Source organism: Pseudomonas sp. LBUM1657 (assembly GCF_059716075.1).
This window is the reverse complement of record NZ_CP166799.1, coordinates 113283-1036028: the sequence shown is the minus strand read 5'-3', so window position 1 is coordinate 1036028 and position 922746 is coordinate 113283. Positions and strand designations below refer to the sequence as shown.

At 59.4% G+C, this 922746-nt stretch carries 797 protein-coding genes, 12 tRNA genes, 6 rRNA genes, 1 other RNA gene, 14 pseudogenes and 1 riboswitch (2 of these 831 running past the window's edge); of the genes and pseudogenes, 374 read left to right on the top strand and 456 right to left on the bottom strand.

Annotated features, from left to right (window positions below; translation table 11 throughout):
- The 6 genes from ACA055_RS04710 to ACA055_RS04685 all read right to left on the bottom strand — a co-directional run.
- A protein-coding gene (locus ACA055_RS04710) for a KamA family radical SAM protein (protein ID WP_497682579.1) crosses the window boundary here: on the bottom strand, positions 1-861 show its 5' portion. The gene continues 480 nt to the left of window position 1, outside the view; 861 of the gene's 1341 nt are visible here — the first part of the coding sequence; its start codon is at positions 859-861; its stop codon lies off the left edge, out of view.
- Between the two features lie 31 nt (positions 862-892).
- The gene (gene yfcF / locus ACA055_RS04705) at positions 893-1537 is read right to left on the bottom strand and encodes a glutathione transferase (protein WP_497682578.1); all 645 of its coding nucleotides are present in this window, start codon (positions 1535-1537) and stop codon (positions 893-895) included.
- A 227-nt stretch (positions 1538-1764) separates the two neighbouring features.
- Entirely contained in the window at positions 1765-2232 is a 468-nt protein-coding gene (locus ACA055_RS04700) for a cupin domain-containing protein (protein ID WP_497682577.1), read from the bottom strand.
- A gap of 83 nt (positions 2233-2315) precedes the next feature.
- Positions 2316-2810, bottom strand: coding sequence for a RidA family protein (locus ACA055_RS04695; RefSeq protein WP_497682576.1), 495 nt, complete (start codon positions 2808-2810; stop codon positions 2316-2318).
- A 49-nt stretch (positions 2811-2859) separates the two neighbouring features.
- On the bottom strand, positions 2860-4140 hold the full coding sequence (locus ACA055_RS04690; RefSeq protein ID WP_497682575.1) for an ATP-grasp domain-containing protein: 1281 nt from the start codon (positions 4138-4140) through the stop codon (positions 2860-2862).
- Between the two features lie 42 nt (positions 4141-4182).
- Positions 4183-5283, bottom strand: coding sequence for an MFS transporter (locus ACA055_RS04685; RefSeq protein WP_497682574.1), 1101 nt, complete (start codon positions 5281-5283; stop codon positions 4183-4185).
- Between the two features lie 149 nt (positions 5284-5432).
- Here ACA055_RS04685 and ACA055_RS04680 point away from each other — a divergent pair, with 149 nt between their 5' ends.
- Complete coding sequence (locus ACA055_RS04680) at positions 5433-6842, top strand: aminotransferase-like domain-containing protein (RefSeq protein WP_497682573.1); 1410 nt, start codon at positions 5433-5435, stop codon at positions 6840-6842.
- A 223-nt stretch (positions 6843-7065) separates the two neighbouring features.
- Here ACA055_RS04680 and cyoE read toward each other — a convergent pair whose 3' ends face one another.
- The 7 genes from cyoE to hmpA all read right to left on the bottom strand — a co-directional run bounded on the left by cyoE (position 7066) and on the right by hmpA (position 14679).
- Positions 7066-7953, bottom strand: a complete 888-nt coding sequence (gene cyoE, locus ACA055_RS04675; RefSeq protein WP_497682572.1) for a heme o synthase — start codon at positions 7951-7953, stop codon at positions 7066-7068.
- A gap of 11 nt (positions 7954-7964) precedes the next feature.
- On the bottom strand, positions 7965-8300 hold the full coding sequence (gene cyoD, locus ACA055_RS04670) for a cytochrome o ubiquinol oxidase subunit IV (protein WP_497682571.1): 336 nt from the start codon (positions 8298-8300) through the stop codon (positions 7965-7967).
- A complete protein-coding gene (locus ACA055_RS04665) occupies positions 8301-8927 on the bottom strand; it encodes a cytochrome o ubiquinol oxidase subunit III (RefSeq protein ID WP_497682570.1) in 627 nt (208 codons plus the stop codon).
- A gap of 3 nt (positions 8928-8930) precedes the next feature.
- A complete protein-coding gene (gene cyoB, locus ACA055_RS04660; protein ID WP_497682569.1) occupies positions 8931-10961 on the bottom strand; it encodes a cytochrome o ubiquinol oxidase subunit I in 2031 nt (676 codons plus the stop codon).
- Positions 10962-10964: 3 nt separating this feature from the next.
- Positions 10965-11909, bottom strand: a complete 945-nt coding sequence (gene cyoA, locus ACA055_RS04655; RefSeq protein ID WP_497682568.1) for a ubiquinol oxidase subunit II — start codon at positions 11907-11909, stop codon at positions 10965-10967.
- 827 nt (positions 11910-12736) lie between these two features.
- Positions 12737-13246, bottom strand: a complete 510-nt coding sequence (locus tag ACA055_RS04650) for a disulfide bond formation protein B (RefSeq protein WP_497682567.1) — start codon at positions 13244-13246, stop codon at positions 12737-12739.
- A gap of 251 nt (positions 13247-13497) precedes the next feature.
- Positions 13498-14679 carry an NO-inducible flavohemoprotein gene (gene hmpA / locus ACA055_RS04645; protein ID WP_497682566.1) on the bottom strand — a complete coding sequence of 394 codons (1182 nt, stop codon included), beginning with the start codon at positions 14677-14679 and terminating at the stop codon, positions 13498-13500.
- Positions 14680-14835: 156 nt separating this feature from the next.
- On the opposite strand from hmpA, the gene norR reads away from it, so the two are divergent.
- The 5 genes from norR (at position 14836) to ACA055_RS04620 (ending at position 19231) form a co-directional block, all read left to right on the top strand.
- Positions 14836-16386, top strand: a complete 1551-nt coding sequence (gene norR, locus ACA055_RS04640; RefSeq protein ID WP_497682565.1) for a nitric oxide reductase transcriptional regulator NorR — start codon at positions 14836-14838, stop codon at positions 16384-16386.
- A gap of 127 nt (positions 16387-16513) precedes the next feature.
- Positions 16514-17416: a chemotaxis protein CheV gene (locus tag ACA055_RS04635; RefSeq protein ID WP_497682564.1), complete on the top strand. Its 903-nt coding sequence runs from the start codon at positions 16514-16516 to the stop codon at positions 17414-17416.
- Between the two features lie 26 nt (positions 17417-17442).
- Positions 17443-17901, top strand: coding sequence for a GNAT family N-acetyltransferase (locus ACA055_RS04630; protein WP_497682563.1), 459 nt, complete (start codon positions 17443-17445; stop codon positions 17899-17901).
- Positions 17902-18059: 158 nt separating this feature from the next.
- Positions 18060-18386, top strand: coding sequence for a hypothetical protein (locus ACA055_RS04625; protein WP_497682562.1), 327 nt, complete (start codon positions 18060-18062; stop codon positions 18384-18386).
- 95 nt (positions 18387-18481) lie between these two features.
- Positions 18482-19231 carry a YkgJ family cysteine cluster protein gene (locus tag ACA055_RS04620; protein WP_497682561.1) on the top strand — a complete coding sequence of 250 codons (750 nt, stop codon included), beginning with the start codon at positions 18482-18484 and terminating at the stop codon, positions 19229-19231.
- A 126-nt stretch (positions 19232-19357) separates the two neighbouring features.
- On the opposite strand, the gene ACA055_RS04615 is transcribed toward ACA055_RS04620, so the two are convergent.
- Both ACA055_RS04615 and ACA055_RS04610 read right to left on the bottom strand, forming a co-directional pair.
- The gene (locus tag ACA055_RS04615) at positions 19358-20152 is read right to left on the bottom strand and encodes a transporter substrate-binding domain-containing protein (RefSeq protein WP_497682560.1); all 795 of its coding nucleotides are present in this window, start codon (positions 20150-20152) and stop codon (positions 19358-19360) included.
- Positions 20153-20293: 141 nt separating this feature from the next.
- Positions 20294-20551 carry a hypothetical protein gene (locus ACA055_RS04610; RefSeq protein WP_007905458.1) on the bottom strand — a complete coding sequence of 86 codons (258 nt, stop codon included), beginning with the start codon at positions 20549-20551 and terminating at the stop codon, positions 20294-20296.
- 190 nt (positions 20552-20741) lie between these two features.
- Here ACA055_RS04610 and ACA055_RS04605 point away from each other — a divergent pair, with 190 nt between their 5' ends.
- Entirely contained in the window at positions 20742-21716 is a 975-nt protein-coding gene (locus ACA055_RS04605) for a 2-hydroxyacid dehydrogenase (protein ID WP_497682559.1), read from the top strand.
- Positions 21717-21909: 193 nt separating this feature from the next.
- A complete protein-coding gene (locus tag ACA055_RS04600; protein ID WP_497682558.1) occupies positions 21910-22419 on the top strand; it encodes a DUF2165 family protein in 510 nt (169 codons plus the stop codon).
- Between the two features lie 30 nt (positions 22420-22449).
- Here the strand turns inward: ACA055_RS04600 and ACA055_RS04595 are convergent, their stop codons facing one another.
- Entirely contained in the window at positions 22450-23352 is a 903-nt protein-coding gene (locus tag ACA055_RS04595; RefSeq protein ID WP_497682557.1) for a DMT family transporter, read from the bottom strand.
- A 138-nt stretch (positions 23353-23490) separates the two neighbouring features.
- On the opposite strand from ACA055_RS04595, the gene ACA055_RS04590 reads away from it, so the two are divergent.
- Complete coding sequence (locus ACA055_RS04590; RefSeq protein ID WP_497682556.1) at positions 23491-24366, top strand: helix-turn-helix transcriptional regulator; 876 nt, start codon at positions 23491-23493, stop codon at positions 24364-24366.
- A 103-nt stretch (positions 24367-24469) separates the two neighbouring features.
- On the opposite strand, the gene ACA055_RS04585 is transcribed toward ACA055_RS04590, so the two are convergent.
- The 6 genes from ACA055_RS04585 to ACA055_RS04560 form a co-directional block, all read right to left on the bottom strand.
- Positions 24470-26899, bottom strand: a complete 2430-nt coding sequence (locus ACA055_RS04585; RefSeq protein WP_497682555.1) for a TonB-dependent siderophore receptor — start codon at positions 26897-26899, stop codon at positions 24470-24472.
- Between the two features lie 217 nt (positions 26900-27116).
- Positions 27117-28106: a FecR family protein gene (locus ACA055_RS04580; RefSeq protein WP_497682554.1), complete on the bottom strand. Its 990-nt coding sequence runs from the start codon at positions 28104-28106 to the stop codon at positions 27117-27119.
- Entirely contained in the window at positions 28103-28666 is a 564-nt protein-coding gene (locus ACA055_RS04575) for an RNA polymerase sigma factor (protein ID WP_497682553.1), read from the bottom strand. The genes ACA055_RS04580 and ACA055_RS04575 overlap by 4 nt, the downstream gene beginning before the upstream one ends.
- A gap of 4 nt (positions 28667-28670) precedes the next feature.
- Positions 28671-28997, bottom strand: a complete 327-nt coding sequence (locus tag ACA055_RS04570) for a DUF3325 domain-containing protein (protein WP_497682552.1) — start codon at positions 28995-28997, stop codon at positions 28671-28673.
- Positions 28998-30578, bottom strand: coding sequence for a PepSY-associated TM helix domain-containing protein (locus ACA055_RS04565; protein ID WP_497682551.1), 1581 nt, complete (start codon positions 30576-30578; stop codon positions 28998-29000).
- Positions 30575-30880: a DUF3649 domain-containing protein gene (locus tag ACA055_RS04560; RefSeq protein WP_497682550.1), complete on the bottom strand. Its 306-nt coding sequence runs from the start codon at positions 30878-30880 to the stop codon at positions 30575-30577. The genes ACA055_RS04565 and ACA055_RS04560 overlap by 4 nt, the downstream gene beginning before the upstream one ends.
- 198 nt (positions 30881-31078) lie before the next feature.
- On the opposite strand from ACA055_RS04560, the gene ACA055_RS04555 reads away from it, so the two are divergent.
- From ACA055_RS04555 to fecA, 3 genes are all read left to right on the top strand, one after another.
- The gene (locus ACA055_RS04555) at positions 31079-31567 is read left to right on the top strand and encodes a sigma-70 family RNA polymerase sigma factor (protein WP_497682549.1); all 489 of its coding nucleotides are present in this window, start codon (positions 31079-31081) and stop codon (positions 31565-31567) included.
- Entirely contained in the window at positions 31564-32502 is a 939-nt protein-coding gene (locus ACA055_RS04550; protein WP_497682548.1) for a FecR domain-containing protein, read from the top strand. The genes ACA055_RS04555 and ACA055_RS04550 overlap by 4 nt, the downstream gene beginning before the upstream one ends.
- A 99-nt stretch (positions 32503-32601) precedes the next feature.
- The gene (gene fecA / locus ACA055_RS04545; protein ID WP_497682547.1) at positions 32602-34935 is read left to right on the top strand and encodes a TonB-dependent Fe(3+) dicitrate receptor FecA; all 2334 of its coding nucleotides are present in this window, start codon (positions 32602-32604) and stop codon (positions 34933-34935) included.
- 98 nt (positions 34936-35033) lie between these two features.
- Here fecA and ACA055_RS04540 read toward each other — a convergent pair whose 3' ends face one another.
- The gene (locus ACA055_RS04540) at positions 35034-35444 is read right to left on the bottom strand and encodes an HPF/RaiA family ribosome-associated protein (protein WP_497682546.1); all 411 of its coding nucleotides are present in this window, start codon (positions 35442-35444) and stop codon (positions 35034-35036) included.
- Between the two features lie 199 nt (positions 35445-35643).
- Positions 35644-36606 carry a LysR substrate-binding domain-containing protein gene (locus tag ACA055_RS04535; RefSeq protein WP_497682545.1) on the bottom strand — a complete coding sequence of 321 codons (963 nt, stop codon included), beginning with the start codon at positions 36604-36606 and terminating at the stop codon, positions 35644-35646.
- 135 nt (positions 36607-36741) lie between these two features.
- On the opposite strand from ACA055_RS04535, the gene ACA055_RS04530 reads away from it, so the two are divergent.
- Positions 36742-38118 carry an L-serine ammonia-lyase gene (locus ACA055_RS04530; protein WP_497682544.1) on the top strand — a complete coding sequence of 459 codons (1377 nt, stop codon included), beginning with the start codon at positions 36742-36744 and terminating at the stop codon, positions 38116-38118.
- Between the two features lie 265 nt (positions 38119-38383).
- Positions 38384-38701: a DUF3509 domain-containing protein gene (locus ACA055_RS04525; RefSeq protein WP_497682543.1), complete on the top strand. Its 318-nt coding sequence runs from the start codon at positions 38384-38386 to the stop codon at positions 38699-38701.
- On the opposite strand, the gene ACA055_RS04520 is transcribed toward ACA055_RS04525, so the two are convergent.
- Positions 38698-39198, bottom strand: coding sequence for a phosphate-starvation-inducible protein PsiE (locus ACA055_RS04520; RefSeq protein ID WP_150710165.1), 501 nt, complete (start codon positions 39196-39198; stop codon positions 38698-38700). The two genes, ACA055_RS04525 and ACA055_RS04520, sit on opposite strands and share 4 nt — an antisense overlap.
- 316 nt (positions 39199-39514) lie before the next feature.
- Here ACA055_RS04520 and ACA055_RS04515 point away from each other — a divergent pair.
- Positions 39515-39769 (top strand): annotated as a pseudogene (locus ACA055_RS04515) (YebG family protein); the annotation flags it as partial.
- Positions 39770-39936: 167 nt separating this feature from the next.
- Here ACA055_RS04515 and ACA055_RS04510 read toward each other — a convergent pair.
- The 4 genes from ACA055_RS04510 to ACA055_RS04495 form a co-directional block, all read right to left on the bottom strand.
- On the bottom strand, positions 39937-41046 hold the full coding sequence (locus ACA055_RS04510) for a dihydrolipoamide acetyltransferase family protein (RefSeq protein ID WP_497682542.1): 1110 nt from the start codon (positions 41044-41046) through the stop codon (positions 39937-39939).
- A 28-nt stretch (positions 41047-41074) separates the two neighbouring features.
- Positions 41075-42064 (bottom strand): alpha-ketoacid dehydrogenase subunit beta, encoded by a 990-nt coding sequence (locus ACA055_RS04505; RefSeq protein ID WP_497682541.1) that lies wholly within the window; start codon positions 42062-42064, stop codon positions 41075-41077.
- Entirely contained in the window at positions 42057-43151 is a 1095-nt protein-coding gene (gene pdhA, locus ACA055_RS04500; RefSeq protein ID WP_497682540.1) for a pyruvate dehydrogenase (acetyl-transferring) E1 component subunit alpha, read from the bottom strand. The genes ACA055_RS04505 and pdhA overlap by 8 nt, the downstream gene beginning before the upstream one ends.
- A gap of 102 nt (positions 43152-43253) precedes the next feature.
- Complete coding sequence (locus ACA055_RS04495) at positions 43254-44273, bottom strand: Glu/Leu/Phe/Val dehydrogenase family protein (RefSeq protein WP_497682539.1); 1020 nt, start codon at positions 44271-44273, stop codon at positions 43254-43256.
- Positions 44274-44457: 184 nt separating this feature from the next.
- On the opposite strand from ACA055_RS04495, the gene ACA055_RS04490 reads away from it, so the two are divergent.
- Positions 44458-45261: a SirB1 family protein gene (locus ACA055_RS04490; protein ID WP_497682538.1), complete on the top strand. Its 804-nt coding sequence runs from the start codon at positions 44458-44460 to the stop codon at positions 45259-45261.
- Between the two features lie 112 nt (positions 45262-45373).
- Here ACA055_RS04490 and maiA read toward each other — a convergent pair whose 3' ends face one another.
- From maiA to hmgA, 3 genes are read right to left on the bottom strand one after another with little or no spacing between them, the layout of a single operon-like run.
- Positions 45374-46009, bottom strand: a complete 636-nt coding sequence (gene maiA, locus ACA055_RS04485; RefSeq protein WP_497682537.1) for a maleylacetoacetate isomerase — start codon at positions 46007-46009, stop codon at positions 45374-45376.
- A gap of 12 nt (positions 46010-46021) precedes the next feature.
- The gene (gene fahA / locus ACA055_RS04480; protein WP_497682536.1) at positions 46022-47326 is read right to left on the bottom strand and encodes a fumarylacetoacetase; all 1305 of its coding nucleotides are present in this window, start codon (positions 47324-47326) and stop codon (positions 46022-46024) included.
- A 3-nt stretch (positions 47327-47329) separates the two neighbouring features.
- The gene (gene hmgA / locus ACA055_RS04475) at positions 47330-48634 is read right to left on the bottom strand and encodes a homogentisate 1,2-dioxygenase (RefSeq protein WP_497682535.1); all 1305 of its coding nucleotides are present in this window, start codon (positions 48632-48634) and stop codon (positions 47330-47332) included.
- Positions 48635-48799: 165 nt separating this feature from the next.
- On the opposite strand from hmgA, the gene ACA055_RS04470 reads away from it, so the two are divergent.
- Complete coding sequence (locus ACA055_RS04470) at positions 48800-49609, top strand: IclR family transcriptional regulator (RefSeq protein ID WP_497682534.1); 810 nt, start codon at positions 48800-48802, stop codon at positions 49607-49609.
- Here the strand turns inward: ACA055_RS04470 and ACA055_RS04465 are convergent.
- The 4 genes from ACA055_RS04465 to ACA055_RS04450 form a co-directional block, all read right to left on the bottom strand.
- Positions 49592-50287, bottom strand: coding sequence for a hypothetical protein (locus ACA055_RS04465; RefSeq protein ID WP_497682533.1), 696 nt, complete (start codon positions 50285-50287; stop codon positions 49592-49594). The two genes, ACA055_RS04470 and ACA055_RS04465, sit on opposite strands and share 18 nt — an antisense overlap.
- Positions 50288-50529: 242 nt before the next feature.
- A complete protein-coding gene (locus tag ACA055_RS04460) occupies positions 50530-53076 on the bottom strand; it encodes a LuxR C-terminal-related transcriptional regulator (RefSeq protein ID WP_497682532.1) in 2547 nt (848 codons plus the stop codon).
- Between the two features lie 140 nt (positions 53077-53216).
- Entirely contained in the window at positions 53217-54584 is a 1368-nt protein-coding gene (locus tag ACA055_RS04455) for a DUF1329 domain-containing protein (RefSeq protein WP_497682531.1), read from the bottom strand.
- Between the two features lie 23 nt (positions 54585-54607).
- Positions 54608-56401, bottom strand: coding sequence for a DUF1302 domain-containing protein (locus ACA055_RS04450; protein ID WP_497682530.1), 1794 nt, complete (start codon positions 56399-56401; stop codon positions 54608-54610).
- 623 nt (positions 56402-57024) lie between these two features.
- On the opposite strand from ACA055_RS04450, the gene ACA055_RS04445 reads away from it, so the two are divergent.
- Together ACA055_RS04445 and ACA055_RS04440 are read left to right on the top strand one after the other, a co-directional pair.
- Positions 57025-57792: an N-acetylmuramoyl-L-alanine amidase gene (locus ACA055_RS04445; protein ID WP_497682529.1), complete on the top strand. Its 768-nt coding sequence runs from the start codon at positions 57025-57027 to the stop codon at positions 57790-57792.
- Between the two features lie 498 nt (positions 57793-58290).
- Positions 58291-58914: a hypothetical protein gene (locus tag ACA055_RS04440; protein WP_497682528.1), complete on the top strand. Its 624-nt coding sequence runs from the start codon at positions 58291-58293 to the stop codon at positions 58912-58914.
- A 46-nt stretch (positions 58915-58960) separates the two neighbouring features.
- On the opposite strand, the gene ACA055_RS04435 is transcribed toward ACA055_RS04440, so the two are convergent.
- From ACA055_RS04435 to ACA055_RS04415, 5 genes are all read right to left on the bottom strand, one after another.
- A complete protein-coding gene (locus tag ACA055_RS04435) occupies positions 58961-59872 on the bottom strand; it encodes an SDR family oxidoreductase (protein ID WP_497682527.1) in 912 nt (303 codons plus the stop codon).
- Positions 59873-60038: 166 nt separating this feature from the next.
- Entirely contained in the window at positions 60039-60941 is a 903-nt protein-coding gene (locus ACA055_RS04430; RefSeq protein WP_497682526.1) for an alpha/beta fold hydrolase, read from the bottom strand.
- Positions 60941-61723, bottom strand: coding sequence for a class II aldolase/adducin family protein (locus ACA055_RS04425; RefSeq protein WP_497682525.1), 783 nt, complete (start codon positions 61721-61723; stop codon positions 60941-60943). Before ACA055_RS04425 ends, ACA055_RS04430 begins: the two co-directional genes overlap by 1 nt.
- Positions 61724-61862: 139 nt before the next feature.
- Complete coding sequence (locus ACA055_RS04420; protein ID WP_497682524.1) at positions 61863-62549, bottom strand: LrgB family protein; 687 nt, start codon at positions 62547-62549, stop codon at positions 61863-61865.
- The gene (locus ACA055_RS04415; protein WP_497682523.1) at positions 62539-62925 is read right to left on the bottom strand and encodes a CidA/LrgA family protein; all 387 of its coding nucleotides are present in this window, start codon (positions 62923-62925) and stop codon (positions 62539-62541) included. Before ACA055_RS04415 ends, ACA055_RS04420 begins: the two co-directional genes overlap by 11 nt.
- Positions 62926-63021: 96 nt before the next feature.
- Between ACA055_RS04415 and ACA055_RS04410 the strand changes: the two genes are divergently transcribed.
- Positions 63022-63918 carry a LysR family transcriptional regulator gene (locus ACA055_RS04410; protein WP_497682522.1) on the top strand — a complete coding sequence of 299 codons (897 nt, stop codon included), beginning with the start codon at positions 63022-63024 and terminating at the stop codon, positions 63916-63918.
- Here ACA055_RS04410 and ACA055_RS04405 read toward each other — a convergent pair.
- Positions 63899-64354, bottom strand: coding sequence for a flavodoxin (locus ACA055_RS04405; RefSeq protein WP_497682521.1), 456 nt, complete (start codon positions 64352-64354; stop codon positions 63899-63901). The two genes, ACA055_RS04410 and ACA055_RS04405, sit on opposite strands and share 20 nt — an antisense overlap.
- Before the next feature lie 142 nt (positions 64355-64496).
- Here ACA055_RS04405 and ACA055_RS04400 point away from each other — a divergent pair, with 142 nt between their 5' ends.
- On the top strand, positions 64497-64973 hold the full coding sequence (locus ACA055_RS04400) for a PAS domain-containing protein (protein WP_497682520.1): 477 nt from the start codon (positions 64497-64499) through the stop codon (positions 64971-64973).
- Positions 64974-65027: 54 nt separating this feature from the next.
- On the top strand, positions 65028-65633 hold the full coding sequence (locus ACA055_RS04395; protein ID WP_497682519.1) for a hypothetical protein: 606 nt from the start codon (positions 65028-65030) through the stop codon (positions 65631-65633).
- 3 nt (positions 65634-65636) lie between these two features.
- On the opposite strand, the gene ACA055_RS04390 is transcribed toward ACA055_RS04395, so the two are convergent.
- The gene (locus ACA055_RS04390; RefSeq protein WP_497682518.1) at positions 65637-66596 is read right to left on the bottom strand and encodes a MerR family transcriptional regulator; all 960 of its coding nucleotides are present in this window, start codon (positions 66594-66596) and stop codon (positions 65637-65639) included.
- A 210-nt stretch (positions 66597-66806) separates the two neighbouring features.
- Here ACA055_RS04390 and ACA055_RS04385 point away from each other — a divergent pair, with 210 nt between their 5' ends.
- The 11 genes from ACA055_RS04385 (at position 66807) to ACA055_RS04335 (ending at position 75462) form a co-directional block, all read left to right on the top strand.
- Entirely contained in the window at positions 66807-67376 is a 570-nt protein-coding gene (locus ACA055_RS04385; RefSeq protein WP_497682517.1) for an antibiotic biosynthesis monooxygenase, read from the top strand.
- Between the two features lie 157 nt (positions 67377-67533).
- Positions 67534-68244, top strand: coding sequence for a dihydromonapterin reductase (gene folM / locus ACA055_RS04380; protein WP_497682516.1), 711 nt, complete (start codon positions 67534-67536; stop codon positions 68242-68244).
- A 20-nt stretch (positions 68245-68264) separates the two neighbouring features.
- Positions 68265-68825, top strand: a complete 561-nt coding sequence (gene folE, locus ACA055_RS04375; RefSeq protein ID WP_497682515.1) for a GTP cyclohydrolase I FolE — start codon at positions 68265-68267, stop codon at positions 68823-68825.
- 2 nt (positions 68826-68827) lie between these two features.
- Positions 68828-69199, top strand: coding sequence for a dihydroneopterin triphosphate 2'-epimerase (folX, locus tag ACA055_RS04370; RefSeq protein ID WP_105340102.1), 372 nt, complete (start codon positions 68828-68830; stop codon positions 69197-69199).
- Positions 69200-69267: 68 nt separating this feature from the next.
- Positions 69268-69564 (top strand): DUF1244 domain-containing protein, encoded by a 297-nt coding sequence (locus ACA055_RS04365; protein ID WP_497682514.1) that lies wholly within the window; start codon positions 69268-69270, stop codon positions 69562-69564.
- Entirely contained in the window at positions 69557-69895 is a 339-nt protein-coding gene (locus tag ACA055_RS04360) for a HopJ type III effector protein (protein WP_497682513.1), read from the top strand. The genes ACA055_RS04365 and ACA055_RS04360 overlap by 8 nt, the downstream gene beginning before the upstream one ends.
- A 122-nt stretch (positions 69896-70017) precedes the next feature.
- The gene (locus tag ACA055_RS04355; protein ID WP_497682512.1) at positions 70018-71268 is read left to right on the top strand and encodes a 2-aminoadipate transaminase; all 1251 of its coding nucleotides are present in this window, start codon (positions 70018-70020) and stop codon (positions 71266-71268) included.
- Positions 71269-71399: 131 nt separating this feature from the next.
- Positions 71400-72374: an amino acid ABC transporter permease gene (locus tag ACA055_RS04350; protein ID WP_497682511.1), complete on the top strand. Its 975-nt coding sequence runs from the start codon at positions 71400-71402 to the stop codon at positions 72372-72374.
- Between the two features lie 69 nt (positions 72375-72443).
- On the top strand, positions 72444-73172 hold the full coding sequence (locus ACA055_RS04345; RefSeq protein WP_497684358.1) for an amino acid ABC transporter ATP-binding protein: 729 nt from the start codon (positions 72444-72446) through the stop codon (positions 73170-73172).
- A 45-nt stretch (positions 73173-73217) separates the two neighbouring features.
- Entirely contained in the window at positions 73218-74051 is an 834-nt protein-coding gene (locus ACA055_RS04340; protein WP_497682510.1) for a transporter substrate-binding domain-containing protein, read from the top strand.
- Between the two features lie 127 nt (positions 74052-74178).
- Complete coding sequence (locus tag ACA055_RS04335; protein WP_497682509.1) at positions 74179-75462, top strand: NAD(P)/FAD-dependent oxidoreductase; 1284 nt, start codon at positions 74179-74181, stop codon at positions 75460-75462.
- 173 nt (positions 75463-75635) lie between these two features.
- On the opposite strand, the gene trxB is transcribed toward ACA055_RS04335, so the two are convergent.
- Positions 75636-76598 (bottom strand): thioredoxin-disulfide reductase, encoded by a 963-nt coding sequence (gene trxB, locus ACA055_RS04330; RefSeq protein WP_497682508.1) that lies wholly within the window; start codon positions 76596-76598, stop codon positions 75636-75638.
- A 314-nt stretch (positions 76599-76912) separates the two neighbouring features.
- Here trxB and cysZ point away from each other — a divergent pair, with 314 nt between their 5' ends.
- Together cysZ and ACA055_RS04320 are read left to right on the top strand one after the other, a co-directional pair.
- Positions 76913-77665, top strand: a complete 753-nt coding sequence (gene cysZ / locus ACA055_RS04325; protein ID WP_497682507.1) for a sulfate transporter CysZ — start codon at positions 76913-76915, stop codon at positions 77663-77665.
- Between the two features lie 40 nt (positions 77666-77705).
- Positions 77706-78905: a glycosyltransferase family 4 protein gene (locus ACA055_RS04320; RefSeq protein ID WP_497682506.1), complete on the top strand. Its 1200-nt coding sequence runs from the start codon at positions 77706-77708 to the stop codon at positions 78903-78905.
- A gap of 127 nt (positions 78906-79032) precedes the next feature.
- Here the strand turns inward: ACA055_RS04320 and ACA055_RS04315 are convergent, their stop codons facing one another.
- From ACA055_RS04315 to ACA055_RS04305, 3 genes are all read right to left on the bottom strand, one after another.
- Positions 79033-80136 carry an NADH:flavin oxidoreductase gene (locus ACA055_RS04315; RefSeq protein WP_497682505.1) on the bottom strand — a complete coding sequence of 368 codons (1104 nt, stop codon included), beginning with the start codon at positions 80134-80136 and terminating at the stop codon, positions 79033-79035.
- 156 nt (positions 80137-80292) lie between these two features.
- Complete coding sequence (locus ACA055_RS04310) at positions 80293-80775, bottom strand: glutathione peroxidase (protein WP_497682504.1); 483 nt, start codon at positions 80773-80775, stop codon at positions 80293-80295.
- 123 nt (positions 80776-80898) lie between these two features.
- A complete protein-coding gene (locus ACA055_RS04305) occupies positions 80899-81384 on the bottom strand; it encodes an FKBP-type peptidyl-prolyl cis-trans isomerase (protein ID WP_008150718.1) in 486 nt (161 codons plus the stop codon).
- Here ACA055_RS04305 and ACA055_RS04300 point away from each other — a divergent pair.
- From ACA055_RS04300 to yihG, 3 genes are read left to right on the top strand one after another with little or no spacing between them, the layout of a single operon-like run.
- Positions 81353-81691: a DUF3565 domain-containing protein gene (locus ACA055_RS04300; RefSeq protein WP_497682503.1), complete on the top strand. Its 339-nt coding sequence runs from the start codon at positions 81353-81355 to the stop codon at positions 81689-81691. The genes ACA055_RS04305 and ACA055_RS04300 overlap by 32 nt on opposite strands.
- A gap of 60 nt (positions 81692-81751) precedes the next feature.
- Positions 81752-83851, top strand: a complete 2100-nt coding sequence (gene pta / locus ACA055_RS04295; RefSeq protein WP_497682502.1) for a phosphate acetyltransferase — start codon at positions 81752-81754, stop codon at positions 83849-83851.
- The gene (gene yihG / locus ACA055_RS04290) at positions 83852-84760 is read left to right on the top strand and encodes a 1-acylglycerol-3-phosphate O-acyltransferase, YihG family (protein ID WP_497682501.1); all 909 of its coding nucleotides are present in this window, start codon (positions 83852-83854) and stop codon (positions 84758-84760) included.
- Positions 84761-84928: 168 nt separating this feature from the next.
- On the opposite strand, the gene cysN is transcribed toward yihG, so the two are convergent.
- The 3 genes from cysN to ACA055_RS04275 form a co-directional block, all read right to left on the bottom strand.
- A complete protein-coding gene (cysN, locus tag ACA055_RS04285; protein ID WP_497682500.1) occupies positions 84929-86827 on the bottom strand; it encodes a sulfate adenylyltransferase subunit CysN in 1899 nt (632 codons plus the stop codon).
- 9 nt (positions 86828-86836) lie between these two features.
- Positions 86837-87754: a sulfate adenylyltransferase subunit CysD gene (gene cysD, locus ACA055_RS04280; protein WP_008008639.1), complete on the bottom strand. Its 918-nt coding sequence runs from the start codon at positions 87752-87754 to the stop codon at positions 86837-86839.
- 250 nt (positions 87755-88004) lie between these two features.
- The gene (locus ACA055_RS04275) at positions 88005-88763 is read right to left on the bottom strand and encodes a Nif3-like dinuclear metal center hexameric protein (RefSeq protein WP_497682499.1); all 759 of its coding nucleotides are present in this window, start codon (positions 88761-88763) and stop codon (positions 88005-88007) included.
- A 102-nt stretch (positions 88764-88865) separates the two neighbouring features.
- Here ACA055_RS04275 and algW point away from each other — a divergent pair, with 102 nt between their 5' ends.
- The gene (gene algW, locus ACA055_RS04270) at positions 88866-90026 is read left to right on the top strand and encodes a Do family serine endopeptidase AlgW (RefSeq protein ID WP_497682498.1); all 1161 of its coding nucleotides are present in this window, start codon (positions 88866-88868) and stop codon (positions 90024-90026) included.
- 156 nt (positions 90027-90182) lie between these two features.
- Here the strand turns inward: algW and hisC are convergent, their stop codons facing one another.
- The 10 genes from hisC to ACA055_RS04220 all read right to left on the bottom strand — a co-directional run bounded on the left by hisC (position 90183) and on the right by ACA055_RS04220 (position 98165).
- Positions 90183-91235, bottom strand: coding sequence for a histidinol-phosphate transaminase (gene hisC / locus ACA055_RS04265; protein WP_497682497.1), 1053 nt, complete (start codon positions 91233-91235; stop codon positions 90183-90185).
- 2 nt (positions 91236-91237) lie between these two features.
- Positions 91238-92575, bottom strand: a complete 1338-nt coding sequence (hisD, locus tag ACA055_RS04260) for a histidinol dehydrogenase (protein ID WP_497682496.1) — start codon at positions 92573-92575, stop codon at positions 91238-91240.
- 125 nt (positions 92576-92700) lie between these two features.
- Complete coding sequence (gene hisG / locus ACA055_RS04255; protein ID WP_497682495.1) at positions 92701-93336, bottom strand: ATP phosphoribosyltransferase; 636 nt, start codon at positions 93334-93336, stop codon at positions 92701-92703.
- Between the two features lie 143 nt (positions 93337-93479).
- Positions 93480-94745 carry a UDP-N-acetylglucosamine 1-carboxyvinyltransferase gene (gene murA, locus ACA055_RS04250; protein WP_059403262.1) on the bottom strand — a complete coding sequence of 422 codons (1266 nt, stop codon included), beginning with the start codon at positions 94743-94745 and terminating at the stop codon, positions 93480-93482.
- A 22-nt stretch (positions 94746-94767) separates the two neighbouring features.
- The gene (locus tag ACA055_RS04245) at positions 94768-95007 is read right to left on the bottom strand and encodes a BolA family protein (protein ID WP_150798940.1); all 240 of its coding nucleotides are present in this window, start codon (positions 95005-95007) and stop codon (positions 94768-94770) included.
- 114 nt (positions 95008-95121) lie between these two features.
- Positions 95122-95427, bottom strand: a complete 306-nt coding sequence (locus ACA055_RS04240) for an STAS domain-containing protein (protein WP_497682494.1) — start codon at positions 95425-95427, stop codon at positions 95122-95124.
- Complete coding sequence (locus ACA055_RS04235) at positions 95424-96080, bottom strand: MlaC/ttg2D family ABC transporter substrate-binding protein (protein ID WP_497682493.1); 657 nt, start codon at positions 96078-96080, stop codon at positions 95424-95426. The genes ACA055_RS04240 and ACA055_RS04235 overlap by 4 nt, the downstream gene beginning before the upstream one ends.
- 11 nt (positions 96081-96091) lie before the next feature.
- Positions 96092-96559: an outer membrane lipid asymmetry maintenance protein MlaD gene (gene mlaD / locus ACA055_RS04230; protein WP_462021154.1), complete on the bottom strand. Its 468-nt coding sequence runs from the start codon at positions 96557-96559 to the stop codon at positions 96092-96094.
- The gene (gene mlaE, locus ACA055_RS04225) at positions 96559-97356 is read right to left on the bottom strand and encodes a lipid asymmetry maintenance ABC transporter permease subunit MlaE (protein ID WP_497682492.1); all 798 of its coding nucleotides are present in this window, start codon (positions 97354-97356) and stop codon (positions 96559-96561) included. Before mlaE ends, mlaD begins: the two co-directional genes overlap by 1 nt.
- On the bottom strand, positions 97356-98165 hold the full coding sequence (locus tag ACA055_RS04220; protein ID WP_497682491.1) for an ATP-binding cassette domain-containing protein: 810 nt from the start codon (positions 98163-98165) through the stop codon (positions 97356-97358). The genes mlaE and ACA055_RS04220 overlap by 1 nt, the downstream gene beginning before the upstream one ends.
- Positions 98166-98440: 275 nt before the next feature.
- On the opposite strand from ACA055_RS04220, the gene ACA055_RS04215 reads away from it, so the two are divergent.
- The 10 genes from ACA055_RS04215 to ACA055_RS04170 all read left to right on the top strand — a co-directional run bounded on the left by ACA055_RS04215 (position 98441) and on the right by ACA055_RS04170 (position 105563).
- Positions 98441-99415: a KpsF/GutQ family sugar-phosphate isomerase gene (locus tag ACA055_RS04215; RefSeq protein ID WP_497682490.1), complete on the top strand. Its 975-nt coding sequence runs from the start codon at positions 98441-98443 to the stop codon at positions 99413-99415.
- A complete protein-coding gene (locus tag ACA055_RS04210) occupies positions 99415-99939 on the top strand; it encodes a KdsC family phosphatase (RefSeq protein WP_497682489.1) in 525 nt (174 codons plus the stop codon). Before ACA055_RS04215 ends, ACA055_RS04210 begins: the two co-directional genes overlap by 1 nt.
- Before the next feature lie 8 nt (positions 99940-99947).
- Positions 99948-100520, top strand: coding sequence for an LPS export ABC transporter periplasmic protein LptC (lptC, locus tag ACA055_RS04205; RefSeq protein WP_497682488.1), 573 nt, complete (start codon positions 99948-99950; stop codon positions 100518-100520).
- Entirely contained in the window at positions 100507-101055 is a 549-nt protein-coding gene (lptA, locus tag ACA055_RS04200; RefSeq protein ID WP_497682487.1) for a lipopolysaccharide transport periplasmic protein LptA, read from the top strand. The genes lptC and lptA overlap by 14 nt, the downstream gene beginning before the upstream one ends.
- Positions 101055-101780, top strand: coding sequence for an LPS export ABC transporter ATP-binding protein (gene lptB, locus ACA055_RS04195; protein ID WP_497643322.1), 726 nt, complete (start codon positions 101055-101057; stop codon positions 101778-101780). Before lptA ends, lptB begins: the two co-directional genes overlap by 1 nt.
- 278 nt (positions 101781-102058) lie before the next feature.
- Positions 102059-103552: an RNA polymerase factor sigma-54 gene (locus ACA055_RS04190; protein ID WP_497682486.1), complete on the top strand. Its 1494-nt coding sequence runs from the start codon at positions 102059-102061 to the stop codon at positions 103550-103552.
- A gap of 74 nt (positions 103553-103626) precedes the next feature.
- Positions 103627-103935, top strand: a complete 309-nt coding sequence (gene hpf / locus ACA055_RS04185) for a ribosome hibernation-promoting factor, HPF/YfiA family (RefSeq protein ID WP_008018717.1) — start codon at positions 103627-103629, stop codon at positions 103933-103935.
- 12 nt (positions 103936-103947) lie between these two features.
- The gene (gene ptsN / locus ACA055_RS04180) at positions 103948-104412 is read left to right on the top strand and encodes a PTS IIA-like nitrogen regulatory protein PtsN (RefSeq protein ID WP_497682485.1); all 465 of its coding nucleotides are present in this window, start codon (positions 103948-103950) and stop codon (positions 104410-104412) included.
- A gap of 2 nt (positions 104413-104414) precedes the next feature.
- Positions 104415-105272 carry an RNase adapter RapZ gene (gene rapZ / locus ACA055_RS04175; RefSeq protein WP_497682484.1) on the top strand — a complete coding sequence of 286 codons (858 nt, stop codon included), beginning with the start codon at positions 104415-104417 and terminating at the stop codon, positions 105270-105272.
- Positions 105273-105287: 15 nt separating this feature from the next.
- A complete protein-coding gene (locus ACA055_RS04170) occupies positions 105288-105563 on the top strand; it encodes an HPr family phosphocarrier protein (protein ID WP_497682483.1) in 276 nt (91 codons plus the stop codon).
- 47 nt (positions 105564-105610) lie between these two features.
- On the opposite strand, the gene ACA055_RS04165 is transcribed toward ACA055_RS04170, so the two are convergent.
- The 6 genes from ACA055_RS04165 to pmbA form a co-directional block, all read right to left on the bottom strand.
- Positions 105611-106504, bottom strand: coding sequence for a ZIP family metal transporter (locus ACA055_RS04165; RefSeq protein WP_497682482.1), 894 nt, complete (start codon positions 106502-106504; stop codon positions 105611-105613).
- Positions 106505-106535: 31 nt separating this feature from the next.
- Positions 106536-107147 (bottom strand): superoxide dismutase, encoded by a 612-nt coding sequence (locus tag ACA055_RS04160; protein WP_497682481.1) that lies wholly within the window; start codon positions 107145-107147, stop codon positions 106536-106538.
- A 1-nt stretch (position 107148) separates the two neighbouring features.
- Complete coding sequence (locus ACA055_RS04155) at positions 107149-107577, bottom strand: DUF2753 family protein (RefSeq protein WP_497682480.1); 429 nt, start codon at positions 107575-107577, stop codon at positions 107149-107151.
- Between the two features lie 27 nt (positions 107578-107604).
- The gene (locus tag ACA055_RS04150) at positions 107605-108981 is read right to left on the bottom strand and encodes a class II fumarate hydratase (protein WP_497682479.1); all 1377 of its coding nucleotides are present in this window, start codon (positions 108979-108981) and stop codon (positions 107605-107607) included.
- A complete protein-coding gene (locus ACA055_RS04145; RefSeq protein WP_497682478.1) occupies positions 108962-109369 on the bottom strand; it encodes a FagA protein in 408 nt (135 codons plus the stop codon). The genes ACA055_RS04150 and ACA055_RS04145 overlap by 20 nt, the downstream gene beginning before the upstream one ends.
- A 249-nt stretch (positions 109370-109618) precedes the next feature.
- Positions 109619-110965 carry a metalloprotease PmbA gene (pmbA, locus tag ACA055_RS04140; RefSeq protein WP_497682477.1) on the bottom strand — a complete coding sequence of 449 codons (1347 nt, stop codon included), beginning with the start codon at positions 110963-110965 and terminating at the stop codon, positions 109619-109621.
- Between the two features lie 108 nt (positions 110966-111073).
- Here pmbA and yjgA point away from each other — a divergent pair, with 108 nt between their 5' ends.
- Entirely contained in the window at positions 111074-111598 is a 525-nt protein-coding gene (gene yjgA / locus ACA055_RS04135; RefSeq protein WP_497682476.1) for a ribosome biogenesis factor YjgA, read from the top strand.
- A gap of 59 nt (positions 111599-111657) precedes the next feature.
- On the opposite strand, the gene tldD is transcribed toward yjgA, so the two are convergent.
- The 8 genes from tldD to mreB form a co-directional block, all read right to left on the bottom strand.
- The gene (gene tldD, locus ACA055_RS04130; protein WP_497682475.1) at positions 111658-113100 is read right to left on the bottom strand and encodes a metalloprotease TldD; all 1443 of its coding nucleotides are present in this window, start codon (positions 113098-113100) and stop codon (positions 111658-111660) included.
- 5 nt (positions 113101-113105) lie between these two features.
- A complete protein-coding gene (locus ACA055_RS04125) occupies positions 113106-113966 on the bottom strand; it encodes a carbon-nitrogen hydrolase family protein (RefSeq protein WP_497682474.1) in 861 nt (286 codons plus the stop codon).
- 81 nt (positions 113967-114047) lie between these two features.
- The gene (locus tag ACA055_RS04120) at positions 114048-117851 is read right to left on the bottom strand and encodes a YhdP family protein (protein ID WP_497682473.1); all 3804 of its coding nucleotides are present in this window, start codon (positions 117849-117851) and stop codon (positions 114048-114050) included.
- 75 nt (positions 117852-117926) lie between these two features.
- Positions 117927-119384 carry a ribonuclease G gene (gene rng, locus ACA055_RS04115; protein ID WP_059403239.1) on the bottom strand — a complete coding sequence of 486 codons (1458 nt, stop codon included), beginning with the start codon at positions 119382-119384 and terminating at the stop codon, positions 117927-117929.
- 57 nt (positions 119385-119441) lie between these two features.
- Positions 119442-120038: a Maf family protein gene (locus tag ACA055_RS04110; protein ID WP_497682472.1), complete on the bottom strand. Its 597-nt coding sequence runs from the start codon at positions 120036-120038 to the stop codon at positions 119442-119444.
- A gap of 65 nt (positions 120039-120103) precedes the next feature.
- Positions 120104-120595: a rod shape-determining protein MreD gene (gene mreD, locus ACA055_RS04105; protein ID WP_497682471.1), complete on the bottom strand. Its 492-nt coding sequence runs from the start codon at positions 120593-120595 to the stop codon at positions 120104-120106.
- A complete protein-coding gene (mreC, locus tag ACA055_RS04100; protein WP_497684357.1) occupies positions 120595-121740 on the bottom strand; it encodes a rod shape-determining protein MreC in 1146 nt (381 codons plus the stop codon). Before mreC ends, mreD begins: the two co-directional genes overlap by 1 nt.
- A gap of 142 nt (positions 121741-121882) precedes the next feature.
- Entirely contained in the window at positions 121883-122920 is a 1038-nt protein-coding gene (gene mreB, locus ACA055_RS04095) for a rod shape-determining protein MreB (RefSeq protein WP_002555108.1), read from the bottom strand.
- 210 nt (positions 122921-123130) lie between these two features.
- On the opposite strand from mreB, the gene gatC reads away from it, so the two are divergent.
- The 6 genes from gatC (at position 123131) to ACA055_RS04065 (ending at position 128354) form a co-directional block, all read left to right on the top strand.
- On the top strand, positions 123131-123418 hold the full coding sequence (gatC, locus tag ACA055_RS04090; RefSeq protein WP_007901429.1) for an Asp-tRNA(Asn)/Glu-tRNA(Gln) amidotransferase subunit GatC: 288 nt from the start codon (positions 123131-123133) through the stop codon (positions 123416-123418).
- A 16-nt stretch (positions 123419-123434) separates the two neighbouring features.
- Positions 123435-124886, top strand: coding sequence for an Asp-tRNA(Asn)/Glu-tRNA(Gln) amidotransferase subunit GatA (gatA, locus tag ACA055_RS04085; protein ID WP_497682470.1), 1452 nt, complete (start codon positions 123435-123437; stop codon positions 124884-124886).
- A gap of 10 nt (positions 124887-124896) precedes the next feature.
- Positions 124897-126342 (top strand): Asp-tRNA(Asn)/Glu-tRNA(Gln) amidotransferase subunit GatB, encoded by a 1446-nt coding sequence (gene gatB, locus ACA055_RS04080; protein WP_497682469.1) that lies wholly within the window; start codon positions 124897-124899, stop codon positions 126340-126342.
- Positions 126343-126490: 148 nt separating this feature from the next.
- Positions 126491-126865: a septal ring lytic transglycosylase RlpA family protein gene (locus tag ACA055_RS04075; RefSeq protein ID WP_497682468.1), complete on the top strand. Its 375-nt coding sequence runs from the start codon at positions 126491-126493 to the stop codon at positions 126863-126865.
- A 50-nt stretch (positions 126866-126915) separates the two neighbouring features.
- Positions 126916-127977 carry a calcium/sodium antiporter gene (locus ACA055_RS04070; protein WP_497682467.1) on the top strand — a complete coding sequence of 354 codons (1062 nt, stop codon included), beginning with the start codon at positions 126916-126918 and terminating at the stop codon, positions 127975-127977.
- The gene (locus ACA055_RS04065; protein WP_497682466.1) at positions 127974-128354 is read left to right on the top strand and encodes a carboxymuconolactone decarboxylase family protein; all 381 of its coding nucleotides are present in this window, start codon (positions 127974-127976) and stop codon (positions 128352-128354) included. The genes ACA055_RS04070 and ACA055_RS04065 overlap by 4 nt, the downstream gene beginning before the upstream one ends.
- Positions 128355-128483: 129 nt before the next feature.
- On the opposite strand, the gene ACA055_RS04060 is transcribed toward ACA055_RS04065, so the two are convergent.
- From ACA055_RS04060 to kdgD, 5 genes are all read right to left on the bottom strand, one after another.
- A complete protein-coding gene (locus ACA055_RS04060) occupies positions 128484-129425 on the bottom strand; it encodes an AEC family transporter (protein WP_497682465.1) in 942 nt (313 codons plus the stop codon).
- A 186-nt stretch (positions 129426-129611) separates the two neighbouring features.
- A complete protein-coding gene (garD, locus tag ACA055_RS04055) occupies positions 129612-131165 on the bottom strand; it encodes a galactarate dehydratase (RefSeq protein WP_497682464.1) in 1554 nt (517 codons plus the stop codon).
- A 12-nt stretch (positions 131166-131177) separates the two neighbouring features.
- A complete protein-coding gene (locus tag ACA055_RS04050) occupies positions 131178-132545 on the bottom strand; it encodes an MFS transporter (RefSeq protein ID WP_497682463.1) in 1368 nt (455 codons plus the stop codon).
- A 101-nt stretch (positions 132546-132646) separates the two neighbouring features.
- Positions 132647-134092, bottom strand: coding sequence for an aldehyde dehydrogenase family protein (locus ACA055_RS04045; RefSeq protein ID WP_497682462.1), 1446 nt, complete (start codon positions 134090-134092; stop codon positions 132647-132649).
- 58 nt (positions 134093-134150) lie between these two features.
- Positions 134151-135062 (bottom strand): 5-dehydro-4-deoxyglucarate dehydratase, encoded by a 912-nt coding sequence (gene kdgD / locus ACA055_RS04040; RefSeq protein WP_150633960.1) that lies wholly within the window; start codon positions 135060-135062, stop codon positions 134151-134153.
- A 381-nt stretch (positions 135063-135443) separates the two neighbouring features.
- Between kdgD and ACA055_RS04035 the strand changes: the two genes are divergently transcribed.
- Positions 135444-135785, top strand: a complete 342-nt coding sequence (locus tag ACA055_RS04035; protein WP_497682461.1) for a hypothetical protein — start codon at positions 135444-135446, stop codon at positions 135783-135785.
- A 202-nt stretch (positions 135786-135987) separates the two neighbouring features.
- Entirely contained in the window at positions 135988-136215 is a 228-nt protein-coding gene (locus ACA055_RS04030; RefSeq protein WP_497682460.1) for a hypothetical protein, read from the top strand.
- On the opposite strand, the gene ACA055_RS04025 is transcribed toward ACA055_RS04030, so the two are convergent.
- The 4 genes from ACA055_RS04025 to ACA055_RS04010 all read right to left on the bottom strand — a co-directional run bounded on the left by ACA055_RS04025 (position 136212) and on the right by ACA055_RS04010 (position 140715).
- Positions 136212-136961, bottom strand: coding sequence for a FadR/GntR family transcriptional regulator (locus ACA055_RS04025; protein ID WP_046045828.1), 750 nt, complete (start codon positions 136959-136961; stop codon positions 136212-136214). The genes ACA055_RS04030 and ACA055_RS04025 overlap by 4 nt on opposite strands.
- A 107-nt stretch (positions 136962-137068) precedes the next feature.
- Complete coding sequence (locus ACA055_RS04020) at positions 137069-138796, bottom strand: ABC transporter ATP-binding protein/permease (protein ID WP_497682459.1); 1728 nt, start codon at positions 138794-138796, stop codon at positions 137069-137071.
- Between the two features lie 97 nt (positions 138797-138893).
- Positions 138894-139460 (bottom strand): response regulator transcription factor, encoded by a 567-nt coding sequence (locus ACA055_RS04015; protein ID WP_008148925.1) that lies wholly within the window; start codon positions 139458-139460, stop codon positions 138894-138896.
- Positions 139453-140715 (bottom strand): ATP-binding protein, encoded by a 1263-nt coding sequence (locus ACA055_RS04010; protein WP_497682458.1) that lies wholly within the window; start codon positions 140713-140715, stop codon positions 139453-139455. Before ACA055_RS04010 ends, ACA055_RS04015 begins: the two co-directional genes overlap by 8 nt.
- 321 nt (positions 140716-141036) lie before the next feature.
- Here ACA055_RS04010 and ACA055_RS04005 point away from each other — a divergent pair, with 321 nt between their 5' ends.
- A complete protein-coding gene (locus tag ACA055_RS04005) occupies positions 141037-141753 on the top strand; it encodes an SIMPL domain-containing protein (protein WP_497682457.1) in 717 nt (238 codons plus the stop codon).
- A 173-nt stretch (positions 141754-141926) separates the two neighbouring features.
- Here the strand turns inward: ACA055_RS04005 and ACA055_RS04000 are convergent, their stop codons facing one another.
- Positions 141927-142190 (bottom strand): DUF6124 family protein, encoded by a 264-nt coding sequence (locus tag ACA055_RS04000; RefSeq protein ID WP_497682456.1) that lies wholly within the window; start codon positions 142188-142190, stop codon positions 141927-141929.
- A gap of 820 nt (positions 142191-143010) precedes the next feature.
- Between ACA055_RS04000 and ACA055_RS03995 the strand changes: the two genes are divergently transcribed.
- From ACA055_RS03995 to ACA055_RS03960, 8 genes are all read left to right on the top strand, one after another.
- On the top strand, positions 143011-144636 hold the full coding sequence (locus tag ACA055_RS03995) for an ABC transporter substrate-binding protein (protein WP_497682455.1): 1626 nt from the start codon (positions 143011-143013) through the stop codon (positions 144634-144636).
- 307 nt (positions 144637-144943) lie between these two features.
- Positions 144944-146545 carry an ABC transporter substrate-binding protein gene (locus ACA055_RS03990; protein WP_497682454.1) on the top strand — a complete coding sequence of 534 codons (1602 nt, stop codon included), beginning with the start codon at positions 144944-144946 and terminating at the stop codon, positions 146543-146545.
- A 173-nt stretch (positions 146546-146718) separates the two neighbouring features.
- On the top strand, positions 146719-148137 hold the full coding sequence (locus tag ACA055_RS03985) for an OprD family porin (protein WP_497682453.1): 1419 nt from the start codon (positions 146719-146721) through the stop codon (positions 148135-148137).
- 79 nt (positions 148138-148216) lie between these two features.
- A complete protein-coding gene (locus ACA055_RS03980) occupies positions 148217-149812 on the top strand; it encodes an ABC transporter substrate-binding protein (protein ID WP_497682452.1) in 1596 nt (531 codons plus the stop codon).
- A gap of 74 nt (positions 149813-149886) precedes the next feature.
- Complete coding sequence (locus tag ACA055_RS03975; RefSeq protein WP_497682451.1) at positions 149887-150897, top strand: ABC transporter permease subunit; 1011 nt, start codon at positions 149887-149889, stop codon at positions 150895-150897.
- Between the two features lie 10 nt (positions 150898-150907).
- Positions 150908-151819, top strand: coding sequence for an ABC transporter permease subunit (locus tag ACA055_RS03970; protein WP_497682450.1), 912 nt, complete (start codon positions 150908-150910; stop codon positions 151817-151819).
- A gap of 10 nt (positions 151820-151829) precedes the next feature.
- Positions 151830-152798 (top strand): ABC transporter ATP-binding protein, encoded by a 969-nt coding sequence (locus tag ACA055_RS03965; RefSeq protein ID WP_497682449.1) that lies wholly within the window; start codon positions 151830-151832, stop codon positions 152796-152798.
- Positions 152798-153778 carry a peptide ABC transporter ATP-binding protein gene (locus tag ACA055_RS03960; protein WP_497682448.1) on the top strand — a complete coding sequence of 327 codons (981 nt, stop codon included), beginning with the start codon at positions 152798-152800 and terminating at the stop codon, positions 153776-153778. Before ACA055_RS03965 ends, ACA055_RS03960 begins: the two co-directional genes overlap by 1 nt.
- Before the next feature lie 134 nt (positions 153779-153912).
- Here the strand turns inward: ACA055_RS03960 and ACA055_RS03955 are convergent, their stop codons facing one another.
- The 3 genes from ACA055_RS03955 to ACA055_RS03945 form a co-directional block, all read right to left on the bottom strand.
- Positions 153913-154149, bottom strand: coding sequence for a hypothetical protein (locus ACA055_RS03955; protein ID WP_497682447.1), 237 nt, complete (start codon positions 154147-154149; stop codon positions 153913-153915).
- A gap of 246 nt (positions 154150-154395) precedes the next feature.
- Positions 154396-155979: a peptide chain release factor 3 gene (locus ACA055_RS03950; protein ID WP_497682446.1), complete on the bottom strand. Its 1584-nt coding sequence runs from the start codon at positions 155977-155979 to the stop codon at positions 154396-154398.
- A 200-nt stretch (positions 155980-156179) separates the two neighbouring features.
- Complete coding sequence (locus ACA055_RS03945; RefSeq protein WP_497684520.1) at positions 156180-156443, bottom strand: hypothetical protein; 264 nt, start codon at positions 156441-156443, stop codon at positions 156180-156182.
- Between ACA055_RS03945 and ACA055_RS03940 the strand changes: the two genes are divergently transcribed.
- The 5 genes from ACA055_RS03940 (at position 156333) to ACA055_RS03920 (ending at position 161391) form a co-directional block, all read left to right on the top strand.
- The gene (locus ACA055_RS03940) at positions 156333-157025 is read left to right on the top strand and encodes an ABC transporter permease (protein ID WP_219734696.1); all 693 of its coding nucleotides are present in this window, start codon (positions 156333-156335) and stop codon (positions 157023-157025) included. The genes ACA055_RS03945 and ACA055_RS03940 overlap by 111 nt on opposite strands.
- 20 nt (positions 157026-157045) lie before the next feature.
- Positions 157046-157939: a glycine betaine ABC transporter substrate-binding protein gene (locus tag ACA055_RS03935; protein WP_497682445.1), complete on the top strand. Its 894-nt coding sequence runs from the start codon at positions 157046-157048 to the stop codon at positions 157937-157939.
- 12 nt (positions 157940-157951) lie between these two features.
- Positions 157952-158605, top strand: coding sequence for an ABC transporter permease (locus ACA055_RS03930; protein ID WP_477790635.1), 654 nt, complete (start codon positions 157952-157954; stop codon positions 158603-158605).
- A complete protein-coding gene (locus ACA055_RS03925) occupies positions 158602-159759 on the top strand; it encodes an osmoprotectant ABC transporter ATP-binding protein OsmV (RefSeq protein WP_497682444.1) in 1158 nt (385 codons plus the stop codon). The genes ACA055_RS03930 and ACA055_RS03925 overlap by 4 nt, the downstream gene beginning before the upstream one ends.
- 468 nt (positions 159760-160227) lie before the next feature.
- Positions 160228-161391, top strand: a complete 1164-nt coding sequence (locus ACA055_RS03920) for a type III PLP-dependent enzyme (RefSeq protein WP_497682443.1) — start codon at positions 160228-160230, stop codon at positions 161389-161391.
- 16 nt (positions 161392-161407) lie between these two features.
- On the opposite strand, the gene ACA055_RS03915 is transcribed toward ACA055_RS03920, so the two are convergent.
- Together ACA055_RS03915 and ACA055_RS03910 are read right to left on the bottom strand one after the other, a co-directional pair.
- On the bottom strand, positions 161408-162151 hold the full coding sequence (locus ACA055_RS03915; protein ID WP_497684356.1) for a tetratricopeptide repeat protein: 744 nt from the start codon (positions 162149-162151) through the stop codon (positions 161408-161410).
- 57 nt (positions 162152-162208) lie between these two features.
- A complete protein-coding gene (locus ACA055_RS03910; RefSeq protein WP_497682442.1) occupies positions 162209-162889 on the bottom strand; it encodes a Fe2+-dependent dioxygenase in 681 nt (226 codons plus the stop codon).
- Between the two features lie 207 nt (positions 162890-163096).
- On the opposite strand from ACA055_RS03910, the gene ACA055_RS03905 reads away from it, so the two are divergent.
- Both ACA055_RS03905 and ACA055_RS03900 read left to right on the top strand, forming a co-directional pair.
- Complete coding sequence (locus ACA055_RS03905; RefSeq protein ID WP_497682441.1) at positions 163097-165412, top strand: TonB-dependent receptor; 2316 nt, start codon at positions 163097-163099, stop codon at positions 165410-165412.
- Between the two features lie 132 nt (positions 165413-165544).
- Entirely contained in the window at positions 165545-168073 is a 2529-nt protein-coding gene (locus tag ACA055_RS03900) for a PepSY domain-containing protein (RefSeq protein WP_497682440.1), read from the top strand.
- A gap of 76 nt (positions 168074-168149) precedes the next feature.
- Here ACA055_RS03900 and ACA055_RS03895 read toward each other — a convergent pair whose 3' ends face one another.
- The 3 genes from ACA055_RS03895 to ACA055_RS03885 all read right to left on the bottom strand — a co-directional run bounded on the left by ACA055_RS03895 (position 168150) and on the right by ACA055_RS03885 (position 170790).
- Positions 168150-168569, bottom strand: coding sequence for a hypothetical protein (locus ACA055_RS03895; RefSeq protein ID WP_497682439.1), 420 nt, complete (start codon positions 168567-168569; stop codon positions 168150-168152).
- 137 nt (positions 168570-168706) lie between these two features.
- The gene (locus ACA055_RS03890; RefSeq protein ID WP_497682438.1) at positions 168707-170248 is read right to left on the bottom strand and encodes an alkaline phosphatase D family protein; all 1542 of its coding nucleotides are present in this window, start codon (positions 170246-170248) and stop codon (positions 168707-168709) included.
- Positions 170249-170427: 179 nt separating this feature from the next.
- Positions 170428-170790 carry a DUF6124 family protein gene (locus tag ACA055_RS03885; protein WP_497682437.1) on the bottom strand — a complete coding sequence of 121 codons (363 nt, stop codon included), beginning with the start codon at positions 170788-170790 and terminating at the stop codon, positions 170428-170430.
- Positions 170791-171423: 633 nt separating this feature from the next.
- Here ACA055_RS03885 and ACA055_RS03880 point away from each other — a divergent pair.
- The 4 genes from ACA055_RS03880 (at position 171424) to ACA055_RS03865 (ending at position 173302) form a co-directional block, all read left to right on the top strand.
- The gene (locus tag ACA055_RS03880) at positions 171424-172629 is read left to right on the top strand and encodes a colicin E3/pyocin S6 family cytotoxin (protein WP_497682436.1); all 1206 of its coding nucleotides are present in this window, start codon (positions 171424-171426) and stop codon (positions 172627-172629) included.
- A complete protein-coding gene (locus tag ACA055_RS03875; RefSeq protein WP_497682435.1) occupies positions 172626-172856 on the top strand; it encodes a DUF7683 domain-containing protein in 231 nt (76 codons plus the stop codon). Before ACA055_RS03880 ends, ACA055_RS03875 begins: the two co-directional genes overlap by 4 nt.
- A gap of 120 nt (positions 172857-172976) precedes the next feature.
- Positions 172977-173063 (top strand): colicin E3/pyocin S6 family cytotoxin, encoded by an 87-nt coding sequence (locus ACA055_RS03870; protein WP_497684355.1) that lies wholly within the window; start codon positions 172977-172979, stop codon positions 173061-173063.
- Entirely contained in the window at positions 173060-173302 is a 243-nt protein-coding gene (locus ACA055_RS03865; RefSeq protein WP_497682434.1) for a pyocin S6 family toxin immunity protein, read from the top strand. Before ACA055_RS03870 ends, ACA055_RS03865 begins: the two co-directional genes overlap by 4 nt.
- Positions 173303-173476: 174 nt before the next feature.
- Here ACA055_RS03865 and ACA055_RS03860 read toward each other — a convergent pair whose 3' ends face one another.
- The 3 genes from ACA055_RS03860 to ptsP are packed head-to-tail and all read right to left on the bottom strand — an operon-like array spanning position 173477 to position 179030.
- The gene (locus tag ACA055_RS03860) at positions 173477-175216 is read right to left on the bottom strand and encodes a PTS fructose-like transporter subunit IIB (RefSeq protein ID WP_497682433.1); all 1740 of its coding nucleotides are present in this window, start codon (positions 175214-175216) and stop codon (positions 173477-173479) included.
- Positions 175217-175227: 11 nt separating this feature from the next.
- On the bottom strand, positions 175228-176169 hold the full coding sequence (pfkB, locus tag ACA055_RS03855; RefSeq protein ID WP_497682432.1) for a 1-phosphofructokinase: 942 nt from the start codon (positions 176167-176169) through the stop codon (positions 175228-175230).
- A complete protein-coding gene (gene ptsP, locus ACA055_RS03850) occupies positions 176169-179030 on the bottom strand; it encodes a phosphoenolpyruvate--protein phosphotransferase (RefSeq protein ID WP_497682431.1) in 2862 nt (953 codons plus the stop codon). The genes pfkB and ptsP overlap by 1 nt, the downstream gene beginning before the upstream one ends.
- A 290-nt stretch (positions 179031-179320) precedes the next feature.
- Between ptsP and cra the strand changes: the two genes are divergently transcribed.
- Positions 179321-180316, top strand: a complete 996-nt coding sequence (cra, locus tag ACA055_RS03845) for a catabolite repressor/activator (protein WP_497682430.1) — start codon at positions 179321-179323, stop codon at positions 180314-180316.
- A gap of 3 nt (positions 180317-180319) precedes the next feature.
- Complete coding sequence (locus tag ACA055_RS03840; protein ID WP_497682429.1) at positions 180320-181096, top strand: TatD family hydrolase; 777 nt, start codon at positions 180320-180322, stop codon at positions 181094-181096.
- 130 nt (positions 181097-181226) lie between these two features.
- Here the strand turns inward: ACA055_RS03840 and ACA055_RS03835 are convergent, their stop codons facing one another.
- The 4 genes from ACA055_RS03835 to ACA055_RS03820 all read right to left on the bottom strand — a co-directional run bounded on the left by ACA055_RS03835 (position 181227) and on the right by ACA055_RS03820 (position 187120).
- Positions 181227-181931 (bottom strand): methyl-accepting chemotaxis protein, encoded by a 705-nt coding sequence (locus ACA055_RS03835; RefSeq protein WP_497684354.1) that lies wholly within the window; start codon positions 181929-181931, stop codon positions 181227-181229.
- 1520 nt (positions 181932-183451) lie between these two features.
- Positions 183452-184291: a regulatory signaling modulator protein AmpE gene (ampE, locus tag ACA055_RS03830; protein ID WP_497682428.1), complete on the bottom strand. Its 840-nt coding sequence runs from the start codon at positions 184289-184291 to the stop codon at positions 183452-183454.
- Entirely contained in the window at positions 184288-184848 is a 561-nt protein-coding gene (gene ampD, locus ACA055_RS03825) for a 1,6-anhydro-N-acetylmuramyl-L-alanine amidase AmpD (RefSeq protein WP_497682427.1), read from the bottom strand. Before ampD ends, ampE begins: the two co-directional genes overlap by 4 nt.
- A 64-nt stretch (positions 184849-184912) precedes the next feature.
- On the bottom strand, positions 184913-187120 hold the full coding sequence (locus ACA055_RS03820) for a DUF1631 domain-containing protein (protein WP_497682426.1): 2208 nt from the start codon (positions 187118-187120) through the stop codon (positions 184913-184915).
- 302 nt (positions 187121-187422) lie between these two features.
- On the opposite strand from ACA055_RS03820, the gene nadC reads away from it, so the two are divergent.
- Positions 187423-188271, top strand: a complete 849-nt coding sequence (gene nadC / locus ACA055_RS03815) for a carboxylating nicotinate-nucleotide diphosphorylase (RefSeq protein WP_497682425.1) — start codon at positions 187423-187425, stop codon at positions 188269-188271.
- 129 nt (positions 188272-188400) lie between these two features.
- Here nadC and ACA055_RS03810 read toward each other — a convergent pair whose 3' ends face one another.
- A complete protein-coding gene (locus ACA055_RS03810) occupies positions 188401-188706 on the bottom strand; it encodes a DUF6388 family protein (protein WP_497684353.1) in 306 nt (101 codons plus the stop codon).
- Positions 188707-189022: 316 nt separating this feature from the next.
- Between ACA055_RS03810 and ACA055_RS03805 the strand changes: the two genes are divergently transcribed.
- The gene (locus ACA055_RS03805) at positions 189023-189460 is read left to right on the top strand and encodes a hypothetical protein (protein ID WP_497682424.1); all 438 of its coding nucleotides are present in this window, start codon (positions 189023-189025) and stop codon (positions 189458-189460) included.
- A gap of 9 nt (positions 189461-189469) precedes the next feature.
- On the opposite strand, the gene ACA055_RS03800 is transcribed toward ACA055_RS03805, so the two are convergent.
- The 16 genes from ACA055_RS03800 to rlmE all read right to left on the bottom strand — a co-directional run bounded on the left by ACA055_RS03800 (position 189470) and on the right by rlmE (position 204990).
- Positions 189470-189545 (bottom strand) — tRNA-Thr (locus ACA055_RS03800).
- A gap of 139 nt (positions 189546-189684) precedes the next feature.
- Positions 189685-191790 (bottom strand): polyribonucleotide nucleotidyltransferase, encoded by a 2106-nt coding sequence (pnp, locus tag ACA055_RS03795; RefSeq protein ID WP_497682423.1) that lies wholly within the window; start codon positions 191788-191790, stop codon positions 189685-189687.
- Between the two features lie 199 nt (positions 191791-191989).
- A complete protein-coding gene (rpsO, locus tag ACA055_RS03790; RefSeq protein WP_497682422.1) occupies positions 191990-192259 on the bottom strand; it encodes a 30S ribosomal protein S15 in 270 nt (89 codons plus the stop codon).
- 119 nt (positions 192260-192378) lie between these two features.
- Positions 192379-193296, bottom strand: coding sequence for a tRNA pseudouridine(55) synthase TruB (truB, locus tag ACA055_RS03785; RefSeq protein ID WP_059403189.1), 918 nt, complete (start codon positions 193294-193296; stop codon positions 192379-192381).
- 3 nt (positions 193297-193299) lie between these two features.
- Positions 193300-193701, bottom strand: a complete 402-nt coding sequence (gene rbfA, locus ACA055_RS03780) for a 30S ribosome-binding factor RbfA (RefSeq protein ID WP_008149016.1) — start codon at positions 193699-193701, stop codon at positions 193300-193302.
- 159 nt (positions 193702-193860) lie between these two features.
- The gene (infB, locus tag ACA055_RS03775; RefSeq protein ID WP_497682421.1) at positions 193861-196389 is read right to left on the bottom strand and encodes a translation initiation factor IF-2; all 2529 of its coding nucleotides are present in this window, start codon (positions 196387-196389) and stop codon (positions 193861-193863) included.
- 27 nt (positions 196390-196416) lie between these two features.
- Entirely contained in the window at positions 196417-197898 is a 1482-nt protein-coding gene (gene nusA, locus ACA055_RS03770; protein ID WP_008024459.1) for a transcription termination factor NusA, read from the bottom strand.
- A gap of 47 nt (positions 197899-197945) precedes the next feature.
- Positions 197946-198404 carry a ribosome maturation factor RimP gene (gene rimP / locus ACA055_RS03765; RefSeq protein WP_010463487.1) on the bottom strand — a complete coding sequence of 153 codons (459 nt, stop codon included), beginning with the start codon at positions 198402-198404 and terminating at the stop codon, positions 197946-197948.
- 138 nt (positions 198405-198542) lie between these two features.
- Positions 198543-198619 (bottom strand) — tRNA-Met (locus ACA055_RS03760).
- A gap of 96 nt (positions 198620-198715) precedes the next feature.
- A tRNA-Leu gene (locus ACA055_RS03755) sits at positions 198716-198801 on the bottom strand.
- A gap of 22 nt (positions 198802-198823) precedes the next feature.
- Positions 198824-199207, bottom strand: a complete 384-nt coding sequence (gene secG / locus ACA055_RS03750) for a preprotein translocase subunit SecG (protein ID WP_010463489.1) — start codon at positions 199205-199207, stop codon at positions 198824-198826.
- A gap of 4 nt (positions 199208-199211) precedes the next feature.
- Positions 199212-199967 carry a triose-phosphate isomerase gene (gene tpiA / locus ACA055_RS03745; RefSeq protein WP_497682420.1) on the bottom strand — a complete coding sequence of 252 codons (756 nt, stop codon included), beginning with the start codon at positions 199965-199967 and terminating at the stop codon, positions 199212-199214.
- A 66-nt stretch (positions 199968-200033) separates the two neighbouring features.
- Complete coding sequence (gene glmM / locus ACA055_RS03740; protein WP_497682419.1) at positions 200034-201371, bottom strand: phosphoglucosamine mutase; 1338 nt, start codon at positions 201369-201371, stop codon at positions 200034-200036.
- A gap of 16 nt (positions 201372-201387) precedes the next feature.
- A complete protein-coding gene (folP, locus tag ACA055_RS03735; protein WP_497682418.1) occupies positions 201388-202239 on the bottom strand; it encodes a dihydropteroate synthase in 852 nt (283 codons plus the stop codon).
- An 8-nt stretch (positions 202240-202247) separates the two neighbouring features.
- Entirely contained in the window at positions 202248-204158 is a 1911-nt protein-coding gene (ftsH, locus tag ACA055_RS03730) for an ATP-dependent zinc metalloprotease FtsH (RefSeq protein ID WP_497637875.1), read from the bottom strand.
- A 199-nt stretch (positions 204159-204357) separates the two neighbouring features.
- Positions 204358-204990 (bottom strand): 23S rRNA (uridine(2552)-2'-O)-methyltransferase RlmE, encoded by a 633-nt coding sequence (rlmE, locus tag ACA055_RS03725; protein ID WP_003177853.1) that lies wholly within the window; start codon positions 204988-204990, stop codon positions 204358-204360.
- A 105-nt stretch (positions 204991-205095) separates the two neighbouring features.
- On the opposite strand from rlmE, the gene ACA055_RS03720 reads away from it, so the two are divergent.
- A complete protein-coding gene (locus tag ACA055_RS03720) occupies positions 205096-205404 on the top strand; it encodes a YhbY family RNA-binding protein (RefSeq protein ID WP_497682417.1) in 309 nt (102 codons plus the stop codon).
- 9 nt (positions 205405-205413) lie between these two features.
- On the opposite strand, the gene ACA055_RS03715 is transcribed toward ACA055_RS03720, so the two are convergent.
- From ACA055_RS03715 to grpE, 8 genes are all read right to left on the bottom strand, one after another.
- Positions 205414-205818 carry an MFS transporter gene (locus ACA055_RS03715; protein ID WP_497682416.1) on the bottom strand — a complete coding sequence of 135 codons (405 nt, stop codon included), beginning with the start codon at positions 205816-205818 and terminating at the stop codon, positions 205414-205416.
- A 28-nt stretch (positions 205819-205846) separates the two neighbouring features.
- Complete coding sequence (gene greA / locus ACA055_RS03710; RefSeq protein ID WP_046045786.1) at positions 205847-206323, bottom strand: transcription elongation factor GreA; 477 nt, start codon at positions 206321-206323, stop codon at positions 205847-205849.
- The gene (gene carB, locus ACA055_RS03705) at positions 206320-209541 is read right to left on the bottom strand and encodes a carbamoyl-phosphate synthase large subunit (RefSeq protein WP_497682415.1); all 3222 of its coding nucleotides are present in this window, start codon (positions 209539-209541) and stop codon (positions 206320-206322) included. The genes greA and carB overlap by 4 nt, the downstream gene beginning before the upstream one ends.
- A gap of 118 nt (positions 209542-209659) precedes the next feature.
- Positions 209660-210796 carry a glutamine-hydrolyzing carbamoyl-phosphate synthase small subunit gene (carA, locus tag ACA055_RS03700; RefSeq protein WP_497682414.1) on the bottom strand — a complete coding sequence of 379 codons (1137 nt, stop codon included), beginning with the start codon at positions 210794-210796 and terminating at the stop codon, positions 209660-209662.
- A 259-nt stretch (positions 210797-211055) separates the two neighbouring features.
- Positions 211056-211859 (bottom strand): 4-hydroxy-tetrahydrodipicolinate reductase, encoded by an 804-nt coding sequence (gene dapB / locus ACA055_RS03695; protein WP_497682413.1) that lies wholly within the window; start codon positions 211857-211859, stop codon positions 211056-211058.
- Between the two features lie 10 nt (positions 211860-211869).
- Complete coding sequence (gene dnaJ, locus ACA055_RS03690; protein WP_123405133.1) at positions 211870-212994, bottom strand: molecular chaperone DnaJ; 1125 nt, start codon at positions 212992-212994, stop codon at positions 211870-211872.
- 297 nt (positions 212995-213291) lie between these two features.
- Entirely contained in the window at positions 213292-215208 is a 1917-nt protein-coding gene (dnaK, locus tag ACA055_RS03685) for a molecular chaperone DnaK (protein ID WP_497682412.1), read from the bottom strand.
- A gap of 102 nt (positions 215209-215310) precedes the next feature.
- On the bottom strand, positions 215311-215877 hold the full coding sequence (grpE, locus tag ACA055_RS03680; RefSeq protein ID WP_497682411.1) for a nucleotide exchange factor GrpE: 567 nt from the start codon (positions 215875-215877) through the stop codon (positions 215311-215313).
- 241 nt (positions 215878-216118) lie between these two features.
- Here grpE and recN point away from each other — a divergent pair, with 241 nt between their 5' ends.
- Entirely contained in the window at positions 216119-217792 is a 1674-nt protein-coding gene (recN, locus tag ACA055_RS03675) for a DNA repair protein RecN (protein WP_497682410.1), read from the top strand.
- A 75-nt stretch (positions 217793-217867) separates the two neighbouring features.
- On the opposite strand, the gene fur is transcribed toward recN, so the two are convergent.
- On the bottom strand, positions 217868-218272 hold the full coding sequence (gene fur, locus ACA055_RS03670; protein WP_003197684.1) for a ferric iron uptake transcriptional regulator: 405 nt from the start codon (positions 218270-218272) through the stop codon (positions 217868-217870).
- Between the two features lie 97 nt (positions 218273-218369).
- On the opposite strand from fur, the gene ACA055_RS03665 reads away from it, so the two are divergent.
- Entirely contained in the window at positions 218370-218897 is a 528-nt protein-coding gene (locus ACA055_RS03665; RefSeq protein ID WP_497682409.1) for an outer membrane protein assembly factor BamE, read from the top strand.
- A gap of 61 nt (positions 218898-218958) precedes the next feature.
- On the opposite strand, the gene ACA055_RS03660 is transcribed toward ACA055_RS03665, so the two are convergent.
- Genes ACA055_RS03660 through ACA055_RS03650 form a run of 3 tightly spaced genes read right to left on the bottom strand, consistent with a single transcriptional unit; the run spans position 218959 to position 221111 of the window.
- Positions 218959-219273 (bottom strand): RnfH family protein, encoded by a 315-nt coding sequence (locus ACA055_RS03660; protein ID WP_497682408.1) that lies wholly within the window; start codon positions 219271-219273, stop codon positions 218959-218961.
- Positions 219266-219700 (bottom strand): type II toxin-antitoxin system RatA family toxin, encoded by a 435-nt coding sequence (locus tag ACA055_RS03655; protein ID WP_497682407.1) that lies wholly within the window; start codon positions 219698-219700, stop codon positions 219266-219268. Before ACA055_RS03655 ends, ACA055_RS03660 begins: the two co-directional genes overlap by 8 nt.
- A gap of 7 nt (positions 219701-219707) precedes the next feature.
- The gene (locus ACA055_RS03650) at positions 219708-221111 is read right to left on the bottom strand and encodes a sodium-dependent transporter (RefSeq protein ID WP_497682406.1); all 1404 of its coding nucleotides are present in this window, start codon (positions 221109-221111) and stop codon (positions 219708-219710) included.
- A 118-nt stretch (positions 221112-221229) separates the two neighbouring features.
- On the opposite strand from ACA055_RS03650, the gene smpB reads away from it, so the two are divergent.
- Entirely contained in the window at positions 221230-221712 is a 483-nt protein-coding gene (smpB, locus tag ACA055_RS03645) for an SsrA-binding protein SmpB (RefSeq protein WP_007900551.1), read from the top strand.
- 144 nt (positions 221713-221856) lie between these two features.
- Here the strand turns inward: smpB and ACA055_RS03640 are convergent, their stop codons facing one another.
- Positions 221857-222624, bottom strand: coding sequence for an FCD domain-containing protein (locus ACA055_RS03640; RefSeq protein ID WP_497682405.1), 768 nt, complete (start codon positions 222622-222624; stop codon positions 221857-221859).
- Positions 222625-222886: 262 nt separating this feature from the next.
- On the opposite strand from ACA055_RS03640, the gene ACA055_RS03635 reads away from it, so the two are divergent.
- From ACA055_RS03635 to ssrA, 7 genes are all read left to right on the top strand, one after another.
- Positions 222887-224581, top strand: coding sequence for a lactate permease LctP family transporter (locus tag ACA055_RS03635; protein ID WP_497682404.1), 1695 nt, complete (start codon positions 222887-222889; stop codon positions 224579-224581).
- A 151-nt stretch (positions 224582-224732) separates the two neighbouring features.
- Positions 224733-225557 (top strand): (Fe-S)-binding protein, encoded by an 825-nt coding sequence (locus ACA055_RS03630; RefSeq protein ID WP_497682403.1) that lies wholly within the window; start codon positions 224733-224735, stop codon positions 225555-225557.
- On the top strand, positions 225554-227008 hold the full coding sequence (locus tag ACA055_RS03625; RefSeq protein WP_497682402.1) for a LutB/LldF family L-lactate oxidation iron-sulfur protein: 1455 nt from the start codon (positions 225554-225556) through the stop codon (positions 227006-227008). Before ACA055_RS03630 ends, ACA055_RS03625 begins: the two co-directional genes overlap by 4 nt.
- Positions 227008-227679, top strand: a complete 672-nt coding sequence (locus ACA055_RS03620) for a LutC/YkgG family protein (RefSeq protein WP_497682401.1) — start codon at positions 227008-227010, stop codon at positions 227677-227679. The genes ACA055_RS03625 and ACA055_RS03620 overlap by 1 nt, the downstream gene beginning before the upstream one ends.
- Complete coding sequence (locus ACA055_RS03615) at positions 227676-230486, top strand: FAD-binding and (Fe-S)-binding domain-containing protein (protein WP_497682400.1); 2811 nt, start codon at positions 227676-227678, stop codon at positions 230484-230486. Before ACA055_RS03620 ends, ACA055_RS03615 begins: the two co-directional genes overlap by 4 nt.
- A 127-nt stretch (positions 230487-230613) precedes the next feature.
- Positions 230614-230901, top strand: coding sequence for a PA2433 domain-containing protein (locus tag ACA055_RS03610; protein ID WP_497682399.1), 288 nt, complete (start codon positions 230614-230616; stop codon positions 230899-230901).
- Positions 230902-230999: 98 nt separating this feature from the next.
- Positions 231000-231393: a transfer-messenger RNA gene (gene ssrA, locus ACA055_RS03605) on the top strand.
- A 224-nt stretch (positions 231394-231617) separates the two neighbouring features.
- Here the strand turns inward: ssrA and ACA055_RS03600 are convergent.
- Positions 231618-232754 carry an alkene reductase gene (locus ACA055_RS03600; protein WP_497682398.1) on the bottom strand — a complete coding sequence of 379 codons (1137 nt, stop codon included), beginning with the start codon at positions 232752-232754 and terminating at the stop codon, positions 231618-231620.
- Positions 232755-232843: 89 nt separating this feature from the next.
- Here ACA055_RS03600 and ACA055_RS03595 point away from each other — a divergent pair, with 89 nt between their 5' ends.
- Positions 232844-233221 carry a winged helix-turn-helix transcriptional regulator gene (locus ACA055_RS03595; RefSeq protein ID WP_497682397.1) on the top strand — a complete coding sequence of 126 codons (378 nt, stop codon included), beginning with the start codon at positions 232844-232846 and terminating at the stop codon, positions 233219-233221.
- A gap of 111 nt (positions 233222-233332) precedes the next feature.
- Here the strand turns inward: ACA055_RS03595 and pelG are convergent, their stop codons facing one another.
- The 8 genes from pelG to ACA055_RS03555 all read right to left on the bottom strand — a co-directional run bounded on the left by pelG (position 233333) and on the right by ACA055_RS03555 (position 246498).
- Entirely contained in the window at positions 233333-234703 is a 1371-nt protein-coding gene (pelG, locus tag ACA055_RS03590; protein ID WP_497682396.1) for an exopolysaccharide Pel transporter PelG, read from the bottom strand.
- Positions 234704-236218, bottom strand: coding sequence for a GT4 family glycosyltransferase PelF (gene pelF, locus ACA055_RS03585; RefSeq protein WP_497684352.1), 1515 nt, complete (start codon positions 236216-236218; stop codon positions 234704-234706).
- Positions 236218-237207 (bottom strand): HEAT repeat domain-containing protein, encoded by a 990-nt coding sequence (locus ACA055_RS03580; protein ID WP_497682395.1) that lies wholly within the window; start codon positions 237205-237207, stop codon positions 236218-236220. The genes pelF and ACA055_RS03580 overlap by 1 nt, the downstream gene beginning before the upstream one ends.
- Positions 237185-238552, bottom strand: a complete 1368-nt coding sequence (locus ACA055_RS03575; RefSeq protein ID WP_497682394.1) for a PelD GGDEF domain-containing protein — start codon at positions 238550-238552, stop codon at positions 237185-237187. The genes ACA055_RS03580 and ACA055_RS03575 overlap by 23 nt, the downstream gene beginning before the upstream one ends.
- Before the next feature lie 5 nt (positions 238553-238557).
- Positions 238558-239076 carry a penicillin-binding protein activator LpoB gene (locus tag ACA055_RS03570; RefSeq protein ID WP_497682393.1) on the bottom strand — a complete coding sequence of 173 codons (519 nt, stop codon included), beginning with the start codon at positions 239074-239076 and terminating at the stop codon, positions 238558-238560.
- Positions 239077-239104: 28 nt separating this feature from the next.
- Positions 239105-242713 carry a tetratricopeptide repeat protein gene (locus ACA055_RS03565; RefSeq protein ID WP_497682392.1) on the bottom strand — a complete coding sequence of 1203 codons (3609 nt, stop codon included), beginning with the start codon at positions 242711-242713 and terminating at the stop codon, positions 239105-239107.
- Complete coding sequence (locus ACA055_RS03560; protein ID WP_497682391.1) at positions 242691-245504, bottom strand: bifunctional glycoside hydrolase/polysaccharide deacetylase family protein; 2814 nt, start codon at positions 245502-245504, stop codon at positions 242691-242693. Before ACA055_RS03560 ends, ACA055_RS03565 begins: the two co-directional genes overlap by 23 nt.
- 61 nt (positions 245505-245565) lie before the next feature.
- Positions 245566-246498, bottom strand: coding sequence for an NAD-dependent epimerase/dehydratase family protein (locus tag ACA055_RS03555; RefSeq protein ID WP_497682390.1), 933 nt, complete (start codon positions 246496-246498; stop codon positions 245566-245568).
- 775 nt (positions 246499-247273) lie between these two features.
- Here ACA055_RS03555 and ACA055_RS03550 point away from each other — a divergent pair.
- From ACA055_RS03550 to ACA055_RS03510, 9 genes and pseudogenes are all read left to right on the top strand, one after another.
- Positions 247274-247441, top strand: coding sequence for a hypothetical protein (locus tag ACA055_RS03550; protein ID WP_497682389.1), 168 nt, complete (start codon positions 247274-247276; stop codon positions 247439-247441).
- 240 nt (positions 247442-247681) lie between these two features.
- A complete protein-coding gene (locus ACA055_RS03545) occupies positions 247682-248200 on the top strand; it encodes a sigma-70 family RNA polymerase sigma factor (protein WP_497682388.1) in 519 nt (172 codons plus the stop codon).
- Positions 248197-248319, top strand: coding sequence for a DUF4880 domain-containing protein (locus ACA055_RS03540; RefSeq protein ID WP_497682387.1), 123 nt, complete (start codon positions 248197-248199; stop codon positions 248317-248319). Before ACA055_RS03545 ends, ACA055_RS03540 begins: the two co-directional genes overlap by 4 nt.
- 286 nt (positions 248320-248605) lie before the next feature.
- Complete coding sequence (locus ACA055_RS03535) at positions 248606-249040, top strand: hypothetical protein (RefSeq protein ID WP_497682386.1); 435 nt, start codon at positions 248606-248608, stop codon at positions 249038-249040.
- The gene (locus ACA055_RS03530) at positions 249037-250506 is read left to right on the top strand and encodes an ATPase domain-containing protein (protein WP_497682385.1); all 1470 of its coding nucleotides are present in this window, start codon (positions 249037-249039) and stop codon (positions 250504-250506) included. The genes ACA055_RS03535 and ACA055_RS03530 overlap by 4 nt, the downstream gene beginning before the upstream one ends.
- Positions 250506-251528 carry a sensor histidine kinase gene (locus tag ACA055_RS03525; protein ID WP_497682384.1) on the top strand — a complete coding sequence of 341 codons (1023 nt, stop codon included), beginning with the start codon at positions 250506-250508 and terminating at the stop codon, positions 251526-251528. The genes ACA055_RS03530 and ACA055_RS03525 overlap by 1 nt, the downstream gene beginning before the upstream one ends.
- Before the next feature lie 55 nt (positions 251529-251583).
- Positions 251584-252168 (top strand): ribosomal protein S5-alanine N-acetyltransferase, encoded by a 585-nt coding sequence (rimJ, locus tag ACA055_RS03520; RefSeq protein ID WP_497682383.1) that lies wholly within the window; start codon positions 251584-251586, stop codon positions 252166-252168.
- A 262-nt stretch (positions 252169-252430) separates the two neighbouring features.
- Positions 252431-253444, top strand: a pseudogene (locus ACA055_RS03515) (methyl-accepting chemotaxis protein); the annotation flags it as partial.
- A 42-nt stretch (positions 253445-253486) separates the two neighbouring features.
- Positions 253487-254350, top strand: a complete 864-nt coding sequence (locus ACA055_RS03510) for a methyl-accepting chemotaxis protein (RefSeq protein WP_497684351.1) — start codon at positions 253487-253489, stop codon at positions 254348-254350.
- 153 nt (positions 254351-254503) lie between these two features.
- Here ACA055_RS03510 and ACA055_RS03505 read toward each other — a convergent pair whose 3' ends face one another.
- Entirely contained in the window at positions 254504-254716 is a 213-nt protein-coding gene (locus ACA055_RS03505) for a FitA-like ribbon-helix-helix domain-containing protein (RefSeq protein WP_497682382.1), read from the bottom strand.
- Between the two features lie 457 nt (positions 254717-255173).
- Between ACA055_RS03505 and ACA055_RS03500 the strand changes: the two genes are divergently transcribed.
- On the top strand, positions 255174-255536 hold the full coding sequence (locus tag ACA055_RS03500) for a DUF6124 family protein (RefSeq protein ID WP_497682381.1): 363 nt from the start codon (positions 255174-255176) through the stop codon (positions 255534-255536).
- A 169-nt stretch (positions 255537-255705) separates the two neighbouring features.
- Here the strand turns inward: ACA055_RS03500 and ACA055_RS03495 are convergent, their stop codons facing one another.
- The 8 genes from ACA055_RS03495 to mdaB all read right to left on the bottom strand — a co-directional run bounded on the left by ACA055_RS03495 (position 255706) and on the right by mdaB (position 264318).
- Complete coding sequence (locus tag ACA055_RS03495) at positions 255706-256074, bottom strand: glyoxalase superfamily protein (RefSeq protein ID WP_497682380.1); 369 nt, start codon at positions 256072-256074, stop codon at positions 255706-255708.
- A 118-nt stretch (positions 256075-256192) separates the two neighbouring features.
- A complete protein-coding gene (locus tag ACA055_RS03490) occupies positions 256193-257650 on the bottom strand; it encodes an N-acyl-D-amino-acid deacylase family protein (RefSeq protein ID WP_497682379.1) in 1458 nt (485 codons plus the stop codon).
- Between the two features lies 1 nt (position 257651).
- Entirely contained in the window at positions 257652-258512 is an 861-nt protein-coding gene (locus ACA055_RS03485; RefSeq protein WP_497682378.1) for a MurR/RpiR family transcriptional regulator, read from the bottom strand.
- 15 nt (positions 258513-258527) lie between these two features.
- Positions 258528-259877 (bottom strand): GntT/GntP/DsdX family permease, encoded by a 1350-nt coding sequence (locus tag ACA055_RS03480; protein WP_497682377.1) that lies wholly within the window; start codon positions 259875-259877, stop codon positions 258528-258530.
- 216 nt (positions 259878-260093) lie between these two features.
- Positions 260094-261539, bottom strand: coding sequence for a SulP family inorganic anion transporter (locus ACA055_RS03475; protein ID WP_497682376.1), 1446 nt, complete (start codon positions 261537-261539; stop codon positions 260094-260096).
- A 222-nt stretch (positions 261540-261761) separates the two neighbouring features.
- Positions 261762-262655 carry an NAD-dependent epimerase/dehydratase family protein gene (locus ACA055_RS03470; RefSeq protein WP_497682375.1) on the bottom strand — a complete coding sequence of 298 codons (894 nt, stop codon included), beginning with the start codon at positions 262653-262655 and terminating at the stop codon, positions 261762-261764.
- A 103-nt stretch (positions 262656-262758) separates the two neighbouring features.
- A complete protein-coding gene (locus ACA055_RS03465) occupies positions 262759-263670 on the bottom strand; it encodes a LysR family transcriptional regulator (RefSeq protein WP_497682374.1) in 912 nt (303 codons plus the stop codon).
- A gap of 57 nt (positions 263671-263727) precedes the next feature.
- Positions 263728-264318, bottom strand: coding sequence for an NADPH:quinone oxidoreductase MdaB (gene mdaB / locus ACA055_RS03460; RefSeq protein ID WP_497682373.1), 591 nt, complete (start codon positions 264316-264318; stop codon positions 263728-263730).
- 160 nt (positions 264319-264478) lie between these two features.
- Here mdaB and ACA055_RS03455 point away from each other — a divergent pair, with 160 nt between their 5' ends.
- Positions 264479-264793, top strand: coding sequence for a putative quinol monooxygenase (locus ACA055_RS03455; protein ID WP_497682372.1), 315 nt, complete (start codon positions 264479-264481; stop codon positions 264791-264793).
- Here the strand turns inward: ACA055_RS03455 and ACA055_RS03450 are convergent.
- Complete coding sequence (locus ACA055_RS03450; RefSeq protein ID WP_497682371.1) at positions 264783-265547, bottom strand: sulfite exporter TauE/SafE family protein; 765 nt, start codon at positions 265545-265547, stop codon at positions 264783-264785. The two genes, ACA055_RS03455 and ACA055_RS03450, sit on opposite strands and share 11 nt — an antisense overlap.
- Positions 265548-265753: 206 nt before the next feature.
- Between ACA055_RS03450 and ACA055_RS03445 the strand changes: the two genes are divergently transcribed.
- From ACA055_RS03445 to ACA055_RS03430, 4 genes are all read left to right on the top strand, one after another.
- The gene (locus ACA055_RS03445; protein WP_497682370.1) at positions 265754-266638 is read left to right on the top strand and encodes a LysR substrate-binding domain-containing protein; all 885 of its coding nucleotides are present in this window, start codon (positions 265754-265756) and stop codon (positions 266636-266638) included.
- A 45-nt stretch (positions 266639-266683) separates the two neighbouring features.
- Positions 266684-267259, top strand: coding sequence for an NAD(P)H-dependent oxidoreductase (locus tag ACA055_RS03440; protein WP_497682369.1), 576 nt, complete (start codon positions 266684-266686; stop codon positions 267257-267259).
- Positions 267260-267307: 48 nt separating this feature from the next.
- Positions 267308-267679, top strand: a complete 372-nt coding sequence (locus ACA055_RS03435; RefSeq protein WP_497682368.1) for a MerR family transcriptional regulator — start codon at positions 267308-267310, stop codon at positions 267677-267679.
- A 120-nt stretch (positions 267680-267799) separates the two neighbouring features.
- Positions 267800-268144 carry a cupin domain-containing protein gene (locus ACA055_RS03430; protein WP_007946320.1) on the top strand — a complete coding sequence of 115 codons (345 nt, stop codon included), beginning with the start codon at positions 267800-267802 and terminating at the stop codon, positions 268142-268144.
- 46 nt (positions 268145-268190) lie between these two features.
- Here the strand turns inward: ACA055_RS03430 and mmsB are convergent, their stop codons facing one another.
- A complete protein-coding gene (gene mmsB, locus ACA055_RS03425; RefSeq protein WP_017336414.1) occupies positions 268191-269078 on the bottom strand; it encodes a 3-hydroxyisobutyrate dehydrogenase in 888 nt (295 codons plus the stop codon).
- Between the two features lie 10 nt (positions 269079-269088).
- A complete protein-coding gene (locus ACA055_RS03420; RefSeq protein ID WP_497682367.1) occupies positions 269089-270615 on the bottom strand; it encodes a CoA-acylating methylmalonate-semialdehyde dehydrogenase in 1527 nt (508 codons plus the stop codon).
- A gap of 163 nt (positions 270616-270778) precedes the next feature.
- Here ACA055_RS03420 and ACA055_RS03415 point away from each other — a divergent pair, with 163 nt between their 5' ends.
- Complete coding sequence (locus ACA055_RS03415) at positions 270779-271726, top strand: LysR family transcriptional regulator (protein WP_497682366.1); 948 nt, start codon at positions 270779-270781, stop codon at positions 271724-271726.
- Here ACA055_RS03415 and yfiB read toward each other — a convergent pair.
- The 13 genes from yfiB to aptA form a co-directional block, all read right to left on the bottom strand.
- A complete protein-coding gene (gene yfiB, locus ACA055_RS03410) occupies positions 271723-272226 on the bottom strand; it encodes an outer membrane lipoprotein YfiB (protein WP_497682365.1) in 504 nt (167 codons plus the stop codon). The genes ACA055_RS03415 and yfiB overlap by 4 nt on opposite strands.
- Positions 272227-272231: 5 nt before the next feature.
- Complete coding sequence (dgcN, locus tag ACA055_RS03405; RefSeq protein ID WP_497682364.1) at positions 272232-273500, bottom strand: diguanylate cyclase DgcN/YfiN; 1269 nt, start codon at positions 273498-273500, stop codon at positions 272232-272234.
- Positions 273497-274072, bottom strand: coding sequence for a regulatory sequestration protein YfiR (gene yfiR, locus ACA055_RS03400; protein WP_497682363.1), 576 nt, complete (start codon positions 274070-274072; stop codon positions 273497-273499). The genes dgcN and yfiR overlap by 4 nt, the downstream gene beginning before the upstream one ends.
- A 118-nt stretch (positions 274073-274190) precedes the next feature.
- Positions 274191-276299 carry an exodeoxyribonuclease V subunit alpha gene (gene recD, locus ACA055_RS03395; RefSeq protein ID WP_497682362.1) on the bottom strand — a complete coding sequence of 703 codons (2109 nt, stop codon included), beginning with the start codon at positions 276297-276299 and terminating at the stop codon, positions 274191-274193.
- Positions 276296-279985 (bottom strand): exodeoxyribonuclease V subunit beta, encoded by a 3690-nt coding sequence (recB, locus tag ACA055_RS03390; RefSeq protein ID WP_497682361.1) that lies wholly within the window; start codon positions 279983-279985, stop codon positions 276296-276298. Before recB ends, recD begins: the two co-directional genes overlap by 4 nt.
- A complete protein-coding gene (gene recC, locus ACA055_RS03385; protein ID WP_497682360.1) occupies positions 279982-283434 on the bottom strand; it encodes an exodeoxyribonuclease V subunit gamma in 3453 nt (1150 codons plus the stop codon). Before recC ends, recB begins: the two co-directional genes overlap by 4 nt.
- A gap of 157 nt (positions 283435-283591) precedes the next feature.
- Positions 283592-283707, bottom strand: a 5S ribosomal RNA gene (gene rrf, locus ACA055_RS03380).
- A 156-nt stretch (positions 283708-283863) separates the two neighbouring features.
- A 23S ribosomal RNA gene (locus tag ACA055_RS03375) occupies positions 283864-286755 on the bottom strand.
- Between the two features lie 237 nt (positions 286756-286992).
- A tRNA-Ala gene (locus tag ACA055_RS03370) sits at positions 286993-287068 on the bottom strand.
- A gap of 30 nt (positions 287069-287098) precedes the next feature.
- Positions 287099-287175, bottom strand: a tRNA-Ile gene (locus ACA055_RS03365).
- An 82-nt stretch (positions 287176-287257) separates the two neighbouring features.
- A 16S ribosomal RNA gene (locus tag ACA055_RS03360) occupies positions 287258-288796 on the bottom strand.
- Together the 16S, 23S and 5S rRNA genes with 2 tRNA genes alongside form the textbook arrangement of a ribosomal RNA operon.
- A 624-nt stretch (positions 288797-289420) precedes the next feature.
- Positions 289421-290914: a CoA-acylating methylmalonate-semialdehyde dehydrogenase gene (locus ACA055_RS03355; RefSeq protein WP_497682359.1), complete on the bottom strand. Its 1494-nt coding sequence runs from the start codon at positions 290912-290914 to the stop codon at positions 289421-289423.
- Between the two features lie 65 nt (positions 290915-290979).
- Positions 290980-292329, bottom strand: a complete 1350-nt coding sequence (gene aptA / locus ACA055_RS03350) for an omega-aminotransferase AptA (RefSeq protein ID WP_497682358.1) — start codon at positions 292327-292329, stop codon at positions 290980-290982.
- A gap of 123 nt (positions 292330-292452) precedes the next feature.
- Here aptA and ACA055_RS03345 point away from each other — a divergent pair, with 123 nt between their 5' ends.
- From ACA055_RS03345 to ACA055_RS03320, 6 genes are all read left to right on the top strand, one after another.
- Positions 292453-293373: a LysR family transcriptional regulator gene (locus tag ACA055_RS03345; protein WP_497682357.1), complete on the top strand. Its 921-nt coding sequence runs from the start codon at positions 292453-292455 to the stop codon at positions 293371-293373.
- Between the two features lie 200 nt (positions 293374-293573).
- Positions 293574-294224: a TetR/AcrR family transcriptional regulator gene (locus ACA055_RS03340; RefSeq protein WP_497682356.1), complete on the top strand. Its 651-nt coding sequence runs from the start codon at positions 293574-293576 to the stop codon at positions 294222-294224.
- Between the two features lie 7 nt (positions 294225-294231).
- A complete protein-coding gene (locus tag ACA055_RS03335; RefSeq protein WP_497682355.1) occupies positions 294232-294813 on the top strand; it encodes an IMPACT family protein in 582 nt (193 codons plus the stop codon).
- Positions 294814-295345: 532 nt separating this feature from the next.
- Positions 295346-296899, top strand: a complete 1554-nt coding sequence (locus ACA055_RS03330) for an ABC transporter ATP-binding protein (protein WP_497682354.1) — start codon at positions 295346-295348, stop codon at positions 296897-296899.
- Between the two features lie 11 nt (positions 296900-296910).
- On the top strand, positions 296911-298017 hold the full coding sequence (locus ACA055_RS03325) for an ABC transporter permease (RefSeq protein WP_497682353.1): 1107 nt from the start codon (positions 296911-296913) through the stop codon (positions 298015-298017).
- Positions 298017-298943, top strand: a complete 927-nt coding sequence (locus ACA055_RS03320; RefSeq protein ID WP_497682352.1) for an ABC transporter permease — start codon at positions 298017-298019, stop codon at positions 298941-298943. The genes ACA055_RS03325 and ACA055_RS03320 overlap by 1 nt, the downstream gene beginning before the upstream one ends.
- Before the next feature lie 73 nt (positions 298944-299016).
- Here the strand turns inward: ACA055_RS03320 and ACA055_RS03315 are convergent, their stop codons facing one another.
- Positions 299017-299439: a hypothetical protein gene (locus ACA055_RS03315; RefSeq protein ID WP_497682351.1), complete on the bottom strand. Its 423-nt coding sequence runs from the start codon at positions 299437-299439 to the stop codon at positions 299017-299019.
- An 82-nt stretch (positions 299440-299521) separates the two neighbouring features.
- On the opposite strand from ACA055_RS03315, the gene ACA055_RS03310 reads away from it, so the two are divergent.
- The 3 genes from ACA055_RS03310 (at position 299522) to ACA055_RS03300 (ending at position 302216) form a co-directional block, all read left to right on the top strand.
- Positions 299522-299872, top strand: a complete 351-nt coding sequence (locus ACA055_RS03310; protein WP_497682350.1) for a MerR family transcriptional regulator — start codon at positions 299522-299524, stop codon at positions 299870-299872.
- 25 nt (positions 299873-299897) lie between these two features.
- Complete coding sequence (locus ACA055_RS03305) at positions 299898-300584, top strand: SDR family oxidoreductase (RefSeq protein WP_497682349.1); 687 nt, start codon at positions 299898-299900, stop codon at positions 300582-300584.
- A gap of 273 nt (positions 300585-300857) precedes the next feature.
- Positions 300858-302216, top strand: a complete 1359-nt coding sequence (locus ACA055_RS03300; RefSeq protein ID WP_497682348.1) for an 8-oxoguanine deaminase — start codon at positions 300858-300860, stop codon at positions 302214-302216.
- 62 nt (positions 302217-302278) lie between these two features.
- Here ACA055_RS03300 and ACA055_RS03295 read toward each other — a convergent pair whose 3' ends face one another.
- A complete protein-coding gene (locus tag ACA055_RS03295; protein ID WP_497682347.1) occupies positions 302279-303367 on the bottom strand; it encodes a calcium:cation antiporter in 1089 nt (362 codons plus the stop codon).
- 298 nt (positions 303368-303665) lie between these two features.
- Between ACA055_RS03295 and ACA055_RS03290 the strand changes: the two genes are divergently transcribed.
- The 3 genes from ACA055_RS03290 (at position 303666) to ACA055_RS03280 (ending at position 306909) form a co-directional block, all read left to right on the top strand.
- The gene (locus ACA055_RS03290) at positions 303666-304748 is read left to right on the top strand and encodes a BMP family ABC transporter substrate-binding protein (RefSeq protein ID WP_497682346.1); all 1083 of its coding nucleotides are present in this window, start codon (positions 303666-303668) and stop codon (positions 304746-304748) included.
- 159 nt (positions 304749-304907) lie between these two features.
- A complete protein-coding gene (locus tag ACA055_RS03285) occupies positions 304908-305873 on the top strand; it encodes a 2-oxoglutarate and iron-dependent oxygenase domain-containing protein (RefSeq protein ID WP_497682345.1) in 966 nt (321 codons plus the stop codon).
- 82 nt (positions 305874-305955) lie between these two features.
- Positions 305956-306909, top strand: a complete 954-nt coding sequence (locus ACA055_RS03280) for an adenosine deaminase (RefSeq protein WP_497682344.1) — start codon at positions 305956-305958, stop codon at positions 306907-306909.
- A 104-nt stretch (positions 306910-307013) separates the two neighbouring features.
- On the opposite strand, the gene ACA055_RS03275 is transcribed toward ACA055_RS03280, so the two are convergent.
- From ACA055_RS03275 to vimR, 3 genes are all read right to left on the bottom strand, one after another.
- Positions 307014-308396 carry an MFS transporter gene (locus ACA055_RS03275; RefSeq protein WP_497682343.1) on the bottom strand — a complete coding sequence of 461 codons (1383 nt, stop codon included), beginning with the start codon at positions 308394-308396 and terminating at the stop codon, positions 307014-307016.
- A 136-nt stretch (positions 308397-308532) separates the two neighbouring features.
- Positions 308533-309267: an ArsR/SmtB family transcription factor gene (locus ACA055_RS03270; protein ID WP_497682342.1), complete on the bottom strand. Its 735-nt coding sequence runs from the start codon at positions 309265-309267 to the stop codon at positions 308533-308535.
- Positions 309268-309603: 336 nt separating this feature from the next.
- Positions 309604-310515 carry a transcription regulator VimR gene (gene vimR / locus ACA055_RS03265; protein WP_497682341.1) on the bottom strand — a complete coding sequence of 304 codons (912 nt, stop codon included), beginning with the start codon at positions 310513-310515 and terminating at the stop codon, positions 309604-309606.
- Between the two features lie 116 nt (positions 310516-310631).
- Here vimR and ACA055_RS03260 point away from each other — a divergent pair, with 116 nt between their 5' ends.
- The 3 genes from ACA055_RS03260 to ACA055_RS03250 all read left to right on the top strand — a co-directional run bounded on the left by ACA055_RS03260 (position 310632) and on the right by ACA055_RS03250 (position 312279).
- Positions 310632-310925, top strand: coding sequence for a putative quinol monooxygenase (locus ACA055_RS03260; protein ID WP_497682340.1), 294 nt, complete (start codon positions 310632-310634; stop codon positions 310923-310925).
- Between the two features lie 33 nt (positions 310926-310958).
- Positions 310959-311972, top strand: coding sequence for a zinc-binding alcohol dehydrogenase family protein (locus ACA055_RS03255; RefSeq protein ID WP_497682339.1), 1014 nt, complete (start codon positions 310959-310961; stop codon positions 311970-311972).
- A 136-nt stretch (positions 311973-312108) separates the two neighbouring features.
- Positions 312109-312279, top strand: a complete 171-nt coding sequence (locus tag ACA055_RS03250; protein ID WP_497682338.1) for a hypothetical protein — start codon at positions 312109-312111, stop codon at positions 312277-312279.
- A gap of 8 nt (positions 312280-312287) precedes the next feature.
- Here the strand turns inward: ACA055_RS03250 and ACA055_RS03245 are convergent, their stop codons facing one another.
- Together ACA055_RS03245 and ACA055_RS03240 are read right to left on the bottom strand one after the other, a co-directional pair.
- Positions 312288-313484, bottom strand: a complete 1197-nt coding sequence (locus tag ACA055_RS03245; protein ID WP_497682337.1) for a multidrug effflux MFS transporter — start codon at positions 313482-313484, stop codon at positions 312288-312290.
- A 170-nt stretch (positions 313485-313654) separates the two neighbouring features.
- Positions 313655-313852, bottom strand: a complete 198-nt coding sequence (locus tag ACA055_RS03240) for a heavy-metal-associated domain-containing protein (RefSeq protein WP_497682336.1) — start codon at positions 313850-313852, stop codon at positions 313655-313657.
- Positions 313853-313999: 147 nt separating this feature from the next.
- Between ACA055_RS03240 and ACA055_RS03235 the strand changes: the two genes are divergently transcribed.
- The 3 genes from ACA055_RS03235 to cueR all read left to right on the top strand — a co-directional run bounded on the left by ACA055_RS03235 (position 314000) and on the right by cueR (position 317312).
- Positions 314000-314383: a hypothetical protein gene (locus ACA055_RS03235; protein ID WP_497682335.1), complete on the top strand. Its 384-nt coding sequence runs from the start codon at positions 314000-314002 to the stop codon at positions 314381-314383.
- Between the two features lie 125 nt (positions 314384-314508).
- A complete protein-coding gene (locus ACA055_RS03230; protein ID WP_497682334.1) occupies positions 314509-316902 on the top strand; it encodes a heavy metal translocating P-type ATPase in 2394 nt (797 codons plus the stop codon).
- Positions 316899-317312 (top strand): Cu(I)-responsive transcriptional regulator, encoded by a 414-nt coding sequence (cueR, locus tag ACA055_RS03225; protein WP_497682333.1) that lies wholly within the window; start codon positions 316899-316901, stop codon positions 317310-317312. Before ACA055_RS03230 ends, cueR begins: the two co-directional genes overlap by 4 nt.
- Here the strand turns inward: cueR and ACA055_RS03220 are convergent.
- Positions 317266-318480, bottom strand: coding sequence for an MFS transporter (locus tag ACA055_RS03220; protein ID WP_497682332.1), 1215 nt, complete (start codon positions 318478-318480; stop codon positions 317266-317268). The two genes, cueR and ACA055_RS03220, sit on opposite strands and share 47 nt — an antisense overlap.
- Before the next feature lie 210 nt (positions 318481-318690).
- Positions 318691-319584 (bottom strand): PA4780 family RIO1-like protein kinase, encoded by an 894-nt coding sequence (locus tag ACA055_RS03215; RefSeq protein WP_497682331.1) that lies wholly within the window; start codon positions 319582-319584, stop codon positions 318691-318693.
- 448 nt (positions 319585-320032) lie between these two features.
- Between ACA055_RS03215 and ACA055_RS03210 the strand changes: the two are divergent.
- Positions 320033-321121: pseudogene (locus ACA055_RS03210) on the top strand (cache domain-containing protein); the annotation flags it as partial.
- Between the two features lie 90 nt (positions 321122-321211).
- Positions 321212-321979, top strand: a complete 768-nt coding sequence (locus ACA055_RS03205; protein WP_390959830.1) for a methyl-accepting chemotaxis protein — start codon at positions 321212-321214, stop codon at positions 321977-321979.
- A 142-nt stretch (positions 321980-322121) separates the two neighbouring features.
- Here the strand turns inward: ACA055_RS03205 and ACA055_RS03200 are convergent, their stop codons facing one another.
- Positions 322122-322913, bottom strand: a complete 792-nt coding sequence (locus ACA055_RS03200) for an AraC family transcriptional regulator (protein ID WP_497682330.1) — start codon at positions 322911-322913, stop codon at positions 322122-322124.
- Between the two features lie 84 nt (positions 322914-322997).
- Between ACA055_RS03200 and ACA055_RS03195 the strand changes: the two genes are divergently transcribed.
- Positions 322998-324026 (top strand): bile acid:sodium symporter family protein, encoded by a 1029-nt coding sequence (locus tag ACA055_RS03195; protein ID WP_497682329.1) that lies wholly within the window; start codon positions 322998-323000, stop codon positions 324024-324026.
- On the opposite strand, the gene ACA055_RS03190 is transcribed toward ACA055_RS03195, so the two are convergent.
- On the bottom strand, positions 324013-325290 hold the full coding sequence (locus ACA055_RS03190; RefSeq protein WP_497682328.1) for an acetyl-CoA C-acetyltransferase: 1278 nt from the start codon (positions 325288-325290) through the stop codon (positions 324013-324015). The two genes, ACA055_RS03195 and ACA055_RS03190, sit on opposite strands and share 14 nt — an antisense overlap.
- Before the next feature lie 283 nt (positions 325291-325573).
- On the opposite strand from ACA055_RS03190, the gene ACA055_RS03185 reads away from it, so the two are divergent.
- Complete coding sequence (locus ACA055_RS03185; protein WP_497682327.1) at positions 325574-326926, top strand: 3-oxoacyl-ACP reductase; 1353 nt, start codon at positions 325574-325576, stop codon at positions 326924-326926.
- 2 nt (positions 326927-326928) lie between these two features.
- Positions 326929-327783, top strand: coding sequence for a MaoC family dehydratase (locus ACA055_RS03180; RefSeq protein WP_497682326.1), 855 nt, complete (start codon positions 326929-326931; stop codon positions 327781-327783).
- 91 nt (positions 327784-327874) lie between these two features.
- Here ACA055_RS03180 and ACA055_RS03175 read toward each other — a convergent pair.
- Positions 327875-328003: pseudogene (locus ACA055_RS03175) on the bottom strand (DUF6124 family protein); the annotation flags it as partial.
- A 725-nt stretch (positions 328004-328728) separates the two neighbouring features.
- Positions 328729-329133 (bottom strand): response regulator, encoded by a 405-nt coding sequence (locus ACA055_RS03170; RefSeq protein ID WP_497682325.1) that lies wholly within the window; start codon positions 329131-329133, stop codon positions 328729-328731.
- 267 nt (positions 329134-329400) lie between these two features.
- Between ACA055_RS03170 and ACA055_RS03165 the strand changes: the two are divergent.
- Positions 329401-331011: pseudogene (locus ACA055_RS03165) on the top strand (PAS domain-containing protein); the annotation flags it as partial.
- Between the two features lie 155 nt (positions 331012-331166).
- On the opposite strand, the gene ACA055_RS03160 reads toward ACA055_RS03165, so the two are convergent.
- The 4 genes from ACA055_RS03160 to ACA055_RS03145 are packed head-to-tail and all read right to left on the bottom strand — an operon-like array spanning position 331167 to position 333453.
- Positions 331167-331721 carry a DUF4136 domain-containing protein gene (locus ACA055_RS03160; protein WP_497682324.1) on the bottom strand — a complete coding sequence of 185 codons (555 nt, stop codon included), beginning with the start codon at positions 331719-331721 and terminating at the stop codon, positions 331167-331169.
- A gap of 53 nt (positions 331722-331774) precedes the next feature.
- Positions 331775-332389, bottom strand: a complete 615-nt coding sequence (locus ACA055_RS03155; protein WP_497682323.1) for a DUF4136 domain-containing protein — start codon at positions 332387-332389, stop codon at positions 331775-331777.
- A 12-nt stretch (positions 332390-332401) separates the two neighbouring features.
- A complete protein-coding gene (locus ACA055_RS03150; protein ID WP_497682322.1) occupies positions 332402-333151 on the bottom strand; it encodes a methyltransferase domain-containing protein in 750 nt (249 codons plus the stop codon).
- A complete protein-coding gene (locus tag ACA055_RS03145; protein WP_135294881.1) occupies positions 333151-333453 on the bottom strand; it encodes a MazG-like family protein in 303 nt (100 codons plus the stop codon). Before ACA055_RS03145 ends, ACA055_RS03150 begins: the two co-directional genes overlap by 1 nt.
- 275 nt (positions 333454-333728) lie before the next feature.
- On the opposite strand from ACA055_RS03145, the gene ACA055_RS03140 reads away from it, so the two are divergent.
- Together ACA055_RS03140 and ACA055_RS03135 are read left to right on the top strand one after the other, a co-directional pair.
- Positions 333729-334022, top strand: a complete 294-nt coding sequence (locus ACA055_RS03140; protein WP_497682321.1) for a hypothetical protein — start codon at positions 333729-333731, stop codon at positions 334020-334022.
- Positions 334023-334097: 75 nt separating this feature from the next.
- Positions 334098-335447 carry an MATE family efflux transporter gene (locus tag ACA055_RS03135; protein WP_497682320.1) on the top strand — a complete coding sequence of 450 codons (1350 nt, stop codon included), beginning with the start codon at positions 334098-334100 and terminating at the stop codon, positions 335445-335447.
- 6 nt (positions 335448-335453) lie between these two features.
- Here ACA055_RS03135 and ACA055_RS03130 read toward each other — a convergent pair whose 3' ends face one another.
- The 6 genes from ACA055_RS03130 to ACA055_RS03105 all read right to left on the bottom strand — a co-directional run bounded on the left by ACA055_RS03130 (position 335454) and on the right by ACA055_RS03105 (position 342106).
- On the bottom strand, positions 335454-336239 hold the full coding sequence (locus tag ACA055_RS03130) for a DUF4123 domain-containing protein (RefSeq protein WP_497682319.1): 786 nt from the start codon (positions 336237-336239) through the stop codon (positions 335454-335456).
- Positions 336236-337552, bottom strand: coding sequence for a contractile injection system protein, VgrG/Pvc8 family (locus tag ACA055_RS03125; protein ID WP_497682318.1), 1317 nt, complete (start codon positions 337550-337552; stop codon positions 336236-336238). Before ACA055_RS03125 ends, ACA055_RS03130 begins: the two co-directional genes overlap by 4 nt.
- Before the next feature lie 233 nt (positions 337553-337785).
- On the bottom strand, positions 337786-339699 hold the full coding sequence (speA, locus tag ACA055_RS03120; RefSeq protein ID WP_497297247.1) for an arginine decarboxylase: 1914 nt from the start codon (positions 339697-339699) through the stop codon (positions 337786-337788).
- Positions 339700-339918: 219 nt separating this feature from the next.
- Positions 339919-340290 carry a translation initiation factor Sui1 gene (locus tag ACA055_RS03115; protein ID WP_033059567.1) on the bottom strand — a complete coding sequence of 124 codons (372 nt, stop codon included), beginning with the start codon at positions 340288-340290 and terminating at the stop codon, positions 339919-339921.
- Between the two features lie 187 nt (positions 340291-340477).
- Entirely contained in the window at positions 340478-341035 is a 558-nt protein-coding gene (locus tag ACA055_RS03110; protein WP_497682317.1) for an NUDIX hydrolase, read from the bottom strand.
- Positions 341036-341038: 3 nt separating this feature from the next.
- The gene (locus ACA055_RS03105; RefSeq protein WP_497682316.1) at positions 341039-342106 is read right to left on the bottom strand and encodes a DUF2333 family protein; all 1068 of its coding nucleotides are present in this window, start codon (positions 342104-342106) and stop codon (positions 341039-341041) included.
- 289 nt (positions 342107-342395) lie between these two features.
- On the opposite strand from ACA055_RS03105, the gene gcbA reads away from it, so the two are divergent.
- The 14 genes and pseudogenes from gcbA (at position 342396) to ACA055_RS03035 (ending at position 361041) form a co-directional block, all read left to right on the top strand.
- Complete coding sequence (gene gcbA / locus ACA055_RS03100) at positions 342396-344066, top strand: diguanylate cyclase GcbA (RefSeq protein ID WP_497682315.1); 1671 nt, start codon at positions 342396-342398, stop codon at positions 344064-344066.
- Between the two features lie 1492 nt (positions 344067-345558).
- A pseudogene (locus ACA055_RS03095) lies at positions 345559-346065 on the top strand (methyl-accepting chemotaxis protein); the annotation flags it as partial.
- Positions 346066-346238: 173 nt separating this feature from the next.
- The gene (locus ACA055_RS03090) at positions 346239-347984 is read left to right on the top strand and encodes a protein-disulfide reductase DsbD (protein WP_497682314.1); all 1746 of its coding nucleotides are present in this window, start codon (positions 346239-346241) and stop codon (positions 347982-347984) included.
- 131 nt (positions 347985-348115) lie between these two features.
- Entirely contained in the window at positions 348116-348571 is a 456-nt protein-coding gene (aroQ, locus tag ACA055_RS03085) for a type II 3-dehydroquinate dehydratase (protein ID WP_497648339.1), read from the top strand.
- Between the two features lie 24 nt (positions 348572-348595).
- Positions 348596-349057: an acetyl-CoA carboxylase biotin carboxyl carrier protein gene (accB, locus tag ACA055_RS03080; RefSeq protein ID WP_208670216.1), complete on the top strand. Its 462-nt coding sequence runs from the start codon at positions 348596-348598 to the stop codon at positions 349055-349057.
- Between the two features lie 17 nt (positions 349058-349074).
- The gene (accC, locus tag ACA055_RS03075; protein ID WP_497682313.1) at positions 349075-350430 is read left to right on the top strand and encodes an acetyl-CoA carboxylase biotin carboxylase subunit; all 1356 of its coding nucleotides are present in this window, start codon (positions 349075-349077) and stop codon (positions 350428-350430) included.
- Between the two features lie 268 nt (positions 350431-350698).
- A complete protein-coding gene (gene prmA, locus ACA055_RS03070) occupies positions 350699-351577 on the top strand; it encodes a 50S ribosomal protein L11 methyltransferase (protein ID WP_497682312.1) in 879 nt (292 codons plus the stop codon).
- 30 nt (positions 351578-351607) lie between these two features.
- Complete coding sequence (locus ACA055_RS03065; RefSeq protein WP_497682311.1) at positions 351608-352816, top strand: DUF3426 domain-containing protein; 1209 nt, start codon at positions 351608-351610, stop codon at positions 352814-352816.
- A gap of 185 nt (positions 352817-353001) precedes the next feature.
- Positions 353002-354012 carry a tRNA dihydrouridine synthase DusB gene (dusB, locus tag ACA055_RS03060; RefSeq protein ID WP_497682310.1) on the top strand — a complete coding sequence of 337 codons (1011 nt, stop codon included), beginning with the start codon at positions 353002-353004 and terminating at the stop codon, positions 354010-354012.
- Positions 354009-354329 (top strand): DNA-binding transcriptional regulator Fis, encoded by a 321-nt coding sequence (gene fis / locus ACA055_RS03055; protein ID WP_007907419.1) that lies wholly within the window; start codon positions 354009-354011, stop codon positions 354327-354329. The genes dusB and fis overlap by 4 nt, the downstream gene beginning before the upstream one ends.
- 81 nt (positions 354330-354410) lie before the next feature.
- Entirely contained in the window at positions 354411-356018 is a 1608-nt protein-coding gene (gene purH / locus ACA055_RS03050) for a bifunctional phosphoribosylaminoimidazolecarboxamide formyltransferase/IMP cyclohydrolase (protein WP_497682309.1), read from the top strand.
- Positions 356019-356207: 189 nt separating this feature from the next.
- On the top strand, positions 356208-357503 hold the full coding sequence (gene purD / locus ACA055_RS03045; protein ID WP_497682308.1) for a phosphoribosylamine--glycine ligase: 1296 nt from the start codon (positions 356208-356210) through the stop codon (positions 357501-357503).
- A gap of 99 nt (positions 357504-357602) precedes the next feature.
- Positions 357603-360380: a hybrid sensor histidine kinase/response regulator gene (locus tag ACA055_RS03040; protein ID WP_497682307.1), complete on the top strand. Its 2778-nt coding sequence runs from the start codon at positions 357603-357605 to the stop codon at positions 360378-360380.
- 64 nt (positions 360381-360444) lie between these two features.
- The gene (locus ACA055_RS03035; protein ID WP_150765023.1) at positions 360445-361041 is read left to right on the top strand and encodes a MarC family protein; all 597 of its coding nucleotides are present in this window, start codon (positions 360445-360447) and stop codon (positions 361039-361041) included.
- Positions 361042-361114: 73 nt separating this feature from the next.
- Here the strand turns inward: ACA055_RS03035 and ACA055_RS03030 are convergent, their stop codons facing one another.
- The 6 genes from ACA055_RS03030 to ACA055_RS03005 form a co-directional block, all read right to left on the bottom strand.
- Positions 361115-361924, bottom strand: coding sequence for a hypothetical protein (locus ACA055_RS03030; protein ID WP_497682306.1), 810 nt, complete (start codon positions 361922-361924; stop codon positions 361115-361117).
- 219 nt (positions 361925-362143) lie between these two features.
- Entirely contained in the window at positions 362144-363853 is a 1710-nt protein-coding gene (gene cobJ, locus ACA055_RS03025) for a precorrin-3B C(17)-methyltransferase (RefSeq protein ID WP_497682305.1), read from the bottom strand.
- Positions 363853-364584 carry a precorrin-2 C(20)-methyltransferase gene (locus ACA055_RS03020; protein WP_497684350.1) on the bottom strand — a complete coding sequence of 244 codons (732 nt, stop codon included), beginning with the start codon at positions 364582-364584 and terminating at the stop codon, positions 363853-363855. The genes cobJ and ACA055_RS03020 overlap by 1 nt, the downstream gene beginning before the upstream one ends.
- Entirely contained in the window at positions 364584-365210 is a 627-nt protein-coding gene (locus ACA055_RS03015; protein WP_497682304.1) for a precorrin-8X methylmutase, read from the bottom strand. The genes ACA055_RS03020 and ACA055_RS03015 overlap by 1 nt, the downstream gene beginning before the upstream one ends.
- On the bottom strand, positions 365203-366588 hold the full coding sequence (gene cobG, locus ACA055_RS03010; protein WP_497682303.1) for a precorrin-3B synthase: 1386 nt from the start codon (positions 366586-366588) through the stop codon (positions 365203-365205). Before cobG ends, ACA055_RS03015 begins: the two co-directional genes overlap by 8 nt.
- Positions 366589-366655: 67 nt before the next feature.
- The gene (locus tag ACA055_RS03005) at positions 366656-367318 is read right to left on the bottom strand and encodes a hypothetical protein (RefSeq protein WP_497682302.1); all 663 of its coding nucleotides are present in this window, start codon (positions 367316-367318) and stop codon (positions 366656-366658) included.
- Between the two features lie 238 nt (positions 367319-367556).
- On the opposite strand from ACA055_RS03005, the gene cbiE reads away from it, so the two are divergent.
- The 23 genes from cbiE (at position 367557) to ureC (ending at position 391740) form a co-directional block, all read left to right on the top strand.
- A complete protein-coding gene (gene cbiE / locus ACA055_RS03000) occupies positions 367557-368768 on the top strand; it encodes a precorrin-6y C5,15-methyltransferase (decarboxylating) subunit CbiE (protein WP_497682301.1) in 1212 nt (403 codons plus the stop codon).
- Positions 368761-369858, top strand: coding sequence for a cobalt-precorrin-5B (C(1))-methyltransferase (locus tag ACA055_RS02995; RefSeq protein WP_497682300.1), 1098 nt, complete (start codon positions 368761-368763; stop codon positions 369856-369858). Before cbiE ends, ACA055_RS02995 begins: the two co-directional genes overlap by 8 nt.
- Positions 369855-370583, top strand: coding sequence for a cobalt-precorrin-6A reductase (locus tag ACA055_RS02990; RefSeq protein ID WP_497682299.1), 729 nt, complete (start codon positions 369855-369857; stop codon positions 370581-370583). The genes ACA055_RS02995 and ACA055_RS02990 overlap by 4 nt, the downstream gene beginning before the upstream one ends.
- A gap of 322 nt (positions 370584-370905) precedes the next feature.
- A complete protein-coding gene (locus ACA055_RS02985; RefSeq protein WP_497682298.1) occupies positions 370906-371304 on the top strand; it encodes a DUF2946 domain-containing protein in 399 nt (132 codons plus the stop codon).
- Positions 371305-371352: 48 nt separating this feature from the next.
- Positions 371353-371832, top strand: a complete 480-nt coding sequence (locus tag ACA055_RS02980) for a copper chaperone PCu(A)C (RefSeq protein WP_497682297.1) — start codon at positions 371353-371355, stop codon at positions 371830-371832.
- A gap of 21 nt (positions 371833-371853) precedes the next feature.
- Positions 371854-372312: a DUF2946 domain-containing protein gene (locus ACA055_RS02975; protein ID WP_497682296.1), complete on the top strand. Its 459-nt coding sequence runs from the start codon at positions 371854-371856 to the stop codon at positions 372310-372312.
- Positions 372313-372396: 84 nt separating this feature from the next.
- On the top strand, positions 372397-374514 hold the full coding sequence (locus ACA055_RS02970) for a TonB-dependent copper receptor (RefSeq protein WP_497682295.1): 2118 nt from the start codon (positions 372397-372399) through the stop codon (positions 374512-374514).
- Positions 374515-374622: 108 nt separating this feature from the next.
- On the top strand, positions 374623-376002 hold the full coding sequence (locus ACA055_RS02965) for a PepSY-associated TM helix domain-containing protein (RefSeq protein ID WP_497682294.1): 1380 nt from the start codon (positions 374623-374625) through the stop codon (positions 376000-376002).
- Between the two features lie 152 nt (positions 376003-376154).
- Entirely contained in the window at positions 376155-378275 is a 2121-nt protein-coding gene (locus ACA055_RS02960; RefSeq protein ID WP_497682293.1) for a TonB-dependent receptor, read from the top strand.
- A gap of 114 nt (positions 378276-378389) precedes the next feature.
- Positions 378390-379178, top strand: a complete 789-nt coding sequence (locus tag ACA055_RS02955) for an ABC transporter ATP-binding protein (protein WP_497682292.1) — start codon at positions 378390-378392, stop codon at positions 379176-379178.
- Entirely contained in the window at positions 379175-380134 is a 960-nt protein-coding gene (locus ACA055_RS02950) for an ABC transporter substrate-binding protein (protein WP_497682291.1), read from the top strand. The genes ACA055_RS02955 and ACA055_RS02950 overlap by 4 nt, the downstream gene beginning before the upstream one ends.
- The gene (locus ACA055_RS02945) at positions 380131-381141 is read left to right on the top strand and encodes a FecCD family ABC transporter permease (protein ID WP_497682290.1); all 1011 of its coding nucleotides are present in this window, start codon (positions 380131-380133) and stop codon (positions 381139-381141) included. The genes ACA055_RS02950 and ACA055_RS02945 overlap by 4 nt, the downstream gene beginning before the upstream one ends.
- 316 nt (positions 381142-381457) lie before the next feature.
- On the top strand, positions 381458-382723 hold the full coding sequence (gene urtA / locus ACA055_RS02940) for an urea ABC transporter substrate-binding protein (protein ID WP_497682289.1): 1266 nt from the start codon (positions 381458-381460) through the stop codon (positions 382721-382723).
- 177 nt (positions 382724-382900) lie between these two features.
- Positions 382901-384403, top strand: coding sequence for an urea ABC transporter permease subunit UrtB (gene urtB, locus ACA055_RS02935; protein WP_497682288.1), 1503 nt, complete (start codon positions 382901-382903; stop codon positions 384401-384403).
- Complete coding sequence (gene urtC / locus ACA055_RS02930; RefSeq protein WP_497682287.1) at positions 384403-385482, top strand: urea ABC transporter permease subunit UrtC; 1080 nt, start codon at positions 384403-384405, stop codon at positions 385480-385482. Before urtB ends, urtC begins: the two co-directional genes overlap by 1 nt.
- Positions 385479-386348, top strand: coding sequence for an urea ABC transporter ATP-binding protein UrtD (urtD, locus tag ACA055_RS02925; RefSeq protein WP_497682286.1), 870 nt, complete (start codon positions 385479-385481; stop codon positions 386346-386348). Before urtC ends, urtD begins: the two co-directional genes overlap by 4 nt.
- A gap of 131 nt (positions 386349-386479) precedes the next feature.
- Positions 386480-387178, top strand: coding sequence for an urea ABC transporter ATP-binding subunit UrtE (gene urtE, locus ACA055_RS02920; RefSeq protein WP_008031204.1), 699 nt, complete (start codon positions 386480-386482; stop codon positions 387176-387178).
- Positions 387179-387208: 30 nt separating this feature from the next.
- Complete coding sequence (locus ACA055_RS02915) at positions 387209-388048, top strand: urease accessory protein UreD (protein ID WP_497682285.1); 840 nt, start codon at positions 387209-387211, stop codon at positions 388046-388048.
- A 159-nt stretch (positions 388049-388207) separates the two neighbouring features.
- Complete coding sequence (gene ureA, locus ACA055_RS02910) at positions 388208-388510, top strand: urease subunit gamma (RefSeq protein WP_497682284.1); 303 nt, start codon at positions 388208-388210, stop codon at positions 388508-388510.
- A gap of 9 nt (positions 388511-388519) precedes the next feature.
- Positions 388520-389053, top strand: coding sequence for a GNAT family N-acetyltransferase (locus ACA055_RS02905; protein WP_497682283.1), 534 nt, complete (start codon positions 388520-388522; stop codon positions 389051-389053).
- Between the two features lie 6 nt (positions 389054-389059).
- On the top strand, positions 389060-389593 hold the full coding sequence (locus ACA055_RS02900; protein WP_497682282.1) for a GNAT family N-acetyltransferase: 534 nt from the start codon (positions 389060-389062) through the stop codon (positions 389591-389593).
- The gene (locus ACA055_RS02895; protein WP_497682281.1) at positions 389593-389898 is read left to right on the top strand and encodes an urease subunit beta; all 306 of its coding nucleotides are present in this window, start codon (positions 389593-389595) and stop codon (positions 389896-389898) included. Before ACA055_RS02900 ends, ACA055_RS02895 begins: the two co-directional genes overlap by 1 nt.
- Before the next feature lie 141 nt (positions 389899-390039).
- Entirely contained in the window at positions 390040-391740 is a 1701-nt protein-coding gene (gene ureC, locus ACA055_RS02890; RefSeq protein ID WP_497682280.1) for an urease subunit alpha, read from the top strand.
- An 85-nt stretch (positions 391741-391825) separates the two neighbouring features.
- Here ureC and ACA055_RS02885 read toward each other — a convergent pair whose 3' ends face one another.
- Positions 391826-397075, bottom strand: a complete 5250-nt coding sequence (locus tag ACA055_RS02885; protein WP_497682279.1) for an NEL-type E3 ubiquitin ligase domain-containing protein — start codon at positions 397073-397075, stop codon at positions 391826-391828.
- A 247-nt stretch (positions 397076-397322) separates the two neighbouring features.
- Here ACA055_RS02885 and ACA055_RS02880 point away from each other — a divergent pair, with 247 nt between their 5' ends.
- The gene (locus tag ACA055_RS02880; protein ID WP_497682278.1) at positions 397323-398450 is read left to right on the top strand and encodes a sensor histidine kinase; all 1128 of its coding nucleotides are present in this window, start codon (positions 397323-397325) and stop codon (positions 398448-398450) included.
- A gap of 252 nt (positions 398451-398702) precedes the next feature.
- On the top strand, positions 398703-399527 hold the full coding sequence (locus ACA055_RS02875) for an RHS repeat-associated core domain-containing protein (protein WP_497682277.1): 825 nt from the start codon (positions 398703-398705) through the stop codon (positions 399525-399527).
- A 51-nt stretch (positions 399528-399578) separates the two neighbouring features.
- On the opposite strand, the gene ACA055_RS02870 is transcribed toward ACA055_RS02875, so the two are convergent.
- Together ACA055_RS02870 and ACA055_RS02865 are read right to left on the bottom strand one after the other, a co-directional pair.
- A complete protein-coding gene (locus ACA055_RS02870) occupies positions 399579-399884 on the bottom strand; it encodes a chaperone modulator CbpM (protein ID WP_497682276.1) in 306 nt (101 codons plus the stop codon).
- A 23-nt stretch (positions 399885-399907) separates the two neighbouring features.
- On the bottom strand, positions 399908-400855 hold the full coding sequence (locus ACA055_RS02865) for a DnaJ C-terminal domain-containing protein (RefSeq protein WP_497682275.1): 948 nt from the start codon (positions 400853-400855) through the stop codon (positions 399908-399910).
- 297 nt (positions 400856-401152) lie between these two features.
- Between ACA055_RS02865 and ACA055_RS02860 the strand changes: the two genes are divergently transcribed.
- Positions 401153-402427 carry an Hsp70 family protein gene (locus ACA055_RS02860; RefSeq protein WP_497682274.1) on the top strand — a complete coding sequence of 425 codons (1275 nt, stop codon included), beginning with the start codon at positions 401153-401155 and terminating at the stop codon, positions 402425-402427.
- A gap of 134 nt (positions 402428-402561) precedes the next feature.
- Here ACA055_RS02860 and ACA055_RS02855 read toward each other — a convergent pair whose 3' ends face one another.
- From ACA055_RS02855 to ACA055_RS02840, 4 genes are all read right to left on the bottom strand, one after another.
- A complete protein-coding gene (locus tag ACA055_RS02855) occupies positions 402562-403575 on the bottom strand; it encodes an AI-2E family transporter (RefSeq protein ID WP_497682273.1) in 1014 nt (337 codons plus the stop codon).
- A 245-nt stretch (positions 403576-403820) separates the two neighbouring features.
- A complete protein-coding gene (locus ACA055_RS02850) occupies positions 403821-404126 on the bottom strand; it encodes a PsiF family protein (RefSeq protein ID WP_497682272.1) in 306 nt (101 codons plus the stop codon).
- Between the two features lie 114 nt (positions 404127-404240).
- On the bottom strand, positions 404241-408626 hold the full coding sequence (locus ACA055_RS02845; RefSeq protein WP_497682271.1) for a dermonecrotic toxin domain-containing protein: 4386 nt from the start codon (positions 408624-408626) through the stop codon (positions 404241-404243).
- A 110-nt stretch (positions 408627-408736) separates the two neighbouring features.
- On the bottom strand, positions 408737-409519 hold the full coding sequence (locus ACA055_RS02840; RefSeq protein WP_497682270.1) for an AraC family transcriptional regulator: 783 nt from the start codon (positions 409517-409519) through the stop codon (positions 408737-408739).
- A gap of 97 nt (positions 409520-409616) precedes the next feature.
- Between ACA055_RS02840 and ACA055_RS02835 the strand changes: the two genes are divergently transcribed.
- Positions 409617-410504, top strand: a complete 888-nt coding sequence (locus ACA055_RS02835; RefSeq protein WP_497682269.1) for a DMT family transporter — start codon at positions 409617-409619, stop codon at positions 410502-410504.
- 100 nt (positions 410505-410604) lie between these two features.
- Here ACA055_RS02835 and ACA055_RS02830 read toward each other — a convergent pair whose 3' ends face one another.
- The 3 genes from ACA055_RS02830 to ACA055_RS02820 all read right to left on the bottom strand — a co-directional run bounded on the left by ACA055_RS02830 (position 410605) and on the right by ACA055_RS02820 (position 412548).
- Entirely contained in the window at positions 410605-411495 is an 891-nt protein-coding gene (locus ACA055_RS02830; protein WP_497682268.1) for an esterase/lipase family protein, read from the bottom strand.
- 108 nt (positions 411496-411603) lie between these two features.
- On the bottom strand, positions 411604-411909 hold the full coding sequence (locus ACA055_RS02825; RefSeq protein ID WP_497682267.1) for a DMT family transporter: 306 nt from the start codon (positions 411907-411909) through the stop codon (positions 411604-411606).
- A complete protein-coding gene (locus tag ACA055_RS02820; protein ID WP_497682266.1) occupies positions 411910-412548 on the bottom strand; it encodes an FMN-dependent NADH-azoreductase in 639 nt (212 codons plus the stop codon).
- Between the two features lie 110 nt (positions 412549-412658).
- Here ACA055_RS02820 and ACA055_RS02815 point away from each other — a divergent pair, with 110 nt between their 5' ends.
- From ACA055_RS02815 to ACA055_RS02800, 4 genes are all read left to right on the top strand, one after another.
- The gene (locus ACA055_RS02815; RefSeq protein WP_497682265.1) at positions 412659-413603 is read left to right on the top strand and encodes a LysR substrate-binding domain-containing protein; all 945 of its coding nucleotides are present in this window, start codon (positions 412659-412661) and stop codon (positions 413601-413603) included.
- 123 nt (positions 413604-413726) lie between these two features.
- A complete protein-coding gene (locus ACA055_RS02810) occupies positions 413727-414257 on the top strand; it encodes a ferritin-like domain-containing protein (RefSeq protein WP_497682264.1) in 531 nt (176 codons plus the stop codon).
- A 170-nt stretch (positions 414258-414427) separates the two neighbouring features.
- On the top strand, positions 414428-415198 hold the full coding sequence (locus ACA055_RS02805) for a hypothetical protein (protein WP_497682263.1): 771 nt from the start codon (positions 414428-414430) through the stop codon (positions 415196-415198).
- Positions 415199-415286: 88 nt separating this feature from the next.
- Positions 415287-415994: a hypothetical protein gene (locus ACA055_RS02800; protein ID WP_497682262.1), complete on the top strand. Its 708-nt coding sequence runs from the start codon at positions 415287-415289 to the stop codon at positions 415992-415994.
- 74 nt (positions 415995-416068) lie between these two features.
- Here ACA055_RS02800 and ACA055_RS02795 read toward each other — a convergent pair whose 3' ends face one another.
- Positions 416069-418138, bottom strand: coding sequence for an AsmA family protein (locus ACA055_RS02795; RefSeq protein WP_497682261.1), 2070 nt, complete (start codon positions 418136-418138; stop codon positions 416069-416071).
- 386 nt (positions 418139-418524) lie between these two features.
- Here ACA055_RS02795 and ACA055_RS02790 point away from each other — a divergent pair, with 386 nt between their 5' ends.
- The 7 genes from ACA055_RS02790 (at position 418525) to ACA055_RS02760 (ending at position 423802) form a co-directional block, all read left to right on the top strand.
- On the top strand, positions 418525-418995 hold the full coding sequence (locus ACA055_RS02790) for a hypothetical protein (protein ID WP_497682260.1): 471 nt from the start codon (positions 418525-418527) through the stop codon (positions 418993-418995).
- A 173-nt stretch (positions 418996-419168) separates the two neighbouring features.
- A complete protein-coding gene (locus tag ACA055_RS02785) occupies positions 419169-419801 on the top strand; it encodes a TetR family transcriptional regulator (protein ID WP_497682259.1) in 633 nt (210 codons plus the stop codon).
- A 267-nt stretch (positions 419802-420068) separates the two neighbouring features.
- Positions 420069-420569: an urease accessory protein UreE gene (gene ureE, locus ACA055_RS02780; RefSeq protein WP_497682258.1), complete on the top strand. Its 501-nt coding sequence runs from the start codon at positions 420069-420071 to the stop codon at positions 420567-420569.
- Positions 420566-421240: an urease accessory protein UreF gene (locus ACA055_RS02775; RefSeq protein ID WP_497682257.1), complete on the top strand. Its 675-nt coding sequence runs from the start codon at positions 420566-420568 to the stop codon at positions 421238-421240. Before ureE ends, ACA055_RS02775 begins: the two co-directional genes overlap by 4 nt.
- Before the next feature lie 23 nt (positions 421241-421263).
- Positions 421264-421878 carry an urease accessory protein UreG gene (gene ureG, locus ACA055_RS02770; protein ID WP_307337797.1) on the top strand — a complete coding sequence of 205 codons (615 nt, stop codon included), beginning with the start codon at positions 421264-421266 and terminating at the stop codon, positions 421876-421878.
- A gap of 35 nt (positions 421879-421913) precedes the next feature.
- Positions 421914-422486 (top strand): HupE/UreJ family protein, encoded by a 573-nt coding sequence (locus ACA055_RS02765; RefSeq protein WP_497682256.1) that lies wholly within the window; start codon positions 421914-421916, stop codon positions 422484-422486.
- 182 nt (positions 422487-422668) lie between these two features.
- Positions 422669-423802, top strand: coding sequence for an AGE family epimerase/isomerase (locus tag ACA055_RS02760; RefSeq protein ID WP_497682255.1), 1134 nt, complete (start codon positions 422669-422671; stop codon positions 423800-423802).
- Between the two features lie 110 nt (positions 423803-423912).
- On the opposite strand, the gene ACA055_RS02755 is transcribed toward ACA055_RS02760, so the two are convergent.
- The 8 genes from ACA055_RS02755 to amaB form a co-directional block, all read right to left on the bottom strand.
- Positions 423913-424683, bottom strand: coding sequence for an SDR family oxidoreductase (locus tag ACA055_RS02755; protein ID WP_497682254.1), 771 nt, complete (start codon positions 424681-424683; stop codon positions 423913-423915).
- A gap of 828 nt (positions 424684-425511) precedes the next feature.
- Entirely contained in the window at positions 425512-426228 is a 717-nt protein-coding gene (locus ACA055_RS02750) for an ABC transporter ATP-binding protein (RefSeq protein ID WP_497682253.1), read from the bottom strand.
- Complete coding sequence (locus ACA055_RS02745) at positions 426225-427100, bottom strand: ABC transporter ATP-binding protein (RefSeq protein WP_497682252.1); 876 nt, start codon at positions 427098-427100, stop codon at positions 426225-426227. The genes ACA055_RS02750 and ACA055_RS02745 overlap by 4 nt, the downstream gene beginning before the upstream one ends.
- A complete protein-coding gene (livM, locus tag ACA055_RS02740; RefSeq protein WP_497682251.1) occupies positions 427097-428380 on the bottom strand; it encodes a high-affinity branched-chain amino acid ABC transporter permease LivM in 1284 nt (427 codons plus the stop codon). The genes ACA055_RS02745 and livM overlap by 4 nt, the downstream gene beginning before the upstream one ends.
- Positions 428381-428383: 3 nt before the next feature.
- Positions 428384-429298: an ABC transporter permease subunit gene (locus tag ACA055_RS02735; protein WP_283182734.1), complete on the bottom strand. Its 915-nt coding sequence runs from the start codon at positions 429296-429298 to the stop codon at positions 428384-428386.
- A 170-nt stretch (positions 429299-429468) separates the two neighbouring features.
- Complete coding sequence (locus ACA055_RS02730) at positions 429469-430602, bottom strand: branched-chain amino acid ABC transporter substrate-binding protein (RefSeq protein ID WP_497682250.1); 1134 nt, start codon at positions 430600-430602, stop codon at positions 429469-429471.
- Between the two features lie 363 nt (positions 430603-430965).
- Positions 430966-432249: an L-pipecolate oxidase gene (gene amaA / locus ACA055_RS02725; protein ID WP_497682249.1), complete on the bottom strand. Its 1284-nt coding sequence runs from the start codon at positions 432247-432249 to the stop codon at positions 430966-430968.
- A 156-nt stretch (positions 432250-432405) separates the two neighbouring features.
- Complete coding sequence (gene amaB / locus ACA055_RS02720; protein WP_497682248.1) at positions 432406-433896, bottom strand: L-piperidine-6-carboxylate dehydrogenase; 1491 nt, start codon at positions 433894-433896, stop codon at positions 432406-432408.
- 184 nt (positions 433897-434080) lie between these two features.
- Here amaB and ACA055_RS02715 point away from each other — a divergent pair, with 184 nt between their 5' ends.
- The 3 genes from ACA055_RS02715 (at position 434081) to nadE (ending at position 437182) form a co-directional block, all read left to right on the top strand.
- Positions 434081-434992: a LysR family transcriptional regulator gene (locus tag ACA055_RS02715; RefSeq protein WP_497682247.1), complete on the top strand. Its 912-nt coding sequence runs from the start codon at positions 434081-434083 to the stop codon at positions 434990-434992.
- A gap of 134 nt (positions 434993-435126) precedes the next feature.
- On the top strand, positions 435127-436350 hold the full coding sequence (gene pncB / locus ACA055_RS02710; RefSeq protein ID WP_497682246.1) for a nicotinate phosphoribosyltransferase: 1224 nt from the start codon (positions 435127-435129) through the stop codon (positions 436348-436350).
- A gap of 4 nt (positions 436351-436354) precedes the next feature.
- The gene (nadE, locus tag ACA055_RS02705) at positions 436355-437182 is read left to right on the top strand and encodes an NAD(+) synthase (RefSeq protein ID WP_497682245.1); all 828 of its coding nucleotides are present in this window, start codon (positions 436355-436357) and stop codon (positions 437180-437182) included.
- Positions 437183-437356: 174 nt separating this feature from the next.
- Here the strand turns inward: nadE and azu are convergent, their stop codons facing one another.
- The gene (gene azu, locus ACA055_RS02700) at positions 437357-437803 is read right to left on the bottom strand and encodes an azurin (RefSeq protein WP_497682244.1); all 447 of its coding nucleotides are present in this window, start codon (positions 437801-437803) and stop codon (positions 437357-437359) included.
- Positions 437804-438146: 343 nt separating this feature from the next.
- On the opposite strand from azu, the gene ACA055_RS02695 reads away from it, so the two are divergent.
- Both ACA055_RS02695 and ACA055_RS02690 read left to right on the top strand, forming a co-directional pair.
- Positions 438147-438734, top strand: coding sequence for a cytokinin riboside 5'-monophosphate phosphoribohydrolase (locus ACA055_RS02695; RefSeq protein ID WP_497682243.1), 588 nt, complete (start codon positions 438147-438149; stop codon positions 438732-438734).
- 68 nt (positions 438735-438802) lie between these two features.
- Positions 438803-438991 carry a hypothetical protein gene (locus ACA055_RS02690; RefSeq protein WP_007947526.1) on the top strand — a complete coding sequence of 63 codons (189 nt, stop codon included), beginning with the start codon at positions 438803-438805 and terminating at the stop codon, positions 438989-438991.
- Between the two features lie 218 nt (positions 438992-439209).
- On the opposite strand, the gene ACA055_RS02685 is transcribed toward ACA055_RS02690, so the two are convergent.
- The 11 genes from ACA055_RS02685 to rnr form a co-directional block, all read right to left on the bottom strand.
- Positions 439210-440100 carry a transglutaminase family protein gene (locus tag ACA055_RS02685; RefSeq protein ID WP_497682242.1) on the bottom strand — a complete coding sequence of 297 codons (891 nt, stop codon included), beginning with the start codon at positions 440098-440100 and terminating at the stop codon, positions 439210-439212.
- Positions 440100-442586: a circularly permuted type 2 ATP-grasp protein gene (locus tag ACA055_RS02680; RefSeq protein ID WP_497682241.1), complete on the bottom strand. Its 2487-nt coding sequence runs from the start codon at positions 442584-442586 to the stop codon at positions 440100-440102. The genes ACA055_RS02685 and ACA055_RS02680 overlap by 1 nt, the downstream gene beginning before the upstream one ends.
- Before the next feature lie 88 nt (positions 442587-442674).
- Positions 442675-445950 carry a transglutaminase family protein gene (locus ACA055_RS02675; RefSeq protein WP_497682240.1) on the bottom strand — a complete coding sequence of 1092 codons (3276 nt, stop codon included), beginning with the start codon at positions 445948-445950 and terminating at the stop codon, positions 442675-442677.
- Positions 445951-446327: 377 nt separating this feature from the next.
- Entirely contained in the window at positions 446328-448643 is a 2316-nt protein-coding gene (locus ACA055_RS02670) for a YgiQ family radical SAM protein (RefSeq protein ID WP_497682239.1), read from the bottom strand.
- A gap of 186 nt (positions 448644-448829) precedes the next feature.
- Complete coding sequence (dnaB, locus tag ACA055_RS02665; RefSeq protein ID WP_497682238.1) at positions 448830-450224, bottom strand: replicative DNA helicase; 1395 nt, start codon at positions 450222-450224, stop codon at positions 448830-448832.
- Positions 450225-450345: 121 nt separating this feature from the next.
- Positions 450346-450792, bottom strand: a complete 447-nt coding sequence (gene rplI, locus ACA055_RS02660) for a 50S ribosomal protein L9 (protein WP_008157007.1) — start codon at positions 450790-450792, stop codon at positions 450346-450348.
- Positions 450793-450811: 19 nt separating this feature from the next.
- Entirely contained in the window at positions 450812-451705 is an 894-nt protein-coding gene (locus ACA055_RS02655; RefSeq protein ID WP_497682237.1) for a hypothetical protein, read from the bottom strand.
- A 36-nt stretch (positions 451706-451741) separates the two neighbouring features.
- Positions 451742-451972: a 30S ribosomal protein S18 gene (rpsR, locus tag ACA055_RS02650; protein WP_002551829.1), complete on the bottom strand. Its 231-nt coding sequence runs from the start codon at positions 451970-451972 to the stop codon at positions 451742-451744.
- 28 nt (positions 451973-452000) lie between these two features.
- Complete coding sequence (gene rpsF, locus ACA055_RS02645) at positions 452001-452423, bottom strand: 30S ribosomal protein S6 (protein ID WP_054595362.1); 423 nt, start codon at positions 452421-452423, stop codon at positions 452001-452003.
- Between the two features lie 318 nt (positions 452424-452741).
- The gene (gene rlmB, locus ACA055_RS02640) at positions 452742-453509 is read right to left on the bottom strand and encodes a 23S rRNA (guanosine(2251)-2'-O)-methyltransferase RlmB (protein ID WP_497682236.1); all 768 of its coding nucleotides are present in this window, start codon (positions 453507-453509) and stop codon (positions 452742-452744) included.
- On the bottom strand, positions 453506-456136 hold the full coding sequence (gene rnr / locus ACA055_RS02635; RefSeq protein ID WP_497682235.1) for a ribonuclease R: 2631 nt from the start codon (positions 456134-456136) through the stop codon (positions 453506-453508). The genes rlmB and rnr overlap by 4 nt, the downstream gene beginning before the upstream one ends.
- A gap of 226 nt (positions 456137-456362) precedes the next feature.
- Between rnr and ACA055_RS02630 the strand changes: the two genes are divergently transcribed.
- The 4 genes from ACA055_RS02630 (at position 456363) to ACA055_RS02615 (ending at position 459610) form a co-directional block, all read left to right on the top strand.
- Positions 456363-456449 (top strand) — tRNA-Leu (locus tag ACA055_RS02630).
- Between the two features lie 167 nt (positions 456450-456616).
- Positions 456617-456703 (top strand) — tRNA-Leu (locus tag ACA055_RS02625).
- A gap of 331 nt (positions 456704-457034) precedes the next feature.
- Positions 457035-458045: an iron ABC transporter substrate-binding protein gene (locus tag ACA055_RS02620; protein WP_497682234.1), complete on the top strand. Its 1011-nt coding sequence runs from the start codon at positions 457035-457037 to the stop codon at positions 458043-458045.
- Entirely contained in the window at positions 458045-459610 is a 1566-nt protein-coding gene (locus ACA055_RS02615; protein WP_497682233.1) for an ABC transporter permease, read from the top strand. Before ACA055_RS02620 ends, ACA055_RS02615 begins: the two co-directional genes overlap by 1 nt.
- Before the next feature lie 121 nt (positions 459611-459731).
- Here ACA055_RS02615 and ACA055_RS02610 read toward each other — a convergent pair whose 3' ends face one another.
- The 12 genes from ACA055_RS02610 to ACA055_RS02555 form a co-directional block, all read right to left on the bottom strand.
- Positions 459732-461666 carry a methyl-accepting chemotaxis protein gene (locus ACA055_RS02610; protein WP_497682232.1) on the bottom strand — a complete coding sequence of 645 codons (1935 nt, stop codon included), beginning with the start codon at positions 461664-461666 and terminating at the stop codon, positions 459732-459734.
- A 138-nt stretch (positions 461667-461804) separates the two neighbouring features.
- On the bottom strand, positions 461805-463097 hold the full coding sequence (locus ACA055_RS02605; RefSeq protein WP_010464193.1) for an adenylosuccinate synthase: 1293 nt from the start codon (positions 463095-463097) through the stop codon (positions 461805-461807).
- A gap of 54 nt (positions 463098-463151) precedes the next feature.
- Positions 463152-464339: an ATP phosphoribosyltransferase regulatory subunit gene (locus ACA055_RS02600; protein WP_007939588.1), complete on the bottom strand. Its 1188-nt coding sequence runs from the start codon at positions 464337-464339 to the stop codon at positions 463152-463154.
- A gap of 317 nt (positions 464340-464656) precedes the next feature.
- Positions 464657-465526 carry a protease modulator HflC gene (hflC, locus tag ACA055_RS02595; RefSeq protein WP_497682231.1) on the bottom strand — a complete coding sequence of 290 codons (870 nt, stop codon included), beginning with the start codon at positions 465524-465526 and terminating at the stop codon, positions 464657-464659.
- Positions 465526-466698: an FtsH protease activity modulator HflK gene (hflK, locus tag ACA055_RS02590; RefSeq protein WP_497682230.1), complete on the bottom strand. Its 1173-nt coding sequence runs from the start codon at positions 466696-466698 to the stop codon at positions 465526-465528. Before hflK ends, hflC begins: the two co-directional genes overlap by 1 nt.
- A 96-nt stretch (positions 466699-466794) precedes the next feature.
- Entirely contained in the window at positions 466795-468096 is a 1302-nt protein-coding gene (hflX, locus tag ACA055_RS02585; RefSeq protein ID WP_497682229.1) for a ribosome rescue GTPase HflX, read from the bottom strand.
- A gap of 12 nt (positions 468097-468108) precedes the next feature.
- Positions 468109-468369: an RNA chaperone Hfq gene (gene hfq, locus ACA055_RS02580; RefSeq protein ID WP_007902656.1), complete on the bottom strand. Its 261-nt coding sequence runs from the start codon at positions 468367-468369 to the stop codon at positions 468109-468111.
- 94 nt (positions 468370-468463) lie between these two features.
- Positions 468464-469435, bottom strand: a complete 972-nt coding sequence (miaA, locus tag ACA055_RS02575) for a tRNA (adenosine(37)-N6)-dimethylallyltransferase MiaA (protein WP_497682228.1) — start codon at positions 469433-469435, stop codon at positions 468464-468466.
- The gene (gene mutL / locus ACA055_RS02570; RefSeq protein ID WP_497682227.1) at positions 469435-471345 is read right to left on the bottom strand and encodes a DNA mismatch repair endonuclease MutL; all 1911 of its coding nucleotides are present in this window, start codon (positions 471343-471345) and stop codon (positions 469435-469437) included. Before mutL ends, miaA begins: the two co-directional genes overlap by 1 nt.
- Entirely contained in the window at positions 471342-472769 is a 1428-nt protein-coding gene (locus ACA055_RS02565; protein ID WP_497682226.1) for an N-acetylmuramoyl-L-alanine amidase, read from the bottom strand. The genes mutL and ACA055_RS02565 overlap by 4 nt, the downstream gene beginning before the upstream one ends.
- On the bottom strand, positions 472770-473240 hold the full coding sequence (gene tsaE / locus ACA055_RS02560) for a tRNA (adenosine(37)-N6)-threonylcarbamoyltransferase complex ATPase subunit type 1 TsaE (protein ID WP_059405818.1): 471 nt from the start codon (positions 473238-473240) through the stop codon (positions 472770-472772).
- The gene (locus ACA055_RS02555; RefSeq protein ID WP_497682225.1) at positions 473228-474727 is read right to left on the bottom strand and encodes an NAD(P)H-hydrate dehydratase; all 1500 of its coding nucleotides are present in this window, start codon (positions 474725-474727) and stop codon (positions 473228-473230) included. The genes tsaE and ACA055_RS02555 overlap by 13 nt, the downstream gene beginning before the upstream one ends.
- A gap of 63 nt (positions 474728-474790) precedes the next feature.
- Between ACA055_RS02555 and queG the strand changes: the two genes are divergently transcribed.
- Positions 474791-475870 (top strand): tRNA epoxyqueuosine(34) reductase QueG, encoded by a 1080-nt coding sequence (queG, locus tag ACA055_RS02550; protein ID WP_497682224.1) that lies wholly within the window; start codon positions 474791-474793, stop codon positions 475868-475870.
- Here queG and ACA055_RS02545 read toward each other — a convergent pair.
- Positions 475852-476463: a trimeric intracellular cation channel family protein gene (locus ACA055_RS02545; protein WP_497682223.1), complete on the bottom strand. Its 612-nt coding sequence runs from the start codon at positions 476461-476463 to the stop codon at positions 475852-475854. The two genes, queG and ACA055_RS02545, sit on opposite strands and share 19 nt — an antisense overlap.
- 198 nt (positions 476464-476661) lie before the next feature.
- Positions 476662-477204 (bottom strand): oligoribonuclease, encoded by a 543-nt coding sequence (gene orn, locus ACA055_RS02540; protein WP_497682222.1) that lies wholly within the window; start codon positions 477202-477204, stop codon positions 476662-476664.
- A gap of 107 nt (positions 477205-477311) precedes the next feature.
- Between orn and rsgA the strand changes: the two genes are divergently transcribed.
- Positions 477312-478343: a small ribosomal subunit biogenesis GTPase RsgA gene (gene rsgA / locus ACA055_RS02535; protein WP_497682221.1), complete on the top strand. Its 1032-nt coding sequence runs from the start codon at positions 477312-477314 to the stop codon at positions 478341-478343.
- Between the two features lie 93 nt (positions 478344-478436).
- Here the strand turns inward: rsgA and ACA055_RS02530 are convergent, their stop codons facing one another.
- The 3 genes from ACA055_RS02530 to motA all read right to left on the bottom strand — a co-directional run bounded on the left by ACA055_RS02530 (position 478437) and on the right by motA (position 481379).
- Positions 478437-478706 (bottom strand): hypothetical protein, encoded by a 270-nt coding sequence (locus ACA055_RS02530; protein WP_083375178.1) that lies wholly within the window; start codon positions 478704-478706, stop codon positions 478437-478439.
- A gap of 792 nt (positions 478707-479498) precedes the next feature.
- Positions 479499-480524 carry a flagellar motor protein MotB gene (motB, locus tag ACA055_RS02525; protein ID WP_497682220.1) on the bottom strand — a complete coding sequence of 342 codons (1026 nt, stop codon included), beginning with the start codon at positions 480522-480524 and terminating at the stop codon, positions 479499-479501.
- A gap of 3 nt (positions 480525-480527) precedes the next feature.
- Positions 480528-481379 carry a flagellar motor stator protein MotA gene (gene motA / locus ACA055_RS02520; RefSeq protein WP_497682219.1) on the bottom strand — a complete coding sequence of 284 codons (852 nt, stop codon included), beginning with the start codon at positions 481377-481379 and terminating at the stop codon, positions 480528-480530.
- 166 nt (positions 481380-481545) lie between these two features.
- Here motA and ACA055_RS02515 point away from each other — a divergent pair, with 166 nt between their 5' ends.
- The 3 genes from ACA055_RS02515 to asd are packed head-to-tail and all read left to right on the top strand — an operon-like array spanning position 481546 to position 484818.
- Positions 481546-483084 (top strand): HDOD domain-containing protein, encoded by a 1539-nt coding sequence (locus ACA055_RS02515; RefSeq protein ID WP_497682218.1) that lies wholly within the window; start codon positions 481546-481548, stop codon positions 483082-483084.
- Positions 483085-483123: 39 nt separating this feature from the next.
- Positions 483124-483939 carry a thiosulfate sulfurtransferase gene (gene rhdA / locus ACA055_RS02510; protein WP_497682217.1) on the top strand — a complete coding sequence of 272 codons (816 nt, stop codon included), beginning with the start codon at positions 483124-483126 and terminating at the stop codon, positions 483937-483939.
- Positions 483940-483957: 18 nt separating this feature from the next.
- Entirely contained in the window at positions 483958-484818 is an 861-nt protein-coding gene (gene asd / locus ACA055_RS02505; protein ID WP_046045706.1) for an archaetidylserine decarboxylase, read from the top strand.
- A 56-nt stretch (positions 484819-484874) separates the two neighbouring features.
- On the opposite strand, the gene ACA055_RS02500 is transcribed toward asd, so the two are convergent.
- Positions 484875-485276, bottom strand: a complete 402-nt coding sequence (locus ACA055_RS02500) for a lectin OAA family protein (protein WP_497682216.1) — start codon at positions 485274-485276, stop codon at positions 484875-484877.
- Positions 485277-485476: 200 nt separating this feature from the next.
- Between ACA055_RS02500 and ACA055_RS02495 the strand changes: the two genes are divergently transcribed.
- Complete coding sequence (locus tag ACA055_RS02495; protein ID WP_497682215.1) at positions 485477-487252, top strand: cyclic-di-GMP receptor FimW-related protein; 1776 nt, start codon at positions 485477-485479, stop codon at positions 487250-487252.
- Between the two features lie 143 nt (positions 487253-487395).
- On the opposite strand, the gene serB is transcribed toward ACA055_RS02495, so the two are convergent.
- Positions 487396-488610, bottom strand: coding sequence for a phosphoserine phosphatase SerB (gene serB, locus ACA055_RS02490; protein WP_497682214.1), 1215 nt, complete (start codon positions 488608-488610; stop codon positions 487396-487398).
- A 135-nt stretch (positions 488611-488745) separates the two neighbouring features.
- Between serB and ACA055_RS02485 the strand changes: the two genes are divergently transcribed.
- Positions 488746-490266 carry an AhpA/YtjB family protein gene (locus ACA055_RS02485; RefSeq protein WP_497682213.1) on the top strand — a complete coding sequence of 507 codons (1521 nt, stop codon included), beginning with the start codon at positions 488746-488748 and terminating at the stop codon, positions 490264-490266.
- Between the two features lie 234 nt (positions 490267-490500).
- Here the strand turns inward: ACA055_RS02485 and ACA055_RS02480 are convergent, their stop codons facing one another.
- The 10 genes and pseudogenes from ACA055_RS02480 to ACA055_RS02435 all read right to left on the bottom strand — a co-directional run bounded on the left by ACA055_RS02480 (position 490501) and on the right by ACA055_RS02435 (position 501084).
- On the bottom strand, positions 490501-491214 hold the full coding sequence (locus ACA055_RS02480) for a PqiC family protein (RefSeq protein WP_497682212.1): 714 nt from the start codon (positions 491212-491214) through the stop codon (positions 490501-490503).
- A gap of 176 nt (positions 491215-491390) precedes the next feature.
- Positions 491391-493658: a DNA topoisomerase IV subunit A gene (parC, locus tag ACA055_RS02475; RefSeq protein ID WP_497682211.1), complete on the bottom strand. Its 2268-nt coding sequence runs from the start codon at positions 493656-493658 to the stop codon at positions 491391-491393.
- Between the two features lie 7 nt (positions 493659-493665).
- The gene (locus tag ACA055_RS02470; RefSeq protein ID WP_497682210.1) at positions 493666-494190 is read right to left on the bottom strand and encodes a retropepsin-like aspartic protease family protein; all 525 of its coding nucleotides are present in this window, start codon (positions 494188-494190) and stop codon (positions 493666-493668) included.
- On the bottom strand, positions 494187-495176 hold the full coding sequence (locus ACA055_RS02465; RefSeq protein ID WP_497682209.1) for an esterase-like activity of phytase family protein: 990 nt from the start codon (positions 495174-495176) through the stop codon (positions 494187-494189). Before ACA055_RS02465 ends, ACA055_RS02470 begins: the two co-directional genes overlap by 4 nt.
- Positions 495176-497080: a DNA topoisomerase IV subunit B gene (gene parE, locus ACA055_RS02460; RefSeq protein WP_497682208.1), complete on the bottom strand. Its 1905-nt coding sequence runs from the start codon at positions 497078-497080 to the stop codon at positions 495176-495178. Before parE ends, ACA055_RS02465 begins: the two co-directional genes overlap by 1 nt.
- Before the next feature lie 54 nt (positions 497081-497134).
- On the bottom strand, positions 497135-497743 hold the full coding sequence (locus ACA055_RS02455) for a YqiA/YcfP family alpha/beta fold hydrolase (protein ID WP_497682207.1): 609 nt from the start codon (positions 497741-497743) through the stop codon (positions 497135-497137).
- 192 nt (positions 497744-497935) lie between these two features.
- Positions 497936-498166: pseudogene (locus tag ACA055_RS02450) on the bottom strand (DUF6124 family protein); the annotation flags it as partial.
- Positions 498167-499097: 931 nt separating this feature from the next.
- On the bottom strand, positions 499098-499913 hold the full coding sequence (gene cpdA / locus ACA055_RS02445) for a 3',5'-cyclic-AMP phosphodiesterase (RefSeq protein ID WP_497682206.1): 816 nt from the start codon (positions 499911-499913) through the stop codon (positions 499098-499100).
- A gap of 110 nt (positions 499914-500023) precedes the next feature.
- Complete coding sequence (locus ACA055_RS02440; protein WP_497682205.1) at positions 500024-500476, bottom strand: DUF1249 domain-containing protein; 453 nt, start codon at positions 500474-500476, stop codon at positions 500024-500026.
- Complete coding sequence (locus ACA055_RS02435; RefSeq protein WP_497682204.1) at positions 500467-501084, bottom strand: NUDIX domain-containing protein; 618 nt, start codon at positions 501082-501084, stop codon at positions 500467-500469. Before ACA055_RS02435 ends, ACA055_RS02440 begins: the two co-directional genes overlap by 10 nt.
- A 213-nt stretch (positions 501085-501297) precedes the next feature.
- On the opposite strand from ACA055_RS02435, the gene ACA055_RS02430 reads away from it, so the two are divergent.
- Entirely contained in the window at positions 501298-502044 is a 747-nt protein-coding gene (locus ACA055_RS02430) for an RsiV family protein (RefSeq protein ID WP_497682203.1), read from the top strand.
- On the opposite strand, the gene cytX is transcribed toward ACA055_RS02430, so the two are convergent.
- A complete protein-coding gene (cytX, locus tag ACA055_RS02425; protein WP_497682202.1) occupies positions 502013-503305 on the bottom strand; it encodes a putative hydroxymethylpyrimidine transporter CytX in 1293 nt (430 codons plus the stop codon). The genes ACA055_RS02430 and cytX overlap by 32 nt on opposite strands.
- A 151-nt stretch (positions 503306-503456) precedes the next feature.
- Entirely contained in the window at positions 503457-505346 is a 1890-nt protein-coding gene (thiC, locus tag ACA055_RS02420; RefSeq protein WP_054053301.1) for a phosphomethylpyrimidine synthase ThiC, read from the bottom strand.
- 163 nt (positions 505347-505509) lie between these two features.
- Positions 505510-505615: riboswitch (TPP riboswitch) on the bottom strand.
- A gap of 193 nt (positions 505616-505808) precedes the next feature.
- Here thiC and ACA055_RS02415 point away from each other — a divergent pair.
- Positions 505809-507242 carry a TolC family outer membrane protein gene (locus tag ACA055_RS02415; RefSeq protein ID WP_497682201.1) on the top strand — a complete coding sequence of 478 codons (1434 nt, stop codon included), beginning with the start codon at positions 505809-505811 and terminating at the stop codon, positions 507240-507242.
- Between the two features lie 107 nt (positions 507243-507349).
- On the opposite strand, the gene waaA is transcribed toward ACA055_RS02415, so the two are convergent.
- Both waaA and ACA055_RS02405 read right to left on the bottom strand, forming a co-directional pair.
- The gene (waaA, locus tag ACA055_RS02410) at positions 507350-508627 is read right to left on the bottom strand and encodes a lipid IV(A) 3-deoxy-D-manno-octulosonic acid transferase (protein WP_497682200.1); all 1278 of its coding nucleotides are present in this window, start codon (positions 508625-508627) and stop codon (positions 507350-507352) included.
- Between the two features lie 11 nt (positions 508628-508638).
- Positions 508639-509541: a LysR family transcriptional regulator gene (locus ACA055_RS02405; protein WP_497682199.1), complete on the bottom strand. Its 903-nt coding sequence runs from the start codon at positions 509539-509541 to the stop codon at positions 508639-508641.
- Between the two features lie 104 nt (positions 509542-509645).
- Between ACA055_RS02405 and ACA055_RS02400 the strand changes: the two genes are divergently transcribed.
- The 4 genes from ACA055_RS02400 (at position 509646) to ACA055_RS02385 (ending at position 513157) form a co-directional block, all read left to right on the top strand.
- A complete protein-coding gene (locus tag ACA055_RS02400) occupies positions 509646-509978 on the top strand; it encodes a DMT family transporter (RefSeq protein ID WP_008004867.1) in 333 nt (110 codons plus the stop codon).
- Between the two features lie 193 nt (positions 509979-510171).
- Positions 510172-511347, top strand: a complete 1176-nt coding sequence (locus ACA055_RS02395) for an NAD(P)/FAD-dependent oxidoreductase (protein WP_497682198.1) — start codon at positions 510172-510174, stop codon at positions 511345-511347.
- The gene (locus ACA055_RS02390) at positions 511344-512156 is read left to right on the top strand and encodes an aldo/keto reductase (RefSeq protein WP_497682197.1); all 813 of its coding nucleotides are present in this window, start codon (positions 511344-511346) and stop codon (positions 512154-512156) included. Before ACA055_RS02395 ends, ACA055_RS02390 begins: the two co-directional genes overlap by 4 nt.
- 32 nt (positions 512157-512188) lie before the next feature.
- Entirely contained in the window at positions 512189-513157 is a 969-nt protein-coding gene (locus ACA055_RS02385; protein WP_497682196.1) for a metal ABC transporter ATPase, read from the top strand.
- A gap of 84 nt (positions 513158-513241) precedes the next feature.
- On the opposite strand, the gene hldE is transcribed toward ACA055_RS02385, so the two are convergent.
- From hldE to msbA, 4 genes are all read right to left on the bottom strand, one after another.
- Complete coding sequence (hldE, locus tag ACA055_RS02380) at positions 513242-514666, bottom strand: bifunctional D-glycero-beta-D-manno-heptose-7-phosphate kinase/D-glycero-beta-D-manno-heptose 1-phosphate adenylyltransferase HldE (protein WP_497682195.1); 1425 nt, start codon at positions 514664-514666, stop codon at positions 513242-513244.
- A 102-nt stretch (positions 514667-514768) separates the two neighbouring features.
- Positions 514769-515374, bottom strand: a complete 606-nt coding sequence (gene cysC / locus ACA055_RS02375) for an adenylyl-sulfate kinase (protein ID WP_497682194.1) — start codon at positions 515372-515374, stop codon at positions 514769-514771.
- Positions 515367-516071, bottom strand: a complete 705-nt coding sequence (locus tag ACA055_RS02370) for a sulfotransferase family 2 domain-containing protein (RefSeq protein ID WP_497682193.1) — start codon at positions 516069-516071, stop codon at positions 515367-515369. The genes cysC (ACA055_RS02375) and ACA055_RS02370 overlap by 8 nt, the downstream gene beginning before the upstream one ends.
- Positions 516072-516260: 189 nt before the next feature.
- Positions 516261-518060: a lipid A export permease/ATP-binding protein MsbA gene (gene msbA, locus ACA055_RS02365; RefSeq protein WP_497682192.1), complete on the bottom strand. Its 1800-nt coding sequence runs from the start codon at positions 518058-518060 to the stop codon at positions 516261-516263.
- A 115-nt stretch (positions 518061-518175) separates the two neighbouring features.
- Between msbA and ACA055_RS02360 the strand changes: the two genes are divergently transcribed.
- Positions 518176-518817 (top strand): BUD32 family EKC/KEOPS complex subunit, encoded by a 642-nt coding sequence (locus tag ACA055_RS02360; RefSeq protein WP_497682191.1) that lies wholly within the window; start codon positions 518176-518178, stop codon positions 518815-518817.
- A gap of 51 nt (positions 518818-518868) precedes the next feature.
- Here ACA055_RS02360 and ACA055_RS02355 read toward each other — a convergent pair whose 3' ends face one another.
- From ACA055_RS02355 to glnE, 15 genes are all read right to left on the bottom strand, one after another.
- Positions 518869-520020 carry an O-antigen ligase family protein gene (locus ACA055_RS02355; protein WP_497682190.1) on the bottom strand — a complete coding sequence of 384 codons (1152 nt, stop codon included), beginning with the start codon at positions 520018-520020 and terminating at the stop codon, positions 518869-518871.
- Between the two features lie 4 nt (positions 520021-520024).
- Entirely contained in the window at positions 520025-520792 is a 768-nt protein-coding gene (locus ACA055_RS02350; protein WP_497682189.1) for a glycosyltransferase family 2 protein, read from the bottom strand.
- Between the two features lie 39 nt (positions 520793-520831).
- Positions 520832-521788: a glycosyltransferase family protein gene (locus ACA055_RS02345; RefSeq protein WP_497682188.1), complete on the bottom strand. Its 957-nt coding sequence runs from the start codon at positions 521786-521788 to the stop codon at positions 520832-520834.
- Positions 521785-523215, bottom strand: a complete 1431-nt coding sequence (locus ACA055_RS02340) for a PIG-L deacetylase family protein (RefSeq protein WP_497682187.1) — start codon at positions 523213-523215, stop codon at positions 521785-521787. Before ACA055_RS02340 ends, ACA055_RS02345 begins: the two co-directional genes overlap by 4 nt.
- Before the next feature lie 8 nt (positions 523216-523223).
- Positions 523224-524120, bottom strand: coding sequence for an antimicrobial resistance protein Mig-14 (locus ACA055_RS02335; protein ID WP_497682186.1), 897 nt, complete (start codon positions 524118-524120; stop codon positions 523224-523226).
- The gene (locus ACA055_RS02330; RefSeq protein ID WP_497682185.1) at positions 524120-525250 is read right to left on the bottom strand and encodes a glycosyltransferase; all 1131 of its coding nucleotides are present in this window, start codon (positions 525248-525250) and stop codon (positions 524120-524122) included. The genes ACA055_RS02335 and ACA055_RS02330 overlap by 1 nt, the downstream gene beginning before the upstream one ends.
- Positions 525234-526991 carry a carbamoyltransferase family protein gene (locus ACA055_RS02325; protein WP_497682184.1) on the bottom strand — a complete coding sequence of 586 codons (1758 nt, stop codon included), beginning with the start codon at positions 526989-526991 and terminating at the stop codon, positions 525234-525236. The genes ACA055_RS02330 and ACA055_RS02325 overlap by 17 nt, the downstream gene beginning before the upstream one ends.
- 279 nt (positions 526992-527270) lie before the next feature.
- Positions 527271-528722, bottom strand: coding sequence for a lipopolysaccharide kinase InaA family protein (locus ACA055_RS02320; protein ID WP_497682183.1), 1452 nt, complete (start codon positions 528720-528722; stop codon positions 527271-527273).
- The gene (locus tag ACA055_RS02315; protein ID WP_497682182.1) at positions 528722-529474 is read right to left on the bottom strand and encodes a lipopolysaccharide kinase InaA family protein; all 753 of its coding nucleotides are present in this window, start codon (positions 529472-529474) and stop codon (positions 528722-528724) included. The genes ACA055_RS02320 and ACA055_RS02315 overlap by 1 nt, the downstream gene beginning before the upstream one ends.
- Positions 529471-530205, bottom strand: a complete 735-nt coding sequence (locus ACA055_RS02310; protein WP_497682181.1) for a lipopolysaccharide kinase InaA family protein — start codon at positions 530203-530205, stop codon at positions 529471-529473. Before ACA055_RS02310 ends, ACA055_RS02315 begins: the two co-directional genes overlap by 4 nt.
- Positions 530205-531011, bottom strand: a complete 807-nt coding sequence (gene rfaP / locus ACA055_RS02305; protein ID WP_497682180.1) for a lipopolysaccharide core heptose(I) kinase RfaP — start codon at positions 531009-531011, stop codon at positions 530205-530207. The genes ACA055_RS02310 and rfaP overlap by 1 nt, the downstream gene beginning before the upstream one ends.
- Positions 531011-532132, bottom strand: a complete 1122-nt coding sequence (locus ACA055_RS02300) for a glycosyltransferase family 4 protein (protein WP_223432815.1) — start codon at positions 532130-532132, stop codon at positions 531011-531013. Before ACA055_RS02300 ends, rfaP begins: the two co-directional genes overlap by 1 nt.
- A complete protein-coding gene (gene waaC, locus ACA055_RS02295; protein ID WP_497682179.1) occupies positions 532132-533193 on the bottom strand; it encodes a lipopolysaccharide heptosyltransferase I in 1062 nt (353 codons plus the stop codon). The genes ACA055_RS02300 and waaC overlap by 1 nt, the downstream gene beginning before the upstream one ends.
- 1 nt (position 533194) lies before the next feature.
- Positions 533195-534229 (bottom strand): lipopolysaccharide heptosyltransferase II, encoded by a 1035-nt coding sequence (waaF, locus tag ACA055_RS02290; RefSeq protein WP_497682178.1) that lies wholly within the window; start codon positions 534227-534229, stop codon positions 533195-533197.
- Positions 534230-534524: 295 nt separating this feature from the next.
- Complete coding sequence (glnE, locus tag ACA055_RS02285; RefSeq protein ID WP_497682177.1) at positions 534525-537464, bottom strand: bifunctional [glutamate--ammonia ligase]-adenylyl-L-tyrosine phosphorylase/[glutamate--ammonia-ligase] adenylyltransferase; 2940 nt, start codon at positions 537462-537464, stop codon at positions 534525-534527.
- Positions 537465-537847: 383 nt separating this feature from the next.
- Between glnE and aceE the strand changes: the two genes are divergently transcribed.
- The 5 genes from aceE to msrA all read left to right on the top strand — a co-directional run bounded on the left by aceE (position 537848) and on the right by msrA (position 547827).
- A complete protein-coding gene (aceE, locus tag ACA055_RS02280; protein WP_497682176.1) occupies positions 537848-540493 on the top strand; it encodes a pyruvate dehydrogenase (acetyl-transferring), homodimeric type in 2646 nt (881 codons plus the stop codon).
- 11 nt (positions 540494-540504) lie between these two features.
- On the top strand, positions 540505-542463 hold the full coding sequence (aceF, locus tag ACA055_RS02275) for a dihydrolipoyllysine-residue acetyltransferase (protein WP_497682175.1): 1959 nt from the start codon (positions 540505-540507) through the stop codon (positions 542461-542463).
- Positions 542464-542733: 270 nt separating this feature from the next.
- Positions 542734-544128: an alkaline phosphatase D family protein gene (locus ACA055_RS02270; protein WP_497684349.1), complete on the top strand. Its 1395-nt coding sequence runs from the start codon at positions 542734-542736 to the stop codon at positions 544126-544128.
- Positions 544129-544322: 194 nt separating this feature from the next.
- Positions 544323-547016, top strand: coding sequence for a sensor domain-containing phosphodiesterase (locus ACA055_RS02265; protein WP_497682174.1), 2694 nt, complete (start codon positions 544323-544325; stop codon positions 547014-547016).
- A 163-nt stretch (positions 547017-547179) separates the two neighbouring features.
- On the top strand, positions 547180-547827 hold the full coding sequence (gene msrA / locus ACA055_RS02260) for a peptide-methionine (S)-S-oxide reductase MsrA (RefSeq protein ID WP_497684348.1): 648 nt from the start codon (positions 547180-547182) through the stop codon (positions 547825-547827).
- A gap of 148 nt (positions 547828-547975) precedes the next feature.
- Here msrA and ACA055_RS02255 read toward each other — a convergent pair whose 3' ends face one another.
- Positions 547976-548812: a 23S rRNA (adenine(2030)-N(6))-methyltransferase RlmJ gene (locus ACA055_RS02255; RefSeq protein WP_497682173.1), complete on the bottom strand. Its 837-nt coding sequence runs from the start codon at positions 548810-548812 to the stop codon at positions 547976-547978.
- 172 nt (positions 548813-548984) lie between these two features.
- Between ACA055_RS02255 and ACA055_RS02250 the strand changes: the two genes are divergently transcribed.
- Positions 548985-549398, top strand: coding sequence for a T6SS amidase immunity protein Tai4 family protein (locus ACA055_RS02250; RefSeq protein WP_497682172.1), 414 nt, complete (start codon positions 548985-548987; stop codon positions 549396-549398).
- Positions 549399-549417: 19 nt separating this feature from the next.
- Here ACA055_RS02250 and ACA055_RS02245 read toward each other — a convergent pair whose 3' ends face one another.
- The 7 genes from ACA055_RS02245 to putP all read right to left on the bottom strand — a co-directional run bounded on the left by ACA055_RS02245 (position 549418) and on the right by putP (position 560341).
- Positions 549418-549915: a hypothetical protein gene (locus ACA055_RS02245; RefSeq protein ID WP_497682171.1), complete on the bottom strand. Its 498-nt coding sequence runs from the start codon at positions 549913-549915 to the stop codon at positions 549418-549420.
- Positions 549916-550050: 135 nt separating this feature from the next.
- Complete coding sequence (locus ACA055_RS02240; protein ID WP_497682170.1) at positions 550051-550374, bottom strand: hypothetical protein; 324 nt, start codon at positions 550372-550374, stop codon at positions 550051-550053.
- 355 nt (positions 550375-550729) lie between these two features.
- The gene (locus ACA055_RS02235; RefSeq protein ID WP_497682169.1) at positions 550730-551140 is read right to left on the bottom strand and encodes a hypothetical protein; all 411 of its coding nucleotides are present in this window, start codon (positions 551138-551140) and stop codon (positions 550730-550732) included.
- 7 nt (positions 551141-551147) lie between these two features.
- Positions 551148-555908 carry an RHS repeat-associated core domain-containing protein gene (locus ACA055_RS02230; RefSeq protein ID WP_497682168.1) on the bottom strand — a complete coding sequence of 1587 codons (4761 nt, stop codon included), beginning with the start codon at positions 555906-555908 and terminating at the stop codon, positions 551148-551150.
- Entirely contained in the window at positions 555908-556645 is a 738-nt protein-coding gene (locus tag ACA055_RS02225; protein ID WP_497682167.1) for a DUF4123 domain-containing protein, read from the bottom strand. Before ACA055_RS02225 ends, ACA055_RS02230 begins: the two co-directional genes overlap by 1 nt.
- Entirely contained in the window at positions 556635-558569 is a 1935-nt protein-coding gene (locus ACA055_RS02220; RefSeq protein WP_497682166.1) for a type VI secretion system Vgr family protein, read from the bottom strand. Before ACA055_RS02220 ends, ACA055_RS02225 begins: the two co-directional genes overlap by 11 nt.
- 287 nt (positions 558570-558856) lie before the next feature.
- Positions 558857-560341 (bottom strand): sodium/proline symporter PutP, encoded by a 1485-nt coding sequence (putP, locus tag ACA055_RS02215; RefSeq protein ID WP_497682165.1) that lies wholly within the window; start codon positions 560339-560341, stop codon positions 558857-558859.
- A gap of 460 nt (positions 560342-560801) precedes the next feature.
- Here putP and putA point away from each other — a divergent pair, with 460 nt between their 5' ends.
- Entirely contained in the window at positions 560802-564755 is a 3954-nt protein-coding gene (putA, locus tag ACA055_RS02210) for a trifunctional transcriptional regulator/proline dehydrogenase/L-glutamate gamma-semialdehyde dehydrogenase (RefSeq protein WP_497682164.1), read from the top strand.
- 247 nt (positions 564756-565002) lie between these two features.
- On the top strand, positions 565003-566805 hold the full coding sequence (locus ACA055_RS02205; RefSeq protein WP_497682163.1) for an acyl-CoA dehydrogenase: 1803 nt from the start codon (positions 565003-565005) through the stop codon (positions 566803-566805).
- A 132-nt stretch (positions 566806-566937) separates the two neighbouring features.
- On the opposite strand, the gene ACA055_RS02200 is transcribed toward ACA055_RS02205, so the two are convergent.
- The 4 genes and pseudogenes from ACA055_RS02200 to ACA055_RS02185 all read right to left on the bottom strand — a co-directional run bounded on the left by ACA055_RS02200 (position 566938) and on the right by ACA055_RS02185 (position 569520).
- Positions 566938-567669, bottom strand: a complete 732-nt coding sequence (locus ACA055_RS02200; RefSeq protein WP_497684347.1) for a methyl-accepting chemotaxis protein — start codon at positions 567667-567669, stop codon at positions 566938-566940.
- 132 nt (positions 567670-567801) lie between these two features.
- Positions 567802-568845, bottom strand: a pseudogene (locus ACA055_RS02195) (HAMP domain-containing protein); the annotation flags it as partial.
- Positions 568846-568990: 145 nt separating this feature from the next.
- Entirely contained in the window at positions 568991-569293 is a 303-nt protein-coding gene (locus tag ACA055_RS02190; RefSeq protein ID WP_497682162.1) for a cell division protein ZapA, read from the bottom strand.
- On the bottom strand, positions 569290-569520 hold the full coding sequence (locus ACA055_RS02185; protein WP_497682161.1) for a hypothetical protein: 231 nt from the start codon (positions 569518-569520) through the stop codon (positions 569290-569292). The genes ACA055_RS02190 and ACA055_RS02185 overlap by 4 nt, the downstream gene beginning before the upstream one ends.
- Before the next feature lie 273 nt (positions 569521-569793).
- Between ACA055_RS02185 and ACA055_RS02180 the strand changes: the two are divergent.
- The 5 genes and pseudogenes from ACA055_RS02180 to selO all read left to right on the top strand — a co-directional run.
- Positions 569794-570516, top strand: a pseudogene (locus ACA055_RS02180) (MCP four helix bundle domain-containing protein); the annotation flags it as partial.
- A gap of 30 nt (positions 570517-570546) precedes the next feature.
- Positions 570547-571419 carry a methyl-accepting chemotaxis protein gene (locus tag ACA055_RS02175; protein ID WP_497684346.1) on the top strand — a complete coding sequence of 291 codons (873 nt, stop codon included), beginning with the start codon at positions 570547-570549 and terminating at the stop codon, positions 571417-571419.
- A 230-nt stretch (positions 571420-571649) separates the two neighbouring features.
- Positions 571650-573392 (top strand): potassium/proton antiporter, encoded by a 1743-nt coding sequence (locus ACA055_RS02170; protein ID WP_497682160.1) that lies wholly within the window; start codon positions 571650-571652, stop codon positions 573390-573392.
- 34 nt (positions 573393-573426) lie between these two features.
- Positions 573427-576777, top strand: a complete 3351-nt coding sequence (gene mscK, locus ACA055_RS02165) for a mechanosensitive channel MscK (RefSeq protein WP_497682159.1) — start codon at positions 573427-573429, stop codon at positions 576775-576777.
- 48 nt (positions 576778-576825) lie between these two features.
- Positions 576826-578289 carry a protein adenylyltransferase SelO gene (selO, locus tag ACA055_RS02160; RefSeq protein ID WP_497682158.1) on the top strand — a complete coding sequence of 488 codons (1464 nt, stop codon included), beginning with the start codon at positions 576826-576828 and terminating at the stop codon, positions 578287-578289.
- A gap of 5 nt (positions 578290-578294) precedes the next feature.
- Here selO and ACA055_RS02155 read toward each other — a convergent pair whose 3' ends face one another.
- Together ACA055_RS02155 and ACA055_RS02150 are read right to left on the bottom strand one after the other, a co-directional pair.
- Positions 578295-578696 carry a helix-turn-helix domain-containing protein gene (locus tag ACA055_RS02155; RefSeq protein WP_497682157.1) on the bottom strand — a complete coding sequence of 134 codons (402 nt, stop codon included), beginning with the start codon at positions 578694-578696 and terminating at the stop codon, positions 578295-578297.
- Positions 578693-578989 (bottom strand): type II toxin-antitoxin system HigB family toxin, encoded by a 297-nt coding sequence (locus ACA055_RS02150; RefSeq protein ID WP_497682156.1) that lies wholly within the window; start codon positions 578987-578989, stop codon positions 578693-578695. The genes ACA055_RS02155 and ACA055_RS02150 overlap by 4 nt, the downstream gene beginning before the upstream one ends.
- A gap of 194 nt (positions 578990-579183) precedes the next feature.
- On the opposite strand from ACA055_RS02150, the gene trxC reads away from it, so the two are divergent.
- Complete coding sequence (trxC, locus tag ACA055_RS02145) at positions 579184-579618, top strand: thioredoxin TrxC (RefSeq protein WP_497682155.1); 435 nt, start codon at positions 579184-579186, stop codon at positions 579616-579618.
- 138 nt (positions 579619-579756) lie between these two features.
- Here the strand turns inward: trxC and ACA055_RS02140 are convergent, their stop codons facing one another.
- On the bottom strand, positions 579757-580527 hold the full coding sequence (locus ACA055_RS02140) for a ParA family protein (protein ID WP_497682154.1): 771 nt from the start codon (positions 580525-580527) through the stop codon (positions 579757-579759).
- Between the two features lie 355 nt (positions 580528-580882).
- Between ACA055_RS02140 and ACA055_RS02135 the strand changes: the two genes are divergently transcribed.
- Genes ACA055_RS02135 through ACA055_RS02035 form a run of 21 tightly spaced genes read left to right on the top strand, consistent with a single transcriptional unit; the run spans position 580883 to position 599465 of the window.
- On the top strand, positions 580883-581608 hold the full coding sequence (locus tag ACA055_RS02135) for a beta-ketoacyl synthase chain length factor (RefSeq protein WP_497682153.1): 726 nt from the start codon (positions 580883-580885) through the stop codon (positions 581606-581608).
- Complete coding sequence (locus tag ACA055_RS02130) at positions 581584-582393, top strand: lysophospholipid acyltransferase family protein (protein ID WP_497682152.1); 810 nt, start codon at positions 581584-581586, stop codon at positions 582391-582393. The genes ACA055_RS02135 and ACA055_RS02130 overlap by 25 nt, the downstream gene beginning before the upstream one ends.
- Positions 582374-582634, top strand: coding sequence for a phosphopantetheine-binding protein (locus tag ACA055_RS02125; RefSeq protein WP_497682151.1), 261 nt, complete (start codon positions 582374-582376; stop codon positions 582632-582634). The genes ACA055_RS02130 and ACA055_RS02125 overlap by 20 nt, the downstream gene beginning before the upstream one ends.
- 9 nt (positions 582635-582643) lie before the next feature.
- The gene (locus tag ACA055_RS02120; RefSeq protein ID WP_007992314.1) at positions 582644-582898 is read left to right on the top strand and encodes an acyl carrier protein; all 255 of its coding nucleotides are present in this window, start codon (positions 582644-582646) and stop codon (positions 582896-582898) included.
- Entirely contained in the window at positions 582895-583440 is a 546-nt protein-coding gene (locus ACA055_RS02115) for a COG4648 family protein (RefSeq protein WP_497682150.1), read from the top strand. Before ACA055_RS02120 ends, ACA055_RS02115 begins: the two co-directional genes overlap by 4 nt.
- Complete coding sequence (locus tag ACA055_RS02110) at positions 583437-585119, top strand: ApeI family dehydratase (RefSeq protein WP_497682149.1); 1683 nt, start codon at positions 583437-583439, stop codon at positions 585117-585119. The genes ACA055_RS02115 and ACA055_RS02110 overlap by 4 nt, the downstream gene beginning before the upstream one ends.
- On the top strand, positions 585112-585846 hold the full coding sequence (locus ACA055_RS02105) for a glycosyltransferase family 2 protein (RefSeq protein WP_497682148.1): 735 nt from the start codon (positions 585112-585114) through the stop codon (positions 585844-585846). Before ACA055_RS02110 ends, ACA055_RS02105 begins: the two co-directional genes overlap by 8 nt.
- Positions 585843-586790 carry a lysophospholipid acyltransferase family protein gene (locus ACA055_RS02100; RefSeq protein ID WP_497682147.1) on the top strand — a complete coding sequence of 316 codons (948 nt, stop codon included), beginning with the start codon at positions 585843-585845 and terminating at the stop codon, positions 586788-586790. The genes ACA055_RS02105 and ACA055_RS02100 overlap by 4 nt, the downstream gene beginning before the upstream one ends.
- The gene (locus ACA055_RS02095; RefSeq protein WP_497682146.1) at positions 586771-588315 is read left to right on the top strand and encodes an HAL/PAL/TAL family ammonia-lyase; all 1545 of its coding nucleotides are present in this window, start codon (positions 586771-586773) and stop codon (positions 588313-588315) included. Before ACA055_RS02100 ends, ACA055_RS02095 begins: the two co-directional genes overlap by 20 nt.
- Positions 588308-588733 (top strand): acyl-CoA thioesterase, encoded by a 426-nt coding sequence (locus ACA055_RS02090; protein WP_497682145.1) that lies wholly within the window; start codon positions 588308-588310, stop codon positions 588731-588733. The genes ACA055_RS02095 and ACA055_RS02090 overlap by 8 nt, the downstream gene beginning before the upstream one ends.
- Positions 588730-589332, top strand: a complete 603-nt coding sequence (locus ACA055_RS02085; RefSeq protein WP_497682144.1) for an outer membrane lipoprotein carrier protein LolA — start codon at positions 588730-588732, stop codon at positions 589330-589332. The genes ACA055_RS02090 and ACA055_RS02085 overlap by 4 nt, the downstream gene beginning before the upstream one ends.
- The gene (locus ACA055_RS02080; protein ID WP_497682143.1) at positions 589316-591655 is read left to right on the top strand and encodes an MMPL family transporter; all 2340 of its coding nucleotides are present in this window, start codon (positions 589316-589318) and stop codon (positions 591653-591655) included. The genes ACA055_RS02085 and ACA055_RS02080 overlap by 17 nt, the downstream gene beginning before the upstream one ends.
- Positions 591652-592812 (top strand): cation:proton antiporter, encoded by a 1161-nt coding sequence (locus ACA055_RS02075; RefSeq protein ID WP_497682142.1) that lies wholly within the window; start codon positions 591652-591654, stop codon positions 592810-592812. The genes ACA055_RS02080 and ACA055_RS02075 overlap by 4 nt, the downstream gene beginning before the upstream one ends.
- Positions 592799-594046 carry an NAD(P)/FAD-dependent oxidoreductase gene (locus ACA055_RS02070; RefSeq protein ID WP_497682141.1) on the top strand — a complete coding sequence of 416 codons (1248 nt, stop codon included), beginning with the start codon at positions 592799-592801 and terminating at the stop codon, positions 594044-594046. Before ACA055_RS02075 ends, ACA055_RS02070 begins: the two co-directional genes overlap by 14 nt.
- On the top strand, positions 594043-594768 hold the full coding sequence (locus tag ACA055_RS02065; RefSeq protein WP_497682140.1) for a class I SAM-dependent methyltransferase: 726 nt from the start codon (positions 594043-594045) through the stop codon (positions 594766-594768). The genes ACA055_RS02070 and ACA055_RS02065 overlap by 4 nt, the downstream gene beginning before the upstream one ends.
- Positions 594768-595388 (top strand): hypothetical protein, encoded by a 621-nt coding sequence (locus tag ACA055_RS02060; RefSeq protein WP_497682139.1) that lies wholly within the window; start codon positions 594768-594770, stop codon positions 595386-595388. The genes ACA055_RS02065 and ACA055_RS02060 overlap by 1 nt, the downstream gene beginning before the upstream one ends.
- A complete protein-coding gene (locus tag ACA055_RS02055) occupies positions 595385-596581 on the top strand; it encodes a beta-ketoacyl-[acyl-carrier-protein] synthase family protein (RefSeq protein ID WP_497682138.1) in 1197 nt (398 codons plus the stop codon). Before ACA055_RS02060 ends, ACA055_RS02055 begins: the two co-directional genes overlap by 4 nt.
- On the top strand, positions 596578-597042 hold the full coding sequence (locus ACA055_RS02050; protein ID WP_497682137.1) for a hotdog family protein: 465 nt from the start codon (positions 596578-596580) through the stop codon (positions 597040-597042). The genes ACA055_RS02055 and ACA055_RS02050 overlap by 4 nt, the downstream gene beginning before the upstream one ends.
- The gene (fabG, locus tag ACA055_RS02045) at positions 597035-597763 is read left to right on the top strand and encodes a 3-oxoacyl-ACP reductase FabG (RefSeq protein WP_497682136.1); all 729 of its coding nucleotides are present in this window, start codon (positions 597035-597037) and stop codon (positions 597761-597763) included. Before ACA055_RS02050 ends, fabG begins: the two co-directional genes overlap by 8 nt.
- Positions 597763-598989: a beta-ketoacyl-ACP synthase gene (locus ACA055_RS02040; RefSeq protein ID WP_497682135.1), complete on the top strand. Its 1227-nt coding sequence runs from the start codon at positions 597763-597765 to the stop codon at positions 598987-598989. Before fabG ends, ACA055_RS02040 begins: the two co-directional genes overlap by 1 nt.
- Positions 598990-599018: 29 nt before the next feature.
- Positions 599019-599465, top strand: a complete 447-nt coding sequence (locus ACA055_RS02035) for an excinuclease (protein WP_497682134.1) — start codon at positions 599019-599021, stop codon at positions 599463-599465.
- A gap of 158 nt (positions 599466-599623) precedes the next feature.
- On the opposite strand, the gene ACA055_RS02030 is transcribed toward ACA055_RS02035, so the two are convergent.
- Both ACA055_RS02030 and ACA055_RS02025 read right to left on the bottom strand, forming a co-directional pair.
- Positions 599624-600067 (bottom strand): DUF2846 domain-containing protein, encoded by a 444-nt coding sequence (locus ACA055_RS02030; protein WP_497682133.1) that lies wholly within the window; start codon positions 600065-600067, stop codon positions 599624-599626.
- A 69-nt stretch (positions 600068-600136) separates the two neighbouring features.
- The gene (locus ACA055_RS02025) at positions 600137-601030 is read right to left on the bottom strand and encodes a LysR family transcriptional regulator (protein ID WP_497682132.1); all 894 of its coding nucleotides are present in this window, start codon (positions 601028-601030) and stop codon (positions 600137-600139) included.
- Between the two features lie 131 nt (positions 601031-601161).
- On the opposite strand from ACA055_RS02025, the gene ACA055_RS02020 reads away from it, so the two are divergent.
- Positions 601162-602421 carry an MFS transporter gene (locus ACA055_RS02020; RefSeq protein WP_497684345.1) on the top strand — a complete coding sequence of 420 codons (1260 nt, stop codon included), beginning with the start codon at positions 601162-601164 and terminating at the stop codon, positions 602419-602421.
- Here ACA055_RS02020 and ACA055_RS02015 read toward each other — a convergent pair.
- The 24 genes from ACA055_RS02015 to ACA055_RS01900 all read right to left on the bottom strand — a co-directional run bounded on the left by ACA055_RS02015 (position 602414) and on the right by ACA055_RS01900 (position 629955).
- Positions 602414-602860: a type II secretion system protein M gene (locus ACA055_RS02015; protein WP_497682131.1), complete on the bottom strand. Its 447-nt coding sequence runs from the start codon at positions 602858-602860 to the stop codon at positions 602414-602416. The genes ACA055_RS02020 and ACA055_RS02015 overlap by 8 nt on opposite strands.
- Positions 602857-603963 carry a type II secretion system protein GspL gene (gene gspL, locus ACA055_RS02010; RefSeq protein WP_497682130.1) on the bottom strand — a complete coding sequence of 369 codons (1107 nt, stop codon included), beginning with the start codon at positions 603961-603963 and terminating at the stop codon, positions 602857-602859. Before gspL ends, ACA055_RS02015 begins: the two co-directional genes overlap by 4 nt.
- Positions 603960-604811, bottom strand: coding sequence for a type II secretion system minor pseudopilin (locus ACA055_RS02005; protein WP_497682129.1), 852 nt, complete (start codon positions 604809-604811; stop codon positions 603960-603962). Before ACA055_RS02005 ends, gspL begins: the two co-directional genes overlap by 4 nt.
- Positions 604808-605350, bottom strand: coding sequence for a type II secretion system protein GspJ (locus ACA055_RS02000; RefSeq protein WP_497682128.1), 543 nt, complete (start codon positions 605348-605350; stop codon positions 604808-604810). The genes ACA055_RS02005 and ACA055_RS02000 overlap by 4 nt, the downstream gene beginning before the upstream one ends.
- Complete coding sequence (gspI, locus tag ACA055_RS01995) at positions 605343-605699, bottom strand: type II secretion system minor pseudopilin GspI (protein ID WP_497682127.1); 357 nt, start codon at positions 605697-605699, stop codon at positions 605343-605345. Before gspI ends, ACA055_RS02000 begins: the two co-directional genes overlap by 8 nt.
- Before the next feature lie 19 nt (positions 605700-605718).
- On the bottom strand, positions 605719-606186 hold the full coding sequence (gene gspH, locus ACA055_RS01990; RefSeq protein ID WP_497682126.1) for a type II secretion system minor pseudopilin GspH: 468 nt from the start codon (positions 606184-606186) through the stop codon (positions 605719-605721).
- A complete protein-coding gene (gspG, locus tag ACA055_RS01985; protein ID WP_497682125.1) occupies positions 606186-606641 on the bottom strand; it encodes a type II secretion system major pseudopilin GspG in 456 nt (151 codons plus the stop codon). Before gspG ends, gspH begins: the two co-directional genes overlap by 1 nt.
- A 3-nt stretch (positions 606642-606644) precedes the next feature.
- Positions 606645-607853, bottom strand: a complete 1209-nt coding sequence (gene gspF, locus ACA055_RS01980) for a type II secretion system inner membrane protein GspF (RefSeq protein ID WP_497682124.1) — start codon at positions 607851-607853, stop codon at positions 606645-606647.
- A 3-nt stretch (positions 607854-607856) separates the two neighbouring features.
- Complete coding sequence (gspE, locus tag ACA055_RS01975; protein ID WP_497682123.1) at positions 607857-609329, bottom strand: type II secretion system ATPase GspE; 1473 nt, start codon at positions 609327-609329, stop codon at positions 607857-607859.
- Complete coding sequence (gene gspD, locus ACA055_RS01970) at positions 609326-611251, bottom strand: type II secretion system secretin GspD (protein ID WP_497682122.1); 1926 nt, start codon at positions 611249-611251, stop codon at positions 609326-609328. The genes gspE and gspD overlap by 4 nt, the downstream gene beginning before the upstream one ends.
- An 8-nt stretch (positions 611252-611259) precedes the next feature.
- Positions 611260-611766 carry a hypothetical protein gene (locus tag ACA055_RS01965; RefSeq protein ID WP_497682121.1) on the bottom strand — a complete coding sequence of 169 codons (507 nt, stop codon included), beginning with the start codon at positions 611764-611766 and terminating at the stop codon, positions 611260-611262.
- Between the two features lie 7 nt (positions 611767-611773).
- Positions 611774-612322 (bottom strand): cytochrome b, encoded by a 549-nt coding sequence (locus tag ACA055_RS01960; RefSeq protein WP_497682120.1) that lies wholly within the window; start codon positions 612320-612322, stop codon positions 611774-611776.
- Between the two features lie 76 nt (positions 612323-612398).
- Complete coding sequence (gene gbpA, locus ACA055_RS01955; protein ID WP_497682119.1) at positions 612399-613865, bottom strand: N-acetylglucosamine-binding protein GbpA; 1467 nt, start codon at positions 613863-613865, stop codon at positions 612399-612401.
- 258 nt (positions 613866-614123) lie between these two features.
- Positions 614124-615191 carry a uroporphyrinogen decarboxylase gene (gene hemE / locus ACA055_RS01950; RefSeq protein WP_497682118.1) on the bottom strand — a complete coding sequence of 356 codons (1068 nt, stop codon included), beginning with the start codon at positions 615189-615191 and terminating at the stop codon, positions 614124-614126.
- Between the two features lie 252 nt (positions 615192-615443).
- Positions 615444-616862, bottom strand: coding sequence for an FAD-dependent oxidoreductase (locus ACA055_RS01945; RefSeq protein ID WP_497682117.1), 1419 nt, complete (start codon positions 616860-616862; stop codon positions 615444-615446).
- Positions 616863-616895: 33 nt separating this feature from the next.
- The gene (gene gltB / locus ACA055_RS01940; RefSeq protein ID WP_497682116.1) at positions 616896-621344 is read right to left on the bottom strand and encodes a glutamate synthase large subunit; all 4449 of its coding nucleotides are present in this window, start codon (positions 621342-621344) and stop codon (positions 616896-616898) included.
- Positions 621345-621694: 350 nt separating this feature from the next.
- Positions 621695-623293, bottom strand: a complete 1599-nt coding sequence (locus ACA055_RS01935) for an SPOR domain-containing protein (protein ID WP_497682115.1) — start codon at positions 623291-623293, stop codon at positions 621695-621697.
- A 10-nt stretch (positions 623294-623303) separates the two neighbouring features.
- A complete protein-coding gene (gene aroB / locus ACA055_RS01930) occupies positions 623304-624404 on the bottom strand; it encodes a 3-dehydroquinate synthase (RefSeq protein WP_497682114.1) in 1101 nt (366 codons plus the stop codon).
- Positions 624405-624556: 152 nt separating this feature from the next.
- Positions 624557-625075: a shikimate kinase AroK gene (gene aroK / locus ACA055_RS01925; protein WP_010464421.1), complete on the bottom strand. Its 519-nt coding sequence runs from the start codon at positions 625073-625075 to the stop codon at positions 624557-624559.
- A 4-nt stretch (positions 625076-625079) separates the two neighbouring features.
- Entirely contained in the window at positions 625080-627167 is a 2088-nt protein-coding gene (locus tag ACA055_RS01920; RefSeq protein WP_497682113.1) for a type IV pilus secretin PilQ, read from the bottom strand.
- Between the two features lie 13 nt (positions 627168-627180).
- Positions 627181-627708: a pilus assembly protein PilP gene (locus ACA055_RS01915; protein WP_497682112.1), complete on the bottom strand. Its 528-nt coding sequence runs from the start codon at positions 627706-627708 to the stop codon at positions 627181-627183.
- Positions 627705-628328, bottom strand: a complete 624-nt coding sequence (gene pilO, locus ACA055_RS01910) for a type 4a pilus biogenesis protein PilO (protein ID WP_497682111.1) — start codon at positions 628326-628328, stop codon at positions 627705-627707. The genes ACA055_RS01915 and pilO overlap by 4 nt, the downstream gene beginning before the upstream one ends.
- On the bottom strand, positions 628325-628891 hold the full coding sequence (locus ACA055_RS01905; RefSeq protein ID WP_497682110.1) for a PilN domain-containing protein: 567 nt from the start codon (positions 628889-628891) through the stop codon (positions 628325-628327). The genes pilO and ACA055_RS01905 overlap by 4 nt, the downstream gene beginning before the upstream one ends.
- The gene (locus ACA055_RS01900; protein ID WP_497682109.1) at positions 628891-629955 is read right to left on the bottom strand and encodes a pilus assembly protein PilM; all 1065 of its coding nucleotides are present in this window, start codon (positions 629953-629955) and stop codon (positions 628891-628893) included. Before ACA055_RS01900 ends, ACA055_RS01905 begins: the two co-directional genes overlap by 1 nt.
- Before the next feature lie 218 nt (positions 629956-630173).
- Here ACA055_RS01900 and ACA055_RS01895 point away from each other — a divergent pair, with 218 nt between their 5' ends.
- Positions 630174-632612: a penicillin-binding protein 1A gene (locus ACA055_RS01895; protein ID WP_497684344.1), complete on the top strand. Its 2439-nt coding sequence runs from the start codon at positions 630174-630176 to the stop codon at positions 632610-632612.
- 270 nt (positions 632613-632882) lie between these two features.
- Here the strand turns inward: ACA055_RS01895 and ACA055_RS01890 are convergent, their stop codons facing one another.
- From ACA055_RS01890 to rpmE, 3 genes are all read right to left on the bottom strand, one after another.
- Complete coding sequence (locus ACA055_RS01890) at positions 632883-634151, bottom strand: malic enzyme-like NAD(P)-binding protein (RefSeq protein ID WP_201115270.1); 1269 nt, start codon at positions 634149-634151, stop codon at positions 632883-632885.
- Between the two features lie 182 nt (positions 634152-634333).
- Positions 634334-635134 carry a thermonuclease family protein gene (locus tag ACA055_RS01885; RefSeq protein ID WP_497682108.1) on the bottom strand — a complete coding sequence of 267 codons (801 nt, stop codon included), beginning with the start codon at positions 635132-635134 and terminating at the stop codon, positions 634334-634336.
- 14 nt (positions 635135-635148) lie between these two features.
- Positions 635149-635379 (bottom strand): 50S ribosomal protein L31, encoded by a 231-nt coding sequence (rpmE, locus tag ACA055_RS01880; protein WP_008080648.1) that lies wholly within the window; start codon positions 635377-635379, stop codon positions 635149-635151.
- 275 nt (positions 635380-635654) lie between these two features.
- On the opposite strand from rpmE, the gene ACA055_RS01875 reads away from it, so the two are divergent.
- The 10 genes from ACA055_RS01875 (at position 635655) to ACA055_RS01830 (ending at position 648766) form a co-directional block, all read left to right on the top strand.
- Positions 635655-637874, top strand: a complete 2220-nt coding sequence (locus tag ACA055_RS01875) for a primosomal protein N' (RefSeq protein WP_497682107.1) — start codon at positions 635655-635657, stop codon at positions 637872-637874.
- A 239-nt stretch (positions 637875-638113) separates the two neighbouring features.
- Positions 638114-639850, top strand: coding sequence for an arginine--tRNA ligase (argS, locus tag ACA055_RS01870; protein ID WP_497682106.1), 1737 nt, complete (start codon positions 638114-638116; stop codon positions 639848-639850).
- Position 639851: 1 nt separating this feature from the next.
- Positions 639852-640556 (top strand): SPOR domain-containing protein, encoded by a 705-nt coding sequence (locus tag ACA055_RS01865; RefSeq protein WP_497682105.1) that lies wholly within the window; start codon positions 639852-639854, stop codon positions 640554-640556.
- A 299-nt stretch (positions 640557-640855) separates the two neighbouring features.
- On the top strand, positions 640856-641386 hold the full coding sequence (hslV, locus tag ACA055_RS01860) for an ATP-dependent protease subunit HslV (protein ID WP_497682104.1): 531 nt from the start codon (positions 640856-640858) through the stop codon (positions 641384-641386).
- Positions 641387-641441: 55 nt separating this feature from the next.
- The gene (gene hslU / locus ACA055_RS01855; protein WP_497682103.1) at positions 641442-642782 is read left to right on the top strand and encodes an ATP-dependent protease ATPase subunit HslU; all 1341 of its coding nucleotides are present in this window, start codon (positions 641442-641444) and stop codon (positions 642780-642782) included.
- A 165-nt stretch (positions 642783-642947) separates the two neighbouring features.
- Positions 642948-643325, top strand: a complete 378-nt coding sequence (locus tag ACA055_RS01850; protein ID WP_150796920.1) for a gamma-butyrobetaine hydroxylase family protein — start codon at positions 642948-642950, stop codon at positions 643323-643325.
- Between the two features lie 258 nt (positions 643326-643583).
- The gene (phaC, locus tag ACA055_RS01845) at positions 643584-645263 is read left to right on the top strand and encodes a class II poly(R)-hydroxyalkanoic acid synthase (RefSeq protein ID WP_497682102.1); all 1680 of its coding nucleotides are present in this window, start codon (positions 643584-643586) and stop codon (positions 645261-645263) included.
- 156 nt (positions 645264-645419) lie between these two features.
- A complete protein-coding gene (phaZ, locus tag ACA055_RS01840) occupies positions 645420-646274 on the top strand; it encodes a poly(3-hydroxyalkanoate) depolymerase (RefSeq protein ID WP_461978696.1) in 855 nt (284 codons plus the stop codon).
- Positions 646275-646403: 129 nt separating this feature from the next.
- Entirely contained in the window at positions 646404-648086 is a 1683-nt protein-coding gene (phaC, locus tag ACA055_RS01835; protein WP_497682101.1) for a class II poly(R)-hydroxyalkanoic acid synthase, read from the top strand.
- Between the two features lie 59 nt (positions 648087-648145).
- Positions 648146-648766: a TetR/AcrR family transcriptional regulator gene (locus tag ACA055_RS01830; protein WP_462032932.1), complete on the top strand. Its 621-nt coding sequence runs from the start codon at positions 648146-648148 to the stop codon at positions 648764-648766.
- 114 nt (positions 648767-648880) lie between these two features.
- Here the strand turns inward: ACA055_RS01830 and ACA055_RS01825 are convergent, their stop codons facing one another.
- The 3 genes from ACA055_RS01825 to ACA055_RS01815 all read right to left on the bottom strand — a co-directional run bounded on the left by ACA055_RS01825 (position 648881) and on the right by ACA055_RS01815 (position 650683).
- Positions 648881-649711, bottom strand: coding sequence for a phasin family protein (locus ACA055_RS01825; RefSeq protein WP_497682100.1), 831 nt, complete (start codon positions 649709-649711; stop codon positions 648881-648883).
- A gap of 10 nt (positions 649712-649721) precedes the next feature.
- Positions 649722-650144 (bottom strand): phasin family protein, encoded by a 423-nt coding sequence (locus ACA055_RS01820; RefSeq protein WP_497682099.1) that lies wholly within the window; start codon positions 650142-650144, stop codon positions 649722-649724.
- A gap of 263 nt (positions 650145-650407) precedes the next feature.
- Positions 650408-650683, bottom strand: coding sequence for a polyhydroxyalkanoic acid system family protein (locus tag ACA055_RS01815; protein ID WP_497682098.1), 276 nt, complete (start codon positions 650681-650683; stop codon positions 650408-650410).
- A gap of 155 nt (positions 650684-650838) precedes the next feature.
- Here ACA055_RS01815 and ubiE point away from each other — a divergent pair, with 155 nt between their 5' ends.
- The 11 genes and pseudogenes from ubiE to ACA055_RS01760 all read left to right on the top strand — a co-directional run bounded on the left by ubiE (position 650839) and on the right by ACA055_RS01760 (position 659029).
- On the top strand, positions 650839-651609 hold the full coding sequence (ubiE, locus tag ACA055_RS01810; RefSeq protein WP_123499969.1) for a bifunctional demethylmenaquinone methyltransferase/2-methoxy-6-polyprenyl-1,4-benzoquinol methylase UbiE: 771 nt from the start codon (positions 650839-650841) through the stop codon (positions 651607-651609).
- Complete coding sequence (locus ACA055_RS01805) at positions 651609-652232, top strand: ubiquinone biosynthesis accessory factor UbiJ (protein ID WP_497682097.1); 624 nt, start codon at positions 651609-651611, stop codon at positions 652230-652232. Before ubiE ends, ACA055_RS01805 begins: the two co-directional genes overlap by 1 nt.
- A complete protein-coding gene (ubiB, locus tag ACA055_RS01800; protein ID WP_497682096.1) occupies positions 652229-653833 on the top strand; it encodes a ubiquinone biosynthesis regulatory protein kinase UbiB in 1605 nt (534 codons plus the stop codon). The genes ACA055_RS01805 and ubiB overlap by 4 nt, the downstream gene beginning before the upstream one ends.
- A gap of 81 nt (positions 653834-653914) precedes the next feature.
- The gene (gene hisI, locus ACA055_RS01795; RefSeq protein WP_007909357.1) at positions 653915-654316 is read left to right on the top strand and encodes a phosphoribosyl-AMP cyclohydrolase; all 402 of its coding nucleotides are present in this window, start codon (positions 653915-653917) and stop codon (positions 654314-654316) included.
- A complete protein-coding gene (locus ACA055_RS01790; protein WP_007899279.1) occupies positions 654309-654641 on the top strand; it encodes a phosphoribosyl-ATP diphosphatase in 333 nt (110 codons plus the stop codon). Before hisI ends, ACA055_RS01790 begins: the two co-directional genes overlap by 8 nt.
- 25 nt (positions 654642-654666) lie before the next feature.
- Positions 654667-654945: a twin-arginine translocase TatA/TatE family subunit gene (locus tag ACA055_RS01785; protein WP_462039854.1), complete on the top strand. Its 279-nt coding sequence runs from the start codon at positions 654667-654669 to the stop codon at positions 654943-654945.
- Positions 654946-654955: 10 nt separating this feature from the next.
- Entirely contained in the window at positions 654956-655399 is a 444-nt protein-coding gene (gene tatB, locus ACA055_RS01780; RefSeq protein ID WP_497682095.1) for a Sec-independent protein translocase protein TatB, read from the top strand.
- A complete protein-coding gene (gene tatC / locus ACA055_RS01775; RefSeq protein ID WP_010464487.1) occupies positions 655396-656202 on the top strand; it encodes a twin-arginine translocase subunit TatC in 807 nt (268 codons plus the stop codon). Before tatB ends, tatC begins: the two co-directional genes overlap by 4 nt.
- Positions 656199-656906 (top strand): 16S rRNA (uracil(1498)-N(3))-methyltransferase, encoded by a 708-nt coding sequence (locus tag ACA055_RS01770; RefSeq protein ID WP_497682094.1) that lies wholly within the window; start codon positions 656199-656201, stop codon positions 656904-656906. Before tatC ends, ACA055_RS01770 begins: the two co-directional genes overlap by 4 nt.
- A 206-nt stretch (positions 656907-657112) precedes the next feature.
- A pseudogene (locus tag ACA055_RS01765) lies at positions 657113-658171 on the top strand (methyl-accepting chemotaxis protein); the annotation flags it as partial.
- Positions 658157-659029: a methyl-accepting chemotaxis protein gene (locus ACA055_RS01760; protein ID WP_497684343.1), complete on the top strand. Its 873-nt coding sequence runs from the start codon at positions 658157-658159 to the stop codon at positions 659027-659029. The pseudogene ACA055_RS01765 and the gene ACA055_RS01760, both read left to right, overlap by 15 nt.
- A gap of 159 nt (positions 659030-659188) precedes the next feature.
- Here the strand turns inward: ACA055_RS01760 and ACA055_RS01755 are convergent, their stop codons facing one another.
- The 19 genes from ACA055_RS01755 to hutC form a co-directional block, all read right to left on the bottom strand.
- Positions 659189-659923 carry an amino acid ABC transporter ATP-binding protein gene (locus tag ACA055_RS01755; protein ID WP_497682093.1) on the bottom strand — a complete coding sequence of 245 codons (735 nt, stop codon included), beginning with the start codon at positions 659921-659923 and terminating at the stop codon, positions 659189-659191.
- Positions 659916-660875 (bottom strand): amino acid ABC transporter permease, encoded by a 960-nt coding sequence (locus tag ACA055_RS01750; protein WP_497682092.1) that lies wholly within the window; start codon positions 660873-660875, stop codon positions 659916-659918. The genes ACA055_RS01755 and ACA055_RS01750 overlap by 8 nt, the downstream gene beginning before the upstream one ends.
- Positions 660876-661011: 136 nt before the next feature.
- The gene (locus tag ACA055_RS01745) at positions 661012-661809 is read right to left on the bottom strand and encodes a transporter substrate-binding domain-containing protein (protein WP_497682091.1); all 798 of its coding nucleotides are present in this window, start codon (positions 661807-661809) and stop codon (positions 661012-661014) included.
- Between the two features lie 204 nt (positions 661810-662013).
- The gene (gene mdoH, locus ACA055_RS01740; RefSeq protein WP_497682090.1) at positions 662014-664584 is read right to left on the bottom strand and encodes a glucans biosynthesis glucosyltransferase MdoH; all 2571 of its coding nucleotides are present in this window, start codon (positions 664582-664584) and stop codon (positions 662014-662016) included.
- Positions 664577-666397, bottom strand: coding sequence for a glucan biosynthesis protein G (locus ACA055_RS01735; protein ID WP_497682089.1), 1821 nt, complete (start codon positions 666395-666397; stop codon positions 664577-664579). The genes mdoH and ACA055_RS01735 overlap by 8 nt, the downstream gene beginning before the upstream one ends.
- 320 nt (positions 666398-666717) lie before the next feature.
- Complete coding sequence (gene dtd / locus ACA055_RS01730; protein ID WP_497682088.1) at positions 666718-667155, bottom strand: D-aminoacyl-tRNA deacylase; 438 nt, start codon at positions 667153-667155, stop codon at positions 666718-666720.
- Positions 667152-668123 carry a prolyl aminopeptidase gene (pip, locus tag ACA055_RS01725; RefSeq protein WP_497682087.1) on the bottom strand — a complete coding sequence of 324 codons (972 nt, stop codon included), beginning with the start codon at positions 668121-668123 and terminating at the stop codon, positions 667152-667154. The genes dtd and pip overlap by 4 nt, the downstream gene beginning before the upstream one ends.
- A 104-nt stretch (positions 668124-668227) precedes the next feature.
- Positions 668228-669145, bottom strand: a complete 918-nt coding sequence (locus ACA055_RS01720; protein WP_497682086.1) for an alpha/beta hydrolase — start codon at positions 669143-669145, stop codon at positions 668228-668230.
- A gap of 179 nt (positions 669146-669324) precedes the next feature.
- Positions 669325-670272: a choline ABC transporter substrate-binding protein gene (locus tag ACA055_RS01715; RefSeq protein ID WP_497682085.1), complete on the bottom strand. Its 948-nt coding sequence runs from the start codon at positions 670270-670272 to the stop codon at positions 669325-669327.
- Positions 670273-670524: 252 nt separating this feature from the next.
- On the bottom strand, positions 670525-671328 hold the full coding sequence (gene hutG, locus ACA055_RS01710; protein WP_497682084.1) for an N-formylglutamate deformylase: 804 nt from the start codon (positions 671326-671328) through the stop codon (positions 670525-670527).
- A gap of 10 nt (positions 671329-671338) precedes the next feature.
- Positions 671339-672544 carry an imidazolonepropionase gene (gene hutI, locus ACA055_RS01705; RefSeq protein ID WP_497682083.1) on the bottom strand — a complete coding sequence of 402 codons (1206 nt, stop codon included), beginning with the start codon at positions 672542-672544 and terminating at the stop codon, positions 671339-671341.
- 100 nt (positions 672545-672644) lie between these two features.
- The gene (gene hutH / locus ACA055_RS01700; protein WP_497682082.1) at positions 672645-674213 is read right to left on the bottom strand and encodes a histidine ammonia-lyase; all 1569 of its coding nucleotides are present in this window, start codon (positions 674211-674213) and stop codon (positions 672645-672647) included.
- A gap of 94 nt (positions 674214-674307) precedes the next feature.
- Complete coding sequence (gene hutH / locus ACA055_RS01695; RefSeq protein ID WP_497682081.1) at positions 674308-675831, bottom strand: histidine ammonia-lyase; 1524 nt, start codon at positions 675829-675831, stop codon at positions 674308-674310.
- A gap of 150 nt (positions 675832-675981) precedes the next feature.
- The gene (locus tag ACA055_RS01690; protein ID WP_497682080.1) at positions 675982-676812 is read right to left on the bottom strand and encodes a quaternary amine ABC transporter ATP-binding protein; all 831 of its coding nucleotides are present in this window, start codon (positions 676810-676812) and stop codon (positions 675982-675984) included.
- Positions 676809-677660, bottom strand: coding sequence for an ABC transporter permease (locus ACA055_RS01685; protein WP_109627516.1), 852 nt, complete (start codon positions 677658-677660; stop codon positions 676809-676811). The genes ACA055_RS01690 and ACA055_RS01685 overlap by 4 nt, the downstream gene beginning before the upstream one ends.
- A 70-nt stretch (positions 677661-677730) precedes the next feature.
- Positions 677731-678699 (bottom strand): ABC transporter substrate-binding protein, encoded by a 969-nt coding sequence (locus ACA055_RS01680; RefSeq protein ID WP_497682079.1) that lies wholly within the window; start codon positions 678697-678699, stop codon positions 677731-677733.
- Positions 678700-678937: 238 nt separating this feature from the next.
- Entirely contained in the window at positions 678938-680626 is a 1689-nt protein-coding gene (gene hutU / locus ACA055_RS01675; RefSeq protein ID WP_033055312.1) for a urocanate hydratase, read from the bottom strand.
- Between the two features lie 451 nt (positions 680627-681077).
- Positions 681078-681647 carry a HutD/Ves family protein gene (locus tag ACA055_RS01670; protein ID WP_497682078.1) on the bottom strand — a complete coding sequence of 190 codons (570 nt, stop codon included), beginning with the start codon at positions 681645-681647 and terminating at the stop codon, positions 681078-681080.
- 9 nt (positions 681648-681656) lie between these two features.
- On the bottom strand, positions 681657-682367 hold the full coding sequence (gene hutC, locus ACA055_RS01665) for a histidine utilization transcriptional repressor HutC (RefSeq protein ID WP_170948611.1): 711 nt from the start codon (positions 682365-682367) through the stop codon (positions 681657-681659).
- Positions 682368-682513: 146 nt separating this feature from the next.
- On the opposite strand from hutC, the gene ACA055_RS01660 reads away from it, so the two are divergent.
- Positions 682514-683878, top strand: coding sequence for a formimidoylglutamate deiminase (locus tag ACA055_RS01660; RefSeq protein WP_497682077.1), 1365 nt, complete (start codon positions 682514-682516; stop codon positions 683876-683878).
- Positions 683879-683998: 120 nt separating this feature from the next.
- Here the strand turns inward: ACA055_RS01660 and ACA055_RS01655 are convergent, their stop codons facing one another.
- Together ACA055_RS01655 and ACA055_RS01650 are read right to left on the bottom strand one after the other, a co-directional pair.
- Positions 683999-684568, bottom strand: a complete 570-nt coding sequence (locus ACA055_RS01655) for a lipocalin family protein (protein ID WP_497682076.1) — start codon at positions 684566-684568, stop codon at positions 683999-684001.
- A 31-nt stretch (positions 684569-684599) separates the two neighbouring features.
- Positions 684600-684854 carry a hypothetical protein gene (locus ACA055_RS01650; RefSeq protein ID WP_497682075.1) on the bottom strand — a complete coding sequence of 85 codons (255 nt, stop codon included), beginning with the start codon at positions 684852-684854 and terminating at the stop codon, positions 684600-684602.
- A gap of 215 nt (positions 684855-685069) precedes the next feature.
- Here ACA055_RS01650 and ACA055_RS01645 point away from each other — a divergent pair.
- Positions 685070-686170, top strand: a pseudogene (locus ACA055_RS01645) (HAMP domain-containing protein); the annotation flags it as partial.
- Positions 686171-686263: 93 nt separating this feature from the next.
- The gene (locus tag ACA055_RS01640) at positions 686264-687028 is read left to right on the top strand and encodes a methyl-accepting chemotaxis protein (RefSeq protein ID WP_370694726.1); all 765 of its coding nucleotides are present in this window, start codon (positions 686264-686266) and stop codon (positions 687026-687028) included.
- Between the two features lie 116 nt (positions 687029-687144).
- Here the strand turns inward: ACA055_RS01640 and ACA055_RS01635 are convergent, their stop codons facing one another.
- The 5 genes from ACA055_RS01635 to ACA055_RS01615 all read right to left on the bottom strand — a co-directional run bounded on the left by ACA055_RS01635 (position 687145) and on the right by ACA055_RS01615 (position 696731).
- Positions 687145-687747: a DUF924 family protein gene (locus ACA055_RS01635; RefSeq protein WP_497682074.1), complete on the bottom strand. Its 603-nt coding sequence runs from the start codon at positions 687745-687747 to the stop codon at positions 687145-687147.
- 4 nt (positions 687748-687751) lie between these two features.
- Entirely contained in the window at positions 687752-688762 is a 1011-nt protein-coding gene (locus ACA055_RS01630) for a class 1 fructose-bisphosphatase (RefSeq protein WP_497682073.1), read from the bottom strand.
- Positions 688763-689047: 285 nt separating this feature from the next.
- Entirely contained in the window at positions 689048-690421 is a 1374-nt protein-coding gene (locus ACA055_RS01625) for a DUF3999 domain-containing protein (protein WP_497682072.1), read from the bottom strand.
- Entirely contained in the window at positions 690418-693993 is a 3576-nt protein-coding gene (locus ACA055_RS01620; protein ID WP_497682071.1) for a DUF2339 domain-containing protein, read from the bottom strand. Before ACA055_RS01620 ends, ACA055_RS01625 begins: the two co-directional genes overlap by 4 nt.
- A gap of 287 nt (positions 693994-694280) precedes the next feature.
- Entirely contained in the window at positions 694281-696731 is a 2451-nt protein-coding gene (locus ACA055_RS01615) for a glycogen/starch/alpha-glucan phosphorylase (RefSeq protein ID WP_497682070.1), read from the bottom strand.
- Positions 696732-696988: 257 nt separating this feature from the next.
- On the opposite strand from ACA055_RS01615, the gene ACA055_RS01610 reads away from it, so the two are divergent.
- Complete coding sequence (locus ACA055_RS01610; protein ID WP_149416955.1) at positions 696989-697429, top strand: YkgJ family cysteine cluster protein; 441 nt, start codon at positions 696989-696991, stop codon at positions 697427-697429.
- 222 nt (positions 697430-697651) lie between these two features.
- Here the strand turns inward: ACA055_RS01610 and typA are convergent, their stop codons facing one another.
- The gene (gene typA, locus ACA055_RS01605) at positions 697652-699472 is read right to left on the bottom strand and encodes a translational GTPase TypA (RefSeq protein ID WP_497682069.1); all 1821 of its coding nucleotides are present in this window, start codon (positions 699470-699472) and stop codon (positions 697652-697654) included.
- A gap of 139 nt (positions 699473-699611) precedes the next feature.
- Positions 699612-701066 carry a tRNA uracil 4-sulfurtransferase ThiI gene (gene thiI / locus ACA055_RS01600; protein ID WP_497682068.1) on the bottom strand — a complete coding sequence of 485 codons (1455 nt, stop codon included), beginning with the start codon at positions 701064-701066 and terminating at the stop codon, positions 699612-699614.
- Between the two features lie 330 nt (positions 701067-701396).
- Here thiI and glnA point away from each other — a divergent pair, with 330 nt between their 5' ends.
- The 5 genes from glnA to ntrC all read left to right on the top strand — a co-directional run bounded on the left by glnA (position 701397) and on the right by ntrC (position 706988).
- Positions 701397-702803 carry a glutamate--ammonia ligase gene (gene glnA, locus ACA055_RS01595; RefSeq protein ID WP_010464555.1) on the top strand — a complete coding sequence of 469 codons (1407 nt, stop codon included), beginning with the start codon at positions 701397-701399 and terminating at the stop codon, positions 702801-702803.
- 296 nt (positions 702804-703099) lie between these two features.
- A complete protein-coding gene (locus ACA055_RS01590) occupies positions 703100-703615 on the top strand; it encodes a DUF4124 domain-containing protein (RefSeq protein WP_497682067.1) in 516 nt (171 codons plus the stop codon).
- Positions 703612-704238 carry a DUF4124 domain-containing protein gene (locus tag ACA055_RS01585; RefSeq protein ID WP_497682066.1) on the top strand — a complete coding sequence of 209 codons (627 nt, stop codon included), beginning with the start codon at positions 703612-703614 and terminating at the stop codon, positions 704236-704238. The genes ACA055_RS01590 and ACA055_RS01585 overlap by 4 nt, the downstream gene beginning before the upstream one ends.
- Before the next feature lie 231 nt (positions 704239-704469).
- Complete coding sequence (gene glnL, locus ACA055_RS01580; protein WP_497682065.1) at positions 704470-705555, top strand: nitrogen regulation protein NR(II); 1086 nt, start codon at positions 704470-704472, stop codon at positions 705553-705555.
- Positions 705552-706988 (top strand): nitrogen regulation protein NR(I), encoded by a 1437-nt coding sequence (gene ntrC / locus ACA055_RS01575; protein ID WP_497682064.1) that lies wholly within the window; start codon positions 705552-705554, stop codon positions 706986-706988. Before glnL ends, ntrC begins: the two co-directional genes overlap by 4 nt.
- Before the next feature lie 692 nt (positions 706989-707680).
- Here the strand turns inward: ntrC and ACA055_RS01570 are convergent.
- Positions 707681-708121, bottom strand: a complete 441-nt coding sequence (locus ACA055_RS01570; protein ID WP_497682063.1) for a hypothetical protein — start codon at positions 708119-708121, stop codon at positions 707681-707683.
- On the opposite strand from ACA055_RS01570, the gene ACA055_RS01565 reads away from it, so the two are divergent.
- Positions 708120-708575, top strand: coding sequence for a tRNA (cytidine(34)-2'-O)-methyltransferase (locus ACA055_RS01565; protein ID WP_497682062.1), 456 nt, complete (start codon positions 708120-708122; stop codon positions 708573-708575). The genes ACA055_RS01570 and ACA055_RS01565 overlap by 2 nt on opposite strands.
- 131 nt (positions 708576-708706) lie before the next feature.
- On the opposite strand, the gene secB is transcribed toward ACA055_RS01565, so the two are convergent.
- The 3 genes from secB to ACA055_RS01550 are packed head-to-tail and all read right to left on the bottom strand — an operon-like array spanning position 708707 to position 709903.
- Positions 708707-709192, bottom strand: coding sequence for a protein-export chaperone SecB (gene secB / locus ACA055_RS01560; RefSeq protein WP_497682061.1), 486 nt, complete (start codon positions 709190-709192; stop codon positions 708707-708709).
- Positions 709193-709233: 41 nt separating this feature from the next.
- On the bottom strand, positions 709234-709488 hold the full coding sequence (grxC, locus tag ACA055_RS01555) for a glutaredoxin 3 (RefSeq protein ID WP_008149430.1): 255 nt from the start codon (positions 709486-709488) through the stop codon (positions 709234-709236).
- A gap of 1 nt (position 709489) precedes the next feature.
- Positions 709490-709903 (bottom strand): rhodanese-like domain-containing protein, encoded by a 414-nt coding sequence (locus tag ACA055_RS01550; RefSeq protein ID WP_497682060.1) that lies wholly within the window; start codon positions 709901-709903, stop codon positions 709490-709492.
- Between the two features lie 153 nt (positions 709904-710056).
- On the opposite strand from ACA055_RS01550, the gene gpmI reads away from it, so the two are divergent.
- The 4 genes from gpmI to ACA055_RS01530 all read left to right on the top strand — a co-directional run bounded on the left by gpmI (position 710057) and on the right by ACA055_RS01530 (position 715247).
- Positions 710057-711586, top strand: a complete 1530-nt coding sequence (gene gpmI, locus ACA055_RS01545; RefSeq protein ID WP_497682059.1) for a 2,3-bisphosphoglycerate-independent phosphoglycerate mutase — start codon at positions 710057-710059, stop codon at positions 711584-711586.
- Between the two features lie 242 nt (positions 711587-711828).
- Complete coding sequence (locus ACA055_RS01540) at positions 711829-713121, top strand: murein hydrolase activator EnvC family protein (protein WP_497682058.1); 1293 nt, start codon at positions 711829-711831, stop codon at positions 713119-713121.
- A gap of 31 nt (positions 713122-713152) precedes the next feature.
- Positions 713153-714469 (top strand): S41 family peptidase, encoded by a 1317-nt coding sequence (locus tag ACA055_RS01535; protein ID WP_497682057.1) that lies wholly within the window; start codon positions 713153-713155, stop codon positions 714467-714469.
- A 1-nt stretch (position 714470) separates the two neighbouring features.
- Positions 714471-715247, top strand: a complete 777-nt coding sequence (locus tag ACA055_RS01530) for a divergent polysaccharide deacetylase family protein (protein WP_497682056.1) — start codon at positions 714471-714473, stop codon at positions 715245-715247.
- A gap of 29 nt (positions 715248-715276) precedes the next feature.
- Here ACA055_RS01530 and ACA055_RS01525 read toward each other — a convergent pair whose 3' ends face one another.
- From ACA055_RS01525 to ACA055_RS01495, 7 genes are all read right to left on the bottom strand, one after another.
- Positions 715277-716032: a substrate-binding periplasmic protein gene (locus ACA055_RS01525; RefSeq protein WP_497682055.1), complete on the bottom strand. Its 756-nt coding sequence runs from the start codon at positions 716030-716032 to the stop codon at positions 715277-715279.
- 77 nt (positions 716033-716109) lie between these two features.
- Positions 716110-716880 (bottom strand): imidazole glycerol phosphate synthase subunit HisF, encoded by a 771-nt coding sequence (hisF, locus tag ACA055_RS01520; RefSeq protein WP_007972752.1) that lies wholly within the window; start codon positions 716878-716880, stop codon positions 716110-716112.
- Positions 716881-716889: 9 nt separating this feature from the next.
- The gene (gene hisA / locus ACA055_RS01515) at positions 716890-717627 is read right to left on the bottom strand and encodes a 1-(5-phosphoribosyl)-5-[(5-phosphoribosylamino)methylideneamino]imidazole-4-carboxamide isomerase (protein ID WP_033058290.1); all 738 of its coding nucleotides are present in this window, start codon (positions 717625-717627) and stop codon (positions 716890-716892) included.
- Positions 717628-717669: 42 nt separating this feature from the next.
- On the bottom strand, positions 717670-717927 hold the full coding sequence (locus ACA055_RS01510; protein ID WP_497682054.1) for a DUF2164 domain-containing protein: 258 nt from the start codon (positions 717925-717927) through the stop codon (positions 717670-717672).
- The gene (gene hisH, locus ACA055_RS01505; RefSeq protein ID WP_128873794.1) at positions 717928-718566 is read right to left on the bottom strand and encodes an imidazole glycerol phosphate synthase subunit HisH; all 639 of its coding nucleotides are present in this window, start codon (positions 718564-718566) and stop codon (positions 717928-717930) included.
- Complete coding sequence (gene hisB / locus ACA055_RS01500) at positions 718566-719159, bottom strand: imidazoleglycerol-phosphate dehydratase HisB (RefSeq protein WP_003186751.1); 594 nt, start codon at positions 719157-719159, stop codon at positions 718566-718568. The genes hisH and hisB overlap by 1 nt, the downstream gene beginning before the upstream one ends.
- Positions 719160-719464: 305 nt before the next feature.
- The gene (locus ACA055_RS01495; RefSeq protein WP_497682053.1) at positions 719465-721129 is read right to left on the bottom strand and encodes an OFA family MFS transporter; all 1665 of its coding nucleotides are present in this window, start codon (positions 721127-721129) and stop codon (positions 719465-719467) included.
- Positions 721130-721354: 225 nt separating this feature from the next.
- On the opposite strand from ACA055_RS01495, the gene ACA055_RS01490 reads away from it, so the two are divergent.
- The 5 genes from ACA055_RS01490 (at position 721355) to ACA055_RS01470 (ending at position 725575) form a co-directional block, all read left to right on the top strand.
- On the top strand, positions 721355-721759 hold the full coding sequence (locus ACA055_RS01490) for an acetyl-CoA sensor PanZ family protein (RefSeq protein WP_497682052.1): 405 nt from the start codon (positions 721355-721357) through the stop codon (positions 721757-721759).
- Between the two features lie 78 nt (positions 721760-721837).
- Positions 721838-724063, top strand: coding sequence for an AsmA family protein (locus tag ACA055_RS01485; protein ID WP_497682051.1), 2226 nt, complete (start codon positions 721838-721840; stop codon positions 724061-724063).
- A complete protein-coding gene (gene mutY, locus ACA055_RS01480) occupies positions 724060-725127 on the top strand; it encodes an A/G-specific adenine glycosylase (RefSeq protein ID WP_497682050.1) in 1068 nt (355 codons plus the stop codon). The genes ACA055_RS01485 and mutY overlap by 4 nt, the downstream gene beginning before the upstream one ends.
- Entirely contained in the window at positions 725124-725396 is a 273-nt protein-coding gene (locus tag ACA055_RS01475; RefSeq protein ID WP_149416728.1) for an oxidative damage protection protein, read from the top strand. The genes mutY and ACA055_RS01475 overlap by 4 nt, the downstream gene beginning before the upstream one ends.
- Positions 725397-725499: 103 nt before the next feature.
- Positions 725500-725575 (top strand) — tRNA-Phe (locus ACA055_RS01470).
- A 109-nt stretch (positions 725576-725684) separates the two neighbouring features.
- On the opposite strand, the gene ACA055_RS01465 is transcribed toward ACA055_RS01470, so the two are convergent.
- Complete coding sequence (locus ACA055_RS01465) at positions 725685-726134, bottom strand: carboxypeptidase regulatory-like domain-containing protein (RefSeq protein ID WP_497682049.1); 450 nt, start codon at positions 726132-726134, stop codon at positions 725685-725687.
- A 222-nt stretch (positions 726135-726356) separates the two neighbouring features.
- Between ACA055_RS01465 and ACA055_RS01460 the strand changes: the two are divergent.
- The 4 genes and pseudogenes from ACA055_RS01460 to ACA055_RS01445 form a co-directional block, all read left to right on the top strand.
- A pseudogene (locus tag ACA055_RS01460) lies at positions 726357-726517 on the top strand (DUF1016 N-terminal domain-containing protein); the annotation flags it as partial.
- 179 nt (positions 726518-726696) lie between these two features.
- Complete coding sequence (locus ACA055_RS01455; RefSeq protein ID WP_497682048.1) at positions 726697-727671, top strand: alpha/beta hydrolase family protein; 975 nt, start codon at positions 726697-726699, stop codon at positions 727669-727671.
- A 37-nt stretch (positions 727672-727708) separates the two neighbouring features.
- Positions 727709-728125 (top strand): hypothetical protein, encoded by a 417-nt coding sequence (locus ACA055_RS01450; RefSeq protein ID WP_497682047.1) that lies wholly within the window; start codon positions 727709-727711, stop codon positions 728123-728125.
- 6 nt (positions 728126-728131) lie between these two features.
- Positions 728132-728584, top strand: a complete 453-nt coding sequence (locus tag ACA055_RS01445; RefSeq protein WP_497682046.1) for a hypothetical protein — start codon at positions 728132-728134, stop codon at positions 728582-728584.
- 75 nt (positions 728585-728659) lie between these two features.
- Here the strand turns inward: ACA055_RS01445 and gabP are convergent, their stop codons facing one another.
- Both gabP and ACA055_RS01435 read right to left on the bottom strand, forming a co-directional pair.
- Positions 728660-730051: a GABA permease gene (gabP, locus tag ACA055_RS01440; protein WP_497682045.1), complete on the bottom strand. Its 1392-nt coding sequence runs from the start codon at positions 730049-730051 to the stop codon at positions 728660-728662.
- Between the two features lie 157 nt (positions 730052-730208).
- Positions 730209-730487 (bottom strand): hypothetical protein, encoded by a 279-nt coding sequence (locus ACA055_RS01435; RefSeq protein WP_497682044.1) that lies wholly within the window; start codon positions 730485-730487, stop codon positions 730209-730211.
- A gap of 115 nt (positions 730488-730602) precedes the next feature.
- Here ACA055_RS01435 and ACA055_RS01430 point away from each other — a divergent pair, with 115 nt between their 5' ends.
- From ACA055_RS01430 to ACA055_RS01365, 14 genes are all read left to right on the top strand, one after another.
- Entirely contained in the window at positions 730603-731376 is a 774-nt protein-coding gene (locus tag ACA055_RS01430; RefSeq protein ID WP_027922189.1) for an ABC transporter ATP-binding protein, read from the top strand.
- 13 nt (positions 731377-731389) lie between these two features.
- Positions 731390-732136 carry an ABC transporter substrate-binding protein gene (locus tag ACA055_RS01425; protein WP_497682043.1) on the top strand — a complete coding sequence of 249 codons (747 nt, stop codon included), beginning with the start codon at positions 731390-731392 and terminating at the stop codon, positions 732134-732136.
- Between the two features lie 78 nt (positions 732137-732214).
- Positions 732215-732910: an ABC transporter permease gene (locus ACA055_RS01420; RefSeq protein ID WP_128873806.1), complete on the top strand. Its 696-nt coding sequence runs from the start codon at positions 732215-732217 to the stop codon at positions 732908-732910.
- Positions 732907-733596, top strand: coding sequence for an ABC transporter permease (locus tag ACA055_RS01415; RefSeq protein ID WP_497682042.1), 690 nt, complete (start codon positions 732907-732909; stop codon positions 733594-733596). Before ACA055_RS01420 ends, ACA055_RS01415 begins: the two co-directional genes overlap by 4 nt.
- The gene (locus tag ACA055_RS01410; protein ID WP_497682041.1) at positions 733577-734806 is read left to right on the top strand and encodes a methyltransferase; all 1230 of its coding nucleotides are present in this window, start codon (positions 733577-733579) and stop codon (positions 734804-734806) included. The genes ACA055_RS01415 and ACA055_RS01410 overlap by 20 nt, the downstream gene beginning before the upstream one ends.
- A 331-nt stretch (positions 734807-735137) precedes the next feature.
- A complete protein-coding gene (locus tag ACA055_RS01405) occupies positions 735138-735665 on the top strand; it encodes a serine acetyltransferase (RefSeq protein ID WP_497682040.1) in 528 nt (175 codons plus the stop codon).
- 103 nt (positions 735666-735768) lie between these two features.
- Positions 735769-735844 (top strand) — tRNA-Thr (locus ACA055_RS01400).
- Between the two features lie 171 nt (positions 735845-736015).
- Positions 736016-737338: a tyrosine-type recombinase/integrase gene (locus ACA055_RS01395; RefSeq protein WP_497682039.1), complete on the top strand. Its 1323-nt coding sequence runs from the start codon at positions 736016-736018 to the stop codon at positions 737336-737338.
- Between the two features lie 880 nt (positions 737339-738218).
- On the top strand, positions 738219-739124 hold the full coding sequence (locus ACA055_RS01390; RefSeq protein WP_223543280.1) for a hypothetical protein: 906 nt from the start codon (positions 738219-738221) through the stop codon (positions 739122-739124).
- A complete protein-coding gene (locus tag ACA055_RS01385; RefSeq protein ID WP_223543279.1) occupies positions 739124-739582 on the top strand; it encodes a hypothetical protein in 459 nt (152 codons plus the stop codon). Before ACA055_RS01390 ends, ACA055_RS01385 begins: the two co-directional genes overlap by 1 nt.
- Positions 739582-741609, top strand: coding sequence for a coiled-coil domain-containing protein (locus ACA055_RS01380; protein WP_497682038.1), 2028 nt, complete (start codon positions 739582-739584; stop codon positions 741607-741609). Before ACA055_RS01385 ends, ACA055_RS01380 begins: the two co-directional genes overlap by 1 nt.
- A gap of 1038 nt (positions 741610-742647) precedes the next feature.
- Positions 742648-743628, top strand: coding sequence for an integrase domain-containing protein (locus ACA055_RS01375; protein ID WP_497682037.1), 981 nt, complete (start codon positions 742648-742650; stop codon positions 743626-743628).
- Positions 743625-743975, top strand: a complete 351-nt coding sequence (locus ACA055_RS01370; RefSeq protein ID WP_462003583.1) for a hypothetical protein — start codon at positions 743625-743627, stop codon at positions 743973-743975. The genes ACA055_RS01375 and ACA055_RS01370 overlap by 4 nt, the downstream gene beginning before the upstream one ends.
- A 58-nt stretch (positions 743976-744033) precedes the next feature.
- Positions 744034-744528, top strand: a complete 495-nt coding sequence (locus ACA055_RS01365; RefSeq protein ID WP_024778028.1) for a hypothetical protein — start codon at positions 744034-744036, stop codon at positions 744526-744528.
- Between the two features lie 744 nt (positions 744529-745272).
- On the opposite strand, the gene ACA055_RS01360 is transcribed toward ACA055_RS01365, so the two are convergent.
- A complete protein-coding gene (locus ACA055_RS01360) occupies positions 745273-745602 on the bottom strand; it encodes a hypothetical protein (protein ID WP_024778026.1) in 330 nt (109 codons plus the stop codon).
- A complete protein-coding gene (locus ACA055_RS01355; RefSeq protein WP_497682036.1) occupies positions 745602-746444 on the bottom strand; it encodes a hypothetical protein in 843 nt (280 codons plus the stop codon). Before ACA055_RS01355 ends, ACA055_RS01360 begins: the two co-directional genes overlap by 1 nt.
- Before the next feature lie 561 nt (positions 746445-747005).
- On the opposite strand from ACA055_RS01355, the gene ACA055_RS01350 reads away from it, so the two are divergent.
- Both ACA055_RS01350 and ACA055_RS01345 read left to right on the top strand, forming a co-directional pair.
- A complete protein-coding gene (locus ACA055_RS01350) occupies positions 747006-747542 on the top strand; it encodes a Panacea domain-containing protein (protein WP_497682035.1) in 537 nt (178 codons plus the stop codon).
- Entirely contained in the window at positions 747532-747915 is a 384-nt protein-coding gene (locus ACA055_RS01345; protein ID WP_497682034.1) for a hypothetical protein, read from the top strand. Before ACA055_RS01350 ends, ACA055_RS01345 begins: the two co-directional genes overlap by 11 nt.
- 78 nt (positions 747916-747993) lie before the next feature.
- Here the strand turns inward: ACA055_RS01345 and ACA055_RS01340 are convergent, their stop codons facing one another.
- From ACA055_RS01340 to ACA055_RS01325, 4 genes are all read right to left on the bottom strand, one after another.
- The gene (locus tag ACA055_RS01340; RefSeq protein ID WP_497682033.1) at positions 747994-748704 is read right to left on the bottom strand and encodes an SDR family NAD(P)-dependent oxidoreductase; all 711 of its coding nucleotides are present in this window, start codon (positions 748702-748704) and stop codon (positions 747994-747996) included.
- A 43-nt stretch (positions 748705-748747) separates the two neighbouring features.
- Entirely contained in the window at positions 748748-749404 is a 657-nt protein-coding gene (locus tag ACA055_RS01335; RefSeq protein WP_497682032.1) for a DsbA family oxidoreductase, read from the bottom strand.
- A complete protein-coding gene (locus tag ACA055_RS01330) occupies positions 749401-749622 on the bottom strand; it encodes a tautomerase family protein (protein ID WP_497682031.1) in 222 nt (73 codons plus the stop codon). The genes ACA055_RS01335 and ACA055_RS01330 overlap by 4 nt, the downstream gene beginning before the upstream one ends.
- Before the next feature lie 591 nt (positions 749623-750213).
- On the bottom strand, positions 750214-751809 hold the full coding sequence (locus tag ACA055_RS01325) for an anti-phage dCTP deaminase (protein WP_497682030.1): 1596 nt from the start codon (positions 751807-751809) through the stop codon (positions 750214-750216).
- Positions 751810-752660: 851 nt separating this feature from the next.
- On the opposite strand from ACA055_RS01325, the gene ACA055_RS01320 reads away from it, so the two are divergent.
- A complete protein-coding gene (locus tag ACA055_RS01320; protein WP_140894119.1) occupies positions 752661-752942 on the top strand; it encodes a DUF3077 domain-containing protein in 282 nt (93 codons plus the stop codon).
- Positions 752943-753020: 78 nt separating this feature from the next.
- On the opposite strand, the gene fic is transcribed toward ACA055_RS01320, so the two are convergent.
- The 6 genes from fic to ACA055_RS01290 all read right to left on the bottom strand — a co-directional run bounded on the left by fic (position 753021) and on the right by ACA055_RS01290 (position 760156).
- Positions 753021-754145, bottom strand: a complete 1125-nt coding sequence (gene fic / locus ACA055_RS01315) for a protein adenylyltransferase Fic (RefSeq protein ID WP_497682029.1) — start codon at positions 754143-754145, stop codon at positions 753021-753023.
- Between the two features lie 314 nt (positions 754146-754459).
- Positions 754460-755233, bottom strand: a complete 774-nt coding sequence (locus ACA055_RS01310) for a DeoR/GlpR family DNA-binding transcription regulator (RefSeq protein ID WP_497682028.1) — start codon at positions 755231-755233, stop codon at positions 754460-754462.
- A 55-nt stretch (positions 755234-755288) separates the two neighbouring features.
- A complete protein-coding gene (pdxA, locus tag ACA055_RS01305; protein WP_497682027.1) occupies positions 755289-756290 on the bottom strand; it encodes a 4-hydroxythreonine-4-phosphate dehydrogenase PdxA in 1002 nt (333 codons plus the stop codon).
- Positions 756291-756295: 5 nt separating this feature from the next.
- Positions 756296-757570: a four-carbon acid sugar kinase family protein gene (locus tag ACA055_RS01300; protein WP_497682026.1), complete on the bottom strand. Its 1275-nt coding sequence runs from the start codon at positions 757568-757570 to the stop codon at positions 756296-756298.
- The gene (locus ACA055_RS01295; protein WP_497682025.1) at positions 757567-758574 is read right to left on the bottom strand and encodes a 2-keto-3-deoxygluconate permease; all 1008 of its coding nucleotides are present in this window, start codon (positions 758572-758574) and stop codon (positions 757567-757569) included. The genes ACA055_RS01300 and ACA055_RS01295 overlap by 4 nt, the downstream gene beginning before the upstream one ends.
- 295 nt (positions 758575-758869) lie before the next feature.
- Positions 758870-760156, bottom strand: a complete 1287-nt coding sequence (locus tag ACA055_RS01290) for an OprD family porin (RefSeq protein ID WP_497682024.1) — start codon at positions 760154-760156, stop codon at positions 758870-758872.
- Positions 760157-760533: 377 nt separating this feature from the next.
- Here ACA055_RS01290 and ACA055_RS01285 point away from each other — a divergent pair, with 377 nt between their 5' ends.
- Positions 760534-762627 (top strand): TonB-dependent receptor, encoded by a 2094-nt coding sequence (locus ACA055_RS01285; RefSeq protein ID WP_497682023.1) that lies wholly within the window; start codon positions 760534-760536, stop codon positions 762625-762627.
- A 187-nt stretch (positions 762628-762814) separates the two neighbouring features.
- On the opposite strand, the gene ACA055_RS01280 is transcribed toward ACA055_RS01285, so the two are convergent.
- The 4 genes from ACA055_RS01280 to ACA055_RS01265 all read right to left on the bottom strand — a co-directional run bounded on the left by ACA055_RS01280 (position 762815) and on the right by ACA055_RS01265 (position 768388).
- Positions 762815-763027 carry a hypothetical protein gene (locus tag ACA055_RS01280; protein WP_497682022.1) on the bottom strand — a complete coding sequence of 71 codons (213 nt, stop codon included), beginning with the start codon at positions 763025-763027 and terminating at the stop codon, positions 762815-762817.
- Positions 763028-763272: 245 nt separating this feature from the next.
- The gene (aguA, locus tag ACA055_RS01275) at positions 763273-764379 is read right to left on the bottom strand and encodes an agmatine deiminase (protein WP_497682021.1); all 1107 of its coding nucleotides are present in this window, start codon (positions 764377-764379) and stop codon (positions 763273-763275) included.
- A gap of 4 nt (positions 764380-764383) precedes the next feature.
- On the bottom strand, positions 764384-765262 hold the full coding sequence (aguB, locus tag ACA055_RS01270) for an N-carbamoylputrescine amidase (protein ID WP_497682020.1): 879 nt from the start codon (positions 765260-765262) through the stop codon (positions 764384-764386).
- Positions 765263-765475: 213 nt separating this feature from the next.
- A complete protein-coding gene (locus ACA055_RS01265; protein ID WP_497682019.1) occupies positions 765476-768388 on the bottom strand; it encodes an aminotransferase in 2913 nt (970 codons plus the stop codon).
- Between the two features lie 197 nt (positions 768389-768585).
- Here ACA055_RS01265 and rfbC point away from each other — a divergent pair, with 197 nt between their 5' ends.
- The 4 genes from rfbC (at position 768586) to ACA055_RS01245 (ending at position 772933) form a co-directional block, all read left to right on the top strand.
- On the top strand, positions 768586-769131 hold the full coding sequence (rfbC, locus tag ACA055_RS01260; protein ID WP_497682018.1) for a dTDP-4-dehydrorhamnose 3,5-epimerase: 546 nt from the start codon (positions 768586-768588) through the stop codon (positions 769129-769131).
- 106 nt (positions 769132-769237) lie between these two features.
- Positions 769238-771046, top strand: coding sequence for a sensor histidine kinase (locus ACA055_RS01255; protein WP_497682017.1), 1809 nt, complete (start codon positions 769238-769240; stop codon positions 771044-771046).
- A complete protein-coding gene (locus ACA055_RS01250) occupies positions 771043-772437 on the top strand; it encodes a sigma-54-dependent transcriptional regulator (protein WP_497682016.1) in 1395 nt (464 codons plus the stop codon). The genes ACA055_RS01255 and ACA055_RS01250 overlap by 4 nt, the downstream gene beginning before the upstream one ends.
- 40 nt (positions 772438-772477) lie before the next feature.
- Positions 772478-772933, top strand: coding sequence for a thioesterase domain-containing protein (locus ACA055_RS01245; protein ID WP_497682015.1), 456 nt, complete (start codon positions 772478-772480; stop codon positions 772931-772933).
- 40 nt (positions 772934-772973) lie between these two features.
- On the opposite strand, the gene cysQ is transcribed toward ACA055_RS01245, so the two are convergent.
- Both cysQ and nudE read right to left on the bottom strand, forming a co-directional pair.
- Positions 772974-773801 carry a 3'(2'),5'-bisphosphate nucleotidase CysQ gene (cysQ, locus tag ACA055_RS01240; protein WP_497682014.1) on the bottom strand — a complete coding sequence of 276 codons (828 nt, stop codon included), beginning with the start codon at positions 773799-773801 and terminating at the stop codon, positions 772974-772976.
- Positions 773798-774364, bottom strand: a complete 567-nt coding sequence (nudE, locus tag ACA055_RS01235; RefSeq protein WP_497682013.1) for an ADP compounds hydrolase NudE — start codon at positions 774362-774364, stop codon at positions 773798-773800. Before nudE ends, cysQ begins: the two co-directional genes overlap by 4 nt.
- Positions 774365-774453: 89 nt before the next feature.
- Here nudE and yrfG point away from each other — a divergent pair, with 89 nt between their 5' ends.
- Entirely contained in the window at positions 774454-775116 is a 663-nt protein-coding gene (yrfG, locus tag ACA055_RS01230; RefSeq protein ID WP_497682012.1) for a GMP/IMP nucleotidase, read from the top strand.
- 127 nt (positions 775117-775243) lie between these two features.
- Here the strand turns inward: yrfG and lysM are convergent, their stop codons facing one another.
- Positions 775244-775684 (bottom strand): peptidoglycan-binding protein LysM, encoded by a 441-nt coding sequence (gene lysM / locus ACA055_RS01225; RefSeq protein ID WP_497682011.1) that lies wholly within the window; start codon positions 775682-775684, stop codon positions 775244-775246.
- Positions 775685-775820: 136 nt separating this feature from the next.
- Here lysM and ACA055_RS01220 point away from each other — a divergent pair, with 136 nt between their 5' ends.
- From ACA055_RS01220 to ACA055_RS01205, 4 genes are all read left to right on the top strand, one after another.
- Positions 775821-776708 carry a LysR family transcriptional regulator gene (locus tag ACA055_RS01220; RefSeq protein WP_497682010.1) on the top strand — a complete coding sequence of 296 codons (888 nt, stop codon included), beginning with the start codon at positions 775821-775823 and terminating at the stop codon, positions 776706-776708.
- A 92-nt stretch (positions 776709-776800) separates the two neighbouring features.
- Positions 776801-777640 (top strand): formate dehydrogenase accessory sulfurtransferase FdhD, encoded by an 840-nt coding sequence (gene fdhD, locus ACA055_RS01215; RefSeq protein ID WP_497682009.1) that lies wholly within the window; start codon positions 776801-776803, stop codon positions 777638-777640.
- Positions 777637-779985, top strand: a complete 2349-nt coding sequence (locus tag ACA055_RS01210; RefSeq protein ID WP_497682008.1) for an FdhF/YdeP family oxidoreductase — start codon at positions 777637-777639, stop codon at positions 779983-779985. The genes fdhD and ACA055_RS01210 overlap by 4 nt, the downstream gene beginning before the upstream one ends.
- A gap of 347 nt (positions 779986-780332) precedes the next feature.
- Positions 780333-780812 carry a glycine zipper domain-containing protein gene (locus tag ACA055_RS01205; RefSeq protein ID WP_497682007.1) on the top strand — a complete coding sequence of 160 codons (480 nt, stop codon included), beginning with the start codon at positions 780333-780335 and terminating at the stop codon, positions 780810-780812.
- A 69-nt stretch (positions 780813-780881) separates the two neighbouring features.
- Here ACA055_RS01205 and ACA055_RS01200 read toward each other — a convergent pair whose 3' ends face one another.
- The 3 genes from ACA055_RS01200 to ACA055_RS01190 all read right to left on the bottom strand — a co-directional run bounded on the left by ACA055_RS01200 (position 780882) and on the right by ACA055_RS01190 (position 784880).
- Positions 780882-781313 carry an acyl-CoA thioesterase gene (locus tag ACA055_RS01200; protein WP_497682006.1) on the bottom strand — a complete coding sequence of 144 codons (432 nt, stop codon included), beginning with the start codon at positions 781311-781313 and terminating at the stop codon, positions 780882-780884.
- A gap of 176 nt (positions 781314-781489) precedes the next feature.
- The gene (locus tag ACA055_RS01195; RefSeq protein ID WP_497682005.1) at positions 781490-782716 is read right to left on the bottom strand and encodes a 3-hydroxyacyl-CoA dehydrogenase; all 1227 of its coding nucleotides are present in this window, start codon (positions 782714-782716) and stop codon (positions 781490-781492) included.
- A gap of 229 nt (positions 782717-782945) precedes the next feature.
- A complete protein-coding gene (locus ACA055_RS01190) occupies positions 782946-784880 on the bottom strand; it encodes a RecQ family ATP-dependent DNA helicase (protein ID WP_497682004.1) in 1935 nt (644 codons plus the stop codon).
- A 550-nt stretch (positions 784881-785430) separates the two neighbouring features.
- On the opposite strand from ACA055_RS01190, the gene ACA055_RS01185 reads away from it, so the two are divergent.
- The 8 genes from ACA055_RS01185 to ACA055_RS01150 all read left to right on the top strand — a co-directional run bounded on the left by ACA055_RS01185 (position 785431) and on the right by ACA055_RS01150 (position 790061).
- Positions 785431-785724 (top strand): hypothetical protein, encoded by a 294-nt coding sequence (locus ACA055_RS01185; protein WP_497682003.1) that lies wholly within the window; start codon positions 785431-785433, stop codon positions 785722-785724.
- A 65-nt stretch (positions 785725-785789) separates the two neighbouring features.
- Entirely contained in the window at positions 785790-785939 is a 150-nt protein-coding gene (relB, locus tag ACA055_RS01180; RefSeq protein ID WP_497682002.1) for a type II toxin-antitoxin system RelB family antitoxin, read from the top strand.
- Between the two features lie 356 nt (positions 785940-786295).
- Entirely contained in the window at positions 786296-786592 is a 297-nt protein-coding gene (locus ACA055_RS01175) for a hypothetical protein (protein ID WP_497682001.1), read from the top strand.
- Between the two features lie 425 nt (positions 786593-787017).
- Positions 787018-787188 (top strand): YhfG family protein, encoded by a 171-nt coding sequence (locus ACA055_RS01170; RefSeq protein WP_497682000.1) that lies wholly within the window; start codon positions 787018-787020, stop codon positions 787186-787188.
- Positions 787188-787802, top strand: a complete 615-nt coding sequence (locus ACA055_RS01165) for a Fic/DOC family protein (protein WP_497681999.1) — start codon at positions 787188-787190, stop codon at positions 787800-787802. The genes ACA055_RS01170 and ACA055_RS01165 overlap by 1 nt, the downstream gene beginning before the upstream one ends.
- A 49-nt stretch (positions 787803-787851) precedes the next feature.
- Positions 787852-788187, top strand: a complete 336-nt coding sequence (locus ACA055_RS01160) for a DUF1493 family protein (protein ID WP_497684342.1) — start codon at positions 787852-787854, stop codon at positions 788185-788187.
- A gap of 338 nt (positions 788188-788525) precedes the next feature.
- Positions 788526-789374 carry an exonuclease domain-containing protein gene (locus ACA055_RS01155; RefSeq protein WP_497681998.1) on the top strand — a complete coding sequence of 283 codons (849 nt, stop codon included), beginning with the start codon at positions 788526-788528 and terminating at the stop codon, positions 789372-789374.
- 102 nt (positions 789375-789476) lie between these two features.
- Positions 789477-790061: a hypothetical protein gene (locus ACA055_RS01150; RefSeq protein ID WP_497681997.1), complete on the top strand. Its 585-nt coding sequence runs from the start codon at positions 789477-789479 to the stop codon at positions 790059-790061.
- Positions 790062-790432: 371 nt separating this feature from the next.
- On the opposite strand, the gene ACA055_RS01145 is transcribed toward ACA055_RS01150, so the two are convergent.
- Both ACA055_RS01145 and hslO read right to left on the bottom strand, forming a co-directional pair.
- The gene (locus ACA055_RS01145; RefSeq protein ID WP_497681996.1) at positions 790433-791974 is read right to left on the bottom strand and encodes a phosphoenolpyruvate carboxykinase; all 1542 of its coding nucleotides are present in this window, start codon (positions 791972-791974) and stop codon (positions 790433-790435) included.
- 179 nt (positions 791975-792153) lie between these two features.
- Positions 792154-793056, bottom strand: coding sequence for an Hsp33 family molecular chaperone HslO (gene hslO / locus ACA055_RS01140; RefSeq protein WP_497681995.1), 903 nt, complete (start codon positions 793054-793056; stop codon positions 792154-792156).
- Between the two features lie 104 nt (positions 793057-793160).
- On the opposite strand from hslO, the gene ACA055_RS01135 reads away from it, so the two are divergent.
- Positions 793161-793961, top strand: a complete 801-nt coding sequence (locus tag ACA055_RS01135) for a phosphatase PAP2 family protein (RefSeq protein ID WP_497681994.1) — start codon at positions 793161-793163, stop codon at positions 793959-793961.
- A 118-nt stretch (positions 793962-794079) separates the two neighbouring features.
- Here ACA055_RS01135 and ACA055_RS01130 read toward each other — a convergent pair whose 3' ends face one another.
- The gene (locus ACA055_RS01130; protein WP_497681993.1) at positions 794080-794487 is read right to left on the bottom strand and encodes an RNA-binding S4 domain-containing protein; all 408 of its coding nucleotides are present in this window, start codon (positions 794485-794487) and stop codon (positions 794080-794082) included.
- Positions 794488-794603: 116 nt separating this feature from the next.
- Between ACA055_RS01130 and rimA the strand changes: the two genes are divergently transcribed.
- From rimA to rimK, 3 genes are read left to right on the top strand one after another with little or no spacing between them, the layout of a single operon-like run.
- Complete coding sequence (gene rimA, locus ACA055_RS01125; protein ID WP_497681992.1) at positions 794604-795383, top strand: S6 modification regulatory phosphodiesterase RimA; 780 nt, start codon at positions 794604-794606, stop codon at positions 795381-795383.
- 16 nt (positions 795384-795399) lie between these two features.
- Positions 795400-795879, top strand: a complete 480-nt coding sequence (gene rimB / locus ACA055_RS01120) for a retropepsin-like aspartic endopeptidase RimB (RefSeq protein ID WP_497681991.1) — start codon at positions 795400-795402, stop codon at positions 795877-795879.
- Positions 795876-796781 (top strand): 30S ribosomal protein S6--L-glutamate ligase, encoded by a 906-nt coding sequence (gene rimK, locus ACA055_RS01115; protein ID WP_128873839.1) that lies wholly within the window; start codon positions 795876-795878, stop codon positions 796779-796781. The genes rimB and rimK overlap by 4 nt, the downstream gene beginning before the upstream one ends.
- Before the next feature lie 154 nt (positions 796782-796935).
- Here the strand turns inward: rimK and ACA055_RS01110 are convergent, their stop codons facing one another.
- Together ACA055_RS01110 and ompR are read right to left on the bottom strand one after the other, a co-directional pair.
- On the bottom strand, positions 796936-798249 hold the full coding sequence (locus ACA055_RS01110; RefSeq protein WP_497681990.1) for an ATP-binding protein: 1314 nt from the start codon (positions 798247-798249) through the stop codon (positions 796936-796938).
- Between the two features lie 116 nt (positions 798250-798365).
- Entirely contained in the window at positions 798366-799106 is a 741-nt protein-coding gene (gene ompR / locus ACA055_RS01105; protein WP_497681989.1) for an osmolarity response regulator transcription factor OmpR, read from the bottom strand.
- A 361-nt stretch (positions 799107-799467) separates the two neighbouring features.
- Here ompR and ACA055_RS01100 point away from each other — a divergent pair, with 361 nt between their 5' ends.
- The 7 genes from ACA055_RS01100 to tauD all read left to right on the top strand — a co-directional run bounded on the left by ACA055_RS01100 (position 799468) and on the right by tauD (position 807880).
- Positions 799468-801792, top strand: a complete 2325-nt coding sequence (locus ACA055_RS01100) for a Tex family protein (RefSeq protein WP_497681988.1) — start codon at positions 799468-799470, stop codon at positions 801790-801792.
- Positions 801792-802175, top strand: a complete 384-nt coding sequence (locus ACA055_RS01095; RefSeq protein WP_497681987.1) for a PaaI family thioesterase — start codon at positions 801792-801794, stop codon at positions 802173-802175. The genes ACA055_RS01100 and ACA055_RS01095 overlap by 1 nt, the downstream gene beginning before the upstream one ends.
- Positions 802176-802462: 287 nt before the next feature.
- Positions 802463-804046: a glutamate--cysteine ligase gene (gshA, locus tag ACA055_RS01090; protein ID WP_497681986.1), complete on the top strand. Its 1584-nt coding sequence runs from the start codon at positions 802463-802465 to the stop codon at positions 804044-804046.
- A 242-nt stretch (positions 804047-804288) separates the two neighbouring features.
- Positions 804289-805266, top strand: a complete 978-nt coding sequence (gene tauA, locus ACA055_RS01085) for a taurine ABC transporter substrate-binding protein (RefSeq protein ID WP_008149275.1) — start codon at positions 804289-804291, stop codon at positions 805264-805266.
- A 16-nt stretch (positions 805267-805282) separates the two neighbouring features.
- On the top strand, positions 805283-806077 hold the full coding sequence (gene tauB, locus ACA055_RS01080) for a taurine ABC transporter ATP-binding subunit (protein ID WP_497681985.1): 795 nt from the start codon (positions 805283-805285) through the stop codon (positions 806075-806077).
- On the top strand, positions 806074-806907 hold the full coding sequence (tauC, locus tag ACA055_RS01075) for a taurine ABC transporter permease TauC (protein ID WP_497681984.1): 834 nt from the start codon (positions 806074-806076) through the stop codon (positions 806905-806907). Before tauB ends, tauC begins: the two co-directional genes overlap by 4 nt.
- Positions 806908-807037: 130 nt before the next feature.
- A complete protein-coding gene (tauD, locus tag ACA055_RS01070) occupies positions 807038-807880 on the top strand; it encodes a taurine dioxygenase (protein ID WP_497681983.1) in 843 nt (280 codons plus the stop codon).
- A 153-nt stretch (positions 807881-808033) separates the two neighbouring features.
- Here tauD and mgrA read toward each other — a convergent pair whose 3' ends face one another.
- The 4 genes from mgrA to ACA055_RS01050 form a co-directional block, all read right to left on the bottom strand.
- Positions 808034-809071 (bottom strand): L-glyceraldehyde 3-phosphate reductase, encoded by a 1038-nt coding sequence (gene mgrA / locus ACA055_RS01065; RefSeq protein ID WP_497681982.1) that lies wholly within the window; start codon positions 809069-809071, stop codon positions 808034-808036.
- Between the two features lie 155 nt (positions 809072-809226).
- Positions 809227-809691 carry a type II toxin-antitoxin system HicB family antitoxin gene (locus tag ACA055_RS01060; RefSeq protein WP_497681981.1) on the bottom strand — a complete coding sequence of 155 codons (465 nt, stop codon included), beginning with the start codon at positions 809689-809691 and terminating at the stop codon, positions 809227-809229.
- Entirely contained in the window at positions 809688-809870 is a 183-nt protein-coding gene (locus ACA055_RS01055; protein ID WP_497681980.1) for a type II toxin-antitoxin system HicA family toxin, read from the bottom strand. The genes ACA055_RS01060 and ACA055_RS01055 overlap by 4 nt, the downstream gene beginning before the upstream one ends.
- A gap of 128 nt (positions 809871-809998) precedes the next feature.
- On the bottom strand, positions 809999-810889 hold the full coding sequence (locus ACA055_RS01050) for a LysR family transcriptional regulator (protein ID WP_497681979.1): 891 nt from the start codon (positions 810887-810889) through the stop codon (positions 809999-810001).
- 129 nt (positions 810890-811018) lie between these two features.
- Between ACA055_RS01050 and ACA055_RS01045 the strand changes: the two genes are divergently transcribed.
- Together ACA055_RS01045 and ACA055_RS01040 are read left to right on the top strand one after the other, a co-directional pair.
- Positions 811019-811759, top strand: a complete 741-nt coding sequence (locus ACA055_RS01045; RefSeq protein WP_497681978.1) for an SDR family oxidoreductase — start codon at positions 811019-811021, stop codon at positions 811757-811759.
- Between the two features lie 253 nt (positions 811760-812012).
- Positions 812013-812273: a hypothetical protein gene (locus ACA055_RS01040; protein ID WP_497681977.1), complete on the top strand. Its 261-nt coding sequence runs from the start codon at positions 812013-812015 to the stop codon at positions 812271-812273.
- Between the two features lie 17 nt (positions 812274-812290).
- Here ACA055_RS01040 and betT read toward each other — a convergent pair whose 3' ends face one another.
- Both betT and epsC read right to left on the bottom strand, forming a co-directional pair.
- Positions 812291-814246: a choline transporter BetT gene (gene betT, locus ACA055_RS01035; RefSeq protein ID WP_497684341.1), complete on the bottom strand. Its 1956-nt coding sequence runs from the start codon at positions 814244-814246 to the stop codon at positions 812291-812293.
- A gap of 406 nt (positions 814247-814652) precedes the next feature.
- Positions 814653-815579 carry a serine O-acetyltransferase EpsC gene (gene epsC, locus ACA055_RS01030; RefSeq protein WP_497681976.1) on the bottom strand — a complete coding sequence of 309 codons (927 nt, stop codon included), beginning with the start codon at positions 815577-815579 and terminating at the stop codon, positions 814653-814655.
- Between the two features lie 194 nt (positions 815580-815773).
- Here epsC and ACA055_RS01025 point away from each other — a divergent pair, with 194 nt between their 5' ends.
- From ACA055_RS01025 to ACA055_RS00965, 13 genes are all read left to right on the top strand, one after another.
- A complete protein-coding gene (locus tag ACA055_RS01025) occupies positions 815774-816766 on the top strand; it encodes a D-cysteine desulfhydrase (RefSeq protein ID WP_497681975.1) in 993 nt (330 codons plus the stop codon).
- A 233-nt stretch (positions 816767-816999) separates the two neighbouring features.
- Positions 817000-817794, top strand: coding sequence for a cystine ABC transporter substrate-binding protein (tcyJ, locus tag ACA055_RS01020; protein ID WP_497681974.1), 795 nt, complete (start codon positions 817000-817002; stop codon positions 817792-817794).
- A complete protein-coding gene (gene tcyL, locus ACA055_RS01015; protein WP_497681973.1) occupies positions 817794-818459 on the top strand; it encodes a cystine ABC transporter permease in 666 nt (221 codons plus the stop codon). Before tcyJ ends, tcyL begins: the two co-directional genes overlap by 1 nt.
- 4 nt (positions 818460-818463) lie before the next feature.
- Positions 818464-819219, top strand: coding sequence for an L-cystine ABC transporter ATP-binding protein TcyN (gene tcyN, locus ACA055_RS01010; protein WP_497681972.1), 756 nt, complete (start codon positions 818464-818466; stop codon positions 819217-819219).
- A 485-nt stretch (positions 819220-819704) separates the two neighbouring features.
- On the top strand, positions 819705-820469 hold the full coding sequence (locus ACA055_RS01005) for a hypothetical protein (RefSeq protein WP_497681971.1): 765 nt from the start codon (positions 819705-819707) through the stop codon (positions 820467-820469).
- A 372-nt stretch (positions 820470-820841) separates the two neighbouring features.
- Positions 820842-822083 carry an SfnB family sulfur acquisition oxidoreductase gene (locus ACA055_RS01000; protein ID WP_497681970.1) on the top strand — a complete coding sequence of 414 codons (1242 nt, stop codon included), beginning with the start codon at positions 820842-820844 and terminating at the stop codon, positions 822081-822083.
- Between the two features lie 23 nt (positions 822084-822106).
- Complete coding sequence (locus ACA055_RS00995; RefSeq protein WP_497681969.1) at positions 822107-823300, top strand: SfnB family sulfur acquisition oxidoreductase; 1194 nt, start codon at positions 822107-822109, stop codon at positions 823298-823300.
- A complete protein-coding gene (locus ACA055_RS00990; RefSeq protein ID WP_497681968.1) occupies positions 823300-824652 on the top strand; it encodes an LLM class flavin-dependent oxidoreductase in 1353 nt (450 codons plus the stop codon). Before ACA055_RS00995 ends, ACA055_RS00990 begins: the two co-directional genes overlap by 1 nt.
- A gap of 128 nt (positions 824653-824780) precedes the next feature.
- The gene (locus tag ACA055_RS00985) at positions 824781-825590 is read left to right on the top strand and encodes a MetQ/NlpA family ABC transporter substrate-binding protein (RefSeq protein ID WP_497681967.1); all 810 of its coding nucleotides are present in this window, start codon (positions 824781-824783) and stop codon (positions 825588-825590) included.
- Between the two features lie 2 nt (positions 825591-825592).
- Positions 825593-826714 carry a methionine ABC transporter ATP-binding protein gene (locus ACA055_RS00980; protein WP_497681966.1) on the top strand — a complete coding sequence of 374 codons (1122 nt, stop codon included), beginning with the start codon at positions 825593-825595 and terminating at the stop codon, positions 826712-826714.
- The gene (locus ACA055_RS00975) at positions 826704-827348 is read left to right on the top strand and encodes a methionine ABC transporter permease (RefSeq protein WP_497681965.1); all 645 of its coding nucleotides are present in this window, start codon (positions 826704-826706) and stop codon (positions 827346-827348) included. The genes ACA055_RS00980 and ACA055_RS00975 overlap by 11 nt, the downstream gene beginning before the upstream one ends.
- A 362-nt stretch (positions 827349-827710) precedes the next feature.
- Positions 827711-828061, top strand: a complete 351-nt coding sequence (locus tag ACA055_RS00970; protein WP_497681964.1) for a DUF6124 family protein — start codon at positions 827711-827713, stop codon at positions 828059-828061.
- Between the two features lie 211 nt (positions 828062-828272).
- Complete coding sequence (locus tag ACA055_RS00965) at positions 828273-828902, top strand: class I SAM-dependent methyltransferase (RefSeq protein ID WP_497681963.1); 630 nt, start codon at positions 828273-828275, stop codon at positions 828900-828902.
- Between the two features lie 115 nt (positions 828903-829017).
- Here ACA055_RS00965 and ACA055_RS00960 read toward each other — a convergent pair whose 3' ends face one another.
- Genes ACA055_RS00960 through ACA055_RS00950 form a run of 3 tightly spaced genes read right to left on the bottom strand, consistent with a single transcriptional unit; the run spans position 829018 to position 834235 of the window.
- The gene (locus ACA055_RS00960) at positions 829018-832071 is read right to left on the bottom strand and encodes an efflux RND transporter permease subunit (protein ID WP_497681962.1); all 3054 of its coding nucleotides are present in this window, start codon (positions 832069-832071) and stop codon (positions 829018-829020) included.
- Positions 832068-833135 (bottom strand): efflux RND transporter periplasmic adaptor subunit, encoded by a 1068-nt coding sequence (locus ACA055_RS00955; protein ID WP_497681961.1) that lies wholly within the window; start codon positions 833133-833135, stop codon positions 832068-832070. Before ACA055_RS00955 ends, ACA055_RS00960 begins: the two co-directional genes overlap by 4 nt.
- Positions 833132-834235, bottom strand: coding sequence for an efflux RND transporter periplasmic adaptor subunit (locus tag ACA055_RS00950; protein ID WP_497681960.1), 1104 nt, complete (start codon positions 834233-834235; stop codon positions 833132-833134). The genes ACA055_RS00955 and ACA055_RS00950 overlap by 4 nt, the downstream gene beginning before the upstream one ends.
- 183 nt (positions 834236-834418) lie before the next feature.
- Between ACA055_RS00950 and ACA055_RS00945 the strand changes: the two genes are divergently transcribed.
- Positions 834419-835579, top strand: coding sequence for an AAA family ATPase (locus ACA055_RS00945; RefSeq protein ID WP_497681959.1), 1161 nt, complete (start codon positions 834419-834421; stop codon positions 835577-835579).
- Positions 835580-835596: 17 nt separating this feature from the next.
- Here the strand turns inward: ACA055_RS00945 and ACA055_RS00940 are convergent, their stop codons facing one another.
- The 5 genes from ACA055_RS00940 to ACA055_RS00920 form a co-directional block, all read right to left on the bottom strand.
- Positions 835597-836613, bottom strand: a complete 1017-nt coding sequence (locus tag ACA055_RS00940) for an RHS repeat-associated core domain-containing protein (protein ID WP_497681958.1) — start codon at positions 836611-836613, stop codon at positions 835597-835599.
- Positions 836614-837012: 399 nt separating this feature from the next.
- Positions 837013-837795, bottom strand: coding sequence for a MetQ/NlpA family ABC transporter substrate-binding protein (locus ACA055_RS00935; protein ID WP_034148439.1), 783 nt, complete (start codon positions 837793-837795; stop codon positions 837013-837015).
- A gap of 288 nt (positions 837796-838083) precedes the next feature.
- A complete protein-coding gene (locus ACA055_RS00930; protein WP_497681957.1) occupies positions 838084-839016 on the bottom strand; it encodes a sigma 54-interacting transcriptional regulator in 933 nt (310 codons plus the stop codon).
- Between the two features lie 54 nt (positions 839017-839070).
- Complete coding sequence (locus ACA055_RS00925) at positions 839071-839652, bottom strand: alpha/beta hydrolase (protein ID WP_497681956.1); 582 nt, start codon at positions 839650-839652, stop codon at positions 839071-839073.
- A 467-nt stretch (positions 839653-840119) separates the two neighbouring features.
- A complete protein-coding gene (locus ACA055_RS00920; protein ID WP_497681955.1) occupies positions 840120-841193 on the bottom strand; it encodes a fatty acid desaturase in 1074 nt (357 codons plus the stop codon).
- 100 nt (positions 841194-841293) lie between these two features.
- Here ACA055_RS00920 and ACA055_RS00915 point away from each other — a divergent pair, with 100 nt between their 5' ends.
- Positions 841294-842298 carry an AraC family transcriptional regulator gene (locus ACA055_RS00915; RefSeq protein WP_497681954.1) on the top strand — a complete coding sequence of 335 codons (1005 nt, stop codon included), beginning with the start codon at positions 841294-841296 and terminating at the stop codon, positions 842296-842298.
- Between the two features lie 136 nt (positions 842299-842434).
- Here the strand turns inward: ACA055_RS00915 and ACA055_RS00910 are convergent, their stop codons facing one another.
- Both ACA055_RS00910 and ACA055_RS00905 read right to left on the bottom strand, forming a co-directional pair.
- Positions 842435-842800 carry a response regulator gene (locus tag ACA055_RS00910; protein WP_497681953.1) on the bottom strand — a complete coding sequence of 122 codons (366 nt, stop codon included), beginning with the start codon at positions 842798-842800 and terminating at the stop codon, positions 842435-842437.
- 210 nt (positions 842801-843010) lie between these two features.
- Positions 843011-843697: a Crp/Fnr family transcriptional regulator gene (locus ACA055_RS00905; protein WP_497681952.1), complete on the bottom strand. Its 687-nt coding sequence runs from the start codon at positions 843695-843697 to the stop codon at positions 843011-843013.
- Between the two features lie 84 nt (positions 843698-843781).
- Here ACA055_RS00905 and ACA055_RS00900 point away from each other — a divergent pair, with 84 nt between their 5' ends.
- Entirely contained in the window at positions 843782-844309 is a 528-nt protein-coding gene (locus ACA055_RS00900) for an Mpo1 family 2-hydroxy fatty acid dioxygenase (RefSeq protein ID WP_497681951.1), read from the top strand.
- A 91-nt stretch (positions 844310-844400) separates the two neighbouring features.
- On the opposite strand, the gene ACA055_RS00895 is transcribed toward ACA055_RS00900, so the two are convergent.
- From ACA055_RS00895 to dibA, 6 genes are all read right to left on the bottom strand, one after another.
- Positions 844401-845390 (bottom strand): sulfate/molybdate ABC transporter ATP-binding protein, encoded by a 990-nt coding sequence (locus ACA055_RS00895; RefSeq protein ID WP_497681950.1) that lies wholly within the window; start codon positions 845388-845390, stop codon positions 844401-844403.
- Positions 845391-845393: 3 nt separating this feature from the next.
- Entirely contained in the window at positions 845394-846263 is an 870-nt protein-coding gene (gene cysW / locus ACA055_RS00890) for a sulfate ABC transporter permease subunit CysW (RefSeq protein WP_497681949.1), read from the bottom strand.
- Positions 846264-846275: 12 nt separating this feature from the next.
- On the bottom strand, positions 846276-847094 hold the full coding sequence (gene cysT / locus ACA055_RS00885) for a sulfate ABC transporter permease subunit CysT (protein WP_497681948.1): 819 nt from the start codon (positions 847092-847094) through the stop codon (positions 846276-846278).
- Between the two features lie 176 nt (positions 847095-847270).
- Complete coding sequence (locus tag ACA055_RS00880; protein ID WP_497681947.1) at positions 847271-848284, bottom strand: sulfate ABC transporter substrate-binding protein; 1014 nt, start codon at positions 848282-848284, stop codon at positions 847271-847273.
- A gap of 82 nt (positions 848285-848366) precedes the next feature.
- On the bottom strand, positions 848367-848549 hold the full coding sequence (gene oscA, locus ACA055_RS00875; protein ID WP_007941032.1) for a sulfur starvation response protein OscA: 183 nt from the start codon (positions 848547-848549) through the stop codon (positions 848367-848369).
- Positions 848550-848796: 247 nt separating this feature from the next.
- Positions 848797-850716 carry a phosphodiesterase DibA gene (gene dibA, locus ACA055_RS00870; RefSeq protein WP_497681946.1) on the bottom strand — a complete coding sequence of 640 codons (1920 nt, stop codon included), beginning with the start codon at positions 850714-850716 and terminating at the stop codon, positions 848797-848799.
- A 147-nt stretch (positions 850717-850863) separates the two neighbouring features.
- Here dibA and desA point away from each other — a divergent pair, with 147 nt between their 5' ends.
- Complete coding sequence (gene desA, locus ACA055_RS00865; protein WP_497681945.1) at positions 850864-852048, top strand: delta-9 fatty acid desaturase DesA; 1185 nt, start codon at positions 850864-850866, stop codon at positions 852046-852048.
- 143 nt (positions 852049-852191) lie between these two features.
- A complete protein-coding gene (locus ACA055_RS00860; RefSeq protein ID WP_497681944.1) occupies positions 852192-853181 on the top strand; it encodes a GGDEF domain-containing protein in 990 nt (329 codons plus the stop codon).
- Between the two features lie 124 nt (positions 853182-853305).
- Here the strand turns inward: ACA055_RS00860 and ACA055_RS00855 are convergent, their stop codons facing one another.
- The 4 genes from ACA055_RS00855 to gabD all read right to left on the bottom strand — a co-directional run bounded on the left by ACA055_RS00855 (position 853306) and on the right by gabD (position 859197).
- Entirely contained in the window at positions 853306-854520 is a 1215-nt protein-coding gene (locus ACA055_RS00855; protein WP_497681943.1) for an HDOD domain-containing protein, read from the bottom strand.
- 156 nt (positions 854521-854676) lie between these two features.
- A protein-coding gene (locus ACA055_RS00850; RefSeq protein WP_497681942.1) for an IS3 family transposase occupies positions 854677-856205 on the bottom strand; the annotation gives its coding sequence in 2 pieces (ribosomal slippage) (positions 854677-855764 and positions 855764-856205; 1530 coding nt in all).
- A gap of 88 nt (positions 856206-856293) precedes the next feature.
- Positions 856294-857571: a 4-aminobutyrate--2-oxoglutarate transaminase gene (gene gabT, locus ACA055_RS00845; protein ID WP_497681941.1), complete on the bottom strand. Its 1278-nt coding sequence runs from the start codon at positions 857569-857571 to the stop codon at positions 856294-856296.
- 183 nt (positions 857572-857754) lie between these two features.
- Entirely contained in the window at positions 857755-859197 is a 1443-nt protein-coding gene (gene gabD, locus ACA055_RS00840; RefSeq protein WP_497681940.1) for an NADP-dependent succinate-semialdehyde dehydrogenase, read from the bottom strand.
- Positions 859198-859546: 349 nt separating this feature from the next.
- Here gabD and ACA055_RS00835 point away from each other — a divergent pair.
- A tRNA-Arg gene (locus ACA055_RS00835) sits at positions 859547-859623 on the top strand.
- 112 nt (positions 859624-859735) lie between these two features.
- Here the strand turns inward: ACA055_RS00835 and ACA055_RS00830 are convergent.
- From ACA055_RS00830 to ACA055_RS00810, 5 genes are all read right to left on the bottom strand, one after another.
- On the bottom strand, positions 859736-860005 hold the full coding sequence (locus ACA055_RS00830) for a hypothetical protein (RefSeq protein WP_497681939.1): 270 nt from the start codon (positions 860003-860005) through the stop codon (positions 859736-859738).
- A gap of 20 nt (positions 860006-860025) precedes the next feature.
- Positions 860026-860655: a hypothetical protein gene (locus ACA055_RS00825; protein WP_497681938.1), complete on the bottom strand. Its 630-nt coding sequence runs from the start codon at positions 860653-860655 to the stop codon at positions 860026-860028.
- Positions 860652-861218, bottom strand: coding sequence for an RNA polymerase sigma factor (locus tag ACA055_RS00820; RefSeq protein ID WP_497681937.1), 567 nt, complete (start codon positions 861216-861218; stop codon positions 860652-860654). Before ACA055_RS00820 ends, ACA055_RS00825 begins: the two co-directional genes overlap by 4 nt.
- Before the next feature lie 29 nt (positions 861219-861247).
- Positions 861248-862954 (bottom strand): vWA domain-containing protein, encoded by a 1707-nt coding sequence (locus tag ACA055_RS00815; RefSeq protein ID WP_497681936.1) that lies wholly within the window; start codon positions 862952-862954, stop codon positions 861248-861250.
- A gap of 88 nt (positions 862955-863042) precedes the next feature.
- Complete coding sequence (locus tag ACA055_RS00810; RefSeq protein ID WP_497681935.1) at positions 863043-863603, bottom strand: YbhB/YbcL family Raf kinase inhibitor-like protein; 561 nt, start codon at positions 863601-863603, stop codon at positions 863043-863045.
- 139 nt (positions 863604-863742) lie between these two features.
- On the opposite strand from ACA055_RS00810, the gene ACA055_RS00805 reads away from it, so the two are divergent.
- A complete protein-coding gene (locus ACA055_RS00805; protein ID WP_497681934.1) occupies positions 863743-865269 on the top strand; it encodes an FAD-dependent oxidoreductase in 1527 nt (508 codons plus the stop codon).
- A gap of 3 nt (positions 865270-865272) precedes the next feature.
- On the opposite strand, the gene ACA055_RS00800 is transcribed toward ACA055_RS00805, so the two are convergent.
- The 10 genes and pseudogenes from ACA055_RS00800 to ACA055_RS00755 form a co-directional block, all read right to left on the bottom strand.
- Complete coding sequence (locus tag ACA055_RS00800) at positions 865273-866778, bottom strand: YdgA family protein (RefSeq protein ID WP_497681933.1); 1506 nt, start codon at positions 866776-866778, stop codon at positions 865273-865275.
- A 328-nt stretch (positions 866779-867106) separates the two neighbouring features.
- Positions 867107-867742, bottom strand: coding sequence for an NADH:ubiquinone oxidoreductase subunit N (locus ACA055_RS00795; protein WP_497681932.1), 636 nt, complete (start codon positions 867740-867742; stop codon positions 867107-867109).
- A gap of 82 nt (positions 867743-867824) precedes the next feature.
- On the bottom strand, positions 867825-869273 hold the full coding sequence (locus ACA055_RS00790; protein ID WP_497681931.1) for an efflux transporter outer membrane subunit: 1449 nt from the start codon (positions 869271-869273) through the stop codon (positions 867825-867827).
- Positions 869270-870157, bottom strand: coding sequence for an efflux RND transporter periplasmic adaptor subunit (locus tag ACA055_RS00785; RefSeq protein WP_497681930.1), 888 nt, complete (start codon positions 870155-870157; stop codon positions 869270-869272). The genes ACA055_RS00790 and ACA055_RS00785 overlap by 4 nt, the downstream gene beginning before the upstream one ends.
- The gene (locus tag ACA055_RS00780; protein ID WP_497681929.1) at positions 870154-870363 is read right to left on the bottom strand and encodes a DUF1656 domain-containing protein; all 210 of its coding nucleotides are present in this window, start codon (positions 870361-870363) and stop codon (positions 870154-870156) included. The genes ACA055_RS00785 and ACA055_RS00780 overlap by 4 nt, the downstream gene beginning before the upstream one ends.
- Positions 870360-872432 (bottom strand): FUSC family protein, encoded by a 2073-nt coding sequence (locus ACA055_RS00775; RefSeq protein WP_497681928.1) that lies wholly within the window; start codon positions 872430-872432, stop codon positions 870360-870362. The genes ACA055_RS00780 and ACA055_RS00775 overlap by 4 nt, the downstream gene beginning before the upstream one ends.
- Positions 872429-872857: a MarR family winged helix-turn-helix transcriptional regulator gene (locus tag ACA055_RS00770; protein WP_497681927.1), complete on the bottom strand. Its 429-nt coding sequence runs from the start codon at positions 872855-872857 to the stop codon at positions 872429-872431. The genes ACA055_RS00775 and ACA055_RS00770 overlap by 4 nt, the downstream gene beginning before the upstream one ends.
- A gap of 130 nt (positions 872858-872987) precedes the next feature.
- Positions 872988-873683, bottom strand: a pseudogene (locus tag ACA055_RS00765) (Fic family protein); the annotation flags it as partial.
- A gap of 246 nt (positions 873684-873929) precedes the next feature.
- Positions 873930-874175: a DUF2789 domain-containing protein gene (locus ACA055_RS00760; RefSeq protein ID WP_497681926.1), complete on the bottom strand. Its 246-nt coding sequence runs from the start codon at positions 874173-874175 to the stop codon at positions 873930-873932.
- Positions 874176-874313: 138 nt separating this feature from the next.
- Positions 874314-874775, bottom strand: a complete 462-nt coding sequence (locus ACA055_RS00755) for an aminoacyl-tRNA deacylase (RefSeq protein WP_497681925.1) — start codon at positions 874773-874775, stop codon at positions 874314-874316.
- Between the two features lie 196 nt (positions 874776-874971).
- On the opposite strand from ACA055_RS00755, the gene ACA055_RS00750 reads away from it, so the two are divergent.
- Together ACA055_RS00750 and ACA055_RS00745 are read left to right on the top strand one after the other, a co-directional pair.
- Positions 874972-875505 (top strand): NfeD family protein, encoded by a 534-nt coding sequence (locus ACA055_RS00750; RefSeq protein WP_497681924.1) that lies wholly within the window; start codon positions 874972-874974, stop codon positions 875503-875505.
- Between the two features lie 2 nt (positions 875506-875507).
- Entirely contained in the window at positions 875508-876266 is a 759-nt protein-coding gene (locus ACA055_RS00745) for a slipin family protein (RefSeq protein WP_497681923.1), read from the top strand.
- Here ACA055_RS00745 and ACA055_RS00740 read toward each other — a convergent pair.
- The 6 genes from ACA055_RS00740 to ACA055_RS00715 are packed head-to-tail and all read right to left on the bottom strand — an operon-like array spanning position 876232 to position 888928.
- Entirely contained in the window at positions 876232-877233 is a 1002-nt protein-coding gene (locus tag ACA055_RS00740; protein WP_497681922.1) for a sulfotransferase family protein, read from the bottom strand. The two genes, ACA055_RS00745 and ACA055_RS00740, sit on opposite strands and share 35 nt — an antisense overlap.
- A complete protein-coding gene (locus ACA055_RS00735; RefSeq protein ID WP_497684340.1) occupies positions 877221-878006 on the bottom strand; it encodes an aspartyl/asparaginyl beta-hydroxylase domain-containing protein in 786 nt (261 codons plus the stop codon). Before ACA055_RS00735 ends, ACA055_RS00740 begins: the two co-directional genes overlap by 13 nt.
- A complete protein-coding gene (gene cysC / locus ACA055_RS00730; protein WP_497681921.1) occupies positions 878003-878608 on the bottom strand; it encodes an adenylyl-sulfate kinase in 606 nt (201 codons plus the stop codon). The genes ACA055_RS00735 and cysC (ACA055_RS00730) overlap by 4 nt, the downstream gene beginning before the upstream one ends.
- Positions 878592-880106: a TolC family protein gene (locus tag ACA055_RS00725; protein WP_497681920.1), complete on the bottom strand. Its 1515-nt coding sequence runs from the start codon at positions 880104-880106 to the stop codon at positions 878592-878594. Before ACA055_RS00725 ends, cysC (ACA055_RS00730) begins: the two co-directional genes overlap by 17 nt.
- Positions 880107-880147: 41 nt before the next feature.
- Positions 880148-888031 (bottom strand): Ig-like domain-containing protein, encoded by a 7884-nt coding sequence (locus ACA055_RS00720; RefSeq protein WP_497681919.1) that lies wholly within the window; start codon positions 888029-888031, stop codon positions 880148-880150.
- 51 nt (positions 888032-888082) lie between these two features.
- On the bottom strand, positions 888083-888928 hold the full coding sequence (locus ACA055_RS00715) for a sulfotransferase family protein (protein WP_497684339.1): 846 nt from the start codon (positions 888926-888928) through the stop codon (positions 888083-888085).
- A 377-nt stretch (positions 888929-889305) separates the two neighbouring features.
- On the opposite strand from ACA055_RS00715, the gene ACA055_RS00710 reads away from it, so the two are divergent.
- Entirely contained in the window at positions 889306-889893 is a 588-nt protein-coding gene (locus tag ACA055_RS00710; protein WP_497681918.1) for a phage tail protein, read from the top strand.
- Positions 889894-889946: 53 nt separating this feature from the next.
- Positions 889947-890258, top strand: a complete 312-nt coding sequence (locus tag ACA055_RS00705) for a DUF6916 family protein (RefSeq protein ID WP_497681917.1) — start codon at positions 889947-889949, stop codon at positions 890256-890258.
- A 139-nt stretch (positions 890259-890397) separates the two neighbouring features.
- On the opposite strand, the gene ACA055_RS00700 is transcribed toward ACA055_RS00705, so the two are convergent.
- From ACA055_RS00700 to ACA055_RS00665, 8 genes are all read right to left on the bottom strand, one after another.
- On the bottom strand, positions 890398-890895 hold the full coding sequence (locus tag ACA055_RS00700) for a GNAT family N-acetyltransferase (RefSeq protein ID WP_497681916.1): 498 nt from the start codon (positions 890893-890895) through the stop codon (positions 890398-890400).
- Between the two features lie 11 nt (positions 890896-890906).
- On the bottom strand, positions 890907-893003 hold the full coding sequence (locus ACA055_RS00695) for an efflux RND transporter periplasmic adaptor subunit (protein ID WP_497681915.1): 2097 nt from the start codon (positions 893001-893003) through the stop codon (positions 890907-890909).
- Entirely contained in the window at positions 893004-894323 is a 1320-nt protein-coding gene (locus ACA055_RS00690) for an efflux RND transporter periplasmic adaptor subunit (RefSeq protein ID WP_497681914.1), read from the bottom strand.
- Entirely contained in the window at positions 894320-895102 is a 783-nt protein-coding gene (locus ACA055_RS00685; RefSeq protein ID WP_497681913.1) for an efflux RND transporter periplasmic adaptor subunit, read from the bottom strand. The genes ACA055_RS00690 and ACA055_RS00685 overlap by 4 nt, the downstream gene beginning before the upstream one ends.
- A 78-nt stretch (positions 895103-895180) precedes the next feature.
- A complete protein-coding gene (locus tag ACA055_RS00680) occupies positions 895181-896758 on the bottom strand; it encodes an efflux transporter outer membrane subunit (protein WP_497681912.1) in 1578 nt (525 codons plus the stop codon).
- The gene (locus ACA055_RS00675; protein ID WP_497681911.1) at positions 896755-897819 is read right to left on the bottom strand and encodes an HlyD family secretion protein; all 1065 of its coding nucleotides are present in this window, start codon (positions 897817-897819) and stop codon (positions 896755-896757) included. Before ACA055_RS00675 ends, ACA055_RS00680 begins: the two co-directional genes overlap by 4 nt.
- A gap of 26 nt (positions 897820-897845) precedes the next feature.
- Entirely contained in the window at positions 897846-899378 is a 1533-nt protein-coding gene (locus tag ACA055_RS00670; protein WP_497681910.1) for an MFS transporter, read from the bottom strand.
- Between the two features lie 217 nt (positions 899379-899595).
- Positions 899596-900516 carry a LysR family transcriptional regulator gene (locus ACA055_RS00665; protein WP_497681909.1) on the bottom strand — a complete coding sequence of 307 codons (921 nt, stop codon included), beginning with the start codon at positions 900514-900516 and terminating at the stop codon, positions 899596-899598.
- A gap of 151 nt (positions 900517-900667) precedes the next feature.
- On the opposite strand from ACA055_RS00665, the gene ACA055_RS00660 reads away from it, so the two are divergent.
- A complete protein-coding gene (locus ACA055_RS00660) occupies positions 900668-901498 on the top strand; it encodes an RHS repeat-associated core domain-containing protein (RefSeq protein WP_497681908.1) in 831 nt (276 codons plus the stop codon).
- 399 nt (positions 901499-901897) lie between these two features.
- Here the strand turns inward: ACA055_RS00660 and ACA055_RS00655 are convergent.
- Positions 901898-902095 (bottom strand): annotated as a pseudogene (locus ACA055_RS00655) (ABC transporter permease); the annotation flags it as partial.
- Between the two features lie 31 nt (positions 902096-902126).
- Complete coding sequence (locus ACA055_RS00650) at positions 902127-903014, bottom strand: TauD/TfdA dioxygenase family protein (protein WP_497681907.1); 888 nt, start codon at positions 903012-903014, stop codon at positions 902127-902129.
- A 230-nt stretch (positions 903015-903244) separates the two neighbouring features.
- Between ACA055_RS00650 and ACA055_RS00645 the strand changes: the two genes are divergently transcribed.
- Positions 903245-903610 carry a tryptophan synthase subunit beta gene (locus tag ACA055_RS00645; RefSeq protein WP_497681906.1) on the top strand — a complete coding sequence of 122 codons (366 nt, stop codon included), beginning with the start codon at positions 903245-903247 and terminating at the stop codon, positions 903608-903610.
- Between the two features lie 134 nt (positions 903611-903744).
- Here ACA055_RS00645 and ACA055_RS00640 read toward each other — a convergent pair whose 3' ends face one another.
- The 3 genes from ACA055_RS00640 to lapG form a co-directional block, all read right to left on the bottom strand.
- A complete protein-coding gene (locus ACA055_RS00640; protein ID WP_497681905.1) occupies positions 903745-904062 on the bottom strand; it encodes a DUF6124 family protein in 318 nt (105 codons plus the stop codon).
- A gap of 489 nt (positions 904063-904551) precedes the next feature.
- Positions 904552-906498, bottom strand: a complete 1947-nt coding sequence (gene lapD / locus ACA055_RS00635; protein ID WP_497681904.1) for a cyclic di-GMP receptor LapD — start codon at positions 906496-906498, stop codon at positions 904552-904554.
- Positions 906499-906512: 14 nt separating this feature from the next.
- Positions 906513-907205, bottom strand: a complete 693-nt coding sequence (gene lapG, locus ACA055_RS00630; protein ID WP_497681903.1) for a cysteine protease LapG — start codon at positions 907203-907205, stop codon at positions 906513-906515.
- 220 nt (positions 907206-907425) lie between these two features.
- On the opposite strand from lapG, the gene ACA055_RS00625 reads away from it, so the two are divergent.
- From ACA055_RS00625 to ACA055_RS00590, 8 genes are all read left to right on the top strand, one after another.
- Entirely contained in the window at positions 907426-908130 is a 705-nt protein-coding gene (locus tag ACA055_RS00625; RefSeq protein WP_497681902.1) for a GntR family transcriptional regulator, read from the top strand.
- Positions 908131-908888: 758 nt separating this feature from the next.
- Complete coding sequence (locus ACA055_RS00620; RefSeq protein ID WP_497681901.1) at positions 908889-909665, top strand: DUF3050 domain-containing protein; 777 nt, start codon at positions 908889-908891, stop codon at positions 909663-909665.
- Complete coding sequence (locus ACA055_RS00615) at positions 909662-910591, top strand: diiron oxygenase (RefSeq protein ID WP_497681900.1); 930 nt, start codon at positions 909662-909664, stop codon at positions 910589-910591. The genes ACA055_RS00620 and ACA055_RS00615 overlap by 4 nt, the downstream gene beginning before the upstream one ends.
- 13 nt (positions 910592-910604) lie before the next feature.
- Positions 910605-914021: an amino acid adenylation domain-containing protein gene (locus ACA055_RS00610; protein ID WP_497681899.1), complete on the top strand. Its 3417-nt coding sequence runs from the start codon at positions 910605-910607 to the stop codon at positions 914019-914021.
- 23 nt (positions 914022-914044) lie between these two features.
- The gene (locus tag ACA055_RS00605) at positions 914045-914512 is read left to right on the top strand and encodes an SRPBCC family protein (RefSeq protein ID WP_497681898.1); all 468 of its coding nucleotides are present in this window, start codon (positions 914045-914047) and stop codon (positions 914510-914512) included.
- 222 nt (positions 914513-914734) lie between these two features.
- The gene (locus tag ACA055_RS00600; protein WP_497681897.1) at positions 914735-915235 is read left to right on the top strand and encodes a sigma-70 family RNA polymerase sigma factor; all 501 of its coding nucleotides are present in this window, start codon (positions 914735-914737) and stop codon (positions 915233-915235) included.
- Complete coding sequence (locus ACA055_RS00595) at positions 915235-916248, top strand: FecR domain-containing protein (RefSeq protein WP_497681896.1); 1014 nt, start codon at positions 915235-915237, stop codon at positions 916246-916248. Before ACA055_RS00600 ends, ACA055_RS00595 begins: the two co-directional genes overlap by 1 nt.
- 88 nt (positions 916249-916336) lie before the next feature.
- The gene (locus tag ACA055_RS00590; RefSeq protein ID WP_497681895.1) at positions 916337-918838 is read left to right on the top strand and encodes a TonB-dependent siderophore receptor; all 2502 of its coding nucleotides are present in this window, start codon (positions 916337-916339) and stop codon (positions 918836-918838) included.
- Between the two features lie 163 nt (positions 918839-919001).
- On the opposite strand, the gene rrf (ACA055_RS00585) is transcribed toward ACA055_RS00590, so the two are convergent.
- From rrf (ACA055_RS00585) to ACA055_RS00565, 5 genes are all read right to left on the bottom strand, one after another.
- Positions 919002-919117, bottom strand: a 5S ribosomal RNA gene (gene rrf / locus ACA055_RS00585).
- Positions 919118-919224: 107 nt separating this feature from the next.
- A 5S ribosomal RNA gene (gene rrf, locus ACA055_RS00580) occupies positions 919225-919340 on the bottom strand.
- A 156-nt stretch (positions 919341-919496) separates the two neighbouring features.
- Positions 919497-922388, bottom strand: a 23S ribosomal RNA gene (locus tag ACA055_RS00575).
- Positions 922389-922625: 237 nt separating this feature from the next.
- A tRNA-Ala gene (locus ACA055_RS00570) sits at positions 922626-922701 on the bottom strand.
- 30 nt (positions 922702-922731) lie between these two features.
- A tRNA-Ile gene (locus ACA055_RS00565) sits at positions 922732-922746 on the bottom strand (it continues 62 nt past the right edge of the window).

Genomic DNA, 922746 nt, shown 5'->3' with positions numbered 1-922746 from the left:
CGCACCGGTAGAGCGAATGCGTTCAACCGCCTGGCGGGCGATGGCCTGATGAATCTCCACCGGGTGGTTGTAGTGGCCCATGATCGACAGGTTTTTCCCCGCGGCGATGATCCGTTTAAACAGTTCCAGCAGCTCGGGCGCGTCCTTGTCGGTGACAAACCGTTGCGGCCAATACGCCACGGATTTGGTGCCGATGCGGATGTTTTTCAGGTGGGGCAGTTCCAGCAGCGGCTCGATGTACCCGGCCAGCGAGCGAGTGTTCATGATCATCGGATCGCCGCCGGTGATCAGCACGTCAGTCACTTCGCTGTGCACCCGCAGGTAACTCACCAGCTCCTGGGATTCACGCGCGTTGAACTTGAGCTCTTCCTCACCGATGAACTGCGCCCAGCGAAAACAGAAGGTGCAATAGGCGTGACACGTCTGACCGGCACCGGGGAAAAACAGTACGGTCTCGCGGTACTTATGCTGAATGCCCGGGAGGACTTTTCCGTCGAGGGTCACGCCGTTGTGTGTCAGTTGCCCGGCCGGATGAGGGTTCATGCGCCGCCAGATCGCCTCGATCCGCCGCTTGATGCCAACAGCGTCATCCTGGTCGATCAGCTGCTTGAGCGAGGCGTACTCGTCCGGCAGCAACATGTCCCTATGGGGAAAGGTCATGCGGAAAATCGGATCGTCCGGGATGTTGTTCCAGTCGATCAGTGTTCCAAGGACATATTCATTGGTGCGAAACGGCATGACCCGGGCGACGACGGTCATGGCTTCCTTCAACGCTGGCGTGAGTTTGTGCCAGTACGGAGTCTCGCGGATGGTGCGTGAGTTATAGGGTTTGTATTTTTCCTGCTCCGACATTCCCTGCATGGCAGCGCTCCTGGTGATTGCCTGGCGGTCGTTACTGGATGGCGGGCGTTGCGCGCTCTATATCCATCCACGCCCGAACGCTGTCGCGATCCCATTGGCGACGGACATACGCCGCAAGCCGGGGCGGAACTTGATCACCATTGGCGACCAGTCGGTTGAGCATGATCGCCAGGTCGGTGTCGGCAATGCTCCAGTCACCGAACAGGTGATCAGCGCCCTTTTCCAGCAACCGATCAGCGACGAAGAACAATCGGTCGACAGCCGCCAGGGCTTCCTCGGACAGCGGGTTGTCTTTCTTGCCGAAGTAAATGAGATCCGCCGGGCGCTCTTTGCGAATCACCAGCAGATCGCTGCGTAGCCAGGCCTGGAGTTGACGGGCGCGTGCCCGTTGCTTGATATCAAGCGGCAGCAGTCGTTTGTGGCCGGGAGCGAGTTCATCCAGATATTCGGCGATGGCCGAAGATTCCGACAGGGCAAACTCTTCGTGCACTAACGTGGGAATTTTGCAGGTAAGCGACAGATCACGATAAGCCTTCAAATAGTTATCGCGACCTTTCAAATTTACAGTCACACACTCAAATGAAAGTTGTTTTTCCTTTAGCGCCACAAATGCCGACATTGCAAAAGCACTTACAAAATCTGCGCCGACATACAGTTTCAGCTTCGTACTTTCCATAGAACGCTCCCTTGCATTAACCACAATAATCCGTTGCATGGAGGCGATCGTAGTAAGTTGATCAAGCGCTGAACAGATACAGAAATTATCTGTTTATATCGATACAGAAAGTTTGAAAACGCAGTTCACCAGGAGGGTCCGGAAGGGGGCGACAGAAAAGAAAAAGGGAGTCAGCGAACGCGGACTCCCTGGTGTTTTGCGCAGAGGAAATTGTGGCGGGCGGGTGATCAGGCCTGGCTGTCGGCAGAATTGGAGAGCAGCGCCATTTGCGGCATGTTGCTCATGTTCAGCATGGCCAGCGGCTCAGTGGTGCTGGTGTTGACGAAGCCGTGTTGGGTCCAGGCCGGCACCAGCAGCACGTCGCCGGGGCTGACGTTCACTTCATCGGCATCACCCAGGGTCAACGCGCCGCTGCCGGACTGAATGATGAACAGGTGCCACCACGCATGGGCATGGCCATTCAGCGCCGTTCCCGGTTTCAACCATTGCATGGACACCGCCATCCCTGGCGTCAACTTACAACCTCCGATGCTTGAATCATGGGCCAGCGCGACAATATCGACTTCGCTGGCCTCGAGGCTGCGACGCATGTTTGTAAGCTCATCACCCTTCCACACCCGTGCACTGAGCGACGGTTGGTGCAAACTCTGGCGAAAGTCTTTATATGAAAAAAACGCACCTTGAATGTTATTCATCCGCGAGTTCCAACTTATTTGTCGACTTGGATGGCCGAACCTTAGGCCAACAAGTAAGCACTGTAAAGCTGAACAACCCACACTTATAACGCTGAAGGCCGCAGCGCCGCTATCATATCCACTTCAATAGCGGCATTTTTCGGAAGTTGATAAACCCCGATGGTCGTTCGGGTATGTTTACCGGCATCTCCGAGCACATGGCTGAATACATCCGACGCGCCGTTGGCCACTTCACTGAGATCAACAAAGTCCGCCGTGGATTTCACATAGACCGTTACCCGTATCAGGGACTTTATTTTATCCAGCGAACCAATGGCATCGACGATCAGCGCCAGCCCGCGCATTGCGCTGATACTGGCGGCCGTTTGAGCATCTGCCAGGCTCAGTTCCAGCCCAACTCGGCCGGGGTACTGAATCTTGCCGTTCATGCGCGGCACCATGCCGCTGATGTACAACTCATCATGATGCCGGATCAGCGGAGCGTAATGCCCGCCGGCGGTGTTCTCGCCATAGATGTCATAGCCAAGCTCTTTGGCCAGCTCGATGAAACGCTCATCACAGGTCATGTGCACACTCATTTACCGAACCCTCTAGATCAATACTGCAAAAAACATCAATCCCGATGACTCAACCCACGGCCCTTTCAGGCAGTGCCAGGCTGGTGATCCCGATCCTTGACTCGATGGCCTCGGCCAGACGCAACAGGTCGTTGCTGAGCTGCCCGTAGTGTTCGTTGAACAAAACGATATGGCCGATGAACGAGGTGTTGTCTTGCACCAGTGCCGTGACCGAATCACTGAGGCGCTTGGCGTACACCGCTTCTACCAGCTCGATGTTCAGTTCCCGGGCCAGAGACTGAATGTCCGGCACGTAGCGCAAAAGGCCACCGGCCGGTGCGCGAAGCAGGCGAATGCCGCAATAGCCTCGGGCGACGGGGTCGTGATGATCAGTCTTGCCCTCTACCGCCCATCTGACCCAGCGCTCCCACGGATCGAAATTGACGAATGCCAGGCGCGCCAGGTCCCAGATGTGCATGCCGCCGGGACGCATGTTGGTTTCCACCGCCGAGGTCAGTCCGTCGGTGCGCATGAACACCTCATTGTGATAAGCGCCGTTATCCAGCGAAACCAACCCGGACATGTGTCGGCCGGCCGCCGCCAATCGAGCCTGCACATCAGCCGCCAGCGGTGCCGGTACCACTTGCTGGATTTCCGCGCGATAGGCGCCCTCGGTGGTGGTTTTCTCGGTGACCCAGGTGCTGCCGGCGACGTAATCCCAGCTGTATTCCCGAGCGTTCTGGATCAACTCTTCGAGCACAATCCCGCCTTCGCGGTAAGGCTTGAGTGCCCGCCAGGCCTCGTCACATTCGGACGGGTGATGGATGACCCGACAACCTCTGCTCGCCCCTTCGCAGGCGGGTTTGATGAACGCTTTGCCGCCCAGTTCGACGACCTTCTGGCGCAATTCGGCCAGGCTCTCGATGCGGGCGGAAATCACCGGGCGGTAATCCTGCGGCGAAGTGCTGGCGTCGGCTTCCAGCTTGCGAAAAATCTGCTTGTCCAGCCCCGCTCGCGCCTCGCCCGGCGTGATGCCAGGCAAGCCGTAGTGGGTCGCCAGCGCCGCGCCGAGCATCACGCCGCGGTCGGAAAACGGCAGAACGCCGATAAGCTTCCAGCGATCGGCATCCAGGCACCCCGCCACCAGTTCGAGGGAACTCGCCACGTCCTCCACCGCCAGTGAAGTGCTGCAGACGTGATCGGCCACTTGATCGTCATAGGGCTGAATCTGCTCGACCAGCAGGATCAGCCGGGCGTTGTAGAGCTTTCTGCAGAGCTGACGCAGCTTCTGGATATCGTGAACCCGATTACCGTTGTACCCGACCACTACCACGCAAGACGTCGTATTCATGACACACCCGACCTGTGAAGAAAAAAACGGAACCGCGATGACTCAGTCGTGCAGTGACGCGTTGGATTTTCGGTTGAGCCAGTACCAGGCCAGGATCCCGCCTGCACCGATGGCCGCCAGCAGCAGGGCGTTCCAGGGCGGCGGCGCGACCCGCATGATCAGCACCGTCAGCCCGGCGCCGACACCCAGGGACACTTCCTTGACGAACATGTTGTTCTGCTTGACCGAGAAGTAATCGAGGTAGCTGAACGCACATTCGGCGATGGAGAGCAGTGCCACCCAGATCAACGCGCCGACGAGGGTGTCGACGCGGAAAGCGGCCGGAGACGAGAGCACCGCAAAACCGCCGATGATGATCCCGATCACCGCGAGCACCTTGAAGCGTCCGGTGCGCTCGATCAGTTTCATCACCGGCACTTGGGCGAACACCACTACGGCGCTGTTGAGGATCAGCATCAAGCCATACCAGGCCGGCAGTTCACCGGTCTTGAGCAGGATCGCCTGGGGCAGGATCGAGAACACGCCGAACAGCTTGATCCCCATGATGACCCCGGCGATCACCCACGGCAGTTTGTTGCGCCAGCCGCTGCCGTCATGGCTGGCCGGGCGGGCAACCGCCGGTTGCGTGGTGAACGTCGCGCCCATGGCGATCGGCAGGCACAGCAGGACGAAACTCGCGGCGCCGAGGAAAAACATGGTTGGGGTCAGCAGCGGCGACAGCAGGATCAGCCCCGCCAGCAGGCTGCCCATGTTCATCGCCACCCGGTTGTAGGCCGCGCCTTCCTTGGTCTGGGCCGCTTCGCTCTTGATCAGGTAACCGGCAATCGCAATGCCGTAGGCAAACAGCGCGGCGGCGAACATCACCATGCCCTGGTTGCTGGTGACCGCCAGCAATACAAGCCCGAGGGCTGCGCACAGCAGCGTGACGCTCAGGGAGCGACGGCCGAGCACCAGCAAAGTCAGGGGCAGCAGTAACAACAAGGCCCGATAACCGAGGGCGAGAATACTGTTGGTGGCGGTGTCGAGCCAGACGTTGGCCTTGCCCAGCACCGCGAACAGCGACACGGCGGTAATGATCCGGATCGTGAACAGGCGAACGTTGATCACCGGTTTGGCGATGGCGACCGTTGTTTCGACACTCATGCAACACCTCTGGAACCAAGCGATTGCCAGGGCCACAGGCGCCGACAATCAGGAAAGTCTATAAGGTGATGGTAGAGACGCGGACTTGTTCTGATCAGAGCAAGTTCGTATAGAATCAAACGAACTTTACTGCCGGAGCGACCAGTAAAATGCAGGTTCAACGCGCAGTCATCGCCGCTATCGAATTCCAGCCCGGCGTGCCGCTGGTCCAGCAGATCGTCGATCAGTTGTCGGTAGCGATCAACCAGGGCGGCCTGCCCCACGGCTCCAGGCTGCCGCCGATTCGCGAGCTCTCCGACTTGATGAACGTGGGCAAGTCCACGGTGGTCGATGCCCTGGACCGCTTGCGGGCCAAGGGGCTGGTGGTTTCACGCCAGGGTTCGGGGCATTACGTGCACCGAACCAGCACCTCGACCCAGACCGATGCCGGCCCGGACCTGCAGCCTCAAGACACCCTCAGCGTGGTCCGCCGCGCGGTGCTCCTGGACAATGGCGCGCTGCGCCCTGGCGCCGGTTTCCTGCCTTCCTCGTGGCTGCCGGCTGACGAGTTGCTTAAAGCCGTGCGCGGCACTCTGCGCGCAACCTCCCTGCGCATGGGCGAATACGGCGTCGCCAGTGGTTACCTGCCGCTGCGCGAGGCGTTGCGGGTCAAACTGTCGACCCACGGCATCGAAGTGCCGGTGGACCAGATCATCACCACGGCCAACACCGTGCAGGCCATCGACATGCTGATGCGCCTGCTGGTCAAACCTGGCGACACCGTACTGCTCGACGATCCGTGCTACTTCACCATGCACACCAATCTGGCCTTGCATGGTGCCAAGGTCATCACCATCCACCGGGGCAGTGACGGCATGGACCTGGAGGCACTCGAGCAATTGCTGATTGCCCATCGCCCCGTTGTCTACATGACCAACAGTACCCTGCACAACCCGACCGGGCATTCGTTCTCCCCGGCGCAGGTTTATCGCTTGCTGGAGTTGAGCCACCGCTATGGTTTCCACATCGTCGAAGACGACTTGTATTGCGACCTTCAGCAACGAAGCACGCCACGCCTGGCGGCGGGCGGGTTGGACAACGTCAGTTATGTGTCCGGTTTCTCCAAGACCCTGACAGCAAATAGCCGCGTCAGCTACGCGGTACTGTCACCACAACTGGCGGCGCGGCTGGTTGCGCTCAAAATGGCCGCCGGTGGCATGACCTCGGAACTGGCGGAGCAGATCATCTGCACGATGCTCAGTGATGGCAGCTATGCCAAACATACCCGGCGCACGGTGGATCGGCTTTACGAGTCGAGCAGCCGGGTGACCAGTTGGCTGGTGGAAGCAGGTTGCTCAGTGTCATCGCTACCCCATGAAGGGTTGTTTATCTGGACGCGATTGCCCGAAGGGCTGCATGCCGAAACGCTGGCGAGGAAAGGTCTGGAAAACGACCTTGTGCTCGCTCCCGGCACCCTCCTCAGCAAAGCGCCGGACGCCAGTCACTTTCTGCGTTTCAACGTGGCGCACAGCGATAACAGCCAGGTGCGGGAGCGGTTCTTTCGGTTGCTCGGCAGCTAAGCAACTCGGTCATCGCGTTTTTCCGGTTACACCGCGGTGCAGCCTTCGCGAGCAAGCCCGCTCCCACATTAGCTCGGCGTCGATCTCAAGAGTGGTGGCAACGCCGATCCAGTGTGGGAGCGGGCTTGCTCGCGAACGGGGCAACTCGGTCCGCCAGAAATCGCCCAATAAAAAGCCCCGCACTTCTCTCGAAGGCGGGGCTTTTCAATGCAGCGTCTGAAGCTTAAGGCGCGTAAGTCAGCAACAACTCACTCGGCACCTTGAAATCCAGCGACATCATCACGCTCAACGCGGTAATGGTGAAGATCGAGAACACGAACAGCTTGCGTGCCCAGACCGTGTCATCCACTGCCTTGTAGCCGGTCCAGGCCATGTACAGCCAGTACATGCCCATGGCCGCGGCGACGGCGAGGTAGCTCATGCCGGCGTAGCCGCTGAAGGTCAGCATCAAGGTCGCGATGAGGAACGCCAGGATGTAGATCAGGATGTGCTTCTTCGCCACTTGAATCCCGCGCTTCACCGGCAGCACCGGAATCGATGCGGCCAGGTAATCGTTGAAGCGGAAGATCGCGATGGCATAGGAATGCGGCATCTGCCACAGGCTGAACATCACCAGCAGCGTCAGTGCGGCCATGTCGAAGCTGTTGGTCACAGCCACATAACCAATCACCGGAGGCATGGCGCCCGACAGACTGCCCACCAGCGTGCCGTGAACCGACTTGCGCTTGAGGTACAGGCTGTAGAAGCCGACGTAGATGACAAAGCCGATCACTGCGAACAGCGCGGCCAACGGGTTGGCCACCTTGTACAACAGTGCAACGCCGACAACACCAAGGACGGTCGCAAAAGCCAGGGCCAGTTTCAGGGAGATCAAGCCCTGGACCAGCACCCGGTTCTTGGTGCGCTCCATCTTCAGGTCGATGTCGCGGTCGATGCAGTTGTTGAACACGCAACCGGAGGCCACCACCAGGGACGTGCCGATCATCGCCGCCAGGAAGATGGCCAGATCGACATGCCCTTTCGAGGCCAGGAAAAATCCGCCCGCCACAGAAAGCACGTTACCGAAAATGATCCCCGGTTTGGTGATTTGGATAAAGTGCTTTAAGGACATTCGGACTTTCCTCAGTGCGCCATCATGTTGGTGTGGATGCTGAACATGATCCACAGCGACAGGCCGACCAACAGAACGATCACAAGCGCAGCGAAGACAAACGCGATCACGTTGTTACGCTGGGCGGCGGAGCGGTCCAGGTGGAGGAAGTACACCAGGTGAACGAACACCTGGATCACGGCGAAGACCAGTACGATCCACAGGGTCAGGGCTTTCGGCAGCGACGGGTACATCACCAGGCCGAAAGGAATGACCGTCAGGATCACCGACAGGATGAAGCCGATAGCGTAGGACTTGACGCTGCCGTGGCCGGCGTCGTGACCATCGTGGGAGTGCGTGTTAGCCATTTACATAGTCCCCATCAGATAAACAACGGTGAATACGCAGATCCACACCACGTCCAGGAAGTGCCAGAACAGGCTCAGGCAGCTCAGGCGAGTCTTGTTGGTCGCCGTCAGGCCGTTTTTCTGCACCTGGTACATCATGATCGCCATCCAGATCAGACCGCTGGTCACGTGCAGACCGTGGGTGCCGACCAGGGTGAAGAACCCGGACAGGAAGCCGCTGCGGCTAGGGCCGTAGCCTTCGGAGATCAGCACGTGGAACTCGTTGATCTCCATGCCGATAAAGCCGGCGCCCAGCAGGAAGGTCATGCCCAGCCAGCCGAGTACAGCCTTCTTGTTGCCCTTGAACAACGCCAGCATGGCGAAGCCGTAGGTGATCGAGCTGAACAGCAGCAAGGCGGTTTCGCCCAGCACGTATGGCAGTTCGAAAATGTCGGCGCCCGACGGGCCACCCGCTACGTTGTTAACCAGTACCGCGTACACCGCGAAGATCGACGCAAACAGAATGCAGTCGGTCATCAGGTAGAGCCAGAAACCGAATACGGTCATCTCGCCCGAGTCGTGGTGATGGTCATCGTGCCCATGTCCATCGACATGGGTGTGTCCAGCATTGGTCACTAAGTTCGACATGGTTTAAGCCTGTTCCAACGAGGTTTCAACACGGGTGGCGGTGGCTGGGACTTTCCCGGCCGCTACCAGACGTTTGTGCTGCTCGGCTTCGATGCGCTCGATGACATCCACCGGCACCATGTAGCCCTGATCGTCACGGGCAGCATGGATCGTGAAATACACCACGGTGCCAACCAGACCGACGATGGCCAACCACCAGATGTGCCAGATCATCGCGAAACCGAACACGGTCAACAGAGCACCCATGACCACGCCGGTCGCGGTGTTGTTTGGCATGTGGATCGGCTCGTAACGGGCTGGAGCCTTGTACGCGGTACCGTCTTCCTTGGCCTCGGTGAACGGGTCGATGCAGTCGGCTTTCGGCAACACGGCAAAGTTGTAGAACGGTGGTGGCGACGAGGTCGACCATTCCAGCGTATGGGCATTCCACGGGTCACCGTGTTCGCACATGTTTTCTGGTTTGTTGCGATCACGCACGCTGACGTACAACTGGATCAGCTGGCAGGCGATACCGACGGCGATCATCACCGCACCGAACATGGCGACGTACAGGTACGGCACCCACTCAGGGTTGGTGGTGGCGTTCAGACGACGGGTCATGCCCATGAAGCCCAGGACATAGAGCGGCATGAACGCGACGAAGAAGCCGGTGATCCAGAACCAGAATGCTGCCTTGCCCCAACCTTCGTGCAGCTTGAAGCCGAACGCTTTAGGGAAGTAGAAGGCGAAGCCGGCGATGTAACCGAATACTGCGCCGCCGATGATCACGTTGTGGAAGTGCGCGATCACGAACAGGCTGTTGTGCAGTACGAAGTCAGCACCCGGGATGGCCAGCAGTACGCCGGTCATGCCGCCGATGGCGAAGGTCACCATGAAGCCCAGGGTCCAGAGAACCTGGCTGGTGAAACGCAGACGACCTTGATAAATAGTGAACAGCCAGTTGAATAGCTTCACCCCCGTCGGGATCGAAATCAGCATCGTCGCCAGACCGAAGAAGGCGTTGACGCTGGCACCCGAACCCATGGTGAAGAAGTGGTGCAGCCAGACCATGAAGCCCAGGATCGAGATCGCGCCGCTGGCGTAGATCATCGAGTGGTGGCCGAACAGTTTCTTGCCGGAGAAGGTCGAGATGACTTCGGAGAAGATCCCGAACGCCGGCAAAATCAGGATGTACACCTCGGGGTGACCCCAGGCCCAGAACAGGTTGACGTACATCATTGGATTGCCACCAAGTTCATTGGTGAAAATGTGGAAATCCATGTAACGGTCAAGCGTCAGCAACGCCAGGGTAGCGGTCAGGATCGGGAACGAAGCCACGATCAGGACGTTGGCCCAGGTGCAGGTCCAGGTGAAGATCGGCATGTCCATCAGCTTCATGCCCGGGGTACGCATTTTCAGCACGGTGGCCAAGAAGTTGACCCCCGTCAGCGTCGTACCTAGTCCGGATAGCTGTAGCGCCCAGATGTAGTAATCCATCCCCACGCCCGGACTGTATTGCAGGCCCGACAGCGGTGGATAGGCAACCCAGCCGGTCTTGGCGAATTCGCCAACGCCCAGGGACAGGTTGATCAGCACCACGCCGGATACCAGCAGCCAGAAGCTCAGGGAGTTCAGGAACGGGTAGGCCACGTCACGCGCACCGATCTGCAGCGGCACTGCAAGGTTCATCAGGCCGGTGAAGAATGGCATCGCCATGAAGATGATCATGATCACACCGTGAGCGGTGAAGATCTGGTCATAGTGTTCAGGTGGCAGGTAGCCAGGCGAACCCTCGGTGGCCATGGCCAACTGGGTACGCATCATGATGGCGTCGGCAAAACCGCGCAGCAGCATGACCATGGCGACGATGATGTACATCACGCCGATTTTCTTGTGGTCGACGGAGGTCAGCCACTCGGTCCACAGGTAGGTCCACTTCTTGAAGTAGGTGATTGCAGCGAACAGCGCCAGACCACCGAGCGCGATCATGGCGATGGTTATCATCACGATCGGTTCGTGGAACGGGACCGCTTCCCAACTTAATTTACCAAACATCGTTTACTCCTCTGCCCCGGCAGCTGAATGCGAACTCATGTCCATCCCTTCCATATGCGCCACTTCTTTCTCTTTCTTCTCGTGGTGCATCGGCTTGCCTGGTTTCATGCCTTCGTACTTGTCGACGATGATCTGGAACAGGTTTGGCGTGACCGAGGAGTAGAGCTCGACTGGGTTGTTCTGGCTTGGCTTGGTAAGGGCTTCGTATTCAGCTTGTTCAAGCTGTTTAGGTGCCTTTTTGACTTCGCTTACCCAGGCGTCGAAATTTTCCTGAGAAGTTGAGATCGCTTTGAATTTCATGCCGGTGAAACCTGCGCCGCTGTAGTTGGCGGAGATGCCTTCCATTTCAGCGTCACGGTTGGCAATCAGGTGCAGCTTGGTCTGCATACCGGCCATCGCGTAGATCTGGCCGCCCAGGCCCGGGATGAAGAACGAGTTCATCACGGAGTCCGAAGTCACCTTGAAGTTGACCGGCGTATTCGTCGGGAACACGATCTTGTTGACGGTGGCGATGCCCTGCTCCGGATAGATGAACACCCACTTCCAGTCCAGGGAGACCACTTCGATGGTGATCGGCTTGACGTCGGATTCCAGCGGACGGTACGGGTCCAGTTCGTGGGTCGACTTGTAGGTGATGTAACCCAGGGCAATGATGATCAGGATCGGAACGGTCCACACCGCGATTTCAATCTTGGTGGAGTGGTTCCATTTCGGGGTGTAGGTCGCGTTGGCGTTCGACGCGCGATATTTCCAGGCGAACAGGAAGGTCATGACGATGACCGGGACCACGACCAACAGCATCAGCAACGTTGCGGTGATGATCAGGTTTCGCTGTTCCAGGCCGACCTGGCCCGTGGGATTGAGCAAGGTCATGTTGCAGCCTCCCAGCAACAGCGTGCCGAGCAGCGGCAATAAGCCTAGTAGTCTGGGGTACCTGTTTTTACTCATCTCACGACCTCTAAAGCAGCTTGCGCAATGCAGTTGGGTTTTGATCGCCAACACTTCACCCTGCCAAGGGTTGGCATTTTTCTTGGATTGAATAAGGGCTGCCCGTCGCGCGTCAGACGCTGTTCGACAAATCCTGGGCTAGCGGTGAGTTCTTATTCGAATTCGTGGTCAAAGGCCTTGTTACAGACCAATTCCATTTGGTGCGGATAATTGGAAGGCACCGACACCTGGGAGTCGCATGAAGCCATCCGGCCTCTCGACGCCCTAATCCTGCTCGAACACCTGTGTAAGGTTGAGCAGTGCCGGGAATTCAGTGCGGGCGATTGTAGTTACGTAGCGATTCATAAACCATGTCTCATCCCGAAATAATTTTTATCCATTCCCGCAACAATCAATCACGTATTTCGTAAAAGTCGGGCATGTTATCGAAATTAATTCTCAACAAAAACACCAAAAATAGTAGGGCTACCACACGCAGTTCAGACAGTATCGAAGGCTCTGCGCCTTGCTCCTACCCTGCCCAAGCCCCTATGTCACAAGGGCTCTGGCAATTCACCCGGGCCTGTTAAAACTGCCTGCTCCGGTTTTTCGGAGCTAAAGATGCCAGGCGTTAAAAAAGACCAATATCGTTGCGCGGCCAGGGTCAAATCAGCCACCTTGTAACGCCCTGCGACACTCGCGCTGTGACAACATGTCGCATATGTGTCGCACCCGAACTTGTCGCGCATCAAGGTCTTTTTGCCGTCCACCGAAATGCAAAACGCCCCGGCGCTCTGAACGAGGACCGGGGCGTTTTTCTATTTCATGCAGCGATACGAAGGATGACCTCAGCGCAGCGCTTTACGGTTACGCGACGTGAGCAGCGGCACCAGCACCACGATCAGCACAAAGGCTACCAGCGCCCATTGAGCGAGGGACAGACCGAGGATCGGCGGGTACGGCGTGGAACAGAAACCGTCGACCTGAAAGCCCAGCGGGAAGATCTTCGCCAGCGGCAAACCATCGACAATCGGTTGCAACACATCGATGCCGCAACTGACCGTCGGATAGAACTGGGTATAGACGTGATGCCCGGCCACGCCGACGCCTGCAAGGGCGCAGATCACCACCAGGGTTTCGAATACCGTGATGCTGCGGCGGCCGCGCATGGCCGCGCCGATAAAGGCGAAGAGCGCGATCAGCAGCAACGCATAGCGCTGAAGGATGCACAGCGGGCACGGCGCCTCGCCGAGAACAATTTGCATGTACAGCGCACCACCGATCAGCGCCAGGCAGATGATGCCCAGCAACACCAGATAGCGCCGTTCACGTCCCAACCGCATTGTTTCCTCGCTCATTGCGTTTCCCTTCTGAATATCGATTGCCGGAAGTCTACACGCTGGCCCTGACCTTTGGAGAGCCTGGTGCGCACCGGTTGATAGCGGGGAATAGACGACAGGCCGGTTAAGAAGGGATTAACTTTTGAGGAGTTTTTGAAGAATTGGAACCGAGCCCGCTCCCACACTGAGACCGCGGCGTACGCAGATCCAATGTGGGAGCGGGCTTGCTCGCGAAGCAGGCGACTCGGTCTCCCGAGTCACCGCCACACTTATTCCAGCGCCGCTGCCGGCCCGAAGAACTCGTAGCGGCTCTGCTTCTCCGGCACGCCCAACGCCTTGAGGTGACGCTTGATCGCCGCCATGAAGCCTTTCGGGCCCAGGAAGTAAGCATCCAGGTCACGCTGCTGCGGCAACCACTCGCCGAGTTGTTCCTGGCTCAACAACCCGACCTTGTCCGCAGCCGGGCTGACGCCATCATCTTCGGCATAGCAATAGAAACGCTTGAGTTGCGGGTGACGCTCGGCCAGGCCATCGATCCAGTCGCGGAAGGCGTGCACGCTGCCGTTACGGGCGCAGTGAATAAAGTGCACCGGCCGCTCGGTCGCCAGCGCCGCTTCGAGCATCGCCAGGGTCGGAGTGATGCCGACGCCGCCGCTGATCAGCACCAACGGTTTGTCGCTGGCGGTCAGGGTGAACTCGCCCGATGGCGGGAACAGCTGGATGCTGGCGCCAACATGCAGCTGGTCATGCAAGTGATTGGAGGCACGGCCACCGGCTTCGCGCTTGACGCTGATGCGGTACTGACCTTTGTTCGTCAGGGCGGACAGCGAATAGTTACGACGAATCTCTTCGCCATCGAGGATCAGCTTCATGCCGATGTACTGACCGGGCTCTGCCGCCAGAATCGGGCCTTTGTCAGCCGGTTCGAAGTAGAACGAGGTGATTTCCGCGCTTTCCTCGACCTTGGCCGCCACGATGAATTCCCGCGCCCCGCGCCAGCCACCCGGTGCCTGTTCTTTCTGGTCGTAGATGCTGGTTTCGGCACCGATCAGGATGTCGGCCAGTTGACCGTAGGCCGCGCCCCAGGCGCTCATCACTTCCGGCGTGGCGATCTCTTCGCCCAGCACTTCAGAGATGGCGCGCAACAGACAGCTGCCGACAATCGGGTAGTGTTCCGGAAGAATCTGCAGGGCCACGTGCTTGTTGATGATCTTGGCCACCAGGTCGCCCAACTGGTCGAGTTGGTCGATGTGGCGCGCATACATCAATACACCGTTGGCCAGCGCACGGGGCTGATCACCGCTGGCCTGGTGGGCCTGGTTGAACAGCGGGCGGACTTGCGGGTATTCGGAGAGCATCATGCGGTAGAAGTGTGTGATCAACGCTTCGCCACCGCTTTCCAGTAACGGCACAGTGGATTTGACGATTGCACGGTCTTGAACGCTCAGCATAAGGTGACTCCTGATCTACTTGGGTTGCTAACTGATTACCCTATGCTTATCAGTTTCCATGCCAACAATTAAAACCTTATAAATCAATCAGTTAATAACGTGATAGTCATATCGACACAGACTGACCTATAGTCATACCGACTACACGGAGTCACTATGACTGCAAAATCCTTGCTCACCGCACTGCTGCCCCTGGTCTCGGACCTGTCCCGCGAGCTGCCCGAAGGCGAGCGCTATCGGCGCCTGCTCGACGCCATGCGCGCCCTGCTCCCCTGCGACGCCGCCGCCCTGCTGCGCCTCGATGGCGAATGGCTGGTGCCGCTGGCCGTCGATGGGTTGAGTACCGATACCCTCGGCCGACGCTTCAAGGTCAGCGAACACCCGCGTTTCGAAGCGTTGCTCAGCAGCCCCGGCCCGACCCGATTCGCCGCCGACAGCGATTTGCCCGACCCCTACGACGGCCTGGTCGATGGTCTCGACGATCACCTTGAAGTCCACGACTGCATGGGTTGCCCGCTGTTTATCGACGAGCGTCCGTGGGGTCTGCTGACCCTCGACGCCCTCGATCCGGAGCGCTTCGAACCGATCGAACTGGACGCCCTGCAAGCCTTCGCCAGCCTCGCCGCCGCCACGGTCAACGCCGCCGAACGCATCGAACGCCTGGCCAATCGCGTCGAAGACGAACACCAGCGCGCAGAGGTCTACCGTCAAGCCAGCGGCCAGCAGAACCGCGAGATGATCGGCCAGAGCAAGGCTCATAAGCGCCTGGTAGAAGAAATCAGTCTGGTGGGCGGCAGCGATCTGACCGTGCTGATCACCGGGGAAACCGGGGTTGGCAAGGAGCTGGTGGCCCAAGCCATTCACGCCGCATCGCCACGGGCCGACAAGCCGATCATCAGCCTCAATTGCGCGGCATTGCCGGACACACTGGTGGAGAGCGAACTGTTCGGCCACGTTCGCGGCGCCTTTACCGGGGCGATGAATGATCGGCGCGGCAAGTTCGAACTGGCCAATGGCGGCACGCTGTTTCTCGATGAAGTCGGCGAGTTGTCCTTGGCGGTGCAAGCCAAATTGCTGCGTGTGCTGCAAAGCGGTCAGTTGCAGCGACTGGGCTCGGATAAAGAGCATCAGGTCGACGTGCGACTGATCGCGGCGACCAACCGCGACCTGGCCGAGGAAGTACGTAGCGGTCGCTACCGTGCCGACTTCTATCACCGGTTGAGTGTTTACCCCTTGCTGGTGCCTGCACTGCGCGATCGCGGACGGGATGTGCTGCTGCTCAGCGGTTTTTTCCTGGAGCAGAACCGCTCGCGCATGGGCCTAAACAGCCTGCGCCTGACCAGCGATGCCCAGGCGGCACTGCTGGCGTATGACTGGCCGGGTAACGTGCGGGAACTGGAGCACTTGATTGGTCGCAGTGCCTTGAAGGCGTTGGGTAACTGTAAGGAGCGGCCGAAGATTCTCAGCTTGAGTGCGACGGATCTGGACTTGCCCAATGGCAGCGTTGAAATCGCAGCAGAGCAACCGGCTGCCGTCCCGGTGGCATTGGTGTCGGGGGATTTGCGCGAGGCCACCGAGAATTATCAGCGTCAATTGATCAGCGCTTGCCTGGAACGGCATCACGACAATTGGGCGAGTGCGGCCCGTGAGCTAGGCCTGGACCGGGCGAATCTGGGGCGGATGGCGAAACGACTGGGTATGAAGTGAAGACCCCATCGCGTCATACCGTTCACCCGATTTGCTAAAGCCTGCCTCTGACAAGTCGATAACCCGGCATCGATACCTGTTGGCGATCCTCGTGGTTGCCCATCACCTTTTTCCACAGAAGGTTTTTATGTCCTCCAACAAAGCCCGCGCAGACTCACTTTCGCTTCTGCTGTTTACCTTGCGCAGCGGCAAGCTGATGGCGATCAACCTGCTGAAAGTCAGTGAAATCATCCCCTGCCCGCCCCTGACCAAGCTGCCGGAGGCGCACCCCCACGTCAAAGGCATCGCCACCCTGCGCGGTGCGTCGTTGTCGGTGATTGACCTGAGTCGCGCCATCGGCGAACGACCGCTGGAAGACCCAAACGGTGGCTGCCTGATCGTCACCGACGTCAGTCGCTCCAAGCAGGGCCTGCACGTTCAGGCGGTGAGCAAGATCGTCCACTGCCTGACCACTGATATCCGTCCGCCGCCCTTTGGGTCTGGCGGCGTGCGTTCGTACATTACCGGTGTGACTTCGGTCGACGGCACGCTGGTGCAAGTGCTGGACATCGAAAAAGTCATCCACGGCATCGCCCCAGCGCAGATCGAAACAGCCCCGACCGAACTCAGCATGGAAGACGCCGAAGTACTGGGCAACGCGCGCATTCTGGTGGTCGATGACAGCCAGGTTGCCTTGCAACAATCGGTGCACACCCTGCGCAACCTCGGCCTGCAATGCCACACCGCCCGCAGTGCCAAGGAAGCCATCGACTGCCTGCTGGACCTGCAAGGCACGGCACAACAGATCAACCTGATCGTCTCGGACATCGAAATGTCCGAAATGGACGGCTACGCCTTCACCCGCACCCTGCGCGAAACACCGGACTTTTCGCACCTCTACGTGCTGCTCCACACCTCGCTGGACAGCGCGATGAACAGCGAAAAGGCGCGTCTCGCCGGTGCGAACGCAGTGCTGACCAAGTTCTCTTCACCGGAACTGACCAAGTGCCTGATCGCAGCGGCCAAGGCAGTCGCTGAACAAGGTCATTGAGGTTGAGCAAGGACTTTTGCTTACTGATGCGGCGCAACCTTGCCGAGGTTGTGCCGGCAATCACATGGCCTCCAGGTATCGTCTTGACCCAATACCGCCCCGAACTGGCCGAGGCGGTGCATCGTTTGATGGAACTGGGCTTTCAGGAAGGTGGCGGGCGCGTGCCGGCACTGGATGTCTGGCAACAGCGTTTTGAAACCGATCCCGAATACGATCCGACCCTGTGCTTCATTGCCTTGGACACAGAAGGCATCGTGGGCGTGTGCCAGTGCTGGACCAGCGCCTACATCAAGAACCTGGTGGTGCATCCGCGGGCTCAGGGCCGAGGTCTTGGCCGCGCACTGTTGTCACAGGCTTTCAAGGTGTTTCAACAGCGTCGCGAAGGGTTTGTCGACCTGAAGGTGCTGGAAGATAATCTGCGGGCGCAACGGTTGTATGAAAGTGCCGGGATGTATGTGGTCCGCCGGGAGCCGGTGCCAGCCTGATACACCGTCTTCGCGAGCAAGCCCGCTCCCACATTTGATCGCATAGAACTCGGTCAAATGTGGGAGCGGGCTTGCTCGCGAAGAGGCCCTCACAACCACTATCAAACCTTCAGGCATACTCCGATCCTGGCCAACACTCGCCCAAGGATCCTCGAACCATGAAAACTATCACCCTGACCGTCCTCTGCCTCACCGCCCTTGCCACCCAGGCCCACGCCTCCAGCCCCGACGCCTGGGCCGCCTACGACAAAGCCGTGCTCGCCAGTTGCACCAAAGCCAGCGGCCTGAAGAACGCCAAACCCGTCGGCAACGCCGCGCAGTTCGATGACCGGGTTGGCTATACCGCACTGCTGCTGCAAGGCCAGTACCCGCAGAAACACATGAAAGGCCAGCAAGGCACCGAGCTGTGCCTCTACAACAAAAAAAGCAAAACCGCCTTCGTCACCGAATGGGATTCCATCCGCCCGACCGCCAAGGCCCAATAGCCCGCAAAGGGACTGGCGCATAACTTGCTTCGATACCGGTCTTCGCGGCGGCATTCTGTCGCCGTTTCACGCCCTCACCTGCGACTGACCGCTCAATGAATACGACGTTTTCCTGCGTAGGTTGCGGCAAATGCTGCAACGATCACCATGTGCCGCTGACCTTGGCCGAAGCCCGCCTGTGGGCGGCCGACGGTGGTCAGGTGATCGTGTTGGTGGAAGCTTTCCTGAGTAATGGCCTGGGCCTGCCAGCGCAACAACGCGAACACGCCGAACGCCGTTCGGTGGTGGTTCGAAGCGGCGCATCCGAGGCGCACGTGGCCATCACCTTTGCGGCCTACAACGTCGGCCCTTGCCGGAATCTTGACGAAGACAACCTCTGTCGCATCTACGAGCGCCGGCCGCTGGTGTGCCGCATCTACCCGATGGAAATCAATCCGCACATCCCGTTGAACACGGCGGTGAAGGAATGCCCGCCGGAGTCGTGGGAAAAAGGACCGGATCTGATTGTTGGCGGTGAACTGGTCGATCAGGAACTGAGCGGTTTAATCCAGCGCTCCCGTCAGGCTGATCGCGATGACATTCAGACCAAGGATGCGATTTGCGCGTTATTGGGGATTCGGACGACAGCGCTGAAGGGCGATGGCTTTACCGCTTATCTGCCGGACATGACTGCGTTTGCCGCGGTGATCGACCAGGTGGCCGGGCAGGCGCATCGGAACCCAGGCAGCGAATGGCTGTTCCATGTCTCGGGCGAAGATATCGCCGGGCAAGTGCTGGCGGCTGGTGCGCAAGTGGCAAGCGATGCGCCGACCAACTACGCGTTCATCTCGCTGCGAGCCGCCTGAGACACCCGGCCGGTGAATCAACAAGCAGCCACCGCCAGGCATTCGACTTCCACCCGTGCGTCCGCCATCAGTTTTTTAGCCGCGAACGTCGTGCGAGCGGGCAGACGATCTGCCGGCAAGCCTTCTTCATTCGGAAAGTAGCGAGCGGAAATCGGGTGCTGCGGGTGGCAAGTAACGCTGGGTAATCGCCTGGTACTGGCCATTTTGCTTGAGACGCTCAAGGGCCGCGTTCAGGTTGTCGCGCAACGACGTGTCGGTTTTCCGCACCGCCATGGCCACGCCACTGCCCAGCATAGGGTCCTTGAGCGCGGGACCGGCAAAGTCGAACGCTTGCCCTTGAGGCAGGCTTAACAACGCTTGGGTAATTTCAATGGAGTCTTGCAGGGTGGCGTCGATCTCACCTGCCAGCAGGCTGTCGACCAGTTGTTTGTTGAAATTGAAACTGCGCACCGTCACCCCTTCCGGAGCCCAACGAGACTTGGCGAACGCTTCACGGCTGGTACCTGCCAGGACACCGACACGCTTGCCCTTGAGCGATTGCCCATCCGGTTGCAGATTCGCCCCTTTGCGCGCCACCAGGCGGCTGCTCAGGGGATAAAGATCATCGGTAAAATCGATCCGCTCTCGACGCGCTTCGGTCGCGGTCATCGGCATGATTACGTCGAAACGGTTGGCTTCAAGGGCATGAATGTTGGTGGCGTAATCCTGATCGATCCAGACACAACGGGACTTGAGTTCGGCACACAGGGCATTACCCAACTCGATGTTCAATCCAACCAGCTCGCCCTTGTCGTTACGGCTCTCGAACGGTGGAACAATGGCTTCGACGCCGAAACGGATCTGAGGATCGGGCGCAGAGGACACGCAGCCAGCGGTCAGGGCCACCAGCGACAATAGAGAAAGGGTTTTAAGCAGAGACATGTGGGCGGCCTTCGTCAAGAATTCACGGGCATGAATCTTTGACGAGAGGCCACCGCGTTTCCCAGAGGACGAATCGCTCATCCCTGTGGGATATGTCTCAATGAAAGAAAGAACGATGACCCGCCCAACAAAGCCTGACGGTCAGCGTTTACCCATCGAACGGCGGGTACCTGGCGGCGCTGCACCCGGCGTCTTGGTGTGGCCGTTCTTGGCGCCGTTCTTGTACCACGGCTGGCTGGCGTTCTTGGCAGCCGCCAGTTCGCCCGGTTTGAACGGGAACTTGAACGCCGGGATCGCGGCTTTGGTTTCGCTGTCTGCGCTGGAGTCGACGCTGTCTGGCAGGTCTGCCTGGTCGTCGCTCAAAGCGTCGGCAACCGGCGGTTGTGTCGGGGAAGTCATGAAAGCTCCGGGTGATACACATAAAGTCGGGCCCGGTCAGCGAGCCGCGAAAGGCGGCAGTATAACTGGATGCAGCGTCGCAAGCTTCACGCATCCAACGACCGTTGAACGGTTGACGTTCGGCTCGCACAAATCCCGCGAAGAATGTTAGCGTGCTTAGCATTCACTCCCGCCCGACGAGCCTCCTCCGATGAAAAAGACCGTCCTCGCCTTCAGCCGCATCACCCCCGAAATGATCGAACGCCTCAGGCAGGACTTCGACGTCATCGTGCCGAATCCGAAAAACGGCGACATCAACGCCCAATTCAACGAGGCCCTCCCCCACGCCCACGGCCTGATCGGGGTTGGCCGCAAACTGGGCCGCGCGCAACTGGAAAACGCCGCCAGACTGGAAGTCGTCTCCAGTGTCTCCGTCGGCTACGACAACTACGACGTCGCCTACTTCAACGAACGCGGCATCATGCTCACCAACACGCCTGATGTGCTCACCGAAAGCACCGCCGACCTGGCGTTCGCCTTGTTGATGAGCAGCGCCCGGCGTGTGGCTGAACTGGACGCCTGGACCAAGGCCGGTCAATGGCAAGCCAGCGTTGGCGCACCGTTGTTCGGGTGCGATGTGCACGGTAAAACGCTGGGCATCGTCGGCATGGGCAATATCGGCGCGGCCATTGCCCGTCGCGGTCGGCTCGGCTTCAACATGCCGATCATCTACAGCGGCAATAGCCGCAAGGCAGCGCTGGAACAGGAACTCGGCGCCCAGTTGCGCAGCCTGGACGAACTGCTGGCCGAAGCCGATTTCGTCTGCTTGGTCGTCCCGCTGAGCGAAAAGACCAAGCACCTGATCAGCCATCGCGAACTGGCATTGATGAAGCCGAGCGCCATTCTGGTGAACATTTCCAGAGGCCCGGTGGTGGACGAACCGGCGCTGATCGAAGCCCTGCAAAACAACCAGATCCGTGGGGCCGGGCTCGATGTGTACGAGAAAGAACCGCTGGCCGAATCGCCGCTGTTCCAGTTGAAGAACGCCGTGACCTTGCCGCACATTGGCTCCGCGACCCATGAAACCCGCGAAGCCATGGCCAACCGCGCCCTGGCTAACTTGCGCAGTGCCTTGCTGGGCGAGCGACCGCAGGATCTGGTCAATCCGCAGGTATGGAAAGGCTGAAAAAAAGGGCAGACATATAAAGTGTCTGCCCGATACTTAAACAGTTTGGAAAATAATACTTCCAGACAACCATTTTCCATCGTTGCCCAACTCATACACACCTTGCAATTGAGTCCACCACCCAACCAATAAACCGCACTATAAACTCTCCACACTTACCCCCAACGGGACACAGTCTTGGAGATCAACTATCTTGGATCAATTGACAACCGACCAAACGATTAGAATCAGCAAAGCCACGTTGATGTCATTTATCAGCTTCTTTGGCCTGATGGTGATGTACAGCAACTTTACCGACTACGCCACCAACTATGAATATGTCGCCCACGTCCTGAGCATGGACACCACCAACGGCAATCAAAAATACGGTTATAGAGCCATAACGTCGCCCATGCTGCACCACAGGATCTACTGGCTGATCATTACGCTGGAGGTACTTTCCACCATTTTCTGCCTGGTGGGCAGTTATCACCTCTATCGAAATATAAACAGCACGGCCAAACAATTTCACGAAGCAAAAAAGTTCGCACTCATCGGCTTGATGATTGCGATCTTCATCTATTACGTCTGTTTTCAAGTTATCGGCGTCGAATGGTTCAACATGGACGCTTCACTGGAATGGGATGCCAAGAATTGGGCTCGCCACGTCGTCGACTTTATCTTGCCCTTGATGCTTTATGTAGCATTGAAGATTGAACGCTGAGCAACTAAAGCACCCGACCTTCAATTTGCCTCAAGCCAACTTTCCATTCCCCTGCACCATCGGCGCCTTGGGTTTACGAAACACCAGCACGTTCCCCAGCATCACCAGAACCAGGCCCACCAGCGCCGGTGCGGTCCATTGGTAACCTTCGGCAAATGCGGAAACATTGAGCGCCACCACTGGAAACAGCACCGTGCAATAAGCTGCCCGCTCCGGGCCCATGCGCCCGACCAGAGTCAGATAAGCGGTAAAACCAATCACCGAGCCCGGAATGACCAAGTACAGCAACGAGCCGATGTAACGCGTATTCCATTCCATGTCGAACGGGATGCCTTTGACCAGGCACCACACCGAAAGCATTGCCGCGCCATAGGCCATGCCCCAGGCGTTGGTCGTCAGTGGTTTGAGCCCGGCCTTCTGTTGCAGGCTCGACAGCATGTTGCCCGCCGAGAAACACAGGGTCCCGAGCAGCGCCAGGCCCAGACCGAGCAAGGTTTCCGGGCTGGCGGTGTGGCCGGCCAGTTCAGGCCAGAACAACAGCCCCAGCCCAAACAACCCCAGCGCACCGCCCATCAGCACGTTGCGGGCGATTTTCTGGCCGAAGAACACTCGCGCATTGAGGGCATTCCACAGGGTGGCGGTCGAAAACACCACGGCCACCAGACCACTGGGAATCCACTGGCTGGCGGTCAGGAAACACATGAAGTTGATGCAGAACAGGCACAGCCCCTGCGCCACGCAGATCAGGTGACCGCGACGGTTCATGACTTGCAGCTTTCGGCTGAGCAACAACATCACGAACAGCACCAGCGCGGCGAGGCCGAAGCGATAGACGATCGATACGGGAATGGCCACCACACCCAGTTGCCATTTCAAGGCAATCCAGGTGGTGCCCCAGATCAGCACGGTCAGCAAGTACAACGAAAGGTTCATGACAAAGGCTCCTAATCAGGAGGTCAGTGTCCTGCCCCAAACCGCGCCGCACTTGCATAAACTTGCGCTTTTGTCGGCCCACGGGCTCACACGGCAAAATCTACGGAGTAGCATGCAAGGCGTTGGAGAGAACCGATCATGCCCGCACTGGAAACGTTGCAAGTCTTTCAAGCCCTCAACCGCTCGCCCAATGCTCGCCTCGAGCACAGCGCCGAGCTCGGTGACGGCATGGCTGCAGCCTTGTGGAGCAATCATCACGACGCCCAGGACTACGAAGCGCCGAGCCATCACACCCTGTCCTGCTACATCGCCGGCGGCACCGGTACATTTCGCCGCGACCAACCCGGCACCAAGGGCGGCCCGGACAAACTGTGCATCCTCCCGGCCGACCATCAGTCGGGTTGGGTGATCAACGGCGACATTCGCCTGGCCCATCTTTATTTCAGCCCCGAACAGTTCGCCCTCGGTTGCGTCACGCTGCTGGACCGCGAACCTCGCGAACTGCAATTGCGCGAGGGCACGTTCCTCGACGATCCGCAGCAGGCCCGGCGCTTTCGGCAGATGATCGCGCTCAATTGGGATGAGCCCGGCGAGCGTCTGCTCACCAGCAGCCTGGCCCACGAAATGCTCAGCCACGTATTGCTTGGCCAGGTCGGCATGCGCGAAGGATTGCGGCTCAAGGGAGGATTGGCGGCGCATCAGCGGCGGCAATTGGTGGAGTTCGTCGACAGTCAGTTGGCCGAGGCCATCAGCCTGGGGCAGTTGGCGGGATTGTGTGCGCTGTCGGAATACCACTTTGCACGGATGTTCAGGGAAAGCTTTGGCTTGCCGCCGCATCAGTATGTGTTGGCGCGGCGACTGAGCCGGGCGCAGGCGTTGCTGCGCTCGACGTCGCAGCCGTTGGGAGAAATTGCGCTGGCCTGCGGGTTTGCCAGTGCCAGTCATTTCACCAATCGGTTTCGTCAGACGTTGGGCGGGACGCCTGGGGAGTATCGGCAGGCGTTTTTGCGGTAGTGCCTGTCAGGCCGTCTTCGCGAGCAAGCCCGCTCCCACAGGGGTTACGCGTTGCAAAAGTGGGAGCGGGCTTGCTCGCGAAGAACGATGACGCGGTCTCTGCTCAGAACTCCAATGTGCTCGACAGCGACACCTGCCGCGAATCCCCCATCGACACAAAGAACCGGCTCGCCGCCGAGGTGTAGTAGGTGCGGTCAAACAGGTTCTTCACGTTGAGCTGGAACTTGACCTTCTGCCCTTCGACTTTGGTTTCGTAGGTGGCAAACGCATCGGCCACGGTGTAGCTCGGCAGGTCGAAATCATTCACCGCGTTACCCTCCCGTTCACCGACGTAACGAGCCCCCGCGCCGACCCGCAATTGATCGCCACCAACGATGGTGCCGAAGTCGTAGACCGCTGACAGCGAACCGGTGTTCTTGGCGACGTTCTGCAGTTTTTTACCCTTGTAGTCCGGGTCTTCGGTGACTTCTGCATCGGTGTAGGCGTAACTGCCGATCATGCTCCAGCGGTCACTGAGCTGGCCGGTCAAATCCACTTCCAGACCACGGGAACGCACTTCACCAGCGGCGCTGTAGATCGTCACCGGGCCTTCGGAGTTGGCGATCAGCACGTTGCGCTTTTTGATGTCGAACAACGCGATGTTGCCGGTCACGCGTCCTGGTATATCGAGCTTGGCACCGACCTCCCAAGACTTGGCTTCTTCCGGCGCAACGCTGCCGTCGAGCACGGTGCTGCTGCCGCTCAACGGTGCGATGGTCGAGTTGGGTTTGAACGATTCGGTGTAGCTGCCGTAGAACGACAATTCATCGGTGTAGCGGTACACCAGACCTGCTCGCGGCACCCATTTCTGGCCGTTGCTGTCGGTGTTGGCCTTGAACGGTACACCTTTGCCGGCGTACTGGTCGTACTCCTGAAAACGCGCCCCGCCCACCAGAATCCATTGGTCGGTGAGGTGGATCGAGTCCTGCACAAACGCCGAGTTGCTGCGCAGCAAATCGGTCTGGGCGCTGTCCGCCGGGCTGACCGTGGTGCCTTCGACTTCGCGACCGTAGACCGGATTGATGTAGCTGAAGGTGCTCAGGCTTCTCTGGCGAATCAGGTCGGCGCGGTAGATCTTGCGGTATTCGTCATCGATGCCGAACACCAGGTCGTGCCGCATGCCCGCGACATCGACCTTGCCTTCCAGACTCGCCGTGGTGAAACGGTCGGTGCTGATCGCGTTCTGGGTGCCGTCCATGCTGCGGGTCAACGTGCCTCGAGTGGTGTCGATGGCGGTGACGCGCACCTGGCTGGCGTCGTAGGTTTCGCGGTTCCAGCTGTAGCCGAAGTGGGCTTTCCAGTTGTCGTTGAGCTCGTGATCGGCTTCGAAGTGATACAGGTCAGAGCGGCCTTCCATATTGTTGAAAGGCTCGTCGAGGCGACGGTCACGGGGGATGTCCAGCGGGTGATTGTCGCGCGGGTCGATCAGCGTGCCACGGTCGAACGGGGTCAGGAACTCGCGGTGTTCGTAGGCGAACAACAGTTTGGTGCTTTCTCCGAACCAGGCCAGCGATGGCGCCACCAATGTCTCGCGATGGGTGCCGTAGTTGCGCCAGTAATCTTCGTCTTCATGGTCCAGGACCATGCGATAGGCCAGGCCGGAATCACCCAGGGCACCCGTGCTATCGAGGCTGCCACCGCTGCCGTTTTTGCCTTCACCATAAGTCGAGCCGCGCAGGGTCAAGGCGTTGTACTGCTCAAGCTCAGGCTTTTTGCTGACCATGTTCACCACGCCACCCGGGTCCTGGATGCCATAGAGCAACGAGGCCGGACCCTTGAGCACTTCGACCCGGTCGACGGTGGCGTTGAGGCCACGGCCCTGCACCACCGGCATGCCGTCGCGCATGATCGAACCGTTGCGGTTGTCGCCGAAACCGCGGGTCATCACCGAATCCTGAGTGCTGCCCAAGGTATTGCCCTGGGTGATGCCGCTGACGTTGGCCAGCGCATCATCCAGGTTGCGTGGTGCCTGATCGCGAATGACCTGGGCCGGGATCACGTTGACGGTCTGGGGGATTTCCTGAAGCAAGGCCGAGGAGCGCATCACCGAAGTGGTGGTTGGCGGCTGGTAGCTCGTGGATTGTGGCGCGACCGAGGTAATGGTGGTCGCGCCCAGATTCAAGGCGCCTTCGGTGGGCAGCGGCTCAAGGGCCAACGTGTGGCCGTCGGTGCGGCGGAAGGTGAAACCCGAACCGCTGAGCAAGCGCTGCATCGCCTGCTCGGCACTCATCTGCCCGCTGACCGCCGGAGCGGTGATGCCGTAAGGCGCTTCATCGGTGTAGACCACGCTGATGCCGGTGATCCGGCTGAAATCGCTCAAGGCCTGGGGCAGCGGTTTGGCGGCCATCGCGAAGCTGAACTGCATGCGCTGTTGCGTGCTGCCGGTTTCAACGGCCAATGCCACGCTCAACGGCAACAACGCCAGCGCCGTAAAGCTCAATGCAGAAGCACCCAACCATTGTTTGACCGAACCCGATTTTGCCCTGGACTTCATTGCTCATGACCTGTGTAGAACCGCTACGGGATGCGAATGACTCGCAGTTTCAGTCACTACACGGATGTGGATCGGGTTTACCTCATCAGAAAGTTGAAAATATTTTTATCGACAAGGATGTGGTGTTTGATCTGGCCCCTTCGCGAGCAAGCCCGCTCCCACAGAGGAATGCATTCCAAATGTGGGAGCGGGCTTGCTCGCGAATAGGCCGGTAGCCTCAGCGCAAAATTATCAGATGCCCCAAAACCTTATGCTGCTCAAACCCCAACACCCCCTGCAAAGAACTCAACACCGCCTGCGGGTCCTTGCTCGGGAAACTGCCACTGACACGCCGTGCCGCCAGTTCTTCGTTGAGCAACACAATCCTTCCCGGGTAATAACGCCCCAGGTCCTGCACTACATCGGCGAGTGTCGCCTTGTAGTAATTGAGCCAACCCTGACGCCAGGCCAACTGCGCTTCACTGTCCACGGCATGAAGTTGTTGCGCCGCGCCCTCGCCATACGCCACTTGCTGGCCGGCCGTGAGGATTTGCTGCGCGGCGTGCTTGTCCGCCGTCACGCCGACCCGGCCAGACAACACCGTGACTTGCGCGCCATTGTGTTGCAGGCGGACTTCGAACTGCGTCCCCAGCACCCGCGCCTGACCCTTTTCAGCATCGACCACAAACGGCTCGTCGGTGTGGGTCACGCTGAAAAAACCGGCACCTCGACGCAGCTGCACATGCCGCTCGCCGCGACTGAAATCCACCGCGATCGCACTGTCGGCATCCAGGGTGACTTGCGACTGATCGGCCAGCGTGACGGTGCGGATTTCCCCCGGCGCCGACACGTAGTCCGCGCCCAGATCATCGATCCAGCGTGACGGCTGCCAACCCGCGCCGACGCCGATCATCAACACCAGACATGCCGCCATCGCCAGTACACCGGACCAGCGCCGAACGCTGCTGCGGCGCGGGCGATTCATGGCATTGAGGTAACCCTGCAAGGCAAACGCTTCTTCATCGGCCAGGGTTCGTGCCGGTGCTTCGGTCAACTCCCACACTACTTGTGCCTGCGCGTAAGCCTCGGCGTGGGCGGGATCGGCCTGCAACCAATGACTGAAAGTGACCTGATCGCCACTGCTGGGCTGGTCATGCAACAGACTCAGCCAGGCCAAAGCCGCCTGCTCCTGAGCCGGCGTCGGGGTGACGCGTTCGATGTTGTTCATGGTGCTTTCCCTGGCGTGCGCGGCTCGGCTTCCCGCAGGCTGGCCTTGCAAGCCTCGAGGGCGCGCATCATATGTTTTTCCACGGCGCTTTGGGACAGGCCCATCGCTTTGGCGATCTCGGCGTATTTGCGGCCATGGATGCGGTTGAGCAAAAAGATCTGCCGCGTGCGCTCCGGCAACGCACGCAACGCCGCTTCGACATGGCGCAAATCGTTGCCCGCCTCCAGCGCCGCTTGCGGCTCGCTGCCCTGGCTGTCCGGTTGTTCCGGCAGCCAACCTTCATTGACTCGCACTCGTGCGCCTTCACTGCGCAGATGGTCGATGGCAATATTGCCGGCGCAGCGCAACAGGTAAGTACTGAGCTCTTCGACCTGCACCAGCGGCCGGCGCCAGAAACGCAGGAACAAGTCCTGCACCAGGTCCGCCGCCGTGGCCCGACAACCGACACGACGGCTCACCAGCGCTTCCATTTGCGAGCGCTGGGAAAGGAACACCTGCAGAAAATGCGCACGCGCACCGCGGTGTTCATCATCGTGGGATTCCGGAGGACGGGTGATCATCAGGTCAGCCTTGCGCAAGCGCGGCAACGGGGCTGGCGAGCAGGCTCAACCCGGCCAGCGCCAGGGCCAGGCGCGGGCGATACGGTATCAATAACACCAGCAGCAAAGCGCTGAGCATCAACACCGCGAACCACTCCACCAATCCAAGGCCCCAGCCCGCCGCCGATACTGCCGCCCACAGCGATAACGTCAGCAACAACCAGCCACCGAGTTTCAAACTGTGGCGACGGCGGGTCGACGGCTTGCGACCCAGCAGTTCGGCGTGGTGCCGGTCCATCGATAAACACAGCGCGGTGAAACCGCCATAGCAGAGCAACAAGGCCAGCAGCATTCAATGGGCTCCTTGCTCAAGCGTTAACGGTTTTGCGCGTTGTCGGGCGACGCTTGTGGCCTTGCCCGAACGCTGCATTTTTCGCGCAGCCCAGGCGAGAAACACGCCACTGCCCAGGCACGCCAGATCGAAACCGGCCATCGCCCAATCGCCCTGCATCAATGTGGCCCCCAAGTGATACGGCGTGGTCAGGGCGTTCAGCAGCGGCACCGCGCAAAACAGCAATGCCGCCAGCGCCAACTGTTCGACCCACGCCGCGCGGCCCCGACGAACCATGGCGTGCAGCACGCTCAGGCCCCAGACGATGAAGAAGCAGTTCACCTCCCAATCCGCCCGCCCGGCCATTCCAACCGGCAATAATCGATTGGCCCAGAAAAACACCGCCACCGCGACCACCAACCCCGACATGCTCGCGATGTTCAACACTTCCACCAGTCGCAGTTCGAGCGGCATGACGCCACTTTTCGCGTGTTTGAGTTGACGTTTGCCGAGCCAGATAACCAGCCCGGTGCCGATCATTGCCGTGCTCGCCAGACCGCAAATGAAGTACAGCCAGCGCAACACCGGACCGGCGAAATGCCCCATGTGCAAGCCGTAGAAACTCCCGGCAATGGCCATCGGCAGCGCTTGTGCCGGCGTGGCGCCGACCAGTTGCCCGGTCACGCCGTTGAACGTCAGCGCGCTGCCAGAGTCGTGAACCACCCGGTCGGCGCCATCGCGCAAAAGGACCACCGAGGCATTCGCATCCCCCGGGTTGTTCACCGTCAGCCGCCCGACCCGCCCGCCCGACCATTGCTCGCGAGCGCGTTCCAGCAGCGGTGCCATCGGCGCCAAGTGGCCCGGTGTTCCAGCGATTGGCGGGGTATTGGACGCCGGGAACACCTCGTCGTAAAACGCTCGGACATCGCCGTTGTACGAGGCAAGAATGCTCGCCGGCATCACCATCGACATGAAAATCACCAGGCTGCTGTAAGTGATCATCAGGTGAAACGGCAGCACCAGCACACCCACCGCGTTGTGCCCGTCGAGCCAGGAGCGCTGGCCCTTGCGCGGACGAAAGGTGAAGAAGTCCTTGAAGATTTTCTTGTGGGTGATGATCCCGGTGATCAGGCCGACGAACATCACCATGGCGGCGATGGTCGATAACCAGCGGCCCCACGGATAGGGCATTTGCAGCTGAAAGTGGAAGCGATAGAAGAACTCGCCACCACTGGTTTCCCGGCCCAGCACTTCGGCGCCGGTTTGCGGGTCGAGCAGTTTTTCCGTGAACTGGCCACGCGTACCGGGCTTGGCCGGCGTCTGCTGCCATCTCACCGAAAGGCCGGGCTCCCGGGCATCCGGCAAATCGATAAGCCAGCGCGAGGCACCCGCCGCGTGTTGCTGCAGATAGTCTTGAGCCAGGGTCAAACTGGCTTCGGAGGACACCGAACGGGCGGGAATTTCCGGCTGCATCCAGTGGCTGGTCTCGTCCTTGAAATAGGCGAGCGTCCCGGTCAGGAAAATCGCGAACAGCAACCAGCCGAAAATCAAACCGGTCCAGGTGTGCAGCCAGGCCATCGCCTGACGAAAGCCCTCTTTCATGAGTGCCCCATCCAGTACGCCAGTCCCGCCACGGCCGCCAACACCAGGCTTGGCACGATCAGCCCGAACCAGGCCTGCCACGCACTGCGGCAGGCAAAACACCAGAGCACTGCGACCAGGTAGGCCAGAAACGAGGTCATCATCCCGGTCACCACGGCTTCGGCGCGAGCCATCGGCAGCCACAGGCTCAGGCTGACACTGGCCAGCGCCGCGACGACATAACCGCCCAGCACAGCGGCCAGCACCCGCGAAGTGACCGCCAGTCGATAGGAAACGGAGAGTGTGCTGATTTTGCCTTTCATGTTTCGACCTTGAAACGGGTGAGGCCGCGTGAACGTCACGGGGCCAGCAAGGGCGCAATATTAATGATAAATATTCTCATACGCAAAAGACTCCGATGAGATCGTCAATACCGCCGATTGCCGTGGCCACGTCTGCGCCACTACAATGCGAACAATTCTTGTTCTCTAACGCATTCGAATGCGGTCGGAGTGGTCCCGTTGCAGCCAGCCAATACCGTCGAAGTCCTTTATCACGCCCATCACAACTGGCTCACTGGTTGGCTGCGGCGCAAACTCGGCTGCCCTGACAGCGCGGCGGACCTGGCCCAGGACACGTTCATGCGGGTGCTGACCGCGCGGGAAGCCCCGCAGATCATCGAGCCGCGAGCCTTCCTCACCACCATCGCCAAACGCGTGCTGTTCAACCATTACCGCCGCCAGGATCTGGAGCGCGCCTATCTCGATGCGTTAGCGCAGATGCCGGAAATCGTGGCGCCGTCGGAGGAAGATCGGGCGATCATCCTGCAAACCCTGATGGAACTGGACCAATTGCTCGATGGCCTGCCACGCCTGGTCAAGCGCGCGTTTCTGCTGGCGCAGGTCGATGGCCTGACTTATCCACAGATCGCCGCCGAGCTGAAGATTTCCATCGCCACGGTCAAACGACACCTGAACAAAGCGGCGATGCGCTGCTATTTCGCCCTATGAACAACCCGCCGGACTTTTCGTCTCAGGTCGCCGAGCAGGCTGTGCATTGGTTGATGGAAATGCAGCAAGGCCCGTTGACCCCGCGCCAACAACACGCCTGGCAGCAATGGCACGATGCGCACAGTGAACATCAACGGGCGTGGGAGCATATCCAGCGGGTCAATCAACGTTTGCGTGGTTTGTCTTCGCCCCTGGCCCACGCCGCCCTGAATGCGCCGAAATCCGGCAGCCGTCGTCAGGCGCTGAAGTTGCTGCTGATACTCGGCGCCGGTTCCGCAGTCACTTGGAGTATGCGCGAGCACAATCCGCTGACCCCGTTGCTGGCCGATTACCGCAGCCCGGTTGGACAGCGGCGCAAGGTGCCGCTCAGCAATGGCAGCCAGTTGCAGCTCAACACCGCCAGTTCGGTGGATGTGCGCGTCGAAGGTCAGCAACGGCTGATCCGCTTGCTGGAGGGCGAGATGCTGCTGACCGCCGCCCAAGCGTTTCAGGTTCGCACCGCCCAAGGCTTGCTAACGACACAAGGCGCGCGCATGAACGTGCGGCAGTTTTCCGATCACACCCAGGTCGCGCTGTTCGAAGGTAGCGTCGAATTGACGCCGGACAGCGGTTCGCCGCTGAAACTGCTAAGCGCCGGGCAGTTGAGCTTTGGTGCGCGCGGTATCGGCAATCCCCTGCCCCTGGACGCCAACAGTGGCGCCTGGGTCGAGGGCATGCTGGTGGCTGCGCATATGCGCCTCGGCGATTTCCTCGATGAGCTCGGTCGCTACCGTCGCGGGCAACTCCTTTGCGACGCGAAGGTTGCTGGCCTGTTGATCTCCGGGACTTACCCACTGGATGACAGCGAACGGATTCTGGAGCTGCTGGAAATCAGCTTGCCGGTAAAGGTGAGGCGCTTTACTCGGTATTGGGTGACGGTTGAGGCGAAGGTTTAAAAGCCTTAAAAAAATATCGAAACACGTGAGCCGTTTTTCAGATCTGGCGTGACAGAGAAGGAAAGCCACCTTGATTCCACCTTCTCAGGATCGTCGTCCATGCCATCCACCCGCCTTACCCCACTGGCCCGCACCCTGCGCCAACTCTTGCTGGGCGCCAGCCTGAGCTTTGGTGCCGTGTCCCTCACACATGCTGCTGATGCCAAGCCGTACCACATCGCGCCGTCCTCGCTGGAAAACGCTCTCAACCAGTTTGGCCGTGAGGCCGGCGTGTTGATTTCCTTTGGTTCGCAAGTCACCAGCGGTGTGCAAAGCCGTGGCCTGGAAGGCAACTACACGCCCTCGCAAGGCTTGGACGCCTTGCTTGAAGGCACTGGCCTGCAAGCCCGCGCCGAGGGCGAAAATGCCTTCAGTCTGCAACCGGTCGGCGACACCGCGTTGGAGCTGGACACGTCCAAAGTCATCGGCGACTGGCTCGGCGATGCGGCGCCCATCAACGTCTTCGAACACCCTGGTGCGCGTGATGTGATTCGCCGCGAAGAGTTTGAACGCCAGGGCGCGACCCAGGCCCGGGACGTGCTCAACCGCATCCCCGGTGTGAACGCGCCGGACAACAACGGCACCGGCAGCCATGATATGGCGCTGAACTTCGGCATTCGCGGGCTCAATCCGCGCCTGGCGTCGCGCTCGACGGTGCTGATGGACGGCATTCCGGTGCCGTTCGCACCTTATGGCCAGCCGCAGTTGTCGTTCGCGCCGGTCAGCATGGGCAACATGGACGCGGTCGACGTGGTGCGCGGCGGTGGCGCGGTGCGCTACGGTCCACAAAACGTCGGCGGCGTGGTCAACTTCGTGACCCGGGCCATTCCCGATGCGCCGACAGTCAAGGGCGGCTTCCAGACTGAAACCAGTCCTTCCTCCAGCCACGACGGGTTCAAGACCACCGGCAATCTGTTGGCCGGCGGCACGGCCGATAATGGTCTGGGCGGTGCGCTGTTGTATTCCGGCACTCGCGGTGGCGACTGGCGCGAACACAGTGATACCGAAATCGACGACCTGATTCTCAAGGGCAGCTACCAGCTCGACGACGCCAACAGCTTCAACGCCATGGCTCAGTATTACGAAGGCAAGGCCGACATGCCCGGTGGCCTGAACGTCGCCGATTACGATGCCGACCCGTATCAGTCGACCCGCCCGAAAGACCAATTCTGGGGCCGTCGCACGATGTTCAACTTCGGCTATCGCTATCAGCAAGATCGCCGCGAGTTCACCGCCAACACCTTCTTCACCAAGACGTTGCGCAGTGGTTATCTGGATCAAGGCACGTTCCTTTCGCTGTCGCCTCGCGAATATTGGGTGCGCGGTCTGGAAACCCGTTTCGCCCAAGGCTTCGACGTCGGCCCGACCAGCCATGAAGTCGGCGTCGGCTATCGCTACATCAACGAGGCCGGCCACGAATTGCGTTATCGCACGCCGAGCGCCAGCAACGAATACCCGACCACCAACAGCCGCAATGACCGCGACACCCGGGGCGGCACCGAGGCCAACGCGTTCTTCATCGATGACCGGATCGACATCGGCAAGTGGACGCTCACGCCGGGCATCCGCTACGAAATGATCGATTCGCAGCAGACCAACAACCTGACGAACGAGAAGTACAAGGGCGACTACAACACCGCACTGCCGGCGTTGAACGTGCTCTATCACCTGACTGACACCTGGAACCTCTACGCCAATACCGAAGGCTCGTTCGGCAGCGTGCAATACAGCCAGATGCCTAACCGGGTGACCAGCGGCGAAGTCAAACCAGAGAAGGCCCGCACCTGGGAATTGGGCACCCGTTACGACAACGGTGCGTTGAGGGCGGAGATCGGCGCATTCCTGATCAACTTCGACAACCAGTACGAAAGCAATCAGACCAACGACACGGTGATCGCCCGCGGCGAAACCCGCCATCAAGGTATCGAAAGCAGCATCAACTACGCCCTCGATGATTTGAGCCCTTCACTGACTGGTTTCGATGTGTACGCCACATATGCCTATGTTGACGCGACCATCCGCGAAGACGGGCCGAACAAGGGCAATCGTGTGCCGTTCTCCTCGAAACACAAAGGCACGCTTGGCGTGGGTTATACCGAAGGCGCGTGGAAACTGAACCTGGACAGCAACTACCAGAGCGACCAGTTTGCCGACAACGCCAACACCTCGGCCGAAAGCGCCGATGGCAGCACCGGCAGGATTCCTGGCTACATGCTGTTCAGCAGCCGCGCGGCGTATGACTTCGGGCCGAAACTGTCGGATCTGACTGTGGCGGTGGGCGTGAAGAACATCTTCAATCGTCAGTACTTCACTCGATCGTTCGATGACAACAACAAGGGCAAGTACGTGGGAGAACCGCGGACGGTATATGTGCAGACGTCGGTGGCGTTTTAACGTTCTACGCTAATCGCCTGGACGATCAGTAGAAACAAGAACGGGCCTGCAATGCAGGCCCGTCTTCAGTGGTGGAAAGGTAAAAAGTGAATCAGGCTTTAGCCGTTTTGCGCAGCCTGTTCGTTCTCGAGAAACTCTTCTTCCAGCAGCACGTCAGCATGCGCGCCCCTTTCGAACGGCACTACAGCGGCACGTGGTTTGCCCCGCAGTTTGCCGAACATATGATCAAGCGCATGTTCAAGCTTGGTGGCCGCGCCGTCGATCGCCAGTTCCAGGCTTTCGGCCTTATGGGTTACAGAAATCGGTTGGTGGCCTTTTGGCCGCGCTTCCAACTGGCAGCGCATGTCATGGGGACCAGGCTTGTCGCCATTTTCGTCCCGCAGATGAACCTCGACGCGTGTCAGGTCCTCTTCATAACGTTCGAGCGTGCTCTCAATGGTAGTACGTACCCACTCCTCCAGTCGGATGCTGCTTTGAATATGGTTATCACTGTTGACTTGGATTTGCATAGTTCATCCCTTATTTCAGCTAGCTCGCGAGAGGTACATCGGCTGGCCCTTGGGCGTCATCACCGCAACCTCTTGGTTACACAATCGGTCTGCGCGAAGAACATTTCAACCCCTAAAAAAAGATAAATATGGATTCGCAAAAAAAGCCGGACAACCGGTAAAAGCGCTGTTAAGGTCGGGAGTTGGGTCGCCACGCTCTTCAGTCACATTTGCTCACATCCGCCGCACCACCCAGCGGGTGCAGGCTGCGAAAAATCCCCGCCTCTTCCACCAGCCAGTCATGCACCGCACGCACGCCCGGATGGCTCAACGCCCCCGGCGCATAGAGCAGCATGTAACGTTTGTGATTGGGCACCGCCAGGCCAAACGGCACGATCAACGCCCCCCGCTCCAGCTCATCGTTCAGCAACGTTCTGCGCGCAATCGCCACCCCCATCCCGGCAATCGCGGCTTCGATAGTCAGGTGATTGCGGTTGAAGGTATGTCCGCGCCGAACGTCCGCCCCTTCGAAGCCAATGGCATTCAGATAAAACTCCCATTCCGCGTACTCGTAACTGCCGCGCCAGGCCGTGATGTCGTGCAGCAACGGGAAGTGCACCAGGTCCGCCGGCCCATGCAGCGGCGGGCGGCCGCGCAGCAGGCTCGGGGCACAGACCGGAAAGATCTGCTCATCGAGCAAGGCTGTGGATAACAAGCCGGGGTAGCTGCCGTCGTTCAGATCGATGGCCAGATCGAAGTCACCCTCATGCAACGGCACGCTGCTGTCCTCGGCCACCAGGCGCAATTGAATGTCCGGAAAACGCTGCTGCAAACGCGGCAGACGCGGGGTCAGCCACTTGCTCAGGAACGATGGAATCGAGCGCACGCGCAGAATCCCGCTGATCATCCCGGCGTCCAGTCGTCGCAATTCTGCATCGATGCTGCCGTAGGCCTCGTTGACGGTGATGGCCAGTCGCTGGCCCTCAGCGCTCAGTTCCACACCACGGGCACGACGGTGAAACAGGCGAAAACCCAGTCGCTCTTCCAACTGACGAATTTGCTGACTGACCGCGCCCGGTGTGATGTGCAGTTCTTCGGCGCATCGAGTGAACGACAAGTGCCGCGCCGCACAGGAAAACACGTGCAGCCAGACATAGGTCTGGGCATGCAATTGACGACTCATCGTTTAGTCCTGCTAAAGGCTGTCTTAGGAAGTTTCGTTGGTCACGTAGGACCGAGGGAGGCAGTATCGCCGACATTGCGCTTGTCCTACAAAAATGGCAGCGATTTATCTCCCATTGCAGGAATAGGCTTTAGCATGGCTATCAGTGTTTTCGATCTCTTCAAAGTCGGCATCGGTCCGTCCAGCTCCCACACCGTCGGCCCGATGCGCGCGGCAGCGACCTTCGCCCAGGCCCTGATCGACCAAGGTGTACTGGCTGACGTACGGCGGGTAGAAATCCGACTTTACGGCTCCCTTTCGGCCACCGGCGTCGGCCACGCCACCGACCGCGCCTGCGTCATGGGCCTGATGGGCGAATGGCCGGACAGTATCGATCCCACGACCATCGAGAGTCGAATCCAGCACTTGCGCGAAACCGGGGAATTGTCCCTGGCAGGCGTTGCGACCATTCCCTTCATCTGGCAGCGCGATCTCCTGTTGCTGGACGAGAGCTTGCCCTACCACCCCAATGCGATGTCCCTGACAGCCTTCGGTGAAACCGGTGAGCTGTGGGAGCAGACGTACTACTCGATCGGCGGCGGTTTCATCATCGAAGCGGCTGAAGCCGAGTCGGGCATTGCACCGACCAGCGACGTGGTGTTGCCGTACGATTTTTCCAGCGCCGCCGAGCTGCTCAAGCTCTGCAACCAACATGGGCTGCGGGTTTCCGAACTAATGATGGCCAACGAACGGGCCTGGCGCAGTGATGCCGAAATTCGTCAGGGCCTGCTGCATATCTGGTCGGTCATGCGTGAGTGCGTCGAGCAAGGCCTGCGGCACGAAGGCATCCTGCCCGGCGGTCTGAATGTTCCGCGCCGCGCGGCGAAATTGCACCGCAGCCTGTTGGAAATCGGCAAACCGAATGTCATCACCTCGACCCTGTCGGCCATGGAGTGGGTCAACCTGTTCGCCCTCGCCGTGAACGAAGAAAACGCGGCCGGCGGACGCATGGTGACCGCACCGACCAATGGCGCGGCGGGGATCATTCCGGCGGTGCTGCACTACTACATGAAATTCAACCCGGACGCGTCGGACGATGACGTGGTGGCGTTCTTTCTGGGTGCTGCAGCTGTAGGAATTCTCTGCAAGAAAAACGCATCGATCTCCGGCGCCGAAGTCGGCTGTCAGGGCGAAGTGGGCTCCGCCTGTGCCATGGCCGCCGCCGGTCTGGCAGACGTGCTCGGCGCCACGCCCGAGCAACTGGAAAACGCCGCCGAAATCGGCCTGGAACACAACCTCGGCCTGACCTGCGACCCGGTCGGCGGCCTGGTGCAAGTGCCGTGCATCGAGCGCAATGCCATCGCGGCGGTGAAGGCGATCAATGCCACGCAAATGGCCCTGCGCGGCGATGGCAAACACTTCATTTCCCTGGACCGGGTGATCCGCACCATGCGCGATACCGGCGCCGACATGCATGACAAATACAAAGAGACGTCACGGGGCGGTTTGGCGGTGAGCTGGGTGGAGTGCTGACCGGACGGGTTGCACTGTCTGCGAACATCTATTGATTCATGCCCTGAAACGGGCAGGCAAAAAGAAGGCGGGCCACGGTGCCCGCCTCTTTTTTGCCGTGTTCATTGTTCGACAATATTTCCGGCATGCCCCTTGCTATATCACTGATGAGGCAAAAAGGACTTTTTGAAACCTCAGCGAGCGACGTGCCGGTGGTCTGGTGTTGCGAACTAATCCCGATCACGGCGGGTCAACAACTGCACGTTCAATCAGGCGGTAACGCATCATGGACAACCCCTTTCAGCTCATTACCGATGTCTTTGCACCGGATTACCAGATCAACCTGAGCATTCAGGGTCTGGACGGCAGCATCATGCTGACCCTGTCCAACAGTGGTCACGTGGTGGCCAAACGGATGATCAGCGCCGAACAACGCAATGATCCCAAGCGCCTTAAACGCCTGGTACAGAGCATTCAGTTCGGCATCGCCATCGAACAGGGGCACAGCGCCGTGGCCATCCTCGAAGCCATGACCGACGGCGACAATCGCAACCTGCCGCCGCCACAAGCCAAGCGCCCGCCCCGACCCACCATGGGTCTTTAGATCTCGCCCTTCTCTACCTCGGGATGTTCACCGGAGCCCGCACCGACCTTGCGCTGCGGGTGTTCGATCTTCACCGAGGGGAATTGCGACGAGGCGTAGCGCACCACCAGAATCGCAAACGCCAGCAGCAGAATCCCGCCGCACAGGTAGATGATCCCCAGGTCAGGTGGATTGTGGTGCGATACATTGGAGATCAGCAGCCGCGTCAGCGCCGTGATCGCCACGTAGATCAGAAAACGCACCGGCATGTGATTGGTCTTGAAGTAAATCCCGACCATCGCACCCAATTCCAGGTAGATGAACAGCAGCAAGATGTCATCGATCTTGATGTGACCTTGCTCAAGCATCCCGAGAAATTCCATGACCGCCGCCCATGCGGTCACCGCACCGATGGCGAACAGCGCCAGGTAGTGGAAGGTCTCGACAAACAGATTGCCCAGGGACTCGGCCAGCTGATGCACGTTCTGCCGCAGGTTCTCGGCCCAGTTGATTTTCACGATGATTCTTTCCTTAGCTCGGTTCGAGCAGATGATGCGGGTTGGACGTGACGGTTGTTCTGCATGCAGAAAAAAGGCCAGAGCCGCCTGCAACATGATGGCGAGCTGCTCTAAAACGCGCTCCGTGGCGTTTGGTCGCACCCTGTGGCAGCGGGCTTGCACGCGAATGGAGCGCCACGGCTCACCTGACAAACCCTGAATACGGTCTACATTAAAAAGCCACTACCCAAAGCGCAGGGATTCGCTTATCCTTTTCGCTGTATATAAATACAGTGGTCGAATAGACAACTTAATGTGAAGGCATGTGAGGTGGTGAATGGCCGTCGAAGTGGTATACCGCAGCAGCCGAGATCTGGAGCGTTTGTTCATGGATAAAGCCGAAGCTGACCGTCATGACAAAATGCTCGAACTGGCCGAGTTGCTGGCTGAAGTGTTGCAAAAAGCCGTTCCGTCCCTGACCGAGCAGCAAGTGGAAGAAGCCGGGATCTACATGGCGAAGAATCGCGATGTGTTCGCCAAGGCATTCAAGAGCCAGCCGGACGCTCTGTCCGAACTGCTCAATGCACCTGCCGAAGTCGCTGAAAAAGCTGCACCTGTTGAAGTGGCTGCTCCTGTTGAAGTAGCGGACGCTGCGCCAACCAAGCCAGCCAAAGCCGTCAAGACACCGAAGTAAGCAACGCCCGAATTGAATAGGCCCTGAGTCGAATGGCTCAGGGCCTTTTTCATGCCTGTAAAAAACTACGCGTCAGGTTGTTCCAGGGCGTCGACCAGCGCTTTGAAGAACCGCGAGGCCTCACCGCCAGTGACCACGCGATGATCGAAGGTCAGGGACAGCGGCAGGATCGGGTGCACCACCACCGCACCGTCCATCGCCACCGGTTCGTCGCGAATCGCCCCGGCAGCGAGGATCGCCACTTGCGGCGGCACCACCACCGGGTTGGCGTAGCGGCCGAACAAGGTGCCGAAATTCGACAGGGTCAGGGTCGCGCCCATCATTTCCTTGGGCGGAATCGATCGCGCTTGCACATCGGCCCGCAGGCGCATGACGCCTTCCTTCAAGTCAGCCGAGGTGCGATTGCCGACATCGCGCAGCACTGGCACAAACAAACCGTCCGGGGTATCCACCGCGATGCCCAGGTCGAGCCGTTCGTGTTGTTTGAGCGACTGGGTTTTGCCGTCGAAGGCGCTGTTGAGCACCGGTTCCACCGCGCAGGCGGCGGCCATCGCTTTGGCAAGACGAATCAACGGTTCCCGCGCCTGGCCCCAGCGGTGCAAGTCGGCGTCACCGAAAATCGTCACCGGCACCACTTCGGCATGGGACCGGGCCATGTTCAATGCCATGCTGCGTCGCACGCCGCGTAAACGCTCGCCGCCGAAGCGCTCGCGTTCAGTCTGGGCGGCAGTTTCCACGTCGCTGCGGGTGATCAGCCCATCGCTGCCGGAGCCCGTCAGCCCGCTCAACTCCACGCCGAGCTGCCGAGCCAGTTGACGCACCGACGGGGTGGCACGGGTCGCGAGATGCTCGCGGGTCGACGGTGCGGCGCCGATGAAAAACGCATCCTCCTGACTGCTGCCGCCACCTTCAAGTCGCCCGACCACGGTGCCGGCATCCGCCTCGCCTTCGTAACCGAGCAGGGGTTCACCGACGTGAATGATGTCGCCCTCACCGCCATAGAGTTTCGCCACCACGCCATCGTAGGGTGCGGGGATATCCACCAACGCCTTGGCGGTTTCCACCGACACCAGCAGTTGATCGACCTTGACGGTGTCACCGACGCTGACGTGCCAGCGAACGATCTCCGCTTCCTGCAAGCCTTCGCCCAGATCCGGCAGTTTGAAATATTTCATCGCGGCCTCCTTGGATTCAGGCATCTGTTCAGTGGTAATGCGCCAACACGTTGTCGCAGGCTAGAAGAATGTCGTCGACGTTGGGCATGTACAGCGATTCCAGCCGATACAGTGGCGGCGGAATGTCCGGCGCGGTGACCCGCTGGATCGGCGCCTGCAACTCCAACAACACCCGTTCGTAGAGACTCGCGGCGATTTCCGCACCGACGCCACAGGAGCGCGGCGCTTCATGCACGATCACGCAGCGACCGGTCTTGCGCACCGAAGCCTCCAGTGTGTCGAGGTCCAGCGGCTTGATACTCGCGACATCGATCACTTCCGCCGACACGCCCCGTTCGGCCAGTGCGGTCGCCGCTTGCAGGGTTTCCATCACGCTGGCGCCCCAGCTGATCAGGGTGATATCGCTGCCTTCGCGCAGGGTGAAACAACTGTCCAGCGGCAGGCGTTTGCCGTCATCCAGCAGCGGTTGCGGGTTCATTCGATAGAGCCGGGTCGGTTCGAGAAACACCACCGGATCGGGGTCGTCGATGGCCGCCAGCAACAAGCCATAGGCCCGGGCCGGCGATGATGGAATCACCACGCGCAGCCCCGGAATGTGCGCGAACAACGCTTCGGTGCTTTCGCTGTGATGTTCCGGCGCGCGAATGCCTGCGCCCATCGGTGTGCGCATCACCATCGGGCAAGTGATGCGCCCGCGGGTGCGATTGCGCATGCGGCTGGCGTGGGACACCAGGTGCTCCATGGCGGCGTAGATAAACCCCATGAACTGGATTTCCACCACCGGTTTCAGGCCTTGGGCCGCCATGCCCACCACCAGTCCGCCGAGCATGGTTTCGGCCAACGGCGAGTCGATCACCCGCTTGAAGCCGAAGCTGTCGCGCAGCCCTTGGGTGGCACGGAACACACCGCCGTTCACGCCGACGTCCTCTCCCAGGACGATGACGTTTTCGTCTTCACTCATGGCTCGATGCAACGCCAGGTTCACCGCTTCCAGCAATGTGAATTTGCCGTTACTCATTGCCCGGACCTCCTGCCCGCCGCGCCGCCCGTTCGAGCAACCATTCGCGCTGTTCGGCCAAGGCTTGCGGCCATTGGGCGTAGACATGATCCATCACTGATTCGGGTGCCTGCGTGCCCGCCGCCTCGAAGTTATCCACAGCGCGCTGCACCAGCCCCTGGCATTCGCTGATCAACGCCTGTTCGCGGCCCTCGTCCCACACGCCTTGGTCGACCATAAAACGCTGCAGGCGTTTAACCGGTTCTTCGAGCCAGGCCTGCTTGACCTCATCCGCCGGCCGGTAGCGCGTGGCATCGTCGGCCGTCGTGTGATCGCCGAGCCGATAGCTCAGGCATTCGAGCAACACCGGGCCTTTGCCGTGGCGCGCCCGTTCGAGGGCCACCTGCATCCGATCGTAAACCGCGAGCATGTCGTTGCCGTCGACTTGCTCACCGTGGAATCCGGCACCGATGGCTTTTTGTGCCAAGGTCGGGGCGCCGCACTGGATTCGCCGCGGCACCGAAATTGCCCATTGGTTGTTGTTGACCACGAACACCACCGGCAACTGCCAGGCACCGGCGACGTTGAGGGCTTCAAGAAAGTCGCCTTTGCTGGTGGCACCGTCGCCGCAGGTCGTGACGGCGACCCGATGCTCGCCACGGATCTTGAACGCGCTGGCGACGCCGCAGGCATGCAGCGCCTGGGTGGCAATCGGCACGCAGATCGGGAAGTCCTCGGCCACCGCCGGGTCGGCAAAGTCGCTGCCGCGCTCGTCGCCGCCCCAGTACAGGAGGATTTCTTCCATGCGCACCCCGCGCATCAACTGCACCGCGGTGTCACGGTAATACGGCACCAGCACATCTTCGGCGTGCATCAGGCTGCCGACGGCCACGCCAATGGCTTCCTGGCCCAACGTCGGCGCGTAGGTGCCGATGCGCCCGGTGCGTTGCAGGGCGACGGCTTTTTGATCGAAAAGACGAGTCAGGACCATCTGCCGGTAGAGGCGTGTGAGCAGATTGAAATCGTCGGCCCAGTCGGGGAGATCGCTGAGCAGCTGACCTTCGGGGGATAAAAACCGGGTGTAGCGCAGCTCAACCTTGTGCGGCATCAAAGGGCTCCTGGCACGCCGGGTCGGCGTGCATTAGTCCAGGCCCGACGCTTGTGGCGCCAGGCCTTGGGAGCACCTCGGCCGGATGAGGCCCGCGCTCCGTCATCGGTACAACACTTTCTCCGCCAGCTCATCCGCCACCCGGGCCGGAGAGCGTTTTTCCGCCTGGGCATGGGCGAAGACTTCGGTCAGGCGCGAGCTGATTTTCGACAGGTGCGCAGTGATGGTCGTCAGCTCTTCACCGCGGTGTTTGAGCGACACGTAGATCAGCCCGCCGGCATTGATCACGTAATCCGGCGCATACAGAATGCCGCGCCGTTCCAGTTGATCGGCGACGTCCAGATGGATCAGTTGATTGTTGGCGGAACCGGCCACCGCTGCGCAGCGCAGTTGCGTCACGCTGTTGCTGTTGAGCACACCGCCCAGGCCGCAAGGCGCGAGGATGTCGCAGGGTGTGCTGAGCAGCGCATCGTTGGCGATCGGGTGGGCGCCGAGTTGCTCCATCGCCAGTTGCACCTTGCCGTGGTCGATGTCGCTGACCAGCAGTTCGGCTCCGGCAGCATGCAGCTGTTCGGCCAGGGCATAACCCACGTTGCCCAAGCCTTGAACAGCCACGCGCAAGCCTTCGAGATTATCGCTGCCCAGCCGGGCCATGGCGGTGGCACGAATGCCGGCGAACACGCCCATCGCCGCATGTGGCGCAGGGTCCCCTGCCGAAGTGGTGCTGGTGACGTGTTGGGTCTGTTGGGCGATGCAATCCATGTCCGCCACTGAGGTGCCGCTGTCGATGGCAGTGATGTAACGGCCATCGAGCTGATTGACGCAGCGGCCGAAGGCTTCGAACAGCGCCGCGCGGTTTTCCACGTGGACCGGTCGGATAATCACCGCCACGCCGCCGCCCTGGGCCAGTCCGGCCAGCGCAGCCTTGTAACTCATGCCTTGGGCGAGGCGCACAGCATCCTCGACGGCGGATTCGTCGCTGGGGTAGGCAAGGTATCGACAACCACCCAGGGCAGGCCCCAAACGGCTGTTATGAATGGCAATGACCGCCTTCAACCCGGTGACCGGGTCGACGCTCAGATGCAGCGATTCAAGGCGAGTGCTTTGCATGAGAGCGAACATCGTAGGGGCTCCCGAATCACTTCTTGTAGTCGCCAGTATAGGCTTGCGCCCAAAAATTGCAGAAGCGCACCGGAATAAGCGGGCACGGCTATGCAGGCTTTCGGAAATAACCTTCGCCACCTGTGTGCGGCACTGGACGAAAGCCAGAGACGGGGCTAAAACGAGGCATGCCCCGGAGATTTTGATGACGCCCCGCCAACGCTTTTTCGACTGTCTGCAACGTTCACCGCCCGCGCTGTTCGAAGCGGCGCTGTGGATTGCCGTCGAGCACGATAAAGAGGTGAATCCCGAGGCGGTGCTGGCGGACTTCAAGGACCTGCAACAGCGGGTCAGTTATGGCTTGCCGATGCTGCCCGTGAGCGAATTGGCCCAACCGCTGTTACGGCGCTTGAATGACCTGGGCTTCGCTCAGGACGACTTCACGCCATTGCGCCCGCAAGTGGCATTGGTCAACAAAGTGCTGGAGCGCCGGCGTGGCCAACCGCTGGCGTTGGGGCTGATCGCCCTGGAACTGGCCAAGGGCCTGGAAATCCCCATGGTCGGGGTCAACTTCCCCGGACATTTCTTGCTGCGCGTACCGGGCGCCGACCACCTGCTGGACCCTTGCGGTGGCCGTCGGCTGTACCCCAACGATTGCCGGGAACTGCTGCAACGCCAGTACGGCCCGAACATGAAACTCGGTGCCGACCATCTGCTCACCGCCGAGCCGGTACAAATGCTGCAACGCCTGTCACGCAATCTGCGTCAGTTGCACCTTTCTCACGATGATTACATCGGCGCCCTGATCGACGCCGAGCGGGTACTGGAACTGGGCAACGGCAGTGCTTCCGATTACCTGGCCCGGGCCAGCCTTTATCAACGGCTGGACTGCCCGAACGCCGAGCGCTTCGACCTGGAGCATGCCCTGCTGCTCAGCGACGACCCGATCCAGCGGATTCGCCTGACCGAACGATTAGGCCACCTGCCACCTAATTCCATCGTCCACTGATCCCTTGTGGGAGCGGGCTTGCTCGCGAAAGCGGCGGCACATCCAGCATCGATGTGACTGACAGACCGCTTTCGCGAGCAAGCCCGCTCCCACATTGGGTCGGGGTGAGGCTTTAAGGGGTGTCTGGCTGGCTCGCCGGATGCGCCTTGATGAATGCAGGATGCGTGGCCGCCAATGCTGCCACCCGGCGAATCCGCGGATACGCCTCAAGAGAAATATTGAAACGCTCAGCCGCGTACAGCTGCGGAATCAGGTAGGTATCCGCCAGTCCAGGCTGCGGACCGAAGCAGTAACCCTCATCACCAATCAACTGTTCCACCGTCGCCAATCCTTGGCTGATCCAGTGCCCGATCCACTCCACCACCTGCGGCTCATCGTGCCCCAGCTGTCGCAGCCTGTTGAGCACGCTGACGTTGTGCAGCGGATGCACATCGCAACCGATCAGCGCCGCAACGCCCCGTTCGCGAGCCCGAGCAACGAGGTCCTTGGACAGCAGTGGCACCTGTGGATAACGTTCCTCCAGGTACTCGATGATGGCCGGTGACTGGATTAACAAGTCGCCTTCGTCGCTGCGCAAGGCCGGTACACGACCTTGCGGATTGACGGCAAGATACGGCGGCTGGCGATGCTCGCCACCTGGCGGCGCGATCAGGTTGATCGGCAGTGCCTGGTAATCCAGACCCTTGAGCGCCAACGCGATCCGCACCCGGTAGGACGAAGTCGAACGGTAGTAGGTATAGAGTTCCATGGCCCGATCCTCTTAGCGCGCCGGCAGCACTTTGCCGCGGCATTCGCCGAAACCGATGGAAGCAAAACCCTCGCGGCTGCAACGGGCACGCAGGATGATTTCGTCGCCGTCCTCAAGGAACTTGCGCACCTCGCCCGACGCCAGTTCGATCGGCTTTTTACCGCCCTCGGTGATTTCCAGCAGGCTGCCGAACTGACCGTTTTCAGGCCCCGACAATGTGCCCGAGCCGAACAGATCACCGGCCTGCAACTGGCAACCGTTGACGCTGTGGTGCGCGACCATTTGCGCCACGGTCCAGTACATGTGCTTGGAGTTGCTCAGGGTCAGGCGATGGGCCGGCAGGTTCTGTTCACGCATGGTTTCGGTGAGCAGCAGCACTTCCAGTTCAATGTCGAAGGCCCCGGCGGCTTGATCGCGTTTATCGAACAGGTACGGCAGTGGCTGCGGGTCGCCTTCCGGGCGTGCAGGCTGGGCACGACGGAACGGCTCCAGCGCTTCGGCAGTCACCACCCACGGCGAGATGCTGGTGATGAAGCTTTTCGACAGGAACGGCCCCAACGGCTGGTATTCCCAGGCCTGAATGTCGCGCGCCGACCAGTCGTTGAGCAGGCAGAAACCGGCGATGTGATCGGCGGCGTCACCGATGGCGATGGAGTCGCCCATGTCGTTGCCCTGGCCGATCCAGATGCCCAGTTCCAGTTCGTAGTCCAGACGTGCGCACGGACCAAATGTCGGCTCGGTCTGACCGGCTGGCAGGGTCTGGCCTTTCGGACGGCGAACGTCGGTGCCGGACGGGCGAATGGTCGAGGCGCGGCCGTGGTAGCCAATCGGCACGTACTTGTAGTTCGGCAGCAGCGGGTTGTCGGGACGGAACAATTTGCCGACGTTCTGTGCGTGTTCGATGCCGACGTAAAAGTCGGTGTAATCGTTGATTTTCGCCGGCAGGTGCATCTCGCAATTCGCCGCCAGTGGCAGCAGTTTTGCGCCTTGGGCTTCGATCTTGCCATGCAGGGTGCTGCCTTCGGCAAACAGTTCCAGCAGACGTTCGCGCAGGGCAATGCGAGCATCGCGGCCGAGTTCGAAGAACGCATTCAGCTGGCCGCCACGGGTGGCTTCTACGGCCGTTTTTGCCGCGCCATCGAACAGGCCGGCGTCGAGCGCGGCTTCCAGATCGAAAATATGTTCACCGATGGCCACACCGCTACGCGGCGCCGAACCCTTCACGCTGAACACGCCCAGTGGCAGGTTTTGCAGCGGAAAATCAGCGTGGCCGTTGGCAGAGGCAACCCAGCTACGAGTGATAGAAGTCTGAGTCATGGGTTATCTCCGGGTCGGGTCGAAAGTGGCGGGCAGCGTGGCCCAGCAGGCATCGTAGTTGTTTTGCAGTTGCGGGCAATCGAGGGCGAAACGGCTCGGGCGCAGCACCTGGCTGGTCTCGAACATGAAGGCCATGGTGTTGTCGATTTTCGCCGGAGCGAGTTCGGCGTTGATCGCCTTGGTGCAGGTCTCGCCATCCGGGCCGTGGGCGCTCATGCAGCTGTGCAACGACGCGCCGCCAGGCACGAAGCCTTCGGCCTTGGCGTCGTACTCGCCCTGGATCAGGCCCATGAATTCGTTCATCAGGTTGCGGTGGAACCACGGTGGACGGAAGGTTTTCTCAGCCACCATCCAGCGCGGCGGGAAGATCACGAAGTCGAGATTGGCCAGACCGTGGACGCTGGTCGGCGAAGTCAGGACGGTGAAGATCGACGGATCCGGGTGATCGAAGCTGACCGTGCCGATGGTGTTGAAACGGCGAAGGTCATATTTGTACGGCACGTTATTGCCGTGCCAGGCGACCACGTTCAGCGGCGAATGATCGAGCTCGCAACCCCACAACTGGCCCAGGAATTTCTGCACCAGGGTGGTTGGTTGCTTGAGGTTTTCGTAATGGGCGACCGGGGTCAGGAAGTCCCGCGGGTTGGCCAGGCCGTTACTGCCGATCGGCCCGAGGTCCGGCAGGCGCAATGGCGCACCATGGTTTTCGGCGACGTAGCCGCGGGCTTGCGGGTCGAGCAGTTCGATGCGGAATTTCAGGCCGCGCGGCAGTACGGCGATTTCTAGCGGTGCCAGTTCCAGCACACCCAGTTCAGTGGCAATACGCAGACGGCCCAGTTGCGGCACCAACAGCAATTCGCCGTCGGCGTTGAAAAACACCCGCTCCATGGAACGGTTGGCGCGGTAGTTGTAAATGCTGATCCCGGCCGGTTTTTCTGCGCCAGCGTTGGCAGCCATGCTGACCAGTCCATCGATGAAATCGGTCGGCTCGGTCGGGATGTCCAAAGGGTTCCAGCGCAGGCGATTGGGGGTCACTTCACCCAACGGGCCACCGGCCAGTTGCCGATCCAGTTTGACGAACGCCGGGTGATTGGCCGATGGCTGAATGCGGTACATCCAGGTGCGCCGCGCTTCACTGCGGGCCATGGTGAACGCGGTGCCAGAGAACAATTCGGTGTAGAGACCGTACGGGGCTTTCTGCGGGGAGTTCTGGCCGACGGGCAGTGCGCCGGGCAACGCTTCACTGCTGAATTCGTTGCCGAAGCCTGACTGATAAGCCAGCTCGGACGCCGTGGAAACGGGGTTCATGGAGCCTCCTGAACAGGGAGATGGCAATGGCCCGTCGCTCCGTTGCAGAGTTCATGGCACGCCTGGGTTATTTTTATCGTAATTCAATTACGCTTAACGTAATTTGATTGGTATTGACCGTCAAGCTATAAAGACGCCCATTCGTCCCGGGATCACACCGCCTCCATGCAAAAGCCCACCAGCGACAGCAACGGTAAACAGAAAGTCCGCTCCGCCGAGGTCGGCACCGACATCCTCAAGGCATTGGCCGAGTTGTCGCCTTCCACTTCGCTTTCGCGCCTGGCCGAACACGTGCAGATGCCCGCGAGCAAGGTTCACCGCTATTTACAGGCGCTGATCGCCAGCGGTTTCGCCGAACAGAACGCGGCCACCAACCATTACGGGCTTGGCCGTGAAGCACTGCGTGTGGGCCTCGCCGCCCTGAACAGTATGGACGTGCTGAAAGTCGCCGCCCTGCCCCTGGCCGAACTGCGCGATGACTTGAACGAGACCTGCTTCGTGGCGGTATGGGGCAATCAGGGTGCGACCGTGGTGCATATCGAACCGGCGGTGCGGGCGGTGACCGTGGTGACGCAATTGGGATCGGTGTTGCCGTTGCTCAGTTCCTCCACGGGACTGGTATTTGGCGCCTATTTGCCGAAGCGTGAAACCGTGGAGCTGCGTGAGCAGGAGTTGGCGGGCAACACAGCCCATGTCCTGGCGGACGATCAGGCCTACGCGCAAATATGCGAACAAATCCGCGACCGCGGCCTGCATCATGTGCATGGCTTGCTGATGCCAGGGGTCGATGCCTTGTCGGCGCCGGTGTTCAACGCCGTCGGGCATGTGGCGGCGGTATTGACGGTGGTTGGGCCGACGTCTCTGTTCCATGCTGATGAAAACGGCCCGGCTGCGCAGCGATTGCTGGCGGCAACGCGGGCCATCAGTTGGCGAATGGGATACGAGCGTCGCTCAGAATCAGATCAGGAAATCTGACACAACTTCGATCACCAGGTTATTGATATCACTTGTCGAGAGCTGCGGATGCAGATCGCGCTCTTGCGAACTATAGGCGATCGCGTAAACACCGATATGTTCGCCAAAGTAGTGGGGGATCTCGTTGTGCTCGAGATAAGCCAATACATCTTCGACCAGGTTTCGTGAGCGGAAAATTTTTCGCTCACCGAGTTCTACGATAAAGCTGGTCACGTACACCGCATCGATATTCACCTCCGGCACCTTGTACTTTAATGCCGCGTGAACTTCCTCAAAGTTGAGAGGCTTTACCGAACGATTGGAAAGATTGACCGACGGTGCGCTCGTCAGCTCCCGGACTATTTGCATGACCAGTGTTTCAAACTCTAGTAAATCCAGACCCTTGACTTTATCTTTCGACGCGAAAGAATACTGGCGACTGAAAATGCCATTAACACCTTGCATGTAATTAGGCAGTTCTTCCTTTTCAACCCACGCCAGGGCCTCGTCGAACAACGTCCTGGAAGAGCTTGTCTCTTCACTGGCAACATCGACCAACGTATTGAGATAGGTACTGAACGGGCTGACTCCCAACTTGTGCAGTTGCTCGGTCAAGAGCACCTCTACCGCGAAACTCGCACGCGTCTTCTTTAATGCTTGAATTTGCTTGCTACTAAAAGAATTAAATCTGTTATTCATAAAAACTTCCTGTCCAGTAATCAGGTTCGAGCATCCTGCGCGACCCTTGAAATATTTACATATCGACTTAATAAGTCATCACTATCGACTCAACATACAAAAACAACGACAGATCAAAGTTCATTGATCAAACGTGGCCTTGCACTCCGAGTGAAGCGCAAATATACATTAGATAATTCGCCAAACAACACAACTGACATGTATGCAACTGTGAAGCAAACATGCAACCCGATCCTCCACAGCTAACTAACTATCCCCATTGCCTTGGCCTTGGCTACCGCTTGCGTACGACGCTCCACCCCCAACTTGCTATGAATCCGCCGCGCATGAGTTTTTACCGTATGCAATGAAATAAACAGTTGCTCGGCGATTTGTTGATTGGAGTCGCCCCGGGCAATCAGACCGAGTACTTCAAGTTCCCGGCTGCTCAGCGGGCTGCGGTCCGTTGCCAGCGCATCCATCGGCCGTTCAGCGCGCAAGCGACAAAGCAGACCGGGTTGGCGCAGATGCAACTCATGCAAGGCCTGTTGCAAGTTGCAGCGATTCACCAGCGTCAGCCCCGCCTCCAGTGCCGTTCTTGCCAGGACGGAATCACCCGTAAGGTCTGCCACTTCGCTGATCGCCAGTTGCAACTCCGTTTCCAACGCCAGCATGGCATGGCGTTGCGCGTGTTCGAGCAAAGCCTTGAGTCGATCCAGCGGGTTTTTCGCCTGTTGCAGATAGGTCTCTGCCAACACCAACAGGTACTCGATGCGCGCGATCAGCTGCAGCGTGGCCGGTGGCGCCTGACGCGCATGAGGCCCACGGTAATGACGCAGCACACGCGTCAGCGCTTCGCGCGCCAGTTCCGGTCGACCTTGTTGCAACCAGAATTGGCTGCTGACCTGCAGCAACACTCCACGGTAAACCGTGTCGGGAATCTGCCGCTGCTGCATCAGCCGCTCGGCATCGCGCAAGCGAACAAACGCGTGGGCGTAATCGCCCTGATTGGCCGCCACCTGCGCTTGTCCGAGAAAACCATACAACGCACGCTTGTCCTGACTGTGCAGGCAATCTTCGAGGCCCGACTGGAAGAACCCGCAGGCCTCCTCGTCTTGCCCCTGACAGAGTGCCAGCCGCCCGCGCCGCAGGGCAATTCGCCCCAACAGCGGCACAGGCCTTTCGGCCTGTCGACACAACAATTCATGGATATCGGCCAGCAAGCTCTCGGCGCGTCGCGGTGCACCGCGCTGTTCCAATAACTGTGCGTGATCGAGTTCCAGCAATCCTTCAAACAGTAGCGAACCTTGCGCCCGGGCCAGGCACAGCGCCTCGCGATTGAGGGCCTGGGCGACGTCGAGGTCAGCGTTGAGCAGGGCTTGCTGGGTCAACCCGGACAGGCACAGCAACCGCGCGGGCCAGGCGTCGGTGTCCAAGTCGGCCAGCGCCTCGACAAAGTGTGCGCGTGCCGCGTCCATCCGCCCCTGCAAATGCAACAGCCAACCCTGCTGAGCCTGCCAGCGTGCCAGCAGTTGCCTTTGCAAGGTGGCCGTCGGTTGCGGCGCGAACCGTGCCAACTGTGCAATGCAGACCGCGGCCTGATCGAAGCGTCCGGCAAACAGCAACGCAGCAGTGATCAGCCCCACCAATTGTGGCGTACCGAGGGTCAATTGCTCACCTTGGCGCTCGTGCAGACTCAGCAACAAGGTTACCGTCTGCCCCCTGAACACATGTTCAAAGCTGAAGTGCTGCAACAGACTGACCGCGACCTCGAACTCTTCGGCCAACAGCGCCTGCTCGAAGGCCGCCTGCCAATCTTCTTCGGCGGCGAACCATTGGCACGCGCGCCGATGCCAGTAGCGACCGGCCGACCCTTGTTCGTCGCGCATCGCCTGAGCCAGAGGTACGAAGACACGCAGCCAGTGGGCAGAATCTTCCCAGGGTTCAATGAAGCCCCCCATTTCCTGCAAGGCGTACAACAACTGCGCGCCCTCTCCGGCCCCGAACAGATGCTCGCAAAGGCTGGCATTGAATCGCGGCAAATGGGCCAATACTTGCCAGGCTTCAACCAGCTCCGGCGGCAAGTCGTTGAACAGTTCATGCTGCAAGTAATCGATCAGCGTCGCCGAACGCCCTTGCTTGCCCTGCTCACCCGCCCACTGACAACCGTCGAGCAACGCAATACGCACACCGGCACACCAACCGCCGCTGCGCTGGATGATCCTTCTGGCGGTTTTCCCGGCCATGGGTTGCGCGACATGGCAGAGCAACTGCTCAATGTCAGACTCGGTGAACGCCAGCGCCCGGCCCTCGCATTCGTACAACTCATCATCGAGCAACAACCGGGGCCAGTTGCATTGCGGACGTCGACGGGCGCTCAACCACCAGTTCAGTGCTGGGCTACTGACCGCCAGCAACCGATCGAGCAAGCGGTCGAGTTCAGGGTTGGGGACTCGACAATAATCGTCGAGAAACACCCACGTCGGCGTCGATACTTGAGCCAGATACCCGAGCAGCGAGGGTTCATCCGAAGCAGCCAGCCCCAGCGCTTGCGCCAACTGCTGCCGGAAATCGGCAACACTCAACGACGCTCCTGCCAATGGCAGCCAATAAACCCGGCACTGCGCGGGCGCTTGCAACAGGCATTCGGCGAGCAACGCACTCTTGCCACTGCCGGCAGGCGCACAGAGCAACTTCACCCGCGCAGTCGAAGCCAGTAGCGGCTCGATCAACCGTTCGCGAGAAAGGTGATGGGACGACAATCGAGGCAGATGTCCAGGACGGTCCAGACAATGCGTCATGGCGGTCATAGTGGTGCGCCTTTTTATAGTTGTGGCGCCACCCTAGCCCTCTCTCGACTGCTTGTTGAAGAAGTATTCAACACACTGATCGCCCCCTATAAAAAAGGTGACCGCGAAGTCACCTCTTTGTGTAGGAGCCTGTAGGAACACTACCGCACACCTGTACTCCGCAAGGCCGCTGGCGTGTAGTCCCCCGCTTTGGCATCGATGTTGAATTCGAAGCTGCGTCTCTCCTCGTTCTTCATCCCCAGGGCAATGTAGCGACCGGCAATGAGGTCATACAGCGCTTCAACGGTATAGGCCGGAACCTGATGATCGTAGTAATACTGGGCATGCCCTTCCGCCACACGCCAGAGCTGGCCACGACCGTCGTAGTGATCGGCCAGCGCCACCTGCCAGCTGTCTTCGTCGATGTACATGTGACGCTTGGCATACATGTGCCGCTCGTTCGGCTTGACCGTGGCGACGACCTCCCAGACCCGGTGCAACTCGTAGCGGGTCAGGTCCTGATTGATATGCCCGGCCTTGATCACATCGGTGTACTTGAGGTTGGGCGAGTCGAGCTTGTAGCTGTTGTACGGGATGTACATTTCTTTCTTGCCGATCAGCTTCCAGTCGTAGCGATCCGGTGCGCCGGAAAACATGTCGAAGTTGTCGGTGGTGCGCAGCCCGTCCGACGAGGTGCCCACGCCGTCATAGGCCACTTGCGGCGCACGCCTCACGCGGCGCTGGCCCGCGTTGTAGATCCAGGCCTTGCGCGGTTCCTGGACCTGGTCGAGCGTCTCGTGAACCAGCAACACGTTGCCCGCCAGCCGCGCCGGAGCAGTGACCTCCTGCTTGAAATAGCTGAGGACGTTTTCATCGTTGCCGGGCTTCAAATCGCCAAGCAGCGAAGGCACCGCGACCTCGTCCTTGAACCGGATGACGGTGAAATCTCCATTGGACTGCGGCGTTGCCTGGGTGATGGTGCGGCGCAGGTTACCGCCGTGATAACGGGTGACGTGGTTCCAGATCACCTCCACGCCATTCTTCGGAATCGGAAAGGCGTAGTAGCGATTGCCGGTGAAGTTGGCCAAGCCGTTACCGTCGTTGATCGGTGTCACATTCAGTGCGCTGCGCTTGGCCGCCTCATAAATATCTGGTGGCACGGCCACTGTGCGGTGGGTCGGGTAAACCGGGATTTTGTAGGTTTCCGGATAGCGTTTGAACATCGCTATCTGGCCATCGGAGAGCTTGTCCTTGTACTTGTCGACCGTCGCCGCGGTGATGGTGAACAGGGGTTTTTCATTGGCGAACGGGTCGGCCAGAAAACCTTTGCTGTCCACTGCACCCGCGTTTTTTGGGATGCCACCGGTCCAGGCCGGGATCGAGCCGTCGGCATTGCCGGCCTTCTCGGCGCCCAACGGGGTGAGGCTGGTGCCGAGTTTGTTCGCTTCTTCCGGCGACACCGCGGCCATCACGTTGGCGGCCAGCAGACTTAGGGCCAGGGCGCCGCATTGCAGAATTATCTTGCGCATTGAAATCATCCTTCTCAGCCAGATCAGAAGTTCACGCCAAAGCTCAACGCCAGGAAGTCGCGATCTTCCAGGGTGTTGTAGTCACCACCGAAGAAATCGGTGTAACTGAGGCTTGCGGTGTAGGAGTTGCGGTAGTCCGCATCGACGCCGACGCTGATGGCCTTGGCGCCTTCGTTGAACAGCCCGTTGGGACCGTAGCCGGCGACGTCGTGGGACCACGACAGGTTGGGTTTGAAATTGATCCCGGCGATGACGTTGTTGTAGTCAAGGATCGCGCGGGCGCGATAACCCCACGACGTCGACGTTACGAAGCCATCGGTGTCACCACCGAAACCGTATTGGCCGTAGACCGAGTCGCGGCCATAACGCAGCTGGTTGCGCGACTCCAGGCCCCCCACGTGGACAACGCCCGCCTCACCCACCAGGGTCAGACGGTCGGCCCCCGCCACCTGATCGATGAAGTGCGTCAGGGTGCTTTGGATCTGGGTCACTTCCTTGCGGCGATAGCCTTTGTTGTCAGCGCCTGGCGTAGTCGCGATGGGTGATGCCGCGCCGCCAGCAATCGGGTTGAGCATGGCCAGGGTCAGGTCGGTGCTGTTGACCTGCACCGGGGCGTTGGGGCGATAGCTGATCTCGCCAGTCCACGCGGTGCCAGTGGGCAAGGTGGTGGAGAAGCTCGCACCGTAGAGGCGAATGTCTTCCGGGTATTCGAGGTAATACTGGCCGCGACCGAGCATCACACTCTGGGCCAGGGCCGAACCGGTGCCGGGCGCAATGGCGTTGGCGGCACCGATGATGGCCGGGATCCGTGCCAGCGTGCTCAGGCCGGCGGTGGTCGTGCCGACGTTCGGCGTGCGGCTGTGGTAATTCATGAAGTACAGGCCGTACTCGGTGTCATCGCCCAACCAGCGCAGCGCCGTGCCCCATTGCCCGGAGTCGCGGGCGTCGCGGTCACCGCCACGGGGAACAATCACGCCTTCGCTGCCCACCTGAAAGCCCTGGCCAAACGCTGCAGCGACCGGTTGCAACGGCGCGATCGCCGGGCTGGCAACCGTGTATCCCGTGGTGCAACCGTCTGCCGCTACGTCACCACCGAAAAAGGTGCCACAGTTGTCGAGAACGGTCTGATCCCACTCCAGTTGATAGAAGCCTTCCACCGTGAGCTTGTCGGTCAGGCCTTGGGACGCGAACAACATGTTCACTGGAATCAGGCCTTCCTTGATCTCGGCGCCGGGACGTCGAAACGCCGAAACGTCTACCGGGTTGATGCTGTTGATCGAGTTGCCAATAAAGGTACTTTCGCCCCAACTGACCACCTGCTTGCCGGCGCGCACGGTGCCCGGCAGATCGGCAATGGAATAGTTGTGATAGACGAACGCATCGAGGATCTGCGCACCGGAAGACTTGGAGCCCTCTTTGCGATTGTGATCACTGATCGGCTTGAACTCGCGGTCTTCGTCCTTCAGTTCGAAGTCGTACCAGTACTTGCCACGGACGAACATCCCGGTGTCGCCGTACTTCAGTTCGAGGTCGTGAATACCCTTGAAGATCTTGGAGAAGGTTTCGCCCTTCTTGAAATTCAGCCGCCCGTCGTCACCGGTCGACGCCTGACCGGTCCCGCCATTGACGATGCCCACCAGGGACTTGTCGGCATCGCGCATGCCCCAGCTCGCGCCGACGGACAGCGAGGAGTCGAAAGTCCCCTCGATTTCGCCAATATTGAATGAAACAGCCTGCGCCTGGGCGCAGCAACCCAAGGCTACCGCGGCGGCCAGCGCCTGCGGTTTGAAGATGGCGCGCATTGTTGTTTTTGTCATGCGTCTTCCCCGGTGAGTGACAGAAGGCCACACCCTACTGCCGCACGCTGGGGGCGATAAGCGCACCAAGGAGGTATTCGTGGTGTACCTCTAAAGGATGACTGGCCATAGGGAACGGGGGTTTGCGCTGGGTATGGATGAAGTGGATGGCGGGTTATCAGTGGAGTGCATGGCGTCAGTAAACGCGGCTTGTAGACCGCCCGAGAATCGGGACTGTTGCTCAGACTGCAACAGTGCATGTCTGGAATCGCTATTTTTCCTTTGCCCTCAAGCGCTTATTCTTGCCGGGCTTTCACGGCAAACAGCCAGAAAGCACGAAGCAATGGCGTGTGACCCATCCGCTCCATTCGCGACAGATTTCAGATGAATTGAAGCTTTCAGCTCATCGCCCTGTGTTCACTGACGTTGATTTATAGCTCCTGATCAATCGTCTTACTTTGGCCGCTGCGTTTGCAGCGGCCTTTTTTATGGGTGATGGTTTTTCCACCACCTACATTATTTTCGGAAAGTTACTACAGAAGCATGTAAACATACGAAGTGCCAAATGATGAAAGCTAATAGCAGCCACCATTCTTTTTTAATCGTGCGCTGACGTTAACCTTATTCGTTATGAGCATTATTTTATGAAACCTATTATTTACAACAAATATCGTTCCACACGAAGTTTCAACAGCCGGGTACGCTTTCTCGTTCTTCACTATACAGCCGCCAATTTCTCAAGTTCGCTGAATGCACTCACAGGTCCCAATGTCAGCGCCCACTATCTGGTCCCCGACATTACGGACCAGAGCTATCTGAACGCAGGCTATACCGAGCAGGAAGTCTTCAATCTTGTCGACGAAACCAAGCGCGCATGGCATGCGGGCGTCAGTCATTGGGGTAATCGAAGTAATTTGAATGACACATCTATCGGCATAGAAATCGTCAATCTTGCTTCTTTTAACGCAGGGGAGTTCACTTTTCCACCCTTTCATCCAGCACAAATTGAAGCGATTGAAGAACTGGCGCTGAACATCCTTGAACGCTATCCAGATATCAGTCCGACCCATGTTCTGGGCCACTCTGATATTGCAGTCGGGCGAAAAAGTGATCCAGGACCGCAATTTCCCTGGCATGCCCTTTACTTGAGGGGCATTGGCGCCTGGTTCGACGACGCCACCCGAAATACCTATCTGCAGCAATACATCGATTACGGCATCCCGGCCCGAAACGAATTGGTCAAAATGTTCAAGACATACGGCTATGATGTTTCCGGTGCATTAACTGAACCAGGCTTTACGCAGCTTGTTCGAGCGTTTCAGTTGCACTTCCGCCCGGAAACGTTTGACGGAATCATGGATGTTCAAACAGCAGCGAATCTGGCAGCGTTGGTTCGCAAGTATTTTCCTTGATAACCATTGCAAACCAGCGCTTCACCATTGTCCTTCGGATTCGTTGTCCCTCAAAATTGTCAATCTGCTGCCAATGCACCGCGTCCTTTAGCGAGAACCCATCCGAGGATCAAAACCGGCGCCCAGGCTGCGCTTCTAGCGCACTTTATCCGTCAAGCCGCCGCCTTCGATGGCCAGCGATCAGATTCGAATGAATTGAAGTTGATTCATAGCTAATGATCAATCGAATTACTTTGGCCGCTGCAACTGCAGCGGCCTTTTTGTGGGCGATGGTTTTTGTGGCGCTGGCAAACAGCAGCTTCTGCTTTGGACGTCCTACAAGATGTTTCCTGAAACTGCATAAGAAATATCTTTTTACGCATGAGATAATCTTGCCTCCGCCTCTGCCTTATCAAAACTTCCTTCAACTTCATCTGTAATGACTCACACCCCTCTCGGATCCAGCCCTTTCGCTTCTGATGTAACTTTTAAAACCCATCCAACAACTGCCGGCACCTTATGATCGATAAAGAAAAACTCGAACAGCTAAAGTTCCATCTTCTACGAAAGGTTCGCTCTGACGCTGACAGCATCATGATTGAGCGTCTTGAGCGCATTCTGCAAGGCACGCTGGAAATGACCGATACAGACCGACGGTTCTACGCTCATAGCCTGCGGATCCATGAAAGATTTCGAGTCATGGGAGTTGATGACAACTTTATTCCCAAGAGAAATCCTTCTATCTGGAACAATGTCCACACAGCGGCACTGGAAGACTACAAACTCAGCGACGACGAAACGCTGCGTTATACGGACGAAGCGATAGAAGCATCCAAAAGACAAGAAATTCTGGCTTTTGAAAACGGTTCAGAAACGAGTGTTTCAGTGACAGCGCTCGAGCAGATCGTGAAAAGCGAGTCCGTGAGAGATCTGCTTTTGGTTTTTGCAATCAGCCTGGTCTTTCCTTCAATCGACAGGCTGTTTGGGCGATATCGATTCGAAGTAATTGCCAGTGGTGAGCTCGTGAGAACCTATGAACGGCTTTTCGAGGAGGGTGTTCTGGCCGAAGGTGTCGGTGCAGTCGCGATCAAAGGCCCGAATTGGGTAGCCCCCGAATTCGTCACAGGCAAAAAGTACGCCTGATACCCAAATGGCCCCAAGCCTCCCGCGGCTTGGGGCATCAACCCCCTTAAATCGAATACCTCTGCAAATTTCCCATCATTTCCTTCAGCGCCTCAATATTGTCCTTCGGGTGCGCCGCGCCCTCGAAATCACAAATCTGCTCCCAATGCGCTGCCACATCCTCCGGCGAGAAGCCCACCCGTGGATCAAACCCGGCGCCAAGGCTGCGCTCCCAACGCACCTTGCCCATCCAACCGCCACCCACTTCAAACAGCCCAGAAGTTTCCTGGCAATTCTCGCTGGCCAGGTACACCACCAACGGGCTGACCAGTTCCGGTTTGAGTTGTTCGAACACTTGTGGCGGGATCAGGCCTTCGGTCATGCGGGTGCCGCCGGTGGGGGCGATGGCGTTGACCAGGATGTTGTTCTTGCGGCCTTCGATGGCGAGTGTTCGGGTCAGGCCGTAGAGGCCGAGTTTGGCCATGCCGTAGTTGGACTGGCCGAAGTTTCCGTAGATGCCGGAGGTCGATGCGGTGAAGATCACGCGGCCGTAATTTTGCTCGCGCATGTGTGGCCAGGCGGCGCGGGTGACTTTGTAGGCGCCTTCGACGTGGACGCGGTAAACCAGGTCCCAGTCGCCGTCCTCCATTTTGTGGAAAGTCTTGTCGCGCAGGATCCCGGCGTTGTTGACCACTACGTCGACACGGCCAAAAACGTCTAGGGCGTGCTGGACGATTTTGTCGCCGTCGGTGACGGAGTCGTGGTTGGCCTCGGCGGTGCCGCCCGCTTCGCGAATTTCGGCGACCACACGGTCTGCGGCCGAAGCATTGGCACCCTCCCCCTGGGCCGAGCCGCCGAGATCGTTGACCAGCACTTTGGCGCCCTGCCTGGCGAACAGCAGTGCATGGGCCCGCCCAAGGCCGCCACCGGCACCCGTGATGATCACGACTTTATCTTCGAAGCGCACAGACTCATTCATTGGGGGGGACTCCAGCAGGCCAGGGACAGTAGGTCCGAGTGTCAGGCACGGCGATGCGGGTCACAATGAACACGGGGGAGGCTGAATGGTGCGCAATAAGGCTGGGGGATGATGCGTATGTTCAAAATTTGTGGCGAGCCCCCTCGCCACAGGTATTCAGGAACAATCAGGAACACGCCACCTTGCGCGGCGGTGACACCAATCGATCGCGAAACTCCAGATAGTGCTTGAGCACCAACCCCGGCGCCTCGGTCTGCGGGTAATGGCCAATGCCGGGCAACAGCACTGCGTCCGGGTTCGGGATCAGTTCCCGATAGCGCGCGACCATGTGTGCGCCGGATATCGGGTCGACCTCGCCATCGATCACCCGCAGTGGCACTTCATCGCGCTGCATCGCACCAAGCCACCGCTCGCGCTGGACGCGTCGTTCGGGGATGTAGGTGATCAACTTGTGCATGATTCGCGGCCCGTGATTGCTCTCGATCAGGCTCCAGAAATCATCCATCTCGCTCTCGGTGGGGCGGCTTTGCGGACCGAAGATCTGTCGGAAATTCTTCACCAGACCGTCACGGGAAAAGGCTCGGCCAATCATCCAGCCCAATGGGCTGAGCAGCAGTTTTTGTATCAGAACCGGGCGATGGGTTTCGGGAAACAGCCCGCCATTGAGGAACACGCAACTGGCGAGATGAATGTGCGTTTCGTAATGCCGGGCCAGCAGTTCCTGAGCCACGCTGTCGCCATAATCGTGGGCCAACAGGTGCACCGGCTGCTCGACGTTCAAGTGCGCCAGCAAGGCTTGTTGCAGGTCGGCCTGCTCCAGCAGGCTGTATTCGTGGTTCACCGGTTTGGCGGAGTCACCGAAGCCGAGCATGTCGCAAGCAATCACTCGATAGCGCTGAGTCAACGGCTGCCAAAGGTAATGCCAGTCCCAACTGGCGGTCGGGAAGCCATGGATGAGCAACAGCGGCTCACCCTGCCCCGCCGTCCAGTAGCGGATGGTCTGGTCACGGAACACGAACGTCTGGCTGCGTTTGCGCCAGGCACACAGGGGAATCTCGGCGAGTGGCATCAGAGTTTATACCCCGGGTCTTGTTTATCGAGTTTGCGCAGCAGCGCTGGCCAGGCCAGTGCACCGCCCATCCCTTGAGCACTTTTGGTGACGCCAGCGATCATTGCCTTGGCGCCCGCCAGAACCTGCGGTTCGATGGCGATCAGTTCGGCACCACCGTTCTGCGCCAGCACCTGGATATCGCAGGCGCGCTGGAAGGTAAACATCATCAGAAACGTATCGGCGATGGTGCTGCCACAGGTCAGCAGACCGTGGTTGTGCAGCATCAGGAAATTGTTTTCCCCGAGGTCGGCTTGCAGTCGCGCCTTCTCTTCGTGGTTGAGCGCAACGCCTTCGTAGGCGTGATAAGCCAGGCTGGACAGGACAAACAACGATTGCTGGCTGATCGGCAAAATACCTTGCTTCTGCGCCGACACCGCGACGCCTGCCGCCGTGTGGGTGTGCAGTACGCAGACGACATCGTGGCGGACTTCATGCACGGCGCTGTGGATGGTGTACCCCGCGGGGTTGATCTCGTAGGGACTGTCCATCAATTTGTTGCCGGCCTGATCGACCTTGACCAGGCTCGACGCAGTCATCTCGTGGAACATCAGCCCGAACGGGTTGATCAGGAAATCTTCGGTGCCCGGCACCTTGGCCGAGATGTGCGTGAAAATCAGATCATCCCAGCCATGCATCGCCACCAGGCGATAGCAGGCAGCCAGGTCGACACGGGCCTGCCACTCGGCAGCGCTGACCTGGTCTTTGACACTGTGTGGTGATTGGACGGGGGCTACATTCACGGCAAGGAACCTCGGCTTTTTTATTATGGAGTGTTTCCAATGTCTACCGAGTCTAGTCAGCCACCAGCGTTCGTGTAGTTGCATTGGCAGCCACCTTGATGACCGAGCGAGTCAGTGCGCCGACAAGTCTGGATCCATGTCAAAGTACTGCCGCCAGCAGCGGCGCAGCGAACAGATTCAGCAACCCCGTCAGAACCATGACCAACCCCGCCACTGAGCCTTCTTCCCCACCCACTTCATGCGCCCGACTCACGCCGGCGCCGTGGGCCCCGACACCGAACAACGCACCGCGCGCCAAGGCGCTACGCAGTGGCAGCCACTTGAGCAGAATGCCACCGAGCATCGCCCCGAAAACCCCAGTGAACATCACGAACACCGCCGTCAGTTCCGGCACACCGCCCAGATCGTGAGCCAGTGGCATGGCAAAAGGTGTGGTGATCGAACGAGGCACCAGCGACATCGTCACCGAACTGTCCAGCGCCAGCGCCTTGGCCAGGCCGAACGAACTGCCGATGGACGCCGCGCTGCCCGCCAGCATCCCGAGCAACAACGCCGACCAATGTCGCATCAGCATTTGCCGCTGCTGCCAGATAGGCACCGCGAAGGCGACAGTGACCGGCCCCAGCACCAGCATCAGCCAATGGGTATTGCTTGAGTATTCGGCATACGCGGTGTGCAGCGGCACAGCGAGCGCCAGCAGCAGGGCTGGCACCAGAATCAGTGGTGACAACAGGTAACGACCGGTGCGCCGGTAGATCCAGCGGCTGAACAAATAGGCCAGCAGCGTGAAGGCCAGCCAGAACATCGGCATCACTTCAAGCTTCATGGGACCTCCTCAATCGCACCACCAGCTCCACGGTAAAGGCTGTCACCAACATCACCATCAGCGTGCTGACACCGATCACCAGCAAAATCCGCCAACCGTCGCTGCGCAGCAGGCCGCCGTAGTCGAGCAGGCTCATCAGCGCCGGAATGAAAAACAACAGCATCTCGGCCATCAACAGGCCCGCGCCCATTTGCAGCGCCGCCGGTTTGACCAGCCCCAGGTCGAAAACCAGCAGCAACAACACCATGCCGATGACGCCACCGGGAATCGGCCAGCCAAACCAGACCGCCATTTGGCAGCCGAGCAGGTAGATGGCGAGCAGCACGGCCAGTTCAGTCGTCAGTCGAGCCAGGTATTTCACGGTGGATACGTTCATGTGTTGAGTCCTCACAGGCGCTCATTTTACGGAGCGGGCTGCTATCGCCGAAGCGAATTGTTAGACTCAAAGCCATTCCAGAATGGAATCACGATCATGGAATTCAAACAGCTACGCAGCTTCGTCGAAGTGATGCACCAGGGTGGTTTTACTCAAGCCGCCAAAACCCTGCACATCAGCCAATCGGCGGTGAGCAAGCAGGTCGCGCAACTGGAACAGAGCCTGGGCACGCCGTTGCTCGAACGGCTGGGTTCGCAGCTTCGGCTGACCGCCGCCGGCAGCGTGGTGCTGCAACGGGCTGAAGGCATGTTGCGGCTGCGCAATGAACTGCTCAGCGAGCTGGATGACTTGAGCCAACTGGCGCGCGGGGAATTACGCCTCGGATTGCCGCTGCTGGGCAGCGACGCACTGTTCGCCGGACTGTTCGCCGAATACCGGCGACGCTATCCGAACATCAGCATTCAATTGCTTGAGGGTGGCAGCCTGAACATCGAACAGGCGGTCTTGAGCGGTGAACTGGAATTGGGTGGCAGCTTGCTGACGAAGGACCCGCAGTTCGCGTTTCAACCGTTCTGCGATGAACCGCTGGACGCCCTGCTGCCAACTGACCATCCGCTGGCAACCAAGTCGGTGATCGGGCTGGAAGAGTTGGCCGATACGCCGTTTCTGCTGTATCAGCGCAGCTTCGTGCTCAACGACCGATTGCTGCAAGCCTGTCAGCAAATGGGTTTCACACCAAAGGAAGGCGGTCGCAGCGGCCAGGCGGATTTTCTCGCGGCGCTGGTGGCCGCCGGTCAAGGCGTGGTGCTGTTGCCCCGCGTTGTGGCGCGTGGGCTGGTGCGGCCAGGCGTGGTGCGCCTGACCCTGAACGCACCGAGCTATCTGCGTTGGGATATCGCCTTCATCTGGCGTGAGGGCGCGTACTTGTCAAAAGCCGCGCAAGCCTGGCTCGCCTTGCTGCGCGAGCGGCCGGTCAGCCCCGTAGAGCGCTGACGAGTTCCTCCAGCCACGGCTCGGCGTCGGTGTCCGGCGTCACGCTTTCGCTGGCGTCCAAACGCAACATCGGCAGCACTTCGCGTAGGCCCAGCTCGCCGAACAATTCACGCATCAACTCGCCCCCACCGCAGAACGTGTCGCCGTAGCTCGCATCGCCCAAGCCAATCACGGCGCCCGGCAAACCGCGCCAGGCTGCCGGCAATTGGTCGCGAATCGCGAAATACAATGGCTGCAGGTTGTCCGGCAGCTCGCCCATGCCGGTAGTGGACGTCACCGCCAGAAAGGCTTCGGGGCCAAAGGCCTGAACATCGGCGAGGCTCGCGCGCGGATTGTGAAAGGTTTCGAAACCCGCGGTTTTCAAAATGTTCGCGGCGTGGTGGGCGACTTCATCAGCCGCGCCGTACACCGAGCCGGAAAGGATGGCGACTTTCATCAATCTGATCCTGAAGCTGAGTAAAAAGAGGGGGGATATTAACAGCCGCAGCAAAAAAGCTGCGATTGACTCTCAATAAGCATTGATGACCACTAGAGTTCTTTTAGAATGCAGCCTCCATCAACTCGGAAAGGATTCTCCGATGATCAACGCGCAATTGCTGCAAATGGTGATTAACGCCTCCAACGACGGCATCGTGATTGCCGAAAAGGAAGGCGAGCAAGACAACATCCTGATTTACGTCAACCCGGCGTTCGAGCGCCTGACCGGTTACACCAGCGAAGAAATTCTCTACCAGGATTGCCGCTTCCTGCAATCAGGGGACCGGGATCAAGAGGCGCTCCCGTTGATTCGCGAGGCGTTGCGCAGTGGCGGCTCCTGCCGGGAAATTCTCAGGAACTACCGCAAGGACGGCACGCCGTTCTGGAATGAGCTGTCCCTTTCGACAGTGAAAAATCCGAGTGACGGACAGACTTATTTTGTCGGTGTGCAGAAAGACGTTACTGTTCAGGTCAAGGCACAGCAGCGGGTGGCGCAGCTCGAAGCGCAATTGGCTGAAGTGCAGGCCGAGCTAGACGCACTTAAAGCGACGAACGGCGAAAACAAAACTGCGAATTAATTGTCATTAACTACAATCACCGATGGGTTTGTAACTTTTTCTTTCGAGCAGATTATGCATCGCGACGCACTCCTCACGCAGGATGAGCTGGATTTCATCCAGACCATGCAACATAACCCGCAACTCAATGTGCGGGATGCGACGTCGAGTCTGCTCGTTAACGGTGGTTCGCAGATCCGTGACTTGCTCACGCGCCTTGCCGCTCATGAGCAAGTCACTATCCAGGCCAATTTCGAAAATCAACAAATGACGTTTCCGCTGCAACTGGTGGAAGACGAGTTTCATGCGCTGCATTTACGCCTCGGCGTCCCCAGCATCTATGAGGACGGACCGATGGTCCGGCCCTGGCGACTGGTACTCGAGGAGCCGGTAGCGCTGGAGAACGCCAGCGGCCAACCCGGCACGATGTGGGTGCATGAAGTGTCGTTCAAAGGGGTTTTGCTGGAAATTCGCAACAGGACCAAACCGCCCAAAAACTTCGCCTTGTGGTTCAGCCCGTCAGGCTATGAGCGGATCGCATTGCGCGGCGCCTTCGAAAAAGAAACCGAACAGGGTTTCTATGCCTACCAGTTGAATCAGGGTGACAAGGACGAAACCGAGCGCCTGCGCCAGTACATCCTTCAGCAGCATCGCCTGACCCATCCCGCACTGCATCTCTGAATCTCAAGTATCCAGGTTACCTGCCAGGAACTGTTTCAGACGCTGGCGCATCACAAATCCCTCGTTACCCAGACAACCGATCGACGATCCGGCCAGGCTCTCCTGCGCCAGATCGGACGCATCACCTGCCAGCAGCAACTGACAATCCAGGCTCACGGCCAGACGATTCAAACGTCGTGGCAGCTCGGGGGTCGGCACGTGATTGGAAAACAGCACCAGCGCCTGCGGCCTGATCCTCTCGCAGACCAGGGTCAACTCATCAAACGGCTGGCCGATAGTCAGCACTCGTACGCCCATTTGAGCACTGCTCAGGAACAGAGCGGCCACCAATAACTCAAGTTCACGGCACTGGCCGGCAAGCGCGCTGACGATCACTCGTCGTGGCTGCGTATCGCGAATCAGCAGCAGGCGTTGCGCCACCCGTGAGCGCAGGAAGCTGTCGAGGAACAGCCACTCGCTGGTCTGGCCAAATGAATCCTGGCGCTGCAGCAAATGTTTCCAGAGAGGGATCATGATGTCCTGAAACACCACCGGCTGGGAGTAACTGGAGAAGATCTGCCCGTAGACCCGCTCCAGTTGAATGTCGTCAAACGCACTCACCGCTGCCTGAACCTGCTGCTGCCATTGGGTGTAGTCGGCTTGTACAAGGTCATTGGGGATGATGTGCGACAGCGCCTGAAGCGGCGCGGTCTTTGCCAGAATCTTGCCGACTTTACTGACCGCAACGCCGCGATCGATCCAGTCGAGGATGCTGCGGACCCGATCGATATCGGTCATCGAGTACAACCGATGCCCACTTTCGGTGCGTGTTGGTTGTATCAAGCCATAGCGGCGCTCCCAGGCTCGCAGCGTGACCGGGTTGACCCCGGTCAGGCGCGCGACCTCACGAATCGGAAAGAGATCTTCGCCTTCAAGCAATGGAGTGTTTGGCACAGCTGGGATTACGTCAGTTATGACAGGCATTGGGCTGTGTACGTCCATGTGTAAACGGGTCCCATTCTAACTCCCCTGCCCCATGCCTATACAAGACGTTAATCGGTGGCGAATATCACAGACGTAACCGGCAGAATCAGGAATAATCCTTGCTTGTTCCAAGACGCAGCCCACCACCCCGGCGCTGCGCCTGGCGGAACTCCTATCCGGAGCGACGCGTTAGTCATACGGAGATACACCATGTCTACCTCACCCGTCACGCTGATGGTTGCGCGCCGCGTCGCCGATGGGCGCTATCAGGACCTGATCGCCTGGCTGCGCGAAGGGGAACAACTGGCTACCGACTTCCCCGGTTATCTCGGCTCTGGCGTGCTCGCTCCGCCGCCCGACGATGACGAATTCCAGATTATTTTCCGCTTCGCCGACGAGCAGACCCTGCACGCCTGGGAGCATTCCGTATCGCGCACTGCCTGGCTCGGACGCGGCAGCGACCTGTTCGCCCATCCTACGGAACATCGGGTCAGTGGCATCGAAGGCTGGTTCGGGGCCGTCGGTCAACGCCCGCCACGCTGGAAACAGGCCGTGGCGATCTGGTTGGCGTTCTTCCCGGTGTCCCTGCTGTTCAATTTTGTCCTCGGGCCATTGATAAGCGACCTGGGATTGCTGAGCCGGGTGTTCATCAGCACCCTGTGCCTGACGCCATTGATGGTCTACTTCTTCATTCCGCTGTCGACCCGTCTGCTGGCCGGCTGGTTGAACAGCACGCCGACGCGTCCGTTGCCCGCCGAGCCCTCAACCCAAAACCGCTGAGAGCTTCTTGTGGAAGCGGGCTTGCTCGCGAAAGCGATGTTCCAGTCGACATCATTTTTGGCTGTCAGTCCGCTTTCGCCAGCAAGCCCGCTCCCACAATAGGTACACGACTCCCGTCGCTGGTATAGTTTTGCTCTCACCGCGACGCGAGCCGTTCATGACTTCCTCCTCCGCTCCGATCCTCATCACCGGTGCCGGCCAGCGTGTCGGCCTGCACTGTGCGCAGCGATTGCTCGAAGACGGCCATCCGGTGATCTTCAGCTACCGCAGCGAACGCCCCGGTGTGCAAACCCTGCGCGACCTGGGAGCGACCGCGGTGTTTGCCGACTTCTCCACAGAAGCCGGAATCTTCGCGTTCATCAGCGAGCTGAAAACCCACACCGAGAGCCTGCGGGCGATTGTGCATAACGCTTCAGAATGGCTGGCCGAAACCCCGGACACCGACGCTGCAGCGTTCACCCGCATGTTCAACGTGCACATGCTTGCGCCCTACCTGATCAACCTGCATTGTGCGGATTTGCTCGAACGCTCAAGCCCCGCCGACATCGTGCACATCAGCGATGACGTGACCCGCAAGGGCAGCAGCAAACACATCGGTTATTGCGCCAGCAAAGCCGGGCTCGACAGCCTGACCCTGTCCTTTGCCGCGAAATACGCGCCGGGGATCAAGGTCAACGGTATCGCGCCCGCCCTGCTACTGTTCAATCCTGACGACGACGCGGCGTACCGCGCCAAGGCGCTGGCCAAGTCCGCGCTGGGCATCGAACCCGGCAGCGAAGTGATCTACCAAAGCCTGCGCTATTTGCTCGACAACCCTTATGTCACCGGCACGACCCTGGCCGTCAACGGCGGACGGCACATCAAATAGTTGCCCCGCGAGGATGTTCCATGACGTTATCCCTGCCCCAGAACTATCGCGAGATCCTTATTGGCCTCGGTGAAAACCCCGACCGCGAGGGCCTGCGTGACACCCCGGTACGCGCCGCCAAAGCGATGCAGTACCTCTGCCATGGCTACGAGCAGAGTGTCGAAGAAATCGTCAACGGCGCGCTGTTTGCCTCGGACACCGACGAGATGATCATCGTCGCCGACATCGAACTCTACTCGCTGTGCGAGCATCACATCCTGCCCTTCATCGGCAAGGCCCATGTGGCTTATATTCCAACAGGCAAGGTGCTGGGCCTGTCGAAGATTGCGCGACTGGTGGACATGTTTGCCCGCCGCCTGCAAATCCAGGAAAACCTCACCCGACAAATCGCCGAGGCGGTGCAACAGGTGACTGACGCCGCCGGTGTCGCGGTGGTCATCGAAGCCAAGCACATGTGCATGATGATGCGCGGCGTCGAGAAACAGAATTCGACCATGAACACCTCGGTGATGCTCGGCGCCTTCCGCGAGTCGAGCAACACCCGTCAGGAGTTCCTGCAATTGATTGGACGGAGCAAGTAGTAATGCCACAACTTCAACCAGGAATGGCACGCATCCGAGTCAAGGACCTGTGCCTACGGACCTTCATCGGGATCAACGAGGATGAAATCCTCAACAAGCAGGATGTGCTGATCAACCTCACCATTCTGTATGCGGCCCAGGACGCGGTGCGTGACAACGACATCGATCACGCGCTCAATTACCGAACCATCACCAAGGCAATCATTGCCCACGTGGAGGGCAATCGCTTTGCCCTGCTCGAGCGTCTGACCCAGGAGCTGCTGGACCTGGTCATGGCCAACGAGTCGGTGCTGTATGCCGAAGTGGAAGTCGACAAGCCTCATGCCCTGCGCTTCGCCGAGTCGGTGTCGATAACGCTTGCAGCAAGCCGCTGACCGCGTCTGGCGCATTGGTCGCCAGGCTTTTATCATCCGCGCCACGATTTGATTGCACAGAGCCCATCATGAACGATCAACAACGCCTCGAACTTGAAGCCGCCGCCTTCCGTCGGCTGGTAGCCCATCTGGACAGCCGCAAGGACGTGCAGAACATCGACCTGATGAACCTCTCCGGTTTCTGCCGCAACTGCCTGTCCAAGTGGTACAAGGCCGCGGCTGATGAACGCCAGATCGACGTCAGCCTCGATGACGCCCGCGAAGTCGTCTACGGCATGCCGTACGCCGAGTGGAAAGCCCAATACCAGCAAGAAGCCAGCGCCGACCAACAAGCGGCGTTCGCCAAAGGAAAACCCAATGAGTGATTTGAATACCCTGCGCGCCAGCCTCAAGAGCGGCGAACACGTTTTTGCCGACACCCTGGCCTTCATTGCCGCCGGTTACGATTATCAGCCCCAGGCGTTCAACAACGGTGGCGTGGAAAACGCCGCCGGGCAGAACGAAGGTTCGTGCAAGACCTTGGGTCTGGCGCTGCTGGAAGGCTTGAGCGATGAAGAAGCGCTGCTGGCGTTCGGCGAGCACTACCGCTCGGTGGTGGCGACACCCAAGGGCAGCGATCACGGCAATATCCGCGCGTTGATTGCACACGGTCTGGCCGGTGTGAAGTTCGCTCAACAGCCGCTGACTCGCCGGTAATCCCACAACAAAAAACACATCCCGACTTTTAAGATTGACCCGGCAACTTTATTTCGTTTGCCGGGCACCGCTGCTCACGGCTTAGATAAAAAGAAGCATCCCTTCTTCAGAGTCGGTCATCCATGAGCAGCGAAACCATCAGTCGGTCGATCAACATCGTTCACCCCGTCACGCTCAGCCACGGCAAAAATGCCGAGGTCTGGGACACCGATGGCAAACGCTACATCGATTTTGTCGGCGGCATCGGAGTACTGAACCTCGGCCATTGCCATCCGCGCATCGTCGAGGCCATTCGCGAACAAGCCACCCGGCTGACCCACTACGCGTTCAACGCTGCCCCGCATGTGCCCTACATCGACTTCATGGATCGCCTCGCCGCGTTTATTCCGGTGGATTACCCGGTCAGCGGCATGCTCACCAACAGCGGTGCGGAAGCGGCGGAAAACGCGTTGAAGATCGTCCGAGGCGCGACCGGACGCACAGCGGTCATCGCCTTCGACGGTGCCTTCCACGGTCGCACGCTGGCCACCCTCAACCTCAACGGCAAAGTCGCGCCCTACAAACAAAAAGTCGGCATCTTGCCGGGGCCGGTGTTCCACCTGCCGTTCCCCAGCAAGGACAACGGTGTGAGCTGCGCCGAAGCCCTGAAAGCCATGGAGCGCTTGTTCAGCGTCGAGATCGACGTCGATGACGTGGCCTGTTTCATCGTCGAACCTGTGCAGGGCGAAGCCGGCTTCCTGGCAATGGACGTGGAGTTCGCCCAGGCGCTGCGGCGTTTCTGTGACGAGAAAAACATTCTGCTGATTGCCGATGAAATCCAGTCCGGCTTCGGTCGCACCGGCCAGCGTTTTGCGTTCTCGCGACTGGGCATTGAACCGGACCTGATCCTGCTGGGCAAAAGCATTGCCGGCGGCGTGCCGCTGGGTGCGGTGGTCGGGCGCAAGTCGCTGCTCGACACCTTGCCCAAAGGCGGATTGGGCGGGACGTATTCGGGCAACCCCATCGCCTGCGCCGCCGCACTGGCGACCCTGGACGAAATGACTGACGCCCACCTGCAAGCCTGGGGTGCGCAACAGGAAGAAGCGATTGTCAGCCGCTACGAAACCTGGCGCGCCAGCAAGCTTTCACCGTTCCTGGGCCGCCTGACCGGCGTCGGTGCCATGCGCGGCATCGAGCTGACCCATGCCGACGGCACACCAGCATCGGCACAACTCACGCAATTGCTGAGCCTGGCCCGAGACGCGGGATTGCTGCTGATGCCCAGCGGCAAATCGCGACACATCATTCGGTTGCTCGCGCCACTGACCACCGAGGCGGCTGTGCTGGAGGAAGGGCTGGATATCCTTGAGGCCTGCCTGGCGAAGCTTTCCTGACAAGCAAACTGCGATCCGGGACTGACATAGCGAATTATGTTCGCTTGTAGTCCCGGATTTTGCGTCGCAATACTGACCAAATACCCCTTTTACCCAGCGAGATCACTGCCACCTACAAGCCTGAGGCCGTCATGTATCACGACAATATAATTTATAAGAAAAAGTCCAATGATCCTCAATTCCTGCTTGGCGTGGCCGTGGTGCTGTTCCTCGCCTCCTACCTGATGAACCTGGGCAACAGCGCCCTTAGCCATGTTCTGCATCCCTTGCTGGGCAATGCCCCGGACAGCCTCACCGCACGCAATATCGCCATCGGCCTGGCGATTGCCGCGCTGGGCACGCTGAACTTCCACGTCCTCGGACGCTTGAAGTTCAGGGTGCAAACTACCGTGGTCTGGATCGAGTTGCTGATCCTGTTCCTGGCCTTTTTCGACACCTTCGACCTCTCCTACAGTTTCATCTTCGACAAGATTGGTTTCCTGATCATCCAGGGCGCGGCGACCACGCTGTACATCTCCGCCGTGGCGATTGTGATTGCCTTCGTGCTGGCCTTGATCGGTGCCGTAGCCAAGCTGTCGAACAACGGCCTGGCCAACGCCATCGCCTCGTTCTACACCTCGTTCTTTCGAGGTGTGCCGCTGCTGATCCAGATCTACCTGATTTACCTGGGACTGCCACAACTGGGTTATGTGGTCGACGCGGTGCCGGCCGGCATCCTCGCGTTGTCGCTGTGCTACGGCGCCTACATGACCGAGATTTTCCGTGCGGGTATCCAGAGCATTCCAGTGGGCCAGTGGGAAGCTTCACGGGCTCTGGGCATCAACCCTTTCAAGACCCTGAGCCGGGTGATCATGCCGCAAGCCTTGAGGGTGATCATCCCGCCCACCGGCAATCAGTTCATCGCCATGCTCAAGGACAGTTCGCTGGTGTCGGTAATCGGCGTCTGGGAACTGATGTACCTGGCCAAGACCCAGGGCCGCGCTGACTTCCGCCACCTGGAAATGCTGATCACTGCCGCGATGATTTACTGGGCCCTGTCGTTCATCCTCGAACGGGTGCAGGCGCGGATCGAAAAACGGGTCAACCGATCCATTGCAAGGGGTTGATGCGTGATGACTCGAACCAATACTGCTGAGCAACTCGAGCTTGCGCCTGCCGCGCAAACCAGCCCTTCAATGATTTCCATCACCGGCCTGAACAAGTGGTACGGCGATTTTCACGCGTTGCGCGATGTCGACCTGAACGTCGCCACCGGCGAAATCCTGGTGGTGTGCGGGCCTTCGGGCTCAGGCAAGTCGACGATGATTCGCTGCATCAACCACCTGGAAAATTTCCAGAAAGGTCACATTCAGGTCAACGGCATCACCCTCACCAGCGAGGCCGAAAGTGTCAGTGCGGTGCGCCGGGAAATCGGCATGGTCTTCCAGAGCTTCAACCTGTTCCCGCATCTGAGCGTGATGGACAACCTGACCCTGGCCCCGCAATTGGTGCAAGGCGTGTCCTCCGCTGAGGCAAAAAAACGCGCTCAGATTTACCTGGAGCGAGTGCGCATTGCCGAGCATGCCGACAAGTACCCTTCGCAACTGTCCGGCGGCCAGCAGCAACGCGTGGCGATTGCCCGGGCGCTGTGCATGAAACCCAAAGTGATGCTGTTCGACGAGCCGACCTCGGCCCTGGACCCGGAAATGGTCCACGAAGTGCTGGACGTGATGGGCGAGTTGGCCACCGACGGCATGACCATGATTTGCGTGACCCACGAAATGGGTTTTGCCAGCAAGGTCGCCGACCGCGTGCTGTTCATGGACCAGGGCCAGGTCATCGAACAAGCCACCCCCACCGAGTTTTTCAACAACCCACAGACCGAACGCGCGCAGCAATTCCTGTCGCAGATCATCGGTCACTGAGAACAGATTTACCCCGCATAACAATAACGAGAAGTGGAGATGAACATGCTCAGTAAAAAACACGTACTAACCCTCGCAGCCGCCATGTCGCTGTTGTTCGTCGGCGCTGCCAACGCCGGAGCCGTACTGGACAAAATCCAGAGCAGTAAAACGATGACCGTCGCCACCTCGGCGACCTGGCCACCCCAAGGCTTCATCAACGACAAGAATGAAATCGACGGGTTTGATATCGACGTTTCCAAGGAGATCGCCAAGCGTCTCGGCGTCGAGGTCAAGTTCATCACTCCCGATTGGGACGTGATCACTGCGGGCAAGTGGAACGGGCGCTGGGACATGTCCGTGGGTTCGATGACCGCGACCAAAAGTCGTGCACGGATTCTTGATTTCCCGGCGACCTATTACTACGTGCCTTACGTGTTTGCGGTGCACGACAAATCCACGGTGACGGACCATAAAGCACTCAATGGCAAGACCATCGGCGTCGAAGGCGGCACCACGTCCGAGGACTTCCTGAATCAGGCACTGGCCATTGAAACCACGGATGTGCCCCCAGTCGTCTACGACGTAAAGACCCAGAAAATGAAGACGTACGCCGGTTCCGTCGGACCGCTGGACGACCTGCGCCTGGGTGACGGTGCTCGTCTGGACGCCATCCTCACGCAACGCAGCACACTGGATGCAGCGGTGAAGAAGGGTTATCCGTTGCGGGCCGTCGACAACGCGGTGGCGTTCTATGAACCCCTGGCCATTGCCACCGACAAGGGTGACGCGGAACTGAAGGCCAAACTGAGCGAAATCATTGGCGACATGCACAAGGACGGCACGCTGACCAAGCTGTCGGACAAGTGGTACGGCGTCGACTACTCGACCATCAAATAACCACTCGAACCCTGTGGGAGCGAGCCTGCTCGCGAATGCGCCGGATCAGTCGATATCAATGTTGACTGTCACACCGCTTTCGCGAGCAGGCTCGCTCCCACAAAAGGTAACTCTTCAAGGATTGAGCATGTCCTTCCCCACGACCTGGTACTCCCAAACCTCGCTGCCCCGCGCTGCCAGGACCGAGCTGCGCACCGAAGAAACCTGCGACGTTTGCATCATCGGCGCCGGCATCGCCGGCCTCACCGCCGCCCTGGAACTGACCCGACGCGGCAAGCGTGTGATCATCCTCGAAAGCCACCAGGTCGCCTGGGGCGCGTCCGGCCGTAATGGCGGCGTGGTCTCGCCGGGCTGGGCTGAAGGGTCGGGGGCGATCCGCAAAAAACTGGGACTGGAACACGCCAAAGAACTCTTTCAGATGTCGGTCGAGGGCGTGGAGATTGTCCGCCGCAATATCGCCGAGTTAGACCTGACCGGCTGCAATCCGTCCGCTGGCACGATTCAGGTCAAGCGCTACGACGACAGCGCTGGCGTGAAAAACCACATCGACACGATGCGCCGCGACTTCGGCTATGAGCTCAACTTCCTCGACACCGCCCACGTCCGCGAACGCGCCCACACCCTGCGCTATTTCCAGGGTGTCGAAGATCCCAACGCCATGCACTTCCACCCGCTGAATTATTGCCTGGGACTGGCCCTTGCCATCGAAGCGTCCGGAGGCAAGATTTTCGAACAATCAAAAATGCTGGCCTGGCATCGCGAAGGCGCCGACAAAATTGTCCAGACGGCTCACGGCACCGTGCGCAGCCAGGACCTGGTGTTCTGCGCCGGCGGTTACGGCGGGCGAGAGCTGCAAAAACTCAGCCGCGCCTACCTGCCCATCGCGACCTACGTGGTGTTGACCGAACACTTGGGCGACTCGATCAAAAACGTCCTCGACTCCAGCGCCGCGTTCTCCGATGACCGCCGCGCCTCGGACTATTACCGCGTCGTCGAAGGCGATCGCCTGCTTTGGGGAGGACGCATCACCACCCGTAACGAGCAGAACGAAACCGCCCTAGCGGCAATGCTCAAGGCGGACATGGTCGCGGTTTATCCGCAACTGGCCCCGGTCAAGATCGAGCTGGCCTGGTCCGGCCTGATGGGCTATTCCACCAATAAAATGCCCAACCTGGGATTGCTGGAGCCGGGCGTCTGGGCCTGCACGTCGTTTGGTGGTCATGGCTTGAACACCGGCTCGATTGGCGGCCGGGTGATCGCCGAAGCGGTGTGCGGGGAAAGTAAGCGTTATGAGTTGTTCAAACCGTACTTGCTGGACTGGAATGGCGGGCCGTTCGGTCGCGTTGCCGCCAATGCCATCTATCAATCGTTGAAGGTCATGGATTTTGTCCAGGAACGGCTAAAAGGCTGACGGCGCCACACTCCCCTGTGGGAGCGAGCCTGCTCGCGAAAGCGATTTATCATTCAACATAGATGTCGATTGACACACCGCTTTCGCGAGCAGGCTCGCTCCCACAGAGTTGATCGGGCTTTTCTGCGGGCACAAAAAAACCGGCCGAGGCCGGTTTTTTCATCGATACGCAATCAGAACGAAGCGTTCTGCAGATCGTCGAGGTAACGCTCGGCATCCAGTGCCGCCATGCAGCCGGCGCCGGCCGAGGTGATGGCCTGGCGGTAAACGTGGTCAGCCACGTCACCGGCGGCGAAGATACCCTCGAGGCTGGTGGCAGTGGCGTTGCCGTCACGGCCGCCCTGCACGACCAGATAACCGTCTTTCAACGTCAGCTGACCTTCAAACAACGAAGTGTTCGGGGTGTGGCCGATGGCGATGAACACGCCGTCGACTTTCAGCTCGTCGAAGCTGCCGTCGTTGTTCTTCAGGCGGGCACCGGTCACGCCCATGTTGTCGCCCAGGACTTCGTCCAGGTTCGCGTTCAGCTTCAGGATAATTTTGCCTTCGGCAACCCGGGCATTCAGCTTGTCGATCAGGATCTTCTCGGCGCGGAAGGTTTCGCGACGGTGGATCAGGGTCACCGTGCTGGCGATGTTGGCCAGGTACAGCGCTTCTTCCACAGCCGTGTTACCACCACCGACCACGGCGACTGGCTTGTTGCGATAGAAGAAACCGTCGCAGGTCGCGCAGGCCGAAACGCCTTTGCCCATGAACGCTTCTTCCGACGGCAGGCCCAGGTAACGAGCGCTGGCGCCGGTGGCGATGATCAGCGCGTCGCAGGTGTAAGTCGCGCTGTCACCAGTCAGGGTGTACGGCTTGGCGGCGAAGTCCACGGCATTGATGTGATCAAAAACGATCTCGGTTTCAAAGCGCTCGGCGTGCTCTTTCATGCGGTCCATCAACGCCGGGCCGGTCAGGCCGTGGACGTCGCCCGGCCAGTTGTCGACTTCGGTGGTGGTGGTCAGTTGACCACCGGCCTGCATGCCGGTGATCAGCAGTGGCTTGAGGTTGGCACGGGCGGCATAGACCGCGGCGCTGTAACCGGCAGGGCCGGAACCGAGAATAATCACTCGCGAATGACGGACTTCAGACATGACCTGCTCCTGTAAACCGGCCCGGAACACCTGGCGCGGAACGCCGAGTTACCGGCGGGAATAAAAAAGGACCGTTGAAAGCACTTGGGGAAGGCTTGAGCTCGACAGTCCTGTAAAAGATTGGGTGCAGCGTATCGAGGGGGCGAAGATTAAGGAAATACGGTTTAACAATCCAGCTCATAGGCGGTCTCTATCCCGTGACGATGAATATTTAGACGCCTTTGTTACAGTTAATGTCGATGTCGCTACCGCGCTTTCGCCCATGGGGCAAAGCCGGTAAGGTCGGCGCGTTTTCCCTCTGCTCGGAGCACGATATGCCCGCCCCCGTTCTGTCCGGCCCGCAATACCTGCGCGAAGGCCTCAAGTTGGTCCTGACTCCCAGCCTGCGTTTGTTCGTGTTGTTGCCGCTGGCAATCAATCTGGTGCTGTTCGTCGGATTGATCTATCTGGCCAGCCATCAATTCAGCCTGTGGGTCGATACGCTGATGCCTTCCCTGCCCGACTGGCTGAGTTTTCTCAATTACGTCCTCTGGCCGATTTTTGTCGTGCTGGTGGTGTTGATGGTGTTCTTCACCTTCACCATGCTCGCCAACATCATCGCCGCGCCGTTCAATGGCTTCCTCGCGGAGAAAGTCGAAGTGGTGGTGCGTGGCACCGACGACTTCCCGGCGTTCAGTTGGGGCGAACTGATCGCCATGATCCCGCGGACCCTGGCCCGGGAAATGCGCAAACTCGGCTACTTCCTGCCCCGCGCAATCGGGCTGTTCATCCTCTCGTTCATCCCGGTGGTGAACATTATTGCGGCGCCGTTGTGGCTGCTGTTCGGTGTGTGGATGATGGCGATCCAGTACATCGACTACCCGGCGGACAACCATAAACTGGGCTGGAACGAGATGCTCGCCTGGCTGCGCGAAAAGCGCTGGCAGAGCATGAGCTTCGGCGGCAGCGTTTATCTGGTGCTGCTGATTCCAGTGGTCAACATCCTGATGATGCCGGCCGCCGTGGCCGGGGCGACGTTATTCTGGGTGCGCGAACGCGGCGCGGAAAACCTGGTGACGCAACGCTGAGCCGGTCACAAATCCATCATCGAAACGCCACAATGACGACATGGCCTCAGCCGACACTGAGGTCATGACGACAGCTCTGCATATCACCCTGATCACCGAAACCTTCCCTCCCGAAATCAATGGCGTGGCCAATACCCTTGGCCGTTTGTGCGACGGTTTGCGCGCGCGCGGACATCAGGTGGAGTTGGTGCGGCCACGCCAGGCTTGCGACCCGCAGACAGGCAGTGACGATACGTTGTTGCTGTGCCGTGGCTGGCCGCTGCCGGGCTATCCCGGTTTGCAATGGGGTCAGTCGTCGATGCACAAGCTGTTGCGGCGCTGGAAGCGTCATCGCCCGGACGTGTTGTACATCGCCACGGAAGGCCCACTGGGATTGTCTGCGTTGCGCGCGGCACGGCGACTTGGGATTTCAGTGGTCAGCGGCTTTCACACCAATTTCCAGCAGTACTCCAGGCAATACGGATTCGGGCTGCTGACACGCCTGCTGACCCACTACCTGCGCTGGTTTCACAATCGCTCGACCCTGACGCTGGTGCCGAGCGTCAGTCAGCGACTGGAGCTGGAACGCCGGAATTTCGAGCGCCTGGCGTTGCTTTCTCGCGGGGTCGACAGTCAGTTGTTTCACCCGACCAAACGGTTGCCGGCGCTGCGCGAACAGTGGGGTTTGAAGGATAACGACATTGCCGTCATTCACGTAGGACGCCTCGCACCGGAGAAAAATCTGGGTTTGCTCAAGCGTTGTTTCGACAGGCTCAAGGCGACTTATCCACAGAAGACAATAAAACTGATCGTAGTCGGTGATGGTCCGCAACGAATGCCCCTGGAACAGGAACTGCCCGAAGCGATTTTCTGCGGTTCGCAGCGCGGCGAAGCCTTGGCGAGTCACTATGCGTCAGGGGATGTGTTTCTGTTTCCGAGCCTGACTGAGACGTTCGGCAATGTGGTGCTCGAGGCGCTGGCCTCGGGGCTGGGTGTGGTGGCCTACGATCAGGCTGCGGCGGCCCAGCATATTCGCCATGGCTACAACGGCGTGCTGGCGATGCCGGGGGATGAAGAGGCGTTCTGCGATGCAGCCGCGTGGCTGTTGGAGATGGACGAAACCTTGCGTTGCGTGCGGCTCAATGCGCGCCAGCATGCGAGCCGTCAGGGGTGGGCGGCGATTATCGAACAGTTTGAGGGGCAGTTGCGGGGGGCTTGTGTTGGGGAGCAGGTGGTTCCTGGTGCACAGACCTTATCCTGAATTTTTTGGTGACATGGAGTCAGCCTTCGCGAGCAAGCCCGCTCCCACAGTTGACCGAGTTCTCTTAGGGAGATGCGATCGAATGTGGGAGCGGGCTTGCTCGCGAAGAGGCCCGACGAGTCGCCGCTTAAACCAGCGTCATCAACGCCTCACGGCTGAACGGCAGAATGTCTTCCTCGCGACCGTCACGCACTTTCTGCGCCCAGTCCGGATCGACCAGCAGCGCACGTCCCACCGCCACCAGATCGAACTCGTCATTGTTCAAACGCTCCAGCAGTTTTTCCAGGCTGGCCGGTTGTGCGATCTTGTCGGTGTTGACCATGAACTGCAGGAACTCACCATCCAGACCCACGCTGCCCACGGTGATGGTCGGCTTGCCGGTGAGTTTGCGTGTCCAGCCTGCCAGGTTCAGCTCGGAACCGTCGAACTCCGGCTCCCAGAAACGGCGTGTCGAGCAGTGGAAAATATCCACGCCGGCGTCGGACAACGGCTTGAGAAATTCGCCCAATGCTTCCGGGGTTTGCACCAGGCGTGCGGTGTAGTCCTGCTGCTTCCACTGTGAGAAACGGAAGATGATCGGGAAGCCTTCGCCGACTGCTGCACGCACCGCCTGAATCAATTCGATGGCGAACCGCGAACGATTGGCCAGGCTACCGCCGTATTCGTCGGTGCGCTGGTTGCTGCCTTCCCAGAAGAACTGATCGACGAGATAGCCGTGGGCGCCGTGGATTTCCACGCCATCCATGCCGATGCTCTGGGCATCCTTGGCGGCTTGCGCAAACGCGGCGATCACGTCCTGGATGTCCTGTTTGGTCATGCCGTGAACCACGACCTGACCGTCCTTCAATTTTTCCGACGGACCGTAGCCCGGCACGCTGGCATCCGGCTCGGTGCCGATGCGGCGCACGCTGCCGACATGCCACAGTTGCGGAACAATCTTGCCGCCTTCGGCGTGGACGGCGTCGACGACTTTTTTCCAGCCGGCCAATGCCGCTTCACCGTAGAAGTTCGGCACATTCGGGTAGCCGTTGGAGGCCTTGTGACCGACGGTGGTGCCTTCGGTGATGATCAGGCCAACACCCGCCGCAGCGCGACGACGGTAGTACTCGATCACTTTGGAATTAGGTACGCCACCCGGCGAAAACGAACGAGTCATAGGCGCCATGACGACGCGGGTCGGCAGTTCGAGGGTGCCGAGGTGGAACGGTTTGAACAGGGCTTTAACAGGCATGGGGCACTCCACGAAAACGATATCGACGGGATGGAAATTTTATGACGGCGATAATATGCGGAGTGCCAGGTGATGCACAGCACTATTGATTACGGTGATTAAGGGTCAAAAGGCAGACATAAAAAATCGCAGCTCGGTGGCTGCGATTTTTGTGGATCAACTCAACGCTTTTTCGATTGCCTGAATGACAGTCGGATCATCCGGCGTCGTACGCGGCGAGAACCGCGCCAAAACGCGACCATCCTTGCCCAACAGGAATTTTTCGAAGTTCCAGGTAATGTCGCCGGGAAATTCCGCGCCTTCGCCCGCCAACAGTTTGTACAACTGATGACGTTCATGACCGTTGACTTCCAGCTTGCTGGACAACGGAAAACTCACGCCATAGTTAAGGCTGCAAAACTCCTGGATCTCTTGCTCGGTGCCCGGTTCCTGCCCGGCAAACTGGTTGCACGGCAAGCCCAGCACGCTGAAGCCTTGGTCCTTGTATTGCTGGTAGAGGTTTTCCAGCGCCGCGTACTGTGGGGTCAAGCCACATTTGGAGGCGACGTTGACCACAAGCACGACGTGCCCCTTGAGGGGCGCCAGCGGTAGCTCCTGACCATCCAGGGCTGTCAATTTAAGGTCGTGAAAAGCACTCATGACGAACTCCAGATTCCCGTGTTCTTCTCGAAACAGCCACTTGGCGGTGTCGCCTGGGACAGCCGCGGACTAAAAAGGCGCCCCTCGGGCGCCTCTCCAGTTCTCTGAGCTTAGCGCAGAAAATCAGTGGTGATGGCCACCTTCGCCATGGACGTGACCATGAGCGATTTCTTCCTGGCTGGCATCACGGATGTCGATGATCTTGACCTGGAAATTCAGGCGCTGACCCGCCAACGGGTGGTTGCCGTCGACGGTGACATCGTCGCCGTCCAGATCGCGAATGGTGACGATCTGCATCTGGCCGTCCGGAGCGGAAGCGTGGAACTGCATGCCCACTTCCAGTTCGTCGACGCCTTCGAACATGCTGCGGCTCAGGGTGCTGACCAGTTCGGCAGCGTATTCGCCATAGGCATCTTCAGGTTCTACGGCGACAGTCAGTTCGTCACCGACTGTTTTGCCTTCCAGAGCCTTTTCCAGGCCCGGGATGATGTTACCTGCGCCTTGCAGGTAGACCAGCGGCGCGCCGCCGGCGGAGCTGTCGATGACCTCACCAGCGTCGTTGGTCAGGGTATAGTCGATGGAGACAGCCTTATTGGCGGCGATCAGCATGGGGCGAGACCTTTTGCATAAGAATGAAGAATGTCCAAGTTTAGCGAAGCAATCGCCCGAAAGCGAACACAACCCGGACAGACGGGGTGCGACAAAAGGCTCGACGGTCACAGGCTTCCATCAGGACGAGGACGGGCACTGGGTGGCCGAGCTTTCCTGCGGTCATACTCAGCACCTGCGCCACCAGCCGCCGTGGCAATCCCGGGCCTGGGTGCTGGACCCTGTGCAACGTCTTGAAAAAATCGGCCAGCCCTTTGATTGTGGTTGGTGCGCTCAAGGCTCGGTTAGCGATAACCTTGGCGACTGAATTTCGGTAGATCGTCAGCTATAGATGATCGCCATTGCCATGCTCCCTTAGAGAATCCGCATGCAAACTTTTTTTATCGCGCCCACCGACTTTGGTGTGGGTCTGACCTCCATCAGCCTCGGGCTGGTACGCACCCTTGAGCGGGCCGGCCTCAAGGTCGGCTTTTTCAAACCGATTGCCCAGCCGCATCCAGGCGACACGGGCCCTGAACGCTCCACTGAACTGGTGGCCCGCACCCACGGTTTGAAACCGCCGCAGCCGTTGGGCCTGGCCCATGTCGAGCGGATGCTCGGTGACGGTCAACTCGATGAGTTGCTCGAAGAAATCATCACCCTTTATCAGCAAGCGGCCATCGGCAAAGACGTGCTGATCGTCGAAGGCATGGTCCCGACCCGCAGCGCCAGTTACGCCGCGCGGGTCAATCTGCATTTGGCCAAAAGCCTCGATGCCGACGTGATCCTGGTGTCGGCGCCGGAAAACGAAGTGCTGACCGAACTGTCCGGCCGCGTGGAATTGCAGGCGCAATTGTTCGGCGGGCCGAAAGACCCGAAGGTCCTCGGCGTGATCCTCAACAAGGTCAAGACCGACGAAAGCATGGAGGCCTTCGCCTCGCGCCTGAAAGAGCACTCGCCGTTGCTGCGCAGTGGCGATTTCCGTCTGCTGGGTTGCATTCCGTTCCAGCCGGAGCTGAACGCGCCGCGCACCCGGGACGTGGCGGATCTGATGGGCGCTCAGGTGCTCAATGCCGGCGATTACGAAACCCGGCGCATGACCAAAATCATTATTTGCGCCCGCACCATGCGCAACACCGTCGAGCTGCTCAAGCCTGGCGTGTTGGTGGTGACGCCCGGTGACCGCGATGACATCATTCTCGCCGTCAGTCTCGCGGCGATGAACGGCGTGCCATTGGCCGGCCTGTTGCTGACCAGCGACACCCTGCCCGACCCACGCATCATGGACCTGTGCCGTGGCGCCTTGCAGGCCGGCCTGCCGGTGTTGTCGGTGAGCACCGGCTCCTACGACACCGCCAACCAGTTGAACGGCCTTAACAAGGAAATTCCGATCGACGACCGCGAGCGTGCGGAAATCATCACCGACTTCGTCGCCAGCCACCTGGACGCCAACTGGCTGCATCAGCGTTGCGGCACGCCACGGGAAATGCGCCTGTCGCCGGCGGTGTTCCGCTATCAATTGATCCAGCGTGCCCAGGCGGCCAACAAGCGCATCGTCCTGCCCGAAGGCAGCGAGCCGCTGACCGTGCAAGCCGCGGCGATCTGTCAGGCGCGGGGCATTGCCCGCTGCGTGTTGCTGGCCAAACCGGCGGACGTCGAAGCCGTGGCCCGCGCCCAGGGCATCGAGTTGCCGCCGGGGCTGGAGATCCTCGACCCGGACCTGATCCGCGAGCGTTACGTCGAACCGATGGTTGCCCTGCGCAAAAGCAAAAGCCTCAACGCGCCGATGGCCGAGCAGCAACTGGAAGACACCGTGGTGATCGGCACCATGATGCTGGCGCTGGATGAAGTCGACGGCCTCGTGTCCGGGGTCATTCACTCCACCGCCAACACCATCCGCCCGGCCCTGCAACTGATCAAGACTGCGCCAGGCTGCACGCTGGTGTCGTCGGTGTTCTTCATGCTGTTTCCGGAGGAAGTGCTGGTCTACGGCGACTGCGTGATGAACCCGCACCCGAGTGCCACCGAACTGGCCGAGATTGCATTGCAAAGCGCTGATTCCGCCGCCGCATTCGGTATCACTCCGCGTGTGGCGATGATCAGCTACTCCAGCGGTGAATCGGCCAGTGGCGAAGAAGTCGAGAAGGTTCGCGAAGCCACGTTGCTCGCCCATGAACAACAGAACTCGCTGCTGATCGACGGCCCGTTGCAGTACGACGCCGCCGCGAACGAATCCGTGGCCAGACAACTTGCACCGAACAGCCAGGTGGCCGGTCGCGCCACGGTGTTCGTGTTCCCCGACCTGAACACCGGCAACACCACCCACAAGGCCGTGCAGCGCAGCGCCGACTGCGTCAGCCTCGGGCCAATGTTGCAAGGCCTGCGCAAACCGGTGAACGACTTGCCGCGCGGCGCGCAAGTCGACGACATCGTCTACACCATCGCGCTGACCGCGATTCAAGCCGCCAACCGACCTCTGGATCTTTAAATGCTGGATTTTCTACCTGCACCCGTGCGCGGCGTGATTGCCTCGCTGCTGTTGGCGCTGAACACGATCCTCTGCTGCACACCTTTGTTCATTGTCGCGATCTTCAAACTGCTGCTGCCCTTCCCCGCCGCCCAGCGCTTCACCGACTGGCTGATGAGCCACATCCACGAAGCCTGGATCAGCAACAACAAGGCCTGGATGGACCTGCTGGGGCACACCCGATGGAAGCTCAGCGGCCTCGAAAGCCTGGACTATCAGCACTCGTACCTGATCACCAGCAACCATCAGAGCTGGGTCGACATCATGGTGTTGCAGTACGTGCTGAACCGGAAGATTCGCCCGCTGAAGTTCTTCCTCAAACAGGAATTGATCTGGGTGCCAGTGATTGGTCTGGCGTGGTGGGCACTCGGCTTTCCGTTCATGAAGCGTTACTCCAAGGCGTACCTGGAAAAGCACCCGGAGAAGAAAGGCAAAGACCTGGAAACCACGCGCAAGACGTGCGACAAGTTCCGCAATAACCCGGTGGGGATTTTCAATTTCGTCGAAGGTACGCGCTTCACTGAAGGCAAGCATGCCCAGCAGAAATCACCGTTCAAATACCTGCTCAAGGCCAAGGCCGGCGGCATTGCGTTTGTGCTGGACGCCATGGGTGAACAGCTCGAAGCGATCGTCAACGTGACCATTCACTACCCGGCCGGGCGTCCCGGCTACTGGGATCTGCTCTGTGGGAACGTGAAGGAGGTGGTGGTGCACTTTCAGGAACTGAAGATTCCGCCGCAGTTCATCGGCAAGAACTACGATCAGGATGGTGAGTATCGATTGCAGTTCCAGGGCTGGATCAATCAGCTGTGGGAAGACAAGGATGCGTTGCTGGCGCAGATGCATCGCGAATTCCCAAGCCAATATTGATCCCTTGTGGGAGCGGGCTTGCTCGCGAACGTGGTGTGTCAGCTGACATCAATGTCGAATGACAGAATGCATTCGCGAGCAAGCCCGCTCCCACATTTGAATATCAGCGCACATGAAAAACCCGCCAATGATCACTCATTGGCGGGTTTCTTTTTTACCGGCTAACGCTTAGATCGCGCCACGCTTGCGCAGCAGATCCAGCACTTGCTTGACGCTTTCTTCCAGCGACAGCGACTGGGTGTCGACCACGAGGTCAGCGTCCAGCGGCACGTCGTACGGGAAGGAGTCGCCCGGGATGTTATCCCCGGCCGCCGCGTACAGCCCTTGCGGATCACGCTCGGCACAGACCGTCGGCGAAGCCTGGACGTAGACCGTCAGCAGACGCTCCTTGCCGATCAGGTCCCTGGCCTGCTCACGACCTTCGGCACTCGGCGCAACGAACGCAGCCAAGGTCAGCAGACCAGCCTCGTTGAACTGACGCGCAACATGCGCCGCACGACGCCAGTTCTCGGTACGCCCGGCGCGATCCTGTGGCAGACCTTTGTTCAGGTCATGGCGCAGGTTCTGGCCATCGAGTACAAACACTGCACGGCCCAGGTCGAACAGCTTGCGTTCAACTGCGTAGGCCAGGGTGCTTTTACCCGCGCCCGACAAGCCGCTGAACAACACGGTGGCCGGTTGCTGGCCGAAGCGCTGGGCGCGTTCTTCGGTGGCGACGTGAGCGAGCTTGCCGTGATGCGTGCTGGTGCCATGGCTCACCGGTTGAGCGATGATCATGCCGGCCGCGACGGTGCCATTGGTCAAACGGTCGACGATGATGAACGAACCGGTGGTGCGGTTGCTCGCGTAACCGTCCAGCGCGATGGCCGCGTCGAGGCTGATCTTGACCCGACCGATCTCGTTCAACTGCAGCGAGCTGGCCGGACCTTCTTCCAGGGTGTTCACGTCAACGCGGTTGACGATGCTGGTGATCGAACCCGGCACATACGTTGTGGCGCGTTTGATGTCGTATTTCTTGCCCGGCAGCATCGGCTCTTCAGCCATCCACACCAACATGGCGTCGAAGGCGTCGGTCACTTGCGGCTGGTTGTCGGCGTGCACCAGCAGGTCGCCGCGAGAGATGTCGATCTCGTCTTCCATGGTCAGCGTTACGGCTTGACCAGGACCTGCGTGCTCCAGCTCACCTTCGAAGGTGACGATGGATTTCACGCGGCTGCTCTTGCCCGACGGCAACACAACGACTTCATCGCCCTTGTGCACGATGCCGCTGGCCAGCGTACCGGCAAAACCACGGAAGTTCAGGTTCGGACGGTTGACGTACTGCACCGGGAAACGCAGGTCGGTGTAGTTGCGGTCGCTGGCGATTTCGACGGTCTCGAGGATTTCCATCAGCGACTGGCCGGTGTACCACGGCGAGCGCTCGGACTTGTTCACCACGTTGTCGCCTTTCAACGCCGACATCGGCACGAAGGCCATGGTGCTCGGTTTGAACGCGATGCCTTCGGCGAACTTCAGGTAATCGGCCTTGATCGACTCGAATACTGTTTCGTCAAAGCCGTTGAGGTCCATCTTGTTGATGGCGACCACGATGTGCTTGATGCCGAGCAACGAGGCAATGAAGCTGTGGCGACGGGTCTGGGTCTGCACGCCGTAGCGGGCGTCGACCAGGATGATCGCCAGGTCACAGGTGGAGGCACCGGTGGCCATGTTGCGGGTGTACTGCTCATGGCCAGGGGTGTCGGCGATGATGAACTTGCGCTTGGCGGTGGAAAAATAGCGGTACGCGACATCGATGGTGATGCCCTGCTCCCGCTCGGCCTGCAAGCCGTCGACCAGCAATGCCAGATCGATATCGTCGCCAGTGGTGCCGACTTTTTTCGAATCGCGGGTAATGGCTTCCAGGTGATCTTCGTAGATCATTTTGGAGTCGTGCAGCAGGCGCCCGATCAGGGTGCTCTTGCCGTCATCGACGTTGCCACAGGTAAGAAAGCGCAGCATTTCCTTGCGTTCGTGCTGGCCCAGATAGGCGAGGATGTCCTCGCTGATCAAATCAGATGCGTGCGACATGACAACCCCTTAGAAATAACCCTGACGTTTCTTTTCTTCCATGGAGCCGGCGCCATCGTGATCGATGACTCGGCCCTGGCGTTCGGAAGTTCGCGTCAGGAGCATTTCCTGAATGATGTCGGTCAGGCTAGTGGCCTCGGACTCGACAGCACCGGTCAACGGGTAGTCGCCCAGTGTGCGGAAACGGACCTTCTTCTTGACGATGCGCGCCTTGTCTTCATCGCTCAGGTGATTGAGCAGGCGTTCGTCGTCGATCATGATCCAGGTGCCATTCATCTCGATGACGTCGCGCTCGGCGGCGAAATACAGCGGCACGATCGGGATGCCTTCGAGGTAGATGTACTGCCAGATGTCCAGTTCGGTCCAGTTCGACAAAGGGAACACGCGAATCGATTCGCCCTTGTTGACCTTGCCGTTGTAGACGTTCCACAACTCTGGACGCTGGTTCTTCGGGTCCCAGCGGTGCTTGGTATCACGGAAGGAATACACGCGCTCTTTGGCACGGGACTTCTCTTCGTCGCGACGGGCACCACCGAAAGCGGCATCGAAACCATACTTGTCGAGGGCCTGCTTGAGGCCTTCGGTTTTCATGATGTCGGTGTGCTTGGCGCTGCCGTGGGTGAGCGGGTTGATACCCTGCGCAACACCCTCGGGATTCACGTGCACCAGCAGGTCCAGGCCCAGTTCTTCGACCATGCGGTCGCGGAACGCGTACATTTCCTTGAACTTCCACTGGGTGTCGACGTGCATCACCGGGAATGGAAGTTTGCCCGGGAAGAATGCCTTGCGCGCAAGGTGCAGCATCACGGCGGAGTCTTTACCGACGGAGTACAGCATCACCGGGTTATCGAACTCGGCGGCGACCTCGCGGATGATGTGGATGCTTTCGGCCTCCAGCTGTTTCAGATGCGTCAGTTTGTCGACCATGGCTACTCACGAAAACGATCTTATGGACGGCCAGCGGGCCGTGTTCGAGCGGGGAATCCTAGCACAGCGACCTCTTCTAATCAGGACGCGGGCTAGATCGAAAGGGTATATGAATATACCCCCGCGTTTGGGCACTGCAGACCACTGTGGGAGCGGGCTTGCTCGCGAATGCGGTCTATCAGTCAACATCCCTGGTGAATGTGAATCAGCATTCGCGAGCAAGCCCACCCCCACAGTGGATAGGTGGTGATCAAATCGGATTCGGGCAATCGATGAAGATGTGCTCAAGGGCGAAACGTCGCGCCAGGTAATCCCCCAACGCCTGCACGCCATAACGCTCGGTGGCGTGGTGGCCTGCGGCGATGAAGCTGATGTCGTTTTCCCGGGCGCTGTGGAAGGTTTGCTCGGAGGCCTCACCGCTGAGGTACAGATCGACGCCGGCCAACACCGCCTGGTCGATGTAACCCTGACCACCACCGGTGCACCAGCCGACGCGGCGAATCATCTCGCTGCCTTCGATCAGCAACGGCTCGCGGCCCATGACTTCTTGCACGCGACGGGCGAAATCCCGGGGAGTCATCGGTTCACTGAGCGAACCGACCAGGCCAACCACTTTGAGGTTGTCTGGATCCAGCGGGCCTTCGACAGTGATGTCCAACTGACGGGCCAGTTGCACGTTGTTGCCGACGTCGGGGTGCACATCCAATGGCAGGTGATACGACAATAAGCTGATATCGTGCTTGAGCAAGGTTTTCAACCGACGCTGCTTCATGCCGGTAATACACGGGTTCTCACCCTTCCAGAAGTAGCCGTGATGCACCAGCACCAGATCGGCCTGGGCTTCGACGGCAGCATCGAGCAACGCCTGGCTGGCGGTGACGCCACTGACTATGCGCATCACCTGCGGCCGGCCTTCGACCTGCAAGCCGTTGGGGCAGTAATCGGCGATCCTTGCACTGTTCAGGTAACGGTCGGCTTCTTCGACCAGGGTGCTCAGGGCGACGGCCATAAAAGACTCCTAAATATCCCGTTCAGAGGCGCGCTCGGCCTCGTATAATGCGCGACATTATGGGCGGTCTCATACCGCCTGCAACCTCTCAGGACGTGCTTAATGCTCAAGGCGCTGCGTTTTTCCGGCTGGCCGCTGTTGGCCGGCGTGCTTATCGCTCTGTTGATAATCCAGCGTTACCCGCAGTGGGTCGGGCTTCCGAGCCTCGACGTCAACCTGCAGCAAGCCCCGCAAACCACCACCACGCAACAGGGACCGGTGTCCTATGCGGATGCGGTGACCACAGCCGCGCCGTCGGTGGTCAACCTGTACACCACCAAGGTGGTTAACAAACCGAACCACCCGCTGTTCGAAGATCCGCAGTTCCGCCGCTTCTTCGGCGACAACTCGCCCAAGCAGAAGCGCATGGAATCGAGCCTCGGCTCTGGCGTGATCATGAGCCCGGAAGGTTATTTGTTGACCAACAACCACGTGACCAGCGGTGCCGACCAGATTGTGGTCGCATTGAAGGATGGCCGTGAAACCCTGGCGCGCGTGATCGGCAGCGACCCGGAAACCGACCTCGCGGTGCTGAAGATCGATTTGAAGAACCTTCCCTCGATCACCGTCGGCCGCTCCGACAACATTCGCATCGGCGACGTAGCGCTGGCCATCGGCAACCCGTTTGGCGTCGGCCAGACCGTGACCATGGGCATCATCAGCGCCACCGGGCGTAATCAGCTGGGCCTGAACAACTACGAAGACTTCATCCAGACCGACGCCGCCATCAACCCCGGCAACTCCGGCGGTGCGCTGGTGGACGCCAACGGCAACCTGACCGGCATCAACACGGCGATTTTCTCCAAGTCCGGCGGCTCGCAAGGCATCGGTTTCGCGATTCCGGTCAAACTGGCCATGGAAGTGATGAAGTCGATCATCGAACACGGCCAGGTGATTCGTGGCTGGCTGGGTATTGAAGTGCAGCCGCTGTCTCAGGAACTGGCGGAATCCTTCGGTCTGTCAGGACGTCCGGGCATCGTGGTCGCGGGGATTTTCCGTGATGGCCCGGCACAGAAAGCTGGCCTGCAACTGGGCGACGTGATTCTCGCCATCGACGGCGAACCGGCCGGTGATGGTCGTCGCTCGATGAATCAGGTCGCGCGGATCAAGCCGACCGACAAGGTGACGATTCAGGTGATGCGCAACGGCAAGGAACTCAAGCTCACGGCAGAAATCGGTTTGCGACCGCCGCCAGCGCCGATCAAAGAAAAAGAAGAAGAGTAATTGTTGCAGGGATGGCAAGGCACACCGCGAGCAATCCTTTAGGTCGGTGGTGCCTCATTCGCGAGCAAGTCCGCTCCCACATTTGATCTCTGGTGTTCACAATTTATGTGTTCTCCGAAGACCCAGTGTGGAAGCGGGCTTGCTCGCGAAGGCGGTTTAAAGGTCGCCGAGACCGTCGATCAGCGCCTGATTCTGCTCCGGCGTGCCGATCGAAATCCGCAGGAACTGCGCAATCCGCTCCTGCTTGAAGTGCCGAACAATCACACCTTGCTCGCGCAACTTCGCCGCCAGACCCGCCGCATCGTGCTGCGGATGACGGGCGAAGATGAAGTTCGCCGCCGACGGCAGCACTTCAAAACCCTTCGCTTCCAGCTGCCCGACCACCTTGTCTCGACTCTCGATCACCAACCGGCACGTCTTGTCGAAGTGCTCGCGATCCTCGAACGCCGCCGTTGCCCCCACAATCGCCAGGCGATCCAGCGGATAGGAGTTGAAGCTGTTCTTGATTCGCTCCAGCGCCTCGATCAGGTCCGGATGCCCCACCGCCAGACCCACCCGCAGGCCGGCCAGCGAACGGGACTTGGACAGCGTCTGGGTCACCAACAGGTTGGGATAACGGTCCACCAGCGTGATCGCCGTCTCACCCCCGAAGTCGATGTAAGCCTCATCCACCACGACTACCGAATCGGGGCTGGCCTTGAGGATTTGCTCGACAGCGTCCAGCGCCACCAGGCAACCGGTCGGTGCGTTCGGGTTTGGGAAAATGATCCCGCCGTTCGGTTTCGCGTAATCCGCCGGGTTGATCTGGAACTGCTCGTCCAGTGGCACCGCATCGAACTTGATGCCGTACAACCCGCAGTAAACCGGATAGAAGCTGTAGCTGATGTCCGGGAACAGCAGCGGCTGCTCGTGTTGCAGCAAACCGTGAAAGATGTGCGCCAGGACTTCATCGGAACCGTTGCCAAGGAACACCTGATTGCTCTGCACGCCGTAGTACTTAGCGACCGCTTGCTTGAGCAGGTCGCTGTTCGGGTCCGGGTACAGACGCAGGTTGTCATTGAGCTCGGCCTGCATCGCCGCCAAGGCTTTGGGCGATGGGCCGTAGGGATTTTCGTTGGTGTTGAGCTTCACCAGCTTCGCCAGTTTCGGCTGTTCGCCCGGCACGTAGGGCACCAGATTCTTGACGAACGGACTCCAGAATTTACTCATCTTCAGTTCCCCTGCCCTTGTGGATAGTCTTCGTCAACGATGCGGTATTCGGCGCTCCGCGCGTGCGCGGTCAGCGACTCGCCACGGGCCAGCACGGAAGCGGTCTTGCCCAGTTCGGACGCACCCTGCTCGGAACAGAAGATGATCGACGAGCGTTTCTGGAAGTCGTACACCCCCAGCGGCGAAGAGAACCGCGCGGTGCCGGAAGTCGGCAACACGTGGTTCGGGCCAGCGCAGTAGTCGCCCAGGGCTTCGGAAGTGTGACGGCCCATGAAGATCGCACCCGCGTGGCGGATCTTCGGCAACCAGGCTTGCGGATCGGCGACTGACAACTCCAAGTGTTCCGGCGCAATGCGGTTGGCCACTTCGATGGCTTGTTCCATGTCGCGGACCTTGATCAGCGCGCCACGGCCATTGATCGAGGTTTCGATGATCTCGGCGCGCTCCATGGTTGGCATGAGCCTGGTGATGCTGGCGGCGACCTTGTCTAGAAACTCGGCGTCGGGGCTGACCAGAATCGCCTGAGCGTCTTCGTCGTGCTCGGCCTGGGAAAACAGGTCCATGGCGATCCAGTCCGGGTCGGTCTGGCCGTCGCAGACCACGAGAATCTCCGACGGACCGGCGATCATGTCGATGCCGACCTGACCGAACACGTGGCGTTTGGCAGTGGCGACATAGATGTTGCCCGGACCAACCACCTTGTCGACCTTCGGCACGCTTTCGGTGCCGTAAGCCAGCGCCGCAACCGCTTGAGCGCCGCCGATGGTGAACACGCGGTCGACACCGGCAATGCAGGCCGCCGCGAGCACCAGCTCATTGATTTCACCGCGCGGGGTCGGCACCACCATGACCACTTCGGTCACACCAGCGACCTTGGCCGGAATCGCGTTCATCAACACGGAGGACGGGTACGACGCCTTGCCGCCCGGGACGTACAGCCCGGCGCGATCCAGCGGCGTGACCTTCTGGCCCAACACCGTGCCATCGGCTTCGGTGTAGCTCCAGGAATCCTGCTTCTGCTTTTCGTGGTAGCTGCGCACACGGGTCGCGGCTTTTTCCAGGGCTTCACGCTGAGGCACGGTGATCCGCGTCAGGGCCAGTTCCAGGCGTTCGCGGGGCAGGATCAGATCCGCCATGGACGCGACTTGCAAGCCATCGAATTTCTGGGTGAATTCCACCAGCGCCGCATCACCGCGTTCGCGCACGGCCTTGATGATGTCCAGCACTCGCTGATTGACCGAGTCGTCAGACACACTTTCCCAGCTCAGCAGATGATCCAGATGATGCGCGAAATCCGGGTCAGCAGCGTTGAGTCGGCGAATTGCAGTCGGTGCGGTCATAGCGAGAGCCTCATAGGAATGGCAAAAACTCAGGCGCCCTAAGCTAGCAGCCGATCCGCTTGGGCACCTGAGAATTCTGGCTATGAGGCGGATAGACGGGCGCGACTTAACGTCGCGCAGGTGAATCAGCCGCGGTGTCGAGACTCCACTGCCTTGCGCAGGGTGTCGATCAACGCCTGGATACGGGCGTGCTGCATTTTCATCGAAGCCTTGTTCACGATCAGACGGGAACTGATATCAGCAATGAAATCCTGTGGCTCCAGACCATTGGCCCGCAGCGTGTTACCGGTGTCGACCACGTCGATGATCTTGTCCGCCAGACCGATCAGCGGTGCCAGTTCCATCGAGCCGTAGAGCTTGATGATGTCGACCTGGCGGCCCTGTTCGGCGTAGTAGCGCTTGGCAACGTTGACGAACTTGGTCGCCACTCGCAAGCGGCCCTTGGGCTCGGCATCGCCGACACGGCCAGCGGTCATCAGTTTGCAGAGGGCAATTCGCAGATCCAAAGGCTCGTACAAACCTTGGCCACCGTATTCCATCAGCACATCTTTACCGGCGACGCCCAGGTCGGCAGCACCATGCTCGACGTAAGTCGGCACATCGGTGGCACGCACGATCAGCAGACGTACATCGGCCTGGGTCGTGGGGATGATCAACTTGCGGCTCTTGTCCGGATTCTCGGTCGGCACGATGCCCGCTTCAGCCAGAAGCGGCAGGGTGTCGTCAAGGATGCGGCCCTTGGACAGTGCGATGGTCAACATGGGAAACGTCAGTCCTTAATCAGGCTACTGATGCCCGGTCGCAAATGGCGCCGGACACACATCGAGGCTTTCTCAATAATGAAAAGACAGCCCCGATTTGAAACGAATTCAACGGGCGCGTCCCTGCGCCCATGACACAGAAACTAGCCCGGTACGCGGCGGATCTTGGCGCCGAGCATCTGCAGTTTCTCTTCGATGCACTCGTAACCACGGTCGATGTGGTAGATGCGATCGATCAGGGTGTCGCCTTCGGCGATCAACGCCGAGATCACCAGGCTGGCCGAAGCACGCAGGTCGGTGGCCATGACTGGCGCGCCTTTCAGCTTCTCGGTGCCGGTCACGATGGCCGTGTTGCCTTCAACCTGGATCTTGGCGCCCATGCGGTGCAATTCGTAAACGTGCATGAAGCGGTTTTCGAAGATCGTCTCGATCACGGCACCGGTGCCTTCGGCAATGGCGTTGAGGGAGATGAACTGCGCCTGCATGTCGGTCGGGAACGCCGGGTACGGAGCAGTCCGCACGTTGACGGCTTTAGGCCGCTTGCCGTGCATGTTCAGCTCGATCCAGTCTTCGCCGCAGGTGATTTCGGCACCCGCTTCACGGAGCTTTTCCAGAACGGCTTCGAGAATGGTCGGATCGGTGTCCTTGACCTTCACGCGACCGCCGGTCACAGCCGCCGCCACCAGGTAGGTGCCGGTTTCGATACGGTCAGGCATCACTTTGTAAGTGGCCGGGTGCAGACGCTCGACGCCATCGATGGTGATGGTGTCAGTGCCGGCGCCAGTGATCTTGGCACCCATGGCGATCAGGAAGTTCGCCAGGTCGATGACTTCAGGCTCGCGCGCGGCGTTTGCCAGAACGCTGCGGCCCTTGGCCAGAGCAGCGGCCATCATGATGTTCTCGGTACCGGTCACACTGACGGTGTCGAAGAAGAAGTGCGCGCCGCGCAGGCCGCCTTCAGGCGCCTTGGCCTTGATGTAGCCGCCTTCGACGTCGATGACCGCGCCCATGGCTTCGAGGCCACGGATGTGCAGGTCAACCGGACGCGAACCGATGGCGCAACCGCCAGGCAGTGCGACTTCGGCTTCACCGAAACGGGCAACCATCGGACCCAGTACCAGGATCGACGCACGCATGGTTTTAACCAGTTCGTACGGGGCGATCAGGGTCTTGATGGTGCGCGGGTCGATTTCGACGCTGAGCTTCTCGTCGATCACCGGCTCAATGCCCATGCGACCGAACAGTTCGATCATGGTGGTGATGTCGTGCAGGTGCGGCAGGTTGGCAACGGTAACCGGGCCATCGCACAGCAGCGTTGCAGCCAGGATTGGCAGGGCAGAGTTCTTTGCCCCGGAGATGCGGATTTCGCCATCAAGACGAACGCCACCGGTAATAATCAATTTATCCATAAGAATCTCGACGCCCTTGGGCTCAGGTGCGCTCGGCCCAGGCCGCGCTGCTGAAAAATTTCATAGTGACCGCATGGATGCTGCCATCGGTGATCCATGGGTTCAAATGGGCATAGACTTGCTGCTGACGCTTCACCGGGCTCAACGCCGCCAGTTCATCGCTAATCACATTCAGCTGGAAATTGCAGCCTTCGCCCTCAACTTCTACTAGCGTTCCGGGCAGCTTTCCTTCAAGGAAGCTCTTTACTTCGGTGGCCTGCATGCTCAACCTCAATCGGCGCCCTGTGCGCGCGGGTCGGACATCATACAAAAAAGCCCCGCGCCTGCGAACCCCGGGAAGCAGGACTCTGACGGGGGGCTTCTTTATAGATGCGGGTTAGGGATGCGCCAATAGCTCGGTCAGTTCACTGACCTGAGCGATTTCGCGCATGTCTTCTGGCATCCCGCGGATGCTCAGCGCCTTGCCGGCCGCCTCTGCATCACGCATGAAGCACAGCAACAGCGACAAGCCAACGCTACTGGACTTCAACACCGCCGAGCAATCCACCACCAGCGCGGCGGCCTTGCTGGACTTGATCAACGCCTGGCCCTGCTTGCGCAGACCCGGGCCGGTGCGGTAATCCAGCATGCCGCTGAGCATCAGCTCGCCGGCTTCGCTCATGCGAATGGCCGACACACTCATTGGGCTTGCTTCTCGGGAGTTTGCTTCTCGGCAGTCTCCTTGGCTTTGGCGACTTCCCCGGCCCAACCATTGATGGTTTTGTCCAGGTCGTTGCCATTGCGCTGCATCGCATCAGCGAACTGATCGCGGAACAGTTTGCCGATGTTGATGCCATTGATGATGACGTTGCGCAGTTTCCACTCGCCATTAATCTTCTCAAGCGTGTAGGAAACAGGATAAACCGAGCCATTACTGCCCTTGACCGTCATGCCAACGCTGGTACGGTCTCCCGACTCGTCTTTGGCAGGATCGACGACGATGCCTTGGTTGTTGTACTCGAGCAAGGCATTGCCATAGAACTGGAACAGCCCCTTTTTGAAGTTTTCCTGGAACGTCTTCATCTGCTCAGGCGTGGCTTTGCGCGAGTATTTGACCGTCATGATGCTCTTGGAAATGCCCTCGGCATCCACGACAGGTCCGACGATCGTGTTCAACGCCGTATAAAAGTCCTGCGGATCCTGCTTGTACTTCTCTTTGTTGGCAGACAGATCAGCCAGCAATCGGTCGGTGGTGTCTTTTATCAGCTCGTGCGCGGAAGGCGCCGCCACAGCGTTAGCCATCAACGGCAAGGCCGCGAGTAATACCAACAGGCCACGTCGCAAGGTAGAGATCATTCAAAAGCTCCTCATTTGGCGTCTTTGCTAACGGTATTGAGCAGGAATTTACCGATCAGGTCCTCGAGCACCAGCGACGACTGGGTGTCATGGATGGTTCCACCATCCTTGAGCAGGGCCTCTTCCCCGCCCACGCTGAGGCCGATGTACTTCTCGCCCAACAGGCCAGCGGTCAGGATAGATGCAGTGGAGTCAGTCGGCAGGTTATCTACGCGCTTTTCCAGCTGCATGGTCACTCGACCGGTGAAACTGTCGCGGTCCAGATCGATCGCCGTGACCTTGCCGATGGTCACACCGGCCATGGTCACTTTAGCTCTGACCGTCAAACCGGCGATATTGTCGAAATAGGCATAAAGTTTATAGGTGTCGGTGGTTGCACTTGGGGACAGGCCACTTACCCGCAACGCCAGCAACAGCAAAGCCAGGATGCCAGCCAGCAAGAAAAGGCCGACACCGATTTCCAGGGTGCGGTTTTGCATCAGAAATCTCCAAACATCAAGGCGGTCAGAATAAAGTCCAGGCCGAGTACTGCCAAAGAGGCATACACCACGGTCTTGGTAGTGGCACGACTGATCCCCTCGGAAGTGGGCTCGCAGTCATAGCCTTGGAATACGGCGATCCAGGTCACGACAAAGGCGAACACGATGCTTTTGATGATGCCGTTGAGCACATCGTCAGCAAACGTCACGCTGTTCTGCATATTCGCCCAGTACGAGCCTTCATAGACACCCAGCCAGTCGACGGCCACCCACGAACCACCCCAAATACCCACCACGCTGAAAATCATCGCCAGCACCGGCAGGGAAATGAAGCCGGCCCACAGGCGCGGGGCAATGATGTACTTGAGCGGATCGACACCAATCATTTCCAGACTGGACAACTGCTCGGTGGACTTCATGTTGCCGATTTCAGCCGTCAACGCCGAACCGGCGCGCCCGGCAAACAGCAAAGCAGTCACCACCGGCCCCAGTTCACGCAGCAATGTCAGCGCAACCATCTGCCCGACAGCCTGCTCCGAACCGTAGCTGGACAGGATATTGAACCCTTGCAGCGCCAGCACCATGCCAATGAATATCCCGGAGACCACGATGATCACCAGGGACATCACGCCCACCGAATGCAGTTGCTTGATCAACAGGCCAAACCCGCCGCCAATACCGCCGCGACCGAGCAAGGCATGGAACAGGAATATCGTCGAGCGGCCGAACACCGCCAAGGCATCGATGCCCGAGTGACCGAACCGGCGCACTCGCTCTATCAGTGAAATCTTGCGCATCAACGCTTCCCCAGAAGATCTGCGCGGTAATCCGTCGCTGGAAAGTGGTACGCGACCGGGCCGTCAGGCTCGCCTGTCATGAATTGACGGATGCGTGGATCGTTCGAGTTCATCAGCTCGTCAGGTGTCCCCTGCCCCAATACCTGCTCATCGCCCACCACATAAATGTAATCGGCAATGCTCGCGGTCTCGGCCAGGTCGTGGGAAACCACAATGCTGGTGATGTTGAGCGCGTCATTGAGCAGACGGATCAGGCGCACCAGCACGCCCATGGCGATAGGGTCCTGGCCGACGAAGGGCTCGTCATACATGAGGATCTGCGGATCGAGGGCAATCGCCCGGGCCAGCGCGACACGGCGTTTCATGCCGCCGGACAGTTCGTCAGGCATCAGGTCGATGGCGCCACGCAAGCCCACAGCCTGCAATTTGAGCAGGACAATGTCCCGGATCATTTCTTCCGGAAGCTCGGTATGAACGCGTAGCGGAAAGGCGACGTTCTCGAATACATCGAGATCGGTAAACAGCGCGCCACTCTGAAACAGCACACCCATATGCTTGCGCGCATCGAACAGATCGCTGCGCGACAGTTTCGGCAGGTTCTGACCGTTGACCCAGACTTCGCCCTTGGTGGGCCGCAACTGTGCGCCCATCAGGCGCAACAGCGTGGTCTTGCCACACCCGGAAGGCCCCATGATGCCGGTGACCTTGCCGCGCGGGATACGGATATCGACGTTATTGAAAATGCTACGCGCACCGCGCTTGAAGGTCAGTCCCTTCAGCTCGACCGCGTAGGCGTTATCGGCACTCATCTAAACTCCTTGCGATGCAGCCTCTCACTCGGACGCCTGGCTTTCTGGCGAAAGCACATACCTCCCGGGCAGGCCGAACTGGCGGCGAACTATATCACTGCAAAGGCCAAGCGCCCAAGGCCCAAGCCGGGCCATGTTCGGCAACATGTCTCGCAAAAAGCTTCATTTAGGGGGATTACGTAACAGGGAATTACAAAGCGCAACGAACTTGCGTGAGGGTTTTGATCATTACCGTTATAATCGCCGCCTTTTCATCAGGCTATACGATTTCTGACATGAGCCAATCCAGCGACCTGATTCAATCCGCCCAACGCACCATCCGCCTCGAGCTGGAAGCCGTCCAAGGCTTGCTGCCCCGTATCGACGCAGATTTCGTACGCGCTTGCGAGATGATTCTGGCCAGCAAAGGCCGCGTGGTCGTGGTCGGCATGGGCAAATCGGGGCACATCGGCAACAAGATCGCCGCTACCCTGGCCAGCACCGGTACCACGGCCTTTTTCGTGCACCCGGCCGAAGCCAGCCACGGCGACATGGGCATGATTACCCGCGACGACATCATCCTGGCGCTGTCGAACTCCGGCTCCACCAATGAAATCGTCACCCTGCTGCCGCTGATCAAGCGCCTGGGCATTCAATTGATCAGCCTGACCGGCAATCCCGATTCGCCGCTGGCCAAGGCTGCCGAGGTCAATCTCAATGTTCACGTCGAGCACGAAGCCTGCCCGCTGAACCTGGCACCGACCTCATCGACTACCGCGGCTCTGGTCATGGGCGACGCCCTGGCCGTTGCGCTGCTGGAAGCCCGCGGCTTTACCGCTGAAGATTTCGCCTTTTCCCACCCTGGCGGCGCGCTGGGCCGACGCCTGTTGCTTAAGGTGGAAAACGTCATGCACGCCGGGCAAGAGCTGCCGCACGTTCAGCGCGGCACCCTTCTCAAAGACGCACTGATGGAAATGACCCGTAAGGGCCTGGGCATGACCGCGATCCTCGAAGCCGATGGCAAACTCGCCGGGATCTTCACCGACGGCGATTTGCGCCGCACCCTCGACCGCACCATCGATATTCATCACGCGACCATCGACGAGGTCATGACCGTTCACGGCAAGACCGCCCGTCCCGACATGCTGGCGGCCGAGGCCCTGAAAATCATGGAAGACCATCGAATCAACGCACTGGTGGTGGTGGACAAGGAGGACCGTCCAATCGGCGCCTTCAACCTGTCCGACCTGCTGCGTGCAGGAGTAATGTGATGAACACCGATCTGCTGCAACGCGGCAAGAACATCAAGCTGGCTATTTTCGACGTCGACGGCGTCCTGACCGACGGGCGCCTGTACTTCCTCGAAGACGGCAGCGAATTCAAGACATTCAATACCCTGGACGGCCAGGGCATCAAGATGTTGATGGCAGCCGGCGTGCAGACCGCTATCATCAGCGGCCGCAAGACCCCGGTGGTCGAGCGACGCGCAAAGAACCTCGGCATCCCGCACCTGTACCAGGGCCGCGAAGACAAACTGGTGGTGCTCGACGAGCTTCTTGCCCAACTCAACCTAAGCTATGAACAAGTCGCCTACCTCGGCGACGACCTGCCGGACCTGCCGGTGATTCGCCGCGTCGGCCTGGGCATGGCAGTGGCCAATGCCGCCAGTTTCGTGCGTGAACACGCTCACGGCATCACCCTGGCCCGTGGTGGCGAGGGTGCCGCTCGCGAATTCTGCGAATTGATCCTGCGCGCCCAGGGCCGCCTCGATGCGGCCAACGCCGCGTACCTGTGAGCCAAACCATGCTGAGCAAAAAGATTCGCAAATTCCTGGTGTTCGGTTGCATCGCTGCGATATTCGCGGCGGTCGGCTACTGGAACATCAGCCCGGAACGCTTTCTCGACCAGCCTGTGGCCAAGGTCGATGAAACCGCGATCGACTATTACGCCATCAACGCCCACAGCGTGCAGTACCTGCCGGACGGCAAGCTGCAATACGAAATGACGTCCGACAAGGTCGAACACCTTAAGGCGTCCGAGGTGACGTTGCTGACCAATCCCGACCTGAACATGTTTCGCGGCACCGAGTTCCCCTGGCACGTCCAGAGCGAGCGCGGCGAAGTCAATCCGGACGGTACTCAGGTCGAACTGATCGACTCGGTCCGCATCACCCGCTTCGACGAGAAAAACCGCAGGACCCTTATCACCACCACTCGCATGACCGTGTTCCCGCAACAGCAATATGCGCAGACCGATCAACCCGTTAGAATCGACGGCGCTGGTGGTGTATCGACAGGCAACGGAATGAAAGCGTACTTGAAAGAAAGCAGGATACACCTGCTATCGAACGTAAGAGGACAGTATGAGGCTCGTTAAAACCCTCCCTATTTTGCTCGGTCTGGGCGCAGCACTGGGAAGCGTGAGCGCCTGGGCTCTGCCGAACGATCAAGAGCAGCCTATCCGCATCCAGGCCGACGACGCCCAACTGGACGATAAAAATGGTATTGCCACCTATAAAGGTGACGTGATCATTACCCAGGGCTCGATGAAGGTTACCGGCAACACCGTGACCATCACTCGCACCCCTGCCGGCGACATTGATGTAGTGACCTCGGTGGGCAACCTTGCCTACTTCGAGCAACTGCAAACTGCGGGCGATACAAAACCGGTCCAGGGCTACGGGGTGACTATCCAGTACCACGCCTCGCAAGACCGCGTCGTGCTGATCGATCGCGCTAAAGTCATCGACAAGGACGGCAACGTCACCCAAGGCGAGAAAATCGTCTACGACACCAACAAGAAGCTCGCCAGCGCCGGTCGCGCCACGGGCAGCAAAGTCACCGAGTCGCGTCCGCGCATTGACATGGTGATCCAGCCGAAGAAGAAAACCGACGAGCAAAAGGCCCAGTAATGGCAACTCTGAAAGCTCAGCATCTGGCCAAGAGCTACAAGAGCCGCCAGGTCGTGCGCGACGTCAGCCTGTCCATCGACAGCGGTCAAATCGTCGGCCTGCTGGGTCCCAACGGCGCCGGCAAGACCACCTGTTTCTACATGATTGTCGGCCTGGTACAGGCCGATCAGGGCCGCGTACTGATCGACGATCTGGACGTCAGCCACCAGCCGATGCACGGCCGTGCAAAGGCCGGCATCGGCTATCTTCCGCAGGAAGCGTCGATCTTTCGCAAACTCTCGGTAGCCGACAACATCATGGCAATCCTCGAGACCCGCAAGGAACTCGACAAGGCCGATCGTCGCAAGGAACTGGAAAGCCTGCTGCAGGAATTCCACATCAGCCACATCCGAGACAACCTCGGCATGAGCCTGTCCGGCGGTGAACGCCGCCGCGTGGAAATCGCCCGTGCACTGGCTACCAACCCGAAATTCATCCTCCTCGACGAACCCTTCGCAGGTGTGGACCCGATTTCGGTGGGCGACATCAAGCAGATCATCCATCACCTCAAGGCCAAGGGCATTGGCGTGTTGATCACTGACCACAACGTCCGTGAAACCCTGGATATCTGCGAAACCGCCTACATTGTCAACGATGGCCAACTGATCGCCGAAGGCGACTCTGCCACCATCCTGGCCAACGAACTGGTCAAGGAAGTGTATCTGGGCCATGAGTTCCGCCTGTAAGCGCTGAGGTGTCCCAGGCGATCGCCAGAGCGCCCTTTTCAATAAAAACTTTATAGTTTTTCTTGAGAAGAGCGCTCCAGGCAAACACATCGCTTTCAAGGTATTCGGCCACTGACAAGCATGAGCAACGCGTCAATAAAGCTTTATAGTTTTTTATTGTTACGGCGCTCTAGGCAAACAGTTCAGTTTCAGGCATATAATTTGCTTATGTTTGGCGCTCCGGCGCTCTGTAGTGGATGGCGCATGTGCGCCGGCGAATAAGGTGTTAAGCCCCTGCCATGAAACCATCGCTAGTCTTGAGAATGGGCCAGCAGCTGACGATGACACCGCAGCTGCAACAGGCCATCCGCCTGCTCCAATTGTCGACCCTGGACCTGCAACAGGAAATCCAGGAGGCCCTGGAGTCCAATCCGATGCTCGAACGCCAGGAAGAAGGCGACGACTTCGATAATGCCGATCCCTTGGCCGATAAAGCCGAACAGCAACCTAACGCCGATGTTTCGGAACCCTCCTACCAGGAAACCGCCCCGACGGTGGATAACCTCGAGGAAGGTGACTGGAACGAGCGCATCCCTAACGAGCTGCCCGTCGACACCGCATGGGAAGACGTCTACCAGACCAGCGCCAGCAGCTTGCCAAGCAACGATGACGACGAGTGGGATTTCACCACCCGTACTTCGGCCGGCGAGAGCCTGCAAAGCCACCTGCTGTGGCAACTGAACCTGGCACCGATGTCCGACACCGATCGCCTGATTGCCGTGACCCTGATCGATTGCATCAATAATCAGGGCTACCTGGACGAAACCCTTGAGGAAATTCTCGAAGCCTTCGATCCGGAACTGGACATCGAACTGGACGAGATCGAAGCCGTCCTGCACCGCATCCAGCAATTCGAGCCCGCCGGCATCGGCGCCCGCAACCTGGGTGAATGCCTGCTGCTGCAATTGCGCCAGTTGCCCGCCAAGACGCCTTGGTTGACCGAGGCCAAGCGTCTGGTCACCGATTACATCGACCTGCTTGGCAGCCGCGACTACAGCCAGCTGATGCGGCGCATGAAGCTCAAGGAAGATGAACTGCGCCAGGTCATCGAACTGGTCCAGAGCCTCAACCCGCGCCCAGGCTCGCAGATCGAGTCCAGTGAAGCCGAATACGTCGTTCCCGACGTGATCGTGCGCAAGGACAACGAACGCTGGCTGGTAGAGCTCAATCAGGAATCGGTGCCACGGCTGCGGGTCAACGCCCAATACGCCGGGTTTGTTCGCCGCGCCGACACCAGCGCCGACAACACCTTCATGCGCAACCAGTTGCAAGAGGCTCGCTGGTTCATCAAGAGCCTGCAAAGCCGCAACGAAACCCTGATGAAAGTGGCCACCCAGATTGTCGAGCATCAACGCGGCTTCCTGGAGTACGGCGACGAAGCCATGAAACCGCTGGTCCTGCATGACATTGCCGAAGCAGTGGGCATGCACGAATCGACGATTTCACGGGTGACCACGCAGAAATTCATGCATACCCCGCGGGGAATCTATGAACTGAAATACTTTTTCTCCAGCCACGTCAGCACCTCCGAGGGCGGTGAATGCTCGTCCACAGCGATTCGCGCGATCATCAAAAAACTGGTTGCCGCGGAAAATCAGAAAAAGCCGTTGAGTGACAGCAAGATCGCTGGTTTACTGGAGGCACAAGGCATTCAGGTGGCTCGCCGCACCGTCGCCAAGTACCGCGAATCTCTCGGGATCGCGCCTTCGAGCGAACGCAAGCGGTTGATGTAGAGCCACGCCACAGCGTTCCAGTGGCAGGTATTTCTGCCTGCCGCTTTATGCACTGGCAACGAAGGAGAAGCTGTATGCAAGTCAACATCAGTGGACACCAACTGGAAGTGACCGAACCTCTTCGCTCCTACATCGGCGAAAAACTCGAACGACTAGAGAGGCATTTCGACAAGATCACCAACGTGCAAGTCACGATGACGGTCGAAAAGCTCAAGCAGAAAATCGAAGCCACGTTGCATATTCCCGGCAATGAAGTGGTCGCCAATGCGGAACATACCGATATGTACGCGGCGATCGACGCACTGACCGACAAGCTGGATAAACAACTCAAAAAGCATAAGGAAAAGACCCAGAGCCTCCTCCAGGGCGCGACCGGTCGTTAACACTCCCAACCCATGATCCGACTTGAAAGCATCCTGACCCCCGGCCGTTCCCTCGTGAACGTGCCGGGCGGCAGTAAAAAGAAAGCCCTCGAGCAAATTGCCAACCTCATCCATCGCGAAGTGCCGGATCTGGAGATGCAAGATGTCTTCGAGGCTCTGATTGCCCGTGAAAAACTCGGTTCTACCGGTTTTGGTAACGGCATCGCCATTCCTCACTGCCGCCTCAAGGGCTGCACTTTGCCCATCAGTGCCTTGATGCACTTGGACGCGCCCATCGATTTCGACGCCATCGACGGCGCCCCGGTTGACCTGTTGTTCGTTCTATTGGTCCCGGAAGCCGCCACCGATGCGCACCTGGAGCTACTGCGCCAGATCGCCAGCATGCTCGATCGCAAGGACGTGCGCGAAAAATTGCGCAGCGCCCCGAGCAATGAAGCCTTGTATCAGGTTGTCCTGGACGAGCAAAACGGGCAGTAATCATGCGCTTGATCATCGTCAGTGGCCGCTCCGGCTCCGGTAAAAGTACCGCGCTCAATGTCCTCGAGGACAACGGCTACTACTGCATCGACAACCTGCCTGCCGGCTTGCTGCCGGAGTTGGCTGAACGCGCGTTGATTCACACCGAGCTGGCACAGCCGCTGGTTGCCGTGTCCATCGACGCACGCAACTTGCCGAGCCATCTGTCGCGGTTTCCAGAACTGCTGGAAGAAGTGCGCAGCCGGCATATCCAGTGCGACGTCCTGTACCTGGATGCCGATGAAGAAACACTGCTCAAACGCTTCTCGGAAACCCGCCGTCGTCACCCGTTGAGCACTGCCAATCGCTCGCTGGCCGAGGCGATCAACGATGAAACGAACCTGCTCGGGCCGATCGCCGACCTCGCCGATCTCAAAATCAACACCACCAATCTGAACCTGTATCAGCTGCGCGATACCATCAAGCTGCGCCTGTTGAACCAGCCGGAGCCTGGTACTGCGTTTCTGGTGGAGTCTTTTGGATTCAAGCGCGGCATGCCGGTGGACGCCGATTTGGTGTTCGACGTGCGCTGCCTGCCCAATCCTTATTGGAAACCGGAGCTGCGCGCGCAGTCCGGGCTGGATCAACCGGTTGCCGAGTACCTGGCGGCACAGCCGGACGTCGAGGAGATGTTCCAGGACATTTCCACCTACCTGCTCAAGTGGCTACCCCGCTTTGCAGCGAGCAACCGCGCTTATGTCACCATTGCCATTGGCTGCACCGGCGGGCATCACCGCTCCGTCTACCTGACCGAACGTCTGGGTCAGGTCCTGCAAAAAACCCTGAAGAATGTCCAGGTCCGCCACCGCGACCTCAGCTAAAGGATTCACATCGCGATGCCTGCTCTGGAAATTGAAATCATCAACAAGCTGGGTTTGCATGCCCGCGCTTCTGCAAAATTCGTCGGAGTCGCCGGTGAGTTCAAGGATTGCACGATCAGAGTAGGACGCACGCCGGAATCCACGATCGATGGTAAAAGCATCATGGCAATGATGATGTTGGCGGCTGGCAAGGGCACCAAGATCCACCTGAGCACCGAAGGCGAAAAGGCTGATGAGGCGCTGCAGGCATTGGTAGCGTTGATCAACGACTACTTCGGCGAAGGCGAGTAAGTACCGCCCTGTAGCAGCTGGCTAAGCCAGGTGCTACACAGTCAGCGCTAAGCCAACGCCGTATCCATCACCATCATCAAACAAAACCCGATCAGCAGCCCAAGGCTCGCCAGTTTGTCGTGACCATGGCGGCGCGACTCGGGAATGACTTCATGGGTGACCACTAATAGCATTGCTCCCGCCGCCAGTGCCAAGCCCAAGGGCAAGAGCAGTTCGGCCAGGCTCACCAGCCAGGCACAAAGCAGCGCGAAGACCGGTTCGACCAACCCTGACGCAGCACCGATCAGGAAGGACTTGACTCGCGACATCCCCGCCCCGGCCAATACCAACGCAATCACCAGTCCTTCCGGCACATCCTGCAAGGCAATGCCCATGGCCAGACTGTCGGCGTCAGGCATGCCGCCACCGGCGGAGACACCGACAGCCATGCCTTCAGGGATGTTGTGGGCGATGATGGCAAACACAAATAACCAGATCCGCGGTGGAATCACCGGTCGCTCCAGCGTGCCCACCAACATTTCCGGACTGGCCCCGGAAACCTTACGGTCTACCAGATACAGTCCGAATGCGCCGAGCATGATGCCGAAGCAGATCAGACCGCTGGCCGCCCAAGGCGTCAGCCCCAGGCTTTCAGCGGCGGAAATACCCGGCACGATCAGCGAAAACGCTGTCGCCGCGAGCATCACCCCGGCCCCGAAACCGAGCAACGAATCGCTGACCGCCTGCGGCATGCGTCGAATGACCAACACCGGGACCGCGCCCAAGGCAGTGCCCAAAGCGCAAATCGCCCCGCCTTGCAATGCGCGCAGCATTTTCGGTTCGAGGTCCAGCCATTCCAGCCCCTGGACGGCCAACAACGTCATGCCCGCCAGCAGTAACAGCGATCCGATCGCGTAACGGAACATCCGTCCACTTCCGATCGCCAGCGTTTCAGTACCCATAGCCTGCCTTGATTGTTTTTTTATAGACGACTTATACCCGTGCAGCCTGATAGCGCGCCGCGACTTCAGGCCAATTGATTACGTTGTAGAACGCATTGATGTATTCCGGACGGCGGTTCTGGTACTGAAGGTAGTACGCATGCTCCCAGACATCCAAGCCGAGGATTGGCGTATTGCCATTCATCAACGGGCTGTCCTGGTTACCGCTGCTTTCTACGATCAACGTTTTTTGTGGCGTCACGCTCAGCCAGGCCCAACCACTGCCGAAGCGGGTCAGCGCCGCTTTGGTGAAAGCCTCCTTGAAACTGTCCAGGCCACCCAATTGCTCATCAATAGCCTTGGCCAGTTCGCCTTCAGGTTTGCCACCACCATGAGGCGCCATCACTTCCCAGAACAGCGAATGGTTGGCATGACCACCGCCCTGATTGATCACGGCAGCTCGGAGCTTCTCTGGCAGTTGCTGCACAGCGGCCACCAGTTTTTCTACTGGCCACTCGGCAAACTCGGTGCCTTCTACGGCCGCATTGAGGTTGTTGATGTAGGTCTGGTGGTGCTTGGTGTAGTGGATTTCCATGGTCTGCGCATCGATGTGCGGTTCCAGGGCATCGTAGGCGTACGGCAAGGCAGGCAAGCTAAAAGCCATTTCAATGGACTCCATGATGTATAGACGCAGGCGAGGCAGCATCGATATGCAGCAAACGATGGGTGCGCGGGTATTCGCCATGTTCGCTGATGAAATTCAGCAGCTCGACGTAGGTTTTGCTGCTCTGGCGCAGCGCTGCTTCGCGCAAGGCTGGCGCCAGTCGCGGGTCCTGCATGGTCTGCAACAACCGCTGATGGATGGCGCACAGGTACTCGGCGCTCTCCTCCGGCTGGTTCAAACGCAAATGCAGGTCTGCCAGGTTGTGGTGGGAAATCACGCAGGCCGCCACCGCTTCGTCGGCATCCGCCCAGCGCTCGAACAACACTTGGGCCAGGGCCAATGCCTGCAAATAAGCTTCGCGGGCATCGACCAGTTCGCCCAGCATGAAACAGCGATTTGCTCTTTCGATCGTGCGTTTCCAGTGCTCCATGGTGAGCCTCCAAAGCGGTAGCGGTGATTACACGCCGCCTGCGGTGAGCTTCTCTGGATTGAGCAATTCTTCCAGTTGGCTGCGCGTCAGGTCGGTGTGTTCGAGGGCAACATCGATCACTGGACGACCTTGCTGATAGGCCTTCTTGGCGATCTCTGCGGCTTTTTGGTAACCAATGATCGGGTTGAGCGCAGTGACCAGAATCGGGTTGCGCGACAATGCTTCCTTGAGCCGGGCTTCATTGACCTTGAAGCTGGCGATGGCCTTTTCACCCAGCAGACGGCTGGCGTTGGCCAGCAACTCGATGCTGCTCAGCAGGTTCTGGGCGATGATCGGCAACATTACGTTCAGTTCGAAATTCCCCGACTGGCCGGCGATGGTGATGACCGTGTCATTGCCAATCACTTGGGCGGCGACCATGGCGGTGGCTTCCGGGATCACCGGGTTAACCTTGCCAGGCATGATCGAAGAACCCGGCTGCAAGGCTTCGAGTTCGATTTCACCGAGACCGGCAAGCGGGCCGGAGTTCATCCAGCGCAGGTCGTTGGCGATTTTCATCAGCGAGACCGCGGTGGTTTTGAGTTGCCCGGAGACGGCAACGGCCGTGTCCTGAGAGCCGATCAACGCAAACAAATCCGTGCCCGGCTTGAACTGCACCTGGGTCAGCTCGGTGAGCTGTTGACTGAAACGCGCCGCGAACTCGGGATGTGCATTGATGCCGGTACCCACCGCCGTTCCGCCCTGGGCAAGGGATTGCAGGCTCGGCAACAGATCCTGCAGATGGCCGATGTTGGCCTTGAGCTGTTGCGCCCAGCCGTTGAGCACTTGGCTCATGCGCACCGGCATGGCATCCATCAGGTGTGTACGACCGGTTTTGACGTGGTGATGCAGCTCTTCGGCCTTGCGCTCGATCACCTGCACCAGACGCACCAGCGCCGGCAGCAGTTGTTCATGCAGTGCCAGCGCAGCGCTGACATGGATAGTGGTCGGAATGATGTCATTGCTGCTTTGGCCGCAGTTGACGTGATCATTGGGGTTCACCGGCTCGCCGAGCAAACGGCTGGCCAAGGTGGCGATCACTTCGTTGGCGTTCATGTTGGAACTGGTGCCGGAACCGGTCTGGAAGATATCCACCGGAAAGTGCTGCATGAAGTCGCCTTTGAGCAGATCCAGTGCCACATCGACGATGGCATTGCCCTGGGATTCGCTGATTTGCTTGAGGTCGACGTTGGCGCGGGCGGCAGCGGCCTTGGCCAGAATCAGCGCGCGGATGAACTGCACAGGCATAGGCTTGCCGCTGATCGGGAAGTTATCTACGGCACGTTGCGTCTGTGCCCCGTAGAGGGCGTCTTCCGGGACCTGAAGCTCGCCCATGCTGTCGCGTTCAATGCGTGTCTTGGTCATCAGAAAATCCTTGCACCAGTTCTATGAGAGGAATCGAAGGTTGCAACTCGCAGGTCGCCAGTTGCCAGGTGTAGCTTTGCCAGCGCTTAAGGCGGCATTTGCAGAGGGAGAGGCGTTCCAGTTCGCGCAGCGGACGCCAGGCCTGATCCAGGCAATAGGTCCGCCAGTGCCAGGGCAGCGCGACATCGGCGGCGGTGTCGAGCAACAGACGGAAAGAGGTTTCAGCGATGGTCCAGGGAGACGTTGCCGTGCAACACGCCAGATACCGACCTTCGGCCAGGTAATGTTCGATCAGGCGTGGCTCGTCGGGGTCCATCGCGCAACGGATCTGGCGACTCATCCAGCGCCAGCTTTCGAGGTAAGGCTGCTCGTGCAAGGCAGAACTCATGATCCGGGCTCATTCGGTAATGAGATTTATTATTAGATGATAATGAGAACCAAAACAAGTCCAGCGGTGAACACCGAATTCATTGTGGGAGCGGGCTTGCTCGCGAAAGGGCCTTCACATTCAACATTTTCGTTGGCTGATAAACCGCTTTCGCGAGCAAGCCCGCTCCCACAGGGATATGTGCAAAAGGGCATAAAAAAGGCGCGCCACCCGATTGGGTGGCGCGCCTTTTTGTGTAACGGTCGGGGTTTAGCTACCCGCCACCGTCATCTTCTCGATCAACACCGACCCTGTGCGAATGTTGCTACGCAGTTCCAGGTCATTACCCACTGCAATGATCTGCTTGAACATGTCACGCATGTTGCCGGCGATGGTCACTTCCTGGACCGCGAACTGGATTTCGCCGTTCTCGACCCAGTAACCCGCCGCGCCACGGGAGTAATCGCCGGTAACCATGTTCAGGCCCTGGCCCATCAATTCAGTCACCAGCAGACCGCGGCCCATGCGGCGCAATAGGGCTGCCTGGTCTTCGTCGCCATGGGTAACAAACAGGTTGTGCACGCCGCCGGCGTTGGCGGTGCTCGGCATCCCGAGTTTGCGGCCGGAGTACGTACCCAGAACGTAGGACACCAGCTCGCCCTTTTCGACGAACGGCTTGGCATAGGTCGCCAGACCATCACCATCGAACGCCGAACTGCCCAGGGCACGCATCAAGTGCGGGCGCTCATCGATGGTCAGCCATTCCGGGAACAGTTTCTGCCCCAGCGTGCCTTCAAGGAACGACGATTTGCGATACAGACTGCCGCCAGAGATCGCCGACAGGAAACTGCCGAACAAACCACCGGCCAGTTCCGCGGAAAACAGCACCGGCACTTCGCAGGTCGGCACCGGGCGCGCGCCCAGACGGCTGGCCGCCCGTTGCGCGGCTCGCTGGCCGATGCTCACCGGGTCCGCCAGCAAGCTGCCCTGACGATTCACGTCGTACCAGTAGTCGCGCTGCATCTGGCCATCGGCCTCGGCGATCATCACGCAGCTCAGGCTGTGCCGGGTCGACGCGTAACTGCCGATAAAACCGTGGCTGTTGCCGTAAACGCGGCAGCCCTGATGGGTGCTGAGGGTGGTGCCGTCGGCGTTCTTGATCCGGTTGTCGGCAGCAAATGCCGCCGCTTCACAGGTCAGCGCCATCTCGATGGCTTGTTCCGGGGTGATATCCCATTCGTGGAATAGATCGAAATCCTGCAGGTCCTTGGCCATCAGCGCGGCATCCGCCAGGCCCGCGGCCTCGTCTTCGGATGTGTGCTTGGCAATGGCCAGCGCGGCAGCGACCGTTTCGCGAATCGCCTCCGGGCCGCTGGCCGACGTGCTCGCCGAACCCTTGCGCTGACCGACGTACAAGGTGATGCCAAATCCCTGATCGCGGTTGAATTCGACGGTTTCGACCTCGCGCTGACGCACCGAGGTCGACAGGCCCTGCTCCAGGGACACCGCCACTTCACAGGCACTGGCGCCCTGGCGCTTGGCTTCAGCGATGATCTGCTCGACTTGTTCTTGCAGTGCCGGCAACGCTTGTGGGCCGACGCTTTCAACTGCACTCATGCTGTTCTCCACTCAAATTCTGCTTTCGGCTGGGGCCTTCGAGCGACCGGGCCGGACAAGCGGCCCCCGACTGGTTATCATGGCGGCGTTTCTTTGCGGACGGCCACCATGGTTGATTCTTACGACGACTCCCTCGATACGGGAGAAAAAAGCAAATCCCAGGTCAAACGCGAGCTTCATGCTCTGGTTGACCTCGGCGAGCGCCTTACAACGCTCAAGCCTGACTTGCTGGCAAAACTGCCGTTGACCGACGCTTTGCGCCGGGCTCTGGGCGATGCCTCCAAGCACACCGCGAATATCGCGCGTAAACGGCACCTTATGTTCATCGGCAAACTGATGCGCGATCAGGACACTGACGCCATTCTGACTTTGCTCGATCAACTCGATGCCTCCACTCGCCAGTACAACGAACGTTTCCACGGCCTGGAACGCTGGCGCGATCGTTTGATCGCGGGCGACGACGGCGTCCTGGAGAAGTTCGTCCTCGACTACCCGGAGGCTGATCGTCAGCAATTGCGCTCCCTGATCCGTCAGGCCCAGCACGAACTGGCGACCAACAAGCCACCGGCATCGAGCCGTAAAATCTTCAAGTACATCCGTGAGCTGGACGAGACTCAACGCGGTTTGCGTTAAGTCCCTTATCGGGTGAGTCGCCAAGCGGCTCACCCGAAGCCTCACTTATTCAAGAGCCCTCAAGATCCTGTGCCACCCACAGTGATCGCATCGATTTTCAACGTTGGCTGGCCGACACCCACCGGCACCGACTGCCCATCCTTGCCACACGTCCCCACGCCGCTGTCCAGCGACAGATCGTTACCGACCATCGACACCTTGCTCATGGCCTCCGGACCGTTGCCGATCAACGTCGCGCCTTTGACCGGGGCCGTGATCTTGCCGTCTTCGATCAGGTACGCCTCGCTGGTGGAGAACACGAACTTGCCGCTGGTGATGTCCACCTGACCGCCGCCGAGATTGGCGCAATAGATGCCGCGCTTCACCGAAGCGATGATTTCCGCCGGGTCGCTTTCGCCCGCCAGCATGTAGGTGTTGGTCATCCGCGGCATGGGCAGGTGCGCGTAGGATTCGCGACGACCGTTACCGGTGCGGGCCACGCCCATCAGGCGCGCGTTGAGCTTGTCCTGCATGTAACCCTTGAGCACGCCGTTTTCGATCAGCGTGGTGCACTCGGTCGGAGTGCCTTCGTCATCGACGCTCAACGAACCGCGACGCCCGGCGAGGGTGCCGTCATCGACGATGGTGCAGAGCTTGGATGCCACCATCTCGCCCATGCGCCCGCTATAAGCCGAACTGCCTTTACGGTTGAAGTCGCCTTCCAGACCGTGGCCGACCGCTTCGTGCAGCAGCACGCCGGACCAGCCCGAACCTAACACCACCGGCAACGTACCCGCTGGCGCAGGAATGGCTTCGAGATTGACCAGCGCCTGCCGCAATGCTTCACGGGCATAACTCATGGCCCGGTCTTCTGCGAGGAAATAACGGTAATCGGTACGCCCGCCGCCGCCATGACCACCGCGCTCGCGGCGACCGTTCTGCTCGACGATCACGCTGACATTGAAACGCACCAGCGGTCGCACATCCGCCGCCAGGCTGCCATCGGTGGACGCCACGAGGATTCGTTCCCAAACACCAGCCATGCTCACGGTGACTTGCTGGATACGCGGGTCGAGAGCGCGAGTCGCGACGTCGATTCGCTTGAGCAATTCGACTTTCTCGGCGCGGGTCATCACTTCCAGCGGATTGTCCGGCCCGTACAACTGGGCGACATCCTGGGTGGTGAACGCTTGCACGGTGCCGTTCTGCCCGGCCCGGGAGATCGAACGAGCCGCACGGGCTGCCGCGCCCAAGGCTTCCAGCGTGATCGCATTACTGTAGGCAAAACCGGTTTTTTCACCCGATTGCGCCCGCACGCCGACGCCTTGGTCAAGGTTGAAACTGCCTTCCTTGACGATCCCGTCTTCCAGCGCCCAGGACTCGGAGATCTGCCCCTGGAAATACAGGTCGGCAGCATCGATGCCCGGGCCGGCCAGATCGCCGAGCACACCTTGCAGGCTCTCGATTGTTACGCCACCGGGCGCCAGGAGGTGTTCACTGACTGAGGACAACAACTCGCTCATATGCTTTACGCCTTAAATTCGTCGTTACGGGCAGGTCGCTGGGCGCCCTGCGAGAAAAAGCGCCGGTGACTGGACACCGGCATCCGCGCCCTGATGGACGCCTGTTCGCTGCTATCGCGTTCGGCCAGCAGCACGGCCTCGCCTTGATCCTGTTGCGCCAGCACACGGCCCCACGGGTCGATGATTGCGGCATGACCCCAGGTTTCTCGCGGCCCGGGATGGGTCCCACCCTGGGCGGCCGCGAGCACATAACATTGCGTCTCGATGGCCCGCGCACGGATCAGCACATCCCAATGCGCCGCGCCGGTGACCGCGGTAAAGGCCGACGGAGCGGTAATCAACTCTGCTCCGGCTGCGCGCAATTCGCTGTACAGCTCAGGAAAGCGCAGGTCATAACACACTGTCAGGCCGACCCGACCGACGGGCGTGTCCGCCACGACCACTCCGCTGCCATAAGCATAGTCATCGGACTCACGATAACGTCCGCGATTGTCCGCCACGTCCACGTCGAACAGATGCAACTTGTCGTAGCGCGCCACCGTTTCGCCCTGGTCATTGACCAGCAGCGAGCAGGCATGCACTTTCGCCGTCGGTTGATCCACCGGCGGCAACGGCAACGTGCCGGCCACTATCCATAACTTGAGGTCGCGGGCGGTCTGTTTCAACCATGGCAGGATCGGTCCTTCGCCCAACGCCTCGGCGCGGCCGATGTCACCAATGTCGCGACGGCCCATGGCGGCGAAGTTTTCCGGCAGTACGGCAAGCTTCGCGCCACCGCTCGCCGCCTGCTCGAGCAGACGACGGGCCTGGGCCAGATTGGCCAGCACATCGCTTTGGCTGACCATTTGAATCACCGCTACAGACATGGCGCGTTCCTTGATCGCTTCTTGAAAGGAGGTGCAGCCATGCTACTCCATAGGCTTGGCGGGTGCTTTTTCAAAAGAGGATCAAAAAGGCTTGTCGAAGGTGATTTTCGGCTCTTTCCAAGGGCCTTTGACGGTGTATTTGACGCTGGCAAAACGCGCCACGCGATCACCGATCAGTTTGTCGATCAGGAACAGCGCCCCGCCGATGGCCGGTGCGCCGACAATCAGCGCGGCAATCGGCAGGTTGTTGGTCACGGGCAGGGTGACCAGCAACTTGGCATCGACCTGGTCACCCACCAGGTTGAGGGTGCCGTCGAGTTCAATGTTGCTCGACGGGCCGGTGAGCCGGATCGGCTCGCGGGTCACGTACACGCCGTTGGTCGCTACCAGCAGGCCTTTGACCCGGTCGTAACTCAATCCTTTGCCGAACAAGTCCGAGAAGTCCAGACGCAGACGGCGGCCGATGGAATTGAAGTTGAGCAGACCAAACACTCGTAACGCCTGGGCGCTGCCCTCGACTTCGACAAACTGACCTTTGTTCAGCGAGGCATCGAGGGTTCCGGAGAAGCGCTTGGTGGCCAGCCAGGCCGGCGAACCCGGCCAGCGGCCATCGACATCCATATGAAACTCTTCGCTGGTGACGCTCGGCGCAAACCCCCAACCCTTCAACACATCAGCAAGGTTTTTGCCGCTGACCCGGCCCTTGAACCAACTGGTGGATGAACCGGGGATACCCTCCCAACCGCCGCTGCCCTGCAACAGAATGCCTTTGAGGCCCAGATCCAGCGCATTGAGCGCGATGCCCTTGGCGGTCGGACGAACCTTCAGCGACCAGCCGCCTACCAGATCCTGGCCCTGGAACAGTTGATTGATCGTGATATCCAACGCCGGGATTTTCGTCGGGTCCACCTTGGCCAGCGGATCCGGCGAGTTCTCGTCGGCCAGAACCGTCGGATCAGGCGCCGGCAAACGCACGTATTGCAGATTGACCGCAATCGGCGCGCCTTTCGCATCGGGGATGCTGGCGGTGCCCTTGACCTGCTGACTGTCGAGCTGCAAGGCCCACGCCGTCGGCTTGCGGTTTAACTGCACCGAAGCCTGATCGAGCGTGGTGCCGATGCCACTGAGCTTGCCGACCTTGAAATCCGCACTGCTGAGCAACTGTTTGGCGCTGCCGCCCGGATCTTGGCCGGCGTACTTGTCCGCCAGGTCTTGCCACGGGCCGACATCCAGTTCCGACAGCACGCCGCGCACTCGCAGGCCCTTGGCGCCGGGCAGTACGGCATTGCCACCGCCCAGGAACAACTCACCGCGACCCTCGGCAAAATTGCCGGTCGGAGCCGAAAACGTGAAGTTCGCCAGCTCACCGTAGCTGACCCAATAACGCCGCTCCGGCCCCTGCAGGGTCATGCGGAACACCGTGTCGCGACCAACATCGGCGGCCATGCCAAACGGTGCCGGCAAATCGACCGCCACGCCTTGGAGGCTGGAACTGACGATTAGCTGGCTGTCCGCACCCTCGAGGTTCAGTTGCAGTTGATAAGGGATCAGACCGGACACCGGCAACGGCTGAGTGACGCTCAACCAGTCGGTGAGTTTCTTTACTTCAACCTGGCCCGATGCGGCGACCCGGGTCTTGAGATTGCCAGCGCTGCCATCGGCGAAAATCTGTGCCGTCACCGGTTTGTCAAAGGCCCGCGCGGTGATCTTCTGCCCGCTCAAACCCTTGTCGCTGTCGAAACGGAAATCGCCTTTGAGCTGAGTCAGTTCCAGGGTTGGCTCGGCCAGTTTCAAACGGGCCTTGGCGGTTTTGAAGTCGACGAGGATCTTCGGTTGCTCGCCTTTGGCCAGCGGGATATCCAGTTTCAGCTTGCCCTGCAGATCGCCCTCGCCTTCCCAACCGGCAAAGGTCTCGGCCGTACCAATTGGCGCTTGCTGAAGAATTTTCAGGCCATCGCCCAACCCGCCAGCGAACGCACCGTCGAGGTACAAATGGGAATTCTGACCGGCAGGCACGTGGGGAATGTTGACGTAAATGTCGCGAACCTGGGTGTCGAGCAACTGCCCCTTGCTGGCCAGGATCCGCACACCGCTGTCTTCAACAAACACGTCACCCGTGACCTTGCTGACATGCGGCCAGCCGGGCTGGAACGCCAGCTCGGCATCGTGAACCTTGAAGAACAGGCTGATGCTGCGGGCCGTTTCGGCTGCACCATGGTTCAGCGAGCCCTGGTACTGGAAGAAGCCCTGGTCCACCGCACCTTTGAGAATCGCCGTACGCAGCCACTCGTCCAGTGCCGGGCTGAGCATTGTCGGCAGGTACTTGGCGGTGTAGCGCCCGTCGCCATCCACCAGACCGACCCGCAGGTCCATGTAGTCTTCCTGGGTGTGATCGAAATGCAGGCGGATCAGGAAGTCGCCGGCAATCTTGCCCTCTTCGCCCAGCACCTTCAGGTACGGTGAGATCAGGGTGAAGCTTTCTTTATCGAGCTTCCAGGTCAACGTTGCGTTGGCCTGAATGTATTGCCATGGCTTGGCGAAGATCGGGTCCAGGTGCAGGGAAAAATCCTTGCTGTCCATGCGCAGCTCACCCTTGCCGAGGTCGCCGCTGATGCTGCCGCTGACATTTCGCGCCGCCGGAGCGCCGCTATAGGCGTCGAAACCGACCCGATCCAGGTTGGCGGCAAAACTGAATTTGCTGTCATCGGTGGCATTGGGCCGGAAGTCCATCAGCACGTTGCGCAAACCACCGGTTACCTTCAGGCGCTCGACCGCCTTGGCAACGCCTTCGGGCAGCGGCCCCAGGGCATTGAGCAGTGGCGTAATCGGAGTGAGGTCGAGACGATCGGCTTGCAGATGCCAAAACTCTTCAGCCTTGTCGGTGGCCATACTTTGCTTGAGTTGCAGGTGTGATTCCCAGCGGGTATCGCCGAGGTTCATGGCCAGGGAATCCAGCGTCACCAGAACGCCTTCGGCATTGCGCTGGAAATAAGCGTTGAGCGCCAGATTGTTGATCTGAATCGGCTTGCGCTCGGCGTAGGCCCCCTTCAGTTGCGGCGCGTTCAAACGAATGGCGGCGCTTTGCAGGGCGCCTTTGTTCCAGTTTACCCAGAGCTCGCCACCGGCCTTCATCTCGGAGAAGTTCCATTGCTGGGTCAGACGCTCGGGCAACCATTTTGACCAGTCGCTTTGCGGCAGGCTCAGGTACGCATCCGCCTCGCCGTTTTTCCACTCGCTGGCGCGTAGACGCGTACGCAGACTCAGGGCCACCGGCTGGCCGTCGGGCAGGGTCAAACGGGCATCGAGTCGCTGGCGGGTAACGCCGGTTTTCAGACTCAGGCCGACGTAGGTCAGGGTCAACGGTTGGTGACCCCATGGTTGCAAGGTGACCTGGCTATCGAGTACCGAGAGCTGTTGGATCATCTGCATGCGATTGAGCACTTGCTCCGGGTCCAGCGGCTGGTCCTGCTGCACCGGCAAACCTTCCAGCGCCCAATGGCCGTCTTCGCCTTCCTTGAGGCTGATTTTCAGGCCGCTGAATTCCAGGTGGGCGATGCGCACTTCGCGAGCCATCAAGCTGGCCCAGATATCCGGTACAGCACGCACTTGATCCAGATGCAGGGCATTGGCGCCCTCGCCGACCGTCACGTCATGAGCCAGCAGAATCGGCGCGAAACCGCTCCAGTTGCCTTCCAGTTCACCGATGTTCAGCGGCATACTCAAGGCAGCGCTGGCCTTGGTCTCGACTTCGGTACTGTACTCGGCCACCAGCGGCGTCAGCTCTCGGCCGAGGCTGACGTATAACGCCATCAACACCAATACCAACGCGCACAGGCCCAGACCCCAGCGGGTCAGTGCGGCCAAAATGCGTGTCAGACGTTCCATGTCAGTTGGCTCCCATGGCAAAAACATTGCAAAAAGCTGAGGCCAGCCGTTCTAGACGCGTTGAAAAGTAGCGATTCAGAGCAGCACCACGTCGTATTGTTCCTGGGAATACATGGTTTCCACCTGGAACCGAATGGTGCGTCCGATAAACCCTTCCAGCTCGGCGACATTGCCCGACTCCTCATCGAGCAACCGGTCGACGACTTTCTGGTTCGCCAATACACGATAGCCCTCCGCCTGGTAGGCGCGAGCCTCCCGAAGAATTTCACGGAAGATTTCGTAGCAAACAGTTTCCGGTGTCTTCAACTTGCCGCGACCCTGGCAACTGCTGCACGGTTCGCACAACACTTGTTCGAGACTTTCACGGGTGCGCTTGCGGGTCATCTGCACCAGGCCCAGTTCGGTGATGCCGATGATGTTGGTCTTGGCGTGATCGCGTTCCAGTTGCTTCTCGAGCGTGCGCAGCACCTGACGCTGGTGCTCTTCATCTTCCATGTCGATGAAGTCGATGATGATGATCCCGCCCAGGTTGCGCAGGCGCAGCTGGCGAGCGATGGCGGTCGCGGCTTCGAGGTTGGTCTTGAAGATGGTTTCTTCGAGGTTGCGATGACCGACGAACGCACCGGTGTTGACGTCGATGGTGCTCATGGCTTCCGCCGGATCCACCACCAGGTAGCCGCCGGACTTCAGCGGGACTTTGCGTTCGAGGGCTTTCTGGATTTCGTCTTCGACACCGTACAGGTCGAATATCGGCCGTTCGCCCGGGTAATGCTCAAGACGGTCGGCGATTTCTGGCATCAGTTCGGCGACGAACTGCGTGGTTTTCTGGAAGGTTTCCCGGGAATCAATGCGGATCTTCTCGATCTTCGGGCTGACCAGATCACGCAGGGTGCGCAGCGCCAGGCCGAGGTCTTCGTAGATCACACTCGGAGCGCTGATGGTTTTGATCTGTTCGTTGATCTGGTCCCAGAGACGGCGCAGGTAGCGGATGTCCATGAGGATTTCATCGGCGCCGGCCCCTTCGGCGGCAGTACGCAGGATGAAGCCGCCCGCCTCCTTGATGCCTTCTTTGGCCACGCAGTCGGTGACCACTTGCTTGAGCCGTTCGCGCTCGGCTTCGTCTTCGATCTTCAGGGAAATGCCGACGTGAGCCGTGCGCGGCATGTACACCAGATAGCGCGACGGGATCGACAACTGAGTAGTCAGTCGCGCGCCTTTGGAACCGATCGGGTCCTTGGTGACTTGCACCACCAGGCTCTGACCTTCGTGAACCAGGGAACTGATGCTTTCCACCGCCGGGCCTTCGCGCAGGGAAATTTCCGAGGCGTGAATGAACGCGGCACGGTCCAGGCCGATGTCGACGAAGGCGGCTTGCATGCCCGGCAACACCCGCACGACCTTGCCTTTATAAATGTTGCCGACGATTCCGCGTTTTTGCGTACGCTCGACGTGGACCTCTTGCAGGACACCGTTTTCAACCACCGCCACGCGCGATTCCATCGGCGTGATGTTGATCAGGATCTCTTCACTCATGGCAGGGTCTCGTTCAGGCATGTTCACGATAATGGCCGCATCTAGTCAGTACGACGCTCAGCGCGCGTTAAGGGTTTGCCAACAGGGTATGCCGAAATGGCCGAGCAGTTCTGCGGTTTCGCACAGCGGCAATCCGACCACCGCCGAGTAGCTGCCATTAAGCCCGGCAACAAACACCGCGCCCAAGCCTTGAATACCGTAGCTGCCCGCCTTGTCCCGTGGTTCACCGCTGGCCCAGTAGGCTGCCGCTTCATCGCGACCGATGTGGCGAAAACGCACCAGGCTGCGGACCACCCGAGACTCGCAGCGCTCACCGTCAAGCACGGCAATGGCGGTCAGGACTTCATGCTCTTGTCCTCCCAACATCATAAGCATGGCGCACGCGTCGGCTTCGTCCACCGGTTTGCCGAGAATTTTCCCGTTCAGCACTACGGCGGTATCAGCACCCAGCACGCAGAAATCTGCGTCGGACACGACCGTGCCGCGTCCCGCTTCGGCCTTGCCACGCGCGAGGCGTTCGACGTAGGCCGAAGGGGATTCATGATTCAAAGGGGTTTCATCGATATCCGCGCTGATGGCGGAGAACGGCACGCCGATCTGCGTGAGCAGTTCACGCCGACGCGGAGAGCCTGAGGCGAGGTAAACACGTTTCATCAAGACATCTCCCTGTTTAGTGCCCTGCCTCACAGGGCACCGGTGCGGGCCCATGCCTGACCGAATTAATTGATTTTGTAGCGTCGACGCAATCCGCGCAAACCGTAGCTGATCCACGGCCAGAGCAAGGCGCTGACCAGTGCCGGCAAGACCAGCGCCAGCGTTGGTTGACGATTGCCGGTCAGGGCGCTGAGCCACAGCTGAACCAGTTGCGCGAGGCCGAAGATCACCAGGATCACCAGACTCTGTTGCCACATCGGGAACATGCGCAGGCGTTGTTGCAACGACAGCACCAGGAACGTGATGAGCGTCAGGATCAACGCGTTCTGCCCCAGCAGCGTGCCGTAGAGCACGTCTTCAGCCAGGCCCAGGCACCACGCGGTGACCATGCCGACTTTCTGCGGCAAGGCCAACGCCCAGAACGCCAACAGCAAGGCCAGCCACAGCGGACGGAGGATTTCCATGAATTGCGGCAGCGGCGAAACGCTGAGCAGCATGCCGATGGCGAATGTCAGCCAGACCATCCAGCCATTTCGGGATGAAGTAGCACCGACCATTATTCTCGTCCCCCAGTGGTAGCCGGCGCGGAGACAGGCGGTTTGACAGCAGGTCGCACGGCAGCGGGTTGAGTTGCCGGTGGTTTAGCGGCAGCAGGTTGCGTCGCAGGCGGCTTGGCGGCGGCAGGTTGCGCGGCGGCAGCAGGCTTGACCGGCGTTGTGACGGCAGGAGCAGGAGCAACCGCCGGAACCGCCGGAGCAGCCACCGCGGCCGGGACGATGACGGCAGGTTTGGTCAGGGTCGGTGGAATGATCGGCCCTCCGCCATGCTGGTCCAGCGCTTCCTGAGCCTGTGCGGCGTCGTTGGCGCGCTCTTCAGCGGTGCGGCTGTCGCTGAATACCAATAGCAGATAACGGCTGCGGTTCAACGCGGCGGTTGGCACAGCGCGGACAATCGCGAACGGTTGACCGGAGTCGTGAATCACTTCCTTGACCGTCGCCACCGGATAACCCGCCGGGAATCGCTGACCCAAACCGGAGCTGACCAGCAGATCGCCTTCCTTGATATCGGCAGTGTCGGCGACGTGACGCAATTCCAGGCGTTCCGGGTTGCCGGTGCCGCTGGCGATTGCCCGCAGACCGTTGCGGTTCACCTGCACCGGAATGCTGTGAGTGGTGTCGGTCAACAACAGCACGCGGGAGGTGTACGGCATCAACTCGACCACCTGGCCCATCAGGCCTCGGGCATCGAGCACCGGCTGACCGAGGACCACACCGTCGCGCTCACCTTTATTGATGATGATGCGATGAGTGAAGGGATTGGGGTCCATGCCGATCAACTCGGCCACTTCGACCTTCTCATTGACCAGCGCGGAGGAATTGAGCAACTCGCGCAGCCGAACGTTCTGCTCGGTCAGGGCGGCAAGCTTTTGCATGCGCCCCTGCAACAGCAGGTTTTCGGTTTTAAGTTTTTCGTTTTCGGCGACGAGTTCGGTACGGCTGCCGAATTGGCTGGCCACACCTTGCCATAGCCGCTGCGGCAGGTCGGTGATCCAGTAAGACTGCATCAGCACCAGCGAGATTTGGCTACGCACTGGCTTGAGCAGTGTGAATCGGGCATCGACCACCATCAGCGCGACCGATAGCACGACCAGCACCAACAAGCGCACGCCCAGTGAGGGGCCTTTGGTGAAAAGCGGTTTAATAAGCCGCTCCTCCCAGGCAAATGTTCTCTTTATTCATACGGCATCAAACCGGCCTGGATGCAGACTGACAGAAGATAAACGCAACAGGCAGCACTGCAAAGTGCTGCCTGCGCGCTCAACAGCATAGAGGCAACCCAGCGACTTATTCGCTGGAGAGCAGATCCATGGTGTGTTTATCCATCATTTCCAATGCACGGCCACCGCCGCGAGCAACGCAGGTCAGCGGGTCTTCGGCAACGATGACCGGCAGACCGGTTTCCTGGGCCAGCAACTTGTCGAGGTCGCGCAGCAAGGCGCCACCACCGGTCAGGACCAGACCACGCTCGGCGATATCGGAAGCCAGCTCTGGAGGCGATTGCTCCAGTGCGCTTTTCACGGCCTGAACGATAGTGGCCAGAGACTCTTGCAGAGCTTCCAGCACTTCGTTGGAATTCAGGGTGAATGCGCGTGGAACGCCTTCGGCCAGGTTACGACCGCGAACGTCGACTTCACGAACTTCGCCGCCCGGGTAGGCCGTACCGATTTCCTGCTTGATGCGCTCGGCGGTGGATTCGCCGATCAGGCTGCCGTAGTTGCGACGCACGTAAGTGATGATCGCTTCGTCGAAGCGGTCGCCGCCAACCCGTACGGATTCGGCGTAAACCACACCGTTCAGGGAGATCAGCGCGATTTCAGTGGTACCGCCACCGATATCGACAACCATCGAACCGCGTGCTTCTTCAACCGGCAGGCCGGCACCGATCGCAGCCGCCATCGGCTCTTCGATCAGGAACACTTCACGGGCACCGGCACCGAGGGCCGATTCACGGATGGCACGACGCTCAACCTGGGTGGATTTGCATGGAACGCAGATCAGCACACGAGGGCTAGGCTGCAGGAAACTGTTTTCGTGAACCTTGTTGATGAAGTACTGCAGCATCTTTTCGCAGACGCTGAAGTCGGCGATCACGCCGTCTTTCATCGGACGAATGGCAGCAATGTTGCCCGGCGTACGGCCGAGCATGCGCTTGGCCTCGGTGCCGACAGCAACGACACTTTTCTGGTTACCGTGTGTCCGAATAGCCACAACCGATGGCTCATTCAGAACGATTCCGCGCTCGCGCACGTAAATAAGGGTGTTGGCAGTGCCCAGGTCAATGGAAAGATCGCTGGAAAACATGCCACGCAGTTTCTTGAACATGGGAAAGGGACCCTAGGCAACGCGTGGGTAAAAAAGTGCGGCAAACTCTAACAACGACAGGGATTTTGGGCAAGGCGCCAATATGTTAAATTGGCCGCTTTTCTGTGCACCAACCCCCACAATCGCGGCCTTATGACCGTAGAAATGCGGTAGTGTTCCGACAATCTAACACACGGACGCCGTCCGTTCTGTTTTCCACTGGAGATTCCCATGGCGCTTGAACGCTCCGACGTGGAAAAAATCGCTCATCTGGCCTGCCTTGGCCTCAATGATGCCGATCTTCCACACATCACTTCGGCCCTGAACAGCATTCTCGGGCTGGTCGACGAAATGCAGGCGGTCAATACCGACGGTATCGAGCCGCTCGCCCATCCACTGGAAGCCAGCCAGCGCCTGCGTGCAGACGTCGTGACCGAGACCAATCATCGCGAGGCCTATCAGTCCATCGCGCCAGCGGTCGAAAACGGCCTGTACCTGGTTCCGAAAGTCATCGACTAAAGGGAAAGAGCCTGCAATGCATCAATTGACTCTGGCCGAGATCGCCCGCGGTCTCGCCGATAAAAAGTTTTCTTCCGAAGAGCTGACCAAAGTCCTGCTGGCGCGCATCGCCCAGCTCGATCCGCAGCTCAACAGCTTCATCAGCCTCACCGAAGACCTGGCGCTCCAGCAGGCGAAAGTCGCTGACGCACGCCGGGCCAATGGCGAGAGCGGCGCCCTGCTCGGTGCGCCGATCGCTCACAAAGACCTGTTCTGCACCCAGGGCATCCGCACCAGCTGCGGCTCGAAAATGCTCGACAACTTTAAAGCACCGTACGACGCCACGGTCGTTGCCAAGCTGGCCGCCGCTGGTGCCGTGACGCTGGGCAAGACCAACATGGACGAATTCGCCATGGGTTCGGCCAACGAGTCGAGCTACTACGGCGCGGTGAAGAACCCGTGGAACCTGGAACACGTTCCGGGCGGTTCGTCCGGCGGTTCGGCGGCTGCGGTTGCCGCGCGCCTGTTGCCGGCGGCCACCGGCACCGACACGGGCGGCTCGATCCGCCAGCCCGCTGCACTGACCAACCTGACCGGCCTGAAACCGACGTACGGTCGTGTTTCGCGCTGGGGCATGATCGCTTACGCCTCCAGCCTCGACCAGGGCGGCCCTCTGGCCCGCACCGCCGAAGACTGCGCGATCCTGTTGCAAGGCATGGCCGGTTTCGACCCGCAGGATTCCACCAGCATCGACGAACCCGTGCCTGATTACAGCGCCAGCCTCAACGGTTCGCTGCAAGGCCTGCGCATCGGCGTGCCGAAGGAATACTTCAGCGCCGGTCTCGACCCGCGCATTGCCGAGCTGATCCACAACAGCGTCAAGGAGCTGGAAAAGCTCGGTGCCGTGGTTAAGGAAATCAGCCTGCCGAACATGCAGCACGCGATTCCTGCGTATTACGTGATCGCCCCGGCAGAAGCGTCTTCCAACCTGTCGCGTTTCGACGGCGTGCGTTTCGGCTACCGCTGCGAAGACCCGAAAAACCTGATCGACCTGTACAAGCGTTCCCGTGGCGAAGGTTTCGGTGCGGAAGTGCAGCGCCGGATCATGGTCGGTGCCTACGCGTTGTCGGCCGGTTACTACGACGCCTACTACTTGAAGGCGCAGAAGATTCGTCGCTTGATCAAGAACGACTTCATGGCTGCCTTTAATGAGGTCGACATCATCCTCGGCCCAACCACGCCGAACCCGGCCTGGAAGCTCGGCGCAAAGAACAGCGACCCGGTCGCCGCGTACCTGGAAGACGTCTACACGATCACCGCCAACCTCGCCGGTCTGCCGGGCTTGTCCATGCCTGCAGGTTTCGTCGATGGTCTGCCGGTCGGCGTGCAACTGCTTGCCCCGTATTTCCAGGAAGGTCGCCTGTTGAACGTTGCCCATCAGTATCAGCAAAACACTGACTGGCACACCCGCACCCCAACCGGCTTCTGAGGAGAAACACATGCAATGGGAAGTCGTGATCGGGCTGGAGATTCATACCCAGCTCACCACCCGGTCGAAAATCTTTTCCGGTAGTTCCACCACTTTCGGTTCCGAGCCGAACACCCAGGCCAGCCTGGTAGACCTGGGCATGCCCGGCGTACTGCCGGTGCTGAACCAGGAAGCGGTGCGCATGGCGGTGATGTTCGGTCTCGCCATCGATGCCGAGATCGGCCAGCACAACGTGTTCGCCCGCAAAAACTATTTCTACCCGGACCTGCCGAAGGGCTACCAGATCAGCCAGATGGAATTGCCGATCGTTGGCAAGGGCCACCTGGACATCGCCCTGGAAGACGGCACGGTCAAACGCGTCGGCATCACCCGCGCGCACCTGGAAGAAGACGCCGGCAAGAGCTTGCATGAAGAGTTCACCGGCGCCACCGGCATCGACCTGAACCGAGCCGGCACGCCGCTGCTGGAAATCGTTTCCGAGCCGGACATGCGCAGCGCCAAGGAAGCCGTGGCTTACGTCAAGGCGGTCCACGCGCTGGTGCGTTACCTGGGCATCTGCGACGGCAACATGGCCGAAGGCTCGCTGCGTTGCGACTGCAACGTGTCGATCCGTCCTAAGGGCCAGGTCGAATTCGGTACGCGCTGCGAGATCAAGAACGTCAACTCGTTCCGCTTCATCGAGAAGGCGATCAACACCGAAGTGCAGCGTCAGATCGAGCTGATCGAAGACGGCGGCAGGGTGATCCAGCAAACCCGCCTGTACGATCCGAACAAGGACGAAACCCGTCCGATGCGCAGCAAAGAGGAAGCCAACGACTACCGGTACTTCCCCGATCCCGACCTGCTGCCAGTCGTCATCGAGAACTCGTTCCTCGACGACGTGCGCGCCACCCTGCCGGAATTGCCACCGCAGAAACGCGAGCGCTTCCAGGAGCAGTTCGGTCTGTCGGTCTACGATGCCAGCGTCCTGGCCACCAGCCGTGAACAAGCCGACTACTTCGAGAAAGTCGTGAGCATCAGCGGCGACGCCAAACTGGCGGCCAACTGGGTCATGGTTGAACTGGGCAGCCTGCTGAACAAGCAGGGCCTGGACATCGACCAGTCGCCGGTTTCGGCCGAGCAACTGGGCGGCATGCTGCTGCGCATCAAGGACAACACCATCTCCGGCAAGATCGCCAAGGTGGTATTCGAGGCCATGGCCAACGGCGAAGGCAGCGCGGACGAGATCATCGACAAGCGCGGCTTGAAGCAAGTGACCGACAGCGGCGCGATCTCGGCGGTGCTGGACGAGATGCTCGCGGCCAACGCCGAACAGGTCGAACAGTACCGCGCGGCTGACGAAGCCAAACGCGGCAAGATGTTCGGCTTCTTCGTCGGCCAGGCCATGAAAGCCTCCAAAGGCAAGGCCAACCCGCAACAGGTCAACGAACTGCTCAAAAGCAAGCTCGAAGGCTGATCGGAATGGAGCCAGAAATAAAGCCTGGCTCAAATCCGTGTGGGAGCGAGCTTGCTCGCGATAGCGGTCCGGCACTCAACACAAAGTTGACTGTCAGAATGCATTCGCGAGCTTGCTCGCTCCCACACTTGTTTCGGGAAACCTTTCTATGAAGCGTCTGCTCAGTGCCTGCGCCCTGCTCTCTCTGTTGGCCGGTTGCGCCAGCACGGACATCGTCGATCCACATGGCTACAACAAGACCGGCGTGGCATCGTATTACGGCGCCAAACACCAAGGTAAACGCACCGCCAGTGGCGAGCGTTTCAACCAGCATTCCTTGACCGCCGCCCACCGCCAGTTGCCATTCGGCACGCGGGTGAAGGTCACCAATCTGAATAACGACAGGTCCTGCGTGGTTCGTATCAACGACCGCGGGCCGCATACCCGTGGGCGCTTGATCGATGTGTCACGTGAAGCGGCCAAGCAATTGGGCATGATCAGCAGCGGCACCGCACGGGTTCGCGTGCAAGCCCTCGACGACTGACTGACGGAGCGCCGACCATTTTCGGACTTGCCGATTTACCCCTGCTCAGCGTGATCGAATTGCTCAGCGGCCTGGTTTTACTGATCGCCGGCGCCGAGCTGATGGTGCGCGCCGCCGTGCGCCTGGCCGCGCGGTTGCACGTGCGGCCGCTGATCATCGGCCTGACCATCGTCGCCCTCGGCAGCAGCGCACCGCAGATGGCGGTGAGCTTGCAAGCCACCCTGGCGCACAACGCCGACATCGCCGTCGGCAGCGTGATCGGCAGCAGCATTTTCAACATCCTCGTCACCCTCGGCCTGTCGGCGCTGATTATTCCGCTGCGGGTTTCACGGCAACTGGTGCGCCTGGATATTCCGCTGATGATCGGCGCCAGCCTGCTGGTGTTCGTATTGGCGTGGAACAAAGAACTGACCCGAACCGATGGCATGTTGTTGCTCGCGGCATTGGTGTTGTACCTGGGTTTACTGTTTCGCCAGTCGCGGCACTCGGCCCGTCCGCAATCCAGCACTCACGTAGGCCAGCAAGCGCCATGGCTCAGCAGCGTACTGATGATCCTGGTCGGCCTGGCGATGCTGGTGTATGCCGGGCGCTTGTTGCTGGGTGCGGCGGTGTCGGTCGCCACTGATCTGGGTCTGTCGGAGCGGATCATCGGCCTGACCATCGTTGCCGTCAGTACCTCGCTACCGGAGCTGGCCACCTCGTTGATCGCCGCGTTGCGCGGTCAGCGGGAGATCGCCGTGGGCAACGTGATCGGCAGCAACCTGTTCAACCTGCTGGGCGTGCTGGGCTTTACCGCGCTGATCGCGCCGTCGCCGCTGTCGGTGTCGCCCAACGCCCTGGAATTCGACCTGCCGGTGATGCTCGGTGTCGCGGTGTTGTGCCTGCCGCTGTTCTATTCCGGTTACCGGGTGACCCGCGTCGAAGGTCTGCTGTTTTTGGGTTTGTATCTGGCCTACGGCCTGCACGTGGTGTCGTTCACCACCGGCATGCCGCTGGCCGGCAAGCTTGAACACCTGATGCTGTTTTTCGTCCTGCCGGCGCTGGTGGCGTTTTTGCTGTTCACGTCGCTGCGCGCCTGGCGTCGCCAACACCACAAGAGGGAATTGCCATGACCGATAACAAAAAGCCTGGCGTTGAAGTACGCCGCCAAGTGATGGGCGATGCCTTCGTCGACCGCGCGCTGGGCAATGCCACCGAGTTCACCCAGCCGTTGCAGGATTTCGTCAACGAGCACGCCTGGGGCGCCGTGTGGAATCGCGAAGGCTTGCCGCTGAAAACCCGTAGCCTGATCACCCTCGCTGCGCTGACCGCGCTGAAGTGCCCGCAGGAGTTGAAAGGTCACGTGCGCGGTGCGCTGAACAATGGCTGCACCGTGGAAGAGATTCGCGAGGCGCTGCTGCATTGCGCGGTGTATGCCGGCGTACCGGCGGCGATCGATGCGTTTCGGGCGGCGCAGGAAGTGATTGATACCTACCAAAAGCCGGAGTAAGTCGCTGGCATTAGTGGTGACTGTTCAGCCGTCTTCGCGAGCAAGCCCGCTCCCACAGGAGATTGCATTCCAAATGTGGGAGCGGGCTTGCTCGCGAAGAGGCCCTATAAAACGCCGCGAATCCTGAAGCTAGATCCACTCCCCCCACTGCAACAAAAAGATCCCGATATTGGTGGTGATCGCCGCCATCAATGTGGTGATTACGATGATCGCTGCCGCCAGTTCATGATTGCCATTCGCCGCCCGGGCCATGACAAAACTGGCGGCGGCGGTCGGGCTGCCGAAGTACAGAAACAGTATCCCCAACTCCGCCCCACGAAAGCCCCAAAGCCACGCGCCCAGCGTCGCCAGCACCGGCAGGCCGATCATCTTCACCAGGCTTGAACTGAGCGCCATGTTGCCGCTTTTGCGCAACGCCGCCAGCGACAGCGTGCCGCCGATGCAGATCAGCGCCAGGGGCAATGTGGTTTGCGCCAGGTACTGGCCAGACGTTTCCAGCCAACCTGGCAAGCCGATCTGAAAGTACGCAAACGGCGCCGCCGCAATCACGCTAATGATCAGAGGATTGACCATCACGCTTTTGCAGATGCTCCACGGATCGGATTTGATCACCGGGCTGTAGACCGCCAGCACGATGGTCGACAGCGTGTTGTAGAACAGGATCACCAGCGCCGCGAGAATCGCCCCGAGGGAAATCCCGTAGTCGCCGTACATGCTCGCGGCCAATGCCAGGCCAATGACCCCGTTGTTGCCGCGAAAGGCGCCCTGGGTGTAAATCCCCCGGTCCTCCCGAGGACACTTCCAGATCGCCCAGCCCCAGGCGATGGCGAAGCACGCCAGCGTGGCGAGCGAGAAATAGATCAGCAGCGCCGGTTGCAACGCGGCGTGCAGGTCGGCATGCAGGATGCCCAGAAACAGCAACGCCGGCATGGTGACGTTGAACACCAGGGCCGACGCTGTGTGAATGAAGTTGTCGTTGATCCAGTCGATGCGCTTGAGCAGCACACCCAGAAACAGCATGGCAAACACCGGCGCGGTGATGTTCAGGGTTTCGAGGAAGATAGCCAGCATGCCGGGGAGAACCTTGGTGGGCGTCGTTAGGGGGCTAATGATAAGCCACTAAGGATGCTTGCGTCTGGTAGACCGCCTTCGCGAGCAAGCCCGCTCCCACACTGGATCTATGGCGATCACAAATAATGTGTGCGCAACAGATCAAATGTGGGAGCGGGCTTGCTCGCGAAGAACGATAACTCGGTCTCAGGTAATCGGCGCCGGGTTGAACAAAGTGATGTCGTTATGCAGCTTGTGCTGCTCTGCCCACGTCTGTTTCTTGCCGCTGGCCACGTCCAGATAGTAGTGGAACAACTCCCAGCCGAGATCCTCGATCGACGCACGCCCGGTGGCAATCCGCCCGGCATCGATATCGATCAGGTCCGGCCAGCGTTGCGCCAGTTCGGTCCGGGTCGACACCTTCACCACCGGCGCCATGGCCAAACCGTAAGGCGTGCCACGACCGGTAGTGAACACATGCAGGTTCATGCCCGCCGCCAACTGCAATGTCCCGCAGACAAAATCACTGGCCGGAGTCGCGCAGAAGATCAGCCCTTTGCGCTTGAACCGCTCGCCAGGGCCCAGCACGCCATTGATCGCGCTGCTGCCGGACTTGACGATCGAGCCCAGGGACTTCTCGACAATGTTCGACAACCCGCCCTTCTTGTTGCCCGGCGTGGTGTTGGCACTGCGATCCGCTTCGCCCTTGGCCAGGTAACGGTCGTACCAGTCCATTTCCCGCACCAGTTCCTGCGCAACTTCTTCGGTTTCCGCGCGGGACGTCAGCAGGTAAATCGCGTCGCGCACTTCGGTGACTTCGGAAAACATCACCGTCGCACCGGCGCGCAGCAACAGGTCCGAGGCATAACCCAGGGCCGGGTTGGCGGTGATGCCGGAGAACGCATCGCTGCCGCCGCACTGCATGCCCAGAATCAGCTCGGACGCCGGCACGGTTTCCCGGCGACGCTGGTCGAGCTTTTTCAATCGGGTCTCGGCCAGCTCCATGATCTGCTCGATCATCTCGGTAAAACCGTGACTGGAATCCTGCAAGCGGTACAGCCACGGTTCGCTCAAATCCACCGAGCTGTCGTTCTCGTGCATCACCTGCCCGGCCTGCAATTTCTCGCAGCCCAGGCCGATCACCAAGGCTTCGCCGCCCAGGTTCGGATTGCGCGCCAGGTTGCGAACGGTGCGGATCGGGATGTACGCGTCCGTGGCGGTGATCGCCACGCCACAGCCGTAACTGTGGGTCAGCGCCACCACGTCATCGACGTTCGGGTACTTGGGCAGCAACTCGTCCTTGATGCGCTTGACCGCATGATCGAGCACGCCGGTGACGCATTGAACCGTGGTGGTGATCCCGAGAATGTTACGCGTGCCGACAGTGCCGTCGGCGTTGCGAAAACCCTCGAACGTATAACCTTCCAGCGGTGCCTGCGCGGCCGGCACTTCGGTGGACAGCGGCAGGCTGTCCAGCGGTGGCGCGGTCGGCATGCGCAGTTGATCTTCCTTGACCCAGCTGCCGCGCGGAATTGGCTGCAAGGCGTAGCCGATGGTCTGGCCGTAACGAATCACCTGGCCGCCCTCGGGGATATCCTCGAGGGTGACCTTGTGGCTCTGCGGCACGAAGTCCACGGTCACCAGACCGTCCGGAAATTCGGTGCCGGCCGGTACGCCCTGATCGTTAACCACGATCACCACATTGTCCCGCTCGTGCAGGCGGATGTAGCGCGGCGAGTCAGAATGTTCAATCAACTGCATGACGCCGCTCCTTCAGGAATGCGCTTCGGATAATTTGCTCAGTTCAGGACCGGTGCTTGGCGGCTCTTTGAGCACCACGCGTTTGATCGGCCCGACGATGACCAGGTAGCTGAATACCGCCACCAGTGCGTTGCAACCGACGAACACCAGAGCCCACTTGAACGAACCGGTGGAGCTGATGATGTAGCCGATGACAATGGGTGTGGTGATCGACGCGATGTTGCCGAAGGTGTTGAACAGGCCACCGCTGAGACCGGCGATCTGTTTCGGCGACGTGTCGGACACCACGGCCCAGCCCAGTGCACCCACGCCTTTGCCGAAGAATGCCAGAGCCATGAAGCCGACGACCATCCACTCAACATCGACATAGTTGCAGGCCACGATGCTGCTGGAGACCAGCAAACCAGCAATGATCGGTGCCTTGCGGGCGAAGGTCAGGGAGTGGCCTTTGCGCAGCAGGTAGTCAGAAATCACACCGCCAAGCACACCACCGATGAAGCCGCAGATTGCCGGCAACGAGGCAATGAAACCGGCCTTGAGAATGGTCATGCCGCGTTCTTGCACCAGGTACACCGGGAACCAGGTCAGGAAGAAGTAAGTGATGCCGTTAATGCAGTATTGGCCGAGGTACACGCCGAGCATCATGCGGTTGGTGAGCAACTGACGGATGTAATCCCACTTCGGACCATCGGCCTTTTTGCCTTTGCCTTTGTCCTGGTCCATGTCGACCATGCCGCCGTTGTCGGCGATGTGCTTGAACTCTGCGTCATTGATCATCGGGTGTTGGCGCGGGCTGTAGATCACCTTCAGCCAGATCCCCGAGAAGACGATGCCGATCACGCCCATGACGATGAACACGTGCTGCCAGCCAAAGCTGTAGACGATCCAACCCATCAACGGCGCGAACAGAACAGTGGCGAAATATTGCGCCGAGTTGAAGATCGCAGACGCCGTACCGCGTTCCGCCGTCGGGAACCAGGCCGCCACAATGCGCGCGTTGCCGGGGAAGGATGGCGCTTCGGCCAGGCCCACCAGGAAGCGCAGCATAAACAGCGCAACCACCGCCGTGGACATGCCGAATTCACCGACATAGCCCTGCAGCACGGTGAACAGCGACCAGGTGAAAATGCTGAGCGCGTAGATTTTTTTCGAACCGAAACGGTCCAGCAGCCAGCCACCGGGAATCTGCCCGGCCACGTAGGCCCAACCGAATGCAGAGAAGATGTACCCAAGGGTGACCGCGTCGATGCCGAGGTCTTTTTGCAGGCTGGAGCCCGCGATGGCGATGGTGGCCCGGTCGGCGTAGTTGATCGTGGTCACCAGAAAAAGCATGAGCAAAATCAAATAGCGGACGTGAGTCGGCTTTTGGGTGGATTGCATGTAGATGTACTCCCACTGATTATTTTTATGCGGGTAAAACATTCTTTGGTCTTGTGCCGCGCAAGGCCTCAGGCAAAGGCCTCGCGCGGGTGCAGCGGGGGTTACGATCCGATGTAGGCAGTTTTTACGACCGTGTAAAACTCTTGCGCATAGCGGCCTTGCTCACGTGATCCATAGGATGAACCTTTACGCCCGCCGAATGGAACGTGGTAGTCCACGCCAGCGGTCGGCAGGTTGACCATCACCATCCCGGCCTGGGAGTGGCGCTTGAAGTGGTTGGCGTACTTCAACGACGTGGTGGCAATGCCCGCCGACAGACCGAACTCGGTGTCGTTGGCCATTTCCAGTGCTGCTTCGTAATCCGCTACGCGGACGATGTTGGCCACCGGGCCGAAGATCTCTTCACGGCTGATACGCATCGCGGCTTCGCTGTCGGCGAACAGGGTTGGCGCGAGGTAATAGCCTTCGGTGTCGCAGGTCACCAGACCACCGCCGCTGACCAGGCGCGCACCTTCGGACTGGCCGATGTCGATGTATTTCATGTCCTGTTCAAGCTGCGCTTGCGAGACCACCGGACCGATGTCGGTGCCGGTTTTCAATGCGTGGCCGACCTTGATCGACTTCATGCGCTCAGCCATGGCTTCGACGAACTTGTCGTGAATCCCGGCGGTGACGATGAAGCGGCTCGAAGCGGTGCAACGCTGGCCGGTGGAGTAGAACGCGCTCTGGACCGACAGTTCGACCGCTTGCTTGAGGTCGGCGTCGTCGAGAATGATCTGCGGGTTCTTGCCGCCCATTTCCAGCTGAACCTTGGCCTGGCGCGAGACGCAGTTGACGGCGATCTGACGACCCACACCGACGGAACCGGTGAAGCTGATGCCATCGACTTTCGGGCTCTGCACCAGTGCATCGCCAACCACTCGACCGCTGCCCATGACCAGGTTGAACACGCCGGCCGGGAAGCCTGCGCGGGAGATGATTTCAGCCAGCGCCCAGGCGCAACCCGGTACCAGATCGGCCGGTTTCAGCACGACGCAGTTGCCGTAGGCCAGGGCCGGAGCGATTTTCCACGCAGGGATCGCGATTGGGAAGTTCCACGGGGTGATCAGACCGACCACGCCCAGCGCTTCGCGAGTGACTTCGACGTTGACACCCGGACGCACCGACGGCAGATAGTCGCCGGACAAGCGCAGGCATTCACCGGCGAAGAACTTGAAAATGTTGCCGGCGCGGGTCACTTCGCCGATGGCTTCAGGCAGGGTCTTGCCCTCTTCCCGGGCCAGCAGAGTGCCGAGCTCTTCGCGACGGGCGAGGATTTCAGTACCGACTTTATCCAGGGAATCGTGGCGAGCCTGAATGCCGGAAGTCGACCAGGCCGGGAACGCGGCGCGGGCGGCGTCGATGGCGGCGTGAACCTGGGCCAGATCAGCCTTGGCGTAGTCACCGATGGTGTCGGTCAACTCAGACGGGTTGATGTTCGCCGAGTAGTCGGAACCCGCAGCCCATTGGCCGTTGATGTAGTTATCGAAACGCTTTGTATCAGCCACAACAATTCTCCTCACGCAAAAGGCCGCTGATTGCTCAGCGGCCTTGTTTAATCGGTTTTTACTGCGCGCCCTGCTTGTCGATCAGCGCGGCCAGAGCTTCGTACTCTTCTGGCAGCAGATCGGTCAGCGGTGCACGCACAGGACCTGCGTCATAGCCGGCAATTTTTGCCCCAGCCTTGACGATGCTCACCGCGTAACCTGCTTTGCGGTTACGGATGTCCAGGTACGGCAGGAAGAAGTCGTCGATGATCTTGCCGACGGTTGCGTGATCTTCACGAGCGATCGCGTGGTAGAAATCCATCGCGGTTTTCGGGATGAAGTTGAACACCGCCGAGGAGTAAACCGGCACGCCCAGCGCCTTGTAGGCCGCGGCGTAGACTTCGGCGGTCGGCAAGCCGCCCAGGTAGCTGAAGCGATCACCGAGGCGGCGACGGATCGACACCATCAACTCGATATCGCCCAGGCCATCCTTGTAGCCGATCAGGTTCGGGCAACGCTCGGCCAGACGTTCCAGCAGCGGCGCGGTCAGGCGGCAGACGTTACGGTTGTAAACCACCACGCCGATTTTTACCGATTTGCACACGGCTTCAACGTGGGCGGCAACGCCGTCCTGGCTGGCTTCGGTCAGGTAGTGCGGCAGCAGCAACAGGCCTTTGGCGCCCAGACGCTCGGCTTCCTGAGCGTATTCGATGGCTTGACGGGTCGAACCGCCCACACCCGCCAGAATCGGCACGCTGGTTTCGCAAGTGTCGACGGCCGTCTTGATGATTTCCGAATATTCGCTGGCCGCCAGAGAGAAAAACTCACCGGTGCCGCCCGCGGCGAACAGAGCCGAGGCGCCGTATGGGGCCAGCCATTCCAGACGCTTGATGTAGCCAGCGCGGTTGAAATCGCCCTGGGCATTGAAATCGGTGACCGGGAAAGACAGCAGACCGGAAGAGAGGATGGACTTCAGTTCTTGTGGATTCATTATTCGAACACCCTGGGTAGCGACGTTTGTTGTGAGAAAACCATTCAGCCTGCGGCCGAGTTGTAGGTCATCGTACAACTTAAATAATAACCGTCAACTGCATTTCATCGCCGGGCAACAAAAACTGGGCAAAAAATCCCCGTAACGGCTCTGGAATCAGAGCAGCAGAGCGTTCGAATAGAGGTGATACGTTGTCTGAGGACAAGCTTGCATAGCGCGGTGCCGATCCATCCTCGGCGATGCGAAACCATAACCACTCGTCGCCTCTGTTATTTCCAACAGTATCGAGCCGAATCAACGAGCGAGATAAATCCCCCTCAGGAGCCTGGCTCCGGCCGCACATTCGTTACGGCCTCTTTCAACGATGAAAGGAGATTCATCATGGCGCTCGCAGCCCCGATTGTTGTTCTGAAACTGTCGACCCTCAAAACTCAGCTGGAAATCCGCATACCGGATTCCTCCGACGTTTTTCCAGAAGGCACCGTTTATGCAATCCTCGGAGTCGATGAGGAAAATCCGCACTGGCGCGGAGACAAAATTTCGGCAGGAAGCTGGAACGAGGAGGCTGGAGAGTTTGAAAAGCTGCAGGGGTTGAAAGTGTATGTCGCTAAAAAAACACTGGCGAAATATGTTGGCCAAACCCTCATGCTGCGCTACCAGACCATCGGGGAATCCAGCATGGCGATGAGTTCGGAACCGGTAATGCTGCGCATTGAAAAATAGCTCATTGTCTCTGGCGTTCACAAACAACGTGTCCACCGCAGAGCAAGCGTAGGAGCGGGCTTGCTCGCGAAGGCATCAGGCGGGGCGCAGCGGAAGGTGCGAATGTACGCTGACCGTTCATCGAAACTGTTATTTCTAACAGTTTTGAGCCGTCTCTGAACAAGGCTAAATCGGCGCTCAATCACTGCTCAGGTTAGCGCTCATGAAAACAATACAGCGATTTAAATTTCCGTCCGATGCCCCTCAGCAGGCGCGGGAGATGCCAATGGAATTCGACCTCCACGCAAACATCGGAGATTGGGTCGAGTTTAAATTGATGCCGGGGTACACCTGGAAAATCATCCAAAAAAAATTCACGGTGTTGGGCGACAACTCCATTGAGTACATCGATTACGATACGGAGATGGTGAAAGGCCCAGAACGCTCCTAACCCCGCTGCGCCTCTGCTTCTTCATGGGCATGGCGCAGTCGTTCACGGCTATTCGTCAGGTGCAAGCGCATCGCCGCACGGGCCGCATCGGAATCCTGCCGTGCAATCGCGTCATAAATCTCTTCGTGCTCTCGGCTCAGGCGATTCATATAGTGCTGCTGGTCGTCATGGGCCAGGCGCGCCGAGTTCAGCCGCGTGCGCGGAATGATGCTGGTGCCCAGGTGGGTCATGATGTCGGTGAAGTAGCGGTTGCCGGTCGCCAGAGCGATTTGCAAGTGGAACTGGAAGTCCGAGGCCACCGCATCGCTGGCGTGGGAAACACTTTCATTCAGCGCGTCCAGCGCCGCTCGCATCAGCGCCAGCTGCTCGGGGCTGCGCCGTTGCGCGGCGAGGCCGGCGGATTCCACTTCCAGGCTGATGCGCAGTTCGAGAATCGCCAACACATCACGCAAGGTGACCACCGTTGCCGGATCGATACGGAAACCGCTCGGGCTCGGTGTATCGAGCACGAAGGTGCCGATGCCGTGACGGGTTTCCACCTGCCCGGCCGCCTGCAAACGGGAAATCGCTTCGCGCACCACGGTGCGACTGACACCATGGGCATCCATGATCGCCGACTCGGTGGGCAATTTGTCGCCGCGCTTGAGGTGACCGTCGCGGATCTGCTCGGACAACACCGTCACCAGTTCCTGAGCGAGGCTGCGGCGCTTGCGAGGGAGGCGAGGTGCGTCGATCGGGTTTTCCATGGTGAACGTCTTTCTCGAAAGTTCGGCTGAAACCGCATCATAGCTCAACATGGTTGTACGATCACCGTCGGTGAACACTGGCCCCTGTGGGAGCGGGCTTGTGGTGTTCAAGCGGTCACGGTCTGATCCACCAGATGTCCGTTTTCGATGCGGACGTGCCGTGGATGGAAGCGTTTCAAACTGCTGCGATGGCCGACGCTGACAATGCTCAGCCCCGGCAACTCATCGATCAACGCCTGATACAGCGACGCTTCATCCTCTTCATCCATCGCCGAGGTCGCTTCGTCCATATACAGCCATTGCGGCGCAAACAGCAGCGCACGGGCGAAAGCCAAACGTTGCTGTTCACCCGGCGACAACATGCGCTGCCAGTGATTCGCTTCATCCAGGCGCGAGACCAGATGCGGCAAGCGACACGTTTCCAGCACATGCACGTAGCGCTCATGCGGATAGGTTTCGCCGGGCTGTGGATAACTCAGCGCCTCTCGCAATGTGCCAATCGGCAAATAAGGCTTTTGCGGCAGGAACAGATACCGCGCCGTCGGCAGACGAATGCTGCCGTGGCCCGCCGGCCACAAATGCCCCATCGCCCGCAGCAAGGTCGATTTACCGCTGCCGGAACGACCGCTGAGCATGACGCGCTCGCCCTCCTCCACAGTCATGTCGGCGTTAGTGAGCAAGTGACGACCGTCCGCCAGGTCGAGGCCGAGGTTGTGCACCTTCAACCCCGAGCCTGAATTCTGCACATCAATAGCCGGTGCGCGTTCTTCGTTGTCGGTCATGGCTTGGCGGAAACTGAGCAGACGATCACAGGTGGCGCGCCATTCGGCGAGGTCCTGGTACGCGCTGATGAACCAGCTGAAGTTCTCCTGCACGTTGCCGAAAGCGGAGTTGATTTGCATCAGTTCACCGAGCTCGATCTTGCCCGTGAAGTAACGCGGCGCGGCGACCATGAACGGGAAGATGATTGCGATCTGGGCATAACCGGAGGTGAAGAAGGTCAGGCGCTTGGACACGCGCATGATGTCCCAGAAGTTGTGCCAGACCAGGCTGAAGCGGCTGCTCAAGCGACGGTTCTCGTTGGGTTCGCCGTTGTACAGCGCAATGCTTTCGGCATTCTCGCGAATCCGTACCATGGAGAAACGCAGGTCGGCTTCGAAGCGTTGTTGATTGTTGGTGAGGCCGATCAAGCGCCGACCGATCAAATGCGTCAGCCAGCTACCCACCGCTGCATACACCAGCGCACACCAGAACATATAGCCGGGAATGGTGAAGCCGAACACTTCGATGCTGCCCGACACCCCCCACAAAATGATCGAGAACGACACCAGGCTGACGATGTTGCGGATCAAACCAAGGCCCAGGCCCAAGGTATTGGCGGTGAATTTGTTGAGGTCTTCGGAAATCCGTTGGTCCGGGTTATCGGTGTAACCGCCCTGTTCCAACTGGTAGTAGTTTTTGTTGCCGAGCCAGCGGGTGAAGTGTTTCTCGGTGAGCCAGGCCCGCCAGCGAATCGTCAGCATCTGCGTCAGGTAGAGCCGATACACCGCGCCAAGGATCGCCACCGCCGCGATGCCGCAGAAATACAGGATCAACTGCCAGAAAGCCGCTTCGTCCTTCTTCTGCAGGGCGTTGTAGAAATCCTTGTACCAACTGTTGATCCACACCGAAATCGCTACGCTGAACAGCGACAGCGCAATTACGGCAATCAACAACGTCCAGGCCTTGCCCTTCTCTTCGCTGCGCCAGTAAGGCGTGATCATCGCCCAGACTTTGCGAAAAAACTGCCCGCGCACAGCATCATTGACCGCGGAATATTCAGCGTTCTGATTCATGGATAAGGCTCGATAAAGAAAAGAACACACACGAACCGATCATAGATGATCGGTTCGGTTCCTCGCGAGGTGCGGCCGGCATTCGTTCAGCGCAGGTTCAGCGACGAACGGGGCGCTTTTGCAGTTTGCGCTGCAGCGTGCGGCGGTGCATGCCCAGGGCACGGGCAGTAGCGGAGATGTTGCCTTCGTGCTCGGTCAGCACGCGCTGGATGTGTTCCCACTGCAGGCGGTCCACGGACATCGGGTTTTCCGGCACCAGGGTGTCGAGGTCGGCGTGCTCGGACAGCAGCGCGGCCAGCACGTCGTCGGCGTCCGCCGGTTTGCACAGATAATTACAGGCGCCGCGCTTGATCGCCTCGACGGCGGTGGCAATGCTCGAGTAACCGGTGAGGATCACCACGCGCATTTCCGGGTCCAGTTCCAGCAGCTTGGGCAACAGCACCAGGCCAGAATCGCCGTCCATTTTCAGGTCCAGCGCGGCGTAATCCGGCAGGTCGGCCTGGGCGATGGTCAGGCCTTCTTCGGCGGAACCGGCAGTGCTGACGCGAAAGCCGCGACGGGCCATGGCACGGGCCATTACGCGGGTGAAAGTTGCGTCGTCGTCTACCAGCAGCAAATGCGGCAGTTCTTCGCCTTCGCCTTCGACTTGGATCTCGTCACTCATGTTCGTCTCCTCGGGCGACACGGGGCAGGCGCAGCTCGGTGAGCGTGCCGCCTTCCTCATGACTGTAGAGTTTCACTGAGCCGCCGGCGCGTGTCACGCTGGCCTTGCTCAAAAACAGGCCCAGGCCGAAACCTTTGCCCTTGGTGGTAAAAAACGGTTTGCCAATCTGCTCGGCGATGGCCAGCGGCACACCGGCGCCGTGGTCGCGAATGCTGATGGTCAGGTCCTCGGCATTCCAGTCCAGCGTCACTTGCAACCCTTCGGGGCAAGCGTCGGCGGCGTTGTTGAGCAAATTCAGCAGCGCCTGGGTCAGGTCCGGCGGCGGCGCCATGCGCGGCACGCTGCCTTGGCCAAGACGCTGGAAGCGGTAACTGGCTTCGGGGCGCATCAAGTGCCAGCGGTTCAGCGCTTCGTCGAGCCAGTCGGTGACGTCCTGCATCTCCACCGCCAATCGACGATTGGCCTCGGCGGCGCGCACCAGTTGCTGCAAGGTCTCTTTACAGAGTTTGACCTGATCCTGCAGCACACTCAGATCGTCCTGCAACATCGGGTCGTGATGGTCCTGACGCATCTCCTTGAGCAATACGCTCATGGTCGCCAGGGGCGTGCCCAGTTCATGCGCCGCGCCGGCCGCCTGGGTCGCGACGGCCAGCAGTTGCTGATCGCGCAGGCCTTCTTCGCGACGGATGGCGCGCAGTTCTTCCTGACGGCGCAGCTCTTCGGCCATGCGTGCGGCAAAGAATGTAATAACCGCTGCGGCCAAGGCAAAGCTCAGCCACATCCCATAGACCTGCAGGTTCTCCCGAGCGATCGGGAAGGTTTGCAGCGGATAGAAGCGCGCCAGCAACAGGGTGTACATCGTCAGCGCGATGCCGGACAGAATCACCGAATAACGCCACGGCAGCGTCACGGCGGCGATGGTCAGCGGCACCAGGTAATAAGAGACGAAGGGGTTGGTCGAGCCGCCGGAGAAATACAGCAAGGCACTGTGGATAAACAGGTCGCAGGCCAGTTGCACGGCGTATTCGAGTTCGGTGACCGGCCACGAGGTGCGCAGGCGAATCGCCGTGAACGCGCACAACAGCATTGAGCAACCGAGGGTCGCGGCCAGTTGAAACCAGGGCAGCGGCAGCAGATCGAGCCAGTAGGCCAGGCCCACGGAACCGGCCTGGGCGGCCAGCACCAACGTGCGGATGAACGTCAGCCGCCAGAGGTTCTGGCGGGTTGCGGAAGTGATTTGAACGGGGGCGAGCATGAGCTCTCCTGATGAGCGCTCCAGGCGGATCGCACGGAGTATAACCAAGCACGGAGGCTGGCAGGCAAAAGTGCGGCAAACGGCCACATGGCAGAAAGGATTGTGGCGTCTATAGGACCGCCATCGCGGGCAAGCCACGCTCCCACAGGGAAACCCATTCTAATGCGGGAGCGTGGCTTGCCCGCGATTGACTGCGATGCGGCTACCGATGAGCGATCTGTATAGAAGTTGTAACTGTGCGAACCGGATCATTAAAGCTAGAGTCTGATGGTTTCACGCAGGCTCGGACCATTACCCCTGCGCACCGCCCAAGGAGTTTTCATGCACAGTTTCCGCCGCAGCGCCGCCCTTCTTGCCTTAAGCGTTGGTACCGTCGCCAGCCTCCCGGCCCTGGCCGCCGACGAGCTTCATTACAACCAGATTTCCCTGCGCGCCGAAGTCAGCCAGGAAGTGGCCCGCGACCTGATGATCGTGACCCTCTACACCGAAGAACAAAACACCGACCCGACCAAACTCGCCGCCGACGTCAGCACCACCATGAACAAGGCGCTGGCCCAGGCCAAACAGGTCAAAGACATCACCCTGCGCCAGGGCAGCCGCAACAGCTACCCGATCTACGACACCAAGGGCCAGAAGATCACCGGCTGGCGTGAACGCGCTGAACTGCGCCTGGAAAGCTCGGACTTCGCCGCGCTGTCGAAGCTGACCGGCGAATTGCTCACCGACCTGAAAATGGGCGGCATGGACTTCGCCATCGCCACTCCAACCCGCAAGGCCAGCGAAGACGCCCTGCTCAAAGAAGCCGTCAGCGCCTTCAAGGCCCGCGCCCAACTGGCCACGGACGCCTTGGGCGGCAAGGGTTACAAAATCGTCAACCTGAACCTGAACAGCAACGGTTATCCACAACCGTACATGCGCGGGCCGATGATGATGAAAGCGGCCAGCATGGACGGCGCACCAGTAACGCCTGAAGTCGAGGCCGGCACCAGCCAGGTCAGCATGACGGCGGATGGGGCGATTGAAGTGTTGATGCCTTGATGTCGTGGTGGGTCAGTCGGGTTATTTACTGACTGATCCACTGCATTCGCGAGCAAGCCCGCTCCCACATTGGATCTTCAGCGGACACAAAATAGGTGAACACTGAAGATCTAATGTGGGAGCGGGCTTGCTCGCGAGGAACGATAACGCGGTGGTTCAGACTGAATTCCGACCTACCCCTGCGGATCGACGTTATCCAACGCCCGGTTCACCGCCAGCTCCGCCAACATGACGATCTGCGCAATGGCCAGCGCCGTGCTTCGTTGCGGGCCGGTCAGGTAAGTGGCGAAATCACTGGCCATGACACTGGCTGAGGCCAACGACTCACAGGCGTGGGCCAGGAGGCTTTCGGTGTCCATGTTGGGGGCGATCAGGAACATGGGGTTGGAGTGATTGGGTTTGGTATAGAAGGGTGGATCAGGGATTAATTTATCCAAGGTCATCTACTCGATTTGAGAGCCATCACTTGCCGATCTCACTCGGCGAAATGGGTGGCAGCTATGTGCGGTGTGAGATTACCGGGAGTAGAACCGGCCAGACCGAAGCCTGCCCGCACACAGCCGCCATAAAGCATTGCAGGCAGCGGATAAGCCGGCGGCAATTATGGTGGTACTGGTACTGGATTCATACTCCCGGGATCTCACTCCCGATCGCTGAGATTTCAGCGACACACAAAGACTAGAGAGCCCGCTTCCGACGGACAACCTGAAAGATGTGTGGGAAAGGTCTGGTGCTTTCGAACACTTTTAAACACAAAAAACTCTCGCAGCTGATCTTGGGTGCAACCGGAAGAGGCTGGTCGATAATGAGGCCGTCTTCGCGAGCAAGCCCGCTCCCCCATTGGATCTTCAGTGTTCACCTATTTTGTGTCCGCTGAAGATCAAATGTGGGAGCGGGCTTGCTCGCGAAGAACGATCACTCGCTGGTACGGCCGAACGCGTGCTTAGGCGGTTGCACCCATCCACCCCACCCCACATCACCCAGGTATAAATAAGTAACACCTCGCTCCAACCGGGTGCACCTGGCGCCAGAGCCGCCCCTTGCCGGTGCGCCGTTCGCACCGAAAAAACCGTGCGCAAACGGTCAAATGCGCGCCAATTTATACATATGCGACATTAAGGTACGTTCGTGCCACTGTTTAAGGCTTGTGACCGCTCAGGATCTTGCATTGGGTATGGCCCCTGCATAAGTATCCGCAGGCACGACTCACGAGGTCGTCCTCAAAATCAAAAAATGACAACAAATCATGAGGCCACCATGCTTAAACACGCGGTCATTCCGTTTTTAGTCGGCGCAGGCTTGTTAGCTAGCGCACCTTTCGCCCAAGCGGCGACTAACCTGGTGTTCTGCTCCGAAGGCAGCCCGGCCGGTTTTGATCCTGGTCAGTACACCACCGGAACCGACTTCGACGCCTCTGCAGAAACCATGTTCAACCGTCTGACTCAGTTCGAGCGCGGCGGCACCGCCGTGATTCCTGGTCTGGCGACCAAGTGGGACATTTCCGATGACGGCCTGACGTACACCTTCCACCTGCGCGAAGGCGTCAAGTTCCACACCACCCCGTATTTCAAGCCGACTCGTGAGTTCAACGCCGACGACGTGCTGTTCACCTTCAATCGCATGATTGACAAGAACGACCCGTTCCGTAAGGCGTACCCGACCGAATTCCCGTACTTCACCGACATGGGGATGGATACCAACATCACCAAGATCGATAAAGTCGACGACCACACCGTCAAGTTCACCCTCAAGGAAGTTGATGCCGCGTTCATCCAGAACATGGCCATGAGCTTCGCCTCGGTGCAGTCCGCCGAGTACGCTGCCCAGCTGCTCAAGGAAGGCAAACCCGCCGACATCAACCAGAAGCCGATCGGCACTGGTCCGTTCGTGTTCAAGAGCTACCAGAAAGACTCCAACATCCGCTACACCGGGAACAAGGACTACTGGAAGCCTGACGACGTCAAGATCGACAACCTGATCTTCGCCATCACCACCGACCCGTCGGTACGCATCCAGAAGGTGAAGAAGAACGAGTGCCAGGTCACCCTGTTCCCTCGTCCGGCCGACCTGAAGGCGCTGGAAGCAGACAAGACCCTGAAGCTGCCTAACCAGGCCGGTTTCAACCTGGGTTACATCGCCTACAACGTGATGGACAAGATCAAGGGCAGCGATCAGCCGAACCCGATGGCTCAATTGAAAGTGCGTCAGGCACTGGACATGGCCGTCAACAAGCAGCAGATCATCGACTCCGTTTACCAAGGCGCCGGCCAACTGGCGGTCAACGCCATGCCGCCGACCCAGTGGTCCTACGACACCACCATCAAGGATGCGCCGTACAACCCTGAGAAAGCCAAGGAGCTGCTCAAGGAAGCCGGTATCAAGGAAGGCACCGAAATCAACCTGTGGGCGATGCCGGTTCAGCGTCCGTACAACCCGAACGCCAAGTTGATGGCTGAAATGCTGCAGTCCGACTGGGCCAAGGTCGGTATCAAGGCCAAGATCGTGACCTACGAATGGGGCGAGTACATCAAGCGTTCCAAAGGTGGCGAAAATGGCGCGATGCTGATTGGCTGGAGCGGCGACAACGGTGACCCGGACAACTGGCTCAACGTGCTGTTCGGCTGCGACTCGCTGCAGGGCAACAACTTCTCCAAGTGGTGCGACAAGAAGTTCGACGGCATCGTTAAAGAAGCCAAGCGCACTACCGATCAGGGCAAGCGCACCGAACTGTACAAACAGGCGCAACACGTCCTCAAAGATGCCGTTCCAATGACACCTATCGCTCACTCGACGGTGTTCCAACCCATGCGCGCCAACGTGCAGGACTTCAAGATCAGCCCATTCGGCTTGAACTCCTTCTACGGCGTCAGCGTCAGCAAGTAAGGTTTTGCAACGGCGACGTTTTAAACGTCGCCGTTGCTTTATCTACCGAGAAAGTAGGAATTCGCTTACATCCGAATCCGCTGTGTAGTGCAGCAGAGGGTTAGGACGCGTCGCCATTTCCTACGAGTCTTTCGGACTCTACGCATTTACTGCCGGACCCACGGTTCATACCGTCGGGATCCGACCAGTACATGCGTGGGTCATCGGTTTATTTGCTGCACGTCATGGCTTGTGCGCAGTGAGGCCTCCAGCTCCCCGGACGGGGCGAGGGCTCATTGTCAAAACACCAAACAAGAGAGAGAGCGTCATGCGCCATTCCTTGCTTTTATCCGCATTGCTGGGCACCGGCCTGTTGGCCGCCACTTCCATCAGCCACGCCGCCAGTAACAGCCTGGTGTTCTGCTCCGAAGGCAGCCCGGCCGGCTTCGACACCGCGCAGTACACGACATCGACCGATAACGATGCCGCCGAGCCGTTGTACAACCGACTCGCAGAGTTCGAAAAAGGTGCCACCAACGTCGTACCCGGCCTGGCGACCAGCTGGGATATTTCCGAAGACGGCCTCAAGTACACCTTTCACCTGCGCGAAGGGGTGAAATTCCACACGACCCCGTACTTCACGCCAACCCGTGATTTCAATGCCGATGACGTGCTGTTCACGTTCAATCGCATGCTCGATCCGCAGCAACCGTTCCGTAAGGCTTATCCGACCGAGTTCCCGTATTTCAATGGGATGAGCCTGAACAAGAACATTGCCAAAGTCGAGAAGACCGGGCCGCTGACCGTGGTCATGACGCTCAACAGCGTCGACGCCGCGTTCATCCAGAACATCGCCATGAGTTTCGCCGCCATTCTCTCGGCCGAATACGCCGACAAACTGCTGGCCGAAGGCAAACCGACCGACATCAACCAGAAGCCGATCGGTACCGGACCATTTGCGTTCAAGAGTTACCAGAAAGACTCCAACATCCGTTACACCGGCAACAAGCAGTACTGGGACCCGAGCCGGGTCAAGCTCGACAACCTGATTTTCTCGATCAACACCGACGCCTCGGTGCGGGTACAGAAGCTCAAGGCCAACGAATGCCAGATCACTCTGCATCCGCGCCCGGCCGACGTGACTGCGCTGAAGAACGACTCCAAACTCAAGCTCATCGAGAAACCTGGATTCAACCTCGGCTACATCGCCTACAACGTGCGCCACAAGCCGTTCGACCAACTCGAAGTGCGCCAGGCGCTGGACATGGCGGTCAACAAGCAAGGCATTCTCAACGCCGTCTACCAAGGTGCGGGTCAACTGGCGGTCAACGCCATGCCACCGACCCAATGGTCTTACGACGAGACCATCAAGGACACCGTCTACAACCCGGAAAAAGCCAAGGAACTGCTCAAGGCTGCCGGCGTGAAGGAAGGCACCGAAATCACGCTATGGGCCATGCCGGTCCAGCGTCCGTACAACCCCAACGCCAAGTTGATGGCCGAGATGCTTCAGGCTGACTGGGCGAAGATCGGGCTCAAGGTCAAGATCGTCAGCTACGAATGGGGCGAGTACATCAAGCGCACCAAGAATGGCGAGCACGACGTCAGCCTGATCGGCTGGACCGGTGACAACGGGGACCCGGACAACTGGCTCGGCACGCTGTACAGCTGTGACGCCATTGGCGGCAACAACTACTCCATGTGGTGTGATCCGGCTTACGACAAGCTGATCAAGCAGGCCAAGGTCGTCACCGACCGTGACCAACGCACCGTGCTTTACAAACAGGCGCAACAGTACCTCAAGCAACAGGTACCGATTACGCCAGTCGCCCACTCGACGGTTAACCAGCCGTTGAGCGCCAAAGTCGAAGGGTTCAAGGTCAGCCCCTTCGGCCGTAACGTGTTCTCGGGCGTCAGCCTGGAAAAATAACCGATTAGCCAAAAACGCTGGGGGCGGATTCCGCCCTCACGCAAGCGTATTGCCGTAATTCGCCGATCAGGCAAACAGCAAACGTTTGCGATGCCTTGAATGAGTTGTAAACCAAATAGCCGGATCACCAAAAAAGACCGGCATTAAAAAAAAGAAAGTAAGGAGCTTCACCCATGAAACTGAGCAGCACCGCGATATTGGCCTTGGCCATCAGCAGCGTGACCGCCACGGCTTACGCAGAATCCCAGAGCCAGGCGTTTACCCCGGTTACCGTGAAAACGACCAGCGCCCAAGGTGAAGCCAAAGGTTTCGTTGACGGTCAATCGATCAGCGGCACCACGCGTAACTGGTATGCCAACGAACAACTGAAGCGTGGCGGTAATTTTTCCTATCGCAAAGACGGCGTCCTGACCCCGACTGATCGACGCATCAACTGGGTGCAAGGCACGATCATCAAGTACAACTCGGGTTTCACTGAAGGCACTGTCGGCTTTAGTACCGAAGTGGCCGCCTACAACGCCATTGCTCTGGACCGTGATCGCAAGGACCTCGCTTCCGCAAACGGCGGCGCTCCTGAGCCAGGCCGCAGTGGCCGCGGCAACAACCGCACCCTGACCGAAAGTGGCGGCGACGCAGTCGACCAATGGAGCAAACTGGGCCTGGCCAACGTCAAGGCGCGCGTCTCCAACACCACCCTGACCGCCGGCCGCCAGAACTTCAGCAGCCCGCAAGTAGACGTCATCGGTAACCGTGCCCTGCCTTCGAGCTTTGAAGGTGTGAGCCTGCACAGCGAAGAGCTGGAGAACCTGTCCTTCGACATCGGCACCTTCGACCGCAACTCTCCGCGTATGGAACAAAGCCAGCGCAAGTTCCGCTCCGAATACGGTGATCCTTCGGCCGAGGCCGATCACGTCAACACCGCCGGTATCACCTACCAGCCGTTCGCCAGCCTGACCACCAGCGTCTGGGGCACCCAGGCTGAAGACCTGTGGAACCAGTACTACTTCGGCGCCAGCCACGTGTTGGGCGACAGTTCGGTACTGAGCCTGACCACTGGCCTGAACTATTACAAAACCGTCGACGAAGGCAAAAAGCTGTTGGGCGAAATCGACAACGACACCTACTCCCTGTCGCTGGGCCTGACCCACCAGGCCCACAGCCTGACCTTCTCGTACCAGGAAGTGAACGGTAACGAGTACTTCGACTACCTGCACGAAACCAACGGCATCTACCTGGCCAACTCCCTGCTGTCGGACTTCAACGGCCCGAACGAGAAATCCTTCCAGGTAGCCTACGGTCTGAACATGGCTGAATACGGCGTTCCAGGCCTCAAGTTCAACATTTACCAGGCTCGCGGCTGGGGCATCGACGGTACTCACTATGCAGGCGGCGGTTACGACGGCGTGCAGTCGATGGACGGCGAACACCACTATGAATACGGTATCGGTGCTGCGTATGCCGTGCAGAGCGGCCCGCTCAAGGCCACCGCTATCCGCGCGACCTACACGGCTCACCGTGCCAGTGAAAATCAGGCCGATGGCAGCATCAACGAGTTCCGTCTCGTGACCACCATCCCGTTCAACATCCTGTAATGCACCGGCCGAACGGCTGATTCAGTGACGAATCGGCCGTTCGGCTTTTGTCCTTCTAACCGATTGCAGAGGGTTCTTGATGAAAATGCTTCCCCTACGTGCGGCCATCGCTGCCGCGTTGCTGAGTGTCGCTGTCGGCGTCTCGGCCAAGCCCCTGGTGGTGTGCACCGAAGCCAGTCCGGAAGGCTTCGACATGGTCCAGTACACGACTGCAGTCACCGCCGATGCAGTGGCCGAAACCATCTTCAATCGTCTGGCGGACTTCAAGCCCGGCACCACTGAAGTGATCCCGGCACTGGCCGACTCCTGGGACATCAGCGAGGACGGTCTGACCTACACGTTCCACCTGCGCAAAGGCGTCAAGTTCCACACCACCGAATACTTCAAGCCGACCCGCGACATGAATGCCGACGACGTGGTCTGGAGCTTCCAGCGTCAGCTGGACCCGAAACACCCGTGGCACAACAAGTCGAGCGTGGGCTTCCCGTACTTTGAAAGCATGGGCTTCAAAGAACTGCTCAAAAGTGTCGAGAAGGTCGACGACAACACGGTCAAATTCACCCTGACCCGCCGCGAGGCGCCGTTCCTGGCGGACATCGCCATGGCCTTCTCCTCGATCTATTCCGCCGAGTACGCCGACCAGTTGCTCAAGGCCGACAAGACCGGCGAGCTGAACAACAAACCGGTCGGCACCGGCCCGTTCGTCTTCCAGCGCTACAACAAGGACGCGCAGGTGCGCTTCAAGGCCAACCCGGACTACTTCCGTGGCAAGCCACCGGCTGAAGCGCTGATCCTGGCCATCGCCACCGACAACAACGTGCGCCTGCAAAAGCTCAAGGCCAACGAGTGCCAGATCGCGCTGTATCCCAAGCCCGATGACATCCCGAGCATCAAGAAAGACCCCAAGCTGAGTGTCGATGAACTGAACGCGATGACCGTCTCGTACATCGCCATGAACACCACCCACAAGTACATGAGCGACGTACGGGTGCGCAAAGCCATCGACATCGCCTTCGATAAAGCGGCTTACGTCAACGCGCTGTTTGGCAAAGGCAATGCGACCGTGGCGGTCAACCCGTACCCGGACACCCTGCTGGGCTACAACCACGCCCTGAAAAACCCGCCCCGTGACCTGGACAAGGCTCGCGCCCTGCTCAAGGAAGCCGGCGTGCCGGATGGCACCGTGTTTACCCTGTTCACCCGTAACGGTGGCGGCCCTACCAACCCGAACCCGATGCTCGGCGCGCAGATGATGCAGGCCGACCTGGCCAAGGTCGGGATCAAGATCGATATTCGTGTGATGGAATGGGGCGAAATGCTCAAACGCGCGAAAAACGGCGAGCACGACATGGTTTCCGCCGGATGGGCGGGCGACAACGGTGACCCGGATAACTTCCTGACGCCTATGCTCAGTTGCGAGGCGGCCAAAAACGGCGAAAACTACGCGCGTTGGTGCAACGAGAAGTTCCAGGCGCTGATCGACCAGGCACGGGCCAAAGTTGACCCGGCCGAACGCGCAGCGCTCTATGAGCAAGCCCAGGAAGTCTTTAACCAGGACCAACCCTGGATCAGCATGGCCCACACCCGTATGTTCACCGCAATGCGCAACAACGTAGAGGGCTATCAAATCAGCCCTCTGACCACAAATAACTTCGCCACCACCCAGGTGAAGTAGATAAGAAAACTCCCGGCGTCCCTGACTCCAGGGACGCCAGGCACGCCTAACCGGCTGATGAGGTACACCACACGATGTTTAGTTTTATTGCCCGCCGATTGGGGTTATTGATCCCCACGTTCTTCGGCATCACCTTGCTGACTTTCGCGTTGATTCGCATGATTCCGGGCGACCCCGTGGAAGTGATGATGGGCGAACGTCGGGTCGACCCCGAAATGCATGCTCAGGCAATGGAACGCCTTGGCCTCAACAAACCCCTGTATGCCCAATACCTGGATTACATCGGCAAACTGGCCCACGGCGATCTTGGCGAATCCCTGCGTACCCGTGAAAGCGTCTGGACCGAGTTCAGTTCTCTATTCCCCGCGACCCTGGAACTGTCCATGGCCGCCCTGTTGTTCGCCGGCATCCTGGGCCTCCTGGCCGGGGTGATCGCGGCACTCAAGCGAGGATCCCTGTTCGACCATGGGGTGATGGGCATCTCCCTGGCGGGATATTCGATGCCGATCTTCTGGTGGGGCCTGATCCTGATCATGTTCTTCTCGGTGTCCCTGGGCTGGACCCCGGTGTCCGGGCGGATCGACCTGCTCTACGACATCGAGCCGCGCACCGGCTTCATGCTGATCGATACGCTGCTGGCCGATGACGTCGGTGCGTTCCTCGATGCCCTGCATCACCTGATCCTGCCGGCCATCGTGCTCGGCACCATCCCGCTGGCGGTGATTGCGCGGATGACCCGTTCTTCGATGCTCGAAGTGCTGCGTGAAGACTACATCCGTACCGCCCGCGCCAAAGGCCTGTCGCCCTCGCGCGTGGTGTTCGTGCACGGCCTGCGCAATGCGCTGATTCCGGTGTTGACCGTGGTTGGCCTGCAAGTCGGCACCCTGCTGGCCGGTGCGGTCCTGACCGAAACCATCTTCTCCTGGCCGGGCATCGGCAAATGGCTGATCGAAGCCATTGGCGCACGGGATTATCCCGTGGTGCAGAACGGCATCCTGTTAATCGCCTGCCTGGTGATTCTGGTCAACTTCGTGGTGGACATCCTCTACGGCTTTGCCAACCCACGCATCCGTCATCAGCGCTGAGATCAAGACCATGACCACTCTCTCTACACCGGTAGCAGTCGATCAAAGCCTGCTGTACCCGTCCCCGTACAAAGAATTCTGGCAAGCGTTTTCCAAGAACAAAGGTGCCGTTGCCGGCCTGATGTTCATGCTGCTGGTGATTTTCTGCGCGCTGTTCGCCCCGTGGGTTGCACCACATGACCCGAGCGAGCAATACCGCGACTTCCTGCTGACCCCGCCGGCCTGGCTGGAAGGCGGGCAGATCCAGTTTCTGCTCGGTACCGATGAACTGGGTCGCGACTTGCTGTCGCGCCTGATCCAGGGTTCGCGCCTGTCCTTGCTGATCGGTTTGTCGTCGGTGGTGATGTCGCTGATTCCGGGCATCCTGCTAGGTCTGTTCGCCGGGTTCTTCCCGCGCCTGCTTGGCCCGACCATCATGCGTCTGATGGACATCATGCTGGCCCTGCCGTCCCTGCTGCTGGCCGTGGCGATTGTCGCCATCCTCGGCCCTGGCCTGATCAACACCGTGATCGCCATCGCCGTGGTGTCCCTGCCGTCCTACGTTCGTCTGACCCGCGCCGCGGTGATGGGCGAACTGAACCGCGACTACGTGACCGCCGCGCGCCTGGCCGGTGCCAACCTGCCACGCCTGATGTTCATCACCGTGCTGCCCAACTGCATGGCGCCACTGATCGTTCAGGCCACCTTGAGCTTCTCCTCGGCGATTCTCGATGCCGCCGCACTGGGCTTCCTCGGCCTTGGCGTACAACCGCCAACCCCTGAGTGGGGCACCATGCTGGCCTCGGCTCGCGACTACATCGAACGCGCCTGGTGGGTCGTCAGTCTGCCTGGTTTGACCATTTTGCTCAGCGTGCTGGCAATCAACTTGATGGGCGACGGCCTGCGCGATGCGCTGGACCCGAAACTCAAGAACGCCGCCTGAGGAGATTCAAATGTCACTGTTAGAAATCAAGAATCTCAACGTTCGCTTCGGCGACAAGAACGCCGTTCCGGTGGTCGACGGTCTCGACATTTCCGTGGACAAGGGCGAAGTCCTGGCCATCGTTGGCGAGTCGGGTTCGGGCAAATCCGTAACCATGATGGCGCTGATGGGCCTGATCGAGCATCCGGGGATCGTCACTGCCGACGCCCTGAATTTCGATGGCAAGAACATGCTCAAGCTCAGCAACCGTCAGCGTCGGCAAATCGTCGGCAAAGACCTGGCCATGGTTTTCCAGGACCCGATGACCGCGCTGAACCCGAGCTACACCGTCGGTTTCCAGATCGAAGAAGTGCTGCGCCTGCACCTTAAAATGTCCGGCAAACAAGCCCGCGCACGCGCCATCGAACTGTTGGAAAAAGTTGAAATCCCGGGCGCCGCCAGCCGTATGGACGCCTACCCGCACCAACTGTCCGGCGGTATGAGCCAGCGCGTCGCGATCGCCATGGCGATTGCCGGCGAACCGAAACTGCTCATCGCTGACGAACCAACCACTGCACTGGACGTGACGATTCAGGCCCAGATCATGGACCTGCTGCTGGCCCTGCAGAAAGAGCAGGACATGGGTCTGGTGCTGATCACTCACGACCTCGCGGTCGTGGCCGAAACCGCTCAGCGCGTGTGCGTGATGTACGCAGGACAAGCGGTCGAAGTGGGTCAGGTTCCACAGCTGTTCGACATTCCGGCGCACCCTTACAGCGAGGCGCTGCTCAAGGCGATTCCGGAGCACAGCCTGGGTGAAACGCGCCTGGCCACGTTGCCAGGCATCGTTCCCGGCCGTTATGACCGTCCACAAGGCTGCCTGCTCTCGCCTCGCTGCCCTTATGTGCAGGACAACTGCCGCGTGCAGCGTCCGGCCCTCGACCCGAAAAGCAACAGCCTTGCCCGCTGCTTCTACCCGTTGAATCAGGAGGTGGCGTAATGGCCGTCGTACTTACCGCCCGCGACCTGACCCGTCACTACGAAGTGTCCCGTGGCCTGTTCAAGGGCCATGCGACCGTCCGCGCCCTGAACGGTGTGTCGTTTGAACTGGAAGCCGGCAAGACCCTCGCCGTTGTAGGCGAGTCAGGTTGCGGCAAATCCACTCTGGCCCGAGCCCTGACGCTGATCGAAGAGCCGTCCTCCGGCTCCTTGAAAATTGCCGGCCAGGAAGTTGCCGGCGCCGACAAGGCCCAGCGCAAGCAACTGCGCAAAGATGTACAGATGGTGTTCCAGAGCCCGTACGCGTCGTTGAACCCACGGCAGAAAGTCGGTGACCAACTGGCAGAGCCGCTGCTGATCAACACCAACCTGAGCGCCTCGGAACGTCGCGAGAAAGTCCAGGCAATGATGAAGCAGGTGGGCTTGCGTCCTGAGCACTACCAGCGTTATCCGCACATGTTCTCCGGCGGTCAGCGCCAGCGGATCGCCCTGGCCCGCGCGATGATGCTGCAGCCTAAAGTGCTGGTAGCGGATGAGCCAACCTCGGCGCTGGACGTGTCGATCCAGGCGCAGGTGCTGAACCTGTTCATGGATTTGCAGCAAGAGTTCAACACCGCCTACGTGTTCATCTCCCACAACCTGGCCGTGGTGCGTCACGTGGCTGATCATGTGATGGTGATGTACCTCGGTCGCCCGGTGGAAATGGGCCCGAAAGAGGACATCTACACCCGTCCTCTGCACCCGTACACCCAAGCGCTGCTGTCGGCGACACCGACCATCCACCCGGATCCGGACAAGCCGAAAATCAAGATCGTCGGCGAGTTGCCCAACCCGCTGAACCCGCCGTCCGGCTGTGCTTTCCACAAGCGCTGCCCGTACGCGACCGAGCGCTGCAGCACCGAAGAGCCGGCCCTGCGCCTGCTCGACAGCCGCCAGGTGGCTTGCCACTACGCCGAGCAATTCATCGACGGCGCGGCCTGACAGTGATCTGAAAAACCTGTGGGAGCGGGCTTGCCCGCTCCCACAGGGATAGTTGACTGCTCACTAACCTCTTCTATTTCGACTGCACATCAGTCGAGAGCGAAGGGGTTTTCTTTTGCCCCTAAGTTTGAGGCTCAGGTCTGGCTGTTGCCTTCTTCATCGGTCATCGAGTCGTCATCACCCGCACTACCGCCCTGCCCCTGATCGCCCGGCTCCGATTCAGACTTGGCGATCATCAGCGCACTGTGCTCACCCTGCCCGTTCCAGGCCTGCTTTTCATGGTCCACGCATTCCGCCCACGCCGCCGACGAACCGAGGGCCAACAACACCAATACCTTCAGCAACACCACACCACGTAGAAATATGCTCATAGCCGATTCCCTCCTTTCAAGGTCAGGCGTTGAAGCCTGCCTTCTACAAACCCGTGTGAAATCCAGTTGATCGAGCGGGTTCTCCAGATAGGAGTTGATGATCGCCGGGAAATGCCGTGGATGGGCAGATTGGTTTTGCATAAAGGTTATTCCCAAACCCACTAACACCGACGATCTACACATTTAGTTGGCAACAAAAAACCCCGCAGCTTTCACAACGGGGTTTTGGGTATTACTGCTCAGCGCTTAGTGATGCTCACGGGTCGCGCGGAATTTCACGTCCGGCCAGCGCTCTTCCATCAGCGCCAGGTTGACCCGGGTCGGGGCCAGGTAGGTCAGGTGACCACCGCCGTCGACCGCGAGGTTTTCCACGGCCTTGACCCGCAGTTCCTCAAGCTTCTTCTTGTCATCGCAATCGATCCAGCGCGCGGAATAAACGGTGATTGGCTCGTAAGAGCACTCGACCTTGTATTCCTCTTTCAGACGACTGGCGACCACATCGAACTGCAGCACACCGACGGCGCCGAGAATGATGTCGTTGCTGCGCTCGGGGAAGAACACCTGAGTCGCGCCTTCTTCTGCCAATTGCTGCAAGCCTTGACGCAGTTGCTTGGACTTGAGCGGATCACGCAGGCGCACGCGACGGAACAGTTCCGGGGCGAAGTGCGGGATGCCGGTGAAGCCCAGGACTTCGCCTTCGGTGAAGGTGTCGCCGATCTGGATGGTGCCGTGGTTGTGCAGGCCGATGATGTCGCCGGCAAACGCTTCTTCCAGTTGCTCACGCTCGGAGGAGAAGAACGTCAGCGCGTCGCCGATCCGTACGTCTTTGCCGGTGCGCACGTGGCGCATCTTCATGCCTTTTTCGTACTTGCCGGAGCAGATACGCATGAACGCGATCCGGTCGCGGTGTTTGGGGTCCATGTTCGCCTGGATCTTGAACACGAAGCCGGCGAATTTCTCTTCGACAGGTTCCACGGTGCGCTCGTTGGCCACACGGGCCAGTGGTTTCGGCGCCCAGTTGACCACGGCGTCGAGCACGTGATCGACACCGAAGTTGCCCAGTGCGGTACCGAAGAACACCGGGGTCAGTTGGCCGTCGAGGAATTCCTGTTGATTGAATTCGTGACAGGCACCCTGCACCAGTTCCAGCTGTTCAACGAAGCGATCGTACTCGTCGCCCAGATGCGCGCGGGCTTCATCGGAGTCGAGCTTCTCGATGATTTTCACATCGGTACGTTCGTGGCCGTGGCCAGCGGTGTAAACGATGATGTAGTCATCGGCGAGGTGATAAACACCCTTGAAGTCGCGGTAGCAACCGATCGGCCAGGTGATCGGTGCGGCCTTGATCTTCAGCACCGCTTCGATTTCGTCGAGCAGTTCGATCGGGTCGCGGATGTCACGGTCGAGTTTGTTGATGAAGCTGACGATCGGCGTATCGCGCAGACGGCAGACGTCCATCAGCGCGATGGTCCGAGGCTCTACACCCTTACCGCCGTCGAGGACCATCAAGGCCGAGTCCACTGCCGTCAACGTGCGGTAGGTATCTTCGGAGAAGTCTTCGTGGCCCGGGGTGTCGAGCAGGTTGATCATGTGATCGCGATACGGGAACTGCATGACCGACGTGGTAATGGAAATACCCCGTTGTTTTTCCATTTCCATCCAGTCGGAGGTGGCATGGCGGTCGGACTTACGGGATTTCACCGTGCCAGCAATCGCAATCGCCTTGCCCATCAACAAGAGCTTCTCGGTGATGGTGGTTTTACCGGCATCGGGGTGGGAAATAATGGCGAAAGTGCGGCGTTTCGCGACTTCGGCGGCCTGTTTGGTCATGGGAAATCGCCTGGCAGGTGATTCAAAAAAGGGCCGCGATTATAGCCCAACTTGTCTCAAGAACCGAACCGTTGAGCACATTAGGGGTGGCCAAATGCTGCTTCAGATGGGAACCTTTCCAAGTGTGGAGGCGTCCACTCCCCTGTTACGACTATTCGTCAGGGTTGAAAAATCAGCAAGTTAGCCTGACGAGGCTGCGCTTATGGCTCGATTTCATGCGGTTTCACCAGCATGAAGAGCTGCTTCTCGCGAACGCTTTTATCCCGGCAGCCAGGAATGGCATGCCACACGGGACTGCGTTTGCCGACAAAGAAAAAAGGAGTCCGCCTGTGGCTATTCGCTATGGCAAAGGGCTGATAGGAGGTGCGGTTGTCGTCGCCCTTCTGGCCCTGCTGGTCCACTGGATTGGCATCAACACGATCGAACAGTACCGCGACGATTTGTTGTTTTACCTGCAAGCTCATCTGATTCTCGTCCTTGTTTCCATGCTGGCTGCCCTTGTTGTGGGTATACCCGCCGGCATCTTCCTCAGCCGCCCGACCATGGTTGGCCGCGCCGAACGCTTCATGCAGATCTTCAACATCGGCAACACTGTGCCGCCTCTTGCCGTACTGGCCATCGCCCTGGGGATCCTCGGCATCGGCAGCGGCCCCGCGATCTTCGCCCTGTTCCTCGCCTCGCTGTTGCCGATCGTGCGCAACACCTATGAAGGCCTGAAAAACGTCCAGGGTTCGCTCAAGGAAGCGGCCGTCGGCATCGGCATGACGCCAACTCAAGTGTTGTGGCGGGTCGAATTGCCAAACGCCGTGCCGATCATCATCGGTGGCGTACGCGTGGCCCTGGCGATCAACGTCGGTACCGCACCGCTGGCATTCCTGATCGGTGCCAACAGTCTGGGCAGCCTGATTTTCCCCGGCATCGCCCTGAACAATCAGCCGCAACTGCTGCTCGGCGCGGCGTGTACCGCCCTGCTGGCCTTGCTGCTCGACGGTCTGGTGACACTTGCCAGCCGCCTCTGGCTCGAACGCGGCCTGCGCCCGTCTTAAGCCTCGGCAAAGGAATATTCATGAAGAAATTAAGCTTATTACTAGGCTGCGTCCTGCTGTTCGCAGGAATCGCCCAAGCCGCTGAAAAACCCGTGATCCGCATTGGCGCCCGGGTGTTCACCGAACAAACCCTGCTGGCGGAGATCACCTCCCAATACCTGCGTACCAAGGGCTACGACGCCCAAGTGACCGGCGGTCTGGGCAGCAACCTGGCCCGCAGCGCCCACGAAAGTGGCCAGCTGGATTTGATGTGGGAATACACCGGCGTTTCGCTGGTGGCTTACAACCACATCACTGACAAGCTCGACAGCGCTCAGTCCTACGCCAAGGTGAAAGAACTCGACGCGAAAAAAGGCCTGGTCTGGCTCACCCCGTCGAAGTTCAGCAACACCTACGCCCTGGCCCTGCCGGAAAACACCGCGAAGGCTTACCCGCAGATCAACACCATCAGCGAGCTGAACACGGTGCTGCAGGCTGAGGCGAAGACCCGTCATCTGGTCGCGCTGGACACCGAGTTCGCCAACCGTTCCGACGGCCTGGACGGCATGGTGGACCTCTACGGCATGAACCTGACCCGCAAGAACATTCGCCAGATGGACGCCGGGCTGGTCTACACCGCCCTGCGCAATGGTCAGGTGTTCGCCGGTCTGGTCTACACCACGGACGGTCGTTTGAACGCCTTCAAGCTCAAGTTGCTGGAAGACGACAAGCACTACTTCCCGGACTACACCGCAGCACCGGTTGTGCGTCAGGTCTACCTCGACGCTCACCCGAAACTCGCCGAAGAGCTCAAGCCACTGGCCGAACTGTTCGACGACACCACCATGCGCCAGCTGAACGCGCGGGTCGATGTCGATCACGAAAGCCCTTCATCCGTTGCCGCAGATTTCCTGCGCCAGCACCCATTGAACTGAGGAGGAAAAGACATGGAATTTTTGAACGCCTTTTCCCATCTCGATTGGCCGCTGGTGCTGCAACTGACCTGGCAGCACATCACCCTGGTCGGCATCGCCGTGACATTGGCGATTCTGGTCGGCGTGCCGCTGGGCATCCTGATGACGCGCTTCCCGACACTCGCCGGTCCCTTGCAGGCCAGCGCCACGGTGTTACTGACCGTGCCGTCGATTGCGCTGTTCGGCCTGCTGCTGCCGTTCTACTCGAAATTCGGCCAGGGCCTGGGCCCGATGCCGGCGATCACCGCCGTGTTTTTGTACTCACTGCTACCGATCATGCGTAACACCTACCTCGCCCTGACCGGCGTCGAACCCGGCATTCGCGAAGCCGCGCGCGGTATCGGCATGACCTTCGGCCAGCGCCTGCGCATGGTCGAACTGCCCATCGCCGTGCCGGTGATCCTCGCCGGTGTGCGCACTGCCGTGGTCATGAACATTGGCGTCATGACCATCGCCGCCACCATCGGCGCCGGTGGCCTCGGTGTACTTATTCTCGCTTCAATCAGCCGCAGCGACATGTCGATGCTGATCGTCGGCGCCGTGCTGGTCAGTCTCCTGGCCATCTTCGCCGACCTGCTTCTGCAATGGCTGCAACGCACGCTGACTCCAAAAGGACTCCTGAAATGATCGAACTTCAAAACCTCAGCAAGACCTTCCAAAGCAACGGCAAAGATGTGAAAGCCGTGGACTCGGTAAGCCTGACCGTCAATGAAGGCGAAATCTGTGTGTTCCTCGGGCCATCGGGTTGCGGCAAAAGCACCACGCTGAAAATGATCAACCGCCTGATCAAGCCGACCTCGGGCAAGATCCTGATCAACGGCGAAGACACCACCGACCTCGACGCCGTGACCCTGCGTCGCAACATCGGGTATGTGATCCAGCAGATCGGTCTGTTCCCGAACATGACCATCGAGGAAAACATCACCATCGTTCCGCGCCTGTTGGGCTGGGACAAACAGAAATGCCACGACCGCGCCCGCGAGTTGATGAGCATGATCAAGCTCGAACCCAAGCAGTACCTGAATCGCTACCCGCGTGAATTGTCCGGTGGCCAGCAGCAGCGGATCGGTGTGATTCGTGCGCTGGCGGCGGATGCGCCGCTGTTGTTGATGGATGAACCGTTCGGCGCGGTCGACCCGATCAACCGCGAGATGATCCAGAACGAGTTCTTCGAGATGCAACGCGCGCTGAACAAGACGGTAATCATGGTCAGCCATGACATCGACGAGGCAATCAAGCTGGGCGACAAAATTGCGATTTTCCGCGCCGGCAAACTGTTGCAGATCGATCACCCGGACACCTTGCTGGCGCACCCGGCGGACGACTTTGTCAGCAACTTCGTCGGCCAGGACAGCACCCTCAAACGTCTGTTGCTGGTGAAAGCCGAAGACGCAGCGGACAACGCGCCGTCGGTGAGCCCGGAAACCCCGGTGGCCGATGCGCTGGAGCTGATGGATGAGCATGACCGACGCTATGTGGTCGTGACGTGTAGTGAGAACAAGGCGCTCGGTTATGTACGACGTCGCGACCTGCACCGTCAGACCGGCACTTGCGCGCAATACCTGCGCGAGTTCAACGCCACCGCGGTGTACGACGAGCATTTGCGCATCCTGCTGTCGCGCATGTACGAGTTCAACCGCTCGTGGCTGCCGGTGATGGATGCCGAGCGGGTGTTCCTCGGTGAAGTGACCCAGGAATCGATTGCCGAGTACCTGAGCTCCGGCAAGTCCCGTGGGGGCAAGACCAGTATTGTTTCGCCGGCCGAGGCCGCGGTCGCCTGATCTGACGCCTTCGCGAGCAAGCCCGCTCCCACATTGGTCTGCGCCTAACCACAAAATTGTGGAATGTTGCAGATCCAATGTGGAAGCGGGCTTGCTCGCGAATGGGGCACCACAAATTCCCCTGAAACGCCTCAAATATCCCTGCGCAGGGAACATCACACTGTCACGCAGGTCGGTTACATCAGTAACTGTCAGGGACCGCACGACGGAAGCGTGCAAAAACGCGACATTTTTTGTTGATCTCAAGCCCCTCACGCCCTAAAGTTCGCGCCGAACGTCCATGCTGGAAACGATCCATCCGGCTCAAGTACTGACGACGAGACAGCAAGGCCAAGGGCAGACCCATCTCCCCATGGCCTTTTTGCTTTCGGCGACATGCCTTGGGAAGTAGGCGAACCAAAGTGGGGATACGGAGGACGTTCATTTGCACCCATTGATAATTTCAGTTTGCCAGTAGGAGTTCCCAGCATGTCGATCAATGTCGATGACTATTTTGCTCGCGATACCTTCCAGAAAATGAAGGCGTTCGCCGACCAACAAGAAACCCCGTTCGTGGTAATCGACACCGCGATGATCAGCCAGGCCTATGACGACCTGCGCGCCGGTTTCGAATTCGCCAAGGTCTACTACGCCGTCAAGGCCAACCCGGCCGTGGAAATCATCGACCTGCTCAAAGAGAAAGGCTCGAACTTCGACATCGCCTCGATCTACGAGCTCGATAAAGTGATGAACCAGGGCGTCGGCCCGGATCGCATCAGCTACGGCAACACCATCAAGAAATCCAAGGACATTCGCTACTTCTACGAGAAGGGCGTGCGTCTGTATGCCACCGACTCCGAAGCCGACCTGCGCAACATCGCCAAGGCTGCACCGGGTTCGAAAGTCTATGTGCGCATCCTCACCGAAGGCTCGACCACGGCCGACTGGCCTTTGTCGCGCAAGTTCGGCTGCCAGACCGACATGGCCATGGACCTGTTGATCCTCGCGCGCGATCTGGGCCTGGTGCCTTACGGCATCTCGTTCCACGTCGGCTCACAGCAGCGCGACATCAGCGTCTGGGACGCGGCAATCGCCAAGGTCAAAGTGATCTTCGAGCGCTTGAAGGAAGAAGACGGCATCGTGCTCAAGCTGATCAACATGGGCGGTGGCTTTCCGGCCAACTACATCACCCGCACCAACAGCCTGGAAACCTATGCCGAAGAAATCATCCGTTTCCTCAAGGAAGACTTCGGTGACGACCTGCCTGAAATCATCCTGGAGCCGGGCCGTTCGCTGATCGCCAACGCTGGCATCCTGGTCAGTGAAGTGGTGCTGGTGGCGCGTAAATCCCGTACCGCCGTCGAGCGATGGGTGTACACGGATGTGGGCAAGTTCTCCGGCCTGATCGAAACCATGGACGAAGCCATCAAGTTTCCGATCTGGACCGAGAAGAAAGGCGAAGTCGAAGAAGTCGTCATCGCCGGCCCGACCTGCGACAGCGCCGACATCATGTATGAAAACTACAAGTACGGTTTGCCGCTGAACCTGGCCATTGGTGATCGTTTGTACTGGTTGTCGACCGGTGCCTACACCACCAGCTACAGCGCGGTTGAATTTAATGGCTTCCCGCCGTTGAAGTCGTTTTACGTGTAAGCAATGCACGCAGAAATCAAAAAGCCCATGACGTGTCATGGGCTTTTTTGTGTCTATTCCGTTCATCGTTCAGCTGAGTAAAGCGTTGATGATAAAGGGATGCCAATTCACGAATGTGTGGGTTTGATGCGCTCGAAAGCGTCTGACTCGTCACCCGCAAAAAATTCAGATTCCCGCCAGCCAATGCCTCGCGCAACCAGACCAGTGCCTCATCGATATTGCCTTCATCCGCCAGCACGGCGGCATAACTGAACTGCCCGCGAAAGTCCCCGCCGACCGCCGAGCGTCGATACCAATCGCGGGCGGCGTGCGGATCCGCCGGGCAGACCTGCCCTTCTTCCAAGTATCGTCCCAGCAGGTTCATCGATTTCGCATGGCCCAACTCTGCAGCGTGGCGATACAAATTCAATGCTTGCAGCTGATCCTCGACCACTCCACGCCCGGTCGCCAGCAGATTGGCGTAGTTGTACATCGCCCAGTCCAGTCCGGCTTCGGCGGCGACACGATAATGTCGCGCGGCGACCGAAGCATCGGCAGCACAACCCCAGCCATGTTCATGGCAGCGGCCGAGCATGTTGCGCGCCATCAGGTGCCCACGCCGGGCGGCGATCTCGAACCAGCGCACCGCCAGCGGTTGATCACATGCAATGCCCTGCCCGTCCAGCAGAATCTGCCCGAGCAACGCTTGGGCATCGAGGACGCCTTCGCGGGCCGCAATCAGAATGGCCTGAGCCGCCCGCGCAGGGCTTTCATCGAGCATGGCTTTGAGACGATCACCGTCGAGCACTTCTTCGCGGCGTAAACGAAAGTCCGCCACTTACACCTCGACCCAGCGGCGCAACAGGTTGTGATAGGTGCCGGTCAGGCGGATCAGCGAAGGATGGTCGGGCATGTCTTGCGTCAGTTGCTGGATCGCTCCGTCCATCTCGAACAGCAATGCGCGCTGGCTGTCTTCGCGGACCAGGCTTTGGGTCCAGAAGAATGAAGCGTATCGCGTACCGCGAGTGACGGCGTTGACCTTGTGCAGACTGGTGCCGGGGTACAGGACCATGTCGCCGGCGGGCAATTTCACGCGTTGGGTGCCGAAGGTGTCCTGGATCTCCAATTCGCCACCGTCGTAGTCCTCCGGTTCGCTGAAAAACAGCGTCGCTGACAGGTCGGTGCGCACCCGCTCAATGCTGCCCTTGGGCTGACGGACGGCGTTGTCGATGTGGAAATCGAAACTGCCGCCCGCCGTGTAACAGTTCAGTAATGGAGGGAAGACCTTGTGCGGTAATGCGGCTGACATGAACAGCGGATTTTTCCACAGCCGTTCCAGCATCGCCGCGCCGACTTCCTTGGCCAGCGGGTGGCCTTCCGGCAGTTGCAGATTGTGCTTGGCTTTGGCCGACTGGAAACCGGCTGTGATCTTGCCGTCCGCCCAATCAGCCTGTTCCAGAGCTTCGCGGATGCGCTGCACTTCTTCTTTCGCGAACAAGCCTGGAATGTGCAGCAACATGAAATCATCACCTGAAGGCAAAAGGGTGGCAATGATATTGATTCTTATTGACCCTGTAAAACGCGAGCGACGAACGAAACTGTAAAAACCGTAAAGACTAATTGTAAAGAATGTAAATTCAGTGCGAATAGTAATGTTTCGCAATTGATACGAATACCTGTTTACCCTATATTCCGCGGCCTCAAAACCTCGGGGAGGGGAATCCGCATGTCACGCCAACAACCACAATTACCGGTCAGTTCACCGCGTTTGCTCGCGTCTGCAATTGGCATGGCAATCACTGCCGGCTCTGCTGGCCACATGGTTTTTGCGGCCGAGAAGACCGACGAAAAAGCGCCCGGCAATGCGATTTCCCTGGATGCCACCGCGATCACCGGCGAGGCCCAGGACCAGACGGCCTACACCGTCGAAAAAGCCTCCTCGCCCAAGTACACCGCGCCGCTGGTAGACACGCCGCGCTCGGTCACCGTCATCCCGCAACAAGTGCTCAAGGACACCGGCGCCCTCAACATGCAGGACGCGCTGCGTACCGTTCCGGGCATCACCTTCGGTGCCGGTGAAGGCGGTAACCCGCAGGGCGATCGTCCATTTATTCGTGGCTTCGATGCTCAGGGCGACACCTACCTGGATAGTGTCCGCGACACCGGTTCGCAGAGCCGCGAGATCTTCGCCGTCGAATCGATCGAAGTCAGCAAAGGCCCGAACTCCGCCATTGGCGGCCGTGGCGCGGCCGGCGGCACCATCAACCTGGTAAGCAAAAAAGCGCACCTGGGCAACTCGTTCGATGGCGGCTTCACCTGGGGTTCGGATCAGACTCAGCGCTACACAATGGACGGCAACTATCAGTTCACCGACACCGCTGCGGGCCGTCTGAACCTGATGAGCCACGAAAGCAACGTCGCCGGTCGCGACAAAGTCGATTACGACCGTTGGGGCATCGCGCCGTCGCTGGCCTTCGGCCTGGGCACCGACACTCGCGTGAACCTCGATTACTACCACCTGGAAAGTAACGACACGCCGGACTCGGGCATTCCGTACACCATTCCCGTTGCAGGCTCGGCTGCACGCACCAAGTCCAATCCGGACAAGCCTTACGCCGGTGGTGATGACAGCAACTTCTATGGCCTGGGACGCGACTTCCGCAAGGGCCGCACCGACACCGCGACCATCGCCATCGAGCACGACCTGAACGACGCGCTGACCGTAAAAAACACCCTGCGCCACGGCAGCAGCATGCAGGATTACATCCTGACCCAGCCCGACGACAGCAAGGGCAACGTCAACAATGGCAGCGTCTGGCGTCGGGCCAACACCCGTGTCAGCAATACTGAGACCACGACCAACCAGACCGATCTGTTCGGTGATGTCTACATCGCCGGGTTCAAGAACAGCTTCTCCACCGGTATCGAGCTGAGCCGCGAGGAAAGCGAAAAGTCTTCGTACAACGTCAACACCGACACCACGCCGGCGACAGCCGCCGCGACGACCAACTGCAGCCCTGCGCTCATCGGCGCACCAAGCGGGTACAACTGCACTTCGTTGTCCAACCCGAATCCGAACGATCCGTGGAACGGTGCCATCTCGCGTAACTACGCCGGCACCGACACCAAGGCCGACACCTACGCGCTGTATGTGTTCGACACCCTGGAGTTGTCCGAGCAGTGGCTGGTGAACATGGGCCTGCGTTACGACCACTTCGACACCCGGTACAAAACCTACGACGCTGCCGGCAGCACCACCGCCAAGGGCGACGACATCAGCGAGTTCGTCACCGGCCAGTTCGGCGTGGTCTACAAGCCAGCGGAAAACGGCAGCATCTATGCGTCCTACGCGACGTCGGCCACGCCACCGGGCGCCACCCTCGGCGAAGGTCAGGAAGGCAACCCGCTGGGCGGCACCACCGACCGCGCGGGCAATATCCTGAGCAGCGACATGGAGCCGGAAACCACGAAGAACTACGAAATCGGTACCAAATGGGATCTGCTGAATGATCGCCTGTCGCTGACCGCCGATATCTTCCGCACCGAGAAGGACAACGCTCGTGTGCAGGTCGACACCACCTCGTATGAAAACGCCGGCAAATCCCGCGTTCAAGGTATCGAGCTGTCGGCCACTGGCAAGATCACCGAGAAATGGCAAGTCTTCGCCGGTTACGCCTACATGGACAGCGAACAAGTCGATGGCGGCCCGTTGGGCGCAGCCAACGACGGCAACGAGCTGCCTAACACGCCAAAAAACAGCGCCAGCGTCTGGACGACTTATCAAGTCACGCCGAAGCTGACCATCGGTGGCGGTGCGTTCTATGTCGACGACGTATTCGGCAGCGTGGCCAACACCACCATGGTCGATTCCTACGTTCGATACGACGCGATGGCCGCCTACAAACTGACCAAAAACATCGACCTGCAACTGAACGTGCAGAACCTGACCGACGAAACCTACTACGACAAGGCTTTCTCGACTCACTTCGCCAACCAGGCGGCGGGCCGTACAGCTTTGCTGAGCACCAACTTCCACTTCTGATAGAAGCGTGAAGTCCAACGCCCCGTTCATCTACATGGACGGGGCTTTTGTGTGTAAAAAAGAATGCTTCTCGACAAGCCACGGCATAATGCGCGCCGTGATGATTATTTTTGAACGGACAAGGCGAGCGACGTGTTGAAGAAAACCCTGTTCCAGTTGCACTGGTTTTTCGGCATCAGTGCCGGGCTGGTCCTGGCCCTGATGGGCATTACCGGGGCCACGGTATCGTTTGAGGATGAAATCCTGGCGGCTTTGAACCCCTCGGTGCTGCAGGTCGAAAAACAGGTCGCCGGTGTGCTTCCGCCTGCGGAACTGGTGGAGAAAATCGAAGGCGCCTCGGGTAAGAAAGTCGCGATGATCTGGGTCGATACCGACAGCGGCAACGCCGCGCGGGTGTCCTTTACCCCGCCACCGGGTGAACGCCGCGGCGAGATGCGCTACTTCGACCCGTACACCGCCGAATTCATGGGCGATGTGGTTGGCCAGGACTTCTTCGGCTTCATGTTGCAACTGCACCGTTTCCTCGCCATGGGCGATACCGGTCGGCAGATCACCGGTGCCTGCACGCTGATCCTGGTGTTCTTCTGCCTGTCCGGCCTCTACCTGCGCTGGCCGCGCCAATGGAAAAGCTGGCGCGCCTGGCTGACCTTCGACTGGAAGAAAAAGGGCCGCAGTTTCAACTGGGACCTGCACTCCGTGGCCGGCACCTGGTGCCTGGTGTTTTATCTCCTGTCGGCGCTGACCGGGTTGACCTGGTCCTATGAGTGGTACAACAAAGGCCTGACCAGACTGCTGTCCGATTCGCCGCAAAACGAACGGGTTCGCACAGGTCGTGGTCCGGCGCCAGCCGGCCCTGCGCCCACCGCCGATTACGCGGCGATGTGGAGCAGCATCTACAGCGCGGCCGGTCCGGACCTGTCCGCCTACAACATCCGCATGCCGCCCGTGGCCGGGCAACCGGCAACCGTTTACTACCTGTTGAACAGCTCGTCCCACGACCGTGCTTTGAACCAGATCACCCTCGACCCTGCCACCGGCATCGTCAAACGGCATGACCGTTACAGCGACAAGAGCCTCAAGGCGCAATTGCTGACCAGCATCTATGCGCTGCACGTTGGCAGTTACTTCGGCATCGTCGGGCGGATCATTCTGACAATCAGCGCGCTGACCATGCCGTTGTTTTTCATCACCGGCTGGTTGCTGTACCTCGATCGTCGACGCAAGAAAAAGCAGATCAAGGAAGCCCGCAAAGGCTTCACTCACCCGGACAGCGACGCATCGCCCTGGTTGATCGGCTTCGCCAGCCAGAGCGGGTTTGCCGAACAACTGGCGTGGCAGACCGCTGGGCAATTGCAGTCCGCGGGCCTGCCGGTGAAGGTTCAGCCGCTGGCGGATGTCAGCGAGCAGGATTTGCGTGATTCGAGCAACGCGCTGTTCGTGGTCAGTACCTTCGGCGACGGCGAAGCGCCGGACAGCGCCCGTGGTTTTGAGCGCAAGGTGCTGGGCCAGGCGTTGAGCCTGGAGAGCCTCAACTATGCCGTACTCGGACTCGGTGATCGGCAGTATCAGCACTTCTGCGGTTTCGCCCGTCGCTTGCACAACTGGCTCGGCGAACACGGCGGCAAGACGCTGTTCGCCCCGGTGGAAGTCGACAGCGGCGACCCTTACGCCTTGCGTCACTGGCAGCAGCAACTCGGCCTGCTGACCGGCCAGGCGCCCGTGGACACCTGGCAAGCGCCCACCTATGACAACTGGACCCTGGCCCGCCGGGATTTGCTTAACCCTGACAGCACAGGTTCGGCCGTCTACTTGCTGGGCCTGACGGCCCCCACCACCAGCAGTTGGCTGGCCGGTGATCTGGTGGAAGTCCTGCCGCGCAATTGTCCGTGGGCGATCGAGCATTTCCTCGATGGCCTGGGGATTGACGGTCGGGCCACGGTGACGCTCGATGACCTGTCGCAACCACTGGAGCAAGCCCTCGCCAGCCGACAAATGCCCGAAAACAGAAGCCATCTGGTCGGCCTGCATGCCCAGGCACTGGTGGAGGCGTTGGTGCCCTTGGCCATGCGCGAATACTCCATCGCCTCGATTGCCGCCGACGGCGTGCTTGAACTGATCGTGCGTCAGGAACTGCATCCCGATGGCAGCCTCGGCATCGGTTCTGGTTGGTTGACCGAACACGCGCCCGTGGGCAGCACGATCAGCCTGCGGGTACGACGCAACAGCGGTTTCCATCTCCCGGTCGAGCCGGTGCCGATGATCCTGCTGGGCAACGGCACAGGACTGGCCGGGCTGCGCAGCTTGCTCAAGGCGCGGATTGCCGATGGGCAGCAACGTCATTGGCTGTTGTTCGGCGAGCGCAATCGCGAGCACGACTACCTGTGTCGCGACGAGCTGGAAGAATGGTTGATTTCCGGCGATCTGGAGCGCCTGGACCTGGCGTTCTCGCGGGATCAGGCCGAGAAAATCTATGTGCAGGATCGACTGCGAGAATCGGCCGATGAGCTGAAGAAATGGCTGGCCGAAGGCGCGGTGATTTACATCTGCGGCAGCTTGCAGGGGATGGCGTCAGGGGTGGATCACGTGCTTAACGAAGTGCTTGGCATTGAAGAGGTTGACCGGTTGATTGAGCAAGGTCGATATCGACGCGATGTTTACTGAGCCTGCGGATCATTGATGAATATCCTGACGTCACGCTCAGCATGACGTCAGGATCGATGAGGGGTTGATTCGAAGTTCAAGGTAGCTTTGATAGATCGCTGGCGGGAGACAGACGTTTAGTTTTGAGACGGTTCTCGAGTTGATCTATCTGCTCTTTGCTTGGGCATTGAACATTCGAACAATTGTTGTTCAGACTGCACATCTTGTTGCAGTCCATAGTCGCCATATCTTGCCGGCCATCGACGATACAGAGATCGGCAGTGCCACTTTGGTATGCGCCGTTACGATCCCTGTCTTGCCCAAAAAAAACACACATGGTCGACCCCCCGCCAGGAATAAGATCGCACATAAAAGCGCCGACCATCCCCCAATTGCCATTACATAAACCCGCATTGGTTGCATTCGCTTCTTTGCCGGCAGTAAGAAAAAGTGTGCAGAAGATCAAGGATACGGCTGTCTTCCATGATGATTTTGGTTTTCCATTAATGAGTTTCATCAGCTGCTCCTAGCTTGAATTAAGCTTGAAGCCTAAAAAAATTCACCCCCAAAAAACACCTGTTAGAAATGATAGGTAGACATGCTGATTGGCCCATGCCGGCAAGCTCTGCATTCAGCGGAACAACTGCCCTCCTCTTACATCGGTTGCAACTTCTGCTCAAACACACTGACCCCATCCAGATCCCGCAAAACAACACCCATCTCCCCCGTCTGCCCATCGATATTCACCTCGCCAAAAAACTGAAACTCGGCAAACGGTGAGGCGTTCTGTGTCGGTGGTGCCTTCTCGAACACCACCTCGGGGCCGAAGGTTTTATCCAACTGATCAGGCCCGAAGCTTCCAGCATTCAAAGGCCCTGCAACAAACTCCCAGAACGGTTCGAAATCCTGAAACGCCGCACGATCCGGGTGGTAATGGTGCGCCGCGCAGTAATGCACATCCGCCGTCAGCCAGACGTAATTACGCACCTGTTGCGCCCGCAGGAATCCCAGCAATTCAGCGATTTCCAGTTCACGCCCTTGGGCCGGTCCCGGGTCGCCGTTGGCGACGGCGTCCCAGCGCGTCACACCGGCGCTGACTTCGCCGTCCGGTACGCCCAGGCCGATGGGCATGTCGGCGGCGATGACTTTCCACTGAGCGCCGGAAGCTTTCAACTCACGCTTGAGCCAGTCCAGTTGCTCGCGCCCAAGGAACGGTTTTGCGCCGCCGAGATTGTCGTCATTGGCCCCGCGATAACTGCGCATGTCGAGCACGAATACATCGAGCATCGGCCCATAACCGAGTTTGCGATAAATCCGTCCGTCACCATCGGCATTCTGTAAACGCATCGGTGCGTATTCGAGCCAGGCTTGGCGCGCACGGCCCACCAGGCTGTGGATATCTTTGCTCTTGTAGCGCACGTCCAGTTGCTTGCCCGGCGACCAGTTGTTCACCACTTCATGATCATCCCACTGCCAGACCTGCGGCACCTCGGCGTTGAAACGGCGGATGTTTTCGTCCATCAGGTTGTAGCGGTAATTGCCGCGATAATCCTCGAGGGTTTCGGCAACTTTGCTCTTGGCTTCGCTGGTGATGTTGCGCCACACGCGACCGCTCTCGGTGGTGATTTGCGCCGGCACCGGCCCGTCGGCATAGATGCTGTCGCCGCTGTGGATAAAGAAGTCCGGCAGGCGCAAACGCATGGCTTCGTAGATGCGCATGCCACCGATGTCCGGGTTGATGCCAAAGCCCTGGCCGGCAGTGTCGCCGCTCCAGACAAAGCGGATGTTGCGTCGGGTTTGCGGCACGCTGCGCAAATGACCAAACCACGGCTCGCTGGCGACGCCGCTCTGGGCGTCTTCGAAATACACACGGTAGAAAATCGCCTGGTCGGCGGGTAGACCAGTGAGTTCGACCCGAGCGGTAAAGTCTGTACGGGCATCGGCTACAGGCGAGACGAATCGCCGCGGGTTGTTGAACAGGCTGCGGGTGTCCCACTCCACCACCATCCGCGCCGGCCGGTCGCTACGACTCCAGACCATCGCCCGGTCGCCCAACACGTCACCGGACTGCACGCCATCGGTCAGCTGCGGACGATCCTTGACCGACGCAATCACCGCCGGCGCCAGGCCCGGCAACAACAGCCCGGCGCCGACGGCTTGCACGACACGACGGCGACCGAGGTCGAATTCACTCATGGTGTTCTCCCTGAAAAGGAAAACTAAAACATGTCCGCGTGACTCAGGTGTGACACCCCCCCAACACCGCAGACCCGTTGTGGGAGCGGACTTGCTCGCGAAAACGGTCGTTCAGCCAACATATCTGCTGAATGTTAGTCCGTCTTCGCGAGCAAGCCCGCGCCCACAGGGTATGGCGACTAGCCGGGTGGGTCGAGGTTATCCAGCGCTCGATTCACCGCCAGCTCCCCTAGCATGATGACTTGCGCAATGCCCAGCAGGGTATTGCGATGCGTCCCCTCCAGAAACCCCGCCAAATCACTCGCCATGACATTGGCCGAGGCCAGCGACTCGCAAGCATGGACCAGCAAGGTTTCGGTATCCAGCTCTGGGGTGATGGTGAACATCCTGCTGGGTTTGCGCGGTGTGGCCATGATGTTGGCGGCCGGATTGAGGTAGTGATCGAGCGCGCGCTCGGCGGCTTCGTTGAGTTTTTTTGAGTCGAGGCTTTCGTAGGGGGATGCCGGATCGGTGTCCGGCGGGTTCGGCGTAGGTTTGATCATTATTTGGGTCCTGTAGTTTAGAGCTACCACCGCCTCTCTACTAATAAGAAGAGGTGGCAGCTGTGCGCAGGTTAGTAGACCGGGGACCCATGAGGCCGGCGCGCCCGAGGGCGCCCTACGCACAGCCACCATAAAGTGCAGGGATGAAATACCTGACTATCTGATGCGCTATACGCCATGGGAAACCACGGGCTACTAAACCCGATCACTGATGAGCAGTGACGCGAACCAAGTTACCGACGCTCCCCTAAGCGCACAAGCCGGCGGATTCTGGCGTACCTGTAGGCAACGACGCAAGGCACTGTGGCTTTCAGGAAGTAACGTCCGACAGCCATTAAACAAACACTTCGAACTGACGCTGCCATCGCGAGCAAGCCCGCTCCCACATTTGATTTTCGTCGTATACAACCTTCGTATTCGCTGGTGATCAGTGTGGGAGCGGGCTTGCTCGCGAAGACGGCTTAACATTCAACCAAAATGCTGACTGAGCCTGCGCTTTCGCGAGCATTGCGGCTCCTGATCATCCATGGAAAAGGAAACTTCAGCGCCACATTTGGGAAACGTCCTAACGCCAGCACCTTAGCGAGCCAAGTAGGTTCGTGGCTCCTCAGCCACACTCAGAAAAGAACGCCTATGGCCCGCAACAAGGATATCCCCCAAGTCTGGGAACACAGCAGTGGTGGCGGCGGCTCGGGCATTGGATACCGTTACCTGCGAGACATGACCCCGACTGAGTTAGCCGAGCGCAACGCCAGACAAAAGCAATACGACGATATGCTAGCCAGACAACAGAGGTATGAAGACCGTCTCGTTCGTCAATCCGAAAAACAGCAAGGCTCCGATACCAAAGGCTGTGTATTCGCCAAAAGCTGCAATCTTCCCAACGGCGTAATCAATCACAACAACCCCGCCGGATTTGTCCCCGTCGAGAAACTATCTGACTACGGGTTGTGGGCCGTGCTTGGCACGGGGGGCGCGGTCACCGCAGAAGGGATCCCCCTGAAACTGGTGGGTGGCTCGGCAACGGGTGGCGTCATTTCCCAACGTCTCGGCGGTTCTCTGGCACTGCGTTTACTAACAGGCTCAGCGGTTGTGGCGACTGGTGCAGCGGTTGGGACAGTTGCGCTGTTAATGCCGAACACCAGCATTTCGCCGGACAGTGCCTTTTACCAAAAAGAGCAATACGCGGTGCTGGATACGGGGCGAACCCGTGTCCGCATCAACGTGAAAACATTGCCGGACGGCTCCGTCAGCATTTATGGCTTCTATACGGGCGGAAAAAAAGACTGGGAATTTGTCCCTGTCATTAAGGCCTCCCAGGATGGCGAGAGGTTTGTTGCTGATATCGGTAACGGGATTGGCCTGACCTGGACGCCAGCAGCGAATCCTGACGATGTACTGGGAATTCCTGCACTGGAAGGCGCCCCGCCACTACCGTCTGCATGGGTGTACCCGCCCACCGAGCAATCCAGTAAAGCACTAGTGAACCCCGAGCATCCGCCCGAGTATAAGGATGCGATCATCTGGTTCCCTGCCGATGCAGGACTTAAGCCGATTTATATTGTTCTGAGCGTGCCTGGAGACTACAAATACCACCCTGCTCCTACGACACTCCCGGCTTTTCCAGATGTAAAACCTGCTCCGTTAAAAACTTCAGTGCGTGGTGGTGGTAAAAAACGTCGGCGATGGAAAGATCCCTCAGGAAGGATTTATGAGTGGGACTCGCAACATGGCACCGTTGAGATGTACACCAAGCAAGGAAAACACCTTGGGGAGTACGACCCGCAAACAGGGGAGCAAACCAAGCCCGCTGACCCGTCTAGGAAAGTAGAAAAATGAAACATGTCATAGAGGTCTTCGACAGACACAGCGAGGAGCTTCTCCTGAGTGTGGAAATACCCAACTGCCGTCATGAAGAGCTAGCAAAACTAATGGATTGGCAAACACCAGAGGATGAATTTGATGGGTACGACCTTTCTTCAGAACAAGTTCAAACACTTGAAAGCTGGACTGGCAAGATCCTGGGAGACGCGAACCACATCGTGCAGTTGGTGTGCATTGATTGACTTACTCCGCTTCCACCCGCGAGAGGCAACAACAGTCAGGCGCCGCAGCCCACAGGTGGTTACAAACTGAATTGACCTAATGATTTTGGACACATCCATCAGGCCCAGAAGAAGTAAGACATGCGAGGCAAACACCTTGGTGAGTTCAACCCGACGACCGGAGTACAGACAAAACCGGCAAATAAAACCAGAGAGGTTGAACCATGAAATATAATCTGAAGTTTCAGATTTACGGAGTACCTGAAAGCGGTGACTTGGCTGTATTCGAGGTGGATTTGCCCCCGACCGTCACCTCGGATGCCCTGATGTTGATTATGGCGTGGCACGAAGAAGAGGATGCCATGGCGAGCCATCTTTTATCCGCCGGACAGGTTTCGGCAATCGAGAGTCTCGCAATGATTGAACTCCCCAAGGAGCTAATGCTGTATCTCAGCAGCTACGAGTGAGCCCACTCCGCCACCATCCGCGCCGACCACTCACTACAACTCCAAACCATCTCTTGGTCTCGCAGCAAATCCATTGTGGGAGCGGGCTTGCTCGCGAAGACGGCTTAACATTCAACAAAGATGCTGACTGTCAGATCGCTTTCGCGAGCAAGCCCGCTCCCACAGGTTTCAGTGTCAGGCGTTGACGGGCTCTATGGCCAACTCAACAACCTCAGGCCGCTTGAGCAGCGCATACGCCACCGCCGTCAGCAAACTCCCGGCCACGATTGCAAACAAATAGAGCAGCGCATGGTTGATCGCATTCGGGATCGCCAACACGAACAACCCACCGTGGGGCGCCATGAGTTTGCAGCCGAAATACATCGACAACGCCCCGGTCAGTGCACCGCCGGCAATGCTCGCTGGGATCACCCGCAACGGGTCTTTCGCCGCGAACGGAATTGCCCCCTCGGAGATAAAGCACAGCCCCAGCACCAACGCCGCTTTACCGGCCTCGCGTTCAGTCTGGGCAAACTTGCGCCGGGCAATGAACGTGGCGATGCCGAGACCAATTGGCGGCACCATGCCGGCCGCCATGGTCGCGGCCATCGGTGCATAACTCTGCGACGCCAGCAGCCCTACCGAGAACGCATACGCCGCCTTGTTGATCGGCCCGCCGAGGTCGACGCACATCATGCCGCCGAGCAGTACGCCAAGCAAAATCGCGTTGGTGGTGCCCATGCTGTCGAGGAAGTGGGTGAGCCCCGCCAGCATCCCGGCCACCGGTTTGCCGACCACGTAGATCATCACCAGACCGGTGAACAGACTCGCCAGCAACGGGATGATCAGGATCGGTTTCAGCGCTTCCAGACTTTGCGGCAATCGCGCATAACGGTTGATCGCCTGGGCCGCGTATCCGGCGATGAAACCGGCAATGATCCCGCCGATAAAACCGGCGCCCAGCGTGCTTGCCAGCAAACCACCGATCATCCCCGGCGCCAGGCCCGGACGGTCGGCGATCGAGTAGGCGATGTATCCCGCCAGCAGCGGCACCATCAGCTTGAACGCGGTCTCGCCACCGATCTGCATCAGCGCCGCCGCCAACGTGCCCTCTTCCTTGAACGCGGTGATGCCGAACACGAACGACAAGGCGATCATCAGACCGCCCGCCACCACCATCGGCAACATGTACGACACGCCAGTCAGCAGGTGTTTATAAACGCCAGTTTTCTCTTGCTTGGCCGGACCTTTGGCGCCGGTCGAAGCGCTTTCCTGCTTGCCTTCGGCGAGGGCTTTGTTCAGCGTCGCCTCGGCTTGCTTGAGGGCAATGCCGGTGCCGCAACGGTAAATCTTCTTGCCGGCGAAACGCTCGGTGGCGACTTCGATGTCCGCCGCCAGCAGCACCACGTCGGCATCGGCAATCGCTGCGGCGCTCAACGGGTTGCGCGCGCCGACCGAGCCCTGGGTTTCCACTTGCAGGTCGTAGCCCAGACGCTTGGCCGCTTGCTGCAAGGCTTCGGCGGCCATGAAGGTGTGCGCGACGCCGGTCGGGCAGGCGGTCACAGCCACCAGCCGCGGTGCGTTTTTAACCACCGCAGCCGGCTCGGCGTCGGCTTCGGGCGCAACGTAAACTTGAGCCTCTTCAGCGCCACGCCGCAGCACCGTTTCTACATCTTGCAGGGCCTGGGCCGGGGTGCTCTGGAACACGCGCTTACCGACGAAGCGCGACATATCCACAGGCGCGCTGGTCACCAGCAACACCCACTCGGCCGCCTCGATCGTGGCCGCCGACAATTGCCGTTCAGGATGTGCTGCATCGATGACTTCGACGCTGGTGCTCCAGCCCTGACGCTGTGCCGCGGCATCGAGCAAACGGGCGCACAGCACACTGGTGACCATGCCGTTCGGGCAGGCCGTAACAATGGCTAACTTCATGACAAACCCTCTTATTGTTCTGTCAGGGGGCGTATGCGCACACCCTGTTCGAGCTGCGCCAGTTGCGCAGCGTCGCCGATACCGAAACCGATCTGGGTGACCGCCATCGCGGCAATCGCCGTGGCGGTGCGCAAAGTCTGTTCGGGTGTGTCGGCACTGAGCAGACCGTGGAGCATGCCGGCCAGCAACGAATCACCCGCGCCCACCGTGCTGACGACGCTGACCTTGGGTGGCGTGGCGTGCATCGCCGAGCCGACACTGAACCAGTTCACGCCATCGGCGCCGTGGGAAATCACCACGTGCTCGATGCCTTGCGCGCGCAAACGACTCGCCGCTTCGGCCTGGGCGGTGACTGAAACCACCTCGCAATCCAGCACCTCGGCCAGCTCTTCGGTGTTGGGCTTGATCAGCCACGGACCGGCCTTGAGCGCTTCCCGCAAAGCTTCGCCGCTGGTGTCCAGCGCCACGTTCAAACCGAGGTTTTTCAACCGAAGGATCAACGCCTGCAACCACTGAGGACTGATGCCTTGGGGCAGGCTGCCAGCGACGACGACTGCGTCATGACCGGGAGCAACCTGATCAAGTCGATCAAGCAACGCTTGCTGCGCGGCTTCACTCACCAAGGGTCCGGGACCATTGATGTCGGAAATGCGCCCATCGCTTTCCGCCAGTTTGATGTTGCTGCGAGTCTCGCCGGGAACACGGATGAACGCATCGACAAAACCACGTTTGGCAAACAGGGTTTCGAACGCTTGAAGGTTGTCTTCCCCGAGGAAACCGCTGACCGTGAGCTGATGCCCGAGGTCCGCCAGCACCTGTGCCACGTTCACACCTTTGCCGGCGGCGTGGGTGTGCATCTCGTCACTGCGATTGACCTGACCGGGTATCAGGCGCGGTAGCTGGACGGTAAGGTCCAGCGCCGGATTGAGGGTCAGGGTTAGGATCTTGGCCATTACAAAGCCTCCACTAATGCGCGCACTTCGTTCGCGCTGCCCACGGCCAGGGCCTGTTGGGCAAGGGTTTGGGACTGGGTCAGGCTGAGTTCGCGGATGCGTGCCTTGACCTCGGCGATGCTGCGCCCCGACACGCTCAACTCATCCACACCGAGGCCGACCAGCACCGGCACCGCTAGCGGGTCCGCCGCCAGCTCACCGCACACGCCAACCCATTTGCCATGCGCATGGGCCGCCCGCACAGTGATGTCGATCAGTTGCAGCACCGCCGGATGCAAGCCATCCGCCTGGGCCGATAACGTTGGATGCCCACGGTCGATGGCCAGGGTGTATTGAGTCAGGTCGTTGGTGCCGACGCTGAAGAAGTCGACCTCTTTGGCCAGCACCGGCGCCAGCAACGCCGCCGACGGCACCTCGATCATGATCCCCAGTTGCAGGTCCGCCACCGGGATTTCCAGACGCAGGCGTTCGGTCATGTCCCGGGCCTGACGCCATTCATCGACGCTGCCGACCATGGGAAACATGATGCGCAGTGGACGGTTGTCGGCGGCACGGAGCAAGGCACGCAATTGCGCTTCCATAATCAGCGGACGTTGCAGCGTGAGGCGAATGCCGCGCACGCCGAGGAACGGGTTTTCTTCCTTGGCGATCGGCCAATACGGCAGCGGTTTGTCGCCGCCGACATCGAGGGTGCGCACCACCAGCGGCCGACCGGCCAGGCCATCAAGGACGCGGCGGTATTCGACTTCCTGGGTTGCCTCGTCCGGCGCTTGTGAGTGGGCCATGAAAATCAGTTCGGTGCGCAGCAGGCCAATGCCTTCGGCGCCCTGCTCCACCGCGCTGGTGACGCCAGCGGCTTCGCCGATGTTGGCGAACACTTCAACGGCGTGGCCGTCGGTGGTCAGCGCCGGTTGATGGCGTTGTTCGGCGGCGGCTTTCAAGCGTTGTTCGCGGGTGTCGCGTTCTTCAGTGGCGCGCTGCAAGGTCGCTGCATCGGCGTCCACGTGCAGGCGACCGCGTTGGCCGTCAATCAGCAACGGCGTGCCCGGCGCCAGCAGCAACACCGCCGCGCCGGCGCCGACCAGTGCCGGAATGCCGAGGGCCCGGGCAACGATCGCGCTGTGGGCAGTGGCGCCACCACGAGCAGTGAGAATGCCGGCGACGCGGGCCGGATCAAGACGCGCCACATCGGACGGACCGACTTCATCCATCACCAGAATGTACGGCTGATCCGGCTCGCTCGGAGTTTCGATACCACACAGTTGCGCCAGCACACGACGCCCGATGTCGCGCAAGTCGGCTGCGCGCTCGGCGAGCAAAGCGTCGTGCAGCGATTCTTGTTGCTTGGCCGCGGCTTCAATCACCGCCATCCACGCCGCTTCGGCGCTTTCGCCTTGCTTGAGGCGGGTGTCGACTTCATCGGTCAGTTCCGGGTCGTCGAGCATTTCCTGGTGGGTGATGAAGATTTCGCGAATGGCCTTGGATTTGCTGCGTTCGATCAGGCCGCCGATGTCGCCACGCACCTCCGCCAAGGCCTGCTTCAGACGCTCGCGCTCGATGGCGGCAGACTCACCGCGTAGCGGGTAATCGATGGTTTGCAGCACGTGAATGTGCGCCGGGCCGATGGCGATCCCCGGTGCGGCGGCGATGGCCTGAACCAGGCTGCCGGACGCGGGGGCGAGCAGCACTTCGGCCATTTCGGTGAGCACTTCGCGTTGCTGGCTCACGGCCGGCAGCGGCTCGACTTCTTCACCGAGGCCTTCTTCGATGGCGGCCAACAGGGCTGGCAAGGCATCGGCGGCGATGCTCGGTTCGGCGACGAACTCCAGCACCTGACCGCGACGGGCACCGAGGCTGAGCAGTTTACTCAAGCTCTTCACCGACACCGCGCTGTCCTGACCCTCGACAATGCGCACGCGAATTTCGCCTTCAAAACTTTTCGCCAGTTGCGCGAGGATCTTTGCCGGGCGCGCGTGCAAACCGTGGGCGTTGGCCAAGGCGATGCGCGCGCTCGGCCAGTCGGCGGGCAACTCACCGCCCAACACTTCGAGGACTTTGCGGCTGCTGGTGGCGCGGCCCAGTTCATGACCACGACCTTCGATCAACAACGCGCACAGACGTTCGAGCAACGCCTGATGAGCTTCACCCAGGCTGGCCAGGCAGAACAGACCGCTCAACGGCTGACCGAGGTAGCGCATCGGCTTGTCCGGTGTCACGAACGCCAGGCCCGGACGCTTCACTGTTTGTTCGCTGTGCAACCACCACAGGCCATCGCCCAGCGGCAGCGCTTCGACCTGTTGCAGCACGGCGGAGAAACCGTTGCTCACGCAATCTGCCTGGCGCAGCAAACGCGCACCGCGCCAGACCAGTTCTTCGAAATCATCGGCGGACACGCCAAGGCCGATCATCTGGGCATCCAGCGCCAGCTCTTGCGGCGCACCTTGCAGCAGTTTCAACAAGGCTTCGGCGGAACTGGCGCGACGCAGCGCCTGGCCCAGGTCGGTCTCGCCGAGGGCGCGGGTCAGCAGTTGCAGCAAGCGCAGGTGTTCATCGGATTTGGCGGCAATGCCAATGGCCAGGTAAACGATGTGACCGTCGCCCCAGTCCACGCCCTCCGGAAACTGCATCAGCCGCACGCCGGTGGAAAACACCTGATCGCGGGTTTCCGGCGTACCGTGGGGGATGGCAATACCTTGACCGAGAAAGGTCGAGCCCTGGGCTTCGCGTGCCTGCAAACCGGCGAGGTAACCCTCATCCACCAGGCCATCGGCAACCAGATGCTGGGCCAGCAAGTGCAACGCTGCGGACTTATCCACAGCCGATTGGCCCATGGATATCTGCTCTATGGTGAGCTCGAGCATGCTTTCTCCTTTTTGGCGCCTTGGGGCGCCAGGTATTGTTTTGAATGATTCAGCTTAGGCTCTTCGTCATCACTTTTGGCGGTTTCGCGGCAGAACCGTCCAAAGGAGCCCATAACGTAGAAAATACGCTTGCTGAAACGTTTAATCTAGAATGATTGGCACGTTACTCGATAATGTCTCATCCTTGAAGTCCAACTTGTCGGATGCGCTGAGACAATGGTCGTCTGCCCGAATCGGGTAGGATTGGCGAAAATGTCGGGGCAAGCTCGAAAAAACAAGGAAATCCCGGGTTGAAACTCAGTGATATCGCCCAGTTGGCCGGTGTGTCCGTTACCACCGCCAGCTACGTCATCAATGGCAAGGCCGAACAACAACGCATCAGCAGTGCCACCGTCGAACGCGTGCGCGCGGTCGTCGAACAACACGGCTTCACACCTAATCCCCAGGCTGCCGGACTGCGCAGTCGGCACACCCGAACGCTGGGTTTCATTCTGCCGGACCTGGAAAACCCCAGTTACGCGCGGATCGCCAAATTGCTCGAGCAAGGCGCCCGGGCTCGCGGTTATCAACTGTTGATCGCCAGTTCCGACGATGCGCCGGACAGCGAACGGCAATTGCTGCAACTGTTCCGCGCCCGACGCTGCGATGCGCTGATCGTCGCCAGTTGCCTGCCGGCCGGCGACGACAGCTATCGTCAGTTGCAGGCCAAGGGCATTCCGATCATCGCGATCGACCGGGTCATGGAGCCGGAGCATTTCTGCTCGGTGATCAGCGACGACCGCGAAGCCAGCCTGCAACTGACCCGCAGCCTGCTCGACCCGTTGCCCAAGCAGATCGCACTGATTGGCGCCCGCCCCGAACTGAGCATCAGCCAGGAACGTGCAGGCGGTTTCAAAGAGGCGTTGGCCGGGTTCAAAGGCGAAATCCTGATCGAACACGGCGAATCGTTCAGCCGCGAGTGCGGCAAACAGTTGATGGAAGAACTGCTCCAGCGCCTGGGGCATTTGCCGGATGCGCTGGTGACCACGTCCTACGTGCTGCTTCAGGGCGTGTTCGATGCCTTGCATGACTTCCCGCTGAAAACCCGCCCGTTGCGCCTCGGTACGTTCGGCGACACGCAGTTGCTGGACTTCCTGCCGCTGCCGGTCAACGCCATGGCCCAGCAGCATCAACTGATTGCCGACAAGGCCCTCGCGCTGGCCCTGGCCGCCATCGAGCAGTCCGATTACCAACCCGGCGTGCAGGCCATTGCGCGCACGTTCAAGCAGCGTATTCGCCAGGACTGAACCGTGGAGCTGATCGACAGCCACACTCATCTGGATTTTCCGGACTTCGACGAGGATCGTCAGGCGCTGCTGGCCGAAAGCCGCGCCCTCGGGGTGCGGCGGATCGTGGTGCTGGGGGTTTATCAGGCTAATTGGCAGCGTGTCTGGGATCTGGTGCAAAGCGATCCCGACCTGCATGCGGCGTTCGGTTTGCACCCGGTGTATCTGGAGGATCATCGCCCTGAGGACCTGGCGGAACTCGGCGACTGGCTGACGCGGCTGGCCGGTCATCGACAGTTGTGCGCGGTGGGCGAGATTGGCCTGGACTACTTCATCGAAACCCTCGACCGCGAACGTCAGCAAGCGTTGTTCGATGCGCAACTGCAACTGGCCGCGGACTTCCATCTGCCGGCGCTGATTCACGTGCGACGTAGCCATGCGGCAGTGATCGCGACGCTCAAGCGCTTTCGCTTGAAACGCGCGGGGATCATTCACGCGTTTGCCGGCAGCAAGGAAGAGGCCCGCGAATACATCAAACTTGGTTTCAAACTGGGCTTGGGCGGCGCCGCGACCTGGCCCCAGGCGCTGCGCATGCACCGCGTCCTCGCCGACTTGCCGCTGGAATCGGTGGTACTGGAAACCGACTCACCGGACATGGCGCCCGCCATGTTTCCCGGTCAGCGCAACAGCCCGGCCCACCTGCCGGCGATCTGCTCGGCACTGGCCGGAATCATGTCGGTCACGCCTGAGCAACTGGCGGCCGTCAGTACTGCCAATGCCTGTGAGTTGTTCAACTGGTAACGTGCTGTCTCACGCAATACTTGTGGGAGCGGGCTTGCTCGCGAAAGCGGCATGACAGTCGACATAGATGTTGAATGTCAGTCAGCCTTCGCGAGCAAGCCCGCTCCCACACTTGACCTGCGGTGTAGCATCAAACCCGGAACGCACTGATCAGCTGTTTAAGCTCTACCACCTGAGCCGATAACGCACGGCTGGCATCTTCGGTCTGGTGCGCTCCTTCGGCGGTACGCTCCCCGGCACGGTTGATCTCGACGATGTTCTGGTCGATGTCATGAGCGACAGCGGTTTGCTGTTCCACAGCGGCGGCAATCTGCTGGTTCTGGTCGACGATCATGCCGACCGCGCCGAGAATGTTTTCCAACGCCTGCTGGACCTTTTCCGACTGCCCCACCGTACCGTTGGCCATCTGATGGCTGGTGCCCATGGCCTTCACCGCCGCGCCGACACCGCTGTGAAGCTTGGCGATCATTTGCTCGATTTCTTCGGTCGATTGCTGGGTGCGCTTGGCCAGGGTCCGGACCTCGTCCGCCACCACCGCAAACCCACGGCCCTGTTCACCGGCCCGCGCGGCTTCGATCGCTGCGTTGAGGGCCAGCAGGTTGGTCTGTTCGGCGATGCTTTTGATCACCTCCAGCACGCGGCTGATGGACTGGCTGTCGCTGGCCAGTTGATTGATCACCATCACCGACTGATCGATCTCGCTGGCCAGTGCGGCGATGCTGCCCTGCTGGGACTGCACCAACCCACGACCGCTGAGGGTCTCGTCGTTGACACTGTGTGCGCTGCTGACCGCCGCGGCGGCACTGCGCGCCACCTCAAGGGAGGTGGCCGACATCTGATTCATGGCCGTCGCGACCTGCTCGATCTGGGAGCGTTGCCCCGCCACGGCCTGGTTGCTCTGGGAGGAGACGTTCTCCACCTGCCCGGCCTGGCGCTCGACTTCACTGACGGTCTGCCCCACTCGCTCGATCAGGTCATGGATTTTCTTCACGGTGCCATTGAACACCTCGCCCAATTCGCCCAGTTCATCGCGACTGTTGGCGCTGAAGGTCACGGTCATGTCGCCCGCCGCCACTTTGTCCATCACGGCGCCAAGACGCTTGAGGGTGGTGCGGGTCGAGGCGTAGAAGCCGCCGTAAAGGTAGAAAATCAGCACGAACACCACCGACAGCGCCACCGCCTGCAAGATCATGTGGGTGCGGTTCTGCTCCAGCCGCTGCTGCAACTGGGTACCGAGAAACTTCAGGGTAGCTTCGTTGAGTTGGTAGGTCTGGTCCATGAGGCCCGTGACCTGATCGTAAAAGGCCTGCCAAGGCGCATCGAGGGTGTCGGCCATCACCACCTGTTCTTCGAACAGCTCACTGGCCTTTTTCAACGACGCCTTGCTGCTGTCGGCCTGGGCGGCCAAGGTGTCGCGCGCGGCTTTGCTCGAGGCCAGGGCGTCATGCAACTTCAGCGCATATTCGGCCTGCTGCTTTTCGATCTGCGCCAACAGCTCATCAAAACGGGTGCTCGACGATGAATTGAGAAAGCCTTGCCCCAACGAATAAGAGCCCATCGCCCGGCCTTCGCCCAATAGCTGGGTAACCGGCGGAGTGACATGGGTAATGAGTTCGCTGAGCTGGCGCATGTCGCTCTGTGTGTCGCGGCTCAGGCCGGCCTGACTGGCGATGATCTGGCTGAAAACCTGTGCGTTGCCGAGCAACTTGCCAATCATCCCGCTTTTGCTTTGCAGGGAGCTTTCCGCTTGCTGGGCTTTGAACGCGGCGATCATTTCGTCGCGTTTGGTATCAAAAACCGTGATCTGCTCTGGATCGGTGGTCATCGCCACCAGCCCTTCCAGTCGGGCCAGAACGCTTTGTTCCAGGGTGCCGATCGTGGATTCGACATTGCCGGCCTTGCCGGACTGGCCAAGGGTGACGTTGATCTGCACCAGGTTGTTCAGGGTTTCCAGATCGCGCCGTAGCATCAGGCTGCTGCCCAGCAGGTCAAGGCTCTGCAGCTCGACCTGAGTGCCCTGGAACTCGCGATAGGAATCGCGCACCAGATAGAAGTTGGTCACCAGCATCGGCACTAGGAACAGCACGCTGATCAGGCTGAACTTCATACCAAAACTCAGTCGGTTCATCAGCGCGACGGCGGGATAGAGCAAGCTCTTCACTGGAAGTCTCCCTTCGATTTCTTATTTTTATTGGCAGGCGCAGACCGACAGCAGATAGCCACTATCTGGCGCTGTCTCTGTATAGCTTAAATCGGCAGGAGGTTTTGTAACTTAAGGTTAACGGCAGACACGCGGTCTTGTAGCAGCTGCCGAAGGCTGCTGCTACATGAGCCGAGCGCAGGCTGCTACAAGGATTAGCGTACCAAGACGGTCCACAACGCGAACCCGGCATACCAGAGAACCGCCGCCCGCAGCAGCAACTCCCAGATCCGGTCAAGGTTGTTGATGCCGTCAGGGCCGACTACCGGCGCCGGTATCTCCCCGGCCACCAGCCCGACTTTCTCGATCAGCCGGGCGGCGCTGATGTTCCAGTTCAGGAGCTCGTGCAGCATCACGCGGCCGACGGCGACAAAGTTGCCGACCAGGGCAAAGCTCGCCGCCAGCAGACGCACTGGCACCCAATCGAACGCGTGTCGCAATTGCGCAGCGCACTCGACTACGGCCGGGTTCTGCCCGTGTTCTTCGGCCAGGGCCAGCAATCGATAGCTCAGCGCCGCGACCGGGCCCAACAGGAAGTACCAGAAAATCACCGCAAAAAAGCTCTGATAGGCCTCCCACAGCAGATGCCCTTCAACCCGTTCCAGCAGTTGTTCACCGTCCTCGGCGCAGATACCCAGATCGCGGTCCGCCACATGAGCGGCCGCTTGCAGGTCTTCCCGGCGCCAGGCATCGCGAAATGGCCCCAGTCCGCCCAACAGATCACCGCGGCCCAGACTGTAAATCACCACCAGCAGATGCACCGGCAACGCCAGCAAGCCGTAGAACACCGGGTCCAGAACCACCAGCAGCAACCCCAACAGCGCCACCGGCAACAACACCAGTATCACCAGGATCAGCCATGGCCGATTGATCATCCGCGGGTTGGCCTCAAGCTTGTGCAGCTCGCTTACCCAACCGCCATCACGTTGAACCCGATGGCGCAGGGCCGAGAACTTCTCGATCCAGACAGCCAACAGCAACACCAGAAAACTCATTGTTGTTCCTCTTTTGCCAGGGCGGCTCGAAAGCGTGCCCAGTCGAACGCGGGGCCCGGATCGGTCTTGCGCCCGGGTGCGATGTCACTATGCCCGCAGATGCGCTGTGCGGTGATGGCTGTGAAGGTGCTTTGCAGCTGCCGGGTCAGGGCCGTCAATGCTTGATACTGCGCATCGCTGAATGGCAGATCATCCGTGCCTTCGAGCTCGATGCCCACGGAAAAATCATTACAGGTTTCCCGGCCTTCGAAGCACGAAACACCGGCGTGCCAGGCGCGCTCAAGACAAGAGACAAACTGAGTGACAGTGCCGTTACGCTCGATCAGAAAGTGCGCAGACACGCGCAGGTCAGCGATCCCCTCAAAGTAGGGATGCTCCGTGACATCCAGGCGATTCTGGAAAAATTCCTGCACCTTTCCAGTCAGAAACTGCGCTGGCGGCAAGCTGATGTTGTGGATCACCAGCAGGGAAATTTCGCCCGAGGGGCGCGCATTGAAGTTGGGCGAGGGGCATATGTTTACGCCCTGGCACCAACCGCTCGCGGGGTCCAACTGCATACAGGTTCCTTCAACGACGACTGTGTTGGCGCCCAGTATGCCGCGATAGACCCTCCGGGCGCGATCACTTGCCGCGATTGAGACGCTGCAGATTACCGATCACCGACTCCAGCGCCCGGTCGAACAACAACGTGTCGTCGAGCGCGCGCACCGCACCACGGCGAAATTCCAGGGCCAGCCCGGTGCGGGTGCGCTCCAGCACTTTCATTCCGGTGCGGTCGACGAAAATGTACTTGCCGGTGGCATCGATGATCGCCGCCAACTTGCAGCGCAGGGTGTTTTCCTCATCTTCTTGAAACTCGACCCAGCTGCCCAGGCGCAGCTGATCGACTTGAAGCAGCCCCGCATCGTCCGCCGGCAATCGCACCGAAGCCAACTCGACCGGGCCTTCGTCGGCGGTGCGCAGAACGATTTCATCCAGCACCTGGACCATCCCCGGCGCAGTGGCGGGCTTGTCAAATTTCTGCCCCGGACGTTCAAACAGCTGAACGTGCAAGCCTTCCAGCTCACTGAAAAACTCACCGGTGGCAAATGGATCGAACGCCGAACTGCTCAGCCCGTCGCGTAACGACTTGAGCAATCCCGGCACCAGCGCCAACAAGCGCAGGCTCGCATCGGGCTCGTCGTGGCGCTGTACGCTCCAGATCAATTGCTCCATGGTCCGCACATCGGCGTGCCACTCGGCCGATTGATCGCCGTGCTTGAGACAAGTCAGCAACAACACCTGGCTCCAGGCTTCCTGGACAAACACCACCACCCGTTGTGGCAATACTTTGCCCAACAAGACCTGATTCAGTGTCTGCTCGACGCGCTGGCGGGCCAGTTCGGTCCTGGCGCGGCCCTCTTCGGCGTCACGGGTACGCTGCTCCAGCAATTCGCTGCGGCGACGCTCGTCACTGGTGAACGCGAGAAAGTCCGCCAGCAGTTCGGAAAAGATCGCCGGGTCGTCGACAAAATCGTTCAACAGGCGCTGCACCACCTGCTCGATGCGCAGGTACAGGCTGTCGCGTTCATGGTCATCGCACTCGCCCCAGCCCATGGCGGCGGTGGCAATTTCGTTGAGCAGGCGCCGGGCCGGATGGCTGCTGCGACTGAAGAAACTCTTGTCGAGCACCGCCACTTTCAGCATCGGAATCTGCAACCGGCCGATCAATGCCTTGAGTGAGTCCGGCAGATTACGATCGTCAAGAATGCACTCGAAGAGCATGGCGATCAGGTTGATCACATCTTCGTCGGCCACCCCCACTACGCGTGACTTACCGCTTTTGACGCTGACTCGGGTCAGCAATTGTTCGAGCTGATTGCGCAGGTCGAAGTCGTCCTGGGCAGCCGGTGCCGGCACGTATTGCTGCAAGTGCGAGAGCAGGCGCATCAGGTCGCGGGTGGAAATCGGCTGGGTCTGGGCACTGACTTCCAGAGTCGGCGCAACGCTGCCGCGCACATGCAGCAACAGCTCCTGCAATGCCGCGAAGACTTCTTGCACGCTGTCATCGGTCGGCGTGCCTGAGCGGATGGCGGCATCCGCAGTTTCAGCCCGGACACTGGCGGTCGCACGATCCGTGACTCGGCGCGTGGGGGCGGGCTTGAGGTCGGGTAACACACCGGTGGCGGCCAGCAGCTGATTGGCTTCGACGTAGAGCTGATCGGTGCCGCTGAGCACGTAGCGATCGAACAGTTTGAGGATGATCAGCTTGACCTTGATCTCCACCCCCAGATTGCGCCCGGCCTGCAAGAAGTACTCACAGAGCAACGCTGGCCCCATGGGATTGTGCTGATCGATCAGCTCCCTGCCCAGTAGTGCGCTGAGTCGGGCAGTCAATTGGCCGAGAGCGAAACCGTCGCGGTTCAACACCTTGCTGACCATGGCTTCCACCGCCACGTTGCGCTCCATATCGTCATTGGGCCGCGTCGTCGAGGCGTCGAAGTCCAATCCCTGGGGCAAGGCCGCTTGAGTGCTGTCGTATTGGGTGAGGCTGACAAAAGCCTCGAAAAATTGTTCGAGAAATACGCGTTCGATGTTTTTGCGCTTGAGGCGCAAGTCGCGCATGGCTTCGAAGAAGAGGTTTTGCTCGACGTCATTGCGCGCTCGATCGGCCATCTCGAACAGTGTGTCGTCGGCGTTATCAAACAGCGCCTGCAAAACATGCCTGAGCTGTTGAGCGGCCTTATCGCGAACCTGAAGCAGAATCACAGGCAGGCGGGCGAGCGGCGAATGGGTCGCCTGGTCGGTAGCCACCTTGTGTAAAGGCACTACATTCCCGTCGTTGTGCATCCAAGCCTCCTGAAACGGTGAGTCTTCGTTCGGTAAGAAATCCTGCGCGCCAGACAAAAAGACCGCGCGTCAAAGCCATGACGTCAAATGCAAGGCGAATTATCTTGTAAAAGATAACCGTTGTACCAGCAGACTCTTTGTCTCCTGTTGAAATAGACGTGTAGCAGGGACCCACGCTTAGTGCCGATCGCTTCGGCGAATCGACCAAATGCAGGTATCAGAGCGATGGGAAAGACGCTGATGCCTTGGGTTGCTCCACACCATGGCCCTATAATCGGGCCACTTTGTTTGTGGAGTCCGTTATGCCGAATCTACGTCTCGCCGATTTGACCGCCGAAATCGAAGCCAACGTGCGCCGCGCGTTGCTCGAAGACATCGGCAGCGGCGACATCACCGCGCAGCTGATCCCGGCCGAACGCCTGGCCAAAGCCACCATCATTACCCGCGACGCCGCTGTCATCGCTGGCACCGCGTGGGTCGATGCGGTTTTCCGGCAACTGGACCCACGGGTGGCGGTGCATTGGCAGGTGCGCGACGGTGAGCGGGTCAAACCCAACCAGACGCTGTTCCACCTCGAAGGCCCGGCGCGCTCGCTGCTTAGCGGTGAGCGCTGTGGGCTTAACTTCCTGCAGTTGCTCTCGGGCGTGGCCACTCGCGCGCAGTATCTGGCGGATTTCGTTGCCAAGACTCAGGTGAAGTTGCTCGACACCCGCAAGACCCTCCCGGGCCTGCGCCTGGCCCAAAAGTACGCCGTAACCTGCGGCGGCTGCCATAACCACCGCATCGGCCTGTATGACGCCTTCCTGATCAAGGAAAACCATATCGCGGCCTGCGGCGGCATCCCCGAGGCCATCGCCGCCGCGCACAAGATCGCCCCGGGCAAACCAGTTGAGATCGAAGTGGAAAGCCTGGATGAGCTGAAGGAAGCCTTGGCGGCCGGTGCCGACATCATCATGCTCGACGAGCTGAGCCTGGATGACATGCGTGAGGCGGTGCGCCTGAACGGCGGCAAGGCGAAGCTGGAGGCCAGCGGCGGTATCAACGAAAGCACGCTGCTGCCGATTGCGGAAACCGGGGTGGATTACATTTCGATTGGTGCGATGACCAAGGATGTGAAGGCTGTCGATCTGTCGATGCGCTTGAGTATCTGATTAGAAAACGCATTGCACATGTGGGAGCGGGCTTGCTCGCGAAAGCGGTGTGTCAGACGACGATTATGTCGATTGACACTCCCTCTTCGCGAGCAAGCCCGCTCCCACAGGTTTTTCGCCTTTGTTTGGTCAGACCACCAGATTATTCATCTCGCAGTACTCTTCCCACTCAACGCCCAACACCTCGGCCGCCTCCTTGTGCAGCACAAGGCGCGCAGCCTCGAACTCATCCGGGCTTGAGGTGTACTTGAGCGTCAGTTCCCACGGCTGCAAGCCCTGGGATTCCGCTTCGTCCTCGAACGCCCACTGGATCTGGTCTTTCTGATCATCGGCGGGCAAGTCCTTGATCTCTTCGGCAAGCTGGGGCGACTCCAGCAGATACTTCTTCAGCGCTTCTTCGTGTCTGGCTTCTTGAGTCAATTCTTTAACGGTCATGTCGTTCTCTCTGATCTGGGGAATGGAAGATGGATCTGGATCATCAAGGATCTCTCTGACGCAAAAAACCGTGTGAAGCCCGGTTTGTCTGGCCTTCAGAACCATTCGGGGATCATTTGAAAACTGCAATGTGGAGCTCATGCAAGCTCCGAATATAGGACGTTTGACCGGCGATTTATATGGACTTTTACATCAAATCTACAAAAAACCTGTGGAGGGGGCTTTTTGAAAATTTCCCCACACGATCCAGGAACAACCCTCGAAAGGCAAAGTCATAGCGATGTGCCATTAAGGCATTTCACAAGGAATTCAGGTGATGCGCATTTTCTCAAAGCTCCCGTCCGCCCTTTTCGCAACCGGTACCGCCACCGCGCTGCTCGGCGCTCTCGCATTGCCGAATCTGGCTCAGGCCAGCGTCGATTTCAGCTCGGACACTCCGTCGTACAACGATAAAATCGTCGCCATCCACTCCCAGTCGTACGGCGAATACTCGTTGCGCAACACCAAAGTCAGCGTTGACGATCTGCACGGCATGCAAGAAACCCTGAAGTCCAATGCCAAGGAACTGGAGAACCTGAAGAAAACCGTCAGCGACCAGGCGCGCCTTATCGAAGAACTCAAACGCAACAGTGGTTCCAGCTCGAGTTCGAGCGCTAACGAACTGTCAAACCTGAAGCGGGAAGTCAGTGATCAGGACAGGGAAATGGACAAGCTCAAGCACACGGTCGAGGACCTGAGCAGGAAAGTGAAGTGACGAAAAGAGTGGTGCCCGAGACAGGAATCGAACCTGCGACCTTCGCGTTACGAGTGCGCTGCTCTACCGGCTGAGCTACACGGGCGATGGGCTAAACCTAGCACTGGCTTTGAGGTCCGGCAACTTCACGTAACACCTAGGTTTTTCGCAGACAAAAAAATGCCCCGCAGCTTTCACGGCGGGGCATTTTTTATAACGTTGAAGCGGTCAGGCGTGGGGAGTGGTTAAACGCCCGAAGCCTTGGCTGCTGCTACGTCTTTGATGGACAGCTTGATACGGCCGCGGTTGTCCACGTCCAGTACCAGTACTTCCACTTCCTGGCCTTCTTTCAGGATGTCGGTCACTTTCTCAACGCGAGCGTCGCTCAGCATCGAGATGTGAACCAGACCGTCCTTGCCAGGCAGGATGTTGACGAATGCGCCGAAGTCGACGATGCGCTCAACCTTGCCCACGTAGATCTTGCCGATCTCGGCTTCAGCGGTGATGCCCAGAACGCGCTGACGTGCAGCTTCAGCAGCTTCCTTGGTTTCGCCGAAGATCTTGATCGAACCGTCGTCTTCGATGTCGATCGAAGCCTTGGTCTCTTCACAGATCGCACGAATGGTCGCGCCGCCTTTACCGATGACATCACGGATTTTGTCGGTGTCGATCTTCATCGCGATCATGGTCGGAGCGTTTTCCGACAGTTCGGTACGCGACTGGCCAATGATCTGGTTCATCTGACCGAGGATGTTCAGGCGCGCTTCCAGGGCTTGGCCCAGAGCGATTTCCATGATTTCTTCGGTGATGCCTTTGATCTTGATGTCCATCTGCAGCGCGGTCACACCTTTGGCGGTACCGGCTACTTTGAAGTCCATGTCGCCCAGGTGATCTTCGTCACCCAGGATGTCGGTCAGGATGGCGAACTTCTCGCCTTCTTTAACCAGACCCATGGCGATACCGGCAACCGGTGCCTTCATCGGAACGCCGGCATCCATCAGAGCCAGGGAAGCGCCGCAGACCGAAGCCATGGAGCTCGAACCGTTGGACTCGGTGATTTCCGACACAACACGAATGGTGTACGGGAACACGTCGGCAGCAGGCAGCATGGCTGCAATCGAACGACGGGCCAGACGGCCGTGGCCGATTTCGCGACGACCAGCGCCACCCATGCGACCACACTCACCTACCGAGAACGGCGGGAAGTTGTAGTGCAGCATGAACGGGTCTTTTTTCTCGCCTTCCAGAGTGTCCAGCAGCTGTGCGTCACGGGCAGTGCCCAGAGTTGCAACAACCAGAGCCTGGGTTTCGCCACGGGTGAACAGAGCCGAACCGTGGGTCTTTGGCAGAACACCGACTTCGATGTTCAAAGGACGTACGGTCTTGGTGTCGCGGCCGTCGATACGTGGCTTGCCGTTTACGATGTTTTCGCGAACGGTGCGGTATTCGATTTCGCCGAAAGCAGCTTTCACTTCGCTGGAAGAAGGCTGGCCTTCTTCACCGGACAGCTTGGCAACCACCTGGTCTTTCAGTTCACCCAGGCGAGCGTAACGGTCGGCCTTGATGGTGATGGTGTAAGCCTGGGAGATCGCTTCGCCGAACTGGGCGCGGATATCACCCAGCAGAGCGGTAGCTTCTGGCTGTGGAGCCCAGGTCCAGGTTGGTTTGGCAGCTTCGGCAGCCAGTTCTTTAACAGCGTTGATCACAACCTGGAACTCGTCGTGAGCAAACAGTACCGCGCCCAGCATCTGGTCTTCGGTCAGCTCTTTGGCTTCCGACTCAACCATCAGAACGGCTTCCGAAGTACCGGCAACGACCATGTCCAGGCTCGAAGCTTTCTGTTGCTCGTAAGTCGGGTTCAGCAGATAGCCGGTGCTTTCGTGGAACGCAACGCGGGCAGCGCCGATCGGGCCATCGAAAGGAATGCCGGAAATGGCCAGCGCAGCCGAGGTACCGATCATCGCAGCGATGTCCGGATCGGTCTTCTTGCTGGTGGATACGACGGTGCAGACAACCTGCACTTCGTTCATGAAACCTTCTGGGAACAGCGGACGGATCGGACGGTCGATCAGTCGGGAAGTCAGGGTTTCTTTCTCGGAAGGACGGCCTTCACGCTTGAAGAAACCGCCAGGGATCTTACCGGCAGCGTAAGTCTTTTCCTGGTAGTGAACGGACAAAGGGAAGAAGCCCTTGCCTGGATCGGCTTGTTTAGCACCGACTACAGTCACCAATACGCTAACGTCGTCGTCAACGGTGACCAATACTGCGCCGGAGGCCTGACGGGCGATGCGGCCAGTCTCGAGGGTAACGGTCGACTGACCGAACTGGAATTTTTTGATTACCGGGTTCACGGTGTCCTACCTTCTTTTGTGGCTCTTGGGGAACTTGTCTTCTTGCGAAATTCTTGGGCAATGTCGGGAATCGGCCCGGCTTGTATTGTCCTGGCAAAACTGATGTTGCAGATAAAACTTGAGGCTGGGAGCCTGCCATGCGCCTGCGGGAAACCCGCTGACGCACAGCAAACAACCAACCTCATAGCGCAATCGCTTATTAGCGACGCAGACCCAGGCGACCGATCAGAGCGCTGTAACGGCTCACGTCTTTGCCTTTCAGGTAGTCCAGCAGCTTACGACGCTGGTTTACCATGCGGATCAGACCACGACGGGAGTGGTGATCTTTACCGTTGATCTTGAAGTGACCTTGCAGTTTGTTGATGTTGGCGGTCAGCAGTGCAACTTGCACTTCTGGCGAACCAGTGTCACCAACAGCTTGCTGGTAGTCGGCAACGATTTGAGCTTTTTCTTGAACGTCGAGAGCCATGAGGCAATCCTTTTATCAGGAAACTGTTTCAGAAAAACAGCTTCAACAGGCCAGGGACAAATCCCTGTATCTATAAAATGAGGAAGTGACCGTGCCTGTTAACAGCCACCCTCGTCCGGTCATTCTGACCGAATCAGTCGACGTGGCGCGATCCGCCCGTCTTCGCTCACTTCACCGATACCGATGAAGCGACCGTTGTGATCCTGTACACGTACCATGCCGAACTTCGGTGCATCCGGGGCTCGTACCGGTTGGCCGTTAAGCCAGTAGAACGAACTGTGCTCCGAGAACTGCAACAGTGGCCAATCCAGCAGGCCGCTGTCCGATGGCATCAGGAAGCGATCGACCGCTTCGTTGCCGCCTTCGGCATGTACTGCTTCCAACTCTTCAAGCGTGACAGTCTGCGCAAGGGTGAAAGGCCCGGCCTGGGTACGTCGCAGTTCAGCAACGTAAGCGCCACAACCGAGTTGCTCACCGATATCCTCCACCAGGGTACGGATATAGGTGCCTTTGCTGCAATCCACCGCAAGCCGCGCAGTATCACCTTCAAAGGCCAGTAATTCCAAGCGCGCAATAGTAACAGAACGCGGTTCGCGCTCCACTACTTCGCCGGCTCGGGCAAGCTTGTACAGCGGCTGGCCATCACGCTTGAGAGCGGAGTACATCGGCGGTATCTGACTGATTTGACCACGAAAATTCGGCAGCACAGCCTCAACATCGACGCGACCAACGGTCACCGGGCGCTCCTGCAAAACTTCACCTTCGGCATCCGCCGTGGTGGTGGTTTTGCCCAGCTGCGCCAGGGTTTCATAAGCCTTGTCGGAATCGAGCAGGTATTGCGAGAACTTGGTGGCCTCACCGAAGCACAACGGCAGCACGCCGGTGGCCAGCGGGTCGAGACTGCCGGTGTGCCCGGCCTTCTCGGCATTCAGCAACCAGCGGACCTTCTGCAACGCAGCGTTTGAGGTGAACCCCAGCGGCTTGTCGAGCAGGATGATACCGCTGACGTTACGACGGATACGTTTGACCTGAGCCACCGATTACTCCTTGGTGTCTTCGGCTTCAGCCGCTACCGGGTGCTGATTGTCTTCAGCCACCGCACGCTCGATCAGTGCCGACAGGTGCGCGCCACGCACGACGCTTTCGTCGTAGTGGAAGTGCAACTGCGGAACGCTGCGCAACTTCATTTCACGAGCCAACTGCATGCGCAGGAAACCGGCGGCAGAGTTGAGCACCTTGATGCTTTGCGCGATGTCTTCGGCGTTGTCCTGCCCCATCACGGTGATGAAGATCTTGGCGTGACCGACGTCACGGCTGACTTCAACAGCGGTAATGGTGACCAGGCCGACGCGCGGGTCTTTGACTTCACGACGGATCAGCTGTGCCAGCTCACGCTGCATCTGATCGCCGATACGTTGGGTACGGCTGTATTCTTTTGCCATGTCTTGTTACCTGTTACTGCCCCACGGTGAAACCCGAGGGGTCTGAAAGCGGCAAACGCCCGGCCTGACAAAAGCCAGACCGGGCGTTGCGTTTAGAGTCCTGACGCTGTGCCGCGCACTTGCATGCGGCGGCTCACCGTGGCCCTTGAAGTGCGCGAGTTAGAGGCTGCGAGCAACCTGAACCTTCTCGAAGACTTCGATCTTGTCACCGACCTTGACGTCGTTGTAGCTCTTCACGCCGATACCGCATTCCATGCCGGCACGTACTTCGGAAGCGTCATCTTTGAAGCGGCGCAGGGATTCCAGCTCGCCTTCGAAGATAACGATGTCTTCACGCAGTACACGGATTGGACGGTTACGGTGAACAACACCTTCGATAACCATGCAACCGGCGATCGCGCCAAACTTCGGCGAACGGAACACGTCACGCACTTCAGCGGTACCCAGGATGTTCTCGCGAACATCGCTGCCCAGCATACCGGTGAGGGCTTTCTTGACGTCTTCGATGATGTCGTAGATCACGTTGTAGTAACGCATATCCAGACCTTCCTGCTCGACGATCTTGCGAGCGCCAGCATCGGCACGCACGTTGAAGCCAAACAGTACAGCGTTGGAAGCCAGTGCCAGGTTGGCGTCGGATTCGGTGATACCACCGACACCGCCACCGACAACACGCACTTGCACTTCGTCGTTACCCAGGCCGTTCAAGGCACCGTTCAACGCTTCCAACGAACCACGGACGTCGGATTTGAGGACGATGTTGAGCGTCTTCTTCTCTTCCTGACCCATGTTTTCGAAGATGTTTTCAAGCTTGCCGGCGTGAGCACGGGCCAGTTTGACTTCGCGGAACTTGCCTTGACGGAACAGAGCCACTTCACGGGCTTTCTTCTCGTCGGCAACCACACTCATCTCGTCGCCAGCGTCCGGAGTACCGTCCAGGCCGAGGATCTCGACAGGGATGGAAGGACCGGCTTCCTTGATTGGTTTGCCGTTCTCGTCGAGCATGGCGCGAACGCGGCCATAGTTCGAACCGACCAGTACCATGTCGCCTTGGCGCAAGGTACCGTCTTGAACCAGAACGGTTGCAACCGGGCCACGACCTTTGTCGAGACGCGATTCAACCACAACGCCACGACCAGGAGCCGATGGAGTCGCTTTCAGTTCGAGAACTTCAGCTTGCAGCAGAACAGCTTCGAGCAACTCGTCCACGCCGGTACCGACTTTCGCCGAAACCGATACGAACGGGGTGTCGCCGCCCCACTCTTCCGAAGTCACGCCGTGAACCGACAGTTCGCTACGGATGCGATCGAGATCGGCGCCCGGCTTGTCGATTTTGTTCACTGCAACAACCAGCGGAACACCGGCAGCCTTGGCGTGCTGAACGGCTTCAACGGTCTGCGGCATTACGCCGTCGTCCGCTGCAACCACCAGGATCACGATATCGGTCGCCTTGGCACCACGGGCACGCATTGCGGTAAACGCGGCGTGACCAGGGGTGTCGAGGAAGGTGACCATGCCGCGTTCGGTTTCAACGTGGTACGCACCGATGTGCTGAGTAATACCACCGGCTTCGCCAGCGGCTACCTTGGCACGACGGATGTAGTCGAGCAGCGAGGTCTTACCGTGGTCAACGTGGCCCATTACGGTCACGACTGGTGCACGGGAGAACGCTTCACCTTCAAACTTCAGGGACTCGGCCAGGGAATCTTCCAGGGCGGTGTCGCTGACCAGGGTCACTTTGTGGCCCAGCTCTTCGGCAACCAGTTGGGCAGTTTCCTGATCCAGTACCTGGTTGATGGTCGCTGGGGTACCCAGTTTGAACATGAACTTGATGATTTCAGCTGCCTTGACCGACATCTGCTGGGCGAGATCGCCAACAGTGATGGTCTCGCCGATCTTCACTTCGCGCACTACAGGGCCGGTTGGGCTCTGGAAACCGTGAGCGTTGCGTTTCTTCAGCTTGGCCTTGCCGCGACCACCACGACGGAAGCCATCGCTTTCTTCGTCGGTAGTACGTGGGGCAACGCGTGGAGCAGGAGCCTTCTCTTTGACCGAAGCACGATGCGGAGCGTTTTTGCGCTCACCATCGCCACTGCCACGACGATTGTTATCGTCGGCACGTGGTTTGTCCGGACGGCGCTGTTCGTTCTGCTTGTTGCGAACGTCAGCAGAAGGTGCCGGTGCAGCCGCGACAACCGGAGCGCTTTCACGCACTGGCTCGGCAACCGCAACAGGCGCTGCAACAGCGTCGTTAGTAGCGTTTTGCGCAGCAGCAGGCTGGCGACGCGCTTCTTCTTCGGCGCGACGCTTGGCTTCTTCTTCAGCCTTCTGACGAGCAGCATTTTCTACTGCGCGACGTTCTTCCAGTTCGCGTTTGCGCTCGGCTTCGATTTCTTCCGGGCTGCGCTGTACGAAGACTTTCTTCTTGCGTACTTCAACGCTGATGCTTTTGCTGCCAGCAACACGCAGGGTGCTGGTGGTTTTGCGCTGCAATGTAATCTTGCGCGGTTCTTCCACTTTCGCCTTGTGGCTGCTCTTCAAGTGAGTCAGCAAAGACTGCTTCTCACTATCGCTCACACCTTCATCGGCGGCGGTGTGCGGCAGACCTGCCTCACGCATCTGCTGCAACAGGCGCTCTACCGGTGTTTTGACCTCATCGGCCAGTTGTTTCACCGTGACTTGCGTCATGCACTTCTCTCCTCAGGCCGCGCCTAATTACTCGAACCAGTGGGCTCGGGCGGCCATGATCAACTTGCCGGCACGATCATCGTCAATGCCGTCGATGTCGAGCAGATCGTCAATAGACTGCTCGGCCAGGTCTTCGCGGGTAATTACGCCGCGCACCGCCAGTTCCATCGCCAAATCCTTGTCCATACCCTCAAGCGAGAGCAGGTCTTCGGCCGGATGGGCGTCTGCCAGCTTTTCCTCAGTAGCGATGGCTTTGGTCAACAAACGATCCTTGGCGCGAGCGCGAAGCTCGTTGACGGTTTCTTCGTCAAAGCCGTCGATGTTGAGCATTTCTTCCAACGGTACGTAGGCAATCTCTTCCAGGCTGGTGAAGCCTTCATCTACCAGCACCTGTGCCAGGTCTTCGTCGACTTCCAGCTCGTCGATGAAGTTGCGCAGGATGTCGCCGGTTTCTGCTTGCTGCTTAGCCTGGATGTCCGATTCGGTCATCACGTTCAGGGTCCAGCCAGTCAACTGGCTAGCCAGACGCACGTTCTGACCACCGCGACCGATGGCCTGAGCCAGATTGTCTGCGCCAACGGCGATGTCCATTGCATGGGCATCTTCGTCAACGATAATTGCCGCCACTTCAGCGGGCGACATTGCATTGATCACGAACTGAGCCGGGTTGTCGTCCCACAGGACGATATCCACACGCTCACCGCCCAACTCACCCGACACTGCCTGGACGCGCGAACCGCGCATACCGATGCAAGCGCCCTGCGGGTCAATGCGTTTGTCCTTGGAGCGGACCGCGATCTTGGCGCGCGAACCCGGGTCACGGGATGCAGCCATTACTTCGATCAGGCCTTCAGCGATTTCTGGCACTTCGATGCGGAACAACTCGATCAGCATTTCCGGCGCGGTACGCGACAAGATCAGCTGCGGGCCGCGGTTCTCGGTGCGGATTTCCTTGAGCAGCGCACGCAGACGCACGCCAACCCGGAAGGTTTCGCGAGAAATGATGTCTTCACGAGCCAGCAACGCTTCAGCGTTGTTGCCCAAGTCGACGATCACGTTGTCGCGGGTCACTTTCTTCACGGTGCCGGAGATAATTTCCCCCAGGCGCTCGCGATAGGCATCAACGACTTGAGCACGCTCGGCTTCGCGCACTTTCTGCACGATGACTTGCTTGGCAGTCTGTGCAGCGATGCGACCGAACTCGATGGATTCGATTTTTTCTTCGACGACATCGCCAACCTGGGCGCCAGGATGCGTTTCTGCAACCTTGCTCGGCCATGTTTCGATGGCCGGATCGTCCAGGTCTGCTTCTTCGACGACCGTCCAGCGACGGAATGTCTCATAAGCACCGGTGTGGCGATTGATTTCCACACGCAGATCGACTTCGTCTTCGAAACGCTTTTTGGTAGCAGTGGCCAGAGCCAGCTCCAGCGCTTCAAAAATTACGTTTGCCGGTACGCCCTTTTCATTGGATACCGACTCAACAACCAGCAGTACTTCTTTGCTCATCGTACGCCTCGCCTTTCGCAAGCCATTGGATCCGCGGGATCCGCGTCTCAGTCAAAACTGGGAATAATGTTGGCCTTGTCGATCATATCGATCGGCAACAGGAACTCATGGTCTTCAACCTGCACCACGACGTCCTGCTCTTCTACACCGCGCAGAAGGCCCTGAAAGTTGCGTCGTCCTTCGAAAGGCGAGCGCAGCTTGATCTTCACTTGTTCACCGGCAAATTTTGCAAACTGCTCAATAGTGAACAGTGGGCGTTCCATGCCAGGCGAGGAAACTTCAAGGGTGTATTCAACGGCGATTGGATCTTCAACATCCAGGACACCGCTGATCTGGCGGCTGACGATGGCACAATCGTCCACCAGCACTCCGCCTTCTTTATCAATATAAACGCGCAACATTGAGTGGCGACCTTGAGCCGAAAACTCAATACCCCAGCATTCATAGCCCAGGGCCACGACCACCGGGGCCAGCAAGGCCTGCAACTCTTCTAGCTTGCTCGACACCTGAACCCCCTCGTGCATGTATGTGCATGCTGTGCAAAATAAAAAAATGGGCGAAACGCCCATCCTTGAAACGCCGTCGAATAGCGGCGTTGAAAGTGTCCAGCTAACAAAAAGCCCCTTAAAAGGGGCTCCTTAAACTGGTTGCGGGGGCCGGATTTGAACCGACGACCTTCGGGTTATGAGCCCGACGAGCTACCAGACTGCTCCACCCCGCGACAAAGCTGGGGCGGAAGTATACGACCGATCCCTGACAGGGTCAATGTAACCTTCCACCTACAAGAAAGCCCGCAACAGCGGGCTTTCCTGATAATTGGTACCGAGAAGGGGACTCGAACCCCTACACCCTATGGGCACAACCACCTCAAGGTTGCGTGTCTACCAATTCCACCACCTCGGCAATACTACGTTTGAAACCCTTCTTACTTTTGCTCTTGAGCTGGAGGCACGTCAGTCGCTGGAGTAGCCGACTTTTGCTCTTGAAGCACCGGGACATCATCAGAAGCCGGTTGCTGCTTTGGAACTTCCAACACTGCCGGATTTGGTAAACCTACTTGAGTCAGCTGTTGAGCCTTCTCTTTAGCAAAGTAACCTAACCCCAAGCTGGTTATGAAGAAACCGGCGGCAAGTATAGCAGTAAACTTACTAAGAAAGGTAGAGGAACCTTGGCTTCCGAACACAGTATTTGAAGCACCTGCTCCGAAAGACGCGCCAGCATCCGCACCTTTACCCTGCTGCAGCAATACCAGAGCAACTACGCCCAATGCACCCAGCAGATGAAAAACGACTACGACTGTTTCCAGCATTTTTTCAGTTTCCCGCGGCGCGACAGATCGCACCGAACTCATCTGCATTCAGGGAAGCTCCACCAATGAGCCCCCCATCGATATCCGGCATGCCGAACAGTTCGACCGCATTGGCCGCCTTCACGCTGCCGCCGTATAGAAGCCGCACACCTTGTGCGATTTCAGAATTCTCTGCCGCCAACTGAGCGCGAATGGCTGCATGCACATCCTGCGCTTGTTGCGGCGAAGCAGTCAGCCCGGTACCAATGGCCCAGACCGGCTCGTAAGCGATTACTGCCTTTGCAAAAACACCAACACCCAGCTTCTCTATGACGCTGCCCAGCTGATGCCCGACAACCTCAAGAGTCATACCGGCCTCACGCTGCTCAAGGGTTTCCCCTATGCACAACACCGGAATCAAGCCACACGCCTGAGCCGCCGCGAACTTGCGAATGAGTGTTTCATCATTCTCGCCGATGACCTGGCGGCGCTCGGAATGCCCGACGAGCACCAGGGAGCAACCTTCATCAGCCAGCTGACTCGGCGCAACCTCACCGGTCAACGCACCTTGCTTGGATTCCACCGCAGCGTTCTGCGCGCCGACCTTGATCGACTTGCCTTCCAGACCGTCAATCACTTGATTGACATGCAAGAAAGACGGGAATACCGCTACATCAACACCGCTCGGCAAGGCCAGATTACGCAAGCCCTTGATCAGCTCAGCGACGCTGGCGCGGGTACCGTGCATCTTCCAGTTACCAGCTACCATAGGGCGACGCATGCTGTACCTCGTCGGTCAAAGTGGGCGCAGATGTTACCCAACACAATCATGGCTGGCAAGCCGAAATCAGGCAGAAACTTCAGTAACCAGTTTTGCCAGCTCTTCGGCGTAACCGCGAACCTGTGTTTCGTCTTCGCCTTCGACCATCACACGAACCAACGGCTCCGTCCCGGACTTGCGCAACAGCACGCGCCCACGACCAGCCATGGCATTGGTAACGCGCTCGCTGGCCTCTTTCACCGACGGATGATCGAGAGGGCTAGCCCCACCGCCGAAACGCACATTAATCAGCACCTGAGGGCATTTGCGTAAAGCCTGACGGCATTGAGCCAGCCCTTCGGAACGGGTCTTCAGTGCCATCAGTACTTGTAGAGCCGCGATGATGGCATCACCGGTAGTAGTGTGATTGAAGCAGACGATATGCCCCGAGTTCTCACCACCCACCAACCAATTGCGCTCTAGCAGGTCAGCGATCACGTAGCGGTCGCCGACGTTGGCGCGCACAAATGGAATCGCCAGATCCGCCAGGGCCAGTTCCAGCCCCAGATTACTCATCAGCGTACCAACCACACCGCCATGCAACTTGCCACGCTCATGCAGATCGCGAGCGATGATGAACAGCAGCTCGTCACCATCGACGATGGCTCCGGTGTGATCCACCATCAGGACCCGATCGCCATCACCGTCGAACGCGATGCCCAGATCGGCGTGCTCGGCCAGAACAGCAGCCTGCAGCTGCCCCATATGGGTCGAACCGCAATTGTCGTTGATATTCAATCCGTTTGGTTGCGCCGACAGTACGACGACATCAGCACCCAACTCACGGAACACGCTAGGTGCCACCTTGTAGGTCGCACCGTGGGCGCAATCGATCACGATCTTCAGGCCCGCGAAACTGGTGCCGGTCGGGACGCTGCTCTTGCAGAATTCGATGTATCGGCCCGAAGCATCGTTGATGCGCGATACCTTGCCGATTTTGCTCGACTCAACCACGGTCATCGGGGTGTCGAGCAATTCTTCGATCATATGCTCGACTTCATCCGGAAGCTTGGTGCCCTTACCGGAGAAAAACTTGATGCCGTTGTCATCGTGAGGATTGTGCGAGGCACTGATCACGATCCCTGCTTCGGCATGGAAGGTCCGCGTCAGATAGGCGATGGCCGGTGTCGGCATCGGGCCCAGGAGCATCACGTCGGCACCCGCCGAAGTAAGTCCGGCCTCGAGCGCCGATTCGAACATGTAGCCGGAAATCCGAGTGTCCTTGCCCACCAGCACTTTGCAGGCGCCCATTTTACGGAATGCCATGCCTGCTGCCCAACCGAGCTTGAGCATGAATTCAGGAGTAATCGGGTATTCGCCGACCCGACCACGAATCCCGTCGGTGCCAAAGTATTTCTTAGTCATAAGCGCTCCATCATTCTTATTCGGCTGATTCTACTGCGGCAATCATCCGCACCACATCGACGGTTTCGGCCACGTCATGGACGCGCAATATACGCGCGCCCTTAGACAAAGCCAGCGCCGCAAGCGCCAGGCCGCCGTACAGCCGTTCCCCGACTTGGCGATTCAAGGCCTGTCCAATCATGCTCTTTCGCGAAACCCCGACCAACAAGGGCCGCCCCAAGGCATGCAGCGCTTCCATATGTTTGAACAAGCTTAGATTGTGCTGCAAGGTTTTGGCGAAGCCAAAGCCCGGATCCAGGATGATCCGTTCAGCCGGAATTCCTGCCAATGCGCACTGAACCATGCGCTCGGCAAGAAACTCGCCCACTTCTTTCGTAACGTCCTGGTATTGCGGACTATCCTGCATGTCGCCCGGCTCGCCGAGCATATGCATCAAACAGACTGGAAGCCCAGTGGCCGCTGCCGCATCCAGAGCACCATCGCGTCGCAGCGAACGCACGTCATTGATCAACCCCGCACCAAGTCGTGCAGTTTCGCGCATGACAGCTGGCGTGGAGGTATCAACCGAGATGATCACATCGAGTTCGCGATTGATACGTTCAACGATCGGAGCAACACGCTCCAGCTCTTCTAGCGGCGAAACCGCCCTGGCACCAGGCCGGGTCGATTCGCCACCGACATCGATCAGCGTCGCCCCGGCGGCGACCATGGCTTCGGCGTGGCGCAAGGCCGCATCGAGCTGGCTGTATTGGCCGCCGTCAGAGAAAGAATCGGGAGTGACATTGAGAATACCCATGACATGCGTCTGGGCCAAATCAAGAACCCGGTTGCCGCAAGGCAACCGGGTTGAGGACTGAACAGAAGTCATTTCAAACCTTAAACGTCAGCAGCCGGACCGCCGATCGGTGTTTCCGGACGCTCACCTTGTACCGCCGGAGGTGTCCCGGAAGTGCCGGTGCCGCCAGACCAGTCGCGAGGTTCGCGAGGCGTACGTCCGGCCATGATGTCGTCAATCTGCTCGGCATCGATCGTCTCGTACTTCATCAAGGCATCAGCCATGGCGTCGAGCTTGTCACGGTTATCCGTGAGGATCTGCTTGGCCGTGCCGTAGCACTGATCAATGATGCTACGAACTTCGGAGTCAATCAGCTTGGCCGTCTCACCGGAGAAGCTCGCACCCTGACCACCGCCGCCACGACCGAGGAACACTTCGCCCTCTTCTTCGGCGTACATCAATGGACCGAGTTTTTCCGAAAGACCCCACTTGGTCACCATGTTCCGTGCAATCTGACTGGCACGCATGATGTCGTTGGAGGCACCCGTGGTGACGCCATCGAAGCCCAGGGTCATTTCTTCAGCAATACGGCCGCCATACAGCGAGCAGATCTGACTGATCAACGCACGCTTGGACAGGCTGTAGCGATCTTCTTCCGGGAGGAACATTGTCACGCCCAACGCACGACCGCGCGGGATGATCGACACCTTGTACACTGGATCATGCTCAGGCACGACGCGACCAACAATGGCATGGCCCGCTTCGTGATAAGCAGTGTTCTGCTTCTCTTTCTCGGACATGACCATGGATTTGCGCTCGGCGCCCATCATGATCTTGTCTTTGGCCAGTTCGAACTCTTTCATCTCGACGATGCGCTTGCCGGCACGGGCAGCGAACAACGACGCCTCGTTTACCAGGTTGGCGAGGTCGGCACCGGAGAAACCAGGAGTACCACGAGCGATCACGGCCGGAGCGACGTCGTCACCCATTGGCACTTTGCGCATGTGGACCTTGAGAATCTGCTCGCGACCACGGATATCCGGCAGACCGACCACGACCTGACGGTCGAAACGGCCTGGACGCAGCAACGCAGGGTCCAGTACGTCCGGACGGTTGGTGGCAGCAATAACGATGATGCCGTCATTCATTTCGAAGCCGTCCATCTCTACCAGCAACTGGTTGAGAGTCTGTTCGCGCTCGTCGTGACCGCCGCCCATGCCGGCGCCACGGTGGCGACCGACGGCGTCGATTTCATCGATGAAAATGATGCAAGGAGCGTGCTTCTTGGCCTGTTCGAACATGTCACGAACACGACTGGCACCGACACCGACGAACATTTCGACAAAATCGGAACCGGAAATGGTGAAGAACGGCACTTTGGCTTCACCGGCGATCGCCTTGGCCAGCAAGGTTTTACCGGTACCCGGAGGGCCGACCATCAGCACGCCGCGAGGAATGCGACCGCCCAGGCGCTGGAACTTGCCCGGATCACGCAGGAACTCGACCAGCTCGCCGACTTCTTCCTTGGCTTCGTCGCAACCGGCAACGTCACCCAAGGTAGTTTTCACCTGATCTTCGGAGAGCAGGCGCGCCTTGCTCTTGCCGAAGCTCATCGGTCCGCCCTTGCCACCGGCGCCGCCCTGCATCTGCCGCATGAAAAACATGAACACAGCGATGATTACCAGGATCGGGAAGCTCGCGACCAGAAGCTGAGTCCAGATGCTTTGCTGTTCAGGCTGCTTGCCTTCGACTACGACGTGGTTATCCACGAGGTCGCCGATCAGACCGTTATCCTGAATCGCCGGACGGATGGTCTTGAAGCTGTCGCCATCATTGCGCTTACCGGTGATTACATAGCCATCAACCGCTACGCGTTCGACCTTGCCATCCTTGACCTGCTGGATGAAGTCGGAATAGTTGAGGGTCTGCGGCTCGTTAGGGCTGGAGAAGTTGTTCATCACTGTCACCAGGACAGCCGCGATGATCAACCACAGGATCAGATTCTTTGCCATATCGTTCAATTAACTACCCTCTGAAGCAAGCTCCGCTAATGGCGCGCGCTTCGCATGATATTCACCGGCCTAACTTACTACATTACCTACGACTCTGGCAGGCGCCGTCTGTAACCCTTTGTGAAACACTTTCTACACAATATTCGCTAATGCTCACGGGGCGAAATACGAAAAACCTATCACCCCGGTCAAAAACCTCTTATTCCTCACTGCGACCACGGAAACCACGGCCCAGCAGGTACTGCTCTCGGGAACGGTCGCGCGACGATTTCGGCTTGCGCGTCGTGACCTTCTCGAACTGCTTGCGCACGCTCTTGTGGTACTCATCGAAGCCTTCACCCTGGAAGACCTTGATCAAAAAATCACCACCTGGCTTCAACACCCGAGTCGCCAGATCCAATGCCAACTCGCACAGGAACATCGATCGCGGCATATCAACAGACGCCAATCCACTCATATTGGGGGCCATATCGGAAATCACAAGGTCCACCTCGTTTTTTCCAACCGCTTCGAGAATCTGCGCCAGTACGGCGTCCTCGGTGAAGTCGCCCTGAATGAAGGTCACATCGGGGATACTGTCCATTTCCAGGATGTCGGAAGCGATCAACGTGCCTTGCCCACCAATCAGACGACTGGTCACTTGGGACCAGCCACCCGGCGCAGCGCCAAGGTCGATCACACTCATGCCAGGACGGATCAGACGATCCCGTTCCTGAATCTCCAGCAATTTGTAACTGGCACGGGAGCGATACCCGTCTTTTTGCGCCATTTTCACGAATGGGTCGTTGAAATGCTCTTGCAGCCACTTAAGGCTTGTCTTGGAACGGGCCACGGGCCACCTCGAAAATAAAACGGGTCGTGATTAACTGGGCGGTCCCGGACTCGCTCGGGTAAACTGGCCGCCGCTTTTTACAAGATCAGACGCAGGGGTCAGATTATGCCGCTCACTCAAGAGCAGAAGAAACAGTACAAATCCATTGGCCACCATCTGAAACCAGTTTTGATTGTGGCTGACAACGGTTTGACTGAAGGTGTGTTAGCCGAACTTGAACGCGCTTTGGCGGATCACGAGCTGATCAAAATCAAGCTCAACATCCTCGATCGCGAATCTCGCCTGGCGTCCGTTGCAGAACTCTGCAAGGCCGGCAAAGCGGATCTGGTTCAAGTCATTGGCAAGATGGCACTGATTTACCGCAAGAACTTCAGCGTCAACAAGCAGCTGTCGAACGTCCATCGCTTCAAGTGATGACAAGGGTCAAGGGTGTGCTTCGCGCACCCCGCCACTCCATCCAGGCACCGGTTGCAACACCAGCACCAGCCCGGAAAACCCCAGAACAAGATAGCTGAACACCTGCCAGCGCACCGCCTCTGGCCAGCCGAAGCGAGCCGCGAAATACATCGCACACGCATACAGCGCCATCAGCAGCAGTTGTCCGCGAATATCGCGCCATAGACTGGCAAGGCCCTCGGCCTGAACTATCACCAAAGCCTGAAAAATCACACACGCTGCGGCAAACCCCACCATCAGCGCATTCAGCATGCCTGCGATTTCGTCGATCAGCAGCGGCGCCAAACCAATTCGGCCCAGCACCGGCAGCAGACCAATGTGTAACAGCCACAGGCCGCCGACCCACAACATCTGAGTCAACTGCCAAAGCATGGCGCCCGCACGTAGCGGGCGCCTGCGATTAGATGTGGCGAACTTCGACAATCTCGTACTCGATAACGCCGCCAGGCGTTTTCACGGCAACCACGTCACCCTCTTCCTTGGCGATCAAGGCGCGAGCCAACGGAGAACCGACCGAAATCTTGCCGAGTTTGAAGTCAGCCTCATCCTCACCAACAATGTGGTAAGTGACGCTTTCATCAGTCTCGACATTGGCGATTTCAACGGTGGTGCCGAAAATCACTTTGCCGGTGTGAGGAATGGTCGTGACATCGATGATCACCGCGTTCTGCATGCGGCCTTCGATGTCACGAATCCGTGCCTCGACCATACCTTGCTGCTCGCGAGCGGCGTGGTATTCGGCGTTTTCTTTCAAGTCACCCAACTCGCGGGCCGTGCCGATGTCCTGGCTAAGCTTCGGACGGACGACCTTAGTCAGGTGAGCGTGTTCCTCTTCAAGGGCTTTGGCGCCCTTGACGGTCATTGGGTATTTGATCATGCCTTCAATCCTGCGTGTAGATCCTGCAAGCGGCGCACGGTCTTCTCGGGACCGAACTTCAGCGCTTCGCAGATAGCTTCGCCAGCAGCAATAGTTGTGGTGCAGTAAATCTTGTGCTGCAAGGCATTACGACGAATGGAATAGGAGTCAGCGATCGACTGACGACCTTCGGTGGTGTTGATGATCAGGGTGACTTCGTCATTTTTGATCATGTCGACCACGTGCGGACGACCCTCGGTCACCTTGTTCACACGGCGCACTTTCAGGCCTGCGGCTTCGATCAATTTGGCAGTACCGGCAGTGGCGACCACTTCGAAGCCCAAGTTGATCAGATCACGAGCCACGCCTGCAACCAGTGGCTTGTCGTCATCACGCACGCTGATGAACGCAGTACCACCGGTCGGCAACACTTCGCTGGCGCCCATCTGGGCCTTGGCGAATGCTTCACCGAAGGTATCGCCCACGCCCATCACTTCGCCGGTGGACTTCATTTCTGGGCCCAGGATCGGGTCCACGCCAGGGAATTTGGCGAACGGGAACACCGCCTCTTTCACGCTGTAGAAGTTCGGAATGATTTCCTTGGTGAAGCCGATTTCCTTCAGGGTTTTACCAGCCATCACGCGAGCCGCGATCATCGCCAGGGAAACACCGATGCACTTGGACACGAACGGTACGGTACGGGAAGCGCGCGGGTTGACTTCGATGACGTAGATGTCTTCGCCTTGCAGCGCCAACTGAACGTTCATCAGGCCGACCACGCCCAGTTCCAGGGCCATTTTCTTGACCTGTTCACGCATCTCGTCCTGGATATGCGCAGGCAGCGAGTACGGCGGCAGGGAGCATGCGGAGTCACCGGAGTGAACGCCGGCCTGCTCGATGTGTTGCATGATCGCGCCGATCACCACGTCGGTGCCGTCGCACACTGCATCCACGTCCATTTCGATGGCGCAGTTGAGGAAGTGATCGAGCAGCACCGGGCTGTCGTTGGACACTTTCACCGCATCACGCAGATAGCGCTTGAGCTCTTCTTCTTCGTAGACGATTTCCATCGCCCGACCGCCCAGTACGTAGGACGGACGCACTACCAACGGGTAGCCGATCTTGCTGGCGGCACGAATCGCTTCATCTTCGCTGCGCACGGTGGCGTTTGGCGGCTGACGCAGGTTCAGACGCTCAACCATTTGCTGGAAGCGTTCGCGGTCTTCGGCACGATCGATGGCATCGGGGCTGGTGCCAATGATCGGCACGCCGGCTTCTTCCAGGGCACGCGCCAGTTTCAACGGAGTCTGGCCGCCGTACTGGACGATTACGCCCTTCGGCTTCTCGACGCGGACGATTTCAAGTACGTCTTCCAGGGTCACTGGCTCGAAATACAGGCGATCGGAGGTGTCGTAGTCGGTGGAAACGGTTTCCGGGTTGCAGTTGACCATGATGGTCTCGTACCCGTCATCGCGCAGAGCCAGTGCCGCGTGTACGCAGCAGTAGTCAAACTCGATGCCCTGGCCGATACGGTTAGGACCGCCGCCAAGGATCATGATCTTGTCGCGGCCCGACGGCGCGGCTTCACACTCTTCCTCGTAAGTCGAGTAGAGGTAAGCAGTGTCGGTGGAGAACTCGGCCGCGCAGGTGTCAACGCGCTTGTAGACCGGGTACACCTCAAGTTTGTGACGGTGGCGACGCAGGCTCTTCTCGGTCACGCCCAGCAGCTTGGCCAGACGCATGTCGGAGAAACCTTTGCGCTTGAGCTTGAACATCATGTCGCGGTCGATGCTGGCCAGACCCAGGGTCTTGACCTTCTCTTCTTCCTTGATCAGATCTTCGATCTGCACCAGGAACCACGGGTCGATCATGTTCATGCCGAAGATGTCTTCGACCGACAGGCCAGCGCGGAAGGCGTCAGCCACGTACCAGATACGCTCGGCGCCCGGCACGGTCAGTTCGCGCTTGAGCACGCTCATGCTTTCCGGGTTGCTCAGGTCGAGCTTCTCGTCCAGACCGCAAACGCCCACTTCCAGACCGCGCAGGGCTTTCTGCAGGGATTCCTGGAAAGTCCGGCCGATGGCCATGACTTCACCCACCGACTTCATTTGAGTGGTCAGGCGTGCATCGGCTTTCGGGAATTTTTCGAAGGCAAAGCGTGGCAGCTTGGTCACGACATAGTCGATGGACGGTTCGAAGGACGCCGGGGTCTTGCCGCCGGTGATGTCGTTCGACAGCTCGTCGAGGGTGTAACCGACCGCCAGTTTCGCCGCGACCTTGGCGATCGGGAAACCAGTGGCTTTCGACGCCAGGGCCGAAGAGCGGGATACCCGCGGGTTCATCTCGATGACCACCATGCGGCCAGTGTTCGGGCAAATGCCGAACTGAACGTTGGAGCCGCCGGTTTCCACGCCGATCTCGCGCAGTACCGCCAGGGAGGCGTTACGCAGGATCTGGTATTCCTTGTCGGTCAGGGTCTGTGCCGGCGCAACGGTGATCGAGTCACCGGTGTGCACGCCCATCGGGTCAAAGTTTTCGATGGAGCAGACGATGATGCAGTTGTCCTTCTTATCGCGGACAACCTCCATTTCGTATTCTTTCCAGCCGATCAGGGATTCGTCGATCAGCAGCTCTTTGGTTGGCGACAGGTCGAGACCGCGAGCGCAGATTTCTTCGAATTCTTCACGGTTGTAAGCGATACCGCCGCCGGTGCCGCCCATGGTGAAGGACGGACGGATGATGCACGGGAAGCCGAGCTTCTCGAGGACCACGTTGGCCTCTTCCATGCTGTGGGCGATACCCGAACGCGGGCAGTCCAGACCGATGGATTTCATCGCCTTGTCGAAGCGCGAACGGTCTTCAGCCTTGTCGATGGTGTCAGCGTTGGCGCCGATCATCTCTACGCCGAACTTTTCCAGAACGCCTTCGCGCTCCAGATCCAGTGCGCAGTTCAGAGCGGTTTGGCCGCCCATGGTCGGCAGCAGGGCGTCCGGACGCTCTTTCTCGATGATCTTGGCAACGGTCTGCCACTTGATCGGTTCGATGTAGGTGGCGTCGGCCATGGCCGGGTCGGTCATGATGGTCGCCGGGTTGGAGTTCACCAGGATGACGCGGTAACCCTCCTCGCGCAGGGCTTTACAGGCCTGGGCGCCGGAGTAGTCGAATTCGCAGGCCTGGCCGATCACGATCGGGCCAGCGCCGAGAATCAGGATGCTTTTAATGTCTGTACGTTTTGGCATGGGTTTGTCACTCAAATCCGCAGGTCAGTCGGCAAGCCGTCTTGTTCAATCTTTGAAGACTTGAGGGGGCCACCGTTTTCGGGACCACCCTCAAGCTTTGCTACATCAAGGCGAGCGATTAGCGTCGCTTGGCCATTTCGTTGATGAAGCGATCGAACAGTGGTGCTACGTCGTTCGGGCCAGGGCTGGCTTCAGGGTGACCCTGGAAGCTGAAGGCGCTCTTGTCGGTACGCTCGATACCTTGCAGGGTGCCGTCGAACAGCGATTTGTGGATCGCACGAACGTTGGCTGGCAAGGTGGTTTCGTCTACCGCGAAACCGTGGTTCTGGCTGGTGATCATCACTACGCCGGAGTCCAGATCCTGGACCGGGTGGTTGGCACCGTGGTGGCCGTGACCCATTTTCAGGGTCTTGGCGCCGGAGGCCAAGGCCAGCAGTTGGTGGCCGAGGCAGATACCGAATACCGGGATCTCGGTTTCCAGCACGTCCTTGATGGCCTGGATCGCGTAGTCGCAAGGCTCCGGGTCACCAGGGCCGTTGGACAGGAACACGCCGTCCGGCTTCAGAGCCAGTGCTTCAGCCGCCGGCGTCTGTGCAGGCACCACGGTCACGCGGCAACCGCGCTCGACCAGCATGCGCAGGATGTTCAGCTTGACGCCGTAGTCGTAGGCAACCACGTGGTACGGCAGCTCGGAGGCGTCGATGGTCGCGTGGCTGTCGGTTTTCAAGTCCCAGACAGTCGAACGCCACTCGTACTTCTCTTTGGTGCTGACGACTTTTGCCAGGTCCATGCCCTTGAGGCCAGGGAAGCCCTGGGCGGCGGCAATAGCGGCTTCTTCGGAGATGTTGTCACCGGCCATGATGCAGCCGTTCTGCGCGCCTTTTTCACGCAGGATGCGTGTCAGGCGGCGAGTGTCGATACCGGCGATTGCCACAACGTTGTTGGCTTTCAGGTAGTCGGACAGGGACATCGTGTTGCGCCAGTTGCTCGCAACCAGCGGCAGGTCACGGATGACCAGGCCAGCGGACCAGACACGGTCGGACTCGGCGTCTTCCGGCGTGGTGCCAGTGTTGCCGATGTGCGGATAAGTCAGGGTAACGATCTGTTGGGCGTAGGAAGGATCGGTAAGGATTTCCTGATAGCCGGTCATTGCGGTGTTGAACACCACCTCACCAACGGTTTGACCGTCGGCTCCAATGGCTTCGCCGCGAAAAATGCTGCCATCAGCAAGGGCGAGTATGGCTGGCTTAGTCAAGAAGACCTCCCGTAAATAAAGCCTGAAAGGGCGATCGCAGGTTGTAAAAAAGCGGAGTGACGTATGGACACGTCACCCCGCTTCTTCACTGAATAATTCTGCGCGCTTTTAGTGGACACACTAAAGCTGTAGCTTACAGAAAAAGGCATTTTTGGTCTACCGCCAATGAGCCTTAAAGGCCGGAGAATGCGACAGGACGTCGCTTGGCGGAGTAAAACCGGGCTCAAACGCTGTGTTTGAACCCGATTTCGGGTGCATCTTAACGCAGGTCGAGCACGTCTTGCATGTCGTAGAGGCCTGGCTCACGACCGTCCAGCCACAAAGCTGCACGTACTGCGCCCTTGGCGAAGGTCATGCGACTGGACGCTTTGTGCGTGATCTCGACACGCTCACCGTCGGCAGCAAACAGCACGGTGTGATCACCGACGATGTCGCCGGCACGTACGGTAGCGAAACCGATAGTTTCACGAGCACGGGCACCGGTCTGACCTTCACGACCGTAAACCGCCACTTCCTTCAGGTTGCGACCCAACGCATCGGCAATCACTTCACCCATCCGCACGGCAGTACCCGATGGCGCATCGACTTTATGTCGATGGTGAGCTTCGGTGATTTCGATATCGACATCATCACCCAGCACGCGAGCAGCGGTGTCGAGCAGCTTCAGGCACAGGTTGACACCGACACTGAAGTTGGCCGCGAAGACGATTGGAATATCCTTGCCCGCCTCCGCCAGCAACTGCTTTTCTTCAACACTGAAACCGGTAGTGCCGATGATCATCGACTTGCCATGCTTGCGACAGAACGCGAGGTTCTTCAGGGTCACCGTCGGGTGCGTGAAGTCGATCAGCACGTCGAACTCGTCAACCACCCGATCCAGATCGCCGGACAGCGGCACGCCGATACGACCCAGCGCAGCCAGCTCGCCAGCATCCGCGCCGACCAGCGTGCTGTCAGGACGATCCACCGCCGCCGTCAAGCCGGCGCCCGGCGTTTGTTGCACGGCTTCGATCAGGGTCTTGCCCATGCGCCCGGCGGCGCCCATCACTGCAATACGTCGCATGCCTGTCTCCTTACAAATCGCCGAAGAAGCGTTTCACGCCTTCGAACCAACCGGTGGTTTTCGGTGAATGGCTGTTGTCGTCCGCCAGCGAGCTGCGGAACTCTTCCAGCAATTCGCGCTGACGTCGACCCAGGTTGACCGGGGTCTCGACCGCCACGCGACACATCAGGTCACCGGCACCGCCACCACGCACTGGCGCAACGCCTTTACCACGAACACGGAACTGCTTGCCGGTCTGAGTTCCCTCAGGGATCTTCAGTTTGACTCGACCATCAAGCGTCGGAATCTCCAGCTCGCCACCCAGCGCCGCGTCGACAAAACTGATCGGCACTTCGCAGAACAGATGTTTGCCGTCACGCTGGAAGATCGCGTGCTCGCGCACATTGATCACCACGTACAGGTCGCCAGTCGGCCCACCCTGGGCGCCCGCCTCGCCTTCGCCGGACAGACGAATGCGATCTCCGGTATCGACACCAGCCGGCACTTTCACCGAAAGGGTTTTGTACTCTTCGACACGACCTTCACCGTGGCAGGAGTCGCACGGATCGGAAATGATCTTGCCCTGGCCATGGCAGCGCGGGCAGGTCTGCTGCACCGAGAAGAAGCCCTGCTGCATGCGTACCTGGCCGATACCGCCACAGGTCGGGCAAGTCACCGGGGAGGAACCTTTCTTGGCACCCGAACCGTCGCACGGCTTGCAGTTGACCAGTGTCGGGACGCGGATATTCACGGTCGTGCCGCGTACCGCTTCTTCCAGATTCAGTTCCAGGGTGTAACGCAGGTCGCTGCCGCGCTGGGCACCGCCACGAGCACCGCCGCGACCGCCACCGAAGAAGTCACTGAAAACATCGCCAAAGATGTCCGAGAAGTTCTGACCACCAAAACCGGCACCGCCGCCACCCATGCTCGGGTCGACACCGGCATGACCGTATTGGTCATAGGCCGCGCGCTTGCTGGAATCGGACAGCACTTCGTAGGCCTCGTTGGCCTCCTTGAACATCTCTTCCGACGCTTTGTCATCGGGATTACGGTCCGGGTGATGCTTCATCGCCAGGCGACGGTAGGCCTTTTTCAGGTCCGCCTCGCTTGAGCCTCGCTCAACACCCAACACTTCGTAATAGTCACGCTTTGCCATAAGTCTTTGCACTCTTAAGGACGTTCGGCAAACCTCTCCTGAGCCTCGCCAAACTCGTTGAGCCCCAATACAGGCCCGGACCCAACTCACGTCAATTCAACGATCCTGGTCTTTGATTCAATGCGGTACTTTCGGCTCGAAAAGCAGGAGCATTTCCGGCCATACCAACAGCACCCGAGCGTTGTCGCATGCTGTAAAAATTCGCTAACTCCAGACACGCCAACGCGGGAGCAAGCTCCCGCGCGGCGACATCCTACCAGTCACCGCCTGAAGGCAGTCAACCGGGCGACCAACAACTTACTTGTGGTCTTTGACTTCTTCGAACTCAGCATCAACAACATCGTCAGCTTTTTCAGCTTTCTCGTCGTTCGGTGCAGCGCCTTCAGCAGGCTGAGCCTGTTCGGCGTACATCTTCTGCGCCACTGGAGCGGAGATTTTCGACAGCTCTTCAACCTTGGCATCGATTGCCGCTTTGTCGTCGCCTTTAACAGCGGCCTCCAGAGCAACAACAGCCGCTTCGATTGCAGTCTTCTCTTCAGCAGTCACTTTATCGCCAGCATCAGCGACCATTTTGCGAGTCGAGTGAACCAGCGCATCGCCCTGGTTGCGAGCGGTTGCCAGCTCTTCGAACTGGCGATCTGCGTCGACGTTGGCTTCAGCATCGCGAATCATCTGCTGAATCTCTTCCTCGGACAGACCAGAGTTGGCCTTGATCACGATCGACTGAGTCTTGCCGGTGGCCTTGTCCTTGGCGCCTACGTGCAGAATGCCGTTGGCGTCGATGTCGAAGGTCACTTCGATTTGTGGCACGCCACGTGGTGCTGGTGGAATCTCGGCCAGGTCGAACTTGCCCAAAGACTTGTTCTGTGCGGCTTGCTTACGCTCGCCTTGCAGAACGTGAATGGTCACAGCGCCCTGGTTGTCGTCGGCAGTCGAGAACACTTGCGATTTCTTGGTAGGAATCGTGGTGTTTTTCTCGATCAGCGCGGTCATCACGCCACCCATGGTTTCGATACCCAAGGTCAGCGGGCTGACGTCGAGCAGCAGAACGTCTTTCACGTCGCCGGCCAATACCGCGCCCTGGATGGCAGCACCCATGGCAACGGCTTCGTCCGGGTTCACGTCTTTACGTGCTTCTTTACCGAAGAATTCGGTCACCAGCTTCTGAACCAGTGGCATGCGGGTCTGACCGCCTACCAGGATCACGTCGTTGATGGCGCCAATGTCGATGCCGGAATCTTTCAGAGCGATGCGGCAAGGTTCGATGGTGCGCTGAACCAGGTCTTCTACCAGCGCTTCGAGTTTGGCGCGGGAGATTTTCACGTTCAAGTGCTTAGGACCGGTGGCGTCTGCAGTGATGTACGGCAGGTTCACGTCGGTCGAATTGCTCGAAGACAGTTCGATCTTGGCTTTTTCAGCGGCTTCTTTCAGGCGCTGCATGGCCAGCGGGTCACCTTTAAGGTTCATGCCGCTTTCTTTCTTGAATTCGTCAACGAGGTAGTCGATCAGACGAATGTCAAAGTCTTCACCGCCCAGGAACGTGTCGCCGTTAGTGGCCAACACTTCGAACTGGTGCTCGCCATCGACTTCAGCGATCTCGATCACGGAGACGTCGAAAGTACCGCCGCCCAAGTCGTAAACGATCACGGTGTGATCGCCCTTGGCTTTGTCCATGCCGTAAGCCAGAGCGGCTGCGGTTGGTTCGTTGATGATACGTTTAACGTCCAGGCCCGCGATGCGGCCGGCGTCTTTGGTGGCTTGACGCTGGCTGTCGTTGAAGTAGGCCGGAACGGTGATTACCGCTTCGGTCACTGGCTCGCCGAGGTAGTCTTCGGCGGTCTTCTTCATTTTCTTCAGAATTTCAGCCGAGATCTGTGGCGGCGACATTTTCTGGCCGTTCACTTCAACCCATGCGTCGCCGTTGTCAGCCTTGGCGATTTTGTACGGGACCATCTTGATATCTTTCTGTACGACTTCTTCGTCGAACTTACGACCGATCAGACGCTTCACCGCGTACAGGGTGTTATGCGGATTGGTCACAGCCTGACGCTTGGCCGACTGACCAACGAGGATCTCGCCATCGTTGGCATACGCGATGATCGACGGCGTGGTACGCGAGCCTTCAGCGTTTTCAATAACTTTGGCCTTGCCGTTTTCCAGCACGGAGACGCAGGAGTTGGTAGTCCCCAGGTCGATACCGATAATTTTGCCCATGTTCACTCTCCCGAAACTTTGGATTTGGTTGCCGCAGCAGTGGTGGCTAACTGCGGTAGCACTTAAACGCTTGACTTCTAAATGGGGGCCTTGCGGCTAATTTCAAGCCTGCTCGTCAATCGAAGGCGAAACCGGCGCCGGGGCCTTGCTGACCACAACCATGGCCGGGCGCAGCAGACGACCGTTGAGCTGGTAGCCCTTCTGGAACACCTTGAGTACGCTGTTCGGCTCGACGTCGGCGCTCTCTTGCATGGCCATTGCCTGATGCTGAATGGCATTGAACGGCTCGCCATGCGGATCGATCACTTCCAACTGATAGCGCTTCAGGGTGTCCTGGAACATTTTCAGGGTCAGTTCGATGCCTTCGCGCATTGGGCGGATGCTTTCGTCATCCGGACTGGACAACTCCAGGCCACGCTCCAGGCTGTCGATGATTGGCAACAAATCGCCAGCGAATTTTTCCAGGGCGAATTTGTGAGCCTTTTCGACATCCTGCTCGGCGCGACGGCGGACGTTCTGCAGATCAGCCGCTACACGCAAAGCCTGATCATGAGCGCCAGCCAATTGCTCTTCGAGCACTTGTACACGAGCCGCCAGCTCATCACCCGAGTCCTGGGCGGCCTGATCGGCGTCTAGATTTTGCGTATCCACTGTCTGTTCGTCAGCCATAGATTTCTCCTTTCAATATCGTCCGCGAGCTCAACTCGCGCTTCTGCCCAGCTATATGGGGCCGCAAAATTCAGCTTCAAGGGGCGCCTATTGATTAACCCTACAAAAAACAGCTGCATTGTCATTCCGGGGCGCGCTAAGGATTTCGTCGGATCAAGCAAATTGAGCTAAGGGAGAGGATTGTCAGCCAGAAACAAAACACTGTATAAATAACCAGACCTAAAGCCTGGGAGCGGCCTTCATGCTGGTGCACCTGTCCGTACACAACTACGCCATTGTTGAACATCTCGATCTTGAACTTGATCGCGGGATGAGCGTGATCACAGGGGAAACCGGCGCCGGCAAGTCGATCATGCTCGACGCCCTTGGCCTGACCCTGGGCGATCGCGCCGACAGCGGCGTGGTCCGCCCTGGCGCGGACAAGGCCGATATCCTGGCAACTTTCGACCTGATCGACATTCCCGAAGCCAGCGCCTGGCTGGCCGAGCGCGACCTCGAAAGCGACGGCCCGTGCATCCTGCGCCGGGTGATTACTGCCGAAGGACGCTCGCGCGGCTACATCAATGGCACGCCCTGCCCACTTGGCGATCTCAAGGCACTGGGCGAGTTGCTGATCGATATTCACAGCCAGCATGAACACCAATCCCTGCTCAAGACCGATACCCACCGCCGCCTGCTCGATGAATACGCCGGCGCTACGGATCTTGCCCGTCAGGTACAACTGGCCGCCCAACGCTGGCGCCAGACCCGCCAGGAACTGGAGCGCCTCTCCAATTCCGGTGACGAACAACGTGCCCGCCATCAGTTGCTCAGCTATCAGCTCGAAGAGCTGGAAAACCTCGGCCTCGGGGAAAACGAACTGGAGCAACTGGAATCGGAGCACAAGAACCTCACCAACGCCGAAACCCTGCTGGGCATCTGCCGACAAGTTGTCGAACAGTGCAGCGAAAGTGATTCCGGCAATGTCCTGAACGCCCTGACAGCCAGCCTCAACCGCCTGTCGAGTGTGAACAACTCGATCGGCGCACTGGGCGAAGCCAGCAGCCTGCTGACCAGCGCACAGATTCAGGTCGAAGAAGCCGTGGGCGAACTGAACCGCTTCCTTGATAACTTCGATGCCGACCCGGCGCGCCTTCAGTACCTGGAAGAACGCCTCGATGCGATCTACACCATGGCTCGTAAACATCGCATCCAGCCGACCCAAGTTGCCGAGATGCAGCAGAAGCTGCTGGATGAAATCGAAACCCTGAATGCCAATGATGAATCCATCGAACGGCTTAGCGATGAACTGGCCTCCTATGCCCGCCATTATCAGGAGAAAGCCAGAGGCCTGAGTGATCTGCGTCATCAAGCCTCCAGCAGCCTGGCCAGCGCCGTGGAGCAGGAAATCCAGCGACTGGGCATGCCCGGTGGCCGCTTTACCATCGAACTGCGCCCCAACAGCAGCGATGAACTGCTGCCAAATGGGCTTGAACAAGTAGAACTGCTGGTGAGCGCTAACCCGGGACAGCCTTTGAAAGCCTTGGCGAAAGTGGCATCGGGCGGCGAGCTCTCTCGAATCAGCTTGGCGATTCAGGTGATCACTGCGCAGACCTCACGAGTACCCACCCTGGTTTTCGACGAAGTGGACGTGGGCATCGGCGGCCCGACCGCCGAGATCGTCGGCCAGTTGCTGCGTCGACTCGGGGAACGCGGGCAGGTTCTAACGGTGACCCACTTGCCGCAAGTGGCGGCGCAGGGGCATCAGCATTTATTTGTGCACAAGGTGCGCGGCGAAGATGCGACTCACACTGCCGTCTCCAAGCTGAGCAAGAACGATCGCGTTGAAGAAGTGGCACGTATGCTGGGCGGCATCGACCTCACCAAGGAATCCCTGGCTCACGCCAAGAAGATGGTTGTCACCGCTAAAATCTAGGAATGGCAGAAAGCACGAAGGCGACCCTAGGGTCGCCTTCGCTCGTTTTGCGAACCTCAAGTTCGCGCGACATGCTTACTTTTTCTTGCGCACGTACAGTACAAGGTTGTGATCAACCATCTCGAAGCCATACTTGTCGACGATTGCCTTCTGCAGTCGCTCGATTTCTTCGTCGAAGAATTCGATCACTTCACTGGTTTCGACGTTGACCATATGGTCGTGATGCTTGCCATCGTCCAGCTCGAAGACCGCATGGCCTCCGTCGAAGTTGTGCCGCACCACAAGGCCAGCTGCCTCGAACTGAGTCAGTACACGGTAAACCGTGGCCAGACCGACGTCCTCACCAGCCTCCATCAGCGCCTTGTAGACATCCTCGGCACTCATGTGGCGTTGCTCGGCGGAATCGAGCATTTGCAGAATTTTGACCCGTGGCAGGGTCACTTTGAGGCCGGCTTTGCGTAGTTCGCTATTTTCAACCATGGTCAGCTTTCTCGCGATGCTGCTTCGCAGCTTCTCTTAATGCGGGTATGATCGGCGTTTACGTTGTCCCAGCCAAGATAGTGGAAGTCGCCCACCGATGCAAAACACCAAGCTCTTGCTAACCAGTTTCACCTTTGTGGGACTGCTCGCACTCGCCGGTTGTTCATTCCCCGGGGTTTACAAAATCGACATCCAGCAGGGCAATGTCGTCACGCAGGACATGATAGACCAGTTACGCCCGGGAATGACCCGTCGGCAAGTACGGTTTATCATGGGCAACCCTCTGTTGACTGACACGTTCCATGCCGATCGCTGGGATTATCTGTACAGCCTGCAACCGGGTGGCGGTGAACGCCAACAGGAACGCATTAGCGTTATCTTCAACCCAAATGACCAACTTGTCAGCCTCTCTGGTGATTTCATGCCAGGCGTGAGCCGAGACGAGGCCATTCTCGGCAAGGACAGCGGCACCACCGTCGCTGAACCCGTAGAAAACGCCGAGAAGCCGAAACCGGAAAAACCGGTCAAGCCAGGTTCATTGCTGGATCAGATCCAGAAGGATGTGGACGGAGTAGAAACCGTTCCAGTCCCGACTCCAGAGCCCCTGGAAACCTCGCCGCAATAATTTGCGACGCAATAAAAAACCCGGAATGTCCGGGTTTTTTATTGTCTGGCGTTCGGCCTGATCACTGTTTGCGCGTTCTGGCCTCGGCAGCCTTGGCCGCCCGTAGCCGGCGAACTTCTTTCGGATCAGCCAGCAATGGCCGGTAAATCTCGATGCGATCTCCTGCCTGTACCAGACGACTGTCTGGATCCGCGATCACCTTGCCGAAGATTCCTACGGGGCAGTTGTCCAGATCCAATTCCGTAAACGCCTGGCCTACACCTGACTTCAACAAAGCCGCTCGGACCGTCGTACCTGGCGGCACGGCCACAGACAGAAGCACCTGACGATCAATGGCGGCATACACCACCTCGACTTCGATCACGGCCTCAACCATGCATCTGCTTGGCGCGCTGGCAGAACGCGTCCACCAGCGTATTGGCTGCCTGATTGAACAACGGCCCCAAGGTCGCGCGAACAATCGGCCCGGCGTAATCGAACGACAGGTCCAGACTTATTTTGCAGGCCTTATCGGTCAGCGCCTTGAACACCCAGATGCCATGCAACTGGGTGAACGGGCCCTCCTCGAGATTCATCTCGATCGATTGGCCGGGCACCAGGATATTACGTGTTACGAAATGTTGGCTGAGCCCGCCTTTTGCCACGCCGACGCTGGCGCGCATATGCTCGGGAGAGCTTTCCAGGACTTCAGCCGAAGAGCACCACGGCAGGAATTCCGGATACCGCGCCACGTCGTTGACCAAGTCATACAGCGCTTGCGCCGGGTATGGCAGCAGGGCTGAACGTTGAATGTGTGTCGTCATGTCAGCGTCACTTCCACAGCTGGGCGGCAAATACTACGAGAATGCCGATGGGCGCCACATAGCGCATCAAGAATAGGCACAGAGCGAACAACATCGGGCTGCGGATCGACAATTCGTCGCGCACCGCTTCACGGCCCATCACCCAGCCTGCAAACACTACGAAACACAAACCACCAAGTGGCAACATGATCCGCGAGGTGAAGAAATCGATTACGCCAAAGAAGTCCAGGCCCCCTGCCGCCCCCCATTGATAGAGATGGAACAGACCATCGTCGTTCACGAAAAATTTGGCTTCCTTCCAGATATTGAAGGAAAACACAGTGCCCAGACCGACAAACCAGCAAATGAATGCCAACCAGAAGGTCACCCAGGCGCGACTGACTTTTGTCCGCTCAACCAGGTAAGCCACCATCGGCTCGAGCAGGGAAATCGCCGAACTCCACGCTGCAATCGCTACCAACACGAAGAACACTACGCCCATCAACTGGCCGAAGGCTACGTTACCGAAGGCAAATGGCAGGCTGACGAACATCAGGCCCGGGCCTTCGCTCGGGTTCAGACCCGCGGCGAACACAATCGGAAACAACGCCAGACCGGCCACCAGGGAAACGAAGGTATCGAGCAGCGCCACGCCGACGATGGTGCCGGAAATCGACGAGTGCTTCGGCATATAGGCGCCGTAGATCATGATCGAACCGACGCCCACGCTCAGGGAAAAGAATGCATGCCCCATGGCCGGCAGCAAGCCGTCGAGTACTTTTTCCGGGCGGAAGTCGAACATGAAGTGCACGCCTTCCATGAAATGGCCGGTAGTCATGCTATAGCCCAGCAAGACAATCACCATCACGAACAGCAGCGGCATCATGATCCGCAGGCTGCGCTCCAGACCGGCGACCACACCTTTGGCGATCACCACCGCCGACAGCAGCATAAAAATCGTGTGCCAAAGTGTCAGGCGCCAGGGATCAGCGATCACGTTGCCAAAGTAGGCGCCGACCTGATCGGCCGTCACACCCTGGAAGTCACCGCGCCCCATGTCGATGATGTAATCCAGCGACCAGCCGCCCACCACGCTATAGAAAGACAGGATCAACAACGCCGTGATCATCCCGGCGAACGCGCCCCAGGACCACTTGGTGGAATGCCCGGCTTCCAGCGCCAGCACCTTCAAGGCGTTGGCCGGACTCTGCCGGGCGCGTCGACCGATCAGGGTTTCGGCCAGCATGACCGGCACACCGATCAGCGCGATACAGGCCAGGAACACCAGCACGAAGGCGCCGCCGCCATAGACGCCGACCATGTACGGGAATTTCCAGATACTACCCAGGCCCACGGCCGAACCGGTCGCGGCGAGTATGAAGACCCAGCGGCTAGCCCAACTGCCGTGGACAGAAACCTTGTCTGTCGACATCGTTATCACGCCCAAGCGTTCAAAAAAGAGGCCGCATTGTCCGGGATTCAATCAACCTGCTCAAGCACGTAGCGTCACCGTAGCCGACTCGCTTGCAACTCCCTATAATGCCGCCCCTATGGCTAAACAGAAGAAACACCCAACAGGGACCATCGCGCAAAACAAAAAGGCGCGACACGATTACTTCATCGAGCATAAGTTCGAGGCTGGTCTGGTCCTGGCCGGCTGGGAAGTAAAAAGTCTGCGGGCAAGCAAGCTACAACTGGTTGACAGTTATGTGCTGCTCAAGGATGGCGAAGCCTGGCTGCTCGGCAGCCACATTACGCCCCTGATGACCGCCAGCACCCACGTCATCGCTGATCCGACCCGCACCCGAAAATTGCTGCTCAATCGGCGTGAGCTGGAAAAGCTGGCCGCCGCCGTGCAGCAAAAAGGTTACGCCTGCGTATGCCTGTCCTGGTACTGGAGCAAGCACATGGTCAAGTGCGAGATCGCTCTGGGCAAGGGCAAGAAGGAATACGACAAGCGAGATACCGAACGCGAGCGTGACGCCGGTCGCGAGTTGCAGCGTGCGGTGCGTAACAAGGGCAAGGAAGATTAATTTTCTTTCTGCTTGAGACCGCTTTCGCAAGCAAGCCCGCTCCCACAAGGTACGTGGATGCCGACATTTTGGTGGCAAACTCGGAATCCGTGGGAGCGGGCTTGCTCGCGAATACAATCGCATAAACCCTGCAAAACCCACTGACTACATACTGTTGCGCCGCTCCGCCCGAGCCATGCGCTGCACTTCTTGTCGCACTTCTTCCAGTACTTCCTGCACATACAAAATGTGTCGACTGGAGACTTCCCTGGCCTGCTCGGCCCGTCCTTCGATAATCGCCAGGTACAACTCCCGGTGCTGAGTGATCAGCATGTCGCGGGTTTCGGTGCGCTGCTTGTACATCCCGCCGATGTTGGTTACCACGTTGCGCTTGAGCAGATCGAACAGACCGCGAATGGTGTGCAACAACACGGCATTGTGACTGGCTTCGGCGATCGCCAGATGGAATTTAGCATCCGCCGCCCCCTCTTCCGCCCTGCTCACCTCATCATGACGCGTATAGCAGTCCTGCAATTCGTTGAACGCCGCAGTCAACCGTTCGCGGTCAACATCAGTGGCACGCATCGCCGCGTAATAGGCGCAGGACGCTTCCAGGGTGTGGCGAAATTCCAGCAGATCGCGCTGAGCCTCAGGGTTGCTTTCCAGCAGATGCAGCAGCGGATCACTGAAGGTCGACCCCAGCGATTCCACCACATAGTTACCGCCACCCTGACGACTGACCAGCAAGCCCTTGGCCGCCAGTTTCTGAATCGCTTCGCGCAACGAAGGGCGTGATACGCCGAACTGCTCGGCCAACGCGCGTTCGGCCGGCAAGCGCTCGCCCGCCTTCAGCGTGCCCTCGAGAATCATCCCCTCGAACCGCTCGACAATATCGTCAGACAAACGGCGCTGACGAATCTGATCAAACCCCATAACTCATTTCTCCACGATCCCGACGGCTCGCCGGGCTCTCTATTCTGGCCTATTGGCGCTACGCCAGCACCTACCAGACGGCATTTGATCGAACGGTCCGGATGACCTTGGCGGCACGTATTCGACAAAAGTTTTAGGGCGGCAAATTGACACACCGCCTACAACGCTTTTACCCTAGCCAACAGCGATTGTAAATTGGTATTACCAATTAACCAAGAACGCTGACCAGTGCCTGACCAACAACAATTAGGGGCCACCCCATATGCAAACCTGGCAACAGCTCTATAGTCCGCTCGGCAGTCTCGGCCTTTCCGCGCTCGCGGCCGTCATCCCCATCGTGTTTTTCTTCCTGGCCTTGGCCGTGTTCCGCCTCAAAGGCCATGTGGCCGGCAGCATCACTCTGGCGCTGTCGATTGCTGTGGCAATCTTCGCTTTCCAGATGCCTGCCGACATGGCTTTCGCCGCTGCCGGATATGGCTTCGCCTACGGTCTGTGGCCGATTGCGTGGATCATCGTGGCGGCCGTGTTCCTCTACAAATTGACGGTCAAGAGTGGTCAATTCGAGGTCATCCGCAGCTCGGTACTTTCGATCACTGACGACCAGCGCCTGCAGGTGCTGTTGATCGGTTTCTGCTTCGGCGCCTTCCTGGAAGGTGCCGCCGGCTTCGGTGCGCCGGTTGCGATTACCGCCGCACTGCTTGTAGGACTTGGCTTCAACCCGTTGTACGCCGCAGGCCTGTGCCTGATCGCCAACACCGCGCCGGTAGCCTTCGGCGCCTTGGGGATTCCGATTATCGTGGCCGGGCAAGTGACCGGCATCGACGCGTTCAAGATCGGCGCCATGACCGGCCGTCAATTGCCGCTGCTGTCGCTGTTCGTACCGTTCTGGCTGGTGTTCATGATGGACGGCCTGCGCGGCGTTCGGGAAACCTGGCCGGCGGCACTGGTGGCGGGTTTGAGCTTCGCCATCACTCAATACCTCACCTCGAACTTCATTGGCCCGGAACTGCCGGACATCACCTCAGCCCTGGCCAGCCTGATTTCCCTGACGCTGTTCCTGAAAGTCTGGCAACCGAAACGCGCCGCAGGCCAACACATCGTCGGCGCGGTCTCGGCTTCCGTGGTGACTGCCAACGTCGGTGGTTTCGGTCAGCCGCGCAGCACCGTGGCTTCGCCTTACAGCTTCGGTGAAATCATCAAGGCCTGGTCGCCGTTCCTGATCCTCACCGTACTGGTCACGATCTGGACCCTGAAACCGTTCAAGGCGATGTTCGCCGCCGGCGGCTCGATGTACAGCTGGGTGTTTAACATCGCCATCCCGCACCTCGACCAGATGGTGATCAAGGTTGCACCGATCGTGACCGCACCGACCGCGATTCCAGCTGTGTTCAAACTTGATCCGATTTCCGCGACCGGTACGGCGATTTTCTTCTCCGCGCTGATCTCGATGCTGGTACTGAACATCAACCTCAGAACTGGTCTTACCACTTTGAAAGAGACGTTCTACGAACTGCGCTGGCCAATTCTGTCCATCGGTATGGTGCTGGCTTTTGCCTTCGTCACCAACTACTCGGGCATGTCGTCGACCATGGCCCTGGTGCTGGCGGGCACGGGCGCTGCATTCCCGTTCTTCTCGCCGTTCCTCGGCTGGCTGGGCGTATTCCTGACCGGTTCCGATACATCGTCCAATGCACTGTTCAGTTCGCTGCAAGCGACTACCGCGCACCAGATCGGCGTCAGCGACACCTTGTTGGTCGCGGCGAACACCAGCGGCGGCGTGACCGGCAAGATGATCTCCCCACAATCGATCGCCGTGGCCTGCGCCGCGACCGGCCTGGTGGGCAAGGAATCGGATCTGTTCCGCTTCACCCTCAAGCACAGTCTGTTCTTTGCAACCATCGTTGGCTTGATCACCTACGTCCAGGCCTACTGGCTCACTGGCATGTTGGTGCACTAAGGACGACAAGCAACACGGAACAAACCGACGCCGGACCACGATTCCGGCGTCAGCTATTCACAACCCGGTCTGTAAGGCTGCTGAAAGCTTCCCTCTCTATATTCAGCAGCCTCAGCGGACGGATAACCGGGACCACCCGGAGACACGCCTGATGAGCGAGCTTTTTTACAACGCTGTGCCGAACGCGACCCGCGTCGCCCCGCCACTGCCCGAGCCTCGACAATACCCCCGCGAAAAACCGTCACAGGTCTACCTGTTCGGGACCTGCGTGGTGGATTTGTTCTACCCTGAAGCCGGGATGGACGCGATCCACCTGCTGGAACGCGAAGGCATTCGTGTCGAATACCCGCAAGGACAAAGCTGCTGCGGACAACCTGCCTACACCTCGGGTTACACCGAGCAGGCACGGACCGTGGCGCGCTCGCAACTGGCGCTGTTTGCCGGGGACTATCCAGTGGTGGTGCCTTCGGGTTCTTGTGCAGGCATGTTGCGCGAACATTACGCCGACTTGTTCAAGGACGAGCCGCAGACGTTGAAACAGGTTCAAGCCCTCGCGGCACGGACCTACGAGCTGGCCGAGTTCCTGTTGTTTGTCTGCAAGGTGCAGCTCAAGGACAGTGGCACACCGGTGAAAGTGGCGTTGCACACCTCGTGCTCGGCACGTCGTGAGATGAACACCCACTTGCATGGCCGTGAGCTGTTGGCGCAGCTGGTCAATGTGGAGCGAGTTGACCACAGCCACGAAAGTGAATGCTGTGGCTTCGGTGGGACTTTCAGCGTCCGTATGCCAGACATTTCCGGCGCGATGGTGGCTGACAAGACCCGGTCGTTGAAGGAATCCGGCGCGCACAAGGTACTCAGTGCCGATTGCGGTTGCCTGATGAACATCAACGGCTCGCTGGAAAAACAGAAGGAAGCGCTACGCGGCCAGCATCTGGCCAGCTTCCTCTGGCAGCGAACCGGAGGCGCGCGATGAACGCTTCCGCGATTATTCCTACGGTTGCCGTAGAAGAAGATTTCCGCACCCGTGCTCACGAGGCGTTGGGTGACAAGCAACTGCGAAGTAACTTTCGCACTGCGATGGATTCACTGATGACAAAACGGGCAGCGTCTTTCAGCGATGCCCATGAAAGAGAACATCTGCGAGTGCTGGGCAATGCTGTCCGCGCCCGAGCGTTATCAAAGTTGCCCGACCTGCTCGAGCAGCTTGAACAGAACCTGACCCGCAACGGTGTGACAGTGCACTGGGCGGAAACGGTGGACGAAGCCAATGGCATCGTCCTCTCGATCATCCGCGCTCACGAGGGGCGGCAAGTGATCAAGGGCAAATCGATGGTCAGCGAAGAGATGGAGATGAACCACTTCCTCGCTGAACAGGGCATTGAATGCCTGGAATCGGACATGGGCGAGTACATCGTCCAGCTCGACCACGAGAAGCCTTCACACATTATTATGCCGGCGATCCACAAGAATGCCGGTCAGGTCGCGTCCTTGTTCCACGACAAACTTGGCGTGGAATACACCAAGGACGTTGACCAACTTATTCAGATCGGTCGCAAAGTCTTACGGCAGAAATTCTTCGAAGCGGACATCGGCGTCTCCGGCGTTAACTTCGCCGTGGCCGAAACCGGCACTCTGTTACTGGTGGAAAACGAAGGCAATGGCCGAATGACCACCACAGTGCCGCCGGTGCACATCGCCGTGACCGGCATCGAAAAAGTCGTGGAAAACCTGCGCGACGTGGTGCCACTATTGTCGCTGCTGACCCGCTCTGCCCTCGGCCAGCCAATAACCACCTACGTCAACATGATCTCCGGCCCGCGCAAGGAACATGAGCTCGACGGCCCGCAGGAAGTGCATCTGGTACTGCTCGACAACGGTCGCAGTCAGGCCTTTGCCGATAGCGAACTGCGCCAGACCCTGAACTGCATCCGCTGCGGCGCCTGTATGAATCATTGCCCGGTCTATACCCGAATCGGCGGTCACGCCTATGGCGAGGTTTACCCGGGGCCTATCGGAAAAATCATCACCCCGCACATGGTCGGTCTGGCGAAAGTCCCGGACCATCCGAGTGCATCATCGCTGTGCGGTGCCTGTGGCGAAGTCTGCCCGGTAAAAATTCCTATCCCTGCATTGCTGCGTCGCCTACGGGAAGAGAACGTCAAAGCTCCGGACAGCCCTCATCAAGTGATGCGAGGCCAAGGCAGCAAGTACTCGCGCAAAGAACGGTTTATCTGGAACGCCTGGGCGAAACTCCACAGCTCGCCGATGCTGTATCGACTGTTCGGCTTCTTCGCCACTCGCTTGCGCACCCTCGCGCCGAGCAATGTAGGCCCGTGGACGCAAAACCACAGCGCGCCGAAACTCGCTGTCCGTTCACTGCATGACATGGCCCGCGAGCATCTGGCCAAACAGGGAGACCGTTGATGAGCGCCAAGCAAAATATCCTCGCCAAATTGCGCAAAAGTCTGACCGGCACCACGCCGGTGCCTGACGAATTCGACGTGGAATTGGTGACACAGCCTTACACCTACACGCCTGAACAACGTATCCCCCAGCTGCGCAAACTGATGGAAGCGGTACACACGGAAATCCACCTGACCTGCGGCGAAGGTTGGCCCGAGTTGCTGGCCCAATTGCTGCGGGCTCGCCAGTTGCCGAGCCTGTTGATCGCGCCGACTACGCCTCACGGTCAACGCGTCACTCAGCATTGGGCGAATAATCCTGGACTGCCGACGCTCAAAACCTACGACCGACCGGTCGAGGAATGGAAAGCCGAACTGTTCAACGACACCCCGGCCAGTCTGACCACGACTCTCGGTGCAATCGCCGCCACGGGTAGCCTGATTCTCTGGCCGACGCGGGAAGAACCGCGCCTCATGAGCCTGGTACCGCCGGTGCATTTCGCCTTGCTCAAGGCCAGTGAAATCCGCGACAACTTCTATCAAGTGCAACAGGAATTCCAATGGGCCCAGGGCATGCCGACCAATGCCTTGCTGGTGTCCGGTCCGTCGAAAACCGCCGACATCGAACAGGTCCTGGCCTACGGCGCCCATGGTCCGAAGGACCTCGTGGTTTTGATCCTGGAGGACCTATGAGTCTACCGGCGGCTTTCCTGCGTGATGCACAACAACTGATCCCCCAGGAGCGACGTTTCGACGACCCGTTGTCGACGCTGGCCTTCGGCACCGACGCCAGTTTCTACCGGCTGATTCCGAAGCTGGTGATTCGCGTCGAGTCCGAAGACGAAGTGGTGGCGCTGCTCAAACTCGCGCAACGAGATCAGGTCCCGGTGACCTTCCGTGCCGCCGGCACCAGCCTGTCCGGCCAGGCCATCAGCGATTCGGTTTTGATCGTGCTGGGGGATAACTGGAACGGTCGCGAGATCCGTGGTCAGGGCACACAAATCCGTCTGCAACCGGGGGTGATTGGCGCTCAGGCCAACGCCTGGCTGGCGCCGTTCGGACGCAAGATCGGTCCCGACCCGGCCTCGATCAACGCCTGCAAAATCGGCGGTATCGTCGCCAACAATGCCAGCGGCATGTGCTGCGGTACGGCGCAAAACACCTATCACACCCTCGCGGGTATTCGTCTGGTGCTGGCTGACGGCAGCCGTCTCGATACCGAAGACGCCAGCAGTGTCGCGGCTTTCCGTGAAAGCCATGCCGACCTGTTGGAGCGTCTGGCGACCTTGGGCCGCGAGACCCGCGCCAATGCCGAACTGGCTGCGAGAATTCGCCACAAATACCGTCTGAAAAATACCACCGGCCTGTCACTCAACGCCCTGGTGGATTTCGACGAGCCTGTGGATATCTTGAGCCACTTGCTGGTGGGCTCCGAAGGCACACTCGGGTTCATCAGTGCGGTGACCTACGACACCGTGATCGACCACCCGAACAAGGCGTCGGCGCTGATCGTGTTCCCGGATGTGGAAACCTGCTGCAACGCCGTCACCGTGCTGAAGAGCCAACCGGTATCCGCCGTGGAACTGCTGGACCGCCGCAGCTTACGCTCGGTGCAGGACAAACCCGGCATGCCGGCTTTCGTACAGCATCTATCGAATAATGCCTGCGCCTTGCTGATCGAATCTCGCGCCGCGTCATCCACATTGCTGCGCGAACAACTGGCGCAAATCATGGCGTCGTTGACCTCGTTCCCGGTGGAAAAACAAGTCGATTTCACTGAAGACCCAGTGGAAAACGCCCGACTCTGGGCGATCCGCAAGGACACCTTTCCCGCCGTCGGTGCGGTGCGCAAGACCGGCACCACGGTGATCATCGAAGACGTCACCTTTCCGGTGGAACAACTGGCTATCGGCGTGAACCGCTTGATCGAATTGTTCGACAAGCATCACTACGACGAAGCGATCCTTTTCGGACACGCGCTGGAAGGCAATCTGCACTTCGTATTCACCCAAGGCTTCAACAACCCGGAAGAAGTCGCACGCTATCAAGCGTTCATGGACGACGTGGCGCAATTGGTCGCAGTGGAATTCGGCGGTTCGCTGAAAGCCGAACACGGCACCGGCCGCAACATGGCGCCCTTCGTCGAACTGGAATGGGGCAGCGATGCCTACCAATTGATGTGGCAGCTCAAGCGCCTGCTCGACCCTAACGGCATTCTTAACCCGGACGTGGTGCTCAGTGATGATCCGCAGATCCATCTCAAACATCTGAAGCCGCTGCCGGCCGCCGACGAGATTGTGGACAAGTGCATTGAGTGCGGCTTCTGCGAACCGGTCTGTCCATCAAAAGGCCTGACCCTGAGTCCGCGCCAGCGCATCGTGATCTGGCGGGACATCCAGGCGAAGAAACGCGCAGGCGTAGATACCACCGATCTCGAAGCTGCTTACGAATATCAAGGCATCGACACCTGCGCCGCGACCGGTCTTTGTGCACAACGCTGCCCTGTAGGAATCAACACCGGCGAGCTGGTGAAAAAACTCCGCAGCCGTAAAGCGACCCACACGAAAACCGCCAACTGGCTGGAGGGCAATTTCGCCACCGCGCTGCAAGTCGCACGCTTCACCCTGCACGTGGCCAACGGCGCCAGGATGCTGCTCGGGGCACCGCGATTGGCGAAACTCTCGGCAACGCTGACGCGCTTATCCAAAGGTCAGGTCCCGCAATGGACCAACGCCATGCCGCAGCCGGAAAAAGCCATTCGCTTCAGCCCGACCGTGTCAGACGAACGTCCTCGGGTGGTGTACCTGGCAGCCTGCGTGTCGCGGGCAATGGGCCCTGCGGCGGGTGATAAAGAGCAAATGTCGCTGTACGACAAAACCCGTGGGCTGTTGGAAAAGGCCGGTTACCAAGTGGTCTTCCCGGACAATCTGGACAACCTCTGCTGTGGTCAGCCGTTCGCCTCCAAGGGCTATGCCGAACAAGCCGAGCACAAGCGCCAGGAACTGATCGGCGCGCTGCTGCACGCCAGCCGCGGCGGGCTTGACCCGATCTATTGCGACACCAGCCCCTGCACCTTGCGCCTGGTCCAGGACCTTGGCGAAGTTCGACTGGACCTGTACGACCCGGTGCGTTTTATCCGTACGCATTTGATGGACCGACTGGACTTCACGCCTCAGGAAGCGCCGATCGCCGTGCATGTCACCTGCAGCACCCAACACCTCGGGGAAAGCCAGGCGCTGATCGATCTGGCGCGCAAATGCAGCAAAAACGTGGTCATTCCCGAAGGCATTCACTGCTGTGGGTTTGCGGGCGACAAGGGCTTTACCACACCCGAACTTAATGCTCATTCGCTGCGCACGCTCAAGGATGCGGTGCAGCAGTGCAGCGAAGGGATCTCGACCAGCCGCACCTGTGAGATCGGTCTGACACAACACGGTGGAATCGACTACCACGGGCTGGTCTATCTGGTGGACCGGGTGACTCACGCAAGGGCGCACTGAAGAAAAATAGAACCCTGACGCGCGGCCGTAGTCCACTGATCAAGCCCTGCCAATGTAGGGCTTCCCATACTCGGCAGCCCGTCCTGATGGCCAGCGATGCCTGGACCCTCAGTTCAAGGAGATACACATGAAACGTTCTGTACTGTTAGGTCTGTTCGTTACTGCTTCCATGATGGCTTCCGCCTCGTTTGCCGCCGGCGGATCAGAAGATCTCTGTCAAACCAATTTGCAAACCATCGCCAACGCTAAGGCGCAAGTTCAGACACCGGAAATGCAGTCCCAGGTAGAAGCCAGTGTTCAGCAAGCCAAAGCCCATCAGGCCCAAAACACAAAACAAGGCACCGAGAAGTGCATCGCCGAAACTACCCAGACCATCCAGTTAATTCAGAAGGCTAGTGATGGCGGCAAACAATGACAGCCGCTTGAGGCCAACCTTCGGGTTGGCCTTCTGAGCCGTGTTGGCGTACACTGCGCAGGCTTGTTGCTCACTTTGATTCACAGAGCAACAGGCTCGGGGCCGTTTAGGATTCGACGCCGGTTGCGAAACTTTAGGTGCATGCCGAGTTGGTAACAGAACTCGTAAATCCACTGTTGCAACTTTCTATAGTTGCCAATGACGAAACCTACGGGGAATACGCTCTCGCTGCGTAAGCAGCCTTAGCCCTTCCCTCCTGGTACCTTCGGGTCCAGCAATCATCAGGGGATGTCTGTAAACCCAAAGTGATTGTCATATAGAACAGAATCGCCGTGCAGTACGTTGTGGACGAAGCGGCTAAAACTTACACAACTCGCCCAAAGCACCCTGCCCGTCGGGTCGCTGAGGGTTAACTTAATAGACACGGCTACGCATGTAGTACCGACAGCGGAGTACTGGCGGACGGGGGTTCAAATCCCCCCGGCTCCACCAAACAATCAAAAAAAGACGTCCACGGACGTCTTTTTTTGTGCCTGAAATTTAGTAGATCCAGGGCATTAATGTCTATTAGCGTCCACAGACGTCCGACAGGACTGTGCATCGCCAGAGGAAAAAAGGCGCCCTTGCAGTATTTATCCGGCGATGGCGGCCACCAGCAGACGTCGGCAGAACCTCCCGTCACGGAACGCCTGCTCATCCCCCCACCACGTGCAACACTACCGATCGGAATACGCAGGGAAGTCCGTGTAACCCATTTCACCGCGTCGGGTGTAATAAGTTGATCGGTCCGCTTCGGCTAACGGCCAGCCGTGCTTGAGACGCTCAGCTAGATCCGGGTTTGCGATATAGGGCCTGCCGAAGGCAATCAAGTCCACTAATCCGGTGTCGAGCGCATCCTGAGCGCTCTTGCGGTTAGTGAATCCGCCGCACCAGATGATTGCACCAGAAAACGCCTTTCGAATCTTGGCGAGCAACGCATGATCGAGGTGATTAGCTTTGAATTCGGCCACCTCCATGTTCTCCGCAGGCATCAGCTCGTAGACCAGATGCAGATAGGCAACGCCGAGACCACCCAAACGCTCGGCCACGTAAAGCAAGGTTTCCTCGGTAAGAGGATCCGCCGGAATGCCGTTGAACTTGCCGAACGGCGACAGGCGGACACCCACGCGCCCCGGCCCCAATTCACGCACCGCCGCTTCAACGACTTCCATCAGGAACCGTGTACGGTTTTCTACGCTACCGCCGCCGTAGCAATCGGTGCGGGTGTTGAGCACCGAGTTCATGAACTGCTCGAACAGATAGCCGTTGGCCGCGTGGATTTCGACACCGTCAAATCCAGCCTCCCGTGCCTGGACGCAGGCTTGGGTGACAGTGCCGACCAAAACCATCACTTCATCCGTCCTCAAGCGCCGAGGCTGGCCTGCAGGGATATGGTCCAACTTGCCATCCGGGCCGTGGGCAAACACCTGCGACTCAGCCCTTTCCTCGGTTACACCCCAGGGGGCCTCGCCGTTCGGCATGAGCGATGGATGGGCCATCCTGCCGACGTGCCATAACTGCAAAAATATCGTGCCACCCTTGCGGTGGACTTGATCGGTCACCAGACGCCAGCCCTGCCGTTGGGCTTGCGTATAGATGCCGGGAGTCATGGCGTAGCCGTTACTGGAAGGTGCAACGTCGGTTGCCTCGGTCACAATCAGGCCTGCACTGGCCCGCTGCCCATAATAGGTGGCCATCAACTCGTTCGGGACGTCGCCATCGGACGTTCGCGTGCGAGTCATGGGCGCCATGACAATGCGGTTCTTCAGGGCAACGGTGCCGCCAATCAATTTAGATTCAAACAGGTTTATCATGGATCTTCCTTCGGGTCGGTTTGATCGGAAGGAAAGCGTACTTTTCGATAGTCATCCCCCTCTACACACCGTTTTGTCAGTGGTAGCAAATGAAGACAATCAATAGACTGCCGGGCTTACCGATCGAGCGCACGCTGGGTGTTCTCTCGGGGCGCTGGAAGGCGGTCATCCTGCATGTGCTGCTGGACGGCCCGCACCGCACCTGTGATCTGGAGCAGCGCATTGCCGGCATTTCACAGAAGGTGTTGATCGAGCAACTGCGAGCGCTTGAGGAACATGGCATGGTGAGCCGGCAAGCCAGCGCCGAGAATCGTCAGGGGATCGAATACCTGCTCACTCCGCTTGGCGAAAGCCTGCGGTCTATCCTGGAGTCTCTAATCGAATGGGGAGTCCATCACGCCAGGGAGCTCGACGAGTCCCATAGGCTGCTGTCATGCGATGCTGTCGTGCGAGCTCGCGCTAACTGACTCGTATTGATATCGACATCCAGGACGAGTTGTAAGCAACGTAAAAACCACGACACAAAAAAGGCACTTGGCGAGCGATCGCAAGTGCCTTTTTCATACCCTGATGAACTGTCAGCGCGACATCATGAACGTGTCGTACTCCAGATCTTCCAGTGCCGTGGAAAGACGGTGCAATCCCAGCAACACACACACCAGCAACGACAGCGTGAACCCGTAGCCGAAGAAGCTCGGGCCAAGGTACATGCTGAGCAGCGTCAACACGGCGTTCAACACCGCGAACAGCACGCACAACTCCAGGACCACGGTGCGTTTGTCCAGGTAGAAGAACACGTTGAGCAAGGCCATGAACACCACCTGGATGCTCACACCGATCAGGTCGATGTAGAACAGCGGCAGGTAATAACTGGAGATCCCCAACCAGTCCAGCAACCGCGGTGCGAACAGGAACAACAGCACCGCCGTCAGTCCCTGCACCTTGCAGATTTCCAGCAGCCCCTGACGGATCGACAAGGTCATCTCGGTTTTCAGTTGCCCGATGTGCTGCAAGGTTTCGCCTTCACGGATCGCCCTGAACAACCGGTCGTACCACTCGGCGAAATCGGTTTCGATGCGCACGAGGAACACTGCCATCCCGGGAATGATCGCCAGGTACGCGAGGAAGATCGGCATGTCATAGAGGATCGACGCACGCAGCGGGCCGACCACGGCGCTGGACGTGCCAGGGTTGAACCAGAACAGGAACTTGTCGATCCAGATGCCCAGGTTGTAGAAAAAACCAGTGGCGAGCAGACTGAGGAATACCTGGCGACGGTCAAGGAAATCGAACGCGATCAGTTTCTCGGCCCGGTACTCGCGCAGGATGTCGTAGAGGAACAGGAACAGCAGCGAGCTGTGCCCGATCAACAACGCCAGCAACAGGCCCGGCATCTGCAGGAAGCTCAGCACGTAGGCGCTGGCGACCATCAGCGAATACCCCACCAGCATCACCAGCAGAATGCGGTTATAGGCCTTCATCCCCGAGAGGAAGATGATCACCAGCCACAAGTTGCACAGCACCACGAAGTTCGCCAGTACCAGCACCCGGTAGATCAGCGGCTGGTCGAACAACAGGCCCAGCACGATGATGCCCAGCAACCCCGCACCGAGGGTAACCAGAAGCAACACGCCCAACAGGTTGGGCAAAATCTGCTCGTACTTGTGCTCGAACAGTCGGTCGGAGACGAATCGGGTGAAGAACAGCTGCAAGCCCCCCGTGAGGATCAACGAGCTGGCCATCAGGTACGTCACGGTCACCAGAAACTGCCCGACCAGTGCATTCGGCAGCAGCAGGCCCAGGCTGATAATCCCCACCAGCATCACGCTGACGATCGACAACACCCAGGGGCCCGAGCTGATCAACCCGGCATACACATAAGCGTGCAAGGTCGCGGTGTAGGAATCGCGCGAAAGGATTTTGCGAAGTTCGAAGCCAATCCCGGCCATTTAACTGTTCTCCATGGCTGCTTGATACAAGTCGCGATAACGCTGCAGCATCAAGGCTTCGGTGTAGTAACGGTTGACCCGCAGCAAGCCGCTGGACTGAGCGGCCTGCCAGCGTCGCGGGCTGCGCAACAGTTCAAGGATCGCCGCGCACGTGGCCTGTGGATCGGCAATCGCCACCACTTTGCCGGCGTGACCGAGATCACGGTCTTCGGCGCTGCCACCCTCGATCAACTCGCGGCACGAACCCACGTCGCTGCTGACTACCGGCGTACCGGCGGCCCAGGCTTCGAGAATCACCAGCGGTTGCGCTTCACTGATCGAGGTCAGCACCATCAGGCCAAGTTTCGGCAGGATCTCCTGGATACGCTGGAAGCCAAGGAAATGCACCTTGCCCTCCAGTCCCAGGCTGGCCATCAGGCTGCGGCACTCGCTGACGTATTCCGGATCTTCCTCTTCAGGGCCGACGATCCAGCCTTCGGCCTGGGGCATGGCGCTGATCACGCCGCGCATCGCCCGCAGGAAGGTTTTGACGTCCTTGATCGGCACCACGCGCCCGATCAGTCCCACCACCGGCGCGATGCCCGGTGCGCGGGATTCGAGTGCAGCGGTCCACAGTGGCAAGTCGATGCCGTTGGGGATGACCTGGGTGCGAGCCGCGAGGGCACCGTCCTTGATCTGCCGCTGACGGTTGCCGTCATACAACGCAATGATGTTATCGGCGCTGTTGTAGGTCAGTTGACCAATGCGCTCGAAGAAGCGGACCCACAAGGTGCGGATGTAACCCGAACCCGCGTCGAGGCTGCGGTTGAGCGCCTGGCCGGAACTCTCGGCGATCCAGCTGGCCTGGGCGAGGTCGATCTTGCGCTCCTTGGTGTAGATCCCGTGCTCGCTGAGCAAATAGGTGCAGTTCCAGCGTTGCTTGAGGATGCAGCCCAACAGCCCGGCGTAACCGGTGGAAATCGAATGCAGCACCCGCGCTCGTGGCATGTTGCGCGACGCTTCGGCGAGCATCAGCAACGGCGACTGCATCGAACGCAGGGTCCAGAAATAATTGACGAAGGACGGGTCGGCGCAATGCTGACGATAACCTTCGCTCAACGCCTCCCAACTGGCGCGGCTGCGCAGCACGTCATCGAGGGTCATGCGGCCCTGTGCGATGCAATCGAGCAAGCGTTCACCCAACTCGGGCTCCGGCGCATCCGGGTGATGCAGGAAGCGATACAGATCCAGCAGCTGCGGCAGATCGGCTTCCCGCGGTGCTCCCCGCGTGTCGGTCGGATGCGTCGCATCCTCGAGAAACACCTCTTCGATGTGCAGCACATTCGAGGGCACTTCATAGCGTCGCGTCGGATAGGCCTGGCGCTGTCCGCCGATGAACATCACCGAAAAGGTCAGTTCCGGCAGGCCGAGGATCATTTGATGAATCCAGCTCGAAACGCCGCCGCGCACATAAGGCCAGGTGCCTTCGAGCAGCAGACAGATGTCGGCAACGGGTGCCTCTTGCTTGTGCCCCATCATGTCCAGCTCCTGACCAGATCAGCGAACGGTGGTCGCTGACGGGTTTTCTCGGGAAGTCTCGCGAGAAGACCGGAAATTTCGTGGTAACGACCGGCCTCGAACGCCAGCTCCGCCTGGAATGGCAACACTTGAGCCGCGCCCATGCCGTTTTCTTGGGCCTGGGTCAGCAACACTTCGGCGCGCTCGATGTCACCGCGCTCCAGCGCAATGCGCCCGGCCAGCAAAAACAGCTCACCGCCCTCGCCTGCCCCCAGCCCCTGTTCGGCATGTTCACTGGCCTGGTTGAGCACGTGCTCAAGTACGCTGCCTTGCGCCAGACCGAGATACGCCAGCTCCCAATACCAGCGCGCCAGCGTGCCATGCAGCTTCCCCGCCGCTGGTGCGGAAGCGCCCGGCAATTGCCCGAGTGCGATCTGGATGCGCAGGTTGATGTCGCTTTCCTGCTTGTCGAGCATTGAGTACGCCAGCAGGCGCACGTCATCGCTCGGGTCACCCAATGCCAGCTTGAGGATGGGCACCGCTTCCTTGCCAGGCATCCGTCGCGTGGCCAGCAACGCAGCCAGACGCTGATCCGGATCGGGTGCATGACGCAACACGTCCTGCAAACCACCATCGGCGAAGATCGGCGAGTGCAATTGCTGCTGCGCGCGATACGGCAGGCTCGGGATACCGACCGCTTGCCAGGCTTGCTTGTCGCGTTTGCGCGGCAGGTACAGCGCCGGGAAGATTGCGGCCACCACGCCAACCGTACCGAGCACCGGCACAAAGAACGCCAGGCTGAAGATAAACAGCGGACTCCAGGGCAGCGGCAAGCGGTAGCGCGCCGGCAACAACAGCCAGACCGCCGCGCACAACAGCACGCAAGCCAGGCCATGGCTGAGGGTGAACACCAGCAATTGTTGCGACTCGGGCGCATCAATCCACAAACTGGTCCAACTGCCCGCCTCTAACAACAAGGCTCCGCTAAACAGCCACTTGCTGATCATTCAGGCCACACTCGTTGAACAGGAAATTACGCAGCCCGTTGCGTTCACCGCCGGACTCCAGGTTGTAAGGCAGAACCCGTACGCCCAGGCTCTCCATGTCACTTTCAATACCAAAGTGCTCATGCAACAACAGGTTGATACGCGCCAGATAACCTTCGGTGCCTTGCGGACTGGTCAACGGCAAGAGCACCAGCAATAGCTGATGATCCCGGTTGTTGCGCAATGGCAAATGCAAATCGAGGCCGCGCTGGCTGCGTTCGAGCAAACGCGTCAACTCATCGTTGGTACGGGTCATTTCGAATGCGAAAACCCCGGCCGACAAGTTGTGCTGCTCGACGTCCACCAATGAACGCTTGAGTTGCAATGTGAAGTTCTGCGCATCGACATCGGCCAGTTGCAGCACCTGCGGGTCCCGGCGCAACAGGTCGGCGATATGCCCTGCGAGCAGCGCCAGCAGGCTCAGGGTCCGATCCTGGAACGCGAAGAACGGCATCTGCCGAACCGCCAGGATCGCCAACAGACGCCCCTCGGCGTCGATCAGCGGAATACAGGCCTGCAGCGACGAAAAGTGCGCCGAGCCGCCGGCATCGATCAGTTCCTGACGCACGCTCACCAGCTCGCCGCGTTCCAGGCAGAGCTTGACCAGACCGTCCTGGGTGTCCAGCGACCCCATGACGCCGATCGTGGCCAGCGGTGTCGGCAGTACGTGTTCCTCGCGCTCGTCCACCCGATACAGGCCAGCCACTCGCAACGCACCGTACTGTCCCAGTACCGCCGTGACAGGATCGGCCAGCGCGGCCAGTGCGTCGCTTTCATCCGGCATGACCCGAAGTTTTTCGCGCAGGCCCAGCAAGGAGCTGCGCAAACTCTGGTCACTGCCCGCCACACGCTGCTCCAGCAGGTCGTGGGAAACCCGCAGAATCTGGTGCGCCCGGGTGAACTCATCGAGGCGATACTGGCGATAATCGTTGGCCATCTGCAGACGCTGCAAACGCCGCTCCCACAGATCACGAACCTCGCCCACCAGCATCCCGCAGACCAGCACGCCGACAATAAACGACGGCTCAAGCTGGGCGTAGGCCGCATGTCCGCTGTAGCGCAGGGCAAACATCGCCAGCACCAGCAGGCTGGCGCTGAACAAGCCGCGCACAAAACCGTAACGCACACCTAACAGCAGCGGCGCCAGCACCGGCCAAGGGAAGCCGCCGTGCATCTGCAACGGGTCTTCAGGGGTTAGCCATAACCCGAGGCCGATCGCCAGACCGGTCACCAGAAAGGTTTCCAGCCAAGACACCGGGCCGCTGGCGCGAGGCGCCAGGCTGTAATCCATGTGTGGAGAATTCATTGCATTCACTCGAACCGAAGGGCGCCAACAAGTTTGTCGAGCACCGTTTGAGCAGTGCCCGCGAGGCTTTCACGGGACCAGCCGGCACGTGCGCCACTTTTGCTCCAGAGCACGCGACCGGTACTGGCTTCGAGCACGCGCAGGCTGATGCCCACCGCAGGTTCGCCATCCAGACCATTCTTGTACTGCCATTCTTCAACACTGCCGGCGACCACGTAATCGAGTTTCTGATTCCGTGCCCATTCAAGGGCTCCGGCCAGACGCTCGTTGTCATCCATCAGCGCTTGTTCGCCCTGAGTGCTGGCCGGGTAAACCCGTGGTTGCAAACCGTGGCTGCTGAGGACGCTGAGCAGGATCTGCTCGCTGCGTTCACCGGCCTGCGGGGTCTGCGAATAGTTGACCATCGGCACGATGCCCCACTGCGCATTACGCGGCAGGTTCGGGCTGGCTTCATCGGTGAAGCTGGCGCAACCGGCGACAAAAAGGACCGCCAGCGCCAGGCTCAGATTGCGAATTGCTTGCATAGCTTTTTCTCCCGTAGACATTCCATGATCAGCGTCCAAAACGCACGCCGTAGCTCACACCCAGTGTTCCGCCCGACTTGCCATCACCGCCTTGTGGCGCAGATTGGTAGCCGAAGGTCAGGGCCAGTTCGTCATCACCCAGCACTTCAACGCCGACCCCGGTGTTGATGCCGTAGTTAAAAGTTTGATCGGTCCACTGCCAGCCCGCCGTCAGGTCCACCAGCCAGGTGTACTGCGGATGGGTGCGCACCAGTGCGCCAGGCAGACCACGACGCCAGGAGCTGCCGAAATACAGTTGGCCATAACGGCTTTGCAACAAGTCGCTGCCCATGACAGTTTGCGTATCGGTCGGATCGGGCAGATTGGTTTCAGGGTCGATCTCCTGATCAGGGACTATCACCGCACCACCGTTGCGACTGGACAAGTAATCCAGCGTGCGATCGTTGACGTTGTTGTGCTGATAATCGACACCTCCGCGCAGGGTCCAGTTCGGACCTGCGAACTCCAGCGTGTGGTTGTATTCCATCTTCAGCGCCTGGCCATTGCCCAGGTCGTCGCCGGCACGGGTGGAGAACGATTTCTGCGCAACTTCCCAACTGATCTGATCGCGAGCGGTCAGACCGTGACGGCCGCCGACCCAGAGGCTGTCGTGCTGTCCGAAAGCGCGCATCAAACCGCTGTCTTCACTCTTGCGATGCCAGTCGAGGCCGGTTTCGAGTTCATCACTGACGCCCAACTGCCAGGTCCGGGAAATGCCCAGGCCATTACGGTCGTCGTCATTGCGCTGACTGGTGTCGGCGAACAGTTTGTAACTGCCGTTCTCCACTCCACGCTGCAAAGTCAGGGCAGCGTTACGCTCTTCACCGATGGCCGAGGAGTTCAGCTGGTCGCTGTCGTAGGTGCCCTGCTCCACTTCCAGATTGGCGTACCACTTATCGCCCAGGTTGTGAGCAACTTGAAGACGCGGTGCGTCGAACGCGATCCCGCCGAAGTCTTGATCATGCCAGGACAGCTGCGCACCTTGCGGCGTGCGTTCGTGGATCTCCACCGCCTGACGACGCAGTTGTTCGCGCACGGCGACCGGCTGCTCGTCACCGAGCGCCGACAGGCTGGTGTCGAGGGCTTCGTCGAGGCGCCCCAGACGGCTGAGCGCCTGGGCCCGTTGCGCCGGGTTCAGATCGTTGCTGGCCAACAGCGTTTCGACGTGTTCTTTATTACGGCTGCGCAGGGCTTGCTGAATCTGCTCATAGCGCTCGACTTTCAAGCCCTGGCTACGCGCCCACTCCAGCCACTGGTCCTTTTGCGATTCCTGGTTCGTCGCGTCCAGACGCGCCAACAACCGCTCGAACCACAATTGCAGCATGGCCGGCGAACCGTCCTTCCACTTCAACACTTCCTGCTGGGCTTTGCGTGGCGAGTAACTGCTCGCCATCAGACGCAACCAGACCGCGTAACGCTGGGATGACGGCTGAATGCTTTCGCCTTCAGGGCTGCGCAACAATTTCAGGCGCAGACGCTGGGCCGCATCCTGATACCCGGCGCTGTCCAGCGCATCGGCATACGCCGCCTGCACCAGCCAATCCTGCGGACTGTTCTTGAGGTACATGCGATACCAGGCCAACGCTTCGCTCTCGCGACCGAGCATCTGGCTGGCACTGGCGAACGGCAGCCACAAGAGGCGGTCTTCGCGAGCCTGTGCCCGCCATTTGGTCAGCAACGGTTTGAGCGCGGTGGTGTTGCCCTGATCGACGTACAGCCACATCAGGCGCTCGCGGAACAGATTGTCATCCGGGTAGCGCGACAAACCCTGCTGGTATAAGCGTTCGGCTTCATCGCCCTGCCCTTGATAAACCGCCAGAGCACCGCGCATTGCCAACACTTGAGCCTGATCGTAGGCCGCCGGATATTGTTCGGCATCGTTGAGCAGTGCAATGATTTGCGGCCAGTCCTGCAAGTCCTGGGCTTGCTGCAACGCTTCGACCAAGCGCTGCGGATCTTTCGTGCGCTGCCAGCTCGCGACGGTCAGTTTCAGCGCACGTTGCGGGTCGCGAGTGCGATAAAGAGTGATCAACTGGCTTTCTTCGCCGCTATTGAGCGAGCCATGGATCGTGAGCATTTTCTCCAGGGAGACGCGCAGCTCATCATCGAGTTCCAGGTCCCAGGCCAGCGAGGCACGGGCGCGCCAGTAATTCTCATCGACGATACGTTCATCATTCGCCTGCACCACCTCCCACGCCGCCTGATTATCAAACAACTTCAGGTAGGTGTTGGCCCAGTCGACCTGCTCGGTACTGGTCAGTGCAAAGCGTTTCGAATAATCCTTGAAGACCTTGGATTTGGCGGCGAACTGCCCGGTGTTTTCGAGGTTCTGCAACAACCGCGTCCAGGCCAGACGATGCGTCGGATACTTGCGCAGGTAGGCGTGCAACCAGGCTTCCGCCTCGGTTGGAGTGCCGCGCGATTCGTGGCCGTAGATCAGTGCATCGAGTTCGATGTCTGTCAGCGGGCGCTGATCCATGATTTCGGCGAGCAACGGAATCGACCGATCAAAGTCGAACTGCTGGCTCGCCAGACGCCATGCGTGCTCACGAACCTCAGGCGTCTCGTGCAGTTCCAGAAGACGAATCCAGTAACCGAGCGCCGCTGCGATCTCACCGCGCCATTCGCCAAGGCGAGCCATTTGCTCGAGCAGTTGCTGATCATCAGGGTGATCGACCACTAATTGCTGGCCGGTTTCCCAGGCTCCCGCCAGGTCGCCGATGGCCAGCCGCATGTGGAATTCCTTCAGCGGAATTTGCGGGTTGTCCGGTTGCAAAACCCGCCACTGATCGAGCACGCGTTGCGCCAGTTCGAAACGCTTGTTCGCGACAGCAACATCGACGCCCTGCTCCAGCCACGCCACATCGGTTTGCGCGTTGTTGAGCTGCGGCAGTTCATCGGCGAGCACTTGTGTTGCCTGATCGCCTCGGTTGGCGGACAACAAGCTGTTGAACGCCAGTTGTGCGAACTCGCGACGCTCGGCAGCTTGCTGGCTGTTTCTTTTCAGTTGCTGATAGATGTCCGCGGCACGTCCCGGTTGCTCACCCGCCAGATACCACTGCGCAGCGGACTTGAGCGACTCGGTGCGCAGCTTCGGATCACGCTCGGCGATTTCCTCGAAGACGCTGGCGGCAAAGGACGGCGCCTGCAACGTCAACGCCAGCCGGGACAGATTCTGCAATTGCGGCAGCGGCAACTTGCGGTGATCGAAGCTTTTCAAACGCTCCACCAACGCCTGGCGCACGGCAGCCTCTTCACTGTTCGCCGCGATTAACGCATCCAGCTCAAGCCGGTAATAGGCCTGAATCTCCGGCATCGGTTTGGGCCAGCTCTCCAGATGCTGACGGGCCTTGGTGTAGTCGCCGAGGCGAATCAGCAGATCGACCAACTGCAAACGCAGGTGATCATCGTCCGGGTGGGCCGCCAGCAGCAACTCGGCGTAATTGGCCGAGACCGCATCGGGCTCGCGACCATCTGGCTGGAATAATTCTTCACGCTGGAAGGTCGCCCACAGGAGACCTCCCACAGCAACCGCCACCACCGCCAATGCCCAGGGATTGAGCAGGCGGCTACTTTTAGTTGCAGAGGAGCTGACCATGACTCACCTGCTTCATTGGTAATTGAAAAATCCACAGGCCGGCGGATGCCTTGCCAGCGAAACGCTGTCCATCCACTTCAACCCGGCAAGCGCTCGAAGAGCGTACCGAGAAGGTCAGATCGAACTGTCCTGCGAATGAAAAACTCACGCGCCGGTCATCCAGATAACGCCAGTCCACCAACGGCAGATTGGCCTCCTCCAAAGCGGGTCGGTCATCCCGATCCGGACGCAAAACCAGCAACGCATGATCGCTACTCAAGTGCACATAGCGTCCTTGAGGTAAATCACGAACCCCGGCAATACCTTGCGAACGCAGCAGGTCGGGCCAGCCCATTTGCGGATCAAGCCGCAGGGTACGCAACGCATCCATCCCGCGAATCTGCCAGTCGCCGTCGGCCGTACGCGCCAGACTGGACTGGTACAGGCCGTGCAGACGATCGATGTAGTCGCTCATCCACAGTGACATGGGCTTTTGCTCGCGCATGTAGCCGTAGATCTCGTGCATCGCTTTGATAGAGGCCTGCTTGGTGCTGGAATAGAAGTGGTAATAGAGATGCAGGCCGCGCAAACGTCGCGGGCTGTCAGTCAGCTCAAAGGTGTCGATCACCTCGCGAAAACCGTAATACGGTCCTTTCCACAAATTGGTGTAAAGGTTTTCGTTGATGATCGGTGCGTAATACTGCAACCCCCCTTCAGTGGGTCGCAGCAACGGGTTCAACCCGGTCAACGACGGGTCGGCCTTGGTCATCATGGTCTCGGCACCGTTGACGTTTTTCAGACCGGCGTCGTAGGCCAGCTTCAGGGTGGCTGCCGATGGCAAGGCGTCGCCCGGCCAGAACACCATCTTCACCGGTTTTTCCGGGGTGGTGAGTTGTTGGTTGATGTAGTCACGCGAGCCAAAAATCTCGCGACGAAAATCGATTTTTCCATAGCCCGGAATGGCCATGTTCAAGCCGTACTCCGATTTGAAATTTTCGCGTTTCTGCGCCTTTTCTGGCTGCAGGAAAAACGGGTGGCTGAAGGTGTGGGTGGCCACTTCGACTTTCGGATTGGCGAACAACTCGCGGGCGATGGGCTCCAGTTCGCGCGCCAGGTGCGGGAACATCCCGCGCGGCGAAATCTCACCCTCGACGATTGAAACCGACGTCAGAAACGGGTTGGGCTTAATGTAATCTTCCAGCGTGTGCCTGCCGGCATAAGGAGTGCCACGCACTTCGGCACGGGATGGAAAACCATCGCCATCGATGTGCACGGTTGCGATTCGACGGCCGTTTTCCGTGGTGGTATCCGGGCGTGGCTGCACCGGCAGACGCAAGCTGGCTTGAAGGAACGCGAATGGATCGAGAATCCAGCGGCTGCGCTCGTTGTTCACTTCAAGAATGTAAGGTGCCAGAGCCAGCCCCCCCCACTCGCCAATGACCACCGGGGTAAAGGTCTCGCCACTGGCATTGGTCAGCAACAGCGCGGGCTTCGGCCCGTTGGGCAGCACTGAAACAGCGGTCAGGTCACGGGATCGGGGCTGCACCGGTGCTTCGAACGCCCCGAGCAGCGCCTTGTCTTGGTGGGTGATGGTCAGGGTTTGCGTGCCCGGAGGCGCTTCGCGATTAAGGCCCATGCGTTTGAGCAGGAGCTTGTCTTCAATCGGCAACCCGGCGAAAAAAACCACCGGTACGTGCTCGTCCAGACGCGCAGCGATCCAGCGGTTGAACGCTGGACTGTCCTGCGGCGGGCCGCTGGTCATCCAGGTGATGACGCCAGCGTACAAGCCATTGAAACGATACCTCGGCATGGAACTGTCGGCAGGCAGGTAATCGACACGATACCCCAGGTATTCGAGCAAACCGCCGAGCAATGAGTGCCCGGCGTTATTGGCCAGATCACCTTCACGCGGGTCGTAAACCAGCGCTACCCGGCGCGGCTGGACTTCGATGTTGCTGATGCCCATCGTGTCCAGTTCAGGGGTGCTGATGAAGGGGATGAAACCTTCTTCGCGCAGACGCTTGGCCAGTTTGCGTGCTTCTTCACGACGCTCTGGCGGCAAGTAGTCGATCGCCACCAGCGGAATGCCTTTGGCACGCAAGGGTTGCAGCTCGCCCAGCAGCCACTGGCGATCGGCTTCCGGAACCGGGCGATAACGTTTGGCAGCAGCATCCCAGCCGGCATACAGGGACTCAAACGCTACCGCTGCCGCCACGCCATCAAGCTCGGGCAGCACTTCAAATCCGCGGTTAAAGAACAGCTTCAGCGTTGGCTGACGCTTGTGCAGTTCGCGCAGGAAACTGGCGAGTGCAACCCGCTGTGCTTCTCGCGACGCTTCCGGCAACAGCTGAAAACTGTCGAGCGTATCGAGGAACAGGCCGGCGTAACCCTCTGCCTGCAACGCTTTCGCGCGGTCGAGCAAGTGCTCACGCCAGGCCGGTGCCGTGAGGTCCATGACCTGACTGTCCCAGGAATCGTTTCGCACCGGAGTGACCGCTTTACGCAACCCCGCCTTGTCGATCTCAGCCTTGTTACCGTCGAACTCGCCCACAGACACATAGGCAAACGGCTGGCTGCCCAAGTTGCGCAAGGTTTTGACATCAGCCGCCGTCATGTGCCCCGACTCGACCACCGCCCAGTCGAACTGAGCCAATTCGGACAGAGGGGGCTGATCGGCGTACCAAAACGCCACGCTGGAGGGTTGTGGTAAAGCTGCAGCCTGGACAGCCGGCCCGCTGACGAAGAGCGCCAAAGCAGCTAGCAGCCGCTGGGCGGCCGCGCGGACACGCGTCCTGCGAAAAACGATTTCCATAACTCACTCTTGAAATGACTGAACCGATACCGCTTGAACGTCGGGCAGTGAACTGTCCGGGTTACAGGCTGCGGATAAGCTGCGCTAAACCATTGCCGATGGTCGTCGGTGCCGGGAGCGTGAAGCGCTCGAGCAAGCGAGCGTTGTTGGCGCGCGAATGGCGAATGTCGCCCTGACGTGGCGCGTGATGAGTCACCGTCAAGGGGCTGCCGGTAGCGGTCCCAAGTTCGGTGATCAAATCGTTGAGACTGGTGGAACGGCTGAGGCCGACGTTCACTGCGCCGGGGCTCGGTTCTTTCGCCTCCACGGCCTGGACCAGAATGCTCACCAGGTCCTGGACATAGACGAAGTCGCGGGTCTGCTCACCGTCGCCGAAAATCCCCACCGGCTGCTCGGCCATGGCCATTTTGGTGAAAATGCTGATCACGCCGGAGTACGGCGAAGAAGGGTCCTGGCGCGGACCGAAGATGTTGAAGAACCGCAGGATCACCGGTTCCAGGCCATGCTCACGGCGATAGAAATCCAGGTAATACTCACTGGCCAGTTTGTCGCTGGCATAAGGTGTGAGCGGGGCTTTCGGGGTGTCTTCGTGAATCGCCGTGCCTTCGCCGTTGTTGCCGTAGATGGCTGCACTGGAAGCGAATACCACGCGCTTGATCCCGACCTTCAGCATGCTTTCGCAGACATTGAGGGTGCCGACGAAATTGCTTTGATGGGTGCTGACCGGGTCATCCACCGACGCTTGCACCGAGGCCACCGCCGCCAGGTGCACGACGGCGCTGCAATCGCGCATCGCCTGCGCCACGACCGCGCTGTCCGCGACATCGCCGACGATCAGGTTCAGATTGGCATTATCCATCGGCAGATTACCGACTTTGCCCGTCGATAAATTATCCAGCACCCGAACTTTATAGCCTTTGCCAAGCAACGCTTCGACAAGGTGCGATCCGATAAAACCCGCCCCGCCAGTGACCAGTACTCGCTCAACAAACATGAAATTTCTTCCTGAAGATTCCAGCGGTACTAGTGTTTAAAGTCCGCTAACGGTGTGAACTGCCTCAATCGTTACTGATACCGCGGTGATCCGGGATAGTGCACTCAAGCATCCAAACCTGAGCCCTCTCTCCTTATGCTTGGAGGATGGGCGTAACCCTATCGGAGCCGGCGGTTTTATGGCGCTAGGCCATCAAAGCGCGGATGATAATGGGAGATCAAAAGGAGACTGTCAATAGCTTGTCTCTTTTGCCGCTGAGTGGTTATTTCCGTACAAATATCGTCATTTATTTGACGACAGGAATCGGATCCATTTTGCATTGCTGCACGTAAAATGCTTTGAAACCGATCAATATTCAGACACCAAGACACGCCCGCTGAACCTTTCTGGAAGATCAACATGAACGTCACCATGGCGAGGCCTTAAGTCCTAGGAAATTTCCTTCAATGTGTGGTGCTGTCCGTGAACTGGGGGGTGAGCAATAAATCTGGCATCTTCATTGAAGATATTCATAGCAAGGATGAACGAATGGCCCGTGAAGAAGCTGAAGGAAGAAGAATCCGGCCAGAGCATTTCGTCGATCAGTATTTTGCCGCACGTGACTTGGTAAATTCTCTTAAGGTAGAGACGGCAGCGCCATCCACGTAGATTTGCTGCTCAAGCATATCGACAATTCTGGACGCCTATACAAAGCTGGTGTCGATAAAGATATCCCTGAGCGGTACACGCGAGCCGATTTAACGGCCAAGCTCGGGTTAGAATCAGGAGCTCGTCAATGATTTCGATCAAGATAGGTTTGTCAAAATGCGCGAAAAGTCCTTTTGCTGACTTCATTCGCAATGCCAAATCGGATCAAAAAAAGCGTATCTACAGCGAGGTTCTGACTGAAGCTACCAAACAGCAGAACCTTGTGATGATGGAAGCTGAAGCGAAACGAAGCTAATGACCCGTTTTGACCAATAAGCCCGGCCCAGCGCCGGGCTTATTTATTCTGTTCCGATAAGCCTGTCCACATAGGCTTGGCATACGAGCTACATCTAGCCGATTAATGGCGCATTCAAACACCGATTTTGGTGCCAATCATTTGCCCATAAGTACGCACTCTCTTCTTGCAGCCTTCCCCAACCGATCTATATGATAAGTATTATCATTTGTGATAATTACTCATCCGGCGCCTTCTCCCATGTCTCCATCCCCTCAAACCAGCTTTTGCGACGTGGCCGTGCTCTACCGTCAACAGCACAGCTGGCTACAGAACTGGCTACGGCGCCTGAACTGCTCGCAAAGCGCGGCAGACCTGGCGCAGGACACGTTCATGCGATTGCTGGCCAAAGCGCAGATACCGGAACTTCATGCCCCGCGCACGCTTTTGGCGAAGGTGGCGCACAGCGTCTTGTCCAATCATTACCGCCGGCAAAAAATCGAGCGCGCCTACCTCGAAGCATTAGCGGCGATACCTGAGCAGGTAGCGCCCAGCCTGGAAACCCAGGCAGTTTTGCTGGAAACCTTGATTGCCCTCGATGCGGCTCTCGAATGCCTGGAACGCCCCGTGCGCGAGGCATTTCTCTGGTCGCAGGTCGATGGGCTGAGCCACGCTGAAATCGCCGAGCGGCTCAACATTTCCATCACCACGGTCAAGCGCTACATCGTCAAGGCTGGCGCGATGTGCATCATGCTCGATGACAGTCTGAACCCGCTGTGAATCAGCCAATATCCGGCGACGTCGCCGAGCAAGCCATACACTGGCACCTGGAGCTTCAAGAACGCGACGTCAGCGAAGCGACCCTTGCCGCCTGGATGAACTGGTGCGCGGTGGGGTAGATGAATTTTTCTTCACCCCACTGCCCCGGTCAAATCGGTACATTGCGCTCGCTCATTCAAGAAACTACGGTTTGCCCGCCCTCCCGCGGGCTTTTTTTTGCCTGCTGTTTTTTATCCAGATGGATCAAATGATCAAGCGATAGCAGTCTTTAGCCGCTCCTTCGGGCGTTTTCGCCGATAGAAGCGCGCCTGCCATCCAACGCCCCCGGCACACTTCGACGCAAATCACTCCCAACACCCCCATAGGGTGTACCATCAAACTCTGTCCATCAGATATCAGTTAGCCATGTCCACGCTAAGCGAAGAGAGCCGTCAGATCGTAGCTTCTCTGGCGCACCGCGTTGGTTCCAACGCTGACATTGCAACAGTCGCGCAAGCGATCGCTTCAATATTGCGGGATATGGCCGCAGCCCTCACGCCTATCATTGGCCAGCAAGGGGTTGTCGCGCTTTATCGCCGCAGCCTTCATCTGTGCGCCTCTCACCATCCGCGCCTGGCCGGCACCTATGACAGCGTGCAGGCTTCCCTGGATCTGACTGCCCTCAAGTCCGTACTCGTTGAGCAAAGCGAAGCCGATGCATTGTTTTTCGGTGAAGTGTTGCTGACCACTTTCTACGAGCTGCTGACCACGCTGATCGGGCCCTCGCTCACCGCACGTTTGCTTCGTGGCGTGTGGGAACCTTCTTTGAGCGACACCCCTTCGCAGGAAAATTCGCCATGAGCACCAAAGTGACTATCAACCGCCTGGCCACCGGCGTGCCAGGACTGGACGAGGTGCTGGGCGGAGGATTGCCGGAGTTTTCGTTCAACCTGATCGCCGGCCCGCCTGGCTGTGGCAAAACCACCCTGGCGCATCAGATGATGTTCGCCCTGGCGACGCCCGAGCGTCCGGCGCTGTTCTTTACCGTGCTCGGTGAGCCGCCGCTGAAGATGCTGCGTTATCAGCAGCAATTCGACTTTTTCGACAGCGAAGCGATCAACCAGTCGATCCGCTACATCAACCTGGCTGACGACACCCTGGCCGGGAATCTGGACGAAGTGCTGCGTCGCATCGTCAGCGAGGTGGAGGCTCACTCCCCGGCGCTGGTGTTCGTCGACTCGTTCCGTTCGGTGGTGCTGGCCAGCCAGACCCAGGACAACCCGAACAACAACCTGCCGCAGTTCATTCAGCAACTGGGCATGTTGATGACCACCTGGCAGGCGACGACCTTCCTGATTGGCGAGTATTTCACCGAAACCGACACCAACCCGATTTTCACCGTGGCCGATGGCCTGATCTGGCTGCGCCAGAGCGTTCAGCGCAACTCCATGGTGCGCAAAATGGAAATCATGAAGATGCGCGGCCAGCCGACGCTGCCAGGGCTGCACACCTTCCGTATCGCGACGTCGGGGATCAAGGTCTTTGCGCCTGCGCCACTCAATCTGGTTGAAGCGCCGCTGGAGTTCCCCATCAAGCGCCTGAAAATGGGCGTGCCACAGCTCGACGAGATGCTTGGCGGCGGCCTGCCCCGCGGTTATTCCTTGCTGGTGGCCGGGCCGTCGGGCTCGGGCAAAAGCATTCTGGCGTCCACCTTCCTGGCCGAAGGCGCGAGAAATGGTGAAACCGGCGTGATCGCCGTGTTCGAACAACGGCCCAATCACTCCCAGAACTCCACCCTTGCCGGCCTGATCCAGAGCGGCAAGGTCGGTCTGGTGGACAGTCGCGCCCCGGACCTGTCCATCGACGAAATCGTGCAATTGTTACTGAGCGAGATCAGCCGACTGAAAGCGACCCGCGTGGTCATTGATTCGCTGTCGGGTTTCGAACTGGCCCTGGCACCGACCTTCCGCGAGGACTTTCGCGAGTCGCTGTCGCGTATGGTCACTGCACTGACCAGTGCCGGGGTCAGTGTACTGATGACCTCGGAACTGGAAGACCGCTACACCGATTTGCGTTTCAGCCCTTACGGTACGGCGTTTCTCACGGACGCCATCATCGTTCAGCGCTACATTGAAGTGCAGAGCCGCCTGCTGCGCATCATGGCTGTGGTCAAGGTCCGGGCCAGCGCCCACTCCGATGAGTTGCGCCTGTACCGCATCGACAATAACGGTTTGCAGATCGGCGAGATGTTACCGGATCAGGAAGGTTTGCTCGGGGGCCGGCCGACCCGGCAGCGCTTCGACAAGACGACGGATGATCAAAAATAATGAATGAGGCCAATGGCAAGAACGAGCAAGCGATGGCCACTGCCGCTCGCGAACTGTTCCTGCTCGGCCAGAAAACGGTTGAGGCGCGGGCAGTACTGGCGACGCTTCAAAAGGAAATGAGCGACGCCAATTCCCAGCTCGCCGATAGCCTGCAGATCGAACAACTGATCGAAGCCAATCAGCAATTGGTCCTGGCGATTCTGTTGGCGCAGTCGGATGCGGAAAAACCCCAGCGCTCAGCCGAAGAACACCAGCGTTACCTTGAGATGCGCGAAACCAACGAACAATTGGTGCGTGCCGTCCTCAGTGCGCAACATTTGCAAGCCTCGGCCGAACACAGCCTGGCACAACAACGAAACATCCTCACCCTGGTGGCTCACGAACTGCGCAACCCGCTGACGCCCATCAGCATGATCGCCGGGCGACTGGTGCGTGTGCCGAGTGAAGAATTGCCGCGAATGCAGGCATTGATCGAAGGCCAGGTGCAGCACATGTCGAGACTGGTGGACGACTTGCTCGACGTCTCCCGCGCCAGCACCGGCAAGCTGCGCCTCGAATGTCGGATCGTCGACATGGTACAGATCATTCATGAGGCCATCGCCGTGTGCAGCCCGGTAATGGTCGACCACCATCTGCACTTCACGGCTGAATTGCCCGAAGGTGCGCTGGCAGTGAACGGCGATCCGGTACGACTCACGCAAATTCTCGGCAACCTGCTGGGCAATGCGTCCAAGTACACGCCGGCGGGCGGCACGGTTACGCTTACGGTGACCACCGAAGACGATCTGCTGCAGATGAGCATTTGCGATACCGGCATCGGTATTTCCGCCAAGGCCCTGCCCTTTATCTTCGAGCCTTTTGTGCAGGACGTTCACGCCGTTGGCTTCAACGGTGCAGGCCTGGGCATTGGCCTGACGGTGGTGCGCGAGCTGGTCGAAGCCCATGGCGGCACGGTCATCGGCATGAGCGACGGCGACGGCAAGGGCAGTACCTTTATCGTGACGTTGCCGCTGTCGGTTTGAGTTTTTCCGCGGCCTGAGCAACGCCTGCCTCCAACCCTGTGCCCCGGAGCGCCCCATGCCGCTGCTGACCCTGCGCTGCAAACGCCTGTCGCTGGCCGTCCTCAACCCCGAACAGGCCTCGCTTGAAAGCGATTTCTACCGGCTCAACCAGAGGCACCTCGCCCGGTGGTCACCGGTGCGAACCGCCGATTACTTCAGCCCCGAGCAAATCCGTCCACGCCTTACCGTGCAGGCCAGTGCTTTCGAAGCCGGCCTGGCGGTGCATTTCGCACTGCTGGACCCAGACAGCGGCCAGATGATCGGCGCCTGCAATTTCAGCGGTATCGTGCGCGGGGCGTTTCAGGCCTGTTATCTCGGTTATCACATTGCCGAGTCCCATCAGGGCCAGGGTTTGATGCAAGAGGCACTGGAGACGGGCATTCGCTACATGTTCGAGCAGCAGAATCTGCACCGGATCATGGCCAATTACATTCCCGGAAATGATCGCAGTGCGCGATTGCTCGAACGCCTGGGGTTCGAGCGCGAAGGCTACGCCAAGGCGTACCTGAGCATCGCCGGGCGCTGGCAGGATCATGTGCTGACGGCGCTGATCAACGATCGCTTTGAAACGCTTGAGCAGCGCTGGTCCAGACAGCTCTGACCCTGCGCTTTCGCCAGCCACAAAAAACCGCTCTCACTTGGCAGGCTGAGCCGCCAACAGCGACTCTTCAGCCTTTTGCAGAACCGACTAAAAAAACTTAAGCCACCTGCAAAAACCTTGTTACAGAAACCTCCCCGCAAAAACCTTTCAGCTCTCGCGATTGCTGCCGATACAGACCTGCTACCTACCTTGCTGGCTACCAAAAACAACAATCTTCCAGCCAATCGACGATCAAGAAACACAACGTTCCTGGAGGACTTTGATGAATAGCTGGTTCGGCAATATCAGCGTGAACCTGAAACTGGGCCTGGGGTTTGGCCTGGTCCTGGCACTGACCTGCGTTCTCGCCTTGACCGGCTGGACGAGCCTGGGCGGGTTGATTGACCGCAGCAACTGGATGAGCGACATCACCCAGCTCAACGCCGGCCTGACCAAGCTGCGCGTGGTTCGCCTGCAATACATGCTGACCAACGGCGACGAAACCGCCGCGCAGAATGTGCAGACCACCCTTGACGCGTTCTCCGCTCAGCAACAAGCGTTGCTGGTGAAATTCAAGAGCCCGGAAAACCTCAAGCTGCTCAAAGAGCAAGGCGCTGTCATCGAGGCCTACAGGACATCCCTGAACAAAATGCGCGGCGCGTACCGCACCGGCAACAGCGCGCGCGACGTCATGGGCGCCAATGCCGATACCGCCAACACGCTGATCAACGCCATCAACACCCACGTGCAGCAAATGCCTCTGAGCGATCAGCGCTTCGAGCAATTCCAGGCCATCACCGCCGCCAAGGAAGCGTTCTTGCTGGCCCGCTACGAAGTGCGCGGCTACACCGCGACCACCAATGCCGACACCGAACAAAAAGCCGTCGGCCAACTGGACGCGGCCATCGCCAGCCTCAAACCACTCAACGTGCATTTCGCTGACACCGAGCTAGACGCCTTGCGTCAGCTGGAAACCGCGCTGGGCAACTACCGCAGCGCTTTACAGGCGTATAAAGCCGCCAGCAGCGATGCGGTGCAGGCACGCAAGGAAATGACCGACCAGGGCGCCGCCATCGTGACCCTGAGCGATCAGCTGTATCAGATCCAGCTCGACCGTCGCGATGCCGAAAGCGCCCAGGCCCGCACCCTGCAACTGATCAGCACGTTGCTGGCGTTGTTGGTCGGCATCATTGCCGCCGTCATCATCACCCGTCAGATCACCGGCCCGCTGCGCGACACCCTGGCGGTGGTCGAACGCATTGCCAGCGGCGACCTGTCCCAGGACGTCAAGGTGACTCGCCGCGACGAACTCGGCGTGTTGCAACAAGGCATTGCGCGCATGGGCGTCACCCTGCGCGACTTGATCAGCGGCATCCGCGACGGCGTCGCCCAGATCGCCAGCGCTGCTGAAGAGCTGTCTGCCGTGACAGAGCAAACCAGCGCCGGGGTCAACAGCCAGAAGATCGAAACCGATCAGGTCGCCACCGCCATGCACGAGATGACTGCCACGGTGCAGGAAGTCGCGCGCAACGCCGAGCAGGCGTCTCAAGCCGCGGCCGCCGCGGATGGTGAAGCTCGCGAAGGCGACAAGGTGGTCAACGAAGCCATCGCCCAGATCGAACGCCTGGCCAGCGAAGTGATGCGGTCCACCGAAGCCATGAGCGTGCTGCAACAGGAAAGCGACAAGATCGGCAGTGTCATGGACGTGATCAAAGCCGTGGCCGAACAGACCAACCTGCTGGCACTCAATGCCGCCATCGAAGCGGCCCGTGCCGGTGAAGCCGGTCGCGGTTTTGCCGTAGTGGCCGACGAAGTCCGTGGCCTGGCCCAGCGCACGCAGAAATCCACCGAAGAAATCGAAGGCCTGGTGGCCGGTTTGCAGAACGGCACCCAGCAAGTGTCGGCGGTGATGAACAACAGCCGCGTCCTGACCGACAGCAGCGTCGCCCTGACCCGCAAGGCCGGTGTGTCACTGGAGAACATCACCCGCACGGTGTCCAACATCCAGTCGATGAACCAGCAAATCGCTGCCGCCGCCGAGCAGCAAAGCGCCGTGGCCGAAGAGATCAGCCGCAGCATCATCAACGTGCGCGACGTGTCCGAACAAACCGCCGCCGCCAGCGACGAAACCGCAGCGTCCAGTGTTGAACTGGCACGATTGGGGAATCAGTTGCAGATGATGGTGAGTCACTTCCGCGTCTGACATTCACATTGCGGTGAGTGAAAGACCCATTCGCGAGCAAGCCCGCTCCCAAACTGGATTTGTGTCGGACCACTGATCAGTGGTCAGCACCTATCTAATGTGGGAGCGGGCTTGCTCGCGAAGGCGATCTGACAACCAGCCTATATGCCCGTTCTAGCGAGAAGGCAGCTCCAACTCAACTCCACCCTCGGCTCTGAACCGCTGGTTGATTCGAGTCCCCAGTCCCTTTGCACAGTCCTTCTGATTAAGTGCATGCACAAGAATCATGCGTGCTTCTTCTTCCATCGAACGGCCATTGCAGCCTGCCGAAATTCGCAGCTGTTCAAAGAGCTGGGAGTCAAGATTACTAAGGATGATGCTGGCCATAAGCGCTTCCTGTGCTCATCAAAATGATCGGACGACACTAGCACAGGCATCATATTTTCCTGCGTCGGCCGGACTCTCAAGACTTGTTTATCGGAAAAGTCCGTTCGTATGACCGTGTCTGTTTAATACCCGTCAGCGTTACTTCATGAAAGCTACAACGCCTTGCGTCATCGCCTACAGGTGCGTAAGAATCCGCCGGCTTGTGCGCCTTGGGCCTGGGCTTTATCGTTTTCCGGTCGCTGAAAAAAACAGCGATCGGGTTTGGTAGCCCGGATTTTCCAGGCGTACTGCGCCACCTTTGCAGGGTTGTTATCTCTGCTTTTTATGGTGGCCATGCGCAGGGCGTCTTCGGACGCGCCGGGTACCTGGACCGGTCTACCAACCTTCGTATGGTCACCACCCATCCGTTTGGTAGCGAGGGTGATGGCTCCTCATTTGCATTCCAGGAGTTTCATCTATGTTCAAGGTCACACCCAATCCGCCGGAAACCGATCCAGCATCCCCCTACGAAAGCCCCAACTCAAAAAAACTCAACGAAGCCGCCGAGCGCGCCCTCGATTTTCACTTCAAGTCTCCCGCCGACATCAACGCCACTGAGCGCAAGCTCGGTACGATGTTCATCGTCAATCCTGAGATCGATGTCGAAACCCTGCTGGCTCATGCGTGTGAATCGTTGGCATCGGCCAATGTCATGGCCATGGACTTGGCGGATCACACCGATGGACCGGGGCGCAATTCCCTGTTGGGCATTGCGCAAGTCATCATGCTCGGGGAGCTGGCGGTGAACCGGGCGTTGGATCAACTCGACACATCTGAGTAGCCAATGCTCTCTAGCCGGGCCTGACATTCACTGCGGTGAATCGAAGATCCATTCGCGAGCAAGCCCGCTCCCACATTAGATTTTGCTGACCACTGATCAGTGGCCCGACACAAATCCAGTGTGGGAGCGGGCTTGCTCGCGAAGGCTATCTTTCTGTCAGCGAAAATACTCAGACACTAATCGCATTGGTAAACACCAACCGATTGCCGAACGGATCGGCGATGGTCATGTCCTGGCTGCCCCACGGCATGGCCTGGATCTGTGGTTTGGCGAAGGCATATTCCTTGGCCAGCAATTGCTGCTGGAACGCCTCAAGTTCGTCGGTTTCGATCCGTAATGCCGAGCCCGGTGTGGCATCGCCATGATGCTCGGACAGGTGCAACACGCATTCCCCACGGGAGACTTGCAGGTACAACGGGAAGTTGGCTTCGAAACGGTGCTGCCAGTCGATCTTGAACCCCAGGAAGTCGACGTAGAATTCAACGGCCTTGATTTCATCGAAGATCCGCAGGATCGGAGTGGTTTTGCCGAAGCTCATCGAGTTGCTCCCAGACTGAAATAGCCCACAGTGTAGCCGGGCTGTACGTCAGCGATTCGGCTTGATGATGGCTTTCTTTAATTGCAATGTGCCACTACTGTGATGCACCACTCGGATTTCACTGAAATCCGTCCCGCAAATCCCCTTCCCGCGCCAGAAACCGCCCTTCCCTTTTGCCGTTCGCCTGACCCTCGCTGTAACTCAACACGCCGTTGACCCACACCCCGTCAATGCCTTCCGCCGCCTGTTGTGGATCATTGAAATCCGCCACGTCGCGGATCGTCACAGGATTGAACAACACCAAGTCCGCCCAGTTTCCTACACGGATTTCGCCACGTTCCTTCAAGCCGAATCGCGCCGCGGATAACCCGGTCATCTTGTGCACGGCGGTATGCAGCGGAAACAGCCCGACGTCGCGACTGAAATGTCCCAGCACTCGTGGGAACGCGCCCCACAAGCGAGGATGCGGAAAAGGGTCTTCCGGTAATCCGTCAGAGCCAACCATCGACAGAGGATGCGCGAGGATTCTTCGTACATCCGCCTCGTCCATTCCGTAATACACCGCGCCCGCCGGTTGCAGTTGGCGGGCGGCATCGAGCAGTGGCACGCCCCAGTCGGCGGCGATGTCCATCAGGTCGCGCCCGCCCAGTTCCGGGTGCGGCGTGGACCAGGTGATGGTGATGCGATGGGCGTCGGTGACCTGCTTGAGGTCGAGGGTCGAAGAACTCGCCGCATAGGGGTAGCAATCGCAGCCCACCGGATGGGTTTTCGCCGCGTGTTCGAGAGACGCCAGCAGTTGTGGACTACGCCCCCAATTACCCGCGCCGGCGCATTTGAGGTGGGAAATGATCACCGGTGTTTTCGCGTGACGGCCGATCTGGAACGCCTCGTCCATGGCCTCCAGCACCGGTTCGAATTCGCTGCGCAAATGGGTGGTGTAGACCGCGCCGAAGGCCGTCAGCTCTTCGGTCAGCTGCATCACTTCGTCGGTAGAAGCCGAGAAGGCACTCGCATAGGCAAGACCTGTGGACAGGCCCAACGCGCCGGCTTCAAGGCTCTCACGCAGTTGTTCGCGCATCGCGGTGATTTCATCAGGCGTGGCAGTGCGAAAAAGGTCATCGAGATGATTGCTGCGTAGCGCCGTGTGGCCAACCAGCGCGGCGACGTTCAGCGTAGTGTTCGCCGCTTCGACAGCTGCGCGGTAATCGCTGAAGCGCGGATAAACAAACGCCGCGGCAGTGCCGAGCAGGTTCATCGGGTCCGGCGGATCGCCACGCAAACTTACCGGCGAAGCGCTGATCCCACAGTTGCCGACAATCACCGTGGTCACGCCCTGGCTAAGCTTGGGCAGCATCTGCGGCTGGCGGATCACTACGGTGTCGTCATGGGTGTGCACGTCGATAAAACCCGGCGCCAGCACCCGGCCAGCGGCGTCGATTTCTTCCGCTGCATGGGCGTCGTGCAAGTCGCCGATGCGCTCGATGCGGCCGTTCAGGATCGCCACGTCGGCGGGATAACCGGGACTGTTGCTGCCATCGATGATCAAGGCGTTGCGGATCAGCGTGTCGTACTTCATGTCAGTCTCCCAGCGGCAAATGGTCATCGCCGCCGCGGTAGTCGTCCAAGGCGAGTTTGATCCGCCGCAGACGCTCTTGATTGTCTTCAGGGTTGGCCAGCGCCAGCTCGGTGGCGAGCACATCGATGGCCAGCAACATGCCGTAGCGCGCCGCCGTGGGTTTGTAGATAAACGAGGTCTCGGCGCTTTGCAGCGGCAGCAGCACATCGGCCAGTTGCGCCAGCGGCGAGTCGGCCCGGGTGATGGCGAGAATCCGCGCGCCATAGCTGCGCGCCAGTTCGATGGCTTCGAGCAGTTCCGGGGTGATGCCGGTCAGCGAGCAAGCGATGACCGCGTGTTCGGCGCCGAGGCTGGCGGCGGTGACGCGCATCATCACCGGGTCGCTGCACACCGCAATCGGGTAGCCGAGACGCACCAGCCGCACTTGCAATTCGTCGCTGCACAGGGTCGAGCAACCGCCCATGCCGAAGGCGTGAATCATCCGCGCCTTGCCCAGCAGTTTCACTGCATCGGAGAAGCGCGATTCGTCGAATGCCGACAGGTGCTGACGCAACGTCGACTCAATATCACCGACGATCTGCCCGTAAAACGCCGACTGTTCGGGGGTGCCCGCCGGGTCAAGAAAACGACTGCCAACGCCACTGGCCTGGGCCAGTTGCAGGCGCAAATCGCGCAAATCCCGGCAGCCGACCGTGCGAGCGAAACGCGAGAGCGTGGCGGTGCTGACTTCTGCCCGCTGCGCCAGTTCATCAAGGCTGGCGGACGCGGCAAATCCTACGTCGTCGAGCATCAGCCGGGCGATGCGTCCTTCACCGGCGCTGAAGGAATCCTGACGGGCACGAATCTGGTAGAGGATGTCCATGGCAGGTGTCTCCGGCTAAAGCAGGTAAGAAAGACCAACGGTCAGCGCGAAAGCGACCACCGAGATCAGCGTCTCGAGCACCGTCCAGGTCTTGAAGGTCTGGGCAACGGTCATGTTGAAGTATTCCTTGATCAACCAGAAGCCGCCGTCGTTGACGTGGGAAAAGATAACCGACCCGGCGCCCGTCGCCAGCACCAACAGCTCCGGATGGGGATACCCCAGACCAATGGCCACCGGCGCGACGATGCCCGACGCGGTGGTCATGGCCACGGTGGCGGAACCGGTGGCGATACGCATCAACGCGGCGAACAGCCAGCCCATCAACAGCGGCGACAGGTGGAATTCGTCGGCCAGGCTGACGATCTGGTTGGTGACACCAGCGTCCACCAGAATCCGGTTCAAGCCACCACCCGCGCCGACCAGCAAGGTGATACTGGCGGTCGGTGCCAGGCACTCGTTGGTGAACTTGAGGATTGATTCGCGGCTGAAGCCCTGGGCCAGGCCGAGGGTCCAGAAGCTCAACAAGGTAGCCAGCAACAAGGCGATCACCGAGTTGCCGATGAACAACAAAAACTGGTTGAAGCCGCTGCCCGGCGTGGAAATCAGATTGGCCCAGCCGCCGATCAGCATCAGCACAACCGGCAACAGAATGGTCGCCATGGTGATGCCGAAACCCGGCAGGCTGTCGCGCGGTTCGCGCTCAAGGAACTGGCGCTCCAGCGGGTTTTCCGCCGGCAGTTGAATGCGCGGGACGATGAACTTGGCGTACAAGGGGCCTGCAATGATTGCGGTCGGGATGCCGATCAGAATCGCATAGAGCAACGTCTGCCCCACCGACGCCTGATAGACCTGCACCGCCAGCATCGCCGCCGGGTGCGGCGGCACCAGTGCATGGACCACCGACAGCCCGGCGACCATCGGCAAGCCGACCATCAAAATCGAAACACCCACGCGCCGCGCCACGGTAAATGCGATTGGCACCAGCAACACAAAACCGACCTCGAAAAACAGCGGCAGCCCGACCAGGAACGCGATGCACACCATCGCCCAGTGCGCGTTTTTCTCGCCGAAGCGATCGATCAACGTGCGCGCCACCTGCTCGGCGCCGCCGGACTCGGCCATCATCTTGCCAAGCATCGTGCCCAGCGCCACGACCAGCGCGATATGCCCCAGCGTCTTGCCGACCCCGGCCTCGTAAGCCCCGACCACACCCGATGGCGGCATCCCAGCCACCAGCGCCAGACCGACCGAAATCAGGGTGATCACAATGAAGGGATTGAGTCGGTAACGGGCGATCAAAACGATCAGCGCAATAATGGCGATGGCGGCATACACCAGCAGCCAATAGCCGAAGGACAGGGTCATGCGGTACTCCTCGAAAGGGTCACGTCGAATGGGTTGTGAAACTCATAAATCATTTCGAGAGGTGATTTTCAAACGAGGTGAAACTAATTTTCGTGGAGGGATAAGGGATGTCGCGCAGAGGTATGGGTGGTCGCGGGTTATGAAAATCGAGTAGGCGAATTTTCATCATTCTTACGCTGATCGATCCCACGCTCTGCGTGGGATCGATCACTGACTTCAATCGTGGTGCTCGCTGGCGCGCTTGAGCAGTTTCTTGCAGCGCTCGGACAGGTGCAGCACCCGCAAATGCTTGCCGGCCTTGGCGTAGCGCTCGCGCAAGGTCTTCAACGCGGCGATGGCCGAGTAGTCGACGAAGCTCAGATGCTGGCAATCGAGGGTCACTTGCGCGGGGTCGTTGGCAGTGTCGAACTGGTTCAGGAAGGGGGTTGTCGAGGCAAAGAACAGCGTGCCATGCACGAGGTAAAGTTTGCTGCCGTCGGCGTCCAGATGAGTGTCGGCATAGAGCTCGCGCGCTTGTTGCCAGGCGAAGTTCAACGCCGCAATGATGATCCCGCACAGCACGGCCGTGGCCAAGTCGGTGAACACGGTAATCACCGTCACGGCGATGATCACCAGCACATCGTTCAACGGCACTTTGTTCAGCACCCGCAACGAAGCCCAGGCGAATGTCTGCTGCGCCACCACGAACATCACCCCAACCAGTGCGGCCAGCGGGATGCGCTCGATCAGCGGCGACAGGAACAATATAAACAGCAGAATCAACACGCCGGCCACCACACCGGACAACCGCCCGCGCCCACCGGAACTGAGGTTGATCACGGTCTGGCCGATCATGGCGCAGCCACCCATGCCGCCGAACAACCCGGAGACCACGTTGGCCGCGCCCAGCGCCACGCATTCGCGATCCGGGTAGCCACGGCTCTCGGTGATTTCGTCGGTCAGGTTCAGGGTCAGCAGGGTTTCCAGCAGGCCGACCAAAGCCATCAGGATCGCGTAAGGCGCGATGATGCGCAGGGTCTCCAGGCTCCAGGGGATGTCTGGCAGTGCAAAGGTCGGCAAGCCACCGGCAATGTGCGCCATGTCGCCGAGCGTACGGGTCGGCAGGCCGAGCAGGTACACCGCCAGGCCAACGCCCAGAATCGCCACCAGCGCCGGCGGCACCGCGCGAGTCAGGCGCGGCAGCACATAGACAATGGCCATCGTCACGGCCACCAGCCCGACCATCATGTACAGCGGCGTGCCACTCAACCACGCCTCACCGCTCTTGAAATGCTCCAGTTGAGCCAGGGCAATAATGATCGCCAGGCCGTTGACGAAACCGAGCATCACCGGGTGCGGCACCATGCGCACCAGCTTGCCGAGTTTCAGCATCCCGAACGCCAGCATGATCAACCCGCCCAGCAACACGGTGGCCAGCAAGTACTGCACACCGTGCTGCACCACCAGCGCGACGATCACCACCGCCATCGATCCGGCGGCACCGGACACCATGCCCGGCCGCCCGCCGAACAGCGCGGTCAGGGTGCAAATGATGAAAGCGCCATATAGCCCCATCAACGGATTGAGGTGAGCCACCAGCGCGAAGGCGATGCATTCAGGCAACAGGGCGAAAGAGGTCGTGAGCCCGGCCAGGACATCGGCGCGCAGACGTTTTGGTTTCATGGTTTACCCAACAATACAGGCCGGTGGAAGTGGCCGGAAAAGAGGGGGCGGATGTTACGGAATTGCTGGCAGGCCGGCCAGCTTATGCGTCGCCTGAAACGCCTTCGCGAGCAAGCCCGCTCCCACAATCGATCTTCGTCGGACACAAAATCTGTGTGCTGTGGAGATCAAATGTGGGAGCGGGCTTGCTCGCGAAGAACGATGACACGGTCTACAGCGAACTCACACCATCTCGTCACGAATCCATTCAACCACCGAAGTCCGCTTCGGCACCCAACCCAGCAATTCACGGGCATGTTTACCGCGAACCCGGCTGTTGGAGCCCAAACCATAGTTGGCCATTTCATAACCCCACTCGGCTTCGGCATCCTTCAGCGGCCAGTCTTGCGGCTCACCCAGATTCAGCGCCTGGGCAATCGCCGTGGTCATGTCGATGAACGACGCTTCACTGCTTTCGACGAAGTAGAAAGTGCCCGGCACGTTCTTGGTCAGCGCCAACAGGTAGAGGGCAGCCACGTCTTCGATGTGCACGTTGGACCAGATGTTCTGACCGGTTCCAACATGCCGGACCACGCCACTTTTACGAGCCTGTTTCAGCAAACGCGGCAACTGCACGCTGTCACGCTTGACGCCCAGGCTGTGGCCGTAGATCAGCGTGTTGCAGATCACGGCCGAGTTCACCCCGTCCTTCGCCGCCGCCAGGATCAGGTTGTCGATGGCCACCCGTGCAGCCTTGTCGACAGTCGGCTCCGGCAGGTTGTCTTCGTAGTAGATGACGTCGCTGGATTTGCCGCCCGAGGCATCGCCAACGATGCTCGAACCGCTGGTGTGCAAGAACACTTTGTTGGAGCCGCGCAGTGCATTGAGCAAAGCTTCCACCGCACCGCGATGGTCGCTGCTCGCGGCGTTGATCACGGCGTCAGCCGCATGGGCCTGTTCGGCCAGCAGTGCGCTGTCGTCAAGGGTGCCGATCACCGCAGTGATGCCCAGTGCGCTCAGCTCATTGGCTTGTTCGGCGCTGCGAACCAGACCGGTGACCTTGTGACCGGCCTGGACCAGGCCCGTGGCGATGGAGCCGCCGATAAAACCTGCAGCGCCGGTAATGAATACGTTCATGGAGAAACTCCCTGCGTTAATAAGTGATGCAACCAGTATCAAGGAGTCATCGCTGACGAAAAATCCCCGTTGACCCAATTCACTCTTGCCCAGGGATCACGAATCAGCCCTTGAAATCCGCGTTCGCGTAAACCGCCAATTTGCCCTGAATGAAGTCCAGGAAACACTGAATGCGCAAGGCCAGTTGCGAGTTACGGTAGTACACCGCATTGATTGGTTGGCGGTAACCGCTGTTGAATTCCGCCAGCAGCACTTTCAAACGGCCGGCGCGGATGTCGTCGATGGTCATGAAGTGCGACAGGCTGGCAATGCCTTGGCCCTCAAGTACCAAATGCCGGATCGTCTCGCCGCTGGACGCGCTGAGTGAAGCCTGAATCGGCCAGCGGTCGCCATGCACGTAACGCAACGGCCATTGGTTCAGCCCTTCGTTCTGGGTAAACCCCAACAGGTTGTGCTCGGCCAGGTCGGCCACGGCCGTTGGTGTGCCGTGCTTTTCAAGATAAGCCGGGCTGGCGACGATGTGCAGAGGGCTGCATCCCAGGGAACGGGCATGCAACGTCGAGTCGGCCAGCGTGCCGATGCGGATGGCGATGTCAGTGCTTTGCTCGAGCAGGTCGATGATCAGGTCATTGCTGTTGAGTTCGAGTTGAATGTCCGGGTAGAGCCGACGGAACTCATCGATGTAAGGCACGATGGCATGCAGCATGAACGGCGATGCGGCGTTGATTCGCAGCCGCCCGGACGGGGTTTGCTGGCGCGAGTTCAGACGCTCTTCGAGCTCATCCATCTGATCGAGAATCAGCTTGGCGTGCTCGAAAAAGTACTTGCCCTCCTCGGTCAGGTCCATGCGCCGCGTGGTGCGGTTGATCAGCGTGGTATCGAGCTTGGCCTCCAGCCGCGACAGCGTGCGGCTGACCGCCGAAGGTGTTTGACCGACCTGCTCGGCCGCAGCCGAAATCGACCCGCACTCAATCACGCAGACGAAAATCTGCAATTCATCGGATCTGGCTTTCACGGATGCCCCTCATTCAAAACTGGCTTGATAGTAGCTGGATGCGGGGCAAAAGGAACCTCAAGCCGGCAGACCAAACACCTCGGTCAAATGCTGCGCATAACGCGCCACATCGGCGTCAATAGCCGGGCGCTTCATCACGTCAACGCACAGGAAGGTCGGCAAGCCGGTCATGCCGAGGAAGGTGTTGGCCTTATGGAACGGAAAGTACACCGCGTCCACGCCCTTGGCTTCGAAGAAGTCGGTCGGGTCGTCGAAGGCTTGCTGCGGGGCATTCCAGGTCAGCGACAACATGTACTGCTTGCCCTGCAACAGACCGCCACTGCCGTACTTTTGCGATGCGTCGGAGCGAGTACGGCCGTCGCTGGCATAGAGGCTGCCGTGGCCTTCGGTGAAGACTTCGTCGATGTACTTCTTGACGGTCCACGGTGCGCCCATCCACCAGCCGGGCATCTGATAAATGATCACGTCGGCCCAGAGGAATTTGGCGACCTCTTCAGCGACGTCATAGCCCTCGTCGATGAAGGTGGCTTTCACGTCGACACCGCCGCGATCCAGCACGCTCAGCGCCGCTTCGTGCAGGGTGGCGTTGTAACGGCCATCGGAGTGAGCAAACTTTTTGCCGCCATTGAGCAACAGGACTTTTTTCATGGGAAGTCTCGGAAGGTTGGAATTCGATGGCGGCAGAGTAGCGGTCTGCCTCGCGCGGAATAAGCGCCCAATCAGCAAAATTCATTTGACCCACAAGCACGAATCGACACGCGATTGTTGCCGTAGACTTTGCACCGATTCCGACTTGAGGAGATTTGTGATGAGTGAAATGCAAGGCTTTATCCTGCACGCCAAGACCCGTCCGGAAAAATCCGACGCCTTCGAAGTGTTTTTCCGCGGTCATGTGGAAGCGAGTCGCGCCGAGCCCGGCTGCATCGAGTACCACATGCTGCGAGACAAACAGGACCCGACCCTGTTTATTTTCTACGAGATCTGGCAATCCCAGGCGCACCTCGACGTGCACTCGAACCTGCCGCACATGCAGCAATTCCGTGACATGCGCATGGAATATCTGGAGCAGGATTTCGATATTCGCGCCATCGACATGCTCAGCCCGTCGTCCGCTACCCGCTGATCAGCAAGTGGCCGCCGAGTAAACCGAGGCCGATGAAGAACACGCGCTTGAACAACACGGCGCTGATCCGCTGGCGCAGCCATTGCCCCAGCAACATGCCGAGCACGGCCGGGATCAACGCCAGCAGCGATGCGCTCAACTCGCCGCCGCCGAGAGCGCCGCGCCATAACAGGCCGGCGGCCAACGCCAGGGTCGAGACGGTGAACGACAGGCCCAGCGCCTGCACCAGTTCGTCCTTGCTCAAGCCCAGCGCTTGCAGATAAGGCACCACCGGAATCACAAAGACGCCGGTGGCCGACGTGATGACGCCCGTCAGCACGCCGCAGAGCGGACCGAGCCAGCGCTCGCTGCGACCACCCACGCGCAGCGTCGGCAGGAACAACCCGCTCAAGGCGTACACCAGCAACGCCGCCCCCAGACCCCGCACCACCCAATGTCCGCCGGCCATGCCGATCCAGAGCGTGCCCGCATAGGTGCCGACGAAAATCGCCAGCAGCATCGGCCACAGCCGTTTGATCAGCCCGCGTAAGTGCCCGCCGAATGCCAGTTGCCAGACATTGGTCAGCGTCGCAGGAATGATCAGCAGCGCCGCAGCCTGCGACGGAGCCATAGCCAGGCCCAGCAAACCCATGGCGATGGTAGGCAGACCGAGGCCGATCACACCCTTGATCATCCCGGCTAGCAGAAAGGTTGCGATGACCAGTAATGAAAGGGCGAAGCCGAGATTTTGGTAGAACGAAGCGAGCGTATTCATTGGGCTATCGTGAGCCCGGATTGGTTGGTTGAAAATCTGCCATATACTGAGGCTGCCTCTCTCCTGACAAGAGGCTGGTAATGTCGTTGCGACTGCTGGCGCCTTCGCGAGCAAGCCCGCTCCCACATTTGACCGCGATCTACTGTGGGAGCGGGCTTGCCCGTGAAGGCGTCCGCCCGGAAAACAAAAATCCAGAGGCAGTAACAATGCACTTCGACCTGACCGACCTGCGCCTCTACCTGAACATCCTCGACACCGGCAACATCACCGCCGGCGCCGTTCGCAGCCATCTGTCCCTGGCAGCGGCCAGTGCGCGAATCCGCGCCATGGAGGCATCGCTGGGTATCGAGTTTCTGCAACGCGGTCGTCGTGGTGTCACCCCGACTCCAGCGGGCAAGGCCTTGGCGCAACACGCCCGAGCCCTGCTGCAACAGGCCGACCGCATGCAGCAGGACCTGGCCGAATACGCCAACGGCGTCAAAGGTCAGGTACGACTGTTGTGCAACACCACGGCGATCACCGAATACCTGCCGGAAATGCTTGCCGACTTCCTGTGCAACCACCCCAACCTCGATATCGACCTGCAAGAACTGCCCAGCGCTCGCATCACCCACGCCTTGCGCCAAGGCGCGGCTGACCTGGGAATCATCTCCGACGCCGTGGACACCGATGACCTGCAGACCCGCCCGTTTCGCGACGATCCACTGGTGCTGATCATGCCCCGCGATCATCCCTTGGCAAGCACCCGACCATTGAGCTTCAGCGACACCTTGCACCACGACTACGTCGGCCTGAACGCCAACAGCGCGTTGGCGGTGTACCTGGAAGAGCAGGCGCTGCACGCAGGCGTACGCATGCAAATCCGCATCCGCGCCGACGGTTTCGACGGGGTGATGCGCATGGTCGCTCGGGGTGCTGGGCTGGCCATCGTGCCACGTGCGGCGGTCGAACGCGGGTCGAACGAAAAGTCCTTCAAGAGCCTCGCTCTGCAAGAACCCTGGGCGCAGCGCAAACTTTTGCTTTGCGCCCGAGACTTCGCGGCACTGCCCGGTTACGCCAGGGCTTTGCTGCACGCCTTGACTCTCCCCTGAGGGGCAGACTTTACCCTTGAGCTTTCATCTTCAAGGACACAGGCGATGGGCAAACGAATTCTGGTGATTCTCGGTCATCCGTCGAGCAACAGTTTCTGCGCTGCACTCGCCGAGCGCTACGCACAGTCGGCGTTGCGCGCCGGGCACGAGGTGCGCCAGTTGTTCTTGGGCAACATGGCGTTTGATCCGGTGCTGCGTGAAGGGTATCAACAGGTTCAGCCACTGGAGGCAGACTTGCGCCATGCCCAGGCTGATATTTTATGGGCCGAGCATCTGACGCTGATTTATCCGATCTGGTGGGGCGGGATTCCAGCGTTGCTCAAGGGCTTTTTCGATCGGGTGTTCCTGCCCGGTTTCGCCTTCAAATATCGCGAAGGCAAAGCCTTCCCCGACAAACTCCTGCGCGGTCGCACGGCTCATTTACTGGTGACCATGGACACGCCGCCCTGGTATTACCGCTGGGTCTATCGCATGCCCGGGCTGCACCAGATGCGCAAAACCACCCTCGCCTTCTGCGGCATCGAACCCCGGCGCACGCTCACGTTCGGCCCGATTCTCGGTGCGAGCGCCCGTCAGCGTGAAGTCTGGTTGCTGCAAGCACAGGCTATCGCCAGCCGCTGAGTGTGCCGATAATGCGCCGGGCGTTTCCACGGCAAAAAGGGACTTTTCATGTACATCGGCCAAGCCGCGCAACGCTCCGGCACGACGATCAAGAGCATCCGGCATTACGAGTCGATCGGTCTGCTGCCTGCCGCTCAGCGGCAAGGAAAATATCGCGTCTATGACCAGCAAAGCGTCGACCTGCTGATCTTCATCAAGTGCGCTCAACAATTGGGTTTCAGGCTCAAGGAGTTGCAGGCGATCTTTTCTGGGCATCAAGGCCAGGCGATGCCATGGCAACTCGCACAACAGGCAATCGCCGCCAAGAAGCACGAGATCAGCGAGCGGATTGCCATGCTGTCGCAACAACACGCACAACTGGTCGAGTTTGAAGCCAGCCTCGAGCAGGCCAGGACGGATTGCCCGCTCGAAAGTCTTTGAGGCGTTGCGCGTTTCTGGACAGCTCAATGTCGAGTACAGACAACTGACCGGTGCACGGGCGCTATAGGGTGCGACTTCGATCTTCTGCGCTACTTCCTATTCTCGCCGCCTGGAGTCCACATGACCGCACCTATTACCGTTCTTCGCGACACTCACCCGCTGCCGGTGCTCGACGCCTGCAAATGGGAAAAACTCGAAGGCGACCCGCACACCGTCAACCTCAACGCCTACACCAGCGAAGACGGCAGCAAGATCATGGGCACGTGGATCTGCACGCCGGGCAAGTGGTATGTGGAATACGTGAAGTGGGAATACTGCGATTTCCGCGAGGGGTACTGCATCATCACCCCAGAAGGAAAGGAGCCGATCCATCTGCGTGCCGGTGATATTTTCGTCATCGAGCCGGGCATGAAAGGCACGTGGGAAGTGGTTGAAACCGTGCGCAAGTATTTCGTGTTTGCCTGATGCAAAAAACCGGGAACCCGCCCGACGCGGGTTCCCGGAAAACCCCTTATTGGGGTTTGCGATAGCTGTTGATGATCGCCGAGAAGTCCTTGCCCCCTTCCCCACGCTGGCTCATCGCCTGATACAACTGCTGGGCCACCGCGCCGAGTACCACCGGTTGATGCGCCTGACGCGCCGCTTCAGTGGCCAGCCCCAGATCCTTGAGCATCAGTTCGGCCCCGAAACCGCCGGTATAACCGCGTGACGCCGGTGCCGTTTCGACGATACCCGGCCACGGGTTATACATTTCCGAACTCCAGCAACGCCCGGTGGAACTGTTGATGATCCCCGCCAACACCGTGGTGTCGATGCCCAGGGCATCACCCAGCGCCATGGCTTCGCTGACGCCGACCATGGAGATCGCCAGCAGCAGATTGTTGCAGATCTTGGCGATTTGCCCGGTGCCGACTTCGCCGCAATGGACGATGTTGCGGCCCATCTGCGCCAGTACCGGTTGCAGGGTGGCGAACAGTTCAGGCGTGGCGCCGACCATGAACGTCAGCGTCCCGGCTGCTGCGCCGCCAGTACCACCAGAGACCGGTGCATCAGCCATGGCCACGCCTTGCTTGGCGGCGGCCGCTGCAACATCGCGTGCAGTCTGCGGATCGATGGTGCTGCAATCCACGGCCGGCACGCCTTTGGCGATTCCTGCCAGCACGCCGTCTTCACCCAGCCACACGCTGCGCACATGCACAGCGGCTGGCAGCATGGTGATCACCAGTTCTGCGCCTTGAGCCGCTTCACGCGCCGTAGCGCTAATGCTGCCGCCCAATTGCTCGAGCTCTGCCAGAACGGTTTTGTTCAGGTCGACCAACCGCAGCGAATGGCCGGCCTTGATCAGGTTGCGCGCCATCGGCGCACCCATATTGCCGAGACCGATAAAAGCGATTTTCATGTCCGGCTCCTTAACGCAAGTTGATGGTGGTGTTCACACCGTCGTTGACGCTGTTGTCATCGAACCAGCGACTGGTGACAGTCTTGGTCTGGGTGTAGAACTGCACCACTTGCTTGCCATACGGACCCAGGTCGCCCAGTTTCGAACCGCGCGAACCGGTGAAGCTGAAGAACGGGACCGGCACCGGAATCGGGATGTTGATGCCGACCTGGCCAACGTCAATTTCGTTCTGGAATTTGCGCGCCGCTGCACCGCTCTGGGTGAACAGGCCCGTGCCGTTGCCGAACGGGTTGGCGTTGACCAGTGCAATGGCCTCATCGAGGGTCGCGACTTCCAGCACGACCAGCACCGGACCGAAGATTTCCTGGGTGTAGATCTGCATCTCGGGCGTCACGCCGGAGAACAGGGTCGGGCCGACAAAGTTGCCCTTCTCGAAGCCTGGAACGGTAATGTCGCGACCATCGAGCTCAAGCTTGGCGCCTTCCTTGATGCCGCTTTCGATCAGATCGAGAATCCGCGCCTTGGCCCGTTTGGAAATCACCGGACCGACGTCAGTGCCCGGCTCACTGCCAGCATTCACTTTGAGTTTCTGTGCCAGCGCCTTCAGGTCCGGCAGCCATTGCTTGGCCGCGCCCACCAGCACCACCACGGAAGTGGCCATGCAACGTTGACCGGCCGCACCGAAACCGGCACCCACCAGCGCATTCAGCGCTTGCTCGCGATTGGCGTCCGGCAGCACCACGGCGTGGTTCTTGGCGCCCATCATCGATTGCACGCGTTTGCCGTGTTTGCCGGCCAGGTCGTAGACGTGAGTGCCGACAGCGGTCGAACCAACGAAAGAAACAGCCTTGATGTCCTTATGAGTGCAGAGCGCATCCACCACGTCCTTGCCGCCGTGAACGACGTTGAGCACACCCGCCGGAACGCCAGCTTCGATCGCCAGTTCCACCAGCAGCATGGTCGACATCGGGTCCTGTTCGGACGGCTTGAGCACGAAGGTGTTGCCGCAGGCGATGGCCATCGGGAACATCCACAGCGGAATCATCGCCGGGAAGTTGAACGGGGTGATACCGGCGCAAACGCCGATCGGTTGGCGCAGGGTGTAAGTGTCGACGCCGCTGGCGACGTTCTCGGCGAACTCGCCCATTTGCAGGCTGCCGATGGAGCAGGCGTGCTCGACTACTTCGAGGCCGCGGAAGATATCGCCTTCAGCGTCGGCAATGGTTTTGCCTTGCTCGTTGCTGAGCACCACGGCGATGCGCTTGGAATGTTCGCGAATCAACGCCTGGAGCTTGAGCATGATGCGCATCCGCGCGCCGATCGGCGTCAGCTTCCAGGTCTGGAAGGCGCGATGGGCGGCGTTGATGGCGGCGTCGACTTCCTGCGTGGTCGCGAACGGCACTTTCGCCAGCACTTGCTGGGTGGCCGGGTTGACGATGTCGTGCCATTCGGTGGTCTGGGACTCGACCCACTCGCCGTCGATTAGCAGCTTTACCGTTTGGACAGTGGTTTCGTTTGGCGTGAGCGATGCGTTCATGTTTGGTCTCCGGGACGTTGTTCTTATTAAGAGAGCTATCTTGGGAGCCAAGGCGAGAAAGTCGCCTTGAGATGAGACGTGTGTCGCGAATTGGTTGTCGGACTGTTTTTGGAGTATAGATGTGCAAACTTCTAATAAGAACGCACATAAAAGCCGGTCCATCATGCAAAAAAACATCACGTCACTCGGTTCGCTCAACTGGGATGACCTCAAGTTTTTCCTCGAGGTCGCCCGCACCCGCAAGGCCAGCACCGCAGCCAAGCGCCTGGCGGTGGACTACACCACCGTGTCGCGACGCATCAGTTCGCTGGAAGCCGCATTGGGCACGTTGTTATTCGAGAAATCCCGGACCAGCGGTTTCGTTCTGACCGCCGAAGGCCAGCGTTTGCTCGGTTACGCCGAGTCGATTGAAAGCACACTGCACATGGCCTGCGAGCAGGTTTCCGGCTCCGGCGTGGCGCTGTCCGGGCATGTACGCATGGGCTGCACCGAAGGCTTCGGCAGCTTTTTCATTACTCCGCAGCTGAGCCATTTCGTCGATGCCTACCCGGCCATCTCGGTGGACATCCTGCCGCTGCCGCACTTCATCAGCCTGTCCAAGCGCGAGGCGGATATCGTCATCGCCCTGGAGCGGCCGGAACATGGCCCGTATGTGTGCTGCAAACTTTGCGACTATCGATTGCAGCTGTACGCGACCCAGGACTATCTGGACAAGCACCCGCCGATCCGCCGCCCGGCCGACTTGGGAAAGCATTCATTCATCAGTTATGTCGACGATCTGGCGTTCAGCTCGGAGCTGCTGTACCTGGCCAACGTGCTGCCCGGCGCCAGCGCCAACCTGCGCAGCACCAGCGTGATCGCGCAATTCGTGGCGGCGCAGCAAGGGCGGTCACTGGCGATTCTGCCGTGCTTCCTGGCGGCGCAGGATCCACGATTGCTTCCAGTGTTGCCGGAAGAGATCAACATCACCCGGCAGTTCTGGATGTACTGCCGCGAAGACCTGCGCAAGCTCAAGCGGATCACCCTGTTGTGGGATTACATCCGCGCGGTCACTGAGCAGAATCAGGGTTTGTTGATGGGTGAAAGTCGGGACATGTTGTTCGCCGACTAATCGGCGCTGACCACGATCGACACCCGGCGGTTCTCGGTACGGCCGGCTGCGGTGTCGTTCGACGCCACTGGCTCGCTGCTGCCGAGACCACGCAACTGGATGTTTTCCTCTTTCATCCCGACCGCCGTCAGAACCTTGCCGACACTTTTTGCGCGGCGCAGGGAGAGCTGTTGGTTGTAGGACTCTTTACCCGAGGCATCGGTGTGGCCGTCGACACGCACACGCTCGATCCCGACGCCCAGCAATGACTTGCCGATGCGTTCGACGATCTCGGTACTGGCGGGATTCAGGCTATCGTCATCACTGCCAAACAACACTTTGCCGGACAGACCAAACGCCCATCCCTCATCGGTCAACTCGAAACCCTGCTGCTTGAGCACTGCAATCTGCGCCGGGGTCAGGCCCTTTTGCGGCGCAGTCTGGCAACCGGTCAATGCCAATAAGGCCATGAGCAGCGCGAAGGTGAAAAATCTCAGGGAACGCTGGGTGACTGAGAACACGGACATTAGCTCCTGGTTTGAACGGTGGCGACAGGGTGCTCCGACCCTGACGTGTGCTGCGCGCCTCGGGAAAGACGTTTGGCTTGGTACATCGCCGCATCGGCGGCGTTGAGCAGAGCGCCCGGTGTCGCCCCATGATCAGGGTACACGGCGATGCCAATACTGAGTGAAGTCAACACTTGGGTACTCCCCGGCAACGGGATCGGCAGTTCCATGCTGGCAATGATTTTGTCGGCTATCCGCTCGGCGTCTTCGGTCTTGTGCAGCGGTGTCAGCAGCACGGCGAATTCATCGCCACCCAGACGCGCCACCAGATCGTCTTCACGCAGTTGTGCCCGAACCCGATCGGCGACGGCCACCAACACCGCATCGCCCGCGGCATGGCCGAAGTTATCGTTGATCCCCTTGAACCGGTCGCTGTCGAGAAACAGCACCGCCACTCGCTCATTAAGCTTGTTGGCGTTGCGCAGCGCGCGAATCAATCGCCCTTCGAAAAATGCCCGATTCGGCAACCCGGTGAGGCTGTCATGACTGGCCTGGTGGGCCAGTGTTTTGTTCTCGCTTTGCAAGTGGGTCTGCCACGACTCAAGCTCATCGAGCAAGGCATTGAAGTCGTTGCCCAGGTTGTCGAGCTCGGCAATGTCGGCGGGAGGCACACGCTGATCAAAGGCTCGCTCGCTGCGCGCGGCGTGAGCGACAAAAGCCAGACTGCGCAGTGGGCCGGTGATCCCGCGAAGTTGTCGGCGTGCCAGATAGAGCGCCACCCAGGCGCTGATGGCGGTACATAAAACGATGCCCACCAGGCCGCTGAGCAAAAAGCGCAGCAGGCTGCCACCGTGGCCGGTGAGCTGGATGCTGCCGATTTCCTGACGTTGATGGATGATCGGCATGTTGATGGGCTTTTCCAGAAAGGCTTTAGCAATCTGCATTTCCAGATCGGAGAACAACCCGGTTTCCGGTCGTTGCCAGCGCGCCAACAACCGGCCCTGCCTGTCCAGTACCTGCGCATCGGCCACTTCTTCGGTGGACGCAATCAATGCCAGCGCCTCGGCGGCGGCGGCTTTGTCGTTGAACACCACCGCGGCTTCCACGGTGTAATTGATCGAACGCGCGATCAGGTGCAGGTTGTGGTCGGCATAGACCCGCAAGGCCAGGACGCCGAGCAGCGTCAGTGAAACACTGGCCATGGCCACCCCCACCAGCGCGACGATCAAATGTCCGCGACCAATGACTGAGCGTAAGGTCGGGCGGTTACCCGGTTTGAATAGACTCATGGCGCCGCCGGCTTGCGGCGGGACAGTTGCAGCACACTAGGGTGGATGCGCACACCACTGCGTGCGACGGAATCGAGGTTGACCTCGAAGGACACTTGATCATCGCCGACTCGCAGGCAAAAAAGACTGCCAACGGTGCATTGATCGTCGCTTTCGCTGATGCTCAGCACCGGACGGCCTGTCAGCGAGGCGAATAGCCGAGTGCGTTCTTCGCTGGTCAGTTTGCCGATGTACACCGCATCGCACTCACCGACAATGGACGGGTTGTCTGCCAATAGACGGCGCACGGTAACAGGCCGGCCTGTGGCTTGGGTCGTGCCTTTGACCAGGTCATCGGTGTATTCGGTGGGGCCAACAATGCACAGGCGCAGTTGCTCAGGCTCAACAGGCCAGCGGGCATAACTGAGAATCCCCAGGACCACCTGAGTAACCGATTTGGCGCGCTGGTCGGCCATGCCGACCGGGGTTGGCGACTGAGCGAAAACGACGCCACTGAGCAAACAGAGAAAGCCTGCCAGCAACACTTGCTTGCAACCCACGACGCACCCTGTCGTCCCGACATCCACCTTCATGCAGGATTCTCTTCGATCGCCACGAAATAATGCCGGAACGATAGCACAGCACTGAAATGCCAGCGAGGCCGCGCACTACGGCACTTCGGACAGTTTCCGTCGTCTCTAACCGCCCTTTTCAATCACTCGGTTGGACACCCTCTTCCAACTCCAGCATCAGACCGCTCAAGCGCTTGACCTTGCGCCGCACCGCTTCTTCGAACACACCTGGACGGGGCTCAATGAGAGTGAACCAGTTCTTGGCCCGGGTAATCCCGGTATAGAGCAGCTCTTTGGTGAGCACAGGGTTCAGGGCGTCCGGCAGAATCAACGCCGTATGGGCAAATTCCGACCCCTGGGATTTGTGCACAGTCATGGCGTACACGGTTTCGACATCATTGAGCCGGCTCGGCAAAACAAAACGTACGCCGCCCTGACCATCGTTGCGTGGGAATGCTACACGCAGCACCTGCTTCCCGGTTTCGGGTCCATCACGCTCCGGCAGCTTGAGGGCAATGCCGATGTCGCCGTTCATCAAGCCCAGGCCATAGTCGTTGCGGGTCATCAGCACCGGTCGGCCTTCGTACCATTGCTGGTCACTTTCGATGAGCCGGGCTTTGAGCAACGCGGCGGTCACTCGCTGATTCAAGCCTTCCACGCCCCAAGGCCCCTTCCGTACGGCGCACAACAATTGGAAGGCGTCGAAGGCTTGCAACACCTGACGCGCCCAATCGGTCCAGCGTGAATCTTCGAGAGGGCTGTCGAGCGGCGGTCGCTGACTGCGCAATACGCTCAGATAATGCCGATAACCTTTCGGTCCATCGCCATGGCCTTCGAGCAGCAAACGCTCCAGCGCCCGGTCCTGCTCACCTTTGAGGGGCAGAGAAAAAACATCGTCGTGGCTTCGCGCCGCCAACAATTTGCGGGCCTCCTCGGGCTGTTGCTGGTTGACCCAACGGGCCAACTGGCCAATGCCACTGCCCTCACCGAATCGACGTGAGTGACGCAGCATCACCACTTGCTGGGCCAGGGGATGAGTCCCTTCGGTGTCTTCCTGCAAACCGCTGGCGTTCAGACTTTCGCCACTGATGGACTCCAACCACTGGCGAGTCTGCGGGTTGTACCAACCTGCTTCGGCATCGCGGCACAGATCACCCAGCACCGCACCGGCTTCCACAGACGCCAGTTGGTCCTTGTCACCGAGCAGCACCAGACGGGCATGAGCCGGCATCGCATCGAGCAGATTGGCCATCATTTCCAGATCGATCATCGAGGCTTCGTCGACCACCAGCACATCCAGAGGCAAGCGATTACCCGCATGGTGACGAAAGTGCCGAGTGCCGGGACGACTGCCCAGTAAACGGTGCACGGTGGTCACATCTGACGGGATCTTGTCTCGCACAGTTTCAGCGACTTCCAGGGTTTGCACCTGTTGACTGATGGACTCCGTCAGCCGTGCCGCGGCTTTACCGGTTGGCGCGGCGAGACGGATGCGCAGCGGTTTGCCAGCTTCCACCGCGGGCGCCTGTAGCAACGCCAGCAACCGCACGACCGTGGTGGTCTTGCCGGTTCCCGGACCGCCGGTAATGATGCTGAAAGCACTGCGGGTCGCGAGGGCACAGGCGAGTTTCTGCCAGTCGATCACCTCACCGGGTTTGGCCGGACCGAACAAACCGGTAAGGCGTTGGGACAAATCATTCGGTGTTGTTTCGTACTCAGCCAGACGCTGGCGCAACGCGTTGTCGATACGCCTTTCGTAAGCCCAGTAGCGGCGCAGATACAGGCGTTTCCCCAACAGTACCAACGGCCGGTGTTGCGCCGCCTCACGGCCATCGACCGCCAACGCCACCAGGCGACTGGAGGCCAGCACCTTGCACCAATGGGCACCGTCCAGCGCCTCAAGCAATTGCGACGGTAACAACATCGCGCCACTTTGCAGATCGCCTTCCGGTGGCAGCGACAGGGCGAAGTCCGGCTCCTTTAACGTCTCGAACAGGTCCAGGCAGACATGACCATGACCCAGTTGATGACTGGTCAACGCGGCGGCCAGCAGCACCAGCGGATCATCGTCAGGAGCGAGTTCGTGCAGGAAGGCGACGAAGGCTTTGTCGAGTGCTCGCAACCAACCGCGCTCGACCCAGCGCGTGAGCAACAGCAGCAGGTCATCGGCGCGGCTCAACGGCGCCAGATCCGCCAGGCTTTCGGCGGCCAACGGCGTGGGCAGCAAATCGGCGAAGGTGCGACTCATAGCAGTACTCCCTGTTCCCAGGCGGGTTCGGCCTTGGGTTCTGGCTTGCCCTGGAACAGCCGGTCCAGACGCTCAATCAGCTCTCTTGATGGACGGGCGAAATACACGCCCTGGCTGGACGCGCGCGTACCGCGCAGGAACAGGTACAACGCACCACCGACATGCCGGTCGTAGTCGTAATCGGCAAGCCGCACCTTGAGCTGGCGATGCAGGGCCAACAGGTACAGCACGTATTGCAGGTCGTAACGGTTATCGAGAATCGACTGTTCCATGGCCTGCTCGGTGTACGCCGTATCATCGACGCCCAGCCAGTTGGATTTGTAATCGGCGACGTAGTAGCGGCCATCGTGTTCGAAGGTCAGGTCGATGAAGCCCTTGAACATGCCATTGAGCAACACCGGTTCGGCGGCCACCCGGGCCACTCCGTTATGGGTGTATTGGCACACCAGCTCATCAAGCTTGAGCACGTCGACCTTATGGCTGGCGAACCAGAACTCCATCTCGACCCGGTACTGGGTCAGTTGCTCGAACACTACTGGAGCCTGCCCTGCACCGATACGCAGCGGGGATTTGAGCAAGTGCTGCAACCAGTCGCTCAGCGTGGTTATCCAACCTTCCCAGCCACGGCGGTTGCAGCGACGGGCAATGGCATCTTCCATCGCTTGCGGTGTGGCAGCGAAACCTTCGTCACCGGCCCATTCAAGCAATCCATGGAGAAAGGTGCCGGGGTTCGGGCCACGAGGGAACCGATGGATATCAGCACCGCCAGCGACCACTTCTCGTGGTGCTTGCGGATCAAGGCGTTCGTCATCGAAGAGCTTTTGCGCCTGCGGACTCTCCGGCGCTTCATCAGTGCCCACGCTCATGCTGTCGCCAATGCGCAGGGCACTGTAGGAAGCAATCCACCAGTTTTCACTGGCCTTGCGTTTGGGAATCAGCGGAGCAAGCAAAGCCGCTTCATTGTGTGGCGGATGATAATGCTCGGCGGTCGCTGCAGGCATTTCACAGTAGTTCAGCGCCGGACAGTCCTGTTGCAGGTCTTCCAGCCATCGCTTCAAGCCTGCGGATTCCACCAATGGTGCACCGCCGCCCAACAGATAACCCAATGCTGAAAGATGCAGCACCGAACTGTTGTTATTGCCGCGCTTGAGATCAGTCACTCCAAGCCAACAGGCGTGTTGCGCCCGAGTCAGGGCTACATAAAGCAAGCGCAAATCCTCGGCAAGACGCTCATCGTCAGCCTGAGCGATCAACTCGGGCGTCGGCTTCAAAGTCACTTGGGCCTTACCGGTGGCGTCGTGGTAATGCAACGGCAGACGGCTGCCATCTACCGGTTTAGCCGAGCAGACGAAAGGCAGGAATACCAAGGGATACTCAAGCCCCTTGGACTTGTGAATGGTCACGACCTTGACCAGTTGTTCGTCGCTCTCCAGACGCAGAATCTGCTCTTCGCCAGCCTGGCCGGACAACGCCAGATGTTCGGACAAATGCCGGATCAAGGCCTGCTCGCCATCGAGTTCGGCGGCTGCCTGTTGCAGCAATTCGGACAGGTGCAGCAGATTGGTCAGCACCCGCTCGCCATCGCTGCGCGCAATCAACGCCTGAGGCAGTTGGAAGTCATGCAGCAATCGCCGCAGCATCGGCAATACGCCCTGCTTGCGCCAGAGCTCACGATAACCGCGGAACTGCATGACCCGCGATTCCCAGGCCAGTTCGTCCTGATTCAGCTGCTCCAGTTCAGCCAGCGAAAGGTTCAGCGTGATACAGGCCAACGCGGCTCGCAGTGGGCGCTCGACATCCGGCTCGGCGCAGGCCTTGAGCCAGGTCAGCAGATCGTGGGCTTCCTGGGCAGCGAATACCGAATCCTTGTCCGACAGATAAACGCTGCGCACGCCGCGGGCGGAGAGCTCGCCGCGCACGGCCTGAGCCTCTTTACCGTCGCGTACCAGGATCGCAATATCCGCTGGCAGCACGCCTCTGAAGTCCTTGCCGTCCTGTATGAAACCCGTCCGACCTTGTTGCCCGCCGTTGAGCAAAGCAGTGATTTCACTGGCGCAGGTGGCTGCCAATTGCTGGCGGTAAACCGCACCGGAAAGTGGCTGCTCGGCGGACAGATGCCAGATGTTCAGGGCGGGCACCACTTGGCCATCTGTGTGCAGAACTTCTTTGCGTCCCTGGGATTCAACGGGCTGAAACGGTACCGGGTTCTCGCCATTCCTTTCACGAAAGAGGAATGCGCCACGCCCCGAGTCACGGGACTCTGCACGCTCGAAAACATGGTTCACCGCACTGACCATGCCATGACTGGATCGGAAGTTGGTGCCCAAGGTATGCAGGCGGCCAGCGGTGGCCAGGCGAGCGCGCAGATAGGTATAAATGTCGGCGCCGCGGAAGGCATAGATCGCCTGCTTCGGATCGCCGATCAGGAACAGACCGCATTCGGGATTGTTGTCTTCGATGCGATAGATGCTCTCGAAGATCCGGTACTGCACCGGGTCGGTATCCTGGAACTCATCGATCAGTGCCACCGGGAACTGCTCACGGATCAGGGTGGCCAGTCGCTCACCGCCACTGGACTGCAAAGCCGCATCGAGGCGCAGCAGCATGTCATCGAAGCCCATTTCCGCGCGGCGGCGTTTTTCTTCCTCGAACCGTGCGCCGACCCACTGAGCAGCGTGTTGCAGCACCGCGGCATCGGGTGTCGGCAGCCCATCGAGGCTGACCTTGAGACCGGGCATCGCATCCAGACCGGGATGACGGGGCGCCTCACCTTTCCAGGCTTCCGCCATGCCATCAGGCGTCAGGCGCGTGAAACCGGTACCGATATCCAGTTGTTCGAGGGACTCGTCATCGGCCCAGGCCCGGATCTTTTCAAACCAGGGCTCGAAGTAACGCGCCTGCATCTTACGACCGTCGACGCTCTTGCTCGCGACCCCCTGGTGACAGATGGCAAGCAACTCGTCCGCCCACTGGCGCCAAGGCATCTTGAGTTCGAGCAAGGCTGCCCGTCGCTCCAGCAGACACTCGGCGATCAGCTCGGCAGGCTCTTTACCTGCTGCGCTGTCACGCTCGCTGGCGAACAAACTACGAACTCGTGGCAATAGCGCCGCCGGACCGCCCCAATTGCTGCGCACCCAGTTCAGCGCATCACCTTGCATCGGGTAACAGAACAGCCGCCAATAATCGCGCAGGACCTCGCCCAGCAAATCACTGTGATCGGTTTCCAGGGTTTGGGTAAACAGGCTGCCACTGTCGAAAGCGTGTTCGCGCAACATACGCTGACACCAACTGTGGATGGTCGAGACTGCCGCTTCGTCCATCCACTGTGCGGCGATGTCCAGGCGGTTTGCGCATCCGGACCACTGCTCGGGAAGGTACTCTTCACGAAGCTCGGCGATCAGGTTATCCGGTGCTGGCGTTTCATCGCGAAAGAACCGTGCAGCTTCCGCCAGCCGTGTACGAATGCGTTCGCGCAGCTCTTTGGTGGCGGCATCGGTGAACGTCACAACAAGGATTTGTGGCGGCAACAATTCACGTCCAAAACAACTCGGCTCGCCGCCATGACCAAGCACCAGGCGCAGATAAAGCGCGGAGATGGTGAAGGTCTTGCCGGTCCCGGCGCTGGCCTCGATCAGTTGGCTGCCGCGCAGGGGAAATGCCAGCGCCAGAGGTGTCTTAGACGTCATGAGCGCGCCTCCTCGCTGGCCAATGAACGCCACGGCGCCTCTAGCAGCGGCCGATACAAAGCGTCACACCAAGCCGGGAATGTTTCGTCAGCAGCAAGGGCGTCGTAATCGGGGAATTGCCGTGCGAGTGCCGGACTTTCGCGACGCTCGCCGTCAGTGGTCAGGCCATCGCCTTCATAAGCTTTTCGAGCAGCGGCTTCAGCCTTGACTGGTTCGGTTTGACCAAGCCATGCGAAAGCTGTTTTCACCGCAATTGGCAGCGGTTGGCGCATGCCCGTTTGCCAGGCCATTAACAGGTCGCCCAGAATCCGCATTGCCGAATCCTTCTCCATCGGGCCGAGCAGGAGGCTGTCGTCACTGGCCACCAGCGCGGTGGTCATCGCCATGCCACTGGCGCAGGCAACCAGATGATTGACCCAAGGTCGCGTCAAGCGATGCCATTTGCGAGACTTGATCGAGCCGATGCTATTGGGGATCGTAGTGACTGATAGCAAACCACCGTCTGCACGTTGATGCAGGCCACCGAGCCACCCCTCCAGGCGCAGTCCCTGCAACTCCAGACTCACTGGAAGGGCACTGGCAAGCGGCGTTGGCCATAACGCCAGGAGCTGTTGATAGCGCTGCAGCAGGTCCGGCAACGGTTCGATCAACTCTCGCTGCAGACATTCACCAAAACCGGCCATCGGCAGCAGTCCACTGTTTTGCAAGCGTTTAGCCTGAGCCTCAAGTGCCTGATCACTGAGATCCAAGTGTTCCAACGCAGCTCCCAGCAGGCTGTCGCTGAGGCTATAGCGTTGCAACGCGTCAAGGACAAAAGGCTCTTCATCGGCCAAGGGTACTTCAGCAGCTTCGAAGAACACCTTGAGCCGTTGACTGAAGAAATGTCGTACTGGGTTGCGCAGGAAATCCTGCAGTTGACCTAGGCTCAGAGGCTCTTCTTGAACGAAGGGATCAAGCACCTCGATATCAGTCGCGTGTTGTATGGCTTGATGAAGCACCTGCCACTCATTGGCATAGCTGAACAGGACGTCGCCTTCATGAAAGTAGCGGGCGCTGAAAGGTTGCAGTGGATGCTCCTGAGTCATTGCCTCAAGAAGATCGTCATCGACGTCGTGCAGTCGCCAGCCACTGGCCAGATGGTCACGCAGTTGGCCAATCAGTACCGACGCAGGACGCTCACTGTTATCGCGAATGCTCCGGCCAACCCAGCTGATATAGAGTTGGTCGCGTGCCGACAACAGGGCCTCCAACAGCAGATAGCGATCATCTTCGCGCCGGGAGCGATCACCAGGGCGGTAGTCACTGCCCATGAGGTCGAAGTCCAATGGCGGCTGTGCACGCGGATAATCCCCGTCATTCATGCCAAGCAGGCAGACCAGCTTGAACGGGATCGCTCGCATGGGCATCAGGGTGCAGAAGTTAACGGCACCTGCCAGGAAACGCTGGGACAGACGGCCCTGATCCAGACCGGCCAGCCAGGCTTCACGGACTACAGTCAACGGTAACTCGTCCTGCAAGCCGACAGATTCGCAGGTGTCTAGCCAGGTTTCGCGCAACTCTTCGAGCTGAGCCAGCAAGTAATCGTCATGTTCATTACTGGCCTGGAAGAACAGCTGCACCAAGGCCTGCAATCGCAAGCCCCACTGCTTGGGTGGGGCAGGTTGAGAGAGCTCCTGATGGGCAATCTCCAGCGCATCCAGCAGTGCGACCAAAGGACCGATGAGTGCCGCATCCAGGCCACCGATTTCGTCGTAGGGCTCGATGTCCTCGCAGGCGCTGGCGCTGCCCACGGCATAACCAAGCAACATCCGTCGCAGACCAAAACGCCAGCTGTTCTGCTCCAGTTCCGCCGGCAGACCGAGGCCTGCGCGTTGTTCGGCATTCATACCCCAGCGAATCCCGGCACCTTCGATCCAGCGATGCAGGATCGGCAGATCACGCTCCTCTACCCCGAAGCGGGTGCGTAGTGCAGGAACGTCCAGCAGGTCAAGGATCTCGCTGACAGGGAAACGACTGTCAGGCAGCTTGAGCAGATGCTCGACAGCAATCAGTAGCGGATCGCGACCGCGTTGGCCTTGATCTGCGAGGGTGAAGGGAATGAAGCGCGGATCGTGGCGTTCGAGCTGACCAAATACTGCGCGAATATGTGGTGCGTAGCTGTCGATGTCCGGAACCATCACAATCACGTCGCGAGGACGCAGTTGTGGATCGGCACTGAATCGCGCGAGCAGTTGATCGTGGAGTATCTCCACTTCTCGCTGGGCACTGTGGGCAATGTGGAAACGGATCGATTGATCCTTATCCGGATCGACAGCCGGCCAGCGCTCTCGAGTCTCAGTCAGGGGGCGTAATTCAAGGATGTCGTCTTGCAGTTCGTTGAGCATGCTCTGTGGCTGGGTGTCACTGAACAGGTCGATGCGCCCATCGCGAAATGCCGATCGATAACTGTTGGGATCGTCGTAGCTGTCGAGAAGATTTATGTAGTCCCGTCCCTGCTTACCCCATGCGGCCAGCAGCGGATGTGCATGCTGATGAAGCGTTTGCGGATCGAGTACAACCGGCATTCCACTTTTGCGAGCCTGACGCTTGTATTGATGTCTTAACAGGTCTTTATCGGCGACGATGTCGGCCCAATGGTGCCGACACGGATTGTGCACGCAGAGTAAAACCTGACTGAATCGGGCCAGGCCGGCAAGTGCTTCCAGCGCTTGAGCGGGCAATGAAGAAATCCCGAAAACGATCACCCGTGAAGGTAATCCGCTGGGCGCCACGTCGAGACTGTTGATGCACTCGATAAAACGCTGATGGACACCGGCGCGGCTTTGCGCCATGCCGTGCTCACCCACATCCAACAACAGCGCACGCCACAACTCAGCCTGCCAGCAGTTTGCCGGGGTCAGGGGCTTGGCCTCGCCTCTGCCATTTCGTAATTGATGACGCCCTTCTGCCCAGTCTTCGAGCCAGTCGGCGCGGTACACCTGGTATTGGTCGAACAAATCCGCCAGCCGCTCAGCCAACTGATAGCGCTTTCGTAAATCGGAGTCATTGGTCAGGAAGCGCTGCAGGGGTTCAAAGTGCGGTTGATTGATCAACTGTGGAAGCAGACGCATCAGACGCCAGGTCAGCGGGGCTTTATCGAGCAGGGATTTGACCGGAATTTCATCACGCCCAAGGACCATGCGATAGAGCTGCCACATGAAGCTACCCGGTAACTGCACGTCGATGGCTGCGGCGATTCCACAACCGCCCATATCATCATCTTCAGGGTCTTCAGCCAGTGCCAGCTTCAGCCATTGAGCGATGCCGTTGCTCTGCACCAGGGCAATTTCATTTTCCAAGGGAGCCAGTGGGTAGCGCCGCATCCAGCTCACCACCAGGCTGCGCAACTCGTCCAGGCGGTTGCCGTGAACCACCATAAAACCAGCACTGAGGGACGACGCGTCCGGCATATAGGCTTCCTTGGAGAAATACAAAAGCTAGGGCCGAACCTTAGCATTGTCGGGAGACTGTGACAGCCGGGAGCTGTCCGATGTTGCTGTGTGAACTTTCCCTGCAGGCAAAACAAAACCCCTACCTGCATACGCAGATAGGGGTTTCGGAATTTAATCTTGACGATGACCTACTCTCACATGGGGAAACCCCACACTACCATCGGCGATGCATCGTTTCACTACTGAGTTCGGGATGGGATCAGGTGGTTCCAATGCTCTATGGTCGTCAAGAAATTCGGGAGCCGGGTCGTGGGCCTTTACAGGTTCACGCTCCAGCGAATGGGTATGCGATAGTTTGTGTGTTTGTTTCTCGAACTTTCGGTTCGTTTCGTCTTCACACACCGCAATCTGGTGCCCTTTCAGGCCAACAAATTGCTTGGGTGTTATATGGTCAAGCCTCACGGGCAATTAGTATTGGTTAGCTCAACGCCTCACAGCGCTTACACACCCAACCTATCAACGTCGTAGTCTTCGACGGCCCTTCAGGGGACTCAAGGTCCCAGTGAGATCTCATCTTGAGGCTAGTTTCCCGCTTAGATGCTTTCAGCGGTTATCTATTCCGAACATAGCTACCCGGCAATGCCACTGGCGTGACAACCGGAACACCAGAGGTTCGTCCACTCCGGTCCTCTCGTACTAGGAGCAGCCCCTCTCAAATCTCAAACGTCCACGGCAGATAGGGACCGAACTGTCTCACGACGTTCTAAACCCAGCTCGCGTACCACTTTAAATGGCGAACAGCCATACCCTTGGGACCGGCTTCAGCCCCAGGATGTGATGAGCCGACATCGAGGTGCCAAACACCGCCGTCGATATGAACTCTTGGGCGGTATCAGCCTGTTATCCCCGGAGTACCTTTTATCCGTTGAGCGATGGCCCTTCCATACAGAACCACCGGATCACTAAGACCTACTTTCGTACCTGCTCGACGTGTCTGTCTCGCAGTCAAGCGCGCTTTTGCCTTTATACTCTACGACCGATTTCCGACCGGTCTGAGCGCACCTTCGTACTCCTCCGTTACTCTTTAGGAGGAGACCGCCCCAGTCAAACTACCCACCATACACTGTCCTCGATCCGGATAACGGACCTGAGTTAGAACCTCAAAGTTGCCAGGGTGGTATTTCAAGGTTGGCTCCACGCGAACTGGCGTCCACGCTTCAAAGCCTCCCACCTATCCTACACAAGCAAATTCAAAGTCCAGTGCAAAGCTATAGTAAAGGTTCACGGGGTCTTTCCGTCTAGCCGCGGATACACTGCATCTTCACAGCGATTTCAATTTCACTGAGTCTCGGGTGGAGACAGCGCCGCCATCGTTACGCCATTCGTGCAGGTCGGAACTTACCCGACAAGGAATTTCGCTACCTTAGGACCGTTATAGTTACGGCCGCCGTTTACCGGGGCTTCGATCAAGAGCTTCGCGTTAGCTAACCCCATCAATTAACCTTCCGGCACCGGGCAGGCGTCACACCCTATACGTCCACTTTCGTGTTTGCAGAGTGCTGTGTTTTTAATAAACAGTCGCAGCGGCCTGGTATCTTCGACCGGCATGAGCTTACGGAGCAAGTCCTTCACCCTCACCGGCGCACCTTCTCCCGAAGTTACGGTGCCATTTTGCCTAGTTCCTTCACCCGAGTTCTCTCAAGCGCCTTGGTATTCTCTACCCAACCACCTGTGTCGGTTTGGGGTACGGTTCCTGGTTACCTGAAGCTTAGAAGCTTTTCTTGGAAGCATGGCATCAACCACTTCGTGTTCTAAAAGAACACTCGTCATCAGCTCTCGGCCTTAGAATCCCGGATTTACCTAAGATTCCAGCCTACCACCTTAAACTTGGACAACCAACGCCAAGCTGGCCTAGCCTTCTCCGTCCCTCCATCGCAATAACCAGAAGTACAGGAATATTAACCTGTTTTCCATCGACTACGCTTTTCAGCCTCGCCTTAGGGACCGACTAACCCTGCGTCGATTAACGTTGCGCAGGAAACCTTGGTCTTTCGGCGTGGGTGTTTTTCACACCCATTGTCGTTACTCATGTCAGCATTCGCACTTCTGATACCTCCAGCAAGCTTCTCAACTCACCTTCACAGGCTTACAGAACGCTCCTCTACCGCATCACCTAAGTGATACCCGTAGCTTCGGTGTATGGTTTGAGCCCCGTTACATCTTCCGCGCAGGCCGACTCGACTAGTGAGCTATTACGCTTTCTTTAAAGGGTGGCTGCTTCTAAGCCAACCTCCTAGCTGTCTAAGCCTTCCCACATCGTTTCCCACTTAACCATAACTTTGGGACCTTAGCTGACGGTCTGGGTTGTTTCCCTTTTCACGACGGACGTTAGCACCCGCCGTGTGTCTCCCATGCTCGGCACTTGTAGGTATTCGGAGTTTGCATCGGTTTGGTAAGTCGGGATGACCCCCTAGCCGAAACAGTGCTCTACCCCCTACAGTGATACATGAGGCGCTACCTAAATAGCTTTCGAGGAGAACCAGCTATCTCCGAGCTTGATTAGCCTTTCACTCCGATCCACAGGTCATCCGCTAACTTTTCAACGGTAGTCGGTTCGGTCCTCCAGTTAGTGTTACCCAACCTTCAACCTGCCCATGGATAGATCGCCCGGTTTCGGGTCTATTCCCAGCGACTAGACGCCCTATTAAGACTCGCTTTCGCTACGCCTCCCCTATTCGGTTAAGCTCGCCACTGAAAATAAGTCGCTGACCCATTATACAAAAGGTACGCAGTCACCCAACAAAGTGGGCTCCCACTGCTTGTACGCATACGGTTTCAGGATCTATTTCACTCCCCTCTCCGGGGTTCTTTTCGCCTTTCCCTCACGGTACTAGTTCACTATCGGTCAGTCAGTAGTATTTAGCCTTGGAGGATGGTCCCCCCATATTCAGACAAAGTTTCTCGTGCTCCGTCCTACTCGATTTCATGACCAAGAGATTTTCGCGTACAGGGCTATCACCCACTATGGCCGCACTTTCCAGAGCGTTCCGCTAATCTCAAAGCCACTTAAGGGCTAGTCCCCGTTCGCTCGCCACTACTAAGGGAATCTCGGTTGATTTCTTTTCCTCAGGGTACTTAGATGTTTCAGTTCCCCTGGTTCGCTTCTTAAGCCTATGTATTCAGCTTAAGATACCTAACTTATGTTAGGTGGGTTCCCCCATTCAGACATCTCCGGATCAAAGTCTGTTTGCCGACTCCCCGAAGCTTTTCGCAGGCTACCACGTCTTTCATCGCCTCTGACTGCCAAGGCATCCACCGTATGCGCTTCTTCACTTGACCATATAACCCCAAGCAATCTGGTTATACTGTGAAGACGACATTCGCCGAAAATTCGCGATTAAACTCACAAATTTTACCTTAGCCTGATCCGTTACCAGTGAAAGTAACGTTCAGTCTATCTTTCTATCACATACCCAAATTTTTAAAGAACGATCTAATCAAAGACTAGAAATCAACATTTAACCTTCACTCGAAGGAAATGCTCATTTCTAAGCTCTACGTGTCAGAAGCAGTTAGTGGTGGAGCCAAACGGGATCGAACCGTTGACCTCCTGCGTGCAAGGCAGGCGCTCTCCCAGCTGAGCTATGGCCCCGTATTTCTACAGGCGTTTCCCACACAAAATTGGTGGGTCTGGGCAGATTCGAACTGCCGACCTCACCCTTATCAGGGGTGCGCTCTAACCAACTGAGCTACAGACCCAATTTCGGGCTGCTTCTTATCGTCTTCTTCAATGAATCAAGCAATTCGTGTGGGAACTTATGGAGCAGCTGATGTCGTCGATTAAGGAGGTGATCCAGCCGCAGGTTCCCCTACGGCTACCTTGTTACGACTTCACCCCAGTCATGAATCACACCGTGGTAACCGTCCCCCCGAAGGTTAGACTAGCTACTTCTGGTGCAACCCACTCCCATGGTGTGACGGGCGGTGTGTACAAGGCCCGGGAACGTATTCACCGCGACATTCTGATTCGCGATTACTAGCGATTCCGACTTCACGCAGTCGAGTTGCAGACTGCGATCCGGACTACGATCGGTTTTGTGGGATTAGCTCCACCTCGCGGCTTGGCAACCCTCTGTACCGACCATTGTAGCACGTGTGTAGCCCAGGCCGTAAGGGCCATGATGACTTGACGTCATCCCCACCTTCCTCCGGTTTGTCACCGGCAGTCTCCTTAGAGTGCCCACCATTACGTGCTGGTAACTAAGGACAAGGGTTGCGCTCGTTACGGGACTTAACCCAACATCTCACGACACGAGCTGACGACAGCCATGCAGCACCTGTCTCAATGTTCCCGAAGGCACCAATCCATCTCTGGAAAGTTCATTGGATGTCAAGGCCTGGTAAGGTTCTTCGCGTTGCTTCGAATTAAACCACATGCTCCACCGCTTGTGCGGGCCCCCGTCAATTCATTTGAGTTTTAACCTTGCGGCCGTACTCCCCAGGCGGTCAACTTAATGCGTTAGCTGCGCCACTAAGAGCTCAAGGCTCCCAACGGCTAGTTGACATCGTTTACGGCGTGGACTACCAGGGTATCTAATCCTGTTTGCTCCCCACGCTTTCGCACCTCAGTGTCAGTATCAGTCCAGGTGGTCGCCTTCGCCACTGGTGTTCCTTCCTATATCTACGCATTTCACCGCTACACAGGAAATTCCACCACCCTCTACCATACTCTAGCTCGACAGTTTTGAATGCAGTTCCCAGGTTGAGCCCGGGGATTTCACATCCAACTTAACGAACCACCTACGCGCGCTTTACGCCCAGTAATTCCGATTAACGCTTGCACCCTCTGTATTACCGCGGCTGCTGGCACAGAGTTAGCCGGTGCTTATTCTGTCGGTAACGTCAAAACAGATACGTATTAGGTAACTGCCCTTCCTCCCAACTTAAAGTGCTTTACAATCCGAAGACCTTCTTCACACACGCGGCATGGCTGGATCAGGCTTTCGCCCATTGTCCAATATTCCCCACTGCTGCCTCCCGTAGGAGTCTGGACCGTGTCTCAGTTCCAGTGTGACTGATCATCCTCTCAGACCAGTTACGGATCGTCGCCTTGGTGAGCCATTACCTCACCAACTAGCTAATCCGACCTAGGCTCATCTGATAGCGCAAGGCCCGAAGGTCCCCTGCTTTCTCCCGTAGGACGTATGCGGTATTAGCGTCCGTTTCCGAGCGTTATCCCCCACTACCAGGCAGATTCCTAGGCATTACTCACCCGTCCGCCGCTCGCCACCAGGTACAAGTACCCGTGCTGCCGCTCGACTTGCATGTGTTAGGCCTGCCGCCAGCGTTCAATCTGAGCCATGATCAAACTCTTCAGTTCAAACATCTTTGGGTTTTTAAGAAACCCTAAACTTGGCTCAGCAATCGTTGGTTACATCTTTGATTTCTCGCGGAGTAACTTGTGATGCTGATAATCTTGTTGACTATCAGTCTGACTCCACAAGCACCCACACGAATTGCTTGATTCAGTTGTTAAAGAGCGGTTGGTTAAGATCTTTCGTCTCAACCGAGGCGCGCATTCTACAGCAGCCTCTGTTGCTGTCAAGCGGTTATTTTCCGAAGTTTTCAAAGTTTCCTCTGCAACTTCAACCACTTGCGCTTTCGATCTCTCGTTAGCGGGAGGCGAATTCTACAGCGTTACTCGCTGCTGTCAACACCTCTTTTTCACCGCTTTCGACCGAGAAGATCGAACCGTCAAAAGAGCCACACAACCCTGCTCTTTCAACTCCTTCCAGGCTTCGATGACCTGAAGCAACTCGCTGTCGAAAACTGCGTAACTCTTTGTTTACCAAGGAGTTTTCCGTTTCGACTGCGCCGGAAGTGGGGCGAATTATAGACGTCCAGAATCTGCCGTCAACACCTATTTCCACAATTCTGTCATATAGGTCAAAAAAGCCCCTGAAACACGAAGGCCGCCCCCCGGGGCGGCCTTCTTCCCTTCTACTTACAAGCTAGGGAACGCGAATTGCGAAGCTTCATGGCTCGCCCGCTGCGGCCAGCGCTGGGTGATGGCTTTGCGGCGGGTATAGAAACGCACGCCATCCGGACCATACGCATGCAGGTCGCCGAACAGCGAACGCTTCCAGCCACCAAAGCTGTGATAAGCCACTGGCACCGGCAGCGGTACGTTAACGCCGACCATACCGACTTCAATCTCATCGCAGAACAACCGTGCCGCTTCCCCGTCACGGGTGAAGATGCAGGTACCGTTGCCATACTCGTGATCATTGATCAGTTGCATCGCTTCTTCCAGGCTGTTGACCCGAACGACGCACAGCACCGGCCCGAAAATCTCTTCTTTATAGATGCGCATCTCTGGCGTGACGTTATCGAACAGGCAGCCACCCAGGAAAAACCCATCCTCATTGCCGGGCACGCTCAGACCACGACCATCAACCACCAAGGACGCACCGGACGAAACGCCGTCTTCTATATAGCCACTGACTTTGTCACGCGCCTGACCGGAAACCAGCGGCCCCATGTCCAGGCCACACGTCGTACCGGCACCGATTTTCAGCGCCTTGATTTGCGGTACCAACTTGGCCACCAGCGCATCCGCCACTTGGTCACCAACACACACAGCCACCGAGATCGCCATGCAACGCTCGCCGCAGGAACCATAGGCTGCGCCCATCAGTGCGCTGACGGCGTTATCCAGATCCGCATCCGGCATCAACACCGCGTGGTTCTTCGCCCCGCCCAGTGCCTGGACGCGCTTGCCGCGCTTAGTGCCTTCGGCGTAGATGTACTCGGCAATCGGCGTCGAACCCACGAAGCTCAGCGCTTTGACTTCCGGCGCTTCGATCAGCGCGTCCACCGCAGCCTTGTCGCCGTGCACCACACTCAGCACACCTTTAGGCAGACCGGCTTCCAACAGCAGCTGCGCGATCAGCAGTGTCGAGCTCGGATCACGTTCGGACGGCTTGAGGATGAAGCAGTTACCGCAGACGATCGCCAGTGGATACATCCACAGCGGCACCATGGCCGGGAAGTTGAACGGAGTGATACCAGCCACCACGCCCAATGGCTGGAAGTCCGACCAGGCATCAATGTTCGGCCCGACGTTACGGCTGTATTCGCCCTTGAGAATTTCCGGTGCCGCACAAGCGAACTCGACGTTCTCGATACCGCGCTTCAATTCACCGGCAGCATCTTCCAGGGTCTTGCCGTGTTCTTCGCTGATCAGTTGCGCGATACGCGCTTCGTTCTGCTCCAGCAGTTGCTTGAAGCGGAACATCACCTGCGCACGTTTGGCCGGCGGCGTGTTACGCCAGGCCGGGAACGCAGCCTTGGCCGAGTCGATAGCTTTTTGAATGGTTTCGCGGCTAGCCAATGGCAGCTTGTGGATCGCCTGGCCGGTGGACGGGTTGAACACGTCGGCGGTGCGACCGTCTTCGGTCACCAGTTCGCCATTGATCAAATGCGGGATAAGGCTCATGCGGGGCTCCTGAAAAGCTGTCCACGGACGCCCATCAAAGGGCGCCCTTTATATAGAAAGAAAAATCAGTCGATCTTGTTCAGCACTTCGCCGACCGCGTCGAACAGACGATCAAGGTCTTGCGGCTTGCTGTTGAAAGTTGGGCCGAACTGCAGGGTGTCGCCGCCGAAGCGTACATAGAACCCTGCTTTCCACAGCGCCATGCCGGCTTCGAACGGACGCACGATGGCATCGCCGTCACGCGGGGCAATCTGGATCGCACCGGCCAGGCCGTAGTTACGAATGTCGATAACGTTTTTCGAACCCTTCAGACCGTGCAGCGCATTTTCGAAATGCGGTGCGACTTCGGCCACGCTTTGCACCAGGTTTTCCTTTTGCAGCAGGTCGAGTGCTGCCAAGCCAGCGGCGCAAGCCACCGGGTGCGCGGAGTAGGTGTAACCGTGCGGGAATTCCACCGCGTACTCAGGCGTCGCCTGGTTCATGAAAGTCTGATAGATCTCGGAGCTGGCAATCACTGCGCCCATCGGAATCGCGCCGTTGGTGACTTGCTTGGCGATGCACATCAGGTCCGGGGTCACACCGAAGCTGTCGGCGCCGAACATCGAGCCGGTCCGGCCGAAACCGGTGATCACTTCGTCGAACACCAGCAGGATGTTGTGCTGATCGCAGATCTCGCGCAGACGCTTGAGGTAACCCTGTGGCGGAACCAACACGCCAGCGGAACCGGCCATAGGCTCAACGAACACGGCTGCGATGTTGGAAGCGTCATGCAGTTCGATCAGCTTCAGCAGCTCATCGGCCAGGGCGATACCACCCTGCTCCGGCATGCCACGAGAGAAGGCATTGCTCGCCAGCAAAGTGTGCGGCAGGTGATCGACGTCCATCATCGCCTGACCGAACATTTTGCGGTTGCCGTTCACACCGCCAAGGCTGGTGCCAGCAATGTTTACACCGTGGTAGCCACGGGCACGGCCGATCATTTTGGTCTTGGTCGCCTGGCCTTTCAGGCGCCAGTAAGCACGCACCATTTTCACCGCGGTATCAGCACACTCGGAACCCGAGTCGGTGAAGAACACGTGATTGAGATTGCCCGGGGTCAGGTCGGTGATTTTCTCGGCCAGTTGGAAGGACAGCGGATGGCCGTACTGGAAGCCTGGCGAGTAATCGAGGGTGCCCAACTGCTTGGCGACCGCTTCCTGGATTTCCTTGCGGGTGTGCCCCGCGCCGCAGGTCCACAGACCGGACAGCGAGTCATAGACTTTGCGCCCCTTGTCATCGATCAGCCAGCTGCCTTCAGCCGCCACAATCAGGCGCGGATCACGCTGGAAATTGCGGTTGGCGGTGTAGGGCATCCAGTGAGCGTCGAGCTTGAGCTGGCTGGCCAAAGGAGACTGGGCGTTTTCGGGCAAGTTCATGGGCAAAACCTCGCAAGGCAATAAGCGGCGTGGAGATGAAAGCGTTCTTGCAGCTAAATTGCCACGGGGATAAAGTCGGTGAAATCCAACTCTTCTAACGTTCAGTCAGGCATTCACTAAACTATGAGCAGCCGCCGCCCCGATCCGCTGGCACAAGTCAGCGACTTTGATATCCGCCTGCTGCGGATTTTTCGCAGCGTCGTGGAATGCGGCGGCTTCTCCGCGGCGGAATCGGTGCTGGGGATCGGTCGCTCGGCCATCAGCCAGCAAATGAGCGACTTGGAACAACGCCTCGGCTTGCGATTGTGCCAACGGGGTCGCGCGGGATTTTCCCTGACCGAGGAAGGTCGCGAGGTTTACCAATCGGCATTGCAGCTATTAAGTGCGCTGGAAAGTTTTCGCACCGAGGTCAACGGCCTGCACCAACACTTGCGCGGCGAATTGACCATCGGCTTGACCGATAACCTGGTCACCCTTCCCCACATGCGCATTACCCACGCGTTGGCGCAACTGAAGGAACGCGGCCCGGACGTGCAGATCCAGATCCGCATGATCGCTCCCAACGAAGTCGAGCAAGGCGTGCTCGACGGTCGCTTGCACGTCGGCGTGGTGCCGCAGGCCAGCGCACTGTCGGGGCTGGAATATCAACCGCTCTACAGCGAACGCTCGTTGTTGTATTGCGCGGTCGGCCATCCGTTGTTTTATGTCGATGACAAACAACTGGACGACGAGCGCCTCAACAGTCAAGACGCGATTGCTCCAACCTTTCGTTTGCCGGCGGAAATCCAGGCCCATTACCAAGCGCTCAATTGCACCGCCAGTGCTTCGGATCGTGAAGGCATGGCGTTCCTGATTCTGACCGGGCGTTACATCGGTTACTTGCCGGATCACTACGCCAGCCTCTGGGTGCAACAAGGTCGACTGCGTGCGCTGAAACCAAATGCGCGCTTCTATGACCTGAGTCTTGCTTCGGTCACGCGCAAGGGTCGTCGCCCTCATTTGGTGCTGGAAAGCTTCCTGGAGAGCCTGGCCGCGACGCGCTGAAATCTGATGCGGCGTTTGGACTCGCTCGTGAAAGCGGTGTGTCAGCTGCATTAATGTTGACTGATACTCCCTCTTCGCGAGCAAGCCCGCTCCCACAGGGGATTGTGACGCTCAGGTTTTATCGCATCGGGACTTGTCTGAAGCCTGTGGGTGCGCTATCAACGCACTGGTTGCACCCACCTACTTGTTCGGAAGTGCCTATGACCTTTGAAGTCCCCGCTCACGGCGGCAAACCTGCCAGCCGCATTCGTCAGAAGAACGAAGAGACCATCATCAAAGCCGCCGAAGACGAGTTCGCCCGTCACGGGTTCAAAGGCACCAGCATGAACACCATCGCCCTGAATGCCGGGTTGCCCAAGGCGAACCTGCATTACTACTTCACCAACAAGCTTGGGTTGTACGTGGCGGTGTTGAGCAACATCATCGAGTTGTGGGACAGCACCTTCAACACCCTCACTGCCGAAGACGATCCGGCCGAAGCGCTGACGCGGTATATCCGCGCCAAGATGGAATTCTCCCGTCGCCAGCCGCAAGCCTCGCGGATCTTCGCCATGGAAGTCATCAGTGGCGGCGAATGCCTGACCGAGTATTTCAACCAGGACTATCGCGCCTGGTTCCAGGGCCGGGCGGGCGTGTTCCAGGCGTGGATCGATGCCGGCAAAATGGACCCGGTCGACCCGGTGAACCTGATCTTCCTGTTGTGGGGCAGCACCCAGCATTACGCCGACTTCGCCACACAGATCTGCCGCGTCACCGGGCGTACCAAGTTGACCAAGCAAGACATGGAAGACGCCGGCAACAACCTGATCCGCATCATTCTCAAGGGCTGCGGCCTGACGCCAGCGATCTAAGACATTTATGCCTTTTACCCTCAGCGGTTTTTGCGAATACCGCGAAGAGATTCGCAAAAGCCGCTTCATCACCTTCGCCGCGCCGATAGCCAGCCCTGCTGACGCCCAAGCATTCATCGAGCAGCACAGCGATTTAAATGCCTCGCACAACTGCTGGGCCTGGAAGCTCGGTGGCCAATACCGCAGCAATGATGATGGCGAGCCCGGCGGCACTGCGGGGCGGCCGATTCTGGCGGCGATCGAAGCGCAGGATTGCGATCAGGTCGCGGTGCTGGTGATTCGTTGGTATGGCGGCATTCAACTGGGCACCGGTGGCCTCGCCCGCGCGTACGGCGGCGGTGCGAACAAGTGCCTGCAAGCGGCGCCGAAGGTTGAGTTGATCAGCCGTGTTCCAGTGAGTTGCGCCTGTGCTTTTGGTGAGTTGGCGCTGCTGAAGCTTCGCGTAACGGAACTGGGCGGATTGGTGGTGGAAGAAACGTTCACAGCCAACGGCGTGGAACTGCAACTGGCGATCGGCGAAGGGCTGATCGAGACCCTGCAAACGCAGCTCGCGGATCTGAGTCGCGGGCGCATTCTGTTGCAGCACTGATCGCACCAACAACGCTCACGACTGTTTTATAGCACCCACGCACTTGCCCACATCTACTGTGCACCCGGCTGTGGATAACCTGAGCACATACGGCTGTAACCCTTCTGTCATGCGGCTTTGCGGGCATTGTTCATTTTTCGTTCAATCCGCCATCAAAAAAATCAAATCCACGTAAAAACAATCAGTTAGCGTGGTTTATCACCTTTAGAAGAAAGCAGCCGGGTGCTTATACCCGTGCTTTGAGCTTGCGCACAAATACTGTGGAGCAATCTGTGGATAACCCGTTCATGGCTGTCGCGGTCCCATACGCGGCATGGCTCGCCTTCGACTGCTCGTTTTTTGATCAACCTGCGACGAGCAAAACCGGAGCCTGATCAACGGCTTTGCCCTCAAGTGGTGCCGGATTCGGGATCGACATAAGAAGAAGCCCCCTTCCCAATACCTTTGCCCGCAAGGTTTTCGAGTTTTCCTGACTCATTGGCCAGGAATTTGCTTTATCCACAGGCAAACCTTCAGTCGACCCGAGCCAGTCATGTCCAACCCCGAGCAGATACCCCGCCTGCAACTGCGCAACATCAGCAAACGCTACCCCGGTTGCCTGGCCAACGATGCCATCGACCTGAGCATTGCACCCGGCGAAATCCACGCCCTGCTGGGCGAAAACGGTGCGGGCAAAAGTACGCTGATGAAAATCATCTACGGCGTCACCCACGCCGACTTGGGGGAATTGATGTGGCAAGGGCAGCGCGTGACCATGCGCAACCCGGCCCAGGCTCGTAGCCTGGGGATCGGCATGGTGTTCCAGCATTTCTCGCTGTTCGAAACCCTGAGTGTGGCCCAGAACATTGCCCTGGCGATGGGCGCGGCGGCGGGCACGCCGAAACAACTGGAGCCAAAGATTCGAGAAGTCTCCCGACGCTACGGCATGGCGCTGGAACCGGAGCGACTTGTCCACAGCCTGTCTATCGGTGAACGCCAGCGGGTAGAGATCATTCGTTGCCTGATGCAGGACATACGCCTGCTGATTCTCGATGAGCCGACCTCGGTGCTGACCCCGCAAGAGGCGGACGAATTGTTCATCACCTTGCGCCGACTGGCAGCCGAGGGCTGCAGCATTCTGTTTATCAGCCACAAGCTCGGTGAAGTCCGCGCGCTGTGCCACAGCGCCACGGTGCTGCGCGGTGGGCGAGTGGCCGGGCATTGCGTGCCAGCCGAGTGTTCGGATCAGCAACTGGCGCGGTTGATGGTCGGTGAGGCCGCAGAGCTGATTACCGAATATCCGAAGGTCATGGGCGGCGATGTTTTTCTGAACGTGAGCGGATTGTCCTGGCACAACCCGGACCCGTTCGGTTGCTCGCTTAAGGACATCGACCTTGAAGTGCGCAGCGGCGAAATCGTCGGCATCGCCGGGGTTGCAGGCAATGGTCAGGATGAATTGCTGGCGTTGCTCAGCGGTGAAGAACGACTGAGCCACCACGACAGTGCGACGATCAGTTTTGCCAGGCAACCGGTCGCCCATTTGCGACCCGATGCACGCCGCGGACTCGGTCTGGCCTTCGTCCCCGCCGAACGCCTGGGCCACGGCGCGGTGCCGGAGCTGAGCCTGGCGGACAACGCCTTGCTCACCGCTTTCCAGCAGGGGCTCGTTGGCAAAGGGCTGATCCAGCGCAGCAAGGTTGAAGCGCTGGCCGAAGAAATCATTCGCCGCTTCGGGGTCAAGACGCCCGATACCCGCACGCCGGCCCGCAGCCTGTCCGGCGGCAATTTGCAGAAATTCATCCTCGGTCGAGAAATCCTCCAGCAGCCAAAACTGTTGGTGGCCGCGCATCCGACCTGGGGCGTGGACGTCGGCGCTGCTGCGACCATTCACCGGGCACTGGTTGCCTTGCGCGATGCCGGTGCGGCAATCCTGGTGATCTCCGAAGACCTCGACGAACTGTTCCAGATCAGCGACCGCCTCGGCGCCTTGTGCGGCGGTCGACTGTCCCCGCTTCAGGCCACGGCCGATACCCGCCTGATCGACGTCGGCGGCTGGATGGCTGGTCAGTTCGACGTCCCTCAATCATCTGCTCCCGCATCGCTTTAACGGAGTTTCACATGCTGCTTTCTCTCGAACCCCGTGGTCAGCAATCGCGCCTGATGTTGTGGTGCTCGCCGTTGCTGGCGGCTGCCCTGACGCTGGGCTGCGGCTCTCTGCTGTTTATCGCGCTGGGTCATGACCCTCTGCTCACTTTGCACACCTTGCTGATTGCGCCGATCAGCGACTTGTATGGTGTTTCCGAACTGTTGGTCAAAGCGCTGCCGATTCTGCTCTGCGCGTTGGGGCTGGCGGTGGCGTATCAGGCGCGAATCTGGAACATCGGCGCCGAAGGTCAGTTGCTGCTCGGCGCATTGGCCGGCAGTGCGTTGGCCGTGAACATCATCGACCTGCAAAGTCGCTGGGCGCTGGTGTTGATCCTGCTCACCGGCACCCTGGCCGGGGCGGCGTGGGCCGGGCTGACGGCGTGGTTGCGCACGCGCTTCAACGCCAATGAAATCCTCACCAGCATCATGCTCAATTACATTGCGCTGAACTTGCTGCTGTTCTGTGTTCATGGACCGTTGAAGGACCCGGCCGGGTTCAACTTTCCGGAATCGGCGATGTTCGGCGACGCCAGTCGTTTGCCGCTGCTGATGGAGGATGGTCGTGTTCACGCCGGGGTGTATTTCGCCCTGCTCGCGTTGGTAGTGGTCTGGGTTTTGTTGCAGAAAAGCTTCGTCGGTTTCCAGATCAAAGTGCTCGGGCTGGATAAACGCGCAGCGGGTTTCGTCGGCTTTCGCGAGAAGCGGTTGGTCTGGCTGGCGTTGTTGATCAGCGGCGGATTGGCAGGCTTGGCCGGCGTTTGTGAAGTCACCGGACCGATCGGCCAACTGGTGCCGCAAGTGTCGCCCGGTTATGGCTATGCGGCGATTACCGTGGCGTTTCTCGGGCGGCTGAATCCCGTTGGCATTCTGTTTTCCAGCCTGTTAATGGCGCTGCTGTACATCGGTGGCGAGAGTGCGCAGATGAGCATGAATCTGCCGCAGGCCATCACGCAATTGTTCCAGGGAATGATGCTGTTTTTCCTGCTGGCCAGCGACGTGCTGATTCTCTACCGACCCCGATTGAACCTGCGCTGGACTCGCCGCGCGCAAGCCACCGCCGTACCCGCAGGAGCGCTGTGATGGATATCGATCTGCTGAGCAATATTTTCTACGCGATGGTCCGCTGCGGCACGCCGTTGCTGCTAGTGGCGCTGGGTGAACTGGTTTGCGAAAAGAGCGGCGTCCTCAATCTGGGGCAGGAAGGGATGATGCTGTTTGGCGCAGTGATCGGTTTCATCGTCGCGCTCAACAGCGGCAACCTCTGGCTCGGGGTGTTGCTGGCGATGCTCGCCGGGATGTTGTTGTCGTCGTTGTTTGCCGTGGTGGCGCTGGTGTTCAACGCCAATCAGGTCGCCACGGGGTTGGCGTTGACGATTTTCGGTGTGGGCCTGTCGACCTTTGTTGGTGCGGCGTGGGTCGGCAAACCGTTGGCGGGTTTCGAGCCGGTGGCGATTCCCTACTTGAGTGAGCTTCCGCTGATCGGGCGGATGCTGTTTGCCCAGGATCTGCTGGTGTATCTCTCGTTCGCGCTGTTTGCGCTGGTGGCCTGGGTGGTTCTTAGAAGCCGCATCGGGCTGATCATTCAGGCCGTCGGAGAAAACCCTGACGCGGCGAGCGCCATGGGGTTGCCGGTGTTGGGCGTGCGCACGCTGGCAGTGCTGTTTGGCGGGGCGATGGCCGGGTTGGCCGGGGCGTATCTGTCCCTGGCCTACACGCCGATGTGGGCGGAAAACATGAGCGCCGGCCGCGGCTGGATCGCCTTGGCACTGGTGGTGTTTGCCAGTTGGCGGGTGTGGCGACTGTTGCTGGGCGCGTATCTTTTCGGCCTCGCCAGCATCCTGCATTTGGTGGCGCAGGGGTTGGGGCTGGCGATTCCGTCGAGCCTGCTGGCGATGCTGCCGTATGTGGCGACCATTGTGGTGTTGGTGCTGTTGTCCCGGGATGCGGTGCGTACGCGGTTGTATGCGCCGGTGTCATTGGGGCAGCCGTGGCAGGCCGGGCATTAGGGGTGGCTGGGCGGGCCTCTTCGCGAGCAAGCCAGCTCCCACATTTGACCGCGTACTTGCCCGGCGACTCGGTCTACTGTGGGAGCGGGCTTGCTCGCGAAAGCGCCCGAACAGGCAACACTTGAACAACGCCCCACGCCAATTCAAAGAACAAGAAAATCACCAACAATGAACTGGCACCGTGGACCAAGGCATAGAGCTGCCAAGTGGAGAACAGGAATCTCCCAACCGCGTCATACCGCCCATACACCTGCTGCGGATCGCGAATCCGCAGCACCGCCCACACACAGACAATCGAGCCCAACAGATTCGCCATCAGCATGTGCATCGGCTCGAACGGCGGCAGCTCGCCGGGCAGATCAAAGGCCTGACTCACACTCAACAGCACCCCATGCAACGCCGCAAAACTCCACGGCGTGACAAACGCCACCGTGACGATCAGGTCGTACCAAGCGCTGCCGCGCACCACTTGACGATATTGCGTTGAAGTCCACATCGGCCTTGCTCCAGAAAATCAGGGAGCAACAAGGCTAAAGCCTGGAGTATGCTCCAGGGTCAAGCCCTCTCGAGACGTCATCATGCGCATCGGTGAATTAGCCCTGGCCAGCGCCGTCAGCCGCGACACGCTGCGCTTTTACGAACAGCGCGGATTGATCGCGGCGCAACGCAGCGCCAACGGTTATCGCGACTACCCGGCAGACATGGTGCAACTGGTGCTGTACATCAAGACGGCTCAACGGCTGGGCTTTACCCTCGGCGAAATCGGCAACAGCGTCGCTACATTGTGGCACTCGCCCGATCCTGACAGCGCCGTCACGCAACTGCTGCAAGACAAGCTCAAACTGATCGAAACCCGCATGGCTGAACTCGACGCGCTGCGTCAGGAGTTGCAGCAACGGCTCGGTCAGCGTTGTCCTTTGAATCCGTGATCCTCATTTATCAAGGAAGCCACTCATGTCCAAGGCAAAAACCGCACTCATCATCGGCGCCTCCCGGGGCCTGGGCCTCGGCCTGGTAAAAACCCTGCTGGCCGACGGCTGGCAAGTCACCGCCACCGTGCGCAATCCGCAGAACGCCGAAGCCTTGCAGGCCCTGGGCAAGGTGCGGATCGAAAAACTCGACATGGATGATCAACAAGCGGCCATCGCCCTCAGCCAGCAGCTCAAGGGCGAAGTGTTCGACCTGTTGTTCGTGAACGCCGGGGTCAAAGGACCGGAGGTTCAGACGCCGGGCGGCGCGACGCTGGCCGAAGTCGGTCAGCTGTTCTTCACCAATGCCGTGGCGCCGATCAACCTGGCCCAGCGCTTCGCCGGGCAAATCCGTCCCGAGACTGGCGTGCTGGCGTTCATGAGTTCGGTGCTGGGCAGCGTGACCATGCCGGACGCGCCGGAGCTGGCATTGTACAAGGCGAGCAAGGCCGCACTGAACTCCATGACCAACAGTTTCGTCACTCAACTGGGCGAGCAGAAACTCACCGTGCTGTCGCTGCATCCGGGTTGGGTGAAGACCGACATGGGCGGTGAAGGCGCTGACATTGACGTGGACACCAGCACTCGCGGTCTGGTTGATCAGGTGAATGCGTATGTCGGCAAGGGCGGGCATCATTTTGTGAACTACAAAGGCGAAACGATTCCCTGGTAAACGCCACAGATCCAGGGTGGGAGCGGGCTTGCTCGCGAAGGCGGTGTGTCATAAAACATTGATGGCGACTGACACTGCGCCTTCGCGAGCAAGCCCGCTCCCACAGGGGCTTATTCCACACAGGGTTTTGCATCGTCTGGTCGGGCCGGGCTTGCCCGCCGAGCAGTTTTGTTTGAAACTCCGCACTTCGTCCCCGCGGCGACCCTGGATCAGCAGACAGGGTAATCACTGAGCTGGCTAACCTGAACCCAACTTTCAGAGGAGCCGGCCAACATGCCTGCGACCCGTACCTGGTTAAAAAATCCCCTCGCGATCTTCACTGCCAATGGCCTCGATGCCCGTGGCGGACTGGTGCTGCAAGACGGTTTGATCGTCGAAGTGCTTGGCGCTGGCCAGCAACCTTCCGCGCCCTGTGGACACGTCTTCGATGCCCGCGAGCATGTGATCCTGCCGGGGCTGATCAACACCCATCACCATTTCTACCAAACCCTGACCCGCGCCTGGGCGCCGGTGGTCAATCAGCCGTTGTTCCCGTGGCTGAAAACCCTCTATCCGGTCTGGGCGCGACTCACGCCTGAAAAGCTCGCCCTCGCCACGAAAGTCGCGCTGGCGGAATTACTGCTGTCCGGTTGCACCACGGCGGCCGACCACCATTACCTGTTTCCGGAAGGGCTGGAAAACGCCATCGACGTGCAAGTCGAGAGCGTCCGTGAACTGGGCATGCGCGCCATGCTCACCCGCGGTTCCATGAGCCTGGGTGAAGCGGACGGTGGCCTGCCGCCGCAACAAACCGTGCAGCAAGGCGAAGTGATTCTCGACGACAGCCAGCGCTTGATCGCCGCGTACCACGAACGTGGCGACGGCGCACAAATCCAGATCGCCCTGGCGCCCTGCTCGCCGTTTTCGGTGACACCGGAAATCATGTCCGCCAGCGCCGAACTGGCCAACAAACTCGACGTGCGCCTGCACACCCACTTGGCGGAAACCCTCGATGAAGAAGACTTCTGCCTGCAACGCTTCGGCCTGCGCACCGTGGATTATCTGGACAGCGTCGGCTGGCTCGGCCCGCGCACCTGGCTGGCGCACGGCATCCATTTCAACCCGGACGAAATCGCCCGCCTCGGCGCCGCCGGCACCGGCATTTGCCATTGCCCGAGTTCGAACATGCGCCTGGCTTCCGGGATCTGCCCGACCCTGGACCTGACCGCCGCAGGCGCATTGCTAGGCCTGGGCGTGGACGGTTCGGCGTCCAACGATGCCTCGAACATGATGCTCGAAACCCGCCAGGCGCTTTACATTCAGCGGCTGCGTTACGGTGCGGAAAAGATCACCCCGGAATTGGTATTGGGCTGGGCCACCAAGGGTTCGGCGCAGCTGCTGGGGCGCACGGACATCGGCGAACTGGCGGTGGGCAAGCAGGCGGATCTGGCGCTGTTCAAGCTCGATGAGCTGCGCTTCTCCGGCAGTCATGATCCGGTGTCGGCGTTGCTGCTGTGCGGCGCGGATCGAGCGGATCGGGTGATGATCGGTGGCCAGTGGCGGGTGATCGACGGGCAGGTCGAAGGGCTGGATCTGAAAGGGTTGATTGCCGATCACAGCCAGGCGGCTCGGCAGTTGATCGCCGGCACCTGACACAACAACTGACAACTGTGGGAGCGAGCAAGCCCGCTCCCACATTTTTGATCCGGTTGGGTTTAAAGACCCAGCAGCGACAACATGATGAACGTCGCAAACAGCACAAAATGGGTCATCCCTTCGATGGCATTGGTTTCGCCGTCGTTGAGGTTGATCGCGCTGACGATCAGGGTGAGGAAGATCATCACGGTCTGCACCGGAGTCATGGCCATCTGGAACGGCTGACCGGTGTAAAGCGCCATTGCTTCCATCACTGGCACCGTCAGGATCACCGTCGACAGCGACGCGCCCATGGCGATGTTCACCACTGATTGCATGCGATTGGCCAACGCCGCCCGCAACGCGGTCAGAATCTCCGGCGCCGCGGAGATCGCCGCCACCAGGATCGCCGTGATCACCGGCGGTGCGCCCGTTCCTTCCAGGCCCAGGTCGAGGGTTTTGGACATCACTTCCGCCAGTGCGCCTATCACCACCACTCCGAACACCAACGTCGCGATGCTCAGCCCCAGATTGATCGGTTCCGGCGCGTCACTCGGCGCTTTCTTGCGGCGTTTTTCCGGGTAGCTGTAGCTGAAGAAATAACTGTGCGGCCCGACCTGCATCCGCAGGAACAGCGTGTAGAGCATGACCATCGCGCCAATGGTGAACGCCGAATAAAGTTTCCAGTTGGCCTCGGGAATGAACTCCGGCACCACCATGGAAACGCCCATGGCAGTGAGGATCATCACGCTGTAGCTGCGCGCCGAGTCGTCGTTGTAGGACTGTTCGCCATGCTTGATCCCGCCCATCAACGCGGCCAGGCCGAGGATGCCGTTGATATCGAGCATCACCGCCGAATAGATGGTGTCGCGCACCAAGGTCGGCGAGGCTTCGTTGCTCATCATGATCGCCAGGATCACCACTTCCACCAGCACGGCGGCCAGGGTCAGGATCATCGTGCCGTAGGGGTCACCGACTTTTTCGGCGAGCAGTTCGGCGTGATGGGCGACGCGCATGGAGGCGACGACGATGAAGGCGATCAATACCAGGCCGGCGCTCAGTGCGATGGGCTGGCCACTGTGCAACAACCAGTGCTCCAACGGATAGGCGATGAAGGCAGCGATCAGGGCCAGCAGCAGAAATGTTTCTTGCTTGAGGAATGTGAGCATTGCGGGCCTTTTTGCCGAGTGGAGCGAAACCAGAGCGATGAGCTACTGACTGCGGGGCGGCGCTAACGTTTCGTTACACCTTAGCGCACCAGTGGATGGCAACCGGTTCGGGGCATGCACTTTTATTGGCCTTACCGGCCCCTTCGCGGGCAAGCCCGCTCCCACAGGATTTGCGCAAATCCTGTGGGAGCGGGCTTGCTCGCGAAGGCGTCATCACGGTTTCGATGATTTTGTTGTCTTGTTGGTCAGCAATTTGCATTGACCTTGCCAACCTCACAACAACATGGAGTTCGAATTCATGCACAAACGTCCGTTGAAGAAGCTGCTTGGCGCCGTTGCCGCGGCCATCGGTCTAAGCGTCAGCCTGACCGCCAGTGCCGCCGACCCGCTGAAAGTCGGCTTCGTCTATATCGGCCCGATCGGGGACCACGGCTGGACGTATCAGCATGAACAGGGGCGCAAAGAGCTGGCGCAGAAATTCGGCGACCAGATCACCACCCACTACGTGGAAAACGTTGCCGAAGGCGCCGACGCCGAACGGGTGATCCGCAACATGGCCAAGGACAAGTACGACCTGATTTTCACCACCTCCTTCGGCTACATGAACCCGACCCTGAAAGTCGCCAGACAATTTCCCAAGGTGACCTTCGAACACGCCACCGGCTACAAGCAGGACAAGAACCTGGGCACCTACCTGGCGCGTACTTACGAAGGTCGTTATGTGGGCGGCTTCCTCGCGGCGAAGATGACCAAGACCAAAAAGATTGGCTACGTCGCCTCGTTCCCGATCCCGGAAGTGATCCGCGACATCAATGCCATTCAACTGGCCCTGAACAAGTACAACCCCGGCACCGAGATCAAGGTGGTGTGGGTCAATTCCTGGTTCGATCCGGGCAAGGAAGCTGATGCGGCCAACGCGCTGATCGACCAGGGCGTGGACGTGGTGTTCCAGCACACCGACAGCCCGGCGCCGATCCAGGCTGCCGAACGTCGCGGGGTGTATGCCGTCGGCTACGCTTCGGACATGGCCCACTTCGGACCGAAAGCGGTACTGACCTCGATCGTGAACGACTGGGGTCCGCACTACATTCAGGCGACCCAGAGCGTGCTCGATCACGGCTGGAAAACCCAGGATTACTGGGGTGGTTTGAAGGAAGGCACCGTTGAGTTGCCGATCAGCGATCTGGTGCCGGCCGCGGTGAAGACCGAAGCGGAGCAGCTCATTGCTGACATCAAGAGCGGTGCGCTGCATCCGTTTACCGGGCCGATCAAGGATCAGGCCGGGGTCGAGAAAATTGCGGCCGGTGCGAGCGCGACCAACACGGAGCTGGCATCAATGAACTACTACGTTGAAGGCATGAAGGCGGAGATACCGAAGTAATTCACGAGCCAAACACAATCTCCCTGTGGGAGCGGGCTTGCTCGCGAAAGCGGCAGTACATTTAACATTGATGCCGGCTGACACACCGCTTTCGCGAGCAAGTCGGATCGCCGCACCGCCGCTCCCACATCGGATTTTCAGGGTTTTCAAGGACTGCGCATGAACCAACTCCCGATCATCGACATCGCCCCGCTCTACAGCGATGACCAAACCGCCTGGCAGTCAGTCGCCACCCAAATCGATCACGCCTGTCGCGAGTGGGGCTTTTTCTACATCAAGGGTCATCCGATCAGCCCATCGCGCATCGACGCAGTGCTCGACAGCGCCCAACGTTTCTTCGCCCTGCCCGCCGCCGAAAAACTCAAGATCGACATCACCCAGACCAAGCACCATCGCGGTTACGGCGCGATCGCCACCGAGCAACTCGACCCGAGCAAACCCAGCGACCTGAAAGAAACCTTCGACATGGGCCTGCACCTGCCAGCCGATCATCCCGAGGTGCTGGCGGAAAAACCTCTGCGCGGCCCGAACCGCCATCCATCGATGCCCGGTTGGGAATCGCTGATGGAGCAGCACTACGTCGACATGCAGGCCCTCGCGCAAACCCTGTTACGCGCGATGACGCTGGCCCTGGGTATCGAGCGCGACTTTTTCGACACACGTTTCAACCAGCCGGTCAGCGTGCTGCGGATGATTCATTACCCACCGCGTGACACCGCCAGTTCCGAAGAACAGCAAGGTGCCGGTGCCCATACCGATTACGGCTGCATCACTCTGCTTTACCAGGATGCCGCCGGTGGCCTGCAAGTGCGCAATGTGCGCGGTGAATGGATCGATGCACCGCCGATCGACGGCACGTTTGTGGTCAACCTCGGCGACATGATGGCGCGCTGGAGCAACGACCGTTACCTGTCGACGCCGCACCGGGTAATCAGCCCACTGGGGGTGGACCGTTACTCGATGCCGTTCTTCGCCGAGCCGCACCCCGACACGGCCATCGAATGCCTGCCCGGATGCCAGGATGAACGGCACCCGGCGAAGTATCCGGCCACCACCTGCGCCGAATTCTTGCTCTCGCGCTTCGCCGACACCTACGCTTATCGACGGGAGCAGGAAGCAGTGTAATGAACCGGCTGGTCAGGTTTTGCCAATTGTTTCCACGAGCACCTGTAGAATGCTCGCCATCTGCACCTGATGAGAAAAGAATATGTACGACTGGCTGAACGCCCTGCCCAAGGCAGAACTGCACCTGCACCTGGAAGGCTCACTGGAGCCCGAGCTGCTGTTCGCCCTGGCCGAACGCAACAAGATCGCCCTGCCGTGGAGCGACGTCGAAACCCTGCGCAAGGCCTACGCCTTCAACAACCTGCAAGAGTTTCTCGACCTGTATTACCAGGGCGCCGACGTGCTGCGCACTTCTCAGGATTTCTACGACCTGACCTGGGCCTACCTGTTGCGCTGCAAGGCGCAGAACGTGATTCACACCGAACCGTTCTTCGACCCGCAGACCCACACCGACCGTGGTATCCCGTTCGAAGTGGTGCTCAACGGCATCGCCGCTGCGTTGAAGGATGGCGAGCAGCAACTGGGCATCACCAGCGGTTTGATCCTGAGTTTCCTGCGCCACTTGAGCGAAGAAGAAGCCGAGAAGACCCTCGACCAGGCGCTGCCGTTCCGCGATGCGTTCGTCGCCGTCGGCCTGGACAGTTCCGAAATGGGCCACCCGCCGAGCAAGTTCCAGCGCGTGTTTGATCGTGCTCGCGGCGAAGGCTTCCTGACCGTCGCCCACGCCGGTGAAGAAGGTCCACCCGAGTACATCTGGGAAGCCCTCGACCTGTTGAAAATCCAGCGCATCGACCATGGCGTGCGCGCCATCGAAGACGAGCGCTTGATGCAGCGGATCATCGACGAGCAGATCCCGCTGACCGTGTGCCCGTTGTCCAACACCAAGCTTTGCGTGTTCGATCACATGTCCCAGCACAACATTCTCGACATGCTCGAACGTGGCGTGAAAGTGACCGTGAACTCCGATGACCCGGCGTACTTTGGCGGGTATGTGACCGAGAACTTCCATGCGCTGTATACCGATCTTGGCATGACTCAGGATCAGGCCAAGCGCCTGGCGCAGAACAGCCTGGATGCCAGGCTGATCAAACCGTAAGACTCATCGCGTAACCCTGTGGGAGCGGACTTGCTCGCGAAGGCGGCGTGTCAGTCAACATCATCGGTGACTGACACACCGCCGCTCCCACATTCAATCGGTGTTTAGCCGACAATCGTGGCCTCGCTCAACTCCTCCAGCGTCTTGCCCCGCGTCTCCATCCCGAACATCCACACCACCCCCGCCGCAATCGCAAAGCACATCGCACCCAGTGCAAACACCCCGCCCTGCCCGGTGATTGGAAACACCAGCCCGGTCACCAACGGTCCGAGCAGTGACCCCACGCGGCCGATAGCCGAAGCGAAACCCGAGCCGGTGGCACGCGCCGATGTCGGGTACAACTCCGGGGTGTAGGTGTAGAGCACCGCCCACATGCCGAACAGAAAGAACTGCATCAACAGGCCCGAGGCAATCAGCAGACTGACGTTGCCGCCAAACACGGCGCTCTGCCCATAAAGAAACGCCATCACCCCGCCGCCGAGCAACGTCACGACGCACACCGGTTTACGCCCCCAGCGCTCCACCAGCCAGGCGGCCATCAGGAAACCGGGAATCCCGCCGAGGGAAATCAGCACGGTGTAGTAGACCGACTGAGTCACGGCGAAACCCGACTGTTGCAGCAAGGCGCTGAGCCAGGACGTCAGGCCGTAAAAACCGAGCAAGGCAAAGAACCACACGCTCCAGATCATCATCGTGCGCTGGCGGTACAGTGGCGACCAGATCTCGCGCAACGCGGAAAAGAAGTTGCCTGGCGTACTCGCTGCGCGCGGCAGGCGAATGGGCTCAGGCAGATCCGATCGCCCCAGTGATGTGCGGACCCGATCTTCGATGCGCAGCAAGACATTGTCCGCCTCCTCATCGCGCCCCGCCTGTTCCAGCCAGCGCGGTGACTCGGGAATGAAAAAACGAATCGCCAGGACAAACACCGCCGGTACAGCCAGGACCAGGAAGATGTCGCGCCAGCCAATCACCGGCAACAGGAAGTACGAGAGCACCCCGGCAGCGACGAAACCCAGCGGCCAGAAGCCATCCATCAATGCGATATACCGCCCGCGCCCCTTGGCCGGAATCAGTTCGGAAAGCATCGACTGAGCGATGGGAAACTCCATGCCCATGCCGATTCCCAACAGGATTCGGAACAACGTCAGCGTTTCGACGTTCTGCGCCGTGGAACACAGATAACTGGCAATGCCCCACAACACGATGCTCCACTGAAACACCGGTTTACGGCCGAAACGGTCGGCGAGCAGACCGGACAGCGACGCTCCCACGACCATCCCGAAAAAACTCGAGCTGGCCAGTAACCCGGCCTGCGCCGTGCTCAGGCCGAACTCGGTTTTGATCGAGCCGAGCAAGAAGGTCATCATCGCCAGGTCCATGGAGTCGAAGAAAAACGCCAGGGCAATGATGATGAAAATGATGCGGTGATAGCCGCTGATGGGCAGCCGTTCCAGTCGTTCTGCCGCGCTGAAGCCTCGTGTATCCATGACACATCCCCCAAATCCGAAAGTCCCCGGTTCGAGTGTGCGTGATAGCCGCTGGGGGTTATTGCTGGATGCGACCTGTCCACAACTCTGAACGACGCCAGGAACCCCGAGCCCCGGACGTCGCCCTCAAATGGCTCTAATGCGCCATTTCCAGCTCGGTTTCCTTGGCAAAACGATGGATTTCACGCTGCCCTGCCGCGGTGATCTGCAAGGCGCGCGAATCGTTGGGCAGGCTCAGCCAGCCGGACTGCATGAACAATTGCAGCAACGCCGCCCCCAGTGAACCGCCCATGTGCGGGCGTCTTTCGCTCCAGTCAGGACACGCGCAGGCAGCCCTGCCGTTGCTTTGCGCCAGCGCCTGGACGAACACGCCGCGCGACGCCAATTGCGTTGCGCCTTTGTGCGTGATCATCACCCGCTGATCGAACTGCTCGATCCAGCCCGCATCCAGCAGACGCTGGTAGAGGTCGGCGGCCAGGGTGCCTCCCAGATGCTCGCCGCACAGTCGGGCGCGCAACAATGACGAAGGCGCCGCCTGAGGTTTGGCGATGGGTGTCGTGCGTTTGAAGATGTCCGGAATTTCCCGCGGCGAGCTGGCCAGGGTAGCGCTGGCCAGTGCTTCTATGGCAGCGCCGACTTCGGGCGCGGCCAGTCGGAAGAACCGCTTGCGGCCGCGGGTTTCGACTTTCAACAGACCTCCGGCGGACAAACGCCCCAGGTGTGCACTGGCCGAAGACGGTGACAGGCCGGCCAACAGCGCCAGCTCTTCGGTTTGTCGCGCCGAGCCGTCCATCAAGGCCCACATCATTGCGCTGCGCTTTGGGTCAGCCAGCAACGTGGCGATCTGACTGATGCAAGGTGCATGTTCCATGTATTCACTCCCTGTTGAATCGTTTCGTCTACTGCTCAGAGACATCTTGACCAGTAATGTGTCGTCGGCCAAGACGCGCAAACCGCCATGAGCCGAGGCAAAGCCACCCACTTGCAAAGGCCGGTCCTTCACGGATTTTGTGAAGCACTGGCGATTGACCTTGGGGCCTGGCTGAATCGAGCGTGAACCCGCTAGTGCGAGGTCGACGGTGCGTACATGAGGCGGGCGCTAGTATAAGCGGGTTAACCGCCGGTTCCTGCCCTTGGGAAACCCTTGCGGGTGATTGTTGCTGAGAGAAATTTCGCTTTTTGCCTGCGACTAATGATCGATGCCCGATTACATCGGAAATTGGCCACTTAAACGGGCGCATCGAATGGCAAGCATTTCCCGTAAAAGGTTAACCGGCTTACTCAATTGTGCGCGATGGGCGCACAGCAAATTCAGAGGTGCGCGCTCACAGAGCAGCTCCGGCATGAGCACTTTCAAGCGACCGGCCAGGACATCGGCCGCCACATCGAGCCAGGACTTATAAGCGATACCGGCACCCGCCACGGCCCACAGTCGCACCACATCGGCATCGTCACTGAAGCGATCACCGCTGACGGTCAGGCTGACCTCGCGTTTACCGTCGTGGAAACTCCAGTGGTCATGGACCCGGCTACCGAGCATGAACAGCAGGCAATTGTGCTGGGCCAGTTGCTCCAGATGCCGTGGCTCGCCATGCCGGGCCAGGTAACTCGGGGCGGCACAGAGGACGCGGCGATTCTGCGGGGCGATGGGCAGGGCCACCAGGCTGGAGTCTTCCGGTTCGCCATAACGCAGGGCAATGTCCACCGGTTGGCGGAACAGGTCGGCGATGCGGTCCCCCAGCAGCAAACGCACGGTGAGTTTCGGATGCTCGCGTTGAAACTCATCCAGCCATGGCAACAGCAGGTTACGGCCAAAGTCCGAAGGCGCCGACAGCTGCAAAATCCCGCTGACCTGGTCTTGGCCGCTAGCCAACAAACGTCGGCCCTCATCGAGATTGCTCAAGGCCGCCCGAGCGTATTCGAGAAAGCCCTCGCCCTCGGCGGTCAGGCGCAGGCTGCGGGTGGAACGGGCGAGCAACCGGGCGCCGAGTTGCTGTTCGATGCGTTTCAACGCCGCACTGGCCACCGCCGCCGACATGTCCATGCCACGCGCCGCGGCCGACAGACTGCCCAGGTCCGCAGCCCGGACGAATAACTGCAAGTCATCGAAACGCAGCATTTAGCCTCCATTATCAAAAAAATATTGAAAGAGACTGCTGTTTTAGCGGGTTTTATCTTGCGGAGAAATAGCCAATCATCTGCTCCATCGAAATCATCCCGTTCCCGGAGTCGAACATGTCCCAGCCGTTTACCGCCATTGCCACCCTGATCGCCAAAGCCGACCAGCAGGACGTCCTCGAACAGCACTTGCGTGCGCTGCTGGAACCGACCCGCGCCGAGGCCGGTTGTGGCCAATACGACTTGCACCAGGACCTCGCCAATCCTCTGGCCTTCTACATGATCGAAAAATGGAGCAGTGACGAAGCCCTGCAAGCCCACGACGACAGCGCGCATATCCAGAACTTCCGCGCCAAGGCCGGCGACTTCCTTGAACACTTTGAACTCAAGCGCCTGCGCTCCGTGGTCTGACCCTCTCTTTTTTACGCTTACGGAGTCCTCCCAATGAAAGCCATTGCCTACTACGCGTCCCTGCCAATCAGCGACGAAAAATCCCTGCAAGACATTGAATTGCCAGAGCCTGTCGCTGGGCCGCGTGACCTGTTGGTGGAAGTCAAAGCCATCTCGGTCAACCCGGTGGACACCAAGGTCCGGCAGAACGTCCAGCCAGAAGCTGGCGCGCCGAAAGTGCTGGGCTGGGATGTGGCCGGCGTGGTCAAGTCAGTCGGCAGTGAAGTGACGCTGTTCAAGGCCGGTGACAAAGTGTTCTACGCCGGTTCCATCGCCCGTGCCGGCGGCAACAGCGAGCTGCATGTGGTGGATGAGCGGATCGTCGGCCATATGCCGAAAACCCTCGGTTTCGCCGAAGCCGCCGCGCTGCCGCTGACAGCCATCACCGCGTGGGAATTACTCTTCGAACGCCTGCAAGTGCGTGAAGGCAAAACCGATGAAGGCCAGAGCCTGCTGATCGTCGGCGCCGCTGGCGGTGTAGGTTCGATCCTCACGCAACTGGCCAGCCAGCTCACCGGGCTGAAAGTCATTGGCACCGCGTCCCGCCCGCAAACCCAGAGCTGGGTCGCTGAGCTCGGGGCTGATCTGGTGATCGATCACAGTCAGCCGCTGAGCGAAGAACTCAAACGTGCGGGGGTTGATCAGGTGTCCCACGTCGCCAGCCTGACCCAGACCGACCATCACCTGGATCAACTGGTCGAGGCGTTGGCGCCGCAAGGCAAACTGGCGTTGATTGATGATCCGAAGGCGCTGGACGTGACCAAGCTCAAGCGCAAGAGCCTGTCGCTGCACTGGGAGTTCATGTACACCCGTTCACTATTCGAAACCGCAGACATGATCGAGCAGCATAAATTGCTCAACCGCGTGGCCGGGCTGATCGATGCCGGAACGCTGAAAACCACGGTCGGCGAGCACTTCGGGACCATCAACGCCGCCAACCTGCGTCGCGCCCATGAACTGCTGGAAAGCGGTAAATCCAAGGGTAAAATTGTGCTTGAAGGGTTCTGAAGCGAGATGACACAGGTGTCGTCCGCAGGTGGGCGACACCGTCAGTCAGAGAGTTGACCGTTGTCACAATTGCGATCGTATTCGGGTCTACAATCGAGTCCTCTGCGATGCAATCTTTTACGATAGGAGGTCAGCAATGAAGATCCTGATAAAAGAAGTGGCAAAATCCCAGTGGCAGGTCCGCCTGGACCAACACACCGTGACATTTCGCAGCGAAGCCGAAGCTCGCGCCTTTACCCGAACCCTGGAAGCGCGCCTGCACGCACCTCATCAAATTGTTGACCACCAGCAGCGCGCTGCTGGCTGAGTCTGTCCTCAGACCGGGGCTTTTGCCAATGCCCGGGCATTTTGCAACCGCCGGGTGAGCATCGCCACGCTCACCACCAGAATTGCGCATAGGCTGATGACCATGGCCATCGGCATGGCGCTGCCATCGTGTAAAACAGCCACCAACGCCGCTGCCCCTGCGGCGACGCTGAATTGCAGGCAACCGAGCATCGCCGATGCACTGCCGGCCCGGGCGCCCTGGCCGTTCATGGCGCAAGCCGAAGCGTTGGGGAGGATGCAACCCAGGCTGGCGATACAGATAAACAGTGGAATCAGCAGTGGCCATAATTGCTCGGTGTGCAACGCACTGACGGCGAGCAGCGTCAGGCCGGCGCCCAGGTAAACCCACACGGCACGCGCCAACAGGAACGCCGGACCACGCTTGGCCAGCAGTCGTGCGTTGACCTGCGCCACCAGGATGAAACCCGCCGCGTTGGTACCGAACAGCCAGCCGAAATGTTCGGGCGGTACGCCGTAGAGCTTGATGAACACGAACGGTGAACCGGCGATGTAGGCAAACATCCCGGCGATGGCGATGCCACCGGTCAGCGCATGGCCGAGGAACACCGGATCCGCCAGCAACCGCCCGTACTGACGCAACGCCCCCGACAACGGTTGGCGTGGCACGTGGGCGGGCAGACTCTCCGGCAACCCAAGCGCCACCGCCAGCCCGGCCAAGGCACTGAATCCGGTCAACGCTAGAAAGATCGACTGCCAGCCTGTGGTATTGACCAATAGCCCGCCCAGCATTGGCGCAAGAATCGGCGCCAGCCCCATCACCAGCATCAACTGCGAAAAGACTTTTGCCGAACCCACCGCATCGCATTTATCGCTGACAATCGCCCGAGCAATCACCATGCCTGCGCAGCCGCCCAGCGCCTGGATGAATCGCGCGCCGATCAGCCATTCGAGATTCGGTGCATAGGCGCATGCCAATGAGGCTGCCGTGAACAAGCCGACACCGGTCAGCAACGGAATGCGTCGCCCAAAACGATCCGCCACCGGGCCGTAAGCCAGCTGGCCAAGAGACAGGCCCAGGAAATAGGCCGCCAGCGTCATCTGAACGTGGTTTTCGTCGGTGCCGAACGCCAGCGCCATCGCCGGGAAGGCCGGCAGATAGAAATCGATCGCCAACGGACCGAAAGCGCTCAGGGCGCCAAGAATCAGAATGGTACGGAAGTTCATCAGGCATCCAGTAGAGGTCGGCAGCTCGACAGTCTAGCCGCGCCGGGACGCCTTGAACATTCCGATAGCTCGCTAACTATTAAAAACCCTCAGGCAACTGATGCCGGTCAGCTAAAACACAGAACCTGTAGGAGCGAGCAAGCTCGCTCCTACAGGGATTGCGCCTGACCTCAGGCGACTTTGGCGTCGTAGCCTTCTTCGGTGATGGCGGCGATTACCTGTTCAGTCGTCAACGCACTCTCGACACCGACTTCTTTTGCGGCCAGATCGACTCGTACACTGGCGGCCGGGTCCTGGGCTTGCAGGGCCTGAGTGATAGCCTTGACACAGTGACCGCAGGACATGCCTTCAACGTTGAACACTTGCATGGGATGACTCCTTTGATGAGGTTGCGTGCAGTCTTGAGCTTGCCACCATGGCAAGGTCAAGTTCTGACGCAAACTGCCGGGCTGGCAATCGTCGCCGCGCTCGGCCAAGCTGCGTCCATCAATGACTCGACCTCAGGAGATTCAGCCATGCGCTGGTCAGCTTTCAGCCTGTTTGGCTTCCTCAGCCTTTTCGCCGCCGTGCCCTCGGTCAATGCCGCCGGGGAGGATTATGGCGTGCTGATCATTTCCCGCGAACGACTGGAAGTCGCGACCAGCTGCGAGATCGGCGTGTATATCCACGATCAATTGTCGGCGCGGCTGTTCCAGGAACAAAGCACCTCGTTCAACCTGCCGCCGGGCAATGTATCCCTGCGCCTCAAACTGCTGCCGGGTCAGGCACCGGGGTGCAACCCGGGCATGCTTGCACCGGGTTCGCAGAACATCACGCTCAAAGCCGGGGATGTGCTGAAGTTCCGGATTGCGATGACACAGGAAGGGATGTACTTGAAGCCGGCAGCCCTCGACTACTGAAATTAATTTTTGTTGTTGGCTGTGATGGCCTCCGATCCAGCGTGCGGCAATTTGTAGATTGGCGCTTGACCTTGCCAGCATGGCAAGGTTGATCCTGCAGATATCTTCTACAGGGAGCGTGACCTATGTCCGAATCCATCACTTTCGATCTGCCGATTGCCGGCATGACCTGCGCCAGTTGCGCCGGGCGTGTCGAGCGAGCCTTGAGCAAAGTCATCGGCGCCAGCGCTGTCAGCGTCAACCTGGCCACCGAACAGGCCCGGATTCAAGCGCCCAGCGACAGCCTGCCGGCCTTGATGGAAGCCGTTCAGCAGGCCGGTTACAGCGTGCCGCAACAGAGCCTCGAGTTGAGCATCGACGGCATGACCTGTGCGTCGTGCGTCGGCCGGGTCGAACGTGCACTCGCCAAGGTGTCGGGGGTGAAGAGCGTCAGCGTCAACCTCGCCAACGAGCGCGCTCACCTTGAACTGCTCGGTCAGGTCGATCCGCACACTTTGATCGCCGCCGTGACCAAGGCCGGCTACAACGCCAGTGTCTGGGAAGTCGAACACCCGCAAACCGACAACCAGCAACAGCGCCTGCACCGCGAACGCTGGGCCTTGCTCGCGGCCATCGCCCTCGCCTTGCCGCTGGTACTGCCGATGCTGCTACAACCGTTCGGTGTGCACTGGATGCTTCCGGCCTGGGTGCAATTCGCCCTGGCCACGCCGGTACAATTCATTTTCGGCGCGCGCTTTTATGTGGCCGCGTGGAAAGCCGTGCGCGCCGGTGCTGGCAACATGGATTTGCTCGTCGCTTTGGGCACCAGCGCCGGTTATGGCTTGAGTGTCTACGAATGGGCCACCGCCGCCGGCCGCTTGCCGCACCTGTATTTCGAAGCCTCTGCCGTAGTGATCGCCTTGGTGTTGTTGGGAAAATACCTGGAAAGCCGCGCCAAGCGTCAGACCGCCAGCGCCATTCGCGCCCTTGAAGCCTTGCGTCCAGAGCGGGCAATTCAGGTGATCGATGGCCGCGAGCAGGACGTCGCCATCAGCGCCTTGCGCCTCAATGACCTGGTACTGGTCAAGCCCGGCGAACGCTTCCCGGTGGACGGCGAGGTGGTGGAAGGCCAGAGCCACGCCGATGAGGCGCTGATCAGCGGCGAAAGCCTGCCAGTGCCGAAACATCCCGGAGACAAGGTCACCGGTGGTGCGATCAATGGCGAAGGCCGGTTGCTGGTTCGCACCCAGGCGTTGGGCGCGGAGACCGTGCTGGCGCGGATCATCCGTCTGGTGGAAGACGCTCAAGCCGCGAAGGCACCGATCCAGAAACTGGTGGATAAAGTCAGCCAGGTGTTCGTGCCCGCAGTTCTGCTCATCGCCTTGGCGACCTTGATCGGCTGGTGGCTGTACGGCGCGCCGCTGGAAACGGCGTTGATCAACGCCGTCGCGGTGCTGGTGATCGCCTGCCCTTGCGCACTGGGGCTCGCCACGCCAACGGCGATCATGGCCGGCACCGGCGTGGCGGCGCGTTACGGGATTCTGATCAAGGACGCCGAAGCGTTGGAGCGTGCCCATGAAGTCAGTGCGGTGGTCTTCGACAAGACCGGCACGCTGACTTCGGGTGCGCCGCGCATCGCCCATTTAAGTGCGATCGAGGGTGACGAAGCCGGCCTGCTGCAAATGGCCGGCGCCCTGCAACGGGGCAGCGAACACCCGCTGGCCAAAGCCGTTCTGGACGCTTGCGCCGAACGTGGTTTGACCGTGGCCGATGTCACCGACAGCCAGTCCCTGACCGGACGCGGCATCGCTGGCAATCTTGAGGGTCGGCGGCTGGCGCTGGGCAATCGTCGTCTCCTGGAAGAGAGCAGTTTGAGCGCGGGTTCGTTGGCTGACTCGGCAATCGCGTGGGAAGCCGAAGGCCGGACCCTGTCCTGGCTGATCGAACAAAGTCCCGAGCCACGGGTGCTGGGCCTGTTCGCCTTCGGGGATACCCTCAAACCCGGCGCGCTGCAAGCTGTGCAACAACTCAATGCACGCCATATCAGCAGCCACCTGCTGACTGGCGACAATCGCGGCAGCGCCAAAGTGGTTGCCGACGCCCTCGGCATCACCGATGTGCATGCCGAAGTGCTGCCGGCGGACAAAGCCGCCACGGTCGCCACGCTGAAAAAAACCGGCGTGGTGGCAATGGTCGGCGACGGCATCAACGACGCCCCGGCCCTGGCCGCCGCCGACATCGGCATCGCCATGGGCGGCGGCACCGATGTGGCCATGCACGCGGCCGGCATCACCCTGATGCGGGGCGACCCACGGCTGGTGCCAGCGGCGCTGGAGATCAGCCGCAAGACTTACGCGAAGATCCGGCAGAACCTGTTCTGGGCCTTCGTCTATAACCTGATCGGCATTCCACTGGCGGCGTTCGGCTTTCTCAACCCGGTACTGGCTGGTGCGGCCATGGCGTTGTCGAGCGTCAGTGTGGTGAGCAATGCGCTACTGTTGAAAACCTGGAAACCCAAGGATCTGGAGGACAACCGATGAACATCGGCCAAGCGGCGCGCCACAGCGGCCTGAGCGCAAAGATGATCCGTTATTACGAATCCATCGGCCTGCTCAAGGCGGCCCATCGCACCGACAGCGGCTACCGGGTGTACAGCGCCGACGACCTGCACACATTGGCGTTCATCAAGCGCTCGCGGGACCTGGGGTTCTCGCTGGAAGAGGTCGGTAAGCTGCTGACCCTCTGGCAGGACCGTCAACGCGCCAGTGCCGATGTGAAGGCCCTGGCCCGTCAGCACATCGACGAGTTGAACCAGAAAATCCGTGAACTCGGCCAACTGCGCGACACCCTGCAGGACCTGGTCGAACACTGTCACGGCGACCACCGCCCGGACTGTCCGATCCTCAAGAACCTGGAGTCGGGCTGCTGCGCCGAACCCGCTCGCCCCTGATTGCCAGTGCCTTCACCACCAACAAGGTGGTGAGAGGAATACCGTGAAATAGCAGCACCACCGCGCCTGGCGTCCACCACGCGTAAAACGGCGCGGCGATCAGCATGCCGACGCCGAAACCGGTCATTTGCAGCAGGGTCAGGAAGCTGAAAATCGGCAGGCGCAGGCGGTCGGGCTCACGTTGCAGGCGCGACATCAGGCCGACTTCCGAGAAACCGTCACCGAGGCCGGCCGGCAGCGCGAACAGCAACAATCCGTAGAGGGTCTGCTGCTGGAACATCAGGATGAAGCCGCAGGACATCAGTAACACGCCGAAGAAAAACCGCCGTTCCAGGTGTGCGTTGTCCGAGCCTTTCATGTGGCTGGCGATCCGTGCGCCGATCAGTTTTCCGCTGGCCCAAACCGCCAGCGTCATGCCCAGCGTGGTGCTGGCCGAGTCGGGGGTCAGCAGTTTGGAGATGATTGGAAACCCTACGTTGTGCGCGGCGCTGCCCAAAGTGTCGGCCATGGCGACCGCCAACATCGCCGCCACTACAGGAACTGTGCGCAAACCCTGAACCAGCGCGGACCACTCGCCACGCTCGGGATCTGGCTCGGCACTCGGTGCAGGCCTGGAAAACCGTAACGGCACAATGAACAGCGCGGCCAGCAGGTACGTGACCACGTTCAACGCAAACACCGTTTCAAAGCCAAACGCCGCCACCATAAGCCCTGCCACCAGACTCCCGCCCACCATGGCCGCCGACGACGCCGACGTGATCCAGGCATTGGTCTTGAGCAGGTGTTCGCGATTGATCAGGTGCGGCAATTGACTGTTTAGGCCGATGGCAAACATCGAATTGCCAAACCCTAGGCCGAATGCGATGACCGGCAACAGCAGCGCTTGCTGGGCGACCGGCAGTACCAGCAGCAGGCCCAACAGCGCGGCGCGCAGCAGATCAAAAGCAATCAGCGGCATACGCCCGACCCAGCGACGATAGAAAGTGGTGCCGATCAAACTGGCAAAAATCCCGCCGGCCACACGACTGGCGAGAAAAATGCCGACACTCATGGCGCTATTGCTGAGCAGATAAACGTAGGTGGCCAGGGCGACCATGTTGAGGAAAGCGCCGAAGTCCGAGATCAGACGGGCGAAGATGATCAGTTGGGCATTGCGGGTAGAGTTCACATTCAATCCTTGAGTGTGCGAGTGCTTCCAAAACCGCCAGTATGTGGGAACGAGCCTGCTCGCGAAAGCGGACTGCCTGGTGACATTGAGGTTGGATGTGATGGTCTCTTCGCGAGCAAGCCCGCTCCCACAGGGGTCTCCAGTGTTTGGAGATTTCGGGCTTGGGTATCCATAAAAAACCCGGCCGAAGCCGGGTTTTTCGTTAACCGTTTACTGCATCCAGGGCGGAGGCGGTTCTTCGGTTTTGCCCGGTGGCGCGTCGTCAGCGGCGCGTACCGCTTGCTTGCGCTCTTCGTCGAGGCGTGCGGCCTCGATCTCGCGCATGATCCCGCCCACGTCGGCCAGCTCTTCCGGCTCGTCGAACTCGCCGGTCAGGATGCTGGCCGGGTGCAAGGTGCCGGCCTCGTACAGGGCCCACATTTCCTTGGCGTACCGGGTCTTTTTCAACTCCGGTGCAAACCGCCCGAAGTAGGATGCCATGTTGCCGACATCCCGCTCCAGCATGCTGAACGCGTGGTTGTTGCCCGCTGCGTCCACCGCTTGCGGCAGGTCGATGATCACCGGGCCGGTCGGGGTCAGCAGTACGTTGAACTCGGACAGGTCACCGTGCACCAGACCGGTACACAACATCAGCACGATCTGGGAAATCAGAAACGCGTGATATTCGCGAGCCTGGTCCGGCTCCAGCACCACGTCGTTCAGACGCGGCGCGGCATCGCCGTACTCGTCGGCCACCAGCTCCATCAGCAGCACGCCTTCAAGGAAGTCGTAAGGCTTGGGGACCCGCACACCCGCGCCGGCCAGGCGGAACAAAGCCGCCACTTCGGCATTCTGCCAGGCGTCTTCGGTTTCTTTCTTGCCGAACTTGGAGCCCTTGGCCATCGCTCGAGCCTGACGGCTGTTGCGCACCTTGCGGCCTTCCTGATATTCGGCCGCCTGACGAAAACTGCGTTTGTTCGCCTCCTTGTAGACCTTCGCGCAACGTAACTCGTTACCGCAGCGCACCACGTAAACAGCTGCTTCTTTACCACTCATGAGTGGGCGCAGCACCTCGTCGACCAGACCGTCCTCGATCAGGGGTTCAATGCGTTTTGGAGTCTTCATCAGCTTTTATTGGGGGTCCTTTATTACCAAACACGCGAAAGTCATTCGTTATACGGCAATCCACTCACCGGGGGGAGGGGTTGCCGACCTATGAACATGGCGGATGCACACAATGTGTCGGAAAAATCCGGCAAACCTGACCACCGTCATCAGCCGCCAAAGATCATAGCCGACCCTGCGTCACTTGTTGCTGACGGGCTATGAGGGCATTTGCGACAGAAGCTGACACCGCAATTCATACCCTTCGTAGGATTTTTCTCATTAACCCTCAATTTCCGCCTATGGCAGCCGAAGTCCTCAGTGACAGAGTGATTTGTCCGACAATCGTTTCAACAAAAAATAACGATGGCGCACTCGAGGACCCGGGTCGATCAAACACGTTTACCCCTGCCAATAATCCGCGAGTCATCTGCACTGCGTGGGACTACAAGAAAAATCTGGAGCGCGGATGAACATCAAACAGAAGTTGACCTGGGCGTTTGCAATCATCGCCTGCTTGCCCGTGGTGCTGGTCGCCACGCTCGTTGTGCTGAACCTGCGCAGTGATGCCAGGGAAGGATTCGTCGACGGCAGTGGCCGCGAAATCCGCCAGGTCAGCAACGCCATGCAGTTGTTTTTTGACGGCATCAGCCAGAATGTTAATTACCTGGCGACCCAACCGCTGATCAAAAACTCCGACGACAGCCTCAAGACCTACATGAGCGCCAACGCCGAAAGCATTCCTCAGGGCGAGATGGACAAAAAAGTCTTCGCCCTCCTCCAGGACCTGGGCAGCAGCCACCCTTCCTACGCGTATGCCATCCTCGGCACCGCCGCGGGCGGTTATGTGTCCTGGCCGGACGATGCGAAACTCAACAACTACGACCCGCGCCAGCGCCCGTGGTACAAGGCGGCCCAAGCCAAACCGGGTAAGCCGTTCCGCACCGAGGCTTACTACTGGGCTCAGGACGACGCAACTTACGTCAGTACCGTGCGCACCATCGACAACAAGCTGGGCACCAATGGCGGCGTGGTCAGCATCGACGTGACGCTCAAGCAGCTCACCGAAATCGTTAAACAGATCAAGCTTGGTGAAACCGGCTACCTGATGCTGCTGGAAAACACCGGCACCGTGCTGGTCGATCCAAAGCAACCGGAACACAACTTCAAAAAGCTGAGCAGTCTCGGCGAAGGCTACGCACAACTGGCCAACGCCGGCAAAGGCCTGGTGGAAGTCGAGCTGAACGGCGAGCGCTACATGGCCAACGTCTGGCCGTCGGAGCAACTGGGCTGGACCTTTATCGGCCTGATCAAGCAGACCGACGTAATGAGTTCGGCTACTCAACTGACCTGGCTGATCGCGATCATCGCCGCCGTGCTGGCCGTGTTCTTCGCCATCGTCGGTGCCAGTTTCGCCAGCGTCATCGTTCGACCGATCCGCAGCGTGGCCAGCGGCCTGGAAGGCATCGCCCAGGGTGAAGGCGACCTGACCAAAAACCTGCAAATTCGTGGCAGCGACGAAACCGCGCAACTGGCCAATTGGTTCAACCAGTTCCTGGCGGCGATTCGCAACCTGATCCAAAGCATCGGCGGCGCCGCGACCAAGATCCTTGCCACCTCGAAGAGTTCGACCCAGGTCTCCAGCGACATGGCCGAAGCCGCCGGACGCCAGCGTGAAGCGGTGGACATGGTGTCCACGGCGTTCCACGAAATGGTGGCCACCGCCAACGAAGTGGCGCGTTCGTGCAGCCAGGCGGCCGAATCCGCCGACAGCGGCCAGCGCCAGGCACGTGAAGGTCAGCAGCAGATTGATGCCGCGGTGACCAGCGTCGATCGCTTGAGCCAGGAAATCGAACAGTCGGCCCAATCGATGCAGCAGCTTGAGCGCGACAGCAACGATATTCAGTCGATTCTCGGCACCATTCGCTCGATTGCCGAACAGACCAACCTGCTGGCGCTCAACGCGGCGATCGAAGCCGCGCGCGCGGGTGAGCAAGGTCGTGGTTTTGCGGTAGTGGCCGATGAAGTGCGGGCGCTGGCCAAACGTACCGCCGACTCCACCGCGGAAATCGACGGCCTGCTCGGCAACCTCGCCAAGCGCACCAGCCAAGTGACGCAGCAGATGCATGCGAGTCTGGAAGTGTCCCAGCAATCAGTGACCCGCATCGGCGAAGCGCGCAGCAGTTTCGGGCAGATTCGTGAGTCGGTGGACGTAATACGCGACATGAACACCCAGATCGCTACCGCGGCAGAACAACAACATCAGGTGGCGGAAGACATCAACCGGCACATCAGCCAGATTCATGGCGATGCGCAGTTGGTGGCGGAACTGGCGAACTCGGCGCGACTGGATTCCCAGAGCCTGGCGGGATTGTCGAATGAGCTGGACGGGTTGGTTCGACGCTTTAGAACCTGATATCCGCATCGCCACAAATCGAGTGTGGGAGCAGCGGTGCGGCGATCCGACTTGCTCGCGAAGGCGGTGTGCCAGTCAACGATGGTGTCGACTGACACACCGCGTTCGCGAGCAAGCCCGCTCCCACATTGATTCGGTGGTGTTACTGCTTGAAGAGCTCGCCTGGGGTAAACCCGAACAGGCTTTTGAACGCTGCAATAAACGCCGAAGTAGAGTCATACCCGCAAGACAGCGCGGCATTGGTCACGCTGTCCCCCTCCTCCAGCAAACTCAATGACGACAGCAGCCGCATACGCTGACGCCACCCTCGAAAACTCAACCCGGTTTCACGCTGGAACAACCGCATCAGCGTCTTCTCCGACATGCCCAGCCGCTGCGCCCATTCCTGCAAGGTCACTGTGCGTTCGGGGTTTCCGATCAGTTCGTTGCACAACCCCAGCAACCGCTGATGCCGGGGCAGCGGCAGGGAAAACCCCACCTCCGGCAGACTCGCCAACTGATCCAGCAGCACGTTCACCAGCCGCGCTTCCTGGCTGTCACCCTGTGGATACTCCACCGGCAGCAGGCAAAAACTCTTGATCAGCTCCCGCGCCAGCGGCGTGACTTCCAGCACCCGGCACCGCCCGTCCGCCCAGGCACACGCCTCGCGGCGCACATAGAGGCTGCGCATCTCGGCGCGCATCGACGTCACGACCTGATGCTCCAGATCTGCGGGAATCCAGATCCCCCACTGCGGTGGCGCAAAAAAACTGCCTTCGGCGGTGTGCACGCCGAGAACGCCGCTGATCGCGTAGGAAAACTGCACCCAGTCGTGGCGATGTGGCGGCGTCCATGAGCCCGCGCCAAGGCTTTCCACCCGGGCAAAAAGCGGACGGGGCAACGCCTTCAGCGCCGGAATCGCCCGTTCAAGAGAAAGTTGTCCGTTAGTCGGCATTGATTGGCCTTATGTCGCAAGACGGCGGGTGAGACCGACGTTAGGCTAAGTCATCAATTCTTACAAATGTATTCGGTGCCGTTTATGCATGCCTTCAAACACCTCAAACGCGTGGTCACTGACTGGTTCTTGTGCGGCATGCTGATCGCCACCCTGCTGGCGTATTTCTTCCCGACCTTCGGCGCCACTGGCGGCGGAATGCACGCCGAGTACGTGATCAACATCGGTGTGTTCCTGGTGTTCTTCCTGCACGGGGTCAACCTGTCCAGCGAGCAAATCAGCCAAGGCCTGAAGAACTGGAAACTGCACGTGATGGTGCAAGGCTTCACCTTCGCAGTGTTCCCGCTGATCTGGCTGCTGAGCAGCAAGTTGCTGGGTTCGTACGTTCCGTCACTGCTGATGCTCGGGTTCTTGTACCTCTGCGCCCTGCCCTCGACCATCTCTTCCTCAGTGGCCCTGACCGGCAGCGCCGGTGGCAACGTACCCGCGGCGATTCTCAACGCGAGCCTGTCCAGCGTGCTGGGGATTTTCATGACGCCGTTGCTGGTGAGTTTCGTGGTCGGCAGCGGCGCCGGTGGCATCGACTTGGGTTCAACCCTGCTCGACCTTTGCGCCATGCTGCTGTTGCCGCTGGTGCTCGGGCAATTGATGCGACCGTTGTTCGGCAAATTCTTCGCCCGGCACAAGCGCTACACCAACATCGTCGACAAGCTGGTGATCCTGCTGCTGGTGTACGCGGCGTTCTGCAATTCGATGGTGTCGGGGATGTGGCAGCAACAGGGCAACAGCGTGATTCTCAGCGCGCTGATCGGCAGTGCGGTGTTGTTGGCGATCATCCTGTGGATGACCACACGAACCGCCCGCGCGTTGAAATTCAGCCCGGCCGATGAGATTGCGGCGGTGTTCTGCGCCAGTAAAAAATCCCTGGCCGCCGGTGCGCCAATGGCGGCGTTGATCTTTGGCGCCAACCCTGGACTTGGGTTGATCCTGCTGCCGATCATGATCTACCACCCGTTGCAGCTGATCGTCTGCTCGGTGATGGCCGAGGGTTACGCCAACCGCAACCGGGAGCTGGCCGCGCAGCATAGTGGCGCAGCACTCAGCGCTCGATAATCGCCGTCACACCCTGACCGCCGGCGGCGCAGATCGAAATCAAACCGCGCCCCTTGCCCGCCGCGTCCAGCAACTTCGCCAGGTTGGCGACAATGCGCCCGCCGGTAGCAGCAAATGGATGCCCGGCCGCCAGTGAGCTGCCTTTGACGTTAAGTCGGCTACGGTCGATGGAACCCAGCGGCGCATCGAGGCCGAGGCGGGTTTTGCAGTAATCCGGATCTTCCCAGGCCTTCAACGTGCAAAGCACCTGCGCGGCGAAGGCTTCGTGGATTTCGTAGTAATCGAAGTCCTGCAAGGTCAGGCCATTGCGCGCCAGCAAACGCGGCACTGCATAGACCGGCGACATCAACAGCCCTTCGGCACCGTTGACGAAATCCACGGCCGCCGCCTCGCCGTCGCGCAAGTACGCAAGGATCGGCAAGCCACGCGCTTTCGCCCATTCCTCACTGCCCAACAGCACCAGCGACGCGCCATCGGTGAGCGGTGTGGAGTTGCCCGCCGTCATCGTGCCCTTGGCACTTTTCTCGAAGACCGGCTTGAGCGACGCGAGTTTTTCCAGGGTCAGGTCTGGGCGCAGATTGTTGTCGCGGGTGAGGCCGAGGAACGGCGTCATCAAATCGTTGTGCCAGCCTTCGGTGTAGGACGCGGCCATTTTCTGATGACTTTCCAGGGTCAGTTGATCCTGTTCGGCTCGCGGGATGTCCCAGGTTTGCGCCATCAGCTCGCAATGTTCGCCCATGGACAGGCCGGTGCGTGGTTCGCCGTTACGCGGTAGCTCCGGGATCAGGTGGCGGGGTCGCAGTTGCAGGAAGGCTTTCAATTTGTCGGCGGTGGTCTTGGCGCGATTGGCCTTCAGGAGAATCTGGCGCAGGCCTTCGCTCACGCCGATCGGTGCATCCGAGGTGGTATCGACACCACCCGCAATGCCGCACTCAATCTGGCCAAGGGCGATTTTGTTCGCGACCAGCAACGCCGCTTCAAGACCGGTGCCGCAGGCTTGTTGGATGTCGTACGCCGGGGTGGTCGGCGACAGTCGTGAGCCGAGCACGCACTCGCGGGTCAGGTTGAAATCCCGCGAATGCTTGAGCACCGCCCCCGCCGCCACTTCACCCATGCGCAAACCGTGCAGGTTGAAGCGTTCGATCAGGCCTTCGAGCGCTGCGGTGAGCATCGCCTGGTTACTGGCGGTGGCGTACGGCCCATTGGAGCGGGCGAAGGGAATACGGTTACCTCCGATAATCGCGACACGGCGCAGTTGGGTCATGAAAAGCTCCTGGTGAAATATTCAAAATGAAAACCAAACCCTGTGGGAGCGGGCTTGCTCGCGAAGAGGCCAGTACATTCAACATCGATGCCGACTGATACATCGCCTTCGCGAGCAAGCCCGCTCCCACAGGGACTGCATTCCTTTTCAGGTTCTACATTCCCCTGAAAGTCCCGCTACAAACTACTCTGCACTGTTCAAGCGTAGGCCTAATCTCGTGGATCGAACGACTGATCGCCATTCGTGGTCCACACTTTGAACCCCAGCTGCTGGAGCGCGTTCCATGTCTGACCGCTATATCGACTTCGCCAATTCATCCATCGGCCATCGTTTGGTCGGGGCCCTGGGTCTGCCGTCGCCGGTACGACTGGAACGCTGGCAAGCAGGCCGGCTGCGCCCTGTCGAAGGGGCGCTGCTGATTGGCGGCGGCCCGTTGGCAGAAAAAGTCAGCGCCATTGCCAATCGCCTGACGGACGCGATTTACAGCTACGGCACCGACCCTTCAATGGCGACGGCATGGATTCCCGGCCACGGCCCCAAACTCAAAGCCGTGGTGTTCGACGCCAGTGACCTAGTGCAGACCGATCAGCTCAAACAGCTGCGCGAGTTCTTCCAGCCATTAATGAAAAACCTCGATCACAGTGCGCACCTGGTGATTCTCGGACGCGCGCCACAAACCCTGAGCGACCCGTTCGCCGCCAGCGCCCAGCGTGCCCTGGAGGGTTTCAGCCGTTCGCTGGCCAAGGAACTGCGCAATGGCGGCACCTTGCAGCTGATCCAAGTCGGTGAGGGCGCTGAGGATCAACTGGAAGGCCCGTTGCGGTTTTTCCTCTCGCCCAAAAGCGCTTTCGTGTCGGGCCAAGTGATTCGCTTGAACGCCTGCGACACGCAGGTCCAGGACTGGACTCGTCCATTGGCGGGTCGCAAGGCACTGATCACCGGCGCGGCACGCGGCATCGGTGCGTCCATCGCCGAAACCCTGGCCCGTGACGGCGCGGAAGTCATCCTGCTCGACGTACCGCCGGCCAAAAACGATCTCGAGGCCCTCGCCGCACGCCTTGGCGGGCGCAGCGTCACCCTGGACATTTGCGCCGAAGACGCCGCCACGCAGTTGATCGAACAGTTGCCCGACGGCGTCGACATCGTGGTGCACAACGCCGGCATCACTCGGGACAAAACCCTGGCCAACATGACCCCGGAATTCTGGGACGCGGTGCTCGCGGTCAACCTGAATGCGCCGCAAGTGCTGACTAAGGCATTGCTCGACAGCGGCACCCTGCACGACAACGGCCGCGTGATTCTGCTGGCCTCCATCAGCGGCATCGCCGGCAATCGCGGGCAAACCAACTACGCGGCGAGCAAGGCCGGGCTGATCGGTTTGGCCGAGACCTGGGCGCCGCTACTGAATGAGCGGGGCATCAGCATTAATGCGGTGGCACCGGGCTTCATCGAAACCCAGATGACCGCGCACCTTCCGTTCGGCCTACGCGAAGCCGGCCGACGCATGAGCTCGCTGGGCCAGGGCGGCCTGCCGCAGGACGTCGCCGAAGCGGTGGCCTGGCTCGCTCAACCGGGCACCGGCGCGTTCACCGGGCAAGCATTGCGCGTATGCGGACAAAGTGTTTTGGGGGCTTAAGCATGATCATCGATTGGCACACGCTCAACCGCGAACCAAGCCTGCCGGGACTGTATGCAAAGGCCGCGACGCGACGAAAAATCACTGGTACCACCCTGCCCGACTCGGGTTTGCGCTGTTGGCTCGATGTCGATCCGAAGCGGCTGGCAGCCTATCGCAACGTCTGCGGTTTTGCCGACAACGGATTACTGCCACCGACCTATCCGCACATCCTCGCCTTTGCCTTGCAGATGCAACTGCTCACGGCCAAGGAATTTCCGTTTCCGCTGCTGGGGCTGATTCATCTGAGCAATCGCATTCGCGTGTTGCGGCCCATGGGCGGCGTCAACCGTGCGCGGGTCAGCGTGCAGGTGCAAAACCTCCAACCCCATGAGAAAGGCGCGACGTTCGATCTGGTGACGACGCTCGACGATCAACTGGGGTCGCTGTGGGAAGCCGAAAGCCGGATGTTGTGCCGGGGCGTCAAACTGGACGGCGAGCCTGTCGAGGATGTCCTGGCATCGACGCTGGAGATGACGGAAGTTGCGCGCTGGAAAGCACCGTCGGACATTGGTCGGCAGTACGCCAAAGTGTCCGGCGACTACAACCCGATCCACCTGAGTGCGGCCAGTGCCAAGCTGTTCGGATTCCCCACGGCCATCGCCCATGGCTTGTGGAACAAGGCGCGTACCCTCGCGGCCCTTGCCGATCATCTGCCGGCGGCCAATGTCGAGATTGCTGTGCAGTTTCGCAAACCGGTGCGACTGCCCAGTGAAGTGACTTTACTGGCCAGCGCGGCAGGGTCCAGTGGGGATTTGCAGTTGGTGGGCGCGGGGGATCTTGAGCATATGGTTGGGCATTGGCGGCCGGTGGCCTGACCCGATCGTTCCCACGCTCGCGTGGGAACGATCAATTGGCTCCCGCTACCCCTGCGGATCGAGATTATCCAGCGCCCGATTCGTGCACGACAGGTTCTTTGGGCGGATTGAGGTAATGATCGAACACGCGGTCGGCGGCTTCGTGGAGTTTTTTTGAGTGGGTGGATTCGTAGGGGGAAACGTCGTCGGATTCAGGGGGATTTGGGGTTGCCTTGAACATTGTGAAGCTCCTTGATAAATGGAGCTGCCAACGTTCCCGGTCAAACGAATTAGGTGGCAGCTGTACGCGGGTTGACCGACCGGATATCAAGGGACCCGGCACCCCGAAGGTGTCCCGCGCACAGCCGCCGCGACACGATACCTCAGGCACAAAAAAAACGCCTGGAACAAGTCTTGGCCGCTGGCACGCCTTGATTAAATCGGACGGTCAAATCCGGTCGCTGAATTGGCAGCGACGGACAAAGGCTAGAGGTGGCGCTTCCGACGGACAACCTGAAAGTCGTATGGGAAGGTTCTGATGTTTTGACTGATCGATAAACATCGTCGACTGGCAGGCCGCCTTCGCGAGCAAGCCCGCTCCCACAAAAAAAGCAGACCTGCGAACACCCAACCAAACCACGAGGCCGAGCGTTAGCTCGCCTCGCCAGCGTTTGATCTGCCCGCCCCTTCGGGAGGCTGAGTGGAGGTGTTCATCCGGGGATTGGCGCGCAGCGCCGTTCGACGCAGTCGAACACGCTGCATTTAGGTCGTCGCGAAGCAGACCGGAGGGCAGTGTCCCCGGATGAATGCCGGAGCGAAAGAACGCCGAGCCTAGGCGAGGGGCCGGACGCTCGGGGCGAGACCTTTGCTTCCTTTGGGGCGTTTGCCAAAGGGAGTCGCTGTAAAAGCGAAACCATAAGCGGCCGTTACCGCAGAAATGGATATGTACCCCACCATCAACAAAACTCAGTGCCCCACCACCGTCTGCGGAAACAAATTATTCAGCGTCTCCAACAACCGCACGTGATAAATCGGCTTGCGAAAAAGATCGAGCACCTGCAATCGCAGCATGTCACTGACATCCTCCATATCCGCATGCCCCGACGTCACAATCACCGGTAAATGCTGACGAGACGTATGCTCGCGCAACCGCTTGATCAACGACATGCCACTCTCTTCCGGCATCCGCAAGTCAGTGATCACCAACGCAATATCCGGATGGCGAGTCAGATGATGCAGCGCGAGTTTGACCGAAGTGGCGGTAAAACAATTAAAGCCCTCGCCCTCCAGCCACTCTGCCAACTCCAGCAACGCGTCTTCCTCATCATCGATCAGAAGAAGTTGTTGGCGCGGGAGTGCGGGAGAGTTCATGAGCTACACCTGCAATGGACTGAGCACCAACGTTAGAACTGCCATGGCAGGTTAGCAAGCGACCAAAATCAAGGTCCGGGCACCCACACATCCAAGACGAATGCATCCGGTAAAAAATGTCCGTTTTGGTTGAATGATTCTATGCTGATATTACGCAGTGACAGTCAGGGTAGACGCACTCATGAAATCAGGCCTCCCCCACAAGCAAAAAAACGGCACGGTGCCCAATTTGCCGGCGATGCTCGCTGCCCGCTGGAGCCTGCCATTTTGAGTTCCGGAGACAAACTCTTCGGGCGCCTGCTCAACCGCCATCCGCCACCGGACGCGCTGGCCACCCGGAGCCCGCAAAGTGTCGGCTTGCAGATGCATCTGAACGCCGAAGGTCGAGTGATTCATCTGACCGGCCCGCTGCGGCATGTGCTAGCACAGCAGACGCCCACCGCGCAGATTCCGCATCTGCTCGACTTCCTCTTGCCTCACAGCAGCCTCGTTGTCGACGGTTCACCCGCCGAGTGGTTGGGACAAAGCCTGGATCTGGACTTCTACAGCCTCAGCGGCCAACCCCTGCACCTGCGCGGCTGGGTCCAGCCATTGGCGGATGCCTGGCTGTTGCAGTTGCTGGACATCGGCGACTTGTTGCTTGAACGCCGACAATCGCGCAGCCGCGAACAATGCCAGTTGCTCGCGACGCAGATGGGTGAACAGTTGCGCCTGTGCAGCCTGGCACGTCTGCCCGAGGTGCTGATGGAACAACTGCAGGGCCTGGCCCAGCGTTATCAAATCCCATGCATCGCGGTGGCCTTGCTCGATGAACAGGAAGAGGGCTGGCAGATTCATCAGCATTACGCTGCGTCCGGTGCGCCCGAGCTCTGGCAAATCGGCCAGCGCCTGGGCACGGGCCTCGACAGTTTGAGCGGCTCTGCGCCGCAACTCCTGTCGCCCGGTCAACATCCACGCTTGCAAGGCACCTTCGGTCATTCCGAGGGATTCGCGGTGCCTTATCATGATGCTCAGGGGGTGGTTGCCTGGTTACTGTGTGGCATCTACCCGGTGCAACAGCGGGCACCCGACCTCAGCGAACGCGACTGGTTGCAACTCACCGCCGCGCTCGCGGCCCCGTTGCTGGAGCGTTTGCGCGAGCACCGGCACCATCTGCAGCTGGAACGGCTGGAGTCGCTGCAAAGTTTGCTCGGTACCGGATGGTGGGAGGTTTTCAGCGACAGTGGCGAGGTGCAATTGGCGCCGTCGCTGGCCAGTACCCTGAACCTGCTGAGTGCCCGTTTGCCGCTGCAAGACTGGCTTGATCAAGTGCATCCCGCCGATCGCGACGAGCTGAACAGTCGCCTGCAAGACCTGCAGGACGACGGCACCCCTTTGTTGCTGTGCGTGCGTCTGGCACAGGCACCGATCTGGTATCGCCTGCAAGGCCAGGCACTGGGTATCGGCAAAAACCGGCGGCTGGCGGGCTTTATGCTCGACATCACCGAAGCGACACTGGCCGCCGAGCAGGTAAAACAGAGCGAAGAGCGCTATCGGAGTCTGGTGGAGGATTCACCGGCGATGATCTGTCGTTACTGCCCGGACCTGACCCTGAGCTTTGGCAACCGTCCGTTGGCGACGTATCTTGAATGCCGGCCCGAACAACTGCCGGGGGTGAATCTGGGCAGCTGGATGACGCAAGAGCAGCGCGAAACGTTCCTCCAGCGGCTTAGCCAGCTGAGCCCGGAGTTCCCGGTCAGTACTGCGCAAATCAACTTGCAACTGCCCGGCCGGGAACGCGCGTGGTGGGTCTGGTCGGATCGCGGGGTGTTCGATGCGCAGGGGCGCTTGCTGGAAGTTCAGGCCGTGGGCCACGTCAACCCCGAAGTCCGGCAGGCCTAGCAGCCACTCACCCTCCAGACCAACACCCATCAAATGTGGGAGTGGGCTTGCTCGCGAAGGCGGCTGTCCAGTCAATATTGATGTGCCAGACAGATTGCATTCGCGAGCAAGTCGGATCGCGCACCGCCGCTCCCACAGTGGTTTTGCGGTGACTATTTTGGTGGATAGTTGGCCAATATCCGCCCGACCGTTTCGCGTATCGCCGTGCTGCGATCCGAAGGATTCGGTGTGCGGCTGAGCATTTGCTCGTCACTGCCGCGCCACACCAGTTTGCCGTCCTTGCCATCGAGCAGGTCGACCTGGATGGTGGCGACCTTGTAGGCAACCAGGCGGGTTTCGTTGTACATCGGCCCGCCCCAGTAGCCGTTCCATGGATTACCCCAACCACCGCCGTAGTTAGTGGTCACCTGTTGTTGTCGTTCTTCGACGATCAGGTAGGTCTGCACATTCAAATCACCCTTGCCACCGGCGGCAGGACGCAAACCTCGCTGGTCCAACTGATCGGAAACCGCCTGGCGAATGCGTTGTTCGGTCAGGTCGCTCTTGATCCGTGGGTCATCAGGGCGATATTGCAGGACGGGTTCTTTCCAGCTCCAGCTGCGATAAGCGGCGAAGTCACGGCTGGAGTCGAAGTCATGATTGACCTGGTTGGCGGCGCAGGCACTGAGCAGCGCGGCCACTGCCAGTAAAACAAGACGGCGGAGCATGATGATTCTCCGGTTGAAGACATGAACCAGCGAAGGCTTCTTTTTACACAGGCCTAACTAGGAGGATACGCCGACATCGCCTTTTCTACAGCCTCCCGTATCGCATCGGCGCGCTCGCTCTGGCTGCCCCGGTTGCTGGTTTCAGCGCTGGCGCTCCAGACCGGTTGACCGCTTTGCGCGTCGAACAGATCCACCCGTACCACCACGACCTGCTCCTGATAAGTCCGCACGATGGGCACCGTGTTGTACATGCCGTAACCGCTGCCGTAGCGGTTGTAACCGCCATAACCGCCGCCGTAATAACCATAGTCGTCGCGAACCTGACGCATGCGGGTTTCCAGGTGCAGATCGGCGCTGACAAACAGGTCTGCCGGGCGATTGTCGTGTAGCGGGCGCAAGCCGCGTTGATCTAGGGCATTGCTGACGGCTTCGGCGACCTGCGTCGAATCCGCCCAGGCGGTGCCCGGTGGCAGGCGCCCGTTGAGCCAGGCCCAGCTGCGGTAACGCCCGTAGTCACGGGGCGCCGCCGGGTAAGCGCTGCGGTCGAAGGTGCTGGCCGCCTGAGGCGGCGCCGGTGGCAAGGGATTGGATGTCGCCACATAAGGGTTGCTGCCCTGACAGGCCGCCAACCCCAGACAGATCACCAGTAACCCTGAACGACTTTTCATTTCGCGCTCCGATCAGACCGGCCGACAGATCCAATGCAAGTAACGCCCAAGCCCGGCGAAGCTTGGGTGGCGACGGTGGGCCAGCTCCATTTCCAGCAAGTCCACCAGTTCGGCGCGGGCCTGGAATTCCACGGGCATGTAGTCGTGAAAAACACGCACCCCGCTCTGTGTTTCGACCTGCCACAAACCCTCAAGTTGCGCCGCCAGTTCACGTGGGTCCAGGGGCTGCTGCGGGGTCAGGCTCTGCTTCTCGCCGGCCATGTCGTTCTTGCGCATCTTGCGGAAGTGGCCCTTGAGCAAATTGCGGTAAATCAATGCATCGCGGTTGTAGAAGGCCAGGGACAACCAGCCATCTTTTGTCGTGAGTTGATGCAAAACCGGGAGGATGGCGTGGGGTTCGGCCAGCCATTCCAGCACGGCATGACACAACACCAGATCGTAGGGTTCGGTGAGCTGGCCGAGCAGATCCTGCCACGGTGCCTGAATGAAAGTCGCCGTCTGCCCGGCCTCGGCGAAGCGCTGGCGGGCGCCTTCAAGCATTGGTTCGGCGGGCTCGGCCAGCGTGACCTGATGGCCGCGCTGGGCCAGCCACAACGACATGTGGCCCAGGCCGGCGCCGATATCCAGTACCCGCAGCGGGCGGTCCGGCAGGGTTTCGGCCAGGTCGGCCTGAAGCACGGCCAGGCGGATAGCGCCTTTGGCACCACCATAGATTTTTTCCGCGAAACGGGTCGCCAGTTGATCGAAATGACGGTCGCCCATCAGTTGAACCTCCGTTCGCTATCCGCGAGTTTGCTGCGCACGACTTCATTCATGTCCAACCCCAACTCGCTGCACAGCAGCAATAAATAGAGCACGATGTCGCCGACTTCCTGCCCGGCGTGGGCGAGTTTGTCCGCCGGCAGCTGTCGGGACTGGTCTTCGGTCAGCCACTGGAAAATCTCCACCAGCTCGGACATTTCCACGCTCGCGGCCATGGCCAGGTTTTTCGGGCTGTGAAATTGCCGCCAGTCATTGCGGTCACGGATGGCGTGCAGGCGTTCGGTCAGTTCAACAAGGTTCATCGGGCTCTCCTGAAGGCGTATAGCTTCGGGGGGATGAAGAGTGAAGGCAAGTGACAACGGTTGAGCGGCGGGAGGGTTTTTTGTGGGAGCGGGCTTGCTCGCGAAGACCTGGTGTGAGGCGACATCAATATTGACTGATCAGCCGCCTTCGCGAGCAAGCCCGCTCCCACAGGTGCAATGCAACCCTCTATGCTTGTAGGGAACTCGCCACCTCGATCCATGGCCCAAGGCTCAGACCCGGCAACCACGCCGTCATTTTCATCAAGGACGCCCACATGCAGGTAGAAAGTTTTTTTGAATGGCTCGGCCAGGCACTCGGTTCGATCATCCGCTTCATCGTCGATGGCCTCAGCGGTCTGTTCAATCTGCTGAGCCATGCCGGCAGCAATTTTGTCGAAGGTTTGTCCCGTGCGCTGGGCATGGACACGTCGATCATCAGCATCCTGGCGTTGATCCTGGGGCTGATCCTGTTGTGGTCGGCGATTCGGGCGTTCATGAATGCGTCGATCATCATGGGGATTATCTGGTTGCTGTTGGGATTGTGGCTGCTGAGCTGGATCATTCACTAACACCACCCGCTCCCACAATGGATCGCTGCAGATTCCGAATGTGTCGCTACAATGCCCGCTCCCCAAGGAGCCTGCATGTCCAACCTGATCGCCGACTGGCGCGACCGCCCGACCCATCGTCGGGTCTGGGCGCTCGCCGCGCCCATGATTCTCTCGAACATTTCCGTGCCGCTGGTGGCGCTGGTCGACAGTACCGTCATCGGTCACCTGCCCCACGCCCATCAGTTGGGCGCCGTCGCAGTCGGGGCCAGCCTTTACACCTTTCTCGCCTGGGCCATGGGGTTCCTGCGCATGGGTTCCACCGGCTTCGCCGCACAGGCTGCCGGGCGCGGGGATGGCGCGGCACTGCGGCAGATTTTATTGCAGGGGCTGTTGCTGGCGATGGGGCTGGCCATTGTATTGGGCGCCTTGGGCGTACCGTTGAGCGGCGTCGCGCTGCACCTCATGCAACCCTCGGCAGAACTGGATCAGCTGACCCGCGAATTTTTCCACACCCGTCTGTTCGGTCTGCCGGCCGCGCTGGCCAGTTATGCGTTGGTCGGCTGGTTCCTCGGCACGCAGAACGCCCGGGCGCCGCTGGCGATTCTGCTCAGCACCAACCTGGTCAACATTGCCTTGAATTTGTGGTTCGTGATCGGTCTCGACTGGGGCGTGGTCGGCTCGGCACGGGCGTCGGTAATCGCCGAATGGACCGGCGCGCTGATCGGCCTGCTGATGACCCGCAAAGCCCTGCGCGCCTACCCCGGCCACATCGCCTGGGCCGCGTTGGCGCTGTGGCAGAGCTGGCGGCCACTGTTGGCGGTCAACCGCGACATTTTCATCCGCAGCCTGGTGCTGCAATCGGTGTTTTTCCTGATCACCGTGCAGGGTGCGCGGCTGGGGGATGCCACCGTCGCCGCCAACGCGCTGCTGCTCAACGGCTTGCTGCTGACCGCCCACGCACTTGATGGATTGGCCCATGCCGTGGAAGCCCTCTGCGGACATGCCATCGGCGCACGCGACCGGAATGCACTGCGCCGCTCATTGGTGGTGGCCTGCGGTTGGTCATTGCTGGCGAGCCTGGGCTTCGCCGTATTGTTCCTGTTCGCCGGGCATCTGTTTATCGAGATGCAGACCGACATCCAGAGCGTACGCGACACCGCGTTCATCTACCTGCCCTACCTCGCCGCGCTGCCGTTGATTGCGGTCTGGAGTTACCTGCTCGACGGGCTGTTCATCGGTGCCACCCGCGCCCGGGAAATGCGCAACGGCATGCTGCTGACGCTGATTCTCCTGCTGCCATTCGCCTGGGCGCTGCAAGGTTTGGGCAACCATGGGCTGTGGATAACCTTCCTGTTGTTCATGATGCTGCGCAGCCTGACCCTTGGCGTATTCGCCTGGTTGCTGCGCATGAACGACGGTTGGTTTACCGGCAAAGTTCACTGAGTCGTGTCAGGGCTGATCGTTCTGCCACCGGTTGCGCAGGCTGTCGAGACGCTCCTGCTGGGTCAGGCCCGGCAACGGTTGCACGGGCAGCACAGCGGCGGGATGCTGCAAGCGCAGCCATAACCAGCTATCGAGCACCGGGCGTTCGCTGAACCCCAGCGCCAGCCCTTCCTGCACATGGGACCAGAGCGTGTTGTAATCGGTCCCGGTGGCGTTGCTCCAGCGCCAGGTGTGCTGTTCCAGCAGGCAGGTTTGCAGTTTTTCCTGCTGATGCGGGCTGAGGTTTTCCTCCTCCGCCAAGGGGCTGACGGCAAGTCGCGGATTGATCAGTTGTTGCCAGCCCTGACTGCCGATGGCGCGGTCGGCCCAGGTGCCACCGAACCAGCGCAGCTGACTGATCGGCCCCAGCCAGCGGCTCAGCTCCAGCGCATCGCAGGCATCGAAAAAATAACTGGCGGTGTGCGGGTTGTAGTAACTCAACAGCGCCCGATGATGCAGGCCGACAGTGACCGTGAGCATGCGGCGCAGATGCGCCAGCAACTGCGACGACGATGCCTCGCTGACCATCAACAAGCCACGCCAGACCTGCGCTTCGCTGTGGCACAGCCCGGTCAGTGCCGGACATGTCCGAAGGTCGACCAGCACCGGGCCTTGTGGGTGCAAGGCATGCAACGCCGTGCCTTCGAACAACCAGAACCAGCGGGCCTGCGCATACTGCTGCTGCAGCGTCGCAGCCGCTTGTGGCGCACCAGGCACATCGAGCAACAGCCATTGCGGGGCCGCGACGATCATGCCGCACCGCTCTGGCCAAGCCGCATCGCCACGCGACAGGTGCAAAGCGCCTGCGAACAATGACTGAAGCTGCCGCCACCGGGCAGCAGACACAGCAGCATCAAGGGTTCGCCCGATTGCAGCCATCCAGGCAAACCCTCGACGGACGCGAGTGTCTCGGTCGCGTGCACTTCAGGCGGTTCGACCGGCGCCGGAAGGTGAAGAAACCCGGTGATCAGTGGCTGATCCGGATCGCCCTCGATGAAGCTCACCACCACTTCGGTGCCCTCACTCAACTGCGAAACCGCAGCCCCGCCGAGTTCCGTCGCCAATGGCAGCCAACAATGGCTGGGTGTCGCGCCCTCGCCCTGATAGAGCCAGTCAAATTGCACGGCAACCGGCCTGGCCGGGTCAGGTCGTTCTTCATCCACGTCCACCACCCAGGCCCGTTGCAGGCTGTGCATCCTGGGTTTCACTACCGAATGTGGCGAGACGAAAGGCTTCTCCCAATGGACCGCGCGAATCCGGTTGCGGTAGGGAGTGACCAGGCCCTGGCTCCCCTGATGCTCGATATGGGTCAACAGCCAGAGATGATTCCACTCACCGATCGGATGGTCAGCCAGCGGCATCAGTTGGCCACTGCGCAGTGTCATCAGGTCCGTATGACCTTCGGCAAGCTGCGCAGCGCTATCAGCACAACCCTTAAGCTCGAACTGACGCACCGCCGGTTGCTCGCTCTCGACCTGGAACACCGCACTGTCGCCGAGGCGAAAATGCCCCTGACTATCACCGAAGACCACGCAGTGCCCGCGCGCACCGTGCTCGAAGTGATAATGAAGCCGTTCCTGGGCGCACAAGCGCTGGAGAAATTGCAGATCCGATTCCCGGTACTGCGTGCAGAAATCACGGGGAGGGTAATCGCCATACAGCTCGAAACGCCGATCCTCGCCAGCAATGCCGTGTTCCCTGAGTACCTGGCTGAGAATCTCCGGCACCGAGCGGGCGCTGAAGATTCGCTGGCTGAAGCGCTGGGCAAGGCAAGCCAGCTTCGGCCCCAGACGCACATGGCAAAGCCTGACAGTCGGGCCATGATCACGCTGGACGAGTTCGTGCAATTGCCCATGGACGGTGTTTCCCGCAGGCCCGAAATGCAAAACGGCCGAGCGGTACAGCAGGCTGGAAAGATCGAGCGTCGGGTCATCGATCAGCAGATCCACGTCGAACACGAACGGCTCGCTGATGGCTTCTCTACCGGTAAAGGCCAGGACCTCAAAAGTGTCGGACAGACCTGCTACATCCAGACGAAAAGAAGGCTCGTTGACGGGATCGAACATCGGCGATTCTCTACAGGAGGAGCGGCCGGGGATTCTCGCTGAGAGACAAGGCCGAGTAGAGTGCCGAAGTACAACTTAGGAAATGGCCTACGCGAAAAGAGGACCATCTGGCCTGGATAGCCGGGAACGTGGGGTGTTTCGCTTGAAAAAAGAGAGTCACCGCACCAGGTTGTCTGAAATTTCCGCAGCGTGCGGAACATTTTCAGACAACCTGATGGCAGCGACGACTTACCTCAAGAAGACAGGTAAGACGAACGGGTCAGGCCCAGACGCAAGGCATCGAGGAACTGAGTGCGCTCGGCCGCAGTGATGCGGGCACTGGCGCACTTGTCGCGGTAGTGGGTCATCAGCTCTTCCGGCGACAAGTGCACGTAACGCAGCATGTCTTCGATGGTGTCGTGGGTTTCGATACCCGCGTGGTACACGCTGCCGTCGGCATTCTGGTAGATGTTCACCGAGTCGGTGTCACCGAACAGGTTGTGCATGTCGCCAAGGATTTCCTGGTAAGCGCCGACCAGGAAGATACCCAGCAGGTAGTCTTCACCCTCGTTCAAACCGTGAACCGGAAGGCTGGTTTCGATGCTCTGCTCGTCGACGTATTGCTTGATCTTGCCGTCGGAGTCGCAGGTCAAGTCTTGCAGCACAGCACGGCGCAGCGGCTCTTCGTCGAGACGGTGCAGCGGCAGGATCGGCAGGACCTGGCCGATGGCCCAGGTGTCCGGCAGGCTTTGGAATACCGAGAAGTTGCAGATGTACTTGTCGGCCAGCTTGTCGTTGAGTTCGTCGAGCACCTGACGGTGCGAACGCTGACGGGCCTTCAACGAGTTGTGCAGGCGACGGCACACGGCGAAGTAGCATTGCTCGGCCAGGGCTTTTTCCGCCAGGGTCAGCTTGCCATCGGCGTATTGAGTCGCCACGTCGCTCATGTAGTGAGTGGCGCGCCAGTAGGTTTCGGTGACCATTTCGATATCGGTCGGACCGAGCAGGTCAACCAGCCACTGCACGGTTTCCGGCAGCTCTTCCTTGTTCTCGATCTTCGGCACGTCGTCGTTGTGTTTCTCGACGTCGGTCACCTGCACCACCAGCATGGCGTGGTGGGCGGTCAGGGAACGGCCGCTCTCGGAGAAAATGTTCGGGTGCGGCAGGCTCTGTGCGTCGCAGAATTCCTTGAGCATCCCGACCACGACACCGGCGTAGTCGTCCATGTCGTAGTTGATCGAGCTGGCGTTGCGCGAGTGAGTACCGTCGTAGTCCACGCCCAAACCGCCACCGACGTCGATGTGATCCACCGGCAGGCCGAGGTTGCGCAGTTCGCCGTAGTAACGAATCGCTTCCTTGAAGCCGTGCTGGTAGTCCGCCAGGTTGGCGATCTGCGAACCCATGTGAAAGTGCAGCAGACGAATGCCTTGGTCTAGACCCGCGGCACGGAAACGCTCGACCACCGACAGCAATTGCGCCGCCGACAGACCGAACTTGGATTTCTCCCCGCCGGTGTCGGCCCACTTGCTCGACGCCAGGGACGACAGGCGCACCCGCAGGCCGACCTGAGGCTTGACCTTCAGCGACGCGGCTTCTTCGATCACCAGCTCAACTTCGGATTCTTTCTCGATCACGATGAACACGTTGTGACCCAGCTTCTGGCCCATCAGCGCCAGACGGATGAACTCGCGGTCCTTGTAACCGTTGCAGACGATGGTGCCGCCCTTCGGCGCCAATGCCAGCACCGCCAGCAGCTCAGGCTTGGAGCCGGCTTCCAGGCCGATGGACACATCCTGGGTGGCAATGATGTTCTCGATCACCGCTTCTTGCTGGTTCACCTTGATCGGGTACAGCGCGGTGTACTTGCTCTGGTATTCCAGACGCTCGATGTTCGCATCGAAAGCACCGGTCAACTGGCGCACGCGGTCTTGCAGGATGTCAGGGAAACGCACCAGCAGGGGCAAGGACAAACCGCTTTTGCGCAGCTGGTCGACTTGCTCGAACAGGTCGATAGGCGAACTGGTCGGACCGTTCGGACGAACTTCGACGCGACCGGCGTCATTGATCGCGAAATACCCGGCCCCCCAATGGCGAATCCCGTAAACACTGCGGCTGTCCGCAACTGTCCATTGGCTGCCATCGTCTTTGCGTGTGCGTCGTACGGACATTGAAGTCCCCTATAAAGAAGTCATAGAGCGTCGCCTGGGTTCAGGCCGGCGCAGTCTAAAGAATGAAAATGACGGTTCGTCAACGAGGGGGTAGACCTCGCCGACAGCAGTGAGTTTAGAAACCGGTCATGAACAGGCTCTGTGAAAACCATGTAGACGACGCCAGACCTGGATGCAATCAGGGCTGGATCAAGCCGAGGGTGGTTTTCACAGAGGCTGCTAGCCGCCGGACTTCTTCGCTTTGAAACCGTGTTTGATCAGCTCGGCCAAGAGTAGCTCGACATGATCGCCCTGGATTTCGATGATCCCGTCTTTCAACGCCCCGCCGGTGCCGCAACGTTTCTTCAACGTGGTCGCCAGGTCCTTGAGCGCGTCTTCGGCCAACGGCACGCCGGTGATGGTCGTCACCGTCTTGCCGCCACGGCCCTTGCTTTCGCGACGCACGCGAGCAATGCCGTCGCCGGCCGGGATAACGGTCTGTTTGCAGATGCAGGCATCCACCGGTTTACTGCAATCCGGGCAATGACGACCTGCGTCGGTGGAAAATACCAGGCCACCAAGGGCGGCGAAGGATGCGGCTTTTTTGGCCACCGGCAATCCTCTTGGGAGGACAAAGACTGGTCGATGTGGGCAAGTGCCATCGACCGCGAAGCCCCACTCAGGCAGGGGCAGCGCTACTGACCGGACGCCTCTACAAAAAGGAGTGCCCGTTCAGCTTGAAAAGGTCGCGCAGTGTAACGGCAAAAAGCCGACTTGCTAAGAGCCAATCGGCGGCAATTTAAGCCTCTTTTGCGACGTCCTCGCCACGTGCCCGAAGATAGCGCTTCAATGCAGCCAATGAGTCCGGGCAGTAAGGCTTCTGCTGGATTTCCAGCATGACCTGATCGATGGGGATAAAGCGGGCTTCGAGGACTTCCTCCGGTTGCAGGATCAACGGGCCGTCCCACACCGCAGAAAACGCCGAACACCACAGGCGATTGCCCGTATCTTCGAAGAAGAAATGATCATGGGCGGTCAGTTCCACACCGCTCACGCCCAGCTCTTCTTCCAGCTCCCGGGCGGCCGATTCAGCATAAGTTTCGCTGGCGAGCACCATGCCTCCCGCCGCCACGTCCCAAAAACCTGGGTAAATCGCTTTGCTCAAGGTACGCCGATGCACGCAGAGTTCACCGGCGGAGTTGAACAGCATGATGTAGGTGCCACGCCCGATCAGCCCACGCTCGCGCAGGTCGGAACGGATCAGGGCGCCGAGCAGGTTGTCCTGCTCGTCGACCCAGGCAATCTGTTCGGCATCCGAGGCCGCGCGATGAGCGGCCTCTTTGGCGTTATCAACCATGACTCAGCCCTGATTGAGTAACTGACGCAAATCGATCACCGCGGCATTGGCCCGGGAAATGTAGTTGGCCATGACCAGCGAGTGGTTGGCCAGCACACCGAAACCGCTGCCGTTGAGGATCATCGGGCTCCACACTGGTTCTTGCGAGGCTTCCAGTTCACGAATGATCTGGCGCACGCTGACCGTGGCGTTCTTCTTGGCCAGCACATCGGCGAAGTCGACTTCAATGGCACGCAGCAGATGGGACAAGGCCCAGGCCTGACCGCGGGCTTCATAGAACACGTTGTCGATCTGCATCCACGGGGTTTCGACGATTTCTTCGTCAACCTGCGGTACCTGGCCCGGGGCCACGACTTCGGTTTTCAACGCGGTGTTGAGCTTGACCCGGCCAACACTGGCCGACAGCCGTTGCGACAGCGAACCCAGACGGGTCCCGACATCACCCAGCCAGTTGTTGAGGTTGTCGGCGCGGGCATAGAACAGCGCGCTCTTCTGGCTCGGATCGGACAGGCGCGCCTGATAACGGCTCAGGGAATTGATGCCTTCCTGATATTCGGACTCACTGGACGGCAGCACCCAGCTTTTATTGTCGAAGTTGAAACGCGGCTCGGCCTTGGCCAGGTCGGCGTCTTCAGTGGACTGCGACTGGGAGCGGGCGAAGTCTTTACGCAACGCACGGCTTAAATCGCGAACCTGGACGAGCACGCCATATTCCCAACTCGGCGTGTTATCCATCCACAGGCCCGGCGGGAAACGGTCGTTGGAAATATAGCCACCCGGTTTGGCCAACAACGTACCGGCGACGGTCTTGAGGGTTTCCACCGTGGTGTACCCGATGACCATCTGCTTGCCTTCTTTCTCGGCCGCGACCTGGGCATTTTGCTGAACCGGGAACAAATCTGGCTCCTGGCTCCAATACCAGCCCAGCGCAATCGCCACCAGCAAGTAAAGGCCGATCAGAGTGGCCAGCGCCCGGCTGAACAACAGGCCGCCAACGTAACTGCGGGTGGCCGATTTCGGTTCAGCGGCACGTTCAGGCGCGCTGCCCGCGCGGTTCTTCCAGTCCAGCATGGCGATATCCTTTCAATCACTTGAGTTCATCGGTTCGACCACAACCCTACGCCATCGTGCCTCGTTTGCCGCGCATTAAATCCTGCGTGAAGCGGTGAGCCACACAATGACCACGATCGAGCGGCCACTATAAATGAAGCACAGCCGCGAGCCTATCCGACCAGTCGGTCAGAAACTGAATGAGGTCGCTTTGCAGATTATTGACGTACGACACTCATGCAAAGGAAAAGAGGTGCTAGCATAGAGCCACCAGTCGATCTCAGCATGCACCCTAACTAGTAGTCAGGATATGACCGAGCCAGAAGACCCGAGCCGTGAGCGCCTCAAGCACCACTTTGCCCAGCGGGTAATTCATCAGGCACGTCAAATTCTTGAGATATGGCAACGCCTGCAACGCAGCGAGTGGTCCACCACCGACTTATCGGAACTGAGCGAGGCCAACCTGCGTCTGCAACGTTTCGCCGAGCGCTTCGAACAACCGGAACATACCCAACTGGCACGCCATATCGGCCAGTCGCTGGAGGCTGTCGACGCCAATCGCGGACGCCTGAGCAGCGGACTGATCACTGACCTCAACCGTTTGATGCAGCGCCTGTCGCGCACCGGCCTGCGCCATGGCGATCAGTTCGAACAAACCTTCCTGCCACCGTTGCGCAAGCCGATCTACGTGATGCTGCAGGATCACGACCGGGCCGAGCGCCTGGCCAAGCAACTGGAATTCTTCGGGCTCAGCGCCCAATCCCTGGACAGTGTGGCGGCGTTTCGCTCTTCGATGGTCGAGCGCTTGCCTGCGGCGATCGTCATGGACGTGGATTTCAGTGGCGCCGGCATTGGCCTGAAACTGGCCGCCGAAGCCCAGGAAGGCCTCGATCATCAATTGCCGCTGTTGTTTTTCAGCCTGCACGAAACCGACACCCCGACTCGCCTTGCCGCCGTGCGTGCCGGCGGTCAGGAATTTCTCACCGGCACCCTCGAAGCGTCGAGCCTGCTGGAGAAGATCGAAGTCCTCACCTGCGTCGCCCAGTACGAGCCTTATAAAGTGCTGATCATCGACGACTCCCGCGCCCAGGCCCTGCACACCGAGCGCCTGCTCAACAGTGCGGGCATCGTCACGCGGACCTTGATCGAACCGATCGAGGCCATGGCCGAGCTGGCGGACTTCCAGCCGGACCTGATCATCCTCGACATGTACATGCCAGCCTGCACCGGTACGGAACTGGCTAAAGTGATCCGGCACAACGATCGTTACGTGAGCGTGCCGATCATTTACCTGTCCGCCGAGGACGACCTGGACAAGCAGCTCGACGCCATGAGCGAGGGCGGCGACGACTTCCTGACCAAACCGATCAAGCCACGCCACCTGATCACCACCGTGCGCAATCGTGCGGCACGGGCTCGCAATCTCAAAGCACGAATGGTCCGCGACAGTCTCACCGGGCTGTACAACCACACGCACATCCTGCAATTGCTCGAGGACTGCAGCTTCCGCGCTCGCCGCGAGAGCAAGCCGCTGAGCTTTGCGATGCTCGACATTGACCACTTCAAACGGGTCAACGACAGCCATGGCCACCCCATGGGCGACCGGGTGATCAAGAGTCTGGCGCTGTTCCTCAAGCAACGGTTGCGCAAGACCGACTTCATCGGCCGTTACGGCGGGGAAGAGTTCGCCATCGTCATGCCGGACACCGATCTCGAATCAGCCTACAAAGTGCTCGATGAAATCCGTCAGCGTTTTGCCGAAATTCACTACCCGGCTCAGCCCCAGGATCTCTGGTGTACGTTTAGTGCTGGGGTGGTCGAACTGTGCGAAAACTCTGACAGCCTGCTCATGGCCAGCCAGGCAGACGAAGCGCTGTACCGCGCCAAGCACGCCGGACGCAACCGCGTACAGGCCGCACGGACATCAAAGCAAAGTGCCACTTTTTCATCAGAATCGCCCCATTCGGTCATAACCCTGTAACAGAAACGCAATAACTTCAGGCGCTTACCATTCTGCCGTTGGTAGACCCGCGATGCGCCTGAAGCTGCTGACCAATCTCAACACCCTCCTTTTAGTCGCCGTTTGCGTGGCCCTCGGCGCCACACTTTGGTGGTCGCAAAAAGCCCTGGAGCGCCCCTATCTGTTGATGGAGCGTTACCTTGGCTTGTCCCAGCAATTTCAGAATGAAGTGGCACGCAATATCGAGGATTACCTCGCCAGCGGCGATGCCCTGCGTCTGAGCAGCGCCAGCCAGGCCATCGACAATCTGCGCAAGGAACTCGATGAGCTGCCGCCAGCATTGGCCGACACCTTGCGCCCGAGCCTGTCGAACTTGAATGAATTCAGCAAAACCGACCTGCTGGCCGCCGGAAAACTCGCGGGCGACCCGCAGGCGCTGCTGCTGCAAGCGGAACGGGAACTGGGTGCCAGCCTCGATCAGCTCAGCCACTACGCCAGCACCAATGGGGCCTATTTGACGCCATTGCTCGCAGCGTCCCAGCACTTGGGCAAACTGTCCCTGGCCCGGGGCAAACTGGTCAGCAGCGGTCGCAGCGAACTGGCTGCCGATGTCGAGCGTGAAGTGACCAACATCCGCACTCAGGCTGAGCTTCTGGACGCCTTGCCGCTGCTGGGCGTGACCACCAGCAGTGAATCGAACACCGACGATTTCGCGGCGATGATGGGCCTGGAGAACTCCGAGAAAACCGTCGCCGAAGATGCAGGTGTCGGCCTCAAGCGTGAACTGAACAGCCTGCTGACCCGCTATCCCGCCGAACTTGCGCGCACCCGCGATCAGATCCAGAAACGCGCCGAACTCAGCGCCGCGACGCACCTTAAAATCGCCGCCGTACAGCAGGCCATCGCCGGACTGGAACCGGCAGTTCGCGCCCAACACGGGCAGATCCAGAGCGAGGTGCGGCTGATGCAAGGGGTGATGATCGGCCTGATCCTGCTGATCGCGTTGCTCATCGATACCCTGCAACGACGTTTGGCCCGAACCCTGACCAACCTGGCGCCGGCGCTTTCGACCTGGGCCGAGGGCGACTTCAGCCGGGACATTGAACTGGGCGCGACCAACCGCGAACTGCATGACATTCAAGCCTCGCTCAATCGCTTGCGCGCCTATCTGGTGGACCTGGTCGGGACTATTCGTCTCAACGCCGAACAGGTCGCCGGCAGCAGCCGTACCCTGGCCGAGTTGAGCAATGAACTGCACAGCGGCGCGGAACATCAGGCAGGCGACACGGCGCTGATCCGCGATTCTCTCGGTGAGCTGGAGGCGACCATTCAACAAGTCGCCGGCGATGCCAGCCAGGCCGCCGACGCCAGTCGCCATGCCGGACTGGCGGTGGAGCATGGCCAGAAAGTCATCGGTCTGAGCCTCACCGGTCTGCATGCGCTGGTGGGTGAAGTGCAAGGCAATGCACAGATGATTGAGCATCTGGCCGAGGAGTCCGCGACCATCGGTGGCGTGTTGACGGTGATCCGTTCGATTGCCGACCAGACCAACCTGCTGGCCCTGAACGCCGCCATCGAAGCCGCCCGCGCCGGGGAAATGGGTCGCGGGTTTGCCGTGGTGGCCGAGGAAGTTCGCTCACTGGCGCAACGCACCGCTGGCGCCACGGCGGAGATCCAGACCCTGATCGCCGGCCTGCAAGCCGCCGCCCGGCAATCGGTGGAAGGCATGCGTGCCCAGGTCGAACACGCCGAAGCCACCGCCAATCAGGCGCAAGCGGCCGACGGCGCGCTGGACAAAATCGTCGGGGCGATCCAGACCATTTCCGACACCGCCGTGCGCATCGCCGATGTCACCGCGCAGCAGAGCGGCGCCGTCAGCGAAATCCGCGATCACAGTGAGCGGATTCACCAATTGGGTGGGGATAACTTGCTGCGAATCGGCGAGGGACGCGAGCAAGGGGAGCATTTGTTGGTGCTGGGTGGGCGGCTGCATACGGCCGTTCAGGCCTTCCGCGTCTGACAGATCGCCTTCGCGAGCAAGCCCGCTCCCACATTTGAATTGTGTACGACGCAGATCCAATGTGGGAGCGGGCTTGCTCGCGAAGGCGCCGGAACAATCACCGCACAACTCCCGCCCTGCACACCCGCCCGCCGTCCGCTATCATGCCCTCACTTTCGATACGCGAGACTGTCATGCGCCGCTTGCTCTGCCTGCTGTTTTTAGTGCTCGCCCTGCCGGCCACCGCCGCCGGGTTGCTGGAGAGTCGACCCAGTTCGACCCTGGGCTCGATCAACAACAGCGCCGACTTCCTGCCAGTTCGCGAAGCCTTTCAGTTGAGCCTGGTAGAAAGCACGCCACAATCGATCAAGCTACGTTTCGTCGCGACCGAGGGTTACTACCTCTACCGGCATCGCTTCCAGTTCCGCGCAGATCCGGCCGACATTAGCCTGGGCGCGGCGCAACTGCCCAAGGGTGAACAGAAGCACGATGAGTATTTCGGCGATGTCGAGGTCTACCACGGCATTCTCGATGTAGAACTGCCGCGCACCGATCAACGTGCTTTTACGCTCGCCGTTACGTATCAAGGCTGCGCCGACAAAGGCCTGTGCTATCCACCCGAGACCGAGCGCCTGAGCATCAATGCCAGTGGCGCCGGCGTCGCCACCCCGAACTGGAGCTGGCGGGAGCTCGCGCTGTTCTTCCTCGCCGGCCTCGGCCTGACGTTCACCCCTTGCGTACTGCCCATGCTGCCGATTCTTTCCGGCGTGGTGTTGCGCGGTCAGGTCGGCGGTTTGCGCGGCTTCAACCTGTCCCTGGCCTATGTGTTGCCAATGGCCATCTGTTTCGCTCTGCTCGGCGCCTTGATGGGGATGTTCGGTGCGCAGCTCAATCTTCAGGCTCGCCTGCAATCGGCTTGGGTACTGGCGCCGTTCGCGCTGTTTTTTGCGCTGTTTGCCCTGGCGATGTTCGGCGTCTTCGAACTCAAGTTGCCGCACGCCATCAGCAGCCGGCTGGACCGCATTGCCGGGCGCACCGAAGGCGGCTCGCTGTGGGGTGCGGCGGTGCTGGGCGTGGTTTCCAGCCTGCTGGTTTCACCCTGTGTTTCGGCACCGCTGGCCGGGGCGCTGCTGTACATCAGCGCCAGCGGCGATGCACTGGGTGGTGGGTTGAAATTGTTCATGCTCGGGCTCGGCATGGGCGCACCGCTCGTGCTGGTAGGCACCGGTGGCGCAGCCTGGTTGCCGAAGAGCGGCCCGTGGCTGGTCTATGTGAAAAATGCGATTGGCGTTTTGTTGCTGGGGCTGTCGATCGGGTTGCTCAGTCGCGTCTTGCCGGGCCAGATCACTTTGTTACTGATCGGCTTGCTCGCCGGTGGCGTCGGATTGTTCATGGGCGCGCTGGAGTTCGTCTACAAACCTCCTCGAAAACGCGTGGGGCAATTGCTGGGGATGTTCCTGCTGTTTTATGCGCTGGCCTGTTGGTATGGCGCATTCAGCGGCCAGACCGATCCGTTCAATCCCATTGGCCAGCCGCGCATCGTCACTAGCGGCGAACAACCGCAAGACAGCAGAAACTGGCAAACCATCAGCACTCCGGCAGAGCTCGATCGCGTCCTCGCCGAAGCCAGCGCCTCCGCCACCCCGCTGCTGCTCGACTGGTACGCCGACTGGTGCATCAGCTGCAAAGTCATCGAACGTGAAGTGCTCAACGATGCCAAGGTCGTCGAACGCCTCAAGGGCTATCGGCTGATCCGCTTCGACATCACCGCCAGTAACGCCGAGCAACGCGCCCTGCTCGATCGCTATAAATTGTTCGGCCCTCCAGCCCTGATGCTTTTCGGCAAGGACGGCGTGGAACGTGCCGATGTGCGAGTGGTTGGCGAGATCAGCGCCACGGACTTCGCCGAACGTGTCGAGAAAGCAAATGACCGGATTTAATCACTCGGTCATATATTTCGCGCAAACATCGGCCATCGTGCTGGCTATTGCATAGAACTGGACAGTCACAAAGGCTTTGCGGCATAGTCGCCGGGTTCTGACAATTGCACACAGATAACAAGGAACAGCAGATGGCGACCCTATTGGTTCTGCACGGACCCAACCTGAACATGCTCGGCACCCGCGAACCGGGCACCTACGGCGCAACGACGCTGGCGCAGATCAACCAGGACCTGGAACGCCGTGCCCGTGAAGCCGGCCACCATTTGCTGCACCTGCAAAGTAACGCCGAGTACGAATTGATCGACCGCATCCACGCTGCCAGCAGCGAAGGTGTGGACTTCATTCTGATCAACCCAGCAGCTTTTACGCATACAAGTGTCGCATTACGTGACGCGCTGCTGGCGGTGAGCATCCCATTCATCGAAGTGCATTTGTCTAACGTGCACAAACGCGAACCTTTCCGCCATCACTCTTACTTCTCCGACGTAGCGGTGGGAGTGATCTGCGGCCTTGGCGCCAGCGGTTATCGACTGGCCCTGGAGGCCGCCCTGGAACAGCTTGAACTACAAGCTAAACGCCCCTGACCGACCCTTGGGAGTTGATGATTCATGGATATCCGTAAAGTTAAGAAACTGATCGAATTGCTGGAAGAGTCCGGCATCGACGAGCTCGAGATCAAGGAAGGCGAAGAGTCCGTACGCATCAGCCGCCACAGCAAGACCCCGGCTCAGCAGTATTACGCACCGGCTCCAATGCATGCTCCGGCGCCTGCGCCAGTTGCTGCTGCCCCGGTTGCCGCTGCTGCACCTGCGGCTCCTGCTGCGCCAGTCCTGAACGGCGCCGTTGCCCGTTCGCCTATGGTCGGCACCTTTTATCGCAAATCCTCGCCGTCCTCGCCGTCCTTCGTAGAAGTTGGCCAGACCGTGAAGAAGGGCGACACCCTGTGCATCGTTGAAGCGATGAAGATGATGAACCACATCGAAGCTGAAACCAGCGGTGTGATCGAATCCATCCTCGTCGAAGACGGCCAGCCGGTTGAGTACGACCAACCGCTGTTCACCATCGTTTGAACCGCGGAGAGCCTTTGATGACTGCGAAGTTGGAAAAAGTTCTGATCGCCAACCGCGGTGAGATTGCCCTGCGGATTCTGCGAGCCTGCAAAGAGATGGGCATCAAGACTGTCGCCGTTTACTCCAAGGCCGACAAGGAATTGATGCACCTGGGCCTGGCAGACGAATCCGTCTGCATCGGTCCGGCATCGGCCGCCCACTCCTACCTGCACATTCCGGCAATCATCGCCGCAGCTGAAGTGACCGGCGCTACCGCCATTCACCCAGGCTACGGTTTCCTTGCGGAAAACGCCGACTTTGCCGAACAGGTCGAAAACTCCGGCTTCGCCTTCATCGGCCCGAAAGCCGACACCATTCGCCTGATGGGCGACAAGGTATCGGCCAAGCACGCCATGATCGCTGCCGGCGTGCCAACCGTTCCGGGTTCCGACGGCCCGTTGCCTGAAGACGAAGAAACCGCTCTGCGCATCGGTCGCGAAGTCGGTTACCCGGTGATCATCAAGGCCGCTGGCGGCGGCGGTGGTCGCGGCATGCGCGTTGTGCACAAAGAAGAAGACCTGATCTCCTCGGCGAAACTGACCCGCTCCGAAGCAGGCGCGGCGTTCGGCAACCCGATGGTCTATCTGGAAAAATTCCTGACCAACCCACGTCACGTGGAAGTCCAGGTACTTTCCGACGGCCAGGGCCACGCCATCCATCTGGGCGACCGCGATTGCTCGCTGCAACGTCGTCACCAGAAGGTTCTCGAAGAAGCGCCGGCACCGGGCATCGACGAGAAGGCACGCGCTGAAGTCCTCGCACGCTGCGTCAAGGCTTGCATCGACATCAACTACCGTGGCGCGGGCACTTTCGAGTTCCTGTACGAGAACGGCGCGTTCTATTTCATCGAAATGAACACCCGCGTTCAGGTTGAGCACCCGGTTTCGGAAATGGTCACTGGCATCGACATCGTCAAGGAGATGCTCAGCATCGCCGCTGGCAACAAGTTGTCGTATACCCAGGAAGACGTGGTTATCCGCGGTCATGCTCTGGAATGCCGGATCAACGCCGAAGACCCGAAAACCTTCATGCCGAGCCCAGGCACGGTCAAGCATTTCCACGCTCCAGGCGGCAATGGCGTTCGCGTCGATTCGCACCTGTACAGTGGCTATGCCGTTCCGCCAAACTACGATTCGTTGATCGGCAAGCTGATCACCTACGGCGCAACCCGTGACGAAGCCTTGGCGCGCATGCGCAATGCGCTGGACGAAATCGTAGTCGACGGGATCAAGACCAACATCCCGCTGCACCGCGACCTGGTCCGCGATGAAGGCTTCTGCAAAGGTGGAATCAACATCCACTACCTGGAACACAAGCTGGCTGGCCAGCATTAAGATGTGATCCAGACCAACAAAGCCGCTTTCGAGCGGCTTTGTTGTTTCTGAAGGTTTCATCTGACCTGTCGCGACGCCCCTGTGGGAGCGAGCTTGCTCGCGATGCCGGTGTGTCAGTCGACATCAATACCGGATATGCCGGCCTCTTCGCGAACAAGCTCGCTCCCACAGGTACAGTGGACTCCCACAAAAGCCCCGCGCTCGCGTAAACTTGCGCGCTTCTCGCAGCCCGCTAGGCTGCAATCTATATTTTTCAAAGGTGCCCGCCATGCCTTGGCTGCAAGTCCGTCTCGCCATCAGCCCAGAACAAGCCGAAACCTACGAAGACGCGTTCCTTGAAGTGGGCGCCGTGTCGGTGACTTTCATGGACGCCGAAGACCAGCCGATCTTCGAGCCGGAACTCAACACCACGCCGCTATGGTCCCACACGCACTTGCTGGCGCTGTTCGAAGGCGGCACCGAAGCCTCCACCGTGCTGGCCCACCTTGAACTGCTGACCGGCACCCCGCTGCCCGAGCATCACAGCGAAGTAATCGAAGATCAGGATTGGGAACGCAGCTGGATGGACGGTTTCCAGCCGATGCGTTTTGGTCAGCGCTTGTGGATCGTCCCAAGCTGGCACGCCGCGCCCGAGCCTGACGCCGTTAATTTGCTGCTGGACCCGGGCCTTGCATTCGGCACCGGCACTCATCCGACCACGGCACTGTGCCTGGAATGGCTCGACGGTCAGGACTTGAAAGACTGCAACGTGCTGGATTTCGGGTGCGGCTCGGGAATTCTGGCGATTGCCGCCCTGCTGCTGGGCGCCAAGGAAGCCGTCGGTACTGACATCGACGTGCAGGCGCTGGAAGCTTCCCGCGACAACGCCGGGCGCAACAACATTGCCGAGGAACTGTTCCCGCTGTACCTGCCAGAAGACTTGCCGCAGGTTCAGGCCGATGTGCTGGTGGCCAACATTCTGGCCGGCCCGCTGGTTTCCCTGGCGCCGCAGTTGTCCAGCCTGGTCAAGCCGGGTGGTCGCCTGGCGCTGTCGGGCATCCTCGCCGAGCAAGGTGAAGAAGTTGCCAAAGCCTACGCCCAAGACTTCGACCTGGACCCGATCGCCAATCGCGATGGCTGGGTGCGCATCACTGGCCGTCGGCGCTAGAATGAACGCCTGCATAAACCGGATCGCCGCATGACCGACAGCTTCGTCACCCAGTGCCCGCATTGCCAAACCAGCTTCCGCGTCAGCCATGCTCAATTGAGCGTGGCCCGAGGAGTGGTTCGTTGCGGCTCGTGCTTGCAGGTGTTCAATGCCGCCAAGCAGTTGCTTGAGCAGCGGACCGGCAAGGAAACGATCACGCCAGTGGCGCCGGCCAGTGTCGAACCGCCGGAGCAGCGTGCCATCAGCCAAAAGCAGTGGACCGCCGCTGAATTGGACCTGGACAGCCTGGACCTGGACGAAGAACTCGCCCGGCTTGAACAGCGGGAAATCCAGCCGACCACCGAATTCGGCCGGCACCGCGAAGACAACCTGAGCGCTAGCCGCGATACCGTCGAGCACGAGGCAGAACCGTGGTCCGACAGCCTCTTCAGCGAATCGGCTGCCGATCGCGCACTAGTCGCTGAAGATGACCTGCCGGAGCTCGAGCTCGAACCGAGCACCACCTCGCGCACCGAACCTTCGCTGTCCCTGGAACCGGTGGAACTGGACGACGCACCTGTACCGCCCCAGCTGCGCCTGCACGATCCACTTGATGCCCCGTTGCACCATGAGCGCCTGTCAGCGACCGATGAAATCGACGACGATCTGCCCTCGATCGAGCCGCTGCGCAGGAAGCGTGAACCGGCAGTCCGCGTTGACACCCTGCAAGACCTGACCGACGACCCGCTGCAACTGGATTGGCAAAAACGCCGTTCGCCGTGGGGCCGACGCTTTTTATGGTTGCTGCTGATCCTGCTCGGCGCTGCCGCCCTCGCCGGTCAGTACATCGCCTACCATTTCGACGAACTGGCGCGCCAGGACCAATACCGCCCCTGGTTTCAGCAACTGTGCCCGCAAATCGGCTGCACCGTGCCATCCAAGGTCGACATCGCAAAAATCAAAAGCAGCAACCTGGTGGTCCGCAGCCATCCGGACTTCAATGGCGCCTTGGTGGTCGATGCGATCATCTACAACCGTGCGCCCTTCTCCCAGCCCTTTCCGCTGCTGGAGCTGCGCTTTGCCGACCTTAACGGTCACCTGATCGCCAGCCGTCGCTTCAAACCCGGCGAGTACCTAAACGGCGACCTCGAAGGCATGGTGGAGATGCCACCGCAAACGCCGATCCACATCGCGCTGGACATTCTCGATCCGGGCGCCAAAGCGGTGAACTACAGCCTGAGCTTTCATTCGCCCGAGTGAAACGATTCACTGATCCCCGATTGACGACGGTTTTCTGACTTTGCCTGTCGGGACCAAACCGCTGGCGATAACAGAATAACTGTTCAGATTTTGTTCAATTCAGCCTTTATCCAGTCATCGAGAGCGGGTATCATGCCAACCCTTTTTCGAACTCTCATGATCCGGCCCCACAACAGGGAAGTCCTATGTCGGCGGTACGCATCGGTCCATTTACATTGCACAACGGCTTGATTCTCGCCCCCATGGCGGGCGTCACAGACCAGCCCTTTCGTCAGCTGTGCAAGCGACTGGGCGCGGGGCTAGTAGTCTCGGAAATGGTCACCAGCGACATGAGTTTGTGGAACACCCGCAAGTCGCGCATGCGCATGATCCACGAAGGTGATCCCGAGCCACGCTCGGTACAGATCGCCGGTGGTGACGCACAGATGCTGGCGGATGCGGCCCGGGCCAACGTCGAACTGGGCGCACAGATTATTGATATCAACATGGGCTGTCCGGCGAAGAAGGTCTGCAACAAGGCCGCCGGTTCCGCACTGTTGAAGGATGAGGCATTGGTGACCGAGATCCTGCAGGCCGTGGTGGCTGCAGTTGATGTGCCGGTCACCCTGAAAATCCGTACCGGCTGGGACCGGGACAACAAGAATGGCCTGACGGTGGCGAAGATCGCCGAGCAGGCAGGCATTACGGCGTTGGCGGTCCATGGCCGCACCCGTGCCGACCTGTACACCGGTGAAGCCGAGTACGACACCATTGCCGCGATCAAGCAGGCCGTGTCGATTCCGGTCTTTGCCAATGGCGATATCGATTCGCCAGAAAAGGCTCGGTACGTGCTCGACGCGACCGGTGCCGATGGCCTGTTGATAGGCCGGGCCGCCCAGGGGCGGCCATGGATTTTTCGTGAGATCGATCATTTTCTGCGTACCGGCGAAAAACTTCCGGCACTGGAGCTGATCGAGGTGGAACGCATTCTGCTAGAGCATCTGGCTGCACTGCACGTTTTCTACGGAGACGTGATGGGCGTACGCATTGCTCGAAAGCATGTGGGCTGGTATCTCGCAACCTTGCCGGGCGCCAGGGAGTTTCGCGCCCACTTCAATCGTTTGGAAGATACGGAAGCACAATGCGCCAACGTTCAGGGCTTCTTCGCCGAACGTTACAAGAGCCTGACAGGGGACGGAGAGTGGGTGGCCGCATGACGATGATGACCGAGACTTTAGTGAGTGGAACAACACCCGTGAGCGACAACGTGAATTTGAAACAGCACCTCAATACGCCGAGCGAAGAAGGTCAGACCCTTCGCGGGAGTGTCGAGAAGGCGCTGCACAATTATTTCGCCCACCTTGAGGGCGCAGCCGTCACGGATGTGTACAACCTGGTGCTCTCCGAAGTCGAGGCTCCCCTGCTCGAGTGCGTGATGAACTACGTCAAGGGCAACCAGACCAAGGCCAGTGAGTTGCTCGGACTGAACCGAGGCACCCTGCGCAAGAAACTCAAGCAGTACGATTTGCTGTAAGCATTCAATCAAACCAGAAAGGCGCCCGCGTAAAACCGGTCGCCTTTTTTGCTGACTCCTTTGCTTTTGATGGAAATTGAAATGACCGACCAGACTACCCGCCTGCCGATCCGCCGCGCCTTGATCAGCGTTTCCGACAAGACCGGGATCCTCGAATTCGCCAAGGAACTTGAAACCCTGGGTGTCGAGATCCTCTCCACCGGCGGGACGTTCAAGCTGCTGCGCGACAACGGTGTTGCCGCAGTGGAAGTCGCGGATTACACCGGTTTCGCAGAAATGATGGACGGTCGGGTGAAAACCCTGCACCCGAAAATCCACGGCGGGATCCTCGGTCGTCGCGGTATCGACGACGCCATCATGAACGAGCACGGCATCAAGCCGATCGACCTGGTAGCGGTCAACCTCTACCCGTTCGAAGCCACCATCAACAAGCCGGGCTGCGACCTGCCGACCGCCATCGAGAACATCGATATCGGCGGCCCGACCATGGTTCGCTCAGCAGCAAAAAACCACAAAGACGTGGCCATCGTGGTCAATGCCAGCGATTACGCCAACGTCCTGGAAAGCCTAAAGGCCGGCGGCCTGACTTACGCACAGCGTTTCGACCTGATGCTCAAGGCCTTCGAACACACTGCCGCCTACGACGGCATGATCGCCAACTACATGGGCACCGTGAACCAGGCGGCTGAAACCCTCAGCACTGAAGGCCGCAGCGAGTTCCCGCGCACCTTCAACAGCCAGTTCGTCAAGGCCCAGGAAATGCGCTACGGCGAGAACCCGCACCAGAGCGCGGCGTTCTACGTTGAAGCCAAGCCTGCCGAAGTGGGCATCGCCACCGCGACCCAACTGCAAGGTAAAGAACTGTCGTACAACAACGTGGCCGACACCGACGCCGCGCTGGAATGCGTGAAGAGCTTCGTCAAGCCGGCCTGCGTGATCGTCAAGCATGCCAACCCGTGCGGCGTGGCCGTGAGCCCGGACGCCGAAGGCGGCATCCGTCAGGCCTACGAACTGGCCTACGCCACGGATACCGAATCCGCGTTCGGCGGCATCATTGCCTTCAACCGCGAGCTGGATGCCGAGACCGCCAAGGCTATCGTCGAGCGTCAGTTCGTCGAAGTGATCATCGCCCCAAGCGTCAGTGAAGAAGCCCGCGCCATTGTTGCCGCGAAAGCCAACGTACGCCTGCTGGCCTGCGGCGAGTGGTCGGCTGATCGCTCCGCTGCCTGGGATTACAAACGCGTCAACGGTGGCCTGCTGGTGCAGAGCCGCGACATCGGCATGATCGGTGCCGATGACCTGAAAGTCGTCACCAAGCGCGCGCCGACCGAGCAGGAAATCAACGACCTGATCTTCGCTTGGAAAGTCGCCAAGTACGTTAAATCCAACGCCATCGTTTACGCCAAGAACCGTCAGACCATCGGTGTCGGCGCTGGCCAGATGAGCCGTGTGAATTCCGCCCGTATCGCTGCGATCAAGGCTGAACACGCAGGCTTGCAGGTGCAGGGCGCGGTCATGGCTTCGGATGCGTTCTTCCCGTTTCGCGACGGCATCGACAATGCGGCCAAGGTCGGTATCACTGCGGTGATCCAGCCAGGCGGTTCGATGCGTGACAACGAAGTGATTGCGGCGGCAGACGAGGCCGGCATCGCGATGGTATTCACCGGCATGCGCCACTTCCGTCACTAACTAGACAACGGCCGCACTGAAGCCGGCATCTGCTGCGTTGGAGCCGACCTCGATGATGCTCATTGCCAAAAGGCAACTCCGCTCATCGAGGTCGACTCCGCCTTGCATCTACCGGCTTCATTGCGACCTCCTACGGCGTGAAGCGCTTTAGGTTCTAAAACAGAATTAGCGTCATCCGAGGTTTTTGAAATGAATGTTTTGATCATTGGCAGCGGTGGCCGTGAACACGCCCTGGCCTGGAAAGTGGCTCAGGATCCGCGCGTGCAGAAAGTTTTCGTGGCGCCCGGCAACGCCGGCACCGCCATTGAAGCCAAGTGCGAGAACGTCGCCATTGACGTGCTGGCCCTTGAGCAACTGGCAGACTTTGCCGAGAAGAACGTTTCCCTGACCATCGTCGGTCCGGAAGTGCCGCTGGTCGCTGGCGTCGTCGATCTGTTCCGCTCCCGTGGCCTGGACTGCTTCGGTCCGACCGCTGGCGCTGCTCAGCTGGAAGGCTCGAAAGCGTTCACCAAGGACTTCCTGGCTCGCCACAAGATCCCGACGGCCGACTACCAGAACTTCACCGAGATCGAGCCAGCCCTGGCTTACCTGCGCGAGAAAGGCGCACCGATCGTGATCAAGGCCGATGGCCTGGCCGCCGGTAAAGGCGTGATCGTTGCCATGACCCTGGCCGAAGCCGAAGACGCCGTTCGCGACATGCTGGCAGGCAATGCCTTTGGCGACGCCGGTTCCCGCGTGGTGATCGAAGAGTTCCTGGACGGCGAAGAAGCCAGCTTCATCGTCATGGTCGACGGCAAGAACGTACTGCCGATGGCCACCAGCCAGGATCACAAACGTGTCGGTGACGGCGATACCGGTCCGAATACTGGCGGCATGGGTGCTTACTCCCCGGCTCCAGTGGTCACCAGCGAAGTGCATAAGCGCGTCATGGACCTGGTGATCTGGCCGACCGTGCGCGGCATGGCCGAGGAAGGCAATGTCTACACCGGTTTCCTGTACGCCGGCCTGATGATCGACAAAGCTGGTAACCCAAAAGTCATCGAATTCAACTGCCGTTTCGGCGACCCTGAGACCCAACCGGTAATGCTGCGTTTGCAGTCGAGCCTGGTGTTGCTGGTTGAAGCGGCCCTGGCGCAAGCCCTGGACAAGGTCGAAGCGCAATGGGATCCACGTCCGAGCGTCGGCATCGTACTGGCTGCTGGCGGCTATCCTGGCGACTACGCTAAAGGCGTGGCCATCAATGGTCTGGATGCAGCCGCTGCACTGGAAGGGAAAGTCTTCCACGCCGGCACTGCGCTCAAGGATGGACAAGTGGTGACAGCCGGTGGTCGGGTGCTTTGCGCGACCGCCATGGGCGCCAGCGTTGATGCGGCTCAGCAGCAAGCTTACAAGCTCGCGGCCGAGATTGACTGGGAAGGCTGTTTCTATCGCAAGGACATTGGCTATCGAGCCATTGCCCGCGAGCGCGGCGAAAATCAGGAATAAGCCAGCCATTCGGCAAGGCAAGGGCTTCGAGCCCTTGCCTGACTATTCCGGCGCCGCGCATAGTTATATTCTGGCATTAACCTACGAAGGGATTTCGCCGTGCGCTGGCTCAGGATTGCCATAGGTTTCACCGTCACGCTGCTGACCTTGCTCTGCATGCTTCCGGCCCAAGCCGCGCAAGGCAGTGGCTGGGCAGTATTGCTCGACGAACAGGGCGATCTGCAGCTGAGCGACATCCGTTCCGCTCGCTACATCAATCAATTCAGTCCCATCGAACTTGACCGCCTCACCGCGGCCGAGCCCGAGGGCGCGTTATGGCTGCGGTTCAAACTCGCGCCCGGCAAGCACGAACAATTGCTGCGGGTGTTCGCTCCCGATCTGGCACACCTTCAGCTTTACGTGCTGGACGGCGACACGCTGATCGAGCAATCGAGCACCGGTACGCAGCAGCCCCAGGTTGAGCGACCATTGCCCAGCAGCGAATACATGCTGCCGCTGCCACAAAGCGACAAATCCCTTGACGTTTACCTGCGACTGGTCTCCGAACACCAGTTGCGGCCCTACATCACCCTGCAATCGGCAATCGTGACCGCGGCCAACCAGAACCAGACACTGATCTACGGTCTGCTGTTTGGCTGCCTTGCGATGTTGATCCTGCACAACCTCATCCGTTACGCCTATACCCGCTCGCGCAGCAGTCTCTGGCTGTCAGGCTGTGAAGCCCTGTTGATGCTCAGCCTGGCGCTGCTGCTGAACCTGGTCGGGCCATGGTTGCCGGACTGGCATGCGATTCAAACGCCGGGCGCCTACCTCGCTTTGCTGCTGACGGCACCGTGCGGCCTGATGTTCGCCTATCGCTTCTTTGCCCCACTCGGCCCGCACCCGCTGAACAAGCTGCTGCTGGGCGACATCCTGATCATCATTGTCTGCGGCCTGCTGTTGTTGTTCGTCAACACGCTGCCACTGAATATCATCACCTACGCGCTGGTCGCCCTGGCGGGCCTGAGCATGTTGTTCGTCAGCGCCTATCATTGGCAAAAAGGCTATCGCCCGGCGCGTCTTTTCGTGGCGGCCATGGTGGTGTTCAACCTCGGCACGCTGATTATCCTGCCGGCCCTTCTGGGGTTGACCCTGGTGGAACCTCAAGGCCTGATCACCACCTTGCTGGTGTTCATCTGCATCAGCGGCCTGCTGATGAGCATTGCCCTGAGCGAACGCCAGCGCAGCATCACCGAAGACCGCTTCAGCATCAGCCGCGACCTGGCCGCCAGCAATGCCGAGATCAACGCCAAGGCTGAATTCCTGGCGAAGATCAGCCACGAAATACGTACCCCGATGAATGGCGTGCTGGGCATGACCGAGCTGCTGCTCGGCACGCCGCTTTCGGTCAAACAGCGCGACTATGTGCAAACGATCCACAGCGCCGGCAACGAGCTGCTGACCCTGATCAACGAGATTCTCGACATCTCAAAGCTGGAGTCCGGGCAGATCGAGCTGGACGATGTGCAGTTCGATCTCAATGCACTGATCGAAGACTGCCTGAGCATCTTCCGCGCCAAGGCCGAACAGCAGAACGTCGAGTTGATCAGCTTCATCCAGCCGCAAGTACCGCGGGTCATCAGCGGTGACCCGACGCGCCTGCGCCAGACATTACTGAGCCTGCTGGAAAACGCCCTGAAGAAAACCGACGAAGGCGAAATCCTGATTGTCGTCGCACTGGACGAACGCAGTACCAAACCGCGCTTGCGCATCGCCGTGCAGGACAGCGGCGAGCCCATGGACGCCGAAGAGCGCGACGCGCTGATGCATGCCGAACTGCATAGCAAAAACTTCCTTTCGGCCACGCGCCTGGGGGGCAATCTGGGGCTGGTCATTGCCCGCCAATTGATTCGCTTGATGCAAGGGGAATTCGGCATCAAGAGTGGCTCCAACCAGGGCAGTACCCTGTGGCTGACGTTGCCGCTGGACCCTGACCGTCTCGAACACCCGACGTCCGATCTCGATGGCCCTCTGCAGGGTGCACGGGTGCTGGTGGTGGACGACAACGACACCTGTCGCAAAGTGCTGGTGCAACAGTGCAGCGCCTGGGGCCTGAACGTCAGTGCCGTACCGTCCGGCAAGGAGGCCCTCGCGCTGCTGCGTACCAAAGCTCACCTGCGCGATTATTTCGACGTGGTCCTGCTGGACCAGAACATGCCCGGCATGACCGGCATGCAACTGGCGGCCAAGATCAAGGAAGACCCGAGCCTGAACCATGACATCCTGCTGATCATGCTCACCGGCATCAGCAATGCGCCGAGCAAGATCATCGCGCGCAACTCCGGGATCAAACGCATCCTCGCCAAACCGGTGGCCGGCTACACCCTCAAGACGACGCTGGCGGATGAACTGAATCAGCGGAACAAGGGCTTGGTCGTCTCGCCCCATCTGCCCACCGGCCCTACCCTGCCGGTGAAGGTGCCCAGCGATTTCCGCATCCTGGTGGCCGAAGACAACAGCATCTCGACCAAGGTTATTCGCGGCATGCTGGGCAAACTCAACCTGCAGCCAGACACCGCCAGCAATGGCGAAGAAGCCTTGCAGGCCATGAAAGCCCAGCGTTACGACCTGGTACTGATGGACTGCGAAATGCCGATCCTCGACGGCTTCTCGGCGACCCAGCAATTGCGTGCCTGGGAAGTCGGCAACCAGCGAATTCGCACCCCCGTGGTGGCGCTGACCGCTCACATCCTCGCCGAACACAAAGAACGTGCGCGCCAGGCCGGCATGGACGGGCACATGGCCAAACCGGTCGAGCTGTCACAGTTGCGCGATCTCATCGAACACTGGGTTGCGCATCGCGATCAGCAAAACCGGGCGGCAACTCAAACGTCCTGAGCCGACAGACCCCGCAGTGCCTGATAGACTCCCCCTCGACTTCCCTCGCCAGTGAGCTTGCCCCATGCTCCACGTGTTGTTCAGCGTTTACCTGAAGATGCTGGTGCTCTACAGCCCGTTCTTCGTGTTGTCCTGCTTTATCAGCCTGACTCGCGGTTATTCACGCAAGGAACAACGCCGACTGGCGTGGAAAGTGGCAACCGCCACGCTGGTCTCCAGCGTCCTGCTGTATTTGTTCGGGCGGGTGATTTTCAATGTTTTCGGCATCACCGTGGACGCGTTCCGCATCGGTGCCGGCAGCGTGCTGTTCATCTCGGCGCTGGGCATGGCGCAAGGAAAGTCGGCTGTGCAGACCGACAACGTGCAACAGGACGTGACCATCGTCCCGCTCACCATTCCCCTGACGGTCGGCCCCGGCACCATCGGCGCTTTGCTGGTAATGGGCGTGAGCCAGCCGCATTGGGATGACAAACTCATGGCCATTATCAGTATCGCCCTGGCCAGTTTTACGGTCGGCGTGGTGCTTTATCTATCGAACCGCATCGAGCGCATTCTTGGTGACCAGGGCTTGCAGATTGTCAGCCGGTTGATGGGGTTGTTCGTTTGTGCGTTGGCGGCGCAGATTATTTTTACGGGTGTGAAGGGTTATCTGGTGCCTTAGGGACATCCCGACCTGGACTAGCGCACGTTACTTTTCGGGAAGCCAGAGACATGGAGCCTCTGGCGGCGCCACCTTATGGACGCCTGCTAAACCGCTTGGACAGCAACGTTTTTCTATGGGCGGCGAGATACTTTTCTACCTGCTCCTTTACTTCCGCATAACGAGCCGGATTGAAGGTCAAGAACGCCTTACCCTGGAACACATCGAGAGCCGACGTCTTCCAGTTAACAAAAAGAACACCACCATTATCACTGCTGCCCCGATGATCCACGGCTGCCAATGCGACGACAATAAGGCCGTTAGGCAACTGCTCGCAGGGGATTGTTGATAAACGCACGCCTTCGGCATCTTTCGATTCGATGTTCAACAGTTTGATTGCTTCAGATTCTTTCTTCAGTGCAGTCAACGTGGAATTCGTGACAGCGCTGAGTACTGTAGCGCCTGGAATAGCAGCTTTCGCAGCCTCCACTGTAGCCTGGATAATATCAACCATCACATTATCCATAGTTACATTCAGCGAATTCGACCGATATTTAGAGTAACCTGCATCTGGAACAAAGCAACCCAATGCCTCCATACATTTCAGAAACTCGACATACCTGTCTTTTGCATTCTTATTGTCGGGAACCTGATACTTCGCCTCGACTTTCGACATGGTAATAATATCTTCGATGACCTTCATGTTGCCAAGGCTGATATTATCTCCATAGCCGATCAAACTATCCCCTAGCACCAGCGCATCCAGCTCCTTGGTCGGATTCGAAACATTCGCAATTGCTGCAGAACGCGCGCGAATCATGCCAACCTGTTTACGCTTCTGGATACACGCACGTACAAAATCAACACTCTCTGCCACGGTTACGCGACTCTCATTAATATCCATATAAAAGATTCCATTGCCAGTTAATTATTACCCACCTGGGTGCTAATTAAACTAACCAAATATCACACACCCTACAACTTCAATTGAATACCACATATGTACACCACAACAACTTTTAACAAGCACTGCATTTAAACAAATGCAGACAACAACAGCACGATCATCATGAGCAAACGACTCAGATGATCGGGCAATTGAAAAAGAAAAACAGGAAACTTGTTATTGAATGGGTACCAGCTTATCGCCGTAACTACGCGGTGTGTATACCCATAAACGACCATCCGGGCGAAGTATCACACGCGTCGTGGAGGACCCGACAAGTACCATGGTTCGCATGTCCACCTGATCGGGCGTCAATTGACCGAGCGTTGTCACCCGCAAGGTCTGGCCCGGACGACCGATATCGCGCCCCAGGACCACCGGCGTTTCAGGTGTGCGATGCCGGGCGACGATGTCCAGCGCCTGGCCTAACTGCCATGGACGCGAACGGGAAATCGGATTGTAGAAAGCCAATGCCAAATCCGCTTGAGCGGCCAGGTCCAGACGCTTCTCGATGATCGCCCAAGGCTTGAGGTTGTCCGACAGCGACAACACACAGAAATCATGCCCCAACGGCGCCCCCGCCTGCGCGGCCGTCGCCAGCGAGGCAGAGACACCCGGCAAAATTTCCAGATCGACGTTGTGCCACGCCGCCTCGGTGGACTCGTGAAGCGCTTCCAGCACCGCGGCAGCCATGGCAAAAACACCCGGATCGCCCGATGAAACCACCACCACCGAACGCCCTTGCGCCGCCAGCTCGAAAGCGTGACGCGCTCGCTGCATTTCTTCGCGGTTGTCGGTGCAATGCATCACTTGATCCGCGCGAAACGGCCCAGCCATGCGCACATAAGTTTCGTAACCGAGCACATCATTGGCACGAGCAAGCTCAGCCTTGACCGCCGGCACCATCAGCTCGGCAGCGCCTGGGCCCAAGCCGATCACTGCCAAACGACCGCGTGGACGGCCAATCGACAACGGGTCCAGAGGCTGCTCGGCGACCGCGATGGCAATGGCGTCATCGCCGAAGAACGAAACAGGCTGCCCGATAGCCTTGCACGCCAGTTCGCTGAGCGCGCCGACATCGTTTGTAAAACGCAGCGGCACACCCAGTTCAAGCGCGGCTTCATGCAGCGCCGGGCTGGCCATTTCGGTGTCGGCGGCCAGCACACAGGCCACCGATTGCGCGGCGATTTTGGCCTCATGCAAAGCATCGCGAATGGCACCCGGCAAGTTCGCTACGCGGGCACTCACTGCCACGAGTACATTGCGCGGATAGATCAATAGTTCGTTGGCTGCTGGCGTACGCTCGGCATGACCGACATGAACCGCCAGCCGCGCCAGAGGATTTTCAGGCAGCTGCGCTTGCGCCAACCAGGGTGCCGCGCCTTCGATGCGCACAGTTTCACCCGCCAGCAAATCGGACACGAAACGCTTGCCCAGTTCCAGATCGCCGAGGGCATAACCCTCGGGCGGATTGAGTAGACAGGTGCCGAAACGCAATTCACCGCTGGTCGTGATGGCCGCTGCCACATCAAGACCAGCCGCGATCTCACGGGCCATGACATTCACCCCGCCAAGACCACCGAGCAGCGGCACCACCGCGCTGCCGTCTTCGGCAACGGCCAGCACTGGCGGCTCGGCGCCTTTTTCCAGGAGCAACGGCGCCAGGGTGCGGATCACGATGCCGGCCGCGCACAACGCAATGATCGGCGTGTCCTGCTGATAGAGCTCGCGCAGAGTGGCACCGAATTCGTTGTAGACACGGTCCGCGCCGTCGACCCGTTCGGCCAGGCCGTGGATCAGCGCTCCGGGGTACACCTGTTGAATTTTGCGCGCGGTCGCGAGGCTGCCATTGCCAAGAATGACAATCGTCGGAACTGGACGGGCCATCAGCCTTGCCACCTTTCACCCGGGACGATGATCAGCGAGAAGTACGGCGAGGACATCGGCTCGACCTGATCCAGCGGGACGATCTTCTGGTTCGCCATGGTTGCGCGCTCGACGTACAGCGCCCGCTCCGCGAGACCGAGTTCTTCGAGCACCTGACGGACTTTGGGAAAGTTACGCCCCAGCTTCATGATCACGGCGGCATCGGCGTCAGCCAGACGACGCTTGAGGTCATCGTGAGGCAGCACGCCGGACAGCACCGACAAACTCTGATTGCGATACACCAACGGCGCACCCAACACCGAAGCACCACCCAACATCGAGCACACACCTGGCACGACTTCGGCTACATAGCGCTCAGCCAGGCGATCGTGCAGGTACATGTAGGAGCCGTAAAAGAACGGGTCGCCTTCGCAAATCACCGCCACGTCCCGACCGGCATCGAGATGCGCGGCGAGTTCTTCGCCGGCCGCATCGTAGAAATCGCTGATCACTTGCTCGTAGGACAACGGAGCGGGCAACGCCTCGGTCGTCACCGGATACACCAGCGGCAGCAAAGTTTGTGCATCCTGCAGATGCGCCTCGATGATGCCGAAGGCATTACCCTTCTTGCCCTTGGCGACGAAGTACGCCACCACGGGCGATTCACGCAGCAGGCGCAGGGCTTTGACGGTGATCAGTTCCGGATCACCGGGGCCGACGCCAAGGCCGATCAAACGTCCAGGTTGCTGCATCATTCGATCTCCGTGGCGAGGGCATTGACGGCGGCGGCGGCCATGGCGCTACCGCCCAGCCGGCCTTGCATGATGACGAAGGGAACACCGCGACTGTCTGCCGCAAGCATAGCCTTGGATTCGGCGGCGCCGACAAAGCCCACCGGGAAGCCGAGGATCAGCGCCGGTTTCGGTGCGCCGGCGTCGAGCATTTCCAGCAGATAAAACAGTGCGGTCGGCGCGTTGCCGATCACCACCACGCTGCCTTCCAGGTGCGGGCGCCACAGTTCCAGCGCCGCGGCGGAACGGGTGTTGCCCAGTTCACGGGCCAGCTCGGGAACGCTTTCATCACGCAGGGTGCAAATGACCTCGTTGTTCGCAGGCAAGCGCGTGCGGGTCACACCTTCGGAAACCATCCGCGCATCACACAGAATCGGCGCACCGGCGGCCAGCGCCTCACGCCCGGCCTTGCCCGCGCCTGCGGAGAATTGCAGTCCGTCAATCGCATCGACCATCCCGCAGGCGTGAATCACTCGTACCGCGAGTTTTTCAAGATCGGCCGGGATCCGGTCGAGGTTGGCCTCGGCGCGAATGATCGCGAAGGAGTTGCGATAGATCTCCTGACCGTCGCGGATGTAATCAAGCATCAAGGGGGCTCCGTGAGCGGGCGTCGAGCAAGGCGCCGACCGCTTCAATAGTAAGGTTGCGTGCGTGCAGTGCGCCGAAACCCGGCTGCCCCGCATCGCGAAAATAGAGGTCGTAATGACCGGGGGTGATGGCCAGCAAAGTGACCGGCGCAATATGCGCGGCGGCACAGGAACGCGAACAACCGGTCAGGTGCACGCTCAGCACATGTCCGTGGTGCTGCAGCAGCGCGGCCAATTGCAAAGCGTCATCCTTGGTGTCGGCCAGGCCTTTGGCGCAGCCCGTCGAACCGGTGCAGGCGATCAAGTGGGCCAGTGATTGATCCGCTGAACAGAGAAATCCGAACCGACCCAATGCTTCAGTTACCGCTGACGTATCTTCGAGCCGGATGCCGGGAAGCAGCAGGCTTTGCCACGGTGTGAAGCGCACGCTGCCGTCGCCGTAGACCTTGGCCAGTTGCGACGCGCCTCTGAGCATGTCCGGGTCCAGTCGCCCCAACGGCACGCTCGCGCCAATGTAGGCGAAACCACGTTGACGCTGTGGATAAGTGCCAATGTGCTGCGGCGTTGAGGAAGTTGGGCGGTTCCACCCTGCAACGTTGATCGGGTGCTCACTCAAGCGCGCGGTCAATTGCGCCATGAAATCCCTGACCGACAGTTCGGCCAGCAGGTGCCGCATACGCGTCTGGTCGGGACGGGCCAGTTCGAGAAACAGCTCCAGGACGTTGATCACCAACTCGTGCCCCAAAGCCTGTGGCACCGCGCCCGACGGCGCATCGACCGGACATCCCGCAAAACCGAAAGCCAGCATCGACTTTCCGTTCAATTCGATGGCCGACAACCATAAGTCATGAGGGTGATTAAGCATCGCCAGCGCTTCGCCGCCATCGAGTTGCACCGCGAACTTGGCCGACAGGTCATGCAGGTGTGAGAGCGTTTCCAGGCTCTGGAGAATCTGTGTGCCCAGCGGGCGGATGTCGAAGCGCATCTGCTGGTCAATGCCCGCGCTGGGACTGAGCATCACATTGCGCACATCGTCGCCTGCGTCGGTGGTCGGGCCCAAACCTGCCTCGAGTAACAAACCAATCAATGCAGCGTGTTCGTGGCCAATACCACGAATCTGCAGGTTGGCTCGATTAGTCGCCTCGATCACCCCGCCCGCGTACTGTTGCGCGGCATCGGCCACGGCCTCTGCCTGTTCCGAACTGATGGAACCGCCCGCCAGTTTGATCCGACAGATCCCGCCGTCCAATGCCTGGACAATACGCAGCAACCCCGGGCATGCCGAAGGGCGTAAGGAAGGAGGCTGCTGTCGTGGGCTCACAAGATGACCGGCTGCAGGGCGAAGGGTCGCTATTATGCCTGCTTTGCTAGAAAGCATGAAAAGCCCGCGCGTCGCCCGGTTCTCACTCCCTGCCACGGGTGCTTCATAAGCACAAAGGCCTGGCTCAGCCGTGCGAAGACTTCAGCCTGAGTTTGAATCTGGCCATTCTGTTTTCTTTTAGTTTCTGTTGTATGAGCTGCCTTTTTTCATTGAGCCTGGCCTCATTCAGCACGAATTCGGCGTAGTACTGTAAAAGGCTGGCCGAGCCATCATCCACTGTGTGAAATAGAAATTGCTCGGACTTCACGCTGGCTACCAACTTCAATCGAGTGACTTGCATCCGTAACTTGCCCGCTCCGTCACGCCAGAAGGGAGTGACTTGAAAGAGTTCGCCTCCGGCCGTTTCCTGATCCAGAGAATAAGTGGCCGGGCTGTTTCCTTTAATGGCATCGAATGAATCGATCAACAAGTTGATTACGCTGCTGCCAAGCTTTGTATTTTGCCTTGACGACAATGACCGTAAATAGGTCTGTACCACATTGCCGTAAATGGTATCGCGGCGCCTTGTATACGAATCACCTACCGGCTCCCATCCGATCCAGTCGAGACAGCTTCCATAGCTATTGAACCATTGTTCCGATTGGGTGAAACGACTGGCTTCCAGGTCTGCATTCAACGATGAAATCAAGGTGCAGTCCGTTACATCGTCAAAATCCGCAAGGGACCCTCCCTCCATTGACACTATCGTTGGGCCCGTAACAACTGCGCCACGATTTTTATCTTCCATGATTTAATCCTTTAATTTAAACACCACGAAAACTAAGCCAACCTACCCCCACTTACAACACCGCATTGCAATTCCAAATAAGACCAAACCCACAAACTTATTTATATATTCAACACATGCGAACCTGGACTTTAAGGTTATTCCCAATAGAAAACAGGCCAAGCTTACGGACAGCCTCCGCGCTATCATATGGACGCCTGTAACGACACAGGACTTCGCAATTCGACAGAGGATGGACATGACTGCGTGGCTGACCGTAACGGGTATCGGTGAAGACGGCTTCAAGGGCCTGGGCAAAAATGCCCGTCGAGCCCTGATCGGCGCTTCAAGGATCGTGGGCGCCCAACGCCAACTGGATCTGCTGCCGCCATGCATCCGCGGCGAACGCCAGCTCTGGCCTGTTCCGTTCTCCCTCGATGCATTGATAGCCCTGCGTGGTGAGCCTGTTTGTGTGCTGGCCAGCGGCGACCCGATGTTCTTCGGTGTGGGCGCCAGCCTTGCTCGGCAATTACCCAGTGATGAAATGCTGATCCTGCCGGCACCCTCCTCCTGCTCCCTCGCCGCCGCGCGAATGGGCTGGCCGTTGCAGGATGTGGTGACATTGTCCGTGGTCGCCCGCCCGATCGCAGCGCTTAACGCGCAGTTGTTCAGCGGCGTTCGTTTGCTGGTACTGAGCAACGACGGCCAAAGCCCTGGCGCGATCGCCGCGCTGTTGCGTGATCGTGGATTCGGACCGAGTCGCCTCACGGTGCTGGAGCATTTGGGTGGTGCAGCCGAACGACGCATCGAAGGCATTGCCAGCGACTGGACCGAGCCCGATATCGCTGACCTGAACCTGATCGCCATCGAGTGCATCGCCGAACCGAACACACCGCGCCTTTCACGACTGGCCGGCCTGCCGGACACGGCGTTCAAGCACGACGGTCAACTGACCAAACGCGATGTCCGCGCCATCACCCTCGCCCACCTCGCCCCGACCCCCGGCGAATTGCTGTGGGACGTCGGCGCCGGCAGCGGCTCGATCGGCATCGAATGGATGCGCGCCCATCCGAGTTGCCGCACGCTCGCCATCGAAGCGGATGATGGACGCCAAGAGTTGATCGAACACAACCGCGATGCCCTGGGCGTGCCCGGATTGCAGTTGATTCGCGGCAGTGCGCCGCAAGCCCTGGCGGGGCTCGAACGCCCGGACGCGATTTTCATTGGCGGCGGCGTGACCCGCGAAGGCGTGCTCGATACCTGTTGGGCCCAACTCAAGCCCGGCGGTCGACTGGTCGCCAACGCGGTGACCCTGCAAAGTGAAATGACCCTGATGGCCTGGCGCGAGCGACTTGGCGGGGAGCTGACGCGCATTCATATCGCCCAGGCCCAGCCATTGGGGGAATTCGATACCTGGCGCCAGGCGTTGCCGATTACTTTGCTGGACGTGACGAAGCCCATCGATGCGTGACGAAACCGCCGAACAACCTGCACCACTGCGCAGTGGCCTGACCACCGGCAGCTGCGCCACCGCGACCAGCCTCGCCGCCGCCCGTCTGTTACTCAGCGGCGCGACGGCGGACGCGGTTCAGATCGTTCTGCCCAAGGGCAAGCAGGTGCAGATGCGCCTGGAGTTCTGTCGATTGATGGACGACGGCGCCGAGGCCGGAACCCTCAAGGACGCCGGTGACGATCCGGACGTGACCCATGGCGCGCTGCTCTATTCCCAGGTACGGCTGAGCGGCGAGCCGGGCATTCGTTTCAACGCTGGCAAGGGCGTCGGCACAGTGACCCGTCCAGGCTTGGTGTTGGGTGTCGGTGAGCCGGCGATCAACCCGGTACCGCGCAAGATGATCAGCGATCACCTGACGCGGTTGGCGGATGATCTCGACTACAGCGGCGGTTTCGAGGTGACGGTGAACGTTGAAGACGGCGAAGCGCTGGCGTTGAAAACCATGAACCCGCGATTGGGGATTCTCGGTGGACTGTCGATTCTCGGCACCAGCGGCATCGTCCGGCCATTTTCCTGCGCGGCTTATATCGCCTCGATCCATCAGGGCATCGATGTGGCAAAAACCAATGGCTACCTGCACATCGCCGCCTGTACCGGCAACGCCAGCGAGGACACCATGCGCCGGGTCTACGACTTGCCGGAAATCGCCCTGATCGAAATGGGCGACTTCGTCGGGGCAGTGCTCAAGCATCTGCGCAAAGTGCCGGTGGATAAACTCAGTATTTGTGGTGGCTTCGGCAAGATCAGCAAACTGGCGGCCGGGCATATGGATTTGCACAGTCGGCATTCGAGCATTGACCTGCCGCAACTGGCCGAGTGGGCCGCTGCGATCGGCGCCGATGAGGTGTTGCAGCAAAGCATCCGCGAAGCCAACACCAGTCAACAAGCCTTGGCAATGACCAGCGCTGCCGGGATTGCCCTTGGCGACGCGGTGTGTCAGCACGCCTTGGACTTTGCTCGCAGCGTGGTACCTGCGCAGGTCCAGGTCGAAGTGTTTGCCATCGATCGCCAGGGCGGGATTGTTGGCCATGCGGGAGTTTTTCAATGAAGCGCATTTTGTTGCTCGGCGGCGTGACGGAAGCCCTGGCCATCGCTCGAACCCTCGGGCCCGAACACATCTATAGCCTGGCCGGCGTCGGTCGCGTGCCGACGGATCTGACCTGCCAGGTTCGCGTCGGCGGCTACGGCGGCGCCGAAGGGCTGGCGCAGTTCATTCGGGATGAAGGCATCGATCTGCTGCTGGACGCCACTCACCCCTACGCCGCACAAATCAGTCAGAACGCCGCGACGGCCGCACAGTTGAGCGGCATTCCATGCTGGGCGCTGAGGCGTCCGGCCTGGCAGCCACAGGCTGGGGATGACTGGCGGGAAGTCAGCGACTGGGCCGGGCTGATCGAAGCGTTGAAACCCTTTCACCGGCCGCTGTTCACCCTTGGCCGCGAACCGTTGCAGCACCTGCATGAAATCCCGCCGGAACAATTCTGGACGCTGCGCGCGCTGGACGTTTATCCGGGCAACGAACGCTGCGACGTCATCGGTGCGCGCGGGCCGTTCCTGATCGACGATGAACGCGAACTGTTCGAACACCGGCAAATTGACGTGCTGATCAGCAAAAACAGCGGCAGCACCGCCACCGAACCGAAGCTGGAAGTGGCGCGCGAACGCGGGGTGCCGGTGCTGGTGTTGAAGCGACCGGTGTTGCCGAGGGTTGAGCGGGAGTTTGGGTCGGTGGTCGAGGTGCTGCGAGCAATGACAGAACGGTTACTAACCTGAGAATTGCGAACACCTTACGACGCCTTCGCGGGCAAGCCCGCTCCCACAGGGTTTCTTTGTCTGGCCCTGGATTTGTGTCCGACAAGGTCCAATGTGGGAGCGGGCTTGCCCGCGAAAGCGTCCTGGCTGGCGATGCAAAGGTTGGAGCCTACGAATCAACCAGACTTTGCATTGAGCAGCACTGCCGATCCGTAATTCGCGACTATCATGAAGGCTATGGAGCATGGCGCTGCGACACCACACCGCACGCCACTTTTTTACTTATCGGCACTGATCAGGCTAAATAGCCGCGCTTGATCGCCCACTCAACCGGATCTGTCCCATGTCCCGACAACGGCTCGCATTTGCCTGGATCGCCTGCTTTGCAGTGCTGTTCAACATGCTCGCCATGCCGATGACCGGAGCGATGGCGCAGACGGCGAAGTCCCCCGCCGAGCAGTTGCTGTGGGGCAGCTTCTGTTCGTCCGGCGGCACCAAGATGGTGGCGATTTCCCTGGGCAACATCGAGCAGAAAGCCCCGCAGAGCGACACCCATTCCAACATGCAGCATTGCTGGTGCTGCTCCGGCTCCGCACCGCTGGTGGCGTTGCCCGGGCCTGTACCTCAGTTGTATTTCGCGCGTTTCGAGGCTAATCGAAGCCTGCCCCCCGCATCCCTCGATACTCCGACACCGCGCCAGCAATGGCCAAGCCTGAACCCCCGCGCGTCCCCTCTGGCGTGATTCCTTTTCGCAATCAACCTGCGTTTTGAATCGTTCCGGAGAACTGCCATGTTGAACAAACTTATCGTTCTGGCCACGCTGCTGTTGCCTGCCTGCTTTGCCAATGCCCAGGATTACAAAGCCGGTGAGCTGGAAATCGCTCATCCATGGTCGCAAGAGTTACCGCCTAATGCGCCGACCGTTGCGACTTACTTCGTGATCCACAACACCGGCAAATCCGCTGACCGGTTGCTCAGTGTCGAGTCGCCGATTGCAGGCATTGCCCAGTTGCATGAGCACGTAAAGCAAAACGATTTGATGAAAATGCAGCAGATACCGAGCGTGGAAATCCCGGCCGGCGGTGAGGTCACTTTTGCCCCCATGGCGTATCACGTGATGCTGCTGGAGCTCAAGGATCGCAGCCTGTTGAGCGATGGCAAGCGCTTCCCGTTGACGATGCACTTCGAGAAGTCCGGCGACGTGACGGTCGAAGTCGCGGTGCAGAAAAAGGCACCCGACGGCATGCAAGCGCATGCGCACGGCCAATAATCAACAGAGCTGAATACGCCCATGCGCCCGCTTAGCGTCAGGTCATCCACGCCACGTCGTCAGCCACTGAGCCTGACCCGTGGCAGCTGGATCAGCCTGTTCGCCATGTTGATGATCTTTATCGGTCCGCTGATTTCCCAGTCGATGCCGATGGATCAACGCGCCTCGGCGCTGATGAGCGGATCCATGAGCATGTCGATGGACATGAGCATGGATACGTCGGCGACGGAACATGCCGAGCATGGCGCGCAACCCGCCGCCGAGCACTGCCCGCCGAAAGCCGATCATCACGCACTCTGGGAAAAATGCGGCTATTGCAGCCTGCTGTTCAATTGCCCGGCACTCACCGGCGGCCAGTCCTTCGTTGCATTCGACACGCCAAACGCCACCACTTTCATCACCCTCTCCCCCCGTCTGGGCCACGCCCGGCAAACCTTCTTCCCCGGCGCCCGCACCCGCGCCCCGCCCATCGTCGCGTAAACACCCACTCCTGATTTCACACGGTTGATAAGACAGCTCCAGGCTGCCGGCCGTGTCGTTTACGACTGTTCGATGGAAATTGTCATGTCCAGGTTTTCTGCTGACACATGCTTGAACGCTGTTCAAGCCTCTTTTGCCCTGAGCGAATCCAGCGTTCGTTTCAGGCACGCCACCGCAATCCTTTGCGGTGCTCTGCTGACACCGATGGTGCTGGCCGATGAACACGCGGGCCACACCGAAGAACTGAGCCCGACGGTAATCACCGCCATCGCGCCCAGTTCGCCGCTGACCATCGTCACTAACCTCAAGGACCCGCGCCAACCCGTGCCGGCCAGTGACGGCGGTGACTACCTGAAGACCATTCCGGGCTTCGCTCTGGTGCGCAACGGCGGCACCAACGGCGATCCGGTGCTGCGCGGCATGTTCGGCTCACGGCTGAACATCCTCACCAACGGCGGCATGATGCTCGGCGCCTGCCCCGGCCGGATGGACGCCCCCACCTCCTATATCTCACCGGAAACCTACGACAAGCTCACCGTCATCAAAGGCCCGCAAACCGTACTCTGGGGACCGGGCGCATCGGCTGGCACAATCCTGTTCGACCGCGAGCCGGAAAGCTTCGGCGAACTCGGTACCCGGGTGAACGCCAGCGTGTTGGCCGGCTCCAACGGCCGCTTCGACAAAGTGGTGGACGCCGCGGCGGGCGGGCCACTCGGTTACGTGCGCGTGATCGGTAACACCGCGCATTCCGACGATTACAAGGACGGCAACAACGACACCGTGCCGTCGCGCTATGACAAATGGAACGGCGACGTCGCGGTGGGCTGGACCCCGGACGCCGACACCCTGCTGGAACTCACCGCCGGCAAGGGTGACGGCGAGGCCCGTTACGCCGGGCGCGGCATGGACGGCTCGCAGTTCAAGCGCGAGAGCCTGGGCCTGCGATTCGAGAAGTCCAACATCAGTGACGTGCTGGAAAAGCTTGAGGCGCAGGTCTACTACAACTACGCCGACCACGTGATGGACAACTACACCCTGCGCACGCCATCGGGCACAGGGATGATGGCCGGCCCCATGGCCTCCAACGTCGACCGCCGCACCCTCGGCGCACGGATCAAAGCCACCTGGCGCTGGGCCGATGTGCAGTTGATCAGCGGCATCGATGCGCAGACCAACGAACACCGCCAGCGCAGCGCCATGGGCGTCGACACCTACAAGAACCTCCCGTACACCAAGGACGCCGACTTCCACAACTACGGTGTGTTCAGCGAGCTGACCTGGTACGCCGCCGACCGTGACCGGCTGATCACCGGCGCACGCCTGGACCGCGCCTCGGCCAAGGATTTCCGCCAGACCACCGGCTCGGGGATGATGGTTCGCCCCAACCCGACCGCCAACGACACCCGCGCCGACACCCTGCCAAGCGGCTTCGTTCGTTACGAGCATGACCTGGCCGACAGCCCGACCACGCTGTATGCGGGTCTTGGTCACACCCAGCGATTCCCGGATTACTGGGAGCTGTTCTCGCCAAACTCCGGTCCCGCCGGTTCGGTGAATGCCTTCGATTCGATCAAGCCCGAGAAAACCACCCAGATCGATTTCGGCCTGCAATACAAGACCGACGACCTCGAAGCCTGGGCCTCGGGATATGTCGGGCAGGTGCGCGATTACATCCTGTTCAACTACACGCCTGGGATGATGGGCATGACCTCGCAAGCCGAGAATATCGACGCGCGAATCATGGGCGGTGAACTGGGTGCGGCGTACAAGCTGACCAGCAATTGGAAAGCCGACGCGACCCTGGCCTACGCCTGGGGCAAGAACAGTAGCGATGGCAGCGCGTTGCCGCAGATGCCGCCGCTGGACGCACGGTTCGGCCTGACCTACAGCGAAGACAACTGGAGCGCCGGCGCCTTGTGGCGGGTGGTCGCGGCGCAAAACCGCATCGACCAGAACAAAGGCAACGTGGTCGGCAAGGACTTCGACAAGACCTCGGGCTTCGGCGTGTTCTCGCTCAACGGTGCGTACCGCATCAACCAGAACTGGAAGGTCAGCAGTGGCGTCGACAACCTGTTTGGCAAGGCGTACGCCGAGCACTTGAACCTGGCGGGCAACGCCGGTTTCGGCTACCCGGCCAATGACCCGCAAGCCATCAAGGAACCGGGGCGGACGCTCTGGACCAAGGTAGATATGAGCTTCTAACAACATCGCAGGCAAGCCGTTCCATTGTGGGAGCGGGTTTGCTCGCGAAGGACTGCGCAGCAGTCACCAGACAACTACAAAAGATCCAAGCCAAGCGGAGCACAACCGATGAAACAGCCCAAAGTGAATTTCTACAACCTGGCCTGGCGCTGGCATTTTTATGCCGGTCTGTTCGTCGCGCCTTTCATGGTGATGCTGGCCCTGACCGGCGTCATTTACCTGTTCAAGCCGCAGCTCGATCCGCTGATGTACAGCAGCCTGCTGAACGTCCCGGCCGGTCATCACAGCCTTCCCGCCGATGACCTGCTCAAACGCGTGAAGGCGGCTTACCCACAGGGCCAGATCAAGCAATACCTGCCACCGGTCAACGCCGAACGCAGCGCCCAATTTGTCGTCATGAATGCCGATCAGGAACTGAACGTATTCCTCGATCCGTACCAAGGCGACATCCTGGGCGAGCAAGACGCCAAGAAGAATCTGCAAGCCGTCGCCCGGGCGATTCACGGCGAGTTGATGATCGGCACCGTCGGTGACCGGCTGGTGGAGTTGGCCGCTGGGTGGGGCATCGTGCTGGTGGTTTCCGGTGTGTTTTTGTGGTGGCCGCGAGGCCAGGCGGCCGGCATTCTGTGGCCGCGCTTGAGCAGTCGTGGTCGAGTGCTATGGCGCGACCTGCACGCGGTGACCGGATTCTGGGGCGCGTCATTACTGTTGGTGATGCTGCTCAGCGGCATGACCTGGACCGGGTTCTGGGGCAAGCAATACGCTGGCGTCTGGAACGTGTTCCCGGATGCGATGTGGAATGACATGCCCAAGTCCGACGTCGAGGCCCGCAGCCTGAACAGTGCAACCCGTCAGACCGTGCCATGGGCCATGGAAAACACACCGATGCCGATGTCCGGCGACCACGCCGAACACATGTCCCACGACAACGCACAACCCGGCCCCGCCGCACCGACCATCAGCCTGCAAGACGTACAAAACATCGCCGTGCAACGCAAGGTCGAGCCGGGTTACAGCATCACCTTCCCGACCACGGCGACCGGCGTATTCACCATCGCCGTGTTCGCCGACGACCCGCGCAACGACGCCACCTTGCATGTCGATCAGTACACCAGCGACGTACTCGCCGACGTGCGCTGGGAGCATTACGGCAACGTCGCCCGCGCCACGGAAATGGGCGTGATGCTGCACGAAGGCAAGATGTTCGGGGTGGTCAATCAGCTCATCGTGTTGCTGATCTGCCTGATGATTCTGCTCAGCGCCGTCAGCGGTGTGGTGATTTGGTGGAAGCGTCGCCCGCAAGGCAAGCTCGGTGTTCCACCGTTGCGCCACGACCTGCCGAAATGGAAAACCGCGATGGTCATCATGTTCGCATTGGCGGTGGCCTTTCCGCTGGTGGGCGCTTCGCTGGTGGTGGTGTGGCTGCTGGATCGGCTGTTGCTGTCGCGATTCAATCGGCAAACTGAAACCGCCTCACCTTCATCATGAATCAGGCGAGATGCGCGATTTAGAGGGATCGGTAGACTTGCGGCGCTTACCGCACGGTCATTTTTAGCGTTACCGCATAACGCTAATGCACCGCCCAACCCGCAGCCCACGTGCTGCGGGTTTTCTTTTTGAAGAAGTGATTCACCGCCCCGATGAACAAGTACCTCTTGTCCAGCCTCTGCCTGCTCGCCCTGAACAACAGCGCCCACGCACAACCATTGACCCTGCCTACCGGCACCGTCACGGCGCAAGCCAATGACGACGAAACTGTCAGCCTGAACACCCCGACCACCGCCGGTTCGCGCCTCAACCTTACGGCGCTGGAAACCCCGGCCAGTGTCGAAAGCCTGACCGGTGAACAGATCCGCGCTCGGGGTGATCGCAGCGTGCAAGACGCGGTGTCGCGCAGCACCGGTATCAGCCGTACCGGCACGCCGGGTGATGGCGGCACGTCATTGTCGGCGCGAGGTTTTACCGGTCAGAGTTCGGTCATGCAGTTGTATGACGGCAACCGGATGTACACAGGCATGGGCACTGTGACCTTTCCGGTCGATACCTGGTCGGTAGAGCGCGTCGATGTGTTGCGAGGTCCGGCGTCGGTGCTGTACGGCGAAGGCGCGACCGGCGCGGTGGTCAATGTGATCCCGAAAAAGCCCTTCGAAGGCGAGATCGAAAACCACCTGCGTGTCGGCTACGGTTCCTACGACAGCCAGCAACAGGCCTTCGACAGCGGTGGCTCCTTGAGCGACACCCTGAGCTATCGCTTGAACCTCAATCGCCTGCGCAGCAACGGCTGGGTCGATCGCGGCGATTCGTCCAGTGACTTCATCAGTGCCGCTCTGCGCTGGCAGGCGACGGACGATCTGGCCTTCACCCTCGCCCACGATTACGGTGACCAGAAGCCGATGAATTATTTCGGCACGCCGCTGATCAACGGACGCTTTCACGAAAGCCTGCGGGACAAGAACTACAACATCAGCAACGACAAACAGCACTACAACGATCAATGGACGCGCCTGACCAGCGACTGGCAGATATCCGATGCGGTCAGCGCCAGCAACGAACTGTATTACCTCAAGGCCCAACGCCGCTGGCAGAACGCCGAGAACTACAACTTCGACCGCGACACGCAGCAACTGAGCCGCAGCGGCTATTTCGGCATCGGCCACAAACAGGAACAGATCGGTGATCGCCAGACGTTCACCTTCAAACACTCGCTGTTCGGCCTCGACAGCCAGACCGTCACCGGCGTCGACTACAACCGCATCCGCTTCCAGCTCGACAGCAACTCGCCGTTCAATGACGTACTGCCCGCTGGCCAGCCGATCGATGTGTATCACCCGCAACCGGGTCGTTTTGAAAGCGCCGATCCGTACCGCGATCAGTTTCAGAGCACCACCAAACAGATGTCGGCCTTCGCTGAAAACCGTACGCAGCTGAGTGAACGCTGGTCCGTGGTGACCGGTGTGCGCCGCGATTACGTGCACGTCGACCGTGACAACCTGGTCGATGGCAGCCAAAGCGACAAGACCCTGACCGGCAACAACTGGAAAGCCGGCCTGGTGTTTGCCGTGACTCCGGACACCTCGTTCTACGGCCAGTACGCCACGAGCACCGACGGTGTCGGCGGGTTGATTTCCCTGAGCCCGAGCCAGCAGCAATACGACTTGGCCACGGCGAAGCAGACCGAAATCGGCGTGAAGCAGATGTTCTGGAATCAGCGCGGCGAGTGGACGCTGGCAGCCTATCGCATCGTCAAAAAGAAACTGCTGACCGACGACCCGGGCAACCCGACGCTCAAGCAGCAAGTCGGCCAGCAATCGTCCAATGGCCTGGAAGCCAGCCTCGATCTGCAACTGCCCCACGCCTGGCAACTGCAAGCCAACGCGGCCATCGTCAAAGCCAAGTACGATGATTTCGAAGAACGGGCCGGCGGTGTGCCGGTGTCGCGCAACGGCAATCGCCCGGTGGACGTGCCACGGCGCACGGCCAATTTGTGGTTGAGCAAAGCGATCAACGATGACCTCAAGGCCGGCGTCGGTGTGCGCTATGTGGATGCGCGTTATGCCGACATGGCCAACCAGAACGAGTTGCCGAGCTACACCGTGGTGGACGCCACGCTGTCATGGAAAGCGCTGCGCAATACGACGCTGGGGTTGCAGGTGAACAATTTGTTCGACCGCCAGTATGCGCAAAGCCAATACAATGAGGGGCAGCAGTGGATCCTCGGCGAGCCTCGGTCGTTTTTCGTCACCGCTGATTACACCTTTTGATTCAAGGGCCTCTTCGCGAGCCAGCCCGCGCCCACAGGACTCGCGCAGTCCCTGTGGGAGCGGGCTTGCTCGCGAAGGCGCCATCAGCAACACCCAATATTTCAGAGTAAATGCATGACCTCGCTGAACCTCACGAACCTCGCCTGGACACCCCTGGGCCATGGCCACTGTCATCATCAGTTCCAGCTGCGTGACGCCTCGCTGCACGTGGCTGGCGGTGAGTTCGTCGGGCTGATCGGCCCCAACGGCAGCGGCAAGACCAGCCTGTTGCGGTGTGCCTATCGCTTCAGCAAACCCGAGAGCGGCGAGGTCAAGCTCGACCACCACAACGTCTGGAAACAGTCCTCACGCTGGTGCGCGCAACGCATCGCCGTGGTGCTGCAGGAATTCCCCGACGCCTTCGGCCTGACCGTGGACGAAGTGGTCGCCATGGGCCGCACGCCGCACAAGGGGCTGTTCGACGGCGACACGATCGAGGACCGAAATCTCGCGACCCAGGCCCTGGAGTCGGTCGGCCTCAAAGGCTTCGAAGATCATGCTTTCGCCACCCTCTCCGGCGGTGAAAAGCAGCGCGTGATCCTCGCCCGAGCCCTGGCCCAGCAACCGCAACTGCTGATCCTCGACGAACCGACCAACCACCTCGACCCGCGCTATCAGCTGGAGCTGTTGCAACTGGTCAAGCGTTTGAAGATCGGCACCCTGGCGAGCATCCACGACCTCAATCTCGCTGCCGCGTTCTGCGATCGGCTGTACGTGATCAATCACGGTCGCATCGTTGCCAGCGGCCCCCCCGAAGAAGTCCTGACCGCTGTGCTGTTGCGCAACGTGTTCGGCGTCGAAGCGCTGATCGATAAACACCCCTTGCACGGCTACCCACGAATCACCTGGATAACCCAACCATGACTTTGCGTTCTCTGCTGCGCTCTGGCCTCTCTCTCGCTCTATTTCTCGGCACCGCCCAAGTGTTTGCCGAGGCCACCCAATACCCGCTGACGATTCAAAGCTGCAACCGCGAAGTGACCTTCAAGCAAGCGCCGAAAAAAGCGGTCAGCCACGACATCAACATGACCCAGATGATGCTCGCCCTCGGTTTGAAATCGCAGATGGCCGGCTACAGCGGCGTCACCGGCTGGAAGTCTGTCACGCCCGAAATGCAGACCATCCTCGATGGCCTGCCGGAACTGGCGGCCAAGTACCCGTCGGTGGAAACACTGCTCAACGCCAACGTCGATTTCTTTTTCGCCGGTTGGGATTACGGCATGCGCGTGGGCGGCGACCTCACGCCGCAAACCCTTCAGCCGTTGGGCATCAACGTCTACGAGCTGACCGAGTCCTGCGCGTTCGTCATGAAGCGTCCGCCTGCCAGTCTGGAAGACACTTACAACGATCTGCGCAACCTCGGCAAAATCTTCGACGTGCAGGATCGCGCGAATGCCTTGATCGCCGAGATGCAGGCGCAAGTCGCCGAAGTCCGCAAGGGTCTGCCCACCGACAAACCTCGCGTGTTTCTCTACGACAGTGGCGAAGACCGGGCCATGACCTCCGGCCGCCTCGGCATGCCCCAAGCGCTGATCGATGCCGCCGGTGGGCGCAATATTCTGGACGACGTCGACGCGAGCTGGACCCGGGTCAACTGGGAGAACGTGGTCGAACGCAATCCGCAGGTGATCGTGATTGTCGACTACGGCGAAGTGACCGCCGAACAGAAGGCGCAATTCCTGCTGGCCAACAAGGCCCTGCAATCGGTGGACGCGATCAAGAACCAGCGCTTCATCGTCATTCCATATGTGCAGGCCACGCCGGGGATCGATAACGTGCTGGCAGTCGAAACCCTGGCCAAGGGTTTCCACGGCGAATGATCAATGGTCGCTACGCGTTGTTACTGATCGCCCTCGGCGCGCTGTTGCTGGGGTCGTGCGTGGTATCGCTCGGCTTTGGTCCGGCGCGGGTGCCGGTGGACGTGGTCTGGCGAATCCTGCTGCACAAGGCGTTCGGCATCGGCGACATGAGTTGGACCGCCGGACAGGAACATATCGTCTGGCTGATCCGCGTGCCGCGCATGCTGCTCGGCGCGCTGGTGGGTGCCGGGCTGGCGCTGATCGGCGCGGTGCTGCAAGCGGTGACGCGCAACCCGTTGGCCGATCCCCATTTGCTCGGCGTCACCTCCGGCGCGACCCTGGGGGCGGTGATCGTGGTGCTGCATGTTGGAGAAATCGTCGGCTTGCTGACGTTGCCGATCGCGGCGTTCATCGGTGCGTTGCTGAGTATGTTGATCGTGCTGATGATCGCCAACCGAAACGGGCGGCTGGACAGTGACCGGCTGCTGTTGTGCGGCGTGGCGGTGTCCTTCGTGATGATGGCGATCGCCAACCTGCTGCTGTTTCTCGGCGATCACCGCGCCAGTTCGGCGGTGATGTTCTGGATGCTCGGCGGCCTCGGCCTCGCGCGCTGGGAGTTGCTCGCGGTACCGGCCGCCAGCGTGTTGCTCGGGTTGGTGTTGCTGTTGGGCATGGCGCGACCATTGAACGCGCTGATGGCCGGCGAGCAGACCGCCGTGACTCTCGGCCTGAATGCCCGCGCGGTTCGCCTGCGGGTGTTTGTGATCGCCTCGCTGATGACCGGAGTGCTGGTGTCGATCAGCGGCTCCATCGGGTTTGTCGGGCTGATGGTGCCGCACATTGCCCGGCGCCTGGTCGGCGCTGAACACCGTCGATTATTGCCGGTGTGCGTGCTGCTCGGCAGTGTGTTTCTGGTGTGGGTCGACGTGGCCGCCCGAACATTGATCGCCCCGGAAGATCTACCGATCGGCGTCGCCACCGCGGCCATTGGCGGCCTGTTCTTCATCGGCCTTATGCGCCGCCGCTGACTCAAACAAATCAAAACTGTGGGCGCGAGCTTGCTCGCGAATCCGGTGTGTCAGCCAACATAAATGGCGACTGACACGCCCTCTTCGCGAGCAAGCCCGCTCCCACAGGTGATCACTGTTGGCCGCCCCAATGTGGCGCATCTCGGCGCACCAACGCCTCATGCGCGTCCTTTCATGGTGCGCCGAAAAACCGCGCAACCCCTCTAACACGACATTTTCGTGCCTTTTCCCGACCGGGCACAGCCCTTGCAAAACAGCCTTCAGTAGTCCGCATCTGCCAACCAAAAAAATTTCTAACGTTCATGGAGATCGCACAATGAAGCGTCGCAGCTTGATCAAGGCTTTCACACTATCGGCATCGATTGCCGCGATGGGCATGACCTGGACCGTCCAGGCCGCAGAGACCATCAAGGTCGGTATCCTGCACTCCCTGTCCGGGACCATGGCGATCTCTGAAACCTCGCTCAAAGACATGGCGTTGATGACCATCGACGAGATCAACGCCAAGGGTGGCGTGAACGGCAAGATGCTCGAACCTGTGGTGGTCGACCCGGCGTCGAACTGGCCGTTGTTCGCCGAGAAAGGCCGTCAGCTGCTGACCCAGGACAAGGTCGCGGTGGTGTTCGGTTGCTGGACTTCCGTGTCGCGTAAATCGGTACTGCCGGTGTTCGAAGAGCTCAACGGCCTGCTGTTCTACCCGGTGCAATACGAAGGTGAAGAGATGTCGCCGAACGTGTTCTACACCGGTGCCGCGCCGAACCAGCAGGCGATCCCGGCAGTGGAATACCTGATGAGCGAAGAAGGCGGCAGCGCCAAGCGTTACTTCCTGCTCGGCACCGATTATGTGTACCCGCGCACCACCAACAAAATCCTGCGCTCGTTCCTGCATTCCAAAGGTGTGGCGGACAAGGACATCGAAGAGGTCTACACCCCGTTCGGCCACAGCGACTATCAAACCATCGTGGCCAACATCAAAAAATTCTCGGCCGGTGGCAAGACCGCCGTGATCTCCACCGTCAACGGCGACTCCAACGTGCCGTTCTATAAAGAGCTGGCCAACCAGGGCCTGAAAGCCACCGACGTGCCGGTCGTGGCGTTCTCCGTCGGTGAAGAAGAACTGCGCGGCATCGATACCAAACCGCTGGTGGGTAACCTGGCGGCGTGGAACTACTTCGAGTCGGTCGAGAACCCGGCGAACAAGAAATTCGTCGCTGACTGGAAAGCCTACGCCAAGAAACACAACCTGCCGGGCGCCGACAAAGCGGTGACCAACGACCCGATGGAAGCCACCTACGTGGGCATCCACATGTGGGCGCAGGCGGCTGAAAAAGCCAAGTCCACCGATGTCGACAAAGTCCGCGAAGCCCTGGCCGGCCAGACCTTTGCCGCACCGTCCGGCTACACCCTGACCATGGACAAGACCAACCACCACCTGCACAAGCCGGTGATGATCGGCGAGATCCAGGCGGACGGTCAGTTCAACGTGGTGTGGCAGACCGAAGGGCCGATCCGTGCCCAGCCGTGGAGCCCGTTTATCTCGGGTAACGACAAGAAGCCGGATTATGCGGTGAAGAGCAACTAAGCCACTGGATGTCAGGCCTGAACATGGAGTTCGGGCCCGACACAATTCCTGTGGGAGCGGGCTTGCTCGCGAAGACGGCGGCACATCCAACACTCATGTGACTGTCACACCGCATTCGCGAGCAAGTCCAATCGTCGCACCGCCGCTCCCACATTTAGTCCGCGCAAGGCCAATGACATGCCCACTGCCCTTTACCGTTTGATCCTCGCCCTCGCGCTGCTATTGCCGATGGCCGCCCACGCCGGCGACGCCGAAGACTTCGTCGCGGCCAATCCCGTGCAGCAAGCCAAGCTTCTGGAAGCCTGGGCCGCGCAGCCCGACCCGGCCCGTGTCGAACTGATCAACGCCCTGCAACAAGGCGAGTTGACCATCGACGGCCAACCCAAAACCCTGCGCCTGAACAACCGCCTGCGGGGTCTGATCGACACCGCGCTGGCCAGCCACCAGTTGCTCGCCGCCGACGCCAATATCCGTCTGGCCGCCGCGCAGCAATTGCAGAAAAGCGCAAAACCGGCGCAGCTGAAGTTCCTCGACCAGCAACTGGCTGGCGAAAAAGATGAAAGCGTTCACGCTGCTCTGAGTCTGGCCCTGGCCAATCTGCAGCTGGTGGACGCCGACCCGGCGGTGCGCCTCGCTGCAGTGCGTCTGCTCGGCGAAACCGGCGACCCACTGGCCCGCACCCGCCTCGAAAGTCTGCTGGCGCCCGGCGTCGAAGCTGACGCCAACGTGCGTACCGCCGCCGAAACCAGCCTCGCTCAAGTCAAACGCAAACTGCTGATCGGCGAGATCCTCGGCCAGGCCTTCAGCGGCATGTCCCTCGGTTCGATCCTGCTGCTCGCGGCCCTCGGTCTGGCAATCACCTTCGGCCTGCTGGGCGTGATCAACATGGCTCACGGTGAAATGCTGATGCTCGGCGCGTACTCGACGTACGTGGTGCAGTTGATGTTCCAGCGCTTCGCCCCCCAAGCCATCGAGTTCTATCCGCTGATCGCATTGCCGGTGGCATTTTTCGTCACCGCGGCCATCGGTATGGCGCTGGAGCGCACGGTGATTCGTCACCTCTACGGCCGCCCGCTGGAAACCCTGCTCGCCACCTGGGGCATCAGCCTGATGCTGATTCAGCTGGTGCGACTGGTGTTCGGCGCGCAGAACGTCGAAGTGGCCAACCCGGCGTGGTTGTCGGGCGGGATTCAAGTGCTGCCCAATCTGGTGCTGCCGTACAACCGCATCGTGATCATCGCCTTCGCCTTGTTTGTGGTGGTGCTGACCTGGCTGCTGCTGAACAAGACGCGCCTGGGTTTGAACGTGCGTGCCGTTACCCAGAATCGCAACATGGCCGCTTGCTGCGGCGTGCCGACCGGGCGCGTGGACATGCTCGCCTTCGGCCTCGGCTCGGGCATTGCCGGTCTCGGTGGTGTTGCACTGAGCCAGATCGGCAACGTTGGCCCGGACCTCGGCCAGAGTTACATCATCGACTCGTTCCTGGTGGTGGTGCTCGGGGGTGTCGGCCAGTTGGCTGGTAGCGTACTGGCAGCCTTCGGGTTGGGCATCGCCAACAAGATTCTCGAACCGCAAATCGGTGCCGTACTCGGCAAGATCCTGATCCTCGCGCTGATCATTCTGTTTATCCAGAAACGTCCGCAAGGCCTCTTCGCACTGAAAGGACGGGTGATCGACTGATGAACCAGCCTCTGATGCTCACGGCCACTCAAAAGGCCGGCCCCAAAGTCACGATTGCCGTTGGCGCGGTGATCCTTCTTCTACTGCTGGCGTTGCCACTGCTGTCGTTGTTGTCGCCAGACAGTGCGTTTCACGTTTCCGCATACACACTGACGTTGGTGGGCAAAATTCTGTGCTACGCCATCGTCGCCCTGGCACTGGATCTGGTCTGGGGTTACGCCGGTCTGCTGTCCCTCGGCCATGGCCTGTTCTTCGCCCTCGGCGGTTACGCCATGGGCATGTACCTGATGCGCCAGGCCTCGGGTGATGGCTTGCCGGCGTTCATGACCTTCCTGTCGTGGACCGAATTGCCGTGGTACTGGACCGGCACCAGCAGCTTCCTCTGGTCGATGTGTCTAGTGGTGTTGGCGCCGGGGTTGCTCGCGCTGGTGTTCGGTTTCTTCGCCTTCCGCTCGCGGATCAAGGGCGTGTACTTCTCGATCATGACCCAGGCCTTGACCTTCGCCGGAATGCTGCTGTTCTTCCGCAACGAAACCGGCTTCGGCGGCAACAACGGCTTTACCAACTTTCGCACCATTCTCGGCTTCGGCATCACCGAGCCGAGCACCCGCGCGGTGCTTTTTTTCGCCACGGTGGTGTTGCTGGTGGCCAGCCTGTTCATCGGTTGGCGCCTGGCGCAGAGCAAGTTTGGCCGAGTGCTGACGGCGCTGCGGGATGCGGAAAACCGCCTGATGTTCTGCGGCTACGATCCACGCGGTTTCAAGCTGTTTGTCTGGGTCTTGAGCGCGGTGCTGTGCGGTCTGGCGGGGGCGTTGTACGTGCCGCAAGTCGGCATCATCAACCCGAGTGAAATGTCGCCGACCAACTCGATCGAAGCTGCGGTTTGGGTTGCCCTCGGCGGACGCGGCACGCTGATCGGCCCGTTACTCGGCGCCGGTGTAGTGAACGGCATGAAGAGCTGGTTCACCGTGGCGTTCCCGGAATACTGGCTGTTCTTCCTCGGCGCGCTGTTCATCGTCGTGACCTTGTATCTGCCCAAAGGCGTGATCGGTCTGTTGAAGAAAAGGGGCGATCAATGAGAATCACACCAACGGCGGAATTTATGCTCGAACCGGCCTTTTTCCCAGTGGAGCCCAACAAGGATGCCGGCAGCAGCCGCGACGCCATCGGCCTCGGCCAACGCGTCGGCCCCGGCCTCGATACCCGCCACGGCACCATCCTGACCCTGGAAGACATCAGCGTCAGCTTCGATGGTTTCAAGGCGCTGAACAATCTGAACCTGTACATCGGCGTCGGCGAACTGCGCTGCATCATCGGCCCCAACGGCGCGGGCAAAACCACGTTGATGGACGTGATCACCGGCAAGACTCGCCCGAGTCACGGCAAGGCCTGGTTCGGTGAAACCCTCGACCTGACGCAGATGAGCGAAGTGCAGATCGCCCAGGCCGGCATCGGTCGCAAGTTCCAGAAGCCGACGGTGTTCGAAGCGCTTAGCGTGTTTGAAAACCTGGAGCTGGCGCAGAAAACCGACAAGTCGGTGTGGGCTAGCCTACGGGCTCGTTTGACCGGCGAACAGAAAGATCGCATCAGCGAAGTGCTGGACACCATTCGCCTGACCACTTCGGTCAACCGCCCGGCGGGCTTGTTGTCCCACGGTCAGAAGCAGTTTCTGGAAATCGGCATGTTGCTGATGCAGGACCCGCAACTGCTGCTGCTCGACGAACCGGTGGCGGGCATGACCGACGCCGAAACCGAATTCACCGCCGAGCTGTTCAAAAGCCTGGCGGGCAAACATTCGCTGATGGTGGTGGAACACGACATGGGTTTCGTCGGCTCCATCGCCGACCACGTCACCGTGTTGCACCAAGGCAGCGTGCTGGCCGAAGGGTCGCTGGAGCAGGTGCAGGATAACGAGCGGGTGATTGAGGTTTATCTCGGTCGCTAGACCTGTGAACACCTTCCAATGTGGGAGCGGGCTTGCTCGCGAAAGCGGTGTGTCAAGCAACGCAAATGGTGAATGTAAGTCCGCTTTCGCGAGCAAGCCTGCTCTCACAGGGGTTCGAGGAGAAACAAAAGATGCTGCAAGTCGACAAGCTGCACCAGTATTACGGCGGTAGCCACATCCTGCGGGGCCTGACGTTTGACGTGAAGGTCGGTGAAGTCACCTGCCTGCTGGGGCGCAACGGCGTCGGCAAGACCACCCTGCTCAAGTGCCTGATGGGCTTGCTGCCGGCCAAGGAAGGTGCGGTGAACTGGGAAGGCAAACCGATCACCACCTTCAAGCCGCACCAACGGGTGCACGCGGGCATCGCTTACGTGCCACAGGGTCGCGAAATCTTCGGCCGGCTGACCGTGGAAGAGAACCTGTTGATGGGTCTGTCGCGGTTTCCTGGCTCCGAAGCCAAGGAAGTCCCGGCGTTCATCTACGAGCTGTTCCCGGTGCTGCTGCAAATGAAGCAACGCCGTGGCGGTGACTTGTCCGGTGGGCAACAGCAGCAGCTTGCAATCGGAAGAGCGCTGGCCAGCCGTCCCCGCTTGCTGATTCTTGACGAGCCCACCGAAGGCATCCAGCCGTCGGTGATCAAGGAAATCGGCGCGGTGATCAAGAAGCTCGCGGCCCGTGGCGACATGGCTATTCTGCTGGTGGAGCAGTTCTACGATTTCGCCGCCGAACTGGCCGATCAATACCTGGTGATGTCCCGGGGCGAGATCGTGCAGCAGGGCCGCGGCGAAAATATGGAAGCCGAAGGTGTGCGCGGTCTGGTTACGATCTAATCTGTAGCGTCCTAACGATAATTAGAAACCATGAATTTACCTGCCACTACTGCCCTGTTCACCCCAAGCTGGCACGCCGAGCTGGAGCTGGGCTACGCCCGATTCGGCGACAGCACGCGCCCGGTTCAGCGCCGCCATAAAGGTCCGCTGCGGGTGCAAAAGCATCTGTACGCCGAAGGACCGGAAGTCTGCCAGCACATCATCGTTCACCCGCCAGGCGGGATTGCCGGTGGTGACCGACTGGATATTTCGGCCAGTGTCGGTCGCGATGCCTGGGCGCAAATCACCAGCCCCGGCGCGGCCAAGTGGTATCGCGCTGCCGGCCCCGCCTATCAGCAGCTGGACTTGAAGGTGGCGAGCGGTGCGACACTGGAATGGCTGCCACAAGAGACGATTATTTTCAGCGCGGCCCAGGCCGAGCTCCGCACCTCCATCGACCTGGAAGGCGAAGCGCGTCTGTTTTACTGGGACGTGGTCGCCCTGGGTCGCCCGGCCAGCGGCGAGCGCTTCGACCTCGGGCACTTCCAGGCGCAATTGGATATCCGCCGCGACGGTCAGTTGCTCTGGCACGAACGCCAGCGCATTGTCGGGGGTGATGGCTTGCTCGATTCGCCGATTGGCCTGGATGGACAACCGGTGTTTGCGACGTTGTTGGTGACGGGCGAAGTTGATAGCGAATTGCTGGAGACGTGCCGTTCGCTGCCCAATGATGTGCGCGGAGATTTGACGCAGCTGCCGGGACTTTTGGTTGCTCGGTGCCTGGCCAGTGAAGCGTTGCTGGCACGTGGTTGGCTGATTGATTTGTGGCGATTGCTAAGGCCTGCATTGCTCGGTCGTGAAGCCGTCCCTCCAAGAATATGGAGCACCTGAAATGCGATTCAAATGTGGGAGCGGGCTTGCTCGCGAATGCGCTGGGCCAGTCAGCATTGAAGTTGAATGACACACCGCATTCGCGAGCAAGCCCGCTCCCACAGGGGATTTGTGTTTACAAGTCCAACACCTTTTTATCTGCCCTGATGGATTCCAACAATGGACCTGACCCCACGCGAAAAAGACAAGCTGCTGATCTTCACCGCCGGCCTCGTGGCCGAGCGGCGTTTGGCGCGCGGTGTGAAACTCAACTACCCGGAAGCCATGGCTTATATCTCCGCGGCGCTGCTCGAAGGCGCTCGTGACGGCCAGACCGTGGCCGAGCTGATGCACTTGGGCACCACCCTGCTCAGCCGCGAACAAGTGATGGAAGGCATCCCGGAAATGATCCCGGAGATCCAGGTTGAAGCGACCTTCCCCGATGGCACCAAACTGGTCACCGTTCACCAACCGATCGCCTGAGGCCGCGCCATGAGCTACCACATCCGCGATGCGCTGCATGCCGATCTACCGGCAATCCGCGACATCTACAACGACGCCGTACTCAACACCACGGCGATCTGGAACGAACAGGCCGTCGACCTGGGCAACCGCCAAGCGTGGTTCAGTGCCCGACAGTCCCAGGGTTATCCGATTTTGGTGATCGTCGACGGCGACAACACAGTGCTGGGCTACGCTTCATTTGGTGACTGGCGGCCATTCGACGGTTTCCGTCATACCGTCGAGCACTCGGTGTACGTGCGCAGCGATCAGCGCGGCAACGGTCTAGGCCCACAGCTGATGACCGTGCTGATCGAACGCGCCAAAGGGTGTGACAAGCACATCATGGTCGCCGCCATCGAAAGCGGTAATGCCGCGTCCATTCGTCTGCATGAGCGAGCCGGTTTCTTGACCACCGGGCAGATGCCCCAGGTGGGCACCAAATTTGGCCGCTGGCTGGACCTGACGTTCATGCAACTGACCCTCAATCCTGGCGCGGAGCCGCCGCCCGCCAACAAGGAGTAACGCCCGATGAACGCCGCCCAACTGCGACGCGTCAATGTTGAAAGCTTTGCGCACTATCGTCAGGGTTTGATTGATCTGCTGCTCGACGCCGTCGGCTATGGCGCCAGTGTCGGGTTCATGGCCAATCTGGACGCCACTTCGGCCCGTGCGTATTTCGATGAAGTTCAAGAGAACCTGAACAAGGGCAACGTGCTGCTGTGGGTGGTGGTCAAGGACGAGCAGGTACAAGCCAGCGTGCAACTGACCCTGTGCCAGAAAACCAATGGCCTGAACCGCGCTGAAGTACAAAAACTGCTGGTGCGTGAACACGCGCGGCGTCGCGGCCTGGGCCAACAGTTGATGAGCGCTTTGGAACAAGCCGCCCTCTCGCACAAACGCGGCATGCTCTACCTCGACACCGAGGCCGGCTCCCCTGCCGAAGACTTCTACAAGGCCCTGGGCTACACCAAGGCCGGTGAAATTCCCGACTACGCCTGCGACCCGAGCGGCCAGTACAAACCGACCGCCCTCTACTACAAGATTCTGCAAGGAGCCCATTGATGATTCCCGGTGAATACCAGATCCAGCCCGGCGACATCGAACTCAATGTTGGCCGCCGCACCGTCAGCTTGAGCGTGGCCAACAGCGGCGACCGGCCGATCCAGGTCGGCTCGCATTACCACTTTTTCGAAACCAACGACGCCCTGACCTTCGACCGTGCCGCCAGCCGCGGCATGCGCCTGAACATCCCCGCCGGCACCGCCGTGCGCTTCGAACCGGGGCAGAGCCGCGAGGTCGAGCTGGTCGACCTGGCCGGGCATCGCCGGGTGTTCGGGTTTGCCGGGCGGATCATGGGTGATCTCTAAATCATGCAGCGCCTGTACTGGCCCCTTCGCGAGCAAGCCCGCTCCCACAGTTGATCGCGTTCCCCTGTGGGAGCGGGCTTGCTCGCGAATCTGTGAGCTAAGCGAACAGTCTCAAATTCAATTGAATCTCAAGGCGAACGAATGAAGATTTCCCGTCAAGCCTACGCCGACATGTTCGGCCCAACCGTCGGTGACAAGGTCCGCCTGGCCGACACCGAGCTGTGGATTGAAGTGGAGCAGGACTTCACCACCTACGGCGAAGAAGTGAAATTCGGCGGCGGCAAAGTCATCCGCGACGGCCAGGGTCAAAGCCAGTTACTCGCCGCCGAAGTGGTCGACACCCTGATCACCAACGCGCTGATCATCGACCACTGGGGCATCGTCAAGGCAGACGTCGGCCTCAAGGACGGTCGCATCGCCGCCATCGGCAAGGCCGGCAACCCGGACATCCAGCCGAACGTCACCATCGCGGTCGGCGCCAGCACCGAAGTCATCGCCGGTGAAGGCATGATCCTCACCGCGGGCGGCATCGACACGCACATCCATTTCATCTGCCCGCAGCAGATCGAAGAAGCGCTGATGAGCGGCGTCACCACCATGATCGGCGGCGGCACCGGTCCCGCCACCGGCACGAACGCCACCACCTGCACCTCTGGCCCGTGGCACCTGGCGCGCATGCTCCAGGCTGCCGACGCGTTCCCGATGAACATCGGCTTCACCGGCAAGGGCAACGCCAGCCTGCCGGAACCGTTGATCGAGCAGGTCAAGGCCGGCGCCATCGGCCTGAAGCTGCACGAAGACTGGGGCACGACGCCAGCGAGCATCGACAACTGCCTGACCGTGGCCGATCAGTACGACGTGCAGGTGGCGATCCACACCGACACCCTCAACGAATCGGGCTTCGTCGAAACTACCCTCGCCGCCTTCAAGGGCCGCACGATCCACACCTACCACACCGAAGGTGCCGGTGGCGGTCATGCCCCGGACATCATCAAGGCCTGCGGGTTTCCCAACGTGCTGCCGAGCTCCACCAACCCGACCCGGCCGTTCACCCGCAACACCATCGACGAACACCTCGACATGCTGATGGTCTGCCATCACCTGGACCCAAGCATTGCCGAAGACGTGGCCTTCGCCGAAAGCCGCATCCGTCGTGAAACCATCGCTGCCGAAGACATCCTGCACGACCTCGGCGCGTTCTCGATGATCAGCTCGGACAGCCAGGCCATGGGCCGCGTCGGTGAAGTCATCACCCGCACCTGGCAGACCGCCGACAAGATGAAAAAGCAGCGTGGCCCGCTGCCCGGCGATGGCGAGGGCAACGACAACTTCCGCGCCAAACGCTACATCGCCAAGTACACGATCAACCCGGCGATCACCCACGGCATCAGCCATGAAGTGGGCTCGATCGAAGTGGGTAAATGGGCCGACCTGGTGCTCTGGCGCCCGGCGTTCTTCGGGGTCAAACCGACCCTGATCCTCAAGGGTGGCGCCATCGCGGCCAGCCTGATGGGCGATGCCAACGCCTCGATTCCGACACCGCAACCGGTGCATTACCGTCCAATGTTTGCCAGCTACGGCGGCTCGCTGCACGCCACCAGCCTGACCTTTATCAGCCAGGCTGCGCAGGCGGCAGGATTGCCTGAAGCCTTGGGTTTGAAGAAGAAAATCGCCGTGGTCAAAGGCTGCCGCGACGTGCAGAAAACCGACCTGATCCACAACGACTATCTACCGGATATTGATGTCGATCCGCAGACCTATCAAGTCAAGGCCGACGGTGTGTTGCTGTGGTGTGAACCGGCAGAAACCCTGCCGATGGCCCAGCGTTACTTCCTGTTCTGAACCGGTAGACCTGCCACAAAAAAGGCCTCGATCACTCAACGTGTCGAGGCCTTTTTCTGTGTCCTGGTGATTACTCTGGAGTTTTTTAAAGCCGCGGTAACCCGGCGCGTTCCATCGCTTGTCGGGTCAGCGTTTGCAGCCGTTGCTTGATTTGCCGATCGATATCACTCAGCGCCTGAGCGTATTCCTCATCACTCATGAGCCGACCATTGGTGAAGTCATTTTCGTCCTTGCCCAACTCGCGACAAAGCGCTTCGATCTCTGCCTCCAAAGCGACTTTTGCCTGGGGCGCCAGGGCGGTCCCTTCGGCCCGACGCTGCAAGGCGTCCTGCAAGTCGGTGGTGGCATCCAGTTGCCGTTTCAACCCGTTCAATTCCTCGGAGTTCGCGGCCTCCAGCCAGCTTCTCCAGACGGGTTGCTCAAGGATCCGGTCCGCCAGCAAATCCCCTTCCTCCAGCGCCACGATCCGTTCGAACGCCGCATCGATCATCTGCCGGTTCACCCCGGCAATCCTGCGAAATTGCATGCCCCGCGCCTGCCACGGCAGCTCCAGACGCTCGGCCAGATCGGTCATGTAGGCCAGATGAACCTCCACCTCGTCGATCGTGCCGGTGACATTCCCATGGCCATCTACCCGCCGGAATCGCTCACCCGCGGCCACACGCGCGGCGACCCGTCGACGGGCGATGGTGCCGAGTTCATCCAGGCGGGACTTGCCCCGCGCCAGTTCCAGCAGTTGGGGCTCGATCAGGTCGACACGGCCCAGGGCATACGCCTCATGGATCAACACCTGCATGCCCATGGCGTTGAACAATTGCGTCCCACCGTCCACGCATTCGGTGGGTGTGGCGGCTTCGTTGAACAACCTGACCCGCAGTTCACTGTTCCGGGCCATGGCCTCGAGCATCCGCCAGACCTTGGCGGTCAAGTCCGTCCGATAGGCGCCACCGGCCGTGAAGTCGGCAGACTGGGTGAGCTTGCGGATTTCATTGAAGAACGGCAGCGAGTCGAATTCTTCTTCGACGTCGTGCCAGATATCCTGCCTGGCCTGCCATTGCGCCTCCGTCAGGCCCTCCGACCAGTCCACAGTGTCCAGCGTGCCTCGGGGCGGATACGGACGCTCGGGGTCCATACCGACGGACTCGGTGTATAACCTCAGGGTGTTCAGATTTTCTGGCGAGATCCAGCGCGGTTCTCGACTGATAAATGTGCGCGCCAACAACTCCGCGCGAGATGAGCCGGGCGCGACCTCCGGTATCCGGGCGATCAGATTGTTGCGCAGATCCAGATGAACATTGTGCGGACGCGGCTGGGAAAACAGACCCACCGGCCAGCCGTCCAGACCTGTTCCACTCAGCAGCAGTGTCTGCAGGCGAGGCATCTGACTGACGTTTGGAGAGAGCTTCAACGGGTTGCCGCTCAATCCTAAAGACCGCAAACGGACCATCTTCTTCAGGCGAGCGACCGCCACCGCGTCCAGCTCGATACGGTTGTGATCGAGGTACAGATCGGTCAGATGGCTCATGTCGCTGACCACAGGCGGAACGGTGGTCAGTCGGTTGCCTTGCAGGTTGAGTTGCCTGACCCGGCGGAACGTTCCCAAAAACGCTGCATGCTCGGACGTGAGCCCGCCATTGCTCAGACTCAGAGCGGTGACATGGTCAAAGTTGGCTTCCAGCTTCGGCAACGTCGCCAGGTGTCGGCCCATCATCGGCACATCGTCCAGCATCAACGCCTGGGGCAGAACCACACCTGCCGCCTCGGAACCGGCTGGCCCGGTTCTGCGCCAGCATTGCCTGATCGCTTTATAGAACTGGCTTCGCGAGTGTCCCTCCGCCAGTCCCGCCGCGCCGAACCGAAAGGATTCGGTGGGCGATTTAAGCCAGCGTTGCAGTACCCGGTTCAACTGATTGAACTCCGCCTCCAGCGCGGTAAGACGCTCATTTGCCGAGCCGCCGTTCTGCATGAACTCCACCAGCAGCGTCTCGATTTGTTCTTGCGTGAACCCTGGATACAACGAGCAGGCCCGACGACGCAGCCCCAAACCGTGCGGCACTTGCTGCGCATAACCTGGCATGCCGCCCCTGAGACGCATGATGGCCGGGTCGTACGAAGGCTTGAGAACAGGATTGTCCAGCAACACCGGCGCAAACCGGTCGCGCGCCAATGGATGTGCCTTGATCTGGTTCTCCAGCCGTTCAGCCTCATGAATATCAAAGCCCAGGGCCGTGCGTTGTGTATCGGGTAACGCGTGCAACACGGCGGCATACAGTGTGTCTTCTCCGTGCAGATGTTGATCGAGCGCGTCCCGCGTCTGGAATTGGCCATCCTCTCCGACAATCAGCACCTTGCGGATCGGCGCGTCCACCGGACCGATACTGTCGTTCAATCGGCCCAGCGCCGAATACTCGCGAATCTCCAGCCGCAAGTCCTTCGGCCAGCCTGGCAGGGCCTCAAGCGAGTGCAAGGCCAGCCGGGTCGTATCGGTGCTGTGCAGTTCGCTGAGGTACAGCCCCTCATAAGCACGAGTCAGGCACACCTGCTGCTCCGCGTGGCGGGCCTGTTGCGCCAGGCTCAGTGGGACCCGCTGTTTCTCGCTCAAGTGTTGCAAGTCCGTGGGCTCTGCATGGCGCAGCAGTTCCTCGGCCATGCTGGTCGAAAGATCCGGGTAGGCGCTTTTGAGCCGGAGCACCAACACGTTGTCCGAACGCTCATGACGGGAATACAGGGTGTCGAACAATCGTCTTCGGGATTTTCGTGCCTGCCCGCCGAGCAACTCTCGGATGGATTTGATTCGCGCCTGCCGATCACCGCCCAGCCATTCACCGAGGACTTCACGAAGTTCATGCTCATCAAAGAACTCGACAACACGCTCAGGCAACAGTCCGGCGACAAGCGCCTGCCGGCTTATCTGCAACGTATGCGCCGGCAGCGCGCCGGCATAACCCTCCTTGATCGACGAGCCCGACAGGTTCGGGCCATCGAACACTTCGATGGCCTTGCCCTCGGGCCAGCCCTGCAATTCGGTCATGAAACGTGGCAGGAGATCAGCCCATTCCTCATCCATCCGATTGTCGACAATTCGTTCTGCACAAGCCTCGGCATCGGCGTACGCAGTGAAGCGCTTGAGTGTGTCGCGCAATGAGGCGGGCGGCGTTTCGTGCTCCACGTGCAGCCAGCGCAGTACATCCTCGTGCACGCCACTGACGACCGAAATCTGCTCCAGGGTTTCGTCGGAGAAACTGTCCACTGCCGGCCCCAGGCGCCGGAGCAATCGGGTCTTGCCCCATTCGAGCGGTTGATCGAGTTCAGTCTTCCAGCTGCCGGCACCGTTGTGCTCCAGCAACGGCTGATAAGCGTCGGGCCGGGTCGGATGCTGAAGACGGTGCTGGCCGGTGTTCGGGTCCTGCTTCACGTCATAACACTTGTCGTCGAGCCGCAACAGATTCTGCCCCTGATGCCGATAAAAACCCTCTTCGCTGACGGGTGCGTTTACCGGCAAAGTGATCGGCTGTTCATAGGGCCGCAGGTCCGGGTTCCACAACCGCTCCTTGCCATCGAACTCCACGGGTTTGAGCCCTTCGAAGAAAGGCGAGATGCTGACCGGGGCTAGTCCCCCGGCGGGTAAAACGTGCCCGGCGCCCATGAGCGCCAACTGCGCAAAGTTGATCAATACCCCGTTGATGTACGCCGAGGCTTGTTCTCGATCGCCTTTGCTCCAGTCTTCGATGCCTTCGGCTAATTCCGCGAGCATTTGCCCAACCATGATTGCCAGCATGGCCTCACCCACACCCGGTACCAGCATCGCGGCGAAATTGAACAGGTTCCAACTGATCGACAGAAAGCTGGTCAAGCGTTTGAAACGAGCCGTCGCGTCCTCATCGTCGGTCGGCACGGCAATGAGTCGAGCATCGGCAATGGCCTTGTTGCAGCGCTCGATAAACAGGGTCTGCCACACATCACCGGTGATGAGGCGGGTGATGGGTTCTGCGTTGGGATTCTCGATTGCCGTCTCACGCCACCACGACCCCATATCGAGGGGTTCGCGTTGCTGCCAAGTGAACGTCGTGAGGCGCTCATGGACCCGCGCGAAAAAAAAACCCTTGTCCTGATGCGCCACAAACCGGCTGAAAAAGGCCTGGTAATTGGTACTTTTCAGCTGACCGATCAGCGTTTCCATGAACGCGGTCAGCGACGGGTATTCCTTCAACGGGTGCTCCGGATCATCCGGAACATAAGCAATCAATGGGCCGGACAAACGACTTTGTTGGTACACATCCTCTTTGCGAACCACTTCATCGACCACACCCTGCGGGCCATTGGCAAAGAACGCCTGCAACAGTTTGTATCGCTCATATTCCTGTGCGGGTAAAACCGGGACGCGATGGGACCAATCGAGCCAGAACTTCAACGTGGTGGGCGTCAACGCATCGATGGCTTGCTTTATCAGTGAGGGATCGCTGACTGCACTGAACAACACAATGCCGGTCAACCTGAAGCCCATCAGCGATAACCGATGGCCTTGCAGCGGGCGATCGTACAGCGTGATGTTGGCGCGGTTTTCACGTACCTCCTCAAGTTTGTCGTAGGCGTGTTCGCTGATATCACCTTTCAATCGCGCGATCAGTGCGGCCGTATGAAATGCCGCCTTTTCACCGGCGACCGAGTTTCGTTGCAAAGTCTGCCGCGCATTGGGGGCTGTGGGCAGCAACACCGACTTGATGTGCCGCTGATATTGCCCGCCGATATCCAGGCTTCGGCACAATGACGCAAACCTGGATAACTTGATTTCAGCAGCGCGTGTGAGGCTGCCACGCCCGTCCTTGCGGTAAATGCCGGAGCTGCCGCGCCAGGCATCCTCTTCGGTTTCGGACGCTTCGAAATTGTGCAGCGCCGCTTCCAGCAGCGTGGAGTGCCGGATACGACTGGCGCCCCGGTCGATACCGAAGATAATTCGACTCGGCATTTCAAGTTGAACGGTCAAATCATTAACGTCATCGACACTATTGAAGTTCGACTGCAGCAACTCTTTGACCAACGGCTCAGCAAAGACATTGATGTCTTGCTGCAAGTTACCCAGCGTCTTATCCAGCACTTCTTGCAAGCGCCAGTGGTCTTCAATCAACTCTTCAAGATATTGGCGATCGACTTTCCGCGCCTTGATGTACCAGTCGGGCACCACCGGGTTTAACCCTTGTAGTGCTTTCAAGCGGGGCGTCGAGGCATTTTTAAAGGTGCTTGGTATAACGTCGAGTACACGACTGTAATGAATGCCCTTGTTCCCGGGCTGTATCGTTTCAGAAGTTTTCGAATTGCTTCCATGCAAATCAGACACTGTTAATTCACTTTGATGACAGGAGAGGAGCCAACAGCTTATTCACCTCGGTTTAAAACAAAAGACCAAATAACTGTTAAGCCAACACGCTGAAAGACCCGAACAGTTCGAAAATCAAGAAGCCGTAAATACATAAATACCGCCATGGCCGACCCTGTGCATGCCTCCTCGTCAGCGGTCGTTTTTTCCCGGACAAAGGCGTTAATATGCGAAACGCTGTCCCGTTCTCCGTGCTCAGGTAACCGCTATGCGCCTATCCGAATTCATCGTGTTACACGTTGACCGCATCGTCGATGAATGGGAGCAGTTCGCCAAAACCATCACCCCCGCCGCCGAAACCATGGACCGCACCTCGCTGCGCGACCATTCACGGTCGATCCTGCTGGCGGCCGCGCGGGACATGACCAAACCCCAGAGCCCCAGTGAACAGGCCGCCAAGGCTCGTGGCGAAGGCCCGGAAAAAACTCCGAGCCTGGACGAAGCCGGCGCCAGTCACGGCGAACTGCGCCATACCGTGGGTTTCGACCTGGTGCAGATGACCAGCGAATTTCGCCACTTGCGCGCCTGTGTGATTCGCCTGTGGGTCAACAGCCTGGAGTCTCCGGACCTGGCTTACTTCCAGGACATGATCCGCTTCAATGAAGCCATCGACGAAGCCCTGGCTGAATCCACCGCCGCCTATGCCGAGCAGGTCAATCGCTCGCGGGACATCTTCCTGGCGATCCTCGGCCACGACCTGCGCGCGCCACTGCAAGCGGTAAGCATGTCCACCGAATTGCTGCTGCGCAAAACCAGCATCGAAGGCGATGCGCTGATGTGCGCCGTCAACATCAAGCGCGGCACTCGGCACATGGCGATGATGGTCAGCGATTTGCTGGAGCTGGTGCGCAGTCGTCTGGGCAAGAGCCTGCCCATCGAACCGGCACCCATGGACCTGGCCGAGGCTGCACATGAGGCGATTGCCGAAGCCTGCGCCGGCAACCCGGCATGCGATCCGACCCTGACGGTGCTGGGCGACACTCGTGGGGTGTGGGACGCAGGGCGGCTGAATCAGCTGTTGCAGAACCTGATCGGCAACGCGTTGCAGCATGGCTCGAACAAACAGGATGTGACCCTGACCCTCACTGGCGAACCCGACACCGTGCGCATCACGGTGCATAACTATGGAGCGCCGATTCCCGAGGAAGCCATCAGCACGATCTTCGACCCATTGGTGCGCAGTGCCGACGAAGAACTCGGCCAGCCAACCACCAGCCTCGGCTTGGGGTTGTTTATCGTCAAGGAAGTGGTCAACGCGCATCAGGGCACGATCGAGGTCATTTCCAGCGAAACGGAAGGCACGTTGTTTACCGTGGTGTTGCCCAGGAAGGCGTGACACCGCAAGACCGCGTTATCGTTCTTCGCGAGCAAGCCCGCTCCCACATTTGCCCGCATTCTTCCCATTGGAATGTGGACGAATGTGGGAGCGGGCTTGCTCGCGAAGGCGATGTCACAAGCGATGCAGACTTCTGAACGAATACTTAACCACCGGCTTCCCTATCAGTTCTGCTAGTTCCCGGCGCCATGCTGATCGAGTAAAACTGAAGGCCTTGATCAAGTCGACGAACTCAACAGGGAAGGCCTCGTCATGACCCGCTCACGAACTGATGACTTGCGCCAGTCACGCACCGTTCTGTTGGCTACCGACAGTAAAAACTCCGTACTCGCCGAAATCTCGGGCGGCACACCCAACGCCATCGCCTATTCCGCTTATGGCCAGCAGTCCGCGCAGCAAGGGGTTGCGACGGGGCTGGGATTCAATGGTGAACTGCGCGAGGCACGTACTGGCTGGTATTTGCTGGGCAACGGCTATCGTGCTTACAACCCGACGTTGATGCGCTTTCATAGCCCGGACAGTTTGAGTCCGTTTGGGAAGGGTGGGTTGAATGCGTATATGTATTGCGTGGGGGATCCGGTGAATTTTTCGGATCCGACGGGGCATATGTTTAAGTCCCTGACGAAAATTAAATCACTCTTTAATAAATCTGGCACATCGAGTTCCACCGAGTCGCTCATCACGCGCGCGGGCTCTAAAAAAGCAGAATCCGCTAAAAAAATTAACAAGTTATCACCACCTGCGCCCATAACTTCGCCGTCAAGGGAGACTTCAATACTTGATGAAATGCAGCTAAGTAATGAGCAACGCAGATATGTGAATGACCATCGAACTGATCCAGTTACTGGCGAATCCATCTTTCATTTCGAGCCCGATGACGGGCTAAAGATAAATCCCAGGCCAATAACTACACCCAATGTGCATGAGCCACGACTTTTCAATGGTGGTCAAGTGACCATCGGTGACCCGCCCTCGATTGTATTTCCGACAGCCAGTAAGACTGTGGTAACTCTTCTTCCTTCACATCAGAAGAATTTTTGGGAGGTCAACATCCGTTCTTATGAGGTCCGCAAATAAGCCATAGCAGGCACGCTAACTTACGTTGGATGCTCACACATTCGATGAATGTTACTCCACCACCAACCGCCCCAACCGCTGCTTAAGCATCCGGTTCTCAGCCCGCAGTTGCTGGACCTCTTCAAGCAGGTCCAGCGCCAGCGCCACGCCTTCCCATTCCAGCTCCAGATCGCGCCGCAGCTTGGCGGCGCGTTTGGCCAGGGCCAGTTCGTAATCGTTGAAACGCCAGTCCTTGGGCTGGGAGCCCTGAGGTTCGAGGATGCCGTGTTCGACGATTTCGATCACGTAGACGTCCGACAAGTCGGCCGCCTCACAGAATTCTGTCATGTCCAGGTGAACGATCAGGGGGTTGCTCATGATGGGCTACTCCGTCTCTTGGATCAGAAGTTTTCTCGCGGGTTGAAAGCTGCCTTTTCCGCCAATTGCTGCCACAACGCCTTGACCTCATCACTCGAGGTTTTGGGCATGACCGCCTTGAGTTGTACAAACAGGTAGCCGCGCTCGCCGGCCTTGTTCGACAAGCCGTGGCCCTTGGCGCGCATGCGCTGGCCGTTCTGGCTGCCGGCCGGCACCTTGAGGTTGATCTTGCCGGTCAGGGTCGGCACCGCGACCTCGGCACCCAACGCCAGCTCCCAGGGAGCCAGCGGCAAGGTAATGATCAGGTTTTCGCCTTCGACGTCGAATTTCGGGTGTGGCGCGAAGCGAATGATCAGGTACAGATCGCCATTGGCGCCGCCACCGACGCCCGGAGCACCCTGGCCCTTGAGGCGGATGCGCTCGCCGTCGGTCACGCCGGCGGGGATCTTCACGTTCAGGCTTTTGCTGGTATTGCTGACATGCTGGCCGGCAGCGTTGTACTGGGGCACCTGGAAGGTGACCTTCTTCGATTCGGTCGACAGGGTTTCTTCCAGAAAAACCGCTAATTCCATTTCCACGTCTTGCCCTCGACGTCCAGTGCTGCGACGTGACTGTCCACCACCAAAACCAGGGCCACGGTTGCCGAAGATCGAACTGAAAAAGTCCGAAAAATCGCCCGAGTCCTGACCACCACCGAACCCGCCTGCGCCACGCCCCTGCCAACCCGGCGGGCCTTGGAACGGTTGGCCGTGCTGGCCGTACTTGCGCAAGTCGTCGTATTCGGCGCGCTTGTCGGCGCTTTTCAGCGCTTCATAGGCTTCCGAGGCATCCTTGAACTTGGACTCGGCGTCCTTTTCCTTGCTGACGTCGGGGTGGTATTTGCGCGCCAGCTTACGATAGGCGGCCTTGATCGCCTTATCGTCCGCGGTCGGCTCCACACCGAGAATCTTGTAATAGTCTTTGAAGTCCATCTAAGGATCACCATCCGTTATCAAAATCGCGCCGCTGCCGGCAGCATGCACGTATTACCAGCCGCCGGGTTGACCGATCTCAAGGTTGTGACCGGGGCGCGCATCAGAAGTTTATCGGCAGCGGTGGGCGGTTCTTGTGACCGTCCGGTGGCTGCCAGGCCCAATGCAGACAAGTTTGGGGCATGTGGCCATTTTAACAAGGCGCTAATCGCTGAGATTTAGCGGATAGTCGGCCTTCGAATCTGTGCCGCAGTGACATACACTGCGCGGCCGTTTTTTAACCGGAACTCGAAAGACATGAAAAACGCATCTCCAGCCCGTGCCTGTGGTATCGACTTCGGCACGTCCAACTCCACCGTCGGCTGGCTGCGCCCCGGCATGGAAACGCTGATCGCGCTGGAGGACGACAAGATCACCCTGCCCTCGGTGGTCTTCTTCAACATGGAAGAACGCCGCCCAGTGTACGGCCGGCTGGCGCTGCACGAGTACCTGGAAGGCTACGAAGGCCGGTTGATGCGCTCGCTCAAGAGCCTGCTGGGCTCCAAGCTGATCAAGCACGACACCAGCGTTCTCGGCACGGCGATGCCGTTCAAGGACCTGCTCGGCTTGTTTATCGGCCAGTTGAAGAAGCGTGCCGAAACGGCTGCCGGTCGGGAATTTGAAGAAGTGGTGCTGGGTCGTCCGGTGTTCTTCGTCGACGACGATGAAATGGCCGACCAGGAAGCCGAAAACACGCTGGTCGACGTGGCCCGCGCCATCGGTTTCAAGGACGTGTCGTTCCAGTACGAACCGATTGCAGCGGCGTTCGACTACGAGTCGACCATCGAAAAAGAAGAACTGGTGCTGATCGTCGACATCGGCGGTGGTACGTCGGACTTCTCGCTGGTGCGCCTGTCCCCTGAGCGCCGTAACCACGACAGCCGTCACGACGACATCCTCGCCACCGGCGGCGTGCACATCGGCGGGACCGATTTCGACAAGCAGTTGAGCCTGCAAGGCCTGATGCCGCTGTTCGGCTACGGCAGCCGGATGAAGAGCGGCGCCTACATGCCTACCAGCCACCACATGAACCTGGCGACCTGGCACACCATCAACTCGGTGTACTCGCAGAAGTCGACCCTGGCCCTGGGCAGCATGCGTTACGACATCGAAGACACCGGCGGCATCGATCGCCTGTTCAAGTTGATCGACCAGCGCGCCGGTCACTGGCTGGCCATGGAAGTGGAAGAAACCAAGATCCAGCTGACCCACGCCGACAGCCGCCATGTGCCGCTGGACCGGATCGAACCGGGCCTGAGCGTGGAACTGAGCCGAGCGCTGTTCGAGTCGGCTATCGATAACCTGCTGGAGCGTGTGCGCAACAGCGTCACCCAACTGCTGAACGACGCCAACGTGCGGGTCGATCAGGTGGATACGGTGTTTTTCACCGGTGGTTCGAGCGGGATTCCGGCACTGCGCAACAGCGTCTCGGCGATGTTGCCGAATGCGCGGCATGTGGAAGGGAACATCTTCGGCAGCATCGGCAGTGGTTTGGCGATCGAGGCGGCGAAGCGTTACGGCACGATGGACTGATCCAAGTCCTGCGGTGCGCCCTTCGCGAGCAAGCCCGCTCCCACATTAGACCGAGTGCTTCCAGATGGAATACGGTCGTATGTGGGAGCGGGCTTGCTCGCGAAGGCGTCAGAACAGGCAACTCATCCCTTGGATCAAACCATCCCCACCTGCTTCAACTCACTCTTCAGATACGCATAATAAATCGGCCCCGCCACCACCCCCGGCAGGCCGAATGCGGCCTCGAACACCAGCATTGCCAGAAGCAACTCCCAGGACTTGGCACTGATCTGCCCGCCGACGATGCGCGCGTTGAGGAAGTACTCGAGCTTGTGGATCACAATCAGGTAACCCAGCGCGGCCATCGCCACCCAGATCGACAGCGACAGGCCGACGATGGTGATCAGGGTGTTCGAGATCAGGTTGCCGATGACCGGGAGCAGGCCGAGCAGGAAGGTCAGCACAATCAGGGTTTTGGTCAGCGGCAGCTTGATGCCGAACATCGGCAGCACCACCGCCAGGAAAATCCCGGTGAAGAAGGTATTGAGCAGGGAGATCTTGATCTGGGCGAACACGATGTTGCGAAACGCCTGGACCAGCAGGTGCAGACGATCAAACAGTGCCGCGGCCAGAGGCTTGCGCTTGGTCACGTCCGGAATGCGCTGCAAGGCAATGATCGCCCCCAGTACCATGCCGATCAGCAACGTCACGAACATGTGCGCCGCGTCCTTGCCCACCAGTTGCAAGTCGCTGAGGTGCTTGCTCATCCACTCGCCAATCGCCACCCGAAATTCAGCGGCACTGGCGGGCAGGTAGGCGTCGATGAACGGCGGCAATTGCCCGCGCGCGCGGTCGACCACGACCATGAATTTGTCGAGTGAAGCGCCGGGGTTTTCCGCCTCGTGGAGCAGGAAGCTGATGGCGCCGGCAAAGATCAGCGCCAGCACACTCACGACCAAAGTCCCCAGCAACGCCACGGACAGCCAGCGCGCACGCCGGCCTTCGATCAGCCGTTGCAATTGCGGGGTGAGCATGTTGACCAGTTCGAACACCAACAACCCGGCCAGCAGGCTGGGCAGCAGGCGAAGTGGTATCACCAGCAACAAACCGCCAAAAATGATGACCCAACTGATTAGCAGCAAAACATGACGCTGAGAAAACGTTGGCATACAGCCTCAAAACGAACGGCGTAAAAGGATTGGCAGTCTGCCAGCGTTCCGGTGGCAGCACTAGGGATTGTGTAGGTCGACCTTGGTCGAGGGACGGCTTGAGTTTTTCAGCGCACTTGCCGGCCTCTTCGCGAGCAGGCTCGCTCCCACAGTGGACCGAGTTCGCCCATGCGATACCGATCAAGTGTGGGAGCGAGCCTGCTCGCGAAGAGGCCCTCCCAGCCCCCACATTCCCTGCCCAATGTTTATTTTTTCTTCAGACAATCACTCATGAACGCCTTGCGTGCATCCCCCGTCAGGGCTTGGGTAGCCGCGGTGGCATTGCAGGTTTTCATCTTCTCTTGCTGAGGGGTCAGGGGGGTGGCGGCATCGGCCGCCGGCGCGGCTTTCAGGCAAGTGCTCATGAAGGCTTTGCGCTCATCGCCCTTGAGGCTTTTTGCGGTAGCGTCGGCATTGCAGGTGGTCATCTTGTTCTGTTGCGCCGTGGCGGCGAAACCCTGGGAGCAGAGCAGCAAACCGATCATCAACAAAGGGACACGCAACATCTTCATGGAGTTTTCTCCTTGTTGCCGCACCGACAGATGCGGCCTCGCGTGAAGTGTAGTCAAAGCGTGTCACCGCTCCATCCGGCCGGGAGGGGTCGCGTGCCTGAGGCGCGTACCGCTTTATTCAGCGGTTTCAGTCAGAAGATCTTTGAACGCTGTGAGATAGCCGTCATAGGCCTCGATTCGACCCTTGACCACTGAAACAGGCAAACGCTCGAATGACACCGGGACTTCGCCCGCCAGGCTGTACGTAACGCCCAGTTCTTTCAGGGAAGTGAATTGAGCGTAGGCGCCGGTTTTATGGAGTTTGTTGATTTTAATCTGCCTGAACGTGTTCGCCTCAGTAAACTCCGGCAACGTCGCCCGCCCTGGCGGCGCATCGTTGATAAACGCATAGTCAGCGACAGCGGGGCCCGGCTCCAGCGTCACCAGCGCCGGCAGTTTGAACTCGAAATACCCTCTGTCAGCCATATGGGCGGCCGGAAACTCTGGCCAGGAGTCTGCGACGACCAATTGTCCGAGATTGCTCAAGTCATCGCCGATCACCACGTATTGATGATCGAAAGCAGTGGCTTGGACGATATGGATTCGAGACGTCCTGGGTTGGCTGGCAAGAATCGCAAATGTCACTTTTGAGTTTTCCGAACAGTTACCACCTTTGATTTCGATCGCTTTGCGGGCAGTTTCGGCGGTCGTCAACCGGGCAGTGAACCCGCCCTCCTCGAGATTCAGTTGCCGCAGACCTTTGATTTTCGCGATCGCCGAACCGCCGTGTTCCCAGATGCTCGGCAATTGGTTACCCGATAAAGGCAACAGCTCCTTGGTGCGGTAGATGGCACGCTGTGCCTGCTGCAAATCGGCCATCAACTGGGGCGTCACTTCGATCGGCTCCCGGGCCGCCACCACGTCGGAAGCAAGCACATCACTGTAATCGCGCAGCTCAATCAAAGGCTCGCCGGACTGCGCGGGGTTTTCCCTGACGGCACGCTGCAGTGCCTGATGCTCATCAAAGCGACCGGTTTGCTCCAGATTTCGTGCATAGATCCCCAGACTCCGCTCCGCCTCGGTAAGCGGCACCAGACCGTCGTCGCTAAACAATCGCCCAACCAACGAATCATAGTGCTCAGGCAGCATCAGTTTTTGCAGATCAGGCAAGGCTTCTATGCTCTGTACCGTCTGCAGGTTGGCTGGCAAATCAGCGGCGAGGTTGGCGTCGTACAATGCCTGCCAGAGCGAGTAAAGATGCTCTTCGGGAAACGTCTCATGCATCAACCTCAGGCCACGTAGATAGTTGTATCTTTCAACCGGCGAGACCGATGGATGGAACGCACCCTGCACCAGTTCCGGATAGCTGTCCGCGATAATGTGCAGTTGCGCCAATTCACCTGCGGAGGTTGGAGCACCGCCTCGCAGGCGCATGACCGCGGGATCGAACGTGTGCTTTTCGGGCACGGGAAGATCGGCAAGCACATTGCGCAGCCGATAAGGTTTCAACGCATGGTCGCGCAGCGCCTCCTTCAGCTTCTGCCCTTCACCTATATGAATGTCCAGCCCGTTACGTTCGGCATCCGGCAGTGCCTGCAGGATCGAGGTGTAAAAATCGCTGCCCGAATGCAGCGCGCCGCCGCCATCGTCGAAAGCCTGGAATAGCCCGTTCTCGCCCGCAACAATCGTGCGGCGGATTGTTGCGTCCTCAGTGCCAATGCTATCCACCTGACGACCACCGTAGTTGTACTGGTGAATATCGATTCGTACTTCAGCATTCCAGCCCGGCAGATTTTGCAGTGAGTGCAGTGCCAGCGTGTCGGTGTCTGCATTGTCGACCGAACTCAGATAGAAGCCTTCATACGCGCGGCTGACCCGAACATCCTGATGCGCCCAGCGCCCCAGGTTTTCGAGCCTTGCGGGGAGTTGCCCGAGCTTGAGAGCTTGTAATTCGTCGGGGGTGGCGAGTGATGCCAGCGCTTGCGCGACGGGACCGGGCAGGTCCCCGACTTTTTCCTGAATGACGCGCGCCTCGGCGGTCAGGCTTCTATCGATGGCGCGATAGCGAGTCTTGAACAGGGACGTTTTGCGCTGACTGGCCAATCGTACAAGCTCGGTTCGCAGGCGTCTGGCGTTCGCTTCCGGGGCCTGCGCCGGAGCGCCGAACTCATCGTTCAGCAGCGCTTTGAGTTCAGCTTCATCAAGGTTGGATAACAAGGTCTTGATCAGGTCGCCATCGATCAGACGATCAGGGTACAGCCGAACAGGTTTTGAACTTGCCCAGCCGATAGCCCCCAACACCTCGCCATCCGCCCCCATCAGCTCTATCGCTTTACCCGGCCACAAACCATCCAACAGCTGAAACTGCCAGCGTGGGTCGGCTTTCAAATAGCGTTCCGGGTGGATGCTGCCAATGTCTTCGATGAACTGCGTGATCTCACGATCAATCCTGAAGCGGATGACGGTGTCGTGCAGTAAAGGGAGAGCCCTTTCATTGTCGACATACATGCGCAGGAGCGCACCGGTATCGGTCCGGCTGACAGTGCGAATATTGCCAAGATCGTCCGACAGTCCTTCCACCGACGGGCCGAGTCGTTTCATCAACGTATCGACGTCCCAGGTGACGGGTTTCTCGCCTTCGATCACAAAAGCACCCGCACCGTTGCTGTCTGCCACGGGCTGGTAAGCGTTGTTGCGCACCGGGTGCTGGACTCGGTGTTTACCAGTCTGCAGGTCTTTCTTGAGTTCAAAATGACTGTTTTCCAGACGCAGGATCTGCTTGCTTTCATGCAGGTGCAAACCTGATTCGTCCGGCGTTGAACCAGCCGCCAGACGCAGATTTTTCTGCAGGTAAGGTTCCAGATTCTGTCCCCACAGGCGCGGTTTGCCATCCGCCAGCCTGACCGGTTTCGCTCCTTCGATAAACGACGACAATCTGGGCTGTATGACATCTTTGGCGATGCCGCTACCGACAGCAAATGTTCCCAGCTGAATCAGGGATTCGGTGAATCCGACCAGGTGTTCGGCGGCCTCCAGGTATTCTCCTTCTGCAAGGTCGACGGCGCCTTCTACGACTTCGCTGACCATCTGATAAATCATATAGGCCATCATGGCCTCCCCGAGACCGGGCACGAAGGGCGCCACCACCATCACGGCAACATTCATCACGTCGGAAACAATTTTCTCCAGGTTTTCGACCCACGCCCATCGTTCCGCGCTGTCGGCAGCCGCCGTCGAAATGGCCAGTGCCCGACCGTCATTGAGAATTTTGTTTAATTGCAGGTGATAGAGATAAACCCAAAGATCGCCGTCGAAGCGATTCTCGGTATCGCTGTCGAACGAGACGACGCCAAAATGAAGACGCGGACTTTCCACGGAGGTTTCGCGCCAGGCGGGCAGGTTTGTGCCCGATTCGTGTCCGTGGTACGTGATCTGCATTAACTGTGCATTGAGTGCCGAAAAGAAGTGCCCCCGCTGGTCATGGCTGACAAAACGGCTGAAGAACTGTTGATAGCCGCCCTGCCCCGTGCCTCGAAGCTGGCGAGTCAGCTCAACGACGAGCTCGGTCGATGACGAGTACTCCTTCAGGGGGTGCTCCGGATCGTGTGGCACGTAGGCGATAATGCGCCGGGTACCGCCAGCCGGGGCGTCCAGATCAGGGGCAATGAGCACGATTCCGTTCAGGCGGGTATCGAGTATCGTCAAGTGATAGAAGCGTACGGGAATGCCATCGAGCTTCAGTCCCTTGGTGCCATTGAGCATTCCCAGCACCACCAGATAGCCATCGGCCCCGAGGTCATTTTTCATCACTGCCAAGTGGGCAGCTGCTTTCAGCGCACATTTCCGGGCGCTGTTGATTTTGTGCTGCAAGACGCCCTGGGCCAGGCCATCCGCTGGAAGCAAGTAACTGTCGAGATGTTCTTTGTATCGAGAACCAATATCCAGCGTTCGGCAAAGTGTCTTGAATTGATCGACAGTCATGGCGATTGACTGTTTAACTTCAAACTTCCCAAGTTTGTCCGGCTTACTAATGAACCTGGAGTCTGCAAGCAACTCTTCCCCCATGGAAAAGTTATGCAAAGCCGCGTCCAGCATTGACACCGTTCGACTACTTACGCCTCCCGCAACATCAGCCGTCCAAGGGGACTTTTTTGCCGGAGAGTACAACTTCAAATAAGTCTCACGTACATCGTCATCCACACCAAACTGATCTTTCAACGCACGGCTCAGCAATGGCTCGGCAAACGAATGGACGTCCTGCAAACTATCGAGCATGCGATCGACGTCGCTTTGCGAGCGCCAGGCATCTTCCACGGTACGTTTTAAAACCCTGGCGTCGTGAGGGGACGCGGCTTTGCTCCATTGAGGAATACGTTGAATACCTCGCTTCAGATCATTCACTCTCCGAAGCGGAGACTGGGTACACCAGTCAGGAATAATGCTTACGAGTAAATCGTGATGAATACTTTTCCCTTGATTGATAGGGGCAGACAACTTTGAGTCCATTAACAACTTGTTCATATGACACCTGCAAAAAATATAAATACCAGCAGGAGCCTATAACGATCACCCTTCTCTTTAATGAAGCACTTTTCGGACAAACACGTAAGAATCATCCTTATTAAAGGGATTCAAAACACTTTGTTGCGTCGATAGTGTTCCGGGGTACATCCGGCCTGACGTTGAAACATCGCGATAAACGCCGAGCCGGTGCTATAGCCCATGTCGAAGGCGACTTCCTGAATGCTGCGGTGGCTGTCCAGTGCTTCGATCGCCGCCAGAAACCGCAAGCGCTGACGCCACTCACCAAAACTCATGCCCAGCTCGCGCACAAACTGGCGCGCCAGGGTGCGTTCACTGACATGGATCTGCGCCGCCCATTCCGACAGGGTCCGGTTATTACCAGGCTCGGCCTGCATGGCTTCGAGTATCCCGAGCAGCCCGGAGCTGCTGGCGTAAGGCAGATAACATTCCTGCACCGGCGCCTGTTGCAGCTGATCCACCAGCACCTGGGCCAGACGTTTATCCGCGTCCTGCTCGGGAATCTTCACATCCCGGGCGGCGAAGTCCTTGAGGATCGCCTTGAGGATGTCGCTGATCGCCAGGGTGCACGCCTGTTGCGGCAGGTCGTGGCACATCAGCGGCGCCAGACAGACCGCTCGGTAGTTGATCGGTTGATTGCTGTAGAAACTGTGCTCGGTCTGCGGTGGCACCCACACTGCGTATTGCGGCGGCGACATGAACCGGCTGCCACCGATTTCCATGTGCAGCACGCCATGGGCCGAATACTCCAGCGTGCCCCACGGATGGCGATGAGCCGAGGCAAAGCGGTGCGCGTCAAAGTCGGCATAGCGGAAGTACACCGGGGCAGGCAGTTCGCTGAAATCCAGCAGGTCGATGTGTTTACTGGTCATGCTGTCCGTCATCAGGGGCAGGTTGTCTGGATCGAAGTATAGGCTTGCATCCAGACAGGCGGATAATTGCCCGTCATTAACGTTCTGGTTTTTTCTGATGCAATACGCTTATCCCCTGCTGGCCATTTTCATCTGGGCTGGCAACACCGTGATCACCAAAATGTCGGCCGGGGTGATCTTCCCCGCCGAGATCGGTTTCTACCGATGGCTGCTGGCCGGCATCCTGTTCACGCCCTTCATGCTCAAACCGGTGTTCGTCCACTGGCCGCTGATCCGCCCTAACCTGGGCAAGATTTTCATCCTCGGTGTGCTCGGCATGGCGGTGTACCAGAGCCTGGCGTATTTCGCCGCGACCCTGACCTCGGCCACCAACATGGGGATCATCTTGTCGTTGATGCCGTTGATGTCGCTGGCCATGGCGATCATCAGCCTTGGCCAGCGCCTGACCGCCGGCGCATTGGCCGGTGCGGTGCTGTCGTTTGCCGGTGTATTGGTGGTCGTTTCGTCCGGCAGCCTCGGCGCGCTGATACAACACGGGGTGAACCTGGGTGACGCGATGATGCTGATCGCCACGTTGGCCTACGCGATCTACAGCACCCTGCTGAAAAAGTGGCAACTGCGCCTGCCGCCGCTGGTGTTGCTGTATTTGCAGGTGTTGGTGGCGGTGGTGGTACTGTTTCCACTCTTCCTCGCATCAAAGAAAACCGGCCTGACCCTGCAGAACATTCCGCTGGTGCTCTACGCCTGCCTACTGGCGTCGATGCTGGCGCCGCTGGCATGGATGCAGGCCGTGGTGCGCCTGGGACCGAGCCGGACCACGCTGTTTTTCAACCTGCTGCCGTTGATCACCGCGCTGATTGCGGCGGTGGTGCTGCACGAGCAGTTGGCGATGTATCACCTGGTGGGTGGGCTGTTGACGCTGGGTGGGGTGATTCTTTCCGAGCGTTGGACCACGGCGTTAGGTAGAAGGGCCAGTGTTGCCTGATCTGACGTCTTCGCGAGCAAGCCCGCTCCCACAGGAGAACGCATTCCAACTGTGGGAGCGGGCTTGCTCGCGAAGAACGAAGACGCGGTCTAACTGACGTTTACACGCCGGCCGCCTTCAAACGAGCGGCATGTTCCAAAAACAACCGCACCGGCTCAGCCCCCTTACCTACCAGCCCCAACGACTGATTGACGATGTCGAAGTGATCCATCGGATACTCATCGCCAATCACCGTCCCCAAATGCGAGCTGTAACGCCCGACCATCCCGTCGCAATGCCCGGTTTCACGCACGAAGGTCCTGGCAAACAACCGGCAACTTCGATTGGTCCCGTCAAACAGATTGCGCCCGCGATCGGTCTTGCCCGGCTGCAACGTCCCGGACCAGGAGTAATAACGCACGCCGCTGACCTCTTCCGGCCCGTGCCCGCCCCAGGTTTGCGGCAGGCCCTGTGGGTAACGCTGGTTGAACAGCGCCACGCCCTCAGTGGTCAGCGAATGATGCGAGGCCGGGATATCCACCGGCAGTTTTGGCCCGCGATAACCGGTTTCCAGCAGACTCATCAACGCGCCGATCAGCCGCAACAACACGGCGAGCAGCCGGCCCTTGGCGCTGTTCGCCGGGTAGTGTTTCTCCAGGTAGTCTGCGAGTTCCGAACCATGATTCGGCCCCGCCACCGACGTGACCGAGGCGACCCGGTCCGGGCGTTTGGCCGCTGCATAACGCGCGGTCAGCGAGCCTTGGCTGTGGCCAATCAAGTTGACCTTTTCGGCTCCGGTTTCCCGCAGAATCTCCTCGATCCGCGCCAGCAACTGCTCGCCGCGCACCTCGCTGGAGTTGAGCGGCGACACCTGCACCGCAATCACCGTTGCCCCATCCCGGCGCAATGCCGAAATGATCCCGTACCAGTACGGATAGAGCAGTAGACGGATAAACCCGAGCATTCCCGGGACCAGCACCAGCGGGTAACGCGTGGCGGAACCTTGCGACATGGGCGAACATCCTTGTGATCGGTGAAGTGACGCAAGGCTGGATGCAAGAGATCCGCCAAGCATCGTCATCGAAGATGACAACTCGACGACCAGTCTATGACATCCGCCCTACTTCAGCCCCACCACGCCCGCCACGATCAGCCCGACCGACACCAGTTTGACGGCGGTCAGGCTTTCGCCCAGCAAGGCGAAGCCAAGAAACACCGTGCCCAGTGAACCGATAGCGGCCCAGATCGGGTAGGCGATGCTCACCGGCAACTCGCGCATGGCCAGGGTCAGGAAGTAAATCCCGCCCACCGCCGCCACCACGGTAATCAGCGACGGCCACAGCCGAGTGAAACCCTCGGCGTACTTCATGCCCATGGCGAAAGTGACTTCGAACCCGGCGGCGATCAGCAAAAATAACCAGGCCACCTAGAACTCCCTGGCCAGCGCCAATAAACGCTGTTCGGCCTCGGCAGCGGAGACCTCGAAGGTACGCGCTTGCGACTCTTCGCCCTCGGCCGCCACCACGGTGACGTCAGTGATGCCGATAAACCCCAGCGCCGTGCGCAGCAACGGGTCGGCATGGTTCATGGCTTCCAGTTCACCGCCCGGTCCGAAACCAAAGCCGCCGCGACTGGTGACGATCAGGGCCTTTTTGCCCCGCACCAACGGCTGATACTGGGCAATACCGTTATCGAGGGTGTGATTGAAAGTCAGGCCAAGCCGCACGATCTGATCGATCCAGGCCTTGAGTCCGCTGGGCACGCTGAAGTTGTGCATCGGCGTGGAGATCACCAGCAAATCGTGCCCGAGCAACTCGCGCACCAGTTCATCGCTGAACGCCAGGTCGGCCTGCATCGACAGCGGCCGGGCATCGGGCTCCAGATAAAACGCCGCCGCGACGAACGCCTCGTTGACCGGCGGAATCAACGCTCGACCGACTTCGCGACGGGTCAGTTGGGATTGTGGATTGCGCGCCTGCCAGGCCGAAAGAAACACCTCGGCCAGCCGCCGGGAGTGAGAGCGGTCGCCACGGGGGCTGGCGTGAATGACAAGAACTCTGTTCATCTGAATCTCCTGAAGGACTAAACTCAAACGGCTTGTGGCTTGCAGCTTGAAGCTCGTAGCTGCGCCTCTTCAAATGAGCAGAAATCATTCTGGATGAATTTATTTCATCCATGGAGTGTTCAATGTTTGCCTCGCTGCCGCTGACCGCCCTGCGCGCTTTTGAATCCGCCTCACGCCTGCTGAGTTTCAAGGCCGCCGCCGAAGAACTCTCGGTGACCCCGACGGCGGTGTCCCACCAGATCCGCTCCCTGGAAAGCTGGCTCGGTGTGCCGCTGTTCGAGCGACTACCACGGCAAGTTCGCCTCACCGCGTGCGGCGAGCGGCTGTTCCGCAGCCTGCACGGCGCCTTACTGGAAGTGGCGCAGAGCGTCGACACCTTGCGCCCGCAACGCAGCGGCGCGAGCCTGACGATCTCCACCACCGCAGCCTTCGCTGCGCTCTGGCTGGTGCCGCGTCTGGGACGTTTCTATGCCCGACATCCGAACATCAGCCTGCGGCTCGACACCCATTGCGAGGTCATCGACTTGCATCAGGACGCCAGTGTCGATCTGGTGCTGCGCTACAGCCTCGATGACTACCCGAACCTGTATGGCCTGTGTCTGTTCGATGAATCCTTCGGCGTCTACGGTTCGCCCGAGCAAGTGGCTTTGGCCGCCCGTCACGCACCGACGCTGATCAGCGTGCGCTGGAACAACTCCAAGCTGTATGCCCAAGGTTGGGAGGCCTGGTGCGCGCAGTCCGGCGAGATGTGGCTGACGAAGCAACCCGCCGTGCGCGAATACGACGAAGAGCATTACGCTCTGCAAGCGGCGATCGCCGGGCAAGGCCTGGTGCTGGCGAGCAATATTCTGGTGTCTGAAAGCGTGGCCAGCGGTTTGCTGGTGGCGTATCGGGGCGATGTCCAGGTCAACGGCGCCGGCTACAGCGCACTTTGCGTGCCGGGGCGCGAGCGCCATCCGCCGGTCAGGGCGTTTTTTGCGTGGCTGCAAGAGGAAGCGCGGTTGTCCGGTCTATTGCCCAGGCCGCAGCCTTTGACGGCGTCCACAAGTTCGTAGGCTGTGATCTTTTACGATTGCCAAATCACATAAAACTTTTCGCTGCGCTCATCACTCACACCTTAGGTAACGATCACTTCCATAGAAGGTGACGCAAACCGGATTAGCCTCCAGGAGATCGAGATGAGCGACATGCATTTGTCTGATGTAACCACCCTTCGCGAACGCGCCCGCAAGAACGTCGAGAACGGTGCGGTGACCGAAAGCTACAGTGCCGACCGCGAAGAAGTGCTGCGCCTGCTCAACGAGTCGCTGGCCACCGAACTGGTCTGCGTGTTGCGCTACAAGCGCCACTACTTCATGGCCAACGGCCTTAAAGCCCAGGTCGCCGCCGATGAGTTCCTCGAGCACGCGACCCAGGAAGCCCAACACGCTGACCGCCTGGCCGAACGCATCGTGCAACTCGGCGGCGAGCCGGAGTTCAACCCTGATCTGCTGTCGAAAATGTCCCACGCCCAGTATGTGGCGGGTAATACGCTCAAAGAGATGGTCTACGAAGACCTGGTCGCCGAGCGCATCGCCATCGACAGCTACCGCGAGATCATTCAGTACATCGGCGAAAAAGACCCGACCACCCGGCGCATCTTCGAAGACATCCTGGCCCAGGAAGAAGAGCATGCCGATGACATGGCCGATATACTGAAAGACTTATAACTATCAACTACAGCCTTATCGCGCCATATACGCGATAAGGCTTTAACTACCAATCCAAACAACGCTCAAACCTGAAGTTACAAACCCCAAGTAGACTTTTTTCAGAACGGACTTATTCTAACAACCACAACCCACAGGTTGTTCAAATAACCAAGTAAAGGAATACTTCCGTGCATCTAGAAGAACGACTCGAATTTATTGATTCCCTGACGCCATTGAGCAACGCACCTGACCAACTAATTATCAGGCCTCGATTTTTCCAAAACCCATCACCCCATGACATTAACAAGCCGACTGCAAGTGTATTGCCTGACACGATCGATGCGTTCCTCCCAGGGGTTTCGCAACATATTATCGACGATGTCAATCTTTGCAAGTTAGTAATGCAAAATGCGGCAACCAAACTGTTCCCCGCAGATGATCAATTGTTCGAATGGTACCGATACTATGTTGATGGCCTGACCAAACTTGGTTGGGTGACTCAAAATCGGCATATGCAAGAAGTCACTATCAAAAAAATTGGCCTGACAATGGATCAGGTTGCCCTGGAAATCGCAGCGAGTTTGGTCGGCACCAATCAGGCACTGCTACTTGCAAACATTGCGAAACAGGCGGTAGATGCAGTGCAAAACAGCCCAACGGCTATCAAAATCTTTGACCACAACAAAAAAATCGGTACACAAGCCAAATTCGACATCGCACCGGTCTGGGTCGATAACGGCGGGCAACCGAACATGATCCTTAACTGCATTTCCCTGGATGCCCGGGAAAGTACGCGTGGCATCCTGTTCTGGAAATCCACCAAACAGTCCACCACCGTGAAAACGGGCGCCGTGCGTACTTATCTGGATGCCAAGGTTTTTTCCGGTTTACGTGGCGTGCTGTATAACAAGTTCAGCGAAAGTGGAAAACAGTTCATCGAAGACCTTCCTGACTTTTAATAATCGCCCAATTTTTTGACTCTAGTTTAAAATCGGCAGACGCTTGCCGATTTCAACCTCTCCATAAAAATATTACACAGAGCCAATTATGACAAAGCCAGTGATTGAAACTTATCTTGTGAGCGGAAACATAACTATTTTTTGCGGCGTTCATTCCAACACTTTCAAAAATGACATTCTATATTCCAGCCTGCTCGGCCAACTTGTCGCCGCAAAGGAGGGCAATGATCGAGAGTTATCATGGTCAAGCCATGTCGACACCATAAAAAAAATAGGGTGGGTCATTAACAGTCGAGAATTTCAGCGTTGTGAGTTCGGCACCACCAGCCTTCTGAATATTGTGAAAAAAGTTGGCAGCGCCGTCCTGCCATACCCTGAGCAGCAAGCGCTCGCTGATGTTATTTCGGGACTGAAAAAGCTTCCTTTCGACTCATTAGTCACCCGATCCATTATTGAAAAACTTCAAGCCAACGTCTTTGTTGCCAGCGCTCGCAGTGAAAGTATCCCAGCAACGAAGTCATCAGCCTCTACCGCAGTTTTATTGACGATCGTTCGCACCGACAAAACCGTCGTCACGCTGCAAATTTCCTTCGAAACGACCCACGCGATTGATATCAACATCCTGAATCAGCCTGTGCTGAAACCAATCGCCGACGCAAAGACCAACATTCGATTGCTGTGCAGCTCACTGGATGAACGTCAATACACCCCGATCAGAGATTCGATTATCAAAAAACTTGGCGGCAGAATCGAAACCGACTTGCTTCAGGTCCCTGCACCGCTCAGCTTGAACTGAAAAACTAATGAAACCTATTGTTAATCGCTCTCGAACCTGCGTTTCGGGAGCGATTAAACGCGTTCAGACACAAGTCAGTTTTTGACAGCCTTGGGCGCCTTGCCAGCCTTCATCTGCTCCAGCAACGGCGCACACTGATTCGGCTCGCCCCCGCTCGGCGCCACCAGTGCCAGCAACCCCGCCGCTGGCGCGGCAATCACACCCAACGCCACCATTCCCGCGCCACGCAGAATGAGCGGTACCGCTTTCACCCCCGCCTCCGGCTTGATGAACTTGCCCCGCACATACAGCGGCGAACGCAACGAGATCAAGCGCCAGCCCTTGGATTCCGGAGTGATGGTCAGGTCCAGCTGTTCAGTCGCCATGTTCGCTGTGCCGTCGATGTAGATGATCGCGTTCTCGGTATCGAAAACGAACAGCCGCGTGGTCGCCAGGCCGGTCTTGATGTCGAAGTCGGCCGCAGCGCAGTTGATCTTCACTTCCTTGTCGCCAAAGATCTTGCCCACTACATAGTTGCCGACGTTGAGTCCGGCCAGTTCCATCAGTTCGCGACTGATGGCGCCGTCGTTGATCAGCATCTTCAAATTGCCATTGGCGCTGCCCAGCAGTTTGGCCACCGAGTTGCCACGGCCGGTGATGTCGGCATCACCGTTGAGTTCGCCGAAGCTGGTTTTCATCGGTTCAAAGGTTGGGAACAGTTGCTTGAGCTTGAACTTGCGCGCCGTAAATTTCGCCCGGCCTTCCAACGGCTCGGTTCGACCGTTCAGGCGAATCTGTGCATCCAGGTTGCCGCCCGCCACGCCGAAACGCAGGGGTTCAAGGCTGAGTACGCCGTCAGTGAGTATCAGGTGGGTGTAGAGATCGTTGAACGGCAGCTTTTCGCTGTGGACGATGCGCTTGCCGGTGAACTCGACATCGGCGTCCATATCGCGCCAGCGCTCGGTCTTGAACTCTTCGACTGGCAGCACCTTGTCCGCTGGCTGCTTGCTTTCACCACCGCGGGCCTTTTGCTTGGCGTTGGAGTCAGCGCCGATCAACGGCGCAAGGTCGGCAAACAACAGTTGATTGGACACCAGCGAGCCGCTCAGTTTCGGCCGTGGCTGACTGGCGACATAGGCCAGGCTGCCATGAATGTCGCTCGCGCCAATCTTGCCGTTGAACTCTTCATAGCGGAACACCGCGCCGTCCGCCTCATGCAGCTTGGCGATCAAATGACCGTCCGTGGCATACGGCGGGGTGTCCGGCAAGGTCACGCCGGTCAACGGATACAGATTGCCCAGGCTGCTGCCGGCCAGTTTCAGGCGCAAATCCAACGCACCGAGGTTCAGCGGGTCGGTCAGGGTGCCGGCCAGCTCGACGCTGGTGTCTCCGATCTTGACCTGAGCCTGGAGCGGAAACGGTCGGGCCGCGTCCTGCAACGCCAGCAGGCCGCCGATCTTGCCTTCGCCGGCGAGTTTCTGGCCGTGGTATTGGCCTTTGACCTTCAAGGCGAACGCGTAATCCATAGGCGCGGAGCCTTTCTCCTGCGCCGTTTTTGCCGCCTTGTCGCCAACGATATCGCTGAACGGAATCGGTTTGCCCAGCGGGTCGATGATCAGGTCGAGCTGAGTCTTCAGGTTCTGGTCGTCGAGGGTGACGTGCCCCTTGTCGAAGCCGATGGCGCCGATGTCCACCACCCAATTTGAAGGCTCGGCGTCCGGGTCCTTGGGATCGAACGTGAAGGTCCAGTTCGCGCGACCGTCGGCCAGGCGCTGCAGATCGGCATTGGGTTCGGTGAGGTCGATGCGCGGAATCACCACCCGCTGCGCCAGCAAGGCCAGGGGCGAGAGGCGCAGTTCGACGCGCTTGAGGGTGACCATCTGCGGTTTTTTCGACCAGTCCGGATTGCCCAGGGTCAGGTCCTCCGCCACCACATGCGGCCACGGCACCCAGGCGCGCCAGCCCCCCTCGTCGAGCTCGCGCTGCCAGACCACCGCCAAGTTGCCGTTAATGGCAAACGGACGGTGCAGCTCTTCGGAAACTTTGGCATTGAGGGGCGGTTTGATCCGGTTCCAATCGAAGAACACGATGACCAGAACCAGTACGGCCAGCAGGACGATAAGGCTGGCGAAGGTCCAGGCAAAAATCTTACGAGTGCGCGTCATTGCACAGGGCTCCTGATACGACTGAGCGCCCGGACCGCGACGCACGTGTGAAACGTTAGGCCAGAACCGGCCTGCCATGGAATCTACGACTGAAAAACGGCTCGCAGGTTTAATCGAAACACCGATCCGGACGCAAATAGCCGTTCGGACGCGGACACTCCCTCCATTTGGCGTTACCGCACCCGCACTTTTACGTGGCGCAAGTGAGTCGAAAATACCCACTCCGGTGCGAAATCGTTCGCCGGAAACGCCCGTTCTAGAGCCATTTCACGGAACAATCAATTCCGTTGATTATTACCATTGCGTTTATGAACTTTTATATCGACTTATCGAGAGTAGCATTGCCCTCGTACCCACTTTATCGCCCTCCTACGGAGCACCCAATCATGAAACGCGAATTACTGCTTACTCTTACTCTCTCAATGCTGGCCAGCACTGCTTTTGCCCTGCCGGCTGCTGATCAAGCCACTCCGCAAGTGAAATCGAGCCACTCGGTGTTCAGCCAAACCGTCGCTGCTGATGGCTCCGACCGCACTCCACAAGGCCAGACCCTGGCTGAAGGCGGTAACGATCGCCTGAAAGAAAAAGGCCTGATCACTCAAGATGGCTCGGACCGTACTCCACAAGGTCAAACCCTGGCCGCTGACGGTTCCGACCGCACCCCACAAGGTCAAACCCTGGCTGCTGACGGTTCCGATCGCACTCCACAAGGTCAAACCCTGGCTGCTGACGGTTCCGACCGCACCCCACAAGGTCAAACCCTGGCTGCTGACGGTTCCGATCGCACTCCACAAGGTCAAACCCTGGCTGAAGGTGGTGGTGACCGCGTCATCGAACGCAACAGCGCTTTGAGCTAAGCCCATGGCGGCCCTGAAAAAAAGCCCAATCCACGGATTGGGCTTTTGACTTTATAGCTGTTCACTTTATAGAAACTGCACTTCCCTCGCGTGATCCCCCGATAGTCGTTCGACGCCGGCAAAGCCGATTTGCTAGAGTGCGTCGCTGTCCCTGTCCAGAAAACACCCTTGCGATGCTGCCCCGCGCCGAACAGAAACAACAGACCCGCAACGCCCTGATGGACGCTGCCCGCCATTTGATGGAATGCGGCCGAGGATTCGGCAGCCTGAGCCTGCGCGAAGTCACGAGGACCGCCGGGATCGTCCCCACCGGTTTCTACCGACACTTCGCCGATATGGATGAGCTGGGTCTGGTGCTGGTCAGCGAAGTCGGTCAGACCTTCCGCGAAACCATCCGCCTGGTGCGCCACAACGAGTTCGTCATGGGCGGCATCATCGATGCCTCGGTGCGGATCTTTCTCGACGTGGTGACGGCCAATCGCTCGCAGTTCCTGTTTCTGGCCCGCGAGCAGTACGGCGGTTCGCTGCCGGTGCGCCTGGCCATTGGCCGTTTGCGCGAAGACATCAGCTCGGACCTGGCGGCCGACTTGTCCTTGATGCCAAAACTGCAACACCTGGACATTGCCGCCCTCAGCGTCATGGCCGATTTGATCGTTAAAAGCGTGTTCGCAACCCTGCCGGACATCATCGACCCGCCGGCCGAGGCGCTGCCCGAACATCTGACGCCCCAGGCGAAGATCACCCAGCAGCTGCGGTTTATCTTTATCGGCCTCAAACATTGGCAAGGGCTGGGCAGCACTGAATAAACACATTCCCTGTGGGAGCGGGCTTGCTCGCGAAGGCGGTGTGACAGACAACATTGATGTCGAATGACACTCCGCCTTCGCGAGCAAGCCCGCCCCACAAGCGCCGCCTCAATTTGGTGCAGTCAAAAATCTCCCGCACCAATTTCACCCAAAATCCTCGACGCCCTGCCCCTCGCCCTACGCCTCTGACGGGCATTTCCTACGCATCACCCGATTGGCAAGCCCCTTGCTCTAGCCTGACTATCGTCCATTGCTGGAAGCCTTCCGATGCTGGTGATTCATCGCAGAATCGACCCTCAACCCGTCTGGGCCGCCGAGTTGCACCTGACCTTCGAAGCCCGGAGCAAAAGCCGTTTGCGCTGTTTCAGTGCTGAGGAAGAAGACGTCGGGTTGTTTTTGGAGCGCGGTCAACCGCCGCTGCATGATGGCGAATGCCTGCAAGCCGAAGACGGGCGCATCGTCCGCGTCTGCGCCCGCCCCGAACAATTACTGCACGTTACCTGCGCCAATGCCTTCGAGCTGACTCGCGCCGCCTATCACCTGGGCAATCGCCACGTAGCCCTGCAAGTGGGTGATGGCTGGCTGCGCCTGCTCGACGACTATGTACTCAAAGCCATGCTCGAACAGCTGGACGCCAAGGTCGAGAACATCGAAGCCCCGTTCCAGCCCGAACACGGCGCCTACGGCGGCGGGCATCATCATTCGCGCCATGGCGACGAAGATTTCAATTACCCGCCGAAACTGCACCAGTTCGGCGTGCGTTTATGAACCCGGCCTGGGCGCTACTGCGTCTGGCCAGTCCGCAATTGCCGATTGGCGGCTACAGCTATTCCCAGGGCCTGGAAATGGCGGTGGATAACGGCCGCGTCAACGATCCCGATAGCGCGCGACGCTGGATCAGCGATCAATTACTGCTGAACCTGGCGCGCTTCGAAGCGCCGCTGCTGCTTGCCCATTGCGTGGCAGCCGCCGAGGAAAATTGGGGTGAGCTATTGCAGCGCTGTGAAGAACACCGCGCCAGCCGGGAAACCCGCGAGCTGCATCAGGAAAGTCGGCAGATGGGCTACTCGTTGCAGCAATTGCTCAACGGTTTGCCGGAGCTGGATGCACCGGCCCGCGCCTTCCTTGAACAACGTACCGAACCGCACCTGGCCCTCGGTTGGGCACTGGCAGCTCGCGCCTGGAATATCAGCGCGCAAGACGCCCTGGCCGCCTGGCTCTGGAGCTGGCTGGAAAACCAATTGGCGGTGCTGATGAAAACCCTGCCACTGGGCCAGCAAGCCGCGCAACGCCTGACCAGCGAACTGCTGCCGCTGCTGCAAGAGGCCCAGCAGAACGCCACCCGAATCAACCCCGAACACTACGGCAGCACCGCTTTCGGCCTGTCCCTGGCGTGCATGGCACATGAGCGCCAGTACAGCCGTCTGTTCCGTTCCTAGGGCCTGTTATTTTGGAGAATCACATGAACACACAACCTCTACGCGTCGGCATTGGCGGCCCGGTCGGCTCCGGCAAAACCGCACTGACCCTGGCCCTGTGCCTGGCCCTGCGCGACCGCTACAACCTGGCGGTCGTGACCAACGACATCTACACCCGCGAAGACGCCGACTTTCTGGTGCGCAACGAAGCCCTGGCGCCGGAGCGGATCATCGGCGTGGAAACCGGTGGTTGCCCGCACACGGCGATCCGCGAAGATGCCTCGATCAACCTCGAAGCCGTGGACCAACTGAACCGCCGCTTTCCTGGGCTGGACCTGATTCTGGTGGAGTCTGGTGGCGACAACCTTTCGGCGACGTTCAGCCCGGAACTGTCCGACCTGACCATCTACGTGATCGACGTCTCGGCCGGCGACAAGCTGCCGCGCAAAGGAGGGCCGGGGATCTGCAAATCCGACTTGCTGGTGATCAACAAGATCGACCTCGCACCGCTGGTAGGCGCTTCGCTGGAGATGATGGACAGCGACACCAAGCGCATGCGCAACGGCAAACCGTTTGTCTTCAGCAACCAGAAAACCGGCCTGGGCCTGGAAGAAATCATCGCCTTCATCGAACGCCAGGGCCTGCTGACCGCGGCCTGATTACGCTCAACTGTTATCAACAAGGAAGCTTATCCATGACACTTAAACGCATTCTGGGCGCCATGGCCCTGCTGCTGACCCCAGCCATCGCCTTCGCCCACCCGGGCCACGGCGACAACGGCTTGATCGCCGGCATCAGCCACCCGATCGGCGGTCTCGATCACTTGCTGGCGATGGTTGCCGTCGGCTTGTGGGCAGCGCAGCAGCAAGGCGCCGCGCGTTGGGCGCTGCCGTGCACATTCGTCGGCACCATGCTGCTCGGCGGGTTGCTGGGTTTTGAAGGACTGAACTTGCCAGCGCTGGAAAGCGGGATTGCGGCGTCGGTGTTGGCGCTGGGTCTGGCGGTGGCGCTGGCGGTGCGTCCGCCGTTGAGCGTGGCGGTGGGTGCGACCGCGCTGTTTGCACTGTTCCATGGCGTGGCGCATGGTTTGGAGCTGCCGGACATGTCGAGCCCTTGGGCGTATGCGGCAGGGTTTGTGGTGGCGACGGCCATATTGCACGCAGCGGGTTACGCGGTGGTGCGTGTCTTGCCTCAGGCAGCGGCACCGTTGATTCGACTCGCCGGTGCGGCTTCGGCGGCGACTGGGGTCTGGTTGTTGGCGGGCTGATTTTTCAGTTGCCTGTTCTGGACTCTTCGCAAGCAAGCCCGTCCCCACATTTGTCCTGTGTACACAGTTCCATTGTGGGAGCGGGCTTGCTCGCGAAGGCGGCCTGACAGACACCGCATCTCTCCAGCCAGCCTCTCTGCTACCATGTCGCGCAATCGCCCCTGCCGTGACGACGCCAGCCAATGCCGCATGTTCCCCGCTCCGCCTCCCAGCCTGAACTGACCGCTCTGTTTGCCTCGGTGCAACAGCACTTCCAGGACGTGATCGTGCCGCTCTGGCAGGGCCCCGGCTGGAATGCCGAGATGGCGCTGCCGTATGAGGCGCTGGACGCCGGGCACCAACCGCTGCCCCCACAGCGCTATCGGGCCATGGCCTGCGCGCGGCAGCTGTATCTGTTTTCCAGCCTGATCGGCCAGGTGCCGGCCGCCGAAGAGCGCGCCGCAGCGCTGTTCCACTCCTTGCAGCAGCATTTCCACGACGCCGAGCATGGCGGCTGGTTCTACAGCATCGATCCGCAGGGCGCTCCGCTGGATCAGCGCAAAGACCTCTACACCCACGCCTTCATCCTGTTCGCCTGCGCCCATTACTGGGACAAAGTCCGCGAACCCGCGGTGGAATCGGTGCTCAACGCTGCACTGGAAGTAGTGGGAAAGCGTTTCGCAACAGGCGACGGCCTCTACGAAGCGACCCTCGACCGTGACTGGTCATCCCTGAACACTGGGCCGTTGCAGAACCCTCTGATGCACTTGGCCGAAGCCTTCCTCGCCACGCTGTCGGTACGCGAAGACATCGCCGTGCAACGCGCACTTGTTGAGTTATGCACAGCCATGCAAAAGCGCTTTATCGATCCGCCACACGGCGTGTTGATGGAAAAGCCGCTGGGGGCTGTGGATAACTGGTTTGAGCCGGGGCATCAGTTCGAGTGGTACTTCCTGCTGGAATCATCGTCGCTGCTACGCGGCTCGACACTCCACGCGTCCCTGGAGCGTGCCTTTGCGTTCACCGAGCAACTGGGCGTCGATCAACAGACCGGCGCAGTGCGGGCGATGCTCGATCTGGAACCGGACGGCCACTCTCGGGACGGCACTCAACGTATTTGGGCTCAGGCCGAGTATCTGCGCGCCCTGACCTTGCGCCCGGACAGCGAGGAATCGGTACTGCGCCAGTTGCAGGCATTGCAGCAGCGTTCTCTGCATACCGGCGGCTGGTATGAGTGTCGGGATGAGAACGGTGAAGTGAGCCGTCGGGATATGCCGTCGACCACGCCTTATCACTTGGCGACGTGTTATCGCGGGCTGGCTGAATATCTTCGTTGATTGATAGATCGCCTTCGCGAGCAAGCCCGCTCCCACTTTTGACCGAGTCCTCCAGAAGAATGCGGTCAATTGTGGGAGCGGGCTTGCTCGCGAAGAACGGTAACGCGGTCCTACGCCTTGCCACCGTTACGCTCAATGGCAAACCCGCTCCAGGTCTGACTCACCGGCATCAATTCCAGGCTGTTGATGTTGATGTGCGCCGGAGCATTGAGCACCCAGAAAATCGTGTCGGCAATGTCTTGCGGCTGGATCGGCTCAGCACCGGCGTAAGTCGCGTTGTAACGCTCCTGGTCACCGGCGAAACGGACCAGCGAGAACTCGCTTTCACACAGGCCTGGCTCGATGTTGCTGACGCGTACGCCGGTGCCTTGCAAGTCGCAGCGCAGGTTCACGGAGAACTGTTTGACGAACGCCTTGCTCGCGCCATACACGTGGCTGCCCGGGTAAGGGTAGTTGCCAGCGACGGAGCCGAGATTGACGATGCCGGCGCCACGGCCATGGGCGATCAGGCGCGGCAGCAGCAGACGCGTGCTGTACATCAAGCCTTTGATGTTGGTGTCGACCATGGTGTCCCAATCATCAAGATTGCACTTCGGCGCCGGGTCAACGCCCAGGGCCAGGCCGGCGTTGTTGATCAGCCCGCGCAGTTTGGCGAAGGACGGCGGCAGGCTGGCAATCGCCTCCTCCATGGCCTTGCGATCACGCACGTCGAGCACCAGGCCATGGACCTCGGTCTGCTTCGACAACTCGGCGCACAGGGCGTTGAGGCGTTCTTCACGACGACCTGTCAGCACCAGTTTCCAGCCGGCCTCGGCAAAACGACGGGCGCAGGCTTCACCGAAACCGGAAGTCGCGCCGGTAATAAACAGGGTGTTGGACATCGTGTTCTCCTTGCTTCGGCTGAAGGTCAGCCATTGGAATAGAAAATCAGCTGGCAGCATGCCCGGCCTCGTCCATAGCGGCAACCACCGTCCACACTGTACAAAAAACGATCAAACCTTACAGCGCCATACCCGCCGTGGCTTGCAGCCATGTACACGCACCTTATCCACAGGCCGGTCCACAGTTTCCGGGGGCAAGTGAAAAATCTGCAAGCCGCTGCCCACAAGGCTTTGCGAGCAATTTGGAAATTTTTTTGCTTGACCCTCACAGCCCTGCTGTGTAGCCCCAAGGCAATTTGCACGATTGAGGGTTAAACCGACGATGGCGCCAAGCCAGTAACTACGGCCCTCAGCCGAGTCTTTCCAGAGTTTAACCACAGACTTATCCACAGGCTGACCCCGCCCGTTCCCACCGGTTTTCGACACCAATAAAAAGGTTGACAACGCGAGGGTCAGCTCCAGCAAAAAAGGCTGATCAAAAAACAACCACAACGCTACAAGCCACGGATTCAAAGGCTTTCAGCCAGCTACTCCCACGTTATTCACAGCCAGCTCCACAGCAAACGGGGACAAGTCAAAACCGTGACAAAACAGTTATTTGCAGCGGCTTTATGTCGCGCTTTGAGAGGTCGTGAATATTGTTTTCCACAATTCACCACAACCATTGTGGGAGCAGGCTTGCTTGCGAAAGCGGTGGCACATTCAGCATCAAAGTGACTGGAACGCCGTCTTCGCGAGCAAGCCCGCTCCCACAGGGGTTGGCGGTGTATTCGAGATAAAAAAAACCCCGGCGATTGCTCGCCGAGGCTGATGACTACAGCGCAGAACTCAGTGGCCGCCGAGGTAAGCGTTGCGCACCTCTTCGTTGACCAGAAGCTCCTTGCCGGTGCCCGTGAGGCGGATCTCGCCGTTGACCATCACATACGCACGATCCGACAGCTTCAAGGCGTGGTTGGCGTTCTGCTCTACCAGGAAGATGGTCATACCGGTCTTGGCCAGTTCCCGCAGGGTCGCGAAGATCTGTTTCACCACAATCGGTGCCAGCCCCAGGCTCGGCTCATCGAGCAGCAGCAGTTTCGGCCGGCTCATCAACGCTCGCGCGATGGCGAGCATTTGCTGCTCGCCGCCGGACATGGTCATGGCACGCTGGGTGCGCCGCTCTTCGAGTCGCGGGAACAACTCGAACATGCGTTGCATGTCTTCCTTGGCGTACTTGTCACCGATAGGAATGGTGCCCATCAGCAGGTTTTCCTCGACGGTCATGTCGGGGAACACCCGCCGGCCTTCCGGCGATTGAGCGATGCCGTGGGACGCGATGTAGTGGGACGACTTGTGGGTGATGTCCACGCCCTGATAGATGATCTGCCCGTCCGCCGCACGCGGCTGACCGAAGATCGACATCAGCAGGGTCGACTTGCCGGCGCCGTTGGAGCCGATCAGGCTGACGGTTTCCCCTTCGTTGATCTGCAGCGAGACTTTCTTCAGGGCCTGGATCGGCCCGTAAAACACGTCCAGTTCCTTGAGTTCGAGGATGGGTTGACTCATAGCGCCACTTCCTCTTCATCAGCGCCCAGATACGCTGCAATCACTTTCGGATCGTTACGAATCGCGTCAGGGCCGCCCTCGGCAATGACGATGCCGTGGTCCAGCACCACGATGTGGTCGGAAATGCTCATTACCATGCCCATGTCGTGTTCGATCAGCACCACGGTCAGATCGTGCTCGTCGCGCAGCAGCCGGATCATCGCGCTCAGCGCTTCGGTTTCCTGAGGGTTGAGGCCGGCGGCCGGTTCGTCGAGGCAAATGATCTGCGGACGGGTGCACATGGCCCGGGCGATTTCCAGGCGGCGTTGCTGACCATAGGACAGCTCACCGGCCAGACGGTTGGCGCAATCCACCAGATCCACCACTTCCAGCCAGTAGAACGCGTGGTCCAGCGCATCGCTTTCGGCCTTGCGGTAACCCTTGGTGTTGAGAATGCCGGACAGCAGGCTGCGGTTGACCCACATGTGCTGGGCCACCAGCAGGTTTTCCAGCACCGACATTTCCCTGAACAGGCGAATGTTCTGGAACGTCCGCGCCAGGCCTGCACGGTTCACCAGATGGGTGCCACCGAACATTTTGTAGAACAGCCGACTGGCAAAGGATTTCGGCGAGACGAAATCGGTCGGTTTGAACGATTCGCCCAGCAACTTGATGACGTTGGTTTCCTCGCCGCGAATGTTGAGCTCGATCTTGCCGCCGGACGCCTTGTAGAACCCGGTCAGGCAGTTGAACACCGTGGTCTTGCCGGCGCCGTTGGGGCCGATCAGGGCGAAGATCGAGTTGCGGTGCACCTTCAGGCTGACATCACTCAGCGCCTTGATGCCGCCGAAGTGCATCATCAGCTTCTCGACCGAGAGTACGACTTCGCTCATGGCGCTACTCCTTTACGCGGGGTCACACCGGTACGGCTGATCCGAATCAGGCCGCGCGGTCGCCAGATCATCATCAACACCATCAGGATGCCGAACAGCAGCACGCGGTATTCAGCGAAGCCACGCAGCAGTTCCGGGGCAACGGTCAGCACGAAGGCCGCAATCACCACACCGATGGTCGAGCCCATGCCGCCGAGTACCACGATGGCGAGGATCAGGGCCGATTCGAAAAAGGTAAACGAGGTCGGGTTGACGAAACCCTGATAGGTCGCGAAGAACACGCCGGCCAGACCAGCCGTCGATGCACCGATGGTGAACGCCGAGAGCTTGACCAGTACGTGGTTCAGGCCCATGGAGCGGCAGGCGATTTCGTCTTCACGCAAGGCTTCCCAGGCGCGACCGACCGGCATGCGGGTCAAGCGGTGCTTGACGTACAACACGGCCAACACCACCAGGAACAACACCGCGTAGATGAAGTAGTACTTCACGTCCGGGTTATAGGCGATACCGAAAAACTCATGGAACGGAACACCACCCTCTTTCGCGCGTTTGCCGAACTCGAGGCCGAAGAAGGTCGGCAACGGAGCCGCCATGCCATTCGGGCCGCCAGTCAGGGACAGCCAGTTGTTGAGGATCAAGCGGATGATTTCACCGAAACCCAGGGTCACGATCGCCAGGTAGTCGCCATGCAGTCGCAGCACCGGGAAACCGAGAATGCAACCGGCAAGGCCCGCGGTGATCGCCGCCAGCGGCAACACCGTCCAGAAGCCCAGGCCGAGGTATTGGTAACCGAGCGCCAGTCCATAGGCACCGATGGCGTAGAACGCCACGTAACCCAGGTCGAGCAGGCCCGCCAGACCGACCACAATGTTCAGGCCCAGGCCCAGCAGCACGTAGATCAGCCCGAGGATGACCACGCCCAGCAGGTAGGAGTTGGAGAAAAACGGGAACACCACAGCGACGACGATCAATATTGGAATGATCCAGCGCAACCGGGTTTTGTAATCAGGCGGCAGTACATGAACCCCGGAGCCGGTGCTTTCAAAGCCTTCGAGAATTCTCAGGCCCTTGGGGGTTTGCAGGAACAGGCTCAGGGCAAAGCGGCCAGCCATGACGATGGCGACAATCCACGCCACACGGGTCGTTTCCAGGTTGAAGCCGTAGCCGTCGAGGACCACGCCGACAATCGGGCCGAACACAATCAGGGCGACAAGGCCGGCGAGAATCGCGTCAACCAGGCTTCTTTTAAGATCAATGGTTTTTTTAGTGGTTGAAGACATCGCTTACACCTTCGACACAAGAGGACGGCCGAGCAGGCCTTGGGGCCGAAAGACCAGAACGAGAACAAGCAGCGAGAAGCTGAAAACGTCTTTGTAGTCCGAGTTCACCAGACCGGAGAACAGCGATTCGGAAATCCCGAGGATGATCCCGCCGAGCATGGCGCCAGGTAGAGAGCCGATCCCGCCGAGTACCGCCGCGGTGAACGCCTTGATCCCGATGATGAAGCCGGCATAGAAGTCGAATGTGCCGTAGTTCATGGTGATCAGCACGCCGGCCAGGGCCGCCATCGCTGCACCGATGATGAACACATAGGAAATCACCCGATCGGTGTTGATCCCCAAAATCGAGGCCATCTTGCGATCTTGCTGTGTGGCGCGGCACATGCGGCCGAGCTTGGTGTACTTGATGACGTAGGTCAGCAGGGCCATCCCGGCAAACGCTGCGACCAGAATGAAGATCTTGGTGTAGGTCAACTGCACAAAACCTGTACCGATTTCAACGCGCCAGGCACCCGTCAGCAAGGTAGGAACCCCTTGTTGCTTCGCGCCCTGGGCGATCTGTGCATAGTTTTGCAGGATCAGCGAAATACCGATGGCGCTGATCAGCGGTGCCAGTCGGGTGGAGTTACGCAGGGGTTTATAAGCCACACGCTCGATGACCCAGCCATACACCGCTGTGACGATGATGGTGAAGATCAGTGTGCCAAGCATCAGCAGAGGGAAGGATTCAATACCGAAGTATGCCAGCAGAGCCAGACTGATCGCCGCTAGGTAAGCAGAGATCATGTAAACCTCGCCATGGGCGAAGTTGATCATGCCGATGATGCCATAGACCATTGTGTAGCCGATGGCGATCAGGCCATAGACCGACCCGAGGGTCAGGCCGTTGACCAGTTGCTGCAGGAAAATACCATCCATAACGCAATCTCACGCATTTGAGAGACTGCACAGAAGCCGGGTGCGACGGACCGGGGTTCAGCCGCCGGCGCAAGCCGGTTGTGTGCAGCTCTACGAGAAAAGACAGGTACTGCACGGACATGTTCTTTGATTGCCCGGCGCACACGGCGCCGGGCAATCAGCCGTTCATATCACTTCTGTTTTTCCAGCTGGTGGTATTTGCCGTCCTTGTCCCACTGATAAACCACATAGTCGGAGACTTTCAGGTCGCCCTTGGCGTCCCAGGTCTTCTCGCCCATGACGGTTTTGACCGGGTTCTTCTTCAACCACGCGGCAGCATCTTCACCCTTGTTGGATTTGGCGCCATTGAAAGCAGCCGCCAGGGTCTGAACCGAGGCGTAGGCGTACAGGGTGTAGCCTTCAGGCTCGGTGCCTTTCTTGCGGAACTCGTCCACGACGGTCTTGCTGTCTGGCAGCAGGCGTGGGTCGGCGCCGAAGGTCATCAGCACGCCGTCAACGAATTGCGGACCGCCAGCGGTGGTCACCAGTTCGTCGGTCACGATGCCGTCATCGGACATGAACTTGACGTCTTTGAGGCCTTGCTCACGCAGTTGACGAACCAGAGGACCGGCTTCCGGGTGCAGGCCACCGAAGTAGACGATGTCGGCGCCAGCGCCGCGGATTTTGGTAACGATGGTGCTGAAGTCTTTCTCGCCGCGGGTCAGGCCTTCGTACAGCACCGGCGTTACGCCGCGCTTGACCAGTTGAGCCTTGGTGGCGTCCGCCAGACCTTGCCCGTAAGTGTCTTTGTCGTGCAGAACCACGACTTTCTTGCCTTTGAGCACGTCGACGATATAGTCGCCGGCCACGATGCCTTGCTGGTCGTCACGCCCACACATACGGAACATGCCGCTCAGGCCACGTTCGGTAACTAGTGGGTTGGTGGAACCGGGAGTGATCGTAATAATGCCCGCTTCGTCGTAGATCTCGGAAGCCGGGATGGTGGAGGAAGAGCAGAAGTGACCGACCACGCCGGCAACTTTCTGGTTGGTCAGGTCCTTGGCGACCGTCACAGCCTGTTTCGGTTCGCAGGCGTCATCGCCCTTGACCAGTAAGATTTTCTCCCCGTTTACGCCGCCCGCTGCGTTGACCGCATCGGCCGCTGCCTGTGCACCCTTCATGTACTGCTCGCCAAATGCCGCGTTGGCGCCTGTCATCGGGCCCGCCACACCGATTTTCACATCAGCCTGTGCAAACGCAGAAACACCCAACGCAGCTGCCACTGCGAGGGCCAGAAAGCCTTTCTTGTAAAACGTCTGGGACATGAGGTGGTGCTCCAAGGTTTTTTTTAGTTGGCACTGCTACTTCTCTGAATGCTCAGAGCAAGGGCCGTGCCATCGGTTTTTTATTCTGAAAAAAGTCGCTGCTTTATTGTTATTTCGACTGTTTTGTTCCCATTTTCATTGGGCGTGCAACCGTCTAAACCGCGGAAGGTGAAACCATTTATTTTTAAAGGCGCAACCCGCATGCGCCATCATTGCAACCGCGGCGCCAAACGACGTGCAACCAGCCTGTAACAACCTGCGTCACCGAAGTGCACACTGCTGGTGCGGGACTGCTACAACCCGCACCATTACAGGCTAGCTGCTAAGCGAAAAAGCGCCGCTTCCAGCAACATATTTCAACAATCAAATAACGATCCGCAGGCACTGGCCTGCGTGATACAGCGAAAAACCCGCCTCATACAAACAGCTGCGCAATCCTGCACCCGCCAGTGGCTGCATGGGTGCGAAAGGAATCGGCAACGCTTGCGGATTTCCATTACACAAGTAATCGGCAAAGGCTTTGCCGACTACAGTGCCAGTAGTTACGCCACGACCGTTATAACCCGTGACTGCCACTAAACCGGGCGCCGGCTCGAACAGGCGCATCAAATGATCGGGCGTGAAAGCGATGCGACCGGTCCAGGTGCACTCCCATTCCACCGGTTTCAAATAAGGGAAATAGTGCTGCTGAACCCGATCAGCCCAGGCTTTGAGGAACCAGGTCGGCTTCTGATTGCCATTACCCAGACTGCCGAGCAGCAGGCGCCCGTCCTTGTCCCGACGAATGCTGCTCAGGACCTGGCGGGTGTCCCAGGAACCCTGGCCGCCCGGCAGGATTTGCTGGGCAGCCTCTTCAGTCAGCGGCACCGACGCCACTTGGTAGTAATAACCGGGGAAGAAATTGCGCCGCAACTCGGTCCAGTCGCCTTCGGTGTAAGCGTTGGAAGCAATCACCACTTGCTCGGCCAAAACCGAACCTTCCGCCGTTTGCACTGACCAGCGCTGGCCCTGACGTTCGAGTCGGGTCACCGGGGAATGATCGAACAACTGACCGCCAAGGCTGATGGCCGCTTTCGCCAGCCCCGTCGTGTAAGCCATCGGGTTGAGGGTGCCAGCACGCCGATCGAGCAGCGCGGCGGCAATCTTTTTAGTGCCCGTTGCTTGTTCGCAGGCTTGACCGGTCAACAGTTCAACCGGCGCGCCGCGACGCTTCCATTGTGCTTCACGACTGCGCAAGTCCGCTTCGCCACGGGCGTTGTGCGCCATGTGCAGCGTGCCTTCGCGGCGCAACTGGCAATCGATGTTGTATTTGTCGACCAGGCTGAACACCAGGGACGGCGCCGCTCCGAGCATACGATTGAGCTGACTGCCGACCGCCTCGCCGAAACCGGCTTCGATCTCGTCCGGTGGAATCCACATGCCGGCATTGACCAGCCCGACGTTGCGCCCCGATCCGCCATGACCGGCGCGATGGGCTTCCAGCACACAAACGCTTTTGCCCTGCTCCAGCAGATGCACCGCCGCCGACAGACCGGTGAAACCGGCGCCGATGACGCAGACATCAGCCTTGACCTCGCCCTTGAGCGCGGCGTTGTCGGGCCTTTGCGGCGTCAGTTTTTCCCACAGACACTCTTCGCGTAACGGCATTGCCAGACTCCAACAGAAACCTAACCAACACACAGTTTCCAATGTGGGAGCGGGCTTGCTCGCGAAAGCGGCGTGTCAGACAACATCAATGTCGACTGACAGATTGCATTCGCGAGCAAGCCCGCTCCCACAGGGGATCATTGCTTGATTCGAGATTTAGTCGAATGTAATCCCTTGAGCCAACGGCAACTCCAGCGAGTAGTTCACGGTGTTGGTCTGACGGCGCATGTACCCGCGCCATGCATCGGAGCCGGACTCACGACCACCGCCCGTCTCTTTCTCACCGCCAAACGCACCACCGATTTCTGCGCCGCTCGGGCCGATGTTGACGTTGGCGATGCCGCAGTCGCTGCCCACTGCCGACATGAATTGTTCAGCTTCACGCACGTCCGTGGTGAAGATGCACGAGGACAGGCCTTGTGGCACCGAGTTGTTCAGACGCAGCGCTTCGTCGAAATCCTTGTAACCGACCACGTACAAGATTGGCGCAAAGGTTTCATCGCGGACCACGTCGCTCTGCTCCGGCATTTCGACGATGGCCGGCGAGACGTAGTAAGCGTTCGGGTATTTGTCTTCCAGTTGACGCTTGCCGCCAAACACCCGGCCGCCTTCGCTCAGGGCCTGTTCCAGCGCGTCCTGCATGTTTTCGAAGCTGTGTTTGTCGATCAGCGGACCGATCAGGTTGCCCTCGAGCGGGTTTCCGATGCGGACCTTGGAATAGGCAGCCTTGAGTCGGGTGACGATTTCTTCCTTCACCGATTCATGGGCAATCAGACGGCGCAAGGTGGTGCAACGCTGACCGGCGGTGCCGACGGCGCTGAACAGGATTGCGCGAACGGCCATGTCCAGGTCGGCGCTTGGGCCGAGGATCATGGCGTTGTTTCCGCCCAGTTCAAGAATGCTGCGAGCAAAGCGCGCGGCGATTTTCGGCGCCACTTCGCGGCCCATGCGGGTGCTGCCGGTGGCGCTGATCAGGGCGACACGCGGGTCATCGACCAGGGCTTCGCCGGCATCGCGGCCACCGATGATGACCTGGCTCAGGTGCGGCGGCGCATCGCTGAAGTTCTTCAGCACGCGGTCGAACAGTGCCTGGCAGGCCAGGGCGGTCAGCGGGGTTTTCTCGGAAGGTTTCCAGATCACCGGGTTGCCGCAGACCAGCGCCAGCGTGGTGTTCCAGGCCCAGACCGCGACCGGGAAGTTGAACGCGCTGATCACGCCGACGACACCCAGCGGATGCCAGGTTTCGCGCATGTGGTGGCCAGGACGCTCGGAAGCGATGGTCAAACCGTACAACTGACGGGACAAACCGACGGCGAAGTCGCAGATGTCGATCATTTCCTGAACTTCGCCCAGACCTTCCTGAGTGATCTTGCCGGCTTCCCAGGAAACCAGTTCGCCGAGGTCGGCCTTGTATTCGCGCAGGATGTCACCCAGTTGGCGCACCAGCTCGCCTCGGCGTGGTGCCGGGACCTTGCGCCACAATTCGAACGCATGATCTGCGCGACTGATGTGCTGCTCGACTTCAGCGGCGCCTTCCCAGTTCACAGCGGCAATCTGGCTGCCATCGATCGGCGAATGCACCGGCACTTTGCCGTTCTGGTACAGGGCCGGGTTCACACCAAGACGATCAAGCAATGCGGCAACCATGGGTCACTCCTCAAGCAAAAAACAGAAAACGTGCAGCCGGATGAACTCGGCTGATCAGACCTCTAGTTTTAGCGCCACTGAGGTTACCCAACAAACGACCTTTAAGAGAGATATCATTCCGTTTATTCATGCTGCGAATCTGCCGGTAAAAAAAAGCATAGAGAAACAAGAAAAAGGACCACCCATGCTGAATAAACGCTACTTGCCGTCGATCACCGCGTTGCAGTGTTTCGAGGCCGTGACCCGGCATTTGAGCTTCACCCGGGCCGCTGAAGAGTTGAACCTGACCCAGAGCGCCGTCAGCAAACAGGTCGCGCAACTCGAAGAGCTGTTGCAGCACCTGCTGTTCCGCCGGGTGCGCCGACGCCTGCAAATGACCCCAGCCGGTGATTTGTACCTGGTGGAAGTACGAAAAATCCTCACGCAGGTCGAGATGTCGACCCACTACCTGCGCTCCTACGGCGGTGAGACCGAAGTTTTGCGGGTTTCAACACCTCCGACTTTCGGCGCCCGTTGGCTGGTCCCACGCTTGAAAGGCTGGCGCCTGCGTCACCCGTCGATTCATCTGGACCTGTGCAGCGAGCAGGAGGCTGACGATCTGCTGCAAGGTCGCAGCGACCTGGCGTTCTATTTTGGCCAGGGCTCACGGCCCGGCACTGAATGCCTGAAACTGTTCGGCGAAGAGTTGGTGCCGGTCTGCGCGCCGGGCAGCCTGCCGGACACGCCCTTCACCGATCCTACGCAACTTACCGACCTGGTCCTGCTGCAAAACGCCTCCCGGCCCCAGGCCTGGCACGACTGGTTCGACAGCCAGGGTTACCACACCGAGCACAGCTACCACGGCCCACGTTTTGAAACCTTTTACATGTGCATTCGCGCGGCGCAAGTCGGTTGCGGCGTGGCGCTGTTGCCACGGTTTTTGGTGGAAGAGGAACTGGCCGACGGCAAACTGGTCATTCCCTGGCAGCATGCAATGCCCAGCAGTGACGCCTATTACCTCGCGTATCCGGAACATTCGGCAGAAGTGCCCAAGGTTCGGGATTTTGTGAAGTGGATGCTGGAGCAGATTGATAGCCCGGTCATGTCACCTATTTAGAGATGCACTCCGTACCTGTGGTGGTCTAAAAAAACGCTGGCAATCCCCACCTCTGATATGCGCCACTAGCCCCATTCATTGAAACAGCTGCAACGTCGCCGCCATGGGCCGCGGCCAGCCTGGAGATACCCGTTATGAGCGAGAGTGTGTTTGCCGATCGCATCGTGCAGAACCTGCTCGACACCGACTTCTACAAACTGACGATGATGCAGGCGGTGCTGCACAACTACCCGAACGTAGAAGTCGAATGGGAGTTTCGTTGCCGTAACAGTGAGGATCTGCGGCCGTACCTGGCGGAGATCCGGTTCCAGATCGAGCGCCTGGCCGAGTTGAGCCTGAGTGCCGACCAGCTGAGTTTCATGGAGCGCATCAGCTTCATGAAACCGGATTTCCTGCGGTTTCTCGGGTTGTTCCGCTTCAACCTGCGCTACGTCCACACCGGTATCGAAAACGGCGAACTGTTCATCCGACTGCGCGGGCCATGGCTGCATGTGATTCTGTTCGAAGTGCCGTTGCTGGCGATCGTCAGCGAAGTACGCAACCGCTATCGCTACCGGGAAATCGTGCTGGAGCAGGCCCGCGAGCAGCTCTATCGCAAGTTCGACTGGCTGACCGCCAACGCCAGTAGCGACGAATTGTCCGAATTGCAGGTAGCCGATTTCGGCACCCGTCGTCGTTTCTCGTACCGCGTGCAGGAAGAAGTGGTGAACGTGCTCAAACACGACTTCCCCGGGCGCTTTGTCGGCACCAGCAACGTGCACCTTTCCCGCGAACTGGACATGAAACCGCTGGGCACCATGGCTCACGAGTGGATCATGGCCCACCAGCAACTCGGCCCGCGACTGATCGACAGCCAGATTGCCGCCCTGGATTGCTGGGTCCGCGAATATCGCGGCTTGCTGGGGATCGCCCTGACCGACTGCATTACCACCGATGCCTTCCTCGGCGATTTCGACCTGTATTTCGCCAAGCTTTTCGACGGCTTGCGCCATGACTCCGGTGATCCGGTACTTTGGGCGGAAAAATCCATCGCCCACTACCACAAGCTCGGCATCGACCCGATGAGCAAGACGCTGGTGTTCTCCGACAGCCTGACGCTGCCCAAATCCCTGGAGATTTTTCGGGCGTTGCGGGGTCGGATCAATGTCAGCTTTGGCATCGGCACCAACCTGACCTGCGATATTCCGGGTGTCGAACCGATGAGCATCGTGCTTAAAATGACCGCCTGTAATGGCCAGCCGGTGGCAAAGATCTCCGATGAGCCTGGCAAGACGCACTGCAAAGACCCGAATTTCGTCGCCTATTTGCGACATGTTTTCCAAGTTCCTGCCCTATCCAGCATTTCTACCAAGGAGTGAATTCATGCAAGCCGTACAGCGTGAGATTGCTGAACAGCTCAAGGTCCAGCCGCCATTCGCCGACCAGGCCGCCCTCGAGGCTGAAGTCGCCCGGCGGATTACCTTCATCCAGGATTGCCTGGTCAATTCCGGGCTCAAGACCTTGGTGCTGGGCATCAGCGGCGGCGTCGATTCCCTGACCGCCGGCCTGCTCGCCCAGCGCGCCATGCGCGAACTGCGCGAGCGCACCGGTGACGACAGCTACAAATTCATCGCCGTGCGCCTGCCGTACGAAACCCAGTTCGATGAACACGACGCTCAGGCTTCGGTGGATTTCATCGCCCCGGATGAGCGCCATACGGTGAACATCGGCCCGGCGGTCAAGTCCCTGGCCAATGAAGTCGCGGCGTTTGAAGGCAAGCATGCGGTTTCGGTGGATTTCGTGCTCGGCAACACCAAGGCGCGGATGCGTATGGTCGCCCAGTACACCATCGCCGGCGCGGCCCATGGCCTGGTGATCGGCACCGACCACGCGGCGGAAGCGGTGATGGGTTTCTTCACCAAATTCGGTGATGGCGCCTGCGACCTGGCACCGCTGAGCGGTCTGGTGAAAAACCAGGTCCGCAACATCGCCCGCAGCTTCGGCGCGCCGGAGTCGTTGGTGGAAAAAATCCCGACCGCCGACCTTGAAGACCTGTCGCCTGGCAAACCGGACGAGGCGTCCCACGGCGTGACCTACGCCGAGATCGACGCATTCCTGCACGGCGAGCCGGTGCGCGAGGAAGCGTTCAGGATTATCTGCGATACGTATAAAAAGACCCATCACAAGCGTGTGATGCCGTTTGCGCCTTAAACTGTGCGCGAACAAGAAAGCCCGCTGAAGCGTTGATCTTCAGCGGGCTTTTTTTGGCTCCGGGCATGTGTGGATGCTGAAGCAGTCTTGGCGAGCGAGCCCGCTCCCACAGCGCTACGCGGTCGAGTGTGGGAGCGGGCTTGCTCGCGAAGAACGATAACGCGGTGGTCAGGCTTACTTCAGGATAATGGTGCCTTTCATCATCGAGATGTGGCCCGGGAACGAGCAGAAGAAGCCGTATTTTTCGTTGGCATTGAGTTTCGACAAGTCGAAGGTTACCGAGTCGGTTTCCTTGGCGCCGATGAGTTTGGTGTGGGCGATGATGCGGGCATCACCTTCTTTCAGATAGTCCTTATCGATACCGGCAGTCAGGCCGTCGGTGGCGATCGGCTGCATGTCAGCCTCTTTGCTCAGCACCCAGTTATGACCCATCACGTTTTTCGGCAGGTTACCGGAGTGCTTCAGCTCCACGGTAAACGTTTTGCAACTCTTGTCGATGCTGATTTCCTTGGTATCGAAGGACATCTGATCAGTCGAGTCGACAGTGACCTTGCATTCGGCAGCCATCAATTGACTGCTGGCCAGCGTCAGCAGGGATACCGCAACAAGTTTGGCAAACATGGTGAATCTCCAAGGCAGGGTTAACAAAAGTGCGAATGGACAGAAGACTGCCTGAAAACTTCGCAAGTTCCTATGACCTGAATCAAAAATTGTATACAACTTTCGAGCTATGACGCTCATCGAGACAATCTAACAGCCAGGTGTCTGGTACGGCCCTATCATCAGGCCGTCATCACTCAACCGGAGCGTCTGTCATGTCCATCAACAGCTTTTTGTGCAGTTTGCTCGCCGCCTACGCCTGTGGCGCCAGTGGCACCTGTGAAACCCCCGAACGCGAAGTTTAGACCTTGGAGTGCCGCTTGCCTGCCATTACTCTGTGGCCATACTGACCATGGAGTAAGGCATGTCTTTAGCGTCTGTTTGTGTATTTTGTGGTGCCAGCACCGGCACCAATCCGGCTTATCGTGAAGCGGCTGTCGCCCTGGGACGTGCCTTGGCCGAGCGCAAGCTGACCCTGGTCTATGGCGGCGGCGCGGTCGGGCTGATGGGCATCGTCGCCGACGCGGCGCTGGCGGCCGGCGGTGAAGTGATCGGAATCATCCCGCAAAGCCTCAAGGACAAGGAAATCGGCCACAGCGGCCTGACCCGCCTGGAAGTGGTCGACGGCATGCATGCGCGCAAGGCGCGGATGGCCGAGCTCAGCGATGCGTTTATCGCTCTGCCCGGCGGCCTGGGCACACTGGAAGAACTGTTCGAAGTCTGGACCTGGGGCCAGCTCGGTTACCACGGCAAACCGCTGGGTCTGCTGGAAGTGAACGGTTTCTACAGCAAATTGACCGGTTTTCTTGATCATATCGTCGGCGAAGGCTTCGTTCGCGAAGCGCACCGTGACATGCTGCAAGTGAGCGAATCGTCGCAAACCCTGCTCGATGCTCTGGACGCCTGGCAGCCAACAGTGGTGCCGAAGTGGACAGAGCAAAAACCCAGCTAACGGCTCGACGCCGATACAGGGCAGAATATGCGCCGCTCAACCTCACCTTCGACCCCAGAGGATCGCCCATGGCTAAACCTAATTATTCCTTCGCCAAACGTCAGAGAGACTTGGCAAAGGAGCAGAAGAAAGAGGAAAAGCTTCAGCGCAAGAAAGCTACAGCTGAAGAAGAAGCAGCAGCACTGAACCCGGATGCCGAAGGCGAAGTGGCTACAGACGAAACTGAAGCACCGAAAGATCAGGCGCCCGACGCCTGAGACCCTCAGGGCCCGATGACCTGATCAGGCCCACCGGATCTGTGTCCAGGGTCAGCAGTTACGCTGCTGACCCTCACAGGCCAATCTGAAATACCCCTCCAGAATGCACTGCACATCACCTGTGGGAGCGGGCTTGCTCGCGAAAGCGGTCTGCCAGTCACATCAGTGTTGAACGTGCCGTCGCTTTCGCGAGCAAGCCCGCATACATTGGATCTCTATTACTCCAACGGCATTACTGTCACTCGAACTTCAGGGTCGTGGTTCCCGCCCCCAAGAATCACCCCACGCAACGGCGAGACATCGGAAAAATCACGGCCCCAGGCCAGGGTGATGTGCTCCAGCGCCGGTTGCACGTTGTTGGTCGGATCGAAATCGACCCAGCCCAGTACCGGGCAGAACACCGAGACCCAGGCATGGGACGCATCGGCGCCGATCAGTCGCGGTTGACCTGGAGGTGGCTGAGTCAGCAAATAGCCACTGATATACCGCGCGGCCAATCCACGGGAGCGTATGCACGCAAGCATCAGGTGAGCGAAGTCCTGGCAAACCCCGCGTCGGCGCTCCAGCACTTCCACCAGCGGCGTCGCCACTTGGGTGGCTTCGGCGTCGAAGGTGAATTCGCTGAAGATCTTCTCCATCAGCGCCCGAACGCCCAGCAACAAAGGTCTTCCCGGTGGAAAGCAGCTTTGCGAAAACTCGACGAAGTTGCGCTTCAAATGCACGTAAGGCGATTCGAAGCGGTAACGGCACGCTTCCAGCAAATCAGCGCCGAGCGGCTGACTGCTGTAAGTCAGCGCGTTGCGGGTGTCTTCCCACGCTGGGGATTGATTGAAATCCAGCGCAGGCCGGGCCAGCACCTCGACGGTGAGCCGGGCGTTGACCAGCAATTCATCGTGCGGCCGCTCGAATGCCAGCCGGGTCAGCGGATTACCGAACACATCCAGTTCATCACGGCGCGATGTCGGCGCCGGGCTGATCTGCAATAGCTGCTCGGTGCAGCGCTGCCACGCGCAAGGCCGGGGCCACAGGTGCGCCAATTGCTGAGCCAGGGACACCGGGCTGTCGTAGTGATAATGGGTGTCGTGGAGAATCTGGTAATGGGCGTTCATCAGACGGATACCGTGCGCTGGCTGACATCATCGACATGGGCGAAATGGCGCAAGGCCAAGCGATCCGACACTTGCCCGCTGGCATCGGCGATTTCTTGCAGCAGATCGGCCAGCCCCTCGATGGCGGCGCGGACACTGGTTTCGCCGAACAGCGGGTTTTCCAGACAGCCCAGATCGAATCGCGCCAGACGCTCCACCAACTGCGGCAGGCTGGCGTCGCGCGGCGCACCAAAATCATCGTTCAAGCGCTTGAGCGTGCGGGTCACCAGCTTCAACTGAAACAGCACGGCGTGGGGGTTTTGCTCATCGAGCAGCAACAGGTCCAGCACCGGGATCAGTTGCGCCACCGCCAGATACCGCGAGCGATAGGTGATGCTGCTGTTGCCAAGCTCCAGCAGCCACTCCAGCCCGGCCTGATCAAAGACGCCGGCACCCCGAAGAAATGCCGCCAGGCTGCCGCTAAGAAATTGCAGCCGCTCGATCCGCCGGCCGATCATCAGGAAACGCCAGCCTTCGTCCCGTGTCATGTCGTCCAGGGCAAAACCGGACAGCGCCGCCAGGGACATCACCAGACGGTTGAGAAAGTCCAGCAACTCACCGAAATCCGGCTCGTCGGTTTCCAGCTCCAGGGCTTCACGCTGCAACTCCACCAGTGCCTGCCAGTTTTCCCGCGAGAGCTTGCCGCGCACCTGCGAGGCAGCCCACTGCAAACGTTGCAGGTTGGAGCGCAGGCTGAACGGCCAGTCATCGCCGAGCAGTGCCGCCAGCAAACGCTCTGGCAACTCGCCCTCATCCGGCAACAGCATCAGCCGTTCACCGAGGTCGACCGCTGCCTCCAGGGCTTGCGGATCGTCGCCATCGACGTACCGCGCCAGCATGATCCGCAGCAGCCGCGCGCTGTCATCGCAGCGCTCGCAATAGCGACCGAACCAAAACAGGTTTTCCACCACCCGCGACGGCAAGTACGGATCGCGGCGTACCAGATCGTGGACGCCAATAGTGCGCTGGGCCTTCCATTGTTCGCCGCTCGGTGGGCGATCCCCCAGCACCCAGGTGTCCTTGCTCGCACCGCCACGCTGCATCGACACCACTTCGGCATCCGCTTCTGCGGCAACCCGGGTCAGGCCACCAGGCAGCACCCGATAGCCATCGTGGCTGGCCACCGCATACACGCGCATGCCGATGGCCCGAGGTTGCAATTGACCGTCCTCAGCCTGCCAGATCGGTGCCTGAGACAATTGCGCCAGTTCTTGCGCGACATAGGCGTAAGGGCGAGCTTGCATGCGCTCAGCGAGTTCCTGACGCTGTTTTTCACTCAAATCACGGCCAAATACCGGCGCGAAGCTCTGGGATGGGAACGCAGGCTTGATCAGCAACTCCGGCAGTTTTTCCAGGGCCTGGGCCAGCACCGGCGCTTCGCCGCACCACCAGGTGGCAATGGACGGCAGGATCAGTTCCTCGCCGAACAGGAATTGATTGATCCTCGGCAGGAAGCCCAACAACCCCGGCGACTCCAGCACGCCGCTGCCAAGAGCGTTGGCCACCAGCACCCGGCCCTGACGCACGGCTTCGAGCAGACCCGGCACGCCTAGGGCCGAGTCGGTGCGCAGCTCCAGCGGGTCGCAGAAGTCATCGTCAAGCCGACGCATGATCGCGTGAACCCGACGCAGGCCGCTCAAGGTTTTCAAGTAGACAGTGGCATCACGCACCGTCAGGTCGCCGCCCTCCACCAGGGGATAACCGAGTTGTCGTGCCAAGTACAAATGTTCGAAATAGCTTTCATTGAAACGCCCCGGCGTGAGCAACACGATCAGCGGCGCTTCATCGTCGCTCGGTGCCTGACGGGCCAGGGTTTCCTGAAGCGTGCGGAAGAAACCGGCCAGATGCTGCACCTTCAGGTCGCGGTACAACTCGGGAAAGGCCCGGGACACGATGGTACGGTTTTCCAGGGCGTAACCGGCACCCGACGGCGCCTGGGTCCGATCCGCCGTCACCCACCAGCGGCCGTCGGGCGTACGCGCCAGATCCACGGCGTACAGGTGCAAAAAAGCCCCGTCGGGCGGCGTGATGCCCTGACAGGGCCAAAGAAAATTGTTATGACCGAATACCAGCTCGGCTGGCAGCAAACCTTCAGCGATCAAACGTTGCGGGCCGTACAGGTCCGCGAGCACCGCGTTGAGCAGCCGGGCCCGCTGGGCGATCCCGGCTGATAACTGCTCCCACTCATCGGCGGCCAGCACATGGGGCAACAGGTCCAGCTCCCACGGCCTGTCGGCGCCCTTGGGGTCGGCGTAGACGTTGTAGGTCACGCCGTTTTCCTGGATCTGCCGGGTCAGCAGCGCCTGACGCTGCACCAGTTGTGTTGGCGTGCTGCGTTGCAATTGATCGAACAGCCGCCGCCAATGCGGGCGCACGGCGCCGCTGTCGTCGAGCAGTTCGTGATAAGTGCCCGCCGTCAGCGGGTAGCGGTCAAGCAGGTCAGGCATGGAAAGCTCGGCAGACAGCAAAGAACGGTCAGACTAACGCAGGCTCATGACGCCCGGATATACGAAAAATCCGAGCGTCGCGTACGGTTTAGAAACGTCGCAAATCGAGAGTCATCGGCAGCTCGTCGTTCACTTCCATATTCGGTATAGGAAGTTTCCCTGGGCTGTGTCCGATGCGGAAGAAACGCGCCATCCGCCGGCTCTCGGCCTCATTGGCGTTCACCGGCAGGCTGTCGTAATTGCGGCCACCCGGATGAGCGACGTGGTACTGACAGCCACCCTGCGAACGCCCCATCCAGGTGTCGAGCAGGTCGAACACCAACGGCGCGTGCACCGGGATCGTCGGTTGCAGGCAGTTGGCCGGTTGCCAGGCGCGGAATCGCACACCCGCAACGAACTCGCCGACCCGCCCGGTGGGTTGCAATGGCACCGGAATGCCGTTGCAGGTCAGCAGATAACGCTGCGGCGGCAATCCCGTGAGCTTGACTTGCAAGCGCTCCAGCGACGAATCCACGTAACGCACGGTGCCACCGACCGCACCCTCCTCGCCCAGCACATGCCAAGGTTCGAGGGCCTGGCGCAATTCCAGCTCGATGCCGCTGACCGCGTAATCGCCCACCTTCGGGAAACGGAACTCCAGATGCGCCGCAAACCACTCGGCGCGCACGGGATAACCGGCGGCGTTGAGATCGACAATGACGTCGGCGAAATCCTGCTCGATAAAGTGCGGCAACATGAAACGGTCGTGCAACTCCGTGCCCCAGCGAGCCAGTTTCGGTGGCGCATAAGGCTCGCGCCAGAAACGTGCGACCAGTGCCCTCAGTAACAATTGTTGAGCCAGGCTCATGCGCGCATGAGGCGGCATTTCGAACGCTCTTAACTCGAGCAATCCAAGACGTCCGGTGGCGCCGTCCGGCGAATAGAGCTTATCGATGCAGAACTCGGCGCGATGGGTATTGCCGGTGACGTCGATCAGCAGATTGCGCAGCAGTCGATCCACCAGCCACGGCGCGCATTCCTCGCCCGGCTCAGGCATCTGGGCGAAGGCGATTTCCAGTTCGTACAAGGCATCATTACGAGCCTCATCAACCCGCGGTGCTTGCGACGTCGGGCCGATGAATAATCCGGAAAACAGGTAGGACAACGACGGATGGTTATGCCAATAACTGATCAGACTGCGCAGCAAGTCGGGACGACGCAGAAACGGTGAGTCAGCCGGTGTCGCACCACCCAGTACGAAATGGTTACCTCCGCCGGTACCGGTGTGCCGGCCATCGATCATGAATTTCTCGGTGGTCAGTCGGGTCTGGCGAGCTTCTTCGTAAAGAAATTCGGTGCGTTCAACCAGTTCGTCCCAAGTGGCGGACGGCTGCACGTTGACCTCGATCACACCTGGATCGGGGGTGATGCGAAAGTTGCTCAGGCGCGGATCGCTCGGTGGTTCATAGCCTTCCAGCAACACCGGGCAATGCAGTTCCTCAGCGGTGGCTTCAATGGCGGTGACCAGCTCCAGGTAATCCTCGACCCGCTCCAGTGGCGGCATGAACAGGTACAAGCGGCCGTCCCGCGCTTCGGCGCAGAAGGCAGTGCGGGTCAGCCAGTCGGCGGACTCGTCGATCTTCGGTGCGCGCTCGTCAGCAACGACAGGCGCGCCCTGGCTCTGCAGTTGTGCGGTTTCAGGCAGAGGCGGGAAATCCTGGTTCGGATCATTGGGATGGATGAACGGATACTCCGCCGCTTTCACCCAGGGCTGCGAGCCGAGCGGCAAGCGATATCCCAGCGGCGAATCCCCCGGCACCAGTCGGCAGTGTTCGTCGCGCAGATACCAGCGACCGCTTTGCCACTGATCACCCTTGGCGGTGCGCGCCAGCGGTAGGACCTGACCGATGACTTTGTCCAGGCCCTGGCTGAAGACTTTGCGCAGGCGCGCACGCTCCAGAGGCTCTTCAAGACGCGAGTCTTCAGCGCTGACGTTCTGCGGCAAAGCGCCTTCGCGCCAGAGGTAATAGAAATTGTCTTCGTAAGCCGGAAACACAAACCGTGTCGGAATTTTCAGGCGTTCCGCGACGCTTGCCAGAAAACGCCCAGCCAATTCGCCATCGGCGCCGTAGTCTTCCTGCTCATTGGCAATCAGCGCGCTGTTGAGCCAGATCGGCACGCCGTCGCGACGCCAGTAGCAGTTCAATGACCAACGCGGCAATTGCTCGCCGGGGTACCACTTGCCCTGACCGAAATGCACCAGGCCTTTGGGCGCGTAATGCTTGCGCATGCGCTGGAACAGTTCGGCGGACAGACGACGTTTGTCCGGCCCGAGTGCAGCCGTGTTCCACTCCGCACCGTCCGGGTCATCGATGGAAACGAACGTCGGCTCACCGCCCATGGTCAGGCGTACGTCACCCTCCAACAGGTCGGCATCGATCTGCCGGCCCAGGGACTGAATCGCCAGCCATTGGTCTTCGGTGTAGGGCTTGGTGACTCGCGGCGCTTCCCAAATCCGCTCCACGGACATTTCATGGGTGAATTCACACTCGCAAGGTTCAACCAGGCCACTGATCGGTGCCGCAGAGCCCGGATCTGGACTACACGCCAACGGGATATGTCCTTCACCGGCAAACAGCCCTGAGGTTGCGTCCAGGCCGATCCAGCCGGCTCCGGGCAAATAGACCTCACACCAGGCGTGCAGGTCGGTGAAGTCCACTTCAGTGCCCGAGGGGCCGTCGAGGCTTTTGACGTCGGCCGTCAGCTGGATCAGGTAACCGGAGACAAAACGCGCCGCCAGACCGAGATTGCGCAGCAGTTGCACCAGCAACCATGCCGAATCGCGGCAGGAACCGGAGGCCTGTTCGAGGGTGTGTTCAGGGGTTTGTACGCCCGGCTCCATGCGGATCAGGTAGCCGATGTCTTCGCTCAGGCGCTGGTTGAGAGCGACGAGGAAATCCACGCTGGGCAGCGGCGTGCGGTCGATGCCGTCCAGATAAGCCTTGAACGTCGGGGTCAGCGGCAAGGTTTCCAGGTACGGCGCCAGCTCCTTGCGCTCATCCGCGGCGTAGGCAAAAGGGATCTTTTCCGCGTAGGGCTCGAGGAAGAAGTCGAACGGATTGAAGACCGCCATCTCCGCCAGCAAATCGACTTCTATCCGCAGTTCAGCGGTTTTCTCCGGGAACACCAACCGCGCCAGGTAATTACCCTGGGGGTCCTGCTGCCAGTTGATGAAGTGCTGCTCGGGCGAAACTTTCAGCGCATAGGACAGTATCCGCGTGCGACTGTGCGCGGCCGGGCGCAGGCGAACGATCTGCGGACCGAGCTCGACGGCGCGGTCGTAGCGGTAATGCGTGACGTGGTGCAATGCGACATGAATCGACACGGCGTGCCTCCTGCGAGCCTTAAGCGTATTCGAAAGCGCGCAAGACTTATGCCATCCAGCAGCGGTGGCGCTTTCATAGATTTGCTAAGGGCAGTACAGCACCAAAATCGGGCGATGCGGGAAATTGGTTTGGGAGGATTGCACGCAAATGTGGCGATCAAGGACTGTCAGCCAGGATTTTCATCGGCTGTGCCGGCCTCTTCGCGAGCAAGCCCGCCCCCACAGGGGAACGTATTCCACTGTGGGGGCGGGCTTGCTCGCGAAGAGGCCAGTTACCCTGCGCATCTTTCGAACCGGAAACAGATCCCTGGTTTTTACGGCTCAGAAACGCAAAACGCCAACCCGAAGGTTGGCGTTCTGTTCAGCTCAAGCAGCGCTTAGCGCGGCACTACCGGCTTACGCGCAGGCTTTGGACCCTTGCCTTTGGCCGCGTCCTTGCGCTCCTTGGCCGCCTGCTGGTTGCGGGCGAACGCCGCAGCCTTGGCCTGTTCGCGCTTGTCCCACGGGTTGCCGCCATCGCTGGCGCGCGGTGGCAAGCCAGTGTGCTGGGTCAGGATCTTGGTGGTCTTTTCTCCTGCCACTTTATGGCTGCCGGCTGGCGTCGAGTTCTTGCGACGGGCGCTCTGGTAGCTGTCGGTCGCCGGCTGATGCAGCGGGATCAACTGGTTCTTGCCCGGCCCGATCAGGTCGGCGCGGCCCATGCGGGTCAGCGCTTCACGCAGCATCGGCCAGCCTTTCGGGTCGTGATAACGCAAGAACGCCTTGTGCAGACGACGCTGCTCTTCGCTCTTGACGATGGTCACGGCGTCGCTCTTGTAAGTCACCTTACGCAGCGGGTTCTTGCCCGAGTGGTACATCGCGGTGGCGGTGGCCATCGGTGACGGGTAGAACGCCTGCACCTGGTCGGCGCGGAAGCCGTTGCCCTTGAGCCACAGGGCCAGGTTCATCATGTCTTCGTCGGTGGTGCCCGGGTGGGCAGCGATGAAGTATGGAATCAGGTACTGCTCTTTCCCGGCTTCCTTGGAGTACTTCTCGAACATGCGCTTGAACTTGTCATAGCTGCCGATGCCCGGTTTCATCATCTGGTTGAGCGGACCTTCCTCGGTGTGTTCCGGGGCGATCTTCAGGTAACCACCGACGTGGTGGGTCACCAGCTCTTTGACGTATTCCGGCGATTCGACCGCGAGGTCGTAACGCAGGCCGGAAGCGATCAGGATCTTCTTCACACCCGGCAGGGCACGGGCGCTGCGATAGAGCTGGATCAGCGACGAGTGATCGGTGTTCAGGTTCGGGCAGATGCCAGGGAACACGCACGACGGCTTGCGGCACGCGGATTCGATTTCCGGGCTCTTGCAGGCGATGCGGTACATGTTCGCGGTCGGGCCGCCGAGGTCGGAAATGACGCCGGTGAAGCCTGGGACCTTGTCGCGGATCTCTTCGATTTCGCGAATGATCGACTCTTCGGAACGGTTCTGGATGATCCGGCCTTCGTGCTCGGTGATCGAGCAGAAGGTGCAGCCGCCGAAGCAGCCACGCATGATGTTCACCGAGAAGCGGATCATGTCGTAGGCCGGAATCTTCTCCTTGCCGTACGCCGGGTGCGGAATGCGCGCGTAGGGCATGCCGAACACGTAGTCCATTTCTTCGGTGGTCATCGGAATCGGAGGCGGGTTGAACCAGACGTCGACTTCGCCATGCTTCTGAACCAGTGCACGGGCGTTGCCCGGGTTGGTTTCCAAGTGAAGCACGCGGTTGGCGTGGGCATAAAGCACCGCGTCGCCACGAACCTTTTCAACCGAAGGCAGACGAATCACGGTCTTGTCGCGAGTCATTTTCGGGCTCGCCAGAATCTGCACGACCTTGGCTTCGCTCGGGTCTTCTGCACTTGAAACAGTCGCACCCTTTTCCTGCTCGATGGCGCAGGCCTGGGTGTCCTGGGTGTTCACGTACGGGTTGATGATCTTGTCGACCTTGCCCGGACGGTCGATGCGCGTGGAATCGACTTCGTACCAGTCTTTCGGCGTATCGCGACGGATGAACGCGGTGCCGCGCACGTCGGTGATGTCTTCGATCTTGTGCCCGTAGGACAGACGCTGGGCAACTTCGACGATCGCACGCTCGGCGTTGCCGTAGAGCAGGATGTCGGCGCAGGCGTCGATCAGGATCGAGTTGCGCACCCGGTCCTGCCAGTAATCGTAGTGGGCGATGCGGCGCAGGGAGGCTTCGATGCCACCGAGGACGATCGGCACGTTTTTGTAGGCTTCCTTGCAGCGCTGGCTGTAGACCAGGCTCGCGCGATCCGGACGTTTGCCCGCCAGGCCACCTGGGGTGTAGGCGTCATCGGAACGGATTTTCTTGTCGGCGGTGTAGCGGTTGATCATCGAGTCCATGTTGCCGGCCGCGACGCCGAAAAACAGGTTCGGCTCGCCGAGCTTCATGAAGTCGTCTTTGGACTGCCAGTTTGGCTGGGCAATGATCCCGACGCGGAAGCCTTGGGACTCCAGCAGCCGGCCGATGATCGCCATGCCGAACGACGGGTGGTCAACGTACGCATCACCGGTGACGATGATGATGTCGCAGGAATCCCAGCCAAGCTGATCCATCTCCTCCCTGCTCATCGGCAGGAATGGCGCTGGACCGAAACATTCGGCCCAGTACTTGGGATAGTCAAATAACGGCTTGGCTGTTTGCATGACGATGACCGGTGTTGAGATGAAAAATCGCGGGCGCGGAATATAGCACAAAAAACAACCAATTCCGACGGCTATGGTCGGAAATTACGCGTACCCCTGTGGGAGCGGGCTTGCTCGCGAAAGCGGTACATCGGTCAACATTGATGTCGACTGACACTCCCTCTTCGCGAGCAAGCCCACACAAGGTTACTCGTCGTCGAAGTTGTAGCTACCCGGCGCCAGGTTTTCGAATCGGGTGTACTTACCGATGAACGCCAGTCGTGACGTACCGATCGGACCGTTCCGCTGCTTGCCGATGATGATCTCGGCAATGCCTTTGTGCTCGGTTTCCGGGTGGTACACCTCGTCCCGGTACACGAACATGATGACGTCGGCATCCTGCTCGATCGCTCCCGATTCCCGCAAGTCGGAGTTGATCGGGCGCTTGTTGGGACGTTGCTCCAGGGAGCGGTTGAGCTGAGACAGTGCCACGACCGGGCAGTTGAATTCCTTGGCCAGGGCTTTCAAGGAACGGGAGATCTCGGAAATCTCGTTGGTCCGGTTGTCGCCGCCGGAACCAGGGATCTGCATCAACTGCAGGTAGTCGATCATGATCAGGGCGACATCGCCGTGCTCACGCACCAGACGCCGGGTCCGCGCCCGCATCTCCGACGGGCTGATACCAGCCGTATCGTCGATGAACAGTTTGCGATCGTTGAGCAGGTTGACCGCCGAGGTCAGGCGCGGCCAATCATCGTCGTCCAGGCGACCGGCTCGGACTTTGGTCTGGTCGATCCGGCCGAGGGACGACAACATACGCATGATCAGCGATTCGCCTGGCATCTCGAGCGAGTAGACCAGTACACACTTGTCGCTGCGCAATACGGCGTTTTCCACCAGGTTCATCGCAAAGGTGGTTTTACCCATGGACGGACGGCCGGCGACGATGATCAGGTCGGACGGCTGCAAGCCGCTGGTCATTCCGTCCAGGTCGGTGTAACCGGTGGACAGGCCAGTGATGGCGTTGTCGGTATTGAACAATGTGTCGATGCGGTCGATGGCCTTGGTCAGCAGGTCATTCACGCTCACCGGGCCGCCGGTTTTTGGCCGGGCCTCAGCGATCTGGAAGATCTGCCGTTCAGCTTCGTCGAGGATCTCTTCCGCGGAGCGGCCTTCCGGGTTGAAGGCGCTGTCGGCGATCTCGGTGGCGATGCCGATCAACTGCCGCAACGTCGCCCGCGCGCGAACGATCTGCGCATAGGCCTTGATGTTGGCGACGGACGGCGTGTTTTTAGCCAGCTCACCCAGGTAACCGAGGCCGCCGACTTGCGAGGTCTGACCTTCCTTGTCCAATTGCTCGGCAAGGGTCACGACGTCGATCGGGGAGTTCTGGTCGGCGAGCTTGGCAATCGCACGAAAGATCAGACGGTGGTCATGCCGATAGAAATCGCCGTCGGAGACTTGATCAAGCACGCGTTCCCAGGCGTTGTTGTCCAGCATCAGACCACCGAGCACAGCCTGTTCGGCCTCGATGGAATGCGGCGGCACCTTCAGGGCAGCGGTTTGCAGATCGTATTGCTCAGGAGCGGAGATATCGTTCATGGCCACTTGGAATTAGATGTGAAAATCAGGAACTGCAGAAAGACAAAGGGCACGACCTGTAAACAGGATCGTGCCCGATGTTACCGGCAAGCACCCGAGGGTGCCAGCCGACAAGTGCTGCTTAAGCTGCTACCACGACAACGCGTACGGTGGCTTCAACTTCGGCGTGCAGGTGCACGGCTACGTCGAATTCGCCTACGTTGCGGATAGTGCCGTTCGGCAGACGAACTTCGCTTTTTGCAACTTCAACGCCAGAGGCGGTCAGTGCATCAGCGATGTCGTGAGTACCGATCGAACCGAACAGCTTGCCTTCGTCGCCAGCGGTGGCAGTGATAGTCACTTCCAGCTCAGCCAGTTGGGCAGCGCGGTTTTCAGCCGAAGTTTTACGATCAGCTGCAGCTTTTTCCAGCTCAGCGCGACGCTCTTCGAACGCAGCCAGGTTGGCAGCGGTCGCAGCGGTAGCTTTGCCGTAAGGCAGCAGGTAGTTACGACCGTAACCAGCCTTAACGTTCACTTTGTCACCCAGGTTGCCCAGGTTGGTGACTTTTTCCAGAAGGATCAGTTGCATGTGAAAATCCTCTTAACTTTTAACCTTCACCGTTCGCGTTATCGGCATCTTTCGGTGCCGAACGACCGCGAAAATCAATCAGGCTGTCGACGATGGCCAAGACCACCAGCAACGGATAGATCAGCTGCATGAACAGCAACAGCGTCACGTACAACCCCACCAGCCAGAATCTGCCCAGTCGCTTTTGCGCCACCAGCCCGTGAATCAGGGCCAGCCCGGCGAACACCAGCGGTACGCTGCACAACGGCGTCAACATGGCCATCTGCGGACCGATGTTCGGCCCCAGAAGCATTAACGCCAGCAGCAACATCGCCGGCAAAAGCGGGAATCGGATGGCGCGAAACTCGCGACCAAAACCACCCGGGTTGTACAACAACGCCTGCCAGTAGCGCCCGACAAGCAGGCTCAGCACACTGACGATTTGCAACAAGGCCGCAATCAGGCCGGTCAGGACCGGTGCAATCAGGGACGCGAAACGCGCTTGCTCGTCTACCGACATTTGCTGGTAGACATCACCGAGAAGCGACGGCATGACTTTTATCAAAGCCTGCGCCAGCATCTCGATCTGGGGACCAAAAGCCGTCCCCAGCACCACTGAAAACACCACTCCCATCGCTATGCTGACCAGCAGCACGCGGATCCAGGACTCGCTTGCGCGCAAAACCAACGCAAGGCTCGAAGACCCCAGCAGCACCAGAAGTGCCCGTGGGTCATCGGAGTAAAGCCACCAGATCAACGCCGGCAGCAGTCCCAGAGCAAGAACGCCCAGGGCGTCCTTCAATCCGCGCCGCAGGAGCACAAGGCATCCGGCGGCAGCACCCAACCAATACAACAGCGGCAACGCTGCGCATCCGGCCACTACCAGAGTGGCCTGCATACGGCCGCGCATGATGAACTCAGCTAAGGCGCGCATGCATTCAATCCTTTGCTACGTGTCGACTGCCCGGTCTCAGCGGCCGTGGCTGTCGGTGTAGGCCAGCAGGGCCAGGAAGCGGGCGCGCTTGATAGCGGTGGCCAGCTGACGCTGATAACGTGCTTTGGTACCGGTGATACGGCTTGGAACGATTTTGCCGGTCTCGGATACATAAGCTTTCAGAGTGTTGAGATCTTTGTAATCGATCTCTTTCACGTCTTCAGCGGTGAAGCGGCAGAATTTACGACGACGGAAGAAACGTGCCATGTAATAGGCTCCTCAAAAGGTCCGTGGATTACTCGTCAGCGTTATCGCTGTTGTCGCTGTCATCACTGTCAACGCTTTCAGCGCCTTCGTGCTCAGGACGGTCGCGACGCTCACGGCGCTCACTGCGGTTTTCTTCAGCCTTGAGCATCTCGGATTGGCCGGTAACGGCTTCTTCGCGACGGATGACCAGGTTACGGATCACTGCATCGTTGTAGCGGAAGTTGTCTTCCAGCTCGGCCAGGGCCTTGCCAGTGCATTCAACGTTCAGCATCACGTAGTGAGCCTTGTGAACATTGTTGATTGCGTAGGCCAGTTGACGACGGCCCCAATCTTCCAGACGGTGGATTTTGCCGCCGTCTTCTTCGATCAGCTTGGTGTAACGCTCAACCATGCCGCCGACTTGCTCGCTTTGATCCGGGTGGACCAAAAAGATGATTTCGTAATGACGCATGAATGCTCCTTACGGGTTGTAGCCTGCCGCTCAAAAGCGGTCAGACAAGGAGTGAATGACACTTATGGACTTGCTGGCGATAGACACATGCGTGCCTGCCGTCACAGCAAGGGGCGCAATTGTAGAGAAGGGACAAGAGAGGCGCAAGGCAATTGGTGATTATTTGAACAGTGCGTTCACACCATCAAGCTTTGCCCTGACGCAGAACCAATGTGGGAGCGGGCTTGCTCGCGAAAGCGTTGTGTCATTCAGCAATAATGTTGAATGTCAGACCGCATTCGCGAGCAAGCCCGCTCCCACATGGGGACCGTGTATGGATCAGGACTTCTTGGCGGATCCAGCAGCTTTGACGCCGCGCTGACGCAGGGCCTCGAACAGGCACACGCCAGTAGCCACGGAAACATTGAGACTGCTGACACTGCCCGCCATCGGCAGGCGTACCAGATAGTCACAAAGATCGCGAGTCAGGCGACGCATGCCGCTGCCTTCCGCGCCCATGATCAGGATGGTCGGCCCGGTCAGGTCTTGCTGATACAGATCCTGCTCAGCCTCGCCCGCCGTACCGACGACCCACAAGCCACGCTGCTTGAGTTTTTCCAGGGTACGCGCCAGGTTGGTCACGGCAACCAACGGAATCACTTCCGCCGCGCCGCAGGCAACTTTACGTACCGTCGGGGTCAGCGTAGCCGACTTGTCCTTCGGAACGATCACCGCCAGCGCGCCGGCCGCATCGGCCGAACGCAGGCAAGCGCCGAGGTTGTGCGGGTCGGTCACGCCGTCGAGCACCAGCAGCAACGGCGCGCCTTCGGTGCGATCGAGCAGCTCGTCGAGCATTGCTTCGCCCCAGACCTGGCTCGGACTCACATCCGCAACCACGCCCTGGTGGACGCCTTCGACCCAGGCATCCAACTCACGACGCTCGGCGTTGCCAACGGCCACGCGATTTTCGTTCGCCAACTCAATCAACGTCTGAACCCGCGGATCGCTGCGGCCTTCAGCCAGCCAGATTTGCTTGACGCGCTTGGGGTGGTGACGCAGCAATGCTTCTACCGCATGCACGCCGTAGATCTTTTCCAACTGACTCATGACTTGGCCTTAGGTTTACGCACCCCACCGCTTTTAGCGGCTGGAGCAGAACCCGCTTTAGGCGGGCCTTTACGGTGTTTGCTCGGTTTCGCTGGCTTGCCGCCGGGAGCCTTGTCAGGCGCCGACCGTCCGGTCTTTCCCCCAGACGCCGCTTTACCGCCGCTTTTCGCTTCAGACAACAACGCCTGCTTCATTTCGCGGCTCTTGCGCAGCTCGGCATTTTTCGCCGCCGCATCGCTCGGACGATAGGCCTCAACAGCCTTTTCCTTGGCGGGACGACGACCGGTTTTCGCCGGCGCTGGCTCTGCAGGCGTTTTGGCTGCAGGCGCAGCGGTTTCAGTTCCGCGTTTTTTGCGACCGATCGGCGCGCTGATGGTTTTTTCAGCCATCTCGAAGTCGATCTTGCGCTCGTCGAGGTCAACGCGCATGACGCGTACTTCAACGGTGTCGCCAAGGCGGAAGCTGCGACCGGTGCGCTCGCCGGCCAGGCGGTGATGCACAGGGTCGAAGTGGTAATAATCGCCAGGCAGCGCAGTGACGTGCACCAGGCCTTCAACGTAGATATCGGTCAGCTCAACGAACAGGCCAAAGCCGGTCACGGCGGTGATCACACCCGGGAAGGACTCGCCCACACGATCTTTCATGAACTCGCACTTGAGCCAGTTCACAACATCGCGGGTCGCTTCGTCGGCACGGCGCTCGCTCATCGAGCACTGCTCGCCGAGCTGCTCCAGGATCGCCTCGTCGTACGGATAGATGCGCGCTTTCGGAATGGTCATCGCGCCAGCACGGCGAACGTGCGGGGTGTCCATTTTCGAATGGATAACGCTGCGAATCGCCCGGTGCGTGAGCAAGTCCGGATAACGACGGATCGGCGAGGTGAAGTGAGTATAGGCTTCGTAATTCAGGCCGAAGTGGCCCTGGTTATCGGCGCTGTACACCGCCTGACTCAACGAACGCAGCATGACGGTCTGGATCAGGTGGAAATCCGGCCGATCCTTGATGCTCGCCAGCAATGCCTGGTAATCCTTCGGCGACGGGCCGTCCTTGCCTTTGTGCAGGGACAGGCCGAGCTCACCGAGGAAGGCGCGCAGTTTTTCCAGACGCTCCGGTGGCGGACCATCGTGGACGCGATACAGCGCAGGGATTTCGTGCTTCTTCAGGAATTCGGCGGTGGCCACGTTGGCCGCCAGCATGCATTCCTCGATCAGCTTGTGCGCATCGTTGCGAACGGTCGGACGGATTTCGGCAATCTTGCGCTCGGTCCCGAAGATGATCCGGGTTTCCTGCGTTTCGAAATCGATCGCGCCACGCACGTGACGGGCTGCCAGCAGAACCTTGTACAGCGCATACAGCTGTTTGAGGTGCGGCAGAACGTCGTTGTATTCGCCACGAAGCTGACGCGCTTCGGTGACTTTCGGCGTTTCCAGCATCGCGCTGACTTTGTTGTAGGTCAGGCGGGCATGGGAGTGAATCACCGCTTCGTAGAAGCAGTAGTCGGTCATTTCGCCGGATTTGGAGATGGTCATCTCGCAAACCATGGCCAGGCGATCGACGTGCGGGTTCAGCGAGCACAGGCCGTTGGACAGCTGCTCAGGCAGCATCGGCACCACGCGCTCGGGGAAGTACACCGAGTTGCCGCGAACCTGGGATTCGTTGTCCAGGGCCGAGCCGATTTTCACGTAACTGGAAACGTCGGCAATCGCCACGTACAACTTCCAGCCACCGGAGAACAGGCGCAGCTTGCCCGGCTTGGCTTCGCAGTAAACCGCGTCATCGAAGTCGCGAGCGTCTTCGCCGTCGATGGTCACGAACGGCAGATGACGCAGGTCGATGCGCTTCTCTTTATCTTTCTCTTCGACTTCCGGCTTGAGCTTGGCGGCTTCTTTCAAGACCGCTTCAGGCCAGACGTGAGGAATGTCGTAGGTGCGCAGGGCGACATCGATTTCCATGCCCGGCGCCATGTAGTTACCCACGACTTCAACCACGTCGCCTTGCGGCTGAAAGCGCGGTGTCGGCCAGTGAGTGATCTTCACTTCGACGAATTGACCGATCTGGGCATTGGCGTTGCGACCCGGCGTGACCAGCACTTCTTGCTGGATCTTCGGATTGTCCGCAACAACGAAGCCAATACCGCCCTCTTCGAAGTAGCGACCGACGATGGTCTCGTGGGCACGGGAGACCACTTCGACGATCATGCCTTCGCGACGACCACGACGGTCCAGGCCGGAAACACGGGCCAGGGCGCGGTCGCCATCGAACACCAGGCGCATTTGCGCCGGGCTCATGAACAGGTCATCGCTGCCGTCGTCCGGGACCAGGAAGCCGAAACCGTCACGGTGACCACTGATGCGGCCGAGGATCAGGTCGAGCTTGTCCACCGGCGCATACGTGCCGCGACGGGTATAAATGAGTTGAGCATCGCGCTCCATGGCGCGCAGACGGCGACGCAGGGCTTCGATCTGGTCTTCTGTGGTCAGACCAAACTCTTCGACCAACTGCTCGCGGTTAGCAGGCGAACCCCGATCAGCAAGGTGCTGAAGGATCAGTTCGCGGCTAGGAATAGGGTTTTCATATTTTTCCGCTTCACGAGCGGCCTCGGGATCGAGGGACTGCCAATCGGCCATTAGAGAGTTTTCACCTTGTCTATATGCGGGTTAGTTTGGCATAGGCGTAATGAAACGGGAAATTTCAGGCTATGACAGCCCATCTAAAGCCCTTTATCGACACCGCAAAGCTGAATTAAATGCCACTGGTAAAATTTTCCAGGTTTTTTCGATGCCAGGGGTTTACAGTTAAAATGACGCTCCGTATAGTGCGCGCCATCGACGACGCAGACGCGCTGTCGATACTGCCCAGATGGTGAAATTGGTAGACACGCCAGCTTCAGGTGCTGGTGACCGCAAGGTCGTGGAAGTTCGAGTCTTCTTCTGGGCACCAATTTCGAGCTTGAGATTAGATCAATTTCAAGGCTCACACAAAAACCCGCGAAAGCGGGTTTTTTGCATTCCAAGCCCCTGATTTATTAATACTAAATCAGGGGTTTACAGATCAAAAAGCTCTCCGTATAGTGCGCCACATCAACAGCGGCAACGCTGAAGATGAATGCCCAGATGGTGAAATTGGTAGACACGCCAGCTTCAGGTGCTGGTGACCGCAAGGTCGTGGAAGTTCGAGTCTTCTTCTGGGCACCAATTCAAATTCAAGGTCACGATCTTGAATTTCACAAAAACCCGCGAAAGCGGGTTTTTGCGTTTCTTGCATTCAAAAATCTCAAACTCAATACTGAATACCTGTGGGAGGGCTTGCTCGCGAAAACGGTGTCTCAGCGACATCAATGTCGACTGACACTCCCTCTTCGCGAGCAAGCCCGCTCCTACATGGATTGCATTTCACTGACAGAGATCATCAGTCTGCGCCGGACGCTCTAGCAAACCCTCGCCATCCCCGCAAGGCGCACATGAGAAACAATATCGTTTATCATTGTTGCAAGATTTTGCAATGCGACAGTGAGGAACCCTGCGAATGATGTTTCGAAATACCCTGCGCCGCGGCCTGACCATCACCCTGCTCGGCCTGGCACTCGCCACTCCCCTCACCCAGGCCGCCGATCCGGTCTCCCTGACACTCTACAACGGTCAACACAAGGAAGTCGGCGACGCCATCGCCAAAGCCTTCGAAGCCAAGACCGGCATTCACGTCAATGTACGCAAGGGCAGCAGTAACCAGCTTGCCAGCCAGGTCGTCGAAGAAGGCGATCGCTCCCCCGCCGACGTGATCTACACCGAAGAATCCCCACCCCTGAACAAACTCGGCGAACAAGGCCTGTTGACACCCACCGACGCTGCCACCCTCGCTGTTCTGCCGAAAGACTACGTGGCGGCCAACGGCACCTGGATCGGCATCACGGCACGAGTCCGTGTCGTCGCCTTCAACCCCAAACTGATCGACGAAAAAGACCTGCCCAAGTCGGTGATGGAATTCTCCGACCCGAAATGGCAAGGCAAGGTCGGCTTCGTGCCCACCAGCGGTGCGTTCCAGGAACAGGCCGTGGCGATTATCAAGATCCATGGCATGGACGCGGCCGAAGAATGGCTGACCGGCCTGCGCGCGTTCGGCAAGACTTACAGCAACAACATGGTCGCGCTGAAGGCCGTGGAAAACGGCGAAGTCGCCACCGTGCTGGTGAACAACTACTACTGGTTTGCCTTGCAACGCGAGAAAGGCCAACTCGATTCGAAACTCCATTACTTCACCGGCGGCGACGTCGGCGGGTTGATCACCGTTTCTAGCGCTGCTGTGCTGAAATCCAGCAAGCATCCAAAAGAAGCCCAGCAATTTCTTGCCTACATGGCCAGTGAAGAAGGTCAGCGCGTGATCACCCAGACCACTGCCGAATACCCGCTGCACAAAGGCATGGAATCGGATCGCGGCCTCAAGCCGTTCAGCGAACTGCAAGCCCCGAAAGTCACTCCAGCCGATCTCGGCAATGCCGAAGAAGCCCTGGACCTGGAACGCGACGTTGGCTTGAACTGATGAGCACATCGTTATCCGCCCCTGCCTTGCGCAGGGGCTATGTGCCAAGGCGCAAGCGGCCGTCGATCTGGCTGTTGCTGCCGGTTTTGCTGCTGGTCGTGCTCAGCCTTCTGCCGCTGGCGTATGTCGGGCTCAAGGCCTGGCAGGCCGGTTGGGCCGAAGCGCTGCACCTGCTTTGGCGGCCTTACGTGTTCGGCCTGTTGCGCAACACGTTGGCGCTGATGGTCGGCGTGACGCTGGCTTGTGGTGTGATCGGCCTGTCGCTGGCGTGGCTACTGGAACGCAGCAATCTTCCGGGGCGGCGGCTTTGGGGCGTGCTCCTGTGCCTGCCGTTCGCTGTACCGGCGTTCGTCAGCAGTTTTACCTGGGTCTCCCTGAGTGCCCACTTCGAAGGGCTGGGCGGGGCGATTCTGGTGATGACCCTGTCCAAATACCCGCTGATCTTTCTGCCCGTGGCGGCAACCCTGCGCAATCTTGATCCGTCCCTGGAAGAGTCTGCCCGCACACTGGGGCAGAATCGCTGGGGCGTATTTTTCAGGATCACCCTGCCGCTGCTCTGGCCGTCACTGCTCGCCGGTTCGCTGCTGATTGCCCTGCACATGCTCGTGGAGTTCGGTGCACTGTCGATCATTGGTCTCCAGACCTTCACCACGGCGATCTATCAACAGTTCGAACTGGAATTCAGCAACGCCAACGCGGCGATGCTCTCGGCGGTACTGCTGGCGTTGTGTCTGGTGTTGTTATGGCTAGAGCTGCGAGTGCGCGGCAAAGGTCGACACGTTCGCACCGGCCAGGGCGCGGCACGGCGCGCGGAACAGGTTCGCCTCGGACGTTGGGTGGCGGCCGGGCAGCTTTACTGCCTGGCACTGGCAATCATCGGCAGCGGCATTCCGCTGGGGATGCTGGCGTACTGGCTTGCCGTGGGCTCGTCGGCGGCGTTCCCGGTCGCGGCGATCAGCGAGGCATTGCTGTCGTCCCTGGCGCTGTCATTGGGCGGCGCAGCACTGTGCCTGGTGCTGGCAGTGCCGGTGGGGTTGCTGGTGGTGCGCCATAAAGGCCTGCTGGCGATCTGGGCGGAACGCTTGCCGTACCTGCTGCATGCGCTGCCAGGCCTGGTGATCGCGCTGACGCTGGTGTATTTCGCCCTGCACTATGTGCCGGTGCTGTATCAGACCTCGGCGTTACTGCTGATTGCCTACGCGTTGCTTTTTTTGCCGCTGGCCCAGGCGCCGATTCGCACGGCGCTGAACAAGGCTGCGCCGCAATTGGAAGAGGCTGCACGCACACTGGGCGCCTCATCTTTCACCGCGTTCTGCCGGGTGACCTTGCCGATCATCTTTCCAGCTCTCGGTGCGGCGTTCGCGCTGGTGTTTCTGGATGCGATGAAGGAGCTGACGGCGACATTGCTGCTGAGCCCGACCGGACTCAATACCTTGGCGACGGAAGTCTGGGCGCATACCGCGAATGTGGAATTTGCGGCAGCGGCGCCTTATGCGGCGTTATTGATTCTGGTGTCGGGGCTGCCGGTTTATCTGCTGACGACTCGGATGTATTTGAGCCGCTGAGAGGGCCTTCGCGAGCAAGCCCGCTCCACACTGATCTTCTGCGAACACACAATTTGTGAACAACAGAAATCAAAAATGTGGGAGCGGGCTTGCTCGCGAAGGGGCCATCCCAGACAACCCATCAGGCCCGGAACTGCCCCAGGCTCGCTTTCAACTGCGCCGCCAACCCATCGAGAACCTTGCCACTGGCTGTGGTTTCCACCACCGCCTGAGCAGCCTTTTCAGCCTGCGCATGTATGGTCTCAACCCGTCCACGCACCGCCTGCGCGCCTTGCGCCTGATGAGCTGCCGCCTGAGTCGCCAGACCAATCGCCGCATGCACTTGCTCGACAGAGGCCTGCACCGATTGTTGCAACCGCGCACTGTCACGCAACACCAGCAAACCTTCACTGGCCTGACGCCCGGCCTGGCCGATCGCCGCCACCGCCTCACGCGCCCCCTGCTGCAAGGCAACGATATGCGCCTGAATGTCGCCCGTCGAACTCTGCGTCTTGCTCGCCAGCGCTCGCACTTCATCCGCCACCACGGCAAACCCGCGACCAGTCTCGCCAGCGCGCGCCGCCTCGATCGCCGCGTTCAAAGCCAGCAGGTTGGTTTGCTCGGCGATCCCGTGAATCACCGTCAGCACCACTTCAATCTGTTCACTCTGCTGTGCCAGCCGCTCGATGACTTTCGCCCCGGTATCGACCTGCCCGGCCAATGCTTCGATCAGGCTGCCGACCTTGGCCGAGGTCCTGGTGTTTTCGTCGGTGGCCTGACGAATATCCACCACCTGCTGCAAGGCCGCCTGCATGGCGTGACTTTCGGACTGGGCTTCATCAGCCATTTGCGACAAGGCCCGCAGGCTCTCGGCCACTTCATCACGCTGCATACCGGCCGCCGCATCAGCCCCGGCATTGCGCAAGGTCATGGCACCGATTTCCACGCCCGTGCGCTGGGCCACATCGCCCGCCTCCCGCACGATCGGCTGTAACTTATCCACAAAGCGATTGACCGCCGAAGCCATATCGCCGATTTCGTCCTTGCTGTTGATCTGCACACGCTTGGTCAGGTCACCCTCGCCCGCCGCCAGGTCATCCATGGCGGCGATCAGCATTTTCAAGCGATTGACCACTCGACGCCCCAGCACCACCGCGAGCAAGAGCAACACGCCGCAACCGACCAGCGCCAGGCCCATGCCGATGCGCCAGCGCAAGGTGCCCGCCGCTTCCTGCACGGTCGTGGTGGTATTGACCTTCATTTCAGATGCCGTGGACTGCGCCGATTGCAAACGCGCCTGCATGGCCTTGGCACTGTCAGCCGCCGCGCCTTCGAGGCTGTCGCCCACCAGCTGATCACTGCTGGCGATCAGCGCCGAGAAGCGCTTGTCGAGGGCCGCCAGATCGGTTTCAACCGAGGCCGTGGAGACGCCCATCAATACCTTGCCGATCTCCACGCCATTGGGGTTGATCGACGCTTCGAGGTAGTAGACCGACGGATCGTTCTTCGCCGCGTCCAGCACCTTGTCCAGCGCACGCTCGCCCTGGCCTTTCTCCAGCAACGCCTTGTTGATCGGGTTCTCGCGGTTGAGATAACGCGTCAGGTGTTGGCCCGTGGCGTCGTCGTAGACCACGAACAACACGTTGGGATTACGCTGCGCCCGACGAGCGAATTCGGACAGGGTTGGAACGTCGCTGTCCCACATGGCGCGGGGTGCGACCGAAGCCAAAAGCTGCGCCATATCATTGGCGGAATCCTTCAGATCCTTCTCCAACGTCGCACGCAGTTGCGCCTGCTCGTCTTTCAGACGCGAAGACAGGCCCGCGGTGAGCCGCTGACGGGTGCTGGAAGACAGGTTGTCCAGGCTCGACGTGACTTCACGCCCCGCCTGCTCAAGTTCACCGGAGAGTTTTTGACTGTCGGCCCCCAGGCGCACGCCTAGATCGGCTTCCAGCGCAGTGACTGTGCTCCGAGTCAGGGCAACAGCCACCAGCACCTGCACCAAAAGTGCGATACCAAGGGTAACGAACACGGGCCGCAACAAACGGCTTTGTAACAATGAGAGAACGGCCGACACAGGAAATCCCTCTGCTTTGACGCCATTAAATTGATGGCTCGCCAGAAGAGGTAATCACAGCAAAGGTCATGCCGTGTATTCGACAGAAACGACAAAGGGTCCAATCAAGGACCCTTTGTCTTTTACATCAACGACTTATTAAGCGAACGGGTGACGCAGAACGATGGTTTCGTTGCGGTCCGGGCCCGTCGAAATAATGTCAATCGGCGCACCGACCAACTCTTCGACGCGTTTGATGTAGTTGCGCGCAGCCTGAGGCAGCTCTTCCAGGGTCTTGGCACCGACGGTGGATTCGGTCCAGCCTGGCATCTCTTCGTACACGGGCTCGAGGCCGATGTAGCTGTCGGCGTCGGTCGGGGCGTCGATCACTGCACCATCCTGGTTCTTGTAGCCAACACAGATGTTGATGGTTTCCAGGCCGTCCAGCACGTCCAGCTTGGTCAGGCACAGGCCCGAGATGCTGTTGACGTCGATGGCGCGACGCAGGATGACGGCATCGAACCAGCCGCAACGACGGGCACGGCCGGTAGTAGCACCAAACTCGTGGCCACGCTTGGCCAGGAACGCACCAACGTCGTCGAACAGCTCAGTCGGGAACGGACCCGAACCGACGCGAGTGGTGTAGGCCTTGGTGATGCCGAGGATGTAATCCAGGTACATCGGACCAAAACCCGAACCGGTGGCAATGCCGCCCGCGGTGGTGTTGGAGCTGGTGACGTACGGGTAGGTACCGTGGTCGATGTCCAGCAAGGAACCTTGGGCGCCTTCGAACATGATGTCTTTGCCAGCGCGACGCAGCTCGTGCAGCTCGGCGGTGACGTCGAGCATCATCGGCTTGAGCAGCTCGGCGTATTCCATGCACTCGTCGAGCGTCTTCTGGAAGTCGATCGCCGGCTCTTTGTAGTAATTGACCAGTACGAAGTTGTGGTAATCCAGCAACTCGCCCAGCTTGGCGGCGAAACGCTCGCGGTGGAACAGGTCACCGATGCGCAGGCCGCGACGAGCAACCTTGTCTTCGTAGGCCGGGCCGATGCCACGACCGGTGGTACCGATCTTCAGCTCGCCACGGGCCTTTTCACGAGCCTGGTCCAGCGCTACGTGGTAGGACAGGATCAGCGGGCAGGACGGGCTGATACGCAGACGCTCACGCACCGGTACGCCTTTCTCTTCCAGCTTGATGATTTCCCGCAGCAGAGCGTCCGGTGCAACCACCACGCCGTTGCCGATCAGGCACTGCACGCCTTCGCGCAGCACGCCCGACGGAATCAGGTGCAAGACGGTTTTTTCGCCATCGATCACCAGGGTGTGACCAGCGTTGTGGCCACCCTGGTAGCGCACTACGGCGGCAGCATGTTCGGTCAGCAGATCAACGATCTTGCCTTTGCCCTCATCACCCCATTGGGTGCCCAGGACTACGACATTCTTACCCATAACACTTGTCCTCATTCGCGCAAACTTGGTGCCGGCGGCAGCCGGCGGGAAAACTCAAGAGGCCAGTGGCGATACTTGCCAAAGCCCGTTCTGCTGAATCAATTGCCGGTCGCAGTCCGCTTCACGGGCGGCGGCCAAAGGCTGCCCAGGCAATGCCTGAACAACACGCTGACCCTCGCTGCGCAACTGGCAAACCTGCTGCCAGAGTGCTGCATCCGTACTGTCAGGCATCCAGATACCGCCAGACGGTAGCTCGATTTCAGCACGCCCCAGGGTCACCAGGGTTTTCAAATCGGTGGAAAAGCCGGTTGCCGGACGAGCGCGACCGAAGTCGGCGCCGATGTCGTCGTAACGACCGCCCTGGGCAATAGACTGGCCAACACCCGGCACAAATACGGCGAACACCACACCGGTGTGGTAGTGGTAGCCGCGCAACTCGCCCAGGTCGAAGTAAAGCGGTAATTCGGGGAAACGCGTGGACAGACGTTCGGCAATCGCCAGCAAGTCGTCCAGAGCAGCCAGAACCGGTGCCGGCGCATTCGCCAGACGCTCGCGGGCGGCGCTCAATACTTCACGGCCGCCACACAGATCAACCAACGCTCGCAGCATGCCCGACAGATCGGCAGGCAAGCCTTCGGTCAAGGTAATGACCTCATCGATGGCCTTACGTTGCAATGCGTCGAACAACTGCTGCTCGACTTCACCGGACAATCCGGCGGCGCGGGCCAGGCCGCGGTAGATGCCGACATGCCCGAGGTCCATGTGTACATCCGGCACATCGGCCAGTTGCAGCATGGCCAGCATCAGGCTGATGACTTCCACGTCGCTGCTCGGGCTGGCATCGCCGTACAACTCGGCGCCCAGTTGAATCGGGCTGCGCGAGGACGACAAGGCGCGCGGCTGCGCATGCAGCACGCTACCGGCATAGCACAGACGGCTCGGGCCTTCGCGACGCAGGGTATGCGCATCGATGCGCGCCACTTGCGGCGTGATGTCGGCACGGAAACCCATCTGCCGGCCCGATTGCGGGTCGATGACCTTGAAGGTACGCAGATCGAGGTCCTGGCCCGCGCCGGTCAGCAGGGATTCCAGGTACTCGATATGGGGAGTCACGACAAACTCGTAACCCCAGCTCTGGAACAGATCCAACACCTGACGACGCGCTACTTCGATGCGCGCCGCTTCTGGTGGCAGTACTTCTTCGATGCCATCTGGCAGCAGCCAGCGGTCTACCGTTGCCATTACGCCATTCCCCTATGATCCGGGCGGCAAGCCTGTGGGCGAGCCTTGAGTGAAGCAGAAAATGATGGGCTCATGTGCACAATCCGCGCGCAAGAACAACATGGCGAAAAGCCTGAAATCGGCTTCGCCAACCACTTTCCTCGAAAAACCTGTCGAGTCATTCAACTCGGGCGCCTGCTAAAAAGCAGCAATCAAACGTGCAGACGCAAAAAAGCCGGGAATTTCCCGGCTGCCGCATCATACACACGTTTTCCCAAAGGATCACCCCGCCAGAGGTTTTAGCCGCCAGGCGGGGGATGATTCAGGTCAACGCCGTATCAAGGCTTGGCTTTTTCCAGGTAACGGAAGAAGTCGCTGCTTGGGTCCAGGACCATGACGTCGGATTTGTTCGCGAAGCTTTCACGGTAGGCACGCAGGCTACGGTAGAAACCGTAGAATTCCTGATCCTGGCCGTAGGCCTTGGAGTAGATCGCAGCAGCCTGGGCATCACCATCACCGCGAACCTCTTCGGATTCACGATAGGCTTCAGCCACCAGCACGCGGCGTTGACGATCGGCGTCGGCACGAATGCCTTCGGCCAGCTCGTTACCCTTGGCGCGGTGCTCGCGAGCTTCACGCTCACGCTCGGAGCTCATACGCTCGAACACGCTGCGGTTCACTTCTTTCGGCAGATCGATGGCCTTGACCCGAACATCGACCACTTCGATGCCCAGCTCTTTCTCCGCCATTGTGTTTAACGAAGCAGTGATATCGGACATCAACGCGTCACGTTCACCAGAAACCACCTCGTGCAGCGTGCGCTTACCGAATTGGTCACGCAGACCCGATTCCAGACGACGGGAAAGACGCTCGTCAGCAATCTGCTTGAGGCCCGATGTCGCGGTGTAGAAGCGCTCGGCATCTTTCACGCGCCACTTGGCGTAGGCATCGACCATCACGGCTTTCTTTTCCAGCGTCAGGAAGCGTTGCGTCGGTGCATCCAGCGTCATCAGGCGCGCGTCGAATTTGCGCACCTGGTTAACGTAAGGCACTTTCACATGCAGGCCGGGCTGAACATCAGCCTGGACCACGCGACCGAACTGCAGCAACACCGCACGCTCGGTCTGAGCCACGATGTAGAAGCAGTTCCAGGCAGCGATCGCCACGACGACGCCGACAATAAGGGCGATCAGCGATTTATTGCTCATCAGCGACTCTCCCTGGTACGTGTCTGCTGTTGCTGCAGATCAGCTGCCGCACGTGCATTCGCTTCATTGCTGGTGGCTGCCGCGCCGGTCACCTGAGTGCTGGTGCTGCGGCCACTGTCGACCATTTTGTCCAGCGGCAAGTAGAGCAGATTGCTCTGGCCATTCTTGTTGCCGGTCACGAGAACCTTGCTGGTATTGCTGAAGACTTCCTGCATGGTGTCCAGGTACAGACGCTCGCGGGTGACTTCCGGTGCCTTGCGATACTCGGCGACCAGCTTGGTGAAGCGATCCGCCTCACCCTTGGCGCGCGAGACGGTTTCGTCACGGTAACCATTGGCATCTTCAAGGATGCGCTGGGCCTGGCCACGGGCTTCCGGCACGACGCCATTGGCGTAGGTTTCAGCCTGGTTGCGCGAACGCTGCTCGTCTTCACGGGCACGGATCACGTCATCAAAGGCTTCCTGAACTTCACGTGGCGCAGCTGCGTTCTGTACGTTGACCTGAGTGACAGTGATGCCGGTGCGATAGGTATCCATGAAGCGTTGCAGACGCTCCTTGATCTCGCTGGCCATCAACTCACGACCTTCGGTCAACACCTGGTCCATCGCGGTGGAACCCACCACATGACGCAAGGCACTTTCGGTCGCGTGCTGCAGGCTGATTTCCGGCTGATCGACACTCAGCACGAAGTCCTGCAGGTTGCTGATCTTGTACTGCACGGTCAGCGGCACTTCGACGATGTTCTCGTCTTCAGTCAGCATTTGACCTTGCTTGGTATAGGCACGCTCACGCGTGACGTTTTCCAGGTACTTGCGATCCAGCGGCGGGAAATAGATGTTCAGACCCGGACCGACGGTTTCGTAGTACTTGCCGAAGCGCAGCACCACGGCTTGCTCCTGCTCGTCGACTACGTAGACCGCGCTGTACAGCCACACGGCCGCCAGCACGACCAGGCCGATGCCGAGCAGGCCGCCGAAGCCGCCACTCTTGCCCGAACCACCGCCGTCGTCACCACGTTTCTTACCACCACCGAACAACCCGTTCAGGCTTTCCTGCAGCTTTCGGAAGGCCTCGTCGAGATCCGGTGGCCCCTTGCGGTCGCCGTTATTGCGGCGCTTGCCACCCCAAGGATCCTGATTATTCGAGTTGCCACCCGGCTCATTCCAAGCCATAGCGCTCTCCATCTGATAAAGCAAAGACGCACCCACGGCGCGCCGACCAATGCTACAGAATGCCTGTCACCACGGCACAACCGCTTTCTCAGGCTTTTATTGCAAAGTGTGTTGCTCGATGAATTCCATCGGTTGCAAACCTTCACGGCTCACCAGTCGATTCAACTCGACTCGTGGCAAGCGAACGGCCAGCAAACTGATGCCTTCTTCGTCGTGTTCTTCTTTCTGTACCGCACCGAGTTCGAAAAACTGCGCACGCAGTCGAGCAAAACGTTGCGGCAAGCGCAAGGTGCCAACAAACAAATCATCACCGAGCAGTTCGGCCACAGCCTGTTTGAGCAGGTCAAGACCACTACCATCCTTGGCCGACAACCAGACCCGCTGCGGCTTGCCATCGGCATCGCGCTGGATCTGCGGCTCTACGCCCTCGAGCAAATCGAGTTTGTTGTATACCTCAAGGATCGGCAAGTCTTGAGCCCCGATCTCCCCAAGTACCACCATGACCTGTTCAATCTGGGCCATACGCTCAGGCTCATGAGCGTCGATCACATGCAGCAGCAGGTCGGAGTTGCTCGACTCTTCGAGCGTAGCCCGAAATGCCTCGACCAGTTTGTGCGGCAAGTGACGAATGAAGCCCACGGTGTCGGCCAGAACGATCGGCCCGAGGTCGTCGAGTTCAAGCCGACGCAGGGTCGGGTCGAGAGTCGCGAACAGCTGGTCAGCCGCGAAGACGTCGGAATCGGTCACCGAGTTGAACAGCGTCGATTTGCCGGCGTTGGTATAACCCACCAGTGAAACCGTCGGGATATCAGCACGTTTGCGCCCGCGACGAGATTGCTCGCGCTGGCTGCGGACCTTTTCCAGGCGCCCCTTGATCTGGCGCAGGCGAACCCGCAACAGACGCCGGTCGGTTTCCAGCTGGGTTTCACCCGGACCGCGCAGACCGATACCGCCCTTCTGCCGCTCAAGGTGAGTCCAGCCACGAACCAGCCGCGTACTCATGTGCTCAAGCTGGGCCAGTTCGACCTGGAGCTTGCCTTCATGGGTGCGGGCGCGTTGGGCGAAGATATCGAGAATCAGACCCGTGCGGTCGATCACGCGACACTCGAAAACACGTTCGAGGTTACGTTCCTGACTGGGCGTGAGGATGTGATTGAAAATCACCAGATCTACCTGTTCGGCTTTGACCAGGTCGCGTAGTTCTTCGACCTTGCCGCTGCCAATCAGGTATTTGGCGGTTGGCCGATGACGCGGCACGTTGAAAAACGCGACGGTCTCGGCGCCAGCCGAAATTGCCAACTCCTGAAACTCCTGCGGATCTTCGCGCGCCTCAGGGTCCTGACCATCCAAGTGAACGAGAATTGCCCGCTCACCACCACCGTGGCGCTCAAAGAACAAAGGAGACTCCTATCAGGCGTTACCTGGCTCAGCGTCACCTGCTTCGGATTCGGTTGCGCTAGGCAGACGAATTGGACGAACCGGCACCACTGTAGAGATAGCGTGTTTGTAAACCATCTGGCTAACGGTGTTTTTCAGCAGGATAACGAACTGGTCGAAAGACTCGATCGTGCCTTGCAGTTTGATCCCGTTGACCAGGTAGATGGACACCCCAACTTTCTCTTTACGTAAAGTATTCAAGTAAGGGTCTTGTAGCGAATGCCCTTTTGACATGTGCCGCACTCCTTTAAGGATTCAATATAAAAAATAGGTAAACAGATGGCTTGTGGCCGCCACACCCCCAAGGATAGACGGCAATTGCAAGGACTCAGCTCAATATGGAGATGGTCCCCAGGTATTTCAAGGCGCGCGGCAGATTGTCGCAATCCAGGCTGTCCAACCAGTGTAAATCAGCCCAACTGCGCAGCCAGGTGAACTGGCGCTTCGCCAATTGGCGCGTGGCAATGATCCCACGCTCCTGCATCTCGGCTTGCGTCAGCTTGCCATCCAGGTAGTCCCAGACTTGTCGGTAGCCTACCGCACGTATAGACGGCAACCCGGAATGCAGGTCACTTCGCTTACGCAGGGCTACGACCTCGTCAATGAATCCCTGTTCCAACATATTCGTGAATCTTTGTTTAATTCGCTCGTGCAGTACTTGGCGATTTGCCGGAGCAATGGCCAAGTTCGCGACAGTATAGGGCAATTGTTGCAGTCCCGAAGCGGCTGCTTCAGTACTTTGCGCAGATTGTCGCAAGCGTAGCTCAGTCATGCTCTGACCACTGACTCGATAAACTTCCAGTGCTCGACTGAGTCGCTGTGGATCGTTCGGATGAATACGCGCCGCGGATTCCGGGTCGATCACCGCCAACTGCTCGTGCAGGGCTTGCCAGCCAAGGCGTGCAGCCTCTTCTTCGATTTGCGCGCGGACTTCTGGATCGGCGGCCGGCATGTCCGCCAGCCCTTCGACCAAAGCCTTGTAGTAGAGCATCGTGCCGCCTACAAGCAGCGGAATTTTGCCCCGCGCGGTGATGTCGGCCATGGCTTCGAGGGCATCACGACGGAAATCTGCAGCGGAATAGCTCTCGGCCGGGTCGAGGATATCGATCAAACGATGCGGAAACTCAGCCAAAAGCTCTTTGGAAGGCTTGGCGGTGCCGATGTCCATGCCGCGGTAGACCAGCGCCGAATCGACGCTGATCAGCTCGCAAGGCAATACTTTGGTGAGTTCGATGGCCAGGTCGGTCTTGCCGGCAGCCGTCGGCCCCATCAGGAAAATCGCAGGTGGGAGCTGGCTCATCAACGACCGCGCAAGAACAGTTTGTCCAGATCGTCCAGACCCAGTTGGGTCCAGGTCGGTCGGCCATGGTTGCATTGACCGCTGCGCTCGGTGTTTTCCATATCCCGCAGCAGACCGTTCATTTCCGGCAGGGCCAGACGCCGATTCGCACGAATCGCGCCGTGGCAGGCCATGGTGCCGAGCAGCTCGTTCAAGTGCGCCTGAATCCGGTCGCTAGTGCCGTATTCCATCAGGTCCGCCAGTACGTCGCTGACCAGTCGATTGGCTTCAGCCTGCTTGAGCAAGGCCGGAATCTGCCGGATTGCCAGGGTTTCCGGGCCCAAACGCTGCAATTCAAAGCCCAGGCGCTGGAACCACGCGACGTGCTCTTCGGCGCAATCGGCTTCACGCTGACTGACCGCCAGGGATTCCGGCACCAGCAGCGGCTGACCGCTCAAGCCTTCGCTGGCCATGGCGATTTTCAGGCGTTCGTACATGATCCGCTCGTGAGCGGCATGCATGTCCACCAGCACCAGGCCCTGGGCGTTTTCCGAAAGAATGTAGATGCCCTTGAGCTGCGCCAACGCATAACCCAGCGGCGGAATGTCGTCCTGACCGGCCGGCAGCGCGACCGCATTGGCTTCGGGCAACGGCGCGAAGAACTCGCGATAAGCCGCCTGGGCTTCTGCAGCAGGCACGCCAGACTGCGGACGCGGCGTGTATTGATACTGATAACCGGCACCCGCGCCCGAGCCCGCCGTCGTGTTGAACGCCGGCTGAGCCTGAGGCTGTTCCAGCAACGCATTGGCCGCCAGGCGCATTTCGCCCTGCGGTCCGAACTCTCCAGCATCAATGCCGGTAGGTCGAACCATCGCCGTCGCGACTGGCGCCGCCAAATGGTCTTCCGGCCGCACATCGCCCAGGGCGCGGTGCAGGGTGCCATAAAGGAAATCGTGAACCATGCGCCCGTCACGGAAACGCACTTCGTGTTTGGTCGGGTGCACGTTGACGTCGACGCCTGCCGGATCAACTTCGAAAAACAGTACGAACGTCGGGTGACGACCGTTGAACAGCACGTCGCGATAAGCCTGGCGCACCGCGTGGGCCACCAGTTTGTCGCGCACGGCGCGGCCATTGACGAAGAAATACTGCAAGTCCGCCTGACTGCGGTTAAAGGTAGGCAAGCCGACCCATCCCCATAAATGCAGGCCATTGCGCTCGATTTCGATCGGCAGCGCCTGCTCCAGGAACCCTGCACCACAGATCGCCGCCACACGCCGGGCGCGGGCCGCATCATCGTGGGCCTCGTGCAGGCTGAGGATGGTTTTGCCATTGTGGCGTAGATGGAACGCGACATCGAAACGCGCCAAGGCCAGGCGCTTGATCACTTCTTGCAGGTGATCAAATTCGGTTTTTTCCGTTTTGAGAAACTTGCGCCGCGCCGGGGTGTTAAAAAACAAATCGCGCACTTCCACCGAAGTGCCCACCGGATGAGCCGCGGGCTGCACGCGCGGCGCCATGTCCCGGCCTTCGGTCTCGACCTGCCAGGCCTGATCGGCCTCGCGGGTGCGGGAGGTCAGGGTCAGGCGCGCCACGGAGCTGATCGACGCCAGTGCTTCACCGCGAAACCCGAGACTCATGACCTGTTCGAGATCTTCCAGATTGCGGATCTTGCTGGTGGCGTGACGAGCCAGGGCGAGCGGCAGATCGTCGGCAGAAATACCGCTGCCATCGTCACGCACCCGCAGCAGCTTGACGCCTCCCAGTTCGACATCGACATCAATGCGTTTGGCGCCGGAGTCGAGGCTGTTTTCCAGCAGCTCCTTGATCACCGAAGCCGGGCGTTCAACCACTTCACCGGCGGCAATCTGGTTCGCCAGCCGTGGGCTGAGCAGCTCGATGCGAGCCGTGTTGGTCAGCACCTGGTTCATTCTTTGGCCGCCAGTTCAGTGCCGGGAATGGTCAGGTGTTGACCGGCTTTGAGGTCATCGCTTTTCAGGTTGTTGGCGCTGCGCAAGGTGGCCGGGGACACCTGGTAACGCACGGCAATCATCGCCAGCGTCTCGCCAGGGTTTACCCGGTGGTCCCGCGGACCTTGCGCGATCCCACCGGAATCACGCAACCAGGCGATATAAGTACCGGGCGGTGGATTCTGCTGGAAGAACTGGCGCACGCCGCTGCTGATCGATCGCGCCAGCGCTTGCTGGTGGTTGGCCGCCGCGAGTTTCGAGGCTTCGTTGGCGTTGGAGATGAACCCGGTTTCCACCAGGATCGACGGAATGTCCGGCGACTTCAGCACCATGAACCCGGCCTGTTCCACACGTTGTTTGTGCAGCGGCGTGACGCGACCAATATTGCTCAGCACCTTCTGGCCAACGTTCAGGCTGGAGGTCAGGGACGCCGTCATCGACAAGTCGAGCAGAACGCCCGCCAGCATACGGTCCTTGTCATCGAGGCTGACGTTACCGGCACCACCGATCAAGTCAGAACGGTTTTCGCTGTCGGCCAGCCAACGGGCAGTCTCCGAAGTGGCACCGCGATCAGACAGGGCAAACACCGACGCACCGAAAGCAGCGGTCGAAGGCGCGGCGTCGGCGTGGATCGAGACGAACAGGTCGGCGCCTTTCTTGCGAGCGATTTCGGTACGACCGCGCAAGGGAATGAAGTAGTCGCCGGTGCGGGTCAGTTCGGCGCGGAAGCCTTTCATGCCATTGACCTGGCGCTGCAGTTCACGCGCAATGGCCAGCACCACGTCTTTCTCGCGCTGACCGCGAGAGCCGGAGGCGCCCGGGTCTTCACCGCCGTGACCGGCATCGATCACCACAATAATGTCGCGCTTGCCAGCCGGTGCGGGCGGCAGCTTGACCGCAGGTTCAACCGGTGTGACCGGAACCGGCGCCACTGTCGCGACGTTGGTCGGCGGCGGTATTGGCGCGGCATCGGCAGGGTTATCGAACAAGTCGACCACCAGGCGATTGCCGTACTGGGCGTTTGGCGCCAGGGTAAAGCTTTTCGGGGTGACGGCTTTTTTCAGATCGATAACCACCCGCAGATCGGTCGGCGTGCGCTGAGCCGAGCGCATCGCAGTGATCGGGGTGTTCGAGCTATTGACGTTCAGTGGCGCCCCGAGACTCGCGCCATTGATGTCGATCACCAGCCGATCCGGGGCGGTCAGGGTAAAGACGCTGTGCTGAACAGGACCGGTCAGGTCAAACACCAGACGTGTGTTGTCCGGCGCCCGCCACAGGCGAACACTGTTGACCTTCGTCTCGGCCACAGCGTCGACGGTCACCGCCAAAAACAACATCCCTACGGCAGCAACCAACGCGCGAAAGCGCATACCTAACCCCATCATTTAATTGGATTCCAATGCCAAAGCGGCACACCACGACTCGCCACGCGAGCCCTGGGACAAAATTTTCAGCGAACGCCCGCTGTCTTGCGGGCTAATGGTAATGGTCAGGTCGGGCTTTGGCAAAAAGCCTGCACCCTTCTGGGGCCATTCGATCAGGCACAACGCGTCGTCTTCGAAGTAGTCGCGGATGCCGAGGTACTCCAGCTCCTCCGGATCGACCAGGCGATAGAGGTCGAAGTGAAAGGCCCGGATGTCGCCGATCTCGTAGGGTTCGACCAGGGTGAAGGTCGGACTTTTTACCGCGCCCACATGCCCCAAACCACGGATGATGCCCCGGGACAGCGTGGTTTTGCCTGCCCCTAGATCCCCCTCGAGAAAAATCAGACCGTGCCCTTCGGTTGTTTGTGCGATGCGTGCGCCAAACGCAGTCATCGCCTCTTCATCAGCCAGGTACAGGGTTACTTCAGACACGGTGCTTGCTCCTCCAACAACTGACGAATGGCTGGGATCAGATCACTGGCCGCCAGCCCACGGCCGAATTTACCTTCTTGCGCGCCGGCATTGGCGTGCAGCCAGACCGCCAGACAGGCGGCATCGAACGCCTCCATGCCCTGGGCCAGCAACGCGCCAACCAGACCGGCCAGCACATCGCCCAATCCCGCGGTGGCCATGGCCGGATGTCCCTGATGACACACCGACAGTCGCCCATCGGGACTGGCAATCAGGCTGCCGACGCCTTTCAGAATCACTACAGCGGCGTATTTTTTGCTCAATGCGTGAGCGGCGGCAGGACGATCGGCCTGAACGTCGGCAGTCGATATCCCGAGCAAGCGCGCCGCTTCGCCCGGATGCGGCGTGATCACACAATCCTTGGGCAAGCTCACACGTTCTTCGGCCAGCAAGTTCAACGCATCGGCGTCCCAGACTTGCGGCAGCGGTGCGTTGGCGGCGGCCGACAATAGGCTGCGTCCCCAGGCAGCCTGACCCAGACCTGGACCGACGACCAACACGGAAACTTTTTGAAGCAATCCCATCAGCTGATTGGCCGATGATGTGCCCAGCACCATCGCTTCAGGCAAACGCGCCAAGGCGGCCGGAACATGTTCGCTGCGAGTGGCGACGGACACCATGCCCGCGCCACTGCGCAGGGCACTTTGCGCGCTCAGCAGGATGGCGCCGCCAACACCGAGATCTCCGCCGATCAGCAATACGTGGCCAAACCTGCCTTTGTGGGAAGTTGCCGCGCGACCCGCCAGACGCGGCAGGTTACCGACCGTCAGACGACGCGCACTGATGGCGACGCCGTTAAACGACTCAGGGGTGGCTTGCAGATCATTGAAGACCAATTCGCCGACGACGTCCGCCGCATCGCCCGTGAGCAGGCCCAGTTTCAAGCCGATGAAGGTCACGGTCAGATCAGCTCGAACAGCCGTGCCGAGCGTACGCCCCGAATCAGCACAAAGACCCGAAGGAATATCCACCGCCGCAACCGGCAGGCCACTGGCATTAATTGCCGCAATGACGCTGGCATAAGGCTCTCGCACTTCCCCCGTCAAACCGGTGCCGAGCAGGGCGTCCAGCACGATGCCGCGCAACTCGGACTGCGCGCTCCAGGCTTGAACCGCGACACCCTCGGACACGGCTTCGGCATGGGCCAATGCTGCGTCACCCTGCAAACCTTGAGGATCACCGGCCGCCAGCACCCGCACGTGCCAGCCGGCACGCCGCGCCAGCACCGCCACCAGATAGCCGTCGCCGGCGTTGTTGCCATGACCGGCCACCACGCTCAATTCGTTTGCCGTCGGCCATTGCCGGACCATGGCACGCCAGGTCGCCCGCGCCGCCCGCTGCATCAATTCGAAGCCAGGCGTGCCGGCGGCGATCAGGTTCGCATCGAGGGCTCGGACTTGTGCGGCGCTATACAGCGCGTCGGGTAAATCATCTTTAGTGTGCGGCATGCGTCTTCGGGCTCCGATGTCTGGCAGAATTATACGCACCTCAGCTCCGGTTTCTCTCGCCTCATGCCCGCTATTACTACAGACCTGCCCGCCCTCGCCCAATCCATCAAGGACTGGGGCCGCGAGCTGGGCTTTCAGCAAGTCGGCATCAGCGGCCTCGACCTGGTCGAGCATGAGCAGCACCTGGAGCGCTGGCTGGAAGCCGGCTACCACGGCGAAATGGAATACATGGGCGCCCACGGCAGCAAACGCTCGCACCCGGAAGAACTGGTGCCGGGCACATTAAGGGTCGTCTCCCTGCGCATGGACTACCTGCCGGGCGACACCCAAATGGCGCAATTGCTGGCCCAACCGGAAAAAGCCTACGTCTCGCGCTATGCGTTGGGCCGCGATTACCACAAATTGATCCGTAAACGCGTGCAACAACTGGCAGAAAAAATTCAGGCGGTCATCGGCCCGTTCGGCTATCGAGCTTTCGTCGACAGCGCCCCGGTGCTGGAAAAGGCCATCGCCGAGAAGGCCGGCCTGGGATGGATCGGCAAAAACACCCTGGTCTTGAATCGAAAGGCCGGCAGCTACTTTTTCCTCAGCGAATTGTTTGTCGACCTTCCACTGCCGATTGACCCGCCCCACTCCACTGAACATTGCGGCCGTTGCACCGCGTGCCTCGATATCTGCCCGACCAACGCCTTCGTCGGCCCCTACGTGCTGGACGCCCGGCGCTGCATTTCCTACCTGACCATCGAACTGAAAAGCGCGATTCCCGAAGAGTTACGGCCGCTGATCGGCAACCGGGTGTTCGGCTGCGATGACTGCCAGATCGTCTGCCCATGGAACCGCTTCGCCCGTCCGTCCGGCGAAAGCGACTTCAAGCCACGGCACAACCTGGACAACGCCGAACTGGCCGAGTTGTTTATGTGGGACGAAGACAAATTCCTCAGCAGTACCGAAGGTTCACCGCTGCGGCGGGCGGGTTATGAGCGCTGGTTGCGCAATCTGGCGGTGGGACTGGGGAATGCGCCTTCAACGATTCCGGTGCTGGAAGCGTTGAAGGCACGACGGGAGTATCCGTCGGAGCTGGTGCGCGAACACGTCGAATGGGCGCTGAAACAACACGCCGAGCGTCAGGCTTCGTCGTTATAAACGAACTTCGGCATCTCCCAATGGAAACGGATCGCCAGCAATCGCAATAGGAAACCGCCAAACAAAGTAACCAGAATCGCCTGTTCGCCGGGCAATTGCAGATAGATACAGAACATGTAGCACCACGCCGCAGCGAACGAGACGCTGGCATATAGCTCGCGGCGGAAGACCAGCGGGATGTCGTTGCAGAAGATGTCGCGCAGGATGCCGCCGAAAACCCCGGTGATCACGCCGCTGACCGAGGCCACCAGCATGCCGTGCCCCATTTCCAGAGCAGTCATGCAGCCAATTAGCGTGAAGGCCACCAGGCCCACGGCGTCAAGCACCAGAAACAGCGAACGCAGGTGGCGCATCCAGCGTGCCGCGAAGACGGTAAACATCGCCGCGACCGAGGTCAGCACCAGGTATTCAGGGTGTTTGACCCAGGTCAGCGGGTAATGGCCGAGCAGCACGTCGCGCACCGAGCCGCCACCCAGAGCCGTGACGCAGGCGATCAGCACTACACCAAACCAATCCATGCCACGACGGCCCGCAGACAGGGCACCGGTCATGGCTTCGGCGGTAATGGCGATCAGGTAGAGCATCAGCAACATGGTGGCGGTCCTTGCAGGAAGGCGCGCAGTCTAGCCACTTCGAGGCGGCACCAAAAGAGGGCGCCCGAGAATGTTCTTTGCCTTGAATCTTCGGCGACTGGAAGATCTATTCGCGAGCAAGCCCGCTCCCACAGGGATAACGCGATCCAATATGGGAGCGGGCTTGCCCGCGAAGGCGTCGGTGCGGGCACCGCCCAATCAGAACTTGATGAAATGCTTGCGGTAGTGCTGCAGCTCAGCGATCGACTCGCGGATGTCGTCCAGCGCCAGGTGGGTGCTGCCCTTTGTGAAGCTGTCGCGCACGTCTGGTGCCCAGCGCGCGGCCAACTCTTTCAGAGTCGACACGTCGAGGTTGCGGTAGTGGAAAAAGCTTTCCAGGGATTTCATGTGGGTATAAAGGAAGCGACGGTCCTGGCAGATGCTGTTGCCACAGATCGGCGACTTGCCCTTCGGCACCCATTTCTCCAGGAAGGCGATGGTCTCGGCTTCGGCTTCGGCCATGCTGATGCGACTGTCGCGAACCCGCTGGGTCAGCCCGGAGCCGCCGTGCTGACGGGTATTCCACTCGTCCATGCCGGCGAGGATCTCGTCGCTGTGGTAGATGGCGATCACCGGACCTTCGGCCAGGGTGTTCAAATCACTGTCGGTGACAATGGTCGCCATCTCGATGATGACGTCGGTATCAGGGTTCAGACCGGTCATTTCCAGGTCGATCCAGATCAGATTCTGCGGATTTTGCATGTGTCGACTCCTAGGCAATGCTGCGCAGTTTAGCCTAGGCGACCGGCCGGGCGTGCTAAACTCGCGGCCGTTTTACCTAATCGCTGCATTCTTGATACGGAACACCCATGGCCAAACGCCAACTCAATCGTCGTCAAAACTGGCGCATCGAAAAGATTCAGGGCGAACGCGCTGCCCGCGCCGCCAAACGCGAGTCCTCGGCTGTCGAGGCACTCGAAGGTGGCGACCTGGGACCGGAGCAAACCGGCCTGGTGATCGCGCACTTCGGTGTGCAAGTCGAAGTCGAAGCCCTCGATGGCGAATTGGCCGGCCAGGTGTTCCGCTGCCATTTGCGCGCCAACCTGCCTGCGCTGGTGACCGGCGATCAGGTGGTCTGGCGTGCCGGCAACCAGGGCATCGGCGTGATCGTGGCGCAACTGCCGCGTAAAACCGAGCTCTGCCGTCCGGACAGCCGTGGTCAACTCAAGCCTGTTGCCGCCAACGTCGACATGATTGTCATCGTCTTCGCACCGTTGCCCGAACCCCATGCCAACCTGATCGACCGTTATCTGGTCGCGGCGGAGCACGCCGGGATTCGTCCGCTGCTGCTGCTCAACAAGTTCGACCTGATCGACGAGCAGAACGCCCCGGCGCTGAATGCCTTGCTCGCGGTTTACCGCACGCTGGGTTACCCGGTACTGGAAGTGTCGGCGCATCACGGTAACGGCATGGAGCAATTGCAGGCGCAACTGGACGGGCACATCAGCGTGTTCGTCGGCCAGTCCGGCGTCGGCAAATCCTCGTTGGTCAACACCCTGTTGCCTGAAGTCGAAGCCCGTGTCGGCCCGCTGTCCGAGTTGTCCGGCCAAGGCACCCACACCACCACGACCGCGCGGTTGTTCCACTTCCCCGGTGGCGGTGAGTTGATCGACTCCCCGGGTATTCGTGAGTTCGGCCTGGGCCACGTCAGCCGTGCCGACGTCGAAGCCGGCTTCATCGAGTTCAACGACTTGATCGGCACCTGCCGCTTCCGCGACTGCAAGCACGACCGCGAGCCGGGTTGCGCCCTGCTCAAGGCTCTTGAAGAAGGCCGCGTGCAGCAGCAACGGATGAACAGCTATCGCTCGATCATCGCTAGCCTGCCGGAAACCAGCTATTAAGGAGCCTTGATCATTTTCGTGACGCCACGAACATGATCAGCATGCCTCCAGCAGATACAAAAAAGCCGCGATCATCTCGCGGCTTTCTGTTTTTCAGGGAGCTGCTTTTTCCAGCCTCCAGCCCAACGCATCCAAGGCGTCACACCCATCCTGCAACAACATATGCGCAGCATTGGCGAAATGCTCTAGGTCGTGACCTTCGGCGTCTTTGACGCACAGGCACGTGACACTGTTGAGCAGATTGCGGGCGGCTTTGATTCGGTGAGTAGCGGTTTCCAGAAGGTCGGAAACTTTGGCTTCGGTGTCGATGAACAGCGTCGGGCCGACGCTGAAATTGCCTTGGAGCGGGTGATATTTGGACATGACTTGAATCTCATCTGATAGGTGAAACTCCCACCCTTTCGCGGCTAAACGAATTGGGGTGGTAGCTGTGCGCGGGTTAGCCGACCGGACAGATGACCCGGCACACCCGAAGGTGTCCCACGCACAGCCACCATAGGCATGTAGATCCCAGGTAGCCAAAAGCGCCGCGATTATACGGGCGCTTGTGCATCATCTGATACGACCGGCTAAAGTCGATCACCGATTTGTCGGCGACGGCAAAACTATAGGCAGAAGCCTGCACGACTGAGAACCCCGCCACGCAATTTCAGACCGTTCCTACAGCTACTAATCGCCAGCAACCCGCTTCCAACAGGCAAACGCGACCCACCTAACAATCAGGTCGGCTATCAGGCCGCCTCGCGACGCTGTTGCGATGCTCGCCCCCTCGAGAGGCCGAGTGGAGGTTCTGCGCAGTGGGCAACCCGGCATGGATGCCGGGTTAGCCGCCCCCGGCCATGGATGGCCGATGGCGGCGGGCCCACGGAGCAGGACCGGAGCGAGGGCATGCCGAGCCTTAGCGAGGCACCGAACGTCAGGGGCAAGAGCCCTTGGTTACTTGGGGCTTTTCCAAGTGACTCGCTGTAAAAGCGAAACCTAGGCGGCCGTTACCGCAGAAATGGATATGTACCCAAAAATTCACGCCAGCCATAAGGCCGCTATCGCAGGCAAGCCAGCTCCCACAGGGACCGTGCTCACGCTGAAAATGAAGTGGCCTCCAAACCAGTGAAAGCCGCAAAAAAAAGCCGACATCACTGTCGGCTTTTTCATGGGTCACTGCTTCGGCGGTTCACCCGGTTTCGGCGCCGGGTTGTCGAACAAATTCAACCGTTCACGAAGCTCATGCGCCGGCAACGGCTCTTTATCCGCCGGCAACGCATTCGGATCGGCGGGCACTTCGCCCGGGCCGCCCTGCCCTTGCGTCGGCGTTGTTTCTGGAGCTGGTTCCGCACCTTGCGAACCTTCGATGGCACGCTGGGCTTTCTTGGTCAGCACGACGATGTCGATTCGGCGGTTGACCGGATTGAACGGGTTCTCGCGATCAAACAAGGCTGACGAGGCGTATCCGACAACCCGCGCCACCTGTTGGTCCGGATAACTGCCGGCGACCAGCGCACGACGTGCCGCGTTGGCACGGTTGGCCGAGAGCTCCCAGTTACCGAAATCGCCGGTGGTCGAGTACGGCTTGGCATCGGTGTGACCGCTGATGCTGATCTTGTTCGGCACCGCTTTGATGGTGTCGGCCATGGCCAGCAGGATGTCTTCGAAATACGGTTTCAGGCGAGCACTGCCAGAGTCGAACATCGGCCGGTTTTCGGCGTCCATGATCTGGATGCGCAAGCCGTCCTGGGTGATCTCGAAGAGAATCTGGTCCTTGAACTTTTGCAGCTGCGGATTTTCATCCACCTTGTTTTGCAGCTCTTGCAGCAACAGTTCCAGGCGTTCCTTCTCGACCTGTTCGGCCATGCCTTCTACCTGGTCGGTATCGATGGTTACCTTGTCCGGCTGGGGCTGGGATTTCACCTCGGGGTTGAGGGTGTTCTCCGGCGCCAGGGTCGGCGAACCGCCCAAGTCGATGATGTACGGCGTGCCGCTTTCGGAAAAACCGACCGGGTCTTTGAAGTAACCGGCGATGGCGATCTTCTGCTCCGGCGTTGCCGTGGACAGCAACCACAGCACCAGGAAGAACGCCATCATCGCCGTCGCGAAGTCGGCGAAGGCGATTTTCCAGGAGCCACCGTGATGCCCGGCCGCGTACTTCTTGACGCGCTTGATGATTATCGGCTGGTTGTTTTCCATGACTTAGCGACCGCGAACCGCTTGTTCCAGCTCAGCGAAGCTTGGACGGTGCGCCGGGTACAGAACCTTGCGGCCGAACTCCACCGCCAGCGAAGGCGGCATGCCGGAAGCCGACGCGACCAGCGAAGCCTTGATGGCTTCATAGATGTTCAGTTCTTCCTTGGCATCGTGGGCCAGGGCGTGAGCCAGCGGGCCAAAGAAACCGTAGGCGGCGAGAATACCGAAGAAGGTACCCACCAGCGCCGCACCAACGTGCAGGCCGATCATTTTCTGGTCGCTTTCACCCAGAGAGGCCATGGTCACCACGATCCCCAATACCGCCGCGACGATACCGAAACCCGGCATGGCGTCGGCAATGCCGTTGACGGCGTGGGACGGGTGGTCCAGGTCTTCCTTGAGGCTGGTCAGTTCCATGTCGAAGAGGCCTTCGAGCTCATGGGGCGCCATGTTGCCGGAGGACATGATGCGCAAGTAGTCGCAGATGTACGCAGTCATGCGCTCATCTTTCAGGACCGCCGGGTACTTGGCGAAAATCGGGCTCGCGGCGGCATCTTCGATGTCGCCTTCGATCGCCATCATGCCTTCGCGGCGGCTCTTGTTGAGGATCTCGTAGATCAGGCCCAACACTTCCAGGTAGAACGTGTGGTTGAAACGCGAACTGAACATGCCCAAGGACTTCTTGAGAACGCGCATTGTCATGTGGCCAGGGTTGGCCTGCAGGAATGCACCAAGGGCCGCGCCCCCGATGATCATCACCTCGAAGGGCTGGATCAGGGCGGCAATCTTGCCGTGGGAGAGCACGTATCCGCCGAGCACGCTCGCGAATACGACGATGATGCCGATTATTTTAGCCATAGGTAGGAGAGCACTTACTGAGTCGGGTTCAAGGTCATATTCGGAAGTTAAAAAATCTCTTCTTCTCCTTATCGGCAAAACTGCGCCAGACTATAGCCAGTTCAGGCGAAAAGCCAATTTGGCCCCCTCCGGGCATAGGTAATGCAGACGATGATTGCGTCCAACCATGGCTAACGAAACGAACGTTCCCACTCCAAAACCGACCACTCTCGAAGGCTGGGTCAAGCTTCTCGACGGAGTGCGCCTGCCGATTCCCCAAGACAGTCATGACCGTGTCTGCAAGGCCATCGCCAACAGCCGTAGCTCGCTGCGCGATATCGCCGAATTGATGCAGGACAGCCCGGCCCTGGCCTTGAGCGTGATTCGCGAAGCCAACCGGCACACCCATGGCAGCATGACCGAGCCGGCTGAAAACCTTGAGGTGGCGATCAATCGCCTCGGTTTGAAGCGCACTGAAGAACTGCTTGCCCGCCTGCCTGCCGAGCCTCAATCGCAGATCCCCGTCGCGTTGCGCCAGCTCCAACTGATCAGCCAGCACGCGACCCAGCAGGCCAACGGTTTTTTTGCCAGTCGCCTGGCGCGGCTGTGGCAGGACATCCATTGGGGCAGCCTGCTGTTTCTGTCGCCGCTCTGGCCTTTGGCACTGACCCATCCGCAGCTGCTCGAAGAATGGGAGCTGCGGGTCATCCATAAAGGCGAGTCGGCGCGCAAAGTCGAGAAGCAATTGTTCGGCGTGCGCCTGCTGGACATCTGCCTGACGCTGGTGGATCTCTGGCACCTGCCGATCTGGGTGCAGCAGGGTTATCGGCTATTGCTCACCGAACAGCGGGAGTTGGTAAAAGTCCTGCGCATCGCGCGTGACAGCGATCACCCGTTGCGCCAGCAGAACCGCCTCGATGACGATCCGACCCTGCGCCGCTGGCTCAATCAACCTGCCAATACGGTGCTGTTGGCCAATGGTCTGGCGCTGTCGGCGCAACAGGCCTGGGACAGCCCCCACAGTGAACGCTGGCAGTACCTGACCAGCCTCTACCTGCAAATGCCGATGGACGAGGTGCAACAACAATTGCACCAACAGGCCGCCAACAGCGCTCGCCATCACGCCATGCCAGACCTCTGGCATCCGGCCGAATCGCTGATCTGGCCGCAGGGCATTCGCCGGATCCACGCCGGTTTGCTGCCGGCCCCGGCACCGACCGCCGAAGATCTCGCGAAGTGGCGCAGACAATGTGCCGAATTGCTGGTCGAGCCGAGCCGCTTCACCAATGCCATGCACTTGACCACCTCTGCCCGAGACGCACTGGTTGCATGCGGCATGCGTCGAGTGATGATTCTGATGGCCGACCGCACTCATGCCAATCTGCGGGTGCACCAGACTTTCGGGCTGCCCAAAGAAGCCGCCGGCCTTAACTTCCTGGTGAGCCAGAGCACCGTGCTCCAACGCCTGCTTTCACAACAGGCCCAGGTGCGCCTGACACCGGCCAACAACGCGCAATTCTCGGCACTCTTGCCCGCCAGCCTGCGTTCGCAGTTCAGTGGCGAACACCTGCTGCTGCGCTCACTGGTCAACAACGGTCGAGTGATCATGATCGTCGTGGCGGACCAGGGCGGCGGGCCGTTTTCGGAAATCACCGTGCAAGCCTTCGGCAAAACCGCGCAGTGCATCGAAAAGGCACTGCACAGCTTTAGCCATCGCGGCCAATGACCCGCTACAATCCTCCCTTTTGTGCTCTGGAGACCTCACATGTCTGACTTCTCTGGCTTGGCCCTGGTGATCGAACCGAGCGACTTGCTTCCTCGCCTCGACGCCCGCGAACTGATTCTGGTGGACCTGACCAGCAGCGCCCGTTATGCCGAAGGCCATATTCCGGGCGCGCGTTTTGTCGATCCGAAACGCACGCAACTCGGTCAGCCACCGGCGCCAGGACTGATGCCGCCGCACGCCGCGCTCGAAGCATTGTTTGGCGAACTGGGACACAACCCCGATGCGGTCTACGTGGTTTATGACGACGAAGGCGGCGGCTGGGCCGGGCGGTTCATCTGGCTGCTGGATGTGATCGGTCACAAAAACTACCACTATGTCGACGGCGGCCTGACGGCCTGGCTGGCAGAAGGCTTGCCTATGTCAATCCAGATCCCGGCAGCGGTCGGCGGCCCGGTCGCCCTGACTTTGCACGACGAGCCCACCGCCACCCGCGAGTACCTGCAAAGCCGTCTCGGCGCCGCCGACCTGGCCATCTGGGACGCGCGCGGGCCGCTGGAATACTCCGGCGAGAAAGTCCTGGCGGCCAAGGCCGGACACATTCCCGGCGCGGTCAATTTCGAATGGACCGCGGGCATGGATCAGGCACGCAACCTGCGCATCCGCACGGACATGCCGCAGATCCTCGAACAACTCGGGATCAGCAAAGACAAAGAAGTGATTACCCACTGCCAGACTCACCATCGTTCTGGCTTCACCTATCTGGTGGCCAAGTCCCTCGGTTATCCGCGGGTCAAAGGCTACGCCGGTTCCTGGGGCGAATGGGGCAACCATCCCGATACGCCCGTAGAGATTTAAGGTTTTTAAGGACAGTCAATGAATAAGCGTTTGTTTATCCTCAGCCAATACCTGCTGCCCCATCACCTGCTTTCGCGACTGGCCGGCTGCATCGCCGAATGCCGCGTGCGCTGGTTCAAGAACGCCTTTACCGCCTGGTTCGCCAAGCGTTATCAAGTGGACATGTCCCAGGCTTTGGTCGAAGACCTGACGGCTTATGAGCACTTCAATGCGTTCTTCACCCGCGCCTTGAAAGACGGTGCTCGTCCGCTGGACGAAACGCCAGGCGCGATCCTGAGCCCGGCCGACGGTGCGGTCAGCCAGCTCGGCCCGATCGAGCACGGCCGCGTGTTCCAGGCCAAGGGCCATAGTTTCAGCGTGCTGGAATTGCTCGGCGGTGATGCCGCGAATGCCGCGCCGTTCATGGGCGGTGACTTCGCGACCATTTATCTGTCGCCGAAGGATTATCACCGCGTGCACATGCCATTGGCCGGCACCCTGCGTGAGATGGTTTACATCCCGGGCCGGATTTTCTCGGTCAACCAGACCACCGCTGAAAACGTGCCGGAGCTGTTCGCCCGCAACGAGCGAGTGGCATGCATTTTCGACACCGAGCGCGGGCCGATGGCCGTGGTGCTGGTGGGCGCGATGATCGTGGCATCGATCGAAACCGTCTGGGCCGGGCTGGTCACGCCACCGAAACGCGAGCTGAAAACCTTCCGCTACGACGAAGCTGCCCGTGCACCGATCCACCTGGAAAAAGGCGCGGAGCTGGGGCGTTTCAAGCTGGGTTCGACCGCTGTCGTGCTGTTTGGTCCAGATCAAGTGAAGTGGGCGGAAGAACTGGCCGCCGGTTCGCCGGTGCAGATGGGCCAGGGCATGGGCCTGGCAAAAGCCTGATCCCTGATCCGAACCCCGTGAACGTCTTCGCGGGGTCGGACATTTCGGTGGTGCCGTTACTCTATCTGTCCACGGAAGCCGATCGGCCCTTCGTTGGCGTAGGTATTGGTGCCACTGAGGTTTTTCCCTCCATCGCTGGAGGTCACGCTCAACGCCACAACGTTCTGATTATCCCGGCCTCCGATGACCCATTTGCCACCCGGTTGCCACGGGGCATCGTTGCCGCCCCACTGATTCTCGACGTTGTACTGGTTCTGGCCCGTGCGCTGAGCCTTGAAGCCAATGGGACCTTCACCCGCGTAAGTCATGGTGCCGGTGAAGCTCTTCCCGCCATCGCCCGATTTGATCTCGATCGCGACAACGTTCTGGTTGTCCCGTGCGCCTAACGTCCAGTCTCCGCCCGGATGCCAGGGTGCAGAACTACCGCCCCATTGATTTGCCACTACATATCTAGACATAAACTTCATCTCCTTGAAGTTACAAAGAGACCTGCCCTGCGTAGGCAGCAGGCCGTACGACTGTGCGTATCCAGTCGCACGAGTGTCAGATTAGTAGCACACCCGAGTGGCATTCGACTGACAGACAAACGGTAGATCTCTGTAACTGCTACAGTCAGGCCATTCACTGCCCATTTTCCCGGTTGGAGTTTTTATCCGGCATGAATGAAACCAGCCCCCACCTGCTGCTACGCGCCCCGATCCCGACACAGCCGCGCCTGTCATTCTGTGAGGCGACGCCGCGCGACCTCAAGCGCTGGATCGCCAATCTACCCAAGGCCAATATCGGCGAAACCGCTCGCCAGCTCTATCAAGGCTTGAGCGAGCTCAATCAACTGCTCACGCCCAGCGATAACCGACTGCAACTGCTCGAACTGCTACGGCCCGAGGTGTATTACGTTTGCAAACACCTGGAGCGGCATTTCCTGTATCAGGCGATTGTCCTCGACGAACGTTCGCGCAAGATCGCCAACCTGTGTCAGGCGCTGCAAAGTCATTTGGCGATTGGCTATAAACAAATTGTCGTGCGCATCACACCGCGCTTCAGCAAAGATCGGGCGCCGCTGTTGGCCCAGGCGCTTCAACGGGCAATTCACTGCCTTAACGGCCCACTGATTCGCTCTACTGAACTCTATTGCCCGGTGCCAGAAGGCCTGTGGCTGGAACTGCATCAGCTGTATCGGATCGCCTGCACGCACCAACTCCAGCACCTGAGCCTGCGTGACGAACTGGCCAGCCAGACGCGCACCCTGAGCATCGAACAGACTTACATAGTCGCCTTGCTGCTGGGCGCCTCCCGCTGCAACCAACTACGGCAAAACCAGATTGCCCGAGTGGCCGAGGTGCTGGAGCCCTGGAGCAAGTGGATCAAACTGCAACCGGGCAAACCGGCCGATGGACTGTTTGCCGTCGCGCCGGACATCGACTGCGGGCCGCGTTACCGCTCGAAGTTCCGCGCCGAGCAGCAGGAGAGTCTGCTGGGGATCGACCCGCAGCCGCTAGTCGCCGCCATCGAAGCGCATCTGCAAAAAATCGAATGCTCACCACCATTGCCCGTACCGGCGGGGCTGAGCCCGGATACGCTGCAACACCTGCACGCCGCCTGGGGCCAGGCTGCCGAGCGCAGCTTCCAGCGCACGGTCGGCCAAGGCACTTTGAGTCTGTGCGTAGGCATGAGCGCGCTGCATTTTTACCTGGGAGGCCAACGCCCCTTCAGCGACATACTGAAGAACCCCGGCTCCCGGCCCGCGCAATTCACGGCAACAGCGCCTGCGGGCCGGGAAAAAGATCAATGGCACCATGCCTTTGATGCTGCGCCCCATGGCAACGCCAGTGCTCTGCTGCCTTATGAAGAAATCGAGTACCCCAAGCTTCAGAACGATGACAACCACGAGGCATCCGATCGCAACCGACACTTCCCGACCTACGCGTTGCCGGTGATCAATCACAGTCCTGGCGGTTATTGCCTGGCCTGGCCTGGCGCAGTGCCTGCCGAGCTACAGGCTGGCGAAATGGTGGGTATCGAGGATTCTGCCGGTCTTGGCTGGAGCGTCGCGGTGGTGCGCTGGATCCGTCAGGTCCGTGGCGGCGGCACGCAAATGGGTATCGAGCAAGTCGCGCCTTACGCCGAGCCTTGCGGCCTGCAACTGGTGCGCACCCGTGACGATCACAGCCACTACCTGCGCGGCCTGTTGCTGCCGGCCATCAGCGCGATAGATCTGCCGGCCACCCTGCTCGCGCCTCGCCTGCCCTTTGAGGAAGGTCACAAGGTGGTGATCAACACCAACGGAGAGGAACGTCGAGCCGGGCTGGATCGGCGGGTGGCGAGCACCAACAGTTTCAATCAGTTCGCCTACCGCTCGCTGGAGACGGCCGCTGCGGGGAGCGGCGTGGTCAACACCGAAGATGATTTTGATTCGTTGTGGAAGTCGCTTTGAGGGTGAATCTGTAAGACCGAGGCGTGGCCTTCGCGGGCAAGTCGAATCGTCGCGCCGCCGCTCCCACACTGGATCTGCGTCAAACAGAAATCAATGTGGGAGCGAGCCTGCTCGCGAAGAGGCCCTGTCAGTCAATACACGTCTCAGAGTTGCCCGTCACGATCCCGGAAGCCCAGCAGATAAAGCACGCCATCGAGCCCAAGGGTGGAAATCGCCTGTTTCGCCGACTGCTTGACCAGCGGCTTGGCACGGAACGCCACGCCCAGCCCGGCAATTGCCAGCATTGGCAGGTCGTTGGCACCGTCGCCGACGGCGATGGTCTGCTCCAGACGCAAACCTTCCTTGTGCGCCAGTTCACGCAGTAAATCCGCCTTGCGCTGCGCATCGACGATCGGCTCGACCGCTACACCGGTGACCTTGCCGTCGACCACTTCCAGTTCGTTGGCGAACACGTAGTCGATGCCCAGTTTGGCCTGTAATTGCTTGGCGAAATAAGTGAAGCCACCGGACAGGATCGCCGTCTTGTAGCCCAGACGCTTGAGTTCGGCGAACAGGGTTTCGGCGCCTTCGGTCAGACGCAGCGAGGCGCCGATCGAGTCCAGCACACTGACGTCCAGCCCTTGCAACAAGGCCAGACGCTCCTTGAAACTGGCACGGAAATCCAGCTCACCCGCCATCGCCCGCTCAGTGATGGCGGACACCTGATCACCGACACCGGCCGCCTTGGCCAGTTCGTCGATGACTTCGGCTTCGATCAGCGTCGAATCCATGTCGAACACCGCCAGACGACGGTTGCGACGGAACAGCGAATCTTCCTGGAAGGCGATGTCGACGTTCAGTTCCTGAGCGACACTGAGGAATTCGGCCCGCAGTGCCTGCGGATCAGCCGCCTCGCCGCGCACGGAAAACTCGATGCAGCCCTTGCCCTTGTCGGCCGGGGTGTCCAGCGGCATGCGCCCGGACAGACGATCGATGTGGTCGATGTTCAGGCCATATTTGGCGGTGATTGAACTCACGGCCTGCAATTGCCCGGCGGTCACTTTGCGGGTCAACAGGGTCACGATATGGCGTTTCTTGCCCTGATTGCCGACCCACTGCTGGTAATCCTCTTCGGACACCGGCGTGAAACGCACCTGCTGATCAAGCTCATAGCCCTTGAACAGGATGTCCTTGAGCACCGACTTGCCCTGCTCGGTGTCAGGAATTTCAACCAGGATGCCGAACGACAGGGTGTCGTGGATCACCGCCTGACCAATGTCGAGAATGTTCACACCACCCTGGGCCAGAACGCCGGTAATGGCCGCAGTCAGACCCGGACGGTCGACTCCCGTGATGTTTATCAGGACGATTTCGCGCAAGGCGCACCCCCGCAGGTGGAAAAAAACCGCATTCTACCCACTTTCAGTGACCATCGGGCACCGTGAGCGCTTTGCCGGTCTAGGGCCTGTCGCTATACTGCGCGTCAACTTCACGGACAAAAGAGCCGAGCTCAAGTGAACCGGCCCACGCCAGTAAAAACCGATAACTTCTTTCTGCTGATCTTCCGTGCACTGCGCCACCGCCGTGTACCGATTGCATTGCGCATCGCCAGCCATAACGTGATCCTGGTCGCTCTGGCCTTGGTGATCTACGCCTGCGTGATGGGATTGCAGTTCAAGCAGGCCATGCATGAGCAGGCGGATGCCCTGGGCGAAAGCCTGACCACCCAGACGGCTACGTCCGCCACGGAGCTGTTGGTGTCCAACGACATCCTCAGCCTCAACGTGCTGCTCAACAACCTGACCAAGAACAAGCTGGTGGCCCACGCCGCTATCTACAGCGTGGATAACCGCATCCTCGCCGAAGCCGGTCAGCGCCCCAAGCATAGCCTGCTGGGCGAAGCCGAGGGCATGTACCAGAGCAAGATCACCTTCCAGGACGTGACCGCCGGGCAACTGCGCATCAGCCTGGACATGGACCAGTTCCAGCAGCCGATGACCATCAGCCTGCAAAGCATGGGCATCCTGAGTGCGATTCTGCTTGCCCTGTCCCTGGCTTTGAGCCTGCGCCTGGGTCGGCACATCTCCACGCCGCTGCTGCAATTGCGGGTGTGGCTGCGCAATATCGACGAATACACCCCGGGCACCGAGCGCCAGGATGAAGTCGGTGACCTGGCGCGTCAGCTGCACGCCAACTTCGCGCCGGAGCCAGCCGAGCCGGAGCCTGTGCCGGAACCCGAGTTCGACGACAGCGACGATGCCGACCCGGCCTTCGAAGTACGCAATCTGCGGGATCCGAGCTTCGACGAAACTCGACCGGTGGCAGGCCTCAAGCCTGCACCGCGGCGCATTGTCAGCACCGTCGAGGACGATGATGACGATGAAGATCCATTCGCCGACCTTCGCGACGAGTCGGCAGACCACGCGCCAAAACCGGCCGTCAAACCTGTCGTTTCGAACCTGCCACAGCACAGTGCGGTGCTGGCCGTGCAACTGGGCGCCCAGGATCAACTGCGTCGGCTGCCGCGGGCTCGCCTGGAAGAACTGCTCAAACGCTATCGCGATTGCCTCGATCAGGCTGCATCGCTCTACCAGAGCGAACTGCATACCCTGAATGATGGCAGCACGCTGATGCTGTTCCACACCGAAGACAGCGGCGACGATTACCTGACCAACGCCATCTGCTGCGGTGAGCTGCTGCGGGCCCTGGGCCATCAGTTGCAGATCGAAGTTGCCGACAGCGGCATCACCCTGCAATTGCAGCTGGGCCTGACCCTGGGCGACGAGCTGTTCGGCCTGAGCCAGATCGACCTGCTGCTGACCGAATCCGCTCAGGATGCCCTGGCCTTGTCGCAACACAGCCGCAATCTGCTGCTGGTGGAGCGCAAGATCAGTGACGACGCGCTGATCCGCCAACGTGCGCGGATCCGGCCGATCGCCAGCCCGGAAGGCGCGTGCTGCGTAGAGCGGCTGATGGAGCCTTATCCGTCGATGCTTGAGCGGCAACTGGCGCGGATGCATGAACGCCGGGCGTAAGTACTAGCCCAGCAACAACGAAGCCCGCAGATGATCACTCGTCTGCGGGCTTTTTTACTGTCTGCTCTGACGCTTTCGCGGGCAAGCCCGCTCCCACCTTTGATCTCCATGCGACGCAGCACCTTGTGGGAGCGGGTTTGCGCGCGAAGAGGCCATTAGCAGCGCCAAGGATCTCAACCTGCAGATACAACAAAGCCCGCATCAATGCGGGCTTTGCTTCGAATCATTCCAGGTTTAGAACCTGAACACTTCCATATCGGTCCGGATCGGCGAAGCCATCGGGATCTTGGGTTGTTTTTCCTTTTCCGCCGCCGGTGCCGCAGGCTTGGCAGCCGGCTTACGTGGGGCTTCGGCAATCGGTGGCTGATTGGCCAGCGGCTTGAGTGCGGTCGACAGCTGCTCGGCCAGACGCTGCAGCAGCACGCCCTGAGCTTGAACCTGAGCCGCCGTGCCGCCGGCATGCTGTTCCTGCAGATGAATGATGCGGTTATCGCGAACCTGTCCGCGACGATCGATCAAACGCCATTGCGCATCAAGGATCGCCGGTTGCGCTTCACCCGAGTCCAGGCGCGTGATGGTCAGTAACACCTGAACATCCGGTGTGAAGCCCAAAGTCGCCGGCGCCAGCACGACGCGCTGGCTGTCCAGGTGACCCGCTACCTGACGCAGCAACAGCTGATCAATGTCGGAAGACAGGCTACCCGCCCAACGACCATCAGCCGAGGCTTGCAGGCTGCCATCCGGCTGACGCTGCAACAGCGTTTCGCGTTGCAGGTAGTCAGCCACCGTCACCGGGCCCAACAGCACGGCCATGCCCGCGCTTTGCGCAGGCTCAGCCGGACTTCCGCTGTCCAGCTGATACAACGACACCGGTTGGTGAACGCTGCAACCCGCCAGGCCAAGTACGCCAGCGAGCATCAAAATAAAAGGAAGGCGCAGAGCAGTCATCGTCCCATCCAGGTGGTTGCCACAAGGCTAACCACAGTGAAAATACTCAAAAAATATGAAGAACGCTCGGCCACGCCGGCGCTTGAAAGGCCATATCATCCGTGAATATGCGTTCCGACTCCAGCGCCATTGCGTCGATCTACGCGTTAAATCGTAGATCGAGCGCTCTAGGACGCTTAATTGAGGTTTTCGACGAGCAGCGCATCCACCCTCTGAAAGCCACGTGGCAGTTTGTTACCACGACGCCCACGCTCACCTTTGTAGTGTTCGAGGTCGTCCGCCTTCAGTGACAAGGTACGTTTTCCGGCCTGCAACACCAATGTGGCGCCTTCCGGTAGTACGGCGATGTCCGTGACATATTCTTCGCGACTGGCCACACGCTCACCGTTGATCCCGATGATCTTGTTGCCTTTGCCCTTACCTAATTGTGGCAGATCGCTGATCTTGAAGATCAGCAGGCGACCTTCGGTGGTTACCGAAGCCAGCCAATTATTCTCGCGATCCGTCACCGGGCGCGGAAGAATGACCTTCGAGTTGTTCGGCAGGCTCAGCAGCGCCTTGCCCGCCTTGTTCTTGGCTTGCAGGTCTTCACCCTTGACCACGAAACCGTAGCCGGCGTCGGAGGCGATCACGTACAGCGAGTCGTCTTCCGGCATCAGTACGCATTCGAAACTCGCCCCTGGTGGCGGCGTCAGACGACCGGTCAGCGGTTCGCCCTGACCACGGGCCGATGGCAACGTGTGAGTCGCCACCGAATAGCTGCGACCGGTGGAGTCGATAAACACCGCAAACTGGTTGGATCGCCCGGCCGCCAAGGCCCTGAAGCCATCGCCGGCCTTGTAGGAAAGCCCGGTAGCGTCAATTTCGTGCCCCTTGGCGGAACGAACCCAGCCTTTTTCCGACAGAACCACCGTCACTTTCTCGTTCGGCAGCAGGTCGTGCTCGGTCAGGGCCTTGGCCTCGGCGCGCTCGACGATTGGCGAGCGACGGTCGTCGCCGTAGGTTTCGGCGTCCTTGATCAGCTCGGTGCGAACCAGTTTTTTCAACTTGGCTTCGCTGCCCAACAGGGCTTGCAGCTTGGCTTGTTCCTTGAGCAGTTCATCCTGCTCGGCACGCAACTTCATCTCTTCCAGTCGCGCCAACTGACGCAAACGCGTGTCGAGGATGTAGTCGGCCTGGATTTCGCTCAGGGCGAAACGCTCGATCAATGCCGCTTTCGGGTGCTCCTCGGTGCGGATGATGTGAATCACTTCATCCAGGTTGAGGTAGGCGATCAGCAAACCGTCCAACAGGTGCAGGCGACGCTCGACCTTGTCCAGGCGGAATTGCAGGCGACGACGCACGGTGTTGACGCGGAACTCCAGCCATTCCACCAGTAGCGCACGCAGGTTTTTCAACTGCGGCTTGCCGTCGAGGCCAATGATGTTGATGTTGACCCGATAGCTCGACTCCAGCTCCGTGCTGGCGAACAGGTGCTGCATCAGCGCGTCGTGGTCAAAGTTTTTGCGTGCGCCCGGAATAATCACGATCCGGCACGGGTTTTCGTGGTCGGATTCGTCTCGCAGGTCAGCGATCTGCGGAGCCTTGGACGGTTTGGCCTGCATCATGGCCGCAATCTGTTCCAGCACCTTGGCGCCCGAGACCTGATGCGGCAGCGCGGTGACGATGATGTCGCCGTCTTCGATGTGGTACACGGCGCGCATACGCACCGAACCGCGACCGGTTTCGTAGATTTTCAGCAGGTCGGCGCGCGGCGTGATGATTTCCGCTTCGGTCGGGTAATCCGGGCCCTGAATGTGTTCACAGAGCTGTTCGACCGTGGCTTTGGGCTCATCGAGCAAGCGCACGCAGGCGGTCGCGACTTCCCGCAGGTTGTGCGGAGGCACGTCGGTGGCCATGCCCACGGCGATACCGGTGGTGCCGTTGAGCAGGATATTCGGCAACCGCGCCGGCAACACCAGCGGCTCGTCGAGTGTGCCGTCGAAGTTCGGGCCCCAGTCCGCGGTGCCCTGGCCCAGCTCGCTGAGCAGCACTTCGGAATAACGCGACAGCCGTGCTTCGGTGTAACGCATGGCGGCGAAGGACTTGGGATCATCCGGCGCACCCCAGTTACCCTGGCCGTCGACCAGCGTGTAGCGATAGCTGAACGGTTGGGCCATCAGGACCATGGCTTCGTAGCAGGCCGAGTCGCCGTGGGGGTGGAATTTACCGAGCACGTCACCGACGGTACGCGCCGATTTCTTGTGCTTGGAATCGGCGTCCAGCCCCAACTCGCTCATCGCATAGATGATGCGTCGCTGTACCGGTTTCAGGCCGTCGCCGATATGCGGCAAGGCACGGTCCATGATCACGTACATGGAGTAGTTGAGGTAGGCATTTTCGGTGAAGTCAGCCAGTGACCGGCGCTCTACACCGTCCAGGCTGAGATCAAGGGAGTCGCTCATGCGGGCCTCATCGGTTCGTTGTCTGGCGCAGCAGCATGGTGCCACCGCGCTGGGTAAATTCAAGTTTGTTCAGTGCACTCATGCCGAGCAGCACTTGATTGCCATCCAGGCTTGGCACGACAAGGGCGCGCACATCACGCAACACAATGTCGCCCAGTTGCAGCTTGTCGATGCGGGTTCGATAACCCTCCGCGCGACCGCTGGCGGTGCTCAGGGTCACCCCGAAGCCTTTCTCCAGTTTCAGCCGTTCGGCCAGACCACCCGGGATGGCCACATCGGTCGCCCCGGTATCGAGCATGAAATCCACCGGCTGGCCGTTGATCTGGCCGCTGGCGACAAAATGGCCCTGGCTGTTACCGACCAGTTTCACTTCGATAAAACCTTCGCCCTGTTCCGAACTGACGACGGCGTTGGGATTGTATTGCCGTTGCTCCCACTGCCCAAAAAAGCGCGTCGCTAGAAACAGCGCGGCGCACCAGGCCAGCACCATCAACACCCGACCGGCGCGCTTACCCGGCGGTTGCGGAGTCATGGCTTGGCACTCCAGCCACCTTCCGGCGCGGCAAAGCGCCAGATAATCGGGCGTACCTCGCCATCGGCGCGGGTACCGGTGTTGTTGTCGATACCGATCCAGGCGCCGTCGGCGTCCACGATCAACGCTTCTTCCAGACCAAAGGCCTGTGGATAACGCCGGTTTTCCTGCAGTGCCTCGGCGGCGTACGACCAGCAGCGCTCGACCTTGGCCGTCTGCGCGTCACGGCGGCAAATCTGGTAGACGTTGCGCTCAAGGGTAAACAGCTTGCCGTTGAACAATGACAGATCGGCAAAATCCCGGGGCAGCGCTCTGGCCCTGGGAAATTGTGCAGGCTGCATTTCCTTCCCGGCTTCGCTCAGCAGCACACAGCCGCCATCACAGTCCCAGACGGTTTGCTTACGCTTGAGCAGCAGCAACCCGCGGCTCTCGCGCTCGGCGGCCAGCCACAATTTGTCACCGTCAGGATTGATCGCCAGGCCTTCGAACAACGCATTGAAGCGCAGCAACATGCCACTGGCCCGCGCTTCGCGAACCAGCATCGGCGAAATCTTCAGCCAGGATGCAGGCCCCGTCGTTGGCACTTGCAGCACGGCCGCATGGGCCTCGCTGACAATGTAGCGATTACCGGCGCTGTCGCAGGTGATGCCTTCGAAATCCAGATCTCCGCCACGGACAAACGACGCCGCCCAGGCCCGCGAACGCAAGCCCCAGGGCAAACCGCTATCAGGCACCGGTGGCACGCCGATGCCCACGGCTTCAGCTTGCCAGACGCTGTCGCGGGTATCGAGGCGGTAGATCTGATCATCGTCGCGATCGGACACCGTCCACAAATCCTCGCCGCACTGGGCGAGCCCCGACAGGTTGCCGCCGCGCATACCGTCAACGGGATGCTCGGACAACAGGCGCAACTCTGGCACCGGTACGGCAAACGCCGTCACCGAAGTCAGAAGTAACGCACACGCCAGGGCAAAGCCAACCCGCATCAGCCAAGAACCTCGGCCAGGTTGCCTTTGGATTCCAGCCAGGATTTGCGGTCGCCAGCGCGTTTTTTCGCCAGCAGCATGTCCATCATTTCCGAGGTCGCTTCGAAATCGTCCAGCGTCAGCTGCACCAGACGCCGAGTGTTCGGGTCCATGGTGGTTTCGCGCAGCTGTGGCGGGTTCATTTCACCCAGACCTTTGAATCGGGTGACCTGTGGCTTGCCGCGTTTCTTCTCGGCCACCAGGCGATCGAGGATGCCGTCGCGCTCGGCTTCGTCGAGGGCGTAGTAAATCTCTTTGCCCAGGTCAATGCGGTACAGCGGCGGCATCGCGACGTAAACGTGACCGGCATCCACCAACGGGCGGAAATGCTGGACGAACAGCGCGCACAGCAACGTGGCGATGTGCAGACCGTCGGAGTCGGCGTCGGCGAGGATGCAGATTTTGCCGTAGCGCAGCTGGGCGATGTCCGCCGAACCTGGATCGACACCGATGGCCACGGCAATGTTGTGCACTTCCTGGCTGGCCAGCACTTCGCTGCCGTCGACTTCCCAGGTGTTCAGAATCTTGCCGCGCAACGGCAGGATCGCCTGAAACTCTTTATCCCGCGCCTGCTTGGCCGAACCGCCGGCGGAATCACCTTCCACCAGGAACAGCTCGGAACGCATCGGGTCCTGCCCGGCGCAATCGGCGAGTTTGCCCGGCAACGCCGGACCTTGGGTGATGCGCTTGCGCTCAACCTTCTTGCTGGCCTTCAGACGACGGCCGGCGTTGTTGATGGCCAGTTCCGCCAGCAGCATGCCGGTCTCGGGATGGGCGTTGAGCCACAGGCTGAACGCGTCCTTGACCACACCGGAAACAAACGCCGCCGCTTCACGGGACGACAGACGCTCTTTGGTCTGGCCGGAGAATTGCGGCTCCTGCATCTTCATCGACAGCACGAAGGCGATGCGTTCCCAGACGTCTTCCGGCGCCAGCTTCACGCCGCGCGGCAGCAGGCTGCGGAATTCGCAGAACTCGCGCATCGCATCGAGCAAGCCCTGACGCAGACCGTTGACGTGAGTACCGCCCTGCGCCGTCGGGATCAGGTTGACGTAGCTTTCCTGAACGCTGTCGCCACCCTCGGGCAACCACAGCAGCGCCCAATCGACCCCTTCTTTATTCCCGGCGAGGCTGCCGCAGAAGGGTTCGTTTGGCAGGCGTTCGAATTCGCTGACGGCATCTTGCAGGTAGGAGCGCAGACCATCTTCGTAATGCCATTCGACTTTCTCGCCGGTGGCCTTGTCTTCAAAACTGACCAGCAGCCCCGGGCACAGAACGGCTTTGGCCTTGAGCACGTGCTTGAGGCGGCTGATGGAGAATTTCGGGGAATCGAAGTACTTCGGGTCCGGCGCGAAGAACACGCTGGTGCCGGTGTTGCGCTTGCCGACGGTGCCGATCACTTCCAGTTCGGTTTTCTTGTAACCATCGGCGAAGGTCATCTGGTATTCGTTGCCGTCACGCTTTACGCGCACCCGGACTTCGGTCGACAAGGCGTTGACCACGGAAATACCCACCCCGTGCAGACCGCCGGAGAACTGGTAGTTCTTGTTGGAAAACTTGCCGCCCGCATGGAGCTTGGTGAGGATCAGCTCGACACCCGACACACCTTCTTCGGCGTGGAGATCCACCGGCATGCCACGGCCGTCATCGCTGACTTCCAGGGAGTGGTCGGCGTGCAGGATGACTTGCACCGAGGTTGCATGCCCGGCCAAGGCTTCGTCGACGCTGTTGTCGATGACTTCCTGGGCGAGGTGGTTCGGCCGACTGGTGTCGGTGTACATGCCGGGGCGTTTGCGCACCGGGTCGAGGCCCGAGAGGACTTCGATGGCGTCTGCGTTATAAGAGCTAGCGCTGGGAGTGGCCATGGGGTCTCGTCGTCCGTCTTCTGAAAAAGTGTTCAAAGAAAAAGGGGTGATGACTCACAGTGCAGTGAAATCAATCGCCTGATACAAATCTGCGCCGATGCCGGCAAAACTCAGCATTGCCGGCAATTGCTCGGCAAAACCCTGGAAACTATGGTCGCCGCCAGCCTGGATACGCAAGGCACAGGCCCGGTAATACTGCTGGGCTGCGCGATAGTCCAGCGTTTCGTCGCCGGTCTGCAACCATACCTGATATCGCTGCGGGTCCTGGGACGCCGGCACTTCCAGCTCGGCCAGGGCCGTCACGTGGTCGTGGGTCAACTCCCAGGCCTCATCGGTATACAGGTTTTTCTGCGTCCCCAGAAACCCGTCGAACATCCGGTGCGGACTGACGGCAGGGTTGATCAACAGGGCCTTGAGGCCATGGCGCTCGGCCAAGTGAGTCGCATAGTAGCCGCCGAGTGAGCTGCCGACCAGCAGTGGCCGCCCCAGCTCCTCAATCGCTTGCTCCAGCTGACCGATGGCCTCGCGCGGATGGTGATGCAGGGCCGGAACGCGCAATTGATCGCTCAAGCCCAGTTGCTCCATCACCTTCACCAGCTGACAGGCTTTCTTCGACGCCGGCGCGCTGTTGAAACCGTGGATATAAAGGATCGAACCGGACATTTGAACTCCCTGTGCGTCGGGTAAAGAGGCGGAGTTTACAGGGAGTCGGGGGAATCGGGGATATCCGCGGAAATTGGGTCGTCCGTGTGGACGCCTTCGCGAGCAAGCCCGCTCCCACATTGGATCTGCGTCGCTCACACATCTCCTATGGGAGTGAGCCTGCTCGCGAAGAACGATGACTCGGTCTAACCGTTATGTCGGATCGACGTTATCCAGCGCCCGATTCACCGCCAACTCGGCCAGCATGACCAGTTGCTGAATTGCCATCGCCGCATGCCGGTCCGCCCCATGCAGGCGCGCCGCAAAATCGCTGGCCATGACACTCGCCGAAGCCAGTGACTCACAGGAATGGGCCAAAAGGCTTTCCGTGTCCATTTCGGGGACGATCATGTACATCGTGCTGGATTTGCGGGCGGGGGGATTGGGGGTTGGTTTGAACATGGTGACACCTCAGTTCATTGATATGGAGCCACCCCCAATTGCCGCGATGCAATGTAAGGGTGGCAGCTGTACGCGGGTTCGCGGACCGAGAACTGAGAATCGGCATACCCGAAGGTATCCCACGCACAGCCGCCATGACACAAAACGACAGACACCCGAAAGTGCTGTTGTAAAGCGCGGCGATTATGCCTCAGTTCATAGGGCCGCGAAGCCCGATCGCTGAATGTGTCAGCGACACGCAAAAGGCTAGAGACGCCACGTCTGACGGGCAACCTGAAAACTTCGTGGGAAGGTTCTGAAATTTTTGCTGACCATTAAACAGCATCGTCAGTGAGGTCGCCTTCGCGAGCAGGCTCGCTCCCACGGGGAATTTTGTACATCAGCAAGATGTTGGTCGGCTGTCAGGTCGCCTTCGCAGGCAAGCCAGCTCCCACAGGGGTTTGGTATACATCGGCTAGAGACCGGTCGGCTGTCAGGCCGCCATCGCGAGCAGGCTCGCTCCCACAATGGATCGGCGTACACGCTTCGCTTCTCACCACTCATCAGGCCGAGCGTTAGCTCGCCTGCAGCTCTTGATCTTGATCCACCCGCCCCTTCGGGAGGCTGAGTGGAGGTGTTCATCCGGGGAGTGGCGCGCAGCGCCGTTCGACGCAGTCGAACACGCTGCATGTAGGTCGTCGCGAAGCAGACCGGAGGGCAGTGTCCCCGGATGGATACCGGAACGAAGGAACGCCGAGCCTAGGCGAGGGGCCGGACGCTCGGGGCGAGCCTTTTTTTGCTTACTTTTTTTGGCGTTTGAAAAAAAAGTGAGTCGCCGTAAGGGCGAAACCGCCAGCCGCCGTTACCGCAGAAATGGATATGTACCCGGTCAACCACAACATGGTCGGCCCGTAGGCCGCCAAGTTCGCAGCCGTCAGTAGCCGTCAGAGCCGTAGTCGACCTGAAAATCGAACCCGGCGACCCGCTCCACGCCGGTTTCAATCAGACCATCGGGCAACAATCGCAACCAGCGATACCCCGGCGCCTGATCCCCGACTTTGAAATCATCACTGCCCGGCTCGAACTGAATGCAGGTCGAAGGCGAAGCGATCAACCGCACGCCGTTACGATCCTGATCAATCTCTTGATGAACATGCCCCCACAAAACAGCCCGCACCTGCGGAAACCGGTCCAGCACCGCAAACAAGGCCTCTGGATTGCGCAGCCCGATCGGCTCCATCCATGCACACCCGATCGACACCGGGTGATGATGAAAACACACCAGATGATGCCGCTCCGGCGCTTCGCTCAACGAGCAGGCCAGCAACTGCAATTGCTCATCCTGCAAATACCCCGGCACCGAACCCGGCACTGCCGAATCCAGCAGTGTGACTCGCCAGTTGCCGACGTCCACCACCGGTTCCAGCAAGGCACTCTGCACCGCCGCTTCGGCCATGATCTGCGGCTCATCGTGATTGCCGGGGATCCAGCGGGCCGGCGCATCCAGCGGCCGCGTCAGGTCGCGAAACTGCTGATAAGACTCAAGCGTGCCGTCCTGGGAAAGATCGCCACTGGCAATGATCAGATCGATTCGGGGCTGCTGAAGCCGCACCAACTCGATAACCTTTTGCAGGCTGTCACGCGTGTTCATGCCCAGCAACGTCCCGTCCGCTTCGGCAAACAGATGACTGTCGGAGAGTTGCACCAGCAACGCCGGATCGGCGGTGGTCAATGTGGATACGCTCGGCAAGGCGTTCTCCCAAGGCTGAATCACGGGATTGGATGAGGCCGCAATTATGCTGGGGGACGATCAAAAGGGGAAACCTGTGAACCTGACGCAGTTCACAACTAATCGCACGACTAACGTACGACTTCGTACTCATGCCCCAACGCCAGACAATGGCTTAGCCATTCCCCCAGGAACATATTCAGCTGGGCCTTTTCGTCCGGCTGATGCATCGAGGCGTTCGGGTAAGGATAGATGCCGCGAAAGCGTCGCGCATGTTCGGCGCTGACAACTTCGGCCATGCACGCATCGTGATAGACCTGAACTTCCAGTTGCGGCACCGGCAGCCACGGCAGGCTGTGCTCCTGGCGCACCTGCAGGGTCGTGGTGTACGGACAGACCTGCAGCACTTCCAGGGCCAGTACGCCGAGCATCTGCTCGCCATGGGTCACGGCAATGCGCCGGGCTGCCGGCTCGTTGCGCATATCCGGCAGCAGTCGCATCAGGCGCGCGTAGTTCGCCTCGCAGGAGGCTTGCAGCCCCACAAGGTCCACTCGATAGCGATCGCGCAGCTTGTTTACGACCATAACCCCCTCACTTCAGCGCGGTTCAAAGCTAACCATTGCAAGGCAATGATGCTGGCCGCGTTGGCAATACGTCCGTCGCGTACGGCTTGCAGGGCATCTTCGAATGCCCAGACCGTGACGCGGATATCTTCTGCCTCTTCCTCCAGCCCATGCAGGCCGCCGACCCCGTTACTGTCGCAGCGCCCCAGGTACAAATGCACGAATTCATTGCTGCCGCCCGGCGATGGAAAATATTTGGTCATCGGCCAGAGCGCCCCGAATACAAGCCCAGCTTCCTCCTGCGCTTCGCGGTGAGCAACTGCTTCCGGTTCTTCATCCTTGTCGATCAGACCAGCGACCAGTTCGATCAGCCACGGATTGTCAGTCTTGCCCATGGCGCCGACGCGAAACTGCTCGATCAGCACCACTTCGTCGCGCTGCGGATCGTAAGGCAGCACGCACACCGCATCGTGACGAACAAACACTTCACGATTGATCTCGCGACTCATGCCGCCAGCGAACAATTCGTGGCGCAAATGCACGCGATCGAGTTTGTAGAAGCCCTCGAAGCACTTTTCGCGCCGAACGATCTCAACGGTGGTCGGAATGGCGTTGGCAAAATCGGTCATGACAATCCTCGTTCTACAAATCAGAGAAGAGGCTCCAACCTCGACTTCGCGCCATCCTAACGCGCCCGTGACGTTTGATGCAGCCCCTTTCCAGCCAGCGGGATAGACGGTGAGGGCGAAACCAACTCTAATTAGCTTAGTGGCGAACTGATTACCTCGCTGACAGTCGAAGCGGGTAACTTTTCGCCTTTCCCTGTTTTATGAAGGACGCCCATGTCGCTTTTTAAAATCGCCTCCGTGGCCGCAATCGCCCTGACCCTGGGCGCCTGCCAGAGCCTGTTCCAGCCCAACTACCGGGCGCCGCTGGAAACTACCCGCGACGCTTCCGAACAGCTCAAGCCTGGCTGCACTAATGCCGATTGCCCACTGGTGAACATCGACACTTTGCGCTTCCCGGCCGAGCCTCAGCTCGACAGTATTATTGAAAAACGCCTGCTGCAAATGACCCGCACCACGCCGGACGCCCCGGTGGCACCGACGCTGGCGGCGTATCGCGAGCAATTTTTGAGCAGTGCCGGCCCGCGCTACAGCAGCTACCTGCAAGCCAAGGTACGTGAACAGCATGACGGCTTGGTGATCGTCGAGTTTTCCAGCTATCTGGACACCGGCGGTGCCCATGGCACGCCGGGCCGCAGCTTTATCAACTATTCACGCCAGCAACATAAAGTGCTGACGCTGTCGGACATGCTGGTTCCGGGGCAGGAAGAAGCCTTCTGGAAAACGGCGCAGGTCGCGCACAACAGTTGGCTGATCAGCACCAAGCTCGATCAGGAACCGGAGTTCGTGAAGAGCTGGCCCTTCGTGAAAACCCAGAACGTGGCGCTGACCTACGGCGGGGTGATCCTCAAGTACGAAGTGAGCACCATCGCGCCTTATGCGCTCGGCCACGTCGAACTGAAGATCCCCTACCCTCGCCTGAACGGCATTCTCAAACCTGAGCTGTTTCCCGGCCGTAACTGAAAGCCCGACCCAGCACCAACTGAAGCAGCCCTGCCACAATCAACGCCGGCAGGGTTGCGCCGATGTCCGGATACAGGTTGGCCAGCAAATGATAGGTGCTCACCCCGCCCAGCCAGGCGAGCAGTGCCGGCCAGCGCAATGCGCCTGACGCCACTTGAGCAGAACGTTTGCGCAGGATGAAGTGATCCACCAGCACCACGCCGAACAACGGCGCAAACACTGAACCGATCAACAACAGGAAGTTCTGGTACTGGGCCAATGGCGCCAGGCAAGCGATCAGCGTGCAGATCACGCCGATGGCCAACGCCAGATGCTCGACCTTCAAGCGCAACAGAATCCCGCTCGACACGGCTGCCGAGTGAATGTCGGCGAATGCGTTTTCCGACTCGTCCAACAGAATCAGCAGCAACGGAATCCCCAGGCCAGCACCGGCCAGCGCCAGCAGCAGAGCATTCACTTCACCGCTCGGCGCGAACGCCAGGGTGTAAGCCACGCCCAGGCTCATCAGCCAGAAGTTGCCGATAAAGAAGCCAATAGCGGTGCCACCGAAGACGTTTTTCGCACGCTTGCCGAAACGCGAGTAGTCGGCAATCAGCGGCAACCACGACAGCGGCATGGCGATCGCAATGTCGAAACCCACGGCGAACGGCATCGAACCGTCACCGGCCTGCGCCCACAACGCGGCCAGATCAGCTTTGGCGAACAGGTTCCAGGTCAGCCAGATGCACGCGGCCAACAGCAGCCAGATACCCCACTTGCGCAGGATCTGCCGCACGAACGTCAGCGGACCACTGACGGCCAGCAACGTCGCCAATCCACCGAAGAACAACGTCCAGAGCAGCGGATTCGACAGCAAGCTGCCTTCGCTGAACGCTCGTGCGCCCAACAGGCTGGCGGCGTCGCGCATCACGATGATTTCGAACGAGCCCCAACCGACCAGTTGCAGCAGGTTCAGCACTGCCGGCAGGCTCGCACCACGTTTGCCGAGGCTGAGCTTGAGCGCGGTCATCGACGACAGGCCGGTGTCGCTGCCGATCACGCCAACGGCGGCCAGCAGCAAAACGCCAACCAGCGTGCCGAGGAAAATCGCCAGCAACGAGCCGGACAGGCCCAGGCCTGGCGCGAGCAAAGCGCCGGTCTGCAGCACCATCAGACCGATGCCGAGGGAGAACCACAGGGAAAACAGATCGCGACCGCCGAAGACACGTTTGTCGATTGGCACCGCGATGTCGGGTGAGTAGGTGCTGGGTTGAATGCTCAAGGGTGTTATCTCAGAGGGACATTTTTTGTTGTGTCGATCGCTATCGCCAGCAGGCTGGCTCCCACAAGGGACTTGTGAACACCACAAATCCAGTGTGGGAGCCAGCCTGCTGGCGATGGAGCCCTTTCAGGCCCCACACTTTCGGATCAGATCAAACCTTCTTGTACAGCTGACTGCCTTCCTGCTTGAACCGCTCGGCCTGGTCCGCCAATCCCTGGGCGACTTCGGCATCGACCGTTTCGATCCGCTGGTTGGCCGCGTACTCACGGACTTCCTGGGTGATTTTCATCGAGCAGAATTTCGGCCCGCACATGGAGCAGAAATGCGCGACCTTGGCCGAGTCTTTCGGCAGGGTCTCATCGTGATACGAACGAGCGGTGTCCGGATCAAGGCCCAGGTTGAACTGATCTTCCCAACGGAACTCGAAACGCGCCTTGCTCAAGGCGTTGTCGCGAATCTGCGCACCTGGATGCCCCTTGGCAAGGTCAGCGGCGTGAGCGGCGATCTTGTAAGTGATGATCCCGGTCTTCACATCATCCTTGTTCGGCAGGCCCAAGTGTTCCTTCGGCGTCACGTAGCACAGCATCGCGCAGCCGAACCAGCCGATCATTGCCGCACCGATACCGGAGGTGATGTGATCGTAACCCGGTGCAATGTCGGTGGTCAGCGGGCCGAGGGTGTAGAACGGCGCCTCGTCGCAGCACTCGAGCTGCTTGTCCATGTTCTCTTTGATCAACTGCATCGGCACGTGGCCCGGACCTTCGATCATGCATTGCACGTCGTGCTTCCAAGCGATCTTGGTCAGCTCGCCGAGGGTTTCCAGCTCACCGAATTGCGCGGCGTCGTTGGCATCGGCAATCGAACCCGGACGCAGGCCATCGCCCAGCGAGAAGCTGACGTCGTAGGCCTTCATGATTTCGCAGATGTCTTCGAAATGGGTGTAGAGGAAGTTCTCTTTGTGGTGCGCCAGGCACCACTTGGCCATGATCGAACCTCCACGGGAGACGATCCCGGTGACGCGTTTGGCGGTCAGTGGCACGTAGCGCAGCAGCACGCCAGCGTGGATGGTGAAGTAGTCGACGCCCTGCTCGGCTTGTTCAATCAGCGTGTCGCGGAACAGCTCCCAAGTCAGGTCTTCGGCAGCGCCGCCGACTTTTTCCAGGGCCTGGTAGATCGGCACGGTACCGATCGGCACCGGCGAGTTACGGATGATCCACTCGCGGGTTTCGTGAATGTGTTTGCCGGTGGACAGGTCCATGACCGTGTCCGAACCCCAGCGAATGCCCCAGGTCAGTTTCGCCACTTCTTCTTCGATGGACGAACCCAAAGCGCTGTTGCCGATGTTGCCGTTGATCTTCACCAGGAAGTTACGGCCGATGATCATCGGTTCCAGTTCGGTGTGGTTGATGTTGGCCGGAATGATCGCGCGACCACGAGCGATCTCGTCACGGACGAATTCGGGAGTGATGATTTTCGGCACGCTGGCGCCGAAGCTGTGACCGGCGTGTTGCTGGTCCAGCAGGCCAGCGGCGCGAGCCACTTCAAGCTTCATGTTTTCGCGGATGGCGACGTATTCCATCTCGGCGGTGATGATGCCTTTGCGGGCGTAGTGCATCTGGCTGACATTGGCACCGGCCTTGGCGCGGCGCGGGTTGTTCACGTGGGCGAAACGCAGTTTGGTCAGCTCGGCATCGGCGAGGCGTTCCTGGCCGAAGTTGGAGCTCAGGCCGGGCAGACGCTCGGTGTCGCCACGGGATTCGATCCACGGCGAACGCACATCGGCCAGGCCTTTGCGCACGTCGATGATGACGTTGGGATCGGTGTACGGGCCCGAGGTGTCGTACACAACCACGGGCGCGTTTATTTCACCGCCAAAGTCGGTCGGGGTCACATCAAGGCTGATTTCGCGCATCGGCACGAGGATGTCCGGGCGGGAGCCCTGGACATAGATTTTTTGCGAGCGGGTAAATGGTTGAACCGATTGTTGATCGACTTGGGCCGAATCACTCAGGTTCGTAGTGTTTTTTAGTTTTATCGTCATCACGGGCTCTCCGAACACATCCAGGCAGTGGATTTTTTGTCGGAGCGAACCTGTAAACGAATGGACGCACGCGTCGCTAAAACTAGCGGGTGCTGTGCTCAGTGCTCGAGGGGTGTTCGATTGTCGAACAACATCCCGGACGAAGCACAAGAGGACTCGCCGGGTGACGAGAAATCTTGTTCCCTACGCAGGCGCTAACCTGATCAGGTTCAACGGGATCCGAAATTATTCGATCTCAGCCTCATAGCAAGGCACCCCGACAAGAACCCGGCCAGTCTAGACACAAGTGGCAAAGAACGCCAACACCGCGGTAAACACCATGATGAATGGCGCAATTAGACGATTGTTGCCGCACGTGTGCGCAACTACACTCGCAACGGCCATGCTGCACATTGACGGTACTTGGCCCGCGCCGTACCTTTGGCGCTCAAATTATCAGCGTAATTTTTTAGGGATCGCCTCATGCTGCGCAAACTCTCACTGGCCGTTGCCGTGTCTTGTGCGTCCAATGGAATGGCCTGGGCAGCAGAAGCGCCCTTATCGACCAAAACCGACCTGGTCAGCGTTTACCAGGAAGCCGTGGACAACAACGCCGACCTCGCTGCGGCACGCGCCCAATATGGCGCCCAGAAAGAAGTCGTGCCCCAGGCCCGCGCCGGTCTGCTGCCCAATCTCTCGGGCGGTGCCGAACTTGCCAACGTGCGCACCTCGATCGATCAGCCTTCGGCCACCGCCAATCGTAGCGCTCATTCCTATCAGGCGACCTTGGCGCAACCGCTGTTCCGGGCCGATCGCTGGTTCCAGTTCCAGGCCGCCAAAGACGTCAACGAACAGGCCGCCCTGCAACTCTCGGCGACCGAGCAAAACCTGATTCTGCAAACCGCCGAAAGCTACTTCAACGTGCTGCGTAGCCAGGACACCCTCGCCTCGACCAAGGCTGAGGAAGCGGCGTTCAAACGCCAGCTCGATCAGTCCAACGAGCGCTTCGATGTCGGCCTGTCGGACAAGACCGACGTGCTGCAATCCCAGGCCAGTTACGACACCGCGCGGGCCAACCGGATCGTCGCGCAGCGCCAGGTGGATGATGCGTTCGAAGCGTTGATCACCCTGACCAACCGTCAGTACAACTCGGTTCAGGGCATCGTTCACACGTTGCCGATCCTGCCGCCGGCACCGAACGACGCCAAGGCCTGGGTCGATACGGCGGCCAAACAAAACCTCAATCTGCTGGCCAGCAACTACGCCGTCAGCGCCGCCGAAGAAACCCTCAAGCAGCGCAAGGCCGGCCATGCCCCCACCGTCGATGCCGTGGCCAGATACGAGAAAGGTGACAACGACGCCTTGGGTTTCAGCAACCCGAACGCCTTTGGCCAACCCTACAAAGGCAATGTCGAACAGTCGTCGGTTGGCCTGCAACTGAACATCCCGATCTACAGCGGCGGCCTGATCAATTCCCAGGTGCGCGAGTCGTACTCACGCTTGGACCAGACCGAGCAGCAACGCGAATCCTTGCGTCGGCAAGTGGTGGAAAACACCCGCAACCTGCATCGCGCAGTGAACACCGATGTTGAGCAAGTGCAGGCACGCAAGCAGTCGATCATCTCCAACCAGAGCGCAGTGGAAGCGACCGAAATCGGTTATCAGGTGGGGACGCGAAACATCGTCGACGTGCTGGATGCCCAGCGTCAGCTGTACACCTCGGTGCGTGACTACAACAACACTCGCTACGACTACATCCTCGACAACCTGCGCCTGAAACAGGCCGCTGGCACGTTGAGCCCGGGGGATTTGCAGGACCTGGCACGTTATCTCAAGGCCGACTACAACCCGGACAAGGACTTCCTGCCACCGGACCTGGCCAAGGCTGCGGCGGATCAGTTGAAAGCGAGGCCTTGAGCGAAAAAGCCAAAGCATTCGCGAGCAAGCCCGCTCCCACATTGGTTCTGCGTCGTTTACAGATCAAGTGTGGGAGCGGGCTTGCTCGCGAATGAAGACGACTCGGTCTAACGGTCGATCAACCGCCCCAACCCATCCAGCAACCGTTGCAACGCGCCCTGATTGGTGCGCATCACCTTCAACCCCGCCTCCGCCATCCGCTGCGCATCCCGCGGCAGTTCGAACAGCCGCTGCACCGCCACCGCCAAACCTTCGGCGTCTTCCACTTCCTGCAACGCCCCGGCACTGCGCAACTGCGCGGCGATCTCGAGGAAGTTGAACAAGTGCGGCCCGCTCAACACTGGCTTGGCCAGCGCCGCCGGTTCCAGCAGGTTATGCCCACCGTTTGGCACCAGGCTGCCGCCGACGAACGCGCTGTCGGCCAGGGCGTAGAGAAACAGCAACTCGCCCATGGTGTCGCCCAGCAGCACCGAAGTTTGCGCGGTCACCGGCTCGCCCGTGGAGCGACGCACCGTGGCGAAACCCTGCTGCCGACACAACTCGAACACCGGGTTGAAACGCTCCAGATGGCGCGGCACCAGAATCAGCAACGCATCAGGATGACTGGCGAGCAACTGACGATGAGCCGCCAGCACCACTTCGTCTTCCCCTTCGTGGGTACTGGCAGCGATCCACACCGGACGATCCTGAGCGTGCCATTGCGCTCGCAACTCAGTGGCGCGCTGGAGCAGTTGCGGATCGATGGTCAGGTCGAACTTGATCGAGCCGGTCACCTCGACAGTTTCAACACGCGCGCCCAACTCACGGAAGCGCCGGGCTTCGGCTTCGGTCTGCACCGCGAACAGGCTCATCTCGGCGAGCATCGGCTGGGTCAGCTTACGGAATCGGCCATAACCCTTGGCCGAGCGCTCGGACAATCGCGCGTTGGCCAGCGCCACGGGAATCCCGCGTTTGGCGCACTGGTGAATGTGGTTCGGCCAGAGCTCGGTCTCCATGATCACGGCCAGTTTTGGCTGGACCTTATCCAGGAAGCGCGCGGCGGCGCACGGCAGGTCGTACGGCAGATAGCAGTGCTGAATGCGCGGCTCAGCGGCGAACAGTGCCTGGATACGTTCCGAGCCGGTCGGGGTCATGCAGGTCACGGTGATCGGCAGCGTCGGATAACGGTGCAGCAACGCGCGAATCATCGGCGCGGCGGCAATGCTTTCGCCCACGGACACCGCATGCACCCAGATGCCGCCGGGTTTCATCGCGGGCAGTCCAAAAGAGAAACGCTCGCCGATGCGCTTGGCATACGCCGGCGCCTTGCGTGCGCGCAGCCACAGCCGAATCGCTACCAATGGCAGCCCCAGGTAAAACAATGCGCTATAGAGAGTTCTGTTCATGGCGGCGGAGTCTATCGGCTTTTTTCGCCGATCGCCTGCAAGTGCACGGCAAAACGTTCCGCCAGCCAACGGGCCGCCGGACCGAGGGGCTCGTCGCGACGCCAGACCAGTTCCACGATCAATGCCGGCGGGGTCCATTCGCTGACCAGTTCGACCATTTGGTGCTGATAGGCCGGGTACTGCACCACGTTTCTCGGCAACCAGGCCCAGCCGAGGCCGCGCATCAACAATTCGGCCATCACGTAAAAGCTATCCGCCCGCCAGACCTGCGGACTGGCCGGTTCGCTGCCGGGATAGACACTGGATTGAGTGGCCATCAACACCTGTCGATGCTGGGCCATTTGCTGGCAGTTGACGGTCCCCTGGGCTGCCAATGGATGGTCGACACCGCAGACCGTGACCATTTCAATGCTGCCCAACACCCGCCGTTCAAGGGCTTCGGGGATTTGATCGTGATAGAACAGCAGCCCCAGGTCGGCCTTACGCTCTACCAGTTTGCGCGCCACATCACCTTGGGCACCGTTGGACAGCTGAACTTCCAGGCTGGGAAACTGCTCGGCCATTGCTTCAAGGCTGTCGATAATCGGTTGAAACGGCATCGCCTCATCCTGAGCCAGACGCAGGCGCGCTTCCTGCCCCTTCATCATGGCCAGTGCCCGGCCATTGAGGCGCTGGCACTGGCGCAACACCTCCCGCGCCTCCTCCAGCAACGCATTGCCGGCCTCGGTGAGTTTTGGCTGGCGGCCACTGTTACGGTCGAACAGACTGACACCCAAGTCCTCCTCCAGCAGTGCAATCGAACTGCTGACCGCCGACTGCGCCTTGCGCTGATCCCGTGCCACGGCGGAAAACGATCGTTGCTCCGCTACGCTGACAAACAACCGCAGCTGGTCCAGATTCCATTGCGTGTTCATGGCTTCAACCCATCTCTAGTGCAGATAGGTAATGACTTTACCGCATCTGAAGAATCTCTAAAATGCCGAACTCAGAGAGCAACACTTCCCACGAGGATGCACCCATGACCGCTTACTACTACCTGGCCATTGCCATCTGCGCCGAAGTGATCGCCACTGTTTCGATGAAAGCGGTCAAAGGTTTCAGCACGCCACTGCCGCTGCTGCTGGTCATTGTCGGTTACGGCATTGCCTTCTGGATGCTGACGCTGGTGGTGCGAAGTGTGCCCGTGGGTGTGGCTTACGCCGTGTGGGCCGGGATGGGGATCGTGATGGTCAGCGTCGCGGCGCTGTTTATCTACGGACAGAAGCTGGACGTGCCGGCAATGCTGGGGATGGCGCTGATTGTGTTGGGTGTTGTGGTCATCCAACTGTTCTCCAAAACTGCCGGCCATTAAGGTTCGCCACTGTGGGAGCGGGCTTGCTCGCGAAGGGGCCGTATCAGTCGACATCAATGCTGCCTGACACACCGCTTTCGCGAGCAAGCCCGCTCCCACAGGGTTCGTGTCTGGCCATAGATTGATCGCCAGCAAAACCTCCAATCTTCGAGTCTGTATACTGCGCCCTCGTCTTGAACACAGAGGTCGCTGCATGCCATCCGTTATTTCCACCGACGTTTTGATTGTCGGCGCTGGTGTCGCCGGCCTCTGGCTGAATGCGCGCCTGCGCCGCCAGGGTTTTTCGACCGTGCTGGTGGAAAGCGCCAGTCTCGGCGGCGGGCAAAGTGTGAAATCCCAAGGGATCATCCACGGCGGCGCCAAGTACGCGCTGCATGGTGCGTTGACCGGCGCCTCGGAAGCCATCGCTGACATGCCGCGCCGCTGGCGTGAAGCGTTAGCCGGCGACGGCGAGCTGGACTTGTCTGGCGTACGCCTGCTATCCGAAGCCCATTACCTCTGGTCCCCCGGCACCCTCGCCGGCAACCTCACCAGTTTCTTCGCCAGTAAAGCCGTGCGCGGGCGCGTCGATCAGGTCAAGGGCGAGCAACTGCCGCCGGCCCTGCAAGACAAGCGCTTCAAGGGCAAGGTCTATCGCCTGGCCGAACTGGTGATCGATGTGCCGAGCCTGATCCAGCGCCTGGCCGATCTGGCGGGCGATGGCTTGCTCGCCGGGCAGAAGGTCGAACCGCTGCTGGAAGGTGGAATACTGGTCGGCCTGAAAGTCGACGAGCGCGAGATTCGTGCCCAGCGCATTGTCCTCAGCGCCGGCGCCGGAACGGCAGCGTTGCTCGAAGCGCTGGGGCTGAGCCAGCCCGCCATGCAACGCCGGCCGTTGCACATGATCATCGCCAAAGGCCCAGGCCTCAAACCGCTATACGCCCACTGCCTGGGCGGTGGCACCAAACCGCGCATTACCGTGACCACCCATCCGGCCGCCGATGGCCAATGGGTCTGGTATATGGGTGGCGATATCGCCGAAGCCGAAGGGGTTGCCCGCGAGCCTGTCGAGCAAATCGCCACGGCGCAGAAAGAACTTGGCCAGTTGCTGCCTTGGATCGACTTGAGCACAGCGCAATGGGCTACCCTTCGAGTGGATCGCGCCGAGCCACTGCAATCGGGACTGACCCGTCCTGACAATGCATTCCTTGCCGAGGAAGGCCGGCTGCTGGTCGGCTGGCCAACCAAACTGGCGCTGGCGCCGGATTTCGCCGACCGAGTGATCGCGAGTCTTGCCCGCGATGGCATTCAACCAGGCCCTGCGCAAGCGTTGCCATCCCTGCCAAAACCACCGATGGGCATCCCCGCCTGGGAGCAACTGCTGCCATGAGCCAACCGAGCCTGCACGATCTGCATCGCCCCTTGGGCAGCACTGGCCTGATGGTTTCGCCCCTGGGCCTGGGCACGGTAAAACTCGGCCGCGACCAAGGCGTGAAGTACCCCAACGGTTTCCAGATCCCCGGCGATGACGAAGCGCGCATGCTGCTCAAACTCACCCGCGATTTGGGCATCAACCTGATCGACACCGCCCCGGCCTATGGCCGCAGCGAAGAGCGCCTCGGTCCTTTGTTACGTGGCCAGCGCCAGGATTGGGTGATTGTCAGCAAGGTCGGCGAAGAGTTTTCTGACGGCCAGTCGAGCCACGACTTCAGTGCGGCACACACGCGTCTTTCGGTGGAACGCAGCCTGCAACGCCTGGAAACGGATTTTATCGATCTGGTGCTCGTGCATTCCGACGGCAACGATCTGGCGATCCTCAATGACTGCGAAGTCTATGCGACCCTCGCCGAGCTCAAGCGTGAAGGCAAGATTCGCGGCTTCGGCTTTTCCGGAAAAACCGTCGAAGGCGGTCTGAAGGCTCTGGAACAAGGTGATTGCGCGATGGTCACCTACAATCTGAACGAACAGAACGAGAAGCCGGTCATTGACTATGCTGCTGCTCACGGTAAAGCCATTCTGGTCAAAAAAGCCCTCGCCAGCGGTCACGTGTGCCTGAGCCCGGGCGTTGACCCGGTGCGTGCCAGCTTCGAATTGTTGTTTGAACATCCGGGTGTGGCCAGTGCTATTGTCGGGACCATCAATCCGCTGCACCTCGCCCACAACGTCGCGACCGTAGCCCAAGTCCTACGTAGAAACTGACGCCGCCCACGCGGCCTTAAGCAGGAGTCGACATGCCGCGTACGCTCATAAGAAAGAACCCGAGCAACTTCAAGACCCTGCCGTTATTTGTCGAAGCGACGCCCGAAGGCCTGAGTTATCAGAGCGTCGGGATGCCGCTCAATTTCTCCCAGACCCTGCAACGTCGCCGCCCGGTGACGGTGACTGACACCGAGCGGTTTGCCCTGGAACTGGCCAACCTCGGTGTCTCGGTACGCCTGACCCTGCATTGGCAGAATCGCGATTACTGGGTGCTGGTGCGTCAGCGTCGGCAGGACCGTGGCGATGTGGTGCTCAAGCTGATCTCTGGTTACGTGCCGGCCCATGAGCTCAACCTGCCGCTGCACACGGCGATCCAGGAGATTGCCGAAGAGTGTCTGCTGGAGACGCCGGAAGGCTGGCTCGGCGGCCGCTTCAACGACACCTGGCTGCCGGCGCCCTACTCGTCCGCCCTGCATTATCGCGAGGCCCTGCCGTTTCGCCTGACACCGTTGTCCGGCTCAGCGCGGCCGGTGCGATGCGCCAACATGCAACTGATCGAGCGTCCGCGAGCCTATGTGCATTTGCCGACCGCATCTTTGCAATTGATCTACGACCTGCGCCTGGACGTGCCCAAGGAAGCCAAATCCTTGAGTCTGTTTCATGTCGACGAGCGACTGGAAGGCGATCAACTGGTGGCCCGGCTCGACCGCAAACGCCCCGATCTCTACCTGATGCCGTTGCAGGACGGCCAACCGATGGCCGAGCTCTATACCTTGAAAAAGGATCAGCTGTACCCGGCGAGCACTCGCGGGTTGTACCTGGCTGAGAGCTTTGCTCGGCAGGAAGGCTGGCTGGTGCGTGATGAGCGGATTCGCTGGAAGGATTGGGTGCGACAGCAGGGGTTGAGCCCGCCGACGAAAGATTCCGGTTTGGCGCGATTGCGCGGGAAAGCGAAGCAACTGCTGAAAAAGATCGTGCCGCGTAAAAAAGTCAGCTCTTGAAAGCAAAAGATCGCAGCCTGCGGCAGCTCCTACAGATGTACATATAACTCTGTAGGAGCTGCCGCAGGCCGCGATCTTTTAGTGTCACTCGGACTTGCGGATCTTCTCGACAATCGCTGTGGTCGAGCTGTTTTCTACCAGCCCCAACACTTTCACAGTCCCGCCATAAGCGGTCACGATGTTCGCGCCGACCACCTGGTCGATCCCGTAGTCGCCACCCTTGACCAGCACATCCGGCTTGACCTCGCGCAGCAGGTTCTCCGGGGTGCCCTCAGGGAAGCTGATCACCCAGTCCACAGCGCCCAGACCTGCCAGTACGGCCATGCGACGGTCGACGCTGTTGATCGGACGACCCGGCCCTTTCAGGCGGCTCACCGAGGCATCGTCGTTGACCGCCACGATCAGACGATCGCCTTGGGCGCGTGCCTGTTCGAGGTAGGTCACGTGGCCGGCATGCAGGATGTCGAAGCAGCCGTTGGTGAAGACGATCTTCTCGTTGTGCGCACGCGCATCGTCGACCGCCAGCAACAGCTGTTCAAGCCCCAGCACACCGCGCTCGGAGCCTTCCTCACGCTGGATGGCGCGACGCAGTTCCGGCGCACTGATAGCCGCCGTACCGAGTTTGCCGACCACGATGCCCGCCGCCAGGTTGGCCAGGGCCACCGCGTGGGGCAGTTCTTCGCCAGCAGCAATCGCCGCCGCCAGGGTGGAAATCACCGTGTCGCCGGCACCGGTCACGTCGAACACTTCACGGGCACGGGCCGGCAGGTGCAGCGCCGGATGATCCGGACGCAGCAACGTCATGCCGTGTTCGCCACGAGTCACCAGCAATGCACCGAGGTCCAGGTCGTGCATCAGCTGCGCGCCCTTGCTCACCAGCTCATGCTCATCGGCGCAACCGCCGACGATGGTTTCGAATTCGCTGAGGTTCGGGGTAATCAGGCTCGCACCCCGATAGATCGAGAAATCCTTGCCCTTGGGATCAGCCAGCACCGGAATGCCGCGAGCACGGGCAGCCTGGATCAGCACCTGATGGTTTTTCAGCGCGCCTTTGCCGTAATCGGACAACACCAGCACCTTGATGCCTTCGAGCAGTTCGTCGACCTGCTCGCCCAGCGCCAGGGCGTCGGTGGCGAAAGGTTCTTCAAAGTCGATGCGCAGCAGTTGCTGGTGACGGCTCATGACCCGCAGCTTGACGATGGTCGGCTGGTGCGCGATGCGCTGGAACAATGCACGTACGCCGGCACCCTTGAGGCTATTGACCAGGCTGTCGGCGGCTTCATCGTCGCCGGTCACGCCGACCAGCGAGGCTGGCGCACCAAGGGCGGCAATGTTCAACGCAACGTTGGCGGCACCGCCCGGGCGGTCCTCGATTTGCTCGACCTTGACTACCGGTACAGGCGCCTCAGGGGAAATCCGTGAGGTACCACCATGCCAGTAACGGTCGAGCATGACATCGCCGACCACCAAGACAGGGGCTTGATCGAATCGCGGCATGGACAACTTCATGGAGCAACCCACATACAAAATGAACAGGGGCGCGATATTAACACAGGGTTGGCGTGGGCTAGTGCGACGGCTGCAACGGGATGAATCACCAGGGCTATTTGTTCATTTATTAATCAAAAACTCCGACAATCGACCGCAAGCCTCCGCCATCTCCAGCGCCTGCGTGTCAATCTCGCACTCGGCCTGCAGCGGCGCCTCGTAGGGACTGTCGACACCCGTGAAATCCTTGAGCTTTCCCTGTCGGGCCGCCTGATACAAGCCCTTGGGATCGCGCTGCGCGCAAATCTCGAACGGCGTGCTCACATACACCTCAATGAAGTCACCCTCGGCGAACAACCGCCGCGCCGCCTCGCGCTCGGCCCGGAACGGTGAGATCGCCGCGACAATCACAATCAAGCCAGCATCGACCATCAGGCGCGCCACTTCGGCCATGCGCCGGATATTTTCCCGGCGACATTCAGCCCCCATCCCCAGGTCACGGCAAAGACCGGCGCGCAGGTTGTCGCCATCGAGCACAAAGGTGTGCAGCCCGAAACGATTGAGTTGCAGCTCCAGGGCATTGGCCAGCGTCGACTTGCCCGCCCCCGACAAGCCTGTCAGCCAGAGGCAGCGCGGTCGCTGCGACTTGAGTGCGGCCCGGTCGCCGCTCGACAGCGATAGCGCATAGGGCCTGATCCGGGGGACAGACATTGCCTGCGCCTCATTCATAACCCAGCATCTCGTAATCGCGCTGGTAGACCCGCCGTACCAGCCGACGGGTACGAACCGAACAGAACTCACGGGCGCGCATCGCGCGCCGCTGCTGCGAGCTGTTGACGTGGGGCAGCGGCACCGCATGACCCAACTGTTCGCAAACCAGCCCGAAATCCCGCTCCAGATGCTCCTGATAGCCGATGAAATCGAGCGCCAGATGCCCCAGGGAGTCGGTGAGAAAATCCGTTTGCGCGGCGAAATGCAGTTGCCGGTGGATCGTCTCGGGATGCAGCCAACGGCCAACGAAATCGTCGAAGTCGCGGTAGTGGCTGACCAGCTTTTGCGCCGGGTGATCGCGCCGGCTCAGTTCGTTGCCCCGCAGAAAAGCGTAAGCCGAATACGCCCTTTCCAGCGGATCGCGGACAAAGGCGAATTTGAAACTGACGGCAAACTGCTCGGGAAATTGCTGCTCGTACCAGTACAACGGCAAGTGCCCCGGGCTCCAGCCATCGAACAGCGCTGCGCACACGCTGCTCCCGGCGCATTTGGGCACGTGTATGAACAGACAGGAACGCTGCGTGAAGGGCCGGGGAAAACGCAGATTGGCCGACATCGACTTGTTGACCACCTGACGGTCCACGACCGACAGCCGCCCCAGCAAGAAATGCCGTTGGGGCTTGGGCAACAGCTTCCAGAGATAACGTTGCAACATTGCAGTACCCGCGCGACGGGGATGGCCCCCTCGATTGAAGTCAGAGATTCGTTCAGGAACCTTAACAAGCGCGGTGCAGAGATTTATTCAGGTTTGGTCAAGAAGCGTAAGCAATCGGATACAAATCACCCGGACGCGTTGCACGCCGGGTGTGCGAGAGGATGAGCCGAGGCTCACCCTCTTGTCGGGTCAGGCGATGTCTTCCGCCGGGACATCCAGCCCCATTGCATGCAGACGCGAGTAATAGCCGTTTTGCGCCAACAATTCAGCATGGGTGCCACGTTCGACAATTTCCCCATGATCCATGACCAGGATCAGGTCGGCTTTCTCGATGGTCGACAACCGGTGAGCAATCACCAGCGTGGTACGACCTTTCATGACCTGATCCAGCGCCGCCTGAATATGCCGCTCGGATTCGGTATCGAGCGCCGACGTTGCCTCGTCGAGAATCAGCAGTGGTGCATTCTTCAACAAGGCCCGGGCAATCGCCAGGCGCTGACGCTGGCCACCGGACAGCAGCACGCCGTTCTCACCGACCTGAGTGTCCAGGCCTTCGGGCATCTGCGAGATGAAGTCCATCGCGTAAGCATCGGTGGCGGCTTTTTCGATGTCGGCACGCGGGGCGCCGGCCAGGTCACCGTAGGCGATGTTATTGGCAATGGTGTCGTTGAACAGGGTCACATGCTGCGTCACCTGCGCCACATGCCGACGCAGATTACGCAGGCGATAGTCTTCGATTTCCACGTCATCGAGCATGATTTCGCCGATATCGTGATGATAGAAACGCGGAATCAGGCTGGCCAGGGTTGACTTGCCGCTACCGGAACGGCCGACCAGGGCGATCATTTGCCCCGGCGCTGCGGTGAAGCTGATGTTCTTCAGCACTTCACGGTCGGTTCCAGGGTAGGTAAAGCTCAAGTTGCGCACGTCCAGGTGGCCGTTGACGCGATCGCGCTCGACGGTGCCGTTGTCGACCTCGGGCTCGACGTCCAGTTGTTCGAAAATGCTCTCGGCACCGGCGACGCCTTTCTGGATGGTCGAACTGACTTCCGACAGCTGCCGGATCGGCTTGGGCAGCAGGCCCGCTGCGGTGATGTAGGCCACCAGGTCACCGGCAGTGGCATCGCCGCGCAGTAACAGCACCAGGAACATCAGCACCGCCATCGCGGTGTAGATCACCAGCTGCAGCATGGGCGTGTAGACCGCGCCGGTCTTGGTCATGCGCAATTGCTTGTCGGTGTTGCCCTGGCTGGCGGCGGCAAAGCGGCGTTCTTCATAGCTCTCGCCGCCGAAGCTGCGCACCACGCGATAGCCCTGGATAGTCTCGGAGGCCACGTGAGTCACGTCGCCCATCGCCACCTGGATCTTCTTGCTTTGCTTGCGGAATTTCTTGCTGGTGCTGCTGACCATGATCGCAATGACTGGCAGGATCGCCAGCATCACCAGCGTCAGCTGCCAGTTCATCCACAACAGATAGGCAAACAGGAACACCACGGTCAGGCCTTCACGAATGACCACTTTGATGGCGTCGGTGGCGGCACCGGTGACCATGGTCACGTTGAAGGTGATACGGGAAATCAGGTGACCGGAGTTATGGGTGTCGAAATAACGATTAGGCAACACCAGCAACTTGTTGAACAGCTCGACGCGCAGGTCGTGGACCAGCCCCAGGGAGACCCTGGCCAGGTAGTAGTTACCAAGAAACGACCCCAGGCCTTGCCACGCGGCGATCAGGATGATCAGCAACGGCACGGCCATCAGCAACTGCAAGTCCCTCAAATAAGGAACATTGGGGAAGAGCACCGCTTCAGGGTTACTCAGGCCATCGACAAAATACTTGAGAATCCCCGCCAGCATGGGCTGCGTCGAAGCAAAAATCACAAAGCCGACAATACTGAGTGCAAACATGCCCCAGTACGGGCGCACATACGACAGCAGGCGCAGGTATATCTTCAAGCTCGACGGCGCAGGCGAATCAGGGCTGGTCATGAGAACCCGTTGTATGAGAAAAGAGCCCGCGAGTGTAACACAGGCCATTTTAGTCGCTGAGCTGCGGTAACATGGCCGGCTATCCATGCCTCACGGCGCCTAACCCGGAGTATTGATGCAAGCGCTCGATCACACCCGATATCTCGCCTTGCGCGAGGGAGCACAAGTCCTTGAAGCGGATGGTTCGGGGGACAAGGTTCTGCGGTTGACGGACGGCTCGATACTCAAGCTGTTTCGCCGCAAGCGCCTGCTGACGTCGGCCGCGTGGTACCCATACGCCAAACGTTTTGCCGACAACTGTGATGCGTTGCGTGAACGGCAGATCCCCTGCCCGTCAATTCGTCAGGTCTACCGCATCCCGAGTATCGAGCGTGATGCCGTGCACTACGACCCACTCCCCGGCCAGACCCTGCGTCAGTTGCTGGATACCCAGGTCGATGCCGATCCGCTGCGCGGCCAGCTCGGGGCCTTCATGGCTACCTTGCATGAGCGCGGAATCTATTTCCGCTCAGCGCACCTGGGCAATATCGTGCTCACGCCTGAGCATCAGCTGGGCTTGATCGACATTGCCGATATGCGGGTGTATCGCCGTCCGCTACGCAAGACACTGCGACTGCGCAATTTCAAGCATATGGTGCGCTATCCGCAAGATCGCCAGTGGTTGCTCGACGGCCATGGCGAAGTGTTCATGCAGAATTATGGCCAGACCCAGAGCATCTGTTCTGCGGAAGAACTGAGCACCGCCCTGCAAAAATAATCACGCCATCTTTGCCACCTTCGCCTCCGGGGAGGAGGCGAAGGCCTGGCATTACGCCAGCGCCGGGCGCTGCGCCTTCAGCACGCGGGAGAGGATCATCGCCCCGGGCAGCAACACCAGTGGCCACAACTCGTCAGGGTTGCCAATCAGCAAACTGCCATCGAAGTTCAGCATCACCAGCGCACACGCCAGAAACATGCCCCACGCATCACGCAGGCGCCAGGCCTGCCAAAGGGTGGCCGTCATCAGCGCGAGGAACAACACCAGCGCCACCGCGCCGCTGTACACCCCCAGTGCTACATAAATATTGTGCGGATGCTGGATCGGCATCCAGCCATCGAGCAACTGGGCGGTATGAAAGTCGATGCCACAGCCCACTAGCCAGCCGCAGTTGCGCCACTCGCCGACCATGATCTCAAAGATTTCGATACGGTAAGAGTCGCCTCGAGCCCAGAGGGACTGATACCAGGCTTCGTTGTGCACCATCAAGAACAGCAGGCCCGCGACCACCAGGCTAACCGCCACAGCGCTGCCCACCAGCCGCGGCTTATGGTAGAAACCGTAAAGTAACAAGATGCCCAACAGGAACACGACTCCCACCAATGCCGTGCGCGTCTGCAAAACGAAGACCACCGCAAACACTGACAGAGCGATGGCCAGGCCACCCTCGATCAAGCGTCGCTCCCTGAACCACGTTGGCAACGCCAACGCCAACGCGCAGAGCAGCCATATGCTTGCATAAATGACGTTCTGCAAGCGCCCTTGAAGGAGATCCACCCGCCTGCCGAAGGCGAACTCACCGGTAACCCAGCCGTAGAGCGCACAGCCGAAAATGTACAAAGCCAGGATCCAGAACTGCGTGCGAACGAACGCCGGGCTGCGGAAAAATTGCGGATCGCTGAAGGCGCCGACCACCATGACGAACATCAGCACGTAGAAGACGTGCTTGAAAAACTGCATCTGCCCCGCAATCGTTGCAGGCAACAGAAACCACAGGATGAACGCCAGCCACCACCACATCAGCGGTTGTTTGAGCAGGCCCGCGCCTCGTACCTTGATCAGGAAAAACAGGCCCGGCAATATCATCAGGCCGTAGAACAGATTGTTGGTCCACTTCGAAGACCAGCCCACCACAAAGCTCAACAGGAACAGGCAGAGTACAGCTCCGAAATACGACGAGACGGTGATTTTTCCGGGCTTCATGCCACTAGATTCCATGGAGCACCCAACCTATCGCCAGACCGAGAACAAGAGCCGCTATCAGTTTTATCCGATCGAGACGTTTACGCCGCAATTTGTTGACTCGTTCCTCTGGAACCAACACATGCTCACCGAAGCCGGTGTGCAATACCGCGTCGTTTTCCAGTATCAACGCATAGCGGTTTTCACCGGCATACAAGCGCGACAGGTCCTTCTCTCCAGAAAACGCGGAATACGGCGCATGGATCAGGTAGTCCGCGCGACGACGCAGCCCCGGATTCAACGAAAAACCCTGCCAGTCAGCCTTTTGGGAGCCCAGTATATAAAAAGGAATGCCGTGGCTGACCTTGCGCTCGTTCAGGAACACGTAAGGGCTGTGAACCTTGAGGTCGTGATTGAAGCTGCGCAACCACACCTGCAGTGCCTGAGGATCTTCTTCCAGCAGGCATTGGGACTCTTCGATAAACCCTTCACGGTAGAAATCCCAGTCGTCTTCGCAGTGGAAAATCCACGACGTCTGTACCTGAGCATAGGCGGCATCGATGGAGCGCAACTGCCCCAGGCGCGGTTTATTAATGAAGAACTGTGTATGCGCCCTCCAGTGTTCCGGAATGCAGGCCTCGACGGCACTGTCGCCGGAGTCCTCGGTAATGAACACTTTACGGATGGGAGCCGTGTTGAACCGGTCAAACGTCTCGAGGGTTCGCGTCAACAAATCGAAGCGACCGCAACTGGTGATGACAACCGAAATGTCGCTAGTCTCGCTGAACAGCATTTATTTACACCGCACCAAAGATTATTTAATCGCCTGGCCTCACAGCCCGAGCGACAAGCGTAGTTTCTCTTTCCATCCCAGCGGGACATGCTCGCGCAACGGCGCACGCAGCGCGTCGACAATCGCATGTCCCACAGCCTGGAAGGTGTAACGCCGCTCCACCAGAGCCTGTCCGGCCAATGAAATGGCTTCAGTCAGCTGCGGAGACTCGCGTAACACAGCCAGTTTTTCCCTGAGTTCGTCGCGGGTTCGATAGAGCACGATGTTGTGCATATCGATAAAGCCCAGTGCGCGATTCTCTTCTTCCCCTTGATCGTAGGCAAACAGCACACAACCGCAGGCCATGGCCTCGAAATTCTTGATCATGTATTCGCCCATGCCAACGTCGGCACTCACGAAATAACGGATCCGGCTCAACGTCTCGCAGTATTCCTCACCCGACTTGGTGCGCGTGATCAGCAGGTTCTCGACTTCAGCCACGGACTCGAGCATGGCCTTGCGCCCGGCATACGCGACGCTGTTGAGACTGCCGACGAAACCCAGCTCGATATCGCGCTCGCGCTGACGATTTTGCAACAGCGCCTGATCGTATCCCTTGGGCACGAAATGCGCGTCAAAACCTTCATCACGCAAGCGCTCGCTGACCATGAAACCCGAACTGATCACCCGCGCCCAGGGCAGCTTGCGATAATGGGCGCTGAATTTGCCGGTGTATTTACACGGGATGTAATTCTGGTACGCATCATGTTCAAGAATAACCAGATTGGGTAGGGTCTGTATGAACCTCACCTGTCTGATCTCTTTTTTGAAGCGCAGGAAAAAAACGATCCGGTCATAGCGGGTCACATCGACATGCTTGCGAAAATATCCACGCAAGTCGTTCTGATCCTCACTGGTCAATTCACGCTTGTCGCAGTCGCACTGTTCGGCGATGCCGTCATACAGACGGTCGAGGATAGCTCGCTGCTCTTTCTGCACCAGAAACAGAACTTTCAATTGATCTCTCTCTTTCCAGACAGCTCTTGGACCCAAAACAACTCGTGGCGTCGCACCGTTTTACGGAAGAACTCGTTTTCACCGAAAGCCGGCCAGCGCCGGGCCGCCAGGCAACGTTGTATCACCCGGCGCAGCAGGCGCTTGAGGGGAAGCCGGGGCTGAAGGTCGTGCATCATGCCCAACGACATAGCCTTGTGCCGCTGCTTTTCGGGCGACAAACCAAGCGCCCAGGGCCGTAACGGTTCATCAGCAATCAGCTGTGGCGGCAATGCCACGCCCGTACCGGCATCGCCCATTGGCCAGCGATCGTTGTCGTGCAGGTGGTTGGCGTAGTGCAGTAAGATTTCGGGCTGCCAGGTTGTAAAACTCAGCGCCTGCATCACCGCCTGCTGAGAGCATAGATGGTCTGGATGCGGATCGAAGCGCGGGTGCGGCAAGACAATGACCTGGGGCTGAACACGCTCGATCAGTTCGATCAGGTCAGCGAGCAGATTACCCCAGGTCGGGAGGCCATCGACGTCACTGCCCAGGGCAAACGGATTGAATCGTCGGAAATACCGGGTATCGCCAAGCTGTGCCTCGCGGGACGCCACAGCCTTGCCCGGCGCACTCTGCATGGCGGGCAATTGCAGACAAAAGTAACCCAACTGGATGCAACGCTCCTGAGGCACACCGCCCCACAACGGCACGCTGATACTGTCCCAGGCGCGAAGCGAGCCTTTCAAGCGGGATGATTCGACGCCATCAAGCCCCATCTTCTGATAGTGCTCGGCCTCGATTTCACCGGCGGTAATGGTCACGATCCAGCTTTGCTCGGCGCTGCTGTACAAACCGAATGCTGCCAGTTCGGCATCGTCGGCATGCGGAGCGATGACCATCACTCGCTGGCGACGGTAATCCGGATGTTCAAATGCCCACAACACCGGCTCACCGAGCAATCGACAGAAACGTCCGCGCAGACGCAGCTCACCTTGCGACAGGGCTTGCGCCTGTCCGCTGAGGTTGAGGTAACGCAGACCGTCCACGCCACGCTCGAAGGTTTGTCGGTCCGGGTGATCGCCACCCGACAACTCGACCACGGGATCGATAAAGCGACCCAGCCAGGTACTTTTTACCCGCAGCGCCAATACCAGCGTGGCGTCGTCGACCAGCATCACGCCATCGCCCAAACGTAAATGCTCGCCGTCCAGGCGAACCTTGGGTTGCTGGGTGTATGGCGGAAAACTGTACTGGTAATCGTCTTTCGGGGAATAAAACAAATGGTCGGCGAACCAGGCCTCATGGGCAATCCAGCCCAGCACCGCGAGTACCGGCGGCAACCACCAGGCCACCAGCACGCCGCTGGCGATCAACAGCACCAGTGCGATCAATAGACCGATGCGTTTGTTGCGCCTATGGCGCTTGAGCAATTGCTGTTTGCGGCTCATGGGCTGACTCATACGGTGAACACCGGTACGGGATTGCACCAGCGATCCTTGTATTCACGGTCCGCACGACCGAAGGAAAAGCGCAACGGTTTGTCCAGCGCCCGGGCATGCTCCCAGGCGCTTTGGGTATTGAGAAAGCTCAACACACTACCGGGACTGAATTCGCGGGTTTCGGGATCGACGCCGCCATTGATGTACTCGACGCTGATCCACTGCGGTGTCTCGACGCGGTACACCAGCTGTATCGCGATGGGCGCGTCGTTGAGAAAAATCACCGAGCCGATCAGCAAATCACGCAGCAGCTCGATCACCTCAGCCATGCGTTCGGCGCCCGTCGCCGGGAAGCCCCAGCGGCGCTGGAAAAGATCACAATAAATCGCCGCCAGCTCACGACTGGAAAACTCGGCAACCGGCCGCACGACACCGCCCGCTTCTTCCAGCAAACGCAATTCGCGGCGCTGGTTGTAGCGAAACTTCTTCGACAGTTCTTCAGGAGTACGGGCCATGGCCAGTTGTTCAGCCTGCAACTTGATGCCGGTGAAGCGGCCTTCATTCAGCGCTGACAGATAGCGTCCACGGTGACGCAGGGGGACTTGGGCATCGGCAGCGGCGGGCAAAATGATCTCGGCATTGCCAAGGTCGAAGAGCCCCTTTTTACCGCGGCGCTTGAGCACATCCTTGGACAGGGCGAGGTCGCGACCCCAGGTCGGAATCGCTGCCTTGACTTCACCGCTTTGCTCCCAGGCCAGGTAGCGCACCGGGATGTCGGCCAACTGCGCCAGCCGTTCGATCACCATGGGATGAGTTGCGACACTGCCGCCATAGCGTTGCCACGCATCGGCATAGGTCGAGGCGTCGACTACCGCCCAGCCACGTTCGCGCCAGCCTTGAAATCGGTTGAGCATCAACCCCTCGGCACCAGTTCGGTAACGTGTGGCAAACGCCAGAAAGCATCGCGCACCGCACGGTCGGAAAAACGTTCACGCAAACGGTCGAGCATCAACTCGGCACACTGACGACGTTGCTGCTCGTCCATCGCGGCCAGATGTTGCAGCCCTTGGGCCAAACGCTCGGCATCGCCCAACGGGAACAGAATGCCCACGCCTTCGACCACTTCCTTCGCTCCGCCACACGCCGTGACGAGCAGCGGCACACCGGCGGCCATGGCCTCCAGCAGCACCATGCCGAACGGTTCGTGATCGGAACTCAGGGCAAATACATCGAAAGCACGGAAATAGCGCCGCGCCTCAGGCACCTGGCCGAGAAACAGCACACGATCGCCGATACCCAATTCACGCGCCTGGGCCTTGAGGTCCTGCTCCAGCCGACCGCTGCCGAGAATCACCAGCTGGCTGTTAGTCGGCAAACCCGGTAGCGCGGCGGCGAAACCTTCCAGCAGCGTGGCCTGATCCTTGTCCGGATGCAGCCGCCCGACATTACCGACCACCCAGGCATCCATCGACAAGCCGAGGATTTCCCGGGCTTCGCGCACCGACACCTGGCTATCCTCCAGGGTTTGCACATCGATACGGTTATAGAGCGTCTGAATCCGCGCAGCCGGCCATTTCGGCAGGCAACTGCGCATATCGTCGCGCACGGCATCGGAGACCCCGAGCAGGCTCAGGCGCTTGCGGAAGAAATTCGCGAACAGTTTGCGTGTGCCACGTTTGTAATCGTCAAAAGCATGATGCACGCCAATCACCGGCAACGACGTGCCGAGCAAGGCGATGTAGATCGGCTTGAAGCGATGAGCAATACAGAAGCTGAAATTGCGCGAGGCGGCGATCTTGCGCAGATCGCTGATGGCACCCAGCTTCAGGCCACGAATGGCCTTGGAGCTGTATTCCATGAACAGCACTTCATCGGAAGCGCAGCTCGCGGCGACTTCGGCGTCGGCGGCCCCGGTCAGAAACACCGTGGTCACGCGATAGCCGGTCCCCGCGAACAGGCTGGCGTACTGCCGGGCGCAGTCCAGAAACGGCCCGTCATAGCCGTGACAGAACTGCAGCACATGGCGTTCAGCCGAGCGTGTCATATGCGTCCGCGCCCTCTTTGACCACCAGGATGTCTTCCATGATCAGATACTGTAGATCGGAACCGAAGAACATGTTCAGGGCATCCGTCGGCGAGCAGATCATCGGTTCGCCACGACGGTTGAGCGAGGTGTTCAGCGACACACCGTTGCCGGTCAGCACTTCCAGCGCCTTCATCATGTCGTAGTAGCGCGGGTTGTATTCGCGCTTGAGCACCTGGGCCCGGGACGTGCCGTCTTCATGGACGACTTCCGGTACGCGGGTCTTCCATTCTTCCGCCACTTCAAAAGTGAACGTCATGAACGGCGCAGGGTGATCGATCTTGATCATCTGCGGTGCAACAGTGTCGAGCATCGACGGGCAGAAAGGCCTCCAGCGCTCGCGGAACTTGATCTGGTGGTTGATGCGGTCAGCCACGCCGACGGCGCTCGGGCAACCGATGATCGAACGACCACCCAAGGCACGCGGACCGAACTCCATGCGACCCTGGAACCAAGCCACCGGATTGCCATCGACCATGATCTTGGCGATGTTCTCCGGCATGTTCTCAAGCTTGCGCCAGGCAGGCTTGCTCGGGTGACGGGCGCACGCAGCGACCACGTCTTCGTTGCTGTAGGACGGGCCGAGGTAGACGTGTTCCATCTTCTCGACCGGCACGCCACGGGCGTGAGACACATAAGCCGCCGCGCCGACCGCGGTGCCGGCATCGCCAGACGCAGGCTGGACGAACAGCTCTTTAACATCATCGCGAGCGATGATTTTCTGGTTCAGCTTGACGTTCAACGCACAGCCGCCGGCGTAAGCCAGCTTGCCGGTTTCCTTGAGCACATCGCCCAGGTAGTGATCGATCATCTGCAACGCCAGTTTCTCGAACAGCGCTTGCATGCTCGCGGCGTAATGGATGTACGGCTCGTCGGCGATGTCGCCTTCGCGCTTGGGACCCAGCCACTCGATCAGCTTCGGCGAGAAGTAGAAACCCTTGCCCTTCTCTTTGTAACGACGCAGGCCGATGACGTTGGCGTAGTCGGTGTTGATCACCAGCTCGCCGTTCTCGAACGAGGCCAGGCGCGAGAAATCGTATTTAGTGGCATCGCCGTACGGCGCCATGCCCATGACCTTGAACTCACCGTCGAGCATCTCGAAACCGAGGAACTCGGTGATCGCGCCATACAGGCCGCCGAGGGAGTCCGGATCGAAGAATTCCTTGATCTTGTGGATCTTGCCGTTTTCGCCGTAACCGAAGAAGGTCGTGGCGTACTCGCCCTTGCCGTCGATCCCCAGGATCGCGGTTTTCTCTTTGAAACCGGAGCAGTGGTAAGCGCTGGAGGCGTGGGCCAGATGGTGCTCGACCGGTTCGATCTTGATTTTCTTCGGATCGAAACCCAGTTGCTCGAGGCACCAGACAATCTTGTTGCGGTAGCGCTTGTAGCGACGGTTGCCCATCAGGATCGCGTCAAGTGCGCGGTCCGGGGCGTACCAATAACGCTTGGCGTACTGCCAGCGAGCCTTGCCGAACAGGCTGATCGGGGCGAACGGGATCGCAACGACGTCAACGTCGGACGGCTTGATGCCTGCCTGTTCGAGGCAGAACTTCGCCGATTCGTAAGGCATGCGGTTCTTTGCGTGTTTATCGCGCACAAAGCGCTCTTCTTCAGCCGCCGCGACCAGCTTGCCGTCGATGTACAGGGCTGCGGAAGGATCATGGCTAAGGGCGCCGGACAGGCCAAGAATCGTCAATGCCACAGGGGTCTAGCCTCTTTAGTCTGCATGCAGGCGCAAGGCGCCTCAAATATGAATGTGCCTTCGCAAGGGGCGCGAGGCAGCTAAAGGGCGGGATTATAGCGTAAACATGACGGGAATGACCCAGCGCTATTTGCCGCGCCTCAATCCCCTGGAAGACCGAGGCGCCAGCTTCGCGAGCAAGCCCGCTCCCACAGTGGATCTGCTGTGAACACGACATGTGTGTTCGGCACAGATTCAGTGTGGGAGCGGGCTTGCTCGCGAAAGGACCGAAGGTCCGATTCAGGCAGCGCTGGAGATGTTTTTGGGCAGACGCTGATCAATGACTTGATAGAGGGCACTGCTTTCCGGCCAATTGCGCATGAACCGTGCGCGATCCCGTGCATAGGCCGGGGCGAAGCTGCTCAACGAGCCGTGCTGGCACATAGAATCCAGATCGATCAGCGCCCAGCGATCCTGTTGCCAGAACAGATTGTGGCCCTTGAAATCACCATGACTGATCCGTTCGCTAATCAGCTCGGCAAACAAATGGTCCAGCGCCAGCAGCTCAGCCTCGGGCGCATTGCCGCTCTCAACGTAGGGAGCAAAGCGCTCGATGATGTCCGGCCCCGACAGATGCTCGGTGATCAAGTAAGCCCGACTGCGCAGCCAGAAAAAACGCTTCTCCAGCAACGCCAGCGGCTTGGGCGTGGCGATCCCGAGGAACGCCAGGCGATTGCCTTCGCGCCAGGAATGCCAGGCACGACTTGGACGCCAGAAGCGTTTGAGCCAGTGGGCAAAACCTTTGATGTTGTAGCGTTTGATCACCAGCGTGCGGCCATTCACGTCAACCTTGCCAACGCTCGCCGCACCGCCAGTCTTGTATAGATGCCCCTGATCAAGCAAAGCGTCGGCCTGTTCCAGCACCGGCAGCATTGCCGCCTCTTCCTCGCGGCGGATGGCGCGCAAGCCGAACGCCCCGCGCTGGACGCTGAACAGCGTGCATTCGCGGCCAACCTTGATCAGGAAATCCTTGAGACGCCAACTGCGGACCTTATCGATCTGCTTCTGTAATGCTTCCATGGGCAAGGCATGTTCGCCGTTGCTCAGCAGGTAATACAACAGCAATTCTTCGGTAAACGGTTCCAGTGATTTGGGCAACTGGGCAAAAAACACGCCGAGGTTTTCCAGCACTTTCTGTCGCGACAGCGGCTGGCCCGGCGTTTCGACACGAATCCCAGCACCATCAATCAAGTACAGCCGACCGCCCTGACGCAGCAGGTTGTCCAGGTGCAGGTCTTCCTGCCACAGGCCTTTGCGGTGCATTTGACCAATCGCCCCAAGGGCATCGGCCAATACCGCCGATTGCTCATCGGTCAGCACCGGCAAGTGTTCGACCTGTTTCCAGGCATCCCCGAGGCTCTCGGCGCCTTCAAGAAAATCGAACAACAGCCAACCGCCCTCGCCGTCCTTGAGGCCGTCGGCCAACAATTGCGGCGTGGTCAGGCCTTCGGCGGCCAGCAGACGCACGCCCTCCAGCTCCCGCTGAAAATGCCGCGCCGCCTTGCTGCCGACCAACAACTTGGCCAGCACCGGCCGACCGCGCCAGACACCGGCCCCGACATACCGCTGCCCGGGCAACACCCGCAGCAGACTCAGTAACTGCAACTCGGCAGGCCCGGCGGCATCGGCCAGGGAAATGTTCAGCGGCAGGCTCGGGCTGCGCCCCGCCTGTTTTAGCTCGGACAAACGCATCAGCGCGTCTCCTTGTGACTACGCCGCGCGGTCAGTCGCGCAAGCCAGCTGTCGATCAACGAACTGTCGTGAGTTTGATCCAGATAGGCGGCCAAAAACTCGCGCAACTGCAATTCGCTCCACTCTGGAGCCCGGCGCAGCAACGGCTCCAGATCCTTGACCCGATCTCGCTGACCGAACAATAACGTTCGGGTCTTTTCCAAGTCGATCAGCTGGGCTTGGTAGCCGTCGCCTGTGGCCTGGAGAAAGATGTGTTTGGGATAAAAACAACCGTGAAGTTGACGCGCGCGGTGCAGGCGTCTGGCCAGTTGCCCACAGGCCCGCAGAATCGCCGAGTGCTGAGTCGCGCTCAGGTCGGACCAGCGTTGCAACAGTGAATCCAGGTCATCCCAACCGTCCAGGGCACGGGTCAGCAGAATCGCCCGGACTTCGCCGTCGACCTTGCGCTCACCGAAGAACACCGCTTTCAGCGCCGGAATGCCGAGCTTTTCATAGCGACTGATATTGCGAAACTCGCGAGCAAAGCTCGGCTCGCCAAAGGGCGCATGCAAAGTGCGCATCTGGTAATTGCTCTGGCGCTTGAGGTAGTAGCCATGACCTTCCAGATCCAGTCGAAACACGCTGCTCCAGCCACCGCGAAGGGTGTTGGGCTCGTCCACGGCATCGAGCTGCCGGGCCCAGAGTGCGTCGAAGGTGCCGAGACCATGGCGCTCAAGCAGCGCACGGTCTTCAGCGGCCAGGAAATCAGTCATTCGCGTCCCTCGAAAAATCTCACCACGTGCCGGATCCGTTTTTTATCGGCTGCATTGAGCCGGGTCTGTTGGCGGTATTGCAGGTAGAAACGCAGGCGCTGGGTGGCCGACAGTTGATACTTGGCCACCTTGTCCAGGCACGCCAGGTCCTTGGTGATGCGGTACTTGAGCCAGAAGCCGCGCCAGAAATCACCGTTGGGACAGTCGATCAGAAACAGCCGCGCCTGATCGTCGATCAACAGGTTGCGCCACTTCAAATCATTATGGGTGAAGCGGTTTTCGTGCATCGTTCGGGTGTAGTCGGCCAACTGTCGGCTGATCGTGTCGACCCAGGCGCGGTCCGACAGCTTCGGATCATGCCGTTCGGCCAGGGCGGACAAGTCTTCGGTATTGGGCAGCTCACGGGTGATCATCGCCCCACGATCGTAAGCCGCGCCGCGCCGCTCCAAGCCCCAGGCCACCACCTCGGCAGTCGGAATGCCCCACTTGGCGAAGCGCTTGAGGTTCTGCCACTCGGCTTTCACCCGGGGCTTGCCCAGGTAACGACGCAAGCCTTTGCCCGCGCCCACGTAGCGTTTGACGTAATAGTTGACGCCATTGCGCTGGACGCGGATGACCTCGGACAACGGGTCTCGAGTCAGGCGCTCACCCTCGAGCGCAAACACCGCCTCAAGGCTGCCGAAATCTTCTGCCAGATCGCTGTACGCAGGTTCCAGTCTCCAACCCGGCATCAGAGCGCATCCCCGTATCGCTGTTTACGGTCGTAGAGTTTGTTGGCCTTGCCTTCGAGCCAGGCGAGCAGCGCCGCTTCCTCCGCCAGAATCTGGCGCAGCGGCTGTTGGAAGTAGTCTTTGAGGAAGCGCAGTTTGTCGCGTTGCGTCAAACCGATGTCCAGGGCCGAAAAGTACAGCGCCGCCAGATCCTTGTTGCGCCAGCGCTGGGTGATCGCCGGGCGGGTCTGGGCGCGGTGCAGGTCGATCACCGAGAGCTTGAAGTCATCGGCGGTCACCGGTTTGTCGGTGTGCAGCAGGAAGTGGCAGATGTAGCAGTCGCGGTGGTTGACCCCGGCGCGATGCATCATGCCGGTCATGCGTGCGACTTCGGCGATCAGCGCACGCTTGAGCGTTGGCTCGGGCGGATTCTTGACCCAGTCGATGCTGAAATCTTCGAGGCTGACCGTAGGGGCCAGCTCTTCAGTGACGATGAACGAATGCTGGTCCGCCGGGTTGCTGCCTTTTTCGCCGTACGCGACGGCGGTCATGGTCGGCACACCGACTTCTTGCAGGCGCTGAATGGCCTTCCACTCCTGCCCAGCCCCCAGCACCGGCAACTTGGCAGTGAGCAGATTCTTGAAGATTTCGCCCCAGCCGATGCCACGGTGGATTTTCACGAAAAACCCGTTGCCGTTCACTTCGGTACGCAGGGTCCGGCGCGCTTCAAGCTCGCGGTACACCTCGCCCTGAAGGCCCTCGACTTCAGCGAACGGGTCGCGTCCGGCCCAGAGGCTCTTGAACGGTTCAGCCAGCATCAACTTCATTAAGCGTGCTCCGCCAGAATCACATCGGCCGCGTGTTGCGGCATGCTATAGAGGTCGGCCGTCTCGGCGAAGGCCAGACCGTTGCGGCTCCAGGCCGCCCGTGCTTGAGCGTCGTTCAACATACCGGTCAGGTACTGCGTCAGCTGTGCCTGATCGAAAGGCTCGTCCAGCACCAGACCGGCGTCGGCCTCGGCGATGTAATGGGCGTAGCCACAAACCGCACTCACCAAGACCGGCAACCCGGCCACCAGGGCTTCGAGCAACACGGTTCCGGTGTTTTCGTTATACGCCGGGTGGATCAACAGATCTGCACCGAGCAGGAAGCGCGGGATATCGCTGCGACCCTTGAGGAACGTCACGTTGTCGCCGAGCCCCAATGTGGCGCTCTGCATCTGGAATAATTTGGGGTCGTCCTGGCCGATTACAAACAGCCGGGTGCGTTTTTTCAGATCGGCGGGCAAAGCGGCCAGCGCCTTGAGGCTGCGATCCACGCCCTTGGTCTTGAACCCGGAACCGATCTGCACCAGCAATAAATCATCGTCTTTCAGATTGAACTCGCGGCGGAATTCGGCACGAATTTCAGCGGCATTGGCTGGCGCGCGACGATCCTGAGAGATGCCCGGTGGCAGCAAGTGGAAACGTTCCAGTGGCGTGTCGTAATGCTTGATGAACAGCGGCTGCTGGACTTCGGAAATCATCAACACTTCGGTCTTGGCATCCTTGGCGAACACGGCGCGCTCGTACTCGGCGAAGTGCCGGTAGCGGCCCCAGCGACGGTACAGGGAATTGCGCAGGTTCTGCGCCTTGTCTTCGAAGCAGCCGTCGGCGGCGTAGTAGACGTCCAGGCCCGGCATCTTGTTGAAACCGATCAATCGGTCCACGGGACGCTTGGCCAGATCGGCTTCCATCCACTCGCTGAGTTTCTCGTTGCGCCGATGGTTGAAGAACGCCTTGACCGGCGCCACCAGCACTTCGAACCCCGGTGGAATGTCGCCTTCCCAGATCAGTGTGTAGACGCGAATCTGGTGGCCGCGCTGCTGACATTCCAGGGCGATGCGCATGAAATCGCGCTGCAAGCCGCCAAAGGGAAAGTATTTGTACAGGACGAATGCCAATTGCATCAGCGCAGCTCCTCAGCCAGTAACAACGTGCTCAGTCGGCTGGCGACACGCTCGGGGTTCAGACGCGTGAAGCACAGGGGCCACTCGCGTTTCAGGTCGAACCGACGGGCATCTTCGGCCGTCGGTTGATAGGTGCATTTCTTTTGCAGGCATGGCGCGCAAGGGAAGTCGCTGGCCATGTGAATCTGTGATTTACCATAGGCACCGGTCAGGCCCGGGTTAGTCGGACCGAACAGCGACAACGTCGGCACATCCAGTGCAGCGGCCAGATGACCGAGACCGGTGTCCACCGCCACACAGGCTTGCGCCCCGGCCAGCACTTTGCCGACACCCGCCAGGTTCAACTTGGGCAGCACTTCGACGTGCTTCATGTCTTTGGCGATGCGCTCGGCCCGGGCCTTTTCGGCCGGATTTCCCCATGCCAGTTTCACTCCGACACCGAGATAGCCGACACGCTCGGCCAGCTCGCGCCAGTAGGCCTCGGGCCAGTGTTTGGTGTCCCAGGTGGTGCCGTGCAGGAACACCACGTAAGGATTTTTGCGCGGCAGTTCCACCAGTCGCTCGACGTTAAGACCGTAGTCGCCCAAGCCTTTAGGCAAGTCATAACCCAGGGCCACGGCGAACAGCTGACGCACCCGCTCCACCGCGTGTTGCCCACGGGCCACGGCCAGACGTCGGGAATAGAAGTGTGCGGCGATCGGTTCGCGCGCCGAGTTTTTATCCAGGCCGGCCACCGGCGCTTTGGCATAACGCGTCAGCAACGCGCTTTTCAGCAGGCCCTGGGCGTCGATCACCAGGTCGTACTTGGTCGCGCGAATGCTTTGCTTGAAGCGCTTCCACTCGCCACTCTTGATGGTCTGCCAGATGTTTTTGCGCCAGCGACGGATCGCCACCGGAATCACCTTGCCCACGGCCGGGTGCCAGGTCGGGATTTCGGCGAAACCTTCTTCCACCACCCAGTCGAACGTGATGCCGGGGATCGCCCGCGCCGCGTCGGTCAGCGCCGGCAACGCGTGAATCACGTCGCCCAGCGAAGAAGTCTTGATCAGCAGAACCCGCAAACTATTTGACCTCGACCACAGTGCCCTGCAACCGCTGCAAGGCTTCGTTCACCGCTTGCGGCATGAGCTGGCGCAGGCAGTTGTAATGACCGAAGCGGCACGTGCGGTCGAAGCACGGACTGCATTCGATGCCCAGGCGCACGATCTCGACGTGTTCGGCCAGCGGTGGGGTGAAGCCCGGCGAGGTCGAGCCGTAGACCGCCACCAAAGGGCGGTTCAGCGCTGCGGCAACGTGCATCAGGCCGGAGTCGTTGGACACCACCGAGTCGGCGCAGGACATCAGATCGATCGCCTCGGCCAGGGACGTGCCGCCGCTGAGATTGACCGACTCTTCACGCAAGCCGGGAATCAGCCGCGAACGAATGTCTTCGCCAACCGCGTGATCGTTTTTCGAACCGAACAACCAGACCTGCCAGCCTTCACGAATCTTCGCTTCGGCAACCTTGGCGTAATGCTCGGACGGCCAGCGCTTGGACTCGCCGAACTCAGCGCCGGGGCACAGCGCCAACACCGGACGGTCGAGGGCCAGGCCGAACTTGCTCAGTGCCGCTTCGCGGGTCACCGGGTCGATCTGCAGGCTCGGCCGTGGATAAGGTTTCGGCAGCTCAACACCAGGCTCGTAGGCCAGGGCCATGAAGCGCTCGATCATCAGCGGGTAACGTTCTTTATCCAGCGTGCGCACGTCATTGAGCAAGCCGTAGCGAAACTCGCCACGCCAGCCGGTGCGTTTCGGGATACCGGCGAAGAACGGCACCAGTGCCGACTTCAGGGAATTGGGCAACAGGATCGCCTGGTCGTACTGGCCAGCCAGGGACTTGCCGATGCGCCGACGGGTCGCCAGTTCCAGGACGCCGTGGCCGAGCGGAAAGCTCAAGGCCTGGCGTACTTCGGGCATGCGCTCAAGAATCGGCCGGCTCCATTCGGGAGCCAGCACGTCGATTTCGCATTGCGGGTGGCGTTGTTTCAGACACTGAAAAAGTGTCTGCGCCATCACCATGTCACCGACCCAACTGGGCCCAACGATCAGAATTTTCATGTGGTTTCCATAAACGAACCGGGGAGGCATATGCCTCCCCGCCTCGAGAATCACTGCAAAAGCCTGCTTGCTCGCGATGGGATCATCACCTTCAACATGACTGTCGACTGTCACTCCGCTATCGCGGGCAAGCCCGCTCTTACATTGGGTATTGGTGCCTCAATCTGCAAGACAGCGCAAATCTACAGTGGGAGCGGGCTTGCTCGCGAAGGGGCCAGCAAATTCAACATTGATGTCGACTGACACTCCACCTTCGCGAGCAAGCCCGCTCCCACATTTGAATCTCGTCGCTTTCTCAGCTTAGCCCCAGCTCACGCCAGATCCGCAATACCTGCCGACGTTCGTCCACGAACTGGTCGCCCGGTATCACCCCGGCGTCATTCTGCAAGGCCTGCCGGTGAGCGGCGGAGCGGTAGGCTTTATAGGCCTCGCGCAACAGGCTGGCGTCTACGGCGGGCATCAGCCCTTCCTCCTCCAACCCTTCCAGAATGCGGATGTTGTCGGTATAGCGCAGCAATGACGGGTGCGTTTGCGACCACGCCAGGGCCGCGTATTGCACCATAAATTCAATATCGACGATACCTCCAGCGTCCTGCTTGAGATCGAACGGCGCCGTGGCCTCGAAGGCATTTGCCCCGGTGCCGGCCGCAGTGCTCTTGCTGCCCAGATTATCGCGCATCTTGGCGCGCATCTCGCTGACCTCCTGGCGCAGGGTCACCAGGTCCCGCGGCTTGCCCAAGACCGCCGCGCGGACTTTCTCGAAAGCCTGCCCAACATCCCGACTGCCCACCAACACCCGTGCCCGCACCAAGGCCTGGTGCTCCCAGGTCCAGGCTTCGTTTTCCTGATACCGGGCAAACGCCCCCACCGAACTCACCAGCAACCCCGACGCACCGGAAGGTCGCAGGCGCATATCGACTTCATACAGCTGACCGGAGTTGGTCTGGGTCGTAATCAAGTGAATGATCCGCTGCCCCAGTCGGGTGAAGAATTGCGCACCGTCGATAGGTTTGGGCCCGTCGGTTTCCGCCTGTGGGTCGCCATCGTGAATGAACACCAGGTCCAGGTCCGAACCATGCCCCAGTTCCAGTCCACCGACTTTCCCGTAACCGACAATGATGAAACCGGGATCGCACAAAGTGCCGTCGGTGCGCAGCGGTGTGCCGTACTTGGCCACGGTCTGGCGCCAGGCCAGGGCCAGCACCTGCTCAAGGATCGCCTCGGCGAGCCAGGTCAGGTAATCGCTGACTTTCATCAACGGCAGACTGCCGGCGATTTCCGAGGCGGCAACCCGCAAGCGGTGCGCCAGTTTGAAATGCCGCAGGGCTTCCATTTGCTGCTCGAGGTCATCCTCGGGAATCCGCGTCAAACGCTCGCGCAACTCGGCGGCCAACTCAGGCGCTAGCGGCGGCTTGAACAGGCGGCCTTCGTTGAGCAATTCGTCGAGCAGCAGCGGAAAACGGGTGATCTGTTCGGCGATCCACGGGCTCGCGGCGCACAAGGTCAATAAACGTCGCAGCGCGCCAGGGTTCTCGGTCAGCAACACCAGGTACGCGGAACGCCGGGCCACAGCTTCTACCAGTGGCAGCACCCGCTCCAGCACCAGGTCCGGATTGGCGTGCTCTACGGCCTGGGCCAGCAATCGCGGAATAAACGCATCGAGCCGCTCGCGCCCTAGACGTTGCATGGCGCGCAGTTGCGGACTGCCGCGCAGGCCGGCCAAGGCTTTCAGGGCCTTGGTGGCATCGACGAAACCGCCCTCTTCCAACTGGCGGCAGGCCGCTTCTTCATCCTGGGCTTCTTCCCACAACGGCAGCCATTCACCGCCGACCACCACTTCGCTTTCGGTGCCTTCCTCTTCGTCGGGATCGGCGATCACCTGCCCGAAGTGCCAAGCCACACGCCCACGCCAGTACATCAGCTGTTCATGGAAGGCCGCCCAATCGGCGAAACCCAACATAAAGGCAATGCGCGCCTGATCCTGCGCGCCGTCCGGCAGCATCTGGGTCTGGCGGTCGGCGATCGCCTGGATCGCGTGCTCGGTGTAGCGCAGGAATTCGTAACCTTCGCGCAGCTCGCTGACCACCGCTGGCGGCAGGTAACCCTGACCTTCGAGCGTGCTCAGTACTTTTAATAGAGGACGTTGCTGCAGGCTCAGGTCGCGACCACCGTGAATCAGCTGAAAGGCCTGGGCGATAAATTCCACTTCGCGGATGCCACCGGAGCCGAGCTTGATGTTGTCGGCCATGCCTTTGCGCCGGACTTCCTGCTGGATCAGCTGCTTCATGGTGCGCAGCGCTTCGATCGCGGAGAAATCCAGATAGCGCCGGTAAACGAATGGTCGCAGCATGTCGAGCAACTGCGCGCCCGCCACTTGATCGCCCGCCACCACCCGCGCCTTGATCATCGCGTAGCGTTCCCAGTCGCGGCCCTGATCCTGGTAATACTGTTCCAGGGCGTTGAAGCTCAGCACCAACGCGCCGGACGAGCCGTAAGGCCGCAGTCGCATGTCGACACGGAACACGAAACCGTCGACGGTCATCGGGTCCAGCGCCTTGATCAGCCGCTGGCCGAGACGAATGAAAAACTCCTGGTTATCCAGCGAGCGTTTCACGCCGACGGTTTCGCCGCCCTCGGGGTAAGCGAAAATCAGGTCGATGTCCGACGACAGGTTGAGCTCCACCGCACCCAGCTTGCCCATGCCGAGAACAACCATCTGCTGTGGCTCACCGCTGCGCCGGCCCGTAGGTACGCCGAACTGCTGGCAATGCCGCGCGTACAACCACTGATAGGCCTGATCGATGCTCGCATCGGCCATGTCCGAGAGGTCGCGGCAGGACTGGACCAGATCGGCCTGGCGGGTCAGGTCGCGCCAGATAATCCGCACTTGATGGCGCGCACGCTGGCGGCGAAGGGCGCGACCGAGCTGGTCATCGGTTTCAGTTGTGCTCACCGCCGCCGCAATTTGCGCGCACAACTCGCCGGGAGCGAAGCTGCGATCCAGCTCGCCGGACTGCACCAGCTCCAGCAACATTAATGGGTCCCGCACACTTTGTTCGATCACGAAATCACTGGCCGCCGTGACCCGGGCAAATTGTGCCCAGCGCTCAGGCGTCCAGGTGGACAGGCCGTGGTCATCCTCCAGCGCCGCGACGGCGGTGCGGAACGACTGCTCGGCACGGGTGACAAACGGCAGGAGAATGCCGGGCAGTTCAGCAAGCGAAGGGAGGCTCATGGTCTATCCTTGATCGGCGTGTGGAGGGCTGCATGTAGTGATTCGTGAAAACACGCTACCTGGAGGACTGTCGAACAAAAGTTAGAAATAGCTGAAATTTCTTTATTTTTGGCAGCCAACATCAAGCTTTCACCTTTTCTGGTTGGCAAAAGACCAACCTTAACGATTATTCTCACAACGCAGCTGGAGGCCACAAGCCGCTCATCTGTAGTTTTACTACTCGTATATACATTCGAAAGGCTGAAATGCCCGATGATTTGTAGTAAAACTACACGCCGCCGGAACAACCTCTCGGCAATCCAAGAATTTATATCGTCTGCCCACAAGGCCAGTCGCAAACTCAGGCAACCGATTCTGGAAGCCTTTCCGCCCTGGAGCAAGCCATGCAAGACCTCGATCCCGTCGAAACCCAGGAATGGCTGGACGCCCTGGAATCGGTTCTCGACAAAGAAGGCGAAGACCGCGCTCACTATCTGATGACCCGTATGGGTGAACTCGCGACCCGCAGCGGTTCGCAACTGCCATACGCCATCACCACGCCATACCGCAACACGATCCCCGTTACCCACGAAGCACGCATGCCTGGCGACCTGTTCATGGAACGCCGCATTCGCTCGTTGGTACGCTGGAACGCGATGGCCATGGTGATGCGCACGAACCTGAAAGATTCTGACCTGGGCGGTCACATCTCCAGCTTCGCCTCCAGTGCAACCCTGTATGACATCGGCTTCAACTACTTCTTCCAGGCCCCGACCGACGAACACGGCGGCGACCTGATCTACTTCCAGGGCCACACCTCGCCAGGCGTTTACGCCCGTGCGTTCATGGAAGGCCGCATCACCGAAGACCAGATGAACAACTTCCGCCAGGAAGTCGACGGTCAGGGCTTGTCGTCCTATCCGCACCCTTGGCTGATGCCTGATTTCTGGCAGTTCCCGACCGTATCGATGGGTCTGGGTCCGATCCAGGCGATCTACCAGGCACGCTTCATGAAGTACCTGGAAGCCCGTGGCTTCATCCCTGAAGGCAAGCAAAAAGTCTGGTGCTTCCTGGGCGACGGCGAGTGCGACGAACCGGAATCCCTGGGCGCAATCTCCCTGGCTGGCCGCGAGAAGCTCGACAACCTGATCTTCGTCATCAACTGCAACCTGCAGCGCCTTGATGGCCCGGTTCGCGGCAACGGCAAGATCATCCAGGAACTCGAAGGCGTGTTCCGTGGTGCTCAGTGGAACGTGACCAAAGTCATCTGGGGCCGTTTCTGGGACCCACTGCTGGCCAAAGACGTCGACGGTATCCTGCAACGTCGCATGGACGAAGTCATCGACGGCGAGTACCAGAACTACAAAGCCAAAGACGGCGCGTTCGTGCGTGAACACTTCTTCAACTCGCCAGAACTCAAGGCGATGGTTGAAGACCTGTCCGACGACGAGATCTGGAAACTCAACCGTGGCGGCCACGACCCGTACAAGGTCTACGCGGCGTACCACGAAGCGGTCAACCACAAAGAACAACCGACCGTCATCCTGGCCAAGACCATCAAAGGTTATGGCACCGGTGCCGGCGAAGCGAAGAACACTGCGCACAACACCAAGAAAGTTGATGTTGAAAGCCTGAAGCTGTTCCGCGATCGTTTCGACATCCCGGTCAAAGACGAAGAGCTGGAAAACCTGCCGTTCTTCAAACCAGAACCCAACAGCGCCGAAGCCCGTTATCTGAGCGAGCGTCGCACCGCACTGGGCGGTTTCGTGCCACAGCGTCGCGCGAAGAGCTTCGACATCCCGACGCCGTCACTCGATACCCTCAAGGCCATCCTGGACGGCTCGGGCGACCGTGAAATTTCCACTACCATGGCGTTCGTGCGGATCCTCGCGCAACTGGTCAAGGACAAGGAAATCGGTCCGCGCATCGTCCCGATCATCCCGGACGAAGCCCGTACTTTCGGTATGGAAGGCATGTTCCGTCAGTTGGGCATCTACTCGTCCGTCGGCCAGCTCTACGAGCCAGTCGATAAAGACCAGGTGATGTTCTACAAAGAAGACAAGAAGGGCCAGATCCTCGAAGAAGGCATCAACGAAGCGGGCGCCATGAGCTCCTTCATCGCTGCCGGTACTTCGTACTCCAGCCACAACCAGCCAATGCTGCCGTTCTACATCTTCTACTCGATGTTCGGCTTCCAGCGCATCGGCGACCTCGCCTGGGCCGCTGGCGACAGCCGTACCCGTGGCTTCCTGATCGGCGGCACCGCCGGCCGGACCACGCTGAACGGCGAAGGCCTGCAACACGAAGACGGTCACAGCCACATCCTGGCCGCTACCATCCCGAACTGCCGCACCTTTGATCCAACCTACGGCTACGAGCTGGCGGTGATCATTCAGGACGGCATGAAGAAAATGACCGGAGAGCAGCAGGACGTTTTCTACTACATCACCGTGATGAACGAGTCCTACCAGCAACCTGCCATGCCGGCCGGTGCCGAGGAAGGCATCATCAAGGGCATGTACCTGCTCGAAGAAGACAACCGCGAAGCGGCGCACCACGTTCAGCTGATGGGCTCCGGCACCATCCTGCGTGAAGTTCGCGAAGCGGCGAAGATCCTTCGTGAAGAGTTCAACGTCGGCGCCGACGTGTGGAGCGTTACCAGCTTCAACGAACTGCGTCGCGATGGCCTGGCCGTTGAGCGCAGCAACCGTCTGCACCCAGGCCAGAAGCCTAAACTGAGCTATGTGGAAGAGTGCCTGAACGGCCGTAAAGGTCCGGTCATCGCGTCTACCGACTACATGAAGCTGTTCGCTGAGCAAATTCGTCAGTGGGTCCCGTCCAAGGAATTCAAAGTCCTGGGCACCGACGGTTTCGGCCGCAGTGACAGCCGCAAGAAGCTGCGTCACTTCTTCGAAGTCGACCGTCATTTCGTGGTGTTGGCAGCCCTGGAAGCCTTGGCTGATCGTGGTGATATCGAACCTAAAGTGGTGTCTGAAGCCATTGCCAAGTTCGGTATCGACCCGGAAAAACGCAACCCACTGGACTGCTGAGGAGACATTTTGTGAGCGAGCTCATTCGCGTACCTGACATCGGCAGCGGTGAAGGTGAAGTAATTGAATTGTTTGTGAAGGTCGGCGATCGCATCGAAGCCGACCAGAGCATCCTGACGCTTGAGTCGGACAAGGCGAGCATGGAGATTCCTGCTCCCAAGGCCGGTATCGTCAAAAGCCTGAAAGTAAACATCGGTGATCGTCTGAAAGAAGGCGACGAACTGCTGGAGCTGGAAGTCGAAGGTGCCGCTGCTGCGGCCCCTGCGGCTGCCGCTGCGCCGGCTGCCAAGGCTGAAGAGAAACCGGCTGCTGCTCCAGCGCCGGCTGCTCCTGCTGCCGCGCCTGCTGCTGCCACCACTCAACAAGTGCACGTGCCGGACATCGGTTCGTCGGGCAAGGCCCAGATCATCGAGATCCAGGTCAAGGTCGGCGACACCGTCGAGGCTGATCAGTCGCTGATCACCCTGGAATCCGACAAGGCGAGCATGGAAATTCCATCGCCTGCTGCTGGCGTGGTCGAAAGCATCAGCGTCAAGCTTAACGACGAAGTCGGCACCGGCGACCTGATCCTGGCCCTGAAAGTGGCGGGTGCTGCGGCACCGGCCGCTGCTGCGCCAGCCCAGGCTGCTGCGCCTGCAGCCGCTGCTCCGGCGCCAGCCGCTGCGGCCCCGGCGGCACCGGCTGCCGACACTGTTCAGGACATCCACGTCCCGGACATCGGCTCGTCGGGCAAGGCCAAGATCATCGAAGTCCTGGTCAAGGCTGGTGACACCGTCACCGCCGATCAGTCGCTGATCACCCTGGAATCCGACAAGGCGAGCATGGAAATCCCATCGCCTGCCGCTGGCGTGGTGGAAAGCGTTTCCATCAAGCTGGATGACGAAGTCGGTACCGGCGACCTGATCCTGAAGCTGAAAGTCAAAGGCGTTGCGCCTGCTGCTGCCCCGGCGCCTGCCGCCGCTGCTGCACCAGCACCTGCGGCGGCTAAGGCTGAAGCTGCTCCAGCAGCCGCTGCGCCTGCCGCACCGGCTGCTGCACCGGCCAAACCCGGCGCCAAAGTTCACGCAGGCCCGGCAGTACGCCAACTGGCCCGTGAATTCGGCGTCGAGTTGAACGCGGTCAGCGCCAGCGGTCCACACGGTCGCATCCTGAAAGAAGACGTGCAGGTTTACGTCAAAGCCATGATGCAGAAGGCCAAGGAAGCACCGGCCGCTGCTGGCGCAACTGGCGGCGCGGGCATCCCGCCGATTCCGGTCGTGGACTTCAGCCGCTTCGGCGAAACCGAAGAAGTGCCGATGACTCGCCTGATGCAGATCGGCGCGTCGAGCCTGCATCGCAGCTGGCTGAACATTCCACACGTGACTCAGTTCGATTCGGCTGATATCACCGAGCTGGAAGCGTTCCGTATCGCTCAGAAAGCCGTTGCAGAGAAGGCTGGCGTCAAGCTGACCATCCTGCCGCTGCTGCTCAAATCCTGCGCGCACCTGCTCAAGGAACTGCCGGACTTCAACAGTTCGCTGGCACCAAGCGGCAAGGCGATCATCCGCAAGAAGTACGTGAACATCGGCTTCGCCGTCGACACCCCTGAAGGCCTGCTGGTACCGGTCATCAAGAACGTCGATCAGAAGAGCCTGTTGCAACTGGCAGCCGAAGCCGCTGCGCTGGCAGCCAAGGCCCGCGACAAAAAGCTCACCGCTGACGACATGCAAGGCGCCTGTTTCACCATTTCCAGCCTCGGCCACATTGGCGGCACCGGCTTCACGCCGATCGTCAACGCGCCGGAAGTGGCGATCCTCGGTGTTTCCAAGGCAACCATCCAGCCAGTCTGGGACGGCAAAGCCTTCCAGCCGAAACTGATGCTGCCACTGTCGCTGTCCTACGATCACCGTGTGATCAACGGCGCCGCTGCGGCACGCTTCACCAAGCGTCTGAGCGATCTGCTGGCGGACATCCGCACCATCCTGCTGTAACACCGGCCGGCCCTCCCTCACCAAAGGGCCCGTCGCGTTCCACGTTTTCCGAGCGCCACGCTCGTACCTCAACCCCGCCAATTTGGCGGGGCTTTTTTTTGCCCGAAGCTTTTCACCTTCCTACATTTGTGGCTGACATCGCCCACAACTCGAGTCCATTTCCGCTCGATATTTTTTAAGGTCCAATAACTAGGCTTAGTTACACGGTTATTGAATACAACCGAAAAAACATCACTCGCTTAATCAGCACAAAGCCGAATGGACTCGAACATGCTCAAACCAACTGTCGGCCCGATTATTGGCCACACAACAACTAATCATGCACGCATCTTCTTGCGTGGAGAATTACAGAAAGGCGCCTTGGCATTTGCCGGTATTCGTTATCGACGACTCGGTGAAGAGCGCTGGTCAAAAGGCGTGTTTGCAAAACTCGAAAACAGGCGCGATATGACCGAGGTCTTTGCACTTAACGATCTTGCCGGCGACACTGATTATGAATACCAGGCGGGCTGGTTCAGCCCGATGAACCCGGTGCATACCGTGGAGACGGTTCAGGAGCTGCCGCTGCAATGGCCGCGACAGACCCATCGCTTTCGCACCCGGTCCAGCCAGGCCAGGCTGCCTCGGGCTTACATCGTCGGGTCTTGCCGTTATCTGCGCATGACCGCCGGCATCGCCGCCGCGCCTCATGTTGGCGACAGGATTTTCGCCTCGATATCAAACCTGGCGGAACAGGCCGATCCGCCCATCAGCGCCATGTTGATGACCGGCGACCAGATCTACGTCGATGACCTGAACGTCATCGCCCCTGACCGGGAACTCAAGGAAATACTCCAGAAGTACCGCGTGGCTTTTGCGCAACCCAATATCGCAAAGTTAATGTCCAGCGTGCCAACTTATATGATCCTCGATGATCACGAAATCGAAGACAACTGGCCAGCCAACAGAAACAAAAAAGATGACTTCCTATATGCCAATGCAATAGAGGCCTATGAGTTATATCAAGCCAGTCACAGCCCGGCACACGAACTGTCTGCCAGCGGACACGTAAACAAAAAACCGGACAAGTATTGGTATCAATTTACCGAAGGCGATATCGAATGGTTCGTCACCGACAGTCGAACCCGACGCAATCTTTCGACCGCCGACCGACGCATCCTCGACGACGCCCAGGAACAAGCGTTGTGCGACTGGCTGATCCACAGCCGGGCTCGGGTCAAGTTTGTGGTCACCAGCGTGATGTTCTACCCCGACCGAAAACGCCTGGGCGATGACGCGTGGAAGGCCTTCCCCGAACAACGGCTACGCCTGTTGGAGACAATTCGTACACACCGCATTAAAAACGTCTTCGTGGTTTCCGGCGATGTCCACGGTTCGTTGACCAGTCGGCTGACCCACAGCGCAGATCCGGACTTCGAAGTCCACACCATCGTCTCCTCGCCGCTGTGCAACAGCAAATGGTTGCCCTATGCCTCGGCGTCCACCTTCATCCTTGATCAACCGCTGGCCCGGACGGCTGCTGGCGACTATCAGCACGAACTGACTAGCAAGGTGATCAGCCAGGACAATTTCGCCCATCTGATCGTCGAATCAGAGCAGATTAGCGTCAGTTACCATGACCGTGACGGCAACCTGCTGCAATCGACAAACCTCCCACTGCGTTAAGCCATGGAAGGCCAAATGCATTAGTTTTGACCCTGCGCTGGAGAAATCTTCCTTCCTGCCGACATATTCTTATAGCACTTGGCCTTCATGTCTCTTGTCAGTCGGTGTCGCAATGATGCAACCTTGCCGCAGGCAACAGTAAAGAGGGCGAGAGCCCGGCGCGATCAGCATATTCGAAGTGAGTTTCCCTCCATATGAAAAGCCAACCCGATGCCGCCAGCCGTATGGTGGCCGAGGTAGTGACGCAGTTGCCTGTGCCCTCGCGGCTCGGCATGCTGCGTTTCGAACGGCTGAATGAACCGAGCTGGGCGCTACTGTTTCTCGATCCCAATTGCGAACGACAATTCGGCCTGCCGGCCGTGGAGCTGTGTGCCCTGGTCGGCTCGCCCTATGCGAGCCTGATGGAGCCTGAGGCGCGCTATCAACTGCACGACGCAGTGCAGCAGCAACTCACCCAAAGCCCGCATTACCTGATCCGCTACACCCTGCACACGGCCGCAGGCTCCTTGAACCTGCTGGAGCTGGGCGAAGCCTACAAACAACACAATCGACACCTGTTACGCGGCTACCTGCTGGTGGTCGATGGTTTATTCGACGGCGAACAACTGCTGCCGGCGCTGGATCTCGAAACCCAGAACTCACGCCTGCAAATCGCCCTGGAACTCAATCAGCGCGCCCAGCAGGAACAACTTCTGCACCTCGACCGCGTGCGCGCCCAGCAAGACCTGATCCTGCTGCTGACCCGCCAACGCTACAGCACCAACAACTCCCTGCAAGAAGCCGCCGAACTGATCACCCGCAGCGCCTGCGAGATCTACGAAATCGACAGCGCCAGCCTGTGGAATCTCGAAGGTCCGCTACTGGTGCCGATCTCCGCCTATCACCGCGCCAGCCAGGAATACCTGCTGCCGGAGCCGATCGACGTCAGTGGTTTCCCCGATTACCTCGACGCCTTGCACACCGGCCGCGCCATCGACGCCCACAACGCCATGCGCGACCCGCGCACCCGGGAAATGGCCGAACACCTGCGCCCGCGCGATGTGAACGCCATGCTCGACGCCAGTATCCGCGTCGACGGCCAGGTGGTCGGCGTGCTGTGCCTGGAACAGACCGGTGAAACCCGCGCCTGGCAATCGGACGAAATCGCCTTTGCCGGCGAGCTGGCGGATCAGTTCGCCCAGGTCATCAACAACCACAACCGCCGCACCGCCACCAGCGCCCTGCACCTGTTCCAACGTGCGGTCGAGCAAAGCGCCAACGCGTTTTTGCTGGTCAATTGCGACGGCGTAGTGGAGTACGTCAACCCGAGTTTCACCGCGATCACCCAGTACACCACCGAAGAAGTCCACGGCCAGCGGCTGTCGGAACTGCCGGCATTGGAAAACCTCAGCGAACTGCTGTTCGACGCGCCCTCGGCATTGGCCAAGAGCAACAGTTGGCAAGGCGAGTTCAAGAGCCGTCGCAAAAACCTCGAACCCTACTGGGGCCAGTTGTCGATCTCCAAGGTTTACGGCGACAATCGCGAGCTGACCCATTACATCGGCATCTACGAAGACATCACCCAGACCAAGCTCGCGCAACAACGCATCGAGCGCCTGGCCTACACCGATAACCTGACCAACCTCGGCAATCGCCCGGCGTTCATCCGCAACCTCGATGAACGCTTCGCCCGAGACAGCGATACCCCGATCAGCCTGCTGCTGGTGGACATCGACAACTTCAAGCGGATCAACGACAGCCTCGGCCACCAGACCGGCGACAAACTGCTGATCAGTCTGGCCCGACGCCTGCGCAACAGCCTGAGCCCGAGCGGCAGCCTGGCGCGCTTCGCCAGTAACGAATTCGCCGTACTGCTGGACAACACCGATCTGCAGACCGGCCAACAGATCGCCAGCCAGTTGCTGATGACCCTCGACAAGCCGATGTTCGTCGACAACCAATTGATCAGCGTCACCGGCTCCGTCGGCCTGGCCTGCGCGCCGCTGCATGGGCGCGATCCACAAACCCTGATGCGCAACGCCGGGCTCGCGCTGCACAAGGCCAAGGCCAACGGCAAGCATCAGGTCCAGGTGTTCACCGAAGCGCTGAACGCCGAGGCCAGTTACAAGCTGTTCGTCGAGAACAACCTGCGCCGCGCCCTGACCCAGAACGAGCTCGACGTGTTCTACCAGCCCAAACTATGCCTGCGCAGCGGTCGCTTGCTGGGGATGGAAGCCTTGCTTCGCTGGAACCATCCGGAAAAAGGCATGATCCGCCCGGACCAGTTCATCAGCGTCGCCGAAGAAACCGGGCTGATCATCCCGATCGGCAAATGGATCGCCCGCCAGGCCTGCCGCATGAGCAAAGACCTGACCGCCGCGGGCCTGGGCAATCTGCAGGTGGCGATCAACCTGTCGCCCAAGCAGTTCTCCGACCCGGACCTGGTCGCGTCCATCGCCAACATCCTCAAGGAAGAAGCGCTGCCGGCGAACCTGCTGGAGCTTGAGCTGACCGAAGGTCTGCTGCTGGAAGCCACCGAAGACACCCACTTGCAGCTCGACCAACTCAAGCGCCTGGGCCTGACCCTGGCCATGGACGACTTCGGCACCGGTTACTCGTCGCTGAGTTACTTGAAAAAATTCCCGATCGACATCATTAAGATCGATCGAAGCTTCATTCACGAAATCCCGGACAACCAGGACGACATGGAAATCACCTCCGCAGTGATCGCCATGGCCCACAACCTGAAACTCAAGGTCGTGGCTGAAGGCATCGAAACCGCTGAGCAGTTGGCTTTCCTGCGCCGTCACCGCTGCGATGTCGGCCAGGGCTACCTGTTCGACCGTCCGATCCCCGGCGTCGAGCTGATCGAAAAGCTCAAACGCTACCCGCGTGGCCCGATCGCCTGACCTGCGGGAGCGGGCTTGCTCGCGAAAGCGGCGTGACACTCGACATCATTGTTGCCTGACACACCGCCTTCGCGAGCAAGCCCGCTCCCACAAGAGTAGTGCGTAACCGGACGGCATTGGGCAAACTGCGTGTCTGACAATTCCCAAACTGAGAGGACTGATGATGGTCTTGCGCTCGGAAATTCTGGTGAACAAAAACGTGCTCCCGACTAAAGAACAAGCTTTGCCTGGCCGCGAAACCCCAATGACCGTGCCGGAAAAACACTTCGTCCACGACGCCCCGCTGCTGGGCCCGTTTGCCATGGACGTGGATTTCGCAATCTTCGGCCTCGGCTGCTTTTGGGGTGCGGAGCGCAAGTTCTGGCAACGCGAAGGCGTGGTCAGTACAGCGGTGGGTTATGCCGGCGGCTTTACGCCGAACCCGACGTATGAGGAAGTTTGCTCGGGCCTGACTGGCCACAGCGAAGTGGTATTGGTGGTCTACGAGCCAGCAAAAGTCAGCTACGAAGAATTGCTGAAAATGTTCTGGGAACTGCACAACCCGACCCAGGGCATGCGCCAGGGCAACGACCTCGGCACCCAATACCGCTCGGTGATCTACGCCACCAACCCGACCCAACTGGAAGCGGCCAAGGCCAGCGAGAAAGTGTTCCAGGTCGAGTTGACCAAGGCCGGCAAAGGCACCATCACCACCGAAATCGACGAAGCCCCGACGTTCTTCTTCGCCGAGGCGTATCACCAGCAATACCTGGCCAAGAACCCTGAAGGGTATTGCGGGATTGGCGGTACGGGCGTGACCTGCCCGATCTGACTTCGGGCTTCTGAAAAGCTTCGCGGGCAAGCCCGCTCCCCCATTAGATCTGTGTCCGACCACGACTTTGTGATCGACATAGACCCCCTGTGGGAGCGGGCTTGCCCGCGAAGGCGTCCGCCCAGACGCCATCAATGCAACGGATCAATTACTCGGCAATCAACCAATCCATCTGCCACCCACCCTGGGTTTGCCCAAGCTTCTTGGACAACCACGGCAGCAGCTCACGCAACTCCTCTTCCAGACCCCACGGCGGATTCGCAATCGCCAATCCCGAGCCGTTCAGACTGTTCGGCGTATCTAGCGGATGCACCAGTAACTCCACCCGCAACAACTTCGGCGCGCCCGTGCCGGCCAGGTCCTGGTAAAAACGACGCAACATGCGCTGATCCTTCACCGGGTACCAGATCGCCGCCACGGTTTGGCGCATCCGGCCAATCGCCTCTTTCAACGACGCCGCACACCGCTGCATCTCATCGAGCTGTTCAAACGGCGGATCAATCAACATCACCGCCCGCTTCTCTTGCACCGGCAACATCGCACGCGGCACATGCCAGCCTTCACCCAGATGCACCTTCACCCGACGGTCGCCCGCCATATTGTCCTTGAGCAACACACCGTCTTGCGGGTGCTTCTCGTTGAGCATCACCCGATCCTGCGGCCGCGTCAGACGCCGCGCCAACTCCGGCGACCCCGGGTAATAGCGCAACTGGCCATCCGGGTTCATGTCGTGCAGCACTTTCATGTAATCGGCGGTCAACGCCGGCAAATCCGGCTGGTCCCACAACCGCGCGATGCCTTCCAGATACTCACCGGTACGGCTCGCCTGATCGCCCTGCAGGTCATACAGACCAATGCCGGCGTGGGTGTCGAGATAGGCAAACGGCTGCTCCTTGCGCGACATCAAGGCGATGAGGCGGGTCAAAGTCAGGTGTTTGAACACATCGGCGTGATTGCCGGCATGGAAGGCGTGACGATAATTCATGGCTGCTCCTGCGAAGGGCGGGAAGTTTACCTTGTACCGAAGCGAACGTCAGGGCCTCACAGCCGAGCGGCCAGACGAAAACCCGCTGGCGAGGGCGCATGCGACCGGCACATACTCCTAACCCACCGAGCGACACACTCACCCCAATCAATGACAGGGAGTCAAAAAACCGATGCGAATTCTATGGTCGGCGTTTGTTTGTTTACTGTCGGCAAGCCACGTTTTTGCTGACGAGACGCACATAGCAGAGGCACGCCAATCCTTAAAAAATTACGGACTTAGCCATTGCATTCTCAAGCACTTTAAAGAGAAGTCCGAGTTAGAAGCAGACATCGGGCGATCGGCGGGGGCTTACTCGTTCATGGGTAACGGCATGCATACCGTGGTTCAGGATGAAGACACCTTGAAGGTCACACATGACCCTTACATGAATACCCGGATCTATGTATTTAATGCTTATGACAACACCTCATCTGTCAGCAAATACACGGACAAAAAGCTGGTAATGCATGGATGCTTGAGCGTTTATAACTCGCCGGCGTTCGACGCCTTTATCAAGACCCAGGATCAATTCATTACCGAATAAGCTTCTGAAAACCCACCATTCAGGTCAGATTAGTGCTGAACAGACCGAGATCCAGATTTTTCAAACACTGATAATAAAACTCAGAGCTATTGCTGACTCGGTCATGCCTGAAATCAAGTATCTGCTTATAGAGCGACTGAATCGCAGGATCCTTGATGGATCGCATACTGTCCAGGACAAGACAGATTTCATAAATCTTCTCCTCCCGCTCCTCGTTCATACGCCGATAGTCTTCTCTCGACATAATTCCAAGAAAATGAGAAAAATGAAAAGGTAGACCCGCGTTATTTCTGAACATCCAAAGAAACGTCTTTGCCAGCAAATCTACAAAATATAGCCGTGCCAGACAGGCAGGGTCAGCGGCAAAATTCAGCAGATCTCTGATGCCGAAAAACTCAAAGACTGCGATTTCAAAGCGTGCCGCATCGCCATCATCACCACTTTCATAGGCATCGATGACGATATCGCTGTAGGCCCATTCTTCGATTAACGCCCGTGTTAGCTGTTGACCCGACATACCTACCCTCTTGTTTTCAGGAAACGACTTTTAACGCGCCGCTCTGCGTTCCAATTTCGGGCCTGCCACCGAAGTGACGCAGAGCGTCACGGGCTGCATTCCCACGCAGAGCGTGGGAACGATCTTTCAGCAGCCCTACTCCGAACACCGCGCCCGCAACCGCCGCCCAAGAACATCCAGCACATCACACCCATCCCGCAACGGAATGGCACAGAGCAAAGCAAAATCACTAAGAATGAAGGACTGACACTCGATCGAACCGCGCATCGACAAGTTCTCCATCACTTGGGTGACGGCGCGAATTCGGTAGTTGGCAGCGTCATACAAAACATCCAGCGGCGCTTGGGTGTCGACGAACAGGGTTGGCATGTCGTCGCAATTGCTGGTGAGCGCCATGAAACGGCTTTTGGGATGGGGAATTGGTTTTTCATAGGGGGGATCGGGATGAATACTTTTCATTTTTAAACCTCTGGTAGAAGTGGAGCTACCATCGACCTTCCTACAGGCTTGGGTGGCAGCTATACGCGGGGTAGGAATATCGAGACCAGAGCAAACTCGACCACGCCGAAGCGTGCCCGCGCACAGCCGCCGCAACTGATCTTACGGACGCACGTTGACGGCCGCAATTCAGGTGTCGACGCCAAAGCGTCTTCTCTAGTCTTGAAGGGTTCCTACACCCCGCCACTGAATTTTCAGCGACCACCAGAGACTATCGATGGAAAACATTTCCCACCAGTTCATGAAAACCGCCGCGGATTGAAGGAAACTTCCGACGACCTTGCCCAGAAATTTCGCTCTGGTTCAGAGCCCCCATCTACCAAGTGGATTGGTCTTCAAGACCCGCCTTGTGAAGATCTTCTTTCCACTCCACAGTTGCCAATCGAAAAATATCTTCGAAAAAAGCTCTGGTGTTCTCCATCTCATCCCAACCACAAGGGAAAGACGAATATTCTTCAGGGTCATACGCCAGCAGCGACTGAAAATCATAATTTTCGTCCTGGAGAGCTTCCTCCAAACTCTTATAAATCAAAAATTTGTGCCGGTATGACTTTCTTGTAGGCAAGCAGTATTTAAGTATTATCCCTTCTCTATCAGCTGGGTCATTAGGATCAAGTTTTTCAAGAGCTTCCCCTAGCGTTTCTTCACGATCATAAATATCAACTCCCCCCAAAAAAAATGCGGGTGTCGGGAGGTATGGTTGCCCATCATCTGGATCAATAAACATTTCTCACCTATTTAATTGGATATAGCGTAAACGGCACGCCAGTTACAGGATCGAATTTCATTTCAAATCCATCCATTTGAATCAATTTCGGATTTTTTTCCGACTTTGGATTAGGTATATAACCCTCTCCCGCGCCAGGAAGTCTCATCCTCACAATATCGGCCTTCTGAGAATCTTTTCCCGTAAAACGTGTTAACCCTTGTTCCGTCCGTGTTGTTCCAAGGTTGTAGGCTTTGAGCATAATTTCCCAACTATGAAATCTGGAGCTGGAATTACCTTTCTTATTCCGAGGTGTCTTACCTGTAATAGGGTTCGTACCATCGATTGCCCTTTGCTTGAAAGCTTCATCTGGAACCTCTGGATCATGCTTTCCAACCATATGCATGCCTTGACTGTCGTTTAATCTTTTAACTTCTTTCTTGGCAAGCTCCGCAGCACTTAACTTAGGCTTCGGTAACTCAGGCTCACCCTCATCAACCCTAACGCCAGTCGTATCATCCGGCGCCCCACACCCAGGCTTATTCGGTGGCGGGCAATTCCCGCTCAACCCCAACGGATCAACCCACCCGGTCGGATTCGGCGTGTACTGATACTGGTTCAGCCCACCCGCCAACTTGATCGGATCCGGCGTCAGATACCGACCCACCTCCGGATCATAGTACCGATGCCGGTTGTAATGCAGGCCGCTCTCGACATCAAAGTACTGCCCCTGAAACCGCAACGGTTGCTCAAGCTGCTCTCCCCCACCGAACACCTGACGAGTGACCTTGCCATAGGCGTTGTACTTCGCCGACCAGACAATCTCGCCACCAAAATCAGTCAGTTCCTGCGGTGTACCCAGGTGATCGAGCTGGTAGTAAAACGGGCAGGCCTTGCGCGGGCCTTTGCCGTCGAGCATGGCCAGTGGGCGGAAACTGCCGGGTTCGTAGACGTAGCTGCGGTAGTGTTCGCGGCTGCTTTCGGCGACGAGGTTGTCGCCTTGCCAGAAGAACTGGGTGGTGTGGCCGTCGACGGTTTTGCTGATGCGGCGGCCGAAGGCGTCGTAGCGGTAGCTTGAGCAACGACCGTCCGGGGTGGTGACGCCGATCAAGCGGTGTTGGCAGTCGTAGGAATATTCGGTGACGAGTTTTTGCCCGGTGCCGCGGCGTTCGCGGATCAGGTTGCCGAAGGCGTCGTAGTCGTAATGGCGGTCGCCTTGCATCAATAGGCGGTTGCCTTTGATGGTCGTCGGGCCGGGGCGGTCCTGCATCAGCAGGTTGCCGGCGGGGTCGTGGGCGAAACTTTCTGGTGGGTCGTCGCGGGTGTGGCGTACGCGGGTCAGGCGGTTGAGCGGGTCGTAGTAGTAACTACGCTGGCCATGACGGCTGTCGGCGATGGAGACCAGGTTGCCGTTGACCGCGTAGCTGTAATGGCGCAGGTACAACGGGCGGTGTTGTTGGTTGATCGCGTGGGCCTGCAACCGGCCTTGTTCGTCGTAGTGGTATTGGCTGGTGAGCTGACCTTGCTGGCGTTGCAACTCGCGACCGAATTGGAACTGATGGCTGGTGAGCCGCGCGCCGTTGAGGTCGATTGCCGTCAGCGCGCCGCCCTGGGCGTGGTGGTAATCGAGCTTGCTGCCGTCCGGCAGGCGCAGGCGGTTGAGCTGGCCGCAGGCGTCGTAGCCATAACGCAGGGTGCCCCAACCTTGGTGTTCGGTGATCAGGCGGTCCTGCTGGTCGTACTCGAATTCCAGCGGATGATCGTGGCCGTCGTCGACGCTGACCAGTCGACCGAGGTTGTCGTAGTGGTATTCGACCTTGATGCCGTCGGGCAGGGTTTTGACCAGCAGGCGACCGGCCGTATCGCGCTTGTATTGCGTGACGAGTTGCGAACCGTCATCGCCGAAGTCGGTTTTCTCCAGCAACTGACCGGTGAGATCGTAGGCATACGCCGTGCGGCGCCCGTCGAATCCGGTTTCCTGTCGGATCAAGCCATTGGGCGTGTAGTCCAGGAGATATTTTTCACCGGATTCGTTTTCGATTTCCGTGAGCAACAGCTGGGCGTTGTCGTAGCGATACTTGAGCTGGGTGTCGTCGGGATTGATCCGGCGGCTGACCAGGTGCAGATCGTCGGCGTATTCGTAACGGGTGACGCGGCCCAGCTCATCGCGTTCGGCAATGATCTTTCCGTAGGCGTTGTAGCTGAAATCGCGGGTGGCGCCGGTGGGTAAAGTCGTCTGCAGCAGTCGGCCGACGGCGTCCCATTGGTAGGAGGTGACGGCGCCGTGTTCGTCCTGACGGGTACTCTGCCGCCCCAATACATCGTAGGAAAACCGCCGTTGACCGCCGTCCGGCAAGGTCTCTTCGACCAACTGACCCAAGTCGTTCCAGACAAATACATGCCGACCGTTGTCCGGGTAGCGGATCGACAGCAACCAGCCTTGTTTGTCGTAGTGATAGTGAGTGACCTGTCCATCGGGATCGGTCGCTGCGGTGATATCGCCCTGAGCATTGCGCCGATAGGTCCACACGGTTTTGCCGCGATAGCGCGCGTGCAGGAAACCGTTGCGGTACTCGTAGGACGTTGGCTCGTCTTCTGGCGGAATCACCGTGATAAGCCGTCCGACCTCGTCGTAACGGTATTCAGTGACGGCGCCCAGCGGGTCTTGTTCGGCAACCAAACGACCTTTGTCGTCGTAGGCCTTGAGCTGTTCGCCACCGTCCAGTTCGACCTTGCGCACCAGCCGCGCCCGATCGTCGTGGACATAAACCTCTTCACTGCCATCGATGTTCTGGACGGTGACACTGCCCTGGTCATCCCAGACATACCGCGCGTCCATCTGCGAAAACGACGCCCAGTGGCGGATGCATCGGGCAGCCTTGCCGGACCTTTCCCACGCCCAGAAGAAACTCGCCCCACCGGCCAGTTGCCGCTGCAGGATGACGTGTTGATCGTCGTAGTCGTAGCGTTCACTTTCGTTAGCGGCGTTGGTCGCTTCGATCAGTTGATTGCGTTCGTTGTAGCGATAGCTGACCAGCGTCTGCTCGGTCCGCCAAGCCTCATCGAAGGTCTCCGCCGGAACGAAACACTGATAATCGACGGCAACCAGATGAGCGCGGTCATAACGTAACAGCAAGGCACGACCAGCCCCGTTGTCGAGGCGCTGGATGCGATCCTGGCGGTCGCGGGTAATGCGTAGGCGATTGTCGTAAGCGTCGCTGATCGTGGTCAGCCGACCGTTGATGAAATGATAAAAACGCGCCTCGTCACCGGCCTGGGCGAGGATCAGTTCTTCCGGTTCATCACCGAGAAAAATCGCCGCCCGCGACAGGCTGTTGTGGATCGCCGGACGTTCGATGTTTGGCAGCGGAAAGGTGGTGCGACGGTTTTCGTGGTCAATCCAGATGACGTCGTCGCCATCGATTTCCAGTCGATGGGCGAGCGAGTGACTCCAGCCAAAACCGAGGCCGCTATCGATCTCGGCCGCGCTGGTGCGATAGAGCCGGTTGAAGTCGAACGGCAGCATGCCGTCCAGCGAACCGTCGGTGAGGGTCAGCAGTTCTTCCCCGGTGACCATCGATACCGGGCATTTATTGGTGGCGGTTTTATCGGCGGAATCGGCGCTGTCGCCGTTGGGGTTGATGGCCTGCTTCGAGGCGTCTTCGTGGTGCTCGTTTTGCTTGAGCGTGGTATTGCGCTTGGCATCCCAACGCAGCTGCACTCGACCCTTTTTCAGACCGGCCGCCACACCGCGCGCGGCGACTGTTTTGTAGCGGTCGACGTAGTTGATGAAGCTGTCGAGGACAGTGAAGATCGCTTTGACGAAGCCCTGTACGGCACTGACGAACCGGGCGCCGTAGTGAGCGAGGCGCAGACTCAGATAGGCAATGCCCGCACCCGCCCCGGCGAAGGTCAAGACAATCCCGATCAGAATGTCGATGAGCACCTGCACCACCACCTTCGACACCGCTTCGGCGGTTTTACCGGCGATCTCGCTGGGCGGCAGCATCTCCAGCCACAGACTGGCGGTGCGCAGCAGCAAACACAACGCTGCTTCGTCACTGGCCAGCAGCTGAACTTTTTCCATCGTGACCGGAAATTGTTCGGCCAGTTCTTTCAGTTGCTCGGCGCCGCTCCCCAAGCGCTCAACAAATTTTCGGGGGTCCTGAAGAATATCCGAGAGCAGGCTGAGGCTGTCCCACACGCCGATAATCGCCGCCCAACTTCCCGCTAGCATTCCGTTACTCGCGGCGGCAAATGTCGACTGCGACCACTGTGGCTTGAACCCTTTCCACTCGTTGCGCAGCCAGTGTTCGAGCTCCTTCGTCAGCCCATCGTAGGAAGAGAAAAGGTCTTCAACCTGTTGCGGCGTGACTTCGTGGTGAACGTGAACGCGGTAGAACTTGCCGGGTGTACCGGTGAACGTTCCCTTGCCGTTTTTATCGAGTGTGACCGGCGTCTTTTCGCCGCCATCGCTGGCAATCACATCGACCTGAATGTTGCCCAACGGAATGTCGTAGACCGACTCAAACTTGCTCTCGATTTCCAGAGTCCCGCCTTCTGGACACTGCGCGAGACTGGAGAAAAAGTTGTCATCACCACTGCTCACCGCCGTGGTGGTATTGCCGAGTTTTATGAGCCGCTCCATGTCCATCAGCGAGGGCATGTCCGTGGCGCGACTGACCTGGTCGGCGGCCTGCGCGAACCAGCGGTCGAGCTGCTGGCGATACAGAGTCAGGGTGTCTTTAAATCCGTCGAGCTCCTGCTCGATGCGTACGATCTGATCCATCAGTCCAGCTCCGCCAACAAGTAATCCACCAACGCTGATTTCGGTGCTTGAGGCAGGTCCGGTGTCTCAAGAAAAATCGTAACTTTGTGCCGCAATACGCTTTCGGAAAACGCCTCATAGAGGTCCGGGCGATCCTCGCTCAACCACTTCAGCAGGTTGTTGACCCGGGTAGTTGCGGACTCGCAACCAAGGTGTTCAAGCAGCGATTCGGAAACGTCCCACCATGGAAAAACACGGGAAGTTTTCAGCGCGTCTCCACCGATTTCGAGAGGCTGGCCATTGATCAGGCAACGTCCTATCACCGGCATCAATTGCGCGGCATCAACCTCGGCGGATTGAAGAATCGGCAGCAAATATCGCCCGTCCCAGAAGCGAAAAAACACCGCGTTGCCGTTGGGCAGGAGGGCTTGAGTGAGACTGCGCAGATGCTCGACCAGCACTTCTTGAGTCGCGCAAGACACCGCCAGCCAACCCCAGTCGCGAGCGTCCGTGGTGACGACCCATTCCAGGAACTCACTGTCAGCGGCGACGATTCCGACATAGGGCATCACCGGTTCCCACTCTGCGTAGGCGGTGTCGGCCCAGATCGGGCTCGGCGCATGGGTCGGGCTCGAGTGCTGCCAGGCTTTAAACGGTTCTGCAGAGCTGGCGTTGCCAAACACTGCGAACAGTTGCTCGGTAGGTTTAAGCGGCTGTAGTTCTAGCCAGGCGTGGGGTGACAAGCGATCAGGCTGCACAGACACCGTCCTTGCAGCGTTCGCATTCTTCACAAAATGGCGCGGCGCTTTGCAGGCTGAGAATCTGTGCGGCGCCAAGTGCTACGAGTTTTTTTTGAGTGCTCGGGCCGCCCATTGTCGGCATCGGCGCACCGCCGACCTGGATCGGTACGCTGCTAAAGATTCCGGCGGGGCCAATGTTGATCCAGTGCCCGCCCGCCTGAACGGTGGCGCTGGCACCGCCATCGATCACGACTTGCTGGCCGGCGCTGACATGGAATTGTCCGCTCGCCTTGACCGTCTGGCTGCTTATGCGGACGTGTCGATCACCGAAGACGTGCAGGTTGTCGTTCGACTCATGCCGTTCGTCGCTGCCAATGACCACACTGCGCTGGTTTCCTACCTGGACGTGCAAATCCTGCAACACGTGCTGGGTCCAGTTTCGCTGGGCACGCAGGTAGATTTCCTCGGCGCCTTGGCGATCCTCGATGCGCAATTCGTTGTAACCGCCGCCGCCCGGACTACTCTGACTGCGGAAAACACTGCGGGTCTTATCCGTAGGCAGATTCAGTGGCACCGAGTTGGAACCATTGGGCAGGCAGCCCATCACCAACGGTTTGTCGGCATCGCCATCGACAAACCCCACCAACACTTCCATCCCAACCCGAGGGATCAGCGCGATACCGTAGCCGTCATGCGCCCATCCGCTGGCAACCCGTAGCCAACAACTGGAATGCTCGTCCCCGTGACCGTCCCGATCCCACAACAGCTGAACCTTGACCCGGCCATACTCGTCGCAGTGGATTTCGCTATCGGTGGGGCCGGTTACGACGGCTGACTGATATCCGCCGATATCGGGTTTTTCCATCAGAGGTGGACGAAACGAAACATCCCACGGCGTTGCCAGAAAGGTATTGCGATAGCCCTGGAGTTCATCCTCGCCGTCGCTGGTGAACGACTCTTCCAACACCTGCGGCTGTCGCCCGTGATGTTCGATTTTGGTGATCAGCCACAGGTCATTCCATTCCTGACGCGGATGTTCGTCGATCTGTAGGAAATGCCCACTGACCAACGCGGGTTGATCGCTCTGACCTTCAGCCTGTCGATAATCCGCACCGTGCCGCTCAAGTGCTCGTTGAACCAGATGCTTGCCGTGTTCGCGATCGGTGAATTGTCCGGGAAAGTGGTAATCCTCCAGCGCCGGACGCTGCCCGCTGTCGATACTGCTTTCAAGTTGCAGGCGAGGCTTGTGGAAGTCGTAGTCGCGACGGGTGACTGCAGTGGTCCGGGTTTCCACGCGTACGTTTAAACGCTTGATGGCCGGCGCCTGGGAGGCCATCCCGCTGTCTGGCATATACGGCACTGGCTCGGGCGGAAGAGGGAAAACCGTCTGATCATCACCCAATACCAGCAGATGCCCCTCGGGGCTGTGCTGGAAGTGATAGTGAATGCCAATCTCGGCACACAGCCGCTGGATGAATGCCAGATCGCTTTCCGCGAACTGCACGCAGTACTCGCGCTCCGGGTAGTCGGTGCCGAGCCGGAACTCGAAGGCATCGCGCTGAATGCCATGATCCTTGAGGATGTGCTCGATGATCGTCGGCACACTTTTGTGCTGGAAGATCCGCTGATTAATGCGTTGGCCGAGGTAGGTCAGCCGCGGTACCAAGCTGATCTGGTAGCGAGTCAGACGTTTACCGGAATCGCCTTGGCCAACCCGAAAAATCTGACCGTGAATACCGGAACCTTGTGTATCGAAACTCAGAAACGCCTGACGATGCAGCAGACTTTCAAGCTCGATGTCCGGCCGTTCGCTGACCAGTTCCAGGTCGAAACGGTAGGGTTGGCTGATGGCTTCCTTGCCACTGAACTCAAGCACTTTGAGCTCATTCTGGACGCCATCGAGTGTCAACGTGAAAGGCGGTTGAGTGTCAGAAGCGAGCATCCGATGTGTCTCTGCAGAATGAAGGCGGGCGATTCTGCATGAGTGACAAGGGGTGTTGATGGATGGACAGAAAACTCAGATTTACCCTACTTTTGATGAAGACTTACCCTTCAAAAAACAGGATGTTTGGCTACAGACATTCCCTTCAGAAGCACCAAACAAATGTGGGAGCGTCGATACTTCGAGCCCTGCGGCAATAGAAAAAAATACAAAAAAAACGGCCCGCCTCCAAAGGAAGCGGGCCGTTTTCATGTTCGGCGAACGTTCAGAGCCTCAGCTCATCCCGATCACTTGTTCAGGCGGAAATCTGCTTCGGCAGCGGCGAAACGCTGAAGCATGCCGGTGCTCGGCGCGCCCAGTTTGCTGACGATGTAGATGGCCAGGCTGGCGAAGATGAAGCCCGGGATAATTTCGTACAGACCCAGCAGCTCGAAGTGCTTCCAAACGATCACGGTGATCGCGCCGACCAGGATGCCGGCCAGTGCGCCGTTGCGAGTCATGTCTTTCCAGATCACTGAGATCAGGACGACGGGACCGAACGCGGCACCGAAACCAGCCCAGGCATAGCTGACCAGACCCAGTACGCGGTTTTCCGGGTTAGCGGCCATCGCGATGGCGATCAGGGCAACCAGCAACACCATGGCGCGACCGACCCAAACCAGCTCAACCTGGGAAGCGGTTTTACGCAGGAAGGTTTTGTAGAAGTCTTCGGTCAGGGCGCTTGAGCACACCAGCAGCTGGCAGCTCAGGGTACTCATTACCGCCGCCAGAATGGCCGACAGCAGTACACCGGCAACCCAAGGGTTGAACAGGATTTTGGCCAGTTCGATGAACACGCGCTCTGGGTTTTCGGTCACAGGACCGGCCAGGTCAGGGTGCGCGGAAAAGTACGCGATACCGAAGAAGCCTACAGCCACGGTGCCGCCCAGGCACAAGATCATCCAGGTCATGGAGATACGGCGAGCGTTAGCAATCGACTTGACCGAATCCGCGGCCATGAAACGCGCCAGAATGTGCGGCTGGCCGAAGTAGCCCAGGCCCCAGCCCATCAGCGAGATGATGCCGATGAAGGTGGTGTTTTTCAGCATGTCGAAGTTGCTTGCATCTTGCGCTTCGATGGCCAGGAACGTGGTGTCGACGCCGCCGGTGGCCAGCAGCACGATGATCGGCGTCAGCAACAGGGCGAAGATCATCAGCGTGGCTTGTACGGTGTCAGTCCAGCTCACGGCCAGGAAACCACCGACGAAGGTGTAGGCAATCGTCGCCGCAGCACCGGCCCACAGCGCCGTCTCGTAGGACATGCCGAAGGTGCTTTCAAACAGACGGGCGCCCGCCACGATGCCGGAAGCGCAGTAAATGGTGAAGAACACCAGAATTACGACCGCGGAGATGATCCGCAATAGGCCGCTTTTGTCTTCGAAACGGCTGGAGAAGTAGTCCGGCAGGGTCAGCGCATCGCCGTTGTGCTCGGTCTGCACGCGCAGACGGCCGGCGACGAACAGCCAGTTCAGGTAAGCACCGACGATCAGGCCGATGGCGATCCAGCTTTCAGAGAGACCGGACATGTAGATTGCGCCCGGCAGGCCCATCAGCAACCAGCCGCTCATGTCGGAAGCACCGGCAGAAAGTGCCGTCACGACGCTACCCAGGCTACGACCGCCCAGAATGTAGTCAGAAAGGTTGTTGGTGGAGCGATAGGCCATGAAGCCGATCAGCACCATTGCTGCGATGTAGATCACGAAAGTGATCAGGGTTGGATTGCTTACGCTCATTATGTGACGCCCTGGCTTTGTTTTTATGTAGCGGCGGCTGGTGAACCGCGCGCAAACGACATGTTTGACAGACGATTCGAAATCCCGCGCATTTAGACTGATGTTTCCCCAGGAAAGCCATCAGCCGAGGCACCGACCTTTTTTGACCGGTTGCACCTTGGGCGCGAATGCTATTCAACAAAGCAAATAAGGTGCAACCAGTTTCTCGTGAATAAGTTGCACCTAGTCGGATTTATCGGAAAAGCACCAGTTTTTGCTCCTTTTTAGAGCAGTCAGGCCGGTTTTCTAGAAGCAAAAGCACCAAGCAGGCGCGGTACGATCGTGCCGGAATTTATTTACTGACGAGCTGCTTATTATTCCGACAAAAAAAGGGTTGCACCCGGTTGCACCTCGATGAAGGCACAGCTAATCTTGCGGCCAGCTGATGCCACGCGGTCGTGGCAAACATGAGGATAAAAATATGGCTACCACCACCCTTGGGGTCAAACTTGATGACCCGACCCGCGAGCGCCTCAAGGCCGCCGCGACCTCGATTGATCGCACACCGCACTGGCTGATCAAGCAGGCAATTTTCAATTACCTGGAAAAACTCGAGGGTGGTGCAACCCTGACCGAGCTGAACGGTTTGATCAGCAAAGATGCTGACGACGCCGGCGAAGTCCACACCGATCATGCACACCAGTGCTTCCTCGAATTCGCTGAAAGCATTTTGCCGCAATCGGTACTGCGCGCGTCGATCACCTCGGCTTACCGTCGCCCGGAACCCGAAGTAGTGCCGATGCTGATCGAACAGGCTCGCCTGCCGATCGCCATGGCCGAAGCCACCAACAAGCTCGCCGCCTCGATTGCCGAGAAACTGCGCAATCAGAAGAGCGCCGGCGGCCGTGCCGGGATTGTTCAGGGCTTGTTGCAGGAGTTTTCCCTGTCGTCCCAAGAAGGCGTGGCGCTGATGTGCCTGGCCGAAGCGCTGCTGCGTATCCCGGACAAAGGCACCCGCGATGCTCTGATCCGCGACAAGATCAGCACCGGTAACTGGCATCCGCACCTGGGCAACAGCCCGTCGCTGTTCGTCAACGCCGCCACGTGGGGCTTGCTGCTGACCGGCAAACTGGTCGCCACCCATAACGAAGCCGGCCTGACATCGTCCCTGAGCCGCATCATCGGCAAGAGCGGCGAGCCGATGATCCGCAAGGGCGTCGACATGGCCATGCGCCTGATGGGCGAGCAGTTCGTCACCGGCGAAACCATCGCCGAAGCCCTGGCCAACGCCAGCAAATTCGAAGCCAAAGGCTTCCGCTATTCCTACGACATGCTGGGTGAAGCCGCACTCACCGAGCACGACGCCCAGAAGTACCTGGCCTCGTACGAACAAGCCATTCACTCGATCGGCAAAGCGTCCCACGGTCGTGGGATTTATGAAGGCCCAGGCATTTCCATCAAGCTGTCGGCCCTGCACCCGCGTTACAGCCGTGCGCAGTACGAGCGCGTGATGGACGAGCTGTACCCGCGCCTGCTGTCGCTGACCCTGCTGGCCAAGCAATACGACATCGGCTTGAACATCGATGCCGAAGAAGCCGACCGCCTCGAGCTGTCGCTGGATCTGCTGGAGCGCCTGTGCTTCGAGCCGCAACTGACCGGCTGGAACGGCATCGGTTTCGTGATCCAGGCTTATCAGAAACGTTGCCCGTACGTGATCGACTACGTGATCGACCTGGCTCGCCGCAGCCGTCATCGTCTGATGATCCGCCTGGTGAAAGGCGCGTACTGGGACAGCGAAATCAAGCGCGCCCAGGTCGAAGGCCTGGAAGGCTATCCGGTCTACACCCGCAAGGTGTACACCGACGTTTCCTACATCGCTTGCGCACGCAAACTGTTGTCGGTACCGGAAGTCATCTATCCGCAGTTCGCTACCCACAACGCCCACACCCTGTCGGCCATTTATCACATCGCCGGTCAGAACTATTACCCGGGTCAGTACGAGTTCCAGTGCCTGCACGGCATGGGCGAACCGCTGTACGAACAGGTTGTAGGCAAAGTTTCCGAAGGCAAGCTGAACCGTCCGTGCCGCGTGTACGCACCGGTCGGTACTCACGAAACACTGTTGGCGTACCTGGTACGTCGACTGCTGGAAAACGGTGCGAACACCTCGTTCGTCAACCGCATCGCCGACCAATCTATTTCGATCCAGGAGCTGGTGGCCGATCCAGTGGCCAGCATCGAGCAGATGGCTACGCTGGAAGGAGGCTTCGGCCTGCCACACCCGCGTATCCCGCTGCCGCGTGATCTTTATGGTGCCGAGCGCGCCAACTCCAGCGGCATCGACATGGCCAACGAACATCGTCTGGCTTCCCTGTCCTGCGCCTTGCTGGCCACTGCTCACAACCACTGGAAAGCCGCGCCGATGCTCGGTTGCGCCTCCAGCACCGAAACCCCTGCGCCGGTTCTCAACCCGTCCGATTTGCGTGACGTGGTCGGCCACGTGCAGGAAGCGACCGTCGAAGACGTCGACAACGCGATCCAGTGCGCCTTGAATGCTGCGCCGATCTGGCAGGCCACCCCGCCCGCCGAACGTGCCGCGATTCTGGAACGTGCCGCCGATTTGATGGAAGGCGAGATCCAACCGCTGATGGGCCTGCTGGCTCGCGAAGCAGGCAAGACCTTCGCCAACGCCATCGCCGAAGTGCGTGAAGCCGTGGACTTCCTGCGTTATTACGCAGTGCAGGCGCGCAACGATTTCACCAATGACGCCCACCGCCCACTGGGTCCGGTGGTTTGCATCAGCCCGTGGAACTTCCCGCTGGCAATTTTCAGTGGTCAAGTCGCCGCTGCATTGGCCGCCGGCAACCCGGTACTGGCCAAGCCTGCGGAACAAACGCCGCTGGTGGCTGCTCAGGCTGTACGTCTGCTACTCGAAGCCGGGATTCCGGAAGGCGTATTGCAATTGCTGCCGGGTCGTGGCGAAACCGTCGGCGCCCGTCTGGTCGGTGACGATCGGGTCAAAGGCGTGATGTTTACCGGTTCCACCGAAGTCGCTCGTCTGCTGCAACGCAACGTCGCCGGTCGTTTGGATGCCCAAGGTCGCCCGATTCCGCTGATCGCCGAAACCGGTGGTCAGAACGCGATGATCGTCGATTCATCAGCACTGACCGAACAAGTGGTCATCGACGTGGTGTCCTCGGCCTTCGACAGCGCCGGTCAACGTTGCTCGGCACTGCGCGTGCTGTGCTTGCAGGAAGATTCCGCTGACCGTGTCATCGAAATGCTCAAAGGCGCCATGGCTGAATGCCGTCTCGGCAACCCGGAACGCCTGTCCGTGGACATCGGCCCGGTGATCGACGCCGAAGCCAAGGCGGGCATCGAGAAGCACATCCAGGCCATGCGCGACAAAGGTCGTAGCGTGTACCAGGTGGCAATCGCCAACACCGAAGAAGTCAAACGCGGCACCTTCGTGATGCCGACGCTGATCGAACTGGAAAGCTTTGACGAGCTGCAACGGGAGATCTTCGGCCCGGTGCTGCACGTGGTTCGCTACAAGCGCAAAGACATCGATCAACTGATCGGCCAGATCAACGCTTCCGGCTACGGCCTGACGTTGGGCGTGCACACTCGGATCGACGAGACCATCGCCAAGGTGATCGACAACGTCAACGCCGGTAACGTCTACGTGAACCGCAACATCGTGGGTGCTGTGGTGGGCGTGCAGCCGTTCGGTGGTGAAGGTTTGTCGGGGACTGGCCCGAAAGCCGGTGGTCCGTTGTACCTGTACCGTCTGTTGTCGACTCGCCCTACCGATGCGATCGAACAATCCTTCGCTCGTGGTGACGCCATCGTTGCTCCGGACGTTCGTCTGCGCGATGCAATGAGCAAACCGCTGACCGCTCTGAAAGCCTGGGCTGACAGCAACAAGTTTGCCGACCTGAGCGCCCTGTGCGTGCAGTTCGCAGCGCAATCGCAAAGCGGGATCACCCGCGTACTGGCTGGCCCGACCGGCGAACGTAACAGCTACGCGATCCTGCCGCGCGAACACGTGTTGTGCCTGGCGGAAGTCGAAGGCGATTTGCTGACTCAACTGGCGGCGGTATTGGCGGTGGGCGGCTCGGCGGTATGGCCGGAAGCTGAATTGACCAAGGCCTTGTTCGCACGTCTGCCGAAGGATATTCAGGCGCGGATCAAGCTGGTTTCCGACTGGAGCAAGGACGAAGTGGTGATTGATGCGGTTCTGCATCATGGCCATTCCGATCAGCTGCGTGCGGTTTGCCAGCAAGTGGCCAAGCGTGCTGGCGCGATTGTCGGGGTTCATGGCTTGTCGCAAGGCGAAACCAACATTGCGTTGGAGCGCCTGGTGATCGAGCGGGCGTTGAGCGTTAACACCGCCGCGGCGGGTGGTAACGCCAGCCTGATGACTATCGGCTAAACAGCAACAAGACCGGGCAACCGCAATGGCTGCCCGGTATGCAAAATCCCTTGTGAGAGCGGGCTTGCTCGCGAAAGCGGTGTGTCATTCAACATAGATGTTGAATGTGCCGGCCTCTTCGCGAGCACCGCCGCTCCCACATTTGATTAGCGGTGCCCGCAACACACCATCACGCTCATCAATCATCCTGTTCACCCTGCCCTCCCCACGCCTAGACTCGGTCCATTCCAAAAAAAGGTAGACCGACATGTCCGAGACGTTGCTCAGTTCCCGCAATCTGGCTTTCGAGCTGTATGAAGTCCTTGATGCCGAGGGCCTGACCCAGCGTGAGCGTTTCGCCGAACACAATCGCGAGACTTTCGATGCCGCCATCGGTACCGCCCGCAGCATTGCCGAAAAGTTCTTCGCCCCGCATAACCGCAAGGGCGACGAGAACGAGCCGCGCTACGAAGACGGTCAGGCAATTCTGATTCCGGAAGTGAAACCGGCGGTGGATGCATTCCTCGAAGCCGGTTTCCTCAACGCAGCGCGCAGTTTCGACGCGGGCGGCATGCAGCTTCCTACGCTGTTATCCCAGGCTTGCTTTGCGCATTTCCAGTCGGCGAACGCGGCGTCGACTTCCTACCCGTTCCTGACCATGGGCGCGGCCAATCTGATCGAAAGCTTTGGCACCGATGAGCAGAAGCAACGCTTCCTGCAACCAATGATCGACGGCCGCTTCTTCGGCACCATGGCGCTGACCGAACCGCACGCCGGTTCGTCGTTGTCGGATATTCGTACCCGCGCCGAGCCTGCGTCTGACGGCACCTATCGACTCAAGGGCAACAAGATCTTCATCTCCGGTGGCGATCACCCGCTGTCGGAAAACATCGTGCACATGGTGCTGGCCAAGCTGCCGGATGCTCCTGCCGGTGTTAAAGGCATTTCGTTGTTTATTGTGCCCAAGTTTTTGGTTAACGATGACGGCAGCCTCGGCAAACGCAACGACGTGCTGCTGGCCGGGTTATTTCACAAGATGGGCTGGCGCGGCACCACGTCCACTGCGCTGAACTTTGGCGACAATGGTGAGTGCGTGGGCTATCTGGTGGGCAAGCCGCACCATGGTTTGAGCTACATGTTCCAGATGATGAACGAGGCGCGGATCGGCGTCGGCATGGGCGCGGTGATGCTCGGTTACGCCGGGTATCTGTACTCACTGGAGTACGCACGCGAACGTCCGCAGGGTCGCGTGCCGGACAGCAAGGACCCGAACACCGCGCCGGTGGCGATCATTCAGCACGCAGACGTCAAACGCATGCTGTTGACCCAGAAAGCGTACGTCGAAGGTTCGTTCGATCTCGGTTTGTACGCGGCGCGGCTGTTCGATGACACCACCACGCTTGAGACTGAAACCGAGCGCAAGCAGGCCCATGAGTTACTGGATTTGCTGACGCCGATCGTCAAATCCTGGCCTTCGGAGTTCTGCCTGAAGGCCAACGAACTGGCGATCCAGATTCTTGGCGGCCACGGTTACACCCGCGAATACCCGGTGGAGCAGTATTACCGCGACAACCGTCTGAACCCGATCCATGAAGGCACCCACGGCATTCAGTCCCTGGACTTGCTGGGCCGAAAACTGGCGCAGAACGGTGGTGCCGGGCTCAAGCAACTGATCCGCCTGATCGCCAATACCGCCGAGCGGGCGCAGGCCTATGAATCGCTGACCGCGCTGCGTGAGCCACTGGAAAAACTGGTGGCGCGCCTGCAAAGCGTGACCATTGGCCTGCTGACCGATCTGGGGCAAGGCAAGGTCAACAGCAGCCTGGCGAACTCGGCGCTGTACCTGAAAGTGTTCGGGCATACGGTGATTGGCTGGCGCTGGCTGGAACAGGCGATTCGTGCCGAGGAAGGGTTGGCCAAAGGGAACGCGGCGGATGTGAGCTTCTATAAAGGCAAGTTGCAAGCGGCGCGGTATTTCCTGACGTGGGAAGTGCCGGGTTGCCACCATGAACTGGCGATTCTTGAGGCGCGGGATGATGTGTGTCTGACGATGCAGGATGAGTGGTTCTGATTCAAATCCTGTAGTGAGGCTGAAATCCATTCGCGAGCAAGCCCGCTCCCACATTTTGATCGCGTTGTCTGGTGACACGCGTACCACTGTGGGAGCGGGCTTGCTCGCGAAGGCGTCCGTATTAACAACAAATCAGCTCAATCTGAACCCACCCATCTGCCGCGCCAAATCATCCGCCAAGCGCTGCAACGTCTGACAGTCTTCACGGCACGCTCTGACTTCACCGGCAGTTGCCCGGGCCAGATCAGAAATCCCCTGCACATTTCGGTTAATTTCTTCGGTCACCGCCGACTGCTCTTCCGTCGCGGTCGCTACCTGATGATTCATGTCGCTGATGCGTTCGACCTGCCCGGTAATCGCCGTCAACGACGCGCCGGTGCGCTGGCTCGATTCGACGCCTGTGCCCGTCGCCGCTTGCCCGGTGTGCATCGACGACACCGCGTTCTCCGCGCCCTGCTTGAGGCTGCCGATCATCTGCTGAATCTCGTCGGTGGAAGATTGCGTACGTCTAGCTAAAGTGCGCACCTCATCGGCAACCACCGCAAAGCCACGCCCCATGTCCCCGGCCCGCGCCGCTTCGATGGCCGCATTGAGGGCCAGCAAGTTGGTCTGCTCGGAAATCCCGCGAATCACTGCCAGGACCTGATCGATGGACGCGACCTGATTGGCCAACTCGCCCACCGCACTGGCAGCGAGGCCAATTTCATCAGACATGCTTTCAATATGTCGGATCGACCCACCCACCACTTCCCGCGCCTGCATTGCCTCATCCCGGGCGTTTTGCGAAGCGACGGCGGCGTTGCCGGCGTTCTGGGCGATTTCCTGCACGGTCAGGCCCATTTCATGGACGGCGGTGGCGACCATGTCGGTCATTTCCTGCTGCCGGCCCGAGCGCTCGGCGGTGTTGTCTACCACCCGTGCCACCTGGCCAACGGCCGTGCGCAAACGCTCGCTGGTGGTCAGTACTTCACCGATCATGTCGCGCTGACTGTCTAGAAACCGATTGAAACCGCGCGCCAGGTCACCCAATTCATCGGCGCGGCTGGAATCTAACCTGTGGGTCAAATCTCCACCACCGCTACCGATGGCTACCAATGCCGCTGTTACCTGACGAATCGGCCGCACCAATCCACGGGCCAGCAACACCACCAATAACAGGCTCACCAGCGCCACCGCCAGGCCGATGCCGCTGCTGACCCACATGGCGCGACGGGCTTCGGCGTAGATCTGCGACTGCGGCACTTCGGCCACCAATGTCCAGCCCAAATCCCGCAGTGGCAGGCCCAACGCCAGATAATCTTCGCCATCACGCACAAAACCACTGTTGGTGGCAGACGCTTTGGAGGTAGAGAGCTGAGCCATGACCGCTTGCGCCGCCGGCTCGCCGATCTGCTCGGTCAAGGTGCGTTTGCCGCTGAATTGCGCCTCGGGGTGTACCTGGATCAATCCGTCGGAACGCACGAGATAGACTTTGCCACGCTCACCGAAGTTGAAATTGTGGATCAGCTCCGACAGCTCTTTCATGCTCAAGCCAAGCCCGGCGACACCCACGACTTTGCCGCCCCGTTCGACCTTGAGGTCGATGAACAGCGCCAATTCTCCGGTCGCGGTGTCATTGTCGATATTGAGCGTGCGCGGCTGGTCGCTGTCGAGAAACGAGTAGAACCAGGCGTCTTTCGGGTTAGCACGGCTGAGTGTCCGGTCCAGCCCTTTTTCCGTGTAGTAGTGGTTGGAAGCTGTACCGACAATCAGCGCGGTAAAGGCCTTGTGCTCGGCACGGATGCCTTCCAGGTACGTCACGAAAGTGTTGGTCTGGGCACTGTCTTCGCCTCCGGCCAGCCAATCACGCACCATGCTGTTGCTGGCGATGTCCTTGGCGGCGGTGAGGGGTTGAACGAGGATTCGCTCAATGTCGTTGCGCATCGCTTCGATGCTCGACGGCAGCGCTTGTTCGACCAGATAGCTCTGGGCGAGACGGTTGACCACGAGGGTATAAATGCCAACCACGATCAGGATGCTGACCAGCAGGGCGGTGCCCATACTGAGGATCAACTGCCATTGAATACTGCGTCGCCAGAACTGCATGGAGCACCCCCAAAGAATAAGAGGCTGAAACACTGCAACAGCCGTGCCGATTGTATACAACTCAATCGACAATTTATTCTTTGGTTGTGCGCAAAGCCGATCAGGCCTGATTGATCGTCTTGGAGATCACTTCAACCGTGGCGCTGACTTGCTCTTGGAAACGGTCGAGTTCCTGCTTGTGCTGCTTTTGCATTTCGATCTGCTGGGAGCACAGATTCATGGCCGCCAGCACCAGCAAGCGGTCACCGATCAGCGTCGGGTATTTCCTTTTGGTCTCGGCCAGCGCGGCCTTCAACATTAACGCGGCGTCCAGCAGGGTCTGCTCTTCCCCGGCCGGCGCCTTGATCGAATAGTCCTCCCCCAGGATCGAGACGACTTTTACCCCTGCGGCGCCGTAACTCATGCGTTGACCGGGCCGGCGTTGACACGCTCAACCAGGGCCTGGATGCGTGCGGCGGTGGCGCCTTGCTTCTCTTCCTGTTCCATCAGGCTCAACTGCAGGCTTTCGTTTTCATCCTTGACCTGGGCCAGTTCTGCGCTCAGGGCTTGGTTGGTACCGAGCAGGGTCTGGTTCTGTTGCACCAGGTCGCTGACCAGTTGTTCCAATTGGCTTAGGGATGCTTCCAACATTTTGATTTTCCAGGCATTTTCAAAGGGCGCGTACGATAAAGAAAAGTCACCACGGATGCCAGGGTTATTCGGGCGCAAGGCCTTGATTTTGCTGGCGGGCGACCTTCCTCGCGAGTTTTAAAGACTGCGATTGGCGGATCTGGTTCCTGCACTTCGTCGCCGGGGCCCTTGTGCGACAAAAACGCGCAGGGACTCAAGACTTTAGTCGGATGACCGATAAGTCACTCATACGTCAGTCTCAGCGCCGCACGGTGCCTCTTTTCGGTAAACACCATGTCCCTTCGAAATATGAATATCGCACCACGGGCGTTCCTCGGATTCGCCCTGATTGGCGGCCTGATGCTGGTTTTGGGGGTGTTTGCCTTGAATCAGATGAGCAAGATTCGCAGCGCCGGTGAAGACATCGCCTCCCTGAGCGTACCGAGCATCAAAAGCCTCGACGAATTCACTCAGCTGACCCTGCGCCTGCGGGTGCTGTCTTATCGGTTGCTGGTCAACCGCGAACCCGACGTTCAACAGAAAACCATGGACTTGTTCGACCTGCGCAACCAGCAGATCCGCAACGCTCAAAAAGTGTATGAACCGCTGATCGATGGCCCGCAGGAACGTGCTGCCTACGATCAATACGTGCAGTTGCTGGCTCAGTACCGTCAACTTGAAGACCGGATGAAAACCCTGTCGCGCAACAATCAGGTCGATGAACTGCGCCAAATGCTCAATACCGATTTGCTGGCAAACTCCGAGGCGGTGAACACGGCCCTGGCGAAGCTGCTTGAGATCAACACTCAGCAAATCGACGAAACTACTAAAGGCGCCAGCGATCAGTATTCGTCGTCCTTCAACCTGGTGATCACCTTGCTGGTCATTGCCGGCGGCCTGACGCTGCTGTTTGCCTGGCTGCTGACCAACAGCATCACCAAACCGATCGCCAAAGCACTCAGTGCTGCCGAAGAAATTGCCGAAGGCAACCTGACTCGCCCGATCACGGTCGACGGTGAGGACGAAGCGGGTCGCTTGCTGCTGGCGATGTCCAAGATGCAGGACAAACTGCGCGACACCCTGCAACGGATTTCCGGCTCGGCCACTCAATTGGCGTCCGCCGCTGAAGAACTCAACAGCGTCACCGACGAAAGCGCCCGGGGCCTGACCCAGCAGAACAACGAAATCGAACAGGCCGCCACCGCTGTTAACGAGATGACCAGCGCTGTGGAAGAAGTCGCGCGTAACGCCGTGAGCACGTCCGAAGCCTCGAAGAACGCGACCACCTCCGCTGGCGATGGCCGTGATCTAGTCCAGGAAACGGTCAGCGCCATCGAACGCATGAGCGCCGATGTGCAGAGCACCGCCACCCTGATCGGCGACCTAGCCAACGAATCCCGCGACATCGGCAAAGTACTGGACGTGATTCGCGGCCTCGCCGACCAGACCAACTTGCTGGCCCTGAACGCCGCCATCGAAGCCGCCCGTGCCGGTGAAGCCGGTCGCGGTTTTGCGGTGGTGGCGGATGAGGTTCGTGCCCTGGCTCATCGTACACAACAGTCGACCAGCGAAATCGAACGCATGATTGGCAGTATTCAGACCGGCACCGAACACGCCGTGGATTCGATGCGCAACAGCACCGAACGCGCCGAGTCGACCCTGAACATTGCCCGCGGTGCCGGCATGTCGCTGGACACCATCAATAGCGCCATCGTCGAAATCAACGAACGCAACCTGGTGATCGCCAGCGCCGCCGAAGAACAAGCGCAAGTGGCCCGGGAAGTGGACCGCAACCTGGTGAACATTCGTGATTTGTCGGTGCAATCGGCGACCGGGGCCAATCAGACGAGTGCAGCCAGCAATGAGCTGTCGCGGTTGGCGCTGGACCTGAACAATATGGTTGGGCGGTTTAGCCTGTAGCGGCACGAGCAGCACCCGCAGGGCCTGACGCCTTCGCGAGCAAGCCCACTCCCACAGTTGACCGTGTTGTTTATGTACATCACAGATCTAATGTGGGAGCGGGCTTGCTCGCGAAGGTCCGAAGGACCAAAACCTTTTTGACAGCATCACATTTCAACAGGTTAGAATCGCTGGCACGCAGACTGCATGGTCAGTTTGTGCCCGCCTTTCAGCTTTCTGGAGTATTGCCTTTGAATGCGACGACCATCAACAGCCTGTTCTTGATCGGCGCGTTGCTGGTAGGTGCAAGCATTCTAGTGAGCTCACTTTCGTCCCGCCTCGGCATTCCGATTCTGGTGATCATCCTGGCCGTGGGCATGGCGGCCGGCGTCGACGGCGGCGGCATTATTTTCGATAACTACCCGACGGCTTACCTGGTCGGCAACCTCGCACTGGCGGTCATCCTGCTCGATGGCGGCTTGCGCACTCGGGTGTCCAGTTTCCGCGTGGCGTTATGGCCGGCACTGTCTCTTGCGACGGTCGGGGTGCTGATCACCACCGGGCTGACCGGCATGGCCGCCGCCTGGCTGTTCGATCTGAACATGATGCAGGGCCTGCTCATCGGCGCCATCGTCGGCTCTACCGACGCCGCGGCGGTTTTTTCGCTGCTGGGCGGCAAAGGCCTGAACGAACGGGTCACCGCGACCCTCGAGATCGAATCCGGCAGCAACGACCCGATGGCGGTGTTTCTCACCGTGACCCTGATCGACATGCTCGCCAGCGGCCAGACCGGCCTGCACTGGAGCCTGCTGACCCACCTGCTGCGCGAGTTCGGCATCGGCGGCGTCATTGGCCTCGGCGGCGGTTGGGTCATGTTGCAACTGGTCAACCGCATCAATCTGGCCACCGGTCTGTATCCGATTCTGGTGATTGCTGGCGGTCTGCTGGTGTTTGCCCTGACCAACGCCTTGCACGGCAGCGGCTTCTTGGCGGTGTACCTGTGCGGTCTGGTGATCGGCAACCGCCCGGTGCGCAGTCGCCACGGCATTTTGCACATGCTCGACGGCATGGCCTGGCTGGCCCAGATCGGGATGTTCCTGGTGCTCGGTTTGCTGGTCACGCCCCATGACCTGCTGCCGATTGCCGTGCCGGCGCTGGGTCTGGCACTGTGGATGATCCTGTTTGCACGGCCGCTGTCGGTGGTGGTCGGCTTGCTGCCGTTCAAGGCGTTCCATGGACGGGAGAAAGTGTTTATTTCCTGGGTCGGGCTACGCGGCGCGGTCCCGATCATTCTGGCGGTGTTCCCGCTGATGGCCGGGCTGCCCAACGCCCAGCTGTACTTCAATCTCGCCTTCTTTATCGTACTGGTGTCGCTGCTGGTGCAAGGCACCAGCCTGCCGTGGGTCGCAAAATTGTTGAAGGTGACCGTTCCGCCAGAACCGGCGCCGATCTCTCGCGCCGCCCTGGAAGTCCATGTCACCAGCGAGTGGGAACTGTTCGTTTATCGCCTCGGTGCCGAGAAATGGTGCATCGGTTCGCCCCTTCGCGAACTGAAAATGCCCGAAGGCACCCGGATCGCGGCCCTGTTTCGAGGCCAGCAACTGCTCCATCCGTCGGGTAGTACGGTGCTCGAAGTCGACGATTTACTCTGTGTGATCGGCCATGAACACAACCTTGCAGCCCTCGGAAAACTCTTCAGCCAGGCACCGCAACGGGGCCTCGATTTGCGCTTTTTCGGCGACTTCGTACTTGAAGGAGACGCCCAGCTGGCCGCGGTTGCTGCGCTGTACGGGTTGAAAGTCGAAGGCATCGATCCGGACATGACCCTGGCCCATTTCATTGCCCATAAAGTGGGGGGCGCGCCGGTGGTCGGTGACCAGGTGGAATGGAACAACACCATCTGGACCGTCGCGGTCATGGAAGGGAACAAGATCGGCAAAGTGGGCGTCAGATTCCCCGAAGGAAGTCGCCCGGGTCCGGGACTCTTCCTCTAAACTCCACACTTCGTCTCGTTTTCGATCGGTCTCTATGTCAACCCTGCGCACTTTTTTCATCATGGCCCTGCTGGGCTTGAGCCTCTCCGTCGGTACGTTGCAAGCGGCCGAACCGCCAACCAGCGAAGCCGTGCAGGCAAACCTGGACAAGATCGCCGACCGCAAACTGCCGGAAGCCGATCAGAAAGCCCTGCAGGGCATCCTGCAAAGCACGCTGACACATCTCAACAACAAGCGTGATTACGAGAAGAAGCTGGTTGATCTCAAGCAGCAGCTGGCCACCGCGCCCAAGCAGAACATCGAAAACCAGCGCGATCTGACCCGCCTCAAGGCCTCCAATGCGGTGCCGGTGGCGCAACGCTATGCCAAAGAGTCGATTCAGCAACTGGAGCAGATGCTGACCGAGCGCTCTACCCTGCAAGGCGATCTGCAAAAAGCCCTCGCGGACGCGAACAGCCTGATCATCACCGCCCAGACCCGTCCCGAGCGCGCCCAAGCGGAAATTTCTACCAGCCAGACGCGCATCCAGCAGATCAATAACATCCTCAAGGCCGGCAAAGATGCCGGCAAGACCTTGAGCGGCGAGCAGCGTGACCAGCTCAATGCCGAGCTCGCAGCGCTCAATGCCCTGATCCCGCTGCGTCGCCAGGAGCTGGCCGGTAACAGCCAGTTGCAGGACCTTGGCAACAGCCAGCATGACTTGCTATCGGAAAAAACCGACCGCCTGGACAAGGAAATCCAGGAGCTGCAAACCCTGATCAACCAGAAGCGCCTGGCACAATCCCAAGAGACAGTGACCCAGCAGTCGATCGAAGCGCAGAAGGCCGGCGGCAGTACCCTGTTGGCCACCGAAAGCGCGGCCAACCTGAAGCTCTCCGACTACTTGCTGAAAAGCACGGACCGCCTCAACGAAGTCACCCAGCAGAACCTGCAAACCAAGCAGCAGCTGGACAGCGTGACCCAGAGCGATTCGGCCCTGGACGAGCAAATCAACGTGCTCAAGGGCAGCCTGCTGCTCTCCAAGATTCTCTACAAACAGAAGCAAGCCCTGCCGCGTCTCAAGCTCGACCGCGACCTGGCCGACCAGATCGCCGATATTCGCCTGTATCAGTTCGAAGTCAGCCAGCAGCGGGAACTGCTCAGCAACCCGGCGATTTACGTCGACAACCTGCTCTCCACTCAACCGCCGGAGCAAGTCACCCCGCAATTGCGCAAGAGCCTGCTGGAACTGGCCACCACCCGCGCCGACCTGCTGGAGCGGCTGAATCGCGAACTGAGCGCGGTGCTCAACGAATCCATCACCCTGCAACTCAACCAGAAGCAACTGCTCAGCACGGCGCAAAGCCTGCGGGCGACACTGGATGAGCAGATGTTCTGGATTCCCAGCAACAAACCGCTGGATCCGGAATGGATGCGCGGCGTGCCGGAACGCCTGCAACGTCAGGTCACGACTTTGCCATGGGCCTCGAGCCTGAGCGAACTGGCCGACGGCCTGACCCAGCGACCATTGCTGTTTCTGCCGCTGGCGCTGCTGATCGGCGCGCTGCTGTGGCGACGCACGAGTCTCTATGCCCGACTGAACAAGGTTCACCAGGACATCGGCCACTTCAAGCGTGACAGTCAGTGGCACACACCTCAGGCGATTCTGATCAACATTTTGCTGGCGATGCCGGTCTCGCTGGGCCTGGCCTTGTGCGGCCTGGCGCTGCAGATCGACGCCCGTGGGCAAAACGCCAATATGGGCGCGGCGCTGCTGCAAATGGCGCAAGCCTGGCTGGTGTTCTACACCGCTTACCGGATCCTCGCGCCGGGTGGCGTGGCCGAACTGCATTTCCGCTGGGAAAAACCCCAGGTCGAATTCCTGCAGGGCTGGGTCCGCCGACTCGGGTTGGTGGTGATGGCCTTGGTTGCGGTAGTGGCGGTCGCCGAACTGCAACCGGCGGCGCTGGCCGATGACGTGCTCGGCATGCCGGTCGTACTGACCTGCTACGCCTTGATGGCCTGGCTGCTCAGCCGCCTGCTGATCAGCAGCCCGACTCACCAAAACGCTTCGCTGTTCCGCAAGGCTGTGGGGGTCATGTTCACCGTTCTGCCCGTCGCGTTGTTCGTGGCGGTGTGTTTCGGCTACTACTACACCGCGCTCAAACTCAGCGACCGGTTGATCAACACCCTTTACCTGCTGATGTTCTGGCTGGTGATCGAGGCCACCTTCGTACGCGGTCTCAGCGTCGCGGCACGTCGTCTGGCCTATCAGCGCGCCCTGGCCAAACGTCAGGCTGCGAAAGAGGCCGGCGACGGCGAAGCAGTGATCGAAGAGCCGACCCTGGATATCGAAAAGGTCAACGAGCAGTCCCTGCGACTGATCCGTCTGGCCCTGCTCGGCGGTTTCATGGCGGCGCTGTATTGGGTCTGGTCGGACCTGATCACGGTGTTCTCGTACCTGGACAACATCACCCTCTACGAATACACCAGCGGCACCGGCGCCAACATGAGCATGGTGCCGATCAGCATTGGCGACATGCTCGGGGCGCTGATCATCATCGGCATCACCTTCGCCCTGGCGCGCAACTTGCCCGGCCTGTTGGAAGTGTTGGTGCTGTCAAAGCTGAACCTGGCCCAGGGCAGCGCCTACGCCACCACCACGCTGCTGTCCTACGTGATTGCCGGCGTCGGTTTCGTCTCGACCCTGTCCACGCTCGGCGTGAGCTGGGACAAGTTGCAATGGCTGGTGGCGGCGCTCTCGGTCGGCCTCGGTTTCGGGATGCAGGAGATCTTCGCCAACTTCATCTCCGGGATCATGATCCTGTTCGAACGTCCGGTGCGGATCGGTGACACCATCACCATCGGCAACCTGTCGGGCACGGTGAGCAAGATCCGTATCCGCGCCACGACCATCACCGACTTTGACCGCAAGGACATCATTGTCCCTAACAAAACATTCATCACCGGGCAACTGATCAACTGGTCCCTGACCGACACCATCACCCGAGTCACCCTCAAGCTCGGCGTCGATTACGGCTCCGACCTGGATCTGGTGAAAGAACTGCTGTTGAAAGCCGCACGGGAAAACCCGCGGGTACTTAAAGAACCTGAGCCGCACGTGTACTTCCTGAACTTCGGCGAAAGCACCCTCGACCACGAATTGCGCATGCACGTGCGCGACCTTGGTGACCGGAACCCGGTGCTCGACGAGGTCAACCGCTTCATCAATCGCGAGTTCAAGAAGCAACACATCAACATCTCGTTCCGGCAGATGGAGGTTTACCTCAAGAACCTTCACGGTCAGGAATACAAGATGGTGCCCGTCGATCCGGAGACCAAAACCATCGTGCCCAAGGCGGATGGTCAAGCGCCTCAAGAGCCGCCGGCCGCCAAGCTCGACTAAGTGACTTATCCCTAGCAGAATGCTCGGACATTCTGCTGGAGATGGCCCTTGAAAGCCCTCGACGAACTGACCTTCGATAATCGCTTCGACCGCCTGGGCGATACGTTTTCTGTCCATGTGCTGCCCGAGCCCATCGACAACCCGCGCCTGGTGGTGGCCAGCCCCGCCGCCATGGCGCTGCTGGACCTCGACCCGGTCGTGGCCGAAACCCCGGAGTTCGCCGAGTTGTTCAGCGGACACAAGCTCTGGGCTGACGCAGTCCCTCGGGCGATGGTCTATTCCGGGCATCAATTCGGCTCCTACAACCCGCAACTGGGCGATGGTCGCGGTCTGTTGCTGGGCGAGGTGTACAACGAAGCCGGTGAGCATTGGGACCTGCACCTCAAGGGTGCCGGCCAGACGCCCTTTTCGCGCATGGGTGACGGCCGGGCGGTGCTACGTTCGTCGATCCGCGAATTCCTCGCCTCCGAAGCGCTGAACGCCTTGAACATCCCGACCACCCGAGCGCTGTGCGTCATCGGCTCAGACACGCCGGTCTGGCGCGAGAAGCAAGAGCGTGCGGCCATGGTCCTGCGCCTGGCGCCAAGCCATGTGCGCTTCGGGCATTTCGAATATTTCTACTACACCAAGCGTCCCGAGAAACAGAAAGAACTCGGCGAGCACGTCCTGGCCATGCACTTCCCGGAATGCCTCGAACAGCCGGAACCGTACCTGGCGATGTTCCGTGAAATCGTCGAGCGCAATGCTGAGCTGATCGCCAAATGGCAGGCCTACGGCTTTTGCCACGGGGTGATGAACACCGACAACATGTCGATCCTCGGCATCACTTTCGACTTTGGCCCGTTCGCGTTTCTCGACGACTTCGACGCCCATTTCATCTGCAACCACTCCGACGACCAGGGCCGCTACTCCTTCAGCAACCAGGTGCCGATCGGCCAGTGGAATCTCAGCGCTCTCGCTCAAGCCCTGACGCCGTTTATCAGCGTCGATGCCCTGCGCGAAACCCTCGGCCTGTACTTCCCTCTGTACCAGGCCCATTACCTCGACCTGATGCGCCGTCGCCTCGGTTTCACCACCGCTGAAGACGATGACCAGAAACTGCTGGAACACTTGCTGCAACTGATGCAGAACAGCGGCGTCGATTACAGCCTGTTCTTCCGCCGCCTGGGGGATGAATCACCGGAACTGTCCGTCGCTCGCCTGCGTGACGACTTCGTCGACATCAAGGGCTTCGATGCCTGGGCCGAGCTTTATGTCGCCCGGGTTGCGCGTGAGGGCGAAGTTGATCAGGAGCAGCGTCGCAAACGGATGCACGCGGTCAATCCGCTCTACATTCTGCGTAACTACCTGGCGCAGAAAGCCATCGATGCTGCGGAGAGCGGCGACTATTCCGAAGTTCGCCGATTGCATGCGGTGCTGAGCAATCCATTTGAGGAGCAACCGGGAATGGAGAGCTATGCCGAGCGCCCACCGGAGTGGGGCAAGCACCTGGAGATCAGTTGCTCGTCTTGAACTGGTCAGATAAAAGTCTCCACTGACACACCGAAGCGCTCGGCCAGCCAGCGGATCTGCCGCAGGTTGAGCTGGCGTTTGCCACTCAGGATCTCGGATACCACTGATTGGGTGCCCACACCGGGCAGGTCACTCTGAGTCAGGCCGTGTTCACGCATCAAATAGCCGAGAACGTCGACGCCGCTAGGCTTTGGCATTGGGTGATGCTTGTGATCCCATTCCTCGATCCAGTCACCGATGATATCCACCAGACTCATCAGCGGGTGTGACTCATCATCGCCCGTCATCTCGAGCAACTCGTCCAGCGCCTGCGCCAACATGTCATAGTCGTCTTCATTTTTTGGTTTGCGCAGCACAGGCGAGACGAACTCCCAATGCTCAGCAGCTCTTTTGATCAGAACACTCATGCTCTTTCCTCCTTCCATTTTCCGCGGTCATATTCGCGGTGATCCAGCACATGCTTGATGTACAGCTTCTGAGATCGATACCTGACGTAGGCAATCAGCCGTAACTTGTTGCCACCGACATCGAAGACATGAAACTCACCCACCTTGTCGACAGCAGGAAACAGAGCCCTCATCGCCGCAAAATCCGGCGGATTACATCCTTTGGCCAGTTGGTACCAATGATCCAATGCGGTGGCTGTCTGTGGCCATTTGGCCTTGGCTTCACGTATTCGTTTTTCGGTGATGACATGCATGCAACATCCTTATCGCATTCTGCTATGGAAAGTTAATCACAGCGCAAAAATATCGCAAGTTGCGATAGATCGAACAGACCAACGGTCTCGCTTCAACAACTCAGCCTAGTTTTGTCGTCGGACCACTGCATGATTGAAAACATGAGCAAACGTCTCCAAATAGGTGTGATCGGCTTCTTAACAGGATCACCTTCATGTCCAACCCACTCCTCATCCCCTGCCCCCACTGCAACGGCCTCAACCGCATCCCCGCCGAGCGCCTCGACGACCATCCAAAATGCGGTCGCTGCAAGGCCGAAGTCTTGCTGAACAAACCGTTCGAGTTGAAGCAAGGCGATTACGCCAGTCAGATCAAGGGTGATCTGCCGTTGCTGGTGGACGTGTGGGCGGAGTGGTGTGGGCCGTGCAAGTCGTTTGCGCCGGTGTTCGAGCAGGCGGCGGGGCAATTGGCGGGCAAGTGTCGGCTGGCCAAGCTGGACAGCGAGGCGAATCAGCAGTTGTCGGCGCAGTTGGGGATTCGCTCGATTCCGAGTCTGATTCTGTTCAAGAACGGCCAGGAGGTGGCGCGCCAGAGCGGTGCCTTTCCGTTACCGCAATTGATGAGCTGGTTGCGTAGTCAGGGGATCTGACGAAGATCTCACAATCACAGTGAACAATATGTGGGAGCGGGCTTGCTCGCGAAAGCGGCGTGTCAGTCGACATTAACTTTGACTGTCATACCATTCGCGAGCAAGTCGGATCGCCGCACCGCCACTCCCACATTGTTTTCAGGCGCTTTCGAGAAGGCTGTGCAGTTCGACGAATTGCTGGGTCAGCTTGTGCCGCGGATCGAGATGAATCAGCGGAGTGTTGGCCTGATGGGACTCGCGCATGCGCACTGAGCTGCCCAAATACACCGGCAGAACGGGCAGGCCTTCGGCGATCAGTTCGTCGAGGATTTGCTGTGGCAGGCTGGCGCGAGCCTGAAACTGGTTGACGACGATACCTTCGACTTCCAGTCCTTCGTTGTGGTCATCCTTCAATTCTTCGATTTCCGCCAGCAGGCCGTATAGCGCCTGACGCGAGAAGCTGTCGCAATCGAAGGGGATCAGTACACGATCAGCGGCAATCAATGCTGATACCGCGTAAAAATTCAGCGCCGGCGGGGTGTCGAGGTAGATCCGGTCGTAATCGCCGTCCAGCTCCTCAAGCAATTTACGCAGCTTGTTGATTTTGTGTTTGGCCTCAAGCTTGGGTTGCAGGTCAGCCAGCTCGGCAGTGGCGGTGATGACATGGAGGTTGTCGAACGGGGTTTCGTAAATATCAACCTGGCCTTTCTTGGAGAACGGCCCGGAAGACAGCGTCTGTTTGAAAAAATCGGCGATGCCCATCGGGATGTCATTACCCGTGAGGCCCGTCAGATACTGAGTGGAGTTGGCCTGGGCATCGAGATCCACCAACAAGGTGCGATAGCCCTCGCTGGCGCTGACCGCCGCCAGATTGCAGGCGATACTGGATTTACCTACACCACCTTTCTGATTGAACACCACGCGCCGCATGTCAAAACCTCCGTGTATCAAAGAATGACCGAGTGTAGTAGTCCAAAGCGCTGCTTAGCTACCTCACCGATAGAGGGACTACACAGTCATTCGCGATCTTCCCCTGAAATAGCCGAAAACTCATGCATTGATCACTGACAGGACCGACATACACGCCGGCTGCAATGTGGATAATGGCCAAACGACAGCTTTTAGCGAACCAATCGGTACATTTCATTGCGCAAAATGTAACCAGCATTTGCTACCCGCCCGCCGCACCGGGATAATGCGCGCCACTCGGCGCTAAGCGTCACGTAAGGTAGAGCGCGGTTTTTGCGGCTCGCCGCGTCAAGGAAGCCCCTAGCGGGCGGGATGAATGTCTGTGATCAACTTCAACATCGCCCAATGGCGCGCGTGGGCCCCCGGGCTCGAAAGCGTGGACGATTGGCAGGCCTGGAGCCGACAGCCGGTCGTGCTTGCAAGCAGCGATGCAGCCCCCGACGTGTCGTTTCTGCCGGCCATGCAGCGCCGACGGCTCAGCCGCCTGGCGCGAATGGCATTCAGTGTCGGCTGGCCACTGGCCGATGGTCGCCAGGATCTACCGTTGGTCTTTATTTCCCGCCACGGCGAGACGCCGCGCACCTTTGACATTCTCAGCGATCTGGCCGCCGATCAGCCGCTGTCGCCGACTCAATTCAGCCTGTCGGTACATAACGCGGTCATCGGTCTGTGGTCGATCATGCGCGGCGAAACCAGTGAAATGACCGCCCTCGCCGCAGCCGGCGACGGCCTTGAACACGGCATGCTAGAGGCTGCGGCGCTGTTAGAGGAAGGCGCCCCCGCAGTGTTGCTGGTAGTCACCGAAGAACAACCGCCGGGGGCCTACTCGACCTGGATCGACGACGTGCCGTTCCCTTATGCGGTCGGCCTGCTGATCACCCCCGGCACAGACTGGCAGCTGTCCCTGAACAGCACCCCTGATGAGTTGTCCAAAGCTCACTGGCCCCATGCCCTGAATCTCTTGCGTACCCTGCTCGGCCAGCAGACCACCTGCCAACATGCCTGGAAAAATCGTGTATGGACCTGGCAACGCAACCTGTAACCGAAAAAACCCGCGACGCCTACTACTGGCGCCTGCTGGCGACTGCCGCAAGCTTCACCCTGTTCGGGTTGGGCGGGCTGTGCCTGCGCCTGGTGGTTTTCCCGCTACTGGGCTGCCTGCCGGGCAATGCCCAGACCCATCGGCTACTGGCGCGGCAGACCGTCAGTCGCTGTTTCTGGTTTTTTGTCCGTTTCATGGCCCGCACCGGCGTGCTGACCTACGACATTCAGGGCGCGGAAAAACTTGGTCGACCGGGGCAGATGATCATCGCCAATCACCCGTCGCTGATCGACGTGGTCTTCCTAATCGGCCTGGTGCGCCACGCCAACTGCGTGGTCAAGAAAAGTCTTTGGGAGAACCCCTTTACCCGCGGTCCGCTACGCTGCACCGAATACATCAGCAACGACGGCAGCATGGACATGCTCGATGCTGCGGCTGACGCGCTGAAAAGCGGCCAGACCCTGATCATCTTTCCCGAAGGGACCCGCACCCAGCCTGACCAGGCGCCGGCCTTCCATCGGGGGGCTGCGTCGATCGCGCTGCGCGGTGCGAAAATCCTGACGCCGGTCATCATCAAGGTCAGCCCGACCACGCTGACCAAAGCCGAACCCTGGTATCGGATCCCTAAACGTCGCGTGCACTTCAGTTTTCGTGTCGGGGCCGATATAGACCCACAAGCCTTCGCCGCGCTAGGCCCTGCGCCTCAGGCCTCGCGCAAGCTCAATGACTATTTGCATCATTACTTTATTAAGGAGCTCGCCGAAGATGAGCGATCTGTACCGTGAAATCAAAGAACTGATCATCGACGCCCTGGGCCTCGAAGACATCAGCGCCGACGACATTGGCGACGACCAGACGCTGTTCGGTGAAGGCCTGGGCCTGGACTCGGTTGATGCCCTGGAGCTGGGCCTGGCGATCCAGAAAAAGTACGGCATCAAAATCGATGCCGACGCCAAGGACACCCGTAATCACTTCAGCAACGTGGCGAGCCTTGCGGCGTTTGTCACTGCGAAACAGGCAGCTTGAGACCGGACCATGCAAACTCGTGACGACATCTTCAACACCCTGCGCGATGCTCTGGTCGAACTGTTCGAGCTGGACCCCGAGCGCGTGAGCCTCGAATCCAACCTGTACCAGGACCTGGAAATCGACAGTATTGACGCGGTCGACCTGATCGATCACATCAAACGCCAGACCGGCAAGAAAATCGCCGCCGAAGAATTCAAATCGGTGCGTACCGTCAGCGACGTGGTCGAGGCGGTCTACCGTCTGGTTCAACCCGCCGCATGAGTCGACTGATCGGCCTTGGCCTGCTGCTGGCGGGCCTGCTGTACCCCTTCGCGGTGTATTTCGGCATGGAGCACTTCGCGCCGTGGCAGTTCGGTCTGCTGCTGGGCAGCCTGTGGCTGGCCCGAGCGCTTTTCGGTGCGCGCCGCCCCGGCAGCCTGTGGATGGCGATTGCCGCGATAGTTTTTTGCCTGTTGCTGGCAATATTCGACAGCCCGCTGTTGCTGCGCTGGTATCCAGTGCTGATCAGCGTGTTCATGCTCGGGCTGTTTGGCCTGAGCCTGAAATACGGCCCGCCGGTGGTCGAACGCCTGGCGCGTTTGCGTGAACCGCAACTGCCGGCCAGGGCTGTTGTTTATACCCGCCAGGTGACGATCGCCTGGAGTGTGTTTTTCCTCTGTAACGGTTTGCTCGCCGCCGCCCTGACGCTCTGGGCGCCGCTGAGTTGGTGGATGTTGTACACCGGTCTGATTTCCTACGGATTGATGGGCCTGCTGTTTGCCATTGAATGGCTCATACGACAACGGGTACGAGGCCACCCATGAATTGGATAAAACTTGAGCAACTGTTGCTCAAGGCTCAGCCGGAACGTGCCGTGACGGCCGAACCGGCGCTGAATCACGCGCAGCTGTGCGAACGGGCGCTAAGTCTGGCTGCCGGCCTGCAAGCCCAAGGTGTGCAGCGCATTGCCGTGCACCTTGAAGACGCCGCCGACCTGGCGATTGCCTTGTTCGGAGCCTGGCGCGCGGGGGTCAGCGTGCTGCTGCCTGCCGACCTGCAAGCCCAGACCCGCCAGCGCTGGTCGAGCGAAGTGGATTTGTGGTTGACCGATCAGGCCGATGACGCGCATCTGAACGATTACCGGCATTCGCCCCTGAGTGCCGCCACTCTGGACCTGGATCGCTGCTCGCTGAGCCTGTGCACGTCCGGCTCCAGCGGCGACCCCAAGCGCATCGACAAAACCCTGCACCAACTGGCCAATGAAGTCGAAGCCCTGGAGCATCTGTGGGGCGCCGATCTCGGTCAGGCCTGCATCATCGGCAGCGTCGCCACCCAGCACATCTACGGTCTGCTGTTTCGGGTGCTGTGGCCGCTGTGTGCCGGACGCTCGTTCGTGCGCAAGCAACTGGCCTTCCCGGAAGATTTGCAGCGCGCCAGCCGCGAACACCCGACGTTCGCCTGGGTCGCCAGCCCCGCGCTGCTCAAGCGCATGGGCGACAACCTGGACTGGCCGGCGCTGAGCGCAGTTCGGCGGGTATTTTCCTCCGGCGGTGCATTGCCGACCGAGGCCGCGCAGAGCCTGTGTGAACGCCTGCAACAATGGCCGACGGAAATTTTCGGCAGCTCGGAAACCGGCGGCATCGCCTGGCGCCAGGGCCACGAACTCTGGCAGCCCTTTGCCGACGTTCAGTTGAGCCAGGACAGCGACGGCGCGCTGCTGATTGCATCACCGTACTTGCCGACGGACCATATCGAACACACCGCCGATGCCGCGCGCATCGCCGCCGATGGCCGCTTCGAGCTGCTCGGGCGGCTGGACCGGATCGTCAAACTGGAAGAAAAACGTATTTCGCTGCCGATGCTGGAAAAGGCGCTGATGGACCACGCCTGGGTCGCCGAAGCGCGCCTTGGTGTCGTCCAGGAAAACCGCGCCTCACTGGGTGCGCTGCTGGTCCTGAGCGAACAGGGATTGCATGCCTTGCGCAATCAGGGACGACGCACTCTCACACAGGAATTACGTCAACACCTGAGCCAGCATTGCGAAGCCCTCGCACTGCCACGCCGCTGGCGTTTGCTGCGGCAACTGCCGGTGAACGCCCAGGGCAAACTGCCCCAGGCCGAGGCCGAAGCCCTGCTGCTGGCACCGCGCCCGAAGGCGCCGGAAATACTGGAGCAGGTCGAAGTCGATGGCGAATGGAGCCTGCAACTGGCGGTGCCGCCGGACCTCGCCTACTTCAGCGGCCACTTCCCCCAGACGCCGGTATTGCCCGGTGTGGTGCAGGTGGATTGGGCGCTGAGCCTGGGTCAGCAATTGATGGACCTGCCGGCAAAATTCGCCGGCATGGAAGTGCTGAAGTTCCAGCAACTGGTGCGCCCGGGCGATGAAGTCCAACTGCACCTGCGCTTCGATGCGGCACGCAGCAAGTTGTATTTCGCCTACCGCAACGAGACCGCCACCTGCTCCAGCGGGCGGATTTTGCTGGAGGCCTCAGGCGATGCATAACCCTTGCGCCATAGTCCCGGTCTACAACCACGAAACCGCGATCACCACCGTGGTTGACGCGCTGCTCGCCAGTAATCTGCCCTGCATCTTGGTGGACGACGCCAGCAGCCCGTCCTGCGCAAAAGTGCTGGATGGACTGGCCCAACGCGAGAGGGTCTACCTGATCCGCCTGGCCACCAACCAAGGCAAGGGCGGCGCGGTCATGACTGGTATGCGCGAAGCCTCGCGGCTGGGCTTCAGCCATGCCTTACAGGTGGATGCCGACGGCCAGCACGACCTGCAAGACATCGTGACCTTCATCGAACAATCACGCGCCCATCCGCACGCGGTGATCTGCGGCTATCCGCAATACGATGCCAGCGTGCCGAAAGGTCGTTTGTACGCCCGTTACCTGACGCACGTCATGGTCTGGATCAACACCCTGTCGTTGCAGATTCGCGACTCTATGTGCGGCTTTCGCGTCTACCCGTTGCCACCCACTCTGGCGCTGATCGATTCGGCGAAAATCGGCAAACGCATGGACTTTGACTCGGACATCCTGGTGCGCCTCGCCTGGCGCAATCAGCCGATGCAGTGGCTGCAAACCAAAGTCCATTACCCGCTGGATGGCGTTTCACATTTCCGCCTGTTCCACGACAACGTGCTGATTTCCAGCATGCACACCCGGTTGTTCTTCGGCATGTTGTTACGAGCTCCGGTGATCCTCTGGCGACGGTGGCGAGCATGAGCAGCAACGTGGACAAAAAGCACTGGGCCGACCGTCAGGAGCGCGGCAGTTTCTGGCTGATGAAACTCACGGCGTTCGGCGCCAAAGTCCTCGGCCGCCGGCTGTTGAGCCCGCTGCTGTATGGCATCGTTTTGTACTTTTTCCTGTTCGGCCGCAGTGCTCGCCACAGCGCCTGGCAATACCAGCAACGGCTCGCCGACTGGAGTGGTCGCAGCGAATTGCGCCCGTCCCACTGGCGGGTGTTCGGCCAGTTCATGGCCTTCGCCGACTCCATGCTCGACAAGCTCGACGTGTGGAACGGCAAGCTGAGCATCGAGCAGATCGAAATCATCGACCCGGCGCTGCTGCGCAATCAATTACGCGTTACACGCGGGCAGATGCTGGTGGGCGCGCATCTGGGCAATCTCGAAGTCTGCCGCGCGCTGGCGGAGATTGGCGAAAAAGTCACCATGAATGTGCTGGTGCACACCAAGCACGCCGAGCAGTTCAACCGTTTGCTGGGCGAAGCCGGTGCGACCAACCTGAGATTGATTCAGGTCAGCGAGCTGGACCCGGTGATCATGCTGCAACTCCACGAGCGCCTGGAACGCGGCGAGTGGCTGGCGATTGCCGGCGACCGCGTACCGCTGCACGGCGGGCGCAGCGTGACGGTGGACTTCCTTGGCCATCAAGCCGCGTTTCCGCAGGGGCCGTGGTTGCTGGCCGGCCTGCTGAAATGCCCGGTCAATTTGCTGCTGTGCCTGAAGAAGCCGACGGGCGACTATCGACTGACCCTCGAACCGTTCACCGAGGCCGTTGTGTGGAAACGCAGCGACCGCGAGCAGGTCATTCATCAGTGGGCCTCCCGCTACGCCGAACGCTTGGGTCACTATTGCCTTGAAGCGCCTCAACAATGGTTCAACTTTTACTCTTTCTGGAAGACCGATGACGACGCCAACGCTTGAGCCGGTAACTTTCGGCGAACTCCCTTTGCGCATCGAAGACGTGCTGGCCCTGGCCAACCGTCAGGCGCCGACGCAGTTGCAAGGCGACCCCGAGTTCCGCCGACGCATTGCCAAGGGCGCGCAGTTCCTTGACTCCCTGCTGGACAAGGAAGGCGTGATCTATGGCGTGACCACCGGTTACGGCGATTCCTGCGTGGTCGCGGTGCCGCTGCATCACGTCGAGGCGCTGCCTCGTCATCTGTACACGTTCCACGGTTGTGGCTTGGGCAAACTGCTCGACGCCCAGGCCACCCGCGCGGTACTCGCGGCGCGTTTGCAGTCGCTGTGCTACGGGGTATCCGGAGTGCGCGTAGAACTGCTGGAACGCCTGCACGCCTTCCTTGAACACGACATCCTGCCGTTGATCCCGGAAGAAGGCTCGGTGGGCGCCAGCGGTGATCTGACGCCGCTGTCCTATGTCGCAGCGACCTTGTCCGGCGAGCGCGAAGTGATGTTCCGTGGCGAGCGTCGACAAGCCGCCGACGTCCACCGCGAACTCGGTTGGCAGCCACTGGTGCTGCGCCCGAAAGAAGCCTTGGCGCTGATGAACGGCACCGCCGTAATGACGGGCCTGGCCTGCCTGGCCTACGCCCGCGCCGATTACCTGCTGCAACTGGCCACGCGCATCACCGCGCTGAACGTGGTCGCCTTGCAGGGCAATCCGGAGCATTTCGACGAGCGCCTGTTCGCCGCCAAACCGCATCCGGGGCAGATGCAAGTGGCCGCGTGGTTGCGCAAGGATCTGGCGATCGATGCGCCAACCGCACCGCTGCATCGCCTGCAAGACCGCTATTCCCTGCGTTGCGCGCCCCACGTCCTCGGTGTACTGGCCGACAGCCTGAACTGGTTGCGCTCGTTCATCGAAATCGAGCTGAACAGCGCCAACGACAACCCGATCATCGATGCCGAAGCCGAGCGCGTGCTGCATGGCGGGCACTTCTACGGCGGCCACATCGCGTTCGCCATGGACAGTCTGAAAAACCTGGTGGCCAACGTTGCCGACCTGCTGGATCGCCAACTCGCACTGTTGGTGGACGAGCGTTACAACCACGGTTTGCCGAGCAATCTGTCCGGCGCCAGCGCTGACCGGGCGATGCTCAATCACGGCTTCAAGGCCGTGCAGATCGGCACCAGCGCCTGGACCGCCGAAGCGCTGAAAAACACCATGCCGGCCAGCGTCTTCTCGCGCTCCACCGAGTGCCACAATCAGGACAAAGTAAGCATGGGCACCATCGCCGCCCGTGACGCAATCCGCGTGCTGGAGCTGACCGAACAGGTCGCCGCCGCTACCCTGCTGGCCGCCAATCAAGGCGTCTGGCTGCGCAGCAAGGCCGAAGACGCGCGCCCGTTGCCGCCGGCCCTGGCCGCCATGCACGAAGAACTGAGCAAGGACTTCCCGCCGGTCATCGAAGACCGCGCCCTGGAAGGCGAACTGCGCCTGTGCCTGCAACGCATCGCCGAGCAACACTGGAGGCTGCATGCGTAGCAAGGGAGTGCTTCACACCGATACGGAAATCCTCGTGCCGTTCTTTGACGTCGACACCATGAACGTTGTCTGGCACGGCCATTACATCAAATACTTGGAAATCGCCCGCTGCGCGTTGCTGGACAAGATCGGCCACAACTACACGGCCATGGTCGAGTCGGGCTACGCATGGCCGGTGATCGACCTGCAATTGCGCTACGTGCGCGGCGCGGTATTCGGCCAGAAGCTGAACGTGCGGGCCAACCTGGTGGAGTGGGAGAACCGGTTGAAGATCAGCTACCTGATCAGCGACCTGGAAACCGGCGAACGTTTGACCCGCGCCAGTTCGGTGCAGGTCGCCGTCGACATGAGCAACCGCGAAATGCAGCTGGCCTCGCCCAAGGTCTTCACCGACGCTGTTGAAAGGATGCTGGCATGAACCCGTTCATCAAATTCCTCGGCGCTGTGGCGCTGCTTGGGTTGTCTTCGATCGCCAACGCCTTCGATCTGCAACAGCTCAGCGATCAACTGGCCAAGCCCGACGTCATCCACGGCAATTTCATCCAGGAAAAACACCTGCGCGCCCTGCCCCAGCCGCTGACCAGCAAGGGCACCTTCGTGCTGGCGAAAAATCACGGTTTGCTCTGGTTATTGAAAACCCCGCTGCAACAGGATTACCGCATCAGCGACAAGGGCATTGCCCGACGTGACGCCAGCGGCTGGCAGATGCTCCCGAGCAAGAGTGCCGGCGCCGAGCAGAACCGTTTGTTTCTCGCGGTCCTGCAAGGCGATAGCAGCGGATTGCAGCGGGACTTCGAGCTGTCCCTGAGCGGCGAGGCAAAAAACTGGAAGATGACGCTGATCCCGCGTTCGATGCTGCTCAAGCAGGTGTTCAATCAGATCAACATCACTGGCGGCGAACTGGTACACAGCATCGAGCTGCTGGAAACCCAGGGCGACAGCACCCTGTTGCGCATGCAGGACAGCACGAGCGCACAACCGTTGAGCGACGCGGAGCAACATGACTTTGCCGAGTGAACGGATGCTCCCGCGGCTTTTTCTGATCCTGCTGCTGGCGGTGCTCGCGCTCGCCGGTTGGCAATGGCGCGACGGCGCACCGCTGTCGGCCAACCTCATGGAGCTGGTGCCCGGCACAGCGCCGGACGCGCTGGAACTGCGCGCCGAACAACGCATGCAAGAACCGCTGAACAGCGAAATGCTGGTCTTGGTCGGCCACACCGATCGCCAGCAAGCGGTCGCCATGGCCCAGCAACTGGGCGAGCAGTGGCAGGCCAGTGGTTTGTTCGAAAAGGTCCAGTGGAACCTGCAGGCCGATCTGCCGGCGCTGCGCACGCAATTGCTGCAGGGCCGGTTGGCGATGCTCTCCGCAGCGGACCGGCAGCAGCTGATCGCACACCCCGACGCCTTTATCCAGCAACGGGTGCAAGCGCTGTTCGACCCGTTCACCGGCTTCAGCCTAGTGCCGAGCCAGGATGACTGGCTGGGCCTGACCGGGCGCATCCAAAACAGCCAGCCACAACACGGTTCGGTGCAACTGGACATCGGCAGCGGGGCGCTGGTCGCCGATGCCGACGGCAAGAGCTGGGTGCTGCTGCGGGCGCGGACCACCGGCAATGCCTTCGACATGAGCCTGCCGCTGCAAGTGGCCGATCTGCTCAAGCACAGCCGCGAAGAAGCTGCTCGATCCGACGTGCAATTGCTCGCGGCCAGCGGCCTGCTTTATGCGGCAGCCGGTCAACAGCAGGCCGCCCGGGAAATGACCTGGGTCGGTGGCGGTGCCACGGTGGGGATTCTGTTGCTGCTGTTGCTGGCCTTCCGGCGTTGGCGGGTGTTGCTGGCCTTCGTCCCGGTGCTGGTGGGCATGCTGTTCGGCGCGGTCGCCTGCGTGGCGATGTTCGGCCATATGCATGTGATGACCCTGGTGCTCGGCTCCAGCCTGATCGGTGTTGCCGTCGATTACCCGCTGCATTACCTGTCCAAGAGCTGGAGCCTGAAACCCTGGCACAGCTGGCCGGCGTTGCGCCTGACCTTGCCAGGCCTGACGCTGAGCCTGATCACCAGTTGCATCGGCTACCTGGCCTTGGCCTGGACGCCGTTTCCGGCGCTGACCCAGATTGCCGTGTTCTCCGCCGCCGGGTTGCTCGGCGCCTACCTGTCTGCCGTGTGCCTGTTGCCGGCGCTGCTCAAGGGCGTGGACCTGCGACCGGCGAAGTGGCCGCTGCAGGTTTGCGAATGCCTGCTCAATTGCCGTGAAGTGCTGCTGAAACGGGCGAACACGCCGGTATTGCTGGCGCTGCTGATCGCCTTCTGTGTCGCCGGCCTGCTGCAGCTCGACAGCAAAAACGATATTCGCCAGTGGGTCGGCGCACCGCAGCAGTTGACCGACGAAGCCCAGACCATCGCGCGCATCACCGGCTATCAACCCACCAGCCAGTTCTTCCTGGTGCGTGCAGACAATCAACAGCAACTGCTCGAACGCCAGACGGCTCTGAGTGAGCGGCTGGACCAGTTGGTCAACCTGGAAAAACTCCATGGCTATCTGTCGCTCAGTCAACTGATCAGTCAGCCGAGCGAACAGCAGCAAGTGCGCGAAGCCTTGAACAAACTGCCGCAATTCTGGCAGCCGTTGCTCGACCTCGGCGTACCGGTCGCAGCGCTCCAAGCCGAACTGGCGACATTGCAAGCGTTGCCCACCGAAGACATTGATGCGGCGCTGGTCGGTCCTTTGGCGGAACCCTATCGCACGCTGTGGCTGGGCTCGACCGAGGACGGCGTGGCGGCGATGGTCAGCCTGCAAGGCCTGAACAGCCCTTCCCTGCTGCGTGTCCAGGCGCTGGACTTACCAGGTGTGGAACTGGTGGATCGTCTCGGTGAATTGAACAAAGTCTTCGCCGACACCCAGATCAGTGCCGCAGAACTGAAACTCGCCTCCTGCGTGTTGATCGTGCTGGTGCTGATCTTGCCCTTCGGCTTCGGCGGCGCGCTGCGCATTGTCACCCTTCCGCTGTTGGCGGCGCTGTGCAGTCTCGCCAGTCTGGGCTGGCTGGGGCAGCCGCTGACGCTGTTCAGCCTGTTCGGCCTGCTGCTGGTGACGGCCATCAGCGTCGACTACGCCATCCTCATGCGCGAACAGGTCGGCGGTGCCGCAGTGAGCCTGTTGGGCACCTTGCTGGCGGCGCTGACCACCTGGCTGTCGTTCGGTCTGCTGGCGGTATCGAGCACACCGGCGGTGAGCAACTTTGGTCTGTCGGTGAGCCTGGGCCTGGTGTTCAGCTTCATGCTCGCACCGTGGGCCGGACGGCAAGTGCATGCCGTTTCGGTCGCGGAGCCAGCAGCATGATGGTCGTCCTGTTTTGGGCAATGGCCCTGGCATTGTTCGCCGTGGCCACCCGTGTCGGTCGTCACTTCGGCTTGATCCCGATTGTCAGCCAGTTGCTGTTGGCCACTGTCGGCTTGCCGCTGTTGATGTACTTCTGGATCGAACCCCAGTGGCAATTGAGCGGCGCGGCGCTGGTCTCACCGATTTGGCTGAAAAACCTCTACAGCCTGAGTTTCGCCCTGCTGCTGGGCTACATCCTCAGCGACGTGATCGACTTGCGACTGGACCGACAGAGCCTGAAAATCGCCCTGCCGAGTTTCTGCATTCCGTTTGCCTGCGGCCTCGCGACAGCCGTCTGGTGGCTACCGCCGCAGCCGTGGATCAGCTCCCTCGCGGTCGGTCTGTTGTTCGCCATTACCGCGATTCCGGTGTTGTACCTGTACCTGCAACATATCGGTTACCCGCCCGGCGCCACCCGGCGACTGGTGCAGACCGCGATCCTCATCGACCTGACCTGCTGGACCCTGTTCGCCATCGCCCAAGGCAGCCTGCACCTGAGCAGTCTGCTGCTGCCCTTGGCCGGCGCCTGCGTGCCGTTGCTGCTGCGGGTACTCGGCTTGCGCCGACCGCGACTGTACTGCGGGTGCTTCTTCGCGCTGCTGGTGGTCGCGGAACACTACAAGCTCAATGCGCTGATTTTCGGCATCGGCTATCTGTTGTGCATGGCCGCGCTCAAGATCCCACTGGTACTGCCCATGCCGGTGGTGTGGATGAATCGCTTGCAGACGTACATCGCGATTCCGCTGATCCTCACGTTCGGCATCGTGCAGATCAACGTCCACAGCGCCATGGACAGTCTCAGCTGGGCGCAACTGGCCGCACTGCTGCTGTTCCCGATCGCCAGCAAACTGCTGGGTAACTGGCTTGGCCTCGGCTGGGCCGGCGCCTCGTTCGCAGGCGCCAGCCGCTGGCGGGAAAGTGTTTTGCTGAATATTCGCGGCTTGAGCGAGATCGTCTTTCTCAACCTGCTGCTGCAACAACAGCTCATCAGCCCGCCGCTGTACTTTGCGCTGATGCTGATGGGCCTGATCGCGACACTGCTGCCGGCGTTGGTCGGCATGCACCGAATCCCCTTGGAAGCTGCCGTCCCGGCAAGGAGCCCCCATGCCAACCGTTGAAATGGAACGTCGTCAGGTAGTGATCATTGGTGCCGGTCCTTCGGGTGCCATCGCCGCCGCACTGCTCAAGCGCAAGGGTCACGATGTACTGGTGATCGAGCGTCAGCATTTCCCAAGGTTTTCCATCGGCGAAAGCCTGTTGTCGCACTGCCTGGATTTCGTCGAGGAGGCGGGCATGCTCGACGCCGTCAACGCCGCCGGCTTCCAGCTGAAAAACGGTGCAGCGTTTGCCTGGGGCGAGCGCTACAGCGCTTTCGATTTCGGAGAAACGTTCACCAAGGGCAAGCCGACCACCTTCCAGGTTCAGCGGGCCGATTTCGACAAGCTGTTGGCCGATCAGGCTGCGCTGCAGGGCGTAGAAATCCGCTACGGCGAAGCCATCGTCAGCGTCGATGTCGACTTGGTGAAACCGCAGCTCGGTGTGCGTCGTGAAGACGGCAGCGAGTACCGTATCGAGGCTGATTTCATGCTCGACGCCAGCGGTTACGGTCGTGTCCTGCCGCGCCTGCTCGACCTTGAAGCACCGTCGAACTTTCCGGTGCGCCAAGCGGTGTTCACCCACATCGAAGACCAAATCGACAGCCCGAATTTCGAACGGGAAAAGATCCTCATCACCACCCATCCGACCAAACGTGATATCTGGTTCTGGACCATCCCGTTCAGCAATGGCCGTTGCTCGGTGGGCGTCGTCGCCGCAGCCGAACATTTCGAAGGCCGTATGGAGAATCTGGACGAGTGCCTGCGTGGCTTCATCAATGAGACTCCAAGCTTGTCGGGCGTACTGAGCAACGCGGTATGGGATACACCTGCGCGAACCATCGGCGGCTACTCGGCCAACGTCAAAACCCTTCACGGGCCAGGCTTTGCGCTGCTGGGCAACGCAGCGGAATTCCTCGACCCGGTGTTCTCCTCCGGCGTGACCATCGCCATGCGCTCGGCGAGCATGGCCGCCGGGGTGTTGCATCGTCAGCTGCAAGGCGAACGCGTCGATTGGCAAACCGAATTCGCCGAACCGCTCAAACGCGGGGTCGACACCTTCCGTTGCTACGTCGAAGGCTGGTACGCCGGGACCTTCCAGGACGTGATTTATCATGAGGGCGGGTCACCGGATATTCGCCGCATGATCAGCTCGATCCTCGCCGGTTATGCCTGGGACGAGCGCAATCCGTTCGTCGCCGAACCCAAGCGCCGGTTGCGGATGCTGTCGGAAATCTGCGCGAGTGATGCGCCTTGAGCCACTTGAGCGAGAACTACGTCGAAGAAACCCGATTCGGTTTCTGGTTCCTGCGCAGCCACACCTGGCAGCACCATGTACTGCGCGTGGCCATCAACGATTTACGCAACCTGTTCAACGAAACACTGCCAGGCAACCCGGTGCTGCTGGATGCCGGTTGCGGCCAGGGCAAGTCGTTCCAGTATTTGCGCCAGACCTTCGCACCCCGGCGCCTGATCGGCGTGGACGCCGACCCGCACAGCCTGAACCTGAGCGGCGAAGAAGCCGCTCGCCAGGGCATGGAAGTGGAGCTGATCGGCAGCGACTGCGCGACGCTTGCCGTCCCGGACGCCAGCGTCGATCTGCTGTTCTGTCACCAGACCTTCCATCACCTGGTGGAACAAGAACAGGCACTGGCCGAGTTCTACCGCGTGCTCAAGCCCGGCGGTTATTTGCTGTTCGCCGAATCCACCGAGGCTTACATTGATACCTGGGTGATTCGCTGGTTGTTCCGCCATCCGATGCACGTGCAGAAAAGCGCCGCCGGCTACCTCGACATGCTTCGCCGCCAGGGTTTCGAATTCGGCCCGCAGAACGTGTCTTATCCCTACTTGTGGTGGAGTCGCGCCAAAGATTTCGGCCTGCTTGAACGCTTTGGTCTGCGCCAGCCCAAACCCTTTGGCCAACGGGAAGAAACCCTGGTCAATGTGGTCGCGCGCAAACCTCTTGAAGGTGCTGTTTGATGTTTAGTGCAACTCAAACCTGTGGGAGCGGGCTTGCTCGCGAACGCGCAGTGTCAGTCGACATCATTGGTGAATGTAAGACCGCATTCGCGCGCAAGTCGGATCGCCGCACCGCCGCTCCCACAGGGACTGCAAACATTCTGCGATTTCTGCTACTTGGCGCTGTCCTGCTGCTGAGCGCCTGCGCCAGCCAGGCGCCGCTGCCCGAGCAAACCCCGAACCTGGCGCTGCCGCTGCAATTGCACATCCAGCGTCTACAGGCCCAAGAGCGTCAGGACTGGGTGCTGGTGATCCAGCGAGAAGGCGCGGGCATTCGCTGGTCGATGATGGACCTGCTGGGCATTCCACAGGCACGTCAGCAACTGATCGATGGCGAGTGGAAGGCAGATGGCCTGTTGCCGCCCAATCCGGAGGCACGGGAACTGTTCGCGGCGCTGCTGTTTGCGCTGACCCCCAAAGATGAACTGTCGGGCAACTATCCCGCCGCTTGGCAGCATGGCTCGCAACGGTCTCTGCCATCGCATTGGGATGTCCGATATTCACAACCCATGAGCTTTGAATTGAACCTGCCCAAAGGCCCGAAGTATCAAGTCACGCCTCTGAGCGGAGACGCGCCATGACGGCCTACCTGAATGCGCTGGGGGTGATTTGCGCCCTGGGCCGCGACAAGCACGAAGTCGCCCGCAACCTGTTTGCCGGCGATTGCTCCGGCATGCGCAGCGAAGCCGGCTGGGTAGCGGAACGCTCGTTGCCGGTGGCCGCGGTCCGTGGCGAACTGGCAGCGATTCCATCGGCGATGGCGCCGCAAAGCAGTCGCAATAATCAACTGCTGCTGGAAGCCGCGCTGCAAATCCGCGAAGACATCGATCGGGCGATCCAGACCTACGGTCGTGGCCGCATCGGAATCGTTCTGGGCACCAGCACCTCGGGCATCGACGAGGCCAGTCGTGGCCTGGCCCATTACATCCGTGAACATCAGTTCCCCGCCGATTACAACTATCAGCAACAGGAACTCGGCGCGCCAGCGAATTTCCTCGCCGACTGGCTGCAATTGAGCGGACCGGCCTATGTGATTTCCACGGCCTGCACTTCCAGCGCACGAGCGCTGATGAGTGCTCAGCGGTTGTTGGACCTGGGCATCTGCGATGCGGTGTTGTGCGGCGGTGTCGACAGCCTGTGCAAGCTGACCCTCAACGGCTTCTCGGCGCTGGAAGCGGTGTCCGAACAGCGCTGCAATCCGTTCTCGGTCAACCGTAACGGCATCAACATCGGCGAAGCGGCGGTACTGTTTTTGATGAGCAAAAGTGCCGGTGACCAACAACCGATTGCCCTTTTGGGCAGCGGTGCCAGTTCCGATGCGCACCACATTTCCGCGCCGGAACCGACCGGCCGTGGCGCCCTGCAAGCAATGCGCAAAGCCTTGAGCCGCGCGGGGCTGCAACCACAGCAGATCAACTATTTGAACCTCCACGGCACAGCCACCCAACACAACGACGCCATGGAAAGCCTGGCGGTGGCAACGTTGTTCCCGGCCGGTGTGCCCTGCTCTTCGACCAAGCCGATGACCGGTCACACCCTCGGCGCTGCCGGCGCACTGGAAGCGGCGTTCTGCTGGTTGAGCCTGAGCGCAGGCAACCACGAACACTCGCTGCCTCCGCACGTCTGGGACGGCCAACCGGACCCCGAGTTGCCAGCGTTGCAATGGGTGACCCCGGCCGATCACCTGGCGTCCATTGCACCTCGCTATCTGATGAGCAATTCCTTTGCCTTCGGTGGCAACAACGTCAGCCTGATTATCGGAGACGCCCCATGATTGACTGGCCGCTCGCCGAACTGCTGCCTCACGCTGGCGACATGATCTTCATCGATCAGGTCCTGGCGTTCGATGACGAGCAGATTCACACCCGCCTCACCGTCAAGCCCGGTGGCCTGTTCAACCGTCCCGATGGCAGTCTGCCGGCCTGGGTCGGCATCGAACTGATGGCCCAGAGCGTGGCCGCCTATGCCGGTTGCCATGCGCGTCAGCGCGGCGATGCAGTGGCGCTGGGCTTCCTGCTCGGCACCCGTAAATTCGAATGCAACGTCGAGCACTTCCCTGCTGATACCGAGCTGACCATCCACGGGATACGCTCGCTGGAAGACGACAACGGCATGGGCGTGTTCGAATGTCACATCACCGCCCCCGGCATTCACGCCACCGCCCGCCTGAACGTGTTCCGCCCGCCTCAGGCGGCTCAATATATTCATGAATCCCAAGGAGCCAGCCATGACTGAATCCGTACTGGTCACCGGCTCCAGCCGTGGCATCGGCCGCGCTATCGCGCTGCGTCTGGCCCAGGCCGGGCATGACATCGTTTTGCATTGCCGCAGCGGCATGGCGGACGCCATCGCGGTGAAAGCCGAAGTCGAAGCGTTGGGGCGTAATGCTCGCGTTCTGCAATTCGACGTGTCCGACCGCGCCAGTTGCAGAGCCATTCTCGAAGCCGACGTGGAAACCCACGGCGCCTATTACGGCGTGGTGCTCAACGCCGGCCTGACGCGCGACGGTGCTTTTCCGGCCTTGAGCGAGGATGATTGGGATGTGGTGATGCGCACCAACCTCGACGGTTTCTACAACGTGCTGCACCCGGTGATGATGCCGATGATTCGTCGTCGCGCCGCCGGGCGGATTGTCTGTATCACCTCGGTTTCGGGACTGATCGGCAACCGTGGACAGGTCAATTACAGCGCGTCCAAGGCCGGTTTGATCGGTGCTGCAAAGGCATTGGCCATTGAACTGGGCAAGCGCAAAATCACCGTCAACTGTGTCGCACCCGGCCTGATCGACACCGCGATGCTCGATGAAAACGTCCCGGTGGAAGAACTGATGAAAATGATCCCCGCACAACGCATGGGCACCCCGGAAGAGGTGGCCGGCGCGGTGAATTTCCTGATGTCGGCGGAAGCGTCGTACATCACCCGGCAGGTTCTGGCCGTCAACGGAGGCCTGTGCTGATGAAGCGCGTCGTCGTCACCGGCATGGCCGGCATCACCTCACTGGGCAGCGATTGGGAGACCATCGCTGGCAACTTCGCGGCCAATCGCAGCGGCATCCGTCGCATGGACGAGTGGGACCGCTTTACCGAACTCAACACGCGTCTGGCCGGGCCCATTGATGATTTCAAGGTGCCCAGCCACTGGACCCGCAAACAACTGCGCAGCATGGGCCGCGTATCGCGCCTGGCCGTCGGCGCGGCGGAACAGGCCCTGGCCGACGCCGGGCTGCTGGGCGACGAATCGATCAAGGACGGGCGCATGGGCGTCGCTTGCGGCTCATCCACCGGCAGCACCGACGAGATCAAGGCGTTCGGCCAGATGCTGCTCAACTCGGTGGCCGAGGGCCTGAACGCCAACTCCTACGTGCGCATGATGCCGCACACGACCGCAGCGAATATCAGCATCTTCTTCGGCCTCACTGGCCGGCTGATCCCGACCTCGAGCGCCTGTACCAGTGGCAGCCAGGGCATCGGCTACGCCTACGAGTCGATCAAGTTCGGGCGCCTGCCGCTGATGCTCGCCGGCGGTGCCGAAGAGCTGTGCCCCACCGAAGCCATGGTCTTCGACGCGCTCTACGCCACCAGCCTGAAAAACGACGCCCCGCAAACCAGCCCGCGTCCTTATGACAAAGGACGCGATGGCCTGGTGATTGGTGAAGGCGGCGGCATGCTGGTACTCGAGGAACTCGAACATGCCCTGGCGCGCGGTGCGCACATCCATGCCGAGATAGTCGGTTTCGGCAGCAACGCCGATGGCCAGCACGCCACCCGCCCGGAGCAGGCCACCATGCGTCGGGCCATGGAACTGGCCCTGGAAGACGCCGGGTTGCAGCCTTCGGACATCGGCTACGTGAATGGCCATGGCACCGCAACAGAACAAGGCGATATTGCCGAAACACTGGCGACCAGCAACCTGTTCGGCGAGCACATGCCGATCAGCTCGCAGAAGAGTTTCCTCGGCCACACCCTGGGGGCCTGCGGTGCGCTGGAGTCCTGGTTCAGCATCGAAATGATGAACCGCGACCTGTACGCGCACACCTTCAACCTCGATGACGTCGACCCGCTCTGCGGCAAGCTTGATTACCTGCGCGGCGAGTTTCGGCAGATGAGTAATAGGTACGTGATGAACAACAATTTTGCCTTCGGCGGCGTCAACACTTCGCTGATCTTCCGCCGCTGGTCGTAACCGAATTGATCAGGGTCAAGGAGACCTCCATGCACTTCAAGAAACTCGCTGCCGCTGCCACCCTGCTGATCTGCGCCTTGCCGGCCGTCAGCCAGGCCCGTGACACCGCCGTGTACCTGCCTTTGGACAAAGCCGTTGCCGAGGCGACCCGCGCCGGCAAAATCGACGGCAGCGTGAAGTTCTACCTGGCAGGCAATACACCGGCGGGCAACGTCACCGTGGTCAGTGCGGGTGCCGTGACCAACAAGAAAACCAACGCCTTCAACAAGACTGACGACGTGGCCTGCGAATGGGTCGCGCAATCGGCAATCATCAGCCTGCACCAGGCAGCGAAGCGCGCCGGCGCCAACGCCGTGACCAACATCGTCAGTTTCTACAAGAGCAATGAGCGCAAGGATGACAAGAACTATGAATGCCACGCCGGCGCGATCATGGCGGGTGTTGCGTTGAAAGGGGATTTGGCGAAGGTTCAGTAACGCCAGAAACGACAAAGGGCGCCTTTTCGGCGCCCTTTCACAAACAGGTCGGCTTGTCATTGCCCCGTACCGGTTTGGCTCTACGATGGCTGGTTGCCCAGGATCCTCAGTGAGCGGGACAGAGCCTTCCACACTCCGCGCAGAGGCCGTCCACGCGCTTACTGAGCCTGAATCAACTTGCTTTCAGTAACGCCAGCGCGGCCTGTCTTGTCGTCGACGACTTGCAGGTTGTTACGCGCCTTGATGAAACCCACTTTCACTTCCTGCCAGACAAAGTAGTTTTTACCGGCTTCTGCGGTGAGTTTCAGTTCCGAATCGTTTTCCGCCGAAGACACCAAAGTCTGCTGGCCAGCCGGGACGGCTAACATCAGGTAGGACTTGGCGACTGTCTGCCCTACAGGCTTGCCATTGAGCGTAACCGGCATTTTCACTCCGGCGCCCATGCTCTCGTTACGATAAACGTAGATATTGGCTTTGTCGGGGGAGACCTGGAACGTCTTGGCCTGAGCGTCCTGGGTTTCATCAGCCATTTTTACCGAAGCGCAACCACCGGTCAGAGCGATCAATGCCAACAAACCGGTGAACGTTAACTGCTTGAACATCCTGTATCTCCATTGTTTGTGATGAGTCCAATGACAGTTATCGGTCGTATCCAATAAAACCTTGAAACCCTATGGCGTCAGCTTACGCGTCAGCAATTCAACTAACGCCTTCGCCATCGGCGACTTCTGATCCTTGCGCTGCACCAGCCACACGGCCGAAACCGCCGCTGGATCAAGCAACGGCCGATAAACCACACCATCAATACGCATCCGCTGATAAGACGCCGGCAACACCGACACCCCCAAACCCGCCGCGACCAACCCGATAATGGTCATCGCTTCGCCCGCCTCCTGGGCGAAGTGCGGGCTGAAGCCGGCATCCCGGGCCAGGCTGAGCAATTGTGCGTACAGACCGCTGCCGTAGCTGCGTGGGAAGAATACGAAAGGTTCGAGGGCCAGCGCCGACAGGAACAAACCCTCTTCGCTGTCAGTCACCAGCGGATGCTTGGAACTGAGTACCGCCACCAATGGCTCACGCATCAGTTCCACCACGCTGAGCGACTCCGGCAAACCCAGCGGTCGCATGATTCCGACTTCAATCGACTCGTCTACCAGTGCCTCGGCCACCTGGGTACTGCTCATCTCCCGCAGGTTCAGATGCACGACCGGAAAACGCTGGCGAAACGAAAAAATTGCCTGGGGGATGGTCGAGTTGAACGGTGCCGACGAGGTGAAGCCGATTTTCAGTTCACCCAACTCCCCAAGTTGCGCCCTCCGTGCAACATCTGCCGCTTTATCGACCTGAGCCAGCACCAATCGCGCCTCTTCCAGAAACAGTCGTCCGGCCTCACTCAGTTCGACCCGACGATTGGTCCGCTCGAACAACCGTGCTCCCACCTCTTGCTCCAGCGCCTGAATTTGCTGGCTCAGTGGCGGTTGCGAGATGCCCAGCACCTGGGCGGCGCGGCCGAAATGCAGTTCTTCGGCGACGGCGATGAAGTAGCGCAGGTGACGCAATTCCATGAAAACTCCATTAGGTCGTAAAACCTATCAAACAGGTCGAACAATATATTGGATTGAATCATTAGGCAGCTATATGCTTTTTTCATTGCCTGACCGGTTGCACCCTCCGAGGTCCGAAAGTGAAAACTGCTATCGCCCCACTTGCCCATGAAGTTCCGCTCGACGATGCCGTCGACGAGCTGAAGGAGATTTACATCGAGAAAGGCACACCGGCGTTCATGCGCACGGTGCTGGCCTTGTTCTTCGGCGGCTTCGCGACCTTCGCCCTGCTCTATTGCGTGCAGCCGATGATGCCGTTGTTGTCCCACGAGTTTTCCATCAATGCAGCCCAGAGCAGCCTGATCCTGTCGGTCGCTACGGGCATGCTCGCCATCGGTTTGCTGATCACCGGTCCGATCTCGGATCGCATCGGGCGTAAACCGGTGATGGTCGCGGCGCTCTTCGCCGCGGCGCTGTGCACGATTGCCAGCGCGATGATGCCGAGCTGGCAAGGCGTGCTGGTGATGCGGGCGCTGGTGGGGCTGTCATTGAGCGGTCTGGCAGCGGTCGCCATGACTTACTTGAGTGAAGAGATCCACCCGCAGCACATCGGTCTGGCCATGGGTCTGTACATCGGCGGCAACGCCATCGGCGGGATGTGCGGGCGTTTGATTACCGGCGTGCTGATCGATTTCGTGAGCTGGCACACGGCAATACTGGTGATCGGCGGCCTGGCACTGATTGCGGCGGCGGTGTTCTGGAGAATTCTCCCCGAGTCGCGCAACTTCCGTCCTCGTTCGTTGCACCCGCGCAGCCTGCTGGACGGCTTCACCATGCACTTTCGCGACGCCGGCCTGCCACTGCTGTTTCTCGAAGCCTTCGTGCTGATGGGCGCGTTCGTCACCCTCTTCAACTACATCGGCTATCGCTTGCTGGCCGAGCCGTACAACATGGACCAGGCCTTCGTCGGGCTGCTCTCGGTGGTGTACCTGTCGGGCATCTACAGCTCGGCGAAAATCGGCGCACTGGCCGACAAACTCGGCCGGCGCAAAATGCTCTGGGCCACCATCGTGCTGATGATCGCCGGTCTCGCCCTGACCATGCTCACGCCGCTGTCGGTGGTGATCATCGGCATGCTGATTTTCACCTTCGGCTTCTTCGGTGCGCATTCGGTGGCGAGCAGCTGGATCGGTCGCCGGGCGATCAAGGCCAAGGGACAGGCATCGTCGCTGTACCTGTTCAGCTACTACGCCGGGTCGAGCATCGCCGGCACAGCCGGCGGGGTGTTCTGGCATCTGGGCGGCTGGAATGGCATCGGCCTGTTCATCGGCGCATTGCTGGTGGTGGCGTTGCTGGTCGCGTTGAAACTGGCCCGTCTGCCGCCGCTGCCGGGCGCTGGTGCGCCTATCTGAGTACCAGCCGTGCTTCGAGGACCGCATCACGCTTTTCCAGGGTCAGCGCTTGCAGTACAACGCCGTCCCGCTCGCTGCGATCCAGCCATTGCAACAAGGCCTTGGCATCGCCGCTGAGGGTCAGGCGCAACTGGTCGTTGTCGGCGTCCATCTGCTGTACTTCGAGCCCGGCCGCGGAGGCGCTTTCGCTGATGCGCAACGACAACGGCTGATTGGCAACGGTGGGCATATCGCGCTGCGGTTGCGCCCGTTGCAGTTGTGCTGCCAATGCCAGTTGCTGTTGATACTGGCGCTCGACGGTTTCAAGCCGCTGCCGTGTCGGTTGCCAGATCAAGCTGAAAGCCGCAACGCTCAATACAAACATTCCCAAGGTCAGCAACAACCCTTGTTCGCGGATCGACAGGCGCTGCCAGCGCTCCTTCAGCCCTGCGTGCTTCATGCGTCTGCCTCCAATGTCAGTGTCGCCAGCACCCGCTCGCGCTCCTTGCTGGCGCTGTCGAGCCTGATCGGCAAGCCCTGCTGGCGCCCGCGTTCACGCAACTGCTCCAACTCGGCAAAACTGTTGGCGGTCAGCTGGATTTTCCAACCGTCGCCCTCACGAAATTCGATGCGTCGGACTTCGACCTGACTGGCGCCGATCACCTGCTCGATCAACTTGACCAAGCCGCCGACGCGCGTGTCCTGTGGCTGTGCACGTTGACTCTGCAAAGCCTTGAGCTGCGCCGCGAGATCGACGATGCGGCTCTGCTGCGGGTAGAGCGTCTTGAAGCGCTGTTCGTTCTGGGTGAAGAGGTGCCGGGTTTCACGGTCGAGGAAACGGATACGTGTTTCGCTGGCGCCCCAAGTCAGCGACAACAGCACCAGTATCGCCACCCCACCAAGGCGCCAGGGCAGCTGTTTGCGACGCGAAGCGAACTCACCTTGCCGCAGGTCGATGGCCTGCTCGGGAACGACTGTCAGCCAGTGGTCGACATCCGCAGCGTCCTGACGCTCGTCTCGCCAGTGGATGTCCAGGGGCAGAAGCGGTTTGAGCAGCGTCAACCCATCGTCCGATAACGCCAGACGTGCCGTTAGTCCACCGCCCAATAACCACCGACCAAACCACCAGACGCCGAGCATCTGATCCTGTGGCAACACATCGGCGTCGACAAACACCGAACGCACCTCGATGCCTGACTCGGCCAGCAACGCAAGCACGGCGGCAAAGCGTTCCCGGCCAATCACCATCACCGGATAGCGCCCTTCACGGTCACGCGCGCCGACACTCAAGTGCAACGCTTCCAGCGCTTCGCCGAGTTGATCTTCAACCGCGAACGCGATGGCTTGCGGACCGGGATGACGCTTGGAGGGCCATGGGTCGCTGCGCACCCAGCTGCACAATTCCATGGGCAACAGCAGATCGACTGCTAGCCCGCTCAGCGTCTGCGCCGCTTGATTCAAGGGCATGGGCTGGCGTTCGCCCGTCGGCGACCACACACAACAGGGCCAGTCGGGCGACGGTTCAGCGAGGCCTGCGGCGGTCAGGTAGAGCCAGGTTTTCATCGCGGAATCTCGTTGCCATTCGAAGGAAGTAAACGTCGCTGCAGGATGTTCAGTTGTAGCGTCTTCGGGTCGCGTTCGACGTCGGTGGCCAGCCGCAGATGGCGCTGCCCTTGCTCCACATGCACGGTGATCCGATACCAGCGACTGTCGATGCCCAGGCCATGGCTGCTCAGGCCCAGGCCGGAGAGAAGCGGGTCTTGGGTAAAGGCTTGAACGCTTGGCCATGCCGTCGTCGAACGCTGGCGAACCAGTGCTTCGGCCATTCCGGCGTCCACGCCATCGAGCGTGCGCAGCACCAGCGCCGGTGCGGTGTTGATGTTCAGCGCGGCATCGGTGGGCAGTAACGCCACCCACGGCTCCAATTGACGCAGCAGTTGGGCGTCGACACCTGGCAGCAGACGCAGCTGGCTCAGCTCCCGCAACGCGCCCACCTGCTCCAATTGCAGCGGTGCAAGGCCCAACACGTCCAGCAAGCGCGTCCAACGACCGAGCGTCACCTGATCGATCTGCCCCTGGATCAACAATGCATTGAGATTGAAGCGTCCGGCCAGGTCCTCGATTTCTACGTGGATCTGCCCATCGTCGAGATTGAAATCCGGCGTGATTCGGGCCCACTCCTGTGTCAGGTCGACCGTTTTTTGCGGCGCCAGCGCGGCGTCCTGCAACCGTTGCAACGCCCAGGTTTCCCCGGCCAGTCCGAGTTGGCGCAGCTGCAACTGATGCAACTGTTGCCCGCTGCTTTGCAGCAACACGCGATGGCTGCGCAGCAAGCCACTGGTGATCAGTAGCGCCAGGCTCATGACCAGCAACACGCTGATCAACGCGACACCCCGTTGGTGCCGGTTCATGGCAGCGCACCCGGCAACAACAGTACCCGGCGGATCGCCTCGAAACGCTCCGTCGAGAGTTGCAGTTCCAACGCCATTGGCGCCTTCACACGCTGCCCGGCCGGCCAGTCGTTGCGCCAGCCGGACTCGCCGTCGAACAGGCGCCAGCTCAAACCGCGAACATCGTCGAGCAGTTTTTGTTGCTGCACGATCTGAGATCCCTCGGCCCAGCTATCGCGCCACAACACACCCTGGTCGAGACGATAGGTCAGTGCTTGCCGCTCGCTACGCGGTTGGTCCAGCGGGTTACGCCAGTTGCCGCGCTGCAATTGCAGCAGCGACTGCGTCAGCACCACCGGTTGCTCGGTGATGTGCAGCACGTCGCGCTCGATCACTGCCACCGCCCGTTGCAGATTTCTGAACTCACGTTCGTGGCTCGCCGTGCCTTGCTGCACGCGTACCACGCCATCGAACAGCCCCCAACTGGCGAGCCCGAGCAAGGCGAAAATCGCCATGGCAATTACCAGCTCCAGCAAGGTGAATCCGCTCTGCTTATTCATGACGATTGGCTATCCAGCCCCGGGTGCGGTGCAGGGTCAGTTCGCTGCCGGAAAGACTGATATCAATCTCAACCTTGAGCAGGCGCGGATCGCTCCCGGCACTGATGCGCTGACGTAGCAACCAGTCGCGGCGATCCATGTGCACAACCCGTTGCTGCTGCCCGAGCGTCAACCCGGATTGCAGGCGCAGTTCAGTCAACTGGTTATCCGCCAGCCACGCCGCGAACAGGCGTTGTTCGACGCCGCTGGTTTGCTTCACGACATAACGGCTCGCCGACAGCACGGCCGCCGCCAGCGTCGCGAAGATCGCCAGTGCGACCATGATTTCCAGCAAGGTGAAGCCGCGCATACGCGACCTCGTCAGCCGATTAACCATCGATCACGACCTCACCGATGCCGTCGGCGGATACCGTCAGCCAGGTCGTGTTCTGGGTCGAGAACGTCAGCGAAAAGGAACTGGTTTCATCGCTGCTGAGCATCAGCAATTGCGGCGGACCGTCATCGGCGCCCAGGCGCACGGGATGCCCGTCCTGCTCAAGGTACGGGCGCAGGTTTTCCGGCCATTGATGCGCAGCCGTCAGCGGCTCCCAACCTTGAACTCCGAGCCGCAACGCCCGGTAGCCGTCGACGCTCAGTCGCACACCGTACTCTTGGCCGTCGAGCACCGCCCGTTCGCGCAACTGCTCAATCAGCCGCGCGATCCCGTTCGCTTCCTGCCGAGCCTGACGCGCCGGATTCTGCCCGGTGGCAAAGCTCGCCATGCCCAGCAGCAAGCCGATCAATACGATCACGATCATCAGTTCCAGCAAGGTAAAACCCCGGCAACGCTGCCGCATCAATGACCCCAGTTACCGATGTCAGCCGCGTACCCCTCGCCGCCGGTCACGCCATCGGAGCCGAGGGAATACAAATCGAAGCTGCCCTCGACCGATTGCACGCCGGGATTGAGGTACTGGTAGGGCGTACTCCACGGGTCCACGGGCAGGCTTTTCAGGTAACCCTGCGGGTTCCAGTTTCTTGCCGCCGGCATACCGGAAGGACGCTTGATCAAGGCCTCAAGGCCTTGCTGTGTCGAGGGGTAATGGAAATTGTCGAGGCGGTACATTTCCAGCGCTGTAGAGATGGCCTGGATATCAATGCTGGCGGCGGTGACTTTGGCCTGATCCGGGCGGCTCATGAACTGCGGCACCACGATGGCCCCGAGAATGCCGATGATGACCACCACCACCATGATTTCGATCAGGGTAAAACCGCGCTGGGCGGCAGGCGTGTTCTTGTGTAGGAGTTGCATGGGTCAATTCACCAATTGGTTGAGGCTGAGAATCGGGAGCAGGATGGCCATGACGATCAGCAGCACGACGCCGCCCATCAGCACCAGCATCGCCGGCTCGAACAGGCTGACCACCAGGGCGATACGCGCGGCCAGGCTGCTTTCCTGCTGCTCGGCGGCGCGGGCCAGCATGCGATCGAGTTCACCGGCGCGTTCGCCACTGGCGATCATGTGCAACATCATCGGCGGGATGTCGCCGCTGAGTTCCAGACCGCGGGTCAGGGTTCCCCCTTCACGGACGGAGCGAGCGACATCGACCATCCGCGCACGAATGGTCAGGTTGCCGATGACGGCGGCGGCGATCTCCAGCGCGTCCACCAAAGGCACGGCACTTTTGCCGAGAATGGCCAAGGTGCTGGCAAACCGTGCGGCTTCCATTGCCCGTAGCACTTCGCCGATCACCGGTACGTTCAACACCAAGCGATGCCAGCGCAGGCGCCAGGACGGTTGGCCCAGGCTCCAGCGCCAGAGGCCGACCAACATCGCCAGCACCGCCATCAACATCAGGCCATGCTCGCGCAGCCCGTCGCTGAGACCGATCAGCGCACGAGTCAGCCAGGGCAATGGCTGGCCACTGTCGACAAAAATCTTCACCACATCCGGCACCACGTAACCGAGCAGAAACCCGACGATCGCCACGCTGGCCAGCATCAAAATCAAGGGATACACCAAAGCCATCTGGATTTTCTGCCGCGACGCCTGACGCGCCTGGGTGTAGGCGGCCAATTGCTCGAGCACATGGCCCAGGTGACCGGAGCGTTCACCGGCAGCGACGGTGGCGCGGAACAATTCGGGGAATGCTCTGGGGAACAGTCCCAATGCCGATGCCAGGGCGTGACCTTCCATCACCCGCGTCCTGACCGCCGACAACACTCCCGCGACACGACGTCTGGCGCTCTGTTTCGCCACCGCCTCCAGCGCTTCTTCCAGAGGCAGACCCGCCTGCACCAGCGTGGACAGTTGCAAGGTCAGCAGGGCCAGCTCGGTGGCACTCAAACGTCCTCCGCGCGGCTGTGTACCGGCCCCGGTACCCGCGTTGATTTCACTCAAGTCCCGTGGCCACAAGCCGCGATCGCGCAACAGTTGCCGGGCATGGCGCGGGCTGTCGGCTTCCAGCCGGCCCTTGCAGCGACGGCCCTCGGCATCGTCGGCGCGATAGTCGAACGTCGGCATTCGCTAATCCTCCTGCGTCACGCGCAGCAACTCGTCGAGGCTGGTCAGACCGTCCAGCACCCGTTGGCGACCGTCCTGAAACAGGCTGCGCGAGACCTTGCGCGTCTCGTCGGCCAACGCCTGCTCACTGGCGCCCCGGTGAATCAGCGCCGAGACGGCGGACGTCACGCTGATCAGTTCGTAAATGCCGATGCGCCCGCGATAACCGTGCTGACACTGTTCACACCCGACAGCCCTGAACAGTTGAGGTGCCGTGCCGCAGTCGAGTCCCAGACGCTGGCAAGTGCTTGCATCGGCGATGTACGACGCCTTGCAATGGGCGCACAACGTGCGCAACAAGCGCTGGGCCAAGATGCCCACCAGCGACGAGGCCAGCAGGTAGGCATCGACGCCCATGTCCACCAACCGGGTGACCGCCCCGACCGCGCTGTTGGTGTGCAAGGTCGAGAGCACCAAATGCCCGGTCAAGGACGCCTGGACGGCAATTTCCGCCGTCTCGCGGTCACGAATTTCGCCGACCATCACCACGTCCGGGTCCTGGCGCAGGATCGCTCGCAGCCCCCGGGCAAAAGTCATGTCGACTTTCGGGTTGACCGGCATCTGGCCGATCCCCGGCAGGTGATATTCGATGGGATCTTCGACCGTGAGGATGTTGCGGGTCTGGTCATTGAGGCTGCTCAGCGCGGCGTAAAGACTGGTGGTCTTGCCAGAGCCCGTGGGGCCGGTCACCAGCAGGATGCCGTGGGGTTTGCCGAGCAAATCGCGCAAGGCCGCGAGGGTGTCCTCCGGCATGCCCAGGCGCAGTAATTCCAGGCGCCCGGCCTGCTTATCAAGCAGGCGCAACACCACCCGTTCCCCATGTGCCGAGGGCAATGTCGAAACCCGCACATCGACTTCATGCCCGGCCAGGCGCAGGGCCATCCGGCCATCCTGCGGCACACGTTTTTCCGCGATATCCAGGCGCGCCATGACCTTGATCCGCGATACCAGCAGGGTCGCCAGTTCACGCCTGGGCCGGAACATTTCCCGCAGTTGCCCATCCACGCGCATGCGCACCGACAGGTACTGCTCGAAGGTTTCCAGGTGCACGTCCGAGGCGTGCTCACGCACCGCTTCGCTGAGCAAGGCGTTGATCAGCCGGATGATCGGTGCATCGCCCTGCTGCTCCAGTAAATCGGCGGTTTGTGGCACTTGCTCCACCAGGCTGAGCAGGTCCAGTTCATCGTCCAGACCCTGGGCGACCTGCTCCGCCGCGCTCTGACCCTCGCGGTAAGCCGCAGCCAGTTGGGCGGCGAATGCCTCCCGGTCCAGCACACGCATCGGCAGGTCGCGACCACACACCCGGCGGGCTTCCGCCAGAGCCGTCAGCGGCGTGTCGGCCCGCAGTACCAGGCTCGCATCGGCGCCACTGCGCTCCACCAACACGCCGAAGCGCCGGGCGAACCCGAAGGGTAAAGGTTCCTTTGACAGGCTCATGGCGAAACCGGCGCCGACTTGCGCAAATCGAACACTGGCGCATCGGGCGCTGGGTCGAACAAGTGCCGCGACTCTGCCGGCAGCAGCAGCGAGTTGCTTTCCCCCGCACGCGGCTGGCTCAGATCGCGCAGGGCGTTATAACGCTGCTGGCTGACGTCGGCCAAATCTTCCCGGCTGCGCACGATGGTCGGTCGCAAGAACACCATCAGATTGCTTTTGGTCTGGGTGTCACGACTCCAGCGAAACAGCGCGCCCAGGTACGGTATGTCGCGCAGCAACGGCACACCGCTCTTCTGCGTGCGCACGCTGTCCCGGATCAGGCCGCCGATCACAATGATTTCGCCGTCGTCGGCCAGGATGGTGCTTTTGAGCGCACGCTTGTTGGTGATCAGGTCCGAAGAGTCGATGCCCGACACCGACGGCGCGATATCCGAGACTTCCTGCTCGACCTCCAGACGCAGGCTCGAGCCATCGTTGATGTAAGGTTTGATCTTCAGGCTGATGCCAACGTCCTTGCGTTCGACGGTGGTGAACGGATTGTCCGCGCCGCTGCTGTTGGTGGCGTAGGAGCCAGTTTTGAACGGTACGTTTTGGCCGACGATGATTTCCGCTTCCTGATTGTCCAGGGTCAACAGGCTCGGCGTGGACAGCAGGTTGCTGCGGGTGTTGCTCGCCAGAGCGGAGATCAACGCACTGAAGCGGTCGCTGCCCAGTTGCAGCAGCGCCCCTTCCGGCGCCGATTTTGTCTCGTCGAAGGTCAGCCCGCCGACGATCGGGATGTCGGTGCCGGGGAAGTTGATGAAGCCTTTGGCATCGCCGGTACTCATGCCCCACTGCACGCCCACCGCTTCGGCAATGTCCCCGGAGATCTCGACGATGGCGGCGTGGATCAGCACTTGGGCCCGGGGCTGGTCCAACTGGCGCACGATATTTTCGATGGTCCTGATTTGCGCCGGCTCGGCGATCAGCACCAACGCATTCTGGCTTTCGTCGGCCTTGATCATGAATGTGGCGCCGGGCGACGTTTCCTTGGTCGTGCCGAGGGCCTGCTGTTTTCTCCCCTGCCCCATTGTCTCCAGCACTTCGGCCAATTGCCGGGCATCGCTGTGGCGCAGGCGAATCACCCGGGCGTTGTCGAGGGGCGCGGTAGCCGGGGTGTCGAGCCCGCGAGCCAGATCGATCAAGCGCTGGCGAACCGCAGCCGGGCCGATGAAGATCAGGCGGTTGGTTCGGGCATCGGCCAGCACTTGAATCGTCGTGTCCGCGTTGCGCTTGCCCAGGGAGGCTTCGATCACTGTAGCCACGTCACCAGCCTGGGCGTGACGCAGTTGCACCACCGCATGCTGGTTGCTCTGCCCGGAATCCAACTGCTGGACAACCTGGGCGATGCGTTTGACATTGGCGGCCGTATCGGTGACCACCAACGCATTGGCCGACACCGAGGGGCCGACATAACCATTGACCGATACCAGCGGCCGAACCAGCCCGGCAATGTCGGCGGCGCTGCTGGTATTCAACTCGATCACCCGGGTGACAAATTGCGACGCCGTGGCGTTTTTTGCTGTGCCGTGACCGGCCCGGGTCTTGGCTTCGGTGACCGGCGTAATCAGGATCCGGTCGCCCTCGTCGATCACCGTGAAGTTGTGGGCATCGAGCACCGAATAGAACAGCCGGCGAACGCCTTCGCGATCGAGGGCCTGACGGGACATGACGGTTATTCGCCCGGACACCCGGGGATCAAGCACCACTGTTGTGCCGAGAATGCCGGAGATCTCTTCGACGATGTCGCGCAACTCGGCATTGTTCATCGCCAACTGCCATTTTTCTTCCTCGGCCCGCAACACCTGATGGAAGAACGTCGTCGCCAAAGCGGCAAGCAGAAGCATGGTGCGCAGGGCGTGCGCGCCAGTGAAGCTGTTCATGAATGTGATCACTCTGACTGCCCGGTAAGCGGGCGTAGATAACGTGCGGAAATGGTCGCGGGTTGAGGCGCGGCAGGCGATTCGAGTCGGCGCAGAAAACCTGTCGGAGACGGCGCGAGCGTCAATAGCTCTTCTCGACCCTTGTTCCACAACACCACTTGATGGCTCTCGACCCGGCGCAAAACGCTGCCTCCTGGCAAACGCTCGCCTACCTGATAAAGGCGCGCGCCTTGAGCATCCGCCAGCAGCGCTTTGGATAACCCGCTGTCAACGACAAAGCTCGCCTGCAAGGTCAGCGGCTCGGCGCTGGGCTGCAGCGTGGTTTCAGCCGTCAGGCCCAATACCGTTGCAACCGCTGCCGTGTCGAGGGGTTCGCGGGCAGAGGCCGTCGCCGTGGTTGCAGTGACGGGCATCGGCGCGGACAGGTACTGGCGAAAGTCCCATTCCTGCCACACCAGAAAAATGGCGTAACCCGCTGGCAAAACCAGCAGGCAACCGGTCAGAAAAAACCTCACAACCGGCTCACTCGAATCGCTCAGGCGGACGATGGCCGCACAGCCGCAACGACATTCGCCGCAGTATCCGGTGGCCGCAGGCCTCATGGACGATCACTGCGCCTACATGCAACATCACAAGTAATGCCAGGACCACACACGCCCAAATGTGAGCGGCGACGAACTGCGCGATCAGGCCTGGATCATTCAGCGGTTGAACAATTGCGACCAGCCCGAAGACATCGATCGGGCGGTCCATCATCAACACGCCAGTCGCCAGCACGACGCTCACCACCATGTAGATCAGGGTGTGTGCGAGCAACGCGAGCCATTGCACAAACGACAAAGTGCTCACGCTCGCGTAGCGGGCGTGAGCAAGAAAAATACAAAACCGCCAGATGAAAAGCGGAATGAACACAGTGGTCAGCGACACATTCACGAATGCGACCCACTGCTTGATCCCGGCGGACACGTCGACGCCGGCCACGTAAAACCCGGATACCAAGGTCCACACGATGACCGCCGCCGACAGCCAATGCAGCACTACGCGTTGTCTGGAGTAACCCGAAACCGTCATTTTCAACTCGATGTTCAACAGGAAGACCGGCCTTCAGACGACCTTTGGCAGGTCGCCTGAAGTACCGCGGGAGGGCTTAGCGCTTGTCCCACGCCATGTGCCAGTGCGCACCGACACCGGGTTCGAAGCCGTTGGCGCTAGGGCTGTACTGTTTGCAGTAACCGGACTCGGGGAACGGCTTGCATTCGAAGACTTCATTGGTCTTTGGCTGCAGCACCTTGGTCCCGGCGGTGTAGTCGCTGATGCCTTCCGGGAACACGAAGTCATGGTCGACACCGGCGCCTTCACCGGTCACGTTGACGGACTGGGTGTCCTGGCGCGTGGTCCTACCATCCAGGGTAGTGCCGACCAGTGTCAGGGTGTGCGCACCCGGGTTGCTGCGAACATCCATGGCCAGCATCGTCGGGCCGCTGTCCGCCTGCGCCGCGATGGAGCCGACCGGCTTGTTGTTCTGGTCAAACAAGGTGGCTTCGATGTTCATCTTGCGGTTGGAGAGCATCCCGAAATCAATCCTGGCCTGCCCTTTGTCCAGCACATATTCCGCTTGCAGGGACGAGACAGAAAGGCGCGCGGCGGCATCTTCCTGCATGTCCAGCTGCACTTCGTAACGGGTCACGCCGCTTTCTTTCTGTGCGTACAGGCTGTTGTTGCCTTTGACCGGTTCGATGGTGCCGTTTTCATCACGAACACCGGCGCGGACCAGTGCGTGAGTCGCGTTGATCTTTTCTGCCAGCTTGAAGGACCAGTTGTTCGGCGAACCTTCCTCGGCACTGTCGATGGAGATTTCAACGCTGTAATCCGGCGCCTCGCCATTGGCAGAGAACGCACGAGCCTTGACCTTGTCACCGACCAGCAACTGGCTCGCGGGGGCGATGCTGCCCACCGACGACCAGCCACCCGGCAGCGATGGCTCGGCCAGGATATTTACGTCAGCCGCGTTGTAGAACGCCGCATCGGTGTCACCGACCGTCCAGATCGCCAGGATCACGTGATGGCCGGATTTGTCGTCAGGAAGGGTGCAGTTGTGCTTGGCGCCGGAAACCGGCATCTGGTTTGCGCCATCGACGGTGCAGAACGGGGTGCTTTCGAACGTGGCGCGCTTGAGCGATTCGTTCGGATTCCAGCCGTTGCGGGTGATGAAATATTCGTGCTTGGTAGCGGGGTGAATAGCGGTGTACTTCCATTGGAAATCGATGTTGCGATCCTTGATTTCCGTCAGATGCCAACGGGTGGCCGACTGAGCATCCAGGGCGGAGAACAAGGCGTGACCGCCGCTGGGAATCTTGCCGTCGACCGGCCCTTGCAGAGGGGCTCCGCCGACACCGGCCGGAAAGCCCTTGAAGGTTTCGCCTACGCTCTGAGGTTCGTATTGCGCCCCGCCGCAGTTGGTATTGAGGCCCTTCTGGCAGGCCAGCGCCCGTGAAGGTGGCACTTCCAGATAACCATGCGCGGACACGGTTTGGGAGGCCAGCATTGCCGATAACAGGATCATTGATGAAGTGCAGGTGGTTAGCGCACTTTTCTTATGGAATTTAATTTTCATGATGTGTTCCAGACTGCTTATCGAAGTCAGGACGCCTGGATGACGCCGGACAAGGGCCTGGAACCTTACTGGGATGAAGGAAATTTCTATGTAGGAGGAATCACCGCTTACAGCAGGAACAGTCTCTGCATTCACTTATCTGACAAGGACAGACAACTTTCTTACAGGAGGCAACTCCCCCAACCGGTCACATTTTCAACAACATAAAAAAGCCTGTCCGGCACCAGGCGGGACAGGCTGTAAAAATTTCAGAACGCGTTATTCGTGATACGGCGCCGACAATTCGTGCACCGCGCGCAGGAAGGCACCCGCGTGCTCCGGATCGACTTCCGGAGTAATGCCATGGCCGAGGTTGAATACGTGCCCACTGCCGTTGCCATAGCTGGCGAGGATGCGCCCGACTTCGGCGCGGATCGCTTCGGGTTTGGCGTAGAGCACCGTCGGGTCCATGTTGCCTTGCAGGGCGACTTTGCTGCCGACGCGGTCACGGGCATTGCCAATGTCGCAAGTCCAGTCCAGGCCCAGCGCGTCTGCGCCCGCATCGGCGATGCTTTCCAGCCACAGGCCGCCGTTCTTGGTGAACAGGATGACCGGCACTTTACGACCTTGATGTTCGCGGATCAGGCCGCTGACGATTTTGCGCATGTAGGCCAGGGAGAACTCCTGATAGGCCGCCGCCGAGAGGTTGCCACCCCAGGTATCGAAGATCTGCACCGCTTGCGCGCCAGCCATGATCTGGCCATTGAGGTACGACGTGACCGACTGCGCCAGCTTGTCCAGCAGCAGGTGCATGGCTTGCGGGTTGTCGTAGAGCATGGCCTTGGTTTTTCGGAAGTCTTTCGACGAGCCGCCTTCGACCATGTAGGTCGCCAGGGTCCATGGGCTGCCGGAGAAGCCGATCAGCGGCACGCGGCCGTTCAGTTCGCGGCGGATGGTGCTGACCGCGTCCATGACGTAGCCGAGGTCTTTGTGCGGATCAGGAATCGGCAGGGCTTCGATGTCGGCCAGGGTGCTGACGACTTTCTTGAAGCGCGGACCTTCGCCGGTTTCGAAGTACAGGCCCTGGCCCATGGCATCGGGGATGGTCAGGATGTCGGAAAAGAGGATCGCCGCGTCCAGTTGTGGATAGCGGTCGAGCGGTTGCATTGTGACTTCGCAAGCGAACTCCGGGTTCATGCACAGGCTCATGAAGTCGCCGGCCTTGGCGCGGCTGGCGCGGTACTCAGGCAGGTAGCGACCGGCCTGACGCATCATCCAGACAGGCGTGACGTCTACGGGTTGCTTGAGCAGGGCGCGAAGGAAACGGTCGTTCTTCAGGGCAGTCATGTCGGCATCCGGAAAAAAAGTGCGGGCATTTTCTCAGAGCGCGACGCAAAAGGCACGGCAAGAGCCGTGCCTTTTGTCTATCGGGTCAATTTGTCGCGGGGGAGCACGGTGTTATCAGCGCCACAAAACCAATGTGGGAGCGGGCTTGCTCGCGAAAGCGGTGAGTCAGTCGACATTAATATTGACTGTTACACCGCCTTCGCGAGCAAGCCCGCTCCCACATTTTGATCCCATTTCAGCTCAGGATCGGGGTTAGACGCCCAGGTAATCCAGGATCCCTTCGGCGGCATTACGGCCTTCGAAGATCGCCGTTACCACCAGGTCTGAACCGCGAACCATATCGCCACCGGCGAAGATTTTCGGGTTGCTGGTCTGGTGCTTGTATTTACCTTGTTCCGGCGCCACAACGCGGCCCTGGCTGTCGGTCTGGATGTCGAACTGCTCGAACCAGGTTGCCGGGCTCGGACGGAAACCGAAGGCGATGACCACGGCGTCCGCCGGGATGATCTCCTCGGAGCCCGGAATTGGCTCAGGGCTGCGACGGCCACGGGCATCCGGTTCGCCGAGACGGGTCTCGACCACTTTCACGCCTTCGACACGGTCTTCACCGACGATCGCAATCGGCTGGCGGTTGTAGAGGAATTTCACGCCTTCTTCCTTGGCGTTCTTCACCTCTTTGCGCGAGCCCGGCATGTTCGCTTCGTCACGACGATAGGCACAGGTCACCGATTTGGCGCCCTGACGAATCGAAGTACGGTTGCAGTCCATCGCCGTATCGCCGCCGCCCAGTACCACAACCTTCTTGCCTTTCATGTCGACGAAATCTTCCGGCGACTTTTCAAAGCCCAGGTTGCGGTTGACGTTGGCGATCAGGAAGTCCAGCGCGTCATACACGCCCGGCAGGTCCTCGCCGGCAAAGCCGCCCTTCATGTAGGTGTAGGTGCCCATGCCCATGAACACGGCATCGTATTCTTCGAGCAGTTGCTCGATGGTCACGTCCTTGCCCACTTCGGTGTTCAGGCGGAACTCGATGCCCATGCCGGTGAAAACTTCGCGACGATTGCTCAGCACGGTCTTTTCCAGCTTGAACTCCGGGATACCGAAGGTCAGCAGACCGCCGATTTCCGGGTTCTTGTCGAACACCACCGGGGTCACGCCGCCACGTACCAGCACGTCGGCACAACCGAGACCGGCCGGGCCTGCACCGATTACGGCAACACGCTTGCCGGTCGGCTTGACCTTGGACATGTCCGGGCGCCAGCCCATGGCGAAGGCGGTATCGGTGATGTACTTCTCGACCGAACCGATGGTCACCGCGCCGAAACCGTCGTTGAGGGTGCAGGCACCCTCGCACAGACGATCCTGCGGACACACGCGGCCGCAGACTTCCGGCAGGGTGTTGGTCTGGTGCGACAGCTCGGCGGCCTGGAGGATGTTGCCCTCGGCCACCAATTTCAGCCAGTTGGGAATGAAGTTGTGCACCGGGCACTTCCATTCGCAATACGGGTTACCGCAACCCAGGCAGCGGTGGGCCTGGTCGGCCGACTGCTGGGGTTTGAACGGTTCGTAGATTTCCACGAACTCTTTCTTGCGTTGACGCAACAGTTTCTTCTTCGGATCCTTGCGCCCGACCTCGATGAACTGGAAGTCATTATTCAGACGTTCAGCCATTGTTAAAACCTCATCAAACTCTTCAGGCGCATATCACTGCGGGTTGGCACGGGTGCTGGAAAGCAACGATTTCAGGTTGGCAGCCTTGGGCTTGACCAGCCAGAAACGACGCAGATAGTCATCGAGGTTTTCAGCGAGGTTACGACCCCATTCGCTGTCGGTTTCCTCGACGTATTCGTTCAGCACGCGTTGCAGGTGGCTGCGATAGGCTTCCATCGCCTCACCGCTGATCCGCTGGATTTCCACCAGTTCGTGGTTGACCCGGTCAACGAAGGTGTTGTCCTGGTCGAGCACGTAGGCGAAACCACCGGTCATGCCTGAGCCGAAGTTGTAACCGGTCTTGCCCAGCACGCAGACAAAACCACCGGTCATGTACTCGCAGCAGTGATCGCCAGTGCCTTCCACCACGGTGTGAGCACCGGAGTTACGCACCGCGAAACGCTCGCCCGCGGTGCCAGCAGCGAACAACTTGCCGCCAGTGGCGCCATACAAACAGGTGTTGCCGATAATGGCGCTGTCCTGTGTCTTGTAGATGCTGCCCTTCGGCGGAACGATCACCAGCTTGCCGCCGGTCATGCCTTTGCCGACGTAGTCGTTGGCGTCGCCTTCCAGGTACATGTGCAGGCCGCCAGCGTTCCACACACCGAAGCTCTGACCGGCCGTCCCGTTGAAGCGGAAGGTGATCGGCGCGTTCGCCATGCCTTGGTTGCCGTGCTTGCGAGCGATTTCGCCGGAGATCCGCGCGCCGATCGAACGGTCGCAGTTGCAGATATCCAGGGCGAAATCGGCACCGCTCATGTCGTTGATGGCCGAGGTGGCCATGTCGACCATTTTCTCGGCCAGCAGGCCTTTGTCGAATGGCGGGTTGCGCTCAACCTGGCAGAACTGTGGTTTGTCCGCCGGAATGTGATCGCTGCCCAGCAACGGCGTCAGGTCCAGGTGTTGCTGCTTGGCGGTCTGGCCTTCGAGGATTTCCAGCAGATCGGTACGACCGATCAGTTCTTCGAGGGAACGCACGCCCAGCTTGGCCAGCCACTCACGGGTTTCTTCAGCGACGTAGGTGAAGAAATTCACCACCATGTCGACGGTCCCGATGTAGTGATCCTTGCGCAGCTTCTCGTTCTGAGTCGCGACGCCGGTGGCGCAGTTGTTCAGGTGGCAAATACGCAGGTATTTGCAGCCCAGGGCGATCATTGGCGCGGTGCCGAAGCCGAAGCTTTCAGCGCCGAGGATCGCTGCCTTGATCACATCGAGGCCGGTTTTCAGGCCGCCGTCGGTCTGCACCCGGACTTTGCCGCGCAAGTCGTTGCCACGCAGGGTCTGGTGGGTTTCGGCCAGGCCGAGTTCCCACGGTGCGCCCGCGTATTTGATCGAGGTCAGTGGCGATGCACCGGTGCCGCCGTCGTAGCCGGAGATGGTGATCAAGTCCGCGTAGGCCTTGGCCACACCGGCAGCGATGGTGCCGACACCCGCTTCTGCGACCAGCTTCACCGAGACCAGGGCCTTCGGGTTGACTTGTTTCAGGTCGAAAATCAGCTGCGACAAATCTTCGATCGAATAGATGTCGTGGTGCGGTGGAGGCGAGATGAGGGTCACGCCCGGCACTGCATAACGCAGCTTGGCAATCAGACCGTTGACCTTGCCGCCTGGCAGCTGACCGCCTTCGCCGGGCTTGGCGCCCTGAGCGACCTTGATCTGCAACACTTCAGCGTTGACCAGGTATTCCGGGGTTACACCGAAACGACCCGTCGCGACCTGCTTGATTTTCGAGCTCTTGATAGTGCCGTAGCGCGCCGGGTCTTCGCCGCCTTCGCCGGAGTTGGAACGCGCACCAAGGCGGTTCATGGCTTCGGCCAGGGCTTCGTGGGCTTCCGGCGACAGGGCGCCAAGGGAGATGCCGGCGGAATCGAAGCGCTTGAGCACCGATTCCAGCGGTTCGATCTCGCTGATGTCCAGCGGCGTGTCCAGGGTCTTGACCTTGAACAAGTCGCGGATCATCGACACCGGACGGTTGTCCACCAGCGCCGTGTATTCCTTGAACTTGCTGTAGTCGCCCTGCTGCACAGCGGCTTGCAGGGTGTTGACCACGTCCGGGTTGTAGGCGTGATATTCGCCACCGTGGACGAACTTCAGCAGACCACCCTGCTGGATCGGCTTGCGCGGGCTCCAGGCTTCGGCCGCCAGGGCTTTCTGCTCGGCTTCGATGTCGACGAAACGCGCGCCCTTGATGCGGCTTGGCACGCCACGGAAGCTCAGATCGCAGACTTCTTCGGACAGGCCAATGGCTTCGAACAGCTGCGCACCGCGGTACGAAGTGATGGTCGAGATGCCCATCTTCGACAGGATCTTCAGCAGACCTTTGGTGATGCCTTTGCGGTAGTTCTTGAACACCTCGTAGAGGTCGCCCAGCACTTCACCGGTGCGGATCAGGTCGCCCAGCACTTCGTAGGCCAGGAACGGATAGACCGCCGAGGCGCCGAAACCGATCAACACCGCGAAGTGGTGCGGATCGCGAGCGGTCGCGGTTTCTACCAGAATGTTGGAGTCGCAACGCAGGCCTTTTTCGGTCAGGCGGTGGTGCACCGCACCGGTGGCGAGCGAAGCGTGAATCGGCAACTTGCCCGGGGCAATGTGCCGGTCACTCAGCACAACCTGGGTACGACCGGCACGCACGGCTTCTTCAGCCTGATCGGCAACGTTGCGGATCGCCGCTTCGAGGCCGACGCTTTCGTCGTAGTTGAGGTCGATGATCTGGCGTTCGAAGCCCGGACGATCGAGGTTCATCAGCGAGCGCCACTTGGCCGGGGAAATGACCGGCGAGCTGAGGATCACGCGCGAGGCGTGTTCCGGCGACTCCTGGAAGATGTTGCGCTCGGCACCGAGGCAGATCTCCAGCGACATGACGATGGCTTCACGCAGCGGGTCGATCGGCGGGTTGGTGACCTGCGCGAACTGCTGGCGGAAATAGTCGTACGGCGTGCGCACGCGCTGGGACAGCACGGCCATCGGCGTATCGTCGCCCATCGAGCCGACGGCTTCGTAGCCTTGCTCACCGAGTGGACGCAGCACCTGATCACGTTCTTCGAAAGTGACCTGGTACATCTTCATGTACTGCTTGAGCTGGTCAACGTCGTAGAACGCCGAGCCGTGGTCGTTATCTTCCATGGTCGCCTGGATGCGTAGGGCATTCTTGCGCAGCCATTGCTTGTACGGATGACGGGACTTCAGGCGGTTGTCGATGGCGTCAGTGTCGAGGATCTGGCCGGTTTCGGTGTCCACGGCAAAGATCTGGCCCGGGCCAACGCGCCCCTTGGCAATCACGTCTTCAGGCTGATAGTTCCAGACACCGATTTCCGAAGCCAGGGTGATGAAACCGTTCTTGGTGGTGACCCAACGCGCCGGACGCAGACCGTTACGGTCGAGCAGGCACACCGCGTAGCGACCGTCGGTCATGACCACGCCGGCCGGGCCGTCCCACGGTTCCATGTGCATCGAGTTGTATTCGTAGAACGCGCGCAGGTCCGGGTCCATGGTTTCGACGTTCTGCCACGCTGGCGGAATGATCATCCGCACGCCACGGAACAGGTCGATACCACCGGTGACCATCAGTTCGAGCATGTTGTCCATGCTGGAGGAGTCGGAACCGACGCGGTTGACCAGCGGGCCGAGTTCTTCGAGATCGGGCATCAGGTCGTTGGCGAACTTGGTGCGACGGGCGACGGCCCAGTTGCGGTTGCCGGTAATGGTGTTGATCTCGCCGTTGTGGGCGAGGAAGCGGAATGGCTGGGCCAGCGGCCATTTCGGCAGGGTGTTGGTGGAGAAACGCTGGTGGAACACGCAGATCGCGGTTTGCAGGCGCTGGTCGCTGAGGTCTGGATAGAAGGCGGTCAAATCCGCCGGCATCATCAGGCCTTTATAAATGATGGTCTTGTGGGAAAAGCTGCAGATGTAGTGATCGACGTCGGCGGCGTTGGCCACGGACGAGCGACGACGGGAGCTGAACAGCTTGATCGCCATGTCCTGATCGCTCAGACCCGCACCACCGATGAACACTTGTTCGATTTGCGGCAGGCGCTCGAGGGCCAGGCGGCCGAGGACGCTGGTGTCGATCGGCACTTTGCGCCAGCCGACCAACTGCAGGCCGGCGGCCAGGATCTCGCGGTTCATGTTCTCGCGAGCGGCTTCGGCTTTGACCGGGTCCTGGTTGAAGAAGACCATGCCCACGGCATATTGCTTGGGCAGTTCAACGCCGAAGGTTTCCTGGGCGATGGCACGCAGGAACACATCCGGCTTTTGAATCAGCAGACCGCAACCGTCACCGGTCTTGCCGTCGGCGTTGATCCCACCGCGGTGGGTCATGCAGGTCAGGGCCTCGATGGCCGTTTGCAAAAGGGTATGACTGGGCTCGCCCTGCATATGGGCTATCAGGCCGAAACCGCAGTTATCCTTGAATTCATCTGGTTGGTACAGACCTGCTTTCATAGACACTTTCTCACCAGGCTGCCTCTTGTCGAGGCAAATTTCTTTTCAATTCAACCACTTACCATCCGCGCCGAACGTACGCCAGCTTTGCGGGGGCAAAAGGGAGGTCATTGTACACACCGACACAGAGGCTCACAAATTTGACGACGAACTGTCGCAAATCTATGTCGCATTTGTGAAAGGTTTAAAGCGATATGCTGTGCTAGTCAAAACTTTTTTAATTTTGACCGCAACGACTCAAAGACTACTGTGACGCAGACACCACAAGGCACGCGGCCTGAAGAGGCGGCATGCACGGGTGGAAATTTTGAGGTGCCGGGAGAGGCGGCCTGGGTAAGGCCGCCGAATCTTCAGCGAGTTGTTGCCAGTTCCTGTTGGACGCTGGCGACAGTGCGAGGCCAAGGTTTACCAGCCTGAACCTTCGCTGGCAAGGCCTTGATGGCGGTAAGGGCTGCATCACGGCTGGCGAAGTTACCGTAAGTGATGACGTAAAGCGGCTTGCCGTTGAGCACTTTCTTGAAATAACGGTATTCGCCGCCCTGCTCTTTCACGAAGTTCTGTGCGGACGCTTCGGAGCTGGTGCCGAGGATCTGCACCACGTAGTTGCCCGGTGCTTGCCCGGCGTACCAGGTACCACCGGCAGCCTTGGCCACGGTGGTTGGCTTCTCGGCAGGCTTGGCGGCAGCAACGGCTGGTTTGGCTGGCGCTGGCGCTGGCGCCGGCTTCACGGCTGGAGCGACCGGGACTGGCTTGGCAGTCGCGACCTGAGTCGGTGCAGGCACAGGTTTGGCAGCAGGTGTCGGCGCAGGGCCAGGCTGGATGCCCGCAGGTGGCGCGGTGGTGGTCACGGTCGGCGGTGTAGCGCTGGAACCCTCGACGGGCACGCCGTCGTCGCCTTCAGTGATGCCACCAGCCGCTTCGGCCAGCGGGCCGCGCATGACCGGCTGCGAGTTGCCGACCAACGGCAATGGCATCGGCTGCGAATTACCGGCGAACTCGACGGCAGGCGCACCGCCACTGTTAGGTTGTGGCGCGCCCTCGCCGAGTGGCAATTGCGCCTGTTCGTTGGCAGGTGCGCCAGTGGTCGGTGCTTTGCTGCGACCCGGTATCAACCAGGCGGCAGCTACCGCGACCACGACGACGGCGGAAATCGCCAATACGTGTTTCTTCGGCATGTTGAACCCCATACTTGGACGCTTGACCGCAGAGCGGCTGGCAATCATGGCTTCGATCATTGCATCGCGGGCAACCTGGTTGATGGTGCCAGGCCAACCGTCGGAGCTTTCGTGAATATCAGAGATCTGATCTGCGGTGAAAAGTTCGATACCCCGACCGGCGCCTTCGAGCCGCTGGTCCAGATATTCGCGGGTTTCTTCTTCGGTGTAAGGCTGCAGCTCGATGACGTGAAAACGCTCTTCCTCGAGGCTCAGCGCTTCAAGTTGAGCAATCAGCGACGATTCGCCGAACAGGAACACGTGCGGACGACCTTCAGGAGCGCCCGCGGCCAGGGCCAGCAAGGCCTCCAGCGCGGATTCGTCGAGCTGCTCGGCGTCATCCACCAGCAAATAGACTTCCTGCCCGGTGAGCGCAAGCTGCACCACTTGGGACAGAATCGCGCCGATCTCGGCCTGCTCGACGTTCAGTGCCTGAGCCACCTGACGCAGCATGCCAGCAGAATCGCCGGCGCCCCGGGCGGAAACCACCACGCTCTGTACGGATTGTTTGTTGGTGCTGGCCACCAGAGCCTGGCGCAGCAGGGTCTTGCCACTGCCTTGCGGGCCGGTGACCACCAGCAGCAACTGGCTGTAGCGCGCCAGGTGATGCAGTTGTCCCAGCACCGGTTTGCGCTGGGCCGGGAAGAATTTGAAGCCAGGCACCCGTGGAGCGAAAGGGTCATGACTTAACTGGTAATGGCCGAGGAAAGCCTCGTCGGCGTGCAAACTAGTCATCGGGATCTTATTAACCTTTAAGCTGAGCCAGAGCGCGGTAATCCGCTCCCAGCGTGGCCTGTAGAACCTCTTTCGGATAATCGTCGGTCACCACCGCTTCGCCCATATGGCGCAGCAGCACCAGGCGCAAACGACCGTCGATCACTTTCTTGTCAATTGCCATGTGTTCGAGGAAATCGGCTTCAGTCATCTCTTCAGGCGGGATGACCGGCAGACCCGCGCGCTGGAAAAGGCGAATGCCGCGATCGCGCTCTTGTTCGCTGATCCAGCCCAGGCGCTGGGACATTTCCAAAGCCATTACGGTGCCAGCAGCGACCGCCTCACCATGTAGCCAGACACCATAGCCCATGTGGGTTTCGATGGCGTGGCCGAAGGTATGACCCAGGTTGAGCGTGGCGCGCACGCCGGTCTCCCGCTCGTCGGCACCGACCACCGCAGCCTTGGCGGCGCAGGAACGTTCGATGGCGTAAGTCAGGGCGACCTGATCCAGGGCGCGCAGGCGATCGACGTTTTCTTCGAGCCAGGTAAGAAACGGTTCGTCGCAGATCAGCCCGTATTTGATGACTTCAGCGAGCCCGGCGGACAGTTCGCGGGCCGGCAAGGTATTGAGGGTGGCGGTATCGATCAGCACCACGTTCGGCTGATAGAACGCGCCGACCATGTTTTTGCCCAGCGGATGGTTGATCCCGGTCTTGCCGCCCACCGAAGAGTCGACTTGCGACAGCAGCGTGGTCGGGATCTGGATGAAATCGACACCGCGCTGGTAGCAGGCAGCTGCAAAACCGGCCATGTCACCAATGACGCCGCCACCGAGGGCGATCACCGTGGTGCGGCGGTCGTGCCGCGCGGTCAGCAGACCGTCGAAGATCAGTTGCAGGGTTTCCCAGGTCTTGAAGGCTTCGCCGTCGGGCAGCACCACGGAAACCACCGAAAACTGTGCGAGGCTGCGGGTCAGACGCTCGAGATAGAGCGGCGCAACGGTCTCGTTGGAGATGATCGCCACTTGCCGTCCGCGAATATGCGGGGCCAGCAGCTCAGGCTGATCCAACAAACCTTCGCCAATATGAATCGGGTAGCTGCGCTCGCCTAGATCGACCTTGAGTGTCTGCATGTGTCCCCACAGTGAAGATGGAATCAGGCGTCCTGCCTTGAGTTAACGAATGTCCACGGCCTCTGCTGGTGCGACGCCGTTCGGTAGCCATCCGCCACAACCTTTGAGCGGCCGTGACAGGACGCCGAGGATAGCGCATTTCGCGCTGCGCATTAACGGGGTGGTAGCTGCTGCAAGCGCTCGAGAATATCGAGTACCACCATTCGCGGCGGCCGCTCATCGGTTTCCACCACCAGGTCGGCAATTTCCCGATACAGCGGATCGCGGATCGCCAGCAGATCCCGAAGGGTCTTGGCCGGGTCGGCGGTACGCAACAAGGGTCGATTGCGGTCGCGGGAAGTGCGGCCGACCTGCTGCTCGACAGACGCATGCAGATAGACCACCCGACCACCGGCGTGCAGCGCCCGACGATTGGCTTCGCGCATGACGGCCCCGCCGCCAGTCGCCAGCACCACGCCGTCGCACCCGCACAACTCGGCAATCATCGCCTGCTCGCGGTCACGAAAGCCCGGTTCGCCTTCCTTATCGAAGATCCACGGGATATTGGCGCCCGTGCGCAATTCAATTTCCTTATCGGAATCTTTGAACGGCAGGCGCAGCTCTTTGGCCAGCAACCGGCCGATGGTGCTTTTTCCAGCCCCCATCGGTCCAACAAGAATCAAATTTCGCACAGAATCAATGACTCACAGCAATCGCCTGGTTGTTCATGATACGCGGAGTGAGAAATACCAGCAGCTCGGATTTTTTCTCCGAAACCACGTCACGCCGGAAAAGGCGGCCAAGATACGGCACATCACCGAGAAATGGCACCTTATCTACAACCTTGCTCTGAGTATTTGAGAAAACACCGCCAATCACGATGGTCTCGCCGTCGTTGACCAGCACCTTGGCGTTGACCTCGTTTTTCTTGATCGGCGGTACATCCTGCACTTTGTTCAGGTAATCCGGTTCGTCCTTGGTGACCTTCACCTCCATGATGATCCGGTTGTCCGGGGTGATCTGCGGCGTCACTTCCAGAGACAACGAAGCCTCCTTGAACGACACTGACGTCGCGCCACTGGAGCTGGCTTCCTGGTAGGGAATTTCGGTGCCCTTGAGGATTTTCGCGGTTTCCTTGTCGGACGTAACCACCTTGGGCTGCGAGACGATTTCGCCGTTGCCGGTCTTCTCCATGGCGGTCAGCTCAAGGTCCAACAGCACGTTGTCGGTAATGAAGGCGATGCCAAGCCCCGAGGTATTGGCAGCGGTGCCCATATCGACGAATGGCGTATTGGTGCTGGTGCTGCCCGGTGTGCCAATAGTGGACGAACCTTCACCCCCGTTGCTGACGCCCGAGGTATTCCAGTTGCCCTTGTTCTGGATTGATCCGCCCCAGCGCACGCCGAGGCTTTTGTCATAGTCGACGTTGGCTTCGACGATTCGCGCCTCGATCATCACCTGACGCACCGGGATATCCAGCTGCGCGACGATACGACGGAGTTCGTCGAGGCGGTCCTGGGTCTGGTAGGCAATGATGTTGTTGGTCCGCTCATCAACCGTGATCGAGCCCCGTTCATCGGCTTTTGCCTCAGCACTTGTCACCGACTGGAACAGCTTGGCAATGTCGGCAGCTTTGGCATAGTTAACCTGTAACAGCTCGCGACGCAGGGGCGCCAGATCAGCGATTTGCTTCTGCGACTCCAGTTCCTGCTGCTCACGGGAGGAGATTTCTTCGGCCGGCGCCACCAGCAGGACGTTACCGATCTTGCGCTTGTCCAGGCCCTTGGTTTTCAGCACCAGATCCAGCGCCTGATCCCACGGCACGTTCTGCAGTCGCAGCGTGATGCCGCCCTGCACGGTATCGCTGGCCACCAGATTGAGATTGGTGAAATCGGCGATCAATTGCAGCACCGAGCGCACTTCGATGTCCTGGAAATTCAGCGACAGTTTTTCTCCGCTGTAGGCGAAACGCTCAGCGTTGCGTTTCTGCAGGTCGTCGACGGTCATTGGCCGGATACTGACGGTGAGCTTGTTATCAGTCTGGTAAGTCGAGTAATCGAAGGCACCGCTGGGTTCGATGCTGATCGTAGCCCGATCGCCCGTGGCGCTGGCATTGACGAATTGCACCGGCGTGGCGAAATCCTTGACGTCCAGGCGTACACGCAATGACTCAGGTAATTGGGTCTTGGCGAAACCGAGGACGATCTTGCCGTCGCGCTCTTGAATGTCCGGAGCGATGGACGGATCCGACAGATCGATGACCACGTTGCCTTCACCCTGGGTACCGCGCTGGAAATCCACGCCTCGGATAGCCTTGCTCACCGGCGCATAGGCTTTGGCAGGGGCAGGCGTGGCAGTGGCTGCCCGCGGCGCCGCAGTCGCTGGCCTGGACGCCGTTTTGCTGGCCCCTTGCCCGACTACGACGAACAGGGTATTGCCTTCAACTCGTGCGCTATACGGGGCCAATTGGGTCAGATTGATGATCAGCCGCGTGCGGTCCTTGGCTTCGACCACTGTCGCGGTGCGAGCATTGCCGCCGCCCAGGTCGCGATTCTTGTTCGCCAGCTGACTGACAACGCCGGGCAGATCCAGCGCTATCCGTGCCGGTTGCTCCGTGGTGTACCCGCGGGGCGTCGGGGGCGGCTCATCGAACGACAACTTCAACTCGACACGGTCCCCCGGCAGCGATGCGACATCCAGCGTTTTGAGGGTGGCCGCTTGTACCATCGGCGACATCAACGCTATCCATAGCGATATACCGAAGGTGGAGAAAATCCTGTTCATTATTCGAGTTCCACTATGAGTGCTCTTTCAAAGGGATGGTCCGCGGACGCTCCAGCCAGGCGCCTTCGCCATCGGGAACGATCTCGACCACATCGACTTGGGAACCGCTGATGGCGACGATCCGCCCATCGTTGCGCCCCAGGTAATCGCCGACTTTCAGCCGATGCACACTGCCCGCTCCGCGCAGCAGCGCAAAGGAGCCATTGGCATTGGAGATCGTGCCGACCATTTCAAACTGCTCGATGTTGAAACCTTCGAGGTACTGCTTGACCCGATCGGGGTCGGGTTTGACATTGCGCGAGCCGTGTTTCTGACCCGCCAGATCCACTCTGACCTGCCGGGAAAACGGACTTCGCAGGTTCGCTGCACTGTAAGTGAATGTCGGGTAAGACCGGAATGTCGGCGTTGGTTCAATCTTGCCCGGCGCGCGCAGTCGCATTTCGTTCATGTACGCATCCAGGTCGCTGAAGTCATTGTCGCTGCCACAACCGGTGAGACCAACCACCATCAACGCCACCAAAAAACAACGGATCGGGTTCATTTCTGCAACCCCTTGTCGTTGTAGCGGTACGTCTTGGCCAGGATGCTCATGCGCAGTTTCGTTCCGCCCTCGGGGTTGGCCGGAGCAAGGTCGAAGTCATGCAGGGTAACGATCCGCGGCAGCCCGGCCACGCCACTGACGAAAGTGGCCAGGTCGTGATAGGCACCGGTGACGGTGATCTGGATCGGCAGTTCGATGTAGAACTGCTGGGTGACCTCCGGCAACAACTTTATCTCCTCGAACTCCAGGCCGCTGCCCAGGCCGGTGCGAGTAATGTCCTCCAACAGGCCAGGCACTTCGGTGTCACTGGGCAGCTGGCGCAGCAGCACGCCAAAGGAGTTTTCCATCTCCTTCATCTGCTGGGTGTACAGCTCCAGATTCGCCGCCATGCGCGCTTTGTTGGCGAACTGCTCCTTGAGGGTCGACTCTTCCTCGCGCTTGAGCTCGAGGTGACTCTGAAGATCACTCGTGGAAAAACTGTAGCCCAGCGCCAGCACCAGAATCATGACCAGAACAGCCGCCAGAGCCTTGATCGCTGGCGGCCAAGAGCCGAGGTTGTTGGTATCCAGATCATTGATGTCGATCTTGCGCAGGCCTTCGAACCATTCGGACAGACTCATTTGCCGCCCTCCACAGCGGCAGGCTGCGTCTGACGAACGGTCAACTGAAAGACGTTGGCCTGATCCAGCTGACCGGCGGTGGTCGCTTTGACCTCCGTAAGGCTGGGCGCGTCGAACCAGTCGGACGCATCCAGATTACGCATCAGGTCTGATACACGATTGTTGGACTCCGCCGCACCTGCAATGGACAAGGTCTTGTCGGCCATTTTCACCTCGGTGAAATAAACGCCATCGGGCAACGTACGCGCCAGCTGATCGAAAATCCGCCCACTGATCGGCCGGTTGCCTTGCAGGTCCTGGATGATGCGCATGCGCTCAACGAGTTGCTTGCGACGGGCCTTGAGGTCGCTGATCTGTTCGATCCGCTCGTCGACCACGGCAATCTGTTTGCCAATGTATTCATTACGGGCGATTTGCCGGTCGACGGCAGCGCTGATGACCTGGTTCGCGATCAAAATCGCGCCCACCGCCCCCACCACCACACCGACCAACGTCAGCAAAAAGCGTTTGCGGCGCTCTTCCCGCTGCTCTTCGCGCCACGGTAAAAGATTGATCCGCGCCATTAGTCGAAACTCCTGAGCGCGAGTCCGCAGGCGATCATCAGTGCCGGCGCGTCGCTGGCCAGGGCACCGGCATTGACCTTGCTGCTCAGGGCCATGTTGGAGAAAGGGTTGGCTACCTGGGTTGGCGTACCCAATCGCTGCTCGATTAAACGATCCAGCCCCGGGACCGAAGCGGTACCACCGGCCAGCAGGATGTGATCGACCGATGCGTACTGACCCGAGGCGAAGAAAAACTGCAACGAACGTGACACCTGCTGCACCAATGCGTCGCGAAACGGCTGAAGCACTTCACTGACGTAATCGTCCGGCAAACCGCCCTGTTTCTTTGCCAGGCCCGCCTGTTCGACGGTCAAGCCGTAACGACGCTGGATTTCTTCCGTCAGCTGACGACCGCCGAACAATTGTTCGCGGGTATAGATGATCCGCCCGTTGTACAGCACGCTCAGGGTGGTCATGGTCGCGCCGATGTCGACCACCGCGACCGTCAGACGCTCCTGAGAGGCAGCCAGCTGCCCCGCCAGCAATCCGTAGGAGCGCTCCAGCGCGTAGGCTTCCACGTCGACCACTCGTGCCGTCAGGCCAGCCAGGGCCAGCGCCGCTTCACGAACCTCGACGTTTTCCTTGCGACAGGCCGCCAGCAGCACATTGACCCGCTCAGGGTTGCGCGCCGATACGCCCTGGACTTCGAAGTCGATGGCGACCTCGTCCAACGGATAAGGGATGTATTGATCGGCCTCGATCTTCAGCTGGTTTTCCATCTCGTCGTCGGAAAGACCGGCATCCATCTCGATGGTCTTGGTGATCACCGCCGAACCGGCCACGGCCACGGCGACGTTCTTGTGGCTGGTTCTGGCCTTTAGCAGCACCCGCGCAAGTGCCTGACCCACGCCTTCGAGCTCGGCGATATTTTTCTCGACCACCGCGCTGGCGGGCAGAGGCTCAACCGCGTAGGCCTCGACCCGGTAGCGGTCGCCCTGACGGCTCAGCTCCAGAAGTTTCACCGACGTGGAGCTGATGTCGATCCCCAGAAGCGTATTGGCCTTTTTATTGAAGAGTCCTAGCACTACCAATTCCCTATGACTATCCGTGAGTTACGGACTCTGTAATATGCATTGCGTTCAAACCACCCGTCTTGACAGCAGCGCAAATGACGCCCTCGACGGAAAAATGCTTATAATGCCCAGCGCTTTTTTCCGCTTTTTACTTCAAGCGCAGGTCGTTCTCCCTTTAGCCTGGACCTGCTGCCTAATTCATTCTTTGCCCTGGATGTCCAAAAGCCTTGATTCGTCTGCTGAAATTTTTCGGTTGGTCCATCGTCGCCGTTTTCTGCGGACTGCTCCTCGGTCTGAGTGGCGCATTTCTCTACCTTAGTCCCGGATTGCCGTCCGTGGAGGCCCTGAGAAGCATTCAGTTGCAGATTCCTCTACGGGTATACAGCAGCGACGACAAGTTGATCGCAGAATTTGGCGAAATGCGCCGTACTCCGATCCGGTTCGCCGACATTCCCCCCAATTTCATTAATGCGTTACTAAGTGCTGAAGACGACAATTTCGCCAACCACTATGGCGTTGATCCTAGCAGCCTGATGCGGGCCGCCACCCAACTGGTAAAAAGCGGCCACATCCAGTCCGGCGGCAGCACCATCACCATGCAGGTGGCGAAGAACTTCTTCCTGACCAGCGAACGAAGCTTCTCTCGCAAGACCACTGAAATCCTCCTGGCCCTGCAGATCGAACGGCAGCTGACCAAGGATGAAATCCTTGAGCTGTACGTCAATAAAATCTATCTGGGCAACCGCGCCTACGGCATCGAAGCGGCGGCGCAGGTCTATTACGGCAAGTCGATTCGTGACGTCAGCCTGGCGCAGATGGCGATGATCGCCGGCCTGCCAAAAGCCCCGTCGCGTTTCAACCCGCTGGCCAACCCGGCTCGCAGCAAGGAACGTCGCGACTGGATCCTGGGCCGCATGTACAAGCTCGGCAAGATCACCGAGGCCGACTACACCACGGCGATCAACGAGCCCCTGAACGCCAGCTATCACGTTCCGACCCCGGAAGTGAACGCACCATACATCGCTGAAATGGCCCGTGCCGAAATGGTGGGCCGTTATGGCAGCGACGCTTACACCGAAGGTTTCCGCGTGACCACCACCGTGCCGAGCAATCTGCAGGAAATGGCCAACACGGCGGTCCACGAAGGCTTGATGACCTACGACCAGCGTCACGGCTATCGCGGCCCCGAGTCGCGTCTGCCGGGCAAGACTCGCGAAGCCTGGGCTACCGAGTTGACCAAGCAGCGCACCATCAGCAGCCTTGAGCCAGCCATCGTCATCCAGGTCGACAAGGCCGGCCTGCAAGTGCTGACCCGCACCGGGGAAGAACACGTCGCCTGGGACACCATGAAATGGGCCCGTCCGTTCCTGAACACCAACAGCATGGGCGCCAACCCGAAGCAGCCGTCTGACGTCGCGCAGGTGGGTGATCTGATTCGCGTACAGCGCCAGCCGGACAATTCACTGAAGTTCAGCCAGATTCCGCAGGCCCAGGGCGCCCTGGTGTCCCTCGACCCGCAGAACGGCGCGATCCGCTCCCTGGTCGGTGGCTTTGCCTTCGAACAGAGCAACTACAACCGCGCCATGCAGGCCAAGCGTCAACCGGGCTCTAGCTTCAAGCCGTTCGTCTACAGCGCCGCGCTGGATAACGGCTACACCGCCGCCAGCCTGGTGAACGACGCACCGATCGTGTTCGTCGATGAATACCTGGACAAGGTCTGGCGCCCGAAGAACGACACCAACACCTTCCTCGGCCCGATCCGTATGCGCGAAGCGCTGTACAAGTCGCGCAACCTAGTGTCGATTCGCCTGCTGCAAGCGCTGGGTGTCGACCGCACCATCGACTACATCAGCAAGTTCGGCTTCAACAAGCAGGACCTGCCGCGCAACCTGTCCCTGGCGCTGGGCACCGCGACGCTGACGCCAATGGAAATCGCCACCGGCTGGAGCACCTTCGCCAACGGCGGCTACAAAATCACCCCGTACATCATCGACAAGATCGAAAGCCGCAACGGCGACACGCTGTTCGTCGCCAACCCGCCGAGCGTGCCAAAAGGCGAAGTAGTCAGCGACGGTATCGCGGCTCCGGTCGCCGATGCCTTCACGGTCGCCGCGACCGTAGATGAAACGTCACCCGCCCAGCCAGCAGCACAATCGCCGGCCGTGGCCGAACGCATTGTCGACGGCCGCACCACGTTTATCCTCAACAGCATGCTCGAGGACGTGATCAAGCTCGGTACCGGCCGCCGCGCACTGGCACTGGGTCGCAGCGACATCGCAGGCAAGACCGGCACCACCAACGAATCCAAGGACGCCTGGTTCTCCGGCTACAACGCCGATTACGTGACCACCGTCTGGACCGGCTTCGACCAACCGGAAAGCCTGGGCAAACGCGAGTTCGGCGGCACCGTCGCGCTGCCGATCTGGATGAGCTACATGGGTGCCGCCCTCAAAGACAAGCCGCCCCACACCCAGACGGAGCCGGAAGGCATCCTCAGCCTTCGGGTCGACCCGATCAGCGGCCGTGCAGCCACTCCAGGCACGCCAGGGGCCTACTTCGAACTGTTCAAGGCCGAAGATACGCCACCCTCGGTCAACGAGCTGGGCAACGGCAATGCGCCGGGCAGCCCGCTGCCAGCGGACGAGGCGGCGCCGATCGATTTGTTCTGATCGCCTGACGCAATGCAAAAAGCCCCGCCTTCGAGAGAAGCGCGGGGCTTTTTATTGCCTCACATTTTGCGTTGACTGACCCGGCCTCTTCGCGAGCAAGCCCGCTCCCACAGGTATCTGTGCTGCACAACAGATCGCATGCACACCGACAATCCACTGTGGGAGCGGGCTTGCTCGCGAAGAGGCCCGGACAGACACCACAAAAACCACAGATGAAAAAAAGCCCCGACTCACAAGAGCCGGGGCTTTCTGTTGAAGCGCTACAACGACTTAGCCGTTGAACACGTCATCCACGCTTTTCAGCGGGTAGTTCTTCGGATACGGCAGGGTCGCCACACCGGTCTCGATCGCGGCCTTGGCCACGGCGTCGGAGATCACGGTGATCAGACGTGCATCCATTGGCTTCGGAATGATGTACTCACGACCGAATTCCAGCTTGATGCCGCCGTAGGCGTCGCACACTTCCTGAGGGACTGGCAGTTTGGCCAGTTCGCGCAGGGCGTTGGCAGCAGCCACTTTCATTTCTTCGTTGATGCGCTTGGCGCGAACGTCCAGGGCACCACGGAAGATGAACGGGAAGCCCAGAACGTTGTTGACCTGGTTCGGGTAGTCCGAACGGCCGGTGGCCATGATCACGTCGTCACGGGTGGCGTGAGCCAGTTCCGGCGAGATTTCCGGATCAGGGTTCGAGCACGCAAACACGATCGGGTTGGCCGCCATGGACTTCAGGCCTTCAGCGCTCAGCAGGTTCGGGCCGGACAGGCCAACGAACACGTCGGCACCGGTCAGGGCGTCGGCCAGGGTGCGCTTGTCGGTCGCGTGAGCGAAGACAGCCTTGTACTGGTTCAGGTCGTCACGGCCGGAGTGGATCACGCCGGTGCGGTCAACCATGAAGATGTTTTCGATGTTGGCACCCATGCTCACCAGCAATTTCATGCAGGAGATGGCAGCAGCACCGGCGCCCAGGCAGACGATCTTGGCGTCAGCCAGGGTTTTGCCAGCGATTTCCAGGGCGTTGATCATGCCGGCCGCGGTAACGATCGCAGTGCCGTGCTGGTCATCGTGGAATACCGGAATGTCGCACTGCTCGATCAGAGCGCGTTCGATCTCAAAGCACTCAGGTGCCTTGATGTCTTCCAGGTTGATGCCACCGAAGGTGATGGAGATACGCTTGACGGTGTCGATGAAGGCTTGCGGGCTTTCGGAGTCGACTTCGATGTCGAAAACGTCGATGCCGGCGAAGCGCTTGAACAGCACGCCTTTACCTTCCATTACAGGCTTGGAAGCCAATGGGCCGAGGTTACCCAGGCCGAGAATTGCGGTGCCATCGGAAATGACTGCAACCAGGTTGCCTTTGCCGGTGTATTTGTAGGCCAGTTCAGGATCGCGGGCGATTTCGCGTACTGGTTCGGCTACGCCGGGGCTGTAGGCCAGCGACAGGTCGCGGGCGGTAGCGGTGGCCTTGGTGAGCTCGACACTCAGCTTCCCTGGACGAGGATGGGCGTGATATTCGAGAGCGGCAGTTTTCAAATCAGACATGTGGGCATTCCGCTTTTACTGTTGGACAGACGGACCGCCGAGGATACGCGTGTCGCAAAGTCCCCACAAGACTGACCAGTCACCCCTGTCAAGCGCCCGGCCTTACGACTTTGGACCAAGAGCCACGGAACACAAGGGATAGACTGTTCACAATCGATATAAAAAATGTCTACAATTTTTTATCAAGGTGCCGCTTGAAGCATCGCCGGGTCGGTCAATGGCAACAGCCAGCGCGCCTGGCCATCTTTAAGTCCACCACGTCGCGATCGATCTACCACCCAGCCACGGGCCTCGATCTGCTTGCCCTTCAGCCGCTCTAGTGATGCGACGTCGAACTGACCCAGTAAATTGGGTGCAACGCGCAATACAACCGAATCCTGCAATTCGATCCAAACCCCACCACGATTGCGCTGAACCTTGCTCACACGACCGCTGAGCACGGCGAAACCGCCAGCATTGATCTGCTCCGCTTTCAGTACAGGTGACTGGCGCCACACCCCGAGCCCGGCCTGACGTGCGCTGCGTTCCGCCGCCTGCTGACAGCCGACCAGGTCGACATTTGGCGCGACCGCCACCTGGAAACCGAGGCCCTCGGCGAGCATCTGCGCTTCAAGGTTGGCCCCCTCGGCGCTGTAGACATGAGCCAATGTGCGGCCGTAGTGATCTTTGCTCTCTTTACCGGGGAGCAAACCAACCCGCCCGTCACTGGCGGCTACGAGCACTTCCAGGCGTTTGCGCGCTGCTACGGCGAATGGCTCGTCGGAGCGGCCTTTCTTGCCCAGCTCCGGCGTGTTCAAACCGATCATGCGCACACTGCGACCATCGCTCAGGCGCAGCGTGTCGCCATCCACCACCCGTTGCACCGCGACCGACGTCAGCCCGCCGGGCGCCGGGCAGAAGGCCTGGGCACCGGAAAGCCAAATCGCGGACACAAAAAAGGCGCCCGCAAGGGACGCCTTTTTCATCAGCAAGGAAAAGCCCATCGGGCTTTGTAACCTTACTCTGCAGCAGCAGGAGCTTTCTTGCCGAAAGCACCAAAACGGTCTGCGAAGCGCTGTACACGGCCGCCAGTATCCAGAGTCTTCTGCTTACCGGTGTAGAACGGGTGGCACTCGTTGCATACGTCAGTACCCAGTGGCTTGCACAGGTTCGAACGAGTTTCGAACTTGTTGCCGCAGCTGCAAGTTACTTCGATGGTTTCGTATGCTGGATGGATATCGGCTTTCATGGTGTATTCCTCAGGCTAGCGTGCCGCCACTCAACACTATTGTTGAATACCGCACGTAATTAGGCCGCGGATTCTACCAGACGTTTCAAATCACGCAAGCTGTCACTCAGACCGACCGTCTGCTAGGCTCCCGGTCCAAAGCACACTCCCTGTAGGAGCGAGCTTGCTCGCCAAGAGGGCCTATCAGTCAGCATTCATGGCACCTGACAGCAAGTTCGCTTCCACGGGTTATGCCCAGCCTTTCATTTATTGCCCGCCCAAAGAGAATCCCCCGCGTGCCCGACGCCATTCTGCGCCTCGCCCTGCCCTCGCCTCTGCGTCGCCTGTTTGATTACCGTGCCCCGGCCGGTGTCCTGCGCGCCCAGTTGCACCCCGGCATGCGCCTGCGGGTGCCGTTCGGCCGACGCGAGATGATCGGAATTCTGGTGGAAGTCACCGACACCAGCGAAGTCCCAATAGAAAAGCTCAAACCCGCCCTGGCCCTGCTCGATGCCACACCGCCCCTGCCGCCAGCGCTGTTCAAGCTATGCCTGTGGACCTCCCAGTATTATCAGCACAGCCTCGGCGACACCCTGAGCTGGGCGCTGCCAGTGTTGCTGCGTCAGGGCGAACTGGCCGAAGCGCGCCAGGAACGCTTCTGGTCCGCCGCGCCGGGCGCCAGCCTCGATGATCCACGCATCGCCCGCGCCCCGCGTCAGCGTGAGGCGCTGGCGACGCTGTCCCAGCATCCCCACGGCGTCGCCCATCAGTTGCTGAGCAAACTGATGCTGAGCAAAGACAGCCTCGATTTGCTGCTGGCCAAAGACCTGGTACAGGTAGAAATCCGCAAGCACGCCCCTGGCGCACGTCATGAACACTGGCTGGCGCAGCCTGAATTACCACTCAACCCCGAGCAGCGCGCCGCTTATGAAGCCATTCGCGCCGGGTTCGACAGTTATCACGCCTTCCTGCTGGCCGGCGTCACCGGTAGCGGCAAGACCGAAGTTTACTTGCAGCTGATCCGCGAAACCCTTGAAGCCGGCAAGCAAGCATTGGTGCTGATCCCGGAGATCAACCTCGGCCCGCAGACCCTGGCGCGCTTCGAGCAGCGCTTCAATGCGCGCATTGCGCTGATCCACTCGGCGGTCAACGATCGCGAGCGCCTTGAAGCCTGGCTCGCCGCCCGGGATGGCGACGCCGACATAATTATCGGTACGCGTTCGGCGCTGTTCACGCCGATGAAAAATCCCGGCCTGATCATCATCGACGAAGAGCACGACGGCTCCTATAAACAGCAGGAAGGCCTGCGCTACCACGCCCGCGACCTGGCACTGGTCCGCGCCCGGCAGGAAAACATCCCGATTGTCCTCGGCTCCGCCACTCCTTCACTGGAAAGCCTGCACAACGCCTACACCGGTCGTTACGGCCTCCTACGCCTGAACGAGCGTGCCGGTGGCGCCAAGCAACCACGCTTCCTGCGCCTGGACGTAAAAAGTCGTCCGCTGGACAGCGGCATTTCCGGGCCGATGCAACAGGCTATTGGTCAGACCCTCGCCGCCGGCCAGCAGGTTTTGGTATTCCTCAACCGCCGTGGCTTCGCGCCGACCTTGCTGTGTCACGACTGCGGCTGGATGTCCGAGTGCCAGCGCTGCGATGCGCGCATGACCGTGCACCAACGCTCCGGCGAACTGCGCTGCCATCATTGCGGCTACGTCGAACGCGTGCCCCGGCATTGCCCGAAATGCGGCAAGGTCGATTTGCGCCCCGTGGGTGCCGGCACCGAGCGCGCCGAGGAACGGCTGGGGATTCTGTTTCCGGACGTCCCGGTGCTGCGGGTCGACCGTGACAGCACTTCGCGCAAAGACGCGATGACTCAGTTGTTCGCGACGATTCAGAAGGGCCAGCCGTGCATTCTGGTGGGCACGCAAATGCTCGCCAAAGGTCACCACTTCCCACGGGTGACGCTGGTGTCGATTCTCGATGCCGACGGCGGCCTGTTCTCCGGCGACTTCCGCGCCAGCGAGCGCATGGCGCAACTGATCGTCCAAGTTGCAGGCCGCGCGGGCCGGGCCGAAGAACCGGGAAAAGTAATTATCCAAACGCATCTGGCGGACCACCCGCTGCTGGTGCAACTGACCGAGCAGGGCTACTTCGCTTTCGCCGAACAAGCCTTGAGCGAACGCCGCTCTGCCGGCCTGCCGCCATTTGCGCATCTGGCACTGCTGCGGGCCGAAGCGCACAAACCGGGGCAGGCCGAAGGTTTCCTCGATGAAGCGTGCAGCGAGGCGGAGCGTTTGTTAGCTGAACACAATCTGCCCGGGATCGAGCTACTGGGGCCGGTGCCGGCGCCGATGGAACGCCGGGCCGGGCGTTATCGGGCGCAGTTGTTGCTGCAGGCCTCGGCTCGGGCGCCGCTGCATCGGCTATTAAGCAGTTGGTTGCTGATGCTGGAGCAGATGCCGAGCGGGCGGGCGGTACGCTGGTCGCTGGATGTTGATCCGGTCGATTTGTATTGATTGGAAGATTGCTTTCGCGAGCAAGCCCGCTCCCACAGGGGTTTTGTGCCAGACACATAATGTATGAACACCGCAGATTAACTGTGGGAGCGGGCTTGCTCGCGAAGACGCCCGAATAGTCACCACATGTCCACAACCTGCCCGCTATAGTTGGCAAGCCCGCCTTCGCAACGGATAATGCCCAGTTTTTCCACCAGCGCATTGAAGCGCCGCCGCGCTTGCGGTCGAAAGAGAAGACCATGAAAGACACCATTCGCCAGCTGATCCAACAAGCCATCACCCAACTCGTCAACGAAGGTGTGTTGCCTGAAGGCCTGTCGCCGGCGATCCAGGTGGAAAACTCCCGCGACAAGACCCACGGCGATTTCGCCAGCAACATCGCGATGATGCTGGCCAAGCCGGCCGGCATGAAGCCGCGCGACCTGGCAGAGAAAATCATCGCCGCATTGCCGGCCGACGAAAACGTCACCAAGACCGAAATCGCCGGCCCTGGCTTCCTGAATTTCTTCCAGAACACCCAAGCCCTGGCCACTCGCCTGGACGCGGCCCTGGCCGACGATCACATCGGCGTGCGCAAGGCCGGCCCGGTGCAGCGCACCGTGGTCGACCTGTCGGCACCGAACCTGGCCAAAGAGATGCACGTCGGCCACTTGCGCTCGACCATCATCGGCGACGGCGTGGCGCGGGTACTGGAATTCCTCGGCGACACCGTGATCCGTCAGAACCACGTTGGCGACTGGGGCACCCAGTTCGGCATGCTGATGGCGTACCTGCAGGAAAACCCGATCACCAGCGACGAGCTGTCGGACCTGGAAAACTTCTACCGCGCCGCCAAGCAACGCTTCGATGAATCCGAAGAGTTCGCTGATCGTGCCCGTGGCCTGGTGGTCAAGCTGCAAGCCGGCGACCCGGACTGCCTGGCGCTGTGGACCAAGTTCAAGGACATCTCGCTGTCCCACTGCCAGAAAATCTACGAACTGCTGAACGTCAAACTGACCATGGCCGACGTGATGGGCGAAAGCGCCTACAACGACGACCTGATCAACGTGGTCAACGACCTCAAGGCCGCCGGCCTGCTGGTCGAAAGCAACGGCGCCCAGTGTGTGTTCCTCGACGAGTTCAAGAATGCCGATGGCGACCCGCTGCCGGTGATCATCGTCAAGGCCGACGGTGGCTACCTCTACGCCACCACCGACCTGGCGGCCGTGCGCTACCGCAGCGGCGTACTGAAAGCCGATCGCGCGTTGTACTTCGTCGATCAGCGTCAGGCCCTGCACTTCCAGCAAGTGTTCCAGGTCGCGCGCCTGGCCGGTTTCGTGACCCATCCGATGGAAATGGAACACATGGGCTTCGGCACCATGAACGGCGCCGATGGCCGCCCGTTCAAGACCCGTGACGGTGGCACCGTAAAACTGATTGATCTGCTGACCGAAGCCCAGGAACGCGCCTACACCCTGGTGAAGGACAAGAACCCGGAGCTGGCTGAAGCCGAGCTGCGCAACATCGCCAAGGTCGTGGGCATCGGCGCGGTGAAATACGCCGACCTGTCCAAGCACCGCACCAGCGACTACAGCTTCAACTTCGACCTGATGCTGAACTTCGAAGGCAACACCGCGCCGTACTTGCTGTACGCCTACACCCGCGTGGCCGGTGTGTTCCGCAAACTCGGCAAGGACTTCAACGAAGTCGAAGGCCAGATCGTCCTCGAAGCGGCGCATGAACACGAACTGGCGGCGAAACTGGCGCAGTTCGGCGAAATATTGAACAACGTTTCCGACAAGGGCACGCCGCACATCCTGTGCACCTATCTGTACGATGTCGCCGGCCTGTTCTCCAGCTTCTACGAGAACTGCCCGATCCTCAGCGCCGACACCCCGGCGCAAATGCAGAGCCGTCTGCGCCTCGCCGCGCTGACCGGCCGCACTCTCAAGCAAGGCCTGGAACTCTTGGGTCTGGAAACTCTGGAGCGTATGTAAGTTGGCTGCCAAGAAAAAACCTGCACCCAAGCGTGGCGCCAGCCGTTACCAAGCTCCTGCAAAACAACCGATCCCGGGCTGGCTGTGGATGGCCATCGGCCTGACCGTCGGCGCGTTCATTGTTTTCCTGATGAAACTGGAGCCGGGCAAGGGCAGCGAGAGCGTCAAGCGCGAAAAGATCGAGCAGCAGAAAGCCAAGATTGCCGAGGCCAACAAGACCCCGCCGAGCCCGACGCAACCAGCGAAGCCGAAGTACGACTTCTACACCCTGCTGCCGGAATCGGAAGTCATCGTGCCGCCGGATGCCGTGCCGGAGAAAACCCTGCCGACGCCACAAGTGCCGGCCATTCCGACGACGCCTGTAACGCCGGCTGAAGCGGCGAAGATCGACACGGCGCGGGCTCAGGCCGCACTGGCCGGGATCACTCCGCCGCCAGCGCCGCCCGTCACCAAAGCGGCGCCCGTGACCAAGTTCTTCCTGCAGGCCGGTTCGTTCCGCAAAGAAGCTGACGCGGACAAGGTGCGTGCGCAGATCATTCTGTTGGGTCAGGCCGTGTCGGTTGAATCCGGCACCGTTAAAGACGAGACCTGGTACAGGGTTCTGGTCGGCCCGTTCAGCAACCGCGAGCAACTGACCACCGCCCAGAAACAACTGGCTGGCAGCGGTTTCAGCAACCTGTTGTTACAACAACGTCAAAGCCGATAAAGGCACTGCTTCAACAAATTGTGTTGGGGCAAATGCCATGGGTAGCCTGAGACATCGGGCCGCCTCATTCGCGAGCAAGCCCGCTCCCACATTGAATCTCCGTTTGCCATAGTGCCTGCAAACAACACAGATCCAATGTGGGAGCGGGCTTGCTCGCGACTGGCGTCAGCACCCATCACACACCTCTCGCAGAAAACACACCGCTCGTCCCCCGCCCCACCTCGCAGTTGAAAAACGCTCCACCACCCCCATATGAGTTGGCATAAGGCACTTTCGCCCCGCTGTGTGGAGACTCTCCCTTGACCACCATCGTTTCAGTTCGCCGCCACGGCAAAGTCGTCATGGGCGGCGACGGCCAGGTTTCTCTGGGCAATACCGTGATGAAAGGCAACGCGAAGAAAGTTCGCCGCCTGTACCACGGACAGGTGATCGCCGGTTTTGCCGGGGCTACCGCTGACGCCTTCACCCTCTTCGAACGTTTCGAAGGCCAGCTCGAGAAACATCAGGGTCACCTGGTTCGCGCCGCCGTCGAACTCGCCAAGGAATGGCGCACCGACCGCTCCCTCAGCCGCCTCGAAGCCATGCTTGCGGTTGCCAACAAAGACGCTTCCCTGATCATCACCGGCAACGGCGACGTGGTAGAGCCTGAAGAAGGCCTGATCGCCATGGGTTCCGGTGGCGGCTTCGCGCAAGCCGCGGCCAGCGCCCTGCTGAAGAAAACCGACCTGTCGGCCCGGGAAATCGTCGAAACCGCCCTGGGCATCGCCGGCGACATCTGCGTATTCACCAACCACAACATCACTATTGAGGAGCAGGACCTCGCTGAATAAGCCTGTGCAGGCCATCGCGCCACGGCTCATTCTTGCTTGAGGACCACCCATTACTATGTCCATGACTCCCCGTGAAATCGTCCACGAACTCAATCGCCATATCATCGGCCAGGACGATGCCAAGCGCGCCGTCGCCATCGCCCTGCGTAACCGCTGGCGCCGGATGCAACTGCCTGAAGAGCTGCGCGTCGAAGTAACCCCCAAGAACATCCTGATGATCGGCCCGACCGGTGTCGGTAAAACCGAGATCGCCCGTCGCCTGGCCAAACTGGCCAACGCACCGTTCATCAAGGTCGAAGCGACCAAGTTCACCGAAGTCGGTTATGTCGGCCGCGACGTCGAATCGATCATTCGCGACCTGGCCGATGCGGCGATCAAGCTGCTGCGCGAACAGGAAATGACCAAGGTCCGCCATCGCGCCGAAGACGCTGCCGAAGAACGCATCCTCGACGCCCTGCTGCCTCCGGCGCGTATGGGCTTCAACAACGAAGACGCTGCGCCGTCGGCCGATTCCAACACCCGCCAGCTGTTCCGCAAGCGCCTGCGTGAAGGTCAGCTGGACGACAAGGAGATCGAAATCGAAGTCGCCGAAGTGTCCGGCGTCGATATCTCCGCGCCACCGGGCATGGAAGAAATGACCAACCAGCTTCAGAGCCTGTTTGCCAACATGGGCAAGGGCAAGCGCAAGAACCGCAAGATCAAGGTCAAGGAAGCGCTGAAACTGGTGCGTGACGAAGAAGCCGGTCGCCTGGTCAACGAAGAAGAGTTGAAGGCCAAGGCTCTGGAAGCGGTCGAGCAGCACGGTATCGTGTTCATCGACGAAATCGACAAGGTCGCCAAGCGCGGCAATTCCGGTGGCGTCGACGTTTCCCGTGAAGGCGTGCAGCGTGACTTGCTGCCACTGATCGAAGGCTGCACCGTCAACACCAAGCTGGGCATGGTCAAGACCGACCATATCCTGTTCATCGCGTCGGGTGCGTTCCACTTGAGCAAGCCGAGCGATCTGGTGCCTGAGCTGCAAGGTCGCCTGCCGATTCGTGTCGAACTCAAGGCACTGACGCCGGAAGATTTCGAGCGCATCCTCAGCGAACCGCATGCCTCGCTCACCGAACAGTATTGCGCACTGCTGAAAACCGAAGGCCTGGTCATCGAGTTCCAGCCGGACGGCATCAAGCGTATCGCCGAGATCGCCTGGCAGGTCAACGAGAAGACCGAAAATATCGGTGCCCGTCGCCTGCACACCTTGCTAGAGCGCCTGCTCGAAGAAGTGTCGTTCAGCGCCGGCGACCTGGCCAGCGCCCACGATGAGAAAGCCATTGTGATCGACGCCGACTACGTCAACAGCCACCTCGGTGAATTGGCGCAGAACGAAGATCTGTCCCGTTATATCCTGTAAGCCATACTTACAGTGGTAGCGGCCCCCTGTGGAAGCGGGCTTGCTCGCGAAAGCGGTCTGGCATTCAACATCAATGTTGGATATTACGACCCCTTCGCGAGCAAGCCCGCTCCCACATTTGAACAGTGGTGCTCAATAGGTCGCCCACACCAATGGATACCGGCCATGACCCAACTCCCCACCGATATCAAACTGCACAAAGCCTCCAAAACCTTGTCGCTGAAATACGCGTCCGGCGAGGAACATCACCTGCCCGCCGAGTTCCTGCGCGTGCACTCTCCTTCCGCCGAGGTCCAGGGCCACGGCAAACCTATCCTGCAATTTGGCAAGATCGGCGTAGGCCTGACCAAAGTAGAACCGGCCGGTCAGTACGCACTGAAATTGACCTTCGACGATGGCCACGACAGCGGCCTGTTCACATGGGAATACCTGTACCAGTTGGGAGTGCGTCAAGAGGACCTCTGGAACGATTATCTTGCCGAGCTGAAAGCTGCCGGAAAAACCCGCGACCCAAGCGAATCCATCGTCAAGCTGATGCTCTAGGTCAGGCCTTTTGCTCATTAGAGGGCATTTTCTAATTCCATCTGTTTGAATGCTTGGCCGAAGGGCCGGCGATTGGCCTGCTTGCGAAAAAAATTAAACTCGGGTAACCAATGGAGCTGGCAAGTTCCCTGCAGTGCTCTCTGAACTAAAAAGCAGCGATGCAGAATTAACGGTCACCCGAGCAGTAGTACCTGGCATTTGCTGTGTGACTGCACAGCTGGACTCAGGTACTCGTCTCAGGACAATGGAGCGTCGTAGATGAGTAACAAGAATAACGATGACTTGAAGTATCAAGCCTCGGAAAACACCTTGGGGCTGAATCCTGTCGTTGGGCTGCGTGGAAAGGATCTACTGGCTTCTGCTCGAATGGTGCTCAGGCAGGCCATCAAACAACCGATTCATAGCGCCAGGCATGTCGCTCATTTCGGTCTTGAACTGAAGAACGTGTTGTTCGGCAAATCCGAACTTCTACCGACAAGCGATGACCGTCGCTTCGCCGATCCGGCCTGGAGCCAGAACCCGCTCTACAAACGTTATCTGCAAACCTATCTGGCGTGGCGCAAGGAACTCCACGCGTGGATTGACGACAGCAATCTCCCGCCCAAGGATGTCGCCCGCGGGCATTTCGTGATCAACCTCATGACCGAAGCCATGGCCCCGACGAACAGTGCGGCCAACCCGGCGGCGGTCAAGCGCTTCTTCGAAACCGGCGGCAAAAGCCTGCTCGATGGCCTCTCGCATCTGGCCAAGGATCTGGTGCACAACGGCGGCATGCCGAGCCAGGTCAACATGGGCGCATTTGAAGTCGGCAAGAGCCTGGGCGTGACCGAAGGCGCAGTGGTTTTCCGCAACGATGTGCTGGAGCTGATCCAGTACCGGCCGACCACCGAGCAGGTGCACGAGCGCCCATTGCTGGTGGTGCCGCCGCAGATCAACAAGTTCTACGTTTTCGACCTGAGCCCGGACAAGAGCCTGGCGCGTTTCTGCCTGCGCAATCACGTTCAGACCTTCATCGTCAGCTGGCGCAACCCGACCAAAGAGCAGCGCGAGTGGGGTCTGTCGACCTACATCGAAGCGCTCAAGGAAGCGGTCGACGTGGTCACCGCGATCACCGGCAGCAAAGACGTGAACATGCTCGGTGCCTGCTCCGGCGGCATCACCTGCACCGCCCTGCTGGGCCACTACGCGGCGATCGGTGAGAAGAAGGTCAACGCCCTCACCCTGCTGGTCAGCGTCCTGGACACGACCCTGGACAGCGACGTGGCCCTGTTCGTCGACGAGCAGACCCTCGAAGCCGCCAAACGTCACTCCTATCAAGCGGGTGTGCTGGAAGGCCGCGACATGGCGAAAGTTTTCGCCTGGATGCGCCCCAACGACCTGATCTGGAATTACTGGGTCAACAACTACCTGCTGGGCAACGAGCCGCCGGTGTTCGACATCCTGTTCTGGAACAACGACACCACACGGTTGCCTGCAGCGTTCCACGGCGACCTGATCGAGATGTTCAAAAACAACCCACTCATCCGCCCTGATGCACTGGAAGTGTGCGGCACGCCGATCGACCTGAAGCAGGTCACCGCCGACATCTTTTCCCTGGCCGGCACCAACGACCACATCACCCCGTGGAAGTCCTGCTACAAGTCGGCGCAGTTGTTCGGTGGCAAGGTCGAATTCGTGCTGTCCAGCAGCGGGCATATCCAGAGCATCCTGAACCCGCCGGGCAATCCGAAATCGCGCTACATGACCAGCGTCGAAATGCCGGTCAAGGCCGAGGAGTGGCAAGAGAACTCCACCAAGCACACCGACTCCTGGTGGCTGCACTGGCAGGCCTGGCAGGCCGAGCGTTCGGGCAAGCTGAAAAAGTCCCCGACCAGTCTGGGCAGCAAGGCGTATCCCGCAGGTGAAGCGGCACCGGGCACCTACGTACACGAGCGGTAACTGACACACCTCGCCCCCCTGTGGGAGCGGGCTTGCTCGCGAATGCATCGGGTCAGTCAACACCACTGTTGAATGATCAACCGCTTTCGCGAGCAAGCCCGCCCCCACAAGGGATCGAGCAAGTACCTTGAGATAGTGACCCACAGGGCCTGAAGCATGCCGCAACCGTTCATATTCCGTACCGTCGACCTGGATGGCCAGACCCTCCGCACGGCGGTACGCCCCGGCAAGCCTCACTTGACGCCCTTGCTGATTTTCAACGGCATCGGAGCCAACCTTGAGCTGGTGTTTCCGTTCGTCGCGGCGCTGGACCCGGACCTGGAAGTCATCGCTTTTGACGTACCCGGGGTCGGCGGTTCTTCGACGCCGAATCGGCCGTACCGTTTTCCGGGCCTGGCGAAACTCACGGCGCGGATGCTCGACTATCTCGATTACGGGCAAGTCAACGTGATCGGCGTGTCCTGGGGTGGCGCCCTCGCTCAACAGTTCGCCTACGACTATCCCGAGCGCTGCAAGAAACTCGTGCTGGCAGCCACGGCGGCTGGCGCGGTGATGGTGCCGGGCAAACCGAAAGTGCTGTGGATGATGGCCAGTCCACGACGTTACATTCAACCGTCCCACGTGATCCGCATTGCACCGATGATCTACGGCGGCTCGTTTCGTCGAGACCCGACCCTGGCCGCTAGCCATGCAGCAAAAGTTCGCTCGGCGGGCAAGCTCGGTTACTACTGGCAGCTGTTCGCCGGCCTCGGCTGGACCAGCATTCACTGGCTGCACAAGATCAATCAGCCGACGCTGGTGCTGGCCGGCGACGACGATCCGCTGATCCCGCTGATCAACATGCGGCTGCTGGCCTGGCGGATTCCCAACGCTCAGTTGCACATCATCGATGACGGGCATCTGTTCCTGATTACCCGGGCCGAAGCCGTGGCGCCGATCATCATGAAATTCCTCGAGGAAGAGCGGCAGCGCGCCGTGATGCATCCGCATCCGTCGCCGCTGGGTGGTTAAGCACGCTCGGCTTTTGTTGACGAAAAGAGGTTCGGCAGGACGCCGCGCCGCGCAACAACCCGTTACAGCGTCTATGGTGTTCTGGTTCGATGTATTTGTTTTGGCCTGAAGACGAAGGAGTGTTGAGTCATGCGCGACAAACCAGCGAGGGATTTTTTACCCACTCCCGCCGCGTTCATCAACGCACAGAGTGCGATTACCGGCCTGCGTGGTCGGGATCTGTTTTCGACCCTGCGCAGCGTTGCCGCCCATGGTTTGCGCAACCCGGTGCATACCGCCCGACACGCCTTGAAGCTGGGCGGCCAACTGGGGCGCGTGCTGTTGGGCGAAACCCTGCATCCGACCAACCCGAAGGACAATCGCTTTGCCGACCCGGCGTGGAGCCTCAACCCTTTTTATCGCCGCAGTTTGCAGGCCTACCTGAGTTGGCAGAAACAGGTCAAAACCTGGATCGACGAAAGCAACATGAGCCCGGACGATCGCGCCCGCGCCCATTTCGCTTTCGCCTTGCTCAACGACGCCATGGCGCCGTCCAACAGCCTGCTCAATCCGTTGGCGATCAAGGAAATCTTCAACTCCGGCGGCAACAGTCTGGTGCGTGGTGTCAGCCACTTGGTCGACGACTTCCTGCACAACGACGGCCTGCCCAGACAAGTCACCAAACAAGCTTTCGAGGTAGGTAAAACGGTCGCTACCACCACCGGTTCCGTGGTGTTTCGCAATGAGCTGCTGGAGCTGATCCAGTACAGGCCGATGAGCGAAAAGCAGTATTCCAAACCGCTGCTGGTGGTGCCGCCGCAAATCAACAAGTACTACATTTTCGACCTCAGCCCACACAACAGCTTCGTTCAGTTCGCCCTGAAAAACGGCCTGCAAACCTTCATGATCAGTTGGCGCAACCCGGATGTGCGTCATCGCGAATGGGGGCTGTCGACGTACGTTGAAGCCGTGGAAGAAGCGATGAACGTCTGCCGGGCGATTACCGGTGCGCGCGAGGTCAACCTGATGGGCGCCTGCGCCGGCGGGCTGACCATCGCCGCACTGCAAGGTCACCTGCAGGCCAAGCGCCAGCTGCGGCGGGTGTCCAGCGCAACGTATCTGGTGAGCCTGCTCGACAGTCAGATGGACACGCCGGCGACGCTGTTCGCCGACGAGCAGACCCTCGAAGCCGCCAAGCGTCGTTCGTATCAGAAAGGTGTGCTCGATGGTCGCGACATGGCCAAGGTCTTCGCCTGGATGCGCCCCAACGATTTGATCTGGAGCTACTTCGTCAACAACTACTTGTTGGGCAAAGAGCCGCCGGCGTTCGACATTCTCTACTGGAACAACGACAACACGCGCCTGCCCGCAGCGTTCCATGGCGACCTGTTGGACTTCTTCAAGCACAACCCGTTGAGCCACCCGGGCGGGCTGGAAGTGTGTGGCACGCCGATCGACTTGCAGAAGGTGACCGTCGACAGCTTCAGCGTGGCCGGCATGAACGACCACATCACACCGTGGGACGCGGTGTATCGCTCGACCCTGCTGCTGGGCGGCGAACGACGCTTCGTGCTGTCCAACAGCGGTCATGTGCAGAGCATTCTCAACCCGCCCTCCAACCCGAAAGCCAATTTCGTCGAAAGCACGAAACTGAGCAGCGACCCGCGCGCCTGGTATTACGACGCCAAGCAGGTCGACGGCAGTTGGTGGACGCCATGGCTGGCCTGGATTCAGGAACGCTCGGGCGCGCAAAAGGAAACCCATATGCCCCTTGGCAACCCGAACTATCCACCGATGGAGGCGGCACCCGGTACTTACGTGCGCGTGCGCTGACGTTCAACGAACCACGGCCGGTGCCGGCCGTGGCATGACCCGACCATTAAGAAGACTGGATGAAAACCCGCGACCGGATCCTCGAATGTGCCCTGCAGTTGTTCAATCAGAAGGGCGAACCGAACGTTTCCACCATGGAAGTCGCCAACGAAATGGGCATCAGCCCGGGCAACCTCTACTACCACTTCCACGGCAAGGAACCCCTGATTCTCGGTCTGTTCGAACGCTTCCAGGCCGAACTGGCACCGCTGCTCGACCCACCGGCCGATGTTGAACTGGCACCGGAAGATTACTGGCTGTTCCTGCACCTGATCGTCGAGCGCCTGGCCCACTACCGGTTTCTGTTCCAGGACCTGTCGAACCTCGCCGGACGCCTGCCGAAACTGGCGAAGGGCATCCGCAACCTGCTCAATGCGCTGAAGCGCACACTGGCTTCATTGCTGGCGCGACTGAAGGCTCAGGGGCAGTTGGTCAGCGAAACCCAGGCGCTGGGGCAACTGGTGGAACAGATCACCATGACGCTGCTGTTCTCTTTGGACTATCAGCGGATTCTTGATCGCGAGGGTGAAGTGCGATTGGTGGTGTACCAGATCATGATGCTGGTGGCGCCACACCTGCTGCCACCGATCAAAGTTGCGACCGAGCAGTTGGCGCTCCAGTACCTCGAAGAACACGACTGAACGGTGGGAGCGGGCTTGCTCGCTCCCACATTAGATCCCATGGTGTCTACCGAGCCGTGCACAAACAAAAACGCCCGACCTTTGCAGGCCGGGCGTTTTCTTGAGCCCTGAAGATCAGGACTGACTGGTTGGCGTCGATGGAGCTGGCGCGACAGTCGGGGTTGCAGCAGGGGTCGGCGCAGCAGCGGAGTTCGATGTGCTGACCGGGGTTGCCGGTTTGGCGGCAGCCACTGCTGGTTTTGGTGCGGCGGCTTTCGGGGCTGCCGGTTTTTTCACTGCTGGCTTCTTCGCTGCGGCAGGTTTTGCCGCTGGCTTGGTAGCCGGTTTGGCCGCTGCGGTTTTGGCAGCCGGCTTAGCGGCAGGTTTCGCTGCCGCTTTGGCGGCGACCGGTTTGGCCGCTGGCTTGGCTGCTGCAGGTTTCGCTGCGGCAGTCTTTTTGGCCGCTGGTTTAGCAGCAGCTTTAGCCAGTGGTTTGGCAGCGGACTTCGCAGCCGGTTTGGCCGCCGCGGTTTTCGCCGCAACAGGCGCAACCTTGGCACCGGTGAGCCTTTCGATCTGCTTGGTCAGGGTGTCGACCTTGCTGTGCAGCGCTTTGACTTCATTGCGGCTCGGTACACCCAGGCGCGAAATGGCGCTGTTCAGGCGCTTGTCGAAAGCCCCTTCCAGCTCATCCCACTTGCCCAGTGCGCGATCTTTCACGCCGCTGATGCGCGACTTGGCCGACGAAGCAGAGTCCTTGGCGGCATCGACTTTCTTGCCGACGGCACTCTTGGTGAGCTTCTCGGCTTTCTCGCCGTCTTTAACCAGTGCATCGAAGAGCTTGCTGCCGTCAGTGTCGATCTTCGAGTACACGCCTAAACCAGCCAGCCAGATTTTGCGGGAGTAGTCTTCGACTTTCCCGATCCACGAGCTGCCTTCTTTTTCAGTATTCTTTTTACCAGCCATCCCGTTCTCCTTAAGATTTACGCGCGACGCGTTCGAGCAATGCCGTCAGCTCATCGAGCTTAGCAGAGAGTGTCTCAACGTCATGTTTAGACGGAATGCCGATACGATTCAAGGTACTTGCGACACGCGAGTCAAAAGCCTTCTCGACCTTGTCGAGTTGAACTTCGACTTTGCCTTTGAAAGTGCTGACTTCACTCTTGGCTTCATCGATCTCGGCATTGGCCGCTTCAAGTTTTTCGGCAACTGCTTTTTTGCCTTTGGATTCAACAGTTTGACCAGCCTTGATCAACTCTTGAAAGTACTCGTTGCCCTCTTGGCCGACCTTGGTGTAGGCACCCAGGCCTGCCAGCCAGATCTTGCGGGCATAAGATTTAACGTCGCTCAGAGCCGTTGTCGAAGCGTCGATTTTTTTCTTCAAAATAACTTTGGCCATGGTGCACCTCACGCGCAGAAGGTTTGAGGAACTGCCCGCGAAAGTGTCGGGCTCAGGCACAAAGTAGTGAGAATAATTAGAAACGGCACCCTAACAACTGACACAAACCTTTGGGTACGCCGCAAAAAACTGTGGGAGCGGACTTGCTCGCGAAAGCGTCGTATCAGTCGACATCTCAGCCAACTGACAGACTGCATTCGCGAGCAAGTCGAATCGTCGCACCGCCGCTCCCACATTTGATCGCATTCCACAGTTAGATCGGGTTATGCCAAGGCTTTATCCAACGCCTTTTCGATTTCCGATTTGATCGTGCCACTCATGGCCGACATCAACAGGCCAAGTTCGACATCGACCTTGATCGAATCCTCGCCGACATACACCGCGCCTTTCACACCGGAACGCTTGAGGTTCAGGGTATCGCCAGACCACTGCGGTTCCAGGCCATATTGTTCGGACAGTTTCTGCGCCAACTGGTCGGCCTTCTCGCGGGCCGCTTCCTTACCCAGGCCGTGGGCACGTTCAACACTAATACGGGCCATCGAATGACTCCTGCTTTATGGATACTTTCCTGAAGCATCTTGACCCTTGCTGCGTCAAAACGTCCCGGCGGTTCTACATCTTACCTTCAGCCTTGCCAAGACAAAGCAGGCCACCGGGATTAGAATGTCCCGCATTCTCTTTTGGTGACAGCGATATGACTGATCAGCGCAAAGGCAGCGATGCCGAACCCACCACTCACTTCGGCTTCAAAAACGTTCCGGAAAGCCAGAAAGCGGAAAAAGTCGCTGAAGTTTTCCACTCGGTAGCGGCCAAGTACGACTTGATGAACGACCTCCTGTCGGGCGGCATGCACCGTCTGTGGAAGCGTTTCGCGATCGAACTGTCGGGCGTGCGCACCGGTAACCGCGTGCTGGATATCGCCGGCGGCACGGGTGACCTGACCAAAAAGTTCTCCCACCTCGTTGGCCCGACCGGCCAAGTGGTGCTGGCCGACATCAACGAATCCATGCTCAAGGTCGGCCGTGACCGCCTGCTGGATCTGGGTGTGTCGGGCAACGTCGAATTCGTCCAGGCCGACGCCGAAAAGCTGCCGTTCCCGGACAACCATTTCGACTGCGTGACCATCGCCTTCGGCCTGCGCAACGTGACCCATAAAGAAGACGCCCTGCGCTCGATGCTGCGCGTACTCAAACCCGGCGGTCGCCTGCTGGTGCTGGAGTTCTCCAAGCCAACCAACGCGCTGATGTCCAAGGCCTACGACGCCTACTCGTTCGCGTTCATGCCGCTGATGGGCAAGCTGATCACCAACGACTCGGAAAGCTATCGCTACCTGGCCGAATCGATCCGCATGCACCCGAATCAGGAAACCCTGAAGTCGATGATGGTCGAGGCCGGCTTCGACCGCGTGACCTACCACAACATGACCGCAGGCATCGTCGCCCTGCACCGTGGCATCAAACCCTGATGTTGCTGGCCGGCCTGCTCGCCAGCGTTGAACTCGGTCTGAACCGGGTGCTGCGTCTCGACAGCACGGCATTGCCGCGGCTGGCGCATCTGAGCGGCAAGGTGATTGCCGTTGACTGCCGCAGCCCGGCGCTGCAACTGTTTATCCTGCCCAGCGACGAAGGCTTGATGCTGGCATCCCAATGGGAAACCGGCGCCGACTGCACCTTGCGTGCACCGGCCTCAAGCTTGCTGAAACTGGCGATGAGCAAGGACAAGACATCGGTCCTGCATGCGCCTGAAGTCGAACTCGACGGCGACAGCGGCGTGCTGCTGGAACTGGCCGCGATCCTTCAGGACCTTGAGCTGGACTGGGAGTACGAACTCTCGCGCTGGCTCGGTCCCGTCGCTACGCAACTGGTCGGCGGTCACCTGCGCAGCCGCGCGCGCTGGTATCAGCAAGGTTTCGCCAGCCTGAACCAGAACCTGGGCGAATACCTGGCCGAAGAATCGCGCACCCTCGTCGGTCAGCGCGAAGCCGAAGCCCGCTTCAGTGAACTGGACCAGATCAAACTCGATCTGGAACGTCTCGAGGCGCGCTTCGAGCGCCTTTCCCGATCCCTCGACCCAAGCGATAACGCATGAAGCTGCTTGCCGTCCGCCGTTTGTTGCGCATCCAGCGCGTTGTGATTCGCTACCGCCTCGATGACCTGTTGTTCGCCCTGCCGCTGCCCTGGTTTTTGCTGGCGCTGCGCTATGCATTGCCCTGGCGCTGGTTCCCGCGCAAGACGCTGGATCTGACTCGTGGCGCGCGATTGCGCCTGGCGTTGCAGGACCTGGGGCCGATTTTCATCAAGTTCGGGCAAATTCTGTCTACCCGTCGCGATCTGCTGCCGGAAGACATCGCCGATGAGCTGATGAAGCTGCAGGACCGCGTGCCACCGTTTGACTCGCAAGTGTCGATCAATCTGATCGAAGAGCAACTCGGCAAAAAGATCAGCGAAGTCTTCTCCCGTTTTGACGTCGAACCGCTGGCCTCGGCCTCGGTGGCGCAGGTGCATGCCGCGCAACTGAAAACCGGTGAAGAAGTGGTGGTCAAAGTCATCCGCCCGGGTCTCAAGCCGGTCATCGCGCAGGATCTGGCGTGGCTGTTCATCCTCGCCCGCGCGGCAGAAAAGCTTTCGGCCGATGCGCGCCTGCTGCACCCGGTGGACGTGGTCCAGGACTACGAAAAAACCATCTACGACGAACTCGACCTGCTGCGCGAAGCAGCCAACGCCAGTCAGTTGAAGCGCAACTTCGATGGCTCTGATCTGCTCTACGTGCCGCAAGTCTATTGGGACTGGTGCCGGCCGAAAGTGCTGGTGATGGAGCGCATCTACGGGATTCAGGTCACCGATCTGGCGACCCTGGCCGACCAGCGCACCGACATGAAAATGCTTGCCGAGCGCGGTGTGGAGATCTTCTTCACCCAAGTGTTCCGCGACAGTTTCTTTCACGCCGACATGCACCCGGGCAATATCTTCGTCAGCACCGTGAACCCGTGGAGCCCGCAGTACATTGCGATCGACTGCGGCATCGTCGGCAGCCTGACCCCGGAAGACCAGGACTATCTGGCGCGCAACCTGTTTGCGTTCTTCAAGCGTGACTACCGTCGCGTGGCGCAGTTGCACATTGATTCGGGCTGGGTGCCGGCGGAAACCAAACTCAATGAATTCGAAGCGGCGATCCGCACGGTGTGTGAGCCGATCTTCGAAAAACCGTTAAAAGATATTTCCTTCGGCCAGGTGCTGATGCGCCTGTTCCAGACCGCTCGACGTTTCAACATGGAAGTGCAACCGCAACTCGTCCTGCTGCAAAAAACCCTGTTGAACATCGAAGGCCTGGGCCGCCAGCTGTACCCGGACCTCGATTTGTGGAACACCGCCCAGCCGTTCCTCGAACGCTGGATGCGCGAGCGCGTCAGCCCCAAAGCCTTGATCGGCAACGTTCAGAGCCAGTTCGAACAACTGCCGCACCTGGCGAACATGGCCCGTGACCTGCTCGAACGCATGTCCCAACCTCATGCCAACGACCCGCCACCACCGTGGCACCGGCGCAAGGACGACTGGTTCATGCGCCTGCTCGGCTCTGCTCACCTGGCAGGCGGCACGATACTCGCCGCGGGTGGGCCGTTGAACGAACTGGGGCATTGGCCGGCCGGCATCATGGTGGCCGTCGGTTTGTATCTGGTCGTTCGCCGATAGCCAGTTGTGTTGCGCACTGGCACACTGTTTGAACGCTTGGGCTCTACTAATGAAGTGTGGAGCCCGCTGTCGGAGTCGAAGATGAAAAACTGGCTGGACGAGATCAAGTGGGACGCCGATGGCCTGGTGCCGGCGATTGCCCAGGATCACAAGACCGGGCGCGTCCTCATGATGGCCTGGATGAACCGTGAAGCGCTGGAACTGACCGCCGCCGAAAACCGCGCCATTTACTGGTCACGTTCCCGTGGCAAGCTGTGGCGCAAGGGCGAAGAGTCCGGTCATGTGCAGACCCTGCATGAGATGCGCCTGGACTGTGACGCCGACGTCATCATCCTGATGGTCGAGCAGATCGGCGATATCGCCTGCCATACCGGCCGCCAGAGCTGCTTCTACCGTGTCTTCGAGAACGGCGACTGGAAAACCGTCGACCCGGTTCTGAAAGATCCGCACGCTATCTATTCCGCAGGACATAAACATGAGTGACACTCTGACCCGTCTGGCTCAAGTGCTGGAAGAGCGCAAAGGCGCTGCCGCCGACAGCTCGTATGTCGCCAGCCTGTACCACAAGGGCTTGAACAAGATTCTGGAAAAAGTCGGCGAAGAGTCGGTCGAAACCATCATTGCCGCCAAGGATGCCGCCATCAGCGGTGACTGCAGCGATGTGATCTACGAGACCGCCGATTTGTGGTTCCACAGCATGGTCATGCTCGCCCAACTGGGGCAGCATCCACAGGCTGTACTCGATGAACTGGACCGTCGCTTCGGTCTGTCCGGACACGCCGAGAAAGCCTCGCGTCCGTCCGCCTGAACAACTATTAGAGAGGAGCAGCGACATGGGCATTTTTGACTGGAAACACTGGGTCGTCATCCTGGTTGTTGTCGTGTTGGTGTTCGGCACCAAGAAACTGAAAAACCTCGGCACTGACGTGGGCGAATCGATCAAGGGCTTTCGCAAAGCCATGAACGACGAAGACAAGCCGGCTGACCCGACGGTGACACCGGCCCAACCGGTTCCACCTGCTCAGCCACAAACCACACAATCTGTGAATCAGCCGCACACCATCGACGTGCAGGCACAGAAAGTCGAAGAGCCGATCCGCAAAGACGTGTGAGCACTGACTAATGTTTGGTATCAGCTTCTCTGAACTGCTGCTCGTCGGCCTCGTTGCCCTGCTGGTGCTGGGCCCCGAGCGTCTGCCGGGCGCTGCGCGTACCGCCGGCCTGTGGGTCGGGCGGTTGAAGCGCAGCTTCAACGCGATCAAACAGGAAGTTGAACGTGAAATCGGTGCCGACGAGATTCGCCGGCAACTGCACAACGAGCACATTCTGTCGCTGGAGCAGGAGGCGCGGAAGATCTTCACGCCGACCCAGCAGGAGCCGACACCGGTCGAGCCTGTGGCGACGCAGACGATTCATGCTCCAACGGCCGCGGAACCTGCACCTGTGGTAGCGGCAGTCGTACCTGAGCCCGAAGTTGCAAAGACGCCCATCGAACCTGCTGCTCCTGCTGCCGCGCCGACAACGCCGGCTCCTCACGACACCCCTTTGCCGCCGCGAGCCTCATGAGCGATCTTCCTGAAAACGACCAGCACATGCCGCTGGTTTCGCACCTCACCGAGTTGCGTACCCGTCTGCTGCGCTGCGTAGCGGCGATCTTCATTATCTTCGCCGGGTTGTTCGCCTTCACCCAGCAGATCTACACCTTCGTCTCCACACCACTGCGGCAATACCTGCCGGTGGGCGCGACGATGATCGCCACCGATGTGTCGTCACCGTTCCTGACGCCGCTGAAGCTGACCATGATGGTGTCGCTGTTCCTGGCGATCCCGGTGATCCTGCATCAGATCTGGGGCTTCATTGCGCCAGGCCTGTACAAACATGAAAAACGCATCGCCGTACCCTTGCTGGTATCGAGCATCATGCTGTTCTACGCCGGCATGGCGTTCGCCTACTACCTGGTGTTCCCGCTGATCTTCAAGTTCTTCGCCGCCGCCACCCCGGCCGGCGTGGAGATGATGACCGACATCAGCAGCTACCTCGACTTCGTCATGACGCTGTTCTTCGCCTTCGGCGTAGCGTTCGAGATCCCGGTGGCCGTGGTGCTGCTGGTGTGGATCGGCGTGGTCGACGTGAAATACCTGAAGAAAATCCGCCCGTACGTGATCATCGGCTGCTTCGTGGTCGGCATGATCCTGACACCACCGGACATCTTTTCGCAGACGCTGCTGGCCGTACCGATGTGGCTGCTGTTTGAAATCGGCATCCTGTTCGGCGGCCTGATCAGCAAGCGTGGCGACCATCCAGACGATCAGCCGGATAACCAACCGGCAGACGATCACAACGACCAGCCGCCAGCGACCCAACCGTGAATCTGCTGCTCCTCGAAGAGGCCGATTTCATTGCGACCGACCGGGCGATCCTGCGTGATCGCCGGTTGACGCATATGCAGGAAGTCCACCGTTCGGCCGTCGGCGACAGCCTGCGAGTCGGACGTATCGGCGGGCTGATGGGTACGGCCGAGTTGCTGCGCCTGGACGCCGATGAAGCCGAATTGCGCGTTACCCTCGACCAGCCACCACCGGCCAAGCTGCCATTGACCCTGGTACTGGCCCTGCCACGGCCGAAGATGCTGCGCAGGGTGTTCCAGACCGTGGCTGCCATGGGTGTGCCACGTATCGTGCTGGTGAACAGCTATCGCGTCGAGAAGAGCTTCTGGCAAACCCCGTTTCTGGAGCCCGAAGCGATTCGCGAGCAACTGATCCTCGGCCTCGAACAGGCACGGGACAGCGTGTTGCCGGAAATCATCATCGAGAAGCGCTTCAAGCCGTTCGTTGAAGACCGTCTGCCGGCCATCACCGAAGGCACTCTCGGCCTGGTGGGCCATCCGGGCAACTACCCGCCCTGCCCCCGCGGCCTGGACGAACCGGTAACCCTGGCCATCGGCCCCGAAGGCGGCTGGATCCCTTACGAAATCGACCTGCTGGGCAAGTCCGGTCTGCAACCGGTGCAGCTCGGCGAACGCATCCTGCGGGTCGAGACCGCGGTAACCGCGTTGCTTTCACGCCTGTTTTGAAACCAGCCGAAATCCTTGTGGGAGCGGGCTTGCTCGCGAAGGCGGACTGTCAGTTGACCGAAGTATTGACTGACACACCGCTATCGCGAGCAAGCTCGCTCCCACAGGTCATCACTCGCCCATACATCGAGCAGCACCTACAGAACCCCGCCCGCCTGCCGATACAACTCCCATAAAACCAATGAGTGGTCCGAGGGAGTTGCAGCATGTACCGATGGCTGGCCGAGAAACTGGGAAACATAAGCGTTAATCGCAAGCTGAGCGTCGGCTTCGGTCTGGTGCTGCTATTGACGTTGTTGATCACCTTCACTGGCTGGACCGGCCTGAGCGACGTGACGAGCCGTGGCGACAAGCTAGGGTTCATTTCCAGCCTCAATGAGCTGACCAAAGACCTGCGCCTGGCCCGCCTCGATTACGAGATGCGCCGTGGCGAACAAGGTCCGGGCGCCGTCAACGACCTGATCGGCCAACTCGACACCGGCCTGAAAACTGCCCGCACGCTGATCGAACAACCCGCCGACGTGGCCATGATCGACCAGCAACTGGCCGCCGTCAGCGAATACAAGCGCGCCTTCGCCGACATGACTCAGGCCACCGCCACGCGCGAAGACGCGCGCAGCAAACTCGGCGCCACCGCCGATAACGCCGTGGCGCGTGTGGCTGAAGTGGAAAAATCCATGTTGCAGGGTGACAGCGTCGCTCAATTCAACAGCGTGATCGACCTGAGCAAACTGATCCAACAAGCGCGCTTCCAGGTTCGCGGCTACACCTACAGCGGCAAGCCCGAAGCCGAGCAACCGGCACTGGATGCGATCGACAACGCGCTGAAAAACCTCGAAAGCCTGCCGTCCCAATTGCCCGAAGAGCACATTGCCAACCTGCAGCAGGCCACTGACTCGCTGAAGGCTTATCGCGCCGCCGTCAGCCAATACCGTGACTCCCAGGTCGCCAGCGCTGCCGCCCTGAAACGCATGAGCACCCATGGCGACATCCTGCTCGACGCCAGCAAAAAGCTCACCGCCTCGCAAACCGTCGTGCGGGACACCGACGCAGCGCGCGCCAAGAATATGCTGTTGTTGGCCACGCTCCTGGCGCTTGCCTTTGGGATGCTTGCCGCTTGGGCGATCACCCGCCAGATCGTGATTCCGCTGAACCAGACCCTCAAAGTGGCCGAGCGCGTTGCAGCCGGTGACCTGACCCAGAATCTCAACTCTGAACGCCAGGACGAACTGGGTCAGCTACAGCGCGCCATGCAGAGCATGACACTGGGCTTGCGCGAACTGATCGGCGGCATCAGCGACGGCGTTACGCAAATCGCCAGCGCCGCCGAAGAACTGTCCGCCGTCACCGAGCAAACCAGCGCCGGGGTCAACAGCCAGAAGGTCGAGACCGACCAGGTGGCCACCGCGATGAACGAAATGACTGCCACTGTGCAGGAAGTCGCGCGTAACGCTGAAGAAGCCTCCGAAGCCGCCGTCGCCGCCGACCAGCAGGCCCGCGAAGGTGACAAAGTGGTCGGCGAAGCCATCGCCCAGATCGAACGCCTGGCCCTCGAAGTCGGCAATTCCACCGCTGCCATGGGCGATCTGAAACGCGAGAGTGACAAGATCGGCAGCGTCCTCGACGTGATCAAGTCAGTCGCCCAGCAAACCAACCTGCTGGCGCTCAACGCCGCCATCGAAGCCGCCCGTGCCGGCGAAGCCGGACGCGGTTTTGCCGTGGTCGCCGACGAAGTCCGCAGCCTGGCCCAGCGCACCCAGAAGTCCACCGAAGAAATCGAAGAGCTGATCGTCGGCCTGCAAACCGGCACCCAGCAAGTCGCGACCATCATGGACAACAGCCGCAGCCTGACCGACAGCAGCGTCGAGCTGACCCGTCGCGCCGGTGGTTCACTGGCCAGCATCACCCGCACCGTGTCGGCCATCCAGTCGATGAACCAGCAGATTGCGGCGGCGGCCGAACAGCAAAGCGCCGTGGCCGAAGAGATCAATCGCAGCGTGCTGAACGTGCGCGACGTCTCCGAGCAGACCTCCGCCGCCAGCGAAGAAACCGCGGCCTCCAGCGTCGAGCTGGCACGGTTGGGGACGCATTTGCAGATGCTGGTGGGCAGGTTCAAGGTTTGAAGTGAGGCGAGTGCCTCGGTTCGCTTGGGACCGGGGTGATGCCATTCGCGAGCAAGCCCGCTCCCACACTAGACCTTCTGTGAACTCACCATGTGTGGGCACCAGAGAGCCAATGTGGGAGCGGGCTTGCTCGCGAATGCGGTTCGTCAGGCGCTGAGATTAAAGAACCTGCCGCAAGAAGGCCTGAGCCCGCGGATCCTTTGGTGCATCGAAGAACTCCGCCGGCGAGGCGTCTTCCAGCAACTTTCCGTGATCGAAAAACAGCACTCGATCCGCCACTTCCCGCGCGAATCCCATTTCGTGGGTGACGCAGACCATGGTCATGCCTTCCACGGCCAGGGTTTTCATCACATCCAGTACTTCACCGACCATTTCCGGGTCCAGCGCCGAAGTCGGTTCATCGAACAGCATGACCTTGGGTTCCATGGCCAATGCCCGGGCAATCGCCACGCGTTGCTGCTGGCCACCGGAAAGACGCGACGGAAACTCATTGGCCTTCTGCGCAATACCGACCTTCTCCAGCAATGCCAAGGCCTTGGCCTCGCGCTCCTTCTTGCCGCGCTTGCGCACGACTTTCTGGGCCAGGCAGAGGTTTTCCAGCACGGTCATGTGCGGGAACAGATTGAAATGCTGGAACACCATGCCGACTTCCCGGCGGTAAGCGTTCACGTCGGTTTTCGGGTCAGCCAGTTGCAGGCCGTCGATGCTCACCGAACCCGAATCGAACTCTTCCAGGCCGTTGAGGCAACGCAAGAAAGTCGACTTGCCGGAGCCGGACGGACCGATCACCACCAACACTTCGCCCCTGGCAACGTTGGTGGAGACGTTATCCACCGCGCGAACCTCGTGGCCGCGGGTGTCGAAGACTTTTACCAGATCGCGGACTTCAATCACTTTGCGCGAGCCTCCGTTCAAGCCGGCTGGCGATTTTCGACAGCGGCAGGTTGATCAACAAATACAGACCGGCCACGCAGAACAGGATTTCGAACGGCGAGAACGACGTGGTGATGACTTCGCGACCGCTTTTCAGCAGTTCGGTAATCGCGATCACCGACACCAGCGAAGTGTCCTTGACCAGACTGATGAACTGGCCAGCCAGCGGCGGCAGCACGCGCTTGAGCGCTTGTGGCAAGACCACATGACGCATCGACTGGCCGGCGCTCAATCCCAGCGAACGCGCGGCTTCGTTCTGGCCACGGGCGATCGACTGCACGCCGGAGCGGATGATCTCTGCAACGTAGGCGCCGGTGAACAGCGACAGCGCGGCGATCCCGGCGAATTCCCGGGACAGGTTCATCACGGTGCCGATGAAGAAGTAGAAAATGAAAATCTGCACCAGCAGCGGCGTGCCACGCACCAGTTCGACGTAAATCGTCGAGAGGTCGCGCAGGGTCGGGTTGTTCGACAAACGGCACAACCCGGTGGCCAGACCGATCAACAGACCGAGCACCCCAGACACCACGGACAACCACAAGGTCGTCCAAAGGCCCCACATCAGCGGCCCGGCGGCCCAATGGCGGGTCACGCCGATCACGTCGCCTTCGGCCACATCATCGCCCTGGGCGACTTGGAGGCTGTTGTCGTCGACGATCAGATGCTGCTCTGTACCTGAATCGTTGCGCAAGGTGACTTCAGCCTTGTCGCCCTTGCGCACCAGTTCACTGACGGTGGAAATGTCGGCGGCGCGCTGGGACTCTTCGGCGTGGTAGGCGAAGTACTGCGGCACGCGGTTCCAGCGCCATTCGTAGGACATCAGCGAAGTGGCGTAATACAACGCGCCAGCCAGGCCGATCAGCACCAGCACGGTTAATACGTGCCACGGCCATAAGGCTTTTTTCTGTTTCATCGGGTTTGCAGGTTCCGGATTCTGTGTCGCCAGGAAGGCCGTCTTCGCGGGCAAGCCCGCGACCACAGGTGCACGCGGTCAACTGGGGGAGCGGGCTTGCTCGCGAATGGAACGACGCGGTCTATCTGACCGAGCCTTACTCCATGTCCTTGAGCCACTCGGTGCTCTTGAACCACTTGTCATGGATGCGATCGTAGGTGCCGTCTTCGCGGATCTGGTGCAGGAAGTTGTTGATGAAGTTGATGCTGTCGTAGTCACCCTTCTTCAGACCAAAGGCCAGCGGCTCGAAAGTGAATGGCTTGTCGAGGAACACCAGTTTGCCGTTGCCGACCTTGTTCACCGCCACGACGTTGTAAGGCGCGTCGTAGATGAAGGCATCGGCCTTGCCGTTGACCACGTCGAGCACCGCTTCCTGCTCGTTGTCGTAGCCGTGGTATTTGGCTTTGGAAATCAGCTTCCTGGCGACCATCTCGCCGGTGGTGCCCAGTTTCGAGGTGATGCGGTAATCGGCGGTGTTCAGGTCTTTGTAGGACTTGATGGTGCCTTCCAGCTCCTTGCGGATCAGCAAGGTCTGGCCGACTACGATGAACGGTTCGCTGAAGTTCAGGCGCAGGTTGCGTTCCTGGGTCAGGGTCATGCCGCTGCCGATCATGTCGAATTTGTCGGTGAGCAGCGCCGGGATGATGCCGTCGTAACCGGTAGACACCAGCTCCAGTTTGACGCCCATGGCCTTGGTCATGGCTTTGAGGATGTCGACTTCGAAGCCGATGATCTCGCCGCGTTTGTTGGTCATTTCGAACGGCATGTAGGTCGGGTCCATGCCGACTTTCAGCGTGCCGCGCTTAACCGCGTCATCAATGGCACCGGCCTGCGCCGCGCTGACTGCAACCAATGCCGTGACGCCGACCAGCAGCATCGAGAGATACTTCTTCATCATCAAGTCCCCAAAACCATTGCGTTATGAGGCGCGCAAACGGCGGCTTTCCCTGGGGAAACCGGCCGATACGAACAGAAAGTTGTCCGGGCGCACCAATTCGGGGACGGATGCTAACGCACTCGCTCGTTTGCACAAGGGGTTGGAGGATTTGAGCACAAGAAAAAGCCCCGCTTCCTTTCGAAAGCGGGGCTTTTCGGTTCATCACGCCAGCTGCGGCTGCACGCTCAGCGGTTTGAGCGGCAACAGCGGCGCATGGGGATCGGCCTTCACCGATTTACGCCACGCACCCAGCCACTCGATGTGACCTTCGTTCCAGATCTGCTCATGCAAACGACCCAATGCGACAGGGTCACTCAACAGGGCCACACGCTCATTGTTGGTCAGCCCTTCAGGCCCGACCTTCATTGCATGTCGAACCCGCTCGATCCGCAGCCATTCGATCGGCTCGGCCTCGCCGTGACGCGACGTCGCCAGCGAGCACGCCAAAGCGTTCTGTTGCGGATCGACCACCGACCGGATGAAACCGTCATTCAGCGCATGCCAACGGTTTTCATGGGTGTACTGGTCAGTCGCCAGCAACGCCTGTGGCGGATTGTATTCCTCAGGGATCAGGAACAGGCTCTCGTCACGGGACTTGAGACCCAGGCCGACACGGCTGGAAATCACCGACACCGGGATCGACAGCATCAACGAACCGACGATCGGCACCAGCCACCAGAGGAAGCTCGGGTTCAGCCAGATCACCAGCAAGGCCCAGAAGAAGCCCAGCAGAGTCTGCGGCCCGTGGCGTTTGACCGCCTCGCTCCATGGCGTGGAGTCATCATCACGTTGCGGCGAGTTCCAGGTCGCAGCCCAGCCGAGGAACGCGGCGAGCACGAAACGGGTGTGGAAAATCATCCGCACCGGCGCCAGCAGCATGGAGAACAGCATCTCCAGCAGCATCGACAGCGTTACCTTGAACTTGCCACCGAACTCTTTCGCGCCCTTGGCCCAGATCAGGATGATGCTCAGCAACTTCGGCAGGAACAGCAGCACGATGGTCGTCGAGAACAGCGCAATTGCCTTGTCCGGGTGCCATTGAGGCCACAACGGATAGAGCTGGCGCGGTTCAAGGAAGTATTGCGGTTCCATCAGTGTGTTGACCGCCAGCAGCGCTGTCGACAGCACGAGGAAGAAGAACCACAACGGCGCCGACAGGTAAGACATCACGCCGGTCAGGAACACCGCGCGGTGCACCGGGTGCATGCCCTTGACCAGGAACAGACGGAAGTTCATCAGGTTGCCGTGGCACCAGCGACGGTCACGCTTGAGTTCGTCCAGCAGGTTCGGCGGCAGTTCTTCGTAGCTGCCCGGCAAGTCATAGGCAATCCACACGCCCCAGCCGGCACGGCGCATCAGCGCAGCTTCAACGAAGTCGTGGGACAGGATCGCACCGGCGAACGCACCTTTACCGGGCAGCGGCGCCAGGGCGCAGTGCTCGATAAACGGCTTCATACGGATGATTGCGTTGTGGCCCCAGTAGTGGGATTCGCCCAACTGCCAGAAGTGCAGGCCGGCGGTGAACAGCGGACCGTACACACGGGTCGCGAACTGCTGCATGCGTGCATAGAGCGTATCCATGCCCGATGCGCGTGGCGCGGTCTGGATGATCCCGGCGTCCGGCGTGGCTTCCATCAAGCGCACCAGACTGGTCAGGCAGTCACCGCTCATCACCGAGTCAGCGTCGAGCACGACCATGTATTTGTAGTCACCACCCCAGCGACGGCAGAAGTCGTCGAGGTTGCCGCTTTTACGTTTTACGCGACGGCGACGGCGGCGATAGAAGATCTTGCCAAAGCCCTTGGCTTCGCGGCAGACGTCCAGCCAGGCCTGCTGCTCGGCGACGCAGATATCGGCGTCGTTACTGTCGCTGAGGACGAAAAAGTCGAAGCGATCCAGGTCACCCGTGGCCGCAACCGACTCGAAAGTCGCCCGCAGACCGGCGAATACCCGCGGCACGTCTTCGTTGCAGATCGGCATCACCAGTGCGGTGCGCGCATCCTTGGCGATCGGCTCGTTGCCGGCACTTTTACCGGAAATGCGGTATTTGTCGTGGCCGGTGAGCAACTCGAGGAAGCCCATCAGCGCGGTCCAGAAACCGGCCGAGACCCAGCAAAACAGAATCCCGAACAGAATCAGGATGCTGGTTTGCAGCGCATACGGCAGCACTTGCGTGACGGTTTGCAGGAATGGCTGATGCAGGACTTCGTTCAGGTCGACGAACGACCAACCCTGGTACGGCATGATGCCTTTCATGTACCAGCCGGCGACGATGGTCTGACCGAGCATCAATACCAGCAGAATGTAGCGGCGGATCGAACCGACGGTACGCCAGCGAGCCGCCGGCAGTACGTTCTCGTCTTTCGGCGGGGCCGGCGGATTGGTGCGACCGGTCAGACGACGCCATCCACGCACCAGAATGTTGGTGCGCCATGGCTCTGGCACGACCTTGGTCCGGCGGATCGGCGGGGTCGCCCGCAGGCAGACCCGGCCGCTGGCGTCCAGCGTCAGCATTTCGGCGTCGGCCAGTTCTTCGGCGGTGTTCAAAGTCAGGCGACGACCCACCGAGGCTTGAGCAGCCTCGGTCGGCGCGTCGAACGTCGAGGACGACAGGCGTTCGTGCAGTTCGCTGAAGGACTTGCAGCCCGCGAGTTCCGCGCGCTGCTCATCGGTCATCGGTAAATGCGCCAGATACTCTGAAAGCGTCTCTGGCTGTACTTGAGAATTACTCATCGGCAGGCAACTGGTAGCTCCAGGTCTCGGTCAGGACTTCTTCAGTCGGCGCCGATTCCGGTGTGGCTGGGGCCGCTTCGGCAGCGACTGGCTGCTTGGCGTCTTTGTTGTCCGTGTCCTTGGAGTCTGCAACTGGCTTGGCTTCGGCCTGTTTGACCTCTGCCAGTTTGTTTTCCTTGGCTTCCTTGTCCATCTTCTCTTGTTGCTTGGCGGCAACCTTGTCGGCCTTGACGACGGAAGAATTGGACGCTGGAACGGTCTTGGCCAAGTCGGCAGTCACAATGTTCTTGACCAGCGCGGCACGCATTTCGGTGGATTTACCCGGGTCCTTGATCTTCATGCGCAGGGTCAGGCGCCAGCCCTTGGTGTCAGGGTTGTAGCGCACGCTGTTCTCGACCAGTTCGGCATTCTCGCCAACGCTGACCTGGCTGCGAACATCCGTATCTTCCGGCAATGCCGCCAGGGACGGGCCTTCGAAGTCCACCAGATAGGCGACGCTGCCGTCCGGCTGACGAATCAGGTTGGACTGCTTGACGTCACCCGTGGAACGCAGGGTCTGCTTGACCCAAGCGCTGTCCGGCGCGTGAAGCGCGGCTTCGTCGATGGTCCAGTGCATGCGGTAGCCGAATTCCATCGGCTGGCCGGGCTCAGGCAGTTTTTCCGGGCTCCAGAAGGCAACGATGTTGTCGTTGGTTTCGTCGGCGGTTGGAATTTCGACCAGGTCTACAGAACCCTTGCCCCAATCGCCTTTTGGCTCGATCCAGGCACTCGGGCGCTTGTCGTAGCGGTCGTCGAGGTCTTCGTAGTGGCTGAAGTCGCGACCACGTTGCAGCAAACCGAAACCACGCGGGTTCTCGATCGAGAAGTTGCTCACGGCCAAATGTTTCGGATTGTTCAGTGGGCGCCAGATCCACTCGCCGTTGCCGGCATGGATCGACAGACCGCTAGAGTCATGCAGTTCGCGGCGGTAGTTCAGCACTTTCGACGGCTGGTTGGCGCCGAACAGGAACATGCTGGTCAGCGGCGCAACGCCAAGCTTGGTGACCTTGTCACGCAGGAACATCTTGGCTTTGACGTCGACAACGGTGTCACTGCCCGGACGCAGGGTCAGGCGATACGCACCGGTGGCGCGTGGCGAATCCAGCAGGGCGAAGATCACCAGGTGCTTGTCGCCCGGTTTTGGCTGTTGAATCCAGAACTCGGTGAAACGCGGGAACTCTTCACCGGATGGCAAGGCGGTATCGATGGCCATGCCGCGAGCGGACAAGCCATAGGTGTGACCCTTGCCGACCACGCGGAAATAGCTCGCGCCGAGCATGGTCATGATTTCGTCTTGCTTGTCAGCCTTGTTGACCGGGTACAGCACACGGAAGCCGGCATAACCCAGCTGTTCGGTGGCTTTAGGATCGAACTTCACATCGCCAAAATCAAAACGACTGGAGTCGTATTTGATCTCTTCGACGGTGTTAGCCGTGATTTCGTTGATTTTCACCGGCGTATCGAAATGCATACCTTGGTGATAGAACGACAGCTTGAACGGGGTTTTCTGATCGGCCCATTCGGCTTTTTCGGTGCGGAAGCGAATTTTTTGATAGTCCGCGAATTTCATTTCGCGGAATTCGTTCGGCAGGTTACTGCGCGGGGCTTCGTATTTCTGCCCGGCCAGCTCTTTTGCCTTGACCGATACATCATCCAGACTGAATGCCCAAATCTGTCCGGCGCTGAGCAGGCAAAGCAGAGCAGAGCCCGCTACCAGAGCGCTTCGGAACCGTTTGGCAGTCAATTTTGGTGCATTACAGGGACTAACAATCACGAGCAACCCTCGCCGAAAACAGATCAAAAAACCAACGGCCAGTTAAAGTGCCTGTGAGGTATGCGGCATGAAAAACCGACCCAACAGACCACTCTTGCCAAGTTGGCGAGCATTGTTCCGACTCCGCAGGGGTCAAATGATTCCCCAAACGGTCCAGGACAAGTCTCTACCTAAGTCAAAATGGACCAACGAACGCTGATCCCCGTAGCGCGCGATTATCTAGTAGGCCGCGTTACAACGCATCAGGGGTAACAAAGTATTTATCGCGAAAAACCCCTGTTTTCAGTCGAAAAGAGCTTAAAAAGATGTTTCAAGCGCTTTCAGGCCTGTAACAGGAAGGTGACCGGGCCATCGTTGACCAGGTGCACCTGCATATCCGCGCCGAATCTACCTGATGCCACAGTGCCATGCACCTGTTTTGCCTTGCCTAATAGATAGTCGAAAAGCTCCTCGCCCAGGGCTGGGGGGGCAGCGGTCGAAAAACTCGGGCGCAACCCGTTTTTTGTGTCGGCAGCCAGGGTGAACTGAGAGACCAGCAGCAACCCACCACCGACATCCGCCAGGGAAAGATTCATCTTGCCCTCGGCGTCACTGAACACTCGATAGTTAAGCAGTTTATGCAGAAGTTTGTCGGCGCTGGCCCGCGTATCCTCAGGCTCGACCGCCACCAGTACCAACAAACCCTGATCAACTGCGCCTACCACCTCCCCCGCTACCTCGACTCGCGCGCCACGCACGCGTTGCAACAGGCCCTTCATGCTTCTTCAGGCGCCAGATCGAGCAGACGGTGGGCCATCAGATCGGCGGCACGAACCAGTGCATCGGTAATGCCCGGTTCGGACGCGGCATGACCGGCGTCACGGATGACCTGCAGTTCACTGTTCGGCCAGTTCTGATGCAATTCCCAGGCGTTATCCAGCGGGCAAATCACATCGTAGCGACCATGGACGATCACACCAGGCAAATGCGCGATCTTGCCCATGTCGCGAATCAACTGGTTCGGTTCAAGGAACGCATTATTGGTGAAGTAGTGACATTCGATGCGGGCGATAGACAACGCGCGCTGAGGCTCGGAGAAGCGATCGACCACCAACGGGTTCGGGCGCAGCGTTGCGGTCCGGCCTTCCCAGGTGGACCAGGCCTTGGCCGCGTGCATCTGGGCGATCTGATCGTTGCCGATCAGGCGCTTGTGGAAGGCTGTGAGCAAGTCGTCGCGCTCGTCCAGCGGGATTGGCGCGATGTAGTCCTGCCAGTAATCGGGGAACAGACGGCTCGCGCCGTTCTGATAGAACCACTCGATTTCCTGCGGGCGGCAGAGAAAAATCCCGCGAAGGATCAGACCGTGCACACGCTCCGGATGTGTTTGCGCGTAGGCCAGGGCCAGGGTCGAACCCCAGGAGCCGCCGAACAACACCCACTTGTCGATGCCCAGGTGTTTGCGAATCCGCTCAAGGTCGGCGACCAGATCCCAGGTGGTGTTGTTTTCAAGGCTGGCGTGGGGCGTGGAGCGACCGCAACCGCGCTGGTCGAAAGTCACAATGCGATACAGGTTTGGATCGAAATACCGGCGGCTCTGGGCATCACACCCGGCGCCGGGGCCGCCGTGAATAAACACCACCGGCAAGCCTTCCGGTGAACCGCTTTCGTCGACATACAGCGTGTGAGTTTTATCGACGGCCAGATCGTGCCGGGCGTGAGGTTTGATCTGCGGGTACAAAGTCTGCATTGCGCGCTCCGTAAGGGGTCGAGGTCATCCCTGGGGGGACTTCTATTATTCTGCCGTCCGGCATCATAAACCCGAATTACGCCAATGAGCATGCCCTTGCAGAGTCAGAGTTTTGCCGCCAGAAATCCGAGCAGGGTTTCATAGAGCGCATCGACCTCGGCGACCTGCCCCCGCGCCCGCAAACAGCCGTGAACCAGTCCCTCGCCGTAGTACAGCGTAGCGGCGACGCCGGCGGCATTCAGTCGCTCAGCGTAGAACACGCCGTCATCACGCAACGGGTCGAATTGCGCCACGGCGATCAAGGCCGGCGGCAGCCCGCTGAAATCCTGCGCTAGCAAAGGCATGGCGTAGGCGCCCGGCTGTCGGATACCGCGCAAATACAACGCGTGATAGCAGTCCAGGTCGCTGCTGCTGAGCAACGGGGCGTCGCTGCATTCGCTGCGCGACGGTAACCGATGATCGCCCCCCAGGCCGGGATAGATAAGGACCTGCGCAGCCGGCAAGGGCTCGCCCGCGTCGCGCAATGCCAGACACAGCGCGGCGGCAAGATTGCCGCCGGCACTGTCGCCGGCCACCAGCGTTCGCGCGGGGTCGAGCCGAAACGGCCCCGTGCGTAGCGCTCGCCAGACTTTCAGGCAGTCATCAAATGCCGCCGGAAACGGATGTTCCGGCGCCAACCGGTAATCGACGGCGATCACCAGCACGCCGAGCGTCGACGCCAGTTCGGCGCAGATGAAATCGTGGGAGTCCAGATCCCCCACCACCCACCCGCCGCCGTGCAGATACACGATGCACGGGCAACCGTCGGTCGGCGGTGAAACCGGCGGTTGATAAGAGCGCACCAGCACGCCGGCCAATTCGAAATCAACCACGTAAAGCCCGTCAGGACGCGGCGGGGTGAACGCCCTGCACATCTCGCTGTAAGCCTGACGCAAACCGGTGAGGCTGGGGTCGGTGCTGTTGAAGCTGACGGTTTTCTCGACGAAAGCCGCCATCTGCGCGGAAAGCGGATAAGTAACCATGAGCCTGCGCCAACCTCTTCAGAGTTTATTGATGCGTGAGGAGTACCTATCAGGACTTAACAACCTTGTGGGGGCGGGCTTGCTCACGAAGGCGGTGTACCAGGCGATATTTGATGTCGACTGAATCACCCTTTTCGCGAGCAAGCCCGCTCCCACAGGTCCCGCACACGGACGGAGTGTCAGTTTTTCAAACTGGCCTGAACGGTTGCCACGCCATCCTTGCCATCAAAACTGCTGACACCGGCAAGCCAGCGTTGCAGATCTTCCGGATGGTCGCGCAGCCATTGTCTGGCAACGTCCTGAGGCGTCTTGCGCTCCATGATCGGCACCATCAACTGGCTTTCCTGGGACGCGGTGAAGGTCAGGTTTTCCAGCAGACGATTCACGTTCGGGCAGCGCTGGGCGTAATCCGGGGAGGTGACGGTGGAGACGGTAGCTGCCCCTTCATTCGGTCCGTAGAGGTCTTCGCTGCCCGTCAGGTAGGCAATTTTCATATTGATGTTCATCGGATGCGGAGTCCAACCGACGAACACCACGAACTCCTTGCGATTCACCGCCCGTTGTACGGCGGCGAGCATGCCGGCCTCACCGGACTCGATTAACTTGAAGTCCTTTAAGCCAAAGCGATTGGTCTCGATCATGGACTTGATGGTGGTATTGGCGCCGCTGCCCGGCTCGATGCCGTAGATCTTGCCGCCCAGTTGATCCTTGAATCTGGCGATATCGGCAAAGGTTTTCAGGCCTGCCGCGGCAACGTAGTCAGGTACGGCGAGGGTTGCCTGGGCGTCGGCCAGGCTCGGCTTGTCCATGACCTTGACCTGATTGGCGGCGAGGAACGGTGCGATGTTCTTGTCCATCGCCGGTTTCCAGTAACCGAGGTAGATGTCCAGGCGCTTGTCGCGAATGCCGGCAAAGATGATTTGCTGGACGGCGCTGGTCTGCTTGCTTTCATAGCCAAGGCCGTTGAGCAGCACATCGGCCATGCCACTGGTGGCGATCACATCGGTCCAGTTGACCACGCCCATGCGCACGGCCTTGCAGGAAGCGTCATCACTGGCCAGGACGCTGGTGCTCAGAAGAGCCGTGCCGCAGAGGATTGAGAGACAGCGGGTGAACAGTCTTTTCATAAGGAAGGTCTCGGCGGCAGCGGATTATTGTGGGGCCGGTGTCTTTGTGCACCGTGGCCCAAACATTACGCAGCAGACGAGCGGTAAAAGCGACCTGAGGCGACCGAGATTTGCACGGTGGCGACTGTTCTGTCCCGCTATCAAGCCGAAGGTATGATCTGTGGGAGCGGGCTTGCTCGCGAAGAGGGCGTGTCAGTCGAAATCAATGTTGACCGACCCACCGCTTTCGCGGGCAAGCCCGCTCCCACGGGGTTAGGCGTTGTAGTGCTTTTCGCCCCAGGCCAACAAGCCTTGCAACAACTCCTTCAACACCACCTGGGTCGGCGCCGCCAGATCCGGTCGATAACGGAATGGCGCGAACTCTTCCATGTAGGTGCACTGGCCCAACTCCAGTTGTACGGCATGAATGTTCTCGGCCGGATTGCCGTAATGCCGGGTGATGTGGCCGCCCTTGAAACGACCGTTCAGCACATGGCTGTAATTGTCGTGGCGCGCGCAAATGGCCTCCAGCTGACTGGCCAACTGTGGATCGCAACTGGCGCCGTTGAAGGTGCCGAGGTTGAAGTCCGGCAGTTTGCCGTCGAACAGGTGCGGGATCACGGTACGGATCGAGTGCGCATCGAACAACAGCGCATAGCCGAACTCGGCTTTCAATCGCGCCAGCTCGTTCTGCAAGGTGCTGTGATAGGGCGTCCAGACGTGCTCAAGATACGTCGCCCGTTCCGCCGCCGACGGCTCCATTCCTTCGCGGAACAATGGAATACCGTCGAACAGCGTCGCCGGGTACAGACCGGTGGTGGCGCCGACATACAACGGCTTGTCGTCGGAGGGCCGGTTCAGGTCGATCACAAACCGCGAATACTCGGCGGCCAGGGTGCTGGCGCCCAGTTCGGCGGCGAATTCGTATAGCTGCGGAATGTGCCAGTCGGTGTCCGGCAGGCTTTTCGCGTCGGGAATCAACCCGGCTTCGACCGCCGGGGTCAGACGCAGACCGGCGTGGGGCATGCTGATCAGCAGCGGCACGCGGCCTTGTTTGAAGTTCAGAACCTTATCCACAACTGTTCTCCTAAACGCTTGTTTCGACGCCGTGACGCACGACGCGTTTTTCCAGATCACCGCCCAGCCAGTACGACAGGTCGGCCGGACGATCGATTTGCCAGGCGACGAAATCCGCCACCTTGCCGACTTCCAGCGAACCGTGAGTCTCGGACATGCCCAGCGCGGTGGCAGCATGAATCGTTGCACCGGCCAAGGCTTCTTCCGGGGTCATGCGGAAACAGGTGCACGCCATATTGAGCATCAAGCGCAGCGACAACGCCGGTGAGGTGCCTGGGTTGAGGTCGCTGGCGATGGCGATTTTCACGCCGTGTTTGCGCAGGGCATCCATCGGCGGCAACTGGGTTTCCCGCAGGAAGTAGAAGGCGCCGGGCAGCAACACCGCGACGGTGCCGGACTCGGCCATCGCGATGGCGTCGTCTTCGGTCATGAATTCCAGGTGATCGGCCGACAGTGCATGGTAACGCGCCGCCAGACTCGAACCGTGCAGGGACGATAATTGTTCGGCGTGCAGCTTCACCGGCAAGCCGAGTGCCTGTGCGGTGATGAACACCCGCTCGACCTGCGCCGGCGAAAACGCCAGGTATTCGCAGAACGCGTCTACCGCATCCACCAGCCCTTCGGCGGCCAGGGCCGGAAGCATTTCGGCGCAAATGTGGTCGATGTAGTCGTCGGCGCGATCCGCATATTCCGGCGGTAAGGCGTGGGCGGCCAGGCAAGTGCTGCGAACGCTGATTGGCAGTTCGGCGCCGAGACGGCGGATCACCCGCAGGATTTTGCGTTCGCTGGCCAAATCCAGACCGTAACCGGACTTCATCTCGACCGTGGTCACGCCGTCGCACATCAAGCTTTTCAGGCGCTTGGCGGCACTGGCGAACAGCTCGTCTTCGGTTGCCGCGCGAGTGGCGCGCACGGTGCTGGCGATACCGCCACCGGCTGCCGCGATTTGCGCGTAGCTCACACCTTGAAGGCGCTGTTCGAATTCACCGCTGCGGTTACCGCCGAACACCGTGTGGGTGTGGCAGTCGATCAGGCCCGGGGTGACCCAGGCCCCTTTCAAATCATTGACGGCCGGGTACTCGCCCGATGGCAGTTCAGCGCGTGGGCCGATCCACTCAATGTGCGCACCGGACGTCACGATGGCCGCATCCTCGATGATCGAGTAGACGCCTTGCGCCATGGTTGCGACGTGGCAGTGTTGCCAGAGAGTTTTCATCCCGAGTTCCTCGTCTTGTTCAAAATCGATTCGCGGGCAAGCCCGCTCCCACAGGTTCAGCGCAGTCCTTGTGGGAGCGGGATTGCTCGCGAAGGGTCCATCACAGGCTAGGCAGCAACTTCACCGAAACCAGCTCATTCAGGCAACGAGTCGCCAGCAACTCAGTCGCCGCATTGATGTCCGGCGCAAAGAAGCGATCTTTCTCATAAAACGGCACTTCTGCACGCAGAATCCCGCGAGCCATCTCAAGCTTCGGCGAGGTCTTCAAGCCTTCACGCAAATCCAGCCCCTGGCACGCAGCCAACCATTCCACCGCGAGAACACCGCGAGTGTTTTCCGCCATTTCCCATAGACGCTTGCCGGCTGCCGGGGCCATGGACACGTGGTCTTCCTGGTTCGCGGAAGTCGGCAGGCTGTCCACCGAATGCGGATGGGACAACGCCTTGTTCTCGCTGGCCAGTGCCGCCGCAGTCACTTGGGCGATCATGAAGCCGGAGTTCACGCCACCATTTGCCACCAGGAACGGCGGCAGTTGCGACATGTGCTTGTCCATCATCAGCGAGATACGACGCTCGCTCAGGGAGCCGATTTCAGCGATGGCCAGGGCCATGTTGTCGGCGGCCATGGCCACCGGTTCGGCGTGGAAGTTACCGCCGGAAATCACGTCGCCTTCAGCAGCGAACACCAGCGGGTTGTCGGAAACGGCGTTGGCTTCGACCGCGAGCACTTCGGCAGCCTGGCGGAACTGGGTCAGGCAGGCGCCCATGACTTGCGGCTGGCAGCGCAGGGAGTACGGGTCCTGAACCTTTTCGCAATTCTCGTGCGAATCGGACACTTCGCTGCGCTCGCCCAGCAGATCGCGGTAAGCGGCAGCGGCGTCGATCTGGCCTTTCTGACCACGAGCCGCATGGATGCGTGCGTCGAACGGCGAGCGCGAGCCCAGTACCGCTTCAACGGTCAAGGCACCCAGCGCTACGGCACCGGCGAACAGGTCTTCACCTTCGAACAGTCCGCGCAGGGCGTAAGCAGTGGAAACCTGAGTGCCGTTGAGCAACGCCAGGCCTTCTTTCGCGGCGAGGGTCAGCGGGGTCAGACCGGCAACTTTCAGCGCTTCGGTCGCTTCCATCCATTCGCCTTTGTAGCGAGCCTTGCCTTCGCCCAGCAGCACCAGCGACATGTGGGCCAATGGCGCCAAATCACCGGAGGCACCGACCGAACCTTTCAATGGAATGTGCGGGTAAACCTCGGCGTTGATCAGCGCAATCAGCGCGTCGATCACCACGCGACGAATGCCGGAGAAACCACGGCTCAGGCTGTTGACCTTGAGTACCATGACCAGCCGCACGAGCGCGTCGCTGATTGGCTCGCCAACACCGGCGGCGTGGGACAGCACCAGCGAGCGCTGCAGGTTTTCCAGGTCTTCGCTGGCGATGCGGGTCGAGGCCAGCAGGCCGAAACCGGTGTTGATGCCGTAAGCGGTACGGTTTTCGGCGAGGATCTGTTCCACGCAGGCGACGCTGGCTTCGATTTGCGCCGAAGCACTTTCGTCGAGGGTGATTTTGACCGGCTGCTGATAGATATCACGCAGTTGGGCAAGGCTCAGTTGGCCGGGAATCAAATTAAGCGCAGTCACATTTATTCTCCTTTTGAGAGTTTTCTTCTTTTTCATGAAGAGTACTAACCAGACGCTCCGGAGATGTCCGTTGTCCGTCGCTTCCCGCCTTGTGGGGGGCTGGCGCCTTGGCACGCTGGCTTTTTTTGAATCAGTCGAGAGTAGGTAAAACTTTGTGCAGTAAATTCGAATCTTTCAACACGCCAGCAGCGGCGGCGATGTCCGGTGCCAGCCAGCGGTCCTGATCGTAAGCAGGGACGCGCTCGCGCAGCACACGCCAGGCAGCATCAGTGCCGGCGCCGAAGCGTTGTTCTTTGAGGAACTCAAATGCCTGAGCCGCCAGCAGATACTCGATGGCGAGGATCTGAGTGCAGTTTTCCAACGCGCGATGCAGCTTCAGCGCAGCGTTGGTGCCCATGCTCAGGTGATCTTCCTGCAGGCCCGAAGTGACGTAGTTGTCGAGCACCGCCGGTTGCGCCAACTGACGGTTTTCCGCACACAGCGAAGCGGCGACGTACTGGACGATCATCATCCCGGAATTCACTCCCGGATTGGCCACCAGAAACGCCGGCAGACCGCTGACGTGCGGGTTGATCAGGCGGTCCAGGCGACGTTCGGCGATGGCGCCGATTTCTGCCATGGCGATGGCCAGCAAATCCGCCGCCAATGCCACGGACTGACCGTGCGGGTTGGCCTGGGACATGACGCGGAAGTTGTCCGGCGTGCCCAGCAGCAACGGGTTGTCGGTGCAGCCGTTGAGTTCGGTTTCGATCTGTTTTGTCGCATGTTCAAGTTGATCGCGCGCGGCGCCATGCACCTGCGGAATTGAACGGATGCTCAACGCATCCTGAGTACGAATGCCTTTGCTGCTGGCGATCACTTCGCTGCCGTCGAGCAACGCTCGCAGGTTGATACCGACCTGCTGCATGCCTGGGTGCGGCTTGAGCGCGATGATCTCGGCGTCGAACGCTGCGATCTGACCGCGTTGCGCTTCGAAGCTCATGGCGCCGATCACATCAGCCCATTGCACCAGGCGCGTGGCATCGGCAATGGCCAGGCAGCTCAGACCGCTCATGCACGGCGTACCGTTGACCAAGCACAAACCGTCTTTTGCGCCGAGCTGAACCGGTTGCAGACCTTCTTCCGCCAGCGCCTGTTGCGCGGACACGATCTGCCCGCGATAGCTGACATTGCCGACACCCAGCAAGGCGATACCGACGTGGGCCATGTGGGTCAGGTAACCCACCGAACCTTGTGACGGCACTTGCGGGGTGATGCCGCGATTGAGCAGCGCCAGCAGGGCTTCGACCACCCGACGGTGAATGCCGGATTTGCCCTGGCTGTAATTGCGGATGGCTGCACACATGATCGCGCGGGTCTGCTCGTCGGCCAGGGGAGCGCCAACGCCACAGGCGTGACTGAGCAAGGTATTACGCGACAGTTGGCTGAGTTGTTCATCCTTGAGCGAAACGTTGCACAACGCACCCAGGCCGGTGTTGACGCCATAGGCGCGTTCGCCGCTGGTGACGATGCGCTGGACGATTGCCTGAGCATTCTCGATCCGCGCCCAGACCTGCGCCGACAGTTCAAGTTGCGCGCCGTGACGAGCGACCGCGACCACATCCTGCCAACGCAACGGGGCGTCGGCGATAACGATTTTTTCAGCCTGGGACATCTTCAACCTCGTGCGTACAACCTTAATGTTGATGCAGCTTCACTGACGCCTTCGCGAGCAAGCCCGCTCCCACATTGGATTTCCAGTGCACACAAATCCTGTGGGAGCGGGCTTGCCCGCGAAGAGGCCGGCCCAGCCACCACAAATTGCTCAGACCACAGCAGCCCGCCGCTGAACAAACCGATCCACATACTCATCCGCTGGCGAATGCAGGATCTCCCGTGGCGTACCCACCTGAATCAGGCGGCCATCCTTGAGGATCGCGATGCGGTTGCCGATGCGCACGGCCTCGTCGAGGTCGTGGGTGATAAAGACGATGGTCTTGTGCAGGGTCTTTTGCAGTTCCAGCAACTGGTCCTGCATTTCCGCCCGGATCAGTGGGTCGAGGGCGCTGAAGGCTTCGTCCATCAGGATGATGTCGGTGTCCGCCGCCAAGGCACGGGCAAGGCCCACACGCTGACGCATGCCGCCCGACAGCTGATGCGGGTATTTGTTTTCGTAGCCCTTGAGGCCGACGGTGTTGATCCAGTGCAGCGCACGTTCGGTGCACATTTGCTTGCTCTCGCCGCGCACTTTCAGACCGTAGGCAACGTTATCCACGACAGTCTTGTGCGGCAGCAGGCCGAAGCTCTGGAACACCATGCTGATCTTGTGCCGGCGAAATTCGCGCAGGGCTTCCATGTCGTATTGCAGGATGTCCACGCCGTCCACCAGGATCGCACCGCTGGTCGGGTCGATCAGGCGATTGAAGTGGCGCACCAGAGTGGATTTGCCGGAACCCGACAGGCCCATGATCACGAAGATCTCGCCGGTGCCGATGCTTAACGACAAATCGTTCACGCCGACCACGCAGCCGGTTTCAGACAGGACCTGATCCTTGGTTTTGCCCTGACCAATCATGGCCAGCGCGTCCTTGGAACGGTTGCCGAAAATCTTGAAGACGTTTTTGACTTCAATCTTGCTGATGGCTTCGTTGTTCATTTGCTCACCTCATGCCGTGGCCGACCATACGCCTGAGTAATGCGGTCGATGACCACTGCCAGAATCACGATCGCCAGACCGGCTTCCAGGCCGCGTCCGACGTTGAGGGTCTGAATCCCCACCAACACGTCTTCGCCCAAGCCACGGGCACCGATCATCGAGGCGATTACCACCATCGACAGGGCCATCATGGTGGTCTGGTTGATCCCGGCCATGATGCTCGGCAGGGCCAGCGGCAGTTGCACGCCGAACAGTTGCTGCCAACGGTTGGCACCGAAAGCGTTGATCGCTTCCATCACTTCACCATCGACCTGGCGGATGCCCAGATCGGTCAGGCGGATCAACGGCGGCGCGGCGTAAATCACCGTGGCGAAAATCGCCGGGACCTTGCCCAGGCCGAACAGCATCAGCACCGGAATCAGGTACACGAAACTCGGCATGGTCTGCATGATGTCCAGCAGCGGCATCAGCACCGAACGCAGGCGATTGCTGCGTGCCGAGAGAATGCCCAGCGGAATGCCGATCAGCACCGAAATGACCGTCGCTACCATCATCAGCGCCAGGGTCTGCATCAGCTTGTCCCAGAGGCCGACCGCCCCCACCAGGAACAGCAAGCCAACGATGACTGAGGTGGTGACGACTTTGCGGGTCGCGTGCCAGGCAACGCCCGCCACAATCGCCAGCATCAGCCACCAGGGCGCCGCACGCAGCAGCCCTTCGAGATTGACGATGGCCCACAACAGGGTGTCGGAGATGTGCCGGAACACGTCGCCGTAGTTGGTGACCAGCGAATCGACCCAACTGTTGACCCAGTCGGCGATGGAAAAGGTAAAGCTTTCGGGAAACATAAGAGACTCTCAATCAAGGGGTTGCGATCAAGCACCCGACTGCCATTCATGGCAGTCGGAGAGGCTCAACCTACAAGGCCGCGTCGATCTTTTTGGCTGCGTCTTCGCTCACCCATGCGTGCCAGACTTCAGGATGTTCCTTGAGGAAGATTTTCGCCAGTTTTGGTGACTCGATCCGCTCTTTGGCCATACGCCCGAGGTTCTGATTCAGCAGGTCGATCGGCAGGTTGACCTTTTCCAGCACGGCCACCAGTTCCGGGGCTTGCTCGTGGAAGGTCTTGGACAGGCCGACCTTGATGGTCACGCTCTTGTCCACGCCTGGCTTCTCTTCGAGTTTGACCAGGTCAACCTGACCCATCAGCGGCGTTGGCGACCAGTAGTAGAACAGGATCGGCTCGCCACGCTTGTAGCTCGACAGCACCGCGGCATCCAGCGCCGGGCCGGTGCCTGGGCGGAAGTTGGTGTAGGTGCTTTCCAGGCCGTAGCTCTTGAGCATTTCGCTGTTGTCCAGCTCACAGGTCCAGCCGGCCGGGCAGTTATAGAAACGGCCCTTGGACGGCTCTTCCTGGTCCTTGAACACGGAAGCGTATTTGCTCAGGTCGGCGATCGCTTTCAGGTCCGGGGCTTTGGGCTCCAGCTTGCGCTTGGCGTCGCCTTCGATCACGTAGCGCGGCACGTACCAGCCTTCGACAGCACCCACGACAGGCGCGCCGACACCGACGACCTTGCCGGCCTTCTCAGCCTTGTTCCAGACTTCGCTGCGGCCGACCCACTCTTCGGCAAACACTTGAATGTCGTTACTGCTCAGGGCGTTTTCCATGGTGATGGAGTTGCCTGGCAGGCTGTCGACCTTGCAGTCGTAACCTTTCTCCAGCACGACTTGCATCACGTCGGTCAGCAGCATGCCGCTTTCCCAGTTCAGGCCGGCGAACTTCACCGGTTTGCCCGACTCGCACCAACCCGCCGCCTGAGTGGCGCCGGCGCTGGCCAGCAGGCCCATGGAAAGCAATGTGGTCAGCAGGGTCTTGTTCGATTTCATTGTGTGACGCTCCTAATCATGAATTGGCTTACGGCAGTCAAGAGGCATCCAGCCCTGTCCACGTCCAGTCGGGCTTTACACCGCAGCAGCGCGGCTTGCCCCACTCAGCTTTTGTTCAGTGATCGCGTCCTGCTCGACCGGCAGGATCCAACGGTCTGGTATTGCGCGATGCCACTGCCTGGCCAGTGAGAGCGAGCTTGCTCGCTCTCACATAAAAGCAGCTCCCACAGGTTTGTCGTTACTTGCCGGTAATCATCGGCAGGTTCAGACCTTGTTCCTTGGCGCAGTCGATCGCGATCTGATAACCCGCATCGGCGTGACGCATGACACCGGTCGCCGGGTCGTTGTGCAGGACGCGAGCGATACGCTCGGCCGCTTCGTCAGTACCGTCGCAGACAATCACCATGCCCGAGTGCTGGGAGAAGCCCATGCCGACACCGCCGCCGTGGTGCAGGGAAACCCAGGTCGCACCGCTCGCAGTGTTGAGCAGAGCGTTGAGCAGTGGCCAGTCGGACACGGCATCGGAACCGTCCTGCATGGATTCGGTTTCGCGGTTCGGGCTGGCGACCGAACCGGAATCCAGGTGGTCGCGGCCGATCACGATCGGCGCCGACAGCTCACCGCTGCGTACCATTTCGTTGAACGCCAGACCGAGCTTGGCGCGCAGGCCCAGGCCAACCCAGCAGATACGAGCCGGCAGACCCTGGAAGCTGATGCGCTCGCGGGCCATGTCCAGCCAGTTGTGCAGGTGGGCGTCGTCCGGGATCAGCTCTTTTACTTTGGCGTCGGTTTTGTAGATGTCTTCAGCGTTACCCGACAGCGCAGCCCAACGGAATGGACCGATACCGCGGCAGAACAGCGGACGGATGTAAGCCGGTACGAAGCCTGGGAAGTCGAATGCGTTTTCCACGCCTTCTTCTTGGGCCATCTGACGGATGTTGTTGCCGTAGTCGAAGGTCGGAATGCCCATTTTCTGGAACTCCAACATCGCTTTTACGTGTACAGCCATCGATTGCTTGGCAGCTTTGACGACAGCGGCTGGCTCGGTCTTGGCGCGAGCGCGGTACTCTTCCCAAGTCCAGCCGGCCGGCAGGTAACCGTTGAGCGGGTCGTGGGCGCTGGTCTGGTCGGTGACCATGTCCGGGCGTACCCCGCGCTTGACCAGTTCCGGCAGAATTTCAGCCGCGTTGCCGAGCAGGGCGATGGAAATCGCTTTGCCTTCCTTGGTGTATTTAGCGATGCGGGCCAGCGCGTCGTCGAGGTCGGTGGCTTGCTCATCGACATAACGGCTATTCAAACGGAAATCGATACTGACCTGCTGGCATTCGATGTTCAGAGAGCATGCACCGGCAAGGGTCGCGGCCAGTGGCTGAGCGCCGCCCATGCCGCCGAGGCCTGCGGTCAGGACCCAACGACCTTTCAGGTCATCGTTGTAGTGTTGGCGACCGGCTTCGACGAACGTTTCGTAAGTGCCTTGAACGATGCCCTGGCTACCGATGTAGATCCAGCTGCCAGCGGTCATCTGGCCGTACATGGCCAAGCCTTTGGCGTCGAGTTCGTTGAAGTGTTCCCAGCTCGCCCAGTGCGGTACCAGGTTGGAGTTGGCGATCAGCACGCGCGGGGCGTTGCTGTGGGTCTTGAACACGCCGACCGGCTTGCCGGATTGCACCAGCAGGGTCTCGTCGTCATTCAGGTTGGTCAGGCTTTCGACGATCTTGTCGTAGCATTCCCAGTTACGCGCAGCACGACCGATACCACCGTAAACCACCAGTTCTTTAGGGTTCTCGGCGACTTCCGGGTCGAGGTTGTTCATCAACATGCGCAGCGGCGCTTCGGTCAGCCAGCTCTTGGCGGTCAGCTTGTTACCGCGGGCAGCGCGGATTTCGACGTTACGATACTTCGTAGGTTTCTGGGTATTGTCAGTCACGAAAAAGACTCCTCAGCGATCAATCCAAACCAACCCTGGCGGTGGGCAAGCCAGCCTGTGCGCATCGTTGCGCCACAAGCGAATCAGTGGACGTTGCGAGGAGTCTCAGTCGACTCATACGCATACGTCTTTACTTGTACATACAAGCATATGCAATCAAGCGGCCAACTTGTTGGATGGGCGTTCAAGAAAAGTTATGGAACGGCTGGAAGGTGCCTGGATCAAGGCTTCTAGCGAAGATGAAATTTTTCGGAGGGGTTTTTGCGCAAGGGCGATGTTTGTTACTTGAGCATGGTTTTGCGCCACGCTGGGGCGTTCGGTAACAAGTTGGTGCGCTTTCGGGAACGGATTTGCGGTGACGAAAAGCATCGCGGGCAAGCCCGCTCCCACAGGTCCGATGAAGATCCTGTGGGAGCGGGCTTGCCCGCGATAAAGTCGATTGAGTTTCGGATCAGCGTGCAGTCAGCTCGATCACGCAGCAGGCGCCACTGCTGGAGACTTCCAGCAACTTGGTGTTACCGACAAGTTGCAGGCAATCATGGCGACCCAATTGTGAAGCGCTGTTACCGACCTTCACTTCAAGCGTTTCACTGACACTGAATACCAGCACAGTCCCAGCCTCGCTGAAAAACCGCTGCTCGCCAGCCAGCCACTGTAACCGTGCGCTGTAACGCTGCGGCGCATAAATCAGGTTGAAATCGCGAATCGGGCCGCCGAGCAATGTGCAGGAAACCTGGCTCTCACCACTGAAGGCAAATGGGTCCAGCGGTAACAATGGCCAAGTGTCTTGACCATCAACCCGCAACGTCATGCCGTCGCCTTGCAACACAGTAATGATCCGCTCGTAACCGGCGAACGTGGAGAACCCGCCCGATTCGCCGATATCGGCAATCGACAAACGCCAGCCGAAGCCCTCAAGGCCAGTGCCGGCATCGCGGGTGATTTCTTCGGTGCTGCCGCCGCCGTTTTTCCACGGCATGCGCGGGTAATCTTTTGCGCGTAGAACCTTCATTTCACTCATTTATGCTCTCTATTTATGGAACCGACCTTCCAGACGATGACGGGAACCTGGATGGATCAAACGAGCGGCGGTGACCGGCTGACGGCCGGACCAGGTGCGGCGACGAATCAGCAGGCACGGCTCGCCTTTTTCAATCTGCAGCAATTTGCATTCGGAGGGCTCGGCCAGAATCGCCTCGACCACGTGCTCGCCTTCGGTCAACGGCGCGACCTGATTCAGATAGGCGTAGGGCGTTTGCAGGGTGAAGTCCTGCTTCAAGTATTCCGGCGCCACCAGTGCGTTGACGAAACGGTCTTCGATTTGCACCGGAATATCGTTTTCGAAATGCACGATCAGCGAGTGGAAAACCTTCTGGCCTTCGCGCATGTCCAGTGCCAGGGCGCGTTCGGAACCGGCGGCCTCTTCTTCAAGGGTGATCACCTTGCAGGTGTGGCGATGGCCGCGGGAGGCGATTTCGTCGGCGATGTTGTGCACTTCAAACAGTGCCGACTGGCTTTTCGGCTCGGCGACGAACGTGCCGACGCCTTGCATGCGCACCAGCAGACCGTCGGCGGTCATCTCGCGCAGGGCACGGTTGATGGTCATGCGGCTGAACCCCAGCTGGCTGACCAGCTCGCTTTCCGACGGAACGCGGTAGTGCGGCGGCCAGTTTCCACTGTCGATTTGCTGGGTGATCATCTGTTTGACGCGGGCGTACAAGGGCGCCGGACTGTCGCCCATGTGTGCGGCCAACGGGGAGACTGCAGGCGGAGTCGGCACGGTTAATCCTTGATCGTCTGTTAGAGGTTGCTAGCTTGCCGGAGTTTACCGAGCAGGCAAACGTCTGTATATGTATATACAAATAACACACGATGGGGTGCTGAACCATGTCCGCCTTCTTTGCCGAACGCGCGCTGCTGCCTAGTGGATGGGCCAACAATGTACGTCTTGAGGTCAGCGCCGATGGCGTGCTGACCCATATCCAGGCCGATTCTCACGCAGATGACGCCGAACGGCTGAGCGGTCCGCTGCTGCCGGGCATGCCGAATTTGCACTCCCACGCGTTCCAGCGGGCCATGGCCGGGCTGGCGGAAGTGGCGGGTAATCCGAACGATAGTTTCTGGACCTGGCGCGATTTGATGTATCGCCTCGTCGGAAAAATCAGCCCGGAACAACTCGGCGTCATCGCCCGTCAGCTGTACATCGAAATGCTCAAGGCCGGTTACACCTCGGTTGCAGAATTTCATTACGTGCACCACGACACGAGCGGCCAACCTTACGCAGATCCAGCCGAGCTGGCGCTGCGCATCAGCCAGGCAGCCAGCTCCGCCGGTATCGGTTTGACCTTGCTGCCGGTGCTCTACAGCCACTCCGGCTTTGGCGGCCAGGCCCCGAACGACGGCCAGCGCCGCTTTATCAACACTACCGAAAACTACCTGAAGCTTCAGTCGCGCTTGCAGCCGATCCTGGCGCAACAACCGGCGCAGGCGCTGGGTTTGTGTTTCCACTCGTTGCGCGCGGTAACGCCGCAGCAGATCAGCGAAGTGCTAGCCGCCAGCGACAAGCAATGCCCGATTCACATTCACATCGCCGAACAGCAGAAAGAAGTCGATGACTGCCTGAGCTGGAGTGGTCGCCGTCCGCTGCAATGGCTGTACGAAAATACCGATGTCGATCAGCGCTGGTGCCTGGTCCACGCGACTCACGCCAATCCGGAAGAAGTCACGCTGATGGCCAAGAGTCGCGCCATCGCCGGTTTGTGCCTGACCACCGAAGCCAACCTCGGCGACGGGATTTTCCCGGCGGTGGATTTCCTTGCTCAGGGCGGGCGCATGGGCATCGGTTCCGACAGCCATGTGTCATTGAGCGTGGTGGAAGAATTGCGCTGGCTGGAATACGGCCAGCGTCTGCGGGATCAACGACGCAATCGGTTGTATGGCGCGGATCAGCCGATGGTCGGACGCACACTGTACGACGCTGCGCTGGATGGCGGAGCTCAGGCGCTGGGACAGCCGATCGGCGCACTGGAAGTCGGCAAACGTGCGGATTGGCTGGTGCTGGACGGCAACGATCCGTACCTGGCGACAGCCAGTGGCGACGGGATTCTCAATCGTTGGTTATTTGCCGGCGGCGATCGCCAAGTGCGGGACGTGCTGGTCAATGGTCAGTGGGTCGTGCGTGACGGGCGTCATGCAGGAGAAGAGGAAAGCAATCGCGCCTTCACCCAGGTCCTGCGCGATCTCCTGGGCTGACACACAAAAAAATGTGGGAGCGGGCTTGCTCGCGAAAGTGGTCTGGCAGTCAACATCTCTGTTGAACATGACGACCTCTTCGCGAGCAAGCCCGCTCCCACATTGGATATCCGCTAACCGTTAATGCGATGTCTTGGCCATCTGCGTATCCGTCGCGCGCCAGATCAGTCGAGTGGTGTCGTAACCCTGCTGACGTGCCTTGCTCAGCAGTTCTTCACGCACTACGCCGTTAACTGTCGGGGTGCGTGACAGCAGCCAGAGATAACGACGACTCGGGTCACCGACGATGGCGGTCTTGTAGTCGTCGCTGACGAACAACACCCAGTATTCTCCCTTCGCCACGCCCGGCAGCAATCGCGAGAACCAGGTATCGAACTCGACCCACAACTTGTCGGACTTGCCCGGCACCTGTGGATACGCCGTGCCCCTGGCCTCTTCCCATTGCCAGTCCGCCGTCAGGCAGCGGTTCAGCACCAATACGTTACCGTCAGGCTTGAGGGTGTAACGAGCTTCGGATTGCGCGCAGTTGCGCTGGAAATACATCGGCAGACGGGCCAACTCGTACCAGGTCCCCTGATAACGCTTGAGGTTGACGCTGTTGACGGTCTTTGGCGCCAACGGGTCTTCGCCAGAAGTGGCGCAGCCGGCCAATACCAGGCCGGCAAAAAGTAAGATCAATAACCGCTTCATTGTTTTTCTCCCGTGGGCGAATAGCCCCGGATTACTTCAGGCCTTGGCCAGAAAACATCAACACTTTGTCACCGGCGTACTGCACGCTGATAAAGCTGTTCTTGTCACCCCAGGTGCAACTGGACATGCCGAGCGCGCCCGAACAGTCGGTGGGTGTGCCCAGCAAGGTTTCTACCTCGGCCTTGGGCATGCCTGACGACAGTTTCGAATAGTTTTCCTGATTGACCTTGCTGCACGCGGCCAGCAGCACGCAGAACGAAAGCAGGGCGATTGAACGCAGCGACATGGTGTAGCTCCTGGGGCGAAGGGGAATGGCATGGCTGCCAAGCAGAAGCTTAGAAGAGAAAACCCCTGTCTGGTTCCCTGACGGGCCGGCTATTTATTGATCCATTCGTCTGCCTTTTCCCGATAAATCAGCCACTTTCTTGCGCCGCTGAGTATTTCGTCGCTTTTCGCAAAATCTGCCTAATCTTTGGCACTGACCAGTCGACATAAAATGCAATGCAACGCCCACGCCTGTGGAAATTGCCCCCCTTTGTTGACCAGCCCTCCGCGGTAGCTCATTTAATGACCAGAAACATGAAATTCAGCCACAAGATCTTGCTGGCTGCTGCCCTCGTGGTGGCCGTTGCATTCGCTTGTTTCATCCTGTTCAACGACTATCGTCAGCGCCAAACGCTGCGCAGCAGCACCGAATCTTCGATGCAGGAACTCGGTAGCTTGACCACCAGCAACATCCAGACCTGGCTGGAAAGCCGCATCCAGTTGCTGCAATCGCTGTCCCAACAGATTGCCGTGGACGGCAGCGCCCAGGCCAACCTCAAGCGCGCCATCGACCTACCGGCCTACACCAGCAATTTCCAGCTGAGCTACTTCGGCGGCACCGACGGGGTTATGTTCTCTATTCCGGCAGGCAATCGCGCCGCGGATTACGATCCCCGCGCCCGTGGCTGGTACAAAGCGGCCAACAGTGCACAACAGACCATCGTTACCGAACCCTACATCGCCGCCTCGTCCGGCAAACTGGTGATCACCGTTGCCACTCCGGTGAAGCATCAGAACCAGATGATCGGTGTCGCTGGTGCAGACATCGACCTGTCCAGCGTCAGCGCAATCATTAACTCGCTGAACTTCGGCGGCCACGGCCATGCGTTCATCGTCAGCGCCGACGGCAAAATCCTGATCCACCCGGACAGCAAACTGGTGCTCAAGAGCCTGGCCGACGCCTACCCCAACGGTGCGCCAAAAGTCAGCCCGGGCATGAAAGAAGTCGAGATCGACGGCAAGAGCCAATTCATATCCTTCACCCACGTCAACGGCGTGCCGTCAGCGGACTGGTATGTGGCGCTAGTGCTGGATCAGGAAACCGCCTTCTCGATGCTCAGCGAATTCCGCACCTCGGCCATCATTGCCATGGTGATTGCGGTGGTGATCATCATCGCGCTGCTGGGGATGCTGATCAGCTTCCTGATGCAGCCGCTGCTGACCATGGGCCGCGCCATGCATGACATCGCCGAGGGCGAAGGCGACCTGACCAAACGCCTGACCATCCACGGCCATGACGAATTCGGCGCGCTGGGCACTTCGTTCAACCGCTTTGTGGAACGTATTCATACCTCGATCCGGGAAGTGGCCTCGGCCACGGGCCAGGTCAATGAAGTCGCTTTGCGTGTGGTGGCCGCGTCGAATTCGTCGATGTTCAACTCCGACCAGCAAGCCTCGCGCACCAGCAGCGTGGCTGCGGCAATCAACGAACTGGGCGCCGCCGCCCAGGAAATCGCCCAGAACGCCGCCCTCGCCTCCCAGCATTCGAGCGACGCCCGTGCACTGGCTGAAGATGGCCAGCAAGTGGTGGATAAAACCATCGCGGCGATGCAGCAGCTCTCGGCGAAGATCAGTGATTCGTGCGGCAACATCGAGACGCTCAACAGCAACACGGTGAACATCGGGCAGATTCTGGAAGTAATCACCAGCATCTCGCAGCAGACCAACCTGTTGGCGCTCAACGCGGCCATCGAAGCGGCTCGTGCCGGTGAAGCCGGACGTGGTTTTGCCGTGGTAGCGGACGAGGTGCGCAACCTCGCCCACCGCACTCAGGATTCGGCGCAGCAAGTGCAGAAGATGATCGAAGAACTGCAAGTCGGTGCCCGGGAAGCGGTCAGCACCATGACCGACAGCCAGCGCCAGAGCGAAAGTAGCGTCGGCATCGCCAACCAGGCCGGCGAACGGCTGGGCAGCGTGACCCAGCGCATCGGCGAAATCGACGGCATGAACCAGTCGGTGGCGACCGCGACCGAAGAACAGACGGCGGTGGTGGAGTCGATCAACGTCGACATCACCGAGATCAACACGCTGAACCAGGAAGGCGTGGAGAACTTGCAGTCGACCTTGCGTGCGTGTGCCGATCTTGAGCAGCAAGCGGCGCGGTTGAAGCAGTTGGTGGGTAGCTTCAGGATTTAGTGCTTTTTCGGGCCTCTTCGCGAGCACGCCCGCTCCCACATTGGATCTCCTGTGCGACACAGATCCAATGTGGGAGCGGGCTTGCTCGCGAAGACGGCATCAGCAGCAACGAAGAATTAGAACCGAGACCCAGGTCCCGACAGAAACGCCAGCTCCTCAGCCGTAGATTCCCTTCCCATCACCGCATTGCGATGCGGAAACCGCCCAAACCGCGCAATCACCTGCTGATGCTTCTCGGCATAATCCAGATAATCGGCAAACAGTGCCCGATCAGCTTCCGGCTGTTGCGCCACCAGATCGATGTAACGCGACACGGCTTCATTCTGCACCGCCAGATTCTCGCAATGCTCGAACACCAAATAGATGAACACCCGCTGGATAGGCTGTAACTGCCGGTCGAAATCCGCAGCAATGCCTTGCGCCACCAGTGCCTGAGCCCTGGGATCGCCAGCGAAAGATTTGGGTGAATCGCGAAAGATCATTCGCGGGAGTTGATCAAGCAACAGCACCAGGGCCAGCCAACCTTCGGGGCGTTGCGCCCACTCGGTCAATCCACCGGCCAGTGCCTGCTCGACCCAGTCCCCGAAACGCGTGCGCGCTTCGAGGTCCTGGCTGTCGCGCTTGCCGAACCATAACTTGCCCTTGTCAGCCGCGATTGCCTTGGGTGTTTCGGCTGTACCGAACCACCATTCGAGCAACGGCTGCCAGGGCTCGGCCATGGGTTTATTCCTTGTGGTAAGCCGTGGCGCGTGCCACTTCTTCTTTCGAACCGAGGAACACTGCTACGCGCTGGTGCAGGCCTTCAGGCTGAATGTCGAGGATGCGCTGGTGGCCATCGGTGGAAGCGCCGCCAGCTTGTTCGACCAGGAACGACATCGGGTTGGCTTCGTACATCAGACGCAGTTTGCCCGGCTTGGACGGCTCGCGGCTGTCGCGCGGGTACATGAACACGCCACCACGGGTCAGGATGCGATGCACATCGGCAACCATCGCGGCGACCCAGCGCATGTTGTAGTTCTTTTTCAGCGGGCCTTCTTCGCCAGCCAGCAATTCGCTGACGTAGCGTTGTACCGGCGCTTCCCAGTGACGCTGGTTGGACATGTTGATCGCGAATTCCTGAGTGGTTTCCGGAATCTTGATGTCTTCGTGGGTCAGCACGAAGCTGCCCATTTCGCGGTCCAGGGTGAAGCCTTTCACGCCGTCGCCCAAGGTCAGGATCAGCATGGTTTGTGGGCCATAGATCGCGTAACCGGCGGCAACCTGTTGGGTGCCTGGCTGCAGGAAGGCTTTTTCGCTCAGGCTTTCGTTCTGGCTCAGGTGCTCGTTCGGGCAACGCAGTACTGAGAAGATAGTACCGACCGGCGCGTTGATATCGATGTTCGACGAACCGTCCAGTGGGTCGAATACCAACAGGTATGCGCCTTTAGGATACTTGCCCGGGATCTGGTAGGCATTGTCCATTTCTTCGGACGCCATGCCGGCCAGGTGACCGCCCCATTCGTTGGCTTCGAGCAGGATCTCGTTGGAAATCACGTCGAGTTTCTTCTGCACTTCGCCTTGGACGTTTTCGGTGCCCATGCTGCCCAGGACACCACCCAGGGCGCCTTTGGAGACGGCGTGGCTGATTTCCTTGCAGGCGCGCGCCACCACTTCGATCAGAAAACGCAGATCGGCAGGGGTGTTGTTGCTACGGGTCTGCTCGATCAAATAGCGACTCAGGGTAACGCGGGACATGGACGGCTCCGGAGGAATGGGGGGGCTAAAAACCCGCGCAGTTTAGCGCGAGTCGGGGCGCATTTCCTCCTATCAGACGTGATCCGCCCAATAGAGTTCATGTGCCGGGATGTAGCGTAGTTCGAAATGGGACGGATGGGGGCCAAGGATTAGGGGCCGTTTCGACATTTTCTTTGCCTGACACTCCGTCTTCGCGAGCAAGCCGCTCCAACTGGATCTCCTGTGCGACACAGATCCAATGTGGGAGCGGGCTTGCTCGCGAAGGGCGCGTAGCGCCAGCCATTCTCAAGTTTTAGCAGACGGCTTGCGCAACAGGCTGAACGCCATCGCCGCTAGAAACAAAACACTCAGCAACAACACTGCCCACAACCCGAACTTCTTCCAGTTCGTGCCAGGCATCGCAGCCGTTGTCGCTGTCGACGCCGGCGTAACAACGGCCGCACCTTCGACTTTTGCCTTGCCCAGCGCCGCCAACTTCGCCGCACTGTAATCCGGAATCAACGTCGACAACGGCAGGTTCGCCGCCTTCACCGTCGCGCTCCCGAGCGCCAGCGTATAAGGTCCGGCACCGCGCGCCAGGAACACCAATTGGGTCGAACGCACGGCAAACCGAATCGTCGGCGCCTCGGCACCCAGTCCACCGCCGCGCTCATCGACGGTCAGTTTCAACTGCCGTACGGTTTGCCCCGGCAATTGCAATTCGTTCTGCACCACGTCCTGCCCATTCTGGATCAGGCGATAGAGCAAACCGCTGCTCAATGGCTGCCACGGCAGGCTGCTTTCCCGACGACCGGACAAGGTCACCGGCGCCAGGCTGTTGGGTTGACTCAGCTCGACCTGCACCCGTTCGACATTCAGTCCCATCGGCAATTGCCAGGTGTATTCACCGGCCTTCACGCTGCTGCCGGCCAACGCTTGCGACCACACCAACGGCAGTGGCAGGCTGCGGGTGCTGGCGCTTTCCAGTTGCGCCGAGGTCAGCGTCGGCGCCGATTGCGGCGCGCTCCACAGCAAGCGCAGATAGCGCGCCGATTGGCCCGGCAGTCCGACTTCATGCTGCTCCACCCGCTCGTCCGCAAACGTCAGCCGCGCCACCTGGCCTTCGCCCCACGACTGCCACTGCTGCAAGTCGTCGCTGGCTTCGATGCTGAAACGCTGGAAGCCGTCGCGCTCGCTGGTCCAGTCGAGGATCAATTGTTGCAACGGCGCCTTGATGCCGCTGGCGTCGAGCAACCAGCCGCGCAGGACTTCTTCACCCGCTTCCAGCTGACTGGAGGGCTGCACTTCGACCAATGTGCCGTTGGCGCTCGATTGCACGCGCACGCTCGGCGCATGCTCGGTAGCGTCCGCCGAGTTGTACAACGGGAACCACTTCACGTCGGTCAGGGTGCGGTTTTCGCTGGTAGACGCAGGCTCGCGGGCCAGGGCGTAAGCCTGAGCCTCACCGGCGGCGTTGAACACGCGCACATCGCTCAGGTCAGTCTGTCGCGCATTCAGCTGCACGGCCAAAGGTAATTCGAGGCGATACCACGGGCCTTCACCGCTGACAGACAACGGCACCCGAGTGCTGAAGTCCGCAGGTTTTTCCTGGGCGCTGGCCGACAACGCCACACCCAGCGCAACAGCGCCCAACCAGCCCAGGTTCAGCTTCTGACTCAAGACGACACTCCTTCGGTTTCCGGGACTGGCTTTCCAGCCTCCGGCACAGTTTCGGCGCGCTTGGGCGGCAACGGGGCGAAATAACCCACCACCAGCAGCAACACGCCAACGCCTATAAACGAGACGATCCGCGCAAGTCCGCCGCGGTTACTCAATTCGACAAAGAACAGCTTGGCCACGACCACACCGATCAATGCGGCGCCGATCAGCCAGACTTCGCGGCGATTACGCAGGTGACCACCGATCATCAGACTCAGCGCCATCAAGGTCCAGACGATCGACAGACCAGCCTGCACCTGCATCGACGCGAGCAGCAGATCCAGCTCGAACGGCACGCCGCCCCAATGGTGAGCCGTGCGGTTTACCAGTGCAGTAAAGAAGGCAAACAGTGAGACCCCGGCGATCAGTTGCGCGGCGTGATCAAAGTAGTCCTTGCGGATCGCCAGTTGCGTTACGGCGCTGCGGGACCACACGTAAACACCGAACAGCGCAAACAGCAGGCCCAGCTCCAGCGGGTTGATCAACGGTACATACGGCAGAGGTTCGGCAGTCCCGTCGCTGACGATGTTCGCCAGCCAGAACCAGCCGAGCATCAACAAGGCCAGGGGCGCTGCGGCGTACACACGGTACTCGCGAGGATAAGCCGACACCGGCCAAGGCCACGCACGAGGCGCAGCTGCGAGCACCAGATACAGGCTCGGCAGAATCGCCCAACCCAACCAACGCCAGGCGTTGTACTGCTCGGACAACAGCAGCAAGCCATAACGCAGCTCCAGAGCCAGTACACCGATCAGCAGCCAGCAGCCGAGCACGTGGGCAGTACTCAGGGCGCGCGCCGGCAGCATCGGCGCCAGACGCCGCAGGGCGATGAAATGCACGACGAACACTGCCGCCCACGCCAACCAACCGAAATTGGCCGCCGGGTGATAACGCGAATGCCACGCGGCGACCAACACCAGCCCCGCCGCAGGAATCAACAAGGTGTTGCAGAGCAAACCCAGCGCCGACCATTTCAATCGCAGCGCCAACAGCGTCCAGAGCGCGACACTCAGGGCTGCGACGGCCAGCAGCAATGTCGCTTGCAGATTCAACGGCGCGAAGCGCAGCACTTCGCTAACCCACGCCAGCGCCCACCAACCCGCGCCCCAGGCCAGCAACACGTCGGACAAACGCTGCAAACTCACCGCATTGAACGCCGTGGCAGGGTCGCCGAGCTGCAAGCGCCAGGCGCCAACCAATGCCGCCAGGCCCAGCACCAGCGGCGTCCAGAAGCCGCTGTGGGCCAATGGGCGCAAACCTTCGCTGGCCAGCGTCCCGAGCACGTCCGGCCCGGCCAGCAGGAACGCCGCGCCGCCAATCACCTGCAATAGCAGGCCGAAGACAAAACTCACGCGCTGTTTGAGGTACAAACTGAGCCAGATGATGAACAAACCACTGGCCGCCCACACCGCACTTGCGGTTTGCCAGGGCAGGACAAACAGCACCGCCAGATTGATCAGCACCAGACCGGCGAGCAGCACCACCGACAAGCCGCGCAACAATCGAATATCGCTGCGAACCATGTCGTCACGAGCCGCCAGCAACATGCCGGCGATCAACGCCAGGCCGATCAAGGAAGCGCTGAGCAAACCACTCCATCCGGCGCTGAACACAGCGCCAGACTCACCGCTCGAACCTTGCAGCCGCAGCAGGAACAACGCACCGCCCAACAATTGCACGGCAAACGCGGTGAACAGGAACGTCCGCGATTGCAGGCGTAGACCGACAAACAACGTCGCCAGGCCCGCCAGCGCCCAACTGATCGCCGTGCCGTGAGTGAGGAAGAACAACGGCGCCAGCAGATAGAGGAAGCTCAGACCGAGGCACGCCAACACCGGCAGCCCTTTGCGCTCCCATGGCGAGGTCTGCTCGGGCAATGCGTTGCGCAATTGATAGAAGCTGAACAGCAGCGCCACGCCGAGCATCAATGCGCCCAATGGTGCACCGTCCAGCAGGCTGCTTTCGCCTATCTGCAATTCGCTGACAAACGCCAGCGCCGACCCCAGTTGCAGCAGCAAGGCGAAGGCGCGGGCCAGCGGTCGTTGCTGACGCAGGCCGAGCCAGAAAATCCCCGCGCCTTCCACTGCCCAGGCTGCCGCCGTCCAGCGAGCATCGAGCCCCAGCGGAATCGCCAGGCTGGTGAAGATCACGCCCAGCGCCAGACAGGTTTCTGCCAGCAACAACGCCCGACCACCCATCAACAATCGAGCCAGGCCCATATAAATCATACCCAGCGCCAACGCACTGAACGCGGCGGCAAATTCCAGGTGCTGGACCAGCGCAAACTGCAAACCGAAGCCCACCAGCGGCGGACCGAACAGCATCGTGCCGTCGACGTAATCGCCCTTGCGCGCCGACCAGCGCAGCAGCGCTTCGCGGCTGTCGTCCTCGGGGGCGTCGCTCATTTCCAGCAACGTGCGCCGGGCGAACAGCAGACCAATGGCCAGGTACATCAGGAAAAACAGAATCAGGAACGGCTCGGTGCTCCACAACAACTCCGGCGCATAGGAACGCAGCCCCCAGGCGAAACCGATGCCGAAGGTGCCGACAAAACCGATCAGGTTGAGCAGGCGCCAGGCCTTGAACCAGGCGATGGCGAGAATGCCGGCGTTGAGCAGGGCGAAATAGCTGAACAGCGCGACATGGTTGCCCGCGCCGGTGGACGTCAGGATCGGCGCGGCGAAACCGCCGAGCGCTGCCGCAGCGGCCAGCCCCAACGCGTCCTGGGTGATAGCGAGAATCGCCGAGAACACCGTCACCGCAACCAGCAGGCCTAGCGCCGCCGTGGGATCGAGCAGCGGATGCAGACGCATCGCGGCAAACACCGTCAGGTATAAAACCGCGATCCCGGTGCCTTGCAGCATCAATGCGTAATGACTGTTACGAATTCTGAGCCACCACCCCAGCGCCAGCAGGCCCAATGCCGCCCCCGCAACGCCGGCGTAACGCAATTCGATCGGCACCACCATGCCTTCGGTGGCATAACGCAGCAGGAAGGCCAGACCGAGGAACAACAACACCACGCCGACCCGCAGCACGGTATTGCCGCCAAACAGCCAGTTGCGGGCACCGCTGATGGCGCGCTCGATGAAATTCGGACCGCGAGGGATGGCGGGTTGTTGCGGTTCGCGGGCCACCGGGTCCGGTTTCCACGCATCGGCGGGCGGCGGACGACTGGCTTCGGTGGTCGCGGCGGTTATCGGTGCAAGTTCAGGTGGGAGTTCCCAGATTAGCTCCGGGGCCTCGACTGGGATTTCGTCGAGCGTGAATTCAGGGGACGGGGCGGGTTCGCTGGTTTCCGGCGCTTTAACGCCTGAAGCTTCCAGCAATGACAGCCGTTGCTGCACCGCATTCAGCGCGATTTGAGCCTGATCCAGTAACCGACGTTGCTCGGCGGTCTGTGAACTCAAGCGGCCAATTTGAATGACCTGGCCAACTCCCAACCCAAGCAGCGCGCCCAATAACCCATCGCTGAACGACTCGTCGAGTATCCAGCCCAGCACCAGCCCAATCAGCATGAACATCCATTGCATGGTCGATATCCCTAAGCGGCCCGCTGCGGGGCGAATCCGGGCGATACAGCGTCTGGTTCAGTCTAGTGACCAGACACCCGGAATCCAGTGTGAGCGCAGATTGCATCTGCACCACAAACCCAATGTGGGAGCGGGCTTGCTCGCGAAGAGGGCATCCCATTCAACATTGATGTCGAATGTCAGTCCGCTTTCGCGAGCAAGCCCGCTCCCACAAAGGTGAAGTTGGTGCTTAGTATATCGATCAGGCCCTACCGACGTTGGGCCTTGCGCACATTTGTCGCTAAAAGTTACTCCAAGGCCTTCCAGATCTCCGTGGCGTACTCACGAATGGTCCGGTCTGACGAGAACCAGCCCATCCGGGAGGTGTTCAGCACCGCCGAACGCCACCATTCTTTCGAATCGTGCCAATGGGCCTCAACCCGCATCTGCGCGTCCCAATAGGAATCGAAATCGGCACAGACCAGAAAACGGTCGTAATCCACCAGCGAATCGATCAACCCGGTGTAACGGGACGGATCATCCGGCGAGAACACCCCGCCACGAATCGCCTGCAGCACGTCATTGAGCCGATGGGACGCGGCGATGTCAGGCGTCGCGTTGAACTCATGGTTCTGCTTGCGCGCCTCGACCTGCTGAGCGCTGAGACCGAAGATGAACATGTGGTCGGCACCGATGAACTCGCACATTTCCACGTTGGCCCCGTCCAGGGTGCCAATGGTCAGCGCGCCGTTGAGGCCGAATTTCATGTTGCTGGTGCCTGAAGCTTCGAACCCTGCGGTGGAAATCTGCTCCGACAGATCCGCCGCCGGAATGATGCTCTCGGCCAGGCTGACGTTGTAATTGGGCAGGAACACCACTTTGAGCAAACCGCGCACGGTCGGGTCGTTGTTCACCACCCGAGCGATGTCGTTGGTCAGTTTGATGATCAGCTTGGCCTGGTGATAACTGGCCGCCGCTTTACCCGCGAAGATCTTCACGCGCGGCACCCAGTCGATTTCCGGCTCGGCGCGAATCGCCTGATACAGCGCGACAGTGTGCAGCAGGTTGAGCAATTGACGTTTGTATTCGTGGATCCGTTTGACCTGCACGTCGAACATCGCCGCCGGGTTGACCGCCACCCCGAGTCGCTCGTGAATGATGTAGGCCAGGGCCTTCTTGCTGTGCAGCCGCTGTTCGGCGAACGCTTTGCGGAACGCGGATTTCTCCGCGAACGGTTCCAGGTCGAGCAGGCGTTTTTCAGGATTGTCCAGCAGGTCCGGGCCGAGGGCATCGACCATCATCGACGTCAGTTCGGGGTTGGCCTGGTAGAGCCAGCGGCGGAATGTGATGCCGTTGGTCTTGTTGTTGATCCGCTCCGGGTAAAGTTTGTGCAGTTCGGAGAACACCGTTTTGCGCATTAGCTGCGTGTGCAGCGCAGACACGCCATTGACGCTGTGTGATCCCAGGAACGCCAGGTTGCCCATGCGCACGCGGCGGCCGTTGTCTTCCTCGATCAGCGACACCGCGCGCAGCACGTCGAAGTCATGGACACCCTTGGCCCGCAGCGAATCGATGTGCTGGGCGTTGATCAGATAAATAATCTGCATGTGCCGCGGCAGCATCCGCTCCATCAAACCGACCGGCCAGGTTTCCAGCGCTTCGGGCAACAGCGTGTGGTTGGTGTAGGAGAGCGTGTCGACAGTGACCTGCCATGCTGCGTCCCACGCCACATCGTAGACGTCGACCAGCTGACGCATCAGCTCGGCCACGGCAATCGAGGGGTGGGTGTCATTGAGCTGGATCGCCGCGTGGTCGCCCAAGGTCAGGACCGAGGTGTGCATGTTGCGATGACGACGCAGCAGATCCTGCAAGGACGCGGCGACGAAGAAGTATTCCTGACGCAGACGCAGTTCCTGGCCGGCTTCGGTGCTATCCGCCGGGTAAAGCACACGGGAAATACTTTCCGCCCGGGCCACCTCCGCTACCGCGCCCAAATGGTCGCCGGCATTGAAGCGTTCCAGGTGCAAATCTTCCATGGCCCGGGCGCGCCACAGCCGCAGTGTGTTGACGCTGGCTCCACGCCAACCGACCACCGGCGTGTCATAAGCAATCGCGCGAACGGTTTCCGCCGGGGTCCAGACTTGTTTGGATTTGCCGGCTTCGTCGGTGACGGTTTCGACGCTGCCGCCGAAGCCGATCGGGTACACGACCTCTGGCCGTTCAAATTCCCATGGGTTACCGAAATCCAGCCAGTGTTCGGTCTGTTCCTGCTGCCAGCCGTCGACAATCGCCTGACGGAACAAGCCGTGTTCATAACGAATGCCGTAGCCGTGCCCGGCGATACCGAGGGTCGACATGCTTTCCATGAAGCACGCCGCCAGACGACCAAGGCCGCCGTTACCCAGTGCCGCGTCGGGCTCCAACAGGCGGATACGCTCAATGTCGACACCGAGTTCGGTCATGGCCTCGCGGGCCACATCGAGCAGCCCGAGGTTGCTCAGGCTGTCGTAGAGCAGCCGGCCGATGAGAAATTCCAGGGAGAGGTAGTAAACGCGTTTCTGACCTTTGCGGTAGATCTGCCGGGTGTGATCCATCCAGTGCTCGACCATGTGATCGCGCGCGGCCAAGGCAATGGCCTCGAACCAGTCGTGGTCGAAGGCGTGATCCGGGTCTTTGCCCACCGCGTAGGTGAGTTTGGTCAAGACGGCGTCGCGGAATGCGGCCACCTCTGCTTCGCGAACAAGTGGTTCTTGAGTCATCGATAGGACCTCGAGCGAGCTTGGAATTGTCTGAGCCTAGACGGTCTGACAGGCGGTATGGGCTCTGGTTCGGCAGTTTTTCCTGATAGTGCGAGATAGGCCGGCATTAGATTGTCGTGTGTCTGAATCAATGCAGGGGCCGTGCCGGATTAACGGTGTTATTGGGCTCCTCAGAAAAAAACTGGCGAAAGGTTGTTCAAAAATCCACCAGTCCCGGTATGATCGCGCGCCCTGATGCATGCTGGTAACAACCGATGATGAAGTCCAACCTGATCGCCGCCGCGGAGATCGACCGCCTCGATACCTGGGCCAAGTATTCTGCGCCGATGTGCGGTTCCTGCGTGTCCAGCTGCTGCACGCTGCCGGTCGAGGTCAAGATCAAGGATCTGATCCGGATCGGCATCGTCGATGAGTTCGAACGCGGCGAGCCAGCGAAGAACATCGCCAAGCGCTTGCAGAAGGAAGGGATCGTCGAGCGTTACAACCAGAAGTCCGAGATCTTCACCCTCCAGCGCATGAGCAACAACGATTGCCTGTACCTGGATCGCAAGAGCCGTCTGTGCACTATTTATGAAAAGCGCCCGGACACCTGCCGCAACCACCCGAAGATTGGCCCGCGGCCGGGGTATTGCGCCTACAAGCCCAAGGAAGTGGCGCGCGAGACCAGCAGCAGCCGTCGCACACTCGAGAAGTTCTGAGCATCATTGAGTATTGCGGCGGCTGAGAGGCCGCCTTCGCGGGCAAGCCCGCTCCCACATTGAAGGGTGCTGGACACAGATTATGTGTGCGACCCAAAACCCTGTGGGAGCGGGCTTGCTCGCGAAGAGGCCAGGACAAACACCGCAAAAAACCCAGACAAACAAAAACGCCCCCGACCTTGCGGTCGGGGGCGTTTTTTTAAGCGCTAACTAAGTCGAAACTCAGTTGCCGCTTTTCTTGGCAGCGCGGGTACGCTCGCTTTCGCCCAGGATCTTCTTACGAAGACGGATGGACTTAGGAGTGACTTCGCACAATTCGTCTTCTTGAACGAATTCCAGAGCCTGCTCCAGGGTGAAGCGGATAGGCGGAACCAGAGCGATGGTTTCGTCTTTACCCGAAGCACGCATGTTGTCGAGCTTCTTGCCTTTGGTTGGGTTAACGCCCAGGTCGTTGTCGCGGCTGTTGATGCCGACGATTTGACCTTCGTACACGTCTTCACCGTGACCCAGGAACAGTTTGCCGCGAGCTTGCAGGGTTTCCAGCGAGTAAGTCAGCGCCTTACCGGTAGCAACCGAAACCAGCACGCCGTTCTGACGGCCGGACATGTCGCCGGACTTCATCACGTCGTAACGGTCGAAGATCGAGGTCAGGATGCCTGCACCGGAGGTCAGGGTCAGGAACTCGTTACGGAAACCGATCAGGCCACGAGCCGGGATGTTGTACTCAAGGCGCACACGGCCCTTGCCATCCGGAACCATGTTGGTCAGGTCGCCTTTGCGGATACCGATCTGTTCCATGATCGAACCTTGCGATTCTTCTGGCAGGTCGATGGTCACGTTTTCGTACGGTTCGTGCTTCACGCCGTCAACCATACGGATGATCACTTCCGGACGACCAACACCCATTTCGAAGCCTTCGCGACGCATGGTTTCGATCAGTACCGACAAGTGCAGCTCACCACGGCCAGACACTTTGAACTTGTCGGCGGTGTCGCCTTCTTCAACGCGCAGAGCAACGTTGTAGAGCAGTTCTTTGTCCAGACGCTCTTTGATGTTACGGCTGGTGACGAACTTGCCTTCACGGCCGCAGAACGGCGAGTCGTTAACCTGGAAGGTCATCGAAACGGTTGGTTCGTCAACGGTCAGCGGCTTCATCGCTTCGACGTTCAGTGGGTCGCACAGCGTGTCGGAGATGAACAGCGAATCGAAGCCGCTGATGCAGACGATGTCGCCGGCAGCTGCTTCTTCAACGTCTACACGGTGCAGACCGTGGTGACCCATCAGCTTCAGGATACGGCCGTTACGGCGCTTGCCGTCGGCATCGATCGCCACAACCTGGGTGTTCGGCTTGACGCGACCACGAGCGATACGGCCAACGCCGATGATGCCCAGGAAGCTGTTGTAGTCCAGTGCCGAGATTTGCATCTGGAACGGACCGTCACGGTCAACTTTCGGCGCAGGTACGTTGTCGACGATCGACTGGTACAGTGGGGTCATGTCTTCAGCCATGTCGGTGTGTTCCAGACCGGCAATGCCGTTCAGGGCCGAGGCGTAGACAACTTTGAAGTCCAGCTGTTCTTCGGTAGCACCGAGGTTGTCGAACAGGTCGAAGATCTGGTCCAGAACCCAGTCCGGACGCGCGCCTGGACGGTCTACCTTGTTGATCACCACGATTGGACGCAGGCCGGCTTCGAAAGCCTTCTTGGTCACGAAACGGGTTTGCGGCATAGGGCCGTCTTGAGCGTCAACCAGCAGCAGAACGGAGTCAACCATCGACATTACGCGTTCAACTTCGCCGCCGAAGTCGGCGTGGCCCGGGGTGTCCACGATGTTGATGTGGTAGCCGTTCCAGTTGATGGCGGTGTTTTTCGCCAGAATGGTAATACCGCGCTCTTTCTCCTGGTCGTTGGAGTCCATCACGCGCTCGTCGTTGAGCTCGTTGCGCTCCAGGGTGCCGGATTGACGCAAGAGTTTGTCTACCAGGGTGGTTTTACCGTGGTCAACGTGAGCAATGATGGCGATGTTGCGTAGATTTTCGATCACTTGTGTATCTCGATCAGAGGATTCGGTGTGCTGACAAGTCTTGGCAGCGATTAACAGTAGAGTCCGGCAAAGCCGTTACAGCTTGACGGCGGCGTCGGGGGGCCGGTGACGCAGGCCACAGGCAAACAGCCCCGGGCACTTAGCTCGGTCGATAAACGCGCACATTGGCATGCCCCTCACTGAGCAAATGGTGGGCATGCAGGCGACTCATCACGCCTTTGTCGCAATACAACAGGTACTGGCGAGTAGGGTCCAGTTCCTTGAAACGAGCGTTCAATGCATAAAACGGCATCGTCTGTACCTCAATGCCACCGAGTTCCAGCGGCTCGTCTTCAGCGGCATCCGGGTGACGGATGTCGATGATGATCTGGCCCGCCAGTGCTTCGCTGACTTCTTCAATCTGCAAGTCCTGGCCCAATTCGTCGATCACGCGATCGATCGGCACCAGCTTGGCGTTCTCGAGCGCACGCTCAAGGACCGCCATGTCGAATTCTTTCTCTTCATGCTCCACGCGCGGACGCTTGGCGTGGGTCTTGGGGTTCACCGAGATGACCCCGCAGTACTCCGGCATGTGCTTGGCAAAATCAGCGGTGCCGATTTCGTTGGCCAGGTCGATGATGTCCTGCTTGTGACTGGCGATCAGCGGACGCAAGACCAGCTTGTCGGTCACGCAGTCGATCACGGACAGGTTCGGCAGCGTCTGGCTCGACACCTGGGAGATCGCTTCGCCGGTCACCAGCGCTTCGATCTCCAGCCGATCGGCAATACGGGAAGCAGCGCGCAACATCATACGCTTCAAAACCACACCCATATGACTGTTATCGACTTTCCCGAGAATTTCTCCCAGTACTTCCTCGAACGGCACACTGACAAATAACACGCGTTGGGAGCTGCCGTACTTCTTCCAGATGAAGTGCGCGACTTCCATGACGCCCAGTTCATGGGCACGTCCGCCCAGATTAAAGAAGCAGAAGTGGCTCATCAGGCCACGGCGCATGATCTGGTAGGCGGCAACAGTGGAATCGAAGCCGCCAGACATCAGCACAAGCGTCTGTTCCAGGGCACCCAGCGGATAACCGCCGATGCTGTTGTGCTGGTTGTGGATCACGAACAACCGTTTGTCGCGAATTTCGATGCGAACTTCGATTTGCGGCTCTTTCAGCGAGATTCCGGCGGCGCCGCACTGACGACGCAGTTGGCTGCCAACGTATTTCTCGACATCCATCGAGCTGAATTCATGCTTGCCGGCACGCTTGCAGCGCACCGAAAAAATCTTCCCAGCCAGTGAATCACCGAAATGCTGCTTGCACTTGGCGACGATGTCGTCAAAGTCGCCCAGCGGGTATTCATCGACCTGCAGGAAATGCGCGATGCCCGGCATGCAGCTCAGGCGCTCGGTCATCTCCTTCAGGGCTTTGGGCTCGCTCACGCGGGTTTCCAGCTCGAGATTGTCCCACACACCGTTCACCACCACAGCCGGGTCCAGGTCGCGGAGCACGGTACGGATGTTTTTGGCCAACTGGCGGATGAAACGCATCCGTACCGGGCGGCTCTTGATGGTGATCTCGGGGAAGACTTTTACGATTAGTTTCATGAAAACAGCGCGCGCTGGGCCAGCCGAAAAAGGGGGGCGCGGATTATAGCGGAAATTGCTCAAGGTTTAACCAGTTAATGTGCAGAAGGTTTTGCGCGCACCAAAACAGGTCATTTGTCGATTTTAACGCCACATTGTAGGGCGAGAATTTCTGCTTTAAGGCACATTGCACCTTTATAAGCGTGATATTGGGGCAAAAAACCCATGGTGGGGCACTGGCATGCAATTTGCTCCCTTGTGAGGCAGGTTGCCTTGGCAGAGTATTCGCGCCGGCATCACCCACATTCTAAGGGCATCCACTACTAAGCCCGAAGCCACCCGGAGGACACTATGTCGAAGTCGGTTCAACTCATCAAAGATCATGACGTCAAGTGGATTGATCTGCGCTTCACGGACACCAAAGGCACTCAGCACCACGTGACCATGCCGGCTCGCGACGCGCTGGATGAAGCTTTCTTCGAAGAAGGCAAAATGTTCGACGGTTCCTCCATCGCTGGCTGGAAAGGCATCGAAGCCTCCGACATGATCCTGATGCCGGATGACTCCACTGCCGTCCTCGACCCGTTCACCGAAGAGCCGACCCTGATCCTGGTTTGCGACGTGATCGAGCCTTCGACCATGCAAGGCTACGACCGTGACCCACGTGCGATCGCCAAGCGCGCCGAGGAATACCTGAAGTCGACCGGTATCGGCGACACCGTATTTGTTGGTCCAGAGCCAGAATTCTTCATCTTCGACGAAGTGAAGTTCAAGTCCGACATCTCCGGCTCCATGTTCAAGATCTACTCTGAACAAGGTTCTTGGATGTCCGACCAAGACGTGGAAGGCGGCAACAAAGGCCACCGTCCAGGCGTCAAAGGCGGCTACTTCCCTGTTCCGCCGTTCGACCACGACCACGAAATCCGTACCTCCATGTGCAACGCCATGGAAGAAATGGGCCTGGTCATCGAAGTTCACCACCACGAAGTGGCGACTGCCGGCCAGAACGAAATCGGTGTGAAGTTCAACACCCTGGTTGCCAAGGCTGACGAAGTTCAGACCCTGAAGTACTGCGTACACAACGTTGCTGATGCATACGGCCGCACCGCGACCTTCATGCCTAAGCCACTGTACGGCGACAACGGTTCGGGTATGCACGTTCACCTGTCCATCGCTAAAGATGGCAAGAACACCTTCGCTGGCGAAGGCTATGCCGGCCTGTCCGATACCGCTCTGTACTTCATCGGCGGCATCATCAAGCACGGTAAGGCTCTGAACGGCTTCACCAACCCGTCGACCAACTCTTACAAGCGTCTGGTCCCAGGTTTCGAAGCTCCAGTGATGCTGGCTTACTCGGCTCGCAACCGTTCCGCTTCGATCCGTATTCCTTACGTGTCCAGCCCTCGCGCTCGCCGTATCGAAGCCCGCTTCCCGGATCCAGCAGCCAACCCGTACCTGGGCTTCGCTGCACTGTTGATGGCCGGCCTGGACGGCATCCAGAACAAGATCCACCCTGGCGATGCAGCTGACAAAAACCTGTACGACCTGCCGCCTGAAGAGGCGAAAGAGATCCCACAAGTTTGCGGCAGCCTGAAAGAAGCCCTGGAAGAGCTGGACAAAGGTCGTGCGTTCCTGACCAAAGGTGGCGTTTTCAGCGACGACTTCATCGACGCTTACATCGCCCTGAAAAGCGAAGAAGAAATCAAAGTACGTACCTTCGTACACCCACTGGAATACGAGCTGTACTACAGCTGCTGATCCGGTAGCGCCTGCGCAAGCGGCGTGACAAAAAAGAGGCCTCCTTCGGGAGGCCTTTTTTATGCCCGGGATTTGACAACCAATAAAGTAACCTGTGGGAGCGGGCTTGCCCGCGAAAGCGGACTGTCTGACACATGGATGCCGGAATTGCCGACGCCTTCGCGGACAAGCCCGCTCCAACAAGGATTGGCGGCGTTCAAATGGTCTCGAAAAACATGCCCAAATGTTTACAACTTGGGTCAACCGTCGCCCCTGACCTATGCTGCAGTCCAACGCTTTCGTTTCTGGTCGTTTTTATGGGTCGTGGTTTTCTATTTATCTTGCTGCTGATCGCCCTGCCCGTCGCAGCGCAGATCTATAAGTACACCGACGCCGCCGGCAACACCGCCTACAGCAATCAACCGCCCGATGGCGTCAAGGCTCAGCCAGTGGAGTTGCCCCCACTCAATAGCATCGAGCGCCAGTCACCGGCAGAACCTGCACCGCCTGCAGAGGCTGACAACCGTGAGCAGCCCCGCAGCGCCTATGAGGTGCTGGAACTGACCGGCCTGCCCACCACAGAGGCCCTGCGCGCCAACAACGGCACCTTCACCGTCAGCGTCCTGATCAAGCCGCGCCTGCAAGGGCCGCATCTATTCAGGTTATTGCTGGACGATCAGCCTTACGGCCAACCCAGTAACGTACCGATCCTGCAATTGGTGAACATCGATCGCGGATTACATAGCCTCGCGGTGCAGGTGATCGACGGGGAAAACATCGTGCAACAAAGCCCCACCGTGACCTTCACCGTACAACGCGTACACAAGCCATGAGGCGCTGGCTGCTGATCGCGAGCCTTTCGTTGATGGCCCTTTCTGCATCGGCCGAGGTCTTCACTTACGTCGACGCCCAGGGCAATCGGGTATTCACCGATCAGCCTGGGTCCGGCAATGCCAAGCGTGTGCCCCTGGCACCGAGCAATCGCATGTCCGCCAACCCGACAGGTGCAGCGCCAGCGACTGCCGCGAAAAAAACCGCCCCCAAGCCACTCTTCCACTACGACATGCTCCGCGTGCTGGTGCCTGAGCCGGATGCGACCATCCGCAGCAGCGCTGGCGAAATCATCGTCAGTGTCACCAGCGAACCCGGCCTGCAACGCGATCACCGTTACCGATTGCTACTCGACGGCCAACCCACCGCGCAACCTGGCCCGAGCCCGGTGTTCGCCCTGAGTAACATTGATCGCGGCAGCCATAACTTGTCCGTGGAAATCGTCGACGAACATGGCCGCACCGTCGAACGCACCGCCAATCAACCCTTCCACATGCTGCGCATCTCCCTCGCGCAGAAGCGCCAGGTCAAACCCTGCACCCTCGCGGATTACGGCCAGCGACCGGAATGTCCGCTCAAAGACAAACCCGAAGAAGAAAAAAATCTCTTCCTGAGATTCTTCTAAACCTCGTTCAGGTTTGCGCCCTATATTGGTGCAATGAGGTGCACCGTACCCACATCGCAACCCATTTTGGTTCGAAAGTACCCGCGAAAGCTGGCAGAACGCCACGCAAACGAGCGTCAAACGCCCGTTTCAGGCCTTTAACGCTTCTTTTCGGAGCCTTGGTTTGGTTTTTGCATTTTCCTCGTATCGGCGCGTTATCCACGCGCATGCCCTGCTCCAAAAGAGGTCCTGATGACCATTAGCGACGCACTGCATCGATTGCTACTCGACAACCTGACCACCGCCACCATCCTGCTCGACGCCGAGTTGCGCCTCGAGTATATGAACCCGGCGGCGGAGATGCTCCTGGCCATCAGCGGCCAGCGCAGCCATGGGCAGTTCATCAGCGAGTTATTCACCGAATCCCCCGAGGCGCTGAATTCCTTGCGCCAGGCAGTCCAGCAGGCACACCCGTTTACCAAGCGCGAAGCGATGCTCACCGCCCTTACCGGCCAGACCCTGACCGTTGATTACGCGGTGACGCCGATCCTGGCCAATGGCAACACCATGCTGCTGCTGGAAGTGCACCCTCGGGACCGGTTACTGCGGATCACCAAGGAAGAGGCACAGCTGTCCAAACAGGAAACCAGCAAGATGCTGGTGCGCGGTCTCGCTCACGAAATCAAGAATCCGCTCGGCGGGATTCGCGGCGCGGCGCAATTGCTCGCCCGCGAACTGCCTGAAGAAAGCCTGCGCGATTACACCAACGTCATCATTGAAGAGGCCGATCGCCTGCGCAATCTGGTGGACCGCATGCTCGGCTCCAACAAGCTGCCATCGCTGGCGATGTGCAACATCCACGAAGTGCTCGAACGCGTCAGTCATCTGGTCGAGGCCGAAAGCCAGGGCTGCATCACATTGGTGCGCGACTACGACCCGAGCATTCCTGACGTTTTGATCGACCGCGAACAAATGATTCAGGCCGTATTGAACATCGTGCGCAATGCGATGCAAGCCATCAGCAGCCAGAACGAGCTGCGCCTGGGCCGCATCAGCCTGCGCACCCGCGCCATGCGCCAATTCACCATCGGCCACGTGCGTCATCGCCTGGTGACCAAGATCGAAATCATCGACAACGGCCCGGGCATTCCCGCGGAGTTGCAGGAAACCATCTTCTTTCCCATGGTCAGCGGCCGTCCGGACGGTACCGGGCTGGGCCTGGCCATTACCCAGAACATCATCAGCCAGCACCAGGGCCTGATCGAATGTGACAGCCACCCAGGCCACACCACTTTCTCGATCTTCCTGCCCCTGGAACAAGGAGCCACATCGACATGAGCCGTAGTGAAACCGTGTGGATCGTCGATGACGACCGTTCTATCCGTTGGGTCCTGGAAAAAGCCTTGCAGCAAGAAGGCATGACCACGCAAAGCTTCGACAGCGCCGATGGCGTGATGAGCCGCCTGGCGCGCCAGCAGCCGGACGTGATCATCTCTGACATCCGCATGCCGGGTGCCAGCGGCCTGGACCTGCTGGCGCGGATTCGCGAACAACACCCACGGTTGCCAGTGATCATCATGACTGCGCACTCCGATCTGGACAGCGCTGTCGCGTCCTATCAGGGCGGCGCGTTTGAATACCTGCCAAAACCGTTCGACGTCGACGAAGCCGTTTCGCTGGTCAAACGTGCGAACCAGCACGCTCAGGAACAGCAAGGCCTGGAAGTCCCGGTCACCTTGACCCGCACCCCGGAAATCATCGGCGAAGCGCCGGCGATGCAGGAAGTGTTTCGCGCCATCGGGCGCTTGAGCCACTCCAACATCACTGTGCTGATCAACGGCGAATCCGGTACCGGTAAAGAGCTGGTGGCCCACGCCCTGCACCGCCACAGTCCACGGGCGGCTTCGCCATTCATCGCGCTGAACATGGCGGCGATCCCGAAAGACCTGATGGAGTCCGAGCTGTTCGGCCATGAAAAAGGCGCATTCACCGGCGCAGCCAACTTGCGTCGCGGTCGCTTTGAACAGGCTGACGGCGGCACACTATTCCTCGATGAAATCGGCGACATGCCGGCGGACACTCAGACCCGTTTGCTGCGCGTGTTGGCGGACGGTGAGTTCTACCGCGTCGGCGGTCATACGCCGGTGAAGGTTGATGTGCGAATCATCGCCGCAACGCACCAGAATCTGGAAACCCTGGTGCACGCCGGGAAATTCCGTGAAGACTTGTTCCATCGCCTCAACGTGATCCGCATCCACATTCCACGGCTGTCGGACCGTCGCGAAGACATCCCGACCCTGGCCAAGCACTTCCTCAGCCGCGCCGCGCAAGAGCTGGCGGTCGAGCCTAAGTTGCTGAAAAGCGAAACCGAGGAATACCTGAAAAACCTGCCATGGCCCGGCAACGTGCGTCAGTTGGAGAACACCTGTCGCTGGATCACCGTGATGGCCTCGGGTCGCGAAGTGCACATCAGCGACCTGCCACCGGAACTGCTGAGCCTGCCGCAGGATTCGGCACCGGTGACCAACTGGGAACAAGCGCTGCGCCAATGGGCTGATCAGGCTTTGGCTCGCGGTCAATCGAGCCTGCTCGACAGCGCTGTACCGACTTTCGAGCGGATCATGATCGAAACCGCCCTCAAACACACCGCCGGCCGCCGCCGCGATGCTGCCGTGCTGCTGGGCTGGGGCCGCAACACCTTGACGCGCAAGATCAAGGAATTGGGGATGAAGGTGGATGGCGGGGATGATGATGAGGGGGAAGAGGGTTAAGCAGCCTTTGGCTATTCGCTGATCAATAGATCCAATCGCGGGCAAGCCCGCTCCCACAGGTTCAGTGCCAGGCTATTTTTGTTGGCTTACACCGAATCAATGTGGGAGCGGGCTTGCTCGCGAAGAGGCCCTCACATTCAAGAATGATGCTGTCTGACACTCCGCCTTCGCGAGCAAGCCCGCTCCCACATTTGGGAACCCGGTGCACCGCACCAATGCACCGTGACCTGCAATCGCGCACGGCAACTGATCCGAAATCCCGCCTTCAAACGTTACAAATCCAATCTGACAAATACACAAAAGCCCCGAATAACGGGGCTTTCAGCGTTTCAGAGCAGCTTTTTGTTTCACTTTGTTAAAACCTGGCACGCCCCCTGCAATAGTCCATTCAGTGATTCGATTCACTACCCAGTTTCGGGGACCTTGGTACAGGCAGGCCGGGGATTCCCCTCTTTACACCGGGCTCACACCGCATTTGCGACGAGCTCACCCAGTTTTGGGGTCCTTGGTACAGGCAGGCCGGGGATTCCCTCTTTACACCGGGCTCACGACGCAATGCGCGAGCCCTCCCGTTTTGGGGACCTTGGTACAGGCAGGCCGGGGATTCCCTCTTTACACCGGGCTCACGACGAAATGCGCGAGCCCCTCCCGTTTTGGGGACCTTGGTACAGGCAGGCCGGGGATTCCCTCTTTTATTGCTCTCGGAGATGGATCTCCAGCCGCCAGCGGTCATCGACCTCGCTACCGGCCCACTCGCCCTGCAGTGGCCGGGCCGCCACAACCGTCAGCAACAACCCTTCATCACTCAAACGTACCCGCCAATTCACGCTCTTGTCGTTGAGCTTGAGTTGACCTTTCTGCGCCTTGCCCTCAGCTTCGAATAGCAGCGCGACACTGCCGTCCACGACCTCGCCGTGGGTCTTGGGTTCGTGGTTGAACCACACCACCAACCCGTCGTTCGTCACCTCGACCTGCTGCAATTCGGTGGGGTCGGGGGTGGTCAGGCGACCGATCATCAGCCCCACCATCACCCCGACTATCGCCAGCGAACCCATCACACGCGGGAATAGTTTCGAACGTGGATCAGCTTGCGGCGTAGAATGCCGCTCATCTTTACCTTCGGAGCCGTGCATGTTTCACGTCATCCTTTTCCAACCAGAAATTCCGCCGAATACCGGCAACGTTATCAGGCTGTGCGCCAACAGTGGCTGCCACCTGCATTTGATCGAACCGCTGGGCTTCGAGATGGACAACAAGCGCCTGCGCCGGGCCGGCCTCGATTACCACGAATATGCCACCCTGCAACGCCACGCAGACCTCGCCAGCTGCCTGGAAAGCCTCGGTCATCCACGGCTGTTCGCCTTCACCACCAAGGGTTCGCGGCCGTTTCACGATGCCAGCTTCGCCGAGGGCGATGCGTTCCTGTTCGGCCCGGAAAGCCGTGGCCTGCCGGCGGAAGTGCTCGACGCACTACCTGGCGAACAGCGCTTGCGCCTGCCGATGCGCGAAGGCTGCCGCAGCCTGAACCTGTCAAACACCGTGGCGGTTGCCGTGTATGAAGGCTGGCGTCAGCTGGGCTTCAAATAACACCCAATAACAAATGTGGGAGCGGGCTTGCTCGCGAAGGGGTCATCAGCTTCAACATTAATGTTGACTGACACACCGCTTTCGCGAGCAAGCCCGCTCCCACATTGGACTTGCTACGACGCTCAGACCGCTTACTGAACGGCCGGAGTCTCGCCCGCAGCCTGCATGCGTTGCAGTTCTTGTGCATACAGCGCGTCAAAGTTCACCGGGGCCAGCATCAGGGCCGGGAACGAACCACGGGTTACCAGGCTGTCCAGGGTTTCGCGAGCGTACGGGAACAGGATGTTCGGGCAGAACGCGCCGAGGGTGTGGCTCATCGAGGCGTCGTCCAGGTTCTTGATCAGGAAGATCCCGGCCTGTTGCACTTCAGCGATGAACGCCACTTCTTCACCGTTCTTCACGGTCACGGATAGGGTCAGTACGACTTCGTGGAAGTCGCCTTCCAGCGCCTTTTGACGGGTATTCAGATCCAGACCGACGCTCGGTTCCCACTGCTGGCGGAAAATCGCCGGGCTTTTCGGGGCTTCGAAGGACAAGTCACGTACGTAGATGCGCTGCAAGGAGAATTGCGGTGCGGTTTCTTCTTCGCTAGCTGCAGTGTTCTGTTGGTCAGTCATCTCAGATCCTTTCTGATCTTGGGGTCTTATAGGGAAGGCATTCAGGCCTTGAGCATGGCGTCGAGCTTGCCGGCGCGCTCCAGGGCAAACAAATCATCACAACCGCCAACGTGCGTGCTGCCGATCCAGATTTGCGGCACGGACGTACGCCCGGCCTTCTGAGCCATCGCGGCGCGCACTTGCGGCTTGCCATCGACCTTGATCTCTTCGAAGGCCACGCCTTTGTTCTCGAGCAGGTACTTGGCTCGCGAGCAGTAAGGGCAGTAATCGCTGGAATAGACGACGACGTTGCTCATATCACTTCACCAGCGGCAGGTTGTCGCCCTTCCAGCTCGAAATACCGCCGGAAAGCTTGGCGGCGGTGAAGCCGGATTTCACCAGTTCGCGCGCATGCGTACCGGCCGTCTGACCCATGGCGTCGACCAGGATGATGGTCTTGGCCTTGTGTTTTTCCAGCTCACCGACGCGAGCGGTCAGTTTGTCGTGAGGAATGTTCAGCGCGCCAACGATGTGACCAGCGGCGAAATCCTTGTTCGAACGGATGTCGATCACCACGCCTGCGTCCTTGTTGACCAGCCCGGTCAGTTCACCGGTGCTCAGGCTGCGACCGCCGCCCTGCATTTGATAAGCGATCAGCAACGCCAGCAGTACGACAAAGATACCGACGAGCAGATAGTGGTTGGTGGCAAATTGAATCAGGTTAGCAACCATCGAAGGAGGTTCCAGGGCGTTAAAATGTCGGCCAGTATACACAGCCACTATGGTGGGCCAAACCCCGTCCGGCGGTGACGTGACCGGAACTTCGCTTTAAACTGCCACTCCCTTTTCCATCGCCCTCTTTTAATTCAGCCACGAGTGGAATCCATGACTACCACGCCTAAACCTTTGGTCCTGATTATTCTCGACGGCTTCGGTCACAGTGAGAGCCCTGAATCCAACGCTATCTTCGCCGCGAAGAAGCCCGTACTGGACCGTCTGTGGGCCACCGTGCCGAACGGTCTGATCTCGGGCAGCGGCATGGACGTTGGCCTGCCGGACGGCCAGATGGGCAATTCCGAGGTCGGCCACATGAACCTCGGCGCCGGCCGAGTGGTGTATCAGGACTTCACCCGCGTGACCAAATCGATCCGCGACGGCGAGTTCTTCGAGAACCCGACCATCTGCGCCGCTGTGGATAAAGCCGTCGCCGCCGGCAAAGCCGTGCATTTCATGGGCCTGCTGTCCGATGGTGGCGTTCACAGCCACCAGGATCACCTGGTCGCCATGGCCGAACTGGCCGCCAAGCGCGGCGCCGAAAAAATCTACCTGCACGCCTTCCTCGATGGCCGCGACACGCCGCCGAAAAGCGCCCAGTCGTCCATCGAACTGCTGGATGCGGCCTTCCAGGCCCTCGGCAAAGGCCGGATCGCCAGCATTGTTGGCCGTTACTTCGCCATGGACCGTGACAACCGTTGGGACCGCGTGTCCCAGGCCTACAACCTGATTGTCGATGGCCATGGCGAATTCAATGCCGCCACCGCCCAGGAAGGTCTGCAAGCAGCCTACGAGCGGGGCGAGAGCGACGAATTCGTCAAAGCCACCTCGATCGGTGAGCCAGTGAAAGTCGAAGACGGCGATGCCGTGGTGTTCATGAACTTCCGCGCCGACCGCGCCCGTGAACTGACCCGCGTGTTCGTCGAAGACGATTTCAAGGAATTTGAACGGGCCCGCCAGCCAAAACTGGCCGGCTTCGTCATGCTGACCCAATACGCCGCCAGCATTCCCGCACCGTCGGCCTTTGCTGCCGGCAGCCTGGAAAATGTCCTGGGCGACTACCTGGCGAAAAACGGCAAGACCCAGCTGCGCATCGCCGAAACCGAGAAGTACGCCCACGTGACCTTCTTCTTCTCCGGCGGTCGCGAAGAACCGTTCCCGGGCGAAGAGCGCATCCTGATCCCGTCGCCAAAAGTCGCCACCTATGACTTGCAGCCCGAGATGAGCGCCCCGGAAGTCACCGACCGTATCGTCGACGCCATCGAAAACCAGCGTTACGACGTGATCGTGGTCAACTACGCCAACGGCGACATGGTCGGCCACAGCGGCATTTTCGACGCAGCCGTCAAGGCGGTTGAATGCCTGGACCTGTGCGTCGGCCGCATCGCCGAGGCGCTGGAAAAAGTCGGCGGCGAAGCGCTGATCACCGCCGACCACGGCAACGTCGAACAAATGTCCGACGAAACCACCGGCCAGGCCCACACAGCCCACACCACCGAACCGGTGCCGTTCATCTATGTCGGCAAGCGCGACTTCAAGGTGCGTGATGGAGGCGTGCTGGCGGACGTGGCGCCGACGATGCTGATGTTGCTGGGGCTGGAGAAACCTGCGGAAATGACAGGTACTTCGATTCTGGTGTAATCGGTCCTATCAAAACACCGCTAAACCCTGTGGGAGCGGGCTTGCTCGCGAATGCGGTGTGTCAGTCGACATCAACGTTGCCTGATACACCGCATTCGCGAGCAAGCCCGCTCCCACATTGGTTTTGCGGTGTTTTCACCGCAGAACCTGCTCCAGTCATCACACAGCCCCAATTGGGCGTTTTTTTTGCAGCGCATGGCGGGCATACTAGGACGTCCCTTTCCCTGGTGTCGCCCGCCTCTATGCTTCGCGTCCTGATAGCCCTTGCTCTGACTTGCCTGCTCCAACCGGCTTTTGCTGACGAGCGTGCGCAAACCCAACAACAGTTGGACGCCACGCGTCAGGACATTGCCGAGCTGAAAAAACTGCTGGGCAAGCTCCAGGAAGAAAAATCCGGCGTGCAGAAAGACCTCAAGGGCACCGAGACCGAGATGGGCAAGCTCGAGAAGCAGGTCGAAGCCCTGCAAAAAGAGCTGAAGAAAAGCGAATCCGAGCTGCAGCGACTCGATGGTGAGAAAAAAAAACTCCAGAGCGCGCGCATTGAACAGCAACGACTGATCGCCATTCAGGCCCGCGCGGCCTATCAAAACGGTCGTCAGGAGTACCTGAAGTTACTGCTCAACCAGCAGAACCCGGAAAAATTCGCCCGCACCCTCACCTATTACGACTACCTGAGCCAGGCCCGCCTGGAGCAGCTGAAGAATTTCAACGAAACCCTGCGCCAACTGGCCAATGTCGAAAAAGACATCGCCATGCAACAGGCGCAATTGCTGGTGCAGAAAAGCGACCTCGACAGCCAGCGCGACGAACTCGACAAAGTCCGCAAGGAGCGCCAGCTAGTCCTGGCCAAGCTCAGCGACGACGTAAAGGCCCGCGATCAGAAGCTGGCCGCCCGCGAGCAGGATCAGGCAGACCTGTCTAAAGTCCTTAATACCATCGAAGAAACCCTGGCCCGCCAGGCTCGAGAGGCAGAAGAAGCGCGGCAAAAAGCGCTGATCGCCCAGCAGGAAGCCGAAAAAAAGCGTTTACGTGAGGCTCAGGCACAAGCAGATGCCACTGACGCCCCACGCAAACCCGTTAAATCGACACCCGGCGCCCTGGTTTCAAGTTCAGGCGAAACCTTTGGCGGCCCTTTTGCTTCAAGTCGGGGCAAACTTCCGTGGCCGGTTGATGGTCGACTGCTGGCACGCTTTGGCGAAACCCGTGGCGACGACGCCCGTACCAAGTGGGACGGCGTGATGATCAGCGCCTCCGCCGGCAGCCAGGTGCATGCCGTGCATGGCGGTCGCGTGGTGTTTGCCGATTGGCTGCGTGGCGCCGGGCTGCTGGTGATTCTCGACCACGGCAACGGTTTTTTGAGTCTTTATGGTCACAACCAGACGCTGCTCAAGTCTGCGGGTGACGTGGTAAAAGCCGGTGAGTCCATCTCCACTGTCGGCAGCAGTGGCGGGCAGGACACACCAGCGCTGTATTTCGCTATTCGTCAGCAGGGTCACCCGAGTGATCCGGCGCAATGGTGCCGTGCGCAAGGATAAGCGCGCCATCTAATTCAGGAGTTCGTTCGACATGCTGCATTTGTCCCGCCTTACCTCGCTGGCCCTGACGATCGCCCTGGTGATCGGCGCGCCTTTGGCGTTCGCCGCTCAACCTGCTCCGGCGGTCGCGCCTGCGGGCACTGCTGCGACCACCAAGGCGCCGTTGCCTCTGGAAGAGTTGCGCACTTTTGCCGAGGTCATGGATCGGATCAAGGCAGCCTATGTCGAACCGGTGGACGACAAGACCCTGCTGGAAAACGCGATCAAGGGCATGCTCAGCAACCTCGACCCGCACTCTGCTTACCTGGGGCCGGAAGACTTCGCTGAATTGCAGGAAAGCACCAGCGGCGAATTTGGCGGCCTGGGTATCGAAGTTGGCGCCGAAGATGGTTTCATCAAGGTAGTTTCGCCGATCGATGACACCCCGGCTTCCAAGGCTGGCATTCAGGCCGGCGACTTCATCGTCAAGATCAACGGCCAGCCGACTCGCGGCCAGAGCATGACCGAAGCCGTGGACAAGATGCGCGGCAAGATCGGCCAGAAAATCACCCTGACCCTGGTACGCGACGGCGGCACGCCGTTCGACGTGACCCTGGCCCGCGCGATCATTCAAGTGAAGAGCGTGAAGAGCCAGTTGCTGGAATCCGGCTACGGTTACATCCGTATTACCCAGTTCCAGGTCAAGACCGGCGAAGAAGTCTCCAAAGCCCTGGCCAAGCTGCGCAAGGACAACGGCAAGAAGCTCAACGGCATCATTCTCGACCTGCGTAACAACCCTGGCGGCGTGCTGCAATCGGCGGTGGAAGTGGTCGACCACTTCATCACCAAGGGCCTGATCGTTTACACCAAGGGCCGTATTGCCAACTCCGAACTGCGCTTCTCTGCCACCGGCAAAGACGAAAGCGAAGCCGTGCCAATGGTCGCGCTGATCAACGGCGGCAGCGCCTCCGCCTCGGAAATTGTCGCCGGCGCCTTGCAGGATCAGAAACGCGCGGTGGTCATGGGCACCACCAGTTTCGGCAAAGGCTCGGTACAAACCGTGCTGCCGCTGAACAACGAACGCGCACTGAAGATCACCACGGCGCTGTATTACACGCCGAACGGCCGCTCGATTCAGGCCCAGGGCATCGTCCCGGACATCGAAGTGCGCAAGGCCAAGATCACCAACGAGCAGGATGGCGAGTACTTCAAGGAAGCCGACCTGCAAGGCCACCTGGGTAATGGCAACGGCGGCGCCGACAAACCGACTTCCAGCAGCAAAGCCAAGCCGATGCCGCAGGATGATGATTACCAGTTGGCCCAGGCCCTGAGCCTGCTCAAAGGGCTGAGCATCACCTCCGGCCGCTGAGATGCGTCTGCGGTTTATCTTCGGCCTGCTGTGCTGTCTGGCGGGTGTTGCTCATGCAGCACCCGTCGCGACGACACCTCAAAAAGCCTATCTCACGCTGATCATCGATGACCTGGGGCAGAACCTGCCCCGGGATCGTCGTGTGCTGGCCCTGCCCGGCCCGGTGACTGCGGCGATCATGCCCGACACACCCCACGCCACCGAATTCGCCCGCGAAGCCCATCGCGCCGGCAAGATCGTCATCCTGCACATGCCCATGGACCCGGCCACCGGTCCGTTCGCCTGGCGCCCTGACTTGCCCATCGACGAACTGGAGAAACGCCTGAACGCGGCGTTCAAGGCTGTGCCGTATACCGCCGGTATCAACAACCACATGGGCAGTCGCATGACCGCTCAGCCGGCAGCCATGGCCTGGTTGATGGCGGACTTGCAGCGACGACACAAGTTTTTCGTCGACAGCCGCACCAGCGCGCAGACCGCGGCAGCGGCCCAGGCGCAAAAGATCGGGTTGGCGAGCGTTTCGCGGGATGTGTTTCTGGATGACGAGCAAACTGAAGCGGCGATCTTCACGCAGCTACAGACGGCGATCACCCTGGCGCATAAGCAGGGTTCGGCGGTGATGATCGGGCATCCGTATCCGCAAACCCTGGCGGTGCTGGAGCGTGAACTGCCCAAGCTCAAGTCTCAGGGGATTGAGTGGATCGATATCAAGCAGATGATCAGCGTGCGCGGCAACAAGGCAATGGCCGGGCATGGGAAGGATGGGGTGTACCGGTAGCTGGATACACCTCAGAACAAATGTGGGGTTTAGAGATACCGCGCCATGATGTCGTCCACCACACCTTCCCTGCGCAGTTCATCCAGCGCGGCCTGAAGCTTGGCCACCACCTCATCCGGCACATCCTTGTTCAACGCCAGGTACAACTCGGCACTGTTGAACCGCAGCACGGTCTTGAGGCCGGTCACGCCATCTTGTCGGGCGAGGTAACGGCCGGCAGGGTCGCCAGTAGCCCACAAATCGATCTGGCCATTGACCAGTTTCTTCGCGTTGTCCTGATCGCGCAGCACGACAATCGGCTTCAACCCTTGCTTGGCCAGGGTTTCGGCAATCGCATCGCCCTTGTAGGCGCCGATCTTGTATTTACGCGCCTGCTCCAGGGACTCCAGGCTGATCTTGCTGTCAGCCTTGGCCAGCATGATCCAGTCGTCCGGGCCGATAGGGCCAACCCACTTGAAGAGTTGCTCGCGATCCTTCAACCGCGCCATCACGAACACGCCATACCCCGGTTTCTCAAGGGCGAGTTTGTAGATGCGCTCCCAAGGGAAACGCAGCGTCAGGCTGTAGGTGATTTCTGCGCGTTTGAACATCTCCCGGACGATGTCCACGGCGATGCCATTGATGTTCTCGTCCTGAGCGAAGTTCTTGCCGTTCTTCGCCATGTTGTACGGTGGGAAATTTTCCGTCAGCAACACCAGGTCGGTGTCGGGACTTTTTGCGGCTTGTGCTCCATTGATGAACAACAGAGATGCGCTGGCGAGGACAAGAAGAAGGCGTTTAAGCATGTCTGGCTACCTGAATCCATGGCGTACCCAAGAGTGCCTTGAGCCCGCCATGATGTCCACTGGCCTGTATCGTTTGTTTAGCGCATCACAATGCCGCGATGAGCCATGTAGGCCTTGGCTTCCTGAACGGTGTATTCGCCGAAGTGGAAAATACTCGCCGCCAATACCGCGCTGGCGTGACCTTCGATAATGCCATCGGCCAAATGTTGCAGGTTGCCAACACCGCCCGATGCGATCACCGGAATGCCCAAGGCATCGCTGATGGCGCGGGTGACGCCCAGGTCGAAGCCGTTTTTCATGCCGTCCTGGTCCATGCTGGTCAGCAGGATTTCACCGGCACCCAGGCCTTCCATTTTCTTCGCCCATTCAACGGCGTCGAGACCGGTAGGTTTGCGACCACCGTGGGTGAAGATTTCCCAGCGCGGAGTTTCGCCCGGACCGGAAACCTTCTTCGCATCGATGGCAACGACGATGCACTGCGAGCCGAAATGCTGCGCCGCTTCGCCAACGAATTCCGGGTTGAACACCGCGGCGGTGTTGATCGAAACCTTGTCCGCACCGGCATTGAGCAGGTTGCGAATGTCCTGCACGGTTCGCACGCCACCGCCCACGGTCAGCGGGATGAACACCTGGCTGGCCATGCGCTCGACGGTGTGCAGCGTGGTGTCGCGACCGTCGACGCTGGCGGTGATGTCGAGAAAGGTAATCTCGTCGGCGCCCTGCTCGTCGTAGCGACGGGCGATTTCCACCGGGTCGCCGGCGTCGCGGATATTCTCGAACTTGACGCCCTTGACCACCCGGCCGTTATCCACGTCCAGGCAAGGGATGATGCGTTTGGCCAGCGCCATGGTCAGTCCTCAGCCTTTGTACGAATCGCAGAAAGCTTGCGCTTCAGCGACGTCGAGGGTGCCTTCGTAGATCGCCCGGCCGGTGATCGCGCCGATGATGCCAGGCGCCTTGGCGTCGAGCAGCGACTTGATGTCACCGAGGTTGTGAATACCGCCGGAGGCGATCACCGGGATCTTCGTCGCAGCGGCCAGCGCGGCGGTGAACGGAACGTTGCAGCCCTGCATCATGCCGTCTTTGGCGATGTCGGTATAAACGATCGCAGACACGCCGTCGGCTTCGAACTGTTTGGCCAGGTCGATGACCTGAATGGTGCTGATTTCAGCCCAGCCGTCGGTGGCGACGAAACCGTCCTTGGCATCCAGACCGACGATCACCTTGCCCGGGAACGCACGGCAAGCTTCGGCGACGAAAGCAGGATCTTTCACGGCTTTGGTGCCGATGATCACGTAGCTCACGCCCGCTTTCACGTAGTGTTCGATGGTTTCCAGGGAACGGATACCGCCGCCGATCTGGATCGGCAGGTTCGGGTAACGCTTGGCGATGGCGGTGACCACTTCACCGTTTACCGGCTGGCCTTCGAAGGCGCCGTTCAGGTCGACCAGATGCAGACGGCGGCAACCGCCCTCCACCCACTTGGCAGCCATGCTCACCGGGTCATCGGAGAACACTGTGGAATCTTCCATGCGGCCCTGGCGCAGACGAACACAGGCACCGTCTTTGAGATCGATAGCGGGAATAATCAGCATCTGGCAAACCTTCAAATTCGATTGTTCAGCTTCGCTCGAAAATCAGTTTTTCTCGAGCGCCCACAGGTCGCTTTCGATGCTTTCGAACCTCTCTTTGAGGTGCGTCTGCACATCAAAAATCGCCCTGTTGTAATAGTGCGGCGCGATTTCACGGGTAAACAGCTCAAGAATTTCAGCCGCTTCGAACGAACCCAGGTCCAGTTCGAAGCGCTCTTCCATAAACCGCTTGATCTTGTGATTGGCCTCGCTCTCCTGTTCGGGAGTGAGGGTCAGGATCGGCGGCTTTTTCTTGACGGCCATTTACCAGCGACCGTCCCACGCCGCGAAGTTCTGCAGCAATTGCAGGCCATGGGTATGGCTTTTCTCCGGGTGGAACTGCACGGCGAAACGCGAGCCATCGGCCAGCGCTGCGGCGAAATCGACCCCGTAGTGACCACCACCCACCACCTGCCGCGGGTTGCCGGCGGCGATGTAGTAGCTGTGCACGAAATAGAAACGCGCCAGGTCCGGAATGTTGTGCCACAGCGGATGACTCACCGTCTGCTTCACTTCGTTCCAGCCCATGTGCGGGACTTTCAGGTGCTCGCCGTCTTCGTGCAGACCTTTGCCGAAGAACTTCACCTGGCCGGGGAACAGGCCGATGCAGTCGACACCATCGTTCTCTTCACTGCTGTCGAGCAAGGCTTGCATGCCGACGCAGATGCCGAGGAACGGACGGTCCTGGCTGACTTCACGCACCAGCGAATCGAAGCCCAGGCGACGGATCTCCGCCATGCAATCGCGAATCGCGCCGACGCCGGGGAAAACCACCCGGTCGGCTTCGCGAATCACGTCGGCATCGCTGGTGATCAAGACCTTGCCGGCACCAACGTGCTCGAGGGCCTTGGCCACCGAGTGCAGGTTGCCCATGCCGTAATCGATAACCGCGACCGTCTGCATTACAGAACGCCTTTGGTCGAAGGCATCTGCCCGGCCATGCGGTCATCCAGCTCCACGGCCATGCGCAGTGCGCGGCCGAAAGCCTTGAACACGGTTTCGATCTGGTGGTGGGTGTTGTGCCCACGCAGATTGTCGATGTGCAGGGTGACGTTGGCGTGGTTGACGAAGCCCTGGAAGAATTCCTGGAACAGGTCAACGTCGAAACCGCCGACGGTGGCGCGGGTGTAGGGAACGTGCATCTGCAGGCCGGGACGGCCGGAGAAGTCGATCACCACGCGCGACAGCGCTTCATCGAGCGGCACGTAGGCGTGGCCGTAGCGACGGATGCCTTTCTTGTCGCCGATGGCTTTGGTGAATGCCTGACCCAGGGTGATACCGACGTCTTCCACCGTGTGGTGGTCGTCGATATGCAGGTCGCCCTTGCTGACGATATCCAGGTCGATCAGCCCATGACGGGCGATCTGGTCGAGCATGTGCTCAAGAAAAGGAACACCGATATCAAATCGGGCCTTTCCGGTGCCATCCAGGTTGATCGAGGCTTTGATCTGGGTTTCCAGAGTGTCGCGCTCGACAGACGCCTTACGTTCGGCCATCACCAGCTCCGCAAAATCATTGGGCGAAAAAGGCAACCATTATAGGGGCGCGGGCCGGAAACAGAAACACGGGAGGTGATATGACTGACGGACTGAATCCAGCACTGTCGGTGATAGACATGTCCATACAAGCGGGCAAACACAAATTCTGAGATGTACGAAGATCAAATGTGGGAGCGGGCTTGCTCGCGAAAGCAGCGAGTCAGGCAACATTGCAGTCGACTGACACTCTGTCTTCGCGAGCAAGCCCGCTCCCACAGGGTCTGCCCTCACCCTTCAGGATCGGGCTCGCCTTGGATATTGCCTTAGTGAAACAGAACCGCCGTTTTCTGCAGAGTCACCCACACACCCCACGCCAACGGAATCCCCACCACCAGCCACGCTGCAATCGCCAATGGACGCGTGCCAGGCGCCGCTTTCCACTCCAGCGAAGTGCTGGCATCAGCACCCTTGTCGTGGCCCAGCGCCTGTTCGGCCGCCAGTTCAGCGTCGGTCATGAAGTACTTGTCTGCCACCGGACGTACCAGCAAGTTGCAGATGAAACCCAGCACCAGCAGGCCCGCAAGGATGTACAACGTGATGTCGTAAGCCGCGGCGCGTTCAACGCCGATGCTCAGCTGATACTCACGCAAGTAGTTCACCAACACCGGCCCCAACACACCCGCCGCCGCCCACGCCGTCAGCAGACGACCATGGATCGCGCCGACCATTTGCGTACCGAACAGGTCTGCGAGGTAGGCCGGAACAGTCGCAAAACCACCGCCATACATCGACAGGATGACGCAGAACGCCGCCACAAACAGCGCAACGCTGCCCAGATGACCGAGGTTCGGGATCAGCGCGTAGAGGGCAAAGCCCAGGGCGAAGAACACGAAGTAGGTGTTTTTGCGGCCCAGGTAATCCGAGAACGAAGCCCAGAAGAAGCGGCCACCGATGTTGAACAGGCTCAGCAAACCGGTGAAACCGGCGGCGATCGCAGCGATCGAAGCCAGTTGCGAAGCGTCCAGTTGACCGAACGTCAGGTCGTTACCGAGCAATTTACCGGCGAACACTTCCTGCAACAGTGGCGAAGCCATGCCGAGAATGCCGATACCTGCCGAAACGTTCAGGCACAGCACCAGCCACACCAGACGGAATTGCGGGGTTTTCCACGCCACATTCACGTGGACGTGACGGTTGGTGATCATCGCATTCGAGGCTTTCTTCGCTGGAGCGGTCCAGCCTTCAGGCTTCCAGCCGGTTGGCGGCACACGGTAGGACAGTGCGCCACCGATCATGAACACGAAGTAGATCGCAGCCATCACCAGGAAGCTCTGCCACACGCCTACGCTGGTTGGCGAAGCGAAGTGGCCCATCAGGGCTGCAGCCAGCGGAGCTCCGACCATCGCGCCACCGCCGAAACCCATGATCGCCATGCCTGTCGCCATGCCGCGCTTGTCCGGGAACCACTTGATCAGGGTCGAGACCGGCGAGATGTAACCCAGCCCCAGGCCGATACCGCCAATGACCCCGGAGCCGATCCACATCAGCCATATCTGGTGGGTGTAGACCCCCAGCGCTGAAATCAGCAGACCGCCACACCAGCACAGTGCCGACACAACGCCAGCCTTGCGAGGACCTGCGTGTTCCAGCCAGCCACCCCAGATCGCTGCCGAGCAGCCGAGGAAGATGAAGAACAGGGTGTAGATCCAGCCGAGCATCGAGATCGGCCAGTCGCATTGCGACGAAAAGACTTGAGCGATGAAGCTCATGTCCGGCGCGCAGGCCATTGGCTTGGTCACGCCCAAGGCTTTGGACAGCGGCAGCCAGAACACCGAAAAGCCATAGGCCATGCCGATGCAAAGGTGGATGGCCAGAGCGGCCGGTGGTACCAGCCAGCGGTTGAAACCGGGCTTGGCGATGATGCGCTCCTTGGACAGGAACGCGGGCTGGTCAGCCGTGAGGCCGCCCGCCGTGATGCTCGTAGTCATTGTGTATCCCCCAATTATTAGTATGGTTCGCCAGCCACTACTCAACCCCCAGCCTTTATGCGCACGCATGACTGTTTTTTTGGGGTAAAGCTCCGTTTTGGTGCGACATCACGTCGCAGAAGGACGGACGAACCGGCAGAGGTTACCATTTGCACGTGACAGAAAAACCAAAGTGATATCACCTTTTTGCAAGTTGTCTGTTCTCGTACCTCTAAAGGAATCGCCATGCCGATCATTGTCGAGCCGCTGAACGAAGCCACTTACCAGGATCAGCAAGACCTACAGAAGATCTACCGAGACGCCCCGGACTGGCTGTTTGCCCCATTTGCCGGTGATGTGCAGCTGATCGAAGGCTGCCTTCTGGACGGATCACTGATCGCCGGCCGCTTCAACGATCGCCTGCTGGGTGCGGCACGCCTGCAACGGCATCAGGACGTCTGGCATCTGTCCCAACTATGCGTAAGAAAAATTACCCGTCGTCGTGGCGTAGCCGAGCGTCTGGTGAACGAAGCGCAGAAAATGGCGTCGCAATCGGGCGCGACCTTGCATTTGCTCGCGCCGGCCGGGCACCTTGAAGCCCAAGCGCTGGCTGCCAAGCTAAAAGTGCCGCTGGATATACTGCCAACGTGATCGCTGACCGGTCGTCCGCTTCGGAGCGCTATACTCCCCGGCTAAATTTCGAATTCGACTAACTACAAGGACTCGCCCATGAAAGCGTTCGGCAAAATCCTGGGTCTGGTGCTTCTCGGGCTGTTGCTGATCATTGTGGCGCTGGGCTTTGCCCTGACCCACCTCTTCGATCCCAACGACTACAAAGACGAGATTCGCCAGATTGCCCGCGACAAGGCCCACATCGAGCTGACGCTCAATGGCGACATCGGCTGGAGCCTGTTTCCGTGGCTGGGCCTGGAATTGCACGACGCCAGTGTTGCGACACTGGCCAAGCCCGCCGAGCCGTTTGCTGACCTGCAGATGCTCGGCCTGTCGGTTCGCGTGCTGCCGCTGCTGCGCCGCGAAGTGCAGATGAGTGATGTGCGCGTCGAAGGCCTGAACCTGCGCCTGAACCGCGACAAGGACGGCCACGGCAATTGGGAAGACATCGGCAAGGCACCGGCGTCTGCGACCCCGGCCACACCGCCAGCCGCGACCGAAGCGCCTGCACCAGAGACCACCGCCCAAGCGGAAAAACCGTCTCAGCCGATCCGCCTGGACATCGACAGCCTGACCGTTAACAACGCCCGCGTTGAATACAGCGACGAGAAAACCGGCAAGCAGTTCAGCGCCGAAAGCATCCAGCTCAGCACCGGCCCGGTACACGATTCGACCAATATCCCGGTCAAACTCACCGCATTCCTGGGCACCAACCAGCCAGTCATGCGGGTGCGCACCGAACTCACTGGCGAGTTGCGCTTCGAGCGCGCCTTACAGCGTTACAAATTCGAAGACATGAAGCTCTCCGGTGAAGTCGCCGGCGATCCGCTGCAAGGCAAGACCATGACCTTCGCCGCTCAGGGCCAGCTGCTGCTGGACAAAGCCGCGAACGTAGCCGAGTGGACCGGCATCAAAATCTCCGCCAACCAACTGCGCGCCCTGGGCGAGCTGAAGGCCAACGACCTCGATAAAACCCCGCAGCTCAGCGGCGGCCTGTCGATTGCCCAGTTTGATCTGGCGAAATTCGTCGACAGCATCGGCCAGAAACTCCCGGCCATGGCCGAGGGCAGCCTGAGCAAGGTCGAACTGGTCAGCCGCGTAGCCGGCACGCCGACCAGCGTGGTGTTCGACGACATCAACCTGAAAGTCGACGACAGCACCTTCAATGGCCGCATCGCCGTAGAGGATTTCGCCAAGCAATCGCTGCGGGCGGTCCTCAAGGCTGACACCTTCAACGTCGACCGCTATCTGCCGCCGAAATCTGCCGAAGCCAGCAGTGCGACGCAGGTGCGCCAGGCCGAAGTGGCCAGCACCGAGGCCGATGCCATGGCCGGTGCCGGCAGCACGCCTCTTCCGCAGGCTCCGACCAAAGACGCGTGGAGCAATGAACGTCTGTTGCCGGTGGAGCGACTGGCCAAACTCGATGTGGACGCCGACCTGACTTTCGGCCAGTTGACCCTCGATAAACTGCCGATCCAGAACGCTGCGCTCAAGGCCACAGGCCAGGGCGGCCTGTTGACGCTGGAGAACCTGCGCGGCGACCTGTACGACGGCAACTTCGAAACCAAGGGCACCCTCGACGTGCGCCAGCAAGTGCCGGCGCTGAACCTGCAGACGCGCATCAACAAAGTGCCCGTGGAAAAAATCCTCGAAAGCCAGGGTAAAAATCCGCCGGTCAAAGGTCAGGTGACGCTCAACAGCGCCCTGACCGGCAGTGGCAACAGCCAGAAAGCACTGATCGAAAGCCTCAATGGCACCGCCAGTTTCGTCATCGATAACGGCGTGCTGCTCAATGCCAACCTCGAACAACAGCTGTGCAAAGGCATCGCCACGCTCAACCGCAAATCCCTCAGCGGCGAACCACGAGGCAAGGACACTCCGTTCCAGGAGCTCAAGGGCAACCTGACCTTCCGCAACGGCGTGGCCAGCAACCCGGACCTGAAAGTGCGCATCCCGGGCATGACCGTCAAGGGCGACGGTGACGTCGACCTGCGTGTGCTGGGCATGGATTATCGCGTGGGCATCATCGTTGAAGGCGACAAGAGCGACATGCCAGACCCGGCGTGCCAGGTGGGCGAGAAGTTCGTCGGCATCGAGTGGCCGTTGCGCTGCCGTGGCCCGCTGGAACTTGGCGCCAAGGCTTGCCGCCTCGATAACGAACGCATGGGCCAGGTCGCGGGCAAAATGGCTGGCGAGAAGATCAGCGAAAAAATCGACGAGAAGCTTGGCGACAAGGTCAGCCCTGAACTGAAAGACGCCTTGAAGGGGCTGTTCAAGCGATGAGAGCCGAGCAGTTTTCATCGGCGGTGCTGGACTGGTACGACCGCCATGGCCGCCACGATTTGCCTTGGCAACAAGGCATCACCCCATATCGGGTGTGGGTTTCGGAAATCATGTTGCAGCAAACCCAGGTCAGCACCGTGCTGAACTACTTCGACCGGTTCATGGCCTCGCTGCCGACGGTCGAGGCTCTGGCCGCCGCGCCGGAAGACGAAGTGCTGCACTTGTGGACCGGCCTCGGTTACTACACCCGCGCGCGCAATCTGCAAAAGACCGCAAAGATCGTCGTCGCCGAGTACGGCGGCGAGTTTCCGCGGGATGTGGAAAAGCTCACTGATCTACCAGGCATTGGCCTGTCCACTGCAGGTGCTATCGCCAGTCTGAGCATGGGCCTGCGGGCACCCATCCTCGATGGCAACGTCAAACGGGTGCTCGCGCGCTTTACCGCGCAAGAGGGATACCCGGGCGAGCCGAAGGTCGCGAAGCAGCTGTGGGCCAACGCAGAACGCTTTACGCCCCATGATCGGGTCAACGCCTACACCCAGGCGATGATGGATCTGGGCGCCACGCTCTGCACCCGCAGCAAACCGAGTTGCCTGCTCTGCCCGCTGGAAAAGGGCTGCGAAGCGCACATGCTCGGCCTGGAAACCCGCTACCCGATCCCCAAACCGCGCAAAGCCGTGCCACAGAAGCGCACGCTGATGCCGATGCTCGCCAATGGCGAAGGCGCGATTCTGCTTTACCGTCGCCCTTCCACTGGCTTGTGGGGCGGTCTGTGGAGCCTGCCGGAACTCGACGACCTCGAGGACCTGCAACATTTGGCCTCGCAACACTCACTGGAGCTGGGCAACCAACAGGCACTGCCGAGCCTGGTGCACACCTTCAGCCACTTTCAGTTGTCCATCGAACCCTGGCTGGTTCAGGTCCAGGAGGCCGGCCATCACGTGGCCGAGGCCGACTGGCTCTGGTATAACCTCGCCACCCCGCCGCGCCTGGGCCTTGCCGCCCCGGTCAAAACCTTGCTCGAACGCGCGGCCGCCGTATTGAACGCAGGAGAGTCGTCATGACCCGCACCATCATGTGCCGCAAGTACAAAGAAGAATTGCCCGCCCTGGACCGCGCTCCATTTCCGGGCGCCAAAGGTCAGGACATTTTTGACCACGTCTCGGCCAAGGCCTGGGCCGACTGGCAGAAACACCAGACCCTGCTGATCAACGAAAAACGCCTGAACATGATGAACGCCGAAGACCGCAAATATCTTCAGGGCGAGATGGACAAGTTCTTTTCCGGCGAGGAATACGCCAAGGCCGACGGCTACGTTCCGCCGGCAGAGTAATCCCGCTTTTTCGAGGGTCGGAACGTAAGCGACGGTAATAATTAAAATTTTTTTGAAAACTTTCTTGACGACCCCCTGAAAAACCAGTTTAATGCGCCCCGTTGCCCAGATAGCTCAGTCGGTAGAGCAGGGGATTGAAAATCCCCGTGTCGGCGGTTCGATTCCGTCTCTGGGCACCAAATACCGAAAACCCTGAATCGCAAGATTCAGGGTTTTTTTATGCCTGGGATTTAATAACACTCTGTTTCTTCATCCTGCTCGCGACGCTTTCAACGAGCCCCTTCGCCGCTATTCATCACTGTTCCAGTGGAATACCAGATTGCGGGCAGCGCCGCTTCCGACATCCGCCGTGTCACGCCGCTCTTCGCCATTGCGTGTCGCAACAACGGTGTATTTGCCAGGGGGCAGTTGAACGTAAACCAGCGGACCGGCCTGGCTAAGTGTCAGCACGGTCTGTCCCGGGGCTTTCTGAATAACCACATCCACATCAGGAACGTATTTGCTCTCCGGCCCAATGGAGAAGGTCATGTGCAGGTTGTAGCCAGTGGTTTGTTGGATCGCCTTCGCCTCATCCTCACCGATACCGCCGGACAGGTAAGTGATCCCGTTCTGCTCTTGCCGCTGGATTTGCACGCCTGAGCTGTCAATTGGTTCAAGGCTGGCGGCGTTAAGCGCGACCGGAAACATCAGTAATCCGACTGCGGCGATGGGCAACATGAGTGACTGGACGTACTTCATGATGGCGACTCCCGGGCTCTATAGAACCCAATTGTTACTCCTTTTAGATTTCTCGCTGAATGCCCTAGTTTTAGATTGATTAGTACTTGGGCTCACTGCGAATTGGACTACACGTTGTATTCCTCAAACGCGGATTGCCATCGGCGTGATCCCGCAAAACCAATCGAATGATCCTTCCGACTTACCAGCCGCGCCCGGCATCGTCGACTAACCTGCCCCTGTTTTTGTCAGGCGTTTCCAATTCGAGACGCACTGCGTCACGAATTGAGCTGGACCCACTACCGCAGACTGCTGCGAGTCGACAGTGACAAGGCCCGCAACTGGTACATTGACGAAGCCGCCAACCAAAACTGGTCAAGCGCCCCCTGGAACGCCAGATCAACTGTTCGCAAGCAAGTACGGGCTGGTATTGCCGAGCAAGGATGAACTGCGGGCGGGCTGGATCGGGAACGGGCAATACTTGAGGAGCGCTTGCTCAACCAAATCTCGGAGTAAAACAGCCGGATTGTTCACGCGTTGCGCGAAGGCTATCTTAGGCAGCTACCGCAAAGGTTCAGCGCCAATGAATTTGCAGGACATGCCCTCGCTGGCACCCACTCAAATCGAGTTGCCATTGCCAACCACCACACCCGGCGAACCGTTCAAGGAGCCCGCCGCAGACGGCTTCATCCTTGGCGGCTTCACCTGGCGGCACGCTTCTCAGGACACCGCTCGCCCGGTCGTCATCATCAACGCCGCCACCTCGGTCCGCTGCCGGCATTACTCACGCTTCGCCGATTACCTGTTCGCCAACGGCTTTGACGTGATCACCTACGACTATCGCGGCATCGGCGAGTCGCACCCCGGATCGCTGAAAGGGCTGCAAGCTTCGTGGAGCGATTGGGGCGCCCTGGATTTCGAAGCAATGCTCAAGCGCGCTCAACGTGAGTTTCCGGGGCAGCCTATCGATGCGGTCGGCCACAGCTTTGGAGGCTGTGCAGCGGGCCTGGGAGCGTCTGGGCATTTAATTCGGCATCTGGTGACCGTCGGCGCGCAATTCGCTTACTGGCGCGACTATGCGCCCGCCCACCGATGGCGGATGTTTGGCAAGTGGCACCTGGTGATGCCGTTGGTGACGATGCTTTGCGGCTACTTCCCCGGTAAACGCCTCGGCTGGCTGGAAGACACGCCCACCGGCGTGGTACGCGACTGGAGCACACCCACTGCGCAATTTGAAACGCGCCCCAGCGGTCGGGTTATCCACGCAAAAGCCGGCCGACTGCCCTTCGCCTCCGTCACCGCGAAAACCCTGGCCATCAGCATCAGCGACGATCCTTACGGCACCATTGCGGCCATCGAACGCCTGCTCGGTTACTTCACCGGTGCAACGAACAGCCACCTGCGAATCGCCCCCGAAGACATCGGCGAAGAAGAAGTCGGACATTTCGCCTTTTTTCGTAGCTCATACCAAGCCACACTATGGCCCATTGCATTGTCCTGGCTGCAAAGCGGCGAACTGGCCCCCGATACTCCGGGGCGGCTAGTGCCACGCAACTGATGGCCTTGCCCACTCAACGAAATACGGAACGACGCCCATGGCCTCCGCCAACAAGCAGCAAAAACGCGCCACCCGCGCCAAAGCCAAGGCCAAGCAGAACCGCACCCAACGGGCCGCCGCGCCGGTCGAGCTGGACCCGAACGACGATCGTATCGACTTCGAATCGGTGGACCTGACCGAACTGTTCAAAGAAATGATCGACGCAGAAAAGATCAGCCAACAGGCTATGTGCACAGCCTTTCTTGAACACCCTCTGCTCGCATTGGTGCTGGAGCAGGAGGGCGAAGAAACAGCGACAGACTTCATCATCGCTGCGCTGATCGAATACCGCCAATGGTCCACCGAAGTCGACGAAGCCGGCGCCTTGGCGTGGATCGAATCTCCGGCCTTCCAGGTCGACTATGTGGCGGCGTCCGAAGCCATCGCGGCTCAAAACCAACAGAAAACCAACTGAGTTCCCATGGCATCCCTGAACAAGCAACAGAAACGCGCCAAGCGCGCCAAGATCAAAGCCAAGCAAATCAATATCCACGGCAGAAAACCCGCCGCGCTGGACGATGACCTGGGTGAAATCGGCGAGCCGATCCCGGAATACACCCTGGCAATGTTCAGCAAAATGCGTGACGCAGAAGCCACCAGTCGCAACGACATGCTACTGACCCTGCTGTCGAACCTCGCCGATATCATCAGCGACCATCCAGACCTGCTGGACATGGAAAACGCCGACAACGAAGCCATGGCCGCCACTCACCTGGCCGCCGACATGCTGATCGATTACCGCATGTGGGCCGACGGCATGGATCGCGAAACCGCCCAGGCGTGGCTGACCGACCCGCAGTTCATCACTGATTTCGGCGATGCGCTGGACAGCTATCGTCAGTCGCTGGATGCGCAGGAAGAAAAGGGCGAGTAAATACTCGCCTCTTCAGAAACAAAAACGGCCGCTTGTCATCCCTGACAGCGGCCGTTTTGCGTCAAGCGGTACGAATCAGCTCAGAGCCACCGCGCCCAGCTTCTGCAGTTTGCGACGGCGAGCCACAAACAAACCGGCCGCCACCACCAACACGCTCAACACGCCGGTCGCGAGGATCTCCACGCGATGAGCTTCCTGGAACAGCATGATCGTCAGGATGCCGACGATGAACACGATCACCGCGTAAGTCAGGCCCGGAAACAGCCACATGCGGAAGGCAATCTTCTCACCGGCAGCCATACGCTTTTGACGCATGCGCAGCTGGGAAACCGCGATCACCAAGTACACCAGCAGGGCGATAGCACCGGAGCTGGCCAGCAGGAATTCAAACACCGCAGCCGGAGCCACGTAGTTGGCGAATACCGCGAGGAAGGCTGCCCCAGTGGACAACATCACTGCCCAGTATGGCGTGCCGCTGCCATTGGTACGCTGGGACACGGCCGGTGCATCGCCGCGTTTGCCGAGGGAGAACAGCATGCGCGAAGCGGTGTAGAGCGCAGAGTTCAGGCAACTGGTTACAGCAACCAGAACCACGATGTCGACGATCAGCTTGGCGTTCGGGATGCCCATGCGCTCAAGCACCGTCTGGTAGGAACCAACGGCAGCCAGTACCGGGTCATTCCAGGGCACCAGTGCCACAACAATGAAGATCGACACGAGGTAGAACAAGCCGATCCGCCAGATCACCGAGTTGGTGGCCTTGGAGATTTGCTGGCCCGGGTTCTTCGACTCTGCAGCCGCGATGGTGACGATCTCGGTGCCCATGAACGAGAACATGGTGGTGAGCATTGCAGCCAGTACAGCGCCCATGCCGTTTGGCAGGAAGCCTTGGGTGTCGAACAGGTGCGAAACGCCGCTGACCTGGCTGGTCGGCAGGAAGCCGAAAATCGCCAGAACGCCCAAGACAATGAAACCGATGATCGCCACGACTTTGATCAGGGCGAACCAGAATTCAAATTCACCATAGTTCTTCACGCTGAACAGGTTGGTCACCGTCAGCAGCAAGGTGATGACCAGGGTGAAGGCCCAGATCGCCACATCAGGGAACCATGCATGCAAGATGGTCGCGGCGGCGTTGGCCTCCAGCGGGATGACCAGCACCCAGAACCACCAGTAGAGCCAGCCGATGGTGAAACCGGCCCAGTGACCGATCGCGCGATCGGCGTAGGTCGAAAAGGAGCCTGTGTCTGGCGAAGAGACGGCCATTTCGCCGAGCATGCGCATCACCAGCACCACCAGAGTACCGGCGGCAGCGTAAGCCAACAGTACGGCCGGGCCTGCTGCAGCGATGGCGTGACCCGAGCCGACGAACAGGCCGGCGCCGATAACCCCGGCGATCGACAGCATGGTCACATGACGCGGTTTGAGCCCCTGTTCGAGGCCATTGGAGCTTGGGGTACTGCTCATTGAAACTACCTTTGTAAGGAAAAGCGAATGCGTTCATCCCGCTTGGCGTTCCTTCTCGTAAAAAGAAACCAACGGGGCGTTCCTTATTCTGCACGCAATAATTGCGCCAAAATGTTACAAACTCCCCAGCTCCGGGGCTCTCCGTCTGACCGGACAGTCATCGCAAGTCATTGAGATTAATGGCAATTCGCCAGAGCGTTACCCTGCGACCCACTTTAAGGACGAAATAGCGCACCAGAAACACACCAAAAAATGCCCGCCGCACAATAAAAGTGCGGATCAGGAACGTTTGGCCGGTTAGCGCTTCCAACACCCCGCCAAAGCTGGCAACATCGCGCCCTTTTTTACGCGACACCCGCAGTGCATCTGGTTCAAACGGCTGTTCGGTTGATAGCAGCGCGACAGTCTGCTGTACCGATGCGACAACCTGCCACATGCCAGCCGTTTACCGCCCGTAGCGCTGTTGGCTGCCATTCGAACGCTATGCTAGCTTGGCCGCCTCGCCAGGAAGGCCAACCAACAGCAGGAGCGAAACACTATGAGGAACGCACATGGCTGAGGCCACGCCCGCGCTTGAAATCCGCAACTTGCACAAACGCTACGGACAGCTTGAGGTGCTCAAAGGCATCTCGCTGACCGCCCGCGACGGCGATGTGATCTCGATCCTGGGTTCCTCCGGTTCCGGCAAGTCCACGTTCCTTCGTTGCATCAACCTGCTGGAAAACCCGCATCAGGGCCAGATTCTGGTGGCCGGCGAAGAACTCAAGCTCAAAGCCGCCAAGAACGGCGAACTGGTCGCTGCCGACGGCAAGCAGATCAACCGCCTGCGCAGCGAGATTGGTTTTGTATTTCAAAACTTTAATCTGTGGCCGCACATGAGCGTGCTCGACAACATCATCGAAGCCCCGCGCCGCGTGCTCGGCCAGAGCAAGGCCGAAGCCATCGAAGTCGCCGAAGCCCTGCTGGCCAAGGTCGGCATCGCCGACAAGCGCCACGCTTACCCCGCGCAACTCTCCGGCGGTCAGCAGCAACGCGCGGCCATCGCCCGTACCCTGGCGATGCAACCCAAGGTGATTCTGTTCGACGAACCCACCTCCGCCCTTGACCCGGAAATGGTCCAGGAAGTACTTAATGTCATCCGCGCATTGGCCGAGGAAGGCCGCACCATGCTGCTGGTCACCCATGAAATGGGCTTTGCCCGTCAGGTTTCCAGCGAGGTGGTATTCCTCCACCAAGGCTTGGTAGAAGAGCAAGGATCGCCACAGCAGGTGTTCGATAACCCGCTTTCGGCGCGCTGCAAACAATTCATGTCCAGCAACCGCTAACGGAGCTACCCGCATGCAGAACTACAAAAAAATCTTCCTGGCTGCCGCCGTCACCCTGGCGTTCAGCGCCGGTGTCGCCGCCGAAACCTTGAAGATGGGCATCGAAGCGGCCTACCCGCCGTTCAACAACAAAGATGCCAGTGGCAATGTCGTCGGCTTCGACAAAGAAATCGGCGACGCCCTGTGCGCCAAGATGAAAGTCGATTGCACCGTGGTCACGTCCGACTGGGACGGCATCATCCCGGCCCTGAACGCCAAGAAGTTCGACTTCCTGATTTCCTCGATGTCGATCACCGACGAGCGCAAGCAAGCGGTGGACTTCACCGACCCGTACTACTCCAACAAGCTGCAATTCATCGCACCGAAAAACGTCGACTTCAAAACCGACAAGGATTCCCTGCAAGGCAAAGTGATCGGCGCACAACGTGCGACCCTCGCCGGCACTTGGCTGGAAGACAACATGGAAGGCGTCGAAGTCAAACTCTACGACACCCAGGAAAACGCTTACCTGGACCTGACCTCCGGTCGTCTGGACGGCATCCTGGCGGACAAATACGTTAACTACGAGTGGCTGAAAAGCGACGCCGGCCGGTCCTACGAATTCAAGGGCGACCCGGTGGAAGAAAGCGACAAGATCGGTATCGCTGTACGCAAAGGCGATGAGATTCGCACGAAGCTGAACACCGCACTGAAAGAAATCGTCGCTGACGGCACCTACAAGAAGATCAACGACAAGTACTTCCCGTTCAGCATCTATTGATTCTGACTGGCCTGACGGGCGCCGTTCTATAACGGCGCCAGTCCTTGGCATTGCCTGCCGCGATTTGAAAAGAAATCCATGACTATCGATCTCTACGGATTCGGCCCGGCGCTCGCCGCTGGCGCGCTGATGACTGTGAAACTGGCACTCTCGGCCTTGTGCGTGGGGCTGGTGCTCGGTCTACTCGGCGCCTTGGCCAAGACCTCCCCGTACAAGCCGTTGCAATGGCTTGGCGGCACTTACTCAACCCTGGTGCGTGGCATCCCGGAATTGCTCTGGGTGCTGTTGATCTACTTCGGTACGGTCAACCTGATGCGCGCCCTGGGCGAGTTTTTCGGCAACCCCGATCTCGAACTCAATGCCTTCGCCGCTGGCGTGATTGCGCTGGGCCTGTGCTTCGGCGCCTACGCCACGGAAGTGTTTCGTGGTGCGATTCTGGCGATCCCCAAAGGTCACCGTGAAGCCGGTGTGGCCCTGGGCCTGTCGAAGTTTCGCATCTTCACCCGCCTGATCATGCCGCAGATGTGGCGCATCGCCCTGCCCGGCCTGGGCAACCTGTTCATGATCCTGATGAAAGACACCGCGCTGGTGTCGGTGATCGGCCTGGAAGAAATCATGCGTCACGCGCAAATCGGCGTGACCGTGTCCAAACAGCCGTTCACCTTCTATATGGTGGCTGCATTCATGTACCTGGGCCTGACGATTCTGGCCATGACCGGTATGCACTTTATGGAACGACGCGCCGCTCGCGGCTTTGCGAGGAGCACCCAATGAACTGGGAAGTCATCATCAAGTGGCTGCCGAAACTGGCTCAAGGCGCGACGCTGACCCTGGAACTGGTGGCCATCGCCGTGATCGCCGGATTGCTGCTGGCAATTCCGCTGGGCATCGCGCGCTCGTCGCGACTCTGGTACGTGCGGGCATTGCCCTACGGCTACATCTTCTTTTTCCGTGGCACGCCGTTGCTGGTTCAACTGTTCCTGGTTTACTACGGCCTGGCGCAGTTCGATGCGGTCCGTAACAGCTCGATGTGGCCATACCTGCGCAATCCGTTCTGGTGCGCCACCGCGACCATGACCCTGCACACCGCGGCTTACATCGCCGAGATCCTGCGCGGCGCGATCCAGGCGATTCCACCGGGCGAGATCGAAGCGGCACGGGCGCTGGGCATGTCCCGGGCCAAAGCGTTGTTCTACATCATCCTGCCCCGCGCTGCGCGCATCGGCCTGCCGGCCTACAGCAACGAAGTGATCCTGATGCTCAAGGCCAGTGCCCTGGCGAGCACCGTGACCTTGTTGGAACTAACCGGCATGGCTCGGACCATCATCGCCCGGACCTACCTGCCGGTAGAAATCTTCTTCGCGGCGGGCATGTTCTATTTGCTGATGGCTTACGTGCTGGTACGCGGCTTCAAGCTGCTGGAGCGCTGGCTGCGCGTCGATGCCTGCCAAGGGCGTTGATTCCCACGTGCTGACGGGCGAGGCCCTACTCGCCCGTTTCACGGCGCTGGATGCTTTTCTGACAAAGCATCAGGCGCTGTGGAAGCCTCGACCGTTTACCCATTTGCAGCTTCCTTGGGAAGCGTCCTACCCGGAGTTGGCGGAATGGCTACGCAGACGGTCGCTGGAGGACGCGGAAAACAGTCATAACCAACCTGGTTTGCTGGATGCGCCGGAGCCGTTTGCTTCATTGGCGACGTTGTCCCTTGAGCTGAGCGCGGTAGGTGAATTGCCGACTCATGCACTCGGAGCAGCAGGTCATCGGTTGAATGTCGATGTGCCAGGGCGCAAGTGGCAGCAGATTGAGGCGTTTTCCAGTCGGTTGGATTTTTCTGACGCCCCGAAGCATTGGCTGGACTGGTGCTCGGGCAAGGGACATTTGGGGCGACGCCTGCTGCAATCGGGGCAACAGCTGACCTGCCTGGAATATGACCCGGCACTGGTCGCCAGCGGCCAGGCCCTCAGCCAACGTCATCAATTGCATGCGCTGCACATCGAGCAAGATGTACTCGCTCTGGGCCCCGGCTCCTTATTGAACGCTGACCACACGCCGGTAGCACTGCACGCCTGTGGTGATCTGCATGTGCGACTGATTCAACTCGCGAGCGCGGCGGGGTGCAAACAACTGGCCATCGCACCGTGCTGCTACAACCGGATCAGTCTGAGTGCGTATCAGCCGATATCCTCCGCTGCCCGGCGTTCCGACCTACAGCTGTCCCTCGATGATCTTGCGCTACCGATGAGCGAAACCGTCACCGCCGGTGCTCGTGTCCGACGTCAGCGTGACACCTCCATGGCTCGGCGCCTGGCCTTCGACCTGCTGCAACGGCAACTGCGCGGCGTTGACGAATACCTGCCCACGCCTTCCTTGCCCAGCGCCTGGCTGGATAAATCCTTCGCCGATTACTGCCATCATTTGGCCGCTTTGAAGGAGTTATCCACAATCGGCCCGCAGGATTGGCCGGTACTCGAAGCTGCCGGTTGGCAGCGTCTAGCGGAAGTACGCAACCTGGAGCTGCTGCGCGGACTTTTCCGACGCCCATTGGAACTTTGGCTGGTACTCGATCGAGCACTTTTCCTCGTCGAGCACGGCTACGTCGTTCGCCTCGGAATATTCTGCGAAACCCCGCTCACACCGCGTAATTTCCTGCTGTTGGCGGAGCTGCCTTAAATAGTCGCAGCCTGTGGATAACTCTGTTGATGAAATTTAGTGGATCCAATATCCACGCCTGTTTCGGGCCTGAAACACTACTGTTCAATTTTCGTACACATGAATAAAAAACCCGAAAAACAGTCATTTGCGATCAAATGAGAACGGATCCACAATTACGGCCATAAAGACGTGCCTCGAACAGGCCGTTGTGCATAAGCATTCAATCAAAACGACATAACCGCCTAAAACGGGACGTTACAAGCGGAAAATACGCGTCGTATTCATCGCGTAGACCACCCGCTACAATCGGCCGCTTCTCAGAGCTATTTGATGCACCGGGGGCCACGTTTTGAATCTCGACACCTTGATATTGCATTGGCAGTCGGAAGTATCGAACAAGAAAAAGCGTGGCAGCCGTATCGGACTTATCAGCAACATCCTCAAGCGAACCCGGAAAAACAACACACTCCGGTATTTGTTCATGTACCGGCTGGCCCAGTACTTTTATTCCGGCAACAGTTTCGCGCGCTGGTATGCCAAGCGCCTGGAGAGAAAGCTCAATCTGAAATATGGGGTCGACATCAGTATTGACGCCCAAATAGGGCCAGGCTTTCGCATCGGCCACTTGCCGGGCGTAGTCATCACGGGCAGCGTCATAATCGGACAGAATTTTTTCATTCGCCAAAACACGACGATTGGCATTAAAACCCTGGGGCTGGCCGAGTACGACCTCGTCATTGGTGACAATGTCAGTGTGGGCGCCAACAGCAGCATCATCGCGGACACCCTGTCTATCGGGGATAACGTCACGATCGGGGCCATGTCGTTCGTCAACAAAGACATCCCTGAGGGGGCCACATTTTACAACGCTCGATGACCGCAAGGCCTGCAAGAAAACCCCGACAGAGGCCTGCGCAAAAATAGTCTGAATTCAGGGGTTTACAGAACCAACCCAATCGCTATAATCGTCGCCCTAACACGCCGGTATAGCTCAGTTGGTAGAGCAACTGACTTGTAATCAGTAGGTCCCGGGTTCGACTCCTGGTGCCGGCACCATACAAGGTTCCAGAGAAGGCTTTCAAAATCTCTGGAACCCCCGAAAAACCCGCCTTCTGGCGGGTTTTTTCGTTTTGGGGTTCTGTCGGGTTACGTCAAAATCTGGTGGATTCCAGCCGTTTTAGGGGTAATGTTAGGGGTAAGGTAATTCGATAAAGGGGGAGTACCCTTATGTCGCGCACCACTGCTCCACTCTCCGATTCGGCTTGCCGCTCAGCCAAGCCCACCGACCGCGCCTACAAGCTTTTCGACGGCGACGGCCTCTACCTTCTAGTCCAACCCAATGGCCGTAAAGGCTGGCGTCTCAGGTATGTCAAACCTGATGGACGCGAAGGACTGACCTCGTTCGGCAGCTATCCCGTGGTCGGCCTCGCCGATGCGCGCAACAAGCGCCTGGAGGTCAAGCGGATGCTGGCGAAAGGCATCGACCCCATAGAGACCAAACACCAAGCCAAGACGCAGGCCGCAATCAAAGGCCGAACCTTTGAAAGCGCCGCACTGGACTGGCACAAAGCGATGTCTGCCAAATGGGCTCCGGGCCATGCCAAGACCGTCCTGAGCCGTCTCAAAACCCATGTCTTCCCGCTGATCGGCGCTCGCTCTATTGTCGATCTGGACACCCATGACCTGATGCAACCTCTGGAAGCGATCCAGAAACGCGGCACGATTGACGTCGCTTTAAGGGTACAAAACTACCTGCAAAGCATCATGCGCGAGGCGAAACGAGCTCGACAGATCGCGGCAAACCCTGCCTCCGACCTTGAAGGTTTGATCAAAGCTCCGAGGGTGATTCACCGCCCTGCTTTACCCTTATCGCGTCTGCCTGAATTGCAGGAGCGTATCGACACCTACAGAGGCCGCGCACTTACCCGGCTGACGGTCATGCTCTCGCTGCATGTGTTCGTACGCTCCAGCGAACTGCGCTTCGCCCGCTGGGGCGAGTTCGACCTCAAGCGCGGCACCTGGGAGATACCGGACACTCGTCCGGCATTGGACGGAGTGCCCTTTTCCACAAGGGGTACAAAGATGGCCGGGGACATCCACCTTGTACCCTTATCGCCGCAAGCCGTGACTCTGCTTGAACAGATCCACGTCCTCACCGGCGAATTCGACCTGGTGTTTGCAGGCGATGCCAAGCCCTGGAAACCCATGTCTGAAAACACGGTGAACAGCGCACTCAGAAAAATGGGCTATGACACCAAAACCGAACTCTGCGGTCATGGCTTTCGCTCAATGGCCTGTAGTGCACTGATTGAATCAGGACTGTGGTCCGAGACCGCGATCGAAAGGCAGATGAGCCACAAGGAACGCAACAACGTCCGCGCCGCTTACATCCACAAGGCCGAGTTCATCGAGGAGCGCAGACTGATCATGAACTGGTGGAGCCGGTACTTGGAGGCCAACCGGCAGGAGCATGTCACTCCACACGAATTCGCGAACCAGACCGGACCGAACGTCACTCGCTTAAAAGCAAAACGTGGTGCAACTGAGTAAGCGCTCGGTCTTCATATCTCAGTGATCCGCTTGTCCACGCGGGTCCATCCAAACAGGGCTGCAAAGCCGCCCTGTTTGGATGGACCTCACTTAAAAAATCTAAAGCCCACCCAACGGTCTGTGGAAAACCACTGATTTCCACAGGTGGATAATTTAACCCACAACTTCAGACGCGCCGGAATCAAGGGGGTTACACATTGTCCCCAACTCTAGGCGAAAACGAACAATCACTTCCGCTGAAGGCTCAGTTCGACTGATGCACTAGGAACCACAAACCGAAAATCCCAAATTGTGGACTGAAACAGTCGAACCGCAACAACCCGGTTGAAAGAGGTGTTTGCGTTGCGGCCCATAGACGCTCCTGTAAAGCTGATGGCAAAATTGTGGCACACTGCGTTGAGAGGGCGAACCTCGCCCATGGCAAGCAGCAATCTCGACCAAAATGCACATTTTGGTGGGCATCCATCGAAGAAAGGACTGGCAAGGCCCAGACCTTTAATGGAAAGCCGTCAAAGGAGCAGTAAACTTCAATCGTCAGCGAAGTTGAGAAGGAGTTCAATGAAAATCCGCGCAACGAGTCTAGCTGGCCCTCTCAACGCCAATCCCCATTGCTGTTGCCTTCGATTAGAGCTGAAAAATCGCGTAGCCTCCAAAAAACTCATTAGGCTTAACCTATACGCACATGTCTGCTCTCTGGCTAATACCTGGGCCAAGCGTAAAGCCGTTATACCTATAAATATTTATCACAAAACCGTCCAAATCTTTAAGTGGCCACCTCTACAAAATCTAAAGATGCTTACAGTTGTAAGTTCTAACCAAAGCCGATATCAAAATAAAACAAATTCCAAAAAAATAGTGATTCATATCTGGGAACGTTGAAATGAGCGGCTTTATTGAAAATCTCTCGCCAAAGGAATGGGAAAGTTTTTGCGAAGTAATGCTTAGACAGCATTTCGGTGCAAAAAATTTCTACACTGTCCCCGATCAAGATGGCGGAGATTTAGGCTTAGAGTTTTACACGATTGATGGGACAATATTTCAGTGCTACTACCCAGACAGCGGTATTGAAATGGGAATATATAAAAAAAGAATACAAAAGAAAATAAACGACGATCTTAAAAAACTCAAAGAAAACGAAAAAGAAATATTAAAACTAATTGACGACATCAAAATAAATCAATGGGTACTACTAACCCCTGAATTCAAGTCTAAAGACTTAATTTCATACTGTAACAAAAAGAAAAAAGAAGTAATACTTGAAGACATTTCCTATATAGAAAACTCCACATTCAAAGTAAAAATAGAGACAGCAGAGAGCTATCCCGATGGTAAGCTTTATGCTCAAGGCGTTTACAATGCAGCAATCAACATTCCATTATTAACTGTTGATGAAAGCTTACGAAATACTTGGATATCAAGTAATGCGCAGTTCTCTTCAAATATCGCAAGAAAATCCACCAAATTAATGGGTGAACGGAGTGAAGATTTCCAAAACATTGTCGTTTCAAAATATATTCAGATTGATAAATTTCTTGAACAGCTTCGTGATGATCACCCGAACCTTCATGCGACAATCGAAGATAGTGCAAGAGCGCAGTTAGAAAGCATAAAAGAGAATTCCATATTCCTATCGAAGCTAGATTCTGACTTTGTAAAAAGTATTGTTGAAAATAATAAAGAAGCCTTTTCAAAGCACTCGAAATTCATGTCCGACACTAACGTTCAATCATTAACCTTTGGCTATCTTTCCAAATGGATTGCAGAGTGCTACATGGACTTTAAATAATGAAAAATGAACGTCAGATAACTCCGATAATAAGTGATAAGCCATACCCTATACCTATAGAGATGCGGCCACTCTGGAGGATCTCGCTGATTATTATCAGTATTGAGCGGGTATCCAACGAAAAGAAATACTTAGATTCCAAAAAACTTAACATATTGATCTGGATGCTTATTAGAAAAAATAGATGGCCAGAATATGAAGACTATTTAAAAGATCGAACCCTTGATATACCCCTAATATCAGTGGATACAGCGACATACAAAGCAATCGAGATTTGTGTGGCAAAAGCATTGGTTACATTATCCGATGGTAGAGTCCACATTACAGATGCTGGTCAAGATATCTATAGAACCATTCTTGAAAGCGCAGTGATGCAAGAAGAAATAGATTTTTTAGATAACTTTGGAAAAAAACTCACTGACGCTAAAGTTAAAAGCCTCACAGGGGGACTAATATAATGCTTGGTCTAAAAATCAAAGAACTAGAAATCTCCGTCAATACTTCAAGCGGCCCTTTCTCTGCAAAGCTATTTTTTAATGACGGCTTGAATATAATACGTGCAAATAACTCCTCCGGCAAATCAACCTGTATTAACGCCATTGCATTTGGACTCGGGCTTGAGGCAATTCTCGGCCCAAGTCGTAAAAGACCGTTCCCCAAGTCCCTCTATGAAGTCATTTACAAAAGCAAAACCGACGAGACACCATATTTAGTACAAAGCTCCAATGTGCAATTAAAGATAGTCAATAGTCGCGGAGATGAGGCAACCCTACTAAGAGAAATCGAAGGAAACAGCCAAAAAATCACGGTTAGCTCATTGATATCAACGCAAGATTATTTTCTAGGTGCAGCTGGAGAAGTTGGCTCTGCAAAAAGCGAACTAGGTTTTCATCACTGGCTTGCAAAATTCATTGGTTGGACGCTCCCTGAGGTAGTTACTTTCGATGGCAAAGAAACAAAACTATATCTAGAATGTATATTTCCTCTATTTTTCATCGAACAAAAACGCGGATGGTCAGAAATACAAGCAAACATACCTACCCATTACAACATCAGAAATGTTAAGAAAAACGCAGCCGAATTCTGCCTAGGATTCAACAGTTTTGAGCAAGAGAAAAAGATCTTCATGCTCAAAGCCAAAGTAGATTCCGCGGAAAAAGAGTGGGAAAAAATAAGATCTACCGCCGAAAGTATCGCCGACTTCAACAGTGTCAGAATCAATATAATCCCCGACATAGAAAAAACAAAGGAAAAGGCGTACGTGAACTTCTCCTACTTAGAGAATGACATATACATAAGCCTAAACAACCAGCGATCCTCGCTCAAAAAACTAATCGAAAAACTGAGCAACGGCATTTCTGAAAACCAACCAAGTAATGAGAAGATTGAATCGCAAGCGAGTATAATCCGCACCCTTCAGAGAGAGTCGGAAAATACAGCAAGAAAAATAGAGAATTCACTACTATCTCTATCGGAGACGGATAAAAAAACGTCAACTTTGAAACATGATTTAAACCAATACCAACAGTTGCGACGACTTAAATCTGTGGGAAGTGTCATCAATGATGAGCTAGACATTTCCAAATGTCCAATTTGTGACAGCAACATGTACGACACCTTAGGTTCTAACTCAACCCAAAGAGCGCCTATGACGCTCGAGGAAAATATTGAATTCCTCAAAAATCAAATAGACTTCTTCAGTTCTATCAAATTAAAGACCGCCGGAGAAATCCAACAATTCCAAGCTAGCTCTAAGCTAATCCAAGCACGACTAGGCGTCGAGCAAGATAAGCTAAATAATTTAAGAGCCGACTTTGAGGATATAAATGCCGCAACAAAAGCAATCCTAAGAGAAAAAATACAAGCAGAAATACAACTTAAGGAAGTGGAAAAGCTCCAAGATTCAGAAAAAAATCTTAATGAGCAAATTGAACGAATTCAATCCGCGTGGCGTACGGCTTCTGACTCATTGAGGCTGGCAAGAAAAAACAGCTCTGAAACTAATAAGTACGCGACCATAACAAAATTAGAACAGATAATACGACGCAACCTTGAGTCATTCCAATTCGATCACGCGGCAATAAATTCCATATCTGTGTCGGATCAAACTTTGCGACCAGAGCAAGAGGGATATGATATTGTAGCAGAAACTTCTGCGAGTGATTATATCCGTGTTATTTGGGCTTATACTCTCGGACTTTTAGAACTCGCAGGAACGGAGAAAGAGATAAACCATGGTGGTTTTGTGGTATTTGACGAACCGCGACAGCACGAAGCAAGTAAAAATAGCTTTATTTCATTGATCGATACAGCGTTAAAAAGCAAGTCTTATGGTGGCCAGGTTATTTTCGCCACGAGCATGGAAAAAAGCGAACTGGAAAGTGCATGCAAAGGCAAGGATCTGAATATATACTTTTTTGACGACTACATACTTAAACCATCAGTTCAAAAAACAGCCCCCTCTGAAAGCAGTCCCCTTATATAATAAAGTGCAGATTAAAGTATGTTCTCTTGTAGCAGGGTCGACTAGCATGTGTAGACCCTGCTCATTAAAAACACCTAAATTGAGCTAGACCAAATCTCGCCCCCCTAACGCACATCATTTAAAAGCAATATATGACGCATATCGAACAGGGCTATGCTCGCATATTGCGGTGATTCTATTGTCGGACCACGGAGCCTCCCTGCTTGCATGAAGCTCACTTAAAAAATCTAAAAGCCCACGCAGCTGTCTGTGGAAAACCACTGATTTCCACGGGTGAATAATTTCATCCACAGCCGCAGAATTCCCGAAAGTTCGAGCCTTGACCCAAATTATCCACAGGCGTAGAAAAGATCGGGCAAAGCGCTGTCTTTGACAGCAACCCAGGTAGCCAGAACCTTTAAGGCTACGCCACACAGTGGTGGTTCTCCCAAAGTGCGATTAGCGTCCGGCGGCTCGCACGGTCACAGCGATGTGATGGATGCCTACTCTTACCAGTGTGCCCACTGCGGCAACTTCCCTCTTTCATAGCTGCCCTGCAGCAACCTATCCGCTTGGCCATTTCATTGCGCCAACCTGCGCCCGTCTCTTTCTCCCGGAAAGAGACGGGCGCTCCTACCACTGCTGCAGCTCACCTCGTACAAGGCATTGCGGCATTTCCCCTCGTGACAATCGGCGTGACAAACACCTAAGTCACCAGCAACAGCGATGCAGATGATGGTGCCGCAGCCTATGGAATGGACTGCACCTGACTGACAGTCAGGCATACCCCGGTCATCGCATTACTGCCTTCACCCGGCTCAGGATCTCGCGGCGTTGGTCTCGTCAGCCAGCGCAGCCTCCACCCGCCCACTTCCTCGGAAGTGCTCAGGAGGCCAGATCATGAGAGGCCCAAGCTCCCGGTCGAAAAGAGCCGCCAGTCCCGCGTTAGTGGACAACCCTCACAGGTCGCAGGGGCCTTGATCCCTGATAACACTCAACATTCGTGGCGGGATGACGTGGGGAAGGTTTTAACGGTTTGGCTTCGAGAGGAGTTCGGTCATGGCATTGGTCGGTAGGCGAGATGGGCGCAATTTCGGCTATGGCCGGCAATTGAGTTATGCCGGGCCACAGGCGTTGCGCGATCTATTTGGCGGCGGACATTACGGGACGGTCAAGGCGCACAGTGATCGTTGGCAGGCGTTTGTACGCTGGTGCCGGTCGGAGGATGGGCCAGGGTTTAACGATGCGCGGCAGATTGATCGGCAGACCTTGCTGGACTACGCCGGACATCTGCGCCAGCAAGTTGAAGATGGTGAGTTGGCCATCGCGACCGCGCAAAACCGATTATCCAGTGTGAACCGGACCATGGCCGCGCTGCGCGGTGATCAATATGTGAAAGTGCCAAGTCCAAGCAAAGCATTGGGAATGCAACGCTCCCACACTCGCACAGCAGTTTCCCAAGGTCAGGATCGCGAGCAAATAAAGCGAATCGTCGATGCGCTTTGCGAACACCAACTCGCGCGCGCGGCGGCCATTGCACTGTTGGCACGCGCCACTGGGATGCGCTTGCGCGAGGCCATTTTGGCCGACATTCCACGCCTGAAGCGTGAGGCCGAACACTACGGCAAGATCAACATCCAGAATGGGACCAAAGGTGGCCGTTCGGGTGTGTCAGCTCCTCGTTGGATCAAGGTGGATGAGAATATCCATGAAGCTCTCAGGCATGCCGAAAAGGTCTCACCCGATGGCAGCCGAAACCTGCTTGCGCCGAACGAAAGCTATATGGATTTCCAGCGAGGTGCCGTACGCCCAGCACGAGATGTTCTTCACACCCAGAACCTAAAAGGCTTCCACGAACTGCGCGCAGCCTATGCATGCGAACGCTACGAGCAGATTACCAATCATTTAGCGCCCATCAACGACGGCAGGTGTAGCCAACTTGATCCAGGGCTTGATCGAGAGGCACGCTCACAAATCAGCTATGAATTGGGGCACGGTCGTATCGGCGTAGTATCGGCGTACATCGGTGGTCAAGGATGAATAAGCCATTCAACATGGAGCTTTTTCTCCTAGGGGTTCTGACCGGTTCTTACGCCACACGCAATCGTCACCTACGCCAATCAAAGGCCATCCAAGTAGCGATTTCTAAACGCTGGCACCGAGATAACCCATGGACCTGGCAGCAAAAGCATCTCGACTGGTTTTTAAATCACCATGTGAATCATCGCTCCAAGTCAACGCGCTATTACTATCTGCTGACAGTGAATCTTCTCATTCGTCGCTTAGGAAAATCCTGGAAATTCAAAGTACTAGGTGAAAATTCGTATCCATCGCGAACCTCAGGTGAGGTGCACTTGACCACCACAGATCGATTTAGATTGACCTGATTGAGGTCATTGGGCCAGCATTGACATAGGGTAAAAAACACTTAATGGAGATGTAGCTTTGTCAATTTTCGATAGCGTAATCCAAGAGCACGATAAGAAAAAAGCAGAGATGGAAGCGCGCATTGCAGATGCGCAGGCGCTCAAGCAAGCAGCACAAAATGATTTCGTAGAAAAGTTCAACGCAACGGTATCGAGTGTTGTAGAACCGATCTTCGCGGAGTTTGTCGCAGATGCAAAAAAATATGGCTTCCCGGCTGAGGTAGAGGAAATTCGCAGTAGAGAGGAAACTATTTATGTTTCCTTACGTTTGATCCCAGAGAAAGGGGCGGTTTTTGGAACAAATAGAAGTGCCCAAGTAGTGTTCTCAATCAACGGAATGATCACCTCTCAGAAAGTAGAATATGTAAGCTATTACGATCAGCGTCCCGGGAAACACGGGACCGACCGTACTGATTTTGGACTACCCTCCCTAAATAAGGACGTTATCGAGCGTGAACTTGCAAAATTTTTGAAGATGGCAATACACGCGAGAAGCGTACCAGAGCAGTACTGACACCACTCGGCACCGCAATCACCGATACACGGAATGTCCTTGCAGAACACGTGTTGCCTTATTTTGACTACCTTCTTTAGCTTTATCGGCCCACGATTGCAGCAAAAAAGTGATGGGCGTTAGCGTTGACTCGTCAACGCTAACATTCGGACCCCGCGGGGGCCAACGGCCAGGCCATAGCTAACTCCACGGATCATTTTTCAGCCGGCACAATTTCCGCACCAGAAACGACTCGTAATTCGAGGACAGACCACGATTCCTAGCTTAAATGAATATGCAGACGCCAAATTAATCGTGGTCTGTCCCCGTTTTTTTTTCTCCGATCTCTGGATGTTTTTTTGGACGACAGAAATCAAGCTGATTTACTTATTCCCAAGATGCCCTGAGGAATAAATAAATCCAACTTTCAATAAGGGCAGACAAAATTAGTACACATTAACCCTAGGCGCTATTTTTATTCTATTTAAAATATCAATATCTTCTTCATACTCCTGCTGAGTCAGCAGCAATACCGAGAGTTTAATACCAAACAACGACTCAAACTTCTCTTTATTTATATCATTGCAGCCCCTCAAGCTAGCCCACGCACGGGTACCGGGGCCTTCATAACTACAGATCATTAAATCACAGTCGCCATAAACTCCGTCGTGTCGAGCAACACTACCAAAGATAAAGGCCAACTTAATGGCCTTCACGTCTGACTGATATTTGTCTCGCAACCAAAGCCTATACACATCACTACGTTTAATAGGAGTCTCCGGCGTGTAGAATTGCAAAAAACTGCTTCATATTATCTAAAACTCTAATATTCCTCGTTCGACCGTACATTTTAGCCGCACCAGTAACCTTGCTGAAATGTGAAGGCACGATTAATGTAACCCCGAGGCCGGCAACTCGGTCAATGACATCATCCCCGATCAAATACTCTTGCCCGTCGGGAATATAAACAATCTCCTCGGCCGAACCACCACTTTCCAACCTATATTCGATTTTTAGACACCTTCCTCCCGGAAACGAGGTTGATATAATCCTATCGTGATTCTCAATCTGTGCCTTCAACCATTGAACACCCATTATGCACTGAGCTCCTTTTCCTTGCTCTTAAGTTTACTTATTACCAAACTGCGCACTTTAACTATGTTACCAAGTAATTCGTTCGGGTAGGGAAACTTTCCATGCAGGCTGTTGGCCTGTTTTCTAAAAAGCATATAAGACTGAGCATGCTTTACATAATAAAAATAGTTATCAAGATCATCCGATGGGTCAATTAGATAAGATTTTGTTTTTATAATTTCTACTATCGATTCATTATTAGGCAAAATGACTTCATTGACTATATCATCCCAAAGCTCAGCAGCCTCTCCCCCTTTATAAAAATCTTCGGGAAATGTTTTAGGCCCTAGCGACTGAAACATATCATAATTAGTACTAACCAACGCATTTAGCGGGTCATAGAATTCGGATAGCTGATTTTTAATATGCTTATACGAATCAACTGCAAGTTCTTTCTTTATGGCTGCCTTGGATGCTTCTCTGAGGTTATAAATTGACACGAAGTTAGTAACAATTAAGGCAATCAGAGGCACCCATATCAAAAAATCTACTGGACTCAAACTAGACCACCAAGAATCCGAATGGATATCCGTCTCCTTTTGATCAATATACCCCGTAGGATTTGGCCGTAGGATTGGGGTGATTTCTTCCAATCCATACGTAAAATCATCGTCCACAACCATAGAACTAGGATCATGATAGCCGATGATTGCTCGATCAAACTTCAGCGCAGGTTGTTGCAAACTTAAAACCTGCATATCACTTGCTGCAGCACTGAAATTTAAAATAAGTAGCCATACCAGCCAAATAAAACTAGAGATAATTCTCAGACGACCGAGAAAACACACAACTGTTTTCAACATCCTTTTAATCCATTAAAAATAAAGTATCAACTGATCACCAAAATCAATTTCTGCCATCAATCGTAAACTATAACCATATAAGCCTGCAACACTTGCTAGACACAGTTAATTATCAACCCGAGAGTTTTAGACTTACAGTCTGACATGCCCAAATATCCAAAATATCTTTACTATTGCCCTACGTACCTGCATCGGCATTTTGCATCACAAGGGTATCAGTAGAGATAGAAATTACATTACAGAAAAAATAATCCCTATAAATCAATAGATTAATATCCAATTCGACTCCTGGTGCCCATACAAAACAAAGCCCTCGTAGAAATACGAGGGCTTTGCTGTTTCTGCCCTTCGTAAAAAACCCTGCGTAAAATTCTTGAAATGCTTTTATAGCCAGCGATTCCCAAAAGCTGTCTATGCTTCGTCCTGGACCTCGCGAGCACACTGTTTATAGACACAGTCTGCAGAGGCTTCACTGCAAACCCATTAGGTGGCCTCAAGGTTCGGCGCGACGTTTTCCCGCCTGAGCCAAGGTGTTAGTGCAATCTCAGGAAGAGACGACAGGTGCATCAGCGTCTGGGGGATTTCAACGTGTTCAGCCCTAAATCAATCGCTAATTACTTTCTCGAACTGGCAGCAGCCAGCGGAGAGTCGATCAGTCCGATGAAACTTCAAAAGCTGGTTTACTACGCGCATGGCTGGTACTCCGGTTACACCAAGAAACCTTTGATCGACGAAGCGATTGAGGCGTGGCAATACGGTCCGGTCATTCCGTCGCTGTATTACGAATTCAAACGTTTCGGCTCGGGCGTGATCAAGGGGAAAGCGGTGGAGTACGAAGGTTTGGGCAGCCCGGCAGCAGTGACACCTCCGGGAGATCCTGACATTCGCAAATTTCTCACCAAAGTCTGGATTAGCTACGGCCGGTACACGGGTGTCGCTTTATCAGAGATGACCCACGCATCGGGTACTCCATGGGATACGACCTGGAGCAAATGCCCGGGTGTTCGCGGCCAGGACATACCGTTCGAGCAAATCATCAACTGGTTCGGCGCAGCCGTTGCTAAAACCCAACAACCGGTCGCCCAGCTTGAATGTTGATGCCAGGCAAATCCCACAAGCGCAGAGCATCGACGAACTGATAATTGATCCAAAGGCAGAAGCCGTTTCTCCTCAGCAACGACTCGGTAGCGGCAACGAAGAAGTCAGATTTTTTACTGAAGCCGGCGAGCAGTACAAGCTCCTGCACAATCAGCAGAGTCTGGGCCTGCTAGGCAAGTTATGGGGATCAAGCTGCTCCGCCCCCACCAACATCGCTGGGTTGCTACTCCTGATGTGTTTTGTCATGGGAGGCCTGAGTTTCGCGGTAGACCAGAATGCCGAAATCATCTCCGCTCGAAGCTGGCTGTTTGGCGTCACCACTACGATTCTCGGTTTTCTGTTCGGAGCCCGAACGGCTAGTAAATCCGAATAAGTGGAGCCCCAGATACAAAACAAAGCCCTCGTAGCAATACGAGGGCTTTGTTGTTTCCGGGGTTTGTAAATTCTGGTCTTAGTGACCGGCGCTCTGCCCACCATCAACGTGCAGGATTTCGCCAGTGACAAAGTTGGCGCTGTCCAAATATACGACCGCCTGAGAAATGTCGCTGATCTCCCCCATGTGCCCGACCGGGTGCAAATTCCCCAGTGCTTCGTGGGTTTCTTCGCCGTGCATCGGAGTCTTGATGATGCCGGGGCTGACCGCATTCACCCGAATCCCGCGCTTGGCGTATTCGATGGCCAGGGATTTGGTCGCCGCGTTGAGGCCACCTTTGGTCAGCGATGCCAGTACCGACGGCACACCGTCGATGGCGTGGTCCACCAGGCTGGTGGTGATATTAACGACGTGGCCGCTGCCCTGTTTTTCCATCTCGGTGATCGCGAGTTGGGTGATGTAGAAGAAACCATTCAGGTTCACCGACAGTACCGCGGCGTAATCTTCGGGGGTGTAAGCGGTGAACGGCTTGGCAACGAAAATACCGGCGTTGTTGACCAGAGTATCGATGCGGCCAAAACGTGCGATGGCTTCACGGATCACTTGTTGGGCGACCGCTGGGTCGCCGATGTCGCCTGCCACGGTGAGGATGTCCGGGTCGGTGGATGGTTTGATCGAACGCGAAGTGGCGACAACTTTGTAATCCAGTTCGCGGAAGGCTTTGACCATGCCTGCGCCGAGACCTTGGGATGCGCCGGTGATAACGATGACTTTTTTCGAATTGCTCATGATGAACCTCTACAAATTAAGAATGGTTTGAAAAAGTAAGTAATCAGGCTTCGGCTGGGGCCTTGGCCATTTGTCTCAACATCTGTTCGTAGTACTCGACCGACTGCGAACCGGACACCAGGTGACGACCGTTCAGCACCATGGCCGGAACCGAGTTGATGCCGTGCTGGCGGTAGAACGATTCAAGCTCACGCACTTCTTTGGCAAATGCGCCGGACGCCAACACCTCTTGAGCAGCCGCTGCATCCAGTCCCGCTTCAGCAGCCAGACCCACCAGCGTCTCGCGATCGCTCGGGTTCTGGCCGTCGGTGAAGTAAGCGCGCAACAGGATCTTCTTGAGAGCTACTTGCCGCCCTTCCTGCAACGCCCACAACAGCAACCGATGCGCATCAAACGTGTTGTAGAAGTGAGTGCGCTTCTCCAGATCGAACTTGAAACCCAGGGCCGCGCCACGTTCGATCTGCATCGCTTTGCCAGCGGCGACGTCTTCGGCAGTGCGTCCATATTTGCGCATCAAATGCTCGACCGCTTTTTCGCCGACTGCCGGCATGTCCGGGTTCAACTCGAAGGGCTTGTAGGTCAGCTCCACCGAAATTTCACCGGCCACGTTCTCGATCGCCTGCTCTAGCGCCGTCGCACCCAAGGCACACCACGGGCACACCACGTCGGAGATGAAATCGATGGAGACGGTCGTGGTCATGACTGCCCCTCCGTCTCAGCCAGCTGCTTGCGGTACTGGGTGGTGGTGATGCCGGCGTAGCCCCAGTTATCGGTGTCGACTTCTTCGATCACGATGTGGGTCAGGTGCGGATCCTTGTTGAGGACGCGTTCCAGGGTTTCAGTGATTTCGGCGATCACCTGAGCTTTCTGCTCAGAGGTAACGCCATCGCGGGTGATGCGTACGCTTACGAAAGGCATGAGGAATCTCCAAGTGACCTTCCCTTCGGAATGAATGGGTAGGCGTTGGAGTTCAATGTATGGAGTTAGCTGGAGGGGATAAAGGTGGGGGCGGGAACATCATTAGTTACGCGGTGTAACCAATATAAGAGGATGTCGACTAAATGAGGATTGTTTAGTAGCTGTGTTTTCGTGCTTAGGACAATTCTTTTCGCGACTTTTTGAAATATTTCTTGATAACTAGGGGTCGCACTATCATCTGGCATTCGATCGAAATACGTTTTTTGCAGATTGCGTGCATCCCAAATAAAAAATGGCCTCACATTAATGTGAAGCCATTTTTACAATCTGTTGGCACTGTTGAAAATGCAAACAACAAATCGTTAAAAATCAATAACTTATATTCATTTTACTTTGTCTTGCGCTTTAATTCTTGCGTATCAAAAAAGCGCGAATCAGAAGAAGCTTTAAGAAAAATATCCGATCCCTCCAGTCGCATACTGGATTTGATAGAGTCAGGCCAACTATCCAAGGCTTTCTGTGCTTTCAAGACTTGTTCCGCTAGACTGCTTGACTTTTTCATGATCTCTCTACTCAGGGGGTTACTAACGACTAGGATAGTTTAACTTTTAGCTTTTTGGCAAGCCGGGGGATCTCGATTGCCGTAATTGCTGTTTCAATCTCCCGATAGACGGTAGCAAATCGAAGAAATCTAGGCCTTGCGCTTCCTTGCCAATCAAAAGCCTTTCCATGCACATCCTTCCTGGTATCTCTAGCGTCAAAAATATCCTGATATTGTCGTGGGGCAACGCCCTCAAACGGCTCAAAACTCACATGACTGTTTGATGGTGTAACGGGATCCACAACGATTGCGTCTTGATGAAGTTGTTTAGCTTTGCTTTTCGGATATGGTTCGATATATACGACTCGCTTGATGCCACTGGCGACTATATGCCTAGCGCACATATGGCAAGGAAAAGTTGTGCAATACAAGGTACCACCCTGCACTGATACTCCTAAACGAGCAGCAGTCATTAATCCAGCCATTTCTGCATGAACACTACGCCCAAACTCCAACAGATTCATAACACGACTGCCTTTTAAAACAAATTTTTTATCCCCTGAAATAAGTTCATGAACTAAATTATCAAAGTCAAGTTTCTTATTTTTAGCCCTTAACAAACCACCTTCTTTTAACCTTTCTAAAAGCTCGCCCAATACTTGAACTCTCTCCTCAGCCATCGAGTCAATTCCGCGAAGAAAGTCCCTTGCGTCACCTTTATCACCAGGCCAATATAGGTCGCCGCCGGCTTTTGGAACGTCATTGCATCCAACAGCTATCAAGTCTCCTTCCGGGTGGAGTATCGCAGCTCCCACCTGCCGGTTCAGATCAGCGGATCGAAGTGCCGCCGAGCGAGCATGATACATTCCATGCTCGTCACGAGTAGGAGTCAAAAATACGTTACCAAACAGGAGTTCAAGAAACCTACTTACCTGACTATCTAGAGAGGCTCTATCACGCCCATCAATAAATAAGTCTGCCATAGGAAAAGCATCTTTCACGTCCTGCCCCAACGAAGTGTTTTCTTCAACCTCGTCCCTTTCCACCAGTTTTTCTGCTTTTGCCCGCGCGTTACTTCCATTGCCAAACTGAGACTTAGTTATTCTTTCGGAAAGAGCAGAAACTCGGACATCTCGTGGAGAATAAACCGAGATCAAAAAGAAGCCTTTACCATAAACGGTCCGTAACGTTTCTACTTCATGAGGATGTTTTAACGATCTCAAAATGAACGCACGGTGTGCGCTCTTCTTCTTTTTATCAGTAGCTCTGGCGTTTGCAATTGCTGCAATTGCTAATGAAGCGACGGCATCTCCTCGCTCACCTTCAACTCGAAGCTTAGTGCCCTCATCCATCAATGCTTTTATTCTTTTATGCTCCGGTTCTTTTTTATGATTGGAACCAAAAAAATCTTCAATACATTCACTTAACCTAATAACACTCGACCCATAATCAAGTGTCCGAAGTTTGCTTTTTAGAACGGCTATCACCGGATCCAAGCTAACACCGATAGGCCCCACAAGCCCAAACACCAAGTCTGGATAGGGGTAAGGTGTTAGAAATGAGCGTTCCTCGGATTCAAGATCCGAATCGAACACCCCAAGTTTCAGAGCTGCATTCTTTGATGAGCTACTTTTCTTAGCTGCCATATCATCCCTTAATATTCGCGCTGAAATCACTTCTACCGCAGCACTACGCCTAGCGTACTTCCATCAAATATAGAACACGAATCTTGAATGTAAACCCAGTACCCTATAAAAATTTTACTCAGCTGCAAATGCTCTTTTTGTCGCATTAAATTAGAAAAGTACGCCTACTTTTATGCTTGCATCACTCGCCACAAAAATTTTTACTCTGTTTTATTGTTTGAGTTCGTTCGTAAGCCACGCAACAGCTCAGGATGCTTATTTAAAATACGCGGTTTCTGTGCTGCACTTGTCGGTTGCCACGGCCCTCATTCCTTAGTCTGTAAAGCTCTCGAGCTGACGCCAGGCTCGCGTTTTGGCAGCAGCTAGCAGCCGAAACCTCTGTCACGCGAGCTGCTTCGCTGGATTTCATTTGACGCGCTTAACTCAGCAAGTCCTGCTGAAACCGCCCGCCCCCCCGAAATATGCACACCCACGCCACCACCTAGCCACGATTGCGCATCTTTCCCCCTCAAGCTACCTTCAGACCGTCGCTGCCAATTCAGCGACCGGGCCTGATAACCCGAGTAAGATACAGGCGCACAAGCGCCCCAAATCACGATTGTCGGCGTTTTTTTGTGCCTGCATTTCCGTGTAATGGCGGCTGTGCGTGGGAGACCTTCGGGTCTGCCGGGTTCCTGTATCTCCGGTTTATCAGCCCGCGCATAGCTGCCACCCATTCGCCTGATAACGAACGTGGTAGCTCTAACTTTGATTCAGGAGTTTTTGCTGATGCCCGCTATCGTTCCGTTCGAAATTTGCGCTACGTCTCCCCCGCTCCGCGCCCACCACCGCCCAAAAACCGGAGGTGCCCAATGACCAACCCCCAAGACCTGAAAACCATCGGCCTCACCCCTTTCTCCTACCACGGCAACCAACCACTGTTCCGCATCAACGCCGGCGTTCCGGTCATCCAGGCCCTCTCCCACGCCTCCGATCTGCTCCACATCGCCAAACTTCTCGCATCTGACGCCGCCATGGTTCGTGACACCGACCGGCATGCCTGGGCGTCGCATTTTTTGCAGGATATGAGTAAGGCGATCATTGATGACGTAGCGAAGGTGCTCGATGCACCGGGTAACAATCGTAACCAGTGACGTCGTCACGTAGACCCAAGCCGCACGCGTAAAAAAACCCCGATCAATCGGGGCTTTTTGCGTTTCGACTCACACACATTAGCCTGCGTAATGCTCGAATTCGTTGCTGTCGCGAATGAGTAATTGCATCAGTTTCGGATGAATAAAAAGCTTCTCCTTCCCCACCTGAACCTCTTCCAAAACTCCAATCATCACCAGCTCTTTCAGGTGACGAGACGCAGCCTGGCGCTGAGCAATTTTCTTTTCGACGACGTTGCTGATACGACAGTAAGGCTGCTCAAAAATGACATCGACCAGTTCATGCGTATAGGTCTTCGGCAGTTGTTCACGAACAAACTGAGTGGTGTGTTCGGACAATGCACGAATGGCCGCAATCTTGGCCGTCGTCCAGCGAGCGGTTTCTTCTACAGCGCTTAGCATGAACAACAACCATGGTTCCCAAGCCTGTTTAGTCGTGACTTCCAGTAAGTGTCGGTAGTAATCGGCTCGGTAGGCAATGATATAGCGGCTGAGGTAGAGGATAGGCAGGTTCAACAGGCCTTCCTGAATCAAAAACAAAGTATTTATGACCCGTCCGGTGCGCCCGTTACCATCGATAAATGGATGGATTGCCTCAAATTGATAATGCCCGACGGCCATACGAACGAGGGGATCGAGATCGGTTTCGTTGTGCAGAAAGCGTTCCCAGTTGGCGAGGAGGTTACGCAAGTGTTCTTCACCCTCGGGCGGGGTGTAGATGACTTCGCCGGTACGGTCATTCGCGAGCTGTGTGCCTGGCGTGCGGCGGATGTCCAACTTCACGCCTTTTAGTGTGCGGCAAATTTCCACAGCAGTGTTGGTGGACAGCGGCCGCTCCGTCAGGGATTGAAAGCCTTGATTCAGTGCTGTTCGATAACGTAACGCTTCCTTGGTCGCCAGATCCGCATGGTTTTCAGTGTCTTGAGCATGCTGGAACAATAAGTCCGTGGTGGTGACGATGCTTTCTATTTCCGAACTGTCTTTTGCTTCCAGCAACGGAATTGTATTGATCAGGACCGTCTGATTTGGAATCAACTCTGCGGCCTGTTTCAACTCGGCCAACGCGGTACGTGCCTCAATACATTTTTTGAGGACTGCACGTGTTTCCAGCTCGATTCCTGGTGGTAGCAGCGGCAGTTGGTTGTATGGCCTGTCAGCCTGCCATGGCAGCAACGGTTCGGTCATGAATGCGATCCTGATCATCTTGTATGTTTTTTGAGCAGAGAGAGGCTTTCTCATGTCGCCAGTGTAGACATGAGGCCATAACGTGTCGCAATTTTTCACTTTTTGCGACACGTCTTGGGAACATGTCGTCGCGGACGACATGTTGGCGACACGTGTCGCCGAAATTGGTTTTTTGCGACATGAGCGTCATCGCGAGGGAGTTTGCTCTGCCTTGAGCGCATAACGCACGTAAAAAATTGGCGTTTGTTTTCAGGATTGTTGGGGCCGCTACGCAACCCAGCGAGAGCAAGCTCGCTCGCCACTAAGGAAGGCAATCAAGCGACAGTCACGGTTTCCACGGTGATTTGCTTGATCGCATAAAACGGCGCCAGTGCCGCTTCATCGGCCGTAGCCCCGGTAATCAACCGCCACTCCCGCTCAATCGGCGTCCAGTGCTGTTGCCGCGCGCGCCCAAGCTTGTCGGTATCGGCGAGCACCACAATCTGCGCCGCCCGCTTGATGATGCATTCCTTCAAATACGCCTGCTGCGCGCTCGCTTCACACAAACCGAACTCGGCAACCACGCCGTCAGCACCGAGGAAGGCTTTGTCGACACTCAAGCGGCTCAACGTCAGCTCCGCCAACGGCCCCAACGTGCTCATGCTCGAACCGCGCAGGTCGCCGCCGATCAAAGTCAGGCGTACACCCGGCGCGTTAGCCAGGGTCATCACGGCCAGCAAGTTGTTGGTGACCACATGCACATCTTGTCGCGAGCACAGGTGATGGGCCAGTGCGGCGCAGGTGGTGCCGCCGTCGAGCAGTACGGTATCGCCGTCCTGAACGTGGGCCGCCGCAGCTTGGGCGATGGCGTCTTTCTGCTCCCACTGAGACGTCTTGCGCTCTTCAAGCGAAGCTTCAGGCTCATGAACGCCGACCACGGCAGTGGCGCCGCCGTAGGTGCGCACCAGGTGCCGCTGTTTCGCGAGCATGGTCAGGTCGCGCCGCACCGTCGCTTCCGAGACCCCGAGCGCCGCGCTCAATTGCTCGACGTTGGCATCGCCAATACGCACGAGATCGAGGATGGCGCGGTGGCGTTCGGATGCTTTCATGGCGGGGCTCGTACTGTGGACGGTGGTCGATCTTACACGACAGCGCCCGTGCGACTCATCCCCGTCGCGTGGCAAGCTCCGCACCCTGGCGCAATGCTTCGAGCAGGCTGCGTTCATCGGCGATGCCCTTGCCGGCAATATCGAAGGCGGTGCCGTGGTCGACCGAGGTGCGGATTACGTCCAGGCCGACCGTCACGTTCACACCGGCTTCAAGTCCCAGCACTTTGACCGGGCCGTGCCCCTGGTCGTGATACATCGCCACGACCAGATCGAAGTCGCCGCGTCCGGCGCGGAAGAACAGTGTGTCCGCCGGCAGCGGGCCCGTTACATCGAGGCCGCGCTCCTGCAACAGCTTCACCGCAGGAATGATTTTTTCTTCTTCTTCGCCATAACCAAACAAACCGTTTTCGCCGGCATGGGGATTGATCCCGCACACACCAATTCGCGGTTTGGCGATGCCCGCCTTGATCAGCGTCGCGTTGCCGCGCTCGATGGTGCGCTGAACCAGGCCCGGCTCGATCTTGCGGATCGCGTCGATGATGCCGATGTGGGTCGTGACGTGAATCACCCGCAGCTGCGGCGCCACCAGCATCATGGACACTTCATCGACATTGGTCAGGTGCGCGAGCATTTCGGTATGGCCGGGGTACTTGTGGCCACCGGCGTGCAGCGCTTCCTTGTTCAGCGGCGCGGTGCAAATCGCATCAATCTGGTTGGCCTCGGCAAGTTGCACAGCACGGGCGATGTATTGATAGGCGGCGTCACCCGCGATGGGCGACAACTCGCCGAACGGCAAGTCGTCGGGGATCAGGTCGAGGTCGATGCAGTCAATGGTGCCGGCCTCGTACCGCGCCTGGGAGGCGTCCTCGATGCGGCGCACTTTGGCGCTGCCGCCGACGATGACATTGGCCTGCTCCAGACGGCGGGCATCGCCGATCACCAGCGGCCGGCATTGTTGGTAGACGATGTCGTGGGTCAGGCTCTTGACGATGATTTCCGGTCCGACACCCGTGGCGTCGCCCATGGTGATGCCGATGATGGGGAGGTAGTTGCTCATGATGTTCATTCGAGTCCTTGGATTCGTGTGCGTTTGGGCTGGGAGCGATCGGCGCTATCGCTCAGGTGTTGCCATGCCGCATACAAAGCGTGATCGGTGCCGAACGCGCCTGCCTTGGTAACAATTCCGGGACGATGCCCCTGACGGGAAACGGTCGGTCGAGCGTAGGCGACCCCGGCTTCGATTTCCGTCAGCAGTTGCAGGCTGTCGATGCCGACGGTGGTCAAGATGGCGCGCGCCGTCTCGCCACCCGTAGCGATCAGCCCGCCGACCTTGGCGAAGTGCGGCTCGACCAGCACGGCCAGCATGGTCGAGAGCTGCGCGCCCTCCTGCGGATCGAACGCCTCATCGCGGCCGATGCGCAGCAGCAGGTCACTCCAGCCCTCCAACTGCTCGCCGATGCGCGCCTGCCAGGTTGCCCAATCGTCATGTGCAATGCCTTGGCGCAGGACTTCGGGCGGTACGACCAGTTCGCTGACGCCGCCACGCTCCTTGAGCACTGTGCATTGCCGTTCGCAGACACCGGACAGACTGCCCACGAGTATCAGGATCGACGCCTGACTTTTTTCGAAGGCCGCGATGCTCTGGGGCGGGGCTTCGAAAAAGTCAGGCAGCTGGGCTATTTCCCGAGCAAGGCCACCGGAGCCTATCCAGAACAATGGCTGATCCATCGACGCGGTCAGGCGAGCGAGGGTCAGCAAGTCATCTTCGATTTGCGCATCGACGATCAACGCCTGAATGCCGCTGCGGGCGACTTCGGCAATGTGCTGCGCGAGTGCAGCTTCGTTGCCGCGCAACGTGTCGAGATTGAGCTTCGCGGTGGTCAGGCCAGCGGCAATGAGCATCGCTTCGACATCGGCCGACCGGTAGGCGTTTTCAAGTTTCCAGGTATCGGTGGTTTCCAGCGGCAAGCCGTTCACGAACACCTGACCACCGATCATCGTACGCCCGGTGGCGGGAAATGCCGGGGCGACGATGGCCAGGCCCGCCAATGGTTGCAGGGCGGCGACTTCCGCAGCCCAGTTACCGCGCAAGGTCGAATCGATTTTCTTGTACAGGCGCTGCCCGGGTTTACACAGCGCCTTGAATGCGGCGACGGTGCGCTCGGCGGCATGCGCCGGTGAGAGGCGCCGGGTATCCGTGTCGGCGGCAATCACTTGAGCGTCAGCCTTGTCATTCAAGGGGTCGAGCGTGACGACCGTTTGCATCCCCGCGCTCGCAAAGCCGATGGCGCAATCCGCCGCACCCGACAGATCGTCTGCGATGATCAGAATCCTCATCGCAACGCCTCCTGCTTTTGAGGTTCGGGCTCAGGTATGACGTCCGGCTGGCGCTGCTGCACTCGTTTGGCGACATAGGCCGTCAACAATGGCGCGAGGATCGCGGTCACCACGACGCAGGCGGCCACCAACAATGTCGCGCTCTTGGCCGCCTCGGCGTACACCGGATTCGCTGCCGCAATCAGCGCAGGTACGGCGGCGGCATTCCCGGCGGTGGTCGCTGCGGCGACGCCGGCGACGCCAGTGCCGCCAGTCGCACGATCAGCGAAGAACAGCGGGATGCCGGTCAGCACGACGACCGCGACACCGAGTCCGAGACCCAGCAAACCGGCTTGCCAGACGTTATGCAGATCCAGGCTGGCACCGAGAGCAAGGGCGAAGAACGGGATCATCACCGGGACAGCCTTGGCCAGAAAGTCGCGCATGTCACGGTCGAGATTGCCCAGCAGCATGCCCAGTGCCAACGGCAGGATGCTGCCCACCAGCGTCGGCCAGGGGAATGCAGAAAGACCGGCGATGCCCAGCGTGACCATCGTCAGGAAAGGGCCGGACTCCAGCGACATGACCGAGTACGCGCCGACGTCTTCGGAGCGACCGTATTGACCCATCAACGCCATGTACAAGCCGCCGTTGGTGTCGTTCATCGCAGCGACCACCGCCAGCGTTGAAATGCCGGCGAAGAGCCCCGAGGAAATCGGCTGCTCGCCCAGGAAGTGCCCAAGCACGATACCAATCAGCACGGCGATGCCGACTTTGGTCGCGAGCAGCGTGCCGCCCTTCTTGAGCAGGTAAGGCGTGGCTTTGATATTGATGCTCGCGCCCATGCAGACATAGAACACCGCGAGGATGGGTAACGCTCCGGTGAACAGCGCGTTGGTGAATGAGCCGAAAAACTTTGGCGTGTCAGGCAGGAATGTTGCGACCAGTGAACCGATCAGCAGGGGCACGATCATCATGCCGCCGGGAATGCGTTCAATAGTGCGCTTGATAGGAATCTGGGCCACGAGGGTCTCCTTTTATAATTGTTTGGTCAGACGTGTGCCACCTCGAAACTGACTGAACTGATCATATAGTGATTGATTCAGTCAAAATAATCTTAGGTCATCGTAATAAAATGCGCAAACCAATCATCAAGATGATCGTTTTGATCATTTTTGGTGGGAGCATTTGGCTAAACTTGCGGCTCGAATCGTTCCGAAGAGCAGGCTAGAGCCTTGCAGCGCCTACAAAAAAGCCCCGAACCAGTCGGGGCTTTTTCCTTTTCAGCCTTGCATCAGGCTTCGGTACCGCAACCGATCATCAGAAAACGTTGATCGGGTAATCCACAAACACACGTACTTCGTTACCGCTGACGTTGTATTCGCTGGATTTCTGCGACACACGCAGGATCGAGCTACGCAGTCTGACGCTCAGGTCTTTGGCCGGGCCGCTCTGCACGACGTATTTGAACTGGTTGAAGATTTCGCGCTCGGTGCCGCCTTCGCTGGTGGAGGTGGTGATGTTGTCACCACGCACGTAGGCGAAGTTGTAAGTCAGGCCCGGAACACCGAAGGTGGTGAAGTCGAGACCGTAGCCCAACTGCCAGCTGCGTTCGTCTTCGGCGTTGAAGTCGGACCAGTAGGAGTTGGCCAGATAGATGGTGTTGCCGCCGTCGCCGACGCGACCTTGATCTTTCTGATAGCCGCCGTACGGGTAGCCCAGGTTGCTGTCGCCGGTGCTGCGCTGGTGCCCGAGAGTGAACGTGTGCGGACCGGTGGCAAAGGTAGCGGCCAGACTCCAGATTTTGTTGTCGTCGCCGGTGGCACCGCTTTCGCGGACATAGGAATCGTCCAGCTTGGTGCGATAGCCGTTGAAGTCCAGGGTCAGGGACTGATCCTTGTCGATCGGGAACACGTAGTTGGCGTTCACGTATTGCTTTTTCAGCACGTCTTCGACGTCGGAAGCGTAGAGCGCTGCCTTGAACTGTTCGGTGAACTGGTAGCTACCGCCCAACACGTTGATGGACTTCAAGCCACCGCTGTCACGGCCTTCATCGCTTTTGCGCGATTCAGCGGTGAAGCGACCGGCGTTCAGCTCCAGGCCTTTGATCTCTTTGGAGGTGATCAGAGTGCCGGTGTAGCTTTCCGGCAACAGGCGGCCGTTGTCGTAGCTCAATACCGGCAGGACCGGCATCTGGTCGCCGTAGGTCAGCGTTGTGTTGGAGAGACGGAATTTGACCGCTGCGCCGCCCTTGGCGAGATCGTCAGCCGGGCTGCCGCTGTTGTCCTGTTTAAAGAAGTCGATACCTTGCGCGCCGGTACGACCCTTGCCACCGTCCAGACGCAGTGCGTACAGACCGAAGGCGTCCACACCCACACCCACGGTGCCTTGGGTGAAGCCGGACGAGAACGTACCGATGGCCGCTTGGCCCCATTCGGCCTTGTCTTCGTTGCCGTTTTTGTAGTCACGGTTCATGTAGGCGTTGCGCAGCAGCACTTTGAGGCTGCTGTCTTCAACAAATCCCTTGGATTCGGCCTGGTCGTTAGCCATGGCCTGTGTGGCGCTCAACATCCCCAGAGCGATCAGGCTGATTCGCTTGTTCAACATTTTATTTATTTTCCTTATTACGGGTTGATACGCGCTGTGTCGAACGGCTGAAACGGCGCTATCGCACTCTTTTTTCATTCCGAAAACGAAAAGGCCCGCGCACGAGGACTCGTGGCGGGCCTTTTTATTATTTTTAGGTCATGGCGGTCTGCCACAGGCGTGGCGGAATCGTAGCTGCGCCCTTAACGGTGTGTCAATTTCATGAATCGTCTGTGAATAGGCCTAAATCTTCTAAAAATGTGTTGTACCAACACGGACACAAATTGAAACAAACAACCCGGAGAACTTCTCAGGAATAATTAACGGAAGCAAATAACAAGCATTACCATTCGCACCCTAAACGCTACAGCCTAAAAATCCTACGGATGCGTCCTTCAATGCCTGCCCCTTTTCGTCTTACGCCCTTGAGTCTTGGGCTCTCTGCCTTGCTGTCTGCCGGTTTTTCCTACGCTGCTCCGACGACGCTGCCTGCCACGTCCATCAGTGCAGAATCAGAAGCTGATGATCCACGCGTGAAGGAAACGAGCACCGCTACCCGCACGACCACGCCGGTTCGTTATGTGCCGCAAGCCATCGACTCGATTAAAACCGCGAACGTCGTGGATTACGGCACCAACGATCTGGGCACCGCGTTGAGCGGCATCCCTAACGTCAGCAGCGGCGCCGACACGCGCTTCGACAGCCTGCGCATTCGCGGCTTCGACGCCAGCAACGACTTCTACCTCGACGGCATTCGTGACGACAGCCAGTACGTGCGCGACTTGCACAACATCGAACGCATTGAAGTCCTCAAAGGCCCGGCCGCCGTGCTGTACGGCCGTGGCAGCCAGGGCGGGATTGTCAATCGGGTGAGCAAGCTGCCGGAATTCGGCCGCCGTTCGACCCTCGAAGCCCAAGGCGGCAGCGACGACCTGCGCAGCCTGTATGCGGACCTCAGCACTGACCCGAGCGAGAACATCAGCTTGCGTCTGAACATGGGCAACATGGACCAGAACAGCTTCCGCGATGGCGTCAGCGGTAATCGCCAGTTGTTCGCGCCGTCGATGAGCTGGCAGCTCACGCCGGACCTGAACTGGCTGGTGCAGTACGAATACAGCCGCTACAACCGTACGCCGGATCGCGGTGTTCCCGGTGTAAACGGACGCCCGGCGGACGTAGGACGGGATACGACCTACGGCAGCGAACACGATTTCATCGACGACAAGTCGCAATCCCTGCGCTCGAAACTCAGCTACGAAATCAACGAAAACTGGCAACTGCGCCAGACCCTGGGCGTGTTCAAGCTCGATAGCGATTTCGACAACACCTACCTGACCGGCTACACCCCGGCGAACAACCGTGTCACGCGTCAGCGCTGGCAGCAGGATCTAACCACCCGTAACGTTTACAACAACGTTGAACTGGAAGGCGGTTTCGATACCTTCGGCCTGGAGCATCGCCTGTTGACCGGCATCGAGATCGGCAGTCAGCGCCGCGACCCGACGCTGTACACCGCGGCCACTACCGGACCTGGCAGTCAGGCAGTGCCGGCGCTGGACTTGAACAACCCGAACCGCGATCTGCGCCACACCGGGCGCATGCAGGTATCCAGCGACAACCACACAGAAGTCGAAAGCCGTGCGGTGTACGTGCAGGATCAACTGCGTCTGAACGATCAATGGCAAGTACTGGCCGGTCTGCGCTACGACACGTTCGACATTGAGTCGACCAACAAGCTGCGGGATATTTCCGAAGATCGCGACAGCCACAGCACCAGCCCGCGTGTAGGACTGGTCTGGACGCCGCTGCAGAATCATTCCTTCTACGCTTCCTGGTCCAAGACCTTTTCCCCGGTCGGCGGCGGTTTAATCGGCATCACCCCGGGCGCTGCCGGTAACAGTAACGACCTGAGTCCCGAGCTGACCAAACAGAAAGAAATCGGCGTCAAGAGCGACTGGCTCGACGATCGCCTGAGCACCACGCTGGCGATCTACGAACTGGAACTCTACAACCGCCGCACCAGCGACCCGATCAACCCGACCATCACCTTGCTCACCGGCGTGCAACGTTCCCGCGGGATCGAGCTGACCGGCACCGGCAAAATTGCCGGCAACTGGTACGTGCGCGGCGGCGTGGGCGTGCAGGACGCCACGGTCGAGAAGGACAACAACGGCTTTGAAGGTAAGCGCATCAGCAACGTAGCCAAGCACAACGGCAGCCTGTTCCTGACCTGGAAACCGGAGATGGGCTGGTACGCCGAAACCGGTCTGACCCTGGTCGGCCAGCGCTATGCCGACAACCTCAACACCGTCGTGCTGCCGGGTTATGGCCGTTGGGATGCACTGGCCGGCTTCCGCCAGAAAGATTGGGATTTGCGCGCGGCGTTGAACAACATCAGCGATAAAACCTACTACTCCTCGGCCACCAGTGCGGCACAGATCCAACCGGGTGCACCGCGTAGCCTGGTTGTGACTGGAACCTACAGCTTCTAAACACGCTGATCCCCCTGTGGGAGCGGGCTTGCTCGCGAAGGGGCCATCACATCCAACCTCTCTGTTGGCTGACACCCCGCTTTCGCGAGCAAGCCCGCTTTGATCTGCGGTGAAATCAAAAAACCTTCGCCCATAAAAAAGCGCCACCATCCCGGCAGCGCTTTTATCAATCCTTTGTTGTTCTTTTTTATCCTTCCATCACATCCCACAACGCATCCAGCTCCGCTTCGCTGAATAAACCAGCGGGGTAGCGCTCGATCATCGTCCGGCGCGGATCAGGTTCTCTGATCTGACGCGTTCCATTGGACTTCAACCAGTGCGCCAGGATCTGGAGCGATTCGCTGTTTACTGCCAGGGGATGCAACGCCTGCTCGCTCACTGCATTCATTTCGGCGTTCATTTCCGCGCTCTCTCCTGGTTTGTGAGCGGCTAACTTATCCAAGGTTTATGACAGAACATCGAAGTTCTCCCCCTCCCTGTTTCACACCAGAAGAGATACAAGAGCTGTGCCAATGTTTCTCACCTGTCGACAAGCGGATACAAAAAAGCCCGCAGTCCTGATCGGCTGCGGGCTTTCAATAAAGTAGCAAGGGTAAACGGTGACCTAAGCGATTTTGCTATCAACTCAAGCTGTTACAACCCCACTCACTCCTTGTGCGGCGCTGGCTGTTGTTGGGTAAGGCAGTGAATGTTGCCGCCCCCCAGTAACAGTTCTCGGCCCGGCACCATGACCACTTCGTGCTGCGGGAACAGCGCCTGCAAAATCTCTTTTGCCGGCTCATCCAGTGGATCGTCAAAGCTCGGCGCGATGATGCCGCCGTTGACGATCAAGAAGTTCACGTAAGAACCGGCCAGACGTACGCTCGGATTACGCTCCTGCGTGCCGTCCACCGGATCAACACCTGCGCACTCTTCTTCGGTCGCGTACAGCGGTCCGGGAATCGGCATTTTGTGCACCGTGAACGGGCGCCCCTTGGCGTCGGTGCTGCTTTCCAGGACTTTCATCGCTGCCTGACAGCGTGGGTAGTTCGGGTCTTGCGGGTCATCGGTCCAGGCCAGCAGCACTTCACCCGGACGGACGTAGCAGCAGAAGTTATCCACATGGCCGTCGGTTTCGTCGTTGAACAAACCGTCCGGCAGCCAGATGATTTTATCCACAGCCAGATTCGCGCTGAGCACCGCTTCGATTTCTGCACGGTTCATGTGCGGGTTGCGATTGCGGTTGAGCAGGCACTCTTCAGTGGTGATCAACGTACCTTCGCCATCGACGTGAATCGAACCGCCTTCGAGCACAAAGCCCTCGGTGCGATAGCGCTGGCTGCGCTCGATCTCGAGGATCTTGCCGCCGACCTGCGAATCACGGTTCCACGGCGAATACAGACCGCCGTCAAACCCGCCCCAGGAGTTGAAATCCCAATTCACGCCACGGACTTCGCCGCTGTTATTGATGACGAAGGTCGGGCCGGTGTCGCGGACCCAGGCATCGTCGCTGGACATCTCGACAACACGAATATTGGGCACGTCGAGACGAGCACGGGCGTTTTCGTACTGGCCGGCGGAAACCGCGACGGTCACCGGTTCAAAACGGGCGATGGCCTTGGCCACCGCGACGTGCGCGGCTTGCGCCGGTTTGCCGCCCAGGCGCCAGTTGTCCGGGCGCTCGGGCCAGATCATCCAGGTTTGGGTTTGTGGTGCCCACTCGGCTGGCATGTAGAAGCCGTCGGCGCGCGGGGTGCTGTTTAAAGTGGTCATGCGATCAGGACTCCAGGGAACCGTCGAGGGTTTTGATTGCACTGTACAGGTTCGGACGGCGGTCACGGAACGAACCCCACGCGCTGCGGATGTGCTCCAGCTCGTCGAGGTCGAAGCTCTGAACCAGCACGCCTTCTTCGGTTTTGTTCAGCTCTTGAACCTTTTCGCCGAACTGGTTGGCGATGAACGACGAGCCGTAGAACGTGATGTCGTAGCCGTCCTGCTCTTCGTTGCCGATGCGATTACTGGCGATCAGCGGCATCAGGTTGGCGCCGGCATGACCCTGTTGCACGCGTTGCCAATGGTCACGAGACGAAATGGTTTTGTCGTGTGGCTCGCTGCCAATGGCGGTCGGGTAAAACAGGATTTCCGCGCCCAGCAACGCCATGCTGCGGGCGCATTCCGGGAACCACTGGTCCCAGCAAATGCCCACGCCGATTTTCGCGTAACGGGTGTTCCAGACTTTGAAGCCGGTATCGCCCGGGTTGAAGTAGTACTTTTCGTGGTAGCCAGGGCCGTCCGGGATGTGGCTTTTACGATAAATCCCGAGGTTGCTGCCGTCGGCATCAATGATCGCGATGCTGTTGAAACGCGCGCGGCCAGCCAATTCGTAGAAGCTGATCGGCAGCACCACTTGCAGTTCCTTGGCGATTTTCTGGAAATGCTTGATGGCGACGTTGTCTTCAACCGTCGTGGCCAGTTGCAGGTAATCCGGATTTGGCTTCTGGCAGAAGTACGGCGCCTCGAATAGTTCCTGGATCAGGATGATCTGCGCGCCTTTGGCCGCAGCCTCACGGACCAGCCTTTCAGCGGTTTCGAGGTTGGCTTCGAGGTCCCAGGAACAGGCCATCTGGGTGGCGGCGACGGTAACGATACGGCTCATGAATCATCTCCGGGCAAGTGCTGTGGGTCGAGTTTGGCATCGACCGATGACAGAAAAGGAAGCGCCGGGCGTGATGAGGCACGTCGCGGCAATGGCGACTTTATAGCCGATAAAAATCGGCTTTAAAAGCGATTAATCTTCCTTTCGTCGAAAAAAACTGCACTTAAACCCGATAACAATCGAATTAAACACACCTCCCACAGGGGGATGTGTTTACAGCCCCTCGGCGAGCACCTTCGCCAGCATGTCGACAAAGAAATCCACACTCCGGCGCGACGTAACCATCGGCGGTTTTATCTTGAGGACGTTCAGATAATCCCCCGTCGGCTGCATGAAAATCCCCAGCTCCCGCAGGCGATCACACAACGCCGTGGTTTCCTCGGTCGCCGGCTCCAGGGTTTCGCGGTTGCGGATCAATTCGACGCCCAGGTAAAAACCCGAACCGTGCACCGCGCCCACCAGTGGATGGATATCGATCAACGCTTCAAGACGCTCCTTGAAATACCCGCCCACCACTTGGGCGTTTTCCCAGAGCTTTTCTTCTTCCATCACATCGAGCACGGCCATGCCGATCTGGCAACTGACCGGGCTGCCGCCGGCCGACGAGAAGAAGTAACCCTCGGCTTCCAGCGCTTCGGCGATTTCCCGGCGGGTGATCACCGCGCCCAGTGGCTGACCGTTTCCCATGCCCTTGGCCATGGTGATGATGTCCGGCACCACGCCCTGCTCTTCGAAGCCCCAGAAGAAATGGCCCATGCGGCCATAACCGACCTGCACTTCATCGGCGATACAGACACCGCCTTGGGCACGGACCAGCGCATACACCTGCTTCAAGTAACCTGGCGGCAGCGAGATGCCGCCGGCATTGCCGTACACCGGCTCACAGATGAAGCCGGCCAACTGACGTTTCTGCTCGGCGATTTTCGCCAGGTTGTGTTCGACGCTGCGCACATAATCCGGCGCACTGTCCGGGCCACGGAATTCGCCGCGATAGGTATTCGGCGCGATCACCGGATGCACCCAGTCGGGGCGGCTGCTCAACGCTTGCGGGTTGTCGGCAATCGACGTCGACACCGCATCCGCTCCCACCGTCCAGCCGTGATAGGCCTCCAGCACGCTGAGCATGTCACGCCCGCCGCTGTAGGCCCACGCCAGGCGAATTGCCAGGTCATTGGCCTCGCTTCCGCTGTTGACCAGGAACACGCGGTCCATGGAATCCGGAGACAGCTTCAGCAAACGCTCGGAGAACTCGGCAACCGCCGCGTAGTTGAAACGTGAGTTGGTGTTGAGCAGTGACCACTGACGACTGGCAACGGCGGCCATGCGTGGATGACCGTGACCGAGCACCGCGACGTTGTTGAGCATGTCGAGGTAGGAGCGGCCCTGCATGTCGATCAGATGATTGCGCCAACCGCGTTCGATGCGCGGCGGGTCGACGTAATAGTGTTTTTGGGTGCGGGCGAAACTGGCGTCGCGTCGAGCCAGCAACGCCTGCGAATCGAGCTCTGCCTCAGCATCACATGCCAACCCCAACAGCGACGCCGGTGACGGGCACAACGCTTGCCAGGCCGCCGCGCGAGACGGCGTGCAAAACAGCGGGGCATTGAACGAAGTGCCGCGGCACAACTGCACGATCAGCGGCCCGCTGACCGAGCCCAACACCTGGCCTTTGACCAGCGCCGCGCCGGTATGCAACGACGGCATCACGCCCCACAGCCGCACACTGAGTTGCGGACCGTCCAATTGCAGCACGCCAGCCGCCGGTTGGTGGACCACACCTGCAAACGGCGACTCGACCGCCGTACCGTCGGGCACTCGCAACTCGACGTGCAACGGGTAGGTGTCCGGCTCGGTGGCGCTGTCCGGCCGGGTGCGCGACAAACGATACTGACCATATCGACTGGCCGCCAAACCATGAGCCGCGACGGCTTCGGTCAACAGACGCTGATCGATCCCTTCCTGCTCCCAGTTACCCGCCTCGAAATGCGGGCTGAGTACACCCAGATCAATCAACGCAAACTCACGGCCCACCAGGCTCGGCAACAGCGGCGCGAAGTCTTCGCTGCCGATGCTCGGCAAGTTCTGGCCGACAGATGTCAGGATTGCCGCTTCCATCAACGCCAGCGGCACCGATGTCGCCACACGGAAAATTTCCCACTCGTGGGTCAGGTTGTCGCGACTGTAGGCATTGCCCGGATCGATGCTGACCTGCTGCTCGCCACTGAGCACCAACACCGCCGCACGGGCGACGATCAATGGCCAGAGCGCCAGCAGTTCTTCATGCGTTAGCGGATTGACGGAGTGATAAGCCTGGATCGCCGGCAAAATACCGAACGGATCACCCTCGGTGTGATGCAGCAATGCGGCGCAGGTCACCGACAGATCGGTGATACGCCAGGTTCGGACCAGGTCGCCAAAATCGATCACACCCTGCAATTGCCAACGGCGTTGCGAATCCCGCTGCCACACCACGTTGTCGTCGGTGATATCCATGTGAATCGCCTGCACCGGCAGCTTATCCACCAATGGCTGCAAATGGCGTTCGGCCAATTCGGCCGCATCGGCGATCAGCCGGCGTTGCTGGTCATCCTTGATGACCGGCAGCAAATGCGCGATCAACGCATTAGCGTGGCGAGCGTCCCATTGCAGCGTGCGCTCCAGCCCCGGATGATCGAACCCCGCCAGTGCCAGGTCCATCTCGCCACAAAGCCGACCGAAGCCGGCCACCACTGTACGATCGAAATAATCGAGGTGCGTCAGGGACTGGCCTTCGATGTAATCGAGCAGTCGCACATGTACCGCTTGTCCGTCGACGTCCAGGGAAAGCAGGTCTGCCCCGTTTTTCGCGGGAATCACTCGCGGCACATGCACATCGGGATGCTCGCCCAAATGCTTGAGCCCCGCATGCTGGGCTTGCAGCTCCAGCGCCGAATAGTCGCCACGACAGATTTTCAGGACGAAACGCCCCTGGTCACTGTCGACGCGGTAGTTCAGATCCTGCTGGCTGCCGAGGGCCTGCAACGTTCCGCTGAGCCCGTAATATCCCTGCAGCAGCTCAAGCGCTTGCTCCGCAGACACTTGCGGACTGGGCAAACTGGCGCGATGAATCAACGTGGCGAGCGGCATACAACGACCCCTGAAATTTTATTAGGCGCTTATATCGCCATTGCTTGGGGCGATACGCAACCCCCTTTCGCCTGCCTGTCGCCGACCCGGCGCTCGACAGAATCAGTGAACAGATAGGAAAAATCACACTCCAGTCGCACCGATCGACACTTTGCGCAAGAATGTCTGGCATCAATGCCTATCGCTGGAGAAACACCATGAATGTAGTCACCACCGACCTGCCCGGTGTACTGATCATCGAGCCCAAGGTAATTGGTGACGAGCGCGGTTTCTTTTATGAAAGCTTCAATGCCAAGGCTTTCGAAGAAGCAACTGGCCTGGACACCCGGTTTGTTCAAGACAATCACTCCCGCTCGCAAAAGGGCGTACTGCGCGGCTTGCATTACCAGCTGGAAAACACCCAGGGCAAGCTGGTTCGCGTCACGGCGGGTGAAGTACTCGATGTGGCCGTGGACATCCGTCGAAGCTCGCCGCATTTCGGCAAATGGGTTGCCGTACGTCTTTCTGCCGATAACCATCGCCAACTCTGGGTTCCGGAAGGTTTCGCCCACGGTTTTGTGGTGTTGAGCGATTTCGCCGAATTCCTCTACAAAACCACCAACTACTACACCCCGTCGGCCGAGCGCAGCATTCGTTGGAATGACCCGGACCTGGCCATCGACTGGGAGCTGGACGAAGCGCCGCAATTGTCGGCGAAGGATCAAAGCGCAGCTTTCTTCAAGGACGCTGACGTCTTTTCCTGAAACGCTGTCTGAATCTTCACTACAAAAGCGCGCCTGACCCAAGGTGCGCAGACTGCGCTCGCAAGCCTAGGCATAATGCGCCTGTACCCACAGGCGCTCGATGCTCATGACCCCGACCCTACCTCGCAGACCCCGCTGGCGCAGCCTGGCCCTGCTCGCGCTGTGCCTGGCGCCATTACTGTGGCCGCTGGAGCATCTGGCCGAGCGTTATTACCGCAGCGAACTGGCCGGGCAAAACCGTCAGACCCTCGACCTCTACGTCGCCAACCTGCTGGGCACCTTGCACCGTTATGAAGTGTTGCCACAGATCCTCGGTGACCTGCCGGGCCTGCGCGCGGCACTGGCTGCGCCGGACGACGGCGTGACGCAAGGCAATGCCAATCGCCTGCTGAAGAACATCAGCGCCCAGACCGGCGCTGAAGTCATGTACCTGATGGACACCACCGGCAAGACCCTGGCGGCCTCAAACTGGGACAAACACGACAGCTTCGTGGGGCGCAATTTCTCCTTCCGCCCGTATTTCAGTGAAGCCATGGCCGGGCGTCTTGGGCGCTTCTTCGGCTTGGGCACCACGTCGGCCAAACGCGGTTATTTCTTCGCGGCGGCGGTCCGTGATCGCGAAAAAGTGATCGGCGTGCTGGTGATCAAAGTCGACCTCGACCACACCGAAAGCCTCTGGGGTAAAACCCCGGAACAACTGTTGGCGACCGACCACAACGGCGTGGTCATCCTCACCTCGCGGCCGGAATGGCGCTTTCGCGCGACCCGCCCGTTGAGCGACGAAGAGCGCAAGGCGATCACCGCGATTCAACCCTACCCGACCCGCGATCCGAAGCCGTTGAATCTCGATGCCGATGCCTGGCTGACCCAGACCCGGCAGATTGAAGAGACCGGCTGGAGCGTGAGCATCCTTGCGCCGCGCACCCTGATCGACCGGCCAGTGCGCACGGTCGTTGCGATCGGTGGTGCGACGTTGTTGGTGTTGATGCTGCTACTCGGCCTGATGATGCAGCGCCGTCGCCATTACCTGGACCGCATCGCTTTCGAAGCCAAGGCCCGCCGCGAACTGGAAGGCCGGGTGGCCGAACGGACCAGCGATCTCGAAGGCCTCAACCGTCGACTGAAACAGGAAGTGCTCGAACGCGAACAAGCCCAGCAGGAATTGGTGCGGGCCCAGGATGATCTGGTGCAGGCGGGCAAACTTTCCGCGCTGGGGACGATGTCGGCGAGCATCAGCCACGAACTCAACCAACCACTCGCGGCGATCCGCAGCTACGCGGAAAACGCCGAGGTGTTGCTTGATCATCAGCGCACCGACGATGCGCGTGGCAACCTCAAGCTGATCAGTGAGCTGACCGGGCGCATGGCTTCGATCATCGCCCACCTGCGTGCCTTTGCCCGGCGTGATCGCCACGCCCCGGAAAGCGTGGCCCTGCAACCGGCGCTGGACGATGCTCTGGCCTTGTTGGCCAAGCGCCGACGCAGCATGGAAGTCGAACTGATCCGCGATTTACCGGCCGCCACGTTGTGGGTCGAGGCTGGGGAAACCCGGTTGCGCCAGGTGCTCGGCAATCTGCTGGCCAACGCCCTGGATGCCCTGACGGAAAAAGGCCCGCCGCGTAAACTCTGGCTGAGTGCCCAATCCACCGCCGACGGCGTCAATCTGTACATTCGCGACAATGGCCCCGGGTTTTGCCTGGAGGCACTTGGCCGCGCCAGCGAGCCCTTCTACACCACCAAGACCCGCACTCAGGGGCTTGGGTTGGGGCTGGCAATCTGCGAGACCCTGATGCGCGCCTTCGGTGGTGAACTGTCGTTCGCCAACCACAAGGAAGGTGGCGCCCTGATTACCCTGAAACTGCGCGCAGGCGCACCGGGTGTAAGCCTGCAACCGTCCGAGGACCGAAGTGCATGACCATCGACAATCGCATCCAGGTCGTGTTGATCGACGACGATCCCCACCTGCGTCAAGCCCTGAGCCAGACGCTGGATCTGGCTGGCCTGAAAATCCTGCCGCTGGCCGAAGCTCAGGGCCTGGCCGGGCAACTTGAACGCGACTGGGCAGGCGTGGTGGTCAGTGACATCCGCATGCCGGGTATGGACGGGCTGGAACTGCTGACCGAACTCCACGCCCAGGACGCGGAGCTACCGGTGCTGCTGATTACCGGTCACGGCGATGTGCCGCTGGCGGTGCAAGCCATGCGCGCCGGGGCTTACGACTTTCTGGAAAAACCCTTCGCCAGCGATTCCCTGCTCGACAGCGTGCGCCGCGCCCTGGACTTGCGCCGGTTGGTTCTGGACAACCGCAGCCTGCGTCTGGCCCTGAGTGATCGCAACGAATTGAGTGCCAGACTGGTCGGGCATTCCGCGCCGATGTTGCGCCTGCGCGAGCAGATCGGTGCACTGGCGGCGACCAAGGCCGACGTGTTGATCCTCGGCGAAACCGGTGCCGGCAAAGAAGTCGTGGCCCGGGCGCTGCACGACCTGTCGAGTCGGCGCAACGGCCCGTTCGTGGCGATCAACGCCGGAGCCCTGGCCGAGTCGGTGGTCGAAAGCGAGCTGTTCGGTCACGAGCCGGGAGCCTTTACCGGCGCGCAGAAGCGCCGCATCGGCAAATTCGAATTCGCCAATGGCGGCACGCTGTTCCTCGATGAAATCGAAAGCATGAGCCTGGATGTGCAGGTGAAATTGCTGCGTTTGCTGCAAGAACGAGTGGTCGAACGCTTGGGCGGCAATCAACTGATCCCGCTGGACATTCGCATCATCGCCGCGACCAAGGAAGACCTGCGTCAATCCGCCGATCAGGGCCGCTTCCGTGCCGACTTGTATTACCGCCTGAACGTCGCGCCGCTGCGTATTCCGCCACTGCGCGAGCGCGGTGAAGATGCGCTGATGTTGTTCCAGCATTTCGCCGACGAAGCCAGCTCCCGCCACGGTTTGCCGCCCCATGAACTGCAACCGGGACAACGAGCCCTGCTGCTGCGCCACACCTGGCCGGGCAATGTGCGGGAATTGCAGAACGCCGCCGAACGTTTCGCCCTCGGCCTGGAACTGGCCCTCGACAACAGTGCACCGGACGGCGGCGTCGGCACGCCGGTCGAATTGGTCAGCGGCGGTCTCAGTGAGCAAGTAGAGAACTTCGAAAAAACCCTGATTGCCGCCGAACTGGCGCGCTCGCACAGTTCCGTTCGCAGCCTCGCCGAAGCCCTTGGCATTCCCCGCAAAACCTTGCACGACAAACTGCGCAAGCATGGGCTGAACTTTGCCGATGGCGGCGCTCATACCAGCACCGACGAACTCGATTGAGCTACCGTCAAACAATAACCTTCATGAAAAAGGCCCGTGAATGAACCGCGACAGTCGTCATCTGGAATCGATCCTCCATCACGACATTCCTCTCACGCGGGACATGGGCCTCAAGGTGCTCGACTGGCATGACCAGCAACTGCGCCTGCACTTGCCGCTGGAGGCCAACGTCAATCACAAGAGCACCATGTTTGGCGGCAGCCTGTATTGCGGCGCGGTGCTCGCCGGTTGGGGCTGGCTGCATTTGCGGTTGCGAGAAGAAGGCATTGAGGACGGGCACATCGTGATTCACGAAGGCCATATCAGCTATCCGCTGCCGGTGACCACCGATGCAACAGCTATTTGCCACGCGCCGAGCGCGGCGGTGTGGAAGAAGTTTCTGGCGATGTATGAGCGTTATGGCCGCGCGCGATTGACGCTGCATTCAAGGATTGTGAATGCGGGGAGTGAGGAGGATGCGGTGAAGTTTACCGGGCAATATGTATTGCACCGGTAGACCCCTTCGCGAGCAAGCCCACTCGCCACTATTGGCGGGCTCAGGACCGAGCAAGCTCCAGCAATTTTTCCCGCCAGGCAGCCTTCGCCGGCAGCGCCAGGAAAAACTCATTCAACAACGACTCCCGCGCCGGATAGCAGAACGGCTGACCGCTCAAATCCAGCACCTCGCCTCCCGCCCCTTCCAGCACACCTTGCGCAGCTGCAGTGTCCCACTGCGAAGTCGGCGCCAGGCGCGGGTAACAATCCGCAGCCCCTTCCGCCAACAAACAAAACTTCAACGAGCTGCCGATATTGGCCAATTGCAGCTCACCCAAACTGTCGCTCAACCCGGCCAGCAAACGCTCCTGCTCAGGACTGGAATGCCGACGACTGGCGACTACGGTAAACGCTTCGCCCGCGGCCGGCACGTCGCGAACCTGAATCGGCAACGGCTCGGCGCCTTTATCCCCACGCCATGCTCCCAGCCCAGCGCCACCGACATAAAAACGGCCATTGGTCGGCATCGACACCACGCCAAACACCACGCGACCCTGCTCGATCAGCGCAATGTTGACGGTGAACTCGTCACTTCCGGAGATAAATTCCTTGGTCCCGTCCAGCGGGTCAACCAGCCACCAGCGCTGCCAGCCAGCACGCACACTTTGGGGAATATTGGCGTCTTCTTCAGAGAGCACCGGGATACTTGGGTCCAGCGCTGTCAGCCCCGCCAGAATCAGATGGTGTGCGGCCAGGTCTGCCGCGGTGACCGGAGAATCATCAGCCTTGGCGGTCACGGCTGTGCCGATGCGCCAGAACGGCAGGATCGCGTCACCCGCCTTCAATGCCAGCTCAACCACCGGCGCCATCAATGGATGTGGAAAATTCATGGCAGGAAAACTCCGCGCTGAGTCAGCAGATCACGGGCCAGATACAGCGCCGCCAAGGCACGGCCCTCGGTAAATCGCGGATTCTGGGCCAGGGCCGACAATTCCCGCAGATTGATTTTGTCCACGCCCATCGGCTCAGGCTCGTCGCCCTCCAGGCGTTCTTCGTACAAATCGGTGGCGAGTACTACCTGGATCTTCTGGCTCATGTAACCGGGCGACAACGACAACTCGGTCAGATGCTCCAATTGCCGCGCGCCATACCCGGCCTCTTCCTTGAGCTCGCGCTCGGCGGCCGCCAGCACGTCTTCGCCCGGCTCGATCAAGCCTTTGGGCAGGGACATCTCGTATTCATCGGTGCCACCGCAATATTCTTCCACCAGCACTGCGTGGTCCGAATCGAGCATCGCCACAATCATCACCGCGCCATACCCGGCACCTTTGCCAACCAGTCGCTCGTAGGTGCGCTCCACGCCATTGGAAAAGCGCAACTTCAGCTCTTCGACGCAGAACAAACGGCTGGTGGCGACAATTTCGCGGGCGAGGATGGTGGGTTTCTGGCGCATGAGCGGCTCCTGAGCATTAGCGGGTTACTATACCCGGCCTATCCTGATTGTTTACCTCGGATATCTTTTTTACCGCTGGAGAAGTTTTTATGTCCCTGCTGCCCTGGCGCGACATCGACACCGTTCTGCTGGATATGGACGGCACGCTGCTGGACCTGCACTACGACAACCATTTCTGGATGGAGCACCTGCCCCAGCGTTACGCCGAGTTGCACGGGGTGAGCCGGGCCATGGCCGAGATGGAATTGCAGCCGCTGTTCGAACGCAATGCCGGCCAGTTGCAGTGGTATTGCCTGGATTTCTGGAGCGCCGAGCTGAAACTGCCAGTGCGCGAACTCAAACTGGAAACCGCGCACCTGATCGCCCTGCGCCCCGATGCGGACACCTTCCTGGCGGCGATCAAACAGGCCGGCAAGCGTGTGGTGTTGATCACCAACGCCCACCGCGATTCGCTGTCATTGAAACTGGAAAGAATCGAACTGGCGCCGTACTTCGAGCGGTTGATCAGCTCCCACGATTACGGCTTTGCCAAAGAAAACCCGCAGTTCTGGGATGCGTTGCAGGCAGACATTGGCTTCGATCCGGCACGCAGTCTGTTTATCGACGACACCTTGCCGATCCTGCGCAGTGCGCAGCATTTTGGTGTGGCGCATTTGTTGGCGGTGAGCGAGCCGGACAGTCGCAAAGGGCCCAAGGACACGGCGGAGTTTGCGGCGGTTGGAGATTATCGGGAGCTTATCGCAGGCCTTTAGACCTTATCGCCTGCATCGCGGGCAAGCCCCGCTCCCACAGGACCTGTGTCGTTCGCATCCTTCGTGAACGACACAGGTCCTGTGGGAGCGTGGCTTGCCCGCGAAGGCCATCACACGGTCTTAAGCATTACTCAGGAATCCGCAACGACTGCCCCGGATAGATCTTGTTCACGTCCTTGAGCATCGGTTTGTTGGCCTCGAAGATTTTTTGATATTTGTTGGCATCGCCATAAACGCGCAAGGAAATCGCGCTGAGGGTGTCGCCTTTCACAACCGTTACAAACTTCGCGGCCACAGCCACCGGCCCGGTCACGGTGATCTGGTCATCAACACTACCGACACCGGCAATATTGCCCACCGCCAGCAGGATTTTTTCCTTCTCTTCCTGACTACCGACTTCGCCGGTCACGGTGACCTTGTCGCCATCCACCGTCGCCTGCACATTCGGGTTACCCAGGCCGACCTTGCTGATGTGTTCCTTCAACTGCTCGCTGGCATTGGCGTTGCCTGGCGTCAGCAGATCGATAAGTTTTTCGCCTGCTTCTTTCACAAAGCTAAAAATACTCATGGTGCGCTCTCCTTGGGTTTTGGGTTCCAGACGCAAAAGCCTAGACCAAGGCTGTCACTTGCGGTTCCAACCCGACCAATGACGCCGCTTCCCCCCAAGCGCTAGAATCCGAACCTTCCCGCGCCCTGGAGCGAAGATGGACATCAAACAGCTGAAATTCCTCATCGCCCTCGACGAAACCCGGCATTTCGGCCAGGCCGCCGCGCGCTGTCACATCACCCAGCCGACCCTGTCCATGCGTCTGCGCAGCCTCGAAGAAGAACTCGAACTGCCGCTGGTCAATCGGGGCCAGCGCTTTGAAGGCTTCACCGCGCCAGGCGAACGGGTGCTGGCTTGGGCCCGCACAGTGCTGGCGGCCTACGACGGGTTGCAGGCCGAGGCCGCTGCCTGTCGCGGCAATCTGGTCGGTACGTTGCGTCTGGGCGTGGTGCCGCTGTCGAGTTTCGATCCGCTTCCGCTGATGCGGCGCCTGCACGCCGAGCACCCTAACCTGCGCTTCGAACTCTCAGCTTTAAGCTCCGAGCAAATCCTCGAACAACTGGCGAACAATCGCCTGGACCTCGGCGTGTCGTACCTGGAGCGTCTGGACGGCGAGCGCTTCGACTCCCTGAGCTTCAGCGAAACCCGCATGGGCCTGCTCTACGATCAGCGCTTCTTCAATTTTGGTGAAGAGCCGCTGAGCTGGGAGTCGTTGATCGAATTGCCCCTAGGCATGCTCACCAGCGGCATGCATTTTCGCCAATCCATCGACCACAACTTCCACAGCCGCGGCCTCACCCCACAGCCCTTATTGCAGACCGACGCTGTCCATCAATTGTTACAAGCGGTACATGGCGGACTCTGCTGCGCGGTGATGCCGCTGGACGGTGGCCTGGAAAACCTCACTGATCACCTGCGCCTGCAACCAATCGAAAACGCCCAGACCCTCGGCCGACTGGGGCTGATCATGCGTCGCAGCGCACCGCGTTCAGCACTGGCGGAAGCCTGTTTCGCGATTCTTGAGCAATCGCTGCCGGAGTCTTGATCGACGGCATCTATCGGTAGATCAGTAATAGCGATTAGACGCGACAAGTTGACGCGCCTAGGCTTAAAGCTAATCAAACCGTCGGTGATGCCATGAACGCCAAGCGCCCTGTCTGCGCGGCGCCTGCCCTCGAAACGCCCGCGCCCGCTGCCAGCCAGACTTACAGCTACAGCAATCTTCAATACTCCGAATCGGACAGCACCGCGCTGGCCGAGGAAGTCGCGTTGGCGATTGCCTATAACGGCATCAGCCAAGCGGTGATGCTGGTAACCCCGACGGACCTGGAAGACTTCATTGTCGGTTTCAGCCTCGGCAGCGGCATCATCGAAGACGCGACCGACATCTATGACCTTCAACTGAGCGGCTCGGGTTCGGCGCAGTACGCGCAAGTGACCATCGCCAACCGCGCCTTCTGGAACCTCAAGCAGCAGCGCCGGCAAATGGCCGGCACCAGCGGTTGCGGGCTCTGTGGCGTGGAAGCGGTCGAGCAGGCATTGCCCGACCTCAAGGTTTTGCCCGGCGCGCCACTGCCGCCCGCCGAATGGCTGGACGGCCTGCGCCAGCGCATCGGCGCATTCCAACCCCTCGGCCAACATTCTGGTGCGGTGCACGCGGCGGTGTTTATGAACGGTCAGGGCGAATTGCTGCTCGGCCGTGAAGACATCGGCCGACACAACGCCCTCGACAAACTGATCGGCGGGTTGATCCGGCAAAAGATCCCCACCACCGGCGGCCTGGCGATTGTCACCAGCCGTTGCAGCCTCGAATTGATCCAGAAAGTTTTGCGCGCAGGCATCCAGACCCTGGTCAGCTTGTCGTCGCCCACGGGCCTTGCCGTGCAATGGGCCCGTCGCCACAACCTCAATCTCATCCATCTGCCACAGAAGAATGCGCCGCGGGTCTACAGCCCAGCGTTGGAGACTCAAGCGTGACCCAACATCGTCAAGCCGACCAGACACCCGTCCCTCGCTATAAGCCCTACAAAGGCCCAGCCGGTGGCTGGGGCGCACTGATCAGCGTCGCCCAGGCCTGGTTGACCAGCGACAATGCGCTGAAAAACCTGCGCGTTATGCTTAAGACCAACAAAAACGGGGGCTTCGACTGCCCCGGTTGTGCCTGGGGTGATTCTCCGGAAAAAGGCATGGTGATGTTCTGCGAGAACGGCGCCAAAGCGGTGAACTGGGAAGCGACCAAACGCCGCGTCGACGGTGCGTTCTTCGCCAAGCACAGCGTCAGTTCGTTGCTGGAGCAGAGTGATTACTGGCTCGAATATCAGGGCCGTCTGACCGAGCCGATGAGCTACGACGCCCAGACCGATCGTTACAAACCCATCAGCTGGGAAGCGGCATTTGCGCTGATCGGTAAACACTTGCAGGGCCTGTCGAGCCCCAATCAGGCCGAGTTCTACACCTCGGGACGAGCCAGCAACGAAGCGGCATATCTCTATCAGCTGTTCGTGCGCACCTACGGCACCAACAACTTCCCCGACTGCTCGAACATGTGCCACGAGGCCAGCGGTGTGGCGTTGGCGCAGAGTGTGGGCGTCGGCAAAGGCACCGTGACGTTCGACGACTTCGAACACGCCGATGCGATTTTCGTCTGGGGCCAGAACCCGGGCACCAACCACCCACGGATGCTTGAGCCGCTACGCGAAGCTGTAAAACGCGGCGCGCAAGTGGTGTGCATCAACCCACTCAAGGAACGTGGCCTGGAACGCTTCCAGCATCCGCAACACCCGCTGGAAATGCTCACCAACGGCGACAAGCCGACCAACACCGCGTTCTTCCGTCCGGCCCTCGGTGGCGACATGGCGATCCTGCGCGGCATGGCGAAATTCCTGCTGCAATGGGAGCGCGACGCGCAGAAGGCTGGCGCTGAAGCGGTATTCGATCACGACTTCCTCAATGAACACAGCGTCAACGTACTGGAATATTTGGGCGCCATCGACGACACCCCGTGGGAGCAGATCGTCGAGCAGTCCGGGCTGACCCTGGTGGAGATCGAGCAAGCGGCGCGCATGTACGCCAAAGGCAAGAACGTCATCATGTGCTGGGCCATGGGCATCACCCAGCATCGCCATTCGGTGTCGACCATCCAGGAAATCGCCAACCTGATGCTGCTGCGCGGCAACATCGGTCGGCCGGGCGCTGGCCTGTGCCCGGTGCGTGGCCACAGTAACGTGCAGGGCGACCGGACCATGGGCATCAACGAACGTCCGCCCGTGGCGTTCCTCGATTCCCTGGAGCGCCGCTTCCAGTTCAAGGTACCGCGTGAAAACGGCCACAACGTGGTCGAGGCGATCCACGCCATGGCCGACGGCCGGGCGAAAGTCTTTATCGGCCTGGGCGGTAACTTCGCTCAAGCCACTCCGGACAGCTCGCGCACCTTCCAGGCCCTGGCCAACTGCGATCTGACGGTGCAGATCAGCACCAAGCTCAACCGCAGCCATTTGGCTCACGGTAAAGACGCACTGATCCTGCCGTGCCTGGGCCGTACCGACATCGATATCCAGACTGAAGGTCCGCAAGCGGTGACCGTGGAAGATTCGTTCAGCATGGTCCACGCCTCCAACGGTCAGTTGCAGCCACTGTCGAACCAGATGCGCTCGGAGCCGTCGATCATCGCCGGTATCGCAGCGGCAACCCTGGGCAGCCTCCCAGTGGACTGGAACTGGCTGGTGGCCGATTACAGCCGCATTCGTGACCTCATCGCTGACACCATTCCTGGCTTCAAGGACTTCAACGAGAAGATCCGGAATCCGGGCGGTTTCTACCTCGGCAACAGCGCCGGCGCCCGTCGCTGGAACACGCTGTCGGGTCGGGCGAATTTCCGTCCAAACATCCTGCCCAAGGATCTGGTGCACGAACGCACCCGCGCCACCGGTGTGTTGCCGGATTTGATCATGCAATCGATGCGCTCCCACGATCAGTACAACACCACGATTTATGGCCTCGATGACCGTTATCGCGGGGTGAAGGGTCAGCGGGATGTGTTGTTTGTGAACGAGGCAGACATCATTCGCCTGGGGTTCAAGCCGGGGCAGAAGGCTGACATCGTTTCGATCTGGGATGATGGCCGTGAGCGTCGAGTGAAGGGCTTCACGCTGCTGGCATTTGATATCCCTGCCGGGCAAGCGGCGGCTTACTACCCGGAAGTGAATCCACTGGTGCCACTGGAAAGCACCGGGGATGGCAGCCATACGCCAACGTCGAAGTTTGTGGCGATCCGGCTGGAAGCGGCGAGTGAGACTGGGTTGATTATGGCTAAATCTGCGTAAGCGCCGCCGGCCTTTTCGCGAGCAAACCCGCTCCCACATTAGATCTTCAGCGAATACAGGATTTGTGTTCGACCGAGATTAAATGTGGGAGCGGGCTTGCTCGCGAAAGCGGTGGTTTATTTAACAACATTCCGGATCAAGCACTTTCGATCACCCACAAAAAAGGCCGTTTTTTCTCAAAAACGGCCTATCCGAAGTAGCTAAAGACCGGCGAAAAACACTTAAGTTCCGTCTAAAAAACAGCAACTTATAGAAATGTGTTGAAGTCGTGTTACTCGTCGGATTTCGATTGTCACAACCATGACACAGCCTCAGGATCGCGCCGTCATCCCCTTGAGGTTCCTCTAATGAAGTTCTCCTCGATTCTCTTGTTGTCCCTTGGCCTGGTCAGTGGTTTTGCTTCTGCCGGCGGCACCACCGAAGCAGGTGTGGGCGGCGCATTGGGCGGGGTTCTGGGCTCGGTCGTCGGTCAGTCACTAGGCGGCAATACAGGTTCCACCATTGGCGCGGCCCTGGGCGGCGCGGGTGGTAGCGCAGTTGGCGCAGACAAACGCAGCCGTGGCGAAGCCGCCATTGGTGGTGCGTTGGGCGCAGCAGGCGGTAACGTGGTCGGCCGCAGCATGGGCGGCACCACCGGCAGCCTGATCGGCTCCGCAGCAGGCGGCGGCGCCGGTGGCGCGCTGGGTAACTACATGGGCAACAAGAGCGATGACGACGATGATGATCGTCGCGGTCGCGGTGATCGCCGCTACCGTGGTGACCACGATCGTGGTAACCACTACGGCCATCGCAAGCATCATCACAAGAAGCACTACCGCCGTCACTGAGGCCTGCATGGCCTCGTACCCAGGTAGATCAAAAAATCGCAGCCCAAAGGCTGCGATTTTTTTTGCCCGTCAAACTACCAACCGCTCCAATGCGCCGCGCAACCCGGCAGGAATCGCCACCGGCTGATTCGATGCGCGATCCACAAACACATGGACAAAACGCCCCGCCGCGCAGGCTTCATCTTCCCCGGCCTTGAACACCGCCAGCTCGTATTGCACCGAACTGTTGCCCAACTTGCCCACGCGCAAACCGATCTCGATCCGGTCCGGAAAGGCAATGGAAGCAAAATAATCGCAGGCCGAACTCACCACAAAACCCACCACCTCGCCGTCATGGATATCCAGGCCGCCAACCTCGATCAGGTAAGTGTTCACGGCGGTGTCGAAGAAGCTGTAGTAAGTGACGTTGTTGACGTGACCATAGGCATCGTTGTCGTGCCAGCGGGTGGTGATCGGTTGGAAGTGGGGGTAGTCGGTGCGTTGGGGCATCGAGTCGGACATCAGAGTCGGTTCCTGGAGTTGGGTTGCCAGTCTAAGGCGAAAAACCGCGTTATCGTTCTTCGCGAGCAAGCCCGCTCCCACCCTCGATCTTCAGTGAACACAGATTTGGTGTACGACTGAAATCCAATGTGGGAGCGGGCTTGCTCGCGAATGCGCCATCACAGGCGCCACATCAATCACCGGTCAGCAAACCCCTTCCCCGCTGCCGCCAGTTCTCCGATCAACCGAGCCGGGCTCCAGTGATCACCCTGGCGCGTCTCAAGCGCCATCAATCGCTGATGAATTTCCGCCAACCCCTGCTGATCCGCCCAGGCCATCGGCCCACCCTTGTCCGCCGGGAAGCCGTAGCCATTGAGATACACCAGATCAATGTCATGCGCCGACTCGGCGATCCCTTCCTGAAGAATCTTCGCCCCTTCATTGACCAATGCCAGCAAACTGCGCTCCAGAATCTCCTCAGGCCCGATCTCGCGCCGCTGAAAGCCCAATCCTTCGCTGACCTCCAGCACCAACGCATCGACTTCCACATCATGCTCAGCCTGGCGACTGCCCGGTTCGTAGTGGTAATACCCGTTGCCACTCTTCTGGCCGAAACGCCCCAGTTCGCACAGACGGTTATCCACCTGCACCTCCGGCGCATCCTGTCCTTTGCCCGCCAATTCCCGGGCACGCCATTCCAGATCGATGCCGACCACGTCGTACATGCGGAACGGCCCCATGGCGAAGCCAAAACCTTGCAGTGCCGCATCAACTTGCTGTGGAAACGCACCTTCAAGCAGCATCTTGCGTGCTTCGAGCACATAGGGATGCAACATCCGATTGCCGATAAAACCATGGCAGTTACCCGACACCACGCTGACCTTGCCCATGCGCTTGCCCAACTCCAGGGCTGCATCAAGCGCCGCCGGCGACGTCTGCGCACCGCGGACGATTTCCAGCAGCTTCATGATGTGCGCCGGGCTGAAGAAGTGCAGTCCCAGGACCTGCTGCGGACGGCGAGTAGCCGCAGCGATGGCGTCGATATCAAGCGCCGACGTGTTACTGGCCAGAATGGCTTCGGGTTTAAGCAGACCATCCAGTTCGCGAAAGATTTTCTGTTTGAGCTCGAGGTTTTCGTACACCGCTTCGATCACCAGATCGACATCGCGGACCGCCGCGTAATCGGCAGCCGCCGTTACCCGTGCAACGCGCGCATCCGCCTCGGCCTGATCGATCTTGCCCTGACGCACGTTGTGGGCGTAGGTATCCGCCACGGTGGCCAGCGCCTGCTCAAGCATCTGCGGATTGTTATCGACCCATTGCACCGGCACCCCGGCATTGGCCAGGCACATGACGATGCCACGGCCCATAGTGCCCGCGCCGATCACGGCGGCGCGCTGAATGTTGAACGGTGTCTGGCTCATAATTGTTCTCTTGTTGGCGATCCGAAGACAGCCTTCACCATAGTCAGCCACTGCACTTTTTTGAAATTTATTCCTGTGATGAGCGACATTCAGCGGATGGATGTGCTTCCAAAAACACCGACATTCCTTGTGGGAGCGGGCTTGCTCGCGAAAGCGGTGTGTCAGCCGACATCAATGTTGAATGACACACCGTATTCGCGAGCAAGCCCGCTCCCACATTGACCGTGTTTCAACCTGGTAGATGCGCTTCTGCCCAAGATCGCACTTCGCCATACGGATAATCCTCCAGCGCCGCAAAACCCGGAATCGACCGAGCCTTGATCTTGGTAAACAGCGGCACGCTGATCCCGCATAAAAACCGCGTCACGCGCTCAGCCGACGGTACATCCCCAGTGTGCTGCTCATGCCTGTGGATAAAATCACCGCACAGCGCCTCGAAGTTTTTATCCACAAGCGCTGGCAACTCCGGTGGCGCGGGCAGTCGTGCCACATCCCCGTGACACACCGAACAATGCCCGCACTGCCGAGGCGCATTTTCATCGCCGAAGTACTCGGCCAGGCGATAACCCAAACAGTGGTCGGTGGCGAACAAGTCCAGCATGGCGTGAATCCGTGCGATCTCGGTTTGTTCGTGGCGGGTGAAGTAGGTGTGCAATTCAGCACTCAGGGCCCGGGCATCAAAGTCGGTTTGCAGCAGGCTGTAGACCTCGGTCATTTGCTTGCTTTCAAGCTCCACCCAGCCCTTCTCCTGGAAGTAGTCCAGTGCCTTGACCACCCGGTTACGCTCGGCCTGATACTGCTCGTACAGCGCGTCGAAATTCACCGTGGCCCAAGTGCGCGCGCGGCTGGAGGTCTGGATGATCGCCGCGACGAAATCTTTGCGCTCGCCTTCGAAGCGGGCCAGCAAAGCTTCCGGTTCCTGCACGTATTTGAAGCGGTATTCGGCGTAATAGGCGTAACGCGGCGCGATGATCCTGCGCAGTTCCAATTGCACCAGCAAGGTCTTGAGCGGTAACTGGCGGATGTTGCTCTGATCCGCCAGCGGCCCCAGCAGAAACTCCCATTGCCCTTCAGGCGCGGCACCCTGCAACTCGTCGAGCACGCAGCGGATACCGTCCAGCTCCGGCGTATCGCCGTAAACGAAGTTTTCCAACACGTTGAGGCTGTCGCGATTGGCCAGCACCAGGCAGTCGGACGGCTGCCCGTCACGTCCGGCGCGACCGATTTCCTGGCTGTAGTTTTCGATGGATTTGGGCAGATCGAAATGCACCACGTTGCGGATGTCGCTCTTATCGATGCCCATGCCAAACGCGATGGTGGCGACGATGCAATTGGACTGCCCGCCCATGAAGCGTTTCTGGATGGCTTCCCGTTGTTCGTGGGGCAAGCCGGCGTGATAGGCCTCGGCCTGAATGCCATTGCGGCCAAGATGTTCGGCGATGTGCTCAGCGGTTTTTTGCAGCGTGACGTAGACGATGCTTGGCTGATTGGGGCGTTCGCTCATCCATTCGACCAAACGTCGGCGCTTGTCCTGACCACGGACCGGCTCTACCAACAGATTGAGATTGGGCCGATAGAAACCGGTGGTCACCACGTCTTCCGGGGCGATGGCGAACTTGGCCTCCATGTCGGCGATCACCTTGGGTGTCGCGGTGGCGGTCAGCAACAATGCTTGGGGAATGTTGAACTGACGCTGATAGTCCGGGAGCTTGAGGTAGTCGGGGCGGAAGTTATGGCCCCACTCCGAGATGCAGTGCGCCTCATCCACCACCAGCAGCGAGATCGGCACCTGCTGCAAGAAATTACGGAAGCGCTCGTTCTTCAGACGCTCCACGGAAATCATCAGAATCTTCAGCTCGCCGGACTTTGCACGAGCCATCACATCGCTGGCGTCATCGCGGCTCTGCGCCGAATCGATACTGCCCGCCGCAATGCCGTGACGCTGCAGAAACGCCAACTGGTCCTGCATCAGCGCTAACAGTGGCGAGACCACCAGCGTCAGGTGCGGCAACAGCACCGCCGATAATTGATAACAAAGGGACTTGCCCGAGCCGGTGGGGAAAATCGCCGCCGCCGAGCGCCCGGCCAACACCGCGCTAACCGCCGCCTCCTGGCCGGGTCGAAACTGTGGATAACCGAAAACCTGTTCCAGGGTGTTGTGCATAAGCTGTCACTCCGTTGACCGCTGCGATGCCCAAAGCCTAGCCGGCGATCGCAGCGAGTCGAGAAAAGGTCGGGGGCAAAAACGATACGGGATGATACAGCGGATGGCGGGACGGCATCGCAGGGCTTAAGACATGTGGTGGCTGTCAGATTGACTTCGCGAGCTAGCCCGCTCCCACACTTGAACTACGTTGAACGCTGATTTTGTGTACGGCCGAGCCCCCCTATGGGAGCGAGCTTGCTCGCGAAGAGGCCAGCACCAGCGCCGCAAAATTCGAAAGACCCTACACATTCTGACGCCCACCCTACCGAGACTTGCCTCGCAGCGCCTGACAACCCCGTAGGCATTTTTACCGATAGCGATTTCACAGTAAAAAACCTCCGCCAGTGCGTAGGCCCATTCCGAAAATGACAATAAAAACCCTACAAAACCTGTCCATCACAGCCGTCTTGTCGCACCGCGCCGCCCCCTTCTATAGTTTCCGGCGCGGCTGAAAACAGTGTCTCGGCCCGCCGGGAACACTTCCCGATTTCGCACAGGACCCACCTAGATGAACACGCTCCACTCGTCGACCGACCGCTACCGCCCACTCAAAACCAGCTACAGCGACACCCCCGTGCTGGTCATCGACACCGAGGCCGATCCCCACGAAATCCTCGACGCCGCCCAACAACGCCTCCGCGCCGCCAGCAACCTGCTCGAAACGCTTTATTGCCTGTGCTTCAAACAGGCCGACGTCAGCGACATCCCCAACATCATCAGCGCGCTGTACTTGCTGACCCAGGATGGCAACGAATTGCTCGAAGTCGCCCGGCAACATCTCCCAAAAACCACCGCTGGCTAATGCCCGAACGAAAATCCCTGTGGGAGCCGGGCTAGCCCGCGATGAACGATAACGCGGTGTGCCTGATGAAAGACAAAATGCCCGACACTCAACAATCGCTCGAAAAAGCAGCCTATGACGCATGGTTCAGAGCACAAGTACAAGCCAGCCTCGACGACCCTCGCCCCAGCATTCCAGATGAAGAAGCCAAACGCCTGATGGCAATCAAACGCTAGAAACTGCGGAAGAGATAAGTCCGTAGGCAACGCCCTATCAAAGCTTCGGCACGGTCCTACAAAAGAAGACACCTTGTCGCCTATCGCCGCCCCGTGACCCGCACCTATAGTCCGGACTGTCGCTGCCAATTCAGCGACTCGGGCTTGGTCACCCGAATGGAGCACATATACGCTTCCGTTGTATGCTGCCGGCACCTCAAGTGTCTGCACGCTTTATGGTGGCTGTGTTTGGGACGTCTTCGGGCGTGCCGGCAATGTGTGCTCTCTCACCGGTTGACCAACCCGAACACAGTCCGCCTCCCATCGCTTGGTCACGGTGGTGTTGGCTCCATTTAATGCATTTGAGAGTACGCACAATGAATACGTGGAACCCGTTCACCGATCGCTATCGTCCACTCCAAACCAACCTCACCGACTCCCCGCCCCTGATCATCGACACAGAAGCCAACCCCCAAGACATCCTCGAAGCCGCGCTCCAGCGCATCCGAGCCTCCAGCGATCTCCTCCAAACTCTCCACTGCCAATGCTTCAAGCACGGTGACGTCGAAGACATTCCCCACATCACCCACGCGCTCTACCTCCTTACCCAGGACGGCTGCGACCTGCTCAAAGTCGCACAACAACGCATGATGGGCTGGAAAGCACCGGCCTGACGCCACGCACTAACAGGCAAGCCGCGACCTTGTGGGAGTTGGCTTGCCTGCTAAGAACGCATCGCGTAATCCCAGTCCTGAACGAAAGATCCCCCCCAAAGCTACAAGCGGGGCTGGTCCTTTGAACATCATCGAAGCATCTTGACTCTGAGTTCAATCCTTCTGCCCAGGTGTCCACATTCCGTAAAACGTGGACAGCAGCCGAATACGTCAACCGTGATTGTCAAGATGTACCTTGAAATGCCTGTATAGATAGTTCTCAAACGCCGCGTGAGAGCGAACAATTTCTAAACCAAGTCACGTTTCAACCGCGTAACGGATAAAGCACCAATCCTATAGTTCGGAAGCCCCAAAGCATCAAAAATACCGACCAATCCGCCGGGTCGTTTGAGCTACACTTGAACATTGCACAAGAGGCAGATCTCATGAGCGAACTGACGTTTCAGCAAAAGCAGGATTATTACGACAAGGTCCGCCGGTCAAACTACCTGGCGAGCTTGCGCCTTGAAGGCTTTGACACCACGCGTGCCGATGCTGAGAAACCGCTCCCCTCGCGGGAATCGGTACTCAGAAAATATCGTCAGAATCCGCGTTAATGGTGGATAAATACGGGGTCGGCCAAGACCCCTATTGCTATCCCGATAGCGACGTTCTGCGCAACCTGCTCAACATCCATGATGAAGAGCAGCTACAAAAAGCAGAACGAGAACTCTCAGAAATCGCCGTCAGCAAATTTCGTCTCCTCCCCCCTCCGTACGACCTCAGCCTTTTACAGCATATTCATAAGTCCTTGTTTTGTGACATCTACGAATGGGCCGGGCTGCCGAGAACGGTGAATATCCGGAAAGGCGACACGCTTTTTTGTACGGCAGAACGAATCATCCCGGAAGCCAAAAAAATCTTTTGTGTCATGGAAAGCGCTGCTTGGTTCGTAGGCAGCAGTAAAGCTGAGCTAGTCGTTAACGTTGCTGAGACGTACGGCGATCTAAACGTTATCCATCCCTTTCGTGAAGGAAACGGTCGAACCCAACGCATTTTGTTTGAACAAATCATCATCAATGCAGGATTTGCTGTCGATTGGTGGCTTGTAAAAGACTCCGCGTGGATCCCGGCTAACATCGACGCCGTAACGTGCGACTACCGAGGCTTGGAAGCTATTTTCGAACGCTGTATTGGTGATCCGCTGGATGCGTCGTTATCACAGAACTGAGAATTCTGACCTCAAAATCGCCTACACGGGCAACTCGGATATACCCGCTATGAACCTCGCCCCCAACTTCCCCGACGACCACGCCATGCACCTGCTCATACAGCTGCTGCACGAAGAACTCGGCCTGCCCGAACGCAAAACCATCAGTCTCACTACCTCGATCAACTTCGACTTGGGGTGCGACGGCGCCGATGCGCGAAACCTGATGGAAGCGCTGGAAGAACAATTCGCCGTCGATTTCATTGACTACGATGCCTATCGCTATTTTCAGCCGGAAGGGTTTGATGTGTTTCTCAAGCGCAGGGCGAAGGGGCGTGGCGACAAAGTCCCGCTGACGATCGGAATGCTTTACCAAGCGATCAATGCGAAATTGCACTCCACTTGAGCACCCGTTTGCATTCAACCTGACCAGTCATTTGCATTCGTTCTGACCACCGATTGCATCGGATTTGACCAGCACGCTTTGTAACCATGATCGGTAGAGAACGGCCAAAAGTGGACGGTGGACACGGTGATGGCAAATGGGTAGGGTCACTGACGCTGCTTTCGACTCTAGAGAGTAGCAGGGCTTGCCGTCATCCATGTCGCGTTTCTCCCTGAGCAATGTCGCGTATGCCGCGACCATCTCTAAGCTAAACAAGGACTTACAGGACGACAAGGAACGTTATACGACACGCCATCGCGACAAGAAACGCGACATGGCATGTCGCCTAAGGAGGCACCATGGATTTCGTAGTAATTGACGTTGAAACCGCCAATCCAGACCTTGCAAGCATCTGCCAAGTTGGCATAGCCGTTTTCTCAAACGGACAATTTTCAGAGTCATGGAGCACGCTCGTTAATCCAAATGACTACTTTGATTCTCACAACGTTTCAGTTCACGGCATAAATGAGGAAATGGTTGCATCGGCACCGCATTGGATAGAAGTACATGATCGCCTCAGAGCCAATTTCTCTAATCAAATATTGGCTAGCCATACGCCATTCGACAGAACTGCAATTCGTAGGGCCTGTGAAAAGTCTTCAACAACCTCATTTGATTGCCAGTGGCTTGATACCGCGCGAGTTGTTAGGCGCACTTGGCCTATTTTTTCGCAGTCTGGTTATGGGCTTGCAAATGTTGCCTCTCACTTCGGAATAAGCTTCAAGCATCACGATGCAGAAGAGGATGCGCGTGCTGCGGGTGAAATATTACTTAGAGCAATTCAGGAAACTGGTTCAAGTGCTGCCGATTGGTGCTCCTTGGCATTGCGACCAACTGCTTCATTATCATCCTCCGAGGTTCGCACCGCCAATCCAGACGGGCCACTATTTGGTAATGTGGTTGTGTTCACCGGAGCTCTTTCAATACCGCGCCAAGAAGCTGCCAATGTTGCATCGTTAGCAGGCTGCGATGTCGCAACTGGCGTCACGAAACATACCACTCTGCTTGTTGTCGGCGACCAAGACATTCGCATGCTGGCTGGCGCAGAAAAGAGCGCTAAGCATAGGAAGGCCGAAGAACTCATGGCTAAAGGCCAGAAAATTCGCATACTCGGGGAAAGCGACTTTGGCCACCTCATTGGTATGTAGTCGTCATGAGCCATATGGCGCATAACAAGTCATTCAAGGATCGACGTTTTGGAATGCGCCAATACGTGCCCTTAATTCCAAAGATTGGCTCAAGAGGATTGCATGGACAAACTCATATCACTGGTTTCAAGCCTGGAAGCAGCAATTCGCTACCTTCTGAGTGGCGCTGTGATTGCGACCATATTGGTGATGAGCCTGAATGATCCTCGGACCATCTTTCAATGGGCTCTGTCCAATCAAGTTCCCACTGCATTGTGTGTGGCCCTTTTCGGATTTACAGCTTTCTCAATCTACCGACTCGTTCTGTGGGTTGTTTTCGATTTTATAGCTTGGAAATTCAAGGCGTCGGCGCCGGCAGAGTTTTTTGTGGAAGGTGTTAGCTATGCCAAGCCATACGCTAAGTTTCTTCGCTGGAGGCACTCAGAAGACCTGCCTCAGTCACTTAGCGGCTATCTAACCTACCGCTGGTCTGTCGCACATTTCGCCCTTGTTTCCGGACTGGCGGGTCTCGTCGCGGCACTCAGTGGACAAAGCAATTCCGTTATTGTCGACCTACGATGCTGGGTATTGCTCGTTTCACTTAGCGTCGCTGCGTTCGGCTTCTGGCAGATTTTTTTTCTTTACCGGGTGGAAAGGGAGCTGTGTCGTGATCGCAAGCCAGTTGCGGCGGCGCAAGAGCCTAACTAGCGGTTCAAGCCATTCGTTGCGCTCACTCGGGACGGGCTAAAGCCTTCCCCTTAAACTGAACGTTATGAATGCCTGCAAAGGGTCGTTCTCTGCCGGTCATGTCAGCGAAACGTGCTGGTCAAATCCGATGCAAATGACTGATCAGGCCGAATGCAAATGGGTGGGCAAGTCTGTGCAATTACCCAATCAAGGTGCAACGGTGGGATACACGGGAATTGGAAAGCATCTAACCGATCGCGCAAGTGCCATTATTCTGGTCGTTTAGCTCCTTTTCAGCTGGAATAATGGCAGTTCTGCATCTGATCGCTTGGATCGCGCCCACAAAAAAGCCGCCCTCAAAGGGCGGCTTTTTCATTACATCAAACCAACTCTTACAACTTCGGCCCAGCAGCCTTGATCGCGTCGCTCACTTCAAACTTCTTGAAGTTCTCAACAAACAAACCAGCCAGTGCTTTAGCGGCTTCATCGTAAGCAGCCTTGTCAGCCCAAGTATTACGTGGGTTCAACAGGCCAGTTTCAACGCCCGGTACGGCCAGTGGCACGTCGAGGTTGATGGTGTCGAGGTGTTCGGTTTCAGCACCGATCAACGCGCCGCTCTGGATCGCTGCGATGGCGCCGCGAGTGGTCGGGATGTTGAAGCGTTTGCCGACGCCGTAGCCGCCGCCGGTCCAGCCGGTGTTGACCAGGTAGACCTTGGAGCCGAAGCCGCGGATGCGCTTGATCAGCAGTTCTGCGTATTCGCCGGCCGGACGCGGGAAGAACGGTGCGCCGAAGCAGGTGGAGAAGGTCGACTTGATGCCGCTGCCGGAGCCCATTTCGGTCGAGCCCACCAGTGCGGTGTAGCCGGACAGGAAGTGGTAGGCCGCTTGTTCTTCGCTGAGGATCGACACTGGCGGCAGTACGCCGGTCAGGTCGCAGGTCAGGAAGATCACAGCGTTTGGCTCGCCACCGAGGTTTTTCTCGGAGCGCTTGGCAACGTGCTCCAGCGGGTAGGCGGCGCGGCTGTTCTGGGTCAGGCTGACATCGGCATAGTCGGCGTGCTTGGCGTCATCGATGACGACGTTTTCCAGGACTGCACCGTGCTTGATGGCTTTCCAGATGACTGGTTCGTTCTTCTCGGACAGGTCGATGCACTTGGCATAGCAACCGCCTTCGATGTTGAACACCACGCCCTCGCCCCAGCCGTGTTCGTCGTCACCGATCAGGTAACGGCTTTCGTCAGCCGACAGGGTGGTTTTACCGGTGCCCGACAGACCGAAGAACAGGGTCACGTCGCCTTCTTCACCGATGTTGGCGGCGCAGTGCATTGGCAGCACGTCAGCGGCCGGCAGCAGGAAGTTCTGCACGGAGAACATGGCTTTCTTCATTTCACCGGCGTAACGCATGCCAGCGATCAGCACTTTCTTCTGTGCGAAGTTGAGGATCACGCAACCGTCGGAGTTGGTGCCGTCACGCTCTGGAACGCACTCGAAGTTGGCAACGTTCAGGACTTGCCACTCGTCACGGCCAGCCGGGTTGTATTGAGCAGGGTTGATGAACAGGCAACGGCCGAACAGGTTCTGCCAGGCAGTCTGGGTGGTCATCTTCACGGGCAGGTAGTGGTCGGCGGACGCGCCTACATGGACGTGGGAAACGAAGTGCTCTTGCGCGTTGTTGAATGCCTCTACGCGGTCCCACAGGGCATCGAACTTGTCGGCCGGGAACTTGCGGTTGATCGGGCCCCAGGCAATGGCTGCCGAAGTGGATGGCTCGTCAACAATGAAACGGTCGACTGGCGAGCGGCCGGTACGGTGACCGGTGCGAACAACCAGCGCGCCGGTATCGGCAAGCTCGCCTTCACCGCGATTCAGGGCTTCTTTAACCAGATCATCAACACTCAGATCGGTGTACACGGCGTTATTGGCTTGCGTCATGAGGTTCCCCGTCGGCCATTGGCCGAGTGCTCCAAACGTTTTGTAGTAGAAAGTCCAGCACTACTACCGCGAAAAAAGTGGGCCGGATTATGCCAGAAAAGCCCAAAAATAGTAGGGCCCTCCCGTCGTAACGGCGTTATTCCGGCGCTAACCAGTGAATTTACCTGCGCTGAACCGTTTTAGTGACGGGTATCTGACGGCATATCAATACCCGCTCCGGCGAATAATTGAGTGATGTCGGCGGCGTCGAACAGGTAGCGCTGGTTGCAGAACTGGCAATCGATCTCGATGTTTCCACCGTGTTCGATGACCAGTGCCTGCGCATCTTCAAGACCCAAACTGACCAGAGCATTGGCAGAACGTTCGCGCGAGCAGCTGCAACGGAAACGCAGGTTCTGCACATCGAACAAACGAACCTGCTCTTCATGATAGAGCCGATGGAGCACGGTTTCATTGTCCAGGCCCAGCAATTCGTCGGCGGTCAGGGTGCTGCCCAGCGCGGTAATGTGCTGCCAACTGGCGGCGCGTTCTTCTTCGTCTTTCAGACGGTCGGCGGGCAATTGCTGCAGCAACAGGCCACGAGCGCGACGGCCATCGGCGTACAGCCAGAACCGCGTGCCCACCTGCTGAGACATCACGAAGTAGTTAGTGAAGCACTCCGACAGCGTTTCGCCATCGAGGTCGACAATTCCCTGGTAGCGCTGACCCTGGGTCGGGTCGACAGTCAACGCCAATACGCCGTTCGGCATCAGGTCGGCAAGGGTTGCGTCAGGGGCGATCTGGTCGGCTTCGTAACGGGCCAGGCCACGGATTTCGCGCTCGCTCGAGCACTCGATCATCAACAGTGGCACTGGGCCGTCGGAGCGAGCCTGGAGAATCAGCAAGCCATCGAATTTCAAGGTGCCGACCAGCAACGACGCCGCGGCCATCAGCTCGCCGAGCAGTTGTTTGACCGGCTCCGGGTAGGCGTGTTTGGCGAGGACTTCGGCGTAGCTACGCTCTAACCCGACCAGTTCGCCGCGGGTGTCGCTATCATCGAAGATGAAGCGTTGGGTGTAGTCGGTATCGGGTAGATCGGTCATAGGTCTGGGTATCTGAAGTAATGACAAAATGGTTACAGAAAGTGAAAATCATGCCCTTTGCAGCACCGGTTCAATGCGCAATGTTCAGCCAAGGGAGGCATTTTATGAACAATCCGGGTTTGTTCCAAGCAAGGTGGAACCTGCGCCGGTTGGCTTTATGCAATTTTGTGCCTCTGGCGCTGCTGGCCTTCTGGTTATGGCCTACGGGTCAGATGCTGTGTGTGATTTTCGACGAGTGGCTTTTTCATCGACTGAATTCACCACTGGCGAATAACCCGATATGGCTACACATCTGGGCAATTGCAAGTCTGCGACCCTTCGATGCGATGTTCGGGGTCATTCTGCTGGCCTTGCTGATCAAGGGCGACTGGGTGTTCGAGGCCGTCGAGGTGCGCCAGGCGTTTTTTGGTTTCCTCGCGACGCTGCTGATGCTGCTGTTTATCCGCATGCTGTTCTCCAGATTCGCCCATTACATGGACTGGCAGCACAGCAGCCCGTCGATGATGATCGATAGCGCCGTGCGCATGAGCGCCTACTTTCCAGAACTCGAGAAAGCGTGGGAATTGAAGGATCGGTCGAGCCAGAGCTTCCCCGGCGCCCATGCATCGGTGTTGCTGATTTGGGCGATGTTCATGACCGTGTTCAGTCGCACCTCGTGGCAGGCAGTGGTGATCTGGGCTCTGACGCTGCTGTTCATGATGCCGCGGCTGGTGGCGGGTGCTCATTGGGGGCAAGACGATTACATTGGCGGCGTGTTGCTGGCGGTGTGGGCGCTGGGCTGGGGGTATTACACGCCGTTTGCCTATCATGTTTCGGCTTTTTTACTGCGGGTGACGGCGCCGGTGTTTGATCTGCTGGGCAAATTGCCGGTGGTTTCGCGGATGAGTGTGGTGCGTAGCGCCTGACTTTCGGAGAACGGCCGGCGAGTGCGGGCAAGCCACACTCCCATAGTTGAACGCGGTCTAATGTGGGAGCGGGCTTGCTCGCGAAGGCTGCTTCACAGGCAGCACAGAAACAACTGTCTTACTCGTCGTTGCTGCTACCGCGAAACTTGAACAAATCCCGTCGCTGCTTCTTGCTTGGCTTGCCATCGGTGCTCACACCCAGCGACCCGGCCTTGCGCATGGCCGCCGCCGCTTCGCGCTTGGCGATGCTGGCCTCGGTTTCGGCGTATAACGCCTGAGCCTCCGGTGCACCACGACGCACGATCGAAAGCGCCTGGACCACCACCGTGCGTTCGTCGAAGCCTGCTCGAATCTGAAACTCGTCGCCGTTCCTCGGCTCCTTGCCCGGTTTGCAGCGCTCGCCCCGGCAATGCACCTTGCCACTCTCGATGGCAGCTTTAGCCAAAGCACGTGTTTTATAAAAACGCGCGGCCCACAACCACTTATCGAGACGGACCTTGTCGTCCTCTTCCTGTTTTTGTGCCACTGGAATTCCTCTTTTAGCCCATAGTCGGAACTGTACTACCGTTTCTGTCGGGCGCAAGAACTCGGCCCTCCAGATAGAATGTGATCTTGGCCGGCTCACCGGCATGGAGTGATCGAGTGACTATATTCCCGGCTTCATTGACCTCGGCCCAAGGCGGTTGCCAGGGCTGTCAGCAAAGCGAGCCTCTGGGCTTCGATTTTGCCTTCGCCTACCAACCGATCGTCGATTTGCGAGATCAGTCGATTTTCGCCCATGAAGCGTTGGTACGCGGCTTGGCTGGAGAAGGCGCGCTGTCGGTGCTCGATCAGATCACCGAGGGCAATCGCTACCGCTTCGACCAGCTCTGCCGGACTCGCGCCATTGAAGGTGCGGCGAACTTAAATATGCAGACACACTTGTCCATCAACTTCATGCCCAACGCCGTGTACCGCCCGGAACTGTGTATTCGCAGCACCCTGGAAGCCGCGAAAAAACACAACTTCCCCATCGACCGGCTGATTTTCGAAACCCTGGAAAGCCAGCATGTAGATAACTATCGCCATTTGACTAATATTCTGCGTGAATACCGCGAATTCGGCTTCAAGACTGCCATCGACGATTTCGGCGCGGGCTACTCGGGGCTCAATCTGCTCGCCGATTTCCAACCGGACCTGATCAAACTCGACATGGCACTGATCCGCGATGTCGACCGCGATCGTGTTCGTCAGGCTATTGTTCGAGGGATTGTCACAATCTGTGCGGAGTTGGACGTTACAGTCATCGCCGAAGGCATTGAAAGCGCTGGAGAACGGGATTTCCTGGCGGACTGTGGAATTTTTCTGATGCAGGGTTACTGGTTCGCCAAACCTGCATTCAAAGCGTTGGCCCAGGTAACGCCTGGGGCCTGGACGCGATAATCGCCGGTTTTTCCTATTGAAGACATTTGACCATTTGACCGTTGTCGGTCTGCGCGAGTGGGTGGCGCTCCCTGATTTGGGAGTCGCGGGCCTGCGGGCAAAAATCGACACCGGCGCCAGCACCTCCAGCCTGCATGCCACCGACATCGAGCCGTTTGAACGCGACGGGGAACACTGGGTGCGCTTCACTGCGCACCTGGGCACGGTCGTGCAACTGCGTCACCGGCGCTGCGAAGCACCGCTGGTGACGAGAAAAACCATTAAAAGCTCCAATGGCCACGCGCAGATGCGTTACGTGGTCAGCACCACCCTGGCCCTTGGTGATCGGGTCTGGCGGGTCGAGTTCACCCTCGCCTGCCGCAAGTCCATGCGTTATCGCCTGTTACTCGGCTCAAAAGCCCTGATCGACGGCCAGTTGGTGGTCAATCCGGGTATCAAGTATGTACAAGACAAGCCGGTGTTCCCGGTATCTACCTTCTCCACAGGTGTTGCATGAAGATCGCTGTGCTGTCGCGAAACCCGCGTCTGTATTCCACCCGTCGTCTGGTCGAAGCCGGTACCGAGCGCGGCCATGAAATGGTGGTGATCGACACCCTGCGCGCCTACATGAACATTGCCAGCCACAAACCGCAGATCCACTACCGCGGCAAGCCGCTGGAAGGTTTCGATGCGGTGATCCCGCGGATCGGTGCGTCGGTGACGTTTTATGGCTGCGCGGTGTTGCGTCAGTTCGAAATGATGGGCGTTTTTCCGCTCAACGAATCGGTCGCCATTGCTCGTTCGCGGGACAAACTGCGCTCCTTACAATTGTTGTCACGCCGCGGGATCGGTTTGCCGGTCACCGGTTTTGCGCACTCTCCGGATGACATTCCCGATTTGATCGCAATGGTCAACGGCGCGCCGCTGGTGATCAAGGTGCTGGAAGGCACCCAGGGCATCGGCGTGGTCCTGTGCGAAACCGCAACGGCGGCAGAGTCGGTGATCGAGGCGTTCATGGGCCTCAAGCAAAACATCATGGTTCAGGAATACATCAAGGAAGCCGGTGGTGCGGACATTCGCTGCTTCGTGGTCGGCGACAAGGTGATTGCGGCGATGAAACGCCAGGCCAAGCCTGGGGAGTTTCGTTCCAACCTGCATCGCGGTGGCAGCGCCAGCCTGATCAAGATCACCCCAGAAGAGCGCATGACCGCGTTGCGTGCGGCGAAAGTCATGGGGTTGGCGGTGGCGGGTGTCGATATCCTGCGTTCCAATCATGGGCCACTGGTGATGGAAGTGAATTCTTCGCCGGGTCTTGAAGGGATTGAGACCACCACCAGTAAGAACGTGGCGGGGATCATCATTGAGCATCTTGAGAAGAATGGCGGGCCGAATATGACGCGGACCAAGGGTAAGGGTTAATCCCTGGAATTTTTGGCGGCAGGGATGCCGCCTTCGCGGGCAAGCCCGCTCCCAAGTGGTTATGTGTTGACTAGAATTTTGCGGCCAACCAATGACCCTGTGGGAGCGGGCTTGCCCGCGAAGAGGCCATCAGCCCCACCGAAAAATCCAGCCTTTAAACCGCATCCCTCGGCAACAACAACCCCAGCGGCAATCGCACACGAGCTTCCAGCCCACCACCGGAGCGATTGCGCAACTCGACATTCCCGCCATGCATCGAAGCGATCCGCTTCACGATCGCCAGGCCCAACCCCGTCCCTTTGCCGCCGCGAGCGCGGTCGCCTCGGGTAAACGGATTGAAGATCGCTTCCAGTTCCGACGGATCGATCCCGGCGCCACGGTCCATTACGCTCAGTACCACGTACGGCGCGCTGGTATCCCCTGACACATAAGCCGCCACTTCGACACCGCTGCCAGCGTGATGCAGCGCGTTGCCGATCAGGTTGTTCAGCAGCCGCTTCATCGATACCCGACGCAACGGGAACGGCTGGATTGGCTCCAGGCGCAGGCGCACTTTCTCTTCGTTCTGGTTGTACGGCGCGGCGACTTCACGGACCAGGTCGGTCAAGTCCACTTCTTCCACCGTTTCATCGCGACCATCGCGAATGAACGCCAGGAACTGGTCCAGAATCGCGTCCATGTCTTCGATATCGCGAACCATATCGTCCGTCAGGTCGCTGTGGTCGCCCATCAGCTCCAGGGACAGGCGCAAACGGGTCAACGGTGTACGCAGGTCATGGGACACCCCTGCCAGCATCAGTTCGCGCTCACGCCCGGCCTGTTCAACGTCTTCGGCCATCTGGTTGAAGGCCCGGTAAACCTCGGTCATCTCACTGGGCGTGTCGCTGATCGGCAGGCGCACGCTACGGCCCTGGCCGAGTTGCCGCGCGGCAAACACCAGACGTTTGAGTGGCTGGTTGAGCTGACTGACGAAGATCCACGCCGAGGCAGTGGACAGCAAGCCGATGGCGAGGAACCAGCCGAGCACGTTCCAGATTTTCTGGCCGCGCAACGGATGCGGGTACAGCGGTACTTTCAGCCACCCATCGCCCAGGCTCGGCGCCCGAACCCACAGCGCCGGCGGGGAGTGCATGCGTAATCGGACTTCGGTGTCGGCACCCAGCTCCGCCTGCATCTGCCGCTGATAGATCTCGCTGTAAGGCCAGTGCTGTTCGCCTTCCGGCACACCTGCACCCACCACCCGGATCAGGGTGGCGGCATCGGCGATCTTGTCGCGGTTGTTTTCATCGGCGGCCCAATAGGCGCGCAGCGTCAGGGCGACGCCGTGGCTGTATTGGCGGTCCACCAGCACGTCTTCGTTCATCAACAGATAAACCAGGGTCAGCGCCTTGGAGAACAGGACGACGATCAGCACCAGCCACAGGGTGCGGGAGAAGAAGCTCTGGGGGAACCAAACGGGGGTTTTCATGGGTAACCGCTACACACTTGCAGGAGCGAGCGATGCTCGCATATTGCGGATCGCGAGTCTGCGAGCAAAAGTCATTTGACCCGTTGCCCGCAAGACCCGCTCCTACAAATCACCGATCACTTGGTGGCGGCGCCATCCGGAACGAACACGTAGCCCACGCCCCAGACTGTCTGGATGTAACGCGGCTTGGATGGATCGGGTTCGATCATCCGGCGCAGACGGGAGATCTGCACGTCGATAGAACGCTCCAGGGCATCCCACTCACGGCCACGGGCCAGGTTCATCAGTTTGTCGCGGGTCAGTGGCTGACGGGCGTTCATCACCAAGGCCTTGAGCACCGCGAATTCACCGGTAGTCAGCATGTGCACTTCGTCACCGCGCTTGAGTTCGCGGGTGGCCAGGGACAATTCGTAGTCACCGAAGGTCACGCTTTCGTCTTCGCTGCCCGGCGCGCCCGGCACAGGGGCCGATTGGCGACGCAGGACGGCTTTGACGCGGGCCATCAGCTCGTCCGGGTTGAACGGCTTGGCCAGGTAATCGTCGGCGCCCAGTTCCAGGCCCTTGATGCGGCTCAACTCATCGCCCTTGGCGGTAAGCATGATGATCGGAATCTGATTGTTCGCTGTACGCAGACGGCGGCAGGCGGTCAGGCCGTCTTCGCCGGGCAGCATCAGGTCGAGGACGACCAGGTTGAACACTTCACGCGCCAGCAGGCGATCCATTTGTTCAGTGTTCGGTACGGCGCGGGCACGGTAGCCCTTGCTGACGAAAAACCGTTCCAGCAGGCTGCTGAGCCCTGGATCGTCGTCAACGATAAGAATTTTTTCGCCTTCAGCAGTTTGTGCAGTGCTGCTCATTGGAAGCTCCTTTGATCTCGGCGCGCATTATGGCGTAGCTGCCGTTATACGCACCGTGTGCATTGTTAGCAGATTTTTCCTTTCCCGCCAGAAATCCGGCCATTTCACCTGTAGCCTGCGATGCCCCCGAATGGCCGAACGCTGGTTATAATGCGCGGCCTTTTGTGTCAGGCAACGTCTGATCATTACTGAGGGTGGCCGCTTTTTATTTTCATGGCGCCGGCAGTAATTGTTCGATTTCACGGGTCAACGGGATGCCTGTTGATCCAGGTAGCGGCGCAGGCCAGGCCGCTCAACCAGACTCGCCGAGCCTTTATCCCTGCGCCCGCGAGCCTGCTTTCACAATTTGTCAGGTGGTTTTATGGACAGCATCAACAGCCGCATCGCCGAGGAACTCGGCGTACGCCCACAACAGGTCGAAGCGGCCGTCGCGCTACTCGATGAAGGCTCCACGGTGCCCTTCATCGCCCGTTACCGGAAAGAAGTGACCGGCAGCCTCGATGACATCCAGTTGCGTCATCTGGAAGAGCGTCTGCGCTACCTGCGAGAACTCGACGAACGGCGCATCAGCATCCTTGCCAGCATCCAGGAGCAAGGCAAGCTGACCCCGCAACTTGAACGCGATATCAAACTCGCCGACACCAAGACCCGCCTCGAAGACTTGTACCTGCCGTACAAGCAGAAGCGCCGCACCAAGGGCCAGATCGCCCTGGAAGCCGGCCTCGGCGAGCTGGCCGACGGCCTGTTCAACGACCCGACCCTGACGCCAGATGCCGAAGCCGCGCGCTTCATCGACGCCGAAAAAGGCGTGGCCGACGTGAAGGCGGCCCTCGAAGGCGCCAAGTACATCCTCATGGAGCGCTTCGCTGAAGATGCCGGCCTGCTGGACAAACTGCGCAGCTACCTCAAGCAAGAAGCCACCCTCAGTGCCCGCGTGATCGCCGGCAAGGAAGAGGAAGGCGCCAAGTTCCGCGATTACTTCGAACACGACGAACCGCTGAAAAGCATGCCGTCGCACCGCGCCCTGGCGATTTTCCGTGGCCGCAACGAAGGCATTCTCAGCTCCGCGCTCAAAGTCGGTGACGAACTGCCGGGCACCATGCACCCATGCGAAGGCATGATCGGCCAGCAATTCGGCATCCAGAACCAGAACCGCGCCGCCGACAAATGGCTGGGTGAAGTGGTGCGCTGGACCTGGAAGGTCAAGCTCTACACCCACCTGGAAACTGACCTGCTCGGTGAACTGCGTGATGGCGCGGAAACCGAAGCGATCAACGTATTCGCCCACAACCTGCACGACTTGCTGTTGTCGGCCCCAGCCGGCCCGCGCGCCACGCTGGGCCTCGACCCGGGCCTGCGCACCGGTTGCAAGGTGGCCGTGGTCGATTCCACCGGCAAGCTGCTGGATCACGCCACGGTTTACCCCCACGTGCCGCACAACAAGTGGGACCAGACCATCGCGATTCTTGCTGCCCTGTGCGCCAAGCACTCGGTGGACTTGATCGCCATCGGCAACGGCACCGCCAGTCGGGAAACCGACAAGCTGGCCGCTGAGCTGATCAAAAAATACCCGGCGATGAAAATGACCAAGGTCATGGTTTCCGAGGCCGGTGCTTCGGTTTACTCGGCGTCCGAGCTGGCATCCAAGGAATTCCCGGACCTCGACGTGTCGATCCGTGGCGCGGTATCGATTGCCCGTCGCCTGCAAGATCCACTGGCCGAACTGGTGAAGATCGATCCGAAATCCATCGGTGTCGGTCAGTACCAGCATGATGTGTCGCAGCTGAAACTGGCGCGCGGCCTGGATGCAGTGGTCGAAGACTGCGTAAACGCCGTGGGCGTGGACGTGAACACTGCTTCCGTGGCGCTGTTGGCGCGCATTTCCGGCCTGAACGCGACCCTGGCGCAGAACATCGTCAGCCACCGCGACGAACACGGCGCGTTCAAAACCCGCGCGGCATTGAAGAAAGTCGCGCGTCTGGGCGAGAAAACCTTCGAACAGGCCGCTGGCTTCCTGCGCGTCATGAACGGCGACAACCCGCTGGATTCGTCTGCGGTTCACCCGGAAGCCTATCCGTTGGTGCAGCGCATCGCCGCCGAGACCGACCGCGACATCCGTTCGCTGATCGGCGACGCCACGTTCCTCAAGCGCCTCGATCCGAAGAAGTACACCGACGAAACCTTCGGTCTACCAACGGTCACTGACATCCTGCAAGAGCTGGAAAAACCTGGCCGCGACCCGCGTCCCGAGTTCAAGACCGCCGAGTTCCAGGAAGGCGTCGAAGACCTCAAGGACCTGCAACTGGGCATGATTCTCGAAGGCGTGGTGACCAACGTGACCAACTTCGGCGCGTTCGTCGACATCGGCGTGCATCAGGACGGTTTGGTGCATATCTCTGCGCTTTCGGAGAAGTTCATCAAAGATCCGCGCGAAGCGGTGAAGGCCGGTGACGTGGTGAAAGTGAAGGTCATGGAAGTCGACATCCCGCGCAAACGCGTTGGTCTGTCGATGCGCATGAGCGACACCCCGGGCGAGAAGATCGATGGCGCTCGTGGCGCACGTCCGGGTTCGGCTCCGCGCCAGTCCCAGAACACGGCACCGCGCAAGGAAACCACGGCGGCGGCCCCGGCCAACAACGCCATGGCTTCGCTGTTCGCCAACGCCAAGCAGCTGAAGAAACGTTGATGGACATTCCTGCCGGGCTGACCGAAAGCGCGTTTTTCAAGCTGCTGGGGTGTCGCTTGCACAGCCTGGAAACCGGGGTGGCGCAAGTCGCCTTGGCGCTTGAGCCAGAGCTGCGCAATCGCAGTGGCAAGCTGCACGGCGGGGCCTTGTTCAGCCTGGTGGACATTGCCATGGGGCTGGCATGTTCCAGCACCCACGGCTTTGACCAGCAGAGCGCGACCATCGAGTGCAAGATCAACTACATCCGCGCCGTCGCCGACGGCGAGGTGATGTGCACGGCGCGGGTGATCCACCCGGGCCGCCGCACACTGGTGGTCGAGGCCGACGTGATGCAGGGCGACAAACTGGTCGCAAAAGCACAAGGCACGTTCGCTGTCCTATAGCTCATCAACCTCGTTTTGAGTTAATTTCGGCGCTGTGACCGCAGCGTCGGAGTTTTCTGTGGGAGCGGGCTTGCTCGCAAAGGCGGTGTGTCAGGCGACAGCAATGTTGAATGACGCGCCCTCTTCGCGAGCAAGCCCGCTCCCACAGGGATCGTGCGATTCTTGACTGACCGGCATAAGGCCTGTGCGGCTCAAAAACCAGGCGAAAACGCCAGTTTCAACTTCACCCTTGTAGACCGTCTTGCCCACCCCCATATTGGGGCGACTGACGCGTGAAGGAATCCAACTTGAGCGAACTTCTCAACCGCCGCCTGGCTCTGCTCGGCGAGCGCGCTAACCTCTCTCTGCTCGAACAGTGTCTTCACGGCATCGAACGTGAATGCCTGCGCGTGACCGGCGAAGGTCGCCTGGCGCAAACGCCGCACCCGGAAGAATTGGGTTCCGCGCTGACCAACGAACAAATCACCACCGATTATTCCGAATCGCTGCTGGAGTTCATTACCCCGGCGCTGCCAGACCCTGCCGACACATTGGCTAGCCTGGACAAAATTCACCGTTTTGCCTACAGCAAGCTCGGCAACGAGTACCTGTGGAGTCCATCGATGCCGTGCCCGTTGCCGGCCGAGGAAGACATCCCGATCGCCTATTACGGCACCTCCAACATTGGCCAGCTCAAGTACGTCTACCGCAAGGGCCTGGCCCTGCGCTATGGCAAGACCATGCAGTGCATCGCCGGGATTCACTACAACTTCTCCCTGCCAGAGAAGCTCTGGCCGCTGCTCAAAGAAGCTGAAGGGTTTGTCGGCACTGACCGCGATTATCAGTCGTCGGCCTACATCGCGCTGATCCGTAATTTCCGTCGCTACAGCTGGCTGCTGATGTACCTGTTCGGTGCATCGCCGGCGCTGGATGCCGGTTTCCTGCGGGGTCGTTCGCACCAACTGGAACAACTGGACCCGGACACGTTGTATCTGCCATACGCCACCAGCCTGCGCATGAGCGATCTGGGTTACCAGAGCAACGCCCAGGCCGGCCTGACCCCGTGCTACAACGATCTGGCGAGCTACACCGACAGCCTGCGCAAAGCGGTAGCCACCCCGTATGCGCCGTACGTCGAGATTGGCACGCACAAGGACGGTGAGTGGGTTCAGCTCAACACCAACATCCTGCAGATCGAAAACGAGTACTACTCCAACATCCGTCCGAAACGTGTGACCTACACCGGCGAACGGCCGATCCAGGCGCTGGTGGCCCGTGGCATTCAGTACGTCGAAGTGCGTTGCCTGGACATCAACCCGTTCCTGCCAATGGGCATCGACCTTACCGAATCACGCTTCCTCGACGCGTTCCTGCTGTACTGCGCGCTGAACGACAGCCCGCTGCTGACCAATACCTCGTGCGGTAACGCGACCTCGAACTTCCTCAGCGTGGTCAAGGAAGGTCGCCGTCCGGGCCTGCAACTGCAGCGCGACGGTCAGTCGGTTGATCTGAAAGAGTGGGCCGGCGAGTTGCTGGAGAAAATTGCACCATTGGCGGCGCTGCTGGATCAGAGCCATGGCGGCGAGGCGCACAGCAAGGCGCTGGATGCACAACTGGCCAAGGTCAAGGATCCGTCCCTGACGCCCTCGGCCCAGGTGCTTGCGGCGATGGCTGAACACAAGGAAAGCTTTGCCCAGTTCTCCCTGCGTCAAAGCCAGGCCCATGCGGAGTTTTTCCGCAGCGAGCCACTTTCAAGCGAAGAACAGGCGAAATTTGAAGAGCGGGCGCGTTCGTCGCTGGCTGAGCAAGTGGCGCTGGAACAGAACGAAGTCGGTGACTTCGATGTGTTTGTCGGGTCGTATCAGGCGAGCATTCTGGCGATTAGCAACTAACCTGAAACGCAGATCCCTGTGGGAGCGGGCTTGCTCGCGAAGGCGGAGTGCCAGTCAATATTAATGTCGACTGGCGCTCCGCCTTCGCGAGCAAGCCCGCTCCCACATTTGTAGCGATCAACTACTCTCCCTTAGAATTTTCCGCTCATAAGCTCATTCGAAAAAGTTATTTATTTTCGGATTCTTAGATCATTTAGTCTCCTTTCACGCCGACTTTCGGTCGCCTGACAAGGAGCTTCTCAATGAAACTGACTTTCCCCCTTCGCCTCCTGGCGGCCGCGTCTCTGGCTGCGGTGAGTTTCTTTGCCCAGGCGGCTGACGTCACCGTCGCCTACCAGACCACCGTTGACCCGGCGAAAGTCGCCCAGGCTGACGGCGCGTACGAAAAGGCCACCAATGCCAAGATCGACTGGCGCAAATTCGACAACGGTGCCGACATCATTGCCGCCATCGCATCCGGCGACGTGCAGATCGGTTACCTCGGTTCCAGCCCCCTGACGGCTGCAATCACCCGTAAAGTCCCGGTAGAAACCTTCCTCATCGCCACCCAGATCGGTGCTGCCGAAGCACTGGTCGCCCGTGACGGCTCCGGGATCAAAACCCCGCAGGACCTGATCGGTAAGAAAATCGCCGTGCCGTTCGTTTCCACCGGTCACTACAGCCTGCTCGCCGCGCTGAAGCACTGGAACATCGACCCTTCGAAAGTCACCGTCCTCAACCTCGCCCCGCCAGCCATCATCGCCGCTTGGAAACGCGGTGACATCGACGCCACTTACGTGTGGGACCCAGCCCTCGGCGTCGCCAAGGAAAACGGCAAAGTGCTGATCACCTCTGGCGAACTGGCCAAGTTCGGCGCACCGACTTTCGACGCCTGGATCGTGCGTAAAGACTTCGCCGAGAAGCACCCGGAAATCGTCACCGCATTCGCCAAAGTCACCCTGGATGCCTACGCCGATTACCGTAAAGACCCGAAAGCCTGGCTCGCCAACCAAAGCAACGTCGACAAGCTGGTGAAACTCTCAGGTGCCAAGGCCAGCGACATTCCGTTGCTGCTGCAAGGCAACGTCTTCCCACTGGCGGCTGATCAGGTGATCACGCTCGGTGCACCGACCACCAAGGCCATCACCGACACCGCTGCGTTCCTCAAGGAACAAGGCAAGGTTGAGGCGGTGCTGCCGGACTACGCACCGTACGTCAGCGCCAAGTACATCACCAACTGATCGGGAGTTAACTGCGATGGCTTTGCTACAGCTGGAGCGCATCAGCGCACAGTACCCAGGTAGCCCGGAACCGGTACTGGCAGATATTTCCCTGAGTCTTGGGCCCCAGCAGTTGCTGGTCGCCCTCGGCCCGTCCGGCAGTGGCAAGACCTCGCTGTTGAACCTGATTGCCGGTTTTGTCGAGCCCAGCGCCGGGCGCATCACCCTCGATGGCGTACCGGTCAAAGGCCCGAGCGCCGAACGCGGCGTGGTGTTCCAGGACGACGCCTTGCTGCCCTGGCAGGATGTGTTGGCCAACGTTGGCTTCGGTCTGGAACTGGCCGGTATTTCCCGAGATAAACGGGAGATCCGCGCGCGAGAAATGCTCGCTTTGGTGGACCTTTCCGGTTTTGAAAACCGCCGAATCTGGCAGCTCTCCGGTGGACAGAAGCAACGCGTCGGCCTGGCGCGTGCGCTTGCTGCTGATCCGCGGGTTCTGCTGATGGACGAACCCTTCGGCGCCCTCGATGCCTTCACCCGCGAACAGATGCAGGAACTGCTGCTGCAAGTCTGGCAGCGCACCGCCAAACCGGTGTTCCTGATTACGCATGACATCGAAGAAGCGGTATTCCTCGCAACGGATCTGATCCTGCTGGCGCCCAATCCTGGGCAAATCGTCGAACGTCTGAGCCTGGACTTCGGCCAGCGTTATGCCGCCGGTGAATCGGCCCGAGCGATCAAGTCCGACCCGCGCTTTATCGAAACCCGCGAACACGTGCTCGCCAAAGTGTTCTCCCAACGCAGCGCCATCCAGCGCCAGGAGCGCGCATGAGCAGCTATGAAATTCCCGCCGCAGCGGTGAAACCGGGTTCGACGGTCATTCCGCTACGTCGCAGTTTGAGTACACGCTGGATCAGCGTACTGACGCTGGTTGCGCTCGTGGTCATCTGGTGGGCCGTCACCGCCACCGGAATGATCGAGCCACTGTTCCTGCCGCCACCGTCCGCCGTGCTGCAAAAAGGCTGGCTGCTGGTGACCACCGGCTACATGGATTCGACCTTGTGGCAGCACTTGGGCGCGAGCCTCAGCCGTATCGGCCTGGGCCTGGGCTTCGCCGTGCTGACCGCCGTGCCGGTCGGCATCGCCATCGGCCACAACCGCATCGCTCGCGGCATTCTCGATCCGCTGATCGAGTTCTACCGCCCGATTCCGCCACTGGCTTATCTGCCACTGATCGTGATCTGGTGCGGCATCGGTGAGTTGTCGAAAGTCTTGCTGATCTACCTGGCGATTTTTGCCCCGATTGCCATCGCCACTGCGACCGGCGTGCGCACCGTCGACCCGGCCAAACTGCGTGCCGCGCAATCGCTGGGCGCGACCCGGGCGCAGTTGATTCGCCATGTGATTCTGCCGAGTGCCTTGCCGGATATCTTGACCGGTGTGCGCATTGGTCTGGGCGTGGGTTGGTCGACGTTGGTGGCAGCCGAGTTGATTGCCGCCACCAGCGGGTTGGGTTTCATGGTGCAGTCGGCTGCGCAATTTCTGGTCACCGATGTGGTGGTGCTCGGGATTCTGGTGATCGCGTTGATAGCCTTCGCCATGGAAATGGGCCTGCGCGCTCTGCAACGCAAACTCGTGCCGTGGCACGGCCAGGCTCACTGAAAATTAATGTGGGAGCGGACTTGCTCGCGAAGGCGGTGTGTCAGTCGAAGCAATGTTGCCTGACGCACCGTCTTCGCGAGCAAGCCCGCTCCCACAAATAGATCGGCGCCCCGGATTGAAGAGAAAGACCATGAGCAACCTGACCATCGTCCCCCTAAGCTCGGCCCTCGGCGCGCAAATCAGCGGCGTCGACATCAGCCAGCCGCTGAACCTGGAACAGCGCGACGCCATCGAGCAAGCGCTGCTCAAGCATCAAGTATTGTTCTTTCGCGACCAGCCGATCTCGCCACAGCAACAGGCGCGTTTCGCCGCGAATTTCGGCGACCTGCACATTCATCCGATCTACCCGAACGTGCCGGAACAACCCGAAGTGCTGATCCTCGACACCGCCGTCACCGACGTGCGCGATAACGCGATCTGGCACACCGACGTGACCTTCCTGCCGACCCCGGCCATGGGCGCGGTGCTGAGTGCCAAGTTGCTGCCGGAGTTTGGTGGCGACACGTTGTGGGCCAGTGGTATCGCGGCGTATGAGGCGTTATCCACGCCGATGAAAACCTTGCTCGAAGGGCTGACCGCCACCCACGATTTCACCCGTTCGTTCCCGCTGGAACGCTATGGCAACACGCCTGAAGCGTTGGCCCAGTGGGAAGAGGCTCGCAGGAAAAATCCGCCGCTGTCGCACCCGGTGATCCGCACACACCCGGTGAGCGGGCGCCGGTCGTTGTTCGTCAACGAAGGCTTCACCTCGAAGATCAACGAGCTGTCGGAAACCGAAAGCGAGGCGATTCTGAAGTTGTTGTTTGCCCATGCCACGCGGCCGGAATTCACGATTCGCTGGCGTTGGCAAAAGGACGATGTGGCGTTCTGGGACAACCGTGTGACACAGCATTACGCCGTGGATGATTACCGCCCGGCGCGACGGGTGATGCAGCGGGCTACGGTGTTGGGGGATGTGCCGTTTTTTCGGTGAGCCCCTGAGTGCTTTATTGATTTTGATGGCCCCTTCGCGGGCAAGCCCGCTCCCACAATTGACCGTGTTCTCAGCAACGACTCGGTCGAACGTGGGAGCGGGCTTGCTCGCGAAGGCAATCCGACAGGCGCCAGAAGTATTGGCGCCGAATCCTTACTCCGCCGCCGACGGCTTCTCCCACAAATTGATCCCGCCTTCCTGGGCAAACCGATCAATCTCCGCCAGTTCTTCGGCGCTAAAGTTCAGGTTCTTCAACGCCCCGACGTTCTCGACAATCTGCTCCGGCCGGCTCGCACCGATCAGCGCTGAGGTCACTCGCGGATCGCGCAGTGTCCAGGCCAACGCCAGTTGCGCGAGGCTCTGACCGCGACGTTGGGCAATCTCGTTCAACGCACGCACATGAGCGATGTTGGCTTCAGACAAGTGCGACGCCTGCAATGACCCACCGCCCGGACGGTTGACCCGCGCATCCGCCGGCACGCCGTTGAGGTACTTGTCGGTCAGCAGACCCTGCGCCAGCGGCGTAAAGGCAATCACGCCCGTACCGAGCTCATCGGTGGTGTCCAGCAGGTCTTTTTCCACCCAGCGGTTGAGCAGGTTGTAAGCCGGTTGGTGGATCAACAACGGGACTTTCCACTCCTTGAGCAACGTCGCTATTTCACGGGTTTTCACCCCGGAATAGGACGAGATACCGATGTACAGCGCCTTGCCCTGCTGCACGGCGGTGGCCAGTGCGCTGGCGGTTTCTTCGAGTGGGGTGTCCGGGTCGAAGCGGTGGGAGTAGAAGATATCCACGTAGTCCAGGCCCATGCGCTGCAGGCTCTGGTCAAGGCTGGCCAGCACGTATTTGCGCGAACCGCCACCCTGCCCGTAAGGACCGGGCCACATGTCCCAACCGGCCTTGCTGGAGATGATCAGCTCGTCACGGTACTGCTTGAAGTCTTCGCGCAGCAAACGACCGAAATTGATCTCGGCGCTGCCGTACGGCGGGCCGTAGTTGTTGGCCAGGTCGAAATGGTTGATGCCCAGGTCGAACGCCGTACGCAACAACGCGCGCTGGGTGTCGATCGGCGAGCTGTCGCCGAAGTTGTGCCACAGGCCCAGGGACAGCGCCGGCAGCACCAGCCCGCTGCGACCGACGCGGCGGTAAGGGATGGAGTCATAGCGGTTTTCGGCAGCGGTGTAGGTCATCGAATCCTCTCTTGTCTGTCTTGAAGTTGGTATCGACTGCTTCGCAAGTTGCCCAGCATACGCCCAGACAAACGCCGATAAACCTCGGACTCGAGAAAATGCTGAAACGTTTCACAGATTATTAATCTGGCGACAACTGCCCCCCCTTTTCCCGCTTACGTCGACAACTCACGCAAAGCAGCAGCGGCCAGGAAACCGGACCTTGAGCTGTATCGCTGATCCCGCCGGACAGTCTGATCAATGCGCTCAAGCAACTGTTCTGGCAGCGAGGCATTGAAGCGCACCGACTTGCCGAAGTAAGGCGTGATATCGAACTCAACCACCCCCCAGATACCGTCCGCGTAATCGGGATCATCAAGATGAGCATCGATCTCACGCACCTGCGGCAGTGGTTCGCCATCGGCAACCAATCCCTCATAGTGCAAAGACAACGCATCCTTCACATTCTCGAATGCCTGCGACACGGTGCTGCCTGCGGAGAAACAGCCTGGTACGTCCGGGACGATCACTCCGTAGTCTGAGTCGGCATCCTTATGCAGAACGACCGGGAATTTCATTTGGATCAATCCTTCCTGTGATGTGTCCCTATCGGGACGCTCGTATCCGATGACAGGCCTCATTTCAGACCCGCCTGTTTCAATATGCTGTTGATCGTTCCTTTTGGAAGATCCGAGTCAGGGTGCTTGATAGTCACCCGCCCTGGTTTGCACAGATGCTTGTACTGATGATGGCTACCTTTCACGGTCACCAAATACCAACCATCCTCCTCGATCATCCTGATCATTTCCCGACTTCGCATCACCTTCGTCCTTGTGGGCAGCATCTGCTACGCACATTACGCGACGAACAGGTTTTTCATACACACAATACACACTCTGATAAATACTAGCGCAATGCAAGAACGCTCAGCTTTCCCAAGACCAGCGGCTACCGGGCTCCCCCGAACACTTCCCCCAACCAATCCACAAACACCCGAACCCGTGGCGACATGTGTCGGTTTTGGGGATACAGCACGGAGACCGGCATCGGCGGCGGTGGGGTGTCGATGAGGATTTCCTTCACCAGCCCTTGGGCAATCTGGGTTTCCATTCGGTAGTGCGGGCACTGGATCAGCCCCAGCCCGGCAATGGCCGATGCCGCGTAAATCTCCGCGCCGAACACTGACACAGTGCCATCGATGGCGACCTCCTGGAGCTCGCCATCGACCATGAATTCAAACGGGAACATCTTGGCGGTCGTTCGCGAAACGTAGTTCACCGCGTGGTGATGTTTCAGCTCCTGAAGGTTCTTCGGTTCGCCGAATTTGCGCAGGTAGGCGGGGCTGGCGCAGGTGATCTGGCGCAGGTTGGCGACACGTTTTCCGATCAATGCCGAGTCGCTCAGGGTACCGGCGCGCAGCACGCAGTCGACACCTTCCGCGATCAAGTCAACATAGCGGTCGGCCTCGCTGATGGACAGTTCGATGTCCGGATAGCGCTCCATGAAGTGCGGCAATGCCGGGATCACGAAGTGCCTGGCCAGCGTGCCATGCAAATCCACACGCAATCGACCCTTGGGCGCCACGCTGCGGAACGCCAATTCGGCTTCCTCCAGTTCTGCCAGCAATTGCACGCAACGCAGGTAATACGCTTCGCCATCCAGCGTAGGACGTACTTTGCGGGTACTGCGCTCCAGTAAACGCGTGCCAAGCCAGGCCTCGAATTGATTCAGCGTGTGGGTCAACGTTGCTCGCGGCAAGTTCAGGTCGTCGGCCGCCAGGGTGAAGCTGCTGCGCTCGTAAATCCGCACAAACACCTTCATCGCTTTGACTTGATCCACGGGTCACTCCTGGCGTTCGATTGTTGGCGATTATTGAACAGTCAAGGCAACTCTCGTGCATTTATCGGGCTGAGTAAACATGTGAAATTGGCTTCACCCCAAGCAAACACCTTCAAAGGAATTACCGCCATGACTGCTCAAACTTCTAAAGTTGCCATCGTGACCGGCGCCTCCCGCGGCATCGGCGCGGTCATCGCCAAACAACTGGCCAGCGAAGGTTTTGCCGTCGCGATCAATTACGCCAGCAGCGCCACCGAAGCCTCCAGGCTGGTTGTTGAATTGCGTCAGGCCGGGCACCGAGCCATAGCGATCAAGGCTGACGTTGCCAATGCCGACGATGTACGCCGGATGTTCGACGAGACCGAATCACAACTGGGCAAAGTCGACGTGCTGGTGAACAACGCCGGCATCCTCAAAGCGATGCCGCTGGCGCAACACACGGACGAACTGTTCGACCAGACCTTCAATATCCACGCTCGCGGCACCTTCAACACCCTGCGTGAAGCGGCGACACGCCTGAACAGCGGCGGCCGGATCGTCAACTTCTCCAGCAGCACCGTCGGCCTGAACCTGCCGGGCTATGCGGTGTATATCGCCAGCAAAGCGGCGGTGGAATCCCTGACCCAAGTGTTTGCCAAGGAAATGCGCGGCCGCAACATCACCGTTAATGCCGTGGCCCCTGGCCCGGTGGCGACTGAGTTGTTTTTGCACGGCAAGAGTGAAGAGCAAATCCAGGCCTTCGCCAAAATGCCTCCACTGGAGCGTTTGGGTCAGCCGGAAGATATTGCTCGCATTGTGTCGTTTCTGGTGGGACCGGATTCAGCGTGGGTCAACGGGCAAATCCTGCGGGTCAACGGCGGTCTCGTCTGAGCCGCAGCGCAAGGCGCGGAACCTGTGGGAGCGGGTTTGCTCGCGAAGGCGGTATGTCAGGCAATATTTATGTCGGCTGACACGCCCTCTTCGCGAGCAAGCCCGCTCCCCCAGGTTGCGCGCAAGGACTGACATCACGGCCCGCCTCGCCTGGTGGTTCTGTCGCGCTACAACCTGTTTCGCGGAGCAGGACGCTATTCCCTCGACCACACTCTAGGTCGAGAACTCTGAAAGTCGTCGCGAGGACTTCACCATGCACACCACCATCATCATCTTCTTCGGCCTGGTCCTGCTGGCGCTGATGCTGTTCATCGGTGAGAAAATCGGCTTCCCGCGCCAGGTCCTGGCCTACAGCTTTGCCGTGTTGTGGCTGGCGCTGACGTTGATCAACGGCGCGGTCGGCATGGTCACCGCCGGCCAGCCGTTGAGCACGGAACTGGTGGTCGGCAGCGCGGTGTTCGGCGTACCGGTGGCGGCGCTGGTGCTGTTCATGGTGTTGAGCAGCGAGACCTGAGCGCCACCGGTTCTCGATCAACGCACCAAATGCAAAAACTGCATGTGCCGTTCGTACTGATCGAGGATGTCGTTGATCACCTGTTCCTTGGTATAGCCCACCAGATCGTAGTCCTGACTGCCCTCGCTCAAATGCACTTCGGCCCGGTAATAGCGACGGTTGTTGAGTTCCTTGGAACCCATGCCGCCACGGGCAAAGGACGGCGTGAAGTAGCCACGCATCTGCACCTGATAGATGAACGGATGCTGCTCGCCGTGACCGATCTCCAGGCTGACACTGTCGTTGGCCGGATCGGGCTGAGCGACCACGTGCAGACCCTTTTCGACGAACACGGCCGTTACCTCTTCAATCGCCGGACGCACCGTCGTTTCGAGGAAACGATAGACCTCATCGCGAGACGGGAAATGCACGGCCTGACTCAAGCGCTGACGCCAGCCGCCCCGCCGCGAGCCAGACACCGGTGCGAGGGAATGCAGTTGGGCGATCTGCTTCTGGGACTCCAGATAGAACGCCTTGTGCAGCCCCCACATCATCAGCAGCAGGATCATCGAGAACGGCAACGAGGTCAGCACCACTGCCGACTTCAACGCATCAATGCTGCCGGAGAACAGCAGCGCACTGGTCACCAGCGCGGTCATCGCACCCCAGAACACCCGCAGCCATTTCGGCCCGTCTTCGTCGGGGTTGCCGCCCTTGGCGGACAGCGTCGACAGCACCACGGTGCCGGAGTCCGCCGAGGTGACGAAGAACACGAAGCTGATGAACACCGTCACCGCGATGACGGTTTTGCTCCACGGGTAGGTTTCCAGCAGCAGATACAGCGTCATCGACGGGTTGTCGATGGCCGACATGCCGAGCGCACTCATGCCGTGATTCAGCACCTGGTCGATGGCGCTGTTGCCGAAAATCGACATCCACGCCAGGGTGAAGCCAAGCGGGATCAGCAGCACGCCGAAGACGAATTCACGGATGGTCCGGCCACGGGAAATCCTTGCGATGAACAGCCCCACGAACGGCGACCATGCAATCCACCAGGCCCAGTAAAACACCGTCCAGCCGCCCAGCCAGTCGCTGGGTTTGTCGTAGGCGTAGAGGTCGAAACTCTTCATCGGCAACGCGCCGAGGTAGTCGCCGATGTTCTGGATCAGGGTGTTGAGCAGATGCTGGGTGGGTCCGGCGAACAACACAAACAGCAGCAGCGCACAGGCCAGCAGCATGTTGATGTCGGACATCACCCGCACGCCTTTATCGACGCCAGACACCGCGACGATGATCGCTGCGCCCATCATCAATGTGATCAGGCCGACCTGAATCCACTGGGTATGAGCGATGCCAAACAGGTAGTCGAGGCCCGAGTTGAGGTGCAACACACCGAAGCCCATGTCGGCGCCGAGGCCGAACACGGTGGCGATGATGCCGAAGCCGTCCACCGCATAACCGATGGGGCCGTTGATGCGCTTGCCGATCAGCGGATACAGCGCCGAACGCAACGCCAGCGGCAGGTTATGCCGGTAAGCAAAGTAGGCCAGCGCCATGCCGACGAAGGCGAACACGCCCCAGCCGTGGAGGCCCCAGTGCAGAAACAGAATCTGCATCGCCTGACGCGCCGCGTCCGCCGTGCCGGCCTCGCCTTGCGGCGGTTGTGCCAGGTGGGTCAACGGTTCGGACACGCAAAAGAAAAACAGCGTGATGCTGATCCCGGCGGCGAACAACATGCCGGCCCAGGACAGGTAACTGAATTCGGGTTCGTCGTGGTCGGCACCGAGCTTGATCTTGCCGTAGCCGGACAAGGCGGTGACCACCACGAAGACCAGATACAGGGTCATCGCGAGCATGTAGTACCAGCCGACCGTGTTGGCCGCCCAGTTTTGCGCCGCCAACAACCAGGCGCCGGCTTCTTCAGGCATGGCAATAACGACAATGCCGAATAGAAAAATGAACGTCGCCGCGAAGTAAAACACCGGCGGATTCATGCGGACCTGGCCGCTTGGAGGGAGGGACGATGCACTCATGAAAGGTGCACCTCGAGGGGGTGAAACAGGGCAATCAATAACGGACTCGGCATAGGCAAGCCTCCTGTTGTGAGCGGGCAGCAAACCGGCGGTTTAACTTGAATGAGCGTTCAAGTTAAACATGAATAGGGTGCTAAGGACTAATTGCAAGGCTCGGCGGTACTGTTCGTACGCTAGCTCAAGGAAGGGTATGACGTGGGGTTTGGAGGATTCGTTCACCGGAAAATTAGCTAAATGCCATTATCCGGTTGGCCTTGAAACCATTCGCGGGCAAGCCCGCCCCCACATTAGATCGCGTGACTCGGTCTAAATGTGGGAGCGGGCTTGCTCGCGAAGGCGGCTTGTCAGGCAGCGAGGGTCTCAGAACTTACTTCTGCGTCCCATCATCATGCTGCAGATTCGCCTGAGTCAGATTGCTTCCCGCCGGCACGCTGCGGGTCAGCCAGACATTACCGCCAATGGTCGAGCCCTTACCGATGGTGATCCGCCCCAGAATCGTCGCACCGGCATAGATCACTACGTCATCCTCGACAATCGGATGTCGCGCCTGCCCCTTCTGCAACTGACCGTCCTCATCCGCCGGGAAGCGCTTGGCCCCCAGGGTCACGGCCTGATAAATCCGCACCCGCTCGCCGATGATGGCGGTCTCGCCGATTACCACGCCCGTCCCGTGATCGATAAAGAAGCTGCGGCCAATCTGCGCGCCGGGGTGAATGTCGATACCGGTGGCCGAGTGGGCGATTTCTGCGCTGATCCGCGCCAGCAACGGCAACCCGGCGCGATACAAATGGTGGGCGAGGCGATGGTGAATCACCGCCAGAATCCCCGGATAGCACAGCAATACTTCATCGACACTGCGCGCCGCCGGGTCGCCGTGATAGGCCGCCAGCACGTCAGTGTCCAACAGGCTGCGCAACCCCGGCAGAGCAAGCGCGAAATCCTGAATGATCTGAATGGTATTGGCCTCGACCTCGGTGTCGGCCTGGGCACTGTGGCGGGCGGCGTAACGCAGTTCGAGTCGTGCCTGAGCCAGCAACGCGTTCAGCGCAACGTCCAGTGTGTGGCCGACGTAGAAGTCTTCGCTTTCCTCGCGCAAGTCCACCGGGCCCAGGCGCATCGGGAACAGTGCACCGCACAGCGCTTCAAGGATCTCCGCCATGGCCGCTCGGGAAGGCAGCTCACGGCCGCCCTGCTCGCCGCTGGCGCGGCCGTTTTGTGCACGCCACTCGTCACGCGCCGTACGCAGTTGGCTGACGATGGTCTGCAATTGCCAATGGCTGGAACGCTCGCTCACGGTAAAAACTCCTCACGGGCGGGCCGGACTGTCTGGCCGCGCTGACGGCGATTACTTTACGGCAAGGTCTGGAAGCCGAATTAAGAACTGATTGTGCTGTGCTCAGCACTTTTTTGCATAAGGGGGATTGGCAGTTGCCCCGCAAAATCGGCGTGCCTATAGTCCTGACATCTTTCTCCGCCAGTACGGAAACCATGATCAAACAACAGCTCGCCCGTTTTGACCGCCTCGATTTGCTTGGCCACCCTACCCCTCTGGAAAAACTTGAACGTCTGTCGTCGTGGCTGGGCCGCGATGTGTACGTCAAACGCGATGACCTGACACCGCTGGCGATGGGCGGCAACAAGCTGCGCAAACTCGAATACCTGGCGGCCGATGCACTCGCCCAGGGCGCCGACACGTTGATCACCGCTGGCGCGCTGCAATCCAACCACGTGCGCCAGACTGCCGCCGTTGCGGCCAAGCTCGGACTGGGCTGCGTCGCGCTGCTGGAAAATCCCCTCGGCACCGACGACAGCAACTATGTCGGCAACGGCAACCGACTGTTGCTGGACCTGTTCGACGCCAAGGTCGAGCTGGTGGAAAACCTCGACAACGCCGACGAACAATTGCAGGCGCTGGCCGACCGTTTAAGCAACAACGGCAAGAGGCCGTATCTGGTGCCGATTGGTGGCTCAAATGCGTTGGGTGCTTTGGGTTACGTGCGCGCAGGGCTGGAACTGGCCGAGCAGATCAAGGACACCGGCCTGAAGTTCGCCGCCGTGGTGCTGGCCTCGGGCAGCGCCGGGACCCACAGCGGCCTGGCGCTGGCGCTGAGCGAAGCACTGCCGGATTTGCCAGTAATTGGCGTCACGGTTTCCCGTAGCGATGAAGATCAGCGGCCGAAGGTTCAGGGCCTCGCTGAACGTACCGCAGAGTTGCTGGGCGTGAATCTGCCGGCGAGTTTCAAGGTCGAGTTGTGGGACGAATATTTCGGCCCGCGTTATGGCGAACCGAATGCCGGCACGCTAGCGGCGGTGAAGTTGGTGGCGAGTCAGGAAGGCTTGCTGCTGGACCCTGTCTACACTGGCAAGGCCATGGCCGGGTTGCTCGACGGGATCGGTCGCCAGCGTTTTGACGAAGGCCCGATCATCTTCCTGCACACCGGTGGAGCACCGGCGTTGTTTGCCTACAAAGACTTCCTGTAATTGATCGTTCCCACGCTCTGCGTGGGAACGATCTTGAACGCATATTCATTAAAAGAATAACAAACGCAGTATTTATTATTTTCCTATCTAAAAGCACCGTCATATAGTCGCGCCGCAGGCGAATTTGCAGCGAGACGCATACGCTGCTTTAGGGCAGGATATCGCAGTCGTTCAAATCCCGAATTTGCCAACTTTCCTTAAGCGTTCTCCATAAGAAAACACAGGGGCTTGTCATGAATTTTTCCGTACTACGTCGAAATCTGCTGGTAGGTTCGCTGGGCCTGGCGCTCAGCGCCGGTCTGCTGGGGCAAGCGGTTGCCGGTGAGCAACTGCAAAAAATCAAAGACGCTGGCGTAATCAACGTCGGCCTGGAAGGCACCTACCCACCGTTCAGTTTCGTCGACGCCGACGGCAAACTGGCCGGCTTCGAAGTCGAGTTCTCCGAAGCCCTGGCCAAAGAGCTGGGCGTGAAGGTCAAACTGCAGCCAACCAAATGGGACGGCATCCTCGCAGCCTTGGAATCCAAGCGCCTGGACGCGGTGATCAACCAGGTAACCATCTCTGAAGAGCGCAAGAAGAAGTACGACTTCTCCGAGCCGTACACCGTTTCCGGGATTCAGGCGCTGGTTCTGACCAAGAACAAAGACACCATCAAGACCGCCGCCGATCTGGACGGCAAGAAAGTCGGCGTTGGCCTGGGCACCAACTACGAGCAGTGGCTCAAGGACAATCAGCCTAAAGCCATCATCAAGACCTACGACGATGATCCGACCAAGTTCCAGGACCTGCGTGTCGGCCGCATCGACGCCATTCTGATCGACCGCCTCGCCGCACTGGAATACGCCAAGAAGGCCAAGGACACTGTCGCCGCCGGCGAAGCGTTCTCCCGTCAGGAAGCCGGTATTGCCCTGCGCAAAGGCGAGCCTGAGTTGCTGGCAGCGGTGAACAAAGCCATCGACAAGCTGCGTGCCGACGGTACGCTGAAAAAGCTTTCGGAAAAATACTTCAGCGCTGACGTCACTCAATAATGGAAGAAGCTTTCCAACTCGCACTGGACTCCCTGCCCTTCCTGCTCAAGGGGGCCTACTACACGGTCATCTTGAGCCTGGGCGGGATGTTCTTCGGCCTCATGCTGGGCTTCGGCCTGGCGTTGATGCGCCTGTCGCGCTTCAAGCTGGTGAGCTGGATCGCCCGCATCTACGTGTCGTTCTTTCGCGGCACGCCGTTGCTGGTGCAACTGTTCGTGATCTATTACGGCTTGCCGCAATTGGGCATGGAACTCGATCCGCTGCCGGCGGCCCTGATCGGCTTCTCGCTGAACATGGCCGCTTACGCCTGTGAAATCCTGCGTTCCGCGATCAGCTCCATCGAGCGCGGTCAGTGGGAAGCTGCCGCCAGCATCGGCATGACCCGTGCGCAGACGCTGCGCCGGGCCATCCTGCCGCAAGCGATGCGCACCGCATTGCCGCCGCTGGGCAACAGCTTCATTTCGCTGGTCAAGGACACCGCGCTGGCCGCCACCATCCAGGTGCCGGAGCTGTTCCGCCAGGCGCAGCTGATTACAGCACGCACCTTCGAAGTGTTCACCATGTACCTTGCCGCCGCGCTGATCTACTGGATTCTGGCCACGGTGCTCTCGCACCTGCAGAACAAGTTGGAAGAGCGGGTCAATCGGCACGACCAGGAGTCCTGACCCAATGATTGTCGTGGAAAAACTGACAAAGCAGTTCAAGGGTCAAGTCGTGCTCAACGGCATCGATCTGCAGGTGAAGGAAGGCGAGGTAGTGGCGATCATCGGGCCGAGCGGCTCGGGTAAAACCACGTTCCTGCGCTGCCTGAACTTCCTGGAAGAACCCACCAGCGGCCGGATCAAGGTCGGCGACATCGAGATCGATGGCAGTCGCCCGCTGAACCAGCAGCAGGGCCTGGTGCGACGTTTGCGCCAGCACGTGGGCTTCGTATTCCAGAACTTCAACCTGTTCCCCCATCGCACTGCCCTGGAAAACGTCATCGAAGGCCCGATCGTGGTGAAAAAAATCCCGCGTGACGAAGCCGTTGCCCTGGGAAAAAAACTCATGGCCAGGGTCGGCCTTGCCGGCAAGGAAGACGCTTACCCGCGTCGCCTTTCCGGTGGTCAGCAACAGCGTGTGGCGATTGCCCGGGCGTTGGCGATGGAGCCAGAAGTGATTCTGTTCGACGAACCCACCTCAGCCCTCGATCCAGAGTTGGTGGGTGAAGTGCTGGCGACCATCCGCAGCCTGGCCGAGGAGAAGCGCACCATGGTTATCGTTACCCACGAAATGGGCTTTGCCCGGGACGTGGCGAACCGCGTGGTGTTTTTCGACAAGGGAGTGATCGTTGAACAAGGCGAAGCCAAGGCGCTGTTTGCCAACCCGAAAGAAGAACGCACGAAACAATTCCTCAGCAAGTTTCTGAATAACGCCCACAACTAAACATCCGCGCAACACCGTCAACTTCCACGGATGGAAGTGACACCCTCACCATTTATAAATCCTTGTCTTCCCTTAGTTAAATGTACGCGCACGATATACAACTTTTTGTCAGCGCGCGCGGTACATATATATGTCCTGCAACAGATTGACCTGTCTTAAAATTCTCTAACCTCGTGATCACCTTTGATTGATCGGACGTCGCCCCATAGCGCCTATACCCCGTGTTTTGGCGGTTATATTCGACAGAGCGACAGGGTTTATTAACTTCCCAACGTAGGAGTTTTCTGAATAACACCTGATCTTGTATTTAACCAACTCACTCTATTGACACTTATTCACGCACACTCTTATCTAGTCTCCAGCAAGCAACAATCATCACGCTCAATCATTATTTCAACTCAAAGTAATGAACTGTTTTGCTGTTCGGAATTCGTGTTTTTGATTTTCCAGAAACGGACTTCGCTGCAAGACTTCAAGGAGAACCCATGAAAAGCACCTCGAACAAACCCGAGCTGGCGGCCCCGACCCTGGCGCAATCTCACAAGACCGGCATCAACATCACCTCGGCGGCCCGCCTGCTGATCGACGTGGCGCCCTACTCCGGCATGGACGAAGGTGACCTGATCGAGCTGTTCTGGGACAACTGCTACGTCGCCTCCAGGGTTCTGACGGCCAACAATGTCGGACAACCGGTCCAACTGCGCGTGCCCGAGAGCTTCATCGCCAATGGCACCTCACGCATTCACTACCGGATCATGCAGATCGGGCACGGGCCGGCGCTATCGGCCGCCAGATGCGTGCAGATCAAACTCGACTGCCCCGGTGGCCAGCCGTCTGAACTATGCGGCGATGAAAACCAGCGCCTGGCGCCGGTGACCATCCCCGAGACCATTCGCCGTCAGGGGGTCAATCCGAACCAGATCAAGCGCGGAGTTCCGCTGACCATCGAGCCGTACCTGAACATGGCAGCCGACGACGAAATCACCCTGCGCTGGGGCGATGTACGCATGGATCTGCCACGGCTCAAGGCGTGCGATATCGGCCTGCCGATTCAGGTCTGGGTGCCGCCAGCGATCATTCTTGAAGCGGGTGAAGACCTGCGCCTGGAGGTGACCTACTGCATCCTCGACCGGGTGGGCAACAACTCGCGCTGGGCGCCGGCACGCAGGCTGAAGATCGGGTGTGCCAATCCCTACCTCAAAGTCCCACCAAAGGAACTGCTGAAGGTCGCCGAACCCCGTAAACGCTGATCTCCTTGTAGCCGCGGCGAAGCCTGTGGGAGCGGGCTTGCTCGCGAAGAACGATACCGCGGTTTTTCTGCTAAACCGCGGCACCTGTTTCGCGAGCGAGCCCTCTGCCACAGGCTTCGCCACCGGCTTTAAAGCGACGCGCCCCTTACCTCATTGGGCCTGGCGACACCCTTCTATGCATATTCCTAAAAGTTAGTTTATTAATTTTTTACACACGCTTAGGGTATATGCACCGGACCACCGGACATTCGTGTTTTTCGTTCGCCGCAACCATCGCGGCGTTTTCATGAGATGTGAGGTAGGTATGGTCCGGAACACAATCACCCCAGTGCAGATCGCCAGGGCATTGCGTGCAGCCAAGGAGCGGCACTGATGTCGAGTCTGGCAGATGCAATCATCCAGAGTGATCTGGACATCGCCCCGTTGTTGTTGCCCGCGCAAGTCTTGCGCAACGACGCACAAGCGATCAAGGCCGCCCATGAGCTGGCGCAAGTCGCCCGCCTGCATGCGGCAAAACGTGACCAGCAGCGCAAGCTGCCGTGGTCGGAAATCGAACAGTTCACCCGCAGCGGCCTGGGCAGTATTGCCATCCCGCGCGAATACGGTGGCCCGCAGGTTTCGTTCGTCACCCTGGCCGACGTTTTCGCGATCATTTCCGCGGCGGACCCGGCATTGGGCCAGATCCCGCAGAACCAGTTCGGCATTCTCAACCTGGTGCTCGGCAGCGCCACCGAACAGCAAAAAAAACAGCTGTTCAAAAGCGTGCTTGAAGGTTGGCGGATCGGTAATGCCGGACCCGAGCGTGGCACCAAAAACACCCTTGAACTCAAAGCGCGGATCACTGCCGACGGTGATGGTTTTGTCCTCAACGGGCAGAAGTTCTATTCCACCGGCGCGCTGTTCGCTCACTGGGTCGCGGTCAAGGCGCTGAACGACGATGGCAAGCAAGTGCTGGCCTTCGTCCGTCGCGGCACGCCGGGCTTGCGCATCGTTGACGACTGGTCGGGCTTCGGCCAGCGCACCACCGCCAGCGGCACGATTTTACTCAACAACGTGCGAGTCGACGCCGAGTGGGTGGTGGACAACTGGAAGATCAACGACAAGCCGAATATTCAGGGCGCGGTCTCGCAGTTGATCCAGGCAGCCATCGATGCCGGGATTGCCCGGGGCGCCATCGACGACGCCATCGAGTTCGTGAAAACCCGCGCCCGGCCATGGATCGACGCCAAGGTCGAACGAGCCAGTGATGATCTCTATGTCATCGCCGACATCGGCAAACTGAAAATCGAACTGCACGCCGCCGAAGCCCTGCTACGCAAGGCCGGGCAGGTGCTCGATCAGGTCAACGCCGCTCCACTCACCGCCGAGTCCGCAGCCCGTGCCTCGATTGCCGTGGCCGAAGCCAAAGTGCTGACCACCGAGATCTCGCTGCTGGCCAGCGAAAAGCTCTTCGAACTGGCCGGCAGTCGCGCCACCCTCGCCGAATTCAACCTCGACCGTCACTGGCGCAACGCCCGGGTGCACACGCTGCACGACCCGGTGCGCTGGAAATACCACGCCGTCGGCACCTATCACTTGAACGGCACGCTCCCCGCTCGCCACTCCTGGATTTAACGACCAGATCTCTGGAGAAACATATGACTCTTTCTCACCACGTCGCGGTCATAACCAGCGATGAGCAAGCCCTGATTGTCGCCAGTGACCTGGCCGAAGATTTCAAACGCGACAGCGCCCTGCGCGACCGCGAGCGCCGCCTGCCACACCCGGAACTGGAAGTGTTTTCCCGCTCGGGCCTCTGGGGCATCAGCGTGCCCAAGGAGTACGGCGGCGCTGGCGTTTCCAACGTCACACTGGCCAGGGTGATTGCCTTGATCGCTCAGGCTGACGGTTCGCTGGGGCAGATTCCGCAAAACCATTTCTATGCCCTCGAAGTGCTGCGCGTGAATGGCAGCGAAGAGCAGAAAAAACGCCTGTACGCAGAAGTCCTCGCCGGTCAGCGCTTCGGCAATGCCCTGGCTGAACTGGGCACCAAAACCGCCCACGACCGCGTCACCAGCCTGACCCGCGACGGTGATGGCTATCGCATTAACGGTCGCAAGTTCTACGCCACCGGAGCGATTTACGCCCAGCGCATCCCCACCTCGGTGGTGGATGAAAACGGCGTGCAGCAACTGGCTTTCGTGCCGCGCGACAGCAAAGGCCTGACAGTGATCGACGACTGGAGCGGCTTCGGCCAGCGCACCACCGGCAGCGGTTCGGTGGTGTTCGAAGATGTCTTTGTTGCAGCAGACGACGTGATCCCGTTTCAAAGCGCCTTCGAGCGTCCTACTCCGGTCGGCCCGCTGGCGCAGATTCTCCATGCCGCCATCGACACCGGCATCGCCCGCGCCGCCTATGAAGATGCGCTGCATTTCGTGCGCACCAAAACCCGACCGTGGATCGATTCCGGCAACGACAAGGCCACCGAAGACCCGCTGACCATCAAGAGCTTCGGCCACTTGAGCATTCGCCTGCACGCCGCCGAGGCGCTGCTGGAACGCGCCGGCCAATTTCTCGACAAAGCCCAGGCCGACACCAACGCCGAGACCGTCGCCGCCGCCTCGATTGCCGTCGCCGAAGCCCGGGCCATCAGCACTGAAATTTCCCTCGCCGCTGGCAGCACGCTGTTCGAACTGGCCGGCAGCCAGGCGACCCTGATTGAACACGGCCTCGATCGCCACTGGCGCAACGCTCGGGTGCACACCCTGCACGACCCGGTGCGCTGGAAGTATCACGCCGTCGGCAACTACTACCTCAACGATGAAAACCCGCCACTGCGGGGGACCATCTGATGGCAAAGAAGAAGATCCTGCTCAACGCGTTCAACATGAACTGCATCGGGCACATCAACCATGGCTTGTGGACACATCCACGGGACACCTCGACTCAGTACAAAACCATCGAATACTGGACTGAACTGGCGCAACTGCTGGAGCGCGGACTGTTCGATGGTTTGTTCATCGCCGACATCGTCGGGGTCTACGACGTCTATCAAAACTCGGTGGGCGTGCCGCTGAAAGAATCGATCCAATTGCCGGTCAACGACCCGCTGCTGTTGGTCTCGGCCATGGCTGCGGTCACCAAGAACCTCGGTTTCGGCCTGACTGCCAACCTCACCTACGAGCCGCCCTATCTGTTCGCCCGGCGCATGTCGACCCTCGATCACCTGAGCCGTGGCCGGGTCGGCTGGAACATCGTCACCGGCTACCTCGACAGCGCCGCCAAGGCCATGGGCCTGAGCGAACAAGTCGAACACGACCGCCGCTACGACCAGGCCGACGAATACCTGCAAGTGCTCTACAAACTCTGGGAAGGCAGTTGGGAAAACGGCGCGGTGCTGAACGATCCGCAGCAACGGATCTACGCCCAACCGGAAAAAGTGCACAAGGTCGAGCACAAGGGCGAGTTCTATCAGGTGGAGGGTTATCACCTCTGCGAGCCGTCACCGCAGCGTACGCCGGTGCTGTTCCAGGCCGGCAGTTCGGATCGCGGCTTGCTGTTCGCCGGGCGTCACGCCGAGTGCGTATTCATCAGCGGCCAGAACAAACCGTCGACCAAAATTCAGGTGGACAAGGTGCGCGCCAGCGCTGTCGAGGCCGGGCGTAATCCCGAGGATATCAAGGTGTTCATGGGGCTGAACGTGATCGTCGGCGCCACCGAAGAACTGGCCTGGGCCAAGCACGCCGAGTATTTGAGCTACGCAAGTGCCGAGGCTGGTGTGGCGCATTTTTCGGCGTCCACCGGGATCGACTTTTCCGAATACGAGATAGACGAACCGATCCAGTACGTGAAGAGCAACGCGATCCAGTCTGCGACCAAGAACCTGCAAAACAACGACTGGACCCGGCGCAAATTGCTTGAGCAACACGCACTCGGTGGGCGCTACATCACCGTGGTCGGCTCGCCTGAGCAAGTGGCCGATGAGCTGGAATCGTGGATCGCAGAAACCGGGCTCGACGGCTTCAACCTGACGCGGATCGTCACACCGGAGAGCTATGTGGATTTCATCGATTGGGTGATTCCGGAGTTGCAACGGCGCGGGTCGTACAAGACCGCTTACGACAGCGGCAGCCTGCGGGAAAAACTGTTTCACGGCGAGGCGCATTTGCCTGAGCAACACACCGGTTCGGCCTACCGCCGCTAAAAGCTTCGCGAGCAGGCTCGCTCCCACAGTGGATCTTCAGTGGTCACACAATCCCTGTAGGAGGGAGCCTGCTCGCGAAGAGGTCCGCCCAAACACCCAAAATTTATGCACTGACTGGAAAACCCATCATGAAAAAGACCTACCTCTCTCACCCAGTCAAAGCACTGGCCCTGGCCCTCGGCCTTTTCAGCTCCGTCACCTTCGCCGCCGACGCGCCGCTGAAAGTCGGCACCACCGCTGCCTTCGCCATCCCCCTGGAAGCAGCGGTAGAAGAAGCCAACAAACAAGGCCTGAAAGTCGAGCTCGTAGAGTTCAGCGACTGGATCGCACCCAACGTCAGCCTCGCTGCCGGCGACATCGACGTGAACTACTTCCAGCACATCCCGTTCCTGGAAAACGCCAAGGCCGCCGCCGGTTTTGACCTGGTGCCATTCAAGCCAGGGATCATCAACAACGTCGGCCTCTACTCGAAGAAATACAAAAGCTTCGACGAATTGCCAGAAGGCGCCAGCGTGGCCATCGCCAACGATCCGATCAACAGCGGTCGCGGCTTGCAACTGCTGGCCAAGGCCGGGTTGATCACGCTCAAACCGGGCGTCGGCTACAAGGCCACCGAAGAAGACATCATCGCCAATCCGAAAAAAATCAAAATCCTCCAGGTCGAAGCCGTGCAACTGGTGCGTGCCTACGACGACGCCGATCTGGTCCAGGGTTACCCGGCCTACATCCGCCTGTCGAAGACCTTCGATGCAGGCTCCGCGCTGCTGTTCGACGGCCTCGATCACAAGGAATACGTGATCCAGTTTGTGATCCAGCCGAAAAGCAAAACCGACCCGCGCCTGATCAAGTTCGTCGACATCTACCAGCACTCCCCAGCCGTTCGCGCCGCGCTGGATAAGGCCCACGGCAAGCTCTATCAAGCCGGTTGGGAAAGCTGAAAATGACGGCCGCTATCCAACGGCGACTGGAGATTCCAGAGCCTCAGAAAGCCGAACAGACTGAACTGCACCCGGACTTCAATCGCGCCCACGTGCGTTTCATCGGCCTGGGTAAAACCTACAACGGCCAGCAAGGTCCGGTGGCGGCGTTGCACGGCATCGACCTGGCGATCCAGCGCGGCGAAGTGTTCGGCATCATCGGCCGCAGCGGTGCCGGCAAGTCGTCGCTGATCCGCACCATCAACCGCCTCGAACAACCGAGCACCGGCCGGGTGCTGATCGATCAGGTAGACATCGGCGAGTTCGATGAAGACCGGCTCGTGGCGCTGCGCCGGCGCATCGGCATGATCTTCCAGCACTTCAACCTGATGTCGGCCAAGACAGTCTGGCAGAACGTCGAGTTGCCGCTGAAAGTGGCCGGTGTGCCCAAGGAAAAACGCGAGCAGAAAGTTCGCGAACTGCTGGAACTGGTCGGCCTGCAAGAGAAGCACAAGGCCTACCCGGCGCAGCTTTCCGGCGGACAGAAGCAGCGCGTCGGGATTGCCCGGGCGCTGGTTCACGACCCGGAGATTCTGCTGTGCGACGAGGCCACTTCAGCGCTGGACCCGGAGACCACCCAATCGATCCTCGGCCTGCTGCGCGAGATCAATCAGCGGCTGGGTTTGACCATCGTACTGATCACCCACGAGATGGCGGTGATTCGCGATATCTGTGATCGCGTCGTGGTGCTTGAGCACGGACGAGTTGTCGAGCAAGGGCCGGTCTGGGAAGTGTTCGGCAACCCGCAGCATGAGGTCAGCAAGACTTTGCTCGCGCCGCTGCAACACGCGCTGCCGGACGAACTGCAAAGCCGTTTGCACCCGCAAGCGCCTTCTTCCGATGCCGCCGTGGTGCTGCGATTGCAATTCACCGGCAGCGCCACGGACGAGCCGGATCTGGCGGCACTGTTCGCCGCCCTCGGTGGTCGCGTGCGCTTACTGCAAGGTGGCGTGGAACGGATTCAAGGTCACGCCCTCGGGCAACTGCTGCTGGCGGTGACAGAGTCTTCGCTCGGCGCCGAAGAATTGCGGCAACGCGCCGGCAATTGGGCGCAACAGGTGGAGGTGCTGGGTTATGTGGTTTGATCGCTTGCTGCAGGGTTTTATCGACACCTTCTTGATGGTCGGTGTGTCTTCGTTGATCGCACTGCTGGCAGGCATTCCGCTGGCGGTGATTCTGGTCACCAGCTCCAAAGGCGGGATCTATGAAGCACCGGCGCTGAACCGCGCGTTGGGTGCGTTCGTGAACCTGTTTCGCTCGATTCCGTTTTTGATTTTGATGGTGGCGCTGATTCCGTTCACCCGGTTGATTGTCGGCACCACTTACGGTGTGTGGGCGGCCGTCGTTCCGCTGACCATCGCTGCCACGCCGTTCTTTGCGCGCATTGCCGAAGTCAGTTTGCGTGAGGTCGATCACGGCTTGATCGAAGCGGCGCAAGCCATGGGTTGCCGTCGCTGGCACATCGTTTGGCACGTGTTGTTGCCTGAAGCGCTGCCGGGAATTGTCGGGGGGTTCACGATTACGCTGGTGACCATGATCAACTCGTCGGCGATGGCCGGGGCGATTGGGGCTGGTGGGCTGGGCGACATTGCGTATAGGTACGGATATCAGCGGTTTGATAGCCAGATCATGCTGACGGTGATTGTGTTGCTGGTGGTGTTGGTGGCGGTGATTCAGCTGAGTGGGGATCGGTTGGCGCGGGGGTTGAACAAGCGTTGAGTCTGGCTGCGATCTTGGCGATATTTCGTACAGGAAAATCAGCGGTTCCGAAGGTCCGATCCCTTTCCTTTGCAGGACATTTCCTAGATCATTCCGAACGCTTGCGCCGGCAAAATCCCGTGGCTACTCTCGGTCCGTCACTGCTCATCAGTGATCGGGTTTAGTCGCCCGGATCTTCTAGGCGCACAGCGCTACCTCATACCAGGTGTTTCATTGCCTGAAAGTTATGGTGGCTGTGCGCAGGGCACCTTCGGGTGCGCCGGGTTGCCTAGAGACCGGTCGACTAACCTGCGTGCAGTCGCCACCCCTGTTCGTTTAGTCGCGATATCGGTTGGCTCCAATTAACTCTAGGAGTTTTACCTATGGAAAGATCCGTACCCGACCCTCCTCCCGAAACAGCCTCCAACAAAGCCGACGATCCGCTCAAGGACCGTTCCGCGCTCTACCGTGCAATCGATTTCTACCTGACCGGCGAGCAGCCGGGCGCACCGGATGAATTGCGGTTCTACAACGTCAGCAAAGACGTGAGTTTCGAAGACACCCAGCTCTACATCGCTGACTTGCTGCGCTGTGCATCAGTCACGGCGTATCAGTGTGGTGACCATCTCAAAGGCGCCGACCGGGCATTGGTGTTCTCCATTTGGCATTTGCTGGAGATTGCCAAAGCCATGGTTGACCGGTCCATTGAATGTCTGGGGATGAAACAGAGCTGAGTCAGGCTGGAGTCATTGGTCGTCAGTGATACCGCTTTCGCGAGCAAGCCCGCTCCCACATTTGATCTTGGGTGAACACAAAACCTGTGTTCTGCGCGATTAAGTGTGGGAGCGGCGGTGCGACGATTCGACTTGCTCGCGAATGGCTGCGAAGCAGCCTCCGGCTTCATGGCGTATATTCGGCAAACCCCAATTGCCTGCGCAGCCGACCATGAAACAGACTCCCGACGATCTCGAGAAGATCACCGCCACCACCCTGGGCCATTACAACTCGGTGGCCGAGGACTTCCGTGAAGGCACTCGCGATCACGATGTCAGCCAGAACATCGATGCGCTGTTACGGCACATTCAGGGTGAGGCGCCGTTCGACATTCTCGATTTTGGCTGCGGACCAGGACGTGATTTACAGACCTTCACGCGCATGGGCCACAAAGCCGTCGGCCTCGACGGGTCGGAAAAGTTTGCGCAGATGGCGCGGGAGGACAGCGGTTGTGAAGTCTGGCAGCAGGACTTTCTGAAACTGGATCTGCCGGCTGATCGCTTCGACGGGATCTTTGCCAATGCGGCGCTGTTTCATGTCCCGCGTCTGGAGTTGCCGCGGGTGTTGAAGCAACTGCATGGAGCGTTGAAGCCGGGCGGTGTGTTGTTCAGTTCCAATCCTCGTGGCAAGAATCAGGAAGGCTGGAACGGGACGCGTTATGGGGCGTACCACGATCTTGAGGCGTGGCAGCAAATGCTGACTGCGGCGGGGTTTGTGGAGCTGGAACATTACTACCGGCCGGCGGGGTTGCCGCGAGAGCAGCAGCCTTGGTTGGCCAGCGTTTGGCGTAAGACGGCGTAGTCAGTCAGGCCGTCTTCGCGAGCAGGCTCGCTCCCACAGGGTATCGCGTCCGCCAGACAACTCGGTCAACTGTGGGAGCGAGCCTGCTCGCGAATAGAGCGCGCAGCGCTCGACCTTACTGCACCTCTTTCTTCGGCTCGCAAATCTTGTACCAGGCCACATACAGCGCCGGCAAAAACAGCAGCGTCAGCAGGGTTGCGATGATGATCCCGCCAATCATCGCGTAGGCCATCGGCCCCCAGAACACTTCCCGGGCAATCGGGATCATCCCCAGGCTTGCCGCCGCAGCCGTCAGCAGAATCGGCCGGCGACGGTGTTCCGTGGCTTGCAGCACCGCGTCCCACGGCGTGTAGCCGTCCTTCTCGAAAGCCTCGATCTGGGTCACCAGAATCACCGAGTTGCGGATGATGATGCCGATCAACGCCAGAATCCCGAGGATCGCCACGAAGCCCATGGGCGTGCCGGTCGGGATCAGCGCCAGCACCACGCCGATCAACCCGAGCGGCGCGACGCTGGCCACCAGGAACAGCTTCTGCACGCTGTGCAACTGAATCATCAGGAAGGTCGCCATCAAAAACAGCATCAACGGCACGACCTTGGCAATCGGCCCCTGGGCCTTGCCGCTTTCCTCCACCGTACCGCCGGTGGCGACTTTGTAACCGACCGGCAAAGTGGCGGCGAATTTGTCGATGTCGGGTTGCAGTTGTTTGACCAGGTCAGTCGGTTGGATCTCGTCGCGCACCGCTGCCTTGATGGTGATCGTCGGTTTGCGGTCGCGACGCCATACCAGCGGCTGCTCAAGTTCATACTGCACGGTGGCGAAAGCCAGCAGTGGAATCGACGTGCCGCCCGGCGTGACGATCTGCAGATTCTGCAGGGTTTCCGGCGTGCCGCGTTCCGCGTCCTCAGCGCGACCCACCACATTGATCAGGTAGATATCGTCGTCGACCTGAGTCACCGGTGAGCCCACGACAATGCTGTTCATCAGGTTCGCCACGTCTTCAGAAGACAGGCCCAATTGCCGCGCCTTGTCCTGAGCGATGTCGATGCGCAGGACTTTGCCCGGCTCGTTCCAGTCGTAAATGATCTCGCCGATGTGCGAGTTTTTATCCAGTTCAGTGGCCAGGGCGATGGCGTGTTTGCGCACCTGATCGATGTCCTTGCCGCTGACCCGATACTGAATCGGACGACCCACTGGCGGGCCCATTTCCAGGGCTTGCACGTAACTGCCGATGCCGACGAAGTCTTTGCGCAGCCGTTCTTGCAAGCGTTGGCTCAGGGCCGTGCGCGATTCCAGGCCTTTGCTGACGATCACCAGTTGCGCGTAGTACGGGTTCTGCAATTGCTGGTCGAGGGGCAGGTAGAAACGGATCGCACCTTCGCCGATGTACGTGCTCCAGCGCACGATGTCCGGGTCGTCCTTGAGGGTCGCTTCGAGTTTATCCACAGCCTTGCGGGTCTCGGCGATCGAGGCGTTTTGCGGCAGGTTGAGGTCGACGAGAATTTCCGGGCGATCGGACGACGGGAAGAACTGGTTCTGCACGAACTGCATGGAAAACACCGACGCCACAAACAAGGCGATGGTGATGCCGATGGCCCACCAGCGGTTGCGCATGGCCCAAAGCATGCCGTAATTGAAGCCGCGGCCGATGCGCCCGGGTTCCGCGTCGTGAGGTTTCACATTGGCGCTGAGAATGTGTATGCCAATCACCGGCGCGAACAGCACCGCGACAATCCATGACACCAGCATCGCCACCGCGATAACCGCAAACAGCGTGAAGGTGTACTCGCCGGCCGAACTGGCATTGAGGCCGATGGGCACGAACCCGGCCACGGTCACCAACGTACCGGTGAGCATCGGGAACGCGGTCGAAGTGTAGGCAAACGTGGCCGCCTGCTCCTTGGTCTCGCCCATTTCCAGGCGCGTGACCATCATCTCGACGGTGATCATTGCATCGTCCACCAACAAGCCAAGGGCGATGATCAGTGCGCCGAGGGAAATCCGCTGCATGGTGATGCCGCTGTATTCCATGAAGATGAAGACCATCGCCAGCACCAGTGGAATCGAGCACGCTACCACCAGCCCGGCGCGCACACCGAGGCTGACGAAGCTGACGATCAGGACGATCACCACCGCTTCGAACAACGCACTGGTGAAGCCGCCGACGGCTTTTTCCACCACTTCGGCCTGGTCGGAAACGGTGTGCACACCGATGCCCACCGGCAGGTCGGCGGTCAGGTCGATCATGCGCTGGTGCAACGCCTTGCCGAACTCCTGAATGTTGCCGCCCTTCTTCATGGCGATCGCCAGACCGATGCCTGTTTGGCCGTTGAAGCGAAATTCCGGTGTCGCCGGGTCGACGTATCCACGGCTGATTTCTGCGATATCAGCCAGGCGATAGAAGCGATCATTGAGTCGCAGGTTGACGTTGGCCAAGTCCTTCTCGGAGGCAAACTGTCCGGACGTGCGCACGGAAATGCGCTCGGGACCGGCCTCGATAACCCCGGCCGGGGTCACCGCGTTTTGCGATTGCAGGCTCTGCACCACCTGACGCTGATCGATGCCCAGCGCCGCCAGTTTGCGGGTGGAGAAATTCAGGTACAGGACTTCGTCCTGCTCGCCGACCATCTCGACCTTGCCCAGCCCCGGCACCTCGCGGATCTCGGCGCGGACCTGCTCGACGTAATCGCGTAACTGGCGCATCGACAAGCCGTCGGCAGTGAAGGCGTAGACCGAACCGAACACATCACCGAATTCGTCATTGAACCCCGGCCCTTGCAAGCCTTGGGGGAACTCGCCGCGAATGTCGTTGATCTTCTTGCGCACCTGGTACCAGATTTGCGGGATGTCCTTGGCGCTGGTGGTGTCGCGCAGGTTGACGAAAACCGTCGATTCACCGGGCCGGGTGTAGCTTTTCACGTAATCGAGAGAGTCGAGTTCTTCGAGTTTTTTCTCGATGCGGTCGGTGACCTGCTTGAGGGTTTCTTCCTGGGTCGCGCCGGGCCAGCGAGTCTGGATCACCATGGTTTTAATGGTGAACGACGGGTCTTCTTCGCGGCCGAGGTTCATGTACGAGAACACGCCCATCAGCAGCGCGACGAACATCAAGTACCAGACAAACGACTGATGCTTGAGGGCCCATTCGGATAAATTGAAACTCCCTTTCATTGCGGGCTGCCCTCGTCGATTTTCACTTTCTGCCCCGGCTTCAGGCTGTTCACACCAGCACTGACCACCCGCTCGCCAGTCTTCACGCCGTTGGCCAACACCATCGTGCTGTCAGTGCGGCTGATGAGGGTAACGTCCCGCGGGGAAACGGTTTGCGTCTGTGGATCGACGACCCAGATCCGCGGCTTGCCCTCCACTTCCTGAAGCGCGGTCAAAGGCAGTTCGATGCGCGGTTTGATCGCGGAGCTCAGGGACACGCTGATCGCCGTGCCCAAGCGAAAGCCCGATGGCGTATCGGTAAGCGTCAGGCGGGCGCGACGGGTGCGGGTTGCGCTTTGCGCCTGGGGTTCGATTTCGCGAACGATGGCAGTGGTGGTGATGCTCGTGTCCATTTGCGCGGACACTTGAAACACCACATCCGATGGGAGCCGGTCGACCAAGGTGTCGGGCAGGTCGATCACCGCTTCCTTGATGTCCGGCTGCGCCAGCGTCACGACTTGCTGGCCGGCGCTCACCACTTGCCCGGCTTCGGCGTTCCACGCGGTGACGATGGCCTTGTGATCGGTGCGCAGTTCGACGTAGTCGAGTTGATCCTTGGCCTGATCGACCGCGGCCTTGGCCTGATCGAGAGAGGCTTGGGTGGTTTTCAGGTCGGTCTGGGCGATGTCCAGTTGCGCCTGGGCGCCCACGCCGCGATCGAATAATTCTTGCTGACGCCGGGCGTTGGCCTGGGCATTGATGAATTGCGCCTGGATACGCGCCAGATCGCCCTGGGCCGAGCGCAACTGGTTCTGTTGGTCGGTGGGGTCGAGGGTCGCGAGCAAGGCGCCTTTTTCGACTTCCGCCCCCACATCCACATTGCGGCTGGCGATGCGACCCGGCACGCGGAAACCCACATTGCTTTCATAGCGGGCCTGGATACTGCCGGCGAAACGCCCGAGGTTTTCTTCGTCCAGAGAGCGGACCTCGATGGACAGCACCGGGCGAACCGGCTCCGGTGGCGGCTCTTTTTCCGAGCAGGCTGCCAGCATCACACCGGCGAAACCCAGTAACAGACGCTTCATGGCTGGGCTCCCGCGCCTAAATCCTTATAGGTGTTTTCGGCGATTTCCACCTTCACCCCAGGGTGCAGCAACTGGCCGCCCGCGATGACGACTTTTTCGCCGCCCTTCAGGCCGGTACTGATGATGACTTTGCCGGTGAGGTAACGGCCGACGGTGACGGTGTGCAGCTGCGCCTTGCCCTCGGCGTCCACCAGCCACACGGCCGGATCGCTGAGGTTTTTGGTCAGCGCCGACCAGGGCAGTTCCACGGCGGATTTACCCGGTGTCTTGGCGGTGGCACTCACGACAGAGCCAAGTTGCATGCCTTCGGGCAGTCCGTGGAGGCTGACTTTGACCTGCACCGTTCCGGTCTGCGCGGAGACTGCCGGGGTGATTTCCCGAACGGTGCCGGTGGTTTTGATGGCCGGGTCATCGAGCAGGCTGACCACCACGTTTTTGTCCGAAGGCGGCTCGGACAACAGCGATTCGTAGACGTTGAACACTGCATCGCGCTCGCCGTCCCGGGCCAGGCTGTAAATCGGTACGGTGGCCTGCACCACCTGGCCGACTTCGGCCTGGCGCGCGGTAATGATTCCCGGTGCATCGGCAATCAACGCGGTGTAACTCAATTGTTCACGGGCGTTGGCCAATTGCGCCTGGGCGGCCGTCAGGGCGCTCTGACTGCTGCGCAATGCAGCTTGGGCGGAATCGTATTCGCTTTGACTGGTGTAGCCCTTGGGCAGGAGTTTTTGCTGGCGAACGAACGCGGCGGCGGACTGTTTGACCCGCGCCTGTTCTGCGACGACCTGGGCCTGGGCCGAATCGACGCTGGTTTGCAGGTCTTTGGGATCAAGCTTGGCGAGTACTTGCTTGGCCGACACCCGGTCACCGACATCGACCATGCGCTGGATGATCTTGCCGCCAACGCGGAACGAGAGTTCAGTCTGCACCCGTGCCTGGACATCGCCGGTGAGGGTCACCGACGCCGCGTAATCGGCCGATTTCACTTCCTGCACGAACACACGCGGGCGGTCCTTTTCGACCTGTGCTTTTTCGCCGCAAGCAGTCAGCAAAACAAAAAGGCTGAAGCCAGCCATTATTTTCAATCCGGGACCAGCCATGCAGACTCCTTTGCGTTGTACGGGCGTGCCAGTGACGATACGACTGTGAGCTTAGAACAGGGTTCCACCTTCGCCCATGCTGATCGGCATTTCCTCCTACAGGGATTGTTGAAGGCGCCTACATTGTATATTCGCAAACACGGTTACCCTGCTGTCGTTTCGGGACCACAGAGAACGTCCTTTATGCTCAAAACCCTGGCGGTGGCCAATTACCGCTCGATCAATAAACTGGTGATACCGCTGGGCCGATTGAACCTGATCACCGGCCCCAACGGCAGTGGCAAATCCAACCTTTATCGTGCCTTGCGCCTGCTGGCGGAAACCGCGCAGGGTGGTGTGGTCAACGCTTTAGCCAGGGAGGGTGGCCTGGGTTCGACCTTCTGGGCCGGTCCGGAAAAGATTACCCAGCGCATGCGCAATGGCGAAGTTCCGATCCAGGCGACCCTGCGACACGGCGCCAAACGACTACGCCTGGGGTTTGCCGGTGATGATTTCAGTTACTCGATTGCCTTGGGCCTGCCCGAGCCGAGTCTGTCCGAGTTTTCTCTGGACCCGGAAATCAAAAAGGAATGCATCTGGTCCGGGCCGCTTTACCGCCCGGCCAGCCTGTTGGTTGATCGCGACGGCCCGCTGATCCGCTCCCGTTTAGATCGCGACTGGGAAGTGCTGGCCCAGCACACGCCGAATTTCGACAGCCTGTTCGATCAGGTCGGCAGCTTTCACACGACGCCAGAAGTCATGCAGCTGCGTGAGTTTATTCGTCGCTGGCGCTTCTACGACCACTTTCGCAGTGACGCCGAGGCACCGGTTCGCCAACCGCAATTGGGTACGCGCACACCGGTTTTGCATCACGACGGTCGCGACCTCGCGGCGGCGTTGCAGACCATCATCGAAATCGGTGACCCCGAAGCATTGCACGCAGCGATCAGCGACGCCTTCCCCGGTGCTAGGCTGAACATCGCGCCGCTACAGGGTGGCCGGTTTGCGATCGAGTTTTATCAGGAAGGGTTGTTGCGACCATTGTCGGCGGCGGAGTTGTCGGACGGCACGTTGCGTTACTTGTTGTTGGTCGCGGCACTACTGACACCTCGGCCGCCGACGCTGATGGTGTTGAACGAGCCGGAAACCAGCCTACACCCCGACCTGTTGCCGGCGTTGGCACGGTTGATTATCCGCGCTTCGGAGCAGTGTCAGGTGTGGGTGGTGTCCCACGCCAGCCGCTTGATCGCGGCGTTGCAGCAAGCCCCCGAGTGCAATGCCATCGTGCTGGAGAAACATTTCGGCCAGACGGGGATTGTTGGTCAGGGGATGCTGGATGAGCCGGCTTGGTATTGGGCGGATTGAGGTTTGTAAAGAGACGCTCAGTTTCGTCGGATATTTTCGTTCGAATTCTGACGCGTCAGCTGACGCTTCGCCACCAACTTGCGCCGCGGCTGCAACTCTTCGTTCATCTCGTCATATGTGCGTTTGAGTCCCCTTTGAGGTGGAGCAGTACGACTTTCCACAAAACTCTTCAACCCTGGAATAGCCTTTGGATCACGAGCCACCCAGTTGGAACCTACTCTCCCTGCAATCGTGAGCCCGGCCAACCCCAACGAAACAAACCCTAGGGTTCGGGCGGCTTCGGAGTCGCCGGTAAGGCCCGCAACGGCAGCTGCTCCCCCCGCAAGAGCAGACACCATCGTTGTGACCCCGGCAACAGTCGAGCTTGCAGCACCGAACGTGTACTTGAGCGGCAAATGTCCCGCTGCCCCCCATTGCAAGGCGTCCTTCGCCAGCTTGAAGGGTATCGCAGGGGACATAACAATCCGTGCGTTCCCCATACTGATTAGGCTCGTTAAGAGCCTGACAAACCGCCCCGTCGGATCACTGAAATTCACCGGATCCCCCAGACAATACGCATACGGATTCAACCCACCCTTCCCAAACGGACTCAAGCTGTCCGGGCTGTTGAAGCGCATCACCACCGGGTTGAACGCCCGATGCCCATTGCCCAGCAAATAATGTCCAGTGATTGGATCGACCGCTTCGCCGTTAAAACCCAGGAGGCTGCCGAGGCCGCTGTCGACCTGTCGATGGCCGTAAGGCGTATAAACCTGCTGCACGGTTGCGCCAGAGTCGGTGACCTGCAAGACGGAACGCTGCTGATCGGTGGCCAGCAACTGACTATTAAGGTCATCACCTTCGCGCAATTGCAGCGCCAGCAGTTGCGTACCCTGCTGGAATACGCTCTGGCTGGCCTGATCCTGAAGCTCCGTCGCGAGATGCTCGCGACGGTAAAACCGTTGCAGCGCTTGTTGCCCGGGAGGCTCACGTGCGGTTAGCTGATCCAATGCGTCATAGCGGTAGCGGCACAAGCTGGTTTTTAACGTACTCATCCGGAAACCTCCCTTTAAAGCACTCAGCTTGCACCAGCAAAAGAGCGCGAACACCTAGCAGAACTGATAGGTACCCGATGAATGACCCTCTCGCGAATTTGCTGCGACGGCGGAAGACAGCTATTTTCCCTAGCGCTGTAGGAAGGATCTTTTTTTCAGGAAGCCCCTCCAAGGACATACAGCTTTTGGCCAGACTCCCCCCGGCCGAACCATCACAAGGAAGAGAAAATGGCTGACGTGAAAGTGCCACAACCGATGAGCCCGCAAGACATCGTGAAGCTGCTGGTGGCGTTGCACAGGGCGTTGAAGGCCAGGGTGGCCTGAGAGCGATCAACATAAAAAAACGCCGACGCTGTACCAGCCGTCGGCGTTGAAACCTTGAAGGGTTTGCCTCGCGAATCAGAACGCCGGCAATACCGCGCCGCTGTACTTCTTCTCGATGAATGCTTTCACTTCAGGACTGGTCAGGGCCTTGGCCAGTTTCTGGATGGCGGCGCTGTCCTTGTTGTCCGGACGAGCCACCAGGAAGTTTACGTAAGGCGAATCGGCACCTTCGATCACCAGCGCGTCTTTAGCCGGGTTCAGACCCGCTTCCAGCGCGTAGTTTGTGTTGATCATGTCCAGGTCGACCTGGTCCAGCACGCGCGGCAGCATGGCCGATTCCAGCTCCTTGAACTTGAAGTTGTGCGGGTTCTTGGCGATGTCTTTCGGGGTGGCCAGCGCGTTTTTCGGGTCTTTCAACTCGATCAGGCCAGCCTTCTGCAGCAGGATCAGGGCACGGCCGCTGTTGCTGCCTTCGTTCGGGATCGCGATGGTCGCGCCGTCTTTCAGTTCAGCCAGGGTTTTGACTTTCTTCGAGTAGCCACCGAACGGTTCAACGTGTACGCCGATCACGGTCACCAGGTTGGTGCCTTTGCCTTCGTTGAAGCTTTTCAGGTACGGCAGGGTCTGGAAGTAGTTGGCGTCCAGACGCTTCTGGTCGACCTGCACGTTCGGTTGAACGTAGTCGGTGAAGACTTTGATCTCCAGGTCCACGCCTTCTTTGGCGAGGGTTGGCTTGATCAGTTCAAGAATCTCGGCGTGTGGAACCGGGGTCGCCGCAACCACCAGTTTCTCGCCAGCCTGGGCCAGGCCCGCCGTCAGGGCAGCCGCCAGTGCGGTGAACAACAGAACCTTTTTCATGCAGTGTCCTTATCGAAAATCACGGTCGTCATCGACGACGGCTTGTTTAGTACGAGTGCCAGTGAAGTGCTATCGCTGGCGTGACGCGGACAATACCGGGATTTTTTATTCCGGAACAATATCTTTTATTCACTTACATATTCCATTTTGTTCATACAACACAGTCACACTTAACCCAGTGGAGAGCGCAATCCATGTGGGAGCGGGCTTGCTCGCGAAAGCGGTGTGCCAGCCAACATCAATTTCGACTGACACTCACTCTCCGCGAGCAAGCCCGCACCCACAGGGTTATAGCGTTTGACTCAGGCTTTCGAGCAAGTTTTTGAGTGCAAATCGCTCGGCATCCGTGCCGTTTCTGATCGTTTGAGCGACCTGCTGCTCGATCTGCACCAGCGATACCGGCGCCTCAGGAAGATTCAAATGCTCCGGCAGAATCTCGTCACCGGTACTGACCAACAGCGCAAAGTGAATGACGTTTTCCAGCTCCCGGGTGTTGCCCGGCCAACTGTGTCGCTCCAGCACAACCTGCGCGGCTTCGCTGATCAGCGGCACCGGCAGGTCCAGGCGCTGGCTGTAGATGCCGAGGAAGTATTCGGCCAGCGACAGGATATCGCCCACCCGCTCACGTAACGCCGGCAGTTCGAGCTGGCCTTCGCTGAGGTAGTGATAGAGGCGCTCATGGAACTTCCCGGCGGCGACTGCCTGGGCCAGGTCGATACTGGTGGCCGCCACGAGACGTACGTCTACGGGGCTCGGTTGATGCGCGCCGACGCGGGTGACTTCGTGGTTTTCCAGGGCGGCGAGCAATTTGGTCTGGATCGGCAGCGGCAGGTCGCCAATCTCGTCCAGATACAGCGTGCCGCCGTTGGCCGAGCCGAACCAGCCAGCCCGACTGCTGGCCGAACCGCTGTAGCTGCCGGCCGCATAGCCAAACAGTTCAGCGTCGGCATAGGTCGGGCTGATCGCACCGCAGTTGACCGAGACGAATAAACCGACGCGATCACTGGCGCGATGGATGTGCCGCGCCAGCAGCTCCTTACCGCTACCCGTTTCGCCACGGATGAGCACCGAAATCGAACGCGGTGCCAGTTGCTCCAGCTCCTGGCGCAGCTGCCGGGAGCGCGGATCAACGAACACCAGCGCCTTGGCGCGGATGCTAAGGGGACTTTTTTCTGCGTCGGGAAAGGTCAGCAGCGGCTGACCGAAGGCTTCAAAACTCATGGCAGACTCCCGCCCAAAACCGCCGGGAGACGGGTAGGCGTTTAAAAAAAAGATTCAAGCGCGGCGCAGGGCGTGCTGTTCCATGCGGTTTTGCAGGCGATAGAGATAGGCAAATCCCTGCTCCCAGCGCTGGTGACCGGACTTGACGTTGATGTGCCCGGCACCCGACAGAATCCCCGCCTCGGCGCCCCAATTTCGCGCCAGTTCCAGAGCGCGCGGCGCGCTCACGGCGGCGTCGTTGTCGGAGCTGACGACCTGGCTCGGGAATGGCAAAAGGGTGGTCGGAATCGGAGCAAAGTTGCGCAGGGCGGGCGCGCAGGCGGGGCGCTCGACGTCTGCCGGCGCGACCAGCAGGGCACCGCGAACCTGACGCAAAAACTGCACGGGCGCCGTGGCGGCCCAATGGGCGACGGTGATGCAACCCAGGCTGTGGACGATCAGGATCACCGGCGTGCTGTCGGCGGCAATCGCCTCGGCCAGCGCGGCGACCCAGTCTTCACGACGCGGCGTTAGCCAATCGGCCTGCTCCACCCGTGCACTGTTCGGCAGGCTGTTCTGCCAATGGCTTTGCCAATGATCTTCTGGCGATCCTTGCCAGCCCGGCACAATCAGGTAGCGAATTGATTCGTTGCGCATGGGGGAACTCTCCTGCTGCGTGTCTGTTCCCGGGCAAGTATAGGGAGGAGAGTTATATTCGTTAAGGAATAAGAAGCTATTTATTAAGACCCATATCGAATATGCGACACAGCCATTGTGGGAGCGGGCTTGCTCGCGAAGGCGCAGTGTCAGGCGACATCGATGTTGAATGTGAGGGTCTTTTCGCGAGCAAGCCCGCTCCCACAGGATTTCACCAGAGGTATTTTTCTGAGGGCAAAAAAAGGGACCACACCCTGCCAAGGAGACGGCCCCGGAAACTCGAAATCTGTTAGCGCTGATCAGCCTCGCTGTGGGGCGATAATTAGCTGAAACGGTTATCCGATAAAGGAATATTTAATTCCTTTAATAGTCCTTAATCGAATAAACCAATCACTGCTTGCTTCACACCGTATCGTCCCTTTGGGTCAAATTGATGACCAGCGTTTGTGAGTTTCCGGGTAGGCCCATCAAACCTCTGCGGCTCGAACCTCCTGCACCGCTGTGGTTTCCTTGCGCACAAAGCGGTTCGCCCGCCCAAACGTTCCGAAATCATTGAACCGCACGCCCATCTCGCGCATCACTGTGTGCGCCACTGGCACGGTCATTTGGCGGATGTAGAAAGGCTCCTTCACCACGAAGTGGTGGATCCCGTGACTGCTGCCGAAGTTGAAGCAGAACGCCTGCAAGGGCCACATCCACCAAGGGTTTAAAACCTGTGTCTGCTGGATCACATTGCCCGGTTCCACGTCACCGTAGTAGTGCATGTTCGAGCTGACGAAATGCAGGCAAAACGTGCGCAACACGTTCGGGCCGATGATCACCACAGAGGCGATGTCGATCACGTGCATCACCGACAACGTGGTCGCCGACCACTCAATCGGCGCACCCAGCAAATGAGCAACGCCATTAGCCGCGTGAAAGCCGAGAAACACATACCACGCGCCCCAATGCACCAGCGCAAGTGGCGCGTAGACTTTCAAGGCGCGCTTGATGATGCTGAATTTGTGGGCCCAGGTCTTGGCCCGCAACATCCGGATGAACGCCGACATCACGTTGTCGCCGACCATCAACAGTCGCGCAAAACCCCAGGGCTCGCCATTGGTGATGGCGCGCTCTTCCATGTCTGCTTCCGTGCCAGAAACCTTATGGTGATTGAGGTGCAAATGACGGCGTATCCACGGATTGATCGTACTTGGCCGCGCCAGCCAGACCAGGCCCATCATCAGGTTGTGCGGCACGCGCTGTTTGCGGAAGTACATGCTATGGATCAGGTCGTGTTCCAGTTCGTGGGTCAGTGACGCGAAGAACGCGTTGAGCAACAGGCACACCCACCACGCCATGTGCCCACTGATGTAGAGCGCCGCCGAACCGATCATCCCGGCCAGGGCGAAGGCCAGAATGCCCACGCCCAAGGCGTCCTGATGGTTGAGAATCGGGTAGCGCTGACGCAATTCGACCCCCTTGGCCAGCACTACCTCGCGAATATGCGCTGATCGCTGAGCTGCATTCAGTCGCTGGGGACTTGCAGAAGTACCGTGCATGCTTCCATCCTCTGGTTATTGATGTTCGCATCCTGCCCTGAGACCTCTCCCAGAGCGGTAGCCGTGAACGCCAACCTGTTGACCGGAAGCGCCAATCAGCATGACTGAACCGACCTCCCTCGCCAGCTGGACCCGCGCCCTGCGCAAGCAACTCGATGCCTTGGGCCTCGACAGCACCGCCCTGTGCCAACAGGCGGGGCTTGACCCGCGACTGATGGACGACCCGAACGCCCGTTACCCGTTGTCCGGCACCACGCGCCTGTGGGAAATCGCCGTCCAGGTCAGCGGCGACCCGGCGATCGGCTTGCGCGTCTCGCGCTTCGTCAGCCCGACCACGTTTCACGCGCTCGGTTATGCGCTGGTCGCCAGCGGCAGTCTGCGGGAAGTGTTCGAGCGCATCGTGCGCTATCACCAGGTAGTCAGCGATGCACTGGAACTGGAACTGACCCGCGCCGAGGATCGCTACCGCTTCCGCCTGAAAATCCCGCCAGGCAATCCGGCCCCGGCCTTCGAAGCCATCGACGCGTTCACGGCGATTTACGTACGCACCTGCCGCAACCGTCTGGGCCGGGAATATGCCCCGCTAGCGGTGTATCTGCGCCGCCCGGAACCGGCGGACCCGCATCAATGGCACAAGGTTTTTCGCTCGCCGGTGTATTTCGCCGCTGATGAGGATCGACTGGAGTTTGCCTTGGTGGACTTCGATAGCCACCTGGACGACGCCAACCCGGAACTGGCCGAACACAACGAAGCCGTGCTCAAACGCACCCTTGCACAACTCAAACCCCTGACCTGGGAACGCAAGGTGCGCGACGCCATTGAAGAGCAACTGCCCGAAGGCGAACCCAGCGCCGAACACATCGCCCAGGCCTTGCACCTGAGCTTGCGCAGCCTGCAACGGCACCTGGCGGACGAGGGATGTCGGTTCGATACGCTGCTCAATGAAAGTCGCGAAAACCTGGCGCTGCTGCACCTGCGGGATCCGCAATGCTCATTGAGCGAGATCAGCTATTTGCTGGGGTTTGCCGATACCAGCAGCTTCAGCCGCGCGTTCAAGCGCTGGACCGGAATGACGCCGGGGCAGTTTCGGGACGGGTTGCGGTGACAGGTCCGGAAGATGGGTTACCTGGCCTGGCCTCTTCGCGAGCAAGCCCGCTGCCACATTAAATCGGTGGTGAACACAGATTTAATGTGGCAGCGGGCTTGCTCGCGAAGGCGATTGTTCAGACACCGCAGAAACTTCAGCGCCCCCGATCCCGTCGCAACAACTTGCGCACCCGCGTTACCAGCTCGCTCACTGTGAACGGTTTCACCAGGTAGTCATCCTCATGCAACTCCAGCCCGCGCAGGCGATCTTCGATGCCATCCCGGGTGGTGAGAAACAGCACCGGCGTCTCGCCGAGCTTGCGGATTTGCTGCAGCAACTGCCAGCCGTTGAGCCCCGGCAGCATCACGTCGAGGATGATCAATTCGTACTCGCCGGACTCGATAAAGCGGCGCCCGTCCATACCGTTGATCGCCACGTCGACCGCATAACTCGCCTCACTCAGGCCTTTGGCCAAGAGTTTGGCAGTCTCGGGATCGTCTTCCACTAACAGCACACGCATGGCACACCTCGATTGTCGTCATCACAGGCTAGGCGTGTTCGACCGCACTGCCCATCTCTTTCTTTTCGTCTGGGCACGTCTTTTGGGGTTCACCACAAACCAACTGTGGGGGCGGGCTTGCTCGCGAAGGCGTCGTGTCAGTCGATATTAATACTGAATGACACGACGCCTTCGCGAGCAAGCCCGCTCCCACAGGGACTACTCACAACGTCAGATTGTCGCCAACGCCCGTAATCTCTGCGCATCGAGAATCTCGATCTCGCCATACCCCAGATTCAAAATCCCCTGCCCCTGCAAATCCTTGAGGATCTGGTTGGTGGTCTGGCGCGACAGCGACAACATTGAAGCAAGCTGCTCCTGCGGTAATTGCAAGACCCGCCGCGGCGGATCGATTTCGCCATAGCCGTCTGCAATCATCACCAGACGATGCGCCAGCCGCACCGGGGCCGGCATCAGGCTCAGCTGTTCGAGGTTGACGAAGGTCAGGCGCAGTTTCTGGCTCATCAGCAACGCCAGTTGCCGCCAGTGCACCGGTTGTTCATCGAGCAACGCCAGCAATGCGGTTTGCGGGATGTGCAGCAGGGCACACTGGCCCAGGCTGAACGCATCGTGTGTGCGTGGCTGGCCATCGAACAGGCAGATTTCGCCGAACCAGTGTGGCGACTCCACCAGGCTCAGCAGCGCCTCTTTGCCCTGCTCGTTCACCGCGCCGATTCGCATTGCGCCTTCGAGCACTGCATACAGCCCGCACGGTGGATCGCCGCGCTTGAACAGCCGCTGGCCCGCTGACAACCGTCGCACCTTGGCGGCGGCCAGCAGACTATCCTGTAAGGACACAGGCAAATGACTGAACCACTGGCCGCTCATCAGGCGTGGACGCCAGGCCTGCATATCCATGAAAACTCCTAGAGATTGTCGCCTGGCTGACAGAGCGTGAAGTCGCCCCGAGGCATGATCCATCACCCTACAGGAGGAATAACAATGAAAAAAAGCCTCGTTGACCATCTCAGTCAATACGCCGCCTACCACCGTGACCCGCGCAACATTGCCACTCACTTTATCGGTATTCCATTGATCGTGGTGGCGGTTGCCGTGCTGTTGTCACGGCCCGAGTGGTCGCTGGCCGGGGTCTGGGTGTCACCGGCGGTGCTGGTGTCGCTGGCGTCGGCGTGGTTTTACTTGCGCCTGGAGTTGCGCCTCGGGGTGTTGATGACGGTGCTGTTGGGACTGTGCGTTTGGGCAGGTCATGCACTCGCGCAGCAAAGTACGCTTGTCTGGCTTGCGAGCGGCATCGGGATGTTTGTGCTGGGTTGGGCGATTCAGTTTGTTGGCCATCATTACGAAGGACGCAAACCGGCGTTTGTCGATGATGTGACGGGGTTGATTGTCGGGCCGTTATTCGTGGTGGTTGAACTGGCGTTTTTGCTGGGATTGCGGCGTGAGTTGAAAGAGCAGATCGAGGCGCGGGCGGGTGGGGTGCGAGTCAATCCGAAACGAGCGGCTGTCTAGATCGCTTTCGCGAGCAAGCCCGCTCCCACAAGGTTTCTATGTACACCATAGATCCAATGTGGGAGCGGGCTTGCTCGCGAAGCTTTTGCCTTTAGATGTTGGCGACTTTCTGCCAGACCTTCGGCTTGAAGAACAGTGTCTCGCCCTTCGCCAAACCGACCAGGCTGTCGTGATCCTTCACCACTTCAGCCTCGATCAAATCGCTCTGGCCTTCGACCTTCAACGTCACCCGGGTCGTCGCGCCCAATGGACGAATATCACGTACCTCAGCGGCATGGTGATCTTCCAGTTCATGACGCGACAGCGACACCTCGTGCGGACGGAACAGCACGTGGCGATCTTCACCCAAGTGCAGCCGGTTCGAATCACCCAGGAAGTGATAAACGAAATCGCTGGCCGGGTTTTCGTAGACTTCGCCCGGTGAACCGATCTGTTCGATCACACCTTTGTTCATCACCACGATGCGGTCGGCGACTTCCATGGCCTCTTCCTGGTCGTGGGTCACGAAGACCGAGGTCAGGTTGATGTCTTCGTGCAACCGCGCGAGCCAGCGACGCAGTTCCTTACGAACCTTGGCATCGAGGGCACCGAACGGCTCGTCGAGCAGCAGGACCTTGGGCTCGACCGCCAATGCGCGGGCCAATGCGATGCGCTGACGCTGGCCGCCTGAGAGTTGTTCGGGGTAGCGATCGGCCAACCAATCCAGCTGCACCATGTTCAGTAGCTCGTGGACTTTCACCGCGATCTGGCTTTCGCTTGGGCGCTGGTTTTTCGGCTTCATCCGCAGGCCGAACGCGACGTTGTCGAACACCGTCATGTGACGGAACAACGCGTAGTGCTGGAACACGAAACCGACGTTGCGATCACGCACGTCATGACCGGAAACGTCTTCACCGTGGAACACGATGTTGCCCTGATCCGGGGTTTCCAGACCGGCGATGATCCGCAGCAGCGTGGTCTTGCCGCAGCCGGACGGGCCGAGCAGCGCCACCAGCTCGCCGCTTTGAATGTCCAGGCTGATGTTGTCCAGCGCCTTGAACGCGTGAAAATTTTTGCTGACGTTGCGCACTTCGATCGACATGACTTATTCCTCCGCGGCGCTGGCGCGCAGGCGGTTAATACGGTTTTCGCTCCACTGCTTGAGCAGCAGGATGAAGAGCGCCAGGATCAGCAACAGGCTCGCCACAGCGAACGCGGCCACGTGGTTGTATTCGTTGTAGAGGATCTCGACGTGCAGCGGCAGGGTGTTGGTCACCCCGCGAATGTGCCCGGAAACCACCGACACCGCACCGAACTCACCCATGGCCCGGGCCGTACACAGCACCACGCCATAGATCAGGCCCCATTTGATATTGGGAACAGTGACGTGCCAGAACATCTGCCAGCCATTGGCCCCAAGCAGGCGCGCGGCCTCTTCTTCCTGGGTGCCCTGCTCTTGCATCAGCGGGATCAACTCCCGCGCCACGAATGGCACGGTGACGAAAATCGTCGCCAGCACGATGCCCGGCAAGGCGAAGACAATCTGGATGTCGTGATCCTGCAACCACGGCCCGAACAAGCCCTGGGCGCCGAACATCAGCACATAGACCAGACCCGCGATTACCGGCGACACCGAGAACGGCAGGTCGATCAGGGTCACGAGGATGCTTTTGCCACGGAACGAGTACTTGCTCACGCACCACGCCGCGCTGACGCCGAACACCAGGTTCAGTGGCACCGAAATCAGCACGGCGATCACCGTGAGTTTCAGCGCCGACAGCGCGTCCGGTTCAAAAATCGCGGTGAAGAAGGCTCCGATCCCCAGCTTCAGTCCCTGGGACACCACGATAACCAGCGGCAGCAACAGGAAAAGGGCAAACACCAGCCAGCCAAGTCCGATCAGGATTCGCCGCGATGCGGCGCTGCCACGGCGGGCGGCGTTCGAGGAAGCAGCAGCAATAGACGATTGGGACATTTCTGCGCCTCCTTATGGGGTTTCGATGCGCCGCTGCAGCAAGTTGATCAGCAGCAACAGGACGAAGGAAACCACCAGCATCAACACGCCGATGGAAGTGGCACCGGTGTAGTCGTACTGGTCGAGTTTGACCATGATCAACAGCGGCAGAATTTCGGTTTTCATCGGCATGTTACCGGCGATGAAAATCACCGAACCGTACTCGCCAACGCCACGGGCAAACGCCAGGGCGAAGCCGGTCAGCCACGCAGGCAGTAGCGCGGGCACCAGAATGTGACGGAAAACCTGCAAGGGTTTGGCACCCAGGCAAGCCGCCGCTTCTTCGACTTCACGGGGAATGTCGGCCAATACTGGCTGTACGGTACGTACTACGAATGGCAGTGTCACAAACGTCAGGGCAAGGGTGATGCCCAGTGGGGTATACGCGATCTTGAAGCCCAGGTCCGCCGCGAACTGACCCACCCAGCCATTCGGCGCGTACAGCGCAGTCAGCGCGATACCGGCTACGGCAGTGGGCAGCGCGAACGGCAAATCGATCATTGCATCGATGATCTTGCGACCCGGGAAGGTATAGCGCACCAGCACCCAGGCCAGCAGCGTGCCGATAATGCCGTTGATGATCGCGGCATACAGCGCGGTGCCGAAGCTCAGCTTCAATGCCGCCAGCACCCGTGGCGCCGAAATGATCGCCCAGAACTGTTCCCAGGTGAGTTGAGCGGCATGCACGAACATCGCCGCCAGTGGAATGAGCACAATCAGGCTGAGGTACACCAAGGTGTAACCCAGCGTCAGCCCGAAGCCGGGTATGACGGGGGAGATACGACGCGACATAAAAGTCCTTGGTTAAAAAAGCAGTCAGCTAAACGCATTCATGTGGGAGCGGGCTTGCTCGCGAAGAGGGAATATCAGTCAACATTTACGTCGCCTGACAAACCGCCTTCGCGAGCAAGCCCGCTCCCACATGTTACGTGCCCAAACATCAGGCTCGTTGTGTGGCTTAAATCAGATTACTGCGCCTGATAAATCTGGTCGAACACGCCACCGTCATTGAAGAACTTCGGTTGCGCGGTTTTCCAGCCGCCGAAGTCTTTGTCGATGGTCACCAGTTCCAGTTTCGGGAACTGCTGGGCGTATTTGGCGGCGACATCCTTGTCACGTGGACGATAGAAGTTCTTCGCCGCGATTTCCTGACCGGCCGGGCTATACAAGTGCTTGAGGTACGCTTCGGCAAGTTGGGTGTTGCCCTTTTTCTCGGCGTTCTTGTCGACCACGGCCACCGGAGGTTCGGCGAGGATCGACAGCGAAGGCACGACGATATCGAATTTGTCGGCACCACCATCTTCTTTCAGCGCCAGGAAAGCTTCGTTTTCCCAGGCCAGCAACACGTCGCCCTGACCGTTGTTGACGAAGGTGATCGTCGAACCGCGTGCACCGGTGTCCAGCACTGGCACGTGCTTGAACAGGGTTTGTACGTATTCCTTGGCCTTGGCTTCGTCACCACCGTTGGCTTTCAGGCCATAGGCCCAGGCCGCGAGGAAGTTCCAGCGCGCACCGCCGGAGGTTTTCGGGTTCGGGGTGATGACTTCCACACCGTTCTTGGTCAGGTCGCCCCAATCCTTGATGCCTTTCGGGTTGCCTTTACGCACCAGGAACACGATGGTCGAAGTGTATGGCGTGCTCGCTTCCGGCAGGCGCTTCTGCCAATCGACCGGCAACGTCTTGCCGAGCTTGGCGATTTCGTCGATGTCGCCGGCCAGGGCCAGGGTCACCACGTCGGCGCGCAGGCCGTCGATCACCGCACGGCCTTGTTTGCCCGAACCACCGTGGGATTGCTGGATCTTCACGTTGTCGCCTGGATTAGCTTTTTTCCAGAAACTGGCGAATTCGGCGTTGTATTCCTGATACAGCTCGCGAGTCGGGTCGTACGACACGTTGAGCAACTCGTAATCCTTGGCAACCGCGGAACCAGCAAAAAGGGCACTGGCCAGGGCGGCCAAAGCGAAATGACGAATCGACGACATGGTGAAAGCTCCTGGAATTCTTGGTGTGTTGGCTTTTCTTATGGAGGTGTTGGAATCGGGTTGCCTGTTGCGACGTCCTGCTTCAGCTCGGTTTGTTGCCCGGGTTCTGCAAGCGGAATTTCTCTTTGCGTTCGATCTGGACCACCTGGGCGTTGTGCACGGTGATTTCCACCGCGCCAAACCGCAGGTCGCGCAATGCACTCTGGATCTCACGCAAGATGGTTGCTTCGTCCTGACCGTCAACGCTACGTAGGGATGCGCTCATGGTGCTGCTCCTTCGACTGAGGGGTTGCCTGGCAGTGGGCGGCACTGCTTGCGGCGTGAGAGCAATAGTAGATAAGCGCGGATATTCTTAAAAAGACTATTTAAGAATGTTTATATAACCAGAAAACATTATTTGGCGGGGCAAGGGCTTGCGAGGGTTTGACTGTTACAGGCGCACACAAAGCTTGCGGTAAGAGGGCTTATCCGAAAATCCAGGGTGGGAGCTTGGCAAATGGGTTGCCAGGAATTCATCCAATCAGCGGTGCCCGCGCCCAATCCAGCTGCTCAGCCGGCACCGGCCGCCCAAACCAGTAACCCTGCCCAAGATCGCAGTCCTGTTCGAGCAAAAACGCCGCCTGCTCGACCTGCTCGATCCCCTCGGCATGGACCTGCATCCCCATGCTCTTGGCCAAAGCGATGATCACCCGCACGATCGCCGCGTCATCCTCATCCCACGGCAGCCCGGCGACAAAACCCTGATCGATCTTGAGCTTCTGCACCGGTAAACGCTTGAGTCGCAGCAACGACGAGTACCCGGTGCCAAAATCATCGATGGCCAGCCGCACACCCAGTTCGCGCATTCGATGCATCTGCTCCAGTGCCACTTCCGGATCCTCCATCACCGCGCTCTCGGTGACTTCCAGTTCCAGAAAGGCCGGATCCAGCCCGGTTTCGTGCAACACCTTCGCCACTTGCTGAAACAGCTCACGGCGGGCGAACAATCGAGAGGAAACATTCACAGCGACAAACGACAACGCCACACCGGCCTGCTGCCACTGGCACATTTGCTGACAAGCCTGCTGCATGACCCAGGCATCGATCTCGGCGATCAATCCGGTGCGCTCGGCGATGGGAATGAATTCCGCCGGCGATACCAACCCTCGCTGCGGATGCTCCCAACGCACTAGCGCTTCCACGCCGATCAGCCGACGGGTCTTGAGGTCGTGAACCGGCTGGTAATAAACCCGCAACTCCTGCTGTTCCAGCGCGCGGCGCAATTCGAATGCCGTCTCGACTCGCAGCTGGGCATGGGCGGTCAATTCTTCGGTGTAGAGGGCATAGCCATCGCGCCCCGCGCTTTTGGCCTTGAACAGTGCCGAGTCGGCGTTTCGCAACAACTGCTCGGCGCTCAAGGCGTCGCCGGGGAACAGGCTGATACCGATGCTGGTGTTGATGAACAACAGATGCCCGTCGATGAGGAACGGTTCTTTGAGGCCATCAATGACCCGCTGCGCCAGCGCCGCGGCGTGCACCAATTGCGGACAGCTTTCAGCCAGCACGGCGAACTCGTCGCCACCAAGACGCGCCAGCGTGATACCTGGACCGAACATGGCTTTCAACCGCTCGGCCACGGCTTTCAGCAGTTGATCGCCGATGGTGTGCCCGAGGCTGTCGTTGATCATCTTGAAATGATCCAGATCGATCATCAGCAACGCGCAGCCACGCTTGTGGATTTGCGCCGACGCCAGGGCCTGTTCGGCACGGTCAGTCAGCAACATGCGGTTCGGCAGATCGGTCAGCGGATCGTGATGAGCCAGGTGCGTCAGTTCGTGCTCGGAGTTCTTGATCGCGCTGATGTCGGAAAACACCGCCACGTAATGGCTGCGCCGCCCCAAGTCGTCGTGAATGATGCGGATGGTCTGCCATTGCGGGTAGATTTCGCCGGTTTTACGGCGGTTCCAGATTTCCCCGCTCCACTCGCCGGTGCTGTTGAGTGTCGCGAACATCGCCTGGTAGAAACCCGACGGGTGACGGCCAGACTTGAACAGGCTGGGCTGCTGGCCCAGTACCTCCTCGCTTTGATAGCCGGTGATTGCCATGAAGGCCCGGTTCACATGGACGATCAATCCTTTGCTATCGGTGACCAACACCCCTTCGCGCGTGCAATCGAACACCGCGGCCGCCTGACGCAAACGCTCCCGGTCCTCATTGCGCTCGCGCAGTTTGGCGCCGATCCCCAGACAACGGAACAATCGCGCCCGGGCGAGAAAGATCAACCCGGCACTGAGCACCACCCAGGCGTAACCGTTGATCAGTTGCCACCGCAACAGCTCATCGGAGCTATCGAAGAAACTGCTTAATAAATAGCCACTGAACGCCAACCAGACGACGGAAAGCAACAGGTAGAGCAGCGCTGCGCGTAAGGCATCGCGATAGGTGGCAGACATTCGGCCGTCCATGTCCCTTCAAAAAGGATGGAATTATAGGTTAAAGAAACATCCAGCCACTCTTATCTGAAAGGGCGACTGGTTTTATCTGTGGGCTTAGTGATAATGCAGTGGCTGTTTTTTTCTTTATCGAGGGCCCTACAGCCTATGTGGTACGAAGGTTTTCTTGGCTTGTCGCCCTGGTCACTGGTGGCAGTCACCCTGCTGATGACCCACGTGACGATCGTCGGCGTCACGGTCTATCTGCATCGTTATTCAGCCCATCGCTCGCTCGAGCTCAATGCCGGCCTGAAACATTTCTTTCGCTTCTGGCTGTGGCTGACCACGGCGCAGAACACCCGCGAGTGGACCGCTATCCACCGCAAGCATCACGCTAAATGCGAAACCGTCGATGACCCGCACAGCCCGGTCATCAAAGGGTTGTCCACCGTTCTGCGCAAAGGCGCCGAGCTGTACCGCGCCGAAGCGGAAAACCCCGAGACCCTGCGCATCTACGGCAAGAACTGCCCGGAAGACTGGATCGAACGCAACCTCTACAGCCGTTTCCCGCTGCTGGGCGTGGCGATCATGGGCGTGATCGACCTGCTGCTGTTCGGCACCATCGGTATCACCATCTGGGCCATCCAGATGATGTGGATTCCCGTCTGGGCTGCCGGCGTGGTCAACGGCCTGGGGCATGCCATCGGCTACCGCAACTTCGAATGCCGCGACGCGGCGACCAATCTGGTGCCTTGGGGCATTCTGATCGGTGGTGAAGAACTGCATAACAACCATCACACCTACCCTAACTCGGCAAAACTGTCGGTGAAGAAGTGGGAATTCGATCTCGGCTGGGCCTGGATTCAGGTCTTCAGCTTCTTCCGTCTGGCCAAGGTCCAGCGGGTCGCGCCAATTGCCCACCGGGTTGAAGGTAAAGGCAATCTGGACATGGACACCGCCATGGCGATCCTCAACAACCGTTTCCAGATCATGGCCCAGTACCGCAAGTTGGTGATCGCACCGCTGGTCAAGCAAGAGCTTGAAAAGGTCGATCACTCGGTCCGTCACCAGTTCCACCGGGCCAAACGACTGCTCTCGCGGGAAACCAGCCTGCTGGACGAAAAACACCACGCTCGCATTCAGAACATGCTCGAGCACAGCCAGGCGCTAAAGGTAATTTACGAGAAACGCCTGGCCTTGCAGCAGATCTGGGTCAAGACCAGCTCAAATGGTCATGACATGCTGGCCGCCATCAAGGATTGGGTACACGAAGCCGAGGCCAGCGGGATTCAATCCCTGCGCGACTTCGCTGATCAGTTGAAAACCTATTCCCTGCGCCCCGCCGCTGTCTGACGCCGTTGATCGGTGCGCCCCGTTCGCGGGCGCACCCTCCGGAACTAAGCTCTAAATCCCCTATCTCAAAGACACTTCGCCATCCAGGCGGGCTTTGCCGCATCCGAAACTCGAGCGGCGCACGCCCTTTGAGATTTGTGTCGATGGTCAATAAAAACCTGCAAGACTCATCCCTACCCCAGTGGCCTGACGCCGCACAGACCTTGCTGGCGCTGATGCATGCACAAGGCGAAGTGGCGCGCCTGAGCGAACGCGAACAGCTGTTCAGCTCCCTGTTGGTGAGCGTCAACGCCGTGCTTTGGGCATTCAACTGGGAAACTCGCCAGGTGCTGTATGTGAGTCCCGCGTATGAACGGATTTTCGGTCGCTCCGCCGGCCTGTTGTTGTCCGATTACAACCAGTGGCGCGACAGCATTTACCCCGACGATCTGGACTATGCCGAGCGCAGCCTGGCCGAAGTGTTGGTCAAAGGCGCCGTTGAAGACCGCGAATACCGAATCATTACCGCCGATGGCCAGGTGCGCTGGCTCAGTGACAAGTGCTTCATCAACCGCCAGGCCGAGCCAGGGCAACCAGTGATCATCGTCGGCATCGCCGAAGACATCACCGACAAGAAGCAGATGGAAACCGAGCTGCACCGCCTGGCGACCACCGATGTATTGACCCAAAGCAGCAACCGCCGTCACTTCTTCGATTGCGCCCGTCGCGAGTTCGAACAGGCGCGGCAGCGAGGCACGCCGCTGGCATTCCTGCTGCTGGACATCGATGATTTCAAAGTGATCAACGACACCTACGGCCACCAGGAAGGCGACAATGTGCTCCAGCGGATTGCCGAGAGCGGTCGCGCGGCATTGCGTCGGGGTGATGTGTTCGGGCGAATTGGCGGCGAGGAGTTCGCAGCGGTGTTTCCCGGTTGTGCGCCAGACATGGCCATGCAAGTGGCCGAGCGCCTGCAACGGGAAATTCAACGATTGAGCTTCAGCCATGATGAACAGACATTCGGCATCACCGTCAGCCAGGGCCTGACCAGCCTCACTGCCGAGGACGAAAGCCTCGACAGCCTGTTTGCCCGCGCAGACACGGCGATGTACGAAGCCAAGCGCCAGGGCAAGAACCGCATCATCTCCGGCTGACCGCCCCACACAAATCCAATCTGGGAGCGGGCTTGCTCGCGAAGGGGCCGGCACATTCAACATCATTGTTGGCTGTTAGTCCGCTTTCGCGAGCAAGCCCGCTCCCACAGGTTTTGCGTAAAGCTTATTTTTTGCGCAAACGCATCAACTCCGGTAAGCCGATCTTGAGCAACCGCGCCGTGCGGCTTTTGGCCAGTTCCTCGATACCCTCATGCTCAGTCAGTCGCGCCAACTGCGCGGCCATGTTCATCACCAGCGCTTCGCGGGAGTAAACCCCGCCACCGAGCTGATAGACCGCCGCAATCAGCTCTCGCAGCTCCAGCGGCAGGCGCCAGCGGGTGCGCAGTGCCGAACCATAGGCCGCGCCGAATTCAGCCAGCGCATCGCCCACCTCCTCCCATTCATCCAGCTCCCCGCCGGCCTCCTTCCATTCCTGCAAACACCGCAGCAACGCCAAGTCGCCGAGGCGATGCAGCATGCCGGCGCAATAGCAGCGCTCCTGCTCCAAATCCAGCAAGCGCGCCAGCGTCCGTGCGTATTCGGCGGTGTGCAGCGACAAGTTCCAGTAACGCTCGGCATAGTCCGCCAGATACGGATCGCTCAGCCTGGCAGTGCGCTTGAGCGCCAGCCCCAGAATCAGGTTCATGCTTTGTCCGGTGCCCAGGCGGTGCAGCGCCTGGGACAGGGTTTGCACAGACGCACCATGGTGCTGCGCAGCGCTGTTGGCGGCGGAGATCAACACCGCGGTGATCTGCGGATCGGTGCGGACCTCGTCTTCCAGTACCTTCAGATCGAGGCCATTGGGATTGAGGCTGCGTTTGACTGCCAACTGCACGTCAGTCATCAACGGCGCACCGTCCGCCAGCTCACGACGACGGTCCAGGTACACCGACAAGGTCATGCCCAGCGCCAGTGACGGCACCGCGCACGTCACCTCTTCACCGATGTTCAGCAGCAAATCCTGCAGGCGATGGGTCAGGCTTTCCATGTTCAGGGGTTTGGTCAGGTACGCGCTGGGCGCCAGAGGCAACACTTCGCGCACGCTGGTGCTGTCGTTGCGGCTGCTCATCAGAATGAATGGCAACGGCGGATTGCGTTTGCGCTGGCGAACACTGCGCAAGACATTCAAGCCATCAACGCCAGGCAACTCCCAGTCGACGATCACCAGGTCGTACGGGTTTTCCGCCAACAAGTGCAGCGCTTCTTGACCATCGGCACACAGATCCAGCCGTGCGTCGCAGCGCACACTCAACAACACTTGTTTGAGCAGGTCACGCGTCCAGGGGTCGGCCTCGGCAATCAGCACTCGCGGTAAAGCAGGTAAAACCACAGCGGTCATCTGCACACTCCCTTTGCAATGCTTGTACCTTAGTCAATGCTGGCCACTGGAAACAGGGCGATGGGTTCTCAGGACACGAAAAAAAACCCGCCGAAGCGGGTTTTTTTGTCGATCACGGTACGTGTCAAGGTACCTGTCGCCTTAGTACAGCTGCGACTAGCCCATTGCGCCCTTAACTTCAGGGCGCTCTGGGTTTAAATACACCGCATCTGCCAGCTTCCAGTTCCGTGTCCGAGTACTCCAGCGATTCGGATTAGCTTCCCTGGCATCTTCATAAAGTGCTGCTCTAGCTTGTAATAAAACCGTCGCTTTGCCTTCGTGACGTTCGTTCGGCGTCACATATTTCAAGGCGCTGTGGCGGTGATCTTCGTTGTACCACTCTATGAATTTCTGCACCCAAAGCCTTGCATCAGTGACCGTATCAAAAGGTTGATCCGGCCAGAGTGGGCAGTACTTGGCGGTGCGGAAAAGTGCCTCGGCATAGGCGTTATCGTTGCTCACCCTTGGCCGGCTAAAGGATGGCTCGACGCCCAGCGCAACCATACTTTCACGCAACAAAGAACCTCTCATCACGTGCCCGTTATCCGAGTGCAGCACCAGCGAACGACCCGCTGTGTGTTCACGTAAGCACCCCTTCCTGAGCAGTTCGCACGCGTGTTCGGCGCACTCCACCTCATGTACTTCATTGGCGACCAGCTTGCGGCTGTAAACATCCTTGACCATGTACCAGTAGAAAAACCGACCTCTGACGGTACTAGGCAACCAGGTGATATCCCAGCACCACACCTGATTGGGGCTGTCAGCGCGATGCGTCGTCAGCACCCTGCGTTTCGGGGCTTTGGTTCTGCCGCGACGCACGTTTTGATTGGCTGCTTTTAACACACGATAAAACGTCGACTCCGAGGCCAGGTAGATGCCTGCATCGGCCAGCTTAGGAACGATTTGGTGCGGGGTGAGGCTGGCGTAGCCAGCCTGATTGGCAGCATCAAGCACCGCTTGGCGTTCTGTCTCACTGAGCTTATTAGCCGGAGCTGCCCGTTGAGCCAGTCGTCGTCGATCACAGCCAGCGTGTCGCCAGCGTTGGACTGTGCGCAGGCTCAACCCCAACTCATTGCACGCTCGATATCGACGAGCGCCATTCAGCACCGCGTCTGCAATCAACTTCATGGCTTGCGTACGATCAGAGGCGTCGATCAGTCTTCCTTGTCCTTGCCCCAGATCGCATTGGCTTTTTTTCTGAGTTCCAGCAAAGCCTCCGCCTCAGCACGTCCAGCATCTGACCGGATCAACTGACGTTCCAACTCTTTAATCCGCCGTTGCTCGGCAGTTTTCTCTACGCTGGGTTTCAGATCAGCAAGAATATTGGCGTTTTGGCAGGTCTCGCGCCATTGACGGATTTGCTCCGGGTAGATGCCCTTGATCCGGCAGTATTGAGAGGTTTCCACCTCACTCAACGGTGCGGTTTCCATCACAGCGTTGAATTTATCGGCGCTGGACCATTGATCACTGGTCTTGCCGTTTCCCGGCACGATCAAACCTTTATCTCTAGCCATTTGTCTCCAGTTTCGCAGTGACTGAGGCGTGAGATTAAGCGCAACGGCGAGTTCCGCCACTGAGCGATTGAGGGGCGGCATCATTTGCAGAACGACCCAATCTTTGAAGTCTTCGTCATAGCGCTTGGACATTGCAAAACACCTTCGCCCTCTTGAATGAATGAGTCAATCAACAAGGGCGACAGGTAGCCTGACACGGAGGGATCAGCTCACAAATCGATCAGAGCTCGGAGAAGCACTCTTCGATGATTGCCAGACCTTTGTCCAGTTGCTCGTCCGGCGAGGTCAGCGGTACCAGTACGCGCAGAACGTTGCCGTAGGTGCCGCAGGACAGCAGGATCAGGCCCTTGTCGCGAGCCTTGGCCACAACGGACGCTACAGCGGCAGCGTTCGGCTTGTGGCTGTCGCCGTCGACGAACAGCTCGACCGCGATCATCGCGCCCAGGGCACGGACTTCGCCGATCACCGGGTACTTGGCCTGGATGGCTTTCAGGCCAGTGACCAGACGCTCGCCAACCGCCTTGCAGCGATCCAGCAGGTGTTCTTCTTCGAACACTTCCATCACGGCCAGGGCTGCGGCGCAAGCGATCGGGCTACCGGCGTAGGTGCCGCCCAGGCCACCTGGAGCGATCGCATCCATGTACTCGGCCTTGCCGCACACACCGGCCAGCGGGAAACCGCCAGCGATGGATTTGGCGAAGGTGGTCAGGTCAGCGGAAACGCCCATCTGTTCCATGGCGAAGAAAGTGCCGGTACGGCCAGCGCCAGTCTGCACTTCGTCAGCGATCAACAGAATGCCGTGCTGGTCGCACAAGGCGCGCAGGCGCTTCATGAACTCTTTAGGCGCGACGTAGAAACCACCTTCGCCCTGAACCGGCTCGATGATGATGGCAGCGATGTCACGCGGCTCGGCGTCGTTCTTGAAGATACGTTCGATGCTGGCGATCGAATCATCGACGCTCACACCGTGCAGTTCGTTCGGGTACAGCGCGCGGAAGATGCCGCCTGGCATCAGGCCCATGCCGGCCGAGTAAGGCACGACTTTACCGGTCAGGCCCAGGGTCATCATGGTGCGACCGTGGTAAGCGCCAGTGAAAGCGATTACGCCAGCGCGGCCAGTGGCGGCACGGGCGATTTTCACGGCGTTTTCTACAGCTTCTGAACCGGTGGTCACCAGCAAGGTTTTCTTGGCGAAATCACCTGGCACCTTGTCGTTGATTTTTTCGCACAGTTCCACGTACGGCTCATAAGCCAGCACCTGGAAGCAAGTGTGAGTCAGCTTGTTCAGCTGCGCAGTCACGGCGGCGATGATTTTCGGGTGCACGTGGCCGGTGTTCAACACGGCGATACCGCCGGCGAAGTCGATGAACTCGCGACCTTCAACGTCAGTCACGGTAGCGTTCTTCGCAGACTCGGCGAAAATCGGGTGAATCTGGCCCACACCGCGTGGTACAGCAGCTTCGCGGCGTTTCATCAAAGAAGCGTTAGTCTTGCTCATAAAGTCCTCATTCACCGCTCATCGGGCGGCGTGGTTCAAGGAAAATGCGGCGGGGAGGCAACTACGGCAGCATGCGATGATCGACTGCCACAGCTTTCCCGGCCACAGAGAAAATTCCGTTTGAAGCGCAGAAAGGGACAGCGCTCTCGTGCCCTTTCCGCTTGAAACAATGCCTAGCCGGGCTTAGATGCCCAGGCAGAGGTATTTGATTTCCAGATAATCTTCGATGCCGTACTTGGAGCCTTCACGGCCCAGGCCCGAGGCCTTGATGCCGCCGAACGGCGCGACTTCGTTGGAGATCAGCCCGGTGTTGACGCCGACCATACCGTATTCCAGGGCCTCCGCCACACGGAACACACGGCCCAGGTCGCGAGCATAGAAGTACGAAGCCAGACCGAACTCGGTGTCGTTCGACATCGCGATCACTTCGGCTTCGTCTTTGAAGCGGAACAGCGGCGCCAATGGACCGAAGGTTTCTTCCTTGGCCACGGCAGCGTTCTTCGGCACGTTGGTCAGGATGGTCGGCTCGAAGAAGTTGCCTTCCATGCTCTTGCCACCGGACAGCACGGTTGCGCCTTTGCTGACGGCGTCAGCGATGTGCTCTTGAACCTTGGCTACAGCTTTTTCATCGATCAGCGGGCCAGTGGTGGTGCCTTCTTCCAGACCGTTACCGATCTTGAGCTTGGATACGGCCACTTTCAGCTTCTCGGCGAACGCGTCGTAGACCGAATCCTGAATGTACAGGCGGTTGGCGCAGACGCAGGTCTGGCCGTTGTTGCGGTACTTGGAAATGATCGCGCCTTCGACGGCCTTATCCAGGTCCGCGTCGTCGAACACGATGAACGGCGCGTTGCCGCCCAGTTCCAGGGAGACTTTCTTGATGTCCTTGGCGCATTCAGCCATCAGCTGACGACCGATTTCGGTCGAGCCGGTGAACGACAATTTACGCACGATCGGGTTGCTGGTCAGCTCGCTGCCGATGTCGCCGGCGCTGCCGGACACAACACTGAACACACCGTTCGGAATACCCGCACGCTGGGCCAATTCAGCCAAGGCGAACGCGGAGAACGGGGTTTGCGAAGCAGGCTTGAGCACCATGGTGCAACCGGCGGCCAGCGCTGGGCCGGCTTTACGGGTGATCATCGCGGCAGGGAAGTTCCACGGGGTGATTGCAGCGGTCACGCCGATTGGCTGCTTGATCACGATCAGACGCTTGTCTGGCTGGTGACCCGGAATCACGTCACCGTAGATGCGCTTGGCTTCTTCGGCGAACCATTCGATAAAGGAAGCGGCATAAACGATTTCGCCCTTGGCTTCGGCCAATGGCTTGCCCTGCTCCAGGGTCATCAGGCGAGCCAGGTCGTCCTGGTTCTCGATGATCAGTTCGAACCAGCGACGCAGCTTGTTCGCACGGTCCTTGGCGGTCAGTGCACGCCAGGCCGGCAGTGCTTTGTCAGCGGCTTCAATTGCACGGCGGGTTTCGGCAGCGCCCATTTTCGGCACGGTGCCCAGAATTTCGCCCGTTGCCGGGTTGTTGACCTTGATCGTCTGACCATTGTCCGCATCGACCCAAGCGCCATCGATAAAGGCTTGCTGGCGGAACAACTGGGTGTCTTTAAGCTGCATGTCGGCTTTCCTTAACAGCACCGCGGCGGGCGCGGAGCAAATTATGATTGTAGAAAGGCGCCTTATAGGCTGCCGTCAGGGAAATCATTCACCGGGCTGAAGCACATAAATAGCGCACTGATCGAACTCGTGCGGTTCAGCACCCAGACAAGAGCGTTTGAAATCTCAAACGAATCCTAGGATCAAAGGGGGTAAAGGACAATAGGCTGTTCGAAAAAAAGAACGAAAACGCCGCATTTGCCTAATTTTTCTGATCAACGTAGCAAACGCAGGTTACGCTTTGGAAAAACGCAGGCGATTCAGCAGCATGGACGCCCGCAGCGCATATGAGTATCATGGCGCCCGCATTGCACCAGTAGCTCAGCTGGATAGAGTACTGCCCTCCGAAGGCAGTGGTCGTGGGTTCGAATCCCGCCTGGTGCACCATACGCAGAAACGAGAAAGCCTCAGATCTTAGGGTCTGGGGCTTTTTTGTGGGTATCGTAAACAACTATTGAGGACGTCTCTGGCGTACAAAAAAACCGCCGAAGCGGTTTTTTCATTCTGTCGTCCAATCAAACTCGTCGTACTCATCATCGTCTTCTTCGTCCTCGATCAATTCATCATCAAGGACGTCTTCCTCAAGCGCTTCTTCTGCCTGCTTTGCCAGAAGAAACTCCTTACGACTCTCAGTCACTGCCCGTCGTAATTCCTCGCCCTTTTCCGGGCAGTTGAGCATTTGGGCGATGCGGTCGATTTTATTTGCCACGGCATCCTCCAACGCATCGGCTATGAGCCGATAGTGCGCGCTTTCGGGCGTCGATGCCAAATGGGCGTCCGCTGCTCATCTCATTTTTTCTGCAAATCCTGGAGTCGTACCTCAAGGTTTTCATCGGGAAAGCGTTTGCGCAATTGCGCCATCAGGGCATCGGCCGCTTGCTTCTGACCGGCATTCTGAAGCCGCACCACCTCACGTAATTGCTCATCCAGCGTCTTCACCGGAACCGCCGTACGCTTGCTGACCTTTGCTTCATCAGCCATTTCAGCGTTGAACGATTCGCTCTGCGCCGGGGCGGAAAAATCGGCCATGGGTGCTGCTGGCGCGGGTGCGGACATCGCGCCGGCCGGGGCGGCCAGAGATCGGGCAGCTGACGGTGGAGCTTCTGCAGATTCTTTTTTGGCAGCAGGGGCGGAGGCTTTGGGCGCGGGAGCAAAGTCGTAACTCGACGCCTGATCCGGCGTGCGTTGCACCAGCGCCAACATCAGGGCCACGCCGACCAGGCTGGCGAACGCGACTTGCCAGCGAGGTTTCTGGCAGGCCTGGACCCAGCGTTGCCACAGGCCTGGCTTGGGCACGGGTACCTCGCGGTGCGCGGTGGCCAGGATGAAGGCGTCGAGGTGGGCCGGAGGTTCGCCGGTGGCATGCTCACGGAAATGCTGCAGCATTTCATCTTCGGGTGTTTTGCGGGCGTCAGTCATGTCAGTACCTCCTCGGCCAGCAGCCGACGCAGTTTTTGCTGGGCGTAGCGCAAGCGGCTTTTGACGGTTTCCAGCGGCGTTTCGGTGAGGGTGGCGATCTGCGGCAGATCGAGATCGCCGTGGGCGCGCAGCAGGAATACTTCGCGCTGGTCGGTGGGCAAGATTTGCAGGGCGGCTTCGAGGCGCTGGCTGTCGCGGCTCAGGCTCAGCAGTTGCTCGGGATCGGCTGCGTCATCGCTCAAGGCGTGAATCTGTTCGTCGTAGCTGTCATGCAAAGGGTTGTGGACTCCGTGCTTGCGCCAGTGATCGATCAGTCGATTGCGGGCAATCTGGTAGAGCCAGGTACGAAAATTCGCCCGACCTTGTGGCTGACTGGTGCTACGGATCAGGCTCAGCCAGGTTTCCTGGTAAACCTCTTCGGCCAGTTCGGATTTACCGCTCAGGCCGAGCAGGAATCGATAAAGCCCCTGGCGATGACGAGCGTACAAAATCTCGAACGCCGGCCCGTCGCCCGAGCGATAACGCGCCAGCAGCGATTCGTCGCTCAATTCTGCGTCAGCCATTTCAGTTGTAGCCTCCGTTGAGCGGCTCACTATTCGATCCGGTTGTCATTGGGCTGTTGATTCGATGCTGTCGAGGTGCGAAGGCTTTGGGCCAACTCCACCAATTGCACGAATTCTGCGCGCAGGCCGAATCGGTCCTCGCCTCGTGCACCGCGGGCCAGTGCTTCGGTGTCTTTCAGGCTGAAATCACCTGTGTAGCGTCCGTCCTTGAGTTGCTGGGAAAACGCCGCAACGGCCGCCGCAAATCGTAGGTCGTCACTGGCTTTACCGGCATCACCGTTAACGATTGGCCGCTCGATCAACCGACTATTCCCACCTTCAGGCAACTGATAACGCACACGCAGCATCGCCAATTCCCCAGTTTTTCCAGAAGCGGCGGCCTCGGGATTGCCATATCGCAGCGGCTCCATCCAGCCCTTCTCACCCTTGGGCACAATTTCGTACAGAGCCGTCACCGTGTGTCCTGCACCGATTTCACCAGCATCAACCTTGTCGTTACTGAAATCCTCACGTTTCAACGCGCGGTTTTCATACCCTAACAGCCGATATTCACTGACCTGCGCCGGGTTAAATTCCACTTGCAGCTTCACGTTCTTCGCCACCACGGCGAGGGTTGAGCCGAGCTGATCCACCAGCACCTTGCGCGCCTCGCGCAGGTTGTCGATGTAGGCATAGTTACCGTCGCCGGCATCGGCCAGTTGCTCCATCAGGTGTTCATTGTAGTTATCCACACCGAAACCCAGGGTGGTCAGGGAAACGCCGGTCTTGCGCTTATCCACAGCCATTTGCTTGAGGCTGTCGAAGTCGCTGATGCCGACGTTAAAGTCGCCGTCGGTGGCCAGCAAGATGCGGTTGATGCCTTTGGGGATAAACGCCTGCTGCGCCATTTGATAGGCCAGTTCGATACCCGACGCGCCTGCGGTCGAGCCGCCAGCCGTTAGTTGTTCGATGGCTGTACGAATCTTCGCTTTTTCCCGTCCGGAAGTCGGCTCCAGCACCACACGCGAGTCGCCGGCATAGACCACCAACGAAACCCGGTCCTGCTCGCGCAATTGATCGACCAAAAGTTTCAGCGTGCTTTTGACCAGCGGCAACCCTTCGCGACGGTCCATCGAGCCGGACACGTCCACCAGAAACACCAGATTCGCTGGTGCCAGTTCCGCTACCGCGCGGTCGGAAGCCCTGATACCGATGCGCAGCAATCGGGTATGCGGGTTCCAGGGCGACGGCGCCAGTTCTGTGGTCACGCCGAAGGGCGATCCATCCGTGGGGAGCGCGTAATCGTAGGGGAAGTAATTGACCATTTCTTCCAGTCGCACCGCGCCTTCGGGTGGCAGGCGACCTTGATTGAGCAGGCGGCGAACATTGGCGTAAGCGCCGGTATCGACGTCGGCGCTGAAGGTCGATACCGGCGCTTCGGCCACGCTGTGAACCGGATTGTCCGCCAGCGCTTGGTATTGCTCCCGCTGTTCATCCCGATAGCCGGGCGCAGGAGCTTCAGACATCGGGGCATAGCCCGCCATCGGCGCCGGACGCACACTGCGCTTGGCCATCGAGGCGTCCGCCATGACCGCCTCGCTTTGGACCAACGCCTCGGTCTTCAAAGCACCTTGAGCCGGTGGCGACACTGAGGCGGAATCAGGTGTGGACGAAACGCCGCAACCGGCAATGGCCAGCAGCAAACCGGCGGCAAAACCCTGGGCGGCCGGGCGGAGAAAATGCAGGGGGAGGGACATGGGGGCTGACCTCAGGAGGAAATTGATCCATTCAACTTCTGAGACGGACAGCCCGCTCGGTTCGGGTTAAGCCAAAGCGAAAAAATCTTCAGCGGTGATAACGCCGCACCACGCTGCTGTTTTTCAGCACATGGCCTTTGATCTTTTCCATCAGCTGCGCGCGGGTCAGGCCGGCGGGCAAAGCCTCAGGGGCCAGGTCCAGGGCGTAGAGCTGGATGATGTAGTGGTGGGAACTGTCGCCCACTGGCGGGCAAGGACCGATGTAACCGGTGGTGCCTTTGCTGTTGCTGCCGCCCACGCCTTCGAGGGCGGATTTGGCGCCGACACCGGCGGGGATTTGATGAGTCGCTGGCTTGATACCGTAATGAATCCAGTGATCAACGCCCAGGCCTTTCTGACCGTCTGGATCGTGCATCACGATGGCATAGCTCAAGGTGCCCGGCGGGCCGGGGTTCCAGCTCAGGGCCGGCGACTGATTCTTGCCACCGCAGCCGCTGGCATCGCTGGCCGCTGCCGAGGTGAACAGGCGGTTATCCGAAACACCAGGAATGCTGAGGGTGAAGCGCTCCTGGGCCTGCGCCGGAAGTTGCACGCAAAGGGCGACTGCAAGGGCCGCCAGCCAAGGGTTCAGAGAGGTCAATCGGGTCATACCGGAGCACCTTGTGCGGGTGGGGCCGTCGTCGGCGTGCAAACTATAGCCGGACCGTTCATGCGCTGGCACCGGGAATTGGCTGAACCTCGGGACACGCGCCAAACTCTTAAGTGAAACGCCTGTCTGGAGAGCGATCATGGCACTGCACCGAGTTGCCCGTTTCGCCGATGTGTCGGAACACCGTGGCCTTGAAGTCCAGATCGCGGAGACAAAAATTGTTTTGCTGCGGGCTGGCGATCAATTGCGCGCCTATCAGGGCGAATGCCCGCACGCCGGTGCACCGCTGGCCGAAGGTGCGCTGTGCCATGGACGCCTGATCTGCCCGTGGCACAAGGCAGCTTATCGGATCGAGGACGGCGGGCTGTGCGAACCACCGTCCCTGGACAGCCTCAAGCGCTATCCGGTGGAGGTGCGCGATGACGAGGTCTGGGTCGACGATCAGCCGATGACCTACGCTCACACTCCGCCAGCGGATGACGAGCGGACTTTTGTGATCGTCGGTGCCGGCGCGGCAGGCACCGCGTGTGCAGCGGCATTGCGCGAGAACGGTTTCGGGGGGCGGGTGCTGCTGATCGACCGAGAAACTGATGCCGGTTACGACCGCACGGTGCTGAGCAAATTCGTGATCGCCGGCGAGATGCCGCCGGAAGAAGTCCCGCCGCTGCGTGATGAACGTTTTTATCAACAACAGCGTATCGAGCGGATAAACGGCGAAGTGGCGAGCCTGGATGCAGCTAACAAAACGCTACGACTGACCGACGGTCAATCGATGAGCTACGACGCAGCGCTGCTCGCAACCGGCGGCATACCCAAGCCTCTCACGCTGCCCGGTGCCGACCTGCCGCAAGTCTTTGTGCTGCGCTCGAAGGATCAGGCTCAACAGATTTTGAGCGCGGCGAAACCCGGCCAACGCGCGGTGATCATCGGTGACAGTTTTATTGCCCTGGAGTCCGCTTCGTCCCTGCGCGAATACGGTCTGGATGTCACCGTTCTGGCCCGACATGCAGTGCCCTTCGTCAAACAGTTTGGCGAAGCCGTCGGCAAAGCCATTCGTGCCCTGCACGAGGCCAACGGGGTGGTGTTTCATACGGATGGCGAAGCCACGCACATCGAAGGCACCGGCAAGGTCGAAGCCGTGCGGCTGGATAATGGCGAGCGTTTACCGGCGGATCTGGTGCTGGTCGGCATTGGCGTCAGCCCGGCAACCGGACCGTTTGCCGATCTGCCCATGGAAAAAGATCATTCGCTGAAGGTCGATGGCGGGATGCGCGTGACTGACGGGCTCTGGGCGGCCGGTGATATCGCCACTTTTCCGCTCAACGGCCAGCCTCAACGCATCGAACATTGGCGACTGGCGCAGCAACAAGCGCGGATCGCTGCGGCAAACATGCTGGGCGGCGACGAGCATTACCTCGACGTGCCGTATTTCTGGACCTGGCATTTCGGCAAAAACTACGACTACCTCGGTCACGCCGAGGCCTGGGACGAGGTCGAGTTCAAGGGCGACCCGAACCACCCGCCCTTTATTGGCCTGTTCGCCAAGAATGGGGTGGTGGTCGCCGCAGTGGCCTGCGATGAAGAGCGGGCAATGGCGATGCTCGCCGAACGGATGAAGCAGCCGCTGCCGGTGGATGAGGCGTGGCGGCTGATTCGAGACGTCTAGGCGTTACTGAACTACGCCAGCCCCACCGAGTTTGCTCATCACGAAACCGACGAACTCTTCGAAGGTCATCTTCTGCCCGTTGAACTCCACCTGATTGTTGGCGTAGTGCAATTTGGTGACGATGTTGTTGCCTTCCAGTTTTGCAAACTGCGTCCCGACCGCCATGCTGCCAAACATGTCGGCGGTGGCGGTGGCTTGGTCGGCGATGAGCTTGGCGTCGGTCTGGCCTTCGATTTGCGATTGCACGCTGAGCAGGTCGACAAGCATCGGCTTGGACACCTGCAGATTGAAGTCCAGCAGCGCGATCAATTGTTGCGTCAGTTGATCCGGCGGCAGGTCCATGGACTTCGGTTTGGTCAGGTCGAGCACCAGGTTGGCGCGACTTTCGCCATTGGTGGTGTGGAACGACAGATTTTCCAGGGCTACCTGCGGGCCGGCGGCGAGCAGTTTCTCCAGGCCGGTTTTGACCTGCGCCTCTTCGGCCGGGGTCAAGACCAGCTCTGGAACCGGTTCACCAGCGGCGGCGGCCTCAGCGGCGGCCTTCTCGTAGGGTTGCAATTTGGTCTGGTAAATCTGCATCAGCGACATCGTCGCCGGGATGTCGAGGTTCTTCAGGCTCATGGCCATCTGCGCCGAGCCGACAGTCTTGCCGTTCAAGGACACCTCGCCCACTTTGTAATCGGCACGCCCCGAGCCGCTGGTACCCGATTCCTCGGTCTGGTTTTTCATTTCAAATTTCTTGAAACCCAATACCGACTGCTTGGCGCCGAAGGTGGTCTTGCTGTCGGTCAGCTCGACGGTGTTCTCGCCGGTGTAGTAACCGTAGGTGCTTTTCGCCAGGTTGCTGGCCAGGGTCAGGCCGCTCAATTCGACCTTCACAGGCGTCTGGTCTTCAGCCACGGTGGTCAGCGTCAGGTTGTCCATGTAGCCGTTGGCCTTGACCTTCTGCGCTTGAGGGCTGGCAGCGACTTCGAGATTCAGCCCGGAAAACTTCAGGTTCGACTTGTCGTCCAGCGCCACGTCCAGCGGCAGCAATTCCAGATTGCCGTTGGTGGAGTTGTCGTAACCGATGTTGACCACGCCGGTGAGCGGGGATTTGTCTTTGGCGGCAGCGAACCACTTCTCGGTGATTGGCGTCCTTTCCAGCTCGTAGTGACTGGTGGCCAAGACCGGCAGCCACTTCAGCGACACCAGGCGCGAGAACGGCAGCGGACCGTGCTCGATGCGATCGACAAACAGCAGCTCGACCGGCGCCTCACCGAACATTTCACCTTCGCCCTTGAGGCGGTAATGCGCGGTGCTGCTGAACACATGGCGCTCCAGCGACACCAGTTCCAGCGACGCCGTGCCGTTGGAGCCGACCAGCGCGGTTTGCAGTTCTTTGTTGGCGTCGGCGATCGAGGTGTTCAGCACACCTTCGAGTTTGGTGCCGGTGTACCAGGCACCGCCGGCGCTGATCGCACCGATGGCAACGACGATTCCAAGAAGCACGCCTGCTGATTTATTCATGAATTACCCGATCAATGTCCGTTGTTGAAGGTGTGGTCGTCTTCCCTGAACCCATGACGGGTTGTGGTCACGACTGCGCTAAAAGTGGGGTGCAGATTAGCATTAGCGACGCGGGGCAACCCAATGATTAAAGGTTAAAGAGTGTCCAGGGGACGCCGTTGCTTGTGGACAATGGGCAGGGGGCGAGAGTTTCAGTGGTCACCAGAATGCCTTCGCGAGCAAGCCCGCTCCCACATTGAATCTCTGGTGTGCACAAAATCTGTGTTCACCGCCGATCTAATGTGGGAGCGGGCTTGCTCGCGAAGGCATCGGTACAGCCAACATCAATTCAAGAATATTGGACTTCAATCTCATCAAGCTGATGATCAAAGCTTTTGAGCCGTGCAGTCCAGGTATAAACCAGCACCTCGAAATCCCGATTGATCACCGCCCCGCCCGTCACCTCCGAGCGTGGGTCGCAGAAGTCCAGTTGATAGCGTTCGCGAGCCATGGCGGTGGCGACGTCGGAGAGTTCGCGGGCGTTGTTGAGCCAGTGCCGGCCGTCGTCGGCGATTTGCTTGTCCAGCTCCAGGCATTGCGCCTTGAGCGTTTCGAGACTTTTTTCCAGCGGTGTGCCGGTAAGTTCGCCCATGACTTCCTGGAACGTGCGCCCCGGTTGCCAGTAACTGCCCCAGAAATATCGGTCGAACACCGTTTCGACGCGGCGCAGCGCAACCTTGGTGTCCCAGATCAGCACCAGGGTCTTGCCTCGTTCGAGCTGTCTTTTTTTGACGCGCTGACCCTGGAGCGAAGCCCAGGCGACCATCACGATGGACATCACGGCAATCAGCGCCGCGGCGCTGTCGAGGAACACCAGGGCCTTGTCGATCTGGTGGGCCAGCATGATGCCGTAGAAATAGGTGGCCGACAGCAAGACCAATGCCGTAATAGCGCACCAGAAGCCGGGAGCATAAGGGTTTTTCATTATTGGAATCCCCATGACCAACGCGAGCCTTGATCGATGAGTTCGACGAGCGATCTCATCAAGTCAAAGCATAGCAACGGCCTCAGGGTTTGCCGGGGTTCGTGCCGTGCGTTCGTCCGCTTTCCCAACCGCCGCCCAGTGCGAGGAACAAATCGATCTGGCTCATGGCAACCTGGGTGTTGGCGGACGCCAGTTGCGCCCGCACGTCGGTGTAAGTGCGGGTGGCTTGCAGGTCTGCCAGGAACGAAGCGCGACCGGCGGTGAAAAAACGGTGCGTCTGGTCGGCCGCCAGTTGCGCCGATTGTTCGGCGTCCGCCAAGGCGTCGCGGCGTTGCAACAGCGCGGAGTACTGGGCCAGACCGGTCTGGGTCTCGCGGATGGCGTTGAGCACCACGCCATCGAAATGCGCCAGTGCGCCTTGGGTCGTTGCCTCAGCTTCACGGATTCGCGACCGGGAGCCGTTGGACGGCACGGTCCAGCTCAGCAGCGGGCCAAAGCCCCAGCGATTGGTCGCCGGTTTGCCGAGGTTTTCCAGAATGCCGACGGTACCGACGGTCGCGCCGATGCTGATGTCCGGGTACAACTCGCCAGTGGCGATACCGATGCCGGCGGTCGCGGCAGCCAGTCGGCGTTCGGCCTGCCGTACGTCGGGGCGGCGTTTGAGCAAGGTGGCACCGTCCCCCACTGGCAACAATTGCGCAATTTTCGGTAGTTCAGCGCAGCTGGCAGTGCCGGCCGGAAGTTGATCCAGCGGTTTGGCCAGCAGCATCGACAAGCGGAACAACCCGGCCTGACGGGCCGCTTCATAACGCGGCATGTCGGCGCGCAGGGATTTGAATTGGGTTTGCGAGCGGGTGACCTGGGTTTCATCGCCGCGCCCGGCGTCGCGCAGACGCTGGGTCAGTGTGGTGCTCTGGGCTTGCAGGTCGAGAGAATGCTGGGCGATTTCCCGCTCTTCGTTGGCCGCGCACACTTGGGTGTAAGCCCGAACCACATCCGCCACTAGGGTAATGCGTGCCGTATCGGCGGCGGCTTGAGTCGCATCGGCATTGGCTTTCGCCGCTTCGATGCCGCGCTGCAACGTGCCGAACAAGTCGAACTGATAAGAGGTGGTGATGCCGATATCGCCAACGTTGGCCACCGGTACTTTTTCCGGTAGCAAGAAGGCTTCGCCGGACTCCTGCAAACGCTGTGCGCCCATCTTCACGCCGCCACTCCAGCCGCCAGCCGCCTGGGCTTCGTCAACCTGAGCGCGGGCCCGGGAAAGGTTCGCCGCCGCCACGCGCAAATCCGTGTTGGAGTCCATGGCTTGTTGCAACAGTTGATCGAGGCGCGGGTCCTGATACAAGCGCCACCAATCGCTTGGCACCGGCGCGGACACGACATTTTTGCCGTCCACCGCCAGTTCGCCCTGCAAATCTTCACGGTGAACGGCGGCTTCGTCCGGCAAGTGATAATCCGGCCCAACCACCTGACAGGCCGACAGCAGCAAGCCCAATCCGGCGACAGCCAATGCCGAGGCCCTGCTCATTTCGCGGGCTCCAGGTTTTGATCATCCATGATCGACACGGTCGCGGTCCGCCCGGCAATCATGCGGAAATCCGCCGGCACGTCGTCGAAGGCGATCCGCACCGGAATCCGCTGGGCCAAGCGCACCCAACTGAACGCCGGGTTGACGTTGGGCAACAGGTTGCTGCCGCTGCTGCGGTCGCGGTCTTCAATGCCGGCGACGATGCTTTCCACGTGCCCGCGCAGGCGCGCACGGTCGCCGATCACGCGGATGTCCACGCTTTGGCCGACATGGATGCCGTCCAGTTTGGTTTCTTCAAAGTACCCATCGATGTGGAATGAGTTGCTGTCCACCACCGATAACACCGGCCGCCCGGCGGTGACGAACTCCTGCGTTCGCGGCGCTCGGTCGTTGACGTAGCCGTCCACCGGGCTGCGGATGGTCGAGCGGTCGAGGTTGAGCTGCGCGCTGTCCACCGCCACTTGGGCTTCCATCAACGCCACCTCGGCACGAGCGACGCGCGACTGGCTTTCTTCCAGTTGCTCGCCCGGCACCAGGTTGCCGAGGCCGCGGTTACGCTTGGCTTCCCGTTGCGCCTGCGCCAGGGTTTCCTGACGGTCGGCGACAGCCGCTTTCGCTTGGCGCAGGGCCAGTTTGAAACGGTCCTGATCGATGCTGAACAACACCTGGCCGCGTTTGACCAACTGGTTGTCGCGCACGCCCACTTGCTGGATCAGCCCGGAGACGTCCGGCGCAATCTGCACGATGTCGGCACGGATGTGCCCGTCCCGGGTCCAGGGCGCGAACATGTAATACATCACCATGCGCCAGACCACGACCACCGCGAACGTCACGATCAACAAGGTCAGGACCACACGGCCAATGGTTAAAAACGGTTTTTTCATGTCATCAGGTATCGACTGAGTGAGTCCACGGCGCCGAGCAGCAAAGCGTAGAGAGCCACGTTGAACAATGCCCGGTGCCAGACCAGACGGTAAAAGTGCAGGCGCGTCAGCAACCCGTGCACCAGCAGGTACAACACATACGTCATGCCCATCAGCACCAGCAGCGTGGGCAAAAACACCCCGCTGATATCCAGATCGCCGATCATAGAGGTGCTCCATCGATGCCATGGGGCAGCGGCTCTTCGAGTTCGCTGCCACCGACGAATTCCACCCCCGGCAGCAACGACAGGCGCAGGCCGCTCAAGGCGTGCAGCAGATGCAGGCGGGTCTCGTCATCGCCCTGGCCGCTGAGGGCTCGGCGGGTGCGGTCCAGCGTCATCAACAACGGGCTCGGCGCCGGCAGACGCGCGCCAGCCTTGAGGCACGCCTTGAAGTACTCGCCGACCTCGGCCACCACCTGACGCAGCAGCACGTGCGCCACACCGTGCACGCGCGGCGAGTAAGCAATCAGGTCCAGCAGGTTCAGCGCCACCCGCACTTCTCGCAGCGCGATGCCGGAGTCCTGGCCGGTCATGGCCAGACGCGGCAGGTGCTGCATCAGGCGATCGAGCATCTGCACGCCCAGGTGCCGGTGTTCGGACAGCGTGGCCGGTTCGGTGAGGCTGACAATGTCGCGCCAACTGAAGCGGGTCAGACGCTTGGCCGCCAGTTCTGCGCCGAACGGCCGGGCGATCAGGGTCCAGACGAAGGCAAACAACAACCCGACGGGACCGGCCAGGTTGGAGTTGGCGAAGCTGAGGAAATCTGCGTCGTATGCGCCCTGAATGCTGATGAAGGACGAGGTGTTGACGAGGGTCAGCAGCATGCCCAGGTAAAACTGCGGTTTAACCGTCAAGGTACCGATGCAAATGAATGGCACGGCAAACGCCAGGACCAACATCGGGAAGTCGTGCAGGTTGGGCAGGACCAGAAACAGATAAAGACTGGCGAACAGCACCGACATCGCCGTCCAGAAAAAGAACCGGTAAATCTGCGGCGCCGGGTCGTCCATCGAAGCGAAAAAGCTGCATGCCACCGCCGCCAGAATCACCGCGGCGCCGCCGTCGGTCCAGCCGAGCAAAATCCACAGCACCGAGGCGACGATGATCGCAGTCACCGTCGACGCTGCCGAATAAAGCATCAGGCCACGGTCGAGAAACGGCGACAGCCGACCGAGGCGCCAATGCCGGTACACCGCGCGCCAGCTGTCCTGGCTTTCGCACTGGATGGCGTATTGCAGGCTGCGGCAGTCTTGCCATAAATCGATCCACTCGCCGAGGCGATACAGCGCGTTGGAGAACAGCAATTGCTTGCGATCATTCAGCGCTTCGGCACTTGGTTGCAGGGCTTCGAGCTGGTTTTTCAGGACCTGCCAGCGCTCGATGTTGGCGTCCCGGTGGTCGAGCCATTCGGTGGTCGCATTGAGTAGCGGCGCGAACTTATCCACAAGCTCGGGCGTGCGTCGCTCCAGGGCATAGAGCGCATCGTCGAGGGCGTCGATCACCGGCAACAGGTGAATCATGCGGCCGCGAAGTTCCTTGGTGTTGCGCACGGTTTGCGGTCGCGCGCCCTCATGGGGCAGTTGGCCGATCATCAATTCCAGACTGTTGAAGGTCGTCACCATGGCGGAGCGCAGAGTGCTGACTTCCTCAGGCTGCACGTTGCGGCTCAGAAAGCGCAGGCTGTAGGTCGAGGCATCGGCAAACCATTTGTTCACCGAATCGTTGAACACCGGCGCCAGCCGCCGGGGCCAGAACATGGCACCAACCACCGCCGCAACGGCGATGCCGAGGAAAATCTCTTCGGTACGCGCTTCGGCCACATCCCACACCGCCAACGGGTTATCCACCACCGGCAGGGCGATCAGCGGCAAGGTGTAACCGGCGAGCATCAACGCGTAGCTATTGGCGGTGCGCAGGTGCAGGGACAGGAACAGCAAAATCCCGGTCCACAGCGCAATGACCACCACCAGCACATAAGGGCTCTGGACAAACATCGGCACGAAAAAAACCGCTGCCGCAGCCCCCAGCAGAGTGCCGACCGCGCGGTACAACGCCTTGGAACTGGTAGGGCCGACAAACGGACTGGAAACAATGTAGACCGTGGCCATCGCCCAGTAAGGACGGGGCATTTGCATGAGCATGGCGATGTACAACGCAATCATCGATGCCGCGAACGTGCGCACACCGTAGAACCAGTCCCGCGCCGGGGGCACGCCGGTAAAAAATCCGTTCAAGGGTTGGCCACCGGCAGATGATTGGCCGCTTCAAAAGCTCTCAATACCCGCAGCGCGGCTTCCAGATCGCTCTGGTCGATCCCTTCAAGCACTTCATGACGCAAGCGCACCAGCTCGATTTCAACGGCCTGCACCAACGCCCGACCCGTTTCGGTCAGGCTCAGGCATTTGGCGCGGCGGTCGTGGGGGTCTTCGGTACGACAGACATAGCCGGCATGGCACAGCTGATCGAGCAAACGCACCAGGGACGGACTCTCCATCCCCGCCGCCTGCGCCACCGTCACCTGCCGCACACCCTCGCCCAAACGCCCGATCATCAACAACGGGACAGCACAGGCTTCGGAGATTCCATAGTTGACCAGCGTGGTCTGGCAGATCCTGCGCCAATGCCTGGCGGCCACCACCATGGAGCTGCTGATGTTCATCTGGAGAGCGTCGAGGGATTTCGGCACGGGAGAAAAGACACACTGTTAGTTTGCTAACTATCAATATGGCATTTGGGGGGAAAGTCGGTCAAGTTTTGAAACAAATTCGTTTCTGAAAAGAGCCTGACGTTCACAGGTCAGTCATTAGCCTCCCGGCTTCCTCCTCAATAAACTCAAAAACCTCCTCAGGCACGCTGCACTGAAACTGCTTGCGTCGGTGCTTCGAGACTTTGCCGTCGTTGTCCAGACACATCATCACAAGTTTCGACAAATCGCTGCCGCGCACATCGAAACGCTGATTCACAGCTTTGATCACTCGGTCGTAGCGGTCGAGAAACTCGGTTTTCTCTCGCAACTCGACTTCCAAGCGCGGCGAGCCATTTGCAGCGTGAATTCGACGCAGCGGGTGGCGTCCCAGAAGCGATAAATGGAATGATGCCCGATGAACTCGAACGCCATTTGATCGCGTCCAGCCAAGTGACGTCCCAAAAATCGCGGGCAGGTTTTGAGAAATCTTTCAGCGCTTCGAGGTAGTTAGCCTCTTCGTGTTTCATGGCTACGGAGACGGGCAGCAGCAAACCATTTTCCAAGGCACCGGAATGGCAAAGGGTCTGATGAATCAGGAAACGTGAAAGTCGACCATTGCCATCCATGAACGGAAGACGAATCCGAAAGCGGTCACAGCAGCGTCCACCAGTGGGTCGACTTGCCTTGAAGACTGATTGGCGAAAGCCATCAACTCATCCATCAGTTCACGACACAAGTCCGGTGCAGGCGGGACGTAACTGACGCCCGCAGCGCCCCTCAAACCGTTATGCAGGTGGTCGGTTGCTGGCGCGACTGATTGTGGAACAGCCAGGCAATCCCCAATCATCGAAATGCATGTGACGGGTTTGACCATCGCCACACGCGTTGGCGCGATAACTTTAAGTTTTAAAGCATCATGTAGGTGTGCGCATCCAACGAACGGCATTGTGCGCGTCCACAGAAAAAGTTCACAAACGCGATTAAAGCCAAGACTTCTTCAGCGCTTGTAAGTTTTGTGCACATTTCAGTGATTTCACCAAGATTTTTACACCCCCCGCCCCTTCCTCATCAGTACATCCAACTGATCCACCACTTCCGCCCAATCCGCGTCATCCAGAATCTCGTCACGCAAAAACTGCGCCTGGCTCTCGCTCCAGAAGAACGCATCCGCCAAATGCAATTCGGGCTTGAGCGGTGAGTGGGTAGCGATGAATTTGTCGATGTTTTCAGCGTCATCAGGCAGGCCGAGTTGTTTGAACAGCGAGGGCAGGCTGTGGGTTGGGGATTCCATGAGGAGCTCCTTAGTAATCGCGTTTTGGATGGGTAACCGCGGCGCGGCCCTTCGCGAGCAAGCCCGCTCCCACAGGGGAATGCGATGTCCTGTGGGAGCGGGCTTGCTCGCGAAGGCGGCAGTAACGGCGCCGCGATCTTATTGGCTCAATTCACACACTTCAGCATGCGGCACCATTTTCAGGAATTCCGGCATGCTCATGTGCACCAGGTTGTTGTGGTTACCAGCCTCCAGGTAGATGTCGTTCTGCCGGGTCAGCAAGGGATCGATGACCATTTTCATGCCATAGGATTCACCCAATGCCGGCACGGCGCCGCGTTCGCAGTCATCAAACAGGTGCGGCAGGTTGCTTTCCCGGGTGACCTGCCATTCCCCGCTGCTGCGCACTTTACTCAGGTCCAGGTGACGACTCGCGGGCAGCACGGCCATCAGGTAATGACCATGGTGGTCGTCGAGGATCACCGATTTGGCCACCCGTTCGGCAGGAATGCCCGAGACCCGTGCCGTTTCAAGGCTGCTGGCCGAGTGTGGGTGGGTGACGATGTCATATTCGCAGTTCGCCTGTTCCAGGCTTCGCTGCACAGTTTTTGCCATACGCATGATGCACCTCGGTGTCCGCAACAACGTCTGGCGGACGATGGTTAAACCTTTTCTCACCCTTAAAAGTCTAGGCCTGTTGGCGCAAACCGGAAGGAAATCTGCCCGTCGGCCAACGTCGACAACTGATCAAAAATCATACAATCAAGGCCTCAGCTAGACTGTAACCAGAACCCCCAATGACGGCCCGGAGGGTCAAGTGAATACTCGTTCTTGTGCAGTTGCATTGCTGTTGGCCTTGAGCGGATCGGTTTTCGCGGCGGACACGGTTGTCCTGCTGGCGCCCAACCCCATCGGGATCTGGCTGATCACGTTCGGCATCGCTTTCTTGATCGCTGAGGCGACGTTGCCCAATTACGGCGTGATCGGTTTGGGCGGCATTGTGTTGATCGTGATCGGCGCGGTGATTCTGACCAACACCGAGGTGCCTGTTCCGTTGATGATCGGCTTGGGCATTGCCAGCGCGTTGCTGCTGACTTTCCTGCTGATCCACGCCCTGAAAACCCGACCGCGCCAAACGGTCAGTGGCGATGCCGGGCTGCTGGGCAGCGTAACCCCGGTGACGTCGCTACAGGTTGGCAATGCCTACAATGGCTGGGTGCACCTGCAAGGAGAACAGTGGCAAGTACTCAGTGCCACGCCGCTGCAACCCGGGCAATGGGTCCGGGTGGTGGCACGCAAGGGATTACTGCTGGAAGTGGCCGCGGCTGACGCGGCGCCGGGTGGAGAATAGTCATGGGTTTGCAACTGGGTTTTGCCGCGCTGCTGTTATTGCTGATTGCACTGGCGGGGTCGACCTTTCGAATCCTGCGCGAATATGAACGCGGGGTGGTGTTCCAGCTCGGACGCTTCTGGCAGGTCAAAGGCCCAGGCCTGATCCTGCTGATTCCGGTGGTCCAGCAAATGGTCCGCGTCGACTTGCGCACCGTGGTCCTCGACGTACCACCCCAGGACGTGATCACCCGCGACAACGTCTCGGTCAAGGTCAATGCGGTGCTGTACTTCCGCGTCCTCGATCCGCAGAAGGCGATCATCCAGGTCGAAGACTTTCTCATGGCCACCAGTCAATTGGCCCAGACCACTTTGCGGGCAGTGCTCGGCAAACACGAACTCGATGAACTGCTGGCCGAACGGGAGCGGCTGAACGTCGACATCCAGCAGGTGCTCGACGCCCAGACCGACGCCTGGGGCATCAAGGTGGCCAACGTCGAGATCAAACACGTGGACCTCAACGAGTCGATGGTCCGCGCCATCGCCAAACAGGCCGAAGCCGAACGGGAACGTCGGGCCAAGGTGATCCACGCCGAAGGTGAATTGCAGGCGTCGGAAAAACTCATGCAGGCCGCCGAAATGCTTGGTCGCCAGCCAGGGGCCATGCAGCTGCGTTACATGCAGACGCTGAGCTCGATTGCCGGGGACAAGAGTTCGACCATCGTCTTTCCACTGCCGATCGAGCTGCTCAAAGGCATGGCGGATCTGTCGCAAAAGTCTTGATGGTATGAACATCTGTGCCACTAAAGCTGATACGCAGGTTTTCCAACGCCTGATAAGGCGCTTGCGCCCAATGGGCCACCCGGTCGCGCAGTAGTGATGAGGCTTCTCGACGTTTGTCTTCACTATCCCCGACAAACATCTGCGACGGCTGCTTGGCATGCAGCCCCACTGCCGCAAACACCTGGCTGCGTTGCCCGGTATCGAGCGCAAAAAACTCCGCCAAACGATCCGACATGACCTCCGGCAATTCGCTGTAATTTACCGGTAATCCGCCAAATGCCTGGCATTGCACCAACCCCGACGCCAACAGCTTTCCCAACCGTCGTGCGATGAAATCCTCACGGTGGCTGAATGGCAGCTCATCGTCCAGAACGCAGGTGCCGATCATCCCCGGCACCATGTGCATGCCTGGGCGGCGCAGGTGTGAAACGGAGATTTCCAGCGGATCGCGATATAGAAATAGCCATGGCGTTTGCGCAAAACACTCGCGTAACAGCGCTAGCTCGCCAATGCTCCAGGCGTCGAGCTTGATCACCAACCGCTGCTCCACACCGAGCCGACACTGACCGTAGGCGGACAATAATCCAGCGATGGCCGCGCGACGCTCGGCGACGGGCAACCCACTGCGCAACAGCGCATCCAGCGGTGGCGGTTCGCTGATGACGATGTGGTTATCGAGTTGCGCAAGCATCTGGCTGACTAGCGTTGAACCGCAGCGGGATGCATGAAAAATGAATGCACTTGGCGCCAGACCGGGACTGCACGTCTGCCAGTCAGCAAGGACAGACAAAGGCGTTTGCCGGCGAAACGCCTGGTTGAACGGCAGCCGCAACGCCTCTTCCACAGCATCGAGGAAAAACGGCTGATTCAGCCGCGTGTCACCAAACCAGCACCAGTCGACCTGCCATCGCCCAGCCTCTTCCCACACCCGGATTGGCAACCAGCCTTCGAGATTCAGGCGCTCCATTGTTCGTTCCATTGACGGCGACCCTCGCGCATCGCCGCGCGGATATCTTCGCGGGTGAATACCAAGCCCCGATCGGCCCCCAGTTCCAGCGCACGGGCGACAAACGCTTCGCTGTCCCGCAAGCCCTGCAAGGTTTGGCAGAGTTGCGGATCGCTTTCCACCAGGCGCTTGAACTGCGCAAAACCCCCATGGCATACGCCGGGAGACGGCGTGCTAGCCAGCCCATCGATAATCGCCTGCTCAAGCCAGCTATCCGGCCGGCAATCGAGCACCAGATGAATACGTGCCTGTGTACCGCGATTGTCCACGCGATGGGGACGCGACAGGTCTAGATACCAGCATTCCCCGACGGCCATCGGCATGCGCTGATGGTCGAGCATAAAGTCCACTAAAGGCGCGCTGATGAGCGGGATGTGCAGACGCAGATCGGCATCCGGATCACCAAGGTCATAGTCGCAATGCTCGTGGATACGCCCGCCCGGACCGAGCCGCAACAACCGCGCGCAGACGATCTCCAACGGCAGATCCCGCAAGCCTTGCTGCCACCGGATATCCCGCAACCAGGGCGCACGCATCAGCGGTTCACCACGACCGGGCGCCAGTTCGGTCGATGCATCCGCTGCGGAAATCAACGCGACGCCGCTCCAGTCTCCGGCGTAGTAAGCACTGTTGAAATGACCGTGCCACTCGTCCTCGCCAATCGCCGCCAGCGCCTGCAACAACAACGGCAGATCCACCGTCACCGGCAAACGAGAAAACGCCGCTCGGTTCATCGTTTCGGCAGCACCGCGCACTCACCTAGCCAGGTCAGCAAGCGGTCCAGACACGCCTCGACCGACTGCGCCCCGGTGTCGACCACCAGCGATGCGCACGGTGGCGGCTCATACGGCGCGGACACACCGGTAAACCCCGCCAGATCGCCCCGTCGCGCCCGCGCATAATGCCCCTTCGGGTCGCGCTCTTCACACACTGCCAAGGAAGCGCTACACCAGACTTCGCGGTAATCCTCGCCCAGCCGCCGGGCAAACAGTTCACGCAGTTCCACCAGCGGCGCGATCATCGCGAGGATCACGATCTGACCGTTGTCCACCAGCAACGCCGCGAGTTCGCTGGCGCGGCGGATGTTTTCCTGGCGATCGCTGTCGGCAAATCCAAGGTCGCGATTGAGCCCGACCCGCAGCCCATCACCATCCAGCACGACGCTTTGTACCCCGCGCTCGAACAGTTCGGCGTGCAGCGCCTGCGCCAACGTCGACTTGCCCGCCGCCGGCAAACCGGTCAGCAGGATCGCCGTGCCGCGATGACCGTTGCGGGCCTCGCGCTGTTCGCGACTGATGCTCGCCGTTGGCGCCAGCAGATTACTGGACTGGGGCATGGGTCACCGGCACTGAAATATTGCCCGCCGCCCACGCTTCTTCACGCTTGGCCAACGCCGTGGCGATGGACTGGACTTCGGTGGATTGCACCTGATCCGGCAACGGGTCGAGCCCCGCACTGGCGAAAATCTGCCCATAGGCATTACGCAGATCGGCGTACGAAAGGTCCCGGCGCAAATCGGCCTGCAAGGTGTTCAGTTCGCCCTGGATCAAGTCCAGTTCACCCAGCCCGGCCGCCTGATGACGATTGCGCAACTGGCCGACGATCTGCCCGTCGATGTCCGACAGCTGCTGATTGGTCTTGAACTGCCGCAACGCTTCGCGGTAGTTGGCGTTGGCCACGTAAAGCTGCGCCAGCACCGCAATCGACATCGCCTGACGCCGCGCCGTGGCGACTTCTTCACCGGCCTTGGCGACGTTGATCGCGGCAGGGGCGGAGATCACGCTGAACAGGTTCCAGGTGACTTTCACGCCATAGTCCGCCCAGCCTTGCTCCACCAGAAACGAGTTACTGTCGTAATGCCCGCCGGCCGAGAACTCCAGGCCCGGCAACAGGCGCAACATGGCTTTGCGGGTTTCGGCGGCGCTGATGCGGGTTTGGTAATCCTGCTCGCGCAATTCCGGGCGGCTGGTCAGGGCTTCCTGCTCCAGGCTGGCGAGGTCGATTTTCAGCTCCGGAATGACATAGTCGTCCTGGGTTGCCAGGGTCAGGTCAGTGCCCATGGGCAGATTGATCAGGGTCGCCAGTTCAGTTTTCGCCAGCGACAGGGCACGGCGTTGTTCTTCCAGTTGCCGGGTGGCTTCGATCAGCGAGCGTTGATAACCCAACGCCTGAATCGGATCGCCGATGCGCTGCTGGCTCATGCTCTGACTGTTGCCCCGCGCGGTTTCGACGCGCGCCATCAGACTGTCGATTTGCTTGAGCAACCGTTCGGCAGCCATGGCCCGCCAATAGGCGGAACGCACGTCCTGAACGATGGTATTGATCACTTTGCGCCGACGCTCCTGAACGATCAGTCGCTGGTCGCCCTGCTGCTTGGCACTGATGTAGCTGACGCCAAAATCGAGCACGTTCCAGACCATCGTCAGGTCCGCCACTCCACGGTCGCGGTCCTGCGAGGTCGACGGTTCCAGGGACTGGGTTCCGGTCTCGACGCTCTGGCTGCTGGAGGCGTTGACGTTGTTACGTCCCACGTATCCGGCATCCAGCGCCATGCGCGGCAGCATGTCGAAACTGGCGAGGTCGAGCTGACGCTTGGCCAGGGCCTCTTCCATGATCTTGAGTCGGCCTTCAAGGTTGTATTTCACCGCGCGGGCCATGGCCTGGTGCAAGGTCAGCGGACCACTGAGCGGCTCCTGATCCCTGTACATGTTTTGCAGATCACTTTTGGCGCGCTGCTGGCTGACGCTGCGTTCAATCGGTTCACTGGTCACTGCACATCCGCTGATCGCCAGCGCGAGCAGGCTGGCACCGAACAACTTATGACTTCTCTTCATCCTTGACTGCCCCTGGGTGCCGCACTGTTTTCAAGTATTTTTCACGCCTGCATTTCGCTGATGCCGACCTGTTTCAGAGCAGCGGCAAGGCTGTCCACCTGCCGCTGTTCAATGTCTTTGAGCTGTTGTATCTGCTGAACCAGACTCGGCGCGCCAAACACCCCGCGCAGGCCTTGGGAGACATCACCGGCCTTGATCGAATGACCGCCGAAGGCGTTCAGTGAGTTTCGCTCGGAGCCGGCGTCCTGATTGAACAGGCTCGACAGCGTACTGGTGCTGAACACCCCGCCATCGCCACCGCCAAAACCGAGGAAACCATGACCGGCGCCATTACCACCGGCGTCACTGCTACTGAACACCTGCGCGATGAAGCTTGGCGCCAGCGCGCCGCGGTTTATGAAAATGTCGCCCAGCGGCCGGATGCCATTGCCGATCACCCGATCTTCGAACAACGGGTCAAAGGTCAGCGGTGAACCCAGTTCACCGGTGGGTGGGATGAAGACGATGGGTTGCAGTGGCACGTTAGGTTGATCGGGCACGGCCACCGGTTGTGTGATCAGGAACAGCGGATCAGGTGTCACGGCAGATACCGCAACGGTGTCGATCGTGTAGTTGTTGGAGACCGATACACCGTTGCCGGTATTGCCCGACAGGTCGCTGACGTTGCTGGTGTCCAGCGCGATGAAGTTGCTCGGGTCGGTGATACTCGCCGTCGGCGTAAACGTCGCGGTCCAGGTCTTGCCGCCGTCGCTGCTGGTCAAGTTGGTCAACTCGCCGTTGGTCACGCTCAAATCCGACAGGTCGAAGTCGCTCACTGCCTCGCTGAACGTGAAGGTCACGAGCGTGGTCTGGCCGACCCCCAAAGCCGGATTGGCGACCACGATGGTCGCGGTCGGCCGGGTGGCGTCGAGGCCGTAGTTATTGGAGATCGCAATGGACGGACCGACGTTGCCCGCGGCGTCAGCCACATTGCCGGTGTCGAGCAAAATCAGGTTCGTGGCATCGTTGATGTTCGCCGTCGGCGTCAGGGTCGCCGTCCAGGTCACGCCGCCGTCACTGCTGACCAGGTTGGACAGCACGCCATTGGCCACGCTGAGGTCCGACAGGTCGAAGCCCGAAACAGCTTCGCTGAAGGTGATGGTGACCGTGGTGGTCTCGCCGATGCCCAGCCTATTGTCCGCCACCACAATGGTTGCGGTCGGGCGAGCGGTGTCGATCGCGTAGTTGTTGGAGTCGGTGACACCCACGCCACTGTTGCCCGAGGCGTTGATCACGCCGCTATTGTCCAGGCTGATCAGGTTGGTGGCGTCCGTCACATCGACGGTTGGCGTGAAGGTCGCGGTCCAGGTAATGCCGCCATCGCTCGACGACACGTTGCTCAAGGTGCCGTTGGCGAAGGTCAGGTCGTCGTTGGTGAAGCCGCTGACCGCTTCGCTGAAGGTGATGGTCACCAATGAGGTTTCACCCGCCTTGAGGGAGTTATCGGCGACCACGATGGTGGCAGTCGGCACTTGGGTTTCCACCACATAGTTAGCCGAGTTGGTGACACCCGTCCCCGCGTTACCGGCCACGTCCGTCACGCCTGAGTTGTTCAACGTGATGAGGTTGGTGCCATCGGTGACGCCAATGGTCGGGGTAAAAGTCCCCGTCCAGGTGAGGCCGCCATCGCTGCTGCTGACGGCGCTCAACGTGCCGTTGGCAATGCTCAGGTCACTGTTGTCGAAACCGCTCACTGCTTCGCTGAAGGTGATGGTCACCAACGCAGTTTCCCCCGGTTTCAGGGTCGTGTCGCTCAACACGATGGTCGCGGTGGGGCGCAGGCTGTCGATGGCGTAGTTGTTGGAATCGGTGTTGCCGGTGCCGGCGTTGCCGGACAGATCCTGAATGCCCGTGTTGTCCAGGCGCACGATGTTGCTGGTGTCGGTGATGCCTACCACCGGCGTCAGGGTCGCGGTCCAGGTGATCCCGCCGTCGCTACTGCTCACTGCGCTGAGGGTGCCGTTATCGATCGTCAGGTCACTGTTGTCGAAACCGCTCACGGCTTCACTGAAAGTGATGGTCACCAGCGTGGTTTGGCCAACGCCCAGCGCCGAATCGGACACCACTACAGTCGCCGTCGGGCGCTGGGTATCGATAGCGTAGTTGTTGGAATTGGTGGTGCCGCTACCGGCATTGCCCGAGGCGTTTTGTACACCACTGTTGTCCAGGGTGATGACGTTGCTGGTGTCGGTGATCGCACTGGTCGGCGTAAACGTCGCCGTCCAGGTGATGCCGCCGTCGCCGCTGCTCACGGCGCCCAGAGTGCCGTTGGCAATGGTCAGGTCAGCGTTGGAGAAACCGCTGACCGCTTCGCTGAAGGTGATGGTCACCAGCGAGGTTTCACCGATTTTCAGCGCGTTGTCAGCCACCACAATGGTGGCTGTCGGCAGCACGGTATCGACGGTGTAGTTGCCGGAGTTAATCGCGCCGCTGCCAGTGTTGCCGGCGATATCGGTCACACCGGTATTGGCCAGGGTGATGACGTTGCTCGCATCATTAACGCCGACGGTTGGCGTGAACGTCGCGGTCCAGGTGATGCCGCCGTCACTGCTGCTGACGGCGCTCAGCGTTCCGTTGGCGATGGTCAGGTCGGCGTTGGTGAAACCGCTGACCGCTTCGCTGAAGGTGATGGTCACCAGCGAGGTTTCGCCCGCTGAGAGCGTCGTATCGGCCAATACAATGGTGGCTGTCGGGCGTTGGCTGTCGATGGCGTAGTTATTGGAATCGGTGGTGCCGCTACCGGCGTTGCCCGACAGGTCGCTGACCCCGGTGTTGGCCAGGGTGATCAGGTTAGTCGCGTCAGTGATGCTGGCGGTTGGCGTGAAGGTTCCCGTCCAGGTAATGCCGCCATCGCTGCTGCTCACGGCGCTCAACGTGCCGTTGGCAATGGTCAGGTCCGCGTTGGTGAAACCGGTCACCGCCTCGGAGAACGTGATGGTGACCACCGATGTTTGACCTACCGCCAGCGCGGCATCCGCCACCACGATAGTCGCCGTTGGGCGCTGAGTGTCGATGGCGTAGTTGTTGGAATTGGTAGTGCCGCTACCGGCATTGCCCGAGGCGTTTTGTACACCACTGTTGTCCAGGGTGATGACGTTGCTGGTGTCGGTGATCGCGCTGGTCGGCGTAAACGTCGCCGTCCAGGTGATGCCGCCGTCGCCGCTGCTCACCGCGCCCAGAGTGCCGTTGGCAATAGTCAGATCGGCGTTGGTGAAGCCGGTTACCGCTTCGCTGAAGGTGATGGTCACCAACGACGTTTCACCGATTTTCAGCGCGTTGTCAGCCACCACAATGGTGGCTGTCGGCAGCACGGTATCGATGGTGTAGTTGCCGGAGTTGGTCGTGCCGCTGCCAGTGTTGCCGGCGATATCGTTCACACCGGTATTGGCCAGGGTGATGACGTTGCTCGCATCATTAACGCCGACGGTTGGCGTGAACGTCGCGGTCCAGGTGATGCCGCCGTCACTGCTGCTCACCGCACTCAACGTGCCGTTGGCGATGGCCAGGTCGGCATTGGTGAAACCGCTGACCGCTTCACTGAAGGTAATGGTCACCAGTGAGGTTTCGCCGGCACTCAGGGTTGGGTCTGCCAGTACAATGGTCGCGGTAGGTCGGACCGTATCGATGGCGTAGTTATTGGAATCGGTGGTGCCGCTACCGGCGTTGCCCGACAGGTCGCTGACCCCGGTGTTGGCCAGGGTGATCAGGTTGGTCGTGTCGTTGATGCTGGAGCTCGGGGTAAAAGTCGCCGTCCAGGTGATACCGCCGTCGCTGCTGCTCACCGCGCTCAACGTGCCGTTGGCGATGGTCAGGTCTGCGTTGGTGAAACCACTGACCGCTTCACTGAAGGTGATGGTGACCAGCGAGGTTTCGCCGATTCTCAACGCCGTGTCTGCAACCACGACAGTCGCCGTCGGGCGCACGGTATCAATGGCGTAGTTGTTCGAATCGGTGGTGCCGCTGCCCACGTTACCGGTGGCGGCAGCCTGCACACCGCTGTTGTCCAGAGTGATCAGGTTGGTCGTATCGGTAATGCTCGCAGTCGGCGTGAAGGTCGCCGTCCAGGTAATGCCGCCATCACTGCTGCTCACGGCGCTCAATGTACCGTTGGCAATCGTCAGGTCAGCATTGGTGAAACCGGTCACGGCCTGGCTGAAGGTGATGGTCACCAGTGACGTTTCACCGATTTTCAGTGCGTTGTCGGCCACTACGATCGTCGCGGTGGGCGGGGCGGTGTCGATGGCGTAGTTGCTCGAGGAACTGGTCCCGCTGCCGGTATTGCCCGAAAGGTCGGCCACGCCGGTGTTCGCCAGGCTGATGACATTGGTCGCGCTGATGATGCCGGCTGTCGGCGTGAAGGTGGCGGTCCAGGTAATCCCGCCGTCGCTGCTGCTGACTGAGCTCAAGGTGCCGTTGGCAATCGTCAGGTCGGCATTGGTGAAACCGGTCACCGCCTCGGAGAAGGTGATGGTCACCAGCGAGGTTTCGCCCGCGGTCAGTGATGGATCGGCCAAAACAATCGTGGCGGTCGGACGGACCGTGTCGATCGCGTAGTTGTTGGAATCGCTGGTGCCGCTACCGGCGTTGCCCGCCAAGTCGCTGACCCCGGTGTTGTCCAGAGTGATCAGGTTGGTCGTGTCGTTGATGCTGGCGCTCGGGGTAAAAGTCGCGGTCCAGGTGATACCGCCATCGCTGCTGCTCACTGCAGTCAAAGTGCCGTTGGCAATGGTCAGGTCCGCGTTGGTGAAACCGCTGACCGCTTCACTGAACGTGATGGTGACCAGCGAGGTTTCGCCGATTCTCAACGCCGTGTCTGCAACCACGACAGTCGCCGTCGGGCGCACGGTATCAATGGCGTAGTTGTTCGAATCGGTGGTGCCGCTGCCGGCATTGCCGGCCAGATCGCTGACGCCGTTGTTGTTCAGGGTGATCAGGTTGGTCGTGTCGGTGATGCTGGCAGTCGGCGTGAAGGTCGCCGTCCAGGTGATGCCGCCATCGCTGCTGCTCACCGCAGTCAAGGTGCCGTTGGCGATGGTCAGGTCCGCGTTGGTGAAACCGCTGACCGCCTCGGCGAAGGTAATCGTCACCAGCGAGGTTTCGCCGATTTTTAGCGAATTGTCTGCCACCACGACGGTTGCCGTTGGCCGCAAGGTGTCGATCGCATAGTTGTTCGAATCGGTAGTACCGGTGCCGGCATTGCCGGCCAGGTCACTGACCCCGGTGTTGTTCAGGGTGATCAGGTTGGTCGTGTCATTGATGCTGGCGGACGGGGTAAAGGTCGCCGTCCAGGTAATGCCGCCGTCGCTGCTGCTCACCGCGCTTAACGTGCCGTTGGCGATGGTCAGGTCCGCGTTGGTGAAACCGCTGACCGCTTCACTGAACGTGATGGTGACCAGGGAGGTTTCGCCGATTCTCAGCGCCGTGTCCGTGACCACGATGGTCGCCGTCGGGCGCACGGTATCGATGGCGTAGTTGTTCGAATCGGTGGTGCCGCTACCCGCGTTGCCCGCCACATCACTGACCCCGGTGTTGTCCAGGGTGATCAGGTTGGTCGCATCGGTGATGCTGGCGGTTGGCGTGAAGGTTCCCGTCCAGGTTATGCCGCCGTCGCTGCTACTCACCGAGCTCAAGGTGCCGTTGGCAATCGTCAGGTCGGCATTGGTGAAACCGGTGACGGCCCCGTCGAAGGTGATGGTCACCAGCGAGGTTTCGCCGACCTTGAGGGCCGTGTCGGTAAACACGATGCTGGCGGTCGGGCGTAAGGTGTCGACGATGTAGTTATTGGAATTGGTGGTACCAACGCCAGCGGTGCCCAGACCGTTGATCACGCCTGTGTTGTCCAGGGTGATGACGTTGCTCGTATCGGAAATACTGGCGGTCGGCGTGAAGGTTGCCGTCCAGGTGATGCCGCCATCGCCGCTGCTGACCGCAGTCAAGGTGCCGTTGGCGATGGTCAGATCCGCATTGGTGAGACCGGTCACCGCCTCGGAGAAAGTGATCGTCACCAGGGTCGTTTCGCCAATGCTCAGCGTGGTGTCAGCGACCACAATGGTCGCGGTCGGCGGCGGCGAATACGCGGTGTTGAGTACACCACCGTCGTTGTAGATTGTCGCGACTGATGTCGGCGAGTTCGGGGTGGTCCCACCGCCCAGCGCGGCGCCACCGGAACCACTGGCCGCGGCATTACCGGCCAGGGCCGCGAAGTTGGCGGCCGTGATCAGCAGCGTGCCTTTGTTCCAGATCGCGCCGACGCCCCGGCCGCCGATGCCGCCATTGGAGGCATTGCTGCCGTAGCCACCACCGCCGCCACCGCCACCGCCGGCACCAATGTTGTTGGTAATGGTCGAGGTGCCGACGATGGTCAGGGTGCCAGTGGAGGCGTTGTAGATCCCGCCCGCCGCGTTGCCGCCGGCGCCACCCACTTTGTCCCAACCGGCGCCGCCGCCACCGCCACCAATGGAAATCGTGCCATTGGTAGCCGTCGAACCGTTGCCGCCGTTGCTGTAATAGGAAACGCCCAGCCCGCCCGCGCCGCCGGTGGTGGTACCGCCGCGACCGCCCATGTGGGTCGCGTCATAACCGCCGCCGTAACCACCGACGCCACCGCCGCCCGCCTGGCCGCCCAACGTGCCGGTGCCTGGCCCTGCTGAACCGCCATGCGCGCCGCCCTGGCCACCCAAACCGCCGCCACCGCCACCGCCGCCGCCGTAAAAAGCACCCGTCACACCGCCGCCACCACCCCCACCGGAAGCGGCGTTGGAGGTCACGCTAACGTTGTTCAGGGTCAGGTTCCCTGCGTTGAAAATCCCTCCGGCCATCGCACCCGTGGCACCGTAACCACCGTTGCCGCCAATGCCTGACACCAGGCCACGGGTGATCACCAGGCCATCGAGCGTCACGGTACTGCCAGCCGTCACTTCAATCACCCGGGTTCTGTACTGCCCGTCGAGAATCACATCAGCGGCGCCGTCGTTGTTCAAGTCGCCATCAACAGTGATGTTCTTGTTGATCAGCAGTTGGGAGGTCAGCTGCACCGTCATGCTGCCGTTGAAGGTGACGATATCGCCGTGCTGCGCCGAGGCGATGGCGGCACGCAGTGAGCCGACGCCCGTGTTGGCGTTGGTGGTGGCCGTCCAGGTCGCCAGGCCCCACTGATAGTCGCTCATGGCCGTGGTCGAGAGGACGTTGGCGCTTTCGATGTTGCCGGTGACAATCTCCAGATTCCAGTCGCCGCCGAGCCCGGTGCGATTGCTGGAAGCGGCCACATCGCGGCCGGTCAATTGCGCCAGGGAGTCAACAAAACTCAAGCCGCGCTCGCCTTCGGCGGTGTAACAGCCATAGATCATGATGTCGCCGCCGACGTTCATGTCCTTGCCGATTTCCGCCAACACGGCGCTGCGGGCCGCGACGTTGTCGGCCGACAGGTAACTGTCGCCCAGCCACAGATCGCCCGCGTTGCCATGGGCGATGATCTGCACCGAACTGATGCCCTGATGGGTGTCCAGGTATTGCGCGATCTGCTGCAAACCGTCTTGGGTGGCGTCGAGCTGGACCACCTGGGTGCCGGGCGCCACGCCTTTGAGCAGGCTGTCGGCGTCCTTGACCCGGGAATCGACGAACACCACGCTCTGGCCCGGCACGGCAACGGGCGCAGGGACTGGCGTCGCATCGGCCTGGCCGTGGGTATCCTTGCTGGCGACCGGTTGGTCGGCGGTCGGCGTCTTGGCCGCGTCGGCCGTGGCGTGGCCGTCAGCCTGGGCGGTATCGGCAACCGTGGCCGCCACCGCGCCGTCGAACAGCATTCGCGGTTCCAGGGACATGATCATTGGCGAGGCCGACGCGCGTGCGCCTTCGGTAACCCGCGACTTGCCGTTGCTCCACCACATGCTGCTCACCCGGACTCGAACTTTTTCAACGCGTAAATGAAAACGCCGCGATCAACTGATCGCGGCGTCGGCTTTCATACGAATGACATTGGCAGCGCTGGCAGAACCATCGAGCCAAAAGGACAATTCTGCGTATTGTTTGAACAAGTCTGGCGGCAGGATCGTGCGCCGTGATTGCAGCTCGACCCTGGGTTTGACCTTGTGCAGGCCCGAGACGCCGAGGGCCTGGTCGAACTCTGGCGCGTCATAGGCCAGGTTGTCGAAGTCATGTTCGAACCAGGGCTCACCGATAAAGTCGTAGACCAGCCGCATCACCCGCTCCGGCGCCTGGGTCAGCAGGTCGTAATCGACAATCAGCAGTGAGTCGGCCTGTTCGCCGTAATAGGCTTCCTTGAGCGCTGCCCAGGCAAAACCCACCAGGCGATTGCGCTGGGCCAGGGTTTCGCAGCGGCTGTAGACCGTGTTGCGTTCCACGGCATCGCCGAACAACTTGGTGTTTTCGAAAGGATTGGCGCGGTACAAGCGCTCGATGCTGTCCATGACCCAGGCGACATTGCGCACGCAAGCAATGACTTTGGCTTGTGGAAACAAATCGTTGATGGCCGGCAGGCGCGAGCTCCACAACCGGTTAGTGTCGAACACCACCGGTTTGTCGGCCTTATCGGCGTAGAAGGAGTCAAACAGACCGCGCAACAGACGGCGGCGCAGATGGATATCGATCACCGCGCCGAATTCGCTACCGGCGCTGCATTGCTCCAGGACACCGGAAAAAAGCGAGCCGACAGGGCTGGTCATGCCGGCATGAAAACGGGGGTTCTGCAAAAGAATCGCAGAAAGCAGCGTCGAGCCCGAGCGCGGCAAGCCGGAGATAAAGTGGAACTGCTGCAATCCTTTCACCACTTAGTAAATTCCTTTTGTATGCGCAGCGTAGTCTAAAAAAAACCGCTCAAATGCTGTGTTTTGATATCAATTTGGAACTACTTCAAAAGAAACATGCGTCTTTTATAACAACCAAGATTGAATTGATTAAGCCCATCCCCTTATCCACCGGCTCGACGCAGGCCATACAACCGCCCCTTTGCATCACCGGCCCGGATTTCGTTGATGCAGGCTTTGCGACCAACGACCTCTGGCAGCCATGCGGATCAACTACGCTCTGGCGTGGCGTGACCCAGCCACGGAGATGAATGGAGTCGGCTGATCGCAACGGTTTGCCCGGATACCCGGGCCACTCAAGTCGCGCGCCAGACAACTAACCTGAGGGATGAGGAACTATGGAAGTATTCATCGGCACTATCCAACCTTTCGCCTTTAACTACGCACCCAGCGGCTGGGCCTTGTGCAATGGCCAGACGCTGTCTGTCCAGCAATACAACGCGCTTTTCGCGCTGCTGGGCGTCAACTTCGGAGGCAATGGCAGCACCAATTTCATGCTGCCTAACCTGCAAGGCCGAATGCCGGTCTGCATGGGCAACGGCCTGAATCTGACCCCGCGGGTCATCGGCGAATTCTCCGGGACCGAGAACGTCACCGCGACCATCACCAACCTGCCCAATCACACCCACGCCTTGTCCGGACTGACGGCCACCACCAACCTGCAACTGGCCAGCCCGGCGAGCAACCCGGTCACCAATCCAACCGCGACCAACTCGTACATCGGCGCCTCGGGCGGCGGGCCGGGCTCGGCGAGCATCTACTCCGATCAGCAAGGCGCTGCCGCTGTGCCGCTCAAGGGCGTGGCAACAACGGTCACGGGCGAAATCTCGTCCGCCGGCAACGGCCTGCCCATGGAGGTGATGAACCCGTTCCTGGTGCTCAACTTCAGCATCGCCCTCAACGGGCTGTTCCCTTCGCGCAACTGAGGTCCGGCCGGGGGACGCAAATCCCCCGGCCACTTTCATTTTGGGGTGACGTCATGCTGCAACAGGTTCAACACCAGCACTTTCAGGCCTTGCTGGGCAAGACAGGTACGCTGCGCCTGCCCGATGGCAGTGAACTGCCGATCCATATCGACACGCTTGAAGAAACACCCCGCTCGCGGATGCCGAAAAGCGAGCGCATGCCATTCAGCGTCGAATTCAACAGCCTGCAAGCCACAGAGTTTGTCGACGGTTTATGCACGCTGGAGTTACCGGAACTGGGCCGGGTGGAAGACATCTTTGTCTCCCGAATCCCCGCCATGGGGCGTGATCCAGGTGTGGGGTATTTCTACATCGCGTTCAACTGAACACACGGGATCTAAATGTGGGAGCGGGCTTGCTCGCGAAAGCGGCCTGACATTCAACATCGAAGGTGACTGACACACCGCTTTCGCGAGCAAGTCGGATCGCCGCACCGCCGCTCCCACAAAAGGGTCGGCGGTGTGCTCAGCCCTTCGGATACCACACCAACCGCTCCGCAGCCACGCTGCGTTCTTCAACCTCAAACCCCAGCGCCAGGTAATGCTGGCGCGCGTGGGGATTGTTGGCCCACACCACCGTCGCAACCGGGCAGCGGATTTGCTGCGCGGCTTTCTGCACGCCTTGCAGCACCACCCGACCGAAGCCATGCCCGCGAGCCTGCGGGATGAATGCCAGGTACAGCACGCGAATTTCATTGGGGCCGAAGTCGGTAGTCAGCGCGCCAATGGCCGTATCGAGTTTCTCGATCACATAGTGCATGGCATTGGGGAAGTGCTCACCTTGCCCTTGTTCCTGTACCTGAAATTGCTGCTCAACCACCTGCGCAACCACCTCTCGCTCACCGTCGATCCATTGCAAATCCGGACGCGCCGACTGATAGAGGCTGTGCAGAAACGGCCCATCGGCGGCCCGTGAGGGTCGTACCACCAAGCCGTCCGCCGCCACTGAATCGGTATTGGCCATTGTTACTCTCCTTAGAAACCGCTTTCCCTCACACCCAGCGCGGCCATGCGCCGCCAGGCAACGCCCAGCAATGACTCCCCGCGCCCCTGCAACACCACGATGCCGCGCAACGGCTGCACCGGCGTTGCGGCTTTATCGAGGATGCTCAACCGCGCGCCATATTGCCCCTGTACCGGCTCAGCCCGTTGATGCTGATCCCGGCGCACGGCGATGGGCCCGTGGTGATCAGAGGTCAGGGCTTCCTGATCGACATAAGACGCGCCATTGGTGTCGATTTCGGTCAATTGCACAGCGAGCGCTGGATGCATCGGGTCATCCGCGATGAACCGTCCGCTGGCACCAGGGGCGACACGCCAGAGCTCGGCTTCAGCCAGATAGCCACGCAGCCGCACACCGTCCTCGACCACCCGCACGAGCGGCTCTTTAGTCGAAAGCCAGCGCCCGACCGTCAACTGCGGCAACAGATCACGCACCTTGCCGCCATGGGGTGCGCGCAGCAGCAAGCGTTCCCGTTGCGCGGCCAGTCCGCGGTACTCGGCGACGGCCTCGGCCAGGCGTTGCTCGACAATGCCGGCGTCCGCGGCCGTCTCGCTGCGACTCGCCTGACGGCGCATTTGCAACTGCTGGATCTGGATTTCCCGGCGAACGATGGCCTGGCGCGAATCCAGGTCCGGCGACTCCAGTTCTATCAGCACATCGCCTTGGGCGACCGTCTGGCCGTCATGCACATTCAGCGTTTTGACCCGCGCCGCCACTGGCGCGTGCAGAGCGCTGGCGCGTCCGGCCTCCAGCATCGTCGGCAACTCCACGGCGCTGCGCCACGGCAACACCAGCACCAACACCAACCCGAGCAATGCCAGGCTACTGAGCAAGACTCGCGGGCCATAAGCCTGTTCGCGGCGACTCCACCATTGGCGCCACTCACTCAAGATCGGCAGGAAGATGAACCACGCCAGTTCCACCAGCATCAGGACGATACCCAACACCTTGAAGAACAGGTGATACACCGCCAGCGCAATCCCGAAAAACAACGCCGCACGCCACAGCCATGCGCCGTAGCCCCAGATCAGCAATCGCCGCTGCATCTTCGGCGACCAGGGCTCCGGTGCCTCGGCGCCGTAACCGAACAAGAACTCGCGCAGGCGCCAGCGACACAGGGCAAAAGCCCGGCTTTGAAGGTTGTCCACCTCCCAGAAATCGCTGAGCAGAAAATAGCCATCGAAACGCATGAACGGGTTGAGGTTGATCACCAGCGTAGTGACCCAAGTAGCACTGGCCAACATGAATGCCGCTGTACGTGCCGGTCCGTCAGGCAACAGCGACCAGGCCAGCAGCGCGATACTCGCCAGCAGCAATTCGGCCAACACCCCACCGGCACCGATCAGCAATCGGGCACGACGATCATTAATCCGCCAGGCATCACTGACATCGGTATAGAACATCGGCAGCAACACCATGAACGCCACCCCCATGCTCTGCACCCGGCAACCGGCGCGCTTGGCCATGAAGGCGTGACCGAACTCGTGGCAAAGCTTGGCGAAAAACAGCGCCACGCCGAACGCCAGCGCGCCGCCGAGACTGAACAGGTGCGGAAAGGTGCCGATGAACCGCTGCCAGTCCCGAGACACCAGAAACACCCCGAGGCCCAGCGTGGCAGGCAAACCATAGCGCAGCGCTTGCGGCCCAAAACGCTCCAGCCAAGGCCAGGCACGATTGAGGAAAGCGTCCGGGCGCCATAGCGGAATCCGGAAAAACAGGTATTGATGCAGCAGAACTTGCCACAGCGTCTGGCGTTGGGCGGCGGTCTTCAAGCTGTAGCTGGCGCGCTGCTGCGGATCGAGGGCGCTGATCAGATCGTGGCTGCGCAAAAAAACCAGCAGCTGCTCCAGCTCGACGCCCGCTAGCGGCAGCCCTGGCTCGCGATTGGCTGCGCGCAGCACTTGCTCCGGATCACCCAGGGACCAATGGCGCAGCAGGCGCATTGCCGCCGCGCCGAGTTTGAAATAACGCCCGCGCACCGGGTCCGCCAGGGTCCAGCGCGGTGAACCGTCCAGCGCCGGTGAAGCAGGCGTGAGTTGTAAATCCGCGCGCAGGCTCGGCAGGCTCATCTACAGCCCCACACTCTGGCGCAGACCGGCCAGGGGTTTTCGTAGCAGGTACAGCGCCAGCGGTGCGCGATCGCCGAACACTTTCGCCGTCCCGCGCAAGCCGATCCGTGGCGGCGCTTGCTCGAAACCGGCATCGAGCCGATAAGCCAACTGTCCGCCTGCCGTGGGTTGTGCTTCGTAGGCGGCGCGTTCGAGCCGGGCCAGGTGTCGCTGCAACGGATCACTGTCGAGAAACAACGCGACTTGCGCGCCCGGCTCCAGAGAAATCGCATCGCCAACCGCCAGCTCGATGCGCAACTCCGCCTGGTTCGGATCAGCAACTTCCATCAGTCGTTCACCGGTCTGTACCGGTTTACCGGTCCAGCGCTCGGCGTCGGCGAACACCGCGATGCCGTCGCGCTCGGCACGCACTTCGCTGCGTTTGAGCAACTCGCGGGCGTAATCGCGTTCGGCGCGTTTTTGCTCGACGCGTGCGGCCAGCAGATCGATCTTCGAACTGGATTCGGCGTCGGCGAAGGCGCGTTGCGAGTTAGCCTTGAGTTCGGCCTCGGCCACGCCCAATGCACGCTCGGCCACATCGGCCTGAGCCTTGAGCGTGGTGCCTTCGAAGCGCAGCAGCAAGTCACCGGTTTTCACCGTCTGATTGGGTTTGACCAGGAACTCGGCAATCACCCCGTCCAAGGGCGCCGCGACCACCCGACCGCCCAGCGGCACGACTTCGGCCGGCGCCAGCACCGATTGCCGCACCGGGATCAACAACCCAAGCAACAACACGGCGACCAGCGCGGCCTGACGTTTTCGGGTCCAGCGCAATCGCCAGTGTTTTCGCGGTTGCAGAGCCAGCCAGGCGTGGCTGTACGTGTCGCCCAATTGCGACAGCAGCACTTGTTCGGAAGGGTTCCACGGCAGGTCCCGGGCCAGCCACAGACCGCCGAACACCTCGCCTTGATGATCGATCAGGGGCAGCCAGAACACCTGAGCGGCGGAAAGACTTTGCCAATCCGCCTGAATCGATTCGCTGACGAGATCGGGCGGGATCACCCGCGCCTGCTTCAGCACCTCGCGCTTGAACAACTGCGCCACCGCCTGCTCGACGAATGCCACAAACGGCGCATTCGGCTCCACCACGCTGACCCCGGTGACGGCCTGCACCTTGCCGGCAATCAACAATGCGGCATGACGGAAACCGAACAATGCCTGACCGTCATTGACCAGGCTGTAGGCCAGTTGCGCAGGATTGCGTGCGGCGCGGGTCAGCCGTTCAAGATCAAGGAAACGGCCGAACACCTGTTCGGCGCCACCCGCGACCGGAGCGTTCACTTGAACTCCGCAAAATGCGCCGTTCCGCTCATACCCGCCAACAGACCACTGGCGCTGGGCAACGTCGCCACCAGCAGCAAGGTCTGGCTGCCTTCATCAATTCGCGCGCCCAACCGTTTGACGGTGGCATCCAGCGGCTGACCGGTTTCATCAGGAACAAAGCTGAAGGTCTGGCCGGGCTTGAGTTTGCCCATCCAGCGCGACGGAATCAGCAGATGGATTTCCAGCGTCCGATTGTCGACCACATCCAGCAACGGCGCGCCGGCGGGGACACTTTCAAAACGCTGGACCTTGCGCTCGACAACCTGCCCGTCAAACGGCGCCACCACACTGCAGCGTTTGACCTGAACCTGATAAACCTGGGACTGCGCCTGTGTTTCGCTGAGCTTGGCCTCGGCCCGCGCCACTTCGAAACGCCCCACCGAATTCAACGCGGCCAACTGCTTATTGTGAGCCAGCTCCTCACCGGCACCCCGATTGGCCGCTTGCGCCGCATTGAGCTGAGCCTGATAAGCCGAGCAATCGAAACGCGCCAGGGTATCGCCCTTCTTGAACGACTCACCCTCACTGAACGGCAACTCGACAATGCGCCCGGACAACTCACTGGCGAGCATCGCCTGATCCCGGGCCCGCAACACACCACGCGCCTCACTACCGGCCTGCGCACTACTGCCGACGGCACCACTTTCCAGCAGCGGATCGTCTGGAACGGGCGTTTGCGCCTGAACTGCGAACGTTATAAAGGTCAATCCAATAACCAAATCCCGAATACGCCGCATAACCGTAACTCCCTGACGGATTAGCGGAGTCTATGACAGCGTGGGTGAGCGTCAAGTGGACGGCTTTCATTCGGGGGATCAGCGCTGCGCCGTCTCAGCTAGTGGATACACCGACTCCCATCCCCCACCCAACGCCTTGTACAACCCGACCATCGCCAGTGACACCCCGGTCGAACTTTCCACCCATTGCTCCTGAGTCGCCAACAACGCGCCTTGCACCGTCAGCACGTTAACGAAATCCACCACTCCTTCCACGTATTGCTGTTGCGCGGTGCGCAGAGCGATCTGGTTCTGGCGCACGGCTTCGGCCAGGCTGTCGCGGCGCAATTGGCTGGCGTTGTAGGCGGTCAGTTGATCGTCGATTTCATGCCAGGCGCGCAACACGGTTTGCTGGTAGGCGATTGCAGCTTCCTGTTGCTGTGCTTCGCGCAGGTGCAATACGCCGCGCAAGCGACCGCCATCGAACAACGGCAAGCTGAATTGCGGGCCGATGCCGAACGCGCGTGAGCCCCATGAACCGAAATCGCTCAGTTGCATGGCTTGGGAGCCGACGTTGCCCGACAGCGTAATGCGCGGGTAGAAATCGCCCTTGGCCACGCCGATGTTCGCGGTGGCAGCATGCAGGCGAGCTTCGGCCTGGCGGATGTCGGGGCGGCGTTCGGCCAGTTGCGACGGCAGGCCGATGGCGACCTGACGCGGGGTTGGCGGCACCGGAGCGTCTGTGGATAACTCGGCATGCAGCGCTTGGGGCGGTTCACCCATCAGCAAGCTCAGAGCGTTGATCAGTTGCGACTGACGTTGCTCCAGCGCTGGCAGGCGCGATTCAATGGCGGCGACTTGCGCGGCCGCTTCGGCGACATCCAGGTCGGTGGCAACACCGTCGGCCAGGCGCAGTTGCGAGAGTTTCAGGCTGTGCCGAGCAACGTCGAGATTCTGCTCGGTGACGACTCGCGTACTTTGCACGCCGCGCAGTTGAATGTAGTCCTGCGCGGTTTCAGCGAGGACCGACAGCAACACACCACGGCGATCGTTTTCCGCGACTTCCAGGGTGGCGTCCGCAGCTTCGGTTTCACGGCGCACCCGGCCCCAGAAATCCAGCTCCCAGGAAGCCGAAAAGCCAGCGTCCCACAGGTTGAACGCAGAGTTGCCGTTGTTCCCCGACGGATCGTTCAGGCCTTCGCCGCTGTTGCGTTTGCGCCCGTAGCTGCCAGTGGCGGCGGTGTTGGGGTAACGGTTGGCGGTGATCACCTGACGCGCGGCGCGACTTTGTTGCAAGCGGCTGCTGGCGAGTTTCAAGTCGAGGTTGTCGGTCAGTGCGCGCTGGGTCAGGGCCGAGAGTTTCGGATCGTGGAACACCTCCCACCAGCGTTCGTCCATGGTTTCGGCGACGGCTTGGCTGGCGGCAGCCTTTGATGGTTTCGACCACTCGGCGACTTGATGTGCCTGAGGTTTTTGGAAGTTTGGGCCGACGGTGCAGGCTGAAAGGCTCATCACAAGTACGGCGTAAAAAGTGAGTCGAGACTGAGGGCCTCTTCGCGAGCAGGCTCGCTCCCACAAAGAATCACTTTTTGATCCGCTATCGTGTGCATTGCACCTACCCAATGTGGGAGCGAGCCTGCTCGCGAAGGCGTCAGCACGACCAATGAAAATCTTCATCGCTGAACAACCTCATGCTTGTCGGCACTAGCCGTATCAATACTCGCCTCCACCGACATCCCCACCCGCAACCGTTCGGCCAGTGGCTGCCCAGGTTCCAGCACAATCTTCACCGGAATTCGCTGCACAACCTTGGTGAAATTACCGGTAGCGTTATCCGGTTTGATCGAGGCGAACGTCACACCGGTGGCCGGCGCGATACTCTCGACCCGACCGCTCAACGCCGCGCCGCCGAGGCTGTCGACGCGCACCTGCACGTCTTGACCCGGCTGCACGTCAATCAATTGGGTTTCCTGAAAATTGGCGACCACATAAGCCTGCGCCAGCGGCACCACTGCGAGGATTTTGCTGCCTGGCGTGACGTAAGCGCCCACCCGCACAGCGCGCTCGCCGACCATACCGTCCTGAGGCGCGACAATCCGCGTATAGGACAGCTCGAAACTGGCCATTTCCAGTGCCGCTTGCGCCCGTTTCAGTCCACCTTCAGCCGCGTCGCGCTGAGCCGTGAGAATCTCCACCTGCTTGCGCTCCGCCGCCAGCACCGCCGTGGCGTTGGCCAGCCGAGCGGTGGCCTGGTCGATACGCGTCCGCGCTTGCTGAGCATTTTGCACCGTACCGGCACCAACGCCGGCGAGGTGGTTGTAGCGATTCAGTTCATGTTGGGCGAAGGCCATTTCAGCCTTGGCCGACACGACCGTGGCTTGTGCCTGAGCGATCACCGAGGTCTGACGCTCCAGGGTTGCCCGCGCGTTTTGCAGTTGTGCCCTCGCCATCAACGTTTCCGCGTCGGCCGCTTGAGCGGCGGCACGCAAATCCCGGTCATCGATCAACGCCAGTAACTGGCCGGCCTTGACCTGCTGGTTGTCTTCCACCAGCACTTCCTTAATGAACCCGGCGACACGCGGCACCACCAGCGTGAAGTCCGCCGAGACAAAGGCGTCATTGGTGTTCTGCTGTGTGCGCTTGCCGAACAGGCCGGGCACCAGCAGATAGACCAGCACGCCGACCGCTAACGCTGCGGCAACACCGACAGCCACTTTTTGCTTTGCATACGTCGTCATAAAAACCTTCTGTTTCAATGAAGCATTCAAGTCGGCGCGCGCGGCGGATAGGTCCGCGTCGGCAGCCAGAAAATCAGCAGGATCAGCGCCAGGGCGACGCCGGCCATGCACAGATAAAGATCCGATGCCGTCAGCACCACGGCCTGCTCATGCAGCCGATGGGCAAGGCCCGCACTGTCGCTGTCGGCCAGGGGTGAGTTGCCGAGGTTGTCCACCAGCATCGTCGAGTGGAAATGCAGCCGTGAGGTGGTCAGTGCCTCGATCACACCGGTGGCAATCACCGCCGCCAGGCCCTTTACGGTGTTGAACCAGGCCGAAGCGTACGGTCCTTCCATCGGGCTGATGCTGCCGGTAGCGAGCATCAACAGCGGCAGCACCGCCATGGGCTGACCAAAGATTTGCAGCCATTGCAGGACGTAGAAGTCATCGCGAATCCACACCGACGTCAGCTGCGAACCACCGATGCACGACAGCACCAGCATGCTCAGGCCGAGGCCCAACACCCAGCGACAATCGACCCAGCGCAGGTTGCACAGCGCCGCCACCAACGGCAGTGCGATCAACTGCGGCAGCGCCGCCAGCAGCATGATCGGCGCGGTTTGAATCGGGCGATAACCCTGTACCTGCGCCAGATAGCTGGAGGGAATAATGATCACCGCCAGCAGCACCACCAACACGCCGGCCAGCGTCATCAGGGCGAACGACAGGTTGCGGATGCCGAGCATCTGCATCTTGAAAAACGGGATCGGCTGCGACCACTCGTTGATCAGAAACAGCACCAGCAACAGCAACCCGCCACCGAGCAATCCGCAGATCAGGCTGGATTCGAACCAGTCCAGGCGATTGCCCTGCAGGATGCCGATCACCAGCATGCAGATCGCCGGGAATCCCAGCAGCAAACCGCGCCAGTTGAATTGCTTGAAGCGCTCCATCCGCAATGGGTCCTGAGGCAGACCGTACGCCACCGCGACCATGGCAATCAGGCACGGCGCGATGATTTGCCAGAAGGTCCACTGCCAGCCGACATACTCGGTCCACAACCCGGCCAGCGGCGTGCCGAGTCCTGGGCCAAAAGTGGCCGTCAGGGCATAACCGGCGAGGCCGTAGAGCTTCACGTTGGCCGGCAAAAAGCGCAGCGCGACGGTCATCAACATCGGTGGCAACGCACCACCCGCCAGGCCTTGCAAGGTGCGCATGACCAGCAAACTTTCATAGGTCGGGGCGAACGGGCACAACACCCCCAACAGCGTGAAAACGCCGATGGCCCAAAGGGTGAACCGCCGCAACGAGAACGTCACCGCACACCACGGCGCAAAGGCCATGGCGGCCACCGAGGTCGCGGTGTAACTGGCGACCAGCCAGGTGCCTTCGTCATAGCCGATGGCCAACGCGCCGCGGATATCGGCCAGGGCAACTTTGGTCACCATCTCGTTCAGGCCCGACACCAGCACCGCCAGCAACACGCCGACCAGGCCAATGATGATCCGCGGGCCGAAGGCCGCTGGCGCGGCCGCTGGGCTGGCCGCGGCGAGAGGTGCCGTGACCGTGAGGGAAGTCATGGACTGCAAGCTCCGGAAGGGAATACCGGTGCATTTTAAGAAGTGTCGATGCTGACGAAAATTGACTTATTGGCAGTTTATAAGTGCGTTCTACGCAGCAATACCAAACCCTGTGGGAGCGGGCTTGCTCGCAAAGGGGCCATCCCATCCAACATCAATGGTGCCTGATCCACCGCTTTCGCGAGCAAGCCCGCTCCCACAGGGATTGCCATCAATCTTAAATTGGCTGCGCAGCCAACCACGTCTCATCGCAACAGGTCTTCAGTGTTTCGCGCATCCAGCGATGCGCCGGATCCTTGTCGAAACGCGGGTGCCAGGCCTGGGTCAGCATGATGGTTGGCAACGGAATCGGCAGGGTGAATGAACGCAGCTTCAACCCCAGGCGCCGCACGCTCAGCAGCGCTTCCTTGGGCACCGGCAAGATCAGGTCGGAATCCGGCAAGGCAAACATCGCCGCGTGAAAACTCGGCGCAATCACCGCCACCCGCCGCTCCAGTCCCAAAGCATTGAGCGCCGTATCAATCGGCCCACGGGCGATCCCTCGACGCGACATGCTGATATGAGAAAACCCGGCGTAACGCTCGGCGGTGATCTCTGCATCAAACAGCGGGTGATCCTCGCGCACCAGTCCGACAAAGTGGGTGGAGAACAGGTTCTGCACCTTTACTTCCGGCATCACCGGCCGGTTGTTGCTGACGCTCAAATCGATGCGTCCTTCGCGCAAGGCTTCGTCATCCCCGTCGCCTTCCGGGACAAAGCGCAATTCACAATGCGGGGCCTGGCGCTCCATGGTGTCGAACAGCTTGCCGCCGTAGACCCCCACGAAAAAGTCGTTGGCGCGAATGCTGAAACGCCGACGCAGACTGCGCAAATCAACGTCGTCGGCCGAGCGAAACAGCAACGCCGCCTGCTCCACCACGTCCCGCACCTGTTCACGCAACGCCAGCGCCTTGGGCGTCGGCACCAAACCGCGACCGGCGCGCACCAGGATCGGATCGCCGATCGCCTCGCGAATCCGCGTCAACGTCCGGCTCATGGCTGCCGGGCTGAGGTTCATCCGCCGCGCGGCGCCCACCACACTGCCCTCGTCGAGCAGAGCGTCGAGGGCGACCAGGAGATTCATGTCTGGGAGTTGCATTGTGAGCACTCATGACTGTTCAGGATTGAGTCAGGTGCAATGTTAGCAGCGTTGCTATCAGGCTCCGACCCTAGCAGTTCTGATAGTTCACACCGTCGAACCGACCGAGTAAAACTGGAGGCCTTAAGTCTATCCAAAGAAGACACTTTCCATGGACCACATCGACACGACTCAACGACGCACTGTGCTATTGGCGACCGACCACAAAAACTCGGTGCTCGTCGAAGTGCGTGCAGACATGACCAACCACATTGCTTATTCCGCCTACGGCCATCAGTCCGCGCAACAGGAAGTCGTGACGCAGCTGGGCTTCAACGGCGAACTGCGCGAGGCGCAGATCGGTTGGTATTTGCTGGGCAACGGCTACCGCGCTTACAACCCGCGACTGATGCGCTTCCATAGCCCGGACAATTTGAGTCCGTTTGGTAAGGGAGGGTTGAATACGTACATGTATTGCGGCGGGGAGCCGGTGATGAATTCGGATCCGACGGGGCATTTTGTATCAGCGTTGATAGGACAAACGAAAAACGTCTTCACCCGAGTTTTCAGTACGACGGCAACAGCGGCCAGAAACGTTGCCAACAGGACTGCGAGCTTGATCAGTAGTGGTTCTGCTCAGTTTTCTGACGCTTTTGCCAGTGCAAAACAAGCGGTGGTCAAAGCTACGATAGGTCTTGAGCCATTCCCTGTACCTCCAACGCGTCAGATCAAGTCATTAGCCACTGGGAGTCCCGTCGCTCGTCCGGTTTCCATCTCCTATCGCCCCAACCATCCGAGACAACAAATTAAGATCGCCCAACAAACCAAGCTTGAAAACTCTCGCGGTCAGGTTAAAAAATCTGTGGGCATCGGCGCTGAAAGACTCGGCAATCAACCTAATAACGGCAACAGCTACCACGTATTTGCTGCTCTCGATGGAAAGCAGAGTACTCAGATAATGAATATGAATGGAAACGCCCGCACTGTCCGCACGGCTTCTTAGATGACCCACCAAAATGGCACCTATCCCATGAAGGCTTGGACATGACTCAACACAACCCTGTTGATCAAAAGCATCTACGTTGGCAACGCACCCTACTGCTGGCGACCGACAGCAGTCAGTCGGTTATCGCCGAACTAGCTGACGGCGAGGCTAACGCCATCGCTTACTCCGCCTACGGTCATCAGTCCGCAAAAAAAGAAGTCGTGACGCAACTGGGCTTTCCTTGCTCTCGATGCCTTCATCTTTATCAGAACCGATCGGTACCCTTGGGACACCTGCCTCCAGGCGTCAATTTCAACTTCGTCGAGCAGACCTGGATCGAAAGGACGGACTCACAACTTCAACGGCAATACGGCAAAGAAGGAGCTAGGACTAACGCTATTAGGTTACAACTCCTCCTCACCGCTGCATCCCCCACCGCTTCACCGTCACCCGCTCCAACGTATCAAACACCAGATTCTCCACCAGCAACCCAATGAGAATCACCACCGCCAACCCGGCAAACACCTTGTCGGTATACAGCTCATTGCGATTCTGAAAGATGTACCACCCCAACCCGCCCTTGCCGCTGGGAGCGCCAAACACCAACTCAGCGGAAGACGTTTGGACATGATGGTTCTCCGACAAATCAGAAAGGCGCGTCGCCCTGGATGGTGGTGCGAAACAGCTTGCGGCGCAGATGGTTGGGGCATCCGGCGGCAAGGTGGATCAGCGAACGGTTGTCCCAGAACACCAGGTCGTGGGGCTGCCATTGATGGCGATAGATGTTTTGCGGCAGCACGCTGTGTGCATAGAGCTCGTCAAGCAGTTGCTTGCTCTCGTCTTCCGGCAAACCGACGATGCGGGTGGTGAAACCTTCGCTGACGAACAACGCCTTGCGGCCGTTTTCCGGGTGGGTGCGCACGATGGGATGGACGACTTCGGCGACCTGAGCGAGCTGTTCGGACGTCAGGGTCGGGCGCCAATTGCCTTCGAATTTGGTTTCGCTGTAACGCGCCGTGTAGGAGTGCGCCGCCGAGCGACCTTCGACCGCTTTGCGCAATGCCTCGGGCAGGTTGTCCCAGGCTTTGTGCATGTCGGCGAACAGCGTGTCGCCGCCTTCGGACGGCAGTTCCTGGGCGTGGAGCATCGAGCCAAGGCTCGGCAGCTCTTTGTAGGAAAGATCGGAATGCCAGAACTTGCCGGCGTCACCGAGGCCGATGGATTGGCCGTTTTCGATGATGTTGGAAACGATGAGAATTTCCGGATGCCCTGCCAGCAGAAACTGTTTGAGCACGTGAATCTGCAACACGCCGAAACGGCGGCTGAAGGCGATCTGTTGTTCGGGAGTAATGCGTTGGTCGCGGAACACCACCACGTGATGATCCAGGTGCGCGCGGTGAATACGGGCGAAGTCCTGGTCATTGATCGGGCGGGCCAGGTCGAGGCCGATGATTTCGGCACCGACCGCACCACTGAACGGGCGGATTTCGAAGAGTTGCGGCGCGATGCTTTGAGATAAAGAGACTACTGACATAAATCACTCCCACGCACGGCACGCTCAAAGGCGCGCGCGTCGATCAGAAACTCACGGAGGTCCCGTGTTGGTTCGTGTCGTGCGGCGCGCCGATTGGTCGGCAGGTACGCAGGAGGATGACTTTATAGATATAAGAACTTGAATTTAAATACCGTTAGTGAATAACCATATGGCTTATTTCGCCTATGCTGCTGACAGGATGACGCGGCTCCACTGCTGAGGGATGCTCAATGTTCTACGTGCAACGCAACACAGAAGGCCAACTGACGCGCGTGGAAGCCGAGGCTTACGCCGGGTCCACCGAAATGCTGCCGGCCGAACACCCGGACCTCCAGGACTGGTTTGCCAATAAGGTCATGGCTACAAGCCTCAACCAGCTCAAGCAGATTCAACAACTCAAGCAACTCAAGCAGAGCGACCTGGAGATGATCCGGGTACTCGATGACTTGATCGAAGTACTGATCGACAAAGGCGTCATCCTCGTCACCGACCTGCCAGCCCCCGCGCGGGCCAAACTCATGGACCGGTACCAGGCCCGTGAAGCGTTGGGGGGGTTGAGTCATTTGGTTGATGAGGATGAGGGGGGGTTGATCTGATGCCCTGCCATTTTTGTTGTCTTCGGCGGCGCCTTCGCGAGCAGGCTCGCTCCCACAGTTGACCGGCGGTGGTCTCTGGATTTGTGTACGACACAAAGCCCCTGTGGGAGCGGGCTTGCTCGCGAAGGCAATCTTCAGCTCACCACAGGTTCCCTCTTGAGCAAAGACTGCATCATCTCCGGCGAATCAAGATGATCCAGCGCCCGCTCCACCATCAAATGAACCCCATCGGCCATTCGGCTGAGCGCCAAGGCTATGGATCGACGCGAGCCTTCCACATCGTCGGCCAGGTCCGCGGCGATGGCGCTGATGGAGAGTAAATCTTCGGAGGCGTTGGCCAGGAGGGCTTCGATGTTGATGCCGGGGGAGACGGTGAAGAGATTGCCTTTGTGGGGCTCGGTTTCGGAGGAGGTGCCAGAGTTGTCTGGCGGATTCGGGGTAACTTTGAACATTTTAAGATTCCTAAACAGTAGTTGAAGGAGCCGTCACCGTTCGCTTGCACGCGAATAGGGTGGCGGCCGTGCGCAGGTGTGCAAGACCGGGACTGTTTAGGACACCCAGCAGATCCGAGGATCTCCTGCGCGCAGCCGCCATAAAGCAGCGAGCATCGAAATGCTCATTGATAGAAATGGCAGTACGCAACTAAACAGTTTGGTCGGACTTGCACGTCCGTGTCACCGTTTTTTCAGTGACAAAGCCAGACTAGCCTCAGGTCTGGACTCGAACAAGTTCACCAACATCGATACAACTTGAAGGAAATCTCCTAGGACCATTCGGGTGTGTAATCCGCTAATGTCACCGTCGTTTGCTATGACGCCTTCGCGAGCAAGCCCGCTCCCACATTGGATATTCAGCGAATACAGAATTTGTACACGACCGAAATCCAATGTGGAGCGGGCTTGCTCGCTAAGGCGCCAGTGCAAACAACGCAACTCAAAGCCCTACTCCCAGGCCTTGGGCTCCCCAAACAACCGCCCCTGAACCCCATACACCCCCATCTCGCGAATCACCGACAACTCCCCCTCAGTCTCGACCCGCTCCGCAATCAACGGCAGATCAATGCTGTGCGCTGCCCGCTGAATCGCCTCGATGAACAAACGCTTGTCGCTCTCCTGATCAATCGCGCGGATGTAACTGCCATCGATCTTCAAATACGCCAACCCCAGCCGCGCCAGGTTGCCGATCATGCTGAACCGCCCGCCAAAGTGCTGCAGGCTCAGGGAGAACCCGAGTTCACGCAATCGTCGCGTCAGCGCTTCCAGCACCGCTTGTTCAGGCAGTTGCTCCTCTCCGATTTCCAGGGTCAATCGCGGCCCCAGATCGGAATGCACGCGCAAAATCTCGAAGACTTTACTCAATGCCTGCGGATCGGCCAGCGTCGCCGAAGACAGGTTCAGCGCCAGGGACTCTTCGTGCTCAGCCATCTGCTCAAGCACCCGCTCCAACATCAGACGGTCCAGCCGCGCGGTCCAGCCAAAACGCTCGAGCCACGGCAGGAAGCGCCCGGCGGGAATGGTCTGGCCCTCGTCGTCGATCAAGCGCGAAAGCACTTTGTAGTGCAGCACCAACTGCGTGTCTTGCGTCGCCACCACCGGTTGGAAATACAACGCGAAACGCTGCTGATTCAACGCCCGATCGAGCAAGCTGTGCCAGGCATGATGGTCATCGCCGACACTGGTCGATGCACTGTGATCCAGACAGACCCAGCTCGAATCTCCCTGGCCTTCGGCCTGAGCCAATGCCTGATCCGCCAGCCCGAGCACTGCTTGTGGTGAGTCGCCATGAACAAACGGCGCCAGCCCGATCGACGCCACCGAGGCTACATCAGTGGCGCCGGTCGCATGCAGGCTGACCAAGGCGCTGTCGAGATTGTGCGCCAGTTGCAGCGCTTCTTCGCGCACCAGCCCTGGCGCCAGCACAGCAAATTCGCCGCCACGAATCCGCGTGACGAGGTTCAGTGTTTCCGGGTACCTGGCGCATTCGCGTGACAGTTGTGCGCCGACCGCCTTGAGCAATTCATCGGTGTGCTGGCCGCCCAGACGCTGATTTAGTCCGGCCAGATCCCTGACCCGCAGCAACAACAAATAACCGGAACTGGCCTGCTCCGGATTGCTCACCCGGGCGTTCAATTGCATCTCGAAATAGCGCCGGTTGGCCAGGCCCGTGAGTTGGTCCTGATAGGACTCGGCCCGCAGTTTTTCACTGCGCTCGGCCTGCTCCTGAAACAGCGCCTTGAGCTTCTCGACCATCTGGTTCATGGCCTGCACCACGCGGCGCAATTCAGGTGTGCGCGGCAGGTCTGGCAGGCTGAGAAACTCCCGACGGGCAATGGCGTGGGATTGCTGGACCATGTAGTCCAGCGGTTTCAATTGCCGGCGCAGCAACAACGCGCCCAATGCCGCGCTCACCGCGCCGCAGAGCAGCAACCAACCCAGGCTGCCCAACGCGCTCTGCCAAAGCTTGGCCAACGCAAACATCGGATGGCTGACCACCTCGACCCGCGCAGCCTGCTCCCAGCCTCGACTGACGATCGCATCGCCGCCGGCGGGTTCGAGGCCGATCAGTTTGACGAACCAGTCCGGCACATTGCTCACGGCGGGAATGCCGCTGCGCTCGACAATTGTCTTGTCGTTGGCCAGATCGACTACGCGGATGCTTGCGTAATATCCGCTGTCGAAGATCGAGCTGACCAGCAACTCGACCATCGCCGGGTCGTCGATGTTCGGCGTCAGGGACAGCGCCAGCGCCGTCGCAGCGTCCTGGGCGTGGGAGCGCAACTGGTTGACGTACTGGGTGCGCGAGCTCTCCAGGCTGACCATGAAGCTGCCGGTGAAGGCGACCACCAGGAACAGACAGATAGCGATCAACAGCTGTTTGAACAAAGACATCTGAGCGCGTGCTCCTAGTTAGTCGTCTCGACCGGGAAACCTTCTGCCTGCATTTTCTTCAGCACGTCCTGCCAACGGGAAAGTCGTTTGGTGTCGCCGACCTTCTTGTTGCCCTTGGCACCCGGTAACCACAACCCTTCGGCATTGAAAGCGTAGACCGGCAGCAGATCGGTTCGTTGGCTGGCGGGCTGGATGACGTCGACCAGGCTGTCGAGGACCAGCGGCATGGCCTCCGGGCTTGAATAGTAGGTCAACACCATGTGCGCGCGGTTCAGGCGCAATGCCTTGACGTAGGTGATACGCAATTTGTTACTGGAAACACCGAGATGGCGCAGGCTGAAATACTTGGCGATGGCGTAGTCTTCGCAGTCGCCGGCGCCCTTCCACAACGCTTCGATGGGGGTTTCCCAGTAGTCGACCGCGTGCCACAGGTCGACGTCCTCTTCATAGCGCATCTGTTTGTTGAAGAACCGGTTGACCACGTTGAGCTGCTCCAGCTCGCCGACCTGCTTTTGCGTGGTCAACAAATGCTGCCACGCATCGATGCGCTGCTGACCTTCGCCCAAAGGCCCGTACAATGCCTGCGCCCGGCGACTGATCAGGGAAAAATCCCAGTCGGCGTGCAGACCGCCCAGCATGACGCCGGCCAGCAGCAGCGCGCAGCCTAGCCAGCGCAAAGTCCGAAGGGTCGCGAAACGTACCGCCAATGCAAGGCATCCAGGGTAGGCAGGTGGAAGTCGGGTGATGGTGGAGCTTAGCCCGGTAAAAGACAATGGCACGGTGAGATCAGCGCCGACACGCTAAACTTTGAAGTGACAGGTTGCTGAAAAGGGGTGGCGATCTTCTACACGGTTTGACAAGTTGTATAGCAATAACTAGTGTCAATTTGGATCCAATCTTTATCACAGTCAATCAGGGTGCGTTGTAGTGACACAGAAGCCCAACCCTCTTAGTAGTATCAAGGTCAACGGGCCGATTCCCGCTCACCTGGCACGTTCGGTGATCGAAGAGACCCTGCGTGCGGCCATTCTCGACGGTCGTATCCCGTGCGGCACCGCCCTTCGCCAACAAGACCTGGCCGACCTGTTCGGTGTCAGCCGCATGCCGGTCCGTGAAGCCTTGCGTCAGCTCGAAGCGCAATCACTGCTCAACGTGGTCGCCCACAAAGGTGCGGTAGTCGCACCGCTGGTTCAGGGCGATGCCGTCGAAACCTACGCGCTGCGGATCCTGTTGGAATCCGAAGCCCTGCGCCTGTCGATTCCCTTGCTCACCATCGCGGACTTTGAACAGGCTGCCCGCTACATCGACGAGCTGGAAACGGAACAGAACTACACCGAGATTGGCCGGCTCAATCGCCTCTTCCACATGTCGCTTTACTGCAAGGCACCCAACCGCCGGCTCTTGAAACTGGTGGAAGACGGGTTGACCGAAGAAGAGCGCTTCCTGCGCTTCAACCTGGAAGCCATGGGCCTGGGCAAGCTGTCCCAGGAAGATCACCGGGCGCTGTTGCGGGCCGCAGAAGAGCGGGACGTCGAACGCACCGTGAAGATGCTCGAAAATCACCTCAATCGGGGTGTCGAGGTCATCACGCGTTACCTCAACAGCCCTGAGGCGCAGAGCAAAAAAGCCTGATTTAGTCCGCAGCGAGCTGCCTGAACGAGCCGATCGGACGGCTCGTGCTCGCTTGCCAGGATGTCGAGCGCTTCGTCCCTGAATCGCTCGACGAATACTCTCCTTACAAATCCCCTTTTGCTCACGCCGCACCGGTGCAGTGGTTCCACGCACCCGCTTTAAAGCCTTGCCTGCGACGCTCCCTCCTCAAGCCCAAAAATTGCACTGACTGGATAACCCGTCGTGATAGCGGCTGCCTTGAATTACGCTCACTCTTGGGTTGCCAACGAATAATGAACGGGCGACGCACCGCCTAAACGGCGCAGTCCTCGCACCAAGAACCAACGGAAGGAGTCTTGCCACGGGAAAGGAAGAATCGGCGTCACTCCCGGCCAACTTCCACCCCTCAGATCACCTCAACGATTCCAGTTAGAAAGTTGCTTCGAGTGAGGCATTCACTCTTTATTCCGATTCTGACTTATATAAGCCGGAAGGAGTAACTACACCCAAATAAAACTTCAAACAAAAGTCTTATTGAAACTTGTCGCATCTGAAAAAGTGAAACTTCAAATAATATAAAAATAACTTGCCCGATACTTTATTCGTGTATTAGCTTTTCTCCGTCGCCAGCAAACACTGGCCGCCAGGCCGTAATCAAGAGACTTGCATACAACTAACGCAGATCAATTCGTTTGGGGCATCCGCTCGCCGACAGAAAACTTTAACCCGCAGTTACTGATTGATCGCACCTCATTCCAGATCAACTTATAGGTTCGCCCATGACATCGACTAAAGACCGTCTTGATCAGAAAAAAGCAGAACTTGGCGCTCACCCGATCTTCCGCGAAATTCATTCGCTGTCGGTACTGCAACGCTTCATGGAATCCCACGTTTTTGCGGTGTGGGATTTCATGTCGCTGACCAAGCGCCTGCAACAGGAACTAACTTGCGTCCAGCTGCCCTGGTTGCCACCGCAAGATCCGCAGGCGGCTCGGTTGATCAACGAAATCGTGCTCGGTGAAGAGTCCGATGACCGCCCCGCTCACGGTCATTACAGTCATTTCGAGTTATACCTGGATGCGATGCGCGAAGTCGGCGCAAGCACCGTCGCTGTCGAACGCTTCGTCGACCTGCAAAAAGAGGGCGTGAGTTACGACGTGGCGTTGCAAAGCGTGGACGTCGACCCGGCGGCCGCGCAGTTCGTGCGCCACACCTTGCACACTGCGCTGCATGCGCCGGGGCACAGCGTGGCGGCGGCATTTCTGCATGGTCGCGAGAGCGTCATCCCGCAGATGTTCCAGCGCATTCTCGATGACTGGGGCATCGGCATCGAACAGGCGCCGACCTTCCGTTACTACCTCGAGCGGCACATCGAAGTCGACTCCGAAGACCACGGCCCGGCCGCCGAAAAACTCCTCGCAAGGCTGGTCGATGGCGATCCGCAGCGCGAAGAGGACGTCTACGCCAGCGCCCTCGCCGCCGTGGAAAGCCGCATCGCCCTGTGGGACGGCCTGCGCCTGAGCATGAGCGAACCTGTCGCCGAGGTGAACGCATGAACGCCGCCGACTACCAATCCTTCGCCGACGCCTGGGAGAGCCGCGCGACCATCCGCACCCGCCCGCGCCGGGTGCTGGAAAACGACGACAAACTGATCTACCCCTTGAGCCGCCAACCGCTGGTGCTGAGCGAAACCTTCCTGCGCGAATGCCCCGGGCAACGCGATTTCGCCCTGGTGCAGACGCTCTACAAGTTCATCAACGACGTGGTGATTTTCGAAACCGAGATCGTCGACAAGACCGCCCGCAGCATCGCCAAGAACCGCTTCGCCGTAGCCTTCCCGTTCGCCTGCCGTTACGACGCCATGACCGTGGTGGTGGACGAGGATTACCACGCGTTGGTGGCCATGGATTTCATGCAGCAGACCATCGCCATGACCGGCATCACGCCCATCGAATTGCCAGATGAAATCGAACTGAGTCGAGCGATTCCTGCCGCCGTGGCGCTCGCGCCGGAACGCCTGCGCAGCGCCGTGGAGTTGATCTGCGTGGCCATCGCCGAAAACACCGTCACTGGGGATGTCGCGGCGTTCGCCAAGGACGACACGGTCAAGCAATCGATCAAGGGCTTGATGGCCGATCACTTGCTGGACGAGGGCCGTCACTCAGGTTTCTGGGCGCGGCTGGTGCGCATCTATTGGCACACCGCGAGCGAAGACGATCGCCAATGCATTGCGCAAATCCTGCCGGTATTCATCGGCCATTACCTGACCAACGACATCCAGAAGTCCTTCGACTTCCGATTGATCGAGTCCTTGCAGATCAACGATGCGGCACGTCGCGCACTCAAGAACGAAGTGGCGGGGCTGGCCTTCCCGATTAATCGCCATCACCCGCTGGTCGCCAACATCGTGCGGTTTTTCCGCAGCAGTTCGCTGCTCGATTCGCCGTGCGTGCAAGGCGCCCTGAGCGACTACCTGGTTTAACGAGGAGCACATCATGAGACGTCTCGACATTCTGCTCATTGGACAAAGCCAGGCCCTGACCGACCTGGCGCAGGAACTCGAACAACACGGACATTCACTGAGGCGTCTGACGACTTTCGACGAGCACCCGCCGAGCAACGCCGATTTGCTGATCGACGACGCCAGTCTGCCGTTTCTCGATTCAGGAAATACACCGCGGCTGACATTGCGACTCGGTGTGGGTGTGCCGGGCGCTTGTGGCCTGCCGTCGCTGGACCTCCTGTGTTTGTACGGTTCGACGCTGCTCACTCGCGTGCCGATCGCCGACGAAGCTTCGGGCAACGGCCAGGCGCTGCGTCTGCGCGCAGTGGCGGAACTGGTGGACCACGTGGCGCTGCTGGTCAGCCGCTTCTCGCGAGACACCGAATATTTTCTGCTTGCCGAGCCGGCAGCTCTGGCTCATTTCGAACGCGTGGAAACGCTGCTGTTTTTAGAGCGCCTGGCTTTCGTCCACACGCTCAATACAACGACTGAACCCCGGTTGCTGCAACTCGGGCAGATCCCGTTGATCGAGCGCCTTGAGCAACGCTTCATCCAGTCCGCCGACCACCCGGCGCTGAACATTGACGGCACGTCCCTCACCTATCGCCAACTGCACACCCACAGCCGCGCCATTCAGCAACGCTTGCAACCATTGCTGGATCAGCATCAAGGGACTTTGGTAGTCGGAATTTGCCTGCCCAAATGCAGCGCGCTGTATGAAGGGATTCTGGCGATTCTCGGCAGCGGCGCGGTGTACTTGCCGCTGGAACCGAGCCACCCGATGCAACGTCAGCACTACATCCTGTCGAATGCCGGGGCGGTGTTGCTGCTGCATGACGGGCACCATCCGCTTGCGGCCGAGATGCCCGGACTGGACATTTGCAGCATCGACTTTGACGACGTGGACCTTGATCAACCGTTGATGCGCCAGCAACCCGATCTCGACGCGCCGTGCATGGCGCTCTACACGTCGGGCACCACCGGCCACCCCAAAGGCGTGCTGCTCAGCCAGGCCAACCTCGCCCACTTCAGCGCGTGGTACGCCGATTATGTGCAGCTAACCGAGCAGAGTCGGGCATTGCAGTTTTCGTCGTTGAGTTTCGACTCGTCGCTGATCGATATTTTCCCAACCCTGCTCCAGGGCGCCGAGCTGATCGTGCCCAGCGATGATCAGCGGCGCGATCCGTTGCAACTGGTGGCGCTGATCCGGCACCAACAACTCAGCCACGCTTTTTTACCGCCGGCACTGCTGAGCATCCTGCCGCTCGATCAATTGCAATGCCTGGATCACGTGATGACCGGCGGCGACGTCTGTGAGCCTTACGTCATCGAGCAACTGACTCGCCAAGGCAATCTCTACAACCTCTACGGGCCCACCGAAGCCACGGTGCTGATCACTGCGCGACGTCTTCAGGCCGGTGACAGCAATCGGACTCTGGGTGCACCGATTGCCAACAGTCAGGTGCTGATTCTCGATGAGGATTTTCAACCGGTCACCGAGCAGACGGTCGGCGAGTTGTACATCCTCGGGCCGGGCGTTTGCCTGGGTTACCTGAACAACCCGCAGCAGACCGCCGAACGCTATCTGACCCTGAACCTGCCGAATGACCAGAGCCTGCGCGCCTATCGCACCGGTGACATGGCGAAGTGGACTGCCGACGGACTCGAACTGTGCGGGCGCCGGGACAATCAGGTGAAGATTCGCGGCTTTCGGGTCGAGCCGGAAGAGATCGAGCGCTGCCTGCGCGACAGCCAGTTGTATCGTCAGGTGGCGGTGGTCATCGATAGCCATCGCCGGATTCTGGCCTTCCTCGCTCAACCTCAAGAGAACCAAACCGGCGCCGCCCGCGAAGCCTTGAAAGCCCACGCGATGCAGTTTTTGCCGGACTACATGCAACCCACCGCCTGGACCGAACTGGCGAGCATGCCGTTCGCCAGCAACGGCAAGGTCGATCGCAAAGCGCTACTTGAACTGCCCGTCAGCGTGACCGAAAACCACCCACGGCGTTTGCCCGCCAGTGCCGATGAAGCGCTGTTGCTGGAGATCTGGGCCGAGCTGCTGGAGCTGCCGGCCAGCGACATTTCCACCGACGAAAGCTTCTTCAATCTGGGCGGTCACTCGATCCTGCTGTCGCGCATGCTCCTGCGGTTGCGCGAAGAATTCGGTCGCAGCATCTCGATCAACCGCTTCATCGAACTGCCCACCATTACGAAACTGGCAACGCTGGTTCGCGGCTCCGGCACGGAAGAAGTGCTGAGCGAACAGGCCATGGCCGATGCCTTTCGCGAACTGGATGTGCGACCGTTGCCGGTCAGCCGCATGGGCGATGTACACAAGGTGATCGTCACCGGCGCCAACAGTTTTGTCGGTGTGCATATCGTCGAAGCGCTGCTGGCCTGGGGTGCCAGTGAAGTTGCCTGCCTGGTGCGCGATGGCGACGGGCAAACCGCGGCTGAGCGCTTCACTCACGCGTTACGTGAGAACCGTCTGGAGCACCTGGACCTGAGCCGGGTGCGGGTATACGCGGCGGACATCACACGCCCGTCATTGGGGCTCGAAATGGATGTTTACGAGCGCCTGGATCACGAGTTCGGCGCGCTGGTACACAACGCAGCCAACGTTAATCACGTGCTCGATTACGAGTCGCTGGCCCGTGACAACGTTGAGCCGATTTTCGAATGCCTGCGCTTGTGCGAAGGGCGCAGCAAAAAGATCTTCAACTTCGTCTCGACGCTGTCGGCGTCCAGCACGATTTCCGCCGATGGCCGAGTGCTTGAACTGCCCGCCGCGCAGACCCCGCCGATCTACATCAAGAACGGCTACAACCTGTCCAAGTGGGTGGGCGAACGGGTCCTCGAGCGGGCGCGTGAGCATGGGGTTCGGGTCAATATCTATCGCCCCGGCAATATCAGTTTCAACAGTCTCACGGGTGTCTGCCAGCCCCACAAGAATCGCTTGATGCTGATGCTCAAAGGGTCGATCCAGCTCGGCCAGGTGCCGGAATTCGCGCTGAATTTCGACCTGATGCCGGTGGATTTTCTGGCCCGTTTCATCGCCTTCCATGCCAGCCGCTATCAGCCTGAAAAAGCGGTGTTCAACCTGCACAACCCCGAGCCCTTGAGCTGGGACGCCTACGTGGCGTCATTCCGCGAGGCCGGCCGGCAGTTTTCCATGGTCAGTGTCGCTGACTGGCAGCAGCAACTGGGCCGGGTCGACAGCGACAACGCGCTGTTCGGCGTGCTGGGTTTCTACCTCAACGGCTTCGAGGAAGACATCGGCGACATCTCGATGATCGGCCACGACAACGCCCAGGCCGGCGTGCGGCAGATGGGCGCGCACTACCCGGAAAAATCCCCGGCGCTGCTGCGTCGCGGCTGCGACTACCTCAAAGAAATCAACTTCATCTGATTCACCCACAACGGAGCAAGACCATGAGCACTCTGCAACCCGATACCCTGATCAAAAACCCTCAAGGCTGCCACGTCGTTTCTTCGGTGCAAGTACCGGCCGACGCCTCGCGAGTCTGGGCCGTGGTCGGCAACTTTGCCGGCTTCGACAAATTCATCCCGGCGTTGTCGCACATCGAAATGACCGGCGAGGGCGTGGCGTCCCTGCGCAAGAAATTCTTCAAGGACGGCAACCTGGTGGTTGAACAGCTCAACTCCCGGGATGACCACGCGCTGAGCATGACCTGGACCACGATTTACAACACGTTGGGCGTGGCCAACTTGTGGGCGGCAATGAATGTTGAAGCGCTGGGTGCGGGCAAGTCCCGGGCGACCTGGACCATCATCGCCGAACCGGCACAGGGCGGGGCCGAAGCATTGCCGGGGTTCAAGGATTTCGTGCAGGGGTTTGCCGATGATGCGATGAACAATGTGCTGAAGCTGTTCGCGTAGGACTTTTATTTAGCGGTGACTGATACACCATTCGCGAGCAAGCCCGCTCCCACACTCGGTCTGCGAACACAGGTCAAATGTGGGAGCGGGCTTGCTCGCGAAAAACGATAACTCGGTCTATCAGGCAGAACCCGACGATTGTTCGGACGGCAGTTGCAAATTCCCCAGCCCTTGATGACAATGCGACTAATTATCATTTGTGACGTCCAGGCTGTTGCGTTCATGTCCCTTCCTGAGTTTGCAGTACAGGCGCTTTACAGTAGCCATCACGGTTGGCTCAACACGTGGCTGCGCGCTCGACTGGGCAATGCCGCCGATGCGGCTGACCTGGCCCAGGACACCTTTGTCCGTCTGCTGCAAAGAACCGAACGCCTGGAACTCAAGGCTCCCCGGGCCTTTTTGCGAACCATCGCTCGCGGACTGGTGATCGATCATTGGCGGCGTGAAGAAATCGAACGCGCGTACCTGGAAACCATCGCCCATCTGCCCCAGGCGCAAACCCCAAGTGCCGAAGCCCGGGCCCTGGTGCTTGAGTTGCTGGAAAGCATCGCCCGCATGCTTGAAGGACTGAAGCCGAAAGTGCGTCAGGCGTTTCTGCTGGCGCAGTGCGAAGGGCTCACCCACAAACAGATTGCCGAACAAATGGGACTGTCCCTGCGTTCCGTGGAGCGCTATGTGGCCGATGCGTTGTATCACTGCTACGTGCTGCGGTATGAAGCGTGATGCCTGTGGATAACTCGTCGCTGAATCGACGCAGCGAACCGCATCAACAAGTGGTCAAACAGGCCATTCACTGGCTGCTGCGCCTGCGTAACAACTCGGCCAATTCCCGGCTGCGTCACCAGTGTGAAGTGTGGCGGGCGGAACACCGTGAACACGAACTTGCCTGGCAACGAGTGCAGTCGCTACAAGCCGAGTTGAGCAGCGATCTGCGGGCGGTCCCCGGCGCCCAAGTGGCCTTCAATACGCTGGAAAACAGCGCCCGGGGCCTGGGGCGACGTCAAGCGTTGAAACTGCTTTCCGGCGCGCTGCTGGTCGGGTCGGCGGCATGGTTGGGCAAGGATACGGTGGGCTGGCAACAGTGGACCGCCGACTTCGCTACCGCTACCGGCGAGCGACGCGGCTTCCAATTGCCGGATGGCACGCGCCTGGAACTCAATACCGCCAGCGCAGTGGATCTGGATTACACCCCGCAGCAGCGGCTGATCAAACTGACTCGCGGCGAGATCATCGTGACCTGCGGCGGTAGCGATGAAGGATCTTCGTTTGATCGACCGTTGAGTGTGAAAAGTCGCCACGGTGTGTATGAAGCCGTGGGCGCACGATTCATCCTTCGTCAGGACGCTGACTGCACGCGACTCAGTGTCACCAGCGGCATCGTCGCGATCCATTCGCCGCCGGCCGCTGACGGTGCGTCGATTCGGGTAGAGGCCGGGCAGAGTTATGTGATCAATCACAACCAGGCGAAGTTGGCACCGCCGCTGAACATGGACGCCGGAGCCTGGGTCGATGGCCTGATTGTCACCCGCAACATGCGCCTGGGGGATTTCCTCAATGAAGTCGCACGCTACCGGCACGGTTATCTGACGTGCTCAGCGGATATTGCCGACTTGCGGCTGTCCGGTGTTTTCCGTCTCGAAAACACCGACAGGCTGTTGGCCATCCTGCCGCAAACCCTGCCGGTGCAACTGCGCTATCGCACGCGCTGGTGGGTAACGCTGGAGCGCCAGGTCTGAATTATTTTTGGCGGGTTTTCCGTGCACGCCCGGCTTAGTCAGTAAGCACTTCAGCCCTGACTTCAGCGACTTCCTACGGAAACCTACAATGACTGTGCGCGCCATCAGTAAGAACCCTCTTCATTTCTCCGCGGATTCAGGCGTCTTGCGCCACGCCGTTCGCGCCGCGCTGTTTTCGACCGCACTGGGTGTAGGCGTGATGCCGGCACTGAGCGTAGCGGCAGAAGGCAGCGAGGTCAGCAGCCACCGCTACAACATTGCCGCCGGCCCCTTGAGCGATGTGCTCAACCAATTTGCGCGTCAGGCCGGCATCACCCTGTCGACGACACCGGCACAAACCCAGGGACGTCAGTCTCCTGGCGTGCAGGGCGAATACTCGGCGGATCAAGCCTTGAGCCACTTGTTGAGCGGCTCGGGGCTGGAGGCCGTCAGTCAGGATGGGTCCAGCTATGTGCTGCGCCCTGCCGCTGGAGCCGAAGCGCTGGCACTGCCTGCTACCGACATCAAAGGTTTTGCCCTCGGCAACGCGTTAGGTAGCATGGACGGCTACAACGCGACGCACAGCCAGATCGCGACCAAAACCAGTACAGCTCTGTTGGAAACTTCGCAAAGCGTATCCGTGGTTACTCGTGAGCAGATGGACGACCAGGGTTCGCAAACCGTCTCCCAGGCTATGCGCTATACCCCCGGGGTGCTGACCAACCCTTACGGTGCGACACACCGCTATGACTATGTGGCGATGCGTGGCTTCAACGACGGCTCGGTGGATAACATCTATCTGGACGGTCTGAAGTCCATGGGGGATAGCGGCACCTACAGCACCATGCAGGTGGACCCGTATTTCCTCGAGCGTGTCGATATTCTCAAAGGGCCGTCATCGGTGCTCTACGGTCGAAGTTCACCCGGAGGGCTGGTGGCATTGACCAGCAAGAAGCCGCTGTACGAGCCCTATCACCAGGTTCAAGCCACGGCGGGGTCCCAAGGACAGCGCGGCATGGGTTTTGACTTCAGCGGCCCGGTGGATGACGACAAACGCATTGCCTATCGCCTGACAGGCTTGGCGGATCAGTCCGACACACAGTTCGACCACAACAAGGAAAAACGCTTCGCGTTGGCACCGACGGTGAGCATCGACTTCACCGAGGATACTTCGCTGACCCTGCAGGCTTATCTGCAACACGATCCGGACGCCGGTTATCACGGCGGCGTGCCGGCTGACGGCACCATCCACCAACGTAATGGCAATCGGATCTCGCCACACTTCTTTGAGGGCGAACCGAGTATTGATGGTTTTCAGCGCGATCAGCAGTCCTTCGGCTATCAATTCGAGCATCGCTTCAACGATGTCTTCACCGCACGGCAGAACTTCCGTTATCTCGACTCCAAGGTGAAGATCGATCAGGTCTATGCCTATGGCTGGACCACACCCACCAGTAACGAGTTGAACCGTTACTACACCGGTGGCGACGAAAAACTTCATGCGTTCATCGTCGATAACATGCTCCAAGCGGAATTCTTCACCGGCGCCACCAAGCACACCGTGCTGATGGGCGCTGATTACCAGCGGCGCAAGACCGTAGTCGACTGGACTGCCGGCGGCCTTGCGCCGATTGATGCGTTCAACCCGGTCTATGGAAATTCTGATATCGAGTTCTACAGTCCAACCAGCTATCTGCGTCGACTGGAACAGACCGGTGTGTACCTGCAAGACTTGATCGAGATGGATAAGTGGCGTTTCTCCCTCGGTCTGCGCCAGGACTGGGTCGAAACATCCGATGAGAACCGGCTGGCTGAAACGGGGCGTCCACAGGGCACTGAAATCAGTGATAAGCGCACCAAGCTGACCGGCCGTGCCGGCGCGCTGTACTTGTTCGATAACGGCATCGCGCCCTACATCAGCTATTCCGAGTCGTTCAACCCGAACTCCTACTCGGACAGTGCCGGTAACCCTCTGGCCCCCACCGATGGTAAGCAATGGGAGGTTGGCTTGAAGTACCAGCCACCGGGCACTGACAACTTATTCACTGCATCGTTGTTCCGCATCGATCAGGAGAATCTGGCGACCAAACTGCCACAGGAAAACTTCTATCGGGCCGTAGGCGCTGTGCGCTCTCAAGGACTGGAACTGGAAGCGCACATGCAGCTAACCGCCAACCTCAAAGTACTCGGCAGCTACACCTTCACTGACATTGAATACTCGAAGTCAATGATCAGTACCTTGAGCACAGCCACTGACGTGATCGAGAACAAGGGCAACTCACCGACCCAGGCACCACGGCACATGGCTTCGGTCTGGGCTGACTACAAATTCGACAGCGCGGCACTTGATGGTCTGCGATTGGGCGGTGGCGTGCGTTATGTCGGCTATAGCTGGGCCGATGCGGAAAACACCATGAAGGTGCCGTCTTACACATTGTTTGACGCGTCTGTCGGCTATGACCTGGGCAAGGTTGGTTTGAAGGGCGTTGACGTACGTCTTAACGCGAACAACCTGACAAACGAGTCCTACGTCGCCTCTTGTGCCAGCCTGAACTTCTGCTATTTGGGCGAAGAGCGTAACGTCGCTGCCACGGTGAGTTACCAGTTCTAATCGCTCGTCACTTCTACAAAAAAGCCAGCACCTGAATCCAGGTGCTGGCTTTTTTGTTTGTGCGGGATAATTTCGTTGGTTTGTATGGCGTTATTGAGCTTTGAGCGAGCCCGGAACGACAAAACCCCTGTCTGCGTTAGCAGACAGGGGTTTCGGAATTCAATCTTGACGATGACCTACTCTCACATGGGGAAACCCCACACTACCATCGGCGATGCATCGTTTCACTGCTGAGTTCGGGATGGGATCAGGTGGTTCCAATGCTCTATGGTCGTCAAGAAATTCTGTGACCAGCCCGTTACAGCGGTAACGTGCCAGCAAAATTGGTGACTTCTACTAAAACAAAACCCCTACCTGCATACGCAGATAGGGGTTTCGGAATTTAATCTTGACGATGACCTACTCTCACATGGGGAAACCCCACACTACCATCGGCGATGCATCGTTTCACTGCTGAGTTCGGGATGGGATCAGGTGGTTCCAATGCTCTATGGTCGTCAAGAAATTCGGGAGCCAGGTCGTGGGCCTTTGCAGGTTCACGCTCCAGCGAATGGGTATGCGATAGTTTGTGTGTTTGTTTCTCGAACTTTCGGTTCGTTTCGTCTTCACACACCGCAATCTGGTGCCCTTTCAGGCCAACAAATTGCTTGGGTGTTATATGGTCAAGCCTCACGGGCAATTAGTATTGGTTAGCTCAACGCCTCACAGCGCTTACACACCCAACCTATCAACGTCGTAGTCTTCGACGGCCCTTCAGGGGACTCAAGGTCCCAGTGAGATCTCATCTTGAGGCTAGTTTCCCGCTTAGATGCTTTCAGCGGTTATCTATTCCGAACATAGCTACCCGGCAATGCCACTGGCGTGACAACCGGAACACCAGAGGTTCGTCCACTCCGGTCCTCTCGTACTAGGAGCAGCCCCTCTCAAATCTCAAACGTCCACGGCAGATAGGGACCGAACTGTCTCACGACGTTCTAAACCCAGCTCGCGTACCACTTTAAATGGCGAACAGCCATACCCTTGGGACCGGCTTCAGCCCCAGGATGTGATGAGCCGACATCGAGGTGCCAAACACCGCCGTCGATATGAACTCTTGGGCGGTATCAGCCTGTTATCCCCGGAGTACCTTTTATCCGTTGAGCGATGGCCCTTCCATACAGAACCACCGGATCACTAAGACCTACTTTCGTACCTGCTCGACGTGTCTGTCTCGCAGTCAAGCGCGCTTTTGCCTTTATACTCTACGACCGATTTCCGACCGGTCTGAGCGCACCTTCGTACTCCTCCGTTACTCTTTAGGAGGAGACCGCCCCAGTCAAACTACCCACCATACACTGTCCTCGATCCGGATAACGGACCTGAGTTAGAACCTCAAAGTTGCCAGGGTGGTATTTCAAGGTTGGCTCCACGCGAACTGGCGTCCACGCTTCAAAGCCTCCCACCTATCCTACACAAGCAAATTCAAAGTCCAGTGCAAAGCTATAGTAAAGGTTCACGGGGTCTTTCCGTCTAGCCGCGGATACACTGCATCTTCACAGCGATTTCAATTTCACTGAGTCTCGGGTGGAGACAGCGCCGCCATCGTTACGCCATTCGTGCAGGTCGGAACTTACCCGACAAGGAATTTCGCTACCTTAGGACCGTTATAGTTACGGCCGCCGTTTACCGGGGCTTCGATCAAGAGCTTCGCGTTAGCTAACCCCATCAATTAACCTTCCGGCACCGGGCAGGCGTCACACCCTATACGTCCACTTTCGTGTTTGCAGAGTGCTGTGTTTTTAATAAACAGTCGCAGCGGCCTGGTATCTTCGACCGGCATGAGCTTACGGAGCAAGTCCTTCACCCTCACCGGCGCACCTTCTCCCGAAGTTACGGTGCCATTTTGCCTAGTTCCTTCACCCGAGTTCTCTCAAGCGCCTTGGTATTCTCTACCCAACCACCTGTGTCGGTTTGGGGTACGGTTCCTGGTTACCTGAAGCTTAGAAGCTTTTCTTGGAAGCATGGCATCAACCACTTCGTGTTCTAAAAGAACACTCGTCATCAGCTCTCGGCCTTAGAATCCCGGATTTACCTAAGATTCCAGCCTACCACCTTAAACTTGGACAACCAACGCCAAGCTGGCCTAGCCTTCTCCGTCCCTCCATCGCAATAACCAGAAGTACAGGAATATTAACCTGTTTTCCATCGACTACGCTTTTCAGCCTCGCCTTAGGGACCGACTAACCCTGCGTCGATTAACGTTGCGCAGGAAACCTTGGTCTTTCGGCGTGGGTGTTTTTCACACCCATTGTCGTTACTCATGTCAGCATTCGCACTTCTGATACCTCCAGCAAGCTTCTCAACTCACCTTCACAGGCTTACAGAACGCTCCTCTACCGCATCACCTAAGTGATACCCGTAGCTTCGGTGTATGGTTTGAGCCCCGTTACATCTTCCGCGCAGGCCGACTCGACTAGTGAGCTATTACGCTTTCTTTAAAGGGTGGCTGCTTCTAAGCCAACCTCCTAGCTGTCTAAGCCTTCCCACATCGTTTCCCACTTAACCATAACTTTGGGACCTTAGCTGACGGTCTGGGTTGTTTCCCTTTTCACGACGGACGTTAGCACCCGCCGTGTGTCTCCCATGCTCGGCACTTGTAGGTATTCGGAGTTTGCATCGGTTTGGTAAGTCGGGATGACCCCCTAGCCGAAACAGTGCTCTACCCCCTACAGTGATACATGAGGCGCTACCTAAATAGCTTTCGAGGAGAACCAGCTATCTCCGAGCTTGATTAGCCTTTCACTCCGATCCACAGGTCATCCGCTAACTTTTCAACGGTAGTCGGTTCGGTCCTCCAGTTAGTGTTACCCAACCTTCAACCTGCCCATGGATAGATCGCCCGGTTTCGGGTCTATTCCCAGCGACTAGACGCCCTATTAAGACTCGCTTTCGCTACGCCTCCCCTATTCGGTTAAGCTCGCCACTGAAAATAAGTCGCTGACCCATTATACAAAAGGTACGCAGTCACCCAACAAAGTGGGCTCCCACTGCTTGTACGCATACGGTTTCAGGATCTATTTCACTCCCCTCTCCGGGGTTCTTTTCGCCTTTCCCTCACGGTACTAGTTCACTATCGGTCAGTCAGTAGTATTTAGCCTTGGAGGATGGTCCCCCCATATTCAGACAAAGTTTCTCGTGCTCCGTCCTACTCGATTTCATGACCAAGAGATTTTCGCGTACAGGGCTATCACCCACTATGGCCGCACTTTCCAGAGCGTTCCGCTAATCTCAAAGCCACTTAAGGGCTAGTCCCCGTTCGCTCGCCACTACTAAGGGAATCTCGGTTGATTTCTTTTCCTCAGGGTACTTAGATGTTTCAGTTCCCCTGGTTCGCTTCTTAAGCCTATGTATTCAGCTTAAGATACCTAACTTATGTTAGGTGGGTTCCCCCATTCAGACATCTCCGGATCAAAGTCTGTTTGCCGACTCCCCGAAGCTTTTCGCAGGCTACCACGTCTTTCATCGCCTCTGACTGCCAAGGCATCCACCGTATGCGCTTCTTCACTTGACCATATAACCCCAAGCAATCTGGTTATACTGTGAAGACGACATTCGCCGAAAATTCGCGATTAAACTCACAAATTTTACCTTAGCCTGATCCGTTACCAGTGAAAGTAACGTTCAGTCTATCTTTCTATCACATACCCAAATTTTTAAAGAACGATCTAATCAAAGACTAGAAATCAACATTTAACCTTCACTCGAAGGAAATGCTCATTTCTAAGCTCTACGTGTCAGAAGCAGTTAGTGGTGGAGCCAAACGGGATCGAACCGTTGACCTCCTGCGTGCAAGGCAGGCGCTCTCCCAGCTGAGCTATGGCCCCGTATTTCTACAGGCGTTTCCCACACAAAATTGGTGGGTCTGGGCA

Coding starts and splice junctions, on each gene's coding strand:
- yfcF (WP_497682578.1), bottom strand. CDS start 1,537: ATGGAAAGTACGAAGCTGAAACTGTATGTCGGCGCAGATTTTGTAAGT.
- ACA055_RS04700 (WP_497682577.1), bottom strand. CDS start 2,232: ATGAATAACATTCAAGGTGCGTTTTTTTCATATAAAGACTTTCGCCAG.
- ACA055_RS04695 (WP_497682576.1), bottom strand. CDS start 2,810: ATGAGTGTGCACATGACCTGTGATGAGCGTTTCATCGAGCTGGCCAAA.
- ACA055_RS04690 (WP_497682575.1), bottom strand. CDS start 4,140: ATGAATACGACGTCTTGCGTGGTAGTGGTCGGGTACAACGGTAATCGG.
- ACA055_RS04685 (WP_497682574.1), bottom strand. CDS start 5,283: ATGAGTGTCGAAACAACGGTCGCCATCGCCAAACCGGTGATCAACGTT.
- ACA055_RS04680 (WP_497682573.1), top strand. CDS start 5,433: ATGCAGGTTCAACGCGCAGTCATCGCCGCTATCGAATTCCAGCCCGGC.
- cyoE (WP_497682572.1), bottom strand. CDS start 7,953: ATGTCCTTAAAGCACTTTATCCAAATCACCAAACCGGGGATCATTTTC.
- cyoD (WP_497682571.1), bottom strand. CDS start 8,300: ATGGCTAACACGCACTCCCACGATGGTCACGACGCCGGCCACGGCAGC.
- ACA055_RS04665 (WP_497682570.1), bottom strand. CDS start 8,927: ATGTCGAACTTAGTGACCAATGCTGGACACACCCATGTCGATGGACAT.
- cyoB (WP_497682569.1), bottom strand. CDS start 10,961: ATGTTTGGTAAATTAAGTTGGGAAGCGGTCCCGTTCCACGAACCGATC.
- cyoA (WP_497682568.1), bottom strand. CDS start 11,909: ATGAGTAAAAACAGGTACCCCAGACTACTAGGCTTATTGCCGCTGCTC.
- ACA055_RS04650 (WP_497682567.1), bottom strand. CDS start 13,246: ATGAGCGAGGAAACAATGCGGTTGGGACGTGAACGGCGCTATCTGGTG.
- hmpA (WP_497682566.1), bottom strand. CDS start 14,679: ATGCTGAGCGTTCAAGACCGTGCAATCGTCAAATCCACTGTGCCGTTA.
- norR (WP_497682565.1), top strand. CDS start 14,836: ATGACTGCAAAATCCTTGCTCACCGCACTGCTGCCCCTGGTCTCGGAC.
- ACA055_RS04635 (WP_497682564.1), top strand. CDS start 16,514: ATGTCCTCCAACAAAGCCCGCGCAGACTCACTTTCGCTTCTGCTGTTT.
- ACA055_RS04630 (WP_497682563.1), top strand. CDS start 17,443: ATGCGGCGCAACCTTGCCGAGGTTGTGCCGGCAATCACATGGCCTCCA.
- ACA055_RS04625 (WP_497682562.1), top strand. CDS start 18,060: ATGAAAACTATCACCCTGACCGTCCTCTGCCTCACCGCCCTTGCCACC.
- ACA055_RS04620 (WP_497682561.1), top strand. CDS start 18,482: ATGAATACGACGTTTTCCTGCGTAGGTTGCGGCAAATGCTGCAACGAT.
- ACA055_RS04615 (WP_497682560.1), bottom strand. CDS start 20,152: ATGTCTCTGCTTAAAACCCTTTCTCTATTGTCGCTGGTGGCCCTGACC.
- ACA055_RS04610 (WP_007905458.1), bottom strand. CDS start 20,551: ATGACTTCCCCGACACAACCGCCGGTTGCCGACGCTTTGAGCGACGAC.
- ACA055_RS04605 (WP_497682559.1), top strand. CDS start 20,742: ATGAAAAAGACCGTCCTCGCCTTCAGCCGCATCACCCCCGAAATGATC.
- ACA055_RS04595 (WP_497682557.1), bottom strand. CDS start 23,352: ATGAACCTTTCGTTGTACTTGCTGACCGTGCTGATCTGGGGCACCACC.
- ACA055_RS04590 (WP_497682556.1), top strand. CDS start 23,491: ATGCCCGCACTGGAAACGTTGCAAGTCTTTCAAGCCCTCAACCGCTCG.
- ACA055_RS04585 (WP_497682555.1), bottom strand. CDS start 26,899: ATGAAGTCCAGGGCAAAATCGGGTTCGGTCAAACAATGGTTGGGTGCT.
- ACA055_RS04580 (WP_497682554.1), bottom strand. CDS start 28,106: ATGAACAACATCGAACGCGTCACCCCGACGCCGGCTCAGGAGCAGGCG.
- ACA055_RS04575 (WP_497682553.1), bottom strand. CDS start 28,666: ATGATCACCCGTCCTCCGGAATCCCACGATGATGAACACCGCGGTGCG.
- ACA055_RS04570 (WP_497682552.1), bottom strand. CDS start 28,997: ATGCTGCTGGCCTTGTTGCTCTGCTATGGCGGTTTCACCGCGCTGTGT.
- ACA055_RS04565 (WP_497682551.1), bottom strand. CDS start 30,578: ATGAAAGAGGGCTTTCGTCAGGCGATGGCCTGGCTGCACACCTGGACC.
- ACA055_RS04560 (WP_497682550.1), bottom strand. CDS start 30,880: ATGAAAGGCAAAATCAGCACACTCTCCGTTTCCTATCGACTGGCGGTC.
- ACA055_RS04550 (WP_497682548.1), top strand. CDS start 31,564: ATGAACAACCCGCCGGACTTTTCGTCTCAGGTCGCCGAGCAGGCTGTG.
- fecA (WP_497682547.1), top strand. CDS start 32,602: ATGCCATCCACCCGCCTTACCCCACTGGCCCGCACCCTGCGCCAACTC.
- ACA055_RS04540 (WP_497682546.1), bottom strand. CDS start 35,444: ATGCAAATCCAAGTCAACAGTGATAACCATATTCAAAGCAGCATCCGA.
- ACA055_RS04535 (WP_497682545.1), bottom strand. CDS start 36,606: ATGAGTCGTCAATTGCATGCCCAGACCTATGTCTGGCTGCACGTGTTT.
- ACA055_RS04530 (WP_497682544.1), top strand. CDS start 36,742: ATGGCTATCAGTGTTTTCGATCTCTTCAAAGTCGGCATCGGTCCGTCC.
- ACA055_RS04525 (WP_497682543.1), top strand. CDS start 38,384: ATGGACAACCCCTTTCAGCTCATTACCGATGTCTTTGCACCGGATTAC.
- ACA055_RS04510 (WP_497682542.1), bottom strand. CDS start 41,046: ATGAAATATTTCAAACTGCCGGATCTGGGCGAAGGCTTGCAGGAAGCG.
- ACA055_RS04505 (WP_497682541.1), bottom strand. CDS start 42,064: ATGAGTAACGGCAAATTCACATTGCTGGAAGCGGTGAACCTGGCGTTG.
- pdhA (WP_497682540.1), bottom strand. CDS start 43,151: ATGCCGCACAAGGTTGAGCTGCGCTACACCCGGTTTTTATCCCCCGAA.
- ACA055_RS04495 (WP_497682539.1), bottom strand. CDS start 44,273: ATGTTCGCTCTCATGCAAAGCACTCGCCTTGAATCGCTGCATCTGAGC.
- ACA055_RS04490 (WP_497682538.1), top strand. CDS start 44,458: ATGACGCCCCGCCAACGCTTTTTCGACTGTCTGCAACGTTCACCGCCC.
- maiA (WP_497682537.1), bottom strand. CDS start 46,009: ATGGAACTCTATACCTACTACCGTTCGACTTCGTCCTACCGGGTGCGG.
- fahA (WP_497682536.1), bottom strand. CDS start 47,326: ATGACTCAGACTTCTATCACTCGTAGCTGGGTTGCCTCTGCCAACGGC.
- hmgA (WP_497682535.1), bottom strand. CDS start 48,634: ATGAACCCCGTTTCCACGGCGTCCGAGCTGGCTTATCAGTCAGGCTTC.
- ACA055_RS04470 (WP_497682534.1), top strand. CDS start 48,800: ATGCAAAAGCCCACCAGCGACAGCAACGGTAAACAGAAAGTCCGCTCC.
- ACA055_RS04465 (WP_497682533.1), bottom strand. CDS start 50,287: ATGAATAACAGATTTAATTCTTTTAGTAGCAAGCAAATTCAAGCATTA.
- ACA055_RS04460 (WP_497682532.1), bottom strand. CDS start 53,076: ATGACCGCCATGACGCATTGTCTGGACCGTCCTGGACATCTGCCTCGA.
- ACA055_RS04455 (WP_497682531.1), bottom strand. CDS start 54,584: ATGCGCAAGATAATTCTGCAATGCGGCGCCCTGGCCCTAAGTCTGCTG.
- ACA055_RS04450 (WP_497682530.1), bottom strand. CDS start 56,401: ATGACAAAAACAACAATGCGCGCCATCTTCAAACCGCAGGCGCTGGCC.
- ACA055_RS04445 (WP_497682529.1), top strand. CDS start 57,025: ATGAAACCTATTATTTACAACAAATATCGTTCCACACGAAGTTTCAAC.
- ACA055_RS04440 (WP_497682528.1), top strand. CDS start 58,291: ATGATCGATAAAGAAAAACTCGAACAGCTAAAGTTCCATCTTCTACGA.
- ACA055_RS04435 (WP_497682527.1), bottom strand. CDS start 59,872: ATGAATGAGTCTGTGCGCTTCGAAGATAAAGTCGTGATCATCACGGGT.
- ACA055_RS04430 (WP_497682526.1), bottom strand. CDS start 60,941: ATGCCACTCGCCGAGATTCCCCTGTGTGCCTGGCGCAAACGCAGCCAG.
- ACA055_RS04420 (WP_497682524.1), bottom strand. CDS start 62,549: ATGAAGCTTGAAGTGATGCCGATGTTCTGGCTGGCCTTCACGCTGCTG.
- ACA055_RS04415 (WP_497682523.1), bottom strand. CDS start 62,925: ATGAACGTATCCACCGTGAAATACCTGGCTCGACTGACGACTGAACTG.
- ACA055_RS04410 (WP_497682522.1), top strand. CDS start 63,022: ATGGAATTCAAACAGCTACGCAGCTTCGTCGAAGTGATGCACCAGGGT.
- ACA055_RS04405 (WP_497682521.1), bottom strand. CDS start 64,354: ATGAAAGTCGCCATCCTTTCCGGCTCGGTGTACGGCGCGGCTGATGAA.
- ACA055_RS04400 (WP_497682520.1), top strand. CDS start 64,497: ATGATCAACGCGCAATTGCTGCAAATGGTGATTAACGCCTCCAACGAC.
- ACA055_RS04395 (WP_497682519.1), top strand. CDS start 65,028: ATGCATCGCGACGCACTCCTCACGCAGGATGAGCTGGATTTCATCCAG.
- ACA055_RS04390 (WP_497682518.1), bottom strand. CDS start 66,596: ATGCCTGTCATAACTGACGTAATCCCAGCTGTGCCAAACACTCCATTG.
- ACA055_RS04385 (WP_497682517.1), top strand. CDS start 66,807: ATGTCTACCTCACCCGTCACGCTGATGGTTGCGCGCCGCGTCGCCGAT.
- folM (WP_497682516.1), top strand. CDS start 67,534: ATGACTTCCTCCTCCGCTCCGATCCTCATCACCGGTGCCGGCCAGCGT.
- folE (WP_497682515.1), top strand. CDS start 68,265: ATGACGTTATCCCTGCCCCAGAACTATCGCGAGATCCTTATTGGCCTC.
- folX (WP_105340102.1), top strand. CDS start 68,828: ATGCCACAACTTCAACCAGGAATGGCACGCATCCGAGTCAAGGACCTG.
- ACA055_RS04365 (WP_497682514.1), top strand. CDS start 69,268: ATGAACGATCAACAACGCCTCGAACTTGAAGCCGCCGCCTTCCGTCGG.
- ACA055_RS04360 (WP_497682513.1), top strand. CDS start 69,557: ATGAGTGATTTGAATACCCTGCGCGCCAGCCTCAAGAGCGGCGAACAC.
- ACA055_RS04355 (WP_497682512.1), top strand. CDS start 70,018: ATGAGCAGCGAAACCATCAGTCGGTCGATCAACATCGTTCACCCCGTC.
- ACA055_RS04350 (WP_497682511.1), top strand. CDS start 71,400: ATGTATCACGACAATATAATTTATAAGAAAAAGTCCAATGATCCTCAA.
- ACA055_RS04345 (WP_497684358.1), top strand. CDS start 72,444: ATGATTTCCATCACCGGCCTGAACAAGTGGTACGGCGATTTTCACGCG.
- ACA055_RS04340 (WP_497682510.1), top strand. CDS start 73,218: ATGCTCAGTAAAAAACACGTACTAACCCTCGCAGCCGCCATGTCGCTG.
- ACA055_RS04335 (WP_497682509.1), top strand. CDS start 74,179: ATGTCCTTCCCCACGACCTGGTACTCCCAAACCTCGCTGCCCCGCGCT.
- trxB (WP_497682508.1), bottom strand. CDS start 76,598: ATGTCTGAAGTCCGTCATTCGCGAGTGATTATTCTCGGTTCCGGCCCT.
- cysZ (WP_497682507.1), top strand. CDS start 76,913: ATGCCCGCCCCCGTTCTGTCCGGCCCGCAATACCTGCGCGAAGGCCTC.
- ACA055_RS04320 (WP_497682506.1), top strand. CDS start 77,706: ATGGCCTCAGCCGACACTGAGGTCATGACGACAGCTCTGCATATCACC.
- ACA055_RS04315 (WP_497682505.1), bottom strand. CDS start 80,136: ATGCCTGTTAAAGCCCTGTTCAAACCGTTCCACCTCGGCACCCTCGAA.
- ACA055_RS04310 (WP_497682504.1), bottom strand. CDS start 80,775: ATGAGTGCTTTTCACGACCTTAAATTGACAGCCCTGGATGGTCAGGAG.
- ACA055_RS04300 (WP_497682503.1), top strand. CDS start 81,353: ATGGAGACAGCCTTATTGGCGGCGATCAGCATGGGGCGAGACCTTTTG.
- ACA055_RS04305 (WP_008150718.1), bottom strand. CDS start 81,384: ATGCTGATCGCCGCCAATAAGGCTGTCTCCATCGACTATACCCTGACC.
- pta (WP_497682502.1), top strand. CDS start 81,752: ATGCAAACTTTTTTTATCGCGCCCACCGACTTTGGTGTGGGTCTGACC.
- yihG (WP_497682501.1), top strand. CDS start 83,852: ATGCTGGATTTTCTACCTGCACCCGTGCGCGGCGTGATTGCCTCGCTG.
- cysN (WP_497682500.1), bottom strand. CDS start 86,827: ATGTCGCACGCATCTGATTTGATCAGCGAGGACATCCTCGCCTATCTG.
- cysD (WP_008008639.1), bottom strand. CDS start 87,754: ATGGTCGACAAACTGACGCATCTGAAACAGCTGGAGGCCGAAAGCATC.
- ACA055_RS04275 (WP_497682499.1), bottom strand. CDS start 88,763: ATGGCCGTCGCCCTGAGCACCCTGGTCGAAGAAGCCGACCGTTACCTG.
- algW (WP_497682498.1), top strand. CDS start 88,866: ATGCTCAAGGCGCTGCGTTTTTCCGGCTGGCCGCTGTTGGCCGGCGTG.
- hisC (WP_497682497.1), bottom strand. CDS start 91,235: ATGAGTAAATTCTGGAGTCCGTTCGTCAAGAATCTGGTGCCCTACGTG.
- hisD (WP_497682496.1), bottom strand. CDS start 92,575: ATGACCGCACCGACTGCAATTCGCCGACTCAACGCTGCTGACCCGGAT.
- hisG (WP_497682495.1), bottom strand. CDS start 93,336: ATGTTGACCATCGCACTGTCCAAGGGCCGCATCCTTGACGACACCCTG.
- murA (WP_059403262.1), bottom strand. CDS start 94,745: ATGGATAAATTGATTATTACCGGTGGCGTTCGTCTTGATGGCGAAATC.
- ACA055_RS04245 (WP_150798940.1), bottom strand. CDS start 95,007: ATGCAGGCCACCGAAGTAAAGAGCTTCCTTGAAGGAAAGCTGCCCGGA.
- ACA055_RS04240 (WP_497682494.1), bottom strand. CDS start 95,427: ATGAGTGTGTCGGCCATTCGCATGAGCGAAGCCGGCGAGCTGATGCTC.
- ACA055_RS04235 (WP_497682493.1), bottom strand. CDS start 96,080: ATGATCTCTACCTTGCGACGTGGCCTGTTGGTATTACTCGCGGCCTTG.
- mlaD (WP_462021154.1), bottom strand. CDS start 96,559: ATGCAAAACCGCACCCTGGAAATCGGTGTCGGCCTTTTCTTGCTGGCT.
- mlaE (WP_497682492.1), bottom strand. CDS start 97,356: ATGCGCAAGATTTCACTGATAGAGCGAGTGCGCCGGTTCGGTCACTCG.
- ACA055_RS04220 (WP_497682491.1), bottom strand. CDS start 98,165: ATGAGTGCCGATAACGCCTACGCGGTCGAGCTGAAGGGACTGACCTTC.
- ACA055_RS04215 (WP_497682490.1), top strand. CDS start 98,441: ATGAGCCAATCCAGCGACCTGATTCAATCCGCCCAACGCACCATCCGC.
- ACA055_RS04210 (WP_497682489.1), top strand. CDS start 99,415: ATGAACACCGATCTGCTGCAACGCGGCAAGAACATCAAGCTGGCTATT.
- lptC (WP_497682488.1), top strand. CDS start 99,948: ATGCTGAGCAAAAAGATTCGCAAATTCCTGGTGTTCGGTTGCATCGCT.
- lptA (WP_497682487.1), top strand. CDS start 100,507: ATGAGGCTCGTTAAAACCCTCCCTATTTTGCTCGGTCTGGGCGCAGCA.
- lptB (WP_497643322.1), top strand. CDS start 101,055: ATGGCAACTCTGAAAGCTCAGCATCTGGCCAAGAGCTACAAGAGCCGC.
- ACA055_RS04190 (WP_497682486.1), top strand. CDS start 102,059: ATGAAACCATCGCTAGTCTTGAGAATGGGCCAGCAGCTGACGATGACA.
- hpf (WP_008018717.1), top strand. CDS start 103,627: ATGCAAGTCAACATCAGTGGACACCAACTGGAAGTGACCGAACCTCTT.
- ptsN (WP_497682485.1), top strand. CDS start 103,948: ATGATCCGACTTGAAAGCATCCTGACCCCCGGCCGTTCCCTCGTGAAC.
- rapZ (WP_497682484.1), top strand. CDS start 104,415: ATGCGCTTGATCATCGTCAGTGGCCGCTCCGGCTCCGGTAAAAGTACC.
- ACA055_RS04170 (WP_497682483.1), top strand. CDS start 105,288: ATGCCTGCTCTGGAAATTGAAATCATCAACAAGCTGGGTTTGCATGCC.
- ACA055_RS04165 (WP_497682482.1), bottom strand. CDS start 106,504: ATGGGTACTGAAACGCTGGCGATCGGAAGTGGACGGATGTTCCGTTAC.
- ACA055_RS04160 (WP_497682481.1), bottom strand. CDS start 107,147: ATGGCTTTTAGCTTGCCTGCCTTGCCGTACGCCTACGATGCCCTGGAA.
- ACA055_RS04155 (WP_497682480.1), bottom strand. CDS start 107,577: ATGGAGCACTGGAAACGCACGATCGAAAGAGCAAATCGCTGTTTCATG.
- ACA055_RS04150 (WP_497682479.1), bottom strand. CDS start 108,981: ATGACCAAGACACGCATTGAACGCGACAGCATGGGCGAGCTTCAGGTC.
- ACA055_RS04145 (WP_497682478.1), bottom strand. CDS start 109,369: ATGAGTTCTGCCTTGCACGAGCAGCCTTACCTCGAAAGCTGGCGCTGG.
- pmbA (WP_497682477.1), bottom strand. CDS start 110,965: ATGAGTGCAGTTGAAAGCGTCGGCCCACAAGCGTTGCCGGCACTGCAA.
- yjgA (WP_497682476.1), top strand. CDS start 111,074: ATGGTTGATTCTTACGACGACTCCCTCGATACGGGAGAAAAAAGCAAA.
- tldD (WP_497682475.1), bottom strand. CDS start 113,100: ATGAGCGAGTTGTTGTCCTCAGTCAGTGAACACCTCCTGGCGCCCGGT.
- ACA055_RS04125 (WP_497682474.1), bottom strand. CDS start 113,966: ATGTCTGTAGCGGTGATTCAAATGGTCAGCCAAAGCGATGTGCTGGCC.
- ACA055_RS04120 (WP_497682473.1), bottom strand. CDS start 117,851: ATGGAACGTCTGACACGCATTTTGGCCGCACTGACCCGCTGGGGTCTG.
- rng (WP_059403239.1), bottom strand. CDS start 119,384: ATGAGTGAAGAGATCCTGATCAACATCACGCCGATGGAATCGCGCGTG.
- ACA055_RS04110 (WP_497682472.1), bottom strand. CDS start 120,038: ATGAAACGTGTTTACCTCGCCTCAGGCTCTCCGCGTCGGCGTGAACTG.
- mreD (WP_497682471.1), bottom strand. CDS start 120,595: ATGGTCGGTGCTACTTCATCCCGAAATGGCTGGATGGTCTGGCTGACA.
- mreB (WP_002555108.1), bottom strand. CDS start 122,920: ATGTTCAAGAAACTGCGTGGCATGTTTTCCAGCGATCTTTCCATTGAC.
- gatC (WP_007901429.1), top strand. CDS start 123,131: ATGGCGCTTGAACGCTCCGACGTGGAAAAAATCGCTCATCTGGCCTGC.
- gatA (WP_497682470.1), top strand. CDS start 123,435: ATGCATCAATTGACTCTGGCCGAGATCGCCCGCGGTCTCGCCGATAAA.
- gatB (WP_497682469.1), top strand. CDS start 124,897: ATGCAATGGGAAGTCGTGATCGGGCTGGAGATTCATACCCAGCTCACC.
- ACA055_RS04075 (WP_497682468.1), top strand. CDS start 126,491: ATGAAGCGTCTGCTCAGTGCCTGCGCCCTGCTCTCTCTGTTGGCCGGT.
- ACA055_RS04065 (WP_497682466.1), top strand. CDS start 127,974: ATGACCGATAACAAAAAGCCTGGCGTTGAAGTACGCCGCCAAGTGATG.
- ACA055_RS04060 (WP_497682465.1), bottom strand. CDS start 129,425: ATGCTGGCTATCTTCCTCGAAACCCTGAACATCACCGCGCCGGTGTTT.
- garD (WP_497682464.1), bottom strand. CDS start 131,165: ATGCAGTTGATTGAACATTCTGACTCGCCGCGCTACATCCGCCTGCAC.
- ACA055_RS04050 (WP_497682463.1), bottom strand. CDS start 132,545: ATGCAATCCACCCAAAAGCCGACTCACGTCCGCTATTTGATTTTGCTC.
- kdgD (WP_150633960.1), bottom strand. CDS start 135,062: ATGAATCCACAAGAACTGAAGTCCATCCTCTCTTCCGGTCTGCTGTCT.
- ACA055_RS04035 (WP_497682461.1), top strand. CDS start 135,444: ATGGCGCTCGCAGCCCCGATTGTTGTTCTGAAACTGTCGACCCTCAAA.
- ACA055_RS04030 (WP_497682460.1), top strand. CDS start 135,988: ATGAAAACAATACAGCGATTTAAATTTCCGTCCGATGCCCCTCAGCAG.
- ACA055_RS04025 (WP_046045828.1), bottom strand. CDS start 136,961: ATGGAAAACCCGATCGACGCACCTCGCCTCCCTCGCAAGCGCCGCAGC.
- ACA055_RS04020 (WP_497682459.1), bottom strand. CDS start 138,796: ATGAATCAGAACGCTGAATATTCCGCGGTCAATGATGCTGTGCGCGGG.
- ACA055_RS04015 (WP_008148925.1), bottom strand. CDS start 139,460: ATGAGTGACGAGATCCAAGTCGAAGGCGAAGGCGAAGAACTGCCGCAT.
- ACA055_RS04010 (WP_497682458.1), bottom strand. CDS start 140,715: ATGCTCGCCCCCGTTCAAATCACTTCCGCAACCCGCCAGAACCTCTGG.
- ACA055_RS04005 (WP_497682457.1), top strand. CDS start 141,037: ATGCACAGTTTCCGCCGCAGCGCCGCCCTTCTTGCCTTAAGCGTTGGT.
- ACA055_RS03995 (WP_497682455.1), top strand. CDS start 143,011: ATGCTTAAACACGCGGTCATTCCGTTTTTAGTCGGCGCAGGCTTGTTA.
- ACA055_RS03990 (WP_497682454.1), top strand. CDS start 144,944: ATGCGCCATTCCTTGCTTTTATCCGCATTGCTGGGCACCGGCCTGTTG.
- ACA055_RS03985 (WP_497682453.1), top strand. CDS start 146,719: ATGAAACTGAGCAGCACCGCGATATTGGCCTTGGCCATCAGCAGCGTG.
- ACA055_RS03980 (WP_497682452.1), top strand. CDS start 148,217: ATGAAAATGCTTCCCCTACGTGCGGCCATCGCTGCCGCGTTGCTGAGT.
- ACA055_RS03975 (WP_497682451.1), top strand. CDS start 149,887: ATGTTTAGTTTTATTGCCCGCCGATTGGGGTTATTGATCCCCACGTTC.
- ACA055_RS03970 (WP_497682450.1), top strand. CDS start 150,908: ATGACCACTCTCTCTACACCGGTAGCAGTCGATCAAAGCCTGCTGTAC.
- ACA055_RS03965 (WP_497682449.1), top strand. CDS start 151,830: ATGTCACTGTTAGAAATCAAGAATCTCAACGTTCGCTTCGGCGACAAG.
- ACA055_RS03960 (WP_497682448.1), top strand. CDS start 152,798: ATGGCCGTCGTACTTACCGCCCGCGACCTGACCCGTCACTACGAAGTG.
- ACA055_RS03955 (WP_497682447.1), bottom strand. CDS start 154,149: ATGAGCATATTTCTACGTGGTGTGGTGTTGCTGAAGGTATTGGTGTTG.
- ACA055_RS03950 (WP_497682446.1), bottom strand. CDS start 155,979: ATGACCAAACAGGCCGCCGAAGTCGCGAAACGCCGCACTTTCGCCATT.
- ACA055_RS03945 (WP_497684520.1), bottom strand. CDS start 156,443: ATGAGCTTGCAGGTAAAACAACAAATCGTCGCGGTACTGTTCGATCGT.
- ACA055_RS03935 (WP_497682445.1), top strand. CDS start 157,046: ATGAAGAAATTAAGCTTATTACTAGGCTGCGTCCTGCTGTTCGCAGGA.
- ACA055_RS03930 (WP_477790635.1), top strand. CDS start 157,952: ATGGAATTTTTGAACGCCTTTTCCCATCTCGATTGGCCGCTGGTGCTG.
- ACA055_RS03925 (WP_497682444.1), top strand. CDS start 158,602: ATGATCGAACTTCAAAACCTCAGCAAGACCTTCCAAAGCAACGGCAAA.
- ACA055_RS03920 (WP_497682443.1), top strand. CDS start 160,228: ATGTCGATCAATGTCGATGACTATTTTGCTCGCGATACCTTCCAGAAA.
- ACA055_RS03915 (WP_497684356.1), bottom strand. CDS start 162,151: ATGCTCGATGAAAGCCCTGCGCGGGCGGCTCAGGCCATTCTGATTGCG.
- ACA055_RS03910 (WP_497682442.1), bottom strand. CDS start 162,889: ATGTTGCTGCACATTCCAGGCTTGTTCGCGAAAGAAGAAGTGCAGCGC.
- ACA055_RS03905 (WP_497682441.1), top strand. CDS start 163,097: ATGTCACGCCAACAACCACAATTACCGGTCAGTTCACCGCGTTTGCTC.
- ACA055_RS03895 (WP_497682439.1), bottom strand. CDS start 168,569: ATGAAACTCATTAATGGAAAACCAAAATCATCATGGAAGACAGCCGTA.
- ACA055_RS03890 (WP_497682438.1), bottom strand. CDS start 170,248: ATGAGTGAATTCGACCTCGGTCGCCGTCGTGTCGTGCAAGCCGTCGGC.
- ACA055_RS03885 (WP_497682437.1), bottom strand. CDS start 170,790: ATGATCAAACCTACGCCGAACCCGCCGGACACCGATCCGGCATCCCCC.
- ACA055_RS03880 (WP_497682436.1), top strand. CDS start 171,424: ATGGCCCGCAACAAGGATATCCCCCAAGTCTGGGAACACAGCAGTGGT.
- ACA055_RS03875 (WP_497682435.1), top strand. CDS start 172,626: ATGAAACATGTCATAGAGGTCTTCGACAGACACAGCGAGGAGCTTCTC.
- ACA055_RS03870 (WP_497684355.1), top strand. CDS start 172,977: ATGCGAGGCAAACACCTTGGTGAGTTCAACCCGACGACCGGAGTACAG.
- ACA055_RS03865 (WP_497682434.1), top strand. CDS start 173,060: ATGAAATATAATCTGAAGTTTCAGATTTACGGAGTACCTGAAAGCGGT.
- ACA055_RS03860 (WP_497682433.1), bottom strand. CDS start 175,216: ATGAAGTTAGCCATTGTTACGGCCTGCCCGAACGGCATGGTCACCAGT.
- pfkB (WP_497682432.1), bottom strand. CDS start 176,169: ATGGCCAAGATCCTAACCCTGACCCTCAATCCGGCGCTGGACCTTACC.
- ptsP (WP_497682431.1), bottom strand. CDS start 179,030: ATGCTCGAGCTCACCATAGAGCAGATATCCATGGGCCAATCGGCTGTG.
- ACA055_RS03835 (WP_497684354.1), bottom strand. CDS start 181,931: ATGTCGGCCACCTCCCTTGAGGTGGCGCGCAGTGCCGCCGCGGCGGTC.
- ampE (WP_497682428.1), bottom strand. CDS start 184,291: ATGAGTTTTCTGGTGTTGCTGTTGGCTGTCTGGATCGAGAAGTTCTCG.
- ampD (WP_497682427.1), bottom strand. CDS start 184,848: ATGCAGTTGGACCCCGCGAGCGGTTGGTGCCAGGGCGTAAACATATGC.
- ACA055_RS03820 (WP_497682426.1), bottom strand. CDS start 187,120: ATGCACAACGACGGGAATGTAGTGCCTTTACACAAGGTGGCTACCGAC.
- nadC (WP_497682425.1), top strand. CDS start 187,423: ATGCCGAATCTACGTCTCGCCGATTTGACCGCCGAAATCGAAGCCAAC.
- ACA055_RS03810 (WP_497684353.1), bottom strand. CDS start 188,706: ATGACCGTTAAAGAATTGACTCAAGAAGCCAGACACGAAGAAGCGCTG.
- ACA055_RS03805 (WP_497682424.1), top strand. CDS start 189,023: ATGCGCATTTTCTCAAAGCTCCCGTCCGCCCTTTTCGCAACCGGTACC.
- rpsO (WP_497682422.1), bottom strand. CDS start 192,259: ATGGCTCTCGACGTTCAAGAAAAAGCTCAAATCGTTGCCGACTACCAG.
- rbfA (WP_008149016.1), bottom strand. CDS start 193,701: ATGGCAAAAGAATACAGCCGTACCCAACGTATCGGCGATCAGATGCAG.
- infB (WP_497682421.1), bottom strand. CDS start 196,389: ATGACGCAAGTCACGGTGAAACAACTGGCCGATGAGGTCAAAACACCG.
- nusA (WP_008024459.1), bottom strand. CDS start 197,898: ATGAGCAAAGAAGTACTGCTGGTTGTTGAGTCGGTATCCAATGAAAAG.
- secG (WP_010463489.1), bottom strand. CDS start 199,207: ATGCTGGAAACAGTCGTAGTCGTTTTTCATCTGCTGGGTGCATTGGGC.
- tpiA (WP_497682420.1), bottom strand. CDS start 199,967: ATGCGTCGCCCTATGGTAGCTGGTAACTGGAAGATGCACGGTACCCGC.
- glmM (WP_497682419.1), bottom strand. CDS start 201,371: ATGACTAAGAAATACTTTGGCACCGACGGGATTCGTGGTCGGGTCGGC.
- folP (WP_497682418.1), bottom strand. CDS start 202,239: ATGACTTCTGTTCAGTCCTCAACCCGGTTGCCTTGCGGCAACCGGGTT.
- ftsH (WP_497637875.1), bottom strand. CDS start 204,158: ATGGCAAAGAATCTGATCCTGTGGTTGATCATCGCGGCTGTCCTGGTG.
- ACA055_RS03720 (WP_497682417.1), top strand. CDS start 205,096: ATGCCGCTCACTCAAGAGCAGAAGAAACAGTACAAATCCATTGGCCAC.
- ACA055_RS03715 (WP_497682416.1), bottom strand. CDS start 205,818: ATGCTTTGGCAGTTGACTCAGATGTTGTGGGTCGGCGGCCTGTGGCTG.
- greA (WP_046045786.1), bottom strand. CDS start 206,323: ATGATCAAATACCCAATGACCGTCAAGGGCGCCAAAGCCCTTGAAGAG.
- carB (WP_497682415.1), bottom strand. CDS start 209,541: ATGCCAAAACGTACAGACATTAAAAGCATCCTGATTCTCGGCGCTGGC.
- dapB (WP_497682413.1), bottom strand. CDS start 211,859: ATGCGACGTATTGCAGTGATGGGCGCCGCCGGGCGCATGGGCAAGACC.
- dnaJ (WP_123405133.1), bottom strand. CDS start 212,994: ATGGCAAAGCGTGACTATTACGAAGTGTTGGGTGTTGAGCGAGGCTCA.
- dnaK (WP_497682412.1), bottom strand. CDS start 215,208: ATGGGCAAAATTATCGGTATCGACCTGGGGACTACCAACTCCTGCGTC.
- grpE (WP_497682411.1), bottom strand. CDS start 215,877: ATGGCTGACGAACAGACAGTGGATACGCAAAATCTAGACGCCGATCAG.
- recN (WP_497682410.1), top strand. CDS start 216,119: ATGCTGGTGCACCTGTCCGTACACAACTACGCCATTGTTGAACATCTC.
- fur (WP_003197684.1), bottom strand. CDS start 218,272: ATGGTTGAAAATAGCGAACTACGCAAAGCCGGCCTCAAAGTGACCCTG.
- ACA055_RS03665 (WP_497682409.1), top strand. CDS start 218,370: ATGCAAAACACCAAGCTCTTGCTAACCAGTTTCACCTTTGTGGGACTG.
- ACA055_RS03660 (WP_497682408.1), bottom strand. CDS start 219,273: ATGGTTGAGGCCGTGATCGAAGTCGAGGTGGTGTATGCCGCCATTGAT.
- ACA055_RS03655 (WP_497682407.1), bottom strand. CDS start 219,700: ATGACGACACACATTCAACGTTCAGCCCTGCTGCCATACCCGGCGCAA.
- ACA055_RS03650 (WP_497682406.1), bottom strand. CDS start 221,111: ATGTCGACAGACAAGGTTTCTGTCCACGGCAGTTGGGCTAGCCGCTGG.
- smpB (WP_007900551.1), top strand. CDS start 221,230: ATGGCTAAACAGAAGAAACACCCAACAGGGACCATCGCGCAAAACAAA.
- ACA055_RS03640 (WP_497682405.1), bottom strand. CDS start 222,624: ATGGGGTTTGATCAGATTCGTCAGCGCCGTTTGTCTGACGATATTGTC.
- ACA055_RS03635 (WP_497682404.1), top strand. CDS start 222,887: ATGCAAACCTGGCAACAGCTCTATAGTCCGCTCGGCAGTCTCGGCCTT.
- ACA055_RS03630 (WP_497682403.1), top strand. CDS start 224,733: ATGAGCGAGCTTTTTTACAACGCTGTGCCGAACGCGACCCGCGTCGCC.
- ACA055_RS03625 (WP_497682402.1), top strand. CDS start 225,554: ATGAACGCTTCCGCGATTATTCCTACGGTTGCCGTAGAAGAAGATTTC.
- ACA055_RS03620 (WP_497682401.1), top strand. CDS start 227,008: ATGAGCGCCAAGCAAAATATCCTCGCCAAATTGCGCAAAAGTCTGACC.
- ACA055_RS03615 (WP_497682400.1), top strand. CDS start 227,676: ATGAGTCTACCGGCGGCTTTCCTGCGTGATGCACAACAACTGATCCCC.
- ACA055_RS03610 (WP_497682399.1), top strand. CDS start 230,614: ATGAAACGTTCTGTACTGTTAGGTCTGTTCGTTACTGCTTCCATGATG.
- ACA055_RS03600 (WP_497682398.1), bottom strand. CDS start 232,754: ATGATAAACCTGTTTGAATCTAAATTGATTGGCGGCACCGTTGCCCTG.
- ACA055_RS03595 (WP_497682397.1), top strand. CDS start 232,844: ATGAAGACAATCAATAGACTGCCGGGCTTACCGATCGAGCGCACGCTG.
- pelG (WP_497682396.1), bottom strand. CDS start 234,703: ATGGCCGGGATTGGCTTCGAACTTCGCAAAATCCTTTCGCGCGATTCC.
- pelF (WP_497684352.1), bottom strand. CDS start 236,218: ATGGGGCACAAGCAAGAGGCACCCGTTGCCGACATCTGTCTGCTGCTC.
- ACA055_RS03580 (WP_497682395.1), bottom strand. CDS start 237,207: ATGATCAGCAAGTGGCTGTTTAGCGGAGCCTTGTTGTTAGAGGCGGGC.
- ACA055_RS03575 (WP_497682394.1), bottom strand. CDS start 238,552: ATGAATTCTCCACACATGGATTACAGCCTGGCGCCTCGCGCCAGCGGC.
- ACA055_RS03570 (WP_497682393.1), bottom strand. CDS start 239,076: ATGCAAGCAATTCGCAATCTGAGCCTGGCGCTGGCGGTCCTTTTTGTC.
- ACA055_RS03565 (WP_497682392.1), bottom strand. CDS start 242,713: ATGGTCAGCTCCTCTGCAACTAAAAGTAGCCGCCTGCTCAATCCCTGG.
- ACA055_RS03560 (WP_497682391.1), bottom strand. CDS start 245,504: ATGGAAATCGTTTTTCGCAGGACGCGTGTCCGCGCGGCCGCCCAGCGG.
- ACA055_RS03555 (WP_497682390.1), bottom strand. CDS start 246,498: ATGTTTGTTGAGCGAGTACTGGTCACTGGCGGGGCGGGTTTTATCGGA.
- ACA055_RS03550 (WP_497682389.1), top strand. CDS start 247,274: ATGATTTCGATCAAGATAGGTTTGTCAAAATGCGCGAAAAGTCCTTTT.
- ACA055_RS03545 (WP_497682388.1), top strand. CDS start 247,682: ATGTCTCCATCCCCTCAAACCAGCTTTTGCGACGTGGCCGTGCTCTAC.
- ACA055_RS03535 (WP_497682386.1), top strand. CDS start 248,606: ATGTCCACGCTAAGCGAAGAGAGCCGTCAGATCGTAGCTTCTCTGGCG.
- ACA055_RS03530 (WP_497682385.1), top strand. CDS start 249,037: ATGAGCACCAAAGTGACTATCAACCGCCTGGCCACCGGCGTGCCAGGA.
- ACA055_RS03525 (WP_497682384.1), top strand. CDS start 250,506: ATGAATGAGGCCAATGGCAAGAACGAGCAAGCGATGGCCACTGCCGCT.
- rimJ (WP_497682383.1), top strand. CDS start 251,584: ATGCCGCTGCTGACCCTGCGCTGCAAACGCCTGTCGCTGGCCGTCCTC.
- ACA055_RS03510 (WP_497684351.1), top strand. CDS start 253,487: ATGGGCGTCACCCTGCGCGACTTGATCAGCGGCATCCGCGACGGCGTC.
- ACA055_RS03505 (WP_497682382.1), bottom strand. CDS start 254,716: ATGGCCAGCATCATCCTTAGTAATCTTGACTCCCAGCTCTTTGAACAG.
- ACA055_RS03500 (WP_497682381.1), top strand. CDS start 255,174: ATGTTCAAGGTCACACCCAATCCGCCGGAAACCGATCCAGCATCCCCC.
- ACA055_RS03495 (WP_497682380.1), bottom strand. CDS start 256,074: ATGAGCTTCGGCAAAACCACTCCGATCCTGCGGATCTTCGATGAAATC.
- ACA055_RS03490 (WP_497682379.1), bottom strand. CDS start 257,650: ATGAAGTACGACACGCTGATCCGCAACGCCTTGATCATCGATGGCAGC.
- ACA055_RS03485 (WP_497682378.1), bottom strand. CDS start 258,512: ATGGACATCCTCTACCAGATTCGTGCCCGTCAGGATTCCTTCAGCGCC.
- ACA055_RS03480 (WP_497682377.1), bottom strand. CDS start 259,877: ATGACCCTGTCCTTCGGCTATTGGCTGCTGGTGTATGCCGCCATCGCC.
- ACA055_RS03475 (WP_497682376.1), bottom strand. CDS start 261,539: ATGAAACCAAAACGTCTGCGCGCCGATGTCCTGGCCGGGCTCACGACC.
- ACA055_RS03470 (WP_497682375.1), bottom strand. CDS start 262,655: ATGAACGTATTCATTACCGGCGCTGCAGGTTTTATCGGCGGCTCCATC.
- mdaB (WP_497682373.1), bottom strand. CDS start 264,318: ATGAAAAAAGTCCTGTTGCTCAATGGCGGCAAAAAGTTTGCTCACTCC.
- ACA055_RS03455 (WP_497682372.1), top strand. CDS start 264,479: ATGAGTGAAATGCAAGGCTTTATCCTGCACGCCAAGACCCGTCCGGAA.
- ACA055_RS03450 (WP_497682371.1), bottom strand. CDS start 265,547: ATGAATACGCTCGCTTCGTTCTACCAAAATCTCGGCTTCGCCCTTTCA.
- ACA055_RS03445 (WP_497682370.1), top strand. CDS start 265,754: ATGCACTTCGACCTGACCGACCTGCGCCTCTACCTGAACATCCTCGAC.
- ACA055_RS03440 (WP_497682369.1), top strand. CDS start 266,684: ATGGGCAAACGAATTCTGGTGATTCTCGGTCATCCGTCGAGCAACAGT.
- ACA055_RS03435 (WP_497682368.1), top strand. CDS start 267,308: ATGTACATCGGCCAAGCCGCGCAACGCTCCGGCACGACGATCAAGAGC.
- ACA055_RS03430 (WP_007946320.1), top strand. CDS start 267,800: ATGACCGCACCTATTACCGTTCTTCGCGACACTCACCCGCTGCCGGTG.
- mmsB (WP_017336414.1), bottom strand. CDS start 269,078: ATGAAAATCGCTTTTATCGGTCTCGGCAATATGGGTGCGCCGATGGCG.
- ACA055_RS03420 (WP_497682367.1), bottom strand. CDS start 270,615: ATGAACGCATCGCTCACGCCAAACGAAACCACTGTCCAAACGGTAAAG.
- ACA055_RS03415 (WP_497682366.1), top strand. CDS start 270,779: ATGCAAAAAAACATCACGTCACTCGGTTCGCTCAACTGGGATGACCTC.
- dgcN (WP_497682364.1), bottom strand. CDS start 273,500: ATGAGTCTATTCAAACCGGGTAACCGCCCGACCTTACGCTCAGTCATT.
- yfiR (WP_497682363.1), bottom strand. CDS start 274,072: ATGAAGGTGGATGTCGGGACGACAGGGTGCGTCGTGGGTTGCAAGCAA.
- recD (WP_497682362.1), bottom strand. CDS start 276,299: ATGAGTCGCACCTTCGCCGATTTGCTGCCCACGCCGTTGGCCGCCGAA.
- recB (WP_497682361.1), bottom strand. CDS start 279,985: ATGACGTCTAAGACACCTCTGGCGCTGGCATTTCCCCTGCGCGGCAGC.
- recC (WP_497682360.1), bottom strand. CDS start 283,434: ATGCCGGACGCGTCGTCCCTCAGTGCTGGTTTTATGGTGGTTCACGGC.
- ACA055_RS03355 (WP_497682359.1), bottom strand. CDS start 290,914: ATGAGCCTTATCCCGCATTTGATCAATGGCGAACTGGTGACCGAAGAC.
- aptA (WP_497682358.1), bottom strand. CDS start 292,329: ATGAACTTGCCCGAAAACGCCCAGTCTCCTTTGGCCAGCCAGCTCAAG.
- ACA055_RS03345 (WP_497682357.1), top strand. CDS start 292,453: ATGAGCAGCCGCCGCCCCGATCCGCTGGCACAAGTCAGCGACTTTGAT.
- ACA055_RS03340 (WP_497682356.1), top strand. CDS start 293,574: ATGACCTTTGAAGTCCCCGCTCACGGCGGCAAACCTGCCAGCCGCATT.
- ACA055_RS03335 (WP_497682355.1), top strand. CDS start 294,232: ATGCCTTTTACCCTCAGCGGTTTTTGCGAATACCGCGAAGAGATTCGC.
- ACA055_RS03330 (WP_497682354.1), top strand. CDS start 295,346: ATGTCCAACCCCGAGCAGATACCCCGCCTGCAACTGCGCAACATCAGC.
- ACA055_RS03325 (WP_497682353.1), top strand. CDS start 296,911: ATGCTGCTTTCTCTCGAACCCCGTGGTCAGCAATCGCGCCTGATGTTG.
- ACA055_RS03320 (WP_497682352.1), top strand. CDS start 298,017: ATGGATATCGATCTGCTGAGCAATATTTTCTACGCGATGGTCCGCTGC.
- ACA055_RS03315 (WP_497682351.1), bottom strand. CDS start 299,439: ATGTGGACTTCAACGCAATATCGTCAAGTGGTGCGCGGCAGCGCTTGG.
- ACA055_RS03310 (WP_497682350.1), top strand. CDS start 299,522: ATGCGCATCGGTGAATTAGCCCTGGCCAGCGCCGTCAGCCGCGACACG.
- ACA055_RS03305 (WP_497682349.1), top strand. CDS start 299,898: ATGTCCAAGGCAAAAACCGCACTCATCATCGGCGCCTCCCGGGGCCTG.
- ACA055_RS03300 (WP_497682348.1), top strand. CDS start 300,858: ATGCCTGCGACCCGTACCTGGTTAAAAAATCCCCTCGCGATCTTCACT.
- ACA055_RS03295 (WP_497682347.1), bottom strand. CDS start 303,367: ATGCTCACATTCCTCAAGCAAGAAACATTTCTGCTGCTGGCCCTGATC.
- ACA055_RS03290 (WP_497682346.1), top strand. CDS start 303,666: ATGCACAAACGTCCGTTGAAGAAGCTGCTTGGCGCCGTTGCCGCGGCC.
- ACA055_RS03285 (WP_497682345.1), top strand. CDS start 304,908: ATGAACCAACTCCCGATCATCGACATCGCCCCGCTCTACAGCGATGAC.
- ACA055_RS03280 (WP_497682344.1), top strand. CDS start 305,956: ATGTACGACTGGCTGAACGCCCTGCCCAAGGCAGAACTGCACCTGCAC.
- ACA055_RS03275 (WP_497682343.1), bottom strand. CDS start 308,396: ATGGATACACGAGGCTTCAGCGCGGCAGAACGACTGGAACGGCTGCCC.
- ACA055_RS03270 (WP_497682342.1), bottom strand. CDS start 309,267: ATGGAACATGCACCTTGCATCAGTCAGATCGCCACGTTGCTGGCTGAC.
- vimR (WP_497682341.1), bottom strand. CDS start 310,515: ATGCTGCGTTTCGATGACTTGCAGTTATTCGTCCGGGCTGCGGACCTG.
- ACA055_RS03260 (WP_497682340.1), top strand. CDS start 310,632: ATGTCCCAGCCGTTTACCGCCATTGCCACCCTGATCGCCAAAGCCGAC.
- ACA055_RS03255 (WP_497682339.1), top strand. CDS start 310,959: ATGAAAGCCATTGCCTACTACGCGTCCCTGCCAATCAGCGACGAAAAA.
- ACA055_RS03250 (WP_497682338.1), top strand. CDS start 312,109: ATGAAGATCCTGATAAAAGAAGTGGCAAAATCCCAGTGGCAGGTCCGC.
- ACA055_RS03245 (WP_497682337.1), bottom strand. CDS start 313,484: ATGAACTTCCGTACCATTCTGATTCTTGGCGCCCTGAGCGCTTTCGGT.
- ACA055_RS03240 (WP_497682336.1), bottom strand. CDS start 313,852: ATGCAAGTGTTCAACGTTGAAGGCATGTCCTGCGGTCACTGTGTCAAG.
- ACA055_RS03235 (WP_497682335.1), top strand. CDS start 314,000: ATGCGCTGGTCAGCTTTCAGCCTGTTTGGCTTCCTCAGCCTTTTCGCC.
- ACA055_RS03230 (WP_497682334.1), top strand. CDS start 314,509: ATGTCCGAATCCATCACTTTCGATCTGCCGATTGCCGGCATGACCTGC.
- cueR (WP_497682333.1), top strand. CDS start 316,899: ATGAACATCGGCCAAGCGGCGCGCCACAGCGGCCTGAGCGCAAAGATG.
- ACA055_RS03215 (WP_497682331.1), bottom strand. CDS start 319,584: ATGAAGACTCCAAAACGCATTGAACCCCTGATCGAGGACGGTCTGGTC.
- ACA055_RS03205 (WP_390959830.1), top strand. CDS start 321,212: ATGGCCGAAGCCGCCGGACGCCAGCGTGAAGCGGTGGACATGGTGTCC.
- ACA055_RS03200 (WP_497682330.1), bottom strand. CDS start 322,913: ATGCCGACTAACGGACAACTTTCTCTTGAACGGGCGATTCCGGCGCTG.
- ACA055_RS03195 (WP_497682329.1), top strand. CDS start 322,998: ATGCATGCCTTCAAACACCTCAAACGCGTGGTCACTGACTGGTTCTTG.
- ACA055_RS03190 (WP_497682328.1), bottom strand. CDS start 325,290: ATGACCCAACTGCGCCGTGTCGCGATTATCGGAGGTAACCGTATTCCC.
- ACA055_RS03185 (WP_497682327.1), top strand. CDS start 325,574: ATGTCTGACCGCTATATCGACTTCGCCAATTCATCCATCGGCCATCGT.
- ACA055_RS03180 (WP_497682326.1), top strand. CDS start 326,929: ATGATCATCGATTGGCACACGCTCAACCGCGAACCAAGCCTGCCGGGA.
- ACA055_RS03170 (WP_497682325.1), bottom strand. CDS start 329,133: ATGAACTCTCCCGCACTCCCGCGCCAACAACTTCTTCTGATCGATGAT.
- ACA055_RS03160 (WP_497682324.1), bottom strand. CDS start 331,721: ATGCTCCGCCGTCTTGTTTTACTGGCAGTGGCCGCGCTGCTCAGTGCC.
- ACA055_RS03155 (WP_497682323.1), bottom strand. CDS start 332,389: ATGAAAAGTCGTTCAGGGTTACTGGTGATCTGTCTGGGGTTGGCGGCC.
- ACA055_RS03150 (WP_497682322.1), bottom strand. CDS start 333,151: ATGGGCGACCGTCATTTCGATCAACTGGCGACCCGTTTCGCGGAAAAA.
- ACA055_RS03145 (WP_135294881.1), bottom strand. CDS start 333,453: ATGAACCTTGTTGAACTGACCGAACGCCTGCACGCCATCCGTGACCGC.
- ACA055_RS03140 (WP_497682321.1), top strand. CDS start 333,729: ATGCAGGTAGAAAGTTTTTTTGAATGGCTCGGCCAGGCACTCGGTTCG.
- ACA055_RS03135 (WP_497682320.1), top strand. CDS start 334,098: ATGTCCAACCTGATCGCCGACTGGCGCGACCGCCCGACCCATCGTCGG.
- ACA055_RS03130 (WP_497682319.1), bottom strand. CDS start 336,239: ATGATCGTCGCGGCCCCGCAATGGCTGTTGCTCGATGTGCCTGGTGCG.
- ACA055_RS03125 (WP_497682318.1), bottom strand. CDS start 337,552: ATGTTCGATCCCGTCAACGAGCCTTCTTTTCGTCTGGATGTAGCAGGT.
- speA (WP_497297247.1), bottom strand. CDS start 339,699: ATGTCCGTACGACGCACACGCAAAGACGATGGCAGCCAATGGACAGTT.
- ACA055_RS03110 (WP_497682317.1), bottom strand. CDS start 341,035: ATGGTTGATAACGCCAAAGAGGCCGCTCATCGCGCGGCCTCGGATGCC.
- ACA055_RS03105 (WP_497682316.1), bottom strand. CDS start 342,106: ATGCTGGACTGGAAGAACCGCGCGGGCAGCGCGCCTGAACGTGCCGCT.
- gcbA (WP_497682315.1), top strand. CDS start 342,396: ATGACCGAGCCAGAAGACCCGAGCCGTGAGCGCCTCAAGCACCACTTT.
- ACA055_RS03090 (WP_497682314.1), top strand. CDS start 346,239: ATGCGCCGCTTGCTCTGCCTGCTGTTTTTAGTGCTCGCCCTGCCGGCC.
- aroQ (WP_497648339.1), top strand. CDS start 348,116: ATGGCGACCCTATTGGTTCTGCACGGACCCAACCTGAACATGCTCGGC.
- accB (WP_208670216.1), top strand. CDS start 348,596: ATGGATATCCGTAAAGTTAAGAAACTGATCGAATTGCTGGAAGAGTCC.
- accC (WP_497682313.1), top strand. CDS start 349,075: ATGACTGCGAAGTTGGAAAAAGTTCTGATCGCCAACCGCGGTGAGATT.
- prmA (WP_497682312.1), top strand. CDS start 350,699: ATGCCTTGGCTGCAAGTCCGTCTCGCCATCAGCCCAGAACAAGCCGAA.
- ACA055_RS03065 (WP_497682311.1), top strand. CDS start 351,608: ATGACCGACAGCTTCGTCACCCAGTGCCCGCATTGCCAAACCAGCTTC.
- dusB (WP_497682310.1), top strand. CDS start 353,002: ATGTCGGCGGTACGCATCGGTCCATTTACATTGCACAACGGCTTGATT.
- fis (WP_007907419.1), top strand. CDS start 354,009: ATGACGATGATGACCGAGACTTTAGTGAGTGGAACAACACCCGTGAGC.
- purH (WP_497682309.1), top strand. CDS start 354,411: ATGACCGACCAGACTACCCGCCTGCCGATCCGCCGCGCCTTGATCAGC.
- purD (WP_497682308.1), top strand. CDS start 356,208: ATGAATGTTTTGATCATTGGCAGCGGTGGCCGTGAACACGCCCTGGCC.
- ACA055_RS03035 (WP_150765023.1), top strand. CDS start 360,445: ATGCTCCACGTGTTGTTCAGCGTTTACCTGAAGATGCTGGTGCTCTAC.
- ACA055_RS03030 (WP_497682306.1), bottom strand. CDS start 361,924: ATGGATATTAATGAGAGTCGCGTAACCGTGGCAGAGAGTGTTGATTTT.
- cobJ (WP_497682305.1), bottom strand. CDS start 363,853: ATGGCCCGTCCAGTTCCGACGATTGTCATTCTTGGCAATGGCAGCCTC.
- ACA055_RS03020 (WP_497684350.1), bottom strand. CDS start 364,584: ATGCAGCAACCTGGACGTTTGATCGGCCTTGGCGTCGGCCCCGGTGAT.
- ACA055_RS03015 (WP_497682304.1), bottom strand. CDS start 365,210: ATGCTTGATTACATCCGCGACGGTCAGGAGATCTATCGCAACTCCTTC.
- cobG (WP_497682303.1), bottom strand. CDS start 366,588: ATGCTTTCTAGCAAAGCAGGCATAATAGCGACCCTTCGCCCTGCAGCC.
- ACA055_RS03005 (WP_497682302.1), bottom strand. CDS start 367,318: ATGGAAGATAAAAATCGTGGCGCAGTTGTTACGGGCCCAACGATAGTG.
- cbiE (WP_497682301.1), top strand. CDS start 367,557: ATGACTGCGTGGCTGACCGTAACGGGTATCGGTGAAGACGGCTTCAAG.
- ACA055_RS02995 (WP_497682300.1), top strand. CDS start 368,761: ATGCGTGACGAAACCGCCGAACAACCTGCACCACTGCGCAGTGGCCTG.
- ACA055_RS02990 (WP_497682299.1), top strand. CDS start 369,855: ATGAAGCGCATTTTGTTGCTCGGCGGCGTGACGGAAGCCCTGGCCATC.
- ACA055_RS02985 (WP_497682298.1), top strand. CDS start 370,906: ATGTCCCGACAACGGCTCGCATTTGCCTGGATCGCCTGCTTTGCAGTG.
- ACA055_RS02980 (WP_497682297.1), top strand. CDS start 371,353: ATGTTGAACAAACTTATCGTTCTGGCCACGCTGCTGTTGCCTGCCTGC.
- ACA055_RS02975 (WP_497682296.1), top strand. CDS start 371,854: ATGCGCCCGCTTAGCGTCAGGTCATCCACGCCACGTCGTCAGCCACTG.
- ACA055_RS02970 (WP_497682295.1), top strand. CDS start 372,397: ATGTCCAGGTTTTCTGCTGACACATGCTTGAACGCTGTTCAAGCCTCT.
- ACA055_RS02965 (WP_497682294.1), top strand. CDS start 374,623: ATGAAACAGCCCAAAGTGAATTTCTACAACCTGGCCTGGCGCTGGCAT.
- ACA055_RS02960 (WP_497682293.1), top strand. CDS start 376,155: ATGAACAAGTACCTCTTGTCCAGCCTCTGCCTGCTCGCCCTGAACAAC.
- ACA055_RS02955 (WP_497682292.1), top strand. CDS start 378,390: ATGACCTCGCTGAACCTCACGAACCTCGCCTGGACACCCCTGGGCCAT.
- ACA055_RS02950 (WP_497682291.1), top strand. CDS start 379,175: ATGACTTTGCGTTCTCTGCTGCGCTCTGGCCTCTCTCTCGCTCTATTT.
- ACA055_RS02945 (WP_497682290.1), top strand. CDS start 380,131: ATGATCAATGGTCGCTACGCGTTGTTACTGATCGCCCTCGGCGCGCTG.
- urtA (WP_497682289.1), top strand. CDS start 381,458: ATGAAGCGTCGCAGCTTGATCAAGGCTTTCACACTATCGGCATCGATT.
- urtB (WP_497682288.1), top strand. CDS start 382,901: ATGCCCACTGCCCTTTACCGTTTGATCCTCGCCCTCGCGCTGCTATTG.
- urtC (WP_497682287.1), top strand. CDS start 384,403: ATGAACCAGCCTCTGATGCTCACGGCCACTCAAAAGGCCGGCCCCAAA.
- urtD (WP_497682286.1), top strand. CDS start 385,479: ATGAGAATCACACCAACGGCGGAATTTATGCTCGAACCGGCCTTTTTC.
- urtE (WP_008031204.1), top strand. CDS start 386,480: ATGCTGCAAGTCGACAAGCTGCACCAGTATTACGGCGGTAGCCACATC.
- ACA055_RS02915 (WP_497682285.1), top strand. CDS start 387,209: ATGAATTTACCTGCCACTACTGCCCTGTTCACCCCAAGCTGGCACGCC.
- ureA (WP_497682284.1), top strand. CDS start 388,208: ATGGACCTGACCCCACGCGAAAAAGACAAGCTGCTGATCTTCACCGCC.
- ACA055_RS02905 (WP_497682283.1), top strand. CDS start 388,520: ATGAGCTACCACATCCGCGATGCGCTGCATGCCGATCTACCGGCAATC.
- ACA055_RS02900 (WP_497682282.1), top strand. CDS start 389,060: ATGAACGCCGCCCAACTGCGACGCGTCAATGTTGAAAGCTTTGCGCAC.
- ACA055_RS02895 (WP_497682281.1), top strand. CDS start 389,593: ATGATTCCCGGTGAATACCAGATCCAGCCCGGCGACATCGAACTCAAT.
- ureC (WP_497682280.1), top strand. CDS start 390,040: ATGAAGATTTCCCGTCAAGCCTACGCCGACATGTTCGGCCCAACCGTC.
- ACA055_RS02880 (WP_497682278.1), top strand. CDS start 397,323: ATGCGCCTATCCGAATTCATCGTGTTACACGTTGACCGCATCGTCGAT.
- ACA055_RS02875 (WP_497682277.1), top strand. CDS start 398,703: ATGACCCGCTCACGAACTGATGACTTGCGCCAGTCACGCACCGTTCTG.
- ACA055_RS02870 (WP_497682276.1), bottom strand. CDS start 399,884: ATGAGCAACCCCCTGATCGTTCACCTGGACATGACAGAATTCTGTGAG.
- ACA055_RS02865 (WP_497682275.1), bottom strand. CDS start 400,855: ATGGACTTCAAAGACTATTACAAGATTCTCGGTGTGGAGCCGACCGCG.
- ACA055_RS02860 (WP_497682274.1), top strand. CDS start 401,153: ATGAAAAACGCATCTCCAGCCCGTGCCTGTGGTATCGACTTCGGCACG.
- ACA055_RS02855 (WP_497682273.1), bottom strand. CDS start 403,575: ATGCCAACGTTTTCTCAGCGTCATGTTTTGCTGCTAATCAGTTGGGTC.
- ACA055_RS02850 (WP_497682272.1), bottom strand. CDS start 404,126: ATGAAGATGTTGCGTGTCCCTTTGTTGATGATCGGTTTGCTGCTCTGC.
- ACA055_RS02845 (WP_497682271.1), bottom strand. CDS start 408,626: ATGAACAAGTTGTTAATGGACTCAAAGTTGTCTGCCCCTATCAATCAA.
- ACA055_RS02840 (WP_497682270.1), bottom strand. CDS start 409,519: ATGACCAGTAAACACATCGACCTGCTGGATTTCAGCGAACTGCCTGCC.
- ACA055_RS02835 (WP_497682269.1), top strand. CDS start 409,617: ATGCAATACGCTTATCCCCTGCTGGCCATTTTCATCTGGGCTGGCAAC.
- ACA055_RS02830 (WP_497682268.1), bottom strand. CDS start 411,495: ATGTCGCAAGGTTCCGCCACGCGTTACCCGCTGGTGCTGGTCCCGGGA.
- ACA055_RS02820 (WP_497682266.1), bottom strand. CDS start 412,548: ATGAACAGAGTTCTTGTCATTCACGCCAGCCCCCGTGGCGACCGCTCT.
- ACA055_RS02815 (WP_497682265.1), top strand. CDS start 412,659: ATGGAGTGTTCAATGTTTGCCTCGCTGCCGCTGACCGCCCTGCGCGCT.
- ACA055_RS02810 (WP_497682264.1), top strand. CDS start 413,727: ATGAGCGACATGCATTTGTCTGATGTAACCACCCTTCGCGAACGCGCC.
- ACA055_RS02800 (WP_497682262.1), top strand. CDS start 415,287: ATGACAAAGCCAGTGATTGAAACTTATCTTGTGAGCGGAAACATAACT.
- ACA055_RS02795 (WP_497682261.1), bottom strand. CDS start 418,138: ATGACGCGCACTCGTAAGATTTTTGCCTGGACCTTCGCCAGCCTTATC.
- ACA055_RS02790 (WP_497682260.1), top strand. CDS start 418,525: ATGAAACGCGAATTACTGCTTACTCTTACTCTCTCAATGCTGGCCAGC.
- ACA055_RS02785 (WP_497682259.1), top strand. CDS start 419,169: ATGCTGCCCCGCGCCGAACAGAAACAACAGACCCGCAACGCCCTGATG.
- ureE (WP_497682258.1), top strand. CDS start 420,069: ATGCTGGTGATTCATCGCAGAATCGACCCTCAACCCGTCTGGGCCGCC.
- ACA055_RS02775 (WP_497682257.1), top strand. CDS start 420,566: ATGAACCCGGCCTGGGCGCTACTGCGTCTGGCCAGTCCGCAATTGCCG.
- ureG (WP_307337797.1), top strand. CDS start 421,264: ATGAACACACAACCTCTACGCGTCGGCATTGGCGGCCCGGTCGGCTCC.
- ACA055_RS02765 (WP_497682256.1), top strand. CDS start 421,914: ATGACACTTAAACGCATTCTGGGCGCCATGGCCCTGCTGCTGACCCCA.
- ACA055_RS02760 (WP_497682255.1), top strand. CDS start 422,669: ATGCCGCATGTTCCCCGCTCCGCCTCCCAGCCTGAACTGACCGCTCTG.
- ACA055_RS02755 (WP_497682254.1), bottom strand. CDS start 424,683: ATGTCCAACACCCTGTTTATTACCGGCGCGACTTCCGGTTTCGGTGAA.
- ACA055_RS02750 (WP_497682253.1), bottom strand. CDS start 426,228: ATGAGTCAACCCATCCTCGAACTCAAGGAACTGGACGTGTTTTACGGG.
- ACA055_RS02745 (WP_497682252.1), bottom strand. CDS start 427,100: ATGAGCGAAGTCGTACTCTCGGTCGAGAAGCTGATGATGCACTTCGGC.
- livM (WP_497682251.1), bottom strand. CDS start 428,380: ATGTCTTCAACCACTAAAAAAACCATTGATCTTAAAAGAAGCCTGGTT.
- ACA055_RS02735 (WP_283182734.1), bottom strand. CDS start 429,298: ATGGATGGTATTTTCCTGCAGCAACTGGTCAACGGCCTGACCCTCGGG.
- ACA055_RS02730 (WP_497682250.1), bottom strand. CDS start 430,602: ATGTCCCAGACGTTTTACAAGAAAGGCTTTCTGGCCCTCGCAGTGGCA.
- amaA (WP_497682249.1), bottom strand. CDS start 432,249: ATGCCGTTACGCGAAGAGTGTCTGTGGGAAAAACTGACGCCGCAAAGG.
- amaB (WP_497682248.1), bottom strand. CDS start 433,896: ATGGTTGCCGCATTGCTTGATCGTCTTGGTGTGAACCCGGCCCTGTAC.
- ACA055_RS02715 (WP_497682247.1), top strand. CDS start 434,081: ATGCTGAATAAACGCTACTTGCCGTCGATCACCGCGTTGCAGTGTTTC.
- pncB (WP_497682246.1), top strand. CDS start 435,127: ATGAGCGAGAGTGTGTTTGCCGATCGCATCGTGCAGAACCTGCTCGAC.
- nadE (WP_497682245.1), top strand. CDS start 436,355: ATGCAAGCCGTACAGCGTGAGATTGCTGAACAGCTCAAGGTCCAGCCG.
- azu (WP_497682244.1), bottom strand. CDS start 437,803: ATGTTTGCCAAACTTGTTGCGGTATCCCTGCTGACGCTGGCCAGCAGT.
- ACA055_RS02695 (WP_497682243.1), top strand. CDS start 438,147: ATGTCTTTAGCGTCTGTTTGTGTATTTTGTGGTGCCAGCACCGGCACC.
- ACA055_RS02690 (WP_007947526.1), top strand. CDS start 438,803: ATGGCTAAACCTAATTATTCCTTCGCCAAACGTCAGAGAGACTTGGCA.
- ACA055_RS02685 (WP_497682242.1), bottom strand. CDS start 440,100: ATGAACGCCCATTACCAGATTCTCCACGACACCCATTATCACTACGAC.
- ACA055_RS02680 (WP_497682241.1), bottom strand. CDS start 442,586: ATGCCTGACCTGCTTGACCGCTACCCGCTGACGGCGGGCACTTATCAC.
- ACA055_RS02670 (WP_497682239.1), bottom strand. CDS start 448,643: ATGCAAACAGCCAAGCCGTTATTTGACTATCCCAAGTACTGGGCCGAA.
- dnaB (WP_497682238.1), bottom strand. CDS start 450,224: ATGAACGATATCTCCGCTCCTGAGCAATACGATCTGCAAACCGCTGCC.
- rplI (WP_008157007.1), bottom strand. CDS start 450,792: ATGCAACTGATCCTTCTGGAAAAAGTCACCAACCTGGGCAACCTGGGT.
- ACA055_RS02655 (WP_497682237.1), bottom strand. CDS start 451,705: ATGCGCGCCTTAGCTGAGTTCATCATGCGCGGCCGTATGCAGGCCACT.
- rpsR (WP_002551829.1), bottom strand. CDS start 451,972: ATGGCACGTTTCTTCCGTCGTCGTAAATTCTGCCGCTTCACCGCTGAA.
- rpsF (WP_054595362.1), bottom strand. CDS start 452,423: ATGCGTCATTACGAAATCATCTTTTTGGTCCACCCGGATCAAAGCGAG.
- rlmB (WP_497682236.1), bottom strand. CDS start 453,509: ATGAGTCAGTTGGAAAAGATCTACGGCGTGCATGCGGTAGAAGCATTG.
- rnr (WP_497682235.1), bottom strand. CDS start 456,136: ATGGCCGATTGGCAGTCCCTCGATCCCGAGGCCGCTCGTGAAGCGGAA.
- ACA055_RS02620 (WP_497682234.1), top strand. CDS start 457,035: ATGATGTTTCGAAATACCCTGCGCCGCGGCCTGACCATCACCCTGCTC.
- ACA055_RS02615 (WP_497682233.1), top strand. CDS start 458,045: ATGAGCACATCGTTATCCGCCCCTGCCTTGCGCAGGGGCTATGTGCCA.
- ACA055_RS02605 (WP_010464193.1), bottom strand. CDS start 463,097: ATGGGTAAGAATGTCGTAGTCCTGGGCACCCAATGGGGTGATGAGGGC.
- ACA055_RS02600 (WP_007939588.1), bottom strand. CDS start 464,339: ATGGCAACGGTAGACCGCTGGCTGCTGCCAGATGGCATCGAAGAAGTA.
- hflC (WP_497682231.1), bottom strand. CDS start 465,526: ATGAGCAATAAATCGCTGATCGCCCTTATTGTCGGCGTCGTCGTGGCG.
- hflK (WP_497682230.1), bottom strand. CDS start 466,698: ATGGCTTGGAATGAGCCGGGTGGCAACTCGAATAATCAGGATCCTTGG.
- hfq (WP_007902656.1), bottom strand. CDS start 468,369: ATGTCAAAAGGGCATTCGCTACAAGACCCTTACTTGAATACTTTACGT.
- miaA (WP_497682228.1), bottom strand. CDS start 469,435: ATGAGCCAGCTCCCACCTGCGATTTTCCTGATGGGGCCGACGGCTGCC.
- mutL (WP_497682227.1), bottom strand. CDS start 471,345: ATGAACCAGGTGCTGACCAACACGGCTCGCATCGAGCTGCTCAGCCCA.
- ACA055_RS02565 (WP_497682226.1), bottom strand. CDS start 472,769: ATGATGGGGTTAGGTATGCGCTTTCGCGCGTTGGTTGCTGCCGTAGGG.
- ACA055_RS02555 (WP_497682225.1), bottom strand. CDS start 474,727: ATGCCGCACACTAAAGATGATTTACCCGACGCGCTGTATAGCGCCGCA.
- queG (WP_497682224.1), top strand. CDS start 474,791: ATGCCCGCTATTACTACAGACCTGCCCGCCCTCGCCCAATCCATCAAG.
- ACA055_RS02545 (WP_497682223.1), bottom strand. CDS start 476,463: ATGTTGCTGATGCTCTACCTGATCGCCATTACCGCCGAAGCCATGACC.
- orn (WP_497682222.1), bottom strand. CDS start 477,204: ATGCAAAATCCGCAGAATCTGATCTGGATCGACCTGGAAATGACCGGT.
- rsgA (WP_497682221.1), top strand. CDS start 477,312: ATGGCCAAACGCCAACTCAATCGTCGTCAAAACTGGCGCATCGAAAAG.
- ACA055_RS02530 (WP_083375178.1), bottom strand. CDS start 478,706: ATGTCCAAATATCACCCGCTCCAAGGCAATTTCAGCGTCGGCCCGACG.
- motB (WP_497682220.1), bottom strand. CDS start 480,524: ATGGAAAACAACCAGCCGATAATCATCAAGCGCGTCAAGAAGTACGCG.
- motA (WP_497682219.1), bottom strand. CDS start 481,379: ATGGCTAAAATAATCGGCATCATCGTCGTATTCGCGAGCGTGCTCGGC.
- ACA055_RS02515 (WP_497682218.1), top strand. CDS start 481,546: ATGGCTAACGAAACGAACGTTCCCACTCCAAAACCGACCACTCTCGAA.
- rhdA (WP_497682217.1), top strand. CDS start 483,124: ATGTCTGACTTCTCTGGCTTGGCCCTGGTGATCGAACCGAGCGACTTG.
- asd (WP_046045706.1), top strand. CDS start 483,958: ATGAATAAGCGTTTGTTTATCCTCAGCCAATACCTGCTGCCCCATCAC.
- ACA055_RS02500 (WP_497682216.1), bottom strand. CDS start 485,276: ATGTCTAGATATGTAGTGGCAAATCAATGGGGCGGTAGTTCTGCACCC.
- ACA055_RS02495 (WP_497682215.1), top strand. CDS start 485,477: ATGAATGAAACCAGCCCCCACCTGCTGCTACGCGCCCCGATCCCGACA.
- ACA055_RS02480 (WP_497682212.1), bottom strand. CDS start 491,214: ATGACTGCTCTGCGCCTTCCTTTTATTTTGATGCTCGCTGGCGTACTT.
- parC (WP_497682211.1), bottom strand. CDS start 493,658: ATGAGCGACTCCCTTGATCTCAGCCTGGACGGTGTAGAGCGCCGGTCA.
- ACA055_RS02470 (WP_497682210.1), bottom strand. CDS start 494,190: ATGACTCCGCAACCGCCGGGTAAGCGCGCCGGTCGGGTGTTGATGGTG.
- ACA055_RS02465 (WP_497682209.1), bottom strand. CDS start 495,176: ATGCGGGTTGGCTTTGCCCTGGCGTGTGCGTTACTTCTGACTTCGGTG.
- parE (WP_497682208.1), bottom strand. CDS start 497,080: ATGGCCACTCCCAGCGCTAGCTCTTATAACGCAGACGCCATCGAAGTC.
- ACA055_RS02455 (WP_497682207.1), bottom strand. CDS start 497,743: ATGTCCGGTTCGATCCTTTATATCCACGGTTTCAACAGCGCGCCGGCG.
- ACA055_RS02440 (WP_497682205.1), bottom strand. CDS start 500,476: ATGGTCGTAAACAAGCTGCGCGATCGCTATCGAGTGGACCTTGTGGGG.
- ACA055_RS02435 (WP_497682204.1), bottom strand. CDS start 501,084: ATGACCGATTTTGCCAACGCCATTCCGACCACCGTTGAGATCGTTCGG.
- ACA055_RS02430 (WP_497682203.1), top strand. CDS start 501,298: ATGTCGCTTTTTAAAATCGCCTCCGTGGCCGCAATCGCCCTGACCCTG.
- thiC (WP_054053301.1), bottom strand. CDS start 505,346: ATGACGATAAAACTAAAAAACACTACGAACCTGAGTGATTCGGCCCAA.
- ACA055_RS02415 (WP_497682201.1), top strand. CDS start 505,809: ATGCTGCGCAAACTCTCACTGGCCGTTGCCGTGTCTTGTGCGTCCAAT.
- waaA (WP_497682200.1), bottom strand. CDS start 508,627: ATGAACAGAACTCTCTATAGCGCATTGTTTTACCTGGGGCTGCCATTG.
- ACA055_RS02405 (WP_497682199.1), bottom strand. CDS start 509,541: ATGAACACGCAATGGAATCTGGACCAGCTGCGGTTGTTTGTCAGCGTA.
- ACA055_RS02400 (WP_008004867.1), top strand. CDS start 509,646: ATGACCGCTTACTACTACCTGGCCATTGCCATCTGCGCCGAAGTGATC.
- ACA055_RS02395 (WP_497682198.1), top strand. CDS start 510,172: ATGCCATCCGTTATTTCCACCGACGTTTTGATTGTCGGCGCTGGTGTC.
- ACA055_RS02390 (WP_497682197.1), top strand. CDS start 511,344: ATGAGCCAACCGAGCCTGCACGATCTGCATCGCCCCTTGGGCAGCACT.
- ACA055_RS02385 (WP_497682196.1), top strand. CDS start 512,189: ATGCCGCGTACGCTCATAAGAAAGAACCCGAGCAACTTCAAGACCCTG.
- hldE (WP_497682195.1), bottom strand. CDS start 514,666: ATGAAGTTGTCCATGCCGCGATTCGATCAAGCCCCTGTCTTGGTGGTC.
- cysC (WP_497682194.1), bottom strand. CDS start 515,374: ATGAATGAGGCGCAGGCAATGTCTGTCCCCCGGATCAGGCCCTATGCG.
- ACA055_RS02370 (WP_497682193.1), bottom strand. CDS start 516,071: ATGTTGCAACGTTATCTCTGGAAGCTGTTGCCCAAGCCCCAACGGCAT.
- msbA (WP_497682192.1), bottom strand. CDS start 518,060: ATGACCAGCCCTGATTCGCCTGCGCCGTCGAGCTTGAAGATATACCTG.
- ACA055_RS02360 (WP_497682191.1), top strand. CDS start 518,176: ATGCAAGCGCTCGATCACACCCGATATCTCGCCTTGCGCGAGGGAGCA.
- ACA055_RS02355 (WP_497682190.1), bottom strand. CDS start 520,020: ATGAAGCCCGGAAAAATCACCGTCTCGTCGTATTTCGGAGCTGTACTC.
- ACA055_RS02350 (WP_497682189.1), bottom strand. CDS start 520,792: ATGCTGTTCAGCGAGACTAGCGACATTTCGGTTGTCATCACCAGTTGC.
- ACA055_RS02340 (WP_497682187.1), bottom strand. CDS start 523,215: ATGAGCCGCAAACAGCAATTGCTCAAGCGCCATAGGCGCAACAAACGC.
- ACA055_RS02335 (WP_497682186.1), bottom strand. CDS start 524,120: ATGCTCAACCGATTTCAAGGCTGGCGCGAACGTGGCTGGGCGGTAGTC.
- ACA055_RS02330 (WP_497682185.1), bottom strand. CDS start 525,250: ATGACACGCTCGGCTGAACGCCATGTGCTGCAGTTCTGTCACGGCTAT.
- ACA055_RS02320 (WP_497682183.1), bottom strand. CDS start 528,722: ATGCGTTTGTCCGAGCTAAAACAGGCGGGGCGCAGCCCGAGCCTGCCG.
- ACA055_RS02315 (WP_497682182.1), bottom strand. CDS start 529,474: ATGACTGATTTCCTGGCCGCTGAAGACCGTGCGCTGCTTGAGCGCCAT.
- ACA055_RS02310 (WP_497682181.1), bottom strand. CDS start 530,205: ATGCCGGGTTGGAGACTGGAACCTGCGTACAGCGATCTGGCAGAAGAT.
- rfaP (WP_497682180.1), bottom strand. CDS start 531,011: ATGAAGTTGATGCTGGCTGAACCGTTCAAGAGCCTCTGGGCCGGACGC.
- ACA055_RS02300 (WP_223432815.1), bottom strand. CDS start 532,132: ATGCAATTGGCATTCGTCCTGTACAAATACTTTCCCTTTGGCGGCTTG.
- waaF (WP_497682178.1), bottom strand. CDS start 534,229: ATGAAAATTCTGATCGTTGGGCCCAGTTGGGTCGGTGACATGGTGATG.
- glnE (WP_497682177.1), bottom strand. CDS start 537,464: ATGAGCCTCCCTTCGCTTGCTGAACTGCCCGGCATTCTCCTGCCGTTT.
- aceE (WP_497682176.1), top strand. CDS start 537,848: ATGCAAGACCTCGATCCCGTCGAAACCCAGGAATGGCTGGACGCCCTG.
- ACA055_RS02270 (WP_497684349.1), top strand. CDS start 542,734: ATGCTCAAACCAACTGTCGGCCCGATTATTGGCCACACAACAACTAAT.
- ACA055_RS02265 (WP_497682174.1), top strand. CDS start 544,323: ATGAAAAGCCAACCCGATGCCGCCAGCCGTATGGTGGCCGAGGTAGTG.
- msrA (WP_497684348.1), top strand. CDS start 547,180: ATGGTCTTGCGCTCGGAAATTCTGGTGAACAAAAACGTGCTCCCGACT.
- ACA055_RS02255 (WP_497682173.1), bottom strand. CDS start 548,812: ATGAATTATCGTCACGCCTTCCATGCCGGCAATCACGCCGATGTGTTC.
- ACA055_RS02250 (WP_497682172.1), top strand. CDS start 548,985: ATGCGAATTCTATGGTCGGCGTTTGTTTGTTTACTGTCGGCAAGCCAC.
- ACA055_RS02245 (WP_497682171.1), bottom strand. CDS start 549,915: ATGTCGGGTCAACAGCTAACACGGGCGTTAATCGAAGAATGGGCCTAC.
- ACA055_RS02240 (WP_497682170.1), bottom strand. CDS start 550,374: ATGAAAAGTATTCATCCCGATCCCCCCTATGAAAAACCAATTCCCCAT.
- ACA055_RS02235 (WP_497682169.1), bottom strand. CDS start 551,140: ATGTTTATTGATCCAGATGATGGGCAACCATACCTCCCGACACCCGCA.
- ACA055_RS02230 (WP_497682168.1), bottom strand. CDS start 555,908: ATGGATCAGATCGTACGCATCGAGCAGGAGCTCGACGGATTTAAAGAC.
- ACA055_RS02220 (WP_497682166.1), bottom strand. CDS start 558,569: ATGCTCGCTTCTGACACTCAACCGCCTTTCACGTTGACACTCGATGGC.
- putP (WP_497682165.1), bottom strand. CDS start 560,341: ATGAGCGTAAGCAATCCAACCCTGATCACTTTCGTGATCTACATCGCA.
- putA (WP_497682164.1), top strand. CDS start 560,802: ATGGCTACCACCACCCTTGGGGTCAAACTTGATGACCCGACCCGCGAG.
- ACA055_RS02205 (WP_497682163.1), top strand. CDS start 565,003: ATGTCCGAGACGTTGCTCAGTTCCCGCAATCTGGCTTTCGAGCTGTAT.
- ACA055_RS02200 (WP_497684347.1), bottom strand. CDS start 567,669: ATGGTCGCCACCGCCGTCCATGAAATGGGCCTGACCGTGCAGGAAATC.
- ACA055_RS02190 (WP_497682162.1), bottom strand. CDS start 569,293: ATGAGTTACGGCGCCGCAGGGGTAAAAGTCGTCTCGATCCTGGGGGAG.
- ACA055_RS02185 (WP_497682161.1), bottom strand. CDS start 569,520: ATGTTGGAAGCATCCCTAAGCCAATTGGAACAACTGGTCAGCGACCTG.
- ACA055_RS02175 (WP_497684346.1), top strand. CDS start 570,547: ATGTCCAAGATGCAGGACAAACTGCGCGACACCCTGCAACGGATTTCC.
- mscK (WP_497682159.1), top strand. CDS start 573,427: ATGTCAACCCTGCGCACTTTTTTCATCATGGCCCTGCTGGGCTTGAGC.
- ACA055_RS02155 (WP_497682157.1), bottom strand. CDS start 578,696: ATGAGTGTTCTGATCAAAAGAGCTGCTGAGCATTGGGAGTTCGTCTCG.
- ACA055_RS02150 (WP_497682156.1), bottom strand. CDS start 578,989: ATGCATGTCATCACCGAAAAACGAATACGTGAAGCCAAGGCCAAATGG.
- trxC (WP_497682155.1), top strand. CDS start 579,184: ATGTCCAACCCACTCCTCATCCCCTGCCCCCACTGCAACGGCCTCAAC.
- ACA055_RS02140 (WP_497682154.1), bottom strand. CDS start 580,527: ATGCGGCGCGTGGTGTTCAATCAGAAAGGTGGTGTAGGTAAATCCAGT.
- ACA055_RS02135 (WP_497682153.1), top strand. CDS start 580,883: ATGTCTGTGATCAACTTCAACATCGCCCAATGGCGCGCGTGGGCCCCC.
- ACA055_RS02130 (WP_497682152.1), top strand. CDS start 581,584: ATGGACCTGGCAACGCAACCTGTAACCGAAAAAACCCGCGACGCCTAC.
- ACA055_RS02125 (WP_497682151.1), top strand. CDS start 582,374: ATGAGCGATCTGTACCGTGAAATCAAAGAACTGATCATCGACGCCCTG.
- ACA055_RS02120 (WP_007992314.1), top strand. CDS start 582,644: ATGCAAACTCGTGACGACATCTTCAACACCCTGCGCGATGCTCTGGTC.
- ACA055_RS02115 (WP_497682150.1), top strand. CDS start 582,895: ATGAGTCGACTGATCGGCCTTGGCCTGCTGCTGGCGGGCCTGCTGTAC.
- ACA055_RS02110 (WP_497682149.1), top strand. CDS start 583,437: ATGAATTGGATAAAACTTGAGCAACTGTTGCTCAAGGCTCAGCCGGAA.
- ACA055_RS02105 (WP_497682148.1), top strand. CDS start 585,112: ATGCATAACCCTTGCGCCATAGTCCCGGTCTACAACCACGAAACCGCG.
- ACA055_RS02100 (WP_497682147.1), top strand. CDS start 585,843: ATGAGCAGCAACGTGGACAAAAAGCACTGGGCCGACCGTCAGGAGCGC.
- ACA055_RS02095 (WP_497682146.1), top strand. CDS start 586,771: ATGACGACGCCAACGCTTGAGCCGGTAACTTTCGGCGAACTCCCTTTG.
- ACA055_RS02090 (WP_497682145.1), top strand. CDS start 588,308: ATGCGTAGCAAGGGAGTGCTTCACACCGATACGGAAATCCTCGTGCCG.
- ACA055_RS02085 (WP_497682144.1), top strand. CDS start 588,730: ATGAACCCGTTCATCAAATTCCTCGGCGCTGTGGCGCTGCTTGGGTTG.
- ACA055_RS02080 (WP_497682143.1), top strand. CDS start 589,316: ATGACTTTGCCGAGTGAACGGATGCTCCCGCGGCTTTTTCTGATCCTG.
- ACA055_RS02075 (WP_497682142.1), top strand. CDS start 591,652: ATGATGGTCGTCCTGTTTTGGGCAATGGCCCTGGCATTGTTCGCCGTG.
- ACA055_RS02070 (WP_497682141.1), top strand. CDS start 592,799: ATGCCAACCGTTGAAATGGAACGTCGTCAGGTAGTGATCATTGGTGCC.
- ACA055_RS02060 (WP_497682139.1), top strand. CDS start 594,768: ATGTTTAGTGCAACTCAAACCTGTGGGAGCGGGCTTGCTCGCGAACGC.
- ACA055_RS02055 (WP_497682138.1), top strand. CDS start 595,385: ATGACGGCCTACCTGAATGCGCTGGGGGTGATTTGCGCCCTGGGCCGC.
- ACA055_RS02050 (WP_497682137.1), top strand. CDS start 596,578: ATGATTGACTGGCCGCTCGCCGAACTGCTGCCTCACGCTGGCGACATG.
- fabG (WP_497682136.1), top strand. CDS start 597,035: ATGACTGAATCCGTACTGGTCACCGGCTCCAGCCGTGGCATCGGCCGC.
- ACA055_RS02040 (WP_497682135.1), top strand. CDS start 597,763: ATGAAGCGCGTCGTCGTCACCGGCATGGCCGGCATCACCTCACTGGGC.
- ACA055_RS02035 (WP_497682134.1), top strand. CDS start 599,019: ATGCACTTCAAGAAACTCGCTGCCGCTGCCACCCTGCTGATCTGCGCC.
- ACA055_RS02030 (WP_497682133.1), bottom strand. CDS start 600,067: ATGTTCAAGCAGTTAACGTTCACCGGTTTGTTGGCATTGATCGCTCTG.
- ACA055_RS02025 (WP_497682132.1), bottom strand. CDS start 601,030: ATGGAATTGCGTCACCTGCGCTACTTCATCGCCGTCGCCGAAGAACTG.
- ACA055_RS02015 (WP_497682131.1), bottom strand. CDS start 602,860: ATGAAGCACGCAGGGCTGAAGGAGCGCTGGCAGCGCCTGTCGATCCGC.
- gspL (WP_497682130.1), bottom strand. CDS start 603,963: ATGAAAACCTGGCTCTACCTGACCGCCGCAGGCCTCGCTGAACCGTCG.
- ACA055_RS02005 (WP_497682129.1), bottom strand. CDS start 604,811: ATGAACCGGCACCAACGGGGTGTCGCGTTGATCAGCGTGTTGCTGGTC.
- ACA055_RS02000 (WP_497682128.1), bottom strand. CDS start 605,350: ATGAATAAGCAGAGCGGATTCACCTTGCTGGAGCTGGTAATTGCCATG.
- gspI (WP_497682127.1), bottom strand. CDS start 605,699: ATGCGCGGCTTCACCTTGCTGGAAATCATGGTCGCACTGGCGATCTTC.
- gspH (WP_497682126.1), bottom strand. CDS start 606,186: ATGCGGCAGCGTTGCCGGGGTTTTACCTTGCTGGAACTGATGATCGTG.
- gspG (WP_497682125.1), bottom strand. CDS start 606,641: ATGCAACTCCTACACAAGAACACGCCTGCCGCCCAGCGCGGTTTTACC.
- gspF (WP_497682124.1), bottom strand. CDS start 607,853: ATGCCGACGTTCGACTATCGCGCCGACGATGCCGAGGGCCGTCGCTGC.
- gspE (WP_497682123.1), bottom strand. CDS start 609,329: ATGAGCCTGTCAAAGGAACCTTTACCCTTCGGGTTCGCCCGGCGCTTC.
- gspD (WP_497682122.1), bottom strand. CDS start 611,251: ATGAACAGCTTCACTGGCGCGCACGCCCTGCGCACCATGCTTCTGCTT.
- ACA055_RS01960 (WP_497682120.1), bottom strand. CDS start 612,322: ATGACGGTTTCGGGTTACTCCAGACAACGCGTAGTGCTGCATTGGCTG.
- gbpA (WP_497682119.1), bottom strand. CDS start 613,865: ATGAAAATTAAATTCCATAAGAAAAGTGCGCTAACCACCTGCACTTCA.
- hemE (WP_497682118.1), bottom strand. CDS start 615,191: ATGACTGCCCTGAAGAACGACCGTTTCCTTCGCGCCCTGCTCAAGCAA.
- ACA055_RS01945 (WP_497682117.1), bottom strand. CDS start 616,862: ATGGCTGAACGTCTGAATAATGACTTCCAGTTCATCGAGGTCGGGCGC.
- gltB (WP_497682116.1), bottom strand. CDS start 621,344: ATGAAAGCAGGTCTGTACCAACCAGATGAATTCAAGGATAACTGCGGT.
- ACA055_RS01935 (WP_497682115.1), bottom strand. CDS start 623,293: ATGACTAGTTTGCACGCCGACGAGGCTTTCCTCGGCCATTACCAGTTA.
- aroB (WP_497682114.1), bottom strand. CDS start 624,404: ATGCAGACACTCAAGGTCGATCTAGGCGAGCGCAGCTACCCGATTCAT.
- ACA055_RS01920 (WP_497682113.1), bottom strand. CDS start 627,167: ATGAACAGGATTTTCTCCACCTTCGGTATATCGCTATGGATAGCGTTG.
- ACA055_RS01915 (WP_497682112.1), bottom strand. CDS start 627,708: ATGAACCCGATCCGTTGTTTTTTGGTGGCGTTGATGGTGGTTGGTCTC.
- pilO (WP_497682111.1), bottom strand. CDS start 628,328: ATGAGTCTGTCCGAATGGTTCGAAGGCCTGCGCAAGATCGACATCAAT.
- ACA055_RS01905 (WP_497682110.1), bottom strand. CDS start 628,891: ATGGCGCGGATCAATCTTTTACCGTGGCGCGAAGAGCAGCGGGAAGAG.
- ACA055_RS01890 (WP_201115270.1), bottom strand. CDS start 634,151: ATGTCTGATTTGAAAACTGCCGCTCTCGAATATCACGCCCATCCTCGT.
- ACA055_RS01885 (WP_497682108.1), bottom strand. CDS start 635,134: ATGGGCTTTTCCTTGCTGATGAAAAAGGCGTCCCTTGCGGGCGCCTTT.
- rpmE (WP_008080648.1), bottom strand. CDS start 635,379: ATGAAAGCCGATATCCATCCAGCATACGAAACCATCGAAGTAACTTGC.
- argS (WP_497682106.1), top strand. CDS start 638,114: ATGAAAGACACCATTCGCCAGCTGATCCAACAAGCCATCACCCAACTC.
- hslU (WP_497682103.1), top strand. CDS start 641,442: ATGTCCATGACTCCCCGTGAAATCGTCCACGAACTCAATCGCCATATC.
- ACA055_RS01850 (WP_150796920.1), top strand. CDS start 642,948: ATGACCCAACTCCCCACCGATATCAAACTGCACAAAGCCTCCAAAACC.
- phaC (WP_497682102.1), top strand. CDS start 643,584: ATGAGTAACAAGAATAACGATGACTTGAAGTATCAAGCCTCGGAAAAC.
- phaZ (WP_461978696.1), top strand. CDS start 645,420: ATGCCGCAACCGTTCATATTCCGTACCGTCGACCTGGATGGCCAGACC.
- phaC (WP_497682101.1), top strand. CDS start 646,404: ATGCGCGACAAACCAGCGAGGGATTTTTTACCCACTCCCGCCGCGTTC.
- ACA055_RS01830 (WP_462032932.1), top strand. CDS start 648,146: ATGAAAACCCGCGACCGGATCCTCGAATGTGCCCTGCAGTTGTTCAAT.
- ACA055_RS01825 (WP_497682100.1), bottom strand. CDS start 649,711: ATGGCTGGTAAAAAGAATACTGAAAAAGAAGGCAGCTCGTGGATCGGG.
- ACA055_RS01820 (WP_497682099.1), bottom strand. CDS start 650,144: ATGGCCAAAGTTATTTTGAAGAAAAAAATCGACGCTTCGACAACGGCT.
- ACA055_RS01815 (WP_497682098.1), bottom strand. CDS start 650,683: ATGGCCCGTATTAGTGTTGAACGTGCCCACGGCCTGGGTAAGGAAGCG.
- ubiE (WP_123499969.1), top strand. CDS start 650,839: ATGACTGATCAGCGCAAAGGCAGCGATGCCGAACCCACCACTCACTTC.
- ACA055_RS01805 (WP_497682097.1), top strand. CDS start 651,609: ATGTTGCTGGCCGGCCTGCTCGCCAGCGTTGAACTCGGTCTGAACCGG.
- ubiB (WP_497682096.1), top strand. CDS start 652,229: ATGAAGCTGCTTGCCGTCCGCCGTTTGTTGCGCATCCAGCGCGTTGTG.
- hisI (WP_007909357.1), top strand. CDS start 653,915: ATGAAAAACTGGCTGGACGAGATCAAGTGGGACGCCGATGGCCTGGTG.
- ACA055_RS01790 (WP_007899279.1), top strand. CDS start 654,309: ATGAGTGACACTCTGACCCGTCTGGCTCAAGTGCTGGAAGAGCGCAAA.
- ACA055_RS01785 (WP_462039854.1), top strand. CDS start 654,667: ATGGGCATTTTTGACTGGAAACACTGGGTCGTCATCCTGGTTGTTGTC.
- tatB (WP_497682095.1), top strand. CDS start 654,956: ATGTTTGGTATCAGCTTCTCTGAACTGCTGCTCGTCGGCCTCGTTGCC.
- tatC (WP_010464487.1), top strand. CDS start 655,396: ATGAGCGATCTTCCTGAAAACGACCAGCACATGCCGCTGGTTTCGCAC.
- ACA055_RS01760 (WP_497684343.1), top strand. CDS start 658,157: ATGCAGAGCATGACACTGGGCTTGCGCGAACTGATCGGCGGCATCAGC.
- ACA055_RS01750 (WP_497682092.1), bottom strand. CDS start 660,875: ATGAAACAGAAAAAAGCCTTATGGCCGTGGCACGTATTAACCGTGCTG.
- ACA055_RS01745 (WP_497682091.1), bottom strand. CDS start 661,809: ATGAAGAAGTATCTCTCGATGCTGCTGGTCGGCGTCACGGCATTGGTT.
- mdoH (WP_497682090.1), bottom strand. CDS start 664,584: ATGAGTAATTCTCAAGTACAGCCAGAGACGCTTTCAGAGTATCTGGCG.
- dtd (WP_497682088.1), bottom strand. CDS start 667,155: ATGAAGGGCCTGTTGCAACGCGTGCGTGGCGCGCGAGTCGAGGTAGCG.
- pip (WP_497682087.1), bottom strand. CDS start 668,123: ATGCAGACTTTGTACCCGCAGATCAAACCTCACGCCCGGCACGATCTG.
- ACA055_RS01720 (WP_497682086.1), bottom strand. CDS start 669,145: ATGGTTACTTATCCGCTTTCCGCGCAGATGGCGGCTTTCGTCGAGAAA.
- ACA055_RS01715 (WP_497682085.1), bottom strand. CDS start 670,272: ATGAAAAGACTGTTCACCCGCTGTCTCTCAATCCTCTGCGGCACGGCT.
- hutI (WP_497682083.1), bottom strand. CDS start 672,544: ATGAAAACTCTCTGGCAACACTGCCACGTCGCAACCATGGCGCAAGGC.
- hutH (WP_497682082.1), bottom strand. CDS start 674,213: ATGAAAAAGAAGAAAACTCTCAAAAGGAGAATAAATGTGACTGCGCTT.
- hutH (WP_497682081.1), bottom strand. CDS start 675,831: ATGTCCCAGGCTGAAAAAATCGTTATCGCCGACGCCCCGTTGCGTTGG.
- ACA055_RS01690 (WP_497682080.1), bottom strand. CDS start 676,812: ATGAACAACGAAGCCATCAGCAAGATTGAAGTCAAAAACGTCTTCAAG.
- ACA055_RS01685 (WP_109627516.1), bottom strand. CDS start 677,660: ATGTTTCCCGAAAGCTTTACCTTTTCCATCGCCGACTGGGTCAACAGT.
- ACA055_RS01680 (WP_497682079.1), bottom strand. CDS start 678,699: ATGAAATCGAACAAGACCCTGCTGACCACATTGCTTTCCATGGGCCTG.
- ACA055_RS01670 (WP_497682078.1), bottom strand. CDS start 681,647: ATGAGTGAAATGAAGGTTCTACGCGCAAAAGATTACCCGCGCATGCCG.
- hutC (WP_170948611.1), bottom strand. CDS start 682,367: ATGGGCGACAGTCCGGCGCCCTTGTACGCCCGCGTCAAACAGATGATC.
- ACA055_RS01660 (WP_497682077.1), top strand. CDS start 682,514: ATGTCCGCCTTCTTTGCCGAACGCGCGCTGCTGCCTAGTGGATGGGCC.
- ACA055_RS01655 (WP_497682076.1), bottom strand. CDS start 684,568: ATGAAGCGGTTATTGATCTTACTTTTTGCCGGCCTGGTATTGGCCGGC.
- ACA055_RS01650 (WP_497682075.1), bottom strand. CDS start 684,854: ATGTCGCTGCGTTCAATCGCCCTGCTTTCGTTCTGCGTGCTGCTGGCC.
- ACA055_RS01640 (WP_370694726.1), top strand. CDS start 686,264: ATGTTCAACTCCGACCAGCAAGCCTCGCGCACCAGCAGCGTGGCTGCG.
- ACA055_RS01635 (WP_497682074.1), bottom strand. CDS start 687,747: ATGGCCGAGCCCTGGCAGCCGTTGCTCGAATGGTGGTTCGGTACAGCC.
- ACA055_RS01630 (WP_497682073.1), bottom strand. CDS start 688,762: ATGTCCCGCGTTACCCTGAGTCGCTATTTGATCGAGCAGACCCGTAGC.
- ACA055_RS01620 (WP_497682071.1), bottom strand. CDS start 693,993: ATGCAATGGATGTTCATGCTGATTGGGCTGGTGCTGGGCTGGATACTC.
- ACA055_RS01615 (WP_497682070.1), bottom strand. CDS start 696,731: ATGACTCAAGAACCACTTGTTCGCGAAGCAGAGGTGGCCGCATTCCGC.
- ACA055_RS01610 (WP_149416955.1), top strand. CDS start 696,989: ATGAAGTCCAACCTGATCGCCGCCGCGGAGATCGACCGCCTCGATACC.
- thiI (WP_497682068.1), bottom strand. CDS start 701,066: ATGAAACTAATCGTAAAAGTCTTCCCCGAGATCACCATCAAGAGCCGC.
- glnA (WP_010464555.1), top strand. CDS start 701,397: ATGTCGAAGTCGGTTCAACTCATCAAAGATCATGACGTCAAGTGGATT.
- ACA055_RS01590 (WP_497682067.1), top strand. CDS start 703,100: ATGGGTCGTGGTTTTCTATTTATCTTGCTGCTGATCGCCCTGCCCGTC.
- ACA055_RS01585 (WP_497682066.1), top strand. CDS start 703,612: ATGAGGCGCTGGCTGCTGATCGCGAGCCTTTCGTTGATGGCCCTTTCT.
- glnL (WP_497682065.1), top strand. CDS start 704,470: ATGACCATTAGCGACGCACTGCATCGATTGCTACTCGACAACCTGACC.
- ntrC (WP_497682064.1), top strand. CDS start 705,552: ATGAGCCGTAGTGAAACCGTGTGGATCGTCGATGACGACCGTTCTATC.
- ACA055_RS01565 (WP_497682062.1), top strand. CDS start 708,120: ATGTTTCACGTCATCCTTTTCCAACCAGAAATTCCGCCGAATACCGGC.
- ACA055_RS01570 (WP_497682063.1), bottom strand. CDS start 708,121: ATGCACGGCTCCGAAGGTAAAGATGAGCGGCATTCTACGCCGCAAGCT.
- secB (WP_497682061.1), bottom strand. CDS start 709,192: ATGACTGACCAACAGAACACTGCAGCTAGCGAAGAAGAAACCGCACCG.
- grxC (WP_008149430.1), bottom strand. CDS start 709,488: ATGAGCAACGTCGTCGTCTATTCCAGCGATTACTGCCCTTACTGCTCG.
- ACA055_RS01550 (WP_497682060.1), bottom strand. CDS start 709,903: ATGGTTGCTAACCTGATTCAATTTGCCACCAACCACTATCTGCTCGTC.
- gpmI (WP_497682059.1), top strand. CDS start 710,057: ATGACTACCACGCCTAAACCTTTGGTCCTGATTATTCTCGACGGCTTC.
- ACA055_RS01540 (WP_497682058.1), top strand. CDS start 711,829: ATGCTTCGCGTCCTGATAGCCCTTGCTCTGACTTGCCTGCTCCAACCG.
- ACA055_RS01535 (WP_497682057.1), top strand. CDS start 713,153: ATGCTGCATTTGTCCCGCCTTACCTCGCTGGCCCTGACGATCGCCCTG.
- ACA055_RS01530 (WP_497682056.1), top strand. CDS start 714,471: ATGCGTCTGCGGTTTATCTTCGGCCTGCTGTGCTGTCTGGCGGGTGTT.
- ACA055_RS01525 (WP_497682055.1), bottom strand. CDS start 716,032: ATGCTTAAACGCCTTCTTCTTGTCCTCGCCAGCGCATCTCTGTTGTTC.
- hisF (WP_007972752.1), bottom strand. CDS start 716,880: ATGGCGCTGGCCAAACGCATCATCCCTTGCCTGGACGTGGATAACGGC.
- hisA (WP_033058290.1), bottom strand. CDS start 717,627: ATGCTGATTATTCCCGCTATCGATCTCAAAGACGGTGCCTGTGTTCGT.
- ACA055_RS01510 (WP_497682054.1), bottom strand. CDS start 717,927: ATGGCCGTCAAGAAAAAGCCGCCGATCCTGACCCTCACTCCCGAACAG.
- hisH (WP_128873794.1), bottom strand. CDS start 718,566: ATGCAGACGGTCGCGGTTATCGATTACGGCATGGGCAACCTGCACTCG.
- hisB (WP_003186751.1), bottom strand. CDS start 719,159: ATGGCCGAACGTAAGGCGTCTGTCGAGCGCGACACTCTGGAAACCCAG.
- ACA055_RS01495 (WP_497682053.1), bottom strand. CDS start 721,129: ATGACTACGAGCATCACGGCGGGCGGCCTCACGGCTGACCAGCCCGCG.
- ACA055_RS01490 (WP_497682052.1), top strand. CDS start 721,355: ATGCCGATCATTGTCGAGCCGCTGAACGAAGCCACTTACCAGGATCAG.
- ACA055_RS01485 (WP_497682051.1), top strand. CDS start 721,838: ATGAAAGCGTTCGGCAAAATCCTGGGTCTGGTGCTTCTCGGGCTGTTG.
- mutY (WP_497682050.1), top strand. CDS start 724,060: ATGAGAGCCGAGCAGTTTTCATCGGCGGTGCTGGACTGGTACGACCGC.
- ACA055_RS01475 (WP_149416728.1), top strand. CDS start 725,124: ATGACCCGCACCATCATGTGCCGCAAGTACAAAGAAGAATTGCCCGCC.
- ACA055_RS01465 (WP_497682049.1), bottom strand. CDS start 726,134: ATGAAGTACGTCCAGTCACTCATGTTGCCCATCGCCGCAGTCGGATTA.
- ACA055_RS01455 (WP_497682048.1), top strand. CDS start 726,697: ATGAATTTGCAGGACATGCCCTCGCTGGCACCCACTCAAATCGAGTTG.
- ACA055_RS01450 (WP_497682047.1), top strand. CDS start 727,709: ATGGCCTCCGCCAACAAGCAGCAAAAACGCGCCACCCGCGCCAAAGCC.
- ACA055_RS01445 (WP_497682046.1), top strand. CDS start 728,132: ATGGCATCCCTGAACAAGCAACAGAAACGCGCCAAGCGCGCCAAGATC.
- gabP (WP_497682045.1), bottom strand. CDS start 730,051: ATGAGCAGTACCCCAAGCTCCAATGGCCTCGAACAGGGGCTCAAACCG.
- ACA055_RS01435 (WP_497682044.1), bottom strand. CDS start 730,487: ATGTGGCAGGTTGTCGCATCGGTACAGCAGACTGTCGCGCTGCTATCA.
- ACA055_RS01430 (WP_027922189.1), top strand. CDS start 730,603: ATGGCTGAGGCCACGCCCGCGCTTGAAATCCGCAACTTGCACAAACGC.
- ACA055_RS01425 (WP_497682043.1), top strand. CDS start 731,390: ATGCAGAACTACAAAAAAATCTTCCTGGCTGCCGCCGTCACCCTGGCG.
- ACA055_RS01420 (WP_128873806.1), top strand. CDS start 732,215: ATGACTATCGATCTCTACGGATTCGGCCCGGCGCTCGCCGCTGGCGCG.
- ACA055_RS01415 (WP_497682042.1), top strand. CDS start 732,907: ATGAACTGGGAAGTCATCATCAAGTGGCTGCCGAAACTGGCTCAAGGC.
- ACA055_RS01410 (WP_497682041.1), top strand. CDS start 733,577: ATGCCTGCCAAGGGCGTTGATTCCCACGTGCTGACGGGCGAGGCCCTA.
- ACA055_RS01395 (WP_497682039.1), top strand. CDS start 736,016: ATGTCGCGCACCACTGCTCCACTCTCCGATTCGGCTTGCCGCTCAGCC.
- ACA055_RS01390 (WP_223543280.1), top strand. CDS start 738,219: ATGAGCGGCTTTATTGAAAATCTCTCGCCAAAGGAATGGGAAAGTTTT.
- ACA055_RS01385 (WP_223543279.1), top strand. CDS start 739,124: ATGAAAAATGAACGTCAGATAACTCCGATAATAAGTGATAAGCCATAC.
- ACA055_RS01380 (WP_497682038.1), top strand. CDS start 739,582: ATGCTTGGTCTAAAAATCAAAGAACTAGAAATCTCCGTCAATACTTCA.
- ACA055_RS01375 (WP_497682037.1), top strand. CDS start 742,648: ATGGCATTGGTCGGTAGGCGAGATGGGCGCAATTTCGGCTATGGCCGG.
- ACA055_RS01370 (WP_462003583.1), top strand. CDS start 743,625: ATGAATAAGCCATTCAACATGGAGCTTTTTCTCCTAGGGGTTCTGACC.
- ACA055_RS01360 (WP_024778026.1), bottom strand. CDS start 745,602: ATGGGTGTTCAATGGTTGAAGGCACAGATTGAGAATCACGATAGGATT.
- ACA055_RS01355 (WP_497682036.1), bottom strand. CDS start 746,444: ATGTTGAAAACAGTTGTGTGTTTTCTCGGTCGTCTGAGAATTATCTCT.
- ACA055_RS01340 (WP_497682033.1), bottom strand. CDS start 748,704: ATGAGCAATTCGAAAAAAGTCATCGTTATCACCGGCGCATCCCAAGGT.
- ACA055_RS01335 (WP_497682032.1), bottom strand. CDS start 749,404: ATGACCACGACCGTCTCCATCGATTTCATCTCCGACGTGGTGTGCCCG.
- ACA055_RS01330 (WP_497682031.1), bottom strand. CDS start 749,622: ATGCCTTTCGTAAGCGTACGCATCACCCGCGATGGCGTTACCTCTGAG.
- ACA055_RS01325 (WP_497682030.1), bottom strand. CDS start 751,809: ATGGCAGCTAAGAAAAGTAGCTCATCAAAGAATGCAGCTCTGAAACTT.
- ACA055_RS01320 (WP_140894119.1), top strand. CDS start 752,661: ATGACCAACCCCCAAGACCTGAAAACCATCGGCCTCACCCCTTTCTCC.
- fic (WP_497682029.1), bottom strand. CDS start 754,145: ATGACCGAACCGTTGCTGCCATGGCAGGCTGACAGGCCATACAACCAA.
- ACA055_RS01310 (WP_497682028.1), bottom strand. CDS start 755,233: ATGAAAGCATCCGAACGCCACCGCGCCATCCTCGATCTCGTGCGTATT.
- pdxA (WP_497682027.1), bottom strand. CDS start 756,290: ATGAGCAACTACCTCCCCATCATCGGCATCACCATGGGCGACGCCACG.
- ACA055_RS01300 (WP_497682026.1), bottom strand. CDS start 757,570: ATGAGGATTCTGATCATCGCAGACGATCTGTCGGGTGCGGCGGATTGC.
- ACA055_RS01290 (WP_497682024.1), bottom strand. CDS start 760,156: ATGTTGAACAAGCGAATCAGCCTGATCGCTCTGGGGATGTTGAGCGCC.
- ACA055_RS01285 (WP_497682023.1), top strand. CDS start 760,534: ATGCCTGCCCCTTTTCGTCTTACGCCCTTGAGTCTTGGGCTCTCTGCC.
- ACA055_RS01280 (WP_497682022.1), bottom strand. CDS start 763,027: ATGAACGCCGAAATGAATGCAGTGAGCGAGCAGGCGTTGCATCCCCTG.
- aguA (WP_497682021.1), bottom strand. CDS start 764,379: ATGACCACTTTAAACAGCACCCCGCGCGCCGACGGCTTCTACATGCCA.
- aguB (WP_497682020.1), bottom strand. CDS start 765,262: ATGAGCCGTATCGTTACCGTCGCCGCCACCCAGATGGCCTGTTCCTGG.
- ACA055_RS01265 (WP_497682019.1), bottom strand. CDS start 768,388: ATGCCGCTCGCCACGTTGATTCATCGCGCCAGTTTGCCCAGTCCGCAA.
- rfbC (WP_497682018.1), top strand. CDS start 768,586: ATGAATGTAGTCACCACCGACCTGCCCGGTGTACTGATCATCGAGCCC.
- ACA055_RS01255 (WP_497682017.1), top strand. CDS start 769,238: ATGACCCCGACCCTACCTCGCAGACCCCGCTGGCGCAGCCTGGCCCTG.
- ACA055_RS01250 (WP_497682016.1), top strand. CDS start 771,043: ATGACCATCGACAATCGCATCCAGGTCGTGTTGATCGACGACGATCCC.
- ACA055_RS01245 (WP_497682015.1), top strand. CDS start 772,478: ATGAACCGCGACAGTCGTCATCTGGAATCGATCCTCCATCACGACATT.
- cysQ (WP_497682014.1), bottom strand. CDS start 773,801: ATGAATTTTCCACATCCATTGATGGCGCCGGTGGTTGAGCTGGCATTG.
- nudE (WP_497682013.1), bottom strand. CDS start 774,364: ATGCGCCAGAAACCCACCATCCTCGCCCGCGAAATTGTCGCCACCAGC.
- yrfG (WP_497682012.1), top strand. CDS start 774,454: ATGTCCCTGCTGCCCTGGCGCGACATCGACACCGTTCTGCTGGATATG.
- lysM (WP_497682011.1), bottom strand. CDS start 775,684: ATGAGTATTTTTAGCTTTGTGAAAGAAGCAGGCGAAAAACTTATCGAT.
- ACA055_RS01220 (WP_497682010.1), top strand. CDS start 775,821: ATGGACATCAAACAGCTGAAATTCCTCATCGCCCTCGACGAAACCCGG.
- fdhD (WP_497682009.1), top strand. CDS start 776,801: ATGAACGCCAAGCGCCCTGTCTGCGCGGCGCCTGCCCTCGAAACGCCC.
- ACA055_RS01205 (WP_497682007.1), top strand. CDS start 780,333: ATGAAGTTCTCCTCGATTCTCTTGTTGTCCCTTGGCCTGGTCAGTGGT.
- ACA055_RS01200 (WP_497682006.1), bottom strand. CDS start 781,313: ATGTCCGACTCGATGCCCCAACGCACCGACTACCCCCACTTCCAACCG.
- ACA055_RS01195 (WP_497682005.1), bottom strand. CDS start 782,716: ATGAGCCAGACACCGTTCAACATTCAGCGCGCCGCCGTGATCGGCGCG.
- ACA055_RS01190 (WP_497682004.1), bottom strand. CDS start 784,880: ATGCACAACACCCTGGAACAGGTTTTCGGTTATCCACAGTTTCGACCC.
- ACA055_RS01185 (WP_497682003.1), top strand. CDS start 785,431: ATGAACACGCTCCACTCGTCGACCGACCGCTACCGCCCACTCAAAACC.
- relB (WP_497682002.1), top strand. CDS start 785,790: ATGAAAGACAAAATGCCCGACACTCAACAATCGCTCGAAAAAGCAGCC.
- ACA055_RS01175 (WP_497682001.1), top strand. CDS start 786,296: ATGAATACGTGGAACCCGTTCACCGATCGCTATCGTCCACTCCAAACC.
- ACA055_RS01170 (WP_497682000.1), top strand. CDS start 787,018: ATGAGCGAACTGACGTTTCAGCAAAAGCAGGATTATTACGACAAGGTC.
- ACA055_RS01165 (WP_497681999.1), top strand. CDS start 787,188: ATGGTGGATAAATACGGGGTCGGCCAAGACCCCTATTGCTATCCCGAT.
- ACA055_RS01160 (WP_497684342.1), top strand. CDS start 787,852: ATGAACCTCGCCCCCAACTTCCCCGACGACCACGCCATGCACCTGCTC.
- ACA055_RS01155 (WP_497681998.1), top strand. CDS start 788,526: ATGGATTTCGTAGTAATTGACGTTGAAACCGCCAATCCAGACCTTGCA.
- ACA055_RS01150 (WP_497681997.1), top strand. CDS start 789,477: ATGGACAAACTCATATCACTGGTTTCAAGCCTGGAAGCAGCAATTCGC.
- ACA055_RS01145 (WP_497681996.1), bottom strand. CDS start 791,974: ATGACGCAAGCCAATAACGCCGTGTACACCGATCTGAGTGTTGATGAT.
- hslO (WP_497681995.1), bottom strand. CDS start 793,056: ATGACCGATCTACCCGATACCGACTACACCCAACGCTTCATCTTCGAT.
- ACA055_RS01135 (WP_497681994.1), top strand. CDS start 793,161: ATGAACAATCCGGGTTTGTTCCAAGCAAGGTGGAACCTGCGCCGGTTG.
- rimK (WP_128873839.1), top strand. CDS start 795,876: ATGAAGATCGCTGTGCTGTCGCGAAACCCGCGTCTGTATTCCACCCGT.
- ACA055_RS01110 (WP_497681990.1), bottom strand. CDS start 798,249: ATGAAAACCCCCGTTTGGTTCCCCCAGAGCTTCTTCTCCCGCACCCTG.
- ompR (WP_497681989.1), bottom strand. CDS start 799,106: ATGAGCAGCACTGCACAAACTGCTGAAGGCGAAAAAATTCTTATCGTT.
- ACA055_RS01100 (WP_497681988.1), top strand. CDS start 799,468: ATGGACAGCATCAACAGCCGCATCGCCGAGGAACTCGGCGTACGCCCA.
- ACA055_RS01095 (WP_497681987.1), top strand. CDS start 801,792: ATGGACATTCCTGCCGGGCTGACCGAAAGCGCGTTTTTCAAGCTGCTG.
- tauA (WP_008149275.1), top strand. CDS start 804,289: ATGAAACTGACTTTCCCCCTTCGCCTCCTGGCGGCCGCGTCTCTGGCT.
- tauB (WP_497681985.1), top strand. CDS start 805,283: ATGGCTTTGCTACAGCTGGAGCGCATCAGCGCACAGTACCCAGGTAGC.
- tauC (WP_497681984.1), top strand. CDS start 806,074: ATGAGCAGCTATGAAATTCCCGCCGCAGCGGTGAAACCGGGTTCGACG.
- tauD (WP_497681983.1), top strand. CDS start 807,038: ATGAGCAACCTGACCATCGTCCCCCTAAGCTCGGCCCTCGGCGCGCAA.
- mgrA (WP_497681982.1), bottom strand. CDS start 809,071: ATGACCTACACCGCTGCCGAAAACCGCTATGACTCCATCCCTTACCGC.
- ACA055_RS01060 (WP_497681981.1), bottom strand. CDS start 809,691: ATGAGGCCTGTCATCGGATACGAGCGTCCCGATAGGGACACATCACAG.
- ACA055_RS01055 (WP_497681980.1), bottom strand. CDS start 809,870: ATGCGAAGTCGGGAAATGATCAGGATGATCGAGGAGGATGGTTGGTAT.
- ACA055_RS01045 (WP_497681978.1), top strand. CDS start 811,019: ATGACTGCTCAAACTTCTAAAGTTGCCATCGTGACCGGCGCCTCCCGC.
- ACA055_RS01040 (WP_497681977.1), top strand. CDS start 812,013: ATGCACACCACCATCATCATCTTCTTCGGCCTGGTCCTGCTGGCGCTG.
- betT (WP_497684341.1), bottom strand. CDS start 814,246: ATGAATCCGCCGGTGTTTTACTTCGCGGCGACGTTCATTTTTCTATTC.
- ACA055_RS01025 (WP_497681975.1), top strand. CDS start 815,774: ATGATCAAACAACAGCTCGCCCGTTTTGACCGCCTCGATTTGCTTGGC.
- tcyJ (WP_497681974.1), top strand. CDS start 817,000: ATGAATTTTTCCGTACTACGTCGAAATCTGCTGGTAGGTTCGCTGGGC.
- tcyL (WP_497681973.1), top strand. CDS start 817,794: ATGGAAGAAGCTTTCCAACTCGCACTGGACTCCCTGCCCTTCCTGCTC.
- tcyN (WP_497681972.1), top strand. CDS start 818,464: ATGATTGTCGTGGAAAAACTGACAAAGCAGTTCAAGGGTCAAGTCGTG.
- ACA055_RS01005 (WP_497681971.1), top strand. CDS start 819,705: ATGAAAAGCACCTCGAACAAACCCGAGCTGGCGGCCCCGACCCTGGCG.
- ACA055_RS01000 (WP_497681970.1), top strand. CDS start 820,842: ATGTCGAGTCTGGCAGATGCAATCATCCAGAGTGATCTGGACATCGCC.
- ACA055_RS00995 (WP_497681969.1), top strand. CDS start 822,107: ATGACTCTTTCTCACCACGTCGCGGTCATAACCAGCGATGAGCAAGCC.
- ACA055_RS00990 (WP_497681968.1), top strand. CDS start 823,300: ATGGCAAAGAAGAAGATCCTGCTCAACGCGTTCAACATGAACTGCATC.
- ACA055_RS00985 (WP_497681967.1), top strand. CDS start 824,781: ATGAAAAAGACCTACCTCTCTCACCCAGTCAAAGCACTGGCCCTGGCC.
- ACA055_RS00980 (WP_497681966.1), top strand. CDS start 825,593: ATGACGGCCGCTATCCAACGGCGACTGGAGATTCCAGAGCCTCAGAAA.
- ACA055_RS00975 (WP_497681965.1), top strand. CDS start 826,704: ATGTGGTTTGATCGCTTGCTGCAGGGTTTTATCGACACCTTCTTGATG.
- ACA055_RS00970 (WP_497681964.1), top strand. CDS start 827,711: ATGGAAAGATCCGTACCCGACCCTCCTCCCGAAACAGCCTCCAACAAA.
- ACA055_RS00965 (WP_497681963.1), top strand. CDS start 828,273: ATGAAACAGACTCCCGACGATCTCGAGAAGATCACCGCCACCACCCTG.
- ACA055_RS00960 (WP_497681962.1), bottom strand. CDS start 832,071: ATGAAAGGGAGTTTCAATTTATCCGAATGGGCCCTCAAGCATCAGTCG.
- ACA055_RS00955 (WP_497681961.1), bottom strand. CDS start 833,135: ATGAAGCGTCTGTTACTGGGTTTCGCCGGTGTGATGCTGGCAGCCTGC.
- ACA055_RS00950 (WP_497681960.1), bottom strand. CDS start 834,235: ATGGCTGGTCCCGGATTGAAAATAATGGCTGGCTTCAGCCTTTTTGTT.
- ACA055_RS00945 (WP_497681959.1), top strand. CDS start 834,419: ATGCTCAAAACCCTGGCGGTGGCCAATTACCGCTCGATCAATAAACTG.
- ACA055_RS00940 (WP_497681958.1), bottom strand. CDS start 836,613: ATGAGTACGTTAAAAACCAGCTTGTGCCGCTACCGCTATGACGCATTG.
- ACA055_RS00935 (WP_034148439.1), bottom strand. CDS start 837,795: ATGAAAAAGGTTCTGTTGTTCACCGCACTGGCGGCTGCCCTGACGGCG.
- ACA055_RS00930 (WP_497681957.1), bottom strand. CDS start 839,016: ATGAGTTTTGAAGCCTTCGGTCAGCCGCTGCTGACCTTTCCCGACGCA.
- ACA055_RS00925 (WP_497681956.1), bottom strand. CDS start 839,652: ATGCGCAACGAATCAATTCGCTACCTGATTGTGCCGGGCTGGCAAGGA.
- ACA055_RS00920 (WP_497681955.1), bottom strand. CDS start 841,193: ATGCACGGTACTTCTGCAAGTCCCCAGCGACTGAATGCAGCTCAGCGA.
- ACA055_RS00915 (WP_497681954.1), top strand. CDS start 841,294: ATGACTGAACCGACCTCCCTCGCCAGCTGGACCCGCGCCCTGCGCAAG.
- ACA055_RS00910 (WP_497681953.1), bottom strand. CDS start 842,800: ATGCGTGTGCTGTTAGTGGAAGACGATCCCGAGACTGCCAAACTCTTG.
- ACA055_RS00905 (WP_497681952.1), bottom strand. CDS start 843,697: ATGGATATGCAGGCCTGGCGTCCACGCCTGATGAGCGGCCAGTGGTTC.
- ACA055_RS00900 (WP_497681951.1), top strand. CDS start 843,782: ATGAAAAAAAGCCTCGTTGACCATCTCAGTCAATACGCCGCCTACCAC.
- ACA055_RS00895 (WP_497681950.1), bottom strand. CDS start 845,390: ATGTCGATCGAAGTGCGCAACGTCAGCAAAAATTTTCACGCGTTCAAG.
- cysW (WP_497681949.1), bottom strand. CDS start 846,263: ATGTCCCAATCGTCTATTGCTGCTGCTTCCTCGAACGCCGCCCGCCGT.
- cysT (WP_497681948.1), bottom strand. CDS start 847,094: ATGTCGCGTCGTATCTCCCCCGTCATACCCGGCTTCGGGCTGACGCTG.
- ACA055_RS00880 (WP_497681947.1), bottom strand. CDS start 848,284: ATGTCGTCGATTCGTCATTTCGCTTTGGCCGCCCTGGCCAGTGCCCTT.
- oscA (WP_007941032.1), bottom strand. CDS start 848,549: ATGAGCGCATCCCTACGTAGCGTTGACGGTCAGGACGAAGCAACCATC.
- dibA (WP_497681946.1), bottom strand. CDS start 850,716: ATGTCTGCCACCTATCGCGATGCCTTACGCGCAGCGCTGCTCTACCTG.
- desA (WP_497681945.1), top strand. CDS start 850,864: ATGTGGTACGAAGGTTTTCTTGGCTTGTCGCCCTGGTCACTGGTGGCA.
- ACA055_RS00860 (WP_497681944.1), top strand. CDS start 852,192: ATGGTCAATAAAAACCTGCAAGACTCATCCCTACCCCAGTGGCCTGAC.
- ACA055_RS00855 (WP_497681943.1), bottom strand. CDS start 854,520: ATGACCGCTGTGGTTTTACCTGCTTTACCGCGAGTGCTGATTGCCGAG.
- gabT (WP_497681941.1), bottom strand. CDS start 857,571: ATGAGCAAGACTAACGCTTCTTTGATGAAACGCCGCGAAGCTGCTGTA.
- gabD (WP_497681940.1), bottom strand. CDS start 859,197: ATGCAGCTTAAAGACACCCAGTTGTTCCGCCAGCAAGCCTTTATCGAT.
- ACA055_RS00825 (WP_497681938.1), bottom strand. CDS start 860,655: ATGACTGACGCCCGCAAAACACCCGAAGATGAAATGCTGCAGCATTTC.
- ACA055_RS00820 (WP_497681937.1), bottom strand. CDS start 861,218: ATGGCTGACGCAGAATTGAGCGACGAATCGCTGCTGGCGCGTTATCGC.
- ACA055_RS00815 (WP_497681936.1), bottom strand. CDS start 862,954: ATGTCCCTCCCCCTGCATTTTCTCCGCCCGGCCGCCCAGGGTTTTGCC.
- ACA055_RS00810 (WP_497681935.1), bottom strand. CDS start 863,603: ATGACCCGATTGACCTCTCTGAACCCTTGGCTGGCGGCCCTTGCAGTC.
- ACA055_RS00805 (WP_497681934.1), top strand. CDS start 863,743: ATGGCACTGCACCGAGTTGCCCGTTTCGCCGATGTGTCGGAACACCGT.
- ACA055_RS00800 (WP_497681933.1), bottom strand. CDS start 866,778: ATGAATAAATCAGCAGGCGTGCTTCTTGGAATCGTCGTTGCCATCGGT.
- ACA055_RS00795 (WP_497681932.1), bottom strand. CDS start 867,742: ATGAAAAACCCTTATGCTCCCGGCTTCTGGTGCGCTATTACGGCATTG.
- ACA055_RS00790 (WP_497681931.1), bottom strand. CDS start 869,273: ATGAGCAGGGCCTCGGCATTGGCTGTCGCCGGATTGGGCTTGCTGCTG.
- ACA055_RS00785 (WP_497681930.1), bottom strand. CDS start 870,157: ATGAAAAAACCGTTTTTAACCATTGGCCGTGTGGTCCTGACCTTGTTG.
- ACA055_RS00780 (WP_497681929.1), bottom strand. CDS start 870,363: ATGATCGGCGATCTGGATATCAGCGGGGTGTTTTTGCCCACGCTGCTG.
- ACA055_RS00770 (WP_497681927.1), bottom strand. CDS start 872,857: ATGAACATCAGCAGCTCCATGGTGGTGGCCGCCAGGCATTGGCGCAGG.
- ACA055_RS00760 (WP_497681926.1), bottom strand. CDS start 874,175: ATGGAATCCCCAACCCACAGCCTGCCCTCGCTGTTCAAACAACTCGGC.
- ACA055_RS00755 (WP_497681925.1), bottom strand. CDS start 874,775: ATGCGTATGGCAAAAACTGTGCAGCGAAGCCTGGAACAGGCGAACTGC.
- ACA055_RS00745 (WP_497681923.1), top strand. CDS start 875,508: ATGGGTTTGCAACTGGGTTTTGCCGCGCTGCTGTTATTGCTGATTGCA.
- ACA055_RS00740 (WP_497681922.1), bottom strand. CDS start 877,233: ATGGAGCGCCTGAATCTCGAAGGCTGGTTGCCAATCCGGGTGTGGGAA.
- ACA055_RS00735 (WP_497684340.1), bottom strand. CDS start 878,006: ATGAACCGAGCGGCGTTTTCTCGTTTGCCGGTGACGGTGGATCTGCCG.
- cysC (WP_497681921.1), bottom strand. CDS start 878,608: ATGCCCCAGTCCAGTAATCTGCTGGCGCCAACGGCGAGCATCAGTCGC.
- ACA055_RS00725 (WP_497681920.1), bottom strand. CDS start 880,106: ATGAAGAGAAGTCATAAGTTGTTCGGTGCCAGCCTGCTCGCGCTGGCG.
- ACA055_RS00720 (WP_497681919.1), bottom strand. CDS start 888,031: ATGTGGTGGAGCAACGGCAAGTCGCGGGTTACCGAAGGCGCACGCGCG.
- ACA055_RS00710 (WP_497681918.1), top strand. CDS start 889,306: ATGGAAGTATTCATCGGCACTATCCAACCTTTCGCCTTTAACTACGCA.
- ACA055_RS00705 (WP_497681917.1), top strand. CDS start 889,947: ATGCTGCAACAGGTTCAACACCAGCACTTTCAGGCCTTGCTGGGCAAG.
- ACA055_RS00700 (WP_497681916.1), bottom strand. CDS start 890,895: ATGGCCAATACCGATTCAGTGGCGGCGGACGGCTTGGTGGTACGACCC.
- ACA055_RS00695 (WP_497681915.1), bottom strand. CDS start 893,003: ATGAGCCTGCCGAGCCTGCGCGCGGATTTACAACTCACGCCTGCTTCA.
- ACA055_RS00685 (WP_497681913.1), bottom strand. CDS start 895,102: ATGCGGCGTATTCGGGATTTGGTTATTGGATTGACCTTTATAACGTTC.
- ACA055_RS00680 (WP_497681912.1), bottom strand. CDS start 896,758: ATGAAGATTTTCATTGGTCGTGCTGACGCCTTCGCGAGCAGGCTCGCT.
- ACA055_RS00675 (WP_497681911.1), bottom strand. CDS start 897,819: ATGACGACGTATGCAAAGCAAAAAGTGGCTGTCGGTGTTGCCGCAGCG.
- ACA055_RS00670 (WP_497681910.1), bottom strand. CDS start 899,378: ATGACTTCCCTCACGGTCACGGCACCTCTCGCCGCGGCCAGCCCAGCG.
- ACA055_RS00665 (WP_497681909.1), bottom strand. CDS start 900,516: ATGCAACTCCCAGACATGAATCTCCTGGTCGCCCTCGACGCTCTGCTC.
- ACA055_RS00660 (WP_497681908.1), top strand. CDS start 900,668: ATGGACCACATCGACACGACTCAACGACGCACTGTGCTATTGGCGACC.
- ACA055_RS00650 (WP_497681907.1), bottom strand. CDS start 903,014: ATGTCAGTAGTCTCTTTATCTCAAAGCATCGCGCCGCAACTCTTCGAA.
- ACA055_RS00645 (WP_497681906.1), top strand. CDS start 903,245: ATGTTCTACGTGCAACGCAACACAGAAGGCCAACTGACGCGCGTGGAA.
- ACA055_RS00640 (WP_497681905.1), bottom strand. CDS start 904,062: ATGTTCAAAGTTACCCCGAATCCGCCAGACAACTCTGGCACCTCCTCC.
- lapD (WP_497681904.1), bottom strand. CDS start 906,498: ATGTCTTTGTTCAAACAGCTGTTGATCGCTATCTGTCTGTTCCTGGTG.
- ACA055_RS00620 (WP_497681901.1), top strand. CDS start 908,889: ATGACATCGACTAAAGACCGTCTTGATCAGAAAAAAGCAGAACTTGGC.
- ACA055_RS00615 (WP_497681900.1), top strand. CDS start 909,662: ATGAACGCCGCCGACTACCAATCCTTCGCCGACGCCTGGGAGAGCCGC.
- ACA055_RS00610 (WP_497681899.1), top strand. CDS start 910,605: ATGAGACGTCTCGACATTCTGCTCATTGGACAAAGCCAGGCCCTGACC.
- ACA055_RS00605 (WP_497681898.1), top strand. CDS start 914,045: ATGAGCACTCTGCAACCCGATACCCTGATCAAAAACCCTCAAGGCTGC.
- ACA055_RS00600 (WP_497681897.1), top strand. CDS start 914,735: ATGTCCCTTCCTGAGTTTGCAGTACAGGCGCTTTACAGTAGCCATCAC.
- ACA055_RS00595 (WP_497681896.1), top strand. CDS start 915,235: ATGCCTGTGGATAACTCGTCGCTGAATCGACGCAGCGAACCGCATCAA.
- ACA055_RS00590 (WP_497681895.1), top strand. CDS start 916,337: ATGACTGTGCGCGCCATCAGTAAGAACCCTCTTCATTTCTCCGCGGAT.